The organism is Marinobacter sp. M5B (assembly GCF_042604615.1).
GTDB classification, from domain to species: domain Bacteria; phylum Pseudomonadota; class Gammaproteobacteria; order Pseudomonadales; family Oleiphilaceae; genus Marinobacter; species Marinobacter salarius.
The window spans coordinates 1,902,367-2,825,112 of sequence record NZ_CP156894.1 but is presented as its reverse complement, the minus strand read 5'-3'; the positions used below and the strand labels follow the sequence as shown (position 1 = coordinate 2,825,112).

831 protein-coding genes, 16 tRNA genes, 1 other RNA gene and 2 pseudogenes (2 of these 850 cut by a window edge) are annotated in these 922,746 nt (G+C 56.2%); 424 read left to right on the top strand and 426 right to left on the bottom strand.

Features of this window, described 5'->3' with window-relative positions; all coding sequences use genetic code 11:
- On the bottom strand, positions 1-832 hold the 5' portion of the coding sequence (locus AAGD24_RS12790; RefSeq protein WP_085680128.1) for a carbohydrate porin. 494 nt of this gene lie to the left of the window's left edge; the window shows 832 of its 1,326 coding nt (coding positions 1-832); its start codon is at positions 830-832; its stop codon lies beyond the left edge, outside the window.
- A 277-nt stretch (positions 833-1,109) separates the two neighbouring features.
- Positions 1,110-1,982 carry a MurR/RpiR family transcriptional regulator gene (locus AAGD24_RS12785; RefSeq protein ID WP_007155673.1) on the bottom strand — a complete coding sequence of 291 codons (873 nt, stop codon included), beginning with the start codon at positions 1,980-1,982 and terminating at the stop codon, positions 1,110-1,112.
- Between the two features lie 214 nt (positions 1,983-2,196).
- On the opposite strand from AAGD24_RS12785, the gene zwf reads away from it, so the two are divergent.
- The 3 genes from zwf to AAGD24_RS12770 are packed head-to-tail and all read left to right on the top strand — an operon-like array spanning position 2,197 to position 5,063.
- Positions 2,197-3,672: a glucose-6-phosphate dehydrogenase gene (gene zwf / locus AAGD24_RS12780; RefSeq protein ID WP_136633117.1), complete on the top strand. Its 1,476-nt coding sequence runs from the start codon at positions 2,197-2,199 to the stop codon at positions 3,670-3,672.
- Positions 3,665-4,378, top strand: coding sequence for a 6-phosphogluconolactonase (gene pgl / locus AAGD24_RS12775; protein WP_136633118.1), 714 nt, complete (start codon positions 3,665-3,667; stop codon positions 4,376-4,378). Before zwf ends, pgl begins: the two co-directional genes overlap by 8 nt.
- Before the next feature lie 37 nt (positions 4,379-4,415).
- The gene (locus tag AAGD24_RS12770; protein WP_091641413.1) at positions 4,416-5,063 is read left to right on the top strand and encodes a bifunctional 4-hydroxy-2-oxoglutarate aldolase/2-dehydro-3-deoxy-phosphogluconate aldolase; all 648 of its coding nucleotides are present in this window, start codon (positions 4,416-4,418) and stop codon (positions 5,061-5,063) included.
- Positions 5,064-5,239: 176 nt separating this feature from the next.
- Here the strand turns inward: AAGD24_RS12770 and pyk are convergent, their stop codons facing one another.
- Together pyk and gap are read right to left on the bottom strand one after the other, a co-directional pair.
- Positions 5,240-6,688 (bottom strand): pyruvate kinase, encoded by a 1,449-nt coding sequence (pyk, locus tag AAGD24_RS12765; protein ID WP_041335519.1) that lies wholly within the window; start codon positions 6,686-6,688, stop codon positions 5,240-5,242.
- A 70-nt stretch (positions 6,689-6,758) separates the two neighbouring features.
- Positions 6,759-7,766, bottom strand: coding sequence for a type I glyceraldehyde-3-phosphate dehydrogenase (gene gap / locus AAGD24_RS12760; RefSeq protein ID WP_036205115.1), 1,008 nt, complete (start codon positions 7,764-7,766; stop codon positions 6,759-6,761).
- Positions 7,767-7,934: 168 nt separating this feature from the next.
- Between gap and edd the strand changes: the two genes are divergently transcribed.
- Together edd and AAGD24_RS12750 are read left to right on the top strand one after the other, a co-directional pair.
- Positions 7,935-9,755 carry a phosphogluconate dehydratase gene (gene edd / locus AAGD24_RS12755; protein ID WP_036205117.1) on the top strand — a complete coding sequence of 607 codons (1,821 nt, stop codon included), beginning with the start codon at positions 7,935-7,937 and terminating at the stop codon, positions 9,753-9,755.
- Entirely contained in the window at positions 9,752-10,717 is a 966-nt protein-coding gene (locus AAGD24_RS12750; protein ID WP_041335516.1) for a glucokinase, read from the top strand. Before edd ends, AAGD24_RS12750 begins: the two co-directional genes overlap by 4 nt.
- Positions 10,718-10,729: 12 nt before the next feature.
- Here the strand turns inward: AAGD24_RS12750 and AAGD24_RS12745 are convergent, their stop codons facing one another.
- Entirely contained in the window at positions 10,730-11,464 is a 735-nt protein-coding gene (locus AAGD24_RS12745) for a nitroreductase family protein (RefSeq protein ID WP_041335514.1), read from the bottom strand.
- Between the two features lie 122 nt (positions 11,465-11,586).
- Here AAGD24_RS12745 and AAGD24_RS12740 point away from each other — a divergent pair, with 122 nt between their 5' ends.
- The gene (locus AAGD24_RS12740; protein WP_350035480.1) at positions 11,587-12,186 is read left to right on the top strand and encodes a uracil-DNA glycosylase family protein; all 600 of its coding nucleotides are present in this window, start codon (positions 11,587-11,589) and stop codon (positions 12,184-12,186) included.
- Positions 12,187-12,209: 23 nt separating this feature from the next.
- Here AAGD24_RS12740 and AAGD24_RS12735 read toward each other — a convergent pair whose 3' ends face one another.
- Positions 12,210-13,964: an ABC transporter substrate-binding protein gene (locus AAGD24_RS12735; protein ID WP_379865321.1), complete on the bottom strand. Its 1,755-nt coding sequence runs from the start codon at positions 13,962-13,964 to the stop codon at positions 12,210-12,212.
- 407 nt (positions 13,965-14,371) lie between these two features.
- Here AAGD24_RS12735 and AAGD24_RS12730 point away from each other — a divergent pair, with 407 nt between their 5' ends.
- Positions 14,372-15,490 (top strand): porin, encoded by a 1,119-nt coding sequence (locus AAGD24_RS12730; RefSeq protein ID WP_075196277.1) that lies wholly within the window; start codon positions 14,372-14,374, stop codon positions 15,488-15,490.
- Between the two features lie 183 nt (positions 15,491-15,673).
- Here the strand turns inward: AAGD24_RS12730 and glpD are convergent, their stop codons facing one another.
- Positions 15,674-17,203 carry a glycerol-3-phosphate dehydrogenase gene (gene glpD, locus AAGD24_RS12725; RefSeq protein ID WP_228209758.1) on the bottom strand — a complete coding sequence of 510 codons (1,530 nt, stop codon included), beginning with the start codon at positions 17,201-17,203 and terminating at the stop codon, positions 15,674-15,676.
- Between the two features lie 199 nt (positions 17,204-17,402).
- Entirely contained in the window at positions 17,403-18,161 is a 759-nt protein-coding gene (locus AAGD24_RS12720; RefSeq protein ID WP_007155657.1) for a DeoR/GlpR family transcriptional regulator, read from the bottom strand.
- 220 nt (positions 18,162-18,381) lie between these two features.
- Between AAGD24_RS12720 and glpK the strand changes: the two genes are divergently transcribed.
- Entirely contained in the window at positions 18,382-19,854 is a 1,473-nt protein-coding gene (glpK, locus tag AAGD24_RS12715; protein ID WP_379865318.1) for a glycerol kinase GlpK, read from the top strand.
- Here the strand turns inward: glpK and AAGD24_RS12710 are convergent, their stop codons facing one another.
- The gene (locus tag AAGD24_RS12710) at positions 19,855-21,753 is read right to left on the bottom strand and encodes a sigma-54-dependent Fis family transcriptional regulator (RefSeq protein ID WP_379865316.1); all 1,899 of its coding nucleotides are present in this window, start codon (positions 21,751-21,753) and stop codon (positions 19,855-19,857) included.
- Between the two features lie 338 nt (positions 21,754-22,091).
- Here AAGD24_RS12710 and AAGD24_RS12705 point away from each other — a divergent pair, with 338 nt between their 5' ends.
- From AAGD24_RS12705 to tpiA, 9 genes are all read left to right on the top strand, one after another.
- A complete protein-coding gene (locus AAGD24_RS12705) occupies positions 22,092-23,189 on the top strand; it encodes an ABC transporter ATP-binding protein (protein ID WP_041335502.1) in 1,098 nt (365 codons plus the stop codon).
- Complete coding sequence (locus tag AAGD24_RS12700) at positions 23,189-24,292, top strand: ABC transporter ATP-binding protein (RefSeq protein ID WP_041335501.1); 1,104 nt, start codon at positions 23,189-23,191, stop codon at positions 24,290-24,292. Before AAGD24_RS12705 ends, AAGD24_RS12700 begins: the two co-directional genes overlap by 1 nt.
- Complete coding sequence (locus AAGD24_RS12695; protein WP_036205138.1) at positions 24,289-25,155, top strand: carbohydrate ABC transporter permease; 867 nt, start codon at positions 24,289-24,291, stop codon at positions 25,153-25,155. Before AAGD24_RS12700 ends, AAGD24_RS12695 begins: the two co-directional genes overlap by 4 nt.
- Before the next feature lie 10 nt (positions 25,156-25,165).
- Entirely contained in the window at positions 25,166-25,972 is an 807-nt protein-coding gene (locus AAGD24_RS12690) for a carbohydrate ABC transporter permease (RefSeq protein WP_007155503.1), read from the top strand.
- Between the two features lie 11 nt (positions 25,973-25,983).
- Positions 25,984-26,259 (top strand): DUF2160 domain-containing protein, encoded by a 276-nt coding sequence (locus AAGD24_RS12685; RefSeq protein WP_007155504.1) that lies wholly within the window; start codon positions 25,984-25,986, stop codon positions 26,257-26,259.
- 258 nt (positions 26,260-26,517) lie between these two features.
- Complete coding sequence (locus AAGD24_RS12680; RefSeq protein ID WP_036205143.1) at positions 26,518-28,266, top strand: ABC transporter substrate-binding protein; 1,749 nt, start codon at positions 26,518-26,520, stop codon at positions 28,264-28,266.
- A 270-nt stretch (positions 28,267-28,536) separates the two neighbouring features.
- Positions 28,537-30,543: a methyl-accepting chemotaxis protein gene (locus AAGD24_RS12675; RefSeq protein ID WP_379865313.1), complete on the top strand. Its 2,007-nt coding sequence runs from the start codon at positions 28,537-28,539 to the stop codon at positions 30,541-30,543.
- A gap of 172 nt (positions 30,544-30,715) precedes the next feature.
- Positions 30,716-32,017, top strand: coding sequence for a phosphopyruvate hydratase (eno, locus tag AAGD24_RS12670; protein ID WP_085681988.1), 1,302 nt, complete (start codon positions 30,716-30,718; stop codon positions 32,015-32,017).
- A 33-nt stretch (positions 32,018-32,050) separates the two neighbouring features.
- Positions 32,051-32,839 (top strand): triose-phosphate isomerase, encoded by a 789-nt coding sequence (tpiA, locus tag AAGD24_RS12665; RefSeq protein WP_085680147.1) that lies wholly within the window; start codon positions 32,051-32,053, stop codon positions 32,837-32,839.
- On the opposite strand, the gene AAGD24_RS12660 is transcribed toward tpiA, so the two are convergent.
- The 3 genes from AAGD24_RS12660 to AAGD24_RS12650 form a co-directional block, all read right to left on the bottom strand.
- Positions 32,836-34,086, bottom strand: a complete 1,251-nt coding sequence (locus AAGD24_RS12660) for an ABC transporter substrate-binding protein (RefSeq protein ID WP_085680149.1) — start codon at positions 34,084-34,086, stop codon at positions 32,836-32,838. The genes tpiA and AAGD24_RS12660 overlap by 4 nt on opposite strands.
- Before the next feature lie 166 nt (positions 34,087-34,252).
- Positions 34,253-35,140, bottom strand: coding sequence for an aldo/keto reductase (locus AAGD24_RS12655; protein WP_226909930.1), 888 nt, complete (start codon positions 35,138-35,140; stop codon positions 34,253-34,255).
- Positions 35,141-35,142: 2 nt separating this feature from the next.
- Positions 35,143-36,966: an alpha-amylase gene (locus AAGD24_RS12650; RefSeq protein WP_379865310.1), complete on the bottom strand. Its 1,824-nt coding sequence runs from the start codon at positions 36,964-36,966 to the stop codon at positions 35,143-35,145.
- A 262-nt stretch (positions 36,967-37,228) separates the two neighbouring features.
- Here AAGD24_RS12650 and malE point away from each other — a divergent pair, with 262 nt between their 5' ends.
- The 3 genes from malE to malG all read left to right on the top strand — a co-directional run bounded on the left by malE (position 37,229) and on the right by malG (position 40,989).
- A complete protein-coding gene (malE, locus tag AAGD24_RS12645; protein WP_085680153.1) occupies positions 37,229-38,428 on the top strand; it encodes a maltose/maltodextrin ABC transporter substrate-binding protein MalE in 1,200 nt (399 codons plus the stop codon).
- A gap of 166 nt (positions 38,429-38,594) precedes the next feature.
- Positions 38,595-40,088, top strand: a complete 1,494-nt coding sequence (gene malF / locus AAGD24_RS12640) for a maltose ABC transporter permease MalF (protein WP_081899231.1) — start codon at positions 38,595-38,597, stop codon at positions 40,086-40,088.
- Positions 40,089-40,098: 10 nt separating this feature from the next.
- Entirely contained in the window at positions 40,099-40,989 is an 891-nt protein-coding gene (gene malG / locus AAGD24_RS12635) for a maltose ABC transporter permease MalG (protein ID WP_041335489.1), read from the top strand.
- Between the two features lie 468 nt (positions 40,990-41,457).
- Here malG and malK read toward each other — a convergent pair whose 3' ends face one another.
- Together malK and AAGD24_RS12625 are read right to left on the bottom strand one after the other, a co-directional pair.
- A complete protein-coding gene (gene malK, locus AAGD24_RS12630; protein ID WP_085680157.1) occupies positions 41,458-42,573 on the bottom strand; it encodes a maltose/maltodextrin ABC transporter ATP-binding protein MalK in 1,116 nt (371 codons plus the stop codon).
- A gap of 36 nt (positions 42,574-42,609) precedes the next feature.
- Complete coding sequence (locus AAGD24_RS12625) at positions 42,610-44,223, bottom strand: alpha-glucosidase family protein (protein ID WP_228209753.1); 1,614 nt, start codon at positions 44,221-44,223, stop codon at positions 42,610-42,612.
- 278 nt (positions 44,224-44,501) lie between these two features.
- Between AAGD24_RS12625 and AAGD24_RS12620 the strand changes: the two genes are divergently transcribed.
- A complete protein-coding gene (locus tag AAGD24_RS12620; RefSeq protein WP_379865308.1) occupies positions 44,502-45,461 on the top strand; it encodes an FAD:protein FMN transferase in 960 nt (319 codons plus the stop codon).
- A 46-nt stretch (positions 45,462-45,507) separates the two neighbouring features.
- Here the strand turns inward: AAGD24_RS12620 and AAGD24_RS12615 are convergent, their stop codons facing one another.
- From AAGD24_RS12615 to AAGD24_RS12605, 3 genes are read right to left on the bottom strand one after another with little or no spacing between them, the layout of a single operon-like run.
- On the bottom strand, positions 45,508-47,064 hold the full coding sequence (locus AAGD24_RS12615) for a general secretion pathway protein GspF (protein ID WP_273623596.1): 1,557 nt from the start codon (positions 47,062-47,064) through the stop codon (positions 45,508-45,510).
- Between the two features lie 12 nt (positions 47,065-47,076).
- A complete protein-coding gene (locus AAGD24_RS12610; RefSeq protein ID WP_379865306.1) occupies positions 47,077-49,614 on the bottom strand; it encodes a LamG domain-containing protein in 2,538 nt (845 codons plus the stop codon).
- A gap of 6 nt (positions 49,615-49,620) precedes the next feature.
- Positions 49,621-50,700: a hypothetical protein gene (locus tag AAGD24_RS12605; protein ID WP_227517898.1), complete on the bottom strand. Its 1,080-nt coding sequence runs from the start codon at positions 50,698-50,700 to the stop codon at positions 49,621-49,623.
- 397 nt (positions 50,701-51,097) lie between these two features.
- Here AAGD24_RS12605 and AAGD24_RS12600 point away from each other — a divergent pair, with 397 nt between their 5' ends.
- From AAGD24_RS12600 to AAGD24_RS12530, 15 genes are all read left to right on the top strand, one after another.
- On the top strand, positions 51,098-53,746 hold the full coding sequence (locus tag AAGD24_RS12600) for a hypothetical protein (protein ID WP_227517899.1): 2,649 nt from the start codon (positions 51,098-51,100) through the stop codon (positions 53,744-53,746).
- Positions 53,747-53,766: 20 nt separating this feature from the next.
- Positions 53,767-54,522 (top strand): SH3 domain-containing protein, encoded by a 756-nt coding sequence (locus AAGD24_RS12595; protein ID WP_075196258.1) that lies wholly within the window; start codon positions 53,767-53,769, stop codon positions 54,520-54,522.
- A complete protein-coding gene (locus tag AAGD24_RS12590) occupies positions 54,492-55,139 on the top strand; it encodes an outer membrane beta-barrel domain-containing protein (protein ID WP_075196257.1) in 648 nt (215 codons plus the stop codon). Before AAGD24_RS12595 ends, AAGD24_RS12590 begins: the two co-directional genes overlap by 31 nt.
- Positions 55,140-55,154: 15 nt before the next feature.
- Complete coding sequence (locus AAGD24_RS12585; RefSeq protein WP_007153661.1) at positions 55,155-55,652, top strand: TlpA disulfide reductase family protein; 498 nt, start codon at positions 55,155-55,157, stop codon at positions 55,650-55,652.
- Positions 55,653-55,670: 18 nt separating this feature from the next.
- On the top strand, positions 55,671-55,910 hold the full coding sequence (locus AAGD24_RS12580) for a DUF4266 domain-containing protein (RefSeq protein ID WP_041334194.1): 240 nt from the start codon (positions 55,671-55,673) through the stop codon (positions 55,908-55,910).
- The gene (locus AAGD24_RS12575; protein ID WP_083637249.1) at positions 55,897-57,063 is read left to right on the top strand and encodes a DUF3570 domain-containing protein; all 1,167 of its coding nucleotides are present in this window, start codon (positions 55,897-55,899) and stop codon (positions 57,061-57,063) included. The genes AAGD24_RS12580 and AAGD24_RS12575 overlap by 14 nt, the downstream gene beginning before the upstream one ends.
- 20 nt (positions 57,064-57,083) lie before the next feature.
- Entirely contained in the window at positions 57,084-57,635 is a 552-nt protein-coding gene (locus tag AAGD24_RS12570; protein WP_085680165.1) for an AraC family transcriptional regulator, read from the top strand.
- Positions 57,636-57,643: 8 nt separating this feature from the next.
- Positions 57,644-59,671 (top strand): hypothetical protein, encoded by a 2,028-nt coding sequence (locus tag AAGD24_RS12565; protein WP_085680167.1) that lies wholly within the window; start codon positions 57,644-57,646, stop codon positions 59,669-59,671.
- A complete protein-coding gene (locus AAGD24_RS12560) occupies positions 59,664-62,543 on the top strand; it encodes a tetratricopeptide repeat protein (RefSeq protein WP_087148975.1) in 2,880 nt (959 codons plus the stop codon). Before AAGD24_RS12565 ends, AAGD24_RS12560 begins: the two co-directional genes overlap by 8 nt.
- Positions 62,530-63,129 (top strand): tetratricopeptide repeat protein, encoded by a 600-nt coding sequence (locus tag AAGD24_RS12555; RefSeq protein ID WP_227517900.1) that lies wholly within the window; start codon positions 62,530-62,532, stop codon positions 63,127-63,129. Before AAGD24_RS12560 ends, AAGD24_RS12555 begins: the two co-directional genes overlap by 14 nt.
- Positions 63,126-63,443 (top strand): hypothetical protein, encoded by a 318-nt coding sequence (locus AAGD24_RS12550; RefSeq protein ID WP_041334203.1) that lies wholly within the window; start codon positions 63,126-63,128, stop codon positions 63,441-63,443. The genes AAGD24_RS12555 and AAGD24_RS12550 overlap by 4 nt, the downstream gene beginning before the upstream one ends.
- Before the next feature lie 135 nt (positions 63,444-63,578).
- Positions 63,579-64,292 carry a MotA/TolQ/ExbB proton channel family protein gene (locus AAGD24_RS12545; protein ID WP_041334205.1) on the top strand — a complete coding sequence of 238 codons (714 nt, stop codon included), beginning with the start codon at positions 63,579-63,581 and terminating at the stop codon, positions 64,290-64,292.
- A gap of 24 nt (positions 64,293-64,316) precedes the next feature.
- The gene (locus tag AAGD24_RS12540) at positions 64,317-64,814 is read left to right on the top strand and encodes a biopolymer transporter ExbD (RefSeq protein WP_085680171.1); all 498 of its coding nucleotides are present in this window, start codon (positions 64,317-64,319) and stop codon (positions 64,812-64,814) included.
- Positions 64,811-65,311: a biopolymer transporter ExbD gene (locus tag AAGD24_RS12535; RefSeq protein ID WP_041334208.1), complete on the top strand. Its 501-nt coding sequence runs from the start codon at positions 64,811-64,813 to the stop codon at positions 65,309-65,311. The genes AAGD24_RS12540 and AAGD24_RS12535 overlap by 4 nt, the downstream gene beginning before the upstream one ends.
- A gap of 2 nt (positions 65,312-65,313) precedes the next feature.
- Positions 65,314-66,309: an AgmX/PglI C-terminal domain-containing protein gene (locus AAGD24_RS12530; protein ID WP_085680173.1), complete on the top strand. Its 996-nt coding sequence runs from the start codon at positions 65,314-65,316 to the stop codon at positions 66,307-66,309.
- Between the two features lie 60 nt (positions 66,310-66,369).
- On the opposite strand, the gene AAGD24_RS12525 is transcribed toward AAGD24_RS12530, so the two are convergent.
- The 3 genes from AAGD24_RS12525 to AAGD24_RS12515 form a co-directional block, all read right to left on the bottom strand.
- The gene (locus AAGD24_RS12525) at positions 66,370-66,747 is read right to left on the bottom strand and encodes a GFA family protein (RefSeq protein WP_075196250.1); all 378 of its coding nucleotides are present in this window, start codon (positions 66,745-66,747) and stop codon (positions 66,370-66,372) included.
- A gap of 63 nt (positions 66,748-66,810) precedes the next feature.
- Positions 66,811-67,308: an ATP-binding protein gene (locus AAGD24_RS12520; RefSeq protein WP_041334213.1), complete on the bottom strand. Its 498-nt coding sequence runs from the start codon at positions 67,306-67,308 to the stop codon at positions 66,811-66,813.
- A 198-nt stretch (positions 67,309-67,506) separates the two neighbouring features.
- Positions 67,507-68,877: a sodium:solute symporter gene (locus tag AAGD24_RS12515; RefSeq protein WP_085680177.1), complete on the bottom strand. Its 1,371-nt coding sequence runs from the start codon at positions 68,875-68,877 to the stop codon at positions 67,507-67,509.
- A 134-nt stretch (positions 68,878-69,011) separates the two neighbouring features.
- Between AAGD24_RS12515 and AAGD24_RS12510 the strand changes: the two genes are divergently transcribed.
- Positions 69,012-69,332, top strand: a complete 321-nt coding sequence (locus tag AAGD24_RS12510; RefSeq protein WP_041334219.1) for a TraR/DksA C4-type zinc finger protein — start codon at positions 69,012-69,014, stop codon at positions 69,330-69,332.
- Positions 69,333-69,339: 7 nt separating this feature from the next.
- On the opposite strand, the gene malT is transcribed toward AAGD24_RS12510, so the two are convergent.
- Positions 69,340-72,105, bottom strand: a complete 2,766-nt coding sequence (gene malT, locus AAGD24_RS12505; RefSeq protein WP_085680179.1) for an HTH-type transcriptional regulator MalT — start codon at positions 72,103-72,105, stop codon at positions 69,340-69,342.
- A 252-nt stretch (positions 72,106-72,357) separates the two neighbouring features.
- Here malT and AAGD24_RS12500 point away from each other — a divergent pair, with 252 nt between their 5' ends.
- The 4 genes from AAGD24_RS12500 to AAGD24_RS12485 are packed head-to-tail and all read left to right on the top strand — an operon-like array spanning position 72,358 to position 76,979.
- Complete coding sequence (locus AAGD24_RS12500) at positions 72,358-73,158, top strand: C39 family peptidase (RefSeq protein ID WP_085680181.1); 801 nt, start codon at positions 72,358-72,360, stop codon at positions 73,156-73,158.
- A gap of 59 nt (positions 73,159-73,217) precedes the next feature.
- Positions 73,218-74,228: a hypothetical protein gene (locus AAGD24_RS12495; protein WP_041334221.1), complete on the top strand. Its 1,011-nt coding sequence runs from the start codon at positions 73,218-73,220 to the stop codon at positions 74,226-74,228.
- A gap of 37 nt (positions 74,229-74,265) precedes the next feature.
- Positions 74,266-75,891, top strand: coding sequence for an OmpP1/FadL family transporter (locus tag AAGD24_RS12490; RefSeq protein ID WP_075196246.1), 1,626 nt, complete (start codon positions 74,266-74,268; stop codon positions 75,889-75,891).
- A gap of 35 nt (positions 75,892-75,926) precedes the next feature.
- On the top strand, positions 75,927-76,979 hold the full coding sequence (locus tag AAGD24_RS12485; protein ID WP_075196245.1) for a MalM family protein: 1,053 nt from the start codon (positions 75,927-75,929) through the stop codon (positions 76,977-76,979).
- A gap of 3 nt (positions 76,980-76,982) precedes the next feature.
- Here AAGD24_RS12485 and AAGD24_RS12480 read toward each other — a convergent pair whose 3' ends face one another.
- From AAGD24_RS12480 to AAGD24_RS12470, 3 genes are read right to left on the bottom strand one after another with little or no spacing between them, the layout of a single operon-like run.
- Positions 76,983-78,005 (bottom strand): polysaccharide deacetylase family protein, encoded by a 1,023-nt coding sequence (locus AAGD24_RS12480; protein WP_075196290.1) that lies wholly within the window; start codon positions 78,003-78,005, stop codon positions 76,983-76,985.
- A gap of 46 nt (positions 78,006-78,051) precedes the next feature.
- Positions 78,052-78,714 carry a DNA-J related domain-containing protein gene (locus AAGD24_RS12475; RefSeq protein WP_136633166.1) on the bottom strand — a complete coding sequence of 221 codons (663 nt, stop codon included), beginning with the start codon at positions 78,712-78,714 and terminating at the stop codon, positions 78,052-78,054.
- A 27-nt stretch (positions 78,715-78,741) separates the two neighbouring features.
- On the bottom strand, positions 78,742-79,386 hold the full coding sequence (locus AAGD24_RS12470; protein ID WP_136633165.1) for a TetR/AcrR family transcriptional regulator: 645 nt from the start codon (positions 79,384-79,386) through the stop codon (positions 78,742-78,744).
- Between the two features lie 74 nt (positions 79,387-79,460).
- On the opposite strand from AAGD24_RS12470, the gene ttcA reads away from it, so the two are divergent.
- Positions 79,461-80,372 (top strand): tRNA 2-thiocytidine(32) synthetase TtcA, encoded by a 912-nt coding sequence (gene ttcA / locus AAGD24_RS12465; RefSeq protein WP_126812329.1) that lies wholly within the window; start codon positions 79,461-79,463, stop codon positions 80,370-80,372.
- Between the two features lie 29 nt (positions 80,373-80,401).
- Here the strand turns inward: ttcA and AAGD24_RS12460 are convergent, their stop codons facing one another.
- The 9 genes from AAGD24_RS12460 to ccoN all read right to left on the bottom strand — a co-directional run bounded on the left by AAGD24_RS12460 (position 80,402) and on the right by ccoN (position 89,072).
- The gene (locus AAGD24_RS12460; RefSeq protein ID WP_085680187.1) at positions 80,402-81,100 is read right to left on the bottom strand and encodes a sulfite exporter TauE/SafE family protein; all 699 of its coding nucleotides are present in this window, start codon (positions 81,098-81,100) and stop codon (positions 80,402-80,404) included.
- Positions 81,100-81,327, bottom strand: a complete 228-nt coding sequence (ccoS, locus tag AAGD24_RS12455) for a cbb3-type cytochrome oxidase assembly protein CcoS (protein ID WP_041334231.1) — start codon at positions 81,325-81,327, stop codon at positions 81,100-81,102. Before ccoS ends, AAGD24_RS12460 begins: the two co-directional genes overlap by 1 nt.
- A 42-nt stretch (positions 81,328-81,369) precedes the next feature.
- Positions 81,370-83,817 carry a heavy metal translocating P-type ATPase gene (locus AAGD24_RS12450; protein ID WP_085680189.1) on the bottom strand — a complete coding sequence of 816 codons (2,448 nt, stop codon included), beginning with the start codon at positions 83,815-83,817 and terminating at the stop codon, positions 81,370-81,372.
- A complete protein-coding gene (locus tag AAGD24_RS12445; protein ID WP_075196238.1) occupies positions 83,814-84,329 on the bottom strand; it encodes a FixH family protein in 516 nt (171 codons plus the stop codon). Before AAGD24_RS12445 ends, AAGD24_RS12450 begins: the two co-directional genes overlap by 4 nt.
- Positions 84,330-84,373: 44 nt before the next feature.
- Entirely contained in the window at positions 84,374-85,807 is a 1,434-nt protein-coding gene (gene ccoG, locus AAGD24_RS12440; protein ID WP_075196237.1) for a cytochrome c oxidase accessory protein CcoG, read from the bottom strand.
- Between the two features lie 132 nt (positions 85,808-85,939).
- Entirely contained in the window at positions 85,940-86,830 is an 891-nt protein-coding gene (gene ccoP, locus AAGD24_RS12435) for a cytochrome-c oxidase, cbb3-type subunit III (RefSeq protein ID WP_041334233.1), read from the bottom strand.
- On the bottom strand, positions 86,827-87,012 hold the full coding sequence (locus AAGD24_RS12430; RefSeq protein ID WP_036205261.1) for a CcoQ/FixQ family Cbb3-type cytochrome c oxidase assembly chaperone: 186 nt from the start codon (positions 87,010-87,012) through the stop codon (positions 86,827-86,829). The genes ccoP and AAGD24_RS12430 overlap by 4 nt, the downstream gene beginning before the upstream one ends.
- Before the next feature lie 5 nt (positions 87,013-87,017).
- Positions 87,018-87,626 carry a cytochrome-c oxidase, cbb3-type subunit II gene (ccoO, locus tag AAGD24_RS12425; RefSeq protein ID WP_007153695.1) on the bottom strand — a complete coding sequence of 203 codons (609 nt, stop codon included), beginning with the start codon at positions 87,624-87,626 and terminating at the stop codon, positions 87,018-87,020.
- 15 nt (positions 87,627-87,641) lie between these two features.
- Positions 87,642-89,072: a cytochrome-c oxidase, cbb3-type subunit I gene (gene ccoN, locus AAGD24_RS12420; protein ID WP_007153696.1), complete on the bottom strand. Its 1,431-nt coding sequence runs from the start codon at positions 89,070-89,072 to the stop codon at positions 87,642-87,644.
- Positions 89,073-89,300: 228 nt separating this feature from the next.
- Between ccoN and AAGD24_RS12415 the strand changes: the two genes are divergently transcribed.
- A complete protein-coding gene (locus AAGD24_RS12415; protein WP_379865294.1) occupies positions 89,301-89,963 on the top strand; it encodes an alpha/beta family hydrolase in 663 nt (220 codons plus the stop codon).
- A 1-nt stretch (position 89,964) separates the two neighbouring features.
- On the opposite strand, the gene AAGD24_RS12410 is transcribed toward AAGD24_RS12415, so the two are convergent.
- Complete coding sequence (locus tag AAGD24_RS12410) at positions 89,965-91,806, bottom strand: diguanylate cyclase (RefSeq protein ID WP_199480591.1); 1,842 nt, start codon at positions 91,804-91,806, stop codon at positions 89,965-89,967.
- 112 nt (positions 91,807-91,918) lie between these two features.
- Between AAGD24_RS12410 and rlmM the strand changes: the two genes are divergently transcribed.
- Positions 91,919-92,995, top strand: a complete 1,077-nt coding sequence (gene rlmM / locus AAGD24_RS12405) for a 23S rRNA (cytidine(2498)-2'-O)-methyltransferase RlmM (RefSeq protein WP_199480592.1) — start codon at positions 91,919-91,921, stop codon at positions 92,993-92,995.
- A gap of 20 nt (positions 92,996-93,015) precedes the next feature.
- On the opposite strand, the gene AAGD24_RS12400 is transcribed toward rlmM, so the two are convergent.
- Complete coding sequence (locus AAGD24_RS12400) at positions 93,016-93,300, bottom strand: antibiotic biosynthesis monooxygenase (RefSeq protein ID WP_041334237.1); 285 nt, start codon at positions 93,298-93,300, stop codon at positions 93,016-93,018.
- An 89-nt stretch (positions 93,301-93,389) separates the two neighbouring features.
- Between AAGD24_RS12400 and tusA the strand changes: the two genes are divergently transcribed.
- Positions 93,390-93,629, top strand: coding sequence for a sulfurtransferase TusA (gene tusA / locus AAGD24_RS12395; RefSeq protein WP_041334240.1), 240 nt, complete (start codon positions 93,390-93,392; stop codon positions 93,627-93,629).
- A 10-nt stretch (positions 93,630-93,639) separates the two neighbouring features.
- Here the strand turns inward: tusA and dsbD are convergent, their stop codons facing one another.
- Positions 93,640-95,553 carry a protein-disulfide reductase DsbD gene (dsbD, locus tag AAGD24_RS12390; RefSeq protein WP_075196233.1) on the bottom strand — a complete coding sequence of 638 codons (1,914 nt, stop codon included), beginning with the start codon at positions 95,551-95,553 and terminating at the stop codon, positions 93,640-93,642.
- Positions 95,554-95,703: 150 nt separating this feature from the next.
- Between dsbD and AAGD24_RS12385 the strand changes: the two genes are divergently transcribed.
- The 3 genes from AAGD24_RS12385 to pdxB are packed head-to-tail and all read left to right on the top strand — an operon-like array spanning position 95,704 to position 98,749.
- A complete protein-coding gene (locus tag AAGD24_RS12385; RefSeq protein ID WP_041336666.1) occupies positions 95,704-96,282 on the top strand; it encodes an elongation factor P hydroxylase in 579 nt (192 codons plus the stop codon).
- A 6-nt stretch (positions 96,283-96,288) separates the two neighbouring features.
- Complete coding sequence (locus tag AAGD24_RS12380) at positions 96,289-97,575, top strand: DEAD/DEAH box helicase (RefSeq protein ID WP_041334245.1); 1,287 nt, start codon at positions 96,289-96,291, stop codon at positions 97,573-97,575.
- 19 nt (positions 97,576-97,594) lie between these two features.
- Positions 97,595-98,749: a 4-phosphoerythronate dehydrogenase PdxB gene (gene pdxB, locus AAGD24_RS12375; RefSeq protein ID WP_278367520.1), complete on the top strand. Its 1,155-nt coding sequence runs from the start codon at positions 97,595-97,597 to the stop codon at positions 98,747-98,749.
- A gap of 30 nt (positions 98,750-98,779) precedes the next feature.
- On the opposite strand, the gene htpX is transcribed toward pdxB, so the two are convergent.
- The 3 genes from htpX to AAGD24_RS12360 all read right to left on the bottom strand — a co-directional run bounded on the left by htpX (position 98,780) and on the right by AAGD24_RS12360 (position 101,445).
- Positions 98,780-99,661: a protease HtpX gene (gene htpX, locus AAGD24_RS12370; RefSeq protein WP_091641347.1), complete on the bottom strand. Its 882-nt coding sequence runs from the start codon at positions 99,659-99,661 to the stop codon at positions 98,780-98,782.
- A gap of 97 nt (positions 99,662-99,758) precedes the next feature.
- Entirely contained in the window at positions 99,759-100,220 is a 462-nt protein-coding gene (locus AAGD24_RS12365) for a hypothetical protein (protein WP_041334247.1), read from the bottom strand.
- A 10-nt stretch (positions 100,221-100,230) separates the two neighbouring features.
- On the bottom strand, positions 100,231-101,445 hold the full coding sequence (locus AAGD24_RS12360; protein WP_036205287.1) for a pyridoxal phosphate-dependent aminotransferase: 1,215 nt from the start codon (positions 101,443-101,445) through the stop codon (positions 100,231-100,233).
- A 240-nt stretch (positions 101,446-101,685) separates the two neighbouring features.
- On the opposite strand from AAGD24_RS12360, the gene AAGD24_RS12355 reads away from it, so the two are divergent.
- Together AAGD24_RS12355 and AAGD24_RS12350 are read left to right on the top strand one after the other, a co-directional pair.
- The gene (locus tag AAGD24_RS12355; RefSeq protein WP_075196229.1) at positions 101,686-102,171 is read left to right on the top strand and encodes a glutathione peroxidase; all 486 of its coding nucleotides are present in this window, start codon (positions 101,686-101,688) and stop codon (positions 102,169-102,171) included.
- A gap of 3 nt (positions 102,172-102,174) precedes the next feature.
- On the top strand, positions 102,175-102,645 hold the full coding sequence (locus AAGD24_RS12350; protein ID WP_036205291.1) for a MarR family winged helix-turn-helix transcriptional regulator: 471 nt from the start codon (positions 102,175-102,177) through the stop codon (positions 102,643-102,645).
- On the opposite strand, the gene AAGD24_RS12345 is transcribed toward AAGD24_RS12350, so the two are convergent.
- Both AAGD24_RS12345 and AAGD24_RS12340 read right to left on the bottom strand, forming a co-directional pair.
- Positions 102,605-104,875 carry an ATP-binding protein gene (locus tag AAGD24_RS12345; protein WP_256713629.1) on the bottom strand — a complete coding sequence of 757 codons (2,271 nt, stop codon included), beginning with the start codon at positions 104,873-104,875 and terminating at the stop codon, positions 102,605-102,607. The two genes, AAGD24_RS12350 and AAGD24_RS12345, sit on opposite strands and share 41 nt — an antisense overlap.
- Before the next feature lie 122 nt (positions 104,876-104,997).
- The gene (locus tag AAGD24_RS12340) at positions 104,998-105,771 is read right to left on the bottom strand and encodes a hypothetical protein (RefSeq protein ID WP_041336667.1); all 774 of its coding nucleotides are present in this window, start codon (positions 105,769-105,771) and stop codon (positions 104,998-105,000) included.
- A 232-nt stretch (positions 105,772-106,003) separates the two neighbouring features.
- Between AAGD24_RS12340 and AAGD24_RS12335 the strand changes: the two genes are divergently transcribed.
- The gene (locus tag AAGD24_RS12335) at positions 106,004-107,014 is read left to right on the top strand and encodes a LysR family transcriptional regulator (RefSeq protein WP_007153713.1); all 1,011 of its coding nucleotides are present in this window, start codon (positions 106,004-106,006) and stop codon (positions 107,012-107,014) included.
- Here AAGD24_RS12335 and AAGD24_RS12330 read toward each other — a convergent pair.
- The 8 genes from AAGD24_RS12330 to AAGD24_RS12295 all read right to left on the bottom strand — a co-directional run bounded on the left by AAGD24_RS12330 (position 107,003) and on the right by AAGD24_RS12295 (position 114,056).
- Positions 107,003-107,968, bottom strand: a complete 966-nt coding sequence (locus AAGD24_RS12330; RefSeq protein ID WP_379865286.1) for a GNAT family N-acetyltransferase — start codon at positions 107,966-107,968, stop codon at positions 107,003-107,005. The two genes, AAGD24_RS12335 and AAGD24_RS12330, sit on opposite strands and share 12 nt — an antisense overlap.
- Positions 107,969-107,997: 29 nt before the next feature.
- Entirely contained in the window at positions 107,998-109,149 is a 1,152-nt protein-coding gene (locus AAGD24_RS12325) for a cupin domain-containing protein (protein ID WP_091641339.1), read from the bottom strand.
- Between the two features lie 3 nt (positions 109,150-109,152).
- A complete protein-coding gene (gene purB / locus AAGD24_RS12320; RefSeq protein WP_379865284.1) occupies positions 109,153-110,520 on the bottom strand; it encodes an adenylosuccinate lyase in 1,368 nt (455 codons plus the stop codon).
- 79 nt (positions 110,521-110,599) lie between these two features.
- A complete protein-coding gene (hflD, locus tag AAGD24_RS12315) occupies positions 110,600-111,244 on the bottom strand; it encodes a high frequency lysogenization protein HflD (RefSeq protein WP_036205300.1) in 645 nt (214 codons plus the stop codon).
- Positions 111,241-112,401 (bottom strand): tRNA 2-thiouridine(34) synthase MnmA, encoded by a 1,161-nt coding sequence (mnmA, locus tag AAGD24_RS12310; protein ID WP_075196225.1) that lies wholly within the window; start codon positions 112,399-112,401, stop codon positions 111,241-111,243. The genes hflD and mnmA overlap by 4 nt, the downstream gene beginning before the upstream one ends.
- 49 nt (positions 112,402-112,450) lie before the next feature.
- On the bottom strand, positions 112,451-112,900 hold the full coding sequence (locus AAGD24_RS12305) for an NUDIX hydrolase (protein WP_041334261.1): 450 nt from the start codon (positions 112,898-112,900) through the stop codon (positions 112,451-112,453).
- On the bottom strand, positions 112,897-113,538 hold the full coding sequence (locus tag AAGD24_RS12300) for a pseudouridine synthase (RefSeq protein ID WP_379865281.1): 642 nt from the start codon (positions 113,536-113,538) through the stop codon (positions 112,897-112,899). Before AAGD24_RS12300 ends, AAGD24_RS12305 begins: the two co-directional genes overlap by 4 nt.
- 194 nt (positions 113,539-113,732) lie before the next feature.
- A complete protein-coding gene (locus AAGD24_RS12295) occupies positions 113,733-114,056 on the bottom strand; it encodes a cold shock domain-containing protein (RefSeq protein ID WP_041336669.1) in 324 nt (107 codons plus the stop codon).
- Positions 114,057-114,372: 316 nt separating this feature from the next.
- Between AAGD24_RS12295 and clpS the strand changes: the two genes are divergently transcribed.
- The 3 genes from clpS to AAGD24_RS12280 all read left to right on the top strand — a co-directional run bounded on the left by clpS (position 114,373) and on the right by AAGD24_RS12280 (position 118,284).
- On the top strand, positions 114,373-114,732 hold the full coding sequence (clpS, locus tag AAGD24_RS12290) for an ATP-dependent Clp protease adapter ClpS (RefSeq protein WP_036205304.1): 360 nt from the start codon (positions 114,373-114,375) through the stop codon (positions 114,730-114,732).
- Between the two features lie 18 nt (positions 114,733-114,750).
- Positions 114,751-117,021, top strand: a complete 2,271-nt coding sequence (clpA, locus tag AAGD24_RS12285) for an ATP-dependent Clp protease ATP-binding subunit ClpA (RefSeq protein ID WP_036205311.1) — start codon at positions 114,751-114,753, stop codon at positions 117,019-117,021.
- A gap of 231 nt (positions 117,022-117,252) precedes the next feature.
- The gene (locus tag AAGD24_RS12280) at positions 117,253-118,284 is read left to right on the top strand and encodes a putative solute-binding protein (RefSeq protein ID WP_051946689.1); all 1,032 of its coding nucleotides are present in this window, start codon (positions 117,253-117,255) and stop codon (positions 118,282-118,284) included.
- A gap of 69 nt (positions 118,285-118,353) precedes the next feature.
- Here the strand turns inward: AAGD24_RS12280 and infA are convergent, their stop codons facing one another.
- The 9 genes from infA to AAGD24_RS12235 all read right to left on the bottom strand — a co-directional run bounded on the left by infA (position 118,354) and on the right by AAGD24_RS12235 (position 125,432).
- Positions 118,354-118,572, bottom strand: a complete 219-nt coding sequence (gene infA, locus AAGD24_RS12275; protein ID WP_007153725.1) for a translation initiation factor IF-1 — start codon at positions 118,570-118,572, stop codon at positions 118,354-118,356.
- A gap of 78 nt (positions 118,573-118,650) precedes the next feature.
- Positions 118,651-119,364 (bottom strand): arginyltransferase, encoded by a 714-nt coding sequence (locus AAGD24_RS12270; RefSeq protein ID WP_136633188.1) that lies wholly within the window; start codon positions 119,362-119,364, stop codon positions 118,651-118,653.
- Positions 119,365-120,078, bottom strand: coding sequence for a leucyl/phenylalanyl-tRNA--protein transferase (gene aat / locus AAGD24_RS12265; RefSeq protein WP_379867345.1), 714 nt, complete (start codon positions 120,076-120,078; stop codon positions 119,365-119,367).
- A 220-nt stretch (positions 120,079-120,298) separates the two neighbouring features.
- Positions 120,299-121,249, bottom strand: a complete 951-nt coding sequence (gene trxB, locus AAGD24_RS12260; protein WP_379865276.1) for a thioredoxin-disulfide reductase — start codon at positions 121,247-121,249, stop codon at positions 120,299-120,301.
- A 164-nt stretch (positions 121,250-121,413) separates the two neighbouring features.
- Positions 121,414-122,325, bottom strand: a complete 912-nt coding sequence (locus AAGD24_RS12255) for a MoxR family ATPase (RefSeq protein ID WP_036205316.1) — start codon at positions 122,323-122,325, stop codon at positions 121,414-121,416.
- Between the two features lie 7 nt (positions 122,326-122,332).
- Positions 122,333-123,256 carry a carbon-nitrogen hydrolase gene (locus AAGD24_RS12250; RefSeq protein WP_379865274.1) on the bottom strand — a complete coding sequence of 308 codons (924 nt, stop codon included), beginning with the start codon at positions 123,254-123,256 and terminating at the stop codon, positions 122,333-122,335.
- Positions 123,253-124,254, bottom strand: coding sequence for an agmatine/peptidylarginine deiminase (locus tag AAGD24_RS12245; protein ID WP_379867343.1), 1,002 nt, complete (start codon positions 124,252-124,254; stop codon positions 123,253-123,255). The genes AAGD24_RS12250 and AAGD24_RS12245 overlap by 4 nt, the downstream gene beginning before the upstream one ends.
- A 125-nt stretch (positions 124,255-124,379) precedes the next feature.
- The gene (locus AAGD24_RS12240) at positions 124,380-124,688 is read right to left on the bottom strand and encodes a hypothetical protein (RefSeq protein ID WP_041334275.1); all 309 of its coding nucleotides are present in this window, start codon (positions 124,686-124,688) and stop codon (positions 124,380-124,382) included.
- A 156-nt stretch (positions 124,689-124,844) separates the two neighbouring features.
- The gene (locus AAGD24_RS12235; protein WP_036205319.1) at positions 124,845-125,432 is read right to left on the bottom strand and encodes a PilZ domain-containing protein; all 588 of its coding nucleotides are present in this window, start codon (positions 125,430-125,432) and stop codon (positions 124,845-124,847) included.
- A gap of 114 nt (positions 125,433-125,546) precedes the next feature.
- On the opposite strand from AAGD24_RS12235, the gene AAGD24_RS12230 reads away from it, so the two are divergent.
- Both AAGD24_RS12230 and AAGD24_RS12225 read left to right on the top strand, forming a co-directional pair.
- Complete coding sequence (locus AAGD24_RS12230) at positions 125,547-126,788, top strand: lipoprotein-releasing ABC transporter permease subunit (protein ID WP_036205320.1); 1,242 nt, start codon at positions 125,547-125,549, stop codon at positions 126,786-126,788.
- Positions 126,781-127,491: an ABC transporter ATP-binding protein gene (locus tag AAGD24_RS12225; RefSeq protein WP_036205321.1), complete on the top strand. Its 711-nt coding sequence runs from the start codon at positions 126,781-126,783 to the stop codon at positions 127,489-127,491. The genes AAGD24_RS12230 and AAGD24_RS12225 overlap by 8 nt, the downstream gene beginning before the upstream one ends.
- Here the strand turns inward: AAGD24_RS12225 and AAGD24_RS12220 are convergent.
- The gene (locus AAGD24_RS12220) at positions 127,479-128,051 is read right to left on the bottom strand and encodes a DUF2062 domain-containing protein (RefSeq protein WP_036205322.1); all 573 of its coding nucleotides are present in this window, start codon (positions 128,049-128,051) and stop codon (positions 127,479-127,481) included. The genes AAGD24_RS12225 and AAGD24_RS12220 overlap by 13 nt on opposite strands.
- Before the next feature lie 95 nt (positions 128,052-128,146).
- On the opposite strand from AAGD24_RS12220, the gene AAGD24_RS12215 reads away from it, so the two are divergent.
- From AAGD24_RS12215 to murB, 9 genes are all read left to right on the top strand, one after another.
- Positions 128,147-130,528 (top strand): DNA internalization-related competence protein ComEC/Rec2, encoded by a 2,382-nt coding sequence (locus tag AAGD24_RS12215; RefSeq protein WP_379865270.1) that lies wholly within the window; start codon positions 128,147-128,149, stop codon positions 130,526-130,528.
- Positions 130,529-130,620: 92 nt separating this feature from the next.
- Positions 130,621-131,247, top strand: coding sequence for a MotA/TolQ/ExbB proton channel family protein (locus AAGD24_RS12210; RefSeq protein WP_007155358.1), 627 nt, complete (start codon positions 130,621-130,623; stop codon positions 131,245-131,247).
- Between the two features lie 5 nt (positions 131,248-131,252).
- The gene (locus AAGD24_RS12205) at positions 131,253-131,678 is read left to right on the top strand and encodes an ExbD/TolR family protein (protein WP_379865268.1); all 426 of its coding nucleotides are present in this window, start codon (positions 131,253-131,255) and stop codon (positions 131,676-131,678) included.
- The gene (gene msbA / locus AAGD24_RS12200) at positions 131,671-133,446 is read left to right on the top strand and encodes a lipid A export permease/ATP-binding protein MsbA (RefSeq protein WP_036205325.1); all 1,776 of its coding nucleotides are present in this window, start codon (positions 131,671-131,673) and stop codon (positions 133,444-133,446) included. Before AAGD24_RS12205 ends, msbA begins: the two co-directional genes overlap by 8 nt.
- Positions 133,443-134,453: a tetraacyldisaccharide 4'-kinase gene (lpxK, locus tag AAGD24_RS12195; RefSeq protein WP_379865266.1), complete on the top strand. Its 1,011-nt coding sequence runs from the start codon at positions 133,443-133,445 to the stop codon at positions 134,451-134,453. Before msbA ends, lpxK begins: the two co-directional genes overlap by 4 nt.
- A gap of 10 nt (positions 134,454-134,463) precedes the next feature.
- Positions 134,464-134,652 (top strand): Trm112 family protein, encoded by a 189-nt coding sequence (locus tag AAGD24_RS12190; RefSeq protein ID WP_007155362.1) that lies wholly within the window; start codon positions 134,464-134,466, stop codon positions 134,650-134,652.
- A gap of 12 nt (positions 134,653-134,664) precedes the next feature.
- Positions 134,665-135,462 (top strand): 3-deoxy-manno-octulosonate cytidylyltransferase, encoded by a 798-nt coding sequence (gene kdsB, locus AAGD24_RS12185; protein ID WP_041334280.1) that lies wholly within the window; start codon positions 134,665-134,667, stop codon positions 135,460-135,462.
- The gene (locus AAGD24_RS12180; RefSeq protein ID WP_273064973.1) at positions 135,459-135,938 is read left to right on the top strand and encodes a low molecular weight protein-tyrosine-phosphatase; all 480 of its coding nucleotides are present in this window, start codon (positions 135,459-135,461) and stop codon (positions 135,936-135,938) included. Before kdsB ends, AAGD24_RS12180 begins: the two co-directional genes overlap by 4 nt.
- Positions 135,935-136,969 carry a UDP-N-acetylmuramate dehydrogenase gene (murB, locus tag AAGD24_RS12175; protein ID WP_379865263.1) on the top strand — a complete coding sequence of 345 codons (1,035 nt, stop codon included), beginning with the start codon at positions 135,935-135,937 and terminating at the stop codon, positions 136,967-136,969. Before AAGD24_RS12180 ends, murB begins: the two co-directional genes overlap by 4 nt.
- 37 nt (positions 136,970-137,006) lie before the next feature.
- On the opposite strand, the gene AAGD24_RS12170 is transcribed toward murB, so the two are convergent.
- On the bottom strand, positions 137,007-138,740 hold the full coding sequence (locus AAGD24_RS12170) for a proline--tRNA ligase (RefSeq protein ID WP_273064977.1): 1,734 nt from the start codon (positions 138,738-138,740) through the stop codon (positions 137,007-137,009).
- A gap of 108 nt (positions 138,741-138,848) precedes the next feature.
- Between AAGD24_RS12170 and AAGD24_RS12165 the strand changes: the two genes are divergently transcribed.
- Together AAGD24_RS12165 and AAGD24_RS12160 are read left to right on the top strand one after the other, a co-directional pair.
- Positions 138,849-139,277, top strand: coding sequence for a PaaI family thioesterase (locus AAGD24_RS12165; RefSeq protein WP_036205331.1), 429 nt, complete (start codon positions 138,849-138,851; stop codon positions 139,275-139,277).
- Positions 139,278-139,287: 10 nt separating this feature from the next.
- Positions 139,288-139,902 carry a TetR/AcrR family transcriptional regulator gene (locus AAGD24_RS12160; protein ID WP_036205332.1) on the top strand — a complete coding sequence of 205 codons (615 nt, stop codon included), beginning with the start codon at positions 139,288-139,290 and terminating at the stop codon, positions 139,900-139,902.
- Positions 139,903-139,906: 4 nt separating this feature from the next.
- Here the strand turns inward: AAGD24_RS12160 and AAGD24_RS12155 are convergent, their stop codons facing one another.
- On the bottom strand, positions 139,907-140,404 hold the full coding sequence (locus AAGD24_RS12155) for an Lrp/AsnC family transcriptional regulator (protein WP_036205333.1): 498 nt from the start codon (positions 140,402-140,404) through the stop codon (positions 139,907-139,909).
- 146 nt (positions 140,405-140,550) lie between these two features.
- Between AAGD24_RS12155 and leuA the strand changes: the two genes are divergently transcribed.
- Positions 140,551-142,251, top strand: coding sequence for a 2-isopropylmalate synthase (gene leuA / locus AAGD24_RS12150; protein WP_379865260.1), 1,701 nt, complete (start codon positions 140,551-140,553; stop codon positions 142,249-142,251).
- 77 nt (positions 142,252-142,328) lie between these two features.
- Here leuA and AAGD24_RS12145 read toward each other — a convergent pair whose 3' ends face one another.
- The 3 genes from AAGD24_RS12145 to xseA all read right to left on the bottom strand — a co-directional run bounded on the left by AAGD24_RS12145 (position 142,329) and on the right by xseA (position 146,199).
- Positions 142,329-142,538: a cold-shock protein gene (locus AAGD24_RS12145; protein ID WP_008169155.1), complete on the bottom strand. Its 210-nt coding sequence runs from the start codon at positions 142,536-142,538 to the stop codon at positions 142,329-142,331.
- A 319-nt stretch (positions 142,539-142,857) separates the two neighbouring features.
- The gene (locus tag AAGD24_RS12140; protein WP_273064983.1) at positions 142,858-144,732 is read right to left on the bottom strand and encodes a propionyl-CoA synthetase; all 1,875 of its coding nucleotides are present in this window, start codon (positions 144,730-144,732) and stop codon (positions 142,858-142,860) included.
- Positions 144,733-144,843: 111 nt separating this feature from the next.
- Entirely contained in the window at positions 144,844-146,199 is a 1,356-nt protein-coding gene (xseA, locus tag AAGD24_RS12135; RefSeq protein WP_091641318.1) for an exodeoxyribonuclease VII large subunit, read from the bottom strand.
- A 228-nt stretch (positions 146,200-146,427) separates the two neighbouring features.
- Between xseA and guaB the strand changes: the two genes are divergently transcribed.
- A complete protein-coding gene (gene guaB, locus AAGD24_RS12130) occupies positions 146,428-147,891 on the top strand; it encodes an IMP dehydrogenase (RefSeq protein WP_007152454.1) in 1,464 nt (487 codons plus the stop codon).
- Positions 147,892-147,956: 65 nt separating this feature from the next.
- A complete protein-coding gene (gene guaA / locus AAGD24_RS12125) occupies positions 147,957-149,534 on the top strand; it encodes a glutamine-hydrolyzing GMP synthase (protein WP_036205338.1) in 1,578 nt (525 codons plus the stop codon).
- Positions 149,535-149,555: 21 nt separating this feature from the next.
- Here the strand turns inward: guaA and AAGD24_RS12120 are convergent, their stop codons facing one another.
- Entirely contained in the window at positions 149,556-150,767 is a 1,212-nt protein-coding gene (locus AAGD24_RS12120; RefSeq protein ID WP_379865256.1) for a hypothetical protein, read from the bottom strand.
- Positions 150,768-151,112: 345 nt separating this feature from the next.
- On the opposite strand from AAGD24_RS12120, the gene tadA reads away from it, so the two are divergent.
- Genes tadA through AAGD24_RS12100 form a run of 4 tightly spaced genes read left to right on the top strand, consistent with a single transcriptional unit; the run spans position 151,113 to position 154,445 of the window.
- Positions 151,113-151,613, top strand: coding sequence for a tRNA adenosine(34) deaminase TadA (tadA, locus tag AAGD24_RS12115; RefSeq protein WP_041334295.1), 501 nt, complete (start codon positions 151,113-151,115; stop codon positions 151,611-151,613).
- Between the two features lie 9 nt (positions 151,614-151,622).
- On the top strand, positions 151,623-152,606 hold the full coding sequence (galE, locus tag AAGD24_RS12110) for a UDP-glucose 4-epimerase GalE (RefSeq protein WP_091641313.1): 984 nt from the start codon (positions 151,623-151,625) through the stop codon (positions 152,604-152,606).
- 53 nt (positions 152,607-152,659) lie between these two features.
- Entirely contained in the window at positions 152,660-154,003 is a 1,344-nt protein-coding gene (locus AAGD24_RS12105) for a UDP-glucose/GDP-mannose dehydrogenase family protein (protein ID WP_036205341.1), read from the top strand.
- A gap of 1 nt (position 154,004) precedes the next feature.
- The gene (locus tag AAGD24_RS12100; protein WP_041334301.1) at positions 154,005-154,445 is read left to right on the top strand and encodes an HIT domain-containing protein; all 441 of its coding nucleotides are present in this window, start codon (positions 154,005-154,007) and stop codon (positions 154,443-154,445) included.
- A 27-nt stretch (positions 154,446-154,472) separates the two neighbouring features.
- Here the strand turns inward: AAGD24_RS12100 and fabR are convergent, their stop codons facing one another.
- On the bottom strand, positions 154,473-155,090 hold the full coding sequence (gene fabR, locus AAGD24_RS12095) for an HTH-type transcriptional repressor FabR (RefSeq protein ID WP_075196207.1): 618 nt from the start codon (positions 155,088-155,090) through the stop codon (positions 154,473-154,475).
- A 194-nt stretch (positions 155,091-155,284) separates the two neighbouring features.
- Here fabR and aspS point away from each other — a divergent pair, with 194 nt between their 5' ends.
- The 15 genes from aspS to nadA all read left to right on the top strand — a co-directional run bounded on the left by aspS (position 155,285) and on the right by nadA (position 167,344).
- Entirely contained in the window at positions 155,285-157,090 is a 1,806-nt protein-coding gene (gene aspS / locus AAGD24_RS12090; RefSeq protein WP_036205346.1) for an aspartate--tRNA ligase, read from the top strand.
- A 53-nt stretch (positions 157,091-157,143) separates the two neighbouring features.
- A complete protein-coding gene (locus AAGD24_RS12085; protein WP_036205347.1) occupies positions 157,144-157,893 on the top strand; it encodes a YebC/PmpR family DNA-binding transcriptional regulator in 750 nt (249 codons plus the stop codon).
- A gap of 9 nt (positions 157,894-157,902) precedes the next feature.
- Positions 157,903-158,445: a crossover junction endodeoxyribonuclease RuvC gene (gene ruvC, locus AAGD24_RS12080; RefSeq protein ID WP_379865252.1), complete on the top strand. Its 543-nt coding sequence runs from the start codon at positions 157,903-157,905 to the stop codon at positions 158,443-158,445.
- Between the two features lie 18 nt (positions 158,446-158,463).
- A complete protein-coding gene (gene ruvA / locus AAGD24_RS12075) occupies positions 158,464-159,096 on the top strand; it encodes a Holliday junction branch migration protein RuvA (protein ID WP_075196204.1) in 633 nt (210 codons plus the stop codon).
- A gap of 162 nt (positions 159,097-159,258) precedes the next feature.
- Positions 159,259-160,287 (top strand): Holliday junction branch migration DNA helicase RuvB, encoded by a 1,029-nt coding sequence (gene ruvB / locus AAGD24_RS12070; protein ID WP_036205355.1) that lies wholly within the window; start codon positions 159,259-159,261, stop codon positions 160,285-160,287.
- Complete coding sequence (gene ybgC / locus AAGD24_RS12065) at positions 160,280-160,723, top strand: tol-pal system-associated acyl-CoA thioesterase (protein ID WP_036205357.1); 444 nt, start codon at positions 160,280-160,282, stop codon at positions 160,721-160,723. Before ruvB ends, ybgC begins: the two co-directional genes overlap by 8 nt.
- 77 nt (positions 160,724-160,800) lie before the next feature.
- A complete protein-coding gene (gene tolQ / locus AAGD24_RS12060) occupies positions 160,801-161,427 on the top strand; it encodes a protein TolQ (RefSeq protein WP_244264392.1) in 627 nt (208 codons plus the stop codon).
- A gap of 43 nt (positions 161,428-161,470) precedes the next feature.
- Positions 161,471-161,917, top strand: coding sequence for a protein TolR (gene tolR, locus AAGD24_RS12055; RefSeq protein WP_036205359.1), 447 nt, complete (start codon positions 161,471-161,473; stop codon positions 161,915-161,917).
- Between the two features lie 78 nt (positions 161,918-161,995).
- Positions 161,996-162,970, top strand: coding sequence for a cell envelope integrity protein TolA (tolA, locus tag AAGD24_RS12050; RefSeq protein WP_379865249.1), 975 nt, complete (start codon positions 161,996-161,998; stop codon positions 162,968-162,970).
- Positions 162,971-163,032: 62 nt separating this feature from the next.
- Positions 163,033-164,316 carry a Tol-Pal system beta propeller repeat protein TolB gene (gene tolB / locus AAGD24_RS12045; protein WP_379867341.1) on the top strand — a complete coding sequence of 428 codons (1,284 nt, stop codon included), beginning with the start codon at positions 163,033-163,035 and terminating at the stop codon, positions 164,314-164,316.
- 72 nt (positions 164,317-164,388) lie between these two features.
- Positions 164,389-164,967 carry a peptidoglycan-associated lipoprotein Pal gene (gene pal, locus AAGD24_RS12040; RefSeq protein WP_036205364.1) on the top strand — a complete coding sequence of 193 codons (579 nt, stop codon included), beginning with the start codon at positions 164,389-164,391 and terminating at the stop codon, positions 164,965-164,967.
- 12 nt (positions 164,968-164,979) lie between these two features.
- Complete coding sequence (gene ybgF / locus AAGD24_RS12035) at positions 164,980-165,765, top strand: tol-pal system protein YbgF (protein WP_085680251.1); 786 nt, start codon at positions 164,980-164,982, stop codon at positions 165,763-165,765.
- Between the two features lie 85 nt (positions 165,766-165,850).
- Positions 165,851-165,926, top strand: a tRNA-Lys gene (locus tag AAGD24_RS12030).
- A 66-nt stretch (positions 165,927-165,992) separates the two neighbouring features.
- Positions 165,993-166,068: transfer RNA gene (locus AAGD24_RS12025), tRNA-Lys, on the top strand.
- A 214-nt stretch (positions 166,069-166,282) separates the two neighbouring features.
- Complete coding sequence (gene nadA, locus AAGD24_RS12020; RefSeq protein WP_273096531.1) at positions 166,283-167,344, top strand: quinolinate synthase NadA; 1,062 nt, start codon at positions 166,283-166,285, stop codon at positions 167,342-167,344.
- 2 nt (positions 167,345-167,346) lie between these two features.
- Here nadA and AAGD24_RS12015 read toward each other — a convergent pair whose 3' ends face one another.
- Positions 167,347-168,825, bottom strand: coding sequence for a M48 family metalloprotease (locus tag AAGD24_RS12015; protein WP_075196201.1), 1,479 nt, complete (start codon positions 168,823-168,825; stop codon positions 167,347-167,349).
- Positions 168,826-168,979: 154 nt separating this feature from the next.
- Between AAGD24_RS12015 and AAGD24_RS12010 the strand changes: the two genes are divergently transcribed.
- Positions 168,980-169,207: a sulfurtransferase TusA family protein gene (locus AAGD24_RS12010; protein ID WP_036205371.1), complete on the top strand. Its 228-nt coding sequence runs from the start codon at positions 168,980-168,982 to the stop codon at positions 169,205-169,207.
- Between the two features lie 30 nt (positions 169,208-169,237).
- Positions 169,238-170,317, top strand: coding sequence for an AI-2E family transporter (locus AAGD24_RS12005; RefSeq protein ID WP_036205372.1), 1,080 nt, complete (start codon positions 169,238-169,240; stop codon positions 170,315-170,317).
- Here the strand turns inward: AAGD24_RS12005 and AAGD24_RS12000 are convergent.
- The gene (locus AAGD24_RS12000; RefSeq protein WP_379865245.1) at positions 170,314-170,781 is read right to left on the bottom strand and encodes a peroxiredoxin; all 468 of its coding nucleotides are present in this window, start codon (positions 170,779-170,781) and stop codon (positions 170,314-170,316) included. The two genes, AAGD24_RS12005 and AAGD24_RS12000, sit on opposite strands and share 4 nt — an antisense overlap.
- Positions 170,782-170,855: 74 nt before the next feature.
- Between AAGD24_RS12000 and dapA the strand changes: the two genes are divergently transcribed.
- The 8 genes from dapA to AAGD24_RS11960 all read left to right on the top strand — a co-directional run bounded on the left by dapA (position 170,856) and on the right by AAGD24_RS11960 (position 178,400).
- Complete coding sequence (dapA, locus tag AAGD24_RS11995) at positions 170,856-171,731, top strand: 4-hydroxy-tetrahydrodipicolinate synthase (RefSeq protein ID WP_036205374.1); 876 nt, start codon at positions 170,856-170,858, stop codon at positions 171,729-171,731.
- Positions 171,732-171,768: 37 nt separating this feature from the next.
- Positions 171,769-172,866: an outer membrane protein assembly factor BamC gene (bamC, locus tag AAGD24_RS11990; protein ID WP_041334314.1), complete on the top strand. Its 1,098-nt coding sequence runs from the start codon at positions 171,769-171,771 to the stop codon at positions 172,864-172,866.
- 44 nt (positions 172,867-172,910) lie between these two features.
- Positions 172,911-173,624 (top strand): phosphoribosylaminoimidazolesuccinocarboxamide synthase, encoded by a 714-nt coding sequence (purC, locus tag AAGD24_RS11985; RefSeq protein WP_036205376.1) that lies wholly within the window; start codon positions 172,911-172,913, stop codon positions 173,622-173,624.
- A 35-nt stretch (positions 173,625-173,659) separates the two neighbouring features.
- Positions 173,660-174,394 (top strand): TIGR04219 family outer membrane beta-barrel protein, encoded by a 735-nt coding sequence (locus tag AAGD24_RS11980; protein ID WP_036205377.1) that lies wholly within the window; start codon positions 173,660-173,662, stop codon positions 174,392-174,394.
- A gap of 19 nt (positions 174,395-174,413) precedes the next feature.
- Positions 174,414-175,421 carry an NAD-dependent epimerase gene (locus AAGD24_RS11975; RefSeq protein WP_085680253.1) on the top strand — a complete coding sequence of 336 codons (1,008 nt, stop codon included), beginning with the start codon at positions 174,414-174,416 and terminating at the stop codon, positions 175,419-175,421.
- Between the two features lie 182 nt (positions 175,422-175,603).
- The gene (locus AAGD24_RS11970) at positions 175,604-176,605 is read left to right on the top strand and encodes a TRAP transporter substrate-binding protein (RefSeq protein ID WP_273623500.1); all 1,002 of its coding nucleotides are present in this window, start codon (positions 175,604-175,606) and stop codon (positions 176,603-176,605) included.
- A gap of 20 nt (positions 176,606-176,625) precedes the next feature.
- On the top strand, positions 176,626-177,144 hold the full coding sequence (locus AAGD24_RS11965; RefSeq protein ID WP_075196196.1) for a TRAP transporter small permease: 519 nt from the start codon (positions 176,626-176,628) through the stop codon (positions 177,142-177,144).
- The gene (locus AAGD24_RS11960) at positions 177,141-178,400 is read left to right on the top strand and encodes a TRAP transporter large permease (RefSeq protein ID WP_085680255.1); all 1,260 of its coding nucleotides are present in this window, start codon (positions 177,141-177,143) and stop codon (positions 178,398-178,400) included. The genes AAGD24_RS11965 and AAGD24_RS11960 overlap by 4 nt, the downstream gene beginning before the upstream one ends.
- A 139-nt stretch (positions 178,401-178,539) precedes the next feature.
- Here AAGD24_RS11960 and AAGD24_RS11955 read toward each other — a convergent pair.
- From AAGD24_RS11955 to AAGD24_RS11930, 6 genes are all read right to left on the bottom strand, one after another.
- Positions 178,540-178,616, bottom strand: a tRNA-Val gene (locus AAGD24_RS11955).
- A gap of 55 nt (positions 178,617-178,671) precedes the next feature.
- Positions 178,672-179,628 carry a DMT family transporter gene (locus AAGD24_RS11950; RefSeq protein WP_379865241.1) on the bottom strand — a complete coding sequence of 319 codons (957 nt, stop codon included), beginning with the start codon at positions 179,626-179,628 and terminating at the stop codon, positions 178,672-178,674.
- Positions 179,629-179,754: 126 nt separating this feature from the next.
- On the bottom strand, positions 179,755-180,840 hold the full coding sequence (locus AAGD24_RS11945; protein ID WP_379865239.1) for a hypothetical protein: 1,086 nt from the start codon (positions 180,838-180,840) through the stop codon (positions 179,755-179,757).
- 29 nt (positions 180,841-180,869) lie between these two features.
- Entirely contained in the window at positions 180,870-181,946 is a 1,077-nt protein-coding gene (locus tag AAGD24_RS11940) for a hypothetical protein (RefSeq protein ID WP_379865237.1), read from the bottom strand.
- A 148-nt stretch (positions 181,947-182,094) separates the two neighbouring features.
- Positions 182,095-182,697 (bottom strand): YceI family protein, encoded by a 603-nt coding sequence (locus tag AAGD24_RS11935; protein ID WP_075196134.1) that lies wholly within the window; start codon positions 182,695-182,697, stop codon positions 182,095-182,097.
- The gene (locus AAGD24_RS11930; protein ID WP_075196133.1) at positions 182,694-183,416 is read right to left on the bottom strand and encodes a CDP-alcohol phosphatidyltransferase family protein; all 723 of its coding nucleotides are present in this window, start codon (positions 183,414-183,416) and stop codon (positions 182,694-182,696) included. The genes AAGD24_RS11935 and AAGD24_RS11930 overlap by 4 nt, the downstream gene beginning before the upstream one ends.
- 154 nt (positions 183,417-183,570) lie before the next feature.
- On the opposite strand from AAGD24_RS11930, the gene AAGD24_RS11925 reads away from it, so the two are divergent.
- The 4 genes from AAGD24_RS11925 to AAGD24_RS11910 are packed head-to-tail and all read left to right on the top strand — an operon-like array spanning position 183,571 to position 187,864.
- Complete coding sequence (locus tag AAGD24_RS11925; RefSeq protein WP_379865234.1) at positions 183,571-184,569, top strand: zinc-binding alcohol dehydrogenase; 999 nt, start codon at positions 183,571-183,573, stop codon at positions 184,567-184,569.
- Positions 184,570-184,601: 32 nt separating this feature from the next.
- Positions 184,602-185,000 (top strand): 6-carboxytetrahydropterin synthase, encoded by a 399-nt coding sequence (locus AAGD24_RS11920; RefSeq protein WP_036205386.1) that lies wholly within the window; start codon positions 184,602-184,604, stop codon positions 184,998-185,000.
- A complete protein-coding gene (locus tag AAGD24_RS11915) occupies positions 184,987-186,933 on the top strand; it encodes a glycosyltransferase (protein ID WP_379865232.1) in 1,947 nt (648 codons plus the stop codon). The genes AAGD24_RS11920 and AAGD24_RS11915 overlap by 14 nt, the downstream gene beginning before the upstream one ends.
- 1 nt (position 186,934) lies before the next feature.
- Positions 186,935-187,864, top strand: coding sequence for a lysylphosphatidylglycerol synthase transmembrane domain-containing protein (locus AAGD24_RS11910; RefSeq protein ID WP_379867340.1), 930 nt, complete (start codon positions 186,935-186,937; stop codon positions 187,862-187,864).
- Here AAGD24_RS11910 and AAGD24_RS11905 read toward each other — a convergent pair.
- Entirely contained in the window at positions 187,839-188,711 is an 873-nt protein-coding gene (locus tag AAGD24_RS11905; RefSeq protein WP_379865230.1) for a RibD family protein, read from the bottom strand. The two genes, AAGD24_RS11910 and AAGD24_RS11905, sit on opposite strands and share 26 nt — an antisense overlap.
- Before the next feature lie 134 nt (positions 188,712-188,845).
- Here AAGD24_RS11905 and AAGD24_RS11900 point away from each other — a divergent pair, with 134 nt between their 5' ends.
- The gene (locus AAGD24_RS11900; RefSeq protein ID WP_036205391.1) at positions 188,846-189,262 is read left to right on the top strand and encodes a helix-turn-helix domain-containing protein; all 417 of its coding nucleotides are present in this window, start codon (positions 188,846-188,848) and stop codon (positions 189,260-189,262) included.
- Between the two features lie 4 nt (positions 189,263-189,266).
- On the opposite strand, the gene galU is transcribed toward AAGD24_RS11900, so the two are convergent.
- Entirely contained in the window at positions 189,267-190,103 is an 837-nt protein-coding gene (galU, locus tag AAGD24_RS11895) for a UTP--glucose-1-phosphate uridylyltransferase GalU (protein WP_036205392.1), read from the bottom strand.
- 365 nt (positions 190,104-190,468) lie between these two features.
- Between galU and AAGD24_RS11890 the strand changes: the two genes are divergently transcribed.
- From AAGD24_RS11890 to AAGD24_RS11840, 11 genes are all read left to right on the top strand, one after another.
- On the top strand, positions 190,469-191,644 hold the full coding sequence (locus AAGD24_RS11890) for a ShlB/FhaC/HecB family hemolysin secretion/activation protein (protein WP_379865228.1): 1,176 nt from the start codon (positions 190,469-190,471) through the stop codon (positions 191,642-191,644).
- Between the two features lie 145 nt (positions 191,645-191,789).
- Positions 191,790-193,343: a glucan biosynthesis protein G gene (locus AAGD24_RS11885; protein ID WP_379865226.1), complete on the top strand. Its 1,554-nt coding sequence runs from the start codon at positions 191,790-191,792 to the stop codon at positions 193,341-193,343.
- Between the two features lie 15 nt (positions 193,344-193,358).
- Complete coding sequence (locus AAGD24_RS11880) at positions 193,359-193,616, top strand: hypothetical protein (protein WP_036205395.1); 258 nt, start codon at positions 193,359-193,361, stop codon at positions 193,614-193,616.
- Positions 193,609-195,720, top strand: coding sequence for a glucans biosynthesis glucosyltransferase MdoH (gene mdoH, locus AAGD24_RS11875; protein WP_379865224.1), 2,112 nt, complete (start codon positions 193,609-193,611; stop codon positions 195,718-195,720). The genes AAGD24_RS11880 and mdoH overlap by 8 nt, the downstream gene beginning before the upstream one ends.
- Before the next feature lie 28 nt (positions 195,721-195,748).
- A complete protein-coding gene (locus AAGD24_RS11870; protein WP_199480704.1) occupies positions 195,749-197,335 on the top strand; it encodes a glucan biosynthesis protein in 1,587 nt (528 codons plus the stop codon).
- 128 nt (positions 197,336-197,463) lie between these two features.
- On the top strand, positions 197,464-198,144 hold the full coding sequence (locus AAGD24_RS11865; RefSeq protein ID WP_036205397.1) for a GntR family transcriptional regulator: 681 nt from the start codon (positions 197,464-197,466) through the stop codon (positions 198,142-198,144).
- A gap of 29 nt (positions 198,145-198,173) precedes the next feature.
- Entirely contained in the window at positions 198,174-199,061 is an 888-nt protein-coding gene (prpB, locus tag AAGD24_RS11860; protein WP_036205398.1) for a methylisocitrate lyase, read from the top strand.
- Positions 199,062-199,093: 32 nt separating this feature from the next.
- Complete coding sequence (gene prpC / locus AAGD24_RS11855) at positions 199,094-200,224, top strand: 2-methylcitrate synthase (RefSeq protein ID WP_036205399.1); 1,131 nt, start codon at positions 199,094-199,096, stop codon at positions 200,222-200,224.
- A gap of 29 nt (positions 200,225-200,253) precedes the next feature.
- Entirely contained in the window at positions 200,254-202,851 is a 2,598-nt protein-coding gene (acnD, locus tag AAGD24_RS11850; protein WP_379865221.1) for a Fe/S-dependent 2-methylisocitrate dehydratase AcnD, read from the top strand.
- Positions 202,848-204,020 carry a 2-methylaconitate cis-trans isomerase PrpF gene (gene prpF, locus AAGD24_RS11845; RefSeq protein ID WP_379865219.1) on the top strand — a complete coding sequence of 391 codons (1,173 nt, stop codon included), beginning with the start codon at positions 202,848-202,850 and terminating at the stop codon, positions 204,018-204,020. The genes acnD and prpF overlap by 4 nt, the downstream gene beginning before the upstream one ends.
- A gap of 102 nt (positions 204,021-204,122) precedes the next feature.
- Positions 204,123-205,736 carry a hypothetical protein gene (locus AAGD24_RS11840; protein WP_156105472.1) on the top strand — a complete coding sequence of 538 codons (1,614 nt, stop codon included), beginning with the start codon at positions 204,123-204,125 and terminating at the stop codon, positions 205,734-205,736.
- Positions 205,737-205,840: 104 nt separating this feature from the next.
- Here the strand turns inward: AAGD24_RS11840 and AAGD24_RS11835 are convergent, their stop codons facing one another.
- Positions 205,841-206,560 carry a PEP-CTERM sorting domain-containing protein gene (locus AAGD24_RS11835; RefSeq protein WP_036205406.1) on the bottom strand — a complete coding sequence of 240 codons (720 nt, stop codon included), beginning with the start codon at positions 206,558-206,560 and terminating at the stop codon, positions 205,841-205,843.
- Positions 206,561-206,859: 299 nt separating this feature from the next.
- On the opposite strand from AAGD24_RS11835, the gene prpD reads away from it, so the two are divergent.
- The 13 genes from prpD (at position 206,860) to AAGD24_RS11770 (ending at position 221,637) form a co-directional block, all read left to right on the top strand.
- Entirely contained in the window at positions 206,860-208,344 is a 1,485-nt protein-coding gene (prpD, locus tag AAGD24_RS11830) for a 2-methylcitrate dehydratase (protein ID WP_379865216.1), read from the top strand.
- A gap of 175 nt (positions 208,345-208,519) precedes the next feature.
- Positions 208,520-209,248, top strand: coding sequence for a PEP-CTERM sorting domain-containing protein (locus tag AAGD24_RS11825; protein WP_379865215.1), 729 nt, complete (start codon positions 208,520-208,522; stop codon positions 209,246-209,248).
- A gap of 149 nt (positions 209,249-209,397) precedes the next feature.
- Positions 209,398-210,081, top strand: a complete 684-nt coding sequence (locus tag AAGD24_RS11820) for a PEP-CTERM sorting domain-containing protein (protein ID WP_379865213.1) — start codon at positions 209,398-209,400, stop codon at positions 210,079-210,081.
- Between the two features lie 193 nt (positions 210,082-210,274).
- Complete coding sequence (locus tag AAGD24_RS11815; RefSeq protein WP_126812424.1) at positions 210,275-211,687, top strand: TIGR03013 family XrtA/PEP-CTERM system glycosyltransferase; 1,413 nt, start codon at positions 210,275-210,277, stop codon at positions 211,685-211,687.
- Between the two features lie 60 nt (positions 211,688-211,747).
- Complete coding sequence (locus AAGD24_RS11810) at positions 211,748-212,392, top strand: XrtA/PEP-CTERM system exopolysaccharide export protein (RefSeq protein ID WP_379865212.1); 645 nt, start codon at positions 211,748-211,750, stop codon at positions 212,390-212,392.
- 134 nt (positions 212,393-212,526) lie between these two features.
- Entirely contained in the window at positions 212,527-213,978 is a 1,452-nt protein-coding gene (locus tag AAGD24_RS11805; RefSeq protein ID WP_379865210.1) for an XrtA system polysaccharide chain length determinant, read from the top strand.
- Positions 213,978-214,904, top strand: a complete 927-nt coding sequence (locus AAGD24_RS11800) for a polysaccharide biosynthesis protein (RefSeq protein WP_085680420.1) — start codon at positions 213,978-213,980, stop codon at positions 214,902-214,904. The genes AAGD24_RS11805 and AAGD24_RS11800 overlap by 1 nt, the downstream gene beginning before the upstream one ends.
- Positions 214,897-216,186: an outer membrane beta-barrel protein gene (locus AAGD24_RS11795; protein ID WP_379865209.1), complete on the top strand. Its 1,290-nt coding sequence runs from the start codon at positions 214,897-214,899 to the stop codon at positions 216,184-216,186. Before AAGD24_RS11800 ends, AAGD24_RS11795 begins: the two co-directional genes overlap by 8 nt.
- Before the next feature lie 52 nt (positions 216,187-216,238).
- Complete coding sequence (locus AAGD24_RS11790) at positions 216,239-217,099, top strand: XrtA system polysaccharide deacetylase (RefSeq protein ID WP_227517909.1); 861 nt, start codon at positions 216,239-216,241, stop codon at positions 217,097-217,099.
- A gap of 39 nt (positions 217,100-217,138) precedes the next feature.
- On the top strand, positions 217,139-218,446 hold the full coding sequence (locus AAGD24_RS11785) for a FemAB family XrtA/PEP-CTERM system-associated protein (protein WP_379865207.1): 1,308 nt from the start codon (positions 217,139-217,141) through the stop codon (positions 218,444-218,446).
- A 251-nt stretch (positions 218,447-218,697) separates the two neighbouring features.
- Entirely contained in the window at positions 218,698-219,420 is a 723-nt protein-coding gene (locus tag AAGD24_RS11780) for a GNAT family N-acetyltransferase (protein WP_379865205.1), read from the top strand.
- A 5-nt stretch (positions 219,421-219,425) separates the two neighbouring features.
- Positions 219,426-220,541 carry a glycosyltransferase family 4 protein gene (locus tag AAGD24_RS11775; RefSeq protein ID WP_379865204.1) on the top strand — a complete coding sequence of 372 codons (1,116 nt, stop codon included), beginning with the start codon at positions 219,426-219,428 and terminating at the stop codon, positions 220,539-220,541.
- A 55-nt stretch (positions 220,542-220,596) separates the two neighbouring features.
- Positions 220,597-221,637, top strand: coding sequence for a polysaccharide deacetylase family protein (locus AAGD24_RS11770; protein ID WP_379865202.1), 1,041 nt, complete (start codon positions 220,597-220,599; stop codon positions 221,635-221,637).
- Here AAGD24_RS11770 and AAGD24_RS11765 read toward each other — a convergent pair.
- Positions 221,598-222,776 (bottom strand): hypothetical protein, encoded by a 1,179-nt coding sequence (locus AAGD24_RS11765; RefSeq protein ID WP_379865201.1) that lies wholly within the window; start codon positions 222,774-222,776, stop codon positions 221,598-221,600. The two genes, AAGD24_RS11770 and AAGD24_RS11765, sit on opposite strands and share 40 nt — an antisense overlap.
- Positions 222,776-223,951 carry an ATP-grasp domain-containing protein gene (locus AAGD24_RS11760; protein WP_379865199.1) on the bottom strand — a complete coding sequence of 392 codons (1,176 nt, stop codon included), beginning with the start codon at positions 223,949-223,951 and terminating at the stop codon, positions 222,776-222,778. Before AAGD24_RS11760 ends, AAGD24_RS11765 begins: the two co-directional genes overlap by 1 nt.
- 215 nt (positions 223,952-224,166) lie before the next feature.
- Between AAGD24_RS11760 and AAGD24_RS11755 the strand changes: the two genes are divergently transcribed.
- Genes AAGD24_RS11755 through AAGD24_RS11745 form a run of 3 tightly spaced genes read left to right on the top strand, consistent with a single transcriptional unit; the run spans position 224,167 to position 226,902 of the window.
- Positions 224,167-224,703 (top strand): low molecular weight phosphatase family protein, encoded by a 537-nt coding sequence (locus tag AAGD24_RS11755; RefSeq protein ID WP_379865198.1) that lies wholly within the window; start codon positions 224,167-224,169, stop codon positions 224,701-224,703.
- Positions 224,696-225,964: an O-antigen ligase family protein gene (locus tag AAGD24_RS11750; RefSeq protein WP_379865196.1), complete on the top strand. Its 1,269-nt coding sequence runs from the start codon at positions 224,696-224,698 to the stop codon at positions 225,962-225,964. Before AAGD24_RS11755 ends, AAGD24_RS11750 begins: the two co-directional genes overlap by 8 nt.
- Positions 225,965-225,981: 17 nt before the next feature.
- Positions 225,982-226,902, top strand: a complete 921-nt coding sequence (locus AAGD24_RS11745) for a glycosyltransferase (RefSeq protein ID WP_379865194.1) — start codon at positions 225,982-225,984, stop codon at positions 226,900-226,902.
- 127 nt (positions 226,903-227,029) lie between these two features.
- On the opposite strand, the gene AAGD24_RS11740 is transcribed toward AAGD24_RS11745, so the two are convergent.
- Positions 227,030-227,893 (bottom strand): hypothetical protein, encoded by an 864-nt coding sequence (locus AAGD24_RS11740; RefSeq protein WP_379865192.1) that lies wholly within the window; start codon positions 227,891-227,893, stop codon positions 227,030-227,032.
- Positions 227,894-228,281: 388 nt separating this feature from the next.
- On the opposite strand from AAGD24_RS11740, the gene AAGD24_RS11735 reads away from it, so the two are divergent.
- Positions 228,282-229,148, top strand: coding sequence for a sulfotransferase (locus AAGD24_RS11735; protein ID WP_379865191.1), 867 nt, complete (start codon positions 228,282-228,284; stop codon positions 229,146-229,148).
- 83 nt (positions 229,149-229,231) lie between these two features.
- Positions 229,232-230,335 carry a non-hydrolyzing UDP-N-acetylglucosamine 2-epimerase gene (gene wecB / locus AAGD24_RS11730; RefSeq protein WP_379865189.1) on the top strand — a complete coding sequence of 368 codons (1,104 nt, stop codon included), beginning with the start codon at positions 229,232-229,234 and terminating at the stop codon, positions 230,333-230,335.
- On the opposite strand, the gene AAGD24_RS11725 is transcribed toward wecB, so the two are convergent.
- Positions 230,332-231,477 (bottom strand): glycosyltransferase family 4 protein, encoded by a 1,146-nt coding sequence (locus AAGD24_RS11725; RefSeq protein ID WP_379865187.1) that lies wholly within the window; start codon positions 231,475-231,477, stop codon positions 230,332-230,334. The genes wecB and AAGD24_RS11725 overlap by 4 nt on opposite strands.
- Before the next feature lie 342 nt (positions 231,478-231,819).
- On the opposite strand from AAGD24_RS11725, the gene AAGD24_RS11720 reads away from it, so the two are divergent.
- Genes AAGD24_RS11720 through AAGD24_RS11695 form a run of 6 tightly spaced genes read left to right on the top strand, consistent with a single transcriptional unit; the run spans position 231,820 to position 238,513 of the window.
- Positions 231,820-232,830 (top strand): glycosyltransferase, encoded by a 1,011-nt coding sequence (locus AAGD24_RS11720; RefSeq protein WP_379865186.1) that lies wholly within the window; start codon positions 231,820-231,822, stop codon positions 232,828-232,830.
- A gap of 48 nt (positions 232,831-232,878) precedes the next feature.
- Complete coding sequence (locus tag AAGD24_RS11715; RefSeq protein WP_379865184.1) at positions 232,879-234,051, top strand: glycosyltransferase; 1,173 nt, start codon at positions 232,879-232,881, stop codon at positions 234,049-234,051.
- On the top strand, positions 234,052-234,846 hold the full coding sequence (locus AAGD24_RS11710; RefSeq protein ID WP_379865182.1) for a sulfotransferase domain-containing protein: 795 nt from the start codon (positions 234,052-234,054) through the stop codon (positions 234,844-234,846). It abuts the gene before it with no gap.
- A complete protein-coding gene (locus AAGD24_RS11705) occupies positions 234,836-236,131 on the top strand; it encodes a polysaccharide pyruvyl transferase family protein (protein WP_126812458.1) in 1,296 nt (431 codons plus the stop codon). The genes AAGD24_RS11710 and AAGD24_RS11705 overlap by 11 nt, the downstream gene beginning before the upstream one ends.
- On the top strand, positions 236,124-237,572 hold the full coding sequence (locus AAGD24_RS11700; protein WP_126812460.1) for a lipopolysaccharide biosynthesis protein: 1,449 nt from the start codon (positions 236,124-236,126) through the stop codon (positions 237,570-237,572). The genes AAGD24_RS11705 and AAGD24_RS11700 overlap by 8 nt, the downstream gene beginning before the upstream one ends.
- 29 nt (positions 237,573-237,601) lie before the next feature.
- Positions 237,602-238,513 carry a hypothetical protein gene (locus AAGD24_RS11695; protein WP_379865180.1) on the top strand — a complete coding sequence of 304 codons (912 nt, stop codon included), beginning with the start codon at positions 237,602-237,604 and terminating at the stop codon, positions 238,511-238,513.
- A gap of 29 nt (positions 238,514-238,542) precedes the next feature.
- On the opposite strand, the gene AAGD24_RS11690 is transcribed toward AAGD24_RS11695, so the two are convergent.
- Both AAGD24_RS11690 and AAGD24_RS11685 read right to left on the bottom strand, forming a co-directional pair.
- Positions 238,543-239,670 carry a glycosyltransferase gene (locus AAGD24_RS11690; RefSeq protein WP_379865179.1) on the bottom strand — a complete coding sequence of 376 codons (1,128 nt, stop codon included), beginning with the start codon at positions 239,668-239,670 and terminating at the stop codon, positions 238,543-238,545.
- The gene (locus AAGD24_RS11685) at positions 239,667-240,698 is read right to left on the bottom strand and encodes a polysaccharide deacetylase family protein (RefSeq protein ID WP_379865177.1); all 1,032 of its coding nucleotides are present in this window, start codon (positions 240,696-240,698) and stop codon (positions 239,667-239,669) included. The genes AAGD24_RS11690 and AAGD24_RS11685 overlap by 4 nt, the downstream gene beginning before the upstream one ends.
- Positions 240,699-240,825: 127 nt before the next feature.
- Between AAGD24_RS11685 and AAGD24_RS11680 the strand changes: the two genes are divergently transcribed.
- The 3 genes from AAGD24_RS11680 (at position 240,826) to AAGD24_RS11670 (ending at position 243,964) form a co-directional block, all read left to right on the top strand.
- On the top strand, positions 240,826-241,962 hold the full coding sequence (locus AAGD24_RS11680; protein ID WP_379865176.1) for a glycosyltransferase family 2 protein: 1,137 nt from the start codon (positions 240,826-240,828) through the stop codon (positions 241,960-241,962).
- 23 nt (positions 241,963-241,985) lie between these two features.
- Positions 241,986-243,146: a DegT/DnrJ/EryC1/StrS family aminotransferase gene (locus tag AAGD24_RS11675; protein ID WP_379865174.1), complete on the top strand. Its 1,161-nt coding sequence runs from the start codon at positions 241,986-241,988 to the stop codon at positions 243,144-243,146.
- Between the two features lie 152 nt (positions 243,147-243,298).
- Positions 243,299-243,964 carry a hypothetical protein gene (locus AAGD24_RS11670; protein ID WP_379865173.1) on the top strand — a complete coding sequence of 222 codons (666 nt, stop codon included), beginning with the start codon at positions 243,299-243,301 and terminating at the stop codon, positions 243,962-243,964.
- Between the two features lie 43 nt (positions 243,965-244,007).
- On the opposite strand, the gene AAGD24_RS11665 is transcribed toward AAGD24_RS11670, so the two are convergent.
- From AAGD24_RS11665 to AAGD24_RS11625, 9 genes are all read right to left on the bottom strand, one after another.
- Positions 244,008-245,828, bottom strand: coding sequence for a PA14 domain-containing protein (locus tag AAGD24_RS11665; protein WP_379865171.1), 1,821 nt, complete (start codon positions 245,826-245,828; stop codon positions 244,008-244,010).
- 327 nt (positions 245,829-246,155) lie between these two features.
- On the bottom strand, positions 246,156-247,082 hold the full coding sequence (locus AAGD24_RS11660) for a lysine-specific demethylase (RefSeq protein ID WP_379865170.1): 927 nt from the start codon (positions 247,080-247,082) through the stop codon (positions 246,156-246,158).
- Positions 247,083-247,111: 29 nt separating this feature from the next.
- The gene (locus AAGD24_RS11655) at positions 247,112-248,080 is read right to left on the bottom strand and encodes a JmjC domain-containing protein (RefSeq protein ID WP_379865168.1); all 969 of its coding nucleotides are present in this window, start codon (positions 248,078-248,080) and stop codon (positions 247,112-247,114) included.
- Positions 248,081-248,171: 91 nt separating this feature from the next.
- On the bottom strand, positions 248,172-248,993 hold the full coding sequence (locus AAGD24_RS11650; protein WP_379865167.1) for a TIGR04325 family methyltransferase: 822 nt from the start codon (positions 248,991-248,993) through the stop codon (positions 248,172-248,174).
- A 37-nt stretch (positions 248,994-249,030) separates the two neighbouring features.
- A complete protein-coding gene (locus AAGD24_RS11645; RefSeq protein WP_379865165.1) occupies positions 249,031-250,845 on the bottom strand; it encodes a CocE/NonD family hydrolase in 1,815 nt (604 codons plus the stop codon).
- The gene (locus tag AAGD24_RS11640; RefSeq protein WP_379865163.1) at positions 250,842-251,690 is read right to left on the bottom strand and encodes a serine aminopeptidase domain-containing protein; all 849 of its coding nucleotides are present in this window, start codon (positions 251,688-251,690) and stop codon (positions 250,842-250,844) included. Before AAGD24_RS11640 ends, AAGD24_RS11645 begins: the two co-directional genes overlap by 4 nt.
- On the bottom strand, positions 251,687-252,430 hold the full coding sequence (locus AAGD24_RS11635) for a hypothetical protein (RefSeq protein ID WP_273623450.1): 744 nt from the start codon (positions 252,428-252,430) through the stop codon (positions 251,687-251,689). The genes AAGD24_RS11640 and AAGD24_RS11635 overlap by 4 nt, the downstream gene beginning before the upstream one ends.
- 16 nt (positions 252,431-252,446) lie before the next feature.
- Positions 252,447-256,952, bottom strand: coding sequence for an amino acid adenylation domain-containing protein (locus AAGD24_RS11630; protein WP_379865162.1), 4,506 nt, complete (start codon positions 256,950-256,952; stop codon positions 252,447-252,449).
- Positions 256,949-263,638, bottom strand: a complete 6,690-nt coding sequence (locus tag AAGD24_RS11625; protein ID WP_379865160.1) for an amino acid adenylation domain-containing protein — start codon at positions 263,636-263,638, stop codon at positions 256,949-256,951. Before AAGD24_RS11625 ends, AAGD24_RS11630 begins: the two co-directional genes overlap by 4 nt.
- Positions 263,639-263,893: 255 nt before the next feature.
- Between AAGD24_RS11625 and AAGD24_RS11620 the strand changes: the two genes are divergently transcribed.
- The 4 genes from AAGD24_RS11620 to AAGD24_RS11605 all read left to right on the top strand — a co-directional run bounded on the left by AAGD24_RS11620 (position 263,894) and on the right by AAGD24_RS11605 (position 267,562).
- Positions 263,894-264,496 carry a GNAT family N-acetyltransferase gene (locus tag AAGD24_RS11620; protein ID WP_164732119.1) on the top strand — a complete coding sequence of 201 codons (603 nt, stop codon included), beginning with the start codon at positions 263,894-263,896 and terminating at the stop codon, positions 264,494-264,496.
- 72 nt (positions 264,497-264,568) lie between these two features.
- Positions 264,569-265,471 (top strand): cupin-like domain-containing protein, encoded by a 903-nt coding sequence (locus AAGD24_RS11615; protein WP_085680486.1) that lies wholly within the window; start codon positions 264,569-264,571, stop codon positions 265,469-265,471.
- A gap of 21 nt (positions 265,472-265,492) precedes the next feature.
- Entirely contained in the window at positions 265,493-266,611 is a 1,119-nt protein-coding gene (locus AAGD24_RS11610; protein WP_126812491.1) for a GNAT family N-acetyltransferase, read from the top strand.
- A gap of 24 nt (positions 266,612-266,635) precedes the next feature.
- On the top strand, positions 266,636-267,562 hold the full coding sequence (locus tag AAGD24_RS11605; RefSeq protein ID WP_126812492.1) for a formyl transferase: 927 nt from the start codon (positions 266,636-266,638) through the stop codon (positions 267,560-267,562).
- Here AAGD24_RS11605 and xrtA read toward each other — a convergent pair.
- The 7 genes from xrtA to AAGD24_RS11570 all read right to left on the bottom strand — a co-directional run bounded on the left by xrtA (position 267,531) and on the right by AAGD24_RS11570 (position 278,078).
- Positions 267,531-269,030, bottom strand: a complete 1,500-nt coding sequence (xrtA, locus tag AAGD24_RS11600; protein WP_379865157.1) for an exosortase A — start codon at positions 269,028-269,030, stop codon at positions 267,531-267,533. The two genes, AAGD24_RS11605 and xrtA, sit on opposite strands and share 32 nt — an antisense overlap.
- 9 nt (positions 269,031-269,039) lie before the next feature.
- Positions 269,040-271,736: a tetratricopeptide repeat protein gene (locus tag AAGD24_RS11595; RefSeq protein ID WP_379865156.1), complete on the bottom strand. Its 2,697-nt coding sequence runs from the start codon at positions 271,734-271,736 to the stop codon at positions 269,040-269,042.
- Positions 271,737-271,788: 52 nt separating this feature from the next.
- Positions 271,789-273,111, bottom strand: a complete 1,323-nt coding sequence (gene prsR / locus AAGD24_RS11590; protein WP_051946725.1) for a PEP-CTERM-box response regulator transcription factor — start codon at positions 273,109-273,111, stop codon at positions 271,789-271,791.
- A gap of 172 nt (positions 273,112-273,283) precedes the next feature.
- Positions 273,284-275,416, bottom strand: a complete 2,133-nt coding sequence (gene prsK / locus AAGD24_RS11585) for an XrtA/PEP-CTERM system histidine kinase PrsK (protein WP_036205430.1) — start codon at positions 275,414-275,416, stop codon at positions 273,284-273,286.
- 61 nt (positions 275,417-275,477) lie between these two features.
- Complete coding sequence (locus AAGD24_RS11580; protein WP_036205431.1) at positions 275,478-276,425, bottom strand: SDR family oxidoreductase; 948 nt, start codon at positions 276,423-276,425, stop codon at positions 275,478-275,480.
- Positions 276,425-277,240 (bottom strand): lysophospholipid acyltransferase family protein, encoded by an 816-nt coding sequence (locus AAGD24_RS11575; protein ID WP_036205432.1) that lies wholly within the window; start codon positions 277,238-277,240, stop codon positions 276,425-276,427. Before AAGD24_RS11575 ends, AAGD24_RS11580 begins: the two co-directional genes overlap by 1 nt.
- A gap of 7 nt (positions 277,241-277,247) precedes the next feature.
- Positions 277,248-278,078, bottom strand: a complete 831-nt coding sequence (locus AAGD24_RS11570) for a D-hexose-6-phosphate mutarotase (RefSeq protein ID WP_197061309.1) — start codon at positions 278,076-278,078, stop codon at positions 277,248-277,250.
- Positions 278,079-278,295: 217 nt separating this feature from the next.
- On the opposite strand from AAGD24_RS11570, the gene AAGD24_RS11565 reads away from it, so the two are divergent.
- The 21 genes from AAGD24_RS11565 (at position 278,296) to AAGD24_RS11465 (ending at position 297,456) form a co-directional block, all read left to right on the top strand.
- On the top strand, positions 278,296-278,988 hold the full coding sequence (locus AAGD24_RS11565) for a 2OG-Fe(II) oxygenase (protein WP_036205439.1): 693 nt from the start codon (positions 278,296-278,298) through the stop codon (positions 278,986-278,988).
- A gap of 70 nt (positions 278,989-279,058) precedes the next feature.
- Positions 279,059-279,155: signal recognition particle sRNA small type (gene ffs / locus AAGD24_RS11560), an RNA gene on the top strand.
- Positions 279,156-279,277: 122 nt separating this feature from the next.
- On the top strand, positions 279,278-281,218 hold the full coding sequence (dnaX, locus tag AAGD24_RS11555; protein ID WP_379867337.1) for a DNA polymerase III subunit gamma/tau: 1,941 nt from the start codon (positions 279,278-279,280) through the stop codon (positions 281,216-281,218).
- A 59-nt stretch (positions 281,219-281,277) separates the two neighbouring features.
- Positions 281,278-281,601 carry a YbaB/EbfC family nucleoid-associated protein gene (locus tag AAGD24_RS11550; RefSeq protein WP_174447635.1) on the top strand — a complete coding sequence of 108 codons (324 nt, stop codon included), beginning with the start codon at positions 281,278-281,280 and terminating at the stop codon, positions 281,599-281,601.
- A 13-nt stretch (positions 281,602-281,614) separates the two neighbouring features.
- A complete protein-coding gene (recR, locus tag AAGD24_RS11545; protein ID WP_379865153.1) occupies positions 281,615-282,217 on the top strand; it encodes a recombination mediator RecR in 603 nt (200 codons plus the stop codon).
- Positions 282,218-282,236: 19 nt separating this feature from the next.
- Entirely contained in the window at positions 282,237-283,385 is a 1,149-nt protein-coding gene (locus AAGD24_RS11540) for an HRDC domain-containing protein (RefSeq protein WP_041334784.1), read from the top strand.
- On the top strand, positions 283,382-283,675 hold the full coding sequence (locus AAGD24_RS11535) for a YcgL domain-containing protein (RefSeq protein WP_036205443.1): 294 nt from the start codon (positions 283,382-283,384) through the stop codon (positions 283,673-283,675). Before AAGD24_RS11540 ends, AAGD24_RS11535 begins: the two co-directional genes overlap by 4 nt.
- Entirely contained in the window at positions 283,672-284,118 is a 447-nt protein-coding gene (locus AAGD24_RS11530) for a YcgN family cysteine cluster protein (RefSeq protein ID WP_036205444.1), read from the top strand. Before AAGD24_RS11535 ends, AAGD24_RS11530 begins: the two co-directional genes overlap by 4 nt.
- Positions 284,118-284,462, top strand: a complete 345-nt coding sequence (locus AAGD24_RS11525) for a hypothetical protein (RefSeq protein ID WP_036205445.1) — start codon at positions 284,118-284,120, stop codon at positions 284,460-284,462. Before AAGD24_RS11530 ends, AAGD24_RS11525 begins: the two co-directional genes overlap by 1 nt.
- Positions 284,463-284,500: 38 nt before the next feature.
- Entirely contained in the window at positions 284,501-286,489 is a 1,989-nt protein-coding gene (locus AAGD24_RS11520; RefSeq protein ID WP_379865151.1) for a hypothetical protein, read from the top strand.
- Positions 286,490-286,597: 108 nt separating this feature from the next.
- Positions 286,598-287,440, top strand: a complete 843-nt coding sequence (locus tag AAGD24_RS11515) for a MoxR family ATPase (RefSeq protein WP_075196100.1) — start codon at positions 286,598-286,600, stop codon at positions 287,438-287,440.
- A 22-nt stretch (positions 287,441-287,462) separates the two neighbouring features.
- Positions 287,463-288,641 (top strand): VWA domain-containing protein, encoded by a 1,179-nt coding sequence (locus AAGD24_RS11510; protein ID WP_007152565.1) that lies wholly within the window; start codon positions 287,463-287,465, stop codon positions 288,639-288,641.
- Positions 288,642-288,945: 304 nt separating this feature from the next.
- Complete coding sequence (locus tag AAGD24_RS11505; RefSeq protein ID WP_052479513.1) at positions 288,946-289,506, top strand: hypothetical protein; 561 nt, start codon at positions 288,946-288,948, stop codon at positions 289,504-289,506.
- A 9-nt stretch (positions 289,507-289,515) separates the two neighbouring features.
- Positions 289,516-291,159 carry a tetratricopeptide repeat protein gene (locus tag AAGD24_RS11500; protein ID WP_379865149.1) on the top strand — a complete coding sequence of 548 codons (1,644 nt, stop codon included), beginning with the start codon at positions 289,516-289,518 and terminating at the stop codon, positions 291,157-291,159.
- Positions 291,156-293,960 carry a tetratricopeptide repeat protein gene (locus AAGD24_RS11495; RefSeq protein WP_126812509.1) on the top strand — a complete coding sequence of 935 codons (2,805 nt, stop codon included), beginning with the start codon at positions 291,156-291,158 and terminating at the stop codon, positions 293,958-293,960. Before AAGD24_RS11500 ends, AAGD24_RS11495 begins: the two co-directional genes overlap by 4 nt.
- Positions 293,950-294,417 carry a tetratricopeptide repeat protein gene (locus tag AAGD24_RS11490; protein ID WP_379865147.1) on the top strand — a complete coding sequence of 156 codons (468 nt, stop codon included), beginning with the start codon at positions 293,950-293,952 and terminating at the stop codon, positions 294,415-294,417. Before AAGD24_RS11495 ends, AAGD24_RS11490 begins: the two co-directional genes overlap by 11 nt.
- A 42-nt stretch (positions 294,418-294,459) precedes the next feature.
- The gene (locus AAGD24_RS11485) at positions 294,460-294,768 is read left to right on the top strand and encodes a hypothetical protein (RefSeq protein WP_127401405.1); all 309 of its coding nucleotides are present in this window, start codon (positions 294,460-294,462) and stop codon (positions 294,766-294,768) included.
- Positions 294,769-294,786: 18 nt separating this feature from the next.
- On the top strand, positions 294,787-295,431 hold the full coding sequence (locus AAGD24_RS11480) for a MotA/TolQ/ExbB proton channel family protein (protein ID WP_036205450.1): 645 nt from the start codon (positions 294,787-294,789) through the stop codon (positions 295,429-295,431).
- A 15-nt stretch (positions 295,432-295,446) separates the two neighbouring features.
- Positions 295,447-295,962, top strand: coding sequence for a biopolymer transporter ExbD (locus AAGD24_RS11475; RefSeq protein WP_036205451.1), 516 nt, complete (start codon positions 295,447-295,449; stop codon positions 295,960-295,962).
- Positions 295,959-296,453 carry a biopolymer transporter ExbD gene (locus AAGD24_RS11470; protein WP_036205453.1) on the top strand — a complete coding sequence of 165 codons (495 nt, stop codon included), beginning with the start codon at positions 295,959-295,961 and terminating at the stop codon, positions 296,451-296,453. The genes AAGD24_RS11475 and AAGD24_RS11470 overlap by 4 nt, the downstream gene beginning before the upstream one ends.
- Positions 296,446-297,456 carry an AgmX/PglI C-terminal domain-containing protein gene (locus tag AAGD24_RS11465; protein ID WP_379865145.1) on the top strand — a complete coding sequence of 337 codons (1,011 nt, stop codon included), beginning with the start codon at positions 296,446-296,448 and terminating at the stop codon, positions 297,454-297,456. The genes AAGD24_RS11470 and AAGD24_RS11465 overlap by 8 nt, the downstream gene beginning before the upstream one ends.
- 18 nt (positions 297,457-297,474) lie before the next feature.
- On the opposite strand, the gene AAGD24_RS11460 is transcribed toward AAGD24_RS11465, so the two are convergent.
- A complete protein-coding gene (locus AAGD24_RS11460; RefSeq protein WP_036205454.1) occupies positions 297,475-297,960 on the bottom strand; it encodes a MaoC/PaaZ C-terminal domain-containing protein in 486 nt (161 codons plus the stop codon).
- Positions 297,961-298,153: 193 nt separating this feature from the next.
- Between AAGD24_RS11460 and AAGD24_RS11455 the strand changes: the two genes are divergently transcribed.
- The 3 genes from AAGD24_RS11455 to AAGD24_RS11445 all read left to right on the top strand — a co-directional run bounded on the left by AAGD24_RS11455 (position 298,154) and on the right by AAGD24_RS11445 (position 305,135).
- The gene (locus AAGD24_RS11455; RefSeq protein WP_091641125.1) at positions 298,154-299,830 is read left to right on the top strand and encodes a long-chain fatty acid--CoA ligase; all 1,677 of its coding nucleotides are present in this window, start codon (positions 298,154-298,156) and stop codon (positions 299,828-299,830) included.
- A gap of 155 nt (positions 299,831-299,985) precedes the next feature.
- Positions 299,986-303,912 (top strand): ATP-dependent RNA helicase HrpA, encoded by a 3,927-nt coding sequence (gene hrpA / locus AAGD24_RS11450; RefSeq protein WP_379865143.1) that lies wholly within the window; start codon positions 299,986-299,988, stop codon positions 303,910-303,912.
- A 101-nt stretch (positions 303,913-304,013) separates the two neighbouring features.
- Positions 304,014-305,135, top strand: a complete 1,122-nt coding sequence (locus AAGD24_RS11445) for a beta-ketoacyl-ACP synthase III (protein ID WP_036205456.1) — start codon at positions 304,014-304,016, stop codon at positions 305,133-305,135.
- A gap of 24 nt (positions 305,136-305,159) precedes the next feature.
- Here AAGD24_RS11445 and AAGD24_RS11440 read toward each other — a convergent pair whose 3' ends face one another.
- Complete coding sequence (locus AAGD24_RS11440; RefSeq protein ID WP_075195252.1) at positions 305,160-305,567, bottom strand: thioesterase family protein; 408 nt, start codon at positions 305,565-305,567, stop codon at positions 305,160-305,162.
- A 95-nt stretch (positions 305,568-305,662) separates the two neighbouring features.
- On the opposite strand from AAGD24_RS11440, the gene AAGD24_RS11435 reads away from it, so the two are divergent.
- From AAGD24_RS11435 to dinG, 5 genes are all read left to right on the top strand, one after another.
- Positions 305,663-306,454, top strand: a complete 792-nt coding sequence (locus AAGD24_RS11435; protein ID WP_379865141.1) for a VacJ family lipoprotein — start codon at positions 305,663-305,665, stop codon at positions 306,452-306,454.
- A gap of 36 nt (positions 306,455-306,490) precedes the next feature.
- The gene (locus tag AAGD24_RS11430; RefSeq protein ID WP_036205459.1) at positions 306,491-307,978 is read left to right on the top strand and encodes a DUF3336 domain-containing protein; all 1,488 of its coding nucleotides are present in this window, start codon (positions 306,491-306,493) and stop codon (positions 307,976-307,978) included.
- 98 nt (positions 307,979-308,076) lie between these two features.
- A complete protein-coding gene (locus tag AAGD24_RS11425) occupies positions 308,077-309,789 on the top strand; it encodes an AAA family ATPase (RefSeq protein ID WP_379865139.1) in 1,713 nt (570 codons plus the stop codon).
- A 1-nt stretch (position 309,790) separates the two neighbouring features.
- Complete coding sequence (locus tag AAGD24_RS11420; protein ID WP_379865138.1) at positions 309,791-310,558, top strand: general secretion pathway protein GspB; 768 nt, start codon at positions 309,791-309,793, stop codon at positions 310,556-310,558.
- Positions 310,558-312,747 carry an ATP-dependent DNA helicase DinG gene (gene dinG / locus AAGD24_RS11415; protein ID WP_036205462.1) on the top strand — a complete coding sequence of 730 codons (2,190 nt, stop codon included), beginning with the start codon at positions 310,558-310,560 and terminating at the stop codon, positions 312,745-312,747. Before AAGD24_RS11420 ends, dinG begins: the two co-directional genes overlap by 1 nt.
- Positions 312,748-313,038: 291 nt before the next feature.
- Here the strand turns inward: dinG and AAGD24_RS11410 are convergent, their stop codons facing one another.
- Positions 313,039-315,762 (bottom strand): LuxR C-terminal-related transcriptional regulator, encoded by a 2,724-nt coding sequence (locus tag AAGD24_RS11410; RefSeq protein WP_379865136.1) that lies wholly within the window; start codon positions 315,760-315,762, stop codon positions 313,039-313,041.
- Positions 315,763-316,275: 513 nt separating this feature from the next.
- Between AAGD24_RS11410 and cysB the strand changes: the two genes are divergently transcribed.
- Positions 316,276-317,253: an HTH-type transcriptional regulator CysB gene (gene cysB / locus AAGD24_RS11405; protein ID WP_036205465.1), complete on the top strand. Its 978-nt coding sequence runs from the start codon at positions 316,276-316,278 to the stop codon at positions 317,251-317,253.
- Between the two features lie 14 nt (positions 317,254-317,267).
- Here the strand turns inward: cysB and AAGD24_RS11400 are convergent, their stop codons facing one another.
- On the bottom strand, positions 317,268-317,990 hold the full coding sequence (locus AAGD24_RS11400; RefSeq protein WP_007152588.1) for a phosphoadenylyl-sulfate reductase: 723 nt from the start codon (positions 317,988-317,990) through the stop codon (positions 317,268-317,270).
- 199 nt (positions 317,991-318,189) lie between these two features.
- Between AAGD24_RS11400 and thrH the strand changes: the two genes are divergently transcribed.
- On the top strand, positions 318,190-318,804 hold the full coding sequence (gene thrH / locus AAGD24_RS11395) for a bifunctional phosphoserine phosphatase/homoserine phosphotransferase ThrH (protein ID WP_085680526.1): 615 nt from the start codon (positions 318,190-318,192) through the stop codon (positions 318,802-318,804).
- A gap of 61 nt (positions 318,805-318,865) precedes the next feature.
- Here thrH and pabB read toward each other — a convergent pair whose 3' ends face one another.
- Positions 318,866-320,164, bottom strand: a complete 1,299-nt coding sequence (gene pabB, locus AAGD24_RS11390; protein ID WP_379865134.1) for an aminodeoxychorismate synthase component I — start codon at positions 320,162-320,164, stop codon at positions 318,866-318,868.
- Positions 320,165-320,291: 127 nt separating this feature from the next.
- Between pabB and AAGD24_RS11385 the strand changes: the two genes are divergently transcribed.
- Positions 320,292-320,894 (top strand): hypothetical protein, encoded by a 603-nt coding sequence (locus tag AAGD24_RS11385; protein ID WP_151982305.1) that lies wholly within the window; start codon positions 320,292-320,294, stop codon positions 320,892-320,894.
- A gap of 173 nt (positions 320,895-321,067) precedes the next feature.
- Positions 321,068-322,003, top strand: coding sequence for a DUF6160 family protein (locus AAGD24_RS11380; RefSeq protein ID WP_085680530.1), 936 nt, complete (start codon positions 321,068-321,070; stop codon positions 322,001-322,003).
- 140 nt (positions 322,004-322,143) lie between these two features.
- Here the strand turns inward: AAGD24_RS11380 and AAGD24_RS11375 are convergent, their stop codons facing one another.
- Entirely contained in the window at positions 322,144-322,776 is a 633-nt protein-coding gene (locus AAGD24_RS11375) for a hypothetical protein (RefSeq protein ID WP_036205472.1), read from the bottom strand.
- A gap of 225 nt (positions 322,777-323,001) precedes the next feature.
- Here AAGD24_RS11375 and AAGD24_RS11370 point away from each other — a divergent pair, with 225 nt between their 5' ends.
- The 10 genes from AAGD24_RS11370 (at position 323,002) to AAGD24_RS11325 (ending at position 334,148) form a co-directional block, all read left to right on the top strand.
- The gene (locus tag AAGD24_RS11370; protein WP_379865132.1) at positions 323,002-324,045 is read left to right on the top strand and encodes a DUF58 domain-containing protein; all 1,044 of its coding nucleotides are present in this window, start codon (positions 323,002-323,004) and stop codon (positions 324,043-324,045) included.
- A complete protein-coding gene (locus tag AAGD24_RS11365) occupies positions 324,042-326,120 on the top strand; it encodes a transglutaminaseTgpA domain-containing protein (RefSeq protein ID WP_379865130.1) in 2,079 nt (692 codons plus the stop codon). The genes AAGD24_RS11370 and AAGD24_RS11365 overlap by 4 nt, the downstream gene beginning before the upstream one ends.
- A gap of 25 nt (positions 326,121-326,145) precedes the next feature.
- A complete protein-coding gene (gene holB, locus AAGD24_RS11360; protein ID WP_036205475.1) occupies positions 326,146-327,150 on the top strand; it encodes a DNA polymerase III subunit delta' in 1,005 nt (334 codons plus the stop codon).
- 146 nt (positions 327,151-327,296) lie between these two features.
- Complete coding sequence (locus tag AAGD24_RS11355; RefSeq protein ID WP_007152597.1) at positions 327,297-327,647, top strand: PilZ domain-containing protein; 351 nt, start codon at positions 327,297-327,299, stop codon at positions 327,645-327,647.
- A gap of 8 nt (positions 327,648-327,655) precedes the next feature.
- A complete protein-coding gene (locus tag AAGD24_RS11350; RefSeq protein WP_075195244.1) occupies positions 327,656-328,573 on the top strand; it encodes an alpha/beta fold hydrolase in 918 nt (305 codons plus the stop codon).
- Positions 328,563-329,465: a DUF4892 domain-containing protein gene (locus tag AAGD24_RS11345; RefSeq protein WP_226909922.1), complete on the top strand. Its 903-nt coding sequence runs from the start codon at positions 328,563-328,565 to the stop codon at positions 329,463-329,465. The genes AAGD24_RS11350 and AAGD24_RS11345 overlap by 11 nt, the downstream gene beginning before the upstream one ends.
- Positions 329,466-329,470: 5 nt before the next feature.
- Positions 329,471-330,676, top strand: a complete 1,206-nt coding sequence (locus AAGD24_RS11340) for a patatin-like phospholipase family protein (RefSeq protein ID WP_036205477.1) — start codon at positions 329,471-329,473, stop codon at positions 330,674-330,676.
- A 94-nt stretch (positions 330,677-330,770) separates the two neighbouring features.
- Complete coding sequence (gene prmB / locus AAGD24_RS11335; protein ID WP_036205478.1) at positions 330,771-331,655, top strand: 50S ribosomal protein L3 N(5)-glutamine methyltransferase; 885 nt, start codon at positions 330,771-330,773, stop codon at positions 331,653-331,655.
- Positions 331,656-331,679: 24 nt separating this feature from the next.
- The gene (gene aroC / locus AAGD24_RS11330) at positions 331,680-332,774 is read left to right on the top strand and encodes a chorismate synthase (protein ID WP_036205479.1); all 1,095 of its coding nucleotides are present in this window, start codon (positions 331,680-331,682) and stop codon (positions 332,772-332,774) included.
- A 210-nt stretch (positions 332,775-332,984) separates the two neighbouring features.
- Complete coding sequence (locus tag AAGD24_RS11325; RefSeq protein WP_228209710.1) at positions 332,985-334,148, top strand: MFS transporter; 1,164 nt, start codon at positions 332,985-332,987, stop codon at positions 334,146-334,148.
- A gap of 28 nt (positions 334,149-334,176) precedes the next feature.
- Here the strand turns inward: AAGD24_RS11325 and AAGD24_RS11320 are convergent, their stop codons facing one another.
- The gene (locus AAGD24_RS11320; protein ID WP_036205481.1) at positions 334,177-335,043 is read right to left on the bottom strand and encodes a LysR family transcriptional regulator; all 867 of its coding nucleotides are present in this window, start codon (positions 335,041-335,043) and stop codon (positions 334,177-334,179) included.
- Between the two features lie 166 nt (positions 335,044-335,209).
- On the opposite strand from AAGD24_RS11320, the gene leuC reads away from it, so the two are divergent.
- From leuC to cobA, 20 genes and pseudogenes are all read left to right on the top strand, one after another.
- Positions 335,210-336,628 carry a 3-isopropylmalate dehydratase large subunit gene (leuC, locus tag AAGD24_RS11315; RefSeq protein ID WP_126812540.1) on the top strand — a complete coding sequence of 473 codons (1,419 nt, stop codon included), beginning with the start codon at positions 335,210-335,212 and terminating at the stop codon, positions 336,626-336,628.
- Positions 336,629-336,645: 17 nt separating this feature from the next.
- Positions 336,646-337,293, top strand: coding sequence for a 3-isopropylmalate dehydratase small subunit (gene leuD, locus AAGD24_RS11310; RefSeq protein WP_036205483.1), 648 nt, complete (start codon positions 336,646-336,648; stop codon positions 337,291-337,293).
- Between the two features lie 44 nt (positions 337,294-337,337).
- Positions 337,338-338,411, top strand: a complete 1,074-nt coding sequence (gene leuB, locus AAGD24_RS11305; RefSeq protein WP_136633070.1) for a 3-isopropylmalate dehydrogenase — start codon at positions 337,338-337,340, stop codon at positions 338,409-338,411.
- 118 nt (positions 338,412-338,529) lie between these two features.
- Positions 338,530-339,645, top strand: coding sequence for an aspartate-semialdehyde dehydrogenase (gene asd, locus AAGD24_RS11300; RefSeq protein ID WP_036205486.1), 1,116 nt, complete (start codon positions 338,530-338,532; stop codon positions 339,643-339,645).
- A 381-nt stretch (positions 339,646-340,026) separates the two neighbouring features.
- Positions 340,027-343,188, top strand: a complete 3,162-nt coding sequence (locus AAGD24_RS11295; protein ID WP_273623389.1) for a FimV/HubP family polar landmark protein — start codon at positions 340,027-340,029, stop codon at positions 343,186-343,188.
- Positions 343,189-343,295: 107 nt separating this feature from the next.
- Complete coding sequence (gene truA / locus AAGD24_RS11290) at positions 343,296-344,192, top strand: tRNA pseudouridine(38-40) synthase TruA (protein WP_085680544.1); 897 nt, start codon at positions 343,296-343,298, stop codon at positions 344,190-344,192.
- A 7-nt stretch (positions 344,193-344,199) separates the two neighbouring features.
- Positions 344,200-344,829, top strand: a complete 630-nt coding sequence (locus tag AAGD24_RS11285; RefSeq protein WP_379865126.1) for a phosphoribosylanthranilate isomerase — start codon at positions 344,200-344,202, stop codon at positions 344,827-344,829.
- Entirely contained in the window at positions 344,822-346,030 is a 1,209-nt protein-coding gene (trpB, locus tag AAGD24_RS11280; protein ID WP_197061310.1) for a tryptophan synthase subunit beta, read from the top strand. The genes AAGD24_RS11285 and trpB overlap by 8 nt, the downstream gene beginning before the upstream one ends.
- A 75-nt stretch (positions 346,031-346,105) precedes the next feature.
- Positions 346,106-346,918, top strand: coding sequence for a tryptophan synthase subunit alpha (gene trpA, locus AAGD24_RS11275; RefSeq protein WP_036205493.1), 813 nt, complete (start codon positions 346,106-346,108; stop codon positions 346,916-346,918).
- Between the two features lie 40 nt (positions 346,919-346,958).
- Positions 346,959-347,885 (top strand): acetyl-CoA carboxylase, carboxyltransferase subunit beta, encoded by a 927-nt coding sequence (gene accD / locus AAGD24_RS11270; RefSeq protein ID WP_041333302.1) that lies wholly within the window; start codon positions 346,959-346,961, stop codon positions 347,883-347,885.
- A complete protein-coding gene (gene folC / locus AAGD24_RS11265; RefSeq protein WP_127401379.1) occupies positions 347,869-349,194 on the top strand; it encodes a bifunctional tetrahydrofolate synthase/dihydrofolate synthase in 1,326 nt (441 codons plus the stop codon). Before accD ends, folC begins: the two co-directional genes overlap by 17 nt.
- Before the next feature lie 112 nt (positions 349,195-349,306).
- The gene (locus tag AAGD24_RS11260; protein WP_379865124.1) at positions 349,307-349,969 is read left to right on the top strand and encodes an SPOR domain-containing protein; all 663 of its coding nucleotides are present in this window, start codon (positions 349,307-349,309) and stop codon (positions 349,967-349,969) included.
- A gap of 95 nt (positions 349,970-350,064) precedes the next feature.
- A complete protein-coding gene (locus tag AAGD24_RS11255; RefSeq protein ID WP_379865123.1) occupies positions 350,065-350,634 on the top strand; it encodes a CvpA family protein in 570 nt (189 codons plus the stop codon).
- A gap of 35 nt (positions 350,635-350,669) precedes the next feature.
- Entirely contained in the window at positions 350,670-352,193 is a 1,524-nt protein-coding gene (gene purF / locus AAGD24_RS11250) for an amidophosphoribosyltransferase (protein WP_036205498.1), read from the top strand.
- Positions 352,194-352,222: 29 nt separating this feature from the next.
- On the top strand, positions 352,223-353,464 hold the full coding sequence (locus AAGD24_RS11245; protein ID WP_036205500.1) for an O-succinylhomoserine sulfhydrylase: 1,242 nt from the start codon (positions 352,223-352,225) through the stop codon (positions 353,462-353,464).
- 6 nt (positions 353,465-353,470) lie between these two features.
- Complete coding sequence (locus AAGD24_RS11240) at positions 353,471-356,050, top strand: DNA translocase FtsK (protein ID WP_379865121.1); 2,580 nt, start codon at positions 353,471-353,473, stop codon at positions 356,048-356,050.
- Positions 356,051-356,062: 12 nt separating this feature from the next.
- Complete coding sequence (gene lolA / locus AAGD24_RS11235; protein ID WP_036205504.1) at positions 356,063-356,719, top strand: outer membrane lipoprotein chaperone LolA; 657 nt, start codon at positions 356,063-356,065, stop codon at positions 356,717-356,719.
- Positions 356,719-358,062, top strand: a complete 1,344-nt coding sequence (locus AAGD24_RS11230) for a replication-associated recombination protein A (RefSeq protein WP_305936834.1) — start codon at positions 356,719-356,721, stop codon at positions 358,060-358,062. Before lolA ends, AAGD24_RS11230 begins: the two co-directional genes overlap by 1 nt.
- 90 nt (positions 358,063-358,152) lie before the next feature.
- The gene (serS, locus tag AAGD24_RS11225) at positions 358,153-359,427 is read left to right on the top strand and encodes a serine--tRNA ligase (protein WP_041333307.1); all 1,275 of its coding nucleotides are present in this window, start codon (positions 358,153-358,155) and stop codon (positions 359,425-359,427) included.
- A 14-nt stretch (positions 359,428-359,441) separates the two neighbouring features.
- A pseudogene (gene cobA, locus AAGD24_RS11220) lies at positions 359,442-360,263 on the top strand (uroporphyrinogen-III C-methyltransferase); the annotation flags it as partial.
- Between the two features lie 2 nt (positions 360,264-360,265).
- On the opposite strand, the gene AAGD24_RS11215 reads toward cobA, so the two are convergent.
- Positions 360,266-361,339 carry a 3-deoxy-7-phosphoheptulonate synthase gene (locus AAGD24_RS11215; protein WP_036205509.1) on the bottom strand — a complete coding sequence of 358 codons (1,074 nt, stop codon included), beginning with the start codon at positions 361,337-361,339 and terminating at the stop codon, positions 360,266-360,268.
- Between the two features lie 124 nt (positions 361,340-361,463).
- On the opposite strand from AAGD24_RS11215, the gene AAGD24_RS11210 reads away from it, so the two are divergent.
- Both AAGD24_RS11210 and AAGD24_RS11205 read left to right on the top strand, forming a co-directional pair.
- Entirely contained in the window at positions 361,464-363,287 is a 1,824-nt protein-coding gene (locus AAGD24_RS11210; protein ID WP_379865119.1) for a DUF1631 family protein, read from the top strand.
- Positions 363,288-363,316: 29 nt separating this feature from the next.
- The gene (locus tag AAGD24_RS11205) at positions 363,317-363,727 is read left to right on the top strand and encodes a PilZ domain-containing protein (RefSeq protein WP_036205924.1); all 411 of its coding nucleotides are present in this window, start codon (positions 363,317-363,319) and stop codon (positions 363,725-363,727) included.
- A 46-nt stretch (positions 363,728-363,773) separates the two neighbouring features.
- Here the strand turns inward: AAGD24_RS11205 and AAGD24_RS11200 are convergent, their stop codons facing one another.
- From AAGD24_RS11200 to gloB, 7 genes are all read right to left on the bottom strand, one after another.
- Entirely contained in the window at positions 363,774-364,559 is a 786-nt protein-coding gene (locus AAGD24_RS11200) for an enoyl-ACP reductase (RefSeq protein WP_036205512.1), read from the bottom strand.
- 104 nt (positions 364,560-364,663) lie between these two features.
- The gene (locus tag AAGD24_RS11195) at positions 364,664-366,253 is read right to left on the bottom strand and encodes an ABC transporter ATP-binding protein (protein WP_305936836.1); all 1,590 of its coding nucleotides are present in this window, start codon (positions 366,251-366,253) and stop codon (positions 364,664-364,666) included.
- Between the two features lies 1 nt (position 366,254).
- Positions 366,255-367,274 carry an ABC transporter permease gene (locus AAGD24_RS11190; protein ID WP_379867335.1) on the bottom strand — a complete coding sequence of 340 codons (1,020 nt, stop codon included), beginning with the start codon at positions 367,272-367,274 and terminating at the stop codon, positions 366,255-366,257.
- A 5-nt stretch (positions 367,275-367,279) separates the two neighbouring features.
- On the bottom strand, positions 367,280-368,365 hold the full coding sequence (locus AAGD24_RS11185) for a microcin C ABC transporter permease YejB (protein WP_041333313.1): 1,086 nt from the start codon (positions 368,363-368,365) through the stop codon (positions 367,280-367,282).
- A 38-nt stretch (positions 368,366-368,403) separates the two neighbouring features.
- A complete protein-coding gene (locus AAGD24_RS11180) occupies positions 368,404-370,227 on the bottom strand; it encodes an extracellular solute-binding protein (RefSeq protein ID WP_379865116.1) in 1,824 nt (607 codons plus the stop codon).
- 25 nt (positions 370,228-370,252) lie between these two features.
- Positions 370,253-371,977, bottom strand: coding sequence for a LysM peptidoglycan-binding domain-containing protein (locus AAGD24_RS11175; RefSeq protein WP_379865115.1), 1,725 nt, complete (start codon positions 371,975-371,977; stop codon positions 370,253-370,255).
- 187 nt (positions 371,978-372,164) lie between these two features.
- On the bottom strand, positions 372,165-372,959 hold the full coding sequence (gene gloB, locus AAGD24_RS11170) for a hydroxyacylglutathione hydrolase (RefSeq protein ID WP_379865113.1): 795 nt from the start codon (positions 372,957-372,959) through the stop codon (positions 372,165-372,167).
- 93 nt (positions 372,960-373,052) lie between these two features.
- Between gloB and AAGD24_RS11165 the strand changes: the two genes are divergently transcribed.
- The 4 genes from AAGD24_RS11165 to AAGD24_RS11150 all read left to right on the top strand — a co-directional run bounded on the left by AAGD24_RS11165 (position 373,053) and on the right by AAGD24_RS11150 (position 377,025).
- On the top strand, positions 373,053-373,874 hold the full coding sequence (locus AAGD24_RS11165; RefSeq protein WP_085680564.1) for a class I SAM-dependent methyltransferase: 822 nt from the start codon (positions 373,053-373,055) through the stop codon (positions 373,872-373,874).
- Positions 373,874-374,320 carry a ribonuclease HI gene (gene rnhA, locus AAGD24_RS11160; protein ID WP_036207497.1) on the top strand — a complete coding sequence of 149 codons (447 nt, stop codon included), beginning with the start codon at positions 373,874-373,876 and terminating at the stop codon, positions 374,318-374,320. Before AAGD24_RS11165 ends, rnhA begins: the two co-directional genes overlap by 1 nt.
- Positions 374,321-374,356: 36 nt before the next feature.
- Positions 374,357-375,067 (top strand): DNA polymerase III subunit epsilon, encoded by a 711-nt coding sequence (dnaQ, locus tag AAGD24_RS11155; protein ID WP_379865111.1) that lies wholly within the window; start codon positions 374,357-374,359, stop codon positions 375,065-375,067.
- Positions 375,068-375,318: 251 nt separating this feature from the next.
- Complete coding sequence (locus AAGD24_RS11150) at positions 375,319-377,025, top strand: chemotaxis protein (protein ID WP_075195231.1); 1,707 nt, start codon at positions 375,319-375,321, stop codon at positions 377,023-377,025.
- Between the two features lie 85 nt (positions 377,026-377,110).
- On the opposite strand, the gene AAGD24_RS11145 is transcribed toward AAGD24_RS11150, so the two are convergent.
- Entirely contained in the window at positions 377,111-377,425 is a 315-nt protein-coding gene (locus tag AAGD24_RS11145) for an SCP2 sterol-binding domain-containing protein (RefSeq protein WP_007154761.1), read from the bottom strand.
- Positions 377,426-377,656: 231 nt separating this feature from the next.
- On the opposite strand from AAGD24_RS11145, the gene sohB reads away from it, so the two are divergent.
- Complete coding sequence (sohB, locus tag AAGD24_RS11140; protein ID WP_036207487.1) at positions 377,657-378,721, top strand: protease SohB; 1,065 nt, start codon at positions 377,657-377,659, stop codon at positions 378,719-378,721.
- Positions 378,722-378,745: 24 nt separating this feature from the next.
- On the top strand, positions 378,746-379,744 hold the full coding sequence (locus AAGD24_RS11135) for a YhdH/YhfP family quinone oxidoreductase (protein ID WP_273623376.1): 999 nt from the start codon (positions 378,746-378,748) through the stop codon (positions 379,742-379,744).
- 157 nt (positions 379,745-379,901) lie between these two features.
- Here AAGD24_RS11135 and AAGD24_RS11130 read toward each other — a convergent pair whose 3' ends face one another.
- The 4 genes from AAGD24_RS11130 to metH form a co-directional block, all read right to left on the bottom strand.
- Positions 379,902-380,405: a DUF934 domain-containing protein gene (locus tag AAGD24_RS11130; RefSeq protein WP_379865109.1), complete on the bottom strand. Its 504-nt coding sequence runs from the start codon at positions 380,403-380,405 to the stop codon at positions 379,902-379,904.
- A complete protein-coding gene (locus tag AAGD24_RS11125) occupies positions 380,398-382,050 on the bottom strand; it encodes a nitrite/sulfite reductase (protein ID WP_379865108.1) in 1,653 nt (550 codons plus the stop codon). Before AAGD24_RS11125 ends, AAGD24_RS11130 begins: the two co-directional genes overlap by 8 nt.
- Positions 382,051-382,381: 331 nt before the next feature.
- Entirely contained in the window at positions 382,382-382,648 is a 267-nt protein-coding gene (locus tag AAGD24_RS11120) for a DUF2970 domain-containing protein (RefSeq protein ID WP_036207475.1), read from the bottom strand.
- A gap of 42 nt (positions 382,649-382,690) precedes the next feature.
- Positions 382,691-386,398, bottom strand: coding sequence for a methionine synthase (metH, locus tag AAGD24_RS11115; RefSeq protein ID WP_379865106.1), 3,708 nt, complete (start codon positions 386,396-386,398; stop codon positions 382,691-382,693).
- Positions 386,399-386,583: 185 nt separating this feature from the next.
- Here metH and nfuA point away from each other — a divergent pair, with 185 nt between their 5' ends.
- From nfuA to AAGD24_RS11100, 3 genes are all read left to right on the top strand, one after another.
- Complete coding sequence (gene nfuA, locus AAGD24_RS11110) at positions 386,584-387,171, top strand: Fe-S biogenesis protein NfuA (protein WP_007152088.1); 588 nt, start codon at positions 386,584-386,586, stop codon at positions 387,169-387,171.
- Between the two features lie 314 nt (positions 387,172-387,485).
- Positions 387,486-388,652 (top strand): hypothetical protein, encoded by a 1,167-nt coding sequence (locus AAGD24_RS11105; protein WP_041336538.1) that lies wholly within the window; start codon positions 387,486-387,488, stop codon positions 388,650-388,652.
- Positions 388,653-388,700: 48 nt separating this feature from the next.
- On the top strand, positions 388,701-389,030 hold the full coding sequence (locus tag AAGD24_RS11100; protein ID WP_075195785.1) for a hypothetical protein: 330 nt from the start codon (positions 388,701-388,703) through the stop codon (positions 389,028-389,030).
- Here AAGD24_RS11100 and AAGD24_RS11095 read toward each other — a convergent pair.
- The 5 genes from AAGD24_RS11095 to AAGD24_RS11075 all read right to left on the bottom strand — a co-directional run bounded on the left by AAGD24_RS11095 (position 389,025) and on the right by AAGD24_RS11075 (position 391,241).
- Positions 389,025-389,342: a TusE/DsrC/DsvC family sulfur relay protein gene (locus AAGD24_RS11095; RefSeq protein WP_036207462.1), complete on the bottom strand. Its 318-nt coding sequence runs from the start codon at positions 389,340-389,342 to the stop codon at positions 389,025-389,027. The two genes, AAGD24_RS11100 and AAGD24_RS11095, sit on opposite strands and share 6 nt — an antisense overlap.
- A complete protein-coding gene (gene tusB / locus AAGD24_RS11090; RefSeq protein ID WP_091644655.1) occupies positions 389,342-389,623 on the bottom strand; it encodes a sulfurtransferase complex subunit TusB in 282 nt (93 codons plus the stop codon). Before tusB ends, AAGD24_RS11095 begins: the two co-directional genes overlap by 1 nt.
- Before the next feature lie 32 nt (positions 389,624-389,655).
- On the bottom strand, positions 389,656-390,006 hold the full coding sequence (locus AAGD24_RS11085) for a DsrE family protein (protein ID WP_036207456.1): 351 nt from the start codon (positions 390,004-390,006) through the stop codon (positions 389,656-389,658).
- A 7-nt stretch (positions 390,007-390,013) separates the two neighbouring features.
- A complete protein-coding gene (gene tusD / locus AAGD24_RS11080; protein ID WP_075195783.1) occupies positions 390,014-390,430 on the bottom strand; it encodes a sulfurtransferase complex subunit TusD in 417 nt (138 codons plus the stop codon).
- A gap of 115 nt (positions 390,431-390,545) precedes the next feature.
- Positions 390,546-391,241 (bottom strand): Bax inhibitor-1/YccA family protein, encoded by a 696-nt coding sequence (locus tag AAGD24_RS11075; protein ID WP_007152095.1) that lies wholly within the window; start codon positions 391,239-391,241, stop codon positions 390,546-390,548.
- Between the two features lie 219 nt (positions 391,242-391,460).
- On the opposite strand from AAGD24_RS11075, the gene AAGD24_RS11070 reads away from it, so the two are divergent.
- Positions 391,461-391,551, top strand: a tRNA-Ser gene (locus tag AAGD24_RS11070).
- Between the two features lie 57 nt (positions 391,552-391,608).
- Here AAGD24_RS11070 and AAGD24_RS11065 read toward each other — a convergent pair.
- From AAGD24_RS11065 to AAGD24_RS11055, 3 genes are read right to left on the bottom strand one after another with little or no spacing between them, the layout of a single operon-like run.
- Positions 391,609-392,343 carry a 5-oxoprolinase subunit PxpA gene (locus AAGD24_RS11065; protein WP_379865103.1) on the bottom strand — a complete coding sequence of 245 codons (735 nt, stop codon included), beginning with the start codon at positions 392,341-392,343 and terminating at the stop codon, positions 391,609-391,611.
- A 1-nt stretch (position 392,344) separates the two neighbouring features.
- Positions 392,345-393,454 (bottom strand): ferrochelatase, encoded by a 1,110-nt coding sequence (gene hemH, locus AAGD24_RS11060; RefSeq protein WP_036207446.1) that lies wholly within the window; start codon positions 393,452-393,454, stop codon positions 392,345-392,347.
- A gap of 45 nt (positions 393,455-393,499) precedes the next feature.
- The gene (locus AAGD24_RS11055) at positions 393,500-393,931 is read right to left on the bottom strand and encodes a TIGR01244 family sulfur transferase (protein ID WP_036207444.1); all 432 of its coding nucleotides are present in this window, start codon (positions 393,929-393,931) and stop codon (positions 393,500-393,502) included.
- A 418-nt stretch (positions 393,932-394,349) separates the two neighbouring features.
- Between AAGD24_RS11055 and AAGD24_RS11050 the strand changes: the two genes are divergently transcribed.
- Positions 394,350-394,769, top strand: coding sequence for a phasin family protein (locus tag AAGD24_RS11050; protein WP_036207441.1), 420 nt, complete (start codon positions 394,350-394,352; stop codon positions 394,767-394,769).
- A gap of 22 nt (positions 394,770-394,791) precedes the next feature.
- On the opposite strand, the gene AAGD24_RS11045 is transcribed toward AAGD24_RS11050, so the two are convergent.
- The 10 genes from AAGD24_RS11045 to AAGD24_RS11000 all read right to left on the bottom strand — a co-directional run bounded on the left by AAGD24_RS11045 (position 394,792) and on the right by AAGD24_RS11000 (position 403,271).
- On the bottom strand, positions 394,792-395,421 hold the full coding sequence (locus AAGD24_RS11045) for a TetR/AcrR family transcriptional regulator (RefSeq protein ID WP_036207437.1): 630 nt from the start codon (positions 395,419-395,421) through the stop codon (positions 394,792-394,794).
- 22 nt (positions 395,422-395,443) lie between these two features.
- A complete protein-coding gene (xthA, locus tag AAGD24_RS11040; protein WP_379865101.1) occupies positions 395,444-396,256 on the bottom strand; it encodes an exodeoxyribonuclease III in 813 nt (270 codons plus the stop codon).
- Between the two features lie 107 nt (positions 396,257-396,363).
- A complete protein-coding gene (locus tag AAGD24_RS11035; protein WP_379865099.1) occupies positions 396,364-397,095 on the bottom strand; it encodes a hypothetical protein in 732 nt (243 codons plus the stop codon).
- Positions 397,092-397,613, bottom strand: coding sequence for a DUF2878 domain-containing protein (locus AAGD24_RS11030; RefSeq protein WP_136633407.1), 522 nt, complete (start codon positions 397,611-397,613; stop codon positions 397,092-397,094). Before AAGD24_RS11030 ends, AAGD24_RS11035 begins: the two co-directional genes overlap by 4 nt.
- Positions 397,610-398,878 (bottom strand): class I SAM-dependent methyltransferase, encoded by a 1,269-nt coding sequence (locus tag AAGD24_RS11025; protein ID WP_379865097.1) that lies wholly within the window; start codon positions 398,876-398,878, stop codon positions 397,610-397,612. Before AAGD24_RS11025 ends, AAGD24_RS11030 begins: the two co-directional genes overlap by 4 nt.
- On the bottom strand, positions 398,866-399,789 hold the full coding sequence (locus AAGD24_RS11020) for a DUF1365 domain-containing protein (RefSeq protein WP_379865096.1): 924 nt from the start codon (positions 399,787-399,789) through the stop codon (positions 398,866-398,868). Before AAGD24_RS11020 ends, AAGD24_RS11025 begins: the two co-directional genes overlap by 13 nt.
- A gap of 2 nt (positions 399,790-399,791) precedes the next feature.
- Complete coding sequence (locus tag AAGD24_RS11015; protein WP_379865094.1) at positions 399,792-401,057, bottom strand: NAD(P)/FAD-dependent oxidoreductase; 1,266 nt, start codon at positions 401,055-401,057, stop codon at positions 399,792-399,794.
- Positions 401,054-401,854, bottom strand: coding sequence for an SDR family NAD(P)-dependent oxidoreductase (locus AAGD24_RS11010; protein ID WP_379865093.1), 801 nt, complete (start codon positions 401,852-401,854; stop codon positions 401,054-401,056). Before AAGD24_RS11010 ends, AAGD24_RS11015 begins: the two co-directional genes overlap by 4 nt.
- Positions 401,851-402,318 carry a nuclear transport factor 2 family protein gene (locus tag AAGD24_RS11005; RefSeq protein ID WP_379865091.1) on the bottom strand — a complete coding sequence of 156 codons (468 nt, stop codon included), beginning with the start codon at positions 402,316-402,318 and terminating at the stop codon, positions 401,851-401,853. The genes AAGD24_RS11010 and AAGD24_RS11005 overlap by 4 nt, the downstream gene beginning before the upstream one ends.
- On the bottom strand, positions 402,315-403,271 hold the full coding sequence (locus AAGD24_RS11000) for an acyl-CoA desaturase (protein ID WP_075195778.1): 957 nt from the start codon (positions 403,269-403,271) through the stop codon (positions 402,315-402,317). Before AAGD24_RS11000 ends, AAGD24_RS11005 begins: the two co-directional genes overlap by 4 nt.
- Before the next feature lie 117 nt (positions 403,272-403,388).
- Here AAGD24_RS11000 and AAGD24_RS10995 point away from each other — a divergent pair, with 117 nt between their 5' ends.
- Positions 403,389-404,402 (top strand): NAD(P)/FAD-dependent oxidoreductase, encoded by a 1,014-nt coding sequence (locus tag AAGD24_RS10995; protein ID WP_379865089.1) that lies wholly within the window; start codon positions 403,389-403,391, stop codon positions 404,400-404,402.
- 7 nt (positions 404,403-404,409) lie between these two features.
- Here the strand turns inward: AAGD24_RS10995 and AAGD24_RS10990 are convergent, their stop codons facing one another.
- Positions 404,410-405,876, bottom strand: coding sequence for an HD domain-containing protein (locus AAGD24_RS10990; RefSeq protein ID WP_036207414.1), 1,467 nt, complete (start codon positions 405,874-405,876; stop codon positions 404,410-404,412).
- A 114-nt stretch (positions 405,877-405,990) separates the two neighbouring features.
- Between AAGD24_RS10990 and AAGD24_RS10985 the strand changes: the two genes are divergently transcribed.
- The 6 genes from AAGD24_RS10985 to AAGD24_RS10960 all read left to right on the top strand — a co-directional run bounded on the left by AAGD24_RS10985 (position 405,991) and on the right by AAGD24_RS10960 (position 410,635).
- Complete coding sequence (locus AAGD24_RS10985; protein WP_085680588.1) at positions 405,991-407,199, top strand: PP2C family protein-serine/threonine phosphatase; 1,209 nt, start codon at positions 405,991-405,993, stop codon at positions 407,197-407,199.
- 14 nt (positions 407,200-407,213) lie between these two features.
- On the top strand, positions 407,214-407,705 hold the full coding sequence (locus AAGD24_RS10980) for an STAS domain-containing protein (protein WP_036207409.1): 492 nt from the start codon (positions 407,214-407,216) through the stop codon (positions 407,703-407,705).
- A 76-nt stretch (positions 407,706-407,781) separates the two neighbouring features.
- Positions 407,782-408,849 (top strand): NAD(P)H-dependent glycerol-3-phosphate dehydrogenase, encoded by a 1,068-nt coding sequence (locus AAGD24_RS10975; protein ID WP_041333371.1) that lies wholly within the window; start codon positions 407,782-407,784, stop codon positions 408,847-408,849.
- 27 nt (positions 408,850-408,876) lie between these two features.
- Positions 408,877-409,326, top strand: a complete 450-nt coding sequence (locus AAGD24_RS10970; protein WP_036207403.1) for a histidine phosphatase family protein — start codon at positions 408,877-408,879, stop codon at positions 409,324-409,326.
- Between the two features lie 74 nt (positions 409,327-409,400).
- Positions 409,401-409,970 (top strand): DUF1285 domain-containing protein, encoded by a 570-nt coding sequence (locus AAGD24_RS10965; protein ID WP_379865087.1) that lies wholly within the window; start codon positions 409,401-409,403, stop codon positions 409,968-409,970.
- Positions 409,971-410,173: 203 nt separating this feature from the next.
- On the top strand, positions 410,174-410,635 hold the full coding sequence (locus AAGD24_RS10960; protein ID WP_007152117.1) for a peptidylprolyl isomerase: 462 nt from the start codon (positions 410,174-410,176) through the stop codon (positions 410,633-410,635).
- Positions 410,636-410,701: 66 nt separating this feature from the next.
- On the opposite strand, the gene AAGD24_RS10955 is transcribed toward AAGD24_RS10960, so the two are convergent.
- Positions 410,702-412,354 (bottom strand): electron transfer flavoprotein-ubiquinone oxidoreductase, encoded by a 1,653-nt coding sequence (locus AAGD24_RS10955; protein WP_036207395.1) that lies wholly within the window; start codon positions 412,352-412,354, stop codon positions 410,702-410,704.
- A gap of 418 nt (positions 412,355-412,772) precedes the next feature.
- On the opposite strand from AAGD24_RS10955, the gene AAGD24_RS10950 reads away from it, so the two are divergent.
- Together AAGD24_RS10950 and AAGD24_RS10945 are read left to right on the top strand one after the other, a co-directional pair.
- Positions 412,773-413,522, top strand: coding sequence for an electron transfer flavoprotein subunit beta/FixA family protein (locus tag AAGD24_RS10950; protein ID WP_036207392.1), 750 nt, complete (start codon positions 412,773-412,775; stop codon positions 413,520-413,522).
- On the top strand, positions 413,523-414,464 hold the full coding sequence (locus tag AAGD24_RS10945) for an electron transfer flavoprotein subunit alpha/FixB family protein (protein ID WP_036207389.1): 942 nt from the start codon (positions 413,523-413,525) through the stop codon (positions 414,462-414,464).
- A 41-nt stretch (positions 414,465-414,505) separates the two neighbouring features.
- Here AAGD24_RS10945 and AAGD24_RS10940 read toward each other — a convergent pair whose 3' ends face one another.
- A complete protein-coding gene (locus AAGD24_RS10940; RefSeq protein WP_036207386.1) occupies positions 414,506-414,970 on the bottom strand; it encodes a hypothetical protein in 465 nt (154 codons plus the stop codon).
- Between the two features lie 8 nt (positions 414,971-414,978).
- A complete protein-coding gene (locus AAGD24_RS10935) occupies positions 414,979-415,308 on the bottom strand; it encodes a hypothetical protein (protein ID WP_036207383.1) in 330 nt (109 codons plus the stop codon).
- 125 nt (positions 415,309-415,433) lie between these two features.
- Between AAGD24_RS10935 and AAGD24_RS10930 the strand changes: the two genes are divergently transcribed.
- Both AAGD24_RS10930 and AAGD24_RS10925 read left to right on the top strand, forming a co-directional pair.
- Complete coding sequence (locus AAGD24_RS10930; protein WP_041333373.1) at positions 415,434-415,859, top strand: hypothetical protein; 426 nt, start codon at positions 415,434-415,436, stop codon at positions 415,857-415,859.
- A gap of 27 nt (positions 415,860-415,886) precedes the next feature.
- Positions 415,887-417,128, top strand: a complete 1,242-nt coding sequence (locus AAGD24_RS10925) for a saccharopine dehydrogenase family protein (RefSeq protein ID WP_379865084.1) — start codon at positions 415,887-415,889, stop codon at positions 417,126-417,128.
- Between the two features lie 5 nt (positions 417,129-417,133).
- Here the strand turns inward: AAGD24_RS10925 and cydC are convergent, their stop codons facing one another.
- The 4 genes from cydC to AAGD24_RS10905 are packed head-to-tail and all read right to left on the bottom strand — an operon-like array spanning position 417,134 to position 422,845.
- Entirely contained in the window at positions 417,134-418,747 is a 1,614-nt protein-coding gene (cydC, locus tag AAGD24_RS10920) for a thiol reductant ABC exporter subunit CydC (RefSeq protein WP_379865082.1), read from the bottom strand.
- Entirely contained in the window at positions 418,740-420,410 is a 1,671-nt protein-coding gene (gene cydD, locus AAGD24_RS10915) for a thiol reductant ABC exporter subunit CydD (RefSeq protein WP_041333376.1), read from the bottom strand. Before cydD ends, cydC begins: the two co-directional genes overlap by 8 nt.
- Positions 420,411-421,412, bottom strand: coding sequence for a cytochrome d ubiquinol oxidase subunit II (gene cydB, locus AAGD24_RS10910; RefSeq protein ID WP_036207368.1), 1,002 nt, complete (start codon positions 421,410-421,412; stop codon positions 420,411-420,413).
- A 2-nt stretch (positions 421,413-421,414) separates the two neighbouring features.
- Positions 421,415-422,845, bottom strand: coding sequence for a cytochrome ubiquinol oxidase subunit I (locus AAGD24_RS10905; RefSeq protein ID WP_379865080.1), 1,431 nt, complete (start codon positions 422,843-422,845; stop codon positions 421,415-421,417).
- 181 nt (positions 422,846-423,026) lie between these two features.
- On the opposite strand from AAGD24_RS10905, the gene AAGD24_RS10900 reads away from it, so the two are divergent.
- Both AAGD24_RS10900 and AAGD24_RS10895 read left to right on the top strand, forming a co-directional pair.
- Positions 423,027-423,659, top strand: coding sequence for a class I SAM-dependent methyltransferase (locus tag AAGD24_RS10900; RefSeq protein ID WP_379865078.1), 633 nt, complete (start codon positions 423,027-423,029; stop codon positions 423,657-423,659).
- A gap of 89 nt (positions 423,660-423,748) precedes the next feature.
- A tRNA-Leu gene (locus AAGD24_RS10895) sits at positions 423,749-423,835 on the top strand.
- Between the two features lie 41 nt (positions 423,836-423,876).
- Here AAGD24_RS10895 and AAGD24_RS10890 read toward each other — a convergent pair.
- From AAGD24_RS10890 to AAGD24_RS10870, 5 genes are all read right to left on the bottom strand, one after another.
- A complete protein-coding gene (locus tag AAGD24_RS10890) occupies positions 423,877-424,287 on the bottom strand; it encodes a DUF6691 family protein (protein ID WP_041333380.1) in 411 nt (136 codons plus the stop codon).
- Positions 424,284-424,736, bottom strand: a complete 453-nt coding sequence (locus tag AAGD24_RS10885) for a YeeE/YedE family protein (RefSeq protein WP_206512176.1) — start codon at positions 424,734-424,736, stop codon at positions 424,284-424,286. The genes AAGD24_RS10890 and AAGD24_RS10885 overlap by 4 nt, the downstream gene beginning before the upstream one ends.
- Before the next feature lie 415 nt (positions 424,737-425,151).
- Positions 425,152-427,347 (bottom strand): OsmC domain/YcaO domain-containing protein, encoded by a 2,196-nt coding sequence (locus tag AAGD24_RS10880; RefSeq protein WP_379865077.1) that lies wholly within the window; start codon positions 427,345-427,347, stop codon positions 425,152-425,154.
- Between the two features lie 129 nt (positions 427,348-427,476).
- Positions 427,477-428,349 carry a DMT family transporter gene (locus AAGD24_RS10875; RefSeq protein WP_379865075.1) on the bottom strand — a complete coding sequence of 291 codons (873 nt, stop codon included), beginning with the start codon at positions 428,347-428,349 and terminating at the stop codon, positions 427,477-427,479.
- A gap of 4 nt (positions 428,350-428,353) precedes the next feature.
- The gene (locus AAGD24_RS10870) at positions 428,354-429,820 is read right to left on the bottom strand and encodes a patatin-like phospholipase family protein (RefSeq protein ID WP_379865073.1); all 1,467 of its coding nucleotides are present in this window, start codon (positions 429,818-429,820) and stop codon (positions 428,354-428,356) included.
- 37 nt (positions 429,821-429,857) lie between these two features.
- Between AAGD24_RS10870 and AAGD24_RS10865 the strand changes: the two genes are divergently transcribed.
- Positions 429,858-430,652, top strand: coding sequence for an enoyl-CoA hydratase (locus tag AAGD24_RS10865; RefSeq protein ID WP_379865072.1), 795 nt, complete (start codon positions 429,858-429,860; stop codon positions 430,650-430,652).
- A 5-nt stretch (positions 430,653-430,657) separates the two neighbouring features.
- On the opposite strand, the gene AAGD24_RS10860 is transcribed toward AAGD24_RS10865, so the two are convergent.
- The 3 genes from AAGD24_RS10860 to AAGD24_RS10850 are packed head-to-tail and all read right to left on the bottom strand — an operon-like array spanning position 430,658 to position 432,840.
- On the bottom strand, positions 430,658-431,167 hold the full coding sequence (locus AAGD24_RS10860) for a DUF192 domain-containing protein (RefSeq protein ID WP_379865070.1): 510 nt from the start codon (positions 431,165-431,167) through the stop codon (positions 430,658-430,660).
- On the bottom strand, positions 431,131-431,892 hold the full coding sequence (locus tag AAGD24_RS10855) for an ABC transporter permease (protein WP_036207335.1): 762 nt from the start codon (positions 431,890-431,892) through the stop codon (positions 431,131-431,133). The genes AAGD24_RS10860 and AAGD24_RS10855 overlap by 37 nt, the downstream gene beginning before the upstream one ends.
- Before the next feature lie 27 nt (positions 431,893-431,919).
- Positions 431,920-432,840 (bottom strand): ABC transporter ATP-binding protein, encoded by a 921-nt coding sequence (locus tag AAGD24_RS10850; protein WP_041333389.1) that lies wholly within the window; start codon positions 432,838-432,840, stop codon positions 431,920-431,922.
- A 122-nt stretch (positions 432,841-432,962) separates the two neighbouring features.
- On the opposite strand from AAGD24_RS10850, the gene AAGD24_RS10845 reads away from it, so the two are divergent.
- A complete protein-coding gene (locus tag AAGD24_RS10845; protein WP_228209682.1) occupies positions 432,963-433,445 on the top strand; it encodes a hypothetical protein in 483 nt (160 codons plus the stop codon).
- A 70-nt stretch (positions 433,446-433,515) separates the two neighbouring features.
- The gene (locus tag AAGD24_RS10840) at positions 433,516-433,833 is read left to right on the top strand and encodes a hypothetical protein (protein ID WP_379865068.1); all 318 of its coding nucleotides are present in this window, start codon (positions 433,516-433,518) and stop codon (positions 433,831-433,833) included.
- A gap of 19 nt (positions 433,834-433,852) precedes the next feature.
- On the opposite strand, the gene AAGD24_RS10835 is transcribed toward AAGD24_RS10840, so the two are convergent.
- From AAGD24_RS10835 to AAGD24_RS10820, 4 genes are all read right to left on the bottom strand, one after another.
- Complete coding sequence (locus AAGD24_RS10835) at positions 433,853-434,458, bottom strand: hypothetical protein (protein ID WP_379865067.1); 606 nt, start codon at positions 434,456-434,458, stop codon at positions 433,853-433,855.
- A gap of 163 nt (positions 434,459-434,621) precedes the next feature.
- Complete coding sequence (locus tag AAGD24_RS10830; protein WP_379865065.1) at positions 434,622-436,088, bottom strand: PhnE/PtxC family ABC transporter permease; 1,467 nt, start codon at positions 436,086-436,088, stop codon at positions 434,622-434,624.
- A gap of 25 nt (positions 436,089-436,113) precedes the next feature.
- On the bottom strand, positions 436,114-436,764 hold the full coding sequence (locus AAGD24_RS10825; protein ID WP_036207303.1) for a phosphonate ABC transporter ATP-binding protein: 651 nt from the start codon (positions 436,762-436,764) through the stop codon (positions 436,114-436,116).
- Positions 436,764-437,633, bottom strand: a complete 870-nt coding sequence (locus tag AAGD24_RS10820; RefSeq protein WP_052479427.1) for a putative selenate ABC transporter substrate-binding protein — start codon at positions 437,631-437,633, stop codon at positions 436,764-436,766. The genes AAGD24_RS10825 and AAGD24_RS10820 overlap by 1 nt, the downstream gene beginning before the upstream one ends.
- A 176-nt stretch (positions 437,634-437,809) precedes the next feature.
- Here AAGD24_RS10820 and senB point away from each other — a divergent pair, with 176 nt between their 5' ends.
- A complete protein-coding gene (gene senB, locus AAGD24_RS10815) occupies positions 437,810-438,787 on the top strand; it encodes a selenoneine biosynthesis selenosugar synthase SenB (protein ID WP_379865063.1) in 978 nt (325 codons plus the stop codon).
- Here the strand turns inward: senB and selD are convergent.
- The 4 genes from selD to AAGD24_RS10795 form a co-directional block, all read right to left on the bottom strand.
- Positions 438,777-441,053, bottom strand: coding sequence for a selenide, water dikinase SelD (selD, locus tag AAGD24_RS10810; RefSeq protein WP_379865061.1), 2,277 nt, complete (start codon positions 441,051-441,053; stop codon positions 438,777-438,779). The two genes, senB and selD, sit on opposite strands and share 11 nt — an antisense overlap.
- A complete protein-coding gene (locus tag AAGD24_RS10805) occupies positions 441,053-441,823 on the bottom strand; it encodes a helix-hairpin-helix domain-containing protein (RefSeq protein WP_085680631.1) in 771 nt (256 codons plus the stop codon). Before AAGD24_RS10805 ends, selD begins: the two co-directional genes overlap by 1 nt.
- Positions 441,824-441,870: 47 nt before the next feature.
- Positions 441,871-442,269 carry a hypothetical protein gene (locus AAGD24_RS10800; protein WP_007152149.1) on the bottom strand — a complete coding sequence of 133 codons (399 nt, stop codon included), beginning with the start codon at positions 442,267-442,269 and terminating at the stop codon, positions 441,871-441,873.
- A 145-nt stretch (positions 442,270-442,414) separates the two neighbouring features.
- On the bottom strand, positions 442,415-443,962 hold the full coding sequence (locus AAGD24_RS10795) for a bifunctional GNAT family N-acetyltransferase/carbon-nitrogen hydrolase family protein (protein WP_036207289.1): 1,548 nt from the start codon (positions 443,960-443,962) through the stop codon (positions 442,415-442,417).
- Positions 443,963-444,094: 132 nt separating this feature from the next.
- Between AAGD24_RS10795 and AAGD24_RS10790 the strand changes: the two genes are divergently transcribed.
- Entirely contained in the window at positions 444,095-445,663 is a 1,569-nt protein-coding gene (locus AAGD24_RS10790) for a methyl-accepting chemotaxis protein (RefSeq protein ID WP_379865059.1), read from the top strand.
- On the opposite strand, the gene AAGD24_RS10785 is transcribed toward AAGD24_RS10790, so the two are convergent.
- Complete coding sequence (locus AAGD24_RS10785; protein ID WP_036207283.1) at positions 445,646-446,596, bottom strand: hypothetical protein; 951 nt, start codon at positions 446,594-446,596, stop codon at positions 445,646-445,648. The two genes, AAGD24_RS10790 and AAGD24_RS10785, sit on opposite strands and share 18 nt — an antisense overlap.
- Before the next feature lie 177 nt (positions 446,597-446,773).
- Here AAGD24_RS10785 and AAGD24_RS10780 point away from each other — a divergent pair, with 177 nt between their 5' ends.
- The gene (locus tag AAGD24_RS10780; RefSeq protein WP_036207280.1) at positions 446,774-447,325 is read left to right on the top strand and encodes a PaaI family thioesterase; all 552 of its coding nucleotides are present in this window, start codon (positions 446,774-446,776) and stop codon (positions 447,323-447,325) included.
- A 12-nt stretch (positions 447,326-447,337) separates the two neighbouring features.
- Here the strand turns inward: AAGD24_RS10780 and recQ are convergent, their stop codons facing one another.
- Positions 447,338-449,194 (bottom strand): DNA helicase RecQ, encoded by a 1,857-nt coding sequence (gene recQ / locus AAGD24_RS10775; protein ID WP_379865057.1) that lies wholly within the window; start codon positions 449,192-449,194, stop codon positions 447,338-447,340.
- A 151-nt stretch (positions 449,195-449,345) separates the two neighbouring features.
- Here recQ and AAGD24_RS10770 point away from each other — a divergent pair, with 151 nt between their 5' ends.
- Positions 449,346-450,557: a 1-acyl-sn-glycerol-3-phosphate acyltransferase gene (locus AAGD24_RS10770; RefSeq protein WP_228209672.1), complete on the top strand. Its 1,212-nt coding sequence runs from the start codon at positions 449,346-449,348 to the stop codon at positions 450,555-450,557.
- A 15-nt stretch (positions 450,558-450,572) separates the two neighbouring features.
- Positions 450,573-451,232 carry an alpha/beta hydrolase gene (locus AAGD24_RS10765; RefSeq protein WP_041333396.1) on the top strand — a complete coding sequence of 220 codons (660 nt, stop codon included), beginning with the start codon at positions 450,573-450,575 and terminating at the stop codon, positions 451,230-451,232.
- 51 nt (positions 451,233-451,283) lie between these two features.
- Here AAGD24_RS10765 and AAGD24_RS10760 read toward each other — a convergent pair whose 3' ends face one another.
- Positions 451,284-452,699: a TrkH family potassium uptake protein gene (locus tag AAGD24_RS10760; RefSeq protein WP_075194863.1), complete on the bottom strand. Its 1,416-nt coding sequence runs from the start codon at positions 452,697-452,699 to the stop codon at positions 451,284-451,286.
- Positions 452,700-452,950: 251 nt separating this feature from the next.
- On the opposite strand from AAGD24_RS10760, the gene AAGD24_RS10755 reads away from it, so the two are divergent.
- The 5 genes from AAGD24_RS10755 to AAGD24_RS10735 all read left to right on the top strand — a co-directional run bounded on the left by AAGD24_RS10755 (position 452,951) and on the right by AAGD24_RS10735 (position 455,925).
- Entirely contained in the window at positions 452,951-453,496 is a 546-nt protein-coding gene (locus AAGD24_RS10755; RefSeq protein WP_305937240.1) for a porin family protein, read from the top strand.
- 67 nt (positions 453,497-453,563) lie between these two features.
- The gene (locus AAGD24_RS10750; RefSeq protein WP_075194890.1) at positions 453,564-454,145 is read left to right on the top strand and encodes an ACP phosphodiesterase; all 582 of its coding nucleotides are present in this window, start codon (positions 453,564-453,566) and stop codon (positions 454,143-454,145) included.
- A complete protein-coding gene (locus AAGD24_RS10745; protein WP_273623319.1) occupies positions 454,139-454,735 on the top strand; it encodes a RimK/LysX family protein in 597 nt (198 codons plus the stop codon). The genes AAGD24_RS10750 and AAGD24_RS10745 overlap by 7 nt, the downstream gene beginning before the upstream one ends.
- Positions 454,736-454,834: 99 nt before the next feature.
- Entirely contained in the window at positions 454,835-455,236 is a 402-nt protein-coding gene (locus AAGD24_RS10740; RefSeq protein WP_007152162.1) for an antitoxin Xre-like helix-turn-helix domain-containing protein, read from the top strand.
- Positions 455,230-455,925: an RES family NAD+ phosphorylase gene (locus AAGD24_RS10735; protein WP_369810908.1), complete on the top strand. Its 696-nt coding sequence runs from the start codon at positions 455,230-455,232 to the stop codon at positions 455,923-455,925. The genes AAGD24_RS10740 and AAGD24_RS10735 overlap by 7 nt, the downstream gene beginning before the upstream one ends.
- 8 nt (positions 455,926-455,933) lie before the next feature.
- Here AAGD24_RS10735 and AAGD24_RS10730 read toward each other — a convergent pair whose 3' ends face one another.
- Positions 455,934-456,818, bottom strand: coding sequence for a LysR family transcriptional regulator (locus AAGD24_RS10730; RefSeq protein WP_007152164.1), 885 nt, complete (start codon positions 456,816-456,818; stop codon positions 455,934-455,936).
- A 178-nt stretch (positions 456,819-456,996) separates the two neighbouring features.
- On the opposite strand from AAGD24_RS10730, the gene AAGD24_RS10725 reads away from it, so the two are divergent.
- From AAGD24_RS10725 to AAGD24_RS10690, 8 genes are all read left to right on the top strand, one after another.
- Positions 456,997-457,164, top strand: a complete 168-nt coding sequence (locus AAGD24_RS10725; RefSeq protein ID WP_156105500.1) for a DUF1127 domain-containing protein — start codon at positions 456,997-456,999, stop codon at positions 457,162-457,164.
- A 409-nt stretch (positions 457,165-457,573) separates the two neighbouring features.
- Positions 457,574-458,107: a YfiR family protein gene (locus AAGD24_RS10720; protein ID WP_157665604.1), complete on the top strand. Its 534-nt coding sequence runs from the start codon at positions 457,574-457,576 to the stop codon at positions 458,105-458,107.
- Positions 458,104-459,558: an ATP-binding protein gene (locus AAGD24_RS10715; RefSeq protein WP_007152169.1), complete on the top strand. Its 1,455-nt coding sequence runs from the start codon at positions 458,104-458,106 to the stop codon at positions 459,556-459,558. The genes AAGD24_RS10720 and AAGD24_RS10715 overlap by 4 nt, the downstream gene beginning before the upstream one ends.
- Before the next feature lie 54 nt (positions 459,559-459,612).
- Positions 459,613-460,068: a response regulator gene (locus AAGD24_RS10710; RefSeq protein ID WP_036207564.1), complete on the top strand. Its 456-nt coding sequence runs from the start codon at positions 459,613-459,615 to the stop codon at positions 460,066-460,068.
- Positions 460,069-460,081: 13 nt separating this feature from the next.
- Complete coding sequence (locus AAGD24_RS10705) at positions 460,082-461,773, top strand: EAL domain-containing protein (protein ID WP_379865052.1); 1,692 nt, start codon at positions 460,082-460,084, stop codon at positions 461,771-461,773.
- 57 nt (positions 461,774-461,830) lie between these two features.
- Positions 461,831-463,555 (top strand): thiamine pyrophosphate-binding protein, encoded by a 1,725-nt coding sequence (locus AAGD24_RS10700; RefSeq protein WP_379865050.1) that lies wholly within the window; start codon positions 461,831-461,833, stop codon positions 463,553-463,555.
- Positions 463,556-463,567: 12 nt separating this feature from the next.
- Positions 463,568-464,401, top strand: a complete 834-nt coding sequence (locus AAGD24_RS10695) for a citryl-CoA lyase (RefSeq protein ID WP_379865048.1) — start codon at positions 463,568-463,570, stop codon at positions 464,399-464,401.
- The gene (locus AAGD24_RS10690; protein ID WP_379865046.1) at positions 464,398-465,198 is read left to right on the top strand and encodes a hypothetical protein; all 801 of its coding nucleotides are present in this window, start codon (positions 464,398-464,400) and stop codon (positions 465,196-465,198) included. The genes AAGD24_RS10695 and AAGD24_RS10690 overlap by 4 nt, the downstream gene beginning before the upstream one ends.
- 28 nt (positions 465,199-465,226) lie before the next feature.
- On the opposite strand, the gene AAGD24_RS10685 is transcribed toward AAGD24_RS10690, so the two are convergent.
- Both AAGD24_RS10685 and AAGD24_RS10680 read right to left on the bottom strand, forming a co-directional pair.
- The gene (locus tag AAGD24_RS10685) at positions 465,227-467,356 is read right to left on the bottom strand and encodes a TonB-dependent receptor plug domain-containing protein (RefSeq protein ID WP_379865044.1); all 2,130 of its coding nucleotides are present in this window, start codon (positions 467,354-467,356) and stop codon (positions 465,227-465,229) included.
- 222 nt (positions 467,357-467,578) lie between these two features.
- The gene (locus AAGD24_RS10680; protein ID WP_379865042.1) at positions 467,579-468,436 is read right to left on the bottom strand and encodes a substrate-binding periplasmic protein; all 858 of its coding nucleotides are present in this window, start codon (positions 468,434-468,436) and stop codon (positions 467,579-467,581) included.
- Between the two features lie 224 nt (positions 468,437-468,660).
- Here AAGD24_RS10680 and AAGD24_RS10675 point away from each other — a divergent pair, with 224 nt between their 5' ends.
- Positions 468,661-469,368 (top strand): DUF1223 domain-containing protein, encoded by a 708-nt coding sequence (locus AAGD24_RS10675; RefSeq protein ID WP_379865040.1) that lies wholly within the window; start codon positions 468,661-468,663, stop codon positions 469,366-469,368.
- 21 nt (positions 469,369-469,389) lie between these two features.
- On the opposite strand, the gene AAGD24_RS10670 is transcribed toward AAGD24_RS10675, so the two are convergent.
- Entirely contained in the window at positions 469,390-469,752 is a 363-nt protein-coding gene (locus AAGD24_RS10670) for a DUF3703 domain-containing protein (RefSeq protein ID WP_036207230.1), read from the bottom strand.
- 359 nt (positions 469,753-470,111) lie between these two features.
- On the opposite strand from AAGD24_RS10670, the gene AAGD24_RS10665 reads away from it, so the two are divergent.
- Positions 470,112-471,244, top strand: a protein-coding gene (locus AAGD24_RS10665) for an IS3 family transposase (RefSeq protein ID WP_305937434.1) whose coding sequence is annotated in 2 segments (ribosomal slippage) — positions 470,112-470,370 and positions 470,370-471,244 — 1,134 coding nt in all. Because the reading frame shifts where the segments join, the coding sequence is not laid out codon by codon here.
- Positions 471,245-471,551: 307 nt separating this feature from the next.
- On the opposite strand, the gene AAGD24_RS10660 is transcribed toward AAGD24_RS10665, so the two are convergent.
- From AAGD24_RS10660 to AAGD24_RS10635, 6 genes are all read right to left on the bottom strand, one after another.
- Positions 471,552-472,025 carry a hypothetical protein gene (locus tag AAGD24_RS10660; protein ID WP_379865038.1) on the bottom strand — a complete coding sequence of 158 codons (474 nt, stop codon included), beginning with the start codon at positions 472,023-472,025 and terminating at the stop codon, positions 471,552-471,554.
- Positions 472,026-472,085: 60 nt separating this feature from the next.
- On the bottom strand, positions 472,086-473,366 hold the full coding sequence (locus tag AAGD24_RS10655) for a hypothetical protein (protein ID WP_379865036.1): 1,281 nt from the start codon (positions 473,364-473,366) through the stop codon (positions 472,086-472,088).
- Positions 473,367-473,499: 133 nt separating this feature from the next.
- Positions 473,500-474,081: a helix-turn-helix domain-containing protein gene (locus tag AAGD24_RS10650; RefSeq protein WP_379865034.1), complete on the bottom strand. Its 582-nt coding sequence runs from the start codon at positions 474,079-474,081 to the stop codon at positions 473,500-473,502.
- A 374-nt stretch (positions 474,082-474,455) separates the two neighbouring features.
- Positions 474,456-475,136 carry an SOS response-associated peptidase gene (locus AAGD24_RS10645; protein WP_379865032.1) on the bottom strand — a complete coding sequence of 227 codons (681 nt, stop codon included), beginning with the start codon at positions 475,134-475,136 and terminating at the stop codon, positions 474,456-474,458.
- A 37-nt stretch (positions 475,137-475,173) separates the two neighbouring features.
- Positions 475,174-476,112 (bottom strand): hypothetical protein, encoded by a 939-nt coding sequence (locus tag AAGD24_RS10640; protein WP_379865030.1) that lies wholly within the window; start codon positions 476,110-476,112, stop codon positions 475,174-475,176.
- A 432-nt stretch (positions 476,113-476,544) separates the two neighbouring features.
- Positions 476,545-476,787, bottom strand: a complete 243-nt coding sequence (locus AAGD24_RS10635; protein WP_379865028.1) for a hypothetical protein — start codon at positions 476,785-476,787, stop codon at positions 476,545-476,547.
- A 216-nt stretch (positions 476,788-477,003) separates the two neighbouring features.
- Here AAGD24_RS10635 and AAGD24_RS10630 point away from each other — a divergent pair.
- From AAGD24_RS10630 to AAGD24_RS10615, 4 genes are all read left to right on the top strand, one after another.
- Positions 477,004-478,139 (top strand): IS3 family transposase gene (locus AAGD24_RS10630; RefSeq protein ID WP_379865018.1). Its coding sequence is split into 2 segments (ribosomal slippage): positions 477,004-477,256 and positions 477,256-478,139, totalling 1,137 coding nucleotides; the frame shifts between segments, so codons are not numbered across the junction.
- A 334-nt stretch (positions 478,140-478,473) separates the two neighbouring features.
- Positions 478,474-479,820, top strand: a complete 1,347-nt coding sequence (locus AAGD24_RS10625) for a triacylglycerol lipase (protein ID WP_040474255.1) — start codon at positions 478,474-478,476, stop codon at positions 479,818-479,820.
- A 149-nt stretch (positions 479,821-479,969) separates the two neighbouring features.
- Positions 479,970-480,629 carry a hypothetical protein gene (locus tag AAGD24_RS10620; protein WP_007152185.1) on the top strand — a complete coding sequence of 220 codons (660 nt, stop codon included), beginning with the start codon at positions 479,970-479,972 and terminating at the stop codon, positions 480,627-480,629.
- Positions 480,630-481,034: 405 nt separating this feature from the next.
- On the top strand, positions 481,035-483,380 hold the full coding sequence (locus AAGD24_RS10615; RefSeq protein ID WP_379865026.1) for a pentapeptide repeat-containing protein: 2,346 nt from the start codon (positions 481,035-481,037) through the stop codon (positions 483,378-483,380).
- Positions 483,381-483,410: 30 nt separating this feature from the next.
- Here the strand turns inward: AAGD24_RS10615 and AAGD24_RS10610 are convergent, their stop codons facing one another.
- Positions 483,411-487,316, bottom strand: coding sequence for a hypothetical protein (locus AAGD24_RS10610; RefSeq protein ID WP_379865024.1), 3,906 nt, complete (start codon positions 487,314-487,316; stop codon positions 483,411-483,413).
- A gap of 652 nt (positions 487,317-487,968) precedes the next feature.
- On the opposite strand from AAGD24_RS10610, the gene AAGD24_RS10605 reads away from it, so the two are divergent.
- From AAGD24_RS10605 to AAGD24_RS10595, 3 genes are all read left to right on the top strand, one after another.
- Positions 487,969-488,595 (top strand): type II toxin-antitoxin system RelB/DinJ family antitoxin, encoded by a 627-nt coding sequence (locus AAGD24_RS10605; protein ID WP_379865022.1) that lies wholly within the window; start codon positions 487,969-487,971, stop codon positions 488,593-488,595.
- The gene (locus tag AAGD24_RS10600; protein WP_007152189.1) at positions 488,595-488,864 is read left to right on the top strand and encodes a type II toxin-antitoxin system YafQ family toxin; all 270 of its coding nucleotides are present in this window, start codon (positions 488,595-488,597) and stop codon (positions 488,862-488,864) included. Before AAGD24_RS10605 ends, AAGD24_RS10600 begins: the two co-directional genes overlap by 1 nt.
- A 144-nt stretch (positions 488,865-489,008) precedes the next feature.
- Positions 489,009-489,842: a DUF2971 domain-containing protein gene (locus tag AAGD24_RS10595; protein WP_379865020.1), complete on the top strand. Its 834-nt coding sequence runs from the start codon at positions 489,009-489,011 to the stop codon at positions 489,840-489,842.
- Between the two features lie 225 nt (positions 489,843-490,067).
- On the opposite strand, the gene AAGD24_RS10590 is transcribed toward AAGD24_RS10595, so the two are convergent.
- Positions 490,068-491,203, bottom strand: a protein-coding gene (locus AAGD24_RS10590) for an IS3 family transposase (RefSeq protein WP_379865018.1) whose coding sequence is annotated in 2 segments (ribosomal slippage) — positions 490,068-490,951 and positions 490,951-491,203 — 1,137 coding nt in all. Because the reading frame shifts where the segments join, the coding sequence is not laid out codon by codon here.
- A 185-nt stretch (positions 491,204-491,388) separates the two neighbouring features.
- On the opposite strand from AAGD24_RS10590, the gene AAGD24_RS10585 reads away from it, so the two are divergent.
- Together AAGD24_RS10585 and AAGD24_RS10580 are read left to right on the top strand one after the other, a co-directional pair.
- Positions 491,389-492,594 (top strand): hypothetical protein, encoded by a 1,206-nt coding sequence (locus tag AAGD24_RS10585; RefSeq protein ID WP_007152193.1) that lies wholly within the window; start codon positions 491,389-491,391, stop codon positions 492,592-492,594.
- Between the two features lie 480 nt (positions 492,595-493,074).
- A protein-coding gene (locus AAGD24_RS10580) for an IS3 family transposase (RefSeq protein WP_305937434.1) occupies positions 493,075-494,207 on the top strand; the annotation gives its coding sequence in 2 pieces (ribosomal slippage) (positions 493,075-493,333 and positions 493,333-494,207; 1,134 coding nt in all).
- Positions 494,208-495,508: 1,301 nt separating this feature from the next.
- Here the strand turns inward: AAGD24_RS10580 and AAGD24_RS10575 are convergent.
- The gene (locus AAGD24_RS10575; protein WP_379865016.1) at positions 495,509-495,916 is read right to left on the bottom strand and encodes a PaaI family thioesterase; all 408 of its coding nucleotides are present in this window, start codon (positions 495,914-495,916) and stop codon (positions 495,509-495,511) included.
- A gap of 143 nt (positions 495,917-496,059) precedes the next feature.
- Positions 496,060-496,392 carry a YdhR family protein gene (locus AAGD24_RS10570; protein WP_305937234.1) on the bottom strand — a complete coding sequence of 111 codons (333 nt, stop codon included), beginning with the start codon at positions 496,390-496,392 and terminating at the stop codon, positions 496,060-496,062.
- An 833-nt stretch (positions 496,393-497,225) separates the two neighbouring features.
- Here AAGD24_RS10570 and AAGD24_RS10565 point away from each other — a divergent pair.
- The 3 genes from AAGD24_RS10565 (at position 497,226) to AAGD24_RS10555 (ending at position 500,033) form a co-directional block, all read left to right on the top strand.
- Complete coding sequence (locus AAGD24_RS10565) at positions 497,226-498,164, top strand: LysR family transcriptional regulator (RefSeq protein ID WP_085680654.1); 939 nt, start codon at positions 497,226-497,228, stop codon at positions 498,162-498,164.
- 328 nt (positions 498,165-498,492) lie between these two features.
- Positions 498,493-499,293 (top strand): hypothetical protein, encoded by an 801-nt coding sequence (locus AAGD24_RS10560; protein WP_228209666.1) that lies wholly within the window; start codon positions 498,493-498,495, stop codon positions 499,291-499,293.
- 116 nt (positions 499,294-499,409) lie between these two features.
- Positions 499,410-500,033, top strand: a complete 624-nt coding sequence (locus AAGD24_RS10555) for a LysE family translocator (RefSeq protein ID WP_085680658.1) — start codon at positions 499,410-499,412, stop codon at positions 500,031-500,033.
- 26 nt (positions 500,034-500,059) lie between these two features.
- Here AAGD24_RS10555 and AAGD24_RS10550 read toward each other — a convergent pair whose 3' ends face one another.
- Positions 500,060-501,775, bottom strand: a complete 1,716-nt coding sequence (locus tag AAGD24_RS10550) for a YdiU family protein (RefSeq protein WP_379865013.1) — start codon at positions 501,773-501,775, stop codon at positions 500,060-500,062.
- A gap of 70 nt (positions 501,776-501,845) precedes the next feature.
- On the opposite strand from AAGD24_RS10550, the gene AAGD24_RS10545 reads away from it, so the two are divergent.
- Both AAGD24_RS10545 and AAGD24_RS10540 read left to right on the top strand, forming a co-directional pair.
- Entirely contained in the window at positions 501,846-503,003 is a 1,158-nt protein-coding gene (locus tag AAGD24_RS10545; RefSeq protein WP_199480840.1) for a hypothetical protein, read from the top strand.
- Positions 503,004-503,078: 75 nt separating this feature from the next.
- Positions 503,079-503,405, top strand: coding sequence for a rhodanese-like domain-containing protein (locus AAGD24_RS10540; protein ID WP_036207216.1), 327 nt, complete (start codon positions 503,079-503,081; stop codon positions 503,403-503,405).
- An 81-nt stretch (positions 503,406-503,486) separates the two neighbouring features.
- Here the strand turns inward: AAGD24_RS10540 and AAGD24_RS10535 are convergent, their stop codons facing one another.
- The gene (locus tag AAGD24_RS10535; RefSeq protein ID WP_007152198.1) at positions 503,487-504,401 is read right to left on the bottom strand and encodes a LysR family transcriptional regulator; all 915 of its coding nucleotides are present in this window, start codon (positions 504,399-504,401) and stop codon (positions 503,487-503,489) included.
- A 99-nt stretch (positions 504,402-504,500) separates the two neighbouring features.
- Here AAGD24_RS10535 and AAGD24_RS10530 point away from each other — a divergent pair, with 99 nt between their 5' ends.
- Positions 504,501-505,535 (top strand): aldo/keto reductase, encoded by a 1,035-nt coding sequence (locus AAGD24_RS10530; RefSeq protein ID WP_151982187.1) that lies wholly within the window; start codon positions 504,501-504,503, stop codon positions 505,533-505,535.
- Positions 505,536-505,595: 60 nt separating this feature from the next.
- Here AAGD24_RS10530 and AAGD24_RS10525 read toward each other — a convergent pair whose 3' ends face one another.
- Complete coding sequence (locus tag AAGD24_RS10525; protein WP_007152200.1) at positions 505,596-505,961, bottom strand: MerR family transcriptional regulator; 366 nt, start codon at positions 505,959-505,961, stop codon at positions 505,596-505,598.
- An 83-nt stretch (positions 505,962-506,044) separates the two neighbouring features.
- Here AAGD24_RS10525 and AAGD24_RS10520 point away from each other — a divergent pair, with 83 nt between their 5' ends.
- Positions 506,045-506,857, top strand: coding sequence for an aminotransferase class IV family protein (locus AAGD24_RS10520; RefSeq protein ID WP_379865010.1), 813 nt, complete (start codon positions 506,045-506,047; stop codon positions 506,855-506,857).
- Between the two features lie 156 nt (positions 506,858-507,013).
- Positions 507,014-507,157, top strand: a complete 144-nt coding sequence (locus AAGD24_RS10515) for a hypothetical protein (RefSeq protein ID WP_164732124.1) — start codon at positions 507,014-507,016, stop codon at positions 507,155-507,157.
- Positions 507,158-507,415: 258 nt separating this feature from the next.
- Here AAGD24_RS10515 and AAGD24_RS10510 read toward each other — a convergent pair whose 3' ends face one another.
- The 3 genes from AAGD24_RS10510 to AAGD24_RS10500 all read right to left on the bottom strand — a co-directional run bounded on the left by AAGD24_RS10510 (position 507,416) and on the right by AAGD24_RS10500 (position 510,269).
- Positions 507,416-508,357, bottom strand: a complete 942-nt coding sequence (locus tag AAGD24_RS10510) for a DMT family transporter (RefSeq protein ID WP_379865008.1) — start codon at positions 508,355-508,357, stop codon at positions 507,416-507,418.
- Between the two features lie 89 nt (positions 508,358-508,446).
- On the bottom strand, positions 508,447-509,178 hold the full coding sequence (locus AAGD24_RS10505) for an AraC family transcriptional regulator (protein WP_151983115.1): 732 nt from the start codon (positions 509,176-509,178) through the stop codon (positions 508,447-508,449).
- 50 nt (positions 509,179-509,228) lie between these two features.
- Entirely contained in the window at positions 509,229-510,269 is a 1,041-nt protein-coding gene (locus tag AAGD24_RS10500) for a zinc-binding alcohol dehydrogenase family protein (RefSeq protein ID WP_228209662.1), read from the bottom strand.
- Positions 510,270-510,370: 101 nt separating this feature from the next.
- Between AAGD24_RS10500 and AAGD24_RS10495 the strand changes: the two genes are divergently transcribed.
- The gene (locus tag AAGD24_RS10495) at positions 510,371-511,300 is read left to right on the top strand and encodes a LysR family transcriptional regulator (RefSeq protein WP_379867333.1); all 930 of its coding nucleotides are present in this window, start codon (positions 510,371-510,373) and stop codon (positions 511,298-511,300) included.
- Here AAGD24_RS10495 and AAGD24_RS10490 read toward each other — a convergent pair.
- From AAGD24_RS10490 to AAGD24_RS10480, 3 genes are all read right to left on the bottom strand, one after another.
- Complete coding sequence (locus tag AAGD24_RS10490; protein ID WP_007152207.1) at positions 511,297-512,244, bottom strand: LysR family transcriptional regulator; 948 nt, start codon at positions 512,242-512,244, stop codon at positions 511,297-511,299. The two genes, AAGD24_RS10495 and AAGD24_RS10490, sit on opposite strands and share 4 nt — an antisense overlap.
- A gap of 18 nt (positions 512,245-512,262) precedes the next feature.
- Entirely contained in the window at positions 512,263-512,586 is a 324-nt protein-coding gene (gene trxA, locus AAGD24_RS10485; protein ID WP_007152208.1) for a thioredoxin, read from the bottom strand.
- A gap of 118 nt (positions 512,587-512,704) precedes the next feature.
- Positions 512,705-513,730: a lipid A deacylase LpxR family protein gene (locus AAGD24_RS10480; protein WP_007152209.1), complete on the bottom strand. Its 1,026-nt coding sequence runs from the start codon at positions 513,728-513,730 to the stop codon at positions 512,705-512,707.
- A 414-nt stretch (positions 513,731-514,144) separates the two neighbouring features.
- Here AAGD24_RS10480 and AAGD24_RS10475 point away from each other — a divergent pair, with 414 nt between their 5' ends.
- The gene (locus AAGD24_RS10475; RefSeq protein ID WP_036207210.1) at positions 514,145-514,396 is read left to right on the top strand and encodes a hypothetical protein; all 252 of its coding nucleotides are present in this window, start codon (positions 514,145-514,147) and stop codon (positions 514,394-514,396) included.
- Between the two features lie 48 nt (positions 514,397-514,444).
- Here the strand turns inward: AAGD24_RS10475 and AAGD24_RS10470 are convergent, their stop codons facing one another.
- A complete protein-coding gene (locus AAGD24_RS10470) occupies positions 514,445-515,380 on the bottom strand; it encodes a LysR family transcriptional regulator (RefSeq protein WP_379865005.1) in 936 nt (311 codons plus the stop codon).
- Between the two features lie 120 nt (positions 515,381-515,500).
- On the opposite strand from AAGD24_RS10470, the gene AAGD24_RS10465 reads away from it, so the two are divergent.
- The gene (locus AAGD24_RS10465; RefSeq protein ID WP_379865004.1) at positions 515,501-516,487 is read left to right on the top strand and encodes a zinc-dependent alcohol dehydrogenase family protein; all 987 of its coding nucleotides are present in this window, start codon (positions 515,501-515,503) and stop codon (positions 516,485-516,487) included.
- 56 nt (positions 516,488-516,543) lie between these two features.
- A complete protein-coding gene (locus AAGD24_RS10460; protein WP_379865002.1) occupies positions 516,544-517,356 on the top strand; it encodes an SDR family NAD(P)-dependent oxidoreductase in 813 nt (270 codons plus the stop codon).
- A gap of 96 nt (positions 517,357-517,452) precedes the next feature.
- Here the strand turns inward: AAGD24_RS10460 and AAGD24_RS10455 are convergent, their stop codons facing one another.
- Together AAGD24_RS10455 and AAGD24_RS10450 are read right to left on the bottom strand one after the other, a co-directional pair.
- Entirely contained in the window at positions 517,453-518,280 is an 828-nt protein-coding gene (locus AAGD24_RS10455) for a DUF4437 domain-containing protein (RefSeq protein ID WP_379865000.1), read from the bottom strand.
- A gap of 144 nt (positions 518,281-518,424) precedes the next feature.
- Complete coding sequence (locus AAGD24_RS10450) at positions 518,425-519,309, bottom strand: LysR substrate-binding domain-containing protein (RefSeq protein ID WP_379864999.1); 885 nt, start codon at positions 519,307-519,309, stop codon at positions 518,425-518,427.
- A 107-nt stretch (positions 519,310-519,416) separates the two neighbouring features.
- Here AAGD24_RS10450 and AAGD24_RS10445 point away from each other — a divergent pair, with 107 nt between their 5' ends.
- Positions 519,417-520,589: an MFS transporter gene (locus AAGD24_RS10445; RefSeq protein WP_379864997.1), complete on the top strand. Its 1,173-nt coding sequence runs from the start codon at positions 519,417-519,419 to the stop codon at positions 520,587-520,589.
- Between the two features lie 56 nt (positions 520,590-520,645).
- Here AAGD24_RS10445 and AAGD24_RS10440 read toward each other — a convergent pair whose 3' ends face one another.
- Complete coding sequence (locus AAGD24_RS10440; protein WP_085680689.1) at positions 520,646-521,566, bottom strand: LysR substrate-binding domain-containing protein; 921 nt, start codon at positions 521,564-521,566, stop codon at positions 520,646-520,648.
- A 162-nt stretch (positions 521,567-521,728) separates the two neighbouring features.
- Here AAGD24_RS10440 and ycaC point away from each other — a divergent pair, with 162 nt between their 5' ends.
- From ycaC to AAGD24_RS10415, 5 genes are all read left to right on the top strand, one after another.
- Positions 521,729-522,355 (top strand): isochorismate family cysteine hydrolase YcaC, encoded by a 627-nt coding sequence (gene ycaC, locus AAGD24_RS10435; RefSeq protein ID WP_041334861.1) that lies wholly within the window; start codon positions 521,729-521,731, stop codon positions 522,353-522,355.
- A gap of 77 nt (positions 522,356-522,432) precedes the next feature.
- Complete coding sequence (locus AAGD24_RS10430; RefSeq protein WP_379864995.1) at positions 522,433-523,110, top strand: hydrolase; 678 nt, start codon at positions 522,433-522,435, stop codon at positions 523,108-523,110.
- A 175-nt stretch (positions 523,111-523,285) separates the two neighbouring features.
- Positions 523,286-524,149 carry a pirin family protein gene (locus tag AAGD24_RS10425; RefSeq protein ID WP_379864993.1) on the top strand — a complete coding sequence of 288 codons (864 nt, stop codon included), beginning with the start codon at positions 523,286-523,288 and terminating at the stop codon, positions 524,147-524,149.
- A 79-nt stretch (positions 524,150-524,228) separates the two neighbouring features.
- On the top strand, positions 524,229-524,813 hold the full coding sequence (locus tag AAGD24_RS10420) for an antibiotic biosynthesis monooxygenase (protein WP_379864991.1): 585 nt from the start codon (positions 524,229-524,231) through the stop codon (positions 524,811-524,813).
- A gap of 139 nt (positions 524,814-524,952) precedes the next feature.
- Positions 524,953-525,522 (top strand): NADPH-dependent FMN reductase, encoded by a 570-nt coding sequence (locus AAGD24_RS10415; RefSeq protein ID WP_036207193.1) that lies wholly within the window; start codon positions 524,953-524,955, stop codon positions 525,520-525,522.
- Positions 525,523-525,625: 103 nt separating this feature from the next.
- Here AAGD24_RS10415 and AAGD24_RS10410 read toward each other — a convergent pair whose 3' ends face one another.
- Both AAGD24_RS10410 and AAGD24_RS10405 read right to left on the bottom strand, forming a co-directional pair.
- Positions 525,626-526,210, bottom strand: coding sequence for a 2-hydroxychromene-2-carboxylate isomerase (locus tag AAGD24_RS10410; RefSeq protein ID WP_085680697.1), 585 nt, complete (start codon positions 526,208-526,210; stop codon positions 525,626-525,628).
- Positions 526,211-526,236: 26 nt separating this feature from the next.
- The gene (locus AAGD24_RS10405) at positions 526,237-526,968 is read right to left on the bottom strand and encodes an SDR family NAD(P)-dependent oxidoreductase (RefSeq protein WP_085680699.1); all 732 of its coding nucleotides are present in this window, start codon (positions 526,966-526,968) and stop codon (positions 526,237-526,239) included.
- A 77-nt stretch (positions 526,969-527,045) separates the two neighbouring features.
- On the opposite strand from AAGD24_RS10405, the gene AAGD24_RS10400 reads away from it, so the two are divergent.
- Positions 527,046-527,948 carry a LysR family transcriptional regulator gene (locus AAGD24_RS10400; RefSeq protein WP_226909917.1) on the top strand — a complete coding sequence of 301 codons (903 nt, stop codon included), beginning with the start codon at positions 527,046-527,048 and terminating at the stop codon, positions 527,946-527,948.
- 14 nt (positions 527,949-527,962) lie between these two features.
- Entirely contained in the window at positions 527,963-528,496 is a 534-nt protein-coding gene (locus AAGD24_RS10395) for a hypothetical protein (protein ID WP_379864988.1), read from the top strand.
- Between the two features lie 29 nt (positions 528,497-528,525).
- Here AAGD24_RS10395 and AAGD24_RS10390 read toward each other — a convergent pair whose 3' ends face one another.
- The gene (locus tag AAGD24_RS10390) at positions 528,526-529,401 is read right to left on the bottom strand and encodes a LysR family transcriptional regulator (protein WP_085680705.1); all 876 of its coding nucleotides are present in this window, start codon (positions 529,399-529,401) and stop codon (positions 528,526-528,528) included.
- A gap of 93 nt (positions 529,402-529,494) precedes the next feature.
- Here AAGD24_RS10390 and AAGD24_RS10385 point away from each other — a divergent pair, with 93 nt between their 5' ends.
- Entirely contained in the window at positions 529,495-529,995 is a 501-nt protein-coding gene (locus AAGD24_RS10385; RefSeq protein WP_151982154.1) for a lactoylglutathione lyase family protein, read from the top strand.
- Between the two features lie 62 nt (positions 529,996-530,057).
- Here the strand turns inward: AAGD24_RS10385 and AAGD24_RS10380 are convergent, their stop codons facing one another.
- From AAGD24_RS10380 to AAGD24_RS10315, 14 genes are all read right to left on the bottom strand, one after another.
- Positions 530,058-531,050: an XdhC family protein gene (locus AAGD24_RS10380; RefSeq protein WP_379867332.1), complete on the bottom strand. Its 993-nt coding sequence runs from the start codon at positions 531,048-531,050 to the stop codon at positions 530,058-530,060.
- A 2-nt stretch (positions 531,051-531,052) separates the two neighbouring features.
- Positions 531,053-533,386: a molybdopterin cofactor-binding domain-containing protein gene (locus AAGD24_RS10375; RefSeq protein ID WP_379864986.1), complete on the bottom strand. Its 2,334-nt coding sequence runs from the start codon at positions 533,384-533,386 to the stop codon at positions 531,053-531,055.
- A complete protein-coding gene (locus tag AAGD24_RS10370) occupies positions 533,383-533,844 on the bottom strand; it encodes a (2Fe-2S)-binding protein (RefSeq protein WP_136633807.1) in 462 nt (153 codons plus the stop codon). Before AAGD24_RS10370 ends, AAGD24_RS10375 begins: the two co-directional genes overlap by 4 nt.
- A 67-nt stretch (positions 533,845-533,911) precedes the next feature.
- Positions 533,912-534,703 carry a substrate-binding periplasmic protein gene (locus tag AAGD24_RS10365; RefSeq protein ID WP_379864985.1) on the bottom strand — a complete coding sequence of 264 codons (792 nt, stop codon included), beginning with the start codon at positions 534,701-534,703 and terminating at the stop codon, positions 533,912-533,914.
- Positions 534,704-534,905: 202 nt separating this feature from the next.
- The gene (locus AAGD24_RS10360; RefSeq protein WP_379864984.1) at positions 534,906-535,895 is read right to left on the bottom strand and encodes a carbohydrate kinase; all 990 of its coding nucleotides are present in this window, start codon (positions 535,893-535,895) and stop codon (positions 534,906-534,908) included.
- Positions 535,892-537,532 (bottom strand): glucose-6-phosphate isomerase, encoded by a 1,641-nt coding sequence (pgi, locus tag AAGD24_RS10355; protein WP_379864983.1) that lies wholly within the window; start codon positions 537,530-537,532, stop codon positions 535,892-535,894. The genes AAGD24_RS10360 and pgi overlap by 4 nt, the downstream gene beginning before the upstream one ends.
- A 26-nt stretch (positions 537,533-537,558) precedes the next feature.
- Positions 537,559-539,025 carry a mannitol dehydrogenase family protein gene (locus AAGD24_RS10350; protein WP_379864982.1) on the bottom strand — a complete coding sequence of 489 codons (1,467 nt, stop codon included), beginning with the start codon at positions 539,023-539,025 and terminating at the stop codon, positions 537,559-537,561.
- A gap of 6 nt (positions 539,026-539,031) precedes the next feature.
- Positions 539,032-540,135, bottom strand: coding sequence for an ABC transporter ATP-binding protein (locus AAGD24_RS10345; protein WP_379864980.1), 1,104 nt, complete (start codon positions 540,133-540,135; stop codon positions 539,032-539,034).
- Between the two features lie 12 nt (positions 540,136-540,147).
- Positions 540,148-540,981: a carbohydrate ABC transporter permease gene (locus tag AAGD24_RS10340; RefSeq protein WP_007152224.1), complete on the bottom strand. Its 834-nt coding sequence runs from the start codon at positions 540,979-540,981 to the stop codon at positions 540,148-540,150.
- Positions 540,982-540,998: 17 nt separating this feature from the next.
- Positions 540,999-541,946 carry a carbohydrate ABC transporter permease gene (locus AAGD24_RS10335; protein WP_085680724.1) on the bottom strand — a complete coding sequence of 316 codons (948 nt, stop codon included), beginning with the start codon at positions 541,944-541,946 and terminating at the stop codon, positions 540,999-541,001.
- Positions 541,947-542,028: 82 nt separating this feature from the next.
- Entirely contained in the window at positions 542,029-543,321 is a 1,293-nt protein-coding gene (locus AAGD24_RS10330) for an ABC transporter substrate-binding protein (RefSeq protein ID WP_379867330.1), read from the bottom strand.
- Between the two features lie 389 nt (positions 543,322-543,710).
- Complete coding sequence (locus AAGD24_RS10325; protein WP_075194832.1) at positions 543,711-544,607, bottom strand: AraC family transcriptional regulator; 897 nt, start codon at positions 544,605-544,607, stop codon at positions 543,711-543,713.
- Positions 544,608-544,691: 84 nt separating this feature from the next.
- On the bottom strand, positions 544,692-545,381 hold the full coding sequence (locus tag AAGD24_RS10320) for a glutathione binding-like protein (protein WP_379864977.1): 690 nt from the start codon (positions 545,379-545,381) through the stop codon (positions 544,692-544,694).
- A 2-nt stretch (positions 545,382-545,383) separates the two neighbouring features.
- The gene (locus AAGD24_RS10315) at positions 545,384-546,064 is read right to left on the bottom strand and encodes a glutathione S-transferase family protein (protein WP_379864975.1); all 681 of its coding nucleotides are present in this window, start codon (positions 546,062-546,064) and stop codon (positions 545,384-545,386) included.
- Between the two features lie 240 nt (positions 546,065-546,304).
- Between AAGD24_RS10315 and AAGD24_RS10310 the strand changes: the two genes are divergently transcribed.
- A complete protein-coding gene (locus AAGD24_RS10310) occupies positions 546,305-547,612 on the top strand; it encodes an acetyl-CoA carboxylase biotin carboxylase subunit family protein (protein WP_036207174.1) in 1,308 nt (435 codons plus the stop codon).
- Between the two features lie 83 nt (positions 547,613-547,695).
- Here the strand turns inward: AAGD24_RS10310 and AAGD24_RS10305 are convergent, their stop codons facing one another.
- The gene (locus AAGD24_RS10305) at positions 547,696-549,144 is read right to left on the bottom strand and encodes a malate:quinone oxidoreductase (RefSeq protein ID WP_379864973.1); all 1,449 of its coding nucleotides are present in this window, start codon (positions 549,142-549,144) and stop codon (positions 547,696-547,698) included.
- A 226-nt stretch (positions 549,145-549,370) separates the two neighbouring features.
- Here AAGD24_RS10305 and AAGD24_RS10300 point away from each other — a divergent pair, with 226 nt between their 5' ends.
- From AAGD24_RS10300 to AAGD24_RS10280, 5 genes are all read left to right on the top strand, one after another.
- Positions 549,371-550,633, top strand: coding sequence for an MFS transporter (locus tag AAGD24_RS10300; protein WP_379864971.1), 1,263 nt, complete (start codon positions 549,371-549,373; stop codon positions 550,631-550,633).
- A gap of 351 nt (positions 550,634-550,984) precedes the next feature.
- A complete protein-coding gene (locus AAGD24_RS10295; RefSeq protein WP_226909916.1) occupies positions 550,985-551,890 on the top strand; it encodes an ABC transporter substrate-binding protein in 906 nt (301 codons plus the stop codon).
- Positions 551,891-551,973: 83 nt separating this feature from the next.
- Positions 551,974-553,977 carry a methyl-accepting chemotaxis protein gene (locus AAGD24_RS10290; protein ID WP_085680735.1) on the top strand — a complete coding sequence of 668 codons (2,004 nt, stop codon included), beginning with the start codon at positions 551,974-551,976 and terminating at the stop codon, positions 553,975-553,977.
- Between the two features lie 110 nt (positions 553,978-554,087).
- Positions 554,088-555,008 (top strand): peptidoglycan-binding protein, encoded by a 921-nt coding sequence (locus tag AAGD24_RS10285; protein WP_379864968.1) that lies wholly within the window; start codon positions 554,088-554,090, stop codon positions 555,006-555,008.
- Between the two features lie 92 nt (positions 555,009-555,100).
- A complete protein-coding gene (locus tag AAGD24_RS10280) occupies positions 555,101-556,324 on the top strand; it encodes an MFS transporter (RefSeq protein WP_051946929.1) in 1,224 nt (407 codons plus the stop codon).
- On the opposite strand, the gene AAGD24_RS10275 is transcribed toward AAGD24_RS10280, so the two are convergent.
- Positions 556,308-557,249, bottom strand: a complete 942-nt coding sequence (locus AAGD24_RS10275; protein WP_159265638.1) for a DMT family transporter — start codon at positions 557,247-557,249, stop codon at positions 556,308-556,310. The genes AAGD24_RS10280 and AAGD24_RS10275 overlap by 17 nt on opposite strands.
- Positions 557,250-557,414: 165 nt before the next feature.
- On the opposite strand from AAGD24_RS10275, the gene AAGD24_RS10270 reads away from it, so the two are divergent.
- Together AAGD24_RS10270 and AAGD24_RS10265 are read left to right on the top strand one after the other, a co-directional pair.
- Positions 557,415-558,047, top strand: a complete 633-nt coding sequence (locus AAGD24_RS10270; RefSeq protein WP_379864965.1) for an NAD(P)H-dependent oxidoreductase — start codon at positions 557,415-557,417, stop codon at positions 558,045-558,047.
- A gap of 86 nt (positions 558,048-558,133) precedes the next feature.
- The gene (locus tag AAGD24_RS10265) at positions 558,134-559,039 is read left to right on the top strand and encodes a LysR substrate-binding domain-containing protein (protein ID WP_379864963.1); all 906 of its coding nucleotides are present in this window, start codon (positions 558,134-558,136) and stop codon (positions 559,037-559,039) included.
- Here the strand turns inward: AAGD24_RS10265 and AAGD24_RS10260 are convergent.
- The 4 genes from AAGD24_RS10260 to dctP all read right to left on the bottom strand — a co-directional run bounded on the left by AAGD24_RS10260 (position 559,031) and on the right by dctP (position 563,299).
- Entirely contained in the window at positions 559,031-560,317 is a 1,287-nt protein-coding gene (locus AAGD24_RS10260; RefSeq protein ID WP_085680745.1) for a hydroxymethylglutaryl-CoA reductase, degradative, read from the bottom strand. The genes AAGD24_RS10265 and AAGD24_RS10260 overlap by 9 nt on opposite strands.
- Positions 560,318-560,340: 23 nt before the next feature.
- Positions 560,341-561,663 (bottom strand): TRAP transporter large permease subunit, encoded by a 1,323-nt coding sequence (locus AAGD24_RS10255; protein WP_041334889.1) that lies wholly within the window; start codon positions 561,661-561,663, stop codon positions 560,341-560,343.
- Positions 561,660-562,175: a TRAP transporter small permease subunit gene (locus AAGD24_RS10250; protein ID WP_075194823.1), complete on the bottom strand. Its 516-nt coding sequence runs from the start codon at positions 562,173-562,175 to the stop codon at positions 561,660-561,662. The genes AAGD24_RS10255 and AAGD24_RS10250 overlap by 4 nt, the downstream gene beginning before the upstream one ends.
- Positions 562,176-562,243: 68 nt before the next feature.
- Complete coding sequence (dctP, locus tag AAGD24_RS10245; RefSeq protein ID WP_379864960.1) at positions 562,244-563,299, bottom strand: TRAP transporter substrate-binding protein DctP; 1,056 nt, start codon at positions 563,297-563,299, stop codon at positions 562,244-562,246.
- A gap of 165 nt (positions 563,300-563,464) precedes the next feature.
- Here dctP and AAGD24_RS10240 point away from each other — a divergent pair, with 165 nt between their 5' ends.
- Complete coding sequence (locus AAGD24_RS10240) at positions 563,465-564,847, top strand: PLP-dependent aminotransferase family protein (protein WP_085680747.1); 1,383 nt, start codon at positions 563,465-563,467, stop codon at positions 564,845-564,847.
- 320 nt (positions 564,848-565,167) lie between these two features.
- Here AAGD24_RS10240 and AAGD24_RS10235 read toward each other — a convergent pair whose 3' ends face one another.
- On the bottom strand, positions 565,168-565,422 hold the full coding sequence (locus AAGD24_RS10235; RefSeq protein WP_036207155.1) for a YdcH family protein: 255 nt from the start codon (positions 565,420-565,422) through the stop codon (positions 565,168-565,170).
- A gap of 91 nt (positions 565,423-565,513) precedes the next feature.
- Complete coding sequence (locus tag AAGD24_RS10230; protein WP_091643768.1) at positions 565,514-566,296, bottom strand: hypothetical protein; 783 nt, start codon at positions 566,294-566,296, stop codon at positions 565,514-565,516.
- A 186-nt stretch (positions 566,297-566,482) separates the two neighbouring features.
- Between AAGD24_RS10230 and AAGD24_RS10225 the strand changes: the two genes are divergently transcribed.
- From AAGD24_RS10225 to AAGD24_RS10210, 4 genes are all read left to right on the top strand, one after another.
- Positions 566,483-567,451, top strand: coding sequence for a beta-ketoacyl-ACP synthase III (locus AAGD24_RS10225; RefSeq protein WP_075194819.1), 969 nt, complete (start codon positions 566,483-566,485; stop codon positions 567,449-567,451).
- A 78-nt stretch (positions 567,452-567,529) separates the two neighbouring features.
- Positions 567,530-569,011, top strand: coding sequence for an NAD(P)/FAD-dependent oxidoreductase (locus tag AAGD24_RS10220; protein ID WP_228209647.1), 1,482 nt, complete (start codon positions 567,530-567,532; stop codon positions 569,009-569,011).
- 88 nt (positions 569,012-569,099) lie between these two features.
- The gene (locus AAGD24_RS10215; RefSeq protein WP_036207141.1) at positions 569,100-569,780 is read left to right on the top strand and encodes a FadR/GntR family transcriptional regulator; all 681 of its coding nucleotides are present in this window, start codon (positions 569,100-569,102) and stop codon (positions 569,778-569,780) included.
- Positions 569,777-570,781 carry a bile acid:sodium symporter family protein gene (locus AAGD24_RS10210; RefSeq protein WP_036207138.1) on the top strand — a complete coding sequence of 335 codons (1,005 nt, stop codon included), beginning with the start codon at positions 569,777-569,779 and terminating at the stop codon, positions 570,779-570,781. Before AAGD24_RS10215 ends, AAGD24_RS10210 begins: the two co-directional genes overlap by 4 nt.
- On the opposite strand, the gene AAGD24_RS10205 is transcribed toward AAGD24_RS10210, so the two are convergent.
- The gene (locus AAGD24_RS10205) at positions 570,752-571,423 is read right to left on the bottom strand and encodes a molecular chaperone DnaJ (protein ID WP_075194817.1); all 672 of its coding nucleotides are present in this window, start codon (positions 571,421-571,423) and stop codon (positions 570,752-570,754) included. The two genes, AAGD24_RS10210 and AAGD24_RS10205, sit on opposite strands and share 30 nt — an antisense overlap.
- 129 nt (positions 571,424-571,552) lie before the next feature.
- Between AAGD24_RS10205 and AAGD24_RS10200 the strand changes: the two genes are divergently transcribed.
- Genes AAGD24_RS10200 through AAGD24_RS10190 form a run of 3 tightly spaced genes read left to right on the top strand, consistent with a single transcriptional unit; the run spans position 571,553 to position 576,703 of the window.
- Positions 571,553-573,745: a TonB-dependent receptor plug domain-containing protein gene (locus tag AAGD24_RS10200; RefSeq protein ID WP_379864956.1), complete on the top strand. Its 2,193-nt coding sequence runs from the start codon at positions 571,553-571,555 to the stop codon at positions 573,743-573,745.
- Between the two features lie 35 nt (positions 573,746-573,780).
- Entirely contained in the window at positions 573,781-574,767 is a 987-nt protein-coding gene (locus AAGD24_RS10195; protein WP_151982124.1) for an ABC transporter substrate-binding protein, read from the top strand.
- Complete coding sequence (locus AAGD24_RS10190; RefSeq protein WP_036207124.1) at positions 574,760-576,703, top strand: ATP-binding protein; 1,944 nt, start codon at positions 574,760-574,762, stop codon at positions 576,701-576,703. The genes AAGD24_RS10195 and AAGD24_RS10190 overlap by 8 nt, the downstream gene beginning before the upstream one ends.
- A gap of 19 nt (positions 576,704-576,722) precedes the next feature.
- Here AAGD24_RS10190 and gorA read toward each other — a convergent pair whose 3' ends face one another.
- From gorA to gspE, 11 genes are all read right to left on the bottom strand, one after another.
- Complete coding sequence (gene gorA / locus AAGD24_RS10185) at positions 576,723-578,084, bottom strand: glutathione-disulfide reductase (RefSeq protein ID WP_379864953.1); 1,362 nt, start codon at positions 578,082-578,084, stop codon at positions 576,723-576,725.
- A 33-nt stretch (positions 578,085-578,117) separates the two neighbouring features.
- On the bottom strand, positions 578,118-578,783 hold the full coding sequence (locus AAGD24_RS10180) for a GNAT family N-acetyltransferase (RefSeq protein WP_041334903.1): 666 nt from the start codon (positions 578,781-578,783) through the stop codon (positions 578,118-578,120).
- 22 nt (positions 578,784-578,805) lie between these two features.
- Positions 578,806-579,336 (bottom strand): type II secretion system protein GspM, encoded by a 531-nt coding sequence (gene gspM, locus AAGD24_RS10175; RefSeq protein ID WP_091643781.1) that lies wholly within the window; start codon positions 579,334-579,336, stop codon positions 578,806-578,808.
- Positions 579,337-579,340: 4 nt separating this feature from the next.
- A complete protein-coding gene (gene gspL / locus AAGD24_RS10170; protein WP_379864950.1) occupies positions 579,341-580,645 on the bottom strand; it encodes a type II secretion system protein GspL in 1,305 nt (434 codons plus the stop codon).
- 78 nt (positions 580,646-580,723) lie between these two features.
- A complete protein-coding gene (gspK, locus tag AAGD24_RS10165) occupies positions 580,724-581,737 on the bottom strand; it encodes a type II secretion system minor pseudopilin GspK (RefSeq protein ID WP_164732127.1) in 1,014 nt (337 codons plus the stop codon).
- Positions 581,730-582,524, bottom strand: coding sequence for a type II secretion system minor pseudopilin GspJ (gene gspJ, locus AAGD24_RS10160; protein WP_273623291.1), 795 nt, complete (start codon positions 582,522-582,524; stop codon positions 581,730-581,732). Before gspJ ends, gspK begins: the two co-directional genes overlap by 8 nt.
- Positions 582,524-582,898: a type II secretion system minor pseudopilin GspI gene (gene gspI, locus AAGD24_RS10155; RefSeq protein ID WP_036207111.1), complete on the bottom strand. Its 375-nt coding sequence runs from the start codon at positions 582,896-582,898 to the stop codon at positions 582,524-582,526. The genes gspJ and gspI overlap by 1 nt, the downstream gene beginning before the upstream one ends.
- Positions 582,895-583,449, bottom strand: coding sequence for a type II secretion system minor pseudopilin GspH (gene gspH, locus AAGD24_RS10150; protein WP_052479533.1), 555 nt, complete (start codon positions 583,447-583,449; stop codon positions 582,895-582,897). The genes gspI and gspH overlap by 4 nt, the downstream gene beginning before the upstream one ends.
- Positions 583,431-583,868 (bottom strand): type II secretion system major pseudopilin GspG, encoded by a 438-nt coding sequence (gspG, locus tag AAGD24_RS10145; protein WP_164732128.1) that lies wholly within the window; start codon positions 583,866-583,868, stop codon positions 583,431-583,433. The genes gspH and gspG overlap by 19 nt, the downstream gene beginning before the upstream one ends.
- A gap of 64 nt (positions 583,869-583,932) precedes the next feature.
- Positions 583,933-585,144, bottom strand: a complete 1,212-nt coding sequence (gene gspF, locus AAGD24_RS10140; RefSeq protein WP_036207105.1) for a type II secretion system inner membrane protein GspF — start codon at positions 585,142-585,144, stop codon at positions 583,933-583,935.
- 4 nt (positions 585,145-585,148) lie between these two features.
- Entirely contained in the window at positions 585,149-586,657 is a 1,509-nt protein-coding gene (gene gspE / locus AAGD24_RS10135; protein WP_036207103.1) for a type II secretion system ATPase GspE, read from the bottom strand.
- Between the two features lie 194 nt (positions 586,658-586,851).
- Between gspE and AAGD24_RS10130 the strand changes: the two genes are divergently transcribed.
- From AAGD24_RS10130 to AAGD24_RS10100, 7 genes are all read left to right on the top strand, one after another.
- Complete coding sequence (locus AAGD24_RS10130; protein ID WP_036207101.1) at positions 586,852-587,514, top strand: type II secretion system protein N; 663 nt, start codon at positions 586,852-586,854, stop codon at positions 587,512-587,514.
- An 8-nt stretch (positions 587,515-587,522) separates the two neighbouring features.
- Positions 587,523-588,185: a transglutaminase-like cysteine peptidase gene (locus tag AAGD24_RS10125; RefSeq protein ID WP_036207099.1), complete on the top strand. Its 663-nt coding sequence runs from the start codon at positions 587,523-587,525 to the stop codon at positions 588,183-588,185.
- A gap of 127 nt (positions 588,186-588,312) precedes the next feature.
- Complete coding sequence (locus AAGD24_RS10120) at positions 588,313-589,908, top strand: FAD-binding oxidoreductase (RefSeq protein ID WP_379864946.1); 1,596 nt, start codon at positions 588,313-588,315, stop codon at positions 589,906-589,908.
- Complete coding sequence (locus AAGD24_RS10115; RefSeq protein WP_379864944.1) at positions 589,908-591,536, top strand: glycerol-3-phosphate dehydrogenase/oxidase; 1,629 nt, start codon at positions 589,908-589,910, stop codon at positions 591,534-591,536. Before AAGD24_RS10120 ends, AAGD24_RS10115 begins: the two co-directional genes overlap by 1 nt.
- Positions 591,533-593,095: an FGGY-family carbohydrate kinase gene (locus tag AAGD24_RS10110; RefSeq protein WP_151982106.1), complete on the top strand. Its 1,563-nt coding sequence runs from the start codon at positions 591,533-591,535 to the stop codon at positions 593,093-593,095. Before AAGD24_RS10115 ends, AAGD24_RS10110 begins: the two co-directional genes overlap by 4 nt.
- Before the next feature lie 109 nt (positions 593,096-593,204).
- Positions 593,205-594,047 (top strand): cytochrome c oxidase assembly protein, encoded by an 843-nt coding sequence (locus tag AAGD24_RS10105; RefSeq protein ID WP_126812781.1) that lies wholly within the window; start codon positions 593,205-593,207, stop codon positions 594,045-594,047.
- Positions 594,044-594,661 (top strand): SCO family protein, encoded by a 618-nt coding sequence (locus AAGD24_RS10100; protein ID WP_369810905.1) that lies wholly within the window; start codon positions 594,044-594,046, stop codon positions 594,659-594,661. The genes AAGD24_RS10105 and AAGD24_RS10100 overlap by 4 nt, the downstream gene beginning before the upstream one ends.
- A gap of 12 nt (positions 594,662-594,673) precedes the next feature.
- On the opposite strand, the gene AAGD24_RS10095 is transcribed toward AAGD24_RS10100, so the two are convergent.
- Genes AAGD24_RS10095 through AAGD24_RS10075 form a run of 5 tightly spaced genes read right to left on the bottom strand, consistent with a single transcriptional unit; the run spans position 594,674 to position 601,655 of the window.
- Positions 594,674-595,897 carry a CaiB/BaiF CoA transferase family protein gene (locus AAGD24_RS10095; RefSeq protein WP_379864941.1) on the bottom strand — a complete coding sequence of 408 codons (1,224 nt, stop codon included), beginning with the start codon at positions 595,895-595,897 and terminating at the stop codon, positions 594,674-594,676.
- Positions 595,898-595,928: 31 nt separating this feature from the next.
- On the bottom strand, positions 595,929-596,555 hold the full coding sequence (locus tag AAGD24_RS10090) for a hypothetical protein (protein WP_379864939.1): 627 nt from the start codon (positions 596,553-596,555) through the stop codon (positions 595,929-595,931).
- Positions 596,548-597,948, bottom strand: coding sequence for a hypothetical protein (locus AAGD24_RS10085; RefSeq protein ID WP_379864937.1), 1,401 nt, complete (start codon positions 597,946-597,948; stop codon positions 596,548-596,550). The genes AAGD24_RS10090 and AAGD24_RS10085 overlap by 8 nt, the downstream gene beginning before the upstream one ends.
- Positions 597,941-600,880 carry a hypothetical protein gene (locus AAGD24_RS10080; RefSeq protein WP_379864936.1) on the bottom strand — a complete coding sequence of 980 codons (2,940 nt, stop codon included), beginning with the start codon at positions 600,878-600,880 and terminating at the stop codon, positions 597,941-597,943. The genes AAGD24_RS10085 and AAGD24_RS10080 overlap by 8 nt, the downstream gene beginning before the upstream one ends.
- Entirely contained in the window at positions 600,873-601,655 is a 783-nt protein-coding gene (locus tag AAGD24_RS10075) for a hypothetical protein (RefSeq protein ID WP_379864934.1), read from the bottom strand. Before AAGD24_RS10075 ends, AAGD24_RS10080 begins: the two co-directional genes overlap by 8 nt.
- Before the next feature lie 102 nt (positions 601,656-601,757).
- On the opposite strand from AAGD24_RS10075, the gene AAGD24_RS10070 reads away from it, so the two are divergent.
- Positions 601,758-602,576, top strand: a complete 819-nt coding sequence (locus AAGD24_RS10070; RefSeq protein WP_379864932.1) for an SDR family NAD(P)-dependent oxidoreductase — start codon at positions 601,758-601,760, stop codon at positions 602,574-602,576.
- A 77-nt stretch (positions 602,577-602,653) separates the two neighbouring features.
- On the opposite strand, the gene AAGD24_RS10065 is transcribed toward AAGD24_RS10070, so the two are convergent.
- Together AAGD24_RS10065 and AAGD24_RS10060 are read right to left on the bottom strand one after the other, a co-directional pair.
- Positions 602,654-604,000: a DUF3883 domain-containing protein gene (locus AAGD24_RS10065; protein WP_379864930.1), complete on the bottom strand. Its 1,347-nt coding sequence runs from the start codon at positions 603,998-604,000 to the stop codon at positions 602,654-602,656.
- Positions 603,958-604,353 carry an HIT family protein gene (locus AAGD24_RS10060; RefSeq protein WP_349379624.1) on the bottom strand — a complete coding sequence of 132 codons (396 nt, stop codon included), beginning with the start codon at positions 604,351-604,353 and terminating at the stop codon, positions 603,958-603,960. The genes AAGD24_RS10065 and AAGD24_RS10060 overlap by 43 nt, the downstream gene beginning before the upstream one ends.
- Before the next feature lie 159 nt (positions 604,354-604,512).
- Between AAGD24_RS10060 and hsdR the strand changes: the two genes are divergently transcribed.
- The 6 genes from hsdR to AAGD24_RS10030 all read left to right on the top strand — a co-directional run bounded on the left by hsdR (position 604,513) and on the right by AAGD24_RS10030 (position 612,929).
- Positions 604,513-606,948, top strand: coding sequence for an EcoAI/FtnUII family type I restriction enzme subunit R (gene hsdR / locus AAGD24_RS10055; protein ID WP_379864928.1), 2,436 nt, complete (start codon positions 604,513-604,515; stop codon positions 606,946-606,948).
- A 70-nt stretch (positions 606,949-607,018) separates the two neighbouring features.
- Positions 607,019-608,515 carry an N-6 DNA methylase gene (locus AAGD24_RS10050; protein ID WP_379864926.1) on the top strand — a complete coding sequence of 499 codons (1,497 nt, stop codon included), beginning with the start codon at positions 607,019-607,021 and terminating at the stop codon, positions 608,513-608,515.
- Positions 608,512-610,254 (top strand): restriction endonuclease subunit S, encoded by a 1,743-nt coding sequence (locus tag AAGD24_RS10045; RefSeq protein WP_379864925.1) that lies wholly within the window; start codon positions 608,512-608,514, stop codon positions 610,252-610,254. Before AAGD24_RS10050 ends, AAGD24_RS10045 begins: the two co-directional genes overlap by 4 nt.
- 104 nt (positions 610,255-610,358) lie before the next feature.
- A complete protein-coding gene (locus tag AAGD24_RS10040) occupies positions 610,359-610,703 on the top strand; it encodes a type II toxin-antitoxin system RelE/ParE family toxin (RefSeq protein WP_379864923.1) in 345 nt (114 codons plus the stop codon).
- Positions 610,696-611,808, top strand: coding sequence for a HigA family addiction module antitoxin (locus tag AAGD24_RS10035; RefSeq protein ID WP_379864921.1), 1,113 nt, complete (start codon positions 610,696-610,698; stop codon positions 611,806-611,808). Before AAGD24_RS10040 ends, AAGD24_RS10035 begins: the two co-directional genes overlap by 8 nt.
- Before the next feature lie 32 nt (positions 611,809-611,840).
- Entirely contained in the window at positions 611,841-612,929 is a 1,089-nt protein-coding gene (locus AAGD24_RS10030; protein ID WP_379864920.1) for an endonuclease NucS domain-containing protein, read from the top strand.
- 131 nt (positions 612,930-613,060) lie between these two features.
- On the opposite strand, the gene AAGD24_RS10025 is transcribed toward AAGD24_RS10030, so the two are convergent.
- Positions 613,061-613,134 (bottom strand) — tRNA-Cys (locus tag AAGD24_RS10025).
- A 66-nt stretch (positions 613,135-613,200) separates the two neighbouring features.
- Positions 613,201-613,276, bottom strand: a tRNA-Gly gene (locus tag AAGD24_RS10020).
- Between the two features lie 182 nt (positions 613,277-613,458).
- Between AAGD24_RS10020 and AAGD24_RS10015 the strand changes: the two genes are divergently transcribed.
- The 4 genes from AAGD24_RS10015 to AAGD24_RS10000 are packed head-to-tail and all read left to right on the top strand — an operon-like array spanning position 613,459 to position 616,972.
- A complete protein-coding gene (locus AAGD24_RS10015) occupies positions 613,459-614,583 on the top strand; it encodes an MlaE family ABC transporter permease (protein WP_379864918.1) in 1,125 nt (374 codons plus the stop codon).
- On the top strand, positions 614,580-615,377 hold the full coding sequence (locus AAGD24_RS10010; protein ID WP_136633173.1) for an ABC transporter ATP-binding protein: 798 nt from the start codon (positions 614,580-614,582) through the stop codon (positions 615,375-615,377). Before AAGD24_RS10015 ends, AAGD24_RS10010 begins: the two co-directional genes overlap by 4 nt.
- Positions 615,378-615,425: 48 nt before the next feature.
- Positions 615,426-616,364: an MlaD family protein gene (locus AAGD24_RS10005; protein WP_379864916.1), complete on the top strand. Its 939-nt coding sequence runs from the start codon at positions 615,426-615,428 to the stop codon at positions 616,362-616,364.
- On the top strand, positions 616,361-616,972 hold the full coding sequence (locus tag AAGD24_RS10000; protein ID WP_379864914.1) for an ABC-type transport auxiliary lipoprotein family protein: 612 nt from the start codon (positions 616,361-616,363) through the stop codon (positions 616,970-616,972). The genes AAGD24_RS10005 and AAGD24_RS10000 overlap by 4 nt, the downstream gene beginning before the upstream one ends.
- A 4-nt stretch (positions 616,973-616,976) precedes the next feature.
- On the opposite strand, the gene pgsA is transcribed toward AAGD24_RS10000, so the two are convergent.
- The 5 genes from pgsA to AAGD24_RS09975 all read right to left on the bottom strand — a co-directional run bounded on the left by pgsA (position 616,977) and on the right by AAGD24_RS09975 (position 622,137).
- Positions 616,977-617,534 carry a CDP-diacylglycerol--glycerol-3-phosphate 3-phosphatidyltransferase gene (gene pgsA / locus AAGD24_RS09995; protein WP_036207967.1) on the bottom strand — a complete coding sequence of 186 codons (558 nt, stop codon included), beginning with the start codon at positions 617,532-617,534 and terminating at the stop codon, positions 616,977-616,979.
- A gap of 7 nt (positions 617,535-617,541) precedes the next feature.
- The gene (uvrC, locus tag AAGD24_RS09990; RefSeq protein WP_091642127.1) at positions 617,542-619,419 is read right to left on the bottom strand and encodes an excinuclease ABC subunit UvrC; all 1,878 of its coding nucleotides are present in this window, start codon (positions 619,417-619,419) and stop codon (positions 617,542-617,544) included.
- Positions 619,403-620,068, bottom strand: a complete 666-nt coding sequence (uvrY, locus tag AAGD24_RS09985; protein ID WP_036207973.1) for a UvrY/SirA/GacA family response regulator transcription factor — start codon at positions 620,066-620,068, stop codon at positions 619,403-619,405. The genes uvrC and uvrY overlap by 17 nt, the downstream gene beginning before the upstream one ends.
- A 110-nt stretch (positions 620,069-620,178) precedes the next feature.
- The gene (locus tag AAGD24_RS09980) at positions 620,179-620,430 is read right to left on the bottom strand and encodes a hypothetical protein (protein ID WP_036208476.1); all 252 of its coding nucleotides are present in this window, start codon (positions 620,428-620,430) and stop codon (positions 620,179-620,181) included.
- A 99-nt stretch (positions 620,431-620,529) separates the two neighbouring features.
- Complete coding sequence (locus AAGD24_RS09975; RefSeq protein ID WP_199447675.1) at positions 620,530-622,137, bottom strand: methyl-accepting chemotaxis protein; 1,608 nt, start codon at positions 622,135-622,137, stop codon at positions 620,530-620,532.
- A gap of 211 nt (positions 622,138-622,348) precedes the next feature.
- Here AAGD24_RS09975 and AAGD24_RS09970 point away from each other — a divergent pair, with 211 nt between their 5' ends.
- From AAGD24_RS09970 to AAGD24_RS09955, 4 genes and pseudogenes are all read left to right on the top strand, one after another.
- Positions 622,349-622,948, top strand: a complete 600-nt coding sequence (locus AAGD24_RS09970) for a DUF938 domain-containing protein (RefSeq protein WP_126812824.1) — start codon at positions 622,349-622,351, stop codon at positions 622,946-622,948.
- 31 nt (positions 622,949-622,979) lie between these two features.
- Positions 622,980-623,045: pseudogene (locus AAGD24_RS09965) on the top strand (hypothetical protein); the annotation flags it as partial.
- A gap of 25 nt (positions 623,046-623,070) precedes the next feature.
- The gene (locus AAGD24_RS09960) at positions 623,071-623,262 is read left to right on the top strand and encodes an acylphosphatase (protein WP_379867299.1); all 192 of its coding nucleotides are present in this window, start codon (positions 623,071-623,073) and stop codon (positions 623,260-623,262) included.
- Positions 623,263-623,273: 11 nt separating this feature from the next.
- The gene (locus tag AAGD24_RS09955) at positions 623,274-624,221 is read left to right on the top strand and encodes an AEC family transporter (protein WP_127401156.1); all 948 of its coding nucleotides are present in this window, start codon (positions 623,274-623,276) and stop codon (positions 624,219-624,221) included.
- Positions 624,222-624,267: 46 nt separating this feature from the next.
- Here the strand turns inward: AAGD24_RS09955 and AAGD24_RS09950 are convergent.
- A tRNA-Ser gene (locus AAGD24_RS09950) sits at positions 624,268-624,358 on the bottom strand.
- Between the two features lie 205 nt (positions 624,359-624,563).
- Here AAGD24_RS09950 and AAGD24_RS09945 point away from each other — a divergent pair.
- The 3 genes from AAGD24_RS09945 to AAGD24_RS09935 all read left to right on the top strand — a co-directional run bounded on the left by AAGD24_RS09945 (position 624,564) and on the right by AAGD24_RS09935 (position 628,247).
- A complete protein-coding gene (locus AAGD24_RS09945) occupies positions 624,564-625,094 on the top strand; it encodes an isochorismatase family protein (RefSeq protein ID WP_036207985.1) in 531 nt (176 codons plus the stop codon).
- 623 nt (positions 625,095-625,717) lie between these two features.
- Positions 625,718-626,779 carry a Glu/Leu/Phe/Val dehydrogenase gene (locus tag AAGD24_RS09940; RefSeq protein WP_075196818.1) on the top strand — a complete coding sequence of 354 codons (1,062 nt, stop codon included), beginning with the start codon at positions 625,718-625,720 and terminating at the stop codon, positions 626,777-626,779.
- 61 nt (positions 626,780-626,840) lie between these two features.
- Complete coding sequence (locus tag AAGD24_RS09935) at positions 626,841-628,247, top strand: sodium-dependent transporter (RefSeq protein WP_075196819.1); 1,407 nt, start codon at positions 626,841-626,843, stop codon at positions 628,245-628,247.
- Positions 628,248-628,251: 4 nt separating this feature from the next.
- On the opposite strand, the gene AAGD24_RS09930 is transcribed toward AAGD24_RS09935, so the two are convergent.
- Genes AAGD24_RS09930 through AAGD24_RS09920 form a run of 3 tightly spaced genes read right to left on the bottom strand, consistent with a single transcriptional unit; the run spans position 628,252 to position 631,253 of the window.
- Positions 628,252-629,442, bottom strand: a complete 1,191-nt coding sequence (locus tag AAGD24_RS09930; RefSeq protein WP_085680810.1) for an MFS transporter — start codon at positions 629,440-629,442, stop codon at positions 628,252-628,254.
- A gap of 9 nt (positions 629,443-629,451) precedes the next feature.
- Positions 629,452-630,279 (bottom strand): CheR family methyltransferase, encoded by an 828-nt coding sequence (locus tag AAGD24_RS09925; RefSeq protein WP_379867297.1) that lies wholly within the window; start codon positions 630,277-630,279, stop codon positions 629,452-629,454.
- 41 nt (positions 630,280-630,320) lie between these two features.
- A complete protein-coding gene (locus AAGD24_RS09920) occupies positions 630,321-631,253 on the bottom strand; it encodes a chemotaxis protein CheV (protein WP_075196822.1) in 933 nt (310 codons plus the stop codon).
- Between the two features lie 198 nt (positions 631,254-631,451).
- On the opposite strand from AAGD24_RS09920, the gene flgA reads away from it, so the two are divergent.
- The 3 genes from flgA to AAGD24_RS09905 all read left to right on the top strand — a co-directional run bounded on the left by flgA (position 631,452) and on the right by AAGD24_RS09905 (position 633,139).
- Positions 631,452-632,156, top strand: coding sequence for a flagellar basal body P-ring formation chaperone FlgA (gene flgA / locus AAGD24_RS09915; RefSeq protein ID WP_379867295.1), 705 nt, complete (start codon positions 631,452-631,454; stop codon positions 632,154-632,156).
- Between the two features lie 178 nt (positions 632,157-632,334).
- Positions 632,335-632,661, top strand: coding sequence for a flagellar biosynthesis anti-sigma factor FlgM (gene flgM, locus AAGD24_RS09910; RefSeq protein ID WP_036208006.1), 327 nt, complete (start codon positions 632,335-632,337; stop codon positions 632,659-632,661).
- Positions 632,662-632,668: 7 nt separating this feature from the next.
- Positions 632,669-633,139: a flagella synthesis protein FlgN gene (locus tag AAGD24_RS09905; RefSeq protein ID WP_379867293.1), complete on the top strand. Its 471-nt coding sequence runs from the start codon at positions 632,669-632,671 to the stop codon at positions 633,137-633,139.
- A gap of 42 nt (positions 633,140-633,181) precedes the next feature.
- Here the strand turns inward: AAGD24_RS09905 and AAGD24_RS09900 are convergent, their stop codons facing one another.
- Positions 633,182-633,919 (bottom strand): pilus assembly protein PilB, encoded by a 738-nt coding sequence (locus tag AAGD24_RS09900; RefSeq protein WP_199447684.1) that lies wholly within the window; start codon positions 633,917-633,919, stop codon positions 633,182-633,184.
- A 241-nt stretch (positions 633,920-634,160) separates the two neighbouring features.
- Here AAGD24_RS09900 and AAGD24_RS09895 point away from each other — a divergent pair, with 241 nt between their 5' ends.
- The 3 genes from AAGD24_RS09895 to AAGD24_RS09885 are packed head-to-tail and all read left to right on the top strand — an operon-like array spanning position 634,161 to position 637,414.
- Positions 634,161-634,778 (top strand): peptidylprolyl isomerase, encoded by a 618-nt coding sequence (locus AAGD24_RS09895; RefSeq protein ID WP_379867292.1) that lies wholly within the window; start codon positions 634,161-634,163, stop codon positions 634,776-634,778.
- Positions 634,779-634,807: 29 nt separating this feature from the next.
- Positions 634,808-636,721, top strand: coding sequence for a bifunctional tRNA (5-methylaminomethyl-2-thiouridine)(34)-methyltransferase MnmD/FAD-dependent 5-carboxymethylaminomethyl-2-thiouridine(34) oxidoreductase MnmC (gene mnmC / locus AAGD24_RS09890; protein ID WP_379867329.1), 1,914 nt, complete (start codon positions 634,808-634,810; stop codon positions 636,719-636,721).
- Between the two features lie 60 nt (positions 636,722-636,781).
- On the top strand, positions 636,782-637,414 hold the full coding sequence (locus AAGD24_RS09885; protein ID WP_126812834.1) for a CBS domain-containing protein: 633 nt from the start codon (positions 636,782-636,784) through the stop codon (positions 637,412-637,414).
- A 25-nt stretch (positions 637,415-637,439) separates the two neighbouring features.
- Here AAGD24_RS09885 and AAGD24_RS09880 read toward each other — a convergent pair whose 3' ends face one another.
- From AAGD24_RS09880 to AAGD24_RS09860, 5 genes are all read right to left on the bottom strand, one after another.
- The gene (locus tag AAGD24_RS09880; RefSeq protein ID WP_379867290.1) at positions 637,440-640,190 is read right to left on the bottom strand and encodes a hypothetical protein; all 2,751 of its coding nucleotides are present in this window, start codon (positions 640,188-640,190) and stop codon (positions 637,440-637,442) included.
- A gap of 151 nt (positions 640,191-640,341) precedes the next feature.
- The gene (gene ligA, locus AAGD24_RS09875; protein WP_379867288.1) at positions 640,342-642,372 is read right to left on the bottom strand and encodes an NAD-dependent DNA ligase LigA; all 2,031 of its coding nucleotides are present in this window, start codon (positions 642,370-642,372) and stop codon (positions 640,342-640,344) included.
- Complete coding sequence (gene zipA / locus AAGD24_RS09870; RefSeq protein ID WP_151982052.1) at positions 642,369-643,373, bottom strand: cell division protein ZipA; 1,005 nt, start codon at positions 643,371-643,373, stop codon at positions 642,369-642,371. Before zipA ends, ligA begins: the two co-directional genes overlap by 4 nt.
- Before the next feature lie 141 nt (positions 643,374-643,514).
- A complete protein-coding gene (gene smc / locus AAGD24_RS09865) occupies positions 643,515-647,009 on the bottom strand; it encodes a chromosome segregation protein SMC (RefSeq protein WP_379867287.1) in 3,495 nt (1,164 codons plus the stop codon).
- 1 nt (position 647,010) lies between these two features.
- Complete coding sequence (locus AAGD24_RS09860; RefSeq protein WP_036208039.1) at positions 647,011-647,694, bottom strand: GntR family transcriptional regulator; 684 nt, start codon at positions 647,692-647,694, stop codon at positions 647,011-647,013.
- 271 nt (positions 647,695-647,965) lie between these two features.
- Here AAGD24_RS09860 and AAGD24_RS09855 point away from each other — a divergent pair, with 271 nt between their 5' ends.
- The gene (locus tag AAGD24_RS09855) at positions 647,966-648,895 is read left to right on the top strand and encodes a GGDEF domain-containing protein (protein WP_036208043.1); all 930 of its coding nucleotides are present in this window, start codon (positions 647,966-647,968) and stop codon (positions 648,893-648,895) included.
- Here AAGD24_RS09855 and rluB read toward each other — a convergent pair whose 3' ends face one another.
- From rluB to sdhC, 13 genes are all read right to left on the bottom strand, one after another.
- Positions 648,896-649,870, bottom strand: a complete 975-nt coding sequence (gene rluB / locus AAGD24_RS09850; RefSeq protein WP_041333228.1) for a 23S rRNA pseudouridine(2605) synthase RluB — start codon at positions 649,868-649,870, stop codon at positions 648,896-648,898. It lies immediately after the preceding gene.
- A gap of 36 nt (positions 649,871-649,906) precedes the next feature.
- Positions 649,907-650,569, bottom strand: a complete 663-nt coding sequence (gene scpB / locus AAGD24_RS09845; RefSeq protein ID WP_085680829.1) for an SMC-Scp complex subunit ScpB — start codon at positions 650,567-650,569, stop codon at positions 649,907-649,909.
- Positions 650,566-651,408, bottom strand: coding sequence for a ScpA family protein (locus AAGD24_RS09840; RefSeq protein WP_085680831.1), 843 nt, complete (start codon positions 651,406-651,408; stop codon positions 650,566-650,568). The genes scpB and AAGD24_RS09840 overlap by 4 nt, the downstream gene beginning before the upstream one ends.
- A gap of 29 nt (positions 651,409-651,437) precedes the next feature.
- Complete coding sequence (locus tag AAGD24_RS09835; RefSeq protein ID WP_379867327.1) at positions 651,438-652,613, bottom strand: tryptophan--tRNA ligase; 1,176 nt, start codon at positions 652,611-652,613, stop codon at positions 651,438-651,440.
- A 218-nt stretch (positions 652,614-652,831) separates the two neighbouring features.
- Complete coding sequence (gene sucD, locus AAGD24_RS09830; RefSeq protein ID WP_036208055.1) at positions 652,832-653,704, bottom strand: succinate--CoA ligase subunit alpha; 873 nt, start codon at positions 653,702-653,704, stop codon at positions 652,832-652,834.
- Positions 653,704-654,870 carry an ADP-forming succinate--CoA ligase subunit beta gene (gene sucC / locus AAGD24_RS09825; RefSeq protein ID WP_085680833.1) on the bottom strand — a complete coding sequence of 389 codons (1,167 nt, stop codon included), beginning with the start codon at positions 654,868-654,870 and terminating at the stop codon, positions 653,704-653,706. The genes sucD and sucC overlap by 1 nt, the downstream gene beginning before the upstream one ends.
- Before the next feature lie 175 nt (positions 654,871-655,045).
- Positions 655,046-656,485 carry a dihydrolipoyl dehydrogenase gene (lpdA, locus tag AAGD24_RS09820; protein WP_036208061.1) on the bottom strand — a complete coding sequence of 480 codons (1,440 nt, stop codon included), beginning with the start codon at positions 656,483-656,485 and terminating at the stop codon, positions 655,046-655,048.
- A 35-nt stretch (positions 656,486-656,520) separates the two neighbouring features.
- Positions 656,521-657,771 carry a 2-oxoglutarate dehydrogenase complex dihydrolipoyllysine-residue succinyltransferase gene (gene odhB, locus AAGD24_RS09815; protein ID WP_151982046.1) on the bottom strand — a complete coding sequence of 417 codons (1,251 nt, stop codon included), beginning with the start codon at positions 657,769-657,771 and terminating at the stop codon, positions 656,521-656,523.
- A gap of 25 nt (positions 657,772-657,796) precedes the next feature.
- Positions 657,797-660,634 (bottom strand): 2-oxoglutarate dehydrogenase E1 component, encoded by a 2,838-nt coding sequence (locus AAGD24_RS09810; protein ID WP_036208482.1) that lies wholly within the window; start codon positions 660,632-660,634, stop codon positions 657,797-657,799.
- 307 nt (positions 660,635-660,941) lie between these two features.
- On the bottom strand, positions 660,942-661,646 hold the full coding sequence (locus AAGD24_RS09805; protein WP_036208067.1) for a succinate dehydrogenase iron-sulfur subunit: 705 nt from the start codon (positions 661,644-661,646) through the stop codon (positions 660,942-660,944).
- Positions 661,647-661,659: 13 nt separating this feature from the next.
- Positions 661,660-663,432 (bottom strand): succinate dehydrogenase flavoprotein subunit, encoded by a 1,773-nt coding sequence (sdhA, locus tag AAGD24_RS09800; RefSeq protein WP_075196838.1) that lies wholly within the window; start codon positions 663,430-663,432, stop codon positions 661,660-661,662.
- 3 nt (positions 663,433-663,435) lie between these two features.
- Positions 663,436-663,780, bottom strand: coding sequence for a succinate dehydrogenase, hydrophobic membrane anchor protein (gene sdhD, locus AAGD24_RS09795; RefSeq protein WP_036208073.1), 345 nt, complete (start codon positions 663,778-663,780; stop codon positions 663,436-663,438).
- Positions 663,774-664,148 (bottom strand): succinate dehydrogenase, cytochrome b556 subunit, encoded by a 375-nt coding sequence (gene sdhC / locus AAGD24_RS09790; protein ID WP_036208076.1) that lies wholly within the window; start codon positions 664,146-664,148, stop codon positions 663,774-663,776. The genes sdhD and sdhC overlap by 7 nt, the downstream gene beginning before the upstream one ends.
- A gap of 458 nt (positions 664,149-664,606) precedes the next feature.
- Here sdhC and gltA point away from each other — a divergent pair, with 458 nt between their 5' ends.
- Positions 664,607-665,881 (top strand): citrate synthase, encoded by a 1,275-nt coding sequence (gltA, locus tag AAGD24_RS09785; RefSeq protein ID WP_036208079.1) that lies wholly within the window; start codon positions 664,607-664,609, stop codon positions 665,879-665,881.
- A gap of 117 nt (positions 665,882-665,998) precedes the next feature.
- On the top strand, positions 665,999-666,874 hold the full coding sequence (locus tag AAGD24_RS09780; protein WP_091642052.1) for an NAD(P)-dependent oxidoreductase: 876 nt from the start codon (positions 665,999-666,001) through the stop codon (positions 666,872-666,874).
- A gap of 61 nt (positions 666,875-666,935) precedes the next feature.
- Here AAGD24_RS09780 and topA read toward each other — a convergent pair whose 3' ends face one another.
- From topA to fadB, 3 genes are all read right to left on the bottom strand, one after another.
- The gene (topA, locus tag AAGD24_RS09775; RefSeq protein WP_379867282.1) at positions 666,936-669,572 is read right to left on the bottom strand and encodes a type I DNA topoisomerase; all 2,637 of its coding nucleotides are present in this window, start codon (positions 669,570-669,572) and stop codon (positions 666,936-666,938) included.
- Between the two features lie 247 nt (positions 669,573-669,819).
- Positions 669,820-670,995: an acetyl-CoA C-acyltransferase FadA gene (fadA, locus tag AAGD24_RS09770; RefSeq protein WP_036208088.1), complete on the bottom strand. Its 1,176-nt coding sequence runs from the start codon at positions 670,993-670,995 to the stop codon at positions 669,820-669,822.
- A 33-nt stretch (positions 670,996-671,028) separates the two neighbouring features.
- Positions 671,029-673,176, bottom strand: coding sequence for a fatty acid oxidation complex subunit alpha FadB (gene fadB, locus AAGD24_RS09765; RefSeq protein WP_036208096.1), 2,148 nt, complete (start codon positions 673,174-673,176; stop codon positions 671,029-671,031).
- A 447-nt stretch (positions 673,177-673,623) separates the two neighbouring features.
- Here fadB and AAGD24_RS09760 point away from each other — a divergent pair, with 447 nt between their 5' ends.
- Positions 673,624-674,439, top strand: coding sequence for a hypothetical protein (locus tag AAGD24_RS09760; protein ID WP_085680839.1), 816 nt, complete (start codon positions 673,624-673,626; stop codon positions 674,437-674,439).
- 159 nt (positions 674,440-674,598) lie between these two features.
- Positions 674,599-675,030, top strand: a complete 432-nt coding sequence (locus AAGD24_RS09755) for a universal stress protein (protein WP_036208100.1) — start codon at positions 674,599-674,601, stop codon at positions 675,028-675,030.
- 21 nt (positions 675,031-675,051) lie between these two features.
- Here AAGD24_RS09755 and AAGD24_RS09750 read toward each other — a convergent pair whose 3' ends face one another.
- The 6 genes from AAGD24_RS09750 to AAGD24_RS09725 all read right to left on the bottom strand — a co-directional run bounded on the left by AAGD24_RS09750 (position 675,052) and on the right by AAGD24_RS09725 (position 680,260).
- Positions 675,052-675,723 (bottom strand): DUF6901 family protein, encoded by a 672-nt coding sequence (locus AAGD24_RS09750; protein WP_075196843.1) that lies wholly within the window; start codon positions 675,721-675,723, stop codon positions 675,052-675,054.
- A complete protein-coding gene (locus AAGD24_RS09745; protein WP_379867280.1) occupies positions 675,720-677,648 on the bottom strand; it encodes an ATP-binding cassette domain-containing protein in 1,929 nt (642 codons plus the stop codon). Before AAGD24_RS09745 ends, AAGD24_RS09750 begins: the two co-directional genes overlap by 4 nt.
- A gap of 1 nt (position 677,649) precedes the next feature.
- Entirely contained in the window at positions 677,650-678,459 is an 810-nt protein-coding gene (locus AAGD24_RS09740) for an MOSC domain-containing protein (protein ID WP_036208108.1), read from the bottom strand.
- Between the two features lie 140 nt (positions 678,460-678,599).
- A tRNA-Gly gene (locus AAGD24_RS09735) sits at positions 678,600-678,675 on the bottom strand.
- A 77-nt stretch (positions 678,676-678,752) separates the two neighbouring features.
- A complete protein-coding gene (locus AAGD24_RS09730) occupies positions 678,753-679,496 on the bottom strand; it encodes a TetR/AcrR family transcriptional regulator (RefSeq protein WP_379867278.1) in 744 nt (247 codons plus the stop codon).
- A gap of 161 nt (positions 679,497-679,657) precedes the next feature.
- Entirely contained in the window at positions 679,658-680,260 is a 603-nt protein-coding gene (locus tag AAGD24_RS09725; protein ID WP_041333206.1) for a DUF924 family protein, read from the bottom strand.
- A gap of 96 nt (positions 680,261-680,356) precedes the next feature.
- Between AAGD24_RS09725 and AAGD24_RS09720 the strand changes: the two genes are divergently transcribed.
- From AAGD24_RS09720 to AAGD24_RS09705, 4 genes are all read left to right on the top strand, one after another.
- Positions 680,357-680,743: a sirohydrochlorin chelatase gene (locus AAGD24_RS09720; protein ID WP_036208116.1), complete on the top strand. Its 387-nt coding sequence runs from the start codon at positions 680,357-680,359 to the stop codon at positions 680,741-680,743.
- Between the two features lie 56 nt (positions 680,744-680,799).
- Positions 680,800-681,705 carry a TIGR01777 family oxidoreductase gene (locus AAGD24_RS09715; RefSeq protein ID WP_379867276.1) on the top strand — a complete coding sequence of 302 codons (906 nt, stop codon included), beginning with the start codon at positions 680,800-680,802 and terminating at the stop codon, positions 681,703-681,705.
- 147 nt (positions 681,706-681,852) lie between these two features.
- A tRNA-Glu gene (locus tag AAGD24_RS09710) sits at positions 681,853-681,928 on the top strand.
- 246 nt (positions 681,929-682,174) lie between these two features.
- Positions 682,175-684,589 (top strand): EAL domain-containing protein, encoded by a 2,415-nt coding sequence (locus AAGD24_RS09705; RefSeq protein WP_036208121.1) that lies wholly within the window; start codon positions 682,175-682,177, stop codon positions 684,587-684,589.
- 43 nt (positions 684,590-684,632) lie between these two features.
- Here the strand turns inward: AAGD24_RS09705 and der are convergent, their stop codons facing one another.
- The 13 genes from der to trmJ all read right to left on the bottom strand — a co-directional run bounded on the left by der (position 684,633) and on the right by trmJ (position 697,422).
- Positions 684,633-686,057: a ribosome biogenesis GTPase Der gene (gene der, locus AAGD24_RS09700; RefSeq protein WP_036208124.1), complete on the bottom strand. Its 1,425-nt coding sequence runs from the start codon at positions 686,055-686,057 to the stop codon at positions 684,633-684,635.
- A 62-nt stretch (positions 686,058-686,119) separates the two neighbouring features.
- The gene (bamB, locus tag AAGD24_RS09695) at positions 686,120-687,292 is read right to left on the bottom strand and encodes an outer membrane protein assembly factor BamB (RefSeq protein WP_151982032.1); all 1,173 of its coding nucleotides are present in this window, start codon (positions 687,290-687,292) and stop codon (positions 686,120-686,122) included.
- Positions 687,292-687,948 carry a tetratricopeptide repeat protein gene (locus AAGD24_RS09690; protein ID WP_036208138.1) on the bottom strand — a complete coding sequence of 219 codons (657 nt, stop codon included), beginning with the start codon at positions 687,946-687,948 and terminating at the stop codon, positions 687,292-687,294. The genes bamB and AAGD24_RS09690 overlap by 1 nt, the downstream gene beginning before the upstream one ends.
- Positions 687,949-687,998: 50 nt before the next feature.
- The gene (gene hisS / locus AAGD24_RS09685; protein WP_379867326.1) at positions 687,999-689,252 is read right to left on the bottom strand and encodes a histidine--tRNA ligase; all 1,254 of its coding nucleotides are present in this window, start codon (positions 689,250-689,252) and stop codon (positions 687,999-688,001) included.
- 67 nt (positions 689,253-689,319) lie between these two features.
- The gene (gene ispG / locus AAGD24_RS09680) at positions 689,320-690,438 is read right to left on the bottom strand and encodes a flavodoxin-dependent (E)-4-hydroxy-3-methylbut-2-enyl-diphosphate synthase (protein ID WP_036208144.1); all 1,119 of its coding nucleotides are present in this window, start codon (positions 690,436-690,438) and stop codon (positions 689,320-689,322) included.
- Between the two features lie 35 nt (positions 690,439-690,473).
- The gene (locus AAGD24_RS09675) at positions 690,474-691,532 is read right to left on the bottom strand and encodes a RodZ domain-containing protein (RefSeq protein WP_127401124.1); all 1,059 of its coding nucleotides are present in this window, start codon (positions 691,530-691,532) and stop codon (positions 690,474-690,476) included.
- A complete protein-coding gene (gene pilW / locus AAGD24_RS09670) occupies positions 691,522-692,304 on the bottom strand; it encodes a type IV pilus biogenesis/stability protein PilW (protein WP_126813246.1) in 783 nt (260 codons plus the stop codon). Before pilW ends, AAGD24_RS09675 begins: the two co-directional genes overlap by 11 nt.
- 70 nt (positions 692,305-692,374) lie before the next feature.
- Positions 692,375-693,487 carry a 23S rRNA (adenine(2503)-C(2))-methyltransferase RlmN gene (gene rlmN / locus AAGD24_RS09665; RefSeq protein WP_036208154.1) on the bottom strand — a complete coding sequence of 371 codons (1,113 nt, stop codon included), beginning with the start codon at positions 693,485-693,487 and terminating at the stop codon, positions 692,375-692,377.
- A 62-nt stretch (positions 693,488-693,549) separates the two neighbouring features.
- Positions 693,550-693,978, bottom strand: coding sequence for a nucleoside-diphosphate kinase (gene ndk / locus AAGD24_RS09660; RefSeq protein ID WP_007152369.1), 429 nt, complete (start codon positions 693,976-693,978; stop codon positions 693,550-693,552).
- 67 nt (positions 693,979-694,045) lie between these two features.
- Positions 694,046-695,194, bottom strand: coding sequence for an IscS subfamily cysteine desulfurase (locus AAGD24_RS09655; RefSeq protein WP_127401122.1), 1,149 nt, complete (start codon positions 695,192-695,194; stop codon positions 694,046-694,048).
- 20 nt (positions 695,195-695,214) lie between these two features.
- A complete protein-coding gene (gene iscR, locus AAGD24_RS09650; protein ID WP_036208160.1) occupies positions 695,215-695,712 on the bottom strand; it encodes a Fe-S cluster assembly transcriptional regulator IscR in 498 nt (165 codons plus the stop codon).
- 77 nt (positions 695,713-695,789) lie between these two features.
- Positions 695,790-696,563, bottom strand: a complete 774-nt coding sequence (gene cysE / locus AAGD24_RS09645; RefSeq protein WP_041333191.1) for a serine O-acetyltransferase — start codon at positions 696,561-696,563, stop codon at positions 695,790-695,792.
- A 4-nt stretch (positions 696,564-696,567) separates the two neighbouring features.
- Complete coding sequence (gene trmJ, locus AAGD24_RS09640; protein ID WP_199480929.1) at positions 696,568-697,422, bottom strand: tRNA (cytosine(32)/uridine(32)-2'-O)-methyltransferase TrmJ; 855 nt, start codon at positions 697,420-697,422, stop codon at positions 696,568-696,570.
- A 184-nt stretch (positions 697,423-697,606) separates the two neighbouring features.
- Here trmJ and AAGD24_RS09635 point away from each other — a divergent pair, with 184 nt between their 5' ends.
- Positions 697,607-698,404 (top strand): inositol monophosphatase family protein, encoded by a 798-nt coding sequence (locus tag AAGD24_RS09635; RefSeq protein WP_036208165.1) that lies wholly within the window; start codon positions 697,607-697,609, stop codon positions 698,402-698,404.
- 76 nt (positions 698,405-698,480) lie between these two features.
- On the opposite strand, the gene secF is transcribed toward AAGD24_RS09635, so the two are convergent.
- The 18 genes from secF to AAGD24_RS09545 all read right to left on the bottom strand — a co-directional run bounded on the left by secF (position 698,481) and on the right by AAGD24_RS09545 (position 716,327).
- Entirely contained in the window at positions 698,481-699,437 is a 957-nt protein-coding gene (secF, locus tag AAGD24_RS09630; RefSeq protein WP_041333189.1) for a protein translocase subunit SecF, read from the bottom strand.
- Complete coding sequence (gene secD, locus AAGD24_RS09625; RefSeq protein WP_379867272.1) at positions 699,430-701,304, bottom strand: protein translocase subunit SecD; 1,875 nt, start codon at positions 701,302-701,304, stop codon at positions 699,430-699,432. Before secD ends, secF begins: the two co-directional genes overlap by 8 nt.
- Before the next feature lie 80 nt (positions 701,305-701,384).
- Positions 701,385-701,747 (bottom strand): preprotein translocase subunit YajC, encoded by a 363-nt coding sequence (gene yajC / locus AAGD24_RS09620; protein WP_036208174.1) that lies wholly within the window; start codon positions 701,745-701,747, stop codon positions 701,385-701,387.
- 60 nt (positions 701,748-701,807) lie between these two features.
- Positions 701,808-702,926, bottom strand: a complete 1,119-nt coding sequence (tgt, locus tag AAGD24_RS09615; RefSeq protein WP_041336522.1) for a tRNA guanosine(34) transglycosylase Tgt — start codon at positions 702,924-702,926, stop codon at positions 701,808-701,810.
- A 10-nt stretch (positions 702,927-702,936) separates the two neighbouring features.
- Complete coding sequence (gene queA, locus AAGD24_RS09610; RefSeq protein ID WP_036208178.1) at positions 702,937-704,031, bottom strand: tRNA preQ1(34) S-adenosylmethionine ribosyltransferase-isomerase QueA; 1,095 nt, start codon at positions 704,029-704,031, stop codon at positions 702,937-702,939.
- Positions 704,032-704,069: 38 nt separating this feature from the next.
- Positions 704,070-704,156: transfer RNA gene (locus AAGD24_RS09605), tRNA-Leu, on the bottom strand.
- Positions 704,157-704,237: 81 nt separating this feature from the next.
- Positions 704,238-705,449 carry a flagellar hook-associated protein FlgL gene (gene flgL, locus AAGD24_RS09600; protein WP_041333186.1) on the bottom strand — a complete coding sequence of 404 codons (1,212 nt, stop codon included), beginning with the start codon at positions 705,447-705,449 and terminating at the stop codon, positions 704,238-704,240.
- 19 nt (positions 705,450-705,468) lie between these two features.
- Positions 705,469-707,517 carry a flagellar hook-associated protein FlgK gene (gene flgK, locus AAGD24_RS09595; RefSeq protein WP_126812863.1) on the bottom strand — a complete coding sequence of 683 codons (2,049 nt, stop codon included), beginning with the start codon at positions 707,515-707,517 and terminating at the stop codon, positions 705,469-705,471.
- A 5-nt stretch (positions 707,518-707,522) separates the two neighbouring features.
- Positions 707,523-708,512 carry a flagellar assembly peptidoglycan hydrolase FlgJ gene (flgJ, locus tag AAGD24_RS09590; protein ID WP_379867269.1) on the bottom strand — a complete coding sequence of 330 codons (990 nt, stop codon included), beginning with the start codon at positions 708,510-708,512 and terminating at the stop codon, positions 707,523-707,525.
- A gap of 8 nt (positions 708,513-708,520) precedes the next feature.
- Positions 708,521-709,618: a flagellar basal body P-ring protein FlgI gene (locus AAGD24_RS09585; RefSeq protein ID WP_126812867.1), complete on the bottom strand. Its 1,098-nt coding sequence runs from the start codon at positions 709,616-709,618 to the stop codon at positions 708,521-708,523.
- The gene (gene flgH / locus AAGD24_RS09580; protein WP_085680869.1) at positions 709,615-710,322 is read right to left on the bottom strand and encodes a flagellar basal body L-ring protein FlgH; all 708 of its coding nucleotides are present in this window, start codon (positions 710,320-710,322) and stop codon (positions 709,615-709,617) included. Before flgH ends, AAGD24_RS09585 begins: the two co-directional genes overlap by 4 nt.
- 29 nt (positions 710,323-710,351) lie before the next feature.
- A complete protein-coding gene (gene flgG / locus AAGD24_RS09575) occupies positions 710,352-711,140 on the bottom strand; it encodes a flagellar basal-body rod protein FlgG (protein ID WP_036208192.1) in 789 nt (262 codons plus the stop codon).
- A gap of 85 nt (positions 711,141-711,225) precedes the next feature.
- Positions 711,226-711,978 carry a flagellar basal body rod protein FlgF gene (locus AAGD24_RS09570; protein ID WP_036208193.1) on the bottom strand — a complete coding sequence of 251 codons (753 nt, stop codon included), beginning with the start codon at positions 711,976-711,978 and terminating at the stop codon, positions 711,226-711,228.
- Between the two features lie 82 nt (positions 711,979-712,060).
- The gene (locus AAGD24_RS09565) at positions 712,061-713,959 is read right to left on the bottom strand and encodes a flagellar hook protein FlgE (RefSeq protein WP_379867267.1); all 1,899 of its coding nucleotides are present in this window, start codon (positions 713,957-713,959) and stop codon (positions 712,061-712,063) included.
- Positions 713,960-713,986: 27 nt separating this feature from the next.
- Positions 713,987-714,664: a flagellar hook assembly protein FlgD gene (locus AAGD24_RS09560; RefSeq protein ID WP_036208198.1), complete on the bottom strand. Its 678-nt coding sequence runs from the start codon at positions 714,662-714,664 to the stop codon at positions 713,987-713,989.
- A gap of 18 nt (positions 714,665-714,682) precedes the next feature.
- The gene (gene flgC / locus AAGD24_RS09555) at positions 714,683-715,132 is read right to left on the bottom strand and encodes a flagellar basal body rod protein FlgC (protein ID WP_036208201.1); all 450 of its coding nucleotides are present in this window, start codon (positions 715,130-715,132) and stop codon (positions 714,683-714,685) included.
- A gap of 34 nt (positions 715,133-715,166) precedes the next feature.
- Positions 715,167-715,565, bottom strand: a complete 399-nt coding sequence (gene flgB, locus AAGD24_RS09550; RefSeq protein ID WP_036208203.1) for a flagellar basal body rod protein FlgB — start codon at positions 715,563-715,565, stop codon at positions 715,167-715,169.
- A gap of 204 nt (positions 715,566-715,769) precedes the next feature.
- Positions 715,770-716,327, bottom strand: a complete 558-nt coding sequence (locus tag AAGD24_RS09545) for a nitroreductase (RefSeq protein WP_036208206.1) — start codon at positions 716,325-716,327, stop codon at positions 715,770-715,772.
- A gap of 158 nt (positions 716,328-716,485) precedes the next feature.
- Between AAGD24_RS09545 and AAGD24_RS09540 the strand changes: the two genes are divergently transcribed.
- Together AAGD24_RS09540 and AAGD24_RS09535 are read left to right on the top strand one after the other, a co-directional pair.
- Positions 716,486-716,797, top strand: coding sequence for a DUF962 domain-containing protein (locus tag AAGD24_RS09540; RefSeq protein WP_036208209.1), 312 nt, complete (start codon positions 716,486-716,488; stop codon positions 716,795-716,797).
- Complete coding sequence (locus AAGD24_RS09535) at positions 716,798-718,234, top strand: adenylate/guanylate cyclase domain-containing protein (protein WP_075196862.1); 1,437 nt, start codon at positions 716,798-716,800, stop codon at positions 718,232-718,234.
- Between the two features lie 18 nt (positions 718,235-718,252).
- On the opposite strand, the gene queF is transcribed toward AAGD24_RS09535, so the two are convergent.
- From queF to AAGD24_RS09520, 3 genes are read right to left on the bottom strand one after another with little or no spacing between them, the layout of a single operon-like run.
- Positions 718,253-719,071, bottom strand: a complete 819-nt coding sequence (gene queF / locus AAGD24_RS09530) for an NADPH-dependent 7-cyano-7-deazaguanine reductase QueF (RefSeq protein ID WP_379867264.1) — start codon at positions 719,069-719,071, stop codon at positions 718,253-718,255.
- A gap of 22 nt (positions 719,072-719,093) precedes the next feature.
- A complete protein-coding gene (locus AAGD24_RS09525; protein WP_036208218.1) occupies positions 719,094-719,867 on the bottom strand; it encodes an ABC transporter permease in 774 nt (257 codons plus the stop codon).
- Complete coding sequence (locus AAGD24_RS09520; RefSeq protein WP_036208221.1) at positions 719,864-720,811, bottom strand: ABC transporter ATP-binding protein; 948 nt, start codon at positions 720,809-720,811, stop codon at positions 719,864-719,866. Before AAGD24_RS09520 ends, AAGD24_RS09525 begins: the two co-directional genes overlap by 4 nt.
- 257 nt (positions 720,812-721,068) lie before the next feature.
- Here AAGD24_RS09520 and AAGD24_RS09515 point away from each other — a divergent pair, with 257 nt between their 5' ends.
- Positions 721,069-722,205, top strand: coding sequence for an organic solvent ABC transporter permease (locus tag AAGD24_RS09515; RefSeq protein WP_379867262.1), 1,137 nt, complete (start codon positions 721,069-721,071; stop codon positions 722,203-722,205).
- 22 nt (positions 722,206-722,227) lie between these two features.
- Here AAGD24_RS09515 and AAGD24_RS09510 read toward each other — a convergent pair whose 3' ends face one another.
- The 3 genes from AAGD24_RS09510 to AAGD24_RS09500 all read right to left on the bottom strand — a co-directional run bounded on the left by AAGD24_RS09510 (position 722,228) and on the right by AAGD24_RS09500 (position 724,604).
- Positions 722,228-723,535, bottom strand: a complete 1,308-nt coding sequence (locus AAGD24_RS09510) for an HD-GYP domain-containing protein (RefSeq protein ID WP_041333177.1) — start codon at positions 723,533-723,535, stop codon at positions 722,228-722,230.
- 181 nt (positions 723,536-723,716) lie between these two features.
- A complete protein-coding gene (locus AAGD24_RS09505; RefSeq protein WP_379867261.1) occupies positions 723,717-724,316 on the bottom strand; it encodes a hypothetical protein in 600 nt (199 codons plus the stop codon).
- A 15-nt stretch (positions 724,317-724,331) separates the two neighbouring features.
- Positions 724,332-724,604, bottom strand: a complete 273-nt coding sequence (locus AAGD24_RS09500; RefSeq protein ID WP_036208246.1) for a PilZ domain-containing protein — start codon at positions 724,602-724,604, stop codon at positions 724,332-724,334.
- A 196-nt stretch (positions 724,605-724,800) separates the two neighbouring features.
- Here AAGD24_RS09500 and AAGD24_RS09495 point away from each other — a divergent pair, with 196 nt between their 5' ends.
- Positions 724,801-725,814 (top strand): Fe(3+) ABC transporter substrate-binding protein, encoded by a 1,014-nt coding sequence (locus AAGD24_RS09495; RefSeq protein WP_085680885.1) that lies wholly within the window; start codon positions 724,801-724,803, stop codon positions 725,812-725,814.
- A gap of 88 nt (positions 725,815-725,902) precedes the next feature.
- Positions 725,903-727,585 carry an iron ABC transporter permease gene (locus AAGD24_RS09490; protein WP_036208252.1) on the top strand — a complete coding sequence of 561 codons (1,683 nt, stop codon included), beginning with the start codon at positions 725,903-725,905 and terminating at the stop codon, positions 727,583-727,585.
- A gap of 36 nt (positions 727,586-727,621) precedes the next feature.
- Here the strand turns inward: AAGD24_RS09490 and AAGD24_RS09485 are convergent, their stop codons facing one another.
- Both AAGD24_RS09485 and AAGD24_RS09480 read right to left on the bottom strand, forming a co-directional pair.
- Positions 727,622-728,107 carry a thioesterase domain-containing protein gene (locus tag AAGD24_RS09485; protein WP_041333170.1) on the bottom strand — a complete coding sequence of 162 codons (486 nt, stop codon included), beginning with the start codon at positions 728,105-728,107 and terminating at the stop codon, positions 727,622-727,624.
- A gap of 72 nt (positions 728,108-728,179) precedes the next feature.
- Positions 728,180-729,847: an AMP-binding protein gene (locus tag AAGD24_RS09480; RefSeq protein WP_041333167.1), complete on the bottom strand. Its 1,668-nt coding sequence runs from the start codon at positions 729,845-729,847 to the stop codon at positions 728,180-728,182.
- 300 nt (positions 729,848-730,147) lie between these two features.
- On the opposite strand from AAGD24_RS09480, the gene AAGD24_RS09475 reads away from it, so the two are divergent.
- The 3 genes from AAGD24_RS09475 to AAGD24_RS09465 all read left to right on the top strand — a co-directional run bounded on the left by AAGD24_RS09475 (position 730,148) and on the right by AAGD24_RS09465 (position 732,902).
- On the top strand, positions 730,148-731,134 hold the full coding sequence (locus AAGD24_RS09475; protein ID WP_379867258.1) for an ABC transporter substrate-binding protein: 987 nt from the start codon (positions 730,148-730,150) through the stop codon (positions 731,132-731,134).
- Between the two features lie 61 nt (positions 731,135-731,195).
- Positions 731,196-732,098: an ABC transporter permease gene (locus tag AAGD24_RS09470; protein ID WP_007152407.1), complete on the top strand. Its 903-nt coding sequence runs from the start codon at positions 731,196-731,198 to the stop codon at positions 732,096-732,098.
- Positions 732,099-732,107: 9 nt separating this feature from the next.
- Entirely contained in the window at positions 732,108-732,902 is a 795-nt protein-coding gene (locus AAGD24_RS09465; RefSeq protein WP_007152408.1) for an ABC transporter ATP-binding protein, read from the top strand.
- A 61-nt stretch (positions 732,903-732,963) separates the two neighbouring features.
- Here the strand turns inward: AAGD24_RS09465 and AAGD24_RS09460 are convergent, their stop codons facing one another.
- Positions 732,964-733,773, bottom strand: a complete 810-nt coding sequence (locus AAGD24_RS09460) for a DUF6160 family protein (protein WP_379867256.1) — start codon at positions 733,771-733,773, stop codon at positions 732,964-732,966.
- A gap of 586 nt (positions 733,774-734,359) precedes the next feature.
- On the opposite strand from AAGD24_RS09460, the gene AAGD24_RS09455 reads away from it, so the two are divergent.
- The 6 genes from AAGD24_RS09455 (at position 734,360) to AAGD24_RS09430 (ending at position 741,584) form a co-directional block, all read left to right on the top strand.
- Positions 734,360-736,498: an adenosylcobalamin-dependent ribonucleoside-diphosphate reductase gene (locus AAGD24_RS09455; RefSeq protein WP_379867255.1), complete on the top strand. Its 2,139-nt coding sequence runs from the start codon at positions 734,360-734,362 to the stop codon at positions 736,496-736,498.
- A gap of 28 nt (positions 736,499-736,526) precedes the next feature.
- A complete protein-coding gene (locus AAGD24_RS09450; protein WP_036208278.1) occupies positions 736,527-737,216 on the top strand; it encodes an NrdJb in 690 nt (229 codons plus the stop codon).
- A 276-nt stretch (positions 737,217-737,492) separates the two neighbouring features.
- A complete protein-coding gene (locus tag AAGD24_RS09445) occupies positions 737,493-738,140 on the top strand; it encodes a hypothetical protein (protein ID WP_379867253.1) in 648 nt (215 codons plus the stop codon).
- An 87-nt stretch (positions 738,141-738,227) separates the two neighbouring features.
- Positions 738,228-738,860, top strand: a complete 633-nt coding sequence (locus AAGD24_RS09440; protein WP_379867251.1) for a hypothetical protein — start codon at positions 738,228-738,230, stop codon at positions 738,858-738,860.
- Positions 738,861-739,236: 376 nt separating this feature from the next.
- Positions 739,237-740,802 (top strand): ATP-dependent endonuclease, encoded by a 1,566-nt coding sequence (locus AAGD24_RS09435; RefSeq protein WP_379867249.1) that lies wholly within the window; start codon positions 739,237-739,239, stop codon positions 740,800-740,802.
- A 104-nt stretch (positions 740,803-740,906) separates the two neighbouring features.
- On the top strand, positions 740,907-741,584 hold the full coding sequence (locus AAGD24_RS09430) for a hypothetical protein (protein WP_379867248.1): 678 nt from the start codon (positions 740,907-740,909) through the stop codon (positions 741,582-741,584).
- 28 nt (positions 741,585-741,612) lie between these two features.
- On the opposite strand, the gene AAGD24_RS09425 is transcribed toward AAGD24_RS09430, so the two are convergent.
- Positions 741,613-742,500 (bottom strand): IS110 family transposase, encoded by an 888-nt coding sequence (locus AAGD24_RS09425; RefSeq protein ID WP_379867246.1) that lies wholly within the window; start codon positions 742,498-742,500, stop codon positions 741,613-741,615.
- A gap of 270 nt (positions 742,501-742,770) precedes the next feature.
- Between AAGD24_RS09425 and AAGD24_RS09420 the strand changes: the two genes are divergently transcribed.
- Together AAGD24_RS09420 and AAGD24_RS09415 are read left to right on the top strand one after the other, a co-directional pair.
- Entirely contained in the window at positions 742,771-743,448 is a 678-nt protein-coding gene (locus tag AAGD24_RS09420) for an SAM-dependent methyltransferase (protein ID WP_379867245.1), read from the top strand.
- A gap of 150 nt (positions 743,449-743,598) precedes the next feature.
- Positions 743,599-744,651: an FRG domain-containing protein gene (locus tag AAGD24_RS09415; RefSeq protein WP_379867243.1), complete on the top strand. Its 1,053-nt coding sequence runs from the start codon at positions 743,599-743,601 to the stop codon at positions 744,649-744,651.
- Between the two features lie 281 nt (positions 744,652-744,932).
- Here the strand turns inward: AAGD24_RS09415 and AAGD24_RS09410 are convergent, their stop codons facing one another.
- A complete protein-coding gene (locus AAGD24_RS09410) occupies positions 744,933-745,232 on the bottom strand; it encodes a hypothetical protein (protein ID WP_379867242.1) in 300 nt (99 codons plus the stop codon).
- Complete coding sequence (locus AAGD24_RS09405; RefSeq protein ID WP_379867240.1) at positions 745,232-746,443, bottom strand: type VI secretion system PAAR protein; 1,212 nt, start codon at positions 746,441-746,443, stop codon at positions 745,232-745,234. Before AAGD24_RS09405 ends, AAGD24_RS09410 begins: the two co-directional genes overlap by 1 nt.
- Before the next feature lie 308 nt (positions 746,444-746,751).
- Between AAGD24_RS09405 and AAGD24_RS09400 the strand changes: the two genes are divergently transcribed.
- The 9 genes from AAGD24_RS09400 (at position 746,752) to AAGD24_RS09360 (ending at position 752,389) form a co-directional block, all read left to right on the top strand.
- A complete protein-coding gene (locus AAGD24_RS09400) occupies positions 746,752-747,381 on the top strand; it encodes a LysE family translocator (RefSeq protein WP_379867239.1) in 630 nt (209 codons plus the stop codon).
- A gap of 10 nt (positions 747,382-747,391) precedes the next feature.
- A complete protein-coding gene (locus tag AAGD24_RS09395; RefSeq protein ID WP_379867237.1) occupies positions 747,392-747,745 on the top strand; it encodes a TfoX/Sxy family protein in 354 nt (117 codons plus the stop codon).
- An 80-nt stretch (positions 747,746-747,825) separates the two neighbouring features.
- Positions 747,826-748,566: a substrate-binding periplasmic protein gene (locus AAGD24_RS09390; RefSeq protein WP_379867236.1), complete on the top strand. Its 741-nt coding sequence runs from the start codon at positions 747,826-747,828 to the stop codon at positions 748,564-748,566.
- A 14-nt stretch (positions 748,567-748,580) separates the two neighbouring features.
- The gene (locus AAGD24_RS09385) at positions 748,581-749,684 is read left to right on the top strand and encodes a DNA glycosylase AlkZ-like family protein (RefSeq protein WP_379867234.1); all 1,104 of its coding nucleotides are present in this window, start codon (positions 748,581-748,583) and stop codon (positions 749,682-749,684) included.
- 70 nt (positions 749,685-749,754) lie between these two features.
- On the top strand, positions 749,755-750,297 hold the full coding sequence (locus tag AAGD24_RS09380; RefSeq protein ID WP_379867233.1) for a DinB family protein: 543 nt from the start codon (positions 749,755-749,757) through the stop codon (positions 750,295-750,297).
- Between the two features lie 178 nt (positions 750,298-750,475).
- Positions 750,476-751,384, top strand: coding sequence for a hypothetical protein (locus AAGD24_RS09375; RefSeq protein ID WP_379867231.1), 909 nt, complete (start codon positions 750,476-750,478; stop codon positions 751,382-751,384).
- Between the two features lie 25 nt (positions 751,385-751,409).
- Positions 751,410-751,862, top strand: coding sequence for a GNAT family N-acetyltransferase (locus AAGD24_RS09370; protein ID WP_127401068.1), 453 nt, complete (start codon positions 751,410-751,412; stop codon positions 751,860-751,862).
- Complete coding sequence (locus AAGD24_RS09365; protein ID WP_379867229.1) at positions 751,859-752,155, top strand: hypothetical protein; 297 nt, start codon at positions 751,859-751,861, stop codon at positions 752,153-752,155. Before AAGD24_RS09370 ends, AAGD24_RS09365 begins: the two co-directional genes overlap by 4 nt.
- A gap of 3 nt (positions 752,156-752,158) precedes the next feature.
- Entirely contained in the window at positions 752,159-752,389 is a 231-nt protein-coding gene (locus AAGD24_RS09360; RefSeq protein ID WP_036208309.1) for a DUF2798 domain-containing protein, read from the top strand.
- Positions 752,390-752,404: 15 nt separating this feature from the next.
- Here the strand turns inward: AAGD24_RS09360 and AAGD24_RS09355 are convergent, their stop codons facing one another.
- A complete protein-coding gene (locus AAGD24_RS09355) occupies positions 752,405-753,580 on the bottom strand; it encodes a DUF418 domain-containing protein (RefSeq protein WP_379867228.1) in 1,176 nt (391 codons plus the stop codon).
- A gap of 193 nt (positions 753,581-753,773) precedes the next feature.
- Here AAGD24_RS09355 and AAGD24_RS09350 point away from each other — a divergent pair, with 193 nt between their 5' ends.
- Together AAGD24_RS09350 and AAGD24_RS09345 are read left to right on the top strand one after the other, a co-directional pair.
- A complete protein-coding gene (locus AAGD24_RS09350; RefSeq protein WP_379867226.1) occupies positions 753,774-754,835 on the top strand; it encodes a serine hydrolase in 1,062 nt (353 codons plus the stop codon).
- 78 nt (positions 754,836-754,913) lie between these two features.
- Complete coding sequence (locus AAGD24_RS09345) at positions 754,914-755,660, top strand: SDR family oxidoreductase (RefSeq protein ID WP_075196886.1); 747 nt, start codon at positions 754,914-754,916, stop codon at positions 755,658-755,660.
- A gap of 8 nt (positions 755,661-755,668) precedes the next feature.
- Here AAGD24_RS09345 and AAGD24_RS09340 read toward each other — a convergent pair whose 3' ends face one another.
- Together AAGD24_RS09340 and AAGD24_RS09335 are read right to left on the bottom strand one after the other, a co-directional pair.
- The gene (locus AAGD24_RS09340) at positions 755,669-757,654 is read right to left on the bottom strand and encodes an ABC transporter permease (protein WP_379867324.1); all 1,986 of its coding nucleotides are present in this window, start codon (positions 757,652-757,654) and stop codon (positions 755,669-755,671) included.
- A gap of 571 nt (positions 757,655-758,225) precedes the next feature.
- Positions 758,226-758,897, bottom strand: coding sequence for an ABC transporter ATP-binding protein (locus tag AAGD24_RS09335; protein WP_379867224.1), 672 nt, complete (start codon positions 758,895-758,897; stop codon positions 758,226-758,228).
- Positions 758,898-759,095: 198 nt separating this feature from the next.
- On the opposite strand from AAGD24_RS09335, the gene AAGD24_RS09330 reads away from it, so the two are divergent.
- Positions 759,096-759,362: a DksA/TraR family C4-type zinc finger protein gene (locus AAGD24_RS09330; RefSeq protein ID WP_379867222.1), complete on the top strand. Its 267-nt coding sequence runs from the start codon at positions 759,096-759,098 to the stop codon at positions 759,360-759,362.
- Between the two features lie 114 nt (positions 759,363-759,476).
- On the opposite strand, the gene AAGD24_RS09325 is transcribed toward AAGD24_RS09330, so the two are convergent.
- Complete coding sequence (locus tag AAGD24_RS09325; RefSeq protein WP_228210732.1) at positions 759,477-760,655, bottom strand: magnesium transporter; 1,179 nt, start codon at positions 760,653-760,655, stop codon at positions 759,477-759,479.
- An 88-nt stretch (positions 760,656-760,743) separates the two neighbouring features.
- On the bottom strand, positions 760,744-760,974 hold the full coding sequence (locus AAGD24_RS09320) for a hypothetical protein (protein WP_007154336.1): 231 nt from the start codon (positions 760,972-760,974) through the stop codon (positions 760,744-760,746).
- Between the two features lie 118 nt (positions 760,975-761,092).
- Here AAGD24_RS09320 and AAGD24_RS09315 point away from each other — a divergent pair, with 118 nt between their 5' ends.
- Genes AAGD24_RS09315 through AAGD24_RS09300 form a run of 4 tightly spaced genes read left to right on the top strand, consistent with a single transcriptional unit; the run spans position 761,093 to position 764,196 of the window.
- Positions 761,093-762,052, top strand: coding sequence for a LysR family transcriptional regulator (locus AAGD24_RS09315; protein WP_379867220.1), 960 nt, complete (start codon positions 761,093-761,095; stop codon positions 762,050-762,052).
- A gap of 43 nt (positions 762,053-762,095) precedes the next feature.
- The gene (locus AAGD24_RS09310) at positions 762,096-762,920 is read left to right on the top strand and encodes a haloacid dehalogenase-like hydrolase (protein WP_151981969.1); all 825 of its coding nucleotides are present in this window, start codon (positions 762,096-762,098) and stop codon (positions 762,918-762,920) included.
- 52 nt (positions 762,921-762,972) lie between these two features.
- Positions 762,973-763,305 (top strand): YnfA family protein, encoded by a 333-nt coding sequence (locus tag AAGD24_RS09305; RefSeq protein WP_305937091.1) that lies wholly within the window; start codon positions 762,973-762,975, stop codon positions 763,303-763,305.
- 24 nt (positions 763,306-763,329) lie between these two features.
- Positions 763,330-764,196: a helix-turn-helix domain-containing protein gene (locus tag AAGD24_RS09300; protein ID WP_379867218.1), complete on the top strand. Its 867-nt coding sequence runs from the start codon at positions 763,330-763,332 to the stop codon at positions 764,194-764,196.
- Here the strand turns inward: AAGD24_RS09300 and AAGD24_RS09295 are convergent.
- The 4 genes from AAGD24_RS09295 to AAGD24_RS09280 form a co-directional block, all read right to left on the bottom strand.
- Positions 764,155-764,748 (bottom strand): LysE family translocator, encoded by a 594-nt coding sequence (locus AAGD24_RS09295; RefSeq protein WP_379867217.1) that lies wholly within the window; start codon positions 764,746-764,748, stop codon positions 764,155-764,157. The genes AAGD24_RS09300 and AAGD24_RS09295 overlap by 42 nt on opposite strands.
- A 125-nt stretch (positions 764,749-764,873) precedes the next feature.
- Complete coding sequence (locus AAGD24_RS09290; protein WP_379867215.1) at positions 764,874-765,947, bottom strand: class I SAM-dependent methyltransferase; 1,074 nt, start codon at positions 765,945-765,947, stop codon at positions 764,874-764,876.
- A gap of 153 nt (positions 765,948-766,100) precedes the next feature.
- Positions 766,101-767,132: an AraC family transcriptional regulator gene (locus tag AAGD24_RS09285; RefSeq protein WP_379867213.1), complete on the bottom strand. Its 1,032-nt coding sequence runs from the start codon at positions 767,130-767,132 to the stop codon at positions 766,101-766,103.
- Positions 767,133-767,224: 92 nt separating this feature from the next.
- Positions 767,225-768,139 carry a pirin family protein gene (locus AAGD24_RS09280; RefSeq protein WP_379867211.1) on the bottom strand — a complete coding sequence of 305 codons (915 nt, stop codon included), beginning with the start codon at positions 768,137-768,139 and terminating at the stop codon, positions 767,225-767,227.
- A gap of 134 nt (positions 768,140-768,273) precedes the next feature.
- On the opposite strand from AAGD24_RS09280, the gene AAGD24_RS09275 reads away from it, so the two are divergent.
- Positions 768,274-768,969: an aspartate/glutamate racemase family protein gene (locus AAGD24_RS09275; RefSeq protein ID WP_379867209.1), complete on the top strand. Its 696-nt coding sequence runs from the start codon at positions 768,274-768,276 to the stop codon at positions 768,967-768,969.
- Between the two features lie 17 nt (positions 768,970-768,986).
- Here the strand turns inward: AAGD24_RS09275 and AAGD24_RS09270 are convergent, their stop codons facing one another.
- Positions 768,987-770,132: an arylamine N-acetyltransferase gene (locus AAGD24_RS09270; RefSeq protein WP_379867207.1), complete on the bottom strand. Its 1,146-nt coding sequence runs from the start codon at positions 770,130-770,132 to the stop codon at positions 768,987-768,989.
- Between the two features lie 310 nt (positions 770,133-770,442).
- Here AAGD24_RS09270 and AAGD24_RS09265 point away from each other — a divergent pair, with 310 nt between their 5' ends.
- A complete protein-coding gene (locus AAGD24_RS09265; RefSeq protein WP_091641968.1) occupies positions 770,443-771,735 on the top strand; it encodes a sodium:proton antiporter in 1,293 nt (430 codons plus the stop codon).
- A gap of 30 nt (positions 771,736-771,765) precedes the next feature.
- Here the strand turns inward: AAGD24_RS09265 and AAGD24_RS09260 are convergent, their stop codons facing one another.
- A complete protein-coding gene (locus AAGD24_RS09260) occupies positions 771,766-772,644 on the bottom strand; it encodes an alpha/beta fold hydrolase (RefSeq protein ID WP_379867205.1) in 879 nt (292 codons plus the stop codon).
- 40 nt (positions 772,645-772,684) lie between these two features.
- Entirely contained in the window at positions 772,685-773,098 is a 414-nt protein-coding gene (locus AAGD24_RS09255; protein WP_126812940.1) for a MarR family winged helix-turn-helix transcriptional regulator, read from the bottom strand.
- Positions 773,099-773,235: 137 nt separating this feature from the next.
- Here AAGD24_RS09255 and AAGD24_RS09250 point away from each other — a divergent pair, with 137 nt between their 5' ends.
- Positions 773,236-774,201: a putative zinc-binding metallopeptidase gene (locus tag AAGD24_RS09250; protein WP_041333119.1), complete on the top strand. Its 966-nt coding sequence runs from the start codon at positions 773,236-773,238 to the stop codon at positions 774,199-774,201.
- Positions 774,202-774,293: 92 nt separating this feature from the next.
- Here AAGD24_RS09250 and katG read toward each other — a convergent pair whose 3' ends face one another.
- A complete protein-coding gene (katG, locus tag AAGD24_RS09245) occupies positions 774,294-776,507 on the bottom strand; it encodes a catalase/peroxidase HPI (RefSeq protein ID WP_379867202.1) in 2,214 nt (737 codons plus the stop codon).
- A 284-nt stretch (positions 776,508-776,791) separates the two neighbouring features.
- Between katG and AAGD24_RS09240 the strand changes: the two genes are divergently transcribed.
- A complete protein-coding gene (locus AAGD24_RS09240) occupies positions 776,792-777,808 on the top strand; it encodes a class I fructose-bisphosphate aldolase (RefSeq protein WP_036208361.1) in 1,017 nt (338 codons plus the stop codon).
- A gap of 21 nt (positions 777,809-777,829) precedes the next feature.
- Here AAGD24_RS09240 and AAGD24_RS09235 read toward each other — a convergent pair whose 3' ends face one another.
- The 7 genes from AAGD24_RS09235 to AAGD24_RS09205 form a co-directional block, all read right to left on the bottom strand.
- Positions 777,830-778,795 carry an MBL fold metallo-hydrolase gene (locus tag AAGD24_RS09235; protein ID WP_036208364.1) on the bottom strand — a complete coding sequence of 322 codons (966 nt, stop codon included), beginning with the start codon at positions 778,793-778,795 and terminating at the stop codon, positions 777,830-777,832.
- A 109-nt stretch (positions 778,796-778,904) separates the two neighbouring features.
- Positions 778,905-779,870 carry a tRNA-dihydrouridine synthase gene (locus AAGD24_RS09230; RefSeq protein WP_036208366.1) on the bottom strand — a complete coding sequence of 322 codons (966 nt, stop codon included), beginning with the start codon at positions 779,868-779,870 and terminating at the stop codon, positions 778,905-778,907.
- 76 nt (positions 779,871-779,946) lie between these two features.
- Positions 779,947-780,165 carry a DUF2835 domain-containing protein gene (locus AAGD24_RS09225; RefSeq protein WP_036208369.1) on the bottom strand — a complete coding sequence of 73 codons (219 nt, stop codon included), beginning with the start codon at positions 780,163-780,165 and terminating at the stop codon, positions 779,947-779,949.
- A 9-nt stretch (positions 780,166-780,174) separates the two neighbouring features.
- Positions 780,175-782,067 (bottom strand): molecular chaperone HtpG, encoded by a 1,893-nt coding sequence (htpG, locus tag AAGD24_RS09220; RefSeq protein WP_075196898.1) that lies wholly within the window; start codon positions 782,065-782,067, stop codon positions 780,175-780,177.
- Positions 782,068-782,441: 374 nt separating this feature from the next.
- Positions 782,442-782,876, bottom strand: a complete 435-nt coding sequence (locus AAGD24_RS09215) for a PaaI family thioesterase (RefSeq protein WP_007154356.1) — start codon at positions 782,874-782,876, stop codon at positions 782,442-782,444.
- Positions 782,873-783,343: a PaaI family thioesterase gene (locus AAGD24_RS09210; protein WP_041333114.1), complete on the bottom strand. Its 471-nt coding sequence runs from the start codon at positions 783,341-783,343 to the stop codon at positions 782,873-782,875. The genes AAGD24_RS09215 and AAGD24_RS09210 overlap by 4 nt, the downstream gene beginning before the upstream one ends.
- A gap of 18 nt (positions 783,344-783,361) precedes the next feature.
- Positions 783,362-784,123, bottom strand: coding sequence for a DUF599 domain-containing protein (locus AAGD24_RS09205; protein ID WP_036208375.1), 762 nt, complete (start codon positions 784,121-784,123; stop codon positions 783,362-783,364).
- A gap of 201 nt (positions 784,124-784,324) precedes the next feature.
- Between AAGD24_RS09205 and AAGD24_RS09200 the strand changes: the two genes are divergently transcribed.
- The 4 genes from AAGD24_RS09200 (at position 784,325) to AAGD24_RS09185 (ending at position 788,399) form a co-directional block, all read left to right on the top strand.
- Positions 784,325-785,605 carry a M48 family metalloprotease gene (locus AAGD24_RS09200; protein ID WP_075196936.1) on the top strand — a complete coding sequence of 427 codons (1,281 nt, stop codon included), beginning with the start codon at positions 784,325-784,327 and terminating at the stop codon, positions 785,603-785,605.
- A 75-nt stretch (positions 785,606-785,680) separates the two neighbouring features.
- A complete protein-coding gene (locus tag AAGD24_RS09195; protein WP_007154360.1) occupies positions 785,681-786,226 on the top strand; it encodes a hypothetical protein in 546 nt (181 codons plus the stop codon).
- On the top strand, positions 786,226-787,413 hold the full coding sequence (locus tag AAGD24_RS09190; RefSeq protein ID WP_041333110.1) for an iron-containing alcohol dehydrogenase: 1,188 nt from the start codon (positions 786,226-786,228) through the stop codon (positions 787,411-787,413). Before AAGD24_RS09195 ends, AAGD24_RS09190 begins: the two co-directional genes overlap by 1 nt.
- A gap of 191 nt (positions 787,414-787,604) precedes the next feature.
- A complete protein-coding gene (locus AAGD24_RS09185) occupies positions 787,605-788,399 on the top strand; it encodes a substrate-binding periplasmic protein (RefSeq protein WP_379867198.1) in 795 nt (264 codons plus the stop codon).
- A 17-nt stretch (positions 788,400-788,416) separates the two neighbouring features.
- Here AAGD24_RS09185 and AAGD24_RS09180 read toward each other — a convergent pair whose 3' ends face one another.
- The gene (locus tag AAGD24_RS09180) at positions 788,417-790,903 is read right to left on the bottom strand and encodes an ABC transporter permease (protein WP_228210742.1); all 2,487 of its coding nucleotides are present in this window, start codon (positions 790,901-790,903) and stop codon (positions 788,417-788,419) included.
- Positions 790,903-791,595 (bottom strand): ABC transporter ATP-binding protein, encoded by a 693-nt coding sequence (locus tag AAGD24_RS09175; protein WP_379867322.1) that lies wholly within the window; start codon positions 791,593-791,595, stop codon positions 790,903-790,905. The genes AAGD24_RS09180 and AAGD24_RS09175 overlap by 1 nt, the downstream gene beginning before the upstream one ends.
- Before the next feature lie 80 nt (positions 791,596-791,675).
- On the opposite strand from AAGD24_RS09175, the gene AAGD24_RS09170 reads away from it, so the two are divergent.
- On the top strand, positions 791,676-792,308 hold the full coding sequence (locus AAGD24_RS09170; protein WP_041333102.1) for an arylesterase: 633 nt from the start codon (positions 791,676-791,678) through the stop codon (positions 792,306-792,308).
- A gap of 7 nt (positions 792,309-792,315) precedes the next feature.
- Here the strand turns inward: AAGD24_RS09170 and AAGD24_RS09165 are convergent, their stop codons facing one another.
- The gene (locus AAGD24_RS09165) at positions 792,316-793,281 is read right to left on the bottom strand and encodes a YheT family hydrolase (RefSeq protein WP_379867196.1); all 966 of its coding nucleotides are present in this window, start codon (positions 793,279-793,281) and stop codon (positions 792,316-792,318) included.
- Between the two features lie 73 nt (positions 793,282-793,354).
- Between AAGD24_RS09165 and AAGD24_RS09160 the strand changes: the two genes are divergently transcribed.
- Positions 793,355-793,430: transfer RNA gene (locus AAGD24_RS09160), tRNA-Asn, on the top strand.
- 1 nt (position 793,431) lies between these two features.
- Here the strand turns inward: AAGD24_RS09160 and AAGD24_RS09155 are convergent.
- Positions 793,432-794,724: a M18 family aminopeptidase gene (locus AAGD24_RS09155; RefSeq protein WP_085682020.1), complete on the bottom strand. Its 1,293-nt coding sequence runs from the start codon at positions 794,722-794,724 to the stop codon at positions 793,432-793,434.
- Between the two features lie 110 nt (positions 794,725-794,834).
- On the opposite strand from AAGD24_RS09155, the gene AAGD24_RS09150 reads away from it, so the two are divergent.
- Entirely contained in the window at positions 794,835-795,314 is a 480-nt protein-coding gene (locus AAGD24_RS09150) for a hypothetical protein (protein ID WP_379867194.1), read from the top strand.
- 113 nt (positions 795,315-795,427) lie between these two features.
- Positions 795,428-796,054, top strand: coding sequence for an outer membrane beta-barrel protein (locus tag AAGD24_RS09145; RefSeq protein WP_085681001.1), 627 nt, complete (start codon positions 795,428-795,430; stop codon positions 796,052-796,054).
- On the opposite strand, the gene rlmKL is transcribed toward AAGD24_RS09145, so the two are convergent.
- Positions 796,038-798,221: a bifunctional 23S rRNA (guanine(2069)-N(7))-methyltransferase RlmK/23S rRNA (guanine(2445)-N(2))-methyltransferase RlmL gene (gene rlmKL / locus AAGD24_RS09140; protein ID WP_379867192.1), complete on the bottom strand. Its 2,184-nt coding sequence runs from the start codon at positions 798,219-798,221 to the stop codon at positions 796,038-796,040. The two genes, AAGD24_RS09145 and rlmKL, sit on opposite strands and share 17 nt — an antisense overlap.
- Positions 798,222-798,543: 322 nt before the next feature.
- On the opposite strand from rlmKL, the gene rmf reads away from it, so the two are divergent.
- On the top strand, positions 798,544-798,753 hold the full coding sequence (gene rmf / locus AAGD24_RS09135; protein WP_040474610.1) for a ribosome modulation factor: 210 nt from the start codon (positions 798,544-798,546) through the stop codon (positions 798,751-798,753).
- A 214-nt stretch (positions 798,754-798,967) separates the two neighbouring features.
- Here the strand turns inward: rmf and AAGD24_RS09130 are convergent, their stop codons facing one another.
- Positions 798,968-799,987 (bottom strand): quinone-dependent dihydroorotate dehydrogenase, encoded by a 1,020-nt coding sequence (locus tag AAGD24_RS09130; protein ID WP_041333094.1) that lies wholly within the window; start codon positions 799,985-799,987, stop codon positions 798,968-798,970.
- A 372-nt stretch (positions 799,988-800,359) separates the two neighbouring features.
- On the opposite strand from AAGD24_RS09130, the gene AAGD24_RS09125 reads away from it, so the two are divergent.
- Entirely contained in the window at positions 800,360-801,526 is a 1,167-nt protein-coding gene (locus AAGD24_RS09125) for a cation diffusion facilitator family transporter (protein ID WP_379867189.1), read from the top strand.
- 8 nt (positions 801,527-801,534) lie between these two features.
- On the opposite strand, the gene AAGD24_RS09120 is transcribed toward AAGD24_RS09125, so the two are convergent.
- The gene (locus AAGD24_RS09120) at positions 801,535-803,034 is read right to left on the bottom strand and encodes a RimK family protein (protein WP_041333093.1); all 1,500 of its coding nucleotides are present in this window, start codon (positions 803,032-803,034) and stop codon (positions 801,535-801,537) included.
- 241 nt (positions 803,035-803,275) lie between these two features.
- Between AAGD24_RS09120 and AAGD24_RS09115 the strand changes: the two genes are divergently transcribed.
- Complete coding sequence (locus AAGD24_RS09115) at positions 803,276-804,388, top strand: GNAT family N-acetyltransferase/peptidase C39 family protein (protein ID WP_199480441.1); 1,113 nt, start codon at positions 803,276-803,278, stop codon at positions 804,386-804,388.
- On the opposite strand, the gene uvrB is transcribed toward AAGD24_RS09115, so the two are convergent.
- Entirely contained in the window at positions 804,385-806,421 is a 2,037-nt protein-coding gene (uvrB, locus tag AAGD24_RS09110; RefSeq protein ID WP_278592405.1) for an excinuclease ABC subunit UvrB, read from the bottom strand. The genes AAGD24_RS09115 and uvrB overlap by 4 nt on opposite strands.
- A gap of 233 nt (positions 806,422-806,654) precedes the next feature.
- Between uvrB and AAGD24_RS09105 the strand changes: the two genes are divergently transcribed.
- Both AAGD24_RS09105 and AAGD24_RS09100 read left to right on the top strand, forming a co-directional pair.
- A complete protein-coding gene (locus AAGD24_RS09105; RefSeq protein WP_036208443.1) occupies positions 806,655-807,839 on the top strand; it encodes a pyridoxal phosphate-dependent aminotransferase in 1,185 nt (394 codons plus the stop codon).
- 69 nt (positions 807,840-807,908) lie between these two features.
- Positions 807,909-807,984 (top strand) — tRNA-Asn (locus tag AAGD24_RS09100).
- Between the two features lie 512 nt (positions 807,985-808,496).
- Here the strand turns inward: AAGD24_RS09100 and pyrF are convergent.
- The 12 genes from pyrF to purU all read right to left on the bottom strand — a co-directional run bounded on the left by pyrF (position 808,497) and on the right by purU (position 822,834).
- Complete coding sequence (gene pyrF / locus AAGD24_RS09095; RefSeq protein ID WP_379867187.1) at positions 808,497-809,207, bottom strand: orotidine-5'-phosphate decarboxylase; 711 nt, start codon at positions 809,205-809,207, stop codon at positions 808,497-808,499.
- A gap of 33 nt (positions 809,208-809,240) precedes the next feature.
- Positions 809,241-810,410, bottom strand: a complete 1,170-nt coding sequence (gene lapB / locus AAGD24_RS09090; RefSeq protein WP_036208447.1) for a lipopolysaccharide assembly protein LapB — start codon at positions 810,408-810,410, stop codon at positions 809,241-809,243.
- Positions 810,410-810,712 (bottom strand): LapA family protein, encoded by a 303-nt coding sequence (locus AAGD24_RS09085; RefSeq protein WP_007154690.1) that lies wholly within the window; start codon positions 810,710-810,712, stop codon positions 810,410-810,412. Before AAGD24_RS09085 ends, lapB begins: the two co-directional genes overlap by 1 nt.
- 71 nt (positions 810,713-810,783) lie before the next feature.
- Positions 810,784-811,080 (bottom strand): integration host factor subunit beta, encoded by a 297-nt coding sequence (locus AAGD24_RS09080; protein ID WP_007154691.1) that lies wholly within the window; start codon positions 811,078-811,080, stop codon positions 810,784-810,786.
- Positions 811,081-811,212: 132 nt separating this feature from the next.
- Entirely contained in the window at positions 811,213-812,907 is a 1,695-nt protein-coding gene (gene rpsA, locus AAGD24_RS09075; RefSeq protein ID WP_007154692.1) for a 30S ribosomal protein S1, read from the bottom strand.
- A gap of 131 nt (positions 812,908-813,038) precedes the next feature.
- On the bottom strand, positions 813,039-813,719 hold the full coding sequence (gene cmk / locus AAGD24_RS09070) for a (d)CMP kinase (protein ID WP_075196911.1): 681 nt from the start codon (positions 813,717-813,719) through the stop codon (positions 813,039-813,041).
- Positions 813,719-815,947 carry a bifunctional prephenate dehydrogenase/3-phosphoshikimate 1-carboxyvinyltransferase gene (locus tag AAGD24_RS09065; protein ID WP_379867184.1) on the bottom strand — a complete coding sequence of 743 codons (2,229 nt, stop codon included), beginning with the start codon at positions 815,945-815,947 and terminating at the stop codon, positions 813,719-813,721. The genes cmk and AAGD24_RS09065 overlap by 1 nt, the downstream gene beginning before the upstream one ends.
- A gap of 1 nt (position 815,948) precedes the next feature.
- Positions 815,949-817,076 carry a histidinol-phosphate transaminase gene (gene hisC, locus AAGD24_RS09060; protein WP_379867182.1) on the bottom strand — a complete coding sequence of 376 codons (1,128 nt, stop codon included), beginning with the start codon at positions 817,074-817,076 and terminating at the stop codon, positions 815,949-815,951.
- 30 nt (positions 817,077-817,106) lie between these two features.
- Positions 817,107-818,204 carry a prephenate dehydratase gene (pheA, locus tag AAGD24_RS09055; protein ID WP_075196914.1) on the bottom strand — a complete coding sequence of 366 codons (1,098 nt, stop codon included), beginning with the start codon at positions 818,202-818,204 and terminating at the stop codon, positions 817,107-817,109.
- Between the two features lie 2 nt (positions 818,205-818,206).
- Complete coding sequence (gene serC, locus AAGD24_RS09050) at positions 818,207-819,289, bottom strand: 3-phosphoserine/phosphohydroxythreonine transaminase (protein ID WP_273624171.1); 1,083 nt, start codon at positions 819,287-819,289, stop codon at positions 818,207-818,209.
- The gene (gene gyrA / locus AAGD24_RS09045) at positions 819,273-821,852 is read right to left on the bottom strand and encodes a DNA gyrase subunit A (RefSeq protein ID WP_036208563.1); all 2,580 of its coding nucleotides are present in this window, start codon (positions 821,850-821,852) and stop codon (positions 819,273-819,275) included. Before gyrA ends, serC begins: the two co-directional genes overlap by 17 nt.
- Positions 821,853-821,979: 127 nt before the next feature.
- On the bottom strand, positions 821,980-822,834 hold the full coding sequence (purU, locus tag AAGD24_RS09040; RefSeq protein ID WP_273624172.1) for a formyltetrahydrofolate deformylase: 855 nt from the start codon (positions 822,832-822,834) through the stop codon (positions 821,980-821,982).
- Positions 822,835-823,008: 174 nt separating this feature from the next.
- Between purU and ggt the strand changes: the two genes are divergently transcribed.
- Positions 823,009-824,706 (top strand): gamma-glutamyltransferase, encoded by a 1,698-nt coding sequence (gene ggt / locus AAGD24_RS09035; protein WP_379867320.1) that lies wholly within the window; start codon positions 823,009-823,011, stop codon positions 824,704-824,706.
- A gap of 25 nt (positions 824,707-824,731) precedes the next feature.
- A complete protein-coding gene (locus AAGD24_RS09030) occupies positions 824,732-824,980 on the top strand; it encodes a thiamine-binding protein (protein WP_036206861.1) in 249 nt (82 codons plus the stop codon).
- A gap of 31 nt (positions 824,981-825,011) precedes the next feature.
- On the opposite strand, the gene AAGD24_RS09025 is transcribed toward AAGD24_RS09030, so the two are convergent.
- The 4 genes from AAGD24_RS09025 to AAGD24_RS09010 form a co-directional block, all read right to left on the bottom strand.
- A complete protein-coding gene (locus AAGD24_RS09025; protein WP_127400999.1) occupies positions 825,012-826,595 on the bottom strand; it encodes a PQQ-dependent sugar dehydrogenase in 1,584 nt (527 codons plus the stop codon).
- Positions 826,595-827,473, bottom strand: coding sequence for a glutathione-dependent disulfide-bond oxidoreductase (gene yghU / locus AAGD24_RS09020; protein ID WP_036206857.1), 879 nt, complete (start codon positions 827,471-827,473; stop codon positions 826,595-826,597). The genes AAGD24_RS09025 and yghU overlap by 1 nt, the downstream gene beginning before the upstream one ends.
- 41 nt (positions 827,474-827,514) lie before the next feature.
- Entirely contained in the window at positions 827,515-829,476 is a 1,962-nt protein-coding gene (locus AAGD24_RS09015; protein ID WP_379867177.1) for an aconitate hydratase, read from the bottom strand.
- Between the two features lie 74 nt (positions 829,477-829,550).
- Complete coding sequence (locus AAGD24_RS09010; RefSeq protein WP_036206835.1) at positions 829,551-829,880, bottom strand: hypothetical protein; 330 nt, start codon at positions 829,878-829,880, stop codon at positions 829,551-829,553.
- A gap of 212 nt (positions 829,881-830,092) precedes the next feature.
- Between AAGD24_RS09010 and AAGD24_RS09005 the strand changes: the two genes are divergently transcribed.
- Positions 830,093-830,764, top strand: coding sequence for a hypothetical protein (locus tag AAGD24_RS09005; RefSeq protein WP_379867175.1), 672 nt, complete (start codon positions 830,093-830,095; stop codon positions 830,762-830,764).
- A 58-nt stretch (positions 830,765-830,822) separates the two neighbouring features.
- On the opposite strand, the gene AAGD24_RS09000 is transcribed toward AAGD24_RS09005, so the two are convergent.
- On the bottom strand, positions 830,823-832,226 hold the full coding sequence (locus tag AAGD24_RS09000; RefSeq protein ID WP_085681033.1) for a pectin acetylesterase-family hydrolase: 1,404 nt from the start codon (positions 832,224-832,226) through the stop codon (positions 830,823-830,825).
- Positions 832,227-832,601: 375 nt separating this feature from the next.
- On the opposite strand from AAGD24_RS09000, the gene AAGD24_RS08995 reads away from it, so the two are divergent.
- The gene (locus AAGD24_RS08995; RefSeq protein ID WP_379867173.1) at positions 832,602-834,683 is read left to right on the top strand and encodes an EAL domain-containing protein; all 2,082 of its coding nucleotides are present in this window, start codon (positions 832,602-832,604) and stop codon (positions 834,681-834,683) included.
- Positions 834,684-834,740: 57 nt separating this feature from the next.
- On the opposite strand, the gene AAGD24_RS08990 is transcribed toward AAGD24_RS08995, so the two are convergent.
- From AAGD24_RS08990 to AAGD24_RS08920, 15 genes are all read right to left on the bottom strand, one after another.
- Positions 834,741-835,220, bottom strand: a complete 480-nt coding sequence (locus tag AAGD24_RS08990) for a nucleoside deaminase (protein WP_036206828.1) — start codon at positions 835,218-835,220, stop codon at positions 834,741-834,743.
- A gap of 80 nt (positions 835,221-835,300) precedes the next feature.
- The gene (locus tag AAGD24_RS08985) at positions 835,301-835,627 is read right to left on the bottom strand and encodes a DUF2834 domain-containing protein (protein WP_041333076.1); all 327 of its coding nucleotides are present in this window, start codon (positions 835,625-835,627) and stop codon (positions 835,301-835,303) included.
- Between the two features lie 92 nt (positions 835,628-835,719).
- On the bottom strand, positions 835,720-836,013 hold the full coding sequence (locus AAGD24_RS08980; RefSeq protein ID WP_023012140.1) for a HigA family addiction module antitoxin: 294 nt from the start codon (positions 836,011-836,013) through the stop codon (positions 835,720-835,722).
- The gene (locus AAGD24_RS08975) at positions 836,013-836,291 is read right to left on the bottom strand and encodes a type II toxin-antitoxin system RelE/ParE family toxin (protein WP_379867170.1); all 279 of its coding nucleotides are present in this window, start codon (positions 836,289-836,291) and stop codon (positions 836,013-836,015) included. Before AAGD24_RS08975 ends, AAGD24_RS08980 begins: the two co-directional genes overlap by 1 nt.
- 103 nt (positions 836,292-836,394) lie before the next feature.
- Positions 836,395-836,967 carry a hypothetical protein gene (locus tag AAGD24_RS08970; RefSeq protein ID WP_379867168.1) on the bottom strand — a complete coding sequence of 191 codons (573 nt, stop codon included), beginning with the start codon at positions 836,965-836,967 and terminating at the stop codon, positions 836,395-836,397.
- 433 nt (positions 836,968-837,400) lie between these two features.
- Positions 837,401-837,964 carry a hypothetical protein gene (locus tag AAGD24_RS08965; protein WP_379867166.1) on the bottom strand — a complete coding sequence of 188 codons (564 nt, stop codon included), beginning with the start codon at positions 837,962-837,964 and terminating at the stop codon, positions 837,401-837,403.
- A 1,049-nt stretch (positions 837,965-839,013) separates the two neighbouring features.
- A complete protein-coding gene (locus AAGD24_RS08960) occupies positions 839,014-839,526 on the bottom strand; it encodes a hypothetical protein (protein WP_091644687.1) in 513 nt (170 codons plus the stop codon).
- Between the two features lie 124 nt (positions 839,527-839,650).
- Positions 839,651-839,932 (bottom strand): hypothetical protein, encoded by a 282-nt coding sequence (locus tag AAGD24_RS08955; protein ID WP_379867164.1) that lies wholly within the window; start codon positions 839,930-839,932, stop codon positions 839,651-839,653.
- 114 nt (positions 839,933-840,046) lie between these two features.
- Entirely contained in the window at positions 840,047-840,358 is a 312-nt protein-coding gene (locus AAGD24_RS08950; RefSeq protein ID WP_379867162.1) for a hypothetical protein, read from the bottom strand.
- Between the two features lie 68 nt (positions 840,359-840,426).
- The gene (locus AAGD24_RS08945) at positions 840,427-840,762 is read right to left on the bottom strand and encodes a hypothetical protein (RefSeq protein ID WP_379867160.1); all 336 of its coding nucleotides are present in this window, start codon (positions 840,760-840,762) and stop codon (positions 840,427-840,429) included.
- A 51-nt stretch (positions 840,763-840,813) separates the two neighbouring features.
- A complete protein-coding gene (locus AAGD24_RS08940; protein ID WP_379867158.1) occupies positions 840,814-841,458 on the bottom strand; it encodes a hypothetical protein in 645 nt (214 codons plus the stop codon).
- A 38-nt stretch (positions 841,459-841,496) separates the two neighbouring features.
- Positions 841,497-841,766 carry a type II toxin-antitoxin system BrnA family antitoxin gene (gene brnA, locus AAGD24_RS08935; RefSeq protein WP_041333061.1) on the bottom strand — a complete coding sequence of 90 codons (270 nt, stop codon included), beginning with the start codon at positions 841,764-841,766 and terminating at the stop codon, positions 841,497-841,499.
- Entirely contained in the window at positions 841,756-842,019 is a 264-nt protein-coding gene (locus AAGD24_RS08930) for a BrnT family toxin (protein WP_126810273.1), read from the bottom strand. The genes brnA and AAGD24_RS08930 overlap by 11 nt, the downstream gene beginning before the upstream one ends.
- A gap of 154 nt (positions 842,020-842,173) precedes the next feature.
- Positions 842,174-842,749 carry a hypothetical protein gene (locus tag AAGD24_RS08925; RefSeq protein ID WP_379867156.1) on the bottom strand — a complete coding sequence of 192 codons (576 nt, stop codon included), beginning with the start codon at positions 842,747-842,749 and terminating at the stop codon, positions 842,174-842,176.
- A 24-nt stretch (positions 842,750-842,773) separates the two neighbouring features.
- Positions 842,774-843,715 carry a HEPN domain-containing protein gene (locus tag AAGD24_RS08920; protein ID WP_379867154.1) on the bottom strand — a complete coding sequence of 314 codons (942 nt, stop codon included), beginning with the start codon at positions 843,713-843,715 and terminating at the stop codon, positions 842,774-842,776.
- 393 nt (positions 843,716-844,108) lie between these two features.
- Here AAGD24_RS08920 and AAGD24_RS08915 point away from each other — a divergent pair, with 393 nt between their 5' ends.
- Positions 844,109-845,101 carry an integron integrase gene (locus AAGD24_RS08915; protein ID WP_199480715.1) on the top strand — a complete coding sequence of 331 codons (993 nt, stop codon included), beginning with the start codon at positions 844,109-844,111 and terminating at the stop codon, positions 845,099-845,101.
- Here AAGD24_RS08915 and AAGD24_RS08910 read toward each other — a convergent pair.
- Both AAGD24_RS08910 and AAGD24_RS08905 read right to left on the bottom strand, forming a co-directional pair.
- A complete protein-coding gene (locus AAGD24_RS08910) occupies positions 845,098-845,373 on the bottom strand; it encodes a YrhK family protein (RefSeq protein ID WP_075196070.1) in 276 nt (91 codons plus the stop codon). The two genes, AAGD24_RS08915 and AAGD24_RS08910, sit on opposite strands and share 4 nt — an antisense overlap.
- Positions 845,374-845,404: 31 nt before the next feature.
- Positions 845,405-845,752 (bottom strand): 4a-hydroxytetrahydrobiopterin dehydratase, encoded by a 348-nt coding sequence (locus AAGD24_RS08905; RefSeq protein WP_040474671.1) that lies wholly within the window; start codon positions 845,750-845,752, stop codon positions 845,405-845,407.
- A 127-nt stretch (positions 845,753-845,879) separates the two neighbouring features.
- Here AAGD24_RS08905 and imuA point away from each other — a divergent pair, with 127 nt between their 5' ends.
- The 3 genes from imuA to AAGD24_RS08890 are packed head-to-tail and all read left to right on the top strand — an operon-like array spanning position 845,880 to position 851,115.
- Positions 845,880-846,569, top strand: a complete 690-nt coding sequence (imuA, locus tag AAGD24_RS08900; RefSeq protein ID WP_379867151.1) for a translesion DNA synthesis-associated protein ImuA — start codon at positions 845,880-845,882, stop codon at positions 846,567-846,569.
- Between the two features lie 8 nt (positions 846,570-846,577).
- On the top strand, positions 846,578-847,996 hold the full coding sequence (locus tag AAGD24_RS08895; RefSeq protein ID WP_379867149.1) for a Y-family DNA polymerase: 1,419 nt from the start codon (positions 846,578-846,580) through the stop codon (positions 847,994-847,996).
- Positions 847,996-851,115, top strand: coding sequence for an error-prone DNA polymerase (locus tag AAGD24_RS08890; protein WP_379867148.1), 3,120 nt, complete (start codon positions 847,996-847,998; stop codon positions 851,113-851,115). Before AAGD24_RS08895 ends, AAGD24_RS08890 begins: the two co-directional genes overlap by 1 nt.
- Positions 851,116-851,195: 80 nt before the next feature.
- On the opposite strand, the gene AAGD24_RS08885 is transcribed toward AAGD24_RS08890, so the two are convergent.
- The 4 genes from AAGD24_RS08885 to dbpA form a co-directional block, all read right to left on the bottom strand.
- Entirely contained in the window at positions 851,196-852,530 is a 1,335-nt protein-coding gene (locus AAGD24_RS08885) for a sodium ion-translocating decarboxylase subunit beta (protein ID WP_369810904.1), read from the bottom strand.
- A gap of 13 nt (positions 852,531-852,543) precedes the next feature.
- On the bottom strand, positions 852,544-854,334 hold the full coding sequence (gene oadA / locus AAGD24_RS08880) for a sodium-extruding oxaloacetate decarboxylase subunit alpha (protein ID WP_036206746.1): 1,791 nt from the start codon (positions 854,332-854,334) through the stop codon (positions 852,544-852,546).
- 42 nt (positions 854,335-854,376) lie between these two features.
- Positions 854,377-854,628 (bottom strand): OadG family protein, encoded by a 252-nt coding sequence (locus AAGD24_RS08875; protein ID WP_036206745.1) that lies wholly within the window; start codon positions 854,626-854,628, stop codon positions 854,377-854,379.
- Between the two features lie 223 nt (positions 854,629-854,851).
- Positions 854,852-856,225, bottom strand: a complete 1,374-nt coding sequence (gene dbpA / locus AAGD24_RS08870; RefSeq protein WP_379867145.1) for an ATP-dependent RNA helicase DbpA — start codon at positions 856,223-856,225, stop codon at positions 854,852-854,854.
- A gap of 115 nt (positions 856,226-856,340) precedes the next feature.
- Between dbpA and AAGD24_RS08865 the strand changes: the two genes are divergently transcribed.
- Positions 856,341-856,877 (top strand): DUF2058 domain-containing protein, encoded by a 537-nt coding sequence (locus tag AAGD24_RS08865; RefSeq protein ID WP_036206740.1) that lies wholly within the window; start codon positions 856,341-856,343, stop codon positions 856,875-856,877.
- A 43-nt stretch (positions 856,878-856,920) separates the two neighbouring features.
- Here the strand turns inward: AAGD24_RS08865 and AAGD24_RS08860 are convergent.
- The 6 genes from AAGD24_RS08860 to alaS form a co-directional block, all read right to left on the bottom strand.
- Positions 856,921-856,997 (bottom strand) — tRNA-Arg (locus tag AAGD24_RS08860).
- A 40-nt stretch (positions 856,998-857,037) separates the two neighbouring features.
- Positions 857,038-857,114: transfer RNA gene (locus AAGD24_RS08855), tRNA-Arg, on the bottom strand.
- A gap of 51 nt (positions 857,115-857,165) precedes the next feature.
- Positions 857,166-857,256 (bottom strand) — tRNA-Ser (locus AAGD24_RS08850).
- Between the two features lie 149 nt (positions 857,257-857,405).
- Positions 857,406-857,603, bottom strand: a complete 198-nt coding sequence (csrA, locus tag AAGD24_RS08845) for a carbon storage regulator CsrA (RefSeq protein WP_007155535.1) — start codon at positions 857,601-857,603, stop codon at positions 857,406-857,408.
- Positions 857,604-857,787: 184 nt separating this feature from the next.
- On the bottom strand, positions 857,788-859,023 hold the full coding sequence (locus AAGD24_RS08840; protein ID WP_075195259.1) for an aspartate kinase: 1,236 nt from the start codon (positions 859,021-859,023) through the stop codon (positions 857,788-857,790).
- Positions 859,024-859,126: 103 nt separating this feature from the next.
- On the bottom strand, positions 859,127-861,757 hold the full coding sequence (gene alaS / locus AAGD24_RS08835; RefSeq protein WP_075195260.1) for an alanine--tRNA ligase: 2,631 nt from the start codon (positions 861,755-861,757) through the stop codon (positions 859,127-859,129).
- A gap of 130 nt (positions 861,758-861,887) precedes the next feature.
- On the opposite strand from alaS, the gene AAGD24_RS08830 reads away from it, so the two are divergent.
- Positions 861,888-862,427: an RDD family protein gene (locus AAGD24_RS08830; protein ID WP_036206731.1), complete on the top strand. Its 540-nt coding sequence runs from the start codon at positions 861,888-861,890 to the stop codon at positions 862,425-862,427.
- On the opposite strand, the gene lptG is transcribed toward AAGD24_RS08830, so the two are convergent.
- Both lptG and lptF read right to left on the bottom strand, forming a co-directional pair.
- The gene (gene lptG, locus AAGD24_RS08825; RefSeq protein ID WP_041335024.1) at positions 862,428-863,489 is read right to left on the bottom strand and encodes an LPS export ABC transporter permease LptG; all 1,062 of its coding nucleotides are present in this window, start codon (positions 863,487-863,489) and stop codon (positions 862,428-862,430) included. It lies immediately after the preceding gene.
- Entirely contained in the window at positions 863,482-864,585 is a 1,104-nt protein-coding gene (gene lptF / locus AAGD24_RS08820) for an LPS export ABC transporter permease LptF (RefSeq protein WP_085681073.1), read from the bottom strand. The genes lptG and lptF overlap by 8 nt, the downstream gene beginning before the upstream one ends.
- A gap of 210 nt (positions 864,586-864,795) precedes the next feature.
- Between lptF and AAGD24_RS08815 the strand changes: the two genes are divergently transcribed.
- The 4 genes from AAGD24_RS08815 to AAGD24_RS08800 all read left to right on the top strand — a co-directional run bounded on the left by AAGD24_RS08815 (position 864,796) and on the right by AAGD24_RS08800 (position 870,830).
- Positions 864,796-866,289 (top strand): leucyl aminopeptidase, encoded by a 1,494-nt coding sequence (locus AAGD24_RS08815; RefSeq protein ID WP_075195263.1) that lies wholly within the window; start codon positions 864,796-864,798, stop codon positions 866,287-866,289.
- Positions 866,276-866,749, top strand: coding sequence for a DNA polymerase III subunit chi (locus AAGD24_RS08810; protein ID WP_085681075.1), 474 nt, complete (start codon positions 866,276-866,278; stop codon positions 866,747-866,749). Before AAGD24_RS08815 ends, AAGD24_RS08810 begins: the two co-directional genes overlap by 14 nt.
- A gap of 262 nt (positions 866,750-867,011) precedes the next feature.
- Entirely contained in the window at positions 867,012-869,882 is a 2,871-nt protein-coding gene (locus tag AAGD24_RS08805) for a valine--tRNA ligase (RefSeq protein WP_379867141.1), read from the top strand.
- Between the two features lie 3 nt (positions 869,883-869,885).
- The gene (locus AAGD24_RS08800) at positions 869,886-870,830 is read left to right on the top strand and encodes a ketopantoate reductase family protein (protein ID WP_379867139.1); all 945 of its coding nucleotides are present in this window, start codon (positions 869,886-869,888) and stop codon (positions 870,828-870,830) included.
- A gap of 32 nt (positions 870,831-870,862) precedes the next feature.
- On the opposite strand, the gene AAGD24_RS08795 is transcribed toward AAGD24_RS08800, so the two are convergent.
- From AAGD24_RS08795 to AAGD24_RS08780, 4 genes are all read right to left on the bottom strand, one after another.
- Positions 870,863-872,914 carry a methyl-accepting chemotaxis protein gene (locus AAGD24_RS08795; protein WP_379867137.1) on the bottom strand — a complete coding sequence of 684 codons (2,052 nt, stop codon included), beginning with the start codon at positions 872,912-872,914 and terminating at the stop codon, positions 870,863-870,865.
- A 104-nt stretch (positions 872,915-873,018) separates the two neighbouring features.
- Positions 873,019-873,906, bottom strand: a complete 888-nt coding sequence (locus AAGD24_RS08790; RefSeq protein WP_085681081.1) for a regulatory signaling modulator protein AmpE — start codon at positions 873,904-873,906, stop codon at positions 873,019-873,021.
- Positions 873,906-874,532 (bottom strand): 1,6-anhydro-N-acetylmuramyl-L-alanine amidase AmpD, encoded by a 627-nt coding sequence (gene ampD, locus AAGD24_RS08785; RefSeq protein WP_379867135.1) that lies wholly within the window; start codon positions 874,530-874,532, stop codon positions 873,906-873,908. Before ampD ends, AAGD24_RS08790 begins: the two co-directional genes overlap by 1 nt.
- A 106-nt stretch (positions 874,533-874,638) precedes the next feature.
- Entirely contained in the window at positions 874,639-877,005 is a 2,367-nt protein-coding gene (locus AAGD24_RS08780; RefSeq protein WP_379867133.1) for a DUF1631 domain-containing protein, read from the bottom strand.
- A gap of 224 nt (positions 877,006-877,229) precedes the next feature.
- Between AAGD24_RS08780 and nadC the strand changes: the two genes are divergently transcribed.
- Positions 877,230-878,078 carry a carboxylating nicotinate-nucleotide diphosphorylase gene (gene nadC, locus AAGD24_RS08775; RefSeq protein ID WP_379867131.1) on the top strand — a complete coding sequence of 283 codons (849 nt, stop codon included), beginning with the start codon at positions 877,230-877,232 and terminating at the stop codon, positions 878,076-878,078.
- Between the two features lie 62 nt (positions 878,079-878,140).
- Here nadC and AAGD24_RS08770 read toward each other — a convergent pair whose 3' ends face one another.
- The 5 genes from AAGD24_RS08770 to AAGD24_RS08750 are packed head-to-tail and all read right to left on the bottom strand — an operon-like array spanning position 878,141 to position 881,914.
- Positions 878,141-878,479, bottom strand: a complete 339-nt coding sequence (locus AAGD24_RS08770; RefSeq protein WP_036206702.1) for a YqcC family protein — start codon at positions 878,477-878,479, stop codon at positions 878,141-878,143.
- 14 nt (positions 878,480-878,493) lie between these two features.
- Positions 878,494-879,291 carry a ParA family protein gene (locus AAGD24_RS08765; RefSeq protein WP_036206700.1) on the bottom strand — a complete coding sequence of 266 codons (798 nt, stop codon included), beginning with the start codon at positions 879,289-879,291 and terminating at the stop codon, positions 878,494-878,496.
- Positions 879,292-879,329: 38 nt separating this feature from the next.
- Positions 879,330-880,046, bottom strand: coding sequence for a DnaA regulatory inactivator Hda (gene hda, locus AAGD24_RS08760; protein ID WP_075195269.1), 717 nt, complete (start codon positions 880,044-880,046; stop codon positions 879,330-879,332).
- Positions 880,025-880,582 (bottom strand): CDP-alcohol phosphatidyltransferase family protein, encoded by a 558-nt coding sequence (locus tag AAGD24_RS08755; RefSeq protein ID WP_036206696.1) that lies wholly within the window; start codon positions 880,580-880,582, stop codon positions 880,025-880,027. The genes hda and AAGD24_RS08755 overlap by 22 nt, the downstream gene beginning before the upstream one ends.
- Positions 880,583-880,615: 33 nt before the next feature.
- Positions 880,616-881,914: a DUF2066 domain-containing protein gene (locus tag AAGD24_RS08750; RefSeq protein WP_379867128.1), complete on the bottom strand. Its 1,299-nt coding sequence runs from the start codon at positions 881,912-881,914 to the stop codon at positions 880,616-880,618.
- A gap of 223 nt (positions 881,915-882,137) precedes the next feature.
- Between AAGD24_RS08750 and purM the strand changes: the two genes are divergently transcribed.
- From purM to AAGD24_RS08735, 3 genes are all read left to right on the top strand, one after another.
- A complete protein-coding gene (gene purM / locus AAGD24_RS08745) occupies positions 882,138-883,202 on the top strand; it encodes a phosphoribosylformylglycinamidine cyclo-ligase (protein WP_305937059.1) in 1,065 nt (354 codons plus the stop codon).
- A complete protein-coding gene (gene purN / locus AAGD24_RS08740) occupies positions 883,199-883,879 on the top strand; it encodes a phosphoribosylglycinamide formyltransferase (protein WP_085681091.1) in 681 nt (226 codons plus the stop codon). The genes purM and purN overlap by 4 nt, the downstream gene beginning before the upstream one ends.
- An 83-nt stretch (positions 883,880-883,962) precedes the next feature.
- Complete coding sequence (locus tag AAGD24_RS08735; RefSeq protein WP_379867127.1) at positions 883,963-884,703, top strand: DUF3108 domain-containing protein; 741 nt, start codon at positions 883,963-883,965, stop codon at positions 884,701-884,703.
- A 9-nt stretch (positions 884,704-884,712) separates the two neighbouring features.
- Here AAGD24_RS08735 and AAGD24_RS08730 read toward each other — a convergent pair whose 3' ends face one another.
- The 4 genes from AAGD24_RS08730 to apbC form a co-directional block, all read right to left on the bottom strand.
- A complete protein-coding gene (locus AAGD24_RS08730; protein WP_126810301.1) occupies positions 884,713-885,984 on the bottom strand; it encodes a valine--pyruvate transaminase in 1,272 nt (423 codons plus the stop codon).
- Between the two features lie 69 nt (positions 885,985-886,053).
- Positions 886,054-886,653, bottom strand: coding sequence for a YjaG family protein (locus tag AAGD24_RS08725; protein WP_007155425.1), 600 nt, complete (start codon positions 886,651-886,653; stop codon positions 886,054-886,056).
- A 55-nt stretch (positions 886,654-886,708) separates the two neighbouring features.
- Positions 886,709-887,275: a dCTP deaminase gene (dcd, locus tag AAGD24_RS08720; RefSeq protein ID WP_305937056.1), complete on the bottom strand. Its 567-nt coding sequence runs from the start codon at positions 887,273-887,275 to the stop codon at positions 886,709-886,711.
- Between the two features lie 267 nt (positions 887,276-887,542).
- Positions 887,543-888,643 carry an iron-sulfur cluster carrier protein ApbC gene (gene apbC / locus AAGD24_RS08715; RefSeq protein ID WP_126810302.1) on the bottom strand — a complete coding sequence of 367 codons (1,101 nt, stop codon included), beginning with the start codon at positions 888,641-888,643 and terminating at the stop codon, positions 887,543-887,545.
- Positions 888,644-888,823: 180 nt separating this feature from the next.
- Between apbC and metG the strand changes: the two genes are divergently transcribed.
- The 8 genes from metG to nth are packed head-to-tail and all read left to right on the top strand — an operon-like array spanning position 888,824 to position 897,054.
- Positions 888,824-890,857 (top strand): methionine--tRNA ligase, encoded by a 2,034-nt coding sequence (gene metG / locus AAGD24_RS08710; protein ID WP_379867125.1) that lies wholly within the window; start codon positions 888,824-888,826, stop codon positions 890,855-890,857.
- A 12-nt stretch (positions 890,858-890,869) separates the two neighbouring features.
- Positions 890,870-891,451, top strand: a complete 582-nt coding sequence (gene rsxA / locus AAGD24_RS08705; protein ID WP_007155451.1) for an electron transport complex subunit RsxA — start codon at positions 890,870-890,872, stop codon at positions 891,449-891,451.
- Positions 891,452-891,466: 15 nt separating this feature from the next.
- Positions 891,467-892,045 carry an electron transport complex subunit RsxB gene (gene rsxB / locus AAGD24_RS08700; protein ID WP_041335008.1) on the top strand — a complete coding sequence of 193 codons (579 nt, stop codon included), beginning with the start codon at positions 891,467-891,469 and terminating at the stop codon, positions 892,043-892,045.
- Entirely contained in the window at positions 892,045-893,883 is a 1,839-nt protein-coding gene (rsxC, locus tag AAGD24_RS08695) for an electron transport complex subunit RsxC (RefSeq protein ID WP_379867123.1), read from the top strand. Before rsxB ends, rsxC begins: the two co-directional genes overlap by 1 nt.
- 19 nt (positions 893,884-893,902) lie before the next feature.
- Positions 893,903-894,955, top strand: a complete 1,053-nt coding sequence (gene rsxD / locus AAGD24_RS08690) for an electron transport complex subunit RsxD (RefSeq protein ID WP_228210788.1) — start codon at positions 893,903-893,905, stop codon at positions 894,953-894,955.
- Between the two features lie 3 nt (positions 894,956-894,958).
- On the top strand, positions 894,959-895,660 hold the full coding sequence (gene rsxG, locus AAGD24_RS08685) for an electron transport complex subunit RsxG (protein ID WP_379867121.1): 702 nt from the start codon (positions 894,959-894,961) through the stop codon (positions 895,658-895,660).
- 1 nt (position 895,661) lies between these two features.
- The gene (locus AAGD24_RS08680) at positions 895,662-896,372 is read left to right on the top strand and encodes an electron transport complex subunit E (protein WP_036206662.1); all 711 of its coding nucleotides are present in this window, start codon (positions 895,662-895,664) and stop codon (positions 896,370-896,372) included.
- Positions 896,373-896,412: 40 nt separating this feature from the next.
- Positions 896,413-897,054 carry an endonuclease III gene (nth, locus tag AAGD24_RS08675; RefSeq protein WP_036206660.1) on the top strand — a complete coding sequence of 214 codons (642 nt, stop codon included), beginning with the start codon at positions 896,413-896,415 and terminating at the stop codon, positions 897,052-897,054.
- 43 nt (positions 897,055-897,097) lie between these two features.
- On the opposite strand, the gene AAGD24_RS08670 is transcribed toward nth, so the two are convergent.
- The 17 genes from AAGD24_RS08670 to AAGD24_RS08590 form a co-directional block, all read right to left on the bottom strand.
- Positions 897,098-897,673, bottom strand: coding sequence for a chalcone isomerase family protein (locus AAGD24_RS08670; protein ID WP_036206658.1), 576 nt, complete (start codon positions 897,671-897,673; stop codon positions 897,098-897,100).
- Positions 897,674-897,859: 186 nt separating this feature from the next.
- Entirely contained in the window at positions 897,860-898,861 is a 1,002-nt protein-coding gene (rpoS, locus tag AAGD24_RS08665; protein WP_036206655.1) for an RNA polymerase sigma factor RpoS, read from the bottom strand.
- Between the two features lie 215 nt (positions 898,862-899,076).
- Entirely contained in the window at positions 899,077-899,832 is a 756-nt protein-coding gene (locus AAGD24_RS08660) for a peptidoglycan DD-metalloendopeptidase family protein (protein WP_185906434.1), read from the bottom strand.
- Positions 899,833-900,184: 352 nt separating this feature from the next.
- Positions 900,185-901,087 carry a DUF368 domain-containing protein gene (locus AAGD24_RS08655; protein WP_379867319.1) on the bottom strand — a complete coding sequence of 301 codons (903 nt, stop codon included), beginning with the start codon at positions 901,085-901,087 and terminating at the stop codon, positions 900,185-900,187.
- Positions 901,088-901,161: 74 nt separating this feature from the next.
- Positions 901,162-901,818, bottom strand: coding sequence for a protein-L-isoaspartate(D-aspartate) O-methyltransferase (locus AAGD24_RS08650; protein ID WP_036206648.1), 657 nt, complete (start codon positions 901,816-901,818; stop codon positions 901,162-901,164).
- Positions 901,818-902,582: a 5'/3'-nucleotidase SurE gene (surE, locus tag AAGD24_RS08645; RefSeq protein ID WP_036206645.1), complete on the bottom strand. Its 765-nt coding sequence runs from the start codon at positions 902,580-902,582 to the stop codon at positions 901,818-901,820. The genes AAGD24_RS08650 and surE overlap by 1 nt, the downstream gene beginning before the upstream one ends.
- Complete coding sequence (gene truD, locus AAGD24_RS08640; protein ID WP_036206642.1) at positions 902,560-903,660, bottom strand: tRNA pseudouridine(13) synthase TruD; 1,101 nt, start codon at positions 903,658-903,660, stop codon at positions 902,560-902,562. Before truD ends, surE begins: the two co-directional genes overlap by 23 nt.
- Positions 903,657-904,136, bottom strand: coding sequence for a 2-C-methyl-D-erythritol 2,4-cyclodiphosphate synthase (gene ispF, locus AAGD24_RS08635; protein ID WP_036206639.1), 480 nt, complete (start codon positions 904,134-904,136; stop codon positions 903,657-903,659). The genes truD and ispF overlap by 4 nt, the downstream gene beginning before the upstream one ends.
- A 42-nt stretch (positions 904,137-904,178) precedes the next feature.
- On the bottom strand, positions 904,179-904,877 hold the full coding sequence (ispD, locus tag AAGD24_RS08630) for a 2-C-methyl-D-erythritol 4-phosphate cytidylyltransferase (RefSeq protein ID WP_036206636.1): 699 nt from the start codon (positions 904,875-904,877) through the stop codon (positions 904,179-904,181).
- A gap of 39 nt (positions 904,878-904,916) precedes the next feature.
- The gene (locus AAGD24_RS08625) at positions 904,917-905,189 is read right to left on the bottom strand and encodes a septum formation initiator family protein (RefSeq protein WP_036206633.1); all 273 of its coding nucleotides are present in this window, start codon (positions 905,187-905,189) and stop codon (positions 904,917-904,919) included.
- Between the two features lie 183 nt (positions 905,190-905,372).
- Positions 905,373-906,668: a phosphopyruvate hydratase gene (gene eno, locus AAGD24_RS08620; RefSeq protein ID WP_126810309.1), complete on the bottom strand. Its 1,296-nt coding sequence runs from the start codon at positions 906,666-906,668 to the stop codon at positions 905,373-905,375.
- 182 nt (positions 906,669-906,850) lie between these two features.
- A complete protein-coding gene (kdsA, locus tag AAGD24_RS08615) occupies positions 906,851-907,696 on the bottom strand; it encodes a 3-deoxy-8-phosphooctulonate synthase (protein WP_041334993.1) in 846 nt (281 codons plus the stop codon).
- 2 nt (positions 907,697-907,698) lie between these two features.
- Positions 907,699-909,327 (bottom strand): CTP synthase, encoded by a 1,629-nt coding sequence (locus AAGD24_RS08610; RefSeq protein ID WP_036206623.1) that lies wholly within the window; start codon positions 909,325-909,327, stop codon positions 907,699-907,701.
- A gap of 88 nt (positions 909,328-909,415) precedes the next feature.
- Positions 909,416-910,780, bottom strand: a complete 1,365-nt coding sequence (gene tilS, locus AAGD24_RS08605; protein WP_379867115.1) for a tRNA lysidine(34) synthetase TilS — start codon at positions 910,778-910,780, stop codon at positions 909,416-909,418.
- Positions 910,764-911,717, bottom strand: coding sequence for an acetyl-CoA carboxylase carboxyl transferase subunit alpha (gene accA / locus AAGD24_RS08600; protein ID WP_379867113.1), 954 nt, complete (start codon positions 911,715-911,717; stop codon positions 910,764-910,766). The genes tilS and accA overlap by 17 nt, the downstream gene beginning before the upstream one ends.
- A gap of 176 nt (positions 911,718-911,893) precedes the next feature.
- A complete protein-coding gene (gene dnaE / locus AAGD24_RS08595) occupies positions 911,894-915,376 on the bottom strand; it encodes a DNA polymerase III subunit alpha (RefSeq protein ID WP_286811152.1) in 3,483 nt (1,160 codons plus the stop codon).
- Between the two features lie 44 nt (positions 915,377-915,420).
- The gene (locus AAGD24_RS08590) at positions 915,421-915,831 is read right to left on the bottom strand and encodes a TlpA disulfide reductase family protein (RefSeq protein ID WP_226909903.1); all 411 of its coding nucleotides are present in this window, start codon (positions 915,829-915,831) and stop codon (positions 915,421-915,423) included.
- A gap of 153 nt (positions 915,832-915,984) precedes the next feature.
- Here AAGD24_RS08590 and arsC point away from each other — a divergent pair, with 153 nt between their 5' ends.
- Genes arsC through AAGD24_RS08570 form a run of 4 tightly spaced genes read left to right on the top strand, consistent with a single transcriptional unit; the run spans position 915,985 to position 919,172 of the window.
- Positions 915,985-916,338, top strand: a complete 354-nt coding sequence (gene arsC / locus AAGD24_RS08585) for an arsenate reductase (glutaredoxin) (protein ID WP_041334988.1) — start codon at positions 915,985-915,987, stop codon at positions 916,336-916,338.
- A 13-nt stretch (positions 916,339-916,351) separates the two neighbouring features.
- Complete coding sequence (wrbA, locus tag AAGD24_RS08580) at positions 916,352-916,954, top strand: NAD(P)H:quinone oxidoreductase (protein ID WP_228210791.1); 603 nt, start codon at positions 916,352-916,354, stop codon at positions 916,952-916,954.
- Positions 916,955-916,987: 33 nt separating this feature from the next.
- Positions 916,988-917,356, top strand: a complete 369-nt coding sequence (locus tag AAGD24_RS08575) for a DUF2069 domain-containing protein (protein WP_228210792.1) — start codon at positions 916,988-916,990, stop codon at positions 917,354-917,356.
- Positions 917,357-917,369: 13 nt separating this feature from the next.
- The gene (locus AAGD24_RS08570) at positions 917,370-919,172 is read left to right on the top strand and encodes a GspE/PulE family protein (protein ID WP_041334978.1); all 1,803 of its coding nucleotides are present in this window, start codon (positions 917,370-917,372) and stop codon (positions 919,170-919,172) included.
- A gap of 36 nt (positions 919,173-919,208) precedes the next feature.
- Here the strand turns inward: AAGD24_RS08570 and AAGD24_RS08565 are convergent, their stop codons facing one another.
- The 5 genes from AAGD24_RS08565 to AAGD24_RS08545 all read right to left on the bottom strand — a co-directional run.
- Positions 919,209-920,156 carry a DUF3080 family protein gene (locus AAGD24_RS08565; RefSeq protein ID WP_252971494.1) on the bottom strand — a complete coding sequence of 316 codons (948 nt, stop codon included), beginning with the start codon at positions 920,154-920,156 and terminating at the stop codon, positions 919,209-919,211.
- A gap of 108 nt (positions 920,157-920,264) precedes the next feature.
- Positions 920,265-920,957, bottom strand: coding sequence for an acireductone synthase (mtnC, locus tag AAGD24_RS08560; RefSeq protein ID WP_126810315.1), 693 nt, complete (start codon positions 920,955-920,957; stop codon positions 920,265-920,267).
- Positions 920,954-921,514 carry an acireductone dioxygenase gene (locus tag AAGD24_RS08555; protein WP_036206594.1) on the bottom strand — a complete coding sequence of 187 codons (561 nt, stop codon included), beginning with the start codon at positions 921,512-921,514 and terminating at the stop codon, positions 920,954-920,956. Before AAGD24_RS08555 ends, mtnC begins: the two co-directional genes overlap by 4 nt.
- Complete coding sequence (locus AAGD24_RS08550; RefSeq protein ID WP_126810316.1) at positions 921,511-922,137, bottom strand: methylthioribulose 1-phosphate dehydratase; 627 nt, start codon at positions 922,135-922,137, stop codon at positions 921,511-921,513. Before AAGD24_RS08550 ends, AAGD24_RS08555 begins: the two co-directional genes overlap by 4 nt.
- Before the next feature lie 115 nt (positions 922,138-922,252).
- On the bottom strand, positions 922,253-922,746 hold the 3' end of the coding sequence (locus AAGD24_RS08545) for a xanthine dehydrogenase family protein molybdopterin-binding subunit (RefSeq protein ID WP_136633713.1). Its footprint extends 1,711 nt past the window's final position; 494 of the gene's 2,205 nt are visible here — the last part of the coding sequence; its start codon lies beyond the right edge, outside the window; it ends in the stop codon at positions 922,253-922,255.

Genomic DNA, 922,746 nt, shown 5'->3' with positions numbered 1-922,746 from the left:
GCAGGACGAATTTGTTAAAGCCACCCATGAAACCAGATGACAGTTCAATGGTACCGAAGAAGCCGTCTTCGTCCATGATGCCAGCGGCCTCCTGCTCATCGGTCAAGTCAGCCATGCCATAGATGCCCGCCAGTGTCAGCGTGCTTTCGCCAACCGGGAAGGCGTAGCGCAGGTCCAGCTTGTTGTTCTGAACGATGGTGTCGCTTTCCTGCTTGTCAAAGTTGATCCATGCAGCAGAGAACTGGCCAGCACCGGCCTGAATGTTTTCAACGCCCGCGCCGTAGCCGGAGTTGTTGATGTAGAACAGGTCCAACTGGTGCACGTCATGACGCTTGTAGAAGCGCTTGCCAGCCCAGAGTGTGGCGCCAGGCAGAGATTCGATGACGTTGGTGCCGGACACGTAAAGCTGACGCACCGCTACTTCGCCGCCGCTATAGGGGTTGCCGTTGTTGCGAGTGGTTTCCTCGCCGGCAAAATCGACGCCGTTGACATCGTCGGCGCCGTCAAATGCCTGGTAGTCGTTACCCTGGTTGATGGCTTCGTAGGAGACCATGGAGTCGAAGCGGAACGTTTTACCGTCCTGGCTGAAGAGCTGGTCACCAAAGGCCAGTTCCGCATAAGTGTCGCATTCGTCTGCAAGGCGTCCGACAAAGTGGCCGTTGGCACCGCTACCGAAACAGGTTTGTTCCCCGCCACTGCTGGTGTTGGTGGAAAGACCTGAGCGGGCGTAGCCATGAAAATCAACGGCGATGGCGGGCGTAGCCATGATGGCAGCTGTGACCGCAGCCGCAAGCGGGAGTTTGTTCGGGAAAAAGCGCTTATTGTTTTGCATCATCTGTGTCCTGTGCTTTTTGTCTTTTTTGAATGTCAGGGAAGCGGAAGTTCCGGCATCGTGTCGTGGACAGTCAGTTCCGGATCAGGCTTCCGGTTCCCTTGATTGCAGCTTCTGCCAATCAGACATTGGGAAACCGGATTTCATAGTCCTGTAACGGGAGGGGTAGTGCATCCTCCGCCCTGAAGAAAAAGGGGGGTGAGTTTTCAGGGGGAGGAGGGGCGTAGAAGGATGAGACACCAAATCAGTGGCTTTGCTACCTTTGAAAGCCGCGCGTTTAGGTCATTGGGAAGCGGGTAGGTTTCAGGCTTTCCTTGATTTTTTTCAGATGGCCCAGGAAATCCGCCCCGCGCTTGAGGGTGACGCCGGTCGCAAGGATGTCGATCACTGTTAGGTGAATAATGCGAGAAGACATTGGCATGTAAACCTCGGTGTCCTCCGGCGCCGTTACTTCAATGACCACCGTGCAGACGTCTGCCAGTGGCGAGTCGGGCATGGTGATGCCGATAACGGTAGCGCCGTTGGTGCGGGCGTGCTGTGCAATTTCAACGGTTTCACGGGTGCGCCCGGTATAGGAAATAAGCACGATGACATCGCCCTTGGTGGCCCCTGCGGCTACCATGCGCTGCATCAGGGCGTCATCGTACGACATGACCGGGATATTAAAGCGGAAGAACTTGTGCTGGGCGTCCATGGCAACCGGTGCGGAGCCGCCCATGCCGAAGAAGTTGATCTGCTTGGCTTGGATCAGATAGTCGATGGCCGACGCCAGTGCTTTTGGATCAAGGGCCTGACGTGCCTTGTCGAGGCTGGCAATGGTGCTGAGCATGATCTTGTCGGAGAACTCTGCGACAGTGTCGTCGGGCTCCACGTTCTGACCAATGTACGGCGTGCCAGTGGCAATGCTCTGGGCCAGGCGTATCTTGAAATCGGGAAAGCCGGTGGCTGAAAAACCGCGACAGAAACGGTTGACGGTCGGTTCACTGACGTCCGCCGCCCTGGCCAGAGCGGCAATGCTGTAACGGGTGGCGGCACTTGGGTCGCGAAGAATCGCCTCGGCAACCTTGCGCTCTGATTTATTGAGCGTGTCCAGTCTTAGCTGGATGTCTTCGAGCAGGTTGTCATCGCGTTGCGCCTGGTTCGCAGCCATTTGGGATACTCCCTGAATCATCGGCGTTCTTGTGAAAATCCGCGCTGATTATAGCGTGTTTTTGGTAGGTTTGTGGTAGTAAAAGTGTCATTAATTGGAAAATATCCTTGGAAAATTTCATTTCTGGTGTCATTATTTGCATAAAATTACTACATTGACGCCTCGAGTCGTGCGGCGGTGTGTTGCTGCATGAAAACAAAGAGAGAAGGAACCGATGGCTGATCCGATAAATACCCGTTGTGACCTGATGATGTTTGGTGCGCTTGGTGATCTGGCGCAACGCAAACTGTTTCCCGCGCTGTATCAGCTGGAGCGGGCCGGACTGCTCCACAAGGGCACTCGTATTCTGGCAATCGCGAGAAACAAGGCAGACAGCGGCGAGGTTCGTAAGACGCTTCTTGGCAAGTTGAAAGAGCATGTCAGGAAAGACGAGTTTGATGCCGACGTGGCCGAGAAATTCCTGCAGCGCGTGGATTACCAGTTCCTCGATTTCACCAACCCTGAAGGTTACGGCGTCCTCAATGACTGGCGCAGCAAGGAACCCAGCAATCTGATCGTCTACATGGCCACGCCACCGGCCATGTACGGTGAGATTTCACGCAACCTCCGGGGAAATAACTGTTGCGACCAGAACACCCGGGTGGTTGTAGAGAAGCCGATTGGTCACGACCTTGAGTCGTCCAAGGTCATCAATGACGAGTTGGGTGAGGTTTATAACGAGAACCAGTTGTTCCGTATCGACCATTACCTGGGTAAGGAAACGGTACAGAACCTCATCGCGCTTCGGTTTGCTAACAACCTATTCGCTTCCCAGTGGGACCAGAACCATATTTCCCATGTTGAAATTTCGGTGGCTGAGAGCGTCGGTATCGAGGGCCGCTGGGGCTATTTCGATAAAGCCGGTCAGGTTCGCGATATGGTTCAGAACCACCTGCTTCAACTCCTGTGCCTGATCGCCATGGATCCACCCTCGGACCTGTCGGCAGACAGTATCCGCAATGAGAAAGTGAAAGTGCTGAAGGCGATGCGCCGTATCACTCCCGACATGATGGATACGCATGTGGTTCGCGGGCAGTACACCGCTGGCACCAGTGGCGGAAAGCCCGTGCCGGGCTATCTGGAGGAAGAGGGCGCGGCGCGCGGCAGCAAGACCGAAACCTTTGTGGCCCTGAAAGCCGAGATCGATAACTGGCGCTGGTCTGGCGTACCGTTCTACATCCGTACGGGTAAGCGCCTGCCGGAGAAGCTGTCGCAGATCATCATTCACTTCAAACCGGCGCCACACTACATCTTCGACCCGGACCAGAAACACCTGGCCAACAACAAGCTCATCATCCGTTTGCAGCCGGACGAGGGTATGTCCCTGCAAATTCTGACCAAGGACCAGGGGCTGGATAAGGGAATGCGCCTGCGCCAGGGGCCATTGGAGCTGACGTTCTCGGAAACCTTCGAAACCGACCGTATCCCGGACGCCTACGAGCGCCTGCTCTGGGAGGTCATGAAAGGCAATCAGTATCTGTTCGTCCGTCGTGACGAAGTGGAGCACGCCTGGCAATGGGTTGACCAGATCATGCGCAACTGGGACGACAGTGGCATACCGCCAAAACGCTACGCCGCAGGAACCTGGGGCCCGGTTGCCTCCATCGCCATGATTACCCGTGACGGAAGGAGCTGGTATGAAGATGCATGACCTGAATCTGCCGGAGTCAGTGGATGCGTATTTTTTCGACACCCCTGGTGATACGGCGGTTGCGCTGGCGGATGCAGTCGCAAAACACCTCTCGGAACGGCTGCTGATTGCACCCCGCGCCAGTCTGGTGGTGTCTGGCGGCTCAACCCCGCTGCCATTTTTCGAGGCCTTGAGGGAGAAGCCGTTGGATTGGGCGCGCATTGACGTGCTGCTGGCGGACGAGCGCTGGGTCTCCGAAGACGATAACGACAGCAATACCCGCCTGGTGCGGGAAAGTCTGTTACAAGGCCCTGCCTCGGAAGCCCGGTACCTGTCCCTCAAGCAGCCAGGCGACACGCCGGCTGACGGCTTGGCGGCCGCGGAAACAGCCCTTGAGGAGCTCCACCTTCCGCTGGATGTGCTGATCCTGGGTATGGGCAACGACGGCCATACGGCGTCATTGTTTCCCGATGCGCCGGAGTTGGATCAAGCCCTTGATACGGATTCGGCTGCCATCGTGGCCCCCATGACGCCACCTTCCCAGCCCCAGAAGCGCATTACGCTGACGCTGCGTGCTCTGAGCCGTGCGGGTTTTACGGCATTGCACCTGAAGGGGGACGACAAGCTGAAAACCCTGCAGAGTGCCTGCAGCGATATCGAAAACATCCGCGAAATGCCCATCCGCGCTTTCCTGAAACCGGGGCTGCAGGTTTACTGGAGCGCTTAAGGCTGTTCGCCCGAGATTTGTTATACCGGAGATATGTATGAACCAATTGTCTGACTTCCACCGCGAGCGCGTCCAGGCGGTCTTGAACGCTTCCCCGCTTGTTCCGGTGATTACCATTAACCACCCGGACGAAGCGCTGCCACTGTGTCAGGCTTTGGTTGATGGTGGCATTCGAGTACTGGAAATCACCTTGCGTACCCCTCATGGCGTGAAGGCCATTGAGCAGGTACGAAAAGCGATCCCGGATGCCTGGGTTGGGGCGGGCACGGTCACCAGCATTGCCCAGTACCGGCAGGTTGAAGCCGCCGGCGCCCAGTTCGTGATCACGCCTGGCGTCACCGAGGCCATTCTGGAGTTCGGTGTGACTTCGGAAGCGCCGTTGCTACCGGGTATTTCAACGATTTCGGAGCTGATGGTTGGCTACAACCTTGGCTACCGTGAATTCAAGTTCTTCCCAGCCGAAGTCGCCGGCGGTATCCCCGCCCTGAAGGCTTTCTCTGGCCCTTTCCCGGACGTTACCTTCTGCCCGACCGGCGGTATCCGCCGCAACACTGCCAAGGACTATCTGGCCCTTAAGAACGTCTCGGCCGTTGGTGGCACCTGGTTGACCCCTGGTGATGCCGTTGCTTCTGGCGATTGGGGGCAGATTTCTGAGATTGTTCGTGGGAGCCTTGCTGACCTTTAAGTTTTCCTATTGGTCTGTAGCCTGATTGATTGGAGTTTTCGCGGTTGGTGGCAGGGCCGTTCGGGAAACGCTACGAGCACATGGATGTGCTCGTAGCGGTTTTGGGAAGCCCCGCCCCGCAGCCTCAAGGCACCAAAACCATCAGGCTACAAAAGACGAGACCTCCCAATTCCCGTCTAGCGAATATCAGCCCCAACACGAACAATCTTCATAGTGTTCGTGCCGCCCTGGGCATTCACATAATCGCCCTTGGTAATCACCACCAGGTCACCCTCTTTGACGGCCCCCATCCGAACCAGCTCAGCCACCGCGCGCGAGTTTGTCTGCTCGGGCGGAATCGTCGCCGAATCAAAGGGTACCGTCTGTACACCACGGAACATCGTTACCCGATGCTGGGTAGAATGATTGCGCGAGAAGGCGAAAATCGGAAGGCTGGATTTGATGCGCGACATCAGCAGGGGAGTGGCACCGGTTTCCGACATGCAGATAATCGACGTCACACCATCCAGGTGATTGGCCGCGTACATGGCAGACAGGGCGATCGCCTCATCCACATGCTCCATGCTTTCATGAATGCGGTGCTTGGACTGATGCATCGACGGATGCTTTTCTGCGCCCATGCAAATTCGCACCATGGCTTCCACCGCTTCCGTGGGGTAGTCGCCGACCGCCGTTTCTGCTGACAGCATGACCGCGTCGGTGTAGTCCATCACCGCGTTCGCCACGTCGGAAACCTCCGCCCGGGTCGGCATCGGGTTTTCGATCATCGACTCCATCATCTGGGTGGCGGTAATCACCACCGTGTTCAGGGCGCGGGCGCGGTTGATGATGTGCTTCTGAACGCCCACCAGCTCGGCGTCGCCAATCTCAACAGCTAGGTCGCCCCTGGCCACCATAACCGCGTCCGACGCATCGATGACCGCATCCAGGGCGGCGTTATCGTGGGCCAGTTCCGCGCGTTCAATCTTGGCAACCAGGCGTGCTTCCGAGCCAGCTTCCTTCAGCAGGCGGCGGGCAACGTGCATGTCTTCGGCGGTGCGTACAAACGACACCGCGACATAATCGGCGCCCAGGCGGGCGGCGGTTTTGATGTCCTGCTTGTCTTTCTCGGTCAGGGCTTCGGCGGAGAGGCCGCCGCCGCGCTTGTTGAGGCCCTTGTTGTTGGACAGGGGGCCGCCGATAAGAACGCGGGAGGAGATGCTGGTGCCGTCAACGGACTCGACTTCCATCTCGATGCGGCCGTCGTCCAGTACCAGGATGTCGCCTGGCTTGACGTCTTCAATCAGTTGCTCGTAGTCAATGCCGACGCGCTCTTCATTGCCGGCTTCCTTGTCCATGCTGGCGTCCAGGATAAACTGCTGGCCGGCCTTGAGGGTCACCTTGTTTTCCGCGAAGCGTGCGATACGGAGTTTTGGCCCCTGGAGGTCGGCGAGCAGGGCGACAAACCGGCCGTTGGCGGCGGCAGATTCCCGCACCCGCAGGGCGCGTTGGATGTGGTCTTCCGCACTGCCGTGGGAAAAATTCAATCTCGTAACATCAACACCTGCAGCAATAATAGCTGACAGTGATTCCGGTGAATCAGTGGCGGGGCCGAGAGTGGCGACGATCTTGGTGCGCCTTAACATGGTTCCAGTTTCCTTTTGTTTTTCAGTGAAGCTTTCCGGTTGTGCTGGACGAAATGGCAGGTGAGCAGGGTTACTGGCTCGCCTTTTTCATCAGTGCAACAGCGTTGTCGAGCATCCGGTTGGAGAAGCCCCATTCATTGTCGTACCAGGCCATGACTTTCGCGTGACGGCCCATGGCCCGTGTGTGATTGGCGTCGAAAATGCTGGACAGGGCGTTGTGGTTGAAGTCCACACTAACCAGTTTCTCTGCGTTGTAGCCAAGGACCGGGTTGTTTTCCGCTGCAGCTTTCACGACCTCGTTGATTTCTTCCACGGTGGTGTCGCGGCTGGCGATGAAGCCGAAATCCACCAGGGAAACGTTGATAGTAGGAACCCGCACGGCCAGTCCGTCAAGTTTTCCGGACAGTTCCGGGATCACCTTGCCAATGGCTGCGGCTGCACCGGTTTTTGTCGGGATCATGGACTGGGTGGCCGAGCGCGCGCGATACAGGTCAGAGTGGTAGACGTCGCTCAGTTTCTGGTCATTGGTGTACGAGTGGATCGTGGTCATCAGGCCACTCTCAATGCCAATTTTCCTGTGCAATGCTTCAACAACCGGTGCCAGGCAGTTGGTGGTGCAGGAGGCGTTGGAGATGATGTTGTGTTCGGCGGTCAGAACGTCGTCGTTGACCCCGTAGACAACCATCGCGTCGGCGTCAGAAGAGGGGGCTGAGATAATGACTTTGCGTGCGCCGGCTTTGAGGTGACCCTCTGCCTTGTCACGGGCGGTAAACAGGCCAGTGCACTCGAAGACCACATCCACATGGTAGTCTTTCCACGGCAGTTCTTCGGGGTTACGGATGGCGGTGATGGCGATGCGGTCACCGTTGACGGAGAGTGATTCGGCATCGTGGTTCACAATGCCGTTGAAGCGACCGTGAACGCTGTCGTATTTGAGTAGGTGAGCGTTGGTTTCCGCGTCTCCCAGGTCGTTGATGGCAACCACCTGAAGCTCATTTCGGTAGTCGTTTTCATAAAGTGCGCGGAGAACATTGCGGCCAATGCGACCAAAGCCGTTAATTGCGATACGAATAGTCATGTTCTGGCTCCAGATTTGTTTGTTTATTGTTCGTTTCAGTTTCTGATGTAGTAAATATAACAACAAATAATGGAAAAATGAATGACTGGCGGGTGAAAGTAGCAAAAAAAGAAAGTAAACTTACGGGAATAAAAAAGTAATTAGATAACAAGTTTCAGGAGACCCACTATGCACCCGACCGTAGACGCGGTTACCAAGCGGATCATCGAGCGCAGTCGCGCTACCCGGCAGGATTATCTGGACAGGATGGGCGAGCTCAAAGCCCAGTCACCCCAGCGCAGCACGCTGTCCTGCGGCAACCTGGCTCATGGCTTTGCCGCCTGTAACCAGTCCGATAAAGACACCCTCAAATTCATGAACAAGGCCAATGTGGCCATTGTCTCCGCCTACAACGACATGTTGTCGGCCCACCAGCCTTATCAGGACTTTCCGGACGTGATTCGCAAGGCGGCCAACGGAATGGGCTCGGTGGCGCAGTTTGCCGGTGGCACCCCGGCCATGTGTGACGGTGTGACCCAGGGCCAGCCGGGCATGGAGCTGAGCCTTTTTTCACGCGACACCATCGCCATGAGTACGTCGGTCGCCCTGAGTCATAATATGTTCGATGCCACCATGTTGCTCGGCATCTGCGACAAAATCGTTCCTGGTTTGCTGATCGGGTCGCTGAGCTTCGGCTACCTGCCGACCATTCTGGTGCCGGCTGGTCCCATGCCGTCTGGGCTGCCCAATAAAGAGAAGCAGCGCATTCGCCAGCTCTACGCCGAGGGCAAGATCGGTAAAGACGAGCTGCTGGAGGCGGAATCCCAGTCCTACCACAGCCCCGGTACCTGCACGTTCTATGGTACCGCCAACAGTAATCAGCTTCTGGTGGAGGTAATGGGGCTGCATCTGCCAGGGTCGGCCTTCGTGAACCCGGGTACGCCACTACGTGAAGCCTTGACCCGTGAGGCAACCGAACAGGTTATCCGGCTGTCCAAGCCCCACGGAGGCACGTTGGGTCTGGGCGACATGGTGGACGAAAAGAGTATCGTGAATGCGCTGGTGGCGCTGCTGGTGACCGGTGGCTCCACCAATCACACCATTCACTGGATCGCCATCGCCCGAGCCGCCGGCATCATTGTCGACTGGAACGACTACTCCGAGTTGTCATCGGCGGTACCTTCGATGACGCGTATTTATCCCAACGGCCAGGAAGACGTGAACGCCTTCCACGAAGCGGGGGGAACGCCGTTCCTGATCCGTGAGTTGCTGAGTGCCGGTCTGCTTCATAATGACGTTGAGACGGTTGTGGGGCATGGGCTGGAACAGTACGCACGAATGCCGGAACTGGAGAATGACAAGCTGGTGTGGAAGCCGGCGCCTGAGAAAAGTGCCAAGCCGGATGTGCTGAGTACAGCGGCGGAGCCCTTTGCGCCGGACGGCGGATTGCGGGTTCTGGATGGCAATCTTGGCCGTGGCGTGATCAAGGTGTCGGCCGTGGCGGAGGAGCACCGCGTAGTGAAGGCACCGGCTGTTGTGTTCAATGACCAGAACGAACTCAAGGCGGCCTTCGATGCGGGTGACCTCAACCGCGATTGCGTTGTGGTGGTCCGGTTCCAGGGCCCGAAAGCCAACGGTATGCCTGAATTGCACAAGCTGACGCCGTACCTTGGTGTGCTTCAGGATCGTGGCTATAAGGTTGCGCTGGTTACCGATGGTCGCATGTCCGGAGCGTCCGGTAAGGTGCCGGCAGCCATACACGTCTATCCGGAAGCGGCGAATGGTGGGGAGCTTTGCCGGGTGCGCAATGGCGACGTGATCAATCTGGACGCGGTTGCCGGAACACTGGAGATTGAGGTGTCGGCTGAGGAATTTGCCAGCCGCGAGGCAGAAAAAGCGGACCTGAGCAGTTATCATCACGGCCTGGGCCGGGAGCTGTTTGGCTGGATGCGCAAAGCCGCCAGCAACCCGGAAGAGGGCGCCAGCTTTTTCTGGAATCACGACGCATGACGAAAGACAACTACTCGCTGGTAGGAGACATCGGGGGTACCAACGCCAGGTTTGCTCTCGTTCGCTCCGGTGACGTTACCCCGGAGGCTGTTGAAGTCCTTGCCTGCGGGGACTACGACAATCTTGATGCTGCCATCGTTGATTACCTTGCCCGCTGCGGCGTAGGGGAGGTGCAGGATGTCTGTCTTGCGGTAGCATCGCCAGTCCAGGGCACCCAGGTGCGGATGACCAACAACCACTGGCGTTTCGACAGCGAGGAGGTTCGCAGGCGGTTTGGTTGGGGCGCGTTCAAGGTGATCAATGACTTTACTGCCATGGCCCTCGGGGTTCCCCATGTCAGTGCCGATAAGCTGGTCCACGTTTGCGGCGGCCCAGGCAATGCGGCGCGCCCCCGGCTGGTTATCGGTCCGGGTACCGGCCTGGGAGTGTCAGGGTTGGTTCCGTTGCAGCATGGCTGGGTGCCGCTGATGACTGAGGGTGGTCACGTGGACTTTGCCCCGACAGACGATACCGAGATGGCTATCCTGCGGATTCTGAAGGCCCGGTTCGGTCGCGTTTCCGTCGAACGTATCCTGTGTGGTCAGGGTTTGCTGAACCTTTACCAGGCCCACGCGGAGATACAGGGCGTGGCCGCCCCCCTGGATGCGCCGGAGAAAATAACCGCCGCCGCGTTGGATCAGTCTGACCTGCTTGCCCGCCAGACTTTGCGGCACTTCTGCGAGATTCTTGGGCGCGTTGCCGGCAATGGGGTTCTGACTCTCGGCGGCACTGGGGGTGTTTACCTGTGCGGAGGCATTCTCCCCAGGTTCATCGATTTCTTCCTGGAAAGCCCGTTCCAGAAAGGTTTCGAAGACAAGGGGCGGATGCGTCCCCTGCTGGAATCAACGCCGGTTTACGTAGTGATGGATGGGTACACCGGTTTGTTGGGGGCTGCCGAAGCGCTGGCCAACCCGGAAGTGTAGTCCGGCGCTCATTCACAGGTAGTGAATGAGCGTATCCCTCTCAAAGCGGTATTGGCGGTTATACACGCCCTTGTCTGAGCGTTTCCCCGCCGCCAGTACCATGGTCACCAGGCCCTTTCTCGGTAGCTTCAACAGCCGTCTTACCCGGCATTCGTCAAAGCCTTCCATGGGGCATGAATCGTAACCGTGGGCCCTCAGCGCCAGCATCAGGTTTTCAGCCGCAAGTGCGGTGGATTTTGTGGCCCAGACTTTCATCTCACTCTTTGAATAGGGGCCCCTGGGAACAGGGCGGGAAAGGCCTACAAACAATCCGGCGGCTTTCTTGGCGGCACCGAGCAGGCCGAAAGGCCCCTGGTTGTAGTGGATGGGTGCGATTCTGGAATAGTACTTCTCGACGATGCCCGGCAACTTTTCCTCCGGCCATTGCTCCAGCGCCATACGGGAGTGCTCTCGCCAGGTGTCAGTACGGGCGACTACGACAATCAGTAGGGGAGCGGTTTTGGCGGCGTTCTGCCCAAGGCAGGCGTCGGCCAGACGCGTTTTGAGGTCTGGGGTCCTGACCACGAAAAATTCCCAGGGCTGAAGATTGCTGGAATTTGGCGCCAGCATGGCCAGCTCAAGGCAATCATCCAGCACGTGTTCCGGCACTGGCTCGTCGGTAAATCGGCGTACTGAACGCCGGCTGCGAACAACCTCGCGAAACGCATTCAGGGTGGCGTTGGAGTCAACATCTGACTTGGCATTCATGGGCGGAGCAGTCCTTGTGCCGTTCTCGGAATCGTCGATTTGTGGCTAACGGGTTGAGGCTTTATGGTTACGTTAAGTGGCTGTGTATGCAATGGCCTATTCTTCTGGAGTGGTTGGCACAAATGACCAGTCTTTATTCCCGGATGCCGTTTGGTGAATTGGTGGAGAACGTTCGCCAGTGCCGGATCTGTGAAGCTCAGTTGCCCCTCGGGCCCCGGCCGGTGATCCAGATCTCGCAGTCAGCGCGTTTGCTGGTGGTGGGGCAGGCGCCCGGGCGCCGTGTTCACGATACCGGATTGCCGTTCAACGACCCCAGCGGCGACCGGCTGCGCAACTGGATGGGCATTGACCGGGACACTTTCTACGACGAACAGCAACTGGCGATCTTGCCCATGGGGTTCTGTTATCCCGGCACAGGAAAGAACGGTGACCTGCCACCACGGCCGGAGTGTGCGCCTGCCTGGCGGGGCCTGCTACTGGAACGCCTGGAGCATGTGGAGCTGACGTTGGTGATTGGACAGTACGCTCATGCCTGGCACTTGCCAGGGGCGAAAACGTCGGTGACTGAGCGGGTGAGGCAATGGCGGGAGGTGTGGCCGACCATGTTGCCGTTGCCACACCCCAGCCCGAGAAACAACCTTTGGCTACGGCGCAATCCCTGGTTCGAGCAGGAGGTTATTCCCGAGCTGCGCCGCCGGGTAAAGGATATTCTGGACGACTGAGCTCCCAGGTGTCTGTTGTACACCTATCGGGCTTCTTCCCAGCGCGCAAGAAGATCTTCGTAGCGAATGGTTTTCCCCGGTGGCTTTTCGTTCTTCAACTTCGGCTTCGGAGCTCCTGGTTGTGCGAGCCACCAGTCGCGACCTTTTGCATCGTCGTCTGATGCGATACGGGGTGGGCAGTTCTTGACCGTGTAGTTCCGTTCCATCACCGCCATCGCCCTGTCCTGACTTTCGGCCAGTTTATCCATGGCCTGCTGTGCTGTGCGTTCTCCCGACATTGCATCGGCGATGTTCGGCCACCAGAGTTTGGCCAGTTTGGGATAGTCGGCGATATTAACACCGGTCGGTGTCCAGGCTTCACGGGCGGGGCTGCGGTAGAACTCCACCAGCCCGCCCAGTTCCGCGCTTCTGGCCTGCATTTCCGGGGAGTCCAGGTCCGATTCGCGAATTGGCGTCAGGCCCACGAGCGTTTTTTGAAGTGATACCGATTTTGAGACGGTGAACTGGGCGTAGAGCCAGGCCGCTTTCTGGCTGCGATCACTCATCACTCTGGGAATGGTCCAGGCGCCTACGTCCTGATAGCCGAGTTTCATGCCTTCCGACCAATAGGCGCCGTAAGGAGAGGGTGCCATTCGCCATTTCGGCGTACCGTCGTCATTGACCACGGGTAGCCCGGGTGTGGTCATGTCGGACGTGAAGGCGGTATACCAGAAAATCTGCTGGGCAATCTGGCCCTGAGCGGGAACGGGACCGGCCTCGGAAAAGTTCATCTCTGGCGCTTCCGGTGGCGCGTAGCTTCTGAGCCAATCTATGTACTTCTGCAAGGCATAAACAGCGGCCGGCCCGTTGGTGGCGCCGCCTCTCTTGACGGAGGAGCCAACAGGATGACATTCCTCCATCCGGATTCCCCATTCATCCACTGGCAGGCCATTGGGTAGCCCGGGGTCGCCAGCGCCCGCCATGGATAGCCAGGCATCGGTGAAGCGCCATCCAAGTGACGGATCTCGTTTGCCATAGTCCATATGGCCGTACACGCGCTCGCCGTCGATCTCCTTCACATGGACGGTGAAGAACTCGGCAATATCCTCATAGGCGGACCAGTTCAATGGCACGCCAAGCTCATAGCCATAGCGCTCCAGGAACTTTGCGCGTAACTCGGGGCGCTGGAACCAGTCGTAACGGAACCAGTAGAGGTTGGCGAATTGCTGGTCCGGCAACTGGTAGATTTTTCCATCCGGGCCCGTCACGAAGCTCAGGCCAATAAAATCCTTCAGGTCCAGCGTGGGCAACGTGTACTCGCGCCCCTTGCCTTCCATGTAGTCACTCAGTGCCAGTGCCCAACCGGTGCGCGCGTGGGTGCCAATCAGGTCTGAGTCGTTGACGAAGGCGTCATACCGACCCTTGGCAGCCATGATCCTTTGTAGGTTGACCTGCCGGATGACCTCGCCTTCCGGTTTCAGGTCGTGAGTCACCTTTATGCCGGTAATGTCGGAAAACGCTTTCGCGAGTACTTCGGATTCGTAACGGTGCGTTGCCAGGTTCTCTGACAGAACCGAAATCTCAAGGCCTTCCAGCGGCTTGGCGGTGTGTGCAAACCAGGCAAGCTCTTCTGCCTGTTGCTCCGTAGATAGCGTGGACGCCTGAAAATTTTCTGAAATCCACTGATGGATGACCTGCTTGCGTGCTTCCGGCAACGCACTAAACGTATCTGAACCGTGACCGGCTGCGCTGAAGCACAGCAGACAGGTGGTCGCAGCGACAATTGGCCATTTCCTCATGGAACACCTTTCTTGTTGTTAGTCACACGTGTTTTGTTGGTTTTACTACATTATTGAGAGTAATGTTCGTTTTGTGGTTCGTCAACGAAAATTTATCGACATTTCTGTATTTGTAATTAAGTCAACAAAAACAACAATATATTGATTGTTTCGTTGTTTTTTGCGCCATGCAAGGGCGCAGATTTCAGATAAAATATGTTCTAAAACTTTCCATTTTTTCTTTAGCGCGCTAGATTTGTTCTGTCTCGAAAACAGAAAGCGGCCAAAAACCGCAATAAATGTTCGAGATGACAGTGTCTGTTAGCAAGAGGTAGCCCATCAAGTTATTGATATAAAGGTTATTTCAGGTTCCAACGAGAGGAAGTGCTGATAGGCCAGAAAATCTCAAACAATAATAGGAAGCTATCATGATCGAAAACAAAAACTGCGCGAATGTTAAGTCTTTCAAATTGTCTGCGCTGGCGGCCGGGGTTGCGATGGTTGCCGGAGCGTTTGCTGCGCCGGCATATGCTGATACCACGTTCGAATCCGACAGCGGTTGGAGAGCGGGATTCAATGGTCACATTCCGATCTTCGCGGTACTTGGCAACTACGACGATCCAACGGACGAAGACTCGTTTACCATCACCACAGGCTTTAACCCGGCTACGCTGCAAACCAACATCTACGCTCCCACTCAGAATGGCCTGGAAGTATCGGGTCACTTCCAGATGAACGCAGACATAGCGCCTGGTGATGCCAATGCGAATTTCCGCAGCCGCGTGTCCGAGATCGCGGTTGCCGGTGATTTCGGTCAGGTCAACATTGGTAAGGGCTTCGGGATCTTTGGTGTTCCAGCTATCGGGGACAACGGCAGTGCCCTGGGTGTCGGCCTGATCGGCGGCCCGGATCAGGTGGCTGCAACGGCGGGACGTATTGGTAATGGTTACTTCTACGCCAACTTCACGCCGCGTGTGATGTATACCTCGAATAGCCTGGGTGGTCTGCAATTCAAGGTGGGTGTATTCAGCCCCTCCAAGGTGGATGGCGTAGCTGATGCGGAATACAGCGCGCCCCGAATTGAGGGCAACGTGGTCTACACCGCGGATATGTTCTCGTTGTGGTCAAGTGCCTTTACTCAGGATGTAGACTCGAAGACCGGCACCTTTGACGACTACACCATGTCTGGTGTCGATTTTGGTGGTTCGGTGTCGCTCGGCAACCTGAATGTTCGTGGTAACTATTCCATGACGTCCGGTACCGGGAACGGCGTATTTGCCGCTCGCCTGGATCCGAACGAGGAAGACGCCAGTCAGTGGTACGTTGAGACGACATACGGCTTCAACCGCACCACATTGGGTGTCAGCTACGGCGAGGGTGAAGACGACATCAACTCGAGCGCGAACGATACGGATCTGACCATGGTGTTTGCGCGTTACGCCGCTACGGACGCCCTGACCCTGATGGCCGAGTACACGACGCTGGGCACAGAGGGTGGTCAGGGTGAATACGATGCGTTCATTGTTGGCTCACAGCTGACGTTCTGATAGAAGCGGAAGAGCCTTATACACCCTACTGACTGGACGAAGGGTGGGGCAGGAAAAGCCGGGTGCCGTAAGGCATCCGGCTTTTTCGTATCCAGGGGTACTGGGGAGTGCTTGCCAGTAAAGGGGCACAAAAAAGCTCCGGGCGGGGGAGGCCGGCCGGAGCGAAATGCCTGAGAGAGTGATTCAGGCGCTGTGGTGGAGAGCAACGGTTTGCGGTTGCGGGGTTGCCTGGGAGGATAGATATCTGTCCAGCTCCCGAACATCGTCTTCAGTGGCATAGAGCCCCTGTTTGGTGCGGCGCCAGAGAATGTCCTCCGACGTCATCGCCCATTCGTGCTTGATAAGATACTCGACTTCGCGCTCGTAGAGTGTGCCGGCAAACCGATATCCCAGATCCTGGATGGATTTTGCGTCGCCCAGAAAGTCGTATGCCTTGGTGCCGTAAGTACGCACGTAACGGCTGTATACCGCTTCGGGAAGCCACGGGTATTTTGCGGACAGGCTTGCCTCGAGAGTGTCGTGATTCTCGAAATCACCACCGGGCAGGATGCCTGTTTTCGTCCACGGACCGCGGGCGTGTGGGAAAAACTGGCAGAGTTTGTCCGTCGCAGCTTCCGCAAGTTTGCGGTAGGTAGTGATCTTGCCACCAAAGACAGAGATGACCGGTGCCTTGCCTTTTTCCCGGCTCACTTCAAACGAATAGTCGCGGGAAGCCTTTTTGGCATCTCCTTCTTCGTCGTCCATTAATGGGCGAACGCCGGAATAGGACCACACCACATCGCTTTCCGTTAGTTGGCGTTTAAAGTGCGAGTTGACGATATCCAGCAGATATTCGGTTTCTTCCGGTGATATTTTCGCTTTTTTCGGGTCGCCTTCGTAATCCACGTCGGTGGTGCCTACCAGGGAGAACTCGTCCTCGTAGGGGATGACGAACACAATGCGTTCGTCTTCGTTCTGGAGAATGTAGGCCTCGGTTTCCCGATTGAGGCGAGGCACCACAATATGACTGCCCTTGACCATGCGAATGGTTTTTGGCGCTTTCATGGACAGGCTTTCGCTGAACAGCCGGCTTACCCAGGGGCCCGACGCATTGACAATCACCTTGGCGGAGACGTGGTGGATACTGTCGTCATTCATATCCTGAAGCGATACGTTCCATGAATCCGCGCCGCGCTCGGCATTGATGCACTTGGTTCTGGTCAGGATGGTGGCACCGCACTCCTGGGCTTTCTTGGCGGTTAGTACCACCAGGCGAGCATCATCCACCCAGCCGTCTGAATACTCAAAACCTTTGGTGATGTCCGACTTGAGCGGATCCTTCTCATCGAACTTTATGGAGCGCGACCCAGGAAGGACCTCTCGCTTGGCCAGATGGTCATAAAGGAACAGTCCGGTCCGGATCATCCAGGCGGGGCGAAGGTGAGGGCGGTGTGGCAACCGAAAGCGCATTGGCCACATGATGTGTGGCGAATTTCGCAGCAGCGACTCCCGTTCTGCCAGGGCTTCACGTACCAGGCGGAACTCGTAGTGCTCAAGGTATCGGAGACCTCCATGAATCAGCTTGCTGCTGCTGGACGAGGTGGCTGAGGCGAGGTCGTTCATTTCGCAAAGCAACACCTTCAGGCCGCGGCCTGCGGCGTCCATGGCGATACCTGTGCCGTTGACGCCACCGCCCACAACGACAACGTCAAATGTATTGTTCTCCTCGGTCATCTCGAGTCATCTCCTGACGCCAATGAAAGGACGCTTCCGGCGCTCTTTCCGATTTTCACAGAAACGTATACCCATATTATGCGAAAGCAAAATATATTCGTAAAGGAAAATACAGAAAAAAAACGAAAAAAGATGGGCGAATGCTTTGGGAGTCACGCTGCCAGGCTATGACTGGGTGATGGTTACGGCGATGGAGGGGTCAGACCAGGTGCAGTTCCACGTTGTTTTCACGCAGGAGCTGGCGGATTTCGACGGGAGGCGGTTCATCGGTAAACACATGATCTGCCTGAGCAATGCTGCCGAGGCGCACCATGGCGTTGCGGCCGAACTTGGAATGGTCCGCGGCCAGCAGTACCTGGCCGGAATTCTCGATGATGGACTGGGCAACCCGGACTTCCCGGTAATCGAAGTCCAGCAAAGAACCGTCACTGTGGATGCCGCTGATACCGATAATGCCGAAATCCATCTTGAACTGGTTGATGAAGTCCCGAGTGGCTTCACCCACGATGCCGCCGTCGCGGTTACGCACTTCGCCGCCGGCAATAATGATGTGGAAGTCTTCCTTGGCGGAAAGAATGGATGCGACGTGAAGGTTGTTGGTGACTACCTGGAGGTTGTTTTTCTCAAGCAGGGCCTTGGCAATGGTTTCCGTGGTGGTGCCGATGTTGATGAACATGGAGGAGTTGTCGGGGATCATGTCGACCAGTGCTTCAGCGATGCGCTCCTTGGCTTCCAGGTCCATGATTTTGCGAGCCTGGTAGGCAGTGTTCACCGTGCTGGAGTCGATGCCGGCGCCGCCGTGATGTCGGCGCAGTTTCTTCTGGCTGGCCAAGTCGTTCAAATCCCGGCGGATGGTTTGCGGCGTTACCTTGAACTGATCAACCAGTTGCTCGGTGGTCACGAAGCCGTTCTGCTGGATGAGCTCCATGATCAGGTCCTGTCGGCGTCGTTGTGCCATTCAACTTCCTCCGGTTCACGGTTTTTCTGTAACGAACGAAATAGCGATTTCAAACCTGAACTCAGTTTAGAGTGTTTTGTGCCTTTGTGCAGCATTTTTAGGGGCTTGTGTGAGGCTTGCGAAATGCGGGTAAGTTTTCGCCCGCAAAAAGGGTTGGCTTTTGTTTTCAAAAAAGTAAAAATACGAAAAAATAAGAACACTGGCCCGAGGCAAAACAACTATGACTCAGTACATTCTGTCGATCGACCAGGGGACAACCAGTTCCCGCGCCATCCTTTTCACCCTGGATGGCAACATCCACGCGACGAGCCAGCAGGAGTTCCCTCAGCATTTTCCCGCGAGCGGCTGGGTCGAGCATGAGCCGGAAGACATCTGGCGTACTGTCCAGGAAACCTGCGATGACGTGATGGCCAAGGGGTGTGGTGACAACGATGAGGTTGTCGCAGTTGGCATAACGAACCAGCGTGAAACCACGGTGTTGTGGGACCGCGCAACGGGCGAGACCATCTACCCGGCGATCGTCTGGCAGGACAGGCGAACCGCGGACTGGTGTGAATCGCTCAAGAAGCAAAGCCTTGAACCTTCAGTGAACAACAAGACAGGGCTGTTGATTGACCCCTATTTTTCGGCGACGAAAATTCGCTGGATACTGGACAACGTACCGGGCGCCCAGCAACGGGCGGAACGCGGAGAATTGGCGTTCGGCACGATCGACAGTTTTCTTCTTTGGCGACTGACCGGCGGCAGGGAGCACAGGACCGATGCGACCAATGCCAGTCGCACCCTGTTGTTCAACATTCACGATCAGGATTGGGACCCGGAGCTACTTGACCTGTTCGGCATTCCTGCCTCGTTGTTGCCGCAGGTGATGGATTCGGCAGCGGACTTCGGCCAGATCGTCGGTAACGGTCGGCTGGGTGGTACGTCCGTCATGGGTATGGCGGGGGACCAGCAGGCGGCCCTGTTCGGCCAGACGTGCTTTGAAACCGGAATGGCGAAAAGCACCTACGGTACCGGCTGTTTCCTGATGCTGAACACCGGCGACAAGGCTCTGACGTCAGAGCACCGCCTGCTCACAACGGTAGCCTATCGCCTCAACGGAAAGCCTGCCTACGCGCTGGAGGGGAGTATCTTTATCGCCGGTGCGGCTATCCAGTGGCTGCGAGACGGATTGCAGCTGATTCGGGACGCCTGTGAGACCGAACCCCTAGCGGAAGGCACACCGGTGGACCACGGGGTCTATCTGGTGCCAGCGTTTACGGGCCTGGGCGCACCGTACTGGGACCCCAACGCCCGTGGGGCGATTTTCGGGCTGACCCGTGATACCGGGATCAAGGAAATCGTGACCGCTGGCCTGCAATCGGTTTGCTATCAGACCAAGGATCTGCAGAAGGCGATGGAGAAGGATGGCATAAGGCCCATTACCCTGCGTGTGGACGGTGGCATGGTGGCCAACAACTGGGTACTGCAGTTCCTGGCGGATATCCTCGGGGCGCGGGTCGATCGGCCTGCATTGGTGGAGACCACCGCGCTGGGCGCGGCCTATCTGGCTGGCCTGCAGGCGGGTGTCTACAAAAGCCTGGAGGATCTGAGCAGTATGTGGCGATGCGACCGCAGTTTTGAGGCAACGATGACTAAAGCCCAACGTGACAAGCTCTACGACGGCTGGCTTAAAGCCATTCGCAAGCTATGACTACCTTACACCCAGATCCCGAAGTCGCTTGTACAGGGTGTTGCGGCTGACAGCCAGTTCCCTGGCTGCACGGGACACGTTGCCCATGCACTGTCGGTAGACCACCAGTGTCTGATCCATGGTGTCATTCCGGGAGTTGTCATTCGCCTGGGGCGATTCTCTGTAGGGCGATGCATCGAATACCGGTTTGCGCTCGGGCCTGGTTTGACTCTCATAATCCGCCAGGAAATCCTCCGGCAGATGCCAGAGTTGCACGTCGTCGCCGTCGGCAATGGCCACGGCGACGCGGACGATGTTCACCAGCTGGCGAATATTTCCGGGCCAGGGGTGATTCTCAAGCGCCGCCATTACCTCATTGTTCAGAGTGTCCGATTGGCCGCTGTCACGATGCTCCAGATAGATTCTGCGGATCAGCTCGCGCCGGTCCATTCGATCCCTGAGTGCTGGAAGCTCAAGGCTGAGGCCATTGATGCGGTAGTAGAGGTCCGCTCTGAACTCACCATTGTCGATTCGATCTGCGAGCGGGCGGTTGGTCGCAGACACCAGCAGTAGGTCCACGGGAATGCGTTCCGTGGAGCCCACCGGTGTCACTTCCCGTTCCTGCAGCACGCGCAATAGCCGGGATTGGGCGGCCAGGGGCATTTCTCCGATTTCGTCCAGGAACAGAATGCCCTTGTCGGCCTTGCGTATCAGGCCCAGAGAACCCTGGGCGCGGGCGCCGGTGAATGCGCCGGCCTCGTAGCCAAACAGTTCGGATTCGACAAGCTCCGGTGGGATCGCCGCACAGTTAACGGAGACCAGAGGCTGCGCGCATCGTTGGCTGGTTCCATGCAGGGCTTTGACCATCACTTCCTTGCCCACACCGGTTTCACCACAAATCAGTATCGGAACGCCTCTCTCCAGAACCTTCCTCGCCTGGTCGGCACAGCGTCGGACCAGTGGATCCCCATGTTCAATATCGTCCATGGAAACGCCAGCCATGCCTGGCTCCGTGGGCCTGGCACGGGGTATTGCGCGCGCGGGCTTTGTGGTGACGGTGTCGAGCGAGACCGGCCGCTTCAACAGTCCTGACAGCCGCACTCGTTTCGTGGTCGTGAGCTGTATGGGGGTGTTGTGGGAGTGATTCAGTATCAGGTTCCGGTTTTCAATGAACAGCGAGTTCAGGTTGCGCCCTGACAAAGGCTCGCCGAGTAGTTGATCTGCCCGCTGATTGGAGGCAACTATGCGGCCGTTGGGGTCAAACGCGATCAGTCCCGACCAGGGGCTGTCGATATTGTCCGCCGTGGTGTTGAGGGTGAGGATAAAATGATCGCCCCCCAGCTGCCTGACGATCAGACGGTTTTCAACCGATTGCGAAAGAAGCCGAACCATCCCCAGCGTATGCGCCTGCGGTAGGTAGGCATCACTGAAGGCACTGAGAACCCCCACCAGGGTTCTGTCGGTATCGAATATCGGCGCCGCAGAACTGATGATGCTCCGGTTGAGTTTGAGAAAGTGTTCGTTTCGCTGGACCTGGACGGGCGAGCGGGTGGCGATGGACGTGCCGATGGCGTTGGTGCCAGCGTAGCGTTCGTGCCAGCTGGCGCCTGCGCTGAACCATGGCCGCAGATGGCTTTCGGTAATGCGTTTGTCGCCCCAGCCCTTCAGGACCTGGGCATGGGAGTCGGCCAGCAGGATCAGGCAGCGGCTGTTGGACATGATGTTGTTGTAGTAGGGAAGTACTTCCGTCTCTGTTGTGCTGAGTAACGCTTCGTAGTCTTTTTCCAGCGTTTCCCGGGCACGGTCGTCGAGGTTCGCGGGTTCGGGTTCGTAGTCATGGTGAAGCCCGTAACCAATACAGCGGTTCCAGGAATCCGCGATGATGGATCGGTATTCCGCCCTCTCTTGTTGCCTTTTCACGCGAATCCTCCGCGTTCCTGAAGTTCGTTTTGTTTTTTCGCACCCCGCCAGGGTGGCCCGAGGCCGCGAATCTGTTCGCTACGATGTTCAATAATGTGCTCATTGGTTGTTCAGGTCAATGTTCAAACTGAACAAAAAGTTTGATATCGAACATTTTTGTTTTCAATAAAGAAATTTTCCAGAAATTTAATGGCAATAAAAACAATGGTCTACGTATTTGCTCGTGGTTTTCACCTACATTGGTATGCTCATTGCCTTTATGTATTCGAAATCGAATTCTCGCCGGTCGCCTGCGGTGACGGCGGATAACGTGCCACAAGAACAACAAAGGAAAGCCTATGTCCTTAACGCTGGAGAACCTCTCCCGTGTCGTGGATGGAGTCGATTACATCCGCGACGCGAACATCACGTTTGAGGCAGGTTCGTTCAACGTTCTGCTCGGGCGTACATTGGCCGGCAAAACCTCGTTGATGCGGCTGATGGCCGGGCTGGACAAGCCCGATGACGGCCGCCTCATCTACAACGGCAACGATGTCACCGGGCAAAGCGTTCAACAACGCAATGTCTCAATGATCTATCAGCAGTTCATCAACTATCCCAACCTCACGGTGTACGAAAACATCGCCTCGCCCCTGCGTCTGGCCAAGATGAAGGAGAGCGAGATTGACCGACGGGTCAAGGAAACCGCGAACATGCTGCAGATTGACCCCTTGCTGAAGCGGTATCCGCTGGAGCTTTCCGGGGGGCAACAGCAGCGCACGGCGATGGCCAGGGCCCTGGTCAAGGACGCGACCCTGATCCTGTTTGACGAACCGCTGGTGAACCTCGACTACAAACTGCGGGAAGAGTTGCGCGCTGAGTTGCGGGAACTGTTCCGCGAACGCCAATGCATTGCCGTATACGCCACCACCGAAGCCAACGAGGCTCTGGCGTTGGGAGGTGTCACCACGCTCCTGAACGAGGGACGGATCGTTCAGAGCGGCCCGGTGATGGACGTTTACCGTAACCCAGTGAACACCCTGGCGGCACAACTGTTCAGTGAGCCGCCCATGAATATGATCAAGGGCCGGGTCACCGACACGGAAGTGACCTTCGACGAATACTCCCATCATGCGTTGACTCAGGAACTCGCACGGCTCGAACCCGGCGATTACTGGTTTGGTATCCGCCCGAGTCACATCGGACTGGTCCCCAACAATGAGGATGATCTCGAGATGTCGATGGAGGTTGAGCTCAGTGAAATCAGTGGCTCCGAAACCTTCATGCACGTGCGCAATCGGTACTTCGAGATGGTGATGCAGTTGATGGGCGTACACCAGTACCACACGGGTTCGCCCATCAAGATCTACCTGCCCATCAACAAACTGTTCGTATTCGATAAAGACGAAAGCCTGGTGCACACACCGGCACAGGTCGTCACAGGAGGGTCGGTCTGATGGCTGAAATTCATTTGAAGTCCCTGGCTCACAGTTACAGCGACACTCCGGCCGGGCCCGATGACTACGCGATCCGTCAGCTGGACCATGTCTGGGAGAAGGGTGGGGCGTATGCATTGCTCGGTCCGTCCGGCTGCGGCAAGAGTACGATGCTGAACATCATTTCGGGTTTGCTCCAGCCCTCCGAGGGCGACGTACTGTTTGATGGCAAGCGGGTGAACGAGCTGTCCCCGAGGGACCGGAACATTGCCCAGGTTTTCCAGTTCCCCGTGATCTATGACTCGATGACCGTGTACCAGAACCTGGCATTTCCGCTCAAGAACACCGGCGTGCCGTCGTCCCAGATCAAGGCCAAGGTGCATGAGATCGCGGAGATCCTGGAGATTGAGAGCGAGCTGCAGAAAAAGGCCAAGAACCTGTCCGCGGACCAGAAACAGAAGGTTTCCATGGGTAGAGGCCTGGTTCGGGGCGATGTGTCCGCCATCCTGTTCGATGAACCGCTGACGGTTATCGATCCCCAGCTCAAGTGGAAGCTGCGCCGCAAGCTCAAGCAGATTCACGAACAGTTCGATATCACCATGGTGTACGTCACCCACGACCAGCTCGAGGCGTCCACGTTCGCCGACAAAATCGCGGTGATGTACGGCGGTCAGATTGTTCAGTTTGGCACCCCAACGGAGCTCTTCGAACAGCCCAACCACACATTTGTGGGGTATTTCATCGGTAGCCCCGGCATGAATCTGATTGAGGTTCAGCGTTGCCCACGTGGGGTCTGCTTCGGCAGCACGGTTGTCCCGCTGAGTGTTCAACACGTCGAGCTGTTACAGCGCCTGCAGTCCAACAATCTCAAGATCGGTATTCGCCCGGAGTTTATCCAGGCGTCCGATATGCCGGCGGACGATACGTTTGAAGCCGAGGTGTTGGATGTCGAGGACCTCGGCACTTACAAGGTCATGACAGTCAAGCTGGATTTCGAAACGTTGAAGGTTCGGCTGACGGAAGACCAGCACTTTGCAGTTGGCGGCCAGGTTCAGCTCAGCTTTCCGGAAAAGTGGCTGAAGCTTTACGTGGACGAGTTTCTGGTAGAGGAGAAGGACCAATGAATAAGGTTCCCAATAATCGTGCCTGGTGGCTCGTACTGCCAGTTTTCATACTTGTAGCGTTTTCAGCCCTGATACCGCTGATGACCGTTGTGAATTATTCGGTCCAGGATATCTTTGGCCCGGGTAACGCCTATTACGTTGGTACCGAGTGGTTTCGCGAAGTGCTTGCTGACGAGCGCCTGAGAGAATCCCTGCTCAGGCAGTTCCTGTTTTCCGGCGCTGTGCTGGCGATCCAGATCCCCCTCGGGATCGGGGTTGCGCTGATGATGCCAAAATCCGGTATCAAGGCCTCTCTGTGCCTGATCCTTCTGGCCATTCCGTTGCTGATTCCCTGGAACGTGGTCGGGACCATCTGGCAGATCTTCGGCCGTGGTGACATCGGCCTGTTTGGCTGGGGCCTGAATGCGCTGGGGCTGGATTACAACTATACCGGCGACACGGTGGATGCCTGGCTGACGGTGCTGCTGATGGACGTATGGCACTGGACACCCCTGGTGGCTCTTCTCTGCTACTCCGGCTTGCGTGCCATTCCCGAAGCCTTCTATCAGGCTGCCGAAATTGACCGTGCCTCCAAGTGGGCCGTGTTCCGCTATATCCAGTTACCGCGCCTGAAAAGTGTGCTGGTGATTGCGGTACTGCTGCGGTTCATGGACAGCTTCATGATCTACACCGAGCCCTTTGTTCTCACCGGTGGCGGGCCAGGCAGCTCAACAACCTTCCTGAGCCAGACACTCACCACCATGGCTATCGGCCAGTTTGATATCGGCCGGGCGGCGGCGTTCTCGCTGATCTACTTCCTGATCGTGCTGCTGGTGTCCTGGGTGTTCTTTACTGCCATAACTCACCTCGACAAAGAAAAATAAGGAGAGAGTGATGAACTATTCACGTTCCAAGGGCTTCGGGATGACGCTGTTTATCGTGCTCCTGCTGACTCCGATCTACTGGCTCCTGAACATGTCGTTCAAGACCAACCAGGAAATTCTCGGCGGCCTGACGTTATGGCCACAGAATTTTACCCTGGCCAACTACGCTGTGATTTTCTCGGATTCAAGCTGGTACTCGGGTTACATCAACTCGATGATCTACGTGTCCATGAACATGACCATCACGCTGCTGGTTGCCTTGCCGGCCGCCTACGCGTTCAGCCGCTACAAGTTTGTGGGTGACAAGCACCTGTTCTTCTGGCTGCTGAGTAACCGTATGGCACCGCCGGCCGTCTTCCTGCTGCCGTTCTTTCAGCTTTATTCATCAGTAGGGCTGTTTGACACCCACATTGCGGTGGCGCTTGCGCATTGCCTGTTCAACGTGCCGCTGGCGGTCTGGATCCTGGAAGGTTTCATGTCGGGTGTGCCGCGCGAGTACGACGAGATGGCCTATATTGATGGCTATAGCTTCCCCAAGTTCTTCGTGAAGATTTTCCTGCCGATGATTCGGTCAGGTATTGGCGTCGCTGCTTTCTTTGCGTTCATGTTCTCGTGGGTGGAGTTGTTGCTGGCCAGAACCCTGACCTCCGTGGACGCGCAACCCATTGGTGCCATCATGACCCGAACGGTCGGGGCAAGCGGTATTGACTGGGGCGTACTGGCGGCAGCCGGTGTGCTCACCATTATTCCCGGCGTGCTGGTGGTCTGGTTTGTTCGTAACCACATCGCCAAGGGCTTCGCACTGGGTCGGGTATAAGGAGACGTATCATGATTGAATGGATGAACTGGACACCAACGGTTGCGATTTTCTTTGCGGTGATTGCCTGCATCTTGCTGACGATGACCGTCTACGAAGTGGTTTCGCCGTGTACTGAGCGAAAAGGGTTCCTGCCGATTTCGACAACCCGGGGGGATCGTCTTTTCATCGGCCTGCTATCGGCGGCCTATATTCACCTTGCGTTCCTGGCTGTCAGCGACATTACTCTTTGGGTAGCGCTGGCGGTGTCGGTGGCGTGGCTCCTGGTGCTGTTGCGCTGGGGGTGATGGGGAATGGTGCCATCGGAGGGTGCCTTTGATTTTCGTTTGTCAGGGAGGGCCGAAAGAATCTTAGGATTTATCGCTCAAAACGGTTGTAAAAATTTCTATAACGAACTATTTTCTTTTTAATGATCGGAATCGAACATCCCTATTCGGCTCCGTTTCCAGGAATAGCGGTCAGAACGCTATATAGGGAAAGCCGAAACGTATTGGCGCAAGCTGTCGCGTTTCGAACACACCAAAACAAGACGAACGAGGTTGGATATGTTCAAGAACAATAAATATCCGAAAACCCTCCTTCTGAGCGCTGCGATTGGCTCGGTGGGATTGGGGCTCAGTTTTCAGGCCAGTGCAGATCAGTATTCTGATGCCGCCAAGAAGTGGGTTAACGAGTCCTTCAAGAAGTCGACTCTGAGCAAAGAAGAGCAGATGAAGGAGATGGAATGGTTCATCCAGGCCGCCAAGCAGTTCCGGGGCATGGATATCAACGTCGTCTCGGAAACCATTGCCACTCATGAATATGAATCCAAGGTTCTGGCTGAAGCATTCAGTGAGATCACCGGCATCAATCTGACTCACACGCTGATCCAGGAAGGCGATGTTATCGAGAAGCTGCAGACACAGATGCAGTCCGGCCGGAACATCTACGACGGCTGGGTCAACGACTCTGACCTGATCGGTACCCACTTCCGCTATGGCAAGGTGATGCCCGTTGAGGACATCATGAACGGTGAAGGCAAGGATCTGACTCTGCCGACACTGGATCTGGATGACTTTATCGGTCTCGATTTCACCACCGGCCCGGACGGCAAGCTTTATCAATTGCCTGACCAACAGTTTGCCAACCTGTACTGGTTCCGTGCCGACTGGTTCGAGCGCGAAGACCTCAAGAAGCAGTTCATGGATATCTACGGCTATGAGCTGGGTGTTCCGGTTAACTGGTCCGCCTATGAGGACATTGCCGAGTTCTTCTCCGTACACGTGAAGGAAATTGATGGCAAGCGTGTCTACGGCCACATGGACTACGGCAAGAAAGACCCGTCACTGGGTTGGCGCTTCACAGACGCCTGGTTCTCCATGGCCGGCGCTGGCGACAAGGGCCTGCCGAATGGTTTGCCGGTCGACGAGTGGGGCATCCGTGTTGACGAATGTCATCCGGTCGGCGCCAGCGTCAGCCGCGGCGGTGCAACCAATGGACCCGCCGCTGTGTATGCAACCACCAAGTATGTTGACTGGTTGGAAAAGTACGCGCCGCCGGAGGCACCGGGCATGACATTCTCTGAAGCTGGTCCCGTGCCCGCTCAGGGCGCTGTTGCCCAGCAGATCTTCTGGTATACCGCCTTCACTGCCAGCATGATCGAAGACGGTCTGCCGGTGGTCAACGAAGACGGCACCCCGAAGTGGCGCATGGCCCCCTCTCCACGTGGGCCCTACTGGGAAGAAGGCATGAAACTGGGTTATCAGGACGTGGGCTCCTGGACCTTCATGAAGTCCACTCCTGAAAAGCGTCGCCTTGCGGCCTGGTTGTATGCACAGTTCACGGTGTCCAAAACCGTATCCCTGGAAAAGACCATCGCTGGTCTGACGCCGATCCGCGAGTCTGATATCGAATCGGATGCCATGACCGAAATGGCGCCCAAGCTCGGTGGTCTTGTGGAGTTCTATCGCAGCCCGGCCCGCGTTCAGTGGTCGCCGACGGGTACCAACGTACCGGATTATCCGAAGCTGGCTCAGCTCTGGTGGCAGTATATTGCTCAGGCTGCAAGTGGCGAAGCAACGCCGCAGAAAGCACTGGACGGACTGGCGCAGGCACAGGATCGTGTCATGGAGCGTCTCGAACGTGCCAGTGTCCAGGAAACCTGCGGTCCGAAGCTGAACGAGCCGCGTGATCCCCAGTACTGGCTGGATCAGCCGGGCGCGCCCAAACCGAAGTTGGACAACGAAAAGCCGAAAGGCAAAACCGTCCGCTACGAAGAGCTGCTCAAAACCTGGGAAAAAGCTCGCGAGAGCTGATTTCTGAGACGGCTCGAGTAGTCCCTCAGTAAATCACTTACCCGTAGTGCCCTGCCGTTGTCCCGGGTTTCCTGGGGCAGCGGCAGACCTAACACCGTCAGGTCGGTGGGTCTTGGCCGGTTGCTTTCATTCCCCCCCCTATTAGCATTTCAGGCGTTCCCCCGTGTTTAGCGGGTTGACCCTGCCGGCCCTTTTTCCACCTTTTTGCACCTGATCTTTCCTTTCCAAATTCCGGACCTGTCCAGGGCTGGCAGCAGGGGTTGATAGGGCATGAGAAAAATTTCAGTTATCCATCGTCTATACCTGGGCTTCGGTTTGCTTTGTGTGATCATCGCAGGCTGGGGGCTGTTCAACGGCAGTATGATGACATCCATTTCCGAGGGTACGTCTGCGGTAAAGGAGAGAATCTTCCCGTTTCAGCGTGCTGTCCAGGCTGTCGAGGCAACGACAGGGGGCAGTGGCATGGCGGTCATCTCGCTCGCCAGGGTGAGGGACAACCAGGAACTGGAATCCCGCTATGGAAGGCTGATAGATAAAATGACCGCGCTGGATAAGCAGGTGACGTCACTCGCTGCCGAAGCCGGCGAAATCCGCTTGCTTACTGGGTTCGAGGAACCCGCGCAGCAGTACCGGGAGGCCCTTGGCGCGCTGCAAAAACAAGCGGCCAGGCTTAGCGAACACCAGGCGGAGGTTATCCGGGTATCTGAGTCAGTGAACCGTGATTTATCCGACTTTCTTGCCAAAGCCTCGGAAATGAAACAGTTGTTGCTTCGTGAAGCATCAGCGCCCGCAGGGTCTGACATTTATCTGAAAGACCTGCTCATGACGGTCATGGGGAACCTGTCCAATATTGAACTGCTAATTATGCAATTGGTCAGCACCGACGATGCCGAACGGCTCAAAGCCGTGGTGGAAAACCTGCGATTCAACACCGTGACGGTTGAGCAGGATATTGAGGCCATCATTGGCGAGATTGCGTCGCTGGAGTCGCTTGCGCCTATCGCAAGCGATTTCTTTGAGTCGGTCAACAGTGAGGCCGGCATAGTCAGCCAGTATTACGATTACCGCAGCAACCTGCTGGCGGTGAACAGCACCGTCGCGGACATAGAGGCCGGGCTTGATCACCTCAACAGCCATATTGACCGGATGGTCACGGCAGCCGGAGAGGCCGCTGTACAGACCGTCGACAACCTGGATGCCACGGCGCGTTTCTCGGAACAGCTGGTGTATTACCTGGTACCGCTAATTCTGTTTATTGCTGTTGTGATCTCGGTGTGGTTGGGGCGGTTGATCAGTATTCCTCTGCGTGCCACCGTCAATCACCTCTCGGCGATGGCTGGGGGCGACTATAGCCGCGAACTGACATTCCGCGCCAACGGCGAGTTTATTGAACTGAAAGAGTCGGCCAATAAGCTCGCAGCGGCCATGCGGGAGGTGTTGGGCAGCCTGCAGAAAGCCGGCGGTGAAATTACCGGTGTGGCGGCGTCCAACGCGGATTTTTCCCACGACCTGAGCCAGCGTATTCGGGGGCAGGCCGATGACCTCAATTCGATAGCGACCGCCATGACGGAGATGGAAGCGTCCTGCCATCACGTGGCGGAATCCGTCAGGGACACCCACCAACTGGTGGAGTCGGTGAACAGTCGGGTTGATGAAAGCAAAGAGACCGCCAACGCCAACATGGAGTGTGTGAATGAACTGGAAGAGCAGATACAGCAGACCTCCGGCAAGCTGAAAAAGCTGGAGAGTGCGTCCCACGACATCGGGCGCATCACCGAATCCATCGATGAAATCGCCAACCAGACCAACCTGCTGGCGCTCAACGCAGCCATTGAGTCCGCCAGGGCTGGAGAGTTTGGCCGTGGGTTCGCAGTGGTGGCCGACGAAGTCAGACAACTTGCCCAGAAAACCACCAGTAGCACGGACACCATTCGTGGCCTCGTCAACCGTCTCCAGGGGGATGCGGCCGAAGCCGTGAGTTCCATGGAAGACAGCTTCCAGCGCCTGGAATCGGTCAAGTCCCTGATCACCGATGCCTCCAAAGGCGTTGAAACCATTCGGGAGGCCGTCGACCAGATCCGCAATAGCGCGGAACATGTTCGTACCGGCATGGACGAGCAGGAAGACGTCAGCCGTTCGGTGTCGCGCAATGTTACCGAAATCAGCGGGTCGTCATCGGAAAATTTGGCGGAGATCGAACAACTGGTAGCGACTAGCGACCAGCTCAAGGCATCGATGAGTGATATCGAAGCGTTGATCGGGCGATTCCGGGTGTAGTCGAAACCGTTTGAAGTTCCTATTGGGGTTTTCCATATAACAAAATCATATGGAATTGTGTTCTTTTTCGCTTGTGAATGTTCGTAAACGAATATTACAATCGAGTGAACTGTTCGATAGTGCACCTATGTGTGCGGAAACAAAAACAACACGAGCAAGTAGGTTAATGATTATGGAGCGTATTCAGTCCGTATTCGCCCGGGAAATTCTGGATTCCCGCGGTTTTCCCACAGTGGAAGTGGATGTTGAGTTGGGAAACGGCGTGGTCGGACGCGGTCGGGCGCCGTCGGGCGCCTCCACCGGTTCCAGGGAGGCCCTGGAAAAAAGGGACGGTGATCCTGATCGGTACAATGGCAAGGGTGTGCTGGGGGCTGTCGAAGCGGTTAACCGGCACATCGCACCAGCGATTGAAAACCGGGTGGTGTTTGACCAGTTGGTGATTGATCGGCTGATGCGCCACCTGGACGGCACCGATAACAAGTCCGGTTTTGGTGCAAACGGCATTCTCGCCGTGTCCCTGGCGGTTGCCGATGCCGCCGCCAACTTTCGACAGCAACCGCTGTACCGCTATCTGGCAGAACTCTATGGTTGCTCCGGTCCGTGTGTGTTGCCGGTACCCATGATGAATATCATCAACGGCGGTGCCCATGCAGACAATACCGTTGATCTTCAGGAATTCATGATCCAGCCGGTCGGAGCGCCCAGCTATAGCGAGGCATTGCGAATGGGTGTTGAAACCTTCCATGCACTGAAATCACTGCTGACCGAGAAAGGCCTTTCCACCGCCATTGGTGACGAAGGCGGTTTCGCGCCGGATCTGCGCTCCAGCGACGAGGCGTTGGATCTTATCCTGGAAGCGGTCGTCAGGGCGGGTTATCGGCCGGGCACGGATATCGTGCTGGCTCTGGACTGTGCCGCGTCCGAGTTCTATCGCGATGGCCGCTACGAGTTGTCCGGAGCCGGAGCAAGCTTTGACTCCGCCGGCTTTGCCGATTATCTGCTGTCGCTGGCGATGCAGTACCCCATCGCGTCCATCGAGGACGGTATGGATGAGGACGACTGGGATGGCTGGAAGCTGCTGACCGAAAAGCTGGGGGAACGGGTGCAACTGGTAGGGGATGACCTGTTCGTGACCAATGCGTCACTGATCGCGGATGGCGTGCGGAAGGACATCGCCAATTCGGTTCTGATCAAGTTCAACCAGATAGGCACCCTCACCGAAACCTTTGAAGCTATTGGAACGGCACAGGATGCTGGCTACACCGCGGTTATATCCCATCGCAGTGGTGAAACCGAGGATACGTTTATTGCCGATCTGGCAGTGGCAACCAGAGCAGGTCAGATCAAGACCGGTTCCCTCTGCCGCTCTGACCGTGTCGCCAAGTATAACCGGTTGCTTCGTATCGAGCAGGACCTTGGCGCCCACGCTTTCTATCCCGGTGTTGGAGCCATTCGCTGTGCCCTGGATACCTGATACGTCGATACGAGGAATCACAGGAGACAAACCATGAGAAAACCCATTCTGATTGCGAACTGGAAAATGAACGGCAGCCTGCACTCCAACCAGGCGTTGCTTGTGCGGATGCTGGCAAAGCTCCGCCCCTTTCGCAAAACCATTGATATGGCCATTTGCCCGCCGTTTCCCTATCTGTTCCAGGTGCGGGACCTGCTCGGGTACACCGGCATTGCACTCGGGGCGCAGAATGCCAGCCGTGCGACGTCCGGTGCACACACCGGGGAAGTAAGCGCCACCATGTTGCATGAAATGGGGTGCCGTTACGTATTGGTCGGGCATTCGGAGCGACGCGCGCTTTACCACGAGTCCGACGATGATGTTGCTGCCCGGTTTCAGCAGGTGCTCTCAGCTGGGCTGATACCGGTGATGTGTGTTGGCGAAACGTTGGAAGAGCGGGAGCAGGGGTGGACGATGAAGGTCGTTCAGCGACAGCTGCAGACGGTGATTGACCAATGCGGCATGTCCGGCCTGGCTGGCAGCATCGTTGCCTATGAACCGGTCTGGGCTATTGGCACCGGCAGGACCGCTACCCCGGAGCAGGTGGCGGACACCCACCGGGCTATCCGCCAGTTTCTGGAGAACTGTGAGACAGGCGCAGGGCAGTCCGTGCGCATTGTTTATGGTGGCAGTGTGAAAGCGGCCAACGCGGTGGCTCTGTTCTCGTCACCCGAAGTGGATGGCGGCCTGATCGGCGGGGCGTCCCTGCAGGCGGACGAGTTTTCGAACATTGGCGCGGCGCTGGCAAACACGGTTAACCCTGTGACATCGACGCTCACCTAGAGGTTGAGCGGCTGTCCGGCTTCCTTGCGTCTGGCTTCCCATTCCTGCCGGGTCTGGGCGGCCTCATCGCCGGGCATGGAGTCGATGATCTCGAAGTAGTCAGCCGAGTACTCGTCTTCCATGATCTGATTGCGGGGCTTAACCCTCACAACGTAGACCGTCTGGATGTTCTGGTGGTCGAAGTCGCGCCAGTACTGCTCGTCCTTCAGGAAAGTGTACCGGTGGCCTTCCAGGGCTCGAATAAGCTGGCGTGTGTCCGTGGTACCGGTCCTTTCCACGGCATCCTTGTACTGGTAGACGATGCTGTAGGCAGAGGCCGCCGCGGTGGAGGGGCGCATCTCGTAGCGGCTTGAGAAGGCCTCTACGAATTCCTTACCGCGAGCGTAGTTGTACTGGTAGGGAACGCTCCACACCCAAGGCGATCCGCCAACGACCCCTTCCATAATGGTCGGGCCTACCTGGCGGGCCATGCCGAGCGTGAGGTTGGGTACCACCACCTGCATTTTCTTCGTCAAACCCATTTCGTAGGCGACGTTCAGCGCACGCACCATGTCGTCGCCAAACAACACCATCATCAGGACCTTCGCGCCACTTTGTTCCGCCTGTTCCAGAGCCTGGCGAAAATCCGTAATTAACGCGCGAGGGAAGGGTGTCTTAACGCCCTTGTGAGCGTCGGTGTTTTCGGTATTGGTGAATTTCCGGACCGATTTCTCTACCGACCAGCCCCAGGTGTAGTCTGCCGTGATGTAAAAGTATTCGTCGCCGGCATGCTGGGTATTGAGATATTGGCTCAGTACCTTCGCCGTCATCCAGGCATTATAGGGTTCGCGAAACATGTGACTGTGGCCGGCGGCGCCGGTGGTGGCGTTGGAGTAGGTCAGGGTTCCGAAGTAGATGCGGTTTCGGTCCCTTGCAGCTCTGCCGGAGGCAATGGCTACTGCGCTGGAAACGCCACCGAATACCATTTGCACCCCTTCGCGGTCGATCAGCTCAGCGGTGTTTTTGGCGCCCTTGTCCGGTTCGCCGGAGGTGTTGCGTATCGCCAGTTCCACTTCGCGGCCCATGATGCCGCCGGCCTTGTTGATTTCATCGACGGCCAGGAAGGCGCCCAGGCGTTGTTGCAGGCCCTGGTCCTTGTAGCGGCCGGTCTGCGGGTAGTTGAGCCCGATTTTCAGGGTTTCCGCTGCAACGGGAGCCGTCGCCAGCAGGGTCAGTAACAAAGAGAGAAGCAGCTTCTTGCAGAGCATTGGCACAGGCCTCCTTGGTCGCGCCGGGCCGGTAACGCGGGCCCTGATATTGTTGTTGTGGATCAGGACCAGTGTCGCGGCTCTCTGCAAAAGCAACAATCGGACGAAGGTGGAAGTTGTGTAACGAATTGTCAGGCGTTGACGGACGTCACAACGCACTTCCGGGTCAGGCAACTGCGGTATTGCGAACCGATTCCAGAAGCCGGTACCAGAGGCCCCGTGGCATAGGGCTTCGAGCGCCATTGAGCGCTGAGTGAATACGCTCGGGATTCATGGAGCCCAGCACGGGTATGGGCGTTCCGGGAATCTGTCGTAACCAGGCGATAGCCAGGCCGGTGTCATCCAGACCGGTTTCTTCCCGAGCCTCTTCCATCAGCTCTGCCGGGATTCGGTCCGCCAGGCCACCACCACCCAGCGGAGACCACGCCAACCAGCGCAGTCCATCCGCAAGATGAGCTTCAAGGGTGCCATCGAACAACGGATCGGTGTGGAGCAGGGATAACTGGCTTTGATTGCACACCAGTGGTAGCGCGGTGTTCCGGGCCAGCCATCGCCATTGCTCGGGCAGGAAGTTGGAGACGCCGATCTGGCGAATCTTACCCGCGGACACCGCCGCTTCCAGCACTCGCGCGACGTCCTCGGCCTGCATCAACGGATCAGGACGGTGAATCAGAAAGGTGTCAATCTGTTCTACCGCCAGTGAGGCGATGGCCTTGTTGATCGCGTTCTCCACATAATCCGCTTCGGCCCGGTAGTGTTTTACCCGCCACTGCGAGGTGTCCCGGTCGGCCGGAACAATGCCGGTTTTGGTGATCACCTGCAGGTTTTGGGCCAGGGCCGGGTGAGCACGTAATGCATCCCCGAACAGCCGTTCACACTCGCCACCACCGTAGATGTCGGCATGATCGAACACGTTCAGGCCGTCATCCAGCCGCGCGGCAATCCAGTCCGCAAGCCGGGCGGGTTGCGTGAGGCTGGGATGGTCATGGAGCCGCATCATTCCCAGAATCAGGGGTGTTTCCGGTGTGAATCCTGCTGTTTGGGTGTTTTGCACGATTACTCCTTGCCGAAGGCGATCACCACCCGGTCGTCGCCGTGGGTTCTTGAAAAGACGTAGGGTTTGGTACTGAGTTGTTTGTGTTCCCCGGCACCAATTGCCGGGTGACGTGCCCGGAACTGGCCCAGCTTTGTCCAGTGGGACAGGACCGGCTGTGCCGTGCCATTTTCGATGTCGGCCCAGTTCATGTCTGAACGGGTGCCCTGGTGGCCATCAGATCCCGTGGGCCCGAAAGCGCGGCCGGATTCGTCTCCGTAGAATATCTGACTGGTGCCTGGTGTAAACAGCAAGGCGGCGGCGACCCGCTTCTGCATCGCCGGTTTGTTGTCGGCAATGCGGCTGAACAGCTGGGTGTCGTGGGATGAGATATAGCTCATGACGTTGAAGGGTTTGTCGCCGTGCATCTTGTCGGAATACTCGCTGTAGATGGGCTCCATGGCGGGCAGGCAAGCTGCACCGGCCTGGGCTTCCTCCTGCAGGTCAAAGTTGATGACGGCGTCGAATCCGGCATCAAAGTAGCTGCTTCGGGTCACTGTATGGGGGAATACCTCCGCGACCATCCAGAATTCCTCCGCTGGTAACGGCTGGCCGGGATTATTGGCGCGATAGGTGTCCAGTGCATCCTGAGCTTTGGTTTTCAGTTGTTTCCAGGCTTCCGGCTCCACGTGCTTGGCGGTGTCCACCCGGAAACCATCAACACCGAACTCGCGCACCCAATCGGTCAGCCAGGTGACCAGATAATCCCGGACGGTGGCGTCTTCAAGCTGTGTGGCGCGGGTGTTTTCCTTGTTCTGCAGGAAAATGGGCAGGTCCACCGCTTTATCGGATTCCGTCTTGAAATCCGGCAGGAAGGCGAGGGAGCCCCGTACCGGATCAATGGAGGCTTTGGGCGGCGTGTCGTAGTCGCCGATGCCGGCGCGAACCCAGTCCTTGCCCCACCAGTTGGCCCAGCCCGGATGATCGTAGTCGATCAACGCATGGTAGGCGTGGAAGTTCTCCCAGGATTCCGGTCGCCAGTCGCCCCATTGTTCGGGCAGGTGCTTTTCGAAGCCTTCGCGCAGCCCGCCAACGTTGAAGGTCTGCATATCCTGAAGGGTGGCGTAGCCCGGGTGGTTCATAACCACGTCCATAACCACGCGGATGCCGCGGGCATGGGCTTCTTCCACCAGGGTGCGGAATTCCTCGCGGGTGCCGAAGTTGGCGTCAGGGCGGGTGAAGTCCAGAGCGTAATAGCCATGGTACCCATAGTGTTGGAAGTCCCCCTGGTCACCACCGCCAACCCAGCCATGAATCTGTTCGAAGGGTGGGGTGACCCAGACAGCGTTGACGCCGAGATCCTTCAGGTAGTCCAGCTTCTGTGTCAGGCCAGCAAAGTCCCCGCCGTGGAAGGTGCCGATTTCATCCATGCCGTCGGGCTTGCGACCGTAGTTCAGGTCGTTGTCGGTGCGGCCATTGGCAAAGCGATCTGTCACGGTAAAGTAGACGGTTGCGCCCGCCCAGGTGAAGCTCTGCTCCGGAGCGTCCACGGCTTCCAGCAGTAACAGGCCTTCGGCGTCCGGGGCCGGGGTGAGTGTGACCTGGCCATTTATCACCTGTGCCTTGTTGCCACTGTAGTAGTCTCGCACCCAGTCGCCGTCTTTGAAGGCATTGCCGACGGTAACGGTCATCTCTGCCTGGGTGGCGGTGCACATCCCGCCGGTTGAAACAGCGCGGTTGTCCGAGGGTGGGGCGGCGGTCTCGAACTGGCCACCGGCGCAGCCGGCAAGCGAGAGGCACGTCACAAGACTGGCGGTAAACCTGATTTTTTTCGGGGTCTGGCTCATGCAATGGGCTCCGGTTCCATTTATTGTTGTGGTTATCCAATCAAACCAGACCTGAACGGTGGGTGGTAGACGGAATTCACTACGCCTCACTACTCCCCCGTTCTACGCCTCAGGGAATGAAATCAGGGCTGATGCCAGCAACAGCAAATTGCAACACAGTTCGGTTACTCGCAATAAAAAGATTTGCGTTCAGCCCGCCCGGCCAACCTCGTGTCAGGGCGGACAACAAGAATAAGGCAGGAACAAGCAGAGGAAACACCTGATGAATCGTCGAACTTTTATCCGTAGTTCACTCGCAGCTTCCATTGTTGCAGCAACCTTTGGCATGTCCGCACCGGCTCACGCCGAGATCGAGGAAGGCAAGCTCCTGGTCTGGATCAATGGCGACAAAGGCTATGATGGCCTGCAGGAAGTGGGTGACTGGTTTACCGAGGAAACCGGCATCCCCGTTGAAGTGGCTCATCCAGACAGCGCCACTGACAAGTTCCAGCAATCCGCCGCCACGGGCAATGGCCCGGACATCTTTATCTGGGCCCATGACCGTTTCGGCGAATGGGCGCAAAGCGGCATCATTTCCGAGGTCAAGCCGTCACAGCGTGTTATCGGTGAGAACTTCGATTTCACCTGGGATGCTGTGACCGTCGATGGCAAGATGTACGGTTACCCCATGGCCGTCGAGTCCATTGGTCTGATCTATAACAAGGATCTGGTGCCCGAGCCGCCAACCGCCTTCGAGGACATTCCCGCCATTCACAAACAACTGGCGGAAGATGGCAAGCGCGCCATCCTCTGGGACTACAACAACACCTATTTCACCTGGCCAATGATTGCCGCGGCCGGCGGCTATATTTTCGCCCAGAACGAAGACGGCAGCTATGACGTCAAGGACACTGGCGTGAACAACGAAGGTGCCATGAAGGGCGCCAACATGCTCACAACCCTGATTGAAGAAGGCGTGATGCCTCGCGGTGCGGATTACAGCGCCATGGAGTCCAGCTTCAACAAGGGCGAAACGGCAATGATGATCAACGGCCCATGGGCCTGGGGTAACCTGGAGAAGAGCGACATTGACTTTGGCGTTGCCAAGTTGCCCACCGTCGATGGCCAGCCCAGCAAACCCATGGTTGGCGTGATGGCGGCGACTCTCAATACGGCCAGCCCCAATAAGGACCTGGCGGTAGAGTTCCTTGAGAACTACGCGCTGTCCGTCAAAGGCCTGAAAATGGTGAACAACGATGTTCCCCTGGGAGCCGTGGCCAACAAGGAATTTATGGACGAACTGTCGTCCAACCCGAATATTGCGGCGACGTTTGAAAACGCCCAGTTGGGTGAACCCATGCCGAGTGTGCCTGCCATGGGCGCTTTCTGGTCCTCCATGGGGCCGGCTCTGCAGAACATCACATCTGGAAGACAGCCCGTTGAGGACGCCCTGAACTCAGCAGCACAGCGCATTACCCGGTAATGCCCCTGATGGGAGTGTCGTCGGCCGCCGTGCCGATGGTTCTTCCAGCCGTGCTGACCTGTTGTTGTAAACCTGCCCTCGCCAGACGTTGGCGACGGCTTTAAACGGGCTGACTACAATGATAACGGAAACCCTGTCCTCCCCCGGAACCGAAAGCAGACTTCCAATGACCCGAATGATTCTAAAGTGGGGTGCCCTGGCCGCATTGGTAGGCATGGCGCTCTACCTGATACTGGCATTGTATGCCCAGCAGGAGTTCGTGTTCGCGATGCTGTTCCTGGTGCTGACGGCATCAGCGGTGTTTGTGTTCGTGAACAAGAAACTCTACGCCCATCGCTACATTTTCCCTGCAGTAGCCGGTATGGGGGTGTTTGTTATTTTCCCGCTGATGTACACGGTTGGTATTGGCTTTACCAACTACAGTGCCAGCAACCTGCTGAGTTTTGAGCAGGTGAAGGACAACCTGATGGACCGGACCTACCAGTCCGATTCCGTCCGCTATAACTATGAGCTTTTCAACACCGATGCCGGTTATGTGATCTACCTTGAGGGTAAGCACCAGAACCTGGTTTCGGCTCCGCTGGCGCTGGACGGTTCCGACACCAGCGCGCCGGTCTTACCCGCTTCGGATAAGCCGGCTGGCGAGCCGCTGGCCATTCGCGACATTATCCAGTTGCGATCGGAACTGTCGGAGCTGGACCTGCTGACCGAAGACGGGCGCGAGCTGAGCATGGCCAGCCTGCGTGCCTTTGCGGCCATCAACGCCCAGTTCACGTTGCACGACAACGGCAGCATCACCAACAACCAGACGGACGTGACCTACTTTCCGGACCACGACACCGGCTTCTACCGCAGTGCGGAAGGTCAGACACTGTCGCCGGGGTGGACCGTGAACATCGGCTGGGACAACTACCTGAAGGTGGTGTCCGACCCGAGCATTCGCGGGCCGTTCTTTGAGATCTTCGTATGGACGCTGTCCTTTGCCGTGGCAACCGTGGTGTTCACCCTGGCGCTCGGGCTGTTGCTGGCGAACCTCCTGCAGTGGGACCAGATTCGCGGAAAGGGCTTCTACCGCACCATGCTGATCCTGCCTTATGCGGTACCGGCGTTTATCTCGATCCTGGTGTTCAAGGGCCTGTTCAACCAGAACTTCGGTGAGATCAATCTGGTACTGGAAGGCCTGTTCGGATTGCGGCCTGACTGGTTCAGCGACCCGGCGCTGGCGCGAACCATGATCCTGATCGTTAATACCTGGCTGGGCTACCCCTACATGATGTTGCTCTGCATGGGCTTATTGCAGGCGATACCTCGGGATCTCTACGAGGCCTCCGCGATGGACGGGGCAGGGCCGGTGAACAACCTGTTCAATGTCACCCTGCCGCTGATCATCAAGCCATTGATGCCGCTGTTGATCGCAAGCTTTGCGTTCAACTTCAATAACTTCGTCCTGATTGCGCTCTTGACCGGTGGCGCGCCCGATATTATCGGCGCAAGCACACCTGCGGGCACCACAGACCTGTTGGTGAGCTACACCTACCGCATCGCGTTCCAGGATTCCGGACAGAACTTTGGCCTGGCGGCTGCGATTGCCACAGCCATCTTCCTGGTGGTTGGCGCCCTGTCGCTGATCAACCTGAAACTGTCCAAAGTCAAAGTGTAAGGAGCTACCCATGGCAATGGTTCAACCCCGCTCCACCAAGTATCGCGTTCTGGCGTCCCATCTCGGGATGCTGGGCTTTATCGTGATCATCCTGTTCCCGCTGCTGATGGTGATCTCCATCTCCTTCCGCAGCGGTAACTTTGCAGCCGGCAGCCTGCTGCCGGAGAACCCTTCGCTGGAACACTGGTACCTGGCGCTGGGCATTCCCTACACCGGGGAGGACGGCACGGTCACCCAGCCGCCGTTCCCGGTATTGTTGTGGCTGTGGAACTCCATCAAGATCGCAGTGATCTCCTCGGTGATGATCCTGGCTCTCTCGACCACCAGTGCCTACGCCTTCGCCCGCATGCGTTTTGCAGGCAAAGGCTTTGTGCTCAAGTCGATGCTGATCTTCCAGATGTTCCCGCCGGTGCTGTCTCTGGTGGCGCTGTATGCCCTGTTTGACCAGATAGGCAACCATGTGAGCTGGTTGGGGCTGAACACCCACGGTGCTGTGATCGTGGCCTCGCTCGGCGGTATGGCCTTGCATATCTGGACCATCAAGGGCTACTTCGATTCCATCGACCGCTCCCTGGAAGAAGCCGCCATCGTGGATGGGGCAACCACGTGGCAGGCGTTCCGCTACATCCTGCTGCCGTTGTCGGTACCGATCCTGGTGGTGGTGTTCATCCTGGCCTTCATCATGACCATCATGGAATACCCGATGGCATCCGTGCTGCTGGTGGACACCGACAAACTGACCCTGGCGGTCGGCGCGCAACAGTACCTGTACGAGCAGAACTACCTGTGGGGCGACTTTGCCGCTGCCGCTGTGCTCTCCGGGCTGCCCATTACGCTGATCTTCCTGTACTGCCAGAAATGGATTGTTGGTGGGCTGACAGCCGGCGGCGTCAAGGGTTGATGCCGCTGGACTGAATTGAACGTTCTCCTACGCCGCCACGGAGGATCCCGGGCGGCCCTTCCGCGAGAAATGCGTCTTCCTTTTCCGCACTTCGCGACCCGGTCAGGCTAATACCCCCCCCCCCTGCTGACCGGGCTTTTTTGATTCCCCTGTCAGCCCCCAACCACAACTCGAGCATTATCTGTCCGCTGAACAGTGGCGGAGGTCCTCCCGAAACACGCTGTGAATACGTCCGTGTACGCTCGGCTACGCCATCCATGGCTCCGCACGGTTTCGGGAGGACCTCCGCCACTATTCAGCTACCTTGGAAATAGTCGATAAACCGGGTGTATTCACAGCGTGTTTCGGGAGGACCTACCAGCCTGTTTGGCGGCCAGGCCAGGCCAGACCAGATTAGACGATACTGAAAGGGCAAAAAAAGGGGCCGGTACGTGACGGAACCGGCCCCTGAAAATGTGTCAGAGCAGATCAGAAATCAATGCAGGGTTCCCGGTAAAGCCGGGGGCAGGCGTTGCCGTCTTCGCGGAACAGGTGGCACTTGATGGCCTTGATGCCCAGGGTGACTTTCGAGCCTTCCTGGACGGGGTCGCTGCCGTCGGTGCGCATGGTGATCACGCCATCCACGCCGTTCACGTCCATATGCACCAGGGTCTGATAACCCAGCCGCTCCACGACGGTGACTTCGCCGTCCAGGTACATATCCGCTTCTTCGTCGTTGCTCAGATGCTCGGGACGAATGCCCACGGTGACAGATTCACCAGCGGCCAGCTCATGGCCGTTGATGGGCAGTTCGAGAGAGTGTTTGCCGGGCATGGTAACGGTTACGGACTGGCTGCTGGCACTCTCCACGGTGCAGTCGATGAAGTTCATCTTCGGGGAACCGATAAAGCCTGCCACGAACCTTGTTGCGGGGTAGTGGTAGAGTTCCATGGGCTTGCCGACCTGGGCGATGGTGCCGTTATCCAGGGCAACGATCTTGTCGGCCATGGTCATGGCTTCCACCTGATCGTGGGTGACGTACACCATGGTGGCGTCCAGCCGCTTGTGCAGGCGGGAGATCTCGATGCGCATCTGCACCCGCAGGGAGGCATCGAGGTTGGATAGGGGCTCATCGAACAGGAATACCGTGGGTTCCCGAACGATGGTGCGGCCAATCGCAACCCGCTGGCGTTGACCACCGGACAGATCCTTGGGTTTGCGTTCCAGCAGGTTGTTCAGTTGCAGCAGTTTGGCGGCGTCGTTAACGCGCCGGTCAATCTCGGCCTTGTCAGTCTTGGCGAGTTTGAGACCGAATGCCATGTTTTCCGCCACGTTCATGTGGGGGTATAGCGCATAGGACTGGAACACCATGCCCACTTCCCGTTCCTTGGGAGGCAGGTTGTTGACCTTGTCGTTGCCGATGTACAGGTCGCCAGAGGTGATGTCCTCCAGCCCCGCGATCATTCGCAGCAGGGTGGATTTGCCGCACCCGGAGGGGCCGACAAACACCACAAATTCACCGTCGTCGATATCCAGGTTCACATTGCGGGTGACCTGGGTTTCGTCATAACTCTTGCAGATGTTTCTTAATGTGACGCTGGCCATAACGTATGTCTTCTTGTTTGATCTGTGAAAGCGGACTCAGAGTGTTGCAATCTCCACACCCCAGGGCTGAAGTTCCAGCTCCCGGTCATTCCAGGAACCGCCGACAAAATCCGGCGCGCCGCTGACTCTCTGGCCCGCGGCCGGAGCTGTGATTCGAACTTGCTGATCAGTCAGGTTCAGGGCGACCAGGAAAGTGGCGCCTTCATAAGTCCGGGTGTAAACCAGAGTGTTTTCGGGGCTGTCCAGAAACTCAATGTCGCCCTTCAACAGTACCGGTTGCTGTGCACGCCAGCCCAGGAATGTACGGTATGCCTGCAGGATGGAGTTTTCCTGTTCGTGCTGGACGGCCACCGCGGCACTGTAGTGTTCATCATAAACCGGTAGCCAGGGGCGTGCATCGGAGAAGCCACCATTGGCTTCTTTGTTGTGCCATACCATGGGTGTACGGCAACCGTCCCGGCCTTTGTATTCGGGCCAGAAATTGATGCCATAGGGATCCACCAGGTCTTTGTATTCCAGCTCCGCCTCGGTCAGCCCCAGTTCTTCGCCCTGATAGATGCAAACGCTGCCACGGAGTGTCAGCAGCATTGCCATATAGGCTTTCAACTGTTCGGGCGAACCCGCCTGCCAGCGGGTAGCAACCCGTGAAACATCATGGTTGCCGATGGCCCAGCAGGGCCAGCCGTCGGTCAGTTTTTTCTCGATGGAGTCGACGGTCTTATGGAAAAAGTCGGCTCCATGCTGTTCTGTCAGCAGATCAAAGGAATAGGCCATGTGCAGCTTGTCGCCGCCACTGGTGTATTCCGCCATGGTCTGCAGGGAGTTGTCGTCGCCGATTTCCCCAACGGTAGTCGTGCCGGGATACTGGTCGAGCAGGGCACGCAGGCGCTGCAGAAAGGCCAGGTTTTCCGGGCGGGTCTTATCGTATTTGTGGAACTGGTATGCGTAAGGGTTTTCCTTGCGTACACCAATGGAGCCTTCAGCAACGGCGTTGCTGGGCGGATTGTCCCTCAGTTCCGGATCGTGGAAGCAGAAGTTGACGGCGTCCAGGCGGAAGCCGTCAACGCCGCGGTCCAGCCAGAATTTTACGTCTGACAAAACCTGTTCAACCACGTCCGGGCAGTGGAAATTCAGGTCCGGCTGGCTGGTCAGGAAATTGTGCAGGTAGTACTGCTTGCGGCGGGTATCCCAGGCCCACGCGGAGCCGCCAAACACCGACAGCCAGTTGTTGGGTGGGGTGCCGTCGGCATTCGGGTCTGCCCACACGTACCAGTCCGCTTTCGGGTTGTCGCGGCTGGCGCGGCTTTCAGTAAACCAGCGATGCTGATCGGAGGAATGGCTCAACACCTGGTCGATCATGATCTTCAGATCGCGTTTGTGGGCCTCGGCAATGAGTTCATCGAAGTCCTCAATGGTGCCGAATATCGGGTCCACTCCGCGGTAGTCAGAGACGTCGTAGCCAAAGTCCTTCATCGGCGAGGTAAAGAAGGGTGACAGCCAGATTGCATCCACGTTGAGGCTGGCGATGTAATCGAGTTTGGCAGTAACCCCAGGCAGGTCACCAATGCCATCGCCATTGGAATCGTAGAAGCTGCGTGGATAAACTTGGTAAATGACGGCTCCACGCCACCAGTCCGGGTTTTTCATCATCTTGCCTCGCTTAACACCCTGGCGGTGAAAGATTGTTATTGTGAGAGCGGAGAGCATCCGCTGGAATAGCTTTCATGCATAGTGCGACGATGCTCCCGGCTGTTCATCCTCCTGACGCACTTTTTATTGGCGTAGACGGGGGGATGAGGGGGGCGTAGAGGGGATGAGTCAGGGGCTGGCATCAAAACAACGATCAAACACAATTATTGAAATGAGGGTGGGTGGTGAACAACGGATGGTTATATAAGGGGGCAGTTGCACGGACGTTGGCGTGGGGTATGGCCATGCTGCTGACTGTGGCCATGCCGGCCCAGGCCGAATGGGTACGTGTGAGCGGTACGGCAATGACCACCGCCATAGAGATGGAGTTCTGGACCGAGGATCCGGCCGTGGCCAGCGAGGCAGGAGATGCCGTGCTGGCTTTGTTCGACCGTATCGACCGTCAGATGAGCCGTTACCGGGAAGATTCCGAACTGTCCCGGGTTAACCGCGAGGCGGCCAACGGACCGGTGGAGGTGAGCGACAGTCTCTTTACGGTGCTTCAGCAGGCGCTGAGGATTTCTGAATTGAGCCATGGCGCCTTCGACATCAGCTTTGGTTCCATCGGCTACCTGTACGACTTTCGCGCCAGACAACAGCCCTCCGATGAAGAGCTGGCGGAAGGCTTGGCAAAGGTGAATTACAGATCAGTAGTGCTGGACCCCAGTGCCAATAGCGTCCGATTCCTTGATGAGGGGGTGCGGCTGGATCTGGGTGGCATTGCCAAGGGGTATACCGTTGACCGTGGTATCGACATCCTGAAATCGTTCGGCATTCGTCATGCCCGCTTGAGCGCGGGGGGAGACCTGCGGCTGCTGGGTGATAAGCGCGGCAAGCCTTGGATCGTGGGTATTCGGGACCCCCGATCTGAATCACGCAACGCTATGGTTTTGCCACTGACCAACGTGGCAGTGTCGACATCAGGCGATTACGAACGCTTCTTTTTTGACGACAACAACGAGCGTGTCCATCACATTCTCTCGCCCGCGACTGGAAAACCGGCAAAAGGCGTGCAGAGTGTGACCATCCTCGGCGACGACAGCATCACAACCGATGGCCTGTCCACGGCGGTCTTTGTGCTTGGGGCGGCCAAGGGGCTTGAAATGGTCAATCGGTTGAAGGGCATCGACGCCGTCATCATTGATGAACAGCGTCAGGTGCATTATTCGGACGGGCTGATGCCACCGGAAAGGGAGTGATGCAAAAGGGGTGTGCGACCGGGCCCGTAAGCCCGGTCACGCCGGGTCACACAATCGGTTCGAGGGCGATGAGCCGATCACGGCTGTTTTGATTCCCGAGGCCATGATTGGGGAACCGATCGGAGTTCTCGAACATGCCTTGTTCCCCATGCAGGGCCATGTAGTTGAGCAATACCGTCTGCACCAACTGGTTTACGTTGTTGGCCGCAGGGCTCGAGGCGGTTTCCACGGAGGCGTCCGAGCGCATAAAGCCGATCTGGTTGGTGAGGGCAGTGGGTTGGCCTGCCGGGCTGTAGACCAGGAAGAAAGACGCAGCCGTCTGCTGGTTGTCGCCTGTCCACTCGCCTTTGCCGCGCCCGGCCATGGATTCGTCCAGCCGACCATTGCTTGATACGGAGCCGTCGCTGAACACGTACAGCATCAGCGGCGTGCCCGTCCGGTGGGCGTATTCCAGGCAGGCACCCATGCAGCGGCCCGCCAGGTAGTCCCGCTCTTCACCGGTGCCACGCTCGCCAGTGTGGTAGTCATAACCACCCAGCGTAACGGTACCGGCACCGGCGTAGCCATTCTGGACCAGTTTCATAACGGCTGCTGTTTTGCGGATTTCCCGGCCCAGCCGCGAGTTTTCGTTGAACTGGGCTTCGGTGAAAATGCCACCCACGATGTCCGTATCCTGAGATGGATCGATAGAAGACGGATCGGCAAAGCGTTCGGTCAGGTCTGCGCTTTTAACATAGCCGCAGTTGACGAGGTCCTTCACCACATCGTCTCTGGTGACAAGTGTGGTATCGACATTGTCCAGTTTCTTGCGGCTGATGCGCTGGATGGACTCCATCACGGCGACGGCATCGTCCTGATCCAGAATGGCGGTCAGGTCGCCCACGTCCACCAGCCCCGAAACATCGCTCGGGCGGTCAATCTTGGTGGGGCGTACTTGAGGATTGATCAGGCTCATGGGCGCCATGGAGTTGCCGCCACTTTCTGAGCTCTGCGAACCCACAAGTGTGAGTAGTTCACCGTCAGCGCCCGCCTTGCTGATGCCGTACATCGGGTTATGGGGGTTATTGCCGGTGTCGTTCTCGGAACGGGCGGCAATGATGGCGCCATTGATGAAACCACGGGCGGCAATCGACGTGCTGTCTTGCATGCCCCGCAGGAAACCGCTGTCGGAATGGAACGCCAGGCCAAACTCCTGGTTCACGAAGGTCGGGTCGTTGGGCAGCATCGTGCCGGGCAAGCCCAGCTTGTTGTAGCCGGCCGTGCTCAGGAAGTCGAACTGGCCACCGGATTTGCCCATCAGCACATTCGAGCCGGCGATGTTGGCACCGCCGGCGAGGTCAAAGCAGATAAAGGGAATCTTGCCCGCGCCTGCGGAGGCGATGCCGCAGGATTCTTTCCAGTCCTCAAGGTCCGGAGACAGCGCTGCAGCCGCCTGTCGTGGATTGGCGAACAAGCTGAACACGGATGCGCCACAGAGGGTGGCTGCACCGGTCATAAAGCCCTGCGCGATGAACTCGCGTCGGGTTTTCGGTCTTGAGTGATCGCTGTGCAGGAGAGGTTGATCCGTCGCCAGTGCACGTTTGCGAGAAGGTTTGATATACATGGTCAACGTCCTCTACTGGATCAGTGTCACTGCACTGCCCAGTACGGCTGCGCAGCTTGCTTTGACAACGGTTTCGGTACGGCCGGCTTCGCAACTACCACCACAGGTGGTGAGTCGTCCCATCAGCGCGTCCAGCTCGGCTTCAATGTCCGCATCACTCGGTTGTGTTGTCAGGCTTGTGCCGACGAACTTCTCCATCAACGGCGTTTTGATGAGATCCCGGCCGGCGTCGTCAAACGCAGTGCTCGCATTCTCGCCAAAGTTAAAGCCCGGGAAGAAGGCGTTGCGGCGCGTGGTATCCGACACCAGAACATCACAGTACTGGATCGCCATCTGGGTAATCGCCATCTGATGGGATGACAGGAAGCCTTCAAGGTCCTCCACGGTCGGTAACTGCTGCTTAACCGTAGTGAATGTTTCGGCGACGCCCGGCTGGGTGGTCGGAATACCCGTCACCTTGGACATGGACGCATTCACTTCGTCAAACGTCTTCAGGCCGATGGCGGAGAATTCCGTGCTGCCGGTTTCTGGTGGCTGCGTCGGGGCAGGGCCTTCCACTCGAACGTCAACATTGTCGCTGCCCAGTTGTTCAAAGGTCAGGAAAAACTGATCGTTTTCCGGGCCTTCTTCCAGCGCGAGAACCGTGCCGAGTCTTGACAATGGCTGGCCGGAGCCTGCTACGTAATCACTGGCATTCAGTGTTAGATCCAGGTTGGCAAACGACTGGCCTACAACCACTTCGCGGCCGTTGATACCTATTCTCATGCCCTTCAATGGTATACCCGATGGAGACTGAGTCTCGTCGAGACTGATGAAGAACGGATTTGAGAACAAATAGCCGTAGTTGTCGAACTGGCTGACCTCAAAGACGATAAAGCTTTCCGGCATATCCACCAGGTGGGATACGCTGAACAGCAGGAAGAACTTCTGGCCAACGCCCACGTCGTAGTTGGCGGCAACCTGCTCTGCGGTGAGGGCACGGTTGTGGATGGCAAGCATCCTGACCGCGCCTTCCCAGGGCGATTCACCGTCCGTCTCATTGCCCAACACCAGGGCGAAACTGTCGTCCCAGTCGGTCAGCAGGCCGGCGGAATCCGGGTCGACATCACCGGAGGGTTCGCCATTCACAAAAATTTCGCGGCCACCGTCCGGTGAAAAGTTCACCACCACGTGTTGCAAGGTCGCCTGCAACAGCATGGGGTTGGCTTCGGTCAGCATTGGATCGTTCTGGTCGGTGGTGGTGCTCCGATGCAGGAACTCGTAGCTCTGCATGTCCTGGCCCAACGTGAAGTTCCGCGCTGTCGAGGAGCCGGAGTAGGTCACGATGCGGGAGTCTTCCTGGGTGATGTTGCCGGGCACAACCCACGCTTCGATGGCGTATTCGCCGGAGGCGGTCAGCAGGGTGTGCAGCTTGCGGCTGTCGGCAGTGGAGCCTTGAGCCTTGCCGGCACGGATCATTTCGCCTTCTTCGGTTTCAAAGGCAGGGCCAATATCAATACCCCAGCCGCCAACCCAGCCAACGTTGCCGCTGAGCGTGAGGTCCAGGGGTGGGGAAATACCGCTGGTATCAAAGGCCGTTGGGCCGTCGCCTGCTTTGAATTCGTAAAGCGCGATGACGTTGTCTTCGTATCGGCCGCCGGCATTGGCCAACAGACCGTCGTTGGCGAGGTTCAGTGCCTTGCTGGTCACCAGGTTGGACGGGATTGGCTCCGGATCCCCGAGGCGATCAATGAAGGCCTGGATTGCAGCCAGCATCTCTGTGGCAGAATCGAGGCACTCAGCATCCCAACAGTTATGACGGTCGTCTCTCAGCCTTTCTACGAGCCTTGAAGAAGCTTCATCGGTAAGTATCCATTCATCGGTGACCGGATCTTTTCCGTCGTTCAGATCAATGCGGCTTTTGGACTGATCGTACGCAATGCCGACATTGGAGCTTGCAATGTAGGGTGTCTGGCCGTTGCTGGTGTGGCATTCGCTGCAGTACTGGGTTAGTACTGGGTAGACGGTGTTTGCAAAGTCGTTGGTGTCTGACGGAAAGGTCAGTGTGTTGTTCACGTCCTGGATGTTTGGAGCGCGAAGTTCGACCGTTTTAACCGACCCCTCCGAGCCACCCGCCCAGTTTGAAATGTAGACCGTCAGCAGGTCGGTACAGGCAGTGACGGACGTCGTCCAGCAGTTGTGGCCACCCGCTACCTTGGTCACCATCTCGGACTGGGACGGGTCGGACAGGTTAACAATGGTATTGGCCTGGGCGTAGGCAATGTTGATGTCGCCCTCATGCACAAACTGTGGTGACTGGCCGCCGGCATTGTGGCAGGCGCCGCACTTGTTCTGGCCAGAAAGCTCATCCCACACGCTGCGCTTGAAATTCAGTACATCGTCGCTGGCGGGGGGCGGGCCACTATAGCTAACGGTATTGGAGCCGCCGCCGGTGTTCGGAAGGGCTTCGGTAGACTCGCCACTGTTACAGCCCGCAAGAAAGAGCAGGGCGGCAAAAACGGAGAACAGCGCAGCGGGGGCTCGGGTTCCTTTACTGATTATGGTTTTCATAATGTCCTATTCCCCCCGGCAATACGCGGCAGATTCCGCAAAGGCAGTTTTGAGGTTGTACCCGCTGCGGAAACTCGTAACGATTTCGCTAATCTTTGAACGATCGCTATCGTTTGAAGGCTCTCGCAGGCAGACATTGCGGAATACTTTTTTCACCTGGCACTGGGCAAAGGCGTCGGAATTGGCAAACTCCCGCCCCAGGCTCTTGGCGCCGTTGCCGGAGCCGGGCAGGGAACCATCCCAGCCCAGGCGCCGATTGGTGCCGGACCGCCAATAGTTGTCCCAGCCATCGTCCGGCGTCACGTATCCCTGTTCAAAGGTGGTTGAATTGATGTGGTATTTGGCGACAACGCGGGTACCCGTTTCCGGGTCCACGTCGCTAACAGAGTTGTAGATCAGCCTGCCCAGTTCGCCGTCAGGGTCCGTGTCCGCGTTGTACTGGTAGTCGTAGTAGGCAAAGGCCTGGGTCATGGGGTCCATGCCGGTATGACAGCCAACGCAGTTGCTGAGGAATACCCGGCTGTCGCCACCCGGGCTTCGCGACACATCCTGGCGGATGCGGTCCGGTGGCAGGGATACGTCCGCGACCTGCTCCAGGTCATTGCACATGTGGTTGAGCAAGGTAAACCGAAACATGGCGCGGTTGGTGCCCGCGCTGAAGAACGCCCTCGCTGCGGCCCGGGAGGTGATCACACCGGCCGTGGCTCCCGTGGGCAATTCGGAGTTCAGGCTGGACTGTGTGGTTTGCTCCAGCACGTTGTCATCACTGAGGGAGTAACCGGAGCGCTCAAGGTCCTCATAGTTGTCGTTGTTCGACGTTGAGTATGCCGAGATGCCGTTCAGGCTGGCGTTGCCCACATAGAGTATGTCGTCATATAAGACGCGTCTAAAATCATGATTATCCCTCACAATACCGATGACCGTCGCCGTGTAATCATTCAACGGCACGAAGGGAGACATCGCCTCATTTGTCCATGGTGCAACGAAATTTTTGAGGGTAACATCGTAAAACGCTGGATCTTCCATGGCCGTGTAGGCGGCAGAAACGGCGCCTGACGCACCATTGTTGGTTATGTTTGCCGCCATCTGATCGAGTACCTCCGGAGACGGAGGAACACCGGCGATGCGTTCATGGATGCGTTTTGCCTGGTCCCGCGGGCCAGCGCTTGCGATGGTAGCGTGCGTTCCGACCAAAGCCAGCAGGACAGTGAGTAAAAATGTCCTCTTTATAAGTTGCCGGGTCGTACATAAGACTGTCATGATCGATTCCCTCGATTTCGTTAGCATTCGCACATTAGTACCATTTTACAATTGATTAAAGTCTAGGCGAGCTATTAACTGCGGTTTTGAGTGCTGCTCCACGTTATTACATAGCGTTACGTAAAAGGCTTGGAGCACAGGCCCCGTCTCGACTTAGCGTATGTAAATGGATTTTCAGGCCAAACAGGGTTCGTTGGTGGTGAATAAACATTACGAAAATAAAATGTTCTCTTGCGTCAGTGGGTTACGTTTCCGTCTCGCTGTCCTGGGCCGGGTATTCGCGCTTCTTCCTGTCGCGCTGGCCGCAGGGTGTCTCCAGAGCGGCGACAGTCAGTCCAGTGACCCTGTGGTTGTTGAGAATCCGGTCGTCTTTGTAAAACGCCCCTTGCTTTTCGATGAGGACAATGGCGCGCTCATCGGTGACAACCTTGCCGAGCCTGCAGAGTTTCGTCCCGGCGCTCGCCTGTTCCTGAAGGATCGCGCGTCTCCCGACGCGCCGTCGCGAGACATCACTTCATCCGCTTTTCCGGGGCCGCTTGGCTACGACGTCAAGGATCTCACCGTCTCTTACGATGGTACTCGCGTTCTCTTTGCCATGAGGGCGCCGGAGATTGAAGACGCGGATGAGGACGAACAGCCAACCTGGAACATCTGGGAGTACGACGTATCTTCAGGCACTCTCCGGCGCGTTATCGAATCCAACGTCACCGCCGAAGCAGGGCAGGATATCGCGCCTGCTTACCTGCCTGATGACCGCATTGTCTTTTCCTCCACGCGGCAACGGGTGTCTCGCGCGATTTTGCTGGACGAGGGCAAGCCCCAGTATCCGGCGCTTGACGAGGAGCGCGAGGTTCCGGCCTTTGTCCTGCACGTGATGGATGCTGACGGGGACAACATCGAGCAGATCACGTTCAACCAGAGCCACGATCTGGACCCATTGGTAACGGACGAAGGCGCCATCGTATTTAGCCGCTGGGACAATGCCGGCCAAACCCAGGGCAACGGATTCAACCTCTATAACGTCAATCCGGACGGCACCGGGCTCAGTTATCTTTACGGCCGCCACTCTCATGGCTCTGTCAGCGATGACGTCAACATTGAGTATCTGCGCCCGCAGGCGACGGATTCCGGTCGACTTCTGGCTCAGCTCCGTCCCACCGAAACCAACAACTTTGGGGCGGTTCCGGTTGAGATTGATGTCGAACGTTATGTAGAGGCGGGCATCCGCGTTGACGGCAATCCCGGCTCGGCGCAAACGCCGTTGGTCAGCGGGTTGTCCCTTGGCAATGAGATCTCGCTGCGCGGAAACTACAGCTCGGTATCCCCGTTTCTGGATGGCACACGTCGCTACCTCGTTAGCTGGAGCCCATGCCGGCTGAGGCTTGCCACTGGCAATGGCGACATCCTCAACTGCACGCAGGAGCGGATTGCCTCGGGCGCCTATCGGGCCGCCGCTCCCGTTTACGGGTTGTGGTTGCTTGATATGGCGTCCGGCACCCAGCGCCCGATTCAGTCGCCCGAGGAAGGCCAACAGTTCGACGAGGCGGTACTGATGACCGAAAGGTCCCTGCCGACGTTTATTCCTGAATCGCAGTTCTCAGGCGATGCGGCGACCCTTGCAGAGGATGGTCTTGGCATACTGCAGATCCAGAGTGTCTACGACATTGATGGCGTTGATACTTCTCCGGCGGGTATTCGGCAGACAGCCGATCCGGCGATTGTTTCTCCGGACAACCTTCCCAGGCGCTTCCTTCGACTCGAAAAGCCGGTCTCAATTCCCGATGAAGAGGTCAGGGACTTCGACAACACCGCATTTGGGCGCAGCCAGGCGCAGTCGATGCGGGAAATTCTCGGCTACGTGCCGGTCGAGCCTGATGGGTCGGTTCGGGTGGCAGTGCCCGCCAACGTCGCGTTTGCCATCAGCGTGTTGGACGATGAAGGACGACGGATTGGCCCCCGTCACCAGAACTGGTTGAACGTCAGGCCCGGAGAAACCCTGGCCTGCAGCGGTTGCCATAACCCTGGCAGCGCGGTGCCTCATGGTCGCCCGGATGCGGGGCCAGCCCCAGTCTACGCAGGCGCGCCAACCACCGGCATCGAATTCCCGAATACCGACCCCGCTCTCTTCGCAGACATGGGTGAAACCATGGCGGAAACCTGGGCCCGGATTAACGGAATCCGTCGCCTCGGGCCGGACGCTGTCTATGTCGATCAGTGGACAGACCCCGGTGATGCCAGCCTCACACCGGGCACAGCCTTCTCGTTGAGTTATGCGGATCTTGAAACGCCCGCGCCGATCCGTCCTGAGTGCGCCGATGACTGGCGCGCCGCCTGTCGGACCGTTATCAACTACGAGCAGCATATCCATCCGCTGTGGGGGCTTGAGAGACTCGTTGACGACGGCAACGGCAACGTTGATAACTACACCTGTACCGGGTGCCACTCGAACACCGATGCAGCAGACGCAACACAGTTGCCGATTGCACAACTGGATCTGAGCGACGGCGCCTCCCCGGATGAGCCCGATCATTTCAAGTCCTACCGGGAGTTGATGTTTAACGACAACGAACAGGAGTTGGTCGGTGACCAGCTCGTTGACGTGCAGGTTGAATCCGGGGAGTTCCTGCGGGACGAAGATGGAGAGCTGATCCTGGACGATGACGATAATCCCATTCCCATCCTGGTGAACGTCAACGTGCCTCCCACCATGTCCGTCAATGGAGCCCGTGCCAGCGGCAACTTCTTCAATCGATTCCGTGCCGGTGGCAGTCACCAAGACTTCATGAGCCCTGCCGAGCTGCGACTCCTCGCGGAATGGCTTGATGTCGGTGGCCAGTATTACAACAACCCCTTTGATGCTCCGGCGGACTGATAGGACCCGAACTGTTAACCATGAGACTGGCCCTGATACTGCTGTTGATGTTAACTGCGCCCCTTTCCGCTGCCGCCGACTGGCTGTGGGGCGGTGCCGACGAGCCAATGCCCCAGGTTCAGGTGGCGGAACCGTTTGTGGAGTGGCGCACCGGCCCGGCTGTGGGTTATCCGGTGTTCCATACCAGCGAAAAGGGCGAGTGGCTGACGCTGCGCATGCGCAAGACGTCCTGGCTGAAAGTCACCGACCGTAAGGGCCGTGAAGGTTGGGTGCATGTGGACGATGTGCAACTGACACTGGATGGCGAAGGCGAGCAGGTCTCACTCAGTAATCCACGTTTTGATGATTTCAGCAGCCGCCGTTGGGAGGCGGGGTTGATGATGGGCGAGTTCGAGGGCGCGGCGGTAACTGCGGTTTACGGCGGATATCTCCTGACCCGCAACCTGTCGGCAGAGCTCTGGGGTTCGCAGGTACTGGGAAGCGCCTCTGAAATTCGCATGGTGAACGCCAACATCGTTCACCAGCCGTTTCCGCACTGGCGTATTTCGCCGTTCTTCACGCTGGGCGTGGGGCATATTTTCATCGAGCCCAAGGCCACCCTGGCGGACCCCGGAGACCGGGATAACAGCATTGGGCACGCCGGCCTGGGCCTGCGCGCCTATGTCACGGACAACTATTTTATCCGTGCCGAGGTCAAGGACTATAAGATTTTTACCAATCGGGCAACCAACGAAGAAGCAACAGAATGGAAAATCGGATTAAGCATATTCTTCTGACCGTCCTGCCGTTTGCGGGCCTGCTGCTGGTGCCAACTGCTGTCAGCGCCCAGGAGGACGACCGGCCATTGATTGAGCCGGATGTGCGGCCCCAGAAGGTCGACGAGGCGTTGATCGACACCGAGAACTTCGAGATCGGTGCGTTTGCCGGCATCATCAATATCGAGGATTTTGAGTCATCATTCCTGTGGGGCGGCAAGCTGACCTACCACCTCAGCGAAACCTTCTTTTTTGAAGCCAATGTGGGCTTTGCCGAAGGCGGAGAAACCAGCTTTGAAAAGCTCGCCGGGGACGTTCAGGTGTTGTCGGACGAAGACCGGGACTACCGCTACTACAACATCAATATTGGCATGAATGTGCTGCCCGGTGAGGCCTTCCTGACCGAGAACTATGCCTTCAATACCAACTTCTACCTGATCGGCGGGGCCGGTGCCACGGACTTTGCCGGTGACACCCGGTTTACCTTCAACGTGGGCGCTGGTTACCAAGTCTTGCTGACCGACAGCGTATCGATCCATCTGGGGGTGCGTGAACACTTCTACCGGATTGATGTGCTGGGCGAGGAAAAAACGTCCATGAATACTGAGGTCAGTGGTGGCCTCTCTGTCTTTTTCTGATAACAGGAGTCAATGATGACAACACGGTTTTTGGGATTGGCCCTGACCCTGGCGACGCTGGTTGGCGTTTCATCCGTTCAGGCCGAGGAAATGAACATTCCGGCGCCGGACTTCACTCTTGAAAGCCGTCAGGGCGAGAACCTGCGGCTACAGGATTTCCGTGGCGAAGTGGTAATGCTCAACTTCTGGGCGTCCTGGTGCGGGCCCTGTCGTCAGGAAATGCCATTGATGGATGACCTGTACGCTCAGTACAAGGATCTCGGATTCACCATCCTGGCGGTCAACGTGGATGAGAACCGAGACGAGGCACACCGTTTCCTGGACAAGGTGCCAGTCAGCTATCCGATCCTTTATGACCCGCAGAGCGATGTCAGCGAACAGTACGAAGTGCAGGCTATGCCGACCACGGTCATGATTGACCGCGATGGCAACGCACGTTTTCTCCATCATGGCTACCAGCCCGGCTATGAAGACGAATACGAAACGCAGATCCGGCAACTGGTGCGGGAATAGCTTGAGGCAGGTGAGTGTATGAACCCTTTCAAAGCAGTGATGGCATCGGCAATCGTGATCCTAATGACGGCGGGGGCGGCCGGTTGCAGTGACATCAAGCCCTGGGTGAAGCCCTATGAGCGGGACAAGCTCGCGGACCCGGTCATGAGCCTGAGCCGGCATGGAAAAGCGGACGCCTATATGCATCACGTGTACCAGGCCCGTGAATCCGCAAGGGGGGCGGAAGGCGGCTCCGGAGGTGGTTGTGGCTGTAACTGATTGCTCCCGGCTGTTCCCTGTGCTGGTAAAGGGGCTGGCGTGTGCGATGGCGTTTGTACAGATCGCCACCGCAGCAACGCTGCCGCAAGACAACGTGGATGTCCTTTATCATCGCTATGATGGCGGTGGCATGGTCATTGATGGCCCCTCCGTGCTGGTGCGCAAGAGCGTGGGCCCCCAGGTGTCGGTGTCCGGCCAGTATTACGTGGACATGGTATCCGCCGCGTCCGTGGATGTGGTGGCGCTGGCCAGTGAATACACCGAAGAGCGCACGGAATACACCCTCGGGGTGGATTACCTCCATGAGGACTCCATCCTGAGCCTGGGTTACACCAACAGCTCAGAGAACGATTACGAAGCCAACACCGTCTACTTTTCCGTCAGCCAGGAATTCTTCGGCGGCATGTCCACGGTCACCCTGGGTTATGCGCGGGGACAGGACGAGGTGGGTGTCAGGGGGGACGAATCGTTCAGCGAAGACGCTGATCGCCAGAATTACCAACTCGGTCTGAGTCAGGTCATGACCCGCAACAGCCTGCTGGGCGTTGACCTGGAAGTGGTGACGGACGAAGGCTTCCTGGAGAACCCCTACCGCCGAAATCGCTATATCGACCCGAACGACCCCACCAAATTTATTCTTGACCAGCCTGAGCGTTACCCGGAAACCCGCACCAGTTTCTCCGTGGCCACCAGGGCCCTGTATTACCTGCCTTACCGGGCATCGATTCGCGGTGAGTTTCGCTATTTCAGTGACAGCTGGGGCATTGACGCCCAGACCTTTGAGCTCGCTTACGTTCATGCCCTGAATCCGCGCTGGACGCTGGAGGGACGTGCCCGATACTACGTCCAGGATGAGGCGGATTTCTACAGCGACCTCTACGCCTTCGAAAACTCCCAGACCCACCTGGCGCGCGACAAGGAAATGAGTGCGTTTTCCGGCACTACCCTTGGTGGCGGCGTGGTGTACGAGTGGAAACAGACTTCGTTGCCGGGCATCCAGCGCCTACAGGCGAGCCTCTTGGTGGACTGGCTCGATTTCAGCTATGACAACTTCCGGGATGTCACTGTGTCCGGCGATTTCCTGCCGGGGCAGGAGCCCCTTTATTCGTTCGATGCCTTCGTAACCCGGGCATCGCTGATTCTTGAATACTGACCAGGTCGGGACGATTCAACATGATGACCTTGAAGAACACATTCGCACTGCACATTGTCAGCCTGGCACTGGCGTTCTGGCAGCCGGCAGCCATGGCCCAGGACAATAGCGAAGCCAAAACCGGCGACGGTGCGGTCTCGTTGAGCGTTGAAGAGCTGAAAAAGCAGGTGATCCGCCTGAACCGGGACCTGTTCATTCTGGAAGAGGACCTGCTGTATCCCGCGAGTACCCAGTTTGCGGTGTTTCTCAGCCTCGACACCGGCGAATTCCTCAAGCTGGATTCGGTGAAACTCAAGGTCAATGACGAAACCGTTGCCGCGCACCTGTATACCGAGCGTCAGGCCAAAGCATTGCAGCGTGGCGGTATGCAGCGCCTGCACATCGGTAACCTCAAGACGGGCGAACACGAGGTGACGGTGTTTGTTGAGGGTATTGGCCCGGATAACCGCGCCTATAAGCAGGCCGCGACCTATCAATTGCAGAAGGATACGGATACCGCTGCCCTGGAGGTCCGCATCCGCGACCGCTCATCTGATTACCAGCCCGAAGTGGCGATTGTTGAGTGGGAGTAACGCGGTCCGTGATTGAGTGGCTGAACCGAATGACGACGGGCGCCCCGGCGGGACTGATTCTTGCCGGTACGCTTGCGGCGTTGCTTCATGGTCCGGTGGCTGTGGGTGATGAACTGCCGCAGCGCGCAAGTGATCCTGCCTATGGTGTGGCTCTGTATGAGTATTATCAGGGCAATGCGTTTGAGGCGCTGACCCGCCTAAACGTGGCCTCCGCCGAAGGCGGCATCGATGGTCATGGTGACCATCCGGCGCTCGTAGAGGGCGGCCTGATGCTGTCCTACGGTATGACCCACGAAGCCGGCGCGCTGTTCCGGGAGTTACTGGACGAGAACGCAGCGGTGGCGCCGGGTACCCGCAACCAGGCCTGGTTCTATCTGGGCAAAGTGTTCTACCTTGAGCAGGATTCGACCGCGGCGCGAGATGCCCTTGAGCGGGTGGATGACGAGCTGTTGCAGGACGAAAGCGACGAGCTTTACCACGAGTGGCTGTACCTTCGGGGCCAGTTGGCCCTGTCCGGAACGGCCGGGACCAGTGGCGAAACCGTTGACGAACTGATCGACTCGCTGCCAGAGAGCTCACCCTGGCGTGCTTACCTGCATTACAACCAGGCTGTTGGCATGCTGTCTGAAGGCCAGACGGAAGAGGCGATGGACGCTTTGGCCAGCCTCGATAGCTTGCTTGGCGAGCTGCCCGAATTCGAGCCGCCGTTAGCCAACGAAATGTCGGCACTTCGGGAGCGGGTAAAGCTCTCCATTGGTCGTCTTCATCTCAGCAGAGGTGATTTTGCCGGCGCCATGGCCAGCCTTGAGCAGATCGCCCTCGACGGCGTGTTTTCCGACCAGGCCCTGTTCGATTATGCAGTTGCAGCCTCTCGCGAAGGTAGGGCGGGCCTGGCGTTGCAAGCGTTGAATACCCTTCAACAACGCCCTCTGTTCACACCCTGGCTACAGCAGGTGCCTTATGCCCGCGGCTTCCTGTTCGAGCAGATGGATCGTCAACAGCAGGCGCTGCAGGCGTACCGTGAGGCTGCCAGTCATTACCAGTCACTGAGTACTCGCCTGTCGGATGAGCGGGAGCAGCTAACCGAAGCGCGATTGATCGAGGCGCTTCGCTTCGTGCGTGAGGGCGATAGTCCCGGGCAGCCCGGATCGATGGACGCGGAGATGGTTCGTCCCGAACCGGGAGAAACAACCGTACTGACCGATGCCTATGGGCGTGTAAAGGTCCGGCCCGGGGATTACAGCCTGGCTGGATTGTTGGCGACGGAGTCCTTTCAGCTGTCCCTGCGTGATCTGCATGAACTCTATCGGTTGCGCGATTCCCTTGGCCAATGGCAAACGCAGTTGGAATCCTTCGATATCATGCTGGAAACCCGTGCCCAACAGCGGGAGCAACGTATCCGCGAGACCCGCGACGCACTTGATGCGCTCAACGCGGATCAATGGCTGGCGCGACAGGCTGAGTACCGCAGCGCTATTGAAGACGCGTTGGCCAGAGAGGATCTGCGCTTCTTCATGACGCAGGAACAGCACGAACTGGCGGACCGACTGGCGCAGGTGGAAAAGACCCTGTCGCAGCTGCCGGAGGACGAATCCACCCGCAAACAGCGTGAAACCTTCCAGCGGATGAACGCCTATTTCAACTGGCGCATTGCCGATGATTACGCGGTCAATCGTTGGGCTGCCGAAAAGCAGCTGCGGGAACTGGACCGGGCCATGGAGGTGTTCGTCGATCAGCGCGCGTTGATTGAACAGGAGATGGCATCGGGTGGAGAAAATCAGGCCCTGGCAGCCCGGGTAGAGGCCCGCCAGGCCGCGCTGCAACGTTTGCAGGGCGAGTTGGACAAGGCACTCTCGGCAGCACGAACGGAACTGCTTACCCTGGTGGATACTGAACTGCAGCAACAGAGCCAGGAGGTGCAGGGGTACCTCAGGGCAACCCGTCATGCAGCGGCAAGATTGGCGGACACGCTTTTCCTTGGTCGCAATGGTGCGGCGGCGAATCCGGCCACCGAAGCGGGAGGTGACCGTGACTAAGCCGGTAATCCGCAGGCGCCTGGATACCCTTCTGCCAGTGCTTGTCGCAGGCCTCCTCGGGGGCTGCCAGTCGCTTTCAATGCCGGATGTATTCGGCGGAGGGGATGACAGACAGCCCCAGCCGGGGACTCTGGCCACTCTTCAATCCATCGAGGAAACCATCGAGCCTGCGCCGGATACCCGGGGCGGCACCAGTGAAGTATCTCTGGGGGAGGTGATGGACAGTTACCGCGCCTTGTTGCCTCTGTTGGAAGACCCCGCCAAACAGGTTGCCGTACGTCACCGGCTGGCGGACCTGGAATTCCAGCGTGCGGAAAACAAGATGGTTGAAACCGCAGAGGATGAGATGGCCGGGGCTATTGAAGCCTATGAACAACTGCTGGCTGGGTATCCGGAGCGGCCCGGTAATGATCAGGTTCTTTACCAGTTGGCCCGCGCCTACGATCTGCGCGGCATGAGCGAAGAACACCTTGCCACACTGACAACGCTGGTGAATGAGCATCCGGATTCGCCATTCTGGGTCGAGGCGCAGTTCCGGCGCGGTGACTTGCTGTTCAGTAATCGCCGGTACACCGAGGCTGAACAGGCGTTCCGCACGGTGATCGACGCCGACCCGGCCAGAAGGGACGACGCCTCGTTCCTGGTCAACGCCCACTACATGCTGGGCTGGAGCCAGTTCAAGCAGGGGAGTTATCGGGAAGCCCTGTTCAGCTACATCAATGTGCTGGACCTGGTCATGCCGGAAGAGCAGGACGTGGAATCCGTCGGGCAGGAATACCGCACCATGATGGAAGACCTGTTCCGCGTATTTGGCCTGTCACTGTCTTACCTGGACGGTGCGGACACCCTGCAGGCCATCTTCCGTGAGACCGGCGAGAAACCCTACGAAATCCTCGTGTATGACCGCTACAGCGACCTTTTGCTGGAGCGGGAACAGTACACAGACGCCATTGATGTATTCGAGCGCTACATCGATGCGCGGTCACTGAGCCCATGGGCGCCCCGGTACCACATGCGTATCATCGACACCCTGGCACAGGCCGGCTTTACCGCTGACATACCGGATCGCAAGGCGGCGTTTGTTCGGGACTACGGCATTCACAGTGCCTACCTGCAACAGGCGGATGACGAGACAGCGTTTTATATCGGGCAGCAGCTGGAAGAGCTGATCCCGGAGCTTGCCAATCGCCACTATGTACTGGCGGGCGAGACAGAAGGTTTGGAATCGGATGAGCATTATCGTCAGGCGGCGGTGTATTACGAGGCCTTCGCGGATACCTTCCCGGCCCACCCCCGCACACCGGAGATGCTGTTCCTGCTGGGTGAAACCCATGTCGAACTGGCTCAGTGGCCGGAAGCCATCGAAGCCTTCGAACGTGTGGCCTATGACTTCCCATGGGAGGGAGAACCACCCGAACGCGCCGCTGAGGCAGGCTATGCGTCGGTACTGGCCTTCCGCGAATATGCCAAAACCTGGCCCCGTGAACCCGCTGAAACTTACAATGATTACACCGAGTTCCAGCAGCTGAATCGTCAACGATTCGTGAACGCCTTTCCCGACGACCCTCGCTCGGAAGAAGTGCTCTACATTGCCATGCAGCACGAATTCGAGCGCTATCGCTATGGGCAGGTGGTTGAAATGGCGGATCGCATGATTGCCCGAGTTCCCGCGCCCGGGGCGGATATCCTCACGGAAACCTGGTTGCTGAAAGCCCACAGCCTGTTTGAGCTGGCCCGATACGCCGAGGCGGAAACCACCTATCAACAGGCCTTGGGCGTCATGGCAGAGACCGACGAGAGGCGGCCGGATGTCATTGAAAGCCTGGCCGCGTCCGTTTTCCGTCAGGCGGAAGCGCTGGCGGATGCCGGTGATACCGCCGGAGCGGTTAGTGAATTCCTGCGTGTGGGCGTGGTTGCGCCCACCTCGGCTCTGAGGGCCAACGCTGAATACGATGCTGCCACCCTGCTGATTGAGCTTAGCCACTGGCAGGATGCCATCGATGTGATGGTGGCGTTCCGGACCCGCTACCCCGAACACGAACAAATCGATACCCTGCCAGCGCGCCTGGCACTGGCCTACCGCGAAACAGAGCAGTGGGAGAAAGCCGGGGATGAGCTGAACAACCTGATTGCGATGGCCACCACGGACGAGGAGAAGCGCGAGAACCTGCTGATCGCCGCGGATCTGTACGAACGTGCGGGAAATACTGGCAAGGCCATCGACACCTGGCGGCGGTATGCCAATACCTATCCTGAACCACTGGACGTTTACATGGAGGCCGCCAACAGCCTGGCCGGCCTATACGACGGGATTGGCGACGACAACAGCCGCCGTTTCTGGCTGCGCAAGCAGATGGAGACCGTGGACGACAATCCCGACGAGGCGGACGACCGCATGCGTTACCTGGCGGCCGAAGCTTCGGCGATTCTGGCACGGGAAGCACTGGCTTATTACGACAGCATTCGCCTGACCTTGCCGCTGAATCAAAGCATGGCAGCCAAGACCGAGGCGCTGGAAGAGGCCGTTACCGCCTACCAGAAAACCGCGAGTTACGGCGTGTCGTCCTTCTCCACCGAAGCCGGCTATCAGATTGCACACATCTACGCGCGCCTCGGCCGTGACCTGATGGAGTCGGAGCGACCAGAAGGATTGTCGGAGCTGGAGTTATCCCAGTACGAGCTTTTGCTGGAAGAGCAGGCCTACCCGTTTGAGGACAACGCCATCGACATTCATGAACAGAACGCCAGCCGCGCCCGCAACGGCATTTTCGATGAATGGGTTCAGCGCAGTTACGAAGCCCTGAAAACCCTGCTTCCGGGCCGTTACAACAAACCTGAAATCACCGTAGAGGTTGTCGATGAGCTGGGCTAGGTCATTCCAGGGGTGGACGCGAGTGGGCCTGCTGCTGGCTGTCGTGCTGGTGGCCGGTTGTGCGTCCTCGCCCAAAACCGACCCGGCAGATGTGGCGGAGGCAGAGCGCCAGGCCCGGGAGGCCGAGTTAACGCAGGACTTCAGCGAGGCGGTTGCCTTGCTCAGGGGAGGGGATACCGATAACGCGCGGAACCTGTTTGAACAGATCCATCAGGCCGACCCAGAGCGAACCGGACCCTTGGCCAATCTCGGCATTATTGCACTGCAAGAGGGCAACCCCGACGCCGCCGAAGGGTATTTCCAACAGGTGCTTGAGCGCGACCCGCAACACAGCGCAGCGTTGACCCACCTCGGAGTGATGGCCCGGGAGCAGGGCGAGTTCGAGCACGCTGAAACGCTTTACCGGCAAGCCCTGGAAGCCGATCCGAATCACCTGCCGGCCATGCTGAATCTGGCCATCCTGCTGGATATCTACCTCGGCCGGCTCGAGGAGGCCTTGCCTCTCTACGAGCAGTATCAGTCGCTGGCGGAAGAGCCGAATCCGCGCCTCAAGGACTGGATATTCGATGTCAGGAACCGCTTATGACCGCTAGAAAACACCTACTCAGTCTATTGCTGTTGATCATCGCATTTCCCTGCGTCGCCCAGGACGGCGTCGTGACGATCGAAGGCACACGAATTCGCGGTGACCAGGAAGTGCCGACGGTGCTTTACCTGGTGCCCTGGCAGGCGCCGGCGGTGCAGTCGCTGGCCCGGCCGGACGAGCAGTTGATGCTCCAGCGCCCTATTGCGCCGCTGGAGCGCCAGGAATTTCAGCGCCTGGTGTCCTATCATCAGTATTTCCGCACCTCAGCGGAGGATTCGACGGTGTCCGGACGTCCTGACTCAACGTCAGAGTGAGACGTGTGTCACACATTGTCTGTGCACATACGCATGTAAAAACAAACCGCTACAAAGACTTGCGTGAACTTACCCCCACCGGGGCCGTTGCCGCATACACTAGCCAGCAAATACGGACTATGGAGTGCCCTGAAAATGATTGAAACTGCCGTTCGCTTCTTCCAGGAAGGTGGCTTTTTCATGTATCCGATCGCCATCGTGCTGATTATCGGACTCATCGTTGCCGCTGAACGTTACATATACCTGTCTGCCCAGAAGATCACTAATCGTCGTGATTTCAACCGGTTGCACCACATGATTGGTGGTAAGGATCTTAAGGGCGCGCTGAACTACGCTACTGAGTCTGGCAGTGCCATGGCCTCCATGATCGGTTTCGGCCTCCAGCGCCTGGCCCGTCGCCAGTCCCGGGAAGAGATCGAGTACGCCATGGAAGAGGGGCTTCTGGAAGTCATGCCCCGCCTCGAGAAGCGTACCCAGTATCTGTCCACGCTGGCCAACATTTCCACGCTGATGGGCCTGCTCGGCACCATCATCGGCCTGATCGCGGCCTTTACCGCGGTTGCCGCGGCGGACCCGTCTCAAAAGGCGAGCCTGCTGTCCCAGAGTATCTCCGTAGCGATGAACACGACAGCCTTCGGCCTGATGTCTGCGATCCCGCTGCTGTTGATCCACTCAGTGCTCCAGACCAAGACCAACGAAATCATCGACAGCTTCGAGATGGCCGGCATCAAGGTGCTGAACCTGATCACCGACGGAACAGGCGCAAGGCCGCAGGCACCGGCTGCCGCCGCTGCCCGCCCAGCAGAGCCTGCTTCCCGTGCGGCCAACCCCGCCGGGTCAGTGGCGTAACGGTTCAATCAGGGAGCTAAAGCCATGAGGCGTAAGCATCGTCGGCTTCGCAGCGAAGCGGACCTGGATATCACACCGTTCATGAACCTGATGATCGTGCTGGTTCCGGTCCTGCTGCTGAATATGGTGTTTGCACACACCAGCGTGCTGGAGCTGAACTTCCCAGATGTGGATAGCAGTTCCGTTGAAGAACAGAAAGAACTCCAGTTACAGGTCGTCATTTTCGAAGACCAGCTTGTGGTGTCCGACAACCAGGGCGGCGTGATCAAGACCATTGCCAACCGCGAAGCGGCCCACGACTTCGAGATGCTCGGTAAGGTCATGAAGGAGCTTAAGGGCAGGCTCCCGGACAAACGCAACATCATCATTATGCCGTCCAGCGACACCTCATATCAGACGCTGGTGTCGGTGATGGACAAGGTGCGCTCTTACGAAGCGGTTGTCGCAGGTGATGTCGTTGAGGCCGAGCTGTTCCCCGAGATCTCACTGGGCGACGCACCGAAGAGGGCTGAACAGTCATGAAAGAGTCTGCGAAAGCCAAACGCCTGAAGCGCCATCATCGGCGGGGCAAACAACAGAGCAAGCTGAACCTGGTGTCGTTGATGGACATCTTTACCATCCTGGTGTTCTTCCTGATGGTGAATTCATCCTCCGATGTGCAGGTGCTGAACCAGGACAACGCCATCAAGCTGCCGGACTCCAGTGCCCAGCAGCCCCCGGGTGATGTGCTCGCGCTGACGGTCACGGACAACGATATCCTGGTGAACGGCCGTGTTGTGATGAAGCGGGACGTGCTCCAGGCCTTTAGTGGTCAGGTAGAGCCCGCCCTGAAGGAAGAGCTGGACTACCAGGCCAGCCGCTCCAGTGCTCCGGCACCGGATGCAGGGCGCCCCATCACCATCCTTGCCGATCGCGAACTGCCCTATGAACTGTTGAAGAAAATCATGTCCACCTGCGTGGACGCGGGCTACGCCAGTATTTCACTGGCTGTAAACCAGAAAACAGAGCAGGGAGCCTAGCTGTGGCAGAGTATCGTCAGGGATTGCCCTGGAATCAGGAGGTCGGAGAACGCAAGCGCTTGTTTGCGGTTGCTACCCTCGTGGTCCCGTTGTTCCTTGTGGCAGCCGCGTACATCACCTGGGTTGAGTTGCCGGAGCAGGATCGCAAAGAGCGTGAAGCCCTGCCGCCGCAATTGGCGAAGCTGATTGTTGAGAAACAGGAACCGCCACCACCCCCGGAACTGAAAACGCCAGAACCAGAGCCTGAACCCGAAAAGCCGGAACCGGAAGAGCAACCCGTTGCGGAACCCGAGCCAGTGCCCCAGCCGCCGGCACCAGAGCCTGAACCCGAGCCTGAGCCGGAACCCCAGGTGGCTGAAAAGCCGGAGCCCACACAGCAGGATGTCGAAAAAGCCCGGGAAAAGGCAAAAAACACCGGTATCCTCGCCATGGGCGATGAGCTCTCCAAGCTGAGTGCCCTGGGCAAATCCGTCAAACTGGATACCCCGGCGACGGTGACAACAGCGGAACCAATCGCCCGCAAGACGGGCGATACCCTGGCCCAGAGGGCCAACACCGGTCGCAGCTCCGGCGTGGATGAATCCGGCCTGACCCGCGAAACCCGCGAGGTTGCGCTGGCGGAACGGCAACGAGCCCAGGTAGAGGAAGCGGAAGAAGTGGTCGCCCAGGCGAAAGCCGCCGAGCGTGAGCAGCAGGCCGCTGCCAGCAAGCGCAGCCGGGAAGAGCTCCGTCGCACCATGGACGCCAACAAATCGGCCATCTACAGCATCTACAACCGCGAACTGCGCCGCAAACCCTCACTGCAGGGCAGCGTGACGCCGGAACTGGTGATCGAAGAGAATGGGGCGGTCTCAAGCTGTTCGGTGGTGGAATCCACCCTGAACGAGCCAGCCCTTGAAAAGAAAATCTGCAACCGTCTGCGATTGGTGGATTTCGGCGCCCGCCCGGGTGTCGACAGGACGACTATCCGCTATCCGATCGAATTGCTGTCTGGTTGAACGGACGTTATTGGCTACCGAGTCCCGGCCACCAGGCCGGGACTAACCTGCAATCAGCGATTAGCGGCGATCGGACGAGTGGTTGATGCCATCCGTGGTAGGAATGTCGCCCAACTCAAAGGGATTTACCCCCTCTATACACGCCACGTTCACCCCAAACTGATTCGGGTTTGAGCGCCGTCTATGGTGTGTATAAATCCCGCAGGTAGCGCAGAAGTAGTGTTCAGCGGTTTTGGTATTGAACTGATAGAGCGTCAAATTCTCCGCGCCCTTTAATATCCTGAAAGCATCTAACGGAACCGAGGTCACGACAGCGCCACGACGTGCGCACATTGAGCAATTGCAACGGCTCAAGTCCTCAAAGCCACCGGGAAGATCAACTTCGAATTGGACACTGCCGCAATGGCAGGCGCCGCGATTTAAACCTTTTACATCCATGCCGGGAGACCTCCTTTAGGGGGAATCCATCCCCTCACGAATAGACTCACCCCGTGCCTGCGATTATTGTGCATGTGCCGTAATTATGATTGTGTTGAATCCTTCATCAGGTGTGGGGGCAACAAAGTACTTTGTAACGAGCTCAAACATCTCTTCCGTATCAGTTGCCGCTCTCTGTGGCTGCTCTATTCGCCTTTTTGCGATTTGCCCCAAGCAAATCTCATTTGGCTGATCGATGTAAATCAGCTCGTGAGGGGCCTGGATCTCAGAGAAAATGCTTTTAAACCACTCTCGTTGCGAAATTGTATTTGCAGGAAAGTCCATTACTACGTTAGTTCCCGCCGCCAAGATCGATTGAGTCAGCTTCTTCATTTGAGGCTTGAGCCGACCAGCATATTTTACGTAATCTTCCAGTGTCTTGATGCTATCCGGATAGACTGACGCAAGCCACTCGTCTTCAGAAAGCAGCACGGCGTTTCGCTCATGGGCAACTTCAAGAGACTTTGTCGTTTTACCTGCCCCCATTTTTCCACAGAAAAATGTCAATACTCCTTTGTTCATTTCTTGCCTCGTATTGTATAACGCTGATTTTCAGCGGCAGTCTTGTCAGAACGAAGCGGCGACAAGACTCTCCGTTGGAGGCACGCCTGGGCCGGAACAAACTGAAACTACTTTCACAGGCTCGCCTTGAATGTCACCTTCCCTCCCTGCATAACGCCCCCATTGCCTTGGTGTGTTAGACATTTCCTACCGGAGTACTCAGTGCCTGTTCCGCCCCCAAACCAGCGTTATCGCCACGCTAACCACAGCGGAGGCGGCCAGGGCACCAAGGAAGGGCGCCAAGGTAGGGATGCCACCGGGGAAGCTGGCGGCCAGGAGGCCCGCCGTCAGACTGCCACCAGTCACCCAGCCAGGAATGATCGCCCCCGCCAGGCCGGCCAGGCCGCCAAATACGGCTGCGGTAGTGGTCATTCGCTTCCACAGCCCCATCAATACCGGTATCACCGCCGTCGCGCAGAGCAGGTCGGCGATCAGGAACAATCTCAGTACCGAGACGCCCTGGAGTGCGACTATTACCACGGGAATCATCAGGAGGACGGTTACCCATCGTGCCGATATGATGGAGAGCCCCCGTTTTTCGGTCACTGCCAGGGAGGCCAGGGCGTTCTGGAGTGTGTCCACGGACGAGGCTACTAATGTGAGGGCCAGTACCAGGGCGGGAATGGTCAGCCATGCGGGGGCGCCGGATAGTAGTGCAAAGAAAGGAATGGGTGGAGATCCGAGATCTGCACCGCTCATGGCGGCGGCAATGCCCAAGCCGCCGACCACGGCAACCACGATAATAGTCACCAGGCCGCCCAACAGGGCGCCGCTGCGCAGCGCCGAAGTATCGCGGGCGGACCACAGGCGCTGCCAGTAGCCCTGGTGAAACAGATTAGCGGCGGTTACGGCGATCACCAGTGTCAGGGCTACGCCCAGGGCACTGCCTACTGGCGCGGAGGGGGCGTCAGCCATTTGCAGTTCCGGTAGCCGGTCCATTGCCACGAATCCGACAATGGCCAGTAGCCCGATCAGCAGGAACGCCTGCCACTGGTCCGTGACGATGCTGGCTCGCAGGCCACCCCAGGTGGTGTATATGAGTGTGGCAACGGCCACGCCAAGCACCGCAAGGTTCCCATTCACGCCCGACAGCAATGAGGTGATGGCGCCGATGGCGGTGAGTTCGGCGGTGAGGAAGCACAGCATGTAGAGCACGGAGATCAGCGACACGTAGCGGCGAACCGATGAGCCATAACAGGCTTGGGCAAACTCACCAATGCTGCGGCCCTGTGGCAGGTAGCGCCGGATGGCCGGGCCACAGAAGGCAAACACGATAAAGGGCAGGGCGGCGCCAAGGGCGTAACCGGCCAATGCCACCGGCCCCACCAGGGCGCCAACTTCCGGGGGCGCGAAGAGTATCCAGCCTCCCATACCCGACGCCAGGAAGGATAGCCCGAGTGCCCGGGCGCCCTGACTGTTGCGGGCCGTCACGAAATCATCCAGGCCGCCATCGGCCAGGCGAGCCCGCAGCCCGAGCCAGGTGAACAGAACGAGTGCAGCCGCCAGGGCAGCTACCGTGGTGTAGAGCATGGTGTGTTTCTCCGTTAATCATAAAGCCGGGAATAGTGACATATTCCACGCGGTGCTGCGATTGACTGTCTGTCTTATGCTTTACTGTATTAAGTCACCATTCGGAATTGAACCGACGGGGGAGGCCCCACCCAATGAGTAATCGCAAATCGGAACTGGAAACCCTGCGTGCCGACCTTAAGGCACGCCTGTCAAAGTATGAAGCCCACCAGCATCGCCAGGGTGGCGCGCTGGAGAAAGACTTCGAAGAGCAGGCCGTACAGACCCAGAACGACGAAGTGGTCGATTCACTGGAGACGGAAACCCGCAACGAGCTGGCCCAGATCGAACACGCCCTTGAACGCCTTGCTGAAGGGCTCGGGGACGAATGTGAGGGTTGCGGCGAAGACATTGATCCACGGCGCCTGCAGGTTCTGCCCTACACCACAGTCTGCGTGAAGTGCGCCGAAGACTGAACCCCTATCACTCCCCCTGAATCTTGCTGAGCAGGTCTTTGGCCAGTTCAATGGCCTCTGACCGGTGGCTGATGTTCTGCTTCTGGTAGAGGCTGCGAATGTGCGTCTTCACCGTGGTGGAGGCGACTTTCAGGTGTTCGGCGATCTGGTCATTCGACAGGCCGGCGTGGATCAGACTGAGTATCTGCCATTCCCGGCGGGTAAGGGGAGATGTGCGGATCAGTTCGGGTACATCAGGCCGGTCGATAATATCCTGAATGATGGCTTCGTCCAGTGAAATCCGGATGGCGCGGCTGAAATCCCGTTGTTGCTGAGCCAGCTGGATCAGGCGTTCGGCGCGCTGCAGTTCCATTCCGTCAATCGCTTCGTCATTGATCAGCGCTTTCAGGATCACGATCAGCACCTTGCCCATACGCAGGAAGCTGCCGACGGCCCCGGTGGTGCTGGCCAGTTGGAGCGCGGCGACCATGTGCTTCAGGGCGTTCTCACGGTCTTCAGTGTCCCAGTAAAGCAGCGCCAGCGCGATATGGTTGCGGTTGAGGTCGGTTTTAAGACCCACCTGTTCCGCGACGGCTTGCAGTCCTGTCAGCAGAGGCTGCGCTTTGCTGTACAGGCCCAGGCTCATGTACGCCCGAGCCCGGTTGCGACCGTTGCATTGATTGAAGTGGTTGGTCGCTGTGGTGGGGTCGACGGGCGGTGCGATGGTCAGCCAGCGTTGTATGGCTTCCCGGTCCCGAACCGCATCCCAGTAGGCGAGCATGGTGGCGTGGGCGTTGGCGACCCAGTCCAGATGATAGTCACCGGAGGCGAGCATTTTCTGCATCTTGGCGATGTAGTCCGCGCACAGGCTTTGCCGGCCCCTGGCATGGGCCACCTTGGCCAGCGATGTATAGCTTTGCACGTACCAGCGCTCGCCCTGGGCTTCCAGGATTTCGATGCCCTGGAGCGCACACCGCTCAGCATTTTCCAGATGGTGCCATTCCCACATGATCTGACTGCGGATGCGGAACAGGAATTCCAGTATCGGCAGGTGGTTGAGGTGGTTTTCCTCGGCGTACTGGAAACCCCGTTCCTGGATGTTGTAGGCCTTCTGCAACAAGCCCATCGCAACGCTGATTTCAGACTGCTGACACAGTGCCCAGAGCACGTTCTGGTGGGCCTGGTGCGCCCGGGCGAGGTGTTCGGTTTCCTGCATACGGGCGAGGGCTTCTTCCAGTTCGCCCTGGACAAACAGAGCTTCCCCAATGACAGAGGCCGCCGCCACCCGGGAGGTGGGCAAGTAGCGGGCTTCCTGGTCGATGGCTTCGCGGGCGAGGGCCAGGGCACGTTCTCCATCCCCATAATTCATGGCGACCTGGGCACGAATGGCACTGAATTCACCATGCACCGCGCGCTGGGTGTCTTCCGTCATGGATGCTTCCAGACGGGTTTCCGCAGCCGACAACCAGTTTTCAACTTCGTCAAACTTGTACTGGCCCTGGGCCACCCAGGCCCTGAGCAGTGTCAGCGTCGGATCCTGGGCAATCACATCCTGGGGCAGGGCGTCGAGGCAACGCTGCAGCAGGATAAACTGGCCCTCGGTGAAAAACTTGCGGCCGTGAATGGTCAGTACGCGGGTGATACGGTCCGCGTCGTCGGCGGCGATGGCGTGGCGGGCGGCCTCTTCGGCGTGGTCCAGTTCCAGCCAGGCGTCACTGGCCCGTTGGTGCAGCTGTTGGCGGTTTTCTTCGGTGGTGCAGCTCAACAGGTGCTGGAGATAGACGGAAAACAGCGGATGGTAGCGGAACCACAGGGCGGAATTGTCCACGGGCGTGATAAACAGCCCCATGGACAGAAGGCCGCTGAGCAGGGCCTGGCCATTGCTGTCGTCCATCACCCGCATGACCATCCGCGCGTTGAAGCGGTCCAGTATGCTGGTGCGTAGCAGGAATGTTCGCTGCTGTTCCGTCAGCCCCTGCCCAACCAGTTCGTCAAAGTAGTCAAAGATGTGCTGGTTGCCGTACTCCAGCTGATCCACAAAATCGTTGAATTCGATGCTGGTCAGTGCCGATGCGGACAGAAGCTGGAGTGCCGACACCCAGCCTTCAACCCGCCTGACAGCCCGCTCGATGCTTTCCCGCGAAATCTCGAACGGCAATCGGCTGTCAAAGTAGCTCTGTGCTTCGTCTGCACCAAAGGCCAGATCCCGTGAGGTGATCTCGGTCATCCGTCCCTGCATCCTCAGTTGCGCGACGCCAATGGGGGGCACCGTCCGGGTGATCAGGACGAGCGTCAGACAGGCAGGTTGATGCCGCAGCAGGAAGCGCAGCGCGTTGTGGATGACCTCGTTGTCAATCAGGTGATAGTCGTCCAGCACCAGATACAGCGGGTCCCCGTCCAGCCCGTCCAAGGGAAGCTCGGCCAGGAGGTCGGTGAGAAAACTCTCCAGATCGTCGTACCCCTTCTCCTGCAATTTCCGCAGCGTGGCCTTGCAGCTGCCGGGAGCTGCAACCTCAAGTGACTTGGCCAGGTAGCCTGCAAATCGGGCCGGGTCGTTGTCGCCGACCTCCAGGCGATACCAGGCGCTGGTGGCCTCCAGTGCCTCAAGACGGTCCGCCACCGTGGTGGTTTTGCCATAGCCCGCGGGCGCATGCACCAGCAGCAGGCTTACCGGTTCCAGGCCGTGGAGAAGATCGTTGAATTTTTCCCGGTGTAAAAGGGCGGGTGGTGGTTGTGGGCTCTGGTTTTTGGCAGCGATGAACGTCAGTTGTCCCGGATTCAGTGTTGTTGTCATCAGGATCTTCAGTAATTGGTGTCAGACAGTGGCAAAGAATGTGATACCGGCTTTGTGCCTCTGCGTCAACTTCCCGTTGTCGCTATTTGAGGGGCATGAACCAGTTCTCAAAACCGGCAGGGAGGGCCCCTTCTGCAGCGGCAGATTTGAGGCACAGTTATCTTTAAGGCGTTAGCGATTTCGGTATCTTACCGTAACAAGATGTAACTCGGAAAACGTGATGTCTAATAATAACAGGGACTTCGTCTGACCATGCTGCTGGTACTCGCCGGATCCATCCTCACTTTCACTATGGCCCAGGAGGCGGTCGTCGTGGAGCCTTATGAACAGGGCACCATTGTGATTGAGCAGGATTTCGACACCAGCCCCATTGAGTTGAGAACCGACGCCCGGGTGGAACCTCTGGTGGAGCAGAAGTTCCGGAATATCGTGCGTCAGGCTTACGACTACAGCTGCGGTAGCGCCGCCTTGACCACGGTTCTGAATTTCTACCTCGGTAGAAACCTTGGTGAGCGGCAAGTCATGGAGGGGCTACTTCACTACGGCGAGAGTGAACGGATTGTGCAGCGCCGCGCCTTTTCCATGCTCGACATGAAACGTCTCGTTACCGCCCTTGGTTATCCCTCTGGCGGGTTCCGCGCCACGATTGATGACCTGATTGACCTCGATCACCCGGCCATCGTTCCCATCCAGCACGCCGGTTTCAAGCACTTCGTGGTGCTGCGCACCATCCGCGACGGCCGGGTGTATCTGGCCGATCCGGCGGTCGGCAATATCTCCTTCACGCTCGCCCAGTTTGAAGAGAGCTGGGACGACAACGTGCTCTTCATTGTGTTCCCCGGCAGTGACAAGCCGCTGGATTACCTGGAGTTGAAAGAGGAGGACCTCCGGTTTGTGGACGACCAGACATTGACGTTGCTGGCGTTGCAGAAGTTACCCGAATTCCATGAATCCACGGAACGCCGGATCAGAAACATGCTGGAACGCCAGAAGAATAATCCGGACGGCAGCGTTGAGAATACCCGGAAGCAGCTGTTCTACCGGCGCCATTAACGTGCCGGGCGCAAAGCCGGCACACAGGAAACAATACAATTAGAAATAAGGGAGTCAGGATGAATCGTTGGTTAGTGCGAGGTTTTATCCTTTTTTCCGTGACTGGCCTTTTACCAACCATGGCATTGTCGCAGGAAGGAAACGTAGACGAGGCGAGGGAGGCACTTGCCAGGCAGGAGGGTGACGAGGATTCATCCAAACAGTTGGAAGAGGTGTTCCAGGCAGCCGAGACCAGCTATTCGTTGCAGAAGAAGGGCACCCATTCCCTGAACTACTCGTTCGATTACTCCTACACCGGTGACCAGCGTCTCGACCTGGCGATCACCGACGGTTCAGTTCGCAACCTTGATGTGGTGCCGTCCGCGACCCACAACTTCACCAATGCGTTTTCCTACGATTATGGCCTGCTGGATAACCTGACTGTCGGTGCGCGGATACCCCTGGTGGTTAAGTACGATACCCAGGATGAACTGAACATCTACGATTTTGGCGATATCTCCGCGACCGCTCGCTGGCAGCCCTTTGCCTACGTGCCGGGCAAGATGTCCACGACGGTCTTCGGCACTTTCACAACCAAGACGGGTGTCAGTCCCTACGAGATTGATATAGACGAGCAACTGTCCACCGGCAGCGGCTACTATTCGGTTGCCGGCGGCGTAAGTTTCTCAAAGGTGTTGGACCCGGTGGTTGTGTTCGGGTCTACCAGCGCTACCTACAACCTTCCTGAGAGGGACCTCCAACAAGTCCGGGGCGCCAGGGTGTTACAGGAACTGGAACCCGGCTTCGGGCTTTCCGGCTCCGCCGGTTTCGCCTATTCGCTGTCCTACGACATTTCCCTCAGCATCTCCGCCCAGTTGAGTTACAGCGACCAGACCATCCTGTCCTTCAGTGATGGCACTCAGGCCGTGGCTCAGGACCAGATGAGTGGCTTCCTCAGTATGTCGCTGGGTACCCGCGTGAGTGATACCACCATCGTGAACACCAGCCTTGGTATTGGCCTTACCGAAGACGCACCTGATTTCTCGCTGGGCGTGTCCCTGCCCATCAGATTTTCAGGTCTCAAAGAGTGAGTTCAGCCTCTGACGTTTTACGGGAAGGGAAGATTTCATGGGAATAACCAGCCACAAGAGACAGATTGCCGCTGCCATTATGGCAGCCTCGGTGACCTGTGGTGTCGAGGCGCAGCTGGCACAGAACCTGACCATTCATCCCAAGGCATTGGCCCTGGGTAACGCCGTGACGGCCGATCCGCCCGGTATTATGGCGATCCATTACAACCCGGCGGGGCTGACCAAGCTGGATGGGCGTCAGCTTGAAGTTAACCTGATGAGCGTTTACCTGGACATTGACGCCGATTTCCACGCCCCGGATGGCTACGAGATTTTCGGCATTGATGGCCTGGAAACAGACCCTCTCACTGGCAAACAGCGGGACCCGGTCGCAAACAAACACAGCCATACCAACAATGTTGCCCTGTATCTCCCGGGGTTTGGCATATTGCGGGCGCCGCCTGGCCCCGCCGTCGCCCCGTCTGCCGGTATCAGCATCAACCCGCCCGGGTCGAAACTGACCTTTGGCAACGCCTTCTACCTGCCCCTGGCCGCCGGCTTCTATCGCGACAAGGACGACCCGGGGCGCTATATGCCACAGGCAACGGCCTTGCAGCGGACAACTTATCTGTCGCCAACCGTTGGTTACAAGATCAACGACGAGTGGTCCGTGGGTGCCGGGATCCATCTGTCGCATATGGGGGTTGCCGCAGATCAGTACATGCGCGCCCCCAACATGCTATTGGGCGTTGCGGAGGTCCTTCAGGATGCCTTCAACTGCGAAAGTGGGGATGAGCCTCTGCAGCCATGGCTGGCCCTTTGCGGGGGTAATGTCGGGCCCTGGGACGACATTGGTGCCTTGAGTATCAACGTGCAGGAAACCCTGTCACCCACCTACGCGCTGGGTGTGATGTGGGAACCCAATGAGTGGTTCGCCTGGGGGGCGAGTTATACCTCCGAAGCCGACATGAATATGAAGGGTACTTTCGAGATAGAGTACACCGACGACTGGTCCGGCTTCTGGCAGAGCGTCAACGGCTCGGTGCTGGGTGCCATCACCTCGGCTATCCTGAGCTTGCCGTCCGGTGCCCCAAGGGAAGCGGGCAACGTCTCCATGGACCTGACCTATCCCCAGCATTTCCAGACCGGCATCAGCTTGGATGTCCATCCCAAGCTGACGGTCAATGTGGACGTTGGCTGGACGGACTACAAGCAGTGGGACGCGTTTGTGTTTCGCTTCGATCGTAACCTGGAGTTCCTGAACGCCGCGCGGATTCTGTCACCGCAGAACGCCACTCCCAACACACTGAGGTTGCCTCTCGGTTTTACCGATCAGTGGAACTGGGGTTTTGGGCTGGAGTTCCATGCGTCGTCCCGTCTGGACCTTCGCGCGGGTATGGAAATCCGGGATTCGGTAATTCCCGATGACCAGCGCCAGATTATGGCGCCGTTCGGCGGTGCAAACCTCTACAGTATTGGTATGGGGTATCGGTGGGATAAGGATACTGAGATCGACATGAACCTGAGCTATCTGCAATCCATAGAAACGGTTCCTGCCAACGGCAGTTGTAACCTAAACTGTGACAATATTACCAATATCATCTACAACCCCTATGCGGGGCTGGATGTGAAAACCTCGCTACGGGTTGTCACGGCAGGTCTCAGTTTCCGTACCAAATTCTGACGCAAACGCGTTAACGAACAGGGTGTTTTGCCCCGATGTCCAAATGCCATTTTATGGTTATCGCTTGTCTGGCTGTCGTTATAAGTGGCTGCCAGTTGTCTGGCCCCGACGCCTCTGGCAGCCGCGAGGGTTATTTTACCTGGGTGGACGAGCAGGGGCGGGTAAGACAGTCGCCAATACCGCAGAGCACCGGTGAGAGAGATAAGGGCGAGGGCAAGGAGGCAAACGCTGAGGATGCTCCCCGAACTGGCTCTGCGGACTCGTCGGCTTCCGGGGATGATTCTTCCAGCGGGTACCACGAAGAATTCAATCTCGAAAATTATCCCGATGCCAATCAGCTCGAAAAAGACGGCTATGTTCGTCCGGGCGAACCCAAGCCTTATTTCACCTGGCGTGATGCCCAGGGCAATATTCGTGTCAGCTATTACCAGCCGGATACCCGGACCGCTGTCGAGAAGGGGCGCATCAAGCCGCCGATTCAACTGACGGAGGCCAGTATCCATCAACCGGGAGAAACGGTCGGGCTGCCGGGCCTGCCGGAAGATGCTGACCCCGAGGCCATGGCTGTCCTGGGAATCGATCCCGGAGAGGAACGTTTTTTCCAGCAGTGGGCAGGGCAATGCTGTCAGGCGCTGGAACGGTCGGAGCCTGAGCAATGGCAGGAAGGTCGTGAATTCGGGGTGTCCATGGGTGACGAGGCCCCCCGCCATTCATTCAGCACGGGTGAAAGCCATTACCGTCTGGTCAGGCTGCCGCCGGCGGAGCAAATTACCGATTTCATCCTCCACCTCAGGTCGTTCAACCACGAAGGAATGTTTGTGGCCTCGGTGGCGTTTCTTGATGCCTCGTTCGCCCCGGTTCGAATCGTGACTGACCTGGTTGCCAGCTATGTTCCTGAATCCTGGTACCAGTACGGCTACCTTCACGCTTACATTCCGGTGTTCCCGAGCCGGGGTGAGCGTTGGATGGTGATCTTCACGCGCGAGGCGGATCTGGCGGGGCAGACGGTTATCGAGGACAAGTACGGGCCCAAGGCCATCCCGCACACCCGTACCGGTGAACTCAGTCTCTCCCGGGCTGGCGAGTGACGTTCAGTCTTCAGGCTGGCTCAGGTCAAGCCATTGCTGTGACAGCCAATAATAGCTGCCATCGGGGGCCGGATGGGTGCAGTTGTAGCGAAAACGACGGCTGTTAAAGCTTCTAGGAGCCTTGAGAATGACTTTATCTCCACCCGATACCTGGAAGTCTACGCGCCCCTGGCCGGAGGCAAAACAACTCAACCGGTCGACGCTGATGGTGTTCGGTACGGTAAAAGCGAGGGTGGGCGGGTTCTCAGAGATAACGCCGTCCGGCAGCTTGTTGGCATCGACTGGCAGCGCCTTGCTACGTAGTTTGTCTTCAAGGCTGTTGAGTTGTCCGTAGGCGTTCGCCACCGGGAATCGAGGCAGACGTGTGGCGGCGGAAGTCTCCCCGATGGCGCCGGATTGCTGTCCAAAGCCGAGCCAGCCACGTGCCGCAATCTTGCGTAATAACGCGTCGTCAAACTCGCCGTAGGGATAGGCAAACATCGGAATGTTGGTCCCCAGTTTTTCGGAGAGTGTTTCCTGGGCCTCATCCAGGCTGCGATTGACACGTGCCTCCCAATCGTTATCGGATTCACCTGGGCGTTTTGCGAGGTGGCCGTGGTCTTTGCTGTGGTTGGCGATGGTCACGCCGTCGCGATCTCTGACTTCCTGCAACTGATCCCAGGTCATATAGCCATGGCTGCCCACGGCCTCGGTATTGACGAATATGGTGTACTCATACCCCCGCTCTTGCAGGGCTGGCGCTGCCTGTGAGTAGACGGATTCGTAGGCATCATCAAAGGTGATGGCAACCTGGGACCTGTCGTTCAGCTCACCCGCCAGTGCTGCGCGGGTTCCTGATTCAAGCGGAACGACCTCCAGCCCCAGATCCTCAATCATATCCAGTTGTCCCTGGAACAGGGACACTGACGTACTGGTGGAGGACGGCGTCGAGTCACTGACATGGTGGTACTGAAGCACTACCAGATCGGCATTGGCAGTCAGCGCGAACGCCGTGATGGGCAGGAGAAGGAGAGATCGGGTCATCATTCTTGGTGCCATTGGTGTGTCCTTGAAATCGGGAATTCCGGTGCAATCAGGTCCGAAAGTGAGCCTTGAGCACGGCGAAGGCCTGGTTTAGGTCCTGGATGGTTTCGGTTTCGCCACCCCGGTCCGGATGCGCATGCATAACAGCCCGCCGGAAGCGTTGTTTGACGTCGTCAAAGCCAGGGGGAATGGCATCAAAACCGAGGACGGCTGCGGCTTCACTCGCTTCTGTGGCGGCGGGTCGGTTGCCGCTGCGCCCGGCCCAGAAATCGTCCATCATCCGGTTTATGGCGTCTTCCGGCAGCTCGTACTTGGACAGGTCCAGGTAAAAATTCCGCAGTTCGTCCATGCGGTCGGGCACACCTGCGCCTGCCACCACAGAACTTTTGCGAAGTTGAATCACCAGTGGCGAAATGGTCAGGGTTTCTCCGCCGGTGGCGAGCTGATCCCGTAGCCGGTACAGCACATGGAACAGCAGGAAATGAACCGGATAGAGCTTGTCCGGTTCGCCAAAGTTGACCTCGCCAATCAGCTCCCAGGGCGGCTTTTGCAGGGTTTTGATAAGGACCAGCTCGTTGATTCCGGCTGGGTGCCGACGAAGAATATGCTCGGTGGCAACCAGCAGGTGCTGAATCTGAAAATTCAGCGTCTCATTGGGCGCGTCACCATCCAGCGCCTTGGCGCCCTGTGTTGCGGTATCGGGTTGATTCATGCCCCAATGGTAGGCGACAGGGCGCCGTTACGGAAGAGGCATGTCCCGCTCCAACCCCTTCAGGAACAGGTTGGTCGCGAACCGGGTGGCATTCCTGGCCTCGGCCTCGGCCTCGGCGGGCCGATTGTGGGCACGGTAGGCCAGGCGCAAGCTGAGTTCGTAGCCTACCCCGAAGAAAGCGGCGCACAGGTACTCTTCGTCCATCTCCGGCAACAGGCCACGCTCAACGGCGTTCCTGACATCGTCCTCCAGGGAGAGCAAGGCAAGCCCGAGAATGTCTGAGCCGAACAGTTCACGGATGGCACGATCGTTACGATGCGCCAGCTCGTAAACCAGGGGGTCGCTGGCGGTGGCCCGGAACAGCGAAAGGTATGCAAAGTAGATGAAGTCTTCAGCGGAATTGGCGGACTTTCGGCACTCGGTAAGGTTGTGATTGAGGCCGCTTAGGAAATCTGTCAGCAGAGCTGCAAAAATGTCCTGTTTGCTGGAAAAATAATTGTAGAAGGTGCCTGCCGCCAGGCCGGTACGGCGTACGATATCGCGGATGGTGGAGTTGTCGTACCCCCGTTCCCGAAAGCACTCCCGCGCCGCGTCAAGAATGGCACTGCGGTTGCGAATACGGTTGAATTCCCGTTTACCGGTGGCTTCCGGTTTTGTGTCTAACATATCCATGTCTGTATCCTGTCCCTGGAACTTTTGCACGCGTATAATCCGACGCTCACTGACCTTATGAACGACGTTTTCCTATGCCCGAAGCAATAACTGCCAACTCCGAAACCGCCCAGGCTCCTGAAGCGGAGCGCAAGCAGAAACTGGAACTGAACAAGCTGCAGAAGCGCCTGCGCCGGGAAATGGGGCAGGCGATTGCTGATTTCTCGATGATCGAGGCTGGTGACAAAGTCATGTGCTGCCTGTCTGGCGGCAAGGACTCCTACGCCATGCTCGATATCCTGCTGAATCTCCAGAAAAGCGCGCCGGTGCGCTTTGAGCTGATTGCTGTGAACCTGGATCAGAAGCAGCCCGGCTTCCCGGAAGAAGTGCTGCCTGAGTACCTTTCGGCTCTTGATATTGAGTATCACATCATCGAGAAGGACACCTACAGTATTGTTAAGGAAAAAGTACCGGAAGGGAAGACCACCTGCGGACTTTGTTCCCGCCTACGTCGCGGAATTCTCTATAATTTTGCAGAAGAACACGGCGTTACCAAGATTGCTTTGGGGCACCATCGGGATGACCTGCTGGAAACGCTGTTCCTGAACATGTTCTATGGTGGCAAGCTGAAATCCATGCCGCCGGTTCTGCACAGCGACGACGGCCGGAACACGGTGATTCGCCCGTTGGCATACAGCCGGGAGAAAGACATTGCGCGCTACGCCAGCTTGCGCCAGTTCCCGATCATTCCCTGCAACCTCTGCGGTTCCCAGGAAAACCTGCAGCGTCAGGTGATCAAGGACATGTTCCAGACCTGGGACAAGCAGCACCCGGGGCGCCTGGAAACCATGTTTCGGGCCATGTGTAACGTTGAGCCGTCACACCTCGCCGATACCTCCCTGTACAACTTCCGTGAGGGTCACCGCCATTCCGAACCGGGCCAAAGTGCCGGGACGGTCGAGCCCCAAACACCCGATTTCGGACGGTTGGACGTGCTTAATATCTGATCGGTTCGAGCCGGTAGTCCAGCCCTTGTCTATCCGTGACCGGTATGCAAAAAGGCGGTGACAGGAAGGGTCCAGATACCGAAACCAATCAGCAGCAGTCCGGCGATCTGCCGAAAGCGTTGGTGTTCCCGCAGTTTTCGGATCCAGGTGGCGGCGTAACCGGTGGCCAGCATGGATGGCAGGGTACCGAGGCCGAAGAACAACATGGTGGTGGCCGCGCTGCCCACCGAGGGTTGCAGGGCAGCCCAGCCCAGGGTGCTGTAGACCAGCCCGCAGGGCAACCAGCCCCAGAGTGCGCCAAGGATGAGCGCCTGGTGGAAATGATGCACCGGGAGCACTCGGGCGGTGAGCGGTGACAGACGTTTCCAGACCGGGGCACCGATGCGTTCCACGTAGCGGATGCCTTGCCACCACTGCCCCATGGACAGTCCCATCAGGATCAGCAGTATCCCTGCCATTGTTCGAAGTATCGGGCCAAGTTGCGTCCAATAGGCCGAGGCGCTGGTGCTCAGCAGCGCGATCAGGGCCGCAATCGCTGCATAGCTGCCAATCCGCCCGCCATTGAAGGCGAGCAGCATGGCGGTCTGGCGAACACGGAAGCCCCGGCCAACAGGCAGTGCCATGGACAGTGACGCGCTGATCCCTCCGCACATACTCAGGCAATGGGTGCTGCCGAGCAGGCCAATCAGGAAGGCGCTGGAATAACTCAGGTAAAGTTCTTCGCCCATCAGGATTTGTGGCTGTCGCCCGGCTCCTCGGCAGAGTTGGAGTTGGCATCCTGCTTGGGTTGTTTGGCGTCGTCCGGGATCATGTCTTTGTCATCGTCATAAAGGATGCGATGGGCAGGTCCATCAAGGTCATCGTATTGGCCGTTCTTGACGGCCCAGGAGAACAGCAGGATGCCTAGTGCCACCAGGATCAGCATGACCGGAACCAGGATCATTACGATTTGCACAGGGCTACCTCAAACGTGTTGGGTGATTCAGTGTTCACGGTATCAGGACGTTGCTTCGGCGCCAACCGCCGGGGCGTGGGATACCGGGTTGCCTCGCTGCCTACCTAGCCGCATGGCATTGAGTACCACCACCAGTGAGCTGAGGGACATGCCGATGGCCGCCAGCCAGGGTGGAACCAGACCCGCTGCCGCCAGGGGCAGGGCGCAGACGTTGTAGGCCAGTGCCCAGGCCATGTTCTGGCGGATGACGCGGCGTGTGTCCTGGCTGGCTTTCAGGGCTTCGGACAGTTGCGTTAACTGCCCGCTCAACAGCACTGCATCGGCCTTGAGTTGGGTCAGATCGGCAGCGCTTCCCATGGCCACGGACACACCAGCACCGGCCATGGAGGGCAGGTCGTTGAGGCCATCACCCACCATCATGATCTGGTGGCCCTGGTCGCGGAGGTTCTCCAGTACGCGGAGTTTCTCTTCCGGTGAGGCCTGGCCGATGGCTTCATCAATGCCGAGTCTGCCTGCTATCTGCTCAACGTGTCCTGAGCGGTCGCCGCTGAGCAGAATGGTGCGCAGTCCTGCATTTTGCAGGGCCTGGACGGCTTCTCTTGCATCCGGTCTGGGCTCGTCGTCCAGTGTGAACCTGGCCATCCAGCCACGGTCCGTGGCCAGCCATATCTCCATGCCTTTGGAGGTGTCGGCTTCCGGCGCCGGGCTACCCACCTTATCTTCCACAAAATCCCGGTGGCCAATGTAGAGGGGTGCCCCGTCTACCTGTCCCGAGAGACCACCGCCCAAGTGGTTTTGTACCTGCCTGGCGGCGTAACCGGGTATCTGGTGGAATACCCTGGCGATCGGGTGTTCCGAATGTTTCTCCAGGCTGGCTGCCAGTTGCCGGCATCGATCCGCATCAAGGTTGCCGAAGGTTCGGGTATCCACCAGGCTGAGTTCACCTCGGGTCAGGGTGCCGGTTTTATCGAAAATCACCGTGTCGATGGTGTTCAGGGATTCCAGAGTGTGTCCGCGTGTTGGAAGGAAGCCCAGCTTGCGAAGTCTCATGGTTGCCGACGTTATTGCCGTTGGAGTGGCGAGCGACAGGGCGCAGGGGCAAGTCACTACCAGTACCGAGAGCGTAATGTCGAAGGCATTATCGGCGCCGGCCATCCACCAGCCAATCCAGATGAGTGGGGCCAGGATCAGCACACGGCTGACAAACACGCCGGCAATTCGATCGGCCGCCAGCGCAACGGGTGGCTTCTCAGCCTGCACCCGATCCAGCACCCGCAAAATGCCGGACAGTCTGGTCTGTGTGCCGGCGCGGCGAACCTCAACCTCCAACGGGTTCTCGCCGTTGATGCTGCCAGCATGGACGGGGTCACCCTCGCTACGGGTTTCCGGCAGATATTCACCGGTCAAAGCCGCTTCGTTAAGGGTGGAGTGGCCGCTGACGATGACGCCGTCTGCGGGCAATGTTTCGCCAGGCCGGATGCGAATAACGTCGCCGGCAGCCAGGTCATGGGTGGCGACGATATCACTGCCGTTCCCCTGGATGCGGTTGGCGACCATGGGCTGGAAGCCGGCCAGCGCGTTGCCTGTCAGCCCGGCGCGGTAACGGGCCTGCATCTCAATGTAGCGGCCAAGCTGCAGGAAAAAGGTAAACATACAGACGGACTCGAAATAGACTTCCTCGCCGCCGAATACCGTCACCCATGCGCTGGCGACATAGGCCAGGCCAATCGCGGTGGCCACCGGTACGTCCATAGTCAGGTGACGGCTGCGAAGATCCCTGAATGCGTTTGTGAAGAACGGACGAGCGCTGTAAAGGACTACGGGGGTGGCGACCAGAAGACTGAACCAGCGGAAAAAACTGACAAACTCTGGCGACAGGTCATTCACCAGTTCGAAATAAAGCGGAAAGGCCAGCATCATGCTCTGGAACGAGCCTATCCCCGCGACAGCCAGGCGGATCAGTGCAGAGCGATGTTCGGCTTTCAGGGCTTTCTCGGCCTCATCGGCCTGATAGGGGCGGGCTCGATAGCCCAGTTCATGGACGGCAATCAGTAGCTGGCTGAGTTTTGAGTGCTCCGGGTTCCAGACCAGTCGCGCGCGCTGGGTGCTGTGATTGACGGAAAATGACACCACGCCCGGTTGCCTGGCCATGTGGTTTTCCAGCAACCATATGCAAGCGGCGCAGGTGATGCCGCTTACAAGCAGTGTGGCTTCCTGGCCAGCGGTAACGGGAGATACAAACGACTTCTGAACCAGGGGATGGTCCACTTCGAGGATACGGTTCCGTTCGGAATCGCTGAGTGCCTTTGGGGTGACGGCCGGCTCGGTGCGGAACTGGTAGAACCCGGTGAGGCCTTCGGCGCGAATGGTCTCACAGACCGCCTTGCACCCAACGCAGCAGAAGTGTCGCAACGCTCCTTCAAGTTCCAGGGTGATGGGTGGCGTTCCAGTGGCCGGCTCACCACAATGATAACAATCCAAGGGGATCACCCGCGGTCTTCTGTGACCGCACCGAGGCTCAGGGAGCGTTGCGATGGCAGGCTGGACTCACCTTTCAGTCGCCATTGGTTGTCCGGGCCACGCAGGTCAAAGTACCAGCGGCCTTCAATCGGCTGATTCAGGGTGGCGCTGTATAGTCCCTCGCCGATTGCCCGGAATTGTATGGTGCGGTCGTACTCCGACATGGTCGGGTGATACAGGCTCAGTATCAGGTAAGGGTAGTTCGCAGGGCCGTCGGCAGTATCCATGGAGAGGGTGATTTCCCGTTCGCCAAATGTCATATCTGCCGTCAGGCCCAGGTCTTGGGCTTTCTGGTCGCGTGCAATTGCCATGTTGATCCCGCGACCCTCCTTGGAATAGTCGTCGGTTACCATGGAGTTGTCGGTGTTTATCGCGACCGTAATGGCGATGGAGCACCAGATAATGGCGGCGCCGGGAAATATCAGCAGGAACCAGAGCCAGGGTTGCCGGTACCAGGGAACGACGGGTGCGTTTTCATTCATAGTGCTGTCTCTCAAGGCTGGTCTCCCTGGTTGGTGTCAGGGGATCAGCGATTTGGACCGACAAACCGGCTTTCGGTTTCAAGAACGAGCGATTCGTCGGATTGTGATTCAAGCGTGAAGACAATGGCATTGTTGCTTTCCGAGAGTTTCTCGGGCGCGACATCCACCACCGTCGGCAGTGCCCGGTTCTCACTGCTCGCCACCGTCAGGGTGTTCTCGGTCAGCAACCGGATGCCTTCCAGGCCTGAAACCGAGATCGTAAAGGTCTGCGGCACTTCCGACATATTGGCGACTTTGAGGGTGTAGGTATTCTCTACCCGGCCTTCACCGTTGAAGCTGAAGAGGGCGCCTCGATCCCTCAGGACATCAAGCTGTGCCGGAACCCGGGTGGCAATTGTGAATACAATCGCGCCAACCATCAGCAGCAATACCAGCCCGTAACCAAAGGTGCGCGGTCTCATCAGCTTCGAGGTTTTGCCTTCCAGTTCGTTTTCAGTGGTATAGCGAATCAGGCCGCGCGGATATTCCATCTTGTCCATGACTTCGTCACACGCATCAATGCACAGCGCGCAGCCAATACACTCGTACTGCAGCCCGTCTCGAATGTCGATGCCGGTAGGGCATACCTGAACACACTGGCCACAGTCGATGCAGTCACCAAGGCCCAGTTCCGAGGGTTCAATGCCTTTCTTGCGCCCGCCGCGGGGCTCCCCCCGGTTGGGATCATAGGACACCACGCGGGTATCGGGGTCGAACATGACGGACTGGAAGCGGGCGTAGGGGCACATATACAGACATACCTGCTCACGCAGCCAGCCGGCGTTCAGGTAGGTGGCGGCCGTAAAGAAGGCGACCCAGAAATAGGCCCAACCGTTGGCCTGCAGGGTGAACAGGTCGGTGATGAGTTCACGGATGGGGTAGAAGTAACCAACAAAGGTCAGGCCGGTGGCGAGCGCAATCAGTAGCCACGCGGAGTGCTTTGCGGATTTTTTGGCGATTTTCTCAGCGGAACGGGGCGCCTTGTCCAGCTTCATCCGCTTATTGCGGCTGCCCTCTATACGCTCCTCCACCCACATGAAGATAAATGTCCAAACGGTTTGGGGGCATGTGTAGCCACACCACACCCGGCCGAACAGCGTGGTGATAAAAAACAGGCCAAAAGCGGCGATGATCAGCATACCCGATAGCAGGATAAAATCCTGGGGATAGAACGTGGTTCCGTAGAGGTGGAATTCCCGCGCCGGGAGATCGAAATGAATCAGCGGCTGACCATCCACGGTAAACCAGACGAACAGGAAGTACATGCCCATCAGAGCTGTCAGGCTGACATTCCGGATACGCTGAAAGAAGCCCTTCTTGACCCCTTTGACGTAGATCTTTTTGCGGCTGGCGTATAGCTCGACAGTTCCGGTGTTTTTATTGTTGTCGGAGGTGTCAGAGGATGGGTCAATCTGTTTGACCGGAATCTCACTGCTCATCGTTACCTCCCGATGATGTGGCGCCCTGATTCACAGTGGACTGTGGGGCAGTCGATCTTCTCAAGCCTTGGTCCGCAGGTGGCAGGCCAAGGGTTGAGCAGACCGGGCCGGGACAGAATCCCGGCCGGGTACTCAGTTGGACAGGCTGTAGACGTACGCAGCCAGGATCTGGATCTGATCGTCGGAGAGCCGGTCACCCTGTGCGGGCATCTGGTTCGCACGACCGTTTACCACGGTTTCCTTGATCCACTCGTAGGTGGAGCCGTACAGCCAGGTATTGTCGGTGAGGTTCGGGGCGCCCATAGCCTGGTTGCCCTTGCCGTCCTGACCGTGACAGGCCACGCAGGCCTGTGCAAACACCTGCTCGCCCTTGGCAGCGGCTTCTTCGTCTTTTGCCCGGTCGCTGAAACTGAGCACGTAGTTTACAACCTGATCGACCTGCTCAGAGGTCATGCCCGGCATGGTGCCCTTCGCGGGCATGTTGCCGTTACGCCCCTGGTGCAGGGTGGTCAGGATGGTGTCCGGGTCGCCGCCATACAGCCAGTCGTCATCCGTCAGGTTGGGAAACCCGAGGGAGCCGCGCCCTGCGGAACCGTGGCAGACGGCACAGTTGTTGGCGAACAGCCGCTGGCCCATTTTCATGGCGTCGTCGTTCTCTGCCAGCTCGGCCACCGGTGTGTCACCAAACTTGGCGTAGAGCTCGCCGTAACGGGCATCGGCCTGCTGCATTTCGGCCTGCCACTGGTTCTCAGCGGTCCATCCCAGCAGCCCCTTGTAGTTACCCAGGCCCGGGTACAGGGCGAGATAGCCCAGTGCGAAAACACAGGTCGCGATAAAGAGGTAGTACCACCACTTTGGCAGCGGGTTGTCGTATTCTTCAATGCCATCGAACGAATGACCAACGGTTTTGTTGGTTTCAGTATCGGTGGTCTGGCCCTTGCGGGTGGCATACAGAAGCCACCAACAGCCAAACACGGTACCGAGCACGATCACGCTGATCCAGATGCTCCAGAAGGTACTCATTGCTTTTTCTCCGTTTGTTCCTGTTCAAGAGTACGCTTTTCCACGTCGTCATCCTCGAAGGGCAGGTGGGCCGCCTCGTCGTTGGGCTTCTTCCGGTGGGCGCTGTAGGCCCACCAGATGATGCCAAGGAACATGGCCATAATGACCAGTGAGTGAATGCCGCGTAACTCGTTAATATCCATGGGGATCACCGTTTATCTGAAATCACGGTACCAAGCTGCTGCAGGTACGCCACCAGGGCTTCGATTTCGAATTTGCCCCTGACTTCGTCGGCCGCACCGGCAACCTGCTCGTCGGTATAGGGCACGCCCAGGGTCTGGAGCGTTTCCAGCTTGGACTCGGTGCTGGTGTGATCGATGCGATTCTCGAACAGCCACGGGAAAGCGGGCATGTTGGATTCAGGCACAACGCTGCGGGGATCGTACAGGTGCTGGCGCTGCCAGGCGTCGGAGTAGCGACCACCGACACGCGCCAGGTCAGGACCGGTACGCTTGGAGCCCCACAGGAACGGACGATCGTAGACAAACTCGCCCGCAACGGAGTAGTGGCCGTAGCGCTCGGTTTCAGCGCGGAACGGACGGATCTGCTGGGTGTGGCAGACGTGACAGCCTTCACGGATATAGATGTCCCGGCCTTCCAGTTCCAGTGCTGACAGGGGCTCAAGGCCTTCAACCGGCTCGTTGGTCTCGTCCAGGAAGAACAGCGGAACCACTTCTGCCAGGAAACCACCACTGATGGTGAAGATGATCAGTACGATCATCAGCCCCAGGTTCTTTTCAACAATTTCGTGTTTCATTGATTCTGTCTCCCGTTACGCCGCTTGCGCTGCTGTATTGTCCTGAGCAACGGCTTCCTTCTGACGCACGGTCATGTATACGTTGTATGCCATCACCAGCATACCGGTCAGGAAAATCACACCGCCAAGGAATCGCACGAAATAGCCTGATTCGGACGCTTCAAGGGCTTCGACAAAACTGTAGGTCAGGGTTCCGTCTTCGTTGACGGCGCGCCACATAAGCCCCTGCATAATACCGTTCACCCACATGGCAACGATGTAGAGTACGGTGCCCACGGTGGCCAGCCAGAAGTGGACGTTGATCAGGCTGACGCTGTACATGGCCTGAAGGCCCCACAGCTTGGGAATCAGGTGATAGATGGCGCCGATACTGATCATGGCAACCCAGCCCAGTGCACCGGAGTGTACGTGGCCAATGGTCCAGTCCGTGTTGTGCGACAGCGCGTTAACCGTCTTGATGGCCATCATCGGGCCTTCAAACGTGGACATGCCGTAGAACGACAGAGACACCACGAGGAAGCGGAGGATCGGGTCGGTACGCAGTTTGTGCCAGGCACCCGACAGCGTCATCATACCGTTGATCATGCCGCCCCAGGAGGGTGCAAGCAGGATCAGAGACATTACCATGCCCGCGGTTTGGGCCCAGTCCGGTAACGCCGAGTAGTGCAGGTGGTGGCCACCCGCCCATACGTAGGTCGCAATCAGCGCCCAGAAGTGAACGATGGACAGGCGATAAGAGTAGATAGGGCGGTTGGCCTGTTTGGGAACAAAGTAATACATCATCCCCAGGAAGCCTGCAGTCAGGAAGAAACCGACCGCGTTGTGGCCCCACCACCACTGCATCATCGCGTCTGTCACGCCCGCGTAGGCGGAGTAGGATTTGAAGGCGCCCGCCGGTAAGGCCAGGTTGTTACCAATGTGCAGAATGGCCACGGTCAGGATGAAACCGCCGTAGAACCAGTTGGCCACATAGATGTGGGCAGTGGCGCGCCGCATGATTGTGCCAAAGAAAACCAGTGCGTAGGACACCCAGACAATGGCGATAAGGATATCAATTGGCCACTCGAGTTCTGCGTATTCCTTGGAAGAGGTGAGGCCCATTGGCAGGGTAATGATCGCCGCAACCATCACGGCTTGCCAGCCCCAGAAGGTGAACGCCGCGAGCCCATCGGAGATCAGTCGCGCCTGACAGGTACGCTGAACAACGTAATAGGAGGTGGCAAACAGTGCCGAACCACCAAACCCGAAGATGACGAGGTTTGTGTGGAGCGGCCGTAAACGACCGAAGTGAGTCCAGGAGAAATCCAGGTTCATCGAGGGCCAAACAAGCTGGGATGCGATCAGCACACCCATGCCCATGCCAACAATGCCCCAGACCAACGTCATGATGGCAAACTGTCTCACCACCTTGTAGTTGTATGTCAGGTTAGCATTTACTGTGCTCATAGCCTTACCAATGGGTTTAGAGTGGGGAAAATATGCGGGCGCAAGTATGGAGAAACGATTAGCTGTTTGCAATGACGTAGATCAACTCTGAAACTCTGTCAACTGGGTCTAAATCAGTAACATGGCGAATCTACAAGGGTAATCACGAATGCTCCAAAAGCGGTTTTTGATGTTCGGTTGATGCATTGCTTCCCGGAACACTAATGATAGTCATAATTCGGAGGTTTGGTGAATTCTGTAACCGTATTCAAAACCAGGGCGAAAAGTAGTGTGGCAGCGCCGGTGCTTGTCCTTGCACATGGCGCAGGTGCACCCGCCGATTCGCCGTTCATGGAGCTCCTGGCGGCAGCGCTTTCAGCGCAGGGCGTGACGACCGTCAGGTTTGAGTTCCCCTATATGGAGAAGCGGCGGGAGGATGGCAAAAAGCGGCCACCAGACCGCCAGCCAACACTACTTGGGCATTTCCGCACGGTCATTGCAGAAACTTGCGCCGGCATCGACGGGCAGGCCGGCGTTTTTGTCGGAGGCAAGTCCATGGGGGGAAGAATGGCCAGCATTCTGGCTGCTGAGCCCGGCATTGACGACGCGGTGCGTGGTGCTGTGTGTTTCGGCTATCCCTTTCATCCTCCTGGCAAAAATGATCGGTGGCGGACGGATCATTTCCAGTCACTGTGCCGGTCAATACAGATCATTCAGGGAACGCGGGACCCTTTCGGCAAACAGGCAGAGGTTGAGGCGCGTGCACTGGACACCCTGGATAACGTAAATTTGGCGTGGCTGGAAGGTGGAGACCACGATTATCGGCCCCTGGCGCGACAGAGTGAGAGCCGGGAAGATCTGATTCAGCAGGCGGCGGCAGCAGCTGCGAGGTTTATGATCGGGCAGGAATGAGTCAGGAGACCTCGGGCGTCGCTTGCTCAGTCCGGTTTCGACCGCACGCTTTGGCACGATAGAGCGCCTCATCGGCACGCCGGAACAGATCTCGCTCATCATCCCCCTGGGATAACGTGGCGGTACCGGCGCTCATGGTCAGCGTAACCGGTGTGCCATCGTCCGCAGGCACGCGTATCGCAGCGATATCCTCAAGAATCCCTTCACAGACACCCAGAGCGCCATTCGCGTCGGTGCCGGGTAACAGGATGGCGAATTCCTCTCCGCCAAAGCGGATAGCAACATCACGGGGTCGTTTGACGTGGCGCCTGAGAATGTCGGCAATGTGTTGCAGGCAACGATCACCAAACTCGTGCCCCCAGGAGTCGTTGACAGCCTTGAAGTGGTCGGCATCCAATAGAGCAATGGTCAGGGGTTGACCAGTACGTCGGGCTTCGGCACAGAGTTCCGGCAGCAGGTTGTCCATATGACGGCGATTATGGAGCCCGGTCAGAGCGTCATTGAGGCTTAGGGTTGCCAGCTGCCGGTTTGCCTTTTCCAGCTCTCTCATGGTGCTGCGAAGCTGCGCGGTGCGTTCATGCACCTTTAACTCGAGCTCGGTTCTGGCGTTATGCTCTACGTCCAGAAGCTTTTTATTCAATAGCCGCCAACGCTGCACCATGGCGTAATTGAGCAGAATAACCTGCGCTCCAACGGCGGCCTGCATAAAGATTTCCCGTGCCAGGAAGTCAGCCAGGTAACCAAAGGCAGCCATTGAATAGATCAGGGCGCCTGCCAACATGCCAGACCATGCCACTACGTACCACTTGGCGGGAGAATATCCCTGGCGCCAGCGGATGATGCCAATGATAAACAGGCAGGCAATGATCAGCAGTGCAATCCCGGTATTCAATACGATGGATCTGTTGTAGGGCAACAGGAATGCCATGATGAACAGGCCTGCGCTGGTCAGGGCAAGCCCCGTCAACACCTTGTTCGCAATCGTGTTGGTGGGGATTTCGAGGAATGAGCGCCCGAACAGGGTCATGGCCAGCGAACTGATCGACATCAGCATGGGAATCGATGTATTGGCGAAACCGGTACTGTCGGGCCAGAAATACTGGTTGGCGAAACCGCCCATGGCGAACAGGAACAGCCCAAGGGATGCCATGTAAAAGGCGTTGTAGAAGTAGTAGCCGGTGCCGGAACTGAAAAAGAGCAGCAGGTTGAATACCGCAAAGACCAGCAACGCCCCATAGAAGAAGCCGTGCAGGAGGGTAAGGTGGTTGCTTTCCGCGATCGTCGTTTCCGGCGTTTTCAGCGACAGCGGAACGTTCAATGCCCCGCTGCTCTGAATCCGCAAGGTGATGGTTTGGGTTTCGCCAGCGCCGAGCGTGACGGGGAGCAGGAAATACCGGTAATCTATGCCCCGCGAGAGAAAGGGGTGCTGGTCCCCCGTGGTCAAGGCTGGTTCAACGAGTTCGCTGGAGCGCCAGAACGTTACTTCATCCAGCAGTGGGTAATTGAGCTTCAGGTACCAGAGCTTCTGGCTATCGCCGGAATTCCGAACATTGAGGCGAACCCAGTACACCGAATCGGTGTGGCTGAATACCAGATCGTGTCCCCTGGCGGATGTCCATTGAATATCCGCCGGCAGTTCACGGGGGGATTCGGCCCGATGTGCGGGCGTGTCGGGTGCTGCGCTCAGGAAGCAGACATGGTTCATCAGCGCTTCCCGTTGCACCGGATCGATGGCGTCCAGCGCCGGGCAATGAGGTGTCGTTCCCGGATGGGTCGCCAGTGACAGGTCCGTGACCAGTAATAGCCCGATCAGTGGGAACAGAAAGCGCAGGTACAGCGGCATTAAGGTATTCCTGCCAGCGGAAAGCCCAATAGTGTAGACAAATGCGGGCTGTGTATATGTTAAACAGATTCAAATTTGGGGTTTCTGGTGAGAAGCCCTGTCCAGGTGCCTAATGGAACAACTGATTGCAATTTGTCGTCCCGGGTTCGAGACGGAAGCGGGGCGGGAGTTAACCGACTCGGCTGCCAGCGGCGGGGTCTATGGTTACTTCGAGCCCTCTGTAAACCAGGGATTTCTGACCTTTCACTGCCCGGGGCCCGGGCAGGTGGAGATGCTGGTCCAGCGGCTGTCCATCGACCAGCTGGTGTTTGTCAGGGACTGGTTTGTGGTTTTAGCGGACGTAGCCCTGCCCACGTCGGATCGCGTCGGCGCCGTTATTGACGCATTGCGGTCCGTTGATGGGGCGATTCCTGTCTGTGCCCGTATTGAAATTCGTCTTCCCGAAAACAACGCTGACGCAGACCTCGGCAACTTCGCCCGCAAATGGGTTTCCCCACTGTCGAAAGCGCTCAGGGGCGCCGGGTTACTGGAGAAGGATTCGAAAGCTGAGTCGCCGGCACGGCTTGAAGTGTTGCTGACGGGGTTTGAACGCGCCATCGTCGGGTTCAGCCTGGCCGGCAATCGTGCGCGTTACGTCAGTGGTATACCAAGGCTTCGACTGCCCGCGTCCGCCCCCAGCCGATCGGCGCTGAAACTGGAAGAAGCGTGGAAGGTGTTCCTGCCCCCGGGCCAGGAACTGGACTACCTGGGAAGCGGCAAGCAGGCTGTGGATCTGGGCGCTGCTCCCGGTGGCTGGACCTGGCAACTGGTCCGGCAGGGTATGATGGTGACCGCCGTTGATAATGGGCCCATGAATGTTGAGTTGATGGCTTCCGGACACGTAGAGCATGTTGAGGCAGATGGTTATCAATGGAGGCCCCGGCGCGGTGTGGACTGGATGGTGTGCGATATCGTCGACCATCCACGCCGAACCTCGGAGATGGTCGTGCATTGGCTGTCTGCCAAGCTTTGTCGCTATACCGTTTTCAATCTGAAACTACCGATGAAAAAACGATACGACGAGTGGTTGGTGTGCAAGGACATCCTGGAAGAAGGCCTTGCACAGACGGAAATGAACTTTCTGCTGAGGGCCCGTCACCTCTACCACGATCGTGAGGAGATCACCTGCTTCATAGAACGCAGGGACTGAGCGCCTGTAAATAGCGTGCTTTAGCTATGCTGCCACACGGTGATAATCTCGTCCCGGTCCATCATTGGAATCAGCTCCGCCATCAGTTCCCGGCGTTCCTCTGAGAGGAACCAGCGCTGCCAGTCGGCTTCGGAGCGCCAGTTGGAGAGGGTAAGGCGATGGTTGGAGTCGTGGGTATCGACCAGCGTTTCACCGGAAACGAAGCCGGGGGCGCTTACGGCGTTCTGAAGGACCTTGCGGGATCTGTCCTCGTAGGCGGATTCGAGTGTTTCAGCAATATGACGTTCAATCAGCACCCGGATCATTGTTTACCTCGTTTTGTTTTTTGACATCTATAAACAATAATTTAGCACGTATTTTCCAAAATTCAGGTGGAATCGCAGGAGGAAGAACATTGGGACAACCGGAACACGATGCAGAGCTGGACGCCCGGGGACTGTTTTGCCCCGAACCCGTCATGCTGCTGCATAATAGAATCGTGGATATCAGTATAGGGGGCGTCTTGAAGGTGGTTGCCACGGACCCGTCAACAACCCGGGATATACCGAGGTTCTGCCAGTTCCTGAATCACGAGCTGGTGTACAGCGCCGAGGATGACCAGGAGTTTGTTTACTTCATCCGACGAGGGGAGTGACTGAAGGCTGTCAGGAGCCGCCCGACATGTCCAGTGCGTTCAGATGGCCGAGGAACTGTTCGCGGTCCATTTCGCCCAGTATCCGGGCGGTTTCCAGCTCAGCCCCATCGTTGCCATAGAACAGAATGGCTGGCGGGCCGAACAGCCCCAGTTCCTCAAGCAGTGCCTGCTGGGCGGGCGTGTTGTCCGTCATGTCCAGTTGCAGCAGTGTGTAGGGTGACAGCGCCTGGATCACAGAGTCATTGCTGAAAACGTTCCGCTCCATAACCTTGCAGGAGATACACCAGTCGGCGTAGAAGTCCAGCATGACCGGGGTGCCGTTTCGTTTGGCCTGGGCCAGTTGATTGCGAATATCGGCGGGCGATTCCAGGCGGAGGAACTGGGCGTGGGCCATCTGGGAGGCAGAGCCACCCGCAACCGCCGGGTTGGCTGCCGTGAACGGCGCTAATGGCTTCATTGGATCATTGGCGCCAGACACCGCGCCGGCCAAGAGCGCAATACCGTAGGCAAACATCACCAGGCCGAGGCCTTTGCGAGTGCGCTCCCAGCCAGCCTTTGCGGCATCGAAGGCTCCGAGCTGCACGCCAGTCACGGCAATCAGTAACCCCCAGAGTGTCAGCGCCAGCCAGGCTGGTACCAGCCGTTCCACCAACCAGATTGCAACCGCCAGCAGCATGACGCCGTAGAAGGCCTTAACCACGTTCATCCAGGGACCGGTGGAAGGCAACAGTTTGCGGCCACCCACCGCCACGAGTATCAGGGGAATGCCCATGCCGAGCCCAAGGGCGAACAGGGCAACGCCTCCAATGACGGCATCCTGGGTGGTACTGATGTAAAGCAGGCTGCCAGCAAGCGGTGCCGACACGCAGGGTGAAACGATCAGTGCTGACAGCGCGCCGATGCCGAAGATGCTGACCACGCGGCTGCCGGTCAGGCGATGGCTGGCATCGTTGAGCGGTTCCCGGATAAACCGGGGAAGCTGGATCTCAAACAGGTTGAACATGGAGAGGGCAAATACCACGAACAGTGCCGCGAAAACGCTCAGCACCCACGGCGACTGCAGGTGTGCCTGAAGGTTGAAACTGGCACCCAGTAACCCGGTAATCACACCCGCTGCGGCATAAGTCAGTGCCATACCCAGGACATAGCTGCCGGAAAGCAGCAGCGCGTGGGCGGTGGTGCTGGTGTTGCGACTGGACACCAGTGAGGAAATGATTGGCACCATGGGTAGGACGCAGGGTGTAAAGGTCAGCCCCAGCCCAAGTAGCAGAAACAGGGCCGCGATGACCAGGACAGACTGGTTGGCCAAAAAGCCGGCGAGCCCAGTCGCCGAGGATGTATCCGTGGGTGCATTTGTTGACGATGACTGGGCATTGCCTGATGACCCCGAAGAGCCGGACATGCCGGCAGGAACGGGGGCGTCGTTGCTTCCGGCGCTGGCGTAGTACAGCGCGTCACGGCTTTGCGGCGGGTAGCACAGGCCTGCCTTGGCACAGCCCTGGTAGGTAACCTGAAGCTCCGCCTCGCGGACGCCTTCCGGAAGATTGACCGGGACGCGTGCCTGAACCGGGTCGTAGAAGACCGTGACCTTGCCGAAGAACTCATCCTCCGTATCGGTACCTGTGTAGGAGAAATCAGGTTCACCCAGGGTGACGCCGTCTGTTTTGCTGCTTACCTGGATGCGGCCTTTATAGAGGTAGTGTTCAGGGGTGACGTCCCAGGACAGCACAATAGCGCCGGTATCGACGGTGTAATTGAACGGCAGGGCTTCGTCCACCGGAAGGAAATCGTTGCTGCCGCCGAACAGCGAATTGCCTGCCGCGGACGCGAACAGCGATACGGCGGACAGTGCCAGAAACACTAAAAAGCGGCTCAGCACCCGATGGAGAGCACTACTGCGTGAGGCTGTGTTGTTGCCGGTCATAGTCAATGGATTACCGTAGCTGGTTCTGGAAATATCTGCGTGGTCTCAGTGTCTGTTGAAACCCTGCATCCCAAGGTTGCAATGGACTCATTTGTCAGGCAAAAGTTCCCTCTGGTATTGAACGGTCTAAAGTCGCACAATAGCCGTCCCATGAAACACGATCCTGATGATCTTATCATGCTGTTCAGTGACCTGTTCCGGGAGGATTACCGGACCGTTCTGGTCAAGGGCAGCGATGAGCCTGAATACCTGCCCGCAACGGCGTCTGGCAGTTACGCACAGATTATCTTTGCTCACGGTTATTATGCCAGTGCTCTGCATGAAATCAGTCATTGGTGTATCGCCGGTGAGCACCGGCGCACACTTCGGGACTTTGGCTACTGGTACTGTCCCGATGGCCGCGACGAGGCGCAGCAGCAAGCCTTTGAAAAGGCTGAAATCAAGCCGCAGGCCCTGGAATGGCTGTTCTCTGCCGCATCGGGCACACGTTTCCACATCAGCGTCGACAATCTCTCCGGTTGCGGGGCATGGGATGAGAACGCCTTTCGCAGGAATGTGCGGGCGCAGGCAGATTATTACCTTGAGCACGGCATGCCGGCCCGCGCGGGCCTGTTTTTCGAGACGCTCAAGACATTTTACGGAACCGCGGCTGATTTTAACGAAGTCTGGAAGAAAGAGACCAGGCGCCTGATGCCCGACGATTCCGCCACAGACACTGAGGTAGATTGAAGCAACATGACATCTGACGCACCCGAAGCCGGCAAAACCTTCTTCAAGGATCTCAACCTTGACCAGCGAGTGCTCGATGCCATCACCGATATCGGTTTTGAGCATTGCACACCCATCCAGGCAGAGACTCTTCCGTTCACCCTGGCGTGCCAGGACCTGATCGGCCAGGCTCAAACTGGCACCGGTAAAACCGCCGCATTCCTGATCACTGCTATCCAGAGCATGCTGGAAACGCCGATTCCGAAAGAGGACCGGTTCGCCTCGGAACCCCGGGTTCTGGCCCTGGCGCCAACCCGTGAACTGGCCATGCAGATCGCCAAGGACGCCGAGCAACTATGCGGCTACACGGGCCATAATGTGGTCACCGTGGTGGGTGGTATGAACTACGATAAACAGCGCGATCAGCTCCAGAACGAGATCGTTGACATACTGGTGGCAACCCCGGGCCGGCTGATTGATTTCCTGGGCTCTCAGGACGTTTTTCTCGACCAGCTCGACATCCTGATTCTGGATGAAGCGGATCGGATGCTGGACATGGGCTTTATTCCTGATGTGAAGCGCATTATCCGCAAGTGCACGCCAAAGGAAGAGCGTCAGACCTTGCTGTTCAGCGCCACCTTTAACCAGGACGTCCTCAACCTCGCCTCGATGTGGACCAAAAGTGCGGAATTCGTCGAGATCGAACCGGAACAGAAGACCGCCGAGCGAGTTAAGCAGACTGTCTACCTGGTGGGCGAGGATGAAAAACTGCCGGTACTGGTCAACTATCTTCAGCGCCCCGAGGTGGAAAAAGCCATCGTCTTTGCGAACCGTCGTGACCAGTGTCGTGACCTGGATGAGGACCTTCGCAACCAGGGCGTAAAGGTCGCGCTGATGTCAGGGGAAATCGCCCAGAACAAGCGGCTGAAGACATTGGAACAGTTCAAGAATGGCAGCATTCAGGTGCTGGTTGCCACGGATGTCGCCGGTCGTGGTATCCACGTTGACGGTGTAACCCACGTATTCAACTATAATCTGCCGGACAACGCTGAGGATTACGTTCACCGTATCGGACGCACCGGTCGGGCAGGGAAGCACGGTGTCTCTGTCAGCTTTGCCAGTGAGGACGATGCCTTTTCACTGCCGGCTATCGAGTCCTACATCAGCCAGAAACTGACCACGGCGGTGCCGGATGAAGCGCTGATGACCGAACTCGCCAAACCGCCGATCACTCGCAAGCGTGGTGGCCGGCGTCCCCAAGGCAACCGCAGCCAGGGTGGACGTGGCGGAAACCAGCGTCAACGCAGGAACTAACAGGTTGGGAAGCAGGATCATGCGGATAGTAGCGGACGAGAACATACCCTTACTGGAATCGTTTTTTGGCGATATCGGCGAGATACGACCAGTGTCCGGGCGCACGATGTCTGCTGCGGATGTTCAGAATGCGGATATCCTGCTGGTGCGTTCAGTCACTCGGGTCAATCAGGCGTTGCTTGAAGGAAGCCGGGTCCGCTTCGTTGGAACCTGTACCATCGGTACCGACCATGTTGATCAGAAATGGCTTGAATCCAGTGGGATCGCGTTTTCGGCGGCGCCCGGCTGCAACGCCAACAGTGTGGTTGAGTACGTGCTGTCAGTGATCTCACTGCACGCGGAAAAGCGTGGCGTGGCGGATTGGTCAAAACTCAGTGTTGGTATCGTGGGTGCCGGCAATGTAGGTGGAGAGCTTGCACGCAAGCTGGACAGGCTCGGTTTCAATGTGCGCCTTTGTGACCCGCCACGGGCCGAAAGGGAAGGCGACGAAGGCGAGAAATTTGTCAGTCTTGACGAGGCCATGGCGTGCGACGTGGTAACACTGCACACGCCACTGACCCGCGAGGGAGAGCACGCAACGCTTCATATGTTCGGGCAGGAACGATTGTCTTCGTTGACTGAAGACCAGTTGCTGATCAATACCAGCCGGGGCGAAGTTATTGAAACCTCCTCCTTGCTGGCGCGTCTGGAAGCGCCAAACGCGCCTACAGTGGTACTGGATGTCTTTGAGCATGAGCCCCGGGTTAACGCTGAACTGGTGGAAAAAGTATGGCTTGTCACTCCCCATATCGCAGGCTATAGCCTGGAGGGCAAGGTGCAGGGTAGTGAGGTGGTGTACCAGGCGCTGAGTCGCTATATGGGACTGCCCGCCCGCAAGAAGGCTGGTCAGTTCCTGCCAGAACCAGCGTTGAGCAAACTCTCCTTTACCAGTGCTGCAGAAGAAATGGCGTCAGCCAATATTGCCATACGGTCCTGCTACGATCCGCGCCAGGATGACGCTCGCATGCGGCTGGCAATGGCGCTGCAGCCGGAGGATCGGGCGCAGGCCTTTGACCGGTTGCGCCGGGATTATCCGGTCCGGCGGGAGTTTTCCAGCTTGAAGATCCAGCTCAAGGGCACCAGTAAATCCATGCAGGATACTTTCCGGGCCCTTGGCTTCAAGCTGAAGCTCTGACGTTCCTTCGAACGCGCCTGTTCGCGCCGATTACAGCTGCGCGCTCTTCAGAGCCTCGATCCGGCTGTCCAGCGGCGGGTGTGTCATGAACAGGGCGCTGATGCCCGCCCTTGCACCTCGATTGATGCCAAACGCCTGCAGGCTGTCGGGCATTTGATCAGGCACTTCGCTTTCCTGTTTCAGCCGCGCCAGGGCGTTGATCATGGCGCCACGGCCTGCCAGTTGCGCGCCAGCGATGTCGGCACGGTATTCCCGGCGACGCGAGAACCAGAACACAATGGTACTGGCAAGAATGCCCAGCACGATTTCCGCCACGATACTGACCACGAAGAAGCCGATACCATGCCCGCTTTCGTTCTTGAACACCACGCGGTCAACAAACGAGCCGATCACGCGGGACGCAAAAATTACGAACGTGTTCACCACACCCTGAATCAGCGCGAGGGTTACCATGTCGCCGTTGGCCACGTGGCCTATTTCGTGGCCCAGGACCGCACGAATTTCCTCCTTGTTAAAGCGGTGCAGCAGCCCCTCGCTGACGGCTACCAGCGAGTTGTTCTTGTTCCAGCCGGTGGCAAAAGCATTGGATTGTGAGGCCGGGAAAATGGCGACTTCCGGCATACCGATGCCGGCATTTTCTGAAAGCTCGCGAACGGTGTCTACCAGCCAGCGCTCAGCCGGCGTACGCGGCGACTCGATCACCTTTGCCTTGGTGCTCCACTTAGCCACGGGCTTGGAAATCAGCAGCGATACAATGGCGCCGGCAAAGCCGAAGACCGCAGCGAAGGCAAGCAGCGAACCGTACTGGATACCGTTCTGGGCGAGATAGCTGTCAACACCCAGAAGTTTCAGGGTAAAACTGGCGACAAGAATGACGGCCAGGTTGGTGGCAAGAAACAGCAGAATACGCATCTTGAATCCCTTGTTGAATCGTCGGCCGCAGACCGCGGTTTGTGTCTGGGTATTTATATGTGGCCAGTGTGGCCATGTTCAACAGGTTTACGCCAATTTAATGATCGGACCGGTCGCGAAAGAACGTCGCCTGCATTACGCGGCTGATTTTTGCGGAGCTACCGCTTCGGAGGGCGTTGCGAAGCATGTGTATGTGCGTGGAAAAATCCTCGCGGATAGCCGGTGGCAGGTCCTGGCTGCTGTCAGCGTTGTTTTCTTCATGCAGATCTGGGCTGGCAGGCGAACTCAGGCGCACGAACGCCCGCTGGGTCAGCACGGCCTGGTCCAGGGCTTCCTGGCGGATGGTATCGACGTAGCGGAGCAGGCCTTCCTCAGCTAACCAGAGCAGGGTGCCGAAGCAGGCCATGTGCCGCTTGCTGTGGAGCCCGAACTCGTCTGGTTCGTCGGGGCCAGCAATGTCTTCCACAAACAGGTTCACCCGGCGGGGAAAGGCATTGTAGAGCTGAACCAGGGCGATTGCGGCGTCCTTGTAGAACTCTTCGATATGAATGTCCGCCATCAAGCCCCCTTCACAACTGGTAAGACGACAGGAAGTGTGCCAAACGCTTCATGGCATCCTCAAGGGCGTCCTCGCGGGGTAGGAAGACCACGCGCAGGTGTTGCTTGTCGTCGATGTTGAAGGCGGAACCCTGAACCAGGAGGATGCGCTCCTGCAGCAGCAGGTCCAGTACCAGCTTTTCGTCATTGACGATGGGGAAGCGCTTCGGGTCCAGCTTTGGAAACAGATATAGAGCGCCTTTGGGCTTCACACAGCTGACGCCTGGAATATCATTGAGCAGGTTCCAGGCGGTTTCCCGTTGTTCGAACAGGCGACCGCCCGGTGCCACCAGGTCTTCAATTGACTGGTAGCCCCCAAGTGCGGTCTGGATGGCCAGCTGTGCCGGTACGTTGGCACACAGGCGCATGTTGGAGAGCATTTCGATGCCCTCGATCAGGTCCCGCGCGCGGTGTTTGGCGCCGCTGATAATCATCCAGCCGGAACGGTAACCGGCGGCACGATAGTTCTTGGACAGGCCGTTATAGGTAAAGAACAGCACGTCATCCGCCAGTGACGCGGTGGGGACGTGTTCAGTACCGTCGTACAGGATTTTGTCGTAGATCTCATCTGACAGCACGATCAGGTTGTGCTGCCGCGCCAGTTCCACCACCTGTTCCAGCAATTCGCGGGAGTACACGGCGCCGGTGGGGTTGTTGGGGTTGATAAGCACGATAGCCCGGGTGCGGCGGGTGATTTTTTTGCGGATATCGTCGATATCCGGGAACCAGTCCTGTTGCTCGTCGCATCGGTAGTGAACCGGCTTGCCACTGGACAGGGTCACGGCGGCCGTCCAGAGCGGATAGTCAGGGGCCGGGATCAGAACCTCGTCGCCGGTATTGAGCATGGCCTGCATGGACATCACGATCATTTCGCTGACGCCGTTGCCCAGGTAGATATCGTCGATATCCACCTTGTCGATGCCACGTTGCTGGCAATAGTGCATCACCGCCTTACGCGCAGAGAACAACCCCTTTGATTCCACATACCCCTGGGCCAGGGGCATGTTGTGAATAACGTCCTGCTGGATTTCCTCGGGAACGTCCAGTTCGAAAGCCGCTGGGTTGCCGATATTGAGCTTGAGAACCCGGTGGCCCTCTTCCTCCAGCCGACGGGCTTCACGCAGAACCACGCCACGTATCTCGTAACACACGTTATCCAGTTTGGCGGATTTGAGATAGTTCTGCATAAGCCCGGTATTTCCTTAGATCGGTAAGATGACAAGTGCCATGTTTCAAAGACAAGCCTGTATTCTAGCGGAGCAACGGCCGGCGGCAACAGGCCAATTGTGATGAATTGTGGCACAAATGCGGAGATTTAACGCCCAAAGCTCACAGATTCCATGAACTGAGCGTGGCAACCGTGACGGAATCAGTTGTAAATAGGGTTGTGCAAAATATAATAGCGAAAAATACAAGGGAGGAATGTAATGAGCACCCAAAGCATCTACGACTTTAACGCGGCCGATATTCGCGGTGAGGAGCATTCCCTGGATGAGTTCCGTGGCAAAGTTCTGTTGATCGTAAACACGGCTAGCAAATGCGGTTTCACTCCCCAGTTTGAGGGTTTGCAGTCCCTGTACGTCGAGCTGAAAGAAAAAGGCCTCGAAGTGCTCGGTTTCCCCTGCAACCAGTTCCGGAATCAGGACCCGGCGGACGACAAGGCCATCAGCGAATTCTGTAGCCTTAACTACGGCGTGGACTTTCCCATGTTCGCAAAGATTGACGTCAACGGCCCTAATGCCCACCCGCTGTTTGAGTACCTGAAGCACAGTGCCAAGGGGCTGTTGGGATCGGAAGCTGTAAAATGGAACTTCACCAAGTTCCTGGTGAATCGTGAGGGTGAGGTGGTGCGTCGTTACCCGCCGACCACCAAGCCGTCTGCCATTCGCGCCGACATTGAAGCGTTACTGTGAACCATGACTGACGAAGACGACGTCCTGGCGCTGGATAATCAGCTCTGTTTTGCCCTCTACGCCGCCAACCGGGCAATAACCGCCCGCTATCGTCCGCTGCTGGCGGAACTGAATCTGACCTATCCGCAGTATCTGGTCATGTTGGTGTTGTGGGAAGCCGGGGAGAACGGACAGACGGTCAGGGTGTCTGACCTGGGTAAACGACTGCGCCTGGATTCCGGAACCCTGACGCCGCTGCTCAAACGTCTGGCTGAGCGTGATCTGGTCACCCGTTTGCGGGATACCACCGATGAGCGAGTGGTTACGGTCGCCCCCACTGAGAAGGGCAGTGCCATGCGCCAGCAGGCTCGGGACATTCCCGGCCGCCTGCTGTGTGGTACGGGCATTGATCAGGAGCGCATTGTGGAATTGAGGGAAGAGCTGCGATCTGTCCTCAGTCTTCTGGAGGCTGGGGAGGCGCCCAGCGGTCAATAATGGATTTCAGGTCGGCACGATTGTAAGGTTTGGTGATGTAGTCATTCATGCCGGACTCGAGGCAGTCGTCCCGGTCTCCCTGCATGACGTTGGCGGTGACCGCGATCACTGGCAGATCCTGCCACTCAGGGTTTTCACGAATATTGCGGGTGGCCTCATAGCCGTCCATCACCGGCATCTGGCAATCCATCAGTACAATATCGAATCTCCTTTCGCTTTGCTGCAAGGCTTCCAGTGCCTGCTTGCCGTTTTCGGCCAGGGTGACAGTGTGGCCCAGCTTTTTCAGCATGCTGCTGGCGACCACCTGATTAACCTGATTGTCTTCGACCAGAAGAAGATTCAGCGTGCGTGACACGCCAGCCGGGGTTTCGATGATTCTTGCCCTGTCCCCGGTGTCCAGCCCAGCTGCCCTGCACAGTGTTCGGTACAACTGCTCACGTCTGAGTGGCATCGACAGTATCTGACGATCTTTGGTGGGATGGGCGGAGCCGTCCCGGTCCACCAGAATAATGCCGGTGCCGGACCAGGACGATGCCAGTTGTGCCGCGGTCTCGTCGCTTTCGTTGGCGGCGATCATCAGAATTCCCTCTCCGTCGGGTGCCGCCTCGCGCAGTGGAATGCCCCAGGCTCTCAGTTGATGCTCGATGGGCGTGCGGTGCGGATAGTCCCGGGGCATCCCGATATCGACGCCTACCTGCTGAAGTAGGCCTGGAATAGCCGGCATCGACGGTTGGCTCTCCTGCTCATCGTGAACCGGCAGGGGCAGGTTCACGGTGAAGTGCGTGCCTTCGTGCTCCTCGGAATCTACCAGGATCTGGCCATGCATCCGCTCCACCAGTTGACGACACAGTGTCAGGCCCAGGCCAGTGCCGCCATAGAGCCGGGTAGTGTCACTGTCAGCCTGTGAGAAGGGTGAGAATATCCTGTGCAGCCCTTCCTTGGACATGCCGATACCGGTGTCGACAACGTCAATGCGTACGTTGCCGTTGTAGCGGGTGGCGTGGATGCGGACGAAGCCTTGCTCGGTGAATTTAATAGCGTTACTGAGCAGGTTGTTCAGGATCTGCCGAGTTCGGGTGGGATCGCCAAGAAAGCTTTCGGGCAGGTCACAGTCGATGTCCGCCACAACGTCAATATTCTTGCGCCTGGCTTGTTGGGCATGCAGTGTCGCACACTCTTCCACCAGGTTGCGGAGTGAAAACGGGATGTTCTCCAGGCTCAATTTCCCGGCTTCGACCTTGGAGATGTCCAGGATGTCGTTTAACAGACCGAGCAAACTCTGGCCGGCATTGAGCGCAATTTCCAACCGGTTTCGTTGTGCCTGTTCCATGTCGCCTTCCAGCGCCAGGCCCAACATCCCCAGAACACCGTTGAGTGGTGTGCGTATCTCATGGCTCATGCTGGCCAGGAAATTGGCACGGGCTCTGGCACGGCGTACAGCGTCCTCTTTGGCGCGAACCAGGGCGCGGTTGCCTCGCTGCAAGGCATCGTTCTTCTCGGAAATTTCCCGAGTGCGGTCTTCCACCTCCTGTTCCAGCTGGCTGGAGTAGTTCTTCATCGCACTTTCGGCCATCCTGAGCTGTGCGAGGCTGGAATCGATGGTTTCCAGATGCTGGTTGATGACACCCACCATCAGCCCGATCTCATCTTCACGATGATTCTCCGGCACAGGAAGCCGGACCTTCTCAGGCGTTTCAGCCTTGACCCGGCTCAGAGCACCGATGACGTTCAGCATGGGCCGGGTCAGCACAAAGAAGAAAATGAACAGCAGTGCAGCAGTCAGCACCAGGCTTTTCAGCAGGCCGCTGATGACGGTATAGCCCGCGCGTTGGAGGAACAGCAGGCCGTAGTGGTAGGTATCGATGGTGACCGTGAGGCTCCCGAGGGAGAGGTCGCTCAGCTGCGGTACCACCAGCTCCTGACTGAATACGCGACTGTCACCGAAGAGCAGGTCACTGATCCACCGATAGCGCGAATCCGGGCTGCTCTGGCTCGCCGCAGCCATGGTTTGGCCATTGTTATCGATAATACGGGCGTCGATGGTTGCGGGGTGGCGAAGCAAGCCATCAAGAAGCTCTTCCGCAAGCCGGATGTCGATGTTGTAGGCGATCTGCGAAGCAGGGCTGTGACTGATTTCGATGAGCGCACGGATCTCCTGCTCCATGGAGTCCCTGGCGCTGAAATAATCGAGAGTGACCTGGACAATGTTGAGCACAAGGCCCAATACCATTGCGATTAAAACGGTGTCACGGGTCAGGCGATAGGATAGCCGCTTTTGGAATGCAGTTGTCACGGCGTTTCACGGTCCCTGTTGTAACGTTTCGGTGGTTTTCGCGGGGCGCCAGTTGGCGCCTAGTCGTCGTAGTCGGCTTTCTTGCGCCACTCATCGTCGTGGAGGAACGTATCCCATTCCTTGTCCAGGCTTGACTGGCCCGCGGCCGCGGCACTGTGTTCTTCGTCCCCCTTGATGGCTTCCAGTTCCTTGATGCGGGTACGGAAACTTTTCACGGCTTTCATGGCCATCGGGTTGTCCCTGGACTTGCCCATTTCGGTACTGGCCAGATGATAGGCGTGAATGGCCTTTCGAATCTGGTTCTGCTTCACATAATCGCGTGCCTGGAACACATGCAGGTCGGCGTGGGTCTTGTGCACCAGGAACAACACGAACTTCAGGTTTTTCTTGGCGGTGGCGCTATCAATCTTGCCGGCCTTGTGCATGCCCTCGATCATCTTGAACAGATTTTGCAGCAGCTCCTGGACATAGGTGGACTTTTCGGGGGAGTCGATCTTGATCGGAGTGCGCTTGTCTTCGCCGTCCATTACGGACTTTTTCAGCTGTTGTACAGCACTCAGTCGTTCTTCAACGGGCTGATCAGATTTCAGGGCCTGGAGGTCTTTGCAAGACTCCTCCATCCGCTTGATCAATAGCAGTTTCAAATCTGCAGTGAAATACTGGCCCGGGATTTCGGAGAGCAGGCGGCCGGCTCTTTTGTAGCTGTCTTCCAGAGCCGTTGTTTTACGAATACGCTCGATACGTGCGCGCTCTCGCATCTGACTGGCCACAATAATAATGATCGAAACGGTAACGACAGCCGCCAGTAGCAGCACAATCATTGTGGTATCCATCTTGTTGCAAACACTCCGGCTGAATGGACAGGCCACTGGCAGCTCCGGCCACAGAAAAAATCCGGAGAAATCCAGCAAGTATACGGAAGATTAGCAGAAAACCCCGGATGATTCCGTTCTGAAATGTGAAAGATTGCAGCTTCATATCAATCCGATGAATTGATATCCTGTTGACCATTATTCTAGTGAATAAAAGCCGTTTTTACGTGTTACTTCCGATAGGGGCCACGTCATGGACATTTCCCGGGTAGACCTCAATCTGCTTGTTTATCTCGATGTACTGTTGAGGGAGCGGAACGTCACCAAAGCCGCCAATCATCTTGGGATTACCCAGCCCGCGATGAGCAACGGCCTGCGCCGACTGCGGGACCTGTTCGGAGACCCGCTGCTGGTTCGTACCAGTGAGGGGATGACCGCAACCGAGCGTGCCACTGAGCTACAGCCACTGGTGCGGAGCATTCTGTCCGATATTGAGCAGGCGGTTCATGAGAAAACCGCGTTCGCGGCTATGGAAAGTCAGCGCGTGTTTCGGATCATGGCCAGTGACTACGCGGAATCCTGCCTGATGCCACGGGTACTTCGCCGGATTCGTCAGGAAGCGCCTCATGTGACTCTGGATGTTCTTACCCCCAGTGACGTGAGCTTCCTCGACGTGGAGCAGGGGCGCCTCGATATGGCGATCAACCGTTTTGACAAGATCCCCCAGTCGTTCCACCAGAAAACTCTGTGGACGGAGTACTTTGCCTGCCTGATGAACGCACGTAACCCGATACTCAAGGAGCCGTTTACCCTCGATACCTACCTGGACGCCAGTCATATCTGGGTCAGCAAGACCGGGTTTGGTGTCGGGGTGGGGGTGAACCCGAAAGACGTCCAGCGCCTGGGGTGGGTGGACGAGGCCTTGTCACTGATGGGCCGAAAACGCCAGATTTCCGTGTTTACGCGGCATTACCAGGTGGCGATGCTGCTGGCGGAGCAGCACGACCTGATCGCCACGCTGCCATGCCGGGCGGCCTGGTTGCAGAAAGACAACGCCAACCTGGTGGTTAAAGTGCCACCGTTCGAGATACCGCCGTTCGAGCTCAAAATGGCCTGGAGCCCGCTGTTGCAACACAACACGGATCACCAGTGGTTACGTAAGCTGATTGCCGAAGTGGCGGAAGAGGTAGACGCGGAATTTGCCCCGTTCGGAGCACAGTTTGAATCCACCGGGGTGCCCGGTATCCGCCACTCAGAGCGGTAGTTCTCGCAGTTCCAGAGAACTCCTTCCTGCATCCCACATGCGCTGGAACGACTCAGCGAGAAGTTTTACCCGGCCGCTGTTGGCAAACGTTGCAAAGCCTTCCGGCTTGTAGAAGTCATGCCGGTAAACCACGCCCTCGCGGTCCGCGAGCAGGAAGGGCTGGTCGTCCACCGGGTAATCCTCGTTCACCAGCCTCAGTTCAATCCGGCTGGGCAGGCGGCGCATCAATTCAACAATCTGGTGACGGCGTTGGACCAGCGGCTTGTCATCGTGAATCAGAAGCCGCACGTCACTGAGCCGATGTCGACGGGCCAGGCCGGATATCAGTTCCCGGAAGCGCAGGCGGTCATAGAGATCATGGTCCAGCACCCGGTCATACAGCCAGATCCGCTGACGCGCCTGGCCAGTCAGGGAGTCGATCAAATCTACCATGGTGCTCTCGCGGTCAAACAGCCAGGCGTCCCGATCTTCACCCAACAACATGGGATTCTCACGGGTTGAATAGGCGTCGTTCACCAGCTTCGGAGCGAGGCAGCGCATGTCGACATGGGGGATTCCGGCGTCGTCGTAGAGGTCGGAACACACGTGAAAGCCCGAGCGTTGGTAGAAGGGGATGGCGTGTTCCTGGGCGGAAAGTTGCAGCTCGGTGAAACGCTCTGCGGTTTCGGAGACAAGGTGGCGTAGCAGGACTTCACCCAGACCCTTGCCCCGGTGTGCCGGAAGAATAGCCATGCGGCCGATGTGTGCCGTTTCCTCCAACGTGGAGAACAGGCGGGCGACGCCAACGGGGGTGTTGTCGGGTAATACCATCAGGTAGTGGTCGGCAATTTCGTCGGTGTCGTCCCACTCCAGTTCCGGTGGGACTTTTTGCTCGTCCACGAATACGGACTGGCGGATGTTCCGGACATCGGCCGGCGCCAGTTGCCAGCTGTATTTTCGAACCCGTACGTTCATGCTGCCTTCACCCAGGTTTCAGTCAGATGTCAGTCAAAGTACAGAGAGCCCTGGTTGACGAGTGTGCTCAGAAGACCCTGTATGGCATCGTCACCGGCAAAGCTGGCCAGTGCGCCCATGTCCGGGCGAGCGCTGGCACAAAGAAGGGGTGCCAGGGGCCGTGCGTCGCCCCGAAGCAGGAACTGCTCACCGTCCACGAACAGGGCGGTTTCGTCCTCGAAGTCATGGTAGGCGAAACGTGAGCCCTCGTTCCAGCGCAATGGGTTGCCGGCCGCAATCAACTCGCCCAGCAACTCTGGTGTGACCGGTTCTTCCGCGGGCACAACGATTTCCAGGCTCTTGGGTGCCGTTGAGTACTGGCCGAACCAGAGTGCCAACTGGCGTTGATCACTGAGTTGGTCGCGGATGAGGCGGTCAAGCCGATGGATAACGTCGGGCTTGATGGCGCCGGGGTTGTCCTGGACCTTCAGGTCCGGATCATCCAGATGGTCAGAGGCATCGGAGCGGCTGCACAGGAAGTCGGTGAAGCCTGTCAGTACATCGTCGACCGTAGGTGCGCGGAACCCGATAGACAGGGTAATGCAGTCGTCCTCGGCGACCCCGTGATGACCGACGCCCGGTGGCAGGTACAGCATGTCTCCCGGTGCCAGGGTTACCGTCTCCTCGCCGTCCCAACTGCTCAGGATTCGTAGCGGCGTACCGTCCACGCGCGGCGAGGTGTGGTCACAATGGCCGCCAAAGGTCCAACGACGGTGCCCCTCGGCTTGCAGAAGGAAGACATCGTACTGATCGTAGTGGGGGCCTACGCTGCCTCCTTTTGGCGCGTAGCTGGCCATAATGTCATCCAGCCGCCAGTTGGGTACGAAGCGGAATTCGTCCAGCAGGTCCGCAAAGTCAGGAACCCAGTGGTCAAGACCCTGAACCAGCAGTGTCCAGTGGCTGTCTGGCAGTTTGCTGAAACGCTCGGGCTCGAAAGGGCCGTTGTGCAACTGCCAGGGTTTGCCGTTGTCGTCCTCGATCACAATCCGCGATTCAACAGCGTCCTCACAGGCCAGTCCTGCCAACTCGTCGGCCGAGACAGGGCACTCAAAGCCCGCAAAGGCCTGGCGGATGACCAGTGGTTTTTTTTGCCAGTAGTCCCGCAGGAATTCCTGGGCGGGCATTCCGCCGGGCAGTTGCATGGTTCAGATATCCCGTGCCTGTTGCGTGGCGTTGCCAATGTAAGAGCCGGGAGTGAGTTCCATCAGTTCCGCCTTGGCGGCATCGGGAATGTCCAGTGACTCCACAAAGGCCTTGATCACATCCGGTGTCATGGCTTTGCCACGGGTCAGCGCCTTCAACTTTTCGTAGGGCTTCTCGATGTTGTACCGGCGCATAACGGTCTGGATCGGCTCCGCCAGGACTTCCCAGGCGTGATCCAGGTCTTCGTCCAGGCGTGCCGGGTTGATTTCCAGCTTGCCCAGGCCTTTCAGGGAGGCCTCGTAGGCAATCAGGCTGTGGGCGAAACCCACGCCGAGGTTGCGCAGAACGGTTGAGTCGGTCAGGTCACGCTGCCAGCGGGAAATCGGCAGCTTGGCAGACAGGTGGCTGAACAGGGCGTTGGCGATGCCCAGGTTGCCTTCAGAATTCTCGAAATCAATTGGATTCACCTTGTGGGGCATGGTGGACGAGCCTACTTCGCCTTCCACGGTTTTCTGCTTGAAGTAGCCCAGGGAAATATAACCCCAGATATCCCGGTCCAGATCAATCAGAATGGTGTTGAATCGAGCAATGGCGTCGTAGAGCTCGGCGATGTAATCGTGGGGTTCAATCTGGGTGGTGTACGGGTTCCAGTCCAGGCCCAGGCTTTCAATGAATTCCTTGGCGTTCTGGGCCCAGTCGATTGATGGGTAGGCAGACAGGTGGGCATTGTAGTTGCCTACGGCCCCGTTGATCTTGCCCATCAGCTCCACGGCGCGAATCTGTTTCACCTGCCGGCGTAAGCGGTGAACCACGTTGGCCAGTTCCTTGCCGACGGTGGAGGGCGAGGCCGTCTGGCCATGGGTGCGGGACAGCATGGGTTGTTCCGCGTGCTCATGGGCCAGCTCCGCCAGCCGGTCAACGATGCGCTCCATGGCCGGGAGCAGGCCGTGGTCCAGACCTTCGCGCAACATCAGGGCATGGGAGAGGTTGTTGATGTCCTCGGAGGTACAGGCAAAATGCACGAATTCAGTAACGGCGTGCAGTTCCGGAACCTCGGAGATCTTTTCCTTGATGAAGTATTCTACCGCCTTTACGTCATGGTTGGTGGTGCGTTCAATGCCCTTGATCTGTTCCGCGTCTGCCAGATTGAACTCCGAGATCATTCGATCCAGAAACTGGTTGGCGTCGGCAGAGAAGGCAGGCACCTCGGTGATGCCGGGATGGGCCGCCAGTTTCTGCAGCCAGCGGAGCTCAACGGTCACGCGGTTCCTGATCAGGCCATATTCACTGAAAATGTCACGAAAAACGCTGACTTTACTGCCATAGCGTCCATCGACCGGGGAAATGGCGGTCAGGGCGTTGAGTTCCATCGAAAACCTCTCAAGTCATCAAAGATACGGTCAAAAGAAAAACTGGGGGCGCATATGATACACCAGTGGTGGCCGGGATTCAGTCGTAAACCGAGCGGTTTGCCTTCTCCGCCAATTCCCGGGCGGTCATGATGACCTTGCGACGAGTGAAGATAAGTTGCCAGCGGCGGCCGCCGGTCTGGTGCCAAAGGACGGCGGAGCGAATACCGGCCAGTAACAGGGCACGTACTTTGGCCGCATTCTCCTCGCGTTGAAGAATCGTGGGCTCACCGCTGACCTGGATACGCTGGCGGAAGGTGCTGATGGTGTCCGTGTAAATCGACGCCACGTTGGCAATCAGGTTGCTGTGGCTGTAGCCGAAATGGCTTGCGGTGTGCCGGGCCTGGTCGATCCGGCTGCCGATTACATCCAGCATGTCGCTGTTTTGACGAAGCTTGGAAGAGAGGTTGATCAGGTTCAGGGCGTAACGCAGTACTTCAATGTCCTGCTGTTTGCTCTGTTGGCTCATTACGCTGGCGAGGGTGGAAAGGCCTTCACGCAGGTCCTTCAGTTCACCGCCGAACACATCCAGGGTCGTTTCAGGTTGCGTGGCGAACAGTGAGCGTAGGCAGGTTTCAAAGCTGGACTCCGCGCACTGGCCGGAATGGGCTATTTGCTGGACCAGAGCAGAGGCCTGGAAGACGCCCGCCAGAGCCAGGGTCTGGTCGTGTATCGATCGGCTCATGCGCCGGCTCCTTCCGCCTTGTTGTCAGTTCCTGTGGGCGTCTGCTCACCGTCCCGCCAGGTTTGTTCGATAACGCCGCCACCAAGGCAGACCTCGTCGCGGTAAAACACGACAGACTGACCCGGAGTGACGGCGCGCTGTGCGTCGTCAAAGACAACCCTGAACCCGTTGTCCAGGGCTGTTACCGTGCAGTCCTGGTCCGGTTGGCGGTAGCGCGTCTTGGCTTTGCAGCGGAACTCCGCAGCCGGAGCTTCGCCGGCAATCCAATCCACCGGTCCGCTGATCAGTCCGCGAGAAAACAGCAGGGGGTGATGCTTGCCCTGAACGGCAACCAGTACGTTGCGGGACAGGTCTTTTTCCGCGACGTACCAGGGCTCGTCGCCAAACTCACTCAAGCCACCAATGCCGAGGCCCTGACGCTGGCCAATGGTGTGGTACATCAGGCCCTGATGGCGGCCGATCACCTGGCCATCGGGGGTCTCGATATTTCCGGGCTGCGCGGGAATGTACTGTTTGAGGAAATCCCGGAATTTGCGTTCCCCGATAAAGCAGATACCGGTGGAGTCTTTCTTGTCGTGGGTGATAAAGCCCTGTTCGGCGGCAATGCGCCGTACTTCCGGTTTTTCAAGCTCGCCCACCGGAAAGAGCGTACGGGCAATACGTTCGCCAGAGACGGCGTGCAGGAAGTAGCTCTGGTCCTTGTTGGGGTCAAGGCCCTTGAGCAGTTCGGCTCCGCCACTGCCGTCGTTCAGAGGGCGCTGGCGGGTGTAGTGGCCGGTGGCAATGTAGTCAGCGCCCAGGGTAATGGCGTAATCGAGAAACGCCCGGAACTTCACTTCCTTGTTGCAGAGGATATCGGGATTCGGGGTCCGGCCAGCCTTGTATTCCGACAGGAAGTGCTCGAATACCCGATCCCAGTATTCCGCCGCAAAGCTGGCGGTGTGCAGCGTAATACCGATGGTTTCCGCCACCGCCTGAGCGTCCGCCAGGTCGGTCATGGCGGTGCAGTATTCGGTGCCGTCATCCTCGTCCCAGTTTTTCATGAACAGGCCTTCCACCTGGTAACCCTGGTCCTTCAGGAGCCAGGCTGCCACGGAAGAGTCTACGCCGCCGGACATGCCGACAATCACTCGGGTATTTTCAGGTGCTTTAGTCATGTCTGGGTCTGTCGGGGTCAAAGGGGCGGATTCTAGCATTTAAGCCAGGTTACGTCTGCGGCTCGACAATGACATCCAGGGGAAAGCGGCGTCCGTTTCGGTAATCTTCTATGCATTGCATGACCAGAGGGCTCCGAAGTTTGTCGGCCTGTGAGCGGATTTCACCGGGTGTTAACCAGTGGGCAGCGATAATGCCGTCGTCCAGCTCATCGGTCACGCGGCCCAGGGCCCTGGCTGAGAAGCAAAACCGGTAGTAGGTAACGCCGTTGGCGGGGGCCTTGTAGGTATAGACGCCAAGAAAGTGCTCAGGGACCACCTCCCAGCCAGTCTCCTCCAGGGTTTCCCGCTGCGCTGCGTCAAGGATCCTTTCGCCTTCCTCTACGTGGCCCGCGGGCTGGTTGAGCACCACCTGACCATGGCTGAGTTCCTCAACCAGCAAAAAACGGCCATGGTCATCTTCAACAATAACGGCAACTGTGGCGTGGGGTGTCCAGGTCATGGGCGGGGTCGCCTCCGGGGTGCGTGTTTGCGGGGTTTCGCCGTCTTCCGCGCCGCGGTTCCAGGCGGGGGCGAAGGCGCATGTACGGATGTTGCCCTGTATTCGCCGGGCGAAAGCCCGTCCAGGGTCCAGTCTCCAATACCATAGCGAACCAATCGTAGGGTAGGGAAGCCGACTGCCGCCGTCATGCGACGGACCTGCCGATTTTTACCTTCGGTGATGGTGATCTTCACCCAGCTCGTGGGGATCGATGCTCTGTAGCGTACTGGCGGGTTTCTGGGCCAGATCTCCGGCGGAGCCATCGTCGTAACTTCGGCTGGGCGAGTCTTACCGTCTTTGAGTTCCACGCCTTCGCGCAGTTTCTTCAGTGCCGTTTCGCTGATCTCGCCTTCAACCTGAACCCAATATGTCTTTGGCATTTTCAGCCGGGGAGAGGCAATTTGATGCTGCAGTTGCCCGTTGTCCGTTAGCAGCAAGAGACCTTCCGAATCATAGTCAAGCCGCCCGGCAGGGTAGACAGCGGGGATCTTGAGCCAGTCGGCAAGGGTGGCGCGGAGGGTGCCATCCGTATCGCCTTTCTCGTCGGTGAACTGGCAAAGCACCCGGAACGGTTTGTTGAACAGAATCAGCGTTGCCATGGTGGCAAATGAACCTTGATTAAGGGAATCGAATTTGAACAGGCGCATTATGCCAGAAGTAGGGAGAGAGAGGGTTGGGGAGGAGGGCCCGGTCGCCCCATCTGGTTGCGGAACGACCGAACGTCCGGACACAGGCTAACTGGCCGGTCATTGTGGGCCGGTGTTATCTGCCTGGGCAGTGGTGGCGTCAGCCGTCAAGCGTTTGCCGCGCGGGGCTGATCCTGGTATCCACTGTCCTGATTCTGTTCCACGTCGTCGTCACTGCCGGACGTTTTCTCAGAAGCGTTCTCTTGGGAACTCTGCTTCTGTGGCTGCTCCTCCGGAACGATGTTGACCGCGTGGATCCCCTTGTCGCTGGGCTTTTTATCGAAGGTGACGGCCTGGCCGGCCTTTAAGGTTTTGTAACCTTCCATTTGCACTGAAGAGAAGTGAGCAAACAGATCGTCACTGCAGCCTTCCTCGATAATGAAGCCATAACCCTTGGCATTGTTAAACCACTTTACTTTGCCTCTTGGCATGATGAACTCCCCTGTTCTTTCACTGTCAGTGTCTTTGTTATTGATGTTATTGCCGAGCGTTTTGCCTTGCACGGATTGCAGCCTGTTATAGGCTTCTTACGCCAATTTACAATATTTTACATTGCTATCGTACTGTTGACCAATATTCGCTCAGAGTCAATAGCAGTTATAGCCGGAATGTATGGTTGAACCGGGGCCGGAGCCTGTATCATGGCGAGATTGATAACCAGCGCACGTCCGGTTACCGGAGGTACCTTGAAAACCGGGCGGCAGACAACCATCTTTAAGCAGAGGCACCGATTTCCGGTAAAGAATCATGCGGACTATCCAGAATTCTCTACTAGTATTAAATCAGGGGGAGGACGAACAGCCAGGACGTCAGGACGATGTCAGTGTTGCTCCCGAGAAGCCCGCCCTCAAGCGCCCCGCGCGCTTCAGGGTTCTGCTTCTGAACGATGACTACACACCCATGGACTTTGTAGTGGATGTGTTGATGAAGTTCTTCGGAATGAACGAAGAAAAGGCGACGCAGGTGATGCTGCTCGTCCATACGCAGGGAAAGGCTGTATGCGGGGTATATACCCGGGACATCGCGGAAACAAAGGCGGCACAGGTGAACCAGTATTCCTCGGAATGCGAACATCCGCTCCTTTGCGAGATTGAACGTGCGGACTGATAGACCTTGGGGTGGCCCATGCTGAGCAAAGATCTTGAAATTACATTGAATGCGGCTTTCAAAAGTGCCCGCGACAAGCGTCATGAATTCATGACCGTCGAGCACCTTTTGCTGGCCTTGCTCGACAACGAATCGGCAGTGGGCGTCCTGAAAGCATGCGGTGCAGACCTGGCCCGGCTTCAGGAAGAACTCGTAGAGTTTGTGGATTCAACCACACCACTGATCCCCAGCAACGACAGCGAGCGGGAAACACAACCCACGCTCGGATTCCAGCGCGTGCTACAACGTGCTGTATTTCACGTACAATCCTCTGGCAAGAAGGAGGTAACCGGTGCCAATGTGCTGGTGGCCATCTTCAGTGAGCAGGAGAGCCAGGCGGTGTATGTGCTCAAGAAACAGAGCATCGCCCGCATTGACGTGGTGAATTTTGTTTCCCATGGCATCTCTCGCGTTCAGGGTGCCGAAGATCAGGAGGGTCACGATCAGGCGTCTCATGATGAAGCCGCAGAAGAAGGCGGTGCGTCACGTCCGCTGGAAAGCTACGCAACCAACCTGAATGACCAGGCCCGCCAGGGCCGCATTGACCCGCTGATCGGACGTGAACACGAAGTCGAGCGGGTGGTTCAGATACTGGTTCGCCGTCGCAAGAACAATCCGCTGCTGGTGGGCGAAGCGGGTGTGGGCAAGACCGCGATTGCCGAAGGCCTTGCCAAGCGCATTGTGGATAGCCAGGTGCCGGAGATCATTTCTGACGCGGTGGTCTATTCACTTGATCTCGGTGCCCTTCTGGCTGGCACCAAGTACCGGGGTGATTTCGAGAAGCGGCTGAAGGGGCTGCTTGCAGAATTGAAGAAAGAGAAGCATGCGATTCTGTTCATCGATGAAATCCATACCATCATCGGTGCCGGTTCCGCGTCCGGCGGTGTGATGGATGCCTCCAACCTGCTCAAGCCCATGCTGAGCTCAGGGGAAATCCGGTGCATTGGCTCCACCACCTTCCAGGAATTCCGTGGCATTTTCGAGAAGGACAGCGCGCTGGCTCGCCGCTTCCAGAAGATTGATGTGAACGAACCCAGCGTTGAGGATACCTACCAGATCCTCAAGGGGCTGAAGTCCCATTTCGAGAAGCACCATGACCTGAAGTACACCGATCAGGCACTGCGTGTGGCGGCTGAGCTGTCTGAACGCTACATCACCGATCGCCACCTGCCGGACAAGGCGATTGACGTAATCGACGAAGCCGGTGCCCATCAGCGTCTGCTGGCGGTGGCCAAACGCAAGAAGACAATCGACGTGTCGGAAATCGAGGATGTGGTGGCCAATATCGCCCGCATCCCGCCGAAGAACGTATCCACCAGCGACAAGGACCTGCTGCGCAATCTGGAGCGGGATCTCAAGATGGTGGTCTTCGGGCAGGATCCGGCTATCGAGTCCTTGTCCACCGCCATCAAGCTGGCCCGTGCCGGCCTGAAGGCGCCGGAGAAGCCGGAAGGTGCCTTCCTGTTTGCCGGCCCCACGGGTGTGGGCAAGACCGAAGTCACCAAGCAACTGGCCAAGGTGTTGGGTATCGAGCTGGTGCGCTTCGACATGTCCGAGTACATGGAGCGGCATACCGTGTCCAGGTTGATCGGTGCGCCTCCGGGCTATGTCGGGTATGACCAGGGTGGTCTGCTGACGGAATCCGTGAGCAAGCATCCGCATTGTGTGCTGTTGCTGGATGAGATCGAGAAGGCTCATCCGGAGGTCTTTAACCTGCTTCTGCAGGTGATGGATCACGGTACGCTCACGGATAATAACGGTCGTAAGGCGGATTTCCGTCATGTGATCCTGGTGATGACCACCAACGCCGGTGCTGAAAGCATGGCCCGCCGTTCCATTGGCTTCAGCGAGCAGGACCACAGCACGGATGGTATGGAAATCATATCCAAGACCTTTACGCCGGAGTTCCGCAACCGCCTGGATGGCATTATCCAGTTCGGTGATCTCCAGCCGGCCACCATCACCCACGTGGTGGACAAGTTCCTCACGGAATTGCAGGCGCAGTTGGACGAGAAGCACGTGGTGCTCCACGTTGACGACGCCGCGAAGGAATGGCTGGCCGAGAAGGGCTACGATGTCACCATGGGGGCACGCCCGATGGCTCGCCTGATCCAGGACAAGATCAAGCGGCCCCTGGCGGAACAGATCCTGTTCGGCCGGCTGTCGGAGCATGGTGGTGATGTCCACATTCACCTCAAGGATGGTGAACTGGAGTTCGAGTATGAGGACGAACCGGCTGAGGCTGTGTAAGCAGCCCTGAGCGATTCTTCTCCTCCTGGAAAGGCCATGCTGGAAACAGCATGGCCTTTTTTGTCACTGGCCGACCATCAATTGACTCTGTTGAAGGGCCAGCCGTGACATTGTCGTCAATCCAATTGCTCCGTTTCTCTGTCAAATTGTTGTCTGACAGTCAGATTACCTGACGCGTACGCGCTGTGGTCTGTGTTTCCGTGAAACAACAATGATAAGGAGAACCGGGAAATGAAAGCGTTATCCATGCTTTTGCTGGTTGTGCTCGGGCTTTCCGGCTGGAGCAATGCCGGCGCGAGTGAGCGCCGTGAGTTCTGTGTATTTGATGTCGCCGGAGCAAGTGGATTTGTTTACCGTACGTTGCAGGATTACCACCGCAAGGCCGCATTGGCCGGCGTAGGCCTTAACATGCGTCCCTACACCGATGAAGATCAGGCCGTCGCAGATCTAAGAGCCGGGCGTTGCGACATTGTGGCGGTGACCGATATGGGCGCCCGTAAATTCAACGATTTTTCAGGCTCCATCAGTGCCATCGGGGCGATTCCCTATTATGAAGACCTGAAAGTGCTGCTCCATATTCTGGCCAGCCCCAGGGTTGACCGTCATCTTGAGCAGAATGGTTACGAGGTGTTGGGTGTGACGCCGATGGGAGCGGCTTACCTGTTCGTGAACGACCGGGCGATTGACCACGTGGAGGCTCTGGAGGGAAAGCGCATCACGGTGTTCGAGGGGCACCACGATGCCCGTCATATGGTTGAGTATGTTGGCGCGGTGCCGGTTGCGGCAAAAATTTCCGACTTTGCCAGCCTGTTCAATTCCGGCGAGGCTGATATCAGTTATGCGCCGGCGGCAGCCTACGAGGTGCTGGAGATGTTCCGGGGCATGGGCAGCAAAGGTGGTATTGTCGATTATCCGGTAGGGCAGGTAACCGTTCAGTTGATCGCCCGGGCGGATGAGTTCGACGACGCTTTTGTCAGGAAGTCACGGCGGATCATGTCCAGGCTCTACCCGGAGGCCATGCGAATTGTGAGGCAGTACGAACGGTCGATTCCCGAGGAGCGCTGGGTCAAGATTTCACCCGAAGCCGTCCGGGGTTACCAGGAAATGTTGCGCAGCGTGAGGATTGATATGCAGCAGTCCACGGAAGACTCGGGCATGCTGGCTGCGGGTGTGTACCATGACGACATGATGACGATACTGCGGAAGGTGCGGTGTTATACCAATCCAGGCGCGATGGAATGCTCGGCGGACAATCGGGAGTAGCGGCCTGGCATGGAAAGGCCTGAAAATAAAAAGCCCCGATATTCGGGGCTTTCAAGTCTCATACAGCTATCAGCGGGCGCGGTACACGATGCGTCCTTTGCTCAGGTCGTAGGGGGTCAGTTCTACCTTGACCTTGTCGCCTGTCAGAATACGGATATAGTTCTTGCGCATCTTGCCAGAAATGTGAGCGGTCACAATATGGCCGTTTTCGAGTTCAACCCGGAACATGGTGTTTGGAAGCGTATCAACAATAACGCCTTCCATTTCAATAGCATCGGACTTCGCCATTCAGTAAAAACCTCGTAAATTGGCTTGCTGTGATTTTAAATTGCGCAATTCTGCCTGATTTACCGCCATTTGGCAAAATCAGTTCACTTCCATGGTGTGCCATTGCCCGTCCCGAAGCGCTTCGATCGGGCGGAATCGTGTTTTATAGTTCATTTTCCGACATTCTTCGATCCAATACCCCAGATACAGGTGCGGAAGCCCCAGCCGTTTTGCTTCCTCTATCTGCCAAAGCACCGCAAAGGTGCCCAGGCTTCGGCTTTCGTAGGCAGGATCAAATACGGTATAGATGGCGGACAGGCCTTCGTCCAGCATGTCCACGGCGGCCAGGCCCACCAGGTTGTCTCCGTCCATGATTTCGACAAACCAGGAATCGGTGGCGCCTTCCACCAGGAACGACATGAACTGTTCACGGGAGGGTGGGTACATGTCGCCGTCAGAGTGCCGTTGTTCAATGTAATGGGCGTAGAGGCTGTAATACCGTTCCGAAAAGGTTGCCTTGACCATGCGGCAACCAAGGTCGGCGTTCTTTTTCATGACCCTGCGCTGGCTGCGGTCAGGCTGGAACTCTTCCACCTTGAGCCTGACAGGAACACAGGCATTGCAACTTTCGCAGTGGGGGCGATAGTAATGCGAGCCACTTCGACGGAAGCCCAGGGCGGTCAGTTGGCTGTATAGACGCTTGTCCACATGGGCCCTCGGGTCGACGAACATGGTGGTTGCTTCGCGATCTGGCAGGTAACTGCAGTCGTGGGCCGGCGTGGCAAAAAACACCAGGGTCCTGAGATTGCTCATTCACACCTCCGGGCCGGGCCACTGCCACCGGAAGCCCCAGTCGCTGTGGTCCGGACTACTGTCGACGCATGTCCTGAGTATAGATAAAAATTCGCTGCGTGGGATACTTCGCGCACCCATTCGCAACAGATGGCCGCTTTCCACCTGGCAATCCATAATCTGATAGCCCCAATCCCGGAGTTGATTGGCCAGATGGACCATCAATACTTTCGAGGCGTTGGTTTCCAGTGAAAACATGGACTCACCAAAAAAGCAGCGGCCAATGGCCAGGCCGTACATTCCCCCGGCCAGTTCTCCCTTTGGATTCCATACTTCTATGGAGTGGGCTACCCCCTGTTTGTGAAGCTGGCCATAGCTGTCAATCATATCCTGGGTGATCCAGGTGCCTTCGGCACGGGTGTTGGCGCAGAGGCGGATGATGCGGGGGAAAGTCTGGTCGGCGGTGATGGTGAAATAGCCGCGGTTGAGGGTGCGCCGGAGGCTTCTGGAGATGTGGATCTCTTCCGGGAAAAGGACGCATCTGGGGCTGGGGGACCACCAGAGTATGGGCTGGTCGTCGCTGAACCAGGGGAAGATGCCGTTGCGGTAGGCGAGTTTGAGCCGCTCGGTGGATAGGTCACCGCCCAGTGCCAGCAATCCGTCGGGGTCGTCCAGGGCCTGTTCGGCGGGGGGGAACCAGAGTTGGTCGGGGTCTAGCCAGGGTAGTGAGGTCATCTCGGTCCGGTCTTGTTGCGGGCCTTTCGGTGGTGCTGCTGGCCTTGCGGGTGTCGGCGGGTGGAACCGGATGTCTGAAACACGCTCAAGCACGTCCGTGTGGCGCTTGGGCTCCGCCATCCATGGCTCCGCACAGTTTCAGACATCCGGTTCCACCCGCCTTTTCGGGCCAGGGAGTTGCCTGCCTTGGGCCATTCCCGAATAAGGCCCTCAGTTAAGCTTAGTCTTGGTCGAGGAACTTTTCCGCGTCCAGCGCTGCCATGCAGCCGAAGCCTGCAGATGTCACGGCCTGGCGGTAGACGTGGTCGGCTACGTCGCCGGCGGCGAAGACGCCGGGGATGCTGCTCTGAGTGGCCATGCCTTCCAGGCCGGAGCGGATTTTGATGTAGCCGTTTTCCATATCCAGCTGGCCTTGGAACAGGTCGGTGTTGGGTTTGTGGCCGATGGCGATGAAGACGCCGGCCAGGTCCATTTCCTGGGTGGATTCGCCCTTGGTGCTTTTGATGCGCATGCCGGTGACGCCGGTGCCGTCGCCGAGGACTTCGTCCAGGGTGTGGTCCCAGATGATGTTGACGTTGCCGTTTTCGGCTTTTTCGAACAGTTTGTCCTGCAGGATTTTTTCAGCACGCAGGCTGTCGCGGCGGTGTACCAGGGTGACTTCGTCGGCGATGTTGGAGAGGTACAGCGCTTCTTCGACGGCGGTGTTGCCGCCGCCGATGACGGCGACTTTCTGTTTTTTGTAGAAGAAACCGTCGCAGGTGGCGCAGGCGGAGACGCCCTGGCCCTTGAATTTTTCTTCCGAGTCCAGGCCCAGGTACATGGCGGAGGCGCCAGTGGCGATGATCAATGCATCGCAGGTGTATTCGCCGCTGTCACCCTTGAGGCGGAAGGGATGGTTACGCAGGTCGGCTTCGTTGATGGTGTCGTAGACCACCTGGGTCTCGAAGCGCTCCGCGTGTTTGAGCATACGTTGCATCAGCTCAGGGCCCTGTACGCCATCGTTGTCGCCCGGCCAGTTGTCCACGTCGGTGGTGGTGGTCAGCTGTCCGCCCACTTCGATACCGGTGATCAGCGTGGGTTTCAGGTTGGCACGGGCGGCATAGACGGCAGCGGTGTAGCCGGCGGGGCCGGAGCCTAGGATGATCAGTCTGGAGTGCTTGGTTTCGCTCATTGTGGTTCTCTCGCTAACGAATCTGGACGTGTTGCGCTGGCCGCGTTTTCACGTAATCGGTACGTTGGTCCGGGGGCTGGCCCGGAGGAAAAGGGCAAAAGGCTAACATGAACAGGATTGGTTTCCAGTTGTTTTGCCCAATTCATTCTATTAAGTGATGCTATCTATTCAATGACAGAGACGGAGGTCAGAAGTTGCCTTACTCTCTCCGCGCTCTTTCCGGACTCGCCCTGTTCCAGGCGGTGTTCGGCGACCGCCGGAAAGACCGCCTGGATGTCGTCCGGTAAGACATGGTGGCGCCCATCCATCAGGGCCCATGCCCGTGCGGCGCGGACCAGGCCGAGACCCGCCCGGGGCGATAGTCCGTACAGCAGGCCGGGCATGCGCCGGCTCTGTTCCAGCAGGCGTTGTACGTAGTCCAGCAGTGCGGGGCTGGTGGACACCCGGTTGACGGCGTCCTGGAGGGTTTGCAGGTTTTCCGAAGAAAGCAGTGATTGCAGTCTGTCGGTCATGACTCGGCGGTCTTCACCTTCCAGCAGTTCCCGTTCGGCGCGCGGGTCGGGGTAGCCCAGCCGTATGCGCATCAGGAACCGGTCAAGCTGGGATTCCGGTAACGGGTAGGTGCCTCCCTGCTCGATGGGATTCTGTGTGGCGATAACGAAGAACGGGTGGGGCAGGGGGCGGGTTTCGCCTTCGATCGAAACCTGCCGTTCCTCCATGGCTTCCAGCAATGCACTCTGGGTTCTGGGAGACGCGCGGTTGATTTCATCAGCCAGCACAACTTGCGCGAAGATCGGTCCGGGATGGAATACCAGGCTCCCCGCTTGCTTGTCGTACATGGAGAAGCCAAGCACGTCAGCCGGTAACAGATCATTGGTAAACTGGATGCGCTGGTAGGTCAGGCCCATGACCTTGGCCAGTGCATGGGACAGGGTGGTTTTGCCCATTCCCGGAATGTCTTCAATCAGCAGGTGGCCCTTGGCCAGCAAGCCGCAGAGTGAAAGCCGTACCTGGTGATCCTTGCCCAGCAGTATGCTGTTTAACTCGCGGATAACCGTGTCGGTCAGTTTTTTCATGAAGTGCTTAGTCCCTTACCCGCTTGAGAATGTCACCGTAGGCGTCGATGCGCCGATCCCTGAAATACGGCCAGATGCGACGAATCGATTCACTGCGAGACCGATTAATGGTGGCGGACAGTAGGGTTTCCGACTTGTCGTCGGCACGGGCCAGGAATTCTCCCTGGGGTCCGCAGATGAAACTGTTGCCCCAGAAACGAATGCCGTCCGAGTTGCCTGAAGGGTCTGGTTCCGTGCCGACTCGGTTTGGCGCGATGACCGGAAGGTTGTTCGCAACCGCATGGCCGCGTTGAACGGTTACCCAGGCATCCAACTGGCGCGCTTGTTCCTCCGGGTCGTCGGTGACGTCCCAGCCAATGGCCGTGGGATAGATCAATACCTCTGCGCCGGCCAGGGCCATCAGGCGGGCGGCTTCTGGATACCACTGGTCCCAACACACCAGCACACCCAGCCGACCCACGGAGGTGTCAATGGGGGTGAAGCCGTTGCGGCCGTCGTTGAAGCTGGCGTCGCCCGGGGTGAAATAGAATTTTTCGTAGAAGCCGGGATCGTCGGGAATATGCATCTTGCGGTAGAGGCCGGCGATGTTTCCATCCCGCTCAAAAACGACGGCCGTGTTGTGGTAGACGCCGTTCATTCTCCGTTCAAAGATAGACCCGACGAGAACGATGCCAAGTTCCGCCGCCAGAGCGGATAGCCGACGACTGGTCGGACCGGGAATCGGCTCGGCGAGTTCGAATACCGAGGTGTCTTCGGTCTGGCAAAAGTAGAGCGTGGCGTGCAATTCCTGCAGGACGACGAGCTTGGCGCCGTCCGCTGCCGCCTGGCGGATCAGACGTTCGCTGGTTGCCAGGCTGGTATCCTTGTCAGCGCTGCATTGCTGCTGAATGGCGGCAATGGCCAGATCGGCGGATTGAGGAATATGAGTCATGCGCCTACAACCCCTGCCGGTATCTGCATGGTGACGCAATGCAGGCTGCCTCCCTGCGTGATCAGTGGTCGGCAGTTCAACGGAATCACTTCCCGCTCAGGGAAAACGTTCGACAGGGTGGCCACAGCGTCTTCATCCTGAGGCACCCCGTAAACCGGTACCAGCACGGCGCCGTTGATGACCAGGAAATTGGCATAGGTTGCGGGAAGGCGCTCGCCGTCTTCGTCATGGATGGCATCCGGCCAGGGCAGCGGGGTCAGGCGGTAGGGCTGGCCGTCAGCCTGGTGAAATTGCTGCAGCTCCTCCTCCATGGCCGCCAGGGCGCTGTAGTGCTCGTCGCTGACGTCCGGGCAGGCCACGTAACAGATATGGTCGGGGGCGCAAAAGCGCGCCAGGGTGTCGATATGGCTGTCAGTGTCGTCACCGGCAAGGTAGCCGTGGTTCAGCCAGAGGATGCGCTCGGCGCCCAGTGTTTCCGACAGCAGGTGTTCAATACCGGCTCGATCCATGGATGGATTGCGGGAAGGCGTCAACAGGCATTCGCTGGTGGTCAGCAAGGTACCTTTACCATCGGATTCGATAGAGCCTCCCTCGAGAACGAAGTCGACCGGTATCAGCGGTGTCGTGCCAAAGCTGCCAAAATTCGACAGGTGGCTGTTCAGGGCATTGTCCTTTTCCCAAGGGAATTTTCCGCCCCAGGCATTGAACCTGAAATCCAGTAATTCGTGGCCCTCGCCACGGCTAATGGCTAGGGGCCCGTGGTCGCGTGCCCAGGTATCGTTGGCCGGGGCGGGAACGGCCGCAACGCGGCCGGGCAAACCGTTCTCCTGAGCGAACTGATTAAGTTCCCTTTCCAGCTCCTGCAAACGGAAAACATGCTCACAGCTGAGTAATACGTGCTGAAAGCGCAAGACGGTCTGCGCGATCTCCATAAACACCGGCTCGACATCGGCAAGGATGTCGCTCCAGTCCGTGCCGGGGTGGGGCCAGGTAAGCATGATGGCACTTTGGGGTGCCCACTCGGCGGGCATCACAGGTCTGGAAGTCAAGTTGTGAACACCTTATCCAAAAGCCGCCATTCTAACGAACGAGCGGGGTTGCGTCAGGATATGCAGAGGATTTTTTAGCGGCTGGGCTTCAGCACCGCATGGATCACCCGATCGGCTTCAAAGTACACGACAAAATCCGCGTAGTGCCATTGTGATATGGGTGGGTTGCCCACAGGCCCGGAGGTGCGGATCGGGTTGCCCCAGCCGTTGCGAACGCCGGACTGACTCATGCCAGTACGTGGAAGGTTTTCCTGTGCGCCGCGCTCAGCCTGCGACATCACTGGAACCCGAACCTCTTCCGCCACCGCGGTGGCAAGCGGGGCTACCGCCAGTCCTGAGAGGGCTGCGGCGGCGCAAACGGCTTTTATGGTGCGGTTTTTCATCAGTGACTTACTCCCTGGGATCGTCGTATCCGATTGAACGGGGTTGCCTGGAAAATCTGGAAAGTGCCGTGGATGGTACTCGCCAGACATTGATAAAACGTAATATCCACCAAAGACTAACAAAAGTCAGCCCGAATTCGATGATTTGTGGACCGTTTACTCTTTCTGTCGCTGGCGGATCTGCCATCGCATCACGTGGCGGGCGATTTGCTGTCGGTCGCTGTCCTGAATGTCGGTAAATTCCGTATGAACCCTGCCACCGCCGCTTTTGTCAGGTACAACGTCGATGACTCTGGCAGTCGCCACTGGCTGAAACAGCTCCGGTGGCAGCGTCATTCTCAGGGCCAGTTGGTCACCGGCGGAAAAACGGTTGGTGGAGCTGTGGAACGACAGCCCGCCTTCACTGAGTGTGACGTCCTGCCAGTCCCCAGGTTGCAACGGATTTTGCTCAAAGGCCATAATGCGCGCCAACGTATCCAGCTTCCCGTTCAGAGACTTGATCAGCGAGGTCAGCAGGCGGTCACGTTCTGCCAGGTTGGCGAGCTGTGCCCTGACATCCTGGTCCAGGCGTCTGAATTCCGAACGCAGGCTCTCCATGTGATTGCCGTTAAAGGGGTTTTCCCGATTAGCTTCACCAGGACCCAGCGTTCGGATTTCCAGGCCAATATGGTCACTGATGCGAAAGTAGTCCCTGCGATCAGAAGGATTATTCGCCGGGTTATTGTCGGGTGTCGTTTCAGACATCTGGGCTCCATAACGCGGTATTATTGTTTCCTGATAGCAGTTTAGCAGCTTCCTGACGGTCCGTATCGCCGCAGGATTTTCGACAGACCAGAAGGCAGCGACAGGCTCCTCCCAATGTTCAGACCCTTATCACTGTATGTCGGCTTGCGGTACACCGCGGCCAAACGACGTAATCACTTCATTTCGTTCATTTCCCTGACCTCCATGATTGGCCTGATGCTGGGCGTGGCTGTCCTCATCATCGTGTTGTCGGTGATGAATGGTTTCGACCGTGAGCTCAAGCAGCGGATTCTGGGCATGGTGCCTCACGCTGTGATCCAGGGTAACCCTGATCTTGATGACTGGCAGGAAGTGGACCGGAAAGTAGAGCAACACCCATCGGTGATCGCTGCAGCGCCCTTTATTCAGGGGCAGGGCATGGTCACGGGTGGCGGTGACGTTCGCGGCGTCATGCTCAATGGTGTACTGCCAGAGCAGGAGCGGAGCGTTTCCATCATTGAAAACCATATGATCGAAGGCGGGCTGGACGATCTGAAGTCCGGAGAGTTTGGCATCATTATTGGCCGGCAGATGGCCGCCAGCCTGCGCCTGCAATTGGGTGATCGGGTCACCGTGGTGTTGCCGGAAGCATCGGTAACTCCAGCCGGGGTATTGCCGCGACTGAAGCGATTCACGGTCAAGGGCGTATTCAGCGTCGGGGCGGAACTGGATGGCAACTACACCCTGATTCATATGGATGATGCATCAAAGCTCATACGCACCGACGGCAAAGCCCAGGGCGTGCGCCTTCTGGTGGACGATCTGTTTCAGGCTCCGAAAGTGGCAGAAGAAGTTGCGCGCCAGCTGAGCGGTCGCCACTTCATATCTGACTGGACCCGAACCCATGGCAATCTGTTCCAGGCCATCCGCATGGAGAAGACCATGATCGGCCTGCTGCTGATGTTCATCGTCGCGGTGGCCGCGTTCAACATTGTGTCGACACTGGTGATGGTGGTTACCGACAAGACAGCTGATATCGCTATCCTGCGCACGATGGGCGCAACACCCGGGCGAGTGATGCGGATCTTCATGGTTCAGGGCGCGGTGATTGGCATTACCGGCACCCTGGTGGGCACAGCGCTGGGCATTCTGGGTGCCTACAACATCAGCGGGTTTATTGCCTGGCTGGAGGCGTTCATGGGACATCAGTTCCTGAGTGCTGACGTCTATTTCATCAGTTATCTGCCGTCCCAGCTGCAATGGCAGGACGTGTGGATCATCAGTGGTGCCGGCCTCGCCATGAGTCTGTTGGCAACGATCTATCCAGCGTGGAGAGCATCCCGCGTCGACCCGGCAGAGGCCCTGCGATATGAGTGATTCAGCAACCATGAACGATGACAGGTCATTGGTGATCAACTGCGAAAAAGTAACCAGAACCTATAACGAAGGGCCGGGAAAGCTGACGATTTTCTCGGACATTTCGCTTCAGGTATCGGCCGGCGAATCGGTAGGCATTGTTGGCAGCAGTGGTGCTGGCAAAACCACGCTGCTAAACCTGCTCGGGGGGCTGGATAAACCTTCTTCGGGTCATATTGATATATGCGGGCAGGATATTCACCGGATGAGCGAATCCGGCCGGGCGCGTTTTCGCAATCGTCACTTGGGGTTTGTTTACCAGTTCCATCATCTGTTGCCGGAATTTTCGGCCCTGGAAAACGTCATGATGCCGGGTGCGTTGGGTGGCCGTGGCGTTCGCCAGGCCTCGGAACAGGCAACCGCCATTCTCGAGCGTGTCGGGTTAGGCGCGCGTCTGGGGCATAAACCCGGAGAACTGTCTGGTGGTGAGCGTCAGCGGGTGGCGATTGCCCGCGCCCTAGTGAACGAGCCCGAGTGCGTCTTGATGGATGAGCCCACTGGCAATCTGGATGAGCAGACCGGGGAAAGCGTCCGCGAGCTTATCGAGTCGCTCAGGGACCAGATTGGCATTGCGTTCGTGTTGGTCACCCACGATATGGCCATGGCCAGGAGCCTGGGGCGGGTGCTTCGGCTGGAGCAGGGTGAACTGTTTCAGGAGCTTTGATGGGCGTCGGCGCCCGGCTTGGACTTGCGGGTGGCCCGGCGGTGGCGTATTCGAAGTAGCTGGCGCTCCCGCCAGTCGCTGCGGACCTTGCGCCGCCACAGGAATTGAATGACCAGATAGGCAAGGCAGGCCGAGCAGGTGGCCACCAGTACCGAGCCCAGGTAGAGAGGGATGCCGATATCCATCAGGCGGCCGCTGAGCCACGACCAGGACAACTGGATCTCGAAGTTCAGTACCGGTCTGTCCAGTATCCAGGCTCCAATCTTGTAATTGAAGTAGAACATCGGTGGCATGGTCACCGGATTGCTGATCCATACCAGCACTACCGAAAGCGGCAGGTTGGCGTTGAACCAGATGGCGAAGAAGGCAGCGGCAACCATCTGGAACGGCATCGGTATAAATGTCAGGAAAATACCGACCAGGAACGCCCTGGCGACGCTGTGGCGATTGATGTGCCACAAGTTGGGTTCATGAAGGATATCCCCGAGGAAGTGCAGCGACTCGATCGAGCGCACCCGTTCCGGCGTTGGTAGATAGCGTTTCATGAACTTCTTTGGCATTGGGAAGTTCTGCCTGCTCGGGATAATGGTTCCGGGGTATGGCGGCTCCCGGAATTGACCAACTATCAGGAGGACAAGGATTGTCCGGAAGTTTTATGGCCAGGGTCGGCCTCGTGGGCTTCGCCTGCGGCGTTATCTTACTGTATAGCTTGGCGGTCTTGCCACCTTTGCACTGGCTGATTTCCGCGACACCTATCCCGTTTGTCGCGATACTTCTCGTCAGGTTCCCGCTGTTCAGGGTGGTCGCAGTCCTGCTTGCTGGTGGGATTGTTGGCCTGGCCTGGGCGGCGCTGCAAGCGGACGGCCGGCAGCAGTCGATGCTACCGACTGAACTGGAAGGCCTGGAGCTGGACGTCTCGGGGTATCTTTGTGATGTCCCATCCGAAGGCAGCTTCGGTAGCGTCCGTTTCGCCTTTTGCGTGACTCAATGGCATCTGCCCGAGGGCGACAGTACCTTTTCCGATGAGGATTTGCCGGATCGGTTGCGACTCGCCTGGTACGGCGATGAGGCCACGACCAGGACCGGCCATCGGCTGATGCTCACGGTTGCGCTCAAACGCCCCCACGGCGCCGTGAATCCGGAGGGCTTCCGCTACGAATCCTGGCTGTATCGGAAGGGGTTTGGTGCCACCGGCACAGTCCGCGAGCTTTCCCGCGCAGACCACCTTGAGTGCCCGTTTCGTTGCCGGTATCACCGCTGGCGGGGAGAGCTGGTGGACGCTGTCTCGGGCAGGCTGTCTGATGCGCGCCATTTCCCATTGATAACGTCCCTGACGATGGGCTACCGCGGCCATATGCAGCCCGAACACTGGGACGTTCTGAAGGCCACCGGAACCATTCACCTGGTTGCCATTTCGGGTCTGCATCTGGGGTTGATTGCCGCCGGGGCGGGCTTCCTGTGCTGCCGCCTGCTGCTTTGTCTTCCTGAACGTCGAGTATCGCCTGCGGCACTAAGAATGCTGGTTTTCCTTGTGGTCGCCAGTGCGAGCATCGGGTATGCGCTTGTGGCCGGGTTCTCCGTGCCCACCAGGCGGGCGCTTATTATGGTCATCATCGCCGGGTGGGTTCTCGTTGGCGCCCGGCAAACCGGGGTTTTTACGGGGCTGCTGACCGCGCTGGCCCTGGTGTTGTTAAGTGATTCGTTTTCGCCCCTGGACCAGGGGTTCTGGCTGTCTTTTGGCGCCGTGATGGTTCTGGTGTTGCTGTTTGCCCTCCGTGTTGGCAGGACTGGTTGGCTCACGGGGCTATTGCTGGCCCAGGTGGCCGTCTTTGCCGGGCTCTGGCCGATATTATCCAGCCTGGGGCAGCCTCAGCCGGTGCTCGGTCTGGTAGCCAACCTGTTTGCCATTCCCTGGGTATCGCTGGTGGTCATGCCGTTATTGGTCGTGGGAGCGTTTGTACTGGTATTGCTCCCCTCTGCGGATGCCCTGGTGATTGGCGTGTTGGATGCCGTTTTTGGGGTTCTGTGGCAGGGGCTTTCCTGGCTCGCGAACGTTGATCTTGTGCTGACGGTGCCCGCCCCATTGCAGGTTGCGGGATTTTCCTTGGTGGTTCTGATGGCCCTGCTGGTGCCATTCAGCGGGTTTCGGAAGGCGAGTGCCTGCGTTGTCTCGTTGTGGATTGCCATGATCGTGTTTCGGGGCGAAGGGATGGAGCAGGCGAACGAGACAGTGGCCCACCCTGAAATCTGGGTATGGGATGTCGGCCAGGGGCTATCCGTCATGCTTCGCGAGCGGGACCGGGTGCTGCTCTACGACACCGGCCCGGCACTGGAGGGTGTCTACTCGTCGGTGGAGTCGGTGCTGATTCCCAATCTGAATGCTCTGGGCGTACGCCGCATTGATACCCTGGTAATCAGCCACGGCGATGGTGATCACGCCGGAGGGCTGCCGTTGCTGTTCGACCGATTCAAAGTCGGGCGGATTGTTACCGGCGAACCCGGGAGAGTTGCCGACAAGTTGCCCGTAGGCGTAAAGGTTGAGCCCTGTTCTGGCCAGGTGGATGTCAAGATGGGCGATCTGGAACTGGAACTCTGGCAAAGCCGGGGCAGGGTTGAGGGTAATGACGCGTCCTGTGTGCTGACAGTATCGTCGGCTGTCCCGCCCGTTGAGGTGGTGTTGCCTGGCGACATAACCCGCCGGGTGGAAGAGGAGTTTATGGCCCGGGCCGACCATTATCGGAATGATACCGACCGCTATCGGGTTGTGCTGGCACCCCACCATGGCAGCAAAACGTCCTCATCGGAACCTTGGGTCGCCTGGATGGCTCCGAATCTCGCCGTAGTCAGTGCTGGCTACCGGCACCGTTTCGGTCATCCCCATGCAGACGTGGTTGAACGGTATCAGTCCGTTGGCAGCGATATCGCCAATACCGCTACCTCCGGCGCGATCAGGCTGGTTCTGGAGCCGGGTGGAGTGATAACCACAAAGGCAAGGGCCGCGACCCCGTTCTGGATTCGTAAACCCGAAACTCCCTGAACAGAGTGTAAAAACCGTGACATTCCGGGTGTGGCCTACACCGGCAGCTATGCTAAAGTAGCGCGGCTTGTAAACAATCAGGGAGACCAAGCGTGTTCGAGCTTTTGAAAGCCGGTGGCATCCTCATGGTGCCGATTCTTGCCTGTTCTATTCTTGCCCTTGCCATCATTCTAGAGCGCTTCTGGACGCTCAGACCGTCCAGGGTAACGCCTCAGCACACCATCAACGAACTGTGGCGGTGGATCAAGAAAAAGGAGCTTAACGGGCGCAAGCTCAAGGCACTGCAGGGGTCGTCTCCCCTGGGGCGGATCCTGGCCGGCGGGTTGATGAATGCCAAACATGGTCGCGAGATCATGAAGGAAAGCATTGAGCACGAGGCGAGTCAGGTCATTCATGAACTGGAACGTTTCCTGAACCCCCTCGGGACCGTTGCGACCATTACGCCTCTCCTGGGCCTGCTCGGGACCGTGATCGGCATGATCAAGGTGTTTGCAGAGATCCAGCTCGCCGGTGTAGGCGATGCCGGTAATCTGGCCGGGGGTATTTCGGAAGCACTGATTACGACGGCTTCGGGCCTGAGCGTGGCCATACCAGCACTGATCTGCCACCGTTACTTTATTCGACGTGTCGATGAGTTGGTTGTCGGCATGGAGCAGGAAGCCATCAAGCTTGTGGAAGTGGTGCATGGCGACCGCGAAATTGACGTGGAAGGAGCCTGAACACTGTGAAGTTCAAGCGTCAGAGAAGTCAGGAAGTCGGGGTAGACCTGACGCCACTGATCGATGTGGTCTTCCTGCTGCTGATATTCTTTATGGTGTCCACCACGTTTACCCGTGAGAGCCACCTCAATATCGAATTGCCGGAAGCCAACGGTGAGCGGTCGGAATCCGAGGCGGAGTTGATTGATGTGGTCATCAACGCCGAGGGCCAGTACATCCTCAACGACCGAACCCTGGTGAATAATCGTCGGGAAACCCTGGAAAGGGCGGTTAATGAACTGGCACAGGACAACACGTCTCTGCCGTTCATCATCACCGCGGATGCCCGTACCCCTCACGAGTTCGTCGTGCGTGCCATGGATGTGGCGGGTCGTCTTGGTTTTGCCAAACTCAGCATCACCACCGAACGAGAGGCGGAAGGCAGTGAGTGACGCCACGTCGACAGCCGAAGAGTCACACCAGCCGGCATCCAACTGGGGAACCTACAAACGCCTGTTGGCTTACGTAAAGCCTTTCTGGCTGGCGTTCTCGCTCGCCGTGGTTGGCAATATCATCTACGCAGCGGCCTCCACCGGTATGGCTGCGGCGATGGAATACGTCATCACGGCACTGGAAAACCCCACCGACAAGAACCGGATTCTGCTGACGTTGCTGATTGTCGGTGTGTTTGCCTTTCGCGGTGTCGGCACCTTCATGAGCCAGTATTTCATCAGTTACGTTGGGCGGCAGGTTATTAACGCTCTGCGCCAGCAAGTCTTCGACCGTTTGCTGAGCCTGCCGTCCCGCTATTTCGATGAGAACGCTTCCGGCCGTCTGGTTTCGAAGATCACATACAATGTTGAACAGGTGGCAGATGCCACGACCAACGCCGTGACCATCACCCTCAGGGAAGGGCTTACCATCCTGGGTCTGCTGGGCTTTATGATTTACACCAACTGGAAGTTGACCCTCGTATTCCTGGCCGTGGGGCCGTTGATTGCCCTGGTGGTCAGCTACGCGAGTAAGCGCTTCCGCAAAATCAGCAAACGTATCCAGGGGTCGATGGGCGATATTACCCATGCGGCTTCCGAGTCCATCAGTGGCTATCGGGTGGTTCGTACCTTTGGCGGCGAGCACTATGAGCGCGACCGCTTCCGCAAGGTCAGTGAGAAAAACCTGGAGCAGAGCCTGAAGATGGCTTCCACCCAGGCCATCAGCATCCCGGTTATCCAGGTGCTGGTGGCGATTGCCATCGCGGCACTGGTGTGGACCATGCTGGCGCCGGAGATCCGTGGCGAAATGAGTACCGGCCAGCTTGTGGCCTTCATTACCGCCGCAACAACCATGGCCAAGCCCATTCGCCAGGTAACGTCCGTACATGCCAAGATCCAGCGTGGCGTTGCCGCTGCCCACGACGTCTTCGGAACCATGGACGAGGAACCGGAACACGATCCGGGCACCTACGCGCCGGAACGGGTTAACGGCAACATTGAATTTGAAAGCGTGTCCTTCCGCTATCGTGACCAGTTGGACGACGTTCTCAAGGATATTTCCCTGAACATACCCGCCGGTCAGAGTGTTGCCCTGGTCGGGCGTTCGGGCAGTGGCAAGTCGACACTGGTCAGTCTTTTGCCTCGTTTCTACGAGTACACCGGTGGGGATGTCCGTCTGGACGGCCACTCCCTGAAAGAATTCAGCCTGGAAGCCCTGCGCTCACAGATTGCGCTGGTGACCCAGAACGTGGTTCTTTTCAACGACACCATTGCGGCCAACATTGCCTATGGCGCCCTCCGCCACTGCAGTCGCGAGCAAATCACTGATGCAGCGGCCAAGGCCCATGCGCTGGAGTTCATCGAGCGTATGCCGGAAGGTCTGGATACCATGATTGGTGACAACGGCGTGATGCTTTCCGGCGGCCAGCGCCAGCGACTGGCCATTGCAAGGGCCCTGCTGAAGAACGCACCGGTGCTGATCCTGGACGAGGCAACATCGGCCCTCGATACGGAATCGGAACGGCACATACAGGATGCACTGGAAACCGTCATGCAGGGTCGTACAACGTTGGTCATTGCCCACCGGCTATCAACCATTGAAAAGGCGGATCGCATCCTGGTGATGGATGGCGGCAGAATTGTCGAGTCCGGTCGCCATGATGAATTGCTGGCCGCGGGCGGCGCCTACGCCCAGCTCCACCAGATGCAGTTCAGCGAGCAGGCATGACCACGCTGGTGGAACGGGTATGGTACAGCGGTAGGCGCCCCCTGTGGCCGTTGTATCCGCTGGTCTGGCTCTACCGCACCATTTCTGAAAACCGTCGCCGCCGGGCCTGGCAGGCGATGAACGAACGCATTCCGGTTCCCGTGGTGGTGGTGGGCAATATCACCGCCGGGGGCACAGGAAAATCCCCGCTGACTGCCGCTCTCACCAGTCTGCTGAAGGACCAGGGTTGGCAGCCAGTGATCCTGAGTCGTGGCTACGGTGGCAAGTCTGATCGCTATCCGCTGTTGGTCAACGCTGACACCGACGCCAGGATCGCCGGTGACGAGCCGGTAATGCTGGCCGCGCAATCGGGATGCCCGGTTGTGGTGGACCCGGATCGCAGACGGGGTGCCCTATGGGTACTGGAGCAAGGGCTGGGTACCATTCTGGTGTGCGACGACGGGCTCCAGCATTATCGGCTTCCCCGGGATATTGAACTGGCCGTTTTCGATGCGGCCCGTGGTGTCGGCAACGGCGCCCTGATTCCAGTGGGGCCGTTGCGTGAACCTCTGGCGCGGCTGGAATCCGTCGACTTCGTGATCACCAATGGCGGCCATCTCGACGAGCTCGAGCATGAGCGCCAGTTCACCATGACCCTGGCCCCTACTGAGCTGCGCAACCTTGTGACCGGGGAAGTGCTGTCTCCGGAATGCCTGGAAGGCCGGCGCGTGAGGGCAGTGGCAGGGATCGGTAATCCCAGCCGATTTTTCGATACACTGATGGCGCTGGGGGCCCAGGTCAGGCCTCTTGCCTTGCCGGACCATCATCGTTTTACGCCCGCCGACCTGCACTCCGAAGACGGTGAATGGCTGGTGATGACCGCCAAGGATGCGGTCAAGTGCCGCGGGGTCGCCCCTGACAACACCTGGGTCCTGTCTGTCACGGCCAGCCTCCCCGAGGTGTTTTCCGAGGCGTTCGTGGCCCGCGTCAATGACTGCAACCAATCGCTGGATACAATGACATTGTGAGAACCGCACCATGGATAAAAAACTGATGGCCCTGCTGGCCTGTCCGGTATGCAAAGGTGACCTGAAGCTGAACGACGCCAAAACCGAGCTTGTCTGCTATCAGGATGCGATGGCCTTTCCGATTCGCGAGGGGATACCGGTGATGCTCGCCACCGAAGCCCGGACTCTGACGACCGACGAGCGACTCCACAAACGCTGACAGGAAGCCCGTATGTCCTACACCGTCGTTATCCCGGCACGTTATGCCTCTACTCGGCTGCCTGGCAAGCCATTGGCAGACATTGCCGGCAAGCCGATGATTGAGCACGTCTATGAGCGGGCGTGTGAAAGTCAGGCTGGTCGTGTGGTGATCGCCACGGATGACGAACGCATCAAGGCTGCCTGTGCCGCCTTCGGCGCGGAAGTAGTGATGACCTCCGCCAACCACGCCAGTGGTACGGACCGTCTTGAAGAGGTAGCTCGAAAACTGGGGTTTGGTTCGGACAACCGGGTTGTCAACGTTCAGGGTGATGAACCCTTGATCCCACCGGAACTGATTGACCAGGTGGCCGCAAACCTCGAAGCTCACCCTGACGCAGCCATCGCCACCCTCTGCGAGCGGATTCCTGACGCCACCAGTGTGTTCAATCCCAATGTTGTCAAAGTGGTTTTCGATAACCGGGGCATGGCCCACTACTTCAGCCGGGCGCCGATTCCCTGGGCCCGGGATGCGTGGCAGGACGGTGGCGACACCGCCGCGGCGCGGCCGCTACCGGAAGACAGCAATTACTATCGTCACATTGGCATCTACGGCTACCGCGTCAGCCTCCTGCGGAATTTCGTGACCTGGGCGCCAGCCCCGACCGAAGTCACTGAATCCCTGGAACAGCTGCGGGCACTCTACAATGGCGCCCGCATTCACGTCGAAGAAGCGTGCCGGATGCCACCTGCGGGCGTGGATACCGCCGAGGATCTAGAGCGTCTGCGGCAAATCATGATTACCAGACAAAAGGGGGCAGGACACCCATGAAGCCGGAAGTAAACGTACTGTTTGTCTGTCTTGGCAACATCTGCCGTTCGCCCAGCGCAGAAGGTGTCTTTCGCCAGGTGGTTCAGCAGTCCGGGGTCGAAAGTCGCATTGCCATCGATTCCTGCGGCACCGGCGACTGGCATGTGGGCAAGGCCCCGGACGGACGCGCCATGGCCGCTGCCGGCAAGCGCGGAATCGATATCAGTGATCTCCGGGCCCGCCAGTTCCAGGCGCCGGATCTGGACCGGTTCGATTACGTACTGGTGATGGACCGTCAGAATCTCGCGGACGTCAGGGATATCTGGCAGCAACATGGCGGGACCGAGCCGGCATTGTTTCTGGGGTTTGGTCGTTCTGATGAAGAGGAAGTGCCGGACCCATACTACGGTGGCGACCAGGGCTTCGAGCACGTACTTGACCTGATTACCGAGGCCAGTGAAGGTCTTCTTGAGCATATCCGGGAGCGGCTGGTGTGACCCGTTCCGGGGAGATCAGGGAGAACGTGTCCCTGGGGACGATGAACAGTCTTGGTATCGAGGCGAGGGCGCGGTATTTTGTGTCGGTCACCACTGTCGAGGCGCTCCGGAGAGCACTGGCGTGGGCATCGGAAGCATCGGTTGAGCCGCTCCTGCTCGGAGGTGGCAGCAACCTGGTATTTGCAGGGGATTATCCGGGGCTGGTGATTCGCATCGCCATCGCACGCCGGTGCTGGGAGCAGGTTAGTGGCGACGAGGCGACACTGGTACTGGGCGCTGGTGAAAACTGGCACGAAAGTGTGTTGTACGCGGCTTCCTCCGGCTACAGAGGGATTGAAAACCTTGCGTTGATTCCTGGCACTGTCGGGGCGGCACCGGTTCAGAACATCGGAGCTTATGGCGCGGAGTTGCAGGACACCCTGGTGGATATCCGGGCCCTGGATCGGCAGACCGGCAACGAAGTGGTGCTGACCAACAGTCTGTGCCATTTCAGCTATCGTGACAGCGTGTTCAAACACGAACCCGGGCGCTACGTCATCACAGAGGTTCGTCTGAGATTGTCCCGCAGCCGACCATTCTCACTGGATTATCGTGACCTCCGCGACTATTTCGACGGGCAGGGCCTGCGCGATCTCACTCCGCTTGATGTCGCCAGTGCCGTGATGGCTGTTCGTCGACGCAAATTGCCTGATCCGGAACAGCTTCCCAATGCCGGCAGCTTTTTCAAGAACCCAGTTGTGCCAATGGCAACCTGGGAGTCATTGAAGGAGCAACACCCAGAGATCGCCGGCTACCCCGGTGATGACAATGCCAAGGTGGCGGCCGCATGGCTGATCGACCAGTGTGGCTGGAAGGGGTATCGCAATAGCCGCGTTGGCGTCCATAACCGTCAGGCACTGGTGTTGGTGAACCATTCGAATGGCAGCGGTCAGGACGTGTTGGCATTGGCCAACCGTATCCGGGAGGATGTTGAAGCCCGCTTTGGTATTGCGCTGGAAATGGAACCGGGCGTAATCGGTTCATGCCCATAGGGCAGGCCTGAACCGATTACGCTCGTTGCACGGTGCCTTAAAGGCCGTTGCGGGGGGAGGCGCTAATCAGGAAGGGGAGTGCCTCAGCGAGTGGAATATCCTGCTTGTCTTCGTCACGGCGGCCCTTGTATTCCAGGGTTTCTGCCGTCAGGCCCCGCTCGGATACCACGAACCGGTGAGGAATGCCGATCAGTTCCATATCCGCGAACTTCACGCCCGGACGTTCGTTCCGGTCATCCAGAAGGACATCAAAACCAGCCTGGCGAAGCTGCTCATAGAGCTTTTCCCCGGCAGCCATGACCGAAGGGGATTTGTGGCCGTTCAGTGTCACGATAGCCACCTCAAACGGAGCAATGGCGTCGGGCCAGATGATGCCCTTGTCGTCATGGTTCTGCTCAATGGACGAGGCGACAATCCGGGAGACACCGATACCGTAGCAGCCCATTTCCAGGATGGCGCTCTTGCCGTTTTCATCCAGTACGGTGGCGTTCATGGCCTTGCTGTATTTATTGCCCAGCTTGAAAATGTGGCCAACTTCAATACCGCGCCGGATTTCCAGGGTGCCCTTGCCGTCTGGGCTGGGATCGCCCTCGACCACATCGCGCAGGTCTTCCACGCGGCTCAGGGCTACATCGCGTTCCCAGTTTACGCCGGTCAGGTGGTGGCCTTCCTTGTTGGCGCCGCAGACAAAGTCCACCATGTGTGCCGCACTGCGATCGACAATGACCGGCACTGGCAGGTTCACGGGGCCGATGGAGCCGGCCTTGCAACCGACAACCTGTTCGATTTCCTCATCGGTGGCCATGGTCAGCGGTTCAGCGACATCGGGCAGGTTTTCCGCCTTGATTTCATTAAGGGTGTGATCCCCCCGAAGAATCAGGGCAATCAGGCCACTGTGGCCGTTGTCGTCTTCTTCGGCCTTGACCAGCAAGGTCTTGGCGCAGCGACTGGCGTCTACGTTCAGGAATGTGGCAACGGCCTCTATGGTCCGTTGCTCTGGTGTGGCCACCTCCGCCATTTCTTCGGAAGGCGATGAGCGGTCTCCGGCAGGCGCAACGGCTTCGGCTTTCTCAATGTTGGCGGCATAGTCGCTGTCGGTGCTGAACACAATGGCGTCTTCACCGGATGAGGCCAGTACATGGAACTCGTGGGACGCGCTTCCGCCGATAGCGCCTGAATCCGCCTCGACGGGGCGGTAATCCAGGCCCAGTCGATCAAAGATGGCGCAGTAGGTGCGATGCATGACCTGATACGTGTCGTTCAATGATTCCGCATTCACATGGAACGAGTAAGCGTCCTTCATGATGAATTCCCGCGCACGCATCACGCCGAACCGGGGACGTCGTTCATCGCGGAACTTGGTCTGGATCTGGTAGAAGTTCGCGGGCAATTCCTTGTAGCTTTTCAGCTCGTTGCGGATCAGATCGGTGATGACCTCCTCGTGGGTGGGCCCGAAGCAGAAGTCGCGACCATGGCGGTCGTTCATCCGCAGTAGTTCACCGCCATACTGTTCCCAGCGCCCGGATTCCTGCCACAGCTCCGCCGGCTGTACCGCGGGCATCAGCACTTCCTGTGCGCCACTCTTGTCCATTTCCTCGCGCACGATGCGTTCAACCTTGCGAAGCACCCTCAATCCCATTGGCAGCCAGGAGTAGAGGCCGGAGGCCAGTTTTCGGATCATTCCTGCCCGGAGCATCATTTGATGGCTGATGATCTCGGCATCGGCAGGCGTTTCTTTTTGGGTGGCAATCAGGTAGCGGCTTGCTCGCATTGTGTTATCCGTAAGCAGTTGAGAAGGGGTTCTTTATTTATCCTGTCGTGCTCGCTATTGTACGGAGCGATTACCACGAGGTACAGATGGACATTGGGAGAGCTGCGAATGACACTGACCGCAACTGAAGTCGAGGCCGTTATCAGGGCCGGTGTGCCCATGGCCGAGGATATCGGATTTACCGTCGACGAAGCGCGGGAAGATGGGTTCGCCCGCACCCGCCTGGTGTTTTCCGAACGCCTGATTCGCCCCGGCGGCACACTGTCTGGCCCGGTGCAGATGGCCCTGGCGGATGCGTCCATGTACGCGGCAGTGATGGCCGCCATTGGTCAGGTTGAGATGGCGGTGACCAGCAACCTGTCGATCAATTTCCTGCATAAGCCGGCACCGGACGACCTGATAGGGGAGGCGAGGGTTCTGCGGATGGGGCGCCGACTTGCTTTTTGCGAGGTGCGGTTGCTATCCGGGCAGGGAAACGAGGAGAAACTGGTCGCCCATGTAACGGGCAGCTATGCTTTACCGTATAACCGCGACTGAAGCAGGAGATATGACCGAAGAAACCGTAGATATCACGCCTCGCCGTCAGCCTGTTCAGGCCAGAAGCCGCGAGCGCGTGAATAGCATTCTCAGCCATGCGGCAGCGATTTTCCACGAGGTGGGTGTCGATGCCACCAGTATGTCTGCCATTGCCCGTCAGTCCGGCATGTCACTCGCCTCCCTCTATCGTTACTTTCCCAACAAGGCGGCCATCGTAAAGGCGATTGCTGAAGGGCATGTTGAGCGCATGGAGACGGCGTTGCGGGAGCGGCTCCAGACTCTGGAGCTGGTGGATGCCGTAGACGTTCTGATTGACCTGTTCTATGAGTTTTATCGGACCGAACCTGCCTATTCCGTGATCTGGAGCGGGGTGGAATCGATGCCCGAATTGCGGGACCTGGATATCCGTGAGCTCTACAGCCATGCCCGCGACCTGGATAACCGCTTGCGGGACGTCTGCCCCCGCATTCCGGAAGACCGTCGGTGGACGGCGAGCCTGATGTTGCCCCGCTCGGCCGGAACCGTTCTCAGGCTTGCGGCGACCCTGCCGGACGATCAGGCCCGTTCGATGGTGAGTGAGCTCAAATGCATGGCCCGGGCCTATCTGGCTGAGCTCATTCGCTAGCGAGTCAGGACAGATACCCCAGAGGCAGGGCCGTGCTGTCAATAACCCGCCTCAGCACAAAGCTGGAATGCACACCACTGACGCCCTGGATGCGGGTGATGCGATTTAGCAGAAAGTGGTGATAATGATCCATGTCGGGCACTACCACCTTGAGCATGTAATCGGCGTCCTGGCCGGTAATCAGGTAGCATTCCTGAACTTCGGGGTATTCACCCACCTGCCGCTCGAACGTGGCAAAGCGTTCGGGGGTGTGCCGGTCCATGCCGATGAGTATGATCGCCGTAAGGGACAGTCCCAGCTTTTTGTGATCAAGGATTGTTACCTGCCGAACTATGATCCCGGCGTCCTCCAGTGCGCGGACCCGTCGCAGGCAAGGGGAGGGTGAAAGACCGACTTTGTCTGCCAGCTCCTGGTTTGTCAGCGAGCCATTCTGTTGCAACTGTTCGAGGATATGACGGTCAATCCTGTCGATTTTAACAAGCGACTTGTCGGAAGTTGACATAAAATTGCACCTTCAGTGAGTATCCTGGAATATTGTGTCTATTCTGGGTTTCTTGAGGGAGAAAAAGCAATCATTTTCCCCGTGTGACGCGTTATCCTGATACACAATCAATGAATTCCCCGTGAGAACAGCAAGGAATCACCCCAATGGCATTTGATCATCGTAAATACGTTGCGTTTACGCCGGTGGCGAAAACCGATCGTCGCTGGCCTGACAAAGTCATCACCACCGCTCCCCGTTTTTGTGCGGTGGATCTGCGGGATGGCAACCAGGCACTGGTAAAGCCGATGTCGGTAGCGCAGAAGCAGCGGATGTTTGATTTGCTGGTAAAGCTGGGGTTCAAGGAAATCGAGATTGGCTTTCCTGCAGCGAGCCAACCGGATTTTGATTTTTGTCGCAAACTTATTGAAGAAGATCGCATTCCCGATGATGTGCACATTCAGGTGCTGACCCAGGCGCGGCCGGAGCTGATTGAGCGCACCTACGATGCCCTTAAGGGGGCTCGCAAGGCTATCGTACATGTGTACAACTCGACGTCGACGGTTCAGCGGGAGCAGGTCTTCGGCATGGACCGCGAAGGCGTGAAAGATATTGCGGTCAATGGTGCCCGCATCGTCAAGGCCAACGCCGCCAAGTACCCGGAGACCGAATGGACTTTCCAGTATTCGCCGGAGAGCTTTACCGGAACGGAACTGGAATACGCCGCGGACGTGATCGATGCAGTAAACGACGTCTGGCGCCCGGATCAGGGCCAGCCGGTGGTGATCAACCTGCCAGCCACCGTGGAAATGGCGACCCCCAATGTATTTGCCGATCAGATCGAGTGGATCTGCGATCACGTTCGGTATCGCGAGCACATCAGTATCAGCGTCCATACCCACAACGACCGTGGCTGTGCTGTAGCGGCGGCGGAGCTGGCGGTGATGGCCGGCGCTGACCGGGTGGAAGGCACGCTGATGGGCAATGGTGAGCGTACCGGCAACATGGACCTGGTCACCATGGCGATGAATCTTTACTCCCAGGGCGTGGATCCGACGCTGGACCTGTCTGGAATGGCCGAGATTACCGATGTGGTTGAAGCCTGTACCGAGATTTCCACCCATCCCCGCCACCCCTATGCCGGTGAGCTTGTGTTTACAGCCTTCTCGGGCAGCCACCAGGATGCCATCCGTAAATGCCTGGCCCGCCGCACCGAAGGCGAAAGCTGGCATGTGGCGTATCTGCCCATCGATCCTCACGACCTCGGTCGCCGTTATGAGGAAGTGGTTCGCATCAACAGCCAGTCTGGCAAAGGTGGTGTGGCTTATGTCCTGGAGCGTGATTACAACATCAGCCTGCCACGGTGGTTGCAGATCGAGTTCAGTAAGCTGGTGCAGCGAGAGGCCGAAACCAACGGCGGAGAGATTGACTCACTGACGATTCATCGGTTGTTCGAAGATCGTTACCTGAAGGTGGCCAAAGCCTGGGAGTTGAGATCCTATGACCTTCACCGGGATGATGAGGGCGTGAATGCCGTTGTGAGTATTGGCGCTGAAAGCGACCCGATCATACTGAAAGGTCATGGCCTCGGAGCGGTCGAGGCAGTGTCAGCGGCGTTGGAGGCGGAATACGGCGTAACCCTGGCGGTAGAAGCCTACGATGAATTTGCATTGGGGGAGGGCACCAACGCCAATGCACTGGCCTGTATCCGTGTGACGGTGGATGGACATCACTGCAGTGCGGCCGCTCTGGCCGAGGATACCACGTCGGCTACCTTGCAGGCGCTGTTTTCAGCGGTTTCCCAGGTGGTCGAAGCTGGTCGTCGGGATGGGGTCACCAATAAGGCGTCGGCGGAAGCAGGTGCCTGAAAAAGAAAAAGCCGGCGAATGCCGGCTTTTTCGGATTCCCTGTGCCCGTGAGGGGCATAGGGCGGGGTCGCGTAACCTCAGACTGGGGTTACGTTTTCCGCCTGGGGACCTTTCGGACCCTGAGTCACGGTAAACTGCACCTGTTGACCTTCGGTCAGGGTGCGGAAACCGCTCGCGTTGATTGCACTATAGTGAACGAAAACGTCACTGCCACCGTCCTGGGCGATAAAGCCGAAGCCCTTGGACTCGTTAAACCACTTTACGTGGCCTGTTTTTGTATCTGACATTGATCTTTCCTGTATTTCTGAAATTTTGCCCTCACGGGACCATCGGTATCCAGTCGGAATACCGGCGCTGTAAAAATTCAGAAAGTACTGAGGAAAGGGGCAACGAAGAGCACTGCGGCAGGACGTTGAAACGCATTCACCAAATACCGCTGTATTTTCACAGCAATTTCAGTATAGACCGAGTTGGGAGGGCGTCAACGCTTTTTTTAGCACTTTATTTAAGTTTTTTAATCCGCAAAAACAACAAGTTGTCATAAAATCGTCACCAAACGGATGCACCGTTGTGGCGCAGGTTCCGATTGGTGACGGCGTCTCGTGGTCAGCTTTTGAACTGCTCGCTGATTTCTTCCAGTATGGCGGGGTCGTCAATCGTGCTTGGCACTGCGTAGTCCTCACCATCGGCGATTTGTCGGATTACCCGGCGCAGGATCTTGCCGGACCGGGTTTTGGGGAGTCGTTCCACGACCAACGCCTTGCGGAAGCAGGCAATAGCGCCGATTTTTTCGCGCACCATCTCAACCAGCTCTTCTTCAAGTTCGTCGTGGTCGATGGTTGCGCCGTCCTTGATCAGTACGAGCCCCACGGGCACCTGGCCTCTCATGTCGTCGTGAGCACCGACCACGCAGCATTCCGCGATGGCCGGGTGGGCCGCCACCACTTCCTCCATCTCTCCGGTGGACAACCGGTGGCCCGCGACGTTGATAACGTCGTCCGTTCTTCCCATCACGAACACATAGCCGTCTTCATCAACAAATCCTCCATCACCAGAACTGTAGAAACCTTCGATGGGGGCAAGATAAGTGTTACGGAATCGGGCGTCGTCACCCCAGACCGTGGACATGCAGCCCGGAGGCAATGGCAGCTTAACGGCAATCTGGCCCTGTTCGCCGGCGGGCACCTGATGGCCCTCCATGTCCACCACCTGAACGTTGAATCCGGGGGACGGAAGCGTGGCGGAGCCGGGTTTCGTCGTCATCATCTCGATGCCCACCGGGTTGCAGCAGATTGCCCAGCCGGTTTCGGTTTGCCACCAATGGTCCAGTATTGGCAGGCGGGTATGTTCCTTCAGCCATTCGTAGGTGGGTGGGTCCAGTCGTTCGCCGGCCAGGAAGAGGCGCTTCAGGGAACTGATGTCGTAGCGGGACAGCTGATCAGCCTCAGGGTCTTCCTTGCGGACCGCCCGGAAGGCGGTCGGTGCCGTGAACAACAGATTCACGCCGTGGTCCTGGACCACGCGCCAGAAGGCGCCGGCATCCGGAGTTTTGACCGGCTTGCCCTCGTAAAGGATGGTGGTGCAGCCTGCAAACAAGGGGGCATAGACGATATAGCTGTGCCCGACCACCCAGCCAACGTCCGATGCGGCCCAGTAGACATCTCCCGGGCTGGCGTCGTAAACCAGGTGCATGCTGTAGCGAAGAGCGACGGCATGGCCGCCGTTGTCGCGCACAACGCCCTTGGGTTTACCGGTGGTTCCGGACGTGTAGAGGATATAAAGCGGGTCGGTGGCCCTGACAGGCACCGGGTCTACCGCCCGGGCCCGGCTAACCATTTCACCCCAGTCGAAATCGCGACCTTCCTGAAGCGTGGCCTGAGCCTGCGGGCGCTGAAACACAATGCAACACTCGGGCTTGTGGTCCGCCTGATCGATGGCTTTGTCCACCAAGGGCTTGTATTCGATGACCTTGCTGACTTCGATGCCGCAGGAGGCTGTGATGACGGCCTTGGGCTTGGCATCATCGATGCGCACCGCCAGTTCATTGGATGCGAAACCGCCAAAGACCACGGAATGAATGGCGCCAATCCGGGCGCATCCCAGCATGGCAATGACGGCTTCCGGAATCATGGGCATGTAGAGAATCACCCGGTCACCCTTGGTGATGCCTCTGTCCTGGAGGGCACCGGCGAAGGTTGCCACCGCACGGGTGAGCTCATTGTAGGTGTATGAGCGGGTGGTGCCGGTGACCGGAGAATCGTAAATCAGGGCTTTCTGTTCGCCGCGCCCGGCCCGGATGTTGGCATCCAGTGCTATGTCGGAGGTGTTAAGGACACCATCGGGAAACCACTCCCCATGTCCGTTATCGGTGGGCTGCCAGATGGTTTTCGGGGGCTCCATCCAGTCAATGGCAGACGCTTTCTCGCGCCAGAAGGCGTCAGGCTGGTCGATTGATTGCCTGAACTCGGAGTGGTAGTCCATAACATCCACCTCGCATCACTGTTGTTGTTGTGTTTTGTAATACCCACAACTTTAGGCGCTTTGAGGTATAGGACTACTAGACCATAGGCTAAGTTTCTGTCTTTTTGAAAGTTATTGGTTTCCTGAATTGACCGCGGTCACGTTCGCTTCAACGTGGCCGCTGGCAACACGGGCGGTGATCCTGTCGCCGGGCGCGAGTTCACTGGCCTGGCGAACTATATCCCCGTTTTCCTGCTGGACGATGGCGTACCCCCGCCCCAGCGTCGCCAGCGGGCTGACCACATTCAGTGTTTGAGCCAGATGCTCAAGGCGCTCCTGGCGTTGGACGACGGACTGGCGAGCCAAGCGGGTTAGTCGTTCGGACAGCTGGCTGACGCTCCTGCGGTTGTCGTCGAGCCGTTTTGCGGGAGACTGCATTCTCAGGCGCTGGCCAAGGTGCTCAGCGCGTACCTTTTCCCGCTCCATGCGTTGACGCATGGCCTTGCCCAGCCGCAGGTCGAGGTCGTCCATGCGCTGGGCTTTTTCCATCAGTTCACGCCGGGGATCCCTGAGCCTGGCGGAAAGATGCGCCAGCTGAGTCCCCATGCGTTTTAGGGCTCGGCTGGCGGCGCCGGCGAGTCGATGTTCGCGTTCCTTGAGCTGTCGCAGCCAGTCCTGCTGATCGGGTGATATCTTTTCCGCAGCGGCGGACGGTGTGGGTGCCCGCAGGTCGGCGACAAAGTCGGCAATGGTTACGTCCACTTCGTGGCCAACCGCACTGACCGTTGGCAGGGGGCATGCTGCTATGGCGCGGGCGACGGCTTCCTCGTTGAAACACCAAAGATCTTCCAGTGAGCCACCACCGCGACCAATAATCAGCACATCGGCGAGTCCGTGTCGGGCTGCCCGGTCAATGGCGCGGACAATGTCAGCTGTTGCTGCCTGCCCCTGGACAGCGGTGGGGTAAAGGGTGACGGGAATGGCCGGGCATCGTCTGGCAAGTACGGTCAGGATATCGTGAATGGCGGCTCCGGTGGGCGATGTCACAACCCCAATGTGGCGAGGGGTTGATGGCAGCGGTTTTTTGCGGGCTGCATCGAACAGACCCTCCATCTGCAGCTTGCGTTTGAGCTCCTCATAGGCCTGCTGCAACGCGCCGAGTCCCGCTGGCTCGACATGCTCGACAATGATCTGGAAATCACCCCGGTTTTCGTAAAGCGTTACCTTGCCGCGGATGCGAACCTGCTCGCCTTCCTTCGGAATTTCTTTCACCCGCTGGTTGAAGCCCCGGAACATGGCGCAGCGGATCTGGCATTTGCGATCTTTCAGGGAAAAATACCAATGGCCAGAAGAGGGGCGGGAGAATCCGGACAATTCACCCTCAACCCAAACCTGCATGAAGCTGGCTTCCAGCAGGTGGCGGGCCTGGTGATTGAGCTCGCTGACACTCAGCGCTCGGGGCCGGGAATCCTGGAAACCGCTGTCCAAAGGGGGTGCTCCTTCGTTTCTGTGGGGTTGCTGTATACGCAAAAGCCGAAAATTGGAGAGTAAAAATAGCGAAAATTCAAAAAGATGCAACCCAATAGGTAGTCAGCCCCGGTTTACTGTCAACCAAGGCCCATTTATAATAGGTCGATTAAGAATTTTGTACTGCCACAGCCTGCGGGGTGTGGTGTCAGAATTCTCCAATCTAGCATGTTCAAAAGGCGGATCCCAATGCTGCGAATTGCCGAAGAAGCCCTCACCTTTGACGATGTACTGCTCGTTCCAGGACGCTCAGAGGTTCTTCCTCACCAGGTCAGCCTGCAAACCCAGCTGACCAAAGGTATCACCCTGAATATTCCGCTGGTATCAGCGGCTATGGATACCGTGACCGAAGCTGATCTGGCCATTTCCATGGCCCAGGAAGGTGGCATCGGCATCATGCACAAGAGCATGTCTGTTGAGCAGCAGGCCGCGGCCGTCCGCAAGGTCAAGAAGTTCGAAAGCGGCGTCGTGAAGGATCCTATCACGGTGACGCCGGACACTACGGTTCGCGAACTCGTGGACATTACCATGGCCAACAACATTTCGGGGCTGCCGGTGGTGGACGGTGTCGATCTCGTTGGTATCGTCACCGGTCGTGATATTCGCTTTGAAAGCCGCCTGGACACGCCTGTCTCGGAAATCATGACCGCCAAGGACAAGTTGGTGACGGTGAAAGAGGGTGCCAACCTGGACGACGTGAAAGAGCTGTTGCATCGTCACCGCATTGAAAAAGTCCTGGTCGTGAATGACGACTTTGAATTGCGCGGGCTGATTACCGTCAAGGATATCCAGAAGGCGAAGGACTATCCGCTCGCTTGCAAGGACGAGCAGGGCCGTCTTCGAGCTGGCGCTGCCGTTGGCACCGGTGCAGATACAGATGCACGTGTAGCCGCGCTGGTTGAGGCAGGAGTTGACGTGATCGTAGTGGATACGGCCCATGGCCATTCCAAGGGCGTGCTCGACCGGGTTCGCTGGATTAAAGAACATTTCCCGGAAGTTCAGGTGATCGGCGGCAACATTGCTACGTCTGATGCCGCAATCGATCTGGCCGACGCTGGTGCAGACGCGGTCAAGGTAGGTATCGGTCCCGGTTCCATCTGCACGACCCGTATTGTGGCCGGCATTGGCGTGCCACAGATCACAGCAGTGTCCAATGTGGCCGCCGCCTTGAAAGACCGTGGCGTGCCCGTGATCGCGGATGGTGGCGTTCGCTTCTCTGGCGATATTTCCAAGGCCATTGCAGCCGGAGCCTACAGTGTCATGATCGGCAGCCTGCTGGCCGGTACTGACGAAGCCCCGGGCGAGGTTGAGCTGTATCAGGGCCGTAGCTATAAAGCCTACCGCGGCATGGGTTCCATTGGAGCCATGGGGCAGGGGTCCAGTGACCGTTACTTCCAGGACGCCAGTAAAGGCATTGAGAAGCTGGTGCCGGAAGGCATTGAAGGCCGCGTTGCCTGCAAGGGCCCGATGCGGAACATTGTGCACCAGTTGATGGGCGGCCTGCGGGCTTCCATGGGTTATACCGGCAGTGCCACCATGGAAGAAATGCGCACCAAGCCTGAGTTCGTCCGCATCACCAATGCGGGCATGCGTGAGAGTCACGTCCACGACGTGACCATCACCAAAGAAGCCCCTAACTACCGTATCGGCTGACCACTGTCGATTCGGGCGCGGCTCACCCAGTGAGCCGCGTTTTTTCTTTCTGCTCCGAGGATTTCATGGCCCATAACATCCACGACCACCGTATTCTGATTCTCGATTTCGGTTCCCAGTACACCCAGCTCATCGCGCGCCGGGTTCGGGAAATTGGGGTCTATTGTGAGATCAAGGCCTTTGATATTACCGATGAGGAACTGAAAGAGTTCAATCCCAAAGGTATCATTCTCGCAGGCGGCCCCGAGTCCGTGACTCAACTGGGTGGCCCTCGTGCGCCGGAAGGCCTGTTCGAAAAAGGGATTCCGGTTCTGGGCATTTGTTATGGCATGCAGACCATGGCCGAGCAGCTGGGCGGTCGTGTTGCCAGTTCCGAGAAGCGGGAATTTGGCTATGCCCAGGTCAAAGTGCGGGCCAAGGGGCCTTTGCTGAAAGATATTACAGACCATCTCACGGCAACCGGCGAATCTTTGCTGGATGTGTGGATGAGCCATGGCGACAAGGTTGTGGTGATGCCGGAGGGCTTCGAACTGCTGGCATCAACGGAGAGTGCGCCGATTTCGGCCATGCAGGATACGTCGCGTAACCTCTACGGCGTCCAGTTCCACCCGGAAGTGACCCATACCCTGCAGGGCAAGCGCATCCTGGAGCACTTCATTCTCAACATCTGCCAGTGCGAGGCTCTGTGGACGCCAGCCAAGATTGTTGACGATGCGGTGGAACAGATCCGTAACCAGGTGGGCAGTGGCAAGGTGCTTCTGGGTCTGTCTGGTGGTGTGGATTCTTCCGTTACCGCTGCGCTGCTTCACAAAGCCATCGGCGACCAGTTGACCTGTGTGTTCGTGGACAACGGCTTGTTACGCCTGAACGAAGGCGATCAGGTGATGGATATGTTCGCCAGCAACATGGGTGTGAAGGTTATTCGCGTTGATGCCGAAGACCTGTTCCTGTCCAAGCTCAAGGGTGTTGATGATCCTGAGCAGAAGCGCAAGATCATTGGCAACACCTTCATTGATGTGTTCGACGAAGAAGCCGCCAACATCCGCGATGTGAACTGGCTGGCCCAAGGCACCATCTACCCGGATGTCATTGAATCCGCAGCCTCCAAGACCGGTAAAGCCCATGTTATTAAATCCCACCATAATGTGGGTGGTCTGCCGGAAACCATGAAAATGAAGCTGGTGGAGCCGCTGCGGGAACTGTTCAAGGACGAGGTTCGCCGTATTGGCCTGGAGCTTGGACTGCCTTACGACATGGTGTATCGCCACCCATTCCCCGGGCCCGGCCTGGGCGTGCGGATTCTGGGTGAAGTGAAGAAGGAATACGCCGAAATCCTCCGTCGGGCTGATGCTATTTTCCTGGAAGAGTTGCACCGTGCTGACTTTTACCACAAAACCAGTCAGGCATTTGCGGTCTTCCTGCCCGTCAAATCGGTTGGAGTGGTAGGTGATGCCCGACGCTATGAATACGTGGTGGCATTGCGCGCAGTGGAAACCATCGATTTCATGACCGCCCGTTGGGCACACCTGCCGTACGATCTGCTGGAAACGGTATCCAATCGCATCATCAATGAAATTGAAGGTGTGTCCCGGGTAACCTACGACGTTTCCTCCAAGCCGCCGGCAACCATCGAGTGGGAGTGACCGGTATGCTGGTCGGGTTGGTCAGTTAATTCTGACCAACCCGACCTGATTGGTGCTGCTTTGATGGATTAGCAGGTTTTCTTCTTCAGTCACCCAAACATTGCGAATGATCCCAACTCCCGAGGGAATGGCCCAGCTTTGAAAGGTCTCGGCTTTCGGGTCGAATCTGACGAGTGCATCAGGTCGCATGCCCGATTCGTTGTACCAGATAATGTCGTCGATGACGGCCAATGCGTAAGGATGAGAGTCCGTGCCGCTGGGGGAATCCCATTCGGTGATTGCGCCGGTATCCGGGTTCAGTCGGCCGATTTTTCCCCTCGTTGAATTGACGTACCAAACGTTGCCTTGGCTATCCAGGTCAAGTCGACGTACTCGGGTTCGTTTATCCGGCAGGTTGTAATAACGAACCTCCATAGTGTTCGGGTTCATGGCGCCAATCTTGTTCGTGCCATTGTAGGCAATCCAAACGGTGCCGTTGGAATCTACCTTGATTCCATAGGGCCTGGCTTCAGTGTTCACTTCCTTCAATACACCGGTTTCAGGATCCAGTCGGCCCAGCATGGCCGCGTGCTGAGCCGTGAAATACAGGTTGCCGTTGGGATGAAACACGGCAGAGTGAGGGTCTTTGGCCTGCGTTTCATATTCAGTGATATTGCCGGTGTCCGGATTCAGCTTCCCGATAGTGGCGTTGCTGTTTCCGGTGTACCAGATGTTGCCATCCTCATCAGGGACAATGGAGTGTGGCCGGGCTGATGGCGGTAAATTGTATTCTTTCATTTCGCCAGTATTCGGGTTCAGTTTTCCAACCAGGCTCGCCCACATACCTGTCCACCAGATAGAGCCGTCTGGTGCTTCAATCGGGTCCCGAGTGCGCTGACCAAGGGTAGGTGTTGTCCATTCGGTAATCTCAATGTCGACGTTTCCCGGAACCAGTGTTGGTCGCCTGCTGGGGTCTTCCGGAAAGTGTTGGGCCAGATAATTGGCGATCCTGGTGGCCTGCTCATCCTGCAGGTCAATCATGGTAGAGAAAACCCGTCGCCACTTTTCGGGTGAGCTATAGCCAGCTGAGCGCTTGATGGTGGAGACGCCATGGCAGGCCGTGCAGGCTTTCTCAACCAATGCTTTGCCGGCACCTTCCGGTAGTGAAGATTGCAAATTGTTTTGCGCAAGGGAGGCTTGCGTGGTGCCGAGTAGAACGACGACTGCAGCTGTCAGGGATGCAGGTAGGCTCATGAGAACGACTCCTGTCATTCGGGAAGACCTTTATTGTAATCGTACGTCACGATGCTGTGGACATTGTGAGGTAATGAAAGTTCCGGGTTGGCGTGCTTTTACTCTAAACTGAATGCCAGGCAATGATGAAATCTGCTGAATAGACGCGAATTCAGGTATTCGCGCACTCGTTTCCAACTTTGGTAATATGTCGCCTGGTTGATGATGGTACAAATTATGCCGCCTCAGATATTGTTGCTGCACCCTTTAATCATCCCTCAATAAATCTTTTGTTTTAATAGGTTGCATACCCCGTTTTGTCGAGCGCTGACGTGACGAACAGAGGGGTGTGACCGGGCAGGCATTATGGCTGGCACTGATGTTGATTATTCCTGGATGAAGCGTGCGCTGCAGCTGGCCCGTCAGGCCGGAGCCGCTGGTGAGGTGCCAGTTGGTGCAGTGGTCGTGCTGGATGGACGGGAAATCGGAGCTGGCTATAATGCACCGATCAGTGGATGCGACCCCACAGCTCATGCTGAAATACGCGCCCTGCGGGACGCGGCAAGACGTGCGGGCAATTACCGGTTGCCGGGTGCCACGCTTTACGTCACCCTTGAGCCGTGCACCATGTGTGTGGGCGCCATTGTGCACAGCCGCATCAGTCGTTTGGTGTACGGTGCGGCGGAACCGAAGGCGGGTGCCGTGGTGTCGGCTCGGCAAACACTGAACGAGCCACATCTCAACTGGCGTGTTGAGTCTGTCGGAGGTGTTCTGGCGGATCAGTGCAGCCATGTTATCAGCGAATTCTTCACGCGTCGGCGGGCCGACATCCGCCGCCGGAGGCAACTGTTTTCAGGGAAGGAGTGACGATCGATCATGAAAGTTCTGGTAACCGGCGGAGCCGGGTATATAGGTAGTCATGTCGTAAGGCAACTGGGCGAAGCCGGACACGACATTGTTGTTTTCGATAACCTGTCCACCGGATACCGTTGGGCGGTCACCTGTGGTGAGCTTGTGATCGGAGACCTCGCCGATGAACAGGCCATTGCGGACCTTTTCAGCCAGCACCGCTTTGAAGCCGTGCTGCATTTCGCCGCCAATATCGTGGTGCCGGAATCGGTCGAGAACCCCCTCAAGTACTACAGCAACAATACCCGTAACACGCTGAATTTGCTGAAGGCAGTAGAAGAACACCAGGTACCTTACATGGTGTTTTCGTCGACGGCTGCCGTTTATGGCATGCCAGAGGAAACCGTACTGACGGAAGATCTTCCGCTGGCGCCGATCAATCCCTATGGCGCCTCAAAGATGATGAGCGAGCGGATGATCATGGATCTGGCTGCCGCGTCATCCCTCAATTACGTGATCCTGCGTTACTTCAACGTAGCTGGGGCCAATCCGGACGGTTTGCTGGGTCAGGCAACGCCTGAAGCTACGCACCTGATCAAGGTTGCGTGTGAGTGTGTGACGGGCAAGCGCGATGGCATGAGCGTGTTTGGCACCGACTACGACACCCGTGACGGTACCTGCATCCGCGACTACATCCACGTGGAAGACCTGGCCAAGGCTCATGTGATGGCGTTGGAGTATATGGCCGGTGGAGGTGAGTCACGGGTGCTGAACTGTGGCTACGGGCGTGGGTTTACCGTCCGCGAAGTTATTGATGTGGTCAAGCGCCAGTCAGGCAACGACTTTCCGGTGCAGGAAACCGGCCGTCGGGCAGGGGACCCAGCCGCGCTGATGGCTGACAACTCGCGAATCAAAAAGGTACTGGGCTGGCAGCCGGATTACGACGACCTGGATACCATCGTCGGCACAGCCCTGGCCTGGGAGAGGATCTGGCAGGATAAGCAGGGCTGAGAGGCCGCACATCGAATACCAACCATAAATTGCAGACATCAGGGTTTTAAAGGATGAAAATTACTATTTTTGGCACAGGTTACGTTGGTCTTGTCACGGGTGCCTGTCTGGCCGATGTGGGTCATCACGTTCTGTGTATGGATGTGGATCAGGGCAAGATTGATAAGCTTAGGAACGGCCATATACCGATTTATGAGCCTGGCCTCGAGTCCATCGTAAAGCATACGGTCGAGGCAGGCCGCCTGGCGTTCACCACCGATACCCAAGAAGCCGTGGCCCATGGGTCTCTGCAGTTCATTGCAGTGGGTACACCGCCTGATGAAGACGGTTCCGCCGACCTGCAGTATGTGACCGCCGTGGCGCGCTCCATTGGCCAATATATGGATGACTACAAGGTGGTGGTGGACAAGTCCACCGTGCCGGTTGGTACTGGCGACAGGGTCAAGGCTGCGGTGCGTTCCGAGCTGGACAAGCGCGGGCTGGAGCTGGACTTCGATGTCGTGTCCAACCCTGAGTTTCTTAAGGAAGGCGCGGCCATTACCGATTTCATGAAGCCCGACCGCATTATCGTTGGCACCGACAGTGAGCGGGCCAAAGAGTTGCTGCATGAGGTCTACTACCCGTTCAATCGTAGCCACGACCGCATGATTTTCATGGACATCCGGTCTGCGGAACTGACCAAGTACGCAGCCAACTCCATGCTGGCCACCAAGATCAGTTTCATGAATGAAATAGCCAACCTGGCGGAGCGTTTGGGGGCCGATATAGAAAATGTGCGTCGTGGCATTGGTTCCGACCCCCGCATCGGCTACCACTTTATTTACCCCGGTTGCGGTTACGGCGGCTCCTGTTTCCCGAAAGATGTCCAGGCATTGACCCGCACAGCCAGGGATTGTGACTACGACTCCCGCCTGTTGAACGCCGTGGAAGCCGTGAACAATGCCCAGAAGCACGTGTTGTTCGACAAGATCAGTCATTACTTCGGTGGCAACCTGAAGGGCAAGGTCGTCGCGATCTGGGGGTTGGCATTCAAGCCCAACACCGACGATATGCGTGAAGCATCGTCCCGAGCCCTGATGCAGGACCTCTGGAAGGCCGGAGCGAGCGTGCAGGCCTTTGACCCGGAAGCCATGGAAGAGACCCAGCGTATCTTTGGCGATCAGCCAGGGTTAACCCTCTGCGGCACCAAGGAGCAGGCGCTGAAAGGGGCCGATGTGCTGGCCATCTGTACCGAGTGGAAGGAGTTCCGCTCTCCGGATTTCGAAGCCATAGCCGCAAACCTGAAGGAGCCTGTCGTGTTTGACGGGCGCAACCTGTACGAACCTGAAATGCTTGAGCGCCACGGTATGATCTACTACGCCATTGGCCGTGGCCGGAACCAGTTCCACGGAGGTTAATATGAGTGGGGCGGAGTCGCCGTTTGTTCTGCACGAGCGTCTGGAAGCTGACACAGTCAGCCTCGGACAGAGCAAGCTGTGTGAAATTCGGCTGATGAACGACAGCAACTGGCCCTGGATCCTTCTGGTACCAAGGGTTGGCAGTGTGCGGGAGATCTATCAGCTGGCTCCGGAGCAACAGCGGCAGCTGCTGGCGGAATCGTCCCTTCTTGGGGAGGGCATGATGGAATTGTTCGGTGGGGATAAGCTCAATGTTGCGGCGTTGGGTAACATGGTGCCGCAACTTCACCTTCATCATATCGTGCGTTTTGACGGCGACTCTGCCTGGCCGGGCCCGGTCTGGGGCAAACTTCCGCCGAAGCCCTACAGTGTCAGCGATCTGGCCAGAATAAGCGAACAACTGAAGCCGTTGCTGGGTCGGCTCTCGCAAATAGTGGCGTAGCAATCTCTTCCGGCAAAGCCGGGTAGCTTAGCGTTTGTGCCGGGCGATGGTGCGTGATCCAACGAGGATCATCCTGAGCTCGGTTTTCAGTTTGTCCTTCAAGGCTTCCTTTTCCGGTGGTGTTGCGTCAAGCGCCTCGGCGCCTTGGTTAAACACCAGTGTCACCATGGCGTCTGCCACCAGTTTGGAGTCGGATAGGGGGCGATTCTCTTCATCCGCGATGCGCGCCAGATCTGCAGCCAGTTCGGTCACAAAGTGGTCGATTTCAGCTTTGATGGCGGTGCGGAAGGGTTTTGATACCCCGGTGCTTTCCCTCAGCATCAGACGAAACAGATTGGAGTTGTTGCCAAGATACTCCATGAAGGTGTCCACCGAGGTGCTGATGGCGCTGCCGTTTCGTGCAATTCGCTTGCGTGCCTGGCGCATGAGTTGTCGCAGGGCGACACCGCCTTCGTCCACCAGGGCAAGCCCCAGCTCGTCGAGCTCGGAAAAGTGCCGGTAGAACGATGTCGGCGCAATGCCAGCTTCCCTTGCCACTTCCCGCAGGCTCAGGCTGCCAAAGCCCCGGTCCGCACTGAGTTGAGCAAGGGCGGCGTCCATCAGGGCACGGCGAGTGCGGAGTTTCTGTTCGGCTCGGGCTGACAAGGGCGGCTCCATAGGGCGGTAAATAGGGCGGTAAATCGGCCCATTCTAGCGGCCAAATGTTTTACCGTCACCCACGGTGATGGAAGCCTGATTTTCCCGTTCATTGTGTTTATAATGGGCCGCTTTTGCAGTAGGGTCCGCCAGAACCATTTTTGCAAACTTTTACGCACACATCAGATACAACGGGAACCGGTATGCGCAGTCATTATTGCGGTGGAATCAACGAATCTCACATCGATCAGGAAGTTACTCTTTGCGGTTGGGTTCATCGTCGCCGCGATCACGGTGGGGTGATCTTTCTGGACCTTCGCGATCGGGACGGTATTTCCCAGGTCGTGTTCGATCCGGATACCCCAGAGAGCTTCAATCTGGCGGAGAAGGTCCGCAGTGAATTCGTTATTCAGGTGACCGGCCGTGTGCGCCGTCGTCCCGCTGGTACCGAAAACGCCAACATGCCGACGGGGCAGGTTGAGCTGCTGGGTAAGCAGTTATCCATCCTGAATGCCGCTGCAACGCCTCCGTTCCCGCTAGATGAGCATGTGGATGTCGGTGAAGACGTTCGCCTGAAGTATCGCTTTGTGGACCTGCGTCGCCCGGAAATGCTGAACCGACTGCGTTTCCGTTCCAGGGTGACCAGCTATATTCGCAACTTTCTGGATAGCAACGGCTTTATGGATGTGGAGACGCCTATCCTGACCCGCGCCACTCCGGAAGGCGCACGTGACTACCTGGTGCCAAGCCGCACCCATGAAGGCTCCTTCTTTGCACTTCCCCAGTCCCCGCAGCTTTTCAAGCAATTGCTGATGGTGTCCGGTGTGGATCGCTATTACCAGATCGCCAAGTGTTTCCGCGACGAAGACCTGCGTGCCGACCGTCAGCCGGAATTCACGCAGATTGACATCGAGGCCTCGTTCATCGACGAGGAGACCTTGATGACCCTGAACGAGAACATGATTCGTTCGCTGTTCAAGGATGTTCTGGAAGTGGATCTGCCTGAATTCCCGCGCATGCCGTACGCCGAGGCAATGCAGCGTTATGGCAGCGACAAGCCGGACCTGCGTATCCCGCTTGAGCTGGTTGACGTGGGTGATCTGGTTGCGGGCGTTGACTTCAAGGTGTTTGCCGGTCCGGCTAATGACCCCAAGGGCCGCGTAGCAGCACTACGTGTTCCGAAGGGCGGCGAGCTGACCCGAAAACAGATCGACGACTACACCAAGTACGTGGGTATCTACGGTGCCAAGGGGCTGGCCTACATCAAGGTCAATGATACTTCCAAGGGCGTTGAAGGCCTGCAGTCGCCGATCATCAAATTCCTGGGTGACGATGTTGCGCAGGCTGTCATCGAGCGCTCCGGTGCGGAAGATGGCGATATCGTGTTCTTCGGCGCCGATAAGACCAACGTGGTCAACGAAGCCCTGGGCGCGCTTCGCATCAAGGTCGGCCACGACCTGAACATGCTGACGTCCGAGTGGGCGCCGATGTGGGTGGTGGACTTCCCGATGTTCGAGGAAACATCTGACGGAAGCCTGACTGCGATTCACCATCCGTTCACGGCGCCATCCTGTTCTGGTGACGAGCTGGAAGCGTCACCGGCGACGGCATTGTCCCGCGCCTACGACATGGTGCTCAATGGCACCGAGCTCGGTGGCGGTTCCATCCGTATTCATGACGAAAAAATGCAGGAAAGCGTGTTCCGTACCCTGGGTATTGAGCACGAAGAAGCACGAGCCAAGTTCGGGTTCCTGCTGGATGCGCTGAAATACGGTTGCCCTCCCCATGGTGGCCTGGCGTTTGGTCTGGACCGGTTGATCATGCTGATGACCGGTGCCAGTTCTATCCGTGATGTGATTGCGTTCCCGAAAACCCAGAGCGCCACCTGTCTGATGACACAGGCTCCCGGAGAAGTGGACGACAAGCAGTTGCGTGAGCTTCATATTCGCCGCCGCAAGCCCGTGGCTAAGGCCGGCGAAAGTAAGGAAGACACCCAGGCAGGCGAGTAACGCAATGCCGGAGCACACCCCTATGTGTGCTCCGCGACTGAACGGAGTTGATTATGGCTGGACACAGTAAATGGGCCAACATCAAGCACCGTAAAGCGGCTCAGGACGCCAAACGCGGTAAGATTTTCACCAAGATCATTCGCGAGTTGACGGTGGCGGCCCGTCAGGGCGGGGGAAACCCGGATGACAATCCGCGATTGCGGGGCGTGATCGACAAGGCCCTCACCGCCAACATGAAGAAGGACACTATCGAGCGCGCCGTTGAGCGGGGTGCCGGGGATGGTGACGACAGCAATTACGAGGAACTGACCTACGAAGGGTACGGTCCCGGTGGCGTTGCTATCTTTGTGGAAGTCATGACGGATAACCGCAACCGCACTGTGGCCGACATTCGTCACGCCCTGAACAAGATGGGTGGTAATCTCGGCACTGACGGTTCGGTAGCGTATCTGTTCAGTAAGCAGGGTATTATCAGCTACAGCCCGGAGATGGACGAAGACCGGCTGATGGAAGCGGCCCTGGTTGCCGGTGCCGAGGACCTGGCGACGCTCGGCGACGGCTCTTTCGAGATAGTCACCGTGCCAGATCAGTTCCTCGATGTTAAACAGTCCCTGGTGGAGTCCGGCCTGATACCCGATAACGCAGAAGTCACTATGGTGCCCTCAACCACTGTAGAGCTGGATGAGGAGGGCGCAGAGCCCATCCTCAAGCTCATCGATATGCTGGAAGACCTGGACGATGTGCAGAATGTCTATCACAACGCCGATATATCGGCGGACGTGATGGAGGCACTCCATCAATAAGGGCGCAACGTGTCGATAATCATGGGGGTGGACCCAGGGTCACGCATTACCGGTTACGGCATTGTCCGGGCCGAGGGCCGGGTGATCGAATATATTGACAGTGGATGCATCCGGGTCGGCGAGAAGCCCATGGCGGAACGCCTGCAAACCATCTTCCATAGTCTGGCAACGCTCATTGGCGAATACCGCCCTGAAGAATTCGCCATCGAGCAGGTATTCATGGCCCGTAACCCGGATTCAGCGCTGAAGTTGGGGCAGGCCAGGGGAGCGGCGATTGTAGCGGCCGCCAACAGCGGTTTGCCGGTTCACGAGTATTCCGCCCGCCAGGTCAAGCAGGCGGTGGTGGGTAAAGGCGGCGCTGATAAGTCCCAGGTCCAGCATATGGTCCAGGTGTTGCTGGCCCTGTCTCGCAAGCCGCAGGCCGACGCGGCAGACGCCCTGGCGATTGCGCTGTGCCACGCCCACATGAGCCAGAGCGTTGCCCGGCTGGCGTCCGGAGGTGGCGGGAAAGTGCGAAGTGGCCGGGTCCGAAGAAATAACCAGACTCATTGAAGTCCAGGGAGAAACCCGTTGATTGGTCGTATCCGAGGCATCCTGATTGAAAAATCCCCCGCCCAGGCATTGGTGGAATGCGCCGGCCTGGGGTATGAAGTCGATATTCCCTACACCACCTTCTTTAACCTTCCTGAAACCGGCGACGAGCTGGTTCTCCACACCCACTTTGTTGTTCGCGAGGACGCCCAGAGCCTCTACGGCTTCTCTTCACGGCTGGACCGGGACCTGTTCCGGTTGCTGATCAAGGTTAATGGGGTTGGTCCCAAGCTTGCCGCCGGGATTCTGTCGGGGTTGGATGCGAATCAGTTTATCCGCTGCGTTGAGGCTCGCGATGCTAATGCCCTGGTCAAGCTTCCCGGTGTTGGCAAGAAAACCGCCGAACGCCTGCTTATTGAAATGACAGATCGTATAGGGCAACTTGAAGGGCAGTTCACGCCAGCGTCGCCAAATGCGACGGTTACCTCCGACTCAGCCAACGCGAGCATTGCTGCAGGTCATGACCCCAGGGAAGAGGCGGAAGCCGCACTGATTGCCCTGGGGTACAAGCCACAGGAGGCGTCCAAGGCGATCAGCAAAGTGGCGGAAGAGAACATGTCGAGCCAGGAATTGATTCGGTTGGCGCTACGGGCAATGATTCCTGCCAACTAATGGGTAACGGGCTGATTAAAAGAGTGTCATTAATCGCATCCTGGCCCCATATGTGTAGAGAGCGTAACGTGACAGCAAAAGCGCCGTTTGTACAATTGGGGCATAATGAACCCGATACGAGTGTACAGGCATGTTGTTGATTTCCTCTGAGCGGGTAGTTCAATGATTGAATCGGATCGCCTGATTACAGCCCAGGCCGGACAATATGAGGAAGTGCAGGATCGAGCGATCCGTCCCGGTGTGCTTGCGGACTATGTTGGTCAGCCGGCTGTGCGGGAGCAGATGGAAATCTTCATTTCCGCCGCGCGAGGTCGCCAGGAGGCATTGGATCATGTGCTGATCTTTGGTCCGCCGGGGCTGGGCAAGACCACGCTCGCCAACATCATTGCCAATGAAATGGGTGTGTCCATTAAGACCACATCCGGCCCGGTGTTGGAAAAAGCCGGTGATCTGGCCGCCATGCTGACCAACCTCGAAGAGGGTGATGTCCTCTTCATTGATGAAATTCATCGTCTCAGCGCCGCCGTGGAAGAAGTGCTCTACCCGGCGATGGAAGACTACCAACTGGATATCATGATTGGAGAGGGCCCGGCGGCCCGCTCCATCAAACTGGACCTGCCCCCCTTTACCCTGGTGGGTGCGACGACACGCGCCGGGCTTCTGACGTCGCCGCTGCGGGATCGTTTCGGCATCGTCCAGCGCCTTGAGTTCTATAACACCAAGGATCTGACGGATATTATTCTCCGTTCCGCGCGATTGTCATCGGTCGCTATCGACAACGGCGGTGCTTACGAAATTGCCCGTCGTTCCCGGGGAACACCCCGTATTGCCAACCGCCTGCTACGCAGAGTGCGTGACTTTGCTGAGGTAAAAGCGGATGGCAGCATTAGTGAGTCCATTGCGGACCAGGCACTGAACATGCTGAAAGTGGACGCCCAGGGGTTTGATCACATGGACCGGCGCCTGCTTTTGGCGATGATTGAAAAGTTTGATGGTGGCCCGGTCGGTGTCGAAAGTCTGGCAGCGGCGATCAGTGAAGAACGAGGCACTATCGAAGACGTTCTTGAGCCGTTCCTGATTCAGCAGGGTTTCATGGTACGTACGCCCCGTGGGCGTATGGTGACGTCCAATGCCTACCAGCATTTCGGCGTCGTGCCATCCGGTCCGGAACGGGAGGACCTGTTTGACTGAGCGTTATGATTCATCGGTCGGGTTGGCGGTTCGCGTGTACATCGAGGATACCGACGCCGGCGGTATCGTATACCACGCGAAGTACCTGCACTATATGGAGCGTGCCCGTACGGAGTGGGTTCGTCACAAGGGTGTCGGGCTTCGCGCCGGCCTGGCGGATAACATCAGTTACGTTGTCCAGCGCCTGTCGATTCACTACGGTGCTCCGGCCAGGCTCGACGATGAGTTGCGAGTGACCGCGGAGCCAGTGGCGTTCGGCCGTGTATGGATGGATTTTCGTCAACAGGTTGTTCGCCGCTCCGATGACAAGGTACTGGCCTCGGCGGATGTGCGTGTGGCCTGTATAGCACTGGATTCCGGCCGGCCAAGACGCCTTCCGGTAAACATGCTGGAGTTGCTGGAAAGCAGCCTGAAAACCAATTCACAAGTGGAATAATCCAGGAGTAAAAGGTGGAGTCAGAAGTTTCTGTTTGGTATCTCATCGCCAACGCCGGCGTGCTGGTTCAGCTGGTTATGCTGTTGCTTGCCCTGGCGTCCATTATCTCCTGGGCACTGATCTTCCAGCGCCTGAAGGTGTTCCGCAAGGCCAAGCAGGCCCAGTATGCGTTCGAGGAACGGTTCTGGTCCGGAATGGACCTGGGTCAGCTCTACCGGGAAGTGAACAGTAATCCGACGCCGTTCTCCGGCATGGAGTCGTTGTTCCGGGCTGGTTTCAAGGAATTTTCCCGTCTGCGCCAGCAAAGCCGGGATGCCGATGCCGTCATGGAAGGCACCCAGCGTGCGATGCGAGTGGCGTTTTCCCGTGAGCAGGAGCGGTTGGAGATGCACTTGCCGTTTCTTGCAACCGTCGGCTCCACCAGCCCCTATGTCGGTCTGTTTGGCACGGTCTGGGGCATCATGAATTCATTTCGGGGACTGGCTCAGGTTCAGCAGGCGACCCTCGCCACGGTAGCCCCCGGTATTTCCGAGGCATTGATAGCAACGGCGATGGGCCTGTTTGCGGCCATCCCCGCCGTGATTGCCTATAACCGTTTCTCCGCTATTTCCGATGCGCTGCTGAAGAACTATGAAACCTTTGCCGATGAGTTTTCGAGCATCCTCCATCGCCGTGTGCATAACAGCGAGCAGTCAGCCGCATGAGGATAGCAGCCAGTAACGGACCGCCAGTCGGGAGAGCAGAAACATGAAAGGCATGGGAATGATGCCGGCGAGAAGTCGCAAGCCGATGTCTGAAATCAACGTCGTACCCTACATCGACGTCATGCTGGTGCTGCTGATCATCTTTATGGTGACGGCGCCGATGCTGACGCAAGGCGTAAAAGTGGATCTGCCGGAAACCACATCGCAGCCGATCCAGTCCGACAAGAACGTGGAATCGATTGTGGTGTCCGTCGACAGCAATGGTGCGTATTTCATGGATATCGGGGATGAAAGCAGTGACCCGATGTCACTCGCGGACATTCGCGACCGGATCGCCAAAATCCTGTCCCAGCGTACGGACCGCGAAGTGCTTGTTCGGGGTGATGAGCATGTTGAGTACGGTACCGTTGTTCGACTGATGGCTCAGTTACAGGCCGCAGGGGCGTCTAATGTCGGATTGATCACCGAAGCGCCATCCATTGATGAGTAGGTACAGAGCAGGCAGGTGTTTGTGAGAGGTCATGAGCGTGATGTAACCAACACGGGCCAGCCGCCCTGGAAGTCGCCCGTGGCTCTGTCAATCCTGCTGCATGGGTTGATCCTGGGCGTGGCCTTGGCCGGATGGACGTGGACCGATCCCTCGGAGGATCCGCCGCCGCCCAGTATTTCTGCACGCCTGATCACTCCGAACGAGCCTGAGCCTAGCCCGGTGACGGAACCGGTTGATGAACCGGATCGTGATGAAGAACGCAGGCAGGAGGAAGAGCGGAAGCGTAAGGAAGAAGCCGAACGTCGAAAGGCCGAAGAGGAACGCGAACGGGAAGAGGCCCGCCGCATCCAGCAGGAGAAAGAGCGCAAGCAGGAACAGCAGCGCCAGGAAGAGGCGGCGAAGCGCGAACGTGAACAGCAGCGCAAAGCGGAGGAGGCTGCCCGCCAGAAGGCTGCTGCTGAAGCCAAGGAGCGTGAACGTCAAAAGGCCGAGGAAGAAAAGCGTCGCCAGGAAGAGGCTGCCCGGAAGGCCGCCGAGGAAAAACGCCGTGCGGAGGAGCAGCGCCGCAAGGAAGAAGCTGAGCGCAAGGCGAGGGAAGAGCGAGAGCGCCAGGAAGCTGAACGGAAACGCAAGGAGCGTGAGCGGCGTCTGAAAGAACAGCAACTGGAAGCCCTGGCGGAAGAAGCCCAGCAGGAACGCGAGGCGGAGGAGCGCCGTAAGAGGGAGGCGGCTGCCGCTAAAGCGCGCGAAGCGCAGATGCTAACGGAAAGCCAGAAATATCAGGCGCTGATTCGTGAACGATTGAGCCAGGCCTGGTATCCGCCATCATCGGCAACCGAGGAGATGACTGCGCGGCTTCAGATCACTTTGCTACCGACTGGTGAACTTGCCTCGGTAAAGCTTGTCTCCACCAGTGGTAACACGGCATTCGACAATTCGGCGCTGGGCGCGGTTAAGTCGTTGAATCGTTATCCGATTCCCGATGATCGGGACACGTTTGAAAAGTATTTTCGCCAGTTTACGATTGAGTTCAATCCTCGGCGGTTGAGATAAGGACAATGGGAAATCAAATGACGAACCGGAGTACTAAAGGCACAACCCCAACCGGCATGGTAATGACATGGTTGCTGATGCTGGCGGTGATGATAGGGAGCAGTCCGGCGGCCCACGCAGAGCTGTTGATCCGAATCACGGAGGGTGCGGATTCGGCCATCCCGGTCGCCGTGGTCCCATTCGCTGAATCCGGCACCATGCCGTCCGGCGATAAGATCAGCAGTATCATCCGCGACGACCTCACCATGAGCGGTGAATTCAAGCCACTGCCACCAGAGAAAATGCTCAGCCTGCCGTCAAAGGGTGATGAGGTCTATTTTCGCGACTGGCGACTTCTGGGGCAGCGTTACGTTCTGGTCGGTCAGCTGACACGTACCGGCGACAAGATTGAAGCCCGGTATGAGTTGTACGATGTGAACCGCGAGGAGCGGATCCTTGGGGCAACGGCGTCCTCATCGGTGAACAGCACACGGAGCCTTGCCCACCACATCAGTGACAAGGTCTATGAGGCTATCACCGGTGTGCCGGGCGCATTTTCTACCAAGCTGGCCTACGTCACGCTTCAGCGATCCGGTGGCAAAGCCCTGTATCGGCTGCAGGTCAGTGACGTGGATGGCAAAAGGGCCAAGGTCAGGCTGGAAAGCGATGAACCCATTTTGTCACCAGCCTGGTCGCCCGACGGTAAGAGGCTTGCCTATGTGTCGTTTGAAACCGGTAAGCCTGCAATCTATATCCACGAGCTTTCATCGGGCAACCGCACGCGGATCGCGGACTTCCGGGGTTTGAATTCAGCTCCCGCATGGGGCCCGGATGGCCGGTCGTTGCTTATGACCCTGTCGAAGGACGGCAATGCCGAGGTCTACAAGATGGATATTCAGAGTCGCTCGCTCAAGCGGCTGACCAATCACTGGTCTATTGATACTGAGCCTACCTGGGATCATACGGGTGAAGGTTTCTTCTTTACGTCTGATCGTTCCGGTGGGCCGCAGATCTACCACAAGTCCAGTGAGAGTGCGGAACCCCGCAGGATTACCTTCGGTAGTCGCTACAATGCCCGCCCGCGGCCAGACAACGACGGCAAGTACGTCTACTATGTGCATCAGAGAGACAAGGCGTTTCATATAGCACGGACTAACTTGCAGACGGAGGAAGAAACGATTCTCACTCGAACTGAGTCCGATGAGTCGCCCAGTGTTTCGCCCAATGGCCGGATGTTGATCTATGCAACCAAGCAGGGCGGCGACAGTGTACTAACTGTAATTGCCGCGGATGGCGGAGCGGCCTATAGTCTGCCGGCCTCGGAGGGTGATGTGCGTGAACCGGCATGGTCACCGATCGTCAGGTAAACCGGAACTCCGAACAGAACAGGTTCGTTTGCATTAACGTACAACAGACTCTCAAAAAGGAAGGAAGTGATTATGAACGTATCAGCTCACCACAAATTATTCGCCATGGTAATGTCTCTTGGTCTGATCGCCGGTTGCAGCAGCACCGGTGAGACCACTGAAGACGGTGCGTACGGTTCCGATGTCTCTGCTGTCGACCAGGAAGGTGGCAGCACTGTTTATGGCGGCGATGATGACGGCGGTGTGTCTTCATCCGAGATGAGCGAAGAGCAGCGTCGTGAAGCGGAAGCTCGTGCTGCGCGGGCGGAAGAAGCCGCCATGCGCGAAATCACCACCTTCTACTTTGATTTTGATACCTCCGAAATCAAAACCGAAGCCCGCGATGTGCTGGTGGCCCACGCCCGGTTCCTGCAAGCCAATCCGGGGCAGAATGTCCGTATTGAAGGGCATGCTGATGAGCGCGGCACCAAAGAATACAACCTCGCATTGGGCGAGCGTCGTGCCAACGCCATCGAGCGTTTCCTGATCGTGAACGGTGCTTCCCGCGGCCAGACGGAAACCATCAGCTACGGTGAAGAAAAGCCGGCAGTGATGGGTTCCAGTGAGAGCGCGTGGGCCCAGAACCGTCGCGTTGAACTCGTTTTCCAGTAACAGGCGAACCCCATGAGACATCTGCTCATGGCGACAGTGATGCTCCCGCTTGCCTTCGGGCATGCGGGCGGCGCGCTGGCGCAATCCGTTTCTCCAGCGTTCCAGGACAATGCGTCCGAGGCAGAACGCAAGGCTGGCAACAGTCAGGCCAATGCGGAACTGTTCTATATGATTCAGCAACTGCAGGGCGAGGTTCGTCGATTGCAGGGGCGGGTCGAAGAGCAGCGCAACCTCATTGATCGGCTTACCAAGCAGTCACGGGACCGCTACATCGACCTTGACCAGCGAATTCTGAAACTCTCTGAAAAGGTCTCGGAAGCACCAGCGACGAGCTCAGCGAGCTCAGAGGGTGCAGCCGATTCGGCTGAGGCAGCAGGAAATTCGGGGGTGAAAACCAGAATCTACCGGCAGCCTTCCGACAAGGAGCGAACGGAATACCAGAAAATCCAGACTCTGATCCATCAGGAAAAGAACTACGACCAGGCGATCAATGGGTTGTACGACTTCATTGATGAGTATGAGGAAGGGGACCTGACGGTCAACGCCTATTATTGGCTGGGCGAAGTGTACCTCGTTGAGGAACAGCTCGAACAGGCGCGGCAGGCGTTCACCATCGTTGCAACCCGTTATGGGGATCATCGCAAGGCGCCGGACGCTGTTTACAAGCTTGGTGTGACCCTGGACCGGCTAGGCGATAAGGAGCAGGCTCGCGGGCGTATGGAAACCGTGGTCCGCGACTATCCGAATACCAGCGCTGCTGAGTTGGCCAAGAAGTACCTCGACTCCAGTAACGGCTGATCGTGCTTGCCACGAAGAATGTTGAGAAACCTGGGAATTAGGGGTTGATCGGCGCTGAAAAATCATTACTATATGCGCCTCGTTTGGGTCGTTAGCTCAGTTGGTAGAGCAGTTGGCTTTTAACCAATTGGTCGAAGGTTCGAATCCTTCACGACCCACCAAAATACGAACGAGGCGGTGGACTGAGTCGTCGCGTTGTTCTGGCCCGGATTCGGGCCGACAGTTATGGGTCGTTAGCTCAGTTGGTAGAGCAGTTGGCTTTTAACCAATTGGTCGAAGGTTCGAATCCTTCACGACCCACCAATAGAACAGGAAGCCAAAGCGGCTCCTGTCGAAAAAAGAGCCTTCGGGCTCTTTTTTTTTGGGTATACGGTCATACATCTGTGATAGTGGGCGTAGTTAAAAGGGTGCATGTAAGTAACCTAAGCAAAACTCTGTGACAGCAGGGTGTCAGCCCAGTGAAAGTCGTGGCCGAAGTGATATACTTCCGACGTTAACGCAATACAGAGATGCAGTAATGACGCGAGTTGAAGACCGTATTCTCGTTCAGGAACATCTGGCACACCAGGCAGAGCCAAAGACCCTGAGCGACGACGAGAAAGCAAACCTTGAGTCCCGTATTCGAGCAGCGCTGAAAGCGCAGGATGCGGTGCTCGTGGCTCATTACTACACCGACCCTGACATTCAGCGCCTGGCGGAGGAAACCGGCGGCTGTGTTGCCGACTCGCTGGAAATGGCCCGGTTTGGCAACCAGCACAAAGCGTCAACCGTGGTCGTGGCAGGTGTCCGTTTCATGGGCGAAACCGCCAAGATTCTGAACCCGGAAAAACGTGTGCTGATGCCCACGCTGGAGGCCACCTGTTCACTGGATATTGGCTGCCCCGCGGACGAATTCTCGGCCTTTTGCGACGAGCACCCCGACCGTACCGTTGTGGTCTACGCCAATACCTCCGCAGCGGTGAAGGCAAGGGCGGACTGGGTGGTTACCTCCAGTTGTGCTCAGGCCATTGTGGAGTCGCTGGATGCCCGTGGTGAAAAAATACTCTGGGCCCCGGACAAGCATTTGGGCCATTACGTGCAGAAAACCACCGGTGCGGATGTGTTGCTCTGGGATGGTTCATGCATCGTACATGAAGAGTTCAAGTACCGGGGGCTGGAGGATCTGAAAGCGCTGTATCCGGATGCGGCGGTTCTGGTGCACCCTGAGTCGCCCAACGCGGTGGTCGAGATGGCCGATGTTGTCGGTTCGACCTCTCAGCTGATTCATGCGGTACAGACGCTGCCCAACGATCAGTTTATCGTTGCCACCGACAACGGCATTTTCTACAAGATGCAGCAGTTGGCCCCCAATAAGACCTTGATTGAGGCGCCAACAGCCGGAAACGGCGCCACCTGTCGTAGCTGCGCCCATTGCCCGTGGATGGCGATGAATGGCCTCGAGAACCTGCTGTCGGTGATTGAGAACGGCGACCAGGAGGTTCATGTGGACCCGTCGTTGCGGGAGGATGCGTTGAGGCCGCTTCAGCGAATGCTGGATTTCACCGCCGAGATGAATCTGAAGGCCGCCGGCAACGCCTGACGTCAGCTGCGGCGCTGGTTCAGCCGCTCTGACACCTGCGACAATCGTTCGGTCACGATTTGGCGCAATGGCGCTCCGGCGGGGAGTCTTTCCTGGGCCTGCCGCAACTGGCGCTGGGCTGCCTCAAGGTCGCCCATCAGGATATCGTATTCGGCCCTCGCCCGGTGCACCCCAACGATGTTGCGCGCCAACCCTTCGGCTTCCGCCAACCTCAGCCAGAGATGCTCTTTCTTCGGCAGTTCCCGCGTCAGTCTGTGGAGGTATTCGGCGGCACGTTCGCCGTTACCCGCCGCGGTTTCCAGGTGTGCGAGCATGTCGGTAATCGGGTAGTTGCCGGGGTTCCTTGCAAGGGCTTCGGAAAGCAGGCTGCGAGCTTCGTTGAGCTTGTCCTGCTCAATCAGCGCCTCTGCGAGTGTCACTTGATAGGTGATGCGCCCCGGTGTTCCATCGAGCAGCCTTTCAAGCTCAATAATCGCCTCACTCTGGTTTCCATTTCTCAGCAACGCCACCGCCAGGCCGTAGCGAATGGCATCCGGCTTTTCGGTGTCCGAACGGTTCAGGTAGTCCTTGAACGTTTCCACAGCGATGTCTGCGGACTTTGCGTAGCGAACCTGAAGCCGGGATCGAACCAGATGATACTCCTGGGCATCGGCCACATCCCTGCGGGGGTATTGCTCGGCGCGGTTGCGGGTGTCGGATACACGATTCTGCGTCAGCGGGTGGGTGGAAAGGTACTCCGGAACCCGGTTTCCCTGCAGGCGGTTCTGTCGCATCATGATCTCGAACATTTCCGGCATCCCTCTCGGGTCCATGCCGGAGCTGGCGAGTATGTCCATGCCAACCCGGTCAGCTTCCTGTTCATGGGCCCGGCTATAAGCCAGCATATTCTGCACTGCCAGTGCCTGAGTGCCTGCGATGGCTGCTATGCCGACATCCGACTGGGTAACCGCTGAGAGGATGATGCCGGCGATCATGCCGGCAATGGTCAGCGGGGCGCTGGTTTCCTGTTGCTCCAGGCGCCTGGCGAAATGGCGCTGGCTCAGGTGCGCCAGTTCGTGGGCCAGAACCGAGGCAAACTGTTGCTCACTCTCGGCATTCAGGAACAGGCCGCCATTAACGCCGACGACATTGCCGGGGACCGCAAAGGCATTGATGTCGGGGCTGTCGATGATCGCCAGCGTGAGGTCGCTGCTACTCAGAGGTGCCGAGGGTACGAGGCGATAAATGATCGAGTTCAGGTAGTCCTGGACCAGGGCATCGGTGATCTGAGGGGCGGATCGCCGGATGGATGTCATCACTTGACGCCCGATATCCGTTTCCTGGCGCTCAGAGATAAGCCCACCACCGGCGCCACCAATGGACGGCAGTGTGCTATCCGACGATTGTGCCGAGGCCTGGCTGACCGTCAGTGAAAACGCCAGGGCAAAGGCGGATGCCAGGATGCCTGGCCGTTGAGCTCGGTGGCGGTTTGTTACAGTCATGAATAGGCGATGTCCGTTGTCATGGGGTTCTCTCTGACAGCATTGTGCCACCGAAAGTTCTTTCGGGGTTCGTCTGTTACGATTGAGGTGCAATACAGTACCACTGTGGGCATAATGCCGGCTCCTGTTTTGAACATACGGATGCCTTATCGCCATGGCTGATCGAACACTGGACGCATCGGGCCTGCGCTGTCCGATGCCGCTATTGAAAACCAAGCTCGAACTCAACAGCATGTCTCCCGGCCAGGAACTTGAAGTTATCGCCACAGACGCCGGTTCTGCAAGGGATATTCCTGCGTTCCTCGAACTGTCGAGTCATGAGCTGGTCCGCACATCCGAACAGGGTGGCTGTTTCACCTTTGTGATAAAGTGCGGCGGTTAAGCCCGTAGTAATGACCCTCCGGAGTCGTTGATGATCAGAATTTTACGTGGTCTCGCCCACAAATACTTTTCAGATGAAGAAGCCGTCATTCTTTTCCTGCTGATACTGGCAGGCGTCGTCTTCATCATTTTTTTCGGCTCCATGCTGGCGCCCGCGATTGCGGCGGTTATTGTTGCCTTTATTCTCCAGGGGCTGGTCACCAAGCTTAATCGGCTCGGCATTCCGGAAATCGTATCCATCATAGGCGTGTTCTTTGTCTTCCTGGGGCTGTTGATTGGCGTCCTGTTCGGGTTGTTACCTCTGATCTGGACCCAGGTGACCGGGCTGGCGGGCGAAGCGCCTCGTATTTTCAGAGAGATGCAGTCCTATCTTGAAGTGCTTCCTGAGCAGTATCCAACGCTGATATCCATGGAAGGCATCAACACCATCTACAATCAGGTAACCACCGAAGCCGGCCGCATGACCCAATGGCTGGTGTCCTTTTCACTGGAAAGCATTCCGGATCTGGTGGCGCTGCTGATCTACATGGTGTTGCTGCCGATTCTCGTATTCTTCTTCCTCAAGGACCGCCGGGTGCTACTGGGTGCGATCGCTCGCATGCTGCCATCCCAACGCCCGATGATGGTCCGGATATGGCATGAAGTGAATCTTCAGTGTGCCAACTACGTGCGGGGAAAGGCGGTGGAGATACTGATCGTTGGAGGTATCACCTACGTGGCCTTCAAGGTTCTGGGTATGCCCTATGCGGCCCTGCTGTCACTGATGGTGGGTCTGAGCGTGGTGATTCCCTATATCGGGGCGGCTGTTGTCACCATTCCGGTCGCCATGATCGCCCTGTTCGCCTTCGGGTGGGGCAGCCAGTTTATCTGGGTCATGGTGGTGTACGGTGTGATCCAGGCGCTGGATGGCAACGTTCTGGTTCCCATCCTGTTCTCGGAAGTGAATAATCTGCACCCTGTCGCCATCATCGTGGCTGTGTTGTTCTTTGGTGGCATCTGGGGTTTGTGGGGTGTGTTCTTCGCCATACCGCTGGCGACCATGCTCAAGGCGATCTTCTCGGCATGGCCGGTCAAGTACGGGCAGGCAGAGACGTTGCCAAAGGAGTCTTAAAGACTCCTGACGGCCTCCAGCACTTCGTCAACGTGGCCTGGTACATTCACGCCTCGCCACTCCCTGCGAAGGACCCCGTCCTTGTCGATCAGGAAGGTGCTGCGGTCAATGCCCATATATTCCTTGCCATAGAGCTTCTTCAGCTTGATGACATCGAACTGTTGGCAGAGGGCTTCGTCCTTGTCGGAAATCAGGTGGAAGGGAAATGCCTGCTTTTCGCGGAAGTTGTCGTGGGCTTTCAGGCCGTCACGTGACACGCCGAAAATAACCGTATCGAGTGCTTCAAACTGGTCGTGCCGATCGCGGAAATCCTGACCTTCAGTGGTGCATCCGGGGGTGTTGTCCTTGGGGTAGAAATAGACCGCCACATTCTGGCCTTTCAGGTCCGATAAACGAATGGTTTGATCTCCGGTAGCCGGGGCCTCAAAATCATCAACAGGACGGTTCAGTTCGGGTGCTGACATGACATCTCCTTTAATTCCCTTGTGTCAGTGGGTGCCCAACATTACCATATCGTTTTTATTCGTACGGAGTTTTTATGATTACGGGGAGCCTTGTCGCACTGGTCACGCCCATGCATTCCGATGGCAGCGTTCATTGGGAGCACCTTGATAAGCTGGTGGACTTTCATCTCGACAACGGAACGCACGGTATCGTGGCCGTTGGAACGACGGGTGAATCCGCCACGCTGGACCCGGAAGAGCACATGCGGGTGGTGGGGCATATCATAAAACGCGTCAATGGCCGCATTCCTGTGATTGCCGGTACCGGCGGTAACAGTACTCGCGAAGCCATAGAGCTGACCGAAGAAGCTCACAAGCTGGGTGCCGATGCCTGTCTGCTTGTCGTCCCGTACTACAACAAGCCGACCCAGGAAGGGCTCTACCAGCACTTCAAGACCATTGCTGAGGCTGTCCCGGTCGATCAGATTCTCTACAACGTTCCCGGCCGAACGGCGTGCGACATGCTGAACGAGACCGTTGAGCGCCTGGCAGATATTCCGAACATCATCGGCATCAAGGATGCAACCGGCAATATTCCCCGTGGTGCAGAGCTGGTTGAAGCCGTTAGAGGCCGCCTGGTGGTCTACTCTGGCGACGACGCGACGGCCGCCGGACTGATGCTTGCCGGCGCCAAAGGCAACGTCTCCGTTACCGCCAACGTGGCGCCCAAGGGCATGGCTGCGTTGTGCGAAGCCGCCATCGCCGGAAATGAGGAGGAAACCGAGCGGCTTAACGAGTTGCTCATGCCTCTGAACCGCAAACTTTTCCTCGAGGCCAATCCCATCCCCGTGAAGTGGGCTCTCTATCATATGGGTATGATCGGGGAGGGCATTCGCCTTCCGCTCACCCCTCTGAGTGACAGGTTCCACGGTGAAGTGGAAGACGCACTGAAAGCCTCTGGCGTACTCTGAGTCAGGCTGTACCATCTATCGTAACTGGAGTCGCCTGATGGCGTTTAGGTTCAGGACAGAAATCAAAAAAACCGAAAAATGCATCAGGCCCCTGGCGGGCCTGATGTTTGTTATGGCCCTGTCAGGCTGTAGCTTGATCGAAGACCGCTCAGAGCGCTATGTCAATGCCTCGGAAGGCACGCCTCTGAAACTGCCGGAAACGGCGGATGAAGGCGAGTTTGGTCAGATCATGCCGATACGCGAAGCGACCGCTGCCGACTCGGGCCGTATGTATCGGGGAAGCATACCCAGGCCGCCGGATATGACCTCCGATATCCTTGACGAAAACTATCTGGTTGAGGAGCTGGATGGCCAGATATGGCTGCTGGTGAATGATGTTCCAGGTCGCCTTTGGCCTGCAGTCACCTCCTACATGAATGAGAACGGCCTTGGTGTGGCGTACGACAGTCCCCAGCTTGGCCTGATGCAAAGCGAGCTTGTTAACTTCAGCAAGCAGGCGAGGGGATTGCTGGGGCTGCCGGACAACCCCGACGGACCAGAAGCGAAAGTGGTGGTCCAGGCCCGTGTTGCACCCGGTGTACGCCGTAAAACCACGGAAGTGCAATTCCGTTCCTTCGAAGTTGCTGATGACCCGAACGAACTGATGGCATGGGGCGGCGGGGACACCCGTAGCCGCGAGCAACTTGATACCAGTCGGAAGCTGCTCGAAGACCTGGCCCAGTATTTACGCAACCGGGAAGATAGCAAGTCATACTCCCGTGCGGCATTGGGCATGGCCAGCGAACCCCTGGTCAAGTTGGTATCGGACGACGAAACGCCCAGGGAAATTGTAATGAGCCTGGATTACGGCCGGGCTTGGGCGGAGGTTCGCCGAGCGGTGGATGACGCGGGCATACCGGTGATCGACCTGAACCGTGAAGACGGATATTTCTTTGTGGATTTCCGGCCGGAATCCGAGCGCGAGCCGGGATGGTTCAGCTGGTTCTCCGACGCCCCGGAACCGGTACATTCGTTTGATATACGGCTTGAGGAGCGTGACGGCGACATTGTCGTTTCCACCGCCATCGCCGAGAGTTACGATGGTGAGAATCGCTCGACCGAGCTGCTTTCAGAACTGTTCGAATATCTTTACTAATGCAAGCAGTGCCTGCACCGAGCGGGCACGTCCGGAGATCTGACATGGAAAAGCGTGAAGAGCTTTACGCGGGCAAGGCCAAATCCGTATACCGTACCGACGACCCCGACCGGTTTGTGATGGTCTTTCGCGACGATACGTCGGCTTTTGACGGCGAGAAGAAAGAGCAGCTCAACCGCAAGGGCATGGTGAACAACCGCTTTAATGCCTTTATCATGGAAAAACTGGAAGCGGCCGGCGTTCCCACGCACTTTGAGGGCCTGCTTTCCGGCACGGAATCGCTGGTCAAGAAGCTGGATATGATTCCGGTTGAATGCGTGGTTCGTAACATCTCCGCTGGCAGTCTGTGCCGCAGGTTGGGTGTAGAGGAAGGGCTGACGCTGAACCCGCCCACCTTTGAACTGTTCCTGAAGAACGACGCCATGCATGATCCCATGGTCAATGAGTCATTGGCGGTCAGTTTTGGCTGGGCGAAAGCAGACGAGCTTGCCAGAATGAAAGAACTGACCTATCAGGTAAATGACGTACTGAAGGCGCTGTTTGAGGAAGCCGGCATGCTGCTGGTGGATTACAAGCTGGAATTTGGTCGTTCGGGTGGCCAGATTGTCCTGGGTGACGAATTCAGCCCTGACGGCTGCCGTATCTGGGACAGGGAAACCCGAAAGAAGATGGATAAGGACCGTTTTCGTCAGGGACTGGGCGATGTGATTGAGACCTACGAAGAGGTTGGTCGTCGTCTCGGCATCCGTTTCGACTGATCAGTCAGGTACAACAACCAGAAAACAGGTGCACTATGCGTAAACTGATTCTTGCCATCGGCGGCTCTTTGGTCATCGCCGCCCCAGTCGCAACCGCTGATGTGGTTGGTGTGGGCGCCAATGTCAGCTACTGGGATTCTGACCTCTCGGGCGAGGCTGGTAAAAACAACAAGGTCGTCGATGTAGAAAATGACCTGGACCTGGAAAGTGACACCAATGCCAACCTGAACGCCTATTTCGAGCACCCGGTTCCGGTGCTGCCGAATGTTCGGCTGAACTATACTCGCATCGAGCAGAGTGGGCGCGGGGAATTGTCCACCGAGTTTGATCTGATTCAAGACGGCGCGGAGGTGGATTCCGATCTGGACCTGAGTCAGTTTGACGTCACCCTGTATTACGAAGTGCTCGACAACTGGGCCAATCTGGATCTGGGCGTGACCGCCCGCAATCTGGATGGCGAACTGATTGTTCGTGAGCAGGCCACCAATGGCCAGGTCAGTAAGACTGAGGTCGACGGCGTGATTCCGATGGGTTATCTGGCTGCCCGCTTTGATCTTCCCTTTACCGGTGTTTCCGTCGGTGGCGAGGCCAATCTCATCAGCTTCGACGGCGATTCCATCTATGACTACAACGCTTACGGCCAATACGAACTGTCGTTGTTACAGCTGCGCGCCGGATACCGTCAGATCAGCATTGATTACGAAGACAGCGATGACCGTCTGGACATCGAACTCGGTGGCCCGTTTGTAAGTGCCGGGCTGACGTTCTGAAGGAACAGGAGAGAACACGTTGAAAATTCTGGTTACGGGCACGGCGGGCTTCATTGGCTCCCATCTGGCGCATCGGCTGCTTGACCGAGGTGATGAAGTAATCGGCGTAGATAACGTCAACGATTACTACGACCCCACTTTGAAGGAAGCGCGGCTTGAGCGCCTGACCTGTAAACCAGGATTCACCGAGGTTCGTAAGGACGTGGCCGACAGGCCCGCCATGGAGGCCCTGTTCCGAGAGCACAAGCCAGAGCGTGTGGTTCACCTGGCGGCCCAGGCGGGCGTGCGGTACTCCCTGGAGAATCCTCATGCCTACATCGATGCCAATTTGGTGGGTTTCACCAACATCCTGGAAGGTTGTCGTCACAATGATGTGAAGCACCTGGTATACGCCTCCAGCAGCTCCGTCTACGGCGCGAATGAAACCATGCCGTTCTCCATCCACGACAACGTGGACCACCCCCTGAGTCTGTATGCGGCCTCCAAGAAAGCCAACGAGCTGATGGCCCACACCTACAGCCACCTTTACAACATGCCCACCACCGGCCTGCGCTTCTTCACCGTCTATGGCCCATGGGGCCGACCGGATATGGCGCTGTTCATCTTCACCAAGAAGATCCTGGCCGGTGAACCCATTGATGTGTTCAATCATGGGCACCACAGGCGCGACTTCACCTACATTGACGATATTGTGGAAGGCGTTATCCGGACCCTGGACAGTGTCGCCACCCCCAACCCGCAGTGGAGTGGTGAAACGCCAGACCCCGGCACCAGCAAGGCGCCATATCGACTGTATAACATCGGTAGCAACAATCCGGTGGAGTTGTCCCGGTTTATTGAGATCATCGAAGAGCGCGTTGGTAAAAAGGCTGAGAAGAACCTGCTGCCCCTACAACCCGGTGACGTGCCGGCTACCTACGCCAATGTGGATGACCTGATTGAAGATGTGGGCTACAAGCCATCCACCACGGTGGAAGAGGGCATTGCCAACTTCGTGGACTGGTATCGGGATTTCTACAAGGTCTAGGTTTTTCAGGCGCACACAAAACCGCTGAAGGGCACCTTCGGCGGTTTTTTTATGCCCCCATTACTGGGGGGCAGTATTTAGCGTAACGCAATCAAGCGTTTACCGTGTCGAGAGCTTGCTATGTAGTTTATTGCTGTTATTCTGAGATTGGATTCACAATTATTCAAAATAAAAAAGGAAAGATGATGAATAAACTCGCCTGCGTTACTGCAGTACTTGGCCTCACACTTGGCCTGACTTCCTCGGTCTTTGCCGATGACTTTTCGGATATGGATCCCGTCACTTTGCGCCTGGCTCACGTCGTTAACGAGCAGGATGGCTTCCACATCGCCGCTGTAAAATTCCAGGAGCTGGTCAGTAAGCGCACAGAAGGTGCGGTGACCATCGAACTTTATCCCAATGCTTCTCTCGGCGACGAGCGCACCCTACTTGAGGGTATGCAAATTGGTACCGTGGATATGGGCGTCATAACCAATGGTCCGGTCGCCAATTTCGTAGAAGAAATGGCAGTATTTGAACTGCCCTTCCTGTTTTCTTCCCCGGAAGAAGCCTATGCCGTGCTTGATGGTCCCATTGGCCAGGAGTTGCTGGACAAGTTAAGCGAAGTCAACCTCAAAGGCCTCGCATATGCGGAGCGCGGCTTCCGTAACCTCACCAACAGCGAGCGGCCGGTCAGTCATCCGGATGACATTGACGGTTTGCGCGTGCGTGTCATGGAGAATCCTGTTTACGTTGATACGTTCCGTGAGCTGGGGGCAAATGCCGTTCCCATGGCCTGGACCGAAGCGCTGACAGCAATGCAACAAGGCACTATTGATGGCCAGGAAAATCCTGTCAACGTCGTACACTCCTTTAAGCTCAATGAGACTCAGAACTATATGACGATGTCTCGGCACACCTACGCGCCGGCGATATTTGTCATGGGGATGCCAGTATGGAACCGCTTGCCGGAGGCAGCTCAAGGCGTAATCAAACAGGCGGCCCAGGAAGCTGCGGAACATGAGCGCAGCGTTAATGCTGAAATGGAGTCCAAGCAGTTGGCGGAGCTTCGAGCATCGGGGATGGAAATCGTAGAGGATCCTGAGATTGATGCCTTCCAGGCTGCCGTCGCCCCCGTCTATGAAAAGTACGGTAATCAGTTTGGTGATTACCTGGAGCGGATTCGTGAATTCCAGCAGCAATAGTTAAAGGACCCGACGACGTTATGTTGGGAATTCTGAAGAGAGTTGAACGTGCAATCGATGCCATCATGCAGCCTATGGTGTTTGCGGCGATGGTGGCATTGATCGCCGTGATCACGCTGCAGATTATATCCAGGGTTTTCTTTACAGCGGCGGGCTGGACTGAGGAGTTAGCCAGGTTCCTGCTTATCTGGATCACTTTTATGGGGGCCACCCTCGCGTTTCAGCGTGGTCGCCATATCGCTGTTACCTTCGTCGTCAATGCGCTGCCAGGCAGGCTGCGGCAAGTGACGCGTATTCTGGCTGTGGCCATTGTTTTGGGATTCATGATTGCGTTAGTGCTTGTTGGCTATCGCTATATGCAGATGCAAAGCTTCCAGACCTCGGCCTCTCTTGGCTGGTCAATGACCTACGTTTACGCGATTATCCCGGTCTGTGGAGCGCTGATGAGTTGGTATGCATTTGTTGATCTGGTTGAACTGGTGTCCGAAGGACCTGACGCCGCCGAGACTGCTTCTGATATAAGTGACCCGCCACTGTGACTGGTCTGCTGTTCCTACTTTTTTTTCTGTTCATGCTCATTGGCGTACCTATTGCCGTGTCAATCGGTGCCAGTACGATGGCAGCGCTGTTTTTTCAGGGTGTGCCACTGATGGTGGTTACCCAGCAGATGTTTCAGGGGATTAACTCCTTCGCCCTGGTTGCGGTACCTATGTTCATACTGGCCGGCGACCTCATGGCCCAAGGCAAGGTCAGTGAGAAGCTGGTCAGTTTTGCGGACTCGCTGTTTGGGTTTCTGAAAGGTGGGCTTTCTATCGTAGCCGTACTGGCAGGCATGTTCTTTGCGGCTATATCCGGCTCAGGGGCAGCCACCACGGCAGCTGTTGGCTCCAGCCTGGTGCCGGAGCTTCGTAAAAAAGGGTATGACCCGGCGGCGGCAGCCAGTTTGATTGCTGCCAGCGGCACTATTGGTGTGGTGATCCCGCCATCAGTGCCGATGATTATCTATGCTGTCATTGCTCAGCAATCGGTTTCCAAGCTGTTTTTAAATGGTTTTATTCCCGGCCTTATCATGGGTTTGGGGCTCATCGCTATTGCCATTACCCAGGGTTACCGTCGGAATTATCCGCGTGGGACAGCATTATCCCTCGCTACTATTTGGGGCACGCTCAAGAGTGCAAGCTGGGGGTTGATGACACCCGTCATTATTCTGGGTGGAATATTCTCTGGCATCTTTACACCCAGCGAAGCGGCAGTAGTGGCGGTCAATTACGCACTGTTAGTTTCATTGTTTATCTATCGCGACCTCAAGCTTCCGGATATCTATCGGATATTGATCCGCTCTGCGATTACAACCGCCGTTATCATGTTCGTCATTGCCACATCGGCCGTTCTGAGCTGGACACTATCAAGTTGGCAGGTACCCGGCGCGATTGCTGAATCGGTCCTGTCACTGTCCACTAACCCTTACATTATTATGCTACTCGTCGTCGGTATCATCCTGATAACGGGGGTGTTCATCGAAACAGCGAGTGCCCTGATAATCTTGACCCCGGTTCTGTTGCCGTTGGTCATCCAGCTAGGAATCGACCCAATCCACTTCGGTCTCATAATTGTGGTGGGACTGGCCATTGGTATGATTACGCCTCCAGTCGCAATCAACCTATATGTGGCGTCCTCTGTCACCGGTTTGCCGCTCGAGCGCATCACCCGCGCTATCATTCCCTACCTGCTTGGCTTAATCGCAGTGTTGCTTCTGGTGGTTTATGTCCCGATTTTTACAGGCATATCAGGTTAGGCAGGAATCGCTGCGTCTCAGTTGTCGTGATGAAACGGGAGTGGTAGTAGGAATCTTATTGGAAGAGCTTTGAAACAGTATCGGGAAAGAAAGACGGTATAGAGAAGGGAACTGCAAGAAACGGATCGTTAAGCAGGAATGGTAGGACCAGGCAGATTTGAACTGCCGACCTCTGCCATGTCAAGGCAGCGCTCTAACCAACTGAGCTATGGTCCTATGTCCTGCAACGGGGTGGAAATATACTGATTCCGATGGGCGTGGTCAACCTCTTTCAGGCGGTTTTCTGCTTTCTGGCCCAGCCTTTTATGGCCTTGCTGAGCACTCCCCACCGATTGATCAGCAGTGCGAGGAATATCAGGCCGCAACCGGCAAGTTGTGTGGTGGACATGGATTCGCTGAACCAGCCTGCAGCGAACAGTGCGACCCATACCGGCTCCAACACAAGGATTACAACTCCGTGGCTGTGGGTAGCCAGGCTTTGGGCATAGGTCTGCAGCAGGAAGCGGCCTGCCGTGCCTACCACGGCACTGGCAATCACCCAGCCGGCGAGAATGCCGGAGAAGTTCTCGAGAGTCGGTGTCCAGGGTTCCAGCAGCAATGACTCGGTCAAGGTGACGGTGCCTACGGTGAGCAGCGCAATGGTCGTGAGGGGCAGGGCGGGGACGCGGTGTTTTTCCACGGACTCTCCCCGGCGGTTGATCACCGTGCGCTGGTTGGCCGCGCGGGTGTTAAGGGTGAAATACAGCGCAAAGATAAACGCAGCCACCACGAAGAAAACCTGACCGATTTCGGGCCGGAATCCATTTTTGAGCGACAGCAGCGCGAGCCCGCCCACCGCGACCGGAATTGCAAACCAGGTGCTCAAAGGCTGTGCCTCCTGGAAGACAACCCGGGCAATCACAGGCACGATGACCACACCAAGGCTGGTCAGGAAGGCACCTTCACCTATGTGGGTGACGTGAAACAGCCCCATCACCCAGAAGCTCATGGCCACTCCGAACACCAGCCCCACGCCAGCACTGCGCTTGAATTGGTCCAGGCTTAGTCGTTTCAGCGAAGGCCAGGCTATGACCGCCAGTACCGAACCGGCCAACAGGAACCGAAGGGCCATGAACATCAGCGGCGGCATCAGTAATACGGCTTCCTTGGAAAATATCCAGCTAATGGCTGCCATCAGGGTGACAACCACCAGTAACAGGTCGGATTTATGAGTGTTCGAGAGGGGCATTCAAGACCGCCATAGAGTGGATAGGCTTTAGAGCGACAGCGGCGGAGTTTATCACGGGCAGGTAAGAATGGCTCTTCCATGAGCCGGTTGGTGCTCCTTCAGACGGTTGGGTCCATCTTGGTATTTTTAGTTGTTGAGTGTGTTGTAGACCAGCGTCGACATATCGGTCTGGTCCGAACCGGGTACTTCAACATATCGGTCACCGGAACCCCACCACTGCCACCAGGCGCGCTTGTTGTAGGTGCGGCTGGCGAAATCGACACGCAGCCCATTGAGGGTTGTGTCATTCACTACGGGGACGGAAATGTTGCCGGTTTCCGAGCCCAGAACGCCGCTGTGGGAAGCACCCTCGTTCATCAGGATCGGAAAGTGATTGTAGTACAGGTCCGACGGCCCGTTCTGGCTGGACACCTTGCCCGCCAGGCTCAGGTTCGAGCTACAGGAGTCGATACCGTTGCTGGTGGTGGCGCCACAGGCCGAGTGGGTTGGTACCACGCCATCATCGGTGCCGGCAATGAACGGCTTGGTAATGCCGCCGTAGGAGGAGCCGCCGGCCACAAACCGCAGGCGCGGAATACTATTGGGACTGACGGCGAGGTTGCGTGCCGTGTTGGTTTGCAGGTCATTGACCACGCCAAGGCTGCCTGGCTCAGGGGTGATGCCGGTGAAGGCACGTACCGCCTGTTTGAGTGGCCAGTTGTACCAGCTGTCGTTGTAGGCAACGTTCAGGGCCAGATCGGCCAGCTCCGTACCGCCGCCGGCACCGGAGTAGTCGATCGCAGCGAGTATTTTCAGCGGCTGCAGTCCGTCGGCCTGAAGCCAGCGTGCCTGGTTTTCCAGAAGATATCGGGTAACCAGGTCACCGGTGGAATGGGAAACCACAATGCAGAAATCGTTGCATAGCCCCTGCTGGCTGATGTCACGTAGCTGCTGATAGGCCTGCTGGGCGATGTTGCCCTCCACACGGCCATCGCTGCCCCAATCTACACGGGCGTCGGAACGGGACAGCCAGAAGGTACGCCAGTAGTCCTCGCCAGCACTTTTTACCTCATTAAGGTTGGCAGGTGGATTGGCCAGGTCTTCCTGCTGGAAGCCGTGAACCAGGATCACGTTGTGGCCCGCAAGCTGGGCGTGGGCGGTGCCGGCGAACAAGCCGCCGGCGATGGCCACCGCAAGGGCGGTCTTACAGGCACTTCTCTTTCTTGTTTTCATAAAGGCTCCGTCTTTGTTTTATTGTTGTATCAGAACTTGTCTGCCAGCCTTTGCAGCAGCGCAGCACGTTGCTCTGATTCGGGGTCACCTGCCGGGCTGTCGGTCAATCCGTCCAGGTCCGGTGGCGAAAACGAATAGCCATCATCAGGGCCATAGCCATAGTCGGTGCGGTCTCCGGGCGAGGCCGGCAGGCGACGGATCTGCAGGTTGCGCAGTTCCAGGTTACCGCTAATCTCACGATGGGCGAGCACCGAGCCATGGGCTTTGAGCTCCAGGGTGTCGGTGGTTCCGTCGAGTCGCTTCTCCGCCTGCAGCTGCGCGAGTGCGCGGCCGTTGTGGTAGAGCTGGGCAGAGAGGGCATAGAAGCCGGGGTCTTTGGCGTCGAAATGAACCGGTATGATCAGGTCGTTGTTGGTCACCCTTGGGTCGCCCAGGCCGTCAAACTCTCCCAGGACGGGCTCAATGGTCAGGGTTGAAACGTGGCGTACGGGTTTGCCATCAATGGTTGCCTCAACGATCAACCGATATTCGCCAGGCTCTGCGTCGGCCTCAATGATGCCTTCATAGTAGGGGGCACCGGCCTCGTTCTGGAGTGTAGTACTGGCAATCGCCTGGCGAGACTCGGGGGACTCCAGGGTCGCGTCCAGGCTTGGCCCTACTACCTGGGAGCCAGTAATGCTCGCTGCCACAAGAATGTCTTCTTCCTGTACGAAGCGGTATTTCTCAAGTGTGACGGTAAATTGTCCGCCCCCGTCCAGCGGCAGCTCCACAGGGTCGAAACGGTTGCCGGCGTAGGCCTTGGCCTGGTCGTCAGAGATTGGAATGGAGTAGGTCGGGTAGCGGATGTTCTGGCTGTATTGGGCTGCAGCACTGGCCAACATGAAGCCGATCGCATTCTCAGAGGGTTCCTGCTTTTCCGTGGTCGGCGATTCGGCCGGCCCGGGCTTGGAGCGGGTGGTGTCTGTTCCGGAAGGGGGCGGGCTCCTACCTTCGCTCTCACCGGTTATCCAGGAGAACCGGACTGTATTGTCGGTCGACAGTAGATATCCCAGGCCGACGGCACCGGACACAACGAACGTTAGGGCCAAGAGCAACCGCAGTGGCATCTTTGGATCCTTGTTGGAGGCATTTTATGGCGCGAACGCCATTATTTTTGTTGTTGTATTAACATAACGGGCCAAACTGACTTCGCGCAAAAAAATGGCCCGAATGTGTAACAGAATGTGTCCAGGGTGTGATGTTGTTCACACTACCTCATAACCAGCCGGACTCTTTCACAGCTTCGAGGCCGAACCTGAGGCGAACGTCATCACCCACCAGATCCTGATCAATGCCGTAGGTCATGCCCCAATTGCTGCGCTTAATGGTGGCCTCGGCGGTGATGCCGAGGGTGTAGTCCTCGTGCCCGATGGGGTAGTCGGCAGATTTGTTAAGGGTTACATCAACATCCACCGGGCGGGTTTTGCCCAGAAGGGTCAGGTCACCGGTCACAATGCCGGTGTTTTCGCCGGTGGTTTCGAAATTGGTGATCTCAAAGGTGATATCCGGGAACTTTCCACTGTTGAGAAAATCCTCGTTGCGCAGGTGGCCATCCCGTTTATCGTGATTGGTGAAGACGCTTTTGCTTTTGAACGTCAGTGTGCCGGAGGTGAGCTGTTGAGTCTCCTCGTCGTAGCCGAACTTTCCTTCCACATCCCGGAACATGCCCATTACCGGGGCATAGCCGATGTGGTTCACCTCAAACGACATCGAGAAATGCTCATCGTCGATAACGTAGGTTTCCGGCTCGGCCATGGCAACGGGGGCGGACAATGCCAGTGAGGCGGTCAGTGCAGCAGTGGATAGGAACGCTTTCATGTCTTTCTCCCTGTTTGATAAAGCCAGCGCAGGTCTGTAAAAAACGAATAACAGAGCAGTAACAGCGCGATAGCGAGTGTGGCAGTCGCGAAGCCGGTCGGCGTAATCGGCAATATGGCAACCATCAGGGTGACTATTTGCCATACGCAGACAGTTTTGCGTCGAAAGCTGTCGGGTAGTGGTCTGTCCATGAAGCGAAACCAGTGGCCAGCGATCACAAAGGCGTAACGCATCAGCCCCAATGCGAGAACCCATGGGCCGGCTTTGCCCTGGGCCAGGACCGCAACACACAGCCCGAGGATGAACAGCGCATCCAGTTCCATGTCGAATCGGGCACCGAACGCCGTTGTTGAACGGGTGGCCCTTGCGACTGCGCCATCCACGCCGTCAAGAATCAACGCCAGTAAACACAATGACCCGTACAACCACAGCCAGTTCCCTAACCCGGAAGTGAACGGCGCCAGGCTGATGAGGAGTATGACGAGGGAGGCGCGTACCAGGGTTGCCCGATTGGCCCAACCGAAGTCCTGTTCCGCAGGCCAGAAGCGAATAACAGGCACCGCAATTGCCAGGCAAAGCAACACGGCGAGCGCGTAAAAGCTGGCAGGGGGATGGAATCCGATGCCAGCGGCGGTCACCATGAGCGCCGTCAGTCCGCCGGACCAGGCAAGATCGGCAGCCAGGGGCAGGCGGAACGTGTGAGTGTGGGAATCCATCATCAAACCCCAGCGTATGATTGAGCGTGCATCCGGTCGTAACAGGGCCTTACTGAAAATATGGATGCGCCTGTATGCACTATAGCTGGCAAGGCCGCGTGTACTATAGCCTGCGTATACTATAGTGAGTTACGTGCGCTGTAAGGAAACAGACGATATGACAAACGCATTTTGGGTGACCGGGCCCGGGGAAGGGGCCATTCTCCCAGCAACCTACGATCATTGTTCGGCGACCGACGCTGACAGTCCAGCGGTGTCTGTGCGAGCGCTATACTCGGGCGTCAGTCGTGGAACCGAGTCATTGGTTTTCAACAACCGTGTGCCACCGTCGGAATACGATTCGATGCGTGCCCCGTTCCAGGAAGGCGATTTTCCCTTCCCGGTCAAATATGGTTATGCCAGCGTAGGCCGTGTTGTTTCGGGCCCCGAGGCCCTGACTGGCCAGTCGGTTTTCTGCCTGTTTCCTCATCAGGAGCACTACCAGGTTCCTGCATCCGCCGTGGTACCTCTTCCATCCGGTCTTCCGGAATCCAGGGCAGTGCTGGCCGCCAACATGGAAACCGCGGTTAACGGCTTGTGGGATGCTTCACCACGAGTGGGAGAGCGGGTCGCAGTGGTTGGCCTTGGCGTCGTTGGTCTGCTGGTTGCGTGGCTTGCCAGCCGCATACCAGGTACCCGGGTTACCGCCGTGGACACCAATCCACAGCGTAAAACGGTTGCGCACACCCTGGGGCTGGATTTCCAGACCCAATGCCGACAGGACGATCATGACTTGGTCATCCACGCCAGCGGCCACCCAACGGGTCTTGAAACCGCTCTTGCGCTGGCGGGACAGGAAGCGCGAATTATTGAGATGAGCTGGTACGGCGAGCAGCCAGTGCCGGTATCCCTGGGCCGGGCATTCCATTCCCGTCGGCTGACGATACGGTCTAGCCAGGTTGGTAACCTGCATCCTGAGCAGCGGCCACGCTGGCGCCATCGGGATCGAATGGTGCTGGCCCTGGAGCTGCTGCGGGATGATGTCCTGGACTGCCTGATCAGCGGCGAAACCACCTTCGAATCACTGCCGGAGGTTATGCCGGCACTTGCTGGAAACAGAGCTGGCGGAACGGCCTCCGACACTCTCTGCCACCGTATCGTATACCCCGACAATTGACTCCCATCATCCGTATCGAGGACCCAAAACCCATGTTCAGCCTTACCGTCAGAGACCACATGATGATCGCCCACAGCTTTAAGGGTGACATTTTCGGCCCCGCCCAGGGCCTGCATGGCGCCACCTACGTGGTTGATGTCTCCTTCGAGCGGGAAGCCCTCGACAACGACGATCTGATCGTCGATATCGGGCTGGCGTCCGAGGTGTTGTCGTCGGTGATTGCCGAGTTCAACATGAAGAACCTGGACGATATCGAGGAATTTGCCAATCGCAATACCACCACCGAATTCATGGCGATGACGGTGTTCGACCGACTGGCCGCGGCGATCCGCCAGGGCCGGCTGGGTGAAACCGGCAAAGGCCTGTGTTCGATGAAGGTCACCCTTGGCGAATCCCATATTGCCTGGGCCAGCTACCATGGCGAACTCTGAGCCATTAACGTCGGTGTTGTTCGTTGTCCCGGGGGATCCTGAACAGAAAACCGGAGGCTACCGGTACGTTCAGCATGTTGTCGCAGGGCTCAGGGATAACGGCGTGGATGCCTTTGTTTCCGGGCTCTGTGGCAGCTTCCCGGTGCCAGACCGGATGGCGGAAGCATCCATGAACAGGTTGCTTGCCGACCTTGCGGATGATTCGGTGGTGGTACTTGATGGCCTGGCCATGGGCGGGCTTCCGGACGTGATCGCCAACCATGGATCCCGTTTGCGGGTTGTGTCGCTGGTCCACCACGCCCTGGCGGATGAAACGGGGCTGCCGCAAGAGTTGCAGGATTGGCTTTTCCGGGTAGAGCGTCGGGCGCTGTCAAAGGTGGCCGGGGTCATCACGACCAGTGCCCACACCGCGCACCGACTGAATGACTACAGCGTACCGGCCACGGCCATCCGCGTGGTTGAGCCGGGCGCCGACACCATTGCCGGTATTGGCGCTGAAACCCAGCCATCAAGAGCCCAGGGCCCCACGATTCATCTGCTCTGTGTGGCCCACCTGTCGCCGCGCAAGGCACAGCACCATCTGGTTGAAGCGTTAAGTGATCTCCGGGACTGTTCATGGCACTGCACCCTGGCAGGCTCGCTGGATCGCGACGAGCGCTATGCCCACGATCTTCGCGGTATCATTGCGAACCTGGGGCTTGAACATCGGATCAGTCTTTTGGGGGAGCTGGACGACCTTGAGCTTGCCGGCGCCTATCGTAACGCTGATGTTTTTGTGCTGCCGTCCGTTTACGAAGGGTATGGAATGGTGATTGATGAGGCGATTGCCGCGGGGTTGCCGGTGATCACCACGGATGGGGGTGCCCTTTCCACCACAGGCCTGCGGCCTGGCGTCCGGCAGTATCAAGCCGGCGATGTCGCAGGGTTGCGGGCGTGCCTGGAAGACTGGCTTACTAACCCCGGCGCGCTTGGCGAGGCGGCTACCCAGGCACAGCAGGCGGCGCGCTCCCTGCGAAGCTGGCAGAGTACCGCCATTGACTTCCAACGGGCACTGGAAGACCTGCTGCCGCCACCGGACCCTACCACCTTCGACAGCGACTGGCTGGCACTGCGTGAGCCGGCAGACCACCTTGCTCGTAACAAGAGGCTGCTCTCGGAGGTGCTGGTTTGGGCGGAACAGGACTATTGTCACCCGGGCGTTCTGAGCGGTCATCACGCACCACCACTGCTGGTGGTGGATCTGGGTACCGGCACTGGCTCCAACGCCCGTTACCTTGTGCCGGCCATGACGGTACCCCAGCGCTGGGTGCTACTGGACCAGGACGAACACCTGCTTGCCCTTGCCGGAGAGAGACTGCAACACCTTGATGTCCCGCTGGAAACCCATGCCTGTCACTTGAACGCCAAGCGGCTTGCCGGGCAGATTCCGGATGGCACCCGGTTGATCACAGCTTCGGCCCTGATAGACCTGATGTCGGAAGACTGGCTAGAGGCATTGGCGGTCGCCGCCACCAGACACAAGGCCGGCGTGTTTATCGTTCTGAGTTACGCGGGGAATGTCGAGCTGTCGCCGGCAGACCAGGACGACGACTGGATACGCGAGACCGTCAACGAGCACCAGCACAACGATAAGGGGACTGGTGCCGCGCTGGGGCCATCGGCGACGAATTACCTCAAGCAACAGCTCGAATTGCGGGACTATCAGGTGTCTGTTGCTCCAAGCCCGTGGCGCCTGACGCCTGCTCAAAGTGCACTTCAGCGCGCCTTGCTTGAGGGCTGGCGTGACGCGGTGATGCAACAGTCGCCGAGCGAACGTCAGCGGGCCGAGCGCTGGTTTGGCCTGCGTCTGAAGCAGGCTGATGAGCAGAGCCTGTCAATCCGCGTGGAACATGAAGACTTGTTTGCCCGGCCAGCCAGAGACGGCGTTGCCTGACGTGCGACGCCTGCTCCGAACCCGTTACCTGCGCTGGGGTTTCACCCTGCTGTTGCTATTGGCCACTGGCTACTTCCTGGATCTGGGCGTGCTCTGGCGGGAACTGGCGCAGTTCTCATTACTGGCGTTATTGGCAGCCATGGTGGTGTCCGTTGCGCAGGTAGTGCTTTCAGCCTGGCGCTGGCGTTACACCGCCCGGCGACTTGGGTTGGTCTTGCCCATGGCTGTTGCGGTGCGGGAGTACTACCTTGCCACTTTTCTCAATCAGGTGCTTCCTGGCGGGGTGATGGGCGATGTTAATCGGGCCTGGCGTCACAGTCTCGACTCCGGTGAGCGCCTTGCGTCCGCTCATGCCGTCATGATTGAGAGAATGTCCGGGCAACTGGTGATGATGGCTGTGGCGCTGAGCCTGGGTGTTTGGCTTGTCTGGTACCGATACGGAATGCTTGAAGCCTTCTCGGAATATGGCGAACGGGCGCTGCTATTGCTGGCAGGCCTGACAGCCACAGTGGTATTGGTTACAAGTATTTGGCAGCGCGCGAAAGACTATGTCCATGCGCTGCGGCGGGACTTGCGCAAAGCCTTGTTGGAGTGGCCGGCCGTGGGTGTCCAGTTGGTGTCTTCCGCCGGTGTGGTGGCCAGTTACCTGGCCGTGTTCTCGTTGCTGGCTCTGGGCGCGGGTTATTGGAGTGACCCGCACATGGCTTTGGTTCTGACGTCTCTTTGCAGCCTTCTGCTGCTGGTCATGGCCATTCCGGTCACTGTTGCAGGCTGGGGGGTACGCGAGGGTGCTGCGGCATTGCTCTGGCCCATGGCTGGGATGCCGGCAGAGCAGGGTGTTGCACTCAGTGTCGGCTATGGGTTGGCGGTTCTGTTGTCGAGCCTTCCGGGCGTGCTGTTCGTGTTCACTCGTCGACAGTCGAACGAGTGAAATCCAGGTCAAACAGCATGTCACTGCCCAGGTCCACCATCTGGGCCTTCGGGCGCAGGGCGCTGTCGAGTTTCTTGATCTCCGGCAGTGAAAATGCCGGGCGCCCACTGCCGATGATCATGGGGGCGATCATGACATGCAGCCGGTCGAGCAGGTCCGCATTCAGGAATTCAGACACGGTAAGCCCACCGCCTTCCACAAAAATCTTGCGAAGGCCAAAGTCCGCGAGAACCGCGAGTATATGGGCAGGGTCCGTGGTGTCATTCTGCCCGAGGCAGGGCACATCTGTTACGCCGTGGCGGGGCGTCAGCTTGTCGCCGGCGTGGTAGTCCCCTGCGACGAGGCGGAGCGTAGGGGATGCTTCGTCGCTGAACAGGTGATGGCTGTCCGGAACCCGATGGTTGCGATCAATCACCACCCGGACCGGATTAATGCCGGACGTCTTGCGGACTGTCAGCCTGGGATTGTCGGTGGATGCGGTTCCGGCGCCGACAATGACCGCTTCCGACACAGCCCGCAAGCGGTGCAGGTGGGTAATGCCATCCTCGCCATTGATGAACTTGGAAGCGCCGGTCACCGTGGCGATACGTCCGTCCAGACTCTGCCCCATCTGGCCGACAACCCGCGAGCGCGTGCCTTGAGCAACCGGGCAGCACAGAGGCAGGAAAACTGACAGCAGGTTGCGTGCGTCGAGCTCTGCTGGCAGTCGAAGTTCCCATTCGCCGTTCTGGCCTATATCCAGTGCTGGCTTGTCACTGCCCGGCAATGAGAGTGTCACATTGCTGCGGTTCACTGCGTCCAGTACCAGCTCCCATGCGGTGTTCTTATCCAGTGCTTTTGCCGCCATACCAAGTTATTTCCGTTGCTTATGGATTCATTATAGGTAGATTGTGTGTAAAGCTATATGTACGTTACATTTCCGGTTTGATTCACCGAAAGTGCCATCAGGCCACAAGACTAACCACGGCAGAGAACACTCCTATGCGGTACCTGCAAACCTTTAACCGCCGCCTGCGGCAGATTCGGGAAGCCGGGCAGTTGTCGTGCGGGGACGTGGCAGAAATGTGCGGAGTGGACGAGGCGCGGGTGGTGAGTTGGGAATCGACTGATGCGAGGCAGCGGGCATGGCCGGGTGTCACCGAGTTACTGGATTTTTGCCTGAAGACGGAAACCCCACTGGAAGACCTGCTGGATCTGGACGACGCCGGGGACACCGGCCAGTTGGAGTTGCCAGGCCTGGCGTTCAGCCAGGGCGATGACCTGTCAACGGCCCTGAAAGAACTGGAGCGTGAAATCAGCCGGATTCAACTTTCAGAGGAGGAAATGGAACTGCTGCGCCGGTTCCGGAAAACCTCCGGCGAAAACCGGCGCATGATCCTGCAAATCCTCGGCAAATAGGCGCCTATTTACCTTTCTTGTAGATGTTTTCGTAAACGTAGTTGGTCGCTTCCACAAACCCGTCAATACTGCCGCAATCAAACCGGCGGCCCTTGAATTTATACGCCAGCACACAGCCGTTCTTCGCCTGTTCCAGCAGCGCATCCGTTATCTGAACTTCACCGTTCTTGCCGGGCGCCGTGCGCTCGATGATGTCAAAAATATCGGGCGTGAGGATATAGCGACCGATAATCGCAAGGTTGCTGGGGGCGTTCTCCGGCGATGGTTTTTCGACCATGTCGGTGATGCGATAGAGGCCGTCTTTCATCGACTCGCCCGCTATGACGCCATATTTGTGGGTCTCGTCTTCCGGTACTTCCTCAATGGCAACGATGGAGCAGCGGAACTGGTTGTAAAGTTTAACCATCTGGGCGAGTACGCCTTCTTCGGCGCCGTCAGCCACGCAGAAGTCGTCCGCCAGTACAACCGCGAATGGGTTGTCGCCAACAAGGTTGCGACCGGTGAGAATGGCGTGACCGAGACCTTTCATTTCGTTCTGGCGGGTAAAGGCGAACGAGTTATTGTCGATCAGCTCCCGGATGGAGGTAAGCAGGTCTTCCTTGCCCGAGCCGGCAATCTGGTGCTCAAGCTCATAGCTGATGTCGAAGTGATCCTCGATGGCCCTTTTACCACGACCGGTAACGAAACCGAACTCGTGAACCCCCGCTTCTGCAGCTTCCTCCACACCGTATTGAACAAGGGGCTTGTTCACAATGGGCAGGATTTCCTTGGGCATGGCTTTGGTGGCTGGCAGGAAGCGGGTGCCGTAGCCGGCAACAGGGAAGAGACACTTCTTGATCATAACGTTCGTCCTTATTTCGTTTCGGTCACGGCCTGTTTGAAGTCAGTCGTCCGTGTAGGCTGACTCACGAATTGTGCCAAGTGTAACCAAGTTAGTGACCCAAATGGAGGCCTCGGTAGCGAAATGTAGAATTTGGTAATAAGTGGCACCAGTTCTCAATACCTCCGGCCTATTGAAATCTATAGAAAAAACTTTCAGAGGTCTTTGTAATCATCTGTTTTCTATGAAGATTAACTTTGTAAATTTTGGCAACCAGTGATGGATTTAAGGGCGTTAATGCAATACATTCCGCAGTGACGATTTTTTAAGAATAACCGGTATTCGCAGCGACAGGCGGCCGGCGCTCACTGGCAGGATCAGAAACATTGAGACATTCCCTGTTGTTCGCACTGATTTGGTGCGTTCTCAGCCAACCTTTGTACGCGGAATCATCGGGTTCCTGGTTGCGTAATGGCTGGAAACCCTACGCCGATAATTTTGAGGGCACCGTGAATGCGTTCCGCGATGAGCGTGAACACTGGCTAAGATCCCGATTGAAGTTTTCCGGCAAAACCTCCCTGAACAGCGACGGAATGGACGGGGACATCGGTGTGTCTGCTGACAGCCTGGTCGGTAGCAGCGATGCAATCGGGTTTCATTATCGCGATGCCCGGTCCCACAAGAACCGCTCGGACGTCAACGCCACCTCGTTTCGCTACCGCTTTCCGGCCGGCGCCAACCAAGTAACCGTGGAAACCGGAAGTTCTTACTACAGCCACGCCGTTACCAGTGGTGACAGGCGCTACAATGCCAGTGGCGAATCCAGTGTTGTGGGTGTCGGGGCCAGTCGGCCGCTGTTTTCACGGTTTGGTCTGGCGTTTGATGGTGTTGCCCACCATACCGGTCGAGGCAGTCGCGCTATGGAGAAGGGGAGCCTGGTATCGGAGAGCCGCTACGAGTTGTCCTCAGTCGGTCTCAAGGCGCAGGGCGGTCATGAGCTTTGGGATGGTTTGCAGGCCAGCACCGGTCTTCTGGCGGTGAGCGGTCGCGAGTACAGTTCGACCGATTATCGGTTGCAGGACGATGTTGGTCGCGAAGACGCCTTCTATAAAGTGGCGATGTCCGCTTCGCTGGAACAGGAGCTCTATCGGTGGCGCTGGCGGATTCACGGACGCTACCAGTTCGCTGATGAAGATCTTCCGGTGTCGGAGTATCTGACCGTCGCAGGCCCCTCCATGATCGCTGGTTTTAACGGGCAATCCGTATCGGTTGTTCGGGGTGGCTGGTTGCGCCTGGATACCGCCAGCCCCTCCTGGCAGATGCCGTTTATGGACGGTGTGCTTTCCAGCGTGAATTTTGCGGTGTTGCACGGCTGGGTTCCATACTCTGAGACCCAGTCCGACCGCCACGGCCGGGCCTCTGCTGGCCAGGTGTCGTTGAAGTTCGAGGGCCGGGCTTTCACAGCGAATGTCAGCGTCGGCCGTATGATTCGTGCTTCCACGATGGCCATGACGATGCCCGAACGCCCGGACGTTCGGTTTTCCCTCACCATGGGTATCTGATTGCTTACTAACGACGTTCTAGCTCCCTCCTGAAGCCTCTCGGGCCCCCTGCGGCCAACCTGCCTTACGAAGATGTCACTTGAGACGGCGCCGGTCGCAAGTGCTACATTAAAAAGTCGATGGACATTTTTGAGGTAGGAGCTACATGCATTCAGGGAAACGATGGCTGATCGGCCTGATATTGCCGGGGCTGCTCTACGCCCATGCGGCGGGGGCGCTTGAGTTCAGGGAAATAGTGGACAAGGCCAAAGCAAGGGCTGAAGGTGAGTATCAGCCACCACCTCCGGTGCCCGGCTTTCTCAGGAACCTGAGCTACCGAGCCTACCAATCCATCCGCTTCAATCCACAATCCAGCCTTTGGCGGGAAGGGCGCTCCCGTTTCCAGGTGATGATGGTGCCACCGGGGAGCTATTACACCCACACCGTCAAGTTGAATGAAGTGGATGCCGACGGTGTAAAACCCATCCCGTTTGATAAATCCGGGTTCAGCTTCCCGGACCCGGAACTCGCCAAAAGGGTTCCCGCGGACCTGGGCTATGCGGGCTTCAAACTCACGTACCCGATGGGCCGTGGCGACGAACAGAATCAATTTCTGGTCTTCGCCGGCGCAAGCTACTTCCGGGGCGTGGGTGCCGACAATCACTTTGGCCTGTCGGCGCGGGGTATAGCGATAGACACCGGACTGCCCTCCGGAGAGGAGGTGCCATCGTTTGTTGAATTCTGGCTTGAGCGGCCGGGAGGTGGCAGTGAACGTATGCGGGTTTACGGCCTGTTGGACGGCCCTAGCGTCGCCGGTGCCTACCGTTTCGATATCCAGCCTGGCAAAACCACACGTATCGATGTCACTGCTGAGTTGTTCTACCGCAACCCGGTGGATCAACCGGGCCTGGCGCCACTGACGTCGATGTTCTACTACGGCGAAAATACTGCCAGGCCCCGGGGTGAATGGCGGCCCCAGGTGCACGACTCAAGCGGACTGCTGATTCATGACCAGGGCGCGGGCGAATGGTTGTGGCGCCCTCTGACGAACCCATCGCGCCTCCGGCTCAGCTACCTTCAGGTTGATCGCCTGGCTGGCTTCGGTTTGATGCAGCGGGATACCCAGTTTGACCAGTTTGAGGATGCCGAGGCTCGATATGACAAACGGCCCAGTGCGTGGGTTGCGCCAAGGCAGGGATGGTCGAACGGCGAGGTCGTGCTGGTTGAAATCCCCACCAACGCGGAAACCAACGACAACATCGTTGCCTTCTGGAAACCGAAGGAGCCAGTAAAGCAGGGTGACCATCGGGCGTTTGCCTACAGCCTTCGTTTTGGCGACAAGGACGTATCCGGGCAGGACACCGGGCGTGCGCTGCAAACGTTTGTTGGAGATGGCAATCGTCCCGGAGGCGGCACGGAAGAGGGGGCCTACCGAATCATTGTTGATTTTGCAGGAGGGCCGCTGGACGATCTCAAGCCTAATGCAGCCATCGTCAGCAAGGTCAGTGAGGGCAGCGGAAACAGCGATGCCGTTGAGATCATAGAGCATTTCGTTGAGTACGTTGAGGCTGATGGCACCTGGCGACTGTCGATGCTGGTGCGCCCCGTCGGTGAAAAGGCTCCGGTGCTCCGAGGACAACTCCTGCTTGATAATGAGCCACTGACCGAGACCTGGACCTATTCCATCGGCCCCGATTCCGGGCTTGGTCAGAAACAGTAGAGCGGAGATTTGTTCATGCCGGAAACCTTATGCCAGCAGGCGATCGAGAGGGTCATGACCTATCTGCGCGACGATGGCGTGGAACTGGACGCGGAAACCTGTCGACAGGTGTTGCGTTTGGTTGACGGTGCCATGACAGAAGGTGATGGGCCAGACTTGCCCGCCCGGTGTATTGAGCTCGTGCCGGACTACTTCAACCTGCCGGGAATGGACATCCCGGCGCCCATTCCACCCCTCATGCGCGGCCACCTGGGGTACTACCCCCATGACTGAGGTCGTTAATGCAGCCCCAATCGAGCGTTCGGGAACCTGGCGACGTACCGCCACAGTGCGTCGTTTTTTCCTGACACTGTTTGTGGTTGGGCAAACCGTTGTTGCCAGTTACTTCCTGCTCTGGATTCTGCCGTATCACGGCGGCACATGGGTGGAGCTCGGCCTGCTTGCGCTTTTCATCCTCCTTTATATGTGGATTGCAGTGGGGTTCTGGACGGCCGTGTTTGGCTTTGTGCTCAGGCTGGTAGGGGGCGATCGCCACAGTCTTCTCAAGCGCCATCCGGAGTCGGAACTGGAAAACACGGCGTTGGCCAAAACCGCCATCGTTATGCCGATCTACCATGAGCCGGTGCAATGGACACTCAGTGGGTTGAAGGCTGTCTATCAGGATATTGAGCGGACCGGGCACCTGGACCGCTTTGAGTTTCATATCATCTCCGACAGCAGGGACCCGAACGTCTGGCTACAGGAACAGGCCGAGTGGCATCGGTTGTGCGAAGAGTTGGGGGCCGAGGGGCGGCTGTTCTATCGTCGACGGCGCGTCAATCTCAATTTCAAAAGCGGCAACGTTGCGGACTTTTTGCGGCGTTGGGGCCGTCGTTACCGCTATATGGTTGTTCTGGATGCCGACAGCCTGCTGAGCGCGGGAACCATCGTGAAAATGGTGCAACTGATGGAGCGGGAACCCAACGTGGGTATTTTGCAGACCGCACCCACCATTATCAACGGTGAGTCGCTCTTTGCCAGAGTGCAGCAGTTCGCGAATCGCCTTTACTCGTCGTTGTTTGCCACCGGTCTGGCAGCCATACAGATGGGAGACGCCGCTTTCTGGGGCCACAACGCCATTCTGCGTGTCGAGCCATTCATGGCGCACTGCGGTCTTCGCAAACTACGGGGCTTCGGGCTTTTTCGCGGGCCCATCATGAGTCACGATTTTGTGGAAGCGGCCTACATGGGGCGCGCTGGTTATGAGGTGTGGCTTGAGCCTGAGCTTGGCAACAGTTTTGAAGAATCACCGCCCACCATTTCGGATGAGCTCTCCCGGGACAATCGCTGGTCCAGGGGCAACCTCCAGCATCTTTGGATCCTGCTGTTCGGGCGGAAGTTGCGCCTGGCCCACCGGATGGCGCTGCTGAACGGCATCATGGCGTACCTTGCGTCGCCGCTCTGGTTGGCGTTTCTGATTCTGACGACCGTTGAAGCCGTGCAAATGACCGTCGCCAGCATCAATTACTTCCCAGAAGGGCACCAGGGGCTATTCCCCCTATGGCCGGAATGGCGGCCGGAATGGGCTATCGGGCTTGCGTTGAGCACTCTATCGCTGCTGTTCCTGCCAAAGTTTCTTGCCATCTTTGATGCTGTAATCCACGGCCTTGTGCGGGGCTTCGGAGGTGTCTGGCGGCTATTTCTGAGTGTGATGCTGGAAATCGTTGTGTCCGTGCTGCTGGCTCCGGTCAGGATGATGGCCCACAGCCGATATGTTCTTGGCGCTCTTCTCAACGTCTCTTTGTCCTGGGCAGGGCAGAACCGTACCGAAGAAACGACATGGCGGGACGCTTTTCTGACCCAGTTTCCCGGCATGCTCGTGGGCGCTGGCTGGTCCGCCTTCGCCTGGAGCCTGGACCCCATGTTTTTCCTCTGGTCCCTGCCCGTAGCGGTGCCGCTTGTGTTGGCAGCCCCGACATCGGTGGTGCTCAGCCGTGTAGGGCTGGGGCGGGCCTTCCGAAAAAAAGGATTACTGGTGATACCGGAAGAACTTACACCAGTCGCGGTATTGAACGACGCCAGACGCGCAAGGGCCGAGAGTGATGAGATTCCGGTGATTACCGCTGTGGAGGCCGCCGTGATACGGCCGCGACTGAACCAGCTTCATCTCACTTTGGCGCGCGCCGATCGCCAACCCAGAAGGGCGGAGTTGCTGGCGCCATTGGTACGGCGGCTCGCTGACAAAGGGCCGGAGTCATTGTCCCGGAACGAACTCAGCCAAGTGTTCCGTGACCGCACGGCACTGGCGGAACTGCACCAGCTTGCCTGGCGTTCATCGCCGGACAGTTTCTGGGGACGGCGAATATCCAGTCTGGGCAAGACAAAACCTGAAGAGTAAAGGCTTCAATATTAGACGGGAGCATGACATGGACAGACGCACACTGATCAAAACCTTCGTCAGTCTGGCGGGAGCCCAGGCACTGCCCCTCTCGGCATTGATGTACAGTGGTTCCAGCGTGGCGGGCGAGGTTGGTGAGCCCAAGCCATTCAGTTACGCGTGGCTGAAAGGCCATGCGCGGGCCTTGGCCGGTGAACCCTGGGTGTCACATGAAGGGGAGTTGCCCGGCTCGTTGAAGAATCTGTCCTGGGACGATTACCAGGCGATCGGCTTTCGCCCCGAAGAAGCGCTTTGGCGTAACGACGACAATGCGTTCCAGGTGCAGCTCTTCCATCTTGGCCTCTACTTCAAAACCCCGGTGCGCATCCACGAAGTGGAAGATGGCGAGGCCCGGGAGCTTGCGTACAAGCCGGAATATTTCCGATATGAGGGTGAACAACCCCTGGGGACCCTGCCGGAGGATCTTGGCTATGCCGGGTTCCGTGTTCACTTCCACACGGACTACGAGCGCGACCTGGCCGCTTTCCTCGGCGCCAGCTACTTCAGGGCGGTTGGGTCAGAGATGCAATACGGGCTCTCCGCCAGGGGTCTGGCGATCGACACCGCACTGGAAAGCGGGGAAGAGTTCCCGCAGTTTTCGGCCTTCTGGCTGGAGAAACCGAAACCGGGCAGCCAGAACATGGTGGTCTATGCACTTCTGGATTCACCCAGCACGACCGGTGCCTATGCCTTTACGTTGACCCCGGGACGGAACATGGTGATGAGCGTGGATGCGGCGATATACCCGAGAAAACCCATTCAGCGGGTGGGGGTCGCGCCACTGACCAGTATGTACCAGACCGGTGAGAATGATCGCCGCATGGCCTATGACTGGCGCCCGGAAATTCACGATTCGGACGGGCTGTCGATCCTGAACGGGCAGGGCGAATGGCTGTGGCGGCCACTGGTCAATCCTCGCTCCCTGCGGGTAAATACGTTTGTTGACAATAATCCTCGTGGCTTTGGCCTGCTGCAGCGCGACCGCCGGTTTGCCAACTACCAGGACGATGGCGTGTTCTACGAGAAACGTCCGAGCACCTGGGTCACGCCTCACGATGACTGGGGCAAAGGCAGTGTGATGCTGGTGGAGATTCCCACCAAGGACGAGACGTTCGACAATATCGTCGCCTTCTGGCACCCCGAGAAGCCCATGGAGCCGGGGCAGGAGTATCTTTATTCCTACACGTTGTCATGGGGGGCCGAGCCGCCGATGGAGCCAGAGGAGTTGGCCACGGTCCAGGCAACACGTACGGGATTGGGGGGCGTTGTCGGGCAGGAGCGAAAATATTTCTCCTGGCGGTTTGCCGTGGACTTTGCCGGCGGCGCGCTGCCGCTGGTGGGGGACGATGCAGAGGTAGAGCCGGTGATAACGGCCAGCCGTGGGGAGGTGGAAATCACCTCTGCGCGGCCATTGGACTCCATTGGTGGTTATCGGGCGATGTTTGACCTTGTGCCCGACGACTCCCTGGAACCGATTGACCTGCGTCTTCAGCTCAAGCTGGGCAACCAGGTGCTTACCGAAACCTGGTTGTACCAGTACACGCCGCCGCCGAAGGACGAGCGCACTCTCTATTAGCCTTGCTTCTGGGCGGTGAAGGCTGCCGCTCTGTCAACAATTACGCTGCCAGGTAATTCGGGATTGTTGACAATAATTGAGTTAGGGCGTAGATTTCCGGTAATTCCAGTCACTATTGTTGACAAAATATGCCGGAAGCTATCGCCCAAACCTATACCCGTGCCGATGAAGCCTTCGATTGTCTGCAAACGGCCATCGTTAAGGGCGACCTTGCCCCTGGCGAAAAGATCGGCGAAGTCGAACTCTGCTCCCGTTTCAATCTTACCCGTGGCCCGCTTCGCGAGGCGCTTGGCCGCCTTGAATCCCGAGGGTTGCTGGTGCGCCGGCCCCACGCCGGGGTAAAGGTGGTCTCAGTCAGCGCTGATGAACTCATGGAGCTCTACCGCATTCGCGAAACCATGGAGGGGCTCGCCGCCCGTCAGGCCGCCGAGCGGATGACCGATCAGGAAATCGCTGACCTGTCCGCCACCCTCGATAGCCATGAGCGAATGATCGAACAGGCCCAGGGCCAGGCCTACTATCAGGCGGAAGGCGACTACGACTTCCATCACCGAATTGCCACAGGCAGTCGCAACACCAAACTCGCGCAAATGCTGCTGGGTGATCTTTACTATATGGTCCGGATGTATCGTTACCGTTTGAGCACCTCATCCGGGCGCCCTCACATGGCGCTGGGGGAGCATCGCAGGATTGTTGAAGCCATCGCCCAGCGTGACGGCGAGCTGGCGGAATTCCTGATGAAACGACACATCCATGCGGCCCGCAAAAACATCGAGAAAAAGATTCAGCAAGGCGATTTAACGATCTAGAACCGTCACCCCAAATAACGAGGTTACTCATGTCCAAAACACTATCCCCAGGCGCACGCTTCCGCAAAGCCCTGAAAGAAAACCACCCCCTACAGATCGTCGGCACCATCAACGCCTATACTGCCATGATGGCGGAAAAGGTCGGTCATCAGGCCATCTACCTGTCCGGCGGCGGTGTTGCCAATGCGTCCTATGGTTTGCCGGATCTGGGCATGACCACTCTGAACGATGTGGTCGAGGATGTCCGCCGTATCACTGCGGCCACCGACGTCCCGCTGCTGGTAGACATCGATACCGGGTGGGGCGGCGCCTTCAACATTGCTCGCACAATTCGCGAAATGGAACGCGCTGGCGCAGCGGCAGTCCATATCGAAGATCAGGTGGCCCAGAAACGCTGTGGTCACCGACCGAACAAGGAAATCGTCTCCCAGGAAGAAATGGTGGATCGCATCACGGCCGCCGTGGATGCCCGTCAGGACGATGACTTCTTCATCATGGCTCGTACCGACGCGTTCCAGAAGGAAGGCCTGGACGCCGCGATTGAGCGTGCGAAGGCCTGCATAGAGGCGGGCGCCGACGGCATTTTCGCCGAAGCGGTGACCGAGTTGGAGCACTACAAGGCCTTCTCTGAAGCCCTGGACGTGCCGGTGCTGGCCAATATTACCGAGTTCGGTGCCACGCCGTTGTACAATCGCAAGGAGCTTGCAGAAGCCGGCGCCGGTATGGTGCTGTATCCATTGAGTGCCTTTCGCGCCATGAACAAGGCTGCACTGACGGTTTACGAAAACATCCTCGAGAAAGGTGACCAGAAAGACGTGGTTGATCTTATGCAAACGCGGATGGAGTTGTACGATTTCCTGAACTACCACGATTTCGAACAGAAGCTGGACGAGCTGTTCCAGCAGAAAAAGGGTTAATCAAAATCCAAACATTGATGAGGGGGAAAACCATGGCTGAAGCAAAAAAACTCGGAGGCGCAGGTCTTCGCGGCCAGGTGGCTGGCGTAACGTCGCTGTGTACTGTTGGCCAGTCCGGTGCCGGCCTGACCTATCGTGGCTATGACATCAGCGATCTGGCGGACCACGCCCAGTTTGAAGAAGTGGCTTACCTGTTGTTGCGCGGCAAGCTGCCTAACCGGCAGGAGCTTGAGGACTACAAGAAAAAGCTTGTGAGTATGCGTGAACTGCCATACGCCGTGAAATCCGTACTGGAGCATATTCCCAAAGACGCCCACCCCATGGACGTCATGCGCACCGGCTGCTCCATGCTGGGTAACCTGGAAACGGAGACCGACTTCAGCCAGCAGGACGACAAAATCGATCGCATGCTGGCACTGTTCCCGGCCATCATCACCTACTGGTACCGCTTCGCCCATGAAGGCGTGCGCATCGATACCGCCAGCGACGTGGATTCCATTGGCGGCCATTTCCTGGAACTGCTCCACGGCAAGAAACCCAGCGAACTGCATGAGCGAGTTATGAACGTGTCGCTGATTCTTTATGCAGAGCATGAGTTCAACGCCTCTACCTTCACGGCTCGAGTGTGCGCTTCCACCCTGTCGGATATCCACAGCTGCGTGACCGGTGCGATTGGTACGCTGCGCGGCCCGCTTCACGGTGGCGCCAATGAGGCGGCCATGGCGCTGATCCAGAAATTCCAGACCCCGGACGAAGCCGAGAAAGGCCTGCTGGGCATGCTGGAGCGCAAAGAGAAGATTATGGGCTTCGGCCATGCGATCTATCGGGAGTCTGATCCCCGCAACGCCATCATCAAGAAATGGTCCGAGGAGCTCGCCAAGGAAGTGGGTGATACCGTTCTGTACCCGGTATCGGTTCGTTGTGAGGAAGTCATGTGGCGCGAGAAGAAGCTGTTCTGCAACGCCGACTTCTTCCATGCCTCCGCCTATCACTTCATGGGTATCCCGACCGAATTGTTTACCCCCATCTTCGTGATGTCACGGGTGTCTGGTTGGACCGCCCACGTGAAAGAGCAGCGTGAGAACAACCGCATCATCCGCCCAAGTGCCGATTACGATGGCCCGGCGGATTCGAAGTGGGTGCCGATCGACGAGCGGCCGTAATCCGATAAACCAGAATTTGAGTACCGCCCATGAACATTGATTACCGCAAACCTCTCCCGGGCACCGACCTGGAGTATTTTGACACCCGTCAGGCTGTGGAAGACATCCAGCCTGGCGCCTACGACAAACTGCCGTACACCTCCAAGATCCTGGCGGAGCAGTTAGTTCGTCGTTGTGATCCATCGGCACTGACGGATTCCCTCAAGCAGCTGATCGAACGCAAACGGGACCTGGATTTTCCCTGGTACCCGGCCCGCGTGGTCTGCCATGACATCCTTGGCCAGACGGCCCTGGTAGATCTGGCTGGCCTGCGCGATGCCATCAAGGAAAAGGGTGGTGATCCGGCGAAAGTCAATCCGGTGGTGCCCACCCAGTTGATCGTGGATCACTCGCTGGCCGTTGAGCATGCTGGTTTCGAGAAAGACGCGTTCGAGAAAAACCGTGCCGTGGAAGACCGCCGCAACGACGACCGTTTCCACTTCATCAACTGGACCAAGACGGCGTTCAAGAACGTAGATGTGATTCCTCCGGGCAACGGCATCATGCACCAGATCAACCTGGAGAAGATGTCGCCGGTGGTTCAGAACCGTGACGGTATTGCGTATCCGGATACCTGCGTGGGAACCGACAGCCACACGCCAATGGTAGACGCCCTTGGTGTTATCTCCGTGGGCGTGGGCGGCCTTGAAGCCGAAAGCGTGATGCTGGGCCGCGCCTCCATGATGCGCCTGCCAGACATCGTGGGTGTGGAGCTCAAGGGCAAGCTGCAACCAGGAATCACCGGTACCGACATGGTGCTGGCTATCACTGAATTCCTGCGTAAGGAAAGGGTGGTAGGTGCCTACCTGGAATTCTACGGCGAAGGCGCCGACAGCCTGACCGTAGGTGACCGGGCCACCATCTCCAACATGACTCCGGAATACGGTGCCACGGCGGCGATGTTCTATATCGACGGCCAGACCATCGATTACCTCAAGCTGACCGGTCGTGAAGACGAACAGGTCGCCCTGGTTGAGAGATACGCCAAAGAGACAGGCCTGTGGGCCGACAGCATGAAAAACGCCGAATACGAGCGAGTGCTGACATTTGACCTGTCCAAGGTACATCGTACGCTGGCGGGCCCGTCTAACCCCCACGCGCATCTTCCCACCTCCGAACTGGCCGAGCGCGGTGTTGCCGGCAAATGGGAAAAAGAAGAGGGCAAGATGCCGGACGGCGCGTGCATCATCGCCGCGATTACCAGTTGCACGAATACCAGTAACCCCCGCAATATGGTGGCCGCAGGCCTGATCGCCCGTAATGCCAACAAACTGGGCCTGACTCGCAAGCCCTGGGTAAAGACTTCCCTGGCGCCGGGCTCCAAGACGGTAAAAATGTATCTGGAAGAAGCCAGCCTGATGTCCGAGCTGGAAGAACTCGGCTTCGGCGTAGTGGCTTTCGCCTGCACCACCTGTAATGGCATGAGTGGCGCACTGGACCCGAAGATCCAAAAGGAAATTGTTGATCGGGACCTGTATTCCACCGCCGTGCTTTCGGGCAACCGGAACTTTGACGGCCGCATTCATCCCTACGCCAAGCAGGCGTTCCTGGCATCACCGCCGCTTGTGGTGGCCTATGCGATTGCAGGCACCATCCGCTTCGACATCGAAAAAGACGCCCTGGGTCACGACAAGGATGGCAATCCCATTACCTTGAAGGACATCTGGCCGGATGATGCGGAAATTGATGCCATCGTTAAGTCCAGCGTGAAGCCGGAGCAGTTCCGCAGCACTTATATTCCGATGTTCGACATCACCCGGGATGCGCACGCCAACACCAACCCGAACTACGACTGGCGCCCCCAGAGCACCTACATTCGTCGCCCGCCGTACTGGGAAGGCGGCATGGTAGGCGAGAAAACCCTCAAGGGTATGCGCCCGCTGGCGGTGTTGCCGGACAACATCACCACCGACCACCTGTCGCCGTCCAATGCCATCCTGATGGACAGCGCAGCCGGTGAATACCTGCATAAAATGGGCGTGCCTGAGGAAGACTTCAACTCCTACGCCACCCATCGGGGCGATCACCTGACGGCTCAGCGCGCCACCTTTGCCAACCCGAAACTGTTCAATGAAATGGTCCGGGACGAGAATGGCAAGGTGAAGCAGGGCTCCCTGGCGAGGGTTGAGCCGGAAGGCAAGGTCACCCGCATGTGGGAAGCCATCGAAACCTACATGGAGCGGAAGCAGCCACTGATCATCATCGCTGGCGCCGACTATGGTCAGGGTTCCTCCCGTGACTGGGCGGCCAAGGGCGTGGCCCTGGCGGGTGTGGAAGCCATCGTTGCCGAAGGCTTTGAGCGCATTCACCGTACCAATCTCGTCGGCATGGGCGTTATGCCCCTGCAGTTCGAGGAAGGCACCACGCGGCAAACCCTGGGTATTGATGGTACTGAAATCTATGATGTAGAGGGCACTGCTGCACCGCGTGCGCAACTCACTCTGGTTATCCATCGCAACAATGGCAGTACCGAGCGTGTGCCCGTGATCTGTCGTCTGGATACAGCGGAAGAAGTGTCTATCTATAGTGCTGGTGGCGTGCTTCAGCGCTTTGCCGAGGACTTCCTGCAATCGGAGGGCGCCGCATGACCCACGCGCCCCAGATAAAAGTTCCCGCTACCTACATGCGTGGCGGCACCAGCAAGGGCGTGTTCTTTCGGTTGAAGGATCTGCCGGAAGCGGCGCAAGTCCCGGGCAAAGCCCGGGATAACCTTCTGCTGCGTGTGATCGGCAGCCCGGACCCTTACCAGAAGCAGATCGACGGCATGGGCGGTGCTACCTCCAGCACCAGCAAGACCGTGATCCTGGCCGAGCCGACACAACCGGACCACGACGTGGACTACCTCTTCGGTCAGGTGTCCATCGACAAGCCGTTCGTCGACTGGAGCGGGAACTGCGGCAACCTGACCGCCGCCGTCGGCGCATTCGCCATCAATGGTGGTTTCGTCGCTCAAGAGCGTATTCCGGAAAACGGTATTGCCACGGTTCGCATCTGGCAGGCCAACATCCGGAAAACCATCATTGCCCGCATTCCCATCACCAATGGTGAAGTGCAGGAAACCGGTGATTTCGAACTGGACGGCGTGACCTTCCCGGCTGCCGAAGTCCAGGTGGAATTCATGGACCCCGCCGATGGCGAAGGCGCCATGTTCCCCACCGGTAACCTGATGGACGACCTGGAAGTACCCGGTTTTGGCACCCTTAAGGCCACCATGATCAATGCCGGCATTCCCACCATCTTCCTGAATGCAGAAGACATTGGCTACAAGGGCACGGAACTGCAGGACGATATCAACAGCAATCCCGAGGCCCTGGCGATGTTTGAAACCATCCGCGCCCACGGTGCTGTCAAAATGGGACTGATTCAGTCCGTAGAAGAGGCCGCCAGCCGCCAGCACACGCCCAAGGTGGCGTTTGTGGCAAAGCCGTCTGACTATGTGTCTTCCAGTGGCAAAGCCATTGGGGCAGGGGATGTGGACGTGCTGGTGCGGGCCCTTTCCATGGGTAAGCTCCACCACGCGATGATGGGAACAGCCGCCGTTGCTATTGCTACCGCAGCTGCCGTACCGGGAACTCTGGTTAACCTGGCCGCTGGCGGCGGTGACAGAACCTCCGTGACCTTCGGCCACCCATCAGGCACCTTGCAGGTTGGTGCGGAAGCCAGCCTGGCCAACGGCCAGTGGACAGCCACCAAAGCCATCATGAGCCGCAGCGCGCGAGTGCTTATGGAAGGTTGGGTGAGGGTGCCCTTGATCTAATTGTGACGCTGGTTGCGACAGGTTTCACGATTCCAGAATTCAGCGCTTGTAAGCTCTTTGAATAAAAGAGATAAACGCTTAAATTTCAACGGAATGTGAAAAATGTCGCAACCATTCGGTCCGTCTGGCCTTCCTCTTATTGTTTGTTCAATCGCCTTGGCATTGGTTGGATGTGGTGACGGTGGGTCCTCCTCATCATCGAATTCTTCGCAAGCTGGGCAAGACAACGCTGGCCCCGGAGTGACGGCGAAATCCCTGCCCGAACTGGATGGCTATATTGAGCACGACTATTCCTTACGAGGCACGAACGAGAACCCACGGGTTTATCGTCGTAATCTTGAATCTCACTCGCTGGCTTATGTGCAGGCAGGGGATAAGGTGGGTGGACAGGTATTTGCCGGGGGTGTCTTTACCGACAATCTGTTCGCTCCAGCCGCCGTAACCGCAAGCTCAACCAGCGTGTCGATTCACAGCCGCGTTGATGGAACAAGTGTCAAACTGTCGAATATTGGTGGCGGGCAGGAACCTTGTTCCGTTAAGGGTTTCGTGAACAGCGACCTGTCGACAGGACTTGTCAATCTGGCGATGTCCGGCGGTAATCTGACATGCGACCTCTCGGTTGATTCCGACGACACGCATTACTGGTGGACATTGGGAGCCAATACGCTCGAGGTCTGGGAAGCGGATGGGGTGTCATCCTACACGGATGTATTCTTCAACGGCGACGGCGATATCGATTTTGTGGTCGCCAATAACTATGCCGAAAGGACGATCATCCTGTATGGAGAGTCAGGCGCTGAGCTGAAGCGGGTGGCGGGAAGCACCTGGGTGCCGAGAGTCTACCCCATGGCAGAACCCGGCCCCACACGGGATGAGACGTTTGTGGGTGTGCTCAGTGACGGCGAGTTTTTGATGACCTCAGTTGCGATGCTGTTGGACTCCGGTCTTGCAGGCGCACAACCTGTGCTGTCGGGACTTTCTGAGTCTGCCCGGTTGGCCTCACTCTCTTTGATCGAGGACGACAAATACACAATCATCGCGGACCGTGGCGTGTTGCACAAGGTCGATGAAATCAATCGATCTGCCTCTTTGTTTGCTGATTTCTCAGATAAGTTTGCGGATGGTTGGGCGCTCGACGATGTTGTCGTTATGGGCGACAAAGCCATCGCTTTATGGACGACTTTTCAGGGTGCTGATCGCTCAGACCCTCTCGGTGAAGTCTATACCGTCGATCTGAGTTCGGGTGAGGTCGATTTGCTTCTGGCGGTGGAATCTACGTTTGTTGCTTCTCGAACGGAATCACTGCTTTTCGTCAATTTCCTGGATTTCTCAGGTCGTAACAGAACCCTGATTGTAGGCCGGCCCGGTGGCCCGGTTGTGCCTAACGCGGAAACCTACTATGCAACGTCGATGAACCTGACTCGTGGCGGAGACCGAGCAAAAGTGCTGGCGATGAGCTCTTCCATCGAGAGGGATGTGCTCAGCCCCGCGGGATTGCTCAACCCCGACATATGGGCCGTCAATGAAACCACCGGGAACATAACAAGCAAGGTAATGACGCTGCCTTACAATTGTTACTCTATGGACTCTCTTTATGCGATTAACAGTCACCTCAGCGTCGTGTCTTTCTGTGAGGATGGGTTCGCGATAGAAGAGCTGGAGCTAGAGAGAGGGACGTTGAGTTTCGTCACCTCGGATCTGCGGGCAATAAACTGAAGGGTAATGGTTGGAAAGCTAAAAGCCCCACCAGCTTGAGCCTGGAGGCCCACGTTCCGGCTCCGCAAAACACCTGTCGAGCTTGCGGAGCCGAAGCGCTCTACTTATGCCTTGCGACTACGGCGACGCAGTCCAAAACCCAGGGCGCCAAGCCCCAGCAGGGCCAGGGTGCTGGGCTCCGGAACCGGGTTGGTCGGAGTAATCGGGCTACCGGCGTCGAAATCGTTGTTGTCAGTATCGCTCAGGAAGCTGAACATGCCTGAGAACAGGCTGCCATCGAAATCGATAGCCATGGTTGTAAACAGGTCGTCGTAAAATACACCATCGAGGGAAAGCTTGTCGGAGTATTCAACGTTCACGGTTGTGCTATCCGTCAGATCGCCGGAATTGGACAGTCGAAAAGGCTTGCCCAGGGCTGAATCTGGTGAGCGGGAGTCGCTACCAACAATGTCAAAGATCGTGTTTCCCGGACGCCCGTTCAATACGATGCTGGTGACGTCTTGAACGGAATTGAAGGTAAACGGGGAGCTGTAGGTGTCTCCATTGATAGACAAGCTCCAGCCACTACCGATGGCTTCGCCATAGGAAGAGCTGCCGACTGTACCGTCAAATGCCACGGTTTCACAGGCTGCGCTGGCAAAGCAAGTAGTGACTTCCATGCCGTCCATCAGCGAGCCGTCGGTTGAATACCCGGTCAGCATTTCGGTGTTGTAGAGGTCGCCGTCAGAGTTGACGACGTTTACGATGGGGGCTGCGTAAGCGTTCCCGGCCATTGCAGCGGCCAATCCCAGGCCGATCACTATTTTGTGGTCAAATCCTTTCATACTTCATTCTCCTTGCGTTTTTACCGATATCCATATTCACCCCGCGTTTCCTGCAGAGTGGTCTCCGGACTGCGTTCTTAGCAAGAAAAAAGCCAGCTTGGATATTTTTCGGTTAAAACAGCCGGTTGGCATTTTCTGAATGCTCTGGTCACCGGTGAGGCATTGAAAAGTGTATAAAAAGTCAACGCTTAAGATCTGGATGGCTGTATCCCGGCCGGGCCGATGTACTAACCTGTTTGGCATGACTGTTTTTCGTTCTTAGTCTCTCACTGAGATCCAAAACCAATAAGGGATTCGCAATGAGCTCCAACGCTGATCAGAACATTCGCCCCGACTATGACGACGTCCTGCAGGCAATCGTCGACTACGCTCTCGGCTATCGGATAAAAAGCAAAGAGGCTTGGAATACCGCGAGAAACTGCCTGATAGATACCCTCGGTTGCGGCCTTCTCGCCCTGCGTTTCCCTGAATGCACCAAGCACCTTGGGCCGCTGGTTGACGGAACCGTTGTACCCCATGGCGCCCGGGTTCCGGGCACTCCTTACAGACTCGATCCGGTAAAGGCGGCCTGGGATATTGGCTGTATCGTGCGCTGGCTGGACTACAACGATACCTGGCTGGCGGCGGAGTGGGGCCACCCCTCGGATAACCTGGGGGGCATACTGGCCGTGGCGGATCATCTGTCCCAGAAGCGGGTGGCGGAGGGCAAGGCGCCCCTGACCATGCGGGATGTCCTGGAGGCTATGATCATGGCCCATGAAATCCAGGGGGTGCTTGCACTCGAAAACTCGTTTAACCGGGTGGGGCTGGATCACGTTGTGCTCGTCAAGGTGGCCTCAACCGCTGTTGTCGCAAAACTGATGGGTGCCAGTCGCGATCAAATGCTGTCGGCCTTGTCCCATGCCTGGGTGGACGGCCAGGCGCTGCGAACCTACCGTCATGCGCCGAACGCTGGCTCCCGAAAATCCTGGGCGGCGGGAGATGCAACGTCCCGCGCCGTGCGGCTGGCCGATATTGCAATGCGGGGAGAAATGGGCATCCCGGGGGTGCTCACGGCGCCCCAATGGGGCTTCTACGACATCCTGTTCAGCAAAACCAATAAAGATCAGAAACTGAAACCTGAGGACAAGCGTCAGTTTACTTTACCCCAGGCTTTTGGCGCCTACGTGATGGAAAACATTCTGTTCAAGATATCCTTCCCGGCCGAGTTCCATGCTCAAACAGCGGCGGAAGCAGCGGTCATACTTCATCCCGAGGTAAAAGACCGCCTGGATGACATCGAACGAATCGTTATCACCACCCACGAATCTGCCATCCGTATCATCTCGAAACAGGGCACATTGGCAAACGCGGCCGACCGGGATCACTGCCTTCAATACATGGCTGCTGTACCGTTGATTTTTGGGGGGCTGACAGCGGAGCATTATGAAGACAGCTTCCATGAGGCCAACCCGATGATCGACCAACTCCGAGACAAGATGGACGTGGTGGAAGATGAGCGATATACGCGTGAGTATCTGGAAGCAGATAAGCGCTCAATTGCCAATGCGATTCAGGTGTTCTTCGCCGACGGCACCAGCACGGATAAGGTGGCAGTTGAGTATCCCATTGGCCATCGCCGTCGCCGAAAGGAGGGGATTCCCCTGCTTGAGGATAAGTTCCGCCATAACCTGGCGACCCGGTTTCCTGGTCAGCGCTGCGAGAAGATCTTTAACCTGTGTAAAGATCAAGCGCTATTGGAGTCGACCCCCGCACACGAATTTGTTGACCTGTTTGTTATCTGAACTGATTGGAGCGCCTGCTCTCCGGGCATAGCGAGGGGTTGTCGAAAAACTTTACATTGAGAAAATGTGCGGGCTTCTAACTGACTGAAAATGAACCAGTTGAAGCCGTGGCACGTCTTATGCAGCAGTTACTCCCTATCGAAGACGATTCTGTCAGCTTATATGGAGTACTGATATGAACACACTACAAACAGTCGGCGCCATTGGGGTTCTCCTTGGCGCCTGCAACTGGGCCAGCGCTGCGCCCATTCTCAGCATTAGTAGCCAGGGCGCTACAGCGGCCGCCTCTGCGGAACAGGACTTCCTGGACGCTGCGCATTCCGGTTATCTCACCGAAACGTTCGATGATAATTCTTTTTACACCGTTGGAAGCCAGGCTGGCACCATCACCTCCTCAGTGGGTGTTGGGGCCTTTACCAGTGCGGTGCCAGGTTCAGGCGGGTTGTGCGATAGCGGTCCCTATAACTGCAATGGCGGTCTTGCCGTATTGAACGCCGGCGCCAGTCCCTTTAGCGGGCGCTATTCCGTATCCGGGGATAACTGGTTGGACAGTATGGATGCACGCCAGATGGTTATTTCTCCAGCGACTGGTTTTAGCGCCATGGGTTTCTATATGACAGACCCCAACGATGCTGGCGGACGCCTCTCGATTGGCGGGTTCGATTTCAGCTTCAACGACATATTTGGGTCTGCTCTGGGCAACGGCAGAGTTTTCTATGTCAGCCTCTATGACGCAGCGGGTTTGGGGGATGTCAGTATTTTTTCCAACAACCCCGATGATGGGTACGGCATCGACAACATAACAGTCGCCAATGTCACAGAGCCGGGTACGCTGGCTTTGTTCGCGCTGGGACTGCTAGGGATTGGGCTTTCGCTTTCGCGGAAGTCAAAGCGCAACCGCTGAGGATCAATGGCGGTGTGTCAGTATATTTTACGCAACCCAAATATTGCCAATGTAAGTTATTGTTTAATAATGAATAAATAATTGGCACGACAACTGCATTGGTTTGAGCGGTTGATGAGAATCATAAGATGTAGACAAGGAGCAGTAAAATGAAAATGACTTCAAAGCTGATTGCAGCGGCGATGCTGGTGGGAACGTTCTCGGTAGCTCAGGCCGCTCCAATGGACGTTTTCGACCTGAAAACAGACGGTGGCACGGACGTGTTTACCGATTCCCTCGGTGAAGGCGCGTTCTACGACAACGGAGCCTCTTTTGCAAAACTGAACGATGTTGATGGTAACCAGGATTCAGCCGGTGCCTTCCTGCTGTTTGAATTTGCAGGTTTTGCGAACATCAACAACTTCGGTATCTATAACCTGAACGACACCAACGAAACACTTCAGGTGTTTTCAGGGTCGGAAGGCTCTGGCGGTCGCCAGGTAGAATTTGACCTGGACGCCGGAACGGCTTCCACTCACTTCGGAACAGCCAACATTGGCTCTACGTTCGGCTTCTATCTGCAGCGCGGCAACACCACGTTCTATTCAGATGCCAGCCTGAACGGCGGCGTTGACATGACACGGATCTTTGACGTGACTGGCAGCCAGAACAGCAGCTTCTTTGGCAGCTCACTGATTGTGGCCTTCGAAGACCTGATTGATGGTGACTTTGATTACAACGATCTGATCGTTGGTATTTCAGACGTGCAAGCGGTGCCCGAGCCAGGAACGCTCGCTCTGTTTGGTCTTGGCCTGCTGGGCCTCGGTATGACTCGCCGTCGCAAGTCAGCCTGAGCTAAGTAAGCCATGAAACACCCTGCCTCGATCTCTGGGGCAGGGTGTTTTGCGTTTCTGGCGTCGCGTTGGGTGCTGTCCTTCTACTGTCCCTGATTGCAGTATCATTAAAATACAGTAAACTCTGTTCATCGTTAGATCTGCAGCATGGGATGCGCAGACGCATTTCCAGTGAACAGCAAAAGGAGTTGGCGTGGCCCACGTCAGATTGTTCAGGCACTACATTCATGTCCCTTTCGTTATTCTGGGCTTAATTGATTTTGTTGTCCTGGCCGTAAGTTTCTCGCTTGCCGCATTTTTTCGCCACTTCGGCGAAGTGTCCTTCTTTCTCGACAGCTATGTATTCCTGCTGCCTTCCGCTGTTGTTTTCAGTCTCGTCAACCTGGTAGTCATGATTGCCCTGGGTGTTCACCAGTCCCGCCTGGAAGAAGGCATGTCCGGGATGATGCTGAGGACCATTTTTTCGCTCATTATCGGCGTTCCGGCGGTGAGTGTTCTATTTATCATCGGCAACGACTGGCTCTGGTATCTCGGCTTCACGGATCTCCTCACATCGGCCTCGGTCTTTGGATTCTTCCTGCTGGGAATATGCCGTTGGGTCTTCTTCGCAATGGCAGGTAAGGACGCGTTCAAGCGAAAAGTTCTCGTACTCGGAGCGGGTTTCAGGGCCCGGCAGCTTCTGGAAGACCTTACAACGCCGTTTAATCGTAAGGGTTTTATCCTGACAGGGTTTGTGCCGATTCCCGATGAGCCGATTCAGGTCAGTGATGAAAACCTTCTCCAGATCCCGACCACATTGCATCAATACATCCTCAAGCACCCAGCAAAGGAGATCGTGGTTGCTGTCGACGATCGCCGTAAGGGGTTGCCGATGGAAGATCTTTTGGAATGCAAAATGCTGGGTGTCCGCATCGTGGATGGGGCTAGTTTCTACGAGAGAGAGTCACGGAAAGTCGCACTGGAGATGGTAACCCACGGCTGGCTGGTATTCTCGGACGGCTTCAAAGTGTCGTCTGTATATGGGTTTGGCAAGCGTTTGCTGGACATCCTGGCGGCGGGTGTGTTGTTACTGGCAGGCCTGCCACTGATGATTCTCACGGCAATTGCCATCAAGATTGAAGACGGGATAAAGGCGCCCGTGTTTTACAGTCAGGAGAGAGTAGGCCTTAACGGCAGTGTCTTTAAGGTTCACAAATTCCGTTCAATGATCACCGATGCAGAGAAAAACGGTGCAGTATGGGCCAGTCAGAATGACGCACGGGTCACGAAAGTGGGTGATATTATTCGTAAAATCCGCGTGGATGAATTGCCCCAGATCTTTAACGTTATCAACGGTACTATGGCATTTGTGGGTCCTCGCCCTGAAAGGCCTGTCTTTGTTGAGCAATTGTCGGAGAAGATTCCATTCTACAGCGAGCGCCACCGGGTAAAGCCGGGTTTGACGGGTTGGGCCCAGCTTTGTTTTGCTTATGCTGATAATGAAGAAGATACACGGGAAAAACTTCGTTACGACCTTTATTACATCAAAAATCAGAGTTTATTACTGGATTTGTTGATTATAATTCAGACAGTAGAAGTGGTATTGTTTAAGAAAGGATCACGGTAGTTTCGGGACCCACATTTCCGAGACATGGAAACAGGCAAGGAATTGTAGAGAGGACGAACAATGTCATCCAAGTATTCGCTCCTGGGATCGGTTTTATCCCTGACCGCAGTCATTCTTGTTTCGGGTTGTGCTGGCCCGAAAACCTCATCACCGGAACAGATTCAACGTGCCTTGGCCGTCGACACGGTCAATAGCGTTGATGAATATATCCTCGGTGCCACTGACGTGGTGCGCGTCTCTGTATGGCGCAATGAGGACCTGAGCATTTCCGTGCCTATTCGGCCCGATGGAAGAATCTCAGTACCGCTTGTGGGCGACGTGCAGGCCTCCGGCCGAACGCCTGATGCCCTGGCAAACGACATAGAGACCAAGCTCTCTGCCTATATCCGGGAACCCCAGGTCAGTATCGTTGTCACCAGCATGGGGAGCCATGAATACTCAGACCGAGTACGTGTAACGGGTGCGGTGCAGCAGCCGACATCGGTTCCTCACCGCGCCGGCATGACGGTGCTTGATATGGTTCTCACCTCAGGCGGCGTTACACCATTTGCGTCCCCGAATAACTCCGTACTCTACCGGGCCGTTGAGGGCGAGGTGGTTGCTATTCCAGTCAAGCTGGACGAAATCCTCTCTCGCGGCGATATATCGACAAACTACAAACTACGGCCGGGAGATATCCTGACCATACCTGAGAGAAGCTTATAACCCGGCACTGGGTATGATGGTTGATTCCGGTTGGGCTTTTTGAATAACGGACTATTGCTATGGCACTTCCTTTAAACCAGTTACCGAAAGAGATCGTTCGGGAAGTACGGTCTCGTAAATGGCTGGCACTGTTGTTGTTTGCAGTCGTCAGTTTCTCGGTATTGGCTGCCGGTTTCCTGTGGCCTTATAAATACCAGTCGCAGGTCGTTATTTTTGTTGATGACAGGAATATTATCCAGCCGCTTATGGAGGGCAGGGCCGTAGCGACAAAGGTCACAGAAAAAGTGTCGGCTGCCAGAGAGCTACTTGGTTCTAGGAACGTGCTGGAAGAGATTGCCACGGATACTGAAATATATGGTGACAATGCGGAAAACATTGGGCCGGAAGCTTTGGAGGGTCGTATCAATGGCCTCCGGTATAGCATGTCTGTTGTACCCAGAGGCGACAACTATTTCAGTATTGGCTATTCGTCATCGTCTCCCCTAAAAACTTTCAGGGTGGCGCAGAAACTGGGCCAGGCGTTTATCGAAGAAAACGCCAAGCGAAAGCGTGAAGAAAGCCGCTCCGCTTATGACTTTATCGATAAGCAGGTTAAGAGTTATGAGCAGCAGATTGCTGAAGTAGAAGAGCGCCTCAAAAAATTCCTGTCGGAGAATGTAGATGGTACCGAGGCCGATGCAAACTCCAGGCTATCAAACCTGCAAAGTCGCCTTGAACTGGCTCAGTTGGAGAAGGAGGAACTGCAAACCCGTGCTCAATCCCTTGAGCGTGAGCTTGGCGGCGTTAGCCGCACTCTGAGGCAGGGGCGTACCGTGGACGCTTATCAGGAGCGAATCAACTCCATGGAAGAGCAATTGGACTCGCTACGGCTTCGTTACCATGATACTTACCCGGATATCGTCATACTTCGGGAGCAGCTTGAAGAACTAAAAAAACAAAGAGAAAGGGCGTTTGAGGAGCAGCAGCTCGCCAGTGAGCCAAGTGGGAGTGAAAGCATACCCAATCCGGTGTATCAGGAGGTTCGTTCCAATCTGGTTACAACCAATACCGACCTTGAAACTGTCGAAACGCGGATCAGTTCTATCAAGCGACTCATCGAGGAACAGAAGCAGCGAATGGAGCGCATCCAGGCAAACAAGGCACAGTATTCTGAGCTAACCCGTGACATGGAGGTCAACAAGGAAATTTATAACGACCTCTTGCAGCGCCGTGAGAAAGCCCGTGTTTCAATGCATCTGGACATTGAAGGGCAGGGCCTTAATTATAAAATCAACGAAGCTGCACAGTATCCCACGAGCCCTACAGGGCCGAAGTTCTCAATGTTTGCTATGGCAGGCCTCCTTCTTGGGGCAGTCGCTCCCTTTGGAGCGATAGCAGGACTGCTTCAGATAGACCCTCGTATCCGTTCTCGCGAGCAACTGGATGATGTCCTCGATATCGCGGTACTGGAGCATTTGCCGGAAGTCCGGACACCTTTCGAAAAACGGCGGGACCGAAAGGTCACCATGGCCGTGGTTGTTATGGCGGTTCTGGTAGCCGCCGCCTACGTCGCAGTAGCACTGGCTTCTGTGTTTGGAGTGATTTAATGGCTGATTCCAGAGCAGACCAGGGAAAAGATACCCCAGCGGAAGGAAGCGTTCTTTCTGATTTCGAGAAATGGAAATCAGAAAAAATGAACAGGGAAACGGATAACGTCAGTGGGCCGTCCTCGTCAGGCACAACTCCAGAGCTCGTCTCTCGTGGCGAAGATCGTTTCTCCGAATGGGATGACTCACGGATGCTGGTGCCCAGCTCGCTGGAACTTGGGGCGGGCAGTGTCGACAAGTACGTTATCAGCAAACAAATCGTGCGAATGCAGGAACCACGTCGCCTGACTCCGGACGATTTGGAAGAGCGCCGTATTATCTATCCGGAATCCAGTAATCGGCAGCTGGTCAATCATTTTCGTAACCTGCGGACGAAGCTATTGGAAAAGTCCGGAGGCAATAACTTCACGTTGGTGGTCAGTGGCGCCCGCGAAGGAGCAGGCTCATCATTTGTTGCATTGAATTTAGCAGCTGCCTTCGCCTTTGATGAAGCTAAAACAGCGTTGATTATTGACTGTAACCTTCGGGAACCTGCGCTTCACTCGACGCTGGATATAGTTCCGGACTCTGGTTTGACGGATTTCCTTGACGACCCGGACTACGATATTGCCCGAATTCTCTATCCGACTGGGATACCGAGGCTCCGACTTATTCCTGCTGGCAGCCGTCGTGAGACGCCGGGTGAGTTCTTCACCTCCTTCCGCATGAAACAGTTTTTACAGGCTGTTCGTCGCCGCTATCCGGATCGTTTCATTGTTCTGGACACCGCGCCCATTACCGAGTCACCTGATGCCAGAATCCTTACCGAGCTTTGTGACTACGCCATGCTGGTCATTCCCCATGCTGGAATGACGGCTGATGGTATTGAGCAGGCAGCGGGCGCATTCCACACCGAGAAGTTCGTCGGAGCTGTCATAAATGGTTAGTCCGATCGGGCCATGGAAGTGCCCGCGCTTTGTGATTCCCGGAGTTCTGGTCTGTAGTTTTTTTACCTGCCAAGTCGTTGTTGCAGAGCCGATTGCGTTGTCGGGGGAGCTCACGAACCGATTCAGTGATAACACCACCCGGGATGCCAATGGCGAGATAAGCGACACTGAAACCAGAGTCAATTTGCGGCTCTCCCATCAAAGTGATCCCGGAGAGTGCCAGGCGAGCACCTTCGCCGATGTTGGTTATGGGGTGTGGCATGATGAGACTTACGATCCGGAAACCTATACAACGGCAGACTTTCTGGGTGATTGTGAGTTGGCACAGGGGCTGAGATGGGAAGTTGCAGACAACCTGAGAAATGTAACCAGGGACTCCCGTGGTACCGACACGCCAGACAATACAACTCGCAAGAACATATTCCGCACGGGCCCGGTTTACCAAGTTCCGCTTAGCAAAGTTGATCAACTTCGTTTGTCTCTTCATTATGAAAACACGGAATTTGGCGACTCCGAAGAAACCGACAGTGACCGCTATATTGGCTCGGTTGGTTGGAGCAGAATGTTTAGCTCCACGTTCTCCGGTGGCGTCAGTGTGCTTACCAATCAAGCTGAATATGATAGTGGTGTAGAGATTGATACCGATGTTGTCAGCCTCGATTTTTCCCAAACTTGGGCGACAACGAGCCTTTCCGGCAGCGTTGGTGTCAGTGAGATAGAAAGCGATTTTGGTGGCACTACCCAGTCAAGCGACGGAGTGGTTGGGGATATCTCTCTGGAACGGGAAATCAATCCGGTCACAACATTTTATATTAATGGTAGTCGGGAACTAACTGAACAGACATCAGATTTTGATGTCCGCTTTGGTGACTTTGTGTTCGATCTCCGCGAAACCAGTGAAGTTGAGGTTACCGCGGTAAACACTGGCATTCGAAGGCAGTTTAGCGATGCCTCTCAACTGAATTTCAATGCATTTGCTAACCGAGCCGATTACATCCGTTCGGATGAAACAGAAGATCGGCTAGGATTGGCGGTAGGGTATAGTCGGCCCGTATTGCCTTTGTTAACGCTGCGATCAAACGCAAGATATCAGTATCAGTCATTCGACGAAGACGATGTGGACGAAGAAACCATAAGCGTGGATGTGGGGCTAACGTATGAACTTACTCGCGACCTGGGAATCACCGGCAGGGTTGGTCATACATCGAGGAGCAGTGATACGAGCGCCAGTGAATATGATGAAAACTGGGTCTCTTTAGCGCTGGATTATCGGTTTTTCTAGAACTGGTTTGGCATGCCCTGAGTACCATTTTTACACCCGGAGTATCACGGACGTGAAACAGAACGCCCTGACAATCGATGTCGAAGATTATTTTCAGGTAGCGGCACTTGCCGAGGCCGTCCATCGTGACGACTGGCCAACCATGGAATACCGGGTTGAAGCCAACACAGAACGGTTGCTGGAATTGTTTTCGGAGCGTGATGTGAAGGCGACCTTCTTTACCTTGGGCTGGGTTGCCGAGCGCTCCCCCGGGCTGGTGAAAAAGATCCAGCAAGCGGGGCACGAGATCGCCAGCCATGGATACAGCCACCAGTTGGTCTACACCCAGACACCGGAGGTTTTCAAGGAAGAAACCCGCAAGTCCAAGCGCATACTCGAAGACATTACCGGTGAGCCTATAACCGGCTATAGGGCTGCGAGCTATTCGATTACGGCACAGTCCCGTTGGGCTCTGGATATCCTTTGCGATGAGGGGTTCACCTGGGATTCATCGATATTCCCGGTTCACCATGATCGCTATGGCATGCCAGGCACGCCTCACGAGCCCTATCTATTGCAGGCGCCCAATGGCAAAACCCTCACGGAGTTTCCGCTGTCGACCTGCCCGATTGGTAGATACCGGTTGCCCATCGCAGGGGGTGGCTACTTCCGATTGTTCCCTTACTGGCTCAGCCATTGGGGCTTGGGCAAGATTAACCGGGCAGGGCAACCGTTTATTTTCTACCTGCACCCCTGGGAAATCGATACCGGGCAACCAAGGCTGAACGTCAAGGCATTTTCCCGCTTCCGACACTACAACAACCTGGATAAGTGCATGCATCGGCTTGAACGGCTGCTCGGCGATTTCCGTTTTGGCTCGGTATCGGACGTGCTGTCCGGTATGGACATACCCACCAGGGCTGTCGCTGTCTGATCGTTGTTTAGGGAATTCTTTAAGGATAGCGTAATGGGAATGGAGACACCTATCCCCGGTCTGGAGGCTTCAAAGGCGCGGCTGGACGAGTTGAAGAGTGACAAAGGCCGTCTCAGTCGCCTGGTGGGCGAAGCCCGCAAAAGCGGAACCAATGCGGATGAACTGATTGCCGAGCTCCAACAGGTATCCAGCGAGATAAAACAGCTCCAGAAGCAGGTTAAGCAGCAACTCAATGGGGCTCAGGCACAGGACAAGTGGACCCCAAAGCCGATCACTATTCCTCCTGCTGTTGGAAATACCACGATGGCACAAGCCATCGCCGTAGAGCCCTGTGCAGATTCCGACATCCATCACGCAGAAGCCTACGTAGCCCGTCATCCTGCAGCGTCAGTTTGGCATAGGCCTGGTATTTCATCGTTCATCAGTAAAACCTACGGCCACAACACCCGATATCTCTGTGCCTACGATGACGTAGGGGGCATTGTCGGTGTGCTTCCCCTGGTACAACTCAATAGCCGGCTTTTTGGTAATTTCCTGGTTTCAATGCCCTATTTTAATTATGGCGGGGTTTTGGCGGACCATCCCGACATCGCCCAAAAACTCATCGGCGAGGGCGAAAAGTGGCGACAGCAATTAGGAGCAGGTCACCTGGAAATGCGGTTTTGCCAGGACAATAAACTTGGCTTACCGCAACGCACGGACAAAGTCACCTTCTGGTTACCACTGCCGAGTAAGGCCAAAGACCTGTGGGACAGCTTCCAGCCCAAGCTGCGTGCGCAAATCCGCCGGGGCGAGCGGGAAATGAACGGGTTCGCTATCGGTGGCGCTGACTTGCTGGACGAGTTCTATCGGGTTTTTGCCATCAACATGCGTGACCTCGGAACGCCCGTCTACGATAAAGAGTTTTTCCGAAACTTGCTGGACACTCTAGGCGGGAAGGCGTGGCTGGTAGTTGCCCGTATTGACGGGCAAGCGGTTGGCTGCGCTTTTTTGACCGGTTACAAGGGCCGCATGGAGATTCCCTGGGCGTCTACACTGCGCAAGTACAACCACACCAGCATCAATATGATCATGTACTGGAAAGCCCTGGAATTCGCGGTACAGCAGGGTTTCGAGGTTTTTGACTTCGGCCGTTGCAGTCACGATGCCGGCACCTATCGTTTCAAGCAACAGTGGGGTGCCCAGCCTCTGACATTGCATTGGGACTACTTGCTGCCGGAGGGAGAGGCGCTACCCGCACTCAACCCAAACAACCCGAAGTTCAGGCTGTTGATCGCCGTATGGCAGCGACTTCCGGTTTGGGTGACCACGCTGCTTGGCCCTCATATCGTCAAGGCCCTGCCGTAATGAGCCTGTTCCAGACAAAGGCGTGGCAAAGCGCCTGGTGGGACACCTGGGGGCACCAGAAAAGCTTCCGCCTTGTCCGGCCCTGGGACGGAGAAGTGTCCGGGCTGTATGAGTCCCGGTACAGGCTGAAAGGGGTACTGCCTATACGATCGCTCCAGTTCGTAGGCACTAGCTCCCGTGAGCTGAGAACCCCAAGAACAGAGTATAATCGATTCTCCAGAAATCTCACTGGCCAGCCTCTGGTGCGCGCATTGCAACAGCAACTGGAAAGTCATACCTGGACCGAAGCCGTCTTTAACGATTTGCGCGCGGGTTCCGAGGATCTATCTGCACTGGTTACAATTGCCGCGACCCAGAATTGGGCGTTTCGGATTATCGCAGTTGATGATGGATATGCGGTGACAACTTCTGGACCTTTTGATGAATATCTCGCCTCGTTGGGCGCTAATAGCCGCTTAAAACTCTACAACCGCCGTGCTGTGCTCGAGTCTCTGGGGCCGGTGCGCGAAGAAAATTTATGGCCACACAACTCAAAGGCATTCTTCGATGCCCTTAACGCATTTCACAGGGAGCGATGGAGAAAAGACTGCGTAGCAGGAAAAAGTCTGACGTTTCATGAGAGATTTCTCTCTCGAGTTGAGGAGGAAGGTGGTCGCCCGTTGCTATCGACATTGACCTGTGGGAACCATATCGTGTCGGTGCTTTACAATGTCTGGTATCGGGGAGTCGTCTACAATATCCAGGCCGGCTTTGAGCAGAATTTTCATAAAAAGCTGTCACTTGGATCACTGCATTTGGGGTATGCCATCGAAGACGCGTTCAGGCTGCCCGACACGGACCGTTTCGATATGCTCGCGGGGCAAGGCAAGAAAGAAAACTATAAAGCGCGGATCGCAACTGAAAACTATCAGTTTCTGACGGTAATGTTGGTTAAAAGCACCTTATTCCGTGCTCTCTATTGGATGAGAGGGTAAAACCCATGGCAGGGAAAGATGTAAAGACTATTCTGCACCTCATTGATACAACGGGTCCCGGCGGTGCTGAAACCGTTTTTATCAATCTCCTTAAAGAACTTCAGCAAACAGAGTTTCGCAATATCGTTGTTCTGCGCGGCGAGGGTTGGGTAGCTGACCAGGTTCGGAGTCTGGGAATTACACCTCAATTCATTGACTCCAAGGGTAGTTTTAACCTTGGCTACATCCTTGGCATGAAACGTTTAGTGGTAGGCGAGGGTGTTGATTTGATTCATGCCCATTTGCTGGGCTCCAACGTGTACGGCGCTCTGCTTGCAATGATGTGCAGGAAGCCGATGATCGCGACGTTCCATGGCGCGGTTGATGTTGCGGCGGGAGAACGATTCCTGCGGGCGAAATTCGGGATTATTGGTTGGGGTGCGTCCGCCATTGTGTGTGTCTCGAAGCGACTGCAGGAAGAGCTCGCTGAACGTAGCTCACTTCCCGCTCGTAAGCTACATCTGGTCTATAATGGTGTTGACCCAGAGCTTTTCTGCAAGGCGCCCGCGTCGGGATTGAAAGAAGAGCTTGGCCTACCGCCAGAAGCCAATCTTGTCGTTTCAATCGGTAATATTCGCCCAGCCAAGGGTTACGACCACCTGGTTGATGCAGCTATAAAGATGGCAAAGCTGGATCCGAACACCCACTTCGTCGTTGTAGGCCATCAGCGTCCAGCTTTGTTCGGAAAGCTCAAAGCTCAAATTCGTGGAGCACCGGAGGCACCGAGAATTCACTGGCTCGGTTTCCGGCAAGACGTAGTAAATGTTCTCCGGCAGGCGGATATTTTCCTTCTGCCTTCCACATCGGAAGGATTCTCAATCTCCACCGTTGAAGCTATGATGGCTGGAGTGCCTGTTATTGCTACACGAAGTGGAGGCCCAGAGGAAATTGTTTCTGATGGAGAGAGCGGACTCCTGGTACCTATTGAAGATTCTGATGCAATCGTCAACGCTATTCAGCGCCTGAACGATCCGACCTTGAAGCATCAGATAACCGAGCAGGCCCTTGAGAGTGCAAAGAGCAAGTTCAGCTTGAAGAGCATGTTGCACGCCTATCAAGGACTATATGAGCGCTTTATGTAACGCCGGGTGACCCAGGTGAAGTTACGCTGATAAGTTCAACGCAGGACGCGAGATCATGAAGTCTGTCATTCTGAAGGTCGCAAATATTATCGGGGAAACAGGCGTATATCGCTTCTTGTGCCCTGGTCGTGTGCCCGTCTTCATGTTGCACAGAGTTACTGACGGTAGTGATGGTATTCCGGGTGACATGACGGCTGAACGTCTTCGTGGTTACCTTCGTTATCTCTCCAGTCGGGGATATAGTGTTCTGACGATGGACCAGCTCTGGCAGTTTCTCAATAAAGGCACGTCGATCCCCTCCAAGTCCGTTATGTTTACCATCGATGATGGCTTCTCAGATCATCATGACGTCGCAGCGCGGGTGTTTGATGAGTTCGGGTTTTCGCTGAATTTTTTCGTGATTACCGGCCTTCTGGACGAGCAACTCTGGCCGTGGGATGACCAAATAGCGTACGCCGTTAATCGAACCAGAATCAGCGTAACCGATCTCCAGCTCCCATTTGGCGGCAAGTATTCCGTCAATCTTGCTGATATCGGCTTACGGCGGACAATCCGCGAGATTCGAAATGCCCTGAAGATCGTTAGCCAGGAACATGTCTATCAGTGGCTGAGTGCAGAGCTTTACTCGAAATTGGAGGTCGATTTCCCCGATACCATTCCCCGGGAATACCGGCCAATGTCCTGGGATGATGCAAGGTCACTGAAGGAAAGAGGGCATGGAGTCTATCCCCATACCTGTACGCACCGCATATTGTCGACGTTGGCGTTGGAAGAGAAACAGCACGAAATAAATGAGGCACGAAAGAGGGTGGAACAGGAGCTGGCCCAGTGCCCAGACGTATTTGCCTATCCCACGGGCCGCCCATCGGATTATGACCGCGCTGATATCGAAGAAGTAAAGCGGGCAGGTTTTAAGATGGCCTTTAACACAGTACCGGATTACATAAGAGCCGGTTGCAGCCAATACGAGCTTCCCCGATTCTCTTTGCCGGAGAATACCGCTGACTTCCTTCAGATTGTCAATCGATTTGAGGCGTTGAAGGAAAAAGTGCCGCGTCAGCCAAACCGTTCTCGCAGTTTTCTACCTACACGCTGAGCGATATCCGTTATAGATGCCTTGGCGTATCGGAGTGCCGGCTGGGGGTCTTTCCAGTAAAGCAGTGCGCCAATACGCCGGCGACGTAGTAGTGCTATATAGCGGAATACAATGGCGAGCAGGTTCTCCCTGTCTTCAAGTCTTGCGATCAGGTCCCCAAAAAAATTCCAGTACACAAAATTATTTCGCTGTGGAGCGAATTCCACCCTGTTGCCATAGGCTGCCTGGGTGCAGGCCAGGATGTTGTTGATTCCACACCGTGTATCAAACCAATTACACATGCCTAACCGGGGATTGGTTTCGATGTAGTAATAGGTATCGGAGTACTGATCCTTCTTGAATTCGATCATCGCTGGCCCGGTGTAGTTCAGGGCCTTGCCAATTTTTGCGCACTCTTCCCGCAGCGCCTGGTTATTCTGACTGATCGCAAGTGACGTGACGCCATAATGTGAAGGCATGGTACCAAGACGCTTAAACACGAAGCAGGCGCTGAGTTCCTGATTCTGATCAAACGTTACGTTACACACCCACAGGTTGTCGTCACCGCCTTGTATCACGTCCTGGGCAATAAACTGGTCGAGGTGGGCATGGAAACTCCGCTTGAACTCATCCAGCTCAGCCAAGGAATGAATGATAACGTTCTTTGCGCCCAGTACCTTATATTCTCGAAAGGTCCGGGGTTTGATAATCAGCGGGAACGTTTCCGGCACATCTTCCTCAAGGTTGTAAAAGGTCTTTGGAAGAGTGATCCCACCCTGTTCCATGTACTGGCATTCCAATTTTTTGTCGTTCAGAACTTCCGTAGTTTCTGTAGTCGGCACGATCAGGTGTTGATTGGAGTAGCCTTCCTTCTTGAGTTTACCAAGTAGCTCCGCGGCGAAATCAGAACAGGCAAGCAATACACCCGGGCCGCCTTCGTTGTTGTTCAACTGGTCGAGGATGGGCTTGATATCATCTACGGTGGGATCAATGGGCAATAAAAACCGGTACTGACTGAAGCGGCTGTAGGCGCTGAGATCAGACTGTCTTGTCAGAAGGGTATAGGTTTTAAGACCTGCGTGAGCTGCAGAACGAACAGCTCCAAGACCGTTAAGTCCATTTGCGAGAATAATAACATAGGGCCGATTCATCGCAGCCATCAGCTTCTCAGTGCGCCAAGGTACTGCCTTAGCTCAAACCAGAATGGACGAAGATCGCTTAAGCGATTAACTTCGTGCCTAGTTTTTCGTCCTGGCTTGAGAAAGCGCAGTATTTCCAAAAGTTTTGAACCTGTTGAATACGATGTCCTGGGTGCCTTTAGAACCAGATAGAGGCGGTCCAAGTCACCAAGTAGCCATCTCACCCTACGGTGTTCCTGAACAGGTTCAGGGACCGCCTGGCCAGTACTTGCGAGGTACAGCCAGTACGGGAAATCGATACCCGAGTCGATCGCCAACTGCAAAGAACCCCAGAATCTGGGGTTAACCTCCATAAGATAGCCCACACCTTCCGCGGACACACGAAACTCTACCATCGCAACGCCGTGCCAATTTGCTTTCCTTAAGAGTACTTCCGCATAGGATTTCAACTGCCCATCTACAGGTGCAGACTCACTTAACACACTGACACCACCACCGGGTGGCTTTTCGCGAAGCCGACGGTGCGCAAAGTAACATACCGGTTCGCCATGATTGAATAACGCGAAAATACCCTGGCCAGTTCCATTAACAAAGGACTGTATTGTAAAAGGAAACTTAAAGTACTTATGGGAATTCAGGGCCGAGCGGGCTTCGTCAGGAGAGTTCGCAATGATGACCTGGGAAGAAAGTATACGGTCCTTTTCTAGAATTTTCGATTTGAATGGCTTAAGAACGATTGGAAAATCGTCTATGGCTTCCAGCGCATCCAGGCCTTGTTGCGAAGTCTCGCAAAATATTGTCTTGGGAGTGGGGATCGCACTTTCGGCCGCTAATTCAAAAAGCTTGTTCTTATTGGCAAGCCTCTCTACAGCTTCAGTCTCCGGGAAGGGCAAAACCACATGTTTCGGGATTTCATTGCGATATAGTAGAAGAACATAGGTGGTCGCCTCTGTGATCGGCAGAATGAACGAGATGCCGAGTGCATTGATCTGCTCCAAAACATCGTCGAAGAAAGCGCGTGGAGAACTAAAAGGGTCGGAATAGGTGACCTTCTGCGAACAGTATCGAGAAACGGCAGCCATTGAGGTCCGGGAACTTTCACCGACCGCCACCCATAAACCCTTTGAGCCCAGAGACCGCACAGCGGCGAGGGAGGCGCGCTGATTTCCGTCGAGAACCAGAATTCTGGGTTCCATGGGTAAAAACGTCCTTTGTTTGTACCGATAGTATAAAGCGGCTGCTGATTATCCAGCATTGTGCGCTAAAGTTCCATCGTACTGCCATAGATGTAATGTCTGGAGCGCCAACAATATTCCCGATAACCGAGAGAGTTGTGGCATCATATCCTTCATGTGACGAGTTCTGAATTTTTAATGGGATGTGCCTAAATTGGATATAGGGAGATTGATTGTTGAACCGATTGGTCTATGAGCGGTTTGGCTCAAGGAAAGGATTGCTTCTGTTCTTTTATCATTGGCTTTTTGCGTTGGTTGGCGGGTATAGCAAGTTCGCTGCAGTCAGCCCTAAAGGTGATCAGAGGCTCGTTTTCGTGTGCAGTGGGAATATTTGCCGCAGCCCACTCGCGGAGGTTTACGCACGCAGCCTCGGAAAAGAGGCTGCCTCTTGTGGTTTGCATTGTGGTGATGGATTTCCTGCAGATCCCAGAGCCAGAGAGTTTGCCCTTCAACAAGGGCTCTCGCTGGAAGATCACAAAACCGTGAACGTCAAAGATTTTGAGTTCAGGGAAACGGATCTGGTCGTGGTTATGGAGCCTTCGCACATAACTCAGTTTGTTGAAAAAACGAGTAAAAATTACCAGTTAGTACTGGCAGGTTCATACTGTCAGAAGCCATACCCTTACATCCATGATCCATTCAATACCTGCGAAGAATTTTTCACTCACTGTGAACAGCGGGTAATGGAAGCGGTCAGGGGGATCTGTGCTTAGGAAGCGCAAAGAAGCTAGCATCCAAGATTTTTATCAACTAGACCTTGGAGCTATATGGCGTTATTTTAAATCCGAAACATTGGCTTTTTGGATGATTTGTGCGTACCTATTTTTGGAGTATGTCCGACCTCAATCCATATATCCGGCCATAGACATTCTACCCTGGACACAAATTGCCGTTTTAGGAGCTTTAGTGGGGTGCTTTTTAGATAAAAGTGTTCGCTGGGCTTCTTCATCGATCAATGTTTGGCTGTCTTTATTCTTCGTTGTGATACTGCTGTCAAGTTTTTTTGCATATTGGCCTGATGTTTCTTATTCACAGTTGAAAAACCTTTATACTTGGATAATAATTTATTTTCTTATTATCAATATAATTAACACCGAAAGACGTTTATTTATATTTTTATGTATATTTCTTATTGCAAGCTTTAAGCTGTCATTGTCATTATCAATTAAATGGGCCGAGAGAGGATTCTCTTTCACTGATTGGGGGCTTAAGGGACCGCCTGGTTTTTTTGAGAATTCTGGCGAGTTGGCGATTCAAATGTTGGTGTTCTGGCCGCTTGCATGGGCATTCTCATTATACTTGAAGCCACACATCAGCAAGATTAAGTATTATGCTTTACTGCTAATGCCGATCACGGCTGTAATGGTAATACTAGGAGCCAGCTCGCGTGGCGCTCAATTGGCCCTGTTGGCACAGCTCTGCCTTCTCAATTATAAATCTATTCTCAAGCCAAAAATTCTTGTCTTTAGCATCGTAATTTTTTCCGCGCTTTGGTTAATCCTTCCGCAAGAACAAAAAGATCGATTTCAGGTTGTGGGCGATGATCGGACCTCACAGCAACGTTTACTCTACTGGGAAAATGGCATAGAAATGATGAATCAGCATCCAGTATTGGGTGTTGGCTATTTTAACTATATTCCATATTACGAGAGATTTTATCAATCTGATATGCTTTACGATAAAGCCGAGTTGCCTCACAATATTTTTATTCAGGTTGGTACAGACTCTGGGTATGTCGGGCTCTCCATATTTTTGATTATCATGCTCGCAGCAAGACGGAAAATGCGTCTGGTTGGGAAAACACTTAGAACCGATGAGGGTCATGAAAACAGGTTTCCGGTTGGATTTAATCTTTCCATGCTTGGCTTTGTGGTTGCCGGTCAGTTTGTAACAGTGGCATATTATCCGTTTTTGTGGATTCATCTTGCGTTTATCGTTGTGTTTTTTAGGATTTTTAAAAATAGTAAGGTCTAATAGATTAAGGAAGGTCAATGGACTTGTCAGTAATAATTCCCGCCTACAATGAAGAAATGTTTATTATGGAGTGCTGTGAGTCTGTTCGACTGGCACTAAAAGACTCCAAATTGATCTATGAAATACTCGTTGTCGATAATGGTTCTGACGATAATACCGCCCGAATTCTGGAAAATATTACCTATGTAAGATTTTTAAAAATTGAAAGATCCTCTATTTCAAATGCAAGGAACTATGGTGCGAAAATGTCTACTGGAGGGCTTCTTGCATTTATTGACGCGGATGTTGTTGTTAGCGATAAATGGGGGCGTGCAATAGAGGATATCTTTGAAAGCTGCAAAGGCGCAGTGGTGACGGGCTTCCAGTACTTGGTTAGGCCTAATGGTACATGGATCGAGCGTCATTGGTTTTCTAGAATTAGCAGCTCACATATTAATGGTGGTAATTTAGTAGTTTCGCGATCGGCATTCGATCAGTTGGAAGGCTTCAATAAAGAGTTAAAAACTGGTGAGGATGTAGATTTCTGTGACCGTGCTAAATTTTCCAAAGAGATAGCGTATGGCCCAAGACGTGATTTGGAAGCGATACATCTAGGGTATCCTCGAACAATCGGACATTTCATGAGGCGTGAGCTCTGGCATGGTGAGGGTGATTTTGCGAGCTTATCATTTTTTTTACGATCGAAAGTGGCGCTTATAGCAACTGTATATGCTTTAGCGCAACTAATTTTTTTGGTATTGCTTGGTTTCGGTTATTTTTGGTTGGCTTTTATGTTGGCTACCGCTTTTTTGATGGCGAATTTCGTTATAACTATAGTTAGGTTTTCTATGATTCCTTTGAAGTCAGCCATTGTTAACTCAGTTCTTAATTATTTTTATTTCATGGCCCGTTTTGGGTCGTTATTTAAAGCAATCGCTAAAAGATCAAGATCTTATTAATGTGAGATAATGCTGATAAATTTTGGTTTGGTGTATAAAAATAAAGCCCGATAACAAAATTACCATAGCGGCGTAATCAGTTATCGGGCCTTACGTTTACAAAGTTCCAATTAATGCTGCAGATTTTTTAATCCAATGTTAGAACAGGAGGGTTTGGTCGGCTTTCGGTCGATACGTTGTCCATGGGGGACTCGGTGTCTACTGCAAAATGGTCGATTAACCATTCAGTATCTGTATTGTAGGCGTCATTTGCCCAGCCTAAAACGTAACCTTGTGATATCCCTTGTTCTGAGCTGCTGTCGTCCCAAGTGTCAGCATTAGTCTTCTCGTGAATTTTGGTATAGCTATTTTCGCTTTCCCATCTACGATAAAATTGAATAATGCCGTCGTTGGAATTAGAACTGGAGGCCGCTTTTACTCTTGCTACTACATGCATCCAGCGCCCTCTATCGTCGGGCACCGAAATGAATTGCGTAGATCCTACTTCTCCACTTGTTACCCCGCCATCCTGATAAACGAGGTTGGCTCCTCCTGTTCCGTTAGGTCGCGTTTGCCACGTAACAGTTCCTGCCCGGTCATACTCTTGAGGCCAAATAGATAAAAATTTGTTGTTTAGTGAGCCGTGGGTGAAGTTTACAGGGACCCTGATCCAGTAAGACAGCCAAAGATCATCATAGTGTCTGCCGAGATCAAAGCGTTGTTCTGACATGTATTTTCCGGACGCATAACGAAACCGGAGGGAGTGGTCTCCGTGCTTTGGCTCCCAATCTCTACCCGACGGAATACTTATATCTTTATCGCCATTGCTGTAAACGACTCCCTGTTCAGTAACAACTGATGTCCGGTTGTTTTTGCCCCAATTAAAGCCATGGGAATTGGTGGCCGACATGTCACCGGACTCAAAGGAGTCTGTGAAAACGGTTTCTGCGTGTGCTGCGGCGGCTAGTGCTAGCGTAAGAGCCGTTGCGGAAAAGAGGCGGACCCTGATCATAGTGGTGACTCCGAGGTTCATTCTATTCTTTGTAGTCTAGCTCATTTGACACGATTTTACGTTCCTGAAGCGTTTAAATTTGGTTAACTTCTGTGTGCAGATAGGGTCTGGTTCACATTGGCGCTCCTGCTTCTTTTGGTTCGGTTATAAGTGTTCTGGTTTTTATGAAATGGGTTTTATGGTTAATAAGTTGATATACTATTAAAATTTAACGAGAAATTAAGGGTTTGCACGCTGGCCTGAAGGTGTGATGGGCGGTTGATGGTTAGCGTTCGATAAGATTTCCGCTTGGTATAAGAAATGGCGGAATTTCTGATATTTCCATGAGTTATTATAACTTGGATATCTCACCCCGATTGTTCTTTTGGCCTGGTTTCAACAAGGATAGGTGGCGACGGTTGCTATGGCTTTTTTGAGTAACGAACTGGCTTTAAGTGTGGCTCGTAGAGCCAAGTACTTCTCACAGGACTTTTTCAGGCGCAGGCTTGTCAGCCCGGTTTTTGTGGTCGGGTTTAACAACTCTGGAAAATCTTCAGCGGTCGATATCTTGAAGAGTATCGAAGAGTTGACTATCTATCCGGGGGAGGGTAACGCGGAGCTTTGGTTTAGAGGCCACTTTCCTTGGATAGAATCGTCTGTATCCGTAGGGCCGATTTGGTTGGCCCCGGACGAGTTCATTCGCAGTGTCAAAGATGCATGCGGAGGTTCTTTCAAGTCTTCAAAGGCTCAACTAGGGGCCTATCAATGGTTCGTGGGTGGAGGTAATTTGGTCAACGACAGTGGTATGTTGGCTGCGCTAGCTCCCGACATATTATCGGAGTTCCCGGATGCCAAATTCGTTCATTTTGTACGCGACGGAAGGCTGGCGAGCTACATTACGGCTAGGCTCGAATGGAGCAGAATTATTCGCTCTCCGGCAAAGTATATTGAGTATGATTGTCCGTTACGTTTTTCTGAAGTTTTGAGAAAAATGGCTGAGTATTGGGCATGGACGATGAGGCGAATGGACGAGGTTTCGTCGACAATGCCTGGTTCCGTATTGGAAGTGCGCTATGAAGATTGGTGGTCGAACCCCGAACCGATGATTGAATCGGTGGCTCGGTTCATAGGTGTTCCACCGCCTGTGGCGAGCAAAAGCTATGTTCCAAAAACAGATTTAACCCAGCATCTGCTTTCAGAGATGCCCGATGACGAACTGGCTATGGTGGAGGGTATCGTTGGTCCTACGATGCGGGGCAAGGGGTATTCCTGCTAATCTGAGTCACTGTTAAGGCAAGGTTTATTGGGGCACTCACGCCAACCCAAAGGAAGGTTCCAGTAATAAAAGGAGATGGTTTAATGCTAATTGACATCATAGCGGGCGCGCGCCCTAACTTCATGAAAGTCGCTCCGATCATTCGGGCGCTGAAGACTCGCCGTAAAGCCGGGGCGGATCTGCAGTACCGGCTCGTTCATACGGGGCAGCACTACGACGTGAGTATGTCCGGGACTTTTTTTGAACAGTTGGGAATCCCTGAGCCGGACGTCAACCTTGAAGTCGGGAGCGGTACTCAAGCCGAGCTCACGGCTGGCATTATGACTCGCTATGAAAAGCTGCTGCTGGAAACTCCGAGTTCGCTGTGCCTGGTTGTTGGTGACGTTACCTCAACCATGGCGTGCGCGATCACCGCTCAGAAGTTGCTGATACCGGTTGCCCATGTCGAGGCGGGTATTCGGTCTGGTGATTGGAGCATGCCAGAGGAGATCAATCGGATGGTGACTGACAGTATCACCAACTGGTTCTTTACAACGAGTGAGTGGGCGGGCGGTAACCTTGTAAAAGCAGGTATAGAAGACGAAAGGATTTTTTTCGTGGGCAACACCATGATTGATTCGCTTCTGGCAAACCTGGATAGATTTACTGCACCGGACATTTGGGAGGAGCATGGGCTACAGCAGGGTGAATATTTTGTGGTGACCCTTCATAGGCCTGCAAATGTGGATTCTTCAGGCCAGTTTGCGGAGATGCTGAAAGCCATTGGTCGTGGCACTCGCGGATTGCCTGTGGTGTTTCCGGTGCATCCTCGCACTGCCAAAACATTGCGGGATATGATCGATCTACCGGACAACGTTATTCTTGCAGAGCCCCAACCCTATCTTCAGTTCAATTACCTTGTGAAGAACGCGAAGGCGGTTATTACGGACTCTGGTGGTATAACGGAGGAAACAACTGTCATGGGTGTTCCGTGTTTGACGCTTCGGAACAGCACCGAGCGGCCAGAAACGATAGAGCAGGGCACGAACGAATTGATTGGTACCGATCCAGCTGCACTGGAACCAGCATTGAATAAACTTTTCGCAGGTGAATGGAAAAAAGGCGGGGTTCCCCCTCTGTGGGATGGGAAAACCGGTGAGCGGATTGTTGCTACTCTTGAAAAGTTGCTCCTGCAATCACGGGGCTAGAATAGAGCCCTGCAGGCGTTCTTGAATTCCCGGGTGCAGTTGTCAAGGCTATATTGGGTGTTCGCCTTCTCGCGGGCGAGCAACCCCATTGACTGCCTGGTTTGCTCGTCCCGTAGCAGTCTGGCGATGAAGCGAGCGGCGCTGGACGCATCGTCTTTCGGATAGACATACCCGTTTTCGCCGTGGTCAATTGCCTGTTTAACCGAGGGAATATCCGGAACCAACACCGGAAGACCGGCGCTCATATACTCTACGATGGAAAGAGAGAACCCTTCTCCGAGCGCCGCATGCATGGCCATATCCGCAGTGCCGAGAATATCTCTGGCATTGGCTATAAAACCAGGCAAACGGACTTGCCGATCCAATTGAAGGTGGTGAATCTTTTCCTTAAGTGTTGAATAGGCCGGGCCGTCGCCGATCAACAAAAATACCAGGTTGTTCTCTGGTATCAGTCGCTGGAGCTCTGAGGCGGTGTCGATAATGAAGTCGAAACGTTTATAAGGGTGAGCCCTGCCGGTTGTGATGCAAATTTTGCTATCGTGTGGAATATCCAAGTTGTCCAGCAATGACTGGCGGGAGGTAGTACCCACCTCGACGGGGGGGATGCCGTTTTGCACAACGTGACAGCGGTTTGCCGGTATTCGGCCGTTGTTGATGTTGCGTTGTCGCATTAGTTCCGACACACAAATTTGGCTGTCAGCACAAATCATGGGAAGTCGGTTGCGAATGGACTTCAGGAAGCCTTTCAAGCCGTTGATGCTGGGGCGATCGCCAGGAGTGTGGTCGTGTACGACGATATTGCGGACACCGGCGCGACGCATAAAAGCGTAATCAATGTTGAACCAGGGGCGATCTGTCAGGTAGACATGTCGGATGTTGTGGGTCTTTATGAACTGCTCAATCGTTTTTCTGTGACTGGTCCCGGGCCCCTGAGTACCCATATCTACCGCGACTATATTACTTTTGCGAATGCTTTCTGGAAGTTCGGTGATGCTCGGATACGCCAGGAAAGCCTTCCCACCCCGAGCTTCAAATTGCTCTGCAATCAAAGTCCAGAAATGTTCCATCAACCACCAAGCATAACCAACATCTGAAGGATAGTTCGATACAAGAAGAACGTTGTCGGGAATGTGTTGTTCCATATACCTGGCCAGAGTCCATTTTTTCTGGTGGAGAGGGGCGAGCACAATTTAGCCAATTATCATTCGAGCCCGAGATAATAATGGTTTCAATTCCAATTACAATACATAAAACCTAACTTGGTTGTGATACTCGTAGGGTTGTTCTGATAGAATTCTTGACCGGGTAGGGGGTCTCAGGCCCTAAAGGATTCCGTAAAGAGGTGATATAGGATGTCGTCCAGATTAGCAGTGGTTGTCAATAAACATGGAAATGAGCTTTCACCGTCTGAGACATTTCTTCACGCCCACATCAATAAACTCCCTTACCGTTCTTACTCCCTGATTGGTAATCCTGGCTATCGAATGATCCGTGAAGGGTCCATGGGAGCCGGTACTCACCTGGTTTCACGTTCCTTGGTTCCGCTCGGTTTTCGATGGCTGGTCAGAAAGGCCGTTGGCGTATCGGTCGCCACTCAGGATACGAAAGCACTGGTGCGATGGCTTAGGCAATCAAACATCGATGTAGTTCTGGCCGAGTATGGTCCAACGGCAGTCTCCGTCATGGAGGCATGTTACCAGGCCGATGTCCCTCTTGTGGCCCACTTCCACGGTTACGATGCCTACACGGACTATGTCGTTGGTGAATACGGCGAAGCGTATCATCGTTTGTTCGACATCTCGTCGGCAATCGTGGGTGTCTCAAGCCACATGTGTGATCAGTTGGTTCGGCTTGGCGCGCCCGCTAACAAAGTGCACCAGAATGCATGCGGTGCAGATGTTAACAGTACCCAGCGTTCGACCGAACACGAGCCCGGTTATCGCTTTGCGATGATCGGTCGACTTGTTGAGAAAAAGGCACCTTTTGTTTCAATGATGGCCTTTGCCCGCCTTTGTGATTCTGTACCTAATGCCACACTTGAGATAGTGGGCGACGGGCCCCTAAACGCCGCCTGTGTTCAGATGGTGCGTGCTCTCGGGCTGGAGGAGCGGGTGACACTTCATGGCGCCAAGCCTCATGAGTTTGTGCAGGAGGTTTTGGGGCGATCTGACTATTTCCTTCAGCACTCTGTCAGGGCACCGAATGGTGATATGGAGGGCACCCCGGTGGGTGTGTTGGAGGCGATGGGGATGGGGTTGCCGGTGATCAGCACCCGACACGGGGGTATTCGCGACATAATATCCGAGGGTGAGACGGGGATTCTCGTGGATGAATACGACGTCGACGGAATGTTTGAGGCGATGCGAACTCTCTGTGCCGACAAAGAGCTTTCCGCGCGGATGGGCGAGAAAGCCCGGGAATCCGTGGCTGATAACTGGACCATGGAAAAAAGTGTTGCCCGTCTCTCTGAGATTATCGGATCAGTCGCGCACTGAGCTTGATCCGGTTGCGTTTCAGTTTGCTCGCCCTATGGAGATTGTTGGATGAAAATTGGCTATTTGTACGACCTTCAAGCCTATCCGCCAAAAGGCGGCAACCATATTCATGTGTTTGAATTGATCCGTGGATTCCTGAGTGAGGGGCATGAAGTCGCGGTGTTAGGCGACCCCACAATGCCTGATGTGACGAATTTCGAGGGTGATACCGACCATTCGCTCTCCGAGTTTCTGGCGTTCTGTGATGTTATCTATGCGCGGATTGATTCACGTCCCTTGGGTGCCTGGGATCACCTGACAAAGGTGATGGCAAGGGCGGAAGAGACGGTTCCGGTGGTATGGGAAATAAACTCTCCCGCCGATGAAAACCTTGCGTTTTCCTGGTTAGGGGGAAAGCGATCCGGAGTGCGGGAATCCTGGGTCAAGTGGCTGAAGCGGTGGTTTCATGCCGCGCGGCAAAAGCCCCGTATTGCTCGTGAGGAAAAGGTCCGGAGGGCGCTCGCTGAGAGGGTGGACGGCGCGATTTGCGTATCTTCTTCAATGGGGAATTATGCAAAAAATCACCTCGGAATCGAGCATGCTGTAGTGGTTCCGAATGGTGGACCACTGATACCGGAAGAAGAAATACATAGCCGGCGGCAGAAACGCGATAACAAGACGTTTACGGTGTTTTATAGTGGCAGTGCCATATACCCGTGGCAGGGGTTGGACATGCTTTCGGGCGTCATTGAACTGGCAAAGACAGAGGCGCCGGATATTCGTTTCCTGCTGGCAGTCAATCAAAGGTCTGACTACTTGCCCGAAGGCGATAATGTCGAGATCAAAGAGCGTGTACCCAGGGATGAAGTGCTTGATGCAATTTGCGCTGCGGACGTGTGTATTGCCCTTCACCCTGATTGGTTCTGGACGCCCCATGGTGTGCACGGCTCTCCAACCAAGTTATGGGAGTACATGTCCTGCATGACCCCAATCGTTACATCGAACCGCGGGCAAATGGCGGACTTAATTGAACATGAGTCCAATGGCATGCTTGCGAGTGATGACCCTTCGGATATTCTCGCCCAGTTGATTAAGCTCCGTGACAATCCCGATCTTGCACACGCGCTTGGAAGAGCCGGTTGGGAATTGGTACAGGAAAAACTCAACTGGCCAGTTGTCTCTCGTGAAACACTCTCAGTTTTTGATCAGTCAATGAAGCGCCGTCAATCAGGGAAGCATTAAATGGCCGTCAACACTATCAGGCAGGTTCTCAACACTCTGTATCCGCTTGGAACCGGCGAGGGCAAAGTGATCGTTGCCGGCATGCCGAAGTCTGGCACAACCGCAATTGCGGCTCTGTTGGCGGCTTCCATAGGTGAGAAGGTGTGCAGTGACCCGTTTTACAGACTGGACAAACAGGGCGTTCGTTACAGAGAGAAGCTATTTTCAGGAGACCGTGCTCTTGAGAGCCTTTGGAAAGCAAATCGTCATATATTTAAGGGGCAGGTGGTTAAAGACCCGAACTTCCCGTTCTTCATTGCTGATATGAATGACATTTTCCCGGCCGCTAAGCAGGTATTCATTGTCCGGAACCCGTTCGACAATATTCGTAGCGTATTGAATCGTCTGGAACTGCCTGCGGACCCGGTTGAAGGCGAACGGAGGATGGCCGACTTCACTAGTGGTGGGTGGTTCCACGTGTTGAACGGTGTTTCTCCGGAGCTTCCCGGAAGTAACTACCTTGAAAGGATGGCTTGGCGATGGCGTATTTCTGCGGAGCACTATCTCAAGGAGCAGAATACGGTGAGGTTGATCCGCTATGAGGATTTCCGTTCTGACAAGGCCGCTCAAATTCAGAAGCTTGCTACCGACCTTGGCTTGAAGCCGAGCTGCGATATATCTGAACTGGTTGATGTGCAGTATCAGCCGAAAGGTAAGAGCTCAGGCAGTTACGAGTCATTTTATGACAGGGAGCATCTCGACATGATCGGGAGTGTTGTTGAGCCACTGCTGGAGTCATTTGGGTATGGGCGGTAGAAGAAGACCAACGAAGATTCTGATCAGCAATATCGTTACATTGAATCCGGGTGATGCGGCCATACTGCAGGGGATGTTCCATATTCTGCGGCAAAAATACGGTGAGGATTCTGAAATAATTGTTTTTGATCGTCTCGCGGATGCTGCGGCCAAATATTACCCTTGGGCGTCTTTTCGTCAGTCATTTTTTGGCAATAGACCTGAAGGAAGGCTCGCCAGCAAACTGAAAGCCCTTGGGTACGGACATTGGAATACCCGACTTCGCTACTGGTGGCTGAGGACCTGTGTCACTTTTATGCACCTGGGTTTGGCGGCCATTCCAAAATTACTTTTGAACCGTGAGGATTTTTCTTCGCTGCGAGATTATCTGGGTGCGGACGTTATACTGAGTTCTGGCGGTACGTATCTGATTGAAAACTATAATTTATGGCCAGCTATTTACGACTACCGCTTAACATTGGCGACCAAGCGTCCTCTTGCGTTTTTTACTCAGTCTCTTGGCCCTTTCCGACAATCAAATTATCGCTCAGCCTTTGCAGATGTGTTTAACCGATCACATCGGGTGTGTGTTCGAGATGAAAAGTCGCGAAGACATGTTACTGAACTGGGCGTGTCGGATGAAAAGGTCGTTGTGGCGAAAGACGCTGCGTTTGTGTTGGAGCCCAAAGAGAGGCCAAAATCGTTTGAGGAAGGCCCTCTTCCAGATAAAGGCTTGAAGGTAGCGGTCTCTGTTCGGAGCCTGCACTTGTTTGACAAGAGCGGAGCAGACTTGGAGACCAATTACATCAACTCCGTTATCGCGATGGTTGAGCAGGCTGTTCGTCAATTTGGTGCACAAGTTACCTTTCTGTCGACCTGCCAGGGTATCGAGGAGTACTGGACCAACGATGCCGACTTCGCCCAACAGATACTTGAGTTGCTTCCGTCGGATATAAGGCCGAATGTTGCGTTGGATGGCGCGTTCCGACAACCTCAGGAAGTTGTTGAAACCTACGGGGAGTTTGACCTTATTATTGCGACCCGGATGCACGCAGCGATTCTTGGTTTGGTGGCGGGCACACCGGTTTTAGGCATCGCCTATGAATTTAAACTTGAAGAATTGTTTCATCAGTTGGGTATGGACAATGCCCGGCTGTCTACTCAAACAATGAATCCTGAGCGCTCTCGGGAGATGGTATCAAGCATATTAGCGAACCTTGAAGATTGGCGAGCGAAGGTCAGTGAGGTTCGGCAGCAATGCAGGACCCAGGCCGGTTCGGTGAAGGACAAATTGCCAAATGTCTGAATATAAGGGCAAGGTCCTTCGGGCACTTAGCTGGTCGGCAGGTGGTAAGGTTTTCAGTCAGGTTATTTCTCTGGGGTTTGGGATTGCGTTGGCGAGAATGCTGACCCCGGATGACTTTGGCCTTATTGCCATGATGATGGTGTTTACCGGGTTTGCAGCCCTGTTGACGGACGTTGGTCTGGGCTCTGCGTTGGTACAGAAAGCCGATGTCACCGAGTTACACTACAACACCGTTTTTTGGACCAACCTGGGGCTAGGTATAGCCCTTACCGCAGTGATTTGCTTCTCTTCACCATTGATCGCTGAGTTCTACGGGAGAGAGGAACTTACTGATCTTGGCTATATCTTGTCTTTGCAGTTCGTGCTGAGTGCACTAGCTCTTGTTCCTCGTCAACGGTTGGTGAAAGAGCTTTCGTTCAAGGTCGTTACGGTCGCTGATTTTCTAGGGATGCTGGTTGGCGGCATCGTAGCAGTTTATATGGCCAGGGCCGGTTATGAGTATTGGGCGCTGGCTTGGCAGTTTGTAGTCCTTAGAGTCGTCGCGACCGTTTACGTTTGGGCCTACGCTCGTTGGATACCTGCTTTTTCTTTCAGCAAACACGCGTTGGCGGAGCTGTTTGGATTCAGTTTTTACGTTTTTGCGACCCGCATGGTCCAATACGCCACCAAGCAAGCAGATAAGCTTTTGGCGGGTCGTTTTCTTGGAGGCAACGCAGTTGGTCTTCTGGACAAAGCCCAGTCAATGATGCTTTTCCCATTGAGCAATGTCTCCCATGTTGTTGGTAAGGTCATGTTTCCGGCTTTAAGCATGATCCAGAATGACAAAGATCGCGTTCGAAATGTCTACTCACGCTGCACCCAGGCCATTGCCCTATTAACGTTCCCGATGATGGCTGGCATGTTCGCGGTAGCTGAAAACTTTGTTTTCGGCGTGTTGGGTGAGCAATGGGCAGATCTTGTAATTGTTCTGAGAATCCTTTGTGTTGCTGGTGTGGCGATTTCAATTGTTACAGTGACGGGCTCTGTCTATTTATCTCAAGGTATGGCAAAGCTCCAGTTCAAGGTTAATTTGCTAACTCGTCCAATTGCGTTACTGGGTGTCATCGTTGGAATACAGTGGGGGATTGAAGGGGTTGCAATAGGTGCTACTGTTGCGACTCTCATCAATACTGTGATTACGCTTAAGGTTGCAGGTGGCCTGATCGATTTGCCTCTTAGTACCTTGTTCAGCTCTTTTTTCAAGACCTTTTGTGCAGCGGTTCTGATGTGTCTCATTATTATGATGACAGATTCCCTGTTGCTCGATTATAGCCCTCTGGCACGTTTCTTTATTCAGGTATTCGAAGGAGCACTGGTCTACGCTCTCTTTGTTCTCTTGTTCAGGGTACGCGCTTTGGAGGACGTTTGGCTCATTGTCAAAGAAAAACTGCCGGGACGGTAGAGTAAACCAGCAAAGGAAAAGGGATTATTATGAAGTCTACGCTCGATTGCCTGGCGATCATGCCAGTTGGGCCTAGATCAAAAATTGAGTATGTTCAGGACACTATTGCAAGTTTCCTGCACTATTTCGACCCTGCACGCTCGTTGCTATTGGTTCTTGATGATTCTCGAAACACGGAACTGCAGAACCGGATACCGAATAATCGACAGGTGCGATTTATAAGCGCTCAATCCTGTCTTGAAGACAATACGAAAGGCCATAACACTCGGGGGTTGCTATTCGTCAAGCAAGCGGTAGCGGTTCAGGTGGTGTCAAAGGAATACGATTGGAAATGTCTGCTACGACTTGATGATGATGCTTTGGTCATAGGGCCGAATCCCCAGTTGGACGCAATGAAGATATTTGATGCTGAGCCGCACATCGGCATGTTAGGCGCGTATCTGAGGCGGGGAGATGGGCAGGAAAAGCGGCCGGCTCTCCGGCGACAAGGCAGGCGTCTGCTTAAACGCCTAGTATCGCGCGATATTTTTCGTCATCCGGATATGGTCAAAACACTTGCAATGTTGATGATTCGGTCAAAGTTGAATGGCTATAAGCTCGGCGATATGTGTACGGGCGGGGCTTTATTCCTCTCTCGTGCATCTTATAACAGAATTGAGAGTATTTTCAGTAAGGAACTGGGCCACCTCCGTTACTCTGATCTGGCTGATGACCTGCTATTGGCGCTCTGCAATGCGGCGGCGGGATTCAGGATGAAAGACTTTTCTGACCGAGATGATGTCATGGCCATCAACTGGCGAGGATTGCCAATGCCGCTTGACGAACTGGTTCAGCGAAATAAGAAGCTTGTCCACCCCGTAAAGGATCCGAAAAATCTGGATCACGAAAATATGGTCAGAGCCTATTTTCAAGACATTCGTAATTCTTCCACGCCTGAATGAAATGAGTGCTTATTTGCCCTCACGATAACTCAATGGGACGTTAAGTTCTTGTAGACAGACATGTAGCGCTGACTGTTGTTATCAACGTTGAAGTTCTTCATAAGGACGTCGTGGGGTTTTCGGGATGGCGCCTCTGAAACAATTTCTCTCGACTTTAGGAGATAATTGACCCCGTCGGCGTAGCCGCTGGGTGAGTGATCTTTGATTAGTAAGCCAGCTTTCCCGTTATCCAGTACCTCAGGAATCCCTCCGACGTCATGTGCAACGACGTCTACCCCCAAAGACATGGCCTCCAATAGGGTCATTGGTAAGCCTTCGTGATCGGACGTCATAAGAAGTATATCGAGTTTCCTCAATTCCGTTAGAGCGGGACTTACGAATCCTCTAAATTCGATTTTTTCATCAATATTGAGTTCGATTGCCAGTCGTTTCAGTTGGGGTTCCAGCGGCCCTGAACCAATGATTACTCCGGCACAGTCCAAGCCTCGTTGATTAAGCAAAGCGATGGTTTTGATAAAGAGATCAACCCTCTTTACCGGAACCAATCGGCCAACGATACCTAGTCGCACCATTGATCCAGCCGGTCTCTGCTCCAGCGGCCATTCTCTACGTATATCGTTGACATCGACGAAGTTGAAAATTTTATGAACTTTGCCCGGGAATAATTTTTCCAGCGTTTCCTCAAGCTGTGTTGAAACCGCAATAACGGCCTGTTGACGAAGTCGGCCTAATGCTATGTCCAGTTTGCTGATCAACCATTTATGGGGCTTTGTAAAAGATAGCTTTGTTTCCGGGTTGCCATGAACCGTCCGCACGGATAGTGGCACCCTGGCCATATCCTTACCCAGTATACCGAGTACATTTTCCTTGAAACCATGGGTGTGTACGATCTTGGTGCCGTGTGATTTGCAATGAGCGGCTATTGAGCGGGCAATTGCGAAGGAGCCCAAATTCGCTTCATCGGCAATAGAGATCGATATGCCCAGTTCCTGAAGCTTTTCTGAAAGGATGCCGTCATTGAATATGACAGCAGTTGGGGTAACTTGACCAGAGGCCTTTAACGCTCGGCAAAGATTGTAAACCTGGACTTCGGCGCCCGCCCATAAGTCGCCTGAAATCACGTGGGTGACGATCAGCTTCGAGTTGCCTTCTGTCATAGAAGACCGCGTCCGATTGTCGCCAATAAGGTACGTGTACTGTGGCTGTTGCCATCGTGGAGGTTAAAGCGGTGAAGATCATAGGGATTGCACCCGGCAACATTCCAGCCGGTTTTGGTGGTGCATGCTGCCTTGTAGGTATCGGAGACCAGGTTTTCGCCTTTGCCGGTTATATCGCCATTGGGATAACAGAACACTGGTATGGTGGCTTCGCCCAGGGATTTGAGGTCCTGAAGGCAGTCCACGATTTCTTCTTTGAGTAATTTTTCATCTTTTAGGCGATTCAGGCGGTAATGGTGCCTGGTGTGCGCGCCATACCTCACAAGACCGTTTTTCGCCATTTCAGCCAGTTCCGAGCCGCTGAGAATGGATCTGGAGGTTTCCGTGGGAGCCATATCCGGGTGGGATGCATAGACCTGTTCAAGAGCCTCAAGGATCGTGGCGTCTTCGAGTGACTTCAGTCGCGCGATCACATCGTCCGCTTCCAGAAGGGAAAGTGGGCGATTCGCGCCAGGGGCTGGCTCACGAGGCAGATGAGGTCGCAGCCAGTCGAAGGATGAATCGTTCTCGGGAATGGTCTGTGTGGTCAGCAGGCTGAGCACCTGTTCCGGCCAGAAGGTGTTGCCGGTGTTAATCATTTGGGTGACCAGGAAGATCGTTGCCGGGGCGTTCTGTGCCTTGAGAGTTGGATAGGCGTATTGATAGTTGTCTTGCCAGCCATCGTCAAAGGTGAAGGCAACCGCTAGCTTTGGAAGCGGCTTGCCTTGCCTGTTACGGTCAAGCCAGTCGGAGAGGTGGACGGGTTCCGCCCCAAGTTTACGGGCAAACCTGATATGGTTTTCGAGTGACTGCGGGCTGGTGACCATTCCCGGTTGCTCAACGGCACGCTCGGGCGCATCCGCCGGGAGAATTCGGTGGTACGTGAGGATCAGGAGCGTTGGCTTTTTTGAGAGACGGACGCGCAGCCAGCCATAACAGGCCAGCACGGTAAGAGCGCCTGATTTAACAAAGGATCTGAAGAATGCCACGCCTTGGGCCTCCGTCGGCCTCGCCAATGGTTTTGGCTTGTTCGTCCATGTATAGTTTATCGCCATAGCGATTCTGCCAGTAGTGCGCAGAGATGTCATCCACAAGGGTTCACAGGGATTGGGAGCGATGCTGGTTATTCTATTCTGGTTTGCGGCAATTGGAGCGCTTTTCAGCTACTTTATTTATCCACTCATTCTTCGTTTTATGCCCAGTCGTCCGGAAGCAGAGCGCGAGCATACCCTGTCAGACACTCCGCCGCTCGTTTCCCTGATTGTAACGGCCCATAACGAAGCCCATCGAATCCGCGACAAAATCGAGAACTGCCTGGCTCTGGACTACCCAGGCCTGGAAATCATTATTGCCTCGGATGCCTCCAGTGACGCAACCGACCAGATCGTAGGCGAGTACGCTAATCGCGGCGTGAAGCTGGCCCGCGCAAAGGAACGGAAGGGAAAGGAACATGCTCAACTGCAGGCGATCAATGCCGCGACCGGGGACATCCTGATCTTTTCAGACGTTGCAACGTCGATTCCTGAAGACGCGATTGGTCGTATGGTGGCTTATTTTAATGACCCCACTGTGGGCGCTGTGTCCAGCGAGGATCGCTTCATCAGCCGGGATGGCAGCGTGGTAGGCGAAGGCGCCTATGTGCGTTACGAGATGTGGTTACGGGGCCTGGAGTCAAAACGGGCAGGGCTTGTAGGGCTGAGCGGATCCTTCTTTGCTGCCCGCAAGGAAGTGTGCCAGGAAAACTGGGATATCTATTCCCCCAGTGATTTCAATACTGCCTTAAACAGTGCCCGAAGGGGGCTGGTGGCTGTAACGGCGCCGGACGTCCTTGGGTTCTATCAGGATGTGGCGGACGCCTCGAAGGAATATCAGCGTAAGGTGCGCACCATCATCCGGGGGCTGACGGCGTTGAGCCGGCATCCCGAGGTGCTCAATCCGTTCAGGTTTGGCCGTTTTGCGTTCCAGGTTTTCGGTCACAAGCTGATGCGGTGGGCCGTTCCGTGGTTTCAGGCGTTGTTGCTTTTGGTCTCGTTTGCCGTCGCGGGGAAGGGCGGTATCTACACTCTGGCATTACTGCTTCAACTGGCGTTTTATGGGTGTGTTCTGGCGGGGCATTTCGCGCCGGAGTTGCGTAAGAACACCCTGGTGAAAATTCCCTATTTCTTTGTTCAGGTCAATCTGGCGGTTGCCCATGCAACGGTCAGTTTTCTTGCCGGGCGCAGGATGACTGTCTGGACGCCTTCCCAGCGCTGATCGATAAAACGCGGACGTTTTCTATGTTTGCAAAGTTGAGACCGGTCGGTAGCCCTGTACCGAAACCACAGGCCGTTGATAGCCTACTGATGCCATGGGATGAGCACTACAAGGCTTTGTATTCAGGCTCTGGCACTGAAGCGTTGTCGCTGGCTGTAAAGGCGGCCATTGCCATGAAAGCCGGCTCTGAGAGGCCTGAAGTAATTATCCCTGCCTATGGCTGTCCTGACCTGGTTGCAGCCATTGTTGCGCAGGACGCCCAGCCAGTTTTAGTGGATTTCGCCCCGGATAAACCGGTACTGGACGAAGAAGGCGTTCGTCAGGCTTTGACACAACGCACTGTCGCGATCATCGGGGTCAATTTTCTCGGGGCTTGTGCGAGACTGAAAGAGCTCTCACGAATCTGTGCGGATAATGACTTGGTTCTGATCGAGGATTCGGCACAACGCTTCCCGCCCTCCAGTTGTTCCCATGGCTTGGCGGATTTCGTGGTGTTGAGTTTTGGCAGGGGTAAGCCAATCAACTTGATGGGTGGGGGCGCTCTGCTGTTTCGTCAAACGGAGCAATCAGTGGTGCACAGTGCGTGCGCTGATTACTCCGTATTGGAAATACGTACTAACATTGCTTGGCACATCAAGCGACTGGTGTTCAATTCGCTGTTGTCGCGCTATATCTATCCACTTCTTGAGCGCGCGCCATTTCTCAATGTCGGAGAAACCCGGTTCCATCCATTGGAGGCCATTCGGATAATGGAGCTTCCATCATCACTTTTGGCTGCGGGAATACGCGCTTACTTTGCAAGGGAGTCCCTGCATCTCGTTTATTACCGTGAACTGTCGTTCCTGCGGGAGGCTGGCTGGGCGTTTGCCGGAACGATAGATGCGCAAGACCCTACGCCTCGGCTTCGGTATGCCCTTTTGGCGCCCAATGAAAACCTGAGAAACCAGGTGGTCACGGAAATGAATAAAAATGGAATTGGTGCCAACATTTTTTACGGTCGCACACTTCCTGAAATCATGGATGCCGCTTCTATTCGTGTAGGGGGAAGCGGCAGGTATCCAAACGCCAGTAACTTCGCGAAGCGATTGATTACTCTACCAACCCATGAGGGCGTGGGGCTGAGCGATATCAGCACAATCATATCGGTTTTTGAGCGCTTGGCATCTGAGCATTGTAACGACTAGTTTGTTAGTCGATATTCTTTACACCCTGTTTGGTCTTATAATGAAGATAGCTCGGCCTGCATCCATAGTGCCAAGGAATTCGGGATGTTTCCTGATGTATGGTCCGTATATTGCGTTTATTTTGCCGTTGAAAATCGGATAAGGAGATCTGTATGCGAGTAGGTATTTTGTTAGCCGTTTTGTGGTGCCTTTCCTTTCAGGCCAACGCTGCCCCAATATGGACGTATGATCTAAAAGGAACCGTTGCCGGTTCTGAAGAAGCGGCTGGATACTTGGCGGATGTCGACGTTGGAGATGCGTTTTCAATTCGCATGTCCATGCAGAAGCAACTGGATACAAGCTATAAGATCAAGTTCACGGGCGTGATCGGCGGGTGGTCGTTTTCAGAGCAAGAAACCAGTGCGTACTATATTTTTGGCGATCTGGCGCCCGAACGTTTTTACACACATAGTTCTTCTTCGCCCATAGAGGCGCCAGTCGGAACGAGTGGCCCAGTTGATCCATGGGATATCTATTTATTACTACTTGGTCCAGGAACATTGGATACGCATGAGATTGCTGAGGAAGACCGGATGATTAAGAGCAATGGATGGCTGGATACCAATAAGTTTCGGGAGGGCCGGCTTTCTTTCCACTTCTTTACTCAGCTAAGCCCAGATGGGAACAGTTGGGTAGAAGATGACCTTGTTGGTGATATAACGTCCGTGACGGAGGTTTCGGAGCCTGTTCCAGCAACTCTATTGGCCATTGGACTATTGGGTATATGGTGTCGTTGTCGACGCATGCAGGGTTTGTGGACGATAGAGATTCCTAGCTAAGAGGATCGTGGGCACTCTCTTACAATAAGAGAGTGCCCACACTCTAGTTAATCTGAAATGCCTCAACATTTGAAGGCTGGCTCGCCAGGCCATTCGTGTCGTAGACCCGTATGGAGAAGAACCAGATCCCTCGATCGAGTCCGTCAATCACGTAGGAAGTCTGGTCTTTCGAAATGTCCTGAGTCTCCATGTCCAGATTGTTCTCCTCCAGTCCGTAGAAGATTTTGTAGTGGCTGATCTCGCCTGCGTTAAGGTTGGAACCATCCGCTCTTTTTTGTGGCACACTCCAGGACATCTCTACGGATCCGTCAGGCTCGGTTGGTACCGGTTCAGTGGTATCGGGACTGTCGGGTTCCGAGCCTGAGATGGGTTCCAGCGTCCATGGGTTAAGATCGCTTTGATACGCCTCCATTACGGTTACATCAGAGCCGGAGGCAACGACGGTACCGGCGTCCTGAGCCATCATGTCGGTGCCGTATCGGAGTTCCCAATAGTCAGGAATCCCATCCCCATCTGAGTCCTGACTGCTTTCGCTACCAGGGTCTGGTGTATCGACGTTTGCAGACTGACTGATTTGATCGCCGGTTTGCTGATCAACAATCGTTAGCTGTGCGGAGGCCAACCGTATGGAGTCAAAATATTCCATTTTGATTGGCACGGATTCTCCGCTATCCAATGCAATCGCGTATCTGTCCGTTGCTGCAGCACGATTTACCCATGAGTCAATGACAAGGTTGTTATCGAGATACAACCTAACACCGTCGTCGGTGCGTACGATGAATTCGTACTCCCGTGTCCCTGAATCGTGTGGTGCAGTAAATACACCATTCCAGCGAACGCTGAAATTGTCCTCAGGCAAGCCCTGAAGAGGAGATGAGCTTGCCCAGTCATGATTGACGGAGTCTTCGACCCGGTAAGTAGCCAGGGTTTGGAAGGATTTGCCGACATAATACTGCCCCACAAAACCATCGATCATTGCTTGGGACGCTACAGGAACGTCCTCAGAGTCATTAAGATCGGTTCCTTGTTGATACTCCTCAAGGTTCGTTGCTCCGTCGCCATCCGCATCTTCGCCAGCGTCGTTGGGTGCCAGCGGGTCTAAGTTATAAGCAAACTCGGCACCGTCTGGAATTCCATCGCCGTCGGTATCTGCTCGCTCTGCATTTGTTCCCAGATCAAATTCCTCCAGAGCTGTCAGGAAGTCATCATCCCGGTCAGACGACGCATCCTCCGGATCATTTGGATTAAGCCCATGGAAGGTTTCCCAGTTGTCGTAGAGTCCGTCCTGATCTTCATCCAGGGGAGGATACTGTGGGTTCATAGATAACCCGTTCTGCGCATCAAAATAGCCAATTCTATACCCGCGGTTGTATGCCTTGACGGCGTCCTCCTCTGAAGGGTATGAGGGCTGGGCCCAGCTTGAGATTGCTGATGCTGGCACGACTTGACGGCTGAGGTTGGGTCCCTCCCAGGCGACAGCGAAGTGGTCGTCTCCATAGCGTTCCTTGAAGATGATCTGAAAGTAGTACCGCTTTCCGGCTTCAAGGTTGATCGCAGCCGATCCCTGAGACGAGTACTTCTCATAGTCATCGGGATAGGTCCACGCAGGTACTGTCGCAATTTTCGTAGCGCCATCTGGTGTCTGGGAATCGCTCAGCCAGAATTCGACCTGATCATCACCGCTGACAAAAAAACGATAGAGTCCGTCTCGGGGCGGGGTTATAAAACCCTGTGCCATTGCGCCATAGTAGTCCGCACGGTTCTGTGTCTGTTGCAGAGTATTCAGTGTTTCTATGTTGTCTGGGTTATCCGGGTAACGCGTGAGTTCGGTCAGCGCACTCGGTTCAGCGCCCGGAATATCCATCCAGTATCGGATGTCTACCTGCCCGGGTTCACTTTGCTCCGGCAACGATGCCGTTGGAGGTAATGAGTCGATATCTCTTCCCTGCCACACCTGGCAGCCACCTATCGCGAAGAATAAGGGTACCAATAGCGGTTTCCTGAGTGTGTCCACGACTAACTCCTTATGGGGAAATAGTGACGCCTACTCAAGTATTGGTCGCAAGAGGCTATAGGGCCAATGAAAGTATGGAACGTTTGGGAATCTGCGGTTTTTAGTTATCGTAATTACTTATAAGAGGTATAACTGAAATTCGATTCAGAGTATTTCCAATGATCGGTGTCTGTCCGATTACTTTATAAGATCTCTGATCGGCTTTAAGCATTTTCTCGCGCATCGCATTAAAGTTGCCTTTCTTTGGTCAATTTTTCGATCAACACCGACAGGGCCGGGAGTAAGCCCTGCCTTACGCAGGTAATAGTTAAAGTTATGAGCGTCGCTCCAGACATCGGACAGTTCGGTTCTATAGGTAATGGCGAGTGTCACGGAGCGGTCTGATTTGGTGGAGATAAGGTGTGGCGCAATGAACGGATGGTGAAGACCGATGCCAGGCCTTAATTCAAAGTTCTTGGACAGCCTTTCAAGCGCTTGTCGGTAAGCAGGCCTCTTCTTGCCTTCATCAGTGAGCAACGTGTCCCTTTCAGCGGATGTCATTACCCGCTCATCAAACCGGCTCCAGAGCTTCGCGTATTTTTCGCCCTGTATCTGAAACAGAAAATTCATTTCCCGGTCCATGTGATAGGGCGTTACGGATTGAGCGGTGGACATAAAAATATAGGTTGAATACCAGGTGATGGGCGAATCTACATCAAGAATGTTCCGAGATATCTCGGAGAGAATGCGTTCAATCAGGTCTTGATATTCTGGATCTGTTTCCGGGTTGTATATCGCCAGGTAAGATTCGTTTTCGTCGAAATGTTCAATAACAGAATCGAGCGTTAAACCTTCTCTGTTTTGGGCCAGAGATGTGTCGAAGTTGATATCTACGGGAACCTTTCCTCTGCGAAACTTGATGCTGTTTTCTGGGAGACGTTTGCAGAGCTTGAATAATTCCTCAAACTGCAGAAGGGGCTCATCACAGAGATGATGATGAAAAGCAAAGGCTTCACGATTATAGAGTTGCCGGAACTCGGCAGGATCGAGTTCCAATGTTCTGGTAGCGGTTGTCTCCGAAAACCGCTCAAAGTAGCGCTCATCTACAAATTGCCCCAGAGCCATAAAACCTCCGGTTTTCAACGATGTCGTACTTAGAACCCTGTGGGTGGTTGGTACCCCCGAAGCTGCTTTTTCAGGCCTACGAGGAGTCTCCCTAGAAAGAACTTTGCATAATCGAATCTCGACTCACCAGGAAACCTCGGAGACACACCAAACCGCCGCAACAGTCGATTCAGCGAATGGATATAGGCCTGCCTGCGGGTGGTTTTGGTATAGAAGACAATGCCAATAGAAACCGTTACGCCGTTATCCGGGGTTACCCAGGTATTCTCGGTACGTGTTGAGTGGGGCGAGGTGCTGGGGAAATAGACACCTTCTCCGGGGCCAAGGTCCCACTCGTGGCGAGCGTCCATGAACTCGTCCTTCAGGATGACGTCGTGAAGGGAACCGTCGATGATGAAGCTTTCCACGGTATGGGCGGGAATGATGCCTCTGTCGTGGGAATCCCAGACGTTCATGATTTTACGGCCGTGTATCTGCAGCCAGAAGTTGTTCTCCCGGTCGATGTGAAAGGGCGTTACTGACGGAGGCGCGGAGATGAAAATGAACGCCTGCGGGCTGAAAATGCCAGGCTGCTCCCGATCAACCAGGTGCTCGACGGATGAGATAGCCTCGTTGACGAGACCGGCATACTGCGGGTCGGTTTCTGCATTGTACAAAGCCACCCAGGAGCCGGGTTCCGAGATGTTTGCAAAGACGTCGGAAAGATCGCGCCCGTCCGGGCTTTCGGCGTGATGAATGAACTTGGAACTCTGCTTGGCACCAGGGGCGATAAAGCGGCATTGTTTTGAGGGCAGCAGGCGGTGAGCCAATGCTTCCAGTTGATCAAGCTGGAGCAGGGGGTGTTCATAGAAGTTGTGCCCAAGGAGCGAGATGCTGTTCAGGGAAAAGTCGGTTTCGTCTTCAACCCAGACCTTGAACCTGCCCGTGGGTGCTGCAGGCTGATCGCTTCTCACTTGGTTTGCCGTTTCGGGAACGGCTATCTGTTCAGCTGTATCCATGCTCGCCTGCTCCTACTCGGGATGGCGTAAAAAAATTATAGGTAGACCGCAGAAAGCCGTCAATTGGCCGGAACGCGGACCGAAGAGTTAATCACTTCGGGTCATTAACCGTGAAATAAAACCCGTGGTAGTGCTCTACGGTTTTCTCCAGATGGTAGGGGATTTCTATCCGGCGCGGGTTTTTCCACCGGTCCACCAATCGGTACCCTGCCTTTTCCATGTCACTCACCAGGTTGGCCTGCGAGCTGATGTGATAGGGTACTTCACAGACTTCCAGGTATTGCAGTGTCCAGAAGTCTTCCGTTGGGTGGGCGGGCAGGTTATGAACCAACACATGCTTGGGAAGCCGTTGGAGCTGGCTCACGGTGTCGGCAATGCTGGTATCCATGTATTGCAGTGTGCCTGCCGTCATGAAGATGTCTGCGGCGTCTTCCTCGCCCATGTCGTTACTGTCGATGAATGCGAGCCGTGTTTCGTCTTTCTGGTTGGCGATTTTACGCCCGGCTTCGACGGCCGCCGGCAACTCTGCGATCACCCATTGGAGTCCGTCGGGGTACGAGAAGAAATTTTCAAAACTGTAGAACCCCTGGCCGATACTGCCGCCCAGTTCCAGTAGCCGTTGGGAAGGCTGCATCAGCCGGGAGAGCCAGAATAACAACGGGTAATCGATATCCAACACCCGTTTGTCCAGTACTGGCAGCTCCTGCTCCAGATGTTCCCCCTTGTTTTGGTTGATGACGTCGTACTCGTTGGCCAACTGGCTGATGGCCTGCTGCTGGGCTTCGTGGAAGGAAGCGTAAATGCCCCGGTAGGTAATGCCCAGCCGCTTCCTGGCCATGTGGAGGTAGAGGTCGTGACCATAGGGCAGCAGTTCGATGCTATTGATGATCCGGTTCTTCAAGGCTTTATTCACTGTTGTCTCCTTTACGCAACGGATTGCGCCAGTGAGTCTATTCCGATGTTTTTATGGGCAATGCCACGGAGGACGGGGTGTCTCCACCAAAGTAAACCCTGTTGGTGGCGACAAACGTATCCGAATCGCTGTATTCGTCTTTTCCGGTGTTGAGGTTCCGCGCCAGGCGTGGAAAGTTGCTGCTTGAAATGTGGAACTCGAGCCGGTGTCCTTTCCGGAAGCGATAGGCAATGGGCCTCATTTCCAGTTCAACCCGATAGATGCGGCCCGGTTCGACGGGGCTTGGGTTGTCGATACCGTTCCGGTAACGCAGGCGGACGACGCCATCCTGGAGGTTAAAGGCCCTGCCATCCGGGTACTGGTCGACCATTTTGACGGTGAAGTCTGTATCTGGCGCATTGGTTGACACATAAAGCACGACGTTGGCGTTGCCGACCAGTTCCAGGTCTTCCTCCAGTGGCTCGCTTGAATAGACCAGCACGTCCTGGCGTGATTTCAATGGCCTCTGGTCGAGCGGCCCGGGCTTGTCTTCCGGCCGGTAGGTGCAGCAGATCGGTCCACCCAGGGTGGGAACGGGGTCGAGTGGATCGTAGGTGAACTCGTCATACACCTCGCCGCTCTGTTCGGGGTTGTTGTTCAGGTCTGCCTCTTCCACCAGACGATCGTCCGGCATGAAATAGAAGCGTTGATCGCTGGTGGATGCGGGCGGCCACTGCTCGGAAGTATCCCATTCCCCGGAATGTATCGAGTAATACTCGAACGGGGGCGGCAGCGCCGTCGGTTTGTCTTTCAGCCAGTGATCAAACCAGTCGATGTAGGTTTGCCGGAAATCTTTGCCGGCGTAATCAAACGACATCTCACCAATGTTGACTTCCCCGGGCTTCAGTTTTCCGGCGCCGCAATGCACGCCTGGTGCGATCAGTACAGGCTGGGACTTCGCTCGGGGGTGGCGGGCGTTCTCTGCCATGTGTTCGGCCAGCTTGAAGGTGTTATGGGCCGTTTGGTCGAACCAGTCGTTGATATTCAGTGTGGCCACCGAGAACTCGTCGTTCGGGTGGGTGTAGCCTTCTTCGTCCCACCAGTTGTCCGTTAAGGGGTGGCGAATAATGTCATCGAAGCCGGTTTCGTAGGGAACGATCTTGTCTGCAATCCCGGAAACGGGCAGGTGGGTCATATAGGTACGCATTCGCTCTTCGTAATCGTCGGGGCGTGGCGTTACCTTGAAATCCTTTGCGCCCTCAGCGGTGAACCACCCTAATGAAGAAGCCAGGTTCAACACGCCGTTTTCGAACACGCCAAAATAGCCAAACGTGTCCTTGACCTTGCCGGCGGCACCGCCGGCGCCGGACGCAATCATGGCGATGTGATTCGGGTGGTTGGCCGCGGCAAGTATGATCTGGCTTTCACCCAGGTAGGAGCATCCAAATGTTCCGATTTTGCCGGTTGACCAGGGCTGTTCAACCAACCATTCGATGGTGTCGTAGCCGTCTTGCTTTGCAGTCCAGTAGGGGCTCTTGTAACGACCCTCTGAGTAAAATCGGCCACGGACATGTTGTACGATCACGGCGTAGTTGTGCCTGACGAAGTGCCGGACGGTGCTGAATTCGATGCCGCCATAGGTGGTGCGAATGTATATAACCGGATGGCGTTTGTTTCCAAGCGGCCGGTATACGTCTGTTGCAAGCTTCACACCGTCGCGCATGGGAACCATGACATTGCGGGCCCGTTGCATGTTTTCGCGCATGGGCATGGTGACATCGCCCAGCCACAGCTTTACGTCGTCTGCGCGATAGCCGAGCACGGCAAGGATGGCGATCAGGATCAGCGAACTGGTGATCAGGACGAATTTCATTCCGGTTTCAGGGTCTTCAAGTGATCCAGTTGTTTATTGGCCCAGTCTGTAATGGTGCCGATCAGGCGTTGTCGGTGCACTTCGATGGAGAAGATGTGCTTGGCATTGGGCCAGAAGACTTCCTCGATAATGGGTTCAAGGCCTTTGATGTCCATGGCAGAGGCGAACTGGCCAAGCTTGTTGTAGTGGTAGAGGGTTTGGCTGGTAAACACGGCGAACACCCGGCCATCTTTTTCCACCAGGCTCTCGAAGCAACGGTCCATATCGTCTTCATTGGGCTCATCCCGCAAGTCCATGGGGGAGCTAAGCAGCGAGTGTTCACCGCTGGTGTTCTGTTTCAGCCTGCGGGAGACAATTTTATGGATATTCAACCACTTGTTAGGGTTTGTCAGCTTCCGGAGCAGTTCTCGCTTCGCGAAACCTTCGTCCTGCCGGGACACCGGGTCCAGAAGGATAAGCCCCTTGATGGATGGGTCCTGGGCGCAGAGTTTGATGCCGTTGTCGGCACCTGAACACAAACCGAAGATCAGCAGGGGCCTGGAGCCATAGAGCTTTTCGAGGGATTTCTTCATGAATGACCAGTCGAGGGCCACTGATTCCCGGTTGGTCATGGTTTCGTGGGCTGGGGAGTCCCCCTTGCCAGACAGGTCCACCCGCAACGCGATATAACCCAGTTCCGCGAGTTGGCGGCCGAGCAGTACATTCAGCCGATAGGGCTCCGCCCGGTGGGACAGGCCGGCGTTCAGCAGCACCACAATGGGGCTGTTGAAGGTGTCTTCAGGCTCGGAGAGAACGCCAATGCCGTGCTGGTGTTCCCCATAGGTGAATATCCGTTCCTTGATCATGCGAATACCCTGTCCAGTAATGCTTCGAGTACCGGTTTCTGGGTGATTACGCCGTCGTGGTAATACGGCCAATCGTAGCTGAGGCCGGGATAGGCGCAGTTGCTTAGTCCTGAGCTTTTGCAGAATTCCGGATCGGTTGAGACGGTGAAGCACAGGTCGGGGTTGTTCAGGGTACTCTCGGGAATAGCCAGTTCGCGTATGCCGGTTACCAGCCCTGAGGGAAGGTCGAAGTTCCTGTACTCTATGTTTTCGAAGGGAACATTGTTCTCGCGTGCCGCTGACTGATGCCGCTTGCGCAGGATGGCATCGATCTCATTCAGCCACTCAACGTAGCGTTCTCCGGACAGCACTGGATCCCAGAAAAGGAATTCCTTTACGGATGCATGGTTAATTTGTGCCGCCAGTGTTGCACCAAACCGCACGCCCAATAACACCACATGGTTGGCACCGGAGACAGCGATGGCTTCATCAATCGCTTTTTGGATATCGGACAACCAGACTTCTATGGTTGCCTCCGACAACAGTCCCTGGGATTCTGCTGTTCCGTAGTAGTCGAAGCGAAACGCATGATTCCCGCGCTCGGAAATGGCCACGGACAATTCCGACAAGGCCCGGTAAGTGCGCCGGTACTCGTCAAAAAGCGGTGGGCACACAACCACGACTTTTTCTGCATTGGGGTCCGTCGCAGACGAATAGCAGCCGAACAGGCGGCTGTTATCAAAGAAAAAAGGTTCTATCATTGCCCGTTACTTCCCGTCATGACTGAAACAGCTTCCTCCAGAACGGCTTCTTGGCGACCGGTGTTTTTGACTGGCTTGGTTCTGAGGGCACCTCATTGATAAGTCTTTCAAGGTCCGCAACAAGTCCGGCAAAGGTCTCCTTGAGCGACTGTACCGTCTCTGAATCAACAGAAGCCTCGTTGTAGTCAAACACGCCAATGAAACCAACAGGCTGGATCCGCACCCAGAACTCCACCGGGTATTCGGTGTTCAGCCGGGGCAGGTCCAGTTGCCTGAGCGCCAGGTCGGCAATGGAGGTTGGCCGGTTGCGGATGTCCTGAAAAGCAAAGCTGGCCTGGACAAACTCCGGAAACAGCTCCCTCTCGGCAGGCGTGTTACGGACGATATCAGCGTAGGTCACCGTCTGATGATCCAGTGTTTCCCTGAGTTGGTCGCCCAGGCTGGCAATGCGTTCCCGGAAGCTGGACGATGGCGCCTGAAGCAAACAGGGAATGGTGGTCACAAAGCTGCCTATCAGGTTGATCACGTCGGCGCGTTGACGGCCGGACGTGGGCACGCCAAGCACAATACGGTTGTCTTTGTGCGACCGGGAGATGGTCTCCGCGAACAGGCAGAACAGGATCTCGTGAAGTTTGAGCCCGAGTTCATTACCCACCTTTTCCACCATCGCCAGGCTTGCTTCCGGGAAGTTCAGGGTCTCCCGGGCACATTGGTTGGGTTTGGCGTCGTTCTCGTTCTCGCGGGCCCCGGATTCCAGGACGCCGGCAATCTTGGCCCTGTGGTAATCGACATCCTCTGTCGACGCACCTTTTTCAATTGACCACTCAGCGTAATCCCGGAACTCGAACGCCAGTTTGTTGGCCTTTTCCCGTTCCGTATTGCTTTGTACCAGATAGGTGTCCTCCAGTTCCTTGAGGAAGATATCAAACGACCAGCCATCGAAGACCAGTTGATGTGGCACGAACACGTAGTGGTAGCGGGCATCGCCCAGCACAAACAGCGTGGAGCGGAACAGCGGCCGGTCGAGCACCTTGAAGGGTTTGAACGCCAGGTCCCGTGAGCGTTTCAGCGCCGTTTGCTCGGGGTTATCCTCGCCGGTTAGGTCCACAACATCGAGTACGGGGACCTGCTTCACTGGCAGGATGCCTTGCTGGTAGCGGCTATCCACCTGGGTAATGACCGTTCGCAGCGCAGTCTGGCGCTCGAAAACCTTGATCAGGCTACGGGTGAACGTATCAATATCAAGGTTGCCTTCGAGGAACCAGGACGCGGGCAGGTTGTTACACACGTTGTCCGGGTAGGACAGCTGCCGCAGCAGCAGCCGGGTCTGTTCATGGCTCAGCAAGCGCCGCTGGGCCGTGGGCAGATCCGCCGGTGAGTCTTCGTGCCCAGCGGAGGCCGGCGTGCTGTGGGAGACTTTCTCGGCGATTTCACTCAGGCTGAGCCCTACGATGTCTTCCGGGGTCAGTTTGATGCCGGTCTGGCTCTCTATCCTGCGGATGGCCTGCAGCGCGAGCAATGAGTGCCCGCCCAGGCTGAAGAAGTTATCCTCGCGTACAATCCGGGACTTGGAATTGAGTACGTCCGACCAGACATCGGCAATCATCTCTTCGGTCTGGTTTGCCAAGGCGGAGGCCTTGAGAATACTGGACTCTCGAAGTTCCGGTTTGGGCAGGCGCCGCCGGTCCATCTTGCCGCTAGGGCTCAGGGGGATGCTATCGATGGCAATGATGTATTGGGGGATCATGTACGCTGGCAGCAGTTTTCGAAGTTCCTTGCGGATGCTCACCACATTGGGCTCGTCTCCGGATTCCGAAACCACACAGCCAACGATGCGTGCGTCGCCCGGTGCCAGTTCCCAGACATACGCGCAGGCGGATTTAATGTCAGCGCAGGCGGCGAGGGCGGACTCAATATCACCCAATTCAATGCGGTAGCCGCGAACCTTCACCTGATCGTCCATGCGGCCCAGATGCTGAAGGTTGCCATCGGGAGTCCATTTCGCCAGATCTCCGGTGGCATACAGCCTGCCGTGGAGGGGATGGTCAATGTACTTCTCTGAGGTGAGATCGGGCCGATTGTGGTAGCCCGTTGCCAGCCCAAGGCCGCCGATGTACAGCTCGCCAGGGCAGGACAGGGGCACCGGATTGCGTTCCCGGTCAAGAATGTGCACCTGGGTATTGTGGATAGGTTTGCCGATGGAGATCAGTTTGTCGGTCAGGCGCAATGGGTGGCAAGTGGACCAGACGGTGGTTTCCGTCGGACCATACATATTCCACAGTTCGTCCAGGCACCCGAGCAGATCCCGCACCAGATCCTGGGGCAGTGGTTCCCCGCCACAGAGCCCCTTCATCCTGACCCCATCCTGCCGCCAGTCCGTATCCAGCAGCATGCGCCAGGTTGCCGGGGTTGCCTGCATGATTGATATCTGGTGATCGAGAATCAGCCGGCGCAGTTTTTCACCGTCCTTTACGCTGTCCTTGTCGGCGATCACGGTTGTGGCGCCCTGAGTCAGGGGTAACAAAAGCTCCAGGAAGGAGATGTCGAAGGAGAAGGTGGTGACCGCCAGAAGCCGGTCATTGGCTGTGCAACCGGGTTTGTCCGACATGCTCTCAAGAAAGTTAATCAGAGCCCGGTGAGGAACCAGCACGCCCTTGGGTTTTCCGGTGGAGCCGGAGGTGTAGATAATATAGGCCGTTTGCTCCGGGTCGATTCTTACCGGTGGCACGGGGGACGCTTCGGCTGACGCCGGTTCAATTGCCTCATTGATATCGACTTTGAGGAGGTTCACGCCGGCGATGGCCGCAGGCGTCTGTGAGTCGACGATGACAGCGGAAGCTTCCGAGTCCTCAATCATGTACTGCAATCGAGCCTCCGGAAAGTCCGGGTCCAGGGGCAGGTAAATCGCACCCAGCTTGAGGATGCCGACAATAGCGGCCAGGGCAGCGTCCGAGCGCTCGACACAGACCGCCACCGTATTGCCGGCCGCAATACCTTGGTTGGCAAGGCTGGCGGCCACGGCATTACTGCGTTCATCGAGCTGCTGGTAGGTCCAGCTACGGTCACCGAACGCGCATGCGAAGGCATCGGGCGTGGCTGAGACATGGTGCTGCAGGGCGTCGATGACCGTTCCATGGGGCATGTCGCGCTGGGTGTCGTTGGCGCGCTGAACCACGTTCGGTTCCTGTTCCGCGAGGGCAATGCTACCCACGGCAATCTCAACATCCGCCGTGGCGGTCGCCAGTATCCTTTCCAGGGCCTCAAGCCAGGACACGATGGTGGCCTCGCTGAACAATGCCGTGGAGTAAGTGGCTTCGATGGTGAGGCTGTCGGACGACGGCAGGATGTTCAGGAACATCTCGAAGTTCTCCGCTGCGCGGGGCACGGTCCGGACTTTGCCTTCTATATCGCCGAACTGGATGGACTCCAGGGGCTGATCGATGTTGAAAATGGTATTGATCAGCGGAACACGGGTGCGGTCGACGTTGATCGCTTCTATGAGCTTGCCGAACGTGAAGTTTGAATGCTCGGAGGCATTGAGCACTTCGGACTTGACCTGTTTGCACAGCTCAGAAAACCGCGTGTCCGGGGTCAGTTGGGCCCGGATTGGCAGCAGGTGAACCATGTGGCCAACCTGCTTCAGTCGGTTCTGTGTGGCCTGGCCTGCAACGGGGAGGCCCACCACGATGTCGTCGCTGGATGTCAGGCGATGCAGCAGCACAAAATAGCTCGCCAACACCATGTTCACCATGCTGACTTTCATAGCGGCCGCTGCCTTGGGCAGGCGTTTGGCAAGCTCCGGGTCTATCCGGTAATCCAGCCGCGTCGCCTCAAAGGTTCGAAAATGGGGCCGCGGGTAATCCAGGGGCAGGTCCAGGTTTGGCGGTACTTCGGCAAAACGATCGATCCAGTAGTCGTTGTCGATGTTGCTGATTTCTTTGGAATCCACCATTTCCGCGTAATCGAAGAAGGAGATATCCGCTCCGCTGTCGTCCGATTGCGTGCGTTGACTGCCATAGGATTCGGCCAGTTCGGTCAGCATCAGTCCGATTGACCAGCCGTCACAGACAATATGATGGGCGGCCAGCACCAGTTCGTGGGTGTTGCTGTCGAGCTTCATCAGCCATGCGAACAGGAGAGGGCCTTCCTCCAGATTCATGGGGGAGATGGCGATGTTCTTCCAGAGATCTCTAATGGCAGCTTCCTGTTCGCTCGGAGTGCCGCCACTGAGGTCTTCCACCTCCAGTTGGAATGTGGAGGTGTCGTGCAGGCAGATTTCCGTGCCGTTCCTGGAGAACGTTGCCCTCAGAATATCGTGCTTTGCGATAAGGTCATCAAAACACTGGCGGAGCAGATTGACATCAAGGTTGCCGGAAAGCTTAACGGATACGGCCTCGTTAAAGGCGGTGTTGGCAACGTCGCTAAACTGGGCAGAGGCGATGATTTCCCTTTGCGGCCCTGTTGCGGGAGCAACCCGCAACAGTTCACCACCGGCGAACGGATTGAAGCTGGCGGAACTCATGGGCGGCCCACCTCCACATATGCGCCTTTATTGTCTGGGTCTTCAATGAAGTAAGCGGGCTCTCCTTTCTCATTTTTTCCCAGCCTGGCACCTGCGGGAATGCTGCTGTTGCCACTCAGATACTTCTTGGCCGCCACTTGGTCGCCCTCGAGCAGGCCGTTGACGATGAGGTTCGCCAGGGCCGACTTGAACGCCTGCAGTATTTTCTTCACATCTTCGGTGGAGTGCTGGGTTGTCAGGAAGTTTGGACGGTACTGCTGGATGTGGATGCCGTCGAGCGTCATCGACAGGAACAACAGGTGCCCCCAATGAGACGTCGGGGGAATGGAAATGTAGAACAGCGAGGCAAACTCCTCGAAGCAGACATTGGACTTCAGTTGCTCGATGAAGGCCTTGGCTTCCCTGGCCATGGCGGTGGTTTTTTCTTCCAGCGCCGGGTAAATCGAATCGCCGTCTTCCTTGATCTTGGTAAGTACCGCTTTGGCAACTGCCAGGGCCAGCGGGTGCCGCACAAAGGTTCCGGCGAAGAAGGTCACACCCTGCTCGGGGATGGAATCATCGCCAAACTCCCAATAGCCCCCGTCCATCGCGTCCAGGTACTTGGCTTTGCCGGCGATAATGCCGATGGGATAGCCGCCGCCGACGACCTTGCCGTAGGTCATCATGTCCGCATCAACATCGAAGCGTTTGCGAATACCGCCGGGGCCAACGCGGAAGCCGGTTACTACCTCATCGAGAATCAGCGCGACGCCGTTTTCTTCCGTAATCCTGCGAATTTCCTGGATGTATTCCTTGCTGTGGAACTGGGGCTTCCTGCTTTGCACCGGTTCCACCAGTACAGCGGCGATCTCGTCACCCAGTTTTCGGATCTCATCCAGGCTGCTCTGCTCGCCCCAGGGCAGGAGTATCATGTTTGAGGTTGCTTCCCTGGGCACTCCTGGTGCGGCGGGAAGAGCCTTGTGGTCTTTACCGACCCGCATGACCACTTCATCGTGAATGCCGTGGTAGGAGCCTTCGAACGCCACGACCTTGGTGCGCCCGGTGACCGTGCGGGCAACCCGGAGAGCGCCCACGTTTGCCTCAGAGCCTGTACAGGCAAAGGTGCATCGCTCATTACCGGTAAGTTCACAGAAGAGTTCAGCGACTTCTCCCGCCAAAGGGGATTGCGGACCGGTTTCCACGCCGCGGTCAATCTGGGCCTTGGCAGCGTTGGAAATGAATTCCGGTGAGTGCCCGAACAGAATCGGGCCGAAGCCGTTGGAGGTATCAATAAGCTCGTTGCCGTCGATATCCCAGAGTTTCGATCCTTTCGACTCCACCGTGACAATCGGGAAAATGACTTCTTTCCAGCCCGGATTGAAGCCGGAAACACTTCTCGGATCGGCCAGGTGTTTCCTGTGCTTCTGCGTGTAGCTCTTGGACCCTGCGTATTTTTCCTGGTATTTCGTCATCAACCGGTCAATCCATTCCCGCTGTGCGGAGGTGACTTCGGTATTGGTTTTCTCCCGTGTGATACGAGTGCCAGGGGTGTGGGCCGGTTTACTGAGTGTGTCGTCGGCGCTCTCGTTGGCGCTTGCCCGTTCCTTGTTTGCAGCGGCAGCGGGCGCTGGCGTGGATGCGGCTGCCTGTTGGGTTTGCGGAACACTCTGCGCCGTTGAAGCCCCCTGTCGCCCAAGGGCCTGAAGTTGCATCTGCATAATCTGCAACTGCGCATTCACGATATCCTGTATATGGCCACCGGAAGTGGGCATTGCAGTGCTGAAATCAACACCGGAGGGCATGGACATTTGGCTGCCATCAGCAGGCTGAGGCTGACCAGCTGCCTCCTGAGACGGTGGTGCGGCCTGGGTTACGACCTCGGGCTCAACCTGGGAGGCAATGAACTCCGAGATCAGTTCCAGGGAGGTGTATTCTTCCACAAGATGTCTGAACGTGATCCCGAGTTTAAACTGCCGCTCCAATGCAGTCGCAACCTGGGTGAGCAACAACGAATCCAGACCAACCTCACTAAAGTGTGAGGCCGGGTCTGCGTCGCCCAGTTCATACCCCGAGACGTCTTCAATGATGGCCATGACATCGGCGCGGATTTTTTCGGAATGCTGTTTTGAGTACATTTTAACGTCCTGTGTAACCGGGGTTGCCGGATTAGCCAGATGAGACAGTTGCGAAGCTGCCGCCGTTGAAGGGGCGACGCTGTTGGTCATGTTTGCGGGGTCGTTGTTGACCGGGCCGAGCCAGAACGAGTCGTCCGAGAACGCGTAGCCCGGGAGCCGTTCCTTGCAAACCCACAGCCCCTCAAAGTAACGGTTCCAGTCCAGGGCGTACCCATCGACCCAGAGCTGGCCAATACTGCGGTAAATGTCATTTTCCGCGTTCTCGTCGGTGCCCTTGTTGGTGAGAGCGGGATAGGCGTGAATACCTTCAAGCTCCCGGTGGCTATTCGCCAGGTTGACCAGGGTGTTGCCGGGCCCGACTTCCAGGAGACTGATTCGTTCGCCATCGTTTTCATGACGGAGGCTGAGAGCCTGTAACGAGCTGGAAAACAGCACCGGGTTCCTGAGCTGTTGCGACCAGTACCGGGGCGACATCGCCTCCTCATCCGTCAGCAGTGCGCCCGTCATGGTTGAATAGATAGGGATGGAGGGCGCCTGCCGTTGAATCGTGGATACGAATGCTTCGAACTCGGGAACAATGGGGTCCATCATCGACGAGTGGAACGCATGGCTGGTCTGCAGGATAGTGCTGGCGATCTTCCGCTCGGACAATTCGGCGGAGATCGCCTTGATGGCCTCCTGCTCACCCGAGAGCACCATAAGGCCAGGCGCATTCACCGCAGCCACCTCAGCCCGCTGGCCAACGAGTTCTTCGATGTCATCCGGGTTTGACCGCACAATGAGCATTTTTCCGGCCGGCATGCTTTGCATGAGGGCGCCCCGGGTGGCAACCAGAGCCACGGCGTCCTCAAAACTGAAGATGCCTGCAAGGGCAGCGGCGGCGAATTCGCCAATGCTGTGCCCGATCAGAAACGAGGGCGCAACGCCATGCTCTTTCAGGTAGTTTGCCAGTCCGAATTCGAGCAGGAACAGGGCCGGTTGCACGAAGGAAGTCTGGTTGAGCAGATTGTCATCGGCGTTCTGGTCGCCTTCGGCGAACAGGGTGCCGCGTATGTCCACCCCACTGGTTTTCAGTACGATCTTGCAACCGCGATCAAAGGTCTCCCGATAAGAGCTGGAGTTCTCATACAGCCACTTGCCCATATGTCTGGCTTGGGTACCCTGGCCAGAGAACATAAAACCGACACTCTGGTTGGGGTTGTTACCAGCCTGGCCCTTGGCGAAGGACACACCCTGGCCGAGATTCTCCATGGTGGAGGGCAGGTCACCGCCGAACACGATCGCCCGATGATCGAAGTGCTTGCGACCATGGATCGAGGTATGGGACACATTCGGCAGCAGGGCATCCTTCCGGTTGCTGAAGTAGTCGCAATACCGGGCGATCTGTCGCTCCAGTGAGGGCTTGCTCTTGGCCGATAGCAGTATCGGGAAACGGCGCTCTGGAGTGATCTCTTTAGGCAGCTCGGGCGCCTTTCCGGGAACGTATTCCTCCAGGATGACGTGGGCATTGGTACCGCCCACACCAAGAGAGGTAACTGCCGCCCGGCGGGGGGAGGGCAACTTCCAGGCCTCCACTGCCGTATTGACGTAAAAATGGGACTTCTCCAGTTCCAGCTTCGGGTTTGCGGTCTGGAAAAACAATGTGGGCGGTATCTTGTTGTCACGGACGGCCAGAGTGGATTTAATCAGGCTAGCCAGGCCGGCGGCATGGATGGCGTGCCCGATGTTGGATTTAACAGAACCGATCGCGCAGGTTTTCTCCCGGGTATTCTCTGAGGAATAACAGCGCCTCAGTGACAACACTTCAATGGGGTCGCCCAGGGGCGTCGCAGTGCCGTGGGTTTCAATGAAACCCACGGAGGAAGGTTCGATGGCAGCGCGGGCAAGGGCATCCTTATAAACAGCGACTTGGCCGGCCACACTGGGTGCGGTGAAGCTGGCCTTCTGTTCGCCGTCATTATTTACTGCATAGCCTTTGATGACGGCGTAGATAGTGTCGCCATCCCGTTCCGCCAGGTCTCGACGTTTCAGGACGATGGCGCCGGCACCGTCGTTGAACGTGGTTCCCGTGGCGTCCTGGTCGAAAGGCCTGCAATGGCCGTCTTTCGAGAGCATGCTGCCTTCCTGGTAGGCGTACCCGCGCTTCACTGGCGTCGAGATGGACACACCTGCGGCGATGGCTTGCTCACATTGGCCGTTGTCGATCGCTTCACAGGCCTGTGCCACTGCGACGAGTCCCGTGGAACACGCCGTAAAGACGTTGATGCTTGGGCCCTTCAGGTTCAGCTTATAGGAGATGCGGGTGCTCAGCAGGTCGGGCTCGTTGGCGAGACCACAGTTGAGAACACCGTAGCTATCAATAATCTCCTTATTTGGCAGAACATACTGCTGGTAATAACGAGCCCAGTTCATACCAGCGAACACGCCGGTGCGATATTGGGCATCGCCCGGAGGAATGCCAGCGTCCTCAAGGGCGTGCCAGCTCAGTTCCAGGAGAATACGCTGCTGCGGATCCATCACCCGGGCTTCTATCGGTGAGATACCAAAGAACTTGGCGTCGAAGCGGTCGTAACCCTCGACAATACCCTTGGCTTTTACATACGCAGGATTGGAGCGTTCTTCTGCACTGACGTCGGGGCTCAGTTCGTCATCGGTAAAAAAACTGACGGTTTCCTTGCCCGCAAGTAGGTTCTGCCAGTATTCATCCAGATTGTTGGCGCCGGGAAAGCGGCAGGCCATGCCAATGATGGCAAACTCGTTGTTGTTCCTGTCGCCGCGCCGTGCCGATGCTTCAATGTCGTCAGCACTGGAACGGGTTGCAAAGAAATTCGCTTGCTGCTGGATCGTCGGGTGCTCGAACACAAACGTGGCACTGAGCTCAACCTCAAAGGTGCGTTCCAGCAGGGTTGCGAGTTTCAGGGCTTCTAGTGAGGTGCCGCCGGCATCCATGAAGTTGTCGGTATCTTCGACCGGGCGGTTCAGTATGGTGTTCCAGCTTTCCTGGATGCGGTCTTTGGTGACTCTGGAGGCCTGTGGGGCGTCTTTTGGAGCCGTAGCGTATGGGTCCGGAAGGCAGGCTTCATCCAGTTTGCCGTTCTTGTTCTTCGGCAATTCGGACACCTGGACAATAAAGTGGGGAATCATGTAAGCCGGGACAACCTCAGCCAACGCCTGGCGGACGGATTGTGTGCTGAAGCCCGATTCCGACACCAGGTAGGCGGCGAGTCGCTTCTGTCCTTGTGGTCCAATTCGAACAACGACCCGAGCCTCTGTGACGAACTCAAGGTTGTTCAATTGGTACTCGATTTCGCCTGGCTCGATGCGGTGCCCGTCGATTTTAACCTGCTTATCTATTCTGCCTAAATAATCGTAGCTACCATCGTCGTTGAGTTGCGCCAGATCGCCTGTCCTGTAGCCGGTTCGCGACCGGCCGTCACTGGCTTTCACCTGAATGAACTTCTCAGCGGTCAATGCCGGCCTGTTGAGGTAACCCAGTGCGAGGCCATCGCCGAAGGCAATGAGTTCACCGGTCTGATCTGGACCCTCAAGAATGTTCAGCTCTGAATCGACAAGAGCACATTGGGTACCGGGAATGGGAAACCCAATAGGAATTCGCTTGATATCTTCCGGCAGCGGCCTGGGTATCGGGAATACGGTGGTAAACGTTGTATTCTCGGTGGGCCCATAGCCGTTGAGCAGGGCAGTGTTGGGCAGGTGTTCGAGTGCTTTCCTCACATGTGGCACTGAAAGCGCTTCGCCTCCTGTCAATAACTGTTTAACAGGCTTGAGGTAGTCAGGGTATTCGGCGATGAACGTGTTAAACAGCGAGGCAGTAAGCCATAGAGTGCTGACATCACGCTCCAGGATAACGTCCCGGATGCAATTGGGTGTCAGTACGCCGGTCTCTGGGTGTAGTACGCAGGTGCCACCATTGAGTAGGGGGCCCCAGAGTTCCAACGTGGAAGCATCGAAACTCAGGGCTGATAACTGAAGGAACGTCTGCTCTGGTGAAAATGATATGAAATCGGTGCTGGTGACCAGCCGAAGTATTGCGCGGTCGGGTACCACCACACCTTTGGGCTCTCCGGTCGAGCCGGAGGTAAACATGACATAGGCTGGCCTCTCGCTGTTTTCAGGGATATCCGGTATTTCCACGTTACTTTGCGGGGAATTACGGGTATTTATCCATGAAATATCAAGGTGATTAAGTAAATCAGATCCAGGAGCATTAATTCCAAACTTTGCAGATACAGCTTCAGTGATGAAATGTTGACGTTCTTTTGGGTAATTAGCGTCAATAAATACGTAATGAGCGCCACAAAAAAGTATACCCAATAAGTTGGCGCATAAGTCGGGGTGTCTTTCTGACGGAAGTATGACCGAAGAGCCTTCTTCTACACCTGCTCTTGCCAACTCGCTGGCAATCGCCCGGGCTTTGTCGAATAATTCAGAATAAGTGAGCTCTCTCCAGGTCTGATTGTCTTGCCAGGTAACAGCAGTGTGACCGGGGTAGTTCTGAGAAACTTCGATAAAACGGGAGACGACGGTTTGTTGACTACTGCTGGCGGTCATGACAAAACATCCTGTTTGACAATCGTACCTATAATATCCTGTGAAGGTGCGAGGCAGTTTTTGATAGCCTTTAGACGTAAAAGTCCGAAGCTTTCTTTTTTGCTTCCCTTCAACGTAAAAAATATAGCAGTCTTTGTTTACTATTGAAACGTAATTCGAAGCAGGTTTCAGATCCCCTTCCAACTCATACTTCGGCAGGTATTAATGACCAGGGAAATACGTTCACTAGCAACCCTCAAGCGTTGGTTAAGGCCATTGAAACTGTGGTTGAAAAGCTTGGTTGAGGTCAAATCCAGTATTTTGCTTTCTCGGGACGTTGCGTGGAGTGTTTCATCAAACTCCAGAGTCTTGGAGCCAGCTCCGGAGATAGTGAAGGTCAATGGCAGGCGTTCAGAGTTGCCTGTGTCACCTGCCGAGCTGCAGCGGAGAACCTGTCAGGGTAATGATCTGTATGGGGTTGTTGTCGGTAGGCGACTTGTGTCCTGGGGCTGGGTTGCCGGTTCAGGGACCCGTGTTAGTGTTGTGCACAACCTTTACCTGCGTGTGCCCGAGGGGGCATTCTACATTTGGGATTGTGCCACAGAGCCCGCATTCAGAGGGCAGGGCTATTTTCAGGCATTGCTGGATGGAATTCTCAGAGCGCATCGTGATACCGCCACCGAGGCGCTGGTCACTGTCGATACCGGCAACAGAGCTTCCAGAAAGGCACTGGTCAAGGCTGGTTTCAAACATAGGTTCAACTATATCAGTGTTCGAGTCATGGGGTCGGTACTGTTTAGTATTGCGTTTAAAGGACGGCAAGTAACTCGGGCGCAACCTCAGTTCGACGGATTGAACCTGCAAACTCCCAATAACTAGTTCGGCTTGAATTTGGATGAAAGTGCCTGTTTTAACAGTCTCCTTTAGTTAGTGCTTGCAGCTTTTTTATCTATGGAATATGGTAAATTTGTTATTAAGAAAATGAGCAGGGATGTTGCGATGAGCTTATTTGATCTCGCCGGGCAAAGCCGTGTTGAAACCATTCCTTTTCCGACTGACCAGGATGGATTGCTTCCTTATATTGTTCGCCGTCAGCCGCTGTTGTTAAGTGGAGTTCGGGAATCGCTGCCTTTTACTCGGGATTGGAACTACGAATTTTTTAAAGATACCTTTAAAACGATTCGCATACAGCGAAAATCCGAAGACGGTATGTACCATTATCTTGGCTTTGAACGCGTCCCTATGACGGAATTCGATGCGATAATGCGCACAAACGGGAACGGATATGCGCAGGAACCACTAAGAGGGCGTGGCGTTTCGGAAGAACTCCCGGATGGCGTGTCCGTTTCTTTGCCGGCGTTCGTGCCGGAATCCTGCTTGAGGGTGTCTAATTTGTACATCGGGTCTGGCGGGAACACCTCGTTGCTGCACTATGATGAAACCCACAGCCTCCTGATGATGCTGGAGGGGCGCAAGCGGTTCATTCTGTTCCCGCCAGATCAAAGTGATTGCATGTACCCATACAGCCCGTTCAATATACGAGCGTTGCTGGAGAACCGGGTGGTGGACAGCAAGATTGATTGCCAGAAGCTGGACCTGGAAGCGTTTCCAAAATTAGGAAACGCAAAAGGCATTACCGGCTGGCTGGAGGAAGGGCAGGCGCTCTTTATTCCTGCCGGAACCTGGCATTTTATCGAAGCGGAAGGCTACAACGTGTCGGTTAACTATTTTTGGTTGCAGAACCGAGCCAGGGATTGGTTGCAACAACCTCTGCTTAATTTCTGGCTCAAACGGCGCGCTATCGATGTGTTGGACCAGCTTCGCAAGGTGAAACACAAGTTGTCTGCAGCCTAGCCCCCAGGAAACACCAATATTGTGGAATTAAGAGTTATCAGAACGGAGGAAGCGTTCGACCGGATAAAGCCACAATGGGATGAGTTTCTGTCGACACTGGACCCCGTCCCATTGCCGTTAACTCACGCCTGGCTCCTTGCCTGGTGGCACGCCTTTTCAGAAAACATGCAACTGGAGTTTAGATGTGCGTACAAGGATGGTGCGCTGGTTGGAGTTGCCCCTCTTGTAAGGACAAGCGAGCGATACAGGGGGGTTCCGGTGACGCTCCTGAAGTTGGCCGCCAATGGCCACACTCCTTATTGCTCCGTTATTGTTGACTCAAGGCTTGACGACCTGGATCGCGTAGAAGTATTCGCCACCCTGACTGGAGTCACTGGCACCGAAATTGGCGTCTTCTTCAAAATCCACCAGAATAGTGAGCTAAAACGTTTCCTGCTCGATCGATCTATATCCGGGCATGAAAGAGTTGGCGAGAAACCGAGCATGCACACGCCGGTTATCCGTGTCGACAGATCTTGGGAGGATTTTTACAGCTCCCGTCCCAGGAAATTAAAGAAAAGTCTCAATCACAAGTTGAATCGGTTTAAAAAGAATCCCGACTTTTCGATCAGTGAAGAAGCCATTACAGCCACAGACCAACCGATCGTGACAGACTTGGTTGAAGTCTCTGCTAACAGCTGGAAGTCGTCTGTTGGCAACGATCTAAAGTCCCACCATCGCAGCCGTCAATTTTTGTTCAACCTGATCGAATCCTTTGGGCCTTCAGGGCTGTTAACAGCATGGATAATTCGCGACAGCGACAGACCGGTCGCCTTTGAGCTCCACCTGAATTGCGACAACGTCGTTTATCCCATCCGCGCAGATTTTGATGAAGCTTATAACTTCTACTCTCCTGGTTCCGTTCTTGAATACACCGCTCTGAAGCGCTTGTTCCAAAGAGGTGACGTAGAGCAGTACTATACGTGCGCAGACGATTATTGGTATCTGAGCAACTGGACGTCGGTTTATCAGGTTTTTTGTACCGTTGAGGTGTTTGGCGATAGCTGGAAATTACGTTGGCTGTATTGGCTTGAATATTCAGTTATACCGATTGTGAAGCGATTACTAAGAAAGCGCGGGAAAAAAGCACGACCCACTTAACGGAATAAACGGGAGGTTGAACCGATGCGGACCGTGGTTATTGTCAGTCCTGATAAACCTGATATTTATTTCGCCAATCAGCTCGCCAAAATGCTGAATGTAGTGGGTATTGTTGTTGAGAATCAAACACCGGAAAGAGACTCGTCGTCGTTGGTCAGAAAGGCGATGAAGTACGCCTCGACGCCCGTTCAATTCTTTCAGAAAGTTCTGGATGTATTGGACAGGCGCTTTATTGAGCCACGCCAACCGTATAACGATACCGAAAACTCTCTGGACTTCGGCGAAGAGGGCCGTGTTCTCTTGGTTGGAGAGGGGGTGGAGGTATTGCACACGCAGGGTGTGAATGCTATCAATGACCCTAAATACCAAACTTGGATTCGAAACCTGTATCCGGACGTTATTGCGGTTTGCGGAGCTTCTATTCTAAAAGCGGATACGTTGTCGATTTCGAAGTATGGCGTTCTAAATCTTCATGGAGGTCTCTCTCAGTTCTACCGAGGGTTGTTCACCACGGAATGGGCGATACACAACCGGGAGCCTGAGTGCGTGGGCGCTACCGTGCACTTCGTTGCGGAGGGCGTGGACGATGGTGACGTGATCTATCAGGGACGTCCAGACATCGAAGAGGGGGACCATCCGAACAGCCTGTGCGAGAAAGTGGCAAGGCTGGGAGTGCAGATGATGGTTCGCGCTGTGTCGGATATCGAGCAGTCGCGGTGCCAGGCAACCAAGCTGGATGCTAGGGGGCGCCTATATCTGAATAACATGTTTGACGTCAAGGTGAAGCGCGCAACTTGGCAGCGTATTAGAGGCGGCGTGATTTCAGATTACCTTGCCGATAAAGCAACCCGTGATCAGCGGATAACAGCCGCTCTGATCAACGAGTTCAGCGAAATGCGTGATTTGGAACAAGCGGCCGCTAGCGCTGAACACTCTCGAGAAACTGGCTGAATGCTATCCGTTGCTGGTCACAGTCCGCAATTTCTTCACCTTCACACCGCCCCGCTAGTGCCCAAAGTGCCCCCCGGCTGTCGCCGGTGATCTTGTTAAGAGAGCCGGTAATCTTCGCTTTGACCCGCGAATTGGTGAGGGTATCGCCAACATCAAACCAGGACCAAATAACGATCTGCTCGCCACTTTCCCGGCGCCTGACGATTGTTTCGTTTACGCTTTCCAAACCTGTTGAGTAATTTATATCTAATTGTTGATGTGACTGGGAAACGAGCTGCCAATCCTCGCGGTCAAAAAGTTCGTTGCCATAACCAATCAGCTCTTTGTCCTGGGTTTGCATGCGATACCCGATGATCTGAAGTTGCACCTGCTGAAGATTATCTGACACGTATACACCACTCAGATCGATGTCAGGCTTCTTGTAGTCTGGACGCCAGATGTTGGCGTGTTTGAGTGGACCTTGCCACCCCGGAATTGACTCGAATAATGATGGGCTCCACGAGCGAGCCACACGCTCAGTCTTTGCATGAAGTGCCAGAGGCACCAAGGCGGGCCATATTAATAGAGCAGATGCGATGACTGGCCAGGTAGGGGACGTCCGCTTCGGCGCTGGACTGTCTATAGGATTGGTGTTTCCATATTTTTCTGATGATGTGCCGTCCAGCTTCCCCGAGATATAGAAAAGAGGAACCAGGGTAAAGATAACAAACACCACCCAGCCGAAGAGTTCATGGTCTTCAACCAGCGAGGTTTCCATGTTGGTGTAATGGCCGGCCGCAATAATGCCAAAGACCCGAATCCAGTTGGCCAGCATCGACAGTAAGGCGGAGATGAGGACAAGCTGGACCGTGGCCATATATGAGCGGTAGTGGAGCTGCCCGTAGAAACTGGCGAGAAAGAGCGCAACCATAAGGTATCGCACACCGCTGCATCCGTCCTCGACCAGGAAGGTGCCCACTTCCAGCATGATGTAGAATTCCTTAATGGTGGCCTGTATCCCGGCCAACTGAAGGAAGATATTGTTGAAGAAAACGGTGATGTGCTGGAGCAGGGGAGACAGGTCATCCCAAACCGGTACCGCGAATATGAGCAGCATAATCGGGCCGCCGGCGGCTTTCAGGAATCCCTTTCCCCAAATGGACCAACCCCAGAAAATAACAAGCACGGGAACCAACAGCAGCCGAAACACCCGGATGTCCGCTGCCTGAGACAGCAGCAGGATGACACTGGCACCGGCCAGCAGGAATAAGGGCAGCGGAGAGGCATTGATGCGCAGTTTAGCCAGAGACTCCCTTCTCAGGTAAAGCAAAAACAGGGTGCCGGCCAGCACCAGGAATCCATGGTTGTAGATGATGGAGTCGTACCAGAGGCTAAAAAAGGTCTGCCATTCAGCCCAAAGCCCAAAGACGAGCAAAGGCACCGTTAGCAACCACAGGTACTGCCGGGAATATCCTGTAACCGTGTGCATAAGTTCCTTTTATCCCTGGCCACCAAATTTTTCCAGCACTTTCCTTGCTGCAGAATTTTTGCCTACGCTTCGATACGCCTCTGCCAGATGCAGTGCAATTTCTTCCGACTCCGGTTGTAGTTCATGGGCCTTTTCGAGAATGGGTACACTGGCTTCGTGATTACCGGCCTTGAGCATGATCCATCCGTAGGTGTCCGCGACTGCCGCGTTGCCAGGGCTAAGCTCGTAGGCTTGCTTCGCCAGATCGATTGCCCGCTTGTCCCCATTTTCGTGATAGATCCAGGCCAGGTTATTTAGCACCACAACGTTGCCGGGTGCGCTTTCAAGCAGGGTCTCATAATTCGACTTGGCGCTTTCATACTGGCCCTCGGATTGCTGCAGCAGCGCCAGCGTAAGAAGCAGCTGGTTACTGCCGGGATACGTTTTGCGGGCGGACTCAAGGAAAGAGAGTGCTTCCTGTGCCTTGCCGGATCGTTGCAGGTTTGTCGCGTATCCATTTGCGAGTTCGGCGCTGGGGCGCTTGTCGAGGGCGAGTTGGTAGAGTTCAGCCGCTTGCTGATACTCTTTTTGCCGTTCGAAGTAAGCGGCTTCCGTTACGTAGGGCGCAGAAGATTCCGGGTGTTGCTGCTTGGTTTCCTGAATAATTCTCCGCGCTTCGTCTTCCTCGCCTTCGTTGAAGGCTTGTTGAGCGGCTTGAAGAGCGATGTCCTGGTTGTCCGGGAACAGTGCGCGAGCCCGGTCAAGGAGAGCGGCCGCCCGGGCTGTTTCTCCCGAGCTCTGAAATGCGGTTGCTGCGCTGCTATAGATGCCTGCAACGAAGGGCGTTGCGGGTGATGGGGTCGATTGCTCGTTTCGCTCCAGCAGGGAGGCGGTTAAATCGTCCGCTTCCTGCTGATTGTTATCCATGAGGGCAACCTCTAGCAGAATCAGGCGAGGGCCGGTCGCTTCCGGATTCTCTTTGAGAATCTCCCGCATGAAACCTGTGGTTTCTTCGCGATCCAGAACGGTCGCCAGCCCCTGAAGCGCCTGGCGGCTATCCGGGGCGAGCCTGACTGCTGCCCGGAACTGCTTCTGCGCTTCCGCTTGATCGCTCTGAGTCAGCGCCAGTCTACCAAGAGCGATCAGCGGTGCTGGTGATTCTGGCGCTTTCTCCCTGGCCTTGTTGAAGTCTGTTTTAGCCGCGTCCACATTGCCTGCGGTGGCTGCGAGGCTTCCCCTGGTCATCAGGGCATTGATACTGTCAGGAGCTTCTTTAATCCACTGAGAGGCGGATTTTACGGCCTCGTCCATGTTGCCAGAGCGAGCCTGAGCCTCAACGATGACGCTGCGTGCCTGCTCCAACTCAGGGGCGCTTTCAAGAACCCGGGTTGCCTCGGCGATCGCCCGGTCATGTTCACCCCGCTGGTTGAGGTAGGTCGCATACCGTAGCCTCAGCTGGTGGTTGTCGGGGTTGCTTGCCAGGGCCTTGTCCATAAGCGTTTCGCCCGTTTTCAGGTCGCCGCTGGCAAGCGTGGCAATGGCCACCATGGCAAGCGTTTCCGGATCGGAGTCTTTGTCCTCCAGATTGGAGAGTATGGCCTGGGCGCCTTCTGGATTTCGCATTTGCAGCCGTGCGGCGGCCAGTAATTTGCTGGCGGTTTCTGAATTTCCCGCTTCTGCGATGGGTGCCAGCAGCTTTTCAGCATCCTCTACCCGGCCTTGCCTGAACCGGACAAGGCCGAGCATCAACGATGTCTGTTCATGGTTGGGAGCTTGCGCCAGGACTTCCTCCAGATAACGCGCGGCCTCATCGAGGTCACCCTGTTCCACTGCCGCCTGGGCGGCCATCAGGTTGCTCTTGATCGTACCGGGGGCGGACTTGGCCAGTATTTCTTCGTATACGAAAGCTTCTGACTGCTTCCCCTGGGCTCTAAGGACGCGAATAAGGGACGAAATCGTGGCGTATTTGCGCTGGGTCATTACATCGTACTGACCGATGTCTTCGAGGGCCCGGATATAGGCATCTTCCGCTTTTTGCCACTCTTCCTGAGAAGCGGCGAGCTCGGCCTTCCAGAGCCATAATTCACCATTCGCCTCATCGACCTCTTCCGCCTCGGTGACCAGTTTTCGGGCCTTCGATACGTCGCCGCCGGCGAACGCCGTTTTCGAAAGTCCTATCACCGATTCAACTTCCCCGGAGTCTATTTCCCGTGCTCTGTTGAACGCAGTGCGGGCTTTTTCAAGTTCATTGGATGCCAGGTAAATCTGGCCTTCCAGCAGTGCCGCCTGGGTTTCCACCGGTCGGTCCGGGGAGGTGATGTCATCGAGAGCCGCCAGGGCGTCTTCAAAATCTTCCTGAAGCAGATTGGCTTCTGCGAGGATCAGGCTGGCGCGGTTCTGAACCTTTGCATCGATCTGCTCTGCAGGGAGGCGCTCCAGGATCTGGTTAAGGTGCCGTTCGGCATTGGCCGCATCGCCTGCCTTGAGGAGATTATTGACGATCAGGAAATACGGTTCGATCTTTTCCGGTTGAAGCTCGATCGCGCTCCTGGCTTCCAGTGTGCTTGCCTTGAGTTCACCCTGACGCTGGAAAAAACGTGACTGGTCGATATGACTCAGGTACTGGATGTCGTCCTGGCTCATCTCATTGCTGTCGCCACAACCGGCGAGAGCGAATGAGATTGCGACTGAGAGGAGGGTGGCACGTACTGCTGAAACTGGCTTCATGGCCCTGGTCCTTTTCCTTATCGGGTCTTGTTCTGGATTCCTTGCCTGCTATTCAGGCGCCTGACGATTCGGGGGATGTTTCAATCCGATATTTATCAGTCAGGTTATACAGCGTTGGTCGGGTTACGCCGAGCAGGCGTGAGGCCTGCGCCATATTAAAGCTACAGGACTGCAGTGCCTGAACAATGGCGGCACGTTCCGCATTTTCCCTGACCTGCCTGAGATTCAGTTGGCTTTCGGGGCCTTCAAGGTCGCAGTTTAGCTCAAGGTCGGCGGCGGTAACACGTTTGCCGTCGGCCATGATTGTGGCCCTTTTCACCTTGTTGATCATTTCACGCACGTTGCCGGGCCATGGGTGTGTCTTGATGGCCTTGATGGCGTCTTCGGTAAAGGCCAGGTTGGGCCGATCCATTTGTTTGCCCAATGACTGCAACAGCGACTGCGCAACAACGAGGGCGTCACCTTCGCGCTCACGAAGTGCGGGAACGTCGAGAGTAATTTCACTGATCCGGTAATAAAGGTCCTCGCGGAAAGTCTCCTGATCGATCAACTGCTGTACGTCCCGGTGAGTTGCGCACACCACGCGGACATCGACAGGAACCGGGTTGACCGAGCCAACCCGATCGACCACGCGCTCCTGGAGAAAACGGAGCAGCTTGGCCTGGAGGGGCATGGGCATGTCGCCAATCTCATCCAGGAATAGGGTGCCGCCATTGGCGCTTTCGATTTTGCCTTTCTTGCTCTGGGTGGCGCCGGTGAACGAGCCCTTCTCAAAGCCAAAGAGTTCGCTTTCAAGGAGGTTCTCAGGAATAGCGGCACAGTTAATGGCCGCAAAAGGTTTATCGAAGCGGTGGCTCAGGTCATGAAGCGCCCTTGCCAGCAGCTCCTTGCCCGTGCCGGTTTCACCGGTAATCAGGGTAGTGACGTCGGTGGGGGCCACTTTTTCGAGGGTGCGACAGATGCCAAGCATCTGTGGGCTGGCCGCGACGATACCTTTGATGTTGGTGCCATTACGCTGACGGGCAAGCTCCCGGTTGTCACGTTCCAGTTCGGCCAATCGCAAGGCACGGTTCACCACGAAGGTCAGAATGTCCGCGTCCAGCGGCTTCTGGTAGAAATCACTGGCTCCCATACCGATGGCCTTGACGGCGTTCTCCTTGTCTTCCCGTCCGGTGACCACAATGATCTTGGTCATGGGCGACAACCGAAGAATTTCTTCAAGCAGTAGGAAGCCTTCTTTTGCACCACCTGGATCCGGAGGCAGACCCAGATCCAGAGTAATGACATCGGGTTCGCTTCGACGCAGTGCGGTCAGGGCTGACTCCCGGTCAGCCGCAACGCTTACTTCCAGATCTTCGCTGAAACACCAGCGCATCTGGCTTTGCAAACCCGGATCATCTTCTACGATTAGCAGTCGTCTACTCACAACGGTTACAAATCCCTTTTTGTAATGGTGACGGTCTTGCGATCAATCCTCTAAACCCTGATTCTTAACCGAAGATTGACACTTTGCAATGATAGTGTTCGCTGAATTTCGGTTTCGCCAATTATTTGGCATTCTGCTGCGGCAGTGGGTCGCCGGTAATCAGTCGCTCGGGTTCTTCCGGAGCCTGTTCCGGTTTGAACCGGGCAAGCGGGAACCGGATTGAGAAACAGGAGCCCAGGTCCGGTTCGCTGGTTACATCTATATTGCCCCCAACATTGCGCACATACTCCCTGGCCTGATAGGCACCAATGCCCATGCCCGTCAGCCCCTTGGTACTTTCGAACGGTTTAAATAACTGGGTCTGGATAAAGTCCTCGGTCATGCCGGAACCGGTGTCCTGGATGAACAGCACAACGTTGCCCTTGGCGGTTTTCAGGGTGAGAGTGATTTCGCCATCGGGTGGGGTGGCATCCTGCGCATTCTGAATCAGGTGGCCGAGAATACTGTAGAGTTGCTCCCGATCGGCATTGATGAAAATGTTTCCGGGATTATCGGCAACCCTCGGTGCAGGTTGGCGGCGGGAGTAGTGCTCCGCCAACTGGCTGACAACCTCAGTCAGGTCGATCACTTCGGTCACCAGGGTTTCGTCCGCTGGCTTGCGGATGTGATCCACAAGGTTCGACATCTTGCGCACGGCATGGTCAGTGGTGTGAATCATATCGTCGATAAAGGCCGGGTTGTTCCGGTGCCTGGGGGCGTTTTTCACCAGCAACGATAGTTGAGCAATCAGTGTTTTCAGGTCATGCACCATGAAGGCAGACGCCTTGCTTACCGCCTCAAACTGCATGGCCCTGGAAAGCCGGTTCTGGGCGTCAGTTTGTGCAAGCAGGTTACAGGTCTGCCGGGCGACAACCTTGATCAGGTCAAAGTTCTCCCAGTTGAGTTCAACGCGCGCGTAAGGGTTGCCGACCATGGCAATACCGTATAAGTCGTTGCTGAGGTATAGGGGAATGACCAGCCAACCATCCGGTGTATGTGATATCGGGTCGGGGATCTCCAGCAGGTTGTAGCTGACCGGATCGCCACGATATTCATGAAGGTCGATAATCCACTCCCGTTCCCCAAAGAAGCGGACAAGTTCGGAGTTGGCGTCGATGGTCGTGTACTTGGGCGTGACCATGTTGACTGCGTTCTTGAGGATGAAGTCGCCTCTTTCCTCTCGTATCCAGAGTGCGCCGGCGTTGCTTTCAACCAGGCTCGAAAGAATGCGGATGACTCGTTCCGGAAGTGGCGGGCTGTCGCTGAGGTCGGCCATTTCCCGGGTCATTTTCAGCCATTCGTCGCGGTAGTCGTATTTGTAATCGAAAAAGTTCTGGCTGATAAACACCATTAGCCGGGAACGCACACGGCGCGAGACCAGCAGGGTGACGAGGAATACCAGTGCGATGCTGAAGAAGAGTACCTGCAGGGCGTCGCCCCATTCGCCTCCCAGGGTTTTGACGTAGTAGCCACCCAGTGACAGGAACAACAGGTAACCACCGGCGAGTATCAGGGCTCCGGCGTGGAAGACGGCTGAACGGGAGAGCTGGAAATCCACTGGCTGTTTGCGGGTGTTAATCACGTTGACAGCAAACAAGGGCACCAGTGCAGCGTTGACCAGGCCACGGGCGTTCCAGAACGACTCCGAGACCTGGCCAAAGAGCAGGGTGTCGGCATACATGAAGAAATCAAAGGCAAACAGGCTGCCAACGGCAATACAGACATACTTCATGCTGGACCGACCGAATGACACGGAGTTTCGCCAGATCTGCTCAATCAGCGATAAGCCGAGTAAGGATAGCGCTATCTGGCCAACCACTTTGGTTTTGCCGTCCAGAATGCTGAGCCCGAAGAAATATTCCAGGACACCGCTGCCGAGTAGGAGAGCAACCAGGATCAGGGTGGCTGCCGCCAGCACTTTTCGTAGGCGACCGACAAGATTGGCAGACCGGAATGAATCGCGAAGTAGGGCGAAGAGGACGGTAATCCACGCGGCATCACGCAGAAGTTCCAGCAGGTAGCGAATAAAAAAGCTTGGTTCGCCCCAAAGGCTTTGGGTAACAAGTGAGCCGGCCCACAGCGTGGTGACCACGGCGGCGAGGAGCAAAGAACGATCAATGTCCCGGCGCAGGTATCGTGTGGCAATCAGCAGCGATAGCAACCCAAAGGCAATGGCTGCCGTGGAATGACTGATCAGGCTGAAATTATTCAACATGTTTCGCTTCCTGCGCTATGCGCCACTTTCCATAACGGCACCGATTTCGATCCTGTGCCGTTCACACCGGCTTCTTGTTCTCCCGGTAGAACCGGAATATCTCTTTTAGCGGGCGCCTGGGAGTGAAACCGAATTCCCTGGCGAACGCCCTGCCGTCGATGACTACAGGATACTTGAAAAAGTGCATCAGGTACGAAGGAAAACTTCGCAGGTTGAGTGTCCGCAGTATCATCCTGGGCAGTATGGGGGGAATGGATGGTACTGGTATGCGGCCGCAGCCGCAGAGCTTCAACGCATGCTGGTAGGCCACCCAGTCCTGCGGCGCGACATTGAAAATTCCCCGCTGGGGTTTGTTGTAAGCCAGCACGATGGCATCCGCCATGTCATCGATATGGATAAACTGCATCATCGGTGAAAAACCGGCCAGAACAGGTGCCCGTTCCATGCCCAGCAAGGTGCTGATGGAGTTGCGCACGCCCGGGCCGACAATGTTGCAGGGCCGCAGAATGGTGATATTCAGGTCCGGGTAGCGCCACAGGTAGATGTTGGCCAGGTTCTCCAGTTCCACGGAATCAATCAGGTCCGCGCTCAGCCCCGCACTTTTCAGCGGAGCTTCCTCGTCTATCAGCGCCGGGTTGTAGGCCACCGCGCCATAGACGTGGAAGGTCGACAGGACCACCACCCTTTTGATGTTGTACTTGTGGCTCAAGTCCAGCAGTTTCTGGGTACCGAGAACGTTGGCGTTGTACCGGCGCATTCGGGTGAGCTGGCTCGACATGATGCGGCCGAGATGAATGACGCCATCAAACCGGTAACGCCGGAAAAGGTCTTCGAAGGAGCGTTTGTTGAAGTCGATGCAGTAGCTGGGGATATCGTCGCCCAGATAGACCTGTTCTCGAAAATCCACGGCAACGAGGTTGCAGGTATCCCGCAGGCGGCTGATTACCTGCTGAGCCAGGGCGCCAGCGGCACCTGTTACAAGAATCTGGGGTCTGCTTTTTTCAACCATCAGAACAGCCTTTTCCTTTCGCTCAGTCCGGTATCGATCAATTCACTGATCGCTGCCTTCACCTGTTCCACCCGCTCTGTCACCTGTTCTTCGGGAATTTCCAGGTCGTCAAACACCATTGGGTCGCCAAAGTTCAGGTGGACTTTGGCCGGCAAGACAAACGGCATGGCCACCGGAGCGTAGGGAATGCCGAGCCACCGAGCCAGTGGTTTGATGTTGGCGATGGCGGGAATGGTTTCCTCACACCCGACCACGCCCACTGGCACAATGGGTGCCTTGTACTTCATGGCCAGGTGCATGAAGCCGTTACCGAACCGCTTGAGCTGGTAGCGATCCTGATACAGCTTGCCAGACCCGCGAATGCCTTCGGGGAATACGATGACGGCCTCGCCGTTGGCCAGCATCTTGGCGCAATTGGTGGGGTCGCCCAAAACCGCGCCAAACTCGTTCAGCAAATTGCCGAGGTAGGGGACGGTCGGGAAAAAACGTTCGATCATTGCCCGGGGAATGCGCGGGTTTTTCTCGCGAGAGGCAAGGGCATAGGCGATCAAAAGTCCATCTACCGGCAACTGCCCACTGTGATTCGGGACGATCAGCACCGGCCCCTCCGAGGGGATTTTGTCAACGCCGGTGGCTTCCACTCGAAAATACTTTTCGTAGATCTGGCGGGTCAGGGAGAAGCCGTACTTCATCACTTCGTTGTTATAGCCCCAGGGATCGTACCCCAGAGAACCAATCGGCTTGCGGATGCGATTGATGTGATTCTCCAGCTCTGCCGGGATCAACCGTGACTTCAGAATCGATGCTAGACCCATGTGGTTTCTACTCTCTTCCTATCATAACGCCAAGGGTATGACTCTGGCCCGTATTCAGCACGCGGTAATCGCCGAGGGCATTGGCGCTTTCAACGCACAGCATGGACTCCCAGGCAACGTCGGGGAAATCCGACAATCGTGCCGCTTTCTCCGGCCCCGGATTCCAGACAACCGTGGAGTCGCTGCCGATGGCGGTGATGCGCCGGTTCCCTGATGGGGTTTCAACGATCAGCGAATTGCCGCTTTCATAGATGCGGTCGGTTTCACCCTCGAAGCTCACTGGCCCTTGCTGTGTGTGGTAGCTCCAGTCTTTCAGGGAGTCCACGTATCCGCAGTTTTCGAGGCCTCTGACCAGCGTTTTGGAAATGTCCGGGGTCGGAAGATAGGTGTGAAGTGCCTGGGTAAACGCCAGCGGTTCCGAACCCGGATTGGTGGTGGTCAACGCCAGTTGGCAGCCGTCAGCCGAGAAGTGGAAGGTCATCAGTAACCGGGCGCGGCCGTCCCAGGCATCAGAAAAGTCACTGTTTGCATCCAGTGACAGGCTGATTTCCACGTCGTGCGCGGTTTCCCTGACATCCTCCAGCTTCCACACTGCCGTACGGGCGAAACCGTGGGAGCTGGTGGTCAGCAGCCTGCGGCGAACTTCCGGGGGGTTTTTCTCGGGCGCCCCAAACCAGGGCCAGCATATCGGGATGCCACCACGGATGGCCACGCCGGGTTCAAAGCGCGCGGTGTCGCTTATCCACAGCCAGTCTGGTTCGTCACGGGCGGCAAAGTGAGTAAGGTGAGCGCCCTGCAGGAAAAGGCGGGCGTGGAACAAGGGGTGGTGTACCTCCATGGCTTCCAGTTGCCCGATGGTTGTCCATCGGGTGAACGACCAGTGCCCGGGTTTTAGTGTCACGTAGTGCCTCGTTACAGCTTTCTGGGTGGTCAATGGATTGTCGGTCTGAGGTGCCGCAAGCGTTACGGCATGTCCTTATACTCAGGGTAAATTAAAACTGTGCTTACGGCGAGAAACCATCATAAAATCGGCCGTCCCCGTCGGAGTTTGATGAATGATTGACCAGATTGCTGCCTCAGTTCCCGAGTCTTGCCAGGCCGGAGTCGACCTATCGACGCCGGGAGGCGATCAGTGGCTGGATGACTTGGCGGATGGTCTAACGGAGCACGGCTGGATGAGCCAGGATGTGTCTGTGCTGTTAACTCCATCCCTTTTGAAGGGGCTTCGTAGTGAAGTTCGGATATTGGACCGGACCGAGGCACTGCGTAAGGCGGGTGTGGGGCGTGGTCAGGACTTGCTCCAGGACAGATCCGTAAGGCGAGACAAGATTGCGTGGCTGCAGGGCGTGACGCCGGTTCAGGCGGCGTTGTTCGAGTTCTTCGAGTCGGTCAGGCTGGGGTTGAATGAGCGGTTGTTCCTGGGGTTGAAACGGTTTGAGGCGCACTACGCCACCTATCACAACGGTGACTTCTACCGTCGCCATGTGGATAGCTTCCAGGGCAGGGCGTCGCGGGTTGTCAGCCTGGTTTTGTACCTTAATGAGGGTTGGCAGGAGGCCGACGGCGGCGCGTTGCAGATTTTCAATCGTGAAAACGAGAACGAGGTATGTGGCGTCGTATTGCCACTGGCAGGGCGGATGGCGCTGTTTATGAGCGAAGAAATTCCCCATGAGGTGTTGCCGGCCCACCGTACCCGTTACAGCGTCGCCTGCTGGTTCCGATGCGATGAAGTGCCGCTGCCATTGTAGTGCCGGAACCCTTTTGCTAATATGCGCGCCGCTTTGAGGGATTTCGCCCCAAAGCCCGTTATGGTGGCTCCATTGGTGCCTCCGCAACGATAAACCGTGAACCCGGTCAGGCCCGGAAGGGAGCAGCCGAAGCGGTGGACTTGTGTGCCGGAGTGTCGCTGATGGAGTCACCCCCAGATTTTTCCTTTTAACGCCCCCGATTATCCCTCTCTGATTGCTTCTTGTTGGCTTCTTCTAACATCCTGACCGTGCTATGGTTAAACCCATTTTTAACGGCAGTTGGCAGAACATGAGCTACCAGGTACTTGCCCGTAAGTGGCGCCCCCGGACATTCGAAGATATGGTCGGCCAGGAGCATGTGCTCCAGGCACTGATCCACGCCCTGGACAACCAGCGGCTGCACCACGCCTATCTGTTTACCGGTACCCGGGGCGTAGGCAAAACAACCATTGGCCGATTGCTGGCCCGATGCCTGAACTGCGAAACCGGCGTTACCGCCACGCCGTGTGGAACCTGCTCCAGTTGCCAGGAAATCCAGGAAGGGCGGTTTGTTGATTTGATCGAAATCGACGCAGCCTCCCGTACTGGCGTGGATGATATGCGGGAACTCACCGATAACGTCCAGTACTCGCCAACCCGTGGCCGCTTCAAGGTGTACCTCATTGACGAGGTACATATGTTGACCAACCAGTCCTTTAACGCTTTCCTCAAGACCCTTGAAGAACCCCCGGAACACGTCAAATTCCTGCTGGCGACCACGGATCCCCAGAAGCTGCCAGTGACCGTGTTGTCCCGTTGCCTGCAGTTCAACCTCAAGCGGATGACGCCCGAACACATTGCCGGGCACCTGCGCCACGTGCTGACCCAGGAAGGCATTCCTTTCGAGGAACCGGCCCTGTGGCTATTGGCACGTGCCGCGGATGGCAGTATGCGGGACGCCCTGAGCCTGACAGACCAGGCCATTGCCTTCGGCAATCAGACGCTCAGCGGCAGTGATGTCAGCAACATGCTGGGTACGATTGATCAAAGCGATATCGAGAACCTGGTGAATGCGCTGGTGGAAGACGACGGGCCCGCGCTGCTGTCCGAGATCAATCGTATTTCCGATTTTGCGCCGGATTACAGCGTGATCCTGGCGGACCTGTTGTCGCTGTTCCATCGGGTGACGATGGAACAGGTGGTGCCGGGCAGTGTCGATAATGCCCTTGGGGATGCCGCGCAGGTGGAATCCCTGGCGCGCCGGCTGAGCGCGGAAGACGCGCAACTCTTCTATCAGGCCGCGCTGATGGGCCGTAAGGACCTGGCGGTCACTCCCGATGCCCGCATGGGGTTTGAGATGACGTTGCTGCGAATGCTGGCCTTCCGGCCTGGCACTGACCGCCGTGAACCACCGGTGGTGGCCTCCGGGACGTCATCGTCAGGGCAGGAATCCCGGGAAGACCCTGAGCCTGGCCCGGCAGCATCGGAGACAATAACAGCGGCTGTTGAGCCTGAACAAGCCCCTCAACAGCCAGATTCAGAACAGCGGGCAGAGCCAGAACAACGAACCGAACCGACGCCCCAGCCGGAGCCTCAACCGGCAGCCCAGGAGCCCGTACTGGAATCCCAGCCCGCTCCCGCGCCAGAGGAGCCTGACGCTGCCTGGCTGGCGAGCCTGGATGAAGCGGCTGAATCTGCAGCGGCCGAAGCGGCCAGCACTGAGGATTATGAGCCCGAGCCCGTAGCGCCTGAGCCGGAATACGTCGAAGCGCCTCAGGCCGATGTGCCCCAGGTAGAATCAGCAGCGTCGACCGAATCGACTGAGCCGGCCGAACCGATCGAAGAACCCGCGGATACTGGCGAATTTGTCTGGGAACGTGATTTTCGCAGCCTGGGCATTGTGGGCATGCCGGGTAACCTCGCCAGTAATGCGGCTATGGCCCGCAACGGCGATGAAATCGTGCTGACCATCGATGAAGGTCATGCGCGGTTGTTGAACGCCCGCCATGAAGAAAAAATTATCGAGGCGTTGAGGAATCGGTTTGGCGCCACCATAACCCTGCGTGTGGAGCAGGGCGATGCTGAGGGCAAAACGCCGGCTGCCTGGGAAGAGCGCCAGCGGCAGGCGCGCCAGAAGGCAGCGGAAGACTCAATTCGCAATGATCCCGCAGTGCAGTCGATTGTTGAACGATTCGAGGCTCGGGTCGTCGAAAACAGTATCCGGCCGCCGAATCAGGCAAAGTCCGGCTAAGGTCTGCGGTTGGAGCCACGTGGTGGCAACTCTCTAAGGCAATTCTGTAGAAGGTGAGCGTGATGAACAATATGGGCGACCTGATGAAAAAGGCCCAGCAGATGCAGGAAGAAATGAAGAAGGCCCAGGAAGAGGCCGCCAAGGCCGAGATTACCGGCGAAGCCGGCGCGGGCCTGGTCAAGGTGACTATGAACGGTCGTCATGACGTGCGGAAAGTGGATATCGATCCGTCCCTGCTGAGCGAAGACAAGGAAATTCTGGAAGACCTGCTGGCGGCTGCTATCAACGACGCCGTGCGCCGTGTTGAGGAAAACCAGAAAGACAAAATGTCCGGCATGATGTCCGGTATGGGTATGCCTCCGGGCTTCAAGATGCCGTTCTGATCGAGGATAGCTGATGGCTTTTAGTCCGTTGGTAGACGAACTGGTGGAGTCTCTCCGCTGTCTGCCTGGCGTCGGTCAGAAAACGGCCCAGCGTATGGCCTTCCACCTGCTGGAGCGCGGCCGCTCTGGAGGCTCGCGGCTTTCTGACGCACTGAATCGTGCCATGACCGGCGTGCGCCGCTGTGAGAGCTGCCAGAACTTCGCCGATACGCCTACCTGCAATATCTGCGAAAACCCTGAACGACGGAATGGTACGCTCTGCGTGGTGGAAAGCCCCTCCGACCTTCTTGCCATTGAGCAGGCGGGCGATTATCGCGGCAGCTACTTCGTGTTGATGGGGCATCTGTCGCCCATCGACGGCGTGGGCCCCGAGGAAATCGGTATTGAGCGGCTGCTGCAACGCATCCACGGAGAAGGGGTGACGGAGCTGATCCTTGCGACCAATCCAACTGTGGAAGGTGAGGCGACTGCCCACTACATTGCCGACAGGCTGGATGGCCGCAATATCCTGATTACCCGTCTTGCCCATGGTATCCCGGTGGGGGGCGAACTGGGTTATGTTGACGGATTTACCCTGACCCATGCCTTCCGTGGCCGAAAACCTCTGACTGATTAAACCTGACCGGGATTATTATATGGATTCCAACACCCCGGCCGCTTCCGTTCCTGCGGCTCCCGACACGGTTACCTGGATTCGGGAGCCGGACGACCTGGACCGCTGGCTTGCCGAAGGGCAAGGCGAACCGCTTGCACTGGATACCGAGTTCGAACGGGTCAACACCTTCTTCCCGATTCCTGGTCTGGTCCAGTTGGGGATGGGGCAGCGGTTCTGCCTGGTAGACCCGTCGGTCGCAGAGGCGTCAGAGGGCTTTCGCAACGCGCTCACCGACCCGGACACCCCCAAATTGCTATACGCCATGAGTGAGGATCTGGAACTGTTCCGGCACTGGTTGCAGCTGGAACCGGAGGGCATTCTCGACCTGCAGATCGGCGCCGCGCTGGCCGGTGCCGGCTTTTCCGTCGGTTATGCCCGGCTGGTGGAAACTCTCTTCGGTGAATCACTGGATAAATCGGCGACGCGCTCGGATTGGGTTTCTCGCCCGCTTTCCGCGGCTCAGGAACGCTACGCTCTGGACGACGTTCGCTTCCTTGTTCCCTTGTATCACTGGGTGATTACTCGGTTGCAGAAACGGGGCCTTGAAGCGGCATTGGCTGACGAATCCACTCGATTTTCAAAGGAACTGGCAGCCCAGGATAATCCCGACAGCCATTACCTGAAACTGCGAGGCGGCTGGACATTGAGCCGCCAACAGCAGGGGGTGCTGAAAACCCTGGTGTGTTGGCGGGAACATGAGTCGCGCCTCCGGGATCGGCCCCGCAACCGTGTTGTGGCCGATGCGCTGCTGATTGCCATCGCCCAGAGACTGCCACAGTCAGTACGGGAGCTATCGAATATCCAGGGCTTGCCTCCGGCCGTGGTCAGGCGCTACGGGGATACGATTATTAATATGGTTGCGGAGGCATCGACCGCGGATAATTCCGGCATCGACGTTATCGCCGCTCCCCTGAGCCGCCAGGACCAGATGTTCTATAAACAGCTCAAACGCCTGATGGTGAAGGCGGCGGAGGAACGGGATGTGCCGGTGGAACTGCTGGCGCCTCGCAAGCGCCTTGAGGCTGTTGTACAACAACGAAACCTGGCTGCCGGGCTGTTTGACGAGGGCTGGCGCCGTGACCTCCTGGCACCGGTGCAGGAACAGATTGAGGAATTACTGAAATCATGACCGAAAAGACCTTTGTGTCGGTGTTTCGCAGCAGTAAGAAGCCGGACACGTATATCTACGTGCGACGGGGCCAGGCCTGGGATGAACTGCCGGATAGCCTGCGGGGCATATTCGGCCAGCCAATACACGCCATGGACCTGATCATGACACCGGAACGGAAGCTTGCCCGAACGTCTGGCAAGCAGGTTCTGGAGGCTATTGCCGACAAGGATTTCTTCCTGCAGATGCCTGAGGAATCCAGCGGCTACGTTGTAGACTTTCGCCGTAAACCGGAGCCCGGCCGGGAATGATTGCAGAGATTCCGTTCTGGCAACGCAAACGTCTCCATGAGATGACCGCCAAGGAATGGGAGTCCCTGTGTGACGGCTGCGGTAAATGTTGTCTGGCCAAGCTGGAAGACGAAGACACCGGCGATGTCTACTACACTGAGCTGGTATGCCGTTACATGGAGCAGGACACCTGTCAGTGCAGCGTGTACTCCGAGCGTTTGCAGAAAGTGCCTGCATGCACGGTGCTGACACCGGATACGCTGAGCGACTACCATTGGCTGCCGTATACCTGTGCCTACCGCACACTGGCGGAAGGGCGTGCGCTTGCAGACTGGCACCCGCTACGGTCGGGTGACCCCGATACGGTTCATGAAGCGGGTGTATCGGTGCGTAATCGCGTGATCTCGGAAGCCGATGTACCGGAAGACGATTGGGAAGAACACATAATTCACTGGATCCTTTGATGATAGACGCAGAAACAAACCTTGCTTACGGAATATTCTGGGCCCTGTACGCCGTCGCCTTCGTGGTGTTCTTCTACACCATATCCCGCCTGTTTCGGGTAATTCCGGTTTATGCCATCCGTACGCTGTTGCAGGCCGCGTTGATTGTCCTCCTGTTGACCCCGGTCGAGTCCGGAGAGGTAGCTGGCTGGTGGATGCCGGCCTGGTTGCACGGCGGCTACGAAACCATTCTGGGTGATGCCGCCAACGCGGGCCGGGCCTTTGTGAACATGGGCATAGCATCCCTGGTTATGGTGTTGGTGTGGGTTCTTGACCTCGTCAGATACCGGCTGGTTAAACGCTGAGACTTTCCTTGATCACCACCTCGCATGGAGCTGCCCTGATGCGACTTCTAAGCCGCCTGTTTGCTGTCATCCTCATCCTGCCAGTTACGGCGCTTGCACAGCAGGCGCCAACCCTGCAGTTACCCGACAGTGCCGATGTCCGAATTATTGTCGACATCTCCGGCTCCATGAAAACCAACGATCCGGACAACCTGCGCCGCCCGGCTGTGCGCCTGTTGGCGCGTATGCTGCCTGGGCAAGCCAATGCCGGAGTCTGGACCTTTGGTCAGTACGTCAACATGCTGGTGCCCCATGGCAAAGTCACTGATGACTGGCGGGGGCTGGCTGTCGAACGCTCAGATGAGATCAATTCGGTCGCCCTTCGGACCAATCTGGGGGAGGCGATTCAGGTTGCCAGTGATGATTACCTGTTGGGCTCGGAGAGCCTCGACAATACGGACTTCATTCTACTCACCGATGGCAAAGTGGATATCTCCGATAACGAGAGCGCCAATGATCGCGAGCGTGAGCGGATTCTGGGGGCATTGCTGGACGATTTGAGCAGCCGTGGTGCCACCCTTCATACCGTCGCATTGTCCGAGGAGGCAGATCTTTCTCTTTTGAAGAGCCTTGCGGAACGCACCGGGGGCCGCTATGCCCTTGCGTCGTCCGCTGATGCACTGACTCTGGCTTTTCTTGAAGCGCTGAACACAGCTGTACCGCAGCAGCAGATTCCCATTGAGGATAATGGCTTTCAGGTGGATGGTGGCGTAGAGGAATTTACCGCGCTGATTTTTCGCGCTGGTGACGAGTCTGCCGCTAACCGAACGCTTGAATTGGTCAGTCCCGGCGGCACCAAGGCAGGGCCGGACTCAGCCACCAAGGGAATGCGTTGGGTGCGCGAAACGGAATACGACCTGATTACCGTCACTGATCCTGAGGCGGGCGACTGGACGATCAACGGCGAGTTGGGTGAGGGCAGTCGGGTCACTGTCGTCAGCGATCTGCGGATGGTGGTGAGCCCGGTCCCGCCAACATTCACGGAAAACGAACCAGTATCCCTTCAGGTGGCCTTCTTTGAGGAAGACAGAAAAATTGAAAACCGGGACTTCCTGGGGGTTATCGATGTCAGTGTGTCATTAACCTCAGAGGACGGGCGCAGCGGTAACAAGGTGTTGTCTCCGGATGAGCCGCCGCAGGACGGCGTCTATACGGACACCATCACACGACTGCCTGATGCCGGTGAATACCAACTCAGCGTTGTTGCGGATGGTCAAACGTTCTCCCGACGCTTCAGTACCGTTACCCGATATATTCAGCCCGAGGGCGAACAAGCCCCAATTGAGGCAGTCGTTTCTGACGAGCCCTCGCAGGAAGCGCCAGTGATGGAGGATGAGTTGCCAGAGGCCTCACCCGCTCCCGAAATTGAATCGCCTGTGTCCAGTTCCGGGCCGATCGATATCAGCCAGGTTGAAGAGCCAGAACCGAAGCCGCTTGAGGAACAGCCTGTCGATAAGGAAGAGGCGGAACCGGAAACGCCGGCCACCGTTGAGGAGGCGGCGAGCGGCATTCCGTTCTGGGTATGGGCCGCTGCCGGCACCTTGGGTGTGGTGGCTGTCGCCGGGGTGGCATTCCTGTTCGTCAAGCGCAGAAAATCAGCGCAGGATCAGGGCAACAACGAGGAGCCGCCCCTGGTCGCAGAGGAAACGCCGGAGGAAGAGGCTACCGCCGCACCCGAACCTGAACAGGCGCCTGAAGACGTACCCGAAGAGATACCTGAACCAGAACCGGTGCCGGAACCCGAACCCGAACCCGAACCGGAAGAATTGCCGGAACCTGAAGAAGTGCCGGAACTCCAGCAAGACGAAGCGTTGCCCGAGGACGATATCCCCGTTGCTGATGCGGAAGTGGAGGACGGTGAAGACGAATTCGGGCTGGAGGACTTTGATCTCTCCGAGTTCGACGATTTGCCAGCCACTGATGAGGATAGTGAGCCCACCGACGACGAGTCTGAAAACGACGATAAGGATGGCGGAAAGGATCGGTAGTTGGCGGTTAATCGAACAGGGCTCTTATCAGAACGGCTTCGGTTCTCTATACTCTGAGTCTATTTTCAAACAGACGTTTAACCGTTAATTGAACAGGACACTATCAGCATGAAGTTTACCGGTACCGAGAAATATGTTGCCACTGATGACCTGCAGATGGCCGTCAACGCAGCCATAACGCTGCAACGCCCGCTACTGATCAAGGGCGAGCCCGGCACTGGTAAAACCCTCCTGGCCGAAGAAATGGCTGCGTCCCTCGGCCTGCGCCTGATTCCCTGGCACATCAAATCCACCACTAAGGCCCAACAGGGACTGTACGAATACGATGCGGTCTCCCGTCTGCGGGATTCCCAGCTCGGTGACGAGAAGGTCAAGGACATCAGCAACTACATCGTCAAGGGCAAGTTGTGGGAAGCCTTCGAATCCGAGGAACAGGTGGTACTGCTGATCGATGAAATCGACAAGGCGGATATCGAGTTCCCGAACGATCTTCTGCTTGAACTCGATCGCATGGAATTCTTCGTCTACGAGACACAGCAGTCTGTGCGTGCCAAGCATCGGCCTATCATCGTGATCACCAGTAACAACGAAAAGGAACTGCCGGATGCTTTTCTGCGCCGTTGTTTCTTCCACTACATCAGCTTCCCGGATCACGACACCATGAAGAGCATCGTGGACGTGCACTTCCCGGGTCTGCAGCAGCAGGTGGTTCGCGATGCGCTGGAAGTTTTCTTCGACGTTCGCAAGGTGCCAGGGCTGAAGAAGAAGCCGTCCACTTCAGAACTGATCGATTGGCTCAAACTGCTGATGGCGGATGACCTGTCTGCAAAAATGTTGCAGGAGAAGGACACCAGTTCCGCCTTGCCACCGCTGTATGGCGCACTGGTGAAGAACGAGCAGGATGTCCACCTGTTGCAGAAGCTGGCCTTCATGGCCCGTCGTCGCAGCTGAAATTCAGCAAGAGCAGCACCCTATGTTGATTGATTTCTTTCTCGAAGTCCGGCGGGCCAAGGTGCCCGCCAGTCTGCGCGAACTCCTCGACCTGCTTGAAGCTCTGCAGAACAGGCTCGCCTTTGCGAATATGGAAGAGTTTTACTACCTGGCTCGTGTCTGCCTGGTCAAGGACGAGCGCCATTTCGATAAATTCGACCGGGCGTTCCAGGCCTATTTCGAGGGCATAGAAAACCTCGATGACCTGATGCAGGCGTTGATTCCAGATGATTGGCTGCGCGCAGAATTTGAAAAGCAGCTGTCAGAAGAGGACAAGGCCAAAATCGATTCCCTCGGCGGGCTGGAAGAGCTGATCGATACCTTCAAGAAACGCATGGAAGAGCAGAAGGAGCGTCATCAGGGCGGCAACAAGTGGATTGGCACTGGTGGTACCTCACCCTTTGGTGCGAACGGTTACAACCCGGAAGGTTTTCGCATTGGCCAGAACAAGGGGCGTCATGGCCGGGCCGTAAAGGTTTGGGAAAAACGGGAGTTCAAGGACCTGGACGACAGCGTCACTCTCGGCATTCGCAATATCAAGGTGGCCATGCGTCGGCTGCGTAAGTTTGCTCGCCAGGGTGCCGCGGACCAGCTCGACATGGACGATACTATCCGCTCCACTGCCCGCAACGCCGGGTACCTCGACTTGAAGATGGTTCCAGAGCGGCACAATGCGGTCAAAGTCCTGATCTTCTTCGACGTGGGTGGTTCCATGGACCCTCACGTGCGGGTCTGCGAGGAGCTCTTTTCGGCTGCTCGGCTCGAATTCAAGCACATGGAGTACTTTTACTTTCATAATTTCATCTATGAAAGCGTGTGGAAAAACAACATCCGCCGGATGAACGAAACAACGAGCACCTGGGACATTCTTCACAAGTACACGCCGGACTACAAAGTGATCTTTGTAGGGGATGCCACCATGGCGCCCTATGAGGTGTCACACCCCGGCGGGTCCATCGAACACTGGAACGAGGAAGCGGGCGCAACGTGGTTTCAGCGCATTACCGATCACTTCCGCAAGGTGGTGTGGATCAATCCATTGCCGGAGAGCTACTGGGGCATGGGTGGGTCGCTCGGTATGACCCGTCAGCTGGTGAATGACCACATGTATCCGTTGACCATTGAAGGCCTGGAATCGGCCATGAAACAACTGAGCAAATAAAAAAAGCCGATGCGGTTGAGAGCATCGGCTAAGCTCGGCATATCAAACGGGGTGGCCAAAAGGCTGTCCCGCGCTTCTCTCGGAGCAAATCCGGGGCCAGTTTAAAATAGTTAATATAAATCAGTTAATTAGAATAATTTTCGTGCATCTCCCGTGAGCGGGAGATTCCTCGACGTTTTGCTCCTGTCAAAAAATCCGACGGTTTCGGATTTCCAATTGGTGATCTGGATACCGTTCTTGCCTGTTACCAAGTGTTACTCTTTCTGCCGGTTTGTTACAGAACATTGCTAGAGGCAGGAAGCGTATGGTCGCCGGAGCGCAGCAAACAGTAACGGTTGGGCGCCAGGTCAGGGTGGCGTGGCTGGTCATTTTGGTCATGATGGTGGCATCTCAGCTCGGTTTGACGCGTAGCGCCTTTGCTGAGTCGCTGGACCAGGAGATCGACCGCCTGAAAGCCGATGTGGCGGACCTCAGCCAGACGTTGTACCAACTGGAGGAGAACGTACTCTACCCAGTCGACACGCAAGTGGCAGTTTTCCTGACACTCAGGAATCGGGAGGGGCTGGATCTGGACTCGGTGGAACTGTACCTGAACGACACGCCAGTTGCTTCCCACCTCTATACCGACCAGGAACGTGACTCCCTGAAGCAGGGCGGTGTCCAGCGGCTCTATATCGGTAACCTGCCTCATGGCGCCCATCAACTAAAAGCGGTTCTGACGGCACGTTCAGCGAATGAACGCTTTGTTCGCCGTGAAGCGACCCATCAATTTCGGAAGCGGCCCGGTGAATCCCGCATACAGATGTCTCTGGATGCCGCGGCGCCGGACTACGAACCAGTGGTTTCGTTTCAGGAATGGAAATAGGGCGAAAGGATGGTCGTGCTCGCTAAGTTTCGGAAAGTCTCCACACGGTTTGCTCTCAGTCTGACCGCGGCCCTTATCCCGGGGCTGGCGTCCGGAGGCAGCGATTTGGCGTCGTTGCACTTGGGGCTCGCACAATTCGCCCTGGACACCCATGACCCGGCTGCAGCATTGCGTTATACCCGGAATGCCACTACCGAAGCCGAACGCCTGGTTCGCGCTAAAGCACTTTTGGTTACGGGGAGTCATCAAGAGGCTGAACGGCTGCTGAAAGAACTGATCGAAGGCCAGTATTACCGCGGGCAGGCGGCACTATTGCTGGCGGAACTGCCGACGGACTCTGGAGACAACAAAACCCGGGAATACCTTGAAACTGCTTCAAAGCGGGCCAGTGGCAGCGACCGGCAAAAGGCGCTTTACCGATTGGCCGAGATTGAGCGGGAGGCGGGGCATACCGATCGGGCCGGGAAAGTGCTGGCGTCCATGGAGCCAGGCTATTGGGCTGCGCTGGGTTACATGAACATTGCGGCTGACTACGGCAGGCAGGACCGGAATCCATCGCGAGCACTGGTAGCACTTCGAGTGGCTCTGGCCATGTCCGAAGAGGACGTTGACAGCCAACGCAGCCAGGAGCTCAGAAGCCGACTACTGGTTCGCGCCGGCTACCTTGCTTACGATCACGGAGACTACGAAAAGGCCATCGGCTTCCTGGAGAAAATCCCCCTGGAAAGCTACAGCACATCCCATGGCCTCTACCTTCACGGTCTTGCGCTCTCGGCCAGTGGCAACCAGCGGGCGGCAATGCAGTCCTGGCATCGCGCCAAAAAGTACCCACTGGCCTATCCTGGTGTGGCCAATGCCTGGCTTGGAACGGGTAGGGGGTACGACCTCGCCGGTTACCTGGGGCAGGCGGGTGAAGCTTATCTGGCAGCAAATGCGTCCTATGAAAGTGAACGGGTGACCCTTCGCAAACTGGCTGACCAGATCCGTCAGAAAGGTGCGTATCAGGCGCTGGTACTGGACGCACGGAACTCTGAGGCCCAATGGTTCCTTGCCGACAACCGTACGCTCACACAGCCCCGTACTGCCTATCTAATTCGTTTCATTGAGCAGCCCGCTGCCCAGGCCGCCGTCAACCGGGTGGCTGAACTGAGGGAGATGAGGCAAACACTGAATCAGCGGGAAGACAGCCTTGCTGTTTTTCGGGGGGGCATCAGTGAACGTTTGGGGCCCGTGGTGCACAACGTTGATGGCGGTCCCTTCAACGAAGAAATCAAAGAGCTGGTGCAGCGGTTGGCGAACCTGAAAGCCCGGATCACCTCTCCCGCACAACAAGAGGCGCTGAAAGGTGTAGCCAGGACATTGGCCGATCTGAAAGCGTCCGTTGGCAGGCTTGATGGAAGATTGAAAAAGAAAGATCGCAAGCTCAATGAACTGATGACACGCACCGACCATGCGCTGGAGCGGATACGGACGGTCCGTCGCACGGCCGATGCACTTCTGAGCAGGGCGGAGTCGGAACTGGATGAACTGGCTCTGGCCTATGTCGAAGAGCAGGATCACCGTATGGCGTTTGCGTTGGATCGGACCGAGCAGCAGATTGCCCACCTGTACGAGTATCTGGCCCTGGAAAACCTTGAGCGAGGTCAGCCATGAAGCCAGTGGTGTCAATTTCCCTGACGGTGCTGTTTACGGCGTTCGCGGCGAGTGCCCAGGCACAGGAATCTTTCCGGGTAGAGCTCGGTCGCGACGGCGAAACCATCGCTGATATGCGCCCGGTTTTTCTGGAATTCCAGTCCCGACCTATGCCGGCCATATCGCCAACAGAAGTTGCCCGTCGATACCAGCGATTGTTTGAACACTCTGATGAACCTGAAGTACGCATTGATGCACTTAACCGACTTTCCAATATCCAGAAGGTGACTGACGAGGACGTCAGCTTCAGCGAAGAACGCGAACAACAGGTATACCGGCAGGCTCTGGAAAGTTACGAATCCATTCTCGACAGGGGCGCCTACCAGGGCCGGCTTGATGAATTGCTATACCAGATGGCGAAGGCTCATGCCTACACGGGGCAGGCGGAGGAGTCTATTGACCGGTTACGCCAACTGGTTGGTCTGTATCCTTCGTCCTCCCTGGTACCTGAGGCCCGCTTCCGCATTGCCGAGGCAGCGTTTTCGGCGGGAGACTATGCTGAGGCTGAGTCCGAGTACAGCCGTGTGATCTCGAGTGACGGCACCGATAGCCTGAAAACCAAGGCCCGATATATGCAGGGCTGGAGCCAGTACAAACAAGGGTCTTCTGGCCGGACAAGGGCCGCAAAGACGTTCCTGGCGGTACTGGACGGTGTCGGTGAGGAAACCAGTGGGTTTCGCCGCATTCCTGCCAGCGACGCTGAACTGGTTGACGACACCTTCAGGATTGTCGCTCTGATGGCGGCGGAAGACTGGGGCGTTGAATCCCTGGCAAGCTGGTTGACCGATGCGGGTGGCAAGGGCTTCGGGTACCTGCTGTACGACAGGCTGGCAGATTACTACGCCAGCAACCGGCGTTTTGAAGACAGCGTGGCGGTGAACAATGCCTTTGTTCGCGATTTCCAGGCGCATAACGCCGTACCGGCCTTTCTGGCCCAGAATGTGGATGTCTGGCGCATGGCGGGGCAAACTGATCGCGCAAGGGCCGCCAGGGCTGAGTATGTCCAGGCATTTGCCGGCGATGCCCGTTACCAGCAACTCGCGAAAGCGGATCAGGAACGCTGGCAGAATTTCAGCCGGTCACTGGCGGACTATCACTATGATCAGGCCGAAGAGGGGCAAGCGGAGCGCCAAGTGGCATCTTTCCGGTTGGCTGGGGGGTATTACAGCCAGTTGGCTGGCCGGAGCGGCCAGAAGGGAGACGTTCTTCGCATGGCCGGTGATGCGTTCCTGCAGGCAGGTGACCACACTGACGCCTTCAAGCATTACCAGCGTGCGGCTTATGACACGGATCATGAGACAAAAGAGTATCCGGGGGCGGCGGATGCCGCCTGGGCTGCCATCGTAATTCAGCGTGATGCGCTGGACAATCGCAATTCACTTCCCGCGACACTGGACGACCTGGCTGCAGCCGCCGACCGCTTCGCGGCTGAGTTCCCAGAGGACGAACGTCAGGCTGGTCTGACGGCGGATATCGCCAACCGAATGCTCGCGGAGCATCGTTATGCTGAGGCCCTTCGGTTTGCCGAGCTTGCCATAGCCCATCCGTTGGTCAGCCCAGCCGAACGCTACAGTGCCTGGGTCGCAGCCGGTGAGGCGAGCCTGGCGATGGCGTCTTATGGGCTTGCTGAAAATGCCTGGCGTCAAGCACTGGCACTGATTTCAGAGGGGCTGTTACAGGAAGGGCGGGCCAAAGATACCGACAGTCTGAAACGGCAACTAGCCAGCAGCATCTACTACCAGGGGGAGAAAGCGGCGAGCGAGGGCCGCATTGACACCGCCGTGGCGCATTTTCAGCGTGTGGAGTCTGCGTTTCCGGGGTCGGACATTGCGATCAAGGGCCGTTACGACGCAGCGAATACACTTCTGAAGGCAGAGCGCTGGCAGGCTGCCGTTAATGAACTGACCCGATTTCGCACGGATTACCCGCAGCATGACCTGACCCCAACCGTAGGCGAAAAGCTGGTGTTTGCCTATCAGTCATCGGGCCAACTGGTGCGCGCGGCGGATGAAATCATGCGTGCCGACGAAGGAGAGTCGCCGTTCTGGGATCAGCAACTGAGGGCGGCTGAGCTGTATCACAAGGCAGAGGCCCATGCGCGTCGCAATCGCATCTACGTCGCGTGGCTCAACCGCGATTCCGCTGCTGCCGATTCCGAGAGCCATATCCTTAGTCAGACCCTGCGCCAGCGTCTTGTGCTCGACGATGTGGAGCCGCGGCGATATCGAATCGAGTTGGTAGAGCGAGAGCTCGCCAGCCAGTGGCATTCGGAAGACACGCTGACGTGGGCTGGGCGGGCAGCCATCGTGCTGGGGGCGGAAGAGTCCGAGCGGTTTGCCGATGTTCCGCTACAGATTCCATTGGCCGAATCCCTGGGGCGCAAACAAGCGGCCCTCTCGGCTGCGCGGGAGCGTCTCTCACAAGCTGAGAAGCTGATTGGCGAGGGCGCAGGTTCTGAAATTCTGTTCCGTCGGGCAGAGCTGTACCGGGTGATGGCGCAGGATCTCATGACGTCAGAAGCGCCGGCGAATCTGAGCGACCTTGAGGCAACCCAGTACCGGATGTTGCTTGAAGAAGAGGCCTACCCGTTCGAAGAGAAGGCTATTGACCTGCACGCAAGGAATCATCAACGCCTGGCGGACGGAAGGTTTGATGAGTGGATGGAACGCAGCCTGCAAGTTCTGGCGGACCTGTTCCCCGGCAGGTACGACCGGGAGGTGCGCTGGATGACGTGGAATGAGGAGGTCAACGATGATGCCTGAAACAGCACGTGCGGTTCTGCTCACAGGGTGTCTTGCGTTGCTGGCGGGGTGCGCCAGCCAGCCCAAGCCGGAGCCGGTGGTCGTCAACACCGCCGAGGCCAGTGAACTGGCACGTCAGGCCTGGGAGGCACACCAGCAGGGACGCAAGGAAGAGGCCCTCGAACGGTACCGTGAGGCTTTTGATATCAACCCGGCCAACGCGCTCACGGCCAATAACCTGGCATTGTTGCTACGAGAACAGGGACGATTTGAGGAGGCGGTGACGGTGCTGGAGACGGGGCTCAGCCATTCCCCGGCTACCGCCGAACTGCATTACAACCTTGCTGTTATCTCAGAGCTGTATCTGCTGGATCTGGATGGCGCACTGACTCACTACCGCCGTTACCGCGAGTTGGCGGGCACCGAGGAGAAGCAGGTGGCCGGATGGATTGCGGACCTTGAAAGAAGGCTGGACTGAATGCGCTTTTATCGACGATTGGCGACGGCCGGGATGAGCTTGATGCTTACCCCGTTCATGGCCTTTGCAAATGAGGCGTCCAATGCCTCGGAAGCGGTTGTGTCTCAGGCCGCGGATAACACCGTCGCACTGGGCGTGGAGGGAATCAACCACCATACCGGAGACGATGATCCCGGCGTGCTTTATATCCTGCCCTGGCAGCCGCCGACCTTGCCGCGGCGTTCACGCGCTGAACTGGATGCCGGAAGCGAGGAACTGCTCGAACCCAAGGACCCGCTGACCCTTGAGCGTCACCGGACGTTTCGTGAAACCCTGAATCCATTGTTGGATTCCACTCTTTCCCTGCAGTAGAGAACCGGGAGTCTGAATATGCTGGAAACTGTTGTTCGTTTTTTTCAGGAAGGTGGTCCCTTCATGTATCCGATTGCCATTGTGCTGGCCATCGGCCTGGCGATTACCGTTGAGCGTTTCATCTATCTCGCTTCGGTGCGCCGCCGGAACCGGCTTGCCTTTGAAAAGGGCATACTGCCGCTGCTGAGGAAGCGGGATTACCAGCGGGCGATGAAAGCCGCGACAGGCTCTGACAGTGCCATCGCGTCGATCATGAGCGCCGGCATTGGTCGGCTACTGAATAATCACTCCCGCGAAGATGTTGAGTACGCCATGGAAGAGGGGTTGATGGAAGTCTTGCCCCGTCTTGAGAAACGTACCCAATACCTGGCAACCCTGGCCAACATCGCGACACTCCTGGGCTTGTTGGGCACGATCATCGGCCTTATCGCCGCTTTTACGGCAGTGGCCGCTGCAGATCCGTCCCAGAAGGCGTCGCTGTTGTCGGAAAGTATCTCCGTTGCCATGAATACCACGGCGTTCGGGCTGATGTCGGCCATTCCCCTGTTGATGTTTCATGCACTGCTTCAGACCCGTACCAATGAAATCGTCGACAGTTTCGAGATGGCCGGGGTGAAGCTGCTGAACATTATCTCCGAGCAGCCCGCCCCCCAATCCGCCTGAGCCAGGGTTTGCCGCATGAGACGAAAACATCGCAGGCTTGTCAGTAATCCGGAACTGGATATCACGCCATTCCTGAATCTGATGATCGTGTTAGTCCCGGTATTGCTGCTGGGCATGGTCTTTAGCCAGATTCGTATGATTGAGCTCGACTTTCCCGGGATGGAGTCGGGTGAGGCGCCACAGGCTGATGAACTGCGGCTGGTGGTGGCGTTGATACCCCAGGGCCTGGAAGTGCTGGACAGTGAGAGAGGCGTGATCCGGACCCTGCCGTTGATTGAGGGGGAACAGGACTTCGACGGCCTGAGGGAAACTCTCAAGCAGATCAAGAAGCGGGTGCCGGAGAAGACTGACATCGTTCTGGAGGTCAGCCCGGACATCGACTATCAGACTCTGGTGACTGCGATGGATACGCTCCGCTCCTATCCGGCAGTTGTTGCGGCCAGTGTGGTGAAGGGAGAGCTTTTCCCGGATGTGGCACTGGCAGACGCACCTGAAAACCGGACGTTATCGGTCGAAGGGGAGGGTGCATGAAGACCTCCCGCCGTGCCCGTCGTATCCAGCGCCACTACAGCCGTATGCACCGCCCGGGAGGCCTGAATCTGGTGTCCCTGATGGACATCTTCACGATCCTGGTGTTCTTCCTGATGGTGAACTCGTCCGATGTAAAGGTTATGCAGAACACGGCCGATGTCCCACTGCCGCAATCGACCGCGGACAAGGAGGCGGTCGAAACCCTGATGGTCCAGGTAATCGGCCGGTCCATTCTCGTGCAGGGCCGGGAAGTTGCACGGTTGGATGGCATTGAAACCGGGGACAGCACCATCGGTGGGCTGGCGGATGAGCTTGCCTGGGTGCGTAACCGGAGGGGCCAGGTGCCGGAGCAGGGTCATGAGGTGACCATAATGGCAGGGCGCGCCACCGACTACCGGTTATTGAGAAAGATCATGCAAACCTGCATCGATGAAGACTTCCGGCAGGTCCGGCTGGCTGTTGAGTCGGCGAAGGAGGTCGGCAATGGCTGAGCGTCAGAACCTCTCTCCCAACAATCTCGCGACCAAACACCTTTCATCCGGGTTGCCATGGGGCGCGGAAAAGGGAGAAAACCGCCGTTTTGTGCTGGCATTGTTGGTGATGGTGGCGGTCTTTCTGCCTCCTGCGCTGCTTATTCCGGCGTTTCAGCTTCCGGAACCCGACCGCAGCGAGGCGGAGAAGATTCCGCCCCAGTTGGCGCGACTGGTAGAGCAACGCGAGGCGCCAAAGCCGATTCCAGTGCCTGAGGTTGAACCTGAACCCGAGCCGGCTCCGGAATCTGAGCCCGAGCCCGAACCTGAAAGTACAGAACCCAAAGCGGTGGAGCCGGAATTGGCTGAAGAGGTGCCCCCACCCGAGCCTGTGCGCCCGACACCCGCTCCTTCCCAAACGGTCGAGCAGGCGCGTGAAACCGCCTCCAGATCGGGTCTGATGGCAATGCAGGACCAACTTGCCAGTATGCGGGCTCCAGAGCCGGACGCCGTGGACACCCTGGCGGCCAACGTCGATGCCGAGACCGCAAGCGGCGATGGAGATCTGTTCGGTGCCGAAACTGACCCCGGCAGGGCGCTTGCTGGCAGCGGCGGCGTCACTCGGGAAGCCGCGCCAGAAACTGAGGTGGCAGTGGCTGGCCATCAGGTTCGTAACGTGGAGGTGGCGCAGGAAGCAGCGCCAGAAGCTGCGCCGGAGCCCACCGGCGGACCGGGGCAGCGGGGCATGAGCAACATCCGCCAGGTGTTCGACGCCCAGAAAACGTCACTCTACTCCCTCTACCGACGCGAGCTGCGTCAGGACCCGACGCTGGAAGGTAAGGTTATGCTGGAATTGGTGATCGAACCGGATGGGTCAGTATCGCGTTGCGAGGTGGTGAGCTCCGAGCTGGGCAATCAAAGCCTGGAACAACGCATTGCCATGCGCGTACGCCTGTTCAATTTCGGCGAGGACGATGTGGAACCCAGGACGGTGCGATTCCCCATCGATTTCCTGCCGGGTTAGTTCAGGGGCCCGTATACGCTAGTGCGCTATGGTGATTTTTGGTAGCTGTGGCTTGCTCAGGGACATCTTCTGGGTAGGGGCGATCACTTTCGCCTCACCGGTCACAACCCGCTCATCGTTCTGGTTGCGGACATCGCAGGATAGGGTTACGCGGTTTTTGCGTTCCTTGGCCAGTACTGTCAATGTCACCGTCAGGGTGTCGTCCAGCTTTACCGGGCGCTTGAAAGCCAGGCTCTGTTCCAGGTATATGGTGCCGGGGCCCGGCATCACGGTGGCCAGGGCCGCGGAAATCAGTGAGCCGCTCCACATGCCATGGGCAATCCGCTCCTGGAACATGGAGTCGGCGGCAAACTCCGAATCCAGGTGGACCGGGTTCACATCTCCGGAGACAGCAGCGAACAACACCAGTTCGTCCTCGGTCAGTGTTTTCACATAGGTTGCGGAGTCGCCTTCCTGGAGTTCGTCGTAGGTGATGTTCTCAAGCGTGTCCAAAGTGTCGCTCATGATGGGCTCCAGTGTTGGTGTGATTAGGTTGGTGGCTGCAACCGCTACAGTTCTGCTTTGAAAACTACCTCATCGTTCACAAAACTGCTATTCTCTCCCGACTTTTCGAGGCTGATACTTTTGTCTGGTTGATTTTTTGACCAAAACGACATTGGTAAACATTATAAGCACAAATGCCAAACAGGAGATGGTGATGGATTTTGAGCAGTTCTATCAGGACAAATACCCCGCTGGCGTGTCCCTGAACGTAGACCTGGATAAATACAGTAGCATGGTTGACGTATTTGATCAGGCCGTGAACAAGTACGCTGACCGCCCCGCGTTCAGTGCCGTTGGCGCCACGCTCACCTATCGCGACCTGGACACCCAGAGCCGGAATTTTGCCGCCTGGCTGCAGAACAAGACCGACCTCAAGCCGGGCGACCGGATTGCGGTGCAAATGCCCAACGTGTCCCAGTACCCTGTCGTAGTGTTTGGGGCCATGCGCGCGGGCCTGATCGTGGTGAATACCAACCCGCTGTACACCACTCGCGAAATGGAACACCAGTTCAATGATTCCGGCGCCAAGGCGCTTGTAGTGCTGGCGAACATGGCCCATAACGCAGAGAAAGTGCTTCCTCATACCGGCATCGAGCATGTCATTGTTACCGAAATTGCCGACATGCATTCGCCGCTGAAGCGTACGCTGATGAACGCCGCCGTGAAGCACCTGAAGAAAATGGTGCCGGCATTCAGCCTGCCCCAGGCTCACAAACTCCCGGCGGTGCTCAGTGCAGGGGCCAGGGAAAAATTCTCGCCGGTGGAGTGCAAGAAAGACGACATCGCCGTTCTGCAGTACACCGGTGGCACCACCGGTGTGGCCAAGGGCGCGATGCTGACCCACGGCAATCTGGTCGCCAACCTCCTGCAGGCTCGGCCGATGATGGAAGATTCGGTGGAGGAAGGCACGGAAGTGGTTATTGCTCCGCTGCCGCTTTACCACATCTACTCGTTCACCCTGAACTGCGGCATCATGCTTGAAGCTGGCGCCCACAACGTTCTTATCCCGAACCCCCGTGATATCCCCGGATTTGTGAAAGAGCTCAAAAACCATCGCTTCACCGCATTCCTGGGGCTGAACACGCTGTTCGTGGCGCTGTGCAACAACGAAGAATTCAAGGCCCTGGATTTCAGTGCCCTGAAACTGACGTCGTCCGGCGGCATGGCGCTGACCAGCGACACCGCGAAGATGTGGCAGCGTGTTACAGGGTGTGAAATAAGTGAAGGTTACGGCATGACTGAAACCTCTCCGGTTGTCACCTTCAATCCGAACAGCGCGATCCAGCTTGGCACCATTGGCCTGCCGATTCCCGGCACCGAAATCAAAACCATCGACGACGACGGCAACGAAACGCCTCTTGGCGAGCCCGGCGAATTGTGTGTGAAGGGGCCACAGGTGATGCGCGGATACTGGCAGCGTCCGGAAGACACCCAGAAGTCCTTCACTGACGACGGTTTCCTGCAGACGGGTGACATTGCCCTTATCCAGGAAGATGGCTACATCCGCATCGTCGACCGCAAGAAGGACATGATTATCGTGTCTGGCTTCAACGTCTTCCCCAATGAGATAGAAGACGTGGTCAGTGGTCATCCGAAAGTGGTTGAGTGTGCCGCTGTCGGTGTTCCCGATGACAAGAGTGGAGAGGCGGTTAAGGTCTACCTGGTGGCAACCGCGGAAGGTGTTACTGAAAATGAACTGAAAGAGTTCTGCCGCGAACGCCTGACCGCTTACAAGGTACCCAAATCCTTCGTGTTCCGCGATGAACTGCCGAAGACCAACGTAGGCAAGATCCTGCGGCGCGAGCTGCGTGACGAAGCCAACAGCAAGTAACCGGTTCGTGCGGGCGGTTTAATCGCCCCGAACGGATGATGTGAACCCCGCCTCGGCGGGGTTTTTCCGTTTAATGAGGCGCGGGATATCGTTAGACTGTCGCCACGCCCGAAGCGAACCGGGTATCCAAGATCCAACAACGGTAAAACGGACCGATGACGCAAGCCCCCCCGGAACAGTCCACGAATACGCCAGACAGCAAGGCCGCCGTAAAAGCCATCATGGAGCAGCTGGATGCCTGCAACCAGTTGGAAGCCGCCCGTATTCACAAGTTGGTAGCCCGGAAAAAAGGGCGTCCGGGGCAAAAGGACCTGGAGAAGATGGCGCAATGGCTCGATCGGGGTCAGGCGCGTGTCACGGAACGCCAGGCATTGCATAAGCCGGCCACCTTTCCGTCATCGCTGCCAGTGTCTGAACGGGTCGATGACATCCGTGAGGCCATTGAACAGAACCAGGTGGTGATTATTGCCGGCGAAACCGGTTCCGGTAAGACCACCCAGATCCCCAAGATCTGCATGAACAGCGGTCGGGGTATTCGCGGGCTGATCGGCCACACCCAACCCCGCCGGATTGCCGCCCGTACCGTAGCCGGTCGTATTGCTGAAGAGCTTGGAGAGCAGACTGGCGGGCAGGTGGGGTATCAGGTACGTTTTACCGACACCACGTCCGACCAGTCGCGGGTCAAAGTCATGACCGATGGCATCCTGCTGTCGGAGGTCCAGCACGACCGGTTCCTGGATCGTTACGATACCCTGATTATTGATGAGGCCCACGAACGCAGCCTTAATATCGACTTTCTGATGGGCTACCTGCGGCAACTGTTGCCGAAACGGCCTGATCTGAAGGTCATCATCACCTCCGCCACCATCGAAGTGGAACGCTTTAGCGAGTTCTTTAGTGGCGCGCCGGTCATCGAAGTCAGCGGGCGAACCTATCCGGTAGATGTGCGTTACCGTCCTCTCACTGGCGATGAGGACGATCGGGACCAGGGTTGGACGGATGGCGTGCTGCGTGCGATGGAGGAAATCGAACAGCACGAACGTGCAGAAAAGCAGCCACCGGGCGACGTACTCGTATTCCTGCCCGGCGAGCGGGAAATTCGCAGCCTCAGCAAGGTACTGCGACACGCCGAGCTGCGCCATACCGAAGTTCTACCATTATATTCTCGGCTCAGTAACCAGGAACAGAACCGGATATTCCAGGGCCACCGGGGGCGTCGGATCGTGCTCTCCACCAACGTCGCGGAAACCTCCCTGACCGTGCCCGGCATACGCTATGTCGTCGACACCGGCGTGGCCCGTATCAGCCGTTACAGCGTACGTTCCAAAATCCAGCGCCTGCCCATTGAGCCGGTGTCCCAGGCCAGCGCCAATCAGCGTGCCGGGCGCTGTGGCCGGGTTGCTCCGGGGATTTGTTTCCGGCTTTACGACGAAACCGATTTCATCAACCGGCCCGAGTACACCGACCCGGAGATCCTGCGCACCAACCTAGCCTCAGTTATTCTGCAGATGACCACCTCGGGGCTTGGGGATATCCGCCATTTCCCGTTCCTGGAGCCACCGGACCGTCGCCTGATCAACGATGGCTACAAATTGCTCGAAGAGCTTGGAGCCGTTGATGACAAGCGCCGTCTGACAAACCTTGGCCGCACCATGGCACGCCTGCCGCTGGACCCAAGGCTGGCGCGCATGCTGGTGACCTCCTCGGAACAGGGCAGTCTGGCAGAAACGTTGGTGATCATTGCCGGTCTGAGCGTTCAGGACCCGAGAGAGCGCCCCCAGGACAAACAGCAGGCTGCCGATCAGGCCCACGCGCCGTTCAATGACAAGGAATCGGATTTCCTGACCTTGTTGAATATCTGGAATTTTTACGAGGAACAGCGCCAGGAACTGTCCCAGAATCAGCTGAAAAAGGTCTGCCAGAAGAGCTTTCTGTCGTGGATGCGGATGCGGGAGTGGCGCGACATTCACCGGCAACTGACGCTGATTTGCCGTGAGCAGAAACTGAAACTGAACAGAGATGCGGCCAGTTACGAGTCTTTGCACAAAGCCATTCTTGCGGGTTTGCTGGGCCAGGTGGCGGTGAAGCTTGAAAAGAAGGAGTATCTGGCCACCCGCAACCGTAAGGTCATGATCTTTCCGGGCTCAAAAGTGTCGAAAACCGGCCCGAAGTGGATTGTGGCGGCGGAAATTGTCGAAACCAGCCGCGTGTTTGCGCGGGTGGTGGCGAAGATTGAGCCGGAGTGGATCGAGCCCCTGGCCGGGCATGTGGTGAAGCATCACTTCTTCGAACCCCACTGGGAACAGAAACGTGGCCAGGTCATGGGCTATGAAAAGGTCAGTCTCTACGGCCTGGACATTATTGCCAAACGCCGTATTCCCTACAGTAAGGTGGACCCGGAGGAGTGTCGCAACCTGTTCATCCGCCGTGCCCTGGTGGAAGGCGACTACCAGTCCAAGGCGCCCTTTATTGCCCGTAACCGCGAACTGTTGGACACCGTTGAAAACCTGGAGCGCAAAACGCGGCGGCGGGACCTGTTGGTTGAGGACGAAGTGCTGGTGGCGTTTTATGACCAGCGGCTGCCAGCGGACATTGTTAGCGGCCGGCATTTCGAAAGCTGGTGGAAGCAGCTGAGTGCTGACCAGCTCCGTGACATGGAATTGACGGAGGCCGATATCCTCCAGCGCCCGGTGGATGAGCAGGCGGGCTCACTGTATCCGGACTACCTGGAGTGGGAAGGGGTGAGATATCCCCTGAGTTATGAGTTCGAACCCACCAGTGAGCGCGATGGCGTTACGCTCCAGGCACCGGTGATGGCCCTGAAACAGCTTCCGGCGCGGCGGCTTGAATGGCTTGTGCCGGGGCTCTTGAGGGAGAAGTGCATCGCACTGGTCAAAGGCCTTCCGAAGGCGTTGAGGCGCAACTTTGTGCCGGTACCGGATTTCGTGGATGCGGCTCTGGAAAACCTTCAGGCTTCAAACGAGCCATTGGCGCTGCAGCTGGGCGAACAGCTCCGGCGAATGACGGGTGTCAGGATTGACGCCGATGCCTGGCCACAGGAGGATCTGCCGAAGCACCTGAGAATGAATCTTCGGGTTGTTGATGATGCGGGCAAGCCCATCGCCGAGGGGCGGGAAACCGAAAAGCTGCAAAGCGAACTGGAAGGGCGGGCAGAAGCTGCGTTGTCTTCGGCAACCCGCAGGGAGCCCTCGACCGAGGCTGCGAGTGCGTCAACGCGATGGGATTTCGGGTCGTTGCCCGAATCTGTCAGGACCGAAAAAGGCGGTATGGAAGTCACCGTATACCCGGCATTGGAAGACACGGGGGATTCCGTGCGCCAGACACGGTTCCTGGACCGGCTTACGGCGGAGGATGCAACTCGCAAAGCGGTGGCGCGACTGATACTGATTCGGCTGGGCAATACGCTGGAGGACATCGAGCGGAAGTTGCCGAACTTCAAGTCATCGGCGTTGATGTTCGCGCCGGTGGGCAAAGCCCGGGTGTTGCTGGATGACCTGTTGCTGGCCACGGCGATGCAGCATTTTGTGCCCGATGACGTACCCCGGGACAACAACGCGTTCGAGAACGCGTTTAACGCCGGGAGGGCGGAATTCGTACCGGCACTTGAGCAGGCTGACGAGCGGCTACACCAGGCCATGACGGGCTATCATGGCGTGATGAAACAGCTCAAGGGCAAAATCAACCTCGCGCTCGCGAACAGTATGGCGGACTTGAAGTTTCAGCTGCAAAATCTTGTGTATCCGGGTTTTATTGTTGCCACGCCGCCGGAATGGCTTGCCCATTTTGGACGCTATTTCGAGGCCGCCAGCATCCGTTTTGAGAAAATGCCCAGGGAGCTCGGGCGGGAGCGGGAGTTCCTGCACACCATGGAGCCGCTCTGGTCCCGCTACGCCAGCAAACGCGATGAGCAGCAACGCCAGGGGGTAAGGGACCCGGAGCTATTGCTCTATCGCTGGATGCTTGAGGAATTTCGGGTCTCTTTCTTTGCACAACAGCTGGGCACGGCCGTGCCGGTATCGGTCAAGCGCCTCGACAGGCAGTGGGAGCAGACGCGCGTGTAAGCCGGTCACGTTTGCGGGCAAAACGTTTAGACTGTGTTAGTATTTGGTCAATATTGGTGCAGTTAGATTGTTTGTTTTTACAACTATGACGTGGGGTTAGCGTGATTAGAGCCGTTATCAGCGGGACCGGGTTGTACACACCGCCAGCAACCATTACCAACGAAGAACTGGTGGAGGCATTCAATGCCTTCGTCGAACTTCACAACGCACGTCATGCTGACGATATTGCCAGTGGCGATCTTGAGCCCCTGCAACCGTCTTCGTCCGCTTTTATTGAAAAAGCGTCCGGCATCAAGCGTCGCCACGTGATTGACAAGCAGGGCATACTCGACCCTGAACGGATGTGCCCGAACATACCGGACCGACCCAACGAAGAAGCCTCGGTGCAATGCGAGATGGCGCTGGCAGCCTGCGAAGAGGCTCTCAAACAGGCCGGCAAGACTGCGGCCGATGTTGATGCGGTTATTGTCGCCTGCTCTAACATGCAGCGCCCATATCCGGCTATATCTGTTGAGGTTCAGGACGCGTTGGGCATCGAGGGCTTTGCCTACGACATGAACGTGGCGTGCAGTTCCGCGACCTTTGGGCTGCAGGCGGCGGCAAACGCCGTAGAGAATGGCACGGCCAGGGCGGTGCTGGTGGTTAGTCCGGAAATCTGCTCCGGCCACCTGAATTTCCGTGACCGGGACAGCCACTTCATTTTTGGCGATGCCTGCACCGCCATCCTGGTGGAAAGAGACGCCGATGTTGCGGAAGGGCAGGGTTTTGAGGTTCTTGGAACCAGCCTGCTGACCAAGTACTCCAATAACATTCGCAACAACTTTGGTTTCCTGAATCGGGGAGATAAAGAGGGCATTAACAAGCCGGACAAGCTGTTCGTGCAACAGGGGCGCAAGGTGTTCAAGGAAGTGTCGCCGTTGGTGGCGGAAACGATCCTCAAACAGCTGTCCAGCCTGTCGTTGTCGCCAGATGACCTCAAGCGAATGTGGCTGCACCAGGCCAACCTGAATATGAACCAACTGATCGCCCGCAAGGTGTTGGGGCGCGACGCGGACACGAAAGAGGCGCCGGTCATTCTGGATGAGTACGCCAACACCAGCTCCGCTGGCTCGATCATTGCGTTCCACAAACACAAGGACGACTTTGGCGCTGGTGAACTGGGCGTGATCTGTTCGTTTGGTGCAGGCTATTCCATCGGCAGCGTTGTGGTTCGCCGCCGATAGGGTCTGGGGTGGCGATAGGCGGTCTTAACTGGCCGCCAACGCCCTGAGCTTGTCAGGCAGCGCCATCGACGTGCGTTTGGTGCGGTCAAACCAGACAATTTTCGCATAGCCTTCCGCGTAGAGTGTGCCTGTCTCGGTATCGGTCAGCGTATGATAGGTATCGAGGCTGGTATTGCCGGCTTTGTCGGCGTATGTTCTGACCTCAACCGTTGCCGGATGGGCCAGTTCCTTCAGAAAGGTGGCGCTGGTCTTTATAATGACCGGACCGTCGGGGTCGTTTTCCGCGCCCAGCTCCAGGGACGCCAGCCAGGTGATGCGGGCTTCCTCGAAAAAGCGGAAATAAACCGTATTGTTGGCATGGCCGTATGCGTCCATATCTCCCCAGCGCAAAGGCATGGAGAGTGTGCTAACCAGATTCCCGGGTACTGACATCGGGGCTACTCCTGAAGCAAGGGGTTAATAATAAAAAAGCAGAGCGCCGGTATTTTCGACGAACAGTAACAGTTTTAACAACCTCAGGTCTGACGATGAGAGACATTTTTTTCCGGCACCCAGCAATCGGCGCCCTGATTTTTATCTGCCTGTTTTCAGGCAATGCGGTCGCGCAAACCGTGCAGCCAGTCGATCCTGACATGGCAGAACGAAAGCTTGACGCCCCTCCGAGCGAGGTCGATCCCTATGAGGACTGGAACCGGAAGGTCTATGGCTTCAACGAAACCATCGACAACTGGTTCCTCCGCCCTGTTGCGAAAGGGTACCGCACCGTCATGCCAGGCTTTGCGGACCGTGCTGTCACCAATTTCTTCAACAACCTGACTGAAATACGTAACTTCGCCAACAGTATCTTCCAATTGAAGGGAGAGTCTGCCGTCGTGGCGGCGGGTAGGTTTACCTACAATTCGGTTTTTGGTCTGGGCGGGTTGATTGATGTGGCTACCATGTTCGATTTGCCTGAGCGTCCAGAAGACTTTGGCCAGACCTTGGGCTACTGGGGTACGGGCTCTGGACCTTACCTGATGCTGCCGTTTTTGGGGCCTTCGAATCCCCGGGACTTTGGTGGGTTTGTATCCGACAACCTGTTGTTGCCCTCAGCCTGGGACCTGGCTGAAACGCCGGATGTCTATTATGCGAGGGCGCTTCAGATTGTTGATAAGCGTGCCGATCTGATCCCTGCGGAAGGGTTCATCTCAGGTGACGGCTATACGTTCGTGAGAAACGCGTACCTGCAACGGCGGGCTTACCTGATCAATGATGGCAGAACCGTAGACGATCCATTTGCCAGCGATGACGATGAGGATTTGATGCTCGAGGATTTCTGACGCATCGAATCGGCTGGAACAACTGAGGTTTACCAGATGGTTGATGACCGTATCCGGAAATTCCGCAAGATGCTGGCGGAGGCGCCTAATTACGAAGTCTGGAAGGCTGCGGCGCTGGAGCTGGATTTCCTTGAGGGTAATGTGGAGTGGAAAGAGGAGTTTGGCTCCGATCTTTACCATTACGAGCTCATCTACGACCGGCTCAGCAACCTCCGCACCTACCGGCATCAGAATGATTTCGAGCGCCTGAAGCGTGCATTGAGAGAAGGGCTTCATCACGACCTGGGCAATATGGGCAATACGGCCCTGTATACCCGCTCCCGGGTTGGCACCAAGCATCTGATCGAGGAGTACATCACCCAGGTGTGCGAATCGCTGGATTTCCTGTGCGACACCAAGGTGCCGGGATTTCCAGTGGCCGAGAAGCTGCAGTTCTTCCGCGATACCCTGACCAGTTATGGCCGCCCGGCTTTGCTGCTCAGCGGCGGTGCCACGCTGGGCATGTTCCATTTCGGCGTTATAAAGGCACTCTGGGAAAAAGGGTTGTTGCCGCAGGTTATTGCCGGCTCCAGCATCGGCGCCATTATCGCTGGCATACTGGGTGTCCACAGCGATGCGGAAATACCGGACATGCTGGTGCCTGAAAACCACGACATGAGGGCCTGGAAATGGCGCGGGCTGTTCAGTGCCATCCGGGGTGACGGTCTGATGGATCAGGAGCAGTTAAAGGCGTGCCTGCGTGCCAATATCGGGGAATACACCTTTGAGGAGGCGTTCCAGAAGACCGGGCGTTCCATCAACGTCAGTGTGTCACCGGTCCAGACCCACCAGAAAGCCCGTTTGTTGTGTGGCTACACGTCACCCTATCTGTTGGTCTGGAGTGCCGTGCTGGCCAGCGCGGCAGTGCCGGGTATCTTCCCGCCGGTACCGCTGATGAAGAAGGACATTCAGGGCAACGTGCTGCCCTACATGTCGCGGCTGAAGTTCGTGGACGGGTCGGTGGTCAGCGACTTGCCCATCGAACGGCTGATGCACCTTTACGACGTGAACTTCACCATTGTCAGCCAGACCAACCCCCATGTGGTGCCTTTTCTGAACCGGCGAGGCCGGGATGAAAAGATCAATGTCGCCAATCTGCCGATGCACCTGCTGAAATCGGAAATCCAGTTCCATGGCCAGGGCCTGTTCGATTATCTGCGAAAACGCGTTCAGCCGGAAATGCTTCGGCAGGTAGCGGGCCAGATGTACACCATTATGGGACAGCGCTATTCCGGGGATGTCACCATCTCGCCGACGTATCGTCTTCGTGACTACCGTCGCATGTTATCCAACCCCGATCCGGCATGGGTCCGGGAGATGATATTGCAGGGCGAGCGTGCGACCTGGCCCAAGATTTCAATGATTCGCTCCCACGCCAGAATCTCCAAGACCCTGGAGCGATGCATTCGCCGCTTGAAATCCGAGCAGCGCCGCTCCACAGCTGAACTGAGACTGGTAAGCAATGCGGATTCCGGCACTTCATGAGATGACAGCCCCGGGAGCCGGGCGGTATGATACCGCGATAGCCGGGGAGCCCGATGGCGGCTCCCGCAAGCTCCGCCTGAGCACCTGACTGGACACGCATGTACTACGATTTCTTCGGTTTTCGGGAGCCCCCGTTTTCGATAGCCCCGGACCCCCGCTATCTGTATCTGAGCGAACGCCATAAAGAAGCGCTGGCGCATCTGATGTATGGCGTACAGGGGCAGGGCGGTTTTATCGTGATCACCGGAGAGGTCGGCACGGGCAAGACCACTGTCAGCCGCTGTTTCATCGAGAATGTGCCGGATCATGTAGACATTGCACTGATCCTCAATCCCAGGTTGTCTGCCCGTGAGCTGTTGTCATCCATCTGCGATGAGCTTGAGATTGCCCATCCGGTCGGATCATCCATCAAGGAACTGGTGGGACTGATCAACGATGACCTGCTCAAGGCCCATGCAGCGGGCCGCCATAAGGTTCTGATGATTGATGAAGCCCAGAACCTGTCCGCCGAAGTGCTTGAACAGCTCCGATTGCTGACCAATCTCGAAACCGCTGAGAAAAAACTGCTGCAGATTGTGTTGCTGGGACAACCTGAACTGCAGGAGATTCTGGGGCTACCAGAGCTCCGCCAGTTAAATCAGCGGGTAACGGCCCGTTATCACCTCGACGCCCTGGGTCGAGCAGAGATAGAGGCTTACCTGCGTTACCGGCTCAGCGTGGCAGGCCTCCGGGGCGAGATCTTTACTGATCGCGCGATCCGGGCTTTGTACCGCGCCAGCCATGGTGTACCGCGACTGATTAACCTGATCAGTGACCGTGCATTGCTGGGCGCCTACGCCGAAGGCGAGCACCAGATCACTGCTCCCCATATCCGTAACGCTGCCCGGGAAGTGAACGGCCAGAATCTGCCCAGGCGCGCTGGGCCGTCTCGAAAGTCCCATGCGCTGATGTTGGCTGCAGCCCTGCTGATGGCCATCATCATGACCACGTGGCTGTTCATAGGGCTTCCGGGGAGCGGTGGACCCGAGCCCGATGCTGTCGCCGAAAATCAGGGAAGGTCCCTTACTGGCGCCATCGAACGGGTCGAGCTGGATATGCCTGTTGTCGAGTTGTCGGAAAAGCTTCCCGAAGCCAGTGAGCAGACCAGTGACTCACGCGAGGAGGAACCACTGCCCGAATTTGAGTTCCCGGACCAGACCATCTCTTTGCCAGTGGCTTTTCGCGAGCTTTTTGAACTATGGGGGTTGGAATACCGCGCCTCGGAAAGCCCAGTGGCGTGTGAGTTTGCCGAGGGGCAGGGACTGCGTTGCCTGCAGAACAAGGGCGCACGCCGAAGTCTGGAGTTTCTGGACCGGCCGGCGATACTTCAGCTTCGCAACGGCAATGGGGACAGTCACTATGCGGTCCTGAGCGGCCTCCAGGATAATCGCGCCACTATCGAGCTCCCGAGTGGTCGCCGGGAGGTCACCTTCTCCAGCCTGGAGCCCTATTGGTTTGGCGAATTTACCGTACTTTGGGAAGCGCCTGCCTACACGTTGGGCGATGCGTCCGGTAGCGCTCAGGGTAATGAAAGGGTGGCCGAGCAGATCTGGATGGGCTCAAGAATGATGGAACTGGCCAGCCGATACGCCGAAAGCCGGCAGGAAGAGAGCCGCGTCAACCGTATGCCGATCGAAGAACAGGTCCGCTGGTACCAGCAGCAAAGAGGCCTGACGGTCGATGGCATTGCCGGTGCCATGACCATCATCCAGATGAATAACGACCTGGAATCCGCCGTGCCCCGGCTGACGTCCGGAAGGATGGTGAACTGACATGTCCTATATCCTTGATGCTCTCCGGAAATCCGAAACTGAAAGACGGCAGGGTCGGATTCCGGACCTTGGCCAGCAGGTACAGCTGATCCACAAACCACGGAAAAAATCGATTCCGATTCTGGTGTGGGTTGCGCTGGGCCTGGTGCTCAACGCGGCTGTATTGGCCTGGATCTTTTGGCCCCAGGGGCGTCAGGCTTCCCTGGCGGATCAGACAATCCCGTCGGCTGGCGTGGCTGCGCCCGCACCCACACCCACCGTTGAACCGGTTATAGTTGATGACAAGCCGGAACCTGCGGGCCAGGTATCGACGCCCGAACGTGTACAATCGCCGCCGACTAGTGACACGCTCGAGGGTGCTATCGAGATTCCAACACCGGGAGCGAATACCGACTCTCCAGCGGATGCGGTAGCGGAAACCGGTGACGAGAATGAGCGGGAGCGACCCACGGTGATTGTGCCCACGCCGCGAACGCCAAGTTCCGTCAATCCCAGCGAGCGGGACGGTGCCACCGCACAGACGGCGCCGCACCTTGTAGAGCTTCCACTTTCCTTCCAGAAAAGGGTGCCAGACCTGATTTTTAACAGCCATATCTATGCGTCCGAGCCGTCGGCCCGCCGGGTCATGATCAATGACAACTACCTGCGCCCCGGAGAGTCGTTTTCCGGTATCACCGTCGAACGGATTACCGAGGAAGGCGTGGAGCTGAGCATGAATGGCCGTCGCTTCCGGGTGGGTGTGGTTCGCAACTGGGTGAGCCCCGACTGATGGCACTCACCGAGGACGTCAAACAGCAGATTCAGCAGACCTACCGTGACGTGTTGGCCGGCAAGGACATCCGCGCCCGTTACGGCCAGCGCCTGATGATCGCCGAGATTGCCCGCTACATGGGCGAGATCACCGAGAATGACGGCCAGCGCACGTCACCAGCCGGCACCTGCGTGGTGGAGGCGGGCACAGGCACGGGCAAGACCCTGGCTTATCTGATTGCCGCCATTCCGGTGGCCCGTGCCCTTGGCAAGACACTGGTGATATCAACAGCGACCGTTGCCCTGCAGGATCAGATCGTCCACAAAGACCTTCCGGACCTGAAAAAGCACAGCAAACTGGATTTCACCTGGACCCTTGCCAAAGGTCGTGGCCGCTACTTGTGTATGTCTCGCCTCGAAGCTCGCCTGCATGACGAGGGTAACGGCGACAGCGATACCATGCCGCTGTTCCTGCTGGATGGGCCCGGCAAGGAAGAACCCGGCACCCGGGCCTATTTTGAAGACATGCTGGCCAGTTACGGGTCCCGGAAGTGGGACGGTGATCGCGACCATTGGCCGGATCAGATACCCGATGACATCTGGCGCCAGGTCACCACCGACCATCGTCAATGTACCAATCGCCACTGTAGCTATTTCGACAGCTGTGCCTTCTTCGACGCCCGAAAAGACCTCGATGATGCCGACATCGTGGTGGCCAACCACGACCTGGTGCTGGCAGACCTTGCCCTTGGCGGTGGTGCCATTCTGCCGGAGCCGGAAAATGCATTGTTTATCTTTGATGAGGCGCATCACCTGCCGGACAAGGCACTGAATCACTTTGCGGCGTCAGTGCCGCTGAATGCCACGCGGCAATGGCTCAAGCAGCTATCCCAGGCACTGGGAAAGATGCAGCCGTTCCTCACGCCCGGCACCCAGGCCGCGAAGACCATCGACAGGATCAGTTCCGCCTCCCGTGAAGTGGATATCTGTCTGACGAAGGTGTACGACGAGGCCGAACAGAATACCGGTTGGGAGTTCAATGAGGAGCGACGCTCCGCTCAGTGGCGATACCCGGAGGGCGAATTGCCCGAGCTGCTTGCAGGCCTGGCGGTGGAAACCCGGGTGGCGACGGCCACCCTGGTTCGCCAGCTTGGTGTGATGGTCGATGAATTACAGACGGCCTTCGATGAACGCAAGGCCAGCGATGTCGACCGCGATACTGCGGAATCCTGGTATCCGGTGATTGGATCGTTCCACAGCCGTGCTGAGGACCAACTGCGGTTGTGGGTCGCGTGGTGTGATAATCCGGGCCAACCGGCCAGTGAGCCGGCAGAAGGTGAGGAATCAGCGCCTGAGCCTAAGAAGCGGTCCGGGCCACCGGCCGCCCGTTGGTCGGTGCGACAGCGCTGGGAACACGCGGAAGACATTACGCTCTACAGTAGCCCGGTGCTGGCGGATAATCTGCTTTATTCCAGGCTCTGGTCGCGGGCCTATGGCGCTGTGTTGACCAGTGCAACCCTGACCGCCCTTGGGCGCTTTGATCGGCTCAAGGCCAGAGCAGGTTTGCCCGAAGCCAGCCGCTTCGTGGTGGTGCCCAGTTCCTTCCGCTATGGCGAAATGGCAACCGTGGAAGTACCGGCCATGACCGCCATGCCCACGGACGATAGCTTTACGGACCAGGTGGTGTCGCGGCTACCGGCCTTGTGGGCCGGGGAGAAGGCGACCCTGGTGTTGTTTACCTCCAGGCGCCAGATGCAGTTGGTGCGGGATGCCCTGGCGCCGGAATACCCGGATCTGATCACCACTCAGGACGATATGGCCAAGGGCGAGGTCCTGCGCCGCCATTGCAGCCGTGTAGATGAGGGGCTGCCCAGTGTGTTGTTCGGTGTGGCAAGTTTTGCAGAGGGCATTGACCTGCCTGGCAAGTACCTGAGCCATGTGGTGATTACCCGACTGCCGTTTTCGGTACCGGATGATCCCATCGAAGCCAGCCTGGCGGAATGGGTGACGCACCGCGGCGGTAACCCGTTCATGGAAATAACCGTACCCGACGCCTCCATCAAACTGGTGCAGGCCGTTGGTCGCCTGCTACGGACCGAGTCGGACACCGGCCGCGTCACCATCCTTGATCGTCGCATCATTGCCCGTCGATACGGGCAGTTGTTGTTGGACGCCTTACCGCCTTTCCGGCGAATCATAGAGCCCTGATCAATAGAGCCCTGATAAAAAGAGAGCCATAAAAAAAGAGCCAACCCATGTGGGTGGCTCTTATAGAGTGGGTCCTTATCGAACCCGGGCGTCGAAACAACGCGGAACAAGAAGTCTGAAGGCCTGAAGTTTCAGAAATCTTACCGAGGTTTCCCTCAGCGTTGGGAGCATAGTAAGGGAGGAGGGGGCGTATCCGGATCGTCCAAAGGGCGTAGTGGGCGTATAAAATTCGACAAAAGTGTGACGCGAGTCACAAAAGTTGCCCGAAAGACGGCTTCAGTGAGTCAAGAGTCAGGCCAGTAGCCGAAGTTCCCTTGCTTTTGCCAACGCCTCGGTGCGGGATCCGACTGCAAGCTTGCCGTAAAGGTTGCGAATGTGGGCTTTTACGGTGGTAGGCGCCACCCCCATCGTGTTTGCGATGTCCTTGTTGGCGAGGCCCTGATTGATGAGATCCAGCACTTCCAGTTCCCGCTGACTCAGGGGTTCGGGGAGATCTGTGTTGCCCGGGGCCGCCTGCGTATCCCTCTGCGAGTCTTCCGGCTCTGTTTCAGCGGTTTCTGCCTCTGCCAGTTCCGAGAGCATGGCTGTGACCCGGCTGTTCCAGCGGCCCGGCGCCTTGAGAACCGGCAGCGCTCTACACAGCTGGCGGATGGTAGGACTCTCCTCCGCAAGCAGGCGCATGAATCCGGCCTCTGATGCCCGCTGGACGGCCTGGGCCAGCATCTGTTCCGCTTCTATCGTTTTACCTTCGGCGAACAGCGCTTCGCTGTAGACCAACTGGATTTCCACCAGATGGCGGTAGTGCTGATCCTGCTCTGCGCTGAGTCGGAGGGGGGCCAAAGTTGCCATGGCGTCGCCCGGGCGGCCCAGCGCCACCTGAACACGGGCGATGCTGATTTGGTTCTGTTCCCGGTTCAGCGGATTGGTGAACCGGTCAGTGCTCACCTGTTGCACCCATTTTTTCGCCAGATCCAGATGACCGGTGGCGAGATAGCAACGAGCCAGCATGGCGGAGCATGCTGGAGGCTCGAACAGGATGTGGTCCCGCCGACGTCTTGCAACGCTGGCGGCATCTTCCAGTGCTTCCATCGCTTCCTGGTAGCGCCCTTCACTGAAGGCCAGGTGGCCACGCACGTACTGGATAACCACGTGCTGCCCCGGTTCGGTGCCATTGTTGACATGGTCCAGCAGCGGGGCCAGGTAGGAGGCGGCCAACTGGGGTTCGTTTCGCTCCCGGTAAATCTCGATCAGGGCGCTGTTTTGCCAGCATGAAATCAACATGGGCTGGCGAGGGTCGCTGTGGTGCTGGTCGACCCATTGCCGCACACGGGTGCAGGTATCCAGGGCTTCGTCGATATCTCCGCGATTGTACTGAATCCAGGCAAGCAGGCCGCCGCTTGAGAGTACGGTACTGGGTTTGCGCTCCAGTTCCCCATAACGTACAGCGGAGGTCAGGGCGTCCTCGGCGGCTGCCAGGTCCCCCTTACCGTAATAGTCCAGTCCGACTCCGTAATAGGTCACGGATTTCAAGGGGATGCGGGTGTGGTCAATGTCACGCAATACCTGCTGGGTCAGGTCGCTGGCGCTTTTATCGTCGCTTTTCGATCGCGCCAGATAAGAGCGGATCAGTGAAATCTCACTCTGCAGACCCAGGGCGCCCTCGGCATCGGGGTGGGAATCGGCCACCTGTTTGTCGAGCATGTCTTCCAGTTCGCCCAGGAGGGGCTCCAGCACGTCTACCCGGTTGGCGAAAAACAGCGCCCACACTCTCAGCATCAACAGTTGTGGGCTGTCCTGCAGAGTGTTGGCGGGCAGGGAATCCAGCCAGCTCAGCACCGGAAGATGAAAACCGCCGTGGATCAGGTTGTTGCCGTGTTCAGCCAGTACCTTTGCGAGCCAGGGCCAGTCCTGATGCTGGACAATCTGGGAAATGCCTTCCTGAACGTGGCCATGGACCAGTAACCAGTGGACTGCTCGCTGCCATTGCTTTTCGGTATCTTCCGGTTTGAACTGTCTCACCCGTTGTAACAGCGCGTCCCGGAACAGGTCGTGATAACGGAACCATTCATTGTGGGTATCCAGCGGGATCAGGAACAGATTTTCACGCAGCAGCTGTTCCAGCAGGACCTGACTGTTGGTGGTGCCGCGAACGGCGTCGCAGAGTGAGGCACACAGCCGGGGACAGCAGGCGGTGTCGAGCAGGAAGTCGCGCACCGGCGCAGGTTGCTGCTCCAGCACCTCTGTCAGCACATAATCACTGATGCGGCGCTCGTCCAAATCGATGCGTTGGTGACCCGTTCCAGGTTTTTGATCGTCAATGCTGCCGCCGGAAAGCGCGGACAATTGCATAGCGGCAACCCAACCCTCGGTTTTACTGCAGATCCTGCGAATTTCCTGCTCGGAGAGTTCGAGCCCCATGGTGTCGTGGAAGAAGCGCTGGCATTCCTCCTCGGAGAATGCCAGCAGCCCCGGGTGTATGTCCTCCACCCAGCGGCGCACCCGCCAGCGTGAAAGCGGCAGGGCTGGTTCGGTGCGGGATGCCAGGGTCACCAGGACCCCTGGCGGCAGGTAGTCCATGAAATATGACACCTGGCGCTGTAATTGTGGGTCGCGGATAAAATGATAGTCGTCCAGGACTAGCGACCAGGGTGCGCCATCGGCGGCGAGAACGTTAATCAGCCCGGTAATGGGGCCTTCCAGTTCCTGGAGGCTGCAATGGCTGAGTTGTTGACGGCATTGCTCCAGACCTGCGAGGCCATTGTGTTCAAACGCCCCCACCACGTACTGCCAGAATCGGCGGGGCTCGTCATCATGCTCATCCAGGGATAGCCAGGCAACGGTAGACGGTGACTGGGAGCACCATTGGCTGACCAGTGTGGTCTTGCCAAAACCCGCTGGTGCCACCACCAGATTCAACCGCTTGGCACCGTCCGGCTGCAGCAGGGCGCTCAGGCGATCCCGTTGTACCGAACGGGGATCCGCGGTTGGTCTGAGGAATTTGGTGGTTAACAGCATCGTTTCCCTGAATGCCCGTAAATGGCAAGTGTCCCGTATGGTTAATTCGTTGACCTACTGCGTGACGCTGCGGCCTCTGGCCAAGGCGTCAGTCCGCAGGTGTGGTGGTTCCACATCAAGGGCTGGCAACACGGGCCAGAGGCCGCAGCGTCTCGCCCTTCGGGAGCCACTGAGGGTCTTGATAGCCGCGTTGCGCTGGTTCGATTTGGAGCCACCAAACCTTCACCATCGCGCCTAGCTCTCAAGACCCTCAGTGGCTCAGTAGGTTAACGAATTAACCAGACGGGACACCAGATAACGGATTGTGTGCTTTGTCACAGTTAAGTCAAGGGCCGCAAAGACAAATGACGCTGTCGTCATGCTGCGTTCTGGCGTTTTTGGTCTAAACTGTGTTGGAAGGGATTCTGTATACTCAATAAGAATGAAAAATCACGTTTTTATGCGTATTCTTCTAATAAGAGCAGCGTATACATGCCCGGTCTGTACCGGGCCTTATGGGGAGCGACAGGGTAGATGAAATTACAACAGTTGCGCTATATCTGGGAAGTTGCGCACCATGATCTCAACGTATCCGCCACTGCCCAGAGTCTTTTTACTTCACAGCCGGGAATATCCAAGCAGATCCGTCTTCTGGAAGACGAACTGGGCCTGGAAGTGTTTGCCCGCAGCGGCAAACACCTCACCCGTATCACACCGGGCGGCGAGATCATCATCCGTGAGGCCGGTGAGATACTGCGCCGTGTGGAAGGTATCAAGAAGATTGCGCAGGAGTTCAGTAACCAGCGCAAGGGCGACCTGAGCATTGCCACCACCCATACCCAGGCCCGCTATGCGCTACCGCCGATCATTCAGGGCTTTATCGAGTCCTACCCCGAGGTGTCCCTGCACATGCACCAGGGAACTCCCATGCAGATTTCAGAAATGGCCGCCAATGGCGCGGTGGATTTTGCCATTGCCACCGAGGCCATGGAGTTGTTCAACGACCTGATCATGATGCCGTGCTACAAATGGAACCGGAGCATCATTGTGCCGAAAGATCACCCTTTGGCGCAGAAATCCGAACTGACGTTGCCGGATCTTGCCGAATTTCCGCTGGTCACCTACGTGTTTGGCTTTACCGGCCGTTCGAAGCTGGACGAGGCGTTCCAGGCTCACGGATTGACCCCAAAAGTGGTGTTTACCGCCGCCGATGCCGATGTGATCAAGACGTATGTGCGGCTGGGTCTTGGGGTTGGCATCATCGCCAGCATGGCGTTCGACGAGCAGAATGACCCCGATCTTGTCTGCCTGGACGCCAGTCAACTCTTCCGTCCGAGCGTGACCCGGATTGGCTTCCGCAAGGGGACGTTCCTGCGCGGTTATATGTACGATTTCATCCAGCGATTTGCACCACACCTGACCCGTGAGCGGGTGGATGAGGCCGTGACTCACCAGGGCAGCAGGGCGGAGATCGAGGAACTGTTCAACGACATCGATCTACCGACCTACTGACGGCCCGGGAAAGATTATTCGCGGGCAATCAGGTTTCCGGCGTGTAGGCCACATTCCTTCTGCGTGGCTTCTTCCCACCACCAGCGGCCCTCGCGCTCGTGCTGTCCTGGCAGGATAGGGCGTGTGCAGGGTTCGCAGCCAATGCTGACAAAGCCCTTTTCGTGCAGTTTGTTGTAGGGGGCTTCCGTCATACGGATATAGTCCCAGACTTCCTTCGAGCTCCAGTTCGCCAGCGGATTAAACTTTACCAGCGTTTTCTCGTCCGTAGAGAAGGCGTCGTCAATCTGTACCACAGGCACGTCATTGCGGGTACCGGGGCTCTGGTCCTTGCGCTGGCCGGTAATCCACGCATCAACCGTGGCCAGTTTTCGCCGTAACGGATTGACCTTGCGGATACCGCAGCATTCGCCATGGCCGTCTTCATAGAAACTGAACATGCCCTTGCGGGTGACCAGATCCTGCACTTCCGCAGCATCGGGGAACATCACCTCAATGTTAATGCCATAGTGCTCGCGGACCCGATCAATGAACTGATAGGTTTCCGGATGAAGGCGCGCCGTATCCAGGGTGAATACCTGAAGGTTGTCGGTCAGCTTATGGGCCAACTCAATCAGTGCGACGTCTTCCGCACCGCTGAAGGAAATGGCAATGTTGTCGTACTTCGCCAGAGCGGCCTTGAGGATGGCCCTGGGGCTCGCGCCTTCAAGCTCGGCCTGTAACTGTGCAATGTCCGTCATTTGAAAGGATCACCTGGAGTGTAAATGTGTGATAAATCTACCATTAACCGGCAACAGTCTGAAGGAATGGGGGAGTATATCGTTATAGCCGCACAGATGTACGATGCATTCCGCCCCGGTTTTTCTTATCATACCGCCTGATTCCAATCCCCGGCGGCCTTCGCCGGGCTGACCAGCGTTCAACTATCAGGAGACCATTGTGGAACTCGCGTGCCTTGACCTTGAAGGAGTATTGATCCCGGAAATCTGGATCGCGTTTGCGGAAAAAACCGGCATTGAGGAGCTCAAGGCGACCACCCGCGACATTCCGGATTACGACGTACTGATGCAGCAGCGCCTGAAACTGCTGGACCAACACGGCTATGGCCTGCCGCAGATCCAGGAAGTGATCGGCGAGCTGGACCCACTGCCTGGCGCACGGGAGTTCCTGGATTGGCTGCGGGAGCGGTTCCAGGTGGTGATTCTTTCCGACACCTTCTATGAATTCGCCATGCCGCTGATGGCCAAGCTGGGCTATCCGGCACTGCTGTGCCACAAGCTGGAAGTAAACGAAGACGGCAGGATTACCGATTATCTGCTACGCCAGCGTGACCCCAAGCGTCAGTCAGTGCGTGCCTTCCAACTGCTGAACTACCGTGTTATTGCGGCGGGTGATTCCTACAACGACACCACCATGCTGGGCCAGGCGGAAGCGGGCATCCTGTTTCACGCGCCGCAGAACGTGATTGAGGAGTTCCCCCAGTTCCCGGCGGTACATACGTTTGAAGAGCTTAAGGGCGAGTTTCTGAAGGCCAGCGCCATCCATAACGGATAGCGCGGACAAGAGGCCGGGGCAAGCTCTTTGTCCTGGCTTTTCCTCCTTTGCAATTTGCTCTCTATAACGCTTCCAGCACGCTCATCAGCTTCTGAACCTTGTCCACGGATTCCCGGTACTCATCATCCGGGTCTGAATCCGCGACGATGCCACATCCCGCCCAGCAGTGAATCTTTCCTTCTGAATCCGTCATCAGGGTTCGGATTGCGATATTGCTCTCCAGGTTATTGGAAAAATCCCAACGGAAGACCGAGCCGCAGTAGGGCCCGCGACGATGTGGTTCCAGGTCGTCGATGATCTCCATCGCCCTGCGTTTGGGTGCACCCGTGATAGAGCCCCCGGGGAAGGCAGAGAGAAGGGCTTTTAACGGTGTGTTCTCTGGTTGCAGCCGGCCTTCCACCGTGCTGACCAGTTGATGGACGTTTTCATAGCTCTCGATACTGAAAAGCTGTGGCACCGTGACGGAAAACGGCTCGCAGAATCGCGACAGGTCGTTGCGAATCAAGTCCACGATCATCAGGTTTTCGGCCCGGTCCTTTTCAGCGGCGGCCAGGGATTCGGCGATCCGCTGGTCGTTCGCCGGCGAGTTCAGATCCCGGGGCCGGGTACCCTTGATGGGTTTGCTGATGACCCTGTTGCCATCTTCAATACTCAGGAACAGCTCTGGTGAAATGCTGAGGACCTGATAGGAACCAGCGTTGATGTACGCAGCGTGGGGGACCGGAACGGCCTGGCACAAAGCTCGGAACGCTGTGTACGGCTCGCCCTGGTAGCCGCCGGTGTACTTGTTGGACAGGTTGACCTGATAGCAGTCCCCGGCATGGATATAGCTAAGCACCCGGGATACGCCATTGCGGTAGTGTTCGGCGGGTTGGTCGGCTGTAAATCCCGGGCTGATGTGAAAAGGAGTAGGGCGCGTCGGCTTTTCGCCGGTGAGGTTCAGCACCCGTTCACGGGTTCTATCGTCACACTCGGGATGAAAGTCGAGCCTGGGCGAATTGGCACCCGAAACATCCAGTGTCAGTTGCCAGAGGTAGAGCCCGACATAGCCATAGTCCCCCGCGCTGGCATCGCCGGAGAATCCCGGCACCGTGTGGTTTCCAGCTTCGTAGAACAGCGTGCCCATGATGCCGCCAGCCAATTCCCGGCCCTGCTCTTGGGCCAGTCCCGCCCACGCCTGCTCCAGCTCTTCCGCCAGGCATGAAAAGGCGAGTGCATCTTTGGGTATCGGCCAATGCTTTATCGGGAACGCCGTAATGATCCGCCGTTGCCTGCCGGCGTCGGTGTAGTCGATAAACCCATGTTGGCTGCTGATCTGTGAAACGAGGCGTTCTGCCTCTTTCGCACTTAATGTTTTCACGATGTTACATACTTAACAAAATCTTGCATGGGTTCACGGTAGCCTGTGCGGCAAGTCACCTGATTTCGGGCTTGGGAAGGCTTGGGCCGGTGCATTCTAAACAATAATCCTAAGGGCAGTAACCAGTATGAAGACTTGTAACGGCATTGGTAAGCGATTTGTTTTGGCTATGATCGCAGGGTTTGCGTTTTCCACAGCAGTGTTGGCGCAGGATGCGATTGATCGGGAGGACCATGTGCTGTCGGATGGCAAGCTGGACGACAAAGATCTGGCGGCGGTCGTCGCGGTTGCGCAGCGACACCTCACGGAACTGACCGACTCGGTGGTTAAAAACGCCGGTACAGAACTTGAGGAAGCCGGCATTTTCCGTCCAATGGCGTTCATGGTGATGAAGTCCGACAAGGTCCAGCAAATGAGGCTGGAGGAAAAGGCTGAAGAAGCACCGGGGCAGGTCAAGGTACTGATGTATCGCGCAGGTCTGAAATCGATTGCCCGCCGCGGGGAAATCCATGCGTCTGCGATCGCATACCCAGGCAGCGTTGAGAAAGATGGAGAAACCATCCGTGCGCTGGTTCTTGAACACGAACATCGTCTTGGCATCTCGGGTTTCAAGCTAATCCCCATCAACCTTGAGAACGGAAAAGCCAGCTTTGGAAAACCAATGTCGCAGGAAAAGCCGTTCCAGATTTTTTACGACGACAAGGGTGAGGGAGATTCTTCAACTAGCTGATATTAAAGAGTATATCGGTCAATTATTACGAACCTAGTTGTTTTGTGACAATTTGTGAATGCATTCACGGAACCAGACTGTAAAACAATCTTAAATGGAGTGGTGAGGTTGAGCCTCACAACAAGGTTAAAACGTTCAACCGGATAACAATAAGTTCAATCAAGGAGAACAATATGAAAGGCCTGAAGAAAATTGCACTGGCAACAGCTGTTGCTGCTGCGCCCTTCGCCGCTCAAGCCGAGCTGCAAGCGATGGACGACAGCATGATGGGTAACGTCACCGGTCAGGCCGGTGTGACCATCGAGCTGGAAACCCAGGTAAGCATTGGTCAGTTCACCTACACGGACGAAGGCACCTTCGCCGTTAAGGACATTGAGCTGGGTGGTGCGTTGGCCAGTAGCTCACAGTCTGCTGCAGACTATGCTGCGGCTACCGGCGCCGGCGCTCTGTTGGACCAACTGAAAATTGACATCGACATCGCTGACGATGGCGACGCGATCATTCACGTTGGCTCTCTCCAGACTGATGGCAGTGGTAACCCGATTCCCATCGACTGGGGTATGACTGCAGGCTCCATGGAGCTTGAAGGTAACGGCGGTGAAAACACCGTTCTCGTTTCCAACATGGACGCATGGGGTCTTCTCGGCGCTCTGGACATCGTTGTCGACACTGACGACGTAGATGGCCAGGCTGGTACTGGTACCCTGAACATTGACGCAGCGTTCACCGTTGAAGAAATGAGCTTCGACGTTGACTTCCTGGGTGTTGGCATCGCTGGCATGACCATCAAGGGCTCTGAGTCCGGCGGTGAAGCACTTGGTGCAGCCGGCCTTGCTCAGATCTTTGGTGAAGATCCTGCCAACCTGACTCCGGAAGAGCAGCGTAAAGTTGGTCTGGCTCAGGCTGGCTTCGCGATTGTTGGTCTGGACATCTACAAAGGCGACGGCCTGGGCGCTTCCACAGCGACTGGCGTACTGCGTGTAGATGTTGATGACGTCCTGATGGACATCAACGTTGCCGAAACCAACATCGGCGGTGCAAACATCGGTACCATCGGTATCGACAACCTGCACATCAGCAACACCAAGCTGGCTGTATACGGTCACTAAGCTGATCGCATAACACCTTTGGTGTGAACGCCCCGCGCTGCGGGGCGTTTTTTTATGCCGGTCATAAAAGTACTGGTAAAAAAAAGCGGTGACTCGCAAGGAGTCACCGCTTTTTATGTTTCGGACCTGTAGAGATAGTCTTAGCGATCCGGCACCGCTATAGACAGATCAAACCCACCGCCAGGACGGGGTGTTAATGTGATCGGGCCTTCGTTAATGCCATGGGGCACCTGGATCGTATCAATACCCGGCGGGTTGCCAATGGTGAAGTTCAGGTTCTGGCCGTCAAACCCAACGCCCAGTTGATCGTTCAGAAAGGTCTGGCTAAATGGCTCGTCGGGTATTTGGGCCTGCTGTCCGAAAATAATGGGCGGAATGGTTGGGGTGAACTCCGCTGGGGGCTGCACCCGGGCGAGTTCTTCCTGGGGCAGCAGCAAAGCGCGCCGGAGGAACTCCTCTTCCGCGCTCTCAAGGGCACCTTTCTTGCCTTCCCGTTCGAAGCGTTCAAGGGCTTCGCGATAGGCTTCCTCTTCCGCTTCCGTTAGCACCGGCTCACCCGGAGAAATGGTCAGGGAGCGGATAATCTGCTGCCGGTCCGCGTCGGTTTTCTGCCGTTCTTTAGGCACCACGATGACGGCGGAATCCTTCACGTAGGTTTCAACCATTTCGTCAGAGGTCAGGGTCTGCACCCCGGCCATCAGCGGGGAGCTAAACGAAACAGCCAGGCTGGCCGTACCAGCCAGAGCGATGTACAAGGGTGTTCGGCGGTTCATGGCGTAGCCTCTTGCCGTGTCCAAACGCGAAATGGAGGCGCTTCCGACACTAAACTGCAGTCAGTATGCTCCTTGGTTGCAGTATTCTTCTCAGAGATTCGGATTTCAAGGCGATTTTGTGGTGTTTGTGATCAGAATCGGACTATTGTCAGTATTCTTCTGTAAAACCACGCAAACGTGTTTATATAACAGGCGTAACCATCCAGTTTTTGTAACAGGACTCTTATGTTGAAGGCATTTCGTTCGCGATGGCAGCGCTGGGTCAACCAGCGGATTCCGCGAGCCGATCAGCGAATATTCGGACAGCGCAATGTTTTTATCCTGCCCACGGGTGCCGGGGTGGTGTTTGCCGGTTTACTGTTGATCATGCTGATTACCGGAATTAACTACCAGAACAGCCTGATATACATGCTCACATTTCTGTTGGGCGCAGTGGTTGTTGCGGCCATGCACCAGACCCACCGCAACCTGTCGGGGCTGGAACTGACACTCATACAGGCCGGTGATGGCTTTGCCGGCGATACGATACCCTTCCGTTTAAGGGCTGTGTCGCCCCGTCATGATTCGCTGGCGATATCCCTGTTCTGCGATGACAGTCAACTCGAAAGCCAGCACGTGCCAGCCGGGCAGCAGGAGGATATGACCCTGGCGATACCGTCCTATCAACGTGGCTACCTGCAGCCGGAACGTATCCGCGTGGAAACCCGTTTTCCTTTTGGCCTTTTCAAGGCCTGGTCCTGGCTGCGGCCGGTCACGTCCGGCATTGTCTATCCAAGCCCTCTGGCCGCCCCGGATGTGACCAGCACGGTTCAGGACGGAGAGGAGCAATCGAAGGCCCGCTCGACGGATGGCAATGACCATGCCGACATTCGGCCCTGGCGGGAGGGGGATCTGAGCCAGAGGGTTCAGTGGAAACGATACGCCCGTACCGGTGAGATGGTGATTACCGATTGGGAAGGTGAACAGGGCAGCCCCCACTGGCTTGATTACGACGCTTTCAGGGGCGTGGACCGTGAGCTGCGCCTGGGTTACCTGGCTCATCAGGTGATGGAACGGGCCCGCAACAACAGCCGTTTCGGGTTGAATCTGCCGGGGCAGGTGATTGAACCGGACACCGGTGCTGCTCACGCCAACCGGTGCCTTAAGGCGCTGGCCATCTTTGGCCTTGAACAACCAAGGGAAGGTGGTCCTCTGCCCCATGGTACCCGCTCCGAAGAGGTTGGGAATCGGACCTCTGCGTCGTCTGGTTTCGGGGAGGGACGGGCATGACTCGCAGGTTCCTGAGTAATTCGCCGAGTTCACACTCCTTACAGGCTGCGGAATTGGTATCGGGCCGCGCGTTGATATGGCTGATCGCAGGCTTTGGGTTGTTGCTGATTCCCCAGTGGGACCGATTGCCGATCTGGCTGGTGGCCAGTTGCGCTGTGCTTGCTGGCTGGCGGTGGCTGGCGCAATCCGGGCGGGTCAGGTTACCGGGAAGGTGGATGCGTACCGGGATCATGCTGGTACTGGTGGCCGTTTATATCGCAACTGTGCAGGGGCGTTTCACCGTTGATACTGCGGCGTCGTTTTTTGTGCTGGCGGTGGGGCTTAAATGGCTTGAGACCCGATCCACCCGGGATTTCTATGTGCTGTTTTTTATCCTGGTGTACCTGGCGACAGTCAACTTTCTGTTTCATCAGGAGATTCACTGGAGTGTCATTAACATTGCGGGCGTTGCCTTATTGTTAATCGGCCTGCAGGTGGTGAATGCGCCGGAAATTCCCGGTGCCATGAAGAAGGGATGGCGGCGCTTGGGGCTGATGCTGGTTAAGACCTTGCCGATTGTAGTGCTCCTGTTCGTGTTCTTCCCGCGCATGTCGCCGCTCTGGAGTGTGCCGCTGGTTTCCGGCGAAGCCCGAACTGGAATCAGCGACACCATGACTCCCGGTGATATCTCGAGTCTCGCCCAGAGCAGTGAGCGAGCCTTTCGCGTCACCTTTGGCGGTGAGTTACCGGCCTACCGGGACCGATATTGGCGCGGGCTTATCCTGGATCGCCTTGACGGAGACACTTGGCAACAGGGCCTTGGAAAGCCGTTTCGCCGGCTTGGCCGTGTTGACGTTGATGGTGGCGTAGGGCCGCTCGGGCCCAACCAGTACGAGGTGTTATTGGAACCCACGGACCAGACCTGGGCCTTTGCTCTGGAGAACTCCAGGGCGGTCTCCAATAATGTAAAGCAAACGGATGAGAATCTGTTCCGGTTTGACCGGCCGGCTGACAGCGCGGTCCGTTACCGGATGGAGTTGGTCGGGAACCAAACAACGGAGGATGCCAGTGCGGAGCCCGATAACCTTCAGCGTTATCTACAGTTACCACAAAGCGGCAACCCGAGGGCAAGGGCGTTCGGGCAACAACTGGCTGGCCAACACGACAACCCTCAGGCAGTGGTGCAGCAGCTTCTGACCCGTTTCCGGGAGCAGGCCTATTTCTACACCCTGCGCCCACCCGCTATGCCCGTGGATGGCATCGACAGCCTGTTATTCGATGAAAAGCGGGGTTTCTGTGCCCACTACGCCGGGGCTACCACGTTTGTGTTGCGCGCAGCGGGTATTCCGGCCCGAGTGGTGGTCGGATATCAGGGTGGGTCACCCGGCGCAGATGACGAATATCTGATTGTGCGGCAGTACGATGCCCATGCCTGGGTGGAAGCGTGGTTCCCCGGCCAGGGTTGGGTGCGGGTGGACCCGACAGCTGCCATTGCTCCCGAGCGTATTGAGTTTGGTCTACGGGAGGCGGTGGCTGAGGAAGGCTCGTTCCTTGAGAACGATTGGACATCGCCACAGCGCTACGGCGATTTGGCGATGCTGCAGTGGGCTTCCCTGCAGCTCGATAAGATTAATTACCACTGGCAGCGCTGGGTTGTCGGATATCAGGGGCAGTCACAGATGGACCTGATGTCGCGTTTGCCTGGAGGGATAGGAATGCGGGAGCTTGGCTATATTACCGCGGGCATTGTCGGTATGGCGCTGTTACTGGCGGGTTTGGTTACCGCCTGGCAGTACCGTCGCGTGGAAAGCCGGGACCCGCTTGGTCGTCTCGTCAGCCGCTGGTATCGGTTGTGTGACCGTTCGGGAGTGCCTGTACGTCACGGTGAAACACCCTCCCAACTGGCCTCAAGGCTTGCCCGGGCAAAACCCGCGGCGGCCGGCACAGCAACGGCTTTTGCCCGATTGATCAACAAACATTACTATGGCCGGGGTTCCGAAACCGGTCATCATGGCGAACTGGCGAAAATGAAGCGATTGCTGGCCACGATGAAACGACAGGCGGATCGACCGTCAACCAGTTCATCAAAGGGGTGAATACGTGAACGCATCCATAGCAACCATGGCATGGCTTGAAGACGCCTGGAGCCGACTGCTCCAACGCATCGCCGGCAACAGGATGCCCCATGCCCTGATGGTGACGGGCGAGAACGGCGTGGGAAAGCGTCTGTTTGCCAACGCGCTGGCCGGGTTGCTGGTCTGTGAAAAGGCGGATATGGACGCAGGGTCCCCTTGTGGCATCTGTAAGCAGTGCGAGCTGGTTGCCGCGGGCACCCATCCGGATATCCGAATTTACGCACCGGAAAAATCACGGATGATCAAGATTGATCAGATTCGTGCGCTGTCCGCATTCGCGGTCGGCTCTCCCCAAGTGGCCTCCCGCAAGGTGGCCATTATTGATCGGGCGGACCAGTTGAACATCAATTCCGCCAACGCGTTGCTGAAAACCCTGGAAGAACCCGCCGAAGATGTGGTGCTTCTGCTGCTGCAGGAGAGTGGCAGGCCGGTATTGCCGACGATCCGTTCCCGCTGCCAGAGTTTGCTGATTGCTACGCCGGACAGAGATCAGGCTGCTGGCTGGCTGGCGACGGCGGTCAAAGCGATGGATGGCGACAACAGACCAACGCCGGAGCAATGCGCCAAGGCGCTGGTACTGGCAGCCAATGCGCCGCGGCTGGCCCTGGAATATGCTACCGGAGAGTTTATTAGCCTGCGGGATGAGGCGTTGGACAACTTCCGCCATTTCATGAAGGGTCAGCTCACTCTTTCCGAGGCTGCAAAGCCGTTCAAGGCAATGGGGCTTGAAAGTGCTCTATGGCTATTTGAAGGCTGGGCTGGTGACCTGGCCCGCATCAGTGCCGGGGGGCAGCCCCGGGATGCGGAAGCGGCGGACATGTTAACGTTCCTTGCCAGAAACAATCCTTCCTGGCGGGCCCATGAACTCCTGGATGCGATCCACGAGTCCAGGTCTGCCGGCGTTTACAACGTGAACCCTGAGTTGGAAGCGGGCCGATTGCTGATCGCATGGCAGAAACTCATGCCGCGCCGCAGGCCAGCTGCGGGATAAACGGAGTGACCAATGGCGCGGCAGGATAGGGCAGTGATTAACAACTACTGCTATGATTGCGGAATATCAGGAGTTTATTGACTCCGGTTGTTATCAATCCGGTTGCTATCAATACAGAGCTATCAATACAGAGAAAGGTGTTTACTATGGGGCCTGGTTTTGGCGCACGCAGTGGCATTCTCACGCTGACCATCAAGGACAAGGCGGTACTCTACGCCGCCTACATGCCTTATATCCGGCAGGGCGGGTTGTTTATTCCCACGCAAAAACAGTATCAATTGGGCGATGAAGTGTTCCTGTTGCTCAACCTGATGGATGAGCCGGAAAAAATCCCCGTGGCGGGCAAGGTGATCTGGATTACCCCGAAGGGTGCCCAGGGCAACCGTGCAGCGGGCATTGGTGTGCAGTTCGATGGTGAAGACGAAACCGCGCGTACCAAAATCGAGTCCTACCTGGCGGGTTCATTGAGCTCGGATCGACCCACCCACACTATGTAAGCGCTTCAATGAACGACACCATTCTGGAAACCCCACCTGATACAACAATGACGTGTCGGGAAATCAACTGGTCTCTTAAACACATCGACCTGGCAGGCCTGCACTGGCCCGCTGCCACGGCCTCTGAAACCTGGCCGGTGCTGATGATCCACGGCTGGCTGGATAACGCCCTGTCATTCGCCAGATTGGCCCCGGCGTTGGCGGGAAATCGCGATGTGTACTCCCTCGATATGGCTGGGCACGGGCGTTCCGGGCACCGGCCTGAAGGCCAGGGTTACCAGTTGATGGATTATGTGGCGGACCTGGCAGAACTGGTTGAGACCCATTTCAAAGACTCGCCGAAAGGGCAGATTGATCTGGTGGGTCATTCACTCGGCGGGATTGTCAGCGTGCTCTACGCGGCGGCGTTTCCGGAACGGGTGCGTCGGTTGGTCATGATCGACAGCATTGGGCCGATCAGTCGTAAACCGGATGAGGTGATCGATCAGATGCGCAAGTCGATCATCAAACGAATGACGGGTTCAGGGAAAGCGGTCGTATACCCTGACATAGAGTTGGCAGCCAAGGCTCGGGAGGGTGGCATGATCCCCCTGTCGCCAGAAGCCGCGAGAATGCTGGTAACGCGGAGCATGAAGTCTTCCGGTGATGGTTTCGTGTGGCAAACCGATCCGCGTTTGCGCCATCCATCGATGATAATGATGGACGAAGCGCAAGTGACCGCTTGCCTGAAGAAAGTAGTCACGCCAACACGTTTCCTGCGTGCGACGCAGGGGCTCCTGGCCAGTCGCCCGGAACTTGATTCACGTTTGGATGCGATCGCGAACCTGGATGTGGTGGCCGTGCCCGGAGGCCACCATTGCCACCTGGACGGGAATGTTGAACCCGTCATTGATGCAGTCAGAGGCTTTTTAGACGATGCAGAATAAGCGCTTGTCGCAGTCAGTAGTGTGGGTCGCCGCCATGTTCATGGGGTTTTCGACCATGGTGTCGGCGCAAATGCCACCGCCGGAACCGTTTCCGGAGGCGCGCCTTGATCAGGAAATCAGCATCAAGTCGCCGGGGCACCTGGTGTTGTTCAGCCCGGTTCGTGAGGTGAACAACGAGATCCGCTCCGCGTCCATGGCCCGGCTCCCGGTCAAGGGCGTCGGGCAGTTATATGAAGTCCAGGGCGGTGCCAACCGGGAAGAGGCTCGCGATCACTATCTAAGGGAACTGCAGGCCCGTGGCGCCCAGATACTGTTTGAATGTTCCGGAAGGAATTGCGGGCGCAGTAACGTGTGGGCCAACCAGATTTTTGATCAATCCAGTCTCTATGGGCGGGACAACAATCAGGACTATCTTGTTGCCGGTTCGGTCGATGAGAATGGCCAGCCGTGGCTGACGCTGGTGTATACGGTTACCCGCGCCAACCAGCGCCAGTTTGTCTGGGTTGAACATTTGGTCGCGCCTCAGGGAACTGATATTCCGGGAATGGGCAACGAAAGCGCCAGAATCAAGGGGCCGGTGATTGTGCCCTGGCAGGGTGGCATCACCTACCGCTTTGAGTGGAGCGGTGCCGACCGGCGCATCATCAATGACTGGGCCGGCGACGCTGAAGCCCGGGTAGTACTGACGGCCTATTCCCAGCTCAAGGATAATGAAACCCTGGAAGCGTCTATGGAGCGGGCAGAGGCTGCAGCGCAGTCACTTTCCCAGGTGTTGGCCAAAAGTGGCGTTTCCGAAAGCCGCCAGATGATCATTACGGTTGGCCCCACGGTTGTGATACCAAATCCCGATCGGCAAGGTGACCGGGTTGAAGTGATGGTGATTACGAGGTGAAGGGAATGAACAGGCCATCCGGGACAGAGCTTCAGGACGAAGATCAGAAGCCGGCAGACGATATCTCCCAGATTGTCACGAGCACCGGAATATCCGCTGCTCAGTCGGCGTCCGAGAAAGGCGATCCCCGGCCGACGGCTCCCGGCAAGGGCAAGACCGTAGCGCTGACTCTTGGCAGTGGCGGGGCCAGGGGCTATGCCCATATAGGTGCGATCGAGATACTGGTGGAAAGAGGCTACGACATTGTCGCCATTTCCGGCTGTTCCATGGGAGCCTTGATCGGGGGCGTGTTTGCAGCCGGCAAGATGAAGGATTACAAGGACTGGGTAACTGGCCTGGGCCAGTTCGATGTGCTGAAACTGCTGGATGTGACTTTTAGCTCCGTCGGCGCCATTCGTGGAGAAAAGATATTCTCCGTGGTGCGGGAAATGATTGGAAATACCCGAATTGAAGACCTTCCGATCGCCTATACGGCTGTGGCGACGGATCTCCTTGCCCATAAGGAAATCTGGTTTCAGGAAGGGCCGCTGGATCAGGCCATCCGGGCGTCGGTTGCCATACCCAGTGTGGTGACGCCTCTGGTGTTGAATGGCCGCGTGCTGGTGGACGGCGCCTTGCTCAATCCACTGCCGATCATTCCGACCATTTCCTCCCATGCCGATATGATTGTGGCCGTAAACCTCAGTGGCGAAGATGACCGCGGGCGGCGATTGCCGGATGCGGCGTTTGCAAACCCTGACGACGATGATACCGAGGAATGGGTCGAAAAAATCCGTGATAAGGCCTCCCGCTGGTTTGACTGGGATGCCCTGAAGACCTTCAGTACCAAGAAAGAGGGTGGTTCGTCGGCTTCACCGGAAGAGAAAATCAGCAAGGCGGTGGCGAAGAACGAGCACAATAAAAAGACGCCCGCGATAAAATCGGAACCGAAGAAACATCAGGATGATCACGAGACTATTGACTGGGATAAGCTGGGTATTGGTAAGTTCGATGTCATGAACCTGACCGTCGAAACCATGCAAAGCGCCTTGGTACAATACAAGATCGCTGGGTATCCACCCGATTTGCTGGTGAACATTCCCAAGAACGCCAGCCGCAGCTATGACTACCACAAGGCGCCCGAATTGATTCAGCTTGGACGGGAACGTATGGCCGCCGCGTTGGACCGGTACGAAGAGAACCAGAACAGCTCTGGCCCGATGGCGATATGACCCTGAAACCGCAATTGCGGCGGTGGGCTGCAGCCTGTGCCGGAAAGAGCGTATAATTCAGCGCCTTGATCATTTCCGAACAGGACGAGCGTGCGTGAGTAACCCCATTGATGACCTGCATACCGTCAGAGACTACCTGAGGTACGTTTCTTCTCGCTTTGCCGATTCGCCGCTTTATTTTGGCCACGGCACGGACAACGTGTGGGATGAGTCTGTGCAACTGGTTATGCGTAGCCTCCATTTGCCTCTGGAAAACAATACACTGTTCCTGGATGCCCGGCTGACCCGGGAAGAACGAGCGTTGATCCTTGATCGCATGCAACGCCGTATTGACGACAGGGTCCCCTTGGCTTATCTGTTGGGTGAAGCCTGGTTTATGGGGCTGCCATTTCATGTGGATGAACGTGTGCTGGTGCCGCGTTCACCATTGGGAGAGCTGATTCAAGGCGGGTTGCAACCCTGGTTGGGTAACAAGCCCGTGGGCAGGATCCTGGACTTGTGTACTGGCAGTGGCTGTATTGGCATTGCAGCCGCGAGCGTATTCGAGGACGCCGAGGTGGACCTTGCGGATATCTCTACCGACGCCCTCGACGTGGCCGCGGTCAATATCGATTATCACGAGGTTGGTGACCGGGTAAGCACCGTACGGTCCGATGTGTTCGATGGGCTTGAAGGTCGATACGATGTCATCCTCAGCAACCCTCCCTATGTGGACGCTGACGATATTGCGGATATGCCGGCGGAGTATGGCCACGAACCGGAACTTGGCCTTGCTGCCGGGGGAGATGGGCTGGACATCGCTCATCGGATACTCGCGAGGGCAGCCGATTACCTGAACCCGGGTGGCCTCTTGATTGTTGAGGTCGGGAATAGCTGGGTGGCGTTGCAGGAAGCCTATCCGGATATGCCGTTTACCTGGCTGGAATTTGAGAATGGCGGCGACGGTGTGTTTCTGTTGACTGCTGAAGACCTACATTAAATACCCTGGATAAGATACTGAATCATGTCGGGAAATAGCTTCGGAAAATTGTTTACGGTGACCAGCTTTGGTGAGAGCCACGGGGCTGCGCTCGGATGCATAATTGATGGTTGCCCTCCGGGGCTTGAGCTGTCCGAGGCTGATATGCAGCGGGATCTGGACCGCCGCAAGCCCGGCACTTCGCGTCATACCACCCAGCGCCGGGAAGCGGACGAAGTGAAGATCCTCTCGGGGGTGTTCGAGGGTAAGACCACTGGCACCCCCATTGGGTTGGTGATCGAGAATACCGATCAGCGCTCAAAGGATTATTCGAAGATCGCGGAGCAGTTCCGTCCTGCCCACGCCGACTATACCTACATGCACAAGTACGGTGTTCGGGATTATCGGGGTGGAGGTCGGTCTTCTGCACGCGAGACAGCGATGCGGGTCGCCGCCGGTGCCGTTGCACGGAAATTTCTGGAGCAGCGCCTTGGTATCACGATCCGGGGTTATCTCTCCCAGTTGGGACCGATCCGCATTGAGAAGATCGATTGGGATCAGGTTCACCAGAATCCGTTTTTCTGCCCGGATGCCGATAAGGTGCCGGAGATGGAAGCCTATATGGATGCCCTGCGCAAAGAGGGCAATTCCATCGGTGCGCGTATCAATGTGGTCGCTGAGGGCGTTCCTCCCGGCCTGGGTGAGCCGATTTTCGACCGGCTGGACGCGGACCTGGCTCATGCGTTGATGAGCATTAACGCGGTGAAGGGTGTTGAGATTGGAGCGGGCTTTGGGTGTGTTGACCAGAAAGGCACGGAGCACCGGGATGAGTTAACCCCTGAAGGGTTCCTGTCGAACCATGCCGGTGGTGTTCTGGGCGGAATTTCGTCGGGGCAGCCGATCCTGGCCAGTATTGCGTTGAAACCGACGTCCAGTTTGCGGTTGCCGGGGCGGAGTATTGATGTTCACGGTGATCCCGTGGAGGTGATTACCACGGGGCGGCATGATCCCTGTGTGGGCATTCGTGCGACGCCGATTGCGGAGGCGATGATGGCCATTGTGTTGATGGATCATTATCTGCGTCATCGTGGTCAGAATGGGGATGTCTCGGTCTCTACCCCGAACATAGGCCAACTCTGACCCCAGCCGCATACACCGGTAGGTCGGATTAGGCGAAGCCGTAATCCGACATTTATCAGATCGTATCAACTCGACTGATAGTACGGTGCACACCACAGCAAGCAGGGCCTCTCAAAACTCGCCGCAAGTACGTCCATGTAGGCTCGGTCGGGCCATCCCTGGCCCTCCACGGTTTTGAAAGGCCCTGCTTGCCGCAGTGGTCGGTCTTCTGTGATATCTCATTGGAGCATTCCTATCTATTGGCGCCTTTCAAACCTCTACTTCTGGTTTTTCGCTCTCCTCGGCGGTTTGCTGCCGTATTGGTCCCTGTATCTGGAAGGCCGGGGCTTTTCCTACCTTGAGATCGCCACGCTGATGGCGACAATTCAATTAACCAAGATCGTGGCGCCCAGCGTGTGGGGGTGGCTCGGAGATCGGACTGGGCAGCGGGTGCGGTTGGTTCGGTTTGGTGCCATTACGGGGTCGCTGTTTTTTGCTGGTGTGTTCATGGAGCCCGGGTTTTATGGGCTGTTGCTGGTCATGCTGGCGTTTACGTTTTTCTGGAATGCGATTTTGCCGCTTTATGAAGTGATCACGTTGCGGTCGCTGGGAACGCAACGTGAGAAATACGGCAAGGTGCGGTTATGGGGGTCGGTAGGGTTTATTGGCGCGGTGGCGCTGGTGGGAGGGATTCTTGAACTTATCCCGATCACTCTGTTGCCGTGGCTGTTGTTGCCGGTGTTTGCGGGGATTGCGGTGTCGGCGTTTCTGGTGCCGTCGGAGCGGGGAGAACGTAAGCCACTGGCGCCCAAGGGCAGTTTGAAGGCGATTGTGACCCACCCGGCGGTGGTGACGTTCTTTTTGATGAACTTTCTGCTACAGGTATCCCACGGGGCGTACTACACGTTTTTCAGTATTCACCTGGAGCAGCACGGGTACGGTAAGTTGGCGATTGGGTTGTTGTGGTCGCTAGGGGTGCTGGCGGAGATTGGGTTGTTCCTGGTGATGCATCGGCTGACCCGCAATTTCACCGTGCGGCAGATTGCGATTGCGGCACTGGCGCTGACGATGATTCGCTGGGTGTTGATCGCGGAAGTGACGGATGTGGTGGCGGTGCTGATTTTCGCGCAGTTGCTGCACGCGGCCTCTTACGGCGCCCTGCACGCTATTTCGGTGCAGTATATCCAGGGTTTCTTTGGGCAGCATCATCACGGCCAGGGGCAGGCGCTCTACAGTGGGCTGACCTTTGGTGCCGGTGGCGCACTGGGCGCCTGGTTGTCGGGCTTTCTGGTGGACGGGTTCAGTACCTCCGCCGCGTTCTGGGGCGGGGCGGCGGCCATGGCCATTGCCATTGTCATCACTTGGCGGGGCCTGAGGCCGCCGCCCGAGCATTGATTGGTGTTGCTGTGGTGTTTAGCGGGTTTTATTGAAGATCTGCTGCGATATCCAGCAGTGCCTGTGCCTGGGGGCTCAGCGATCGGCCCTTCAGTCCCACACCGCCGAGAATGCGGCTTACGGAGTGGGGCACAGAAAGCACCGTAAGTGAGTCGTCGACCATGCTCACCGGCAAAACGCTCCACCCAAGCCCGACGCTGGCCATCATCTTGATGGTTTCCAGGTAGTTGGTGGGCATCTGGATTTTCAGGGGCAGGCTCGCATCGAGAAACAGTCGGCTGATGGATCGGTAGGTGGCGGTGCCAGCTTCGGGGAGCAGGGCGTCATACCGGGACAGATCCCCGAGCCCCGGGTTGTCCAGCGAGGCCAGTGGATGTTCCGGCGACACCACGAATGCCATGGCATCTTCCCAGCGCACGTGCACATCGAATGCCTGGTCCATGCTCTCGCTCAGGGTCACGAACGCGAGCTCTGCTGTACGTTTACGCATCTGCCCGAAGGCGCTTTCAGAATCCATGAACTGCAGTTCCAGAGACACCTCCGGATAATCCCGGTTCAGCCGCCGTAACCAGGCAGGGAGATGATGCAGTCCGATGTGGTGGCTGGCAATCACCGACAGCTGTCCTGAAACCGATCCCTCACGATCTGACAGCGCCTGTCGGGCATTGTGCACTTCGTCCAGAATTCGCCGGGCATGGGGTAGAAGGCGTGCCCCTGCGTCCGTCAATCGGACCTGTCTATTGCTCCGGTCGATCAGCTTCGTTCCCAGTTGGTTCTCCAAAGCAGCCAGCCGCTTGCTGATTGCAGGCTGCGTCAGGTGTAGCAGTTCTGCCGCCTCGGAGAACGACTCCTGGTCGACGATGGTGAGGAACGCTTTCAGGGAATTTGCATCCATTGTGGTTGAATCCGTAACTGCAGCTTTTGGTGGAGGTCCCACCAAATCCTAATATGCCAGTTGGGAATGCGCAACATAAAAAACATGAATTGAGGTTATTCAAGGCTAGGCGTTAAAATAGAACCATACTGAAAAAACAGAAACCCCCAGAGAGTGAGAGAGAACCATGGCGGGCAAGACCTTATACGACAAATTGTGGGACGACCATCTCGTCAAACAGCGGGATGACGGCTCCGCGTTGATCTACATCGACCGGCACCTGCTGCATGAAGTCACCTCGCCGCAGGCCTTTGAAGGCCTTCGTCTGGCTGGGCGTAAGCCCTGGCGGCTGGATGCCAACCTGGCGACGCCGGACCACAACGTACCCACCACCGACCGCGCCCGAGGCATTGAAGGCATTGTTGACCCGGTATCCCGGATTCAGGTGGAAACCCTGGACAAGAACTGCGACGAGTTCGGCATCCTGGAATTCAAAATCAAGGACCAACGCCAGGGCATCGTGCATGTGATCGGGCCAGAGCAGGGCGCGACACTGCCTGGCATGAGCATTGTTTGTGGCGATTCCCATACCTCCACCCACGGTGCATTCGGCTGCCTGGCTCATGGTATCGGCACGTCAGAGGTGGAACATGTGCTCGCCACCCAGTGCCTGGTTCAGCAGAAAATGAAAAACATGCTGGTGAAGGTGAATGGCAAGCTTGGGCCCGGGGTGACCGGAAAAGACGTTGTTCTCGCCATTATCGGGAAGATCGGCACCGCCGGCGGCACAGGCTGTGCGATCGAATTTGGCGGTGAAGCGATTCGTGGCCTCTCGATGGAAGCCCGAATGACCATCTGCAACATGTCCATCGAGGCCGGTGCGCGGGTGGGCATGGTCGCGGTCGACCAGACCACCATTGATTATGTCAAGGATCGCCCATTTGCCCCCAAGGGCGAGATGCGCGAGCAAGCCATTGAATACTGGAAGACGTTGCACAGCGATGACGATGCAGTGTTCGACAAGGTTGTTGAGCTCGACGGTTCCGAAATTATGCCGCAGGTGAGCTGGGGGACGTCTCCCGAGATGGTCGCCGGCGTTGGCGGTAATGTGCCGGACCCGGAAGCGGAAGCCGATCCCATCAAGCGCGAGGGAATTGTCCGTGCCTTGAAGTACATGGGCTTGAGGCCGAACATGCCGATTACCGAGATCAAGCTGGATCGTGTGTTTATTGGCTCCTGTACCAACAGCCGTATAGAGGACCTTCGTGAAGCAGCGGCGGTCGTGAAGGGGCGGAAGGTGTCGTCATCACTCAAGCAGGCGATGGTGGTGCCCGGTTCCGGTCTGGTGAAAGTTCAGGCGGAACAGGAAGGGCTGGACAAGATCTTTATTGAAGCCGGTCTTGAGTGGCGTGATCCGGGCTGCTCCATGTGTCTGGCCATGAACGCCGACAAATTGGGGCAGGGAGAGCATTGCGCCTCCACTTCCAATCGTAACTTCGAGGGCCGCCAGGGCTTCGGCGGGCGTACCCATCTGGTTAGCCCGGCCATGGCAGCGGCGGCGGCGATCAACGGCCACTTCGTTGATGTCCGCGAGATGATGAACTGATCCACAGGAGAGACACCATGCGAGCCTTAAAGCAACACCAGGGCATTGTTGCCCCCATGGACCGGTCCAATGTGGATACGGACATGATCATTCCCAAGCAGTTTCTGAAGTCCATCAAACGTACCGGCTTCGGGCCGAACCTGTTTGACGAACTGCGTTACCTTGATGAAGGCAAGCCGGACCAGGACTGCTCACAGCGGCCCATCAATCCTGATTTCATGCTTAATCAGGATCGCTACAAAAATGCCAGCGTGCTCCTGGCGCGGCGCAACTTTGGTTGTGGCTCCAGCCGCGAGCACGCCCCCTGGGCGCTTGAGGATTTTGGGTTCCACGTTATCATTGCGCCCAGTTTCGCCGACATTTTCTATAACAACTGCTTTAAGAATGGCTTGTTGCCAATTGTTTTAGATGAAGAAATTGTAGATCGGCTGTTTCATGAAACCGAGGCGGAAGAGGGCTATCAGTTGGCGATAGATCTCGAAGCCAAAACCGTTACCACGCCGTCCGGCGAATCATTCAACTTTGAAGTTGATGATTTTCGTCGACATTGCCTGCTGAACGGCCTGGACGATATCGGTGTTACGCTTGAAGACGCGGAGGTCATAAAGGCCTACGAAGCGTCGAGGCGCGAAACGGCACCCTGGTTATTTGATGCCGGTCGCTGATCCGCCCTGAATTACCACAACGAATCGACCTTCAAGGAATCACTATGTCCCGTTCTATCCTGATGCTTCCTGGCGATGGCATTGGCCCGGAAATTGTTGCCGAAGCGGAAAAGGTTCTGCGTAAGATAAACGAGCAATTCGGTCTGGAGCTGCACTTCGAGTCCGCCCTGGTTGGCGGTGCCGCCATCGACGAAACGGATACGCCACTTCCGGAGGATACCCTGGACAAGGCGCGTAAGGCGGACGCAATCCTGCTGGGTGCCGTGGGTGGCCCCAAGTGGGACAAGCGTCCGATGGCCAGTCGTCCTGAAAAAGGACTGCTTGGGCTGCGCTCCAACCTTGAGTTGTTCGCCAATCTGCGCCCGGCCATTCTGTATCCTCAGCTTGCTTCTGCATCCTCACTGAAGCCAGAGGTGGTCTCCGGCCTTGATATAATGATTGTTCGGGAGTTAACCGGCGGCATCTATTTTGGCCAGCCACGGGGCGTCCGCGAACTGGAAAGTGGGGAGCGTCAGGGCTACAACACGTACGCCTATACGGAATCGGAAATTCGTCGTATTGGCCGTGTCGCCTTTGAAGCGGCCCAGCAGCGTGGTAAGAAGCTCTGCTCTGTCGACAAGGCGAACGTGCTGGAAGTGACTGTTCTGTGGCGGGAAATCATGGAAGACCTGCGCCGGGAATACCCGGATGTTGAGCTCTCCCATATGTACGTGGACAACGCCGCCATGCAGCTGGTCAAGGCACCCAAACAGTTTGATGTGATTGTGACTGGCAACATGTTTGGTGATATTCTTTCTGACGAAGCGGCTATGCTGACGGGGTCGATCGGGATGTTGCCCTCTGCGTCTCTGAACTCTGAGAAGCAGGGTATGTACGAACCCTGTCACGGGTCTGCACCCGATATTGCAGGCAAGGGCATAGCCAACCCGCTGGCTACGATCCTCAGTGGCGCAATGATGTTGCGGTACAGTCTTGGCGAGGAGAAAGCCGCCGAGGCGATAGAGGCGGCGGTCAGCAAAGTGCTGGATCAGGGCCTGAGGACAGCGGATATCATGTCTTCTGAGGGCCGGAAGGTATCGACCCGAGAGATGGGCGATGCCGTTCTGGCGGCACTCTGAGGCCGGCAAGTTTTGAGACCCGACGACAACGCGATGCGGTTGTCGCGGGATCATCCATCCTGTCCCTGCCAGCGATACAGGTAGAGGGCGGGCATAAAACGAGGTTCAAAGGTCGCACATGAAGCGAGTTGGACTTATTGGCTGGCGCGGTATGGTGGGCTCTGTCCTCATGCAGCGCATGCGCGAAGAAAACGATTTTGCAGATATCGAACCGATCTTCTTTACCACTTCCCAGGCCGGAAAGCCGGCACCGGACGTAGGCAAAGAGGGTGTGCCTGCGCTGCAGGATGCCTTCGATATCGATACCCTGAAAACGCTGGATGTGGTGGTTACCTGCCAGGGCGGGGATTACACAGGTGCCGTGTACCAGAAACTCCGTGATGCCGGATGGCAGGGGTACTGGATTGACGCCGCTTCCACGCTGCGGATGGTCGATCATTCCGTCATCGTTCTTGATCCGGTCAACCGCAACGTGATTGACGATGCCCTGGCGAAGGGCGTGAAGGACTACGTTGGTGGGAACTGTACTGTCAGCCTGATGATGCTGGCCCTTGGTGGGCTGCTGGAGCAGGACCTGATTGAATGGGTATCGCCTATGACCTATCAGGCGGCGTCTGGTTCCGGTGCCCAGAACATGCGGGAACTGCTCAACCAGATGGGCGAGCTGAAGGGCAGCGTGAGTGACGAGCTGGCGGATCCATCCTCGGCTATCCTCGATATCGATCGCAAGGTAACCGAAACCATGCGTTCGGACGGCTTTCCCACCGAGCACTTTGAAGTGCCTCTGGCAGGCAGCCTGATTCCGTTTATCGACAAGCAGCTTGATAACGGCATGAGCAAGGAAGAATGGAAAGCGGGCGTCGAGACCAACAAGATTCTTGGTCGCAGCAGCAATCCGATTCCGATCGACGGCATCTGCGTTCGCATCGGTGCCATGCGTTCCCACAGTCAGGCCTTGACCATCAAATTGAAGAAGGACCTTCCGGTTTCCGAGATTGAGTCCATCCTGGCCAAAGCCAACGACTGGGTGAAGGTGATTCCCAATGAGCGGGATGCCACCCTTCGGGAGCTCACCCCGGCGAAGGTTACGGGTACGTTGAGTGTTCCCATTGGCCGTATCCGCAAGCTGACCATGGGGCCTGAGTACATCTCAGCGTTCACGGTTGGTGATCAGTTGCTGTGGGGTGCTGCGGAACCGCTCAGGCGGATGCTTCGCATACTGCAGGAGCAGTAACGCAGTCCCGCAGCGGGCAATATTATGCCAACTGTGTCCGGTTTCAGAGAACCGGCTGGGGGCGGAGGCTGAAATACGCCTCCGCCCCTGTTATTTTCGGAAGCGTTTTGTACATGTTTGGGTTCTTGTGGGCTAGACTTTGGCTATTCGGGGGCACCGGATCATCGTTCGGTAACAATATGTTCCCGACCATTTATGAAAAAATGGTGCAAGGACTGCGGCTGATTGATTGATAAAAGAGGTTTTATCAACAATACTTGCCGAGCTGAATATTAAAAACTTTACATAATAACGATAGTAATCAAGACGGAAGTCATCCAACCTCGTCCGATTCTGTTTGTGAAAACAGTAACGAATAACGGAGACTGGTAAGGAAAAAGCATGAAGGTACGCAAGCTTGCGGTTGCTCTGGCTCTGGCGGGAGGGCTTGGTTCTGGCGTCGCACAGGCCCTGGGTCTGGGTGAGATTGAATTACAGTCCTATCTGAATGAGCCTCTGGACGCGGATATCAGTCTGCGTAAAAGCGAGGGCGTCGACCCTGGTGATGTATTTGTAAACATCGCTCCCGATTCGGCCTATGAACGGGTTGGTATCGACCGGAACTATTTCCTTACCAAACTTGATTTCCGCGTCACCACAGCCAGCGATGGCAGTCTGGTGGTGAACGTGTCGTCCCGTGAGCCATTACGGGAACCCTACCTCAATTTCCTGCTTGAAGTGACCTGGCCCAATGGGCGGCTGATGCGGGAATACGCGGTTCTGGTTGACCCCCCGGTGTATGCGGAGGAGTCCGGTGTGCGGGAAGAGGTTGCCGCTCCAACCACTCGCCAGGTTTCCGAGCCAGCGCGTCAACAGCAGGCCAGATCGACATCCCAGGAGCCCCGGCGCACAACCACTCAGCGTGCGAGGACTCTCGGGCCCACCGGGCCTTCCGATACCCTCTGGAATATTGCTGAGAGTGTTCGCCCCGACAGCAGTGTGTCCATGCAACAGGTCATGCTTGCGCTCCAGGACCTGAACCCTGACGCGTTTATTGCGGGCAATATCAACCGGCTCAAGCGTGGTGAAGTGCTGCGGGTGCCGGATATGGAACAGATTCGCAGTCGTTCCCGTGCCGAGGCTAATCGACAGGTGGCCGCACAGAACGAAGCGTTCTCGACGCCGCAGCGCACGGTGGATGCCACAGATACCGAAGTTGCTTCAGGGCAAGCGGGTGGTGAACAGACTGGCGGTGATGAGCTTCGATTGCTTGCAAGTGAAGACAGCAGCACTCGTGATGCCGAAGAGGGCGGTTCTGCCGGCGGTGACGGTGATACCGCCGGTGGTGTAGACGCCGGCTCCGCCGTCGTCATGGAAGAGCTCGAAAGCGCCCGGCGAGAAAATGAAGAGCTGGGTGGTCGGGTTGATGATCTTCAAAATCAGGTGGAAACCCTTCAGCGTCTGCTGGAACTGAAAAATACACAGCTTGCCGAAATGCAGCAGGCTCAAGGTGACAGCGGCCAACCCGCAGATGCACCTCAGGCGGAGACATTGTCTGCGCAAGTCGCTGAAGAGGAGATGGAAACGTCCCCCGATGGCGACGCTACTGATATGGCCGCAGAAGACATGGATGCCGCGGACGGTATGGCCACCGACGAAGATGCGGCTGATCCTGCGGCAACCGACATGGATGAAACCACCGCAGCGGGCGCCGAAGAAGGTGCTGACGCACCGGCGATGGGTGATGATGCCGATATGCCAGAGGCCGACGTTGCGTCCGATGAAATGGATGCCGGTACCGCGCCTGAGGAAGAGGCCGGTCAGCAGGAAGCCGATGTAGCATCACCGGCATCCGAGCAGCCTGCCAGCGAGGTGTCAACATCACCGGCGGAGTCTGACAAGGGCTTTCCGGATAACATCATCAGCGCGATTACCAACAACCCGATGTATCAGATAGCGCTTGGCGGTGGTCTGGTTGTTCTGTTGTTGCTTCTGCTGTTGCTGGCGCGTCGCAATGCCAATCGTGAAAAAGCGTTTTACGACCAGCTGAATAGTGAAACCGACGCGGAGACCGATACCTTCGATCTCACCCTGGATGACGAAGACGGTGCGGATGCACCGGAGAGTGACCCTCTGGCGGAAGCCGACGCCTACATTGCGTATGGGCGCATGGATCAGGCGGCACAGTCTCTGGAAACCGCAATTTCCCGTGAACCCAGTCGTACAGATCTGCGCTTGAAACTGCTTGGGGTGTACGCGGATACCCAGGACAGACAATCCTTTGAGAAGCAGCTCGGTGAGGTTGAGACCCTGGACGACGAACAGGCTATCGCCGAAGCTCACGAAATGCGCGCTCGCCTCGAAGAGGCTGAGTCAATGCCTAGCATTGACGATCTGGAATCTCAGCTGAGATCGGATTCTTTCGACACCAGCTCACGTGACGAGGATACCGTATTTGATGAGCCGGCTTTGGACAGCACATCGGAAGATGAGGCTGAAGATGAGTTTGGTAGCCTGGAGACGGATTTTTCCGATCTGGACGAAACTGACGACACCTACGCCGAGGAATCCGAAAAGGAACCGGGCCCGGATGATCTGATCGAGTATGACCTCTCTGGTATCGATACCTCGAGTGGTAAAGAAGAGGCGACCACAGAAAAATCCGATGATCTGGCTGACGACGCCTTCGACTTTTCACTAGAGGACGATTCAGCCGAGGAGCCGAAAACATCCGAGGAAGACGATGATCTGAGCCTCGATTTCGCGGAGGATGAACAGGAGTCGAGCGAAACAACGGACGACTCGGATGCGTTCGACTCACTGGAACTTGATGAGGACGATCTGGAAACAGCCGGCGCTGACGACTCTGAAGGTCAAGAGCTGGAAGTTGACAGCCTGGAAGAAGGCGACCTGGAAGAAAGCGATCTGGATTCCCTGGACGAATCCTTCCTGGACGAGCTGGATGCTGAGCTGGATAAAGTTGCCGGCGAAGATGAGACGTCTTCCGACGACGAACAAAGCGAACTTGACGACCTTGAGCTTGACGTTTCCGACGAGGACCTTGCGCTTATGGAAGAGTTTGCCGATTCCGGCGATTCCGCCGGTACAGATGCGAATAACGATCAGCAGGAGGAGGATTCTACTCCTCTGGATGAAGAGCTCGGCCTTGAGGATGCCCTTACGGGTGAGGAGCCCGCAGATCCGGAAGAGACCGTTGCAGGCGTCGAGGAAGTGGAAGAAGATCTTCCAGAACTCAGCGATGATGATCTCGCGGCTGCCGAGTCCGCGGAGGAAGAGTCAGGTGAGCCTCCCGTGGCATCTGATCCCGCATCCTCAAAGGCTGCGTCCAGCGCGGATGACATCGAAGAAGCCGATCTTGGCGACGACGATGACTTCGATTTCCTGACAGGCACCGACGAAGCGTCAACCAAGCTTGACCTTGCCAGAGCCTACGTGGAAATGGGCGACGTCGATGGAGCCAGGGATATCCTTGAGGAAGTGGCTCTTGAAGGAAATGAGGAGCAGAAAGCGGAAGCGCAGGATCTCCTTAAAAATCTGTCCTGATTCGATATAATCAGTACAGCGAATGCGAAACGCCGGTTACCGGGCCCGTCCCGGATTAAAGCCGGCGTTTTGTTTTTTATTATCAGCTTGCCAATCCGGACACTTCATTGTTTGTTACGCCACAACCACTGACCACTGACGGCGCCATCGGGGCGGGGCGGGTCGCGCTTGCCTTTGAATACGATGGCCGGGGCTTCCACGGCTGGCAATATCAGAAATCAGGCGTGCGGTCGGTTCAGGGAGAACTGACCCAGGCAGTTTCAAAGGTTGCTGACCATCCTGTTGAACTCGTATGCGCGGGCCGCACAGATGCGGGCGTGCACGCCAGTTACCAGATTGCCCATTTCGAGACGCCCTCGGTGCGTAATCCCCGGTCCTGGGTCATGGGAATCAACACTTCATTGCCGCAGGATGTTGCGGTTCATTGGGCCGGTAATGGGGTGGATGACTTCCACGCCCGTTTTTCCGCGACGTATCGCCGGTACCGTTATGTGATCTATAACCATGCGGTAAGGCCGGGCATCCTTCATGGCCAGGTTAGCTGGACGTTTCGCCCCCTGGATGCAGCGCTGATGCATCAGGCTGCCCAGTTTCTTTGCGGTGAGCACGACTTCTCCTCATTTCGTGCGGCTGGCTGCCAGTCGAGGTCACCCATTCGGTTTCTTGAAGCCATCGAGGTAACCCGAAAAGGGAACTTCGTCGTAATAGATGTTCAGGCAAATGCGTTCCTGCATCATATGGTTCGCAATATCGCCGGTGCACTGATGTCGGTGGGTACAGGGAAGCAGCGGCCGGCCTGGATTCGTGAGATACTTGAGGCCAGAGATCGGACTGTTGCAGGCGTAACGGCACCGCCCCATGGACTGTATCTGGTGGATGTAGGGTATCCGGAAGGGTTCTCTATCCCGGCAGCTCAGTGCGGGCCAGCGTTCGTCGCACCCTGGTTTGAGGCTGATGAAAACCGACCACGCAGCCCGACTCACATACACCGAAAACAGCGATAGACGGCTTATGAGAACCCGGGTCAAGATCTGTGGTATCACCCGAAAGCAGGACGTTATTGCCGCTGCCAACGCTGGAGCGGATGCCCTGGGCTTTGTATTCTACGAGCCCAGCCCAAGGTATGTGACACCTGATGCCGCCAGGGAGCTGGTGGATGCGGTTCCTCCCTTTGTAGCGGCAACGGGGCTGTTTGTTAACCCCGAAGCGTCATACGTCCGGGAGGTGCTGTCACAGGTGCCGCTGGGGCTTCTCCAGTTTCATGGCGATGAATCTCCGGAATTTTGCAACAGTTTCGGTGTTCGCTGGATCAAAGCCGTGCGGGTGCGCGAAACTGATGATATCGAACATGCCTTTGAGCATTACCGTAACGCCAGCGGCCTGCTGGTGGACGCATGGGACCCGAAGAAATACGGCGGTACCGGACAGTCCTTTAACTGGTCATTGATACCGTCCACGCGCCCAATGCCTCTCATATTGGCCGGCGGCCTGGCTTCTGATAATGTATCCCGCGCTGTTGCGCAGGTGCGCCCCTGGGCCGTCGATGTCAGTGGTGGTGTGGAAAGCAGCAAAGGCATCAAAGACGACGAAAAGATCACTGATTTTATAAACGAGGTTCACCGTGTCGATGAAACTGACTGAAGAAATGCTCAAGGCGCTTCCGGATGCACGGGGTCACTTTGGTGCTTACGGCGGAAGATTTGTCTCCGAAACCCTGTTTGATTCGCTGATGACCCTGGAGCGTGAGTACAAAAGACTAAAGGACGATCCGGAGTTCCAGGCGGAGTTTGATCGGGATCTGGCGCATTATGTTGGCCGGCCCAGCCCGCTGTACTTTGCTGAAAGACTGAGCCGGGAAACCGGTGGTGCACAAATCTGGCTGAAGCGTGAAGATCTTAACCACACGGGCGCGCACAAGGTAAATAACACCATCGGTCAGGCACTGCTCGCGAGTTTCCTGGGTAAAAAACGGGTCATTGCGGAAACGGGTGCCGGGCAGCATGGCGTTGCTACAGCGACCGTGTGCGCGCGCCTGGGCCTTGAGTGCCACGTGTTCATGGGCGCCGAGGATGTAAAGCGACAGTCCCTGAACGTTTACCGGATGAAACTGCTTGGCGCTGAGGTTCACTCCGTTCAGAGCGGAACGCGCACACTCAAGGACGCCATGAACGACGCGATGCGTGACTGGGTGGCGAACGTTGACGACACCTTCTACATCATTGGTACGGTTGCCGGGCCTCACCCTTATCCACTGCTGGTGCGTGATTTCCAGTCAGTCATCGGGCGAGAAACCCGCGAACAGTCCCTGGCCCAGGCGGGTAAACTGCCGGATGCGCTGGTGGCCTGTGTCGGTGGTGGTTCCAACGCCATCGGCATGTTCTATCCGTTCCTGACCGACGAGAGTGTGGAGATGTACGGTGTGGAAGCCGGTGGCCTGGGTATTGAGACCGGAAAACATGCGGCGCCGCTGAGCGCGGGACGTCCGGGTGTGCTTCACGGTAACCGGACGTACCTGATGGAAGACGAGAATGGCCAGATCGCGGGCACCCATTCGGTCAGTGCCGGCCTTGATTACCCGGGCGTCGGGCCTGAGCACAGCTGGCTCAAGGACATTGGCCGGGCCCACTACGTGTCGGTGACCGATGATGAAGCTCTGGATGGCTTCCGGAAGCTGACACGGGTGGAGGGTATTATGCCCGCGCTTGAGACCGCCCATGCGGTGGCCTACGCTATCAAGCTGGCCGCTACGATGGATAAGGACCAGATGGTGGTGATCAACGTCTCCGGTCGCGGTGACAAGGACATACACACCATCGCTCAACTGGATGGCATAGAAGTTTAAGCAGTTGCCCGGTATCTGACGGCAGGTCGCCGGGCTGGTACGGACTGCAGTGCAGGAATAATCACAGGAGCAGGCATGAGTCGAATCGAAGGGGTGCTGAAAGCCCTGAAAGGGCAGGGTCGCAAGGCGCTGATTCCGTACATTACCGCTGGCGATCCACATCCGGATCTGACCGTTGACCTGATGCACACTTTGGTGTCGGCGGGTGCTGATATCATCGAACTGGGCGTACCGTTCTCCGACCCAATGGCGGACGGCCCGGTGATTCAACAGGCGTGTGAGAGAGCGTTGGTGCACGGGACGTCATTGCGTCAGGTGCTGGGAATGGTGAAAACGTTCCGTGAGAAAGACAATGCCACACCGGTCGTGCTGATGGGTTACCTCAACCCGATGGAGGCCATGGGTCAGGAGAAATTCGCTGACGCGGCTGTTGATGCCGGGGTTGACGGTATCCTGACGGTGGATTTGCCGCCGGAAGAGGCGGACGAAGTGGCGCCATTGTTCACGGCCCGGAACCTTGATGCGATTTTTCTGTTGGCACCAACCACGACGGACGACCGAATTCGTGCAATCAGTGAGCACAGTTCGGGCTATGTGTACTATGTTTCATTCAAGGGTGTTACGGGCGCCGGTAAGATCGATGTGGATGAAGTGGCCTCGAAGGTGTCCCATATTCACGAACTGACTGCGCTTCCGGTGGGTGTTGGATTTGGTATTCGTGACGCTGCAACAGCGGCAGCGGTCGGTCGGGTATCCGATGGTGTAATTGTCGGCAGTGTACTGGTCGATACAATAGCCCGAAATCAGGCGGATCCTGATCAGCTCAAACGGGCATTGTCGGATCTGCTCCACCCGATGCGAGAAGCACTGGACAGCCTGGCTTCGTGACAGTCGGGTTCCCGCAGGCATCAAAGGACAGGATGAGATCATGAGTAACTGGCTGGACAAGATCATGCCGAGCAAGATCCGCTCGGAATCCAAACAACGGACCGGTGTTCCTGAAGGTCTGTGGAAGAAATGCCCCAAGTGCGGGGCGTTTTTGTACAAGCCGGAGCTGGATAAGAATCTGGACGTGTGCCCCAAGTGCCAGCATCACCTGAGGATAACTGCCCGCCGTCGTCTGGATGTTTTCCTGGACGCCGACGGCCGCCAGGAGATCGCGGCTGATCTGGAACCTTGGGACCGCCTGAAGTTCAAGGACAGCAAGCGTTACAAGGATCGCCTGAGCCAGAACCAGAAAGCCACTGGCGAGAAAGATGCCTTGGTTGCCATGCGTGGCTCCTGCCTGGATATTCCGCTGGTTGCGGTGGCCTTTGAATTCAACTTCCTTGGCGGCTCCATGGGGCAGGTCGTGGGTGAAAAGTTCGTTCAGGCGGCCAATGTGTGCCTGGAAGAGCGGATTCCATTGGTGTGTTTCTCTGCCAGCGGTGGCGCACGGATGCAGGAGGCAATCCTGTCGCTGATGCAGATGTCCAAGACGGCCGCCGTGCTTGAGCGCATGAAGCAGGAGGGCATTCCCTATATCTCGGTCATGACCGACCCGGTATTCGGTGGCGTTTCCGCAAGTCTTGCCATGCTGGGCGATCTGAACATTGCGGAACCTTATGCGCTGATCGGTTTCGCCGGTCCTCGTGTTATCGAGCAAACTGTTCGTGAAAAGCTGCCCGAAGGTTTCCAGCGCAGCGAGTTCCTGCTGGAGCATGGCGCCATCGACATGATTCTTCATCGGCATCAGATGCGTGAGCGCATTGCTGCCTTGTTGGCCAAGTTTACCGATCTGGATAAGCCGGCCACGGAAGCGCCCATCGAGTTCGAAGTGTCGGAGCGACCGGAAACCGATGCCCCCGCAGAATAGCCCTGTCGCCCGGGGCAATGCTGTCCCGGGCGATAAAGCCACGCTTGACCAGTGGCTTGGTTACCTCGAATCGATCCACCCTTCTGAAATCGACCTTGGCCTCGACCGAGTGCTGCTGGTGTTGCGACGCCTGTTTCGCCGCAATCCGGCCGGGCGAATCATCACCATCGCAGGTACCAATGGAAAAGGCAGTGCGGTAGCGGCACTTGAGAAGCTGTTAATGGCATCGGGGCGGTCCACCGGGGCCTATACCTCTCCCCACCTCCAGAACTATAACGAGCGGGTAAGGATCAACGGGGCGGATGTTAGCGATGACCAGTTGGTCTGTGCGTTTTCCCGGGTAGAGGAAGCTCGCCGTGATACCACGCTAACGTATTTCGAGTTTGGAACCCTCGCTGCTTTTGTACTGTTCCTGGAAGCGGGTGTCGAGGACTGGGTTCTTGAAGTTGGGCTGGGCGGGCGCCTGGATGCGGTCAACGTTCTGGATCCGGATCTGGCCATTATTACCTCCGTTGATATCGATCACGTTGCCTTTCTCGGAGACAACCGTGAGGTCATCGGTTTTGAGAAAGCGGGCATCCTTCGCCCCGGCATACCCGCTGTCTACGCCGATATCGATCCACCTGAGTCGGTATTGCAGCAGGCGGCCGCCCAGAAGGTCCAGCTGGAAAGGCCTGGAGAGACGTATCAATTGGTGCCGTGCGACCCAGGCATAGCACCAGCTGGCAGTCTTTGGCTGGAGCAGCCTCGCTACGGCGACCGGGTATTGCTTCCAGACAACGGGCTTCCCGTCCACAGTCTGGCCGCAGCAGTCGTTGCTGTCAGACAGTTGGCGCCGGAATTGGCGCCCAGTGCCATTGAGCAGGTTATCGCCCGGCTGACGTTGCCGGGTCGCTATGAAGTCTTGCAGCAGCAACCTCGGGTGGTGGTTGATGTCGGCCATAATCCCCACGCCGCCAACTGGCTGGCGGCTCGAATCGGGCGGCGGGAGCCCGGGGCCGGGCGTGTTATTGCTGTCTACGCCGCCCTCGAAGACAAGGATGTGGAAGGGGTAGCGGGCGCAATGGCTCCGGTAGTCGACGAGTGGCACCTGGCTGGTCTGGACGTTCATCGTGGGTTGTCCGGTCCTGAGCTGGTTGACCGAATAGGTGGTCTGCTTCGGCTGCCTGCAGCCACAGTTTCCGTCTCGGTCTCAGCGGCCGTGGAGGAAGCTCTGGGTGGCGCCGGTCCGGAGGATATGGTGGTGATATTCGGCTCCTTCTACACGGTAGCGCAGGCCAGGGTGTCCCTGGGGAAAACGGCGCCTTAAATATCCTTCATTCCGTCGTCGAAGCTTTGAGTTCTCAGCATTGGGCGGTTAGTATCGGGCACAGAAAGTCGTCAATGATGGCGGGGCAGGAACAAACAGGGGACAACCTAACGTGGACGGACTGAAACAAAGAATCATCGGGGCTCTCGTGCTGGTGTCACTTGCCGTAATCTTTGTGCCGATGATGTTCGATGAACCACATTCCGAGCGCGAATCCACCACAATCAAGATCCCGGAAGAACCGCCGTTCCCCGAAGTGGATGCACCCGAGCCAGAACTTTCCGATGCCCCGGCGTACCGGCTTGAGGAAAGCGATGCGGCTGGCGAGCCGGACTCGGCCCCCCAGCCGTCAAACGACCAACCAATACCCGATACCGACATGGCGGGTACAGAGCCTCAACCTGTCGCCAATGCCGTCGAAGAACCTCAGAATCCTCCAGAGCCAGCGCCATCTGAAGAGCCGTCGTCATCCGCCAACACCGGCTCCGCTGATCCGGCCACTGAGACGGATTCAGCGGAGTATACCCGCTCGCTGGAAGGCGCGTGGGTTGTCCAGTTGGGCAGTTTTGGCAGTGGTGATAACGCCAGGCGGTTGCGTGACAAGGTTCGTAACAAGGGTTACAACTCCCACCTGCAGCAGGTGACACGCGGTGACACCGAGCTGACCCGTGTCTTTAGTGGTCCTTTCGCGGAAAAGGCGGAAGCTGAAAGAGCAAAACAGGCGCTCGACAAAGCCTTTGGTCTCAACAGCCTGGTGACCTCCGGCGACAAATAACCCGGGCTTCTCCGGTCACTTATGCGCACAGGGCGGTTTGGTCGGGTGACGTTTCCTGATAGAATTCGCGCTTCCTTATTTTCACCGGGTTTTCCATGGATGCGCTGATCTGGATCGACTGGGTCATCATTGCCCTGATAACTGTTTCCACCCTAATCAGCCTGAAGCGTGGCTTTGTGAAAGAGGCGCTCTCGCTGATCACGTGGGTGGGGGCGTTTATCCTTGCCCGGACATTCCATCCCCAGATGCAATCTCTCCTCGAGAGCACCGTTGAAACGCCGCTTGTGCGGCTTGTCGCTGCCTTCGCGATCCTGTTCTTTGGTACCCTTATTGTTGGTGCCATAATCAATAACATGATCGGCCATCTGGTCAGGGCGACCGGGCTTTCCGCCACTGACAGAGTGCTCGGTATGGGATTCGGCCTGTTACGGGGCGTTGTGGTGGTGATTGTCGGGATTGCACTTACCCGCTATACGCCGCTGGCACAGGACACCTGGTGGCGTGCGTCCATCATGATAGACCGTCTGGCCGTGGTGGAAGATTGGTCAAGAAGAACCCTCGGAGACGAATTTGCCCGCTTTCTCGGGCCGGCAGGCGGGGAAATGGATAACCCCTCCGGTTCTCAGCAGGAAGATAACGTGGAACCCGCTTCCGCGTCCCGCTAACATTCAGTATTAACGCTTCGGAGATTACCGTATCCATGTGTGGCATTGTCGGCATAGTCAGTACTTCCAACGTGAATCAGACGCTTTACGATGCGCTGACCGTATTACAACACCGGGGCCAGGATGCGGCGGGAATTGTTACCTTTCAGGATGAGCGTTTTTACCTGCGCAAGGACAACGGCCTGGTGCGGGATGTATTTCGTACCCGTCACATGCGCCGCCTGGTGGGTAATGTTGGTATCGGCCATGTTCGGTATCCCACGGCGGGCAGTTCAAGCTCGGCGGAAGCGCAGCCGTTTTACGTCAACAGCCCCTACGGCATTACCCTGGCCCATAACGGCAACCTGACCAACGCCGACGACCTTAGCCGTGATCTGTTTCGCACCGATCTCCGCCACATCAACACCAACTCTGATTCCGAAGTCCTGTTGAACGTGTTTGCCCATGAGCTTCAGAAACTGGGCAAACTCGACCCGACCAAGGAAGAAATTTTTGCGGCTGTTCGGGCCGTGCACAAACGCTGCCGCGGCGCCTATGCGGTCATAGCCATGATCACTGGATATGGCATCGTCGGTTTCCGAGACCCCAACGGCATTCGCCCGGCCTGTTATGGCGTGCGCAAGACCGAAGAGGGTGAGGAGTACATGATTGCCTCCGAGAGCGTGGCGCTGAGTGCCGCGGGCTTCAAACTGGTGCGGGACATCGCGCCGGGTGAGGCGGTGTACATTGAAACCGATGGCACGCTTTATACCCAGCAGTGCGCTGAGGAAGCCCACCTTTACCCCTGTATATTCGAGCACGTGTATTTTGCGCGGCCAGATTCCATTATCGACAAGGTATCGGTCTACAAGGCGCGGCTGCGGATGGGGGAAACTCTGGCGGAGAAGGTGCTGCGGGAGCGTCCGGACCATGATATCGATGTGGTGATGCCGATACCGGATACCAGTCGCACCTCTGCGATGCAGATGGCGCATCGGCTGGGGGTGAAGTTCCGTGAAGGCTTTATCAAGAATCGCTATATCGGCCGTACCTTTATCATGCCGGGCCAGAAGATGCGGAAGAAGTCCGTGCGCCAGAAGCTGAACCCGATCGATCTCGAGTTCCGGGGCAAGAACGTCATGCTGGTGGACGATTCCATTGTGCGGGGAACCACCTGCAAGGAAATCGTGCAGATGGCCAGAGATGCCGGTGCCCGTAAGGTTTACTTCGCGTCAGCAGCGCCCCCGGTTCGTTACCCCAATGTCTACGGCATTGATATGCCGTCGGTGAACGAGTTGATCGCCCACGACCGAAGTGTTCAGGAGATTGGCGAGCTCATCGGCGCGGACTGGTTGCTGTACCAGGATCTGGATGATCTCATTACCTGTGTGAATGACGTTAATCCGGAGATCGAGGGGTGGGAGTGTTCCGTCTTTACCGGCAATTACGTTACTGGTGATGTGGACGCAGCCTATCTCAATAAACTGGAGGCGGCCCGCAATGACGAGAACATGTCCCAAGCCGGTGCCGGGGATTCCTCCGACAACGGCATTATCGATCTGTATAACGACGAAGACTGACCCAGCATGGCCATAAACAGGAGTTTGTCATGACCTATCGCCGCGAAGAACATGTTCTGATCCCCGAGTCGGATCTTGAGGGCATGTCGGTGGACACTCTCGCGGTCCGTGCCGGTCAGATTCGCACCGGCCAACTGGAGCATAGCGACGCAATTTTCCCAACGTCGAGCTTCGTTTATGGCAGTGCCGCACAGGCAGCGGCCCGGTTTGGTGGTGAGGAGCCGGGCAATATCTATTCCCGTTTTACCAATCCCACGGTACAGGCGTTTGAATCCCGTATTGCGGCGATGGAAGGCGGAGAGCGTGCTGTAGCGACGTCGTCCGGCATGGCGGCCATCCTGGCGACCTGCATGGCGCTGCTGAAAGCGGGTGATCACGTGATTTGCTCGCGGGGCGTGTTTGGCACCACCAATGTGCTTTTTCAGAAGTACCTGGCGAAGTTCGGTGTGGACACCACCTTTGTGGGCCTGACGGATATGTCGCAATGGCAGGCTGCGGTGCGCCCTGAAACCCGGATGCTGTTCATCGAAACGCCAACGAACCCGTTGTGCGAAGTCGCCGACATGGAGGCACTGTCCGGGTTGGCCCGGGCGAATGACGCCTTGTTCGTCGTGGACAACTGTTTCTGTACACCCGTGCTGCAGCGCCCATTTGAGCATGGCGCCGATGTTATCATTCACTCTGCCACCAAGTATCTGGATGGCCAGGGCCGATGTGTCGGTGGTGTCGTTATTGGTCCCAACACACTGATGGAGGAGGTCTACGGCTTCCTTCGTTCTGCCGGTCCCACCCTGAGCCCGTTCAACGCGTGGGTTTTCCTCAAGGGTCTGGAAACCTTACCAATCCGTATGCGCGCCCATTGTGACAATGCGTTAGAGTTGGCGACATGGCTTGAAGGGCAGGGCGCGGTGGATCATGTATTCTATGCCGGTTTGCCCGATCATCCACAGCATGAATTGGCGAAGCGTCAGCAAAGCGGGTTTGGTGGAGTCCTTTCCTTTACCGTGAAAGGTGGTCGGGAAGAGGCCTGGGCGTTCATCGATGCGACGCGAATGATCTCCATTACCGCCAATCTTGGTGACGTCAAAACCACGATTACCCATCCGGCCACAACCACGCACGGTCGCCTGTCTCCGGAAGACAAGGTTCAGGCGGGTATTACCGAAAATCTGGTACGGATCTCGGTGGGTATCGAAGCTGTTGAGGACCTCAAAACCGATCTGCAACGCGGGTTTGAGGCTCTTGAAAATTACCGTCAGGGAACTGTCTGAGCATTCATGGCTGAGAGCGTAAAAGCGAAAAAATCCGGTGAGTTGACCGAAAAACAGGAGCGGTTCCGTCGCTTCCTGGCCCAGGGGGCCAGGGAAGGAGCGGTGATCGCCCTGATCGCACTGTGCATTTATCTGGGAATGGCGCTGGTTACCTTCAGCCCTTCGGATCCTGGTTGGGCCAGCATTGGCCACGACACCAGTGTGCAGAATTACGCAGGCCGAACGGGCGCCTGGTTGGCCAGTCTACTACGTGACTTTTTCGGCCATGTCGCCTTTCTGTTTCCCGTAATGATCGCCGGCTATGCGTTGATGTTGATTCGCCGCCGGAACGATCCTATCGACATGCACATGCCGCTGTTTCTGCTACGTTTTGGCGGTTTCCTGTTGATCTTGCTGTCGGCGACAAGCCTACTGTCGCTCTATTCTGTGTTCGGTCTTGGGGTAACGTCGGGCGGTGTGCTGGGCTCCGCGGTGTCTGAGGCCATGGTGCGCTTCTTTAACCTGCCGGCCACGACGCTGCTGCTCATTGCGATTTTCCTGTTTGCACTGACGGTCAGTACGGGGATGTCCTGGTTCTGGCTGATGGATCAGGTTGGCAATCTGACGCTCCGTATCGGTAATGCCATCAAAAACCTTTTCTCCTCTTCCGACAAGGAAAAGCCCAAACCGGCAGCAAAAGCCCCGGCTGCACCCGAACCCGCGAAGAAACCAGCGGAGCCGCCCACGGTGCGGGACAGGGTGGCAACCCAGAAAACCCCGGCGGCAGGCAACTCCTGGTGGCGGCGCCTGTTGGGCCTGGGTCCGCGTGCTGAAAAGGTCAAGGCACCTGCATCACGCCCAGAGCGAAAAGAACCGGGCCTGGAAGGCGTACTGCCAGTTGATGATGCCGAACCCGCTCGGCTGGAAAGCTTCAGCTCCCAGGATGACACGACACCGGTGGCCAAACCGTCGCCAAAGGGGAATTCCAAGCCGCCCGGGAAATCCCTGAAGATATCCCCGTTCAAGCGGGATGATCAGTCCGCCGGCAGCACCAATGGCGCCAAGAGCAAACAGGCGTCGTTGCTGGAAGATATTGAAAGCACCATTCCGCCCATAACCCTGCTGGACCCACCGGAGGAGCACAAGGAAAGGGGCTATTCCGAGGAGTCGCTTCAACACATGTCGCGGTTGCTGGAAGAAAAGCTCGCGGATTTCGGCGTTTCCGTGGAAGTGGTCGAGGTTAACCCCGGGCCGGTTATTACCCGGTTTGAGATTAAACCCGCGCCAGGCGTCAAGGTCAGCAAGATTTCCAACCTGGCGAAGGATCTTGCCCGTTCCCTGGCGGTCCTCAGTGTTCGCGTGGTTGAGGTGATTCCGGGCAAGTCCGTGGTGGGTATCGAGATACCGAACGAAGAGCGGGAAATGGTCCGGCTCAGTGAGGTGTTGAACGCCCGGGTGTTCCAGGACTCATCGTCTGCCTTGACCCTGGCGTTGGGTAACGACATCGGCGGTAACCCGATGGTGGCCAATCTGGCGAAGATGCCGCACCTGCTGGTGGCCGGCACAACCGGTTCCGGCAAGTCGGTGGGCGTCAACGCCATGATACTGAGCATGCTGTTGAAAGCCACTCCCGAAGAAGTTCGTTTCATCATGGTCGACCCCAAGATGCTTGAACTGAGCATCTATGATGGTATTCCGCATCTGTTGGCGCCGGTGGTCACCGATATGAAAGACGCGGCCAACGCGCTGCGTTGGTGTGTAGCGGAAATGGAGCGCCGGTATCGGCTGTTGGCGAGCCTGGGTGTACGCAACCTGGCCGGCTACAACCGCAAGGTTAAGGATGCAGCCGCCGCGGGTGAGCCACTGCTGGACCCAACGTGGAAGCCGGATGAGTACCTGGCGGATGACGAGCAGGAACGCCCGGAACTGGAAACCCTTCCGTTCATCGTGGTGGTCATCGACGAATTTGCCGACATGATGATGATCGTTGGCAAGAAGGTCGAGGAGCTCATTGCGCGGATCGCCCAGAAAGCCCGTGCCGCCGGCATTCATCTGATTCTGGCTACGCAACGGCCGTCTGTGGACGTTATCACGGGCCTGATCAAGGCCAACATTCCGACGCGGATGTCCTTCCAGGTATCGTCCAAGATCGATTCCCGCACGGTACTGGACCAGGGTGGGGCGGAACAGTTGTTGGGGCATGGTGACATGCTCTACCTGCCCCCGGGCTCTGGACTGCCGGTACGGGTGCATGGTGCCTTCGTAGACGATGACGAAGTCCATCGGGTTGTCAGTGCCTGGAAGGATCGTGGAGAGCCCGTTTATGTGGACGATGTACTGAACGGGGCCGAAGGCGAGAACCTGCCTGGCGTGCCTAACCTGAGTGAAGGCGGCGGTGACAGTGAGGGGGATGCTCTGTTCGACGAGGCAGTAGCCTTTGTTACTGAGGGCAGGCGGGTGTCAATTTCATCCGTACAACGTAAATTCAAGATCGGCTATAACCGGGCCGCGAACCTGGTCGACGCCATGGAAGCATCCGGTGTGGTCAGCGCAGCCGGGCATAATGGCGCCCGTGAAGTTCTGGCACCACCGCCACCGAGAGATTAGGAGTAGCGATTCATGAGAGTTTCAGCAAAAGCCCTTTGGTTGGTCACCGCGTTTTCGGCCCTGATATCGGTGATCACGCCGGCCATGGCGGAAGATACCAGTGCAAAGGCCGCAGCGGATCTGTCTGCGCTGCTCAAGAATTACGAGTCCTTCCAGTCTGATTTTATTCAGATCGTGGTTAATGAAAACGGCAATCGCGTTCAGGAGAGCCGTGGTTCCCTGAAGGCCAAGCGTCCTGGGTTGTTTTATTGGGAAACCCGAAAACCCCATTCACAGTTCGTCGTCAGCAACGGTGAAACCGTGGAAGTCTACGATCCTGATCTGGAACAGGTCACCATCCACAACCTGGACGAGCGTGTACAGACCACACCAGCGCTTCTTTTGAGTGGTGAGGTTGATAACCTCAATGAGACCTATCGCGTGTCCTCCCGCTCTCCTGGGGAGAATATCCGTGAGTTCACCCTGGAACCGCGAAGCGAGGATTCCCTGTTCGTATCCCTGAGGCTGACCTTCCATAATGGTGAGCTGCAGGAAATGCGCATGCAGGATTCACTGGCGCAGCTCAGCGTTCTCAGTTTCGAGGACATTCGCCTGAACGCCCCGGTGGAGGACAATGCGTTTACCCTGAATTACCCTGACAGCGTGGATGTGATCCGGGACGGGGCCTGATGCAGGATAGCCTGTTCGCGGAACAGCAGGGTTTCCGCCCGCTGGCTGCGCGAATGCGCCCGGCGAGCCTTGATGAATACGTCGGCCAGTCACATCTGGTGGGCGAGGGCAAGCCGCTCCGCAGGGCGGTTGAACAGGGACAGCTCCACTCCATGATCCTGTGGGGCCCTCCGGGTGTCGGTAAGACCACCTTCGCCCGCCTGCTGGCCAACCTCAGTGATCTCAGCTTTGAGACCGTTTCGGCCGTTCTCAGCGGTGTAAAGGATATCCGTCTCATTGTTGAGCGGGCGAAAGACCGCAAGCGCAGCGAAGGGCGCGACACCCTGCTGTTTGTCGATGAAGTTCACCGTTTCAATAAAAGCCAGCAGGATGCGTTTCTTCCTCACATTGAAGACGGTACTTTCATCTTTGTCGGTGCCACCACCGAGAACCCTTCCTTTGAACTGAACAGTGCGTTGCTCTCCCGTACCCGCGTCTACGTACTGAAGAACCTTGAAGAAACCGACATTCTGGAACTGCTTGGGCGGTCACTGTCTTCACCAGAGGGGCTGGCAGGGCGATTCACCGTGGAAAAGAGCGTCCTGGAGCTGATGGCAACCGCATCGGGCGGCGATGGCAGGCGTGCGCTGAATATTCTGGAAGTGGCAACGGATCTTGCAGAGCCTGATGAAGACGGCGCCGCCAGAATTACCTCCGATCATCTGGAACAGGTGCTGCAAACCAGCCTGAGGCGGTTCGATAAAGGCGGCGATGTCTTCTACGACCAGATATCGGCACTTCACAAGTCTGTGCGGGGCTCCGACCCCGATGGCTCCCTGTACTGGCTATGTCGCATGCTGGATGGCGGTTGTGATCCGTTGTATGTGGCCCGGCGTCTGGCGCGAATTGCCAGCGAGGACATAGGCAATGCCGACCCGAGGGCGCTGCAGATTGCCATGGACGCCTGGGAGGCCCAGGAGCGACTGGGTTCCCCTGAGGGCGAACTGGCGCTCGCTCAGGCAGTTACCTATCTTGCCCTTTCGCCCAAGAGTAACGCGGTCTATTCCGCCTTTAACCAGTGTATGGCCGATATCCGCAATGACCCGGACTATGAGGTGCCCGTTCACCTGCGCAACGCCCCCACCAAACTGTTGAAGTCCATGGGGCACGGTGACGAATACCGTTATGCCCATGACGAGCCGGAAGCATTCGCCGCCGGAGAAGCCTATCTCCCCGAGGCCATTCACCAGCGCCGTTACTATGAGCCAGTCCATCGGGGCCTGGAAATCAAACTCGCCGAAAAGCGTGGCCGGCTCGACGACTGGAACCGCAACAGCGACCGCAAGCGTTATCCGCAACGCTGAAATCCGCTAGCCGCTTTCGCCCGCTGTGGTCATAGCCGGCCGCGCAGGTATAATGCCCAGTCAATCGTGAACAACAGAAACAGGATAATCATGCTCGATCCCAAACGTGTCCGCACCCAGACTGAAGAGATCGCCCGTCGCCTTGCTATCAAGGGGTACACCTTTGACAAAGCCACATTCGATCAGCTCGAGGAGCGCCGTCGCGCGATCCAGGTGAAAACGGAAACTCTGCAGGGCGAGCAGAACCGCCGATCCAAATCCATTGGCAAGGCCAAGGCGGCCGGTGAAGACATCCAGCCATTACTGGACGAAGTGGAAGACCTGAAGAAACAGAAGTCAGAAGCGGAAGACGAGTTGCGGGTGTTACAGGAGGAATTGAACGACTTCCTCGCCAGCATACCGAACCTGCCCGACGACACCGTGCCGGCCGGAGAAAGCGAAGACGATAACGTTGAGGTGCGTCGCTGGGGTACCCCCAAACACTTTGATTTTGAACCAAAGGACCACGTTGCCCTGGGCGAAGCCCTTGGTGGCCTGGACTTCGAGACCGCCACTCGTCTGGCTCATTCCCGTTTTGCTGTGATGCGCGGCCCGGTTGCCCGCCTGCATCGGGCGCTTGCCCAGTTCATGATTAACCTCCACACCGACGAGCATGCGTATACGGAAGCCTATGTGCCGTACCTGGTCAACGCAGACACGCTCTTTGGGACGGGCCAGCTTCCCAAGTTTGAGGAAGACCTTTTCCGCATGGACGGGGAGAAGCCTCTTTATCTGATTCCCACGGCGGAGGTTCCGGCCACCAACCTGGTTAGCAACACCATTCTTGATGCAGCAGAACTGCCCCTGAAGCTGGTCTGCCACACTCCCTGTTTCCGTAGTGAAGCCGGCTCTTACGGCCGTGATACCCGCGGTATGATCCGCCAGCACCAGTTTGACAAGGTGGAGCTGGTGCAGGTCGTTCGCCCGGAGGACTCCGAAGCGGCGCTCGAGGCGCTGACCGGGCACGCCGAAAAGGTACTGCAGCTCCTCGAGCTACCGTACCGGTTGGTTGACCTCTGTGGTGGCGACATGGGGTTTGCGGCCGCCCGTACTTATGACATCGAAGTCTGGTTACCGGGCCAGGACAAATATCGCGAAATATCTTCCTGTTCCAACGCCAGGGATTTTCAGGCACGGCGCATGCATGCACGCTGGCGTAACCCGGAAACCAATAAGCCGGAGCCCGTTCATACCTTGAACGGATCCGGGCTTGCCGTTGGCCGCGCACTGATTGCGGTGATGGAGAATTATCAACAGGAAGACGGCAGCATCCTGGTTCCCGAGGTCCTGAAACCGTATATGGGAGGCGTAGACAGAATACAATGAGTGACAGACTCGACGATGCACCATGGAAGGGCGTTGGTGCAAAGCCTGCACCAGTTCGGTACCACAAGAATCCGGTAACGGAAAATCCGAATAGCTCCGAAGGGGAGGTTGCACTCGTGGGTGCCGGCCCCGGTGATCCGGAGTTACTGACATTGAAGGCGTGGCGCCTGATCCAGTCAGCGGAAGTGGTGTTGTACGACCGCCTGGTGTCGCCGGAAATCCTGTCACTTATTCCTGAATCCGCCGAGCGTATTCATGTGGGCAAGCAGCGTGCTAACCACACCTTGCCCCAGGATCAGATCAACAGCCGCCTGGTGGAACTCGCCCGCAAGGGACGCAAAGTGGTGCGGCTCAAGGGTGGTGATCCCTTTATTTTTGGCCGTGGCGGCGAGGAGATTGAAACCCTTGCGGCGGCCGGTGTGCGCTTCCAGGTGGTGCCCGGCATTACCGCTGCTTCCGGTTGCGCCGCCTACGCCGGCATTCCGCTTACGCACCGGGACCACGCCCAGTCAGTTCGGTTTGTCACCGGCCACCTGAAGAATGACACCTGCGACCTGCCTTGGAAGGATTTCGTCCAGAACAACCAGACCCTGGTGTTCTACATGGGCCTGGTCGGGCTACCGATTATCTGCCAGCAACTGGTTGCCCACGGTATGTCTCCGGAGATGCCGGTGGCGCTCGTTTCAAGAGGGACAACGCCCCATCAGCAGGTTGTGACCGGGGACCTGACAAACATCGTGGAAAGGGTGGAGAGGAATGCGGTGCCTGCCCCCACATTGGTCATCATCGGCAACGTGGTGACCTTGAGAAGCAGGCTCGACTGGATCGGGGGCTGAAATCAGCCCCGACGCTTCGGCAGAACGTCCTTCAGTTTCTCCCGCATGTCACGCAGGGCTTTTTCAGTGGTCTCCCAGTCAATACAGGCGTCCGTCACGGACACACCGTATTTAAGGTCGGCCAGGTTTTCAGGAATCGACTGATTGCCCCAGTTCAGGTTGCTTTCCACCATCAAACCCTGGATGGACTGGTTGCCCTCAACGATCTGATGGGTGATGTCCTGCAATACCAGAGGCTGTATGGCCGGGTCCTTGCTGGAATTGGCGTGGCTGCAGTCAACCATGATCGACTGACGGAGTTTGGATTTCTCCAGCGCCTGTTCACACAGGGCAACGTTGACTGAGTCATAGTTGGGTTTGCCACCGCCGCCACGCAGAACCACGTGGCCGTAATTGTTACCCCGGGTACGGATAACCGCGACTTTGCCCTGCTGGTCAATGCCGAGGAAGCTGTGAGGGTGAGAGACCGACTTCATGGCATTAACTGCAACGTCCAGGCTGCCATCGGTACCGTTCTTGAAGCCAATGGCCATGGACAGGCCACTGCTCATTTCCCGGTGAGTCTGAGATTCTGTGGTGCGCGCGCCAATAGCGGACCAGGAGATTGTATCCTGCAGGTATTGCGGGGAGATAGGATCCAATGCTTCTGTCGCCGTGGGCAGTCCCAACTCGGAGATATCCAGGAGCAGACGACGGCCGATGTGCAGGCCCTGTTCAATGTCGAAGGTGTCGTTGAGGTGGGGGTCGTTAATCAACCCTTTCCAGCCAACGGTGGTGCGAGGCTTCTCGAAATACACCCGCATGACGATCAGCAGGGTATCGCTGACTTCTTCTGCCAGCTTCTTCAGCCTGGCGGCGTATTCCCGGGCAGCTTCGACATCATGAATGGAGCAGGGGCCCACCACCACAAACAGGCGATGGTCCTTGCCGTCCATGATGTCATAGATGGCCTGGCGGCCTTTTTCCACAGTTTCCGCGGCCTTGCCGGAAAGCGGCATCTCCTGCTTGAGCGCTTCAGGGGTAATCAAAGGTTCCTGACTCGCCACATTCAGATTCTCTAGTTTGGTGCCCGACATTCTGTTGTTATCCCCGTCGCATAAAACATGACTGGCCGGCGCTTAGTTGCGGTAAACCCCGGCGAGTTGGTTATACTGCGTTATTTGATTAACCTTTTCAACGCTTCTGACGCGCGGGGAACGGATGCAGCAGAGCACGCAGAAAAAGCGCAAAGTACTGTCTCGGAAACAGGTGGTAAAGAGGATTGGGGACGTGCTTTCAGGCATTCGTGTACCCGATCTTCCCTATCCTGCGGGAAAGGTTGCTGCAGACGCAGCCAGCGACTGGCGCCCATTGTTGCTGTCCTGCTGGACGGAGCAGCGGGATGAGCCCGTGACCCGCGTTATCCGCTCGGTATCCTTGACCTGGTCGGTCAGGCAGATCAATTCCGCCTATGTGGCGGACCGAATCATGGATGTGTTTCTCAAGACCAGCGGCCTCCATCCCGAACTGGCCCTGCGAATTGCCCGCCTTCGGTTCTTTCTCGCCTGGCGAATGAACCTTGAGGGAGCCGGAGCGCTGAACGATACCATCGTGCACTGGCTTGACAGCCTGCAGGACTGCAGGGGATGGAGTGGTTCCGGCGGGCGCTCAGGGAGGGCCCTCCTGGATCAGTTGGATTCACTGACCATAGCGGTGTCCGGCTGTTTCGATTCCGGGGACGTCGGGCCGGTTATCGAATTCTGCCGTCAGTGGGAAGAGGATGCGGGAAAGCGCGAACAGCAGAATGAGCGTTTACGTCAGCGGTTGCTGGAAACCGAGCAGGGCGCCGCCCGTCAAAGAAAGTCGGAACAGACGGCTAGGGCATTGGTGGGCCGGGCCCTCCAGAATCGTCAGCTGCCGCAAGCCGTGGTTCGGTTTATCTTTGATCACTGGTTTGCCCTGATCAAGCAGATTGTCTGGCAGGAAGGCACCGACGGCGACAACTGGCGGCATGCCAGCAAACTGTTGGAATGGCTTGTCTGGATTGGTGATCCGGCGCTTTCCGACAAGGACAGGAACCGCCTCTATACGGTGGGGGAGCAAATTGGTGACCGGATCAGCGACGTCTGGAACCGCGTCAACGGTAAGCCCCTGGATGACTCGGCCCTGCAAGGAATCCAGTCGGTTATGGTGGATCGTCTGAGGGGCGAAACGCCCGAGCTGGTTTCCGCGTTGCCGGAAGGCGACCGATTCTCCTGGGATCCTTCCTGGTTGTCGTTTTCCGCACCGCCCGAGGCCGAGGTTGAGCCGTTGTTGGGAAAATGGTTTGTGGAAGGTGAGGGCGCCGCGGAGCGACGTCGGTATTTCTTTGCTCTGCTACCGGATACCTGTGAAGTGCTCTGGACCAATGGTGCCGGGGTCAAACTGGGACTAATGCCCTGGCCAAGGTTCTCCACGGCTCTCGATAGCGGCACCCTGAGATTATTACCACCATTGACTCCCTTCGGTCAGGTGTTGGCGGAAACCATTACCTCGCTATCTGTGGTGCTTGAACGCCAGACGTTGCAACGGGAAGAAGCCGCCAGGGAGGCGAGAGCCCGGGCAGAAACCTTGCGTCGGGAAAAGGCGGAAGCGGAACAATTGCGCCAACAGGAGGAAGCCGCCAGGCAGGCTGAACTCGCAAGGCAGAAGAAAGCGGCAGAAGATCGACGTATCGCTGATGAAGAAGCCGAGCAGCAACGCCTGTTGCAGGAGCGGGAGACCGCTGCGAGGGAGTTGGTGGAAGGCATCAAACTGGGTGGTTGGATCGTCGAGGAAAGTAGCGGTGAGGGCAAGGATGCCGTTCGCCTGAAGCTGGCCGTACGGATCAATGCCTCCCGGAAGTTGGTTTTTGTGGACCGACTGGGGCTGAATCGCCGCGAATTCCTGGTGGATGAACTCGTGGATCACGTGGTGATGGGCCGGGTACGCGTACTTGGTAGCTCTGCAGAGTTTGATGACGCTCTGTCGCGGGTGGTTGGCCGTATCAGGGTCGGTCGAAACTGACCGGATAAAACACTATCGGATAGATGATCATGAGCGATATCGATTACAGTTTTGGCGACTATGAGGATGCTCCGGAATCTGGGGATAACCGTTCCGAGTACCGGCTGGCTGCGAGCGCAAGTGTGACCCTGGAGCTGGAATCACCGATTCCGGATGTCGAGGGGGATCAGTCCGGACGGTCTCTGGTATCACGCACCAGCGATGTCTCTGCCCGTGGTATCCGGTTGACGACCGCAGAACCGGTAACCCAGGGTGCGCTCTTACCTGCCTGGGTCAGTCTGGAGGATGACAATAAGCCGTTTGGTCTGATGGTGGAGGTTGTCTGGTGTCGTGCAAGCACTGAAACCAGTTGGCTGGTGGGACTTCAGATACTGGAGTCGGATGACACGTCCTATCTGGAGTGGGTGGAAGCCGTCGCAAAGGCGATGTCTGAGGGTTAAGTCGTCCCGGCAAGGCCCGAAAGCCCTGCCGGGAAAACCGGGAGCTTCAGTCTTCCAACTCGCCCATGCCGGTAATGTTGAAGCCGGCATCAACGTACATGATTTCACCAGTAATGCCGCTGGCCATGTCAGAACACATGAAGGCAGCAGCGTTACCCACTTCGTCGGTAGTCACGTTGCGGCGTAACGGTGCCCGCCTGGCATTCTCGGCCAGCATACGGCGGAAGCTCTTGATGCCAGAGGCCGCCAGGGTCTTGATTGGCCCTGCCGAGATGGCGTTGACCCGGATGCCATCACGCCCCAGGCTGCCGGCCATATAGCGAACGTTCGCCTCAAGGGAAGCCTTGGCCAGTCCCATGACGTTGTAGTTCTGCAGTACTTTCTCGGCACCCAGGTAGCTGAGGGTCAGCAGGGAGCTGTTTTCATGCATCATCTTGCGACCGGCCTGGGCCAGGGCAACAAAGCTGTAGGAGCTGATGTCGTGGGCGATGCGGAAGCCTTCCCGCGTGGTGACGTCCACATAGTTGCCATCCAGCTCGTTGGCCGGGGCGTAACCGACAGAGTGGACAATAATGTCGATGTCGTCCCAGTGCTTGCCCAGTTCGGTGAACACAGCTTCTATTTCGTCATCGCTGGCAACATCGCACGGGAAAATCAGCGAACTGCCCCAGCCTTCGGCGAATTTCTCTACTCGGGATTTGAGCTTTTCATTCTGGTAAGTGAATGCCAGCTCGGCGCCTTGTTTGGCAAAGGCTTCGGCGATGCCATAAGCGATCGAGTGTTTGCTTGCAACGCCGACAATCAGTGCTTTTTTGCCACTGAGTAATCCCATAACGATTCTCCCTGTGTTTCAGTTTAAGGCATTATCCATGAACCGCTGCGGTGCGGGTAACGCTCAATTGGTCGTAGTAATCGGGCGTGGCCTGTCATTGCGCTTTATTGGCTGTAGAACAGGGCCGCTCCAAGCAGTTCACGGGTGTAATCGTGCTTTGGTGTATTGAATATCCCGGCGGCATCGCCGTATTCCACGACCCGACCACTCTTCAGTACCAGCAATTTGTGGCTCAGTGCCCGGACCACGGCCAGATCGTGGCTGATAAACACATAGCTTAGACCATATTTGTCCTGGAGATCCCGCAGCAGGTTAATCACCTGTTTTTGCACCGTCCTGTCCAGGGCAGAGGTGGGCTCGTCCAGAATGATGAGTTCTGGCTGCAGCACCAGCGCCCGGGCGATGGCAATGCGTTGGCGCTGACCGCCGGAGAACTCATGAGGGTAGCGGTGACGGGCCTGTGGGTCGAGCCCGACGTCGGTGAGCGCCTGTATGACCCTTCGGTCCTGTTCTTCGGGTGTTGCCGGTACGTGTATTTCCAGGCCTTCACGCACGATCTCGGCGACTGACATCCGCGGGCTGAGGCTACCGAATGGGTCCTGGAACACAATCTGAATACGGCTGCGCCATGGCCGGAACTGCTTCTGGTCGAGTGGACCGAGTTCTTCGCCGCTGAGCCGAATACTGCCGCGACTGGAAGTAAGCTTCAGCAGGGCGTGGCCGATCGTGGTCTTGCCACTTCCGCTTTCACCAACGATACCCAGGGTTTCGCCTTCGTTGAGCGAGAAACTGACGTCGTCGACCGCCTGAAACCACGACTGAGGCCGACCAAACAGGCTTTTGCGAGTAACGAAGCGCACATCAAGGTTGTTCACGTCCAGCAGCGACTTGTTGTCGACCATGGTGCCCGACGGCGAGGCCGGTGGTTCTGCGTCAAGCAGGCGTCGGGTATAGGCATGCTGTGGGGCTTCAAACAGCTTCGCTGTCGGAGCTTCCTCAATCAGTTGTCCCTGCTCCATCACCACGACATGGTCTGCGTAGCGCCGTACGATGGACAAGTCGTGGGTGATCAGCAAGATGGCCATGCCCAGCTTTTGTTGCAGGTCTTTCAACAATTCCAGTACCTGCTTCTGGACAGTGACGTCGAGTGCTGTTGTCGGCTCGTCCGCGATCAGCAGGTCCGGCTCGTTGGCGAGGGCCATGGCAATCATTATGCGCTGCTTCTGGCCGCCGGAGAGCTGATGAGGGTAGCTCGTCAGGCGCTCTTCAGGCGAGGGGATGCCGACCAGATCCAATAGTTCCACGCAACGGGCACGAGCCTGTGGGCCGCGCATCCCCTTGTGCAGTGCCAGGGTTTCGCTGATCTGCTTTTCCACCGTGTGCAATGGATTGAGCGAGGTCATTGGCTCCTGGAAAATCATGCTGACGTGACGCCCGCGGATCTGTCGAAGGCGTTTCTGGCTGGCCTTCAGCATGTCCTCTCCCTGGAACAGGATCGCACCTGAGGGATAACTGGCGTGGCGTTCGTCGAGCAGTCGGAGGATGGACAGGGCGGATACGGATTTCCCGGAGCCGCTTTCTCCCACCAGGGCGACGGTTTCACCATTGTCGATACTCAGCGACAATCGATCCACGGCCTGAATGGTGTCGTCAAAACGTATGGACAGATCCCGGATTTCCAGCAGTTGCGACATATCAGTTCTTTCTCGGATCGAAGGCATCACGGACGGCTTCACCGACAAACACCAGCAGCGTCAACATGATGGACAGGGACACAAACGCCGATATACCCAGCCACGGGGCATGGAGGTTGGATTTACCCTGGGCGATCAGCTCACCCAGTGAGGGTGACCCGGACGGTAGGCCAAATCCCAGGAAGTCCAGTGACGTCAGGCCGGTTATGGCACCGGTCAGGATGAACGGTAGAAAGGTGAGGGTGGCCACCATCGCGTTGGGCAGGATATGGCGGAACATGATCTTGCGGTTGCCCAGACCCAGGGCTCTCGCGGCCTTAACGTATTCGAAATTGCGGGCGCGCAGGAATTCCGCGCGAACCACATCCACCAGCCCCATCCAACTGAACAACAGCATGATGCCCAGCAGCCACCAGAAATTGGGTTGCACGATGCTGGACAGAATAATCAGCAGGTAGAGCACCGGAAGCCCTGACCAGACTTCGATAAACCGCTGCCCCAGCAGATCAACCTTACCACCGTAGTAGCCCTGGATAGCACCCACAACCACGCCCACGATGCAGCTGAGAATGGTCAGCACAAGCCCGAACAGGACGGAAATGCGGAACCCGTAAATCACCCGCGCAGCCACATCCCGGCCCTGGTCATCGGTGCCGATCCAGTTTTCAGTGCTGGGTGGGGCCGGAGATGGTACCTCAAGGTTATAGTTCGTGGTGTTGTAGCTAAAACGAATGGGGGGCCAGATCATCCAGCCATTTGCCTCGATTTCATCGGCGATAAACGAATCGCGGTAGTCGGCTTCGGTGGGCAGAAACCCGCCGAACGTCTCCTCGGGTACACTTTCCACGATCGGAAAGTAAACATCCCCTTTGTAGTAGGCGACCAGTGGCACGTCATTCGCAATCACCTCGGCGATAAGCGAGAGCCCAAAGAGGGCCAGGAAGATCCACAGGGACCAGAAGCCACGACGGTTATTGCGGAAGTTGCGCAGTCGCCGTTGCTGGATGGGAGAGAGCGTCACCATACCTACGATCCCTCCCGGCTTTCGAAATCGATGCGGGGATCCACCAGAACGTAAGTGATATCGCTGATCAGCTTCAGTACCAATCCCATCAGCGTGAAGATATAGAGGGTGCCGAATATCACCGGATAATCCCGGTTCAACGCAGCCTCAAAGCCCAGTAATCCCAGGCCATCCAGGGAGAAGATCACTTCAATCAGCAATGAGCCGGTGAAGAATAGCGACACAAGCACGCCGGGAAGGCTGGCAATGACGATGAGCATGGCGTTGCGGAACACATGCCCGTAAAGCACCTGTTTCTCTTCCAGACCCTTGGCCCTGGCGGTCACCACATACTGCTTGCTGATCTCATCGAGGAAAGAGTTCTTGGTCAGCAGGGTGAGGGTGGCAAAGCCACCGATGACATTGGCCGTTACAGGCAATGCGAGGTGCCAGAAGTAATCTCCGATTTTCTGGTACCAGGTAAGTTCATCGAAATTGGACGACGTCAGCCCCCGCAGCGGAAACCAGTCCAGATAACTGCCCCCTGCGAACAGGACGATCAACAGTATCGCAAACAGGAAGCCTGGTATGGCGTAACCCACCACGATGGCAGAACTGCTCCAGACGTCGAATCGCGATCCGTCGGTGACCGCCTTGCGGATGCCGAGGGGGATCGAGATCAGGTAGATGATCAGGGTGGACCACAACCCCAGGGAGATGGACACCGGCATCTTGTCCAGAATCAGTTCGATCACCGAGCGGTCCCTAAAAAAGGACTCGCCAAAATCAAAGGTGGCGTAATCCCCGAGCATCTTCAGGAATCGCTCGTGGGCCGGCTTGTCGAAGCCGTACATAACCTCTATTTCTTTGAGCAGCTCTTCCGGCAGGCCACGGGAGCCGCGGCTGTCGCCACTTGAGGAGGTAACCTCGCCGCCGGCACCACCGCCGCTGGCCCGGGAAAGGGCGCTACCACCGTGCCCCTCGGTTTCCGCAATCAACTGCTCAACGGGACCGCCAGGGGCGGCCTGAACAATGACGAAATTGAGCAGCATGATCCCGAGGAGGGTGGGGATTATCAGCGCAAGGCGCCTGAGGATATAACTGCCCATTCAGCGGAACTCCGTCAAAGTTGTATCAGAGATCTGCGTCATTGGTCAGTGCTTTTTACCCACCAGTTGTTGATGTCCACACCGTTTTTGGGAACCGTCTCCGGCCGTTGAAGGAACGACCAGTAGGCGATCCGATCCTTGGCCAGGTACCAGTTTGGAATCACGTAGTGTCCATGCAGCAGCACACGGTCCAGCGCCCGCGTACGATGAACAAGCTCCTCCCGGGTAGGCGCCTGGATGACCAGGTTGACCAATTCATCCACCACCGGGCTATCCACCCCCATATAGTTGCGCGAGCCCTTCACATCGACATTGGAGGAATGCCAGTACTCCCGCTGCTCATTGCCAGGAGAGTCGGACTGGCCGATGCCCTGGACGGTCATGTCGTAGTCGAACTCACGAAGGCGCTGGATGTACTGGTTGGTATCCACCAGGCGTACGGACACATCAATGCCGAGTCTTTCGAGGTTGTTCTTGAAGGGCAGCACCACCCTTTCAAAGGTTTTCTGAAAGATCAGGATCTCGAAGGCCAGGGGATTACCGGTTTCCCGGTTCACCATGGTGCCATCCCTGACCTCATAGCCGGCCTCCCGTAACAACGTCAGGGCGGTACGGAAGTTATCGCGAAGCCCACCTTTACCCGCCGTCGAAGGGGGTTGATACTCTTCATTGAATACATCGTCGGGCAATTGATCGCGGTAAGGCTCAAGGATCTCCAGTTCGCGGCCTTCGGGCAGTCCTGATGACGCCAGCTCGCTGTTCTCGAAGTAGCTTGAGGTACGGGTGTATTGCCCGAAGAATAGATTTTTGTTGGCCCATTCAAAGTCAAACGCGTAAGCCAGCGCTTCCCGTACACGAGGGTCGCTGAATACCTGGCGGCGGGTGTTCATCGCGAACGCCTGCATGCCGGCAGGGCGGCCATGTTCTACGGCTTCAGTTTTAACCTTGCCGGAGTCAAACTGGTTACCGGTGTAGGCGGTGGCCCAGTTCTTGGCCGAGGACTCTACCCGAAAATCGAAATTACCGGCACGGAAGGACTCCAGGGCGACGGTGTCATCCTTGTAGTAGTCATAGTGAATTTCATCGAAGTTATACCGCCCTTTTCGCACTCCGATGTTCCTGGCCCAGTAATCGTCCACCCGTTTGAAGGTGATGGAGCGGCCCGCCTCGAAGTCGCCAATGCGATACGGACCGCTACCAACGGGCGGTGTCAGACCGTTGTCGCCAAATTCACGATCTTTCCAGTAATGACTTGGAAGAACGGGCAGTTGGCCAAGAATCAGTGGCAGTTCACGGTTGTTGGTGTCACCAAACTCGAAGCGGATAGTCCGCTCATCTTCGATGATTACCTCGGACACGTCTGCATAATAGTTGCGATAGAAAGGATGGCCTTTGGTGGTCAGAACATCGAACGAAAACTTCACGTCCTTCGCGGTAATGGGGTTACCATCCTGGAACCGGGCTTCATCACGCAGATGAAAGGTAACGTAACTGCGGTCTTCCGGGGTTTCAATAGACTCGGCAATCAGGCCATACGCGGAAAAGGGTTCGTCCGCCGACGGTTCCATCAGCGTATCGTATAGGTATGTGTTAATACCCGCCGCGGCTACACCGCGAATAACGAAAGGGTTAAAGGTGTCGAATCCATTGGCCACCACGGCCATTCGAAGGACGCCGCCCTTGGGCGCCCCGGGGTTAACGTAGTCAAAGTGCGGGAAGCCTTCGTCGTATTGGGGGTCGCCGTGCATGGCGATGCCGTGACGTGCGTCCGGCTCGGCTGAAGCTGATTGCCATGGGAGGAGAACCATGGCGGTAACGGTCAAAACACTGATGAGGGATGAGGCTTTCCGTGTTCTTGTCATAGATCTCGCACGTTTCGGTTCAGACTCAGGGGCTGTTTCTTATGTCGACATAGAGTACCAGACTTTGCCCGGGCTGAAGATAACGTGAGGTGTTGAGGTCGTTCCAGCTTGCGATGTCTCTCACATTAACCGCAAACCGGCTGGCGATGGTCGACAGGGAATCCCCTTTGCGGACTTGATAGCCCACCTTGCGTACCATGCCTTTGCCACGATTGGTGCTGGCCAGCATGGCGGGTTGTTTCGACTTGGACCAGATGACGAGTTTCTTGCCGGGCATCAGTGGATCACCAGGTGCCATGCCATTCCAGGACGCCAGCTGGCGGACGGACACCCGATGCTCGCGGGCAATATCCCAGAAGGTGTCCCCGGAGCGAACCTTGTAGTCAACCCGAGTGCCATTGGTGTTCTTGCCGCTCCGTTCCTGCTTTCTGGCGAGTCGTTCACTGGCACTCAGGGAATAGGTGCCCGCCTGTTCGGCAGCTGAGGGAATCACCAGCCGTTGGCCAATGCGGATGATGTGACTGTCGAGGTTGTTGACCTGCTGTATCACCGAGGGTGTGGTGGAATAACGTTTGGCAATGGTGCTCAGGGTGTCGCCGGATTCCACCTTGTAATTCCGCCAGGAAACGCGCTTCGCCGGATCCATGCCCTTGAGGGCCGTCGCGAAGGTTTCAGCATGGTCGCGGGGAACTAGCAGACGGTGGGGGCCATCCGGTGATGTCGCCCAGCGATTGTACGAGGGGTTGAGCAGGTAAATCTCGTCGATATCGACACCGGCGAGTTCCGCTGCCTGGGCCAGATCAAGCTGCGAACCGGTGTCCACGATTTCAAAGTAGGGCTCGTCGTCCAGCGGGGGCAGTTCAATACCGTAAGCCTGCGGGTCATCGAAGATCTTCGCCAGGGCGATCAGTTTGGGGACGTAATGGCGGGTCTCGCGGGGTAGGTCCAGAGACCAGTAATCCGTTGGTTGATTGCGCTTGCGATTGCGGCGCATGGCGCTGGAAACCGTGCCCCCACCACTGTTATAAGCTGCAAGTGCCAGCATGTAGTCGCCGTCAAATCGCGTTGCCAGTCGGTCAAGGTACGTCAGCGCCGCGTCGGTGGCAGCAATGATGTCGCGGCGATCGTCATGCCACCAGCTTTGGGTCAGGCCAAAATACTTACCCGTGGAAGGAATGAATTGCCACAGGCCGGCAGCACGACCGTGGGAGTACGCAAACGGATCGAAGGCGCTCTCCACCACGGGCAGCAGGGCCAGTTCCGTGGGCAGCCCGCGTTTCTCGGCTTCGGAAACAATATAGTGCAGGTAGCGGCTGCCACGATCGACGACTCGGTCAATGTAGCGCGGGTGCTTTTTGTACCAGTTCAGTTGCGCCTGGACCCTGGGTTCGCTGGCATCGTGATCCAGCGCGAAGCCTGCCCGCAGGCGGTGCCACAGGTCCGGTGTGGCGTCATTCTCTTCCGCGATCTTCTGGTCAGGATCGTCCAGCTTTTCCCTGGCGTCTTCCGCGGTTTTCTTGAGCGTTGGGTCGATGGCGTCGTCGAGCTTCGTCCGGGACGCGCGGCCGGTTGATTCGTCACCAGGCGAGGACTCAATCGCTTCTTTAAGCTCATCGTCACCGGCGGCCACGGTCAGTTTTTCTGAGGCCAGTACGTCACTTGATGGAGACTCTGAGAAAGGATCAAGAGCGCTGCAGCCACTGGCAAGTGCGCCAAGGAGAAACAGGGTGGAAAATCGCGAGACCGTCATATGACTACTTCCGGTGGCTGGTCGACGCCGGGGTGAACTGTATGAAAACCCGGCATATTTAATGAGTTATGACACAAAAGTTTCACGGATTCTATTGGAAGGCTTTTCGGGGGGTCAACAAGACTCGCGTTACGTCATTGATAGAAATTGTTACCCGCCTCTGAGCGTATCCTTTAGAACGTGTCCTTTAGAATGTGTCTTTGCCGTGCCTTGTGGCTGCGAACACGTCGTTGTCCGATTCGACGGCCAGGCCCGCTTTCTGAGCGTATTGGTGCGCAGCTTCGATGACCGCCTTGTCGTCCCAGCGCAGGAAAGGGTTAAGTTGCTTTTCCTCACCAAGGATGGATGGAACGGTGGGCATGCCATCGTCGCGACGTTTCTGGCAGCGGGCTTCGAAATCCCTGAGCGGCTCGTCATCAGGTAGCCAATGACGGGCGAACTTAAGGTTGGCTAGTGTGTATTCGTGGGCGCAATACACGGCTGTGTCGTCTGGCAGGCCCCTAAGGCTTTCCAGCGAGCGTTTCATTTGCTCCGGAGACCCTTCAAACAGGCGTCCACAACCGCACACAAACAGGGTATCGCCACAAAACAGGACCGGACGGTTGTTGACATGAACGTCGGTATAATAGGCAATGTGGTCGAGAGTGTGCCCGGGAACACCAAGGACACTGAATGTGAGCTGTTGCCAGACCACGTCATCCCCGGGGTGCACCTCACTGGTGGCGCCCTTGAAGGGAGAATTCGCCGGGCCGATGATTCTGCAGTCGGATACTGTTCCGGCGAGTTTGCTCACGCCGCCAACATGGTCAGGGTGGTGGTGGGTCACCAGGATGGTGTCCAGTTCCAGTCCGTTGTCTGCCAGGAACTCGATGACCGGCTCCGCCTGCCCGGGGTCCACGATCAATGCCTTACGGTCCTCACTGTTGGACAGGCACCAGATGTAGTTGTCATTGAAGGCTGGAATAGCGTTAATGGTCAGCATAGGCTCCACATGTGCGATACGAGTGTGACTGTTATCATAGAGTATTAATCCCGGTGCCCCAACACCGGAGAAACGAACCAGGGGAACGCAGCAATGAGCCCAACAGGTGACGTTGACTATCCCGCCCGACATGACAGCTTCGAGAGCTGGTTCCAGACGCCTCTGGGCCGTTCACTGCTGGCTGACCAGCGCGCCTGCGTTGAGCGCCATGTTCGCGCCCTCTCCGGTGCGAGACAGTTGCAGGTTGCCGTCAGTCATCGCCTGCCACTAGCCAGTGGGACGGATTTTGCCCAACGTGTTCTGACGACGCCGAACTGGCAGTCTTCCATTCCCGACGGTGTGGCGGTCTGCGATGCCGATGAGTTGCCCTTTCCCGGTGACTCCATGGACCTGGTGATTCTCCACCACACGGCGGATTTTTCGCCGCATCCCCATCAGGCTTTGCGAGAGGCCTCCAGGGTGCTTAGGGGGGAGGGCATGATGGTGCTGATCGGGTTTAACCCGTTTAGCCTTTGGGGCGTGAGGAAACTGGTTTCCAGGCACCATGAAGGCCCCTGGGGTGGTCGTTTTCTGATGAAGGGACGCATGGAGGACTGGCTCCGGCTACTGGACTTTTCTGTGGAGTCCTCGGGCTCCTCGTTTTTCCAGGTTCCGCTTCAGCGGGCGGCACTCGCAGAGCGCAGGGGCCTGATGGAAAGGGTGTGCGGCAACCGTTTCCTGCCGGTGGGGGCTTATTATTGTATCCTTGCCAAAAAACGCGTTTACTCCAGGTTACAACGGAGACCAGCCTGGCAGGGGCAGAAAGTCATTGCCTTGCCAGGACGGGGCGCAGTGGGAGCTTCCCGTGACTACCCGGCGCGCCCCGAAAACGGTCGGTGCGCCATACTGAAACACAAGCATGTCGAGGAGTATTGATGGCCGGTAAGGTTGTTCTCTATACCGATGGCGCCTGCAAGGGCAACCCTGGGCCAGGAGGCTGGGGCGTTGTTCTGAGGTACGGCGATGCCAACAAGATGTTGCACGGTGGTGAAGCGAATACCACCAATAATCGCATGGAGTTGATGGCTGCGATACAGGGTTTGAAAGCGCTCAGGCGCGCCTGCGACGTGGAGCTTTATACCGATTCCCAATATGTCCGTAAGGGCATCACCGAATGGATGACGGGCTGGAAGCGAAACGGTTGGAAAACATCCGCAAAGAAGCCGGTCAAGAATGAAGATCTCTGGCGGGAGCTGGACAATGAGGTGGCCCGCCACAAGGTCAATTGGCATTGGGTGAAAGGGCACTCGGGCAATCCTGACAACGAGCTGGCAGACGAGCTGGCCAATCGCGGTGTGGAAGAACTGGCGAGCGCCGGATAACAACGGCGTAACCAATGGGGTAACCATAGGAAAACCATGAGACAGATTGTACTGGATACGGAAACCACCGGTATCGACCCGACGGAAGGTCACCGGATTATCGAAATTGGCTGCGTTGAGTTGATGGAACGTCAGATTACCGGTCGGCACTATCACGTCTACATTAACCCGGAGCGGGAAGTGGAGGCGGAAGCCATAACGGTTCATGGCATCACCAACGAGTTCCTGGCGGACAAGCCAAAATTCGCCGAAATAGCCGACGAGTTCTTTGAGTTCATAAAAGGGGCCGAGCTGGTTATTCACAACGCGGCGTTCGATATTGGATTCATGGATTCCGAATTCGCCCGTCTGAAGCCTGTTCGCAGGACGACTGAACATTGCGGCGTGGTGGACTCCCTTGCCATTGCCCGCAAGAAGCATCCCGGCCAGAAAAATAATCTGGACGCCTTATGCAAGCGTTACGGGATCGACAACAGTAATCGCGAGCTGCACGGCGCTTTGCTGGATGCGGAAATCCTTGCTGACGTCTATCTTTTGCTGACTGGCGGGCAGACAGCACTCTCCCTGGATGCTGGCGGTGACGAAGCTGGCGGTGAGGGCGGTATCCGTCGCCTGGCGGATAATCGCAATCCATTGCCGGTACCCAGGGCCAGTGACGATGAGTGCTCCGCCCACGACGAATTCATGGCATTGCTGGCAAAGCAGGCCGGTACAACTGTATGGGATAAGCTTACAGCTGAAGAATAAGCCGAGCTAAGCAGAATATTCTTTTGGCAGTGCGAACTGTGTGTCGCGCTGTACGTTTTGTTACATTCCTGCTTTCTTGAGCTACTTGAGTTTTGTGTTATAAGTAATGATAAGTTCGCGAGTTTTCGCGAACTTTTTATTTTAGCCGGGAAGGGTAAATCTGGCTCATAAAGTGATTCTTCAAACAACCGAAAAGATCACATTCCAAGAACAGGACGCGGTAGTTTCCGCATAATTTACAGGAAGCGTTTATGGTTCAATCGTCTCTGGCGACGAAATCACAGTCATTTGATCTGGTCAAAAGTGAGATTGAGCAGACCATCAGACAGGCAGAGTCCAGCCTTGAACGCTTTCAGGAAAACCGTGAAAGCGGTGAGGATCTGCAGAACTGTGTGGATTTTCTGAATCAGCTCCGCGGTATTTTCATTCTTGTCGAACTGCGTGCCGGCACTCTGTTGTGCCAGGAAGCCGTCAGTATGGCCAATGATGTTCCCGTTGGCGCCAACGATGACAAGAATATCCTCCTGACGACTCTCAACAGCGCATTGTTCATTTTGCGCCGTTATGTTGAATACTATCATCAGCAACGTGCGGACCATCCGGAGCTGCTGCTGCCGGTTATCAATGATCTGCGCGAAGCCCGCAAGGAAAAACCCTACCCGGAATCCTGTTTCTTCGATGTTGATGTCAAGGAACGGCCGGACTTCTGCTCGGGGCTTTCTCTTCAGACGTTTGACGGTAACGAAGCGGAATACGAGATACTGGCCCGCCGTATGCGTTTGACGTTCCAGGTCGCGCTGTTGGGTGTGCTTCGTGAAAAGAACGATGTGGTGAGTAAAAAGTTGTTTGGCCGGGCGGCGCGTGGATTTGCTCGGCTTTGCCAGGGGCAGCCCATGGGGCAGATGTGGTGTCTGGTTGCCATTGTGGCGGATACCATGCTTGATCGGGTCATGGGGTTCAGCAAAGCCCGCAAGCGCATGTTCATGCGTATCGAGAAGTATTCCCGTGAAGTCGTATACGTCGGCAAGGTGGCCACGGCCAAGGATGCGCCGGATTCTCTCATTCGTGATCTGGTGTACCTGCTCTATAGAAGTGGATCGGCAAATCCCGAGGTAACCTCCGTGTTGTCAGCTTATCGACTGACGCCCGCGGAATTCCCGGACTCCATGCTTGATGCCCATGCCCGTCGTCTTTATGGCCCGGGCACCGATGTTCTCAAATCGTTGTCGACGGCGTTGCAGGACGAACTGAATCAGCTAAAGGACAAGCTGGACATTGTTGAGCGCGGCATCGAGCCGGACCTGGCGGAGTTGTCCTCCATTGCAGATGCGCTTGAGCGCCTTGCCAATACACTGGTGATGCTGGATCTCAACCAGCTGGGAACCATGGCCCGGGGTGAGGCCGTGAAGTTGCGGACTTGGGAGGAAGAGAGTCGCCTGCCAGCGGACGATGAGCTCTACAAGCTGGCCGATTCCGTATTGGGTATCGAGGACGCCGTGATGCAAATCGTGGTTCGTGGCATCACCTCGGAAACCGACGCTCTTGCTGGTGGGCAGCGTACCCGTGAAGAATCTCTTTACCTTCAGGAAGCCACCTACGTGGTGGCCGACGAAGCGAAAAGTGCGCTGACCCTCGCAAAACGTGCCATAACGGCGTTCATCGAGTCCGACTACGACAAGCTCCACCTCGCCAACCTGCCTGCTACGTTGCACAGTATCTGGGGTGGTCTGCACATGCTGGACGATCCCGGCGCGGCTTCGGTGTTGGAGCGCGTGGCGGCGTCCATTCAGGAACGATTGCTGGATGCCAGGGAAGCGCCTCAGGCTCAGGTGTTGGAAGCACTGGCGGACGCACTAACGTCCCTTGAGTACTATATAGAGAGTGTAGGCAGGCGCGAAGATCGAAATGCTGACCTGTTGAAGCTGGCGGAATCCTCATTGGAGGACGTGGGGCTTTAGTCCTGTTGCGTTATTCAATGGCCATAAAAAACCTGCCGTTTGGGCAGGTTTTTTTATGGCGTTCAAAGAGCGATCAGCCTATCGATCAGCCCATGTTGAACAGCTCGCCCAGCTTGGTTGCCAGCATCATGTCGCCTTCAGCGCGCAGCTGACCGGCCATAAAGGCTTGCATGCCATCGGTTTCGCCGGAAACGATGCCCTGCAGGGTTTCGGAGTTCATGATCAGGGTGACGGAAGGATCGTCATGGGCGCCTTCAGCCATCTTGCAGGTGCCATCCTTGATAACCAGGTGATAGGTCTTGTCGTCCTCGATGTCGAACTGGAATACCAGATCCAGGCCTTCAGCTGCGTCCGCGTTAAAATTTTGTTCGAGTTTCTCGAATATCTGAGCTACAGACATTATTTTACCCTTATTGATGGTTGTCGTGGCGTATTGACGGCTTCTGGTTCCTGGCCTTTCGCCTGCATGGAAGCCCGGGTGAGCCGACGTAGCCATTCGACTTTAGGGTTAGACATTACTGGTGTCAAGCTCGATCGAACGCTTGTTTTAATTTGTTATTGGTTCTATGGCTTGTACCTCAGGGCACCTCGGTTACAATCGAGCGCTCAAGAATAATCCTGGAGAAGCAACTTGGAATTTCTGACAGAGTTCGGTTTGTTTATTGCGAAAACGGTCACCCTCGTGGTGGCGCTTCTGGTCATTGTCTCAGTGGTTTTATCCGCTGCCCATAAAGACAAGGACGATCAGGGGAGTGACGGTGAGCTGCGGGTTCGCAAACTCAACGAGAAATACCGCAAGCTGAGGGAGTCACTTCAGGCCAAACTGCGCAGCGATTCAGAGCGCAAGGCTTTTGAAAAAGCCCGTAAAAAAGAAGACAAGGCCAAACAGAAAGCCGAGAAGGCCAAGCGCAAATCCGGTGATGCTGAGGAAAAACCCCGTCCCAAGGTGTACGTGCTGGACTTTGACGGCGATATCAAAGCCAGCGATACGGACTCTTTGCGCCGCTCGATCACAGCGGTGCTCAGCGTTGCGGAGCCCGAAACCGATGAAGTGGTGATACGTCTCGAAAGCGGTGGCGGCCTGGTTCACTCTTACGGACTCGCCGCTGCGCAGTTAGACCGTATTCGCGCCAAGGGTATTCGGCTTACGGCCTGTGTGGATAAGGTCGCTGCCAGCGGCGGTTACATGATGGCGTGCGTGGCTGACCGGATTGTTGCGTCGCCATTTGCGATTCTCGGGTCCATTGGTGTTGTTGCCCAGTTACCCAACTTCCATCGTTTCCTCAAGAAAAACGACGTCGACTTCGAAATTCTGACCGCTGGTGAGCACAAGCGCACCATGACCGTATTCGGCGAGAACACGGATAAAGGCAGAACCAAATTCCTTGAAGACCTTGAGGATACCCACGTGTTGTTCAAAGAGTACGTGGGTGAACGCCGTCCGGAACTGGATATTGCCGCCGTTGCAAACGGCGATATCTGGTTTGGTCGCCGCGCGCTGGAGGTCAAACTGGTGGACGAGATCAAGACCTCCGACGAATATCTCATTGAGGCCTGTGACAGTGCAGACGTAATCTCGGTAGGTTTCCAGCGCAAACGCACGTTGCCGGAAAAGCTTGGCCTGGCCACCAGCGCGGCACTTGAACACACCGTATGGCGGGTACTGGGCGCATTCCGCAACCAGAAAATCCAGTAAACCTACAGTAACGGGAACAGAGTCATGACAAACGACACCGAATTCAAGGCATGGCGCGTTCAGGAGCAGGACGGCGAATACGAGGGCTCTGAGCAGACGCTGCACGTATCCGATCTGCCCGAAAACGACGTCCTGATCAAAGTCAGTCATTCGTCCCTGAACTACAAGGATGCCTTGTCGGCCTCCGGCAACAAGGGTGTTACACGTAACTTCCCCCACACTCCTGGCATCGATGCTGCCGGGGAAGTCGTAGAAGCCTCCTCCGGCTCCTTTTCAGCCGGCGACCAGGTACTGGTAACCGGCTACGACCTGGGCATGAACACCGACGGCGGCTTCGGCGAATACATCCGGGTACCGGCCGAGTGGTGTGTGGCAATGCCCAAGGGCTGGAGCGCCCGCACCGCCATGATATACGGCACGGCCGGCCTTACGGCGGGTCTGTGTGTACAAAAGCTATTGACCATGGGTGCCAGGCCCGAGCAGGGCAAAGTCGCTGTCAGTGGTGCCAGTGGCGCTGTCGGCAGCGTAACGGTTGAGCTGCTTGCAAGCCTCGGCTTCGAAGTCGTGGCTATCAGTGGCAAACAAGACCATGCCGATGCACTCAAAAACCTTGGTGCCACGGAAGTGCTGGGGCGCGAAGCTCTGGCAGCCGAAAAGAAGCCAATGCTGAAACCCGCCTATGCCAACGCCGTGGATACCGTTGGCGGTGGTCCACTGGCGGAATTGCTGAAGCAGATCCACCCAGGCGGGTCCGTTTCCTGCTGCGGTCTGGTCGCCGGGCCACAACTGGAAACCACCGTTCTGCCGTTTATCCTGCGGGGCAACAACCTGCTGGGCGTGGATTCGGTTGAAATTCCGCTGTCGGACAAACAGTCAGTCTGGGACAAATTTGCCGGTGACTGGGCGTGCAGGAAAACAGAAGCGTCTGCCCGCGATATCGGGCGTGGTGAACTCGATGGAGCCTTGAAGGCATTTCTGAAAGGGGAGTCATCAGGGAAAATCGTTCTGGATCACTCCAAGTAGGCGACTGCGAGGTTGATATAGAAGAGAAGGGGCTTACTTTCCAAAACTGTGCGGAGCCAGGGATGGCGGAGCCCAAGCGTCACATGGATGTGCCGCAAGGAGCGTGTTTTGAAAAGTAAGCCCCTTCTTTTCGTACTCCTGAAGCGAATGCCTCAGGTCAGGAAGCCCGACGACGAAACAACGGCTCGTCCGTATCCGTTGCCGCCTGATACCCCTGGGTAAAGAAATTCAGGCAACGAGCTGCCTTGTTGATATCCTTATCTGCACGAAGCACATAAGTATCGAAACCGCACCGCTTCATAAACTGCAGCTGATCAAGAAGCACATCACCGACCGCACGAAGTTCGTTCCGGTAGCTCAGGCGCTCCCGAAGCAGCCGCGCGATACTGTAACCGCGGCCATCGCTGAACTTCGGAAAGTTCACCGCAATCACCGGCAGCTCATTGACCACGCCAGCCAGAATCTCCGGCTCATCATGGCTGTCGAGCCACACACCAATATCATCACGACCTTCAAAGTGTTCTTTGCCCGCTAACCAAAGGTCTGCGGGGATCAGGGCGGGTTGCTCCGGAACATCCAGAGACTCCCCGTCTGCAGGCCTTGGCACAACAACCCAGTCGTCCTGACGGATGTTTCCGTCACTGGTGATCACATCAGGCATAAACCCGCTCCTTGAATGGCTCGATGCCAATACGGCGATAAGTATCCAGGAAAGGCTCTTCCTCGGTCCGGTTATCGACGTACACATTAATGATTTTCTGCATCACTTCCGGCATGTCTTCACGGGCAAACGAGGGCCCGAGAATTTTGCCAATCGCGGCATCATGATGAGAAGAGCCGCCCAGACTGATCTGGTAGAACTCCTGACCCTTCTTGTCGACGCCAAGGACGCCTATGTTGCCCACATGGTGGTGACCGCAGGCGTTCATGCAGCCGGAAATGTTCAGATCAATGTTGCCGATGTCGTACAGGTAGTCCATATCATCAAACTGGCGCTGAATGGACTCTGCCACGGGAATAGACTTGGCATTCGCAAGGGCGCAGTAGTCGCCGCCCGGGCAGCAGATAACATCGGTAAGCGTATTCAGGTTGGCGGTGGCAAAGTCCATTGGCGTGATCGCTTGCCAAAGCTCGAACAGTTGATCTTTGCGGACATCTGCAAGAACCACGTTCTGCTGGTGCGTAACCCTTACTTCGCCAAAGCTGTACTGGTCCGCAAGGTCGGCAATCTGCTCAAGCTGGCGGTCACTGACATCGCCCGGCGGCGTGCCGGTTTTTTTCATGGTCAATGTCACAATGGCGTAGCCCGGTTTTTTGTGGGTATCCACATTATGGCTGATCCACTGGTCAAACTCGCGGTTCTCGAATCGTTGAGTCGCCAAGTCATCCTTCACATCCGGAACCAGTTCGTAGTCCGGTTCGGAGAAGTACCCTTTGAACTGATCAATGGCTTGCTGGGTGAGACGTGTAGGAGAGTCCTTGATGTGGGACCATTCGTCTTCAACCTTCGCCGCAAAGCCTTCGGGCGTCAGCGCCTTCACCAGAATTTTGATGCGGGCCTTGAACTTGTTGTCACGGCGACCGTAACGGTTGTAAACACGCAGCACGGCTTCAAGATAAGTGAGCAGGTCCATCTCAGGCAGGTAGTCACGGATCACCGGGCCCACCATCGGTGTACGTCCCAGACCGCCACCTACGTGAACACGGAAGCCGAGTTCGCCCTGATCATTACGCACCATCTGCAGGCCGATGTCATGTACCTGGATAGCAGCGCGGTCGGTATGCTCGGATGCGTTGACGGCGACCTTGAACTTGCGCGGCAGAAAGGCGAATTCAGGGTGGAAGGTGGACCACTGACGGATGATCTCGCAGTAAGGGCGCGGATCGGTAATTTCATCAGCCTGCACACCAGAAAACTGATCCGTGGTGGTGTTGCGGATGCAGTTGCCGCTGGTCTGGTTGGCGTGCATTTCCACTTCCGCCAACTCGGCCAGGATATCCGGTACGTCTTGGATCTCCGGCCAGTTAAGCTGGACGTTCTGGCGGGTTGTAAAGTGCGCATAACCTTTGTCATAGTCACGGGTTATGCGTGCCAGGCGGCGAAGCTGGGTAGAACGGAGCATTCCGTACGGAACCGCGATGCGCAACATCGGGGCAAGACGCTGTACATACAATCCGTTCTGAAGTCGCAGTGGAAGAAACTCGTCTTCGCTCAGCTCGCCAGCCAATGCTCTCTCGGTCTGGTCACGGAATTGTGCAACGCGCTCGGCAGCCATCTGCCGGTCGTGTTCGTCATAAACATACATAGTGGAACGTCCTGCTGAAACGCTGGAAATACGGCTTTAGTGCCATTTCTTGCGTGGGAGAATATCACCGTGTCATTATTCTTAAAATGATTATTTCCAAATATGTTTATCGACTAAGGTGATATAGAAAGCCAGATATTGCTGGACTGATTACAATTTCCCGCCTAGATTTAAAGAGGCGTGTGCGACAAAACAGATAATAACGACATAGCGAGGAAAGAGTATGAAGAAGACCGCGAGAACCGACAGTCAGGCCGACGCCGTTGCCGCCGTTTTACTGGTAATGCTGGTCGTTGCCTTCGCCGTAGTCTGGGTATCCGGGCAGTAATCGCTACTGGCCGGCAAGCACCAGCTTGACGACCACCACGAGGGTAACAACGAAGCCGACCGTAAACAGGATGCCGGCGATGATGTACGGCCAGGGACTGTGGCTTGAGAAATCCTCCTCACGGCGCTTGTCGGACTGAACGCCGAGTGCGCCGGCAAGGATGCTCTGCATCACCTTGAGAACCCCCGGTCCTGCCTTCGCTTTCTTTGCCGATTTGGCAGGCTCGGCAGGCTTGTCGGGTGATTGCTCGTTTTCGTGTTTATCCGTCATGCTTGGCTTCCGCTGGTGTGTGAAGGCGGACACCGGCGGTGATTATTCCGCCGGGTCGTACGCAAGGCTGGGCGCCAGCCATCGCTCTGCTTCGGCCTTGGATATTCCCTTTCGTGTTGCGTAGTCTTCAACCTGATCCACGCCAATCTTACCCACCGCAAAATACTTTGATTCGGGATGGGAGAAATACCATCCGGAAACCGCCGCAGTCGGGAACATGGCAAAGTGCTCGGTCAGTTCCAGTCCAGCGTTTGCCGGTGCGTCGAGCAGGTCGAACAGGGTGGCCTTCTCCGTGTGGTCCGGGCAGGCGGGATAGCCGGGCGCTGGCCGGATGCCCCGGTACCGTTCACGGATCAGGTCGTCATTTCTGAGTGCCTCGTCTTCGGCATAACCCCAGAATTCCTTCCGTACCCGTTCGTGCAGGTGCTCGGCAAAGGCTTCCGCAAGACGGTCCGCCAGGGCCTTGACCATGATGGCGTTGTAATCGTCGTTGCGATCCTTGAATTCCAGTGAAAACTCTTCCGCGCCGATGCCAGTGGTTACAGCAAAGCCGCCCACGTAATCCACGGGGCCGTCACCTTCCGGCGCTACAAAATCCGACAACGTCATCATTGGCTTGCCCGGTGCCTTGTCATCCTGCTGGCGCAGATGGTGCAGGGTGGTGAGTTCCTTTTCCCGGGTTTCGTCGGTGTAGAGCACAATATCGTCGCCGCGACGGTTGGCAGGCCAGAAGCCGATCGCCGCCTTGGCGGAAACGCGTTTCTCGTCGATCATCTGCTGAAGGATTTTTTGACCGTCCTCAAACAGCGTTCTGGCGGCTTCACCGCGCTTTGGATCATCGAAAATGGCGGGGTACTTGCCGGACATATCCCAGGAAATAAAGAAGGGCGTCCAGTCGATGTAGTCCACCAGTTGCTTCAGATCATAGGTTTCAAAGGACCGTACACCGGTGAAGGATGGCTTCGGCGGCTGGTAGTCGTCGAACTGGATTTCCGGGGCGCGGGCTCGGGCCTCCTTCAATGAGACCAGCTTGGTACGTTCCCCGCGGTTTTTACGGCGTTCCCGAATTTCGTCGTACTCCGTGCGTGCACCGTCCACCAATGCGGGTTTGGCGGTCTTGCTCAGTAGCTGGGAGGCCACGTTCACGCAGCGCGAGGCATCGGATACATACAGAGCGATGTCGTTTTTGTACTGGGGTTCGATCTTTACCGCAGTGTGAGCCTTGGAGGTGGTGGCACCACCGATCATCAGCGGGATGTTGAAGTCCAGCCGCTGCATTTCCTTGGCAACGTGGACCATTTCATCCAGCGACGGCGTGATCAGGCCACTGAGGCCGATAATGTCGACGTTTTCCTTCTTTGCCACGTCAAGGATCTTGTCGCAGGGCACCATCACGCCGAGGTCGATGACCTCATAGTTGTTGCACTGCAACACCACACCCACGATGTTCTTGCCGATATCGTGTACGTCCCCTTTGACCGTCGCCATCAGGATTTTGCCCTTGGCTTGCTGATTGCCGGATTTCTCGGCCTCGATATAGGGAATCAGATGGGCCACCGCCTGCTTCATAACGCGGGCGCTTTTGACCACCTGGGGCAGGAACATCTTGCCGTCGCCAAACAGGTCGCCAACCACGTTCATGCCGTCCATCAGCGGGCCTTCAATAACCTCGATCGGGCGGGCGGCGCGCTGCCGGCAGGCTTCGGTGTCTTCAATGATGTAGTTGGTTATACCCTTGACCAGGGCATGCTCCACCCGTTTCTCAACCGGCCACTCGCGCCAGGCCAGGTCTTCTTCCTGGGTCTTGCCGCCCTTGCTGCGATAGCGCTCGGCAATTTCCAGCAAGCGGTCGGTGCCGTCGTCACGGCGATTGAGCACCACGTCTTCAACCAACTCTTTCAGTTCCGGATCGATCTCGTCGTAGATCACGAGCTGGCCGGGGTTGACGATGCCCATGTTCATGCCGGCCTTGATGGCGTGGTACAGGAATACCGAGTGGATGGCTTCACGCACGGCATCGTTACCGCGGAACGAGAACGACACGTTGCTGACACCGCCGGAGATGGACGCATGGGGCAGGTTGTCGCGAATCCAGCGGCTGGCGTTGATGAAATCCACCGCGTAATTGTTGTGCTCCTCGATACCAGTGGCGATGGCGAAGATATTGGGGTCGAAAATGATATCGCCGGCGGTGAAGCCGATACCGACGAGGAGATCGTAGGAGCGCTTGCAGATCTCCGTTTTACGTTCAAAGGTATCCGCCTGGCCGTCCTCATCGAAGGCCATGACCACGACGGCGGCGCCGTAGCGCATGCAGTCACGGGCACGCTTGAGGAACTCCTCCTCGCCTTCCTTCAGGCTGATGGAGTTCACCACTGCCTTGCCCTGTATGCAGCGCAGGCCGGCTTCGATGACCTCCCATTTGGAGGAATCAATCATGATCGGAACGCGGGAGATGTCGGGTTCCGAGGCGACCAGATTGAGGAACGTCACCATGACGTCCTTCGAATCCAGCATGCCCTCATCCATGTTGATGTCGATGATCTGGGCACCGTTTTCTACCTGGTCGCGGGCGACGCTGAGGGCCTCTTCGTACTGCTCCTCTTTGATCAGCCGCAGGAATCGCTTGGAGCCCGTCACGTTTGTGCGCTCACCCACGTTGATGAACAGGGTGTTCTCGTCACCCGTAAACGGTTCAAGGCCGGACAGCCTCAGCGCGGGTTTCTGCTCTGGTATCTTTCGTGGCGGGTATTTGGAAACCGCTTCCGCGATGGCTTCGATATGGTCCGGGCGTGAGCCACAGCAACCACCGATGATGTTCAGAAACCCGTCACGGGCAAAGCCTTCAATAATCTCCGCCATTTCTTCCGGCGTCTGGTCATACTCGCCGAATTCGTTCGGCAGCCCGGCATTGGGGTGGGCGCTGACGTAGGTCGTCGATTTATTGGCGAGCTCTTCCACGTAGGGGCGCAGGGCGTCGGCGCCGAGGGCGCAGTTCAGACCGACTGAAACAGGCCTGGCGTGAGATACGGAATTCCAGAATGCCTCGGTGGTCTGGCCAGACAGGGTGCGGCCTGAAGCGTCGGTAATAGTGCCGGAAATCATGATTGGCAACTCAATACCACTGTCGATGAAGTACTGCTGGGTGGCGTAGATCGCAGCCTTGGCGTTCAGTGTATCGAAAATGGTTTCGATCAGGATAAGGTCAGAGCCGCCTTGAACAAGGCCTTCCACCGCTTCGTAATAATTGTCGACCAGGGTCTGGAAATCGACGTTGCGATATCCAGGGTTGTTAACATCCGGTGAAATGGAGGCAGTGCGGGATGTCGGGCCAACCGCACCGGCCACGAAACGCGGCTTCTCCGGGTTGCGGGCGGTGAATTCGTCCGCAATCTGGCGCGCCAGTTTTGCCGCTTCAATATTCAATTCCTTCGCAATCGATTCGAGACCATAGTCGGCCTGCGACAGCTGGGTGGAGTTGAAGGTGTTGGTTTCAATAATGTCAGCGCCGGCGTCAAGATAGTCCGCGTGTATATTGCGGAGCAGGGCGGGCTGGGTCAGGTTCAACAGGTCATTATTGCCCTGAACCTCACGGTCATAATCGGCAAACCGGTCGCCACGGAACGCTGCCTCGTCCAGTTTCAGGTTCTGGATCATGGTGCCCATGCCGCCATCAAGGACGATGATGCGTTCTTTCAGGGCGTTGCCAAGCTGTTCCAGGCGGTCCAGGCGAGCGTTGTGGTCGGTCATATCAATTACTTCCGGAAGTCGTTTTTGTCTCAATGGCGCGCGATCATAGCAAAAATGGCGGTTGTCGTCCCACGGCCTCATGATGTTGATCAATGGACCGATTAAAGTCTGACTATTTTACTTGGTCTTTCATGTTGCAGCGATCTCACTTAAAATGAAGGAACACTTTCAAACGGGTTGCAACTATGGCATTGGTTACGGTGACAGATCCCGCTCGGGATTACCTTGCACAACTTATCGAAAAACAGGATGTGGAGGGCATGGGTGTCCGTATTTTTGTAACCCAGCCCGGCACCAAGAACGCCGAGACCTGCCTTGCCTACTGCCCGCCGAACGAAATTGTACCGACGGACGAGCAGGTTGATCTGGGCAAGTTCACGCTGTTTCTCGATCACAATTCGGTGCCGTTCCTGGAAGAAGCCTTTGTGGACTACTCCAAGGACCAGATGGGCGGGCAGCTGACCATCAAAGCGCCTAACGCCAAGGTGCCCAACGTTGATGAGAACGCGCCCTTGCCAGATCGTATCCAGTATATCCTGGCGTCGGAAATCAATCCCAACCTCGCGGCTCATGGTGGCGAAGTGTCCCTGGTGGAAGTAGCCGAGGAATCCATTGCCGTCCTGCGATTTGGCGGGGGTTGCCAGGGTTGCAGCGCGGTGAGTCTCACACTGAAGCAGGGTGTTGAATCGACGTTGAAAGAGCGTGTTCCTGAGATAACGGCCGTTCGCGACGTTACCGATCATACCTACACAGAAAATGCTTACTATCAGTAAGATAAGGCATGTTCTAAAAGTATGACATGAAGCCGGCCGATGCCGGCTTTTTTGTTTTTGGTGCGGGTGTTTGTCAGTCGCGGTTTGTCAGTATCAGGTTTGTGAGTGCCATGAGTGCCGCGCTATCGTTGTTGCTGTGGCGGAACGGCCAATGTTGGATAATTCGATTTACCTCATTATCCGTCACATAATCTGAATCGAACGATGGGTAAGATACCCGTCATACAAAATTACGGCGCGTCCTCATCACCGTGCCCGCCAATCACACACTGGGGTTTGTCTTGGTTGATGTAGCACTTTTCTCTGTGCCACTCATGGCAGCTATTGTCGGCTGGTTTACCAATTGGCTGGCGATCCAGATGTCATTCAACCCCATCCAGTTTGTGGGTATTGGCGTTATTGGCTGGCAGGGAGTGATTCCCCGCAAGGCCGAGAAAATGGCCCACATCTGTATTGACCGCACCCTGCAGCAGTTTGGTGATCTGAACGCCGTCTACCAGCAGCTGGAACCACAACGAATTGTTGAACAGGTGATTTCCCAGGTGAATCCCCGCATGGACGAATACATTGACGAAGTGATGTATGACATCCAACCGGTGCTCTGGGACAACCTCCCGCTGTTCATGAAGAATCGCATCTATCGGTGGGGGCGGGAACAGCTCCCGTCGAGGATAGAGTCCCTGGTGGAGGATTTCGGGGATGACCTCAATGATCTCGTTGACCTGAAGGCTTTGCTGAGCCGGGAGCTGAAAACCCATCCGGACCTGATGAATCGGATTTTCATGGAAGCGGGCTCAGTCGAGCTACGGTCGGTTATCAATCGAGGGGCGATCATTGGCGGCCTGCTGGGTGCCTTGTTGGCCCCCGCCTGGGTGCGCTACCCCGAACCATGGCTGTTGCCGGTTGGCGGCTTTGCAGTGGGGTTCCTGACCAACTGGATTGCCATCAACCTGATTTTTCGCCCGCTAAAACCCCGGCGCTTCCTGTTTTGGCGTTTGCAGGGTCTGTTCCTGCAGCGTCAGCCGGAGATCAGCGACGTATGGGCAAGGTTGGTGGCGGAGGAACTGATCACCGTTGAGAAAGTGGCTGACGCCATGATCAACGGTAACCGTGGGGATCGCACGCGGGCGATCATCCAGAAGCATCTGAGGCCACTGCTGGACAACTCGATGGTCATGAAGCTCGGCGCCCAGGTTACTGTTGGTATGACCGGGTACACGGAACTTAAAAAAGCCATGAACCATAAGGCGGTGCTGGCCACCCGTGATGTCTTCGGGGACCCGGCATTCAACCGAGAGAGGGCACCGGTGGTGGCCGGGGTGCTGGCCGGGCAGATGAAGTCGCTGGCGCCGGCTGAGTTTCAGGATATCCTGCGGCCGGCATTTCGAGAGGAAGAGATTCAGCTCATGCTGGTTGGGGGAATATTGGGTTCCCTGGCGGGTGCGCTTCAGTTTTTGATCATGAGCAACGTATTGAACTAGGCGCCTGGGACACGGTTCCCTGCGTAATGAGCTGACCAGGAGGGCAGTATGGAATTTGGATGGGCAGTCGCGATACAGGCCCTGGTAACAGGATGCGTCGTACTTTCAGTGCTGGCAGGCTTCTGGTTCGGCATTGTGCGACCACATCTTGATCGCAAGGTGGCGGAGCTTATCGACGCGTCGCGGGAGATAGAGCCCAGAGTCAGGCAGGGTGTACGGGAAGGCGTGGAAGAAACTCTTCGGGAGCTGCCGGAGAGTACGGTGAAAGAATCTACCCGCCAGTTCCTCCGGTTCGGTTCGGGGCTGTTCGAAAACGGCCTCAGTAGCTTTCTGGGAGAGGTATCTGACCCCGGTCGAAAGCCCCGAAACGATTCATAGACAATTCGTCGGCCTTGGCAGACCTGCTATGCGGCAGGCTGTTTTGGCCGGTGTACCGGGAAAGAGCTGCATCAGGTAAATGCTGTTGCCTTTCTCTTCGTTAAACGCCTCCCTGACCGCTTTTACAAACAGCCTGTTTGAAGGTGGTGATATTTCATGTTGTTTGTAAAATTCCCTCAGGAATTCGATGATTTCCCAGTGATTATCGGTTAACTCAATATTGTCGTCCGCCGCAATGTCACGGGCCACGTCAGGTGACCACGTCCAGGCGTCTTCCAGGAACCCTTCGTTGTTTCTCGTTGGAATCGTCATTACCAGCTGATCACTCTGGTTGCCTCGGTGGTCAGGGCCACCATTGTGTCAAAATCAATCGATTGTACGTCAAGTCCATCGACGGCGATGGCCCTGGCCTGCAGGTCAGGGGCCAACGCATAAACGGTACCCTTCAGCGTTGCTTCACGGTCCGCCAGGGCAAGCACACCTGATTCCGTCAGCAACAGGCCATCCTGGTCTGTGATGCTCGACAGGCACGCTACAAACGCCGGGTGATCCGGCCGTTTGTTGACGATGTGCAGGGTATGGATGGTTGCCATCAATGCGCTCTCCGGGTGTTTGGGTTGCCTGCTCAGCTCAGGTTGACCACGTGGGCATAGTGTTCGAGCAGTTCGGCACACAGATCTGTCGTGGTAATGCCCGGCATCATATTCTCTTCGTTGAGGCCGTACCGCTTACAGGCCTTGTGATCAGCCATCAGGGCGGAAACGCCAAAAATGGGCGCGGCTGACAGGTTCTTCTCCACCGATTTCTGCTGCACGGCGTCTGCTTGCTGGGCCTTGCGAAGCCAGTTAACGCCCTCTCCGGTGAACAGCAACGTCACCGGCTGGTCGAACGCGGCAAGGGAAAAGGCCATGTCCAGCGACTCACGGCCCGTCCAGTCGCAATACGGCGCGCGGCTAATGATCACCAACGTCTCCATGCCTGGCTCAACCCCCACTGTGAAAATAGATAACGCGATCAGAATGCGCCACGCTGTCAACCCACTCGCCCAAACCGGCAATGGTGAATGGTGCGGCAAGATTGCTGGCGGGCAGTTCGTAGCGCTGCTGTTCGCTCTGGTCCACAATGCCCCGCCGAAGCGCCGACGCAATACAGGCAAAGCCGGCTATGTTGTGGCTTTCCAGGAAATCATGCCACGCCCGCGACCAGTGCACCTCGTCCGAGGGTGGGCTGGTCAGTGCCGACGCCAGATGAACGCCATCACCGTAGAGGAATACCCGGTCAATTCGATGGCCGCTTGCCAGTACTGCCCTGGCGAAGGCGAGCGCTGTTTGTGGCGCCTGGGAGGAGTAGGGCGCTCCGGTAATGACCAGGGTAAAGGAGCAGGGTGTGTGCGGACTCATATGTGCCTGTTTGCCTGTTGGAGTTCAGAGTACAGTTTACCTCATGAATGAAAAAACCCCGACCGAGGTCGGGGTTCTCTGGCAGTTGCCTGTCATCTGGATGATGCCAAGGCGATCAGTCGTCGCCGCTGAACGCCATCATCAGGTGAAGCAGGCTGACGAACAGGTTGTAGATGGCCACATACAGGCCAACAGTAGCGATGATGTAGTTGCGCTCTCCGCCGTTGATGATCCGGCTGGTTTCAAACAGGATCATGATGGAAGCGAAGATGGTGAAACCAGCAGACACCGCCAGGTGCAGGATGGAGCTCTGCATGAAGAACGCCAGCAGCATCGCGCCGATCAGCACGAAGGCGCCCGCTGTCAGGAAGCTGGACAGGAAGCTGAAGTCCTTCTTGGTGATAATGGCCGTTGCCGACAGACCCACAAACGCGGTCGCTGTCAGAGCCAGGGCATTCGCGACGATCTGGGAAGCGCCCGCTGCCACCATCTGGCCGATGATCGGGCCGAGGGTGAAGCCCATGAAGCCGGTAAGGGCGAACGTGGTTACGATACCCCAGGGGCTGTTCTTCAGCTTGTAGGTCGCGAACAGAAGGCCGATGTAGCCTACGATCGTGATCAGGAAGCCGGGATGCGTGCCGTTCATGTTCAGGAACGCAGTCAGTGCGGAGAATGCCAGAGTCATTCCCAGCAGCATGTAGGTATTGCGCAGCACGTTCATGGCATCTGCGCTGATACCCGTCGCCCGACCTTTTTCTGTGGTCGAATAGGCTCCCTGGTTTTGCTGGACGCCAAATCGTCTGTCTTCCATTGTCTTCTCCGTCTGTGTGTCACAACCGTTTGAATCTAACACTCATCATAATGCCAGATACACAACTTTCAATCATTTACGACAGAAAACGGCCTCGCGGATTCCATTAAATAGAGTTAATGTTGAATCGAAAGGAAGACGATGTGGCCAGGGCGTTGACAGGAAACGGAATTCCGGTATCATGCTCCCCGCTGTCGCAATGACGGCTGTGGAGAAAACGGTGGGCTGGCAGAGCGGCTGAATGCAGCGGTCTTGAAAACCGCCGAAGGTTAGTAGCCTTCCCGGGGTTCGAATCCCTGGCCCACCGCCACTTTCTCTTCCTTCCCTGATATTTCCCGTATCCTTTCAAACTGTTTCGTTAGTGCTTCTAATTCGTGGCCAATGCTTTGCGAATCGCCCGAATGCCACTCAGCGCTGCCTCATTGTCACCGTGTACGCACAGGCTGTCGGCCGGCAGTGTCAGCCAGTTACCGGATGAACTGTAGACTCCACCGTTTTTAGCGAACGATACCGCCTGATTGACAATCTTGTCTGCAGACTGATGTACCGCCCCTGGAAGGCGACGGGATACCAACTGGCCCTCATCGTCGTAGGCGCGGTCGGCAAAGGCTTCCAGCAGGATGGGGAGACCAACATAGTCCGCCAGTTTGCGGTGTTGTTCGTGTTTGACCGTCACCGGGAGCATCAGCGGCAGATCCTGCTGATAGCTTTTAACCGCGGTCATAACGGCTTCCAGGGTGCTCATGTCCCGCATCATGTCGTTGTTCAGGGCACCGTGGGGTTTTACGTAAGACAGTGTCAGGCCCTCGGCCCGACATAGTCCCTGTAGCGCGCCAAGCTGGTAGAGGATCAGAGCGTGAATTTCCTCGGGGCTGTGGCTGATGGAGCGGCGGCCAAAACCGGCGAGGTCGTGATAGGAGGGATGGGCACCGATCTCTACTCCGTGCTTCGCTGCCAGAGCCACGGTTTTCTGCATGACCGAAGGGTCCCCGGCGTGAAAGCCGCAGGCAACGTTGGCCATATCGATAAGGGGCATCACCTGATCGTCCTGGCCCATACGCCAGGCACCGTAGCTTTCCCCCAAGTCACAATTCAGTTTCATCTCACAGCTCCCGGCCCGGGTACTGGGCCTGTCTCTGTTCCTCCGCGAGCCTGACCCTCTCTGCCAGTTCTTCGGGTTCATTGCGCGGCACCTGCCAGCCCTGCAGGTTCTCCTCAATCAGCTGCGTCAGGGCGTCGATATGTCCCGGAGTGGCATTGAGGGCGGAAATATAGCTGAAACCCTCGCCGCCGGCTTCCATGAAGTATTCACGGTTTTCCTCGTCAATCTCTTCGATGGTTTCGAGGCAATCCGCCGAAAAGCCGGGGCAGAACACATCTATAGATGTTACGCCTTTTTGGGGCAGTGCTTTAAGGGTTTCGTCAGTATAGGGCTGCAGCCACTCTTCCCGGCCAAAACGTGACTGGAAGGTGGTCAGGTATTCATCCTTTCCAAGGCCAAGCCGTTCTGCCAGCAGGCGGGACGTCTTGTGGCACTCACAGTGGTACGGGTCGCCGCGCTCAAGGTACTTCAGGGGAACTCCGTGATAGGAGAGGATAAGTTTCTGGTTGCGCCCATGCTTGTCCCAGTGCGCCTGGATATGGCTGGCCATAGCCTCAATGTAAGGTGGGTAGTCCGGGTAGTGGGAGACAAACCTCAGATCGGGCAGCCAGCGCCGACGGGTAAAATTATGGGCAATGGCATCGAACGTCGAGGCGGAGGTCGAGGCAGAATACTGCGGGTACAGGGGCAGTACCAGCAACCGGCGAACCCCCTGCGCCTGCATTTCATCAAGCACCTTCGGGATTCCCGGGTTGCCATATCGCATGGCAAATCCCACCAGGAGGTTATTGCCGTGTTTCGCCTGCAGTTGTTTGCGAATCGCTTCGGCTTGCCTGGCGGTGTGAATCAACAACGGCGATCCTTCCGGTTGCCACACGCCAGCATAGGCTTTGGCTGACCGGCTGGGACGCAGTCGCAGGATAATGCCATGGAGTATCAGCCACCAGATCGGGCGCGGCACTTCAACCACCCTGGGATCCCAGAGGAATTCCCCCAGATAACGGCGCAGGGCAGACGTGGTTGGGGCATCCGGTGTTCCCAGATTGGTGATCAGTACTCCGGTTTTTTCGGGATGGTCATGGCGAAAATCGGCGGTACCCTTGTACGGCATGGTTCTGGATCCTGGAGAATGATGGGTGTCCGTTCAGAAAGTGGCTCAGGAGCGTTTCCCTGCCTGCTGGGCCATCCGCGGCGCCAGCCCGCCAACATCGTAACCAGCTTTACGGGCCTTGTTGACAATGTCGTGGGCCGGCTCGGTGCGTGCCGAACTCAGTGCCCAGAGCACGGTGCAGCGGGTTCCGGAGCGGCAGAAAGCAAGTACGGGCTTGTCTGCCTGACGGATCATTGCATCAAAGCGGTCAACGTCGTTGTCAAAGATATTCCCGGACTCGACCGGCAGATACACCCACTCCATCCCGTTTGCGCGAGCTGCGGCCTCTATGTCGGCCATGCCCGGCTGGCCGGGCTCTTCGGCATCGGGGCGATTGGCAACGAGTGTTTTGAAGCCGAGTTTTGCAGCTTCGCTAACGTCCTCCACAGTGAGCTGGGGCGAGACTGAAATCGTGTCGTCGATACGTCTGATGTCCATAAGCGATCCTTTTGCCGGTCACATAAATGCCTCAGCATAATGCCACAGGACATAGCCGCTGTCAGAGCCCAGGCCATGGGAAGTTTTAATCCAGGAGATAAAAAAAAGCCCGGCACTGGTGGCCGGGCAGAGGCGTGCGAGTAGTATCCATGAAAGACTTCCAGACAAACCGGCATCAGCAGGGACACCGGTACAGTGAAGTATTGACCATATTTTGAACACTTCAAGCCAGTGAGCGATTCGTTTGATCACATTTTTTCATATTGAAAGTGTGCTTATACTAAAGCCGCTCGCTGTGGGCCTTTCAGGCGATTTGGTTTCAGCCCTGACGCAGAGATATTGGCCTGTTGACTGAAATTCAGTGCCCGCTGTAATACAATAATGAGCCATTGAGAGTCCAACGCCTCCGAGGTTTTGCATGTCTGACGAAAACGAAAACACGCCGGAAAACGACGAGCAGCTGGCGGGTAAAATAAAAGGGTCTGCACGGCAGATCTGGCTGGCCGGGCTCGGTGCCTACACCAAGGCCGAGGAGGACGCTGGTCGCTTCTTTGAGCGTCTGGTTCAGGAAGGCGAGCAGTTGGAGAGTAAGACCCGCGGCGTGGTTGAAAAGCACGTGCGCACTGTGGAAGACCGTGTGGACGATGTGCGGGAAAAGGCCACTGGCACCTGGGACCGCCTCGAGAACATGTTTGATGAGCGCGTGTCCGGCGCGTTGCGTCGATTGGGTATTCACCGTCGGGACGAAATCGAAGCCATGGAACGCCGGATTCAGGCCCTGGAAGCGGAACTCCAACGCCTCAGGGAGCAGACCGAGGACCGCTCCGAAGAGGAATGATGCTCGCTTCCGGCCATTGATGTCAGAGGTAATCCCGGCTCATCAGGTAAATCTGTTCTTTTTCATCCGGGCCCAGGTAGGGCAATAGCAAGTGCATCATCTGGTAAACACCGCGGCCCGGGTCCATGGAGTCGCGGTCATCCAGATGCGACAGACTGTCGAAGCTGCTCCAATAGCAGGCGGTGAGCGTCAACTGGTCGCAGAGTGCATCCAGCTCCCCATCGGTAATCTCCATGACGCCCTGGCGTCGAAAGCTCTCGCAGATGACCCTGAAACCATGGGTTTTCTTTTTCAGAATGCGCCGGAAGCGGGTTTGAAGCTGCTCGTATCGGGACAGGACGTTCACCAGGTCCTGATACAGGAATCGGTAGCGGGCGACGGTTTCGAACAACAGATGCAGGAAAAAACTCTGCTGGTCCAGGCTGATGGTCGCGTCTTCCGGAACCGCCAGCAGGTCGTGCATTTCGTGTTCATAGCTGGCAAACAGTTCCCCGACAATATCGCCCTTGCTCTTGAAGTGGTAATAGAGGTTGCCGGGGCTGATCTCCAGTTCGTCCGAAATCAACAGGGTGGTTACGTTGGGCTCGCCGATGCTGTTGAACAGCATCAGGCTGGCCTCAAGTATACGGTCGCGGGTTTTCATTTTTTTCATGTCGCGGCCCGGCGAGGTGGGTTCAAAGCGAGAAACGAGCCCACACCGGACAATGGTCCGAAGGCCGCTCCATGGCGCGAATATCGTAGCTGACGCCTGCTTCTTCCGCCTTCGGTAGAAGCGGGTCACTGGCCATGATCAGGTCGATCCTCAGGCCGCGGCGTGGGTCCCTGTCAAAGCCCTTGCTGCGGTAATCAAACCAGCTGAAGGTGTCAGATTCCTCGGGGTGCAGGTGTCGAAACACGTCCGTGAAACCACGACTTTCGACCTGTCCCAGCCATTCACGCTCTTCCGGAAGAAAGCTGCATTTGCCGGTTCTCAGCCAGCGCTTGGCGTTGTCGGCACCGATGCCGATGTCCTGGTCAGTAGGCGAGATATTCATATCGCCCATTACCACAATCTCACCGTTGGCGGCTTTCAGGTCGTCCAGGTAGCGCATCAGGTCCGCGTAGAATTTTTCCTTGGCGGGAAACTTTATCGGGTGGTCTCGGCTCTCGCCCTGGGGGAAATAACCGTTGATCACCGTAAGTTTGCAGCCATTGACCGTGAAGTGGCCGGTAATCAGCCTGCGTTGGGAGTCCTCTCCGTCCCACGGGTAGCCTTTCTGGACGCTGTCCGGCGCCTGGCGGGAAAGAAGAGCAACGCCGTAATGAGTCTTCTGGCCATGGAAGTGAACGTGGTAGCCGAGTTCGCGAATGGCGTCCTCCGGGAACTCCTCGTCGGTCACCTTGGTTTCCTGCAGGCCGATAAAATCCGGGTTCAGGCTATCAATCACGGCCTCAAGCTGGTGCAGCCGCGTGCGGATACTGTTGACGTTGAATGAGACAAACATCATCGGCGGAAACCTTCTGTTTTGCAGTTTTGGCGATTGTCAGGGTGTGTCAGGAAACCGCAAGTCTACCACAACAGGTCGGTGTGTCCGCCTTGGCTGCAAGGACGGATTCAGCGGGTCAGTTCACAATCCGGAGCGGTGTCCACGGCATAGCGGATATGGGCGGTGTAGTTCGAGTCCTTGTCCTTGCGGATATTGGTCAACCCAAGGTAGTCCGTCAGCGCGCCGTTGTCGTTATAGCCCAAGAGGATCGGGTCAACCAGAAAGCTCAGGATTGTGCTCGAGGGCTCTATCAGCACCGTATGTGTGGCGTTGATGCGGTCGTCCTTCGCAGGCTCCAGTACAAAGCCATAGGCTTTGCCCCGTGTGGGCGCCAGAAAGTTGAATTCGATGCGGTCACCGGAAGTGACCTCGGGCCAGTGGTTGCGGACCAGATTGTCGAAGCCCGCATCTGCCACCAGTTTCCGGGTGACCTCCACCGTCGAGTTTTCCGTGTCGCCTTCCGGAGTCTGCCACTCGATTTCCAGCGTCGCGTCATCCCGGTTGCGGATCTCCATGACTTCATTGAAACCCGGCTGTCGGAAGGTCATCGCTGGACGCAACGTCGATTGTTCGTAAGACAGCGTCTTTTCAGCAAATGGCTCACCGTTACTGCGAAGGTAAGTCACGTTGTGGGAGGCGGGTCGGAAAAGGCCATCGGTGCACTTGCCTGTGACCACGTGCTGCTCTTCATAGAGCAGGTTGTCGCCGTTCAACGGCATCGCCTGGCCGGTAAAGCGCATCTCGGCGGACGCGGCCGACAGGGGCAGGGCGCAGGCGAGCAAAAGGGCGCTGGACCTCATCGTATCAGCTCCGGATAGAGGGCCTTGCGGAGATAGAGAAGGCTCGGGAATACAACCAGCCAGCCCAATGCCAGCGCAGCCAAAGAAAGTGTGAGATTCGGAAGTTGCACGGCGCCCAGCGCGCTGGCGGACCAGTAGGCAAAAGGCCCGGCGATGGGGGCACACACAAAGGGCAGCCAGGGTTTGCTGCCAATCCATGACAGGGAATGGCTCAGGGTGGTCATGAATATGGCCCAGATGCCGACCAGCCAGACCGGTGTGATCTGTACGCTGCCAGTGCCATCATCAAGGATGCCGGTCTGGAACCAGATGCCGTCCAGTACACCGCCCAGAACCGTGCCGGCGCCGATAAACTGCAGTTCGATGGAGCGGTGCTGGCTGACAAACAGCATGTGGAAAACCAATAGCAGGACCACGAATCCGGCAGCCATCAGGCCCGGATAGAGCACGCATACGAACCAGCCAGCCTGGAACAGGGCGAAGTTCACGACATTGCGCAGGGTATCATTGTGGATCATACGCTCAGGATGTTCTCACGCTTGTTACCTGGCTTGGCGAACAGGATCTGGGAAACTCCAATGGCTCGTTCACTGAAGCCGGCCTCGCAATAGGCGAAGTAGAAATGCCACAGGCGGCGGAAGGCCTTGTCGTAGCCAAGGCTGTCGAGCGTATCCCGGTTCGCCATGAAGCGATCGCACCAGTCCCGCAGCGTGCGGGCGTAATGGAAGCCGATATCTTCAGCGTGGGTCATTACCAGGTCCGAACCGGTGCGGACGGAGTCCAGCATCGCGCCAAAAGAGGGAATGAAACTGCCCGGAAAAATAAATCGTTGAATGAAATCGACGTTCTTCAGGGCGCGCTTGTAGCGCTGCTCGGGCATATTGATGGCCTGCACCAGGGCCAGGCCGTCCGGTTTCAGCAAGCGGCTGATTTGAGAAAAGTAGCTGTCCAGAAATTGCGGGCCCACCGCCTCGATCATTTCGATGGACACCAGCTTGTCGAACTGGCCTTCCAGGTCGCGGTAGTCGTCAAACAGCAGGGTGATCTGCGCTTCCAGGCCCTCGTCGCTGACCTTTTTTCTCGCCAGTTCCAGCTGCTCGGCGGAAATCGTCGTGGTCGTCACATGACAGCCATAATGTTTGGCCGCATGCACGGCGAATCCACCCCAGCCGGTGCCGATTTCGATCACCCGGTCGCCCGGTTGCAGGTCCAGTTTTCGGCAGATGGTATCCAGTTTGTGAACCGCCGCTTGCTCCAGCGTCGCCTCTGGGCCTGGGTAGATGGCGGAGGAATACATCATCGTGGGGTCAAGGAAGGTCTCGAACAGGTCGTTACCCAGGTCGTAGTGGGCGCTGATGTTCTTGCGGGAACCTTCCTTCGTATTGCGATTCAGCCAGTGCAGGCCCTTCAAGGCCGGTTTGGTGACCCAACTGAATCGGTCCTCGAAGGCGTTCATCCGATCAACGTTTCGGGTAAAGAACCGCAACAGGGCCACCAGGTCCGGAGTCGACCAGTCACCTGCGACATAGGCTTCAGCGGCACCCACGCTGCCGCCTGTTAGCAGATCCTTCCAGGTGCTGTGGTCATGGATGACCAGCTCCGCCGGCGCGAATCGGCTGTCGCTGTCTCCAAAGGTCAGGGTTTCCGCCCCGGCTTCACGAATTGTCAGTGTTCCCGCTTCAAGAAGGGAAAGCTGCTGGCACACAAGGGCTTTCGCCCACCGGCTGGTGAGCGGCGCCTGGCCAGTGCCAGTGGATTCAAGCGAGGTGTTCAGGTTCTCCATGAGCTTACCTTTCCGGTTGTCTTGTTCTGGGCTGTGGGTTCGGTGACATCCTGGCCTGAGTCTTCTGCGCCGCGCCGGTGCGCCGGGTCGTTTTCAGGCAGCTTGTTTGGATGAGTAAAGAACGGCACCCCTTTGAGCTTGAGCTTCAGGGCGTGCCAGTAAATACCACCCACCACCTTCAGCGCTTCCAGTGGAAACTGTCTAAGGCTCCTGTGTAGTTCTTTACGATCCAGGGGGGTGCGTCGGACCACCAATGTGGCGTCAAAATGCTTGCGTTCGTCCTGTTTCACACCCATGTGGATTCGAAGTTCAGGGCCGCGGAAACTGAACGTCCACTGGTAATGCTGATCCATGGGATTGAAGGGCGATACGTGAAAGCGTTTGCTGAAATCGAAGCGCTCAGTGCGCCAGCCGGCACTGGTTGGTTCCGCGCCTGTGGTTTCGAGGCAGTACACATGGCGATCTTTCCAGGGTGTATTGGTGATCTGAGCCATGATGACCCGGGGCACGGCTCCATGATCCGGGCGGTCGCCGGCGTGGTAGCAGAAGTAGAAACTGACCGGATTGAACACATACCCGAAATAACGGGGATGAGTAATGAGTTGCACCGCGCCGTCCGGGCGCCATCCCGTCGCCTGTTGTACCTGATCGCTCACGGCCTGCAGGAGGTTGGCGGTCTCGGGCCGGAAATAGTCACGGCGGTACAGGGACAACCAGTTGAAGCGTTCCAGGGAAAACAGGCGGCTGATATGGGTTATGGATGGCCACTCGCGCAGGTCCAGGGCCAGCATGCCGGTGCTGTAGCTGAATTCGTGGCGTACCGGTGTCTTGCGACGATGCCGAATCGTGCCCTCCAGCCATTGGCTGTGAAGCTGATTGGCGACCATGTTTTGCGGTAGGGCAGCGTTCATGGCTACAGCTCCACTCCCAAAGCCTGAGTAACGCGGAGCGCACTGCTCACACCGTCCTCATGAAAGCCATTGAACCAGTAGGCGCCACAGAAGTGGCTGCGGTTGTGGCCGCCGATTTCGTCATAGCGTTTCTGGGCCGCCACGGCCTCCAGGGTGAACACGGGGTGTGCGTAGTCGAAGCGTTTTATGATGCGCTCCGGATCAATGTCCTGGCTGCGGTTGAGGGTGACACAGAAGGTTTCCGGTGCCTCATCGAAATTCTGCAGTACGTTCATGTTATAGGTCACAGACACAGGCTCGGTGCTGTGTTGCGGTATGAAATAGTTCCACGCCGCCCACGCCCTGCGATTTGATGGCAGTACCGAACTGTCGGTGTGCAACACCACATCATTGCGTTGATAGGTAATGGCACCAAGAATATCCAGTTCTTCGGCGGAAGGATCGGCAATCATGTCGAGGGCCTGGTCGCTGTGGCAGGCAAACACCACCTGGTCAAAGTGGTGGTGCTCGTTATTGACGGTGACCACCACATGGTCCGGCTCACGGACGACGGAACTGACCGGGCTGTTCAAATGTATGCGTTCGCCCAGGCGTTCCATCATCGCATCGACATAGCGCGCGGAGCCGCCGGAAATGACCCGCCAGGTCGGACGATCGTCTACCGACAACATGCCGTGATTATTGAAAAACTGGAGAAAAAATCGGATCGGGAACTGTTCCAGGACAATCTCCGGCGCCGACCAGATCGCGGCCCCCATGGGGACGATGTAGTATTGGCGGAAGTAGCGCGAGTAGCCGTTGCGGTTCAGGTATTCGCCCAGGGTTTCGGTGTCTGCGATGTTGCCAGCGGCCAGGTCTGCCCGGGATTCCTTATTGAAGCGCAGGATCTCCTGGATCATACGAAGAAACGGTAGATTCAGCAGGTTTCTGCGTTGGGCGAACAGGGTGTTCAGGCTGGTGCCGTTGTACTGTAGCCCGGAAGAATGACAGTCAACACTGAAACTCATGTCGCTGACTTCCGACGCAACACCCAAGCGGTCCATCAGCTTCATGAAATTGGGGTACGTCCAGTCATTGAAGACGATAAAACCGGTGTTGACCGGCCACTCCCGACCACCGGCAGTAACCATCTCTGTGTTGGTGTGGCCTCCGGCATAGTCGCCGGCTTCAAACAGCTCCACATCGTACTTTTCGGATAAGAGCCAGGCTGTTGTAAGGCCGGAGACCCCAGCGCCAATGACTGCAATACGTTGACGTTCGTTACTCATCCACTGGTTTCCTGTTCATTCCTGCTTTTGCGGCTCATGCTGGCGGCCATGCGATCAATCAACCCCTGGGGCAGGGCGCCCAGAGCCTTCAGTGTCCAGGTGAATCGCTTCGGAAAAGCGATTTCGTTACGGCCTTTACGCAGTCCTTTGACGATACGGCCCGCGGCGTCTTCCGCTGAGACCAGGAACGGCATCGGAAAATCGTTTCTGTCGGTCAGCGGCGTTTTCACAAACCCCGGCGAAACCACCACCACGTCGATGCCTTCGGGCGCCAGATCCGCTCGTAGCGCGTGGGCAAAGTAGGTGAGCGCGGCCTTGGAGGACCCGTACCCCTCGGCACGGCCGAAGGGAAACCACCACGCCGATGAGCTGACAATCACCAGCGTCGCCGGTTGGCCCTTCGCGACAGTGCGCCGCAGAGCCGGCAAGGCAATATCCAGACAGCGTGCGGTGCCCACCACGTTGGTGTTGATGTTGTTTTCAATCACAGCGCTGTCGTAGTCGGCGATTTCCAGGTATTCACAGGTGCCGGCGTTGAGGATGGCCATGTTGAGGTCGCCGTGGGTTTCCAGGGTGGAGGAAATACCCTGTAGGTCGTCCCGGCTCGTGGTGTCCGCCCGCGCTGCTACAACTCGCTCTGGCGCCAATGCGCTCAAGCCGTCCAATGCCTCCTGCCGTCGGCCGGTGATCACCAAACGGTGCCCCTGGTCTACCAGCGCGCGGGTAACGGCTTCGCCGATCCCTGAGCTGGCCCCGGTAATCCAGATGTTGGATGCTGTTCCAAGCCGTTCACTCATCCCGCCTGATTCCTTATCCAACGGATCACGCCACCCAGTAACGGAAGGTTTTCGTAGAGCAACTGGCCGATGTCGAAATAATCCCGATGGGAGAGAACGCGCCCCTCACGAATAACCAACTGACTAATGCCTTCCACCGCAACCGGGTTGCCCTTCCGAATACGCTTGTGCCTGAGGTGCATCACCCAGGGAATGCACACATCCTCGCCGTTGACCACGGGCTCGCCGAAGTCGAAACCGCAGGAAATCACGTTGGCGTAGGCCCCGGAAAAGTATTCTGTCAGTTCACCAATTCCCCGCACGCACGTGAACGGATCGGTAAACGTCACGTTTTCGCTGTACACGCTGGACAGCTCCGCCATGTTGCCGGCGCAGAGGTTATTGAAGAGTTGCGTGAAGCGCCCAAGAGTTTCCTGGACGGATGAATTCTGGTTGCCCATTTCGATGATAGAGGCGGTACTCATGAGTGTTTCCTCCTCATGGAATCCAGTTGGCGGGTTTCTTCCTGAATGTGTTCTGGAATAGGGTTCATGTCCCATATGATGCCAAGACGCGCGAGTAGCCACAGTCCGTACCAGGTCATATCCACCTCGTACCACCGGAATCCCTGGCGCACGGATTGCGGCCAGCGATGGTGGTTATTGTGCCAGCCTTCGCCCATGGTGATGAGCGCGAGCCAGACGTTATTCCTGCTGTCGTCGGAAGTCTCGAAACGGCGTTTTCCCCAGACGTGGGACAGAGAATTGATGGACACCGTGGCATGGAACAGCAACACCGTCGATATAAAGAAGCCCCAGGTCAGCAGCTGCAAACCATTGGTGCCCAGGCCGGGCGCCCACGCCGCCAGAGCTTCACCCAAGGCATAAATACCGACCGCGGCTGCCGCCGGTACCAATGAGTCAAAGCGGTTGAGAAAGCGGAGTTCGGGAAATTTCATCCAGTCCTTCACCCGGCGCTCATCCATGGCAAAGCCCGCGTCACAGGTAAACCAGCCAACGTGGGACCACCAGAACCCGCCTTGGTGTGGTGAGTGCAAGTCCTTCTCGTCGTCCGAGTGTTGATGGTGGTGCCGATGATGAGCGGCCCACCACAGCGGCCCACGTTGGGCTGCGCTGGCGCCCAGGACACCGAAGAAAAACTGTGCAACACGGCTGGTCTTGAAGGTTTTGTGGGCAAAGTAGCGATGGTAGAAGCCGGTGATGGCAAACATGCGCACGGCGAAAAAGCCAATTGCAAAGATGACGGCAAAGGTACTGGTGCCCGTGACGATGACCAGCAAACAGGCCAGATGAAGTGCTATAAAGGGAACCACCCTGAGAAAATTGAAAGCCCGCGAGCTTGTGTCGAGGTGATCCGAACCCGCAGCGGAGTCGAACCATCTCAGAATGTTTGTCAGCCAGTGTTGCACTCGGGTCATACCCTGATTGCCCTTTCGTTCGTGGTTTAACCTGTAAAGCCTGGGCGTTGAAGAATCTCAACCAGACGCTTGACGGGTTCTACGTTCCAACAACCGAATTTGGATGCACGTTATACGATGTTTAACCAAACCGATCAGATGCCTGTTATACGCCGGATTGCCATTGTTGGTTCAGGCATGGCCGGCCTGAGTGCAGCACTTCTGCTTCAGGAGCAGAACCATGAAGTGACGATCTTCGAGAAAAGCCGCGGCCCGGGCGGTCGCATGGCCGCAAAGCGTGTTGCGGGTGGCTCCGTAGACATCGGGGCGCAATACTTTACGATCAGGAATCCTGCTTTCTCCGCCTTCCTGAACCGTTATGCCGAAGGCAGTTTCAGGCCGTGGCCCGGGCGGTTTGGTTACCAGACCACCTCCGGGCAATGGGAGCCGTTCCCGCAAGAGACCCGCTACGTCGGCGCTCCCCGGATGACCACCATCACCCGCGGGCTTTCCACCGCTGCAGACGTCCAGGCGCAAACGCGCATTGATAGCCTGGTTCGCCAGGGTCAACAGTGGTTGCTGAACGATACAGACGGCGAGTCTTATGGGCCCTTTGACGCGGTTATCGTCACGGCACCTCCGGCTCAGACCCGGGATCTGTTCAGCAACAGTGCACTCACAGCGCTCTCGGACCAGATGCAGGACCACGTTAGCCATATCCAGCCGTGCTGGGCAACCGCTGTCTATTTTCGGCAGGCGCTGGAACAGCCCTATGACGGGATGCGGTGCCAGAACCCGATACTCGACTGGATTGCGAATAACTCGAGCAAACCGGGCAGGGACGATTCCGGCCAGTGGTGGGTTCTCCATGCAACGCCTCAATGGTCTCGGGAGCACGAAAATACCTCGGCGGACAAGGTGTCGGCTGCCATGATTGAGGCGTTTAAGAAGGTAACCGGTGTTACTGTCTGCCCTGACGACTGGATTTCGCACCGGTGGCTTTATGCGAAATCCTCGCCCACGGAGCAACCCGGTTTTCGCTGGTATGGCGACCAGCGCATCGGGCTGGCCGGGGACTGGCTGAGCGGCGGCCGCGTGGAGGGCGCGTTCAACAGTGCCAGTGGCCTGGTCGCGCATATGCTGGCGGACTAAGCCCAACTTACTTGCCGGTCAGTACGGTTGGCCGAACGTAGAAGTGGGTGATGGTACCGTCGCTGAACTTGCTGAAGAAGGCGCTGATATCGGTAATCTTGCGCAGGGAACGGGCACGGTTGATCGGATCACGCACCAGTACCTTGATGCCGTTGAAATTGTCCTGGATGTTCGAGAACCGTGCCCGCATGGAGCAGGTCACAACCTCGCCCGGGTCCAGGTCCAGCTCCCGGGCCAGCCAACGGCTGTGATCCTCGATGCCGGCGACAGTCAGATCTTCACGGGTGTCCAGGTGGTTCAGTTTGGCCCGGTCCACAATGCAGCGTGAATAACTGCCAGACTTTTTCCGCGCCACTTTGCGAAAAGCCTCCCAGAAGAAGCTGTCTGTCAGTTCTGCGAAGTAACGCATGTCGCTCAGGCAGGTATCCACCCAATCAAATATTTCCGGGTCTTCAAGCACTTCGTTGATCGCTTCCCGCAACAGCCAGTCGAAACCCAGGGCCGTCTTGTGGGCGTAGACCTTGCGGTACATCTGGTGGCGGCTGTAGACGAAGTCCTCCAAGGCGCCAAGACCCTTCTGGGTGATGGCCAGGCCGAGCCAGGGCTCGCGCACGTCCCAGCCGAAGCGCAGGTTGCTCAGCAGGTGGTCAAGGTTGAAACCACCGATGGTGACTGAGGAGTGAAAACCGTCCCGAAGCATGTAGTCGGCCCGGTCGGCGTCGATTTCACCGGAGACAATGGACGACATCAGGTCCATCACCAGCCGGGGGGTGTCGGCTTCGCTTAGAACACCGGAGTCCGCGTCGTTACCGGCGATGAAATTCCAGAAGGTGCGTGCGTGGCGGCAGAACGCATCGCTGGGCCGCACATCCGTGGTCTCCATGATGCCGATCACGTCTCTTGGATCGAGGCCGGCGGTCTCAAGGTCAATGGACGACAGCACTTCGTGGGCAACCCTCACGGAATAGTGCTCGTGCTCCAGTTCTTCCGGGCGTTCACTGTGATACACGGAATAGTCGACACCGCTCCAAAGGTCATCAAACCGGTCGGGCCGCGACATAAGGTCGTGGATGCGCCGCGCCTGGGTGAACTGGTGGGAGAAGCTGGAATGTCCGCTGTCGTGCAGCAGGCAGCCCAGGCGGATGGTCTTGGCCAGGTAGTCAATGGCATCAAGCTGGCTGAGGCTAAGGTCTGTCTGGTCGCTGAGCTGGCGTTCCCGCAGGTAGGCGTCGATCATCGAGCGGAACATCCGCGTGCCCACGTGCATCACGCCAATACTGTGAAGGAAGCGTGAGTGGGTCGCCCCAGGGAAAACCAGGCTGAGGATGTCGTTCTGGCAAATGTTGCGCAGGCGCTGGAACAGGGGATGGTCGATAACCTTGATTTCATGCCGGTAAAGCGGAATTCCGCCATGGACCGGGTCCATGATCAGCTTGTCATAAGCCCCGAGCAGGTCATTGACGGCACTTCTCATAGATTACAACCTCCCAAAAACATCAAACATGTCTTGTTATATCACAGGGGCGTGCCAGAATAGGTATCAGAAACCCAATTTCCTGTTTACCGATGGTAGTTTAGGGCAATCGCCATGACATCGCGCACCGAGCGCATTCTTATTATCGATTCGGATGAACGTGCCCGCTCGGAACTGGGTCGATACCTTGAGGCCAGGGGATTCTACGTTACCGGTTATTCGGACCTGGCTTCCGCCCGTTCCCTGTTCGACGATAATATTCCGGACATCATTTTTGCCGACCTGTCGCCGGACGCCATTGGTGAGCTTGCCGGTCGACTGGAAGACGCGGAAACCTTCACCCCCATCGTTGCCTGCTATTCCACCGCAGATGCCTCCGAAATCGTCAATGCGCTGAGAGCGGGCGCGGCCGATATCGTGCTTAAACCCTGTTCCGATGATCGTGGCGCCCTCGATGACGTTATTGGCAAGCTGTTTGATCGGGTGCGTGTGAACCGGCTCAACCAGCTTTACCGCCAGGAACTGGAAGAAGCGAACCGGGACTTGCGGGATGGCATTGCGGAATTACGCGCCGACCAGCGCGCCGGCCGTAAGGTCCAGCTCAGAATGTTGCCAGACCGGGAACAGGTGCTTTCCGGCTTTTCCGTCAATCACCTCATCAAGCCCTCGCTGTTTCTCAGCGGGGATTTCCTGGACTATTTCCGAATAACCGAAGACAAGGTGCTGGTGTATATCGCCGACGTGTCTGGCCACGGTGCCAGCTCGGCGTTCGTAACGGTGTTGCTGAAAAACCTGACCAACCGCCTCCAGCGCAATCTCAGGCGTGGCTCCAGTGATGACATCCTGTTTCCCGATCGTTTCCTTGAGCGGATTAATTCCGAGCTGCTCGATACCGGGTTGGGCAAGCATGTAACGGTGTTCGTAGGCATCATATCAACGTCTGACAGGAGCCTTCGCTATTCGGTGGGCGCCCATTTCCCGATGCCGATCCTTTCCCTGGAGGGCGGCAGGACAGAGTTCCTCGAAGGCAGTGGCTTGCCGGTAGGGCTGTTCGAGACGCCGGAATGGGAGGTTTACGAAGTTCCACTGGACAAGCCGTTCCACCTGATTCTTTTCTCAGACGGTATACTGGAGGTCATCAAGGCCAAAAGCCTGGATGAAAAGGAAAAGACACTACTTGAACTCGTCTCGGGAGGTAGTCACACTATTGCTTCCCTGGGCGACGCTCTGAATCTCGACGAGATCACAGAGTTACCTGACGATATTGCTATCGTATCAGTAACGGATACCGATCCTGATACCAATGGCCCGACGTCGACATAGTGGCAGTGGATTCAATGGCTGGTTACAAGATCCTGCAAGCTGAAAAACAGGGCATCTATGTCCTTAAGTTTATTGGAGAAATCCGGCTGAACCTGTGTTCGACGCTGGACAATCTGGTTGAGTCCATTACCCAGGATCCTGACTTCAAGACGGTGGTTATTGATCTTACCGAAACCGAGATCATCGACAGCACCACCCTTGGGCTGCTGGCCAAGATTGCCATGGCTGCCCAGAAACGCAGTAATTTCCTGCCCACGATGATATCCACCAACCCTGATATAACCCGAATCATCACCTCCATGGGTTTCGACAAGATTTTCATCATTGTTCGCGAGCCTGCGTCCCGCATCGAAGAACTGGAAGAAATCCCCGTATTGCGCGCGAGCGAGCAGCAGGTCAGGGATAAGGTGTTGGAAGCCCACCGTGTGCTGATGGGCCTGAACAGCCGTAACCGGGAAGAATTCAAGAACCTGGTGCGTGCCCTGGAATGCGAAGAGTCCGGCTGAGCCCGGGGTCATCACTGCGTTCTCCATTCCTGCCGGCCGTTTACCGGGCTGAACCATAAAACATAACGGAACGACTATGCCTGAGAAAAATAACCGTGGGCCCACCGACGTTTCCCAGACCGGCCATGATGTAGCGGTTCTCGGCGGTGGCAGTTTCGGTTCTGCCATGGCCAAAGTGCTGGGGGAGAATGGCCATACCGTCCATTTCTGGATGAGGGACGAAGCCCAGGCGGATGAAATCCGCAACACCGGTATCAACAGCCGCTATATGCCGGATGTCACCCTAACTGGTGATATTCAACCGACTACCAGCCTGCCGGAAGCCGTCGGTAAGGCTGAAATTGTCTTTGTGGCCATTCCCAGCAAAGCCTTCCGCTCCGTCATTCGTGAAAACAGCTCTGAGTTCCGGGAAGGGCAGATCGTTGTCAGCCTGACCAAGGGCATCGAAGAGCATGGCTTCAAGCTGATGAGCGAAATCCTTCAGGAAGAAATTCCGCGTTCCCGCATTGGTGTGCTCAGCGGTCCCAATCTGGCTGGTGAAATCGTCAGTCAGGACCTCACGGCAACCGTTATCGCAGCCAAGGACCCTGACGTGCGCCGCACGGTTCAGGAACTGCTTGGCTGCGAATATCTGCGGGTCTACGCCAATGTGGATGTGTATGGCGTCGAGCTGGCCGGTGCACTGAAGAATATCTACGCCATCGTTGCCGGGCTGGCGTCAGCGCGGAATCTGGGAGAAAACGCCAAAGCGATGCTGATTACCCGCGGGCTGGCGGAAATGAGCCGGTTTGCGGTCAGCCTGGGGGCCAACCCCATGACGTTTATGGGCCTTGCGGGGGTAGGGGATCTTATCGTGACCTGTACGTCTCCGAAAAGCAGGAACTACCGTGTTGGTTACGCCGTAGGTAACGGCCAGGCGCTGGATGAGGCGGTCGCGGAGTTGGGCCAGGTGGCCGAGGGCATCTATACCCTGAAACTGGTCAAGGAGAAATCCGAGGCGATTGGTATCTACATGCCTTTGGTTCGAGGGCTCTATGAGATTCTTTACGATGGCGCCTCCATCAGTGCAGTGATCAACAGTCTGATGATGTCGGTCCAGAATTCAGATGTGGAATTCATTCTTCCACGAACCATCAGTCAGTAAGGTTCGGGTTAGCCGGAGGGAAAGCCAGTGCACTTGATCGTCATGCGCCATGGTGAGGCCGGTTGGCACACTCTCGACAGGGAGCGTGAGCTGACGGAGTTTGGTCGCCACGGGGTGGCGGACGTAGCCGCTCAGATTGCGGAGTCGCCCTGGCGCCCCGAGTTTATTTGGTGCAGCCCATTGGTCAGGGCCCGGCAAACCGCTGCGATTGCGTCTGAGATTCTGAATTGCCCGGTCACGGAAAAGGATTATATTACGCCGGATGATGATCCCGGCCGTTGTCTGGATGAGTTGATCGAATCCGCTCCCTCTCCGTTATTGCTGATTTCTCATATGCCCTTTGTTGGCAGCCTTTCGACACTCCTCGTGGATGGTCATCGTAAGGGCATCCCCTTTATGACCGCTCAGGCAGTGGTTCTCGAAATGCCTGTAGCAGGCCCAGGCTGCGCCGACTTGCGGGCACAATTCCTACCCTGAAATCTCTCATAAGACCTTTAAAATCGGTGCCCCAGCGCCCATAGTTTCTGTGAAACCACACAGGAATAACCTTTATGAGCCAGAAGCCCGAGACAATTGCGCAACAAGTGGAAAGTGCACAGGCTCCCGGAAAAGGCCTGCCACCGCTCGAAACATGGAACCCGGAGCTGTCCGGAGACATTGATATCGTGATTGCCCGTGACGGGCAGTGGCTGTATCAGGGCAAGCCCATCGGCCGGGACGCCATTGTTAAGCTGTTCTCGACGATTCTGCGGCAGGAAAGTGACGGGCACCATTATCTGGTGACGCCGGTTGAGAAGTGGCGGATCACTGTCGAAGATACGGCCATTCTCGCTCATTCTCTTGAAGTCTCTGGCAGTGGAAAGGACCAGGTTCTGTCAGTAACGACCAACACAGGAGAGACACTGTTAATTGGGGGCGAGCACCCTCTGCACATTGGGGTTTATGAAGGAACCAACGAACCACGCCCGGTCATCGGTTTACGCCACGGTGTGGAGGCAAGGCTGGTAACGGCCGCTTATTACGATCTGGCCGACCGGGTGACTGAAGAAAGTTCCGGTGAAGATACCGTTATAGGTGTCTGGAGTAGCGGAAATTTCTACAAAATTGCCGATAACGGTTGAATTACCAGCCGCCGTCCCAACTAACTCACGGTAGAAAACGCAGTCTGACACTTGTTAAACTGTATTTTCGAACTTGTTACCGAGCCTGGCTCTCTAACGAGGCCCGGTGGTCGTAAGTCCCTCTGTGCAGTCTGGCTGTTCAAGATCACTTTCGATTGCCCAAATTTACATCAAACAGTCATTGCGACACGCAAGGAGATCACATGGCCCAACCTCGTGTTGTCACCATCCACTACACGCTCACCAACGACCAGGGAGAAGAGCTGGACTCCTCCCGTGTAGAAGGTCGCGAGCCTCTGTCCTATCTGGAAGGTGCTCAGAACATTATCGGCGGACTGGAAAATGCGCTGAACGAAAAGAACGCTGGCGATCAGGTTAAAGTATCTGTTGAGCCGGGTGAAGGTTACGGCGAAGTCAACGAAGAACTGGTCCAGCCGGTCCCACGTTCTGCGTTTGAAGGTGTCGACACCATCGAGCCGGGCATGCAGTTCCAGGCACAGACTCCGGGTGGCCCCCAGGTCGTTCGTGTCGTGGAAGTAGGCGACGAAACCGTCACCATCGATGCCAACCACCCGCTGGCAGGCCAAACCCTGCACTTCGACGTGGAAGTGGTTGAAGCGCGCGAAGCAACTGACGAAGAGCAAGAGCACGGTCACGCTCACTGATCTCGTCATAGTTGTTCATAAAAAAACGGCCCCTGTTGGGGCCGTTTTTTTGCTACCCGGAACTATTTACATGTTCGGATAGTTCGGACCACCGCCACCTTCCGGCGTCACCCAGGTGATGTTCTGGGCCGGGTCCTTGATGTCGCAGGTTTTGCAGTGAACGCAGTTCTGCGCGTTGATCTGGAACTTCTTGCCACTGCCGTCATCCGCTTCAACCACTTCGTACACGCCGGCCGGGCAGTAGCGCTGCGCAGGCTCGTTGTACTTCGGCAGGTTATCCTTAATTGGGATGTCCGGGTTGGACAGCTTCAGGTGAACCGGCTGATCTTCTTCATGGTTGGTGTTGGAGATAAACACCGAGGACAGCTTGTCGAAGGTCAGTTTGTTATCCGGCTTCGGATAATCGATCTTCTTGGCCTGGTCCGCAGGCTTTAGCGTGGCATAGTCGGGAGTCGTGTCGTGGAACGTAAACGGCAGGCTGCTCCGAAGAATGTTCTGCTCGAAGTAGGCAATCGCGCCGCCCACGAAGTTACCGAACTTGTGCATGCCCGGGCTGAAGTTGCGCTCGGCATACAGCTCTTTATAGAGCCAGCTATCCTTGAAGCGCTCTTCGAAACTGGTGATTTCCTCACCGCTCTTGCCGTCCTTCAACGCTTCAAACACTGCCTCTGCGCCCAGCAGGCCGGATTTCATGGCGGTGTGGGAGCCCTTGATCTTGGAGCTGTTCAGGGTGCCTGCGTCACAGCCCAGCAGCAGGCCGCCCGGGAAGCTCATCTTCGGCAGGGAGTTGAAGCCACCTTTGGTGATGGCGCGGGCGCCATAGGCCACTCGCTTGCCGCCTTCCAGGTGTTTCTTGATCTCCGGATGCAGCTTCAGGCGCTGGAACTCGTCGAACGGGCTCATGTGCGGGTTGCTGTAGGACAGATCGCTGATCAGGCCAACGTATACCTGGCCGTTTTCCAGATGGTAAAGGAAGGAGCCACCGGTGGAGCCGGATTCGTTCAACGGCCAGCCAGTTGTGTGGATAACCAGGCCTGGCTCATGCTTGGCCGGATCGATGTCCCACAATTCCTTGATACCAATACCGTAGTGCTGAGGGTCTTTGCCTTCGTCAAGCTTGAAATCGTTGATCAGGCGCTTGCCCAGGTGACCACGGCAGCCTTCGGTAAACAGGGTGTACTTGGCACGTAGTTCCATGCCTGGCATGAAGCCGTCTTTTTCGGAGCCGTCACGGGCCACACCCATATCGCCGGTGATAATGCCCTTGACCTGGCCATCTTCTACGATGGTTTCGGAAGCGGCAAAACCGGGATACACCTCAACGCCCAGGCCTTCGGCTTGCTCGGCCAGCCAGCGGCACAGGTTGCCCAGGCTGATGATGTAGTTGCCGTGGTTGTGCATGTTCTTGGGCACAAAGGCGTTTGGAATCTTGGTGGCGCCTTCCTGGTTCTTTAGCAGGAAAATGTCATCACGGGTGACCGGCGTGTTCAGCGGTGCGCCTTTCTCTTTCCAGTCCGGGAACAGCTCGTTGAGGGCCGTGGGCTCAAACACTGTGCCAGCCATGATGTGGGCGCCGATCTCGGACCCCTTCTCAACGACGCAGACGGTCAGTTCCTGCTCGGCTTCCTGGGCCATCTGCATGACACGACAGGCTGCCGAGAGGCCAGCCGGCCCACCGCCGACGATCAGAACATCAAATTCCATCGATTCGCGTTCCACGTTGGTCTCCTCATCTGTTTTATAGTGATGCCAACAGGCAAATTCTTAGGGGCGTCATCATACCGGTAAAATCTCGTATAGACGACTCCCTCAAAGCGAAAGCATCTGCCTTAATAGAGTAAAAGGATACCGCAATTGAATAATCAAACAAACGTTTGTTTGAAATTTGGGTCTACCTTTGGCATTGTTTGGTGGCACTGGGCCAAAACGTGTTTTTTGAATCGTTTTTTAGTATCGTCTCACGCTCAGGTGGAGTCAACAGGTGTTCATTGGCCATTGACGCGGCGGTGCAGCGTCTTTAGGGACTATTGACCCCGGTAGCCTTTGCCTGCAGTATTATGACGCCCTGACAGACAGCAGGTCCTGCAAGTATGTGCTGTTCTCAATTGTAAACTCATCGTAGAAGAACGAGGAATCTATGAAGGTTCTGGTCGCTGTAAAACGAGTAATCGACTACAACGTGAAGGTGCGCGTCAAGCCGGACAACACCGGCGTTGATCTCGCCAACGTCAAGATGGCAATGAACCCATTCTGCGAAATCGCTGTTGAAGAGGCGGTTCGTTTGAAGGAAAAGGGCGTTGCCAGTGAAATCGTGGTGGTATCCATCGGCCCGAAGGCCTGCCAGGAGCAAATCCGTACCGCTCTGGCACTGGGTGCTGACCGGGGTATCCACATCGAAACTGACGAAGAGGTTCAGTCTCTCGAAGCGGCCAAGCTGCTCAAGAGTGTGGTTGAGAAGGAAGAGCCCAAGCTCGTCATTCTTGGCAAACAGTCCATCGATTCCGACAACAACCAGACAGGCCAGATGCTGGCCGCGCTGACCGGTATGGGTCAGGGCACATTCGCGTCTGAAGTGGTTGTCGAAGGCGAGAAGGTCAACGTGACCCGCGAAGTCGACGGCGGCCTGATGACCGTGGCCCTGAACCTGCCGGCGGTTGTGACTACCGATCTTCGCTTGAACGAGCCGCGCTACGCGTCCCTGCCGAACATCATGAAGGCCAAGAAAAAGCCGCTGGATGCCATGAGCCCGGCCGATCTGGGTGTTGAGCTTGCTCCGCGTCTGTCCACCCTGAAGGTTGAGGCCCCGGCTTCCCGTCAGGCGGGTGTGAAGGTCGCTGACGTAGCTGAGCTGGTCGACAAACTGAAGAACGAAGCGAAGGTGATCTAAATGAGCATCCTTGTAATTGCTGAACATGATAACAGCAGCCTGAAGCAGGCTACCCTGAACGTAGTCGCAGCTGCCAAGGCTATTGGCGGCGACATCGACGTGCTGGTTGCCGGTGAGAACTGCGGCGCTGTAGGCGAAGCGGCTGCGAAGGCCGAAGGCGTTAACAAGGTACTGGTTGCCGACAACGCTGCGTACGGTCATTTCCTGGGCGAGAACCTGGGTGAGCTGGTTGCCGAAGTGGGCAAGGGCTACAGCCATATCCTGGCCGCTGCCGGCACCACGGGTAAAGACTTCATGCCGCGCGTTGCTGCGCTGCTGGACGTTGCCCAGGTATCTGACATCATGCGTGTGGAGTCCGAAGACACCTTCGTTCGCCCGATTTACGCTGGTAACGCCATTGCCACGGTGAAATCCGCTGACAGCATCAAGGTTATCACCGTACGCCCGACCGCCTTTGATCCGGTGGCTGGTGAAGGTGGCTCCGCCGCCGTTGAGCAGCTGGACGTGGTTAAAGACGCTGGCCTGTCCACCTTTGTCGGCGAAGAGCTGGCCAAGTCTGACCGTCCGGACCTGGGAAGCGCGGGTATCGTGGTTTCCGGTGGCCGTGGCATGCAGAACGGCGACAACTTCAAGATGCTGGAGCAGGTTGCCGATCTGATGGGCGCCGCTGTTGGTGCGTCCCGTGCGGCTGTTGACGCAGGCTTCGTGCCCAACGACATGCAGGTCGGCCAGACCGGTAAGATCGTTGCACCGCAGCTGTACATCGCGGTTGGTATCTCCGGTGCCATCCAGCACCTGGCCGGTATGTCTGACTCCAAGGTGATCGTTGCGATCAACAAGGACGAAGAAGCGCCGATCTTCCAGGTGGCGGATTACGGCCTGGTCGCGGATCTGTTTGAAGCGGTTCCGCAGCTTGAAGAAGAGTTGAAGAAAGTCCTGTAACTTTCTGACTCTACTAAAAAAGGCACCCTAGGGTGCCTTTTTTATTGCTCGTCTTTCGGCTTTTTCCGTGCCGTCAGCTGTTTTTCCTTCTTACCGAAAAACAGGGTGTCCGCCAGTATATGCAACGCCTTGTTGGTGGTGTGCACCGAGCGATAGATCTGGTCACTGGTCTGGTCGTGGGTTTCCCGCGCCCGACGGGCGTTTTCGCGGAACTCCTCATTGCTTGAAAAGCGGTCGATCAGGCTGAACGTAGTGGTGGTAATGGCCTTGTGAACCTTCTCTACCGCGCTGGTGCCATTCTTGACGGTTTCCTCCAGCAAGCGGGCCCGGTTTCGGGTTTCCATCAGGTCCATACGGGTTTTCTGGATATGGCTGTTGGCCGAAATCCGTTGGGAGTGAAGGATACGGAGAGTTCGGGTGTTGCGGCTGTGTTGCCGGAACGCAACCGCCATAAGCCCCGTTGAGGTCACAATGGCGCTTAAACTGAGCAGTGATACGATGTCCATGGCGCCTCCTATCGGTATTCGAGCTTCATTTCCACGTCGATTTCCCGTTCGGCCAGTTCCAGTTCGAGCTCTTTCATGACTTCCTGATACACCAGCCGTTTCACCATCACCGGAAGACGGTCTGCCAACATGCGGGCTGACTTCGATTCGCGTTTTGCCAGGGCAATCGGATCTTTTACTCGCAGCGTAAGTATCAGCTCCGGTTCCCGTGTATTATCAGGGCCATAGCTCTCAGCCATCGCCTTGCCAATGGATCTTTGCTGGAGACGTACCTGCCAGAACAGCCAGGCGCTGAGAGTGGCAAGTATGAGGCTCAGTACCAGAAGCAGGGTGTTCAATGGGGTAACCTCCGAGATTCGGGTTCATTGAGTCTGACAGAGTGTGCAGTATCGGTACGATGATTCGATTGGCCGATGCGACGTTTTGTTGCAACCTCCAGGGAAATAAACGAAAGGATAGTGACATGATCTGGTTAAAAGCATTTGTCAGTGGCCTTCTTGCCACCCTGATCTTTCATCAGGGGCTGTTTGCCGTGTTTTATTTCGTGGGAATGGTGCCATCCGCACCCTTTAACATGGCTGCGGTTCCGCCGCTGGGTATTCCCGCTGTTTTCTCGCTGGCTTTCTTTGGCGGACTTTGGGGGATCGTGCTCTGGGCGATCCTTGGCCGCTTTGGCGGCTTTAAGTTCTGGTTGGGTAATGTAATAGTAGGCGCCATCGGGCCGACAGCCGTCGCCATGCTGGTGGTCTTCCCGCTGAAGGGCATCGCTGTCACCGCCCAGACCTGGGTTGGCGGGCTGATACTGAACGGCTTCTGGGGCCTGGGTGTAGCACTGTTCCTGGTATTGATGGGTGCAAAAGCGTCGCGGTCGACCGCCACCAATTCATAATTGATCCAAATGGATTAAGGACAACGAATGAGCACAAAGACTGACACCACCTACGACATCGTGGTATTCGGTGCCACCAGCTTCGTGGGGCAGATCCTTACCGGTTACCTGTTGGAATCCTATGGTATCGGCAAAGACGTTCGCTGGGCCATCGCCGGACGCTCAGAAAGCAAGCTGGCCACCCTCAAACAAGGCCTGGGCCCGTCGGCGTCTGAGCTGCCCGTCATTGTGGCAGACGCCGCCGATGAAAGCGCCCTGAAAGCCATGTGTGACCAGACACGCGTGGTGATCTCAACCGTTGGTCCCTATGCCCTGTATGGCGAACCGCTGGTCAAAATCTGCGCTGAAACCGGTACGGACTATTGCGACCTTACCGGTGAAGTGCAGTGGATCCGCAAGATGGTGGACACCTACGAGGACAAAGCCAAGGCCTCCGGGGCCCGCATCGTCCATTGTTGTGGCTTTGACTCCATCCCATCAGACATGGGGGTCTGGTTCCTGCAGGAAAAAGCTGCGGAAACCCTCGGCGCTCCGTGCCAGGACGTGCGGATGCGGGTCAAAGTTGCCAAGGGCGAGTTCTCCGGCGGCACCGTAGCCAGCATGATGAACATCGCCAAGGAAGCGGCCGCCGACCCGAAACTGCGCAAGGAGCTGGCCAACCCGTTCTCGATCTGCCCTCCGGAGCACCGCTCCAAAACCCGTCAACCGAGCCTGAAAGGCGCAGAGTTCGATAACGACTTCGGTGTCTGGCTGGCACCGTTCGTCATGGGGGCCATCAACACCCGGATCGTCCATCGTTCCAACGCTTTGCAGAACGCTCGTTATGGCAAGGAGTTCACCTACGACGAGGCCATGATGACTGGTCGTGGTGTGAAAGGTCGTCTCGCGGCTTACGGAATTACCGGCGCGCTTGGAGGTTTCTTCACCGCGTCTGCGTTCAAGCCAACTCGTTGGGTGGTGGAAAAGTTCGTGCCCAAGCCGGGCGAGGGCCCAAGCCCGGAAGCCCAGAAAAATGGCTTTTACGATCTACGCTTTGTGGGCAAGACGACCGACGGCAAGATCATCAAGACCAAAGTCACGGGTGACCGCGACCCCGGTTACGGTTCAACCGGCAAGATGCTGGGCGAGGCAGGCATGAGCCTGGCGTTTGATGTACCGGCCGAAAAACAGGGCGGTTTCTGGACACCATCGTCGCTTCTTGATGGCAAGCTCTATGAGCGCCTGACCAGCAAGGCTGGCCTGACCTTCGAAGTACTGGAAACCAGCTGAGGCCGCTAGGCCAGCCGGGTGGTACGGTCGGAGGCGGGTAAGGCCTCCGGCGCGTGCCCCAGTGACACCACCGTTTTTCCTGCCAACCACTGCCTCATACCCGTCGCAATGTTGTTCCGGGTTTCGGCGTCCACTCCGGTGAACGGTTCGTCCAGAATCAATAACGGCGCTTTGTTCAATAGCACCCGTGCCAGTGCAATACGCCGGGCTTCACCGCCAGATAACTGGCTACCCATGGAGCCCAGCCAAGTGTTCAGCTGTGCCGGTTCGTGGACAAACCGGTCTGCCATCGCCACCAGCTCCAAAACCCGCCAGAGGTCCGCATCCGTGGCGTCTGGGCGGCCGATCAGCAGATTGGCTTTCAGGGTGTCATCGAACAGTACGGTTTTCTGTGTCAGATAGGCCAGCGGTAACGCGTGAACACGCCCGACAGCCGGCGTCTCAAGGCCTGCGATGATATCCGCCAGTGAGGATTTTCCCGCGCCGGAGTGGCCAATGATTCCCACCCATTCGCCCTTAGCGACCGCCATATCGAAATGACTGAGCACCGGCGCATGGTCGCTGAAACGGATCGTCACACGCTCGAGTTCCAGGGCACAGTCACTGCGATGTGGCTGTTGTTCGTGCGCACCTTGGGAGGGTTCTGGAGCGCAGTCCCGGTTGAGCGCCGCAGCAGATGCGAGCGTGCCCCCCAGGCGCGCGAATGCATCCGGAAGCATCGAATAGATTTCCTGTAAACCGAGGAGGGCGATTGGCAGCAGCACAACCATCGGGCCTGTCACCGCCCCTGCCTGGAACAACTCTAGCCCCATCCACAGCGCGAGCACCACCGACAGGTTCACCATGACCTGGGATAGCCCGAGGTTCCAGCCGGTGCGCGTGTCAGTGCGGGCTTCGTTGCGGGTGATCTGTCCCGCCTGGCGCAGGCACAGGGCGGCATGTTTGCCAATGCGTCCTGCGGCGGTGAGTTCCCCGAAGCCCTCGATGTGCTCGATGACGTCTGTTCTTACCCGTTCGCGGGCCGCCGTCTGCTGGTAGACCAGATGCCGGGTTCGCAGGTAAACCAGCAGCGTTGCTACCAAAAATGCCGGTACCAGCACCAGAGCAAGGCCGACGGCCAGTTCCCCGCGATACATCAACCACGCGGCGATCAGCAGTATCGCCGTTACCAAAGCAGCAAGGGCCGTAGGTGCGATCAGGCGCAGATACAGCGTGTCCAGGGCATCCACGTCATTGGTCAGGCGGGATAGCCATTGCGGGCCGCGTAAACGGGTTCTCCGGTCCCGGCCGGCGGTGGATAAACGCTCGAACAGGGCCACTCGGATATCCGTCAGCAGGCGCAGCACGGTATCGTGGTTGTACACCCGCTCGGCATACCGCGCGACCGTTCGCGCCACGGCAAAGAAGCGAATGCCACCACCAGGGACATACAGATTGATGGACGCCTGCACACCGGCTGCCAACAGGATGCCGGAGAGCGCCGTGGCGGTAATAAACCAGCCCGACAATGCCAGCAGCCCCATACCCGCAAGCAGGGTGGCCAGTATGAGTAAGCCGCCGGTCACCAGGCGACCGGGGCGACGGAAAATCAATGCGAACCAGGGGCCAAGCTCACGCATCTGCAACGCCTCCTTCCGTCACCAGCAAAGTACGGTTGGCCAGTGTCAGCAGTGCCTGGTGGTGAGTGGCGAAAACCAGAGTCTTACCGGCCAGCGCCAGCTTGTGCAGCGCTTCCAGCACGTATATTTCGCTGTCACTGTCCAGCCCCGCTGTGGGCTCATCCAGCAGTATCAGGTCGTAACTGGCCACAAATACCCGCGCCAGGCTCAAGCGGCGTGCCTGCCCGCCGGAGAGCCCCTGGCCGTCTTCGGTAATGGCGCTGTAGATTCCCCGTTCCCGGCCTTTGATCAGGCTTTCCAGGCCAACGTGATGCAAGGCGGTTTCTATGGCGATGTCGGTCGCGTCCGGCGTGGTCAGGCGCAGGTTGTCGGCCCAGGTACCATGCACCAGGAAGGGGGACTGACCCAGCCAGCCAAAGGCCTCGTCGCCGGCACGTTCTCCAAACACTGAAATACGCCCCCGGTCTGGTCTCATGAAGCCGGCCAACAGATGCAAGAGCGAGGTTTTGCCGCCACCGGAAGGCCCGGTGAGGGCGATGACATCGCCTTTGTTGATCACCAGAGACACGCCGTCCAACACCGGCCTGACGGCATCGTAGGCAAGAGCGACGTCACGAACGGCCACAATATCGGGAGATTCCGGCTGGTGACGGGGCTCTGCCTGCGGTTGTGGTTTATCAACTCCCTGCAACCGATCGACGATTTCAGAACTGGCACCCATCGCTGCAGCGCGATCATGATAATGCTGGGACAACAATCGCAGAGGCTGGAAGAACTCCGGGGCAAGCAGCAGGATCAACAACCCGGAAAACAGTGTCAGGTCGCTGGACGGTCCAAAGGTGATGTACCCCAGCAACCCGAAGCCGATGTAAATGGCCACGACGGCAATGGCCACGGAGGAGAAGAACTCCAATACCGCTGAGGACAGGAACGCAATCTTCAGGGTTTTCATGGTGATGCGGCGGTATTCGTCGGATCGCTTGCGCAGGGTTTCTGCGGCAGGAGCGGTCTGGCCGAACAACTGCAGGGTGGTCAATCCCCGAACCTTATCCAAAAACTGGCCGGACAAACGACCGATGGTCTGGAAATGCTGCTGGTTGAGCTTTTCGGCGCCCATCCCGACCAGTGCCATGAACAATGGTATCAATGGGGCGGACAGCAGGAGGAAGATCCCCGCGAGCCAGTCCAGTGAAAATACCACCACCAGGATCATCAGCGGCACCACCACCGCGAGCATCATCTGGGGCAGGAAACGGGCGAAATACCCATGCAGGGCGTCGGTGTGGTCAAGCCATTCTCGCGCCAGGGTGCCGGCGGAGGTCTGGCTCATCGAAACCGGCCCGCTGGCCTGCCAGCACCGGTTGATACTATGGCGAACCTCGCTACGCACCTCACGGCTGCAGCGGGCTGCGTAGCGGGCCTGTAACCCCTGAGCCACACCGCGGATCAATATCGCGATAATGGCACCGGTGAACAGCAGCGACAGTTCGGCCACCGGTATCTCATCGACAATACCCTGGTGAACAATGCCCGCCAGGAACGCCATTTGCGCGATGGTGGCAAGGGCCACCACAACGCCAGCCGAAACCGTGGCCAGGATCAGCCGCCGGCTGTGGGCGGCAAGTGCCCCCAGCCAACGTTTTGACTCGGCTTGTTCAGCCACCTAGTGGTATCCCTCGCCAGCCCGTACCTTGCCCCGGAACACCCAATAGGTCCAGGCGGTGTAGACCAGCACAATGGGAATCACGAACAGCAGCCCCAGCAGCAGGAACAACTGTGAGCCGTACGCGGAGGAGGCGTCCCAGAGCGTGTATTCCGGCGGCACCACATAGGGCCAGCGGCTGACGATCAAGCCCAGGTAGGTAAAGATGAACAGCCCCACCGTCGCGACAAACGGCATGCCTTCAAACCGGTTCCGAACTGACCGGAAGATCTGAAAGGCACAGAGCAGGGCGAGCACGGGCAATATCCAGATAATGCTCAGATTGGAGAACCAGCGGTTTTTCACCGCTTCATCCACAAACGGCGTCCAGACGCTGATCATCGCAAACACGACCAACACACCCAGCAGCAGCGGAATGGTGATCCGATACGCCCAGTCCTGCAGGCGGCCCTCGGTTTTCATGATCAGCCAGGTGGAGCCCAGCAACGCATAGCCGGCCATCAGACCGAAACCGGTCAGCACCGTGAAAGGGGTCAGCCAATCCAGCGCACCGCCGGTATAGACCCGGTTGGTAATCTCAAAGCCCTGGATATAGGCACCCACCACGGCGCCCTGGGCAAACGAAGCCACCGTGGAGCCACCGGCGAAGGCCCAGTTCCAGAGATAGCGCGAGGTTCTGGCCTTGAAGCGGAACTCAAACGCCACCCCGCGAAAGATCAGACCGGCCAGCAGCAGGAATACACCAATGTACAGCGCCGGCAGAATGGTGGAGTAAACCAGTGGAAACGCCGCCAACAGGCCCGCCCCGCCAAGCACCAGCCAGGTTTCGTTGCCATCCCAGACCGGTGCCACCGTGTTCATCATGGTGTCCCGGTCTTCTTCTTTCGGTGCGAAGGGGAAGAGAATGCCAATGCCCAGGTCAAACCCGTCCATCAGCACATACATAATAATGCCGAAACCGATAATAAACGCCCAGATCAGGGCCAGATCGAACAGTTCCATAATCAGTGGCCTCCCTGGTTCAGTGGCTTTTGACGACCGTTATCATCAATCTCAAACGGCACATGGGTGGCCGAGAAGGGACGTTTCGGCCGTTCGGCTTCATGGCCGTCCTCTGCGTCTTCGTCTTCCATGCCCACGTACAGCACCCGCATCAGGTAATAGACACCGGAACTGAACACCAAAGCATAGACCACGATGTAGCCAATCAGTGAGAACAGCGCCATACCGCCGGTCAATGACGGCGTAACCGACTCGCTCTGGTTCATCAGCCCATACACCAGCCAGGGCGCGCGGCCAATTTCCGTGACAAACCAGCCGGCCAGTACCGCCACAAAGGGTGTCAGACTCATAAAGCGCAACCCTTGCAGGAACCAGGGGGTTTGCCAGTATCGGCCACCGGCCCGCAATACGAGGCCGGCGAGGCCAAAGAGGATCATCAGCATACCCAGGCCAACCATCACCCGGAATGACCAGAACACGATTGCGACCGGCGGCTGCTCGTCCACCGTGACTTCGTTCAGCCCGGGCACTTCGCCGTCCCACTCATGGGTGAGGATCAGGCTGGCCAGGCTGGGAATGGCTACCTCGTACCGGTTGGTCTGGTTTTCCTGATCGGGAATCGCGAACAACAGCAGCGGCACATTACGCGAGGTTTCCCAGTTGCCTTCCATGGCGGCGACCTTCATGGGTTGGTGTTCCAGCGTGTTCAGGCCATGGAAATCCCCGATAACCGCCTGGGTGGGGGCAAGAACCAGAATCAGCCACAGGCTCATGGATAACGCGCGTCGGTTCGCCTCAACCTCACGTTTGCGAAGCAGATACCAGGCACTGACACCCGCCACCACGAACGAGCCAGTCAGGAACGAGGCCACCACCATGTGGGAAAAGCGATAAGGAAAGGACGGATTGAATATCGCCTCGCTCCAGGAGGTGACAAAGAACACCCCATCCCTGAATTCCGTACCGGCGGGGGTATGCATCCAGCTATTGGCTGACAGGATCCAGAATGATGATATAAAGGTGCCCGTGGCCACCATCACTGCCGCAAACAGGTGAACTCCGGCAGGCACCTTGTCGCGCCCGAACAGCAGCACACCCAGGAACGCCGCTTCGAGGAAAAAGGCGGTAACCACTTCATAACTCAGCATCGGCCCCAGGAAGTTGGCGGACGCCTGGGCAAAGTTGCTCCAGTTGGTGCCGAACTGGAAGGACATCACAATGCCCGACACCACGCCCATGCCAAACACCACTGCGAACACTTTGGTCCAGAAGGCAGAGAGTTTTGCCCAGGAAGGATTGTTGGTTTTAAACGCCAGGCCCTCGAGCACTGCAATGTAGGACGCAAGCCCGATGGTAAACACCGGGAAGATAGCGTGGAAGGACACCACGAACGCAAACTGGATTCGCGACAGAAGGACGGGATCAAGTTCCATGCGGAACCTCCGGACACTACAGTGAACAGAATAAACGAGCTTGGCGCCCGCTTGGCCGCTGCCTTGGCTGGGTTGTAGTGTTGTTTTACCGGCAGATAGTAGCCATGCTACCCGTAGCACAGGGAAAACCAAGGGACAGAATGTCGCACCCCTTGATTTAAAACAAGTATAGGAAGGCTCCATGGGTTTCTACGACGAGCGAATACTGCCGCACCTGATCGATTACTCCTGTTCAGTAGGGCAGGTGATGAAACTGCGCAGCCAGGTGGTGCCACAGGCACACGGCACCGTGCTGGAAGTGGGTATGGGCTCGGGCATTAATCTGGAGTTCTACAATCCGGATACCGTTAGCCTCGTCTACGGCCTGGAGCCGTCCGAAGGCATGCGCCGAAAGGCACGGGCAAATCTGGCCAAATCCAGCGTTGCGGTGGAGTGGCTGGACTTGCCGGGCGAGCAAATTCCGCTATCGGACAATAGCGTCGACACGGTACTGCTTACTTTCACCCTGTGCACCATACCCGACTGGCGAGCGGCACTGGATCAAATGAAACGGGTACTCAAGCCCGACGGCGAACTGTTGTTCCTGGAGCATGGGGAATCGCCAGATCAGGGCGTGTGCAAATGGCAACACCGCATCACCCCAGGCTGGAAGAAAATCGCCGGTGGTTGCCATCTCAACCGACCGATTGCGGAACTGATTCGGGAAGCGGGGTTTGAGATCACCGAATTGGAAAACCTATACGTGCCCAAGGCCCCGAAATTCGCTGGTTATATCTACAAGGGCAGGGCGCGGAAGCCTCAGCAACCTAGCTAAAAACACCTCCACCGCAATCCCAATTGCGTTACCGGGCGCGGCCTTATACAATCCTGCCCCTCAAAAGCTCCTCACAGCCCCCTCCGAATGCCCGGATGGTGGAATAGGTAGACACAAGAGACTTAAAATCTCTCGACCGTTAGGTCGTGCCGGTTCGATTCCGGCTCCGGGCACCAATTCAAAAGCAAGAAGCCGAATTGGCTTTACGCCGATCTGTTTATTGGGTGGAAAAGCGCCTTGCGAGCCACCAGCCGGCCACCATCGCCACCAGCATGGCAGCCAGGGGAGTGGTTAAACCCGCCATGGAGGCGAAGGCTGGCCCCGGACAATATCCTGATAATCCCCAGCCGATACCGAACAGCGCTGCACCGCCCATCAGTCGCCCGTCCAGATCACGGCGTGTGGGCAATTGAAATTTCTCCGTGAACAACGGATTCGATCGTTTAAAAGCCAGCTGATAGCCAATAAAGGTGGTAACCACCGCACCGCCCAGGACGAATAGTAAGGTTGGATCCCAGGCGCCGGAAACATCGAGAAAATTCAGTACCCGAGCGGGGTCGGTCATGCCTCCAATCGCCAAACCAAGACCGAACAGTAGTCCGGCAAGGTAGCCTATGATTACTTTCATACACCACCTCCTATCTGGTGACGAACCAAGTAAACCGTGGCCATGGCGACCAGAAGAAAGGTCAGGGTTGCGATCAGTGACCGGTGGGACAAGCGCGCCAAGCCGCAGACACCGTGGCCACTGGTGCAGCCACCACCGATTCCTGTGCCAATTCCGACCAGTAGCCCCGCCAGGAGCATCAACCCTACATCACCCGCAGGCGCACCAATGATCGCGTCGGGCTCTGCCGCGACATTGCCCAGATCAAGTTTCAGGATCACCAGGGCGAGCGGCCCGCTGACCAGGCCGAGCAAAAAGGCCAATCGCCAGGCGGAATCACCAGTAGGACGCTCCAACAATAAGCCAGAAACAATACCGCTTATCCCGGCGATGCGCCCGATGGTTGCCATCAGCAACACGGCCGACAGACCGATAAATACACCGCCAGCCAATCCGGAGAGATTTGCCATCGTGTTCACAGTTCGTCTCCTTTAGATTTCTTAGAAATCTGGTTATTGCGCTTTCCCCTGCAACAAGGGCGTTTATTGCCTCTAGCCTATCGAATGCTGACGTGTCGATCAGGTTAACTGCCAGGCAGGTAAGGAGAAGTCATGCCGACATACTAGCGCCAAAAAGTTATAACTATATACCAATAGAGAATTAATGGGTGTTTGTCTATGGTCTGTAAGAACAATAGAGCCAGCTTCATCCCGGTTGTTTTCGGCGACGACAGGTCACTTCAAGTAATTTCACGAATGCAGGGGCGGTTTGTGGGGAGAGTTCACGGCGACCTGTAGCTGATCCACTGAGGCTGCAGGATTACTTTTCTGGGGTGAGCCATTGCCCGAAGGCTTCCATGCCTTCGGGGGTTCAATCCTGTGAATATTATTCGGCTTGTCTCAAGCCGGCCTTCACGGCGCGGGCAGCATGTAACTTCTTATAGCTATCAACCAACCGCTGATGCTTCTCCAGACCTTCCAGCTGCATGCTTGTGGGTGTCAGGCCATGGAAGCGTACTTCGCCGCTGACTGAGCCAACCACGGCGGCCATGGTGTCTTCGCCGAACATGCGCTGCAGATTGGGCAGGTAGTCGGGCAGTTCAAGTTCGTCACTCAGGGTTATTTCCAGAACGGTGTTAACGGCACGGTAGAACAGGTTGCGCTCTACGGTGTTGTCGTTGAACTGCAGGAACATGTCGACAAATTCCTGGGCTTCTTCGTGCCATTGCAGGGCCAGGCAGATCAGCAGTTTCAGTTCCAGAATGGTGAGTTGGCCCCAAATTGTGTTCTCGTCGAACTCGATGCCAATCAGGCTGATGATGGTCATGTAGTTGTCGAGCTGGCTGGCTTCCAGGCGCTCGGCCAGGTCGGCCAACTGATCATCGCTGAGGGCGTGGAGGTTGAGGATATCTTCGCGGTAGTCCAGCGCCATGTTGGTGTTGTCCCACACCAGATCCTCTACGGGGTAGACCTCGGAATAGCCGGGTACCAGGATGCGGCATACCGGCGCGCCCAGGTCTTCATGGGTCGCCACGTACACTTCTTTACCAAGGTCTTCCAGAATGCCGAACAGGGTGCTGGCTTCTTCTTCGTTGGTGCCGGAGAAGTTCCATTCGCAGAACTCCAGGTCGGATTTGGCGCTGAAGAACCGCCAGGACACCACGCCCGTGGAATCGATAAAGTGCTCAACAAAGTTGTTGGGCTCCGTCACCGCCTGGGTGCTAAAGGTGGGCGCCGGTACGTCGTTGAGGTTTTCAAAGCTGCGGCCCTGCAGCAGCTCGGTCAGGCTGCGTTCCAGCGCCACCTCGAAACTCGGATGCGCGCCGAAAGAGGCGAACACGCCGCCGTTTCGCGGGTTCATCAGCGTCACGCACATCACCGGGAATCGACCGCCCAGGGAGGCGTCTTTCACCAGAATCGGGAAGCCCTGTGCTTCCAGAGCATTGATGCCCTCAACAATGTGCGGGTATTTATCCAGCACACTCTGGGGCACGTCCGGCAGCGCCATTTCCTCTTCAATGATCTGCTTCTTGACGGCGCGCTCGAAGATTTCAGACAGACACTGTACCTGGGCTTCTGGCAAGGTGTTGCCCGCGCTCATGCCGTTGCTGAGGAACAGGTTCTCGATCAGGTTGGAGGGGAAATACACCGTTTCGCCGTCGGACTGGCGTACGAACGGTAACGACACGATGCCCCGTTCGGTCTTGCCAGAATTGGTGTCGATCAGGTTGGACCCGCAGAGTTCGCCTTCCGGGTTGTAGATGGCCAGACAGTGGTCATCTAGGATGCCGTCGGGCAGCTCGTCGTCCGGCCCTGGCTTGAACCATTTTTCGTTGGGGTAGTGGACGAAATCGCTGTTGGCGATGTCTTCGCCGAAGAACTGGTCGTTGTAGAAGAAATTGCAGCTCAGGCGTTCGATGAATTCACCCAATGCCGAGCATAGAGCGCTTTCCTTGGTAGCACCCTTGCCGTTGGTGAAGCACATCGGGGAGGCGGCATCGCGAATGTGCAGCGACCACACGTGGGGCACGATGTTGCGCCAGGAGGCGATTTCGATCTTCATGCCCAAGTCCGCCAGTATGCCGCTCATGTTGGCGATGGTCTGTTCCAGCGGGAGGTCCTTGCCCTCGATGTAGGTGCTGGTGTCACCTTCCGGGGCCATCAGCAGGGCCTGGGCGTCTTCGTCGAGGTTTTCGACGGTTTCAATCTGGAACTCGGGGCCGGTCTGTACCACTTTTTTCACGGTGCAGCGGTCAATCGAGCGCAGGATGCCCTGGCGGTCCTTGTCGGAAATGTTTTCCGGCAGTTCCACCTCAATTCTGAAAATCTGGTTGTAGCGGTTTTCCGGGTCGACAATGTTGTTCTGCGACAGGCGGATGTTTTCCGTGGGAATGTCCCGCGCCTTGCAGTAAACCCGCACAAAGTACGCCGCACAGAGCGCCGATGACGCCAGGAAATAATCGAACGGGCTGGGGGCCGAGCCGTCGCCTTTGTAGCGAATGGGCTGGTCCGTGACCACGGTGAAATCGTCAAACTTGGCTTCAAGCCTGAGGTTTTCGAGAAAATTAACTTTGATTTCCATGAACAGCGTACCGGGTTTGCAGAATTGAGCGGGCTTTCGAAAGCCGGAGGGCCATTATCCAGTTTTTGCCGCCCTGCGTCTTGGGTGGCTTACAAATCGGCGGGGAATGTCCGTACATCAACGGATGCGTCAAACCGAACGGGTTTGCCGATACCGTTGTACCTCGATCCAGCCATGGATCATCAGTGCGGAGAAGACAATGGCGCCGCCGATCAGGCTCAGGGTGGTGGGAACCTCGCCGAGGAACAGCCACACCAGGAAAGAGCCCAGTATGGTTTCCAGTAACAGCATCAGGCTGACTTCTGCGGCCGGTATGTAGCGTGGGCCAATCTGGATGAGCACGCAGGCCACCGGCAGGAAGAACAGGCAGAGCAGGGCGATGAATACGGCATCCCTGGGAGAGGGCATCACTGCACCACCCGCCAGGGCTGCGGCGCCGGCAACGAGCAGCGCGCCGAACATCAGTACAAGGCTCATATCGCTGTCCGGCTTTGAGCGTGCCACGTTGAGATTCAGCGCCAGAGCGGTCGCCGCAACGCCCGCCATGATCAACCCTAAAGGATCACCGCGCCCCCATTCGCCCAATGCCATCAGGGTGGCGCCTGCCACGCAGACGAGGATGACCACCCAGGTTCGCCACGGCAGGGCTTCTTTCCAGACCAGCCAGGCGATGAGTGCGGCAATGACCGGTGAGGTGTTGAGGATGACCAGCACGTTGCCAGCGGCGGTGTTTTTCATGCCCATCACAAAACCCAGTTGGCTTAACCCGAAGGCGACGGCGCAGAACACCCCTTTCCAGCCGCATCGACGGATTTCAGCCCCCAGGCGGGCGCGGTAGCGTACCGAACTGATCACCAGAAAGCTGAACGCCAGCAACAGGCCGCGCCAGAACAGAAACACCACCGGCTCCACGGAGGTGATCTTCACCAGCAGGGCGTCCGGCACGATGAACAACACACCCAGTGCGGCGATGGTCAGGCCTTTGAGTCGGGTCGTCTGCAAGCCGTTACTCCGCTGCGTTGTCGTTAGCGGCGCAGGCTTTCTCAAGCCGGGTGATGCAGTCGCTGAACGTACGGCTGATGCGTGTCTGGTCTCGAATCATGGCCATTCTCGGCCAGGTAGCCTGTTCTCCAAGCCGGATGAACATTTCCAGGTCTTCCTTGTTGGGGTTGGACAATATCTTGCGATACAGCAGCGGTTTGAATGGGAACTGAACGTTGATATCACCCAGGTATGTCTGCGTGGCCATGGCATGAGCCTGCTCCAGTAAAGGCCGCAGTACCGTTGATGACCAGTTGTTGCGGGTGAGCTGAAGCGTTGTCGCTACCTGGGCGTGCATCAGCGATGCGGCAGCCTGTTTGGCAGAGGCGCCCGGGCCGCGCTGGTGGTGATGGCTGATAAAGGGCAACACGTGGGGATTCGCCTGGCTGACAATGGTGCGATTAACGTTGTGCAGCCGCGCCATGCGCATCAGCGGCAGGTCGCCATGAACGCTGCCGTCGATCCAGCGCTCCGTGGGCATATAGGGCTTGCCCCCGTTGTCACCCCTATCCTTGTCCCTGGCCTGGAGCGTTACCGGCGGATAGATGCCAGGCACAGCACAGGATGCCAGGATGGCGGAATCCACCAGCACTTCCGGTGAAGCCAGATTGTTCAGCAGGCGGGGTTTCTGGCGAGTGCGGGTCGGCGATACGGAGATATTCAGGGTGCGGCCACTTCGTTCAGCCGCTTCCTGAAAGCTGGTACGGCCGATGTTGGTGCGAATGTGGTGGAGCAGCTGGAACTGGTCCATGGCATGACGCTTTCGCCAGATGCGTTTGGGTTCGAGCCAGCGAAAGGCATCCAGGTGGATCTCCCCGGGTTCGTTGAAAAAGCGTTCGAGCTCGCGATTGTTACGGGTACAGATGGCGCCGGCGACAATCGCCCCCATGCTGGAGCCGGCAATCACGTCGGGAAGCAGACCTTCCTGCCAAAGTGCGCGGGTGACACCAATATGATAGATACCGAAGGCGGCGCCACCACTCAACATAAGCGCCGGGCGGCCATACACTCGCTCGGCATCCCGGAACAGGCGCAGCTTTTGCTGGTCGGATACGCCCGGCATGGGGTTGTCGCAGAGGAAGTTCATGGAACGTTCCACTTCATCAAGGAACTCACTGACCAGAACTTTGGTACCGCTCCAGGCGATGGCGTAGAGGTCAGGGTTGCCAATCTCACCCAGGTGGCGATAAAGGCTTTCCTGCAGTACCCGCGTCAGCGCTCGGGTATCGCCTTTGTCGCGGCAGCGTTTCATGGCCGTGATGTGGTCGCGAATCAGGGCTTCGTGGAGCAGTTCGCAGCCATCCTCTTCCCGCCACGCCAGTGTTCCCTCCAGTTCATCCAGGTTTGTGGCGGTGGCGAGCCAGTGCTTGTAGGAGGAGGCTTCGGTGAGTTGCTTTTCCAGTTCCCGGCGTTGTTTCTTTGTATCTCTCATGGGATAAAGGATACATCAGGAAAACGAAGTAGGGGGCATGATGATCGAGCAAACCGAGGTGTTGGTAAAGAAATACTCCGAAAACGGAATCACCACACTGACGCTGAACCAGCCGGAGCGCCGAAACAGCCTGTCCATGGCCATGCTGGAAGCGCTTTCCGCCGAACTGGAATCTGTTGCGGATGACGTGGACACGCGGGTGGTGGTCATCGCGGCTGCAGGGCAGGTGTTCTGCGCCGGGCACGACCTGCGGGAAATCCGCGAGCAGCTCGACAGCCATGAGTTCCAACTAAAACTGTTCAACCAGTGCAGCAAGGTGATGCAGCAGATTGTGAACCTGCCAAAACCGGTGATTGCCCGTGTGGCTGGCGTGGCGACCGCTGCCGGTTGCCAGCTGGTGGCCAGTTGCGATCTGGCGGTGGCAGCGGATACCGCGCGTTTTGCCACGCCGGGCGTGAACATTGGCCTGTTTTGCTCCACGCCCATGGTGGCGTTGTCCCGCAACGTAGCCCGCAAGCAGGCCATGGAAATGCTGTTGACCGGTGAGATGGTCGGTGCGCTGAAGGCGGAACAGATTGGGCTGGTCAACCGTGTGGTGGATGAGCAGGTTCTTGACGAAACCGTCTACCGCCTGGCCGCGACCATTGCCGGCAAATCCGGCCATACCCTGAAGATTGGCAAGGAGGCGTTCTATCAACAACTGGAGATGGGGCTGGCCGAGGCCTACGACTTTACGTCGGAAGTGATGGCAAAGAACCTGCAGGCTGCAGATGCCCACGAAGGCATCTGTGCGTTTCTGGACAAGCGCAAACCGGAATGGAAAGACGAGTAGGGCAGCTAACGGCAGTCTGATGCATTCAGGGAGAGCCGATCTCCCACGCCAATCCCCTGGCTTTCGAAATAGCCCAGGTTCATTTCCAGGGCCCGATAAAACGGGACGCCGGCCTCATAGGTTGGACAGTCCCGGCCCTGGTCCGATGGGCAGGGCACCATAGGGCGAATGGCACCGATGGTGCCGTCACGGTCCAGATAGGCAATATCCAGTGGAATCAGCGTTCGGTACATCCAGAAGCCGTGGTCGGCACGGCGCTGGTTGTTATAGACGAACAGCATGCCGGCGTTTGGGGCCAGTCTCTCCCTGTCCATCAGCCCGCGGCTGCGTTCGGCCGGCGTGCGTGCCACTTCAACGGTAATGGGCGCCGCCTGCCCGGCGGAGATCAGGCATGCCTTCTCCACCGGCAGGTCGTCATTGTCCGGGAGTGCTGCCAGGCAACCGGAGAACAGCAGCGCCAGGCAAACCAGCAGGGCTCTCACGAACGCAGCCGGTAGCCGGTCTTGAATATCCACCACACCGCGACCATGCACGCCGTCAGGAACAGAAGTGTCATACCCACACTGATGCCCACATGCACGTCAGACACGCCGTAGAACGCCCAGCGGAAGCCGCTGATCAGGTACACCACAGGGTTGAAGAGGCTGATGGTCTGCCAGATCTCCGGCAGCATTTCGATGGAGTAGAACGTGCCCCCGAGAAACACCAGTGGTGTCACGATCATCAGCGGAACAATCTGCAGTTTTTCAAACCCGTCCGCCCAGATGCCGATGATGAAACCGAACAGGCTGAAGGTGATGGAGGTAAGCACCAGGAAGGCGAACATCCAGAAGGGGTGCAGCACGTCGTAGTCCACAAACAGTTTGGCGGTAAGCAATATGATGACGCCAAGTATGACCGACTTGGTGGCGGCGGCACCGACGTAGCCGAGAACGACCTCCAGATAGGAGACCGGTGCCGACAGGAGCTCGTAAATCGTGCCGGAGAACTTCGGCATGTAGATACCAAACGAGGCATTGGAAATGCTTTGCATCAGCAGCGACAGCATTACCAGGCCCGGAATGATGTAGGCACCGTAGCTGATGTTGTCGATGTCGCCCATGCGGCTGCCAATGGCGGAGCCAAACACCACGAAGTACAGAGAGGTGGAGATTACCGGCGAGGCGACACTCTGCATCAGGGTGCGGCGCATGCGGGCCATTTCAAAGTTGTAGATTGCTCGGACACCGTAAAGGTTCATTGCGTTACTCCCGCATACCGGTTGGTTTTATTCATGCACCAGGCCAACAAAAATCTCTTCCAGGGAGCTTTCCCTGGTCTGAAGATCCCGGTATTCGATGCCCAGGTCGCCCAGGGTTCGCAGCAGGCGCGCTACGCCAGCCTGCTCCTGTTGTGAGTCGAAGGTGTAGATCAGCTCGTAGCCATCATCGGAAAGGTCCACCGGCTCCAGCGTGAGTTCACCGGGGATTTTTTCCAGCGGGTTCTGCAGGTGCAGGCGAAGCTCTTTCTTGCCCAGTTTGCTCATTAGCCGGGACTTGTCTTCAACCAGGATGATCTCACCTTGGCGGATAACGCCGATGCGGTCGGCCATCTCCTCGGCTTCTTCGATGTAGTGGGTGGTGAGGATGATGGTGACGCCATTTTCCCGCAGCTTGCGCACCATTTCCCACATGTCCCGGCGCAGCTCCACGTCTACACCGGCGGTGGGCTCATCAAGGAAGAGGATGCGGGGTTCGTGGGACAACGCCTTGGCGATCATCACGCGACGCTTCATGCCGCCAGACAGGGACATGATGCGATTATTGCGTTTGTCCCACAGCGACAGATCTTTCAGGACTTTCTCAATATGGTCCGGTGCAGGCGCCTTGCCGAACAGGCCCCGGCTGAAGGAGACAGCGTCCCAAACGGTCTCGAAGGCGTCGGTGTTGAGCTCCTGGGGAACCAGGCCGATGCTCTCCCGGGCTTTGCGATAATCCTTCACGATGTCGTAGCCGGCGGCGTTCACTTCGCCATCGGAGAGGTTCACAATGCCACAGATAATGCTGATCAGTGTGGTCTTGCCGGCGCCGTTCGGGCCGAGCAGGGCGAAGATCTCTCCCCGTTCGATGTCGAGGTTGATGTCGTTGAGGGCCCTGAAACCATCCGCATAGACTTTGTTGAGGTGCTTGACGGAGATGTCCGGTTGCACTGGCTTGTCCTGTTGGTGGTGAATCAAAGCGCGGTATTTTCTCATGACCGGTGATGATTTAGAAAGCTTTGCCTTGTTAGCGATTATCCCCATAATGCCCGCTTAACCGTGGAGGAGTGGATGTGTTGAAAGCGCTTGTTGCTGTGCTTGCCATTGCTGGCGTCGTTGCGCTGGGCATTTTTGGCCCGCGTTGGTTGATGTCTGAAGATGTCGCCGAGGCCGATCAGGGCACGGTTGAGTGCGATCTCCTCAATACTACGTGCCACTGGGCTCAAAAGGGCAAGAGCTGGCATGCGCGGTTGCAAAAAAGCGGTGTTCAGGCCCAAGGCACGGAATACCATTTAACGGTAAAGACCAACGGGAATCAGCCCCGGATGCTGGCTGTGCTGCGGGGCGAGTCCATGTACCTGGGGGAGTATCCGGTTCCCATGACCAAGGCGGGGATGTCGCCCGATGGTGAGGGCCAGCTCTGGGAAGCGCGGTTTACCGCACCTTTCTGCACCACCGACCCTAGCATGACCTGGCGGATCGACCTTCAGGCCGGGATGGATCACGCCTTCGTGATGCCCGTAAAACTGACGTTTGTAGCCAAGGGCCGCGTCTGACGATGGGATGACAGTGTGTCAGGATTGTGTAAAATCAGCAGACCACCACACATCGCCCAGGGAAGAGTATATGGATTACGGTGATAGCGTACAGAAAGTTCTGCTGAGAAAGATCCAGAAAGCGGAACAGGATCTGCTTCAGCTCAAACTGGATTATTGCCGTTTCATCTTTGGGCTCAGCCATCGCACCAGGGTCATCTGCAATGGCATAAGCTATGTAGTACGTTCCGTGGATGTAGAGTCGATGGAGCGTCTGGACGACGGGTGCTTTTCCCGGCCAGAGGTGGCTGGCAGCCCGGCCGATAACCCGGATACCACAGACACCGTGAACCTCGGCGTTGACTGGACGCTGGAAGAGTCTGCTACCCGCCCCAAAGCCCGCGGTTGAGCGGGTCCTCCTGTAAACGTCAAATAAAGGCGTTCGACGTAACCGTTGAGTAGAGGCTGTGTTCCTGCGGAACATAGCGATGCCCGCTCCAGTGCTCTGCACCGCTTACACCACCTCTGAAAAAGGCCAACAAGGTCGAACTGCCGGTCATCGTTGATAGCGCCTGGACGGCTTCGGGTTGCCGTATGCCGATTTTTCGGCTGGCCAGTTTGCTGACCAGATCAAGCAGCGCATCTGAATGCCGTTGCGGTTTTTCACACAGGGCGCAGGCAGCGCCATACAACCAGACGACGGCGTATTCCCGAACCGCATGGGGCGCGGTTTCCAGAACCAGCCCATGTTCCCGGCAATCCCGGTCCTGGAGACTCAGCAGGATATGCAGTTGGGTGATCAATCCACAGGTGTCTGAGGGAGCTGAGCGGGTTGGTTGCGGAGCGGCAACGGAGCGTTTCTGTTGAGCCTCTGGTAGAGGAGGCTGGGCCGAATGATGGTCGCCGGCCACCATTGTCACCACGGACGCCGGCACGAACGGATCGTTCCGGACCAGGGTAAGCATGCGAAAGACCAGTAAAAGCAGCAGCGCAATCAGCCCGACTTCGAACAGCATAATAAAGCTGCTAATCATAGGTATTCCCTCTTGCTCAAATCCTGCTCAAATCCTGGCCGAGCGGTGTTCTGGTGGAGATTGTTACATCCGGTATCTGAAGTGTAACCAAATGTATTCTGAGCACGAAGGGAAGCCGGGCCAAAAGCGGCAGGAATCCATGGAACTGTGACGCGGTAGGCAGCTAGCAGGTAGGCATGGTCTGCAGGGCGAGTTTCCTGCGGATAAAGCGGCCTAATATATCGACACCAATATTCAGGGATGCAGTGATCAGGATCAGCACCATCGCGCGATCAAACTGAATGTTCTGGATGGCGCTGTCGACGTAGAAACCCAGGGTGTAGATGCCCAGTATGCCGAGGATCGCAGTCTCCCGCATGATGATTTCCCAACGGTAGAACAGGAACGCCAGGAATGAACGATAGACCCTGGGCACCAGTTCGTAGGTATACCGATTAAGACCAGTCGGCGCATCCGGGCGTAACCGGATGGTGCTGGACTGCCGGCCAATCAAATGGCCGATGATGCCCCCGTTATGCAATGCCAGCGCAACAACGGCGGGCAGCATGGACGGGCCCCATAGTTGCAAAAGGATATACGCCAGGATGTACTCCGGCGTGGAACGCATGATCACCAGGAAGACATGCCCCGAAGTACGGCGAACCGGCCCGCCGAAGTGAGTCGATATCAACGGGAAGGCCAGCAGTGCAATGAGCCCGGTTGCAACCAGGGCCACTTGGGTGAGGATTACCGTGTTCCAGATGCCCGGCATGGCCTGATTGACGAACATGTCCCCCAGCCACGCGCCCATGCCGGCCCAGCCTTCTTCACCACGCAGTGGTGACGGCACGATGTCCTGGGTGAAAAACCGGCCGACGTTACTCCAGACAATCGGGAGACCTTCGCCAAGAAAAAACGGAGCGCCAAGGATATAAACGGGCAACAGCTTCGGCTTTACCCAGAGCGGCATGGTGGCTATCAGCACGTAGAAAAGGATCAGCATGGCGCCGGCGTCGGAATAGTGGCCTTGAGAAAAGGCCGATTCCAGGTAGAAGCCGAGGGTTGGCAAGCCAACAAAGCCAAGGATGGCACTGGAGCGCAAGCCGCATTCCAGCCGGTACGCGGTGTAGGTTCGCAGTTGCACCCAGCAATCCGGTATTTTGGTGTACAGAAAGGCAGAAATAACGCCTGTACGGGGCGGCAACAGGCGACCGGGTTCCGGGTCGGCTTCTTCCAGGATTTCCGAATAGACCTTGGCGAAGATACCGGCGTAGGGGATAGCGATGGCTAGAACGCCTGTCAGCGGATGGAAGCCGAAAAATTGAAGGAAAATAAGCGCCCAGAACAGCTCGTGTATCGCTCGCACAAACGCGCACAGGATTCTGACGGGCAGCCAGCGATAAACAAGTGCCAGAAGAAAGCCGCTGATACTGCCGAGAGCGACGCCAACGAAGGCAAAGGCAACCGTCCGAAGCAGGGCGGTTGCCAGCCCTTCGGTACTGAAAAAATCCGGTGTTATCACGCCCAGGAAGAACCGGCCAAGATCTTTCCAGGGATTGGCTGCCGTGATAGTGATATCGGCAAACACCAGGCCTACCAGGGCGATGGCGATAAAGATCAGGCTGGTTTTTACGGTTGGCGAAGACAGCATAGGAGTGGAATCTGGGCCGGTTGAGTCAGTAGAGTGGCGCAATGTCGGCCGGTGTGAGCTTTTCGCTCGACTCGTCCAGCGCGATCTGCCCGTCCTGGATACCCACGATACGGGTGCAGTATTCCAGTGCGAGCTCGACATCATGGAGTGCGATAACGCTGGTCTTGAAGCGCTCTCTCAATAACGTCATAACCTGGTGGGCAAGCGGCCCATCCAGGGCAGAGACAGGCTCGTCCGCCAACAAAAGTCCTGACTGCCGGTAAAGGGCACGGGCGATGGCCACGCGCTGGCGCTGTCCGCCGGACAGCGATGCGGTGGGCATCCAGGCTTTCTCGGTCATCCCCAGTTCCGACAATAGGCTTTTGACGTCACGGCTGTCCCGGGTGAATGGCCGAACCAGGGTAACCATGTTGTACCAGTTGCCGTGGGCATCGAGGCGGCCCATGTACACGTTGTGGAATACCGGTAACGCGTTGACCAGTCCCAGGTCCTGGGGTACCAGCGCTGCCAGACGCTCCACCTGCTCATAGACAAGCCGGATCAGAGTGGATTTTCCGGCGCCGCTGCGGCCTACCAGGCCAACGCGCTCTCCTTCCCTGACACTGAGGGAGAGCGGGCCAATCACCCGCTCTCCACCAAAAGACGCCGTCAGGCCGGACAGATCGAATCCCGACATTAATCGATGATTCCGATCTGCTTTCCAACTACCCGGATCGGCTCGTAAGCGTCATTGGAGACTGGGATGAAACCACTACGGGGAAAGCTTTCAAGCAATTCAGGGTCGTCCATCGCAAGCAGGGCTTCCTGAAGCCGTTTCTGGAAACCTTCACCGAACTGTTCGTTGACGTCGCCGCGAACACTCCACTGATAGTTCGGGTACGACGGCGTTGTCCAGATGACCTTCACCGCGTCGGTATCAATGTTGCCGTTTTCCATTTCCTTGTCCCACACTGAGAAGTTGATCGCGCCAACATCGTAGGTGCCCGCCTCTACGAGACGAAGGGTGCGGGTGTGATTGCCACTGAAGCCTACACGGCTGAAGACGTTGTCGGGGCTGTCCTCAAAGGATTCGCGAATATAGTACTCCGGAATCAGGCGACCGGAGGTTGACCCCTTGGAACCGAAGGTAAAGGTCTTCCCCTGGAGTTCGTCGGACAGGGTTTCCATCTCGTCAAGTCCGGTACTTTTGTGGGCAATGAAATGAGTGTAGAACGCTTTGTCTTCCACGCCCTGGGCAATCGCTTCAGAGCCGGGAACCAATTCGCGGGCCTGCACGCCGGAAAGCCCGCCGAACCAGGCTAGCTGGACCTGGTTGTTGCGGAAGGCTGAAACCGCGGCGGCGTAGGATTTGACAGGGATATAGCGAACATCTACGTCCAACTCTCCTGCCAGGTAATCGGCGATACCCGTGAAGCGTTCCACCAGTTTGGTTTCGTCTTCATCGGGAATGGCGGTGAAGACGAGTGTCTGGGCTGAAACGGTTGCTGAAGAGAGCAAGGTCAGTAAGCTGGCGACAGCGAATTTCCGTATCAATTTCAAAGCCATTTGAATTTCCTTGTGTCTGGAGCTGAATTTAGCGGGGTCACATGTCCGGACGGGAAGCCCGAAGCTATCCAGAATACCGTGATTTACTGCAACTCTGAACAGCTATACGATTCTATGAGCCAATCAGGTTAGGGGTATCCGGCAAAAAATGAAAATCTTGATGGAAACCGACACTCATGAAAATCATCCTGAATACCCCGGCGCTACCGGGCTCCAGGGCTGGTAATCGGGCCACGGCGGACCGATGGTGCCGGTTGCTTGAGCAGGCCGGACACCGGGTTTTCGTTGTGACCGAATACAACAACGAGCCCTGCGACCTGTACATTGCCCTGCACGCCTGGAGGAGCCATGAGGCCGTTCTTCGCTTCCGTGACCGTAACCCGGAAACGCCGATAATCGTTGTGCTTACGGGCACGGACATATACGACCACCAGTACCGCTACCCGGAGCAAACCCTCCATTCCATGGCCCTCGCGGATTGCCTTGTGGGGCTCCACCATCGTGTTGGCCGGGATATTCCCGAGCGTTTCGTGCCAAAGCTGGTGACGGTGTTGCAGTCCGCCGATCGGCCCGGGGGTAATGCAGGCGTCGATACCAGGCATTTCGATGTCTGTGTTATCGGACACCTGCGCGAGGAGAAGGACCCTCTGAGGGTCGCAATCGCGGCGAGGACATTGCCGCCAGGTTCGACCATCCGGGTGCTGAATGCAGGCAAGGCTCACAGCCAGGATTGGGCTCGGCGAGCCATAGCCGAACAGGAGGCCAATCCGCGTTTTCAGTGGCTCGGCGAAATTGACAGACCGTCCACCCATCAGCTTATGAACCGTTGCCGTGCCATGGTTATCAGCTCGGTGATGGAAGGAGGCGCTAATGTCGTATCCGAAGCCTGTCGTGCAGGGCTGCCGGTTATCGCGTCGGACATCTCCGGCAATATTGGCCTACTGGGTGAAGATTACCCGGGGTACTTCCGTGTAGGCGACGAGGCTGATCTTGCGAAGGTGTTACTGTGGGCGGAACAATCCCCCGAATATCTTGGGGAACTGACCGATCGCGTCACCGAACTCGCCTCTTGCTTTGTTCCTGAAGCTGAGCAAGCGGCCCTGCTCACTGCGATTGAGAAGGCCAGGGCCAAAGGCGACCGTCTCAATCCCTGAGTGTGATGGGCTCGATGGGGCCGCTCTCATCCTGCGGCAACACCCGCCCTATAATGGCAGTGTGGGGATAGCCCATTGCTTTCAGCTCACTGATACAGGCATCCGCCTGGTCAGCGGGCACGCTGGCCAGCAGTCCGCCGGCGGTCTGCGGGTCGAAGATCAATGGGTAGCGAGGATGGTTGACCCACTTTTCCTGGTCTCGAATACCACGCCGGAGACGAATGTTGGCCGGCTGCAAGGAGCTGAGGATACCTGCTGCTGCAGTTTCCTCAGCGCCAGGCAAAATCGGTATTGCCGTGAGATCGAGCTCCGCATCAACGCCAGAGGGGCGAGTCATCTCAACCAGATGGCCAAGCAAACCAAAACCCGTTACGTCGGTGCAGGCTCGTGAACCATATCGGCGCAGGCACTGGGCCGCGTCTTTGTTGGACTGCATCATTGAGGCCAGGGCAGAATCAATCCAGCGGCCTTTCGCGGCAAGTTTGGCGTGGGCAGCGAAGAGCGTCCCGGTACCGATAGGCTTGGTCAGCAGCAGAACGTCTCCGGCCCGCAGGCCGCCCTTGCTCATGACGTCATCCGGATCAATCAACCCGTTGACGGCAAAGCCCAGTGCCAGCTCACGGCCTTCACCCGTATGGCCGCCTACCAACGCGCAGCCAGCTTCATTCAGCACTTCCACGGCGCCGGACATCATCTGGTAAACCACGTCTTCCACCTTGGACTCTATGCCGTAGGGCACGGTCGCTACGGCGGTGGCACTCTGAGCTTCGGCGCCCATGGCAAACACGTCGCCCAGGGCGTGATTGGCGGCAACCCGGCCGAACACATAGGGGTCGTCAATAAAGGCGCGAAAGAAATCGACGGTGTGAACCACCGCCTTTCCGGGTGGGACGGTCAGTACGGCGGCGTCGTCTGGGGCGTGTAGACCAATCAGGATGTCATCCCGCTCTATTGGTCGCAGCTCGCCGAGGGCCCGTGACAGCACGGTACTGCCCACCTTGGCACCGCAGCCACCGCAACGCATGGCCACCGCGGAGATGGCCTGGGACGCTTCCTCGGGGTTTTGTGCGGCGCCGGTGTCGGGCAGGGCGGCGTTTTCTTCCATGGCGGGAAGATCATTGAATTTCGCCATGAAGCGTCTATCAATGCTGTTTTTCCAGCGCCAGACCCAAGAACCGGCCAACGACAGGTCACCTCTGGAGGCCACTGCGAATTTGTCGCCGGTACTGATCAGCGCCATCCATTTTTTCTGCGGCCGGAATGGCTTCGCGGGCTTTCCGAGGGCATGGCGGCGGAGGTTGTCCGCCAGTGGCCGGCCCTGACGAACGGCAAATACGCCGGCTTTTTCCCGGGGGTGATTTACAACGTTGGCAATGTCACCCGCCGCGAAGATATCGTTGTCGGTTTCTGTCTGCAGGGTGTCCGTCACCCGGATAAAGCCACCGTCGTCCAGGGCCAGGCCGGTATCCCGCAGCCACTCGGGGCCGCCGGCACGGGTGACCCAGAGCACTTCGTCAACCGACAGGGTGTCGCCGGACTCCGTGGTCAAACGATTGGCCTCGACCTCTGAGACTGCGGATCCCAGGTGAACCTTCACCCCACGGCTTGCGAGTGTGTCAGCGAATACCGCACGCACCCTGGCGTTGTGGGTAGGCAGGATCTGCTGGTCTGCATCAAACAGATGAAAGTGCAACTGGTCCGGGTCGTGGCCGCGCTTTTCGAGCTCATTTCGTAGCCGGAACTGCATGGCCAGTGTGAGTTCAACGCCACCTGCACCTGCGCCGACCACAGCAACGGTCATCGGGCCGTCATGGTTTTCCAGCCGCGACAATAATGACAGCCAGCGATTGTTGAATCCGTTGATAGGCTTGACGGGCACTGCATGTTCAGTTGCGCCGCTGACGTCACCGACCTTGGGAGCGGACCCGATATTCACCGACAGAATGTCGTAAGGCACGTCCGGTCGGGAGCGGCAGACCACACGTTTTCGATGGCGGTCGATGCCAACAACTTCATCGCGGTAGAAGCGCGCGCCCGCGAACTCGGCCAGTTTGCTGAGGTCTATATGGACGTCGTCGTAGGAATAATGCCCAGCCACATACCCGGGAAGCATTCCGGAGTAGGGTGTATGGGTATCCCTGCAGATGAGGGTAAGGCGGACACCAGGCACTGGGTTCATGGCAAAGCGCTTGAGAACGCCTACGTGGCTGTGTCCGCCGCCAATCAGGACAATGTCCCGTAAAACAGGCTGTTCGGATTGTTGCATTAAATAACTTTCTTGGCTTCGTCGCTGAAGGTGTTAAAGCCTTTCACGCTTGAAAATGCCTGAAGCTTTTCTTTGTCCGCGTCAGACGGATTGGCGATCTGATCAACCGAGGTGATACCGGCTTCCTTCATTTTGCGGGCGGTGGCCGGCCCAATACCTTTAACCTGGGTCAGGTCGCTCTTGTCCTTCGGCTTTGGAGCGCGTGTTGCTGCAGCCGGCTTTGCCGCTGGCTTCCGCGCGGCCGTGGCGGCTTTCTTGGGAGCGGCTTTAGTGGCTGCGGCCGGACTTTTGGCGGCGGTGCTCGCCTTGGGTTTGGCGGCTTTCTTTGCAGTTGCCGCTTTTGGTGTGGCGGGCTTCTTGGCGGCCGGTTTTTTGGCCGCTGTCTTACTGGCGGTGGATTTTTTCGGAGCTGACTTGCCTTTGGCAGCAGGGCCGGCCTTCTTGGCGGCCTGGCCTGCGACCTTCTTCGCCTCTTCGCTGGCTTCCTTGCTGGCAATACCAAGGCGGTCCAGGATATTGTTTTGCAAATCGTGGAATTCACCCAAGCGACGTTCAAATTCTTCGTTGAAACGTTTCATTTCACGATCACGAAGCTCATCCACTTCCTTCAACAGTTTGCGGACGGGTTCCTGAATCTGGTTCTGCAGGCTGTCGAACTGCTTGAGGGCGTCGTTGATCAGCTTTTCGATCTGTGATGACGTTTTATCGAACTCTTTGTTCACTTTCTTGACGACTTTATCAACGCTTTGCTTGTTGGCTTTCTTCGCCATAAGGACTTTCTCCTTGAAGTGCAAGTTGATGTGGGGCGTTGGTGAGTTCAGGCCAGTTGCCGAATGCTGGAGGCGGGCCCTGAGGAACGTCTGGATTTTAGCGTCTGCTTCTTGAGCACCACCTCACGAATGCGCTTGAGTTTTTCGCTCAGGGCAGACGAGGAGTTGTCATTGAGTTCTACGAAATCAACGGAATAGAAGAAATTGCTACAGTGTTTCCTGCGTTCCGTTACCAGGCCGGTAATTCCATCCGCCCTGATGTCGTCAAACGGCATTTCCATCACGAGATCCAGGATAACCGTATCACCGGGGTTAAATATCTTGTCCGTCTTCATCACACATCCGAAGTGATCGAGTTCGAACAGCGCGGCCTGCACACGCTCCCGGCGAAAGAGGCCACGCTTGATGTGAAAATGTGCGACAAGATCCGGTAGTGCTTCGTTCATCTAAAAGTGATCTCTTTTGCACCCCGAGGGGGTCCGGACGACACCCCTAGGGCGTGTTCCTGAAAGTATATGGTTAAACAATAGCCACACTCTGTTGGTTTGGCAACGTGTTCAGTGTCATACGATAGAGCTCTCAGGCGGTTCATCAACTGTTTTTATCATTTTGGCCCGTTTGTAGCGTGTTGAGCTCGTAAATATCCGTGCGCCGGTCTTTCAGGTTCGTCACCGAGCCTTCGTTGCGCACCAGCTTCAGCTTTTCCAGATCCATATCTGAAAACATGATCATTTCCGTATTCGGTGTGGTTTCCGCCATCACCGCATCGTGGGGGAACGCAAAGTCCGACGGTGAGAATACGGAAGACTGGGCGTACTGCACGTCCAGGTTCTCAACCTTGGGAAGGTTACCCACACTACCGGTGATCACGACATAGCATTCGTTTTCAATCGCCCGTGCCTGCGCACAGTGCCGCACCCGAAGGTATCCGTTCTTGGTGTCCGTCCAGAAGGGCACCATAATAATATCCACCTCTTCGATGGCCGCCAGGCGCCCCAGTTCCGGGAACTCGATGTCGTAACAGATCATGATGGCCACGCGGCCGGCGTCGGTGTCGAACACCTGGAACTTCTCACCGCCTTCGATGACCCAGTCACGGCGTTCGTGGGGCGTGATATGGATCTTGCGCTGCTCGTCGACGCGGCCGTCGCGGTGGCACAGATACGACACGTTGTAGACCCGATCATTTTCGAGCAGGGGCATTGAGCCGGTAATGATGTTGATGTTGTAACTGACCGCCATTTCCGACATCTGATTGCGGAATTGCTCGGTAAAGCCTGCCAGAAAGCGAATGGCCCGTGTCTGGTCCACCTGGTCCGTCAGGCCCATCAGCGGTGCGTTGAAAAATTCTGGAAACAGGGCGAAATCGCTCTTGTAATCCGAGAGCGCATCCACGAAGTACTCCACCTGTTCCAGCACTTCCTCCACAGAGGTAAATTCACGCATCTGCCACTGAACGGCACCCAGGCGTACTTGAGTCTTCTTGACGTTAAGCACCGGCGACGGCGGTGTATAGAGGATGTTCCGCCATTCCAGCAGAGTGGCGTAGCCCAGGGATTTCTCGTCTTCCGGCAGGTACTTGTGCATCAGCCGGGTAACCTGGAAGTCGTTGGACAGCTGAAAGCTGAGGATCGGGTCGTAGATGTCCTTGCGATCCACACGCTGGATGTATTCTTCCGGAGAGTGCTGGTCTGAATACTTATGATATCCGGGGATGCGGCCACCCGCCAGGATGGCGCGCAGGTTCATGGATCGGCAGAGTTCTTTGCGAGCTTCATAAAGCCGCCGGCCAAGGCGGTAGCCGCGATAATCCGGGTGGATAAACACATCGAGGCCGTAAAGCGAGTCGCCTTTGGCGTTGTGCCAGATTTTTTCATTACGCAGGATCAGGTCGTCGTAGGTGTGCGGGTTGCTGAATCGCTCATACTTGACGCACACCGTGAGGGCTACGGCCACCAGGTCACCGGACTCTTCGATACAGATCTGACCATCCGGAAACTGTTGCACCAGAGCTTCGATCGTGTCCTCTGGCCAGGCACCGCCAATATCGTCGTAGACCCTGTCCATCAGTCGCTGGAGCTGTGGGTAATCATCACTGGTCAGGTTACGAAGGTTGAGGTGCAGTTCTTCGTGGGCCATATACGGCAGCTCCCGTTGGGTGTGGAAATGACGGCAAGAATTGTCGATTGCTTCAGTATTTTATCAGAGAGCGCTAAAGACTTCTTATCACCTAAAGCTAAAGACTTCTTATCACATAAAGTTGATGGCTATATGCTGATGAAGGACGATGCCTCAGAAGCCACGCTGCCTGCGGATTTCGACCCACGCACGCGGCCCTGGTTCAAACAGGCGAAACAAAAGGGCTCAGCGTCGTTCACCGAACCCTACGTGGACGCGGGCACTGGAGGCACCATCATTTCCACGCTGGCACCGGTCAAACGTGGGGCTTACCAGGGTGTTGTCGGTGGTGATATTGCCCTGAAGACCATAGAACAGACGCTCTCCACGATTACGCTGGCCAACACCGGCTATGCCGCCCTGATCAGTGACGACGGCACCGTGTTGTTTCACCCGGACCAGAAACTGGTTGGCAAGAAGATCAGCAGTCTTTTGGGAGAATCTCCTCGGCTCAGCGGTGAAATTCACGAATATGACACCGGAGATGCCAGTTGGACTGCCGGTTTCCATCGCATCAAAGGTGCCCGTGGTGTTGAGTGGTATCTCGGCACTTTTATCAACGAGGACAAAATCAATGCGCCGGTCCACGCCGCTCGCGTAACCGGGCTGATCATCGCAGTAATTGGCTTGTTGGTGTCCCTGGTGATCCTGCGTTTTGGTATCCGCGTGCTGATGGCTCCCGTTCGTAAGCTTAATGCCGCCATGGCATCAATCGCCAGTGGCGAGGCGGACCTCACCAAGCGCCTGGACGATAGCGCCAACGACGAGTTCGGCAAGCTCGCGGCGGAGTTCAACAGCTTTGTTGAGAATATCCAGAATGTGGTCCGGGACGTCCAGCAAGGCACCGCCGAGCTTGGCGAAAACGTGTCCTCCCTGCGGGATACCGCCAGCACCAGCCGAGACAGCGTTGAAAAACAGCAGGCCGAGATTGATATGGTGGCCACGGCCATCAATGAGATGTCTGCCGCTGCCGGGGAAATTGCACAGAATGCCCAACAGACCGCGGATGCCTCCAACACCGCCGATGCAGACAGCCGTGCTTCCCTTGAAACCGTTGCCGCTTCCCGGGATGCAGTACAGAAATTGTCAAAAGAGATTAACGCCGCTGCGGAAGTCATCGATAAACTCGGCAAGGACGTTACCGACATTACCTCGGTTCTCGAGGTAATTCAGGGGATTGCTGAACAGACCAACCTGCTGGCACTGAACGCGGCGATCGAGGCCGCAAGGGCAGGGGACGCGGGTCGTGGCTTTGCGGTTGTTGCTGACGAAGTGCGCAACCTGGCTCGCCGCACCCAGGACAGCACGGAAGAGATCAACAACATGATTGAGCGCCTGCAAAGCGGTGCAAACCAGGCGGTGGACGTCATGAAGGCATCAACAGCGGTCTCGAATGTGAGCATGGAGAAAGCTCAGGATGCCATGGAGTCGCTCAACCGTATTGCTGATGCGATAACGTCGATCAGCCAGATGACCTCCCAGATCTCAACGGCTTCTGAAGAGCAGACCTCTGTGACGGAAGAGTTGAACTCCTCCATCACCCGGATTGCCGACCAGGGCCAGGAAGCCGCCAAGGCTGCCAGCGAGAACGACGTCTATAACGGTCAGATCGAATCGGTCGGCCACACGCTTAGTAAGAACGTGTCACGATTCAGGGTTTGAGTAAGACGTTTTCTGGGGCGCGGATAGTATCTGGATTCGCCGTCGGAGTTCGAGGAGGGTTCTGGTGCCGATGGCCCGGGATTCGTCCGTCAGATAGGGATTTTCCAGAACAAGGACGTTCCGGCTGTGCAGGTTTAGCTCGTCGATGGACTGGCCGTAGTATTGGTTGAGGTACGCGCCAAAGCTGCCATCGAAAATGGCCCTTTCCATGCCCAATTGAAGCCGATGTGCCGTTTCGTGGTCGTGCCGGTTGACGAAGAAGTAAGAGGGCATCGGATAGGCGAGCAGCAGGTCTGGCTCGATGGCGAAGTCTTCGTTGTTTTCAAGCTCCAGATCGAAAAGAACCTCGTTGACTCCCCGGGCGAAGCATTCAAAACGATGATTCTCCAGCATGCGGAAAAGAATTTCGTACCGCGAGTGAGTCACCACGCTGACTCCGTTGGCCTGCAGAATCGACGAATCCGGCCAGTGTGCGCCCTGGCCGATGCGGATACCGACTTCCTCAAGATTGCCAAGGCTTCGGATGCCTTTGAACCTGGGCAATGATTCTTTAAGCACCACGCACACCCGAAGCCCCAAAAGTCCGCCATCGATAGGTATGGGGATGGCCTGCAGGCTTTCTTCCCTCTGTTTTGATGTCGCGACATTCGCGAGATCGACCAATTTTGATTGCTGGCGCTCAAGTTCGCGGACAACCCGGCCTTGGGCCATCTCCGGGGTGCGAGTGATTCGATACGAACCGTATTCCGGTGTCTTGTCGAAGGCGAGGGCAACCAGGGCACGTATGGGTGGGCTGTCGTAATTGCGGTACCACAGGCGATATTCCCTTGCCTGTGTTTCTCCAGACAGATATTCCGAAGACACACCGGTTCCCGGGCAAACCAGAAACAATGCCAGGGCCGTCAGCCAGCCACGCGCACGCCTCACTTTCATTGAAGACTTACTCCCGCGTCCATTCGAGTTTCTTGTTATCGCCCGTTTTGATATCCAAGCAGTTTAGGTGAATTTTTCTTTCGGGAAAGGGATAACCGTAAAAAATCCCGAAAACAGTTGCGATACCTTTTAAACGGCTGCAATCATGGGCGTTAAATCACCAACAGGTAAGAAGACATGGCGTTCATCGACAATCTGATAGGTGCAACCGGCCATTGGGTGTCTGAATCGAATCCTGGTGCGCGAATCACCCAACCGCTGGCCTGGCTCCGTAAAACCAGTGGTTATGCGGCCGTCAACCGAATTATTGGCCTATCAATCCCGTTTGCTCCACGGAATCGATTCAGTGTCGAGGAGATTCGCCCGGGGTTCGTTAAGGCAAGAATACGCCTGAAAGGCAATAAGAACCACTTTGGCAGCCTCTACGCCGGTGCCTATTTCCTGGTGGCGGAGATCCCCGGTGGCGTGTTGACGCTGTTTGATCTCGGCCCGGCTTACACGCCGATTCTCAAGGAAATGACGCTTCAGTTCCTGCAGCCGGCGAATTCCGATGTGTTTGTCGAGTTTTCACTGGACGCCGCCACGGTTGAAGCCATCAAGGCCGAGGCCGATGCTACGGGCAGGGCCGCGTTTGAGTTAGAAGGCACACTGTACGACAGTGACGGCCATCATGTGGCCACTTCGATGGCCCACTATCGTGTTCGCAAGAAAGGCTTCCAGGCGCAGTGAACTGAGGTCGATTCAAGCGCCGTCCAACTCCCTTAGGGCGGCGAGGAAAGTTTCCCCGTATTTTTCGAGCTTTGCCGCACCCACGCCGTTTATCTCAGACATTTCGGCAAGGCTGTTCGGTTTCTTGTCCAGGATTTCAAACAGCGTGGCATCGTGGAAAATCACGTAGGGCGGCACGCCCTTCTCATCCGCCAGCGATTTTCGGCAGGCCCGCAGCGCTTCCCAGCCGGGTTTGTCAGTGATCTGGTCTGCAATCCTGCGGCGGCCGGACCCTGATGACCCACGGCCACTGGAGGCCTTCACCACGGGATCCTTGCGTAATTGGATAGCTACCTCGCCCTTAAGTAGTGGGCGGCATTGCTCCGTGAGTTGCAACGCTCCATAGCCTTCCGGGTCAGCCCTAAGGTAACCATTGGCCACCAGCTGACGAAATACGGACTTCCAGTCGTTTGCAGACAACTCGGTACCAATTCCGTAGGTGGAAACCGTTTGATGGCCGGACTGCAGGATGCGTTCGTTCTCAGAGCCGCGTAACACATCAATCAAATACGTAACCCCGAAACGTTGGCCGGTTCTGAACACGCAGGAGAGCGCCTTCTGAACAGCAATCTTGCCGTCCCAGGTTTCCGGTGGAGTCAGGCAGGTGTCACAGTTGCCACAGGGCTGTTCAAGGGTGTCGCCGAAATACCGCAGCAACACCTGTCGCCGACAGCTTGTCACTTCGCACAGGCCTAGCATGGCATCCAGCTTCTGGCGCTCAACCCGTTTGAAGTGGTCATTGCCCATGGAGCCTTCGAGCATCTGTCGCAGCTTGATCACGTCCTGCAGGCCGTAAACCATCCAGGCGGTCGAAGGCTTTCCATCACGACCGGCTCGTCCGGTTTCCTGATAGTAGGCTTCCAGGCTTTTTGGAAGGTCCAAGTGGGCGACAAATCGAACATCGGGTTTATCGATGCCCATGCCAAAAGCAATGGTGGCCACGATGATGACGCCGTCCTCGCGTAGGAAGCGCTCCTGATTCCGCGCGCGATCACCGGCATTGAGGCCCGCATGGTAGGGCAGAGCGGTGTAGCCTTTGTCACTGAGCAGCTTCGCGGTGCTGTCGACTTTGTTGCGGGACAGGCAATAAACGATGCCGCAGTCGCCATCATGTTCCGCTTTAATAAAATCCAGTAGTTGTTTGTTTGCATTGGTTTTCGGAGCAATTCTGTACTGAATATTCGGGCGATCAAAACCACTGATAAAGTGTCGGGCTTCGGTCAGGGATAGCCGTTCAGCGATCTCCTTGCGGGTGCGCTCGTCCGCGGTGGCGGTGAGGGCTATGCGGGGTACGCCCGGGAATTCATGGGCCAGCCGGCTTAGCTCCAGGTAGTCGGAGCGGAAATCGTGCCCCCACTGGGACACACAGTGGGCTTCGTCGATGGCAAACAGGGAAATAGAAGCATCATGTAACAGGCCCAGTGTGCGAGGCTGGATCAGCCGTTCCGGCGCGCAGTAGAGCAGATCCAGTTCGCCGGTCATAAGCGCGTTTTCAGTGTCCCGGGCCTGTTCGAAATCCATGGTGGAGTTCAGGAACGCGGCCTTGACGCCCAGTTCTTTCAGCGCTGCCACCTGGTCCTGCATCAGTGCAATCAGAGGTGATATGACGACAGCTGTTCCGGCGCGAACCAGGGCTGGCACCTGATAGCAGAGGGATTTACCACCACCGGTGGGCATCAGTACCAACGCATCGCCACCGTTAACCAGCTCGCGGATAATGTCGCCCTGCAAGGGCCGGAAGGTCTCGTAACCGAAAACACGATGAAGGACTTCTTCCGGGTCCTGGTCGGTAACACGGGGGCGCTCTGTGCTGAGTTGTGCAAAATCCATGACTTGGCCAGCGGTGTTGGTTGAGGGTAAAGGGTGCCGTTCTGGCAGGCAGGCCATGATACCAGAAAGCGGTCACGGAATCGGCGGAGACAAACAAACCTTATAAACGCTACAATGCGCCTTTTTTCTGCACCCAACAAACAGGAACTCCATGCAGGAATTTGACGCCATCCGACCTTACTCGGACGAGGAAACCGGAACCGCCATCAACAATCTGGTACGGGATCCGGAATTTCTGGATATGATTGGCCGCTTCAAGTCGCCCACACTGGCCAAATGGGCGCCGGGAATGCTCCGGGTATGGGTCAAGCGCTGGCTGGCCAGGAACTTTGGCGGACTTACCCGTATCGACGACCTCCAGGCGCGATTGTCTGGCTACGTTGGTGAACTGGTTGATCACACAACGACCCGGGTTACCCACAGCGGGCTGGAAAATCTGGACAAGCAGAGCGCTCACCTGTTCATCTCCAACCACCGCGACATCGTGTTCGACCCGATGGTGGTCAATTACCTGCTGTTCGCGAACGGCTTCAATACCACACGTATTGCCATTGGCGACAACCTGCTGGCGAACCGCGTATTTGCTGAAATGATGCGGCTGAACAAGAGCTTTGTGGTGCGTCGCAGTATGACCAGCCCACGTGAAATGCGGGACGCCTACATCATGCTTTCGGCATTTATCAATCACAGTATCGACAACAACGAGAGCATCTGGATTGCGCAGCGTGAAGGGCGCGCCAAAGACGGGCTGGATTTCACCGATCCCGCCATTATTAAAATGTTCTACATGAGCCAGAAGAAAAGTGGGTTGGATTTCGGCGAAGCCATGAACCGGCTGCACATCGTGCCGGTGTCCATTGCCTACGAGTATGATCCCTGCGATATGGACAAGGCCCGAGAGCTCGAAACCCGATCCCGCACGGGCAAGTACATTAAGGCCGAAGGCGAGGATACTAACCAGATAATGCGCGGGCTCACGGGGTTCAAGGGCCACGTGCACGTGCATTTCGGAGCACCCATCGCGGATGCCGAAAACACGCCTAAGGAACTGGCTGCCCGGATCGATCGGGAGATGCATGCCAATTATCACTTGCACACGTCCAACCTGGTGGCCTATCAGCAAAGAGGCATTCATCCTGATTCACACGCCAGCAGAGACTCTGTAAGCGATGCGGTGGTGACGGCAGAGGCCTGGTCAGCGGCGGAAATAGAAGCCGCCGAGGCGGAGATGGAGCGTCGACTCGATGCCTGCGACCCGGCGATTCGGCCCTACCTGCTGGATATGTACGCCAACCCGGTGGTCACGGCGCTTGAAGCTCACAATGGCAACGGCTCGACGGATACACCAACGGAACACCCCTGATACCCGAGGTATTTTGTGCAAGAACTTCAATATATCGAATTGGAAACCAACCCCAATCCTACTGCCGCCGTTATCTGGCTGCATGGCCTTGGAGCCAGTGGCCATGATTTCGAGCCGGTAGTGCCGGAGTTGGGGTTGCCCGACAATGCAGCTGTTCGGTTCATTTTTCCTCACGCCCCCAACATGCCGGTCACCATTAACGGCGGAATGACGATGCCAGCCTGGTACGACATCAAGGCAATGGATATTGATCGAGTGGTGGACACCGATCAGTTGATGGCCTCGTCAGACGCGGTTGCAAAACTGGTGGACCGGGAAATTGAGCGTGGCGTGAAGAGCGAGAACATTGTGATTGCCGGATTTTCCCAGGGGGGCGCCGTGGCCTACGAGCTTGGGTTGAGCTATCCGAAGCGCCTGGCGGGCATTATTGCCCTGTCAACATACTTTGCCACTGCGAAGACTGTGAAGTGCTCAGAGGCGAATCGTGACATCCCGATCCGGATCTATCATGGCACCTTTGACCCCATGGTACCGGAGGCCCTGGGCCGGCAAAGCGTGGAAAAGCTGCAGGACATGGGGTTTGAACCCACGTATGAGACCTATCCGATGGAACACAGCGTGTGCATGGAAGAGATCGTGGATATCGGCAAGTTCCTTCGCGATAACGTGCTGTAAAGCTCGCCTGCCGTTCGATTGGCGAAGCCTAAGCAGGGCAGGTTGCCTCGCTTAGCTTCGCCAGAACGCTGGTGAAAGCACAATCACCACGCTCAGTATTTCCAGACGCCCCATCAGCATACCCACCGATAGAATCCATTTGGCAAGCTCCGGGAGCGGTGCAAAAGTGCCCGCTGGCCCAATTGTGTCGCCGAGCGCCGGGCCAACGTTGGTCAGTACGGTGAGCGCTCCGGACAGGCTGGTGATAAAGTCCAACTGCAGAGCTGCCAGCGCGACCGTTATGATCAGCAGGCACAACAGAAAGATAAAGGTGTAGGCAATCATTGAAGCGATAATTTCGTCGCTGACCGCGCGGCCGTTATAGTTGCGGGTGAATACGGCCCTGGGATGCAGCAGCCGCATCAGCTGCTCCCTCAGCACGATCAATGAGAGCTGGAAGCGGAACACTTTCATGCCCCCGGCTGTTGAGCCAGAGCACCCGCCGATAAACATCAGAAAGAAAAACAGCACAAACGCAAGTGGGCCCCACGCAGAGTAATCTTCCGAGGCATAGCCGGTTGTTGTGACCACAGACGTGACATTGAAGAGCGTCGACACGTAGCCGTTAACGAGGTCGAACTCCACTGGTGAGACGTACCAGCGGTAAAGAGTCAGTAAGGCAGGTACCACCAGCAGGATGGTCACGAACAGCCGCACCTGCTGATCCCTGAACAGCACGCCGTGCTGGCCATGCATTTCCCGGACAAAAAGAAAGAACGGCATGCTGCCGATCATCATGAACAGGGTGGCTTCCAACAGAATCAGGTTGGAGTCGAACTTGCCCATGGACAAGTCGGATGTGGAGAAGCCGCCGGTCGCAATACTCGTCAGGCCATGGTTGAATGCGTCAAACAGGCTCATACCGGACAACCAATAGGTCGTTACCGCAAGCACCGAAAACGCCACGTAAACCAACAGCAGGCCACGACTGAGGGTTTTCATTCGCGGCAGGGCCTTGTCAGTCCATTCTGAAGATTCCGTTGCAAAAAGCCGCATGCCGCCCACGCGGAGGAAGGGCAATACGGCAACGAACATGCCGATGATCCCGATGCCACCAATCCATTGCAGTACAGAGCGCCAGAGCAGTAGGTCCTGATCCATGGTGTCCAGGCCGGTAAGCACCGTGGCTCCGGTGGTGGTGATGCCGGATGTGCCTTCGAAAAAGGCCTCGCCGAGGGTGAGCCCCAGATCACTGAGATAGAACGGGAGCGAGGAGAGCAGGGCGATAATAAACCAGCTGGAGACGGTCAGCACGAACATGTAGCGGGGCTTCAGGTCTCGTGCCTGGCGGTAGGTCGCGAGAATGCCCAGCAGCCCCGTGCCAAAACAGATAGCCGCAGACTCCGCAAACGCCATGGCATTCGGCGATTCAGAAGTTACGAGAAGAAGCACAGGTAAGGTCATGAAAATACTAAGAAGTATAAACATGACGCTCATGATAAAGATTACGGGGTTCAGGTTTCTCAAAGGACGCTCTAGCCGGCTGAACAGAGAGACGGCGTCAGAATACATGCGGCTTGGGGCTTTCGCAAGGTGGAACCCGCAGTGTGTCAGGGTCTTACAGGTACATTAAATCACTGTAAATTCCGCGTAAATAAGGATCCGAACGCTGGTGTTTGTCGTCAGCCTGATGCAACTTCGAATTGTGAGTTCGGTTTGAAACCGGAAGGAGAATTCAAATGAAAAAGTCGATTGCATTGATGCTTGGTCTTTCTGCAGCGCCGCTGATGGCGGTCTCCCAAGGCGCCTTCGCTGATGTCTACAAGTCAGGTGGTGGTAGCCTTTATGCGGGCCTGAACTACAGCTTTATCAATATCGAAAACGGCAGTGACGACGTTGACGTTGGTACGCTGTCCGCGAAGGTGGGTGGCCTGGTGTCGCCTTTCTTTGGGCTCGAAGCCCGTGCTGGGTTTGGCGTGGACGATGATCGCATTGGCGGCGTCGATTATTCGCTGGACAATTTCTTCGGCGGCTACGCCACGCTGAATCTGGCGAACGAATCACCCGCAACGCCTTACGTTATTTTCGGTGTAACCCGGGTTGAAGTGGAAGCGAAGTCGTTCCTGGGGACCACCACCGAGGATGAGTCGGACTTTTCCTACGGCGCTGGTGTGAATGTTGAGCTGGCACCGGAAGTGTCTGGCAACGTGGAATACATGCGTTACTATGACAAGGATGGCTCCACCGTTGACGGTCTGGGCCTGGGCGTCACCTTCAACTTCTGATCGGAGCGCTCTGCACAAAGAAACCTTGGCGGCGGAGGCCTGTTCGCCGCCGTTATTGGGAGCCAGTTTGAATCACCTTGCCCATCTTTTTCTCGCACCAGATTCCCCCAAGGTTCGTGTGGGCAGCCTGCTGGGGGACTTTGCGAGAGGCATTGTGCCGGACGAACTGCCCCGGGAAGTGAGGGTGGGGCTGCAGCATCACAGGGCGGTGGATGCGTTTACCGACCAGCATCCGCAAGTCATTGCCAGCAAGCGGTTGTTCTCCCCTCAGCGCCGACGTTTCTCGGGTGTGGCGCTGGATATCCTCTACGATCACTACCTGTTAAGAAACTGGCAACGCTTTAGTCATGTGAATTCCGATACCTTTATCGATCAGGTCTATCGGGAACTCGATGAAAACGCGTCGTTGATGCCTGAGAAAATGCAAAAGGTGACTCAGCAGATCGTTCTCCACGACTGGTTCCGCTCATACCAGGACATTGACAACATTGGGTATGCTCTGGACCGGGTCGCCAATCGCATACGGTTCAGGAATGCGTTCAGCGGAATCATCGAGGAGATCAAAGCCCACGACCAGGAACTCGAACACAGGTTCCTCAGCTTTTTCCCTGAACTCAACCACTTTGCCACAAAGGATTTTGAATGTTGACGGACTCCAAGAGATACGTTGTCGCGGCGCTTTTCGCGTTCCTGATCCCCTCCATCGCCATGGCTGAGAGCAGCAGTAATGAAAACGCTGTGCCCGAGCGACTTGGCTTTGTTGAATGGCTTGTGCTCGAGGGCACGGGCCTACGCATGAAGGCCCGGCTGGACACCGGGGCCAAAACCTCTTCACTGCATGCCGTCAATGTTGAGCCGTTCACGAAAGGTGATGAAGAATGGGTCAGTTTCCAGTTGCCGCTGGCTGACCACCAGGATGAGGACGACGCCGACGGCAAGAATCTGGAAGAGGTGATTCTGGAGTTCAGCCTGCCTGTTGAGCGTACGGTTAAGATCAAACGCAAGGGCGCACCCTCGCAGCGCCGGTTTGTGGTGGTTATGGACTTCTGCATTGCCGGTACCAGTCACAAGACTGAGTTCTCGCTCACCGACCGTGGGAAGTTTTCCTATCCGGCGTTGTTGGGTCGACGGTTCATGCGCGATGACAATATCCTGATTGATTCGGCGGACGCCTTCATCGCGAAGCAGGACTGCGAGTACAAAAATCTGGCCGATGTTGCTGAAGAGCACGCTGGGTGAGTTGTTTGTAAAGTCTTCTTATAGACAAAATGTAACTATAAGTCTACAATGATACCAAGTGTTAAGTGGGCGAAAGCCTGAAAAACAGTGGTGTCCGCTATGAGTAACGCGCAGAAACTCGCAACCGTCCAAAAGAACAACGTCTCCGGCGTTGGCCTTAAAACCGTGTTTAATATTCTGGACCGTTGGGGCTGTACTCCCGAGCAGGTACAGAAAATCCTTCAGATCTCCCGCCCGGCGTACTACAAGTATCGTAAAGCGCCGGAGCAGGCGAGCCTGACCCATGACCAGATTGAACGTCTCAGTTATCTGGTCAACATCCATGGCTGCCTGCGGATGATCTTCGAGAACCCGAAGAACGTTTACGGCTTTATGGCCCTGAAAAACGACAATCCGTACTTCAACGGCAAAAGTCCCCTTGAGATCATCAGTACGGGCCAGTTTGCTGCTTTGTATGAAACGTTCAGGCGTATCGATGTATTGCGCGGGGGGCTCTGGTGAGTCAGGAACTGCCGCCAACGATCACACCCGAGAGCATTACCGGGTTTCGCCTGATCAACTCGAGGTTTCCGCCCATCAGCCTGTTTGATGATGTGGCGGACGAAGATGAGTTTGATGCGCTCTACGAACTTCAAGCGCTCACCAACCCCCGTCTTCAGACCGAGTTGGGTAATCTAAACCTGATCCGCAAAGCGGAGATCCCGTTCGGAATCCCTGGCTGCTCCTACGCCACCGGCCCGTTTACCCATGTAAACCCCGAAGGCAGCCGCTTCAGCGATGGCCAGTACGGTGTTCTGTATATGGGGGAGAGCATCGATACAGCGATAGCGGAGGTGGCCTATCACCAGTCACGCTACTGGCAGGGCGTTCACGGTTTGGACTACGACCGGCTGGTGTTCCGGGGGCTTAAGTGCAAGGTAGGGACGATGACCCTGCACGACGCCACGACCCTCTCCTTTGGGGACACTATCTACGATGCTGACAGCTACGCTGCTTCACGGAGTTATGGTCGCAGGCTCTACAGGGCAGGCTCGGAAGGGCTTCGGTATCACTCTGTTCGAAAACCCGGCGATACCTGCTGGGGATTATTCACTCCCAGGCACGTCCGCAGTGTTATCCAGACGGCGCATTTCGAGTTTATCTGGAACGGTGAGCAAATCAGCACGGTTAACAAATTCACCAAGGCGTGAGAATACCGTTACGGTTTCCATTCACTGACGATCAAATCGAACAGTGCCCGCAATTCTGAACGTTCATAGTTTCGCACGCCGCATATCAGATTGAGGTTGGTGATCATCTCCGGATCATCAAAAATACGCACCCCTCCGCGGCTCTGTGATTGTTCCGCGAACTCCCGCTCCACAAGCCCAAACCCCATGCCGGATTTGACCATAACCACCGTGGAATACTCGTCGTCGGAACTGGTGGCCGCGTCGGAGAGGCTTGCCTGAGGGCCAAGCAGGTCCTTCATGAAATCAAAAAACGGGCAGTCCCGGTTGGGCCAGACCCAGGGCAGGCGCCGACGTGACTCGAAGTCGGCTGGTAGGGTGTCGAGCTCCGTATCCGCAGGGCCAACAACGGAAATACGCACTGGCGTGAGTGGCACCACCTTCAACCTCGGGTCCTCGCAGTTGCCATAGACATACCCCAGATCCAGCTCTTCTGAAAGCACTTGCTCGACAATCTGGGTTGACGCCCGGGTTTTCATTTCCAGGTTGAGGTGAGGGAGAGCGTCCGTCTTCCGGCGAAGCACTTCGTCTACACGAAGGTATTCAGGCGGAGAGTTCAGTCCAAGGCGGAGTGTTGCGTGGGGCACCGAACGCAAGGAAAGCGCAGTGTTACGTACATCTTCCACGGCGGTAAACACCTGGCGAACGGGCATGAGCAAGCGCTCGCCAGCTGCGGTCAGGGACATTCCCTGTTTACTGCGCTCGAACAGCAGAACCTCGAACTCTTCCTCAAGCTGGCGAAGGTGCTCGCTCACCGCAGACGGTGTCGAATGACGACGAGCGGCCGCGCGAGTCAGATTGGCCTCTTCAGCCACCAGAAGAAAAGACTTGAGCCTGTCCAGCTTTATGTTCATATTTTTCGAACACCGGGTTCAGATAATGTCGATGGACGACCTGGTACGGCGGGTCGAGAATGGTTTCATTGTAGTCATCGTTCATATTTAAAGGAAGATGAAAATGAAAGCCATCCTCGTCAATCAAACACTCAGACAAGCACCATCGATTGCATGTGTTCCCTCAAAGAGCGCTTTCATGAGGCGAGCCATCGCTGCTATCAAACGCTATGCGGGACGTTGGAGTCGCCGGTACCAATTGCGGCAGTCGCTGTATGAAATGGACACCAGACTGGTCGAAAAAGACATAGGGTTGCCTCACGGCAGTCTGGTAGAGGAAGCGCACAAGCCATTCTGGCGGGAGTAGTCGTCACGCTGAGCCCTTTCCCCAGGGCTCAGCGATGCGTCTTCCAGAACGGGCTGTGTGCCTCTCGTAGCAGCTGAGCTCTGGTTGTTCCGATGTCCCATGCCAAACGATCCAGCTCTCTCATCGGCATTCCCCGCAGGCGTCTTCTTAGGCGTGTGCGGGTTTTTTGGTTCTCAATATAGTGTTTGAGTGTGCGAAACAGGACTTTGTCGATGTTCATATTCCACCTCCGGTGCTTGATAAAATTCTATTGGACCGGTGTTGGCGGAACAGACACAGAACGGTGCTATTGGGGGAGTACAGTTTTAAGATACAGTTGACGCCAGCGAAACGGGTGCTAACCTTCCGTAGGTGCCGGGCTCCCATATAATTCATTTTTCAACATGACTACTTGTTTCGTGGCCGACTCGTGAGGGATCACCTGAAATATTCTATTCCCCTAGTTCTCAGCCTGTGTCTCAGCCTGGCGTCGGCGCATGCTTCCATACGCTCGGAATATGAAGTCAAAGCGGCGTTCCTCTACAACTTCACACGTTTTATTACCTGGTCAAATGGAGCAACCGCTTCCGATCCTCTTGATGTGTGCATCTACGGCGATGATCCCTTCGGCAACCTGCTTGACCCCATGCAAGGTCGTAAATCCCAGGGCAGGGCGCTTCAGCTTCGATACCCCAACGTTCCGGCCGATATCGCGGGATGCGACGTACTTTATATAGGCCAGTCCCAGTCCAGAAATGTCGACGAACTGCTCGAAATGGCCGAGAGCCACGAAGGCATACTGACAGTGAGTGATTTGCCAGACTTCATTCGCAAGGGCGGGATTGTCGGTTACGTGAAGCAGGGTAATGTTATTCGCTTCGAAATCAGCCTGAAAGCCGCAATGGAAGCGGGCCTGACCATTAACTCCAGGCTTCTGGAACTGGCAGTGAGGGTCCTGAGATGATGGGGCGGTGGCGATACTGGCGACTGAAAACCAAACTGCTATTCCTTACGTTGTTCACCAGTGCACTTGGCATCACCCTGGTCTGCGCGAGCCTCATCTTTGTTGAGAACCAGAATTACCGGAAACAGCTTGAATCCGAGCTTCATGTCATCGCCGGCATCCTGGCGGAGCAGTCCGCTGCCGCCCTGGTGTTCGAGGACAACGAGCAGCTGAGCAGTATTATCACCAGCCTCAAGCGTATCGACACTATTCGGCAGGCCTGTGTCTACAACCAGCAAGGGGACGTGATGACGTCTCTTTCAGGCCGGCCACAGGGGCAATGCCCGTCGGTTGGTTCGTCGTTGGAAGTAGGGTTCGTCGGGGACGTCTATCAGTTACTGATGCCGGTCACACTGGACAACGAAGTGGTCGGGCAGCTTTTCCTCTCATCACATCTTGAAGTTTTGCGGGGCCATATCCGGACCTTTGTATCCGTAGCCTCCGGTATCGGGGCGGTGATCCTCATCGCGCTGGTATTCCTGGCGCTCAGGTTACAGAGAATCGTATCCGAACCCATTCTCAAGCTTTCGGAGACGGCCGAGCGCATCGCCCAGGATCACGACTATTCCATTCGTGCGCCGGTTTCCGGCACCGACGAACTCGGGCGCCTGGGTAACACCTTCAACGAGATGATCAGCACCATCCAGCAACAGAACCGCCGCATCCTGGAAAGCCGTGACAGCCTGGAGCGCATCGTCGAGGCCAGGACCTCCGAGCTGAGCATGGCCAACCGTGAACTGGAGGCGTTCAGTTACTCGGTCTCCCATGACCTCAGGCAGCCCCTGAGAGCCGTTGAAGGGTTTGGGCAAGCCCTGGAAGAGGATTGTGGCGATCAGTTGAATGAGATCGGTAAGGATTACCTGAAGCGAATCCGCGCGGCCAGTGTACGGATGGCAGGGCTGATCGATGGGTTGCTTGTTCTGTCCCGCGTCAGCCGACAGTCCATGGAAAATCAGACAATAGACTTGAGCCAGATGTTGGAAGAAATTGCGGAAGAACTGCAAGACATCAGCGATGATGTGCCAACGGAAATTCTCATACAGCCGGGTATGTGGGTTGTAGGCGACAGCCGAATGCTGCGTGTTGCCTTCCAGAACCTGATGGCGAACGCTTGGAAATACAGCGCCAAAGAAGAAAAACGAATTGTCGAAGTGTTGTCTCGAAGAGAAGGGCGCTGGGTTGCTATTGAGGTTCGTGATAACGGTGTCGGCTTCGATATGAGGTATATCGACAAACTGTTTGTGGCATTCAATCGACTTCATACCCCGTCGGAGTTCGGCGGCACAGGTATTGGCCTGGCGACTGTATACCGCGTGGTTCGCCGGCACCATGGCGATATTTCCGCTACGTCGCAACTGGGTGAGGGGGCAAGTTTTGTCGTGAAGTTGCCTGTTTCGGGAGATCAGGGCTAGACTGTAGTCAGATTTAACCTATTAATGCAATTCATTGAAAGGGCAAATAAAATCATGGATGGCCATTCAATCCTTGTGGTTGAAGACAACCCGGATGATCAGGTTCTGGCAGTGCGAGCCCTCAAGAGTGCGAGCGAAAACAGCCCTGTCATCGTAAAAGAAGACGGGCAGGAAGCCCTGGACTTCCTGTTTGGCAACGATGCCAGGCAGCCGTGTAAAGATCTGGATTCGCTCGGTCTTGTTTTGCTTGATGTGAAGCTTCCCAAGGTCAGTGGCCTGGAGGTCCTGAAAGGTATTCGGTCCTCGCCACTGACGAACTGGCTGCCAGTCGTTATGGTTACATCCTCTGATGAGCCGGCAGACCTGTTGAATGCATACCGTCTGGGTGCCAACAGCTTTATCACCAAGTCGATCAATTATCGGGAGTTTACGGAACAAATGAAGTTGCTTGCCCGCTATTGGCTTTTTGTCAATAAAGTGCCCAAGGCAGGTGCGGTTCGCTCGTTATAAAAAGGTAAGGCCATTGACAGACACAGCCAGCCCTCTACGGATGTTGATCGTCGAAGATTCAGAAGACGATGCGCTGCTTCTACTGCGAGAGATGCGCAAAGGAGGCATAGCCCCCTATCATGAGTTGGTAGACAGCGAAGACCGTCTGTCCTATGCCCTTCGCCGGGGTAAGTGGGATATCGTCATTACCGACCACAACATGCCCGGCTTCTCTTCGTTCAGGGTATTGGAGCTGACCAAGAAGTACTGCAAGGACCTGCCAGTAATCATCGTATCCGGAACGATCGGCGAGGGCGTTGCCGTCACTGCCATGAAAGCCGGTGCGCAGGATTACATCATGAAGGACAACCTGTCCCGGTTGATTCCTGCCATTGATCGGGAAGTACGTGAAGGATTCATGCGCCAGGCCAAGCGTGTTGCCGAGAATGCCCTGGAGCATATGGCTTATCATGACAGCCTGACTGATCTTGTGAACCGCCGGGAATTCGAGCGGCGGCTGGTGCAGGCGCTCGAAGACACCCATAAAACCGGCCGTCATCATGTACTGCTCTATCTTGACCTTGACCAGTTCAAGATCATAAACGACACCTGTGGTCATGTGGCCGGGGATCACTTGCTCAAGCAGGTCGCCGCGCTGCTGTCACATCAGATTCGCTCTGACGACACTCTGGCTCGCCTTGGCGGCGATGAATTCGGAGTATTGCTACGCGGTTGTGACGCGGTTCACGCGTACAAGGTCGCGGAGAAGTTGTGTGAAGAAGTTCACGAGTTTCGCTTTGTTTGGCAGAACAAGCCGTTCTCGGTGTCGCTCAGCATCGGTATGGTTGTGATCAACGAAAACTACAACAGTGCTGGTGAACTTCTCAGCCATGCCGACCTGGCCTGCTACGCCGCCAAGGATCGGGGACGCAATAACGTCCAGCTTTACGAAACCGATGACAGTGATATGCAGCAACGTCAGCGGGATATGAACTGGACCAGCCGAATTCAGCAGGCTCTCCAAAATAACAGTTTCTGCCTATGGCAGCAGGAAATGGTTGCCCTTCAGCCAGAAGCCAACGACGGTTATCGAACCGAATTTCTGGTCCGCCTGAACGAAGGTGATGACATCGTGCCCCCTGGTGCCTTCATTCCTGCGGCGGAACGCTTCAACTTGATGACACGAGTTGATCGAAAGGTCATCGAACTGGCATTCGACTACCTTGATCGCACGGGGCTCGGGCGTGAGAGCACAGGAACATTCTTTATTAATCTGTCTGGAAGCTCGTTTAACGAGCCAGAACTGTTTCTGTACATCAGCCAGTTAGCGGAGCGGTACAAGCTGATTCCCGAACGTATCTGCTTTGAAATTACTGAAACTTCCGCCATTGCCAATCTGAACGCGACTCAGAGGTTCATCAATTCCGCCAAAAGAAGAGGGTTCAAATTCGCGCTTGATGATTTCGGTGCGGGCATGAGTTCGTTCTCCTATCTGAAAGCCCTGCCAGTGGACTACCTGAAAATTGATGGTGGTTTCGTCCGCAACCTGCTGGACGACCCAATCGATTTGTCTATAGTCGATGCGTGCAACCGGATTGGCCACTCCGCAGGACTCAAGACGGTTGCCGAGTTCGTGGAGAACGATGAGGTGAGAGCCCGTCTGGTTGAACTGGGCCTCGACTACGCCCAGGGATATGGGATTTCTAAGCCTCGGCCTCTGGAATAGCTACCTTTCCGTCTTTTTTTCACACTTCAATGGACGTAACCTCCACAAGGATTATCAATGCTCGAAAATGGTGACTTGATTATTCGCTATCTTGAGCGATTGGGAGTCGAGTATGTATTTGGGGTTCCAGGCGGGAGTATTGAGCCTTTTTACAATGCGCTTGCTCGCAGCGAAAAACGTGGCGGTATCAAAGCCGTCATCTCCAGACATGAAGCGGGCGCAGCTTTCATGGCAGAGGGGTATGCTCGGGAAACAGGTCGACTAGGTGTGTGTTGTTCAACGGCAGGGCCTGGCGCAACGAATCTGATAACGGGTGTGGCGTCTGCCTATGCTGACAACATTCCTATACTTGTAATCTCAGCTCAGACGGCTCTTGATCGCTTTGGACAGGGATCTCTTCAGGAAAGTTCTTGCACCAGCGTCAATACTATGGAGATGTTTGCCCGTTGCACACGTTACAACACGTTTGTCTCACATACCGCCCAACTTGAAACCAAGCTGCTTCAGGCTGTTAGCTATGCGTTCGGAAACCAACCGGGTCCTTCGCACTTGGGCATTCCTTTGGATGTAATGAGACATCCTGTTTCCGATGACTCCAGCCATCATAACCTAAGGGCTTTTACTCACCATGATGTTGCACCAAGTCCAGACGCTATCCAGCTGTTATTGAAAGAGCTGTCATCAGCTTTAAAAGTAACCGTTGTACTAGGCGAAGGGGCTGCGGAGGCTGCGGATATTTTGATTAGCCTGGCAGAGTCGAGACATTGGCAGATGGTGACCACGCCTCGCGGCAAAGGGATCGTCGATAGCTATCACCCTCTATACCGGGGAGTTTTTGGGTTTGCCGGGCATGAAAGCGCAGCGGAAGCGCTCAAAACCAAAAACGCGGATTTGGTACTTGTGGTTGGGTCCGCTCTGGATGAAGTATCAACCTCAGGATGGGACACAACAGCCATACTCTCTGAGCGTTTAATACACGTATCCAGAAACCCTGAACACCTTACCCGATCCACAATGGCCCGATTGGTTATTCTGGGTTCGCCAAAGCTCACGCTTGCGTCTATTGCAGGCGCGCTTGGGGTTGAAACCGGCGGAGGCTTTGTCTCGACGACAGAACAACACTCTCAATTGCCTCTACAGATACGTCTCGACAACCGGACAGCATGTGAGAACGTCAGCGGTAGCATACAGCCCCAGGCTTTGATGACCTATATGAGCAGGGTGTGCCCCTCAAACGCGAGGGTGCTGATGGACAGCGGCAACAGCTTTCTCTGGGGGATTCACCATTGGAATATTCGCCGCTATGAACATCAGGATCCTTCCAAGAAGTATTTCCATATTGGTATTGGATTTTCTTCAATGGGGTGGGCGATAGGGGCTTCGGTCGGAGTAGCAGCTGCTGTAAAGAACACACCGGTCATATGTTTTACAGGTGATGGTAGCTATCTAATGGCTGGTCAGGAAATCACCACTGCATTGCAGGAGAATCTGAACCTGCTCATGGTTGTACTGAATGATTCCTCACTGGGTATGGTTAGGCATGGACAAAGCCTCAGTGGCGGAGAGCCGATTGGTAACAGTTTGCCGGTTATCCGATACGCTGATTTGGCTAAAGCCATGGGAATAGAATCCTATCGCATTGAAACAATGGAACAGCTGCTTTCCCTTGATCTTGAATCAATCCTGCAAAGATCAGGTCCGTGTTTGCTGGACGTCATCATTGACAGGGATGAAGTTCCGCCAATGGGATCCAGAATGAAGGTTTTAACTGGCGCCGCTTAAAGAGCACTGCATATGACTTCCAATTACGTCTACCACTCTAACTTTTGGCTGGAAGAGCCGGAAGATTCCAACCCATTCGCGGCCCGACAGTGCTTTTGCTCGGGATACGATGTCTATGGCGAAATAGTCCCCCAGGCTAGCTGGTTTGACTATCTATTGCTCATGTTCCGCGGTGAAAAGCCCGCATCAGAGGAAACAAGGCTCCTGGAGAAGCTTGCCATGATACTGGCGAATCCTGGTCCCAGAGAAGCAAGTGTTAGGGCCGCTATGAATGCTGGAGTGGCGGGCACAAATCACAGTTCTGCCCTTATGGCAGCGCTGGCCGTTGGGGCAGGTCAGTACGGCGGTGCACAGGAAGTCGCCGTTTCGGTCAGGCTCTGGCGTGAATGTGGTAGAGACATCCCAACATGGATTGAAAGGCTCTTCAGCCCAGAAGAGGATGAGAGGGCGGATATTTGGCTACCAATGGAACATGCCCCGGGGTTTGATCCCAACGGCAGGTCCATTACAACACCAGTTTGGCAGGCGTTGAATTATCTCGTTGATCTGGCTCCTGAGGATGGGGCGCTTCATTGGTTGAAAAAACACAGGGAGGAACTTGAAGTATCCGTTGGCTATCCTCTTGCCCTCAGCGGCGTTGCTGCTGCAGCTTTTGTGGATCTGAACCTTAGCGAGGATCAGGCAAGTATGTTGTACCTCATGCTGAGACTGCCTGGAGCGGCCGCCCATGCCATTGAGCAAAAAGGTATGGGGTGGAAGAAGTTCCCTTACTACGGACCTGCTATCGAGTTGGCAGACGACCCCGGCCCGGTTTCTGCCAATTCCGATAGGGAGGATGGGCAATGAGTCTTGAGCATCTTTTCGAAACCGAGAGCCGGTGGTTAACCCACAAAGGAAAGGCTTATTTATCCGACCGGGTGGTCATGCATGGAAAAGACTTGCATAAAGAGTTGGGTGAAATGGACTGGATACACCTTTATCTCTACGCGATTTTAGGTAGGGATCCTGGTGAGAGCGTTGCCAAACTACTTAACTTTTATTGGGTTTCGACCAGCTACCCGGACGCGTCCATTTGGCCAAACCATGTGACTGCCTTAGCAGGAACCGTTCGAACCACTCCGTCACTCGCATTGATGGCCGGCATGAGTGTTTCTGAAGCGTCCATATATGGACGCAGACCAGAGGTTCGGGCCCTGGACTTTTTCTACCGAGCGGGCCAGTGGTGTGATGGTGGTGGCCATCTAGAAGATTTTGTTGATCAAGAGAAACGAAAGGGGCGGATTTTATACGGATACGGCCGTCCACTGGCGAAAACCGATGAGCGGATATCTTACACACTCGACAAGGCCAGAGAGCTCGGATTGGCGGGTGGTCGCTATCTCCAAATGGCGTTAGACGTACACCAGCACCTGGATGAAAAATACGGGTATTCGATGAATGTGGCGGCGGTCCACGCAGGACTGGCAGCTGATATGGGATTGACGTGTCAGGAATATCAGCTATTCCTCACTCCGTGTTTCGTGACAGGAATGGCTCCATGTTATCAGGACACCAGAGATAAACCTGAAGGCAGTTTCTTTCCAGTACGCTGTGAGAGTATCGTTTATGGGGGGCCGGCCAAACGTAAATGGCTGTCAGATTGAGAAATCTTGTAGTTTGGTAGGAACAACTCTAGAAACGGTATTGGAGTTCCCCAACGACTTGTCGCCTTGGCATCGGGAAATCATTGGGGATTGCGGGGACCGGATCCGCATACGGACTGGGGTCTCTAACATCTTCGTCAAACAGATTCTTTACCGCAAAAGAAAGTGTCCAGTCGGGTAAGACATCAACGGCTCTTAGTGTTAAATCGACGGTTGCATAATCATCCACTGGGGAGCGGGGGTCACTGGCCACTCGCTTCTGCTCTCCAACCCAGTTGACCTGCGTGGCGAGCTTCCAAATCGGGCTTACGCTCCATTCCATACGACCATACAGCTGGTGGTTCGGTGCTTCTCCAACACCAGAATTGTTTCGTTCGTCGGTCGACTTTTGATATGCGTAGTTCGCGGTTAACTTCACTTCGTCGACTGGACTGTAGGAGAGTTCAATTTCACCGCCATGCCCAGTTCGTTCCTCAGAGTTCCGATACTCCTGAGATACCGGGCCGGTGACAGCAACCGCCGTGATCAAATCATCAATCTCGTAGTAGAACAGGTTAATGCCGTAGAACAATTGGGCGTTCAATTGATGGGAAACAGCAATCTCAAACGTATCGATCGTTTCCGCGCCTAGGTCTGTGTTACCCATCGTGACGGGGTTGTTCGCAACGTAAAGTTCATTCAGCGAAGGTGCACGGAATGCACGCCCGTATAGAAGCTTGGTAGTAATTGTATCGGTGGTTGCCCAAATCAACGCGGCACGGGGATTTACTGCGTTACCGAAATCAGAGTAGTCATCGAAACGAATACCGCTTACCAGTTGCCAATTCTGGGCGAACTGCCACTCATCTTGCACAAATACGTAATAGTTGTTGCGATCCTCTTCGGGCATCCAAACCTCGGTCGGGTCGCCTGAAACATCAACCACGCGTCCCTTGGGGCTAAAATCAGGATTAAAGTTTTTTCTTTCAGTGACCTCATACAGATCAGCCCATAGTCCACCGACACCGGTGTGTATGCGATGGTTTGTAAAACCGCGGTAGATCGCACTGAGGTCAAAACGAGCCTGATTCTCCTTGTATCCCGGGCTTCCAATCAAACCCTCTGGAAAATCACCGCCAAAGGCTCCGGGCGGGTAGAGTACAATATCGTTCTCTGGTTCCTGGGTTATATTGAAGTAGGATATCCGTGCTTCAACATCCAGCGAGTCAACAATATCAGGCCAGCGATAGCCGAAATCAGCATTAATCCGTCTGGAGGAGAACTCACCTTCTGGATCCAAGGCTTGCGCAACACCCGGGCCAGTGCCAAGGTTACTGCGATCTTGGAGGCCCGCGCGGAAGGTCCATTGTTCGCCGCCAGCTTCGAAGCGAGCATCCAACTGATCTACACCCGTATTAACGGGGCCAGGCGCCAAAGAAGCCGAAGTTCCGAACATCTCGTCGAGGTTAGTTTGAGCATCTCGTTCGACCGTTTCTCTCCAACCGTCGGTGGTTTGATACTCGAGAATCATGCTCATTCCTATATCGCCTATCTGGTGGCCCGATTCCAACCACCCCCCACGAGTATCAAAACTCCCAACCCTTCCGCCAATCGTCTGCCCATCCACTGATTCAGGGCCTTTCGTAATGATATTAATGACGCCGGAATAGGCATCGGCCCCATAAAGCGCAGAACCCGGGCCCCTTATAACCTCGATACGCTCGATCGCCTTGACCGGCATACCGCCCCAAGCATTACTACGGTTGCCGTACATCATTGTAGTAACGGGTATTCCGTTGATCAGCATCAGTGCCTGAGGGTTATTGCTGGAAGTAATGCCCCGAAACACATATTTGGGCGAGAACGCCTGATCAGAGTGATTCACATGGAGCCCAGGCACTGTTTCAAGTACCTGGTCCAAGTCCGTGGCGCCCATGGCTGCAATATCGTCCGCGTTAATGACCGAAGTGATTGCAGCGGCCTTATCGAGAGGTGTTTCGGTTCCAGAGGCGATTGAGACAACACGAATTTGACCAAGCTCTTCCAAGGGAATGTCCCAAAGGGAATCATCCGCGGCAACAACGATGGAAGAGGTTGAATAGCAAAGAACGGCGGCTACCACCCTCGAAACCACCTTGGGGCGTAAAGCTCTGCTTAGGGGCGATAGACGTTCCTGCATGCGCAATCTCAGCACTTTACTCTTAGCATTATTTGAAACGATTCAGTCAACGATTGCACTCCGAGACCTGCTACTGACAAACCTGGCGGTCACACCGCCAAGGATGGCACATTTCTTAGCCAAACAGCGATGAAAAATGCAAGCTGAATAGGAGTTTAGCTGCATTCATCGTATAAGCAAGTCTTAAACGGCATGGAACCTAACGATACGATCAAACCCGCATTACTTGGCAGGAGGAGGGGAGCAGGGCGCCGCCGTGGCGTCCCAGTTGACCAGTTTATCTTCCAGTATCTGCGCAGTTACTGGTGTGCTGTTCTCGGCGACCGCTTTTTCAATGATGGCTTGGTACCTCCCGTTGTTGCGCAACGTCACTAATCCATCATTGAACGCCTGCCTGAGGCCGGCTGACTCCGCGTTAAACAGCACGTGGTAAAACGCCTTCCGGAGTGGTTTGGGATGAAACGTCAGTTGATAAGCCTGGGAAGCAAACTGGTTTCTTATCATCGCTTCACCCACAACGGGGTCCATGGGAAACAAATCAATGCGACCAAGGAGCAGCTTCTTGAAATTAGCCGCGTCAGAAGTGGTGACGTCAGCGTCGACGAGACCACTCTCAATAACATCACTGAGTGTTTCGCCGTAACTGTAATCCTGTGTCAGACCAACTTTCTTTCCTTTCAACTCTACAAGGGCTTCCCAGTCAAAAGCCTCAGCAGCGCGGTGATAGAAAACGTATTGATAGGGCAGTAAAGGAGAAGAGAACAGGAAGTCACGGCTTCTTGATTCGGTGCAAGACCAGATCGCCGAGGCCTGATATTTTCCCGATTTGGTCATTGCCAGCGCCCGCGACCAGGGAAGAAATGCAAACTCTACGTCGACACCTTCGCTTTCAAAGGATTCACGAATAATCTGGGAGACAAAACCGCCACCAGGTAGATCTTCGCTCAGGTACGGCGGCCAGTGCCCGGTGCTGATTTTGATGGTGTTCGCTCCAAGCAACGTCGGACTAAACGACACAAATATCAGAATCATTAGGTGCTGTAGGTACTGAAAGTACCGGCATCTCTTTTGGCCTTTCATTTGTCCAAAATCCCGAAATTCCTGCGTTGGAGGATCCACATTTTATACCGTCATCAAACCTCGCAAACATGACAAAGCCATGTTTCTCGCAACATTATGTAAACGACAACCTGCGAAGAACCGTCACCAAGTGTTATAGAAACGTTATGTTTGGGGAGGAACCAAAGCCGGCACCTCTTGCTCTGATCCATTAATACAGATGGCTAATCCGATGAGAGGTTCCCATGACAAAATGGTTTATTGCGTTGCTTTTCTTACTGCTGTCGTTTGCCAGCGCCGCAGAGTGGACTAGTGGAACGAGTAAAACCGACGTTGTTGAGCTGTTTACCTCAGAGGGATGCAGCAGCTGTCCTCCCGCTGATCGTTGGCTGAGCTCTTTGAAGAGCAGCCCTGAGCTGTTCAAAGAATTCGTACCAATGGCGTTCCACGTTGACTACTGGGATTACATCGGCTGGAAAGACCCGTTCGCAAAAGCTGCTTACAGCGAACGCCAGCGGAATTATGTGCGTGAAGGGCACGTTAGCCAGTCTTATACTCCGGGAATCGTTATCAACAACAAAGAATGGCGCCAATGGTTTCGAGGGCAACGAACCTGGACAGACGACACCAAACAGGTTGGGGTACTCAGGGCTAGCGTTAATGACAAACGCCGCTTCAGGGCGGAATTTGATGGCGAGAAGGCTGGCCAGTTGCATATAGCCATACTCGGTATGGGGTTAACAACATCCGTGAAAGCTGGAGAAAACCGCGGCCGGGAACTCACACACGATTTCGTGGTGTTGAAGTTAATAACAGTACCTGGAGAGAAAAGCTGGACCGTTACACTTCCAGAGTTCCCCGAAAAAGGGCAGAAACGAAATGCCATCGCGGCCTGGATAACACCCAACAATTCACAGACGATTCTGCAGGCAGTGGGTGGTTACGTCGATTAACGGCTAGCCGTAGTCGGTTTTTTATCTTTCAGCCTGGTGATGGCTCTCTTTATATAGCACACGAGCGAGATCTTCTGGCAAAGGCATCGGCGCAAACGGACTGACGTTCGCACGCCCGGTATTTCCAACGGGAACCCATATGCGAGAAAACAACAAGGCGGCGAACGTTCGAGTAAGCTGCCCAACGACTTCCCGCATGTCACGCGTACGCCAGCCGAGTTTGAGCATGCGAATGTGGGTCCTTGTGTGCGCCCAAGCATACTTCTGGCTCAGAATATGAGCTCGCTCAAGGTGGGCGAACGCCTTTGAAAAGTTACGTGACTCTTCAGCTTCGCACGCCGCGGTGAGTTCCACGTTATAAGCCTGTTTCAGTTCAGTTTTCATTTCAGAAATGCTCCCATTAAATCTGCGCCGTCAGTGAGTATCAAAAACCCTGTAGTAGATGCAGAGTCAATGGTTTGAAGAGGGTGGCTTATGGGAAGAGAGGGGAATTTGGCCGGGGCTGCTGTTTCTAACTTTAAAGAGCAACATACATAATTTAACATAATATACATTATGCGCAGTATTGTGCTTCAACCTTGGTAGAGATTTGACTAGACGTCCACACAAAGTACTTAAAACTTCAACACAAAGTACTTATATTCCACGCAAAGTGCTTAAAACTGCGTACCCTGACCTGCCCCCAACTTTCTAATCCAGCCTGATCTTAGTAATGTTCATCAGCAGAGAAGAGGACGATGAACATGAAGAAGCGATTCACCGAAGAGCAGATCATCCCGATTCTGAAGGAAGCCGAGGCCGGCCTGCCAGTGAAGGAGCTGTGCCGCAAGTACAACATCTCGGATGCCACCTTTTACACCTGGCGCAAGAAGTACGGCGGCCTGGAGGTCTCTGAGGCCCGTCGTCTGAAGGCCCTGGAGGAAGAGAACGCCCGGCTTAAGAAGCTACTGGCAGAGTCCATGTTGGATTCTGAAGCCCTGAAGGCCGCTCTCAACCGAAAGTACTGACCGTCGGGAACAAGCGCGAGGCTGTGCGCACCATGCTGTCGGAGACGATGATATCCGAGCGCAAAGCCTGTTCACTCGTCGGGTTATCCCGCGCAACGATGCGGTATCAGTCTCAACGCTCGCTAGAGGAGCGTGAACTGACAGAGCGCATTAAAGCCATTGCATTCGAACGTCGCCGGTTCGGGTACCGGCGTGTTCACCAGTTGCTGCGTCGTGAGGGTGCTGAGGTGAATCACAAGAAGGTTCATCGGCTTTATCGGGAGGCCGGCCTAGCCGTCCGCAAACGCAAGCGCCGTAAAGGCGTGATGGTCGAACGGCAGCCCTTGGTGTTGCCTGATGCGCCGAACCATACGTGGTCTATGGACTTCGTTATGGATTCATTGGCCAACGGCCGCAGGATCAAATGTCTGACGATCGTGGATGACTTCACCAAGGAGTGCCTCGATATTCCCGTGGCCATGGGCATCTCAGGAGAACAGGTCGCCCGAACACTGGATGGTATCGCTGCCTTCCGAGGCTACCCGAAAGCCGTTAGGACCGATCAGGGGCCAGAATTCACTGGTAGAGCGCTCGATCAATGGGCTTACCGCCATAACGTTGAACTGAAGCTGATTCAGCCCGGCAAACCGATGCAGAATGGTTACGTCGAGAGCTTTAACGGAAAATTCCGGGATGAGTGTCTGAATGAACACTGGTTCCAGGATCTCGCTCACGCCCGGGAGAAGATCAGCAATTGGCGCTTGGACTACAATGGGCAGCGTCCGCATTCATCCTTGGGGTATCAGACACCTCTGGAGTTTGCCTCCGCTCTCCGACTTGGAAAAACTGATTCAAAAGTAACGGACATTACTAGGGAGCAGTTGGATTAAAGACTGGGGGCAGGTCATCCCTGTTCTTGAGCCAGGGCAGTTTCTTAAGACTCTAAGAAGGCATAACCCAATTTCCCACATGCTCACAGCCTCAAACAGATCTCCGACTGTTCATTAGGCAGCCTTCGGTTCAACCAGGACCGTCTAGTACCCTGCCCCAGCACCTTTTTTACCAAGATTCGCTTTTGTTTAGGTGTCGCGTGGGATGCGGGACGGTCGCAAAGCGGACATTCGGGCTGGGTGATAACGCCAGTGGTAATGGGCGGCAACGGAGCTCAGCGAAATTGGCGTCCCGTTGACCGCCTTTTTAGCCCCTGATCACCACATGTTTAAGTTTCAACAGGCCCGCTCGACTCACTACTCCTAAAACTAAACAGAGGGGAACCACAAGGAGTTGCCCAGGTATAGCAGGAATAAAGTCAATGAGCCTAGAGCCAAAGCTCCAAGCCAAAAATACGCCAGCCCAAAAAATAAACATCTTAGACAGCATTGATCCGGTCACATTGAAAAACCTCCCAACGAAATTCTGCTCGTGACGAGGTATCTCCTGAGTTTTCAATACTGCCATAACCAACAAACTCAAAAGAAAGCTCATCAGTAATACGAGAGCAAATCCATCATATGAGTAGCGCCAATCCAACGCCTTTATAATCCATGGGTGTAACTCGGACTCAGCAGTAATGGTTCCATTCATTGTAAATACAACAAGCGCAGCCATCAAAACCGGCGTAAAAACGAAACACATCATCCCTGATTTCAAAGTTTTTAACGTGAATTTCAACTTGCTCTCCAAAAACCTGCTACCGTGGATCGAAGCGACGGCCCGAAACGGAAGTCTGCCTTACGCGAATTTTTTGGCCTTCGTCTCTTTGAATGCGATTAGCTTCTCTACTATCTTTGAATTATCTAACTTTCTATAGATAGATATTTCATATTCAAGCTTAGTCAGAGGAAGCATATACCCATTAACAAAGAAATCTTCAATCTCATTTTTCCACGCATCGTTCTGTTCCCAACGACCCTTTACCAAATTGATCGGATCAGCCATGATTTCAATTTGAATTGATCGATAATCAAGAACACAAAAAAATGACTTAATCGTACTGCATTCGCTAAAACCATACTTTCTCTCGGTGTATTCTTTGAGGAATTCTGAAATTAGCTCTCCACCTCTTTCTGTAGTAATTATATCAACATCATTCAGTTCGTCAACGATTCCTCGAATGTAATGGTTTGCCCCCCCAGTAATAGCCCAGGGCTCATCAACATTATATAACTTGTCGCATAGCTCAGAAATAATTTGTATTTGCTTGGATCTCCAGCCTTCTTTAAGGTAGTCTTTATGCTTTTCCCAAACCCCGTTCGGAATGTTTGGAGTAAGTACTTTTGCCTCGCTATATCTAGTGAAAGCTTCTAATAAAACGCTTTCTTTTGCTGCCGGTGCTTGAGCAAGATAGCTGTCAATATTTTTCATATCTTCTGTAGTGGCTCGGTACCGCAATGTTGAGGTTAAAAACTCATAAAGCAACCCAAACGAAAGAAGGCTGTAGACTAACCGCATGGGCAACAAATCTGAATTGCCTTTAACATATGGAATAAATAGAAGTATGGAAAGCATAATCAATGCAGAACAGGCACCTAATATTGCAAGATTCCGTCGATAGGACTTTTCAAATAGATGATAATTGAAGTATGCGTTTTCATGTATCAACCTGCGCAATTTTGCAGCATGTAATATTGTCTTATTTTTTTGTATTCCGGTATTCCTTGAGTACTTTTTCTTTTTTTCTTCGACCTTTCTCCTAACGTAATCGCTAGTTCTTTGCTTCTGATTTTCTATCATCGTAATATCCATGGTTTTGATAGAAATGTCTGACAACATAAGTTGCTTTTGAAAGCTATGACCTAAATTGTATAGGGTCGAGATTTTTTGCGCTAGGCCCCATAAAGAAAATTGAACCACGAATATTCCAAGAGCAAGAAAGTAGAGGTACTTTTCATCTGCGTAGACTGAAAGGAAAATAAGGCATAGAATTCCGAACAAAAAATAAATCCTTACTCTAGAATAACGTTCAGCTTCATCAAATATTGACTGATAATAATATTCCAAATCTTGTTTCACGGAATTTTCCTTTTTGCCTAACGCATTTTTTCAGCGGGAGCCTTGGCAGAGCGGAGCGGCGACAAGGCTATCCGGTGGAGGTCGGGCCGGAATGGTATTCCCCCAACTAATTGTTAGAACGTTGGTGAGCTCTTCATCCTGCAATCAAAGCTAGCACCATACTAAAAACGAAACCTACTGCTCCAGATGTGAGATGACCTTTCCATTTAGACTGCCAGCTGTTGGCTTCATCAATCTTGATATGTAGAGACTCAATGATTTTCGTCTGACTCTCTATAGAATGGGTTAAAGACTCAATATGCTTTTGCGATGGCTCCTCGGGAAGCTTAGAGACTATTTGGCTCCAAGCCATTGGCTGAGTCATGCTTCCAGTACGCACGTATGCTCCACCATCAGCGAGTACGATCTCGGGCGATGCAACCACTTCAATAATTGCTACTTTGAATATTATTCTTATATCGAGGAATTGAATCTTCGTTTCGACTTTGGGCGTGAGCTTTTGTATGGCTCTCTCATAAATCTTAGTAAGCGAGCTTTCTTCTACTCCAACAATTTCATTGGCGTCCTCTCGAACCCCAATCAGGATTTTGCCTCCATCAGCATTTGCGAAAGCACAAATGAGCCGCGCCAGAACCAGAGGGTCGCGCACCACCTCCTTGATCTCTAGAGTTTGGCTTTCTCCAGCAGCAAGTAGATCAAAAGCTTCCTCGCTCAAAATGTACCCCTTTTTATACATCGAACAGCAATCAGGCAGCGCGCTTTATCACTGCAGAAATTTGACTGCGTCATAACTGCTAACTTTGAACCATCAGTCGCGCTACACATAAATCGATAAAACAATAGCTTAGCCGAGCATGGCTGTCTCTGTCACGTAATCAATCAGCGTCTACAATTTGCGCCGCCAATCCTACTGGATGAAATGGCTGTGATTAGCGTGGAGGCTCTGGAGAAAACCCTGACTCGAATGTCCGCTTTTGTTTAAAAGCTCGATATCACACCTCGCATCGATAACACCATATCCAGGCTATACCCGGCCAGTTTATGGTTGCAAGGCGCGGCCAAATTGTGGTTGCACTACCACATCCCTGATCAGGCATCGTCCGCTTCAATTTTTTCGACCTCACCCGCTATCTCAAGTTTCTCCGGAGACTTTATCGGCTCGACGAAGAGAGGCTCACCTATCCTCGTCTTGAGTAGATGCTGCAACGGATCGGTATTCGTCAGCTGAGGATCCAGCCACAGTTCAAATTCCTCCGGTCTCAACATTAACGGAATGCTTTTCGGATGAATGTGCCTAAAGTTCGGATGTGGCGGCAAGGTGACGATGGTAAACGAAGGTACGATATCACCCTGGAAGTCCCAGAACTCATAAAGCCCGGCAAACGCGATTGCGCTATCAACGGGATGAATGTTGTAGCACTGCTTGCGCCCCTTTTCCCCGGTCCATTCGTGGAATCCACTGGCCGGGATAATGGCCCGCTGGGAGTGGGACCGTTTTTTCCAGAGTGGGCTGATTCCGAGGCTTCCTGATCGGGCGTTGAATGTGCTGTATTTTGGTGAGGGGCGATAGCCGCTACCATCGGGTTTGGGTTCAATTAGTAGTGACCAGATGGCGTCTTCCAGGGTTCTACCCTGGTTTGTCTCGTAGACGATCTGGCTTTTTTGGCCTGGTGCTATGTTAAAGCGGGTTTGGACGCGCATGGGGATACCCAGAATTTCGAGAAGAAGCTGGACTAGTGGGTCGTCGATTACGTTGTAGCGTCCGCACATAACGCTGTCCTTCTATGAGAACGAACTATCGAGCAAATCAAAGATTACGGGCATTAACCTGATCTCGGTGGATTCGATACATGACACCAGAGCAAAGTTCACAAAAGCATTGTTGAGCATTGAGAAAAACCTGATGATTACAACGTCGACAATAAAAAAGATACTCACCCCGGTCGTTTCGATACATTCCTGAACCTACTGATTTTCGTACCGAAGGAATTACTTGAGATGGTTGATGGTTCTGTTTTTGGACCTGGAGCTGTGGTGACTCTTCCCGATAGCTGAATTTCTCGACGTTACGATCGTGTGACTCAAGATAGTGAGCCATCCTTGGGTGATAGAGCCATCTTTTGCAGTCCAACTCTTTCGCCATGGATTCCGCGAGAACGACTTTGAGAGGAATCTCTGAATGCTGAAATTGCAACCTGGCATTAGAGATATCAATGGCAAGAACAACCGCTTTATGATCGCGACAATTCCAGTCTGAAAAATCCGGCACACCTTGTTTTTCAGGGTGTACCAACTTGATGCCAACTTGCACGCCTTTAAATTCACCAGTTACATCGAAAGTTTCACCCAGTAGGTTTCTGTTTATGTGAATGTTCTCCAATGTAATGGTACAGGCCTCAGAACATACATAATCAGGATCGGGAACAGATGACCAAGGGCTTGGCGGGGTATAAACATAATCTGGCATAGCCACATCAAATGACTCGGACTCGGAGAAAATCTGCCGAGCCATCGCGGCAACTGACACCCAGTACGAAAAAGTGCACTCCTCGTAGACTTTTTTGTCTTGTCCACGGGTATTGTGAGCAAAGTGGTCAACACGCCCGACCATGCAGTGTCTGGCAATAAGAGGAAGATCACAACCAGGACACTTACAACCACATCGCGCCCTGCTGGGCACATCCCTTACGTCCACAAATCGTTCAGATTCAATATGGTATCCAAAAGGGATTTTGGTATCAGCCACACCCAATCTCCAATTCGAGTGACTATCAGTTTAGATAGCTAATCGAATGGGGAGACGAGTGTCAACAAGGTGTCGACCCATTGATGGGTTTATGTGGTGCTACGTAAACCTGCCACAGGGCTCCCATAACCCTTTGGTCCCTGGTTCGAGTCCAGGTGGGCCTAACATTCGATACAGTAACTTCGCCAGCGTGATTGCAACCATAACTTGGCCGTTTTGGCCAATTTAAGCTTACATAGGCAAGCATAAATGTAAGCGGCCGGTAATCCCATTGTAAAAATCTCCTAAAATCGGCGATTTGCCTATAAGAGTCAGGGCGACCGTAATAAGTGAGGCAAGACCCGTCTGAAAGATCTATAAGCCAAAACGCACTCGGCTTACATCAGAGCAATACTGAAACTCGGAAGGTGGGTTGGCGGGATTCTAACCAATTTATTGCTTCTCTCCATGGTCTTTCATGAAATCTCCTGAAACACCTTCCCCGTCAAACCAAGCATCCCAATCTTCTGGATCAGTAACGGGGTCCGTGGGTCGCTCGAATTTCTTCACTGAACCTTTCAGTCTCTCTAAGGGCTCCGACTCGTGGGGAAGCGGCCCTGCCAGCTCGCCCGCGTGGGCTCCGAAGGCATCTAGATCATTAAGTAGCTCCTGCTCTGTTGGTCGTTTCTTTTGCATGAGAACCTCGCGCTTAAAGATCATATTTTAGTGTACCAAACTGGTAAATTCACGGGTCCAGCAACAACGACAGGCTCAAGACGAGATCACCGGACGGTTACGCATAAATGACCGCTTCCCATGCGTATTAAAAGCTGAGGTCGCAAAGCGTACGTTGGACTTACCCCGGTGCAGTAGACACTCCTAGCCTATGATTAGAGCATAGGAGGAATTGTCATGAGCAGCCAACGTTATCCCCCGGAATTCAAGAACGAAGCGGTTCGACAAGTGCTGGAACGGGGCTATACCGTAGCCGAAGTGTCGCAACGACTGGGAGTCTCGGCTCACAGCCTCTACAAATGGGTTAAGGCGGTGAAACCGGATAAGTCTGATGAACAGGCCGCTGAGTTGGTCGAGGCCAAAAGCGAGATTCTCAGGCTGCGGGCCCAAATGCGCCGGGTTGAAGAAGAGCGCGATATCCTAAAAAAGGCCGCTCGGTACTTTGCCAGAGAGCCCGAGTGAAGTACCGGTTTATCAACGATCACCGACACGAGTTCAACACCAAAACTATGTGTCGTGTGCTCCAGGTAGCTCGCAGCGGTTTTTATAAATGGTTGCACAAACCGCTGTCGGATCGGGCGGTGGATAACCAGAGATTGCTCGGATTGATCCTGGCCTCATACCAAGGCAGTTCCGGCGTGTACGGTTCACCACGGGTGTTTCTGGACCTCCGGGAAGCCGGTGAAACCTGCGGCCGACATCGAGTCGCCCGATTGATGCGAGCGCACAAAATCAAGGCGCTGCGAGGCTACAAAGCACCGCGCGTGATCGCCGGAAGACCGTCTATTCTTACCCCGAACAAGCTCCAGCGGGAATTCACCGTAAGCCACCCTGACAAAGCCTGGGTGACCGATATCACCTACCTCCGCACCTGGCAAGGCTGGTTGTATCTGGCGGTGGTTGTAGACCTGTTCTCGCGTCGTGTAGTGGGTTGGTCGATGAAACCCACCCTGCACCGTAGCCTGGTGGTGGATGCGCTGCTGATGGCCGTTTGGCGACGGCGGCCGAAGGAAAAGGTCCTGGTCCACTCAGACCAAGGCTCACAATACGGGAGCGATGACTGGCACCGATTCTGTCGCGCCCACAACCTGGACCCCAGCATGAGCCGTCGGGGTAATTGTTGGGATAACGCGGTGGCTGAATCGTTTTTCAGCAGCCTGAAGAAGGAACGCGTTCGGAAACGGATCTACAAAACCCGTGACCTGGCCAAGGCGGATGTGTTCGACTACATCGAAGTGTTTTATAACCGAGTTCGACGTCATACCCACCTGGGTGGCGTCAGCCCAGAGGCCTTTGAAATGGCCTCCGTTTGAGGCTGGGGTGTGTCATGCGTATCGGGGTAAGTCCAGAGAATATCGGAAGAGCAGCCAGTGGCCCGGCTCGTTTAATGTCAGACGCATTTTTAATTGGAATTGCGCAAAGCGGAGTAGAAAGCCTGATCTGCTCCCCGCAAGCTGACCCGTTTCTAACCGTAAACCTCCCATTACTGAGCTGAACGACGAATTTAATACTGTGTATGAAAACTGAAGTCAGCTCACTTGACCTTTCCTCAATCACTGTATTCTTGATCGTATTTTGACCAATCACTGAAAGTGGGCTAAATAAATTCAAGACGGAACGGATATGACCATCGGTTTAGGAGGCACCATGTTGATCATTATCCATGGATGGAGCGACGGGGCCTCATCGTTCAAGTCACTCGCCCGAAAACTGACATCACCTGGACCGGATCGACTCTACTCATCGGAAATCCGCCATCTAAGGCTCGCCGACTACATATCTTTAGACGACGAGATTGGTTATGACGATCTAGTTGAGGCTATGCAGAGAGCCTGGATAAAGGAGGAGCTTCCGACAGCTCCTCGCAGTGTTGATGTGATTATACACAGCACTGGAGGCTTGGTGGTTCGTCACTGGCTGACCAACTATTTCAAACCTAGGACCTCACCTATCAAAAGGCTGTTGATGTTGGCACCGGCCAATTTTGGCTCTCCCCTCGCTCATACCGGGAGAAGCTTGATTGGGCGTGCAGTTAAAGGCTGGAAAGGTACTCGTCTATTCGAAACCGGAACCAAGATTTTGAAAGGTCTTGAAATTGCAAGCCCGTACTCTTGGAGTCTTGCAGAAAAGGACATATTCGCCGAGGAACAATACTATGGTCCTGGACGTATTCTCTGTACCGTTTTGGTCGGCAATATTGGATACAATGGAATATCTGCGCTTGCCAACAAACCGGGAACCGACGGAACTGTAAGGGTCTCCACCGCAAATTTGAACGCAACGAAGCTCGACCTCGATTTCACTCTGGCTCAAGAGTCGGTCGCTATCACTGGGCGTCGGGACCACGGATCTACTGCGTTCGGGATTGCCGATCAAGAGGACCACAGCTCAATTGCGGCAAAGGACGGAGGACCCCATAGGAGATCGATCTGGAAACTCATCCGGGAAGCTTTAAAAGTTGAGGATAGCGATTTTTCCAAGTGGCAAGACACGCTCACAAAGCACAACCAAGAAGTAACTCAGAAGGCGGAAAGACGACGAGGCACTCACCATGACAGTTACCAGAACACTGTAATTAGAGTTATTGATAATCAAGGTTCCTCTGTTCAAGACTATGTTATTGAGTTTTTTGTTAACGATGACAGTGGTCGACGTAACCGCCACAGAACAAGACTACTCCAAGAAAACGTGGTGGCCAACGTACACGCCTGGTGTGACGATGCCTCATACCGAAGCTTTCTTGTCAATTGCACTGAACTTTCCAAGATTTTAGACAAAGAATCAGACGATCTAAACATCAGTATTACTGCCTCACCAGATATTATGAATAGGCCTGTCGGGTACAGAACTTACACCGATGAAGACATCTCGACTCTGTGCTTAGACCAAAACGCACTGAGGGATTTATTTAAACCTAATCGAACGCTTTTGATTACGATGAAAATTAAACGCTATCAGAAAGATAACGTTTTCCAGTTTAAATCTATAAATTAGAAAATACTGGGTTTTAAATTATTTGCGAATTAATTTAGAGCATACATGAGTAGTTACATAGGTCGAATACCATGTCCATAGGCGCTTCCAAACCGTCCGTGGAAACGGGGTAGAACCCGGCGACCTTTTTTGCAATCAAAGAGGTTCCAATGCTTAACAATAAAAACCTTGATCTCTCGATCATTCTATCGCTGCTATTTTTCCTTTCAGCAACATCACACGCACAAGAAAAAATAACTTTCAAAGGCTTAAAGTTTGGCATGAATGCAGAGGAAATTACTTCTGTTACAGGTGGCCCTTCGAGACATGGCAAGAAAGCTCAGTCTATGGGTCTTAGTCTAGGATGTCTTGCAGCAATCAGCAGTGACTGGACATACGGTGGTATTGATGGCTGGACCGCACACTGCACGGAACAGTTCAAGAATCAGCCACCTAATTTCGATGGTCTATTCAAGCTGGAGGCATCCGTTATTGTGAAGGGTTCGAAACTCTCAAAACTCCTCGGCGAAACCGCGCATGCGTATTCCATTGACGATCTAATCAGTATCTACTCGAACGTTTATGGTCAGTTCCAAGTGACGGATAATCGAGCAGAGAGCGGCGTCCCAGGAAAGACGGCTACTGCGGCCAAGGGAGAAGCAACAATTATGATTCATGAGCTAAAAGCTGGCACAGAGGACCATACAATCGCAATTGTAATTATCAGTGATGACTATCTAGCAAGAAAAGAAAACTGGGATAAAAAGAAACTCGATGAAACTTTGACCCACGATAGTCAGCGTATGGAGAGTGCTAGATCCGATTTTTAGCCACGCATCGACAAATTCGAAGAGGCTCGCTCGAATTTACGTCTGCTCGAAATCAATGCCCCCCCCCCGGACGTTATAAGAGTCGTCAGCCCCCATATGAAATTTCTGCCGTAGGCAGGTATTACTTGGGTTCATAGAGGGTTCTATCCCGCTTCGACGGATGGCTTTAAATCGGTGGTGAGCTTACCCCACTCTACTGCACCGGGGTAAGTCCAGAAAGATCAAAGCACCTAGGAGGATCTCTCGCTGGATAGTATAGACACTAACCTAGGACCGCCAAGGCTATCAGCTTAACAAATTGTGGTGTCCCACAGTAAGGCCGAGAAGTGCTAATAGTAGTGACTAATGCATCATTTTAAAAATGAGCTGCTGACCTGAAAATCCAATAATAAGGACCTCTACCCTATGAGTGACAGGGAATGGACAGAATCTGAATGCTGGGTTTGGGAGCAAATCCGCGCGGGCAAAGAAGCAGATTTTAATGCCCGTGAAGGGAGAAATGAGCCGCTTCTAGCACCTATCGATACGTTTGGCTGGACTGACAATCGAAAGCTTAGTTCAAGATTTTTTAGTGAACTCCTTTTTACAGAATCTCTATACTCTTGTATTTCTCGCAAAGGAGTAAGAGTCATAGGGGCTTGGTTTGAGGACGGCGTAGATCTTGAATCCGGCCGTCTCAATTGCGACCTATGGCTGGACCTCTGTCGATTTGACGATTCTGCAAATTTAAACGGCGTAAGGATTGAAGGTAGCCTATCCCTGGAAGGATCATTTTTCTCTATTCCTAACAAAGGCCTAGATATAGCATACGCAAAAATTGGCGAGATCCTCACGCTTAGCAATATTAGAATTAGGGGGGAACTCAAAGGGAGAGGTGTCGAAGTTGCAAAAACCTTGTTTCTAAATGACGTTGTCTGCAACAAAGATGTTAGTTTGGATTACTGCAAGTTTGGAGAAAACCTCAAGTTAACTGGCGGGTCCTTTCACGAAAACTTAGATATCGAATCGACCGAAATTTTTGGTTCATTATTGTTGGACTGTTCTGCAAAGGTCAGGGGTTCAACCTTCATGGAGTCCATAAAAGTTACAGATAGTATCTTTATGGATGAAGCAAGCTTTAGGTCGGTTAATTTGCTAGGTGCGAAGGTTGGAAACGATATATCCCTCGAAAAATCAACAATTTCTGATGAACTGTTGATGCAATCCGTTGAAGCTCGAAATCTAATCATGGACTCCGTCATCAGCCTGGAAGTAGTTGACCTGATAAATGCCAAAATTAGAGGCAAAGTTAGGCTATCCAAAGCAATGGTTGGCGGCGAGATTTACATGGCTTTCATGGAGATCGGCGGATCTTTGCGAATGGATGAAGAGAGTAAATTTCGAAGCATCAACTTAAATAGTATAAGAATTGGAGGAGACGTTTTCCTCTCCGGGGCCGATGTGACAGGGAGTCTTTCAATCGACAGTGCCGAAATAGCAGGTAGTCTCTTTCTTGACGAAGCAGCAAACCTCAGCGATGTACACTTGGCGTCCACTAAGATTCGAGCTCAACTAAGTTTTTCCGGCTCTAGGGTTACCGGTTTTCTCAACATGAACAGCGTGGAGGTTACGGGCAGCCTAACTATGGAAGAAGGAGCCAGCTTCGGACAGGTAGAACTGATGGGAGCGCATATTGGCAGGCAGATTCGGCTGTCCGGATCGGTTTTTCGAGGTTCGTTGAGCATGGAGTCGATTGATGTAGCGGACTCAATTTTGGCTCATAATAATTGCTCATTTCGCTCAGTGATTCTTGCTTTAGCTAATGTTGGCCGGGATATACGTTTTTATGGCGCAATCATTGAGGAGGACCTAGATCTTAGCGGCGCAAACGTCAGAAGCGAACTGAGAATAGAACAAAGCGTTTTGAATGGCTCGTTGCTCGCTAAATTCGTTCGAATAGAGATGAATCTCTTTCTCTGTGGCAATGATCTTGGTTCAGTCAATCTCAGCGGCGCTCAAATTCGGGGCGAACTCTGTTTAGGAGCAAAGGTAAAACCACAAAATTTGTGGACCACTGACGAAAACCCTATCTTCAAGCTCCGGAACGCACATGTGGGTGCGTTACAAGATAGGAAAGACGGCTGGCCCGAGGTCGTTCAGCTAGAAGGCTTCGTTTACGATTGCCTCGGCGGTGGAGATGGAGAGGAAGGGTGGATATTCAAAGGCAGCGGAGGCGAGCAAGGAGACTTTAACATGTTAACTCGAGATACTGAATGGTATCTCGAGTGGCTTTCAAGAGATCCTGTCTACAGCCCTAAGCCCTACGTCCAACTTGCTGAAACCTTCAAAGCGGCTGGAGATTCAACGAAATCCAATTTAGTTCTTTATGATAGTCGTCGGCGCGAGCGAATCGAGGCCTGGAAAAGAGGCCACTATTTAAAGTGGTTCGGATCTATGTTGCTCAATATTACTATCGGATATGGCTTGGGAGCGCGCTATTTCCGTGTTTTGGTCTGGGTAATAATGTTTGCTTCAATAGGCGCGTTGTTACTTTGCCATTTTGACCATGCCGAAAATGGCCTTGCACAAGATTTTTCAGGTAGTTTTATATACAGTCTTGACATACTCCTTCCTGTCGTTGACCTGAAAAATAGTGAGGAGGTTTCGCTTTCGGGGGGAGTCGCACTCTACTTTTACTTCCAAAAACTTCTTGGTTGGATTCTTGGATCGTTTCTGGTCGCTGGCTTAGCTGGATTAACGCAGAAACAGTAGATAAGTATCCGGTTAAATGATTGGGGCAGGTCATTTGAGCCGTTTTGGCTGCGAAACGTCCAGAACGAACACATCGATTAGTCCCGTGAGCTCCGGCGGCAACTTTGCTCCGATGTTGTGTTTGAGCTCCAAGGCGCTCTCAATAGGATGTATTTTGCGACCTGCAACTTTTTCCTCCGCGCCAAACCAGATGACCAGGAAAATACCCTGTTGCTCTGCGTCGGGGTGGATAGAGTAACGTTCGTAAAGTTGGGCGGAAGCGGCGGTGTACAGTTCTTTATGCCACTGCCCTTTTACCTCTGTAACCAGTAGTCGTCTTTTACCGCCAATCAACTTGGACACCGTGAAATCACTCCGGTTTGCGTTCTTTAACTGATGTTCCGGTGTCACAGAGATATTTTGCGGCTCAAGTCTCAGATTGAGTCGTTCAGCAATTATCTCAGTAGATCGCACTTCGTCTAGTCGATCACCTTTCGCATAAAAGCGATCTGCGGAGTTGAATTCTCCACCATCTATGGCTTTCTGGAAGTCTTGGAGCTCTTGGAGCACGAGTTGACGCAGACCTTCCACCGTAACTACCTCGTCGCGGTCCAGTCGATTTACGATTTCCTGGGGCGTAGGCGGTTCGAAATCTCGCAGTGCTTTCTTCCTGACTTGACCGGCATGTATGCTCTTCAAGTCCCTGTGCAGGTCTGAAAAACGCAGATCGACAAGAAGCCGGTCGAGAACCGGAATCGCATCATCCGGATCATCTGAGCTCATTGACCAGATCACTGTGGTCAAGAAGCGGTATGCGTTTTCCTCTTTGGGGCTTTCCGTCCCCCAGTGGTTCGGCAGGTCTACCTTTGGCCATTGGCCAATGAGGGCCTCTAAAATGGCTTCAATCTTGCGTGATGCGAGCCTGGGCCAATAGGAATAATCGTTAAGGTTGATTTGCCCAGACCGCCCATGGAGACGGAACACAGTGTTTTTATCGGCTTTGAGCCAGTCCCAGTATGTTTCGGGTGCGTCGTCAAGGAAGTACCACGCGCGCACGAGCCAGAATGTTCTCTTCTGTTCAATATCTTCACTGCCAGTCGGGTTGGGCCAGTTGGACATGAACTCTGTGCAACGCTCCGCGATGATCTTTTTAAGGTCTTCGCGATTGCCATACCGAGCAGCGACCTCGAATAACGTATCTATTGGCCCAAGAGCAAGCTCATCGAAACGCCTCAGCCATTCAACAGATAGCGCGGCGCGCGAATGACTGAAGGCCTCGTCGTAGCGTAGAAGCCCAACCTCAGGGTGAGAACATTCCGACTGGGCCAGCTGTGGTTCAACGTACTGCCGGAGAAAAGCCTCTGCACTCGCGGTATCAGGAAAGATTAGACGGTCAATTTCGGTCTTTAGCGGTTCACGGTCTTCTTCGGAAACGGCACTGTAGCCCATGCTAATGTTGGTTCTTAGCGCTTTCAGGAGCGGAAGATCGATGTCTTCCAAGTTGCCTTTAAAACGCATGATCTCCAAGCAAGCCGCATAAAGGATCGTCTCCGAGTGCTGATACTTCGAATCACACTGTAGTTTAGCGAGCCCGAGTAAATCGGGAACGTGCGGAGCGATGAAGTCGAGGCAGTTTCGTAGCGCGTTCCGAACAATCGTTTCATCGCCAAACTCGTGCTCAATTTTGTCTGGCTCCATGAGCACAAGCTCTGCAAAACGAACTAAGCAATGCCAATGACGCCCCTCTTCGACAAGCTCCCGGTTGTTTTGGACATACTTGATATTTGCTGCACGGATATTATCTTCTTTCCTGAGACGGCGCTTCACCCTTCGGGAATATCTGAAACGCATTATTCCGTGTTCTCGCTGGAATTGCGCTTCAGCACTGTTGGCTCTTGCCCATTCTCGCATGAATAAGGGTTTCTCGAGTGCTTGCTCGCGCATATGGCGCCGCAGGCTATCTGGGCCTCGACTTTCCTTGTTTCGATGGAACTTATGGTGAGCTAAAAAGCTCGCCCACAAGTCCGGGTTGTCGCTCTCAAATGCAAGATCCACTATGAATTGATAGTCATCGGTGTGAAAAGAAAGGCCAGAGTGCGAGTGCCAGTCGAACTTATCTATCTTAGTCTGAAAAATCTGGTCACGGCCAGTCAGCTTTCCGAATACATGACCAATAATTCCTTGGCGTAGTGCGTCGTCCTTTTGCAGCACTTGGACTGTCTTGCTTTGGTCAGCGGATTTGTTTTCATGGAAGTTCAGGTTTCCGATCCATCGCCAAACTCGTATTGGATCAAATGGCGGCTTGGCCAGAGCGAAGTACCGATCCAGCATGGCCCCAACGATCTTGCTTATGCCGTTTAGGCAATCGCACTCGTAAGCCTTCTTTCCGCATTTGCAGGCTAGGTCTTTGGTCAGTTCATCTAAGAGCCACTCGATAGTCGCCAAGTCCTGACCTGCGATCAAACGTTTCACGAAGTGGCGGGCACCTATTGTGCGCTCACGACGCTCTTTGTGGCCCGGGTAGAGGTTTGCACAGACCCGGAAAAAGCCTGCTCGATAGGCCCGCCCGAATGTTTCCGGGCCTAGGGTTTCGATAGCCTCAGCAGCCACCCTTAACGACGTATGGCTTGCCTCAAAAATCAGAACAGCCAAGTCAGCGTGATGGTCATGGCCTACTATTTCGAGCAAACACCTACTTGCCAACAAGCGAGTGTTCTCGCTTTCGTCCGGCGTTAAAGTAAGTTGACGCAACTCTTTTATTAACTGCTTGATTGCTGGCGACCCCGCCAAAAGTTCAAGGACCAGATTGCGCAAGTGTCCATCACCGCCAGTAACGAGAAGAGGTTTAATCTCGCCCACAACGTCTTGGGTGAAGAAGCCCGCAACACTGAACCTGCGCCAGAAATCCCCTCTTCGGAAGTGAGGGTCTTTGGCCTCAATTTCTTTCAATCGATATACAAGTAGGCGCTTTGACGAACGTTCAAGCTGGGAAGGGTCGCCGTTCGCAAGCACTGCGTATGGGTCAAGTTCGATTGCAGCTCTTTCTACAGGCATATTGCCTAGCGATGCCATCCAGCCCAGCAGCCCCCGGAGTTCATCTCGCACTGTGGAGTTCGGGGCGATAATAGGCATGCACTTAGGCAGAGTTAGAGGGTCCGCCGGGTCTGCTATCCGCTTGGTAAGATAGCCTGCTGCACAGTATTCGGCGACGATTTTGTGAACCGGGCGATGTTGATCCGCGCTGTCGCCGGGCTTAAAAAGTCGAGTTGCCAGAATTCCATCAGCCAATGTGTCGCTGCTAAACAGTGACACCAGCAAAGGATACATCCGGTCTTCAGTGGCTTCGCTCGTACCAACGCCTTCAGAACCGGACAACAAGAGTTTGGCGAAAACTTCCGACGAGAGATCGACTTTTTGAGTGGTCGAAAGTGGCGGATTGGTTCTGACTACATTGGTGTTCGCTTCCTTCGCTAGGCGTTCGACCGCTTGTGCGAAGATTGATCGTTTGTCGGTGAAATGTCTTTCGCTCTCGATATAAGCGTCAGCAAAAAGCTTCAGAAACTGGGGGTTTGGGAGAAGCGCGTCTAAATCAAATCGAGAAACTTCGGTTTGGAAAACTGCGAAGTCCTCTCCTTCCAGGTGATGTTCAAAAATCGCCCGCTGTTCCGCCTCATCAAACTCGCATAGTCTAACGACCAGAGGTGGGCGCCCGAGAAAGTCTTTGAATGCATTCGTAGTAGCGTTGTCCCACTCACTGGAACGACTCGACAAATAAACGTGGGTCGGGTTGGCCGCCTCAACCTGGGTCAAAAGTTTATAGATGCCGGAAGCGTCCACTTTTGCCAGCTCATCGAATGCGTCTATCACTAGGGGCGTATACTTTGATTCTGCTCCTACGTATCCGAATTTACTCGCTGTAACGACTTTTGTGCCCAACTTTTGGGCAAGGCTCCCCATGAGTTCGGTTTTCCCACCGCCGGGTTCAGCCAGAATGACAACGTAATTCGAAGCAGCCAGCAGCTCTGCCTCCGTGTATATCTTGTCATTGCTCGATAGTCTGCGTGGAAGGTAGAAAGGCGAACTCATAAGCGCAAATTATTATGTGTTGAACCGCACCAGATCGGAGATACTCCGGAGACAATTTTTCTAGGTCAGGCAGCGTCAACTGCCCCATCCTGTTGGTGATAGTACGCGATTTCTCGTTTAGTTGGGGTAAACTTCCTGCCGAATATGGCATGGGCAATCGCTGAGCCAGTCAGTCCCACCCAGAATGGTATCCACCCTGCCCTCGTTCTTGATTCAGCCAGATCTGGAAATAGCCAGGCCAATGGCCCCCCCACCCCACCTGATTCGTTGCAAAGAATTTTTAATATGGGATCAGAAATGGCCATAGAGGCATTGAAGCAGTACTAGGGCCCGTACACGCTAGAAAGCTTCGATGAAAGGATCCCTGCAACCCCAACAGGTGGAAAATTCTAATCATCAGTGCGATCACAACAAGGGTGTTTACAGTGACAAGAAACGCTAATCTGCGTATCCTTGTTATTACAATGTAGGTACAGCAGCCAGCAATTTCCAACATACGATGATCATGATTAAGGGGGCTCGCATGAGCAACCAGAGCAAAAAGCAGGGCAAGACCGGGCAACACAAAAGACACTCAAGCCCGACTCACCGGAGCCACCGGGGCGCCCGGGTAAAGGGTGGGTCAATGGGATTTCAGGCAGGCGGTTCCTGGTCGTCACGCAGCCTTGGGGTGAATGATCGCAGGCTGGTGCAGGCGGTGACCAAAGATGAAGCGTTCAATGTCCGCACGACGGTTGAGGTGCGGGATCGCGCCCAGGCGGTCTTCGAGGAACTTGGTCTGTCACTATCTGGCGCGGTGAACCTGCTGATGGCACGGCTGATCAGCACCCGACGACTCCCATTTATACCGGAGCCGCTTACAGAAGCTGATGGCTCACCGGCACTGGCTGAGGCGGGCCAGGCCACAGCAGTCCGTATCCGTGTGGATGCAACACTCAAGCACCAGGTGACGGTGTTGCTTCAGGCGATGGGGTTTAACCCAACGGTCATCGTCAATGCCTTTTTACGGACGGTCGCGGCGCAACGAGATATCCCCTTTGACTATCGCGCCCCCAATGAAGAAACCCGGCGTGCAATGGCCGAACTGGATCAGGGGCAGGGCGAGAGGTTCGATTCTGTGGATGCTCTGTTCAGCGATCTGGAGGATTGATGCTGGCGCTCAAGCAAGGGAGTCGATTCAAAAAAGATATGAAGGCGTGTCGGAAGCAAGAGCTAGACTTGCAACAACTCAAGGATGTTATCGAGACACTCCAGAAAGGGGAGCCGCTAGAAGATAAACATCGGGATCATGGTCTTTCCGGGCACTGGAATGGCTGGCGGGATTGCCATATTGCACCCGACTGGGTGTTGATCTATCGGGTGGAGGGAGACGAACTCGAGCTTGCCCGAACCGGATCACACGCGAAGCTGTTCGGATAACCAGATCAAAACATCATTCTGCACCCTGCTACCTTTTTTGTCCGTGTAAAGTTCAAATCGATGGTTGAAGTCGGCATCTTGCCAGATGATGTTTTAGTGGTGATCTAAGCACGCATTGAGTCAAAGGGAGGCTGATATCTAGCGATGGAAACGCTTAAAGAATTCGAGCTTTGTCACCCCTGTGTGGACCTACATAAGATCCCGCATTTATACCGATTCAAGAGCATCAAGGGAGCGGAGGATTCACACCTTGAAGATTTTTTTGTCCACGGAAAGCTTTATCATCCATTACCCACTCAATTAAACGATCCTTTCGAGTGCAAACCACACTTTGTACGGCCCTCCTCCGCCTCAGAGGCCAGGGAGCTTCGGAAATATCTCGCCAAACAGCTCCGCAGTCACCAAGGCATGCCCTGGAAGCAAGCTAAGGAACAGGCGAAATTGATGATGACCGATCAGAATCGAACGATCGAAATGTTTAGGAGAGCAGCTGCAACAACCTACGGTCGAGCTCGACTATGCAGTTTCACCACTTCGAAAGAAAACCTCTTGTTCTGGTCACACTATGGAGACTCACACCAAGGCATGTGTCTTGAGTTTGATTCAGCTGGTGGCCCGATGCGAAATGCCCGACAGGTAAAATACGACGATTATTATCCGAATGTTGATGTTCCACAACCAGCCGATGAAAGCGCTGCAAAACCGGCTTTGGTTAAGTCGCGGAACTGGAAATATGAAAGCGAGTATCGTAGCTTCATCATCCCTGACATTACAGAGGACGAATCCAAATGGATTCGATTCATCGAGCTGGCACCATCAAGTCTCACAGGCATCTATTTCGGAGCCTGTGCTCAGGATAAAGACAAAGATCGAATTTTGGACCTGGTGGAACGTGGAATCTTTGATCCAAGGATCTACGATGCGGAATTAAGTGAGTCGACCTTTTTTCTCAAGTTTAAAGAAAGAACTTGTGCATGATTTTCTGAATCGAAGAAGGTGTTCATCGAGGACCCAACTTTTTCAGCGGTGAAGACTAGGCTATCGGGATCAACAGAGACATATTGGACAGGTCACGAATCCCTCCAGGGGCGATGAACGGACGTCCTGATTTTTTGTTTATTGTCACTCGGGGTTGGCTGCTTATGACGATTCCTCCTATGCTCTAATCTGGACTTACCCCGATACGCATGACACACCCCAGCCTCAAACGGAGGCCATTTCAAAGGCCTCTGGGCTGACGCCACCCAGGTGGGTATGACGTCGAACTCGGTTATAAAACACTTCGATGTAGTCGAACACATCCGCCTTGGCCAGGTCACGGGTTTTGTAGATCCGTTTCCGAACGCGTTCCTTCTTCAGGCTGCTGAAAAACGATTCAGCCACCGCGTTATCCCAACAATTACCCCGACGGCTCATGCTGGGGTCCAGGTTGTGGGCGCGACAGAATCGGTGCCAGTCATCGCTCCCGTATTGTGAGCCTTGGTCTGAGTGGACCAGGACCTTTTCCTTCGGCCGCCGTCGCCAAACGGCCATCAGCAGCGCATCCACCACCAGGCTACGGTGCAGGGTGGGTTTCATCGACCAACCCACTACACGACGCGAGAACAGGTCTACAACCACCGCCAGATACAACCAGCCTTGCCAGGTGCGGAGGTAGGTGATATCGGTCACCCAGGCTTTGTCAGGGTGGCTTACGGTGAATTCCCGCTGGAGCTTGTTCGGGGTAAGAATAGACGGTCTTCCGGCGATCACGCGCGGTGCTTTGTAGCCTCGCAGCGCCTTGATTTTGTGCGCTCGCATCAATCGGGCGACTCGATGTCGGCCGCAGGTTTCACCGGCTTCCCGGAGGTCCAGAAACACCCGTGGTGAACCGTACACGCCGGAACTGCCTTGGTATGAGGCCAGGATCAATCCGAGCAATCTCTGGTTATCCACCGCCCGATCCGACAGCGGTTTGTGCAACCATTTATAAAAACCGCTGCGAGCTACCTGGAGCACACGACACATAGTTTTGGTGTTGAACTCGTGTCGGTGATCGTTGATAAACCGGTACTTCACTCGGGCTCTCTGGCAAAGTACCGAGCGGCCTTTTTTAGGATATCGCGCTCTTCTTCAACCCGGCGCATTTGGGCCCGCAGCCTGAGAATCTCGCTTTTGGCCTCGACCAACTCAGCGGCCTGTTCATCAGACTTATCCGGTTTCACCGCCTTAACCCATTTGTAGAGGCTGTGAGCCGAGACTCCCAGTCGTTGCGACACTTCGGCTACGGTATAGCCCCGTTCCAGCACTTGTCGAACCGCTTCGTTCTTGAATTCCGGGGGATAACGTTGGCTGCTCATGACAATTCCTCCTATGCTCTAATCATAGGCTAGGAGTGTCTACTGCACCGGGGTAAGTCCAATCATAGGTTAGGAGCGTCATGCGTATCGGGGGAAGTCCATCGCCCACATACTAGTACCTCCTAAGCTACAAGACACTGGAAATCCAGACTGGTGGAGAATGTGCGTTTTATTGGAGGAAGTGTATGACCAACAAAAATGCAGTTCTTATTAATCCCACCGATACAGTGGTTTCGCTCGGGGATCTCGCTTACGCTGGAACGCTTCTCATGGATTCTAGGCCTCCCGAGCATCGTTTAATTATGGCGCTTGCGAGCTTATCCCATTTGTTGACCGCTGTTGTTCTCTCGGAACGTATCCTCGTCATTGGCCACGAGGACAACATGACTGAGGCCCCAAGTTCCTTGATGTACTCATTATTAAAGAAGCATTGCAGAGTGCTGAATATTTCCTTAACAGATGAGGCACTTACAGCAGGTGCAGCAGTCTGGAATGATCCTGTTAAAGAGTTTGGGACAAGAACCTGTGCTGTGGCATTCGAGTCAGAACACCTGTTAGTTACGGGGCGGCCATTACCAGAACCAACCCGAATGTTCATAAGTGATCTATTGGATGCTCCGGGACTGTCTTCTTTGGCCTTTGACGCTCTGCCTCTGTTTCAAGGTGTCAGGGCTACTCTAGCAGAGTATTCGATATCACAGGCGTTATCGCTGCCATTCGCGCCGAATCCCGTACTTTCCGTACCAATTTTGCTTAACGAGTTACGAGCAAATACCGCGAAAGAGGACCTTGTACGTTTAGTCGACGAAATGCGCCATGAGACCGCAACGTTGTACGATCAAAGCCGAGCAGGCGCGACTTTGGATCTTCATCGAAATGCGAACATCTACTGTCTACGGCTACCTGCGATACTAATGTCGATAATAAACCAGTCAAAGAGTCTTCCCGATGCGGTGAAGATAGCTGCCGACATTAGCAATACGAGTGAGGCGGCGGCTTTCCGAAATTGGTGCAAGAATATGGAGACACTTGCTGACCCTAAGACGTATGTCGAACGCCTCCAGGCGGCGAGGATGACCTTGGAGCGCCTGGGACGCACTATCGATACGGGTGCTGGATCGGAACTTACGGTGACTGCCGGACCACTCAGTACACAGCTGCCTGTTCCTTCAATAAAACGGGCAGTCCATTGGGCGAACGTGGATATCCGATTCGTGAAGCCACGACGTTTTCTTCTAAACATGCTTTCGCAAGCACGGCAAATGAATTCTGTCGATGAAAAGCTAGCAAACATTCTTGGTGTAGATAGGCGCTCGGCGTTAAATGCGGCCGCGCTTTTCGTGAAAAGTTCCAAAGAGATCTTGGATGCCAATGTTAAGCGAATCCATTAAAGCTTGAACATTAATGGGTTCCTCGGATTTTCAGTATCCGTCAAGAATTAGCCGCTGAGTATCGTGTGGTGGTCAACTAGCCCTAGACAGCACTTCGAACTGGGTTTTTCCAACTCGGGGGGGGGGGTGGACTTAGATACGAGGTCAGGGTCACTTATCAAGTTCACCTATAAACTGTCACCAATTCCTTAGACACGCCCAATTGTACCTTCTTTTAGAAGTGTCCGCAGTGATTGGATAGAACTCGCCCCGTTGACTGCGATGTCCGTAAAATTCGGCTCCTGTGACCTGCGCCGGACGACAAATTTAGTACTTTGTGTGGAAACTGAAAGCAACTCGATATTCTAGAATTTACTTTAAGTTTGTTTAGCACTTTGCGTGGAATCTCATGGGTAAGTCTCTGAAATGCTGACCTGCCCCCAACTTTCTAATCCAGCCTGATCTTAGTAATGTTCATCAGCAGAGAAGAGGACGATGAACATGAAGAAGCGATTCACCGAAGAGCAGATCATCCCGATTCTGAAGGAAGCCGAGGCCGGCCTGCCAGTGAAGGAGCTGTGCCGCAAGTACAACATCTCGGATGCCACCTTTTACACCTGGCGCAAGAAGTACGGCGGCCTGGAGGTCTCTGAGGCCCGTCGTCTGAAGGCCCTGGAGGAAGAGAACGCCCGGCTTAAGAAGCTACTGGCAGAGTCCATGTTGGATTCTGAAGCCCTGAAGGCCGCTCTCAACCGAAAGTACTGACCGTCGGGAACAAGCGCGAGGCTGTGCGCACCATGCTGTCGGAGACGATGATATCCGAGCGCAAAGCCTGTTCACTCGTCGGGTTATCCCGCGCAACGATGCGGTATCAGTCTCAACGCTCGCTAGAGGAGCGTGAACTGACAGAGCGCATTAAAGCCATTGCATTCGAACGTCGCCGGTTCGGGTACCGGCGTGTTCACCAGTTGCTGCGTCGTGAGGGTGCTGAGGTGAATCACAAGAAGGTTCATCGGCTTTATCGGGAGGCCGGCCTAGCCGTCCGCAAACGCAAGCGCCGTAAAGGCGTGATGGTCGAACGGCAGCCCTTGGTGTTGCCTGATGCGCCGAACCATACGTGGTCTATGGACTTCGTTATGGATTCATTGGCCAACGGCCGCAGGATCAAATGTCTGACGATCGTGGATGACTTCACCAAGGAGTGCCTCGATATTCCCGTGGCCATGGGCATCTCAGGAGAACAGGTCGCCCGAACACTGGATGGTATCGCTGCCTTCCGAGGCTACCCGAAAGCCGTTAGGACCGATCAGGGGCCAGAATTCACTGGTAGAGCGCTCGATCAATGGGCTTACCGCCATAACGTTGAACTGAAGCTGATTCAGCCCGGCAAACCGATGCAGAATGGTTACGTCGAGAGCTTTAACGGAAAATTCCGGGATGAGTGTCTGAATGAACACTGGTTCCAGGATCTCGCTCACGCCCGGGAGAAGATCAGCAATTGGCGCTTGGACTACAATGGGCAGCGTCCGCATTCATCCTTGGGGTATCAGACACCTCTGGAGTTTGCCTCCGCTCTCCGACTTGGAAAAACTGATTCAAAAGTAACGGACATTACTAGGGAGCAGTTGGATTAAAGACTGGGGGCAGGTCAATGCGGTTTCAGAAGTTTAGTACTTTTCTTGGTCGTCCAACTAAGAAGTTGGTAGTGGTCCGAAAACTATGGCTCCACTCCACTCCGGCGTAAGGCCCCGCAGCGGGACGTGATTCGACGACAACATCTAAGCCAGAGGCAGAAACAGCATCTTTGAATTCGATAAACTGATCGTCTGGAATCTCGAGAGAGCCGTTACTGCGCGCCTGTCGCCGGCTCTCTGCTCAAGAAAAAATTAATGGTCAGTCTTCATACTCGGTGCGATATGCGTTCCGGTGCGGAACTGAAATTCCGGCATTAGTGGTCACCATCGGGATTCCGTGATTCCAGTTTTTGGGCGGTTGGCCGTGCTTGTTGGCCAAGTAGCAGCGATAAATTTGTGGGGCATTTTGACCCATCCCAAAGGTCTCGGACTGAAAGCGGAGTCCAGACCGGCTCAGTTCACATAGCCTGCCCAGCTTGATCAGTTCAATGAGGCAGTTCTTGGCTTGTTTAAGATTACGGAACCCAATTCCCGGAATTTCGTAGTCACCGCTGACGATACGCCAGGCAATGTCCGTTCTTGTTTAAATGCGCCCCTGCTACCAAGGCCTGTTGCTCGCCCCTAATCTTTCGGTGCCAGCGAGACTAATCCGAACCCTCGAGTCGGACGACGAATTTAGCACTTTGTGTGGAAATCGGAATGACCACCCTATTCTCCAATCTACTTTAAGTTTGTTTAGCACTTTGTGTGGATTTTGGTGGGTAAGATACTGATATTTTGTTGCAGAGGTTTAGTACTTTGTGTGGTCGTCCATTGACCACCGATGTTGTACTAAATCCGGCGCATGACCGCCTCAGCAACGGAACTACCTCCTTGTCCAGATGATTAGGCTGGCATGTATCACGCAATTTTCACTACTGGATCCGGTACAGGAATCGTTCCTGGATCGAAAAGAGAAAGCCCGGAGACTTCATTGGCACTTTCTCAGCATATGGCTTGTCGTACTCTGACGCAGAACTCCTTGAAGACTTTCGTGCGGTCGGTGCAGCGATCCTTGCAACCAAACACTTTAGGGGTGCTTCGCGCAGATTCCGAGCCCTTCCTGAATCTCTGTCGCGCCCGCCCATTTCAGCCAATACCTGCCAGTTTTTCAACGATTCGTGGATTTATCCGTTATAGAGCGAGTCGAGGCGTCAAATTTACAATCATATCGAGCGCGCTCTCATCTCTGAAGCGTTGTCTCTAGCGCCAGACTGATAACCACCCTGCCCGCCTCTGAAAAAAACCTTTGCGATGACTTGTCATGAGGCTGTGACGCTGAACACTGCGCTGGCTCTCGCTATGCGCTTTGAACCGACATGGAAATAGCAGTTGGCGAACGCGGTATTGCGCCCAACTTTTTGAACGTCCGTATGAACCTCAATCCAATCTCCTTTTTCTGCTTTGCCCACATAATCCACGGTCTGGCTCGTGGTAACGATTGGCGTCGGCGGCTCTGTAGAGAACGCTGCACTATACCCCATAGCAATATCAGCGAGAGTACCCAAAAGACCCCCGTGGACGATGCCCCGAGCGTTGCAATGTTTCTCCTCTGCGACCAGCCCAATAACCAGGCCAGCTGCGTCCACTTTCTGGTAAATAGGGCCGAGCAATTCAGTGAACGGGCTCGTGCGTGACAGTGGTTCAAATCCTTCTCGTACTGCATTCATGCTCGATTCCTTTTCTTTACTCTTAACGCAAAGCCTTGCGGCAATCTTGGAGCCGCGAAGCTTTGGAAAGTTGTCCGGCAATAGCGCCTTTTACGGCTTTTCTATTTCTCAGACTACCTTGGACTGGCCGCTCAACGGAACGACTAGGCGGCCGAACCAGCCTGATCATCTGACAGAATCTCGTGCGTAACGTTGTCGACGACGACAGGAGTTTCGAAGTACGTCACCAAAGGATCTGTGCCGTACTTCTCGCGCACGAAAGCGCGCCAACTTTCGGTATACATTGCCTCAGCTTCTTCCTGCGAGTTCCAGAGGTAGACACCACCGGCCGTGCTGCCATCTTGCGACAAGACGTAGCATTTACGATAAAGGCCAGCTACGTCCTGATACTTCGGAGCCGTGCTCAGAAAAATAGTTCGTGCCTCTTCCTGCGTAATTGGCGTTGACAAACGAAACGTAGTAATAACGGTGATCATTGGAGTTGCTTCCTATATGGTAAATACCGTGAGTGACGCCCAAGTGCATGCAGTCAGCGTACGCTACCGCACAGATATTCTCGCTAGCCTATCTAGCACCCAAGTCCTCAGAAATGGTTTATCTGAATCACTTCGTCGCTAAGAAGTTTCGAGATAATGGAGTTTCATCTTAAAATCTAATTGTTGAAAGGCTGGATTAGCTGGTTGATATTCTTTCCCACAATAAAAAATGAAGTAAATAATTGTTAGTTCTGTTAGAGAGCTGATTATCGTATCAAGGTTTCCAAAAAGGCTTATAGGCTTCATTTACCAAAGTCCCTGGAGCGAGGCCGACATCTTTCTCAATCAGGGATATATCCATGTTTCGAACTTTATTCCTTAACTGATGCCTGGTTCTGAATCTCGATCCCCACAACCTGACGGTAAGCAATATGAAATTCCCTTTTGAAGATATATAAGTAGTTAAAGCAGAGGCACTACTAAGTTGCAGATCGGAACCTTCAGCGTCAGATCTTTCCACGACTTTGTCCTTCTGTTTTTTATCTTATTTCCAAAATAAATGCATAGATCCGGCGGGTCCATCAATTGATTTTTCACGCATATTCAGTTTTTGTTGACGGGATTTCACTGGTTGTTTTTTTCGAGCTCGGTTATGGTAACGGTAAAGAAGCGGGTCTATGACTTAAGAGGCCGGCGGCTACTCGTCATCACCACCACACACTTTTGCCTCCGTGGTGTAGGTGCACTTTAGTCGTTGGGATCAGGTAGTACTAAGGCGTTAGTTTAGCTAGCCCTTTTCCCGACGTTCGCACTTTGCCAGAGAGGGGAATGTGATGAATATTCAGGTCGACAAACTTAGATCTTTTGTTCTGATCGCCGAAGAACGTAACCTGACGAAGGCTGCGGAACGCCGGTTTTCGACGCCAGCAGCGGTCAGCGCTCAGATTCGTCAACTCGAAGACGTCACCGGGTTAAAACTTTTTGAACGTACCTCGCAGGGCATGTTGCTAACGGAAGCTGGTCAAAGAATGCTGCCGCTGGCCTATCGAGTTATTGGTGACCTCGAAGAGTTTAAGTCCACGGCTAAGGCGGTGGCATCCAGCACAAGGAAGCGGCTGCTGCTAGGTCTGAATGCATTACCCGAATTGCTGAAAATGGACTCGATTTTGAAGGCTGTTTCAGCTTCGTTGCCTGATGTATCTCCTGTTATCAAGACCAGTAATTCATTGGCTATTCAGGAAGATGTGTTCCGAAGACAATTGGACGCCGGATTTGTATACGGTGGCCGGGACCATCCCGAACTGTACCGGGAAGAACTCGGCCATATTGACGTAACCGTTATTGCGCCGGCCTCCAGCGACATCGAACAGCTTCCCGATCGGTTGGGAGAGCTGGCGAGCTTGCCCTGGGTGTTTCCGGCGGAACATTGCCCTTACCATCAAATGTTGAAGAAAATGCTCGGCGATGATAATGATCAAATACATGTTGTTGCCACTTCCGACGACGAATATTCTACATTGGCTATGGTTAGATCCGGTATGGGATTAGGCGTACTTGAACGCCAGCTTGCCACTGCGTCCGCCGCGCGCGGCGATATCCAGATTGTCGCCAGGGACAGAATGAAATTGCCAATTTACCTGGTGGCGAGAAAAGACCGTTACGAAAGTATTGAAGAGTTGGCGCTTTTTTTTAACCTGGTTCGTGAGCACTGGTCAATCAGAGGCTGCAACACCTGCCTCTCCCAGGAGAAGTTGGATGGTGTGCTGATTTAGTTAGCAGTGTCCGGAATCATTGAACCACTGCACAGCCAGTGGTATATCGGTTGCGGGCAGGAATTTTACCTCCGATCAATTCAGGGTAAGTCTATCCCCAATCTCTTCCAACAGAATTTTGATTCGCGTCACTCGCCTCAGATCTCGGTGCGTAAGCATCCACAATTGTGTTCTCAAAAGATAAGATCGGTTGAACCACCAGAACAAACGTAACGAACCCACCAATCAGCTGCATCAAACATTTGTTAATAACAGTCGTATATTAATAGATGGATTCCGTACTGCTCCGATTCATATATTTGAAGTCCAAGCTTTCAAGGAGCAAATTATGAAGATCCTCGCCATGCTAGTGGTTGCATTAGGTATCGGAATCGCAGGCTGCGACCAATCGATTGAAATCAATACCGCTGGAACCGATCGCTCGGATACGAACTGGTACATTGCTGATGGAGAAATAGCAACACAACTCAACGGCTCAACTGAGTATGTTGATTTTACACTAATACAGAAACGTTCGAGTGGCTCTGTTGTTTCCGGTTTCGTTCTATACGATGTGCATCATCGCGGATACAACATGCTGATACATCGAAGAACAAAAACTGAGGCAGGTCTGATAGAAAGCTGGAGCTTCCACGAAATTCAAAATGGAAAATCAGAGGTTAGCTGTATGGAGTCACTCAACGACTACTTTACCCTTCCTGCCACCCTTAGAATGGTTGCCTGGACTCATGCCCCTTTCGACAACATTGTAGCTCCCAACGCCCACCCTACGATAAGCACTTGGACAAAAGGGGAAATACCCGTAGTAAACTCCAGTCTATTCAAACTAGAGCAGAAAATAGACCGGATAACCCGGATGCCGGAGAACTTCAGGCTGTGGTCATCAACCGGAAAAGTCGTTCAAATGGGAAAAGTTACGCAAATGGCCCTGATTGATCAGCTATACATGCCTGTGAGCATTAAGATCGTAACAAATGAACAGGAGGTCAGTGTCATGCTTCGAAATGGTGCCGTATTAAGTAACACAGAGAGCGCTAACGGTATCGAGGCTTATCGTCGATATATAGAATCACCAACCGCAACCTGTGTCTCCCCACATTTTTCAAATGACCAGTTGAAACAGCTCTAGATGAGCTATGCTGCTGGGCAAGCATCTAGTCACGATTCTCTGCGGTAAAGCGTCCTGAATAATAACCATCATAAAAGAACCCGGCCAAAGGCCGGGTCCCCTAACAAGGACACGCTATGACTCTTGAGATCTGGATAACCTTTGTATCTGTGGTCTTCATCTTTGCCATCATCCCCGGGCCAACTGTGATCTTGGTGCTTGGTCAGTCTATCAGTCACGGGAAAAAATCTGTTATTCCACTGGTTTCTGGCGTTTTAATTGGTGACTTGGTGGCAATGACGTTGTCCTTGATTGGTCTAGGTGCTGTTTTAGCGACTTCAGCGACGCTTTTCCTGATCCTAAAATGGTTTGGGGTTGGGTATCTGGTTTACCTTGGTATAAAAGTCTGGCGCGAAGTGCCTCAGCGTGATTTGCCGTCGTTATCAGCTCCAGGGATGTCATCAGCGAACCTGTTCAAGTCCTCTTTTCTCGTTACAGCACTGAACCCAAAGGATATTGTCTTTTTCGTTGCTTTTTTTCCTCAGTTTGTTAATCCCGAAGTACCGGCTGTTCCACAGTTACTCATATTAATGGTGACGTTTTTGGGCGTCGTCTCGATATCTATTACATCATTTGCGCTCTTCGCCGGGGCAGTTCGCCATAAGATTCAAAGCCTCCCGGCCCGAAGACGGCTCAATAGACTGGGAGGCATGGCAATGTTTGGCGCTGCTGCGTTTACATCAACGATGCAACGAAGTTAAGAAATTTCCGGCTGCGCGGAAACCCGTCACGACGAGCAGCTGTAATGCGAACAACCGCCAACCTCAAAGAGCTCCAGCGGCTTCAGCCTGTAGTATTTTTTCTCTATTGCCTCTGATTGCTCAGCGTACGGCTGCGTCATCACGTCCTGCAGTTCTCGCAGCAAAGCGTAATTACCCTCTGCCGCTTGCTGATAGGCGGGCACAACGAACCACTCTCTCAAGCTGTACTTCGGGTTAACGAGCTTCATCTGACTGGAAAGCTCCTCAGGCGTGCCAGGCTGAATCAGCGATTGCCAATTTGTGAGCCACGCTGACCAACGCTTGTCTAGCCCTTCGGGATCTGCAGCATAGGTCGAGCCTTTGTAGAAGCTTTTCTTAAGCGGCTCAATGTCATCTGGCAACGATGAGAGTTCCCGGAAGAACATGGTGTAATCAACAGGCGTCTGCATCATCAGTGTTGCCAGCTCGCGGAATAAAGCCGCGTCAAACGCGTCGAGTCCGAGTTTGGCCGCCCACATCGTCTCCATTTGCGCCTGCATCACCTTTGGGAAATCACTTTGAATGTCCTCCAGCTGCTGTAGACACTCTGGATGCCCTGCCAACAAAGGCCGAACCGCCGAACAGAACGAGTAGAAATTGCGTTCGGCTGCTACTGGTTGGTTGAGGAACGCGAAGTGATTTCCCCCGCCCGTCCATGGCTGGTACTGCGGATCAAACACATCGCAGAACCCGAAGGGTCCATAGTCGAGCGTGAAGCCGCCCGCGGCACAGTTGTCGCTGTTGAAGTTACCCTGGCAGTAGCCAACACGGATCCAGTTGGCGACAAGCGAGGTCAGTCGTCTGCGGAACTCATGTGCGAGCGACACCACTTTTTCAGCTGTGGTCCGCGACCGATCGATAACGTCATCGTACTCGCGATCAATCAGGTGCAATACGATCCTCTCGAGCTCCTCCATCGCCTGCGGGTGTTCCTGTTTGCGGGCACGACGACTAAAGAGCTCCAGCTGCCCTACCCGAATGAACGAAGGTGCAACACGTGTCGAGATGGCCACTGGCTCGGATACGAGAATATCGGGATCTACCGAGCGTGAACCCTCCGAATACCAGGGGCGCCTGACTTTCTCGGTTGTCGACACGTACAGACTCAGAGACCGTGACGTGGGCACGCCCAGCGCGTGCATATGCTCTTGGGCCAGGAACTCCCGCACACTGGAACGCAGAACTGCCCGGCCGTCTGCGCCGCGGCAGTAGGGCGTGCGCCCTGCCCCTTTTAACTGCATTTCCCAGCGCTGCTTGTTGATGACAGCCTCGAGCACGGAAATCGCGCGGCCGTCGCCGTAGCCATTGCCAGTCTGGAACGGGCATTGTTGGTAGAATTCGGTGCCGTAGATGGAAAGTGCGTAGCCACACGCCCACCCCACGTTGCGCAGAGGCTCCGGAACATGCGACAAGTCGCCGGAGAACATACGGATGAAGTCGCTGGACTGCGCCATGCTGTCGGCGAAACCCAGTTCGTGAAACAGGTTTTTCCCATGGGCGACGTATTCGGGGTTTTCGATGGGCGTGGGGCTAACCGGAACATAGTGGCCCGAGAAGACTTGTCTTGGCGCGTGATCAGCTCCGTTTGCTTTCCCCTCAGGGTCGCAGTTGAGCGTGTCCATGAGTGAATAGTCTGCCAGCGGTGCGAGATCGTCGAGGGTCGCGACCGTTGTAGGCATTTCCAAATGATGTCGCGTTAACATAATAGGGACTCCTCTTTATCTATCATACACTTCTAACTCACGGATACAGATTCAGGGACGACATTGAACCATGGGTAAACAGCGCTTTCGTTACTCTGCCAGCATTCTCAAACCCAGCCACCTGTTTGCAACAATCGGAGCCTTGCTGACGATTTTGCTTGGAAGTCTGCTGCTATTGGCACTGCCTAACCTCGGTGAACTGGACTTCAGCCAACTATACCTGGACGAACACGGTAACGTGCCTTTCGAACTGCACCTAATTGCGTTGTGTCTGCTGCTGGGTTGCGTCGTGGCGTTTGTTAATCGCCGGGTCTGGCTGGAACTGGACAGCGAGAATCTGACGATTCACATCCCGCGGTTGACCGGCCTCGGGCTAATGGGATTCACCACCGGAGACCACCGCATTCCGTTAAATACTATTCGGAAAGTTGAGCTGACCGCCGTTACGGGATTTCGGAATATGGCTCAGGCACTTCAGCAGTCAAAACTCAGTCTCGTTACCGACAGGCGGACCTATCGTCTGCAACCCTACCATTTTTTGAGAGAGGGCCACCCGGATCACCGTATCGGCATGGGCAGCGCCTTTGGAAAGCCCAAGGCGAGATTGGAATCCATCATTACCGAGGCCCCTCTTGTCAAAGCTCTGTCCGGAATCACCGGCAACGTGGAGTTTACGTCGACCCAAACTGATCGAACCGGGCCATTGGCTAACCATTTCAACTTATTGAAACACAAAGGCATGGTGCTACAGCTAATTCTGCTGGCTGTGCTCGGCACCTATGCTCTCGTTGACTACGTACTGCTCACCAACTATCTCGTGATTGGTGACTTGCCACTTTGGCCATTCATTTCAACCGGGCTGCTGCTCGGTGTTTTGGGGGTTCAACTGGGTAAAGGTGCTCCCCGAGCAGAGCGCTTCGGCCTTGCTGCCCTGCTCTGTGTCATCGCCCTCGCCGCCACCTATCCCGGTCTTCAGCGGTACGCGTTGGTGGTATCCCCCGAACCACTGACTGTTGCCTACGACAACACTGAAACCGGCTACTTTGAACATTCGCATTACCCTGCGATTGACCAACGGGAAAGCAGTATCCCTGAATATTGGCAGAGCCTTCCCTCAGAAGTGACTTACACCTTCTTCCTGCATGAATCGGAGCTGGGCTTTGTCCTGATTGATATGGCGGCCGTTTACGAGAAAAGCCGTGCTTTCTATCGGGAGGATGGCCGCTAACGACCTTGAAATCGCGTCTCAAACCATCACAGTCAGATAATGAGGTAGCCATTTCCTTAACGAAGGAGAAACGCTATGAAGAGTATTAGCCGTGACGACCTCAAACAGATGAACGAAACTGAGCACGAAGATTTTGTGCTCATCAATGTCCTGCCGAGGGATGCCTTCAACCGAGAACATATCCGCACATCCATCAGTGTTCCTGTGGAGGAACCGTCCTTTTTGGAGCAGGTCGAGGCAGTTACCGGCAGCAAAGATCGGAAAATTGTTGTCTACTGCGCGAACTTCGAATGTGATGCTTCTCCCAAGGCTGCCAAGAAGCTGGAAGATGCCGGCTTTACGGAAGTCTACGACTATGAAGGCGGCACCGAGGACTGGTTTAGCCGGAAACGTGCCGCTTGACCGGTTGTAGTAGTGGAGGATGAATCTCAAGGGCTGCTCAACAGGGGCAGCCTTTTTTATGACATACGCACATGCTTCGGCCTAATCCGACGGTGAGATTCGGATGTTGTCATACAGAAAATCCAGGAAAACCCGAACCCGGCCCGGCATCAAACGGCCCTGCCCCAGAAAAACCGCGTGGACTTCTTCTCGGTCTCCGGGGTTGTGCTCCTCCATAACCGGAACAAGTCTTCCCTGGCGGATGTCTTCATCAACCAGGAAACGGGTCAAACGTGCGAGGCCGACACCCTCCATGGCCATTTTGCGCATGGTTTCACCATCGCTGACTAGCAAACTCCCCTGTGGAGCGAGTTCAGTTTGCTCTCCATCGAAAGTCAGGGGCCAGGTTGCTGTATGCCTGGAAAAATTGAAACCCAGACGATTGTGGGTCCGCAATTCTTCCAGAGTGACCGGAACACCACGCCGTTCAAGGTATTCCGGTGCTCCCACTATCACCATTCGGGTTTCACCCAGCTTACGGGCTACCAAGTTGGAATTACCGAGAGGACCATTTCGGATAGCCACATCAGTATGCTCAGCCAGCAGGTTGACCACCTGATCCGTCAACGATAGCTCCAGTGTAATACCGGGGTACCGTGCCAGAAACTTCGTCACTATCGGTATCAAGAAACCGTGGCCGACAGGGAAACTGGCGGTAATCCTCAAGTGCCCGGTAGGCTCTACCGAACTGCTTGCTCCCTGTTCCGCCTCCTCCAGGTCACTAAGAATGTGGCGGCAACGTTCGTAGAACCATCGGCCCTCCGCCGTCAACTGCATTTGCCGAGTGGAGCGATGAATCAGCTTGGTTCCCAGCCTTTTCTCCAGGCGCGTGATTGCTTTGCTGGCGGCCGAGGGAGTCAGTCGGCAGACCCGTGCGGCCTTCGAAAAACTGCCCTGCTCTACCACAGTGCTGAAGATTTCCATTGCGGCCAGGCGATTTGTGGAGGATTGAGGCATGGTGAATTCAATTCACAAATATTATGAAGATAGGATGTCTATATCATAAATATAAGTGCCTGTATCGTCGAGTTACTGATGAGATGAGAGGAGGATTCTATGGAATATCGGCAACTGGGCGCTTCTGGCTTGAAAGTGCCCGCATTGAGCTTTGGAGCAGGTACGTTTGGTGGACGGGGCCCTCTGTTTAGCGCCTGGGGCAAGATCGAGAGTAATGAGGCACGCCGCATGGTGGATATCTGCCTCGATGCTGGCGTCACCCTATTTGATACTGCGGATGTCTACTCAGACGGCGCCTCCGAAGAGGTGCTCGGGAAAGCTATACAGGGAAAACGACAGCAACTGATGATCTCCACCAAGACGACCTTACCCATGGGAGATGGTCCCCATGATGGCGGCTCGTCAAGAGAGCGATTGATCCGTTCATGTGAAGCGTCGCTACGGCGTCTGAACACGGACCATATCGACCTGTATTATTTGCATGCATTTGACGCCCGTACCCCGGTGGAAGAAGTATTGAGCACGCTCGATATGCTCGTTAGACAAGGGAAGATCCGCTATGTGGGCGTCTCCAATTTCTCCGGCTGGCAGGTTATGAAATCTTTGTCAGTGGCTGACCGATATGGTTACCCCCGTTACATTACGAACCAAACCTATTATTCCCTTGTAGGCCGGGATTACGAATGGGAACTCATGCCCCTGGGGCAGGATCAGGGGCTGGGCGCTGCTGTCTGGAGCCCATTGGCCTGGGGACGCCTGACCGGAAAGATCCGCAGGGGGCAGCCGTGGCCGGCGAACAGCCGCTTGCATGAGACGGCACAGTTTGCGCCCCCGGTAGATGATGAACACCTGTACCGGGTTGTCGAAGTGATGGAGGACATCGCGGCGGAAACCCAAAAGACTGTGCCACAGATCGCCATAAATTGGCTGTTGCAAAGACCCACCGTGGCCACTGTGGTCATGGGTGCACGCAATGAGTCTCAGCTTCGCCAGAATCTGGGAGCCGTTGGATGGAATCTGAGTCAGGAGCAGATGGCCCGGCTTGACCAAGTCAGTTCGGTGACGCCGCCTTATCCCTATTACCCTTATCGAACGCAGGAGGGGTTTGCCCGTGTGAATCCACCTTTGGTGTAGCCTCTGAATAGCCTGCTGCGAATGCGATAACCACGAAACCTTTATCGTTGAGAGACTGATTTAACCATCAAGGGATCTGTTATCAACCTTCGCATGCAATTCACAAAGCAAAGCATGACTTTCCTGAAGGCGCAGGATTTTATCAGCTACAAGTGCCATCTGCTCTTTCAGGATGTCTGTCAATTCATCGCAGGGCTCAAACTCCCCACGCGTATCAAGCGCACAGGGCAGAAATTTTTGGATCACGGGCAACGTCATTCCGGATGCGCCCAGCATTTTTATGCGCTCTACTGTGTCTCGATCAGCCGAGCCATAGTCCCGATACCCGCCGCTTGTCCTGGCCGGCGCCAGCAACCCTTCAGCTTCATAATACCGTAGCATACGGACACTGACCCCCGTTTCCTTCGCTAGCGCTCCAATCTTCATAAATACCTCTTGACCCTGACATCGCTGTCATAGTTTAGGGTCTATCTACCAAGTTCACCAGGTAACCTATGAGGAGCACAGAGATGTCGAAGACGACACCCTATAGAACAATGATTGATGGACACGAAGCGCTAATGTCAGACCTCTCCAGCCTCGCCTTTTCAGGGTTTGCACATTTTACCGCAATGCAGGTTCGTGACGGGGCGATACGAGGGCTTGATCTTCACCTGCAACGTCTGCGTTTGGCTTCAATGGAAATGTACGGGCAGGCAAATTCCGATGATGAGGTAAGAGCATATTTTCGCTCTGCAATTGAGTGCGGGCCTGTAAATCTATCGCTGACGGCAACTGTTTTCTCACGAAGTGGGGAGTTCACCCCAGTAGGTGCATTTAACGACCCCGGAATACTTATTCGCACCTCGCCGGCCGCCCAAGGCCCTACCGGGCCTCTGCGGCTGGATGCTGTTACACATGAGCGCCCTTTACCATCAATCAAGCATGTAGGCGAAGCGACGAAAACTTATTATCTCCGGAAGGCAGTCGAGAAAGGGTTTGATGATGCGGCTTTTGTGGACAAACGTGGCCATATCAGCGAAGCAACCATCTGGAACCTGGCTTTCTGGGACGGCCACACTGTTGTATGGCCCAAGGCTGAGTTGCTTAATGGGATCACTATGCAGATTGTTAAGCGGCAATTGGAAGCACTTGGAGCTCCTCAGCGTGAGGAGTCTTTGACATTGGAGGCGGTTCAGAAGTTATCAGGTGGAGTCGTCATGAATTCCTGGACCCCGGGTATTCCCGTCAGCGGGATTGGTGAAACAACCTTACCGGTTTCAGACAGATTCGGTGACTTGCTTCATCAAGCTTACCTAATGGAGCCGGAGGTACTCATCTAATTCCTACTGGCTTTGGTGGCTCTGAACCCATCATCGGGTGTGATGTTCTGTATATCGCGAGGCAATTTTTTCTGCAGCCAGGAAACGGAGAGAATTCCAATCAAGCCAATGAGGCGACGTTGTCTAATCTAATTCTCTTAGAAGGTGCAATATCACATGAACGCAATCAACAAGTTCTTTCTCGTTTTTTCTGTACTCGCTTTCTCTGCATTCGCGCAAGCCGAAGGTGTTAGCCAGGGCGATATCGAGCGCGGCAATAATCCTGCAGTTGAAACTGTCGAACTGGGCACTGGCAACTAAGCCGTCCAAAACGACAATGGGCGGTCCTGGTGGCCGCCCATGAATTTTTGATACAAAGCCCTCCTTCTTCGATACAATTTCCGCATTTCCCGGCCCAGCCCTTGCAGTCAACCCTCTAGCGCTGTTTTTGCCTTGATTACCCATTGACTCAATAAAGGCGTCCACCTCCGACTGCGTGCGTGTGGGCCATGTTGGGCTCCTGAGGTTTTCATGAATCTGTTTCCCCATTTACTACCAGTAACTATTTAGGCTCTAGTGTTACGTCTTGTCGTCACTATTCAATACTGAATAGAGGCCGCCTTTAGAGTTTTTGATTTCCTCAGCCTCGGAGCCTCTTGGGTTTTCATTCATGCCTGCAGTTAAAGAACCAACCACGATCAGAATGCTGGCTCCTACCACTGCAACAGTCGCCTCGCCGAACCCGGCCGCGATTAGCAGTACCACCGAAATCAAAGGCGCACTGTAGGCCAGGGTTCCGAGCAGTTGGATGTTTCCGTGTTTTACCCCGTAATCCCAGGTAAAGAACGCGATGCCCACCGGGCCAAGCCCCAGCCCTATCACGCCTACCCACTGGCTCCCGTTACTTGGCCAGACTGTGGGCTCCCACATCAGGTGGCAAACCCACGCCAACACCGCAGTCACCCCGCAGAACCAGCCAACGGCATCTGTGGGCACGGATTTAACCAGCCGACTCAGCACCGAATAGGAAGACCACATCAGCGCGCAGGCACATGCGACCAGGTATCCGTCCAGGTTCTCCGCGCTGAAACCGCTGATGTTTCGGCCGATCAGCAACCAACACCCGACCAGGGCCATAACCGCGCCCGCAATGTGCTGTGGGCGCAGGGATTCGCCGGGTAACAGTGCAGAAAACAGCACTATGAACAGGGGCCAAAGATAGGCCAAAAGGCTCACTTCGACAGCCGGTGCCAGCGTCATCGCTTTAAAATAGGCAAAGTGATACCCGAATAGGCCAATCACGCCAATGCACCAGGCAAACGCCGACTGGCGTGCGAATCGGATTCCTGTGTGCCCTGCTCGCAACCAGCGCGCCAACATCAGGAGAAACGCGATGGTGAACGTCATTGCCATGAGCTGGAACTCCGGAATGTGGCCGCCAGTCAGTTTGGTCAGTAAAGCCAGCGTGCCCCACAGAAGTACCGATATTGAGCCAATCCAGGTGGCTGTTGCGGTTGTCATTGTTTCCTCTCCCAATCACGAATGAGTGAACTCAAAGAGAAGAAGCATAAGGGGCAGTACCCTGTGCCGACTTTCGGAATTCGGATGGGTTATTTCGAGAATCTGCGGAAATAACTGGGCGAGTTCCCAAAGTGCTGAGAAAAACGATCACTAAAGGCTGACAGCGAACTGTAGCCGACGGCATCGGCAATACTCTGGATGGACAGCTCACCCTGTTCGAGCAGTTGCCAGGATGACTGCATGCGGAGTTCCGTGAGGTAATGGTGAGGAGTGAGACCGACCTGCTCCCGGAACAGCTCGTTTAGCTGCCGCGGGCTAAGGTGTGAAATAGAGGCCAACTGGCTGACGGTGATTTTCCGGCCGTAGTTTTCATCAATAAACCGCTTGGCGGTTTCTACCCGCCGGTCCAGTCTCAGTTTGTCGCCAAAACGTTCCTGCAGTAACTGAATCAGCAACAACAGCATCTGGTGCTGGGTTCGAGAGGAATCCCCGCCCTGTTTCAACTGGGAATGCAAAAACGTAACGTACTGCTCGAGGCCAGCGTCCAAGTGCACAAAACAGGGCAATTTTTCCAACATCGGCGCCAGCGCCGCCGGGATATCCGCAACCACGAAGCGGTTGGCATCCGCAGCCGCAAAATCGTGATCGTGGCCGGCGGCGATGATCGCGGCTTTGCCACTGCTCACCTCCCCGGCTTTGCTGTCGACAGACAGCGATAGCGTCCCAACGAGCGGCAACACCAGTTGATGGTGATCATGGGCATGTTTCTGCCCATGGTCACTATAGCTCTTCAGCTTGAGGTTTGGTCTGGCGTTCGACATGTTATTCACGACCCACTCCCTAGAGCAGGCCATTATAACCAAAATACCGGTTACTCGAACCCTTCCAGCACTATCTTGCCCACGGCCGTACCGGACTCCAGCTCCGAATGCGCCGCACGCAGGTTGTCAGCGTTGATTACCCCGAGATTTTTGCCTGCGGTGGTACGAATGTGGCCCTGATCCACAAGACTCGCTACCGTCTCAAGAAGTTCGTGCTGCACCTGCATGTCATCAGCGTTGTGCATGGACCGGGCAAACATGAATTCGATGTGTAGGGACAGGCTTTTCGGTTTGATTTTCATCACGTCCAGAGACGCGGGGTCGTCAATCATGGCAATCCTGCCGAACGGCCTCAGCGCTGCCACATAATCATCGAAGTACTGGTCGGTGGCGTTCAGGCTGGCCACGTGAGTGATCGGGGCGATTTTGCCATCGGACACCAGTTGTTCGATTTGCGGCAGCAGTGGCTCGCGGTGATTCACGACGAAATCCGCACCTAGCGATTCGACCCATTGCCGGGACTCGGGCCGGGATGCGGTGGCCACCACGGTGGCACCGGTCAGCGTTTTTGCCAACTGAATCAGGATCGAGCCGACACCGCCGGCTGCACCAACCACCAGTATCACGTCGTCGGTTGGACTGATTTCCTCTGGGGGCTGCTGTTCAAGACCCAGGTGGTCGAAGAGCATTTCCCAGGCGGTTATAGTGGTCAGAGGCAGTGCTGCCGCCTCTGCGTCGTTCAGGCTGGCGGGTTTGCGGCCCACAATGCGCTCGTCCACGATCTGATACTCGGCATTGCTACCCTGCCGTGTAACATCGCCAGCGTAGTAAACCTGGTCGCCTGGCTCGAACAATGATGCGGCCTCTCCCGTTGCAACGACTTCCCCTACGGCATCCCAGCCCAGTACCTTGGTCTCACCAGGCTCCGCTGCAGCCCGTTGACGTACTTTGAAATCAACAGGATTGACGCCGATGGCTCTGACGCGAACCAAGAGGTCCCTTCCCTCGGCCGCCGGCTGAGGTAGTTCCACGTCTTGAAGGGATTTAGGGTCATCAATGGGTAAAGATTCAGTGTATCCAACCGCTTTCATGTTTCTCTCCAGTGTGAGTTGGTAGTGGCTAACAGTGTGATCCCTCTTTACACTAAGAAAAACAGCCTAATCCCATAAACATAATCAAATAATTTTTGAAAATGAACTTTGACGATCTGACCGTTGTGCTTAAAGTGGCCGAGTTCCGCAACATCACCGCGGCTGCCACCAGCCTGGATATGCGCGCTGCGACGGCGAGCGCCGCCGTAAAACGTGTGGAGCATGAGTTAGGGGTAGAGCTGTTTGTACGCTCTACCCGTCAGTTGCGGCTCTCGGCCGCCGGGGAGAAATACCTGCCCCAATGCCGGCAGGCGCTGACACTGATGGATGAGGCCAGACAGAATATTCGCTTTGGCACAGAAACAGTGGCGGGAGAAATTCGGCTATCGGTGTCATCCGATCTGGGTAGAAATCGCGTCGTGCCCTGGATCGACCAATTGATGACATCTCACCCTGGGCTGAGTTTGCGGGTACAGATCACCGACAGCAATGTGGACTTTTTTCGGGATTCGGTTGATATGGCCCTACGGTATGGCTCACCCAGTGACGCCAACCTGTACGGATTCAAAATCTGTGATGTCCCCCGACTGCTCTGCGCAACACCCGATTACCTGAACCAACAGGGTACCCCCATTCATCCACACGACCTCACGGGCCACAACGGGCTTTTCTATCAGTTGCAGGACATTCCCTACGACTTGTGGACCTTCAAACGGGATGGTGAGGAATACCGGGTGAAAATGAGAGGCAATCGGGCGTCCAACGACGGCGATCTCGTTCGGCGCTGGTGCATCGCCGGGCATGGTATGGCGGTCAAATCCTGCCTCGATATATCCGATGATCTGCTGTCCGGCCGGGTGATGAACGTCATGCCCGACTACACGCCACCGGTGTCAGAGCTGTGGCTGATCTGCCCGCCCCGGCAATCCATCACACCTGCCATGCGCCTGCTGAGGGACCACCTCAAACAGCAGTGTCAAAGCCTTATAAACGCCATGACTACACGCGGCATACTGCCTAGCCATGATTAGACCGCCTTCAGGTGCCGGCCACAGGGCGAATTGGTCATGATGTCGTGCCAGCGAGCCTGGAGCAGTCTTTCGATATGATTCCTGATCCAGATAATCCCCGGTTCTCTATCATGGCGTGCGTGCCAGATGAGGTAGAGGCTGGTTGGGTCCACATCGAAGGGTAGCTCCCCCATCCATAACCCATCGACGAACCCGCAGTCCTGGCTGATCAACTCAGGAACGGCCGCGATGAGATTGGACTCCCTTAACACTTGAGGAACGGACGCAAAATGGTTCATTGTTGCGGCGATACGCCTGCTCTGCCCTTTTTGATCAAGATAACTGTCAACAGAACCGTGGGCGTCGCCCGACATGGTAACCAACAGATGCCGGGCTTCCAGAAACTCTTCCATGGTGATTTGCCGGCCTGCCAGCGGGTGGTCTGCCCGCATTGCGAGAACAAATCCGCTATCAAGAAGCCAGGTACTCCGCAAACTGTAATCGTGCTGGTTAAGCACGCCAATCGCGAGATCAACGTGAGCTGATCTCAGGTCGTCATAGCTCCCTTCAGGTGTATAGGGAACGGCGTGTACGTCCACGCCCGGCGCCTCACGCTCAAGCAAGTCAATAAGCTGACGCCAGATCATCTCGACGATGACGTCGGTTACTGCAATGCGAAACGTCCGCCGGGCGGAGGCCGGGTCAAACTGCGTAGCGCTGACGGCGTTTGTCAGCGCGAACATAGGGTCACCCACCTGATCCCATAGACTGAGCGCATAGGAGGTGGGTTCGATGTTGCGCCCCTTTCGCACAAAGAGCGGATCATTCCAGATCTGGCGCATCCTGGAAATCGCATTTGATACCGCAGGCTGTGTCATGGCCAGGCGATCCGCCGCACGAGTCACTGAACGCTCCGTCATAATGGCATCGAAGATGTACAGCAACTGGAGCTCTTGAGTTTTCATAGTAAGTTCTCGGCGTAACTATAAGTGCCCTTTAACGAACGTTCTCAACTGGCTGAGGCTCCCTGCCCCGGCATGTTGGGCAATCACATCGCCATCCTGAAACAGGGCCAATGTTGGAATGCCACGGATACGCATTTTTGCAGTAATCTCCGGGCTATCATCCACGTTGACCTTGGCAACGGTCAGTTGCTCACTGAACTCATCGGCGATATCCTCAAGCAGCGGGGCTACCGTCTTGCAGGGGCCACACCAGGGTGCCCAGAAGTCAACCAGAACTGTCCGGTCGCTCTGAACAACCGCTTCTTCAAAATTCGCATCGGTTACATGAATAATGGTCGTCATAATATCTGCTCCTGAATGGAATTGCTCACTTTCAATACTGGGTCCTCCAAGCTGATAGCACTAATTTCAGTGCCATATAGATCCCATTTCTCACAATGATGGGTTGGCATAGAGCCCGTTAAAGGCGCTTACTGAATACCAGCCCACCCCACGCAAGCGTGCGGTTTCCGGTCCCGCTCTTAATTTCGGAGCTCTGGACCCGGAGCACGTAACTCAACTCGGTGCCAGCGACGAAACTGTGGGTATAGCCCGCCCAGATTTCCGCCAGGAGCATGTTAAGGTCGTTGGCACCCAGTTCGTGGTCGGAGTGCCTGAATTGGCCTTGAAGGAACGCATTGTAGGCCCGAGCTTTAACAGACACGCCGCCCCAGAAATAGTGCTCCCGGCCGCCAGGGGCCGCGACTCCCGGCGCTCGTTCGCCGTAGGCCATAAGCTCAGGGTTGAAACGATTGTCCGGGGAGGAAATGAGCCCATCCCGAAAAACAAGCGCGGCACCAAACTCAGTCAAATAACCCACCGACCCGAAATACGTGACTTTGAATTGCTGGTCCGGCCGGCTTTCATCCAGATACTGATGATAGGCAGCGGAGTATCGGAATGTTGGTTCCCCGCCATTGGAGACCTGATGGTCCCAGCCGTTGGCACGGTCACTTCCTACCACCTTGTGAACCGCATTCTGACCCGATTTAAAAACATCCAGGCCCAGCACTCCGACGGTCATCGAGGTGGTCCACCCGGAATCGTCACTCAGGGTCCTGTAACTATGGCTTGACGATAAATAAACGAGGCTGCTGTAGGGACGATCATCCCGATCGATATCCCTCGCCTTGATTTCCTCAGGGGTGAATCCGTAGATGCCAAATTCCAGGGCTGCACTTTCGGGCTCGTTAATATCTGCGCCAATACCCGACAACACGAACCTGTCCAGGTTTTGGCTGATTCCGGAAACCGGATTTTCCAGGAAGTCCTCCGAGTTTGAGGAATAGGTTATGGCCACACCTGCGGTGTAATCCCGATCGGTTTGGGTGGGTGCAAAAAGATCATTGTCCGTAGAAAGCGCAATGACAGAATCAGAGTTCTCAGCATGAGCCATCGGAGACAAAACCAGAACAGTGAGAAAAAGTACAAGCAGACGATGAGACATGGCCAACTCCGAAAGACGATAGGTCGGAAACAAGTTGGCTGCTATTTTTCAACTGAACGCCTTGCGCGACTAATCAGGGCTCAATATTGAAAACATCATGTATTTTGATGAATAGGTGTTTGTACTGCGATGTTTACATCATTGTCGGTGGGGCGCGTTCTATAAAATTATTTAAGTTAGTCGTTTAACATATTGTATTTAATTTATTTCCATGCATTTCGATAAAATCAGTCAAGATAGGAAACATCGAAGTAAGTCGCCGAAAAGCTCTATTTATCAGTTTTGGTGATGTGACTCATGTGGCCTCCTGATTATTCGTGACCTCTCTTCAAGCTCATACTCCACTCCATCTGATCTCGCGCCGATTGGCGAAACGGAGATCAGCCTTCGCTTATCAAAACTGGAGAACATGTTATGCGTACAACTGTACTGGTTGCCCTTACATCACTCTTGGCCGCTGCTGCGCTGCCTGCACACGCGACCCTGGCTGATCGGAAATCCGACGAGACTCATTTTGAAAACGCTCAACCGGCCCCGTACAGCGGCCAGCTCGTCATACGTGGTGAGATACAGGATCGTGACGCAGCAGGCCGTTCAGCAGAACCTGCCCCCTACAGCGGTCACATCGTTATCCGAGGTGAAGTGCGGCCTGAAAGCCACGGTTGAGCGATAAGTCTTTCTTTGCGTCTTGGCACCAGGGACGGTGCTTTTTTGTCAATCCGCTTCGGATGGCGTTACCGCCTCTCCCTCCAACCACGGTGGACGGTTACCAATCCGCTCCAACAGGAAATCAATAAAGACCCGTACCTTCGCCGTTAAAACATTAGACTTGGGATAAACTAGCCAGAGCGCCGGCTCTGCGTCCATCCGGAAGTCTGTAAGAACCTGTACCAATGTGCCCTCCGCAAGTTCACGATGAACACTCCATAGAGCATGCATGGCAATGCCAGCACCTGCCATGGTGGCGATCTTGTGACTCAGCCCATCATCAATGATCAGGCGGTTACCGGGCGCACGCGGGTTGAATTTACCCTGTTCACCATCTGGGCCAATCAGGTTGATGGTCGCCTGGGATTTAAACGCAATCAGTTGGTGGGAACAAAGGTCGCCTGGATGCTTCGGTGTGCCCCACTTCGCCAGGTAGTCCGGGGAAGCGCACAACAACCGTTTGTCGTCTGCCAGTTTACGAGCCTTCAAATTACTGTCTGGAAGCACCGAGTCCCGCAATGCCAGGTCAAAACTTCCCTGGATGAGATCAAGCTCCATATCCGACAGCCGCAAGTCCAGATTGATGCCCGGGTAAAGCTCCAGAAAATCCGGCACCAGCGGTAACACGTATTGCTGGGCAAACGTGCTGGAAGCAGTCAATCTCAATGTCCCAGCCACATGTTCATTGCCGAACCCCATCGCCGCCAGGGCTGCGTTCTCCTGTGCCAGTATTTCTCTGGCGAAGGGTAGAAATTCTGCGCCCTCAGTGGAAAGCGCTACTTTCCGGGTTGAGCGTCGCAAAAGGTCTGCCCCAACTGCATTCTCAAGTTTCGCGAGCCTGGCGCTGGCAACTGCTGGAGGCATTCCCAATTCCCGGCCCGCAGCGCTGATGTTGAGTTTTTCCGCCGCCAGAACGAACAGTTTAATGCCTTCGGTATTCACAGTTTTATATCCATTTAACGAATACTGAAAACCATTATTGGCCATTTATTGCGATTATGCGAACCATTAATCTTGTCGATAGAGTTTTGACCAACCCAAGCAATGAATTGGAGGTACACGATGAAAGCAATGGTTCTTAATCAGTACGGTGAACAGTCGGCATTCGAGTCGGCAGAGGTGGCCAAGCCTTCCGCACAACCGGGCCAGGTGATCGTGCGTGTTGCGGCAACGAGTATCAATACCGTCGATACGATGATTCGCCAGATGGGGAAGGATCTTCCGCTGTCACCTGACCTGCCTGCTGTTCTTGGCATGGACTTCGCGGGAACGATTGAAGCCGTAGGCGAAGGCGTGACCGATTTCGCTCCCGGTGATGAAGTGTATGGCTGTGCTGGCGGGCTGGCTGATCTGCAGGGCGCTCTCGCCGAGTTTATGCCTGCCGACGCACGGCTGATTGCCCATAAGCCCAAGAGCCTGTCTATGCGTGAAGCGGCGGCGTTGCCGTTGGTTGGCATCACTGCATTCGAGGGTCTTCAACGTGCGGGTGTCAAAGCCGGGCAGAACGTACTTGTGCATGGCGGTACCGGCGGCGTAGGCCATCTAGCGGTCCAACTTGCGAAGCATTTCGGCGCCAATGTTTACTCCACTGCCACGGGTGCTAAAGCATTCAGCATCATCGAAGGCTACGACGCCACGCCAATCGATTACATGACTGAATCCGTTGCCGACTATGTCGAAGCCCACACATCCGGTGCCGGGTTCGATGTGGTTTTCGATACAGTTGGTGGCGCCAATATGACCAACAGCTTTGAAGCGGCTGCCCTGAATGGCCATGTGACTACGACTGTCGCCATGGTTGAACTGGATCTGACCACCGCGCACTTCAAAGGGCTGTCGATTCATGTCGTGTTCATGTTGATTCCCATGCTGCACAACCATCATCGGGAAGCGCACGGCAACATTCTGGAGCAGTTGGCGCAGATCGTGGAACTGGGTGCCGTTAAACCCCTCCTCGATGAGCAGCGCTTCAACCTTTCTGAGGTCGGCCAGGCTCATGATCGCCTGACGAGTGGGCAGGCGGTTGGTAAGGTGGTTGTAGAGGTTTGATTCAACTGACCAGGGATGACGCTTTTCCTGAATGTCCAGCGTGACGAGGCACTCGTATGACCAAGAAAATTCTGATCACCGGCGCCACTGATGGAATCGGCCTGGAAACCGCAAAGCGTCTCTGTTCCGAAGGCCACACGTTGCTTTTACACGGGCGCAACGCGGAAAAACTGGAGGCGACAGAAAGAAAGTTGGCAGACAGTACAGGCGCTGGACTGATCTACACCTATAAGGCGGATCTGTCGCGTTTGGCGGAAGTGGATTCTCTGGCAAATGCCATCACCAGAGAACATGGCCAACTGGACGTCATCATCAACAACGCCGGTGTCATGCGTGTTCCTGAAACAATCACCCAGGACGGACTGGATGTTCGGTTCGCCGTGAATACGGTTGCGCCGTACCTACTGACAAAACACCTGTTACCAATCATGAGGCCCGGTTCACGGGTGGTAAATCTGTCGTCGGCCGCACAGGCTCCGGTGGAACTTGACGCCCTACGGGGAAAAAACCGGCTTCTGGACGACATGTCGGCCTATGCTCAGAGCAAGCTGGCGTTGACCATGTGGAACAATGCACTGGCAGCGTCACTCGGCAGTCGGGGGCCAGTGTTTGTAGCCGTAAACCCGGGCTCGCTGTTGGCGTCAAAGATGGTGAAAGAGGGGTTTGGCATTGCCGGAAAAAGCCTATCGATTGGCGCCGATGTTCTCGCCAGGGCCGCGCTTTCAGACGAATTTGCCAATGCGTCAGGCCACTATTTTGACAACGACAAAGGTCAATTCGGCCCGCCCCATTCCGACGCACTGAATGAAGAGAAGTGCGCTGCGGTTTTAGCGGTTATCGAAGAGCTGGTTGGCCGCGAAAAGTCATAAAATACTCCTGGGCTAATACCTGTAGTCGAAGCCGCAGGTAGCCTGAGCGGGTCATTGCCGATGATCTCGACATGACCCATGATCACGGTAATTTCTCTACTTTACGGTGTACCGGCTGTTCGTACGGATATAAAGGGTCGCTGCCCTATCGCTGTCGTTTGCTATTCGGTGCGTGAAGCGCCCTGTCGATTCGATATAGCTTCCAGCCTCAAGGTGCTTTTCAGTATCCAGACCCTTTGCCTGGTAGGTAACCTCGCCACCGATCACAACCGCGCGAAATTCGCTGGCATTCGTACTGATTTCTCCCTCAAAGCCGGACGCAATCTTGATCATTGAGCCGCCCAGATCGGCATCACTATCCCATACGAACGTGGCTTCCACGTTGTCCGCTTCAATATTGTGTAGCTCACTGTTATTGAGCCAGACAATATTGGTTTCATGCAGGTTGAGCGGGCGTTCGCCGTTATCAAATTTCTCGTCGGAAGGCTTAACCAGATAGGGACCGGAGTCTATCTCCAGGTAAATCAGATTGGTGTCGCCATTTGCCGCGGTTGTATGATCTTCGCCGGCTGGCTGTGTCCAGAAAGACCCGGGCGGCATCCACATTTTTTGTGCATCTGGGGCGTCGTTATGCATCAGCCCTTCGATGACAACGCCGCGATACGTAATGTTGTGAATATGGGGAGGAGACTCAAAACCCTGCTTGAACCGAACGAGCATTCCGGTGGCGTTGTCGGTCGTGCGATCTCCCCATAGGTCTGCCGCACCAGGGCTCAGTACGCCGCGAAGAGGATTAAGATACCCCCACTCAACGTCATCAGCCGGCACAACTTTCACGAGAGAACCGCTGTTTTCGGTGTCGGCATTCGCCACCGTCGCGGTACCGGCAACCATCAGTGCACAAAACAGCCTGCTGGAAAACATTTGATAGCTCCACTTTAAATATGATGAGAGCTACAAGCCTAGTCGCCGCGATATCGGATAAAAACGGGCAGTTTCCGATTTTAGTTTTCGTAAAAATGAAGTAATTCCCGGGGAACTTTCGTCATTAAGGGGAGCGTAACGTCGTTACAGGCTTTTCCAGCGTGCACTGAAGAAATCCAGAAACACTTGAATGCGCGCAGACAGTGTTGTGTTCCTGTAGTACACGGCGTTGACCAACTCCCTTGGATTGGGGCGCACCAGTTGATCCCCCATCAGTTCCACCAAGTCGCCTCGTTCAAGGTCCTTGTCGATCATGAACCGTGAAAGATACGCCAGACCGTTTCCGCCGAGGCAGAGTTGGCGTACAGCTTCTCCACTACTGGCTCGTACCGTCGGCCTGATTCGTAGCCCTTCGCCAAAATGCCATACATTCAAAGCTTCCGGTGTGGTGAAGCCGATGGTGTCGTGGCCAGCGAGTGATTCCGGCGAGTCGCAGCCACCACGCCGCTTCAGGTACTCCGGCGAAGCCACCACTGACAGCGTAGACCGACCCAATGCCTTGGCATGGAGCGTCGAGTCTTCCAGGCTTCCGATTCGGATAGCCACATCAATCCGGCGCTCCAGCAGGTCGACAATCTGATCACTTGCCGTCAATTCAAGTTCAATGTGCGGATATGCGGCTCGAAACTCCCGGACATGAGGCACGATCTGATGCAACAGGAATGGGTTAGCGGCGTCCACCCGTAGGCGGCCCGCCGGCCTTTGTTTACGTATGGCCAATTGCTCTTCGGCCTCTTCCAGCGAAGCCAGGCCATCTCTTACCTTCGCTACAAACAGCCGCCCTTCCTCGGTCAGCCCCACTTTGCGGGTGGTTCGGTTCAGCAGCGTTGTATTCAAGCTCTGTTCGAGGCGGGAGACCGCTCGCGACACCCGGGTCACAGATACGTCAAGTTGTTCTGCCGCGCTACTGAAGCTTCCGCTGTCCACCACTGACAGCAGGAAGTGAAGGTCGTCCGATCGGCTTTTCATTTCATTTTCCGCAAAAGTATTTTTTAAAAACCACTGTTTATCGCAAAAGTATGCGGCCGCAAACTAGGCATCGTCAATTCATTCCCGCTCACTGCTAAGGAGCCGCTATGCCCATTGCACTTTTCGCACTCACTTTGAGTGCCTTTGCGATTGGGACCACCGAGTTTGTCATTGTCGGACTGGTTCCCACTATTGCCCAGGATCTGGGCGTTACCCTCCCGTCTGCTGGCCTTCTGGTCAGTTTGTACGCGCTCGGTGTTGCTATAGGTGCACCGGTACTCACTGCCCTGACCGGCCGTTGGAATCGTAAGTTGGTGTTGCTTTCGCTGATGGGGCTGTTCATCATCGGTAACATCCTGGCCTGGATGGCGCCGAATTACAGCTCACTGATTACTGCCCGAATTCTCACCGGCCTTGCACACGGTGTGTTCTTCTCAATCGGTTCAACCATTGCCACCAGCCTGGTACCGAAAGAAAAAGAGGCCAGCGCAATTGCCATCATGTTCACCGGGCTTACCGTTGCCTTGGTAACGGGCGTTCCCCTGGGAACCTTTATCGGACAGACGTTCGGGTGGCGAGCCACCTTTCTGACCGTCGCCGTACTGGGGGCCATAGCGTTGATCGGCAGTGCTTTTTTGGTACCCAGGAACCTGAAGCAGTCAAAGCCGGCAACCCTGCGTCAGCAGCTTGAGGTCATCACTCACCCGAGACTGCTGCTGGTGTACGCGATGACCGCCGTTGGGTATGGCGGTACGTTCACGGCCTTCACCTACCTGACCCCGATCCTCGAAGACGTCACCGGTTTTGCCTCCGGCATGGTCAGCCTTCTGCTGCTCGTCTACGGTGTGTCTGTGGCCGCTGGGAATATCTGGGGTGGAAAGCTGGCCGATCGTTTTGGGCCAACCTCAGCGCTGTACATCGTTTTTGGCGGCCTCGCGGCCATCCTGTTCGTTCTGACCTTCAGCGCTTACAACCCGGTTGCAGCCGTGATCACCCTTCTGGTTTGGGGTGCATTTGCCTTCGGCAATGTGCCAGGCTTGCAGGTGTATGTGGTCCAACTGGCTGAACGTTACACTCCGCATTCCGTGGATGTTGCTTCCGGCCTGAACATCGCGGCCTTCAACATTGGGATTGCCGTCGGCGCCTGGCTCGGAGGCCATGTGGTGGCCGACATGGGGTTGATGAACACGCCCTGGATTGGCGGCGTGATTGTTCTCAGTGCGCTGCTTCTGACCCGCATTTCCGCCACCTTGGATAACCACGAAACGGCTACCGCCTGATCTCTCAAAGGCCTCTCGAAAGGGAGGTCATTGACGTGTGTCATGACGGTTTTTAATCAGTCGTTATCCGGTAACCTGAAATCGACTTCCTCGAGTGAGTCTGCCAGGAAGTCCAAAAATGCTCTTACCGCAGGAAGCAGCCCTCGGCGCGACGGGAAAACAGCATGGAAAATCCCTCCGCGTGGTCGCCAGTCCGGTAAAATACTGACGAGATTGCCGTCAATCAGGTCCTGCCCACCGACGATGAGCGGCATTTTTACCACACCTAAACCACCCACAGCAGCTTTGAGCAACGTAAAGACATCATCGGTGACCAGGCGTGGCTGGTGATGGATTTTAACGGCCGCACCAGCGGGCCCATCCAGGCACCAGACATGCTGTCCATCCCATTGCTCAAAATCGATACTGGGAAGTTTTGATAAATCATCGGGAGTTATTGGTTTCGGATACTGCGCAACCACCTCTGGCGCGGCCATCAAGCACTGAGGGCTTTTAGACAGCACTTTCATCGTTAAGTCACTGTCTTCGAGCGGCGGGTATCTCACTCGCAAGGCAACATCGAACCCCTCCCTGACAACGTCGATCCGTCGGCTCGTAGCCTCCATTTCGATTTTTACTTTCGGGTACTGCTGCATAAACCGGATAATCAACGGGGCCACCAGAAAGTAGATGATTCCCGGCGGGCAGCTCACCCGTATCGAACCCACTGGCTCGGAGCGGGAATGATCGATGACTTCCTGTGCCGCATCGGCCTCCACCAGCATTGCCACGCAGTGGCGATAATACTCTTTCCCCAACTCCGTAACAGTGAAGACACGCGGTGAGCGATTAATCAGTCGGGTATCAAGCCGACTCTCGAGCTCTGCCACGCGCCGGCTCAACTTGGATTTGGGTAACCCAAGTGCCCTGCCCGCTGGCGCAAATCCGCCGTGATCTACCACCTTCACGAAGTAAAAAAGATCGTTCAGATCCTGCATATACGATCGTCCTATATATAGAACTCTGAGTATAAGAATTAGTGCCTACTCAGGCCACCCTGGCTGAACTATCGTTAAATTTATTCCCTTTTCCAGTGCCAAAGGAGAGGGGGCCAACGACGACGGTGCACTGCGCCGTCTAAGCCCAGAAAGGAGAACGTCATGAGCAAACCCTATGTTCGACTCGATAAAAACGATGCTGCGGTACTGATGGTAGATCATCAGACTGGCCTGCTCTCCTTGGTCCGCGATATTGACCCGGACAAATTCAAGAACAACGTATTGGCGATGGGTGACCTGGCTCAATACTTTGGGCTTCCGACCATTCTGACAACCAGTTTTGAGACTGGCCCTAACGGCCCATTGGTTCCGGAGCTGAAAGAACAGTTTCCCTCTGCCCCTTACATCGCCCGCCCAGGGCAGATTAACGCTTGGGACAATGAAGATTTTGTTAAGGCCGTTAAGGATACGGGAAAGAAACAACTGATCATCGCCGGCGTCGTGACAGAAGTGTGTGTTGCTTTTCCGGCGCTCTCTGCGCTGGCCGAAGGCTACGACGTATTCGTGGTGACGGACGCCTCCGGCACGTTCAACGAGCTGACCCGGCATTCGGCCTGGGACCGGATGTCGCAGGCCGGTGCCCAATTGATGACTTGGTTTGGGCTGGCGTGTGAGCTGCACCGTGACTGGCGCAACGATATTGAAGGCCTGGGAGCCCTGTTCTCAAACCACATTCCTGACTACCGAAACTTGATTACCAGTTACAACACTCTGCCTGAGAAGCAGTAGCGTAATGACGGGGTATTCGTGTCCTTCCAGCGAATACCTCCCCCAACCCATAGTATCTTTATACAGGGAATATCATCATGACTTCTCCCGAAAATTTTAATGGTCAGCGCCCGGTTATTGATCCAGACGACGCCGTATTGCTTCTGATTGATCACCAAAGCGGTCTGTTTCAGACCATCGGTGACATGCCCATGACCGAACTTCGAGCTCGTGCCACTGCACTGGCTAAAATTGCCACACTATCCAAGCTTCCCGTGATCACCACGGCATCTGTCCCCCAGGGCCCTAACGGCCCACTGATACCGGAGATTCACGAAAACGCGCCCCATGCGCAATACGTGGCACGCAAAGGTGAAATCAATGCCTGGGATAACCCGGATTTCGTTGCGGCGGTAGAAGCAACCGGTCGCAAAACGCTAATCATTGCAGGGACAATCACTAGCGTGTGCATGGCCTTCCCTGCTATTAGCGCCGTAGCTGACGGCTATAAGGTATTCACGGTCGTCGATGCATCCGGCACCTACAGCAAAATGGCTCAAGAGATCACGATGGCTCGAGTTGTCCAGGCCGGTGTGGTTCCGATGGACACCGCTGCGGTCGCCTCAGAGCTGCAAAAAACCTGGCATCGTGATGATGCGCAGGCATGGGCGGAAGCCTATACCTATATCTTCCCTGCCTACCAATTGCTCATCGAAAGCTACGCCAGAGCGCAAGAGGTAGTCCAGAACAATGAGGCGCTGGACTCAAACCGATAATGATTGACTGATTCAGTCAAACGGCGCCGTCCGGTCAGGTTGTGTCGGGCGGCAAGCGTTCTAGGAATAGAACACTGAGTGCGAATATTGCTATCTATTCAGGGCCCGTACGCTGTTTTATCGTCACATTGATGCAGTAAAAACGTTGGGTCGATGGACCCGTTAGGAGGTCAAAGTGAAAAAGATTCTGACAACGTATGGTCCCCCTCGCGGTCATTGGGTGGGTGATGGCTTTCCGGTTCGTTCGCTCTTCTCCTACGATCGCATGGGCGCATCGAATATCTCGCCGTTTCTGCTACTGGATTACGCCGGGCCATCGGAATTTCCTCCGGCTCAACGTCCCCGGGGGGTTGGTCAACATCCACACCGAGGCTTTGAAACCGTGACAGTGGTCTACAGCGGTGAGCTGGAACACCGGGATACCTCGGGTGCAGGTGGGCTCATTGGCGAGGGAGACGTCCAATGGATGACCGCTGGCGCGGGAATCGTGCACGAGGAGTTCCATTCACAGCAATTCACTGAACAAGGTGGTTTGCTGAAAATGGTGCAGCTCTGGGTCAACTTACCAGCATCGGCAAAGGACACGCCGGCGGCTTACCAGACGTTGCTCAATAAGGATATCCCTTTTGTGTCCCTGGAAGATGATGGTGGAACGCTCCGAGTCATCGCCGGTGAGTATCTTGAGCATAAAGGACCTGCCAGAACGTTTACGCCAATCAATGTGTGGGATCTTAAGCTGGAGCCTGGTGCCCGTGTGAATTTGCCGGTGCCCAAAGGCCACACCACCTTGGTGGCAGTGCTGAACGGTTCAGTTCAGATCAATGACACTGATGTGTTGCGTGAGGCAGAGCTTGCTAACCTGGACAGAGAAGGTCAAGAGATTGTGCTGGAGTCCAATAATGACGCTCGGCTGCTTGTGTTGAGTGGAGAACCCATTGATGAGCCGGTCGCGGGCTATGGACCCTTTGTGATGAATACAGAGGGAGAAATTAAAAAGGCCATGCTCGACTTTCAATCAGGAAAATTCGGCGCTCTCTAGGGAGGGTATAGAGCATGAACTGCTTTTGAGGGGCTGACAGGACGTCGCCCCCAATCATTCAAAGATTGGGAAGCACGCTATGAACGAACGAGAGGCAGACGCCGCCCCAAGCATCCACTATGACTCTGGTCGATCCATCATAATCCGGCACACCGTGAAACCCGGACACCGTGACCACTATGAAACCTGGCTCAGGCAGATTATTGCCGCCGCAGCCCAGTTTTCCGGGCACCAAGGCGTTCATGTGGTACGACCGCCCGAAGGGCATGACACCTTTGAAATCGCGGTGCGCTTTTCTCAACCCGAAGAAGCCGATACTTGGCTGAACTCCGATGTTCGGCGGGAATTGGTATCCGACATCGTTCCGGCGCTGGCCTCTGAAGAACAGGTGGAGATTCAGACTGGCATCGATTATTGGTTTACGCCATCCACGTCGAAAGCCAAACAGCCTACTCGCTGGAAACAATGGCTCATTACAACAGCGGTTATTTGGCCACTCACGTTGATCGTACCAATGGTCTTTCAGCCCATATTCAATCAACTTCCAGTGCTTGCGTTATGGGGTGTGCGTCATGGTTTGGTCGCAGCCACTGTCGTCGCACTAGTGGTCTATTTGATCATGCCCCGAGTGGTTCGACTCGTTGCAAACTGGCTGTTTCGTTAGTCGACAGCGCTAGGGGCAGAGGTACAGATCGATGTTTTATGGCAGTTTTGCCGTACGACCGGCGGGAAGATATGGTAAAGACCTGCGGCCTTTCGCACTTGTTTGGACACTAGGGAACACAACACTGAGGGAAATTGCTATGACGCTGAAACTTCAAACAATCATCTGCAGCACGCGCCCTGGAAGGGTTGGCCCATCGATCGCTAAATGGTTCAACGAATTCGCCAATGCCGACGGACGATTTGAGTCGGAGCTTGTCGACTTGGCAGATTTTGAACTACCGGTCTACAACGAACCAAACCATCCGCGTTTACAGAAATACGAGCATGATCATACCAAGGCGTGGTCAAAAAGCGTCGATGCAGCTGATGCGTACGTTTACGTTATCCCCGAGTATAACTATTGCCCTCCCCCCTCCTTCACAAACGCGCTGGATTACGTGTACACCGAGTGGAACTACAAGCCGTGCGGGTTTGTGAGCTACGGTGGCGTATCCGGTGGTCTGCGCTCGGCGCAACTCGCGAAACAGCTGGTAACGACATTGAAAATGATGCCAATGATGGAGGGCGTGATGGTTCAGATGCCCTGGAACCTCCTCGATGAGAATAAGGTGTTCCAGGCGAGCGAGCATCACGAAGGTTCCGGGAAAGCGATGCTCGAGGAGTTGGAGAAATGGGCCAGTGCCTTGCAATCGATCCGTAAGGGATGAGAGAAGACGCTGAATCTGCACCTGCACCTCCATGAGCCTATCACGGCATTCCGATTGCGGACGCTAATCAATAGGTGTGTGTTGGTGCTGAGGGCGGCCCAGGTTATCCAAGCGCCCGCTTAACCCAGTCCATACGGTCCTGGCCGAAGAACATTTCGTCGTTGACGAAGAAGGTGGGGGCTCCGAACACGCCCCTCTTGGCAGCGGCATCCGTCGCCTCGATCAACGCTGTTTTTATCTGCGGCTGAGCCATTGCGTCCGCTACCTGTTCCGGATCAAAACCAGCGTTGGTTAGGATCGCCCTCAATGCCTCCGGGGATGAAAGGTCCTCCCCCTGGGCCCATGCGGCTGAAAACATTGCCTGGTTGTAGGATTCGATCTGTCCGTTCGATAGCGCCCAGAGCGCGCCTCTCATTGCATTGACGGTGCTGAAAATAAAGTGAGGATTTAACTGGAACGGAATGCCATAGTGATCGGCATGGCGTTGAAAGTCGGTTTTGATCCATTCCCATTTGGCTGGGACGGTCACCGGAGACGTATTGCCTGTGGCCTTGAGGATGCCCCCGAGAAGAATCGGCTTGTAATTGATATTGGCGCCCGTCCCCTCAGTGAGTTCCTTCAACCGCATCCATGCGAAATAGGACGCGGGGCTTATGAAATCATAGTAAAAGTCGATATTCGTACTCATCATCGTTACCTCTAGTTGGAAAGGGTTTACCAAGGCTCAGAAAATGGCCGCGCATCCTGCTCGAATGTCCAGGCTGACCGGGGCTGTGTATGGAGATGCCAGTAAATGTCGGCAAGATCATCGGGCTCGATGATGCCACCCTCCCCCTTACTGGCATAAAGATCAGGCAGAAACTCAGCGGTCGCCTCGTTTCGGATCAGTCCATCAACAATAACGTGACCTACGTGGATTCCTTTTGGTCCAAGCTCCCGCGCCATGCTTTGAGCCAGGGCCCGTAACGCGTGCTTGCCACCCGCAAAGGCTGAAAAACCGGCCCCACCTCTCAGGCTTGCCGATGCACCGGTGAACAGGATGGTACCCTCGTTACGGGTCAGCATCTTCGCCGCCACCTCCCGGCCCACCAGAAAGCCCGCCAGCGCACACATCTCCCAGACTTTCTGGTACACCCGGGCGGTTGTTTCGCAGAGATCGAATCGAACGTTTCCACCCACGTTGAAGATAGCAACCCGTATAGGGCCCAGCTCTGATTCCACCCGATTGATCAGCTCCGTTACTTGCGTCTCATCACGGGCGTCGGAATGAATTGCCGTTGCCGTGGACCCTATGTCGCTGATTTCACGACCGAGCTTTTCCAGATCTCCCCGGCGACGGGTTACCACGAGATGGAATCCTTCCCTGGCAAATCGGCGTGCGATCGCCGACCCTAAATGATCACCAGCCCCAACCACCAGCGCGATGGGTTTGTCGGTCGTGCCCATGTTCCTTCCCCTTATTCCGTTGTGATGCTGGTAAAAGCGTATCCCACCCAATAACATAATTAAAATCGATTATATGAATGCCAACCACAACCAATGGTTATGTTATGGAGTTGCAGCAATTACGCCTGTTTCTGGCGGCCGCAGAATCAGAGAGTTTCACTCGCGGGGCACGAAGAGCGTTCGTTTCACAACCCGCTCTATCGGCATCCATTGCGAAGCTGGAAGATGAACTTGGGGTTAAACTATTTACCCGGAACAAGCGCAACGTTGTATTGACGCCAGCGGGAAGGACCCTAATGAAGCGCGCAACTCGAATTGTTGAAGAATGCAATAAGGCTCGTGACGAGCTGAAACATCACGATCAACAACGCATGATCAGGCTTGGTGTTATAAACACCTTATCCATTGCGCACGTTGCCCGCTTGATCGAGCCTTACCGGCGAGAAAATCGCAGATTAAGATTGCAGGTGTTTGACGCGAACAAGGAAGAAATGGAGAAACTGGCAGAAAGCGGCCGAATCGATATGGCTTTAACTCTGCTCACGGAACGTCCTGGCAACGGTCGTCGTTTTACTCACTCGAAACCGCTCTTTTCAGAGTCCTATAGCGTCGCAATGGCCACTCACCATCATCTCAGCAAGTCACCGTTACTCACGCTTGCGGACCTGGAGAATGAACCGTTTGTCTCGCGGTCTCATTGTGAGTATCGACAAATGCTGCAACACCTGTTGAAGTCAACTGGCACGCGCCTGAACGTAGCGTACGTAACCAATCAGGATGACCGTGCACTGTCCCTGGTGGAACAAGGTGTTGGAATTGCGATCGTTCCGGAACACTACGATTCACCCAATATCGTCAAACGTCCACTTACTGAACTCTCAGCAAAACGGTCGATTGGTTTTGAGTGGGGAATTAGCGAGAATCAGGACGAAGTTGATCGGTTTGTTGACTTTGCCTTGACGGCCCGATGGCCTGACTAAGGAGTCCCATCATAATGAAACTTGTCTGGCTTCACGGCCCGCCGGCTGCAGGGAAACTGACGGTTGCCAAAGCGCTTGAGAAAGAACATGGCTTCAAGCTTTTTCATAACCACCTGGCCGTGGACCTCAGCCTGTCCATCTATGATGATTTCGGGGAGAAGGACTTCCACGATTTCACCAACTCGATCCGACGACAAGCGCTATCCAAGGCGAATGAACTGGGAGTGCAACGGATTGCGATGACCTTCATGACATGCGCAGAAGAGGACAGGGATGAAATAAAACGGTATCTCGATTTTTTTGAGTCGGAAAATATTCAGGTGTTCCCTGTCCACCTTTTGCCAAGGCATGACGTGCTAATCAACCGTTCCAGCAGTACTGAGCGCCAAAAGACCCACAAAATTTCATGCGAGAAACACCTTTCAGAGCTGCTGTCGCAGTGGAGGTTCCTCCCTATTCATCATATCAATACGCTGGAAATTGATAACTCGGAGAAACCCGCCAAAGACGTTGCACGCCAGATCATGCATCATCTGGAAACAAACTGAAGCGCCATCGGACGAACTCGCGTTTTTTGTCACCGATCTCTTAATTGTTGCTTCAGATATTCCATGGCATAGCGAGCGCGCGCAGACAGGGGCCATTCCGCCCGGGAAATCATCCAGAGCGAATCCACCACGTCCCTTTCAAGCGTCATAACCTTGATTTCGCTGTGTCGGGCAAAGGCCTGCCTCGCGTATTGCGGTAGTACGGTAAAGCCCATGCCCCTGGCTACGGGTTCGAGAATTAAGCCTACCTGATTAACAAAACCGCGCACCGGAATATTGCGGATTCCAGGCTCCCCCGGAAAGCAGCGGCTCAACAGGCGCGTTGCCATGGCCCGGCCATCAGGGTGGTCGATATAGCCTAATCGCTCCAAATCCGCCCAGCTCGATACCGATTGCCCTGCCGGCACAATCAGTTCCAGTGGCTCTCCGGCGAAGTGGGAGGACGTCAAGTGGGGATCGTCAGGCTTTGCCGTAACCAAGCCGATCTCATAGCGTTTACCCAAGACCGCATCCAATATTTCCGTATCCGGTGCAAATCGATGACGGACCACCAAATCAGGATGCTGCTCCTGCAGATCGAGCAACAGTGGGTATAGCAGCAAGCCGCAGCTCCCCGGCGTGATAAGACTGAGCTCACCTTTTGTTTTATCGCCTTCCGACATTCGCAGGCGTAAGCGCATATCGGCCTGTTCCATCTCATCACAATACGCCAGGAGTGCGTGGCCGGCCGGTGTTAACTCCATCCGTCGAGGTTGCCGTATCACCAGGGTCCCCAGCTGTTCTTCAAGATGTCTTACATGCTGACTGACGGCTGCCTGGGTCAGGCCGAGCTGGTCGGCTGTCCGGGTAAAACTGCCGACGTCTGCAAGTACAACGAACGAACGTAACCATTGGGGATTAAGCATAAGAAACTCTTATTAATTTGATAAACAATGACCTGTTTATATTATAGCAATTGCCGCTTACTCTGGTTCTACACTTTCCAGAGGAGAAGAACCATGAGCACCACTTACCCACGCAGTTTTTCCCATATCGGGATTTCGGTGACCGACCTTGATGCCGCTGTGAAGTTCTATACAGAAGTAATGGGCTGGTATCTGATCATGCCGCAAACCACTATCACGGAAGATGACAGCCCTATTGGGGTCATGTGTACCGATGTGTTTGGTGCAGGCTGGGGCTCTTTCCGGATTGCTCACCTTTCCACCGGCGACCGGATTGGTGTGGAAATCTTTGAATTCAACAACGCAGAAAAGCCGGAAGACAACTTCGAGTACTGGAAAACCGGCGTGTTTCACTTTTGTGTCCAGGACCCGGACGTGGAAGGCCTTGCAGAGAAAATCGTTGCGGCAGGCGGTAAACAGCGCATGCCAGTTCGTGAATACTTCCCCGGCGAAAAGCCCTACCGCATGGTTTACATGGAAGATCCGTTCGGAAACATTCTCGAGATCTACAGCCACAGTTACGAGCTGACCTACTCCGCAGGCGCTTACGAGTAATCCGGTATTCGGTGGGCAATGACCCACCGACCTTTCGTTAACCTAGGTGTGAGCAAGGGCGCTCACAATTCGACACGCGAACGCCCTCGCCTGACACGCACCATGTCCGCAACGATGGCCAGTGCAATTTCAGAAGGGGTTTTACTGCCGAGGTTGAGTCCGATGGGCATGTGGATCCGCTCAACGTCTTCCTTTGACAGGCCACCAGTCCGACGAAGTCGTTCGGATCGGGCCTGGGAAGTACGAACAGAGCCCATCACACCAATGTAGCTTGCCGAGGTTTTGACAGCAGCCATCATGGCCAGATCATCAATGCGGGGGTCATGGGTTGCGGCGACTATCGCTGTGGAGGGCGTGCAAGCACCAGGCGAAGCGATATACAGCGACGGCAGTTGGGGCACAAACTCAACATCCGGCGGCAGGCTCATGCCATTGGTGACTTCCTCCCGTGGGTCACACAGCACCACCTCATAACCAAGGCTTAAGGCGAACTGTGCACAGGCCTCTGATACCGTTGAATAGCCGGCAAGAATTAGCTTGGCGACGGGGCCAATACGAACCGTCACCGTCTCTTCGGTTTCATTTTGCAACACCCGCGGCCCCGTGGGTTCAGCATCGGACAGCCACCACACTGCATCCGTTAATCTGATATGTCGTGCGATTTCATTTTGGCCGGACAGGGCCTGCTGAATCCGCTCAAGGTGATCCCGGGTCTTTGCGGTGGCAACCATACGTTCCACCAGGACGTCGAGAATGCCCCCGCACGGCAAGCGAATACGGGGGCTCTCCGGGCTGTTGCTGCCCGGGTCGCCATAACGAACAATAACAGCAGGTTGTTCGTACTCTCCGGCGGCAACGCGCTCGAGGAAGTCTTCCTCGACGCAACCACCCGAGAGCGAGCCCACATGATGTCCATCCGAGGTGGCAACCATCAGTGAGCCCGGCTCCCTGGGCGATGATCCGAAGGTAGACAACACCGTGCACAACCAGATCGTCCGGCCACTCCCCAACCATTCGATCGCCTGCTCCACTACCCGAGCATCCAGACTTTGCATGGTCATGCACTCAACTGATCACCAACAGGAAGACGCCGGATGCGTTTCCCCGTGGCTGCATAGATGGCGTTGCACAGTGCCGGCGCGACCGGTGGCAACCCCGGCTCGCCCACACCGCCCATGGCGTCATCGGGATTATCAATCAGGTGCACCCGGACCACTTTCGGCGCGTTTGGCATTCGCGGCAACAGATATCTGTCGAAGTTACTTTGTTGAGCGACACCATCCTGGAACGTCACCTCATTTTGAAGGGCAATGCCGATTCCCATCACGCAGGAACCCTCCATCTGTGACCGGATTCGCTCCGGGTTGGCCTGCGGCCCGCAATCAAAGGCAATGTCGGCGCGGTGAATGGTCACTTGCCCGCCGTCATCCACTTCCACGTCAAAGACGACGGCGGTGTAGGAAACAAAGCTGTGGTGGAAGGCAAGCCCAAGGCCACGCCCCTTTGCTCTTTCCTTTCCCCAGCCCGCTTCTTCGGTGGCACGCTCAATAACCCGGCGCATACGGCCCACATCGATCGGGTACATCTCAGGATCTTCACCGTAGTTCCAGCCATCGCCCACCGTGAGATTGTGAACCTCACGCCCTGGCCCCAGCAGGTCCAGTACGTAATCGCGATGGTCCTTGCCGGCGGCTACCGCCATCTCGTGGGCAAAGCTCTGGATGGCCCACGCATGCGGCAGGTTGTACACCGAGCGGAACCACCCGATGCGGACATGAGCCGGTGCCGGCGGGTTCTCCAAACGGATAGCAGGGATGCTGAATGGCATGGTGTTAAACCCCATTCCCAGCTCAAAGCCCGCCTTGTGTTTGGGATCCGGCGCGAACAGCGATGCAATGCTGGGAGACAGAGTACGGTGGCGCCAACTGGTCGCTTTGCCATTACCGTCGAGCCCCGCTTCCAGGTGATCCACAGAAACCGCATGGAAGTAGGCATGCTGAATGTCGTCCTCACGGGACCACTGCAGTTTGATGGGCTGCCCTTCAAAGGCCTTGGCCACTTGAGCGGCCTCAATCACGAAGTCTGGCTTCGATTTACGGCCAAAACCGCCACCCAGCAGGGTTTGATGAACGGTCACGTTTTCCAGGTCGATCTCCAGAAGCCCGGCGATGCCTTCTCGCGTCGCCCTGGGGTTCTGCACTGGCGCCCAGGCCTCGGCTTTGCCCCCGCTTACGCGAACCACGGCGACGGGGGGCTCCATGGGAGCCTGAGCCATATGGGGCATGTAGTAGGTGGCTGACACCCGCTTATTGGCTTCTTTCAAAGCGGCCTCAACATCACCGGACTGGCGTATAACCTTGCCCGGCGATTGCGCCGCTTTTTCCAGAGATTCACGGTAAGTATCCGATGTGTAATCGGAGTTGTTACCGGCCGGAGTATTGTCCCACTCTATCTTCAAAGCTCTGCGGCCTTCCATGGCAGCCCAGGTGTTGGCGGCTACTACTGCAACACCCCCGAGCGGATTAAATGCCGCAGGCTGGCCCGTGCCATCAATGCGTACAGTTTTCTTAACACCTCTGATCTTCAGGGCCTCACTGTCATCGACACTCTTCACCGTCGCGCCATAGACCGGTGGCCTGGCCACCACCGCATAGAGGGTGTTTTCCAGATCCACATCGGCGCCAAAAATCGCCTTGCCGGTAACAATGTCTTCACCATCGATTGCTTTGGGGTGCATGGATTTTAGCTCGCCATTGATCAGGCCGGATTCCTTGCCAATGAAACGCAGCTCACTATCAGATTTCAGAACCAACCCGTCCCGGCCAGGAACGTCCAGCTCCCGTGCGGCTTCTGCAAGCTGGCCAAAGCCGAGTTCACGTCCAGTGGCAGGATGAACAACCTTATGAACATCCGCCCTTACTTGGTCGACCGATACACCCCATTGATTGGCCGCTGACTGCTCAAGCATCAGCCTGGCAGCAGCGGCCGCACGGCGCATGGGGTCGTACCAGTGACGCATGCTGCGGGAACCATCGGTATTCTGGTTGCCAAACTTATCCTGATCGCCGTCTGCCTGTTCCGCGCGAACCCGGTCCCAGTCTGCGCCCAGTTCATCCGCGGCCACCATAACCAGGCTGGTGCGAATACCCTGCCCCATTTCGGCACGGTTGTTGACGATGGTGACAAGGCCGTTGGCGTCGATATGGATAAACACATTCGGGTTGTCTACCCAGCCCCCCGGCATGGCCCCGGCCCCGAATTGAGCCTGTTCATTGGCCAGCCCAATATCCCATCGGGCTGCGAGCAGGAGCGCAGATGCTCCGGCCAACCCTTTGAGAAGACCGCGGCGGCTGACATTCGCAAGCAGCAGTGTGTCGTCGGATTGGCTCATGAGCTCACCTCCTTGTCCGCAGCCCGCTCAATGGCCGCCAGAATGCGATTGTAGGTGCCACACCGGCAGAGGTTGCCCGCCATGGCATCGATGATTTCCTGGGTTTCCGGTTCCGATGTTTTCTTCAGCAGAGCTGTGGCATTCATGATCTGGCCACCCTGGCAGTAGCCACACTGGGCCACACCCAGGTCCAGCCACGCCTGCTGGACTTTGCTGCCAACCGGGTCGTCGGCCATGGCCTCTATGGTCGTAATCTCTCCCTGAGCTGCGGAGACCGGCGTTATGCATGATCGGGTGGCGACCCCATCGAGATGAACCGTACAAGCACCGCATTGGGCGATACCGCACCCGAACTTGGTGCCTTTCATGCCGACAACGTCCCGAATGGCCCAAAGCAATGGCATATTGTCGGGGACGTCCAGTTCATGCAGCTGTCCGTTTATGGTCAGGTTAATCATTGGTCTCTCCCTTCACTGTGTTCCACGCACTGTGTTGCACGATTTACGTTGCTGGGGAAGCTTGAGCTCACTGACCGGAGAAAAACGACTCGGCATAACCGGTATATTTCTTAAACAGCTCGTCTCTGAAAGCCTGCCCCCTTGATGCAAGGACTCGATCAATGTCATCGCGCAGACCGGCAAGTTCATTGCGATAACCGGCCACACTGACCGAAGAACCAAGCGCTGGTTCCAGAACGCGAAGCGCCAGATCGTGATCCTGGATCAGATTGGCGCTCCAGAAGTTGTCTTCTATGAATGCATCGGCCCGCCCGAATTCGAGCATGCGGAAAGGCACCATTCCCTCGCCATCAGCGGAATAGGTGATCTCGACAATATCCTGATGGGTCTCTGCCCAGCGCGTGATATTGTCCGGGTAAACATACCCGCTGATGATCAGCACGCTAAGGTCATCCAGCTTCTCAAGCGTCACCGGCCCCTCAATGGATAGGCTCTCAGGTACGATCGCAGCCAATGTCCAGTGAGCAAATATCGTTCGCGAGTGCAGAAGCTTGTCCCGCCCCTCTGTTATTGGTACGGCGATGTCTGAGGCGCCTGACTGAACCTCTGAAATACAGCGTTTAAACGGCAATTCCTCGTAGGCAGCGATCAGCTCCAGATCATTGAGCGCGGCATTCATCAGTTCCACGGCAATGCCGCGCATCTCTCCCTGATGATCCTTAAAGATGTATGGGTCCCAGGGTTCATAACAGATCTTTATCTTCGACGATGGTGCGGCTGCATGGCTTAGGGTTCCATAAAGCACCAGCAACACCGCGATAACCCCGTAATGTATGACAACTGATACTGCACGCTGCATGAGAGGCGCCCCACTGCGCTTTGGGTTCGAGAACGGCGGGCGTCACCGTTTCTATAGTCTGATAAGTATAGACAATTGTGACAGACACCGACCGAAAGGTAACGCTCGCTACCACGATGGATGCATGGCACCTGTCGGAGGGGATCTGTAGGAGAGTGTGCGCAGGTGGGTAGAGCTGGCTAGGGCTACGTCGGGCAGGCCCCTATCCGGGTAGGTAAGCCGAAACTTCCTCCAGGCCTGGCAAAGAGGTGAAGGCGCCTGCATGAGTCACCGCATGCGCACCACAGGCACTGGCAAAGGTCAGTATGTCTTCAAGTTGCTCGGGGTCTTCGCCCAACGCCCTAAGACTGGCAGCGGTTATATCCAGGTCCGACAACCGATAGAGCAACCCACCAACGAACGCATCGCCGGCGGCGGTGCTATCAACCATCTGCACGTTTCGTGGCTCGATGGAGCCATAATGAGATGAGGTGAAGTAACGCAATGGCTTTCCGCCGTCTGTAACCAACACCAAAGAAGCGCCTGCCTTCAAGATTTTCTGCAACACCTTGGTTTCGTTCTGGTGTCTGCACAAGAAGGCCAGTTCTTCTGCGGATAGCTTCACAAGATCCGCTTGCTCCACACAGGCCCACACCGGAGCATATGGATCTGTGCCTTTGGGCCAGAGGTTATTTCTGAGGTTCATATCAAAACTCACCAGCCATCCCGCTGCTCTGGCCTTTTCCAGTCCCGCCTGGGTTGCTTCCAGAATGCCCGGTTCAGTCAGCGTGTTGGAGCAGAAATGGAAAATGCCGCGGTCATCGAACCATTCTGGCTGGAATTCGTGTGGGGCGAATAACAGGTCAGCCGATGGTCCCCGGTAGAACTCGAAACTTCGCTCTCCGGTCTTATCCAGTGACACAAAGGCCAAGGCAGTTTTCGCTTCACTGGTTTGCAGCAGATAGTCCGTTCGCACATGCATGGCTTCCAGCGATTTAACGAGAAAATCACCGAACATGTCAGCGCCCACTTTTCCGGCGAAATAGCTGTCGCCGCCGAGCTTACCGATCGCAGCGGCTACGTTGGCAGGTGCACCACCTGGAAACTTTGTGAAGCGCTCGTTGACCGAATCAGAGTTTTCAGCCTGGTCTTCGCTCACCCTGCTTGAGAGCATGTCCACCAGGGCTTCACCGAATGAAATAACCTTGATCATCGACTGCTCCCCTCTTCCATCTTTTCCATCGCTGGGTCCGAATTGGCTGTACCCGTGTTCAGGTGCTGTTTGACGATGTCCATCAATCCCTGGGTTGACGGATCGTACTTGTCGCTCTGTTGTTCAATATCACGGCTGATATCGTTGGCCAGCCGCTTGCCCAACTGCACGCCCCACTGGTCAAAGGAGTTGATGTTCCAGATAGCACCCTGCACAAAGACCTTGTGTTCATACAGAGCAATCAAGGCGCCCAGATTTCGGGGCGTCAGTTCGTCCATCAGCAGCACGTTGCTTGGGCGATTGCCTGGGCAACTGGCGTATTGGTCGTTCTGGGTGTCGCCATTCATAAAGGCGTTGGCCTGAGCTAGCATGTTAGTCATCAAGGCAAAATGGTGGTCTTTGGTGTCGTCCTCGGGTCTCAGCGTCGCAATAAAGTCGATGGGAACGAAGCGTGTGCCCTGATGCAGTAACTGAAAGAACGCATGTTGACCGTTGGAGCCGGTTTGCCCCCACACAATGGGACCGGTGGCGTGGCTGACCGGCTTGCCATCGATGTCCACTGACTTGCCATTACTTTCCATATCCAGTTGCTGGAGGAACGCCGGTAATTGGTGCAGCGCCTGATCGTAAGGAATAATCGCTTGGGTTTCGGCGCCCAGGAAATTGATGTTCCAGATGCCGATAAGAGCCAGCACGACCGGCATATTGGCCTCAAAAGGTGCCTCCCGGAAGTGCTGGTCCATTATGAAAGCGCCCTCAAGCAGCTCGATAAATGCTTCGAACCCGATACTCAAGGCAATGGGCAAGCCAATGCTGGACCAGAGCGAATAGCGGCCACCTACCCAATCCCAGAATTCAAAGATGCTGTCCTCGCGGATGCCAAATTCCGTTGCTGCGTTGATGTTGGTGGACACCGCGACAAAGTGCTGGCCCATGTCGGCTGTGGTGCTTTGCGTCTGCGCCTGGAACCAGCGCTTGGCACTGTTCGCATTCAACAGGGTTTCCTGGGTAGAGAAGGTCTTGGTCGACACAACGAACAAAGTGGTTTCCGGATCCAGCCCTTTCAGCACTTTCTTGAGGTGACGGCCGTCGACGTTGGAAATGAAGTGGACGTTCATTTCCTGATGCTGGTAATCAAGCAAGGCGCGACACACCATGCTGGGCCCAAGGTCTGAACCGCCGATGCCGATATTTACAACGTCGCGAATGCGCTTGCCGGTATAGCCCAGCCATTGTCCGTTCCTGACCTGCTCGGTGAAGGCCCTGAGTTTGTTCAGGCTGGCCCGAACCTCTGGCATGACGTCCTGGCCATTCACGACAATCGGTGCATCACCCAGGTTGCGCAAGGCGGTATGCAGAACCGGACGCTGTTCGGTGACGTTAATGGTTTCTCCTGAGAACATCTGTTCCCGGCGCGACTCCAACGGCGACTGTTTGGCCATCTCGAACAGCGCATCCATCACCTGCGGCGATACCTTGTTCTTGGAATAGTCCAGAAACAGCTCGCCTAACCGGAGGCTCATCTTATCGAAACGGTCCGGATCCGCTTTGAAATAATCCGCGATCCGGTCGTTCCGAGTCTCGTTGGCAAGTTGTTCCAGTATGCTCCAGGACTCGGATTTGCCCAGTGCATTCATATCTGTGCTCCCTAATGTTCGTCAGGTCAGGTCTCGCTGAGGGCTGCAAAAACCCCTTTTGTTTCCAGCTTGTCGAGTGCCCTATCGAAGGTCTCTTCAAAGTCGCTGGAGCTGGCGAGGGTGGTCCCGAAAAGGTCTGCCATCCCCAGAAACTCCGGGGTAAGGTTGGCTCTCTCTTCAACGGCCGCCTGCAGCCGGGGGGCCATGGGATCATTGATTTCGTGCGATTGTCCCTGCTCATCTTTGCCACGGAGGTAGAGCGCCCAGCTGGCAATGATCATGGCAACACGAGACAGCGGTCGTCCTTCGTTCACCAGTGTCTGCACCGTCGGCACCAGGAACTTCGGTATTTTGCTGGAGCCGTCCATACACAGCCGCGCCAACTCGTCGCCCATTTGAGGGTTGGAGAAGCGTTCGATCAGGGTCTGCTTGTACGCGGGCACATCGATGCCTGAAATTTCTCCCAGTATCGGTGTCACGTCTTCATCCATGAAGCTGCGAATAAAACGGCTGAACCGATCATCCGCCATGACCTCGTGGGTATATCGATAACCGGAAAGATACCCGAGGTAGGCCATAGCGGAATGGCTGGCATTCAACAGGCGGATTTTCATGCGCTCGTAAGGGGCGACGTCGTCGGTGAACTGAACACCCACCGCTTCCCATTCCGGACGACCGTTACAGAAATCATCCTCCAGCACCCACTGATAAAAAGGCTCGCAGATAACTGGCCAGCCATCTTCCAGGTCGTAGTTCTCTTTCAGCCACTGGCGATGTTTGTCATGGGTTCCCGGTGTAATGCGGTCAACCATGCTGCTAGGGAAACTCACCTTTTCGCCGATCCAGCCTGCAAGATCGGCATCCCTCAGGCGGGCAAAGCTCAACAGGGCACCGCGGGCCACCTGGCCGTTCTCTGGCAGGTTGTCACACGACAGGACGGTGAATGGCGGCAGATTACGCTCGCGTCGGCGGCATAGTGCCTCAGTCAGATAGCCAAAGACCGTGCGCGGTTGCTGCGGGTTTTCCAGGTCGTGAAGAACGTCCGGGTGGTTTTCATTGAACCTCCCGGTGTTGTCGTCCACGTTGTAGCCACCCTCGGTAATCGTCAGCGAGACGATCTTCACTTCGGAGCTCGCCATTTTCTCAATGACAGCGTCCTGCTCATCAGGCGCGAACATGAAACCGGTGATGGAGCCAATGACACTGAGGGTATTGGTGCGGTCGGCGCCGAGCTCGATCAGGGTGTAGAGGTGGTCCTGATCAGACAACACCTGATGCATGGCTCGATCACCTTCACGCAGCCCAACACCACAAATCGACCAGTCCGGGCTGCCACCTGCCTGCAACAGCTGGTGGGTATAGACCGCTTCATGGGCACGGTGGAATCCGCCCACGCCAATATGAACGATACCGTGTCCGAGGTTGCTTCGTTCGTAAGCAGGCACGGACACCTCTGGACTCAGTTGGTCCAATGCTGAGTTATTCAGTTTCATAAGATGTCACGCTGCCAATCGGCTGTGTTTCTGAACGGCATTGCCTTGCTCGTCGAACAAGTGGCACTCATCCACATGCAGGCGTAAACCGATGCGATCACCGTAGTTGCAGGCAAAGTTGCCGGGCATGCGGACAGTCAGCGTTTCCTGGCCATCGGTCTTTACATAGCAATAGGTATCGCTACCCAGGCTTTCGGCGATGTCCATGTGGCCGGTCAGTGAGCTCTCGCCGGGTTCAACCACATCGATGTTTTCCGGCCGAACGCCAACGGTGACAGCACTGCCCTGACTCAGGTGTTCGCTGGCCGCGGGCAAGGTCACTGTAGTACCGGAGGTCAGTTCAACCGTGACGCTTGAGGCATCAAGTGCGGTTACTTTGCCCGGCAGGAAGCTCATCTTGGGCATCCCAAGGAAACCTGCGACAAATCGGTTGGCCGGGTTACGGTAAAGGTCGAGGGGCGTGCCTACCTGCTCGATCCGGCCCTGATTCAACACAACGACTTTATCCGCCAGAGTCATAGCCTCGACCTGGTCGTGGGTCACGTAAATCATGGTCGCGTTAAGGTCGTGGTGAAGTCTGGCCAGCTCGAGTCTCATCTGTACCCGCAGTGCAGCGTCCAGATTAGAGAGCGGCTCGTCGAACAGGAATACTTTGGGCTGGCGTACAATTGCACGACCAATGGCCACCCGCTGGCGCTGGCCACCGGACAGCTCTTTGGGTTTGCGTTCCAGCAACGGGTCCAGCTCCAGAATTCGGGCCGCTTCGGCTACCTTGTTATGGATAACCTCTTTTTTCTCTTTAGCGAGTTCCAGTGCAAACGACATGTTTTTGCGTACGGACATATGGGGATACAGGGCGTAGCTCTGGAACACCATTGCCAGATCCCGTTTGGCCGGGGCCAAATCGGTGATCTCTTTCGTATCCAGCAGAATGTGGCCGCCGGTCACCTCTTCCAGGCCCGCGATGGAGCGCAGCAGGGTCGACTTGCCACACCCTGATGGTCCGACAAACACCACAAATTCATTGTCTTTAATCTCAAGATTGATGCCTTTGAGAATTTCTGTTTCCCCGAAGGATTTCTTGAGGTTCTTTATTGTTAAGTTAGCCATGGGAAATCTCCGTTATTTGACGGCGCCAAAGGACAAGCCGCGAACCAGCTGTTTCTGGCTGATCCAGCCAAAGATAAGAATGGGGGCACAGGCCAGGGTCGATACGGCTGACAACTTGGCCCAGAACAAGCCTTCAGGACTTGAGTAAGATGCGATCAGGGCCGTCAGCGGGGCCGCTTCCGACGCCGTGAGGTTGAGCGACCAGAACGCCTCGTTCCAACTCAGGATCAGTGACAGCAGCACCGTTGCCGCCAGACCGCCCTTGCTCATGGGCAGAAGCACCCGCCAGATCTCCTGGAACAGCGTGGAGCCGTCCATTCGAGCTGCCTCAAGGACCTCTTTGGGAATCTCTTTGAAGTAGGTGTAGGCCATCCAGATCATGATCGGCAGATTGATCAGCGTGTAGATGATCACCAGTCCGGTTTTGGTATCGAGCAAGCCCGTGTCTTTGAAGATCAGGTAAATCGGCACCAGCACGCCAACCGGCGGCAGCATTTTGGTGGATAGCATCCACAGCAGTGTCCCCTTGGTACGCTTGGTCTCGAAAAAGGCCATGGAATAGGCAGCGGGTACGGCGAGCATCATTCCGATGATCGTGGAGCCGAAAGACACCACCACCGAATTCCAGGCAAAGTGCAGATAGTCACTGCGTTCGTTAACCAGCGTGTAATTCTCGAGGGTCGGCGAGAAGAACAATTGTGGAGGTGTGGCAAAGGCATCGATTTCTGTCTTGAAGCTGGTCAGCAGCATCCAGAAAATCGGGAAGAAAATGGCCAGGGCCACACCCCACGCCAGCACCCCCATGAGCAGGGTGTTCAGGCTACGTCGTTGTTTCAGGCTAAGCATGTTGTAACCTCCGGGAATCATTGTTTTTCGGTCAGGCTTTTGCCGATCAGCCGCACCAGGAAGAAGGCGGCAATGTTGGCCAGCACAACGGCAATCAGGCCACCGGCTGAGGCCAGTCCGACGTCGAACTGCAGCAACGCCTGGCTATAGATGAGGTACGCAAGGTTGGTGGTCTCGTAACCCGGGCCACCGCCCGTGGTGGTGAAGATCTCCGCAAAGATCGACAGCAGGAAGATGGTTTCGATCATCACCACCACCGCGATCGGACGAGCAAGGTGCGGCAAGGTGAGATGGAAGAACAGAGCGCAGGGTCCGGCGCCGTCAAGGCGGGCCGCTTCCTGCTGTTCCTGATCCAGCGACTGCAATGCGGTCATCAGCAGCAGGATGGCGAACGGCAGCCACTGCCATGACACGATCATGATGATCGAGAACAACGGAAACTCGGAAAACCAATCGATCGGCGTGGCGCCGAAGAACTTCCAGATGGCTGCAAAAACACCTGAAACCGGGTGCAGCAGCAGGTTTTTCCAGATCAGCGCGTTTACGGTCGGCATAATAAAGAACGGGGATATGAGGAGAATCCGGACGATACCCCGCCCCCAGAACGCTTGGTTAACAAGCAGCGAAATCAGTACACCCAGGACCACCGTAATTAACAGCACGGAACCGACCAGTAGCAGGGTGTTGCTCATTCCGGCCATAAAACCGAAATCAGTGACAAAGAACTGGAAGTTTTCCAGCCCCACAAATTCGTTATCACCGGGGTACAGCAGGTTATAGCGAATCACTGAAAAGTAGATGGTCATGGACAGCGGAATCACCATCCACAGCGCCAGGACGAGCACCGACGGCGACACCATGAAACGATTGATGCGGGAGGTCTTTCTAATACTTCCCTGGCGGCTGTCCTGTTTGGGTTCCGCGGCGGAGCTCGCGGGACCTGCATTCAGAGCGGTTGTCTTCATATCGGTTCTCCGGTGACCCCCAACAGGCTCCGCCTAAGCGGACCCTGCATCAGGTCATTGTTGTTTCGTCTTGGCCGGGTATTCAGTTGGAGTAATAGCGGGCGCGAGTCATCTCTCGAAGGGTGATCGATTGTGCCGCTTTCAGGGCATGATCAACCGACATCGACCCTGCCAGGGCGCCCGAGATCAGCTTGCCGACCTGGGTTGCGATCGACTGGAACTCAGGGATGGCCGCAAACTGAACGCCCACATAGGGGGAAGGATTCAACGTGGAATCGTTGGGGGCGGCGTTGCCGATTGCTTCCAGGGTTCGGGTCGCGAACGGCGCAGCTTCCAGGTATTCAGCGTTGTCGTAGGTGGAGGTGCGTGTGCCGGGCGGCACGTTGGCAATACCATAGGTTTCCTCAACCAGTTGGCTATAGGCCCGCGAGGTTGCCCAGGTGACAAAGGTTTTCGCCGCTTCCTTGGCGTCTGAGCTCACCGGAACGGCGAGGGCCCAGGACCACAACCATCCCGAACCTTTTGACGTTACCTGTTCTGGCGCCAGGGCAAAGCCGATGTGTTCCGCTACCCTGCTTTGAGACTCATCGGTAAGAAAGGATCCGGCGACAGTGGCGTCTACCCACATGGCGCACTTGCCACTGTTGAACAGCGCCAGGTTCTCGTTAAAGCCATTGGATGAAGCGCCCGGAGGGCCGTAGTTCCCGAGAAGGTCGACGTAGAAACTGACGGCGTTGTTCCACTCTTCGCCAGTGAATTCAGGCTTCCAGTTTTCATCAAACCAGCGTGCGCCAAAGGCGTTAGCCATGGTTGTGATCAGAGCCATATTCTCGCCCCACCCTGCTTTGCCACGCAGGCAGATACCGTACTGCTCATCTTCTGGCTTATGGAGTGTCTCGGCGAAGGTTTTCATTTGATCCCAGGAAGGCTGTTGCGGCATGCTCAGCCCATTGGCTTCAAAAAGGTCCTTGCGATAGAACGTCATCGAACTTTCGGCGTAAAACGGCAGTGCGTACAACGTACCGTCGGAGGACAGGCCGCCGAGAACTGATGGAAAAATATCGGACAGATCGTAATCCGAAGGCAGATCCTCCATCGGGGTCAGCCACCCCTTCTCTCCCCAGATCGGTGCCTCGTACATTCCAATCGTCATCACATCGAATTGACCGCCGTCCGTCGCAATATCGGTAGTCAGGCGCTGGCGCAGGACATTTTCCTCAAGCACTACCCAGTTCAGATCGATGTCTGGATGAAGCCTTTCGAATTCATCGGAAAGGCCCTGCATGCGAACCATGTCGCCATTGTTAACAGTGCCAATGGTCACTTTGGTGGCAGCCATTGCGGAGGACGCGACGGCCGTCATGCCAACGGCCATAACAGCGGACAGATATCGTTTGTTGTTCATGTTCCAACCTCTGTTTGTTTTTGGAGTAGGTCGTTCAGAATGTCCGGACTGGCCGGTGCATTCCGGGTACTTTGATCTGACGGAGCACCTCTCGTCAGGAAAGTGAATCAATGGTGCTATTACACGCTTAATGTCAGAACTGAACAAATACATACCCTGTCATTTTTCTGTACTTTTTTGCCATCACGAATGGGGATGCCTCCCCCGCTCATTTAGCTAAAGGTGGCTACAAGTACAGGCTGTGTGGGCTATTGGCGACAAAGTAAGGTTGAACGGAACCCATGGACGTCACCAGAAAGTATCATTCTGAGAGAAAAAGAGGATCTGCAGAGAGAGGGATGAAACAGATGAGGTACTGATTACCGCTGATACAACGCGTCCATGGAGGTTCGGCGGTATTCAGACGGCGTCATGCCCTTCACATCGGAAAACCGGCGATTGAAATTGGCGATGTTGTTGAAGCCAACCTGAAAGCAGATCTCCGTAATTGGATCATCCGTATGCGCCAGGCGTTCACAGGCTTTGTTGACCCGAAGGGTATTAACGAATTCAATGAATCGATGGCCGGTGGCCTTCTTGAAGAACTTGGAAAAATAGGTTGGGCTCATGTTCACATGCGCCGCAACATCTTCCAGGGAAATACTTGACCGATAGTGCTCGAAAATATGGTTCAACGCCTGGTTCAATCGGTTGAGGATCTTTTCATCGGTAATCGGAAGGTACGTCGACGAAGACAGCACGCGATAGTCATCCATCGCCGCCAGGATCTCAACCATTGCCCAAAAACGCGTCAAGCGTCGAAAGCCATTCGAAGTGGCTACTTCTTCAAACAGCCCTATCGCTTTGTCAATTCCCTCGCGATTCCGGAACTCAATGCCGTATTGAGCACGTTGCCAGAACGGAGCCAGGGCCCGCGTTTCAGGAAACACCGATTCAGAGGCGGTAATCAGATCGTGGGAAAAATTGATGACGCGGTCACGAAGCTCAACATGCTCGCCCTTTTCTAGCTGACTGATCCAGTTGTGAGGAAGGTTGGGCCCCACAAGGATCAGGCTGTTGGGGGCAAAATTGCCGATATAATCACCCACGAACACCTTTCCGGAGGTCTCGGTGATCAGATGGAGTTCATATTCCTCGTGATAGTGCCAGCGCACGAGCGGGCTCGGGTAACCGTGATCCAGGTATCGGATCGACTCGTCACCCCGCTGATCTACCCACTCGAACTCTGGTTGGATACGTTGCTTCTCAGCGCCCATTGCGTTCTCTTCGGCTTTCTCCTGATGCGTAGAACCAGTGTAACCAATAAGTCAGCAAGTAGGGAGATCAGTCGTGCTTGACGTCTATCGATTGGCCGTCTGACCAAACAGTAGACTCTTACCCTCTTCCGTCACGGCTGGCCGACTGGACCACGGGGCTCCCTTTTCATACGCTCTGACCACCGCCGGTCGCGCCTGCATGGCATTGAACCACCGCTTGAGATTCGGGAAATCATCAAGGTTCTGCTGTTGAGTTTCATGCGGCACAACCCAGGGATAGGTCGCCATGTCAGCAATGGAGTAGTCACCTGCAATCCAGTCGCGTCCTTCCAACTGTTTGTTGAGTACGCCATAAAGCCGATTGGTCTCATTCACGTAACGCTGAATGGCATAAGGAACTTCTTCCGGCGCGTATTTTACGAAGTGGTGGTTCTGTCCCGCCATTGGGCCAAGTCCACCCATCTGCCACATCAGCCACTGTATGACCGTGATACGAGCCCGGGGATCCGCAGGCAGAAAGCGGCCTGTTTTTTCTGCCAGGTACAACAGAATGGCGCCCGACTCGAAAACGGAAAGCGGCCCCTCGCCGGATGCCGGCGAGTGATCAACGATCGCCGGCATCCGGTTATTGGGTGAAATTGCCAAAAACGATGGCTTGAATTGGTCCCCAGCACTGATATCCACCGGGTGGATATCATATTCAAGCCCCGCTTCTTCAAGAAAGATCGTGATCTTGTGACCATTGGGTGTTGGCCAGTAGTGAAGATCAATCATGTTTACGTCTGCTCCGGGTAGTTTTGCGGGAAAAGGGCTCGGCGTGCTGCATCATCCATTTCGGTTTGGAATGGAACGTCCTGGCCGACGGCCCTGGCACGCGCGACTGCCGGACGATTGTTGATGCTGTCAAACCACCGCTTCAGGTTCGGGAAACCGGCCAGCTCAGCATCACCGAGCACAACTCCAGCTTTATCAACCCAGCCCCAGGCTGCAATATCCGCAATGCTGAATTCCTCGCCCACCAGATACGTGCGATCTGCCAGATGCGTATCCAGCACTTCATAGTGGCGCTGTGCTTCGCGCTGATAGCGATTAGCGGCATAAGGAATCTGTTCCGGCGCTGCATGCCGGAAATGCACTGACTGACCGGAGTACGGCCCCAGCCCAGACGCCACAAACATCATCCAGGACAGCAGTTCAGCCCGGTTTTCAGGCGTTCCGCCCAGCTTACCGCTCTTCTCCGACAGATAAAGCAAAATGGCATTGGAGTCGAATACCCGTATTCCATCATCCTCGATCGCAGGGGTTTTACCGTTGGGGTTAATGGCCCTGAACTCCGGCTTATGCTGCTCGCCCTTGAGGGTATCGACGGGAACCAGTTCATAAGGCGTACCTGTCTCTTCGAGATACAGGGCCACTTTCATCGGGTTGGGTCTAGGGTGGAAATAGAATCTGATCATTGAGGGCCTCCGGTGGTCTGTTTCAGGAACTTACACTCTAGGCATTCTTGAGCAATCATTCAATATTAGTTATTGGAAAATAGTTGGTATGGAGGAACGGCTAATTCCGGCGCAATCTTTTCATTTTGGGGTGGTAGCGACTATGTTGATAGAGAGGATGTATTAACTCACGAAACTTGCCCCACAATAATTTCAACTACTTACATGCTCCTATCGGGCAGGTTGCAAGGAGAACGACACATGTCGACAACACAAGAAGCGCCCTTATCAAATGATGTGGCCGCCTGGCTTGATCCGGAAATGGACTCTGTTAAAGGTACGGAGACCCCAAAGGATCCGAACAAAGGCTATATCGCCCTGCTTGGCTGGAGCGTCAATGCCATCAAGGCCGCACAGAAGTTCGACCGCCGCTACATCGTTGTTGCTCCGGAATGGGCTGCGGATTTTTGTACCGCTAACAAGATCCCCTTTATCCCATGGGATTTTATCCGTTTGAATGATCGGTCCCTGCAGATTGCTGAAAGGCTGAAAGAGGAAGGCGTTGATGTTGCGATACCGCTGTTCGAAGAGACCGTTGAGTGGTCTGGGGCGATCAACTCAGTGCTCCTGGACAGCCCTCGCATGTACGGGCAGTCGATTCTGTTCCGTGACAAGGCTTTGATGAAGCGCCGTGCCCAGCTTGGCGGCATTCGAGTCGGGATCTTCGAGGAGGCCCACGAGAAAGACGACATCGTCCGTTTCATGAAGCGTGTCAACCAGACCCTGTTGAAACTGGATGGCGACCCGGACGACCCCATTCACGTCAAGGCGTTTGACAAGGCTGGTTGCCTCGGCCATCGAATGATCCGTACGCTTGAGGAAATTGACAACATTCCAGCGGAAGAATATCCGTTGCTCATGGAAAGCCATCTGAGCGGCTGGGAGTTTGCCGTTGAGGCATGGATTCACGACGGCAAGATCAAATTTCTCAATATCTCTGAGTACGTAACGCTGGGCTATTCCGTTTTCGTTCCGGCGACCGAGCAACTCGAAAGCTGGCGTAATGCCATCACCAAGCAGATCGAGTTGCTGATCAAAACGTTCGATATTAAGTTTGGCTTGATTCACCCTGAGTACTTCGTTACTGCTGATGGTGAAATGTACTTTGGTGAGGTTGCTTACCGCCCACCCGGCTTCAAGGCGTTTGAGCTGATTGAACGTGCGTATGGGTTTAACGCGTACCAGGCGTCAATGCTGGTATTTGACCCCAAGAGCACCAAAGAGGAAGTGGAAAAATTCTTCCCACGCGAAGTGGTCGATGCCAAGGGCTATGCCGGTTGCTTCGGTGTTTATCCGCGCCGCCGCGTGGTCAGCAAGCTGGAAATGCCTCCGGAATGTGTTGATCACCCCTATTTCGAGTCACATGAACTCGTTGCACCGACGGAAGAAACGGTTCCTGACCGGTCCGCCTTCGGTACTCACTGGGGCCTGGTCTTCTTCTATGGTGATGACCCCATCAAGATGCGGGACCTGTTGAAAGCTCAGGAGGACCTGGACTTCTATGTCTAGGTAGTCACCACCCATTCAGGTGCTATTCGGATAGCGTTCCATGATTCTGACCTGCAACTCCGGAATCATGGAACGCCCCTACTTCAAACTATTCCCAACTGCTTATTAACGGCATCACGAATTTCCCGATAACGATTAGGATTCGTGGCCAGGGTATCCAGATCATCTTCAGGAAAAATCTCTTTCTTCGCTTTCCTGGTTTCCTCTTTGGTAAAAATGGCCGGTAGCAGCTGTTCCAGGCACCTCAGCATTACCTCCGGCGAAACCGATGCCCCTGGCGATGCTCCCAACAAGGTTCCGTAGGTTTTGTCCTTGGACACGAGGATTTCCGTACCCATCTGCAGATCGCCGTCCTTGATAATCTGGACCCGTTGGCCGGCGTGAACCGGTTTCCAGTCAAATTTTTTGCTCAGGCCGGGCGCAAAGCTTTCAAGCTCCTCGAACATGCTCTTCTCGCCCTTGAAGGTTTCTGAAACCAGGTATTTCACCAATGGGAAGTGCTCCAGGGTGACGTTCAGCAATCCTGGGATATCATGCAGGCGCATTGCCCGGAGGTAGTCAAAAAATCCACGTCCTTTCTCCAGAACGGGCTTGAAAGAGGCAAATGGGCCGAACAACAGGTAGTGCTGGCCATCCGCCACTCGCAAATCCAGATGCGGCACCGACATGGGGGGCGCGCCTACTTTTGCTTTGCCATAGGTTTTTGCCCGGTAATGATCGGCCTGCTCTGCGCTGATCGGGGCCTGCAGGAACCGCCCGCCGACGGGAAAGCCTGTAAACCGTTTCGCAAACGGCAGGTGGCTTTTCTTCAGGATCGGGAATGCACCCCCACCCGCACCAACAAACAGTACATCAGCCTTGTAACGAGCGTGGGCTCCATGGCGTTCGGTTTCTATAAGCCAACTCCCCGCGGGGCTCTTGTGTACGCGTTTAACATGGGTGCCGTACTCAATCTTCACACCCAGGTCTTGAGCAGCGTGTTCAGCCATTTGTTGGGTCAGAGCACCGAAATTCACGTCCGTGCCTGTTTCTATGACGGTCGCAGCCATCTTTTCATGGCGAGGACGCCCTTCCATCAAATAGGGGATCCAGCTCTTGATTTCGTCGAAATCCTCTGAGAAACGCATGCTCTCAAAAAAATGATGAGCAGACATTTCCTTGAACCGCAGTCGCAATTCGTCGATTGAGGATTCAGAGACGATGGTGCAGTGCTTGGTCTGATTGATGAACGTCTTGGGGTCCTTGATCGCGCCTTTTTTGATCAGGTGCGCCCAGAACTGCTTGGCCACGTTGAATTGCGCATGGATCTTCAAGGCCTTTTCGACCGAGATAACCTCTTCGTCCACCGGCGTGTAATTCAGCTCGCAGTTCGCCTCATGTCCCGTGCCGGCGTTGTTGAACACCCACGAGTTACCCTCTCCAGCGCTCTCCAATCTCTCCAGGATGGTGATATTCAACTCAGGAGCCAGCTCTTTTGCCAAGGTGGCAAACGTGGTTCCCATAATCCCCGCGCCGATGATCATTACGTCCATAGAGTCTATCCACCCGCTTTAGTTTTCTGATATCCAACGATAAAGTCTGCTTGCCCGAAGGTACCACGCTTCCAGCGAACACTGAAAACCTGCCACATTCCTGTTTTTTCCATCTGGGTACTTCATCTGGCGCCCAGTTTCTACGCCAAATGCCGAATGGTGCATCAGTATACTGTGCCAGCCGGTCAGTCTACACTGATGGCCGCGACGGATATGGAGCGCATTTATGACGTCTGGACAATTTGAGGGGGCTACCCCCATCCCTTCAAGGTTTTTGCGCAGGCTTGGCCCCGTTGCGACAATCGCCCTCGCCCAACTGTTCGGAACATCGCTGTGGTTCAGCGCCAATAGTGCTACGGATACCCTGATGACCAGTTGGCAAATCAGTGCTGCTGATATTGGCTGGCTGACCAACGCAGTTCAGGGCGGCTTTATCCTGGGCACAATGATCATGGCTTTGGGAGGCCTGGCAGAGCGGTATCGTGCCAGTCTTATTTTTGTGGTGAGTGCGGCTTGCGGTGCTTTGTTCAATGCCTGCTTCGCCTGGTTTTCGGAGGGTCTGGCCAGTGGCATTGTGTTCCGCTTCCTGGTTGGCCTGAGTTTGGCGGGCATCTACCCCGTGGGCATGAAGTTGATCGTCAGCTGGGCTCCCGAGCGGACCGGGCAGGCCCTCGCCCAGCTTGTCGCCATGCTGACGCTCGGCACCGCACTGCCCCATGCATTGCGAGAAGCCGGTGCGGACCTGCCATGGCAGTACGTCATCCTGGCATCATCGCTACTTGCGCTATTTGGCGCCGTTCTTATCCATCTGCTTGGAGATGGCCCTCATTTACCAGGTGCAGGCCAGAAAAAACAATCATCGGGCACCGCCTCCGAGCAACCGCTGACGGTCTTTGACGCCTTCAAGGTCAATCGATTTCGTGCAGCAGCCCTGGGCTATTTCGGGCATATGTGGGAGCTTTACGCGTTCTGGACGGTCGTACCACTGCTTGTGGCCAATACGGCACTCATCAGTGAATACTCGGCCGTCGGATTATCGGGTATGGCGTTCAGTATCATTGGCATCGGCGCTTTGGGGTGTCTTGTTGGGGGATTCCTGTCACGTCGTATTGGGAGTGCAAAAGTTGCGGTCGGTGCACTGGCCTCCTCTTGTGTTTGCGCAGTGGTGTTTGCTCTCTTCTGGCGTGACTTGCCTGCCATGTGGCTGGGAATACTCCTACTCGCCTGGGGCGCGACCGTGATTGCGGATTCTCCCCAGTTCTCCGCCCTGTCCGCGCAAGCTTGCCCAAAGGAAGTAGTTGGTGCCGCGCTGGCGATTCAAAATTCCATCGGCTTTGCGATTACCGTGGTATCGATCGCTGCAACCACCGCGCTGTTCGATCGTATCGGTCTGGACGCGGCCTGGCTGCTGGTTCCCGGCCCAATTGTCGGATTACTGGGGTTCGCCTGGGCATCCCACCGAGCCTCGACGTTCGAAACAGACGCCTGAGCCACGGAGACCGTCCCAACTTACCCTACCGAAGTCCGGATATCAGGACAGCACTGTCCGATAAATCAGACAGCTTTATCCCCATTCTGAACATTGTGTCGCTAAAACCAGACACTCAGAGCCGATGTTCCCAATCCCAACGCCTACCCATTCGCAAATGCTTCTATAAAACAATAACTTAGAAAGCTGGCACGGTTCCTGTTTGGTTCAACGGAATAACGATAAAAACAAGCGCTTTCAACAAGAAAGAACGGGTGCAGACTTCACTCGGACAATAATAAGGAACACCCAATGCGTACGCTCCTCCTGGCTCTTCTGCTAGTAAGCCCCCTGTGTTTCAGCAAAACCGTGGTGATTATCGAGAGCTATCATCAAGGCTATAAATGGGACGCTGATTACATCGCCGCCGTCCAATCAGTGCTGGGCGACGACCACGACATTCACGTGCTTGCCCTCGACACTAAAAGATTGCCGAAATCAGAATGGCCCCAAAAAGTAGCCAGCCTCCAGCAATCCATTACCGAGATCCAGCCTGACATTGCCATTCTGGGAGACGACAACGCATTCTCCCTCATGGCCAACCACTTGGTTGAGCGGAAGATTCCGGTTGTATTCCTGGGTGTCAACGGCGGTCCCGCGCAGCACCCTACCCTGGAACACGATTTGGTCGCCGGTTTGCTGGAACGGCCATTTTTTGAGGAGAGCATCCGTCATCTTCAGAAAGTATTGAAAGTGGATAAACACTTTCTTGTATTAATGGACGACTCACCCACCATGCGAAACGCAGTCAATGAATACTTCGGCGACAAGAGAAGTGCCGAAATATATGGCTCCAAACTGGACATCGTCCTTACCAACGACAAAGACACCTGGTTGCAGTCGGTTGTTCGGGCTCACGAACTGTACGATGCAATCATCGTTGGCACCCACCACACCATCCGGGATTCAGAGGGCACCTACATCGCACCGGACGAACTCATTACCAGAGCATTCAATCAAAGCCGGGTTCCCATCTTTTCCTTTTGGGATATCAACATTGGTAAGCAGCAAGCGATTGGCGGCTTCACCATTTCGGCTCACCAGGAGGGCATTACTGCCGCCCGCTTGGCATCCCTCATCCTTAATGGTGTCAAGCCCGCCCGCATTCCTAAAATGAACTCCCTGAGCGGGCACTACATCTATAGCCGAAGCGGCATGGCTCATTGGAACCTGGAGCTTTCCCCCATGATTGCGACCCAAGCAAACTTCGTTGAATAAATTGGTTGGGCGGCTCCAGATTATGCCGGAACAGCCGTTAACCAAGAGATCTCGCACGCATACACGCATAGAGGGGCAGACCAGTGGCTGTAGAAAAACTAGAATTCATTGAACGCCGGCTTGGTGTAAGCGGAAAACTCCTGATAGCACCTGTTTTCATTCTGCTTTTGTTCGCCCTCGTCACCTTTTACAGCATTCGGGAATTTCAGAGCCTTGATGCGCGAATGGATACGGTGGCAAGGGATCTGGCACCGGAAACCGCCGTTGCGACCGGTGTGCTTATCAACCTTTACACCATGAGACTGAGAGTCTTCGACTACTACGCCACCGGTAACGAAGACATCCTGGCCCGCTTCGAGCAGTTGGAGACAGATTTCTTCAGGGAGTTGTCGGCAGCGCAACAGACGATCAAAAGTGCCGACCGTGTGCAACTGGTTGCAGAGATCGAAGAGGCGACTTTGCAGTACGCGAATGTCTTCAAAAGCGAACTAGTGCCCGCCAAGCAGCAAGTAAAAAATATCATTGCCGACGAACTGGACCAATACGGCCCCACAGCATCAGAGGCACTGCGCAGGGCCATTGATGGCGTTACCAACAGAGAACCGGATAGCCGGTTGCGCGTCGTTCTGGAACAGCTGATTCACGATACCCTCATGATGCGAATGGCCTCACAGCGCTTCTTTGCCGATGGCGACGAATCCTCGGAAACTGCATTGGGTTATGCCATGGAGGATATTTCCGATGCGCTCGAGTTTCTGGACATGGATTCGGTCCCCGACTACGTCAGGCAGTATTTCGATACCGCGATAGCGGCACTCGAGAAGTACCAGGCTTCGGTCAACGAGCTGCTGGTTCAGCAAAAGGCGATGATCCGAACAAAGGAAGACAGGCTTGACGTACTCGGCCCCCAAATCACTGACATGGCGAGGAATCTTGAGAAAGAGGTTTTTGCCTCCCTCGAAACCGTGGCCGACGAGGCGGAAGCAGAGACCGAGACGGCACTCAACCTGACACTCGCCGCATTCGTTGCGTCTGTCGTTCTGGGCCTGGTGGTCGCCCTGCTGATGAGCCGTATGATGGGTAACAGCGTCAAGCGTGCCCGGTCAGAAATTCTGGGTTACCTGGAAAACATTGGAAATAACGAAGGCGACGTTTCTACCCGGCTGACCAAGGGCCGCCCTGACGAAATTGGCGATTTCATCTCAGCGGTCAATGCCTTCCTGGAAACCCTGGAAGACATCATTTCCCGGATTGTCGCGTCGTCCCGGCGTCTCAGTACGGAATCCGAGTCATTGTCTGGCATTACAAACAGCACCACTGCCAATGCCGAACAACAACGGGACCAGGTGACTCAAGTTTCGGCGGCGATGCAGGAAATGGTCTCCACCTCCGACGAAATCGCGTCCAACACCAGTGACACAGATGAATCCGCACGCCAGGCCGCCGAGCTGGCAGGAACCGGCCAGGAAACGGTGTCGACCGCAGTTAAATCCGTTTCCCGACTCGCAGAACAGGTCGAGGCAGGGTCAAAGCGCATCCAACGGCTTGAGCAGGAATCCGGTGAGATCGGTAACGTACTGGACGTTATTCAGGCTATCGCAGAACAAACCAACCTCCTCGCCCTCAATGCCGCCATCGAAGCAGCACGTGCGGGAGACGCAGGCCGTGGGTTTTCGGTGGTTGCTGATGAGGTCCGGGGGCTTGCCAAGCGGGTTCAGGATTCAACGGTCGATATCGAGCGAATCGTCTCGAATCTGCAAAGCGGTGCCGCCGGCGCGGTGGTTGATATGAGCAAGGCCAAACAGATGGCCTCTGAAGCCAGTGAAGAAGCCGGCAAGTCTGGCGCTGCTCTGTCAGAAATCATGGCGGCCGTAAACCGGATTGTGGATATGACAACGCAGGTTGCAAGTGCCACTGAGCAACAGCGGGCGACCGCTGCTGAGATGACTCAGAACGTGGAGGCCAGTAGTAGTGCCATCGACAAGCTCACCGACGATATTGCCCACGTTAACCAATCCAGCAATTCCCTGGCGGAGATGGCGGAAGACCTTAACGGCCTGGTGCGTCGCTTTAAAACGTCAAACTAGGACCCTTTTCCGCTTGTGTTAACTGCGTCATGGGCGACATGTTCAATTACTGATACTTTCAATACTCAAACAATAGCTATAAATACAGCGTATCAGGGAGAGATTCACCCATGAGCCATTCACGTTTTACCAGGATGCCCGGCTTTCTTGCGGCGCTGACGGTGTCCTTTTGTGCAGTCGCTCAGGCCGATCCTGCCGACACCATCTTTGCTGCTGAAAATGCCCTCTACGGTGCTGGCTATGATATTGGCAAGGCCGATGGGTGGATGGACGACACCCTGCGCTCGGCCATCCGGAAGTATCAATCCGGTCGAGAGGGGTTGCAGGCCACTGGCGATCTGGACCCACAAACGTTGTCTGCCCTGGGAATCGCCGTTAAGGATGGCGATGCCGTGACTGGCAACAGCGCGCGAAGCCGTGAGGGGGCGATGGCTGACGCGGGAATCAGCAAGCAGCGTTTCGGGTCACCCAGTGCAAAACAACCCATTGCAGATGCGCCTGAACCGGAGGTTAAGCCGGAGCCAGTGCCAGTATCGACTGAAGCGCCAACCTTGGAAGAAGAATCAGCACCTGCTCCGGAGACCATCGTAGCAACAAACGATAAGCCTGTGATTCAGCCCGAAACGGAATTAGCTCAAGATTCAAAGCCTAAACCTCAAATCGCAGAGGAACCTGAAACCGAACCCGTTGAAGTTGCGGCTGTTGAAGAGCCCTCAGCCATGGAGAAGCCCCAAACCATTGACGAGCCCTCAACTGTTGAAGAGACATCAACGGTCGAAGAGCTCTCAACCGTTGATGCAGAACCTTCCGTGGCTCTCAATGTGCCTTCCGAGGCGACCGAAGAGACATCAACGGATGTTGACTACCAGTTGCCAGACGAACCGACGGCTTCTGGCAATCCGGAGATTTCGGAGTCATCGCAGGCAACGAGTTCGACCTCAGGCAACACTTCGGAATCCACCACTGTCGCGAAAAGCAGTGGCGGTTTTTTCAGCTCGTTATTCGACTTCCTCTTCGGCTGGCTGATCTGAGGACATACGCGTATTCCGAAATGCGTTGGATTAGCTCACACTGGGCGGCCTTGTTTCAAATTTACTGACTTGTAGCCAAGGCCAACCACCCCATGCCCTCTCAATTGCAGGAAGCTCCCTACTCTCCCGCCAGGATTACACTGATCATATTCTCACTCGCCATGGGCGGGTTTGGGATAGGTACGGGAGAGTTTGCCATCATGGGGCTGATGCCCGGCGTTGCCGCGGATCTGGGGGTTACGGAACCACAGGTCGGCCACTTGATCAGTGCGTACGCGCTGGGCGTTGTCGTGGGAGCGCCGCTCCTGGCCATTGGCGGTGCCAGGCTTTATCGGCGGCACCTGCTGATCCTGTTGATGTCGTTCTACGCGCTGGGAAATATTGCCAGTGCCCTGGCGCCGGGGTACGGATCACTTCTGGTGTTCCGCTTCATCGCCGGCCTCCCCCATGGCGCCTATTTCGGTGTTGCCGCCCTGGTTGCCGCCTCACTCGTACCTTTTAACAAACGCGCCAAGGTCGTGAGCCTGGTCATGATGGGGCTTACCCTCGCGCTGTTGATCGGAAACCCACTGGCAACGATTCTTGGGCAACATCTGGATTGGCGGTATGCCTTTGGGTTTGTGGGTGCTATCGCAGCCCTTACCGGATTGATGATTGTTCTTTTCCTGCCTCTCAATCGACAAGAGGAACGGCAAAGCCCATTCTCGGAAATCCGGGCGTTCAATCGCCCGGAAATCTGGTATCCGCTCGCCATCGGCTCCATCGGGTTTGCCGGCATGTTTTGTGTATTCAGCTATATGGCTCCAACATTGTTGGAAGTCACCGGGGTCAATCCCTTCTGGATTCCAATCGCACTCGCGGTCTTCGGGCTCGGAGGATTCGTTGGCAACATCCTCGGAGGTTGGCTGTTTGATCGCCTCCAGTTCCGCAGCGTTGGCTGGATGTTGTTGTGGAGCATCAGCATGCTGCTTCTGTATCCCTACGCCACAGAAACCATCTGGACCATGCTGGTGATGTGCTTCCTGGTCGCCTTGATGGTTGGCCTTGGGCCCGCGCTGCAAACCCACCTGATGGACGTGGCGCACGGTGCCCAGACACTGGCCGCCGCCTCTCACCACGCAGCGTTCAACGTGGCCAATGCTCTTGGACCCTGGCTGGGCGGGATGGCTATCAGTGCCGGCCTAGGATGGCAGTCCACAGGGTATGTTGGTGCCACAACCGCTGTTGCCGGGCTCGCGATATTTCTATTGGCATGGCGTCAGCAGTCCGGCCCAGAGCGTGTCGACGACGACGTTGCGCTTAGCCAGGATTCCTGACCGCGTTGCAGGTTTTGCGTTCACGGGTGGCGCCGTTTGCCAGTACAACACCTATCAAGAGCAGCACCACGCCACCCCACACGGCCCAACCATAAGACTCACCAAAGAAAACGATCCCGAACAATAGGCCAGCGGGTGTAATCACGAACCCCAATTGGCTGAGAAACGTTGGCGATGTCCGCTTCTGTAAGTGAAAGAAGCCGCGATAACTGATCGCAGTCAGGACAGACTGAACGGCCACAATGGTCCAGAGATCCATCCCGCTAACAAGCAGCGAATGTGCGCCCCCAGTCACCACGACCACCAGTAAAATCAGTACGGCACCGGCGAGAAGCATTCCAGGGGCCAGCTGCTCTGGAGTAGCCCCTTTCGGCCAGTGAGACGTGCGATACACATTGCCAATAGCGAGGGACAGTGGAACCAACATACCTAACAGCAGCCATGGCAGCGAGTCCGGATTGATGCCCGCCGGATTGGGCGACAGAATCCAGACACAACCGGCAACGCCCAGACTCAGCCCAACGGACTTTTTCCTGCTCAGTGTTTCCATGCCCAGAATGACGGAGATCCCGTAGGTGGCAAGGGATGGCAGCGCATAGAGAGTCGCCGTCAGGCCGGACCCAATATTCGCAACAACAATGAAGGCCAGCGCATTGGGTACGGCAATGGCGGTCAGTCCGCTGATGCCAAAGTATTGAAACAGGGGCCTGCTGAATCGCACCGGGGAACCCCGGCGACCGCAGAGAACCAGCAGGATACCGCCACCCAAAGCCTGCCAGAAGGCGTACGCCAGTGGTGTCATGCCGACGTCCATGGCGGCCCTGGAAAGCGGCAGCATCAGGGCAATCAGTACGCCAACGCCCAATAACAGAAGCATGGACGTTACATCGGGTTGATGAGATGCGGTACTCGCATGTTGTTTCATGGTTTTTTCTCCGTTAGTTGCGAGCCCTATCATCCCGATGCGGCGACCACGGATCACCACACGTTTCGTGAAAACTGCTTTGCCGATTTGCGCATCGATTCCCCGAAACTCATCGTTTAGTGTCAGCAGTCAACCAACCACCAAAACCGACAGAGGAAGACTGTTATGGATTTTCTGGAAGCCCTGGAATGGCGTTACGCCACAAAACGCATGAATGGCAAATCTCTCCCGGAAGGCACACTGGAGAGAATACTGGAGGCCACACGATTGGCGCCGTCCTCTTATGGGTTGCAACCCTACACCATCAAAGTCATCAGCGACCGCTCGCTGCTTGAGCGCATCCATGAAGACGCTGCACCGCAACCACAGGTCAAGGAATGCTCCCACCTGTTGGTGTTTGCGACCAAGACGGATCTGGATGACTCAACGGTTGATCATTACATCGAGTTGGCGGCGACAGAGAGAGGGGTTGCGATTGCCGATCTGAACGGGTTCGCTGACGCTATCAAAGGTACCATCAATGGTTTGGAAACGGCCGCTGACAAGCAGGCCTGGGCCGCAAGACAGGCATACATTGCCCTGGGCTTTACCCTTGCCGCCGCCGCTATAGAGCGTGTCGATGCCTCGCCGATGGAAGGCTTTGATCCAGCCGCCCTCGATCGCGTCCTGCGATTGAACGAGGATAATCTGAGCAGCGTGGTCATTGCAGCATTGGGGTACCGTGATACGGCGGAGGACCGGATGGCGAACATGCCAAAGGTGCGCAGACCCCTGTCCCAACTGATTCAAAGGGTCTGATCAACAGGCCCGATAGAATTCAGCCACACACCGGCGCTTGCCTGTATAATTCCCTCATCAATCAAGATCTGATGTGGAGCGCCGGCATGGACCGCCTCAAGGGTGTGGAGTATTTCAAGCGAATTTACGAGCTGGGCTCGTTTACGGCTGCTGCCGACGAGTTCCACTGCTCGAATGCAGTTATATCCAAGTATGTCCGGTTCCTCGAATCCTGGACGGGCTCGAAGCTGATCAACCGCAATACCCGTACGATCAGCTTTACGGACGAAGGCGAGCGATTCTACACCTATTGCCTTTCTATCATTGAGCAGACCAGCGAAATGCTCGATTCCGTTGATGATACCGGCGATCTGTCGGGCGAGTTGGTTATTGCCAGCCCGGTTTCTCTGTCGATGAAAGTGATGGCCCCGTTAATTTTCCAGTTTCGGCAGGCATATCCGCAGCTGACGATTCGATTACAGATGAGCGACCAGTTGACCAGCCTGGTCGGCTCGGGTGTTGATCTTGCCATTCGCGGAATCGGATCCCCCGAGGATTCTTCGCTCATTGCGGTTAGACTGGGAGCGCTCGAAAGGGTTCTTGTTGCTTCTCCAATGTATCTGGCGTCCGCCGGCACACCGTTAACCGTAGAAGATCTCCGACAGCACCAGTGCCTTATTTACAGCCTCAGCACCGATGCGAAGAGCTGGGAATTTGTTCCAGCTGGCGCTGCAGGTAGAAGTCACGCCCCCTTTAGCGTTGCCGTATCCGGGCCCTTGGTGGCCGATAATTCGCTTGTATTGGTTGATGCGGCTGTGGCTGGCCTTGGAATCGCACTGGTCCCACGCGCATACATCAGGCAGGAGCTTGCGGACGACAAACTGCGGAAGCTCGAACTGGACGCGTTGCCTGCCCGGCGCTCCATCTATGCAGTATACTCAGACCGCCACTACCTGCCGCGTCGAGCCAGGTTGTTTATCGACTTTCTACGAGCCAGCCTCGAATCAGGATGACACGCCTTTAGCCCGCATACGTAGCAGGATCTCCTCAGCGATATCCACCCGTACTTTTCCGCCCTCAACCAGCTCTCTCGCCACGGTGTCAATTTCCGGGCCTTTCGCACCGGCCATGACGGCGATATTCTTGGCATGAAGGGCCATGTGCCCCTTCTGAATTCCCGTGGTAGCGAGCGCTTTCAATGCCGAGAAATTTTGTGCGAGCCCGACAGCCGCAATCACTCTGGCCAATTTTTCAGCGGTTGTGGTATTCATAATCTCCAATGCAATGCGGGCAGTCGGATGGGATTTGGTCGCCCCACCAATCAGCCCGACAGCCATCGGCATCTCTATCATTCCGGTCAGATTACCGTCCTGATCGACTTCCCACCGGGTCAGCGAACGATACTGCCCCGACCGCGCGGCATACGCGTGAGCACCTGCTTCAACCGCACGCGTATCATTACCGGTAGCCAACACAACGGAACTCACCCCATTCATAACCCCTTTGTTGTGCGTTGCAGCCCGGTACGGATCAATATCCGCAAAATCAAACGCCGACAGAATTCCCTCTCGAACCGACTTCCCACCAATGGCGTCCAGCGACCAAGTGGCTCTGGCCCTTGCGAGGCGACGATCGGCGAGGTTAGACAGAATCCGGAGATACGTCTTGCCGCCGGTCCATTCCGCAATCAGAGGGGCCACCGCTTCGGCCATGGAATTAACGGCATTTGCGCCCATCGCATCGCGGGTGTCGACGATCAGATGGGTAATGACCATGGGTCCGTTGCGCCCCCCTTCGAGCACCCGTACCTCCAGATCTCGATAGCCACCGCCATGTTTCAGCAATACCGGGTCGGTCTGGTCACAGATTTCTCGAATCCTCTCTTTGTTCTCAAGAATCTGAAGTCGCGCGAATTCGGGATTACTGACATCAATAAGCTGTACCTGGGCAATCATTAACGAGCCTGACAGGGATGTAGTAAACCCACCGGAATCGCGACATTGCCTTGCCGCGTTGCAAACGGCGGCAACGACGGATGATTCCTCAGTTGCCATCGGAATGAGGACGTCCTCACCGTCAACAATCATGTTCGTCGCAACGCCCAGAGGAATATTCATGGTACCGACAGCGTTCTCGATCATTGAGTCCACAACAGACGCTTCGAGATTACCGGTATTCGAGAGTTGTGCCTCTACACTCCGATCAAGGCCAGCAACCTCCATGACCTTGTTGAGCCTTTCTGACATTGAAAGCTTGTGAAAGCCGGATATACGGGAGTTTTGAGTGTGCATTTAAAGAATCTCCATTACATTTGTCAGGAAGCCAGGCGTTGGGATAGCTGGTTAGGCAACCAGGTCACCAAATCCGGGAATACCATAAACAGGACCAGCGCTATCATCTGAAGCAACAGGAAAGGAACAATGGCGCGATAGACCGTTTCCATCCCGATACCGTCAGGAAGCACCCCTTTGATGTAGAACAGGGTGTATCCGAACGGCGGGGTGATATAAGCCATCTGCGCGGTGATCAGGAACAACACGCCAAACCAGATCGGGTCAAAATCGAAGGCGTTAATAATGGGAAGGAACACCGGCACACAAAGCAGAATGATGCCGATCTCATCCAGGAATAGTCCTAGCAGCACCAGGATGCCCATCATTGCAAGTAACACCAGCCAACGGTTCAGTTCCAGATCCTGGATAAACGTCAACAAGGAGTCCGCGCCACCAGTACCGGTGAAGATCGATACAAATATTTTGGCGCCGATGGTGATCCACATGATCATGGTGGTCACGCGCAGCGTATCCATTGCAGCGGCACTCAGGTTGGCGGGCGTGAAGGTACGCTGCAAAGCCGCTGAAACCATGGCGCCCACCACGCCAACGGCGGCTGCCTCGGTCGGTGTAGCAATACCCGCATAAATACTCCCAAGCACACTGAAGACAATCAGCGTCGGAAGAATCAGGGACTTAAGCGACGCAAACATGTCACGTACCGATACTTCCACCTGCTCCGGACGTGGCGCCACACTCGGCTTCAACAGGGTGCGGATCACTACATAGGCAATGTACAGCCCTGCCAACACCATGCCCGGAATGATCCCCGCCGCAAACATTTTTCCCACGGACACCTGCGCGGTTGCCGCGTAAACAATGGTGATGATTGACGGTGGGATCAGAATGCCCAAGGTGCCACCGGCACAAATGGTGCCCAGTGCGAGTTTTTCGTCGTAGCCTCGGCGGAGCATGGATGGCAGTGCCAGAATACCCATTGCCGCAACGGCCGCCCCAACGATGCCGGTCATCGCCGCCATCACAGTGCATATTGCGATGGTGCCCACCGCTAGCCCACCGGGTAGCCGTCGGAACCAGAGTTCCATGGCCTTGTACAAGGCTTCAATGATTCCCGACCGCTGCAGGATACTGGCCATGAGCACGTAAAGTGGTATTGCGAGGAGCACATCGGATGTCATGACATCGAACGTTTGCAAAACCGAAAGAACAAGAGCATCTGTTCCCCAGAGCGTTACGGTAAAAAGCACAGCCAGAGATATAAGAACGAACGCAAGTGGCATCCCGCTGAGCAGCAGCACCAGCAGGGAGATAAACATCGCGGACAGAACAAAGGTCGAGCTCATGACGCGCTCCCCCCGCCCGTCCGGATTCGGACGATTGCCTGCAACGTTTCCGCAATCGACTGAAGCAAGAGCAGCGTAAAGGCGACCGGTATCAAGGTTTTTGCCGGCCATATCGCTGGATTCCATGACGAGAACGACGTTTCACCGGATTCAATTGAGTTAACCGCAACCGGAATGCTCTGGTAGATCAGCACACAGGCAATCAACCCGATGACGGGGTAGATGCCCGTATCCACGATGGCAGCTGCCCTTGCAGACAATTTGCCATAAACAATATCGACATTGACGTGTCCGGCTGTGTGCAGAAGATAAGGGCCAGCCAACATAAAGTAGGGGCCAAGCAATAACGTGGACAACTCCAGCGCCCAGACAGTGGGCGCATCGAAAAAGTAACGGGCAACCACCTCATAGGAGATGACGGCAACCATGATGAACACCAACAACGATGCCAACACTGCCAGCCACCGATTCAGACCAGTGACGGCCTTGCAGTAGCCCTGAACAATAGACATAACTACTCCTCACTCTGCGGTATCAGCCCGGCGAACCGGGCTGGTTCTGATTAATGGCAGGGTGGGTATTATTCCAGCAGTCCCAGTTCCTTCATGAACTCGACCTGACTGTCCAGGACCTTGTTGGCCAGTTCATCGTCGCCAGCCGCTTTTTCCCAGGCTTTCATGGCGGTTGGGCGGCCTTGCGCCACGGTATTGGCGTCCAGGTGGATGATTTCGGCTCCCTGCTCTTCGAATTTCTTCAGAGCAACTGCGTCCTGAGCCACGTTGTGCTGGCGAAGGGCTGCGGATACTTCACGGGCAGCACTTTCCAGCGCAGCCTTGTAGGAATCCGGCAATTTATCGTAGGCACGCTGGTTGGCAACATAGCTGGTAGCAGTGGTAGGTTGGTGAAACCCCGGCACGATAACGTACTTGGCCACTTCGCCAAGGCCCGCTTCCAGGTTGGCAGTCAGATCCCCCCTGTCAGCAAAGTCGATCACGCCTTTTTCAAGTGCTTGATAGACTTCAGCGGTCGGCAACGGCGTGGTCGATACACCGAATTCCGCCATTACAGTGCTGGCCAGGCCGACAAAACGACCTTTTTTGCCTTCAACGTCGTCCAGTGTGTTTATCGGAAACTTGGAGTGAATGGGTTCCTGGCCGTAAACGGTGGGTGCGATATAAAAAAGCCCTGCCTTTGCATAAGCTTCGCGGGCAAACTCAAGGCCGCCACGCTCATAGAACCAGGCTTCATATTGGTCCGACTCAGGAAACCCGAACGGAATCGTGCTTGTGAATGCAAACGCGGGAATCGAGCCTGCCTCGTAACCATCAAACGTTTTCATCATTTCAAAGGCACCACCCCTCACGGCTTCAAAGGCCTGCGCCGAAGGAGCCAGTTGGCCGCCAGCAAAAAGCCGGATAGTAAATTGACCTTCGGTCAGTTCCGAAACACGGCTGACAAATCGTTTCTCAAATTCGTAGGGAGTGGTTCCTGCATCCCACAATGCCTGCATTCGCCAGTTCACCTCAGGCAGCTCTGCGGCCGACGTCACACCGGTATACATCGCGGCGGCAGCAACCAAACCTTTGCAGGCATGACGAAGACCGACAACGGTCTTCTGGCGTATCGATTCGTTCATAGTGTTCTCCATCGTACTGGTGGTTATTGTGTTTATTATTGCCGCGTACACCTGCATGGCGCACCTGTACAAACTAGGACAGCTGACTAAAATGGACAAGTGACACTTAATGCATGTGTACCACGGACTGTACCAGTCTATTTACTGGTACAATTTGGAGTTGATATGGCAAGTGAAGTATCCCGGGCGCAACACATCGCGGACACATTGATTCAACAGATCGACTCAGGACAGCTAATGCCCGGGTCTCGGCTGCCGTCCATCCGGGTGGCGGCCGAAAGCCATGGGGTTTCAAAGAACACGGTAACGGATGCCTACGATCGCCTGGTGGCAACCGGTTATATCAGCCCTCGGAGGGGTTCCGGATTCTACGTGCAGGCAGCTAACCCGACACAACCTGTCCCCTATTCCGAACACGTCACAGAAGCCCTGGATCTTGTGTCACTCTTGCGCGAGCAATTGAACCAACACTATGAAATCCGTGCAGGTGACGGCCGCCTACCCGCGACCTGGATGGAGAGTTCGGAGATCGGCAGATACCTCAAGCGCAACGCCAGTGCTTCCGGCCTTGCCGACGACTTCGAGTATGGCAGACCACAAGGCCTTCAGGCTTTACGGGAAGACATTGCCCGTGCTTTGACAGACCGAGCAATCAGCGCAAGCCCCGACCAGATTCTGATGACGTTTGGCGCCAACCATGCGCTCGACCTGATCGTTCGGCATTTCGTGCGGCCCAACGACCCTGTTCTGGTCGAAACGCCAGGATATTACCCAATGTTTGGCAAACTCAAACTTCAGAAAGCCAACGTCATTGGCGTAAAGCGGGAATCGGACGGGCCGGACCTGGAAATGCTGGAGGAAAAGATACGGCAGTTCAGGCCAAAGCTGTTTTTCGTGCAACCGATGGCTCACAATCCAACGGGCACATCCATGTCGCTCCAGAAGATGCATCGACTACTTACTATAGCGGAACGGCATGATCTGGTTTTAATCGAAGACGATCCCTTTGCCGATATACTGCCAAAGGCAACACCCCACCTCGCGTCACTGGATGCGCTGAACCGAGTAATCTACGTGGGAACGTTTTCGAAAACCTTGTCGGCCAGCCTGCGTTGCGGGTATATCGCGGCGAATCCCGCGTTGATTACGTCGCTGACGGACATCAAGATGCTAACGGTGGTTAACAGCTCCAGCACCACGGAACGCATTGTTCACGAGATGATCGTTAAAGGTCGGTATCGTCGTCATTTGAAGAGGCTACGGGATCGGGTGGCCAATGCGAGTGTCGACGCGGTGTCTGCGTTGAGAGGCATCGGCCTGGACAACATCGAAAGCCCGGCGGGAGGGTATTACCTATGGTGCCCGCTTCCACACGGTGTGGACGTCATGGCACTAAGCAGGCGGGCTGCAGGAGAGGGTATTTTTCTGGCGCCCAGCCAACTTTTTGAGTTGGCTGACCAAAACGGGGAGTCCGCTCTGCGAATTAACATTGCCCATGCGAACAACCACAAACTACTGCGATTCCTACAGGCAGCCGTGCTGAAATAACCGCCTCAACTCGCTTTTCAGAACTTCCAGAACGGTGTATCCAGACGCTGTGCAACAAGCTCAGGTGGGTAACCAACGTCCTTCAGAAGACGGGGTTCCATGGTCAGGACCAGGTGGAGGAAGTTACGCTTCATTCTCCACCCTTTGTACAGTGATGCGGCTCTTTTCATTTCAATCATCCATCTATCGATAACAACAAAGGGTTAAACCGTAATCGGTTTTAAGTAGTTACCTATTTTATGGATGAATCCTGTCCGGCCCCATACTTGGAAACCACTACGAGGCCTTGTTTTGGGGCCTTTGAGCCTAGCAACTTGTACCTATGCCGCCCCGTTCGACTTCTTTACAAGCGTCTTATACAGATCATCTTTCAGTTGCAGTCGCTGTTGTTTCATCTGGTGCAACTGATCGTCTCCGATCGGGGCATCCCTGCGTTCCAGGCCTTCGATTTCCTGGTCCAGCTCTGCGTACTGCCGAAAATGGTGCTGGAACGTCGGGTCGTTCTTTCTCAGTTCGTCGATCAATTCGCCAAACTGGGGGAATTCGTTATGAAGTTCGTGGTTGGAAATGCCCATTACCTCGTCTCCTTCTTTTCGCAGAGTGGTTAGTCAGGATGCCATTCATCATCGGGAGTTGTGAACCGTTAAAACGTTATAAAGCAGCTCCCTATAAATCCGAATCAAGCCGCTCCAATCCGAGAGTAGCTTTAAACTCAAGATACTCGTCACGATAGACAATGGCACCGAGAGCCATCGCAGCCTTGGTGGCCATGCGATCAAAGCTCTCCCGGATCAGTCGTGGGATCCTGGCTTTTGGTCTCACGCTGGCCGTTTCAATCAGCACGGCGCCCATAACGAGCAGTGCATCAATTCGACGGTTATCACGGTCGCCATCCATTATGTGGCGGGCGACCGATTGCGCATCATTCAATATCACCTTCTCGTCGTCGTTCAGTGTGGCGCCGTCGAACGCCATAAAGCTTTGATAGCGACGTGCCCGCTTCAGCATGAAGGCCTCGCGCACTGCAGGGTCCGGTTTGCCGGAATCTGGTTTAGTGTTGAGAAGTCCGTGAAGACGGAAATCCACCTCCCCCGCTTCCCGTTTTTGTTCGAAGACGTGCTTGATATCTGCTCGCGCGATATCGGACGTGGTTTCCAGGGCCTCGGCGATCACGGCATCGAACGTGGTTTTCTCGACCACATCCAGGACGCGCCGAATGGTATGGATAGATTTCATAAGCTCCGGCCACAGGCGCGGGTCCGCCTGACCAGGTTCGTCCGGCATCCTGCTTTCGAGGGCCCGGGCGCAGAAAAACGCCTTTTCAACGTCACGAATCGCAATGCCCGGTTCGTTCGCAATCCATTTGACGCCATAGTCATTGAGGTCTTCAATCAGGCTTGAGGTGAGAATAAGCAGGTAATACTTCATACCAAGGGGAAGGTCTGTCATCAGCAGCACTCCTTCACAACAAGAGTTCCTGTCTACAGGTATAGCTGATTACAGGCTGAGTACCAGCTTTTCCGGGGTATCTCCCGCTCATCTTTGACAAAACGCTAATAGCTGGGGGCGATCAATACGGTATAGGATGATTGAAAGAATCTGAGTATTGATCCGTTCACCTGAGGAAACTAGCACATGACGTACGCGCGAATTGTCGGCACGGGCTCCTATCTGCCTGAGAATGTCATGACAAACGAAGACATGGAGAAAATCGTCGACACCAGCGACCAGTGGATTCGTGAGCGTACCGGCATTGAGCAGCGACACATCGCTGTAGAAGGTGAAACCACCGTCGATCTTGCTGAAAAAGCATCCCGCAGGGCCATTGAAGCCGCCGGACTTCAGCCTGCCGACATCGACCTGATTGTGTTCGCCACATCCACCCCTGACAAGATCTTTCCCAGCTCGGCGTGCATTCTACAGGCGAGACTCGATATCCATGGCTGCCCGGCTTTCGATATCCAGGCTGTTTGCAGCGGGTTTGTCTATGCGTTATCGGTTGCTGACAAGTTCATTAAAACCGGCAGCAGCAAGAAGGTTCTGGTGGTTGGCGCAGAGCTGTTCTCCCGCATTCTGGACTGGGAAGACCGAGGCACCTGTGTGCTGTTCGGTGACGGTGCCGGCGCCGTAGTGTTGGAGGCCAGCGAGGAAACCGGCATTCTCTCGACCCACATCCATGCTGACGGCAAATACGAAGACCTGCTCCACGTACCCTTTGGTATTGGCGATGGCTTCGACCAGGTTCGGGCCGGCAAAGGCCATGTTCACATGAAGGGCAATGAAGTGTTCAAGATTGCCGTGAACACCCTGGGCAGAATTGTGGACGAAACCCTTGAAGCCAACCAGATGAAGAAATCCGATGTGGACTGGCTGGTACCGCACCAGGCGAATTTGAGGATTATCGCGGCCACGGCTCGCAAGCTGAACATGTCCATGGACCAGGTGGTGGTGACCGTCAACAAGCACGGTAACACCTCTGCTGCGTCAATTCCGCTGGCGCTGGACGTTGCCGTTCGCGATGGTCGCATCCAGAAAAATGAGGTGCTTCTGCTGGAAGCCTTTGGCGGCGGGTTTACATGGGGTTCTGCGTTAATCCGGTTCTGACCATCTACCGCAAGTCGCGTCAGACGTATACTCTACCCGGTATCCGAATTCCCATAATAACGTCAAACGGAAGATTCCGTGAACGAGAGTGTCCGCAGTACCACACCGTCTGTGATCATCATTGGCACCGGTTTTGGCGGCCTGTGCATGGCCATCCAGCTCCGGAATGCCGGAATAGAAACCTTTACCCTCCTGGAAAAGGCGTCCGGGGTTGGAGGCACCTGGCGAGATAATACCTACCCCGGTGCGGCCTGTGATGTTCAGTCTCACTTGTACTCCTTCTCCTTTGAGCCCAAACACGACTGGTCAAGAAAGTTCGGATTGCAGCCGGAAATTCTTGATTATATGCAGCACTGCGTTGAGAAATATGATTTGGCGGGGCATATTCAGTTTAATAACGAAGTCGCCAGCGCGGTTTTCAACGAAGCCACCAACACCTGGACCGTCACCACTACCGACGGAGAGTCTCAAACAGCCGATATCATTGTTACCGCTACCGGCCAGTTGAATCAGCCAGCATGGCCAAATATTCCCGGCCTGGATACCTTTGCAGGCACGACGTTCCATTCCGCCCGTTGGGACCATAACTACGACCTGAGTGGCAAGAATGTTGGCGTGATTGGCACCGGTGCCAGCGCCATTCAATTCGTGCCGGAAATAGTGCCAAAGGTAAGAGCTCTCAGCCTTTTCCAGCGCTCCGCTGCCTGGGTGCTGCCGAAACCCGACCGACCGTTCTATAAATGGGAGCAGGCACTGTTCCAGAAGGTTCCGGCCTGGGACCGCATCTACCGCTCTCTGATCTATTGGAAGAATGAAAGCCGCGCCCTGGCGTTCACCCGCTTTAACAGCTTGCTCGAGCTTTTTGCCTGGCAGGCAAAGCGCTTTGCCAAACACCAGGTTCGCGATCCCGAGAAGTTCAGGCATCTGATTCCGGACTACAAGATCGGCTGCAAGCGGATACTGATTTCCAACGACTGGTATTCAGCCGTTGATCAGTCTCACGTCGAGCTCGTCACCACTGGTATAGAGCGTGTCGTGGAGGAAGGCCTGATTACCACCGACGGCGCTCTGCACCGGTTGGACACGATAATCCTGGGGACCGGATTTGCGGCTTCGGATTTCCTGTCACCGATGGAGATCACCGGCCGCAACGGCGCGTCGCTCAACCAGGCTTGGGCCACTGGATCGGAGGCCTACAAGGGCATTACGGTGTCCGGGTTTCCCAACCTTTTCATGCTCTACGGGCCCAACACAAACCTCGCCCACAACAGCATTGTGTACATGCTGGAGTCCCAGGTCCGGTATGTGCTGGGTTGTATCAATACATTGAGCGCAACACCCGGCACGGCTATGGATGTAAAACCAGATCGGCTTAGAACGTTCTCGGAGGGCGTTCAGACAAAGCTTAAAGACAGCGTTTGGGAATCCGGTTGCCATTCCTGGTACCTGGACAGCGATGGCAAGAACACGGTGAACTGGCCCGGTTTCACCTTCACTTACCGCAAGGCCACGCGGGAGGTGAACCCGGACGACTACGAGTTCCTGCAACCCTCCGTTTAGCCTCTCTTTGCTCCCTCCAGGCTTGTCCATTTGACAGCCCCGGCATATTCATAGGATGATTGGGTCATCATTTATCAGGATCTTAAACATGCAGCTCGCCAGAATCTCCAAGGGCTCTCTCGTCGAAACCGCCATAGAAAGCCTGCGCCAGGCCATTGAAAAAGGCCACTGGGCGATTGGCGAACGGCTGCCCGTTGAAGCGCAACTGTCGGAGTCCCTCGGCGTGAGCCGTAACACCGTTCGTGAAGCGGTCAGGGTCCTGGTGCATGTCGGCATGCTGGAGACACGTCAGGGGGATGGCACCTACGTTCGAGCCACAAAGGATGCAGGAGAAACCCTGCGGAGAATCAACCGGGCCCAGTTAAGAGACAAGCTCGAAGTACGGATCATGCTGGAAACCGAGGCTGCGAAGCTCGCTGCGGAACGCCGGGACGCCAAGGACCTGGAGAGAATGACGCTCGCCCTGGATGAGCGGGCGAAAGCCGGTGACGATGTTGAAAGCCGAATCCGTCACGATCATGCGTTTCATACAGCCCTGGTCGCAGCGTCACACAACCCTGCCCTGTCGGAGCTGTACGACTATTTTGCCAATTCGGTGGCACAGACCATTGAACTGACCGAGCTCGATTCAGGACTTCCTGAACCTTCCCAGGAGGATCATGAACTGCTACTCGCCGCGATCCGACGACAGGACTCCGTTAAGGCGGAAACTCTGTCGAGGGCGCTGCTCCAGCCGAGCCTTAAAGCCTTGGGGAAGAAGCATCCATGAAATTCAGGCTCGATACCTTCACGCTATTGCTGTTAGGTGCGATTGTCCTTGCCACGTTCCTGCCGGTGCGTGGTGATGCCGCCAACGCCCTGGCAACTGCAGGCACTGTGGCCGTGGCACTCCTGTTTTTCCTTCATGGCGCGGCGCTTTCACGTGAACAGATCGTAGCCGGGGCTACCCATTGGCGCCTGCACATCATCATTACCGCTTTCACCTTTGTTTTCTTTCCCCTCGTGGCATTACCCATCAATGAAATCAGTCGTTTTGCGCCTCAGTGGATGCCGCCTGATCTGGGGCTGGGATTCCTCTATCTGGGTGTGCTGCCGTCGGCCGTTTCTTCCTCGATTGCCTATACCGCCATGGCCAAGGGCAATGTGCCTGCCGCCATCTGCAGCGCTGCTGCATCCAATGTCTTTGGCATGATGCTGACACCATTTCTGCTGTTACTGTTGGTGAGCACGTCGGGCGACGGTGGCTTTTCGGTGGCGGAGGCGCTCAAAGACATTGTGCTACAACTGCTTCTTCCGTTTGCGGTTGGCCACGGCCTGCGCCCCTTGTTGGGTGGTTTCCTGGCTCGGAATGAAACGCTCACCTCCCGCTATGACCAGTGTGTGATCTGGCTGATCGTGTATTCCGCCTTTTCCCATTCGGTCGCGAGTGGCCTGTGGCAGAACCTGCCGTTGAAGGCGATTCTGCTGGCCATCGTGCTGTGCTTCGCGCTGCTGGGATTTTTTATGGTACTGGCGATGTTTGTGGTTCGCCGGCTTGGATTCAGCCTGGAGGACGAGGCCGCCGTGGTATTCTGCGGCTCAAAGAAGAGTCTGGCGTCCGGCCTGCCCATGGCCAAGGTGCTGTTCTCCGGGCACCCCGGGTTTGGCATGATCGTGCTGCCGATCATGTGCTACAACCAGATTCAGGTCATTGTGGGAGCCATGCTGGCTCAGGCGTATCGCCGCAGGATTGAGGCCGCGTCAGCCGCCGCCCCCCATACCACTGAATAAGGTAGCCAATACAGCCAGGCCGACGATCCAGCCGATGACCGCTGGCCAGAAGTTAACCATCTGGGGCGGCAGTTCTTCCTGCGGCTCTTGATCCCCCGCTGACTTTTCCGCCTCCATGTCGTCCTCGTCAGCGTCGTGGGCATGTGCATCCCGCAAGCTATACCAGTCGAACCACCCCGCCAGAAACTGCACAACCGGCGCCGGGAAGCTGCCGTTTTCCGCCATCGGCCGAACCTGAGGTTCCAGCGCGTCGGCAATTTCCTTGCGAACATGAGGCTGATCTGCAGGAGGCTCTCCAAGAATGGCTTTCCAGATCTGCGCGTCCTTGCTGCGACTTGAATCATTCAGCAAGGCTCGGACCTGGATAACCACCTCTCGTACCACCTGTCGTTCCGAGGCATCCAACTCCTGGTTCTCCTGCCTCACTGCCGCAGGGGGCTCAGCAACCTGAGGCTGTCTTTCATTACCGGCATCGGATGGACTGTTGTCCGTTTGCGGTTCCCCGCCCGTTGCTTCCTTGAAAGCCCGCCGCAGTCGTTCAAGCTCCTCACCGGAGGCGAACTTTTCCTGCCGCTCATAAGCCGCCCGGATACGGGCATGATCACCAGTGGGCTCGATACCCAATACTTCCCAACAATTCATAGAGTTGTAACTCATTCATCAGACTTTCATTAAATTTTAGAGAGACAAATGTAATCTGGTCACCTAGGATATGAAAAAAGCGTTCATCATAAAAAAATCCCACACTCGGCAAAGTATAAAACGACACTCATGTCCGTTACGACCTATCTCATTAAAATTCCGGGGCTTGTTCGTCCTGACACCTATCGCAATCGGCTGATGTCGGTGTTTGCGGGCACGTTCATCGCCGTTGTTCCGGTGGTAGCGGCGGTGGCGGAGGAAAACAACGAACAAACCTTCGAGCTGGCAGCGCTTGGCGATTCACCGGAAGCCTTTGAAATGGATTCCAGAATTCCAGAGGTGCTGACCACAACCCGCCTCAGGCAACCGAAGTCACGTGTGCCCGGCACAACCACCATCATCACCGGCGAAATGATCCGGGATCTAGGTATCATGAACCTGGTAGAGGTGTTTCGTCTGGTTCCTGGCATGACCGTCGCCGAAGTCGGGAGCAACAACCCGGTAACCAGCTACCACGGCACTGTACATTATGAGCAGCGTCGATTGCAGGTTCAGGTTGATGGCCGTACGTCATACCGCCCTAACCTGTCCGACATGGACTGGAATACCATGCCAGTACCGCTGGAACTGATAGAACGAATTGAGGTCAGCCGCGGCCCGAACAGCGCCGCGTATGGTATCAATGCCTTCCTCGGAACCATCAACATCATAACCCGCGCGCCTGAGGATACGGCTGGTGTTGAAGCTCGCGCTATTACAGGTTCCAGAGGCTATAAGCGGGTGTTTGGTTCTGCCGGTAATGCCTCTGGCGACTACAACTGGCGCCTGGCCTACGAGAAGCGTAAATCGGACGGCTTTGATGAGCAGGAAGACGATGACATCTACTACCCTTTTCATGATGGCTATGACATCAACACCTTTAACTACGACAGCAGTTTGTTCCTGAACAGCCAATACAGTTTGGACCTGCGCGGTGGTGTGGTGGATGGCGTTAACGAGGAGGACCAGATCAAGAACGGCAAGCTCGGCGCCGATGACCATCCTGATATCATCGTCGACGACTACTATCTGCAAACCCGCCTGAACGTGACGACCTCCGAAAGCCATTTCTATCATGTACAGGCCAGCTTCCAGAACTATGATCGACGGCAGCGCTGGAGCATATGCATCCCCGGGGATACTTTTGACAATATTCTTCAGGGAAACAGCTTTGATCTCGAGTCCTGTACGGCCAACGAAGTAGACCCTTTCAGGGCATACCTGAATGAAGACATCGAGGAATCCCGCCTGGAGTTCGAAATCCAGGATACCCTGTTGTTCAGTCGGGACCTGAAGCTGGTATCGGGTCTTGGTTATCGTAAGGATACCTATCGGTCTGAAACCTATTTCAATGGCCGCGGCAACAACTACCAGTCACAGGTTTTTGCGAACCTTGAGTACACACCTCTACGCTGGCTTACCCTGAATGCCGGCGGCAACTGGGAAAAAACCACCACCACGGATGAAGGCTACTTTTCACCAAGGGTGGCTGCCAACTTCATCCTGGCTAACAACCACACGCTCCGATTTGTTTACTCCGAGGCGGTACGCACACCAGATGCGTTCGAACAGAACCCGGACTGGTCCTATCGCCCCAGGAATGTTCAGCCACCATACGCCTTTCTTGAAGGACAACGATTCCTGGTCGAAAATCTGGTCGACCCAGCCACGTCGACGTATGGCAAAACACTTGAAGAAGAGCGCATAACCTCTCGGGAAATAAGCTATTTTGGCCAGTATTATCTGGATAGTTCCACCTTGTCACTGGAAGTTCGCTATTTCAACGACAAGCTTCGGGACATGATCAGCGGTATCATCAACGAAGAAGACTGGACCATCGACAACAATGTCGCGCTCGATCAGAAAGGCTTTGAGGTAGAGGCGTCACTGGACTTTCCCGGTACAAAACTGAGGATGAGCTATGCTTATCTGGATCAGGATGGCCGCTATACCGGCGCCAATGATCGCGATGCCGGCGACAAACAATACGCCATTGACCTGTTGGGGCGGTTGTCGGTCAGGCATTCAGGAAGTTTTGCGTGGATACAGGATCTGCCTTTCAACCTGACCTCGTCAGCGGCGTTCTATTTTGCGGATGAGTTCCGGCGCTCACATTTCGAACGTCTGGACCTGAGGCTGGCAAGGCACATTTTCAAAACCGGCTACAGCTATGAGTTTGCCGTTACCATGCAGCACTACCTGGACCGCGACGTGGATCTGAGTCCAGATAACGTCATCAAGGACCATAACCAGTTCTTCGCTGAAGTCGGCGTAAGATTCTAAAGGCACCACACGGACGATACCCGACCCTGGACGGTATGAAACCAACGTACAACACCAAAGTGGGGAATGAATCAGGCGGCCATGCCAGTCGGTGCGTCCTGGCCAGTGCCGTACTGTTCCTGCTTTTCGTGTTGTCCATGCCTTTGCAGCCTGTTTACGCGCAATCCTCTTCGGGGACCCAGGTGTACCTGGCCGGTTCCGAGAACTCCGCACTGAACCGCCGCATGCTCTCCCTTCTTAAGGAGGCCCTGGGTAGTGGTATCAACATTCGCTCCTTCAATAGCGGCCAGGCGTCTCAGGACAAAACCACACCCGTTATTACGCTCGGACCAGAAGCCTTTACCCGAGTCCGGCAAGGGAATCGTGACGTACCCATCCTGGCTCTGCTTGTGGATCAATCATTCATCAAAGGTTATGCAGAGCGCTCTGAAGGTTCGGTTTCCGGCATATTGTACAATCCCCCTTTAATCAGGCAGGCCGTCGCTGGACAGGAAATCCTGCCTCATGCCACCCGGGTGGCGATGCTTGCCCGCCCCGAGACCGTCGAAATCTACGAATCCCTGGTTGAAAAACTTCCAGCTTACGGGCTCCAGGCACGAGTATTTGTCGTCAGTTCCGACAACGACCTGATACCAACGCTCATTCACGCGCTGAACTACGGCGACTTTATTCTGGCCGCACCGGACAGTGGTATATACAACCCCCGAACCATCAAGCACATCTTGTTGACGGCCTATCGTCGTAACCGGATTGTCATCGGCCCGAGTCAGGCTTATGTCAAAGCGGGATCGCTGGCGTCTACCTATACCCCTTTAACCGAGATTGCCAAACTGGCAGCGAATTACATAGAACAATACCGCCGCGATGGTCAGTTTCCCCCGCCCGCCTATCCCGATGTCTTCAGGATTGAGCTCAACGACCAGGTTGCGCGTTCCCTGAACATTCCGCTGCCCGACCGTCAGGAGATCATCAACTCTATTAGCGAGCGGTTAGCCGGTTCTGAGGAGGCGTCTGATGAGTAAGCGTATGGGCAGGCCAGTCTCCCTCACGCGGAAGCTTCTGCTACTGGGTGCCGCACCAGCGATCGTCATGTTTATCGTATTGATGGTGTTCTTTACGTCTGCTCGGCTTGATGACGCCCGCAAGGACCTGGCTGACAGCAGTCAGATGCTGGCTGACAGCCTGGCGCCGGCGGTTGAATACGCCGTCGTTTCGGGGAACACGGCGTCCCTGGAACAGATACTGTCGCAATCGCTGCGGCGCAGCCGCGCCCAATGGATACGCGTCTCCAACGTGGTGGGCGAAGAGGTTGGCTTTGTGTCCACGGACGACCCGGGCAATATCAGTGCCGAGGAGACCTTCGACGTCTTCGAATCTGAGATACTGCAGCAACCGCTCGATCTGGGGGAGGATCGCCAGACCGAATGGTTTGAGCCCAACTACGGATTCGGGTCAGGAGCGCTTCGCGTCGGTACTGTTCAGGTGGGCGTCAACAAAGCCCAACTCGCAGCACGCCGGCAGGATATACTCTGGACATCACTGGCGGTTGGATTTTCACTGCTGCTGTTTACGCTACTAATCGTCAAACACTCTCTAAACAGTATCGTCTCACCGATCCATGGCCTGTCCCGCCGAGTTGCAAAACTGACCAATCGGGAATACGAGGAAGTTGAGGTCGGCCTTGCCGGCGCCACTCGCGAAACCCGGGAACTGGAGGAAAGCCTCAATGCTCTCTCCAGGCATCTGAGGAACCTTAAGGCATCCCGGGACGAAACCCTGGCTTCTTCTGAAAAAGCCCGGGAACGCGCGGAGATGGCGAATCGAGCCAAATCCGAATTTCTTGCCACCATGAGCCATGAGTTACGCACACCGCTCAATGGTGTTCTGGGAATGATCGAACTTGTGACCGACGAGGCTCTGAGTGCTCGGCAAAAGGACTATCTCCAAACGGCGCGGCAGTCCACTGAGGACTTGCTGACGGTCATCAATGACATCCTGGACTATTCCCATATTGACCGGGGTACGCTGGAACTGGATAACCGCGAGTTTGACCTGAAAGAACTCATCACCAACTGCACCGCCAGCTACCGTCATGTCGCCGAGCAGCAAGGTTTGGCGCTGTCCACCAAGTTTATCGGAGACTGGCCGGATCGCCTGCTTGTGCTGGGAGACTCACCACGCCTGCGCCAGATCCTGGCGGGTCTTATCGATAATGCCATCAAATTCACAGGCGACGGCTTCATCAAAGTACAGGCTAACTTTTTCTCTGTTGAGGATAACTGCCTGGTGCTCAACTGCACCGTCAGCGATTCCGGCTGTGGCATTCCTGTCGAACGGATTCACGACATCTTTAACTCATTTGAGCAACTCGATACGGGTGATTCACGCAGTTATGGTGGAACCGGCATGGGGCTTTCGCTGGTCCAGAGACTGGTTGAGCTGATGGGCGGTCACGTCAAAGTCGAGACCGACATTGGCAAAGGGTCGCAGTTCCGCTTCGAGCTGCCCTTTGAATTGGCAAACCGGGTCGATCATGTTGAGGCCGCAGATCAGGGCCCCATCAAAACCGGAGGCGAGCAAGCCCGTGCTCTTGTGGTGGAGGACAACATGGTGAACCAAAGGGTCGCCACTGCCCTGCTCCGGCGGCTGGGCTTTGAGACAGACGCTGCAGCCAATGGTGAGGAGGCACTGGAACTGGTTCGAACCAATCACTCCGGCTACGACGTTATCCTGATGGACTGCCAGATGCCGGTGATGGACGGCTATGAAACCACCCGCTGCATCCGGGAATGGGAAAAGAGCAACGGCCAGGGCGGAACTCCCATTATCGCACTGACAGCGGACGCCCTTCCGGGAACCGAGACCAGCTGTCGAGAGGCAGGCATGAACGATTACCTCGCCAAGCCGGTGAGAAAAGAAAACCTGAGAACAGTACTCAGCCGCTGGATACGGGTGTAACCAGCGGCTTTTAGCAAGATTACGCGACGGGCTCGCGCATGGTTACGAACTCTTCAGCGGAGGTCGGATGAATACCAATAGTGCTGTCGAACTGCGCTTTGGTCGCGCCAGCTTTCAGGGCAACCGCTATCCCCTGGGTTATTTCTCCGGCATCGGGCCCAACCATGTGAGCACCCAGCACCCGGTCAGTGTCAGCGTCCACCACCAGTTTCATCAGTGACCGCTCATCCCGCCCACTCAAGGTATGTTTCATCGGTTTAAACTCCGACCGGTAGATACGGAGCTTATGCCCGGCTTCCCTCGCCTCTGCTTCCGTCAGGCCGACCGTTCCGATATTGGGCTGGCAGAAGACCGCCGTAGGAATGCAGGTATAGTCCATCTCGCCCTGGCCGTCTCCGAACAGTCGCCGGGACAGTACCATGCCTTGGGCAAGCGCCACCGGCGTCAGTTGCGGGGTGCCGATAACATCGCCAAGAGCTGTAATCGAGGGTACGGCGGACTGAAAGTGATCGTCCACAACCACATGGCCCGAGGCACTGAGCTGAACCCCAAGCGCCTCAAGTCCCAGGCCGTCCACCAACGCACGGCGCCCGGTCGCCGCCATCACAAGACCGGTATTCAGCCGGGAGCCATCGGTCAGGTTGACGTTGTAGTGAGTGTCCTCGCTCTCGATGGATTCGATATTGACGCCAAAGCGCAGGTCCACGCCCTTTTTCCGCATTTCCTGAGCGGTAAACTCACGAACGTCGTCATCGAAGCCCCGAAGGAACAGATCACCGCGATAGAGAAGTGTTGTCTCGACGCCAAGCCCGGCAAGAATACCGGCAAACTCCACCGCTATGTAGCCACCGCCCCAGACCACTGCCTGCCTCGGCAGTTGCGGCAGATAGAACATCTCGTTCGAGGTAAGAACACATTCCTTGCCTGGCACATCCGGGACCACGGGCCAACTGCCGGTGGCAATAGTGATATGCTTCGCGGTATAGGACCGCTCTCCCACTACCACCGTGTGAGCATCGGTCAGTGTCGCGGTGCCTTCGATAACCGTAACGCCGGCATTGGCAAGCATGCGCCCATAGATACCGTTAAGACGTTCGATTTCGGCGTTTTTGTTGGCAACCAGCCTGGTCCAGTCAAAACTGACCTGATCTCCTGGCACGTTCCAGCCATAGCCCGCAGCGTCCTCGATGTCTTCACCCGCGTGGGAACCATAGACAAACAGTTTCTTGGGGACGCAGCCAACATTCACACAGGTTCCACCAAGATAGCGCGATTCCACCACAGCCACACGAGCGCCCTTGGCCGCGGACATGCGTGCCAGCCTGACACCACCGGAACCGGCACCCACAACAATAAGATCAAAATCCTGTCTGTCAGACACAGCGTCTCCTGTCTTTTTCGACAATCTGTTCGTTCAACCGGAGACCGCCGCCTGTTCGTCGGGGCGGACCTCACGGAATAGTATGTGATCCTCAAAGCTTCCCAGGCGAATGGTGCCAAGGCTCCGGAACCCTTCGGACTCGTAGAACGGAAGGTAGCGGCTGTTGCCTGTATCCAGGACAAGCCCGCTTCCCCGGGGATTTTCCGCACAGAGCTTCTCAACCGTGGATAACAGCAGTCGCCCATACCCCTTGTTCTGATAGTTCGGATTCACTCCCATCAATGGCAACTGGTGAGCCAGAGGCTGGGGTAGCATTTCCCGAATTTTCTCATGGTAATCCAGGTAACGACGGGTAGAGGCAAACCCGGCTGTCAGAACCATGCGAATGCGCCAGCTAAGCTGCTCCGCAAGGTTCAGCCGGAGCTCCGGCTCGCCAATGAAGGCAACGGCAACAAGTGTATCGTTCACCAGCACACCCACCGCATCCTGATTCAGACCAAAATAGAGATCAATCAGTTCCCGCACCGTGGCCCGCACGCGCTGCTGATAGCCAGGCCGACGATGATCAAACAGGTACTGGAACGTCGGTTCATCCCGGTACGCATGGACTAATATGGAAATCGCCTCATTTCGGGCACTTCCATCGAGTCGAACAATGACTGGCTCCTGGCTATTCTTGTTCTGTGTGCCGTCACTCATCACATGTTCTCCAGTGTCTGCCTCAAATCGTTAACGTCAGACGTACGGATACGATCCCTGGATCGTTCTGTCGGTCCATGGACGCTTGATCTATCTGAACACCGTGGCTAGTGTTCAGACGTTCCAACCAGTTGGCCACCTCGGTGAACGGTGCACCCTCGAGCCAGACGCGAATGGCGTTCTCACCACTGGGCTCGAAGCGCTGAAGCGAAAGGCCTGATTCGCTGGCACTGCGCGTCACCAGCGCCATAAGTGCTCTACCGTCTACCGGCGTATCAGAACCTGCGCCCCCCGAAGACGAGTTGGCACTGGACAGACGCTCCAATGACTGACGATTAGCCTCAAGCCACGCCAAGAGTTCAGTGGCACGCTCCCTAGACTCGACAGCTTCGTTGTGAAAACCCGTGGCAGGGCGCCAGACTCCGAAGTAGAGAATGCCGAGGAGAACGGCCACCGCAAGAACAGACAGAGCCTGCTGGTCCCTGCGAGGCAACTGGTCATACTGGGCGATGAGCTTTCCGACGGCTGGCTGCTCCTTGATCCTGTTTAACATGCCATTATCCTCCGGAAACCGTCAGACGCCCGCGGGCGCCATTGGATTCGTTAACCACCGAGCCGATCTTCGCTTCCAATCCGCGACTGGTCAGGCCATTTCTCAGGGTGCTGAGCTTGTCATAGCTGTCTGCACGCACATCGACCACAAGTTCCCCGCGATTCTGGCTGTAGTTCACCGAATTGAAGGTGACAGCGCGTGAATCGGGAATCTTCGAGTACTGTTCACCCGTGTACTTCATCAACGTGAGAAAACCGGCGTTTGGCCCTTCCGCCTGAAGTTGACGCAACTGCCCCTCAACAACCCGGCGCACGTTACCGGAATGGGTCCTGGCGTCTCCCGGGAAGGCCTCACGATAAACTGCCATCGCCTGCTCCCGGATATCATCGGCTTGCTGCTGGTAGTAGAATCCCATGCCGACTTCCACGCCAATCTGGATCACAAACCATACGCAGGCCACGGCAACCAGCGGTTTCCATGCGCCCAGCGCACTCGATTTGCCCGTGCGGATGCTGTAGGCCCCCTGGCACAGGTTGATCGGCTGGCAAAGGTGATGATGGTGGGAGTGTGCCAGCAGTTCCAGTGGCATCAGTTCCAGCGTTTCCTCGCGAACTACCAGGCGCCCTGACGATTTCAGCTCGCTCAGGTCCGCCTGCTGGTGCTCAAATTCCTGCTCAGTGCCGTAAACGGTCACCGGCACCTCGGCGACCACCTCATCAGACGGTGGAAGCGCCAGCGTCTGCGCAAACATCGCGAGATTTCGCGCATGAACACTGAGCCACTCCCCCTGATCACTGGAAAGCATGGCGGAATCGCCATCCAGGCACACCGACCAGCCGCCTTCAGTTAACGGCAGCAAGCTTGAATCCGGGTAGATCGCATCCAGCTTAAGATGATTCCAACCACTGAACATCACCACCCATTCGGCCATTTGCCCGTGGTCTATGGCCGCCACCCGAAAACCTTTCTCCGTGCGGTTACCCAGGGCCAGATGAACACTTTCGATGTCCTGGGCAACCTGCTCCTCAACCGCGTAAGGGAGCGCCTGATGAACAAATCGCGTTTGTTTGGCGGGAATGTCCGCTACGCAGAAGAGCGCCTCATCGCCGGGAATGAGACCCACCAACAGCACATTCTCGAGATCGTTCTGGGTCAGAGTCTGCTCGATGGTGTCTCGTGAATCCGCGGTTCCCCGGGCCTGGGCATCTCCACTGGCATCCACCAGCACCCAATTGTACAACTGGGCTTCCGGGTTGGCGTCGAGGTCCGCGAACGGTGGCCGTGGCCTGACGTAGAGGCGATATGACATTCTGAACAGTTTCCTTTTTCGAAACCCTCTGGGGGGTTATCGGTTCTTTTTGTAACGGTTTTCCGGCTCCGGACTTCCCTATTCCCCGGAGATCGTGAACGGTTCCTTGGTAATACGATTCTTTTGCCCGGTGTCACGAGACACGGTTTGCATCTCGCCTTCCGGGCTTCGATAAACCGTGCTGACCAGGTTGGCAACCCGGTTATCGTAGGTAATCCGCGATACTACTTCAAAAAAACGGGTTTGCAGACCGAGGCCCGTGGGTTTCATCCCCCTCCCCGCAAATTCATCTATTGCCAGGAAGTCCTGTACATTCTCGAAGCGCTCTTCTGTGCGTCTTTCCAGAATAGCGTCTGCCTGAGCCTGTGTCAGTTCCTCATGGAGAGACCTGAGCACTGGTGCCGTCGCAGTGTTGACGTTGATGCCCAACCCCGTCACCGGTAACGCCGTTACGTGTGGTCTCAGTGCCCGATAAGCTTCCTCGGTCATACCATCAATCATGCGAAGCTCGGAAACATCAACAAAGGGTTGATTGCCGGCCCGGTAGGCCGGATCCGCGGAAAGGTACTGACCGTCCTCGGCCCCATACGCGCTGACGGTCTGGTCGTTCGGGTCGATCCAATCCACCAGCGCATCGACATTGACAGTGGTGATTTCGAGCACCTGGAGCAAACGGGCGATTCGATCACGAACAATGGGGTCGACCTGCCCGTTGGCGCTTACCAGGTCGTTGAGGTTGATCCTGCCACCGAGATCATCAATCTGAACCTCCGCCACGCCGTTGTCGTCCAGCGGGAGGATGGCGGCATTCTTTGCCCAGAATTCGTCCAGGCTGTCGACCATGAGGTTGTTCTCCTTGTCGTCCTCAAAGTCGCGCACCAGAATCTGGCGGGCAAAGGCTTCCGCACCCAGGGCCACGCTGTGCCCCTGCTGCTGGGCAAGGTAGTGGCTGGCTCGGAATACCCGCACGCTTTGCTGCTGGGTCATGCCTGTTGCCAGCATGACCACCAGCGCCATGGCGAGGAGCACCATAATCAGTGCAACGCCACTCTGGCGACCACCGTGCCTACCAATGAATGGATGTTTAGCCACCCGTCACTCCTGTCCCCGATGAGTCCTGGCCAGGGTTTGGGTTTGGATTCTGATCCTGTTGTTGATCATCGTCTTGATCGTCTGCGGCATCGTTGACGCTATTCACCACACCCTGGGCAACGTCGTTGTCAAAATCAGGAAGCGTGAAGGTTCTTACCAGCTCTCCAAAACGTTCATGCTCAATGGTGACCTCAATACCCAGCGGTAAGGGAATATCGGGGCGCGTACCCGGTGTCATATTGGCCATACTCTCTTCATCAGGCCATTCATCCCGCCAGTTTCGCTGATCATCGAGAAAACGAACCGTGAAATCGGTGACGTTCGAGAGCAGAAGAAGGTCCTGGCTGTTGTCTTCCTGCCCCCTGTCGACGGTTACCCAGTACCGCCGGCGCAATTCATCCCCGGTGTATTCCCAGCCCACCCGCTGCAGACTGCTGCGGCGGGTGCCCAGTGGGTTTCGCCAGCCCTGGCGGGTGAGAATCAATGAAAACTCTTCCTCACGGCTGGTCAGAGCAGGACGGAAATCGCCGTAAATGTCACGGGCGGACCGGTTCACCACCTGGGTAATGTCCCGCTCCAGCAAGAGCATGGTGCGTTGAATATTATCAAACTGTTCCGCGACTTCGTTGACCCGGTCCCTGGACGAGACCACACTGCCCAACACCTGCCATACCCCTAGGCCGATAACAGCGGTGATGGTAACCGCGATCAGCACTTCCATCAGGGTAAAGCCAGCTTGGGCGGAGGGACGCGACCTGTGTTGAGCAATGATCATGGAGGCCGGCATCAGTTCTCACCAATAAACGCAGACAGCGTGTGGATCGGGGCGGGCTCAGGTCTGTTGCCGCGATACTGAGCCACGGTCACCTCAACACGGAGAATGGACGGGTCTTCGGTGGCAAGGACAGCAGTGGTTACCTGCCATTGATAGGAGCCGTATTCGATGTCTTCCGAGTTCTCTGAAATAGAGGGCAGGTTTTCCTGAAGCCGGATTTCGTTGATGCGATTGTCCGCCACCCAGCCAGCCAGTGTTTTGTCCCGAATCCGCTCATAGCTGGAAATATACTGACTACCCACCTCAGCGGCTGCGGTGGCAATCAGGCCGAAAACCAGCAGAGCCACCAAGACCTCAATCAGTGTGAAACCGCGCTGGCCCTTCATTCTTCCTCGACCTCCTCGCTTCCGGGATGGCGCCATTCCAAGGGAGAAACGCCATCAGACGCAATGGTATGCATCCGGGAATCATCGCGGCCAACAAGGAACTCAATCTCAAAGGGCGTGGTTTCACCGCTGGAGAAAAACACCACATCCGGCCTCAGTTCATCTTCGTCAGACGCCAGGCGTGGGGTATCGCTTTCGATGTATTCAGTCGCCGTGATCCATTCCGGAAAACTCCGTGTCCGGAACATCCGCTCGGCTGGCTGTTTCCATTCGCCACTCAACTCTTCCCAGGCGACGAAACGATAGCTGTCTTCCTCGAGGATCAGGCCCAGTTCAGTATTGTTCAGTATCGCCTGCTCCGAGGCGGTCTGCATCAGCAGGTAGAGCTCGCGTACTTCATTTTCCATCTCGCGATCACGCGAGCTACCACCCATCGACATAACCGCAAGCGCCGCGAGCAGCCCAACCACCACCAGGACAACGAGTATTTCGATCAGTGTGAAGCCCGACTGTCGCGTCCTGGAGAGCACTATCAGTCCCTGACCTTCCATACGCTGATGTCGGCGTTATCACCGTCACCGCCCTCTCGGCCATCGGCACCGTACGAGTAGAGATCATAAGGGCCTTCCGTGCCTGGGTTTACATACTGGTATGGCGCACCCCAGGGATCTTCGGGAACGCTGTTCAGGTACCCTTCCGGATTCCAGTTCCGCGGCTCGGGGCTGCCACTGGGCTTGGACACCAGTGCCTCAAGGCCCTGCTGGGTTGACGGGTAATGGCTGTTATCAAGGCGGTAGAGGTCCAACGCGTTAGCGATGTTGCTCATCTGGGTTTCGGCGACGGTCACGCGGGCCTGGTCACTTCGCCCCATGATGTTGGGAGCCACAATGGCTACCAGCAAGCCCAGAATAACCATGACCACCATGATTTCGATCAGGGTAAAACCCCGTTGTGCCATTTGATGTTTCATTGTTTCGCTCTTCATCTGTCCCTATCTCTGGGTTTGGAAATGGGGTTGGCCTGCCGGTCCTGGCCTAACCAACCAGGTTGCTCATATTCAGGATCGGAAGCATGATTGCCAGCACGATAATCAACACAACCACGCCCATCAACAGCAGCATCATCGGCTCGAACAGGCCCACGATGGCGGCAATCTTGGATTGCAGGGTGTTCTCCTGCATCGTCGCAGTCCGCTCCAGCATGCTGTCCAGCTCGCCGCTGGCTTCACCGCTGGCGATCATGTGCAGCATCATCGGTGGAAAGTACCCCGTCTGGTCCAGCGAGCGATGAAGGGAACCGCCTTCACTCACCTTTCTTGCTGCATCCCGCAGCTCCTGACGCAGGTGGTCATTTGAGAGCACCTCACCGGCAATACGCATGGCTTCCACCAACGGTACACCGCTGGTGGTCAGAATGCTCAGTGTACTGGCATAGCGTGCGGTGTTGACACCGCGAACCATGCCTGAAAACAGCGGCATGTTCAGCAGGCTTTTATGGAAGCGGAGCCGGAACGAGGGTTTCTTCAATGACCACCGGAAAACAACCAGTGCCATAATGATCAGTATCAGCAGATAGATACCGTAGTTGCCCAGAAAATCAGAGACTGCCAGCATGGCGGCCGTCAGCGCCGGAAGCTCCTGCCCCTGCTTTACAAACACCTCGATGATGTCCGGCACAACATAGGTCAACAGGAACACCACAATGGCAATGGCCACAACGCTGAGAATGATTGGGTAAATGGCCGCCAACTGGATTTTCTGACGGGCCTCCTGCCGGGCCTCGGTATAGTCCGCCAGCCGGTTGAGCACCAAATCCAGGTGCCCGGCGTGTTCACCCGCAGCCACGGTGGAGCGATAGAGCCGTGGAAATGCCCGTGGGAATTCACCCAGGCTGTCCGCCAGGCTGTACCCCTCCATGACCTTGGCGCGTATGGCAATCAGCATGCTGCGAATACGAGGCTTGGAAGACTGCTGGGCGGCCGCCGAAAGCGCCTGTTCAATGGGGATGCCGGACTGGATAAGCGTCGCCAACTGACGGGTCACCAGAGCCAGGTCCGCCGTTGCCAGGCTGCCCCGGCTGCTCAGTGGGTTGCTCCGGGCCTGTTTCTCCGAGGCCGGCTCCACCGCCAGGGGCGTCAGGCCCCGTTCACGTAATTGCTGGCGAACCGCCCTTGGTGCATCGGCCTCGACAACGCCCTGTTTCTGTTTGCCGCGACTGTCGAGTGCCTTGTAATCGAATGCTGGCATGGAGTTACCTGCTCCGGTGGGTCACGCGAAGGACCTCTTCAACCGTGGTCACCCCATCCAGGATTTTCTGGACGCCATCGGCATGGATGCTCGGGCCATGAAGTCTGGCTTCGTGTTCGAGATCCAGCTCCCCTGCCCGCTTATGGATCAATGAGCTTATCTCCTCGTTGACCTCGACCACCTCGTAGATACCAATACGGCCCCGATACCCCAACTGGTTGCAATGTTCGCAGCCCTTGGCGCGATGAATCGTCGGCGGATTGGCCGGGTCCTGCTGCAGGAATTCGCAATGCTCTTCGCTCGGTGTGTAGGGTTCACAACAGTCCTTGCAGAGCACGCGCACCAATCGCTGGGCCACGATGCCCACCAGACTGGAAGAAATCAGGAACGGCTCAATGCCCATGTCCATCAAGCGGGTAATTGCACCCACGGCGGTGTTGGTGTGGAGAGTCGACAACACCAGGTGACCGGTCAAACTGGCCTGAACAGCGATTTCCGCCGTTTCCAGGTCACGGATTTCACCGATCATGACCACATCCGGGTCCTGACGCAGAATGGCCCGGAGCCCACGGGCGAAGGTCATATCCACCTTGGTGTTGACCTGGGTCTGGCCGATACCAGGCAGGTTGTACTCGATCGGGTCCTCAACGGTCAGTATATTCCGGCTGCGATCGTTGATTTCCTGCAGCGACGCATACAATGTTGTGGATTTGCCGGAACCGGTGGGACCGGTTACCAGCAGGATGCCATAGGGCCGATAGATCAGCCGGCGCAGTATTTTAAGATCGCCTCCCGCCATACCAAGGGATTCCAGGCGAATGCTCCCGGCCTGCTTGTCCAGAAGACGCAATACCACCCGTTCACCGCTGGATGACGGCATGGTGGACACACGAATGTCGACTTCACGTCCGGCAACCCGCAGGGCGATACGACCATCCTGTGGCACCCGTTTCTCCGCGATGTCCAGCTTGGCCATAACCTTGATCCGCGACACCAGCAAGGGCGCCAGCGCTCGCTTGGGCTGTACCACTTCCCGCAGAACACCATCCACCCGGAAGCGAACCACAAGTCGCGTTTCGTAGGTTTCAATATGAACATCAGAGGCGCTGGTTTTGACCGCCTCGGTAAGAATGGCGTTGATAAGCCGAATGATCGGGGCGTCGTCTTCCTGCTCCAGCAGATCTTCGGTTTCGGGCACCGAATCCGCCAGCGACGCCAGGTCCATATCATCGCCAATACCTTCCACCATCTGCATGGCTTCGGCGGAATCATTCTGGTAAGCGGCGTTCAGCGCGGCGTCGAACCGGGCTGGATCAATGGGAGAAAACCTTGCACGCCCCCCGCTGATGCGGTTGGCTTCCGCCAGCGCTGAGTGACCCGCCCCGGGCCGTACCAGGATTACAGGGTCGCCATCGTCGTCACGGGTCAGAATCACACCGTTGCGTTTGGCGAACGTGAAAGGTAGACGGCCCAGCGGAGCATCCTGCGGCTGAAGTTCTGTGTCTGTGTCCACGGTCGTCCTCGTTTTGTTGCCGGGGCGGGAAGAAAAAAGTTCCGGAATCCCTTTCTATTCAATTAATTCAGAAAGGCTACCATAGGATATGGAACCGCTGAATAACTCTATACACTATACTGCCAATAAATCGTTGCAGTCTGATAACCTGTGAGCCTTTTGCCGGCCCACACCTGCTCTTTTCGGGACATTCAATGCTTTTTACCAGTTCAAGGTTACCACTGATACTCACCATCGTCGCAGGCATCGCCATGATCACTGTGACAGCGTGGCAGGGCGTTCGTTTCTGGCAGAATGAAACCAGTGCCGGCGACACCACTTCCACTGCTGACATGACAATGGCGGAAACCGACACCCGGAAGGTGCCAGAGGTAAACCTGGCCTCTTTTGCCTTGTTTGGAGAACCCGGTAAAGAGGCGCCCCAAACGGAACCCGATACTGAAAACCTGCCGGAAACCAATCTGCGGCTGTTTCTTCGCGGTGTGCTGGCCGCCTCGGGTGACTTTCCTGGTAGCGCGTTGATTGAAGACGACAAGCGAAACACCGAAGCCTATCTGGTGGGTGATGAGCTGCCTGGCAATGCGACCCTTCGTTCTGTTCGCCCCAATCGCATCATCATTGAGCGCAGCGGCAAACTCGAGAACCTCTATTTTCCCGAAGATGAAGACAGAACGGGGCTCTCCATGGCTTCCACGCAAACCTCCAACGAGCAGGAGGAACCCAGTGGCACGCAAATTCGTCCAACTGGTGTGGACAGACGATCTACCTCCACCACCACAGACACCAGCGACCAACGCCGCGAGGAAATCCGGCAGCGCCTGGAACAACTTCGCGAACGCCTGAGAACCAACAACTGAGGACAGCCATGGAGACGGCCGCATCGAATCCTCGCCGCAGCGGCTCCCTGCTTTCCATGCTACTCATGGTCATCACGTTAACGGTGGCCGCCTTCGAACTCAGCGAACGACTCATGACCTACGTGCGTTCGGAATTCGGCCAAGAGGCCCACGACCGGCTGGAAACCTGGCAAAACCTTCACGATATGGCTTCCCGGGCAGCGATCGACCGCCAGCTCCGGCTCGTGAATTCCTTCTTTAACCGGGTCCGGTTTGTCAGCGACATTGCCCACTGGGGTGAGGAAGACTACTGGGCGACGCCTGTTGAACTGCTGACCACCAATGGCGGAGATTGCGAGGACTTCTCCATCGCAAAATACCTCACCCTTAAATCCATGGGCGTTCCCGACGAGCAACTACGCATTGTCTACGTCAAGGCGCTGGAGCTGAACCAGGCGCACATGGTATTGGCGTGGTATCCAGAGCCCGACGCTGATCCATTGATCCTCGACAACCTTATCAACGAGATCAAACCCGCGTCCCAGAGGCAGGACCTGGAACCGGTCTACAGTTTTAACGGTGACGGTCTGTGGCTGAACCGTTCCAGTGGTGACTCCGAACGAATCGGGGAAGCGAGAAAACTGGAGCACTGGCAAAGCCTGAATGATCGCATGGTGGACAGCCTTCGCTAGACTCGCCGCTGTCGGCATAAGACACAAGACTTGTCGCCAGGCGACACTGCGTTAACAGCACCCGGCGGTACAATCTGCCCCACGAGTAATCAGACGTACACACATTTACCAACGAGGAACGGCCAACATGCGACGCTGGAACGGCTGGGGAGATGACCAGTTCAATCTTGAATTACCCAAAGAGGGGCAGCGGTTTCTTGACGAGCGCGTAGGGAGTGCCGTTCCACTGGCGGATGTATCTCTGGAACAGGTTTGTGCCCAGGTGCCAGACAGTAGGCTGCCGCCAAATCCGGCCTGTATCGGCGCGGCCGAAGACCGGGTGCGTCACGCCCGCGGGCAAAGCCTCGCCGACTGGCTAGCCATGCGCAGCGGCGACTTTGGCGTATTTCCCGATGGTGTTGCCTATCCGGAGTCGTCCCTGGATGTCCAGGCTCTGCTTCAGTATGCCGAAGAGAACGATGTTGCCCTCATCCCCTATGGCGGCGGCACCAGCGTGGCAGGCCACATCAACCCCGTGGACGGTGACCAGCCAGTGCTGACCGTTGATATGGGGCAGATGAATCGCCTGATAGACCTGGACAGGGAAAGCCAGATCGCCACCTTTGGGGCTGGCACCCCGGGCCCCTTGGTAGAGTCACAGTTACGGGCGCTGGGTTATACCCTGGGGCACTTTCCGCAGTCTTTCGAACTGTCCACCATTGGCGGCTGGGTCGCCAGCCGATCCAGTGGTCAGCAATCACTCCGTTACGGTCGTATTGAGCAGCTGTTTGCCGGGGGCCGCATCGAAACCCTGAAAGGCACGCTGGACATCCCCACGATTCCCGCCTCCAGTGCCGGCCCGGACATCCGCGAGATGATCCTGGGCTCCGAGGGTAGGATCGGCCTGATCACCGAAGTGAAAGTGCGCGTCACGCCCCTGCCTGCCCATGAAAGCTTCCATGTCATGTTCTTCCCTTCGTGGGACAAGGCTCGAACAGCCTGTCGCAAGCTGGTGCAGAACCGCACCCAGCTCTCGATGCTTCGCCTGAGCAACGCCACCGAAACCGAAACCCAGCTCGCCCTTGCGGGACACCCCGGAATGATTGGCCTACTGGAGTCCTATCTGGGTCTTCGGGGCGCAAAAGACGGCAAATGCATGATGACGTTTGGCCTCACAGGCAGCACACGCCAATGCCGGAACGCCCTCAAGGAAACCCGGGAACTCTGCCGCGAGTTTGGTGGGATCTACACCGGTAAAAAACTGGGCGACAAATGGGCCGCCAAACGCTTCACCATGCCCTACCTGCGAGAAGCCCTCTGGAAACTCGGGTACGTCGTCGACACCCTGGAAACCGCCACCGACTGGGACAACGTCGACAAACTCTTAAACCAGATTGAAGAAAACCTACGTAACCAGCTGAATGAAAAGAAAGAGATGGTTCACGTTTTCACCCATCTTTCGCATTTTTATACCCAGGGCTGCAGCCTCTACACCACCTATGTGTTCCGGGTGGCCGACAGCTACGAGGAAACCCTGGCCCGCTGGAAAGCCCTGAAAACCAGCACATCGGACATTATCGTTAACAACCGGGGCACCATTAGCCATCAACATGGCGTTGGCAAGGATCACGCGCCCTTCCTGCCGGTCGAAAAAGGCGAGCTGGGCATGCTGGCCATCGGATCTCTTTGCCACACATTCGATCCGTCCGGCTTGATGAACCCACAAACACTGGTTCAGAAGTAATGCCACTAACGCGCGAACAGAAGCTTGCACAGCTGGCCCGTGGCGACGCCGCCTTCGATGTGGTTGTGATCGGCGGGGGCATCACCGGAGCGGGCATCGCTCGCGAAGCTGCCGGCAGCGGCTTGAGCACCTTACTGGTGGAACAACGGGACTTCTCCTGGGGGACCTCCAGTCGCTCTTCGAAAATGATCCACGGTGGCCTGCGCTACCTCGGCAGCGGGCACTTTCGCCTGACACGGGACGCGGTAAGGGAACGGGAGCGCCTGCTGGCAGAGGCGCCGGGGCTAATCGACCCCCTGCGTTTCGTAATGCCTCACTACCAGAAACAGTTCCCCGGCCCGAAGCTGTTCCAGCTGCTGCTGCGTCTGTACGACCGACTTGCAGGCAAGCCATCCAGACAGCGACTCAGCCCGGCAGAAACATTGCAGTGGGTGCCGGGCCTCTCCACCAACCATCTGACCGGTGCCAGCGGCTTCACCGATGCCGTTACCGACGATGCGCGTCTGGTGCAACGTGTACTCGAAGAAGCCGAGGCCGATGGCGCTATCTGCCTGAACTATATGGAGGCGCAGGCAGTTCTCCGCAACAGTGAGACCAACGCCGTCACAGGCGTTCACCTTCTGGACACCAGCGCGGATTCCCAAACGCCGGAAATGACCGTCTGCACCCCACTGGTTATTAACGCCACGGGTGCCTGGGCGGGCCAGCTGAAGCAGACCGACAGTACTAACACCCGAATACGTCCCCTGAGGGGAAGCCACCTGGTTGTTCCCTATTCGCGTCTTCCGGTGTCCTGTTCGGTGTCGCTGTTTCATCCGGAGGACCATCGGCCTGTATTTGCCTTCCCATGGCAAGGCACGACGGTGTTGGGGACCACGGACCTCGACCACACGGAGTCGATGTCCCGTGAGCCGGCCATCAATCGGGAGGAGCTCGACTACCTGCTGCAGATTTCTTCAAGGCTGTTTCCCGCCAGTGCCATCACCGAGCGTGACGTGATCGCAACCTGGGCGGGAGTGCGCCCCGTCGTCACCCAATCACCCGTGGTCACTCAAAATAAGGGAACGCGAAAACCCTCAAAGGAAAATCGGGAACATGTAATCTGGTCCGACAATGGTCTGGTCAGTGTCGCCGGTGGCAAGTTAACCACCTTCCGGTTGATTGCCCGGGAAGTACTCGAACGGGGGCAAATGCCGGGTTTTCATCTCAGAAACGATGCGCTGCCGGTATTTGCTTCGCCCCCCGACCTCGAACGTCCTGACGCCATCAGCCATCAGAACTGGCATCGTTTGCGGGGCTTCTACGGCCCTGCTCTGGCAGAGGTCCTGCGCGCCGGCGCTCATGAAACCGTTGCCGGCACCGACACCCTGTGGGCGGAGTTGGCCTGGGCGGCCGCCAATACCGGCGTGATCCACCTGGATGACCTGATGTTGCGCCGTACCCGGCTCGGTCTGGTGCTTCCAAAAGGCGGTGAAGAACTGCTCCCGGACATACATTGCCTGTGCAAACCCATCCTGGCCTGGGACGACACCACCTGGGAACGGGAAGAGGCACGTTATCTGGAGCTCTGGCGATCTTGCTACTCGCTTCCGGCCACATTTCCGGCCAAACCGGAGGCCACTGGATGAACACGACCAAACCGCTCATCCTGGCCATCGACAACGGCACCCAGAGCGTGCGGGCCCTGCTGTTCGACACTCAGGGCAACCTCGTCGGCAAGGGCAAACAGGAGATTGAACCCTACTTCTCCGAGCAGCCGGGCTGGGCGGAACAACATCCGGAGTACTTTTGGGAAAACCTCGGTAAAGCGTGCCAACTGCTCTGGAAAAACACCGATGCCTTGCCGGCGCAAGTGGCCGGGGTAACGCTGACCACCCAGCGTGGCACCGTTGTAAATCTGGACGAACATGGCAAGCCACTCCGGCCAGCCATCATCTGGCTCGACCAACGTCACGCCCGTGTTGAAGGGCCTGTGCCCGGTTTATGGGGCTGGTTGTTCAAACTGCTTCGTCTGGAATCCACCGTTGACCGCTTCCGAGAAAAAACCCAGGCCAACTGGATTGCCCAGAACCAACCCGAGATCTGGGCGGCCACCCGGCATTACCTGCTGCTATCGGGCTACCTGAACTACCGTCTGACAGGCCAGTTCAGAGACTCTGTGGGCAGCCAGGTGGGGTATATTCCGTTCGACTACAAACGCCACCAGTGGGCCGGCCAACGTGATTTCAAGTGGCTCACCATGCCCGTTCGCCGTGAGATGTTGCCGGAGCTGGTTAAGCCCGGCGATAAGATCGGCAACCTCACCGAAGACGCGACCAGGCACCTTGGCCTGCCGGCGCCACTGCCAGTGATTGCTGCGGCATCGGACAAGGCCTGCGAAATACTCGGCTCCGGCGGCCTGACACCAGAGGTCGGCTGCATGAGCTACGGCACTACCGCTACCATCAACACCACCAGCAAGCGTTACCTGGAACCGGTTCGCATGATGCCGCCCTATCCCTCCGCCCTCCCCGGTCACTTTTCCACCGAGGTGATGATCTACCGGGGCTTCTGGATGGTGAGTTGGTTCAAGCGCGAGTTCGGTCTGCGGGAACAGAAACTGGCGGAGCAGAAAGGCGTGGAGCCGGAAGCCCTGTTCGATGAACTGGTTCGGGCCGTTCCGGCCGGTTCCATGGGCTTAATGCTGCAACCCTACTGGTCACCCGGCGTGCGCCAGCCCGGGCCGGAAGCCAAGGGGTCCATCATCGGCTTTGGCGACGTCCACACCCGATCCCATATTTACCGCGCAATACTGGAAGGTTTGGCCTACGCCCTGCGCGAAGGCAAGGAACGGATCGAGAAACGCAGCGGCGTCCCCATCCGCAGGCTGAGAGTCGCCGGGGGTGGTTCCCAGAGTGACGCCGCCATGCAACTGACCGCCGATGTCTTCGGCCTGCCCGCAGAGCGGCCCCATACCTACGAAACCTCCGGGCTTGGTGCCGCTATCGACGCCGCCGTTGGCCTGGGGCTTCATCCGGATTTTGAAACGGCGGTGAACGCGATGACCCGAGTGGGTGATGTCTTCCATCCGCAGGCCGACACCCAGAAACTCTACGAGCGCCTGTATCGTGAGGTGTACCTGAAGATGTATCCCCAGCTTCAGCCGCTGTACCGTAAAATTCGGGATATTACGGGGTACCCCGATTAACACAGCAAACCCAACAATCTCTTGAATTTAGCCGTCACTCCGGTAAAACTCTGGATCAGTCACAACAACAATCACCCGGTTCCACCCCCAGAGCACAAAGGCAAGCCCGATGTCGGCCTTAGACTACCTTGTACCCTATGACTTCTCGCCGCTCACCATATTGAGTTTCGTGCTCGTTCTGGCGTTCTACGGGTACGGCCTGGTCAGGATGCCTGCTGACGACCGGCCTGGAAGCGGCCGGATACTGGTATTTGTGGTGGGCGTTATGCTTTGCTACGGCGTGATGCAAACCCGTTTCGATTACTACTCCCAGTACATGTTCTTCGTTCACCGGGGCCAGCATCTGATACTGCACCACCTGGGGCCGATCCTGATTGCCCTGTCCAATCCCCTTCCGGTGATGCGATTCCTCTACAGCCTGATCAATCCAGGCATACGGCGGGCATTAACACCGCTGGGATGGGTGTACCGTTTTCTCCAGCACCCGGCGATTGCCTCATTCCTGTTTGTGGGGCTCATCTACTTCTGGCTGTGGCCGCCAATCCACTTCGACGCCATGCTCAGCCGGGATCTGTATTGGGTGATGAACTGGAGCATGCTACTGGACGGCATGCTGTTCTGGTGGTTGATCTTTGACCCACGTTCACCCGTCATCAGCGACGCTCTGGGCTACGGCAAACGCATCCTTCTTCTGGCCCTGGTTGCCATCCCCCAGATGATTCTGGGCGCCACCATCGTGTTCTCAAGGGGCATGGTGTACGACGTGTACGAAGTCTGCGGTCGTGCCTGGCCAATGCCGCCAGAAACGGACCAGTTGCTGGGCGGATTGCTGACCTGGATTCCCCCGGCGATGATGAGCATTCTCGGCATTCTGATTATCCTTCGACGTGCCATGCGTGAAGATGGCAAGGTGTCGCCCTATAACGAAAAGCTGAAGGCCAGCCATTCATGAAAAACCGGTTCCTACCCTGCAGTCATAAAGCGATCTCTACCATGGCACTTTTGGCGTCCCTGGTGATGCTCGGTGGGTGCTTTGGCGACGATGAAAACTGGAATGGCAAAGACATCAGCGGCCTGATGCCGGAACTTGCCTTCGAGCTGACTGGCACCTCCGGCGACACGGTGACGGCCGAGCAAACCGACGGCAATATCCGGCTGCTGTTCTTCGGCTTCACCTCCTGCCCTGATATCTGCCCCGCCACACTCCAGAAGTTGTCCAGAGCGGTGAAAGATTTACCGGAAGCGTTGCGGACGGACACGCAGATTGTCTTTGTCAGCGTGGACCCGCAACGGGACACCCCCGAACGCATCGACAGCTACGTAAGCTTTTTCAGCGACCGGGCCATCGGCCTGACCGGCGAGGAACCAGCGCTCAGGGAACTCAGTAAGCGTTACCGCACCACCTTTGGTTACGACGAGCCAGATGCGGAAGGCAACTACAACGTCTCACACAGCGGCGCCGTGTATGTGTTCGACCGCGAAGGAAAGGCCCGTCTGTTGATCCGTCCAGAGCTGAGCGTGGAGGATATACGTACGGATCTGGTGGCGTTGGCTGAGGAAAGCTAACGCAACACGAGATCACGAGACTATGCCGCGCTCCCTTAGGCTCTCTATTTCGCCAGAAGAGAGGCCAACAATAGTCTCAAGGACTTGTTTTGATTGCTCCCCCAACAGCGGAGGCGCCGTCCTGTAACTTACCGGTGTCAGCTTCAGCCTGATCGGATTGCCAACCGTCGGGACATCGTCCAGCGATGGATGTTGAACAGACTGTTTCATTCCCCGCGCAAGAACCTGTGGGTCTTCAAATACCTGATCCAGGGTGTTAACCGGCCCACAGGGCACCCCTGAACGCTCCAGAATCTGCACCCATTCCTGGGTTGACCGCATCACCGTGGCCTGCCTTAACCTGGGAATCAATTCCTTCCGATTCGCCACGCGAGCCCGATTTGTCGCAAAACGATCATCGCTTGCCCACTCCGGATGCTCAAGAACATCGCACAACCGGGTGAACTGCTCATCGTTACCGACCGTTAGCACCATGTTGCCATCTGCGGTAGGAAAATCCTGGTAAGGCACAATATTCGGATGGGCATTACCCATCCTCCCCGGCGCCTGGCCCGTGGTCAGGTAATTCATGGCCTGATTCGCCAGACAGGCTACCTGCACATCCAGCAGCGCCGCCTCCACATACTGCCCCTCTCCCGTACGGTCACGGTGACTCAGCGCAGCGAGCACACCAATGGTGGCATACAGCCCGGTCATGATGTCTGTCAGTGCTACACCGACCTTCATCGGCCCAGCGCCGGGCTCACCGTCCGGTTGCCCGGTGATACTCATAAGCCCACCCATGGCCTGAATTAGGAAATCATAACCGGGCCGGTTCGCGTAAGGGCCATCCTGGCCAAATCCGGTGATCGAGCAGTAGATGAGTTTGGGGTTGATTTGCTTCAGGTTGTCATAATCCAGGCCATAGCGTTTGAGGCCCCCGACCTTGAAGTTTTCAAGGATGACATCCGACTCTGCGACCAGTTTTCGGATCAGTTCCTGCCCTTCGGGATGCGCGATATCGACCGCAAGGGATTGCTTGTTTCGATTGGCAGTCAGGAAATAGGCAGAGAGATCTGCGTTGCCATCGGCCCCCTGAAGATAAGGCGGCCCCCAGGACCGGGTGTCGTCCCCGGATTTGGGGCGCTCAATCTTGATAACCTCCGCACCCAGATCGCCCAGGAGTTGGCCCGCCCAAGGGCCGGCCAGCACCCTGGAAAGATCCAGGACACGCAAGTGAGATAGGGCACCAGTCATTTAATTCTCCTTTACTCAATCAATTTAGCTCCTATCCCCCCTCATACTCCCGGACCAGTGCCTCCAGAAAATAGAGACCAGCGGAGCTCAAAAAGCAGCGATCAGCTCCGGCGCGAAACAGCAGATTGCGTTTATCCAGATAATCCAGGGCTTCCGGCACCCCTTTTTCAAAGCGAGCCGCCCTGAGAATCTCCTGATACTCCTCATCGCCCGCCAACGCCGCCAGGTCCTGCTCATTCAATCCGGCATCGGGCCGGCCAAGGTATTCGAGATCCCGACCGCTGCGTGCGAAATAACGCCCGATCAGCAGCAAGATCACCTGCACCCGGAAGGCGTTCTCATCGTGCTCTTCGTTCTCTTCGTCACTGCTTTCCTTGAGAAAGAAAAACGCGCCGCGTTCGTTAAACACCAGCTCGCTGCCCAAGTGCTCGTAGAATGTCCGGAAATGGGACAGGTGGTTGTACAGCAAGTTGTAGAGCGGATTCGCCCGCAGCTCGGAGCGGTTGCTGTCCCACACATCCCGCACAATCACCCGGCCGGCCTGAAATTCCCGGTAGATCGCGGCGCTGTGGGCCGGCAGGATCTGCTCGAAGCTGCTCGAACTTTGGGACTGGTCCGGGGATTCGGTGGTGTCTATCGCGTCAGAGAATTTAGGCATGGTGTTGCTCCAGGCGGCGCTTTCGGTAGACAAACTGTTCGCTGTCGGATGACTGGTCCAGGATTCGGAAACGGTTGGTGGTCACCACTTGCAGTCCCTCCGGTGGCGAATTGACCAGCCGGTTCAGGGCTGCCAATAAGTCCGGAAAGCGATAACCGGGGATAAAACCGTCCAGGCGGCCGTGCAGCTCCCGCACAAGGTCCGTGGTGGGGCGCAGTTCGAGGGTTTCCAGCCATTGATACAGCTGGTTGATACGCTGAACATCAATCCGGGTATGGCGGCCGCTGCCGTCCACGGCTGCCAGAACCGGTACCTCGGCTTTGCGACGAAGATCGTTCAGGCGCAAGTCCAGCTCGCTGAACAACAACTGGTAGTAGCTGGACGATTCACCGAAAGCGTAATGCTTCGGGCGCTGCTGGGCCCGCAGGCCAACAAGGAAACCGGTGCTGCGGGCAAAATCCCCGCCTTCCAGCCATTTCCGTTTCAGGCTGAGGGTCTCGGTTTCGCCCTTGAGTTCCCGCAGTTTGCCGTAGAAATGCTCCATGGCGTTGTACTGAACCATGCCCTGGCGGGTCTTGCGCAGGAAGTGCTCCACTTCCTGGGCCACCGCCTGAATGGGTTTGTACAAAGCGTTGAGGCTGATGGAGGAGCGGAACAACTGGTCCGCCAGGCTCTGGTCGTCGTGGGTTTCCAGCAGCCGGACGATGGCTTCCAGGGTCTCGAAAAGGTTACTGCCGTCGGGCAGTCGCGTATCCGGATTCAGGAACACCAGGGTCGGTTTGATGTGGCGCTCGTACAGGGTCACGATCTGCTCGAACAGGTTCTGGCGGAACTCCAGGTATTTCTCCGGCGCCCGGCTAGCGTCGCCGGACAGGTCCGCAAGTTGCGCACTGATCGTCTGCATGCGCAGCACATTCTGGCGCAACAATCCGATGAGCTGACTGACCCGCTCGTTCAGATCGTCCCGCAGTTCGGTGTAGTCCGGGTCCGCATCGCTGAAGCTGCTGGTTTCCAGGCGATTACGCACATCGCGCAAGGTCACCAGATGTCCTCTGAGCCTGGCATCGGTCAGTTCCTGATACAGCGAGGCGTTGCAGGCCCGCATCAAGTTGATCAGGGCATCCTGGAACACCAGTCGCCGCTCACCCTCGGCCTTGATGATGTCAATCACCAGGCCGCTGCGGAACAGGTTGTCAGTGTTCAGCGCCAGCCGCACCCGATCCCGGTCGGCCTTGCCGAGGGTTTGGGTGTAGTCCATCACCTCGGCCACCAGGTCGCTCTCGCGAATATACCGGGCCTCGTTCCGATCCATCCGCTCAATCATCCGGAACAGAATCTTCGGGTGCTCGAACAACAGCCGGGTGGTGTCCAAGGTGCTGAAGCGCTTACTCATCCGCCGGCTCCAGCAGGCTGTTCTGGGTCTGGTCACCCCAGTGGCTGAGCGATTCGCCGTTGGTGAACCCCTCGGCCCCGCCCCAGAACACCAGGGTGCGCTGCGGGCTGTAAGGCCTTGCCGTGCGCATCTGCCCTACTTCCAGGTGCCGGCCAATCAGATAAATCACTTCCGCACTGGCACTGTGGGTGGCGGCTGAGAACAGATTGAAGCCCTGGTTGCGCAACCGTTCCAGCAGCGAAGGCATCTGGCTAATGTCCACACTGGCCAGCTCGTCCAGCACCATGGGGAACGACAGCTGCACGCCGGGATACAGCACCCGTTTCAGCAGCCGGTACACCAGTTCCAGATTGATCAGCGCTGTGGTGGAGGTAGACTGGCCCTTCTTGTCCAGGTTCGCGGCGTTCTCCTTGCGGGTGCGGTAGGAAATGCCGGTGATCACCCGGTCCATGGTCAGCCGCTTGCTGCCGCCCTCCCCGAAAAAGTCCGCCACAAAAACCCGCAAACGATCATAGAACGCATCGGACTGCAGCTGGTTGCCATAAGGGTCGATGTTATTGGCTTCTTCCACCAGATTGCGGAATTTCGGATCGGTGTGAATATCCACCCGGATTTCCACCAGATCGTTGATGCGAACGCCGTCCAGTTCCCGGTTAAGCTGTGCCTCGAAACGGGCAATGTGCTCGTGGTTGGATTTTAGGGCCTGGCGGTAGCTGGCCACGGTTTCGTTGTGAATACCGACCTGCTGTTCGAGCACATTCCAGCGCTCGGCCATGCCGGCAAACAGGTCCGACAGGCTCTTGAAGGTCTCACGGATAACCGATGACGCCGGGCCGTCTTTCTGCAACTCACCTTCGGCATCGTCATGGATGCCCAGATACACGAACTGACGAAGGTGATCGAGGATGTTGCGGCGGCGCTCTTCCAGGTCGTCCAGTTGGGTTTGCAGATCGTCGAAAGCGGCGGCGGACACCTTTTCCATGTCCAGCGGCTGCTCCGCTTCCACGGTCTTCAGATGCGGGAAACGATGCTCCACGGTGCCCACGCTGCGGCTGAGGCCAGCCAGTTCCCGTTCCCGCTCTTCGATACGTTCCTTCTCGGCTTTGGCCCTGGCCACTTTTTGCTGTACGGCGTCCTGCTTTTCGTGCTCCAGCCTGGCCTGCTCTTCCAGCTTCGCCAACTGCTCCTCGGCGGCCTGCTTTTCTTCGGTGGCATCACGCAACGTGGTCGCCGACGCCGGATAACGGCTCAGGGTGTCCAGGTCTTTCTCGATGGAACGGATTTCTTTCTCCGTGCGCTCGATCAGCCGGGGCCGGTCATGTTCCTGATTGGCGGTGTCCGCCAATTCCGAGCGTTCCTTTTCAAGGCCGTATAGCTCGCCCTCAATATGCTGGCGCTGCTCGGAGAAGTTGGTTTGGCGAGCCGGCTGGGCCGGGTATTCGGCGTCGAACCAGTCGAAGCCCTTGTCATTGGGCACAAACAGCCGGGCAAAGGCTTCGATGGCGGCCTTGCTGTCGGCATCCAGATCCTGCCCGGGGCTGGCCATCACCAGACGGGCATCCACCGCCCGAAGTGGCGCGGCGGTGGCTTCATCCAACTGGTTCTGCAGTTGCCATTGCTGCTTGCTCTCGCGCTCCTTCAGGGCATCCAGCTTCCGGGTCAGATCCTGCTTCTGCCGCTGTAACTGCTCCAGCCGGATTTCTGCCTGGGCGGCGCTCTTCAAGGCGGCCAAGTGCCCTTTTTTGCTCTCGAGTTCCTCCTTCTGGATGTCCTCGATTTCCTGCAGGGTCATCTCGCCGTACTGGGACACCAGAAGGTCACCGTCTTTCTGGCTTTGCTCGGCCTGCTTGATGCGACGGTCGGCGGAACGGATCTCACCTTTCAGGCCGCTGGCTTCCTGCTCAAGCTTTTTCAGGGCCTGCAGCACATGGCGCAGGGTGTCGTTCTGTTCGTTGAACGTGGCCGCGGCAGCCGTGCGCTTCGCGGCAATGTCCTGCAAGGCATTCGTCACGCCATCCCGGAAAGCGGCGAAGTCATGCTGGCTGCTGAGCAGGGTCTGGTAGGCCTGGTAATCCCGGTACAGCTTCTCGAACCGGGGGCGCTCTTTCTCGATGCGGTTCAGTTGGGTCTGTTGCTGTTTCAACTGATCGTGGCGGTTGAGGAACTCGTCAATGTTGAAATCAAAGGCATCATCGGCAAACTTCTTGTCCGCCTCTATGATACTGGCCACCGCATTGGCCATGGCCTGGTCGTCTGCCTTCATTTCAAACAGCAACAGGATCAGCGTGCGCAACGACTGCACCCGCCGCTCGTCGGACTCACCCAGCGGCAGCACGGAATAGCGCACGGCATCGGCGTTCATCAGCTCACTGCTGTACAGCATCTGTTTGAGTTTGGCCGGGTCATTCACCAGCCGGGTCTCTTTGGAGAACCTCTTCAGGGTTTCCGACAACCGGCTGAACGACAGCTCCGGTACTGCCTTGCCAATGCCGTCCTCGCCCTCACCGTTCCAGAACAGAGGCCGCAATTGATCGTAGCTGGCCGGCACAAAGGCGCGACCATAGCTAAGCTGGCTGGCGCTATCCCGATAGAGGATCTGACAGTGCACTCCAGCGGGGTTCTCAGCCTCCATGATCAGGAAACTGAACTGGCTGGGAAAATAATGCTGGTAGCTTTCCTCGTTGCTGTAAAAGCTGCCGGCGCTGGCGTTGCGGAAGGCGAACTTTTTACGGCTGTTCTTGAAGTTGTTTTCCGGCAACAGAAACAGGCGCAGGGAATTCAGCAGGCTGGACTTGCCCAGGTTGCCCGGGCCCAGGATCAGCCCGTGGTTGTCCACCGGAATTTCCACGTAACAGAAGCCCGCCGAGTCCACCAACACCAAGCGGCGGATGCCAAAATTGAAATTGCCCGGGCTCCCCTGGGAGTCACTCATCCAGAATCATCTCCTGTTCCATAAATTTGCCGGTGGCCCGAAACGCTTCTGTCAGCGAGACGAACCCAAGCCCCTCCGCCAGCGCAATGGCTTTGGTGAATCGTTCGGTGCTGTCCGGAGTCTTGCAGAAACGGCCCTGCCAGGGCTGCCAGTCGCTGGGCTGCACAAACCTGGCTTTGTCACCCAGCGAGGCAGCCATCGTCGAGAACATCTGCAGGCCACCCGCATCATAATCGAATGCGCAGAATACGTCTTTGTAGCCGGTCAACCAATCAAGGATCGCGGCCCGGGTGATCCGGTTGCCGCCACCCAACACCACATCACACTTCGACAGCTCCAAACGCTTGCCCAGAGCATCACCGGCGAAGTTCAACATGTCTCGATATTGGTAAAAATTGCGTTCGTTCTCAACGATCAAAACAGAGCTTGCGCGGTGAAAACCGCTATCAACGGAATCGTTACCGACAACCACCACATCCGGCCGGCTGGAAGCCAAGGCATGGTGGTAAACGAGAAGGAAACTGACCTCGGTGCCATGGCGGTGAGAGTCGCCCTTTTTCGCGGCGTCTACTCTGCTTACTGGAGCCTCGGCAACGCGCTGCAGCTCCGCAAAAGCGGCTTCATCCAGGACCGTGACCATCCAGCGATTGGCCTGGACTTTCTCCGTGGCAAACAGCTGTCTGTGGAGGCGGCGGAACTGTTCCGGAAGCTTCTTTAGAAAGGCCTCATAATTTATTGGCTGGCCTTTGAGGATTTTCTCGAGGTAGTCGTTCAAGATCGCTCCATGGGCTGGATCATGGTGTCTTTGTTTACAGGGTTGGCTTCGAGCATGCAATAAGGCACGTTAACTGACTAGAATCCTAACGCGAGTACTGTGATGACGAAACTAGCCCTGACAACCGGTGCCAGCGCCGGCATTGGCCGTGAGACCTGCGCTCTCTTTGCCCGGAAAGGTTATAGGGTTATCGCCCTGTCCCGACAGCCGAGTGGTGTTGAGTCCGCCGCTCTGGAGATAACGCTGGATCTTGAGTCTTTTGGCCAGATTGAGGGTCTTGCGGGCGCGTTGGATAGCGAAATCGCAAGTGCCGAGCGGGTTATTCTGGTCAACAATTCCGGTTACGGACAGTTCGGGGCACTGCGCGATCTGTCCGAATCCATGTGGCAAAAGCAGTTCAGCACCCACGTATTCGGCCCCATCAAACTGGCTGCTGTCTGCCTGATGCTCTGCGAACAACACGGAACACCCTTGCGGGTCATCGCAGTCAGCTCCGTTTTATCCATTGTGCCCCAGCAAATGAAAGGCGCCTACTGTGCCGCGAAGTCCGCTATGAACGCAGCGCACGCCAGTTTCTGGTTTGATGAACAGGGCAGCAAAAGCCTGGAAAGTGTCTCGCTTGTGCTTCCCGGGCCCGTGGCGACCCGGTTCAAAGAGCATGCCCTGGCCGCTTTGCAGCCCGTGATTGGCCGGGCAAGCTCAGTGCACCAGGAAAAGTACGAAGCGCTGGAATCAGCACTGACGCCAGGGGCCAGAATGAAGCCGTTTACAGCCAGTGCGGCGGATGTCGCTGAAAAGATCTACAGGGCTGCAGAAGCGGCGCGTCCTAAGCCTCGATATCTGGTTACGCCGCAGACTTACATTGCCGCGTTTGTCACGCGGTTTATGCCGCACTCTGTTCAGCGTAAAATATTGGGGTAATACAACCACCCCACTGAAATCAGTGCACCTAATTGGACTATTTCAGCTTCAAATAGCGCGAGCGAGAATGTAGTGCATTAAAACCGGGCTCTATAGTTCTGCGGCATCAAATGCACATGCTGTTCAATTGCACCCGGCAAAATGAAAAACCGCGAAGCCAAACCGAAGTCGTAGACCCGGTAGAGACGGAACGCCTCCGAGAACTCATTAGAAAATGATCGCTCATTTTCGCTAATAAAGAACGGCTGGTACTTCCCTGATTTGGTCGCTTTAACCTCCAGGAAACGCTCTTGATCTCCTGACGCATCAAAAGAGCGGATGTCATACCCCAATCCATCGCCACGTCTCTCACTAGACCATTCGACTTCTGCGGCTAAGTCGGGCCGACCTTCTGAGATGAGGCGCTGCTTCTCTATGCGGAGAACAAATTTCTCAGCGCTCTCCCCCAATTGCCGATTCCGCCGCTCACGTTCTGAAAAATCGATACGTTTCGCCAGATAGCTAGGCCTACTCTCGGCCACATGAGGAATGCGCTCTGGCGGTTCTGGATCAAACACCATGTCCCAGACCCATTCCTGATGTTCCGATTCATCGACAACCTTGTCGGCGACGAGATTAACGTCGTCGACGACGCTCTGATGGCCAGCGAGATAGGACAGAACCACCTGTTTGAGCTGTTGCTGATAGTTGAAAGCGGGCTTATAGCCGGGAATGTATGGTAGCCCCAACTCCAATAACACAGCGCTGACGTTCTGGTGTTTGTATTCGATCGATCCCTCGGAGCGGTTATTCAAGCGCGGCAGTAGCGCCCTGCGGTGCGCTGCTTTGCTGTATGAGACTCCGACGAGGTGTTTTTCCAACATGGTCACGTAATCATTGACCAAAAATTCGCATTCCAACCAGTCCCAACCACCACGTTCGGGTTGAAGTAGGTTACGAATCGATTTCTCATCAAGACTGTTCAACAGCGCGGATCTGAGAAGCTCGCGGGCAATCTGGTTACCAAGCAGTTCGAACAGTTCGTCGTCCAGGCATGCATAATCAATGTGGGCATGGATAACGCCCTGCGATGGAGCTGTTGTCAGTTGCTGATAGGGCTCTTGCTGGCCGGGTCTGATTTTATGATGCCAGAACCCCTCACTCCGCAGGTGGAAAAATGGTAAATGGGGATTGTTTCGATCCGAGGGAGACGCCAATACCTGAAAACGCTCGGTGAAACGACTCTTAAGGTTATCGTCGAAATAAAATCGATTGTTCGTAACGTCGCCGGACTCAACGAGGTCCATCACCGCCTGTAACATGGCCACTTTGTGAGGGCTCTTATTAGCACCACCACTGTTCACGCGAAGCGTTGAGAAGCGCTTCTCGTAATCAAGCAAGCTCACCGGCCACTCCAATAATCCGCTTTCTCCGGGATGACCCATCGCACCCCACCACGCGGATCTTGCTGATCGCCTGCATACCTCGGAATCAGGTGACAATGCATGTGCAGAACCGTCTGACCTGCTGCCGCTCCACAGTTCATACCAATATTGTATCCATCCGGCTGATAACGTTCTTCAAGCCACTGCTTGCCCTGCTCAACCAACTCCATGATGGCTTGTTGTTCAGCAGCGGTGAGGTCAAACCAGTCAGCCGCATGGCGATTAGGGACAATTAACAAATGACCTTGGGAAACTGGAAAGCCATCCAGGCGTGTATGAGCCAAAGCGTTTGATGGCATTGAGCCTTGGTCTGATATTTCTGTGACCGCGCAAAATGGACAGCTATCTTCCACGTCAACTCCAAAATAAATCGGCGATATTCCATAAGTCGGTAGGCTGGGGAGTCCAGCACCTGAACAAACCTTATTAAACCTGTCCAAATAAGCTACTCTGAATTCACGAAACCACGCAAGACCAGATGGTTGTATACATGAAGTAATAGCGGCGAGCGAATGGACAAGAAAAAACTTACAGAGCGGGACATCTGCAGCAAGTTCATCAACCCTGCTCTGGAACAGGCAGGTTGGAACATGCACAGCCAGGTGCGCGAAGAGGTTTCGTTTACCGCTGGCCGCATCATTGTGCGAGGGCGGTTGCACACCCGGGGCAAACGCCGCCGTGCGGATTATGTTCTCAGCTTTAAGAAGAACATGCCCATCGCCATCATCGAAGCTAAAGACAACAACCACAGCCTGGGCGCCGGTATGCAGCAGGCGCTTTCCTACAGTGATGCTCTCGACGCCCCCTTCGTGTTCAGCAGCAACGGTGACGGCTTTCTGTTCCATGACCGGACCGGTCTGAGCGGAGCCGCCGAGACCAGCCTTAAGCTGGAAGAGTTCCCTTCGCCGGAATACCTCTGGGACCTATACTGCCAACACAAAGGCCTACACCAGCCTGAGGCGCGCCAGACAGTTGAACAGGCTTATTACGACGATGGCAGCGGCCGCACACCTCGTTATTACCAGACAGTCGCAATCAACCGCACGGTCGAAGCCGTAGCGAGGGGCCAAAATCGTATTCTGCTAGTTATGGCCACGGGCACGGGTAAAACCTTCACCGCCTTTCAAATAATCTGGCGTCTGTGGAAAGCCAAGCAAAAGAAACGCATCCTGTTTTTGGCCGACCGCAACATCCTCGTAGACCAAACCAAGAACAACGACTTTAAGCCCTTTGGGCAGGCTATGACGAAGGTCAGTAACCGGACAGTGGATAAGTCCTACGAAATTTACCTGTCTCTCTACCAGGCCGTCACCGGCAGCGAAGAAGAACAGAACATCTACAAACAGTTTTCCCCCAACTTTTTCGACCTGATTGTGATAGATGAGTGTCACCGTGGCAGCGCAGCGGTGGACTCGGCATGGCGCTCCATCCTGGAATACTTCTCTGCCGCCACGCACGTAGGCCTGACGGCGACGCCGAAGGAAACCAAAGAAGTCTCCAACATCGACTATTTTGGCGAGCCCGTTTACACCTACTCTCTAAAGCAAGGCATTGAGGACGGCTTTCTCGCCCCCTACAAAGTGGTGCGTGTGGACCTGGATCGCGATCTGCAAGGCTGGCGCCCCAATAAGGGCCAGACCGACAAGCACGGCGAGCTGATTGACGACCGGATCTACAACCAAAAAGACTTCGACCGCACCCTGGTACTGGAAAAGCGTACCGAGGTTGTTGCTGGCAAGGTCACCGAGTTTTTAGAAAACAGCGACCCGTTTCAGAAGACTATCGTGTTCTGCGAGGACATCGACCACGCCGAACGCATGCGCCAGGCCCTGGTCAACCTGAACCCGAAGCGGGTGCAGGAAAACCGCAAGTACGTGATGCGTATTACCGGCGACGAGCAGGAAGGCAAAGCCGAGCTGGACAACTTCATCAACCCGGAAGAGCGCTATCCGGTGATTGCCACTACAAGCAAGCTGATGACCACGGGCGTGGATGCCCAGACCTGCAAGCTCATTGTGCTGGACCAGCGCATCCAGTCCATGACCGAGTTCAAGCAGATTATCGGCCGCGGCACCCGCATCAACGATGATTACAACAAGCACTGGTTCACGATCCTCGACTTCAAGAAAGCCACTGAACTATTCGCAGACCCCAAATTCGATGGCGACCCGGTAAAGGTTTACCAGCCCAAAGACGACGACCCTATCAACCCAGATGACGAACGCGATGAAACGGACCCTGACGGGCCAGAACATGGATGCGGCGAGCAACCAGAAGGATATGAGATTGAGCCAGGCGAACAGTGGGAAACCGACGATCCGCCAGAAATTACTGGTGGCTCTCGCGCAGGCGTTGGACAAAGTGGCGGCAGAACCAAGTACATTGTGGGCGATGTCGAGGTTACCGTCATCGCAGAGCGCGTTCAGTACCTTGGCGCCGACGGCAAGCTCATCACTGAAAGCCTCAAGGACTACACCCGCAAAAAGGTGAAGGAGCAGTTCGCCTCCCTGGATGACTTCCTGCGCCGGTGGAACGAGACTGACCGCAAACAGGCCATCATCAACGAATTAGGTGAAAATGGTATTTTCTGGGAAGACCTCATCAAGGAAGTCAGCAAAAAGCTGGGAGCCGAAGCCGACCCCTTCGACGTCATCTGCCATATCGTTTACGACCAGCCCCCTCTGAGCCGCAAGGAACGCGCGGCGCAGGTGCGCAGTAACAACTACTTCAGCAAATACGAAGGCGCCAGCCGCCAGGTTCTGGACGCTCTGCTGGACAAGTATACGGACTCCGGCATCGAGACCATTGAGGATGTTAAAGTGCTGACCCTCGCACCTTTCAGCCAAATCGGAGCCCCAATGGAATTGCTTCAGGCATTTGGCGGCAAACCCGGCTACACCGAAGCCGTGAAGGATCTAGAGGACGCGCTTTACCAGCAAACCTCGTAAACTATCGCACTCTCAATATTTCAACCCGAATCACGTGATTCATCTCTGAAAACCCGGGATACCTACGTTTATGGCGATCAGCACCACCATCAAATCCATCCAGGACATTATGCGCAAAGACGTTGGCGTAGACGGCGATGCCCAGCGCATCGGCCAACTTGTCTGGATGCTGTTCCTTAAAATATTCGACGACCGGGAAAAGGAATGGGAACTGATTTACGACGAGTACAAATCCCCGATTCCGGAACACCTGCGCTGGCGCAACTGGGCCGCCGACTCCGAAGGCATGACAGGCGAAGACCTGAAAGGCTTCATCGACAACACCCTGTTCCCCGGCCTGCAGAACCTGGAACCTACCGGTGATGACTACCGGGGCGTGGTCATCCGCAACGTGTTTGAGGATGCCTACAACTATATGAAGTCTGGCCAGCTTATGCGCCAGGTCATTAATAAGCTGCAGGACGGCATCGACTTCAACAAGTCTGCCGAGCGCCATGAGCTGGGCGACATGTACGAGCAGATCCTCAAGGACCTGCAAAGCGCCGGGAACGCCGGCGAATTCTACACCCCACGTGCCGTCACCCAGTTCATGGTGAACCGTGTGGACCCGAAACTGGACGAAGTGGTGATGGACCCGGCTTGCGGCACAGGCGGCTTTCTGACCTGCACCATTGACCACAAGCGCAAGCATTACGTAGAGACCCCGCAGGACGAGCAGACCCTGCAGAACACCATCAGAGGCGTCGAGAAAAAGCCCCTGCCCCACCTGCTGGCTACCACCAACCTGGTTCTGCGCGGGATCGAGGTGCCAGACCAGATATCCCACGACAACACCCTGGCCCGGCCGTTGATTGACTGGGGCCCGAAGGAGCGCGTAAACGTCATCGTCGCCAACCCGCCCTTTGGCGGCATGGAAGAAGACGGTATCGAAACCAACTTCCCCAGCGCCTTCCGCACCCGGGAAACCGCCGACCTGTTCATGACCCTGTTCATCCACCTGCTGCGGGACGGTGGCCGCGCCGCCGTGGTGCTGCCAGACGGCTTCCTGTTCGGCGAAGGCATGAAAACCCGCCTCAAGGAAAAGCTGCTGAAAGAGTGCAACCTGCACACCATCGTGCGCCTGCCCAACGGCGTGTTTAATCCCTACACCGGCATCAAGACCAACCTGCTGTTCTTCACCAAGGGCAAGCCCACAGAAACCGTGTGGTACTACGAACACCCCTATCCGGAAGGCTACAAGAGCTACAGCAAAACCAAGCCCATGAAGTTCTCCGAGTTCCAGACCGAAATCGACTGGTGGGGCACCGAGGCCGACGGCTTCGCCAGCCGGGTGGAAACCGAGCAGGCCTGGAAAGTGTCCATCGACGACATCAAGGCCCGCAACTACAACCTGGACATCAAGAACCCCTGGCAAGGCGAAGAGATTAATCACGATCCGGACGAACTGCTGGCCAAGTACGAACAGCAGCAGTCCGAAATTCAGGAAATCCGCCACCAGCTGCGGGACATCCTGGCTGATGCGCTCTCTAACAATGTCGGACAGAACACCGACGGGGGTGCGACGTGAGTGCGCAGGAGCTGATTACTGAGCATCTGGATTTGTGGACCGGAGCGGTAACGAAAACGTCGAGCAGTGGCCGGGGGAATAATGGCAAGGTTGAGCTGACTGGGCTTAAGAAGTTGAGGGAGTTAATTCTTAAACTTGCTGTGACGGGGCGATTGGTTGAACAGGATGCGGGAGATGAGCCCGCCTCAGACCTCATCCAGCGAATCAATGCGGAGAGACTGAAGTTAGAGGGTAAGGGAAAAGTTCGGGCAACAAAGAAAGCCGTGTGCGCAAACACGGTCGAACCTATGCCCCACGCTTGGGCAACATGCACGCTCGGGACATGCATCAGCCTTATATCTGGCCAGCATTTGAAGGGCGATGAGTACTTTGATGATAAACGGCCCGATAGTATTCCTTATTTAACGGGGCCTGCTGAATATGGAACTCGAACGCCAGAACCTCAGCGACATACATTTGAAAGGCGAGCAGTGGCTGGAAAAGGCGACATTCTCATCACTTGTAAAGGCTCTGGGGTAGGCAAGCTAAACATAGCCTCCGAAGAGATAGCCATTAGCCGCCAGCTAATGGCAGCTCGACCAATTCTCATCAATGCTCATTTTTTGTACCTCCTTCTCGACAGTTTGCGAGATGCCATCCGCGAGAAAACCGTAGGCATTGCGATACCCGGCATTTCTCGTGGTGATATATTGAATGCGAACATCCAGCTACCCCCTCTCGATGAGCAACACCGCATCGTCCAAAAAGTCGGTGAGCTCATGGCCCTCTGCGACCGGCTGGAACAGCAAACCAGCGACCAGCTTGAAGCCCACGAAACCCTCGTAGACACCCTGCTCGGCACCCTCACCCAATCCGCAAACGCCACCGAACTGGCCGACAACTGGGCCCGTCTCGCCGCCCACTTCGACACTCTATTCACCACCGAGCAGAGCATCGACAAGCTCAAGCAGACCATTCTGCAACTGGCGGTGATGGGGCGGTTGGTGGAGCAGGATGCGGGGGATGAGCCAACCGAGAGCTTGCTGACCAAAATCGATCAGGAAATCGCATCGCTGGTAAAACAAGGGCATATCAAAAAGCCAAAGCCCACTCCTGAAATTTCTGACAATGATAAATTCTTCGGAATACCAGATTCTTGGCAATGGGTCAGGCTGGGAAGTCTCGCGCTTCATTCCGAGGCAGGCTGGAGCCCGAAATGTCACGGCGCCCCAAGAGAGAATCAGGGCTGGGCAGCCTTAAAGGTCAGCGCAGTTACTTGGGGAGAATTCCGCCCAGACGAGAACAAAGAGCTGCCATCCAACCTGACACCCCGGCCAGAGTACGAGGTGCACCCCTCCGACTTTCTGATCTCACGGGCTAATACATCAGAGCTGGTTGCGCGCTCGGTCGTCGTGCCCAAGGGGGCACCCACAAAGTTGATGATGAGTGACAAGATAATTCGCTTCGTTTTCAGCAATCAGGTTGAGCCCTTGTATGTAAACCTCTTCAACAACAGCCCTTATGCACGGAGCTACTATTTTTCGGTCGCGGGAGGAACAAGCAGCTCCATGAAGAATGTCTCCCGTGCGCAAATTCAAGCGCTTGCAGTTCCTCTGCCACCAACAGCAGAGCAAACGCGCATCGTTCAAAAAGTCGGTGAGCTCATGGCCCTCTGCGACCAACTCAAGGAACGCCTGAACCAGGCCAGCGAAACCCGCTACCAGTTGGCCGAGTCCGTCGTCGAGATATCTCTGACTTGAAAAGCCCAGGTCCCGCCAACCTCGGTCGTTACCCGTCAACTTGATGGACACTAGACAATCAAATATAAACTCATTAACCTATTGGGTTAATAAAAACGGTATTTATGGAAATCACCTTCGCCAACAAAAAACTGATGAAGCAGATGAACGATAGCCGGGAGATGGTTAAGGTTCATGGGTCCAAAAGAGCCAAAAAGCTTCAGATAGTGCTGACACAGTTGCATGCCGCGCCGAATCTTGGAATGTTCGCGCCACCATACAGCCCTCCGCATCGGTGTCACGAACTGACCGGCAACCGCAAAGGGCAACTCAGCGTCGACCTGGACCACCCTTATCGGCTTATCCTGAAGCCAGACCATGACCCGATACCACAGCACAGCGAAGGCGGATTGGACTGGCAGGCAGTTACAGAAATCAAAATTATTGGAGTGGTGGATACACATGGGTGATTCGGTAAAGAACCAATACGAGCCCAACTACGCAATTCTGCCCGGTGAAGTCTTGAGCAATGAGCTAGAGCTGCGAGACATGAGCCAGCAGGAGCTTTCAAAACGAACCGGGCTGTCTGCGAAACATATTGTCTCGATTGTTAAGGGTAAAGCTCCAATTACTCCTGAGACCGCTATCAAGCTGGAGAGAGCCATTGGCATGCCCGCCAATTACTGGCTGAACCTTGAGAGCAACTATCAGGAAATCAGGGCCCGCCTGGACGAAGAGGAAAAGCTTGAAGCTGACCTGCAGTGGCTCAAACGAATTCCGGTCAACGAGATGGTGAAGTTCGACTGGATCAAGCGCCACAAAGACAGGACGAATCAGCTCAGAGAGGTCTTGCGATTCTTCGGAATAGCAAGTGTGGGGCAGTGGGAAGATATGTGGCCACGGCTCAGCATTGCCTATCGTCAGAGCAGTCGATATAAGGTGTATCCGGAAGCGGTCTCCGCGTGGCTTCGGAAGGGGGAGCTCGATGCTGCATCAATTCACTGCGCTCCTTACAACAAACAAAAATTCCGGCAAGCGCTTGACGAAATCCGTGCTCTCACGGACATGACCCCGGATGAGTTCGTCTCCAAGATGCAAGCTCTCTGTGCCGAGGCTGGAGTAGCTGTTGTATTCGTTCCCTCATTGCCCAAAACCGGAGTGAGCGGAGCAACTCGCTGGGTTCATTCAAACAAGGCGGTCATTCAGCTCAGCCTCCGGTATCGCTCGAACGACCATCTATGGTTCACATTCTTTCACGAGGCCGGTCATATTCTGCTTCATGGAAAAAAGGACTTGTTCATAGAACGGACGGACAAAGGCAGCAATGGCCTTAACGAAGAGAAAGAGGCAGAGGCCAATCACTTTGCCCAGAATGAGCTGATACCGCCTAGAGCACTAGAGAAGTTCATCCACAACGGTGCTCTAACAAAAGCCGATATTTGCTCTTTCGCAAAACAGGTCGGAATTGCTCCGGGTATCGTTGTGGGCCAGCTACAGCACAGACGCGTTCTCGATTACCAGTTTTGCAACGACCTGAAGCAGTTCTACAAGTGGGACCATGAGCTGCGCTCCTGAGCATCTTTACCGCAAACCGGAGAAAGCACTTTATGGCAATCGAACAAGGCATCTGGCGCATTGGAGACCAGCCGAAAAAGCTAAAACCCTCCGCCCTGGCAGATGAAGCGCTTCTGGAAGACCAGGTGATGAAGGATATCTCTATCCTGAACGCCGATTGGCTCCTCATCGGCCGCCAGGTTCGCACCGGCTATGACAAGCTCATCGACCTACTTGCCATGGATGCGAATGGCTCCATCATCATCGTCGAGCTGAAGCGGAACAAAACACCCCGTGATGTGGTCGCGCAAACCGTTGACTATGCGTCATGGATAGCCAACCTTTCGGATTCCGACATAGTCGATATCTACCTTAACTTCGCCCAAACGTACCAACTGGAACACCAGACACTGGACGCGGCGTTCGCAGAGAAGTTCCGGACACCGCTTTCGGACATCACCATCAATGACAGCCATCAGATGGTCGTGGTCGCAACGTCCTTGGACGCAAGTTCAGAGCGCATCATCAACTATCTGAACGAGTATGCTCAGATATCCATCAACGCGCTTTTTTTCGCCGCCTTCGAGGACAACGGTCAACAGTATCTGAGCCGCGCCTGGATGATTGACCCGCTTGAAAACCAGGAGCGCGCTGTCACCAAGGGCAAGAAGGAACCCTGGAACGGTGAGTTCTATGTTTCGTTCGGTGACAACCGGCCGTGGGAGCTAGCACGCGAGCTCGGCTTTATCGCTGGGGGAGGCGCGGACTGGTACTCCAAAACGCTTTCAATGCTGTCTGAAGGCGACCGGGTCTGGGTCAATATTCCGAAAAGCGGTTACGTGGGAGTCGGCATTGTTACAGGCGAGCGTGAGCGCGCTGACAATTACCAGTTCGAGACACCGGACGGACCGAAAACCATCCCAGAGATGAGTGACAGAGGGTCCTATACAAACTTAGTGCCTGATGTGGACGACGAGGCGGCGGAATACCTTGTACCTGTACGTTGGTTACACACCACTACGAAAGAAAGTGCTTTTAGCGAAGTCGGTCTGTTCGGAAATCAGAATACGGTCTGCAAACCCACCACCCCAAAGTGGAGTCACACTGTGAACAGACTAGAGCAAGCATGGGGCATTTCTTAATGGCCTATGAAAGTTGCCCAAGCTGCAGTGCACGGAAGCACCAAGTTGTTGAGTTTAAACGGTCATAATGCGCGACCAGCCAGCCGCCGGCAGGATACGTTATGGGTGCTGTAAATCAGCGATAAAAATAATGGAGGCGCGGGTCGGAATCGAACCGGCGTACACGGAGTTGCAGTCCGCTGCATAACCACTCTGCCACCGCGCCGGTAAAAGTTCGAAGGGGATTCGATACTTTTATGCTCTCAGGTGGGCATTGAGAGACTGTGTTAATTGGAGCGGGAAACGAGATTCGAACTCGCGACCCCAACCTTGGCAAGGTTGTGCTCTACCAACTGAGCTATTCCCGCTTGATCAACGAGGGCGTATTCTACGGATTAGGCCGTTTGCGTCAACCACTTTTTTCAACTTTCTGTTTTAGTTCAGATTCTGATCGATTGCCCTCGAACGCAGCAACCCCCAACACGCGAATTTGAGCTAGTATCAAGGAACACCCATCGCCAATCCTCAACAAAGGAGACGGGATTTCCAGATGCCCTCCCCTGGCAAGCTTGATTTCCAGAACGGCCAACTGACCGTCTCGGGCGACTGGACGCTTCCGAACTACGGCCGCTTGAAGCGGGACGTCCAAAAAACCGCCGCAATGGAGTCACCTAACGGGTATTCCGTCAATCTGGCAACAATCAATGCGATGGATACCGCCGGCGCATCCCTGCTGGTGGACCTTCTGGGTGCCCGTCAACTCCATGAGCTTACCGAGCAAACCCCCGGGCTTTCCAGCGAACGTCAGGAACTGCTGCGCCTGGTTGCCAACGCGATGGCCAGCCCTGAAGGAGAAAAATCCCTCCGATCCAACCCGATCACGGAGTTCCTGGCGGGTGTTGGCGAAAAAATCGAAGACTTCTGGCATCAACAACGTCTGTTGATTGGTTTTACCGGCCAGATACTGGCGACATTGGCGAGCATCCTTGCAACACCCTGGCGATGGCGGATCACCTCACTGGTGGCCCATGTCCATCAGACCGGGCTCAATGCCCTTCCCATCGTGGCGCTGCTGACGTTTCTGGTGGGCGCGGTCGTTGCGTTTCTGGGCGCCACCATTCTCGATGATTTCGGCGCCACCATTTACACCGTGAACCTGGTGGCCTTCTCGTTCCTGCGGGAATTCGGTGTTCTGCTGGCCGCTATCCTTCTGGCCGGCCGCACAGCCAGCGCCTTTACCGCGCAACTGGGCTCTATGAAAGCCAATGAGGAGATTGACGCCCTACGCACCTTCGGCCTGAGCCCCGTGGAACTGTTGGTTATCCCCCGGGTGCTGGCGATGGTGATTTCGCTTCCCATATTGACCTTCGTCGGCATGATCAGCGGCATTGTTGGTGGTTCGCTGGTGTGCGTCGTGGCGCTGGATATCTCGGTTCCGCAAATCCTGAATATCCTCGAAACCAAGGTAAGGGTCGTCCACCTTCTGGTTGGGCTGGGGAAAGCCCCTATCTTTGCGTTTGTGATTGCCGTTATTGGTTGCCTGGAGGGCTTCAAGGCTAGTGGAAGTGCCCAGTCCGTCGGTGAGCACACCACCTCCGCCGTGGTACAGTCGATCTTTATGGTGATTCTGCTGGATTCCATAGCAGCGATATTCTTCATGGAGATGGGCTGGTGAGAAAAGAGGCCGCGCACCAGGATGTGGTTATCAGCGTGAAGGGCCTTTGTAACCGCTTCGGTAGTCATGAGGTACATACGGATCTCAATCTTGACCTTTATCACCGGGAAATACTGGGGGTGGTTGGCGGCTCGGGAACCGGCAAGTCGGTGCTGCTGAGGAGCATTGTCGGGCTGCATACGCCAGATTCCGGGACCATTGAAGTCTTTGGTGAGCAGTTGCAGGCTCTTTCTCAACAACAACGCTCCCGTGTAGAACGGCGCTTTGGCGTGCTGTTTCAGAGCGGTGCCCTGTTCAGCTCCCTGACTCTCCAGGAAAACGTTGCCCTGCCGCTGATTGAGCATGCCAAACTGTCCCGTACTGACGCGGAACACTTGGCCCGGGTGAAGCTCGCACTGGTCGGCCTGCCAGCCAACGCGGCCGGAAAGTACCCCGCCCAGCTGTCAGGTGGCATGGTCAAAAGAGCCTCGCTAGCAAGGGCCCTGGCGCTGGACCCGGAGGTGTTGTTTCTGGACGAGCCCACGGCCGGGCTCGATCCGATTGGCGCCGCGGCTTTTGACCGACTGATTGTTACGCTTCGGGACGCCCTTGGCTTCAGCGTGTTTCTGGTGACCCATGATCTGGACACGCTTTACACCACCTGTGACCGGGTGGCCGTGTTAGCCTCACGGAGCGTACTGGTGGCAGACCGGCTGGCGGTGGTTGAAGCCACTGACGACCCCTGGATTCGCGATTACTTCCATGGGCCCAGAGGCCGCGCCGTCAATCGCATCCGGCCGGCCACGGGGCAATAAACATAAACAACCGGAAAGTAGCAAGGAAGTCGGGAGAGGCACGCTGTTATGGAACCCAGAGCACATCACGTCCTGATTGGGCTGTTCACATTGGTTGCGCTTACCAGTGCGCTCGCGTTCGCCTTGTGGCTGGGCCAGGCGGGCAACGACCGCGATTATGCCTGGTACGAAATCATTTTTGATCGGGGCGTCAGCGGGCTCTCGGAGGGCAGCCCGGTCAAATACAGCGGCATTGAGGTGGGCGACGTGGCCGAACTGAGCCTCGACCCAAATGACCCGCGCAACGTCAGGGTGCTCATTCGGGTATACGACGATGTGCCCATTAAGGAAGACACCCGGGCTGGCCTGGCGTTAACCAACATTACCGGCAGCATGAACATCGAACTGAAGGGCGGCACCCCCGGAAGCCAGAAGCTGACAGGAAGCCGTGAATCCCCACCGACCATCCAGGCCGAACCCTCGGCCTTTACCACCCTGATGGCTTCCAGTGAGGAACTGTTTGCCAAGCTTGATAAATTTCTCACCAACGCAAATACCATGGTGTCCAAGGAAAACTCCCGCAACCTCACCCGCAGCCTCAAGAACATCGAGGCCGTGTCGTCAGGGTTGATGGACCAACGCAGCGAACTGAGCAATCTGGTGGCGAGTTTCGATCAACTCAGTGTACAAACCGAGGCCACGCTGAAAACCTTCCGTCAATTTGGCAGCACAGCGAACACTTTGCTGGACAAGGAAGGCCGCCAGTTGATGGCCACTGCCCAGAGCGCCATGGATTCACTGGAAACCGCAACCGCGCGGCTTGAAGCACTCACCGCCCGCAACGAGGGCTCCCTGGACCAGGGAATGCAGGGCATCGGTGAACTGGCGCCGGCCATGCGGGAGCTGAGATCGACGCTGCAAAACCTGGACAGCCTTATCCACCGCCTGGAGGACGACCCGGCCGGCCTTCTGCTGGGCCGCGAGCCGATACAGGAGTTTAATCCATGACACTGACTGCATCACGGGCACTGCTCTGCATGGTCGTTGCCGCCACGTTATCCGCTTGTACTCTGTTCCCGGATCGACCGGCCAATCGAATATTTCAGTTACCGGCTTCCACGGTTGAGGAGTCCATCACTGGCAACAAACCATTCAGCACAACCCTTCGGTTCGTAACGCCGTTGGCCGAAGGCCCTGTTGATAGCTCGCGTATTCTGGTGAAACCGGAGGGCAACGAAATAAAGGCCTATCAGGGGGCGCGATGGAGCAACAAGTCCCCCATCCTGGTTAGGGACCAACTGGTCGATGCCTTTCGCCGGGATGGCCGCTTTGCTGGCATTTTAACTGGAACCAGCCCTGCCCGCAGTGATCTGACCATGGCCGGAGAGCTAAATGCGTTCCAGAGCGAGTATCAGGACGGCATGCCGGTAGCGATGATCAGGCTGGACCTGCATCTCATCGACGAGCGCACCCGCAATACCCTTGCCAGCAAACGCTTTGAGTACCAGCATCCGGCGACAGGGGAACAAGTTGAAGCAGTCGTGGAGGCATTTGGCGAGGCCAGTAACGCACTGGCCAACGAGGTGATTCGCTGGACGGTCGAACAGCGCCCCTAACCCGTTAACCCTGGTGTTTTTCCGGAAAAAGGTCCGGCCAGGCGGCCTTTAGATAGAGAATCATCGACCAGAACGTCAGTACCGCTGCCACGTACAACAGGGCCGTACCGGCCTGGGCCCAGACGACACCAGGAGGAAATGCCAGCAGCATGATAATGGCCACCATCTGCGCTGTTGTCTTGATCTTGCCAATGTAGGAAACCGCCACACTCGCACGGCTGCCGATTTCCGCCATCCACTCCCGCAATGCTGAAATCACGATTTCACGACCGATAATCACCGTGGCGGGAATCGTCAGAATGAAACTCGCGTGGGCTTCAATCAGCACGGTCAACGCTACCGCTACCATGAGTTTGTCTGCGACGGGGTCCAGGAAGGCACCAAAAGGTGTGCTCTGGTTCAGTTTCCGGGCCAGGTAACCATCCAACCAGTCCGTCGCCGCCGCCAGCGCAAACAAGCCAGCACTGACGAGATAGCTCCATTGCGCCGGCAGGTAATAGATAATCACGAAAACCGGGATCATCAGAATCCGGGAAAGGGTGAGAATGTTCGGTAAATTCATGCTATCCCTACTCGTCATGCAGTACTGCGTAGATGGTTTCTGCCAGGTTCCTGCTGATTCCCTGAACCTTGGACATTTCGTCGATACTCGCCTTGCGTAGCTCCTGGATGCCGCCAAAATAACGTATCAGATCGCGGCGGCGTTTGGGCCCGACACCCTCGATTCCCTCTAGGGTGGATTGCCGGCGTTTCTTGTCACGCCGGGCCCGATGGCCAGTGATGGCGAAACGGTGCGACTCGTCTCGGATATGCTGGATCAGGTGCAGTGCCGGCGAGTCTGCGGGGACCCGATAGAGGTCGCCGGTCATGGCATCAATCAACTGTTCCATACCCGCACGCCGGGTGACACCCTTGGCAACACCAATCAGCGGAATGTCCGTAACACCAAGTTCATCAAACACTTCCCGGGCAATGTTCAACTGGCCCTTACCACCGTCGATGAACACCAGGTCCGGGCGTTTGCCCTCACCTGCCACCATGCGTTTATATCGGCGCGTCAGAACCTGGCGCATGGCTCCATAGTCATCACCGCCGGTGACACCCTCGATATTGTAGAGCCGGTAGTCGCTTTTCAGCGGCCCATTCTCGTCGAAAACCACGCAGGATGCGACCGTGTTTTCACCATGGCTATGACTGATGTCAAAGCACTCCATGCGTGACGGCGTTTCAGCGAGATCCAGCAGGTCGCGCAGGGCCAGCAGGCGGCGATAGACCGTTTCCTTGCTGGCCAGGTGAGTCAGCAATGTCTGCCTGGCATTCGTCATGGCCAGATCCAGCCAGCGCCGGCGTTCTCCACGCACATTCTTGCGTACCCGGGTGTCACGACCGGCGGATTCTGTCAGCGCCTGGGACAGCAGTTCCTGGCCGTCGACGTCCACCGGCACCAGGATGTCCGGTGGAATTTCCCGGCGGGTGCTACCGCCGAAATAATACTGCCCCAGAAAAGCACTTAACAACTCAGCTTCTGACTGCTCAATACTGTATCGCGGAAAATAATCCTTGGTACCGAGCACACGACCACCACGCACGATGATCACCACAATGCACACCACACCAGCATCCTGGGCAATGGCCACCACGTCGGCATCACCCCCTTCGCCGTCCACGCTTTGCTGCTCCTGAACGTGCCGCAGGTGATTTATTTGGTCGCGGTAGACACCGGCTTTCTCAAATTCCAGATTCTTAGCCGCGGTTTCCATGGCCGCCATCAGATCCTGCAGGATCGCGGGGTTCTTGCCTTCGAGGAACATGGTGGCGTGGCGCATGTCTTCCCGATAATCCTCGGGGGAAATATAACCGACACACGGTGCCGTGCAACGGTTGATCTGATACTGAAGACAAGGACGTGTGCGGTTTCGGAAATAGCTTTCACTACAGGATCTTATACGGAAAATCTTTTGTAGAATATTAAGACTTTCCTTGACCGCTCCAGAGCTCGGAAATGGTCCATACCAGGTACCGCCGCCTTTCTTAGTGCGCCCCCTGCGAAACGTCAGGGAGGGATAATCGTCGTGTGAGGAAAGGTAGATATAGGGATAGGATTTATCATCCCGCAGCAGGATATTGTAAGGCGGCCGCAGGGATTTGATCAGGTTCTGTTCAAGCAGGAGGGCTTCGGTTTCACTGCTGGTGATGGTGACTTCGATGGAGTCAATTCGGGAAACCAGGGCTTCGGTCTTGGGCGCCAGGCCGGATTTGCGGAAGTAGCTGGTCACCCGTTTCTTGAGGTTCCGGGCCTTACCCACATACAGCACATTGCCAGCGGCGTCGTACATGCGGTAAACGCCGGGCCGCTCGGTCAACTGTTTCAGGAAGCTTTTGGTGTCGAACTCCCTGTTGTTCCCTGCCTCGGCAGAATCAGCCGGTGCGTCAGACCTTGTCGGCATCGAGCAACCCGAGCCTGACCGCCATCAGCGCCAACTCAACGTCACTGGAAATTTCCAGCTTCTCGAAAATGCGGTAGCGGTAGCTGTTTACAGTTTTTGGGCTGAGGCAAAGCTTGTCGGAAATGTCCTGCACTTTCTGGCAGTCCACCACCATCATGGCAATCTGCATTTCGCGCTCGGACAAACGGTCAAACAGGGATAGCTCGCCGTCTTCGTCCCTCGCATCGCCGCCTCCAAGCTGCTTGAGCGCCATTTTCTGGGCAATTTCCGGGCTGATGTAACGCTGCCCGGAATGCGCCATGCGGATGGCACGCACCATTTCCTTGATGTCGGCGCCCTTGGTGATATAAGCCGATGCGCCAGCCTGCATCACCCTGGTTGGATAGGGGTCATCAGCACAGGCAGTCACCACGATCACCCGCACAGCGTCGTCAATGCGCAGGATTCGCCGTGTCGCTTCCAGCCCCCCGATACCAGGCATGCGGATGTCCATCAACACGATGTCCGGGCTGTCTTTACGCACAGAATCAATAGCATCCTCGCCTGAAGATGCTTCGCCGATGACTTCAATATCGGGGTTGTCCGCCAGCATCCGGGTAATACCGGACCTGACCAGTTCATGGTCGTCTACAACCAATACCCTGATCAAAACTCACCTCGCACGCGGCTTTTATGGGAATTTACGAATTGTACCGGTTAAGGGTTCCCGACGGTAGATGCATCCATCAATACCGGGACCCACTGCTCAGGACACAATCATCAGCGGGGCACGCCCAGGCTTGCGGTATTCTCTACCGGATCGAACCAGACCACCAGATCCCCCCGCCGAGCCGCCGATTTTACCCGCTCACGCTCTGCCATGGGGTTCTCAGTGTCGTTCAGGCCGTGGTACCGAGTGCAGTATTCGTCAACCAGCCCGTCAAGCTGATCCTCTGAAAGCAGCCCCACATCCACTACGAATTTCTCTTCACGTGGGTCCGGCTGGGGCTCGTGGCCTGCTTCGTCGGTCATTTTCAACTCCACCTCAAAGCAGCCATGGTAATGGGTTTGGCGAGGCTGTAGAAGACCGATTATCAGGCTTTTTTTCACCACTTGGCGTTGACCGGTCGGTCAGGCTGCCTTAAACCGGGAAATCAGCTGACGCATGGTGACCGATTCCTGTCTCAGGTATTCACTGATCTGGCGGGTGTTATCAACACTGGTGATCAGGGAACCCGAACTGTCATCAAGCGCCCTTGACCGCCGCCCGACACGGTCAATCTCTTCCCTCTGAACCGCAACCGCATCCCCGATTTCAGCACTGCGAAGCTCCAGCTCCGTGAACTGACTCGCAAGACGCTCCAGGTGGTCTTTCAGGGCATCAAGGTTCCGCCGGTTCATACCACCGGCGTCGCGCATTTCGTCCAGCAGGCCTTCAACGCCGGAAACCCCGGTTACCAGGTCGGTCACCCATTGGCGAATTTCCCTGGTGGAGTCCGACGTACGCTTCGACAGGGTGCGCACTTCGTCTGCCACCACGGCAAATCCCCGACCGTGTTCGCCGGCACGGGCCGCTTCAATCGCTGCATTCAATGCCAGCAAATTGGTCTGCTCCGCGATATCGGCAATGACGCCGATCACGCTCTCGATTTTGCCCGAGGATTCACTCAATGCCTGGATAGACAGGGACACCCGCCCAATTACCTCCACCGTGTGTTCAGCTGCCTGCTCACTGTTTCTGAGCCCTTCCTGAACCACCGCATTGGCCGCCACGGCATCTCGAACCGTAGTGGCTGAGTTCTCGGTGGCTAAATCAATGGCCGACGCCTGGTTCGCAATGGCCGCCATTGACTGGCTGACATCATGAATCTGCCGGCGGGTAGTATCAGTGGACGCCTGGACGTCCTCTGCCTGAGAGTCCAACGATGTGGACCGGTCATTGATGCTGTGGGCAGCCGTCCTCACTTCTCCGATAAAGAGCTCAAACCGGCTAACCAACCCTACCAGCGCGCGCGTCACACCAGCCACTTCATCGTGTCCGGTAATAACCGGGCGCCGGGAAAGATCTGAGGTCTCGTCCATTTCCCGGAGGCCGGACTCCAGCAACTGCAGGCGGCCAATCACTGAGCGCCGAAGCCAGAGCGTCATCAAGACCACAGACATCAGGAATACAGCAGAGCCGGCCAACAGCCAGATTTTCTGGGTATCGAGAAAGGCCAGCAGGTCCTGACTACGAACTTCAATGATGTTGCGGCTGGCTTCCTTACGGTTGTTGATCGCCTTGAGCATCGGGCCGAGGGCCGGGAACAAGTCAAAATCCACCACTTGCCCTACTCGATAGTAGCTCCGCCCTTCGATACCCGGTCTCATGGATTCGATGAGCGCCAGCACGCTCTCGAACAAGGCTCGATTATCCGTCGCCCACTCGCTCAGCCCGGCATTGTCCTCGATAGCACGCCAGTGCTCCGGCAGCACCTCGGTCAATGCCTGGAATTCCGCATCGATTTCATCCCAGAGCATCAGCTGCGCCTTGATCTTGTAGGCGAGGTCCTGCAGCCGGCGATGGTCCTGTTCAAGGTCTTCCAGCAGCCACGACTCCATAAGACTTTCCCGAACCAATGCCTCTGAAGCGGACTCAGCACGGGTCATAATGCTCGATGACAGGGCCGCCAATGCGGCCAAAGCAAACACCGATAGAAAGGAAAAGAACAGAATACGGCTGCGGACAGTTCTGAGCATGGTATCTCCACTGGGGGTATCGTCCAATGGAGCTTATGCCTGTTTTGTGACATTTTTATGTCGCGAATGGCGCCATTTTCCAGTCGGAAAGCCTCCGATAGACCATCATCGAATGTCGAATACGCGGGAAATCCCCTACGCTCATTCTTTTACCCATTGCGCCCAGCGCGATATTCTTTAGGTTGGCACTGATTCCGAACAGGCGTAAACGATGGTCCACAGCAAGCCTTTCTCACAGGCCTGTGTAAATAACAGGCAACCAATACTGGAATGCATCAAAACGGTGTTCACCGAGCCGGCCACCATATTGGAAATTGGAACGGGAACGGGGCAACACGCTGTTTACTTTGCAGCAGAGCTCCCCCACCTGACGTGGCAGCCCAGTGATCGGCCTGGAGGCGCCGATCATTCCCTCGGCTGGATCCAGGAGGCTGACCTTGCCAATATTCGCCCACCTCTAGAACTGGACGTTTCCCTGGGAAGCTGGCCGGTAGACACCATTGATGGCGCCTATTCCGCCAACACGGCTCACATCATGTCGTGGGAAGAGGTAGAGGCAATGTTCGCCGGGCTGGCTAAACGCCTCATTGCCGGCGGCCTGTTCTGCCTCTATGGGCCGTTTAATTATGAGGGGCAATTTACCAGCGACAGCAATCGCCAGTTCGATCACCACCTACGGAGTCAGGCCCCGCACATGGGCATCAGGAACATGGATGACATGCTGGAACTGGCGGGCCGAGTTCGGTTCGGGCTTGAAAGCGATTTCGAAATGCCTGCCAACAATCGACTGCTGGTATGGCGCAAACTGTAAACAGCCACTCTATGTCAGGAGGGATCACGCAATGAGCCACCAGAGACTCACAATGCTGATCAGCGGCAAGGTCCAGGGCGTCTGCTATCGCGCCTCCGCGGCCGACATGGCCAACAGCCTGGGTGTTACCGGTTACCGGCTACGCCAGAAACCTGCCGGATGGCCGCGTAGAAATTGTTGCAGAGGGCTCACCGGCGTCACTGGTTTCGCTCAGACAGTGGTGCCGGGACGGCCCTCCCTCGGCAATCGTCGATAAAATCAACACCACCGAAGACTCTGCAACCGGTGAGTTCACTAACTTTGGAGTTCGGTAACCACCGGCTGGATGACACTACTCGGAACATTTCTTCACACCCTTGAGACCACGCTGCCGGTATTCGCCATGGTGTTTATCGGCCTTGGTCTCAGGCGGCTCGGCTGGATCGATACCAACTTTATCAACACGGCGTCGGCACTGGTCTTCCGCGCGACTCTGCCAACCCTGGTATTCCTCAGTATTGTACGCGCGGACCTGGATACCACCCTCAACCCCGCACTGCTTGGATTCTTCGTAGCCGCCACCCTCGCCAGCTTCCTCTTCTGCTGGCTTTGGGCCATACGTGCCGCACCAGCGATTGACCGGGGTGTGTATGTGCAGGGCGCTTTCAGGGGCAACTGCGGTATTGTGGGCCTCGCCCTGGCGGCAAGCCTCTATGGCGACTTTGGGCTTTCCGCCGGGGGCCTTCTCCTGGGCGTGGTCATTATTTCCTACAATGCGCTCTCCGTGGTTGTCCTGACAGCCTACCAGCCGGGTCAGACGGCCAGCTGGGGGCGCATTCTCGGTGATATCGGGCGCAACCCGCTCATTCTGGCGGTGGTCATCGCCGTTCCCTTCGCCTGGTCCGGGTTACAACTGCCGAACTGGCTGATGACCAGCGGTGACTATTTCGCCTCACTTACCTTGCCCCTGGCGCTGATGTGCATTGGCGGCACGCTCTCCTTGAGCGCCATGCGTACCGATCGCAAGCTGGCGATCAGTGCCAGTGTGATGAAGATGGTGACGTTACCGGTATTGTGTACGTTCGCTGCCTGGCTGGCCGGGTTTGAAGGGCGCGAACTTGGGCTGATGTTCCTGTTCTTCGCCAGCCCGACAGCCGCCGCCAGTTTTGTCATGGTCAAGGCGCTGGGCGGCAACGACCGCCTGGCAGCCAATATCGTGGCTTTGACCACATTAATGGCCAGTGTAACGGTTACGGCAGGGGTGTTTGTGTTGCGGACGGCAGGGGTGGCTTAAGTGGCATGCAATAAAAAACCCCAGCATCTCTGCTGGGGTTTTGTATTGGCGGAGAGGGAGGGATTCGAACCCTCGATACGCTATTAACGTATACACACTTTCCAGGCGTGCGCCTTCAGCCACTCGGCCACCTCTCCAATACTCTTTAAATAATTCGTTCCAAATCAGCAACGTCGTCGCTCATTTGAGGGCGCAAACTCTAATGGTTTTGTTCCGGTTTGGCAACTCCAATTTTCAAATCCTTTTCTGACCAACCACAGCTACCACAGAAACCTGATGGCCGCCTGTGCGATACTGGCATAGTTACCCAATACCCTAAACACCGCTCGGGGGCGACCCGTTATGATGATGAAAGCCGACGAATCCACGCTGGTACTGATTGACCTCCAGAAAAAACTCATGCCTGTCATCAGCCACGGAAATTTAATGCTGGCAGAGAGCGTTAGACTTGCGCAGATTGCCAAGCTGCTTGATGTGCCGGTGATTGCCACGGAACAGATCCCGGAGAAGCTTGGACACAACGACGAACAAATCAGTGCTCTAGCTGATCAAACCTTATCCAAGACTCACTTTGATGCCTGCGGTGGAGGGCTGGTGGAGGCCATTGCCGATAACCGGAAACAGGTGGTTATTGGCGGTTGCGAAGCGCATGTATGCCTGTTGCAAACCGCCCTATCCCTCCTCGCTGCGGGTTTTCGTGTATGGGTGGTGGAAAACGCGACCGGCTCACGCCATGACAACGACCGGGATGCTGCCCTGGAACGAATGCAGCAGGCCGGGGCCGTTATCGTAACGCTTGAGATGGTGGCTTTTGAGTGGATGCGGGACTGCGAGCACCCACGTTTCCGGGAAGTTCAGAAACTGATCAAGTGACGAAGCGAATATCACCAATGCTGTCACTGGAATCACATCAGGGTTCCAGTGAGACACATTAGGGAAACTGTTGCTGAATTGGGGCGCCCCAAATATTTACGTTTACGTAAAGTAGATGTATCTGCCTGTTACCGCTGGAATTTTCAAAATCACCAAAAAATGCATGAATTTCAACCATTGACGACGATGTAAAAGCTATCTAGTCTTCTCTCGTTGAGCCCCAAAAGGGTATCAACACATGAAATCATGCCAACCGGCCTATCTGCCGGGGCACAACAACAATATTGACCACGGAAGCCGTGATCCGGCCTGGTGGAAGAGGATTTCAGCATGTCACTGGTAAAACAGTCCCTGAGCATGGGCCCATGCGCCCACACCCTGCAACACCCTACAGCTCCTTCAGCTCCTTTCCTTTCTCTTGCGCTTAGCACATCCCGATCGCTCCGGCCGGATCTTTTACGACTTTCCACATTCGTGCAATCACCAAATCCGACCGGCAGCTAATCGCGTCCAAAACCCGATAGCGATTGAGTTTCGGTAGCGCCCGCAATCTACCCGCCGGCCTCCGTAACTAAGGGCGACCCCCTGTGCAAGAACAACCCGGAGCAAAAGGAATCCAAACAATGACTGTATTTACCCATCCTGAATTCGACCATCACGAACATCTGACGTTTTGCTGCGATCCGGAGACCGGGCTGCGCGCCATTATCGCCGTACACAATACCTCTCGTGGACCCGCTCTAGGCGGATGCCGCATGTATCCGTACGCCAGCGACGACGAGGCTCTGACAGACGTGCTCCGCCTGTCAAGAGGAATGACCTACAAGTCGGCGCTGGCCAACCTTGATCTCGGCGGCGGCAAGTCCGTCATCATCGGCGATCCACGCCAGCACAAAACCGAAGCCTTGCTCGAATCCATGGGCCGCTTCCTGGAACAGCTCGGCGGACTTTATATCGCTGCCGAGGATTCGGGCACCAGCGTAGCCGACCTCCAGGTTATGGGCCGCAAAACATCCAATGTGGCTGGTATCAGCGAACGCCCGGGTTTTGATGGCAGGCCCAGCAACGGCGACCCCTCTCCCGCTACCGCCTGGGGCACCTTCGTGGGCATTAATGCTGCCGTTAAACACAAGCTCGGCCGCAGCGACCTGGAGGGGTTGAATGTGGCGGTACAGGGCATTGGCAACGTTGGTTACCGCCTGGCTCGACACCTTAAAGAAGCAGGCGCGAAGCTTTGGGTCTACGACGTCCACCAGGATCAGATGGATCGTGCAGTGGCAGAGTTGGGCGCCACCCCGGCTACCGCCGACGAAATCCTCTACCTGCCGGTAGACGTGGTTGCGCCCTGTGCCATGGGCGCCGTCCTGAATGATCACTCCATTCGTAAGCTACAGGCCACCATCGTGGCCGGCGCCGCTAACAATCAGTTGGCTACCCCGGCTCATGACCAGGCACTGTTCGAACGTGGAGTGCTCTATGCCCCAGACTTTGTAATCAACGCTGGCGGCATTATCGACGTGTGTTACGAGCGCAAGGGCCCCGACCCCCAGGCCGTTCGCAAACACGTCGATTCCATAGCCAATACCCTGGAGGAGATCTTCCAGCGCTCGGATCGCGATGGCCTGCCCACCGGGCAGATCGCCGATCAACTCGCAGAGGAGCGATTCCGGCATAAATCCCGTTGATGGCGGCTAAACCGCCGCCACTCACTCCCCCGAAAACAAAAACAGTAAGCAGGAGAATACAATGAGTAATGCTTCTTCATCCGCTGAAGGCGGTGCCATGGGCCAGGCGACAGCGAAGCGTGGGCTGTGGTCTTCGCGCCTGGCATTCATACTTGCCGCGACGGGCTCAGCAGTGGGCCTGGGTAATATCTGGAAATTCCCCTACATCACCGGTGAAAACGGCGGTGGTGCCTTTGTTCTGGTTTATCTGCTGTGCATTGCGGCGGTGGGTCTTCCGATCATGATGGCTGAAGTACTAGTCGGTCGCCGTGGCGGTCTCAGCCCCGTCAACAGCATGCGGGCCATAACCAGCCAGGAAGGCCTGAAACCAGCCTGGCGCTGGGTGGCTGCCGTCGGGGTTCTGGCGGGGTTCCTGATTCTATCGTTCTATTCTGTGATCGGCGGATGGGCGATTTCCTATGTGGGCACCGCCGCCACGGGCCAGTTGGCTGGCCAGTCGGCAGAGTCCATAGGTGCCATCTTCTCCGGCCTGTTGGGCGACCCGATGAAGCTGCTTCTGTGGCACACCCTGTTCATGGCGTTGGTCATGGTTGTGGTTGCACGAGGCGTACGTTCCGGGCTTGAACGCGCTGTCAGTATTCTGATGCCAGCCCTGTTCGTGCTCCTGCTAATTGTCGTGGGCTATGCGATGACCACTGGCCACTTTGGTCAGGCCGTCGCCTTCCTGTTCCAGCCTGACTTCTCGAAGCTCACCACTTCGGGCGTTTTGGTTGCCCTGGGCCACGCGTTCTTCACGCTCAGCCTCGGCATGGGTGTCATGATGGCCTACGGCTCCTATCTGCCCAAAAACATCTCCATCGCCAAAACCTCCGTGACCGTCTCGATCATGGATACCGCCGTGGCCTTGCTGGCCGGGCTGGCTATCTTCCCGATCGTATTCGCCAACGGCCTTGAACCAGGCGCCGGCCCCGGCCTGATTTTCCAAACCCTGCCACTGGCGTTCGGACAAATGCCCATGGGCAGCCTCTTCGGTACGCTGTTCTTCGTGTTGTTGATTTTTGCCGCCTGGACGTCCGGCATTTCCCTGCTGGAGCCGATTGTTGAATGGCTTGAGGAACAGAAAGGTATGAACCGCACGGTGAGTACCGTCGGGGCAGGCATCGTGTGCTGGTTATTGGGTGTGGCCTCCGTGCTTTCGCTAAACCTGTGGTCGGACGTGACACCGCTGGGCATGTTTGCGATGTTCGAAGGCAAAACCATCTTCGACCTTCTGGACTTCCTGACCGCTAATATCCTGTTGCCCCTGGGCGGACTGCTGGTCGCCGTGTTTGTCGGCTGGACAATGTCTCGACAGGCGCTGGAAAGCGAACTGGGCATGTCAGCGGGCACATTCTCGCTCTGGTATCGCGTACTGCGTTACTTCACACCCGTTGCTGTAGCCATCGTCTTCGTCTACAACCTGGTATAAACATTCAAGCGGGATGCCGGCCCCTATTCTGGGGCCGGCTCATCAGCCAAACGGCCATCAAGACACCGTGTAACACCAGGAACGGTATGGCAATCAGCAACAATCCATTCCAGTCAAACGCCGCCAATACCGCACCAGCACTCAGTGCAGCTGTCGCCTGCGAGCCGAATACCATCAGGTCGTTGAGCCCCTGAACACGGAACCGCTCCTCATCGCGATATCCCTGCGGTAATAGCGTGGTGCCGCCGACAAACAGGAAGTTCCAGCCTACTCCCAACAGGATGAGTGCAAACAGGTAGTGGTGAAAGCTGATACCGCTGAACGCCAGGGCCACACACCCCAGATAGGCCAGCAATCCCAGCCCCATCATCCTCGGAATACCCACCACACGAATGAACCAGCCACTGATCAGCGACGGCAGATACATGGCCATGATGTGAATCTGAATGACCCACTTGGCATCTTCAAGCGGGTGGTCGGCCACTTCCGTCATACTCAGTGGTGTTGCCGTCATGATAAAGCTCATGAGGGCATAACCGATGGCCGCGGAACTGATCGCCGCCCAAATGACCGGTTGCCTCAGGATGTTGGCCATTGGACGACCGCCCTCCCCCAAGGCTTCCCGTACTCGCTCCCCGCTGGCGCGGTACCCGAAAACCAGTACGACCATGGCAACCACCTGCACGGCACTCAATGCAAGCCAGCCGCCCATGAAAGGGTGCTCGGCTCGGCCTCCACCGCCCAAAAGCGCAATTTCCGGCCCCAGCCACGCCGCTACGAGGCCGCCTAGAAGCACCCTGGCTGCTGCGGAGCCAGCCATCTCGGGCGCTACCGACTCCATGGCCGCAAAGCGGTATTGGTGAACCACCGCCAGCCCGGTTCCGCCCACAACCGCCGCAGCGCACAAGAACGGGAAACTCGCACTCCAGGCTGCCAGCGCACCGAACAACCCGGACACCACACCCGCCAGCGTGCCAAGCAACATAACCGGCTTGCGCCCCAGGCGTTCCATCAGCCACGTAGCAGGCTTTATAGCCAGGACCGTTCCAACTACCACAAGGCCCACGGGCAAGGTTGCCCACTCAGGTGATGGCGCCAGAAGACGTCCGTGAATGCTTCCGATAAAGACGATGAAAGGCGCTGTACACATGGCAAGCGCCTGGGCGGCGACCAGTATCCATACATTGATCGGCATTGGGTGGGCCTATTTCTTGCGGTAGATGATCCCTGGGTGGCACTGCACCATTTCGTAGAGATGAGGCAACCCGTTCAGCGATTCCGATGCTCCCAGTATCAGGTAACCACCGGGATTGAGAGTGGCATGGATACGGGTCAGGATGTCCTTTTTAAGCTCTGCCGAAAAGTAGATCAGTACGTTCCGGCACATAACAATGTCAAACTTCCCGAGCATGTAGCGTTCAAGCAGGTTCAGCTCCCTGAATTCCACCATGCTCTTGATTTGCGGTCGGATCTGCCAACTGCCATTCATGGCGGGAGTGAAAAACTGCTTTTGCCGCTCGGGTGACAGACCCCGGCCAATGGCGATCATTTCGTACTCGCCACGGCGCGCAACCTCTAGAACGCTTTTGGAGATGTCGGTGGCGGTGATCTTCACATCCCGCAGCCTGCCCGGCCGCTGGCGACGAAATTCTTCAATAATCATCGCTACCGAATAGGGCTCCTGGCCTGTCGAACAGGCTGCAGACCAGATACGAAGTGACTGCGCTGATTTTCTGTCGCCGAATTCCGGCAGCAGCTTTTCCTGCAGGATGCGGAACGGGTGATTGTCCCGAAACCAGAGGGTTTCATTCGTCGTCATCGCGTCGATCACGACTTCCTTCAAACTGCTGCGACCGGTTCTCTTCACGCGATCCAGCAGATCACCCAGGGTTCTCAGCTCGTTCTCTTCCATGATCCGCCGTAAACGGCTTTTTACCAGGTACTGCTTGTTATCCCCGAGCAAAATGCCACACGCATCCTGCAGGAATGATTTAAAGGCCTCGTATTCCTGTGGCGTTATTTCAGCTTTCATTGGATCTCATTATCGAGTGAGTCGGGAGTAACGGAGGAGCGTCACTGCTCGCGGTCGACAATTTCCATGACCCTTTCGGCCAGCTCATCAGGGCTGAATTTAGCCATGAAATCGTCAGCGCCTACCTTCTGCACCATCGCCTTGTTGAACACGCCACTCAGGGACGTGTGCAGCATGATAAATACATCCTTGATTGCAGGCTCATTTTTACACTTGGTGACCAGAGTGTACCCGTCCATTTCCGGCATTTCGACATCGGATATGATCAAACACAGGTGATCGACGGCGCGAGAGCCATCTGCCGTAACTTCTTTTAGGTAATCCAGGGCCTGCTTGCCATCATTTTTTGTCACCACTTCCATACCGATGGCCGTGAGGCAACGCTCGATCTGACGTCGGGCCACTGCGGAGTCATCCACGACAAGCACTGGCAGATGGCCGGGCACCCGCTCTGAACTGCGGTTGCGAACGTCTTCGGTGACATCCTCCTCAAACGGAGAAACCTCGGAGAGTATCTTTTCAACATCGATAATCTCAATCAGCTTGTCTTCAAAGTGGGTTACCGCCGTCAAGTAAACGTCTTTGCCCGCACCCTTGGGTGGCGGCAGGATATCTTCCCAGTTCATATTCACGATGCGGTCGACGCCGGCCACCAGGAAACCCTGGGTTTTTCGGTTGTACTCAGTAATGATCACGAAGCTGGTGGCCATCTCTTCCTTGGGAATACCGGGAAGCCGGATTGACATACCTAGGTCAATGATTGGGATAGTCTCGCCACGAATATGGGCCACGCCCCGAACCATAGGGCGACTGTTCGGCAACGATGACAGCCTGGGGCACTGCAACACTTCCTTGACCTTGAAGACGTTGATGCCGTACATCTGCCGGCCACGAAGGCGAAACAACAGAAGCTCCAGACGATTCTGGCCCACCAGCTGAGTGCGCTGATTTACACTGTCCAATACCCCTGCCATCGTTTATATCTCCCACTCGAAACGTCTTGCTGCCGGCACGCATCTTGCTGCGTTATTCTAAAAAGTCGCGTGGAACCGGCTATGTGCCGGTTTATTGACTCACTCGATAGGCTTAACGGCCGAATCCGGAAATCATTAGGATATTCCTGAACTCGGGGCTTTACCCGGTTAATGACAGCATAGGACAAACTGCCGCGTATGCGCATTACCAATTTCGCCATCATATTGTTATTCACCGTAACAGCCGGCCCGGCAATGGCCTCCACGACCACGGCCGAACAAATTCAAAGCAGCGCGGAACAATTTCTGGAGGCATTTTCAGAGGCTCAGGCAAACGAAGGCTTTACGGTTTCCCACGATACTGGCCAACTCGACGCACGCCTCTCGCTCGCAACCTGTGATACCCCACTCAGCGTATCGTTCAGCGGCGACCCCTGGAGAACCACCCAACCCTCGCTACTGGTTTCCTGCGAGGGCGAGCGCCCCTGGCGCATGTTCCTTCCGGTATCCGTCACGATAACCGGTGAAGCCATGGTCGCCGCCCGCCCCCTGGGGCGCGGCGAACGACTGACAAAAGCAGCAATACAGTCGGATAACGTGGTGGTGAATTCGATTCGACGGGGCGCAATAACCAATGTCGACCAGTTAGTGGGCATGGAAATGCGCCGCGGCGTGAACGCCGGTACCGTATTTACACCGGATTTGGTGCTGGCTCCGGCAGCGATCGAACGCGGAGACCATGTTATCATCAGCGCCCGCAGCGGAAATTTTTCGGTAAACTCAAGGGGTAAGGCCCTGGCTAGTGCCGGGATTGGAGAACAGGTTCTGGTTGAGAACCTCTCGTCCTCCCGCACCGTGCGTGCCCGTGTGACTGCTCCCGGGCATGTCGAGATTCCCATGTAACCTCGTTCCCGGCATTGATTCACCGGAAACGGCAATCTGTTGCCGGTTTTTTGGAAAGATGACAAGAGTGTCATTTAACTCTTGCAAAAATCGCTAAAGAAACGTCAGGCCATGCCGATAGACAGGTATGAAATTTTGGAGCCGCCCAACGCGGCCGACCAGTTAAGCAGGTAACGTTATGTCAGTTGACTTTAATGGAATAGGCCCAGGCCAGGTCAACACCCAGAAAACCACGGCCGATAAATCTTCCGCTACCCAGAGCACTCAGCCCTCTACAGCTGAGCAGGCAAAGACCCAGGCGCAAGGCGCCCGTGGTGAAAATGTCAATTTGAGCAGCCAGGCGAAGAACCTGAAACAGCTCGAACAAAAGCTCGGCAGTTATCCGGAAATGGACGATGACCGTATCGAGCAGATCCGCTCTGCCCTTGAAAGCGGCTCCTACAAGGTTGATGCAGAGAAACTGGCCCAGAAAATGCTTGAGATGGATGAAAGCATTTTCGGGTGAGTAGATCATGGCCGCAATTGATGAACTGAAAGACCTTTTATCTCAGGATATCCGTCAACTCGAATCCCTGGCGGACGTCCTGCAGCAGGAAAAAGCCTGCCTTTCCACATCTGATATCCGTAAACTCGAATCACTGACTGGCGAGAAAAACACTGTGTTGGGTCAGATTCGTGAACGGGCCAAACTCAAAATCCGCCTTCTGGTGTCGATGGGGTTTCGACCTGAAAACGGAGCACCCTCACGGTTTATTCTCAGCGCCGGCCTGTCAGATGTTTACGACTTATGGCGGGAGGCCGACGAACGCCTTAAGACCTGTCACCAGTTGAATAGCAATAATGGGCGGGTTGTCAGTCACCTTCAGAAGCGCCTTTCACGTCTGACTGATATATTCCGCGGTGTTTCCGGGCACCAGACCCTCTACGGTGCTCAGGGCGAGCAAAAGGCCGTATCACACCGTACCGTTCTGGCGAGCGCCTGACGGCTTCTGGGCTCCGCAAACGTCGGAGCCCAACGCATCCCATCAGCGAGTATAGATCGTCATCTGTGAATCGGGATGGAAGCGGATATTGTCGAGTGCAATGTTCCCCATGGAAGGTCCCTGACTGCCGCTGACCCGTATATTGTCCATGCGGATCTGTTCGATCCTTTCCGGGAACGCCAGGGTGAGCCCGCCATCGTCACGAACCGTGTAACGGGGAACATCATCCCGATAATGCACACCGGATATCGTAAGATCAGAATCCAGGAAGTTCAGCACCGGCACGAAAATGTTCGCTGTTAGTTTCAGGCCTTCGATGACATCCGGATCAGTCTCTCCCGTCCCGTCATGACTTCCGCCCATGGCGGACACCGTGGCGATACGATCCAACAAGGATTGATCACCCTGCCCCGACACACCGGCCAGCTCGTCGTCATTCAGTGGCGCCAAACCGGCACGCTCGTACAATTGCGCGGCGTCGGTAACGTCCCGTGAATCATTCGTGGTGCTGCCAGCGGCAAAACTGACCAGCGGCTGAAAAGGTAATACCGCCATGGTGACCAGTGCAGCCGCGTTGCGGTAACGGGATTGGTGCTTGAGCACCCGATGCAGCTCACGCTCGGTAATCCAGCCGGACTGTATAAACACCTCGCCGAGCCGTTGACCGGTCTCATGCTGTAGGCGCAAGCCCTCTTCCAACTGAATTTCGGAAAGGTATCCCCGGTTTATCAGCAACCGACCGAGACGGGATTTTTCTTCGAAGCCCTGACGGATTTTCAAGGTATGCCTCCAATAGCTTCACAGTGATTGCCGTACAACCTGGCCCGGTCAGAGTGCATTAATGTCACTGATGCGATAAAAGGTTAGCTGATGGTCATGAACCCCGCAGGGAATATGCCCGACTTGACAAGTATTATCTGCTAACATCCTGCAACAGACTGGATTCATGGGAACGGTATCGCAGCAAACATTCCCGAAGCTACCTACTATTCCCTGAACTAACTACGTGAGCCATTATAGAATGACAAATTCCGTAAAACCGTTTCGTTATGTGATGCAAATCGCTCTATCTGTAACCTTCATGCTGGGTATCGGCAACTGCCTGGCGGCAGAAGGGCAACAGAATGAGCTGCCCCAGGTGATTATTGAAACCAGCGAAGGTGCCATTGAGGTGACCCTGCGCCCGGACATCGCTCCCGAGACCGTTGAGAATTTCATCACCTACGCCAAAAACGGTTTCTACGAGGGAACACTGTTCCATAGGGTCATTCCAGGTTTCATGATCCAGGGTGGCGGTTTTGACCAGGATCTGAAGCAGAAGCAAACCCGTAGCCCCATCCGGAACGAAGCCAGGCCAACCGCCAAAAACCTTCGCGGTACCATCGCCATGGCCCGCACAAGCTCACCGGACTCCGCCACCTCCCAGTTTTTTATCAACCTGACCGACAACGATTTCCTGAACGCAGGTGTCCGCGGCCCGGGCTACGCGGTATTTGGCAAGGTGACAGGGGGAATGGGTGTCGTGGATGCCATCGCCAGCAAGAAAACGGTGAGATCCCGAGGCATGGCGGATGTACCCCAGGACCCCGTCATTATTCGTAGCGTTTCGGTTCGGCAAACCGATACCGCGACAGAGTAGCCCGTTAAGCCTACTGACCGGATACAACGATCGTGACTGACCTCAGCCTCCCCTCCATTGAAACCGCCGACATTGATTGGAGCAATGGCGCGCCCCGCTGTCGCCGCTTTGGCGATGTTTACTTCTGCAGCGAGAATGGCCTTGAAGAAGCGCGATACGTGTTTATCGGCCAGAACCGGCTTCGCGAACGTTTCTCCTTATTGCCCGCCGCATCCTCCTTCGTCATCGCGGAAACGGGGTTTGGCACTGGCCTGAATTTCCTCGCAGCCTGGCAAGCCTGGAATGAAACAGCCACACCACGCCACGGTTGCCTGCATTTCGTCTCCGCCGAACGCCACCCGTTGACTCCGGAGGACCTTGCCCGAGCACTTACGATGTGGCCGGAGCTCAAGGCCTACGCTGACCAACTGCTCGAACAGTATCCTGCCCCAACCTCCGGCACCCATCGCCTGGTGCTCGCCGGTGGTCGTGTCAGGCTCACACTTTTTTTCGGCGATGTGGCCGATGCCTGGCGTGAGCTGGATTTTCAGGCGGATGCCTGGTTCCTGGACGGTTTCGCGCCCGCCAAAAATCCGGGCATGTGGACGAGTGAAGTCATCGACGCGATACCGGGCCACAGCAAGCCCGGCGCGACGCTCGCCACCTTTACATCCGTTGGCGAGGTGCGGCGACGGCTGATTGCTGCTGGTTTCGCCATGCGAAAAGCACCCGGATTTGGCCAGAAGTGGGACATGTTGACCGGTACACTGGGTGACGCCACCAGTCCCGGAACACCACCAGCCGCGAACGATGTTGAATCCATTGCCATCATCGGCGCCGGGGTTGCCGGTAGCCTGCTCGCCCGGAACCTGGCGGAGCGGGGATTGCATGTCACGGTGATTGACCAGGCTCAAGAGGCTGGAACAGCCGCTTCTGGCAATATCCAGGGGGCGCTGTATGTCAAACTGGGCATTGAGTTCAATGATCAGGCAAAGCTCGGTCTCTCATCGTTGCTGTTCAGTCAACGTTACTATCAACAGTTCGGCGGGGAGCACTGGCATCCTTCCGGGCTTGTTCAACTGGCGCACAGTGATAGCGAGCAAGACCGTCAGAACCGCTTCATCGCCCGCAACGACTACCCAAGCGCCATATTGCAGCAGATCAGCCCGGAACAGGCGTCTGAGCTTGCCGGCATTCCGCTGACTCGGGGAGGCCTCTGGTTCCCTCGCAGTGGATGGCTTGAACCCGGTGGCCTTTGCCGGGATTTGATAGAGCACGAGCGGATTTTTCAATGTTTTGGGTTTGACGTCCACCGACTTACCCCTTGCAACGGCAAATGGCATATCGCAGGCAACGGCGAGCAGGATGTTGTGGTCGACCAGGTGGTAATATGCGCCGGCCATCAGACACCGGACCTGATTCCGCTGAAGGGCGGCTTCCGTTTTCGCGCAATTCGGGGGCAAGTAACCCACTTGCCAGCGAAGGCGGTGAAGTGCCCTGATGTAGTGGTATGTGGATCAGGGTATCTCAATCCCGCCCACGGTGGCATGACACTGGCGGGTGCCACCTTCGATCTTCATGACTCATCGCCAACCCTGTCCACCGAAAGCCACCGGGATAACCTGTCAATGCTGGATGCGATGGTTCCAGGCGCGGTAGACAGGGATTCGGGCGACGTTGATCCGGCAAAACTCGATGGTAAAGTCGGGTTTCGTTGCACTACCCATGATTATCAGCCGGTCGCTGGTCCGCTAATGGACGCTTATGGGCAACCACTGGAAGGCATCAACCTGTTTACCGGCTTGGGCAGCAAGGGGTTGAGTTACGCTCCCCTGCTCGCAGAGTACCTTGCCGACCGGCTCTCCGGGCAGCCTGTCTGCCTCCCCGGATCCCTCGCAAAACGGGTCGCGACGGGCCGCTGCCACCGCGTGGAAATAACAGAGCAGGAAACTATTAGCGCCTGAAGAAATCCAATTGTCTGCCGATAACCGGAGAAGGCCCTGTTGTAACCGGAGCAGATCATTATGTCCATTCATGTCAGTGAACCCGGCAGACCCGTTGGGACGCGCCTGCCGGAGATATTCCGGGGCCGCCGCGTAGGTGACGTTACAGAACTGAGCGAATCCCACAATATCGATGTCCAGCACAGTGAGGCAACCGACGCCGAGTTCCAGCTTGCTGCCCGCTCCGGCCGGCAGCGTGCCATTGAGGAATACGGTGCCGCAGCGTCCGGTGAACCCAAAGAGCGACGGGCCTACCTGCCGGTATCCCAGATCTGCACCCCTGCCCTGCACTCTCTGCCAGCCACCGCAAGCGTTGCTGACGCGATGGATGCCATGGATGAAAACGGCGTTAACCATCTCGTGATTACCGCAGACGGTAACGTAGCAGGACTCGTGGATCTACGCTGGTTACTGGCCTGGCTCCACGAAACCGATGCGAACGCCATGAGCGCGAGCTTCGTGAATATCGAACTACCAGCCTTCCTGACCTCGTCGCCCGAGACCGATGCCCACCAGTTGGCAAGGCTGATGCTCGCCCACCAACTGAATGCGGCCCTGGTGGTTGATGAGCGGGGCCAGTCAACAGGTATCGTCACCAGCACTGATTACCTGAAGTTGTACGCCAACGCCAGCCGGCACGAGGGTAGCGTATAGCAGTGGGCACATCGCCCGCATTCGATTAATGCAACGGCAGCCCCTCTCCAGTAAACAGCCGAACCTCCCAGGTCTCAGAGGCACCACTGATGATTTTGACCAGGGCCGTTATTTCGTCATCGCGGTAATTTTCCAGCCGTTCTATTTCGCCCTCTGCGCCTTCCAGCGGCAACTGAGTTCTCCATTCGCGGCTGCGGTCAGTGCCATCATCGCTGCTTTCGTCCAGCGAAACTCTCGCCAGGATCGGATGAATCTGGCTGTTTCCTTCGCTCTCGCTGAAATTACCGTTGGTACTTCCTGCAACCAGGATATCCCGGTCGTAAGTGCGCACCGCACGTAGCGACTCAGTGGATGTATCATCCGTGTCATTGAACGTAAAAGCGCGGGTGACATCGCCCAACGCTGTGTAAGACAACGCAAAACCGGCCTGGCTGTTGATCTGACGGCGCTGCAGTGAGCGGTTTCCGTCGCCAGACTCGACGCGATAATTGCCGGTACCCTGGCCCACCAGCCAGACATTGTTCGTCCCGTAGATGCCGTCGGAGAGATCTTCGTTGCCAGAGGTGCCACGCTGCCTGACGTTAATCGTACTGTCTGCGCTGGAGGCGATATAAAAAAACGCGTCTTTTCCGCCAAGTTGGGGTTGGCCACTCACCGCGCCTGAGGAATCCCCGATCAGCAGCGGACTGCTGGTGGACGTACTGCCTCCCACAACCGACTCATCATGCCCTGCCGATCCTACCTGTCTTGTCCAGGCAACCACCGGCACAACCGAGTTGCCGTCAACGGTGGTGTCGATTCTCTGGAGAAAACTGTCCACGCCACCAGCAGCGTTTTCGTTCGGCCACTGGCCATCGGTTTCCCCGGCGTTCACGACGTAACCACCATCTTCATCGATCCCGGTCCATCGCGGAAAATCATCACCGGATGTGCCGGTCACAATGCTCCAAACCGGTACATAACTGTCCGGATCCTGAGCAGTGTCGAAGAAGTAAAGCAGGGTATGAACATCCACACCATTGCCGGCAGGGGCACCGTCCGGTGTCTGTTCACTGCCGAACGACACAACGAATTCGTAGCGGGTAACGTCGTCATCTCCTTCTTTAAAGTTACGTTCGACAAAACCGATAACCGGTTCTCCACCCTGGGCAATAGCGGCCTCTGACAACGGCTGCTCCGTTACTGCCCCTTTCTGCGTGACGATACGTACCCAGGGACGGTCACCATCATCGATACGATAGCCTGCGATGAAAAGACGACCGTTGTGCCCGAAAGCCGTGTCGGTGGGAACAAAGGCCGCACTGTTGCCCACCTCAAGCGGTGAAGTCAGTTCGTTGATGTTCACCCTTAGTTTGTCGGCATCCGCCGAGGCCGCGAAATTCTCCCTTCCGGACTGATAACGTTCGTCCAGACCCAAAAGAAGGAAACGATCGTTTTCCAGCTGGCCGTTGGTGTAGTCGGCGGGAATGCGGATACGAAAGCGCATCTCCTCAACGCCCTCGGCAAAGGTGAGAAGATCCCCTTCCACCCATTCACCGTCCTCGTCCCGGACCTCCACAAGGAAATCCTCCCCTAGGAGCACATCGGAGTCATCATCCTCTCCAAGTTTCACGCTATAGGCACCGGCACGTTCGCCGCTGATTAACGCAACATACTCCCGAACATCACCGACATTAAGCGCATCTCGGGTGCCACCAGCCCCGGTTTCCAGTCGCACTGTTGGCTCGTTGTCCGCAATCCGCAGTAATTCCCTGACCCCGGAATTGGAACTGCCAAGCCCGGCGAGGCCGGACCTTACCTCGGTCAGTCGGATGTTCAGGGTTTCCAGGGGTTCGGCCTCGGTGTCCTCAATGACTTCCAGGCGGATGTAACATTCGGTGATTCCGGGTTCGAGAGTGATCACCCCCTTGGAGAGGAACCCATCATCGTCTGGCTGATATTGAAGATAGGAAGGCACTGGTAAGGTCGGTTCGCTCTGTGTGCCCAAACCGACAATGTCCTTGCCGATGATCGCCTCATTGTCGTTGGCGGCCCCATTTTCACAACGCTGATGAGGGGGATCAATATCCTCGTCACAGCGTTGTGGATTGAAGCTGGAGTCCAGTTCAAAGGCCACCGACACACGGGTGACAGAAGGCTGATCAAGCAGTACGCGCACAAGAACGGGATAGGTGTCGCTGGTGCGTTGAACGGTTCTAACAACGGCACCATCATCGTCGTACTCGTTCACCTCATATGTCTGGCGACCGATGTCTCCGATCTCCGGAGCCTCGCACCGATTATCCCGTTCTTCCGGCGCCTCGAACGCCTCTCCCTCGGTAAAATCGTCGATGGCCAGGCTGAGCACGTTTTCCCGGACTTCAATGTCAAATGGCTGTGTACCGGCCGCACGGCCATCATTGCCAACCAGAGTGATGTTCTCCGTGGTGCCCAGGTCATCACGCCCCCTCGATCCACCGGTCAGGCCCGGAACGCCCCGCATGATGACACCCTGGCGTGCCTTGTTACTGGTGTCTTCCAGAGCCAGCCAGGATGGTGCATTGGTGAGCGAGTAATCGAGAATATCGTCGCTGTCGAAAGCGCCAAAATTGTAGGCGTATTCAACGCCCAGATAGGCTTCGTCCGGCGGTGTTCCCAGAATGTAGGGGTCTTCGGCGTCCTGTTCGGTCTTGCAACCGCCAATGGCAACCAGGATCAGTGACAGCAGAACAATACAGCCCCCGCGAGGAAAACAGCGAAGAGCACAGGAGAGGCAAGAGAACGAATCGGCGCGCATGAAAAAGTCCGTTTCAGAGCATTGTTTTTATAGGTGCTTTACACACCGTTACAGAACAAGCTCATGGTAATCAATTTCACGGAGGCAGGATCTGCGCGAGTTCTCAGATTCAGGCCACGGACGAACCATCGTGTGCGCCGTGGCCAGGGGTTTATTCCAGGCCGTGGGTGCCAAGAAAATCGACGAAGGCGGACTCGTCCATTACCGGGACTCCCAAATTCTCGGCTTTCGTCAGCTTCGAACCGGCGGCTTCGCCGGCAACAACACAGGAGGTCTTGCCGGAGACGCTTCCCGCTACTTTGGCCCCAAGGGACTCCAATTTCGCCTTGGCGTCATCCCTCGTCATGTCGGACAGTGACCCCGTCAGTACCCAGGTCTCTCCCTTCAGCGGCTTTTCACTGGCGGTGATCTCTTCGGTCTGCCATTGAACCCCCGCGTCTTTCAGGGCCTGAATGGTTTCCTGGTTGTGGGTCTGGTCGAAGAAACTACGAATGTGGCCGGCGACAATGGGCCCAACGTCAGACACCGACTGCAGGGCATCCTCGTCAGCCTCACCAATGGCTTCCAGGGTGCCAAAGTGGCTGGCCAGGGCCTTGGCGGTTGCCTCGCCCACCTCCCGGATACCAAGGGCATACAGGAATTTCCAAAGGACCGGGTGGCGGGAGCGATCAATGGCATCGATCAGATTACCCGCGGATTTATCACCCATACGTTCAAGGCCCGTCAAATCGGCTTTCTTTAACAGGTACAGATCCGCAACCGTGGTGACCAGTTCCCTGTCCACCAGAATATCAATCCACTTGTCCCCTAGCCCTTCTATGTCCAGCGCCTTTCGGGATGCATAGTGCCGGATGGCCTCCTTGCGCTGTGCCGGGCAGAACAGCCCGCCGGAACAGCGGGCCACTACCTCGCCCTCGATCTGCACAATGTCAGACTGGCATACCGGGCAGGCGTCCGGAAGCTGGACCTCACGGGCATTGTCAGGGCGCCGTTCGGTAACAACCTTGACCACTTGGGGAATCACATCCCCCGCCCGTCGAACGAACACGGTGTCTCCGATACGGACACCCAGTCGTTGGATTTCGTCCATATTATGCAAAGTGGCATTGCTTACGGTGACGCCTCCCACAAATACCGGCTTGAGCCGGGCGACTGGCGTAATCGCGCCGGTACGGCCGACCTGAAATTCCACGTCTTCAATGACCGTCAGCTCTTCCTGCGCCGGAAATTTCTGGGCAATGGCCCATCGGGGGGCTCGGGAGACAAACCCCAACTGCCGCTGCAATGCCAGGCTGTTTACCTTGAAGACAATGCCATCGATTTCATAAGGTAGGCTGGCACGCTTATCCATCAGCTCATTGTAAGCCTGCAGACAGTCCTCCGCGCCGGTCGCCCGACGCATCTCAGGGTTGATCCGGAAACCCCAGGCACCAACCTGTTGCAGCCCTTCCCAATGGGTGGCGGGCAGCCGGCTTTCGTCCTCAAGCGCGACACTGTAGGCGCACAATTCGAGTGGACGTCGGGCCGTCACGGTGGGCTTTTTCTGTCTCAGACTGCCGGCGGCAGCATTACGGGGGTTAACAAACGTCTTCTCTCCTTTGTCCGCCAGACGTTTGTTCAGGGTTTCGAACCCTTCCCGGGGCATATAGACCTCTCCCCGGACCTCCACCAGCTCAGGGACGTTGTCACCACGAAGTCTCAGGGGCACCGACGGGATGGTACGGATGTTGGCGGTGATATCCTCACCTGTATAGCCATCACCGCGTGTAGCGGCCCGGGTCAGCACGCCAGATTCGTAATGAAGACTAACCGCCAGCCCATCCAGTTTGGGCTCGCAGACATACTCAATGTCGTCTTCGGTCTTGAGCCGATCTCTCACCCGGCGGTCAAAGTCCCTCAGTTCTTCATCACTGAACGCATTGTCCAGGGAAAGCATGGGGATACGATGGACAACTTCCTCAAAGGTGGTTTCCACCGATGCCCCCACCCGGCGAGTGGGGGTATCAGGCGTCACAATATCGGGGTATTGCGCTTCGAGGTCCTGTAATTCCCGAAACAGGCGGTCGTACTCGGCATCCGGAACCCGGGGATCGTCCAGAACATAGTACTGATAGTTATGCTCAGTGATGATATCCCGGAGTTCTCCGGCCCGGCTGATAACGTCGGGAGAGGCTTTGGTCATTGTCTGGGGGATCGTTGTTTACGTTCAAATTCGCGGATGCGTTGGCGGCAGTGTTCAATGGTTTGCGGGGTCATCACGCTGCGGCGCTCGTCCTTCAGTTCACCGCCAAGATTGCGCACCACGCACTGCGCCGTTTCCAGCATGAACTCAAAGGCCTGCATGGAATTGGTAGGCCCGGGCATGCTCATAAAGAAGCTGATACCCGGCGTCGACAGGGCTGGCATATCCTCGGGCTTGAAGGTACCGGGCTCAACAGCACTGGCCACGCTGAACTGCACCGGACTGGTGGTATCTGACTGTTCGTGGCGATGGTAGATATCCATGTCGCCATGTTCCAAGCCACAAGCTTCGAACAGCGCCTTGAGTTTGGTGCCCTCGAAATTCTGCTCACTTTTCGCCAACACATTGATAACCACCACTTCCCGGGCCTCCGGCCGGTTGGCTCCGGCGAGGGGCTGCCCGGATTGCCGTGCTGTGGCTTCCCGCCTTGCCGTGTCTTCCTCGACCTCGGTGGTTACCGTGGGGGGAACCTCTTCGTGGTCCGGGCCAGAATCCGCTATGTCGGTTTCCGGCTCCTCGTCTACTGCCCCCCAACCGATGTCAGAATCGTAGTCAACGTCACTGGGTTCACTGGCGGCCAGATTTTCCGGCTCCGGTTCACGCTCTGCAGTCAGCTCTTGGGAGTCATCCTTACCCGTCGCGCCGGCGCTGCTGACCACCGGCCTGGTCGGTTTGGGCTCGGGCTTGGCGAAACGGCTCTTTTCCGGTTTGACGTAGCCGCGCTCTTCCAGCGTGTCACGTGAAATGGTTCGCGCCCCACCATTTGGGAGCTCAGGGTTGTAGTCCTGGTCCAACGGGGAATCGTCAAGATCGTCCGCGCCCATGCCAGAGGATATCGCGATTGATTCCTTACGGGCGCGCCTCATCCGGCGCAGGCCATCAATCACAATACCGAGTATAACCAGGGTACCGATGGCAATTAACCATTCCCTAAGAGACATAGTGGTGCTGTCCTGTTTGCAGATCAGATATCGTTGCTACTCTAAGAAAAGCCTGTAATGAATACAACGCAAACACAGGCCAGATGGCAGTTTTGTCATTTTTGCACGAACCTTGACCGCCTGTCCGCCAGCGACATGTCATCATGCTTCAGCCAACGCGGCAGCCTCGTCAACATCTACCGATACCAGCCGTGAGCATCCGGGCTCATGCATCGTGACCCCCATCAGTTGGTCGGCCATTTCCATGGCGATCTTGTTGTGGGTAATGTAGATGAACTGTACCTGTTTTGACATTTCCTTGACCATGTTGGCGTACCGCCCCACGTTAGCGTCGTCCAACGGAGCATCCACCTCATCCAGCATACAGAACGGAGCCGGATTAAGCTGGAAGATGGAGAACACCAATGCAATGGCCGTCAGTGCTTTCTCCCCGCCGGAGAGCAAATGAATGGTGCTGTTTTTCTTGCCCGGCGGTCTTGCCATGATGGCAACCCCCGTTTCCAGCAGGTCCTCACCCGTAAGCTCAAGGTACGCATTGCCGCCACCGAACACTTTCGGGAACAGCGCCTGGAGCCCCCCATTGACCTGATCGAACGTCTCCTTGAAGCGCTGCCGGGTTTCGCGATCGATCTTGCGTATGGCGTTGTCCAGGGTCTCCAGCGCTTCCATCAGATCTTCATGCTGACTGTCCAGATAGGTCTTACGCTCACTCTGAACCTGATACTCCTCGATGGCCGCAAGGTTGATGGCACCCAGACGCTGAATCCGGGACCCGATTTTCTCGAGGTCTTCGGCCCAGGCTTTCTCGCTGGCATCTTCAGGCAACGTGGACAGCACTTCCTGCAGGCGGACATCCAGTTCCTCGAGCTGCTCCAGGTGATTGCCTGCACGAATCTCCAGGGCCTGGGATTCCATTTTCAGCTTCTCGAGGCTGGCACGGACGTCCTGGATGGTATGTTCTATGCGGCTGCGACTTTGCTCCCGATCACGCACCTCCTGATCAATTTCTTCAAGCGCGTCTCGGGCAGCACCCAACTTTTCCTCTTCAGCCAAGCGCCTGTCCAGCAGGCCTTCCAGCTGCATTTTCAGATCTTCAATGGGCTCTTCGGCGTTTTCGCGGCTTTCACGGAGAATGTCGAGTCGCTCGTCCAGACGCTCTTTCTGCAATTGCATTCGATCAATGGTCTGACGCAAGCCATCGCGCTGGCTGTTCAAAGACTGAAGCTGGAGTTGTAACTGGTGGGCGTGATCGCGATCGTGCCGAGCCTCCTGGCGAAGCCGGTCAAGGTTTTCACGCAGCACGTCCCGACGCTCAAGCAGCCGCTCCTTCTCTTCATCGCTGTCTTCCGTCGATGCCAGGGCCTGCTGCCACTCCTCGCGGGTTTCCAGCAGTTGTCCCTGCTGCTCCTCGAGATTCATGGACACGTCAGCAAGATCGTCACGAATGCGTTGGAGCCTCGCATCAATCTGTTCCGCACGCGCCTTCAGACCACTGATCTTGGATGACAGGGTGGCGAGTTCCCGATCAGCATCCGCCAGCCGGCCCTGGGCATCGTCCCTGGCAGCTTCCGCCCGTTCTGACTGTTCCAGCAACCGGTCCAGATTATCGGTGGCGGCTTCCAGGGAGGCTTCCGCCTGCTCCAGCTCTGCTGTCAGTGCGGTGACTTTCTTCTGGCGTTCGATTACGCCAATCTGGGCCGCGTCGGAATCGGGCATCAACACCCAGTCAGCGGACAACCAGGCACCCGCGGGGGTAATGACACTCCTGCCCGGCGCCAAACCTTTCTGCCGTTCCAGCGCGTCCTCCATGGACTCCGCGGTATCAACAAGCGCCAGCAAGGATGCCATGCCCCCGGCACCGGATACTTTGCTTGCGAGCCCCGTTGATGGACCATTGGCGCTGGAGTCACTATTCACCAGGGCCAAACCTCGGGGAGCATCAGCCATGTTGGCATGCACTGCTCCCAGCCCCGGTACGCTCAGCCCCTGGCTGAAGCGCCCAATTACCTGCTCTACCGCAAATTCCCAGCCATCGTCGATACGAAGTTGCGTGGCCAGTCGTGGGCTGTCGCTAAGGCTGTGTTCATTGAGCCAGGCCTGCAGGGTGTCGTCCTGGCTGCCCATCTGTTCATCCAACAAGGCCTGCTGGGATTCAAGCGATGCCCTCAGACTCTGGACCTGCTGGCGCGCCTCTGTGGCAGCCTGATCTGCATCCCGCTGGTGGTGGCGTGCCTCCTGGAGTTCGTCCTGGACAACGTTGATTCGCTCCGAGGCTTCCTCACTCTGAAGCTCCAGGGTTTCCTGCTGCTCCAGCAGGTCGTCCAGTTCCGCCCGATCAACCTGCCCTTCAAGCAAATCCTGTTCTTCACGAAGCCGTTGTTGACGGGTGCGCAGTTGTTCAATGGCATTTTCCTGGGAACGGATACTGGACTGGGCAAGTTCCGCCTGTCGGCGCGCATCCGCTGAACGGGAACTGAAATCCTCCCAGTTGTGCTGCCATTCGCTCATGGCATCCTCGGCACTCTGGAGCTTCTCTCCGGACTCCTCCGACTTCAGGACCAGCGCCTCCTGTTCGGGCTCCAACATATCCAGTTCTTCCTGGATGCCCGCCAGTTTCTCTTCATCCTGTTCCAGTTCCCGAGCCAGTTCGCGCTGATTGGCCATGGCCTGGTCCAGTTCCGCGGCCGTCTGGCGGCTGCGCTCTCGTTGGTGCTCAAGGCTCTGCTCAATGCGGGCAATATCGGCACCGGCTTCGTAGTAACGCGCCTGCGCCCGATTGAAATGTTCGTTACGTTCCTGATGGCCGTCCCGCAGGGATTCAAGAGCTGTTTCCAGGCTGACACGTTCAGACAGCTGCTTCTCGAGCTCGAGCTCGGTATCCCGGATGCGAGTGCGCCAGGTCTGAAGATCGGTGTCCAGGGACTGCCAGCGCAACACCGTCAGCTCGGCCTTTTTCTGGCGCTCTTCCTGTTTGTAGGCTTTGTACTTTTCCGCCGACTGAGCCTGACGCTCAAGGTGTTGCAGCTGCCTGCCGAGCTCGTCCCGAAGATCCGTCAGGCGTTCCAGGTTCTCCTGGGTCCGGCGGATGCGGCTTTCGGTTTCCTTGCGACGTTCCTTGTACTTGGAGATACCCGCCGCTTCCTCGATATACACCCGCAACTCTTCCGGCTTGGCCTCGATCAACCGCGAGATCATTCCCTGCTCGATGATGGCGTAGCTGCGGGGGCCCAGCCCGGTCCCGAGGAAAAGATCGGTAATGTCACGGCGCCGGCATTTGGAGCCGTTCAGGAAGTATTCCGACTGCCCCTCGCGGGAAACACGGCGGCGTACCGAAATTTCATTGAAACGTACGAACTCGCCGGGCGCCGAACCGTCGCTGTTGTCGAACACCAGTTCTATGGAGGCCTGGCCAACCGGTTTACGCGCACTGGAACCGTTGAAGATAACGTCCGACATGGACTCGCCACGCAGATACTTGGCCGAGCTTTCCCCCATCACCCAGCGAACCGCATCGATGATATTGGACTTGCCACAACCGTTAGGGCCCACGACTGCTGTCATGTTGGACGGAAACGGCACCGTGGTCGGGTCAACGAAAGATTTGAAACCGGATAACTTGATGGACTTCAGGCGCATATCAGGCGCTCACCTCTTCCCTGAGAATACTCAGTACCTGTTCACGCTGATGTTCGCCAAACTCACAGATGGCGGTTTCAAGGCCGGCGGCGTCGTCACGCACCGCTGCGTCCGCAAGTTGCCGGAAAAACCGCCCGGTTTCCGCCAGTTCATCGCGGAAGTTCTCCAGTGCGACGAAATAGGTCCGGCTGATCGCAGGCCGGAAGTTTTCCAGGGTTTCCTCAAGGAACGGATTTTCCACCAACCCATAGGCGTAGCGCATTACTCCGAATCCGGCATCAATGACCTGCTCGGCAGCATCTCCGCCGGAGGAATTGAGTGCATCAATGACCGCCTGAAGCTCCCGCACCTGACCCATAACGCCAGACAGTTCACTGCCGGACCAACGCTCAAGTACCTTCCGCCCCAGCATGCACAGCAAATCAATGTAGATATCATAGAGGCTGTTGACCAGCTCCGGAGTCAAACGGGACACCACGGCACCACGCCGAGGAAAGATATCCACCAGATGACGGCGTTGGAGAATCAACAACGCCTCGCGCACGGAACCGCGACTGACATTCAGCTCACCGGCAACCTTGAGTTCCTGGATTCGCTCGCCCGGCCTCAGGTCGCCGGTCACAATGCGCTGCCCCAGGTGCTGGGCTATCTGTTCGGAAAGACTTTCGGGGGCCTGAAACCTCATAAAGTTGGTCGCTCACTCGCTACTGGCAGCAAAGAATAAGCGCAGAAGTTTACCACAGGCACCCGTGAGCCCAATCCCCTTGTCGGACATTTTAACGATCTGGTCATGCCGGCAAACGTATGCCGGAAATTTGACATGCTCGCCATCAAGTCTGTTTTAATCCTTGAAAAATCGAGAACAAAATCGCTATATCTAACTGTTATTGGGCACTAATTTACTTTTGGCCCCAATTATGCTTAACCAGAGAAAATACCTTTACAGGCAGCTTTAAGTGAAACAGATTCCGTCGATCAACAAGTCTGGACCACAACCTCAGAAACTCGCGGCCCTGAGACAGGCGCATCGCGACTGGAATGAATCTCCGGATGTGCTCACAAGGCTGACCCGAAGACTGTCCACGACACTCAGTCTGGAAACCCAACTGGCGATTCTGGCTGAAGAGATCGCCAGCGTAGTTCCTTACGACTGCCTGACTTATCGGCATACCATCGGTTCAAGGGATTTTGTCTATGTGACTGGCAAAGGCGGCCCCCACAGCTGTGATTATCGGCTCAATCTCGAAGGCGGTTTCTATGGCACGCTCTCTCTTAGCCGTCGACAGAAATTCACGGAACAGGAGCTCGAAGGCATAGAGCTGATGCTTGCGGCCACCATCTGCCCCATTCGCAATGCCTGCCAGTTTATTGCCATCGAACAGGCGTCACTGACGGATTGCCTGACCGGTGTTCCCAACAAGCGTGCTATGGACGAGGCGCTGTCCCGTGCCAGTTGTCTTGGCGACAGGCATGGAGAGCAGTATTCACTGATCCTGTGCGATCTGGATCATTTCAAGCAGGTGAATGACCAGTACGGCCATGTCGTGGGTGATCACATGCTGAAACTGGCGGCCGCCGAACTCGAGAAGGCTGTCAGAAACTCCGACAGTGTGTACCGCTTTGGTGGGGAAGAGTTCGCCATCCTGCTGGCCCATACCGACGAGGCGAACGCTCGTGACGTTGGCGACCGTATTCGCGAATTCATCAACACCATTGTGGTGAACTGCGGGGATACCAATGTAACGGTTACAGCGAGCTGCGGCGTAGCCATGAGACTGGCAGACGAGACCGCCGACCAGTGGCTCGCCCGCGCCGACGAAGCGTTGTATCGGGCGAAAGCCCATGGCCGCAATTGCACACGGGTTTTCGCCGCTATCAGCAACTGATCAGCGTTTTCCAGACTTTGCCGGTGGCTTGCCTGATGACTTCCGGCCCGTCGACGGGCCAGTACTATCAACCTGCCATCGCGCGCCGCCTGATTTACGCGGACCTGCCCCGGCCTGCTTACGACGCTTACGATCAAGAGTCTTTTGCTCAGACGGCGTCTTGGCCGGAATGTCCACAGGCTTCAAATCGACGGCTTTGCTCAGCGAATCCACGGCTTTCTGATCCAGCTCTTCCCACTTACCAACCGTCAGGCGGCTTGGCAGGAAAATCGGCCCGTAGCGCACACGCTTCAAGCGGCTGACCCTCACACCCTGGGATTCCCAAAGCCTGCGTACTTCACGATTACGGCCTTCCAGAAGCGTCACATGGAACCATTGGTTGATTCCCTTTCCTCCGGCCTCGCTGATATCCGAAAACTTCGCCATACCGTCGTCGAGCAGCACGCCCTCAGACAATCTTTTGATCATCGCCTCATCCACTTCGCCAAATACCCTGACCGCGTACTCTCGATCAATCTGGCGCGACGGATGCATCAGACGGTTGGCAAGTTCCCCGTCGGTGGTGAACAGCACCAGACCGGTGGTATTGATGTCGAGTCGCCCAATGGCAATCCAACGGTGATCGCGGAGCCGGGGAAGACTGTCGAATACCGTCGGTCGTCCTTCCGGGTCGCGTCGCGTGGTAACCTCACCTTCCGGTTTGTTGTAGATGAGTACACGCCTGACCACCTCGGCCCCGGCCGCAATGTCCAGGCGCTTGCCATCCAGCTCAATACGATCATCAACCGTAACTTTCTGCCCCGGCTCAACCGGATTCCCATTGATGCTCAGGCGACCGGCTTCGATCCAGGACTCGACTTCCCGACGCGATCCCACACCGGCTCGTGCCAGTAGCTTCTGTATGCGCTCCGGGCCGGAAACGGTGGTTTCATCCGGCTGCCGCTGTTCGGGTTTTCTGGGGCGATTGGCCGCCATGGATCTATCCTTAAAGAGTGACTGACGCCGGTGGCATCAGTGAAGTGTTTGTCCTGGCGCGTTATCGGGATTGGAGTCATCCCCATCGTCACCAGTATTCCGGGCCGGAGATTCAAATTCGATCTCGGCCTGCATGTTCTTTTCGATTTCCCGACCGATCTCTTCCAGATCCCGGATTTCTGACAAGGGCGGCATCTGGTCCAGACCTTCCAGATTGAAATAGTCCAGAAACTGACGGGTGGTGGCATACATAGCAGGCCTACCCGGCACGTCGCGGTGCCCGACTACCCTCACCCACTCCCGCTCAAGCAGCGTACGGACAATGTTGCTGCTGACGGTGACGCCCCGAATATCCTCAATCTCACCGCGGGTTATGGGCTGGCGATAGGCAACCAGCGCCAACGTCTCCAGCAGTGCTCGGGAGTACCTCTGGGGCTTTTCTTCGAATAAACGCCCCACCCACGGAGCAAACTCTTCCCGCACCTGAAGACGGTAACCACTGGCGGTTTTCTTCAGCTCGAATCCCCGCCCCTGGCAAGACTGCTCCAGCAAGACCAGTACATGCTCCATTATCTGACGGGCCGGGCACTCACCTTCTTCGAAAAGATCCCGTAACTGGTCGACCGATAAGGGTTTGCCGGCTGCCAGCAATGCAGCTTCGGTTATGGCCTGTATTTTCCGGAGATTGTCCTCGTTCATACCGCTCTCGCCCTGACATGGATCGGCCCCAGCACCTCGGCCTGGACCACTTCGATCAATTGCTCCTTGACCAGTTCCAGGGTCGCCAGAAAACTCACCACGACCCCCAATCGTCCCTCCTCTGGAGTGAACAGACTTTCGAATGTCACGAACTGGTCATCCCGCAGGACCGACAATATTGCCGACATACGTTCACGGGTGGATAAACGCTCCCTCTCCACGTGGTGGCTGGTAAACAGGTCTGCACGCTTGAGCACGCCCTGCAACGCAAACAGTATTTCCCGCAGTTCCACGTCCGGATGGGGCTGACTGGAAGGCATCCGGGGCAACGCTGCAGAGGCAACGAAATTGTCCCGTTCAAGCCGTGGCAAGTCGTCAATATCTTCCGCGGCCTGCTTGAAGCGCTCATACTGCTGGAGCCTGCGTATCAGCTCTGCCCGCGGATCGATGTCCTCTTCGTCCTCGGATTCCTGTCGCGGCAGCAGCATCCTGGATTTTATCTCCGCCAGGGTCGCTGCCATAACCAGATACTCTGCGGCCAGCTCGAACCGCATGGCTTCAACGGCGCCGATGTAATCCATGTACTGCTTGGTAATCTCACTGACATCAATGTCGAGGATGTCCATGTTCTGACGTCGGATCAGATACAGCAACAGATCCAATGGCCCCTCAAAGGCCTCAAGGAAGACCGCCAGGGCATCGGGAGGTATATACAGGTCACGAGGCAGATCAACCACCGGCTTACCTGAGACACGGGCAAGTGGCGCCTGCTCAACGGGCGCGCCGGGCGCCTCAGCTCCCTCATCCGCCGTCGTATTACCTGTGGTGTCCTCGGTCATGGTCTCTCCGGAATTGTCAGCGTCGGGGCTCAGCGGTAGTTCAGGCCCATGGCTGTCCGAACTTCCTCAAGGGTATCCCTCGCGGCATCCCTGGCATGCTCGCAGCCTTCTTCAATAATGGCGTGAACCAGGTCCGGATTGCCTTCATATTCACGAGCACGTTCATGCAGGGACCGCTGCTCTTCAATAATCGAGTCAATCAGCGGCTTCTTGCATTCCAGGCAACCAATGCCCGCCGAGCGGCAGCCGGTTTGCACCCATTCCTGGGTATCCGCATCGGAATAAACCTGATGAAGCCCCCAAACCGGACACTTCTCCGGTTCGCCCGGATCGGTACGCCGTACCCGCTGGGGGTCGGTCTGCATGGTGCGGATTTTCTGGGCGACGCTGTCAGGCTCTTCGCGCAAACCGATATAGTTGTTGTAGGACTTGGACATTTTCTGGCCGTCCAGTCCTGGCATCTTCGATTCCGGTGTCAGCAGGGGCTGGGGCTCCGGAAGGATCACCTTACCGCCACCTTCGATATAACCGTACAGCCGCTCACGATCGCCCAGGGAGATGTTCTGCTGCTCCTTGAGCAATGCCCGCGCCGTTTCCAGGGCTTCCATATCGCCCTCTTCCTGGTAACGCTTCTTCAGAGTGCGGTAAAGCTTTGCGTTTTTCTTGCCCATCTTGACGATGGCGCCCTCTGCCTGCTCTTCAAATCCCGGCTCACGGCCGTAGATGTGATTGAAGCGGCGAGCGACTTCGCGCGTGATTTCCACGTGGGACACCTGGTCTGCACCCACGGGTACCCGACCGGCCCGATACATCAAAATGTCCGCGCTCTGCAGCAGCGGATAGCCGAGAAAGCCGTAGGTGGCCAGGTCTTTCTCGCGCAGTTTTTCCTGCTGATCCTTGTACGTGGGTACACGCTCGAGCCAGCCCAATGGGGTAATCATCGACAGTAAAAGATGAAGCTCCGCGTGTTCCGGCACCTTGGACTGGATGAACATCGTTGAGGACCCGGGATTGACGCCTGCCGCGAGCCAGTCGATCACCATATCCCAGACGCTATCCTCAATGCCGCTGGGATCATCATAGTTGGTGGTTAACGCGTGCCAGTCGGCAACGAAGAAGAAGCATTCGAATTCATGCTGGAGTTTCACCCAGTTCTTCAGAACACCGTGATAATGGCCGAGGTGCAACTTGCCGGTGGGACGCATGCCGGACAAAATCCGTTGCTGGGAATCGACAGAACTCAAAGCATGAACTCCTTTTATTTATAGGGAACAGCCATCATATTGCAGGCTGACCGGGCATTATAGTCTTATGTGTGGCCCGCGTTAAGAAGGCATTGAAAAACCTGCGCTGACGCCAGAAAACAAAAAGCCCCCGGCAGTCCGCAAAACAGACCCGGGGGCTTTCATTCACCGGCGGTAGTTTACCAGCCAGTCACTTCCTTCAGCGCCTTGCCAATTTCAGCCAGGCTGCGCACAGTTTTGACACCGGCGTCGTTCAGGGCCGCGAATTTCTCATCCGCCGTACCCTTACCACCAGAGATAATCGCACCGGCGTGGCCCATACGCTTACCAGGAGGCGCCGTCACACCCGCGATGTAAGACACCACCGGCTTGCTGACGTTGTCCTTGATGAACGCAGCCGCTTCTTCCTCAGCGGTTCCGCCGATCTCGCCGATCATCACGATGGCTTCTGTCTGCGGATCGTCCTGCAGCAACTGCAGGATATCGATGAAGTTGGAGCCCGGAATCGGGTCACCACCGATGCCAACGCAGGTAGACTGGCCGTAACCGAAGTCGGTGGTCTGCTTGACCGCTTCGTACGTCAGGGTACCAGAGCGGGACACGATGCCCACTTTGCCCGGCTTGTGGATGTGGCCCGGCATGATACCGATCTTGCTCTCGCCTGGCGTGATCACACCCGGGCAGTTCGGCCCGATCATGCGAACACCCTTGCGATCGACGTACTCTTTCGCATAGAGCATGTCGATGGTCGGGATGCCTTCGGTGATGCAGACGATCAGCTGGATGCCAGCATCCGCAGCTTCAACGATGGCGTCTTTACAGAACGGCGCAGGAACATAGATTACGGTGGCTTCGGCGCCCGTCTTCTCGACCGCTTCACGCACGGTGTTGAACACCGGCAGGCCCAGGTGTTCGGTGCCGCCCTTACCGGGGCTTACGCCACCAACCATTTTGGTGCCATATTCGATGGCCTGCTCAGAGTGGAACGTACCCTGTGCGCCGGTAAAGCCCTGGCAGATAACCTTGGTGTCTTTGTTGATCAGGATGCTCATTATTTACCCCCCGCGGCTTTAACGACTTGCTCTGCCGCATTCGACAGACTGGTGGCGGCAATGATGTTAAGGCCACTGTCAGCGAGTACTTTAGTGCCCTTCTCGGCGTTGTTGCCTTCCAGACGCACAACCACAGGAACCTTGACGCCAACATCTTTTACGGCGCCGATGATGCCTTCGGCAATCATGTCACAGCGAACAATGCCGCCGAAGATATTGACCAGTACCGCTTTGACGTTGTCGTCAGACAGGATGATCTTGAACGCTTCGGAAACACGTTCCTTGGTGGCACCGCCGCCAACGTCCAGGAAGTTCGCAGGCTGGCCGCCGGACAGCTTGATGATGTCCATGGTACCCATGGCCAGACCAGCGCCGTTTACCATGCAGCCGATGTTGCCATCCAGCGCGACGTAGTTGAGTTCCCACTTGGCAGCTTCCGCTTCCCGGGAATCTTCCTGGGAGGGATCGTGCATCTCGTGGATCTTCTTCTGACGGTACAGCGCGTTACCATCAACGCCAATCTTGGCGTCCAGGCAGTGCAGGTCACCGGCTGGAGTGATAACCAGCGGGTTAATCTCAACCAGCGCCAGATCGCACTCCTCGAACAGTTTCGCCAGGCCCAGGAAAATCTTGGTGAACTGACCAATCTGCTTGCCTTCCAGACCGAGCTTGAACGCCAGCTCACGGCCCTGGTATGGCTGTGCGCCAACCAGCGGGTCGACTTCGGCCTTGAGAATTTTCTCAGGAGTTTCTTCGGCAACCTTTTCGATTTCAACACCACCTTCGGTGGAAGCCATGAACACGATACGACGAGTACCGCGATCAACAACCGCGCCCAGGTAGAGCTCCTGGTCGATATCGGTAAGGGACTCAACAAGAATCTTGCTGACTGGCTGGCCGTTTTCGTCGGTCTGGTAGGTCACCAGATTCTTGCCAAGCCAGTTCTCAGCGAAGGCGCGGATATCGTCCTTGCTCTTGACCAGTTTTACACCGCCGGCCTTGCCGCGGCCACCAGCGTGAACCTGAGCTTTTACTACCCAGGCGTCGCCGCCGATTTCGTCAGCAGCGGCCACTGCGTCTTTGGGGGTATCGCAGGCAATGCCCTTGGATACTGGCAGGCCATATTCAGCGAAAAGCTGTTTGCCCTGATATTCATGCAAATTCATAGTTAATGTCCCGCTTTCTGATGGAGGATAACCACATACGGAAATTGAACCCGCGCAGTGCGAATTCGGTTTGATGCGCCGGGGATCACCTCAGCGCATCCTTAACGCGACCGAAAACCAGCCGTTTTAATAGCAGCGGGGCGCCGTCATTGGCGCCCCTGTTTCCTGGCTCGCGTTACTTCTTTTTGCGACGGTTGGCGATGTGAATCGCTCCGCCGGCAACACCCAGAGCCGCTTCATGCACGGACTCGGACAGAGTCGGATGTGCAAAACAGGTCAGGGCGAGATCTTCGGCACTGGAACCAAACTCCATGGCGATGACGCCCTGAGCAACGATTTCAGAGGCCTGGGGACCCACCACGTGGAAACCGACAATACGGTCGGTTTTCGCGTCGGCGATGATCTTGACCATGCCGGACGCCGCATTCGCTGCCATGGCTCGACCATTGGCGGCGAATGGGAAAGTACCCACATTGTACTCCTCACCTTCCGCTTTCATCTCCTGCTCGGTCTTCCCGACCCAGGCAACTTCCGGCGACGTGTAGATCACGTTCGGGATGCAGTCGTAGTTAACCTGCGGCTTGTGCCCGGCAATACGCTCAGCAACCATAACGCCTTCTTCGGATGCCTTGTGGGCCAGCATCGGACCACGAACCACGTCACCAACCGCCCAGACACCGGGCGCTTCGGTTTTACAGTTGTCATCCACGAAGATGAAACCGCGTTCGTCCAACTTAACACCGGAGTCTTCAGACAGCAGGTTATCGGTATATGGGCGACGGCCAACGGCGACGATCAGCTTGTCAAACTTGGCTTCCTGCTTACCCTTCGAATCTTCATAGGTCACATTGACCAGTTTGCGCTTGACTTCCGCACCAGTCATACGTGCGCCCAGCACAACGTTAAGCCCCTGCTTCTGGAACTGTTTCAGTGCATCCTTGGCAACCTGCTGGTCAACGACTGGCAGGAAGGTGTCAACCGCTTCAAGTACGGTTACCTCTGCCCCCAGGCGAGCCCATACGCTGCCCAGCTCGAGACCGATAACACCTGCCCCGATAACGCCGAGACGCTTGGGAACCTCAGTGAATTCCAGAGCGCCCTCAGAGTCCACGATGTGCGTGCCATCGAACGGCGCAGGTGGAATCTGGATGGGACGTGAACCCGTGGCGATAATCACGTTCTCCGCCTCGTAGGTTTTTTTCTTGCCATCCTTGTCGGTCACTTCCACGTTACGGTTGGCCAACAGTTTCCCGTGGCCATAGATCGGTGTAACGCCGTTAGACTTGAACAGGCCGCCGATGCCACCGGTCAACTGGTCCACGATGCCTTCTTTGCGCTTCATCATCTTGGCGATGTCGAAGCCGACTTCCTTGGCGATAATGCCCTGCTCGGCAAAATCGTGGCTGGCTTCCTCATATTTATGGGAAATCTCCAGCAACGCCTTGGATGGAATGCAGCCCACATTCAGGCAGGTACCGCCTAGACGGTTCTTGCCTTCTTTATCGGTCCAGGACTCGATGCACGCGGTTTTCAGGCCCAGCTGAGCCGCTTTGATGGCGGCAACATAGCCGCCCGGGCCAGCGCCAATGACGATTACGTCGTACTTGTCAGACATGTTTTATCCCGTTTTCCAATTCGTTAAGTGTCAGCTCAGACGTCCAGCAGAATGCGCGCTGGGTCTTCAAGCATTTCCTTGATAGCCACCAGGAACTGCACTGCTTCCTTGCCATCGATCATGCGGTGGTCGTAGGAAAGCGCCAGATACATCATCGGCTGAATCTCGACCTTGCCGTTCACTGCCATCGGACGCTCCTGGATCTTGTGCATACCCAGAATGGCCGTCTGTGGCGGGTTGAGGATCGGCGTGGAGATCAGTGAACCGAAGATACCACCGTTGGTGATGGTAAAGGTGCCACCGGTCATATCCTCGATACCGAGCTTGCCGTCTTTGGCCTTCGTTCCGTACTCGACGATTTTCTTCTCAATGTCGGCCAGGCCGAGCGCGTCGGTGTCACGAACCACAGGCACAACGAGGCCGCGATCACTTGACACAGCAATACCGATATCCTGGTAACCATGGTAAACCATGTCGTTACCGTCGATGGAGGCGTTAACCGCAGGGAAGCGTTTCAGCGCTTCGGTCGCTGCCTTGGTAAAGAAGGACATGAAACCGAGCTTGACCCCATGGCGCTTCTCGAAGCTTTCCTTGTATTGCTTGCGCAGCTCCATGACCGGCCCCATGTTCACTTCGTTGAACGTGGTGAGCATGGCCGCGGTCTGCTGAGCATTGACCAGTCGTTTCGCGATACTGGCACGCAGACGCGTCATGGGAACCCGCTTCTCCGGACGCTCGCCGGAACCAACATCCACCTGCGGCATATCGCCCGCCGGCTTCGACGCAGGAGTTGAGGAAGCCCCTGAAGATTTACCAGCATCTATATGATTCTGAACATCTTCTTTTGTTACGCGACCGTCTTTTCCTGTACCTTCGACGGCGTCTGGATCAACGCTATTCTCTTCCGCCAGCTTCCGCGCTGCCGGGCTGAGGATGGCTTCGCCAGATGACTTGGCTGGTGCTTCGGAGGACTTTTCCGAAGTCGCTTCGGGCTTACTCTCTTCTTTCTTGCTGTCATCTTTGGCTGCAGGCTTGGAATCACCAGCCGCGCCTTCCTTGAACTTACCGACGACTTCACCACTTTCTACAGTGTCGCCTTCGCCCTTGAGTACTTCCTCGATAACACCATCCGCCGGAGCTACCACCTCGAGTACGACCTTGTCGGTTTCAATATCGACAATCAGTTCGTCACGTGAACAGGCTTCGCCAGGCTGCTTATGCCAGGTCGCGACTGTCCCTTCTGCGACCGACTCTGGGAATACGGGGGCTTTTATTTCAGTTGACATCTCGGATCCTTAGTTCGGTAGCTCGTCAGATTTCAAACGCGTCGTTAACCAGTTTTTTCTGCTCTTCAATGTGTACCGACATATGGCCACAAGCCGGAGCAGCGGAGGCGTCACGACCGGCATACTGAAGATACAGCTTGGGATTATGACGATGCAGCGCATTACGCATATGATGCTGGCTGCAATACCAGGCCCCCTGGTTCATGGGCTCTTCCTGGCACCAGACCACGTGCTTGAGCTTGCTGTGCTGGCTCAGGAGCTCGTCCAGATCGTCACCCGGGAATGGGTATAGCTGTTCGATACGAACAATAGCAACGTCATCCCGCTCGTCCGCTTTCTTGCGCTCCAACAGGTCGAAGTAGACCTTACCGCTGCACAGAATCAGACGAGTGACCTTTTTCGGGTCGGAGGGTTCTTTCTCCGGCAGTACCGTCTTGAAGGTACCCGATGTCAGGTCGTCCAGTTCCGAGGTGGCTTCCTTATGACGCAACAGGCTCTTTGGCGTAATCGCAACCAAAGGTTTACGCAGCGGACGCTTGACCTGACGACGCAGCATATGGAACACCTGGGATGGCGTGGTTGGCACGCAAACCTGGATGTTGTGTTCCGCGGACAACTGCAGGAAACGCTCCAGCCTTGCCGAGCTGTGCTCCGGACCCTGGCCTTCATAGCCATGTGGCAACAGCAGCGTGAGGCCGCACAGACGCCCCCACTTGTGCTCACCACTGGTCAGGAACTGGTCAATCACCACCTGGGCGCCATTGGCGAAGTCACCAAACTGGGCTTCCCAGACCACAAGACCATTGGGCGCCGTGGTGGAATAACCATACTCGAACGCCATCACCGCCTCTTCTGAGAGCAGTGAGTCGTAGATTTCAAACTTCGGCTGGTTCTCGGCAATGTGCTCCAGCGCAATATGGTGGGCACCGTCCTTCTGGTTGTGCAGTACCGCATGGCGGTGAGAGAAGGTGCCGCGACCAACGTCCTGGCCGGTAATCCGGATGGGATGCCCTTCGTTCAGAAGCGTGGCGTAGGCCATCACTTCACCGTAGCCCCAGTTGATTGGTAGCGCGCCGGCGGTCATTTTTTCCCGGTCGCTGACAATCTTGGACACCTGGCGTTGAACACTGAAGCCTTCCGGCACGTGAGTCAGTTTCTTACCCAGTTTCTGGATCGTCTTGAGGGCGACACTGGATTTGCACTTGGCAGTCCACTCATGCCCCAGGTACGGCGTCCAGTCGACATACAGATCCTTGTTGGGCTCCTTGACCAGGGACTTGACCACGTGGTCGCCCTTATCCAACTCGTCCCGGTAGTCCAGTTCGATCTGTTTGGCTTCGTCCTCAGTGATCACACCGTCAGCAACCAGTTTTTCCGCATAGAGGTTGCGGGTGGTTGTCAGCTTGCGAATCTTTTCGTACATCACCGGCTGTGTTGCGGCCGGCTCATCTGCCTCATTGTGTCCGCGGCGGCGATAGCACACCAGATCGATCACCACATCGTTCTTGAACTCGTGGCGGTAATCCATGGCCATCTGGGTCACGAACATGACAGCCTCGGGATCGTCCGCGTTCACGTGCAGGATCGGGGCCTGAATCATCTTGGCCACATCGGTGCAGTATTCCGTGGAACGGGCATCTTCCTGCTTGCTGGTGGTAAAACCGACCTGGTTGTTGATGACGATATGAATAGTACCGCCAACACCATAGCCCCGGGTCTGGGACATCTGGAAGGTTTCCATAACCACACCCTGCCCGGCGAACGCTGCGTCACCGTGCATGATGATGGGCACACACTGGGTGCCGTTAGGGTCGTTGCGCCGGGTCTGGCGGGCACGGACTGAGCCTTCAACCACCGGAGACACGATCTCAAGGTGCGACGGGTTAAACGCCAGCGCAAGGTGGATTTCGCCACCTTCAGTCATCACGTTGGAAGAGAAACCCTGATGGTATTTAACGTCACCAGAACCGGAATCAGCGAGTTTCTTGCCTTCAAACTCGTCAAACAGTTCTTTCGGGTTCTTGCCGAGTGTATTAACCAGAACATTCAACCTGCCCCGGTGGGCCATGCCCAACACGATTTCCTTCGCGCCGTAGCTGCCTGCCCGCTGGATCAGCTCATCCAGACAGGGAATCAGGCTCTCGCCACCTTCAAGCCCAAACCGTTTTACGCCCGGATAGCGGGAACCCAGATACTTTTCGAGGCCTTCCGCTGCGGTTAACCGTTCCAGCAAATGCTTACGGGTTCCAGACTCGTAGTTGGGACGCGAGCGTACCGGCTCCATGCGTTGCTGGAACCAGCGTTTGATACGAGTGTCCACAACGTGCATATATTCCGCACCGATGCTTTCACAGTACGTCTGCCGAAGACCACCCACGATGTCCCGAAGCTTCATTGTCTCGGAGCCAAAGTTCAGCGAGCCGGTCTGAAACTCGAGGTCGTAGTCCGCTTCCGATAGTTCGTGAAAGGATGGATCGAGATCTTCAACCTGTGGACGGTTCCATACACCTAGGGGATCCAGCTTTGCTTCCTGGTGGCCACGAAAACGGAAGGCATTGATCAACTGGAGGACACGGATCTGCTTTTTGTCGGCATCAACCGTTGCACTGGCAGGTACGCCGCTGCTGGCTAGAAAGCGCTGGTTACGGGATATGTGTTCAAACTGCTGGCGGATGGACGAATGATCTATATCACGGCCTTTGTAGCCATCCACACTGGGAAGTTTATCGAAATAGCTGCGCCATTCTTCGGGAACGGCATTGGGGTCTGTCAGGTAGGTTTCGAAAAGCTGTTCAACATAGGCGAGATTCCCTCCTTGTAGGTGGGAAGTCTGCCACAACTGCTCCATTATGCTTTCGTGCATTTTGAATAGCTCACCTTGGGCTGGTGCGGGGAGCTGGCTATGGTCGGCCAGGGGTATATCTGAGTCAATACGGGTTTTTACGGGATCGACTTTGGCCACCACATCCAACAAGGATGTTTTCCGTTCCCCGGTGGTTATTATACTCAGCAATCCGCCAGGAACCTTTTAAGCTCCCGTGACGGCCTGCGTAGTGTGCACCCTGCTAAGACTTTTGACTATAAGCCTTTGGTTGAAGGGCCCGCGTCGTTGCGGGCCCTTCCGGGTGCGAGCCTTGTCAGCACAGTATAGCGTTTGTTTCAGATTCTGCTTACGTCGCCCGCTGAAGCAGAAGGTTCCGAATGTGGCCGATCGCCCGTGTTGGGTTAAGGCCTTTCGGACAAACGCTGACACAGTTCATGATGCCCCGACAGCGGAATACACTGAACGGATCATCCAGATTGGCAAGACGCTCCTCCTGTGCAGTATCCCGGCTGTCGGCCAGGAACCGGTAGGCTTGCAGCAATCCGGCCGGGCCAACGAACTTGTCCGGATTCCACCAGAACGAGGGGCAAGCCGTGGAACAGCAGGCACAGAGAATACACTCGTACAGGCCGTCCAGCTTTTCCCGGTCTTCCGGTGACTGGTAACGCTCAATGGCGGGCGCCGGATTGTCGTTGACCAGGTACGGCATAACCTTCTCGTACTGTTTGTAGAACAGGCTCATGTCCACAACCAGGTCACGAATCACCGGCAGGCCCGGAAGTGGGCGAACAACCAGCTTGTTGTTCTTGAGCACTTCCGACAGCGGCGTGATGCAGGCAAGACCGTTCTTGCCATTCATGTTCATACCATCGGACCCACAGACGCCTTCCCGACAGGAACGGCGATAGGCCATTGAGGGGTCTTGCTCCTTGACCAGGTTAAGGACATCCAGAACCATCAGGTCCTTTCCTTCCGGTATATCCAGCTCTACGTCCTGCATATAGGGCGCATTGTCGGTTTCCGGGTTGTAGCGGTACAGGCTTACTAACATTGCACAATCCCCCTTAGTAAGTCCGGATCTTCGGCTGGAATGTATCCACCGTTTTCGGAGCGAAGTTTACATCACGCTTTCCAACACGCTTGTCCAGCGGGAAGTACAGCGAATGCTTCAGCCAGTTTTCATCATCACGCTCGGTAAAGTCGTTACGGGCATGAGCACCGCGACTTTCCTTGCGCTCGTAGGCTGAAACAGCCGTTGCAAGTGCAACTTCATAAAGGTTATCAAGCTCAAGGGCTTCGATACGCGCGGTGTTGAAGGCATTGCTGGTATCCGCGAGCCTGGTATTGCGTACGCGCTTACCAATCGCTTCCAGCTTCTCAAGACCTTCTTCCATGCTCTTGCCGTCACGGAACACACCGAAGTAAAGCTGCATGCAGTTCTGCAGATCCTTGCGCACTTCGGCAACGCTCTCGCCTTCCGAGGCGCTGTTCAGGCGATCAAGGCGCGCCATCGCGTTCTTGATGTCTTCCTCACTGGCGCCGTCCACCTCAAAGCCGCCGCGAAGCTGCTCTTCAATGTGCAAGCCAGCAGCACGGCCGAAGACGACCAGATCCAGCAGGGAGTTACCGCCAAGACGGTTGGCACCATGAACGGACACACAAGCTGCTTCACCGCAGGCAAACAACCCGGGAATGGGCGTATCGTTACCGCTCTCATCCTGAGTCAGGGCCTGACCACCTACGTTGGTGGGAATCCCGCCCATCATGTAGTGACAGGTTGGCACAACCGGCACCGGCTCTTTAACCGGGTCCACGTGCGCAAAGGTGCGTGAAAGCTCACAAATACCCGGCAGGCGCAGGTTCAGTGTTTCTTCACCGAGGTGGTCCAGCTTCAATAGAACGTGATCCTTGTCCGGACCGCATCCACGGCCTTCCAGGATCTCAATCACCATGGAGCGGGCAACCACGTCGCGACCAGCCAGGTCTTTGGCGTTCGGAGCGTAACGCTCCATGAAACGTTCACCCTCGGAATTGATCAAGTAACCGCCCTCACCTCGACAACCTTCTGTTACCAGAGTACCGGCGCCATGAATGCCCGTGGGGTGGAACTGCCACATCTCCATGTCCTGCATCGGGAAACCGGCACGGAGCGCCATACCAATACCGTCGCCGGTATTGATCAGGGCGTTGGTGGTGGAGGCATAGATGCGACCTGCACCGCCAGTGGCAAGAACGGTTGCCTTGGACTTGATGTAAGCCACTTCGCCAGTCTCGATTTCGATGGCGACGACACCAACCACTTCGTTTTTACTGTTCTTCACCAGATCAACGGCGTACCACTCGTTCAGGAAGGTGGTTCCGCCCTTGAGGTTCGCCTGATAGAGCGTGTGCAGGAGCGCGTGACCGGTACGGTCCGCAGCAGCACAGGTACGCGCCGCCTGGGCAGGATTGTCCGGCCCCTTGGACTGACCACCAAACGGACGCTGATAAATACGGCCCTGCTCGGTACGGGAGAACGGCAGCCCCATGTGCTCCAGCTCGAACACAGCCTGCGGGCCCACGGAACACATGTACTCAATCGCGTCCTGGTCACCGATATAGTCGGAACCCTTGACGGTGTCGTACATGTGCCAGCGCCAGTCATCATTGGGGTCGGCACTGGCGATGGCGCAGGTAATACCGCCCTGGGCAGATACAGTGTGGGAACGGGTCGGAAATACCTTGGTGATACATGCGGTATTGACGCCGGATTCTGTCAGCTGAAGGGCGGCACGCATACCGGCACCGCCGCCACCGATAACAATCGCGTCATAAGACATGGTCTTGATATTAGCCATTAATTAAAGCCCCCAAAGAATCTGAATGCCCCAGACCAAATACACGAACATGGCCAGACCGCAAAGTGCCTGTACCAGGAAGCGCGGCAGGGTCGCCTTGATGTAATCCGTTGTCACTGTCCAGAGCCCAACCCAGGCGTGCGCGCCGATTGAGAGCAGTGCAAGCAGGGTGAAGATGCGGAACCAGGTCTGGTCGAAAAGCGCCGACCAGCTGTCGTAATTAACGTCAGTGGTCAGGATGAACCCGAAAAGAAAAACTGTATACAGAGCAAGCACGTAAGCGGTAACACGCTGGATCATCCAGTCGAAAACACCGCTACGTCCGAGATTCGTGACGCTGTTTACCATACCCAGACTCCTGCCAGAAGGATGAGAATAACGGAGATGACGACTGTGGCTTTCGCCGCGAGCCGGCCACTTTCCAGCTCTTCGCCGATGCCCATATCCATCAGCAGGTGCTTGATACCCGCAACCAGGTGGTACAGCAAGGCAGACAGAATGCCCCAGGTAATCAGCTTCGCAAGGAAGCTGTCCAGCAAGCCACTAACCCGACTGAAGCCTTCTTCCCCGGAAAGGGAAAGCTGAAGCCCGTACAACATGAAAGCAACACCCACAAAAATGATGATGCCACTGACGCGATGCAGTATGGACGTGATGGCTGGCAGCGGAAAATGAAACTTGCCGAGATCGAGATTTACTGGTCGTTTGCTATTCACAGCGCTCTCACACTCTCTCTTGGTTCCGCGGGGCCGGAAAAAACCGGATGCGGATGGTTGGTATGTAAGGATCGGTATGCTGAACGGATCCGGCACACGATATGTTCAGGAGGGAGAAAAACCGGCATGCGCTCTTTTGATATCTGACGCTGCGGCCTGTTATATCCCCGATTCCGGGCTACGGATTATAAGGAGTACCCTTTTCAATTACAAACGCGCAACTCTGTCAGGGCCCGTTAAATCAGGCCCTGGGACTCGCTATAAAGAGGATTGACAAAATCAATTAAACCTCGAAAGCAGCCGTATTCCGGATTTCCCTGATTTACAGCAGGCGTCAAATAATGGGTTTTATTGCCTCTTCCATTGACAAAAAAAGCCAACGCCCTATATTTTGCCGCCAGTTTTGCGATAATACGCGCCTTCTAGCGCTTCCAAATGCTGATAAATAGGAGAGCACCATGACCGACAGGAAAGCCACGCTTTCGGTGGGTGACAAGTCCATTGAGCTACCGGTTTACTCAGGCACCGTCGGCCCTGACGTCATTGACGTGAGAAGCCTCGTCCAGGAAGGCGTCTTTACGTACGACCCTGGATTTGTATCCACCGCAGCCTGCGAATCCCAGATCACCTACATCGACGGAGCCAAGGGCGTTCTCCTGCACCGAGGCTACCCAATCGAGGAATTGGCAGAAAACTCCGACTACCTGGAAGTCTGCTACCTCCTGCTTAACGGCGAGCTTCCGACAGCGGAAGAGAACAAGCGCTTCCACGACACCATCAAAAACCACACGATGTTGCACGACCAGATGCGCAACTTCTTCCAGGGTTTCCGCCGTGATGCGCATCCGATGGCCATTATGTGCGGCGTCGTTGGAGCCCTGTCGGCTTTCTATCACGACCAGATGGATGTCACCAACGTCGAGCAGCGTGAAATCACTGCTCACCGACTGATCGCCAAAATGCCAACCATTGCGGCCTGGTGTTACAAGTACAGCATTGGTCAGCCGTTCATGTATCCCCGCAACGACCTGACCTATTCTGAGAATTTCCTGCAGATGATGTTTGGTGTTCCCTGCGAGGAATACAAGCCAAACCCGATCCTCGCCAAGGCGATGGACAAGATTTTCATCCTGCATGCCGATCACGAACAGAACGCGTCCACCTCAACCGTTCGCCTGGCCGGCTCAACCGGCGCCAACCCCTACGCGTGTATTGCCTCCGGTATTGCAGCGCTGTGGGGCCCTGCACACGGCGGTGCCAACGAGGCAGTTCTGGACATGCTCGCGGAAATCGGGGACGAGTCCAACATCGAGAAATTCATCGCCAAGGCGAAGGACAAGGACGACCCATTCCGCCTGATGGGCTTTGGTCACCGGGTCTACAAGAACTTTGACCCGCGCGCCAAGGTAATGGCCGAAACTGCGCATGAAGTTCTGACTGAGCTCGGTCTGGAGAACGACCCTCTCCTGAAGATCGCACAGCGTCTCGAGAAGATTGCCCTTGAAGACGAGTATTTCGTCCAGCGCAAACTCTACCCGAACGTGGACTTCTACTCCGGCCTGATCCTCAAGGCCATCGGCATTCCGACGTCCATGTTTACGGTTATATTCGCCCTTTCGCGGACCATTGGGTGGTTCTCACACTGGAACGAAATGGTCAGCGGCGACTACCGCATTGGCCGGCCGCGACAGCTCTACACAGGCTCCGAAGCAAGAAGCTACCCCAAGAAGTAGCTCCCGGATAGCCGAAATCGAAAGGCCGCTACATCAGCGGCCTTTTTTGTGCCCTCACATTCTGCAATGATTGATGCCTACTTCGCGCTAACACCAACCACGTCTGGAGAAACAGTGATGAACGTAACTGCCGCATTTATCGGTCTCGGCGTAATGGGCTATCCAATGGCCGGCCACCTGGCAAACGCCGGCCTTACAGTCCAGGTATGGAACCGCACTCACGCCAAAGCAGAGAGCTGGGCGAGCCAATATAAAGGCAAGGCCTGCGACTCCATCGCCGCCGCCGTTGCTGACGCAGACTTCGTATTTACCTGTGTGGGTGCCGATATAGATCTGGAAAAAGTCTATGAAGGCCCTGAGGGCATCATTGCCAACGCCAAGCCCGGCGCCGTGCTGGTCGACCATACAACTGCTTCGGCAGGCATTGCAGAGCAACTGGGCCAGCTTGCCAGCGCCCGCAATCTTGAGTTCATTGACGCCCCGGTATCCGGTGGTCAGCAGGGTGCGGAAAACGGCCAGCTTACCATTATGTGTGGCGGGGAGGCTGGCCCTTTTTCGCAAGCGAAACCGCTGATGAAGCATTACGCCAAAGCCCTGAACCACATGGGACCGATCGGCAGCGGCCAGAAGACGAAGATGGTCAACCAGATCGCCATCGCCGGACTGGTTCAGGGCCTCTCAGAAGCCCTTCACTTTGCCGAACAGGCGGAACTGGATGTCCGCAAGGTCGTCGACGTGATCTCAAAAGGAGCAGCTCAATCGTGGCAGATGGAAAATCGCTCAGGCACCATGATTGATGGGGAGTTCGAGCACGGCTTCGCTGTCAACTGGATGCGCAAGGACCTGGCAATCTGCCTCGAAGAGGCGCGAAAAAACGGCTCAAGGATTCCGGTCGCCGCACTCGTTGACCAGTTCTATGGAGATGTTCAGCAGATGGGGGGAAGCCGCTGGGATACGTCTTCACTGATACAACGGCTACGCAAGAAACCCTGAGGTTCGCTTTCAAACAACTGGCAGGATAGGTGTCGAGCCCAACCTGCCAGTCATCCTATAGTCACTTCTCTTTCGGCTGCCATTTGCCGTTCACAAACCACGCAGACCAGCCTGTCGCTTTGCCGTCCTTTTCCGACATCACATACTGCTCCTTGCTCTTCCGGCTGTAACGGATAACCGTCGGATTACCTTCCGGGTCACGCTCCGGAGCATCCATCAAGTAACCGTACTTGGGATCAATTTCCTTGCGGTGAGGTTTGATCTCCATAACCAGTGGCGGACGCGTCTCCCGATTCTTGGGAAACTTGCTGGCAGCCAGGAACAATCCGGAAGCGCCATCACGCAGCACATAGGTGTCTTCAACCTTCTGGCACTGTAGCTCAGGCATCGGCACCGGATCCATCTTGGGAGGCGCAGGCTCGCCGCTTTTCAGCAGCTTGCGTGTGTTCTTGCATTCGGTGTTGGTACAGCCGAAGTATTTACCAAAACGCCCGGTTTTAAGCTGCATTTCGGAGCCGCACTTGTCGCACTCCAGGGTTGGACCTTCATAACCCTTGATTCGGAACGTACCCCTCTCCACTTCATAGCCGGAACAATCCGGGTTGTTACCGCACACATGGAGTTTGCGACCTTCGTCCACCAGGTAACTGTCCATGGCCGTTCCGCATTTCGGGCAACGCCGCTTCTTTCGGAGCAGACGGGTTTCACCTTCGCCATCGACATCTTCGTCCGCGCTGACAACCTCGTCACCGGACACCAGGTTGATGGTCGTTTTGCACCGTTCTTTAGGCGGCAGGGAGTACCCTGAGCATCCCAGGAAAACGCCGGTACTGGCCACGCGAATCTGCATGGGGCGACTGCAAGTCGGGCACGGAATGTCGGTCTCGGTTGGGGTATTCGCCCGCATGCTTCCGTCTTCGCCACTCTCGGCGGTTTCCAGTTGCTGACGGAAACGACCGTAGAAATCATTGAGCACCTTTTTCCAGTCCACCTCGCCACCGGCGATGTCATCCAGCTCACCTTCCATTTTCGCGGTGAAGTCAAAGTCCATCAGGTTCGGAAAGGATTCCGACAACCGTTCGGTGACGATCTCGCCCATTTTTTCAGCGTAGAAGCGGCGATTCTGCAAACGGACGTAGCCGCGATCCTGAATGGTGGAGATAATCGATGCGTAGGTGGATGGCCGCCCAATACCCTGCTTCTCCAGCTCCTTGACCAGGCTCGCCTCGGTATAGCGCGGCGACGGCTTGGTGAAATGCTGGCTGGGATCGAGCTTCTTCAGTGTCAGGGTTTCGTCAACCTTGATATCCGGAAGCGCGATATCTTCATCTTTCTTGGCCGACTGGGGCGCCACTTTGAGGAAACCCTCAAACTTGATGATCCGCCCCCGCGTACGAAGCTCGTAATCACCGTTGGCAACCACAATGGACGTGCTCAGGAATTCAGCATCAGCCATCTGGCAGGCAATAAACTGGCGCCAGATCAGGTCGTAGAGCTTCTCAGCATCTTTCTCCAGGCCGCTTATATCGGCCGGCCTACGACTCACATCGGTCGGACGGATGGCCTCGTGGGCCTCCTGGGCACCCTCTTTGCTACCGTATACCCTTGGTTTCTCCGGCAGGAATTTATCACCGAACTGCTTTTTGACAAATTCGCGGCAACCGCTCACGGCATCCTGGCTCAGGTTGGTCGAGTCGGTACGCATGTAGGTAATGAAGCCGGCCTCATAGAGGCGCTGGGCCAGCATCATCGTTTTCTTGACGCTGAACCCCATCCGGTTGCTGGCCGCCTGCTGCAGCGTGGACGTAATAAAGGGGGCGGAGGGACGTGAGCGTGTCGGCTTGTCCTCTCGTTTGGCCACCTTGAAGGTACCATCCTTCAGGCGCTCAACGTGATCGGTGCTCTGCTTTTCACTGACCGGACGATAGGCTTTATCGTCGTATCGGGTCACCTCAAAACGAACGGGCTGCTCGGCCTGCTTCGAAGCCAGGTCAGCATGCAACTGCCAGAACTCTTCGGGAATGAACTTGCGAATTTCCCGTTCGCGTTCGACGATAAGCCGGACTGCAACCGACTGAACCCGACCCGCCGAAAGGCCGCGTGCAATCTTGGCCCACAGCAATGGCGATACCATATAGCCGACGACCCGGTCGAGGAATCGACGCGCCTGCTGCGCGTTAACGCGGTTGTTATCGAGATTCCCCGGATCCTTGAAGGCCTCCTGGATGGCACGCTTGGTTATCTCATTGAACACCACGCGGCGATATTTTTCGGGTTCGCCCCCAATGGTCTGCTGGAGGTGCCAGGCGATCGCCTCCCCCTCACGGTCCAAATCCGTCGCGAGATAGATATGATCGGCGGACTTTGCCAACCGCTTGAGTTCGCTGACAACCTTTTCCTTGCCGGGCAGTATCTCGTATCGGGCGATCCAGTCCTGGTCAGGATCTACCCCCATGCGGGCAACCAGTTGCTCCCTGGACTTCCGTTTCTTGTGAACCACCTTCTCTTCCGGGCTCATCTTGCGGGTCAACGCGGCCTGCCTGGCACGTTCTTTCGGATCTGACGTTGAGCCGCTACCGCTGACCGGAAGGTCGCGAATGTGCCCGACGCTGGACTTCACAATGAAGTCGGACCCCAGGTATTTGTTGATGGTCTTCGCTTTCGCTGGCGACTCGACAATAACGAGGCTTTTACCCATATCGGAGATCTGTGTCCTTGGCGATAATCGGTTAAAAAATCAGCAAACCGGAAACTCGCTGTAAAATCAGTCGGCTAGAAAACAGTCCATAGCCGCCACAAGTGTATAGGTGCATTGTTTTACAGGGTCAAGAAAAGCAAGACAACCCATTCTTTTATTTCCAGGCGCCTTTTTCTCCAGTCAGAGACAGGAAAGCCCGGCGTTTGCCGGGCCTCCTGAGACCGCGTTACTGATTCTGCTCAATGAATCAGAGACGCTCCCATACCGTTGCAATGCCCTGCCCCAGGCCGATACACATGGTGGAAACACCAAGCTTACCGCCTTTGGCCTGCATGACATTCAGCAGGGTTGTAGAGATACGTGCACCGGAACAACCCAGCGGATGCCCAAGGGCAATCGCGCCACCATTCAGGTTTACTTTCTCTTCCATTACACCCAACAGCTTCAGGTCTTTCAGGACCGGCAGGGACTGACCCGCAAAGGCTTCGTTCAGTTCCCAGAAGTCGATATCTTCGACTTTCAGGCCTGCGCGCTTCAACGCCTTCTTGGTGGCCGGAACCGGGCCGTAACCCATGATCGCGGGATCACAACCGGCAACAGCCATGCTGCGAATCCTGGCAACCGGCTTCAGGCCCAGAGCTTCAGCACGCTCTGCGGACATCAGCACCATGGCTGCGGCACCGTCAGTCAGCTGCGAGGACGTACCTGCAGTCACTGTACCGTTTTTCGGATCGAACGCTGGCTTCAGCTGACCCAGCGATTCAGCGGTGGTTTCGGGACGAATGGTCTCGTCTTCCTCGATCAGCACTTTAAAGCCGTTCTCGTCATGGCCTTCAATCGGAACGATTTCGTTCTTGAAGCGGCCTTCCTGAGTGGCTTCATGCGCCAGGCGATGTGAACGTGCGCCAAACTCGTCCTGCTGCTCACGGGTGATGCCGTGCATCTTGGCGAGCATTTCTGCGGTCAGGCCCATCATATTGGATGCTTTGGCAGAGTACTTGGACGCAGCCGGGTTGTGGTCAAAACCGTCGGTCATGGGAATGTGACCCATGTGCTCAACACCACCCACGAAGAACACATCGCCGTTGCCAGTCTGGATCGCCTGGGCGGCGGTGTGGATCGCGCTCATGGCAGAACCACACAGACGGTTCACGGTCTGCGCAGCAGACTCATGAGGGATGCGGGTCAGCAATGAAATCTGACGCGCCACGTTGAAGCCCTGCTCTTTGGTCTGGTTTACACAGCCCCAGATCACATCTTCAACTTCTTTCGGGTCGAGCTTCGGGTTGCGCTCAAACAGTGCTTCGATAAGCGCAGCCGACAGGGTCTCCGCACGAACATTGCGGAAGCAGCCGTTTTTGGCACGCCCCATCGGAGTCCGCACGCAATCGACGACGACAACGTCTCTCGGATTAAGGCTCATAGATCTTTCTCCGTTCGGAAATCTCGTTCAGGGTTAGCCAAAGAACTTTTCGCCAGTCTTGGCCATTTCACGCAGCTTCTCGGTCGGATGGTACAGGGGACCAAGATCTGCAAACTTGTCTGCCAGCTCGACGAACTTGTCGACACCCATGTCGTCGATATAACGCAGGGCACCACCACGGAACGGCGGGAAGCCGATACCGAAAATCAGGCCCATATCGGCGTCTGCCGGGTCTTCAACAATGCCGTCTTCCAGGCAGCGAACGGTTTCGAGGCACAGAGGCAGCATCATACGTGCGATGATGTCCTCGTCGCTGAAATCGTTCTTACCCTGAACAACCGGCTCAAGCAGCTTGTAGGTTTCTTCGTCGACAACCTTCTTCTGCTTGCCCTTGCGGTCCAGTTCGTACTTATAGAAGCCCTTGTCGTTCTTCTGTCCGTAACGGTTGTTATCAAACATCACGTCAATGGCGGTAGTACCTTCGTGCTTCATGCGGTCCGGGAAGCCGTCAGCCATGACTTCGCCAGCGTGCTTGCCGGTGTCCATGCCAACCACGTCCAGCAGATAGGCTGGGCCCATCGGCCAACCGAACTTCTCCATGACCTTATCGACGTGCTGGAAATCCGCGCCGTCACGTACCAGGTTCACAAAACCACCGAAGTACGGGAACAGCACACGGTTGACCAGGAAGCCAGGGCAATCGTTGACCACAATCGGGGTCTTACCCATGGCCTTGGCGTAGGCCACTGTGGTGGCAATAGCCTTGTCACTGGTCTTCTCACCACGGATAACCTCAACCAGGGGCATCATGTGCACCGGGTTAAAGAAGTGCATGCCGCAGAAGTTTTCCGGACGCTTCAGGTTCTTGGCCAGAAGATCGATGGAAATGGTGGAGGTATTGGACGTCAGGATCGCGTCTTCACGAACATTGTCTTCGGTCTCACGCAGAACAGCGTCTTTAACCTTCGGGTTCTCAACAACGGCCTCAACAACCAGATCGACGTTCTTGAAGTCGCCGTAGTTGAGTGTCGGCGTGATGCTGTTCAGAACGTCAGCCATCTTGCTGGCGTCCATTTTACCCTTGTCAACGCGCTTGGAAAGAAGCTTCTTGGCCTCTTTAAGACCCAGAGCGATACCTTCCTGGGCGATGTCCTTCATGATGATGGGCGTACCCTTCAATGCGGACTGGTAAGCCACACCGCCACCCATGATGCCAGCGCCCAGAACGGCCGCCAGTTTCACGTCATTGGCTTCCTTTTCCCAGGCCTTGGCCTTTTTCTTCAGCTCCTGGTCGTTCAGGAACAGGCCAACCAGGCAGGCTGCCACGTTGGTTTTGGCCATCTTGGCGAAGCCTTTAGCCTCAACCTCGATCGCTTTGTCACGGGTAAGGCCGGCATGCTTCTGCATGACCTTGATCGCCTCGACCGGTGCCGGATAGTTCTTGCCAGCCTGGCCGGCAACGTACGCCTTGGAGATCTCGAAAGCCATCATGCTTTCCATGGCGTTCAGCTTGATCTTGCCCTTCTTCTCTTCACGACGCGCCTGGTAATCCAGCTTGCCGTCGTTGCACTGGTTGATAATGCTGATGGCCGCATCTACCAGCTTCTCACCCTCAAGTACGGCATCAACTGCACCGACTTTAAGGGCTTTGTCGGCACGGTTCTCAGTGCCGCCGCAAATCCATTCAACCGCGTAGTCAACACCGACCAGACGGGACAGACGCACAGTGCCACCGAAACCTGGGAAAATGCCCAGCTTTACTTCCGGAAGACCTACTTTGGCCTTCTTGTCCATCACCCGGTAGTCCGTGGCAAGACACATTTCAAAGCCGCCACCCAGCGCCATACCGTTGATCGCCGTTACGGTGGGGAAAGGCAGATCTTCAATCGCGCTGAATACTTCATTGGCCTTGAGGTTGTTGGCAACGAGGTCTTCTTCCGGCCCGGCAAACAGGTCGGTAAATTCCGTAATGTCGGCGCCAACAATAAAGCTGTCCTTGGAACTGGTCACGACAAGGCCTTTCAGGCCCTTCTGCGCTTCCAGTTTGTCAGTCGCGGCGCGGAGCTCTTCAATCGTGAGACGGTTGAACTTGTTCACTGACTCGCCCTGCAAGTCAAAGTTCAACTGAGCGATCCCGCCTTCGATCTCTTTAACCGTGATGGCTTTACCTTCGTAAATCATCAACTGATCTCCAGTCTGTGTTTGGAACTGCTGAAACAGCCGCACAAGCGCTTCGCAAGACGACCGCTGATGCAGCGAGATTTCGGTCACTGTTTTCAATCAATACCCGATCAAGCGATCCAAAAATTCATACAGTCGTTTGAATCGTGGTGTGACACGATGAAAAAAAACGGCTCGTTTGTCAATTTGTTTCTGGAAGAATCAACCCGACCAGCCTCGAAATGGACAGCCGAACGGCATTAGGAGGCGAATGGAATTGTTGTTTATCAAGTATGTAGTTCGAGGTATTGATGCGAAACGGTAGGTTTATCACGTAAATTTTAAATTTGTTTACATTTACTCCCGTAGCGCCCCCTAAAACAACTTGATTGGTCGGCGGAGTTACTTTACCTTCAGCCTAAGACTTTAGTCCACAATAATAAAACAGCCTTAACGGAGACCCATCCGATGAAAGACGCTCGCTTGCGGGTACGTTCCCTGGTAACGGCGCTCGTGCTGTTACTGATCACCTCCTTTACGGTCCGCGCCCAGGAAGGCGACGGCTTTCTTTCGGACCTGCATAACTTCCGGGTCAATAACTACATGGCACTCGACGCCTACTATCGGTTCAGCGCAAGCGGCGATACCGAAACCCTGAACGAGATTGTCGCCAGTATCAATGCCGCCAACGAATCCATGAATTCGGTCGCCGACAGCACCGCCGGCGTACTGTCCGGAGAACAGGTTGAAAGCCTCAACGTGGAGTTCGACAAATTCAAGGATCTGATGCGGAGCAACATCAACGACGTGCGCAACACCGGCTATCCCGACCTGCGCCTGGTGTCCGATATGGCGAACCAGGCGTTATCGATGAACCAGGTGGCTTCAGAGATGTACGCGGTTGCCCGGGAAAGCGCCGAAGTCGCAACTGCCCAGAGAGTTGAAGCCGCACGCTCGGCGGCAGTCACTATGGCACAGATGATGGCCAAGTACTCCGCCCGCACCCATTCCTCGGTATCGCAAACCTTCCAGGGCTCCTCCAACGACATCCCTCTTGACGAGCAGGCAAAGCAGTTTGACGCCTTCCTGTCACAGATCACCAAAGGCGGTGCCCAGGGCCCACTAAAAGCCGCCCTGGACGACCTGACCTCCAAGTGGGAGTTCATTCGGGGCTCCTATATTAACTATAACGACAACAACGTTGCGTTTGTGATCGACCGCTATTCCAAAGGCATTCTCCGGGGCCTGGAAACAACCATTGGCCTGTTGCGCGAAAACGCCTGACGTCCACGCCGGCTGGGGCAGATTGTAGCCCCAGCCAACTCTCCTTTTGTCACCTTTCCAGTCAGTCATTGATACCTGTCAGTGTTGGTTTACACTTATGGGACAAGGTACTGCTTTGGCACACCAAGAGTTTGACCCCATCCGCGAAGGAGCGATGCGATGTCGATCTATAAGAAGATACTGGTGGCAATCGATCTGACCGAAGAGGCCCCCCAGGTACTCAATAAGGCCGTCGAAATAAGCAAAGCCCATGGTGCTGAGTTGATGCTTGTGCACGTAGTGGAGCCTGTTGGCTACGCCTATGGGGGCGACATTCCGATGGACCTGACGGAACTTCAGGATCAACTGGACAAGGCGGCAAAGGAACAGCTTGCCGGGTACGGTGAAAAGTACAATGTTGGCAAAGACAATCAGATAGTGACGGTGGGGCGCCCTGAATCCGAAATCCATCGGCTGTCTGAAGAGCAGAGTGTGGACCTGGTCATCGTGGGAAGCCACGGCCGCAAAGGATTCCAGTTGCTTCTAGGATCAACCGCCAACGGTGTGTTGCATGGCACCGTCTGCGATGTCCTTGCGATCCGCATCCAGTAGCCGGACGATGGCCGCGGCGCCCTAGTCGGCGCCGTCGCCCTTCATTTTTGCTTCCAGTTTTCGAAGCTGACTTTCCAGGGAAAAACTCACACTGGAGGCCATTGAGAAGAAGTTCAGCAATGCCTTCAGGTTACTGTCCCCCTCGCACACCGAATGGATCCGCTGCCATAACGCCTGGTTGACCAACTGCAGGCGTTGATTTCTCTCCACCAGCCCTTTCAGTTCCCAGTCTGGCTCCTTGTGGTTACGTTTCGCCAGGTACTGCTGCAAAAGGTAGTGAGACACACTCCTCATGATGAATTCATCGTTGCTGGCAAACGGCAAGTGATGCACGGCCATCGACTTCAGTTCGGACAACACCGGACACCCGCTTGTCGCCATTTTCAGCCCCAGCAATGACCTCAGGGACTCCTCAAGCGTGGTGTCCTTGGAATAACGCCTGCGGTCGTCTGTAACCTCCACAGTCACCTTCTGGTAGGCGTCCTCTGCCTGAAAGGCGTTCACAACCGGAAGCATTTCAACGGCGGCGGGACATCGTGGCGACTCCGATGCTTTCAGCGGGCAGTTGGCGCATTGGCAGTGCTCCAACCTTGTCCAGCTCGGCAGGTTGCCCACCGGCTCAGCTGGCCGGTCCGTTACTTTAAACGTCTCGGAACGCTTGTCTTCAAATTTGAAGTGGTACGTTACATTCATTGATTCGCCTGTTCTTCCAGCTCCATCCAGCGCTCGATGACCTTCTCCAGGTGGGCTTCCTTGTCCCCGAGGTCCGCCAGGGTCGTGGAGACGCTCTCAGCGGGCCCGGAGTAGAATTCCGGATCGGAAATCTGTGCCCGAAGCTTTTCCAGTTCCGCCTCCAGCTCTTCAATCTGGCCCGGAAGTTTTTCCAGTTCAAGCTTCAGTTTGTAGCTGAGTTTTACGGGTTTTGTTTTTTTGGTGTCTGCCACTGCGGGCGCTTCCGGCTTCTTTTCCGGCACTGGGCTCTGGTTCTTTGGCGGCTTGGTGGCCTTTCGGCTTACCCCCTCAGAAGGGAACCGGCCACCCTGCCTCCGCCAATCGGTATACCCACCGACAAACTCCGCGACTCTGCCAGAGCCGTCCAGGAACACCGTATCAGTAGCGACGTTATCGAGGAACTCGCGGTCGTGGCTGATAACGATCACAGTACCGGCAAATTCCACCAGCCGGGATTCAAGTAACTCCAGGGTCTCCACGTCCAGATCATTGGTCGGCTCATCCAGCACCAGGATATTGGCCGGCTTGCTGAAGAGCTTGGCAAGAAGAAGACGCGCACGCTCACCCCCGGAAAAGACACGCACAGGGGACCTCGCCCGTTCCGGGCTGAACAAAAATTCCTGCAGATATCCCAGTACGTGCTTGCTCTGGCCGTTAATTTCGATGAACTCCCGCCCCTCGGACAGGTTATCCAGCGCATTGCGTTCAAGGTCGAGCTCACCCCGGAGCTGGTCGAAGTAAGCGATCTGCAAATTGGTGCCGAGGCGAATTCGGCCATCTGTGGGCTTCAGGTCTCCCAGCATTAGCCGGACCAGGGTGGTCTTCCCAGTGCCATTTTCACCAACGAGGCCAATCTTATCGCCCCTGAGGACCGTCATGTTCATGTCGCGAATGACTGCGGTACCATCAGGATAGGCAAATCCGGCATCACTGGCTTCCACCACCAGTTTCCCGGAACGGGCGGCGTCTTCCACCGAAAAGCTCGCAGTTCCACCGCGTTCGCGACGTTGCTGGCGTTCTTCACGCATGGCCTTTAGCGCCCTCACCCGGCCCATATTGCGGGTCCTACGAGCCTTAATCCCCTGGCGTATCCACGCCTCTTCCTGTTTTAGCCGCTTGTCGAACAGCGCATTCTGGCGATCTTCCTCCTCCAGAGCCTTTTCCTTTAGGTCCAGATAGCGGTCGTACGTAGCGGCAAAACTCACCAGATGCCCGCGGTCCAGTTCCACGATGCGCGTGGCCATGCGGCGTATAAACGCGCGGTCGTGGCTGACAAACAGAATCGCGCCACGGAATTGACCAAGGGCCTCTTCCAGCCAGGCAATGGCGGGCACATCCAGGTGGTTGGTAGGCTCATCCAGTAACAGGATATCCGGCTCGGTCACCAGGGCACGCGCCAACAGGACGCGTCGCTGCCAACCGCCGGAGAGCGTGTTCAGACGCTGCTCCGGGTCGATGCCGTATTGCTCGAGGATGGCGCCGACTTTCTGGTCCAGACGCCAGCCATCCAGCGCCTCAAGGCGCTCCTGTACTTTCATCAGCCGGTCCAGGCTGGCTTCATCCGCAGTCTGGGACAACCGATGAAATTCCGCGAGCAATTCCCCGGTCTCCGGGAAAGCACCGGAAACGGCCTCATACGCGGTTCGAGTATCATTGACGGGGAGATTCTGGGGCAGCACTGACAACACCGCACCGTCGTCCAGCCGGACAACACCGCCGTCCGCCGTTACCTCACCGCTGACGATCTTCAGTAGTGTGGATTTTCCCTCGCCATTCCTGCCAAGAAGACACAAACGTTCACCTGCCTCGATGGTCATAGAGGCTTGGTCGAGCAATGGCTGCATGCCAAAAGCAAGGGATACGGCATCCAGCGTTAACAATGGCACGTTACTGATTCTCCGTTGTGGCAGTCGTTTGCAGAGTAATCGGATCACCGACCCGGATGGTCCCGTCCGATTCATGAATGGCGTTCATTCCGAAAATGACGCCGTCAGAGGTTCGCCGATAGGTTCCAAGCATCCTTAAAGGCTGCAGATCTACGGACTTTACGCCTTGGTCCGGATCCACGGTGGTCATAACACAGCGGGAACAGGGCTTTACCAGCGTGAATGCCGTTTCCCCGATGCGTGCAGATGTCCAGTTGTCCTCATCCCAGGCCCCCGCGCCCTCAACAACAATGTTCGGCCGGAACCTTCGCATATCGATGGCCGAATCAAGGCGCGTGTTCAGCTCTTCAAGGGACGCAAGGTTGGTGATCAGGAATGGAAAACCATCGGCAAAGCTGACCCGACGATACTCGGTAACCCGGCTCGCATCAACGCGGCGGAAGGTTTCCTCGGGCATATACACAAAGCGAAATGTCTGGCCACAGTAGCGGGACAGCGCGGCAGATGCCTTGTCCTCTCCGTACACCGCTTTCGCCCAGTCCCGCCAGACCCTGACACGACACTCCTCAGTGTCCGGCAACAATGGAAACTCGCCCTCCCCCGGTATATCGACAAAGACCTGCCCTGAGTCCAACCGGGTTTTGATCATGGCGAGTTCCGGATTGCTTCGCTGGGTAACGAACTCGCGCTCGGAATCAACGATCATCCAGCGACGGTCATCGGCCGGACCGAACTCGTCCAGAAGGAATGAAGAAACCTGGATTCCGGCCAGGGATTTGACCGGATAGACATACAACGAATGTACCTGCATGGGCGCTCCCGAAACACTGACGACAAGGCATCCAATATGACCTGGCAGTATAACCGAGAACAGGGTGTGAAGACTGTGGCTTGCAGGCTAAAAATGAAAAACCCGGCCTTTCCTTTCGAAAAGACCGGGTTTTTGGAATCTGGAGCGGGAAACGAGATTCGAACTCGCGACCCCAACCTTGGCAAGGTTGTGCTCTACCAACTGAGCTATTCCCGCTTGATCAACGGACGCGTATTCTACGGATTCATCCGGGTTCGTCAACTCTTTTTTCAGGACCTTTTTTATCCCCATATTCAGACCGGTACGATCTCCTGTTCGCCTAACGTCAACCCGATCACGCGCGCAACGGTCTCAGACAGTGCAGCGTAATCCACACGCTGATCGTTGAGTAAAGAATCATATCCCATACCCAGAGTGACATTCACCAGCAGCGTTGCGTCTCTCTCCGGTGATGGCGAATCCAGCCGCTTCAGTATCTGCCGCAGGCCTGCGGTCCAGGCTTCACGATAGCTTCTTGCCAGGCCCGCAAGACGGTCATCCCTTAGCGCTTCCATAAGGAACACCTGCTCCGCCAGCATCTGCTGCCTTCGCTTTGTAAACTGCTCATGGAGGTAGGCCGTCGATATTACCGACAAACGCGCAGCCAATTCTTTGCGTTGGGGACCATTGCGCCGAAGGGTTTCTGCAGGGGTGGTATCCAGCACCAGATTGATGGTGTCATAAAAGCCATCAAGATTGTCCCGGGCTTTTTCAGCGAAAAGCATGAATGAGTCACTGATCAATTCATGAATATCGCGAAAGTAATAGGTGGTGGCGGCCAGAGGCACTTTCGCTTCCCTCGCAACAGCTCGATGCTTGATGCCTCGCAAACCGTCACGAGCTGCAATTCGAAGGGTCGCCTCCAGGATTTTAAGACGCCGTAGCTCGCTTTTTACACGTAAGGTCTTGCGCCCCCTGTAGCGAATCGACTGCCGAAGTAATCGGTTCTCCGGCAGTTCACTGTTCGCCTGGAGTGCGGGGTTCTGTAACTGCCCCATGGCTGGTTTTCCTTGTTTCGATCGCCGGCCGCCTGCAATGGCCCTGAGACCTGTGCAGCGAAGCCTGATTCTTGTTAGTTTTTGTAAATTCTGCCGCATAAGGCGCCATGAAACCTTGATGGGCTTGGCAGTTCCGGCCTGTTGAACGGATTTGAAGGCATTTATTGGCCGAAGCGCTTACCGTTGGTCAGGTAGGCTTGCTCCTCCGGGCTCGAGGAGCGTTTCAGTGCCTGGTTGCGGTGTGGAAAACGGCCGAATTGGTGGATGATATCCCGATGGTCACGGGCGGATTGTAGAAAACTCTCCATAAAATCTCCGACAATGCCATCGGTAGCGGCGGCCAATTGCGAGTAACACTCCACAGACAGATCCTGATCCTCACGTTTTTCCGAGTGCTGCAGCGGCATATAGAGGAAGCCCCGCTTTACCGGGGGCAATTCCATGTCCTGTCCATCACGCATCGCTGCCTTACAGAGCTGTACAGACAACCGGTCATTGGAAAACGCCAGCGCTCCGCCCCGATGTATATTCCGTGTGAACTGATCCAGCAGGATGATCTCTGCAAGAGCCCCACCGGCCGTCTTGCGCCAGTGCCGCAGACCGTCCTCTGACGCAAAAAGGACCATCGACAGGAAGCGTCGCCGGATTTCCTGGTCGAAGGCACGCGTGGAACGGAACCAGCGATTCCTGTGAAAGCTGTCCGGCAGGCCGTGCTCATCAAGTTCACCAAACCAGAAATCCAGAATCTCTTTCCAATCGAACATATACCCATCCTATCGTCATCGAGCAGCACAGTGGCAGGCCTGCGGCTGCTACACTTTAGATTACTATCCCAGCTTTTATTCATACCAGGAGATACTATGAACGGAGAAGCTCCCCGAATAATCCTACTTGCCCATGGAAGCAGCGATGAGCGCTGGTGCCGGACGTTCGAAGCATTGGCAACCCCGACACTTGAATCTGTACCCGGGTCCCGCATTGCCTATATGGAACTGGCAGAGCCCTCCCTGGATACGGTTATCAGCGAGGGAGCAAGTGAAGGCGTCCGACAGTATACCGTCGTGCCGCTGTTCCTGGCGGCGGGCCGTCATCTCAGAAAAGACGTTCCCGCGATGATCGAGGGGCTACAAAGCCAACACGAGGTCAGCATTACGCTTGCACCACCCATCGGTGAGAATCCCGAACTGGGGAAAGCCATTCGTGACGTTGTGATCCACGAACTCGACAGCCACAAACAGCCGGCATAACCCATCACCGACAACTATCAATAGCCGACCATTAACCGACCCAGGAGCGAGCAGCAATGGATAATCGGATTCTGATCACCGGAGGCACCGGATTCATCGGCCAATCATTGTGCCAACAACTGATCAGCAAAGGCTACGCCCCAACCGTCTTCAGCAGACAGTCCACGGCAAACGTTCAGGCTCTTTGTGGACGTGTAGAGGCGTTGGGAGATCTCGAGCTGCTACGAGGCCACCCGGGGTTCGGTGCGGTTATCAACCTGGCTGGCGAAGGCATCGCCGATAAACGGTGGTCCGATCGCCGCAAACAGGAACTGCGGGACAGCCGTATCGGCCTTACTAGCCTCCTGGCGAACGTGATAAGGAGCTGGGAATCACTCCCGCGCGTGCTGGTGTCCGGTTCTGCGGTGGGTTTCTACGGCGACCAGGGCCGTGAACGCGTGACTGAGCAAACGTTGCCCCATGACGAACTCACTCATCGCATGTGCCGCGACTGGGAACAGGAAGCTCTGAGCCTGGAGGCTGATGGCGTTCGCGTATGCCTGTCGCGGACGGGGATTGTTGCCGGCCCGGGTGGCGGTTTCCTGCAGCGCATGCTTCTACCCTTCCGCCTGGGTCTTGGGGGACGACTTGGCGACGGCGAACAGTTCATGCCATGGGTTCACCGGGACGACGTGGTCGCAGCGCTTGTCTGGATGCTCGAATCCGACAAGGCCAACGGCCCCTACAACGTCGTGAGCCCCAACCCGGTCACCAACCGGCAGTTTACAAAGTGTCTTGCCGGCGTTTTGGGCCGGCCGGCCATTTTCCCGGCACCAAGTCCGGTCCTTAAGTTGGCGCTGGGCGAAATGTCCCGGTTGTTACTGACCGGCCAAATGGCCATACCCGAAAGACTCGAAGCCGAAGGGTTCCATTTCCAGTATCCTGAATTGGGCCCAGCCCTGGCGGATTCGGTAAGGTACTGAGGCGGTCCTCGGAAAGGCTCAGGGCAGCTTCCTCGACCAACCTGCTGTGCTCGCGAAAGCTATTATTTTTTAAAAACCGTTTGACAGCTCGTATCGCCTTACTTAATATACGCGCCACCTCGACGAGGCAAGCTTTTGAAGCGATGCGTCCCCTTCGTCTAGTGGCCTAGGACTCCGCCCTTTCACGGCGGCAACAGGGGTTCGAACCCCCTAGGGGACGCCATTTTTTCAGCTTCTTTTTCTTTGCAGGTCCACTCTGCACTCCCAATCGATCAGCCCTGCATGCGCAGGCGTTCAACACCCCCGAACACTGCCCGCTCCCAAGACATTAACAAATCCTGAACAGTGACACATTTCTCCCGATTTTTCCTATATTTGCGAGGCATTTGCAAGAAACTGCTGCTATAGTCCTGAGAACACCGTCTGACCATGCTCATTGAAACCTGCCAGGGTGGCCGAAGTATAGGACATGCAAAAACTGTTGACTCGCCTGCAACGATTTCGAACCGGGTCTCCCCTGTCCTTCAGGCTGCTCGCATACATCCTGTTGTTCAGCTCGTTGTTCACGCTCATCTCTTCAGCTATCCAGATATACTCGGATTACCGGAAGGACCTGTCGCAGATCGACAGGCGCATGATGGTTGTCGAAACCGGCTATACCTCCAGTCTGGCCCGCAGCCTATGGGCGCTGGATCAGAAACTCCTACAGACCCAGCTCGAAGGCATACTCAGCCTGCCAGACATCGTTCACCTACGCCTCAAAATTGAACCGGATTCCGAACTGGTCATGGGCGAAATCCCTCGCAACGCCCAGACAATCAGCCATACGTTCAAGCTCACCCACCAGGGTGATGAAATGTTCAGTTTGGGTCAGTTGACCATCACCGCCGATCTGAAGCGGGTGTTCTCGGACATGCGCCAAAAAGTCGTAGTGGTGCTGACCACCCAGTTCCTGAAGACCTTTTTCGTTTCGATCCTGATCATCTGGATTTTCCAGCACTTCATTGCGCGGCACCTGACCACCATGGCCAACTACGCCCGCAATTTCTCACTCAACAACCTGTCAGACCCGCTTGAACTGGACCGACCGGACACCCAACTGAATCGAAATGACGAACTGGCCCAGGTCACCGTTGCCATCAACCAGATGCGGGAACGTCTCAACGATGACCTCGAGCGACAGGAGCGCGATGCCCAGGAAATCCGAAAATTCTCCAAGGCGATTGAGCAAAGCCCGTCATCGGTGCTGATTTGTGATCGCCAGTGGCGTATCGAATACGCCAACCAGAAATTCAGCCAGCTCACCGGCTACGACGCAGCCACCATCGCCGGAAAACACCCGGGCGTGCTATCCGAGGATGCACAGGCCCATCGAGAAAACCGCCAACTGTGGCAATCCATCCGACTTCAGGTCCAACGCGTGGGGGTCTGGCAGGGGGAAATCAACAGCGTTCGCAAGAACGGTGAGCGCTTCTGGGAACAACTGATCGTAACCCCCATCAAGAATTCCAAGGGCGAAGCCACCGGCTACCTGATTCTTGGCGAAGATATCAGCATTCGCAAGCGCTACGAGCAACAACTGCTCAGACAGGCTAACTACGACATCCTGACCGGGCTTCCCAACCGGATGCTCGCCCTGGATCGCCTGAAACTGGCCCTGGCCCAGGCAAGACGCGAAAGCTCCCTGGTTGGCGTGATGTTTCTCGACCTGGACAACTTCAAGCACATTAACGATACCCTTGGGCACGACGCCGGTGACAACCTCCTGATAGAGGCCGCACGACGGATTTCCAGCTGCCTTCGGGGTACCAGCACCGTCGCCAGGCTTGGTGGTGATGAGTTTCTGGTGATATTGCCCGGCCTGACGGGCCCCGAGGCGACGTCACAGGTGGCAGAGCGTATCCTCAAGACCTTTGCCCCTCCTTACTTGCTGAATGGCCAGGAAGTGTTCGTAACCACCAGTATCGGTATCTCCGTTTTCCCGAACGACTCCGATAACAGCGGCACCCTGCTTCAACACGCCGATGCCGCCATGTACCAGGCCAAACACAAGGGTAAAAGTGCCTATGCTCTCTTTGCTCCGGAAATGACGGAAGTCTCCCATGAACGGCTGCAGATGGAATCGCTGATGCGCCGGGCCCTGGAGCAAAAAGAGTTTGAGCTCTACTACCAGCCCATTGTTCGCACTGAGTCCGGACAACTGTGCTCTGCTGAAGCCCTGCTGCGCTGGAATAACCCCGGTATGGGTATGGTCATGCCCGACCGGTTTATACCCCTGGCGGAAGAAACCGGCCTGATAACGCCGATTGGTGAATGGGTGTTACGGGAAGCCTGCCTGGCGGCCATACGCTGGAAAGAGTCCACTGGTACGGACATCGGCATTTCAGTCAACGTATCTCCCAGGCAATTCAGGGATCCGGGCTTTGTCGACACCGTCATGAATGCTCTCAAAGCCAGCGGTTTGCCCCCCCAGCAACTGGAACTGGAAATCACTGAGCGACTGATCCTTGATAACACCATAGAAACCGCCGATATCCTGCGGCAACTCGATCAATCCGGTATTCGCCTGTCAGTTGATGACTTCGGTACCGGCTATTCGGCGCTCAGCTACCTCAAGAGCTACCCTTTCGATACCCTGAAAATCGACAAATCCTTTGTCCAGGACGTGATGAAGGAGCGGGAGGACGCCTCGCTGGTGAAGGCCATTATCAACATGGCCCACAGTCTTGGCTTGAGTGTAATTGCAGAAGGCGTGGAAGAAGAAGCCCAGACACACTTCCTGCAACAGGAAGGCTGTGACTATTCACAAGGCTATTTCTACAGCAGGCCGATGCCCGAAAACGAGTTTCAGGAGTGGCTAAAGACCAACCATCGCGCCCTTTGATGCAGCACCGACTGCCTGGCGCTGCCCCGACGGTCGGATCGTTTCAGCGTTTCTTGCTCTTCATTCGCGCTTTCTTCCGCACCGGCCGCCCTTTCTTCAGGTCATTGTCCTGTTTGACCTTCTGACGCGGCGTCAGCCGGCTAACCTTATTAGCGAACGGGTTTTCACTGGAACGGAACTCGAAGCGAATGGGAGAACCATTGACCTTCAGCACTTTACGGAAGGTATTCTCCAGATAGCGCTTGTAAGCCCCTGGCAACGCATCAGTCTGATTGCCATGGACCACAATCACTGGAGGATTGGACCCACCCTGGTGGGCATACCGCAGTTTTATTCTTCGCCCCTGCACAAGCGGCGGCTGGTGTTGGGCGGTCGCGTCCTGAAGGATGGCCGTCAGGCGATTGGTCGGCCACTTGGCCATCGCTGACTCATAGCAGGCGTGAACCGAATCGTACATGACGCCCACACCGGACCCGTGAAGAGCGGATATATAGTGTTTGTCGGCATAGTCAAGAAAGTCCAGGCGGCGCTGAACCTGCTCTTTTACCTTGGCCCGGTCGTCCGGGTCCATGCCGTCCCATTTGTTGACCGCAATCACCAGGGAACGGCCGGCGTCCAGAACAAAGCCAATCAAATGCAGGTCCTGGTCCACCAGACCTTCCCGGGCGTCGATAACCAGGATGACCACATGGGCGTCATCGATAGCCTGGAGGGTCTTGATGATGGAAAACTTCTCCACCACCTCACTGACATTCTTGCGCCGGCGCACACCGGCCGTATCGATCAGTGTGTACTGGTTATCCATGCGTTCAAACGGGATGTAAACGCTGTCCCGGGTGGTGCCGGGCATGTCATAGACGATCACCCGGTCCTCTCCGAGCATGCGGTTGACCAATGTTGACTTGCCCACGTTCGGTCGCCCGACAATACCAATGCGTATGCCCGGATAACGATCGGCACGGTCCTGCCCTTCGCGCTCTTCCTCGGACGGCAGCAACTCTTCCAGCATGGAGCGAATGCCCCGGTTGTGAGAGGCAGCAATCAGATAGGTAGACTCAAAGCCCAGGCCGTAGAAATCGGAAGCGGCGATGTCGGGGTCCTGGCCATCCGTCTTGTTGACCACCAGATGCGCCCGCTTGCCGGTTTTCCGAAGATGGGCAGCAATCAGTTCGTCGCCGCCATTGAGGCCGGCCTTGCCATCTACCAGAAACAGGACAATGTCAGCTTCCTCGACAGCCTGCATGGACTGGCGGGCCATTTCAGCGTCCAGGCCTTCCTCACCCCCGGTCAGGCCACCGGTATCAATCACGATAAAGCGCTGCCCTTCGTAATTGCCCTCACCGTATTTACGATCACGGGTTAAGCCGGGGAAATCCGCTACAAGCGCATCCCGGGACCGCGTCATTTGATTAAACAGTGTCGATTTGCCCACGTTGGGGCGCCCGACAAGAGCAATTACAGGGGTCATAGTCTTTCGCTACACATTAAACAGGGCCCGCGCTTCACAGCGATAGGGCCGGAAAGGAGCACTCAGTCGAGCGTCCGGAGTTTCAATACCGACAGTTTACCGCTATTGCCATACACAAGAAGGTTACCGTTCTGCAGGCGCTGGAAAGGCACCCGCAGGCCCTCGTCGTCAAATTCAAGCTGACCCACCAGGCTGCCGTCTTCCAACGACAACATATGAATATACCCCTCGAAATCACCAATCAACAGGTAATCCTCATAGACAACCGGCTGCGTTGGCTGCCGCCAGGATAACCGGTCCTGAACCCACAGCTCGCGACGGTCGGAACCGCGGTAGGCCGTGATATCGCCGTTGGCACCCGCGACAAAAATATTACCGTTGCCGATCATTGGTGACTGCAGGCTGGAGGCGGGACGACTCCAGATTTCCTGTCCGGTTTGCAGGTCAACCAGCGCAAGCTTGCCCTGATAGCCCACAATCATCGCTGCGCTCTCTAGAATCAGCGGCTCACCGGCCACATCAACAAGCCGTTCAAGCTCGGTACGGCCCTGCGGCTGGCCGACTTCATACTGCCAAACGGGCTGGCCGGTCTCAGTGGAGATCGCCATGAGCTTGCCGTTGGCCAGTGAAGCCAGCACAAGGTCTGCCCCGACAAGCGGCGACGCCGCTGCACGTATTGACAGGACCGGGACATCACTGTCGTATTGCCATGCCTGCTCCCCGGAGGCGGTATCAAACGCCAGCACCTTGCCATCAATGGTCTGTGTCACCACCAGGCGTCCGTTGGACTGGGGGGACGCCAACACTTCGTTGGGCAAAGGCTGCCGCCAAAGCTCAGAACCATCTTCGCGCGACAGTGCCATCAGCTCAGCATCACGGGTGACCAGGTACAGGTTTCCCTGATCGCCACCAACGCCGGCACTGATTTCCTCGTCAAGATCCCGGAACCAGAATACCTCGCCGTTTTCGGAGCCGACGGCATAAACCTCGCCATCGGCTGATGCCGCATACAAACGGTCTCCGGTGTTCAGAGGGGCGAGGTACAGGAAGTTGTCATCATGCCCGTCCCCAACACCCATACTCCAGACAGGCTCAAGCCCGACACTGGATGAAATCTCCGGAACCGGTGCAGGTTGCTCAAAGGTGTCACTGGTACTACATCCTGCAAGGACAGCCAGTGTCAGCATACCCGCAAGCGAAAGGAGTCTGGTATGCCCGTTAACCAACCAGGGCATCAGGCTCCCTCCTCAACACCAAGGTCGGATAGCTTGAGCTCAAGAATGCCGCTACGACCCTGCTGGTTCATTTCACGGGCCGCCAGATACGCTTCACGAGCCCCCTCACGATTACCCTGGGCTAGCAGGATGTCGCCTTTAAGCTCGGTAAAAATAGCGCCGAAACTACCGGTATTGTCCGTACCCTCAATGGTTGCCAAAGCCTCTTCGTACTGCTCCGCCGCGAACTGGGCGCGGGCCAGGCGGTTGCGAATAACCATTGCCAACGCTCCGCTTTCGCCGGCTTTTTCCTGCGCCCAGGTCAGGGACTCGATCGCCCCTTCCGGATCGCCCTGGTCCATAACCTGCTGGCGAGCAAGCATCAACATGCCATAAACAGCGAAGGCGCTGTCGCTGTATTCTTCTCGCAGGTTCTCGGCCACGTAGGCAACGGTATCTGCGCGATTTTCATCTGTCTCATCGCTATAGGCATTGATCAGCTCGGCAAACTGGGAAGCCGCTTCCGTACGCTGCTGCATTTGATGGTTCTGCCAGGCCTGCCACCCGAAAACAATCGCCAGCGCCGCACCGACGCCAATCAGGAGCGAGCTGCCATTCTTCTTCCACCAGTCCTTGATTGCCTGGACCGTTTCTTCCTCAGTACGCATTTCAGCCATGATGACTCCTGCAATAGATGATTATTATGCTGTAACTCGTCGGCGCGCCATCAGCGGCCAAGCAATTCTTCAAGCGTCGCGGCCAGATCACCCTGAGCAACGTCTAGTTGCCCCTCGTCTGACCGTAACGGCTTAAGGCCGACCGTCCCGTTGGCAACCTCATTCTCACCCAGAATGACCGCGTAACGGGCGCCACTGCGATCAGCCTTTTTCATCTGACTCTTGAAACTGCCGCCGCCACAGTGCCCCATAACCGTTACGCCCGGCAAAGCGTCACGAAGGGATTCACCCAGCGCCAATGCGGGTGCCACGGTGGATTCACCCATAGCCGCAACATACACATCGACATTGCCATTGGCACTGTCTGGCACAAGGTTAAGCGTTTCCAGCAGGAGGATCAGTCGTTCGAGCCCCATGGCGAAACCGACCGCAACCGTGGGCTTGCCTCCCAATTGCTCCACCAGCCCATCATAGCGACCACCGGCGCATATCGTCCCCTGGGCACCCAGGCTGTCGGTAATCCACTCGAATACAGTTTTGCCATAATAGTCGAGCCCGCGAACCAGCTTTGGATTCACCGTATACTCAATGCCAGCCGCGTCCAGCAACGAGCGCAGTTGCCGAAAATGATCCCGAGACTCGTCGTCGAGGTAATCATCCAGACGAGGCGCGTCCACCAGAAGTCTCTGGGTATCCGGGTTCTTGCTGTCCAGAATGCGTAGCGGGTTCGAGCCAAGACGCCGTTGGCTGTCTTCGTCCAACTGCTCCCGGTAATCCGAGAGGTACGCGACCAGCGCCTCGCGGTATTCCCGACGGGCAGCAGACGTACCTATGGAATTGATTTCCAGGCGGGTGTGTTCACTCAGTCCTAGCGCGCGCCAGAGCCTGGCCGTCAACACGAGGAGCTCAGCATCAATATCCGGGCCGGTCATGCCAAAACATTCCACGCCGATCTGGTGGAACTGACGGTAACGGCCTTTTTGGGGGCGCTCATGACGAAACATGGGGCCGGTGTACCAAAGCCGGCGGGTCTGATTAAAAAGCAGACCGTGTTCTTCGGCGGCGCGCACGCAGCCGGCCGTACCTTCGGGGCGCAGGGTCAGGCTGTCACCGTTGCGATCCTCAAAGGTGTACATCTCTTTCTCAACGATATCCGTCACTTCGCCAATAGAGCGCTTGAACAGGTCCGTCTGCTCAACCACCGGCATGCGAATTTCCTGATAACCGTACTGGGAAAGCACTTTCCTGACCGCGTCTTCCACAAACTGCCACACCGGCGTCTGCTCTGGCAGGATATCGTTCATCCCGCGGATTGCCTGGATCTTAGCCAAGTTACTACCTTATCTGTGTCGGTGATTTGACGATCTGCTCTCAGTCGGCCGACCGGGTAATGATCGCTTCTTCCTTTTCCTTGCGACGCGCCACTTCCTCACGGATCAGCCGTTCCAGGTCGTCGGTCAGGTTGGCATTGTCGAGCTTCTGATTGGGCTTGCCCGACGCGTAGAACAGGTTCTTGGGGCTGCCGCCGGTCAAGCCCAGGTCAGCAACCTTGGCCTCGCCCGGCCCGTTTACAATACAGCCAATGATGGCAACATCCAGGGACTCGTTGACGTCTTCCAGACGAGCCTCAAGGTCATTCATGGTCTGGATGACATCGAAATTCTGGCGTGAGCAGCTTGGGCACGCGACGAAGTTGATACCCCGGCTGCGCAGGCGCAAGCTTTTGAGAATATCGTAGCCGACCTTGATCTCCTGCACCGGGTCTGCCGCGAGCGATACTCTGATGGTATCCCCAATGCCGTCCATCAGCAGCATGCCCAGGCCAACAGAGGACTTCACTGTCCCGGAGCGAAAGCCACCAGCCTCGGTAATACCCAGATGCAGGGGTTGTTCTATCTGTGCAGCAATCTGACGATATGCCGCCACCGTCATGAAGACCTCTGAGGCCTTCAGGCTCACCTTGAAGTCCTGAAAATCATGACGGTCGAGAATGTCGATATGGCGCATGGCCGACTCAACCAGAGCCTCGGGTGTCGGTTCCCCGTACTTACGTTGCAGTGCCTTTTCCAGCGAGCCCGCGTTGACGCCAATACGAATCGGGATATTGCCATCCCGCGCGGCGCTGATCACGGCGCTGACACGGTCATCCCGACCGATATTACCCGGGTTGATACGAAGACAATCAACACCCAGTTCCGCCACCCGCAGAGCAATTCGGTGATCGAAATGGATGTCAGCCACCAATGGTACCGACACCATTGAGCGAATCTTGCCGAACGCTTCCGCAGCATCCATTGTAGGCACGGATACCCGCACAATGTCCGCTCCAGCTTCCTGCAGGGCGCGGATCTGGCCAACGGTTGCATCCACGTCACAGGTGTTGGTGTTGGTCATGCTCTGGACAGCAATAGGCGCATCGCCACCCACGGGAACATCGCCTACCATTATCTGGCGTGATTTGCGTCTTTTGATCGGAGATTCGTGATTCATATAGCCTGCTAACCGCAAAAGAGGGTTCGAAACGTTCAGATATCCAGCGAGAATTCTGCTCGGTTGTTGACGACCCGATAACCGGAAAGGTCAATCGGTTGGCCATCAAATCTTATAGATTCGATGGCATCGACTGCGCCGACAACAACGTCGATGGGCAGCCTGCCTGATACATTAATCCTGTCACCATCCCGTTGCAGGGATCCCACCAGGCGATTGCCCGCCGAATCGGTTACCTGAACCCAGCACTCATCGCTGAATGTCATTTCCAGGCGAGCGCTGCCGACGGCAGCCGTTGGCTGGGCGCTCTCCTGAAACGCTGGCTCCGGCTCACTGGTCACCACCGGAACCTGGCTCTCATCAATCTCATCGACAGCAGGTTGCGCAGCGGGAGCGGAATCGTCTTCAACCGTCGGGGCCGGAGAGCCAGAGACCTGCTCATTCACCTGAGGGTCCTCAGGCAGCTCTGCCAACTCGCTATTGTCCTCAACGATCGACGCTTCATCAACCGGCGCGGATAGCCTATCGGCCTCTTCCTCGGTTTCAGGCTCGGCTAACTCGGTATCGACAGTGTCGTCCACCGACACCGTCTCTTCGGACGGTTCAGGCTGCGCGGGAGCAGCCGTTTCCGAGGACACAGCCGGTTCCGTCGTGTCGCCTGTTATACCGTCCAATTCGCCCATAAAGCGCAATGCGAGAAAGGCAATTACTGCTATGGCCAGCAGGAGAAGCAGAAACTTTGCAACGCGTCGCTTGCGACGCCTGCGACGCTCGATATCAATCAGCGGATTCGCTTCTTCTGCCTGCACTTTTTGCTGTCGTAGCGGTTCGAGCTCCTCATCCAGCGTCGCGATCACCGCATCCGGATCAAGGTCAACCTGTCGTGCGTAGGTTCTGACATAGCCTTTAAGGAACAGTTCACTGTCGATCTGTTCATAATGCCCGTCCTCTATCGCCTGTATTATCGCCGGGCGAAGGTGCTGGGCATCGGCCACGGCGGAAACACTGAGCCCCTTCTGCTCACGCGCACGTTTGAGCAACTGGCCCGTAGGCTCACTCAGGCCCGACGGTTGTTGTGCGTCATCACTGTCCATTGGATGTCATCACCCTGTATTGTTGGTATTCGACAGAGTTTGGAAAATTGTTCTTCAGTTGGAGCGCAAGACTCGATTCCCGGTTCCTGTCGCCCTGATGCCGGGCAATGCGGATGCCGGTAAAAAGACTTTCAGGAGAATGGCGGAGATTCTGGTTCCGTTGCATCAACGTCATCAGGCGGCTGTAGTGACGAGAGGCGGCCTGGAGCTCTCCGGATTCGACCAACGTCCGTGACAGCGCAAGCAGTGACTTTGCATCACCACGGGATAATTCAACGGCGCGCCGGTACGCCGTCGTGGCGCCCTCAAGGTTGCCAATTCTCTCTTCCGTCAATCCTAGGTTAAAAAACACGGATGCCCTGTCGTTGTAGGACGTATCCCTCGACGCGGCCAGAAACTGTTCACGGGAGTCCTCGAATCGGCCCGCACCGTACAGGAAGGCACCGTAATAAACCCGCCCGCGGGTATAGCCCTGATCACTATCGAGTGACTCCCGGAACGACCGCTCAGCCAGTTCCGGTTCGCCCTCGGCGTTATAGATCAGCCCCATGGCTGCCAGCGCCCCGGGGTCATCGGGAGACAATTCTAGTGCTCGTTCAAGGTGATGCCGGGCCCTTTCGAGATTATCCTGGCCGATGTAGGCGGTACCCAACTGGACATAATTCCTGACGGCCTTGTCGCGATCTGCCTCGCGGGCAAACCGGCTATCGGTATTGGTCACACACCCTGCGACAAACATCGCCAGCAATACCACGACAAGCGCGGCTCGCATCCTTTTCACTGGAATAAATGTCACAGTCGGCAATTCCTCTTGAATTGGAAGGTGCATATCGGCACCGGGTTTACGGACTGACCTGCTGCACCTGGATATAACGCTGACTACGCTTGGTGCGGTCTTCCACCATCCCTACCAGCTGACCACAGGCTGCATCGATATCATCACCGCGAGTGGTTCTCACCGTGGCGATAAAGCCGGCCTCGTTCAGGACTGCCTGGAAACGGCGGGTCGCGTTGTTACTGGGACGGCGAAAATCGCTCTCGGGAAACGGATTGAACGGGATCAGGTTAATCTTGCACGGCAGGCCGCGAAGAACAACAGCGAGTTCCCTGGCGTGCTCAGGCTGATCATTAACGCCTTCGATGACCGTGTACTCAATGGTTGCCTTCCGCTTGTCAGGCAGACGTGCAAGATAACGACGCGTCGCTGCCAGCAACTCCGCAATAGGGTACTTTTTATTCAACGGCACCAACTGGTTACGCAACTCATCATTGGGCGCATGGAGCGAAATGGCCAGTGAAACATCGGTAACTTCACCCAATTTGTCCAGTGCCGGAACCACCCCAGAGGTGCTGACGGTGACACGTCGCTTGGAAATGCCGTACGCCAGGTCCTCCATCATCAGGTTCATGGCATCGACAACGTTGTCGAAGTTCAGCAACGGTTCACCCATCCCCATCATTACCACATTGGTAATCGGGCGGTCCGGGCCGGGTTCAAATGGCATGAACGCCTTACGCGCAACCCAGACCTGCCCGATGATTTCGGCAGCGGTAAGATTGCGGTTAAATCCACGCTTGCCCGTTGAACAAAACGTGCAATCGAGGCTGCAGCCAATCTGCGACGATACGCACAGCGTGCCGCGCTCGCCGTCAGGTATGAGCACGGTTTCAACACTGTTGCCGTTGTCCATGCGCATGACCCATTTGCGGGTACCGTCTTTGGAGGACTCGTCGTACACCACCTCCGGCCCACGAATTTCCGCAACGGCCTTCAGCTTTTCCCGCAGCACCCGACTCATATTGGTCATTTGATCGAAGTCATCGGCCCCGCGCTGGTGAATCCATTGCAGCACCTGTGTTGCGCGGAAACGTTTCTCCCCCAGGGATTCAAAAAAGGCCTCCATTTTGGCCTTGGGCATTCCCAGAAGGTTGGTTTTCTCAGCAACAGCTGTCATTTCATAACCTCAATCAAATAACCAATACGGGCCGGACGTATGTCCGGCCCGATACAGCCTGATCAGCCGCGCGGGCAGATCTCACTGTCATTAAAGAAATACGCAATTTCGCGCTCAGCTGACGCGGCGGAATCTGAACCATGAACAGCGTTTGCGTCAATTGAAGATGCAAAGTCGGCACGAATGGTGCCTGCTTCCGCTTCCTTGGGGTTGGTTGCTCCCATCAGGTCACGATTCTTCAGGATAGCACCATTGCCTTCCAGAACCTGAACAACCACAGGGCCGGAGGTCATGAACGCAACCAGATCATTGAAAAACGGGCGCTCCTTGTGCTCGGCGTAGAACCCTTCTGCCTGCTCCTGGGTCAGGTGCATCATTTTCGCAGCGACGATGGTCAGGTCCGCTTTTTCGAAGCGTGTGTAGATTTCGCCGATCACATTTTTTGCGACTGCATCGGGCTTGATAATCGAGAGCGTGCGCTCATTTGACATGATCTATCTCCATTCAGGTTCAGAAAAATTTCAGGGTTGGGATTATACGCAGTCCGGAGGCAACTGCCTACCGCACTGAACGGAGACGGGTTACAACGTCAACGATTTGCGCCGCTGCGAAGTCTGCCTCCTCTTCCGTCGAAAAGCGTCCAAAGGAAAACCGGAGAGCTCGATGCGCCTGCTCATCATCCAGCCCAATGCCCTTGAGTACAAACGAAGGCTCAATAGTGGCCGAAGAACAGGCCGAACCAGACGAAACCGCCAATTCACGCAATCCCAGCATCAGGGATTCCGCATCGACACCGGCAAACGAGAGGTTGATGATACCCGGCACCCGATGTTCGGCACTGCCGTTAAGCGTCACGCCCTCAAGACCTTCAAGACCCGACATGAAACGCTTCCGCAGGGATTCCAGCCGCGCCTTCTCCTGCTCGAGTTTTTCGCCGGCCAGATCAAAGGCTTTGCCCATGCCGACGATTTGGTGCGTAGGTAGTGTGCCGGAACGCATGCCCCGCTCATGACCACCGCCATGAATCTGCGATTCAATTCGCACGTCCGGAGAACGCCGCACATAGAGGGCGCCAATACCCTTGGGCCCGTATACCTTGTGCCCCGACAAGGACAACAGATCCACTGGCATGGCTCCCACATCCACCTCGGTCTTGCCAGCCGCCTGCGCCGCGTCCACATGAAACAGCACACCGCGTTCGCGAAGCATGGTACCGATGGCGGCGATATCCGTTTGGCTACCCAGTTCATTGTTGACCATCATCAGGCTGACCAAAGCGGTATTGTCCCGGAGCGCATCTTCAACCTGTTGACAGGACACCCGCCCGTCCGCGCCCGGTTTCAGCCAGGTCACCTCAACACCCTGCCCTTCAAGCCACTTGCAGGTATCAAGCACCGCCTTGTGTTCAATCATCGATGTCACAATGTGCGGATTGTTCTTGCCTGTAACAGCACCCTTGATGGCGAGGTTGTCGGACTCGGTAGCGCCGGACGTCCACACAATCTCACGTGGGTCTGCATGGATCAGACTGGCCACCTGACGGCGAGCACCTTCAACGGCGGCTTCGGCCTGCCAGCCAAAGCCATGGGAGCGTGAGGCAGGGTTGCCAAACACACCATCAGGCGTCAGGTATTTGACCATTTCTTCGGCAACGGCAGGGTCTACGGGCGTGGTGGCCGCATAATCCAGATAGACGGGCTTTTTCATAGAAGTTTCAGGATAGTCGTTCAGGCCGGCGCCTGATCCGTAAGGCGCTCGGTGTTAATCGTCTGTGAGTCGCCGTCTGAATGGCGCCTGTTCTGCCGATCGGCAACCACCTGAATCTCCCGTTTACGCATCAGGTCCCCAAGACTGATATCACTGAGGAACTGATGAATCTGATCACTGAGATCAGACCACAGGTGGTGGGTCAGGCATTTCTCGCCATTCTGGCAATCACCCTTGTTGCCGCAACGGGTGGTATCCAGGGATTCGCTGACCGCGTCGACAACTTCCGCAATAAAGACGGAGTCTGCCTCACGGCTCAGGCGATAACCACCGCCAGGGCCCCGGATACTCGTCACCAGTTTGTGACGGCGAAGGCGGGAAAATAACTGCTCGAGATACGAGAGGGAAATCTCCTGCCGGGCAGAAATGTCAGCCAGACTCACCGGCCCCTGATCCCCATGAAGGGCGAGATCCAGCATTGCCGTCACCGCATAGCGGCCTTTGGTGGTCAGTCTCATAACGTCAGCCCCGGTCAGGGATTGATTCGGCTTTAACAACGCCGAGTATGAATTGACCTACCAAAACAGTCAAGTATTCACCGTTGCGACGGCTCGTCGTCCCGCACGCAGTCAAAATCCTCCTCCTGCAGCGGCGGCAACTCGCCGTTCTGGTATTCACTGTTCACCTTGCGAAGCGCTTTGCACATATTCTCAATGCGGTCATCCACAGCATGCATATGATCCAGCAGGCTGCGCATGGCCCGGGCTACCGGGTCCGGCATTTCCTCGGTCACACCATAGGCATCGAAGCCCATGCGTTCTTCCATTTCCTTGCGCCGGGCGTCATCTTCCCCTTTGCGCTTCACCACAACCCGACCAGGAATACCGACAACCGTCGCGCCAGGCGGAACCTCTTTGGTCACCACGGAGTTAGAGCCAATCTTGGCGCCCTCGCCCACCGTAAACGGCCCGAGGATCTTGGCACCGGCACCCACCACAACACCGTCACCCAGCGTCGGATGGCGCTTACCCTTGTTCCAACTCGTCCCTCCCAGGGTAACGCCCTGATAAAGCGTGACGTCGTCACCGATCACCGTGGTCTCACCAATGACAACACCCATGCCGTGATCGATAAAGAAACGCCGCCCGATCGTGGCACCGGGATGAATTTCGATGCCAGTCAGCCAACGGGCGATCGAAGAAAACGTTCGTGCAATCCACTTCAGGCCAAGACCCCAAAGCCAATGGGAGAACCGGTGGCACAGGAGCGCGTGCAAACCCGGGTAATTGGTCAGCACCTCGAAAGTATTGCGAGCGGCGGGATCACGATGAAACACGCTGTTCACATCTTCCCTTAGACGTTCAAACATAACCCTATTCCTGTTCACCGGCCGTTGAACCAGCCTTTGACGTATTTTTTGCGGTATCCGCAGCACCAGCCGACTTCTGGACGGCGGTCAGTATTCCCCGAAGGATATTGATCTCCATCTGATCCAGCCCGGCACGCTGGAACAGCCGCCGCAGCCGCGTCATCAACTGACGGGGATTGTCCCGGCGGTGAAAGTCCACATCCACAAGCACCTGTTCAAGATGATTGAAAAAACCCTCAACATCGCGGACAGGCGCGGGCGGTACATCCCAACCTTCATCGCCGGGCGCCATCATAGGCTTGAGATATGGGCTGCCGTCGCCACCTTCAAGGCCTTTCAGATAATGCATACGCAATTCATAGCACATTACCTGAACCGCCATGGCCAGATTCAGGGAACTGTAATCGGGATTTGACGGGATATGAATGTGGAAATGACAACGCTGCAACTCTTCATTGCTCAGCCCATGGTTCTCACGCCCAAAGACCAGCGCCACCTGCCCCGCTTCTGACTGCTGCGAAGCCTTGGCCGCGGCGTCTGGTGGAGCGATAACCGGCCAGGGGACCTTTCGCCCTCTCGCGCTGGTACCCATAACGCACACACAATCGGCAATAGCTTCGTCCAGAGTCGAAACAACCGTGGCCTTGTCGAGAATATCGGAGGCGCCCGCTGCACGGGCGTAGGAGGCCTCATCAGGAAAAGACGCAGGATTTACCAGCCACAGGTTTCCCAGCCCCATGTTTTTCATGGCCCTGGCGACCGCACCGATGTTACCGGAATGGGACGTCTCAACCAGGACAATCCGGATCTGGTCGTTGTAGGTGTCAGGGCCCTCCAGGGGCTTAGCTGGCTTGTGCATGGCGGTAGAATCTCTATAAAAACTGGAAAGGTGCGCATGATAGCAGATCTACCCCCTTCCCCGCCTCTCCGGACATGCCCTGATACAGCGCCATCCGTGACACTGCGGAGTGGAAAAACATACAAGGCGGGTCAGTTTTTGATATGCTATGCGGCCTTCACACACCCGGATAATGAACACTCAGATGCAACCAGCAATCAAAATGGCCCTGCGCGTCGCGCGTCAGGGGTCCGACTATCTGAAAGCACACTTCGAACGCCAGGAACCCAACGGCGACAGCGAAGACCGCCGCAAGCAACTGGAGCGGGTCGAACAGTCCATTTACGACAATTTTTCCGAACAGCTCGACAAAGCCTACAAGGACCACGCCATCGCTCCTTTGAATGAGGCGGACGCCGACGGTAACGACAAGAGCTGGCACATTTTCCCGGTACTCGGACGTGAGAATTTTTTGCGCGGCATTCCTGACTTCGCCGTTGCGTTGCTGCAAAAGAAAAACAACCGCACCGAGAACCTGCTGCTGATCAATCCGGTCACCGGTGAGGAATACTCTGCCAGTCGCGGCCACGGTGCTGCACTAAACAGTCGGCGGGTGCGTACCAGCGACGTCAAGCATGCCGACCGTGCAGCCGTGGTCAGCAATCTTCTCGACCAGACCCGCTCTTCTGACGACCCACTGATGTGGGGCGAGATGGCATCCTTGCTGGCCCGTGACAGCAGCATGTTCCGAACCGCAGGTTGCGTGGCCCTTGATATCGCCCGGGTTGCTTCCGGCCATCTGGACGCCGCTGTTATTTTCCGTCCTGAGCCGGCTGACCTGGCCATCGGCGTCACGCTGGCACTGGAGTCCGGCGCTCTGACCGGCGATTTCTCCGGCAACCCCTCAACGGAGAAAGCAAAGCAGTTGATCGTCGCAAACCCCAAGCTGTTCCGTGAAGTACTCAAGACACTTCACCCGTTCCGGGGCCGACTGCCTCGCTAGGCATAAAGGCCAACGGCCAGGCATAAAAAAAGCCGCAACCCCATTTGGTGTTGCGGCTTTTTTGTGGCTGACCGACTTACATCCGGTTCAACCACTCGGGCGGCTGCTCTTCTTCCTCTTCCTGCCCAGCAAGACCTTCCTTCGGCGGAACAATCAGGTCCTCCCGTGCCACACCCAGGGCAACCAGCAGGTTTGCTGACACATAGATGGATGAGTAGGTACCCACCACCACACCGATGATGAGAGCCAGCGCAAAGTTGTTGATCGCTTCACCACCCAGGAAGTACAGGGCGAACAGCACCACCAATGTCGTACCGGACGTGTTGATGGTCCGGCTGATGGTCTGGTGAATGGACTCGTTGATGATGTGCTCGGAGCCCCCTTCACGCATCTTGCGGAAATTCTCGCGAATCCGGTCCGCCACCACGATGGTATCGTTAAGGGAATAACCGATAACCGCAAGCAACGCTGCAAGCACACTGAGGTCGAACGTCCACTGGAACAGGGCAAACACACCCAGAACAATGATGACGTCGTGGGCCAGTGGCACAACAGAGGCAATACCGAACTTGAACTGGAACCGCATACCGACGTAAATCAGCACCACTGCCAGCGCAATGAGCATTCCCAGACCACTGTCTTCCTTCAGCTCGTCGCCAACCTGGGAGCCGACAAATTCGGAGCTCACCAGTTCAAGCTCATTACCACCAGCCGACAACGCGGCCGTGACTTCAGCGGCCAACTTGTCGTTCTCGGACTCCGCCATCCGCACCAGCACTGTGGTGTCCGAACCAAAGTTCTGGACCACAAACTGCTCATATCCCGCGCCTTCCAACGTCTGGCGAACATTGTCCAGAGCGGGCGCCTGCTGGTATTCCAGCTCAACGGAGGTACCACCGGTAAAGTCCAGCCCGAGGTTCAGGCCGCGCACTGCCAGCAACGCAATGGAAGCAACAATCAGCGCAATGGACACAACGGAAGCAATCTTCCGAAAGCCCATAAAATCGATAGGTTTCTTCTCAACTTCAGACATTGGCCAGTTTCCCCCCAATCGACAGCTTATCAACCTGTCGACCGCCGTATACAAGATTTACGATGCTGCGACTGACCATCAGCCCGGAGAACATCGACGTAAGAATACCGATCGACAGTGTCACCGCGAACCCTTTCACCGGGCCGGACCCCATGGCGAACAGGATCACCGCCACCAACAGGGTGGTGATATTGGCATCAAAAATCGAAACGAAGGCCCGGGAATAACCGGAGTTTATCGCCGACTGCGGCGGTATGCCCGATTTCAACTCTTCCTTTATACGCTCGAAGATAAGCACGTTGGCGTCAACCGCCATACCCACCGTCAGCACGATACCGGCAATACCCGGCAGCGTCAGGGTTGCTGAGAGAATCGACATGCAGGCGATCAGCAGCATCAGGTTAAGCGTCAACGCAATGTTGGCGATCACACCAAAGCCACGGTAGTACACCACCATGTAGCAGAGAACCAACACAAAGCCGAGCAGGACCGACATCATGCCGGCATCAATGTTCTTCTGCCCAAGGCTGGGACCAATCGTCCGCTCTTGAACAAAGTACATTGGCGCAGCCAACGAACCGGCTCGCAGCAGCAATGCCAACTCCGCCGCTTCCGGGATGGAATCCAGCCCGGTAATCCGGAAACTGCTTCCCAGCGCAGACTGGATCGTCGCCAGGCTGATGATGCCCTTCTCGACAACGCGGTTGTCGACCGTGCGGGTTTCACCATCCACAACCACTTCTTCCGTCTCTGTCCGGTATTCGATAAACAGGACCGCCATGCGACGCCCAATGGCGTTGCGGGTTGCACGGTTCATCAGATCGCCGCCCACCGAGTCCATGGTGATGTTGACCTGTGGCTGGCCGTTCTCGTCGAAGGCCTGCTGTGCGTTAGAGACATTGTCACCGGTGACGATCACTTCCCGCTCAAGACGGGCTTCACGGTTAGGGTTGTCACGGAACGGGAACGTCTCGATATCAGCTGATGACGCATCCTGGCGGGCCTCAAGACGGAACTCCAGGTTGGCAGTAGCACCCAGTACACGCTTTGCCGCAGCGGTATCCTGCACACCAGGCAATTCCACAATGATGCGGTCCGCACCCTGGCGCTGCACCAGAGGCTCCGCCACGCCAAGTTCGTTGACCCGGTTACGGATGGTGGTCAGGTTCTGCTCCAGTGCGTAGTCCTGTATGGACTTCACTTCGGCTTCCGACATAGACAGCACCAGCAGGTACTCACCTTCCTCTGTCTGCTCATCGAGCAGGAACTGGTTATACTGGTCACGGATCAGGTCAAATGCTTCGCTGCGGGAACTTTCGTCGCGGAAGCTCAGAACAATGGAACGGTTGCCTTCCACATCGCCACCGCGGTAGCGCACACGCTCTTCACGCAATTCGCGCTTGATCTGACCAGACATGGCTTCGAGGCGCTGGTCGACGGCGGTTTCCATATCCACTTCCAACAGGAAGTGAACACCACCACGCAGGTCGAGGCCGAGCTTCATCGGGCCCGCACCCAGGCTTTCCAGCCATCCCGGTGTTGACGGCGCCATATTCAGGGCTACCAGATAATCCCTTCCAAGCGCCTCTTGCACTACCGGCCGAGCCCTCAGCTGGGATTCGGCGTCGTTCAGGCGAATCAGGGCGTCGCGCTCCTGCAACTCGGATTCCTTGACCTGGATCCCCTTGGCTTCGAGTGCATCAACAGCCCTGTCGAGAATCCGCTGATCGACTTCGGTACTGCTCCGGGCACCGGTGATCTGTACGGCAAAGTCGTCAGGAAAGACGTTAGGCAAGGCATAGACGAACCCGATCACCAGCGCGATCACGATAACCAGGTTTTTCCAGAGCGGATACTTGTTCAGCATGGTGTCCCTTTAAGCCGGCCAGTCGGCCGGCTGTGATGTTTCAGCTTGGCAAATTCAGACCTGAGTCGAAAACCGGTCGATCAGATGTCCTTCAGAGTTCCTTTCGGAAGTGCCGCTGCAACAGCAACTTTCTGAACCTTGATCTCAACGTTGTCAGCGATTTCAACCACGATAAAGTCATCGGAAACCTTGGTGATCTTGCCGGCCACACCGCCGGAGGTAACCACTTCATCGCCTTTGTTCAGGCCAGCCATCAGCGCCTTGTGCTCTTTCGCACGCTTGGACTGGGGACGCCAGATCAGGAAATAGAAAATCAGGATAAAGCCGGCAAAGAAGATCACCTGCCCCATCACTCCCATACCCTGGGCACCCGCATCCTGTGCCATGGCCAGTGCCGGCATCGCAGCAAAGAGTGCAGCAACAAGTAACTTGATTGATTTCATTGACTATCTCCGTTTTTAAGAAAAGTTCAGGTAGCGGTTCAGAATCGGCTTATCCCGCGGTCACTGCGCCATTGGAGGCACGGTTTCACCGCGGCGGGCATAGAAGTCGCTAATAAAGTCCGACAATGTACCTGCTTCAATTGCGCCACGCAATCCAGCCATCACGTTCTGGTAGTACCGCAGATTGTGGATAGTATTGAGTTGCGAGCCGAGCATTTCTCCACATTTATCGAGGTGATGCAGATAACTTCTCGAAAAGTTCTCGCAGGTGTAGCAGTCGCATTGATCGTCCAGCGGCGCGGTATCGTGCCGGTGCCTGGCGTTACGGATCTTGATGATGCCGGTGGAGGTAAACAGGTAACCGTTGCGCGCGTTTCTCGTGGGCATTACGCAGTCAAACATGTCTACGCCGCGGCGCACTGCTTCCACAAGATCCTCGGGCCGCCCTACGCCCATCAGGTAACGGGGGCGGTCTTCCGGCATTTTGGGTGGCAGATGATCCAGGATACGGATCATATCCTCTTTGGGCTCGCCCACCGACAATCCACCTATGGCGTAGCCGTCGAATCCGATCTCCGTCAGCCCTTCCAGTGAGCGGTCCCGCAGCGATTCGTACATCCCTCCCTGAACGATGCCGAACAGCGCGGCCGGATTACCAGCGTGTGCCTGTTTGCTCCGGGCAGCCCAACGCAGGGACAGCTCCATAGACTCACTCGCCTGCTTCTCAGTGGCCGGGTACGGCGTACACTCGTCAAAAATCATCACGATGTCCGACCCGAGATCGCGCTGCACCTGCATGGCGATTTCCGGTGACAGCTCTACCGGTGAGCCATCGATTGGCGAACGGAACGTCACGCCCGCTTCGGTGATTTTGCGCATTTCGCCCAGGCTGAACACCTGGAAGCCGCCGGAATCTGTGAGGATCGGGCCTTGCCACTGGGTAAAGTCATGCAAATCGCCATGGGCCTTCACCACTTCCGTACCCGGCCGTAGCATCAGGTGGAAGGTGTTGCCAAGGATGATCTCGGCCCCGATATCCTTGATGTCCCTCGGCAGCATACCCTTGACGGTGCCGTAGGTGCCCACCGGCATGAAAGCCGGGGTTTCCACCGTACCCCGGGGAAAGGTCAGGCGCCCGCGTCGTGCACGGCCATCTTCCCCGAGTTTTTCAAAGGACATATAACACTGGTCACTCATCATCGTTCTCCGGATTCTGGCTGCCCTTCCCTGAACAGGAAGAGAGGGCGCCCAGGCTTGGCTCCTGCGCTGTGATAAACATCGCATCACCGTAACTGAAAAAGCGGTAACGCTCGGCGACAGCCGCTTGATAGGCCGACATCACGTTCTGATAACCGGCGAATGCGCTAACCAGCATGATCAGCGTTGACTCCGGTAAGTGAAAGTTCGTCACCATGGCGTCCACGGTCTGGAAACGATAGCCGGGGTAAATAAAGATGTCGGTTTCGCCCTGAAAAGGTCGAACCACCCCACCACGACTGGCGGATTCCAGGGACCGCACAGAGGTGGTACCAACGGCTACGACACGACCTCCCCGGGCGCGGGCTGCATTCACCGCATCAACCGTTTCTTGCGATACATGGGCCACTTCACTGTGCATCACATGATCTTCAATACCCTCCACACGCACCGGCTGGAATGTGCCAGCGCCCACGTGCAAGGTTACAAACGCGGTTTCAATGCCCCGCGATTCAAGCTCGGCCAGAATCCGGTCATCAAAATGCAGGCCGGCGGTCGGAGCCGCCACCGCACCGGCTTCTCGGGCGTACACCGTCTGGTAGCGTTCGCGGTCCGAGGATTCATCCGGGCGATCCACGTAGGGAGGCAGCGGCATATGACCGATCCGCTCAAGAACCTCAAGGACGGGTTCGTCGCTGTCACACTGCAGGTGAAACAACGCATCATCCCTTCCGCTCATCCGTAGCGCTGTGCCATCTTCAAGCAGCACTTTCTGGCCTTCTTTTAGAGCTTTGGAGGCCCGTACGTGAGCGAGAATGTCGTGCTCTCCAAGTACACGTTCAACCAGCACTTCCACCTGACCGCCGGTTTCCTTGCGGCCAAAAAGGCGCGCGGGAATCACTCGCGTGTCGTTGAAGACCAGTAGGTCGCCCGGCTGAAGCAGGCCTGGAAGATCGGTAAACCGTAAGTGCCTGGTGTCACCGGACAGCCCATCGAGACTGAGCAACCGGGACGCACTGCGCTCTTTGAGGGGATACCGGGCGATAAGCTCATCCGGTAGATCAAAGTGAAAATCGGAGACGTTCATTGGATGGACTGTTTACACCGCACTGTGCGGATCGTAAATGGTAGCGGCGGGCGGACTCGAACCGCCACGGGTTTTACCCCAACGGATTTTGAATCCGTCGTGTCTACCAATTTCACCACGCCGCCATCGGAGAGTGCTGGGGATTATACTGAGGTTGAATCTGAAAGCAATAACAAGTGCCGGACTTCCTTGTTCCGGCAGGCTTTTTACAAGCGATCGAACAACGACAGCTGAGAGACCTGGGCAAATGATTGCTGTGCAGCCTGCAGCACGAAGCTCTGGAAGCTCAGGTTGCTGATAGCTTCGGCGTAGTCCACGTCACGCAGTTGCGAACGAATGTCCTCACTGTACACAGACGAGTCTTCCAGGAACGATTTGGTAGAGTCCACGGCGTTCAGGCGCCCGCCGATTTCCGTTTGCTTCTGCACAATGCTTTCCTGGGCATTGTCCAGATTCTGCAAAGACGCTGCGATCAGGTCGTCATAGGCCGCCTGCCCGGCCGGCGAACCTTTGTCGATGTTATCGAGGCCGTCAATCAGGTTTTCGATGGTGGCAAAAACCGACTGCCTCTCCCCCGCGCGAAGGGTGAACTCATCGCCATCGCCCGCATCGGTAATCGTCGCCTGCACACCGGCAACTTCGAAGGACTCACCACTGGTATACGCCGCCGGAGTCACAGTCAGGGGATCGCCGGTGCGGCTATTCACAGCACTGACCGTTCCCGCAACGGTATCAACGGTAATGGTGATATCGTCCGGTGAAACCGCCGACAGTGCGCCATCATTGATCACCTGAATACCATCGATTCGAGCGGCGGCTGCATTGCCAGGGTCACTCTCGGCAAACACTGCTGCGGGAACCGAAGAGTAGATGCCTTTACCATGATCGCTGATAGGCACCGTTACGCCATCGTCGATCTCCAGCACCCGCTGGCCCTCATCACCCTGGTACACCCAACTGCCGGATGCGTCTTTCCCAAAAGCCGCGGTGGAACCCTGGAAACCACTAAAAATGTACTCGCCGGACGCATCACGGGTATTGGCGATGTTGGCCAGCTGCCCGATGCGCTCTTTCATTTCCGAGGAGATGGATTTGCGATCATTCGGTGACAGCGAGCCGTTACCAGCCTGGACGGTCAGCTCCCGTATCCGCTGGATAACATCCACCGAACTGGCCAACGCGCTTTCCTCCTGCTGCAACCGGTTTTCTGCGAGCCCAGCGTTGCGCTGATAGGTCTCGATCCGGGACAGCTCCTGATCAAGCTTCAGGATACGCGCCGCCGCAACCGGGTCGTCTGACGGTTTATTGACCCGCTTGCCCGTCGAAATCTGCTCCTGGGTCTGGTTCAGGCTGCTATTCAGTTCCTGCAGCCGGTTTATACCGCCGGAGAATATCTGTTGTGATGAAATTCTGATCATGTCACATCACCTCGCACTGTTACCGGAAACTCTGTAACAGGGTATTGAACAAATCCTGAGCCACGCTCACCACCTGGGCGGACGCGTTGTAAGCCGCCTGATACTGGATCAGCTTGCCGGCCTCTTCGTCCAGGTTGACGCCAGAGACGGATTCCCGCTGATTGGTGGACTGCTCCAGTAGCGTGCTACCGGCGTCTTTATCCAGCTGGCTCTGTCGGGTTTTCACACCAACAGCTTCCACCAACCCTGCGTAGCCTTCAGCAAAACTCTGGCTACCGCTGTTAAGGGTATTCTCGGTTCCCAACGCCGCCAGGAACTCAGCATTGCGGTTGTCCGATACACCGTTGGAGTTGTAATTGATGCTGAACGAATCCCCGGGCCTCGGGTTGCCGGAGATCTCGAACTGAAAGCCGAAATAGTCCGGCGAACGCGGATCCTCAGTGAACAGCTTATTGGACTGGCCTGACTGGAACACATTGACCGGAGGCACGGCCGCGGCATCACCGGCCTGCAGCACCGTGTTCGTATTGGCGTCGACAATGTCATAGACCAACTGGCCACCATCGTCCCGGAACTGAATATCCAGCGGTGGGTCCAGTTGTCCGTCCTGTCGGAAATTGCTCAGCAACGAATTGGTAAACGGATCCCTGACATCCAGCATCTTGCCCTGGTTGATCGTGGCATCGCCGGTATTGCTGGCAGAACCTTCCGCCCTTACCGGGCTTGCAAATGCAAGGTCCTCTTCACGATCGAGTTCCAGGCCGATATTGGCCGCCGCGTTCCGGGTCGGCTCGATCAGGAAGCTGTCACCGGCATTGAAGGTGCCCCCTTCGATACGGATATTGAACCCCGGCATGGATATTTCGGACTGAACAGGGTCCGGCAGGCGGCCTTGGTTAACCACCTCACCCGTGGCACGATCCACCAACTCGAAATCCCGACCGTCGCCACCAAACCGCAACGACCAACTGCCCGCGGGAAGCTGGGAACTGTCGATAATTTCGACCGCAAGCTGAGCGTCCCGCGGAGCTCCGTTACTGGTATTGGCAATTACCCGGCCGCGTTGGGCCGCCTGGGAGTTGACGTCACTGAAAAACAGGCCACCCAGGTCACCCTCAAGGTCCATGCCAATTTCATGCTGATGATTGAGGGTTTCGGACAAGGCAATCGCAACCCGGCCGAGTTCGGCGAAGGCAGGCTGCAGGGCCTCTGACTCAAACCGTTGCAAGCCGCCGAGTTTGCCACCGTTGATTTGGCTGTCCACGTTCAGGGTCCGGCCACCGGTCGTCAGTGTGAATTCCAATCTGGTCGGGTCTTCCGCGTTATCGCGGGTTCCCAGTTGTGCCGCTCTGTCACCAACCACCAACGCCTGCCCATTGCGCAGCGAGACATTCACCTGGCTACCTTCTGCTTGCACCACACTGATGTTGACCAGTTCAGACAACTCACGCAGTTTTTCGTCGCGCTTGTCCAGCAGTTCGTTGGGTTCACGGCCCTGGGCCAAGCCGGGGGATTCGGAGATCGCCAGGTTCAGCTGTGCAATGCTTTTCAATAGCGTATTGGCGTCCTTGACGCCCTGCTCCATCTGGGTCTTGACGGATTCCCGCTGTTGAATGAACTCCTGATTCAGGGCCTCAAATCGGTTTACCACCTGTTGCGCCTCGCTCAACACCAATTGGCGCTGGGGCAATGAGGCCGGATCTTCTGCAGCATTCTGCAGGCTCGCGAAGAAATTGTTCAGAGCATTGCTCAAGCCGGTTGTTTCGCCGCCAAGCAGGTTGTCCAGTCGGGACAACTCCGAGTTCAGTGCTTCCTGCTCACCGAACAAAGAGCTGTCTTCACGCACCTGTTGCGTCAGATATTCGTTCGCCAGGCGACGGATGTTGGTGATGCTGACACCAGTGCCGATAGAGCCCGCGCCGGTGCGTTGCGCCGACTGGGTTTCAAATTGCACCTCCTGACGGCTGTAGCCCGGCGTGTTGGCATTGGTGATGTTGTTACCGGTGGTGTTCAGCGCCGCCTGGTGTCCGAGGATACCGGTCAGACCAATATTGATAAGCCCTGCCATAATGCTTACTCCTCAGCCCCACGCGTACCCATGGACAACCTTGCCATGGAGTCATTATTCATAATGCGGCGAATCTTGGCACCGTAGTTCGGATCGGTGGCATAACCCGCTTCCTGAAGCCGGTTTGCAAACAACTCGGGATCATCCGCGGCCGCCAGCACATCCCGATAACGGGGATTGGATTCGAGGAACGAGACATAATCCCGGAAGCTGGATTCATAGTCCGGGTAGGCCCGGAACGCGGCCCGTTCGTTCATCGGCACGCCTTCGCGGAATTCCGTGGTGGCAATGTTCACTGATTCACCCTGCCAGCGGGTGTCTGCCTTGATACCGAACAGGTTAAAGCTGGGAGAACCACCGTCGCCTTCAATCATGTGTCTGCCCCAACCGGTCTCCAGTGCTGCCTGTGCAATCATCAACCTCGGGTTGATGCCGCTTTGCGCCGCTACCTTTTCCGCGACGGGCAGGAGTTCACGAACAAACTGTTCCGGTGAGTCGAACCGGCTTGGCATGACGGTGCTGACTTCCTTTGCAGGCTCTTTGCGGGCGGTGTCAGCCACCTGATTCACCTTGTTCATCTGCTCAGGCAGGCGCGGCGAAAGTACCGGCATGCTACGGTCATAATCCGCCAGCGCGGTCTTATGGGCCGCCATCGGCTCACCCTTCTCATCCATGCCAGGAATCTGCCGGCTAAGCTGGCGCACCAGGGCATCGGATATACCGGTGCCCTGCTTTTGCGATAGCGTCAGGCTCAACTGGCTGTCGAACATCTCTCGATAGAACTCCGACTGCTGACTGTTGAGGTAGTTACCCTCCGCAAACACATCACCGGCCTTGCGCATCGCTTTGACCATTTCCGACAGGAACAGGCCTTCAAACTGCTTCGCCACTTCCTCAAGCGCCGCTTCCTTGTCGGTCCTGGCCTGGGCCTTCAACGCGTTCAGGCCGCCGAAATCGGTATAAACCTGGGCCTTCTGGAGACTGGAATCCTGCATCACGCCCCCTAAATCACAATCAGCTCAGCGCGCAAGGCACCGGCCTGTTTGAGGGCTTCGAGCACCGCCATTACGTCACCGGGCGCCGCGCCTACCTGGTTCACGGCCTGGACAATCTCGTTCAGGGTGACCGCCGGGCCAAACTGGAACATCCGGGCCGGGTCTTCGGTAATGGCGATCTGGGTATTGGGCTCGATCACCGTTTCACCATCGGTGAACGGGTTTGGCTGATTGGCTTCGGGATTCTCTTCAATGGTGACGGTCAGGTTACCGTGGGTCACCGCCGCCGGGCTGACCTTGACGTTCTGCCCGACCACAATGGTGCCGGTGCGGCTGTTGATCACCACCTTGGCGGCGTCTTCCGCCGGATTAACCTCAATGTTTTCCAGAATCGACAGAAAGCTTACGCGCTGGGATGGGTCCCTCGGCGCCTTGACGGAGACCGAGGTCGCATCGTGGGCATACGCCATGTCCGGGCCCAAATGACCATTAATCGCTTCCACCACCCGGCGAGCCGTCGTGAAGTCAGCTCGCAACAGGTTGAAGGTGATGGTATCGCCACGGGTAAAGGGCGACATCACTTCCCGCTCGATGGTGGCGCCATTGGGAATCCGGCCAACGCTGGGAACGTTTACTGTAATCCGCGAACCATCGGCGCCCTGGGCACCGAAGCCCCCCACCACCAGGCTACCCTGAGCCATGGCATAGACCTGATTGTCGGCCCCCTTTAACGGCGACATCAACAGGGTACCGCCACGCAGGCTGTCGGCATTGCCAATAGACGACACTGTGATGTCCAGTTCCTGGCCTGGCTTGGCGAAGGGCGGCAGATTCGCGGTAATGGTAACCGCAGCCACATTGGCAAGATTGGGGTTCACGCCCGGCGGCAGGGTAATGCCGAACTGGGTCATCATGTTGCGAAAGGTCTGGTTGGTAAACGGCGCTTTATCACCAGTACCGTCCAGGCCAACCACCAGCCCGTAGCCGACCAGTTGGTTGTTACGCACACCCTTGATGCGCGCCAGATCCTTCAGGCGGTCCGCCAGCACCGGCGCTGCGATCACGGAAAGCGCAATCATCAGTATCCCAAACCTCAGCATTTTCATAGCGGGAACCACTCACTGTTGAAGAACCTCGCCAGCCAGCCCATCTGGTTAGCCTGGTCGAAATCACCGGTACCGCCGTAGGCAATACGGGCATCAGCAATACGATTGGACGCCACGGTGTTGTCCGGCGAGATATCCTCCGGCCGAACAAGACCGGTCAGGCGGATATACTCATCGCCGTTGGTCAGCGACAGCCATTTCTCGCCACGGATATGGAGAACGCCATTTGGCAGGACTTCCGTGACGGTTACGGTGATATTGCCGTTCAGGCTGTTGCTCTGATCCGCTTCCGCCTGGCCTTCAAAATCACGTTCCAGATCAATGTCGGTGCCCAGGTCAAGATTGCTTCGGCCCAGAATGCGCGGGTCCAAAATGGAAATCTCATTGTCTTTGGTAATGCTGCTTTCAGCGTTCTTGCTGGCGCGGGTCGACTCTTCGAGGGTTACCGTGAGGATGTCACCGACGTTCAAAGCCACGGTATCGCCATAGAGACTGTAGTTCCGCGAGGACTGGTAGATAGCGCCGGATTCCGGGTCCCGCTGCATCATTGCCTCGGCACGAACTGGCGCGTATTGCGGATCATCCGGAACAGCCCTTGGCCGGCTCATGGCGGTACACCCCTGAAGGACAACCAAGATCGCCACCAGCGCAAAGGTGCCGCCGTGATGTCTGGTCGTTCTGTTGTTGGTAATAATGGGTGTCATGATTCCCCCTTCCTGCCGTCCGCTACCGGTTAACCAATGTTGTTGGTGATGAACTGCAGCATCTGGTCGGTTGCGGAGACCACTTTTGAGTTCATTTCATAGGCGCGCTGGGTGGTGATCATATTCACCAACTCTTCCACCACTTCCACGTTGGAGGCCTCCACCATGCCCTGCTCCAGTGTGCCCAGGCCGCCGATACCAGGCTCGCCCTCGGCGGGATCACCACTGGCGTTGGTTGCTTTGAACAGGTTGTTACCGATTGCCTGCAGGCCCTGGGGGTTAATGAAATCAACCAGGGTAATTTCGCCCAGGTTGACCGGGGCCGCCTGGTCATCGGTAACCGCCGTTACTGTGCCGTCCTTGCCGATGGTGATATTGGTGGCGTTCTCCGGAACGTTGATGTTCGGCTCCAGGGTGTAACCGTCGGGGTTGACGATGTCGCCGTTGGAGTTCAGCTGGAATTGACCATCACGGGTATAGGCAATCTGCCCGTCCGGGAGCAGGATCTGCATGAATCCGCGGCCGTTCACCGCCATGTCCAGAGGCTGCTCGGTGACTTCCAGGTTGCCCTGGGAAAACTGCTTGGAGGTGCCGACGATGCGAACACCGGTACCCAGCTGGAGACCGGACGGCAGCTCCGAGTTCTGGGTATTCAGACCACCGGGTTGCCGGTCGATCTGGTACAGCAGATCCTGAAACACCGCGCGGTCGCGTTTGAAACCGGTGGTGTTCACGTTGGCCAGGTTGTTTGAGATCGTGGACATATTGGTGTCCTGCGCGCTCAACCCGGTTTTGCTGACCCAAAGTGCTGGATGCATGTCGTCTACTCCTTGCCGGGGGCGTCTTCAATGCGGCCGATTTTTGCCGCTTCTGCGCTCACCCGGACGATGTTCATAGGATTTATCAAAGGTTCTGCAACAGTCGTGCCGACGCCTCGGCATTCTCGTTGGCGGTGGTCATTATCTTTACCTGCATCTCATACTGACGGGACAACTGCAGGTTGGAGATCATCTCCTCCACGGCGTTCACGTTAGAGCTTTCCAGAAACCCCGACGCGACGCGCATATTGGCATCAGGCGGCTCTGGACCATCCAGCGCCTGGTCCGCCTTGCGACGGATAAAGCCATCTGCACCTTTTTCCAGCGCGTCCCGGGGTGGGTTCACCAGCTTCAGTCGATCCACCTCAACCAACTGGTCCGGCGGACCGCCAACAGGAACCACGGAAATGGTTCCGTCCGCGCCAATCTGCACGTTATCGAACGGCGGCAGTGCCACCGGTCCGCCATTACCCATGACCATCTCTCCGCTGGAGAGACGCATCAGGCCATTGACGTCGATCTGCATGCTGCCGGAACGGGTGAATACTTCCTCGCCCTGCTGATTCTGCACGGCCAGCCAGCCATCACCTTCAACGGCGACATCCAGCTTGCGGCCAGTGTCCATCAATGCACCGGCGGAAAGGTCTGTTCCAGGCCTCTCGGCCATGGCATAGGCACGGGTGGGATGATGCTCACCAAAAACCGGCATACTGCGGGCCTGGGCAAAATCCGCCTTGAAACCGGTGGTACTGACGTTTGCCAGGTTATTGGCGTGGGCGCGCTGGGACAGCATGTTCTGCTTGGCGCCGGACATTCCTATATAGAGGGCTTTGTCCATGGGAAAACTCCTGCCGGAATATTGACTGTTTCCAGTCTTTCCTATGTTCTAGCAGGAGTTGTGCCATGTTCACATTTCAGGATTAGCGGAGGTTGATCACCGTCTGGGTGACGGCGTCGGAGGTCTCGATCGTCTTGGCGTTGGCCTGGTAATTACGCTGGGCAATGATCAGGTTTACCAGTTCCGCCGACAGGTCCACGTTGGACTCCTCGATGGAGCTGGCTTTGATCGACCCCAGGGTCCCGGTATCAGGCGCACCGATAATCGGTTGGCCGGACTCGAAGGTTTCAACCCAGGTGGTTTCGCCCACCGGCGACAGACCGTTGGTATTGTTGAATGAAGCCAACGCTACCTGTCCCAAGGACTGGGATTGACCGTTGGTGTACCGGGCAAACAGAACACCCTGGTCCGACACATCCAGACCCGACAGCCTGCCGGTGGCATACCCGTTCTGACGCTGGTCGTTTACCCCAAAGTTACTCCCGTACTGGGTGGTATTGCCAAGGTCCAGCACGAAGGCCGAAGTGGTCGGCGGCTCTGGAATTGGCGTGGTGATATTATCACCCAGTCCTGGAGGGCCATCTGCGCCGTTCGGAGTGCCGTCGGCATCTTTCGGCGTCCAGTCACTGATCAGAATCTCGCCGTTGGGATCACCGTTCACGGACTGCAACTCGCCGTCCTGATCAAAGCGAGCCTGGTACGGGTTCTGATCGGTTCCGGCCACGAACTCACCGTCGATCTGCAGGTATACGGACCATTCACTCACACCCACACCATTACCTGGGGCGGGTTGCTTCACATAGAACTGGGTCATCTCGTGAGAGTTGCCCAGGCTGTCGTAAACGGTGGTCGATGTTGCGTGATTGTAGGTACGCTGATCCAACGGATTGAACTGGTTGGTGATCTCAATGTTGCGCGCGTTCCATGAATCCGTGAGGTTCGTGGCACCGCTGGTTGACGCAATATCGGTAATCTCACGATCGGCCTGTGGCCTCACCGTGCCAACGGTTGTCTCCGGCGCCTGGTTCGGGCCGTCGCTGGTAAAACCGGCGGTGACGTTGTTGCCGCGGTTGTCGATCAGCCTCAGGTTACCGCCTGTGAGTGACGCCGAGATTGTCGGCGCCTGGGCGTTGTTGATCGCACTGACCAGCGAAGCGGCATCGGTCACACCCGTCGTATCCACGGGCACAGTAACCCCGCCTACCGCAAGGTCAAAGCTGAAGTTGCCAGCCGCAATGGCGGCGTTCAAATCCGCTTCGGACATCCCCTCATAGGTAGTGGTTGCGGAGGCAGAAAGACCGTCCTGCCCATTGAGCACATCCACGACGTCAGCCGCTGAGAAATCAGTCGATCCCGCTGCGTTGATGGGTACGCTCACCACGCTGCCATCTGCGTAGGTGATTTCAAAGGTTTCAGACGGAAAACCGGTGGACCCGGCGGGAGCCGTGTAATCACCCATATCGGCAACTCGGCGTTCCAACACGGTTTCCCGGGAATCCAGGTTCAGGTCCGAGCGCAGGTTGGTCGTACGGCGGGGTGCCAGGTTATCGGTTTCAATCTGCAGGTCACCACGAATACCGGAGAGATTACCGTCATCATCGGCGACGAAACCCTGAACCCGCATGTTCTGGTTGTTGGTGACAAAGCCGTCCTTGTCGATACCGAACTGGCCGGCACGGGAATACCGCACTTCACCGCCGTTGTTCAGCACAAAGAAGCCGTCACCGTTGATGGCAAGGTCAAGGCCGTTATCGGTGAAACTGATATTGCCCTGCCCAAAATTCTGTTTCACATCCTGTACCCGTACACCGTCCCCGATCGGATTGGTGCCGGCACTCAGGAATCCACTGGCATACAAGTCGCCAAACTGCGCCTGGCTGCTCTTGAAGCCTACTGTGCTCGCATTGGCAATGTTGTTACCGGTGACATCCAGATCAACCGATGACGCCCTTAAGCCGCTAAGACCTGTATTGAAAGCCATACTTCACCTCTTACTGTTTCACCGGTTTCAATTAATTTGCTGAACATCTTGCAGAGCGATCGAGCCCATCCCCGCCAGGTTCAGGGTAATGCTGCCACCCTGCCCCAACGACACACTGTCGACATTGGCGCTGACCATGGTGCCCAATTGTTCAAGGCCGCCCGGGTATGAAGCCTCTGCCACCACCTTGTAGCGTCCGGGTGGCAAACTGTTGCCGTTGCCATCCTTGCCGTCCCAGCTGAACGCTGTCTGGCCAGGCTGCTGCTCACCCATATCAATCTGCCGAACCTGCTCACCGGACTCATTCTCAATGGTGATTCTCAGCCCGGATGTGGTTGCCGGAACGGAAACGTTGCCGGATATCTCACCGTCCGCGCCAAGCACGCCAATGGATGACGGTGCCAAGACCGTACGCCCGACCATTGCAGAGGCCTGCAGTGCCTGGGTGGAGCGGAACTGGCTGGCCATATCGTCGACACTGCCGGACAGGCTCTGCATTTCCTCCAGGGAGCTGAACTGCGCCAGCTGGGAGATGAATTCGCCATTGTCCTGAGGTTCGAGAGGGTTCTGGTTTTTGAGCTGAGCGATCATCAATTCCATGAACTCGTTCTTGCCCAGCTCACTTCCGCTCTTGGCCTGGTCCTGCTGGACTCGATACTGGCTCAGCACATCCGAAGCGTCTGTCGTGTTATTCACTACGCTCATGATTCAATCCTCGCTCGGTTACTGCTGACCCAGGGTCAGGATACGCTGCATCATGGATTTGGCGCTGTTCATAATGTCCACATTCATCTGGAAGCTGCGCGACGACGACATCATGTCCGCCATTTCTTCAACCACGTTGACGTTGGGGTAGAACACGTACCCATCCTCGTTCGCAGCGGGATGATCAGGCTCGTAGCGCATCTGCAACTCGGCGTCACTCTCGACGATGCCTTCAACCCGAACGCCTGCCCCCGGGCCGTTGTCGCTGCCAAACGCCATGCTCTGCTGAGACGGATTCAGCATGGACTGCTGTATCGCCGCGAAAACAGGCTTGCGGGCGCGATAGGTCTGATCCGTACTGGAACTGGCCGTCTCGGCATTGGCGATGTTGGACGCAGTGGTGTTCAGCCGCAGCGACTGGGCTGTCATACCGGAACCGGCGATGTCGAAAATATTACCCAGAGACATGATGGTGCTCCTCAATTAATGGCTGCGCCCAGTTTTACTGGCCAGAGAGTGCCTTTTTGATGCCTGAAACCTTTCCGTCCAGGAACTGGAAACTGGCCTGGTAATCCATGGCATTACGCATGAAACGGGTTTGCTCCTGCTGGGCATCCACCGTGTTGCCGTCCACGGACGGCTGGTGCGGTACCCGATAGAGCAATTCGCTGTCGGCGCCCATGGGCGAGGTGTCCATGTGGGACTCGTGGGTACGGGTCATGCCGAAACCACTCATGCTGTCCTGGGCCTTCTGCATCATCGCCTGAAAGTCCACATCCCGCGCCTTATAGCCCGGGGTATCTGCGTTGGCGAGGTTGTTGGCCAACACCTCCGCACGCTTTACCCTGCCTTCCAGGGCGTGCTGATGAATGCCTAATGCTTTGTCCAGGGAAATTGCCATAGTGCCTCCGATTCCTGCACACGGCGTTGGTCGTTTTGCCGTTTGTGCGTTCTTGCAGAGGTAAAAGCAATCGCAATGCCAGTTTTCAGGAGGTGTTGCGGTGTGCGGGCTGAGGCAGGTATCGGCTTATTCGAATCGTAAATTGAGGGCGGAAAGCGGCAAGGGATTTCCCCCGCGCCGGGGGCGGGGGCAACGGGGCGGCAACTAGTGGGGCCAGCGCCTGACAAACTCTTTGGGTTCAGGCCTGGGTATGCTGGGCTTGTTCGCACTGACACTGCCGGTATACAGAAATCCGGTTATGATCTCATTGTCCTGCAGCCCCAAGCCTCGCTTGATAGCTGGATCGTGCGCCATGGCACCGGTACGCCACATGCCTCCAAACCCGGCGGACTCCAGAGCCAACAACAAATACCCCATCCCCACCGCGGCCGACATGGACTGCTCGATCTCCGGTACCTTGGGATGGGACTGGTAAGACGCAATGCCAACGATCACCATAGGCGCCCGCAGTGCCTTCTTGCAGCGTTTTTCCCGCTCCTTTTCCGAGGCGCCGTCGCCACAGGTGGCGGCAAACAATTCACCCAGGGCGTTCAATGCCTCATCTCCCTCAATAATCAGGTACCGCCAGGGCCTCAGCAACGCATGGTCCGGCGCCCTCGCGGCGCAGGCAAAAGCATTTTCAAGCGTTGCCGGGTCCGGTGCTGGCGCCTCCAGGCGTGGCTCTGAAGATCGTTTTAACAGGGCTTCCATTACTGCTGTCATATCGCCTCGCTGTGGTTGATTTCAATACGTCAATTCGGGCCAAACGACCGTATGAATTGTGGGACAGATGGTTTACTGTTAGTCTTTAGTCTAAGTACTTTCCACTATCAGACAGTACTATCTACCTTAAAAACGATAAGCGAGCCGGTAGACGCCCTATGAGCCAACAGCAAACATTCCGCAATTTCGCGGACTTCTATCCGTACTACCTTGAAGAACATAGCGATGTAAACTGCCGCAGGCTTCACTTCGTCGGCAGCCTACTGGTTATCCTCGTTACACTCTACGCCATTGTAACGGCCAAGTTCCTCTATCTTTTGCTCCTGCCCGTCATCGGCTACGGGTTTGCCTGGGTTGGCCACTATGGCTTCGAGAAAAACCGACCTGCCACCTTCAAACACCCACTGTACAGCCTGATGGGCGATTGGGTGATGTTCAGAGATATGCTCGTCGGGCGGATCCGTTTCTGAATGATGAGCGCACCGATTGACCTGCGTAACGCCAGTACCAGTGCCAGCAAGGCCGCCGTGCTTGACGCGCAGAACCATCCAATTGCCATCCCGCCCATGCCGGATTACAACGGCAGGATACTGGCGTATACGGCGACTGCCGGCATTATTGTGTCAGGCGTACTGCAAGACGTCTTCGGCCTGTGGATGCTGTGGCTGCTTTCAGGCGCCCTGACCTGGCCACACATTGCCCATCAACTTACCCGACGAACGTTTCTCCGTAACTCATCCCGTATTCGCCAGAAAATGCTGTTAACGGATTGCGCCATCGGGGGTGGATTCGTCGGCTGCATTGGATTGATTGCGATACCCTCGGTCGCCGTGGCACTGATGCTGATGTTCAGTTGCCTGATTGTGGGCGGCATCCGCCAGTGGCTGCTAGGTACCATGATCATGGCCGCCTGCGGCGCCATCGGCGTTGCCATCGTGGGCCCCGCCGAGTCACTGCAGTCGCCGATGATCACCAGCATTATCGCGATCAGCGCCACCGGCCTTTATATCTGTGTGACTGCGTTCTATTCCCACCAGCAGGCCCGCGCGCTGATGATGGCAAAAACCCAGATCCAGAATCAGCGGGAACAATCCATTGCCCTGTCCCACAAACTCTCCAAGTACCTGTCACCGCAGGTGTGGCAGTCCATCTTTACCGGTGAAAGGGACGTGCGGCTGGAAACACAACGCAAGAAACTGGCCGTCTTCTTCTCCGACATCAAGGGTTTTACAGAACTGTCCGAAGAGATGGAGCCGGAAGCACTGACGGAACTGCTGAACCACTACTTCAACGAAATGTCGGAAGTGGCCCTCAAATACGGTGGCACCATCGATAAGTTCGTTGGCGATTCCATCATGATTTTCTTCGGTGACCCCACCAGCCGGGGCCAGAAAGAAGACGCCTTCGCCTGCGTGTCCATGGCGGTGGAAATGCGTAAACACATGAAAATCATGCGGCAGAAATGGCGCAGCCAGGGTATCAAGACACCGCTGGAAATCCGCATGGGCATCAGCACAGGCTACACCACCGTTGGCAACTTCGGCGCCGAGAACCGCATGGACTACACCATCATCGGCAAGGAAGTGAACCTGGCCAGCCGCCTGGAATCCCTGGCTGAACCCGGTGAAATCTTGATCTCCTACGAAACCTTCTCGCTGATCAAGGACCGCATCATGTGCCGCGACAAGGGCGAGATCACCGTGAAGGGCTTCGGCCGTCCGGTCTCCATCTACGAAGTGGTGGATTTCCGCCGCGACATGGGCCCCAACCGCAGTTTCCTTGAGCACGAACGCAGCGGCTTTGCCATGTACCTGGATTCGGAAAAAATCACCGAACGGGAACGGGAGTCCATCCTGTCTGCGCTCGAGGATGCCGCTGAGCGACTGCGCCAGGAAGAGGATTCCTGACCGTTCCCGCCTTTACACCTACTGCCTGATCAACCGTGGCCCTACCGCCTCTTCCGGGTCGGTACTGCGCCAGGGGTTGATATCCAGACCACCCCTCCGTGTATAACGGGCGCACACCGACAGCTTCTGCGGCTGACAACGGGCCATCAGGTCGGTAAACATCGTTTCCACACAGTGCTCATGAAAGTCCTGCTTCTGGCGAAAACTCACGATGTATTGCAGCAGCCCTGCCCGGTCCATCGCCGAGCCGGTGTAATCGATCAGCACCGTTGCCCAGTCCGGTTGGCCGGTGACCGGGCAACTGCTTTTCAGCAGGTGCGAGCACAGTTTCTCCGACACCACATCACCCGTCGCCTGTAGGCTGTCCGGGTTGTAGTCGTAGCCCACGGATTCCACATCCTCGTCGTCGATCAGCACGAAGCCTTCCGGCCGACCGACCGCTCTCGCTCCCTGATCAACACTGTGCAGGTCTACATTGACCGCCGCACCGCTTGCGCTCGACAGGTCACGGGCAATCACATCCCGAACCTGATCGGCGGAGGAAAACACTGTCTGGTTCAGGGAATTCAGGTACAGCTTGAGAGACTTGGACTCAATAATCGACGGCGACGCCGAAGGCACCCGAATTTCCGCCCAGGCGACTGCGGGCACGCCCCCGGTGCGCAACCAGGAAATTTCCCAGGCCTGCCACAAGTCTTCCCCGAACCAGGGCCAGCGGCCATCCTCCAGGCCGATGCGGCGACGGTTTTCCTCCCGTGCCACGGGAAACAACAATTGCGGATCGTAGGCATCCGGGTAGTCGCTGGATTTGCCCAGCGGGGCGTCATTAAGGGCCATGATCAATCCTGGGAAACGTTCATCAGTGACGTATGCCCTTACCGCGCGCCAACATGCGCAGGGAAATGGCAGACAGAATGGCAATAAACAGCAGAATCATACCAAGGGCAACGTATGGATTAACATCCGACACGCCCAGAATACCGTAGCGGAAGGCATTCACCATGTAGAGTATCGGGTTGATCATCGACACCCCTTGCCAGAACCCCGGCAGCATGTCGATCGAGTAGAACACCCCGCCCAGGTAAGTCAGCGGTGTCAGAACAAAGGTCGGCACAATGGAAATATCATCAAACTTGGTCGCCAGCATGGCGTTGATGAAACCACCCAACGAAAACAGCGCCGATGTCAGGAACACCGTCAGGATCACCATCGGCAGATGATGGATCGACAACTGCGTAAAGCCCAGTGACAGCAGCGTTACGATCAACCCAATGCCCAATCCCCGGGACATACCACCTGTTACATAGCCGGCGAGGATCACCCAGTTGGGCACAGGTGACACCAGCAACTCCTCAATGCTGCGCTGGAACTTCATGGAGAAAAACGACGACACCACGTTGGCGTAGGAACTGGTGATCACCGACATCATGATCAGCCCTGGAACAATGAACGCCATATAATCGAAGCCGCCCATCACCCCGATGCGCGAGCCAATGAGGTTGCCGAAAATAATAAAGTACAGCGTCATGGTGACCGCCGGTGGCAACAGGGTTTGTGGCCATATCCGCATGAAGCGACGGATTTCACGGGTGACGATGGTTTTATACGCGGTCAGCATCGCATCCGTTCTCATGCGGTTTCTCCCTGGGTGGCGTTACGGGGGTTGTTGTCCTCAACCATGCGGATAAACAGCTCTTCGAGTCGGTTGGCTTTGGTGCGCATGCTGACCACGCGAACGCCCTGCTCTTCCAGCTGTATGAACATGCCGTTCAGACTCTGGCCCTTTTCCACATCCACCACCAGGGCGCCCTCGTCATCCATGTGACTGAAGAAACCGTCGAGCACCGGTGCTTCCGTCAACGGCTCGGCGGTGTCCAGCACGAAGGTTTCAGAGCTCAACTGCTGCAACAACGCTCGCTTGCTGGTGTGACGCAGGATCTTGCCGTGGTCGATGATGGCAATATTGCGGCACAGGGCTTCCGCTTCCTCCAGGTAGTGGGTGGTCAGGATGATGGTGGTGCCCTGTCGGTTCATCTCTTCCAGGAACGTCCACATGGAGCGGCGCAACTCGATATCCACCCCGGCCGTGGGCTCATCCAGGATCAGCAGCTTGGGTTCATGCACCAGCGCCCGGGCAATCATCAGCCGCCGCTTCATGCCCCCCGACAGCATCATGGCCGGCGTATTGCGCTTATCCCAGAGCCCAAGCTGGCGCAGGTACTTTTCTGCGGACTCCGATGCCTTCTTCAGAGGAATACCGTAATAGCCCGCCTGGGTGGTCACAATGTCGAACACCTTCTCAAACTGGTTAAAGTTGAACTCCTGGGGCACAACACCCAGGTTCAGTTTGGCGTCCGATAGATGGGTGTCGATGTCAGATCCGAATACCCGAACCTTGCCCGCGCTTTTATTCACCAGTGAGCAAACAATGCCAAGGGTGGTGGACTTCCCCGCCCCGTTGGGTCCTAGCAAGGCAAAAAAGTCACCTTCGGCGACATGCAGGTCAATCCCTTTCAGGGCCTGGAAGCCGTCGCCATAGGTCTTGACCAGACCTTCGATTTCAAGTGCGTTGGTCATAGTGAATCCAGAGCTGCAGGGGCCACCGACAATGCTGCTGCCGCGCCCAATAGTGGAATAGAAAAAACAAAAGTTATAACTGGAGGCCCGGAAAGTGAAATTCAAGTAGTTCGGCGCAATCCCGCTACACCGACTAAAACCCCAAACTGCGACAGGTTTCCCGATATGGCACCAGTGCCGTCCTTATAATGCCGGTTACAACAACTTACAAAAGGTCTTGCACCACCGACCGAACGCCAGGGAATGTACGCGCCACCATGAGATCCGTTCACTTCACATCTGCATTACCGTCTCTGATTTGCCCGCTCGCATTAACGGTCCTACTGGCCGGGTGCTTCGGTGGCGACGGCAGCGGCGGAGATGACGGTTCACGCACGGGGCAGCTCATGCCGGCGGGTATCTCCGGGCTTACCTATTCCACAGCCAGCCGCAACGGCACCACTGACGCCAACGGACGCTTCAACTACTACCCCGGCGAACGGATCAGCCTTCGCGTCGGCAACCTGCAACTGGCGGATGGGATTCCCGCGCGGTCCATTGTCACCCCTCTGGAATTCTTCCCGGACCTGCGAACTGCGCTGGAGATACCAGGCACCACCGACGAAGGACTGCAGAACCACCGACTGACAGAACAGCAACTGATCCAGGATGAAGTTACCCTGATCAACATGACGCGGTTTCTACTGGCGCTCAACTGGAGCCTGAACCTCTCCAATGGCCAGGGCATCGACATACGGGAGCGGGTTATTACGCAACTGAATGCCGCGCTACCCGACCTGGACGCGCCGATCGACTTCAATGTTCCTGAAAGCGACTTCGCCGAAGGCGGCAACTCGCCGTCTCCCGCCAACCAGTTGCTGCAAAGCATCTGCTTCTACCCAGCCGACGATGAGCTTTGTGAAGACCCACCCACCGAAGAGGAAATCGCCAACGCGGACCCTCGCCCGGACGAAGAAGAGGACCGTGACGACGACGTCGAGTATCGGGAGGACCTGCAAAGCAAGCGCGATCGCATCCTCAACGCCGTTCGCAGCCTGGAGGATGTGGATGTCGAGGACGCCGAGGGTTATCTCACGCGGGAACTGGACACCATCAGCACCCAACTGGCCAACCGTTATTACCTGGACGATTATGTGGCAGAATTCCCCGCATCGGACACCGCGATCAAAACCGTGCGGGTACGCAAGATAGCCGATCAGCCGCAATTGGATACCATTGAAGCCATCAGCACCCGCGATCAGGATGTGGTGGTGCACTCTTTCGATTGGCAGTCAGCGTCTGTGGAGTATTTTGTTGCGGGTGAATCCGGAGGAGAATCCGAGCTGTTGGTGAACTTCCGCCCCGAAGGTACCTACCGATGGGTGAAGAAACAGCTCAGGGTACTTATTCAATAATTGCTCGATAACCCGAGCCGTATCAGGCGCCGACAATGCGTGACAGGTTCCAGCGGGACTCCGCACCAGTGACGTCGTAGTGCTCCGGGTTCAACCCTTCCGTGCCATGGGGCAGGCACTCGGCCACTGTCAGGGTGTCATGCGCGCCACGCCCTTCATTGTATTTTGCAAGGTCCACGATCCGGGCGGACTTCAACGGCCGGTGATAGCAGTCCGTCATCACCATAACCTTCGGCCACAACCGACGCTCCGGCGCATGGGAAACCACAATACCGCGCTGGCCATCGTTAAGCTCAACCAGGCTGCCGGTGGGGTAAATGCCAATGGCCTGGATAAACTGCTCCACCAGGTCCTCCTGGAATTCAATGTTGCGCATTTCATACAACAGCGTCACCGCGCGGGCCGGCGTCATGGGCTCCGCCGAAGTCCGCGGGCCAATCAGTGTCTCGAAATACTCCGACAGCCCCGCCACCTTGGCCAGCAGTGGAATCCGGTCGCCCCGGACACCTTCCGGGAAACCGGATCCGTTATGCCGTTCGCGGTGGCCCTGCACAACACTGAGAACCGCACGGGATAAACCGCTGTCCGCAAGCTTCGCAACACCGCGCTCCACGTAGGTGCGGTACACGGAGAAGTCCTCGGAATCCAGCTTACCCTCATTGGCAAGAATGCGTGCAGGAAGGTCCAGCTTGCCAACCTGAGACAGCAGACAGCCCAGCCCAAGGTGATTGAGAAGGCCTTCGTTCAGGCCCAACTGACGGCCACAGACCAGTGCCCATACTGCCGTATTCAGGGAGTGCCGATACGTATAATTGTCATGGTGACGGGTGCGGCTGAGCCACAGCATGGCATCGGGATTGCGAACAACGCTGGAAACCATTTTCTGGGTGACGACAGCCACCCCTCTAAGGTCCGGCGTTTCATGCTGACGAATGGCCTCGAAAACCTGATTCAGCGACGCTTCCGCATCGATCATCAGCTTCTTGGACACCTTCAGTTCTCTGCGCATGGTCGTTACGGAGTCGTACTTGACCGGCTCCTTGATATTGAGAGGCGGCAACTGTACCGAATCTCGCTCATGCCCTGAGCGTTTGCTCGGGCGCCTGAAGATGCGTTTTCCGGGTTTGCTCTGATCGATGGCCTCGCGAACCTCGGCCTCATCGATAATCACCCATTTGCAGTGAGTCACCAGCGAACGCACGTCGTTCTGGGAGCGGATGTGAAAGCCCTGGATGGGGAAAGGCGTCTGATGCCACGGGCGATCGAGATCGGACACAAACATGCCAATCTCCAGATCGTGTACAGCAATTTTCTTTTGACGGACTCCCACGGGACACCTCTAACACGTGCACGAATCGATAATCACTATTGTGACGCCCGCTCAGAAAGAGTCCATTACATTTATGTAGTGTGAAGTAACCGGAACGCGACAGGGAGTAACCGAAACTATCATCAGGAAACAAAATGTAGCAACGTGACACCATTCACATTACTGACAGGTCGCTGCCCTGCTATTCGTCGTCACAAACCGAATCATCCAGTTCCGGCGGCCGGGCGTGAAGTGATCCGCGGGGGGATTTGCGGCTATAGATAGTGTAAGGCACCGTTGAAGCCCGGATATAGTCGATGTTGTCGGCATCATCGCCACTACCCCGAACGGTCTTGACCGGCTCACAGGACACCAGCAGATCCAGTGACGAACCAATATCGGTGACGCGTGCCGCCGGATCGTTCGCATTTATCGTCATGCAGCGCTTGCCAGCTACCGACGCGCCCGTGCGAGCAACACGGTCCAGCCCTTCGTTACCGCAGGCCCGGATACCCTCCCCGCAGGATTGGTCGGCGGCGTCTTCATGGCTGTCATCCACCAGACGCCATTCACGGGCGCTGCATTGGGTTTCGACGGTAATGGGTGTGGACCGGTTATCCGCCACCCACCAGCCGGGGTATTCGGCAGTCTGCCACGTCAATTTTACCTGGCGATCTTCGCCAGCCGAATTCTCAGCGGGAAACACCGCATAGTGGGTGTAATAGGATGCGCACCCACTCAGGACAAATGGCAGAACGGCGACGATAAGCCGCATAGGGAAGAAAAATCTGTTGAATATCATTCAGGTGAGCACCGTCTATTGATCCGCAAACTGTAGACCAAAACCGTCGTTGGTCTTACGTACCACCACCATATCCAGCACGGGAGCAGGCACCGGAAGGCCCTGCACCTGAACCTGAACACTGTCACCGATCGACGGTGCGAAGGGTTCGGTGTCGACAACAATAAAAACGCCGCCATCGGAAATGTCCCTGGTTGAGAACACGAATTCACCAAGTTCTTCATGGGTAACCCGAACCTTCGCACTCATTGCTGTGCGACCGTGCACTCTTCGATCATTCCCAACCATAGTCTGTATGCCCACCACTTTTTACATAGTTTTTATAGTCTTCCGAAGCATAACACCATTTCCGCGATAAGTTGGCAACGGTGTATTGACACTCAGCGCAACACAAATAAGAATAGTTGGCATTGTTAACTACCATTACGTCTCACTACACGTATAAAGATCACCCCTTACCCAAAACCATAAAGGAATACCTACCATGAAAATGAAACTTGCGGCGACTGCCATCGCAGCAGCCTGCGCGCTGCCCCTGCAGGCCAGCGCTGACGGCGAGGTCAACATCTACTCCTACCGCCAGGCTTACCTGCTGGAACCGCTGCTGAATGCATTCCAGGAAGAAACCGGTATCGAAACCAACGTCGTCTTCGCCAAGAAAGGCCTGGCAGAGCGACTGGAGCGTGAAGGACGCAACAGCCCGGCGGACCTGGTGATGACGGTGGATATCTCCCGCATCAACGAGCTGGTTGAGCGCGACCTCGTTGAAGGCATTGAAAACGAAACCCTGCAGAGCAACGTCCCGCAGAACCTTCGTCATCCTGACGGCAAGTGGTTCGCCCTCACCACCCGCGGCCGGCTGATCTATGCCTCAAAGGAACGTGTTGAAGAAGGCGAGATCACTACCTACGAGCAACTGGCGGATGAAAAGTGGGATGACCGCATCTGTACCCGCAGTGGCAAGCACCCTTACAACATTGCCCTGTTCTCATCCATGATCGCCCACCATGGCGAAGAAGCCACTGAAGAGTGGCTGGAAGGCCTGAAAGACAACCTGGCACGCAAGCCCCAGGGCGGTGACCGTGACCAGATCAAGGCCATCCATGCCGGCGAGTGCGACATTGCCATCGGTAACAGTTATTACTACGGCAACATGCTGAACGACGAGAACCAGCGCGAGGCCGCCGAGTCCGTACGTCTGGTATTCCCCAACGCAGCTGGCCGTGGCACTCACATCAACATCAGCGGTATCGCCCTGACCAAAAGTGCGCCCAACCGTGACAACGCCATCCGCCTGATGGAGTTCCTGTCAGAGCCCAAGGCACAACAGATTTACGCCGAGGCCAACACCGAATACCCGGCCAACCCCGACGTAAAGCCCTCCGGCATGGTGGCCGAATGGGGTGAGATTAACCCGGACGACCTGTCTCTCCAGGAAATCGCGGAAAACCGCAGCGCAGCGGTGAAGATGGTTGATCGCGTCGATTACGACAACTAAACCAGCCATGTATTGAAAAAGCCGGGACTCAGGTCCCGGCTTTTTTGTACAATCCGCACCCTATTCCCAATTCACCCAAAGGAAACCTATGTCCGAGGCCATTGAACAGACCGGGGCGAGATACCCCCTGCTGGCAAAACGGACCTCGAAACGCTGGCTGATCACCGCCGCAGTGACCACCGCCATCGTGGCGCTTCCGGTACTGTCGGTGCTTATCCTGGCGCTGTTTCCGGAAGAGAATATCTGGCCTCACCTGCTGGACACCACGCTTCCCCGCTATCTGGTTACCACACTCCAACTCATGGCCGGCGTGGCTTTCATCACGCTGGTTATCGGCCTCGCCAGCGCCTGGGCGGTCACCATGTGCGACTTCCCCGGTCGCAAGTTTTTTGAATGGGCCATGCTGCTACCCTTTGCGGTGCCTGCCTATGTCATCGCTTATGTCTATACCAGCCTTCTGGATTACGCCGGGCCGGTTCAGACCGCCATGCGGGACTGGTTTGGCTGGCACAACGCCGCCGACTACTGGTTCCCCGAAATCCGCAGCCTGGAAGGCGCCACCCTGATGATCGGCCTGGTGCTCTACCCTTATGTGTACCTGCTGGCACGGGCCGCGTTCCTGGAGCAATCCCCCTCCCTGTTTGCGGTCAGCCGTAGCCTGGGGCATTCCGCCATCAGCACCTTCTTCCGGGTGGTGCTGCCGATTGCCCGGCCTGCCGTAGCGGTTGGCCTGTCGCTGGTACTGATGGAAACCCTGAACGACTTCGGTACGGTGGATTTCTTTGCGGTACAAACCCTGACCGCCGGCCTGTTCGACACCTGGATGAACCTGGGGAATCTGGGAGGCGCCGCGCAGATTGCCACCACCATGCTGGCCTTCGTCGTTATCCTCGTTACCCTGGAGCGCTATTCCCGGCGCAAACAGCAACAGTTTGCGGCGCGGGACAACCGCGAGCCAATCCGCCGCTTCACCCTGTCACGCCCGCGCCAGTGGGTGTGCGTGGCCGTGTGCGCCGTACCAGTGATCTTCGGTTTCCTGCTGCCGGCCGCCACCCTTGGCCACTATGCCTGGGAGTACTTCGACGAGAGCTGGAACCCGGACTTCGTCCGCAATACGCTCAACAGCCTGTTTCTCTCGGGAACCGCCGCGCTGACCACGCTGATCATTGGCGTCACCCTCGCCTACAGCCGCCGCCTGCACAACACCCGGGGCATGCGCGTGATGATGCGGCTGTCCAGTCTGGGCTACGCCATGCCCGGGGCCGTGCTCGCAGTGGGTGTGATTGTGCCGCTGGCCGGTTTTGACAACTGGGTGGATGGCATCCTGAGGGACAACTTCGGGGTCAGCAGTGGGCTGCTGCTTAGTGGTACCGCCTTTGCGCTGGTGTTCGCCTATACCGTTCGCTTCCTGGCAGTCTCCGCAGGCAGCGTGGAAAGTGCCCTGCAGAAAATCACGCCCAGTATGGACATGGCCTCCCGGTCCCTGGGCCATACACCGGGCAACACACTGCTGAAGGTTCACCTGCCGATGTTGCGGGGCACCCTGATTACAGCGGCGTTGGTGGTGTTCGTGGACTGTATGAAAGAACTGCCGGCGACGTTAATCCTGCGGCCCTTTAATTTTGAAACCCTGGCCACCTACGTGTACCAGTTTGCCTCGGACGAGAAGCTCGCCCACAGCGCCCTGCCGGCATTGATTATCGTGCTGGCCGGCATCATTCCGATCATCCTCATGAGCAAGTCCATTTCCGACACCCGCGCCATTAGCTGACGTTCGCCGCCTTCAAGCAGCAGCCGGGAATTCCGTCTAGATCACCGAACGGGAATGCGCGCCCTGAACCACAAAACGGCCCTGGAAAACCGCAACGGGTTCTCTGACGGGTTCCGTGGTGGGTTCGCCGCAGTACACTTCAGCAATCAGGGAAAGCCGGCCCTTGCCATGGCGGGCCAGGCTTTTTCGGAATCGGTCAGGGACTTCACCGCCGGGGAGGCGGCACAGGGCGAAGAAGTTCGTGTCTACCGGTTCAATGTGCTCAATCTCACCTACCTGGATGACCACCTTTCCGGCCAATCCCAGGTCGGTCAATACCAGCTCAACCAACCCCCAGGCGGAAATCACTGCAACCGAGTAGACACTCCCCCCGAAGCCAGTCCCCTGGTGGTTGTGGTTGGGGGCCAGCGGAGCACTGACCAACAACGCATGGCCGTCATAGGAAACCAGCTCCACACCCAATGCTTCCGAGAGCGGAATCATGTCATAAATGCGTTTCTGAAACCGGGCTAACTGAGTCATATTCCCTCCTGAATATGTCTTCAGTTTATGCCCGTTTCAGCGCTTTCCCTATGCGACTTACGTCGGTTTTCTCTACTGCCAGATGACCGGCTCACGTTTTGCGTACCAGGAGTCCACATTTTCCTGATACGCATCCTCCACCACATTACGCTTCAGCTTCAGTGTCGGGGTCAGGAAACTGTTCTCGATGGACCATTCATCGCTGACCACGGTAATGAACGCCAGTTGCTCGTGAGGGTCCACGGTCTTGTTGACGTCCGTAATCAACTGCTTGAAGCTGGCCTCGATGTCCTTGCGGAATGCTTCATCAGCCATCTTCGGACGAATCTCCTCGCCCAGCATCACCAGCGCGTGGGGTTGCGTCTGGTTGGCCCCGGAAACACACACCATTTCGATGGCCTCGTGAGACATCAGGCGGTTCTCGATCGGTGCTGGGGCGATGTACTTACCCTTGCTGGTCTTGAAGATTTCCTTGATGCGGCCGGTCAACTTCAGGCGTCCCATCTCGTCGATTTCGCCTTTGTCGCCGGTTTTCAGGAAACCGTCCTCTGAGAAGGTTTCGCGGGTTTTCTCTTCGTCCTTGTAGTACCCCATCATGGTGGCCGGGCTTTTCACCAGCACTTCGCCCTCGTCGCTGATCTTCATTTCCACGCCGGGCAGTGCTTCACCCACGTAGCCGGTGCGGGAACGGCCAGGCTTGTTCATGTGGGAATAGGCAAAGTTCTCGGACATGCCGTAGCCTTCCAGCAGTTCCAGCCCCAGGTTGCGGTACCAGTCCAGCACATCGTTGGAAAGAGGTGCGGAGCCACTGCCAGCCAGTTTGACCTTGTTCAGGCCCAGCCCTTTGAGCACCTTCTTCTTGATCACCTTGTTCAGCAGCGGAACCTTCAGCAGCTTTTCCAGCTTCTCCTTGGGCAGCTTCTGCAGAACGCCGTGCTGGAATTTCACCCACAGGCGGGGCACTGACAGGAACAGCGTCGGCTGTGCCCGCTGCAGATCCTGGACAAAGGTATCCAGCGACTCGGCAAAGAACAGCTGGAAACCGGAGTACAGCGAGCCCAGCTCCACAAACGTGCGCTCGAAAACGTGCGCCAGCGGCAGGTAGGACAGCATGCGCTCTTCCGCGCCAACGCCCAGCACCTGGGTGCCACCGGCGGCCGCAAATGCCATATTACGGAAACTCAGCATAACGCCCTTCGGCCGACCGGTGCTGCCAGAGGTGTACACAATGGTGGCCAGTTCATCCGCATCCCGCTGGGTGTTCTCTTCCAGTGGCGGGTACTTGCCCACAAGGTCGTCCCAGGTTTCAAAATTGTTGGGCGGGCTCAGTGGGTAGGAAATACAACGCACGGACTCCGGCACGCCGGACTTCATCTGGTCCCAGTCGTCCAGCTTACCGACAAACAGAACGTCGCATTCGCTGTGGTTAAGGATGTAGTTCACCGTATCCGCATTCAGGGTCGGGTACAGCGGCACGGAGATGTGTCCGGCCATCCAGATGGCCCAGTCCGACATGATCCACTGCGCGCAGTTCTTGGATATGATCCCGACCCGGCTCTTTTCCGGCAGGTTCAGGGATTTCAGGTACGAGGCCATCCGGCGGGCTTCATCCACCGCACGCTTCCAGGTGTATTCGACAACCTTGCCGTCGCCAATGGGCTGAGTCATGTACAGGGAATCCGCCTTGGCGTGTTCCCAGTGATAAACCATATCCAGGGGGAGTTTGTCAGTAGTGTCCATGGACCTTCCTTGCGTTGTGTTATTTTTGAGTTATCGGTGTTTTTATTATGTAAGGGCTGCACTGCATTAGACTTTAGTAGCCTATTTCACCACAGCCGTCACCGTCAAAACGTGACGGAACTAAAACTATTCCACTTCACATGTACTTTTGGCCGGCATACTGCCGCGCAAATCCCTGTAAAAGGTACCTTCCCTTACCCATCAATCCAATAGCCTGTGATAAACTCCCGCCCCATTATAAAACGCGCGTTCGATCTCCCGGCGCGCCCAAACAGTCTGAACAGACCCGGAGACCGGTTTATGGCTAACAAGATTCTGCGTACGCTGATCGGCACCGCCCTACTGGCAATGGCGGCCATTGCACCCGCCATGGCACAGAGCGACGAACAGCGAGTAGTCGCCATCACCCAGATTGTGGAGCATCCGGCACTGGATGCTGTCTACCAGGGCATCAGGGACGAACTGGAAGCACAGGGATATAACGACGGCGCACAGGTACGTATCATGCACGAAAGCGCCCAGGGCAACGCCGCCATCGCGTCACAGATTGCCCGCAAATTCGTGGGTGAAGGCCCGGACGTGATCGTCGCCATCGCCACGCCCTCGGCCCAGACCATGGCCGCCGCCGCTCGCCAGACTCCAGTCGTCTTCTCAGCGGTAACCGACCCAGTCGGCGCCAAGCTGGTGAAAAGCCTGAAGGCTCCGGGAGCCAACATCACCGGCGTGACCGACATGCTGCCCATCGAACGCCATCTTGATCTGCTCGAGCGGGTGGTGCCAGACGCCAAACGCATCGGCACCGTCTACAACCCCGGCGAAGCCAACGCAGTGGCTCTGGTGGAGCTGCTTGAAGAGCGACTGCAGGCCCGTGACATGGAACTGGTTAAAGCCGCCGCCACCAAGACCTCGGAAGTGCTCGGTGCTGCCCGCTCCCTGGTGGGCAAAGCAGACGCCATCTACCTGACCACCGATAACACCGTGATCAGCGCCGTGGAAGCCGTCATCTCCGTGGGCGAGCGTGCCAGCATTCCAGTCTTCGCCGCTGACACCGCCACCGTCGGCCGTGGCGCCGTTGCTGCCCTTGGCTTCGACTACTACGACCACGGCCGCCAGACCGGCGCCATGGTGGCCCGCATCCTGGAAGGTGCCAACCCCGGTGACATGGATGTGGAATCCGTGGACACCCTGGAACTGTTCGTGAACCCCGCTGCCGCAGAGCGCATGGGCATTACCCTGTCCGACGACCTGATCAGCGACGCGAAAAAAGTCGTAAACAGCGACAAGTAACCCACTGTTAGCGGGCGGCCTCACAAGGGCTGCCCGTTTTCATTTACGGTGACCCTATCCCATGCTTAGTAACATTGCCTTTTATGGCGCCATCGAAACCGGCCTGATCTACGGGCTGGTCGCCTTCGGTATCTACCTTTCGTTTCGCGTACTGGACTTCCCGGACCTGACCGTGGACGGCAGCTTTCCCCTGGGCGCCGCCGTGGCAGCCGTCCTCATCATTGAAGGCGTTAACCCCTGGCTGGCCACCGGCGCCGCCGTTATCGCCGGCATGGGTGCCGGTGCGGTAACCGCTCTGCTGAACGTCAAACTCAACATTCTCAACTTGTTGGCGTCCATCCTCACGATGATCGCGCTGTACTCCGTGAACCTGCGCATCATGGGCCGGCCCAACATTGCCCTGCTCACCGAGGAAACCGTGCTCACACCCTGGTACGACCTTGGCCTTGCCTACCATCAGGTGCCGGTACTGTTGTTTATCATCGTGGTGATGGTAAGCCTGTTGCTGCTGTGGCGTTTCATGAAATCCGAAACCGGGCTGGCCATGCGCGCCACCGGCGCCAACCCGCGAATGGCCCGTGCACAAGGTATCGCCACCGGTGCCATGATTGTTCTGGGGGTTGCCGTCTCTAATGGCTTGGTAGGCCTCGCCGGTGCCCTGTTCGCCCAGAGCCAGGGCGCTGCAGACGTGACCATGGGTGTAGGCGTGATCGTGATCGGCCTGGCCTCACTGATCGGTGGTGAAGCCGTGCTTACGCCGTCTACGGTTCTCCGAGCCCTGATTGCCTGTGTGATCGGCGCCATCGTCTACCGCCTGGCCATTGCCCTGGCGTTGAACGCTGACTTCCTGGGGCTACAGGCCCAGGACCTGAACCTGATCACCGCCGTGCTGGTCACCCTGGCCATTGTGCTGCCCGGTGTTCGCACGTCCGTTGCCGCGCGGTTTACCCGCAAAAAGGCCTGAGGAGGAAGCATGATTACAGCAACCGACCTGACCCTCACCTTCGGCAAGGGCACGCCGCTGGAAAACCCGGCCCTGCGAGGCATGAGCCTGACCGTCAACCAGGGCGAATTCGTCACCGTGATTGGCAGCAACGGCGCCGGCAAATCCACCTTCCTCAACGCCCTCGCCGGTGAGGTCATGGTGGACAGTGGCAACATCATCGTCGACAACCAGGACGTCACAAAACTGCCCACCCACAAACGCGCCGGCCGGGTAGCCCGCGTATTCCAGGACCCGCTGGCGGGCACCTGTGAAGGCCTGACCATCGAGGAAAACCTGGCCCTGGCCATCAAACGTGGCCAGCGCCGTGGGCTGAGCGCAGCCGTAAAAGCCCGCTACATGGACCAGTTCAAATCCAGCCTGGCCTCCCTCAACCTGGGCCTGGAAAATCGTCTGGGCGACAAGATGGGCCTGCTTTCCGGCGGCCAGCGCCAAGCCGTAAGCCTGTTGATGGCCAGCCTGACACCCTCCGCCATCCTGTTGCTGGACGAACACACCGCCGCGCTGGACCCGAAAACCGCCTCCTTCGTGCTGGACCTGACCACACAGATCATTGAAGAACAGAAGCTCACCGCGCTGATGGTCACCCACAGCATGAAACAGGCGCTGGAAGTGGGCGACCGCACAGTGATGCTGCATCAGGGCCAGGTGGTGTTCGACATCGCCGGCCAGGACCGGGAAGGACTGGAAGTGAAAGACCTGCTGGAACTGTTCGAGAAGCAGCGCGGGCTGGAAGTGGACGACGACAGTTTGTTGTTGGGCTAATCACGCTTGCCGGCAAACTCGTCTACGGGGCACCTTGCATGCCCCGTAGACAGTTTGGTCACTAGTGACCGTACACCCGCATCTGGGTATTGGTGATCGCCAGGTCATCAATAAAGATCTGGCCGATCGAGGCCTGCCCCACAATCACCTCCTGCATTCCGATGTCCGCCGCAAAGCTGGGCATATCGATCGCCAGGGAGGAACCACCGTCTGCACGCTGGCCGTTGTAGATGTACAGGTCCACTTCCGCGAACAGGTCTAACACGCTCGGGAAGGTCTGGTCGTAGTCCGCACCGGTCAATGAAAGACCACGAATGCCCACGGCCGCAAACGGCACATCGAAATCCATCACTTCAATGGCGAACGCCGAACGTAGCCGCATGACGTCGGTGTCTGTATCAATGTGAATAGAGCCACGCCCCAACACACCTTCAATGAACAGGTTGTCCATCAGCGCCGTGTTCTGGCCGCCCTGCCCCCACAATTCCCACGCACCGGAGGTCACACGGAAATCAATAGCATTGAAGAATTGCGGGCGGATATTGATGGCCGCATCGCCGTCGGCGAGCACATCAATATCGATACGGATGTTGTCCAGCAGATCATTGGAATCCGGCCCACCCAGGCCATTGAAACCAAAGAAGTCTGTCCGTTCCGCACCGCCGATGCTGATATCGCTGATCGTCAGCGACCCTTCATCGGTATAGATAAAGCGGTCCATATTGATCTTGGTTTCCAGCTCAATGGACACACCGGCCTGGCCGGTAATGTTTCCCATTGCGCTGTCCTCCAGCATCACAATGTCTGCCATTGTGGCAGCAGGCAACCCTGCGACGCCCAGCGCAAGCAGTGTTCGTTTCAGGCCTTTCATTATTATGTTCCTTTTATAGTAGTTTTCACTTCCTGTGGGCCACTACCTCTTACGACTCCACATCACTACTTTAGCGACAGGTACAAAACGGGTACGTGCATCGGTCACATTTAACTGACTTTATGAACCTTTTTTCAGATTTTTCGCTGCGCAGTTTTTGACCACAACATCTAGTGGTTTCAAGTAAAATGCCTCAACGCGGCGTTTCTGCGGGCATTTCAGGATATTCAAGCATTCATCCATTGATTTTCTTTCGCTATGAGCCGCAGTCTATAGTTGTCTTCTTATTCACAGACCACTATATCCTGTTATACTCGTCTCATATTCACCCATATATAGGGTTTGCTCGGCCCGCTCACCACAAACGGCGCGCCAGTAAACCACGCGGGTGACCATCTTTCCTGAAAACCCGCTGTTACGCCCTTTCCAGAGCGGACAGCAGGTTAGAAAAACACCAGATCTAGTGTTTCACCGGATCTGAAGCATAACGGCCTTCCAGGCTGAGACATCTTAACGACACATGGGGTATGGCCGGCTGCGGTTTGCAACGGCCATCAAAAGACATACCGGACATCCGAGGGTGGCAATGAACGCTAAAGCACAGGCAGTGATAACAACAATTCCAATGCAGGAAGCTTCGCTGGACATCTGGAACAGCAAGTACCAACTCAAAACCAAGACCGGCGACCCCGTCGACAAGGACATCGAAGCAACGTACGAGCGTGTTGCCACTGCCCTTGCCGAAGTGGAAAACAAAGCCAACCGTGCCAAGCACAAGAAAGAATTCGTCTGGGCCCTGCGCCACGGTGCCATCCCCGCTGGCCGCATTACCTCCAACGCCGGTGCGGAAGCCCACAAACCAGCCACGTCCACCATCAACTGCACCGTGTCCGGCTCCGTTCAGGACTCCATGAACGACATCCTGGAGAAAAACCACGAAGCCGGCCTCACCCTCAAAGCCGGTTGTGGTATTGGTTATGAATTCTCCACCCTGCGCCCCCGCGGTGCCTACGTTGCCGGTGCGGGTGCCACCACCTCCGGCCCGCTGTCGTTCATGGATATCTTCGACCGCATGTGCTTCACCGTGTCTTCTGCCGGTGGCCGCCGTGGCGCGCAGATGGCCACCTTCGACGTACACCACCCGGACGTCATCGACTTCATCCAGGCCAAGCGTGAAGACGGCCGCCTGCGCCAGTTCAACCTGTCGCTGCTGATCACCGAAGACTTCATTGAAGCCGTGCGCAACGGCGACGACTGGCACCTGTCGTTCCCCGTCACCGAGAAAGAAGTGGAAGACGAAGGCCTGGACCTGTCCGACACCACCCAGTTCGTGTACCGCGACTTCCCGATCCAGAAAGGTTACGTGGTCAATGACGAAGGCAAGGTTGCGTGCCGCATCTACCGCACCCTGAAAGCCCAGTTTATCTGGGACACCATCATGACCAGCACCTACGACTACGCCGAGCCAGGGTTCATCCTGATCGACAAGGTCAACCAGATGAACAACAACTGGTTCTGCGAAGACATCCGCGCCACCAATCCCTGTGGCGAACAGCCCCTGCCCCCGTACGGCAGCTGTCTGCTGGGTTCTGTGAACCTGACCATGTTCGTGGACTACCCGTTCACCGACAAGGCCAGCTTCAACTATGAGAAGTACCGTAAAGTCGTTGGCATCTTCACCCGCATGCTGGACAACGTAGTGGAAATCAACGGTCTGCCGCTGGAAGAGCAGCGCCACGAAATCACCTACAAGCGCCGCCACGGCATGGGCATCCTCGGCCTGGGCTCCACCCTCGCCATGCTGCGTATGCCTTACGGCTCGTCCGAATCCGTGCAGTTTACCGAAGAAGTCGTACGTGAAATGGCCGTGGAAGGCTGGCGCCAGTCCCTGGCCCTGGCCGACGAAAAAGGCCCGGCGCCGATCATGAATGACGAGTTTGAAGTTACCCCCAAGATGCTGACCAAGTGCCCGCAGCTGTCCCAGGACGGCTACAAGCTGGGCGACAAGCTCAAGGGCAAGGTACTGCACGCCAAGTACAGCAAGTACATGCAGCAGATCGCCGGCGTGGAGCCGGAGCTGATCGAGCAGCTGGCCGAGAAAGGTGGCCGCTTCACGCACCACACCTCCATCGCGCCCACCGGCACCATCAGCCTGTCACTGGCCAACAACGCCAGTAACGGCATCGAGCCCAGCTTCTCGCACCACTACGCGCGTAACATCATTCGCGAAGGGCGCAAGACCAAGGAAAAAGTCGACGTATTCTCCTTCGAGCTGCTGGCCTATCGCCACCTGGTTAACCCCGGTGCCATGCCCTTCTCCGAAGAAGAAGACAAGCGCCTGCCCCACTACTTCACCACGTCTGAAGACGTGACGCCGGCGCAGCACGTGGACATCCAGGCCGCGGCCCAACTGTGGGTGGACTCGTCCATCTCCAAGACCGCCAACGTGCCCCAGGACTTCGCGTATCCGGACTTCAAAGACATCTACATGTACGCCTACGACAAAGGCCTGAAGGGTTGCACCACCTTCCGCTTTAACCCGGAAGCCTTCCAGGGCGTGCTGGTTCAGGAGAAAGACCTGGAAAACACACTGTACGAATTCACCCTGGACGACGGCAGCAAGGTCACCCTCAAGGGCAACGAACAGGTGGAGTACGACGGCGAGCTCCATAACGCCGCCAACCTGTTTGATGCGCTTAAAGAAGGCACCTACGGCAAATACTGATCCCGGGAACCGACACAGGACAACGAACATGACCGTTAAAATCAGCAACAAAATCGTCGGCTACCGCGTAAAGAAAGCCGACCCCGAAGCAGCACAGCCAGCCGCGCAGCCGGAAAACAAACCGGTTGAGATGAACGAATACATCGAACGGCCGGACTTCCTGCTGGGCACCACCTACAAGATCAAGCCGCCGGTGGCCGAGCACGCGATGTACATCACCATTAATGACATCCTGCTCAACGAAGGCACCGACCACGAAAGCCGGCAGCCGTATGAAGTGTTCATCAACTCCAAGTCGATGGAACACTTCCAGTGGGTAATCGCCCTCACCCGCGTTGTCTCCGCCGTGTTCCGCAAAGGCGGCGACGTCACCTTCCTGGTGGAAGAACTGCGCAGCGTGTACGACCCCAACGGCGGCTACTTCAAGAAAGGCGGCGTGTTCATGCCCTCTCTCGTCGCTGAAATTGGCGCCGTGATCGAGAAGCACCTCAAGGCCATTGGCCTGATTGAGAGTGAGGAAATGAGCGAAGTCACCAAGCGCATCCTCGCCGAAAAACGCGCCGAATTCGAAGCCAGCCACACCACGGCCACGAACGACGACAAAGCCGGCGACTACCCACCCAACGCCACCATGTGCGGCAAGTGCAGTACCAAGGCGGTGATCGTGATGGATGGGTGTGCGACTTGCCTGTCTTGTGGCGATAGTAAGTGCGGTTGAGGTGATTGACGGCGATGTGTGATGAGAAGGCCTGGAGTGTTAAAGCTTCGGGCCTTTTTTGTTTTGCTCGGATGTAATCGCCTGGCTGCTTCGTTATTACGTGGCGATATTACGACAGAGCTAGGCTGCCGGCTCGCAACATCTTGAAGTCTAAGCTACTTTTAGACATGTGTTCTGTATTTTTGCGTAATAACAGCACGCAATAATGCAGAAGTCACGTTTTGGAATAATGAAGCGTTCTGTTAAGTGCGCAGTTATATTTATTAGGGGAGTAACGTGCGATTTCGTATTCCTGCATGGGAAGGCATTAGAAAAATAGGCCAGTCAAAGTTACTCAGCTTAACGATTTTTATTCCAATATTGGGATACATGATCCTATTCAACGAGCAAATTATCCATATTTTTGAGCTCTCGAAAGATGTTTTTGGTGATCTTGCTCATGAGAAGAAAAATTTAGAAGAAAGTCCTTCAGTGTCAGAAGACACAAAGACAAGGTTATTTTATTTTTACTTTGGCTTTACATTCTTAGGTATTGGCTCTCTTCTTTATCAGGTTTTCTGCCCTAATCTCATAAAAGAGCATGGATCCGATCGAGAATTTATCCGAGAAGAGGTTGGCTTAATGACGGAAAAGCGATTCCGTCTAGTTTCTGCTTTTTTGGACCAGGAAGAGTTGGCAAGCTCAATTGACCTTGACGATGTAATTGAGAGATACAAAAAAGCAAACAACATCAATATTGAGCTAAGAGGAAAAGAGAAAGAGGCTGCAGCAACTGACCTTATGCTTATGCAATGGCAATATGAAAATTGGTCTTCTCCTTTAGTTAGAGGGCCAATTTTTTTCCTGTATATCCTAGGCTTCTTGGTGTTAGCCATCCCCTCCTTGGAAATGTTCTACAAGGTGTTGAGGGCTTTCTTATCATAAATATAAAAAGTCAATAAATGTCGCCTCACGGCTAGACCTCCCTTTGGTCGGCCTATTATTGAGGCGTTATACCAAAGGGGTAAAGTTTTGGCGTTAATGGAAAGTGTCACAATCATTAAAGATGTGGTTCTTGTCGGCGCCGCGATTACTGGCGCAATTGTAGCGGTCAAGGGCCTCAGTACATGGAAGAAACAGATTCGAGGACAATCGGAATACGAACTTTCGAAAGCGCTCCTAGTCACACTTCTTAGATATCGTGATGCAATAGATGAAGTGCGTAATCCTGGAATGTGGGCCGCTGAGATGCCTTACCCTCCAGCAGCGCAAGAGGAAAAAATGAATGAACAAGAGATCCAGTTTTACGGAAGATTTGAAGCTTACAAAGCGAGGTGGGAACGAGTTCAAGAACAGAGGACTGAGTTGTACCCGAACCTTCTTGAGGCCGAAGCGATTTGGGGTAAAGAGCTCAAAGACCTATTCAGTAAGATTTTCTCACTTGAGCACGAGCTCCTCACACAAGTTAGGCATTGCCTCGATTTAGAGAATCCAAAGACACCCGAATCGCGGAAGGAAGCGATAATGAAGATTGATGAGAAAAGGCGTAATGTTCTCTATGACGATCTTGGGGAGGAGCCGGACGAATATAAGAGCGATATTCAATCGGCAATTGGAGAAATTGAGGTTTTTCTGAAGCCAAAGCTTCAGCATGACATCGTATAACCAGTCTCTGTTGTCGGACAGTTTCCCCACCGCTGCGCGGCTCGCGCTCGTGAGCTCCAAACGTTATGTAGAAAAGGAGTAGTAGGTGCCATTTCCAATAAATGTTACGTCAGAGGTCGCAAGCTACAATGGAACATTTGAGCGGTCCTTGACTTTACACAGAGGGCTTACGGTCATACTCGGCCCCAATGGGTCCGGAAAAACACACCTACTACGCGGATTGAAGCGAAATCTAGCTCAGCACGTAGCCGGAAAGAAGGTTCGCTTTCTCTCTGCGGGACGGATGGGCCTACTTGAGCAATACAGATCTGATTACGATGGACAGCGAGGATCTTCGCTGCGGTATGAGCAGGCTGAGCACGGAAGTAAAAGTGATGTGAAGCATCGGCATCAAACGGAAACCCTTGATGGTGACTTCCAAACACTTTCTGAGCGCTCCGACATTCTTATCAAGGTTCAGGAGAGATTACGAAAACTTTTCAACCGTGACATTATCATAGAGTGGGATGCAGGCAGTTTAAAGATAACTTTCGCAAGACTAAATGTTGATTCAAAGCCATATACCTCTGGGCGGGAAGCGTCGGGGCTTTTGCATCTCGTTGGAATCCTGGCTGCCCTATACGACGATGAAGTCGGTGCGCTTTTGATAGACGAGCCTGAAGTCTCCTTGCATCCTCAATTGCAGGCTTTCTTGCTAAAGGAAATGATGGCTGCCGCAGGTGATCCTGAGCAAGCAAAAAAAATAATTGTTATAGCGACACACTCTACAGAAATGGTTCGGCTCGAAAAAGCTGGCGACTTACTATCATTGGTCTTCTGCTACGACCTGAACGATGAACCAGTGCAAATTGCTCCCGAAGCTGGAGAACTCCAAAATCGTAAGGTTCAGAGCCTGCTTGCTCGGCTCGGCCAAGAGCACAAGCTCTCGTTGTTCTCGAAGCGCCCACTGCTAGTCGAAGGGCCATCCGACGTAATGATCTGCACGGCGCTTTCGAGTAAAACAGACCTTCATCTTGAAGCCGCGGGTTCCCAATTGCTTCCAGTCATCGGAAAAGGACAAATGCCCGTGGTGTCGAAGTTGTTGCGACTTCTGGGGAAAGACCCCGTGGTATTGGCCGATGCGGATGGAATTGCCGACGGCTTAGATTTGATAAATACATTTCTAAGCAATAATTCTGCAGCCGATTGCTCAGCGCGTAGCGGCGGTGCCGGATCAGCTACACAGATGGCAAGCTCAATTTATAATGACTTCTGCAGACTTGCGTCAGAGAGCTGGGGCGAAATATCGGCAGTTGCGGAGCAACACCCATATTGGCTAAACAGAGCGGAAACCAGTGAAGACCAAGCTAAGCGCAGAGCAGCTTTTTGCGCATTGTTTGACGAGGGGGATGCTGCCTCGGCTCTAGTTGCAAGTAGTCCCGATTGGGTAGCTATAAAGCAGAGGCTAATTGCCTTGCTGGAGCTACTTGAGGAAGCCGGGTGCTTCATTCTTAGGCGTGGCTCTATAGAAGCGTACTACCAAGCTGCTGATAGATTCACGTCGATAGAAAAGCCAAGGGCTGCCGCCGACGAGATGGAGTACATAGAACAGCTTAGTGCTGATAAGATTTATGCGTTGTACGCAGACGTGATGCGTTGTATTAATTACGCAGCTAACGTCGAGACTATATGTGAAGCAGAAGCATTGCGAGACATTCTACTTGCCGTAGCTGCGCCTTCTCTAGGTAAATTACGGAGTGGCGGTCGGACGCAGGACATTCAGATACTGGCGAAATCGCTACTGGGGGAGCGCTCAAACATATTCGACTATGAAGTTAAGAGCGGCGTTCTGATTATCAGCCTCAAAAGCAAAGTTCTGGACGTGGTAGGTTTTCCAATGACCCTCTGCCCCAGTGACGATGTTGTTGGACAGGTAACTCAGGCTCTGGGCTTGGATGCATAACAATGCAAGTCAATGCGACGGCTTTTCCGTTGCGGCTTCCGCCTCCACTACAAAGCCGCGCTTGCTTGCGGCGTTTTAGCAAATAAGTCCTCGGGTTTTAGAGCATGCAGAAAGTAGAGAAAAGGTCGCTTTACAAATATATGAAAAGCGGGCACCTCGAGATGTTTCTGAGAGACGGAACGATCAGGCTCGGTACTCTTTACGAATTTAGAGACGAGGAAATGCACGGTAATGCTGTTGGAGACGCAGGCGAAGGTAAGAATACACAAGCCTTAACGGCTGTGGATACCGAAGAATTTGATTTGCTGTCAAACGATGAAAGAGCTGTTTTTGCCCGAAAAGTATTCAAAGGTTGGGATGAATTTCCGGACGGGACAAATCTGACAATTAGAATGATGCCTAACTCTCGTTTGGAGTTATATGAAAACAGTCCAGACCTGTATACATTTTGCTCTTCATTAAAGTTCTCAGAAAGTGATATGGCTAGAATGGGATATGATTCCTGCCTGCATATCAAAGACATTGATATGTTCTTCTATGAGATAACAAAGTCGATTGCCTCCTTTGTAAAAGGGATGACAGGAAATGCAGTAATGTACTCGGATCGAGTGAGGCCGTACGACAGCGAGGCTGAGGTGCCCCCAGCGTTCATCAAGCCGAGAGCTTATGAATACCAGACGGAATTTCGGGCTGTCTGGTCTCCCAGTAAAGAAGAAGAGATAAAGCCAGTTATTATAAAGTGTCCGGATGCCCGAAATTACTGTGAAAAATATAAGGGCTAACAAGTGACTGTGGTGTCAATTCCATAAATTAAACCATTTCGCCCCGCCATGATTCCTGGTTTTTGACCATGGTATTGAGCACCACAATCATCTTTCTCATGCAGGCGATGAGGGCTACTTTCGGGATCTTCCCCTGGGCTTTCAGGCGCTCATAAAAGCGCTTGAATACGGGATTGCATTGGATGGATTTCAGCTTGCCGCTGTCCCGGTTTATGGGTGCGACACCGGCCAGTGCGGCGATCTCTTTTCGGTTCAATGATCCTAGTTCCGGGAGCTCACTGAGGAGGGTGTAGGCGAGCACCTTCCCAACACCGGGCATGCTGGTCATGATCTCCATTTTGGTACGCCAGTGGTCCACGTTGGCCACTTCCTGCTCGATCTGTCGGGTGATGGTTTCGATCTGACTCTGGAGCATTCTGAGCAGGCTCTTAATGGACCGGTGCAGGGATTTCGGCATGATCTGGAGACGGTTTTTCTCCATGGTGGACATCTCCATAAGTTGAGCCCGCCTGGCTAATAAGTCTCTGATCTTTTGTGATGTTTTGTCCGGGATGGGTCTGAATTCCGGCTTGAGTGTGGCGGCATATTTGGCAATCACCTGGGCATCAATCCGGTCGGTTTTGGCGAGCACGCCGATGGCTTGGGCGTAGCGCCTGACACTGATTGGGTTGACGACAATGATGGGCAAGCCGGCCTGATTGCTGGCCTGAACCAAGGCGTGCTCATGTCTCCCTGTGGCCTCCACTACAATGCGTTCAATGTCATAATTCTTGAGGATTTTTATGAACCGGCGAATGTGAGCTTCGCTGTTGGGAATTGAATAAAACTGTCCGGAAGGATGGAGAGCGATATCAAGGTTGGCTTTACCGACGTCGACACCGATATTAACGGAGGTTTGGATTTGGCTGCTGTTCATAATAAGCTGACTCTGCCTTGCTATACGGGTTCGAGGCCCCGATGACTGTTCGAGTTATCGCTTGAGAGTCATGCAGCGCTACGCACTTGTTACCGGTCTCTCGAATGAGGAGCCTGCCATCATCGAGCTGCTGCGTGAAGGCCCCCAGCGGCCACTGGGGGTGGGCCTCAATTTACCCAAACACGGCAGAAATTATCCATACAAGTCAATTCAGCCGAACGCGGACGCGTCGGCTGATTGAAGCGTTATACAGACTAAGGAGAGTCAGGCTTGGAGTTAACCAGCGTAGTCCCATGGGGCCGGTCTTTTGAAGAATATCAAGCGATGTTCGGATTATCCGAGGGTGACCTGAGCAAGCGAATCCTGGGTTGTGGTGATGGCCCGGCGAGCTTCAATGTAGAGTCAACAGACCGTGGGTGCCAGGTCACATCTTGTGATCCGGTATACCAGTTCCAGGCTGACGAAATACGCCACCGGATTAACGACGTGTACCCGGAAATAATGGCTAAAATGCGGCAGGGCGCAGATAACTATATCTGGGAATCACTGAGTAGCGTCGAGCAGCTTGGCGAAGTCAGGATGAAGGCCATGTCGAGGTTCCTGTCTGACTTTGATGCGGGTTTGCGGCAAGGGCGGTATGTATCAGCATCGTTGCCTTCGCTGCCGTTTTCTGATTCTGAATTCAATTTAGCACTCTGCTCCCACTATCTTTTTCTCTACAGTGACCATGTAAATGGGGCGGCTCACTTGGAATCAATGCGAGAGCTATGCAGAGTTGCGTCTGAGGTTCGCGTCTTTCCTATTGTATCGCTGGATGGAGAGGTATCGAAGCATTTGGATCAGGTCATGACGGCATTATCCGCAAATGGTATCGATGTCTCGTTGCAGCCTGTTAGCTACCGGTTTCAAAAAGGTGCTACCGAAATGTTGGTGGCAAAGTCTGTATAACCATGCCAGGCACGGCGACGTCTACCACATTGCGGCTTCGCCTCCATTCCGTAGCCGCGCATGTGCTGGCTGGCGTTATACGAAAATAGAGGGAGTTCGATGAGAGGGCAGTGGTTAGGAAATTATTCCGGGAACACTACTGGAAGAATAATGATCAATATCGATGAGGTCGGCGATCATTTTGAGGGCGTCGCGTACCTGCATCCTGATGAAAATGGTTTGCCCGGAACCGTTGCTTACTTTGGTACAGAAGACAAAAAATCAGAACAAACGGTGACAGCATTTACTGCGCCGATTGATCCGAGAACAGGGTTTCAAACGTCTTGGGATAAAATCCAAGATCTCTATCAAGATGACGTTACTCATTCAGAGAAGGCAAAAACACTGATTAGCCAAGAGGGAAATTCTTTAACAGTAGTTGGCGAAACAGATACTGGAGTGACGTTTTCTGGAGAATTGAAGCGGCCCGACCAGAAAGCAGGCTCCAAGATAAAGGGACAATCGATGTCTTGGGCAGAGTTTAAAAGCCACGTTTCCGATATTTCTGAAGCTGGGTATCTGTTCCGTGGACAGCAAAAGCCTTGGAGATTATGTACTTCGTTCCATCGTCGAGAACGTTATCGAATCAGTGAGTTCATCTCGAGGGACGTGAAGCAGCTGCATCAACGTCTCAGTGCCATTACCTCCCATTTTTTTGACCTCACTATTCCAGAACAAAATGGTGCTTTCTTTAATCTGTTACAACACCATGGGTACCCAACCCCTCTTTTAGATTGGTCATACTCTCCATACGTGGCGGCATTTTTTGCATTCCGTGATCGCCCCATCGATTATTCTGGTGACGAGTCGGTTCGGATTTATCTTTTTGACAATCGCAAATGGCAGTCTCGTTACAGGCAAGTAGATAATCTCGATCCAGCTTTCCCCCACTTATCGGTGTCAGATTTTATTGCTATCGACAACCCAAGACTGGTGCCTCAACAGGCAGCTACGACCGCAACGAATTTATATGATATAGAAGCCTATCTTCTTGATAGGGAGGAAGAAAGCGGGATCAGGTTCCTCCAGGCGGTTGACATACCGGCGCGGGAGAGAAGTGCTGTAATGGCAGACTTGCGTTTTATGGGGATTACGGCTGGCTCAATGTTTCCAAGTATTGACGGAGTCTGTGAAGAGCTCCGAGAGCGAAACTTTGACCGCTAACACGTATAACATACATGAGCCTTCTTGGAATCAATAGGCAATAGTTATTTTTTGGCCGCGCCAGCGGCCTACCCAAACCCATGAGCGAGAACACCTGCTTCGTCAGTCTCGCGGGGCTGTCAGGTACTTACAGAAAACACATATAGGGGCTCTCTTACGTGACTTTAGGCCACGGCCTGATCGGTCGTTCCATCGGTGGGTCAGGGACACCAGACATTCATCGGTTAAGCGGTCACTGGCACTCTGCGATTTTCAACTCAGTTGTCCAGTGCCAAGTCCGTCTAATTACCGATCACCGGCGCAGACCACCACACCGGCTGAATCAATATTACCGGCATCATCGCTAAAGCAGCGCCCCAGAATACCAACGCCTTTGCCCTGCCCCGCTGGTAGTAATATGAGGCAGCCCATAACAATGCACTAACAACCAGAACCACTAGATACAAAATTACCGCGTATACTCCAACCCCCTCTCCAGCCATAATGAATCGACTAAAAATATAGAAGATCCACGCTTGCACGGCTGCAATTAACAGCAACGCTGCCGGATATAGAGCTTTGCGTAATATTGATGCCGTCATTACCGCACTCCCACCCGGTATAGCTCCTCGGCAAGCATTCGCCGTCGTTCATTTCCAACTTCAGAGGGTTCAGCGTAATAGAAGTGCCCTTCTGATTCCGGCATCTGGCTCGCCAACAACGGTAATTCCATGAAAAGCTCAATCACGCTCATTCCGGCGTAAATTGGGTCTCCGTATTCATCGAGATCGATAACAACCACTTTCCGAATGGCCGCAATATCTCTCAGCATTCTCAGGAAAGACTGGCCAATCGGGCTGCCAATCAGAACAAGATGATCAACAACGGTGCCTTGCCTCGCGTATTTAGCGGCAAGCTGCGCTGCCACCACAGAGCCGTAGGAGTAGCCAATCAAATTAAACTGGCTGGATGCCTCGTTCACGGAAACACGCAATAGCATGGGAAAGCGTGGGTCATAATCCCGACCCAAGACTGAACCAATAGCCGCATCCATTGCAGTTCCGCCCGACCATTTGTCCTTGTCCACGTACATCGCACTGGTGATCCCTGCGTCCCTCATGGCCTTGACCATTGGCCGGATATACGCTCCGTCCATGCCCGCTCCGGGGAAGAAGTATGTACCAGAAAGGTGCTCACCTGGTTGAGTGCAACACTCGCCTTTCAGCGGGCCATAAGTCTGAACACTATCATTGGTTGTTACTTCAGCATCAAGTTCCTCATTACCGGCAGAAGCATTGCCGTCACCATCAGAATCTCCTGCTGGGTTAAGCTGAGCAGTTTCGCTCTGACCGCTGGCGCTCGCCATTGATGCAGCCTGAGAAGTCGCATCCTGCTGCTCTCCCACGTTGCTGGTAGCATCGTGACGGCCATGTTCCATACTCTTTGAGGAGACCACCGTTCCTTCGGCCTGACGATTCATAGGGGGCGGAGAGATGCCAGAAAAAGGCGCAGGGGTATGGGTGTCGGCAATAACAACGCTGCTACTGCCAATCGTAACTCCACCACATGTAATGGCTCCGCCAGTTACTGCGGCAGGAATTCCGTTTATCAACACGGTTGCGGACCCAGAGGCAATAGCCCTTGGGTGTGGCGGGTGTTTTGGCTTGGAGTGCGGAGCAAGTGGGTCCCCCACTCTGGCCACGGGCTTCCCATCTATAAGCACGTTGGGGGAACCAGCAATAACTGGGGTTGGTGGAAACCCCTGATGATCGGTTCCCTGATCACCCAGCAATACGACCTTCTTACCGCCCATGCCACTCTCCTTGGCTAACTTTCCACTTGTCCATCACATGGCTGCTTCCTGCACTTGGTGGAAACATTAAAGGAATTTAGCGGGATTTTCGAGCCTTGAAGGCTGTGTTTTCCCTTTGGCACATGCAGGAACACGGTGAGATACGTTTTTACATGTTACGCGTTGCCCGCTATCTTGATCATATCTGCCCCAAAAGCATCTGAAATGATGGGAAAACCTGATAGGCCCGCAAATGACAGCCTAAGCATTCGGCAAAATCCTCACACGGACATAGCGGTTATTCGCTTCCAGCACATGAAGGACATCTCGTGGCAATTGAATCCTGGTTCGCATTTGTTATTGCGTCGGCAGTTCTACTGGTTATTCCCGGCCCTACGATTCTGGCCGTTATCAGTTATTCCGTTGCTCATGGTCGCCGTGCCAATATTCCTCTGGTGGCTGCGGTCGCGCTCGGTGACTCTACGGCATTGTTTGCGTCACTTGTGGGCTTGGGGGCGTTGCTTGCGGTATCTGCGTTTTGGTTCACAGTTGTAAAAATAGCGGGTGGTTTATACCTGCTTTACCTGGGTATCAAGTTGTTTCGGGCAGGCTTCTCTCCCACTGAAATGGCGGAGCCGGCGCCTGACTCATCCCATTTGAAGTTGTTCACCAACACGTATTTAGTAACGGCGCTCAACCCAAAGGGCATCGTTTTCTTCATGGCTTTTTTACCGCAATTCATCACGCCGTGTGGAAACGGGGTGTTCCAAATGTGGTTGCTTGCAGTCACTTTTGTTGCCTTGGCGACCATCAATGCCACGCTTTACACAGTTTTCGCATCGTCGGCACGTCGGCTACTTGTCTCGCCCAAAGCACAGCGTAGATTTAACTTTGCAGGTGGTGCGTTACTTTCAACAGCAGGTGTTTGGGCATTGTTTGCCAAACGTCCGGCGATATAGAAGCGAACGAATGAGCGAATTCGTCGAAAACCTCAACGATGTATTTTGCCAGTTCGGCCCAGTTTCCGTTCGGCGTATGTTCGGCGGCTATGGTGTGTACCACGATGGCGTGATGTTTGGCCTTGTTGCGGATGATGTTCTGTATTTGAAGGTCGATGGGGAATCGATGGGGCGGTTTACAGAGCTGGATTTGGAGCCGTTCGAATACGAGAAAAATGGCGCTAAGATTAAGATGTCTTACTACATGGCACCGGAGAGCATTTTCGAGGATTCTGAAGAGGCAAAAGAATGGGCAGAGCTGGCATTCAATGCGGCGCTCCGGGCCAGGAAACCAGCAGCAAGAACCAAGGCAAACAAGAAATGACAACCTACGTAATCGACCATGGACTTACCCCGGTACAGTAGGCGCTCCTAGCCTTTGATCGGAGCATAAGAGGAGTTTTCATGAGAGTAGGCTTGCTGATCATCCTGGCATTCTGGTGCCTTCCAGTTTCTTCCCAAACGCTCGAAATTATGGGGTCGGACGAGGGTTTTCTGCCGTTTTATTACGGTGACAACCTTAACAAGGGCATTCTGGTCGAGGTGATCAATGAGTTCAGCCTGGAGGCCGGTATTACAGCCGGTTTTCGCCCGATGCCGCGCAAGCGCCAGGCCTGGGCCCTGGAAAAAGGACAAGCCAACGCGGTTTTTGCCAACCCGTTGTGGATGCCGCTACCAAGCCGGATGCACGCCGTCGGACCGGTGTTAACCTGGCGTGATCGTCTGTTCGCACAACCTGGCCGACAACCGGCTTCCTTCGATGATCTTGATGGCAGCATCTGTCTGCGAAAATGGTTTGTCTACAGTGATCAACTTGAGCGGCGGATTGGTACCAACCTGGCCCGCCATGACTCTTACAATGCCCAACAGATGCTGGGCATGTTTCTGAACAAACGCTGCGATTACGCCGTCATGAACGAGATGGAGTTCCGGTTTCTGGCAAAGTTGGTGGAAGTCGATCCGAATTTTTACAGCACGGAACTGATCGACGCCGAATGGCCGGTCTATCTTGGTATCCTCAAAACCGAGGCGGCTCTGATTGAAGCGGCGGAAGCTTTTTTCGCTACCCGCACGGTTGATGCGGAAGCCATGCTACCCAAACTGCCGCCGCCGGACCGACATATCTCGATTCAGCCGGACAAGTAAGGCAACTGATTACTATGACCGCTCCCCTCACCATGGATCATTTGCGCCGCTACGCCATCTCGCGCAGTCTCTTCAAGCCGACCACTTTGTCACGTGCGATTAATAAACTGGGTTTTGTCCAGCTCGACCCAATACGAGCGCCGGCACGTGCGCAGGATTTGACGCTCCGCCATCGTGTTATCGACTACCAGGCGGGTGACCTGGAGGCTCGCTACCCACGCCTGGCGGTCGAGGAAGATTTCTTTATCAACTACGGGGTTCTGCCCCGCACCACGCAGCGCCTTATGCACCCGCGCACGGCGCGCACCGAGTGGCCACGCTCACGCTGGGAACAGGCGCAGGCGGTGCAGGAATTTGTGCAAAGCCGTGGTGTCGTTCACCCGCGCGAGGTGGACTCAGCCTTCGAGCATGGCACCACCAAGAATTGGTTCGGCGGTAATAGCCGTGCCAGTACGCAGCTCTTGGACGGCATGCATTATCGCGGGCTGCTGCGTGTGGCAAAGCGCGAAGCCGGGGTACGCCTGTATGCGCCGCCGCTCGCTGATGAGCACGACGCGGTGAACCCGGATACCACACTGGACGCATTGGTCGACGTCGCAGTCGCAAAGTATGCCCCGCTGCCTGCGGCTACGCTCAGCCGCCTGGTAACGAGCGTGAGTTCTTCAGCAGTCCCGCAGTGGCGCGAGCGTCGTCGTGAAGCTCTCGCGCGTGCAAAGGCTCGCCTGCCCCAGGCGACAGTTGATGGCTGTCGCTGGTTTTGGCCCATCGGCGAGAATCCTGGCAGCCGACGCTTTGCGGGTGACAATGTGCTGGATGACGACCTGCGCCTGCTGGCGCCCTTCGACCCGATAGTTTGGGACCGTGATCGTTTCGAGCGTTTCTGGGGCTGGGCCTACCGTTTCGAGGCCTACACTCCGGCACCAAAACGGGTGCGTGGTTACTATGCACTACCTATGCTGTGGCGCGGTCATGTCATAGGCTGGGCTAATGCCGCCGTACGTAATGGGCAACTGGAGCTAGAGCCAGGGTACGTGCGCGGACATGCCCCAGACAACACCGCGTTCAATCCAGCGTTGCAGGACGAGCGGGTACGCCTCGAGCGCTTTCTTTCGCTGTGAGGCTCTGTGTGCGTGCTTAAACTGAGAGCAGTGTACTTGAAGTGACACCCTCCACCAGGGAGAAGCCCCGATGGGTCTGAAAGAACATTTCCAATTATTGGCCGCTTACAATCAGTGGATGAACGCAAAGGTCTACGAAGCGGCCGGTCGCCTCTCCGCCTCGGAGTTAGCCAAGGACCGTGGGGCCTTCTTCGGCTCCATTCTGGGAACGCTCAATCACATCGTTGTGGCTGACACCCTATGGTTCAAACGTTTCGTGACCCACCCATCCTGCCTGGACTCATTTCAGGCTGTCGTTGATCTTGAAAACCCTAAGAGCCTGGATCAGATTGTCTTTGACGATCTGGACGGCTTGAAGGAACACCGGATCTGGCTGGATCGCCAGATAATCGAATGGACATCCCTGCTTTCAGAAGAGGACCTGGATTTTGTTCTCACCTACCACAACATGAAAGGTATTCCTGCCAGTAAGCGGTATTCAATCCTGGTTCTTCATTTCTTCAACCATCAAACCCACCACCGCGGGCAAGTTTCAACGTTGCTGTCGCAGATGGGTGTGGATGTTGGCGTTACCGACCTGTTAGCACTGATTCCAGATGAAACGCAGGGATAACCAAAGCCGGTATTGAGGTGACTCCGGACTGGCAAATAGCCACGCTGGCCTCAGGATAGAAAATCACGTCTACACTCAAAGTGGTGAAGGGTTAGCTGCGCCCCAATATAGGAGCAAGAAGTGCAGCACCATTCGTACTGGGAATAATCACGATTGGTAATGATTAAGGAAGAAAACAATGTCTGCCCAACTACTCAAGATTTGTCTGCCTGCCCTGCTTCTCCTAAGCGCCTGTGCTGTGAAAACTGGCGGCTTACCCGGAGATCCCGCCCATCTAAAAGTTGAGCCCAAGCTGTTCTGCCCGGGCGATGAAGTAACCGTCAGCTGGGATGTCGGCAATATCCCTCGTGATAGATCTCATTGCGTTGTTCTGGGCGAGGATTACACGTCCGACGCTAGCTGCAGCAGCACGGCTGAATGCCCTACGGATGGCAGTTGCATTGATGGGTTTTGCTGTCCTTCCTCGTTTCCGACCGGCATTGCGCAGTCCTGCCCGAACCATAATGGATGCTACCCGCCGTTCGAACTGACCGTTACCGCAGATACGCTCACGCTTACCCCACCGGTGAACAACGAGAACGAGGAATTAGCCGGCTCGCGGACCGTTATGCCCACCGCCACCACTATTTTCAACGGCCAGGTCAGTTTTGAAGGCGAAAACTACACCATGGCGGGAACCACAGAAATGGTGCAACTCACCCCGCCATCCACCCAAGTCTATGAGTTTCCGTTTGTGTGCACCGGTGCAAATCCGGGATGGCTACCGCTCGATCTTGATGAGGAATTTGGCTGGAGAGAGCGTCGATATGCCAGCGACAACGTGCGGGTTGTCAATGTGCGTAACACAACGGGCCACACCATCCAGCTACGTACGAACAACCCGGCAGTCGGCCCGGTCACGCTGGAACCGGGGCAACGCACTGACGCCTTTAATGGCCACCCGCAAGGAGAATGGTCTGCGAGCCTGTCTCCCAGTGACCCTGCTTCTCTTGTACCTCCGCGCTGCGGAGCCACCGACATTTCCGATCCTTGGCCCGACCTGCAGGTCGAAGCGACCTTGGAATGCGCGAATCCCGAAATGGATTAGATTCATCACTCCGTAGGCATACTGAATGAATGTGGAAGTCTCGATCACAGAAGGAAGAACTGAGCACCTATCAGAGATACGCGGCCTGATCCTGGAATGGGGTTACTCCGTCAACGAATCCCAGGCTCGGGAATGGCTCATGGCATTACTGGAATCCCCGAGCCATCAGATATGGGTAGCTATTTCAGATGCCGCAGTGGTTGGGTGGGCGGTCGCCGAGAGGCGTATTTCTATCCGTGAGCTGTTTACCTCTGAGATCACTGGGCTGGTTGTGAGCGCCAATGTTCGACGGGCGGGTGTTGGGCGCTTGCTCGTTCAGGCTGTTGAAGACTGGTCCCGCGCCAAAGGGCTCTCACGGGTTGTGGTACGATCCAATGTGAGTCGTTCGGAGTCCCATGGGTTTTACCCGTCTATCGGTTTCGAGCATACAAAGACGACTCATGTTTATGTGAAAGATCTGGATGGGTCCACGCTATGAAGTGCATTTTCACCATACTTTTGGTCATAGGCCTTATTGGTTGTGCATCGCAACAACCAGCCGTCGATCTGAAGAACTCGGATTCTGCCATCATTGGTGAAAAGCCCGAAGGTTATCCAAAAACCTTTATCAAGCGCCTGCCTGATTTGCCCGGTTTTTGTATTGAGGTGACAGAAGACTGGAGAAAACATCCATATCAGGGTGAGACGATCTGGCTGAAGGAAAAAACGATAAAGAGTCTGAACTGCCCTGGGGAACCCTTGCCGGGCTCTACCAATGTATTGAAGAGATAAAGAATGATTGACCGCAAATATCACAGAATCGTATTTTCGTTTTTCATGTCACTGTTGATGTCCTGCATCATGTCGCTGGTGATCAGCGTTTTTAACGTGGGGTGGACCAGCAATATCGTTTCAATCTGGCTGAATGCCTGGCTTTTTGCGTTTGTCGTCGCCTTTCCCACCATCATGCTGGTGTCGCCCGTGGTTCACAAGCTGGTCAGCCTGGCGTTGAAGGACGAGGCTTGATTTCTATTTCTGTTTCTATGCCTCTGCCCGGAGCAACCTCGGCCGATTGCGCTTCATCTGCCAGCGCCAGAGCCATTCCAGGGGCCCTTGTGTGAACAGCCGGAGCCAGACAGCGCTGAAGATCATCTGGGCGATGAAAAATACCGTTGAATACAGCATCAGCGCGGCGAGCGAGAGTGAGGCGAAGCGGTCGCCCCACATGCCATAGAAGACGCAGATGCAGACGGCGGACTGCAGAATGTAGTTGGTGAGTGCCATACGACCGGTTGGCGCAAGGGCCGAGCGAACCGCCCCGGTCAAGCGTCCCCTGCCCCGCCACCAAAGCAGCAGAACGGCACCATAGCCCATGGCAAGCAACGGTGGAGCGCCTACACCGCCCAGCAAACTTACAACCCTGTGGGCCAGGCTCTCTTCACCCAGTTTGACCTCGGCCATGGCCAGGGCGGTGCCGACCGCCAGGCCAACCAGTGCCACCACAATCAATAGCCGGACATGGCCCGAATTGCGCTCCGCCAGGTGCAGGCGGGCAGCAGCGGCGCCAAATAGAAACATCGCCATCACCCGTAGGGGGCGCAGGTGTTCAATCCGATCCAGAAACACGCTGACGCTGAGGTAGGCATTGGCTTCGACCACCTCCAGGTAACTCCCCCCACTCAGGGCCGGCACATTGTCCTGCAGCAGGCGCAGTGAAAGGCCGCTTCCGAGATCCGCCAACCCCAACTGGGGCTCGAACCAGAGTGCTACAGCCGTGACTATCAGCAGGGCAACGCCGCAGGCAGCCAGCGTTGGAGCGCGAACGTTCAGGAAGGCCCCCAGGAAAAGCCCCATTACCCCGTACAGCATGAGGATGTCCCACGGGGATAGGAACAGAGAATGGGCGGTGCCAATAACCAGCAGCCCCAGCATTCGCCGCAAGTGATAGCGGACGGGGCTTTGCTGTACCCGCTGGGCCAGCATCATGAAGCTGTAACCAAACAGCAGGGAGAACAGGCTGTAGAACTTGGCCCGCACCAGGATGTCCAGCCAGGTGGCAATGGGTTCGTCCCATTCCGACCAGGTTAACGCTTGCCTTGTGTCAGCGGAGACGAACCCCCAGCCCGAGAACACCTGAATATTAATCAGCAGGATACCGAAGATGGCAAAGCCCCGAAGGGCATCCAGACCGTCAATACGTTCGCCTTTGCTCGCCATTTCGGATACTCCCTGCGCCGCAGTTGGGTTCTTTCCCTATAAACGCAACCTTCGCATATCAGGTTTAGCGGTAATAGATGAAGATCGCTTGAAGGCTACCGGATCGTAACTGGCGGTTCGTTGACAGCCGTCGGACAGTGCACGCAGCATTGGAACCCTTAGCATTTGTAACCCGGCGCAAACAGGGAGCCCCATGAATCTGCAACCTATCTTATCGCAGGCCGGTGCGGCACTGTTGGCCCTCTTCGTTCTCAGCCTGGGTTCTGTGGCCCAGGCCGATGACTGGTCCCCGACTCTGCAGAAAGAAATCGAACGCATTGACCGAACCTTCTCTGGCGATCTCGGGGTCTACATCCGTCATCTGGGTACGGGCCAGAAGGTTTCTCATAACATCGACCAGGACTGGTATCTGGCCTCTACCGTCAAAATTCCGCTAGCCATCGTATTGATGCAACGTGCCGAGAACGAAGGCCTGGATCTGGAGCAGAAACTCACTCTCCGGGCTGCAGATTATGTGGATGGCACTGGAGATCTGCTCTGGGTGGACCCCGGTGCCCGTTACAGCCTGGAAGAGCTCAACAGACGCTCTATTGTCGACAGTGACAGCACAGCAACCGACATGTTGATACGTTTTCTTGGCGAGAAATCATTCGGAGAGGATGTGGCACGGCTGGTTCCCGAAGGGCTGGGGCCGATTACCACGATCCTCCAGGTGCGCTACGACGCATACAGGGAAGTTCACCCCAGTGTTTCGGTGCTGACCAATCGTGATTTCATCGATCTGAAAACCGCCCGCACCTACCAGGCGCGGTACGATATGTTGCTGGAAAAACTCAACATTACTGCAAGAGAGGCGGATGCCAAAGGCGTGCGTGAAGCCTTTGAGCGCTATTACCAGCGGGGAATCAACTCAGGCAGTCTCGAAGCCTTCGGGGCATTGCTGGAGCAACTGGTCAGGGGCGAACTGTTGAATGACGCCCACACGGACCAATTGCTGGGGTATCTATCCGAAATAACCACGGGTGATCACCGGATTGCAGGGGGCTTGCCAGCGGGCACCCATTTCGCCCACAAAACCGGCACCCAGGTGGCCCGCTCCTGCGATATCGGCCTGCTCAACCCCCAGGCACCCGATGAAGCGGTTATCGTCGCGGTTTGCGCACGCGATTATGCAGCACTGTCGGAAGCGGAAAGGGCCTATCAGACGATTGGCAAGGCGCTGCATGAGTCGGGGCTAACGGGAACCGTAGATTAAGGCGCGTCACCCAACTCCAAACTCAACCAATCATGCTAGGCTGATCTCAAACAACTTGAACCAGCCAAGGCATAACCAATGAGAAAGAACATTCTGATTACCGGTGCCAGCACCGGCCTCGGTGAAGGCATGGCCCGCGAATGGGCCGCCAAGGGCTGCAATCTTGCGCTCTGTGCGCGGCGGGCGGATAAGCTGGAGGCATTACAGCGGGAATTACAGCAGGCCTACCCCGATATTCGGGTGCTGGTCCGCGGCCTGGACGTGTGCGACTACGAGCAGGTGTTCGAGGTATTCCGGGGCTTTCGGGAAGAGCTGGGCGGCCTTGACCGCGTGGTGGTGAATGCAGGTATTGGCAGCTCCCAGCCGATTGGGCGCGGGCACTTTGCCGCCAACCGACAGACGGCGGAAACCAACTTCATCGCCGCCATTGCCCAGAGCGAGGCGGCGATGGAGATTTTCCGGGAACAGAACAGTGGGCATCTGGTACTGATGTCGTCAGTCAGCGGTGTTCGCGGCTTCCGTGGCCCTATCAACGTCTACGCAGCCACCAAGGCCGCCGTAGCGTCACTGGCTGAAGGCCTGCAACTGGACACCAAGGGCAAGCCCATCAACGTCAGCAACATTATGCCGGGCTACATCCTCACCGACATCAACCGCGATACCAAGAACGCCCCCTTCCGGGTGGACTTGGAAACCGGCGTGAAGGCTCTGGTGAAAGCGATCGATTCCGAGGTACGCCGCGCCTATGTGCCCTGGTGGCCCTGGACACCGCTCAGTTACGTGTTGAAGGCCCTGCCCTTTGGGTTGTTCGCGAGGGCGATGTAACCAGTCAATCACCCATCCCGCAACAGAACCGCCGGATTCAGCCGCATCGCCCTCAACGTGGGCAGCAAGCCACCCAGCAACGCCAGCGCGCTGACGACGCCGGCCACCAGTGCGCCGATCCACCACAGATCTCCCGCTGGCAGTTTGAGCGCCAGGTCTGCCACCGGCAGCGCGATCAGCGAACCCAGCGCCGTGGCAAACACCGTTGCGAGAAAGGTCAGCAAGCCGGTTTCCAGCAGCATGGAGTTCCGGATGGCCTGGTGCCGGGCACCGAGACAATGCAGCAGGTTGGCCTCGTAGAGTTGGCGCCTGCGGCTGACGCTGACCACGCTGGACAACACCAACAGGCTTGCCAGCAGGCTGACGGACGCAACCGCCGCAAGGCCAGCGGCTGCCTTGTTGAGCAGGTCTCCCGCAGTTTCAAGCCAGTCAGCCGTGCGCAGCGTGATGACGTTGGGAATGTTGCCGGCCAGCCATTGCTGCGATTCCTTGGCGGCGGTGTCGCTCTGGTAGACCGCGCCGACGTACAGGCTGATCAGTCCATCCAGGGCGCCTTGCTGCAGAACGCCTTCAAACCAGAATCGGGTCTGTAGGCCTTTCTGGCGGTAGATGGCCCGGATTTCGACGATAATCGGCTGGTCCTGGGCCGTGAACTCAATCCGGTCGCCCACCGTTAGCCCGAGTGCGTTGGCTTCACGGTCTTCCATCGCCATGTAGGCGGGCTCCCCTTCCGGGGCCGGAGTGCTCCACCAATTGCCTTTTACCAGCTCTAGTCCTTCCGGATTTCCCGCCAGATAGGTGAGCTTGTATTCGTCTCCCATGGCTTCGCGCCGGGCTCGGGGGTCGTCAGCGAGCGCGTCTGCGATGGGCTCTTCATTGATGGCGGCCATTCGGGCGCGAACCAGTGGCAGAAGTTCCGTTCTGCTGGACGGGTCCAGCGACTCAAGGCCGGACGTGAGCGGCTCCATCTGGTCCGGGAACACTTCGTAGAGGATCAGCGCGGGGGATTCCGCCGGGATCGTGGTTTCCAGTGCTCTCAGAAGTGTGGTGACCATCAGGGTACAGGCCACTACCAAGGTCAATGCGGTGCCGAGCGACAACAACGTTGCCCTCAAGGGGGAATCCGGCCGGTGGAGGTTGGCGAGCGCCAGCCGCCGGGCGAACTTGCGGTCTGCAAAGCCACTGTTTTCAAGCGCTTTGGCACCTCGCCTCAGCCCTTTGATGATGCCCTCCAGCAAGGCCCAGAGTACGACCACCGCCAGCAGGAACAGGAATCCCAGTTGCGGCGACGGCAACCAGAACAAGGTGGCGCTGATATAGATCGCCAGCAGCACGTAGCTCGCGATCCGCCATGTGCGGGGTTCGTTACGGGCGGCCTGTACCTGCCCCCGGAACAGCCCGGCCGGTGACGCAGCCAGGGCCCTGGCCAGGGCCGGCAGCGCGAACACGTAGGCGGTGAGCACCGCAAACAGCCAACTCAGCAGCAAGGGAACAAACCACAGGGATAACCAGCCCCCTGCCCCTTCGGGCCCGGACAGAGCGTAGGCGTCGCCCGCGAGGGATATCGCCACCGCGGAAAACCCCAATCCGATTCCGCCACCGATCAGGCCAGCCAGGCTGCCCAGCAGTCCGATCTGCAACAGGTAAATGGCCACCAAGGGTTTTCGGCGCAGGCCCAGCGTCTGCAGGGTGGCGATGGTGCCCAGTTTTTCATCCAGGTAGGCGTGTATGCTGTTGGCGACACCGAGGCCGCCAATAAACAGCGTGGTGAAGGCAATCAGGATGAGCGCTGTGGCAATCTGGTCCAGCCGTTCGGCGATGCGTTGGCTGCGCTCGGCGAAGGTAGTGGTGTCCCAGCTTGGTTCCGGGAATGCCTGTTCGAAGTCCGCCAGCCACGTATCCAGGTTCTGGTCGGTCTTAACCCGGTATTCGTAGTCCACGCGGCTGCCTGGCCGGATCAGTTCCGTCGCCTCGACCGCCTGTTCGGAAATCATGATAGGCAAGCCACGCCAGTTGGCGTTCAGGCGGCGGTCCGGCTGTTTCTGAATCAGGCCGCTGATGCGAAAGGTGGCCGCGCCGATCTCGATCTGGTCCCCGATGGTCTGGCCCAGGCGCTCGGCCAGCAAGGGGTCAATTACGGCTCCCCATCGGCCATCCTTGCGTGCGGTTAGCTCGGCACGCGACTGATCCGGCGTTAGCTGCAGCTCACCGTAGAGCGGATAGGCCTCATCCGGAATCAGGATCTCAGCGCGAAAAAAGCCGTCACCGCTTTCGCCACTGACAATCGTGTCGAACTCCCGAACCAGCGAAAGAGTTCCGGTGCGCCCTACCCAATCGATCACGTCACTTGGTAACGGCTCACTGGCATCGAGCTCCACATCGCCACCCAATAACATGCGGGTATCCGCCAGCAGGCTCTGCTCGATCACCCGGTAGAGGCTGGCCGTAGCGGCCACCAGAGTAACGCCGAGGATAAGGCAGGCGAGAAAGACCTTGAGCGCAGAGATGCGCGATCGCAGATCGGTGATCGCGAATTTGAGCATCCACAGCGGCTTTGTCTGAGCGTTACGCTTCATAAAGGCGCCCACGATCCATCCGGACCCGGTGCTGGCAGCGCTCCGCGACACGTTCGTCGTGGGTCACCAGCACCAGGGTGGATTTGCTTTCCTTGTGGAGGTCGAACAGCAGCGAGAGTACTTTTTCTCCTGTGGCATGGTCCAGGTTGCCGGTGGGCTCATCGCCCAGCAGCAGGCTTGGCTGGTGCACCAGTGCCCTTGCGATCGCGACACGCTGTTGCTCACCCCCGGAAAGCTGTCCTGGATAATGCTGCAGCCGGTGGGTAAGGCCGACCGCCTCCAGCATCGAAAGGGCCTGCTCGCGGGCATCCGACTGCCCGGCGATTTCCAGCGGCAGACTAACGTTCCCAAGTGCCGTCAGGCCCGGCAACAAATGAAAGGACTGAAAGATGATGCCCAGGTGTTCGCTTCGCCAATCGGCCAATGCGTTGGCATCCATCTGGCTCAGGCGCTGGTTGCCTACGAGGATCTCTCCACTGGTCGGGCGCTGGAGCCCGGATAGCAACAGAAGCAGCGAGGTTTTCCCACTTCCGGAGGGGCCGGTAATCGCCAGTGTGTCGCCGGGCGGGATCGTGAGTGAAGCGTTGTTGAGCACCGCGACTGTGCCTGACTCAGTTGGGTAGGTAAGGTTAATGTCGCTTATCTGGACGCTGGTGGACACAAAGGCACCTTTCTTTTTAAATAACAGAATGTAGCTTGCACGGCGATTATGACGATAGCGGGCAGCCGCACAGAAGCTGAAAAATGATTGACAGTGATTCAAAGTCATTGAGAGTACGAGCAGTTTTCCAGACTAGCGCACCGTACGAAACGGGTCAGACGCAGTTTTACACGACTTTTGCAAAGATGGGAGAGCACTATGGCAGGTGGTTGGTCCCGGGATGGCGCCGTTCAGGATCAGATCGACGCGAGCGTAGACGACGAGGTGCAGCGCGCACGCAGCCAACTGGTGAGCGGCGAGAGTGCCACCCATTGCGAGGAGTGTGACAGTGCGATTCCGGAAGCGCGCCGCAAAACGATTCCCGGGGTTCAACTTTGCGTTGCGTGTCAGTCTAGTCTTGAAAAACACGAAACGTCTCATGGTGGTATCAATCGCCGTGGCAGCAAGGACAGTCAGCTGCGCTAGTTCAAGAAATACGGCATCCGTAAACGTGATGCTGGCGTGCTTTTCCCGCTTGAAAGGGGTTCTTCAAAGAACCCGCATAATGATGAAAAGTACGCCTGTTCTGAGACAACGTGGTTACAGCACCAACGAGGTTGCAAGGAACAGCATCAGGCCCATACCGATAATGTCGGTGAACGTTGTCAAAAAGATGCTGCTCGCAGTGGCTGGGTCGGCGCCGAACCGTTTGAGCACCAACGGCACCGCCACCCCGAAGATACCGCTGCCCATGCAGGCGCCGACCATGGCGATGAAGATAACGAGGCCGAGCATGGCCGGGTTAGCGGAATCGGTGGACAAGGCATAAGCAAACATCGCAATACCGGCAATGACGCCGACGGCAGCGCCATTGAGTGCGCCCAGTAGAACTTCCTTGCGCAGCAATCTCCGGATCGGATAGTCATTGATCTGCCCCAGGGTGATGCCCCTCAGGGTAATGGCCAGCGCCTGACAACCGGTGTTGCCGCTCTGCCCGGCAAGAACCGGCAAGAAGGCCGCCAATGCAACAATCTGGGCGATGGTGCTCTCGAACATGCCGACTACGAAGGCAGCAGCGAACGCGGTAATCAGATTCACCTGCAGCCAGGGGTGGCGCATGCGAAACGCCGCCAGCACCGGTGTGTTGATCTGTTCTTCCTTTGCCACACCGTATTGGGAACCGGCCTGGGCACTGAGTTCCGATGCGATGCGTTCGTAGAGCTTCCAGCCCCGCACCTCGCCCACTACGTGCTGCTGCTCGTCCACCACCGGGTACATGCGGTAGTGTCGGTAGAGCACTTCACTGACTGCGTCTTTCACCAGTGTGCCTTCCTGGAACGCAAACGGCTCTCGCACCATGATGGTAGCCAGCGCCTCAGAGGGCTTGGCCAGGATCAGGTCCCGCATGCCGACCACACCCACCAGGCAGTCATTATCCGTCACGAAAATGTAGCTAATCTCCGAAACATCGGCGCTTTTCACCATGAAGGTCAGCGCCTCAGCTACGGTGTAGCTGTCCGGTAACGTTGCTGTTACCGGCGTCATCAGTTCGCCGACGGTTTCTTCCATGCCGGAAAGCACTGCGCGGGTCGCCGCTTCTTCCGGTGCGGACAGATCTCCCAGGTGTGAAGCGATGATCTGTGCCTGTTCCGCAGGCAATCGCGAAAGGATGAACTGAATATCGTCCACGGGTGACTGCATCAGCTCTTCAGCGGCATCCAGCGGATTGAGATCGCGCATACGCTCAATCCGCTCGATCAATTCCATATTCTGGGTCATTTCGCGCTCCGGTATCAGTGCTTGTTATCTGACTATAGCAACACTGAACGATCAGCACCGGTTGGCGTGCCGCAGCCGGAGCGTTCTTCTAGTGCAGACGTAGCAGCCGGTTCAGGCCCCGGATCATCGCCCGCATGAGGTCTCGACGCGCCCTGCGCTGATCCCGCTTCACTTGCTCAAGATTGACGCCTCCCATCCCATCGCGATATCTGAGCGGTATGCTGCTCCGGTGCAACTCTTTTGCATTACCGTCTGCCGGCTCGCGGAAAGCCAGCGAATTGCCACCGCTAAGGTAGGTCTTTTCTGCTGAGATCAACATGTCTCTATCCTCCCTGGCGCCGCACCTTGTGGCGGATCGCACTGGTTGTCGTATGAGTTCAGGTACATGCTAAACTTGTTCTAAACTGCAAACTATTCCCTAGAATCGAGAACAGACTTTGCAAAAACGAACAGATAAACAACCCAAAAAATCGCCCGCCGCCTCCGCGAGAACACGGTGCAATCTGGCGTGGAATGACTTTGAACTGGTGCTCGCCATTGCTACTTCTGGCTCGCTCTCAGGCGCGTCGCGGGCGTTGGGCGTGAGCCACGCTACGGTGTTCCGGCGACTGGGCGATGTTGAGCAGCGCCTTGGGGTGATTCTCTTTGAGAGAGGCCGCACAGGTTATCGGCCAACACTGGCAGGGGAAGAACTCGCAGACACGGCAAAGGTCATGGACGAGGCCGCCCTGGCCGCCGAGCGCAAGGTGGCCGGCCGTGACCTGGAGCCCAGTGGCGAGATCTGGACCACCACAACGGACTCTCTGCTGATGGGCGTGCTGGCACCGTTGTTCACGCAGTTCCGGCACAAATACCCAGGCATTGTGTTGGATGTTGCGGTGTCCAACCAGTTGTTCAATCTCACACGTCGGGAGGCGGACGTGGCTATACGTCCCTCCAACCGTCCACCGGAAAACCTGATTGGCCGGCCACTGACAACCCTCGGCCAGGCTGTCTATGCTCACAAAGACCTCGGCCTGACGCCGGGAACCTCCATAGAGGCCCTTGCCAATGAGCCCTGGATTGGCGCCGGGCCAAGGCTTCAGGATTCTTCCGTGGACCAGTGGATGGATAACCACGCGCTGAAGCAGGCCTGTGTTTACCGTGTGGATACCCTGGTGAGCATCCTCAGCGCCATTCGCTCCCGCATGGGGCTGGCCGTGATGCCCTGCTATCTCGCGGACGAGGACCCGGACATCGTTCAACTCACCGACCCCATTCCAGAGCTGGAATACGGCCTGTGGTTTCTGATGCATCCGGACCTGCGAGGCGTGGTGAGGATTCATGCGCTGATGGATTTTCTGACAGAGGCCGTCCGCGCCCAGAAAGATCGCCTGGCCGGGCGTCGTTTGCGATAACCGGCTACGCTGATGTCATCCATGGGAAGAAGGCAAAAAGACAATGCAATGCGCTCTGATCTATGACTTCGACGGTACCCTCGCCAAAGGCAACTGCGCCGAACACGGCCTGATGCCGGCCTTGGGTTTGAACGAGCATTCAGACTTCTGGCCGGAAGTGAATCGCAAGAACCGTGAGCGGGACGGCGATGAGATACTCACCTACCTCGGCGAACTGGCCAAGCGCGCCCGCGATGAGGGCAAGCAGGATGAGCTGAAACCGGAGAGACTACAGGCCTACGGAAAGTCCATCCCCCTGTTCCCCGGGGTCGTGGACTGGTTTGACGCCATCAACCGCTTCGCCAGCGACCAGGGTATTGCCCTGAGCCATTACATTGTCTCCAGCGGGCTGGAGGAGATGATTCGCGGCACGCCGGTGGCAAAGCATTTCAAGAAAATTTTCGGGTGCCGTTATCACTATGATGAAGCCACAGGGCATGCCAAGTGGCCCGCTGTAGCCATCGATTACACCACAAAAACCCAGTACCTTTTCCGCATTAACAAAGGCATCGAAAACAGCTGGGACAACGTCACCATTAACGAATACATCGAACCCGGTGAACGCCCCGTGCCCTTCGACCACATGATCTATTTCGGCGACGGTGACACCGATATCCCGGCAATGAAAATGGTGAAGGCGCAGGGCGGGTGCAGTCTAGCGGTGTTCGACGGTGACAAATGGGGCGACGGCAATACCCAGAATAAGATCGAAAAGCTTATCTCCGAAGAGCGGGCCAACTACGTGGTACGGGGTGATTACACATCCGGCAGCCAGCTGGATGTAACGGTTCGAGGTATACTCAGGCTGTATAAGCGGAAGCATGGCTAAATGAACGCGGAGAAAGCCGCCGACTGGATACTGAACGGGAAACAGCAGCGTGATGCCAGAATTGAAAACCGTCGGCCTCTTTTTAGTGACCGCCCTGGCCGAGATCGTCGGCTGCTACCTGCCCTATCTGTGGCTGCGGGAAGGCAAGACCATCTGGCTGCTGATCCCCGGCGCCCTGAGCCTGGCCGCGTTCGCCTGGTTGTTATCGCTGCACCCGACGGCCGCTGGCCGGGTGTACGCAGCCTATGGAGGTGTTTATATCTTTATGGCGATACTTTGGTTATGGGCCGTGGATGGCGTTCGGCCAACGGTCTGGGATCTGGTGGGCACGGCTGTGGCTTTAGCGGGCATGGCCATCATTATGTTTGCGCCCAGGGGCACGTAACGCACTGAGGATATGATGGCGGGCATGACCAACACCACCGTGAGTAAACCCATTTTCTGGCGCGATGCCCGACTGCCCCATGTGGAATTACGCAAGGTCAGCGACGGACGCCAAGTCTGTTATGCCCCTCACAGCCATACGCAATGGTCCATTGGCGCTATTACCGGCGGCGAAAGCACTTATCAGTATCGGGAGAATCTTTTCCATGTCCGCGCTGGTGATCTGGTACTGATGAACCCGGAGTGGGTTCATTCATGCAATCCCATCGATAACCAGCCCTGGGCCTACCTGATGCTGTATGTGGATACCGGATGGCTGACGGATCTGCGGTTTCGGGCCGGGCTGCTGCCAACCCCACACTGGCAGGACATTGCCACTGCAACCTTCTCGGAGCCCATCTGGTATGAACGCTACTGCCGCATGGCAGAGTGTCTTCTGGATGCTCAGCGTGACCTTCTCGACAAGCAGACCGAAGTGGTGGAGTTCCTGTCAGACCTGATGCATGAGTTGGCCCGGCAACCGGTGGTTCAGCAACCAAAGGCGCCGGATACCCTGACTGAGCTGGCGCGCTATCTGGACAACCACATGGCAGAAGACGTATCGCTGGATACGCTCTGTGAAATTTCCGGTTACAGCGCTGGCCACCTGATCCGGGCGTTCCGGCAATATTTCGGGCTTACGCCCCACGCCTATCTTCTCAACCGCCGCATCCAGCTAGGGCGCCTTGAGCTCGCCAACGGCACCCCTATCGCCGAGGCGGCACTGAACGCAGGCTTCGCCGACCAGCCTCATTTCCAGCGCACGTTCAAACGGCTGATGGCGGCAACGCCGAATCAGTATCGACAGTCCTCAACCAGTCACCAGATACAGGCAACTGATCGCAAGCAATAAAGCCAAAGTCCGGTTGATGGTCACCAGCACCGCAGGCCGCTGCACGTATCGCCGCAGGAAAGCCCCCGCATACACCCAGCACGCCAGGGACAACCAACAAATCGGCAGGTAGAGCGACGCAAACAGCAGTATCTGGTTCAAGTCGTTGGCGCTGGTATAGGCGCCGATGCCAGACGCCGAGGCCAGCCAGGCTTTGGGGTTCAGCCACTGCATGATTGCCCCGGTGCCGAAGCCCGGCGCCTTATCAACACCTGTTTCCGGTAGCTGGCCGCTGTCCATGGCCAGTTTTATACTCAGATAAAGCAGGAATGCGACACCGCCCCATCGCAACAACGTCTCCAGCATCGGCACCATGGTCAGCAGCGAATAGAGCCCCAGCCCCACGGCAACGAACAGTGCGATGAAGCCCAGGGTTGCCCCGGTTACGAAGATCAGCCCCCGGGAAACCGGATAGCGGGTGCCACTGCTCAGACAAACAAGGTTGACCGGCCCCGGGGAAATGGACGCCGCCAACGCAAACGCGGACATGGGCAGAATCAGGGAAAGGCTCATGGATGGTATTCTCCGTTCAGGTTATGAGCGGAGTTTGCCCCGAACACTGAAGCGGGTATTGAACAAAATTGCGGTTCGCGAAGAGGTTCCAGGCGATATTTCCCCTGGAACCTCATGCACCGAGTTCAGGCGCGCGCTTCCAGAACAATGTTGAACGGAGTTTCCGCCGCTCTGCGGACCTTGCGGAAACCGCCTTCTTTGATTACTTCTGTCAGCTTTCGCTCTCCCGCCTGAGCGCCGAGCGCAAAACCGGTCTTCTGTGCCAGGGCTGTGGGCACACAGATACTGGTGGATGCTGCGTAGAACAGCCGTCCAACCGGGTTGAAGTTATCACTGAGTTCGTCGGCGGCCATTGGTTCAACCACCATCCAGGTGCCATCCGGTTTGAGTTTTTCGAACACATGGGCGGCCGTACCCGCTGGGTCTCCCATGTCGTGCAGGGCATCAAAACAGGTTACCAGATCGAAATCGCCTTCCTCGAAATCACTCGCCGTCGCCTGTTCAAAGCGCACTCGGCCGGGGTCAAGGCCGTGTTCTTCACGGTGTGCATTGGCAGCGTCAATGGAGCCCCCATGGAAGTCGAACCCCACAAACGTCGAGTTGGGAAACGCCGCTGCCATCAACAGGGTGGAGTGGCCATGGCCGCAGCCAAGATCGGCAACCCTGGCTCCGCGCTGCAGCTTCTCTACCACACCATCCAGGGCGGGCAACCAGCTCTGAACCAGGTTGTGCACGTAGCCTGGGCGAAAGAACTTGGCAACGGCACAGAACATACATTGAGCCTGGTCACCCCAGGCAACGCCTTCACCTGTGCGGAACGCAGCGCGCACCTTTGGTTCGTTCTCGAACGTAGTAAAGGCATTTTCGAAGCCCCCGATCATATAAACCGGGCTGTTCTCATCTGCGAATACCATCGCCTGCTCCGGAGGCAATCGGAAACGCCTGGTTGCCTGATTGTAGTCCAGGTAAGTCGAGGCCGCCTGATGGGCCAGCCATTCCCGTAGATAGCGCTCGGAATAGCCGGTTCTCTCGGCGAGCTCAGACGAGGTTGCCGGCCCGCCACTTTGTAGCTCCCGATACAGGCCTAGCCGATCACCCATCTTGACCAGGGCGGCGCTGTAGGCGCCACCAAGGTCTCCAAGAACCTGCCCGACAAAGGCATTGAGTTTGTTTTCATCAAAAACTTGAGTTGCTTCCATGATCGTTCTCCCGGATTTCGTGGAGGTATGAGGTTGTCGTGGCGACGAACCTACTCTCTTCCCTGAGGAAAACCGGGCACGCAGCTCACATGACCATAGTGGAGGCATTCCGGTTCGGGCAAAATGATCATCCGCCCGGCAAGCATGACTGATCTACCGGAGTTCATGGAACGACCTCTCCCGGCGCCAGGTCGCCGGGGCTTGTCCAACGGCACGCTTGAACGAGCGACTGAACGCTTCTTCCGACTCGTAACCCACTTTATGGGCGATGGTGGCCAGCTTGGCGTTACTTTCAACCAATAGGTTGGACGCCACCTGCATCCGCCAGCATCGAAGATACTGCATGGGTGGCCGCCCAATCAGTTCAACGAAACGCTCCTGCAGCGCCGAGCGCGAAAGGCCGGCATGACTCGAGAGCTTTTCCAGGGTCCAGGCTTCCGCCGGCTGGCTGTGCATCAGGCTGAGAACCCGGCTCAGGTGCCGATCCTTCAAGGCCGCGAGCCATCCGGTCTGCGTTTTCGGCATCGTGCTCAGGTAAAGCCGGATAAGATCCACAAACATCATTTCACTCATCCGTTCCAGAACGGCTTCACCACCAGGCCGTCTCGCGCCAGATTCGGCTTGCGCAAGCCTGGCCAACTGGCCGGTCCAGCTGTTTTCAGACAACTCGCTGGCCCGAGCATGGATAATCCGTGGTAATGACGTGAGCAAAGGATTGAAGGGGCCGAGATCGCATCCCAGAAAGCCGCACAACAGCGTGGCAACTGGCTGGGACATGTCGGTTTCGTCATGAGGAGTGGCCGGACGCACGCGTTTGTTGTCCTGCTGGTGCACCATAAACGGTAAGCCGGCACGCCGTTTGAGATTTGCAATCAGGAATGGAAGGTCGGGCTCCGCCCTGAGTCCGGGAGCACAGGACATCACATGGGCATCACCATGGGGAAAGAGAATGACATCCCCGGCGTTCATTTCAAACGATGGCTCCCCCGTTATGCCTGCCCAACAGGTGCCATGCAGCACAACATGGTATTCCATCAGGTGCTCAGAGGCCGGCAGGACGGTGCCAGAAATCAAGACCGAGGCGGGCGCCTCGATCACCCAGGTACCTGCACATTCAACATGGAAGAACAGTGCTCCGCGCAGGCGAATACGACGAAGCAATCCGGAAAGCACATCCTCGCTCATGACAGTTGCTCCGACCGCAATCCTGTTTCACAGACACGCGACTGCCTATCTGGTCAAATTTCATTCAACCATAACCCGAACAGGAAAGCGCTTTATTCGTAAGGAATGAACTCCGCCTCGTCCCCAACCACCTTATCAAACCGCCCTGCCCGCCAATCGTCCTTGGCTTGTTCGATTCGTTCTTTCCGGGACGATACAAAGTTCCATTCGATAAACCGGCGGCCTACCGGTTCACCGCCGATCACCGCGATGCGGGTGTCTTCCGTAGTGGTGACGGATACGCCCGGTTCACGAGCAAACACAGTCATACTGTGCGTCGGCAGTTCGGAGCCGTGGGCCGTCAGGGCGCCCTGGGCCACGTAAACAGCACGTTCGGGGGCATCGGGCAGCTCGAGTGTCTGCCCGGCCTTGAGGGAGGCTTCCAGATATAGGGTGTCGCTGAATTGTCGCACCGGCGAAACCACACCATAGGCGCTACCGATCATAACCCGTACCGGGACATCCTGGATGGTGATCGCCGGGATGTCGTCACTTGGATAATGATGGAAAGCTGGCTCTGTCTCCTCGTGGTCTTCCGGCAGCGCCAGCCAGAGCTGCAGGCCATGCAGCCGGTGATCCTCTACTGTGATGCTGGGGCGTTCACGTTCAGAATGGGTGATGCCACGGCCGGCCACCATCAGGTTAATGTCGCCGGGGCGGATGGGCTGGAGGCTGCCGATGGAATCCCGATGGAGAATCTCGCCCTCGAACAGGTAGGTCACGGTTGCTATGCCAATGTGCGGATGCGGGCGCACATTGATGCCCTGCCCCGCCGGAAAATCCGCCGGCCCCATTTCATCAAAAAAGATCCAGGGGCCAACCATTTTCCGTTTTGCAGTCGGTAGCAGGCGGCGCACGGAGAAACCACCCAGATCCGTGATGCGAGGGCTCAGTATGGTTTGAATTGCACTGCAGGGTGCCTCGATAGCGTCGCAACGTTGTTCGGCAGACTCCAATACATTACTCACGGCACCGCTCCTATGCGTATGTTCAGGAAGTTCCACATTGCCCCGAATACCTGAGATGTTCAACTATCCAATACAGCTACGGACGTATTTGTTAGTCTCATCGTGTCTACCATTGTTAGAACAGGGAGCGTTTTATGAAAACCATTGGCCTTCTTGGCGGCATGAGTTGGGAATCCACTCAAACCTATTACCGGCTGATCAATGAGGGCGTGAAATCACGTCTGGGCGGATTGCATTCCGCAAAGCTGGTGCTCTACAGCGTGGACTTCGCGGAAATTGAAGCGCTTCAACACCAGGGAGACTGGCCGGCAACCGCCAGAATTCTTTCCGGCGCAGGGCTTTCCCTGGAGAACGCCGGAGCGGATTTTCTGATGATCGGCACCAACACCATGCACAAAGTAGCGCCGGAGATTGAAGAGGCTATCAACATCCCCCTGCTTCACATTGCCGATGCCACAGCGAAGGTGCTGACACAGGACAATATCCAGCGCGTGGGGCTCTTGGGTACACGGTTTACCATGGAGCAGGCCTTCTACCGCGAGCGCCTGGAAGCGGCTGGCATTGAGGTGGTCACACCGGATGCTCCCCAGCGGGCGGAGGTTCATCGGGTCATCTACGAAGAACTCTGCCAGGGCGAGATCCAGGCGGCTTCCCGGGAAACGTATCTGGCCGTCATCAACTCACTGGCCGAGCAAGGTGCGCAAGCTGTCATCCTGGGATGCACGGAAATCGGCCTGCTGATCAAGCAGACCGATACCCCCGTCCCGCTGTATGACACAACGGCGATCCATGCGGCGCAGGCGGTGAATCAGGCCCTCTCGGGGGACTGAATTCAGCAGGGGCCATGCTAGCGCTCGGTCAGCAAGGCAGCACGCTCAATCATTGGGCGCCAGTCCGGTTGCACCGGCAGTTGGAATGTATCCGCCAGCACCCGTTCTATACCATCTGCCTCCAGGACCTCCCGGTGAGTACGGCCATCGGAATAACGGACCGTATAGCGGCCGTTCAGCAGTGTGTAGCGGGCCTCCGTGGTGGTGCGAGCCACCATCAGGTTTCTCCGGAAGTGTGAATCCGGGTGCTCAGCGGTGTACCAGTTGGCAACCTCGTAGTCACCTTCCAGACGGGGTTCTCCAGACAACTCGTAGACGGGCTTCCATTGCTCGTCTATCCACATCTGTAGCAGCATTCCCGGCCCGAACGGGATCAGCCGGAATGTCTCGTGGGAAGTGGCCTGGGGTGCTATCGTGTCCATGCGGAGCGGCGTCGTGAGTACGCAGCCTCCAAAACCCACGTCCACCAGCCACGGCACGTTGTCCACAACAACCCTTAGCGCCATGTGAGAGTATGGCTGCGGGGCGGTCCCGGGTGCTGCATTCCAGCGTACGCGGGCGGAAAGGCCTTCCACGTGGAAACCGATGGCCTCAAGCACTCTTTTGAACAGGCCATTGTGCTCAAAGCAGTAACCACCGCGCCTGCCATGGACCAGCTTGTCTTCTACGGCATCCGGGGCGATATTCACGCCGCGCTCCAGCAGTACATCAATGGCCTCGAACGGGATGGCGTCCGGATGGCGCTCATGGAGTTCTTTGAGAGTCTCCAGGGTCGGTGCCACGGGCCCCTCACGACCGATGCGTGCCAGGTAAGGCTCCAGGTCCACATTCGGTGGGTACGAGCACTCCAGAGCCGTGGCAATCTCATAGACCGCAAAGGGGGCGTAGGTATCCAGGAAGCGCACATCGGCGTTGCGCTCCCGGAACTGTGCTTTGAGGGACTGGCCGGCTTCACCAAGAAGACCCCGCCCAAGAGCGATGAGATCATAATTCCGGGCGTCGTAACGCTCCGTTGCCTTCTCAGGCTCAGCCGTGCCCTGGGCATCGATACCCAGGGCCGTGAGTTCACCCAGCACCGCTTCCAGGACCGCCTCGGAACGCCCCAACACCAGAACACGTGCTCCGTTCAGGGAAATAGAGTCCTCCTTAACTGCTGTATTCATGCCGTTACCTCCCCATAAGGATTGTTAAGCCGGGCCTCACGGATGCTGCCATAGATAACGCCCACCTCAATGTCCTGGCTCATGATATTGGTCTCCTCGCTGTATTGTGGATGTGGTTATGGACGATAAGACCTAAACCTTAGTTTAGGTCAAGCCCCCGATTCACCGATACCCGCGGCCGCATCGGTAATTACTGAACCGTATAGGAAACTCGGGGCTTTCCGCTGGCAGAATTCCGGATAAGAGCGCATCGTTAGGAATCTCGATTACCGCGAGGCCTTTACTTCACCACTCTCTTACTGAGTTACCTATGACCACTGCTACCTGGTTTCTATTACTGGGCGCCCTTCTTCTGTTAGTGGGCTTTACGGCGTCCTACATCAAAAACGGGCCTGCCACGTCAGCCATTGTGTACCTGCTCGTCGGTTTTGTTGTCGGCCCGATGGGCTTTGGACTGTTCCACTTCAACCCACTTGAAGAATCCGCACTGCTGGAACTACTGACCGAAATAGCCGTGTTGATTTCGCTGTATTGCGCTGGCGTTAAAATGCCCGCCCCGGTGACCTTCAGGCGGTGGCGCAACCCCCTGAGACTGGCGGTTGTGTCGATGTCGCTGACCGTGGGTATTGTGGCGCTGTTTGGATACTTCTGGCTGGCCCTGCCCCTGGGTGCTGCCGTACTGCTTGGTGCCGTAGTGGCGCCCACCGATCCGGTGCTTGCCACCGAAGTACAGGTTCGGCATGCCGATGATCCTGACCGGCTGCGGTTTGCGCTAACCAGTGAAGCAGGAATGAACGACGGCAGCGCCTTTCCTTTCGTGATGCTGGGGCTCGGACTGTTAGGTTTGCATGATCTGGGAGATGTCGGGTGGCGATGGTTCGCGGTTGATGTTGTCTGGGCCAGCGGCGCGGGAATCGTCATCGGTATTGTGGCCGGCTGTCTGGTCGGCTGGCTGGTTCAGAAACTGCGCACCACGTTCACCCACTCCGAGTTTCTGGAAAGTTTCCTTGGGCTGGGCCTGATTGCGTTTGCCTATGGCATCAGTCTGCTGGTCAATGCCTGGGGATTTCTGGCGGTATTCAGCGCGGCAGTGGCATTGCGGCATACCGAACTGAAGCTGGCCGGTCTTAAGCAGTCCTATTCAGATGCAACGTCCGGAGAAACCTATCCGGGCGAGGCGCCGCTGGCCATCGCCCATGTGCATCAGAGCTCTCTGATATTCAACGAACATCTGGAGAGGCTGGCAGAAATCGTTCTGGTCCTGCTGATTGGCGGTTCCCTGTTCTGGGATTCATGGAGCTGGCGCGCGGTTGGTTTCGCCGCCTTTCTGTTCTTCGTCGCCCGCCCCATCAGTGTTCACCTTGGCCTGCTCGGCAGCAAGGCGCCGATCCGGTTGCGAAATCTCGCGGGTTGGTTCGGTGTGCGGGGTATTGGTTCTCTCTACTATCTGATGTACGCCATCCAACATGGGCTGCCGGAAAACATTGCCCTGGAGTTGATTCACCTGACCCTGGTGGTGGTCGCCCTGTCGATCCTGGTTCATGGCGTAAGCGTTAAACCGGCCATCGCTCGATTCTGGCGGGCGCGAAAATCGGCGCACTGAAGCGCCCGCCATAGTGAACATTCTGCTCGATCAACGAAGCAGTGGCAGCAACGTGTTTTGCCAGATCGACGTTTCATATTGCTCGCGGAACCACCCAAGATGGCCAATGCGACTTTCGCCAACCTCCTTCGGATGAACTCGGTGCATCGTGACAGCCGCGTGAGTGTAGAAACTGTGCAGTGAATCAACATTCCGCCGGGACATCATTTCGTCATCAGAGAAGGCGACGGCGGAAATGGGTACCTTTACCGCAGCGAACTGCTCGCGCAGTGCCCGGCCTTCTTTCCCCACCGCGTATTCGGGGTCGAGGCACCATTGCCGCCACTGGCGTATCACATTGGGCGGTAAGTCACCCACGATGTTCAGGCGCTTTCCGGGAAAATAGCCAAACATCCGCACACTGACAGGTGCCATGAAGTACCACAAAAACCAAGCAATGCGTTTGGTGGATGGTGAATTCTCACGCCAATAGCCGCTGCCACAGGCGACGGTAACCGCGTGATCCAGATCGTTTACGTTCGGCGTCATACCCAGCAACTGGCCGCCGACGCTGTGCCCAATCCATTGAAGACGCTGCCCCGGGTAATGCTGACGGGCGAAGTCGATAACCGCCCGGCAGTCTTCACTCCCCCACTCCGTCACCTTGACCGGGCAATCCCGAAGATGGCTGTTCAGGGAGGCGCCCATACCGAAATAATCGAAGGTTATCGCGGTAAAGCCCTGGCTGCTCAGATAGCGTGCGAATTTCTCGTAGCAATGCTGCCCCACACCCATAGCGCCAGCTACGATGACGACCGAACTGGACTGAGCCGCAGGAAATACCCGAAGCTGGATTCGATGACCACCCGGTGTTGTGACGGGCACATCCTTTCTATTGGTTGGGGGTAATGAAGACTCCCTGGCACTCATGATAGTTCTCCTGATACTTGCCGAATACCTTGCCCTGGTGTCAGAAATCGTTGGCGAGATGATTGAGGAACTTAAGGATGACGGTCACTTCTTCGTCACTGAAACCCTCGGTCATACGATTGTTCAATTCCGTGATTAGCGGTTTGGCGCTCTCGATTTTCTCGCGCCCGACATCGGTGAGATACAGGCGGGATGCACGGCCATCCCTGTCACAGGTGCGTCTCTCCAACAGGCTCTTGTTCTCCATCCGCCCGGCCAGCCCCGTCAGCGCGGAACTGTTCAGGTGCAGGCTGTGGGCCAGGTCCTTCAGCAGACACCCCTCGTCACCCGCAACCAGCAACAAAGCCCCCACCTGGGTGACCGAAATACCCAGCGCTTCTTCGCTGCGCTGGTCAGCGTGTTTGTATACTCGATGGCGGGCCTTGTTCAGGAGATAGAAAAACCGCTTGTCCATTAGTCATCCAGTTACTTCACATGTGAATCAAATATACTACACATGTGAAATATCTGACAAGCCCGTCAACGCAGCGTTGGACATCCGGCGCAGTCAATTCCTATACTCGAAGTCCATTCCGCTGGAAGACTTTCTTTATGCGCGTTTTCGCCAACCCCGTCGGTTCCGGCTCTCTCTGGTTTGATAATCTTGCTACGGCTGACGGTACGCCTGTGGCCTACGACCCCCAGGCGCGAGCATTTCTACCGATGCCACCCTTCTGCGCCAACCGGGACGTGATTGGCTGCAACTGGATCGCACCGGAGCAAGGCGCTTTCTGTCGCGCCTGTGCAATGACGGCGCTGGCACCAGACCCATCGATTGCTAACGCCATCCCCAACTGGGCCCAAACCGAGGCCTCCAAACGCTGGGTGATCGATAATCTGGGTCGCTGGCACTGGTTTCGCCCGGAAGACCCCGGCGCAAGGCCGGTGTTCCATATGCTCGCCGAGGGCCCTACTCCGGTGCCAATGGGCCACGCCCAGGGCGTCGTCACCATCAGTGTCGCAGAAGCAGACCCGGTGCTGCGCACCACCCGCAGGGAGGCGCTGGAAGAGCCCTACAGAACGATGATTGGCCACATGCGCCATGAGATTGCCCACATGCTCTGGTGGCGTCTGAGCCTGCGTGAGGACTTCCTGGATGCCTTCCGCGCAATGTTTGGTGACGAGCGCATCAGCTACCCGGGCGCGCTTCAGCACCACTATGAGAACGGCCCGCCGCAGGACTGGAAAAAGTTCTACCTCACCAGCTATGCCTCGGCCCATCCCCATGAAGACTGGGCGGAAACCGCGGCGCATCTGTTACACCTGACGGACCTGACCGACAGCTTTGTGGCCTCCGGTTTAACCTCTCCGGAAGTGCCAGGTCCGAACTGGGATCCCTATTCAGAACCAGACGCCCAGCGTTTGATCCATATCGCCGCGTCCATCGCCATGGGCGTGAACCATGTAAACCGATCAATGGGTCTGTCTGACCTGTACCCCTTTGTTCTGTCGGATTTCGCGCGCCACAAGCTGGCGTTTGTGCATGACTGGCTTCGCAGGGGGGCCCAGGGGCTCTGAATAGCAGAACTTGCATAAAAAAACGGCGTTTCAACTTTCATTGAAACGCCGTTTTACTATCGAAATGCCCGCACTTTGGTGCGGGCATTCAATCACGACAGATCGAAGCGATCCGCGTTCATCACCTTGTTCCAGGCGGTGACGAAGTCCTTGACGAACTTCTCCTTCGCGTCTGCCTGGGCATACACCTCAGACACCGCGCGAAGCTGCGAGTTGGAACCGAAGATCAGGTCCACACGCGTACCGGTCCACTTCATGTCGCCGGTTTTGCGATCGCGCCCTTCAAACACGTCCGCGTCAGCCGATGTTGGCTTCCACTCGGTGTTAAGGTCGGTCAGGTTCACGAAGAAATCGTTCGTGAGTTTGCCCGGCGAGTTGGTCAATACACCGTGCTTCGATTGCTTGTAATTGGCACCCAGTACCCGCAAGCCACCTACCAGTACCGTCATCTGCGGTGCGCTCAGGTTCAGCAACTGCGCCTTGTCGATCAACATTTCCTCGTCGGAAACGGTGAACGCCGCGCGGCGATAGTTGCGGAAGCCGTCCGCTTCGGGCTTGAGCCAGTCAAAGGCTTCAACGTCCGTCTGGTCATCGGTTGCATCGGTGCGTCCTGGTGAGAACGGCACGTCGATGCTGTGGCCTGCATCCTTGGCGGCCTTCTCAACCGCGGCATTACCGCCGAGCACGATCAGGTCAGCCAGGGAAACCTTCTTGTTGCCCGACTGGGCATCGTTAAAGGACTTCTGGATGCCTTCAAGCGCCTGCAGCACCTTCGCCAGTTGCTGTGGCTCGTTTACTTCCCAGTCTTTCTGGGGAGCCAGGCGGATGCGGGCGCCGTTGGCCCCACCGCGCAGATCGGAGCCACGGAACGTCGACGCGGCAGACCATGCGGTGTAAACCAGCTCGGAGACCGACAGACCCGCTCCCAGGATCTTGCTCTTAAGGTCAGCAATGTCCTGGGCATTGATCAGTTCGTGATCGACCGCTGGCACCGGATCCTGCCAGATCAGGTCTTCTGCCGGCACTTCCGGGCCGAGATAGCGGGCTTTCGGGCCCATATCGCGGTGCGTCAGCTTGAACCAGGCGCGAGCAAAGGCGTCCGCAAACTCTTCCGGGTTCTTATGGAAGTGCTCGCAGATCTTGCGGTATTCCGGGTCCTGCTTCATCGCCATATCGGCGGTGGACATCATGATTCCCACGCGCTTGGACGGATCTTCCGCATCAGGCGCCATGTCTTTCTCGGTCAATCCTTTCGGCCGCCACTGCTGGGCGCCGGCCGGGCTCTTGGTCAGTTCCCACTCGTAGCCAAACAGCACGTCAAAATAGCTCATGTCCCACTGGGTGGGGCTGGGCGTCCAGGCGCCCTCGAGACCACTGGTGATAGCATCACGGCCCTTGCCGCTGCCATGGCTGCTCTTCCAGCCCAGGCCCATCTCTTCGATCGGCGCTGCTTCCGGTTCTGGACCAACTTTGTCGGGATCACCAGCCCCGTGGGTCTTACCAAAGGTGTGACCGCCAGCGGTCAGGGCTGCTGTTTCATAGTCATTCATCGCCATGCGAGCAAAGGTCTCGCGAATGTCACGAGCCGATGCCAGCGGGTCCGGATTCCCATCCGGGCCTTCCGGATTCACGTAGATCAAACCCATCTGTACCGCAGCCAGGGGGTTTTCCAGATCGCGATCACCGGAATAACGGCTGTTCGGCTTGTCGCTGGTGGCCAGCCATTCCCTTTCCGCACCCCAGTAAATGTCTTCCTCGGGCTGGAAAATGTCCTCACGACCACCGGCAAAACCAAAGGTCTTGAAGCCCATGGACTCAAGGGACACGTTGCCGGTCAGGATAAACAGGTCGGCCCAGGACAGCTTGTTGCCATACTTCTGTTTGACAGGCCATAGCAGGCGGCGAGCTTTGTCCAGGTTGCCATTGTCAGGCCAGCTGTTGATGGGCGCGAAACGCTGGTTGCCGGTGCCGGCACCACCGCGGCCATCACCGGTTCGATAGGTACCGGCGCTGTGCCATGCCATACGGATCATGAACGGACCGTAATGGCCGTAATCCGCGGGCCACCAGTCCTGTGAATCTTTCAATACGGCTTCGATGTCTTTCTTGACCGCAGGCAGGTCAAGTTTCTTGAATTCTTCGGCGTAGTTGAAGTCTTCCCCCAACGGGTTCGACTTGGGGTTGTGCTGGTGCAAAATACCCAGGTTCAGCTGGTTCGGCCACCAATCGTTGACACCCGGACCCTCGTCCTGCAGCTTTGTGCGGGCCCCGTGCATAACCGGGCATTTACCTTCGTTTCCGCTCATATCACTCTCTCCGTGGGTTGCTACCATCTATTTCACTGTTTCATTGATCGTTGTTGCACTGACAAACTGAACCAATCAGCTACCAATCTAGTCAATGTACTCCCATTTTTCACTATTAGTTCAGGTTGTTTTTTCGTACCAATGTCATAGTTTTTGTTTATCACTATATCTCCCGCGAGTTACCGGTTGATAACTGTGATCTGCTTGCTGAAGATCTATACTGAACACTCGGGGTTTGAAACCAGAGTTTTAAACGTTCACTGGCATAGCGACGGGAGTTTTGGATGAACACTCAGGAACAGCTTGAAAGCACCATCCGTGAACTGGTCTGCGAAGGTAAGGGCATTCTGGCGGCGGACGAGAGCAACCCAACCATCGCCAAACGGTTCAAGGCGGTTGGTGTGGAATCCACCGAAGAGAACCGACGACACTACCGCAACCTGATTCTCGCTGCGCCGGGGCTGGGAGAGTACGTCAGTGGTGTGATCCTGTTCGAGGAAACCCTGCGACAGCACGCGGACGATGGCGCCAGCCTGCCCTCTGTGGCGGCAAAACAGGGCATTGTGCCCGGCATTAAGGTGGATAAGGGCAAGGGCCCGATGATTAATGCACCCGGTGATGAGATTACCGAGGGCCTGGATGGGCTAGCCCAACGGCTTGAAGACTACAAACAACTCGGTGCGCGGTTTGCCAAGTGGCGGAACGTTTACCACATCACCGATACAAACCCCAGTCGCGCTGCCATCGAGGCAAATGCCGAGGTCTTGGCACGCTATGCCGCCATCTGCCAGTCCTGCGGCGTGGTGCCCATTGTGGAACCGGAAGTGCTGATCGATGGCGACCATAGCATCGAGCGAAGCGCGGAGGTGAACGAGGCCGTTATCAACGAGGTATTTCAGGCCCTGCGACGCCATCGTGTTGAGCTTGAGACCATGATTCTCAAACCCAGCATGGTGACGCCTGGCAACGCCAATGGCCAGAAGGCAAGCCCAGAGGACGTGGCAAAACACACCTTGGGAGTGTTCCGGCGTGTGGTGCCGGCAGCGGTGCCTGGTATCAACTTCCTGTCCGGTGGCCAGACCCCGGCGGAAGCGACCCTGAACCTGAACGCCATGAACAGTGGCCCGGCCCTGCCCTGGACACTCAGCTTTTCCTACGGGCGGGCACTGCAGGAGCCGGCCCAGAAAGCCTGGGCAGGTATTTCCTCCAACCGCGAAGCTGCCCAGGCCGCAATGGTTAAACGTGCCAAGTTGAACAGCCTGGCCACCCTGGGGCAATACTCATCAGAAATGGAAGGCTGACCGCTACGGCCAGCCTTCCTTTCAACAACCGTCGGTGCAGTGGGCAGTACCATCAAAGCTCATGGTTTTGCCACTAAGAGGAACGTGAACGGGCATTGAGGACAGGCTGATGAACTGTTTGGTGCGCGTTCCGTCCCGGACCATGCCATCCTGTGTGGCGGCCTCATTGGCGTGGGACGCGATCACCGCGTTTGGCGTGATCAGGTCATTTACCACGTAGGCCGCCTCTTCCGGGCCCGTGGTGTAGGTGTCACCGATGTTGAGAACCACAAGGCTGGCGCCGTAGTGGTCTTTGACAACCAATTTCTGCTCAGCGGTGATACCGGTATCGCCGGACAGGTACACCACCAGGCCATTGGTGAACGTGAGCACGTAGCCGGTGGGCGGTCCGACACTGGCGCCGACGCCCGCCGCTTTCAGGTATTCCGCCAGCGGGCCGGTGAGAAAGCTCGGCGACAGGCCATTGCTGTGCACCGCAGGCACGGTTGTGATGGCCACACCGCCCACCACCCGTTCAGCCCCGAACCTCACCAGCAGGGAATCCTCTGGATTACCCTCCACGCTTTTGAGCTTGCTGGCAAAAAAGGCCGGCATTTCGCTACCCGTTACGATCTTTGCCTTCTTGGCGGCGGTGATGTTCACGGAATTGGACTCGGGAAGCACCACCACCGGAACCTCCGGCCCACCACAGCTACCCTGATTGACGTCGCGGATATGGCGATCCCCCACATGGTCGCCATGAACGTGGGATACCAGCACCACATCAATGTTGCCTAATCGCGGATCATCGGCACCCGCAACGGTTCGACCGGCGTCATAGAGAATACGGGTGCCATTGGGGTCTTCAAAGATGAGCGCCCGGTCCATGGCGCAGAATTCGCCATCATGGCTCCCAAGCGGGGTGACCTTGACGGAGTCGGCGGCAGCCGACAGCGATACGGTGCTTGCCAGAAAGGCAGCAACCAGGCTCTTGCAGGCGTTGTTCATTTCTCCCTCTCCACGGTTTTTGGCGGTACCATAACCAATACGATGGATGCGTCACTTCATAGCAGTGTAGCTGGAGAATGGAATTCCGGAGCAGTAAACGTGAACAGATCTATGCAGCTTCAGTCACCGGGACGGGCTGTCGCAGGCAAGCCAGCATGGGCGCCACGTCACGGATCTTTCTGGCTTCAGGCCACAGCCACTGGGCCTCCGCGTAGCCGCCACGCAGATAGTTCAGCCATTGTTTGATACGGCCGGTCACGAACCTGTCTTCAAGGCGTTCCTGCAGCGCAACGGCGTAGCCCTCTACCAGCCTGACCACCTCGGGCCAGGTCATATCCGCCACCGATTCCTTACGTTGACTGGCACGAATCCGCCGTGCCAGATCCGGTCGGGCGATCAGCCCACGACCAATCATCACATCGTCACAGCCAGAGACCTCCCGGCAGCGCCAGTAATCCGCCACGGTCCAGATCTCGCCATTGGCGATCACATGGGCATTAACCGCTTCCCTGACCCGGGCCACATCTTCCCAGTAAGCCGGCGGCTTGTAGCCATCCACCTTACTGCGGGCGTGAACCACGATTTCGGACGCGCCGGCCGCTTCCAGCGCCTGGCCACAGGCAACGCCCATGGAACGGTCATCGTACCCCAGGCGCATTTTCGCGGTCACCGGCACATGGGCAGGCACGGCGGCACGAACCGCTTCCGTAATCTGCTGCATCAATTCGGGCTCGCGCATGAGCACACAGCCACCCTTGTGCTTGTTCACAGTCTTGGCGGGGCAACCGAAATTGATATCAACCTGTGTGGCGCCCAGCTCCACCGCCTTGGCGCCATGCCGGCCCATCTGGACGGGGTCCGAGCCCAACAATTGAACGGCCACCGGCACGCCAACCTGGGTTTCGCAGCCGTTGTGCAGTTCCGGGGCGTATTTGTAGAAAATACGGGGCGGCAGCATGCCCTGAGTCACGCGAATAAATTCCGTTACGCACCGGTCGATGCCACCAACGGCTGTCAGTGTCTCTCGAATGGGTGCATCAACCAGCCCTTCCATTGGGGCAAGGATTATTCGCATTGGGGCTCCACGAATTGATCAAGGAATAAACGGGTGGGAATTGTAGAGAACTTTTAAGGGCGTTGGTAGGCCGGAATTACAAGCGTTCCACGCTGACGAACTTGCCCTGGTCATCAAACAGGATACGGAAACTGCCCTGGACGCCGTCACGAAGGTAAAAGCGGGAGAGAATACGGGCCGGGAAGCGGACGGAACGCCCGTCCCGGGCCCTGGTGTGGACGTCCGTCGCCGAACCCTGATAGAGCTTGATCCACTCATCAGGGCTGATATCGACGTCCACGATAATCTGCTGCATCAGGCGGCCTTAGTTGGCAAGCTCAAGCAGCAGGCGGTTCAGGCGGCTTACATACGCGCCCGGGTCCTGCAGTTGTTCACCACTGGCCAATGTGGCCTGGTCCAGCAATACGGCAGACAGCTCCTTGAAGCGGTCCTCGCCCTGCTCGTTCTCAAGGCGCTGAACCAGCGGATGCTCAACGTTGATCTCGAAAATCGGCTTGCTGTCGGGCACTTTCTGGCCCGCCGCTTCCATGATTTTCTTCATCTGCGCGCCCATATCGAAGTCGCCAACCACCAGGCAGGCCGGAGAATCAGTCAGGCGGTTGGTTACCCGCACTTCCTGCACCCGGTCATCCAGTGCGGTCTTGATGCGCTCCAGCAGGTTCTTGTGTTCCTCGGCAGCCTCTTCCTTGTGCTTCTTGTCTTCCTCAGTTTCCACTTCGCCAAGGTCGAGATCACCACGGGCAACGTCCTGGAACTGTTTGCCGTCGTACTCGTTCAGGTAGCCCATCATCCACTCATCGATGCGGTCAGAGAGGATCAGCACTTCGATGCCTTTCTTGCGGAACACTTCCAGGTGCGGACTGCTCTTGGCGGCCATGAAGTTGTCGGCGGTGATGTAGTAAATCTTGCTCTGGCCTTCCTTCATACGGCCGATGTACTCATCCAGAGACACGGTCTGCGCCTGCTCACCGGTATGGGTGGACGCAAAGCGCAGCAGGCCGCCGATTTTCTCGCGGTTACTGAAGTCTTCCGCCGGGCCTTCCTTCAGCACAGTGCCAAATTCATTCCAGAACTTCTGGTACTGCTCCGGCTCTTTCTTGGACAGCTTGGACAGCATATCCAGAACCCGCTTGGTCACCGCTGTACGGATGCTTTCAACGGTGCTGTCGTTCTGCAGGATCTCACGGGAGACGTTCAATGACAGGTCGTTGGAATCAATCACGCCCTTGGTGAAGCGCAGGTACAACGGCAGGAACTGCTCTGCGTCATCCATGATGAACACCCGCTGCACGTACAGCTTCAGGCCGCGGGGCGCTTCCCGGTTATACAGGTCAAACGGCGCACGTCCAGGCACATACAGCAGGCTGGTGTAATCGAGCTTGCCTTCCACCTTGTTGTGCGACCAGGTCAGCGGGTCTTCGAAATCGTGGGCAATGTGCTTGTAAAACTCTTTGTACTCCTCATCCTTGATCTCACTGCGAGACAGCGTCCACAGGGCGGTGGCGTCGTTGACCGTCTCATACTCGCCCTTTTCACCCTCTTCTTCAGATTCGGACTTCATCACCACCGGGAAAGAAATGTGGTCGGAGTACTTCTTCACCAGGTTGCGCAGACGGAAACCGTCGGCAAATTCCTTGGCGTCATCCTTCAGGTGCAGGACGATCTGCGTGCCGCGCTCGTTCAGGTCCACATTCTCAATGGTGAACTGGCCATCACCCGCAGACTGCCAATGAACGCCCTCTTCCACCGGTGCACCGGCGCGGCGGGTAAACACTTCCACGGAATCGGCCACGATGAATGAGGAATAGAAGCCGACACCAAACTGACCGATCAGCTTGCTGTCCTTCTTCTCATCACCGGAAAGCTGCTTGAGAAACTCCGCAGTGCCGGACTTGGCGATGGTGCCCAGGTTCTGGATAACATCGTCCCGGTTCATGCCGATACCGTTGTCGCTCAGCGTGACGGTGTTCTTTTCTGCATCGAAGTCGAGGCGGATTTTCAGTTCCGGGTCGCCCTCGAACAGGCTGTCGTCTTTCAATGCAGCGAAACGCAGTTTGTCTTCCGCATCCGACGCGTTGGAAATCAACTCACGAAGGAAAATTTCCTTGTTGGAGTACAGGGAGTGGATCATCAGGTTAAGCAGCTGCTTAACTTCGGTCTGAAAACCCAGGGTCTCTTTTTGCGATTCAACCGTCATGGCTTGTTTTGTCTCCTGCTGTGTTTGCTTCGGTGGAGCGGCGCGGGTTCGAAGCCCTGTCCAAAACACGCTGTGAATACGTCCATGTACGCTCGGCTCCGCCATCCATGGCTCCGCACGGTTTTGGACAGGGCTTCAAACCCACGCCACCCGACTATTGAGTAATACTGATTCTGGCACGGAGCCCGGGCGAGCAGTTGAGGATGGGCTTACGAAACCGTGCGGAGCCATGGATGGCGGAGCCCGAGCCGCACAGGGACGTCTCGAGGCGTGTTTCGTAAGCCCATCCTCAACTGCTTGCCTGCACCAGTGCCTGAGTTGTTAGAACCAGAAATGGGGCTAGACCGGGGCATTTCAACCCCGATCCAACGAATTCAGTCTTCCAGAAGAAAGTGCGCCCGTGCGGTCGCGATGGGCTGGGAGCGGGACTTCTGCCAGGCAGTGATCATCACATTGGCTACGCGGTTGCCCTGGCGGGTGAGTTGACATTCCGCAAAGGTCTCGCGGTCGAGGCCGGCACGCAGGTAATCCAGGGAAAAATCCACAATGCGGGGCATGCGCAGGGTTTCCTGGGACATCATCAGGTAAATCAACGCAGAAAGCTCCATGAAGCCACCAATCACCCCGCCATGGATGGCCGGCAGTATCGGATTGCCCAGGTTTTCTTCCTTCTTCGGCAGGCGGAAGATCAGGTCATCGCCATAGCGATCACACTCCAGGCCGATAAACCGGGCGTAAGGGATACTTTCCAACATGCGGGAGAAGTCACCGGTTTCCTGGGTATAGCGGAGGATTTCCGGGTTGGTCATTCTTCGCCTCCGGTAATCAGATCGCGGAAGGATTTCGGGGTTGCTTCCCTGCCGATCCGCATGAAGGTGCCCACGCAGTTCGCGATGGTCTCACCGGGGTCCTGGAAGGCCTCGCAACGGGTAAAAATAATGTTGCGGGTAACCTTGTAGGCTTCCGCCCGAGCATATACCGGTTTACGGGGCTCGGCCGGGCGCATGTAGTCCACTCGCAGGTCCAGAGTCGGGCATAGCTCGAATTCGTCCAGGGCGCACAGGGTCGCGGAACCAGACGCCGTATCCATCAACGTCGTGATGGCGCCACCGTGGATCACTCCCGTGTCCGGGTTACCGATGATACGGTCACTGTACGGCAGGCACAGCGTCAACTGCCCATTTTTTACCGCGGTTACCGTCAAACCCAGTTCTCGCCCCTGGTTCAGGGTGTCGATAAACCGGCGCACCCGATCCATCCCAATGGAGTCTTTCATAACGTTCGGCTCATCACGTCAATGTTGGGTTTCTTTATCCGATTCTTTACCGGAGTCTTTCTCAGTGTCCGACTTTGGCAGCGGCTCCTCGAACACCTTGCCGTCTCGCAGCGCCCTCAGCGCGGTAGAACGGAACTCCCGACGGTACAGAACGATGACGATCAAGGTAGAAGCACCCATGAATACCAGCGGGTGGATAAACCAGGAAACCACGGCCAATGCGTAATAGTAAGAGCGCAACCCAAGGTTGAAGGCATCGCCCGCAAGATTGCAAACCCTTCCGGCGCTCTTTGCAAAGGCTTCCCGGGCAGCAGGACTTGCCTTGGTATCGGTTGTGAGCGGTGCACTGCCAATCAGCACGGAGACGAAATTGTACATCCGCATGGACCAGGTGAACTTGAAGAACGCGTAGATGAAAATCACCATCAACACGACCATCCGCATTTCCCAGATTTCCCGGCTGGGCAAGGTGCCGAACGGCATGGTACTGAACACTTCCATGACCTCTTGGGTGTAACCCAGCGCCGTGATGATACCGGCCAGGATCAACAGGCAACTGGACGCGAAAAAAGCACCGTTGCGCTCAAGGTTACCCACCACGGAGGCGTCGGATATACGGTTATCCCTGCGAAGCATCACGCGCATCCAGTCTTCACGATAAAGGTCGAGAGTGTTGGAGAGGCAGGGTCGATCATTGGCCTTGCGCCTGGAATACTCGGAATAGCCCAGCCAGCAGATCAAAAACCAGACCAGGGCAATGAGTTCCAGATAGTTGCTCATGAAGTCGTTCCGGATGCGGTATAAAACGGGAATTGGAGTCTTTGATCATACCGCAAAGCCGACAAAGCCTCCACACAACAAGCTCTTACGGGTAGTATCATAGGCGCTCACAGGGATATGGTATAAACATCCCAATGCTCAGCAATGGCGACCGCGGATATCTGCCAGGGTCTGCCCAGGTATTCAAACAAGGAGTTTATCGTGAACGTTCACAAAGGCTTTCGACATCTTTCCGTTTTTGTGCTGGTGGCCTTCCTCGCCGGTTGTTCAGTCAACCCGGTAACCGGCGAAAAGCAGCTGTCATTGATTCCCGAGAGCCAGGAACTCTCCATTGGCAGTGAGCAGTACAAGCCCACTCAGCAAACCCAGGGCGGCCAGTTCTATCTCGACCCGGAATTGAATCTGTACGTCAGCCAGGTAGGCCAGAAGCTGGCAAAGGTCAGTGATCGGCCCGACCTGCCCTACGAGTTCGTGGTGTTGAACAGCAGTGTGCCCAATGCCTGGGCGCTCCCGGGTGGCAAGATTGCCATCAACCGTGGCTTGTTGATGGAGCTGGAAGATGAAGCCCAGCTGGCATCAGTCCTTGGCCATGAAATTGTTCACGCCGCCGCTCGCCACAGTGTCCAGCGCATGCAGCAAGGCATGCTGATCAGCGCAGGCGTGGCGGGGTTGGGTTTTGCCCTCTCTGATAACGAATGGGCCGGCCTGATCATGGGCGGCGCGGCCATGGGGGCGCAACTCGCACTCGCCCAATACAGCCAGGGTGATGAGCTGGAGTCCGACCACTACGGCATTCGTTACATGAAAGCCGCCGGATACGACCCACAGGCAGCGGTGGAGTTGCAGGAAGTGTTTGTGCGGCTCTCTGAGGACCGTGACACAAGCTTCATTGAAGGCATGTTCGCCACTCACCCGCCGTCACAGAAACGCGTTCGTGAGAACCAGGAACTGGTCAATAAAATTGGCGCGGGCGGCTATCGCGGCGAAGAAACCTACGAGAAGAAGCTGTCGTTCCTGCGCAGCCGCCAGCCTGCTTACGATGCCTATGACGAAGCCATGAAACTGGCCAGCAACGACAAGCTGGACGAAGCTCTCGCCAAAGTGAATGAGGCCATCAAGGTAGAACCGGAAGAAGCCGCTTTCTACTCACTTCGTGGGCGCATCTACCGGGCCAAAGAAAACCTTGATAAAGCCGCCGCAGACTTCGACAAGGCCACGTCGTTGTATCCGGAGATGTTCACTTACCAGCTTCACAGCGGCCTGAATGCCCTGGAGCTGAACAATTATGACAAAGCCCGCGAACACCTGAGCCAGGCCAATCAGGTTGTGCCGACATCAATCGCCTACCTGCGGCTGGGTGATGTTGCTGTCAAGCAGGGTAAACGCCAGGAAGCCATCCAGTATTACAGCACCGCAGCAGAGGCCGGCGGTGAGGTGGCCGAGGAAGCAAAACGCAAGCTGGCCCAACTGACGCAGAACTGACGTCATCGTCCGCATTGACTTTTAGAGCAATAACTCTAAAAATCGATGTACTTAAACAACAATCGGACGATTGCCATGCTTGCGAAACGTATCCAGCCGATGGTGTTCCAGGCCCGGCGGCTTTATGTGGAGCTGATGTTCCAGGTGATGGGGCGCGCGCTCCAGGCTGTCAGTGAAATTGATTCCGCGGTGCAAAAGGAAGCCCGGGCCCTGCCCGATGGCTTCCTGTTTGAAATGATGGTGATGCCAGACGGGTCACGACTCATTGTTGAGCACACCGGGAATGGCCGCTTTCATTACCATGGGGACTCCGCACCTCGCCCGGTGGACCTGTCCATTCAGTTCAAGCACATCGCTCACGCCTTCCTGGTGCTCTCGTTCCAGGAGAAAACCTCGGTGGCGTTCGCCAACGACCGCATGCTGGTGGATGGCGATATCAGTTATGCCATTCGCATGACCCGCGTCCTCAATCGGCTTGAAACCTTCATCCTGCCCAAGCTGGTGGCGAAACGTGCGGTAAAGGAATACCCCTCAAACCTTCACCTGCCTGAGAAACTCCTCAGCGCAGCCCGTATCTACCTCAAGGTTGCAACCCATTTTGTCGAGACGGTAAGAGCATAATGACGAACCAATATTACGAGTTTTTCTGCCCGGTCAAAGTCATCGCCGGCAAAGCGGCTCTTGAGCATATTCCTTACGAGCTCACCGGCCTCGCCGCCAAGCGCCCGATGATCGTAACCGACAAGGGTGTCAGGGCCGCCGGCCTTCTGGACCCGGTAGTCGCGGCCTGCGAGGAAAGCGGGCTGGAAATTATCAGCATCTACGACGATGTACCGCCGGATTCGTCCACCGACGTGGTCAGGGACATTGCCGGCATCTATCGCAGCGAGAAATGCGACTCCATCATTGCGGTGGGTGGTGGCTCTGCCATCGATACCGCCAAGGCCGTGAACATTCTGGTGTCAGAAGGCGGAGATGACATCGCCGCCTACAGCGGCGCGGGGGTGATCAAACATCCCCTGAAACCGTTCCTGGTGGTTCCTACCACCGCCGGTACAGGCTCGGAGGTAACGTCGGTAGCCGTCATCACTGACACAACCAAATCAGTGAAACTCCCCTTCACTTCGTCATTCCTGCTGCCCAATGCGGCCGTAATCGACCCCAGGATGACACTGACACTGCCTCCCCACATCACGGCTGCCACCGCCATGGACGCCATGACCCATGCCACGGAAGCCTTTACCTGCATGGCCAAGAACCCGCTTAGTGATGCCTATGCCACAGCGGCGGTTAAAAAGATCAGCACCTCGCTGTTGCAGGTCATGGATAACCCGAAAGACAGCGATGGCCGACTGGAGCTGGCGCAGGCCTCGACCATGGCCGGGATCGCCTTCTCGAACTCCATGGTGGGACTGGTTCACGCCCTCGGGCACGCCACCGGCGCCATCTGCCACCTGCCCCATGGTTTGTGTATGAGCCTGTACCTGCCTTACGTACTGGAGTACAACCTCGAGTCGATCCGGGCACCGCTGGGCGAGTTACTGCTCTACCTCGAGGGGCCTGATGTCTATTCCGCCACACCGGCCAGCCGCCGCGCGGAAGCCAGCATATCAGCCCTGCGCAAGCTGCGAGACGAGCTCCACAAACGCTGCAAACTGCCCCGCACTCTCAAGGAAACAGGCAGCGTTGAGGAACACCAGCTTGATACCATCGCCGAAATGGCCATGGACGACGGCGCCATGATGTTCAATCCGAAAGAGGTTAGCCTCGAAGATGCTCGCGCGGTTCTGAAGCGCGCCTGGGCCTGATCGGGTAACGCCCGGCACCCGGCTCAGGCCGGGTGTTTCAGGCCCTTTAGGGAATACAGGCCGACACTCAACGCTACAAAAACATTCAAATCATGTCATTGAAATTGACAGGAGAAACAGTGACAATTCCGCAGTAGCTGGCAGGGATGTAGCCGGATTAGAATATCTCCTTGAAACAGAGCCTCGCATCTATGCGCAAAGACTCATCCAGTCGGCACATCCTGATCTCTTTTGCGTCACTGGCACTCCTGTTTACGTCCCTCTGCGGCGCAACTGCATTCGCTAACGAGGAAGCTCCCTCACAGGACGCAGAGCAAGTATTCCGATTTAACGTCTCGCCGAATGGCTACCCTCCTTACCTGATCACAGAAGGCGACAAACAGTCCGGCATCATGTGGGACGTGGTTGTCCTGGTGGCTAAGCAGTTGGATTATCGCGTTGTCGCCGAAAAAATTCCCCGCAAACGGGTCGATCAGATGCTGATGGACGGCTACATAGACGGCACCACCCGGGCGAAGGAATGGACTGACAACCCCGAGGATTTTGTCTTCACAGACCCCGTGGTGAATATTGAAGAAGTCCTGTTTGTGCCGAAAGACTCAGCGTTTCAGTTTGAAGTGCCTGAGGATCTGCTTTCGAAAACCCTGGTAACCCACCTCGGTTACCATTACCCCGCATTGGAACCGTACTTTGAGTCAGGAGACATCAGGCGCTTTGACGTCTCCAAGGACCGGGACATGTTCCTTTACGTTCTCCATGGCGAAGATCTCGACGCCGCGATCGCAGATCGTCTGGTTGGCAAATGGATCCTGCGGAACGAGGGGCTCCAGAAGGAGTTCACCACTACCTCGACCAAGCTCAGCGAATACGGTTTCCGACTGATGCTCCGGAAGGAGTGGGCACCTTTTGCCAACGCGTTTAACCGGGAACTCCAAGCCCTCCGGGAGAACGGCACACTGGATGAAATTCTCTCCAACTACCGTTAACTCCCGAATCGCCTCTGTTATTCAAGTCGCCTGAGCAGGAGCATCGGCGATACGCTCAATACGGGCTTCAGTTGCCAGCGACCGAACAGCGCCAACACCAGGGCACTGAACAGTGGGATGGGCAGTATGGTCTGCCAGTGCCAACGGAACTCGCCTTCAAACATGCGGAACTGCAACGCCCAGACGGCGCCTTCCGCAGCCGCAACGCCGAGAATACCGGCAAAGAATCCCAGCAACGCGAATTCCAGCATGGTACTCCTTACCAGCAGTGTCTGTCGGCCGCCCAGAGTCCGCAGCAGCGCACCTTCCCGTTGCCGATCCTGCATGGTGGCACTGACTACCGCAGCCATCACAACCAGAGCGGCGGCCAGGATCAACGCCAATATCGCTTCGATAGCCTGGGTAACCTGCCGTACGATTTCCTGAATACGCTCAATCACATGGTCGATTTCAAGTACGGAAACCGTGGGAAACCGGCGTGAAAAATCGTTGAGCTGGGATTTCAGGTCCGCCGGCAGATAGAACGCCGTAATCCACGTGGCGGGCATGTCTTCCAGCCCACCTCCCGGAGGAAACGCCATGTAGAAATTGGGTTTCATGCTGTCCCACTGGACCGTACGAACACTGGTCACGGTTTCCGAGATCTTCTCTGAGCCAATGGTGAAGCCAAGCTCATCCCCCACCTCAACACCGAGCTTTCCAGCCAGCTCCGCTTCAATGGAGACACCGTCGGTCTGCCCGTTCGTGAACCATTGGCCAGCAACAATGCCGTTGTCCTCCGGCAATTCTTCCATCCAGGTCAGGTTTAACTCGCGGTTAAGGGCACCGACCCGCTCGTCCTTGGTCACGGCTTCCTTCACCGGCTTCCCATTCAACTCGGTAAGCCGGCCACGGACCATGGGATACAGCTTCTCCAGTGGGTGCCCGCGTTCCGCCCAGAATGCATCCACCTCATCCACCGCCTCCGGGGCGATGTTGATCAGGAAGTGATTGGGCGTGTCTTCAGGCAATTGCGACTGCCAGTCGTCCAGCAGGGACGTTCTGACAAGGATCAGCGTGGCCGCCAGCATCAACGTCATGGCGAAGACCGCAATCTGGGACAGGCTGGCTCGGCGATGCCGGTACAGACCCACAAGTGCCAGCCGCCAGGCGTTCCCACCACCACTGATGCGGCGCAGCGTAGTGACCATCAACCACCCAAGCAGGCCCAGAGTACCGAGCAGCAAGGCAAGCCCACCAAGCAGGGACAACACCAGGGACACTTCCCTGGCATACATCCATACCAAGCCAAAGATTGCGACGACTGCAATCACCAGGTCGGGAATCGCTTCGCGGCCGGATTCGCCAGGCTGGCTTCGCAACACCCGCATCGCCGGTACATTCCGCAGCCTTCGGATGGGCGGATACGCAAAGGCAAACAGCGACACCAGCGCTGTCAACAACGCCGGCGCCAACGCATTGGGATCAATCTGGTAGTCTATCTGCCGCTCCAGCACATCCCCCAACACGCTGGACAGCAGCCAATACAGAGGTAAGGCCACCAACAGGCCGCCAACGGCACCAACAATACCCCACAGAGCCAATCGACGCAGGTACAGGCGGCCTATTCCCTGGCTGCGAACCCCCAGGGTTTTCAACAGCGCGACAGTATCCCGTTGCGATAACGCGTACTGACGGCTGGCGACCGCCACGGCGACCGCCGCCAACATCACCGCCAGGCTGCCACCCAGCAACAGAAAACGCTCAGCCCGTTCCAGGGAGCGGGAGAAGGTCTCGCCGTCTCGCACACCCTCCCACTCGTGGCTGGGCTCCAGACGTGGCTGCAGCCAACCGTAGTAATCGTCGAGCAGCGCTTCTTCACCGGCAAACAGGTACACGTATTCAACCCGACTGCCCTCCTGAATCACACCGGTGGCGCCAACGTCATCCACGTGCATCATTACCCGCGGCGCCAGAGCGGACATATTGAAGCCGCCGTCCGGCTCACGCACCAGCAGGCCAGAAATGATCAGCCCCTGATTGCCAACCTCCAGGGTGTCTCCCAATTCGAGCTCCAGGAGTCGCAGCAAACGCGGGTTGATCCAGACCTCGCCCGGCGCAGGTCCATGGGCAACCGTTTGCCTCGGCGCCTCCGCACCCTCCTGGTATTCCACTTCGCCCCGCAGCGGGTATGCGTTGTTCACCGCTTTGACCGACACCAGCTGGAAATTCCCGGCACCAAAGACCATCGTGGAGAATTCGACCATACGGGCCGTTTCCAGCCCTCTTTGCTCGGCTTCCTGCATCCAACCCTCAGGAATCGGGCGGCCGTTTTCCGCTTCCAGTTGGCGATCCGCGGCAAGAAAAGAGCTGGCTGACGACACCAGGGTACGCTGCAACTGGCTGGCGAACAGGGCAATGGTTGCTACCGTGGCAACCGCGATGATCAGTGCCGAGAGCACCACACGAACATCCCGTTCCCGCCAGTCACGTTTGACCGACATGAGTTTCTTTGAAGCCGCCATCAGTTCACCGCTTCTGGCTGAGGGGCCGTCGAGGGCTCGGTCAATACACCGGCCTCGATATTGAATTGTCGGCCACAGCGGGCGGCAAGCCGTTCGTCGTGGGTCACCATGACCAATGTTGTGCCCTGCTCCCGATTCAGGGTCATCAACAGGTCGGATACGTCAGCGCCAGTGCGGTTGTCGAGATTGCCCGTGGGTTCGTCGGCAAACAGGATGGCCGGCTCGGAGGCAAAGGCGCGAGCAATGGCCACCCGCTGCTGTTCGCCACCGGAAAGCTGCCTCGGGGTGTGAGAGAGCCGTTCGCCAAGCCCGACCCGTTCCAGTAACTCCTTTGCTTTGGCTTTCGGAGAATCGAAACCGCCCAGCTCCAGCGGCAGCATAACGTTCTCCAGCGCGGTCAGGGCCGGCAATAACTGGAATGACTGGAACACGAAGCCAACACGGCGGGACCGGAGTTTCGCGCGTTCATCCTCACTGAGCTTGCTGATCACCGAACCATCAAGTTCAACGTTGCCATCAGATGGGGTATCCAATCCGGCCAACAGCCCCAACAACGTGGTTTTCCCGGAGCCGGAGCGCCCGACAATGGCGACGGATTCACCCCGGTTGATTTCCAGGCTGACCCCCTGCAAGATCGTCAACGTATCTGTCTCCAGGCTGACCTTGTGCGTCAGGTTACTGACTTTCAGCATGGGGCTAACATTATCCGGTTTGTGATCACTTAAGTCGCTCACGAGCTCTCCACAACGGTTGTCTTGAACACAGGACCTCTATGCATACGGTATTTTTACGCCTGAGATCAATAGTTTTTCTCGCTTTAATGTGTGTTGGTGCCCAGGCTCAGGCCAGCCAGAGCACACTGATGATCGTTGGCGACAGCCTCAGCGCAGCCTACGGCGTGCAAACCGGGGAATCCTGGGTGGCTCTGCTTCAGGAACGGCTCGAGGGCGAGGGCCTGGACCACTGGCAGGTGGTGAACGCCAGCATCAGCGGCGAAACCACCGACGGCGGTCTACGCCGCCTGCCGGATCTTCTGGATAAGAACGAACCCGCCGTTGTTGTCATCGAGCTCGGCGGTAACGATGGCTTGCGGGGATTTCCGCCCAACGTTATCCGCCAGAACCTGGCCCGGATGATTGAGCAGGTAAAGGAGGCGGGCGCCGAAACCCTGCTGGTGGGCATGCAGATTCCGCCCAATTACGGTCAGCGATATACCCGCGCCTTCGCGGACATTTACCCCGAACTTGCTGACCAGTACGAGACCGAACTACTCCCCTTTTTCCTGGAAGGTATCTATGACCAGGAAGGCATGATGCAGGGCGATAGCATTCATCCAACGGCAGAAGCGCAGGGTCAGTTGCTCGATAACATCTGGCCAGTACTGGAACCCATGCTCAGGGAATAGCCCTGCTTTAAGCCACCAGCGTGCGGGCATGCGCCACAGCCCGCCGCTCCGACCAGTAATAGCCATCCTGAACGTGCTCAACAAAGCCGACATGGCCGCCCCAGCGGGGCGCTTCCAGCCTCACGTAAGCGCCCAGTTGCGCACGGGATTCTGGAAAACATTGCCGGGACAGGAACGGGTCATCGGCAGCGTTAACCATCAGCGCCGGCACACGGATGTCCTTTAAAGTCCACAAGGCAGAACAGTTGTCCCAATAGTCCCTGGCATCTCGGAAACCGTGTAACGGGGCGGTGTAGCGATCATCAAACTCATGGAAACTGCGAATCTTTTCGAACCCGGTAATATCGATCAGCCCCGGGAATCGTTTCGACTTCTCTTCCATCTTCGCGTGAAGGTCACGCAGAAAACGTTGCATGTAGATACGCCGGCTGGGCCGGGCCAGCGTATCGGCACTGCCGGCCAGGTCACAGGGTACGGAGTAGGTGATAGCGCCGCAGATACGGCTATCCACCTGCTCTGACTTCTGCCCGAGGTATAGCAGAGTGAGGTTACCGCCCATGCTGAAGCCCGAGAGCATCACTTTTCCATATCCCTGAGCAAGTCCATGCTGCACGACCCTGTCCAGGTCGCCAGTTGCGCCGCTGTGGTAAAAGCGGGGCTGGTGGTTCATCACACCGCCGCACGAACGAAAGTTCCAGGCCAATACATCCCAACCGTCGTTCAACAGCGCGCGCGCCAATCCCTGCATGTAAGGACGCTGACTGTGCCCTTCCAGGCCGTGGGATAACACCGCCAACCGGTCGTTCCCCTGGCGATACCAATCCAGATGTAACTCGTCATCGTCCTCTGTTGGCAGCGATTCCCTGACCGGCTTTGTCAGTGACACCTTGCGAAACAGAGTCGGCCAGACAGACTGGACGTGGCCATTGCGCAACCACAGGGGTGGCTTGTAATACAGATTGTGGTCGTACAAAATTTAACCTTTCAATTCATGGGGTTGACGCCGCCGGGCAAAGTCCCTATTATGCGCGCCATTCCGACTTTGTTCCCCGATAGCTCAGTTGGTAGAGCAACGGACTGTTAATCCGTTTGTCGCTGGTTCGAGCCCAGCTCGGGGAGCCATTTACAGTACCTCCTCTCGCTGCATGAACTCCCGCAGCACCCGAAACAACGTCACCCCATCTCTGGTTCCTGCCATTTCCCGGATTGAGTGCATGCCAAACTGTGGCACACCGATATCCAGCGTTGTCACCCCAAGATTACCGGCGGTGAGCGGGCCAATCGTGCTTCCACACCCCATGTCACTGCGCACCACAAAAGTTTGATATGGCAGGTCAAGCTCATCACTGATGTGGCGGTACAACGCTGCTGAGCGGCTATTGGTGGCGTAACGCTGGTTATGGTTGACCTTGATCACTGGCCCCTGGTTCAGAAGCGGGCCGTGGTTCTCGTCGTGCCTGTCCATGTAGTTGGGGTGGATACCATGAGCGTTGTCCGCCGAGATCATCATCGAGCGGGCAATCGCGCGCGCCCGACCCTTACCGCACCAACGATCCAGAACCGCTGACAGGAACGGCCCCTGAGCCCCTTCCGCCGACATGCTGCCCACTTCCTCGTGGTCGTTGCATACCAGCAGCGCCGGTTCGTCTCCGGAAGATTCGATCAAAGCCTGCAGCCCTATGTAACAGCTCAGCAGGTTATCCAGCCGTGCCGATGCAATGAAGTCCTCGCGCAGCCCCACCAGCGATGCTGGCTGGGCGTCGTAGAAGCCAAGCTCATAGCCCAGAATTTTACGAACGCGGACACCCGGGGCCTCCGTGGCCAATTGGTCGGTCAGCAGATCGGTGAAGCGGGTGGTGTCGTCCTCCGGCACTTGCATCAATACCGGCGGAAGATCGGTTTGTGGATTAACCGTGCGATTGCTGTTGGCTTCCCGGTCCAGATGAATGGCGAGGCTGGGTATATACGCCACCGCCTTGCGAAAATCGATCAGTGTGTCTTTCACCGACCCGGACTCATCCACGTAAGTGACCCGACCCGCCAGGGACAGGTCACGATCAAACCAGGGATTCAGCAACACGCCGCCGTACACTTCCACACCCAACTGGAAAAACCCCTTGCGGCGCAGTTCCGGATTAGGTTTCACCTTCAGACAGGGGCTGTCGGTGTGGGCACCCACCATACGAATACCGGCTTCCGCGGGGTCGCGGCGACCAGTGCGGAACGCCACGATGGATGAGCCGTTACGGATGGCGTAATAGCCCTGCCCCGCTTCCAGTTCCCAGTCTTCTTTCTCATCCAAGGCCTTGAAACCCGCCTGATCAAGACGATGCTTCATACTGGCTACAGCGTGCCAGGGGGTCGGTGATGCGTTCAGAAATTCGAGCAGATTGGTGTTAAATTCAGCGTGTTCCATGATGTCCCTGATAAACTGATAATTGCGGCGCCAGTATGGCATGATGGCGCCCGACGTCATATCCGTACAAAACGGCTGCCCGCGCAGCCCGGCTACCCGGAGAGTGTACCTTGCCCGCACCGCGTTTTCTTGATATCGAATACTGCCAGACCGACGACGTTCTGTTCCCCGTGGCCATGGCCTGGTCACTGGAAGACGGTCAGATGAAAACCGTCGTCATCGCCCCGGCCGACGAATGGATACCGGAAGACGCCGACCTGGGCGATATCGACCTGCTCTACCTGGAAGAACAGGGCGTGCCCCTGATCGAACTGGCCCAGGAGCTTCATCAGGACCTGCCCGACCAGACGGTTTACGTGGACGGCATGGACCCGGACGAAATCCTGGTGGATCTGATCTTCACCGCCGTCGCCATGGACGCGCCCTTCGAAATCGCGGGCATGGAAGAACTGGTCACGTCCCTGCCCCGGGAAGCGCTGGACGACCGACGCAGGCAACTGCTGTCCGACGAAGGCCTGGAACTTCAACTGCCCGAAAACGGGGTCTACGCACTGTTATTGATTGCACGTGAGGAAGGCTTCTTCGACTGAACCCCATCCTACAACGTCGCTGGCAATGCGAACTGTGACTTGTGTCGACGTAACAAACAGTTACAGAAGGCAGAATCTGTCGGAATCCGACAACGCCAGGAAGCCCAATAACAATGAACACGCTGTTGCGACACCTCTTCACGGCCGCCACGCTTTCCGCAGCATTGCTCACACCGGGCATGGCCAGCGCACAGGATAAAGTTCCCCGCGAAGGCATGACCTACGTCGGCATTCTGGCCACCGGCCTCAACCACCGGTCTGTAGGCCAGAACACCCTCGAAACAGCCTGGTCAACCACAGGATCCATGGTGCTTGGAACGCATATTTCCGAGTATTTTCACGTGGAGATCCGCGCAGGTGCGGGTACCACCACCGCCGAAATCGACAACGAACTGGAATTGGACATCGAGTACTTCGCCAGTTGGTACATCGGCGGCCATTACCCGATCACCGATTACGCCAACGCCTATGCCCAGTTCGGGTTTTCCCACGTCCAGGGGGTTGCCACTCTGACTCCGCTGGGCAAGGCCCGGGAAGCCGATCCTGACGATGACTCGCCCTACGCCTCAATCGCGGACGAATATCCGGACAGTTCCTTCAGCGTGAGCTGGCTGCTTGGCCTGGATTTCGAGGTTATCGATAACGGTTTCATCGTCCTGGAAGGCGGCCGGTTGTTTGAAGACACCGAAACCGGCGCGAACACCTTCCAGTTCTCAACCGGTTTTAAATACGAGTTCTGACCTGCCAGCACCGGTGAATTCGAGCATTGCGCTGAAAATCCCGGTCCAGGGTGTCCCGGGTCACTTCTTCAATGGCGAACTCCTCTTCCAGGCTCTCATCCAGCTTGAAGCGCCGGAAGTTGGTCGAGAAAATCAGCAGGCCCTCTGAGGTCAACCGCTGCATCGCCTGGCGTATCAACCTGCCATGGTCTTTCTGAATATCCAGTACCCCGGCCATGCGGGCGGAATTCGAGAAGGTGGGCGGATCCATAAAAATCAGGTCAAAACGCTGATCGCTGGTTGGCTTGCCCGCCAGCCACGCCAGGCAATCTGCCTGCTCCACCCGGTGATGGGATGCATCCGCACCGTTAAGCGCAAGATTTTCCTGAGCCCAGTTCACATAGGTTTTCGACATGTCCAGGCTCAGTGAACGGGTCGCGCCGCCGACCGCTGCGTGCACGGTGGCCGCTCCGGTATAACAGAAAAGATTCAGGAACCGCTTGCCCGCCGCGTTCTGCTGAATCCAGCTACGTACTGGTCGATGGTCCAGGAACAGGCCCGTATCCAGGTAATCCTTGAGGTTCACCTTCAGAACACAACCATGTTCGTGAACGTTAAAAAACTCTCCGCTGGCTGCCTGCTTTTCGTACTGGCTGGTACCTGTCTGCCGCTGTCGTTGCTTGCAGACCATGTCTTCCCGCTCGACACCGATGGCGTCAGGAATCACCGCCAGAGCCTCGGCCAACCGTTCCCGTGCGGAACGCTCGTCGACTGACTTGGGAGCAGCGTACTCCTGAACGTGGACACGACCCTCGTAGACATCAATAGCGAGTGCAAACTCGGGCATATCGGCGTCATACAGGCGGTAACAGCCGATACCCTGCTTGCGGGCCCACTGGCCGACGGTCTTCATATTTTTCTTCAGGCGATTGCGCAGCATCGCAGCGCGCTCTTCATTGGCGATGCGAGGCGTCACCTCGCCAGGTACATCGGGCTCCCGCGGTGTCATGGCGCTGGCGTCATCCACGTTGAACAACAGCAACTGCGCCGGCAACTTGCCGTTGTAGAGTCGGTACTGCTTGTAGCTACGAAGGCCTATGGATTTGCCGTACTCGGGCGCACCGGTGAATACGCCAAACCGCCAGCCCGGCAACGCTTCCTTAACGGCTTCACCCAGGCTGCGATAAAGACCACCCAGCTCCTTGCGTTCGCTCAGGCGCTCGCCGTAGGGAGGGTTAACCAACACCAGGCCAGTCTCGGCCCAGGCCTCTTCGCGGCTGAACTGGTCAACTCCTTGCTGCTTGATGGTTACGATGCCTTCCAGGCCAGCCCGTTGCAGGTTGTTCCCTGCGGTTTGTATCACGCCTCGATCCTGGTCAAAGCCCAGGAAGGCAGGAACGCGCCCCTCAATGCCCTGCTTGCCTGTATAGGCGCGCTTCTCGGCTTCCTGGCGCAGTGACAACCACAGGTCCGGCTGGTGGCCCAGCCAACGCTCAAAACCGAAACGTTCGCGCTTGCGGCCGGGCGCCAGATCCAGAGCCATCATGGCAGCCTCAATCACCAGCGTGCCGGAACCACACATAGGGTCGATGAAATCGCCGCCGGCTTTCGCCAGTTCCGGCCAACCGCATCTCGTCAGCAGAGCCGCCGCCAGATTTTCCTTCAGTGGCGCTGCCCCCTTTTCCGTGCGGTAGCCCCGCTTATGGAGGCTGTCGCCGCTCAGGTCGATGCCTACCGACAGTTTGCCGCGATTCAGGCGTGCGGATACCGTTACATCCGGGTTTTTGGCGTCCACGGAAGGCCGCTGACCACTGGCACTGCGTAGACGGTCCACAATGCCATCCTTCACTCGCTGGGCACCATATTGCGTGTTTCGGATGGCTTCGTTCTGACCGACAAAGTTGACGCGAAAACTGCCATTCATCGGAATATGCTGCTGCCACTCCAGATCCGTCACCCCCCCCAGCATCTGGTCACCGGAGGTGGCATCCACGTCCGCCAGATGAAGGATGACCCGGTTTGCGAGCCTCGACCACAGGCAGGCACGATAGCCACTTTCAAGGGTGCCGTTGGCCCAGACACCTGCCGGTGCGTTCCGGACCGGGTCCATGCCGAAGGTACGCAGTTCGTCCTCCAGCAAATACTCCAGGCCCTTGGGGCAGGTTACGAAAAAGTTAAGGTCTGACACGTTCGACTCCTGAGTCGTTTCTACGGTGGCTAAGGTCGTGGGATTAGCGCATTTTCCGAGGTTTTCACTGGCTTGTTATGTCACACAACTATAAGAGAAGCTTCATATAGATGAAATAAATAGTGTACAAGGGCGCTGGCTTAGTCTTACCTTGTAGGTGACGCGTCGTTTCGGGGAGCCAACAAAGGGCTCTCTGTTAACAGGATCCTGACTGCTCTGGCCATACCTGACAATAGTGGGTTACCCCGGAAGGGTTGCCCCAAGTCCCGGCCACGGCAGATGTGTACACGCTTGTTCTGTTAATCCATCAGTGAGGAACGGCATGAAAAGACAGAAAAGAGATATGTACGCTCGTGCATTCAAACGGGGTTACCTGGCCGGCGTGTCCGGTAAAGCAAAAGACAGTTGCCCGTTGGAACAGCCGGAAGTTCGCCAGGAATGGCTCAACGGGTGGCGAGAAGGCCGCACAGATCAATGGGAGGGCATGACCGGCGTATCCGGCATCCACAGACTGGCAAACGTAACGGCATAACGTTGTTTGTCAGCACCCCGAATCTTTAATCTGATCTTTCAACAACACACAATTTGGCGCAGTACCCAGAGCAACCCAAACGGGTCCTCCCGACCCGTACCATGCGATGAAACGCCACGGGGTTTATTCCCCGCACGGGCCCGCTAAGCGGGCCCACTTTATTTCTGGCCTCACTTCCTGGCACACCTCATGGCACACCGTTCTCACCATCGCATCAAGTCAGACGCCGAATCGCGTCGACCGACTCCCGGATCAGCGCCGGACCGCGATAGATAAAACCGGTATAAATCTGCACTAACTTTGCGCCGGCACGAATTTTTTCAGCCGCGCTGTCACCGTCGGTAATGCCGCCTACCCCGATAATCGGTAACGACTCTCCCAGTTCCGCATACAGAGCCTGAATCACCCGGGTGGAAGACGCCTTTACCGGCGCCCCGCTGAGCCCCCCAGCTTCTTCCGCGTACCGATGCCCGGCAACGGCCTCGCGGCTGATGGTGGTATTGGTGGCTATGACACCGTCCAGCCCCGACTCTTTCAGGGCGTTGGCCACAAAGCGCACTCCGTCGTCGTCCATATCCGGGGCGATCTTAACCGCCAACGGCACGTAGCGCCCATGTTCCTTCTCACAACGTGCCTGCTCCTCCTTGATGGCGTGCATCAGGCCCTTTAGAGAGTCGCCAAACTGAAGATCCCGCAGGCCGGGCGTATTGGGGGATGATACGTTCACCGTGATGTAGTCAGCGCGGGAATACACCGCCGCAATACCTTTGCGGTAATCTGATTCGGATTCCTCGTTGGGTGTGGCCTTGTTCTTGCCGACATTGATACCCAGTACGCCGGCGTAACGACGCTTGTCCACCTGATCCAGCAGGTGCTCAAGGCCATGATTGTTAAAACCCATCCGATTGATAATGGCGCTGTGCTCAGGGAGCCGGAACATTCTCGGCTTCGGGTTGCCGGGCTGAGCCAGAGGCGTGACAGTGCCTACTTCGATAAACCCAAATCCCAATGCGCCCAGGGCATCCAGATGATCAGCGTTCTTGTCGAGCCCTGCAGCCAGCCCAACGGGATTGGGAAACTCCAGGCCCATCACCTTGGTTGGCAGCGGCTCCGGCTTGCTGACGAGCGCCTGGAGCAACCCGAGCTTTCCTGCCATATCGAGCCCCGACAACGTCAGGTTATGAGCAGTCTCCGGTGGCAGCCGGAACAGCAGTTCGCGCATAATGCCATACATACACAATCTCCCTGATCGAGAACGATGCGGAGTATACCGGAAGTTTTCCACAGCATCGCCCTACACCTTAAATATGACGGCTAAATGTCTGTAGCGTTAAGCTCTTGTGACCTTTTCCACGGAATCTGTGGATAACCCTGTTGAAAATCGCGGGGCAACGCGGCCGAACCCTTGATATTCGCGCCAGCCTACAGATTGATCATTTTTTGATCAGTTTATTTATTTATAAATATCAAATAGTTACGGAGCCTTTTCTGTCACGACAGGCAGTTCAGTCACAGAATGTTACGTCATTCGGCGATTCCGCCCATGTGCATAAAACATACAGTGGCAGGTTCGTTATACTGACGATCAGGCCCACGGAGAACCTCAATGACGGACCAGCAGACCTTTTCCTCCCAAGAACACAAGGGACTCCCCCAGGAGCGCAGGGCAGCATCGCGTGTAACCGTTATCGGAATGCTACTGGATGGTGTACTGGGCATTCTCAAGGTCATCGCCGGAACGCTGTTTCATTCCCAGGCGCTTTTGGTGGATGGCATTCATTCCTTTACGGATGTCGCATCGGACCTGGTCGTACTGGGCGTCATGCGGGTGTCCCGTCAAGCGCCAGACCAAGACCATCCTTATGGCCACCAACGCATAGAGACCATGGGCACCATGGTGCTCGGCAGCATCCTCATTGCCGTTGGCGCGGCCCTGGCCTGGGATAACACCCTGAGACTGCTTGATGGCGGCGCTGTGAACATTCCCGAATGGCCGGTGTTGGTGGCAGCCGTCATCTCCATTGCCAGCAAGGAATGGATCTATCGCTACACGCGTCGGGTTGGCATAGCGATCCGTTCTGACCTGATCATCGCCAATGCCTGGCACAGCCGCACTGATGCCCTCTCCTCCGTGGTGGTGCTCTTCTCGACCATCGGCGCCATGCTGGGCTATTTGTGGCTGGACATTCTCGCGGCAGTGATTATCTCCGGGATCATCATTCACATCGGTTGGCGCTTCACCCGCGACAGCGTGAAAGAACTCGTCGATACAGGCCTGTCCCCGGAAGATACCGAAGCACTGAAACACATCGCCAGTAAGACCGACGGCGTGCGCAACGTGCATGAACTTCGCAGCCGACGCATGGGGCATGACATCCTGCTGGATGTGCACCTTGTGGTGTCGCCGGAGATCAGTGTCTCCGAAGGGCATCAGATAGGAATGCAGGTGGTAAAAGCCATGCGCAATGCCCTGGACAACATTCTCGACATCAATTTCCACATTGATGCCGAGAACGACGAAATCCACCCCCAGACCTCCGAGCAACTGCCCGCCCGAGCGGAAATCCGCGAGGTACTTCACCAACACATTGAAAACCTGCCGTCCAACAACCGGCTACGGCTGCATTACCTCCGCAACCGGGTCCATATGGAACTGTTTATGGAGATTCCTGAGTCTGAGGCACTTCCTGACGCCCGTCAGATCAGCGAGGACCTTGGCCGCTACGCGTGGTTCGGCAGCCTCAGGATATGGCACGCCCATACCGAGCACTGACAGGGCGTCTAGCGACGCCGCTTTTCCTCCATGCGGGACAGGAACTCCTGCATGATCAGGGTGTATAACTCCCCTCCCAGGAAGCGATCCTCAACCCCGGCATCAATGCTGGGGTTGTCGTTTACCTCAATGACTGCCACTCGGTTACCAGACTGTTTGATGTCCACACCGTAAAGGCCATTGCCGATCAGACGTGTGGCGTTGAGCGCTGCCTGGATGACGTTCCGGGGCACCTCGTACGTCGGCATGGTATCAAAACCACCGCTGTCCACTTCCGCGCCACCGTGCTGGTAGATCTGCCAGTGTCCCTCCACCATGTAGTATTTACAGGCATAGATGGCCCGGCCGCCAAGCACCCCGATACGCCAGTCATAATCGGTGTAAAGGTACTCCTGGGCCAGTACCAGTGCCGACTGTTTGAACAGCTCTTTCAGGCCCGCCCGCAGCGTTTTTTCATCCTCCGCCTTGGTGACTCCCCGTGAAAAGGCGCCGTCAGGAATCTTGATAACAGCAGGAAAGCCTAGATCACGAATCACCTGTTCAGCACTGTCTTTCTGATCCTTCGACAGAATCAGGGTTTTTGGTGTCGGGATCTTGTTGTTCTTCAACAGATCCGCCAGATAGACCTTGTTGGTACAACGCAGGATCGACACCGGGTCGTCGATCACCACCATGCCCTCGGCCTCGGCCTTGCGGGCGAAACGATAGGTGTGATGATCGATGGCAGTAGTCTCGCGAATAAACAGGCCGTCGTATTCCGGCAGCCGCATATAATCACGGCGGCCGATCTGCTCCACGTTAATCCCCAGCTTACGGCCAGCCTTCTCGAATTTCTCCAGCGCCTCTTTGTCGCTGGGAGGCATTTCCTCGTCCTCGTTGACCAGCATCGCAAGATCAAACCGATAACGACGGCGGGTACGGGGCTTGCGCCAGACCATGCTACTGAAACGGTCAAACGCCGCCGCGAATGCATCCTGTTCTTTCCCTTTCAGGTCGGCGGGACAGCCTGGCTTCATGGACGCTATCTGCCAGGTTTTGCCACGGCGGAACACCACGTCCAGAACCGGGCACGGGAAACGATCAAACAACGCGCGTGCAACCGGCTTCAAATCCCCATGTTCCGCCTGCCCGAAGTACGTGCGGACACGTACTTCCCGCGTGGCGTGGTTATTGTCACCGGCGGGCTCGATCTCAGCCCCGGCTTCCTCAAGCCAATTGATCACGCTCGCATCCAGTTCATCCAACTGCAGCGAGAACAGCCCTTTGCGGCTGAGGTCGTTGAGCGTCATCACAGACGGCACCACATGATGGCCACGAGCCTCAGCCAGCAGTGAACAGTAATAGCCACGACTGAGGTACCGGGCGCTCTGGCACAGGTTGATCACCCGCACCCGACTGGAAGTGGGCGCGGAAAACTGTAGATACTGATCAAAAGTCAGCACGTCTTCACTGGGGTAATACGGTGCCCAGTCCTTGGCGCGGTCAACAACAATCAACAATCGTGACATCAGTGGCATTCCTCCATGAAGGCAGTGCCGGAAGCTTGGGGAACACAGGCCCACCATGCGTCGACGGTGCCTGTACAATCTCGCAACAATACGCCGGAACGCTTTAGCCTACAATTAGCACGAAATGCGTGCTTTTACGCATGATTGCATGCTATCGGCAACGTCAGCACTCACTCATAATAGCCGTCAAAGCTGAATCCGGCGAAGTCGCCACATTTGAGTTATCCAGAGTTCTTTCCCTATGACATCACTCGCTTTTCGTCACGCCACAAGCGATGACCTGGACGCACTGGTAAAGCTGGAGAACCGCTGCTTCGCTGAAGACCGGATCTCACGGCGCAGCTTCCGGCGCTTCCTGGATATGCCGCGGGATCGCCTGATTATCGCGTTGGCCGGCGACGAACTTGTGGGCTACTGCCTGGTGTTGATGAGCGCGGCCACCCGGCTGGCGCGAATCTATTCCATCGCGGTGTCGCCAGCCGAACGCGGCCGCAATATCGGCGAGCAATTGGTGCGTGAGGCAGAAGCTGCGGCGGTCGACGCCGGCCGCATTGTGATGAGACTCGAAGTGCGGGAAGACAATTCCCCGGCGATACGGCTCTACCAACGCCTGGGCTATCGCCAGTTCGGCACCTATCGGGACTACTACGAAGACCACGGCACCGCGCTGCGCTTCGAGCGTCGCATCCTGTTCTACGAACCTTCGCGGGAATTTCCGGCGGTACCCTATTACCCCCAGACCACAGAATTCTCCTGCGGCCCGGCAGCCCTGATCATGGCCATGGCGACCCTGGATGAACAGCAGCCAATGACCACCCTGGAAGAACTGAAACTCTGGCGTGAGGCCACCACCATCTTTATGCTCGCCGGCCACGGCGGCTGCGGCCCCCACGGCCTGGCACTGGCGGCCTGGCACCGCGGGTTCCACGCCAGCGCCTACATCAGCAAAGAAGGCGCCCTATTCAAGGATACGGTTCGCAACGACGACAAGAAGCGGGTTCTTGAGCTGGTTCACGAAGGCTTTCTCTACGACATCGGCCAGACTGGCATCGAACTCCATCACGACCCGCTCACCCTGGATGGTATGGAGGCTGCGCTCCACGATGGCCGCGTACCGGTGATCCTGATCAGCACCTGGCAACTGAATCGCAGCCGCGTGCCCCACTGGGTGACGGTGTGTGCGATGGATGATCAGTTTGTATACTTGCACGACCCGGAAATCGACACGGACGTTGGTGAGACCGTCGCTGACAAGCAATACCTGCCGATAGACCGCCGGGTGTTCGACCGCATGTCCCGTTACGGCAAGAACCAACCGTTGCAGGCAGCGGTCATAGTAGGACCAAGGCGTTAGCCAGTCCGCAAGGCAGCCTCTTTAAGCTCGGAAATATCATCCCGTAACCGCGCAGCCGTCTCGAAGTCCAGATCCGCAGCGGCCTTGTACATATCGTCCTCCAGGCGGGTGATCTCCTTGAGAACCTCTTCCGGAGAGCGGTTACCCGCCTTGGCACGGTACTTCTCTGCCTCCTCGGCGGCCTTCTCGCCCGGACGCTCGGCCTTACGGCGACCGCGACCACCGCCACCACCGGCGCCTTCCATGATATCCGCGATCTTCTTGTTCAGACCCTGCGGCGTGATGCCATGCTCCTCGTTATGGGCCGCCTGCTTCGTTCGGCGGCGTTCGGTTTCGTCGATCGCCCGCTGCATGGAGCCGGTGATCCGATCGCCATAGAGAATCGCCTTGCCGTGGAGGTTACGGGCAGCCCGCCCAATGGTCTGGATCAGCGAACGTTCCGAACGCAGGAAACCTTCCTTGTCGGCATCCAGGATAGCCACCAACGATACTTCTGGCATATCCAGACCTTCCCGCAGCAGGTTGATGCCTACCAGTACGTCAAACTCGCCCCGGCGCAGGTCACGGATGATCTCAACACGCTCTACGGTATCGATGTCCGAATGCAGGTAACGCACACGGATATCATGCTCCATCAGGAAGTCTGTCAGATCTTCGGCCATACGCTTGGTGAGCGTGGTGACCAGAACCCGCTCGTTGACGTCAGTGCGCAAGCGGATTTCCGAGAGCAGATCGTCCACCTGGGTAGAGGCCGGGCGAACTTCGATTTCCGGGTCCAGCAGGCCGGTTGGCCGCACCACCTGTTCAACCACCTGCCCTGCATGCTCGGCTTCGTAGTTGCCGGGGGTGGCGGAGACAAACAGCATCTGCGGTGCAATCCGTTCCCACTCGTCAAAGCGCATGGGCCGGTTATCCAGCGCAGAAGGCAGTCGGAAGCCGTACTCCACGAGAGTTTCCTTACGGGACCGGTCGCCCTTGTACATGGCGCCGATCTGGGGAATGGTGACGTGGGATTCGTCCACCACCAGCATCGCATTGGCTGGCAGATAATCGAACAACGTCGGAGGCGCCTCGCCCGGCTGGCGACCGGACAAGTACCGGGAGTAGTTCTCGATGCCGTTGCAGTAGCCCAACTCCAACATCATTTCGATGTCGTAGCGGGTGCGCTCTTCTAGACGCTGCGCTTCCACCAGGCGATTGTTATCCCTGAGTTGCTGCAGGCGCTCATCCAACTCGACCTTAATGCGCTCAACGGCATCCAGCACTTTCTGTCTTGGCGTGACATAGTGGGATTTCGGATAAATGGTGACACGGGGCACACGCCGGAGAACCTCACCGGTCAGGGGATCAAAGTAACTGAGGTTTTCCACCTCGTCATCGAACAACTCAATGCGGATGGCTTCTTTCTCGGATTCTGCCGGAAACACATCGATCACATCTCCCCGCACCCGATAATTGGCCCGGTGAAATTCGACATCGTTGCGGGTGTACTGGAGCTCGGCGAGGCGCCGGAGAATGTGACGCTGGTCAATCTGGTCGCCCCGGTCCAGGTGCAACATCATTTTCAGGTAGGACTGGGGATCACCCAGGCCGTAAATGGAGGATACGGTGGCAACGATGATGGCATCCGGCCGCTCCAGCAGGGCCTTGGTCGCCGACAGACGCATCTGCTCTATATGTTCGTTGATGGAGGCGTCTTTCTCGATAAAAGTATCGGAAGATGGCACATAGGCTTCCGGCTGATAGTAGTCGTAATAGGAAACGAAATACTCCACCGCGTTGTCCGGGAAGAACTCACGAAACTCGCCGTACAACTGGGCTGCCAGGGTTTTGTTGTGGGCCATGATGATAGTCGGCCGCTGCACCTGCTGAATGACGTTGGCAATGGTAAAGGTCTTGCCCGAGCCGGTCACACCCAGGAGCGTCTGGTGGGCCAGGCCGGAGTGGATACCGTCCACCAGCCCATCAATGGCTTTGGGCTGATCCCCAGCTGGCTCAAACGGGGAATCCACCTTGAAGGCGCCGTCTTTCATGAGCGCGCCGGTTTCTGAAGTGGCCATAGTCTGGAGACATCCTTCGTTCAATCAAAAGTGATCTGGGCAACGCATTGCACCGCGAATATCAAAAGGTGCAATCTGCAGAGAAACTTATCGTCACGCGGGCTTCATGATACCATCTGAATCGTCAAAGGCGGCCTGAACATGGTGGAAACCACTACCCCGACGCCGCCGGAGCCCTATCAGACGCAGCTTTAAGGAGCGCAAGTTTGGACCTTCAACTTTCCAGCCGAGTACAGGCAATCAAGCCCTCTCCCACCCTCGCAGTCACCAACAAGGCAGCGGAGCTACGCGCTGCTGGCCAGGACATTATTGGCCTGGGTGCCGGCGAGCCGGACTTCGATACCCCGGATCACATCAAACAGGCGGCCATCGAAGCCATCAACAACGGCCAGACCAAGTACACCGCCGTGGATGGTACGCCCGCACTGAAAAAGGCGATCATTGCGAAGTTCAAACGGGACAACGGCCTGGAATACGAAGCCAACCAGATCCTGGTAAGTGGTGGTGGCAAGCAGAGCTTTTTCAACCTCGCGCTGGCCACACTGAACAAGGGCGACGAAGCCATTATTCCAGCGCCGTACTGGGTATCTTACCCGGATATGGTACTGGTGGCTGAAGGCAAACCGGTTATCATCGAAACCAGCGCCGACACCCGATTCAAGATCACCCCGGAGCAGCTGGAAAGCGCCATCACCGAGCGCACCCGCCTGTTCGTGATCAACAGCCCGTCCAACCCAAGTGGCATGGCTTACAGCCTGGACGAGCTGAAGGCCATTGGCGAAGTGCTGAAGAAGCACCCGCAGATCATGATCGCCACAGACGACATGTACGAGCCGATCCTGTGGACCGGTCAGCCGTTCTGCAACATCCTGAACGCCACGCCAGAGCTGTACGATCGCACTTTCGTGCTCAATGGCGTGTCCAAGGCCTACTCGATGACAGGCTGGCGCATCGGCTACGCCGCTGGCCCGGCAAAAATCATCGGCGCGATGAAGAAGATCCAGTCCCAAAGCACGTCCAACCCGGCCTCGATTTCCCAGGCGGCTGCGACGGCAGCCCTGGATGGCCCCCAGGACTGCGTGCAGGAAATGGTCACGGCGTTCAAGGAACGTCACGACTACCTGGTAGAAGCCCTGAATGCCCTACCCGGCGTTGAGTGCCTGCACGGTGACGGGACCTTCTATGTGTTCCCGAGTTTCCAGGCAGCCATTGACGCGGATTCGGGTGTCAGTAACGACGTAGAGTTTGCCGAGAAGCTGTTGAAGGAAGCCGGCGTGGCTCTGGTGCCGGGCTCCGCTTTCGGTGCGCCGGGCCATATGCGCCTGAGCTTCGCCACCAGCCTGGATACGCTGAAGCAGGCCATTGAGCGTTTGCAGAAAGCGCTGGGCTAAAAATCCTGGCAAGGGGTTGACGAGGCGTTGGGGTAACCTTAATATACGCGCCTCGTCACACGACGACGTTCCCCGATAGCTCAGTTGGTAGAGCAACGGACTGTTAATCCGTTTGTCGCTGGTTCGAGCCCAGCTCGGGGAGCCACTATTCCGAAAAGCCGCTAGTCCTCTGGATTAGCGGCTTTTTTCGTTTTGGTTCTTTGGGTTTAGGTTCGGCCCTAGCCTGTTGGTGTGGTGCACTCTAGCCGGCTAGTAGCGGTGCCACGGCGAGGTAGGACTTCCTTCCCGAAAAACGCTACAAGCACATCCGTGTGCGCTTGGGCTCCGCCATCCATGGCTCCGCACATTTTCGGGAAGGAAGCCCTACCCCGCCTGATTCAGCCTCTGGAGTTATCGAAACAGATTACGCTGCCCCAGTGCACCCTATGCTTACAACTCCAACATCGATAACCACAGCTATCAATAAAAATCGCCTAACAGCGATATCTGAAAGTTCAAACCGGTGCGGTGGTGGCTCCCTCCCAAAAATGTGCGGAGCCATGGATGGCGGAGCCCAAGCGTACATGGATGTACTAGAAGCGTTTTTTGGGAGGGAGCCACCACCGCACCGAAGCACCATACTATCAGGCTAGAACAGAATCAGACCAAGAACCAAAGTTAAAGGCCAACCACCTCAGAGTGAATAGCCTCCAACGCAGCCAGAGGATCAGCAGCCTGCGTAATCGGACGGCCGATGACCAGGTAGTCGGAACCGGCTTTGAGGGCATCTGTAGGCGTCATGATGCGTTGCTGGTCGCCCTTGTCGGCAGACAGCGGACGGATGCCCGGGGTGACCAGTTTGAAATCCTTGCCTTGCTCCGCTTTCAACGCCGGCGCTTCCTGTGCGGAGCAGACGACGCCGTCCAGGCCGCAGTTGCGGGTCAGAGTTGCCAGGCGGGATACCTGGGCTTCCGGGGAATCCGTGATACCGATACCGGCAAGATCCTCCAGCCCCATGCTGGTCAGCACAGTAACGGCAATCAGCAGTGGCCGATCCTTGCCGAAGCTTTCCAGGCGGTCGCGGCAGGCGGTCATCATTTTCTCACCGCCGGAGGCATGTACGTTCACCATCCAGACACCCAGATCCGCTGCGGCCGCAACAGCTGCGGACGTTGTGTTCGGGATATCGTGAAACTTCAGATCCAGGAAAACGTCGAACCCGCGACTCTGCAAGTCACGAACCAGAGCCGGCCCTGAACGGGTAAACAGCTCCTTGCCGACTTTAAGGCGACACTTCGCAGGGTCCAGTTGATCAACCAGAGCCAACGCGGGCTGATCGGAGGGGAAATCCAGGGCAACGATGATTCGGGGATTATCGGGGGTTTGCACGGTCAGTTTCCTGCAGAATGTCGTGTTTTCGGGTTACTCAGCTTCCACGCCCTGTATTGGGCGAACGGTTTCCCACTGCTTGCAGCTGGGGCACAGCCAATGCAATTGCTGACCGGAGAAACCGCAGTTTACACATCGGTATACCGGGCGGTTGGCAAGTATCAAGTGACCGATGCGGCTGACCAGGCGGCCTTCGTCCGTCGTCATGCCTTTCTCATAGCCCGCCAGTTCCACCAGGCGCAGCAGACCGCGGACGCTGGGGCGAACTTCCAGTTCCCGGCGCAGCAACTCGATTGCAGCCATACGGCCGGACGTGCGCTCTACGGCTTCAACCAGCGCCAGCAGCAAGCTCGTGCTCGGCCAGGCTTCGTAGAACTTGCCAAGTTTTTTAACCAGACGCCCAACATCGCCGTGTTCGCGTTCAAGCTTCATCAGCCTGTCCACAGCTTCTGAGCCGAATTCAGGGTTCTGATCGAAGACTTTCAGGCTCTGGCTGGCCGCGTCCCGGTAACTGCCCTGACGAATGAGCAACTTCATCATGATAAACGTGGCCCGGACACAGGAACGATCGTACTCCAGCGCTTCCTTGGACAGCTTCTGAGCCATCCAGCGGTCGTCGTGCTTGAGGGCATCCTCAGCCTGCTCGCAGGTTATATAGGCCAGCATCTTGTACATGCGGGCATCGTGGTCGCCGGTCGTCAATGTACGGGCGACCTGCCCTGCCTTACCCCATTCCTTTTCCTGCTGGTACAACTCGATCAATTGCAATGAAGACTTACGGCCGTACTCCCTGTCGCCCATCAGTTGATGAAGCAACGCTTCTGCCCTGTCCAGAAGGCCTGCGTTCAGGTAGTCAATGGCCAGCTCGTAGGTAACTTGTTGAGAATAACGCGGTGGCAGCTCCGGTCGGGCAAGGAGGTTCTGGTGAATCAGAATGGCCCGGTCGGTCTCGCCCTTGTGGCGGAAATGGGCGCCGATAGAGAGGTGCAGGCCCACCGTTTCCTTGTTCACAGCCAGAGACTGAACGAAGTTCTCAACCGCCTGATCGGAATAGTTGGTGAACAGAAATTGCAGCCGATCCTTAACGGATTCCTCATCGGAGATCGGTGTTTTGGAGCGTTCCCTGGTGCTGCCCATTCGCCCCACAAACCAGCCAGCGGCCACCGCAACCGTTAACAGCAGCCATTGAAGCACTATATCCATTAAAGCGTCCGGTCGTTCTGGGCCCTGGATTTCTCCAATGCCTGCTCGGTACGAGCAAGTCGTTTTTCGAGGTTACGGCGGGAAACCGATGTGCGAACGGTTGCAAGCATGGTAATCAGAACTCCGATCAAAGCGCCGATCACAAAAGACAGGATAATCCAGACGGCAACACCGTGAGGCTGAGTCTCAAAGAGCAGGAAATTAAGGGAGACTGCCATCTGATTATTCAGGGAGAAAACAAGTGCTACCAGAACCAGAAACAATACCAGCAGAATGAGAAGGACCTTCTGAAATCCGGCCATAGTCGCAATGCTCCACACGGACCTGGTTGCTTACCTCAGGACCTGGTTAACGTCTTTCCCCAAGAGGGTAATCAGAAGCCTTTTTTAAGGCTATCGTTTACCTGCTCACGCAACTCCTTGCCTGGCTTGAAGTGCGGAACAAATTTGGCCGGTAATTGCACGGCTTCGCCGGTTTTCGGGTTACGCCCGGTTCTGGCTGCGCGATGGTGTAATGAAAAGCTACCAAAACCCCGGATCTCGATTCGCTGGCCATCCGCCAGTGATTGGGACATGTGTTCAATAATCGTTTTCACAGCCAGTTCCACATCCTTCACTGAAAGCTGCGTCTGCTTGGACGCAATCAGCTCTACCAGTTCAGACTTCGTCATTGGGCTCATCCCTCTTCACATTATTATCGGATAGCCGGTTACCAGCTCCTTGCCTCTAGTTTAGCCAAACCAGAAAAAAACACAAAAAAAACGGGCTCTTAGAGCCCGTTTTTTTCATACCAACCGGAAATGTTATTCCTTGTTGGCGTTTTGCTGCTGCATCTGCTCCTTGATGAGATCACCGATGGTGGTCGCACCAGAGGAAGATTCAGCCGCTTTGGCGCGAACACCTTCCAGCGCCTGCTTGTCGTCTTCAACGTCCTTGGACTTCACAGACAGGTTGATAACGCGGTTCTTGCGGTCGATGCTGATGATCTTCGCTTCAACTTCGTCGCCTTCGTTCAGCGCGTTGCGTGCGTCTTCAACACGGTCACGGCTGATTTCAGAAGCTTTCAGTACAGCTTCAACTTCGTCGTTCAGGGTGATGGTAGCGGCTTTTGCGTCAACTGCAGATACCGTGCCCTTCACGATGGAACCCTTGTCGTTCAGCTGTACAAATTCGGCGAACGGATCGCTTTCCAGCTGCTTGATGCCCAAGGAGATGCGCTCACGCTCGGGATCAACAGACAGGATAACGGTTTCAACTTCGTCGCCCTTCTTGTATTCACGGACGGCTTCTTCGCCAGTCTCGTTCCAGCTGATGTCTGACAGGTGAACCAGACCATCGATGCCGCCGTCCAGGCCGATGAAGATACCAAAGTCAGTGATTGACTTGATCTTGCCGGAGATACGGTCGCCTTTGTTGAACTTGCTGGAGAAATCTTCCCACGGGTTAGCAACACACTGCTTGATACCCAGGGAGATACGACGACGCTCTTCGTCGATGTCCAGAATCATCACGCCCACTTCGTCGCCAACCTGAACGACTTTGGACGGATGGATGTTCTTGTTGGTCCAGTCCATTTCGGACACGTGAACCAGGCCTTCAACGCCTTCTTCCAGCTCAGCGAAGCAGCCGTAGTCGGTCAGGTTGGTTACACGTGCAGTAACCTTGGTACCTTCCGGATAACGACCCTTGATATCGACCCAGGGATCTTCGCCCAGCTGCTTCAGACCCAGTGATACGCGGTTGCGCTCACGGTCAAACTTCAGAACCTTGACGTTGATCTCATCACCGACATTGACGATTTCGCTCGGATGCTTGATGCGCTTCCAGGCCATATCGGTAATGTGCAGCAGGCCGTCAACACCGCCCAGATCTACGAACGCGCCGTAGTCGGTCAGGTTCTTGACGATACCCTTGATTTCCAGACCTTCGGTCAGGGTTTCGAGCAGAGCTTCACGCTCAGCACTGTTTTCAGCTTCCAGAACGGCGCGGCGGGAAACAACCACGTTATTACGCTTCTGGTCGAGCTTGATAACCTTGAATTCGAGTTCTTTGTTCTCCAGGTGCGCGGTATCGCGAACCGGGCGAACATCTACCAGCGAACCAGGCAGGAAGGCACGAATGCCGGCCAGATCGACGGTGAAACCACCCTTGACCTTACCATTGATAACACCCTTAACCACTTCCTCAGCTTCGAAGGACTTCTCAAGTACCTTCCAGGCTTCTGCGCGCTTGGCTTTCTCACGGGACAGACGGGTTTCACCGAAGCCGTCTTCCACAGCGTCGAGAGCTACGTCAACAACGTCGCCGATAGCAACTTCCAACTCGCCTTTTTCATTGAGGAACTGGGAGGCGGGGATAACACCTTCGGACTTCAGTCCGGCGTTAACGGTGACCCAGTCGTTATCGACGTCTACAACGGTTCCCTGGACGATGGAACCTGGTTGCATGTCAATTTCTTTTAGGCTTTCTTCAAAAAGATCCGCAAAGCTCTCGCTCATTATGTGTCCTATGTGATCAACGCAAGTTTACTCCGTGCTACCAGCAACACGGTCTGTTAGTTTCAATCCGGATCCAGCCAGTGGCTGGCCGATAACGCCGAATCCGGAATTTCAACAACAAAAAGGTGTAGTCAGGCCTGGCCTGCTGCGGCCATAACCCTGACTAGCACCTCTTCTATACTCAACCCCGTCGAATCAATGACTTGCGCATCGTCTGCAGGCTTGAGCGGGGCGGCGGCGCGGTTCATATCCCGCTCATCGCGCACCCGTATCTCCTTTAAAAGGGCGTCAATATTAACATCGACCCCTGCGTCCTTCAACTGGCTGTAGCGTCTTTGCGCACGCTCTTCGGCACTGGCTGTCAGGAAGATCTTCACTGGCGCGTCCGGGAACACCACCGTTCCCATGTCACGACCGTCCGCGACCAGCCCGGGAGGCTTCTGGAAATCACGCTGGCGCTGCAGCAGCGCGTCGCGCACAGGCTGCATGACAGCCACCTTCGAGGCATTGTCTCCACAGGTCTCTGTACGTATATCTGCGGTGACGTCAACACCGGCCATCAGTACCTTTGCCGGCTCACCTGGTGGGGTTGGCTCAAACGCCACATCGAGGCCGGCGGCGACGTTTACCAGAGACGGCTCATCATCCAGGGACACGCCCTGCCGCTCCGCAGCCAGTGCCGTGAGGCGATACAGCGCGCCACTGTCCAACAGGTGCCACCCCAACCGGCGGGCGAGCATCTGGGTAATGGTGCCTTTACCGGAACCGCCAGGGCCGTCCACGGTAATAACCGGTGCCTTGCTTTCAGCCATTACTCAGCCCCTTCGGCGGCGATATTGATGCCAGTCTGCTTTGCCAACTCCACAAAGCCCGGGAATGAGGTGGACACGTTGGCGCAATCGGTCACCTCGATATCCCCTTCAGCCCGCAGAGAGGCGACGGAGAACGCCATAGCAATGCGGTGATCCCCATGGCTATTCACGGTTCCAGCGGTCATCGTCTGGCCACCATCAATGACAATACCGTCTGGAGTCACGGTGGTTTCCACTCCAAGCGCGGTCAGGCCGTCTGCCATCACCTGGATGCGATCACTTTCCTTGACGCGAAGCTCTTCGGCGCCGCGCAGAACCGTTCTGCCCTCAGCGCAGACTGCGGCAATAAACAGCACGGGGAATTCGTCGATTGCCAGCGGAACCTGATCCTCAGGGATATCGATACCCTTGAGTTCGGCGGAACGAACGCGAAGATCAGCGACCGGCTCCCCGCCAATCACACGCTCTTCGAGGACTTCTATATTAGCCCCCATCATGCGCAGGATGTTAATCACGCCGACTCTCGTCGGGTTCATACCAACGTGGCGGATGGTCAAGTCGGAATCCGGGGCAATACTCGCCGCAACGAGGAAAAACGCTGACGAAGAGATATCCGCCGGTACGTCTATGGCGGTGGCGGTCAACGAACCGCCACCGGTCACGCTGGCCGTCGCGGTATCGCGATGCACGTGATAGCCAAAGCCTTCCAACATGCGCTCAGTATGATCCCGGGTAGGAGCTGGCTCGGTAACGGAGGTTACGCCCTCGGCATAGAGACCGGCGAGTAACAGGCAGGATTTAACCTGGGCGCTGGCCACCGGCATCTCATAATGAATGCCGGTTAGCGCGTGCCCACCCCGGATTTTCAAAGGCGGCCGCCCGCCCTCGGCAGTGTCAATCACCGCACCCATTGCTCGCAACGGATCTGCCACACGCCCCATGGGACGCTTGGAGAGGCTTTCGTCGCCGGTGAGCTCGGAGTCAAACGGCTGCGCGGCCAGCAAGCCCGAGAACAGGCGCATGGCAGTACCGGAATTGCCCAGGTACAAAGGGCCGCGCGGCGCCTGGAGACCATTGATACCGACGCCGTGAATGCGGACAAACCCCGCGTCCGGCCCTTCAATGGTCACCCCCATGTCGCGGAACGCCTGCAAGGTTGCCAGGCTGTCCTCGCCTTCAAGGAAGCCTTTCACTTCCGTGATACCGTCGGCAAGAGCACCCAGCATGATGGATCGGTGGGAAATGGATTTGTCGCCCGGCACGCGTATCTCGCCGGAAATCCGGCCGCCGGGTTGAAGACGGAACGTTACCTGTTTCTGACTGTTGTTTGTCACGTAAGCCTGTCCTGAAAGCATCTTGGAAAAATGTTCCCGCGCCGCCTTGGCGCGACTGAAAACCCGCAACAGAGTTGCACTGTCCTGATCGGCGATGGCGGTACGGAGCTGATCCAGATCGTGGGTAAAATGATCAATGACCCGCAACACCGCATCCCGGTTGGAAAGAAAGATATCGTGCCACATCACCGGGTCGCTGGCTGCAATTCGGGTGAAGTCCCGGAAACCGCCCGCTGCGTAGCGGAAAATATCCAGATTTTCGTCCTCGCCTGCCAGGGTATCCACCAGTGAGAAAGCAATAAGATGAGGAAGATGACTGGTGGCTGCCAGCACCTCGTCGTGATAGGCCACAGACATGGTCAGAACCGTCGCACCACAGCCTTCCCACAATGCCCTGAGCTTCTCCAGGTCGGGCTGACCAACGTTCTCCGCCGGCGTGAGTATAACCTTGTGATTGGCAAACAACTCAGGGTTGGCCGCACGGATGCCGCTTTTTTCGGAACCGGCGATGGGGTGGCCGGGTATCACTTTCGCGGGCAGGTCACTAAACACCTCTCGTACATCGTTGACGAAACTCGACTTGGTGCTGCCGACGTCCGTCAACACGGCGTTTTCGCCAAGATGGGGCCTGATTTCCGCCAGCACTGCCCGCGTTGCCTTAACCGGTACCGCCAGCACCACAAGGTCGCTGCCGGCCACAGCCTCAGCAACCGACCCGGCAGCTTCATCAATAATGCCTAATTCAGTGCCAAGCGCCAATTCGTCCGCGCGCTTGTCAGCGCCCACAACGGTAACCGCGAGGCCATTGTCGCGGATCGCTTTGGCCAGAGAACCACCAATCAGCCCAAGACCAATAACAGCAACACGCTGGAACAGTGGCTGAATCTCGGACACGTTACTCTCCCCGTCCGCTGGACGTATCCAGTGCACGGGCCAAAGCTTCGATAAACCGTGCATTTTCTTCGGGCAAGCCAATCGACACCCGCAGATGCCTGGGTAGACCGTAGCCACCAATCGGCCTGACAATCACACCCTGCTCCAGTAGCGACTGATTGATGTCAGCCGCCTGATCGCCCACATCCACAGCAATAAAGTTGCCGGCAGACGGAACGTATTCCAGCCCCATTTCGTTAAAAGCGGACTCGAGCTGTTTCATCCCGGCTGCATTCACTTCACAGGATCGCCGCAGATAGTCTTCATCGCTCAACACAGCAGTCGCCGCTACCAGAGCCAGAGAATCTACATTAAAAGGCTGACGTACACGATTGAGAACATTGGCAATGTCCGGCGAGCTAACACTGTAGCCAGCTCGCAGCGATGCCAACCCCCAAGCCTTGGAGAATGTCCTGGTAACGATCAGGTTCGGATAGCGCTTGAGCAACGACAGGCCATCCACATAGCCCTCCCCCTGAAGGTATTCACAGTAGGCTTCATCCAGAACCACCAGAACCCTGGGGGGAATACGGGCCAGAAACGACTCGATCGCCTCAGCGCCATGAACCGTGCCCGTGGGGTTGTTGGGGTTGGCCACAAACACCAGCGCGGTGCGATCTGTTATCGCCTCCACCATGGCGTCGAGGTCATGGCCATAGTCCCTGGCAGGTACCGACACACCTTTGGCGCCGATTGCCTGGGTAACAAGCGGGTATACCGCAAAAGCATATTGGGAAAACACGACTTCCGAAGAGGCATCTGCAAAGCACCGTGTGATCACCTCCAGGACATCGTTGGAACCGTTGCCAAGGGTAATCTGAGCGGGCGCCACGCCGTATCGGGCCGACAATGCCTGCTTGAGATCAAACCCATTGCCATCGGGATAGCGACAGAGCTCGTCCAGGGCTCCCTTCACCGCAGCCAGCGCCTTTGGGCTGGGCCCAAGAGGGTTTTCGTTGCTGGCCAGCTTGATGATGTTACCGGGCTCCAGGCCCAGCTCCCTGGCCAGCTCATCAATGGGCTTGCCCGGCTGGTAGGGGGATAGCGCCTGCACGCCTTTGACCGCCAGACTTTGGTAATCAATCGACATTTCGACCTTCCTCAGTCATTTGCGTTTCTGTCACAGGACCCCAATGGGATAGGACCCCAGGCGCTTCAGCTCGACCGCCTCTTCATCGATCTCTGACAGCACCTTGCTGACCTGCGCATCTTCCACATGGCCCTCAAAATCGATGTAGAACACGTAGGCCCAGGTACCGCTGGGCGATGGGCGGGTTTCGATACGGGTCAGGCTCAGACCATGTTTGTGGAACGGCTCAAGCAGTTGATACAACGCACCAGGCTTGTTGCGCATGGACACCAGAATGGACGACTTATCGTTACCACTGGCCGGCACTTCCTCACGGCCGATGATCAGGAAACGGGTGGTGTTGTCCGGACGGTCTTCGATACTGGTCGCCAGCATTTCCAGGCCGTAAAGTTCCGCCGCCATGTCGCCTGCGATCGCGGCCGTGCCCGGCTCTTCCGCTGCCCGCCTCGCGGCTTCGGCATTACTGCTGACCGTGACCCGCTCGATACCGTAACGATGGGTATCCAGCCACTGCCGGCACTGGGCGAACGACTGCTGATGGGAATAAATGCGGACAATGTCCTGCCCCTGGTGCTTTGGCGACACCATCAGGTGGTGATGTATCCGCAACTGCACTTCGCCGCAGATCTTCAGCGGAGAGGACATGAACATATCAAGGGTATGGTTGATCATGCCTTCCGTGGAATTTTCCACCGGGACCACACCATAGTGGGCCGCGCCGGATTCCACTTCACGGAACACTGCATCGATGGCGGGCAAAGGCACGCTGACCACGGAGTGCCCAAAATGCTTGAGCGCCGCCGCCTGGGTAAAGGTGCCAATCGGCCCGAGGAAAGCGATGTGCATCGGCTTTTCCAGTGCCAGGCACGCGGACATGATCTCCCGGAACAGTCGGGCCATCTCCTCGCCGGACAGCGGGCCGGGATTGCTCTCCTTTATACGCCTCAAAACCTGGGCTTCACGTTCCGGACGGTAGAAGAATACATCCTCACCCGGGTTGGCTTCCATCTTCACGCGAGCCACTTCCTGGGCGCATTCCGCGCGCTTGCTGATCAGGTCCATGATTTCCTGATCCAGGCGATCAATATCGACCCTCAACTGCCCGAGACGGGCCTGCTCATCACTCATGATCAGCCCCGCTCCTTCGCAAACACGGTCATGTAATCAATCAACGCATCGACACCGGCTTCTGGCATGGCGTTGTAGACGCTGGCCCGCATGCCACCCACGGAGCGATGGCCCTTGAGGTTCAGCAACCCTCTCTCATTCGCACCTTTCAGGAAAGTACTGTTGAGCGCGTCATCTGCAAGGGTGAACGGTATATTCATCCAGGATCGGAAGCGCGGGGATATCGGGTTGGCGTAGAAGTCGTTCTCATCAATAAAACCATACAGTTTGCTGGCTTTACGACGATTGACCTCACCCATAGCCGTAACACCGCCCTGCTCTTTCAGCCATTTGAATACCAGGCCTGCGAGGTACCAGGAGTATGTCGCCGGCGTGTTGTACATGGAGTCATTATCCGCAATGACCTGATAGTTCATCATCGTCGGCGTGATCTTGAGCGCCTTGCCCAACAGATCCTTGCGAATGATCACGACCACCAGGCCGGATGGACCGATGTTCTTCTGGGCCCCGGCGTAGATCAGGCCAAATTTCGAGATGTCCAGCGGGCGTGACAGCATGGTGGACGACATATCCGCCACCAACGGCACGGAACCGCTCTCCGGCACGAAGTCGAACTCCAATCCGCCAATGGTTTCATTAGGCGTGTAATGCAGGTAAGCCGCATCGGTGCTCGTAGTCCAGCTATCCTGATCGGGAATGCTGGCAAAGCCACTCGATTCGCTGCTTGCCACGACATTAACCTGACCATAACGGCTGGCCTCGGCGATGGCTTTCTTCGACCAGATACCCGTGTTCACGTAGTCCGCAGACGTCTTGTCGCCCAACAGGTTCAGTGGAATGGTCGAGAACTGGCTGGACGCACCACCCTGCATGAAGAGTACGGCGTAATCATCTGAAACGCCGGCCAATTCCCGAAGGTCTTTCTCGGCAGTTTCGGCGATTTCCACGAACTCGTCACTGCGATGGCTCATCTCCATCACGGACATGCCGGTGCCGCGCCAATCCAGCATCTCTTCCCGTGCCTGTCGCAAAACAGGCTCCGGCAAGGTTGCCGGGCCTGCACAAAAATTATACGCCCTGCTCATCACTTCCTTCCTCACCGTCGACCTCTTCGGCATCGGTTTCGGCAATACGCTCAACACCCACGAGGCGTTCGTCTTCCTGGCTCAGTTTGATCAGGCGAACACCCTGGGTGTTCCGGCTCAGAACCGATACTTCGTCGGTGCGGGTACGCACAAGCGTGCCTTTGTCCGAGATCAGCATCATTTCGTCGCCTTCAAACAGCTGCAACGCCGTGACCAGGTTGCCGTTACGCTCGGAACACTGCATGGCGATAACGCCCTGGCTGCCCCGGCTGTAGGTCGGGAACTCGTCGAAGGTGGTGCGCTTACCGTAGCCGTTCTCACTGGCCGTCAGCAGAACCGCGTTTTCCTGCGGAATGATCAGTGACACAACATGATGTCCTTCCGGCATTCTAATGCCACGCACACCACGAGCCGTACGACTCATCGGACGTACCGCTTCCTCGTTGAAGCGAACGGCCTTGCCCGCCGAGGAGAACAGCATGACTTCCGCATCACCCTTGGTGATGGCCGTACCAATCAGGGTGTCACCCTCGTCAAGCGACAGAGCAATCAGACCATTGCTGCGCGGACGGGAGAAATTCGGCAACGGCGTTTTCTTGACCACACCCGCCGAAGTGGCCATCAGCACGTACTGGTCTTCCGGATAGTCACGAACCGGCAGGAAGGTGGTAATACGCTCCCCTTCTTCCAGCGGCAGGATGTTGACCATCGGACGACCGCGGGACGCGCGGCTGGCCCGGGGAATCTCGAACACCCGCAACCAGTACACCTTGCCCCGGTTGGAGAAGCACAGAATGGTGTCGTGGGAGTTCGCTACCAGCAGTTTCTCGACGAAATCTTCGTCTTTCATGGACGTAGCGGCCTTGCCACGACCACCACGGCGCTGGGCCTGATAATCTTCGACGGCCTGAGTCTTGGCATAACCACCGTGAGAGATGGTGACCACCAGATCTTCCTCGTCGATCAGATCGGCGATGGTCAGGTCACGCTTGGAGCTGGTGATTTCGGTCAGACGGGTATCGCCAAACTCGGTCACCACCGCTTCCAGTTCTTCACGGATAACCTGCATCAGACGGTCCGGATCGCCCAGAATTTCCAGCAGGTCGGCAATTTTCTCGAGAATGTCCTTGTACTCATTCTGGAGCTTTTCAGTCTCAAGACCGGTCAGGCGGTGCAGTCGCAGGTCCAGGATCGCCTGAGCCTGTTCTGGCGACAGGTGATAAAGACCATTACGCAGGCCAAAGATCTCCGGCAGATCATCGGGGCGGCATGCGTCTTCGCCCGCCCGCTCAAGCATCGCCAGAACGTCACCCGGTGCCCAGCCCTGAGCCATCAGCTTCTCTTTCGCCTCGGCCGCAGCCGGAGACGCCTTGATCAGCGCGATGATTTCATCGATGTTCGCCAGAGCAACCGTGAGGCCTTCCAGGATATGGCCACGCTCGCGGGCTTTACGCAGTTCGTAAATGGTACGGCGGGTAACCACTTCGCGGCGGTGCCGGACAAATGCGTCCAGCATTTCCTTGAGGTTGAGGATTTTCGGCTCGCCGTTGATCAGGGCGACCATGTTGATGCCGAAAACCGTCTGCAACTGAGTGTGGGCAAAGAGGTTATTAATGACCACGTCCGGGTTTTCACCGCGACGCAGCTCAATCACTACCCGGATACCTTCCTTGTTGGACTCATCCCGCAGCTCGGAGATGCCTTCCAGTCGCTTCTCTTTTACCAGCTCTGCAATTTTCTCGATCAGCCGCGCTTTGTTCAGCTGGTACGGCAGCTCGGTAATAATGATGGCGTCGCGGTTGGTTTTCTTGTCGTGCTCGATTTCATGGCGGGCACGGATGTAGATGCGCCCACGGCCGGTGCGGTAGGCCTCAACAATGCCGGCGCGACCATTAATGATGCCCTGGGTGGGGAAATCCGGCCCCGGAATATGCTCCATCAGGTCGTCGATGGTCATATCCGGATTATCAATCAATGCCAGGCAGCCGTTCACAATTTCCGTCAGGTTATGGGGCGGAATATTGGTGGCCATACCCACGGCAATGCCTGAGGAACCGTTTACCAGCAGGTTGGGAATCCGAGTGGGCAGTACGTCCGGAATCTGTTCGGTGCCATCATAGTTGGCCACGAAATCCACGGTTTCCTTGTCCAGATCCGCCAGCAGGGAGTGGGCAATCTTCTCCATGCGGATCTCGGTGTAACGCATGGCAGCCGCGTTGTCGCCGTCGATGGAACCAAAGTTACCCTGACCATCCACCAGCGGGTAGCGCAGGGAAAACGGCTGGGCCATACGAACAATGGTGTCGTAAACGGCCGAGTCACCATGGGGGTGATACTTACCGATGACGTCACCCACCACACGGGCGGATTTCTTGTAGGCCTTGTTCCAGTCGTTGTTGAGTTCGGACATGGCAAACAGTACGCGGCGATGCACCGGCTTGAGGCCGTCGCGCACGTCTGGAAGTGCCCGCCCCACGATGACGCTCATGGCGTAATCGAGATAGGACTGTTTGAGCTCGTCTTCAATATTTACCGGCAGGATCTCTTTGGCTAACTCACCCATCGAGAAAGGTTCCTTTGCATTTGCTGGAAGTCGTTTCAGGGCCGTTCAGAGCGCCCCATAGTTATTCTTTAACAAGCGGCCAATACTACCACATTCAACCCCTTAGCGGGGGATATGGCGGTGGCCGTCAGTCAAAAACCACAGTCTTGTTTTCGTAGGTAATCACACGGTCTTCAATGTGTGCCCGCAAGCCCCGTGACAGCACGTTTTTCTCCACATCCTTGCCCAGCCGAACCATGTCTTCAATGGAGTCGCTGTGGCTGATGCGGACCACGTCCTGCTCGATGATGGGGCCTTCGTCCAGATCCTGGGTCACATAGTGGCAGGTGGCGCCAATCAGCTTCACACCCCGGCTGTAGGCCTGGTGGTATGGGCGGGCACCCGCAAACGACGGCAGGAAGCTGTGATGAATGTTGATCACCTTGCCCGGGTACTTCTCGCACAGACTACCGGGCAGGATTTGCATATACCGGGCAAGCACCACTACATCGGCGTCATAGCCTTCTATCAGGCCATCCACTTCACCGAAAGCCTCGTCGCGGTTGTTCTGGTTCACCGGAATATGGTGATAGGGTATCTCATGCCACTCCACCATGCGCCGGAGGTCTTCATGATTGGAAATAACCGCCACGATTTCGGCATTGATCTCGCGGCTGTGCCAGCGATGGAGCAGATCCGCCACGCAATGGGACTCCTTGCTGCACATCAGGATCACTTTCTTGGGCTGGGCCGAATCAGCAATGTGCCAGTTCATATTGAACTCGCGGGCAATCGGCTCAAAGGCCGTGCGGAACTGGTCCAGGCCGAAAGGGATCGAGTTGGCCTTGATCTCATGCCGCATGAAGAACCACCCGGTCTGGGTGTCGGAGTGGTGGCTCGCCTCTGTAATCCAGCCATTGTAGGTCGACAGAAAGTTACTGACCTTGGCAACAATCCCCACCCGATCCGGGCAGGAAATCACAAGACGATAGGTATGCTCCATGGAAGCCTTTCCTTAATCTGATCCGGGATCACGGGCGCGCAATTTCACACCCTTAAAAATGACCGGCTATGATAGCTTATCTGAGCACCAGAAACGAGGCACAGAAACATGGATAGACACCCCCTACAGGTACGTACCCGAAAAGCCGTCGCGAGCCGCTCACTGGCCGCGAGAATGATGATCGCCCTGGCGCTGCTGCTACCTCTACAGCCGGTGACCGCAGAGGCCATTCTGGAAGGAGAGCGCCACCACCCGGTACAGGCCAGGAACGGCATGGTGGCCACCAGCCACACCCTGGCAACGGAAGTCGCATTGAACGTGCTGAAGAATGGCGGCAATGCGATGGATGCCGCCGTTACGGCGGGATTCGCCCTGGCGGTCACCCAGCCTCGCTCGGGCAACATCGGCGGCGGCGGGTTTATGCTCTACGCTCCGGGCAACGGCGAAGCGGTTGAGGCCATCGACTATCGGGAGAAAGCACCGGCCGCTGCCACCGAAACCATGTTCCAGGACGACGATGGTAACGTGGTCGAGAATCGCAGCCGCTTCACCCACAAGGCATCCGGTGTGCCCGGCACCGTCGCCGGCCTTGCGATGGCCCTTGAACGCCACGGCACGCTGTCGCTGGAACAGGCCCTAGCCCCGGCGATCAAGCTCGCGCGGGAAGGCTTTATTGTACCCGCACGCTTCACCGAGGGCCTGGAACAGGCGCGGGAACGACTGCAGCGCTGGCCGGCAACTCTCGCAACCTTCTATAAAGAGGACGGTTCTCCGTGGCAACCAGGCGAGCGATTTCGGCAACCGGAGCTTGCCGACACCCTTCAGCGTATTGCCGATCAAGGCGTCGATGGCTTCTATCAGGGCAAGACCGCGCAACTCATCGTCCAGGAAATGGAACGTCACGACGGCCTGATCACCCTTCAGGACCTGAAGAACTACCGCCCCAGAATCCGCCAGCCGGTTCATGGCACCTACCGCGGACATGATATCTATTCCATGTCACCGCCCTCCTCTGGTGGCACTCACATTGTGCAGATTCTGAACATTCTTGAAGGCTACCCGCTGGCCGAGTTCGGTCATAACTCCGCCGCCGGTATTCACCACATGGCCGAAGCCATGAAGCTTGCCTACGCTGACCGCGCGGAATACCTTGGAGATACCGACTTCGTGGAGGTGCCACTAAAGGGCCTGACCAGCAAGGCCTATGCCGAAGCGTTGCGTAAAACCATTGATCCGGCCAAAGCCCGGCCGTCGACCGAGATCAGTGCCGGCAACCCCGGGGCCTATGAAAGCCCGGAAACCACCCACTTCTCCGTTGTCGACCGCTGGGGCAACGCGGTTTCCAACACTTACACCATTAATTTCAGCTACGGGTCCGGTATCACCGTTGACGGGGCGGGGTTCCTTTTGAACAACGAAATGGACGACTTCAGTGCCAAACCCGGCGAACCCAACGCCTATGGACTGATCGGTGGCGAAGCCAATAAGGTGGAACCCGGCAAGCGCATGCTGAGCTCCATGTCGCCGACCATTGTCAGGCGCGATGGTCGCAACTATCTGGTTACGGGAAGCCCCGGCGGGTCCCGAATTATCACGACAACCTTGCAGGTGCTGCTGAATGTGATTGATCATGGCATGAACATTCAGTCTGCGGTGAGTGCCCCAAGGATTCACCACCAATGGTTGCCAGACGAGATCCGCATTGAACAGGGCATCAGCCCGGATACCGTGAGGCTGCTGGAGGAAAAGGGGCACAAGGTGGTGACAAAAAGTGCCATGGGCGCCATCCAGAGCATACTGATCGATACTGAAGGAACCCTCTACGGCGGTGCAGACCCGCGCCGCAGCACATCTTCAGCCATGGGCTATTGAGGGGCACACAGCCCCGGGAGGCATTATGTTTTTATCCGTTCAACTGAGCTGCTACCCACTCACCGATGACTACAAGCCGCCCATTCGTGCCGTTATCGAGCGGCTTGAAAAAACAGGGCTGGAGATCTTTCCGGGCCGCATGAGCACCGAAATGTTCGGTGAGTACGACGAGGTAATGCGCGTGCTCTCAGACACCATGAAATGGTCGTTCGAGGAGTACGGTAAAGCGGTGTTTGTGGCCAAGATCATGGAAGGTGATCGCCGGCCACGCTAGGGCGCTTTTGAGCCAGGCCCAGACACTCGCTCTAGTCTGGTGTAACTTTCAAAACACGTCCGTCAGCATTATCCGTTAACAGATAAACCGAACCGTCAGGGCCCGTTACGACGGCCCTGATGCGTTCGCCCAGCTCACCGAACAGGGTTTCCACGTCCGTTGCCTTGCCGTCCGCCAACCGAACACGATGCACCTGCCGGGTCACCAGTCCGCCAACCAACAGATCACCCTGCCACTGAGGAAACAGATCGCCGGTGTAAACGGTCATGCCCGATGGGGCGATGGATGGCGTCCAGTGCAGCAGCGGCGCCTCAACGCCCTCACGCTCCTCGAACGGGGTTACCCGCGCACCGGTATAGTCCAGCCCATGGGTGGTGACCGGCCAACCGTAGTTGGCGCCCGGGCGAATGACGTTGATCTCATCACCACCCCGGGGCCCGTGTTCATGAGCAATCAGCCGGCCCTGTTCGCTGTCGTAGGCCAGCCCCTGCACATTGCGATGACCATAGCTGTAGATTTCACCCTGGTAGGTGTCGTGCCCTGCAAAAGGGTTGTCGTCCGGCACGCTGCCATCCGGGTTAAGGCGCACAATACTGCCAATGTGGTTTTGACGGCGCTGGGCCTGCTCGCGGTAGTCGAAACCGTCTCCGAGGGTTAACACCAGCGTATCATCCGGCAGCCATACCATCCGCCCTCCATAATGAGCGCTGCCCTTCTTGGCCGGTTGTACCCGGAATAGTTCGCTCACATTCTCCAGGCCCTGCTCTCCCAGTTGCCCCCTGGCCAAGCAGGTGTGATTGGCATCCATGGTGCCACAGGCATAACTCAGGTAAATCTGTCGGCTCTCCTCGAAGTCCCTGGCGGGAAGCACATCAAACAGCCCTGCCTGGCCGGATGCGAAAACCTCCGGCACACCATCCAGCGGTTCCGGCATCAGGTCGCCGTTAGCCGTCAGCATTCGCAAACGTCCCGGCCTTTCAGTAACCAGCATTCGCCCATCGGGCAGGAACGCCATTGACCAGGGATGTTCCAGGCCGCTGGCCACAGTTTCAATCGTATAGTCTGTCGCCTCATCCGCTATGGCATCAGATTCAGGCAGAACCGCCCCGGCAACCATCAGAAGCATCGCAACAGGCACTGCCGAGGCATTGCCATTTTTACGGGGCAACCGGGAAACCAGAACGGCAAACAACAAACCAGAGAGAGCAGCCGTTACCAGCATGGCCAACAGTCCACCCATATCTCGCGTGGCAGCGATCAACGTAGGCATGGGCGCCAATGCATCCACAATCCGCAAGGTCGCCCACAATCCCACAGCCGAGGCAAGCGGGCACAGCCACAAACGGCCTGATTGACCAGCCAGCCGGGCCACAAGAGACGCAGCACCCTGAGAGAACAGGAAACTGAGCCCGAAGAGGATGGCGTACAAAGGGGCAAAGTTCAGAAGATCCTGAACTGTGGTTTGCAAACGGGTCGCCATACTGATTTCAACCCCCAGGCCTTCCAGCGCCTGGAGATTGAACTGGGTTTGCACAAGGCTGCCCAGCACGGAGCCCACGATCAACGCGACGATGAATGCCAGCACCACTCTCCTCCAGCCAACCAATGCTGCCATTACTTCTCTCCGGAAGGCTCCAGCTTGTCCTGAGTGCGCAGTTCGAAGTCACTGGCGTCGTGCCGTTCATGCAACTGCCTGCTCTCCTCGCCCCAGGTGCGGTTTACCATCAATCCACGCTTGACCGCCGGGCGTTCTGCGATCTCATCGGCCCAACGCACCACGTTCTTGTAGGTATGCGCTTCCAGGAATTCCGCCGCTTCATACACCTTGTTTTTCACCAGTGCGCCGTACCAGGGCCAGATCGCCATATCTGCGATGGTGTATTCGTCGCCCGCAATGTAGCGATTGTCGGCCAGTTGCCGATCCAGCACGTCCAACTGGCGCTTCACTTCCATGGTGTAGCGGTTGATCGGGTACTCGTATTTTTCCGGTGCGTAGGCGTAGAAATGGCCAAACCCACCGCCCAGGAACGGCGCACTGCCCATTTGCCAGAACAACCAGTTCATGGTTTCCGTGCGCGCCACAATGTCCGTCGGCAGGAACTCGCCAAACTTCTCAGCGAGGTAAAGCAGGATGGAGCCGGATTCAAACACGCGGACGGCCGGCGTGTGGGTGTGGTCCATCATTGCCGGTATCTTGGAATTCGGGTTCGCGTTCACGAAACCACTGCCAAACTGTTCCCCCTCGGTGATGCGGATCAGCCAGGCATCGTATTCCGCTTCCTTGATGCCCTTGGCCAACAGTTCCTCGAACATGATTGTGGCCTTCACGCCATTCGGGGTTGCCAGTGAGTAGACCTGGAACGGGTGCTCCCCTACCGGCAATTCTTTCTCGTGAGTGGGTCCGGCGATGGGGCGATTGATTTGCGAAAAGGCTCCGCCGCTCTCGGCATCCCATTTCCAGACTCTCGGTGGCGTGTAGGTGTCATCGGTCATTCATTCTTCCTCAGTTTAGTGGATCTGTTGGTAACAAGGCCTCACGCGGCCAGTTCCTGGCGCATCATGTTCAGCAGTCCGCCTTCGATAACCATACGGACCTGGCGCTCGCTAAGTTCATGCGTCAGTTCATAACGTTCGCCGTTCCGGGTATTTTTCGCAACAACCCTGTCCCCGGCTGTTAATGTTTCAACCAGCCCCTCAATCGATAACTCATCGCCCTGCTCGATGCTATCGAAGTTCTCTGGAGTGACAAAGCTCAAAGGCAACACACCAAAACTGGACAGATTCTGCCAGTGTATGCGCGAATAACTCTTGGCAATCACTGCCCGCACGCCCAGATAACGGGGCGCCAGCGCCGCATGTTCACGGCTTGACCCCTGGCCGTAATTGTCACCGCCAACGATCAGAGACCCAGTGTCCTGATACTCTTTTGCCCGTTCCGGATAGGTTGGGTCCAGCCGGGTATAAGTAAACTCGCTGATGGCCGGAATGTTACTGCGAAACGGCAGTATCCGGGAGCCGGCAGGCAGGATGTCGTCGGTGGAAACATCGTCACCAACCTTGAGCAGAACCGGCGCCTTCAACGAGTCAGGCAGCGCCTCAAACGTCGGCAGGGTGCTGATGTTCGGCCCCTTCTCAACCACCGTTAATTCCGGGTGCTTCGCCGGCGGGCGGATATTGCGATCGTCCACATAAAAGGTGCTGTGCTCGTCGAACACAGGATAGTTCATATCGAGATCACGAGGGTCTGTAATCACGCCGGTCAACGCAGACGCCGTGGCTGTTTCGGGGCTGCAGAGACAGACTTTGTCTTCATCAGTACCCGACCGACCCGCAAAGTTCCGTGGAACGGTGCGCAGGCTGATCTGATCCGTTGCCGGTGCCTGCCCCATGCCAATGCAGCCATTGCAGCCGGTCTGATGCAGGCGCGCCCCAGCGCTGAGCAGATCGGTAAGATGACCCAGTTCTACCAGGTTTTCCAGAACCTGACGCGACGTGGGGTTGATATCGAAAGATACTCCCTCGCGAACCTGACGGCCTTTGACCATCATCGCAGGAACTGCAAAATCCCTCAGGCCAGGATTCGCGGAGGACCCAATGTAGGCTTGGTAGATGGGCTCGCCAGCCACTTCCCGCACCGGGAACACCTTCCCTGGACTGCTGGGAAGTGCAATCAACGGCTCCAGCTTGCCCAGATCGATCTCGTCATGCAGATTGTAGGTAGCGCCGCGGTCGGCTTCCAGCCTCTGGAAGTCACCTTCCCGCTGTTGCTGCTTGAGAAAATCCCGCACCGCATCGTCCGCCGGGAACACCGTAGCGGTGTGTCCCATCTCCTGCCCCATGTTCGCGATCACATGGCGGTCCATCGCGGACAGCCCTTTCAGGCCCGGCCCGTAATACTCGATAATGTTCCCGGCACCGCCCTTCACTCCGTGACGGCGAAGCATTTCCAGGATGACATCCTTGGCACTCACCCAATCCGGCAGTTTCCCGGTCAGCTTCACGCCCATGACCTTAGGCATGTTGAGATAGAACGGCTCTCCACACATGGCCATGGCCACAGCCAGACCGCCAGCCCCCATTGCCAGCATTCCCAGGGAACCGGCAGCGCAGGTATGGCTGTCGGAGCCAAGAAGGGTCTTGCCCGGTTTTCCAAAGCGTTCCATGTGCACCGGATGGCTGACGCCGGACCCGGCCGGGCTGAACCACAGGCCGAACCGCTCGCAGGCACTGCGCAGGAACAGGTGATCATCGGGGTTGCGGTTGTCAGTCTGCAGCAGGTTGTGGTCAACGTACTGCGCGGACAACTCGGTTTTGACCTGGCCGAGCCCCATGGCCTCCAGCTCGAGCATAACCAGTGTACCGGTTGCATCCTGGGTCAGCGTTTGATCGATCTTCAGCCCGATTTCCTCGCCTGTCTTCATCGTTCCCGACACCAGGTGTGACTCGATCAGCTTCGTGGCAACATTGCGCGGTTGATTCTTCGTCTGTTTCGTCATCGGATGACCTCCATGCGAGCCAGATTTCAGACCTTCATACCGTTAACTATAGATCCCGCTGGCCAACCCTGTCGTCAGGACTGGGGAAAACACAGCTCCTTGCTTCGGGACGTCAGGCTGCTCCACTTCGGTTTGCTGGTGTTGCGTACTTTTTTCAGATAGGTGTTCACGTCGCTGAAGTGCTTTTCGGTGGCACCCATCCCGATTGCCTCGTCCCGGTGAACACCGGACATAAACATCAGCGCCTTATATTCATCGCCGCCATCATCAATCGTGCCGCTGAGCATCTTCAGATGTGAGGCGCAAAAAATGTGCAGGTTGCGTTTATCGTAATCGACCTCCTGGGCCCAGCCATTTAGGCTGAATACAGTCAGAACGACGAAAACGCATAGGGTTGGTTTCATGAGGCTTTTCTCCCGGGACCAACAATGGATGTAAGTGCGCTGCCACTGTAGCAGACAGATCAGGGCCCGTATGGGGAGATTAACTCCCTGGCACTTCGGAACGTTAACTACGCCTACAGCGGTTTGCGCTAATATAGTGATTACCTGTCGCGTTTACTGGACCAGGCCAAGCCTGAATTGGAGTCAGGGCAATAATAACAAGGGGGACTGCCATGAAACGAATTGCTCTCGCATCTGCCATCGGCATCGTTGCCGTCACGGTCAGTATTTCTTTTTGGCTGAGCCAGACGGATTCCTCTGCCGACATCGCAAACTCCATCAACACCTCCCCAGCTACCCAGGCACTGCCTCAGGAACCGCAGCCGACCAGCCGAAGCCAGAACAGAGGGCTTACAGCCGAACAACAGGCTTTGCTGGACAACCCGCAAACGCTGGAACTGGCCAACCGGCTCGACTTTGAGGAAGAACTGCACACCTTCTTTGCGAACGCCAAGAGCCTGTCTTCGGAAGAGCGCGCAGCGGAGGCTGCAATGCTGGAACAGCGCCTGGCTGAGTACGAACGCCTGGGACAGGTCAGCGCAGCAGAGAGCCTGATGGTTCGCATTGCCATGACAAAACTCACCATCGAAGACGAAGCCGCGCAGAAACGGGCGTTGCAAGGCCTGATTGACCGGCAGAATGCCGCTGCGCAGGCACGCAAAGAAGAATGGCTGGCCAAACCCAGGCCGGAGTTTGAAGCCTATAAGCAGCAGGAGAAACAAATCGTGAAAGAGGTGATGGCAATGGACAAAGTGCCTGCAGGAATGACCCGCAACGAGTACTTACGCCAGCGATTGCTGGAAGCCCGTGTGGCCGCCAACAAAAATGGCGATGCGCCTCAGTAACGCGTCGCCATTCCTATCGGCGGGTTCCCCGATTCCGGAGAACCTGATACCCAATGTTCTACAGAAGCTGATCAAGTGCCCAGTAGAGCGGATTGAACGGCTTGTTGTAGTCAGCCTGCTGATCGGTTTCAGAGGCCTGCATCACAGCACCGCTTCCGTTCAACACATTGGCCACAAAGTCATCCAGCTCCAGCCCGGCTTCCTGAATGTCTGAGTTGGCAAACTCAATAATTGTGGTGCAGTGGCTCTCGTTCACATCGCGGAACCATGGCAGGTAATACCCAAAATTATTCAGGTTGGACAGGGTACCCTTCAGGCGCTCTGTATCCGTATACCAGCGTTCGTGGATCAACGCCTCTTTGGTAGCCTGATCCGGCGCATTCTCGATTTCCGGATAGAAACGCTCGTAAGAATAGGAGGAGTAATTCAGATCCTGCCAGAAATGCGTATGCCCCATCCGATCATTCGGTAGCTCCGCAGAAAGGGCCGTATACAGTGAGCCGAGATCGTTCAGGTTCATCAGTGGAAGCCCGTCACTGAGGTATTCCAGCGGACCATTGGGCTGATCCAACCCCCAGGCATCACGGATAAACGACTGCAACAACACCGAAGGATAAGCTTCTGGATCCGCTCCGGAAGGCGCACTGAAGGCAGGTCCAGAGTCGTTGATCATGTACCCCCGGTTGGGCTCCATATCTCGGCGAGTCGGGTGATAATTGGTCAAACTGCCCAGGCCGCCGGCACTGCATCCGGTCGTCAGCAATTGCTTCGGCCGCTGCAGATTATCCTTCACCCACGAAATCGCGGCGCGGGTGTTGCGAAGGCCATTGTGATGCCAGATCAAAGGCTCCGCTTCCCCTTCCGGATCTTCGTACACGGCCACCTTGTCACCGGAGTAGACGTCTCCCGTGCAGTACGGGATATAAACCATGTTCCAGTTCTGGGTCTTGACCGATGTCAGTGGATTCAGGCGCACCACAAACGGACTGACCAAGCTGGCACTGGGGTTTGTCAGGTTCATGTAGTCATCGGGAATACCATCCGGGTTGCGGGCTCCCCGAATGCCCGTCTGGCCAGAGCAACTCTCGTAATCCCAGCAAGCGCCGCCCCCTTCCAGGTAGATAATCGTATTACTGGTGTTCGGCACGCGGTTCACAAAGAACTTGTACTCAGAGCCGTTACCACAGACAGCGCCGGTTTCGGGTGCCAGGGGAATGGTTTGCCAGGCGTAGTAGTTGCCTGGCGAAAAACCATCGTTGAACCCCGGCGGGTTGGCAAGTAAGGGGTAGTCACCCTGACGCTGAGCTGCAGTAACCGGGTTATCCGCTGCCGGTGGATTAACCAGATTCCCGAGTGTTCGCCAGAAACCATAGTCACCCAGCTCAGCCATCGCCGGGCCTGTTACGCCCAGTAGAATAAGAACAACTAGCAGTTGGTTCTTGATGCTCGTTTTCACAGGCATCCCTCCTTGATTGTTGTTATTGGGGCGTAGTCAATCATTGAGCTCACCCCTGAATCGAAACTAGACGTGACACTCTGTCATTTCAATGAATCCCCCTAGAACAATTGGTCCTAAAAAATGATAGGTAATAGCGTTATTGAAAAATGTAAAGGAAATGACTGAATTGGAGAGAACTACCTCCTCTACTGCCTACTTAATATTGGCCCAATGGGACTAAGAGAATTTTCATCACGACATAAAACATAACAATTTGGCACTATTTAGAAACTAACTTTCTGAAATAAAATGGATATTTAGATCATCAACCAACAGGCAGCGTTCAACATCAGGCGGCTGTAATTCACTTTTAACAGCGATTACATAAGGGAATATTTGATGCTGGAAAGCAGTTACAACGAAGTTTTGGTCGCCTGTTCTATAATCATTGCCGTTCTTGCATCCTATACGGCCCTGAATATGGCCAGCCGTGTCTCCAGCGCATCGGGCCGCTCTGCGGTTCTATGGCTGATTGGCGGTTCCATCGCCATGGGCTTTGGCATCTGGTCCATGCACTTTATCGGCATGCTCGCCTTTAGCCTTCCCATCGAACTAGGCTACGACGTCCCCCTCACCCTGCTGTCATTAGTCATCGCCATAGCGTGTTCTGCGTTCGCCCTTTATCTGGTGTGTCAGGACACGCTGCCCTGGGGGCGGCTGCTATCGGGTGGTTTACTGATGGGCCTGGGTGTAGCCAGCATGCACTACATCGGTATGGAAGCATTGCTCATGCATCCGTACATTTTCTATGTACCCTGGCTGGTGGGGCTATCCATTGTTATCGCCATTGTCGCGGCCACTGCCGCCCTTTGGCTGGCGTTTCGACTGCGAGAGGAAAGCAAGCGCGCCACCTTCGGCCGCATTGGCGCGTCCCTGGTTATGGGGTGCGCCATTATCGGCATGCACTATACCGGAATGGCGGCCTCCAAATTCCCGATCGACAGCTTTTGCGGCGCGGCCAACAGCGGGATCGATACAAAGTGGCTGGCTGTGCTGGTCATCATTGTCAGCCTTGCGGTGTTCGCCATTGCTCTAATTGTGTCAATGCTTGATGTACGCACCAGCCAACTGTCCAACTCACTCGATGACGCCAATAACGAACTCATAAAGCTCGCCCTGCAGGACAACCTGACCCGCATACCAAATCGTGTTCTATTGGGAGATCGGCTGGAGCAAGCGATACACCGAGCCGAGAGAAACAACGGTGAGTTTGCCGTACTGTTTTTGGACCTGGACGGCTTTAAGGCGATCAACGACATGCACGGGCACCATGTCGGAGATCAGTTGCTCAAAGAGGTGGCGCATCGCCTGCTTTCAAACAAACGTGAGGGAGACACAGCCGCGAGGCTTGGAGGGGATGAATTTGTACTCTTGTTGGAACCCTGCTCGCCGGAAACTTCCGCCGTATTTGCGCAACGGTTAATTGATGCCATTGAGCAGCCCTACGAGACTTCAAATATCCCCCTTCACATTTCCACCAGTGTCGGCATCGCGATTTACCCCCAGGACGGTAAAACCGAACATGAGCTGATGGTGAATGCTGACGCCGCCATGTATCACGCCAAGAAACAGGGCCGCAACGGCTACTGCTTTTTCGAACACGGCATGAACGCCAATGTGCACCTGCAGATGCAAATGCAGCGAAATCTGCGGCAGGCCGTCAGCCGCAACGAGCTGGTACTGCATTATCAGCCCAAGTTTGTTGCACCAGACGGCCCCATGACTGGCCTCGAAGCCCTACTGCGATGGCAAAGCCCCGATCACGGATTCCTGTCACCCGATCGTTTTCTCCCGCTGGCAGAGAGCTCCGGGCTGATCGTGCCCATTGGCAACTGGGTCATCGAGGAAGCCTGCCGGCAAATGAAGGTCTGGTACGATCAGGGGCATCAGGAGTGGAGTGTAGCGGTAAACCTTTCAGCGGTTCAGCTGGAGCATCATAGCCTGGTTGACGTGGTTCGCGAGGCATTGAGAAAGCACTCCCTGGATCCCTCACACCTGGTGCTTGAAATCACCGAAACAACGGCCATGTGCAACGCAGAGACAAGCCTCACCGTATTGAACAAACTGTCGGATCTTGGCGTGTCCATTTCCATCGATGACTTTGGCACCGGCTACTCAAGCCTGCTCTACCTCAAACGTTTACCAGCCAACGAACTGAAAATAGACCGCGGCTTTATTACCGAACTGGCCCAGGATAACGATGATGAAGCAATCATCCAGGCGATCATCGCTCTGGGCAAAACGCTGGATATGAGGATTGTCGCAGAAGGTGTTGAAACAGCCGAACAACAGGCACTGCTGACCCAGCTTGGCTGCAATACCCTGCAAGGGTATCTGTTGGCGAGGCCTGCCCCGCCCGAAGCGTTGCTCGAGAAGATTGCTCACATGACCAAACGTACGGAATCGGCTCTGGTTACTTAGGTGAGCGAAGCTGCGTGACGACTGTTGGCATCGCTGACAGAAGAATGCTGCTGCCAACTATGTTGAACTATGAAAACGACGGTGCAGATCACGCACCTGTTCGGCAAGAGCGGGAACCGGACCTTCAACTGCCACGTTTGGAACGACTTCTCGGATTGGTAACGCTCGTACGGGAGGTGCTGGAACTCCAAGATCGGTAAGCCATGCCGCCAATTGCTCGGAGGAGCTCACGTACACGATACGTCCCAGCCCGACCCAGCCGTGGGCGGCGGCACACATTGGACAATGCTCACCAGACGTATAGACCGTTGCTTCTGCTCTGGCCTCCGGGGTCATATTCGCCGCAGCCCACCGCGCAATCTCAAACTCCGGATGGCGGGTTCGATCACCTGAGGCAACGTGGTTGTGATCTTCAAAAAGTACCTGCCCCTCCGCTGCTACAAGCACAGAGCCGAATGGCTCGTCACCCAGCTCTAGAGCCTCAGTTGCAAGTTCTATGCACCGACGCAGGTGCTGTATCTCTCCATCGTTCACCATGACGTGCTCCTCGAATCCTGTGGCCAATATCGACGCAGAAGTGCGGGTGCCGTCCATCGGCCGCGTACTGATGCGGTTGATTATATTTTGCTGGCTTCGGCTTCAGGCTCACGCCCACCGCGCAACACCAAATATAGCAGCGGGCCGGCAGACACAAATACTGCTGTAAGAACAAAAAATGGGATGAGATAGCCCAACCCTTTTCCGCGACTTTTGCCATCCCGGTACATCCAGACACAGGCCAAAGCAGCGAGAATGTAGAGATCAATAACAACCTGGGCTGTGTCCGGGCTGGACATGAGCTGAACGCCAAAAGCTAAAAGCGACTGCTCTGCTCCGGCCATTACCCAAAAGGTAAAACCCATGAACAGACAGAGAATGATTAGGGGTAAAGTCGATACTCTCATGATCTTCCTTGATTGAAGTTTAAGAAATATAACGCCTTGGCTTTGCGGCGTACCGGAGCACCAGCATAGGTGCGTTCGACAACAGCCCCTGGCTAAGCTGCTTCGAAGTCCAAGCGATGAATACCATCCAGATTGACTGTGCCGCGAGCGACCCATAGGTCATACATATCTTGCATCGCCAACCAGCTCTCAGGAGTACGCCCGAGAACCTTGGACAGCCGCAACGACATTTCTGGGCTAATACCACTATCCCCTTTGAGCAGCCGAGACAAAGTAGAAGGTGAAACGCCCAGACTGGAAGCAAGCTGACGAGAACTGATACCGAAAGGCTCCAGGTACACCTCGCGAATGAATTCACCAGGATGAGGCGGATTATGCATAGTCATTAGTGATAATCCTCGTAATCAAGAGTGTAGGCGTTGCCGTCCTGGAACTCGAACGTCATGCGCCAATTTCCGTTAACCCTAATCGACCAGCGGCCTTTGTCTTTGCTCTTCAATGGATGAAGCCGAAAACCAGGGATATCCATGTCTTCCATTGAAGTCGCCGTATCCAGAGCAGCCAGTTGCATACGCAGCCTCTTGGCATGGTCGGGTTGTATGCCAGACGTGTGGCCGGTCGAGTAGAACCGCTTCAGTCCTTTGTGACGGAATGATTTAATCACAATAGAATGCTAGCATGTTGCGCACCACGCAACAATAGAGCTTAACGCCAGGCTAAGCCGCCGGTTGGAACGCCAGCGCAAACCGGTCGGCTTGAGCCACTGGTTAACACTGATGCAACTTTTTGATGTCTTCTAAAAGGTTTATCAATGACTCGCGAGAGCCAAGGTTGAATGCGTGGGTACTTCGATCCCACTTACTCGTAATGCGGTTCATAAGCTTTTTCGTAACTTCCACAAGATCACGAAGCTCATCTGGTTTGACCCCTGCTTCCTCAAATACTTCTTTGACCGTGTGAGCATTTGAACGGTGACCAAATGCCTTATTTCTGAGAATGCTCACCTTGACCCACAATGGCTTTGCTTCGTCCTTGTACAACTTTTCAATTTCTTCCAGCACCTCATTGGAAAACGCATGCTGATCCCGAAGCTCTTTGATCAAGCCAGGAATGTTGTATGTATCCTTGCGTGTTTCGTATAGCCGATACAGCTCCACCAGAAGGGCCACAAAGTGCGCATGGATAGAAGTTTGAAAGAAAAGGCTGTACTTGTTCATACCATCCACATATTTGGGACGGGTATCTTTGCCTTTGTAGACCCACCACACCTCGTAATTCAGTCCGGCAACTGTCGTAGTGTGTCGTAATTCTTCAATGTAACTTCCGATATTCTCACTCATGCTTCCTGCACCCACTGGTGTTAACGCCAACAGCACGCGCGGCTGCGGAATGGAGGCAAAGCCGCAATGCAGTAGACGTCGCCGTCCTGTGATTGTTAGAGATATCGCTGGTTGCGGCTGATATCCCAGTAAATTTCATAGATTGCCGTGGCTAGTTTTGATGCGGTGGAGTTTTTCCGCCGGTACATTGTGTTCTCTACGGGGCTACGGAGGACCTCTCCGTTGCTTTTAAGTATGGGCCCAAATTTCGTAGCTTCGGCGATCACTCCGAGCCATTTCTCTCTGAGTTGTGGTGGTAAATCTGAAGTTCTCACAACATTGAAAACTGAGGAGGCCGCGATGATTCGATGCCTGGCATCACCCGGATGAGTTGCGAGACAGCCAACAGCTGTAGTCAATTTTTCAATCGCGTAACTGTATGGGCTCGCCTCTGTCACCTCAGCCTCCTTGAACTTCTCACGCGCCATTCAGTCTTGAGTTCTTGTATTAATTTCTTAATCTGAAGAATGATTTCACTAATTTTCTCAGTATCAAGAAAGATCGCTTCTCCCTCCAAATACCACTTGAGTACTTCGCATTTGCTAATTTCCTTTAATGCTTTTCCGTTGTGGTGCAATATCGACTGTCTGTAAAGTCGCAGATCACCCATGATCGGGGCTTGAATATCATGTTTCTCTTTACCAAGCAGTGAAGCGATTCTCTGCCTGTGAAAATTTTCCCAGAACGCATAGATATTCACCGCAAGCATATTCCCCGCGAACCACTGGTTCATTCCACGCTCGGCATTTCTGGAGATGTATTCGTCATATGTGCATGTGTGTATTTCGACGAAACCGGGTTCACCCGGCTCACCTTCGGCATAACTATATACACACTCTGCCCCAGCTTCTGCTAATTCGGCGTCGCTCGCGTTATCACCACACAGAAGCTTGGCAAGATTGACCTTTCCCCTTTCACTCTCTGCATGGAGGTGTCGAAAGCCGGCTATGGAGTCCAAGTAGGCACCGTAAAGTCCGTCGACGGTATGCTCAAATTCAAAAATTTGCTTCATCGCAATCTAGGCTTGAGGCTCGTTAATTTTCTAACGCCAGCCAGCATGCGCGGCTACGGAATGGAGGCGAAGCCGCAATGCAGTAGGCGTCGCCGTGACTGGCCTTGTATGGATAATTTCTGCCAGTGTCTGCCAAACCAATGTCGGGTCATCCATCGGTCTTACCGACTGGCACCAGTTTCCCAAGCAAAGCTTTCGATGGATAAAGTGCGAGCGTCAAAAGCACAAAGTACAGAAGCAGGCTGAAATTAAACCCTAATCTTTGTGCTATCCACATTATGACTGTCGCGACGAACACCATTAACGCGTAGACAGAGAGACCGTTCAACAGGGTGAATGTCGAATCTTTCCCGCAGCTTTGACAGGTGTAGTTTTTCCAGCGCGAGACTCTCAAAGTCTCAGACAACTTTGCTTTCGCATTACAGTGAGGACAATTCACCTTGCTTCCTTAGAAACACATAACGCCGCGCACAACGGCGCCCTTAAAATGGAGGCGCAGCCGCAATGTAAAGGGCGTCCGGCGGCCATCGGCCGCGTACTACAGCGACTAGTTAGAAGCCGGTTCACCCGATAGTTTTCGATCCAAACCGCAGCTCGAATGCGAACACCAAAGAAACCCCGCACCTGCTCACGGTCCGGCACCGATACAAACCAACAGACTACCGGGCCAATTCAGAATTTTCGACGAACAGCCCCACAACCTGAGCACCCTGCTGATAACCCGATAGAAGCCGAAATTGGCTTCCAGTTTGGACGACGATATTGCTGGCCTTGGCAACGACGCGAAACCAAAAACTACCACACAATTTGCCGCCAAGGCCCATGCACCCAACCACCAAAAAAACTACCGGAGCCTTGGCTTATAACGCTGATGGTAACCGGCGCCGTAGCGCAGCGAAGGGAACCAAAAGCGGTACGCTTTTGGCGTCCGGTTGACCGACTGGTTAGTGGCGTATAGCAACATTGTCTGAATTTGGCTCACCATTCGAATTCGCTTAATGCACCAATGCTAATCGACCTCTGGATTTCTCCTCTAAAAGCTTACCAAGCTCCTCAAGCTTCTCTTTACTAAAACTTCCAAAGCCATGAAAGCCCATCATGAAGCGTAAGCCATCCAAGGTTTTTACCTCTAAAACATAGTTCATAGCATTGTTGCCCTCTGACGCAGTGACCCGCACGATTGTCATTGCGCCATCAGACGAGAATCTACTGTTTCGCTTTCCGAACCAGTGCTTACCCTTCAATATAAATATCGACCCATCCCTTTCCAAGGTTATTCGCTTATCTGGAACTAAGAGATAAAAAAGGCCGAATACCATAAGCCCCAAACCGATGCTTGCGAACCAGAACCAAGCCTCTAAGGCTGGATCATCCCAAACGAAAACAATCAAACACGCGGCAAGCAAGCCAATCACGCCGAAAATAATCGCGTTGGGTAAAATCGGACGGTCGAAGCACACGCTTTCACCGTTCGATTTGACCATTTTGTACATATCGGTCGAAAACACGTGTCTAGACCTTTTCTAAAACTCTCAAGGACAGAGGCTCACCGGCCGCTAACGCCGCCAGCATGCGCGGCTACGGAATGGAGGCGAAGCCGCAATGCGGTAGCCGTCGCCGTGCCTGGCATGGTTAGAAATTTTCACGGCCTTGCCCCTCTTTATTCAGCCACCTGAAAACTGCTTTGCCGTAGGATAAAAAATATCCAGATAGAGCAAAACTGAAAGCTGAAGTATAGAACGGATCCCACCTGAGGTTTGACAGGCGAATGACCCCAGACTGTGCCTCTGGCGGCTCATACATCATGATTGAAATAACGTTGACCATGAACTCCAGGGCAAAAAACACCGACACCAACAGGAGCAAAAGACCGATTGTCCGGATTACCAGCCAGATTGCTGACTCTTTTTGCATACTCGAGACCCTGGATTTATAACGCCTGCGTAAACGGCGGCTTTGGCGCAGCGAAGCGGAGCAAAAGCCGTCCGGTGGAGGGCCTTTAGGCCCGGAACGTATTTGACGCACTTGTTATGTTTTTAATTGCTCAACTTCTGCCCTTAAAGACTCGATATCAACATGCTTTGCGACAACAGGCCATTGCTTGACAGCGGAATCTAAATACATGGACAGCCCATACAGGATGCCTGAAAACGATGCGATGAATGGAAGGTACAATCCTTTAAAATCCTGAAAATAGAGAACGAAGCTGAACAGGAAGCCAACCCATGCTGTTAGCGCCAGGAAAAGGCTTTTCTTCTTGAGTTTCGCTCGATGAGAGACTGGATCTTCAAGAGCGGAAAGAACGCCCAGCAATGTTTTAAGTTTTAGTTGATTGCTCATTTCAATCCTAGGAAACATAACGCCGAGCACACCGGCGCCACGCCAGTGGCGTCCGGTGCTGTGTATTGTTAACTGTCACGCAGCAGTGCGACATTGAAAACCTTAGTAATCTTGGCATGACCGACTAGCCGGCCGCCTTCCTGAACCTTGAGCACTTTACCCACCCACAGCGAATGAGGATAGAGATCAGGAGAGAGTAGCCAGATATTGGTAGGGCAGCTTTGGCCTGGTGCAAGCCGATCTTGGCCGATGTACTGGTGTAAGCCTGAAGTTAGATAGTCATCACTCACCGAGTGGGCAGGACGATAGCCTGATATGGCTGGAGTAGATCTGCCACCCTCTTCTGTGCTCAGCAGTGTAACGACTGCTTCGATATCGGGTGTTCGCTTCAGGTCTAGGCTCATAAAGTTAACGCCTTGGGTAAGCTGCCGGTACGCAGCGCAGCGTAGTACCGGTCAGCTTGACCCACTTGTTAACGTGTTTTGAGAATTACCGGAATCTGCTTCTGGCTCATCAGATTCCGAATTGTCACGGTGCAAATATAGGCCGTACACCAAAGCCAAAATGCCGAAGAGAGCCAAGGACAATGTTAAAAACATACCAGTTTTGCTCAATATCTGATCAAGCCAATCAAGAGCAGGGGACGTCTGATCAAGTCTATCTAGCTTGATCCCTCTAAGTTGAGATTCCATGTCGGAAACCATAGCCCCGTACGCCTTACGTTCGACAATCTCATTCCTTAATTCAGGTGGCGTTCCTTTGTTGTTGTTCTTATACAACTGCAAAGCCTTTTCGCAATACCAAGAGGCGTTCTCTTTATCTATCGTAGCTGGTTTAAGACACAGCTCCGCAAAACCAATCGTTGCTTGGTAGAGACTTGCTTCTACAATCCGATTCCTTTCTTTCGATACCTGATCATCATGCTTTCTAACCTCTGAAAGCAGTGACTGAAGTAATAAGTAGTAACCAGCAATAAAAATCAGACCAAACAGACTTAAAACCAAAAGCCTTTTGAACCAGGAGCCTCTACCCCACGAAAAAACGGGCTGCAATAGACGTTTCGCTACAGCACCTTCTTCAACCAAACTGTTCAGAGACAACACAAACTCCTTCTGTTAGATAAAACGTTAACGCTCCGCTAATGTGCACCGCCTGCGGCGTCACCATTGAGCGGCTTGTTAGCAGATTCTGCCTGAAGACGCTCCACCAGCCACACCTTGATGATCGATTGACGGGTAACTCCGTAGCGCGCAGCCTCACGGTCCAACGACTCCACAACCCAAGCCGGGAAGTCGACGTTGATTCGCTTTTGTTCCTGATTAACGCGACGAGCAGACGACAGGTCCAGGTCATCAACAATATCTTCTTGACCTTCCTCAAATTTCTTATCGAAGTCTTTAGCTTTCATAGAGCTCAACCTCCTTCTTGCGGGAACGTCTGACTGAAATCAGACGAATACGAGCATCCCTGTACGTGACGACAGCCGACCAGTGCTTTTCACCAATCTTGCCTATCAGCAAAAACCTCTGCTCATCCTCTGATTTTGCGCGGATCTCCAGCAGGTACGGATCTTTCCACAGCCCTTGGGCAGCAACGAAATCGATACCGTGTTTGTCCAGATTGGCCTGGCTTTTGGCTTCGTCGAATTCAAATTCATCCATGAGTACAAATTATTCCTTTTTTACTCATTCTGCAAGATTTGGGAGGAGTAGTGAAACTGCTAACGCCGAGCACAGCGGCGCCACGACAGTGGCGTCCGGTGGACGGTCTTCAGGCCGGGAACAGACTTAAGCGACTTGTTAATGGTGTGCGAGCTTACCTGCAATTGCCTGCCTCAGATTCCCTTAACTCATATTTGTGATTCAAGAAGATCTCTGAGGAACTTCGGAAAGTTGAGATCGATTCTTCCAAACGGGAGGCTAGTTTTTCCAAAATTCTGTTCGGCGCACCAGCACCGGCAAATTGGACGAGAGCTTTCGCACTACTTTCTACCTTCAGAAAACCGGACATATTTTCGGTTTGTGTTACTGCTGACAGACCACCCATACCTCCGAGATCTACATTACAACTCAACTGTTCCTCACGTCGACTTGCCATGAACGAATGAAGCTCCTCTACTCTTTCAACGTTTAGCCAGGAAGTCGTTTCTTGCAGGTCCGACAGCCGCTTTTGGTACTCACCAAACTTCTGCAAGCAAAAAGATACTCTTTCTTCTCTATCACTCATCGGCGCTTTTTGTTCACACGCATATACAAAGCCACCCGCGCCGAAAAATAAAATCAGTGAAATCACACAATTGATTGATCGATGCACACTCTTTCCTTGAACCATTAACGCCTGCATTTGCGGCGGATTTGGAGCGCAGCGGAAAATCCGTCCGACAACATGCATTTGTTAAGCGCTCTTCTGAATACACTAGAAATCAGAATCATGATCTTTTTCCGCAATTTTCTTTTCGATGTTCTCGATAAAGTTCGCAACACATTTACGTAGCTCGACCAGCTTATCAGCTGTGATTTCTACATGGTCTCCGTCCTTAGTTCTACCTCCTCGATGAACTATGTCATGTCGAATCACTATGTGCTGCATGAGCTGTTCAATTTCTGGTCGCTCGATATTCAGTGCACTCGAAAATAGCGGCATAACCCTATCCAAACGATGCCAGACGGTTTTCTGTATATATTTTTCTACTTGCTCTCGCAGCCCTTCAAGCCGATCAAATATATTTGATAACGACAATTTTTCCTGTTTAAAATCAAAACAGTAAAACACAAACCTTTTGAAAACAGCTTCGTCAGATTTAACCCAATATGACATGGAATCTGATAAATAGGTTTCTAAAGCAGCAATCAGGTGGGAATAAAGAAGTTGGCGAAGAAGCTTTTGATGCTCAGCGCCTAGCTCTGTAGAGTGCAAAGAATCGATTTCCGATAAGCGCTGGATAAATTGCTGGTAAGGCAAGTCTTCTGACTCAACCTCAAAAGCAAAGTAATCATCGTAATCTGGCTCGGTATGTATTGGAGCCCATTCATATATTCCATCGGACTCAACAGCCTCAATTACAGCACGCACTATCTCGTCATCAAATAAGTGGCCAAACCTACCATAGAGCTCATCCTCTGCTTCGTAGGGACCGCCATGGACGTAGATGTACCCTCCTTCGCGACCGTTGTAAGGCGTATCGTTCGCTGGGTCCCAGTAACGACTCAGGAACCATTGCCGCATTGCCTCATGACGAAGGTTGGGCGATGCGGATAAAAGCCACTCATTATTAGGTTCGAAACCTGATCGTGTATTCGCTCCAGCTTCATCGGGCAACTCAGGATAATCGTCTTCGAAATGGTCGTTGTGGCCCATCGTAAACCTCGAAAAATGGCTCGATATTATTTGGAGCAAAGACACTTAACAGCTAATTCAACGACAAATGACATCTACCAAAAACGCACCTATTTCCATACACCCTAGATGTCACTGACCATAATTTTCTTTTATTTTCAATAAATTAAAATATTCAACAACTGACCAGTCTGAAAAATAAGCGTCAATTGTCAAGTTTCACCCAGTACGCCTGTTCGCTTATCTGAAATAGACCCTCAACGACTATTCCATATCTTTCATAGAGTTGTCAGCTCATTGGCACAAATTTACGAAGTTTTGCGACAATTGTCGTATATCTCCGTTTTTCACCGTGAAATAACCCAAAAGCAGGCCTAAAATACTGTATAAATAAACAGCATGGAGGCTGAGCCGATGATTTTGGATGTCCCACCAAAGTTGCCAGACAACCCTACCCGCTTTATGGATCAGCTGCGCACACTGATTCGTAGCCGAAATATGGCCTACAAGACTGAACAGACGTACTGCCACTGGATCAAGCGCTTCATCCGTTTTCATGGTATGCAGCATCCTTCTGCGTGTTCGGCAAAAGAGGTGGAACAATTTCTATCGCACCTTGCGGTGCAGCGTAACAACAGTGTCAGTACCCAGCGGACTGCGCTGAATGCCCTCGTGTTTCTGTTCCGCGAGTTTCTGGAGCAGCCCCTGGATGAACTATCGTTTGAAATGGCACGAAAACCCAGACGCTTACCCACCGTTTTTACCCATGATGAAGCCAAAGCCGTTATCAACGGCCTGGAAGGCGCTCCTCAGTTGGTTGCGCGCCTGATGTATGGCTCCGGCCTGCGAATCAACGAAGCCTTGAGACTTAGAGTGAAAGATGTGGATTTCGGGATGCAGCAAATCATCGTGCGCAGTGGAAAAGGCAATAAGGACAGAACAACCTTGCTCCCGGACTCATTGGCAGAGCCATTAACCCTGCAAATTGACGCTTGCTTGGTTCAGCACAAGAAAGACCTGGCCGGCGGTCATGGCGAAGTCTATATGCCCTTTTCTCTGAATCAAAAATACCCCAGCGGAGGCAAAGAACCTGCCTGGCAATATCTGTTTCCAGCCGCCAAGTTATCCATGGATCCGCGTAGCGGCGTCTTACGCCGGCACCATCTTCTGGATCGCGGTGTTCAACGGGCCATCGGTTTAGCTATTCGTGAGGCGGGAGTATACAAGCAGGCAAACAGCCACGCGTTTCGCCATAGCTTTGCCACTCGCCTACTGGAAAACGGATACGATATTCGCACTATTCAGAAGCTGCTGGGCCACGCCGACGTGCGCACCACTGAAATCTACACACATGTGGTTCGTAAAGGAGGCTTTGGAGTACGCAGCCCGATAGACGACACCTTCTAACTTTCCCAGCGGCTTTCCGGAATGCGCTGTACGTGGATATGCCCGATCAGGCGAATGGTGGGGCGAATCAGGAATTGGAAACTGCCAATAATGAACAGCCAGATGGCCGCCTTCTCGTGTTCGGGAAACAGAAACAGGATGCTGCCCACCAGAAACCAGATGGCGATCAGGAAATCATTGATGATGCTGAGCACTTCGTAACGGCGCCGTATAACCAGCTCTTCATGGCCTAACCGAAAGGTTAGTGGGTTATCTGTACGGTCTTCAGCCATTACACATCCTGTTTCCGGTGGGTTTGGTGAATTATTGCATGTCTTTGTAGGCTGCGTCGGTGCGCGCCGCCATGATGTAATCGTTTTTGTGCAGGCCGCCTATCTTGTGGGTCCACCAGCGTACGGTGACCTTGCCATATTCCAGAAGGATGGCGGGGTGGTGCCCTTCCTCTTCGGCCAGGTCACCCACCTTGTTGGTAAATGCCTGGGCCTGGGCGAAATTCTTGAGCTTGAACACTCGCTGTAACTGTTCCTCCCCGTCCAGCTCAATCTCCTGCCAGTCGGGTACATCTTTACCCAGGGCTTGCTTCTGATCGGCAGTGACTGTGGGAGCATCTGCGCTGCAGGCTTCACAGCTTTGTTTCGTCAGTTCACTCATTTCAACCTCCATGGTTGATGGCTGTACTACTAAGCGTGGGTTCGTTCCGCCACATTATCAACCCACTGCTTGAAATCCTGTCTTTTTCAGAATACTGTATATTTAAACAGTATATAGAGAACTTTCCATGAGCGAGATTCTGAACACGCTGATGCAAGACGCCCGTGTATGGCAGGGTCAGCAGCATATCCGTACCAGCCGGCCAACGGAGCCAACCGGTTACCAGGTGCTGGACAACCAGCTCGGCGGTGTTGGCTGGCCCCGTGGGGCGTTGAGTGAGTGCCTGCTGGATGAGCCCGGCATTGGTGAGCTGCACCTGCTGCTACCCCTGATGCAACGGCTTTCTCAGGCAGGTAAGACCGTCTTCTGGCTGAACCCTCCCCATACACCCTACGCCCCTGCCCTGGCCCGCGAAGGGGTCAATCTGGATCAGGTCATACTGATCAACACCGAAGACGATGGCGACTTCCTGTGGACACTGGAAAACTGCCTGCGTTCACCGGTCACCGGCCTGGTGATGGCCTGGCCCGGAAAACTGGCCGCCCGTGACATACGGCGCTTGCAACTGGCCGCGGAGGCCGGTAGCAATGTGTGCGTGCTGTTCCGCGAACGGCGCCATGCCGAACAAAACTCCCCGGCGGCGCTACGCCTGGATCTGACGGCAGGAAGTCAACAGGCGCTCAAGGTCAATGTTCTGAAACGTCGCGGCAGCTGGCCCGGCCAATGTTGCTCCGTAGCCATGTCCCACCGGGCGGATCTGGCCTTCCGGGAAGCCCCCCGGGTGGTCCAGGGCCCCTGGGCCGGCAAGACCGGGTAAGGCGTATCATGCTCTGGCTGTACCTGCATTTTCCTCACCTGTTGCTGGATCATATTCGCCGCTCCCGCGAAAACCAGGGGGCGCTGGCTGTTGTGGAAGGCTCCGGCCAGAAGATTATCCAGGCCTGCCCGGAAGCTTATGCCCAGGGAGTACGCGCTGGCATGCGCCTGAAAACCGCTATCAGCCTGGTTCCGGAGCTGCGTATGCTCAGGGCGGACCACCAACAGGAAGCCCGGATACTGGAAGACCAGGCGCGCTGGCTATACCGGTACGCGGCTCATATCGTATTGGTACCCCCGAATGGCCTGTTGGCGGAAGTGGGCAGCCTGCAGCGGCTTTACGGTGGGCTGGCAGCCGTCTGGCAAACGGTGGAACAGGGGCTGGAGGAACGCCAGCTTAACGCCTGGATCGCCATCGGCCATACCCCAATGGCCGCCCGGCTGATTGCCCGGGCCGGCAAGGGCGAGTGCACGGCGGACAAAGGCCATATCCTGCGTACACTGGGGCAGATGCCCCTGCTGACGGCAGAGTTCGATGACAAAACCTGTACCCGTCTGCAACGGCTCGGCCTGAACACCCTGGATGAGGTCTTCGCACTGCCTGCCAGTGAACTGGCCCGCCGTCTGTCGCCGGAAACCCTCGCGTATGTGCAGAAGATCCAGGGTAACCGCGCGGACCCACAAACACCCTGGCAACCGCCCCACACCTTTCGCCAGCAGGCGGATTTTGTGCAGGAGATTGAGCAGTCCCAGGGCCTGCTGTTCCCCCTGCAGCGCATTCTGTCAGAACTCGAGGAAGACCTGTGCTGGCGACAGCAGGATACCGACAGCCTGCTGCTGGTCCTGCAGCACCGGCATGAGGAGCCTACCCGCATTCGGGTTCGCACCTCCGGCCCCGAGCATCGGGCCGAAGCATTTCTGAATCTTATCCGCCTACGGTTTGAGCAGCACCCGTTAAGGGCTCCGGTGATCTCATTAGTGCTGTCCGTTAAACGCTTCCTGGGGCGGGAAGTGGCCCCTGGCCAGGATCTCTTGGGTGAAACGCAGGATCTGAACGAAGCCTGGCACACCCTGATCAGCCGTCTGCAGGCACGGCTTGGCGGACATTCATTACGGCAGTTATCCCCGCAGGCGGATCACCGGCCCGAACGGGCCTGGTCGGCCTCCGAAGTGCAGCGGAAAAATCATACCCGCCTCCCTTTTCCCGACCAGTTACCCCGTCGTCCTTTATGGTTACTCAAAGGGCCACAACCGCTGGCCGAAGCTCCGACCATGTGGTTTTCGGGCCCGGAACGGATCAGTGGAGGTTGGTGGGATGGCCAGCGGGTTCACCGGGATTATTACATTGCCGAGCTGTCCACCGGCCAGCTTGCCTGGGTGTTCCGGGATGTGCGGGATGGCTGGTTTGTGCATGGCTGGTTTGGCTGATGGACAACTTCAGCTATGCCGAACTCTTCTGCTTCAGCAATTTCACCTTCCTGACCGGGGCCTCACATCCCCATGAACTGGCCGAGCAAGCACTGGAGCTGGGCTACTCTGCACTAGCCATCACAGATGCCTGCTCAGTGGCTGGCATTCCTCGGGCCTGGGCCGCACTGAAAGACAGCGCGGTAAAGCTGATCACCGGCAGCTGGTTTGAACTTGAGGATGCCCCACCCGGAGCGGTTACTCCCCGCTTCATCCTGCTAGCCCGCACCCGTAAGGGTTATGGTCAGCTTTGCCAGTTGATCACCACTGGCCGACGGCAAGCGGAGAAAGGCCAGTACCGGTTATTCTTCCGGGATATCGAGACCCATTCCCTGGACGATTGTGTGTGCCTGTGGCTGCCACCCTCACCCACTGTTGCAGATGCAGACCAGGCCCTGGCCTGTGGTGAGTGGCTTCAGCGCCTGTTTGAGCCGAATCTCTGGATAGCCGCAGCCCGCACTCTTGAATCCGGAGAGGAGCAGCAACTGGCCCGGGCACGCTGGCTGGCAGACCACCTGCGTTGTCCGATAGCCGCCACCGGAGAGGTGCACATGCACAGCCGCGAGCGGCAACCGTTGCAGGATGTGCTCACCGCCCTGCGCAACCACACCAACCTGGAGAACGCCGGCCATTGCCTGTTCCAGAACGGGGAGCGCTACCTTCGACCATTACCGGTTCTTGATCGCCTGTTTCCGGAAGCCTGGCTCAGGGAAACCCTGGTAATTGCTGAGCAATGTACTTTCGAACCGGGTAGCTTGCGGTACGAATACCCACCGGATCTGGTGCCGGCCGGAACATCGCCAGCGGCCTACCTGAAACAACTGACCCAAGACGGTGAACGCCGGCGATACCCAAACGGCACGCCACAGAGCGTTCAGAGGCTGATACGCAAGGAACTAAGCCTGATATCAGAGATGAAGTACGAGCACTACTTCCTCACTATCCAGGATATTGTCGCCTTCGCACGCAGCAAAGGCATCCTGTGCCAGGGCCGCGGGTCGGCTGCCAACTCTGCCGTGTGCTACTGCCTTGGCATCACCGAGGTCAACCCGGCTCGCGTGGAGTTGCTGTTCGAGCGCTTCATCTCCAAGGATCGTGGAGAGCCACCCGATATTGATGTGGATTTCGAGCATGAACGGCGGGAAGAGGTTATCCAGTACATCTACCGGCGTTACAGCCGGGAACGCGCAGCCCTGGCCGCCACGGTGATCCGCTACCGGCCGCGCAGCGCCATCCGGGATGTGGGCAAAGCCCTGGGTTTTGATCCCGCCATGGTGGAACAGCTTTTGGAAGGCATCGATTGGCGGGACAAGGCCAGCAACTGGCGCCAGCAGATTCTCGACAAACACCTCACCCGCAACCCGAAAGTGGCCGACCAGTTCTTTACTCTGGTGAATACCCTGTTGGGCTTCCCTCGCCACCTGTCCCAGCATGTCGGTGGTTTTGTCATCAGTGCCGGACCATTGGCCGAATTGGTACCAGTGGAGAACGCGGCCATGGCGGACCGTACCGTCATACAGTGGGACAAGGACGATCTGGAAAGCCTGGGCCTGATGAAAGTGGACGTGCTTGCCCTGGGCATGCTCACGGCCATCCGCAAGGCCCTGGAGCTGATCAGTGAGGAAAAGGGTGCTCCTTTTTCCATGCAGGATATTCCCCTGGAAGATCCCGCCACCTATGCCATGTTGCAAAAAGGCGACAGCATCGGTGTTTTCCAGGTGGAATCCCGTGCCCAGATCAACATGTTGCCGCGTCTGAAACCGGAAAAGTACTACGATCTGGTGATCGAGGTGGCCATCGTCCGCCCCGGCCCTATCCAGGGTGACATGGTTCACCCCTATCTGCGTCGCAAGCATGGCCTGGAGCCGGTGGACTATCCCAACGACGCTGTACGGAACGTTCTGGAGCGCACCCTAGGTGTGCCTATCTTCCAGGAGCAGGTGATCAAGCTGGCCATGGTGGCCGCTGGCTTCTCTGCCGGTGAAGCCGACCAGCTCCGGCGTGCGATGGCTGCCTGGAAGTCCCACGGCGACCTGACGCCATTTCGGGACAAGTTGATCAACGGCATGCTGGAACGCGGCCACGATGCCGATTTCGCCGAACGGTTATACCTGCAAATCTGCGGGTTCGGTGGTTACGGTTTTCCCGAATCCCATGCCGCCAGTTTTGCGCTGCTGGTGTATGTGTCCTCCTGGATTAAACGCCACTACCCAGCCGCTTTCTACTGCGCCCTGCTCAACAGCCAACCCATGGGATTCTACTCACCGTCCCAACTGGTCCAGGACGCCCGTCGTCATGACGTCACCGTGCTACCCCCGGATGTAAATCACAGCCAATGGAATCACACCCTGGAGCCGCCCAATCGTCATTTACGTCTGGGGCTCAGGCTCATACAGGGCCTCTCTGCCAGCGGCGCCGAGCGCCTTTACAACAATCGCCCGGCTGAAGGTTACCGGTCCACCGCCGAACTACGTCACCTGGCCGGCCTGAACCAACGCGACATGGAACTGCTCGCAGGCGCTAACGCCATGCCAACGTTTACCACTAATCGCCATCAGGCTTACTGGCAACTGCTTGAGCACGAACAGCCCGCGGAGCTCTTTGCCAAAGAGACAGCGGCTCATTACCAGCCAGAACACTGTTACCAGTTGCCCGAACCCACGGAAGGCCAGAATGTACTGGCCGACTACGCCAGCCAGGGCCTGACCTTGCAACGCCATCCCCTGGCCCTGCTCCGGGAACAGGGGCACCTGAAGTTCTGTCTCAGCGCTGAACAACTCAAGAATATCCAGCCTGGCCGACCGGTTCAGGTTGCTGGCCTTGTCACAGGCCGCCAACGCCCCGGCTCCGCCTCCGGCGTCACCTTCGTTACCCTGGAAGACGAAACCGGAAATGTAAACGTGGTGGTCTGGCTGGAAACCGCACGGCGGCAGCGCAAGCCGTTGATAACGGCCCGGTTGTTACATGTGAAAGGGATTCTGGAAAGAGAAGGCGATATTGTTCACGTGATGGCAGGAAGGCTGTCGGATTTGAGCCATCTGATTCAGACGTTACCGGTTAATTCCCGGGATTTTCATTGATGAAGCACCATTGCGGAGGCGACTAAAACAAGAAAGCCCCGCAAAAGCGGGGCCTTCTCTCAGGCGCTGAAGTGAAACAATCAGCTAAGCAGCTTGATCATCACACCTGCAGCCACCGCAGAGCCGATAACACCGGCCACGTTTGGCCCCATAGCGTGCATCAGCAGGAAGTTCTGCGGGTTGGCCTCAAGGCCGACCTTGTTGGATACCCTTGCAGCCATCGGCACCGCAGACACACCAGCGGAACCAATCAGCGGGTTGATAGCTTCCTTGGTGAAGCGGTTCATCAGCTTCGCCATCAGAACACCACACGCAGTACCCACAGCAAAGGCCACAATACCCAGGCCCAGGATACCCAGCGTCTGCGCATCCAGGAACTTGTCAGCCATCAGCTTGGAGCCAACCGACAGGCCCAGGAAAATCGTTGTGATATTGATCAGTGCGTTCTGGGCAGTATCGCTCAGGCGCTCGACCACGCCACACTCGCGCATCAGGTTACCAAAGCAGAACATACCCAGAAGCGGCGCAGCGTCCGGCAGGAACAGAACCACCGCAATCAGTACCACCAGCGGGAACACGATTTTCTCTTTTTTGCTCACCGGGCGGAGCTGGGACATCTTGATGGCCCGCTCTTTCTGGCTGGTCAGCGCCTTCATGATCGGCGGCTGAATCATCGGCACCATCGCCATATAAGCGTAAGCCGAAACTGCAATCGCCCCGAGCAGGTGCGGCGCCAGAACACTGGACACATAAATGGAGGTAGGACCGTCCGCACCACCGATAATACCGACTGCGGCGGCTTCAAGGATGGTAAAGTCCAGGATACCCAGCCAATCGAGCAATGCAGCACCCAAAACGGTTCCGAAGATACCGAACTGGGCTGCAGCGCCAAGCAGCATTGTCTTGGGGTTCGCCAATAGCGGGCCAAAGTCCGTCATTGCGCCGACACCCATGAAAATCACCAGCGGACCAATGGTGCTACCGATAACCACAGAATAGAAGTTATACAGCATGCCATTGCCATAGCCGAAGTCCTGGGCAATGGCATTTGCCATCGCCATGTCGGAGTAGCTGGCCTCTTTGACCGCCACCTTGAAGGCTTCTTTCAGCTCAGGGGTAATAGCCTGGCCGGCCTGATAAGCAACATCCAGCGGCGCAGCCAGTGCGGCCAGCACCTGCGTAGTGTCGCTCTTCAGGGCGAAATGAATCGCGTTCTCCGCCGCAGTCAGGGCAAGCCCCGCCTCCGGAATATTCGCCAGAATACCGCCGAACCCGATGGGTACCAGCAGCAGCGGCTCGAACCCCTTGCGAATCGCAAGGAACAGAAGAAGAAGGCCGATGGCGATCATGATCACCTGGCCAAGTTCCATATTGAACAGGCCACTACCTGTCCAGAGTGTCATTAATTTATCCATGGAATGCTGGCCCTTATGCGATTGTCAGCATTTCATCATCAGGGGAGACGGCATCACCGACCTTGATGAAGACTTCGCCGATGGTACCGGCTTTCGGTGCCCGAACCTCGGTTTCCATTTTCATGGCTTCGAGAATGATCAGCACATCGCCCTCTTCCACGGCGTCGCCGGGAGATACCAGAACCTTGAAGATATTGCCGCCCAGAGGCGCGACCAGAGGCTCGCCTTCACCCGCAGCCGGTGCAGGCGCGGAAGAGGAAGCAGCAGGTGCGGATGCAGCACCGCCTTCACCCTGAATCTGGCTGATTTCACCGCCTTCGGACACCGCAACAACATACTTCTTGCCATTAACATCGACAGTGTAGGTTTCCGGGCCTTCAGCTTTCTTGCCAGGTGCTGCGTCTTCAGCGGTCGGAACCGGCTCAAAGGCATCCGGGTTGTTACGGTTTTCCAGGAACTTCAGGCCGATCTGCGGGAACAGTGCGTAGGTCAGCACGTCGTCCTCAACATTGTCGGCCAGCTTGATGCCCTTCTCTTCCGCCAGCTTCTTCAGCTCGTCAGTCAGCTTGTCCATTTCCGGCTCAAGCACATCGGCCGGACGACAGGTCATCACTTCCTTGCCATCCAGAACGCGCTCCTGCAGCTCCTTATTCATGGCCGCCGGCGCAGCGCCGTACTCGCCCTTGAGGATGGCGGAGGTTTCCTTGGAGATGGACTTGTAACGCTCACCGGTCAGAACGTTCAGTACCGCCTGGGTACCCACGATCTGGGAAGTCGGAGTGACCAGCGGAATGAAGCCCAGGTCTTCGCGAACCTTGGGGATTTCATCCAGAACTTCGTCGAACTTGTCGCTCGCGTTCTGCTCTCGCAGCTGGTTTTCCATGTTGGTCAGCATGCCGCCCGGTACCTGAGCAATCAGGATGCGGGAATCGGTGCCACGCAGGCTGCCTTCAAATTTCGCGTACTTCTTACGCACCTGGCGGAAATAGCTGGCGATTTCCTCAAGCAGGGTCAAGTCCAGGCCGGTGTCACGATCTGTGCCTTCCAGGATGGCAACAACCGCCTCGGTGGGCGAGTGGCCGTAGGTCATGCTCATGGAGGAAATGGCGGTGTCCACGTTATCGATACCGGCTTCCGCGGCCTTGATGGCGGTGGCGGTAGACATGCCGGTGGTGGCGTGGCACTGCATATGGATGGGAATATCCAGCTCTTTCTTCAGACGGCTGACCAGATCAAAAGCTACGTAAGGCTTAAGGATACCGGCCATGTCCTTGATGGCGATGGAGTCCGCGCCCATGTCCGCCACTTCTTTCGCCATTTCAACCCACATTTCGATGGTGTGCACGGGGCTGGTGGTGTAGGCGATGGTGCCCTGGGCATGCTTGCCAGTCTTACGAACGGCCTTGATGGCACGGTCCAGGTTACGCGGATCGTTCATGGCGTCGAAAATCCGGAACACGTCTACGCCGTTCTCGGCGGCACGCTCACAGAAACGGTCGACCACATCATCGGCGTAATGACGGTAACCCAGCAGGTTCTGGCCACGCAGCAGCATTTGCTGTTGGGTGTTAGGCATGGCCTTTTTCAGTTCACGGATGCGCTCCCAGGGATCTTCGCCCAGGTAACGGATGCAGGAGTCGAAGGTAGCTCCGCCCCAGGATTCCAAAGACCAGAAACCAACCTTGTCGAGTTTCTCGGCAATGGGCAGCATGTCGTCAAGCCGCATGCGGGTGGCAAGCAGGGACTGGTGGGCGTCACGCAGGATAACGTCCGTAATCCCCAGCGGTTTCTTTGTGTCAGTCATCGTGTCAGCCTTCTGTTTAAAGGTTCTAATCTATCTGCCAGGTCACTTCTTGTGGCGTGACCGGTATTGTGCAATCGCTTTTTTAATCGCTTCAGCGGTGTCAGGATCAACCGACGATGGCGCCGAAGGCCTTGCACGTGGAGTACGGGCCGGAGCAACGGGTTCAGGCGGGCCGAACCGATGGACCAGTTTTGACATGAGCAGGGTTGCAAACACCAATATGATCAGGAATACGAAGACAAACCCCATGCCTGCGACCATCAGATCGATGGCTTGTGACATTAGCTCACTCATAACAAATAGCTACCTGTATTGAGTTGTTGATTTTCCCGAGCCCTTGACCAGGCCTCGCCAGGAGCGTGGTTTTACCAGCCATTCGGACAGTTCGGGGGGCAAAATCCCGCGTAATTTACCGTTTTCCGACTCACTGAGCAACCTAATTGGCGGTTTCAATAGGTGGTTTCCGAGCTCTCTGGCCCGTACTGACGGGCCTGGAGTGGGCAAAAATCATTCTCATTCATGCATACCGCACACGCATTTTCCGGCCCTTTATACGCCCCTGCTCCAACCTTTTCAGAGCCGTGGCGGCTGATGCCTTCTCCACTGCCACAAAACACTGAAAATCGAATAGATCGATCTTGCCTACAACGGCCCCGGGCAGCCCAGCCTCACCGGTCAGCGCACCAAGCACATCTCCTGGCCTGACCTTGTCTTTGCGCCCACCCGCTATACACAGGGTTCTCATCGCCGGCTCCAGCGGCTGCAACGCAGTTTTCAGCAGCTTGTCTGTATCCCCCCAGGTCACGGCTTGCTTACGCCCGGATTCCAGCCGATTAATCTTATGGGCCTGCGACGGGGTGCAGAAGGTGACCGCAAGCCCCTGCTCCCCGGCCCGGCCAGTTCGACCGACTCGGTGAGTATGTACTTCCGGGTCCCTGGCCGGCTCCACATTAACCACTAACGGCAAAGATTTTATATCCAGACCGCGGGCCGCCACATCGGTCGCCACGAGCACGGAACAGCTCTGGTTGCCGAAACGAACCAGAACACTGTCACGATCCCTCTGCTCCAGATCACCGTGAAGCGGGAGCGCCGCAAACCCGAGGCCGTTCAGCTCATTGGCGACATCATCACATTGCTGTTTCGTGGTGCAGAAGGCAATGCAGGACGCTGGTTGGTGTAACGACAATAGCGCCGCGACGGCCTGGACTTGCTGCCCGGGTGCGATCTCGTAGAATCGCTCGGTAATATCGGATTCAACAGCCTGACTCTCAATCCGGACGTCAGCCGGCGCATGCTGATATTGCTCGCTCAACTTGCGGATATTCTCGGGCCACGTCGCCGAGAACATCAGGGTCTGCCGTTTTGCGGGCGCCTGGCTGATGATGTCTTCCACCGCATCCTGGAATCCCATATCCAGCATCCGGTCCGCCTCATCCAGGATGAGGGTTGTGAGCTGGTCCAGCTTCAGAGTGCCCTTTCGCAAATGATCCTGAATACGCCCTGGAGTACCCACCACAATATGAGCGCCATGGCTGAGGGAGCCAATCTGGGGGCCGATAGCCACGCCACCACACAGCGACAGAATCTTTACGTTGTCGCGGGCCCTTGCCAGCTCACGCAGCGACTTCGCCACCTGGTCCGCCAGTTCACGTGTGGGACAAAGTACCAGCCCCTGCACCGAAAAGCGTCGCGGATTCAGCCTTTCCACCAGGCCAATGCCAAACGCCGCCGTCTTGCCGCTTCCGGTCTGCGCCATGGCGATCAAGTCCTTACCTGCCATGGCATGAGGCAAGGCGCCGGACTGAATCGGTGTCGGATTTTCAAAGCCAAGCCTCGACAGGTTCGCGAGCATTGGCTCGGAAAGGCCCAACTGACTGAATGACGGCATAAAAGAAATTCCCGGGGGCAAATGGATAAATAAAGGATGGGTTCGACCAGCAGCGCTGCGGGCGTATACTTGGGGCCAAGTTTACCAGAAATTGCAGACACTCACGGAGCCGTTCATGCCATCACTACAGGATCAGTTGTTGAAAGCCGGCCTGGCCGACGAGAAAAAGGCCAAAGCCATTCGCAACGAGAAACATAAAAAACGCAAACAACAGCCCAAGGGAGCGGTTGAGGTCAATGAAGCGGAGATTCGTGCCCGTCAGGCACGGGAAGAGAAAGCAGAACGGGATCGGCAATTAAACCTTGAGCGCCAGAAGCAGGCTGAGAAAAAGGCCATCCAGGCCCAGATTCGGCAACTGGTGGAAACCAATCGTCTTGATCGCTCGCGAGGTGAGACCTCTTATCAGTTTGTCCACGACAAGAAAATCAAGAAGCTCTTTGTGGACGACACCATGGTGGATCAACTGTCACGGGGAAGGCTGGCTATTGTCTTCGTGAACGACGCCTACGAAGTGGTAGCCGAGGGCGTAGCCCGCAAGATCATGGAGCGGGACGAAAGTGCCGTGGTGGTGTTGCATGACCGCAAGAGTGACGATCAGGGGGATGATGACCCTTATGCCGGATATGAGATCCCCGACGATCTAATGTGGTAAGGCAACAAAAAGCCCCGCTCTCGGCGGGGCTTTTTGTTTAATATGGCGCGGCTGGGAGGATTCGAACCTCCGACCGCCTGGTTCGTAGCCAGGTACTCTATCCAGCTGAGCTACAGCCGCTAAAAACAGTGCCTACTGAAAATGGCGAACTTGGTATAAGTGGCGCGGCTGGGAGGATTCGAACCTCCGACCGCCTGGTTCGTAGCCAGGTACTCTATCCAGCTGAGCTACAGCCGCGCATTCATACTTCCAGATTCAGCAATGTTCTCTTTCTTCTCCGAAAAGAAATGGCGGAGAGGGAGGGATTCGAACCCTCGATACGCGCAATGCGTATGGCTCCTTAGCAGGGAGCTGGTTTCAGCCACTCACCCACCTCTCCTTGAGAACGGGGCGTATACTACCATAATTTTTCTGATTTCATAGGGTTGACACGAGTTTTTTCGAACCGCGCTCCCATAGGTTCAGAAAAGCCGTTCGGGAGACACAAAAAAGCCGTTCGGGTTTCCCTCGAACGGCTTTTTGTCACTCTCAGCTGTTGCCGGGCTCCGGCTCTTCAGAGCCTTTCTCGCTCTGAATTCGCTGATAGATTTCTTCGCGGTGAACCGCCACTTCTTTGGGGGCGTTTACACCAATGCGAACCTGGTTCCCCTTCACCCCAAGGACGGTTACGGTGATTTCATCACCGACCATCAGGGTTTCGCCAACACGGCGGGTCAATATCAACATGTCCTTTACTCCCTTATCCAGAGCTACCTGTTCCGACAAATGTATACTGCTTACTTTTATAGTGGGATCACTTGCCAATCAAAAGCCGCACAATCACTTATACGTACTTATAAAAGCAAAAGCCTGCAAATGATGCCCTTTTTTCGGAAAACCAATGCGAACCGGCTTTTATGTTCGCGTATTTTCAGGCTTCCTCTACCCCGGGCTTGTCCAGTTCGAACGCACTATGCAGTGCCCGAACGGCCAGCTCAAGATATTTTTCGTCAATCACCACGGAGATTTTAATCTCAGACGTGGAGATCATCAGGATATTGATTCCTTCATTAGACAGTGCTGCAAACATTTTAGTTGCAACGCCGGCATGAGACCGCATACCCACACCCACAATACTGACCTTCGCAATCTTGCTGTCGCCGCTAACTTCACGGGCACCCAGTTCGTCGGACACCCGCTGCAGAATGGCCTGGCCACGCTTGAAGTCGTTGCGATGCACGGTGAAGGTGAAATCCGTGCGGTTATCCGCACCCACGTTCTGTACGATCATGTCGACTTCAATGTTGGCATCGCTGATCGGCTGAAGTATACGCAGGGCGCTGCCCGGGGTATCCGGCACACCGGCGATTGTCAGTTTGGCTTCATCACGGTTAAAGGCTATGCCGGAGACAACCGGTTGTTCCATGGCGTTTTCATCCTCAAGTGTAATCAGGGTACCTTCGCCTTCCTCAAAGCTGGAGAGCACCCTTAAAGGAACATTGTATTTGCCTGCAAATTCCACCGAGCGAATCTGAAGAATCTTGGAGCCCAGGCTGGCCATCTCAATCATTTCTTCAAACGTAATTCGCTCCAGCCGGCGCGCGCTGTCCACTACCCGTGGGTCAGTGGTATAGACACCGTCTACATCAGTGTAGATCTGACACTCGTCAGCCTTCAATGCCGCAGCGAGAGCAACAGCAGTAGTATCGGACCCGCCACGACCAAGGGTGGTAATGCTGCCGTTCTCGTCAATGCCCTGGAAACCGGCAACCACAACCACGCGACCGGCGTTGAGGTCTTCCCGCATGCGCTGCTCGTCAATCTGCTTGATGCGCGCCTTGGTATGGCTGCTGTCGGTCAGAATTCGAACCTGGGCACCGGTATAAGAGCGCGCATCACAGCCGCGCTTTTGCAACGCCATGGACAACAGAGCAATGGTCACCTGCTCCCCGGTCGAGACCAGCACGTCCATTTCCCGGGGCGTGGGCTCTTCCATGATGTCGTTGGCCAGACCAATAAGACGGTTGGTTTCCCCACTCATGGCAGATACCACAACCACCACGTCATGACCTTCCTTGCGGAAGCGGCATACCTTTTCTGCAACCGCTTCAATCCGTTCTGTGGTGCCCACCGAAGTGCCACCGAATTTTTGAACCAAGAGCGCCATTTCTTTCCCGATACCAAACGTGGACAGACAGCGGGGCAGCGCCCCACCTCAGACGACCAAATGGGCGAGATTATATACACCTGCCCATTTTGGATACAGTTATCTATGCAATATTTTTCTCAACCCAGGCAGGAACACCTGCCAGGGCATCCGCCAGTTTTGATGGGTCGTTTCCGCCACCCTGGGCCATATCTGGACGACCGCCACCTTTACCGTCAACCTGAGCCGCCAGATGCTTCATCAAATCTCCGGCCTTGATCCTGCCAGTCGCCGATTTGGTGACACCGGCCACCAGTGTCACTTTGCCGTCTTCAACACTGGCCAGCACCACAACACCCTCGCCCAGCTTGTTCTTGAGTTGGTCGGCGGTTTCCATCAGCGCTTTGCGATCCGCGCCTTCCATTTCAGAGGCCACCACTTTAAGGCCAGCCACATCCACGGCAGAACTGGCCAGATCGCTACCAGCAGAGCTTGCCAGCTTCGCCTGGAGAGCATTGATGTCTTTCTCCAGCTGTCGATTACGATCCAGCGTCTGCTGAACTTTCTCGACCAGGGACTCACGCGAACCTTTGACCAGCTTTGCAGCTTCCCGCAGGGTTTGCTCGGTCTCCTCAACCCATTCCAGAGCGCCAAACCCAGTGACGGCTTCGATACGGCGAACGCCCGATGAAATACCGCTCTCCGATGTAATACGGAACAGCCCGATGTCGCCGGTACGCGCCACATGGGTGCCACCGCACAGTTCCACGGAGTATGCGTCAGAGCCCATGCTCAGGACTCGGACGGTATCGCCATACTTTTCACCGAACAGCGCCATGGCACCTTTGGCCTGGGCCTGTTCCATATCGGTGATTTCGGTCTCAACCGGGGTGTTACCCAATATTTGCTCATTAACCTGACGCTCGATTTCCCGCAACTGTTCCGGTGTTACCGCCTCAAAGTGGGAGAAGTCGAACCGCAGTTTGTCAGGATCTACCAGCGAGCCTTTTTGTGTAACGTGCTCGCCCAGCACATTACGGAGCGCGGCATGCATCAGGTGGGTTGCGGAGTGGTTCTTCTTGGTCCGCTCACGACGAGCGTGGTCGATGCGGGCATCCACTTCCAGACCCGGGAACAACTCGCCTTCAATCACGGTACCGATATGCAGGTGATTGCTGCCCTCTTTCTGGGTGTCGGTCACCTTGAAGCGGCCACCGCTCCAGGTCAGCAGGCCGGTATCGCCCACCTGACCGCCTGACTCCGCGTAAAACGGCGTGCGTTCCAGCACCAGAACCGCTTCATCGCCGGCTTGGGCCGTTTTCTCTTCACCACCCACTATCACGGTGCGAATGGTTTCGTGGCCGTCGATATGTTCGTAACCGGTAAACTCGGTAGACCCTTCAATGTTCAAACCGGCTGCATTGTAATCCATGCCGAATTTGCTCGCCGCGCGGGCACGCTCGCGCTGGCGCTCCATGGCTTTCTCGTAGCCATCGTAGTCCAGGGTCAGGCCACGCTCACGGGCAATGTCGTTGGTCAGGTCAACCGGGAAACCGTAGGTGTCGTACAGGGTAAAGATGGTTTCGCCCGGAATTTCGGAACTCTTGAGCGCCGCAATGTCCTGTTCAAGCAGGCGCAGGCCTTTGTCCAGAGTCTTGGCAAACTGTTCCTCTTCCTGCAGCAGCACCTTTTCAATCTGCTTGCGGCTGCTGACCAGTTGCGGGAAGGCACCGCCCATCAGCTCAACCAAAGCGCCAGTCAGCTTGTGGAAGAAAGGCTGTGTGGCACCCAGTTTGTTGCCGTGGCGCGCAGCCCGGCGGATGATGCGGCGCAGTACAAAGCCACGCCCTTCGTTGGACGGCATGACACCGTCAGAGATCAGGAAGGCACAGGAGCGGATGTGATCCGCCACTACGCGTAGCGACGCTTCTGTGGTTTCAACGCCGCCAAGGATGTCGGAGGCTGCATTGAGCAGGTCCTGCATCAGGTCAATTTCGTAGTTGCTGTGAACGCCCTGCAGCACCGCGGTGATGCGTTCCAGACCCATACCGGTATCCACCGAGGGCTTGGGCAGAGGCAGCATCTCACCGTCCGCCTGGCGGTTGTACTGCATGAACACCACGTTCCAGATTTCGATGTAGCGGTCACCGTCTTCTTCCGGGCTACCGGGAGGACCACCATCCACATCGGGACCGTGGTCGTAAAAGATTTCGGTACAGGGACCACAGGGACCGGTATCGCCCATCTGCCAGAAGTTGTCAGATGCGTATGGGGCACCCTTGTTGTCGCCAATCCGCACGATTCGATCTGCCGGAACACCAACTTCCTGATTCCAGATATCAAAGGCTTCGTCGTCGGACGCGTAAACGGTGACCCACAGCTTTTCCTTTGGCAGCTTCAGCCAGTCGTCGCCAGTCAGGAAGGTCCAGGCAAAATTGATGGCTTCACGCTTGAAGTAGTCGCCAAAGCTGAAGTTACCCAACATTTCGAAAAAGGTATGGTGGCGCGCTGTATAGCCTACGTTCTCAAGGTCATTGTGTTTACCACCTGCACGCACGCACTTCTGCGTGGTTGTCGCCCGGCTGTAATCGCGGGCTTCGCGACCCAGGAACACGTCTTTGAACTGGTTCATTCCCGCGTTGGTAAACAACAGGGTCGGGTCGTCCGCCGGCACCAGTGAACTGCTCGGCACAATAGTGTGGCCCTGCTGTTTGAAGTAATCGAGAAACGCCTGTCGCAACTCTGCGGTTTTCATAGCCCTTTGATACCCTTCTATAAACCCGTGCGGGTCCGCGTTTAAAGACACATACTTACATGCGCTTGCAAATCCGCTACTCTAGCACACGCCGAGAACAGGAAAAACGTGAAACATCACAGGAGAAGCCATGCCCCGCCGCTTTCATACCGCTGAGGAACTCCTTCCTCCCGCTGCATTCATCAAGCGACTGATGGCGGTGATTTACGATTCGTTGATCAGCATAGCGGTGCTACTGGTAACTACCTGGATGTACACCCTTGTAGCGGGTTGGGTCACCGGGTGGGACCAATATGAAGCCATGGCGGAAGCGGGGACTCTGAAGGCAGACCCACTGCTCACATTTGTGCTGTTCCTGGCGCTGTATCTGTTCTTTGGATACTTCTGGACCAAAAACGGCCAGACACTCGGCATGCAGGTGTGGCGTATTCGCATTGAAAACCTGGACGGCACGTCCGTGTCCTGGACACAGGCCCTGAAGCGATACGTGGCCGCGGCGGCTATCCTGTTCGTCGCGCTGCTGGGTGCCTATTACCTGAACGCAGCGACTCTCTTCGTGACTATTCCGGCGATCCTGGCGCTGTTCTACCCGATCAACGGGTTGTCGCTGACCGACCGCGCTTCTGGCAGTATCGTTGCCACTGTCCCCAAAGAGACTAAAAAGAAGTAGCTATCCGGCCCTTTTCATCAGTACCGCACCAACCACCGCATTAATCGCGATTGGCAGGACGATTGCCAGCACCGGGTTAAAGCCAAACACCAGGCTCATGGGGCCCAGCAGGTCCTGCATGTACTTGAACAATAGCCCCACAATCAGGCCCGTAAAAACCCGGAACCCCATGGTAACGGACCGGAGCGGGCCGAAAACGAAAGAAATCGCGACCAGCACCATGACTGCGGTGCCCAGTGGCATAAGCACTTTTTTCCAGAACGCCAGCCAGTAGTTGGCGGCATTCAGGCCCTGCTCTCCCAGATAGCTCGCGTAGGTATAGAGACCGGAGATCGCAAGGTCCTCCGGCTTTACAATCAGCACACTGAGAACGCTGGGCGACAGACCAGTTTCCCATCGCAGGGCCCGATGGGTTTCCTGGGTGGTTTTTTCACCGCTTAGCCTGGTAGTGGCCACGTTTTCCAACAGCCAGTGATCGCCCTGATAGATCCCTCTTTCAGCGAAACTGGCGGACACCAGCCAACGTTCCTCATCAAATCTGAACAGCGACACCCCGTGCAAGACGCCGTTGGGCTGAACCGCATTCAGATGCATGAACACATCACCCTCCCGGTGCCAGATGCCCGAGGCAGAAGCAATATTTTCACCCGCGCCCTGGGCCACGGTCTTCTGGCTTTGTGCCATCCGCTCAGCCGGTGGCGCGATGTACTCGCCAATCAGCACACCAAGAACCACCACCACCAAGGTCGGCTTCATGGCAGACCAGACAATCCGTTTGAGAGAAACGCCCGCGGCCCGGATAACCGTGAGCTCCGACGAACTCGCCATGGTGCCGAGGCCGACCAGGCACCCCATAAAGGCGCCAAGCGGGAGGTAGTCATAGATGCGCCGCGGCAATGTCATCAACACATAGAGCAACGCCTGGAGCGTCTGGTAATCGTTTTCCGCGTCGTCCAACTCGGCGATAAATGCGAAGATCAGGTCCAGGGAAAGCACCACAAGCATCACCAGGAACATGGCACCACCCACCGTGCTCATCACATAGCGATCGATCTTACGCATGTTGCCGCGCCTCCTTCAGCAGGCGCCGGCGGTAGAGCCAGGCAGGCCCGAACTGCAGCCATAACCCGAGGGCCAGAAACAGGGCGTGCACCCATAGCAACCCGATCCATTCGGGCACCTTGCCACCTTCAAGGGCATCACGGGCCACGATGAGCAAACCAAGGTAAGTGATATAGACCAGCATGGCCGGCAACAAGTGGAAGAATCGCCCCTGCCGGGGATTCACCCGGCTAAGGCGCACAGCCAGAAGGGTGACAATCGGCACGATGAGCGGCAGTGTGAACCGCCAGTGCAGCATGGCTCGGTGCTCCGGATCATCCGACGCCATCAAGGCGGAGGTCGCAAGCCCTTCCTCCAGCTCTTTCTCACCCGCACTGCCACTGCGGATCTTGAGCCCGTAGGCTTCGAACCCGGTGACGTCGTACGCCAGTTGCCCCGGCAAGCCTTCAAAACGGGCACCATCTTCGAGCACCAGGAAGCGGCTGCCGGTTTGCTCGTCAATAAACTGGGACCCTTCCCGGGCGGTAATGATGGTAAGCCCCTTGCCGTCTTCACTGTGCTCGGCAATGAACACTCCCTCAAGCCGACGCTTGTCTTCACTCAGCGCTTCCGTGTAAGTCACACGTTCGCCAGACGACAACGACTGGAAGCGCCCCGGTGCCAACATCTCAAACTCCGTCGCCTGGCGTTGCTCGTTGAATATCCCCTCGACTTTCTTCATGCCCCAGGGAGACACATAGAGGCTCATGGCCCCCACCACCAACATCACCGGAATACTGCCAAGAAGTGTTTTCATCAACAGCTGCTTGTCGCTCACACCACAGGCAAACAGCACCGTCATTTCACTTTCCAGGTACATGCGCCCGTACGCCAGCAGGATGCCAATGAAAAAGCCCAGGGGCAGGATCAGCTCCAGGAAACCGGGAAAACGGTAAGCCATAATCTGGAACAACACATCGCCCGCCAGCTCACCGGCAGCGGCTTCCGCCAGATACTTGATAAACCGGCCGCTCATGAACACCAGCAACAGAATGCCGGATACGGCAAGCATGCTGATGATCACCTGGCGGGTTAGGTATCGGAAAACGATGCTCAAATCGGTCTCTCAGAGCCGGATGCGACCGGAGTCGATGGAAATCGGGATTCGCCGTATTCTAAGTAACCTTGGTGCCGAATGACAGAGCACAGGCGTTAACAACCTGTCAGCGCTTGATAATTTACCCCCAAACCCCAATGCTATAGGCATTCGGACATTCAAGCCCGAGGCCGGGCCTGTCCTCCATCAGAATAACCAACGGGAGTTGCTATGAATTTTACTCTGAGCAGTAAGCCCATTTCGGATACCAAAGCGGATTGCCTGGTTGTTGCCCTGCCGGAAAAAGGTGACTGGCCTGCTTCCACGACCCAAGCAAACGAAGCCCTGGGCGGACTGATCAAGACCCTGCAGAAGAACGGGGATGCTACCGGTAAAAATGCAACCACCCTGCTCGTTCCACTCGAAGGCCAGCCCTGGGCTCGCCTGCTGGTCGTTGGCACCGGCGCCGACAAGGATCGCTCCCCCGCCAACTACCGCAAATCGCTGATCGCCATGGCCAGCCAGATCAAGGATGGCCCGTCCAAACACGTACTGGTCGGCCTGAGCGACACCCTTGTCACTGGTGACGACGCCACCAGTTCGGAAACGGCACGCCTGAACCTGATCGGCCGCACCCTGGAAGAGCAGTTCTACCGGTTCAGCGAATTCAAGAGCGAGAAACCATCACAACGCAAACTGACGAAGGTGACCGTTGCTGCCTCCTCCGCCGGAAAGGCCCTGAAGGACGCCTTCAATCTTGGTCTGGCAACCGGCCGTGGTATGAATTTCACCCGGGATTTGGGCAACACACCGCCGAATATCTGCCATCCCACCTGGCTGGCTGAGCAGGCTGAGAAACTGGCCAAAGACAACGACGTCATCAAGACCGACGTGCTGGACGAAAAGCAGATGCAAAAGCTGGGCATGCACAGCTTACTGTCCGTGTCTGCCGGCAGCGCCCAACCCGCCAAACTGATCGTAATGGAATACCGTGGCGGCAAGGCGAAAGACAAGCCTTACGTCCTCGTGGGCAAAGGCATTACCTTTGACACCGGCGGCATCAGCCTCAAGCCCGGCGAAGGCATGGATGAAATGAAGTACGACATGGGTGGCGCCGCCGCCGTGTTCGGCGCCATGAAAACCATTGCCGAGACCAAACCCAAAATCAACGTGGTTGCCGTAATCGCCGCCGCCGAGAACATGCCCAGCGGCACTGCGACACGCCCGGGTGACATTGTTACTTCCATGTCTGGCCAGACCATCGAAATCCTGAACACCGACGCAGAAGGCCGACTCGTACTGTGCGACGCCCTCACCTACGTCAAGAAATTCGACCCGGAAGTGGTCGTCGACATGGCCACACTGACTGGCGCCTGCATCATCGCCCTGGGCAGCCATGCCACCGGCCTGCTGAGCAACAACGACACCCTGGCCAACGAACTGCTGGCCGCTGGTGAACGCGCTGGTGACCGCGCCTGGCGCCTACCTCTGTGGGACGAATATCAGAGCCAGCTCGACAGCAACTTTGCTGACATGCAGAACATTGGTGGTCGCCCGGCCGGCACCATCACCGCTGCCTGCTTCCTGTCCCGGTTCACCAAGGACTACCCCTGGGCCCACCTGGACATTGCAGGTACTGCCTGGCTCTCCGGCAAAGCCAAAGGCTCGACTGGCCGCCCGGTACCTATGCTGGTCGACTACCTGATGTCACATGCAGGAAAGTAATCCGGGCTCACAGGATGAACGGAACCAGTCCTACTGGTTCCACATCCTCGCCCAGAACACCCCTGCGGCTCGCAATCTCCATACCGCCAAACTGGTGGACAAGGCGCGCCAGCAGGGAGACCGCGTGGGCGTCGTCTGTGACACCATGCAACAGGCTCAGGAACTGGACGACCTGCTCTGGAACTTCAGCCCCGAGGCTTTTATACCCCACAGCATCGTGCCGGACTCCGCCACGACCTGCACTGATCCCGTTGGGATATTGCTTTGCCAACCGGTAGCGGAAGACTGGGACACGGTGATCATCCTCTCATCCACCCTGCCTGCGGACGCAGACCGGTTTAAACGATTGGCGCTGGTTGCCCATAACGACGAAACGGTGTTGAGTCAGGCACGATCGCATTTCAAGCAGTTACGGGCATTGGGAATTGAGCCTCGAGTGCATGACCAAAGGAAGCGGTGAGACGTAAAACAGGCTCACAATCAAACCCAGGCAAAACCATTGAACACAGCCGAGACAACTCGGACTCCATAAGGGTATGGGGGTAGTTTGAATTTCGGACAGCAAAAAGGTGTCTGAGCGCAGCGAGTTCTTTTTCTTTCCGAAATTCAAACTACCCCCATGCCCCTGCACCCCAAGGTTCGCCGCAACCCAAGTGAGCATGTATAATCAGACGCCTTGAATTTCCCTTGTGAATCAACCAAACGGTCACCAGCAGAAACCCATGGAAAAAACCTACCAGCCAGAAAACATCGAGCGCCAGTGGTACGAAAACTGGGAGTCCAAAGGGTACTTCCGCCCCCGTTCAGAAAAGGCGGAGGGGGGCGAAGGCGAATCCTTCAGCATCGCCATCCCACCGCCCAACGTCACCGGCAGCCTCCACATGGGCCATGCGTTCCAGCACACCATTATGGACACGCTCACCCGATTCAAACGTATGCAGGGCCGCAATGCCCTTTGGCAGGTAGGCACCGACCACGCCGGTATCGCCACCCAGATGGTGGTTGAACGCAAGCTCGCGGCGGAAGAAGACAAAACCCGTCATGACCTTGGCCGGGAAGAATTCATCAAGCGCATCTGGGACTGGAAGGCACATTCCGGTGGCACTATCACCGGCCAAATCCGCCGTCTGGGTAACTCGGTGGACTGGGACCATGAGCGTTTCACCATGGACGACGGCTTCTACAAAGCCGTGCAGGAAGTGTTCATCCGCCTGTACGACGAAGGCCTGGTCTACCGTGGCAAGCGCCTGGTCAACTGGGACCCGAAGCTGCATACCGCCATTTCCGACCTTGAGGTCGAGAACAAGGAAGAGAAAGGCTTTTTCTGGCACCTTCGCTACCCGCTGGCCGACGGCGAAAAGACGCAGGATGGCAAGAGCTATCTAGTGGTGGCGACTACTCGCCCGGAAACCATGCTTGGCGATACTGCCGTGGCCGTGCACCCGGACGATGAGCGCTACCAGCACCTGATTGGCAAATTCGTTGACCTCCCGCTGGTAGGCCGACGCATTCCCATTCTCGCCGACACCCACGCCGACCCTGAAAAAGGCAGCGGCTGCGTCAAGATCACCCCCGCCCACGACTTTAACGACTACGCCGTGGGCAAGCGCAACAACCTGGTAATGATCAACGTCATGACCCAGGACGCCTGCATCCGCGATGTAGCCGAAGTGGTCAACGCCGATGGCACTGAAAACACCGATGTGGACGGCAGCCTGCCGGCTGCGTACGCCGGCCTCACCCGCGAACAGGCCCGCAAGCGGATTGTGGCGGATATGGATGCCGAAGGCCTGGTACAGGAAGTCGAAGACCACGTGCTGAGCGTGCCAAGGGGCGACCGCTCCGGCCTGATCATCGAACCCATGCTGACCGACCAATGGTTTGCCGATGCCAAAACCCTGGCAAAGCCGGCGATCGAAGCGGTCGAAGACGGTCGTATCCAGTTCGTGCCCAAGCAGTACGAAAACATGTACTTCGCCTGGATGCGGGATATCCAGGACTGGTGCATCTCCCGCCAACTGTGGTGGGGCCACCGTATTCCCGCCTGGTACGACGCCGAGGGCAATATCTACGTCGGTCGTAGTGAAGAGGAAGTGCGCCAGAAACACAACCTTGCCGCCGACCTGCAGCTAAACCAGGACGACGACGTGCTCGACACCTGGTTCAGCTCCGCCCTGTGGACCTTCGGCACCCTGGGCTGGCCGGAAATCACCGAGCGGCTGAAAACCTTCCACCCCACCAACGTTCTCGTGACCGGTTTTGACATCATTTTCTTCTGGGTGGCCCGGATGATCATGATGACGATGCACTTCATGAAAAACGAGGACGGCACCCCACAGGTACCGTTCAAGACCGTGTATGTGACCGGCCTGATCCGCGACGAGCACGGCGACAAGATGTCCAAGTCCAAGGGCAACGTGATTGACCCACTGGACATGATCGACGGCATCGAGCTCGATGACCTGCTGGAGAAACGCACTGGCAACCTGATGCAGCCCAAACTGGCCGAGAAGATCGGGAAGCGCACCCGGAAGGAGTTCCCGGAAGGCATTACCGCTCATGGTACGGATGCCCTGCGTTTCACCCTCTCCGCTATGGCGACCACCGGCCGCGACATCAACTGGGACATGAAGCGCCTTGAAGGCTATCGTAACTTCTGCAACAAGCTGTGGAACGCTGCCCGTTACGTGCTGATGAACACCGAGGGCGAGGATTGCGGCGTCAACGGTGAGGCCGTGGAATTGTCGCTGGCAGACCGCTGGATCATCAGCGAGCTGCAAACCTGCGAGCAGGACGTGATCCGCCATCTTGACCAGTACCGGTTCGACCTGGCCGCGTACGCCCTGTATGAGTTCATCTGGAACGAATACTGCGACTGGTACCTGGAACTCTCCAAGCCGGCGTTGAACGACGACAACGCCAGTGCGGAAGCCAAACGTGGCACCCGCCGCACCCTGGTACGGGTGCTGGAAGCGGTCCTTCGCCTGGCGCACCCGATGATGCCGTTCATCACCGAAGAAATCTGGCAGCGCATCGCACCTCTGGCCGGTAAGAGTGGTGACAGCATTATGCTGCAACCCTTCCCCCAGCCAGATGCCAACAAGCAGGACTCTGCGGTTGCCGCCGATATTGAATGGCTGAAAGGCGTGATTGTCGCTGTTCGGAATATCCGCGGCGAGATGAACATCTCCCCGGCAAAAGCCATCCCGGTGCTTCTGCGTGGTAAAAACCCAGACGACAAACGCCGCTTGGACGAGAACCGACAGTTCCTGTCATCACTGGCGCGCCTGGACAGCCTGGAATGGTTTACCGAAGGCGAAGCCCCCATGTCAGCCACCCAATTGGTTGGCGAGATGGAAGTGCTGGTGCCCATGGCCGGTCTGATTGACAAGGATGCCGAACTCAAGCGACTGGACAAGGAACTGGAGCGACTGCAAAAAGAAGTTGGCCGACTGGAAGGAAAACTTGGCAACGAGAAATTCACTGCCAAGGCGCCCGCAGAGGTGGTAGAAAAAGAGAAGGAAAAGCTCAGCGATGCCCAGGGCAGCATGAGCCGGCTCAGCGAGCAGCGGGCCGCCATCGAGGCCATGTAACCCGTGGCCGAGGCAGGGAAGAATCAGGGTCTGTCCGGGAATGGCCGCATTGCCATTCTCGGAGCAGGCTCCATGGGCCAACTCTGGGCGGGCTACCTGCCCACCGGGACGGTAACGTTTATCCCTCGTCGCAAGGTTACCCCGGAAACAGGTAACCCCGCACTGACTTACACGTTCCGGCGGTTCGAAGGCCCGGAGGAAGTTGTCACAGTTCCCTACCTGCTCGCCACCGAGGCACCCCCCTCACTGTTGATGGTCACCACGAAGGCGGGCGATACGCTCGGTGCCATTGAATCCAACCTCCATGACCTTTCCCCAGATACTCCCATCGTCCTGTTCCAGAACGGCTTGGGCTGCCAGCAAGCGGTCGCCGAGCGTTGGCCACAACGACCGATCCTGGCCGCCAGCACCACCGAAGGAGCGAACCGCCCAGCACCAGGCTGCACAGTCCACGCCGGCAAAGGCGAAACCTGGGTTGGCCCATTAACCAAGAGTGCGACGACGCATCTGACGCAGGTAGTAACGGCGCTTGGCACCAGCGGGTTAACGGTTCATGCAGAGCAAGACATTCAGAGGCGGCTGTGGGACAAACTGATCATCAATGCGGGTATCAATGCCTTTACGGCAATCCTCGACTGCCCTAATGGTGACATCCTCACGGACCCGTTCTACCGGGAACACATCGATGAGTTGTGCGACGAAATCTCGAAGGTGATGAAGGAGGATATCGGAAAAGTCCTGCCATCAATCACAATTCGCGAACGCATCGAAACGGTTGCCCGCAAAACGGCGCGGAATACCTCATCCATGCGCAGCGACAGGCGGCGGGGCCGCCCTACCGAAATTGACTTTATCAATGGGTACATCGTCGGGCGCGGGCATGCGCTGGGCGTTGATGTTCCGACAAACCAGATGCTGACAAACCGTATTAAACAGCTATCGCCATAGATGTCAGGAGCATACCATTCAGATCCCGAATGTCAGACCCTGAACGCTTCCACGAGACGCTGCAGGGATGCAGTCAGTTGTGACATTTCCCGTGACGATGCCAGGGTTTCCTCGGCGTTATCTGCCGTTTTCTCACCCAGGACACTGATCTGTTCAACGTTGGTATTGACGTTCTTCGCCACGGCAGACTGCTCCTCAGCCGCCTGTGCGATCTGGTGGCTCATATCAACAATGGTCGAAATCCCCTGGGCAATCCGGTCCAGCGCTTCCGTCACTTCCGCCGATTTCTTCACCGTGGTTTCAGTCACGTCATGGCTGTTGGTCATGGCCGCAACGGCTTCCTTCACGCCGCTCTGCAACCGGGTGATCATACCCTCGATTTCTTCAGTCGATTTGTGGGTACGCTGTGACAGTGAACGTACTTCGTCTGCCACCACCGCAAAACCACGGCCCTGCTCACCGGCGCGCGCAGCCTCGATGGCCGCATTCAATGCCAGGAGATTGGTCTGCTCCGCAATCGCCTTGATTTCGACCAGAACCTGGCTGATGTTATCGCTGTCGGCGTTTACCCGGTTGATGACATCAACCGCGCCGGAGATTTCGGTGGCAAGACGGTTGATGGTGGCGACGGTATCCGCAACCACTCCGCGGCCTCTCTCGGTATCCTCTTCAGCCGCGCCAGCGCTATCAGACACGCGATGAGCACTCTCAGTGACCTCATTGACCGCTTCCACCATCTGGTTCATGGCTTCGTTGATCTGGCCAGACTCCTCCATCTGCCGCGCAACGGCCTCACTGTTCGCAGCCGCGGTATCGTTGACACGAGTGGCCTGCCGATCGACGTCAGATGTAGTGCTACTCACTGAGCGGATCAATTCGGCAATCCGGTCCGTCATGTTGTTGAACTCGGTAGTCAGCTCACCCAATTCATCACGATTATCCAATTGGATGTGAGTTGTCATATCGCCCTCAGCCACGGACCTTGCTGCCGTGCTGAAACGATTAATAGCCGTGCGTACCGACATAAAGAAGCCGACGTAGAGGTAAACCACCACTAACAGGACAATTACCAATGCGGCAATAATCAACTGCCGTTGCTGCAGCTCGCCCTCCAGGCGTGAGTTCAGGTTTGCGCCAACGACGTCAAAAATTCCAGCCTTGAGCGCATCGTAATGGGCAAGCTGGTTTTCGATGGTGCGGTTGAAATCCCGCCAGGGTAACTCGAGGCGCATGGGCGTGATGATGTTGGCATCCAGCTCGTCACGCACAACCACCAGACTCTCGAGAATGCCCTCGACAGCATCACCTGTCATTTTCTCCAGGGTCGGCGATGCGTCCATCGATACGGTCAGTGCAGGCCCGAGCAGTGATGCGCGGTTGGTCAGTTCGTCATAGATTTCATTAAGAGCGTCACTGAGGTTGTAACCCACCTGCCCGTCGATGAGCGCAAAGGTCCCGAACGTCCTGGCCCGGCCAATGATGCTGCGGGCATCCGGCAGCGACTCACGCAAAAGCCCCAGAAGCAGCAGGTTTTCCCGGGATGCGTCCTGCCCCAGGCCGGAAATTTCAATGGTCGCGGACAAGAGCGCCCGCACTTTCTGGACGAACTCCTGATAATACTTGAACTGGGGGTCGATATTGCCCTGATAACTGTCAGTCGACTTGAGTGTTTGCCACTCTTCCACCAGCATCGCCACCTGCTGGGACCAGTTACCGGACTCATCAAAATGAGCCTCTGTGTTAACCAGTTCCTCAAGAATTCTATCAATCGTTTCTGACGACTCTGCGGACTGTGAGAGCAGTTCATTGTCATCCTTGATCTTGCCGGGGGCACGAAAATCCCGGTATGCCATGGACTCTGCCAGCAGCGTATCCACCTTTTCGAGCTGCTCCAATCCCTCCACGCCCCGGGTCATGGTATCAACCGACCGGTTCAGTTCACTGATAACCAACCAGGAAAGGGCAATAATGGGAAGCAGGAACAACACACTGATCAGGCTGAATTTGTAGAACATCGGCAGCCGATTCATCAGCGCTACTGCAGGCTTGATAAGCTGGTTCACGTGTACCCCCACAGAAAGCATCGAAAGGATGGAACTTTATTTTATTTGTTTATATTGTCGACTAAAGTACTACAAACTTGAGTGTTTTTCGGCGTAAAAATGTAATTTTTGTCAAAATGTCGTGATCAGCGCACACCGGCAATAACCAGCAGCGCAAGGATGCAGATCCAGACCAGCATGCTTCGGTTCAGCAAATCCCGGATGGCCTCCAGGCTGCGACCACCAAAGCCCGCCCATTCGTCCGGATGGATCTTTGAGAACCGTTCCGGGTCCAGTGCATAGCCCGTCAATGCCGCGCTCGCGGCGCCCATCAATAGCTGGTTGGTTCTGAGGCTAAAATCAAACAGTCTTCGTTTTCCTTCTTTCATCCAGCCGGCAAGATCACCTGCGACTCCAAACGTGAAGGACAGTAGTCGTGAGGGAAGCCAATTGAGTATCTCCGCCAGCGCGGCAAACCCTGGTCTCGCTGCCACCTGCGGCCAGTGATCCCTTAACGCGACAACTCCCCTCGCAAAGAAGGCAGCCGCAATACCGCCAACGGCATACCAGAAAGCGACCAGAAAAAAACGCTCGAAGACGCTGACCATCAGCGTTCGTGACAAAGCCAGATGCATCTCATCGGGCGACGTTGCCGCGCCCCGTTCCTCAGCCGGTAAAATATCCATAACGTGATGCCAAGCGGACTGCATGTCGCCCCTGGCCCAGGATTCGCTGTAAACCTCCAGGCGCGCCCGCCAACCCGGCGCACCCATCAACAACACCATCAACAAAAACTCCAATGGATACGCGGCCATGCGCCAGCCAATGGTGTGCAGATAGTACTCCCCGGCGGCCAGAATCAGCGAGGGCACAAGAATAATAACCAGCCCCTTCCATAGGCCTGCCTCGTTACCAGACCTTTCAGCGCCTCCCCGGTTAAACGCGGAACGCCACAACGGCTCAGAAGACCAGGCGTTGGCCGCATCCAGCTTGCGTCTCACCAGGTAAGCGAGCAGAAACACCACCAATACCATCAGTTATCCGCTCCGTTGCCATGCCCTGTACCAAGCAGTTGCCGATATCGGGGCCAGTCAAAAGCCGGGCCCGGATCGGTTTTGCGACCGGGTGCGATATCGCTGTGCCCGGTGATCCTCTCTGGCGTGATGGCCGGCCACGATTTCATGATTAATGCTGACACCTCAGCAAGCACCTCATACTGAGCTGCGGTGTATGGAATGTCATCCGCGCCCTCCAGCTCAATGCCGATTGAATAATCGTTGCACTCTTCCAGGCCCTGAAAGCAGGACCGCCCGGCATGCCACGCGCGCTCCAACAAGCTGACGAACTGAAGGCATTCGCCATCCCGGCGGATCAACAGGTGTGACGAAACCTTCATATCGGCGATGGTCTCGAAATAGGGGTGCTCTGAGGGGGACAGTTGGTTGCAGAAAAACCGTTCGATGGCATCGCCTCCGAACTGCCCGGGAGGAAGGCTGATATTATGAACAACCAACAGGGATATTGCCGCCCCTTCGGGGCGTTTGCCAAAATTTGGAGACGGGCACCAACGGGCGCCGGCTACCCGACCGGTCGTCCGTAATCCGGCGACAGCCGGTGGCGACAGGTCAATGGTGTTGCGCGAAGGGATGGTTTCAGACAATGTGGTTCCAACAGGCCGGGGCGAACAGACCGGACCACCGATGCGTTCGCCGTTGTTGCTTTGATGCCCCTGATTGAAGCACAAAGTCTCCGGTCTTGCTATACGATCAGTCCTTGCGGCTACTGCGAAGGTTGTCGATGATGGATTCCAGCGCCCGGTCGAATATCAGGCCGTCGTCCAACATGGAGATCTCATCCGCAGCGAGCGCCAGTGCAAGGTTTTCACGCTGATATTCCGCCACTTTGGCACCACTGCGATTAACGAAGATGTACTTGCCCGTCGCCTTGATAAACGCGGCCAGCTTGCAGCGTGTTTTGTTGCCATCACGGGTCAGCTCAACCCAGGAGCCAACACGAAGGCCATCAGCCCGCTCCAGCCATTGAAGCTCGACATTTGCCCCGGAGCTCTCGGCCAATTCCTCTGCGGCCGGCTCTTCAGGGCTTGGCACGGGGCTAGCAGATACAGACGTGGTGGCATCCGAGGGCTCGGAGGCGCCTGCCATTACGCCCTCAGTCGTTCGCTCCACTTTCTCTGGAGCTTTGGGCGCGGTATCCGACATATCCCTGGAGACCACAGACGGTTCCGCCTCCACCTTTTGGGGCGCAGCCTGAGGTTCAGGTTCGGGCGCCACAGCAGGGCGGGTTGTGGTGACAAGGCGCTGGAACACATCCACGTGGGCCAGTTCAAGGTCTCTTATGGCGGCATCGGTGGCAAATGGGTCCCACGAAATTTCCTGCAGGGCGTTTCTCAGACCGTCCACGATTCCCGGAATCGACCGCAGCAGCTCGCTGCGAGTGTTGTCGTTGATGGGCCTGGGATCAACACTCCATACGAGTTGCCGGGTAAGGTCACATGCCTCATCCCAGCGCTCACTGTCTTCACCCTCACGCAGCACGATCCACTGTAGATACTTTGCCCACGCCTCATTCAACAGTGTGACGACCGGAGGAGACAGATCCCGACCGGTAATCTGTTCGTTCAGCAGGTTCTCAGACGCTTTGGATGCCCGCTCCTGCTTGGCCCTGCCTTCCTCAGCATCACGCAGACGCTGCTCCACGAGCTCCCTGCGACGACGGTCCAAATCCATGAAATGGCCGAAATCGCTGAGCAACTCACTGAAAATATCGACGTTGTCGGTAAATTCGTTAAGCACGCGATCAACCACCGACTCGATCTTGTCTCGTAGCGGATCACGCTGGCCGGCCTTTTTCTCGGTCCAACCGATAGCAGACATGGCCAGTTCATTCAGCAGCTTCCGTACCGGATGTCCGCCCCGGTTAAAGAAATTGTTGTCGCTCAACGCCACCTTGAGTACGGGAATCTGAAGGCGCCCGATCACGGACTTCATCACCGGATGGAGCTGACGGTCTTCCAGGATAAAATCAAACAACATCGACACGAGATTGATAACGTCGCTGTCCACTTGGCCGACATCATGTTTCTTCCCGGTTTCCGACCGGAACACCTGCTGTAGTTGCTCTGACAGAGGCACAACCTCACCCTGCCCCCAATGGACTGACTGAGACTGGATTTCGTGAAGCCGTGTCATCAGTGTACGGGTATCGAGCGCGCCGGCGCTGGGCACACCACTGTTTTCTGTGCCGTACTCGCTCGAACTCTGCCCCTGGTGCAACAGAGCACTCAGTTCAGAAAACGTTGCCCGCACATCGTCGGACGGCGTCGTGAGCGGCCCCGACGCATCTGACTCCGAGCTCGCTGACAGCGTCCCAGCAGTCCGCCCCCCAGCCGGGGCGGATTTGCCAGACGCGCCCTGGCCACCGACCGGCGGGCGACGCATGTCGGGCAGCACCCCTTCGGCGATCAGGGTTTTGTTGGCATCCTTGTAGAAATCACCCAGAACCCCCACCAGTAAGCGGTCGAACAGTTTAAGCACCACCAGCTTGGCACGGATATCGATATCCAGATCGGAACAGGCTTCCGCAACCCCTCCGCAGATCACCTCCGGGCTCAGGGGCATCTGGCTATCTTCCAGACGCACCGAGGGCAGCAGGTGAGCAACCCGCACATTCAGCAGGCGTATAACCTCCGCGTGTTGGTTGCGCAGTTTGTTGATCAGGTTGTCGATGGCGACCTGCTGCTCCAGATCGGAATGGTCCAGCAACGCCAGCGAGTCCTGGTCCACCTCATCCAGGGTGCCACTGCCACCACCCGGCTTGAACGAGCCGATGTCATTGAACGCGCGGCTGACGTACTGCAGCACCGACACGGTCATGTTCTTGCGCCGCAGCCTCAACTCACGCATGGCGTCAAAGTACGCGGTCTGATCCTGGTTGGTTCCAGCCTTGTCCGCCAGCTCAAAAAGCGCGTCGTCCGCTTTGTCGAAAAAACCAGACAGTACAGACTTCAGTGACTGACCCGATACGTCACGCAGGCGCACCAGAGAGCCCGGCAGGGAAAACCTGTCAGGAAGCTTCTGGCCTTTGAGACTTACAACCTTGTTATCCTGCGCCATTCGGCTGCTCCGGGTGATAGCTGGAGAAATGTGTTATTGCACATCTTAGGCCTTACCCACGTCACCTTGTGTCAGAATTTGTCACCTTTTGTGTCTAAGTGATGGTTGTCACAGTTTAGCACCCCCACCTTTCCACGTTTGGCGAATCTGGCTGTGGCCTATAGAATCACAACCGCACACCCAACGTGCCTCCAAACCGCCACTGAACAACCGGAAATTCTGCCATGATTCCAGCCGAACTGCTTCGCCAGTCCCGCATTGAAACCGTTGCACAAAGCCTGCGTGAAGACATTGGAGATGGCGACATTACTGCCATGCTGATTCCACAAGCGCGCATCAGTCGCGGACATGTCATTACCCGGGATGCCGCAACCATTGCCGGACGCGCATGGGTTGAGGAGGTGTTCCGGCAGGTGGACCCGGGGGTCACCCTGAGCTGGCAGGTGCAGGACGGAGACGAGGCAAGCCCCGGCCAATCGCTGTTTTCCATGGAAGGCCCGGCTCGCAGCCTGCTCACCGCCGAGCGCTCAGCCCTGAACTGGCTGCAGTTGCTGTCCGGCGTTGCCACCACATGTGCCGGCCATGCCCGCCGTGTCGCCCATACCGGTGTTCAGCTACTGGATACCCGCAAGACCTTGCCTGGCCTGCGACTGGCGCAGAAATACGCGGTCACCTGCGGTGGCTGCCATAACCATCGCATTGGTCTGTGGGATGCCTTCCTGATCAAGGAAAACCACATTGCCGCCTGTGGCTCCATTGCGGATGCCGTCAGAGAGGCCCGCCGACTTGCCCCTGGCCGGCCGGTGGAAGTGGAAACCGAAAATCTGGAAGAACTGGATCAGGCCCTGGCCGCAGGCGCGGACATCATCATGCTGGATGAATTCTCACTGGAGGATATGCGCCAGGCGGTTATTCAAACGGCTGGCGCCGCAAAGCTGGAAGCGTCCGGCGGCGTCAACAGCGAGACACTGGTGCCGATTGCCGAGACCGGTGTCGACTATATCTCTATCGGAGCACTGACCAAGGATGTCAGGGCGGTGGATCTGTCCATGCGCCTGGACACTCACGACTGATTCGGCCGGAGGCCCGGTTCACACGCTCAGGGTTGATTATACGCTCAGGGCTAATTACACGCTCAGGGCTGTCCGGACAGCAGGCGGTCCATTTCTTCCAGCTTGCTAATCAGGGCGGCCCCGGACTCTTCCCTGCCCCGGAAGTGCTCTTCCGCCATCGGTGCCATACCTGACACCTGAGGCAGGGGCTGACCGCCCTCAATCAACACTTTCATGCGGCTGACAAAGACGAACTGCAACCACTGGGTAAACTCCAGCGTGTCCACGGCAAACGGCTGAGCACTCTGCAGCGCCTCTGGCGATGGCGGCTCACTCTCCCACGCATCAATTCGCCGCAACTCAATCTCTATCTGAAGCAGGCTGTCCGCGACACGGGTGGTATGGTCGGACGAATTCGCCATAGATACGCTCACTCTCAATCTGCCAGGGGTTCCAGTTCAACGGTTTCGCCATGAAGCACTCGGTACAGGTCTTCATACTGCCGAGTCAGCGGATGTTTCGGTGCCATATGAATCAACGGTTGCCGGCTCTGGTGCGACTCCTTCATCTTCACCGAGCTGGACAACCTCACCGGCAATACGGGCAGGCCCTCGTCCATCAGCTCACGCACCAGCTTCTTTGGCAGGCTGGCGCGGGGCTGGAACTGGTTTGCGACAATACCTTCGACCACGAGGTCTTCGTTGTGGTCTTCCTGCAGCTCCTGAATCTCGTGAAGGATGCTGTAGAGAGCCTGACGGGAAAAATCATCGCAATCGAAAGGGATCAGGCATCGCTGCGCCGCAATCAATGCGGATCGAGTGTAGAAATTGAGCGCCGGCGCCGTATCAATGTAGATTTCGTCAAACGACTCACCGAGCTTCTTCAGTGCTTCTCTCAGCTTGTAAATCTTGTGCTTGGCTTCCAGTTTGCGCTCCAGAAAATCCAGTTCCGGGCTGGAAGGCATAACAAACAAGTTGTCGAAGGGAGAGGCGTGGACAAACTCGTCAGCGCGCCGATTAAACACGGTAAACGCTACCGTCTGCTCAAGGTAGTCGGCAATGGTATCCTTGAGCTCGCCCGCGGGCCTACCCAGCAGGTAGTGGGTGGAATTACCCTGGGGATCAAGATCGACAACCAGTGTTCGTTTGCCCCGGGCGGCGCTGATCGCGGCCAGGTTGCAGGTGATACTGGACTTGCCGACGCCACCTTTCTGGTTAAACACTACTCGTCTCATGCTGCTTCCTCTGACAGTTTCCCTGCGAATATAACGCCTTACCAGCCCAACACCGACTTAACGAACGGGATCGTCAGTCGTCGCTGGGCGCGTAATGAGTTTTCATCCAGGCGATCCAGAATGGCCAGCAGATCGGCCAGTTTCCGGGGTGCTCGCCTGAGTATGAATACGGCCACATCATCACTGAGGACAAGGCCGCGCTGCTCCGCCCTCGCCATCAGTATCCTCAGGCGATCATCGTCGCGATAGATGCCCAATTGAATGGTCAGGCCATGACTCAACCGGGACACCAGATCCTGCAACCCGAATGGCAACGACGCCGGCAGTTCCGACAGGCTGACGACCATCAGGTGCCCATGGTCATTCACCCGATTGTACAGATGGAAGATGGCCTCTTCCCAGTTTTCCTGGCCCGCAATGAGATCCAGGTCATCCAGGCAGATCACTGACTGTCCTTCCAGCCCTGAGAGCGAGTCGGGACCCAGAGGAAACAACTCCTCCATGCTGACACAAACCGCACTCTGTTGGTTTTGCTCCGCCAGATGACAGACCGCCTGCAACAGATGGCTTTTGCCGGTGTCTGCGTCGCCACAAACGGCGATGACGGGTACAACACCAACCTGCTCGCAGGCAGACTTAAGTCTTGCCGCGGCATCGGCATTCCGGCCACCATGAAAATTATCAAAACGGGCGTCGTCTCGAAGCTTGACCCCCAACACCAGCTGTGACGCACTCACTGCCTCTTTGCCCTCCATGCCCTCAGACTCCATACGCCGATATAGTGCGCACCGCTGAAAATGGCTGAGGCCGCCACCAGCAGAATGCCAACGTCCATAACCCACGGTTGCATCGGCAAATCCGCCAGCAGAATGATGATCGCGAGGGCCACCAGAATCTGGATCAGGGTGTTAAGTTTACCGGGCAGGCTCGGCTGCATTTCAAAGCGACCGACACCGTAATGAAACGCCAGCCCACCACACACGATCAGGAGATCCCGGCCCAGCACCAACCAGAACAGCCAGGCCGGGAGTACGCCAGTTATAGCCAGCATCAGATAGGTGGTGATCAGCAGTGCCTTGTCCGCCAATGGGTCGGCAATGGCGCCAAGCCGGGTTCGCCAGTTGTAGTGACGAGCCAGGAAACCATCAAAGGCATCCGTTGCGGATGCCAGAAAAAATATCACCAGGGCAAAACGATATTCCTTGGCCATAAGGGCTGCCGCAAAAGGAGCAATCAGCAAAATGCGCAAAAACGTCAGCGCATTTGGAATCCAGCGCCAGCGGTGCGTCATGACATGACTCCCCTCATACCGAACACCGCGATATTATTCCCCGTCTTCCGACTCGACGATGGAGGCAGGCTGCCAGCGGTAATGAAGCACCTGATAGAGTGACTCGAACGCCTGTTCTGACTCTTCCTCGTTTGCCAGTAGAGGCTGGTAAACGAACAGCGGGTTGGCGGAGGCCGCAGCGCTCTCCGTGCTCTGTTCCGCCAGTGCAATACCGCCTTGCGGGGCCTGCTGCACCGATCGGGCCTGCGCCTGACCACCGGGTTGACGCTCATCACCTGTGGGCATGCGTGAGACCTCGGCGTCTGAAAGCGGAACCAGCCGCGGGTCCAGGGCAATGTACTGCTTCAGCTGCTCCATCTCCCCTGAAAAGGCAACCCTGAGCGTCAGTTGGTCCTTCCGCGCTCTGGTGGCACCCGCATCGACCACGGGCGACAGGTTTTTGAGAACCCCATTCACACGGGCGTAATCCTTCAGATTGCTGACTCCATGCACAACGATGTCCACCTGTGGAGACTCGCCGACATCACTGCCCGCAACCGCATAACGATCTGCAAACATTTCCGCCCAGCGCCCGACAACGGCAGCAGCCAGAGCTTGCGGCGTATCGGCGGTCACCGATTGCTCCGTACTATCCAGCCCCATACCGTCAAACACCCATCCGGCACGCCACTGTGATCCGGAACGGCTGACCCGTACCACCGACATCAGGTCATGCTCCATATCCTCGGACGATCTGCGAACACTGGATGTAAACTGTCCCCATATGTCCGACAACAGTTCACGGTCGTCCCGGTATCTTGCGGGAGGAAGCCCCACCGGCAAACCCCGGTCAACCGCCGCGTCCTGAAAAACGCGACGCCACTGTTCATCGGCGCCCGTCCCGGTACTGTCGTTTCCCTGATGGACCAGGGTACGGCGCCCGCCTTCTTCGACCGCGATCCAGGCCAGCGTCAGCGGCCTATTCGCGCCCCACACCGGTGCATCCGCGGACGCCAGCGCACGGTTGACGCCGACCGCACCGAAGCTCATCCGTAGCCTGTGATTTCCCGTATCGGAGCGTAAGAACTGGTAGGACTGAAGCAGCGATTCGGCGTTCGCCAGGAGTTCTTCAACGCCTTCGTTGCGCAGCACGTCGCGGGTGCCGGAAACGCGCACAAACACCCGGCTCAGGCCGTCCGCATAGCCCTGCTCAAGTTCCTGAGGCTGCGAGCCAGCGACGGGCACTTCCACCGAGTAAAGGCCGGTAACGGTAACAGCTGCCGCTGGCGCGGCCATCAGCGCCAATACTCCAAACAACCGGAGTGACTGACGGACTATCCGCACTGCCTGCATCGAGATTTTTCCTGAGTCTGGCATGAAACACCCTGCGATTCGTCTTAATGGCGCATAGGATACACCAAGCCCCCTGGTGTGAGTAGCTAACCGGGATTGCAGAAAGTCAATCCGGTGCCACACTGCCTTTAAGGGTGACAAACGGGGCAATTGCATTTGGAGCGCCGTTCCGCACCTGTTAAAATCCGCCGCCTGTCCCACTGTCCAAACGGTTAAACACACCATGAGCGAACAGAAGCCCTCCCTCACCTATCGTGATGCCGGCGTTGATATCGATGCTGGTAACGAACTCGTCGACCGCATCAAGAATACCGCGGCGCGCACACGTCGCCCGGAAGTCCTTGGCGGCCTCGGTGGCTTTGGCGCCATGGTGGCTATTCCCCCTGGCTACAATGAGCCGGTGCTGGTATCAGGCACCGACGGCGTCGGCACCAAGCTTCGACTTGCGATGCAACTCCAGAAGCACGACACCATTGGCATTGACCTTGTGGCCATGTGTGTCAACGACCTGGTAGTAGGCGGTGCGGAACCCCTGTTCTTCCTGGACTATTACGCTACCGGCAAGCTGAATGTCGACGTAGCCGCCCAGGTTGTCGACGGCATTGGCGCTGGCTGTGAACAGGCCGGCTGCTCCCTGGTGGGCGGCGAGACGGCGGAAATGCCGGGCATGTACGAAGGGGACGACTACGATCTGGCCGGTTTCTGTGTGGGTGTGGCAGAGCGCAGCGAGATCATTGATGGCAGCCGCGTGCAGGCTGGCGACGTTCTGCTCGCCCTGGGTTCTTCCGGCCCGCACTCCAATGGTTACTCCCTGATCCGCAAGATCCTGGAAGTCAGTAACGCTGACCTGAACCAGACGGTTGCCGACGTTACCCTCGCGGATGCCCTGATGGCGCCCACCCGCATTTATGTGAAAAACCTGCTCCAGCTCGTCCGCGAAGTGGACGTTCGTGCGCTGTCCCACATCACTGGCGGCGGCCTTCCGGAGAACATTCCCCGGGTTCTGCCTGATGGCATGGTTGCAGCCATCGATACGGACAGCTGGCAGCTACCCCCGGTGTTCCAATGGCTGAAGAATGCCGGCGGCGTTGCCAGCGAAGAAATGTACCGCACCTTCAACTGTGGCGTCGGTATGGTTGTATGCATCCCTGCAAACCAGCGCGAACTGGCCCTTGATACGCTGAACGCTCTGGGTGAAAAAGTCTGGCAGGTCGGCATCATTGAAGCCTCTGACGACGCCACGGCCTCTGCATCAGTACGTTATGCGCCAGGGCTGTTGTCGGCATGAAGGCAGATTCCGTAACCGCCCCACGCATCCTGGTCCTGGCTTCCGGCAGCGGCACCAACCTTCAGGCTCTCATCAACGCCAGCCGGGAGCGGGACTTTCCCGGCCAGATCGTTGCGGTAGGGTGCAACCGCCCTGGCGCCTTCGCTCTGGAGAGGGCAGCCCAGGCCAACATCGACACCTTCACCGTGGATCACACCCATTACGGTTCCCGCGAGGAGTTCGACGGCGCACTGATGGCGGAGATTCGCCGTCACAACCCGGACCTGATCGTCCTGGCGGGCTTCATGCGCATCCTGACCACGGATTTCGTGCGGGCACTGCGTGGCACCATGCTGAACGTGCACCCTTCCCTTCTGCCCAAGTACACCGGGCTGAAGACCCATCAGCGTGCACTGGACGCTGGCGAAACAACCCACGGCGTGTCCATTCATTTTGTCACCGAAGAACTGGATGGCGGGCCGGTGATTGCCCAGGCAGAAGTGAGCATATCCCCGGACGACACCCCGGAATCCCTCGCCGAGAAAGTCCAGGAGAAAGAACACGTGCTTTACCCGATCGTAGTGCGCTGGTTCTGTGAGGGGCGCATTCAACTGGGCACCGACTATGTAGTGTTCGACGGTCAGCCACTGAATCGACCGGTGGTACTTCCGGACGAGAACTCAGCAGCCTCGGCCTGAGTAAACTTATCGTCATCTCCGGAAGCAACCAGTCGCGCTAGACTGTTCAGTGACAGATCTGCCATTGCAACCGGAGGAGTCGCATGCCCCTGAAATTCAGCCTCACAGCGTTGCCCGCCCTGTTAACCGGGGCGCTGCTTCTCGGAGCCTCGCTCGCACACGCCTCGGACGAGCAGGAGGACGTTACCCTCCAACCCATGAAGCTCAGCTACAACGCCTCCCTGGACAAGGGCATCTCCCTCAATGGTGACGCCCTCCGCATCCTGGAACAACGGGACGATGGCACCTGGCATTTCAGAACCGACGTGGATTCCTTTGTTGCAGACATTGACGAATCGCTGATCTTCCGCTGGGAAGACAATCAGGTGGTTCCCCTGCGTTACCGCTACAAGCTCTCCGGCCTCTTCATCCGGGACCGTGAGGAAGCGATCGATTTTGACTGGGAAAATAACGTGGTCAGTGGGCATCACGAAGGCGATAAGTTTTCGATGAAGCTGGAGAAAGGCGCCATGGACCCCATGGGCTATCAACTGCAGCTAAGCCAGGACATCAAGGCCGGCAAGCGCGAGATGGAATACCGCGTCATCGACAAGGGCGACTACGACACCGACAAATTCGCCGTCGTTGACGAGGAAACCGTGCGCATCAACGGCGACGACATCCGCACACTTAAGGCCGAGAAGGTTCGCGACAGCGACAGTAAACGCGAGTCCCTGATGTGGTTCGCGCCGGAGCGTGACTACCTGCTGATCCGCTTCCTCCAGGTGGAACCTGACGGCAGCGAGTACGAACTGACCATCAGCGACGCCAAGGTGGGCCGCTAGAGCGGTGAGTTACGGGCTGGCCGTCGCCCAGACAGCCTTCACTTCATCCGCGATGATTCGCAGCCCCTCCGCCACGCGCTCATCGTCCTGTGAGTAGGTCACCCGCAGGCATTCGTGGCGGTGCTTCCAGCCGTCTTCCGGCAAACCGGGGAAGAAGTAGTGCCCCGACACCACCAGCACGCCCCGCGCTTTCAGCCGCTGATACAACTCCAGACTGCTGATCGGCAGCCCCGGAAACCAGAGCCAGAGAAACATGGCGCCTTCGGGTTTATGGACGTACCAGCGACAGCTGTCCTCGCCCATGGCATCCCGGAACACCGCCACCGCCCGCTCCATTTTCGCCTTGTAGAACGGGCAGACCACATCCCGGCTGAGCGACAGAATCTCTCCTGAGCGCACCAGAGGCTCCGCCAGCATGGCGCCAAAACTGCCGGTGGCCAGATTCATGATGGCATTAATGCCCGACAAGGCCTTGATCACCGGCTCCGCCGCAATAACGATGCCCGTACGCACGGCCGGCAGGCCGAACTTAGACAGGCTCAGGCACAGGATCACCTGGTCGTTCCAGTGGGGTTTCGCATCCACAAACAGCAGGCTTGGAAACGGTGTACCGTAGGCTCCATCCACAATCAGCGGGATGTCGTGCTGGCGGGCCATGGCTTCCAACCGGGCCAGCTCTTCGTCGGTGACCACATTTCCAGTGGGGTTCGTGGGCCGGGAAACGCAGATCGCGCCGGTTTCAGCCGTTACCTCAACCGCATCGAAATCCACCCGGTATTTGAACTCATGGGCGTCGGTGAATGAGATATCCGGCTGCACGGCGTGGAACAACCCGGGCTCAATACCGGCATCGGCATAGCCTATGTACTCTGGCGCCAGTGGCAACAGGACATGCTTGTGCACCCCATCACCATAGTCACCACCAAACATATTGAACAGCATGAAAAACGCGGCCTGACTGCCATTGGTCAGGGCAATATTTTCCGGCTTCAATCCCCAGCCATACTCACGATTCAGGAGCTCGGCCAAAGAGGCAATGAACTGCTTCTCACCCTGGGGCGGGTCATAAATGCCGACCAGCCTGCGCGTATCACCATCACTTTGGGCCATGTCGGCCAGTATCTGCTGGACCCGAGCCTGGATCTCGGGAATATGGCCGGGATTGCCCCCACCCATCATGATCATGTCGTCGCCGGACGCCAGGGCGTTGCCAAGGTCATCCATCAGGGAGGTGATTCCCGCATCCGCGGTAAATTTCCGACCAAAGGAAGAGAGTTTCATGATGCTTTTCTGTACCGGATTAGAACGGATTGTCACCCAAGTGTAGGCCAGAGCCAGCAGCGCTGCCGGTCAGTCGCTCAGCGAGATGCCCAGGTTGCTCACACCGTCGTTGGCGGCATCGCCGTGGATGCGTTCAACAAACTGGCTGGTGGGCGTGCGCTGGCGTTTGAGGGCCAGGATCAGGTCGCGCTGGAATACCTTGTCTTCTTTCATCAGCGGGTGCTGGTCCAATAGCCTGACCAGCTCATCTTCTTCCAGATCTTCACCTTCAGAAAGCTCAACAAAGTTCATGACGGTCGCGGTGGCCATCTGGGAGGCGTCGGTTGCGCGGTGCTTGCCCGGATTGAGCCGGTTCAGCAATGCCTGTTCCAGCAACTGGCAAAAATCAAAGGCGGGATAGACACCGTAAGCGTCATAGGCGTTCACATCTGGCGACAGCGATTCGAGTTTCGCCAGCAATTGGGGAATGGCCGCTTCGGAAACGTCCTTTTGCAGCATTTCCCAGCCAAGATCGAGCAATTGGCGCATTTTCGCACCGGTTTTGAGCCCAACGGCGTCCGCAAACAGGGCGTAATTGGGGAAGGAGCGCTCAGCGAGGGCCATCAGGAAGGTAAATTCCCGCCAGCCCTGCAGTTGTGAGACAGCTTTCAGAAACTGATTGGCGTTCACTGTGGCTCTCTCCTGACGATGTCACTTACCGGAATCGCCCCTGCGGCACTGCCACTCATGTTCGCGGCAGGGTCACGCCTGTTTGCCCCAGGTACTTTCCGCCCCGGTCTTTGTAGCTGGTGTCGCAGATTTCATCAGACTCGAAGAACAGCATCTGGGCGACGCCTTCGTTGGCGTAGATTTTGGCCGGCAGGTTGGTGGTGTTGGAAAATTCCAGGGTGACCTGCCCTTCCCACTCGGGTTCCAGTGGTGTGACGTTGACGATGATGCCACACCGCGCGTAGGTGGATTTACCCAGGCAGATGGTCAGCACACTGCGGGGGATACGGAAGTATTCCACGGTGCGCGCCAGGGCAAAGGAGTTGGGCGGGATGATGCAGACGTCGCCGGTGTAGTTGACGAAGCTGTTGTCGTCGAAGTTCTTCGGGTCCACGGTGGCGGAGTGGACGTTGGTGAAGATCTTGAATTCGTTGCTGCAACGGACATCGTAGCCGTAGCTGGATGTGCCGTAGGAGATTACGCGGCCTTTTTCGGTTTCGCGGACCTGATCGTATTCAAAGGGTTCGATCATGCCCTGATCCCGGGACATCCGGCGAATCCAGTGGTCGGATTTGATGCTCATGGGTGACGTCTCGTATCCATAAAAAAGAGAGGCGGTAGTTTACCTGTTCACTTAATGACTGTCGAAGGCTTGGGCCCTGAATTTGCTTCCTGGCTTCGGGGGCTGCCAGAACAGACGGAGCCTTCCGAAACACGCCGTTGATACGTCCATGTAGGCTTGAGAAAAACATCCATGTTTTTCACAGTTTCGGAAGGCCCCGTCTGTTCTGGCGATCCAGCTTTCGTGGTGGTCTATAGCTCAGTCCACCTCTTGGTGTTGCGGGCTTTACTAGTGCTCAGTTACGGACACGCTGGAGATCGAACCGGTAAGATTTCGCTCTCGTGTGGACAACTCCGCACCTACCCGGCGGGCGATATCCTTGTAGCGCCTTGCCACTTCCGAATCGGGTTCTGCCACCACAGACGGGGTGCCGCCGTCGGTCTGTTCGCGGATGGTCAGGTGCAGCGGGAGTTGGCCCAACAGCGTGGTGTCGTACTCTTCGGCGATGCGTTCGCCGCCGCCGTGGCCGAAGAGGGGTTCTTCATGGCCGCAGTTGCTGCAGATGTGGACGCTCATGTTTTCCACCACGCCCAGCACGGATATGTCCACCTTGCGGAACATTTCGATGCCTTTTTTGCCGTCCAGCAGGGCGATGTCCTGGGGTGTAGTGACGATGACGGCGCCGTTTACCGGGACTTTCTGGGCGATAGTGAGCTGGATGTCGCCCGTGCCCGGGGGCATGTCGAGGATGAGGTAGTCCAGTTCGTTCCACAGGGTCTGTTGCAGCAGTTGCATGACGGCGCCACTGACCATGGGGCCGCGCCAGACCATGGGGGTTTTATCGGTGACGACGAAGGCCATGGAGTTGGCCTGCAGGCCGTGAGCTTCCATAGGGACGAAGTATTTGTTTTCCCGGGTGTCGGGGCGCTTGCCTTCGGGAACGCCCAGCATCATGCCGATGCTGGGGCCGTAAATGTCCGCGTCAAGGATGCCGACGCGGGCGCCTTCGGCTTGTAGCGCCAGGGCGAGGTTGACGGCGGTGGTGGATTTGCCCACACCACCCTTGCCGGAGGCCACGGCAATGATGTTCTTGACGCCGGGAACGGACTGGATGTCTTTCTGGCCTTTGTGGGAGTGGATTTTCTGTCCCACGTGGACATCAACACTCTCAACGCCATCAACGTCGTCGAGGGCGTTGGTGAGCAGCTCTTTCAGGGCGCCGGCGATGCCTTTGGACGGGTATGGCAATTCGATCATCACGGTGACCTTACCGCCGTCGTCCGCGGTCAGGGATTTCACCGCACCCAATTCATACAGGTCCTTGCCCAGGTAGGGGTCGCGGTACTGTTGTACGGCGGTTTCCAGTGCCTGCTGTGAAATCTGTGCCATCGGAATCTCCGGTCTAACGTCACGCGCATTTATTAGCGCGGAAACAGGTGTTTCGGGTGAAAATTATCTGCTCGGAAGGTATCATTTGTGCCCGTTTCTGGCCATAAGGGTTCTTTACCCGGAGCAAGGCCGGCAAACGCGAACGCCCAACTCCTGACGAATGAAGGTTCGGACCACAACATGACGCAAGCGAGTTCAAAGCAACAGCGCGATATTCTGGTTACCAGCGCCCTGCCGTACGCCAATGGCCCCATCCACCTGGGCCATCTGCTGGAATACATTCAGACGGATATCTGGGTGCGCTATCAGAAAATGCGTGGCCAGAACTGCTACTACGTTTGTGCGGACGATGCTCATGGTACTGCCATTATGCTCCGTGCCGAGCGGGAAGGCATCTCCTCCGAGAGCCTGATCGACCGTATCCGGGACGAGCACCAGCAGGATTTCGGCGGCTTCCACATCCGCTTCGACAACTATTACACCACTCATTCCGAGGAGAACCGCCAGTTCTCGGAATACATTTATCGCCAGTTGCAGGAAAACGGCCACATCGCCACCCGCAAGATTACCCAGGCGTTCGATCCTGAAAAGAACATGTTCCTGGCGGACCGGTTCATCAAGGGCACCTGCCCCAAGTGCAAGACCGAAGACCAGTACGGCGACAACTGCGAAGCCTGTGGCGCCACCTATACCCCGGCTGAGCTGATCAATCCCCGCTCGGCGGTCTCCGGTGCCACGCCGGTGGACAAGGAATCCGAGCACTACTTCTTCCGCCTGCCGGAATTTGCGGACTTCCTTGCGAACTGGACTCGTAGCGGTACGCTGCAGCCCCAGGTGGCCAACAAGTTGGCCGAGTGGCTGGATGCGGGCCTGCAGGAATGGGACATCAGCCGCGATGCCCCCTACTTCGGCTTCGAGATTCCGGATGCACCCGGCAAGTACTTCTACGTCTGGCTCGACGCGCCCATTGGTTACCTCGCCAGTTTCAAGAACCTGTGCAACCGGGAAGGCATTGATTTCGAGCATTTCTGGAAGGCGGATTCCACCGCCGAGGTGTACCACTTTATCGGCAAGGACATTATCAATTTCCACGCCCTGTTCTGGCCGTCCATGCTGCACAGCGCCGGGTTCCGCACACCCAGTGCCGTCTGGGCCCATGGTTTCGTGACGGTAAATGGTAAGAAAATGTCCAAGTCCCGGGGCACGTTCATCATGGCCCGGACCTATCTGGACCATCTGAATCCGGAATACCTGCGCTACTACTTCGCCGCCAAACTCACCGGCAGCGTCGACGATATGGACCTGAACCTGGAAGACTTCGCCGCGCGGGTGAACTCGGACCTGGTGGGCAAGGTGGTCAACATTGCCAGTCGCAGCGCCGGGTTCATCACCAAGCGCTTTGATGGCCAGCTCGGTACCGTCACCGAACATGAAAAGCTGAAAGAGTTTATCGAGGCCGGCGATGAGATCGCGGACTTTTTCGAGGCCCGGGAGTTCGGCCGCGCCATGCGTCGAATCATGGAACTGGCTGACATCGCCAACCAGTACGTGAATGACGAGCAGCCCTGGGTCATTGCCAAGCAGGACGGCCAGGACGACAACCTGCAGGCCATCTGCACCAACGCCATCAACATGTTCCACCTGCTGATGACTTACCTGGCGCCGGTTCTGCCGGAAACCGCCAAGGCTTCCGAGGCGTTCCTGAATGCGCCGCTGGACTGGAACAAGCGCGAGCAACGGCTTGAGAATCACGGCATCAACAAGTTCAAGCCGCTGATGAACCGCGTGGATATGGCTCAGATCGAAAAAATGCTGGACGCGTCCAAGGAAGAAATGCCCGCAGCGACAGGAGAGAAGGCCCCGGAAGCCAATCTCGAGCCGATTGCGGATGAAATAGAATTCGGGGATTTCGCGAAGGTGGATCTTCGGGTCGTCAAGATTGTTAAAGCTGAACACGTGGACGGCGCCGACAAGCTGCTTCGCCTTACCCTTGACGTTGGAGAGGGCGAGCGCAACGTTTTTGCCGGCATCAAATCGGCGTACAAACCTGAGGACCTCGAAGGACGCCTGACGGTGATGGTGGCCAACCTCAAGCCCCGAAAGATGAAATTCGGGATGTCAGAGGGCATGGTGCTGGCGGCCGGCCCCGGCGGAAAAGATATTTTCATCCTGTCACCGGATTCGGGCGCCACGCCCGGCATGCGGATTATGTAATGGCGCGCTCTGATGACTGAGTATCTGCTGATCCTGGTCAGCACCATACTGGTGAACAATTTTGTGCTGGTTCAGTTTCTTGGACTGTGCCCGTTCATGGGCGTATCCGGGAAGCTGGAAACCGCCATGGGCATGTCATTGGCCACCACGTTTGTGCTGACCCTGGCCTCGGTGTGCAGCTACCTGGCGTATACCTACCTGCTGGAGCCGCTGGACCTGGCGTTCCTGAAAACCATTACGTTCATCCTGGTCATCGCCGTTGTGGTGCAGTTCACGGAGATGGTGGTGCGCAAGACCAGCCCCCTGCTCTATCGGGTATTGGGCATTTTCCTGCCGTTGATCACCACCAACTGTGCGGTTCTGGGTGTTGCCCTGCTTAACCTCAACAAGAACAATAACTTCGTGGAGTCTGTCCTGTACGGATTCGGAGCCGCCGCCGGCTTTTCGCTGGTGCTGGTGCTGTTTGCTGCCATGCGTGAACGCATCGCCGTGGCCGATGTTCCGGTTGCCTTCCGGGGCGCCGCCATTGGCATGGTCACCGCCGGGTTGATGTCTCTGGCTTTCCTGGGCTTTACTGGTCTGGTCAGCGTCTGACGGAGCGTTTGTATTATGTGGACGAGCATACTGATTGCCGTACTGGTTCTGCTCGCGCTGGCGGTTGTGTTCGGCGGCCTGCTGGGCTTTGCCGCAGAGCGCTTTCGGGTGGAAGGCAACCCGTTGGTGGACCAGATTGACTCCATGCTTCCCCAAACCCAGTGCGGCCAGTGTGGTTTTCCCGGCTGCCGTCCCTACGCCGAATCCATTGCCAACGGCGATGCCATCAACAAATGCCCTCCGGGCGGTGAAACCACCATCAAGGCACTGGCGGACCTGCTGGACGTGGAGCCACAACCGCTGGACGCGGAACACGGGGTGGAACAGGCCAAGCGCGTTGCGGTGATTCGCGAGGACGAGTGCATTGGTTGCACCAAGTGTATCCAGGCCTGCCCGGTGGACGCCATCCTCGGCGCCGCAAAACACATGCATACCGTAATCGAGAGCGAATGCACCGGCTGTGATCTGTGTGTGGAACCCTGCCCGGTGGACTGTATCGACATGATTACGGTAGAGCCCGACATTCGCTCCTGGACCTGGACACCGCCCAAATCCGGTGTGATTGCCACCGATCGTCAGGGGGCCAACGCCTGATGACACAGCTCTGGGACTTTTCCGGCGGCATCCATCCTGCCGAAAACAAACACCAGTCCACATCACGCCCGATCACTGGCGCCGGTCTGCCAGAAGTTCTGGTATTGCCGTTGCAGCAGCATATAGGCGAGCCGGCCGAAGCCTGTGTTGCAGTCGGCGATCGAGTTCTCAAAGGCCAGAAAGTTGCCGACGTGACCGGCGGCATGGGCGTACCCGTTCACGCGCCGACGTCCGGCACCATTGAATCCGTCAGCCTTCAGCCCGTTCCCCATCCCTCTGGAATGAGCGACTGGTGCATTACCCTCAAGCCCGACGGAAAAGATGAGTGGGCGCCTCTCAACCCGGTAACGAACTACCGGGATCTGGACCGGGAAACGGTGCTCGAACGAATCCGCGACGCCGGCATTTCCGGCATGGGAGGCGCCGGCTTCCCCACAAACATCAAGCTACGCCCACCGAGGGATCGGAAGGTAAACACGCTGATCCTGAATGGCGCGGAGTGTGAGCCCTACATCACGGCCGACGATATGTCGATGCGGGAGAACGCAGGCGAGATCATTGCCGGGTTGCGCATCATGGCGTGGATACTGCGCCCGGAGCGGGTTGTGATCGGCATTGAGGACAACAAGCCAGAGGCCATCTCAGCGCTCAGGAAAGCCGCGGAGGGCACCCAGACAGAGATCGCGGTCATCCCCACCAAATATCCCTCTGGCGGTGAAAAACAGCTGATACAGATCCTGACAGGCATGGAAGTGCCCAGTGGCGGGATTCCGGCGGATATTGGAGTGATGTGCCAGAACGTGGGCACAGCCATCGCCGTATCCGCCGCCATTCATCGGGGCGAGCCGTTGATTTCCCGTGTCACAACGGTCACTGGGTATGCAGTTACCGATCCCGGTAATTTCGAGGTCCTGATCGGCACACCTATCGACTACCTGCTCGCGCAGGCCGGGCAGGAAAACAGCAAGCTCCACCGCCTTGTTCTGGGTGGGCCGATGATGGGCTATACCCTGGAAACGCCAGCCGTACCGGTAGTCAAGACCACCAACTGCGTCATTGCCGCCACTGCCACGGAATTACCGGACCCGGCTCCGGAACAACCCTGTATTCGCTGCAGCATGTGCGCCGAAGCCTGCCCAATGGAGTTGCTGCCCCAGCAACTGTTCTGGTACTCCAAAGCCGGGGAGTTCGACAAAGCCGAGCACCTGAACCTGTTCGACTGCATCGAATGTGGTGCCTGTTCTTACGTCTGCCCCAGCTCCATTCCGCTGGTGCAGTATTACCGGGCGGCCAAAGGCGAGATACGGGTACAACAGGCTGAACAGCTGAAAGCGGATCGCGCCCGTGAACGTTTTGAAGCCCGTCAGGCGAGACTCGAACGGGAACAGCAGGAGAAAGAGCAGCGCCGCAAAGAACGAGCGAAGGCGGCTGCCGAAGCCCAGGCCAGGAAGCAGGCCGAGGCTGAAAAGGCGGATGCAGAAGGCCAGCCCGCCGATGACCGTGCCGCCAAAGCCGCCCTGGTGCAGGAAGCCCTTGCCCGTAAAAAGGCCAAGGGCCAACAACAGGCCGAAACGAAAGCTGAGACATCTGAAACCAAAGCCGCCAGCGAACCGGCGCCCGATGTTGACGCCCTGGAGAAGCAGCTTGCCCAGGCCACCGCAAAGCTGAACACCATGCAAAGCATGCTGGAGGATGCCAGGGCCGAGAATGCGGACAATGTCGAAAAACTCGAGAGAGCCGTCACCAAGAACCACGACCGGGTGAAGCGGGCGGAAGAGGCTCTGGCAGAGGCCCGGCAATCTGTGGCGGCCACCGATACCCAAACGACAGACTCATGATGAACAGGCTCCAACGCTAATGGCACTTGCGCAACAGTCCTCGCCCCACGCCCGTAACGCCCGCTCCACGTCACAGGTCATGCTGTGGGTGATTCTGGCGGCCCTGCCCGGCCTGCTGGTACTGACCCTGTTCTTTGGCTGGGGCAATCTGATCAACGTGGTCTGGTGCATCACGGTGGCACTCGCGGCCGAGGCTTCTATCCTCAAGCTTCGCAAGCGCCCGGTGGCTTTCTTCCTGAAAGACAACACTGCTGCGGTCACTGGCCTTTTGCTGGGCCTTTCCCTGCCACAGTTTGCGCCCTGGTGGGTGTCCGCGGTTGCCGTCATCGCCGCCATCGTCATGGCCAAGCAGCTCTATGGTGGTTTGGGCTCCAACCCGTTCAATCCTGCCATGGTGGGTTACGCTCTGGTGTTGATCTCGTTCCCCGTGGCCATGACCACGAATTGGGCGCAGCCCGGCCTCCTATGGGAGACCGCTCCGGGGTTTGGTGACACCCTGAGTATGATCGCCTCTGGCCAACAGACAGCGGTGGACGCCTTCACCATGGCCACGCCGCTGGATGAGTACAAACACAAGATTACCACCCACACCGCAGCGGAAGTGCTTGCTCACCCCACCTTCGGTGACGGTGTTGCCCGGGGCTGGGAATGGGTCAACGCCGCGTTCCTCGCCGGTGGTCTGGTTCTTGTCGGCCTGAAGATCATCACCTGGCACATTCCAGTCAGCATGCTGGCGGGCCTCGCACTTATGAGTCTTGCCTTTGGCAGCAACGCAGACCTGTATGCGCCGCTGTCCATGCACCTGCTGGCCGGTGGCACCATGTTGGGCGCGTTCTTCATTGCCACGGACCCGGTGTCCGCCGCGTCCAGTCATCAGGGCAAGCTTATCTACGGAGCGGGTATTGGTATCCTGATCTACCTGATCCGCACCTGGGGTGCCTACCCCGATGCGGTGGCCTTCAGCGTTCTGCTGATGAACTTCGCGGTGCCGTTTATCGACCATTACACGCCGCCCCGTACCTACGGGCATCATAAGCCCCGGCGCGGCATTCCCGGCAAGGGTCAGGGGTAAACCATGGCAGCACTCGCGAAGTCCATCCGTCGCAACGCCATTGGCCTGGGCCTGTTCGCCATCATTACCGGCGGCACCATCGCCATCACCCAGGTCATGACGGCCGAGCGCATACAGGAACAGGCCGCCAGGGCGGAAGCACAGGCGCTGTTTGAGATCATTCCGGAGAACCGGCACGACAATCATCTGCTGACCGACACGGTGCAGCTTCCGGCGGATAACGGAATGAATGCTAACGACCCCGTCACGGCCTGGGTGGCACGTCGCAATGGCCGCCCTACCGGATTGATCATGCCGGTGGTGGCCCCTGACGGTTATTCTGGCAACATTCACCTATTGGTGGGTCTGGATATGAAAGGCACTGTGCTGGGAGTTCGGGTGACCAGCCACCGGGAAACCCCTGGCCTGGGCGACCGCATTGAAACCAAGAAGTCAGACTGGATTCACTCGTTCACCGGCCGGTCCCTTGGCAACCCGGAACCGGAACGCTGGGCTGTCAGGAAGAATGGCGGGGCATTTGACCAGTTCACTGGTGCGACCATCACCCCGAAAGCCGTGGTTAATGCGGTGCAAAAAACACTCATCTATTTCCGTGAGCACCGCAGTGACATTCGCGACATCCTCGATGAACCCGCGTCACCCCGTAGCACGCCGCTGACGCCCGAGGAAATCGCTGGCCAGACACCAGACCGGGAGCATTCGTAACATGGCGACCAAATCCAGCTCAGAGATCATCCGTGACGGGCTTTGGACCAACAACCCTGCCCTGGTTCAGGTGTTGGGGCTTTGTCCCCTTCTGGCGGTGACCAGTACCGTCGTTAACGCCATCGGCCTGGGCCTGGCAACGCTGATGGTGCTGATGGGCTCGAACCTGGCAGTGTCACTGATCCGCAACTTTGTTAGCGAGTCGGTGCGCCTGCCTGCCTTCGTGATGATCATCGCCTCTTTCGTCACCTGCGCTGAACTGTTGATGCAGGCCTATACCTATGAGCTCTACCAGATCCTGGGCATTTTCATTCCGTTGATTGTGACCAACTGTGCCATTCTGGGCCGTGCGGACGCGTTTGCCTCCAAGAACCCGCCCCTACCCGCCCTGCTGGACGGTGTCATGATGGGTATCGGTTTTCTGGTAGTGCTGATTGCACTCGGCGCCATGCGGGAACTCGTGGGACAGGGCACCCTGTTTACCGATATGGATCTCCTGCTGGGCCCCATGGCGGCAGACTGGGGAATCCGTCCGCTGGAGCAATACCCGGACGTGCTCTTCATGGTGCTGCCGCCAGGCGCCTTTGTGGGGCTGGGGCTGCTTATCGCGCTGAAGAATGGCATCGACAATCATCTCAAGGCCCGCCGTACGGCGGCGGAGCCCATCGTGGCCGGTAGCAAGCGAGTGCGGGTAACAGGCCATGTATCCTGAACATCCAATGACCATTACTTTCCCAGCCAGCGGATAACCCATGAACAAGGCAAAACGTACGGAAATCTTTACCCGTTTGCGGGAAGCCAATCCGACACCCACAACCGAGTTGAACTATACCAACCCGTTCGAACTGCTGATCGCGGTGATCCTCTCGGCCCAGGCCACGGACGTCGGTGTGAACAAGGCAACAGCAAAACTATACCCCGTAGCCAACACACCCGAAAAAATCCTCGCGCTGGGAGTGGATGGCCTGAAGGAATACATCAAGACCATCGGGCTGTTTAACAGCAAGGCCGAGAACGTGATCAAGACCTGTCGTGCGCTGATTGAAAAACACGGCGGGGAAGTTCCGGACAACCGGGAAGACCTGGAAGCCCTTCCGGGTGTGGGCCGCAAGACCGCCAATGTGGTTCTGAACACCGCGTTCGGGCAACCGGCAATGGCGGTGGATACCCACATCTTCCGGGTATCGAACAGAACGGGAATTGCGCCGGGCAAAAACGTGCTGGAAGTGGAGAAGCGCCTGATGCGGCTGGTGCCCAGGGAGTTCCTGCTGGATGCCCATCACTGGCTGATCCTTCACGGGCGCTACACCTGTACCGCCAGGAAGCCCAAATGCGGCGCCTGCATCATCGAAGATCTGTGCGAATTCAAGCAGAAACGGGATTACATGGACTGACACCGGCCCCGGATAACCGGAACCGGTGCACCTTACTGTGCGCTTACCGCTGGCCCAGCATCTTCTCTTTCAGATCTTCCTGGGCAGGCTCGTCTGACAACCAGATGCCGAACAGGGCCTTCTTGAACTCCAGGTCGCCAATGGTGGCGCGTTCCTTGCCATTCTTAAGAACGCGCACGCCTTCACCCGGCAGGTAAACGAGATCAAACACGTCACCGTCCTTGATCTCTTCTGAAAACACATCCAGGAACGCATCCACATCGTCCTTGATCGCGGCCAGGTCTCCCCCTGTGGAATTTTCAAACCCTTCCATTGTGGCGGATTTCATTTTGTCGCTGGTGATCATCCCGGAAATGATGTGCAGGGTGATGGCCTGGGGCTCGTCGGCGTTGATAATGGCCTGACCATCGTCGATGGTCTCGGGCACATACAGACCACCGATATATAGGTCCATGAACCACTTGGAACGGGTACCCGCACCATTGAGCTTGAGCTCGGTATCCATCGCCGAGTAGGTATCCGGCACGTCAACGCCCTCCACCGTCAGGGCGGCGGCTGGTGTTGTAAGGGCTGCTGTCAGCAGCAGTGATGCAAATCCTGTTGATAGGGCCTTCTTCATCGTCCTTTCCTTATTGATCGTTATTATTGAATGTCTGATTGCACCGGAGTTCGACACCCATATCCCCCTCCGGCCATCCAAGTTTAACAGGGAGCAAACGAACGCTTACGCCGGCTGGTTCTCATTTGGCAACGCAAAAAAACCGGCCTGCAGACAGCGGGCCGGTTTTTGGTAGTACAGAAGCGATTACTTGAACAGCATGGTTCCCGACAGGCCTTCCTTCTCCAGGATTTCGCGAAGGCGACGTAGCGCCTCCACCTGGATCTGGCGAACCCGCTCACGAGTCAGACCAATCTCCTGGCCTACTTCCTCAAGCGTGCTGATGGGGTAACCCCTCAAGCCAAAGCGACGGGAGAGAACTTCCTGCTGCTTGTCGCTGAGCTGATCGATCCACTTTTCGACACAGGAGCACATGTTGTTGTCCTGCAGCAGGTCGGCGGGATCGGAGGCGCCTTCGTCTGCGACGGTATCCAGAAGGGATTTTTCGCCGCCGGTACCAATAGGCGTGTCCATGGACGCAACGCGCTCGTTCAGGCCCAGCATCCGCTTAACGTCTGCTACCGGCTTGTCGACCATCCGCGCAATTTCTTCCGCTGACGGCTCGTGGTCCAGCTTCTGGGTAAGCTCCCGTGCCGCGCGCAGGTACAGGTTGAGTTCCTTTACAACGTGGATGGGAAGGCGGATGGTGCGGGTCTGGTTCATGATGGCCCGCTCAATGGTCTGGCGGATCCACCAGGTCGCGTAGGTGGAGAAACGGAAGCCCCTCTCGGGGTCAAACTTCTCTACCGCACGGATAAGCCCAAGGTTACCCTCTTCTATCAGGTCCAACAGTGTCAGACCACGGTTCACGTAACGCCGGGCAATCTTGACCACCAGGCGTAGATTGCTCTCGATCATACGCTTGCGACCAGACTCCTCTCCTTTACGGGCGAGCCGTGCAAAGTACACTTCTTCTTCGGGTGTTAAGAGAGGAGAGAAACCGATTTCGTTGAGATAAAGCTGGGTGGCGTCCAGTTGTTTCTGGCTGGTAAAGTATCGTCCCTGGGCCGGGATGTCTTCTTCTGTTTCAACGGCCTCCACTTCGGCCGTTTCTTTTTCTTCTACTTTGTCCTCTGCTAACAGCTGATCATCTGCGTCTTCAACATCTGATACACGATCAATGATGAGTTCTTCATGCTCTGCTGACATAACTCTTTGCCCCGCCTTTCAATGATCCTGGAAATTCGCTCACGTCTTTTTGTTATTGCGAGCGCCTGCTTTCTTCGTGTTCTTGTTCAGGACATTTATTGCTAGCTGTTGACGGTTGCCGGAACCGTCGTTTTTTTATTGTTTGTCTCGACTATTATCTTTCGTTGCCTCTGATTTTCGGTGCCGGACGCCAGGTTTTGTTCTGCCAATCCGTTTCATCGGCCCGGGAGGTAGTGGGCGGGGTCGACCGGGTTGCCATTTTTCCGGATTTCAAAATGCAACTTGGGCCTGTCCGTGCCGCTGTTTCCCAGTTCAGCGATGACCTGTCCGGCTTTAACGTCCTCCCCTTCCTGCACCAGAATCTTCCGGTTGTGAGCATAAGCACTCAAATAGTGCTCGTTGTGGTTCACTATGATCAAGTTGCCATAACCGAGCAACCCACTTCCAGCATAAACGACATTACCACTTGCCGCTGCCCTCACAGAGTCACCTGCTTTTCCAGCAATATCAATACCTTTATTGACTTTCCCGGATGTAGAATAACCTGCAATTACGGTGCCAACGTGGGGCCAGCGCCAGTTGACATTGGATACTGTCTGGCTTTGACCCGTTAATGGTGACGACTTATCGGGCCGCCGCGAAACCGTCGGCTTTGGCTCCGGTTTGGGAGCAGGCTGTCGCGATGCGGTGCGGGTTGGTGGTCGCGAGACCGACGTTTTACTACTTCCGCCAGTCTGCGCTGTGGATGTTACATTTCCGCGAAGGTCCAGCCTGAGAACCTGCCCTGCCTTGATGTGGTAAGGCGGGCTTATACCATTGGCATTACCTAATTCCCGGTAGTCACGGCCGTACCGCCAGGCGATGCTATAGAGCGTTTCCCCGGATTTGACAACGTGGCGGCCCCAGTACACTGGCGGGTTGTAGAGGTCATCACGGTAGATTGCCTGCGTGTTGCAGCCAGTCAGCAGCATGGCGCCAAAAAGCACAAGCAGAAAGGCGTAGAGGCGCGTCCGTTTTTTTGAACACGGAGAGGCAGGGGCACCGGAGGGGAGCCGCGGGAAGACTGCCGTCGCAGCAATGATGGACCCACGCACTAATCTCAAAAGAATAAAAATACGCCCGTTATTAGTAATTCGTATAAAAAATTCGGCGGTTTATAAAGTGTTTTAAGTAACTTGCTAATTTATTGCACATTTTGGGCATGAAACCAAGTTACCCATCTGTTGCGTTTGTTACTGCCCGAAACAACCGTACGGATCAAAAAGTAACACTTAGTCTCGATACGCCCGTGAACGCCGTCACAACAGCGAGCAGAAAACCAGGCTAGCGGGCGGCGCCAGGCTGTTTTTTCCTGCCCACCCATTCCACCAGCAAAACCAGCAACAGACCGGCGAACGCACAGGTTATCGCCAGCAGTAACTGTGACTCGTCACCGGTCAACTCAGCATAGCCCATCGGACTGACGCTTGCTTCGTTCAGGGGCACCTGCTGGCCGGCACTGTTGGTGCGCCAGCTTAGTGTCTCTTTCCAGGGCCAGACCTTGTTCAGCGCCCCCACCATGAAGCCAGTCAACAACGCCAGCACAAGGTCATGGTAGCGATGGAACGCCCAGGTAATGAGCCGGGCAACCGACAGTAAACCGACCAGACAACCAACAGCGAAAATCCCGAGGATGCCCAGATCCAGGGAACGTATGGCGTCCAGCACCGGGACGTACATACCCAGAATCACCAGGATAAAACTGCCGGAAATTCCTGGCAGGATCATGGCGCAGATGGCCAGGGCCCCGGCACCGAAGAACACCGGCATCGAGGGCGACAACGGGCTGCCAGACAAAGTCGTTACCCACCAGGCAAAAACGGTTCCCACCGAAAATGGCAACAGCAACATTGGCTCATAACGACGAACCTGACGGCCGACGTGCCACACTGACGCGACGATCAGGCCGAAGAAAAAACTCCAGATAAGGATCGGATAAGTGGCAAGGGCATGACTGATCACGGACGCGAGTGTGGCAATACTACCCAGGATCCCCGCCAGCAGACACAGTAGGAAGGTGCCGTCACACGCCGCCCAGAATTGCCTCACCTGACCACGGATCAGATGCTGAAAGAAGGCTTGTGGAACGGCATTGATGGCTTCCAGCAACCGGAAGTAAATGCCGGTAATGAATGCAATGGTGCCACCCGACACGCCGGGTACGATATCAGCCGCCCCCATGGCCATGCCCCTCAGGAATACCGCAAAGGGATGATGGGAGTGAGGTACGTCGGCAGAAGACTCAGAGGGGCGTTCTGCGGTCACCGTACAACCCCACCCAACAGGGGCACAAAACGCACCGGTTCAATATCCCTGGTCTCGAAACGGTCGCCCTGGCGTACCATTTCCACCAACATCTGTGTGCCCTCGCCGATCGGCGCCACAATAACGCCTCCATCCGCCAGTTGGTCTTTCAGTTCCGGCGGGATCTCACGGGGTGCCGCGGTGACGATGATGCCGTCAAACGGCCCCTGTTCTGGCCACCCCATACCTCCGTCTGCGTGCTTGAGCATCGTATTACGGTAGCCGAGCTGGCGAAGCCGGTCACGGGCCCGGTCCTGGAGCGGCTTGATGCGCTCAACGCTGAAAACCTGATCCACCAACCCGGCAAGGATCGCGGTCTGGTAGCCCGACCCGGTTCCCAGTTCCAGCACTTTCCGGGGTTTGTGGTGCATCAGGGATTCTGTCATTCGCGCGACAATGTAAGGCTGAGACAGGGTCTGACTGTAGCCAATGGGCAGCGCAGTATCTTCGTAGGCCCTATGGGAAAGCGCTTCATCAAGGAATATGTGACGCGGCACGTCCGCCATGGCCGTAAGCACCTGCTCATCGGCTATACCAGCCTCTCTGAGCCTTTGTATCAGTCGCATACGGGTTCGGCGGGACGTCATTCCAATACCGTCAATCGCTGCCACCATTAACGTCCCTCCCGTCCTGACAGCAACTCAACCCACTCTCGCAGTGGCGACAGTACCTCATGGCGCGTCATATCCACGTGGACGGGAGTGATCGAAACGTAATTCTCGCGCACTGCGTTGAAATCGGTCCCCGGTCCGGCGTCGCTGCCCTTGCCAGCGGCACCGATCCAGTAACGGGACTTGCCCCGGGGGCAGGTCATCGGCACCGCGCCTTCAGCCCGGTCGCGATGGCCAAGCCGGGTCACGCGGAAGCCGGCAATCTCTTCCCAAGGCACATCGGGAACGTTCACATTGAGAATGCATCGAGGACCAAGAGTTAACGGCTGATCGCTTTCCAGCAACGCGCGAACAACCCTGGCCGCCGTTTCGTAGTGGAAACGGCCTTCGTTCACCAGCGATACCGCTATTGCTGGCAACCCCAGGTTTCTGCCCTCGGTGGCAGCGGCCACCGTACCCGAATAGATAATATCGTCGCCAAGGTTGGCGTGGGTATTGATGCCCGAGACCACTCGATCAAACGGCTCTTCAAACAGCCCGTTAACCGCAAGGTGAACGCAATCTGTCGGGGTCCCGTCCACGGACCGGAAGCCATTGGGATGGTCTTCCACCGTTAGCGGGCGGCTCAGCGTCAAGGCATTGCTGGCACCGCTATGGTCCCTATCCGGCGCCACAACTTCAAGATGGCCCAGCCCCTGGAGCCCGTCGTGTAGGGCCTGAAGACCAGGCGAATGAACGCCATCATCATTGGACAACAGAATTCGCACAATTTTCTCCAATAAACGTGGTTGCGTCCGTTATATCAAACACATCGTCCAGCAACGTTGTTGCGTATTGCCCCGGCGCAAGCCGGAACGACAACCGCAACTGGTCATTGCCGTCCCAATGCCACTCCAGACCTTCCGGTTTCAGGCTCAGCGGCCGACGCTCAGGCTTCATGCGGGTGGTTGAAAACACCGCTGCCAGCTGCGGGTGCTCCGCAACCACGGAACGCTCGATTTCGCCCTGGACCGACACTGCCTCGGTGCCACCGTCGCCCCAGAGAGGACCTGTCACCATCAGGTTCTGATTTTCACATGCGCCAGGCTCTCCCTCCAGAGGTTCCAGCCAGGTGCCAGTCTCAACACGATGGGCGAGCACCTCGTTGAATAACCACGAACGTGCCGCCGAAAAGTACAATACGTTCTTACTGTCGCGACTGCCAGAGGTTGACCGCCCTCGCCCACGCTTTTTGACATTGCGACCACTCCGACGGTTCAGTGTTGTCGGGTCCATGGTCAGCGCCCTATCCAGATTGGCACCGCCATGGCCAAACCGTTGCGAACCGAAATAATTCGGGCATCCGAGGTCCCGCAACCGGGCCAGAGCCGCATCGATAGCAGATGTGTCGCCGACCACGTCCTTTAGCACCAGCTCAAACCGGTTGCCCTGATGATCGCCCCGCCTCAGTTTTCGAGCCTGGCGGTACTGAGCCAATACCGGCCAGTGTTCCTCCACCGCCTGGATGAACGCCCCATCGTCGTCTTCCTGTCCCGGCCGATAAAGGCTAAACCACTGACGCGTGACCGCATGACGGTCCTTCAGCCCGCAAAAACCCACGTCGAAATGCCGACAGCCGCAGATATTAGCAAGCTGCCGCGCCACGTAGTCGGTGTTGTCCCCGACTTTTTCCAGACGCAGGCACAGGTGCTCTCCCCCGCCGCCACTGTCATCGGGCATAGACAGCTCTTCATCCACGAAAAAGTCGCCGGGGAGCGATTTGATACGCGCCGAAGCCACCCGAGAGCCCGAGGAGGTTGGCCAGTCGAGTCGCCAGCCGTTGGAAGCGTGCTGAGCATCCGTCATGATGAAACCGGCTCCAGCAGGCAAACCGCCTGGCACGCAATGCCCTCACCGCGGCCGGCAAAGCCCAGCTTTTCGGTGGTGGTCGCCTTGACGCTGACCCGGCTCGCCGGGATGGCAAGATCCTCGGCAATGGTCAACCGCATGGCCTCAATATGGGGCGCCATTTTCGGGGCCTGGGCAATAATGGTGGCATCCACGTTACCGACACCAAACCCTTCACCGGCAACACGCTCCATCACGCGGCGCAGCAAGTCCCGGCTGTCCGCTCCCGCCCACTCATCACTGGTATCGGGAAACAGATGACCGATGTCGCCCAGGGCCACGGCACCCAACAGGGCATCTGCAAGGGCGTGCAAAAGCACGTCCCCGTCGGAATGGGCCTTGAGGGCATGGGTGTGCGGAATGGTCACACCGCCAATAACGACTTGATTTCCCTCACAGAAAGCATGGACATCAAAGCCCTGCCCGATTCGCATAGTGCTGTTTCCTTTTCAATCAGTAACGATGCAGGCTTGCCGCTAGAGACGGCTGAGGATAAAACCGGCCAGTGCCAGATCAGCGGGTACCGTAATCTTTATATTATCCGGTCGCCCCTCAACGATACAGGGAACATTGCCTGCGTATTCCATGGCCGAGGCTTCATCGGTCACCGGGTAACCTGACGCAATGGCAGCTTTCAGAGCCATCCTCAAGGCGCCACAACGGAACATTTGAGGAGTCAGGGCGCGCCACAGATGACGACGGTCGATGGTTGTCTCCACCTGATTGCTGTCACTTGCCACAAGTTTGAGCGTATCGGCCACCGGCGTCGCCAGCAAGCCACCCACAGGGTGATCCTGAAGTTGGGTCAGCAATCGTTCGAGGTCATTGGGATGCAGGCAAGGCCGGGCGGCATCGTGTACCAGCACCCAATCGTCGTCATCCGCCCGAGAGGCCAGTGCCTCAAGTGCAGACAATACCGAATCCGCACGCTCAGCGCCCCCGGCACAGGACTCTATACGTGCGTCAGAACTGGCTGCAGTTTCCGGCCACCAGGGATCGTCCGCGCGAATAGCGACCACACAACCTGAAAAATCAGCATTGTCCAATAACCTGGAGAGAGTGATATCAAGGATATATTGATGGTCCAGCCTGAGATACTGCTTCGGGCAGTCTGCCTTCATTCGCTGGCCGGAACCGGCGGCGGGAACAATCAACCAATAGCGGGGTTTACTCATGGACGTGGTCAGCTTTGATCGGCCTGGCTTGCGGCTGGGTTACTGCTCGACCACCAGGAAGAAGGTTTCATCGTTGCGGATCAGCCCCAGGTTCATGCGGGCACGTTCTTCAACCGCACCTTTCTCGCCGCGGAGGTTACGAACTTCCGCATAGAGACGCTCATTGCGGGCTGAAAGCTCGGCGTTTTCCTCGCGCTGCTCGGCAATGGCGTTCTCCAGTCCCCATACCTGGGCAAAACTACCCTCCCCAACCCACAGGCGCACCTGCAGCAGGAGAATAAGAATAATCATGATGGACCAGAGTAACTTCATTGCGAATTCCGTTTACGATGCATCAACCGGACAGTAAGTATAGACCTTAGTGTAGTTTAGCAACAAGTTCTGCTAACCAGTTGTACAAAAAGGCCATCATGCCTCACATTTTGAGGATCACGATGGCCTTTCCGGATCGGTTACCTGTCAGCATCCCGCCGACAGGGCATCCTTCACAGGCGATTAGCCCTGGCCTTTGATCTCGCTCAGGCCACGATAGGGAGCCTTTCCATCCAACGCTTCCTCAATGCGAAGCAACTGGTTGTACTTGGCAACCCGGTCAGAGCGGCACAGGGAGCCGGTCTTGATCTGACCCGCACAGGTGGCCACGGCCAGATCGGCGATGGTGGTGTCTTCAGTTTCACCGGAACGGTGGGAAATCACCGCCGTGTAACCCGCATCCTGAGCCATCTTGATGGCGTCCAGAGTTTCGCTCAGGCTACCAATCTGGTTGAACTTGATCAGGATGGAGTTACCAATGCTCTTGTCGATACCCTGCTTGAGGATTTTGGTGTTGGTCACGAACAGGTCGTCACCTACCAGCTGAACCTTGTCACCCAGCTTCTCAGTCAGCACTTTCCAGCCGTCCCAGTCGCTCTCATCCATACCGTCTTCGATAGACACAATCGGATAACGCTCGCACAGGCCAGCGAGATAGTCGGCGAAACCGGCGGAATCAAAGGACTTGCCCTCACCGGAAAGCTGGTATTGACCATCCTTATAGAACTCGGAAGAGGCACAGTCCAGCGCCAGGGTCACATCAGTACCCAGCTTGTAGCCAGCCTTCTCCACTGCTTCCTGGATCACCGCCAGAGCGCCTTCGTTGGAAGGCAGATCCGGTGCAAAACCACCTTCGTCACCCACGGCGGTGTTAAGGCCTTTGCTGTTCAGCACTTTCTTCAGCGCGTGGAAAATTTCCGCACCAATGCGCAGCGCTTCGGCAAATGACTTCGCAGCCACCGGCTGGACCATAAATTCCTGGATATCAACGTTGTTGTCTGCGTGCTCGCCACCGTTGAGGATATTCATCATCGGCACCGGCATGCTGTACTTGCCGGAGGTGCCATTCAGGTCCGCAATGTGAGCATACAGCGGCTTGCCCAGTGAAGCGGCAGCGGCTTTGGCAGCGGCCAGGGAGACAGCCAGAATAGCGTTGGCGCCCAGGTTGGCTTTGTTCTCAGTGCCGTCCAACTCCAGCATGATGTTATCCAGGGCACGCTGGTCTGCAGCATCTTTGCCAATCAGCGCTTCACGGATTTTGGTGTTCACAGCTTCGACAGCCGTCAGAACACCTTTGCCCAAGTAGCGATTTGCGTCTTTATCTCGAAGCTCCAGAGCTTCACGGGAACCGGTAGACGCACCGGAGGGGGCGCAAGCACTGCCGATGGTGCCGTCCTCAAGAATCACGTCCGCTTCAACCGTGGGGTTCCCGCGAGAATCCAGTACTTCACGGCCTTTAATGTTGGCAATCTTGGTCATTCTTCTCTGTCTCCAAGTTTGATTTCAAAATTGGGAGTAAGAGCGAGCGGGAACGGCCCTACGAAAAACGCTACAAGCACATCCCTGTGCGCTTGGGCTCCGCCATCCATGGCTCCGCACATTTTCGTAGGGCCGTTCCCGCTCACTCCCATAGTCCTTCTGGAACGCAAAAAAACCGCCAATCAGGCGGTATCAATAGGTTTGAAACTCTTCACAAGGTCATCAACGGCCTTCACCCGGGCAAGGAACGGCTCAAGCTGGCTCAGGCGGAGAGCACAGGGCCCGTCGCACTTAGCTTGATCCGGGTCGGGATGTGCCTCAAGGAACAGACCCGCAAGCCCCTGGGACATACCCGCCAGGGCCAGGTCGGTTACCTGGGCTCGGCGGCCACCGGCTGAATCCGCGCGACCACCGGGCATCTGCAAGGCGTGAGTGACGTCAAACATCACCGGCACATTCATGGACTTCATGATACCGAAGCCCAACATATCCACCACGAGGTTGTTGTACCCGAAGCTGGTGCCGCGCTCACACAGGATCACCTTGTCGTTACCGGCTTCCCCGCACTTCGCAATGATGTGCTTCATTTCCTGTGGCGCCAGGAACTGGGCCTTCTTGATATTGATGACCGCTCCGGTTTCTGCCATGGCAACAACAAGATCCGTCTGTCGGCTCAGGAAAGCCGGCAATTGGATGATATCGCAAACTTCTGCGGCAGGTGCAGCCTGCTCAGGCTCGTGAACATCGGAAATGATAGGGACACCGAACTTGCTCTTGATGTCCGCCAGAATCTGCAGCCCCTTCTCAAGACCGGGGCCGCGGAAGGAATGCACGGACGAGCGGTTGGCCTTGTCGAATGACGCTTTGAATACGTAGGGAATCCCGAGCTTGCTGGTGGCCTCGACGTACGCCTCGGCCACTTCCATCGCCATTTCGGCAGATTCCAGCACGTTCATGCCACCGAACAACACGAACGGCTTATCGTTGGCAACCTCGATTCCCGAGACGTTCACCGTACTCTGCGCCATGATCAGGATTCCTTTTTACGGGCCAGGGCTGCCTCAACAAAGCCCTTGAACAGCGGGTGGCCGTCCCGGGGCGTGGAGGTAAATTCCGGGTGGAACTGGCATGCCACGAACCAGGGATGATCAGGCACTTCCACAACCTCAACCAGCTTGCCGTCGGTGGAGCGACCGGAAATTCTCAGGCCGGCACCTTCCAACTGTGGCAGGAAATGATTGTTCACTTCGAAACGATGACGGTGGCGCTCACGGATGGTCTTACGACCGTAACAGTTGGCGATGGTGGATCCTTCAGCGACCACGCAGTCCTGAGCGCCCAGGCGCATGGTGCCGCCCAGATCAGACTCTTCGGTGCGTTCCTCTTTCTCGCCGCTGGCATCCAGCCACTCCGTGATCAGCCCCACAACCGGCTCCGGGGTGTGTTCGCGGAATTCGGTGCTGTGGGCATCTTTCAGGCCCGCCACGTTGCGGGCGTATTCAATAACGGCCACCTGCATACCCAGGCAGATACCCAGGTACGGAACCTTGTTTTCGCGGGCGTACTGCACCGTGCGGATCTTGCCTTCGACACCGCGTTCACCAAAGCCACCTGGAACCAGAATGGCATCGGCACTGGCCAGCGCACCGGTACCATCGCGCTCGATGTCTTCGGAGTCAATGTAGTTCATACGGACTTTGGTGCGGGTCTTGATACCGGCATGCAGGAGCGACTCGATCAACGATTTGTAGGCGTCCAGCAACTCCATGTACTTGCCGACCATGGCGATAGTAACTTCACCTTCCGGATTCATCAGGGACTCAACGACCGCATCCCATTCGCCCAGGTTGGCCGGGCTGGCATCCAGACTGAAACGCTCAATAACCAGCTGGTCCAGACCAAATTCGTGCAGCATGCGCGGAATGGCGTAGATGGACTTGGCATCCTGCAACGGAATGACCGCCCGCTCTTCCACGTTGGTGAACAGTGCGATCTTGCGACGGGAACTGGCGTCCACTTCGTGCTCCGAACGACACAGCAGAATATCCGGCTGCAGGCCGATGGAACGCATTTCCTTTACCGAGTGCTGGGTAGGTTTGGTCTTGATCTCACCGGCCGTGGCGATGTAGGGAACCAGGGTCAGGTGCATGAACAACGCACGCTGCGGGCCAACTTCCACCTTCAACTGGCGGCAGGCCTCAAGGAATGGCAGCGATTCAATATCGCCCACCGTGCCGCCGATTTCGATCAGTGCCACATCGGCGCCGGAAGCGCCTTCAACCACACGACGCTTGATCTCGTCCGTGATGTGGGGAATCACCTGAACCGTACCACCGAGGTAATCACCCCGGCGCTCCTTACGAATCACTTCCTCGTAGACGCGACCGGTGGTGAAATTGTTCCGGCGTGACATCGGCGTGCGAATAAATCGCTCGTAGTGCCCCAGGTCCAGATCGGTTTCCGCGCCATCTTCGGTGACAAAAACTTCACCGTGCTGGAACGGACTCATGGTGCCGGGGTCCACGTTGATGTACGGGTCCAGCTTGAGAATAGTGACCTTCAGGCCGCGTGCCTCTAGGATCGCAGCCAGAGAGGCCGATGCGATACCTTTCCCCAAGGAGGACACGACACCGCCGGTGACGAAAATATAACGCGTCATGCAGATTCCGTGATTTGTCTGGTTCGGTGAAGGAGGGAGATTGTCATCTCAAGATGGGACGCCAGACTACCAGAAAGGCGCCACCTTCTCAATTACATTCCCGCTCCACAACAATCCGCCAGCCACTGGCCGGGGCCTCTCCACAGTATTTGCCGGAAACCCACAAGTCGCCAGCTCCGACCACTTCTTCATGGCCGTCCACCACCTCAAGAAGCAGCGGTAGCCGGGCTCTTTCCCAGGGTGGAACATTTTTTTCCTGAAGCCAGTTCTTCAATAATTTCGACGGGCCGCCAGGGGCTGGGCGGATGCGTTCGCCCCCTGCCCTCGTAGATACCCTTATTTCCGGCGCCGGTGTTTTAGGCTTACCTGACGCCGCCAGCGTCAATCGCCATCCACCCCACGATAGCGCCTGATCCGGAACCAGGACAGGCTTTCCGGCAGGCAATTTCGTGAACTCGGGAACCAGGTACAGGAACCCCCGAAAACGTCGAATCACGAACCCCGTTCCCCGAAGCTCCGGCTCCCTGTCCGCCGGCGAGCTCAGAAAATCTTCCAGAACCTGCGGCCAGTCTGCAATGGCGGGGGGCTGATAACGAAAATACCTTGCCCACCAGCGCAGCAGGTTTTTCTGCTCCGCCAGAGACAGTGCACCGAGCGCACTCAAACAAAGCTCACCAGAAGGCCCGGCACATTGTTTAAAGTGGATTTCCGCCAGCTTTGCAGCCAACTCGTCCCCCTCTCGACACGAATGGGCGGTATGCCCCATACGACTGATCAGCGACGGCCAGCGTGACTTGAGGAGAGGAAAAATCGACGTACGGAGAAAGTTGCGATCAAAGCGCTCATCGATATTACTGGGATCTTCCATCCACTCGATACCGTGCTGAACTGCCCATCCGTGAAGCTCTGCGCGACTGAAATCAAGCAGTGGTCGATACAGCCGACCAGCACCCAGAGGGCGTGTCACCGGCATACCACCCAGCCCCGCCATGCCAGTCCCGCGCAACAACCGAAACAGCACTGTTTCAGCTTGATCATCACCATGATGGGCCATCAACAGTAACTCTCCCGGCGCCAGAATCTCCTCAAACACCTGGTAACGCGCATTCCGGGCGGCTTCCTCAATACCGCCACCGCTAGTGCCAATATCCGAAGATTCGCGACCGCTGACGGTGACACGGTGATTGTCGAGTGGCACACCAAGCTGCCGGCAAATCGATCGACAGAAACGCTCGGTTTGATCGGCGTTAGGCTGCAACTGATGGTTGATATGAACCGCAGAAATCTGGCCGCTATGGGCGTACAGCCAGGTGGCAACATGAAGAAGCAGAACGGAGTCCATGCCACCGCTGAGGGCAATGCGAAGGTGTGAATGATCAGGCAGGTGCCTGACCGGAGTACATAGCGCCTCCGGCCAGTCTCTTCCGGAGCCGGGGTTACCGGCCGGCGTCATATCGGGTCAACCGCTCGTAGCGGCGGGACACCAGTTCGTCGGCCGGCAGGCGACCGAGTTCGGCAATGCCCTTACTCAGGGTCTCACGCAGGGATTCTGCCATTTCTTCCGGGCTGCGATGCGCCCCGCCCAGCGGTTCTGTAATAACGTTGTCCGCCAGCCCAAGGTCCTTCAGTCGGTCGGCGGTCACGCCCATCGCTTCTGCCGCCTGGGAAGCGTATTCCGCACTCTTCCACAGGATTGACGCACAGCCTTCGGGTGAAATGACTGCATAGGTGGAATACTGAAGCATATTCAACTGATCGCACACGCCGATGGCCAAAGCACCGCCAGAGCCACCCTCGCCTACCACCGTGGAAATAATCGGCGTCTTCAGGCGGGACATGACGGCCAGGTTGAAGGCGATCGCTTCACTCTGGCCACGCTCTTCGGCTCCGATACCTGGATAGGCACCCGGGGTATCAATAAAGGTCAGGATCGGCATGCGAAAACGCTCAGCCATCTCCATCAGCCGCAAAGCCTTACGGTACCCTTCCGGGCGCGGCATACCGAAATTCCGCTTTACCTTGTCGCGTACTTCCCGGCCTTTCTGGTGACCAATCACCATGACTGGCTTGCCATCCAGGCGGGCAGTGCCACCGACGATGGCCTGATCATCCGCATAACGACGGTCACCGTGCAACTCGTCGAAGTCGTCAAAGATCATGTCAACGTAGTCGAGGGTATAGGGCCGGCGGGGATGACGAGCCAGGCGGGCTACGTCCCAGGGTTTGAGGTTCGAGAAGATGCTTTCAGTCAGGCTGACACTCTTCTTGCGCAGCCGGCTGATCTCATCGGTGATGTTGATATCGGTATCATTTCCCACCATGCGAAGCTCTTCAATCTTGGCTTCAAGGTCGGCAATCGGTTGTTCGAAATCCAGATAATTAGGGTTCATGATGTTCCATCATTTGCTTGCAAGGCGAGAATGTAAGTCGCCAAACCAGAATTTTGGACAAAGATAGCAGCGCCTGAGCATTGGCTAAAGCGGACCTTCGTATGAGTCCGCTTTCTGACAAAAACGTAATTATTCAACGTGTCCGCCATACCCGGGATGAACCTTGCCGGATAGTATCAATCATAGACCAGTTCTACCGACTGGTCGCCTACGAGGTATTTCAACTCCAATAACAGGTCGTCATCGGGCTGTACGCGCCACGATTCACCCAGTTCGATACGGGTACTGGCATTATCGCTACTGTATTCAATCCATACCGGGCTGCCCTCACAACGGAAGGGCCTGAGCGTGGAGTCCAGTTTATCCAGCAGGCCGTTCTGAAGCTGATCCGCGTGAATAGCGAGCTTGAGACCACGACTGAACTGTTGCCGGGCCGTACCAACGTCCATCACCGAGCTGACGCGCATCTTCATCTGGCCAGAATAATCATCATGGCTGACCTGGCCTTCCACCACAATGACCTGGTCGGACTGAAGCAACTCCCGATTCTCGAAAAAAGCCTCTGAAAACAAAGTGGCCTCAATGCGGGCACTGCGATCATCCAGGGTGATAAACGCCATGGTCGACCCTGTACGGGTCTTCATGGAACGTTGCGCAACGACAAGGCCGGCAACACGCTGGGGCTGGCGAGCCGGCTTGAGATCAGCAATGGATGAGCGCACGAACCGCCGCACTTCTTTCTCATATTCATCGAACGGATGGCCCGTCAGATAAAGGCCCAAGGTGTCTTTTTCCCCCTTGAGGCGCTCTTTCTTGGGCCATTCCCGCACATTCGCCACGTCGGAATAAGGATCGCCATCTTCCCCGCCCATCAGCATGTCGCCAAACATGTCGGTCATGCCCACGGACTCGTTGCGGGATTGCTGGCCGGCCTGCTGAATGGCCTTGTCTATGCTGGCCATCAACTGGGCGCGCCCTGCCCCCAGCTTATCCATGGCACCGGAGCGGATCAGGGCCTCCATGGCCCTCTTGTTTACTTTTTTCAGATCCACCCGGCGGCAGAAATCGAAAATATCCTGGTAGGGCTCGCCGTCGGCGCGGCCGGCCTGAATACTGCCAATCGGTCCCTCACCAAGCCCCTTGATGGCGCCGAGACCGTACACAATGGCGCCGTCATCGTTGACGGTAAAGGTGTATTCAGAGCGGCTGACGTCGGGCACCAGCAGCTCCAACCCCATGCTGCGGCACTCCTCCACCAGCGTGACCACCTTGTCGGTGTTCTGCATATCCGCCGTGAGTACCGCGGCCATAAACTCAGCGGGGTAATGAGCCTTCAGCCACAGGGTCTGGTAGGAAACCAGCGCGTAGGCCGCCGAGTGGGATTTGTTGAAGCCATAGCCGGCAAACTTTTCAACCAGGTCGAAAATGTTCTCCGCCAGGGTTTTGTTGATGTCATTGTTTTCACAGCCGTCGAGAAAGAACTGCTTCTGCTTGGCCATTTCCTCGGGCTTTTTCTTACCCATGGCCCGGCGCAGCATGTCGGCGTTACCAAGACTGTAGCCGGCCATCACCTGGGCAATCTGCATAACCTGTTCCTGATACAGGATAACGCCATAGGTGGGCTCGAGAACGGGCTTCAACCCCTCATACTGATAATCAGGATGCGGGAATGACATGGGCTGCCTGCCATGCTTCCGGTCGATAAAGTCATCCACCATGCCCGACTGCAGTGGCCCCGGACGGAACAGGGCCACCAGGGCGATCATATCCTCCAGGGAGTCCGGTTGCAGGCGGCGAATCAGGTCTTTCATGCCGCGGGATTCAAGCTGAAACACCGCTGTGGTTTCCGCCTTCTTGAGCATGTCGAACGAAGGCACGTCGTCCAGCGGAATCTCGTTAATGTCCAGCGCCGGCTTGCCCTGTTTCTCCAGGCGCGGGTTAATCATCTTCAGGGCCCAGTCGATGATGGTCAGGGTCCGCAGCCCCAGGAAGTCAAACTTCACTAGGCCGGCATCTTCCACATCGCCCTTGTCGAACTGGGTCACCAGGCTGCCGCCCTCGTCATCACAGTACAGTGGCGAGAAATCGGTAATCTTGGTGGGTGCAATCACCACGCCACCGGCGTGTTTACCGGCGTTTCGGCACACACCCTCGAGTTTCAGGGCCATTTCCCAGATTTCCTGGGCTTCCTCGTCATTTTCCAGGAACTCCACCAACTGTGGTTCCTGCTCCAGGGCCTTCTCCAGGGTCATGCCCGGCTCGAAGGGGATCATCTTGGAGAGTTTGTCCGCCAGCCCGTACGACTTGCCCTGAACCCGGGCAACGTCCCGCACAACCGCCTTGGCAGCCATGGTGCCGAAGGTAATGATCTGGGACACCGCCTCGCGGCCGTATTTTTCCGCCACGTAGGCGATAACACGATCACGGCCTTCCATGCAGAAGTCGACGTCGAAGTCGGGCATCGAAACCCGTTCAGGGTTCAGGAAACGCTCGAACAGCAGGTCGTATTCCAAGGGATCAAGATCGGTAATCAACTGGGCGTAGGCCACCAGGGAGCCAGCACCGGAACCCCGGCCAGGGCCTACCGGCACGCCGTTATTCTTGGCCCACTTGATGAAATCCATAACGATCAGGAAGTAGCCCGGGAATCCCATCTGGATAATGATATCCAGCTCGAAGTTCAGGCGCTTGTAGTAGGCCTCGCGCTTGCTGTCGTATTCCGGGTCGTCCTTGCTGAGGGTTTTCGCCAGCCGCTCTTCCAGGCCTTCTTCCGACACCTTTCGGAAGTAGTCATCCATGGTCATGCCATCGGGAATGGGGTAGTTCGGCAGGAAATACTCCCCCATACGCACCGGGACCGAGCAGCGTCGGGCAATTTCCACCGTATTTTCGACTGCCTCGGGGATATCAGAGAACAGCTCAATCATTTCATCGGCGCTGCGCAGGTACTGCTGGTCGCTGAAACGACGCTCCCGCCTGGGGTCGTCCAGGGTCCGGCTCTCGCCAATGCAGACCCTTGCCTCATGGGCTTCGAAATCCTCGGCATGGAGGAAGTGGACATCGTTTGTCGCCACCACCGGGCAGCCCAATGCCTCCGCCAACTCAACATTCAGGTGCAGGCAATCTTCATCCCCGGGGCGCCCGGTGCGTTGCAACTCCAGGTAAAACGACCCCGGGTAAAGGTTCATCCAGTATTCGGCACGCTGTCTGGCAAAGTCCAGCTTGCCCGACATCAGCGCCTTGCCCACGTCCCCCAGTCGCGCTCCAGACAGGGCAATCAGCCCTTCGGCGCGGCTTTCCAGCCACTTTCGCTGGATAATTGGCTTACCGAAACGCTGCCCCTCTGTGTACCCCAGCGAGACCACTTCGGTCAGATTCAGGTAGCCATCGTTGTTACGGGCCAGCAGAGTGATGCGAAACGGGTTGTCGGGCTCGTCCGGGTTTTCGACCCACAGGTCTGCGCCGATAATGGGCTTCACCCCAGCACCCATGGCCGCCTTGTAGAAACGCACCAGGGAGCACATATTGGACTGCTCCGTAAGCCCGACAGCGGGCATGCCCAGTTCTGCAACACGACCGATCAGGGGTTTCACGCGCACCAGGCCATCGACCATGGAATATTCGGAATGCACGCGGAGGTGGACAAAGGTCTGTGACATAGCGTCGGAAATTTCCTGCAGGTTAATGGCGGTTCGGGGCCAGGTCAGCGACCAATCAATTCTTTGATGTCTTCTTCAGTTTGCGGGCCGAAGCGGGCCTCGACGAGGTCTCCATCCGGATCCACAATAAACGTTGCAGGCAGAGCCACGGGTGTTTCCCAGCCAAATTGCGGCCCTGGATCCTCTGCCAGCATGCTGTATTCAATGCCCATTCTTCGCCCCAGGTCGATCAGTTCCTGGCCACGAACATCATCAAAATTCACACCGAGGACCACCACGGCACTGGCGGTGTCGATACTGTTCAGCTCCGGAATTTCTTCCAGGCAGGGTTTGCACCACTCGGCCCAATAATTGACCAGCACCCAGTGGCCCCTCAGGCTCTCCCACTGCAGTACGGTTCCGTCCGACTTTTCAAACTCGTGGTTCTGGCAGCCTGCCAGCGGCAACAAGGCCAATAATATACCGATCCTGCACAACCTGGTGGAATAACGCACCAGTGCAGAGTACTTTGCAGGATATCGCGCAGGGTATTGCAAAGGGTGGCCTCCTGTTAGACTACGGCGCTCAGACAAACTTGCGGTTAACCTGACCTGGGAAGAGGGAGAACCATGACAGAACCAACCCGAATTTTCCACAATCCGCGCTGTTCAAAATCCCGGCAAACCCTTGAACTCCTTCGCGAACAAGGTGTTGAACCGGACATTATACGTTACCTGGAAACGCCACCGACAGAGCAAATCCTGGAACAGATCCTTGCAGCCCTGGACATCACTCCCAGAGAGCTGATGAGAACCGGGGAAAAGGAATACAAGGAACAGGGCCTGGACGACCCCGAGCTTGGCCGTGAGACGCTGATCAAAGCGATGGTCGACACTCCGAAGCTGATCGAGCGGCCCATCGTAATCAGGGGTAACAAGGTAGCCCTGGGCCGACCGCCTGAAAATGTCCTGAATATTCTCTAACCGGAGATCTCCAATGGCGACCACCTCGCCCTATATCCTGGTGCTGTATTACAGCCGCACTGGGCAAACGGCCGAATTGGCCGCCCAGATTGCCCGGGGCGTATCCCGGGTGCAGGGTATGGATGCCAGAATTCGCAACGTGCCCAGCGTGTCGCCGGACACCGAGGCGTCCCTGCCTGCGGTACCGGACGACGGCGCGCCCTATGCCAGCAAGGATGATCTTGCGAACTGTGCGGGCCTGGCCATCGGCAGCCCGACCCGGTTCGGCAACATGGCAGCACCGCTGAAGTATTTCCTCGACAGCACCGGCGACCTGTGGCTGAACGGAACCCTCAGCGGAAAGCCCGCCGGCGCGTTTACGTCCACTGGCAGCCTGCATGGCGGTCAGGAGAGCACCCTGCTGACGATGATGGTGCCAATGCTGCATCATGGAATGGTGCTGTGCGGTGTGCCCTATTCGGAAAGCGCGCTCAACGAGACCTCCGCCGGGGGTACGCCCTACGGCCCTTCCCACTGGGCTGGCACCGGAGAGCCACAGTCCGTGAACGACCACGAAAAAGCCATATGCCAGACATTTGGCGAGCGCCTTGCGCGGCTTGCCATGAAATTGCGCTAACCCCGGCGCCACTCAACCACAACGGATCACCGAATGCTTCACAACCCCAAAGCCCGAATAACCGCCCGGCTGACCATTCTGCTTTATCTGGCCACCCTGGCGGCCCTGCTTGTCAGCACCTTTTACCCCGCGCAGGTCGAGGGCGTATCCGTCACGCTGATGCTCAGCGTAAAGCTGGTCCCGCTGCTGGCGTTTGCCGTACCAGTGTTCCGGGGCCACAACCGTGGTTACATCTGGCTCAGTTTCGTGGTGATTTTCTATTTTACCCAGTACGTCGTATCGTCCTGGCTCAGCGAAGGCGCTATCACCCCTCTGATCATCGCGGTGCTGACCTTCCTGCTGTTTACTGTGGCCATGGCCCACCTTAAGGTGAACCGTCCGCAGCCCGTTACCGAAACCTGACAGGGAACGCATCATGGCCGACAGCACTCATCCACCCGCGCCACATAGAAGTACCTTGACCCTGAGGGATATCTGCACGGCGCTGGTCACCGGTGGTGAGATTACCCAGGAGGATGCCGAACGGGTTCTCTCGGCCAACATTGGTATCCAGACAGGGGGCAGCGGGCCCGCTAGCCAGCGCCACCCACTGGAACTGGTCGCCAAGGCCGGGTTGGAGAGCCAGAAAACCGGCCGCACCCTGGATCTGGACAGACTGACCCAGTGGCTCGCGGAGTGGGCGGAACAGCCCTACTACCACATCGACCCCCTGAAGATAGATACACCCGCGATTGCCCGGGTGATGTCCTATGCCTTTGCCCAGCGACACGGCATTCTCGCGGTTGAAATAGGTGAGGATGAAGTTCTCATCGCCAGCACCGAACCCTTCAAGAATGACTGGGAAGGCAACCTGCGCCAGGCGGTGAGAAAAGACATCCGCCGCGTGGTCGCCAACCCCGAGGATATCCGCCGTTACACCGTTGAGTTCTATCAACTGGCGAGCTCCGTCAGCAAGGCAGGCGGCAACAACGCAGCCAACCCCGCCGGTACCCAGAATTTCGAGCAACTGCTGGACCTTGGGGCCAGCGAACACCCGGATGCCAACGACCAGCACGTGGTCAAGATTGTTGACTGGCTGCTGCAGTACGCCTTCGACCAACGCGCATCGGATATCCACATAGAACCACGGCGCAATGTCACCCAGGTGCGCTTTCGCATCGATGGGGTGCTGCACAACGTCTACGAATTCCCGGACCAGGTCGGCGTGGCCGTGACCAGCCGCCTGAAGATTCTCGGCAGGCTGAACGTGGCGGAAAAGCGCCGCCCCCAGGACGGCCGCATAAAAACCCGAAAGCCGGACAACAGCGAGGTGGAATTGCGGCTGGCCACCATGCCAACCGCGTTTGGCGAGAAAATGGTGTTGCGGATATTTGATCCGGAAGTGCTGTTGAAGTCCTACGAACAACTGGGGTTTTCCAAGGAAGACCGGGAACGCTGGCAGGCTATTACCGATCACCCCCACGGCATTGTTCTGGTCACCGGCCCTACCGGCTCTGGCAAGACCACCACCCTGTACTCAACCCTCAAGCAACTGGCCACTCCCGAGGTGAACATCTGCACCATCGAGGACCCGATTGAGATGGTGGAGCCGGCCTTCAACCAGATGCAGGTTCAGACCAACATCGAACTGACGTTTGCCTCGGGCGTGCGGGCGCTGCTGCGACAGGACCCGGACATCATCATGATTGGTGAGATCCGTGACCTGGAAACTGCAGAAATGGCGGTTCAGGCCGCTCTGACCGGGCACCTTGTGCTGTCCACCCTGCACACCAACGATGCCCCCAGCGCCATCACCCGCTTGATGGAACTGGGCATCCCCCCCTACCTGATTCGTGCCACGGTGCTGGGCGTAATGGCACAACGGCTAACCAGAACCCTGTGCCCCCACTGCAAGGCGCCAGGGCCGGTGGACGCGCAGGCCTGGCAAAGCCTGACCCGACCCTGGAAAGCCACCATGCCCAAGCAGGTCTACCACCCGGTTGGCTGCCTGGAGTGCCGAAACACCGGTTACTATGGTCGGGCCGGCGTGTATGAAATCATGCAACTGTCCGGCAACCTGATCCGGCAGATTACCGAGCAGTGCGAACTGGACCAACTGAGAGTGGATGCGTACAAGGATGGCATGAAATCCCTGCGGCTTAGCGGCGCGCAGAAAGTGGCCGCCGGCTCCACCACGGTCGAGGAAATCCTGCGGGTAACCCCCGAAAGCCAGCGTTGATGCGCTCCCGGTTATCATGCCAGACATGGTTGAGCGCTACTGGGGAAACGCTCCGCACTGGGTGAGCAACTGCTGCCAACGCTCTTTATGTGCCGTAATGGCGCGGGCCAGTTGTCCCCAGACACTGTCGGTATTGCCCGTTTCCAGATAGAGCCGATACCAATCGCGGAACGCAGACGGCATGGTCTCTGACTGCTGGGCGGCGAGCGTATCCAGCGGTTTGATCAGCGCCTCCCTCGCCTGCTCAATGCGGCCGAGATAGTCCTCAATATCAGCGCCGTAACCGTCGGTATAGATATCCACGAGCTCGTCGGGCGGCGCTTCAGGCTCCGACCCCGAGCAAAGTGGCGCCCCTTCCACTCTTCTGATCAACAGAGCCGTTGCGTCCTCAAGCCGCGCTGTGATCAGCCGAGCGCTGTTTAATAGCTGACCCGCACGATGTTCTGCCTGCCAGAGTTGATGCACACCACCCACATAATCCAACGGCTCATCTGTGTTGCCGTCCAGCAGACCTCTGACCGTCTGGTTGACTCGCTTTACGCCCGAAGACAACTCCGCCAGAACCTTGTCATCGCCGCTCCCGGGATAATATCCCTGCGACAGGGTAAACAGACGCTCAATCTCTTCCACCCCCCAGGTGGCGTTCCATATCGCAATGGGGAGCGACTCGGTTTTATGGGCGATGGCCTCTTCCAGTTCTTCCTGTATATCCTCGCCATCGGTCTCCGAAATACAGGTCTCAGCGGCACGGATAAACCGTGTTTCATAACGCAATCGATTCAACGGTTGCATTACCCGCCCCATGATCGAATTCCTTTCGCCGACCACGTATTGCAACTCACACCCGTAAAGAGACAGGAAATCGAGCATTCCCATGTCCAGATCCGGCATGTCGAGAACGCGCTCCCGTCGGCGCGGGATCTGGGGAACAGGGGCTATATCGGAGAGTTCGGGGCGCAGTTCCAGAGCATCGGCTACGCTCACAACGTACCCATCCATCATATCTGGAACACCGGAATCCGGCGCGCAGCCGGCAAGGTATAGGCACACCAAAGGCATTATCAGGCATCGAACGTCAGGCACCATGGAGGGTCAACCCTGCTGCAGAAACCTGTCGACCCCTGCAAAGTCCGTAGCCACCGCCCGCTTCGTGTCCGGCAGATCTCCCTCACGCACAAGCCAGACCGTGCGCATGCCAGCGTCCTCAGCGGCCTTCAGTTCGGCCTCAACATCGGAGAGGAACAGCACCGTTCTGGGTTCGACACCCAATTCGTCGATGATGTTGCTGTAGGAAGTTGATTCCTTCTTACCGCCGATACGGGTATCAAAGTAACCGGAAAAGAATGGCGTTAAATCCCCGGCTTCGCTGAAACCGAAAATCAGCTTCTGTGCCTTCACAGAACCGGAAGAATATACGAACAGCCGCAAACCTCGATCATGCCAGCGCTGCAGATACTCGGCGGCATCGTCGTAGATGTGCCCCCGGAAAGCACCCTGCTGGTAACCCTGCTCCCAGAGCATTCCCTGCAAGGCCTTCAACGGTGTTTCCTTGCGATCTTCCCGAATCCAGGTATCCAGCACCTCAACAAGCTCGTCGATATCCTCCCTGGCGACACCTGATGTTTGGGCAACGGCATCCAACTGCTCACGGATTTCCGTGCTGTCCGCCGCACCTTCCCGTACAAACTCAGCCATATGCTTCGCCGAGTAGGGAAACAAAACCTCATGCACAAAGGAGATCGAACTGGTGGTTCCCTCGATATCCGTCAGGATCACGCGGATCATCCAGCCACTCCCGCCAGGCGCTCATAGCGCGGCAGCCGGCTGGCGATGTCTTCACCCGTGAAGTCTGCCACCCAGCCTTCCGGGTTGGTAAACAGACGGATGCAGGTAAACGCAGGCTCCGGCCCCATATCAAACCAGTGGCGTGTGCCATCCGGCACGCTGATAAGGTCATTTTTCTGGCACAGAACAGCGTACACCTGGTCACCAAAATGCAGGTAAAACAGGCCCTGCCCGCGAACAAAGAAACGCACCTCGTCTTCGCTGTGCACATGCTCATCCAGAAATTTCTGGCGGAAGGCCTCTTTCTGGGGGTTGTCCGGGTTCAGGCTGATGACATCCGCTGCCTGGAAGCCACACTCCTCCTTCAGCGCCTGGATCTCACCGGAATAGGCCTCAAGAATGTCATCAGATGACGCGTCTGCAGGCAGATCCCGGGTAGCCCATTGCTCAAAACGAACGCCGTGCTCTGCCAGCAGGTTAGCGATTTTGCCCGCGTCTTCGGTCACGATGCGGGGGGATTCGGGCACACTCTGGTCAAAAATACTCAAGGTTGTCATCGGCGGACCCTCATGGTTTCAAGCTCACATTCGAAAAGGAATTCAAAGGCTTCGACGTGGCGCAGGCAGTCTGACATGGTCCTGCCCCAGGTATAAAGGCCGTGCCCACGAATCAGGTAACCCGGTTGTTCAGGATGCTGACGAAACCAATCTCTGGTTTGGTCCGCCAGCGCCGGAATATCCTGAGTATTGTCGAACACCGGCACGGCCAGTTGCGACTCGTGGGTATCAACCCCGGAAAACGCTTTCTGTAACTCGTACCCCTGTAACTTCAGCGGTTCTCCGGCGGGCAGCAGCCGGCTCAACACCGTTGCCTTGACAGAGTGGGTATGCAACACCGCACCAACGTCCGGAAAGGTCTGGTAAAGCACCGTATGCAAACGTGTTTCCGCCGACGATCGGGCATTGCTCTGGACGGGGGTGCCAGCAAGGTCCACCACCATGACATCACCTGCCACCAGCTGGCCTTTGTGTCGGCCGGACACAGTGACGGCGATATGCTCATCATCGATCCGCGCCGAATAGTTGCTGCTGGTAGCCGGCGACCAGCCCTGGCCGTAGAGAAACCGGCCGGCATCAATGATGGACTGCGCGGCAATGGCGTAGCGGGTTACGTCAAACAAAAATCACCTCGGAACAGACACGCCGGATCAGCGCTTGATAATTACCATTATAAGGATGAGCGTGCCGCCCGCAAAGGCCGACGAACGCTCACCGGTCGGCCTGGAAAGCCATGGATCATACCGTGGCTTTCAGCGGAAGGCTGCGCTGGCGCTTCCCGCTCAGGGCAAATAACGCGTTACCCAAAGCGGGTATCACCGGAGGTACACCGGGCTCCCCCACACCGGTGGGCGATTCATCGCTATCGATGATATCCACCACCACCTCGGGCCGCTGATCATGACGCATGAGCGGGTAATCGTGGAAATTGCTTTGCTGGACCTGTCCGCCTTCCAGGGTAATGTTGCCGTAGAGCGCTGCCGTGAGGCCAAAGATAATACCGCCCTCGATCTGGTCGCGAACAATGTCCGGATTGACCACCTGGCCGCAATCCACAGCACAGTACACCCTGTGCACCCGGATTTCCCCGAACTCAACGCTGGCCTCAACCACCTGGGCCACGTAGGTGCCAAAACTGCGGAACAGGGCAACGCCACGGGCCCGCCCTTCGGGTGCGGCGCTGTCCCATTGGGCAAGTTGGGCAACCCTGTCCAGCACGCCCAGGTGTCTAG

Bases quoted from the DNA above. Each gene is read 5' to 3' on its own strand.
- AAGD24_RS12785 (WP_007155673.1), bottom strand. From the start codon at position 1,982: ATGGCTGCGAACCAGGCGCAACGCGATGACAACCTGCTCGAAGACATC.
- zwf (WP_136633117.1), top strand. From the start codon at position 2,197: ATGGCTGATCCGATAAATACCCGTTGTGACCTGATGATGTTTGGTGCG.
- pgl (WP_136633118.1), top strand. From the start codon at position 3,665: ATGCATGACCTGAATCTGCCGGAGTCAGTGGATGCGTATTTTTTCGAC.
- AAGD24_RS12770 (WP_091641413.1), top strand. From the start codon at position 4,416: ATGAACCAATTGTCTGACTTCCACCGCGAGCGCGTCCAGGCGGTCTTG.
- pyk (WP_041335519.1), bottom strand. From the start codon at position 6,688: ATGTTAAGGCGCACCAAGATCGTCGCCACTCTCGGCCCCGCCACTGAT.
- gap (WP_036205115.1), bottom strand. From the start codon at position 7,766: ATGACTATTCGTATCGCAATTAACGGCTTTGGTCGCATTGGCCGCAAT.
- edd (WP_036205117.1), top strand. From the start codon at position 7,935: ATGCACCCGACCGTAGACGCGGTTACCAAGCGGATCATCGAGCGCAGT.
- AAGD24_RS12750 (WP_041335516.1), top strand. From the start codon at position 9,752: ATGACGAAAGACAACTACTCGCTGGTAGGAGACATCGGGGGTACCAAC.
- AAGD24_RS12745 (WP_041335514.1), bottom strand. From the start codon at position 11,464: ATGAATGCCAAGTCAGATGTTGACTCCAACGCCACCCTGAATGCGTTT.
- AAGD24_RS12740 (WP_350035480.1), top strand. From the start codon at position 11,587: ATGACCAGTCTTTATTCCCGGATGCCGTTTGGTGAATTGGTGGAGAAC.
- AAGD24_RS12735 (WP_379865321.1), bottom strand. From the start codon at position 13,964: ATGAGGAAATGGCCAATTGTCGCTGCGACCACCTGTCTGCTGTGCTTC.
- AAGD24_RS12730 (WP_075196277.1), top strand. From the start codon at position 14,372: ATGATCGAAAACAAAAACTGCGCGAATGTTAAGTCTTTCAAATTGTCT.
- glpD (WP_228209758.1), bottom strand. From the start codon at position 17,203: ATGACCGAGGAGAACAATACATTTGACGTTGTCGTTGTGGGCGGTGGC.
- AAGD24_RS12720 (WP_007155657.1), bottom strand. From the start codon at position 18,161: ATGGCACAACGACGCCGACAGGACCTGATCATGGAGCTCATCCAGCAG.
- glpK (WP_379865318.1), top strand. From the start codon at position 18,382: ATGACTCAGTACATTCTGTCGATCGACCAGGGGACAACCAGTTCCCGC.
- AAGD24_RS12705 (WP_041335502.1), top strand. From the start codon at position 22,092: ATGTCCTTAACGCTGGAGAACCTCTCCCGTGTCGTGGATGGAGTCGAT.
- AAGD24_RS12700 (WP_041335501.1), top strand. From the start codon at position 23,189: ATGGCTGAAATTCATTTGAAGTCCCTGGCTCACAGTTACAGCGACACT.
- AAGD24_RS12695 (WP_036205138.1), top strand. From the start codon at position 24,289: ATGAATAAGGTTCCCAATAATCGTGCCTGGTGGCTCGTACTGCCAGTT.
- AAGD24_RS12690 (WP_007155503.1), top strand. From the start codon at position 25,166: ATGAACTATTCACGTTCCAAGGGCTTCGGGATGACGCTGTTTATCGTG.
- AAGD24_RS12685 (WP_007155504.1), top strand. From the start codon at position 25,984: ATGATTGAATGGATGAACTGGACACCAACGGTTGCGATTTTCTTTGCG.
- AAGD24_RS12680 (WP_036205143.1), top strand. From the start codon at position 26,518: ATGTTCAAGAACAATAAATATCCGAAAACCCTCCTTCTGAGCGCTGCG.
- AAGD24_RS12675 (WP_379865313.1), top strand. From the start codon at position 28,537: ATGAGAAAAATTTCAGTTATCCATCGTCTATACCTGGGCTTCGGTTTG.
- eno (WP_085681988.1), top strand. From the start codon at position 30,716: ATGGAGCGTATTCAGTCCGTATTCGCCCGGGAAATTCTGGATTCCCGC.
- tpiA (WP_085680147.1), top strand. From the start codon at position 32,051: ATGAGAAAACCCATTCTGATTGCGAACTGGAAAATGAACGGCAGCCTG.
- AAGD24_RS12660 (WP_085680149.1), bottom strand. From the start codon at position 34,086: ATGCTCTGCAAGAAGCTGCTTCTCTCTTTGTTACTGACCCTGCTGGCG.
- AAGD24_RS12650 (WP_379865310.1), bottom strand. From the start codon at position 36,966: ATGAGCCAGACCCCGAAAAAAATCAGGTTTACCGCCAGTCTTGTGACG.
- malE (WP_085680153.1), top strand. From the start codon at position 37,229: ATGAATCGTCGAACTTTTATCCGTAGTTCACTCGCAGCTTCCATTGTT.
- malF (WP_081899231.1), top strand. From the start codon at position 38,595: ATGACCCGAATGATTCTAAAGTGGGGTGCCCTGGCCGCATTGGTAGGC.
- malG (WP_041335489.1), top strand. From the start codon at position 40,099: ATGGCAATGGTTCAACCCCGCTCCACCAAGTATCGCGTTCTGGCGTCC.
- malK (WP_085680157.1), bottom strand. From the start codon at position 42,573: ATGGCCAGCGTCACATTAAGAAACATCTGCAAGAGTTATGACGAAACC.
- AAGD24_RS12625 (WP_228209753.1), bottom strand. From the start codon at position 44,223: ATGATGAAAAACCCGGACTGGTGGCGTGGAGCCGTCATTTACCAAGTT.
- AAGD24_RS12620 (WP_379865308.1), top strand. From the start codon at position 44,502: ATGGCCATGCTGCTGACTGTGGCCATGCCGGCCCAGGCCGAATGGGTA.
- AAGD24_RS12615 (WP_273623596.1), bottom strand. From the start codon at position 47,064: ATGTATATCAAACCTTCTCGCAAACGTGCACTGGCGACGGATCAACCT.
- AAGD24_RS12610 (WP_379865306.1), bottom strand. From the start codon at position 49,614: ATGAAAACCATAATCAGTAAAGGAACCCGAGCCCCCGCTGCGCTGTTC.
- AAGD24_RS12605 (WP_227517898.1), bottom strand. From the start codon at position 50,700: ATGGCGGCAAACATAACCAACAATGGTGCGTCAGGCGCCGTTTCTGCC.
- AAGD24_RS12600 (WP_227517899.1), top strand. From the start codon at position 51,098: ATGTTCTCTTGCGTCAGTGGGTTACGTTTCCGTCTCGCTGTCCTGGGC.
- AAGD24_RS12595 (WP_075196258.1), top strand. From the start codon at position 53,767: ATGAGACTGGCCCTGATACTGCTGTTGATGTTAACTGCGCCCCTTTCC.
- AAGD24_RS12590 (WP_075196257.1), top strand. From the start codon at position 54,492: ATGGAAAATCGGATTAAGCATATTCTTCTGACCGTCCTGCCGTTTGCG.
- AAGD24_RS12585 (WP_007153661.1), top strand. From the start codon at position 55,155: ATGACAACACGGTTTTTGGGATTGGCCCTGACCCTGGCGACGCTGGTT.
- AAGD24_RS12580 (WP_041334194.1), top strand. From the start codon at position 55,671: ATGAACCCTTTCAAAGCAGTGATGGCATCGGCAATCGTGATCCTAATG.
- AAGD24_RS12570 (WP_085680165.1), top strand. From the start codon at position 57,084: ATGATGACCTTGAAGAACACATTCGCACTGCACATTGTCAGCCTGGCA.
- AAGD24_RS12555 (WP_227517900.1), top strand. From the start codon at position 62,530: ATGAGCTGGGCTAGGTCATTCCAGGGGTGGACGCGAGTGGGCCTGCTG.
- AAGD24_RS12550 (WP_041334203.1), top strand. From the start codon at position 63,126: ATGACCGCTAGAAAACACCTACTCAGTCTATTGCTGTTGATCATCGCA.
- AAGD24_RS12545 (WP_041334205.1), top strand. From the start codon at position 63,579: ATGATTGAAACTGCCGTTCGCTTCTTCCAGGAAGGTGGCTTTTTCATG.
- AAGD24_RS12540 (WP_085680171.1), top strand. From the start codon at position 64,317: ATGAGGCGTAAGCATCGTCGGCTTCGCAGCGAAGCGGACCTGGATATC.
- AAGD24_RS12535 (WP_041334208.1), top strand. From the start codon at position 64,811: ATGAAAGAGTCTGCGAAAGCCAAACGCCTGAAGCGCCATCATCGGCGG.
- AAGD24_RS12525 (WP_075196250.1), bottom strand. From the start codon at position 66,747: ATGGATGTAAAAGGTTTAAATCGCGGCGCCTGCCATTGCGGCAGTGTC.
- AAGD24_RS12520 (WP_041334213.1), bottom strand. From the start codon at position 67,308: ATGAACAAAGGAGTATTGACATTTTTCTGTGGAAAAATGGGGGCAGGT.
- AAGD24_RS12515 (WP_085680177.1), bottom strand. From the start codon at position 68,877: ATGCTCTACACCACGGTAGCTGCCCTGGCGGCTGCACTCGTTCTGTTC.
- AAGD24_RS12510 (WP_041334219.1), top strand. From the start codon at position 69,012: ATGAGTAATCGCAAATCGGAACTGGAAACCCTGCGTGCCGACCTTAAG.
- malT (WP_085680179.1), bottom strand. From the start codon at position 72,105: ATGACAACAACACTGAATCCGGGACAACTGACGTTCATCGCTGCCAAA.
- AAGD24_RS12500 (WP_085680181.1), top strand. From the start codon at position 72,358: ATGCTGCTGGTACTCGCCGGATCCATCCTCACTTTCACTATGGCCCAG.
- AAGD24_RS12495 (WP_041334221.1), top strand. From the start codon at position 73,218: ATGAATCGTTGGTTAGTGCGAGGTTTTATCCTTTTTTCCGTGACTGGC.
- AAGD24_RS12490 (WP_075196246.1), top strand. From the start codon at position 74,266: ATGGGAATAACCAGCCACAAGAGACAGATTGCCGCTGCCATTATGGCA.
- AAGD24_RS12485 (WP_075196245.1), top strand. From the start codon at position 75,927: ATGTCCAAATGCCATTTTATGGTTATCGCTTGTCTGGCTGTCGTTATA.
- AAGD24_RS12480 (WP_075196290.1), bottom strand. From the start codon at position 78,005: ATGATGACCCGATCTCTCCTTCTCCTGCCCATCACGGCGTTCGCGCTG.
- AAGD24_RS12475 (WP_136633166.1), bottom strand. From the start codon at position 78,714: ATGAATCAACCCGATACCGCAACACAGGGCGCCAAGGCGCTGGATGGT.
- AAGD24_RS12470 (WP_136633165.1), bottom strand. From the start codon at position 79,386: ATGGATATGTTAGACACAAAACCGGAAGCCACCGGTAAACGGGAATTC.
- ttcA (WP_126812329.1), top strand. From the start codon at position 79,461: ATGCCCGAAGCAATAACTGCCAACTCCGAAACCGCCCAGGCTCCTGAA.
- AAGD24_RS12460 (WP_085680187.1), bottom strand. From the start codon at position 81,100: ATGGGCGAAGAACTTTACCTGAGTTATTCCAGCGCCTTCCTGATTGGC.
- AAGD24_RS12445 (WP_075196238.1), bottom strand. From the start codon at position 84,329: ATGAATGAAAACGCACCCGTCGTTCCCTGGTACCGGCAACCCTGGCTC.
- ccoG (WP_075196237.1), bottom strand. From the start codon at position 85,807: ATGAGCAGTGAGATTCCGGTCAAACAGATTGACCCATCCTCTGACACC.
- ccoP (WP_041334233.1), bottom strand. From the start codon at position 86,830: ATGAGTACCTTCTGGAGCATCTGGATCAGCGTGATCGTGCTCGGTACC.
- AAGD24_RS12430 (WP_036205261.1), bottom strand. From the start codon at position 87,012: ATGGATATTAACGAGTTACGCGGCATTCACTCACTGGTCATTATGGCC.
- ccoO (WP_007153695.1), bottom strand. From the start codon at position 87,626: ATGAAACACGAAATTGTTGAAAAGAACCTGGGGCTGATGATCGTACTG.
- ccoN (WP_007153696.1), bottom strand. From the start codon at position 89,072: ATGAGCACAGTAAATGCTAACCTGACATACAACTACAAGGTGGTGAGA.
- AAGD24_RS12410 (WP_199480591.1), bottom strand. From the start codon at position 91,806: ATGCCGCTGTACCTGCGCTTTCTGTTCCCACTGATCGGGCTATTACTG.
- rlmM (WP_199480592.1), top strand. From the start codon at position 91,919: ATGGAACAACTGATTGCAATTTGTCGTCCCGGGTTCGAGACGGAAGCG.
- AAGD24_RS12400 (WP_041334237.1), bottom strand. From the start codon at position 93,300: ATGATCCGGGTGCTGATTGAACGTCATATTGCTGAAACACTCGAATCC.
- dsbD (WP_075196233.1), bottom strand. From the start codon at position 95,553: ATGACCGGCAACAACACAGCCTCACGCAGTAGTGCTCTCCATCGGGTG.
- AAGD24_RS12385 (WP_041336666.1), top strand. From the start codon at position 95,704: ATGAAACACGATCCTGATGATCTTATCATGCTGTTCAGTGACCTGTTC.
- AAGD24_RS12380 (WP_041334245.1), top strand. From the start codon at position 96,289: ATGACATCTGACGCACCCGAAGCCGGCAAAACCTTCTTCAAGGATCTC.
- pdxB (WP_278367520.1), top strand. From the start codon at position 97,595: ATGCGGATAGTAGCGGACGAGAACATACCCTTACTGGAATCGTTTTTT.
- htpX (WP_091641347.1), bottom strand. From the start codon at position 99,661: ATGCGTATTCTGCTGTTTCTTGCCACCAACCTGGCCGTCATTCTTGTC.
- AAGD24_RS12365 (WP_041334247.1), bottom strand. From the start codon at position 100,220: ATGGCGGACATTCATATCGAAGAGTTCTACAAGGACGCCGCAATCGCC.
- AAGD24_RS12360 (WP_036205287.1), bottom strand. From the start codon at position 101,445: ATGCAGAACTATCTCAAATCCGCCAAACTGGATAACGTGTGTTACGAG.
- AAGD24_RS12355 (WP_075196229.1), top strand. From the start codon at position 101,686: ATGAGCACCCAAAGCATCTACGACTTTAACGCGGCCGATATTCGCGGT.
- AAGD24_RS12350 (WP_036205291.1), top strand. From the start codon at position 102,175: ATGACTGACGAAGACGACGTCCTGGCGCTGGATAATCAGCTCTGTTTT.
- AAGD24_RS12345 (WP_256713629.1), bottom strand. From the start codon at position 104,875: ATGGTATTGGGCCTTGTGCTCAACATTGTCCAGGTCACTCTCGATTAT.
- AAGD24_RS12340 (WP_041336667.1), bottom strand. From the start codon at position 105,771: ATGGATACCACAATGATTGTGCTGCTACTGGCGGCTGTCGTTACCGTT.
- AAGD24_RS12335 (WP_007153713.1), top strand. From the start codon at position 106,004: ATGGACATTTCCCGGGTAGACCTCAATCTGCTTGTTTATCTCGATGTA.
- AAGD24_RS12330 (WP_379865286.1), bottom strand. From the start codon at position 107,968: ATGAACGTACGGGTTCGAAAATACAGCTGGCAACTGGCGCCGGCCGAT.
- AAGD24_RS12325 (WP_091641339.1), bottom strand. From the start codon at position 109,149: ATGCAACTGCCCGGCGGAATGCCCGCCCAGGAATTCCTGCGGGACTAC.
- purB (WP_379865284.1), bottom strand. From the start codon at position 110,520: ATGGAACTCAACGCCCTGACCGCCATTTCCCCGGTCGATGGACGCTAT.
- hflD (WP_036205300.1), bottom strand. From the start codon at position 111,244: ATGAGCCGATCGATACACGACCAGACCCTGGCTCTGGCGGGCGTCTTC.
- mnmA (WP_075196225.1), bottom strand. From the start codon at position 112,401: ATGACTAAAGCACCTGAAAATACCCGAGTGATTGTCGGCATGTCCGGC.
- AAGD24_RS12305 (WP_041334261.1), bottom strand. From the start codon at position 112,900: ATGACCTGGACACCCCACGCCACAGTTGCCGTTATTGTTGAAGATGAC.
- AAGD24_RS12300 (WP_379865281.1), bottom strand. From the start codon at position 113,538: ATGGCAACGCTGATTCTGTTCAACAAACCGTTCCGGGTGCTTTGCCAG.
- AAGD24_RS12295 (WP_041336669.1), bottom strand. From the start codon at position 114,056: ATGCCAAGAGGCAAAGTAAAGTGGTTTAACAATGCCAAGGGTTATGGC.
- clpS (WP_036205304.1), top strand. From the start codon at position 114,373: ATGCGGACTATCCAGAATTCTCTACTAGTATTAAATCAGGGGGAGGAC.
- clpA (WP_036205311.1), top strand. From the start codon at position 114,751: ATGCTGAGCAAAGATCTTGAAATTACATTGAATGCGGCTTTCAAAAGT.
- AAGD24_RS12280 (WP_051946689.1), top strand. From the start codon at position 117,253: ATGAAAGCGTTATCCATGCTTTTGCTGGTTGTGCTCGGGCTTTCCGGC.
- infA (WP_007153725.1), bottom strand. From the start codon at position 118,572: ATGGCGAAGTCCGATGCTATTGAAATGGAAGGCGTTATTGTTGATACG.
- AAGD24_RS12270 (WP_136633188.1), bottom strand. From the start codon at position 119,364: ATGAGCAATCTCAGGACCCTGGTGTTTTTTGCCACGCCGGCCCACGAC.
- aat (WP_379867345.1), bottom strand. From the start codon at position 120,078: ATGACCTCACTACCCTGGCTAGACCCCGACCAACTCTGGTTCCCCCCC.
- trxB (WP_379865276.1), bottom strand. From the start codon at position 121,249: ATGAGCGAAACCAAGCACTCCAGACTGATCATCCTAGGCTCCGGCCCC.
- AAGD24_RS12255 (WP_036205316.1), bottom strand. From the start codon at position 122,325: ATGAAAAAACTGACCGACACGGTTATCCGCGAGTTAAACAGCATACTG.
- AAGD24_RS12250 (WP_379865274.1), bottom strand. From the start codon at position 123,256: ATGACTCATATTCCTCAATCCGCCGATCTGGCCATTGCCGCCATTCAG.
- AAGD24_RS12245 (WP_379867343.1), bottom strand. From the start codon at position 124,254: ATGCTTACCTGGCCCCACCCCGGCACGGACTGGAGCGACATCCTTGCC.
- AAGD24_RS12240 (WP_041334275.1), bottom strand. From the start codon at position 124,688: ATGAAAAACCGCACCATAAAAGCCGTTTGCGCCGCCGCAGCCCTCTCA.
- AAGD24_RS12235 (WP_036205319.1), bottom strand. From the start codon at position 125,432: ATGTCTGAAACGACACCCGACAATAACCCGGCGAATAATCCTTCTGAT.
- AAGD24_RS12230 (WP_036205320.1), top strand. From the start codon at position 125,547: ATGTTCAGACCCTTATCACTGTATGTCGGCTTGCGGTACACCGCGGCC.
- AAGD24_RS12225 (WP_036205321.1), top strand. From the start codon at position 126,781: ATGAGTGATTCAGCAACCATGAACGATGACAGGTCATTGGTGATCAAC.
- AAGD24_RS12220 (WP_036205322.1), bottom strand. From the start codon at position 128,051: ATGCCAAAGAAGTTCATGAAACGCTATCTACCAACGCCGGAACGGGTG.
- AAGD24_RS12215 (WP_379865270.1), top strand. From the start codon at position 128,147: ATGGCCAGGGTCGGCCTCGTGGGCTTCGCCTGCGGCGTTATCTTACTG.
- lpxK (WP_379865266.1), top strand. From the start codon at position 133,443: ATGACCACGCTGGTGGAACGGGTATGGTACAGCGGTAGGCGCCCCCTG.
- AAGD24_RS12190 (WP_007155362.1), top strand. From the start codon at position 134,464: ATGGATAAAAAACTGATGGCCCTGCTGGCCTGTCCGGTATGCAAAGGT.
- kdsB (WP_041334280.1), top strand. From the start codon at position 134,665: ATGTCCTACACCGTCGTTATCCCGGCACGTTATGCCTCTACTCGGCTG.
- AAGD24_RS12180 (WP_273064973.1), top strand. From the start codon at position 135,459: ATGAAGCCGGAAGTAAACGTACTGTTTGTCTGTCTTGGCAACATCTGC.
- AAGD24_RS12170 (WP_273064977.1), bottom strand. From the start codon at position 138,740: ATGCGAGCAAGCCGCTACCTGATTGCCACCCAAAAAGAAACGCCTGCC.
- AAGD24_RS12165 (WP_036205331.1), top strand. From the start codon at position 138,849: ATGACACTGACCGCAACTGAAGTCGAGGCCGTTATCAGGGCCGGTGTG.
- AAGD24_RS12160 (WP_036205332.1), top strand. From the start codon at position 139,288: ATGACCGAAGAAACCGTAGATATCACGCCTCGCCGTCAGCCTGTTCAG.
- AAGD24_RS12155 (WP_036205333.1), bottom strand. From the start codon at position 140,404: ATGTCAACTTCCGACAAGTCGCTTGTTAAAATCGACAGGATTGACCGT.
- leuA (WP_379865260.1), top strand. From the start codon at position 140,551: ATGGCATTTGATCATCGTAAATACGTTGCGTTTACGCCGGTGGCGAAA.
- AAGD24_RS12145 (WP_008169155.1), bottom strand. From the start codon at position 142,538: ATGTCAGATACAAAAACAGGCCACGTAAAGTGGTTTAACGAGTCCAAG.
- AAGD24_RS12140 (WP_273064983.1), bottom strand. From the start codon at position 144,732: ATGGACTACCACTCCGAGTTCAGGCAATCAATCGACCAGCCTGACGCC.
- guaB (WP_007152454.1), top strand. From the start codon at position 146,428: ATGCTGCGAATTGCCGAAGAAGCCCTCACCTTTGACGATGTACTGCTC.
- guaA (WP_036205338.1), top strand. From the start codon at position 147,957: ATGGCCCATAACATCCACGACCACCGTATTCTGATTCTCGATTTCGGT.
- AAGD24_RS12120 (WP_379865256.1), bottom strand. From the start codon at position 150,767: ATGAGCCTACCTGCATCCCTGACAGCTGCAGTCGTCGTTCTACTCGGC.
- tadA (WP_041334295.1), top strand. From the start codon at position 151,113: ATGGCTGGCACTGATGTTGATTATTCCTGGATGAAGCGTGCGCTGCAG.
- galE (WP_091641313.1), top strand. From the start codon at position 151,623: ATGAAAGTTCTGGTAACCGGCGGAGCCGGGTATATAGGTAGTCATGTC.
- AAGD24_RS12105 (WP_036205341.1), top strand. From the start codon at position 152,660: ATGAAAATTACTATTTTTGGCACAGGTTACGTTGGTCTTGTCACGGGT.
- AAGD24_RS12100 (WP_041334301.1), top strand. From the start codon at position 154,005: ATGAGTGGGGCGGAGTCGCCGTTTGTTCTGCACGAGCGTCTGGAAGCT.
- aspS (WP_036205346.1), top strand. From the start codon at position 155,285: ATGCGCAGTCATTATTGCGGTGGAATCAACGAATCTCACATCGATCAG.
- AAGD24_RS12085 (WP_036205347.1), top strand. From the start codon at position 157,144: ATGGCTGGACACAGTAAATGGGCCAACATCAAGCACCGTAAAGCGGCT.
- ruvB (WP_036205355.1), top strand. From the start codon at position 159,259: ATGATTGAATCGGATCGCCTGATTACAGCCCAGGCCGGACAATATGAG.
- tolQ (WP_244264392.1), top strand. From the start codon at position 160,801: ATGCTGTTGCTTGCCCTGGCGTCCATTATCTCCTGGGCACTGATCTTC.
- tolR (WP_036205359.1), top strand. From the start codon at position 161,471: ATGAAAGGCATGGGAATGATGCCGGCGAGAAGTCGCAAGCCGATGTCT.
- tolB (WP_379867341.1), top strand. From the start codon at position 163,033: ATGACATGGTTGCTGATGCTGGCGGTGATGATAGGGAGCAGTCCGGCG.
- pal (WP_036205364.1), top strand. From the start codon at position 164,389: ATGAACGTATCAGCTCACCACAAATTATTCGCCATGGTAATGTCTCTT.
- ybgF (WP_085680251.1), top strand. From the start codon at position 164,980: ATGAGACATCTGCTCATGGCGACAGTGATGCTCCCGCTTGCCTTCGGG.
- nadA (WP_273096531.1), top strand. From the start codon at position 166,283: ATGACGCGAGTTGAAGACCGTATTCTCGTTCAGGAACATCTGGCACAC.
- AAGD24_RS12015 (WP_075196201.1), bottom strand. From the start codon at position 168,825: ATGACTGTAACAAACCGCCACCGAGCTCAACGGCCAGGCATCCTGGCA.
- AAGD24_RS12010 (WP_036205371.1), top strand. From the start codon at position 168,980: ATGGCTGATCGAACACTGGACGCATCGGGCCTGCGCTGTCCGATGCCG.
- AAGD24_RS12005 (WP_036205372.1), top strand. From the start codon at position 169,238: ATGATCAGAATTTTACGTGGTCTCGCCCACAAATACTTTTCAGATGAA.
- AAGD24_RS12000 (WP_379865245.1), bottom strand. From the start codon at position 170,781: ATGTCAGCACCCGAACTGAACCGTCCTGTTGATGATTTTGAGGCCCCG.
- dapA (WP_036205374.1), top strand. From the start codon at position 170,856: ATGATTACGGGGAGCCTTGTCGCACTGGTCACGCCCATGCATTCCGAT.
- bamC (WP_041334314.1), top strand. From the start codon at position 171,769: ATGGCGTTTAGGTTCAGGACAGAAATCAAAAAAACCGAAAAATGCATC.
- purC (WP_036205376.1), top strand. From the start codon at position 172,911: ATGGAAAAGCGTGAAGAGCTTTACGCGGGCAAGGCCAAATCCGTATAC.
- AAGD24_RS11980 (WP_036205377.1), top strand. From the start codon at position 173,660: ATGCGTAAACTGATTCTTGCCATCGGCGGCTCTTTGGTCATCGCCGCC.
- AAGD24_RS11970 (WP_273623500.1), top strand. From the start codon at position 175,604: ATGATGAATAAACTCGCCTGCGTTACTGCAGTACTTGGCCTCACACTT.
- AAGD24_RS11965 (WP_075196196.1), top strand. From the start codon at position 176,626: ATGTTGGGAATTCTGAAGAGAGTTGAACGTGCAATCGATGCCATCATG.
- AAGD24_RS11950 (WP_379865241.1), bottom strand. From the start codon at position 179,628: ATGCCCCTCTCGAACACTCATAAATCCGACCTGTTACTGGTGGTTGTC.
- AAGD24_RS11945 (WP_379865239.1), bottom strand. From the start codon at position 180,840: ATGAAAACAAGAAAGAGAAGTGCCTGTAAGACCGCCCTTGCGGTGGCC.
- AAGD24_RS11940 (WP_379865237.1), bottom strand. From the start codon at position 181,946: ATGCCACTGCGGTTGCTCTTGGCCCTAACGTTCGTTGTGTCCGGTGCC.
- AAGD24_RS11935 (WP_075196134.1), bottom strand. From the start codon at position 182,697: ATGAAAGCGTTCCTATCCACTGCTGCACTGACCGCCTCACTGGCATTG.
- AAGD24_RS11930 (WP_075196133.1), bottom strand. From the start codon at position 183,416: ATGATGGATTCCCACACTCACACGTTCCGCCTGCCCCTGGCTGCCGAT.
- AAGD24_RS11925 (WP_379865234.1), top strand. From the start codon at position 183,571: ATGACAAACGCATTTTGGGTGACCGGGCCCGGGGAAGGGGCCATTCTC.
- AAGD24_RS11920 (WP_036205386.1), top strand. From the start codon at position 184,602: ATGTTCAGCCTTACCGTCAGAGACCACATGATGATCGCCCACAGCTTT.
- AAGD24_RS11915 (WP_379865232.1), top strand. From the start codon at position 184,987: ATGGCGAACTCTGAGCCATTAACGTCGGTGTTGTTCGTTGTCCCGGGG.
- AAGD24_RS11905 (WP_379865230.1), bottom strand. From the start codon at position 188,711: ATGGCGGCAAAAGCACTGGATAAGAACACCGCATGGGAGCTGGTACTG.
- AAGD24_RS11900 (WP_036205391.1), top strand. From the start codon at position 188,846: ATGCGGTACCTGCAAACCTTTAACCGCCGCCTGCGGCAGATTCGGGAA.
- galU (WP_036205392.1), bottom strand. From the start codon at position 190,103: ATGATCAAGAAGTGTCTCTTCCCTGTTGCCGGCTACGGCACCCGCTTC.
- AAGD24_RS11885 (WP_379865226.1), top strand. From the start codon at position 191,790: ATGCATTCAGGGAAACGATGGCTGATCGGCCTGATATTGCCGGGGCTG.
- AAGD24_RS11880 (WP_036205395.1), top strand. From the start codon at position 193,359: ATGCCGGAAACCTTATGCCAGCAGGCGATCGAGAGGGTCATGACCTAT.
- mdoH (WP_379865224.1), top strand. From the start codon at position 193,609: ATGACTGAGGTCGTTAATGCAGCCCCAATCGAGCGTTCGGGAACCTGG.
- AAGD24_RS11870 (WP_199480704.1), top strand. From the start codon at position 195,749: ATGGACAGACGCACACTGATCAAAACCTTCGTCAGTCTGGCGGGAGCC.
- AAGD24_RS11865 (WP_036205397.1), top strand. From the start codon at position 197,464: ATGCCGGAAGCTATCGCCCAAACCTATACCCGTGCCGATGAAGCCTTC.
- prpB (WP_036205398.1), top strand. From the start codon at position 198,174: ATGTCCAAAACACTATCCCCAGGCGCACGCTTCCGCAAAGCCCTGAAA.
- prpC (WP_036205399.1), top strand. From the start codon at position 199,094: ATGGCTGAAGCAAAAAAACTCGGAGGCGCAGGTCTTCGCGGCCAGGTG.
- acnD (WP_379865221.1), top strand. From the start codon at position 200,254: ATGAACATTGATTACCGCAAACCTCTCCCGGGCACCGACCTGGAGTAT.
- prpF (WP_379865219.1), top strand. From the start codon at position 202,848: ATGACCCACGCGCCCCAGATAAAAGTTCCCGCTACCTACATGCGTGGC.
- AAGD24_RS11840 (WP_156105472.1), top strand. From the start codon at position 204,123: ATGTCGCAACCATTCGGTCCGTCTGGCCTTCCTCTTATTGTTTGTTCA.
- AAGD24_RS11835 (WP_036205406.1), bottom strand. From the start codon at position 206,560: ATGAAAGGATTTGACCACAAAATAGTGATCGGCCTGGGATTGGCCGCT.
- prpD (WP_379865216.1), top strand. From the start codon at position 206,860: ATGAGCTCCAACGCTGATCAGAACATTCGCCCCGACTATGACGACGTC.
- AAGD24_RS11825 (WP_379865215.1), top strand. From the start codon at position 208,520: ATGAACACACTACAAACAGTCGGCGCCATTGGGGTTCTCCTTGGCGCC.
- AAGD24_RS11820 (WP_379865213.1), top strand. From the start codon at position 209,398: ATGAAAATGACTTCAAAGCTGATTGCAGCGGCGATGCTGGTGGGAACG.
- AAGD24_RS11810 (WP_379865212.1), top strand. From the start codon at position 211,748: ATGTCATCCAAGTATTCGCTCCTGGGATCGGTTTTATCCCTGACCGCA.
- AAGD24_RS11800 (WP_085680420.1), top strand. From the start codon at position 213,978: ATGGCTGATTCCAGAGCAGACCAGGGAAAAGATACCCCAGCGGAAGGA.
- AAGD24_RS11795 (WP_379865209.1), top strand. From the start codon at position 214,897: ATGGTTAGTCCGATCGGGCCATGGAAGTGCCCGCGCTTTGTGATTCCC.
- AAGD24_RS11785 (WP_379865207.1), top strand. From the start codon at position 217,139: ATGGAGACACCTATCCCCGGTCTGGAGGCTTCAAAGGCGCGGCTGGAC.
- AAGD24_RS11775 (WP_379865204.1), top strand. From the start codon at position 219,426: ATGGCAGGGAAAGATGTAAAGACTATTCTGCACCTCATTGATACAACG.
- AAGD24_RS11770 (WP_379865202.1), top strand. From the start codon at position 220,597: ATGAAGTCTGTCATTCTGAAGGTCGCAAATATTATCGGGGAAACAGGC.
- AAGD24_RS11765 (WP_379865201.1), bottom strand. From the start codon at position 222,776: ATGGCTGCGATGAATCGGCCCTATGTTATTATTCTCGCAAATGGACTT.
- AAGD24_RS11760 (WP_379865199.1), bottom strand. From the start codon at position 223,951: ATGGAACCCAGAATTCTGGTTCTCGACGGAAATCAGCGCGCCTCCCTC.
- AAGD24_RS11745 (WP_379865194.1), top strand. From the start codon at position 225,982: ATGGACTTGTCAGTAATAATTCCCGCCTACAATGAAGAAATGTTTATT.
- AAGD24_RS11740 (WP_379865192.1), bottom strand. From the start codon at position 227,893: ATGATCAGGGTCCGCCTCTTTTCCGCAACGGCTCTTACGCTAGCACTA.
- wecB (WP_379865189.1), top strand. From the start codon at position 229,232: ATGCTAATTGACATCATAGCGGGCGCGCGCCCTAACTTCATGAAAGTC.
- AAGD24_RS11725 (WP_379865187.1), bottom strand. From the start codon at position 231,477: ATGGAACAACACATTCCCGACAACGTTCTTCTTGTATCGAACTATCCT.
- AAGD24_RS11720 (WP_379865186.1), top strand. From the start codon at position 231,820: ATGATCCGTGAAGGGTCCATGGGAGCCGGTACTCACCTGGTTTCACGT.
- AAGD24_RS11715 (WP_379865184.1), top strand. From the start codon at position 232,879: ATGAAAATTGGCTATTTGTACGACCTTCAAGCCTATCCGCCAAAAGGC.
- AAGD24_RS11710 (WP_379865182.1), top strand. From the start codon at position 234,052: ATGGCCGTCAACACTATCAGGCAGGTTCTCAACACTCTGTATCCGCTT.
- AAGD24_RS11705 (WP_126812458.1), top strand. From the start codon at position 234,836: ATGGGCGGTAGAAGAAGACCAACGAAGATTCTGATCAGCAATATCGTT.
- AAGD24_RS11700 (WP_126812460.1), top strand. From the start codon at position 236,124: ATGTCTGAATATAAGGGCAAGGTCCTTCGGGCACTTAGCTGGTCGGCA.
- AAGD24_RS11695 (WP_379865180.1), top strand. From the start codon at position 237,602: ATGAAGTCTACGCTCGATTGCCTGGCGATCATGCCAGTTGGGCCTAGA.
- AAGD24_RS11690 (WP_379865179.1), bottom strand. From the start codon at position 239,670: ATGACAGAAGGCAACTCGAAGCTGATCGTCACCCACGTGATTTCAGGC.
- AAGD24_RS11680 (WP_379865176.1), top strand. From the start codon at position 240,826: ATGCTGGTTATTCTATTCTGGTTTGCGGCAATTGGAGCGCTTTTCAGC.
- AAGD24_RS11675 (WP_379865174.1), top strand. From the start codon at position 241,986: ATGTTTGCAAAGTTGAGACCGGTCGGTAGCCCTGTACCGAAACCACAG.
- AAGD24_RS11670 (WP_379865173.1), top strand. From the start codon at position 243,299: ATGCGAGTAGGTATTTTGTTAGCCGTTTTGTGGTGCCTTTCCTTTCAG.
- AAGD24_RS11665 (WP_379865171.1), bottom strand. From the start codon at position 245,828: ATGGATATTCCGGGCGCTGAACCGAGTGCGCTGACCGAACTCACGCGT.
- AAGD24_RS11660 (WP_379865170.1), bottom strand. From the start codon at position 247,082: ATGGCTCTGGGGCAATTTGTAGATGAGCGCTACTTTGAGCGGTTTTCG.
- AAGD24_RS11655 (WP_379865168.1), bottom strand. From the start codon at position 248,080: ATGGATACAGCTGAACAGATAGCCGTTCCCGAAACGGCAAACCAAGTG.
- AAGD24_RS11645 (WP_379865165.1), bottom strand. From the start codon at position 250,845: ATGAAATTCGTCCTGATCACCAGTTCGCTGATCCTGATCGCCATCCTT.
- AAGD24_RS11640 (WP_379865163.1), bottom strand. From the start codon at position 251,690: ATGATCAAGGAACGGATATTCACCTATGGGGAACACCAGCACGGCATT.
- AAGD24_RS11635 (WP_273623450.1), bottom strand. From the start codon at position 252,430: ATGATAGAACCTTTTTTCTTTGATAACAGCCGCCTGTTCGGCTGCTAT.
- AAGD24_RS11630 (WP_379865162.1), bottom strand. From the start codon at position 256,952: ATGAGTTCCGCCAGCTTCAATCCGTTCGCCGGTGGTGAACTGTTGCGG.
- AAGD24_RS11625 (WP_379865160.1), bottom strand. From the start codon at position 263,638: ATGACCGCCAGCAGTAGTCAACAAACCGTCGTCTCCCGTTTTATCGAA.
- AAGD24_RS11615 (WP_085680486.1), top strand. From the start codon at position 264,569: ATGGAATATGGTAAATTTGTTATTAAGAAAATGAGCAGGGATGTTGCG.
- AAGD24_RS11605 (WP_126812492.1), top strand. From the start codon at position 266,636: ATGCGGACCGTGGTTATTGTCAGTCCTGATAAACCTGATATTTATTTC.
- xrtA (WP_379865157.1), bottom strand. From the start codon at position 269,030: ATGCACACGGTTACAGGATATTCCCGGCAGTACCTGTGGTTGCTAACG.
- AAGD24_RS11595 (WP_379865156.1), bottom strand. From the start codon at position 271,736: ATGAAGCCAGTTTCAGCAGTACGTGCCACCCTCCTCTCAGTCGCAATC.
- prsR (WP_051946725.1), bottom strand. From the start codon at position 273,111: ATGCGCTGGTGTTTCAGCGAAGATCTGGAAGTAAGCGTTGCGGCTGAC.
- prsK (WP_036205430.1), bottom strand. From the start codon at position 275,416: ATGTTGAATAATTTCAGCCTGATCAGTCATTCCACGGCAGCCATTGCC.
- AAGD24_RS11580 (WP_036205431.1), bottom strand. From the start codon at position 276,425: ATGGTTGAAAAAAGCAGACCCCAGATTCTTGTAACAGGTGCCGCTGGC.
- AAGD24_RS11575 (WP_036205432.1), bottom strand. From the start codon at position 277,240: ATGGGTCTAGCATCGATTCTGAAGTCACGGTTGATCCCGGCAGAGCTG.
- AAGD24_RS11570 (WP_197061309.1), bottom strand. From the start codon at position 278,078: ATGGAGGTACACCACCCCTTGTTCCACGCCCGCCTTTTCCTGCAGGGC.
- AAGD24_RS11565 (WP_036205439.1), top strand. From the start codon at position 278,296: ATGATTGACCAGATTGCTGCCTCAGTTCCCGAGTCTTGCCAGGCCGGA.
- dnaX (WP_379867337.1), top strand. From the start codon at position 279,278: ATGAGCTACCAGGTACTTGCCCGTAAGTGGCGCCCCCGGACATTCGAA.
- recR (WP_379865153.1), top strand. From the start codon at position 281,615: ATGGCTTTTAGTCCGTTGGTAGACGAACTGGTGGAGTCTCTCCGCTGT.
- AAGD24_RS11540 (WP_041334784.1), top strand. From the start codon at position 282,237: ATGGATTCCAACACCCCGGCCGCTTCCGTTCCTGCGGCTCCCGACACG.
- AAGD24_RS11535 (WP_036205443.1), top strand. From the start codon at position 283,382: ATGACCGAAAAGACCTTTGTGTCGGTGTTTCGCAGCAGTAAGAAGCCG.
- AAGD24_RS11530 (WP_036205444.1), top strand. From the start codon at position 283,672: ATGATTGCAGAGATTCCGTTCTGGCAACGCAAACGTCTCCATGAGATG.
- AAGD24_RS11525 (WP_036205445.1), top strand. From the start codon at position 284,118: ATGATAGACGCAGAAACAAACCTTGCTTACGGAATATTCTGGGCCCTG.
- AAGD24_RS11520 (WP_379865151.1), top strand. From the start codon at position 284,501: ATGCGACTTCTAAGCCGCCTGTTTGCTGTCATCCTCATCCTGCCAGTT.
- AAGD24_RS11515 (WP_075196100.1), top strand. From the start codon at position 286,598: ATGAAGTTTACCGGTACCGAGAAATATGTTGCCACTGATGACCTGCAG.
- AAGD24_RS11510 (WP_007152565.1), top strand. From the start codon at position 287,463: ATGTTGATTGATTTCTTTCTCGAAGTCCGGCGGGCCAAGGTGCCCGCC.
- AAGD24_RS11505 (WP_052479513.1), top strand. From the start codon at position 288,946: ATGGTCGCCGGAGCGCAGCAAACAGTAACGGTTGGGCGCCAGGTCAGG.
- AAGD24_RS11500 (WP_379865149.1), top strand. From the start codon at position 289,516: ATGGTCGTGCTCGCTAAGTTTCGGAAAGTCTCCACACGGTTTGCTCTC.
- AAGD24_RS11495 (WP_126812509.1), top strand. From the start codon at position 291,156: ATGAAGCCAGTGGTGTCAATTTCCCTGACGGTGCTGTTTACGGCGTTC.
- AAGD24_RS11490 (WP_379865147.1), top strand. From the start codon at position 293,950: ATGATGCCTGAAACAGCACGTGCGGTTCTGCTCACAGGGTGTCTTGCG.
- AAGD24_RS11485 (WP_127401405.1), top strand. From the start codon at position 294,460: ATGCTTACCCCGTTCATGGCCTTTGCAAATGAGGCGTCCAATGCCTCG.
- AAGD24_RS11480 (WP_036205450.1), top strand. From the start codon at position 294,787: ATGCTGGAAACTGTTGTTCGTTTTTTTCAGGAAGGTGGTCCCTTCATG.
- AAGD24_RS11475 (WP_036205451.1), top strand. From the start codon at position 295,447: ATGAGACGAAAACATCGCAGGCTTGTCAGTAATCCGGAACTGGATATC.
- AAGD24_RS11470 (WP_036205453.1), top strand. From the start codon at position 295,959: ATGAAGACCTCCCGCCGTGCCCGTCGTATCCAGCGCCACTACAGCCGT.
- AAGD24_RS11465 (WP_379865145.1), top strand. From the start codon at position 296,446: ATGGCTGAGCGTCAGAACCTCTCTCCCAACAATCTCGCGACCAAACAC.
- AAGD24_RS11460 (WP_036205454.1), bottom strand. From the start codon at position 297,960: ATGAGCGACACTTTGGACACGCTTGAGAACATCACCTACGACGAACTC.
- AAGD24_RS11455 (WP_091641125.1), top strand. From the start codon at position 298,154: ATGGATTTTGAGCAGTTCTATCAGGACAAATACCCCGCTGGCGTGTCC.
- hrpA (WP_379865143.1), top strand. From the start codon at position 299,986: ATGACGCAAGCCCCCCCGGAACAGTCCACGAATACGCCAGACAGCAAG.
- AAGD24_RS11440 (WP_075195252.1), bottom strand. From the start codon at position 305,567: ATGTCAGTACCCGGGAATCTGGTTAGCACACTCTCCATGCCTTTGCGC.
- AAGD24_RS11435 (WP_379865141.1), top strand. From the start codon at position 305,663: ATGAGAGACATTTTTTTCCGGCACCCAGCAATCGGCGCCCTGATTTTT.
- AAGD24_RS11430 (WP_036205459.1), top strand. From the start codon at position 306,491: ATGGTTGATGACCGTATCCGGAAATTCCGCAAGATGCTGGCGGAGGCG.
- AAGD24_RS11425 (WP_379865139.1), top strand. From the start codon at position 308,077: ATGTACTACGATTTCTTCGGTTTTCGGGAGCCCCCGTTTTCGATAGCC.
- AAGD24_RS11420 (WP_379865138.1), top strand. From the start codon at position 309,791: ATGTCCTATATCCTTGATGCTCTCCGGAAATCCGAAACTGAAAGACGG.
- dinG (WP_036205462.1), top strand. From the start codon at position 310,558: ATGGCACTCACCGAGGACGTCAAACAGCAGATTCAGCAGACCTACCGT.
- AAGD24_RS11410 (WP_379865136.1), bottom strand. From the start codon at position 315,762: ATGCTGTTAACCACCAAATTCCTCAGACCAACCGCGGATCCCCGTTCG.
- cysB (WP_036205465.1), top strand. From the start codon at position 316,276: ATGAAATTACAACAGTTGCGCTATATCTGGGAAGTTGCGCACCATGAT.
- AAGD24_RS11400 (WP_007152588.1), bottom strand. From the start codon at position 317,990: ATGACGGACATTGCACAGTTACAGGCCGAGCTTGAAGGCGCGAGCCCC.
- AAGD24_RS11385 (WP_151982305.1), top strand. From the start codon at position 320,292: ATGAAGACTTGTAACGGCATTGGTAAGCGATTTGTTTTGGCTATGATC.
- AAGD24_RS11380 (WP_085680530.1), top strand. From the start codon at position 321,068: ATGAAAGGCCTGAAGAAAATTGCACTGGCAACAGCTGTTGCTGCTGCG.
- AAGD24_RS11375 (WP_036205472.1), bottom strand. From the start codon at position 322,776: ATGAACCGCCGAACACCCTTGTACATCGCTCTGGCTGGTACGGCCAGC.
- AAGD24_RS11370 (WP_379865132.1), top strand. From the start codon at position 323,002: ATGTTGAAGGCATTTCGTTCGCGATGGCAGCGCTGGGTCAACCAGCGG.
- AAGD24_RS11365 (WP_379865130.1), top strand. From the start codon at position 324,042: ATGACTCGCAGGTTCCTGAGTAATTCGCCGAGTTCACACTCCTTACAG.
- holB (WP_036205475.1), top strand. From the start codon at position 326,146: ATGGCATGGCTTGAAGACGCCTGGAGCCGACTGCTCCAACGCATCGCC.
- AAGD24_RS11355 (WP_007152597.1), top strand. From the start codon at position 327,297: ATGGGGCCTGGTTTTGGCGCACGCAGTGGCATTCTCACGCTGACCATC.
- AAGD24_RS11350 (WP_075195244.1), top strand. From the start codon at position 327,656: ATGAACGACACCATTCTGGAAACCCCACCTGATACAACAATGACGTGT.
- AAGD24_RS11345 (WP_226909922.1), top strand. From the start codon at position 328,563: ATGCAGAATAAGCGCTTGTCGCAGTCAGTAGTGTGGGTCGCCGCCATG.
- AAGD24_RS11340 (WP_036205477.1), top strand. From the start codon at position 329,471: ATGAACAGGCCATCCGGGACAGAGCTTCAGGACGAAGATCAGAAGCCG.
- aroC (WP_036205479.1), top strand. From the start codon at position 331,680: ATGTCGGGAAATAGCTTCGGAAAATTGTTTACGGTGACCAGCTTTGGT.
- AAGD24_RS11320 (WP_036205481.1), bottom strand. From the start codon at position 335,043: ATGGATGCAAATTCCCTGAAAGCGTTCCTCACCATCGTCGACCAGGAG.
- leuC (WP_126812540.1), top strand. From the start codon at position 335,210: ATGGCGGGCAAGACCTTATACGACAAATTGTGGGACGACCATCTCGTC.
- leuD (WP_036205483.1), top strand. From the start codon at position 336,646: ATGCGAGCCTTAAAGCAACACCAGGGCATTGTTGCCCCCATGGACCGG.
- leuB (WP_136633070.1), top strand. From the start codon at position 337,338: ATGTCCCGTTCTATCCTGATGCTTCCTGGCGATGGCATTGGCCCGGAA.
- asd (WP_036205486.1), top strand. From the start codon at position 338,530: ATGAAGCGAGTTGGACTTATTGGCTGGCGCGGTATGGTGGGCTCTGTC.
- AAGD24_RS11295 (WP_273623389.1), top strand. From the start codon at position 340,027: ATGAAGGTACGCAAGCTTGCGGTTGCTCTGGCTCTGGCGGGAGGGCTT.
- AAGD24_RS11285 (WP_379865126.1), top strand. From the start codon at position 344,200: ATGAGAACCCGGGTCAAGATCTGTGGTATCACCCGAAAGCAGGACGTT.
- trpA (WP_036205493.1), top strand. From the start codon at position 346,106: ATGAGTCGAATCGAAGGGGTGCTGAAAGCCCTGAAAGGGCAGGGTCGC.
- accD (WP_041333302.1), top strand. From the start codon at position 346,959: ATGAGTAACTGGCTGGACAAGATCATGCCGAGCAAGATCCGCTCGGAA.
- folC (WP_127401379.1), top strand. From the start codon at position 347,869: ATGCCCCCGCAGAATAGCCCTGTCGCCCGGGGCAATGCTGTCCCGGGC.
- AAGD24_RS11255 (WP_379865123.1), top strand. From the start codon at position 350,065: ATGGATGCGCTGATCTGGATCGACTGGGTCATCATTGCCCTGATAACT.
- purF (WP_036205498.1), top strand. From the start codon at position 350,670: ATGTGTGGCATTGTCGGCATAGTCAGTACTTCCAACGTGAATCAGACG.
- AAGD24_RS11245 (WP_036205500.1), top strand. From the start codon at position 352,223: ATGACCTATCGCCGCGAAGAACATGTTCTGATCCCCGAGTCGGATCTT.
- AAGD24_RS11240 (WP_379865121.1), top strand. From the start codon at position 353,471: ATGGCTGAGAGCGTAAAAGCGAAAAAATCCGGTGAGTTGACCGAAAAA.
- lolA (WP_036205504.1), top strand. From the start codon at position 356,063: ATGAGAGTTTCAGCAAAAGCCCTTTGGTTGGTCACCGCGTTTTCGGCC.
- AAGD24_RS11230 (WP_305936834.1), top strand. From the start codon at position 356,719: ATGCAGGATAGCCTGTTCGCGGAACAGCAGGGTTTCCGCCCGCTGGCT.
- serS (WP_041333307.1), top strand. From the start codon at position 358,153: ATGCTCGATCCCAAACGTGTCCGCACCCAGACTGAAGAGATCGCCCGT.
- AAGD24_RS11215 (WP_036205509.1), bottom strand. From the start codon at position 361,339: ATGTCGGGCACCAAACTAGAGAATCTGAATGTGGCGAGTCAGGAACCT.
- AAGD24_RS11210 (WP_379865119.1), top strand. From the start codon at position 361,464: ATGCAGCAGAGCACGCAGAAAAAGCGCAAAGTACTGTCTCGGAAACAG.
- AAGD24_RS11205 (WP_036205924.1), top strand. From the start codon at position 363,317: ATGAGCGATATCGATTACAGTTTTGGCGACTATGAGGATGCTCCGGAA.
- AAGD24_RS11200 (WP_036205512.1), bottom strand. From the start codon at position 364,559: ATGGGATTACTCAGTGGCAAAAAAGCACTGATTGTCGGCGTTGCAAGC.
- AAGD24_RS11195 (WP_305936836.1), bottom strand. From the start codon at position 366,253: ATGTCGCAACTGCTGGAAATCCGGGATCTGTCCATACGTTTTGACGAC.
- AAGD24_RS11185 (WP_041333313.1), bottom strand. From the start codon at position 368,365: ATGGGCAGTTATATCCTCAGGCGCCTTGCGCTGATAATCCCCACCCTC.
- AAGD24_RS11180 (WP_379865116.1), bottom strand. From the start codon at position 370,227: ATGACAAGAACACGGAAAGCCTCATCCCTCATCAGTGTTTTGACCGTT.
- AAGD24_RS11175 (WP_379865115.1), bottom strand. From the start codon at position 371,977: ATGACGGTCTCGCGATTTTCCACCCTGTTTCTCCTTGGCGCACTTGCC.
- gloB (WP_379865113.1), bottom strand. From the start codon at position 372,959: ATGCTGACCATTAACGCTATTCCAGCCTTCAATGACAACTACATCTGG.
- AAGD24_RS11165 (WP_085680564.1), top strand. From the start codon at position 373,053: ATGAGCCCAACAGGTGACGTTGACTATCCCGCCCGACATGACAGCTTC.
- rnhA (WP_036207497.1), top strand. From the start codon at position 373,874: ATGGCCGGTAAGGTTGTTCTCTATACCGATGGCGCCTGCAAGGGCAAC.
- dnaQ (WP_379865111.1), top strand. From the start codon at position 374,357: ATGAGACAGATTGTACTGGATACGGAAACCACCGGTATCGACCCGACG.
- AAGD24_RS11150 (WP_075195231.1), top strand. From the start codon at position 375,319: ATGGTTCAATCGTCTCTGGCGACGAAATCACAGTCATTTGATCTGGTC.
- AAGD24_RS11145 (WP_007154761.1), bottom strand. From the start codon at position 377,425: ATGTCTGTAGCTCAGATATTCGAGAAACTCGAACAAAATTTTAACGCG.
- AAGD24_RS11135 (WP_273623376.1), top strand. From the start codon at position 378,746: ATGACAAACGACACCGAATTCAAGGCATGGCGCGTTCAGGAGCAGGAC.
- AAGD24_RS11130 (WP_379865109.1), bottom strand. From the start codon at position 380,405: ATGCCTGATGTGATCACCAGTGACGGAAACATCCGTCAGGACGACTGG.
- AAGD24_RS11125 (WP_379865108.1), bottom strand. From the start codon at position 382,050: ATGTATGTTTATGACGAACACGACCGGCAGATGGCTGCCGAGCGCGTT.
- AAGD24_RS11120 (WP_036207475.1), bottom strand. From the start codon at position 382,648: ATGACGGATAAACACGAAAACGAGCAATCACCCGACAAGCCTGCCGAG.
- metH (WP_379865106.1), bottom strand. From the start codon at position 386,398: ATGACCGACCACAACGCTCGCCTGGACCGCCTGGAACAGCTTGGCAAC.
- nfuA (WP_007152088.1), top strand. From the start codon at position 386,584: ATGGCATTGGTTACGGTGACAGATCCCGCTCGGGATTACCTTGCACAA.
- AAGD24_RS11105 (WP_041336538.1), top strand. From the start codon at position 387,486: ATGGCAGCTATTGTCGGCTGGTTTACCAATTGGCTGGCGATCCAGATG.
- AAGD24_RS11100 (WP_075195785.1), top strand. From the start codon at position 388,701: ATGGAATTTGGATGGGCAGTCGCGATACAGGCCCTGGTAACAGGATGC.
- AAGD24_RS11095 (WP_036207462.1), bottom strand. From the start codon at position 389,342: ATGACGATTCCAACGAGAAACAACGAAGGGTTCCTGGAAGACGCCTGG.
- tusB (WP_091644655.1), bottom strand. From the start codon at position 389,623: ATGGCAACCATCCATACCCTGCACATCGTCAACAAACGGCCGGATCAC.
- AAGD24_RS11085 (WP_036207456.1), bottom strand. From the start codon at position 390,006: ATGGAGACGTTGGTGATCATTAGCCGCGCGCCGTATTGCGACTGGACG.
- tusD (WP_075195783.1), bottom strand. From the start codon at position 390,430: ATGAGTCCGCACACACCCTGCTCCTTTACCCTGGTCATTACCGGAGCG.
- AAGD24_RS11075 (WP_007152095.1), bottom strand. From the start codon at position 391,241: ATGGAAGACAGACGATTTGGCGTCCAGCAAAACCAGGGAGCCTATTCG.
- AAGD24_RS11065 (WP_379865103.1), bottom strand. From the start codon at position 392,343: ATGAAACTGAATTGTGACTTGGGGGAAAGCTACGGTGCCTGGCGTATG.
- hemH (WP_036207446.1), bottom strand. From the start codon at position 393,454: ATGCCGTACAAGGGTACCGCCGATTTTCGCCATGACCATCCCGAAAAA.
- AAGD24_RS11055 (WP_036207444.1), bottom strand. From the start codon at position 393,931: ATGGACATCAGACGTATCGACGACACGATTTCAGTCTCGCCCCAGCTC.
- AAGD24_RS11050 (WP_036207441.1), top strand. From the start codon at position 394,350: ATGTCTGACGAAAACGAAAACACGCCGGAAAACGACGAGCAGCTGGCG.
- AAGD24_RS11045 (WP_036207437.1), bottom strand. From the start codon at position 395,421: ATGAAAAAAATGAAAACCCGCGACCGTATACTTGAGGCCAGCCTGATG.
- xthA (WP_379865101.1), bottom strand. From the start codon at position 396,256: ATGATGTTTGTCTCATTCAACGTCAACAGTATCCGCACGCGGCTGCAC.
- AAGD24_RS11035 (WP_379865099.1), bottom strand. From the start codon at position 397,095: ATGAGGTCCAGCGCCCTTTTGCTCGCCTGCGCCCTGCCCCTGTCGGCC.
- AAGD24_RS11030 (WP_136633407.1), bottom strand. From the start codon at position 397,613: ATGATCCACAATGATACCCTGCGCAATGTCGTGAACTTCGCCCTGTTC.
- AAGD24_RS11025 (WP_379865097.1), bottom strand. From the start codon at position 398,878: ATGGAGAACCTGAACACCTCGCTTGAATCCACTGGCACTGGCCAGGCG.
- AAGD24_RS11020 (WP_379865096.1), bottom strand. From the start codon at position 399,789: ATGAACGCTGCCCTACCGCAAAACATGGTCGCCAATCAGCTTCACAGC.
- AAGD24_RS11015 (WP_379865094.1), bottom strand. From the start codon at position 401,057: ATGAGTAACGAACGTCAACGTATTGCAGTCATTGGCGCTGGGGTCTCC.
- AAGD24_RS11010 (WP_379865093.1), bottom strand. From the start codon at position 401,854: ATGAGTGAACGGCTTGGAACAGCATCCAACATCTGGATTACCGGGGCC.
- AAGD24_RS11005 (WP_379865091.1), bottom strand. From the start codon at position 402,318: ATGAGTACCGCCTCTATCATCGAAATGGGCAACCAGAATTCATCCGTC.
- AAGD24_RS11000 (WP_075195778.1), bottom strand. From the start codon at position 403,271: ATGACCCGAGTGCAACACTGGCTGACAAACATTCTGAGATGGTTCGAC.
- AAGD24_RS10995 (WP_379865089.1), top strand. From the start codon at position 403,389: ATGTTTAACCAAACCGATCAGATGCCTGTTATACGCCGGATTGCCATT.
- AAGD24_RS10990 (WP_036207414.1), bottom strand. From the start codon at position 405,876: ATGAGAAGTGCCGTCAATGACCTGCTCGGGGCTTATGACAAGCTGATC.
- AAGD24_RS10985 (WP_085680588.1), top strand. From the start codon at position 405,991: ATGACATCGCGCACCGAGCGCATTCTTATTATCGATTCGGATGAACGT.
- AAGD24_RS10980 (WP_036207409.1), top strand. From the start codon at position 407,214: ATGGCTGGTTACAAGATCCTGCAAGCTGAAAAACAGGGCATCTATGTC.
- AAGD24_RS10975 (WP_041333371.1), top strand. From the start codon at position 407,782: ATGCCTGAGAAAAATAACCGTGGGCCCACCGACGTTTCCCAGACCGGC.
- AAGD24_RS10965 (WP_379865087.1), top strand. From the start codon at position 409,401: ATGAGCCAGAAGCCCGAGACAATTGCGCAACAAGTGGAAAGTGCACAG.
- AAGD24_RS10960 (WP_007152117.1), top strand. From the start codon at position 410,174: ATGGCCCAACCTCGTGTTGTCACCATCCACTACACGCTCACCAACGAC.
- AAGD24_RS10950 (WP_036207392.1), top strand. From the start codon at position 412,773: ATGAAGGTTCTGGTCGCTGTAAAACGAGTAATCGACTACAACGTGAAG.
- AAGD24_RS10945 (WP_036207389.1), top strand. From the start codon at position 413,523: ATGAGCATCCTTGTAATTGCTGAACATGATAACAGCAGCCTGAAGCAG.
- AAGD24_RS10940 (WP_036207386.1), bottom strand. From the start codon at position 414,970: ATGGACATCGTATCACTGCTCAGTTTAAGCGCCATTGTGACCTCAACG.
- AAGD24_RS10930 (WP_041333373.1), top strand. From the start codon at position 415,434: ATGATCTGGTTAAAAGCATTTGTCAGTGGCCTTCTTGCCACCCTGATC.
- AAGD24_RS10925 (WP_379865084.1), top strand. From the start codon at position 415,887: ATGAGCACAAAGACTGACACCACCTACGACATCGTGGTATTCGGTGCC.
- cydC (WP_379865082.1), bottom strand. From the start codon at position 418,747: ATGCGTGAGCTTGGCCCCTGGTTCGCATTGATTTTCCGTCGCCCCGGT.
- cydB (WP_036207368.1), bottom strand. From the start codon at position 421,412: ATGGAACTGTTCGATCTGGCCCTGATCTGGGCGTTTATTATCGGTTTC.
- AAGD24_RS10905 (WP_379865080.1), bottom strand. From the start codon at position 422,845: ATGGAACTTGATCCCGTCCTTCTGTCGCGAATCCAGTTTGCGTTCGTG.
- AAGD24_RS10900 (WP_379865078.1), top strand. From the start codon at position 423,027: ATGGGTTTCTACGACGAGCGAATACTGCCGCACCTGATCGATTACTCC.
- AAGD24_RS10890 (WP_041333380.1), bottom strand. From the start codon at position 424,287: ATGAAAGTAATCATAGGCTACCTTGCCGGACTACTGTTCGGTCTTGGT.
- AAGD24_RS10885 (WP_206512176.1), bottom strand. From the start codon at position 424,736: ATGGCAAATCTCTCCGGATTGGCTGGCGGTGTATTTATCGGTCTGTCG.
- AAGD24_RS10880 (WP_379865077.1), bottom strand. From the start codon at position 427,347: ATGGAAATCAAAGTTAATTTTCTCGAAAACCTCAGGCTTGAAGCCAAG.
- AAGD24_RS10870 (WP_379865073.1), bottom strand. From the start codon at position 429,820: ATGAGAGATACAAAGAAACAACGCCGGGAACTGGAAAAGCAACTCACC.
- AAGD24_RS10865 (WP_379865072.1), top strand. From the start codon at position 429,858: ATGATGATCGAGCAAACCGAGGTGTTGGTAAAGAAATACTCCGAAAAC.
- AAGD24_RS10855 (WP_036207335.1), bottom strand. From the start codon at position 431,892: ATGAACCTTTACGGTGTCCGAGCAATCTACAACTTTGAAATGGCCCGC.
- AAGD24_RS10840 (WP_379865068.1), top strand. From the start codon at position 433,516: ATGGATTACGGTGATAGCGTACAGAAAGTTCTGCTGAGAAAGATCCAG.
- AAGD24_RS10835 (WP_379865067.1), bottom strand. From the start codon at position 434,458: ATGATTAGCAGCTTTATTATGCTGTTCGAAGTCGGGCTGATTGCGCTG.
- AAGD24_RS10830 (WP_379865065.1), bottom strand. From the start codon at position 436,088: ATGCTGTCTTCGCCAACCGTAAAAACCAGCCTGATCTTTATCGCCATC.
- AAGD24_RS10825 (WP_036207303.1), bottom strand. From the start codon at position 436,764: ATGTCGGGATTCGATCTGTCCGGCCTGACGGCGTCTTTTGGTGGAGAG.
- AAGD24_RS10820 (WP_052479427.1), bottom strand. From the start codon at position 437,633: ATGGCTTTGAAATTGATACGGAAATTCGCTGTCGCCAGCTTACTGACC.
- senB (WP_379865063.1), top strand. From the start codon at position 437,810: ATGAAAATCATCCTGAATACCCCGGCGCTACCGGGCTCCAGGGCTGGT.
- selD (WP_379865061.1), bottom strand. From the start codon at position 441,053: ATGCAACAATCCGAACAGCCTGTTTTACGGGACATTGTCCTGATTGGC.
- AAGD24_RS10805 (WP_085680631.1), bottom strand. From the start codon at position 441,823: ATGGCGAAGAAAGCCAACAAGCAAAGCGTTGATAAAGTCGTCAAGAAA.
- AAGD24_RS10800 (WP_007152149.1), bottom strand. From the start codon at position 442,269: ATGAACGAAGCACTACCGGATCTTGTCGCACATTTTCACATCAAGCGT.
- AAGD24_RS10795 (WP_036207289.1), bottom strand. From the start codon at position 443,962: ATGGCCCACGAAGAACTGCACCTCAACCTTCGTAACCTGACCAGTGAT.
- AAGD24_RS10790 (WP_379865059.1), top strand. From the start codon at position 444,095: ATGCTGATGAAGGACGATGCCTCAGAAGCCACGCTGCCTGCGGATTTC.
- AAGD24_RS10785 (WP_036207283.1), bottom strand. From the start codon at position 446,596: ATGAAAGTGAGGCGTGCGCGTGGCTGGCTGACGGCCCTGGCATTGTTT.
- AAGD24_RS10780 (WP_036207280.1), top strand. From the start codon at position 446,774: ATGGCGTTCATCGACAATCTGATAGGTGCAACCGGCCATTGGGTGTCT.
- recQ (WP_379865057.1), bottom strand. From the start codon at position 449,194: ATGGATTTTGCACAACTCAGCACAGAGCGCCCCCGTGTTACCGACCAG.
- AAGD24_RS10770 (WP_228209672.1), top strand. From the start codon at position 449,346: ATGCAGGAATTTGACGCCATCCGACCTTACTCGGACGAGGAAACCGGA.
- AAGD24_RS10760 (WP_075194863.1), bottom strand. From the start codon at position 452,699: ATGTTTATACTTCTTAGTATTTTCATGACCTTACCTGTGCTTCTTCTC.
- AAGD24_RS10755 (WP_305937240.1), top strand. From the start codon at position 452,951: ATGAAAAAGTCGATTGCATTGATGCTTGGTCTTTCTGCAGCGCCGCTG.
- AAGD24_RS10745 (WP_273623319.1), top strand. From the start codon at position 454,139: ATGTTGACGGACTCCAAGAGATACGTTGTCGCGGCGCTTTTCGCGTTC.
- AAGD24_RS10740 (WP_007152162.1), top strand. From the start codon at position 454,835: ATGAGTAACGCGCAGAAACTCGCAACCGTCCAAAAGAACAACGTCTCC.
- AAGD24_RS10730 (WP_007152164.1), bottom strand. From the start codon at position 456,818: ATGAACATAAAGCTGGACAGGCTCAAGTCTTTTCTTCTGGTGGCTGAA.
- AAGD24_RS10725 (WP_156105500.1), top strand. From the start codon at position 456,997: ATGAGGCGAGCCATCGCTGCTATCAAACGCTATGCGGGACGTTGGAGT.
- AAGD24_RS10715 (WP_007152169.1), top strand. From the start codon at position 458,104: ATGATGGGGCGGTGGCGATACTGGCGACTGAAAACCAAACTGCTATTC.
- AAGD24_RS10710 (WP_036207564.1), top strand. From the start codon at position 459,613: ATGGATGGCCATTCAATCCTTGTGGTTGAAGACAACCCGGATGATCAG.
- AAGD24_RS10700 (WP_379865050.1), top strand. From the start codon at position 461,831: ATGCTCGAAAATGGTGACTTGATTATTCGCTATCTTGAGCGATTGGGA.
- AAGD24_RS10695 (WP_379865048.1), top strand. From the start codon at position 463,568: ATGACTTCCAATTACGTCTACCACTCTAACTTTTGGCTGGAAGAGCCG.
- AAGD24_RS10690 (WP_379865046.1), top strand. From the start codon at position 464,398: ATGAGTCTTGAGCATCTTTTCGAAACCGAGAGCCGGTGGTTAACCCAC.
- AAGD24_RS10685 (WP_379865044.1), bottom strand. From the start codon at position 467,356: ATGCAGGAACGTCTATCGCCCCTAAGCAGAGCTTTACGCCCCAAGGTG.
- AAGD24_RS10680 (WP_379865042.1), bottom strand. From the start codon at position 468,436: ATGAAAGGCCAAAAGAGATGCCGGTACTTTCAGTACCTACAGCACCTA.
- AAGD24_RS10675 (WP_379865040.1), top strand. From the start codon at position 468,661: ATGACAAAATGGTTTATTGCGTTGCTTTTCTTACTGCTGTCGTTTGCC.
- AAGD24_RS10670 (WP_036207230.1), bottom strand. From the start codon at position 469,752: ATGAAAACTGAACTGAAACAGGCTTATAACGTGGAACTCACCGCGGCG.
- AAGD24_RS10645 (WP_379865032.1), bottom strand. From the start codon at position 475,136: ATGTGCGGACGCTACAACGTAATCGACGACCCACTAGTCCAGCTTCTT.
- AAGD24_RS10635 (WP_379865028.1), bottom strand. From the start codon at position 476,787: ATGCAAAAGAAACGACCAACAGAGCAGGAGCTACTTAATGATCTAGAT.
- AAGD24_RS10625 (WP_040474255.1), top strand. From the start codon at position 478,474: ATGTTGATCATTATCCATGGATGGAGCGACGGGGCCTCATCGTTCAAG.
- AAGD24_RS10620 (WP_007152185.1), top strand. From the start codon at position 479,970: ATGCTTAACAATAAAAACCTTGATCTCTCGATCATTCTATCGCTGCTA.
- AAGD24_RS10615 (WP_379865026.1), top strand. From the start codon at position 481,035: ATGAGTGACAGGGAATGGACAGAATCTGAATGCTGGGTTTGGGAGCAA.
- AAGD24_RS10610 (WP_379865024.1), bottom strand. From the start codon at position 487,316: ATGGGGAGCCTTGCCCAAAAGTTGGGCACAAAAGTCGTTACAGCGAGT.
- AAGD24_RS10605 (WP_379865022.1), top strand. From the start codon at position 487,969: ATGAGCAACCAGAGCAAAAAGCAGGGCAAGACCGGGCAACACAAAAGA.
- AAGD24_RS10600 (WP_007152189.1), top strand. From the start codon at position 488,595: ATGCTGGCGCTCAAGCAAGGGAGTCGATTCAAAAAAGATATGAAGGCG.
- AAGD24_RS10595 (WP_379865020.1), top strand. From the start codon at position 489,009: ATGGAAACGCTTAAAGAATTCGAGCTTTGTCACCCCTGTGTGGACCTA.
- AAGD24_RS10585 (WP_007152193.1), top strand. From the start codon at position 491,389: ATGACCAACAAAAATGCAGTTCTTATTAATCCCACCGATACAGTGGTT.
- AAGD24_RS10575 (WP_379865016.1), bottom strand. From the start codon at position 495,916: ATGAATGCAGTACGAGAAGGATTTGAACCACTGTCACGCACGAGCCCG.
- AAGD24_RS10570 (WP_305937234.1), bottom strand. From the start codon at position 496,392: ATGATCACCGTTATTACTACGTTTCGTTTGTCAACGCCAATTACGCAG.
- AAGD24_RS10565 (WP_085680654.1), top strand. From the start codon at position 497,226: ATGAATATTCAGGTCGACAAACTTAGATCTTTTGTTCTGATCGCCGAA.
- AAGD24_RS10560 (WP_228209666.1), top strand. From the start codon at position 498,493: ATGAAGATCCTCGCCATGCTAGTGGTTGCATTAGGTATCGGAATCGCA.
- AAGD24_RS10555 (WP_085680658.1), top strand. From the start codon at position 499,410: ATGACTCTTGAGATCTGGATAACCTTTGTATCTGTGGTCTTCATCTTT.
- AAGD24_RS10550 (WP_379865013.1), bottom strand. From the start codon at position 501,775: ATGTTAACGCGACATCATTTGGAAATGCCTACAACGGTCGCGACCCTC.
- AAGD24_RS10545 (WP_199480840.1), top strand. From the start codon at position 501,846: ATGGGTAAACAGCGCTTTCGTTACTCTGCCAGCATTCTCAAACCCAGC.
- AAGD24_RS10540 (WP_036207216.1), top strand. From the start codon at position 503,079: ATGAAGAGTATTAGCCGTGACGACCTCAAACAGATGAACGAAACTGAG.
- AAGD24_RS10535 (WP_007152198.1), bottom strand. From the start codon at position 504,401: ATGCCTCAATCCTCCACAAATCGCCTGGCCGCAATGGAAATCTTCAGC.
- AAGD24_RS10530 (WP_151982187.1), top strand. From the start codon at position 504,501: ATGGAATATCGGCAACTGGGCGCTTCTGGCTTGAAAGTGCCCGCATTG.
- AAGD24_RS10525 (WP_007152200.1), bottom strand. From the start codon at position 505,961: ATGAAGATTGGAGCGCTAGCGAAGGAAACGGGGGTCAGTGTCCGTATG.
- AAGD24_RS10520 (WP_379865010.1), top strand. From the start codon at position 506,045: ATGTCGAAGACGACACCCTATAGAACAATGATTGATGGACACGAAGCG.
- AAGD24_RS10515 (WP_164732124.1), top strand. From the start codon at position 507,014: ATGAACGCAATCAACAAGTTCTTTCTCGTTTTTTCTGTACTCGCTTTC.
- AAGD24_RS10510 (WP_379865008.1), bottom strand. From the start codon at position 508,357: ATGACAACCGCAACAGCCACCTGGATTGGCTCAATATCGGTACTTCTG.
- AAGD24_RS10505 (WP_151983115.1), bottom strand. From the start codon at position 509,178: ATGTCGAACGCCAGACCAAACCTCAAGCTGAAGAGCTATAGTGACCAT.
- AAGD24_RS10500 (WP_228209662.1), bottom strand. From the start codon at position 510,269: ATGAAAGCGGTTGGATACACTGAATCTTTACCCATTGATGACCCTAAA.
- AAGD24_RS10495 (WP_379867333.1), top strand. From the start codon at position 510,371: ATGAACTTTGACGATCTGACCGTTGTGCTTAAAGTGGCCGAGTTCCGC.
- AAGD24_RS10490 (WP_007152207.1), bottom strand. From the start codon at position 512,244: ATGAAAACTCAAGAGCTCCAGTTGCTGTACATCTTCGATGCCATTATG.
- trxA (WP_007152208.1), bottom strand. From the start codon at position 512,586: ATGACGACCATTATTCATGTAACCGATGCGAATTTTGAAGAAGCGGTT.
- AAGD24_RS10480 (WP_007152209.1), bottom strand. From the start codon at position 513,730: ATGTCTCATCGTCTGCTTGTACTTTTTCTCACTGTTCTGGTTTTGTCT.
- AAGD24_RS10475 (WP_036207210.1), top strand. From the start codon at position 514,145: ATGCGTACAACTGTACTGGTTGCCCTTACATCACTCTTGGCCGCTGCT.
- AAGD24_RS10465 (WP_379865004.1), top strand. From the start codon at position 515,501: ATGAAAGCAATGGTTCTTAATCAGTACGGTGAACAGTCGGCATTCGAG.
- AAGD24_RS10460 (WP_379865002.1), top strand. From the start codon at position 516,544: ATGACCAAGAAAATTCTGATCACCGGCGCCACTGATGGAATCGGCCTG.
- AAGD24_RS10455 (WP_379865000.1), bottom strand. From the start codon at position 518,280: ATGTTTTCCAGCAGGCTGTTTTGTGCACTGATGGTTGCCGGTACCGCG.
- AAGD24_RS10450 (WP_379864999.1), bottom strand. From the start codon at position 519,309: ATGAAAAGCCGATCGGACGACCTTCACTTCCTGCTGTCAGTGGTGGAC.
- AAGD24_RS10445 (WP_379864997.1), top strand. From the start codon at position 519,417: ATGCCCATTGCACTTTTCGCACTCACTTTGAGTGCCTTTGCGATTGGG.
- AAGD24_RS10440 (WP_085680689.1), bottom strand. From the start codon at position 521,566: ATGCAGGATCTGAACGATCTTTTTTACTTCGTGAAGGTGGTAGATCAC.
- ycaC (WP_041334861.1), top strand. From the start codon at position 521,729: ATGAGCAAACCCTATGTTCGACTCGATAAAAACGATGCTGCGGTACTG.
- AAGD24_RS10430 (WP_379864995.1), top strand. From the start codon at position 522,433: ATGACTTCTCCCGAAAATTTTAATGGTCAGCGCCCGGTTATTGATCCA.
- AAGD24_RS10420 (WP_379864991.1), top strand. From the start codon at position 524,229: ATGAACGAACGAGAGGCAGACGCCGCCCCAAGCATCCACTATGACTCT.
- AAGD24_RS10415 (WP_036207193.1), top strand. From the start codon at position 524,953: ATGACGCTGAAACTTCAAACAATCATCTGCAGCACGCGCCCTGGAAGG.
- AAGD24_RS10410 (WP_085680697.1), bottom strand. From the start codon at position 526,210: ATGAGTACGAATATCGACTTTTACTATGATTTCATAAGCCCCGCGTCC.
- AAGD24_RS10405 (WP_085680699.1), bottom strand. From the start codon at position 526,968: ATGGGCACGACCGACAAACCCATCGCGCTGGTGGTTGGGGCTGGTGAT.
- AAGD24_RS10400 (WP_226909917.1), top strand. From the start codon at position 527,046: ATGCCAACCACAACCAATGGTTATGTTATGGAGTTGCAGCAATTACGC.
- AAGD24_RS10395 (WP_379864988.1), top strand. From the start codon at position 527,963: ATGAAACTTGTCTGGCTTCACGGCCCGCCGGCTGCAGGGAAACTGACG.
- AAGD24_RS10390 (WP_085680705.1), bottom strand. From the start codon at position 529,401: ATGCTTAATCCCCAATGGTTACGTTCGTTCGTTGTACTTGCAGACGTC.
- AAGD24_RS10385 (WP_151982154.1), top strand. From the start codon at position 529,495: ATGAGCACCACTTACCCACGCAGTTTTTCCCATATCGGGATTTCGGTG.
- AAGD24_RS10380 (WP_379867332.1), bottom strand. From the start codon at position 531,050: ATGCAAAGTCTGGATGCTCGGGTAGTGGAGCAGGCGATCGAATGGTTG.
- AAGD24_RS10375 (WP_379864986.1), bottom strand. From the start codon at position 533,386: ATGAGCCAATCCGACGACACACTGCTGCTTGCGAATGTCAGCCGCCGC.
- AAGD24_RS10370 (WP_136633807.1), bottom strand. From the start codon at position 533,844: ATGATTAACCTGACCATAAACGGACAGCTGCATGAACTGGACGTCCCC.
- AAGD24_RS10365 (WP_379864985.1), bottom strand. From the start codon at position 534,703: ATGCAGCGTGCAGTATCAGTTGTCATACATTACGGGGTTATCGCGGTG.
- AAGD24_RS10360 (WP_379864984.1), bottom strand. From the start codon at position 535,895: ATGATCAAGGTTATTTCATTCGGTGAAGCCCTGGTGGACATGCTCTCA.
- pgi (WP_379864983.1), bottom strand. From the start codon at position 537,532: ATGAATGCACTGGGCAAATCCGAGTCCTGGAGCATACTGGAACAACTT.
- AAGD24_RS10350 (WP_379864982.1), bottom strand. From the start codon at position 539,025: ATGAAACTGAATAACTCAGCATTGGACCAACTGAGTCCAGAGGTGTCC.
- AAGD24_RS10345 (WP_379864980.1), bottom strand. From the start codon at position 540,135: ATGGCTAACTTAACAATAAAGAACCTCAAGAAATCCTTCGGGGAAACA.
- AAGD24_RS10340 (WP_007152224.1), bottom strand. From the start codon at position 540,981: ATGCTTAGCCTGAAACAACGACGTAGCCTGAACACCCTGCTCATGGGG.
- AAGD24_RS10335 (WP_085680724.1), bottom strand. From the start codon at position 541,946: ATGAAGACAACCGCTCTGAATGCAGGTCCCGCGAGCTCCGCCGCGGAA.
- AAGD24_RS10330 (WP_379867330.1), bottom strand. From the start codon at position 543,321: ATGGCCGTTGGCATGACGGCCGTCGCGTCCTCCGCAATGGCTGCCACC.
- AAGD24_RS10325 (WP_075194832.1), bottom strand. From the start codon at position 544,607: ATGGGCGCTGAGAAGCAACGTATCCAACCAGAGTTCGAGTGGGTAGAT.
- AAGD24_RS10320 (WP_379864977.1), bottom strand. From the start codon at position 545,381: ATGATTGATCTTCACTACTGGCCAACACCCAATGGTCACAAGATCACG.
- AAGD24_RS10315 (WP_379864975.1), bottom strand. From the start codon at position 546,064: ATGATCAGATTCTATTTCCACCCTAGACCCAACCCGATGAAAGTGGCC.
- AAGD24_RS10310 (WP_036207174.1), top strand. From the start codon at position 546,305: ATGTCGACAACACAAGAAGCGCCCTTATCAAATGATGTGGCCGCCTGG.
- AAGD24_RS10305 (WP_379864973.1), bottom strand. From the start codon at position 549,144: ATGGACGTAATGATCATCGGCGCGGGGATTATGGGAACCACGTTTGCC.
- AAGD24_RS10300 (WP_379864971.1), top strand. From the start codon at position 549,371: ATGACGTCTGGACAATTTGAGGGGGCTACCCCCATCCCTTCAAGGTTT.
- AAGD24_RS10285 (WP_379864968.1), top strand. From the start codon at position 554,088: ATGAGCCATTCACGTTTTACCAGGATGCCCGGCTTTCTTGCGGCGCTG.
- AAGD24_RS10280 (WP_051946929.1), top strand. From the start codon at position 555,101: ATGCCCTCTCAATTGCAGGAAGCTCCCTACTCTCCCGCCAGGATTACA.
- AAGD24_RS10275 (WP_159265638.1), bottom strand. From the start codon at position 557,249: ATGAAACAACATGCGAGTACCGCATCTCATCAACCCGATGTAACGTCC.
- AAGD24_RS10270 (WP_379864965.1), top strand. From the start codon at position 557,415: ATGGATTTTCTGGAAGCCCTGGAATGGCGTTACGCCACAAAACGCATG.
- AAGD24_RS10265 (WP_379864963.1), top strand. From the start codon at position 558,134: ATGGACCGCCTCAAGGGTGTGGAGTATTTCAAGCGAATTTACGAGCTG.
- AAGD24_RS10260 (WP_085680745.1), bottom strand. From the start codon at position 560,317: ATGCACACTCAAAACTCCCGTATATCCGGCTTTCACAAGCTTTCAATG.
- AAGD24_RS10255 (WP_041334889.1), bottom strand. From the start codon at position 561,663: ATGAGCTCGACCTTTGTTCTGTCCGCGATGTTTATCTCCCTGCTGGTG.
- AAGD24_RS10250 (WP_075194823.1), bottom strand. From the start codon at position 562,175: ATGTCTATTGTTCAGGGCTACTGCAAGGCCGTCACTGGTCTGAATCGG.
- dctP (WP_379864960.1), bottom strand. From the start codon at position 563,299: ATGAACGAATCGATACGCCAGAAGACCGTTGTCGGTCTTCGTCATGCC.
- AAGD24_RS10240 (WP_085680747.1), top strand. From the start codon at position 563,465: ATGGCAAGTGAAGTATCCCGGGCGCAACACATCGCGGACACATTGATT.
- AAGD24_RS10235 (WP_036207155.1), bottom strand. From the start codon at position 565,422: ATGGGCATTTCCAACCACGAACTTCATAACGAATTCCCCCAGTTTGGC.
- AAGD24_RS10230 (WP_091643768.1), bottom strand. From the start codon at position 566,296: ATGACAGACCTTCCCCTTGGTATGAAGTATTACCTGCTTATTCTCACC.
- AAGD24_RS10225 (WP_075194819.1), top strand. From the start codon at position 566,483: ATGACGTACGCGCGAATTGTCGGCACGGGCTCCTATCTGCCTGAGAAT.
- AAGD24_RS10215 (WP_036207141.1), top strand. From the start codon at position 569,100: ATGCAGCTCGCCAGAATCTCCAAGGGCTCTCTCGTCGAAACCGCCATA.
- AAGD24_RS10210 (WP_036207138.1), top strand. From the start codon at position 569,777: ATGAAATTCAGGCTCGATACCTTCACGCTATTGCTGTTAGGTGCGATT.
- AAGD24_RS10205 (WP_075194817.1), bottom strand. From the start codon at position 571,423: ATGAATTGTTGGGAAGTATTGGGTATCGAGCCCACTGGTGATCATGCC.
- AAGD24_RS10200 (WP_379864956.1), top strand. From the start codon at position 571,553: ATGTCCGTTACGACCTATCTCATTAAAATTCCGGGGCTTGTTCGTCCT.
- AAGD24_RS10195 (WP_151982124.1), top strand. From the start codon at position 573,781: ATGAAACCAACGTACAACACCAAAGTGGGGAATGAATCAGGCGGCCAT.
- AAGD24_RS10190 (WP_036207124.1), top strand. From the start codon at position 574,760: ATGAGTAAGCGTATGGGCAGGCCAGTCTCCCTCACGCGGAAGCTTCTG.
- AAGD24_RS10180 (WP_041334903.1), bottom strand. From the start codon at position 578,783: ATGAGTGACGGCACACAGAACAAGAATAGCCAGGAGCCAGTCATTGTT.
- gspM (WP_091643781.1), bottom strand. From the start codon at position 579,336: ATGTTAAACAGGATCAAGGAGCAGCCAGCCGTCGGAAAGCTCATCGCC.
- gspL (WP_379864950.1), bottom strand. From the start codon at position 580,645: ATGTCATATCGCCTCTACGTCAGGCCACGGCCACCGTTCGCGGACCTC.
- gspJ (WP_273623291.1), bottom strand. From the start codon at position 582,524: ATGCCGGCCTCCATGATCATTGCTCAACACAGGTCGCGTCCCTCCGCC.
- gspI (WP_036207111.1), bottom strand. From the start codon at position 582,898: ATGAAGGGCCAGCGCGGTTTCACACTGATTGAGGTCTTGGTGGCTCTG.
- gspH (WP_052479533.1), bottom strand. From the start codon at position 583,449: ATGGAAGGTCAGGGACTGATAGTGCTCTCCAGGACGCGACAGTCGGGC.
- gspG (WP_164732128.1), bottom strand. From the start codon at position 583,868: ATGAAACATCAAATGGCACAACGGGGTTTTACCCTGATCGAAATCATG.
- gspF (WP_036207105.1), bottom strand. From the start codon at position 585,144: ATGCCAGCATTCGATTACAAGGCACTCGACAGTCGCGGCAAACAGAAA.
- AAGD24_RS10130 (WP_036207101.1), top strand. From the start codon at position 586,852: ATGCTTTTTACCAGTTCAAGGTTACCACTGATACTCACCATCGTCGCA.
- AAGD24_RS10125 (WP_036207099.1), top strand. From the start codon at position 587,523: ATGGAGACGGCCGCATCGAATCCTCGCCGCAGCGGCTCCCTGCTTTCC.
- AAGD24_RS10120 (WP_379864946.1), top strand. From the start codon at position 588,313: ATGCGACGCTGGAACGGCTGGGGAGATGACCAGTTCAATCTTGAATTA.
- AAGD24_RS10115 (WP_379864944.1), top strand. From the start codon at position 589,908: ATGCCACTAACGCGCGAACAGAAGCTTGCACAGCTGGCCCGTGGCGAC.
- AAGD24_RS10110 (WP_151982106.1), top strand. From the start codon at position 591,533: ATGAACACGACCAAACCGCTCATCCTGGCCATCGACAACGGCACCCAG.
- AAGD24_RS10105 (WP_126812781.1), top strand. From the start codon at position 593,205: ATGTCGGCCTTAGACTACCTTGTACCCTATGACTTCTCGCCGCTCACC.
- AAGD24_RS10100 (WP_369810905.1), top strand. From the start codon at position 594,044: ATGAAAAACCGGTTCCTACCCTGCAGTCATAAAGCGATCTCTACCATG.
- AAGD24_RS10095 (WP_379864941.1), bottom strand. From the start codon at position 595,897: ATGACTGGTGCCCTATCTCACTTGCGTGTCCTGGATCTTTCCAGGGTG.
- AAGD24_RS10090 (WP_379864939.1), bottom strand. From the start codon at position 596,555: ATGCCTAAATTCTCTGACGCGATAGACACCACCGAATCCCCGGACCAG.
- AAGD24_RS10085 (WP_379864937.1), bottom strand. From the start codon at position 597,948: ATGAGTAAGCGCTTCAGCACCTTGGACACCACCCGGCTGTTGTTCGAG.
- AAGD24_RS10080 (WP_379864936.1), bottom strand. From the start codon at position 600,880: ATGAGTGACTCCCAGGGGAGCCCGGGCAATTTCAATTTTGGCATCCGC.
- AAGD24_RS10070 (WP_379864932.1), top strand. From the start codon at position 601,758: ATGACGAAACTAGCCCTGACAACCGGTGCCAGCGCCGGCATTGGCCGT.
- AAGD24_RS10065 (WP_379864930.1), bottom strand. From the start codon at position 604,000: ATGGGTCATCCCGGAGAAAGCGGATTATTGGAGTGGCCGGTGAGCTTG.
- hsdR (WP_379864928.1), top strand. From the start codon at position 604,513: ATGGACAAGAAAAAACTTACAGAGCGGGACATCTGCAGCAAGTTCATC.
- AAGD24_RS10050 (WP_379864926.1), top strand. From the start codon at position 607,019: ATGGCGATCAGCACCACCATCAAATCCATCCAGGACATTATGCGCAAA.
- AAGD24_RS10040 (WP_379864923.1), top strand. From the start codon at position 610,359: ATGGAAATCACCTTCGCCAACAAAAAACTGATGAAGCAGATGAACGAT.
- AAGD24_RS10035 (WP_379864921.1), top strand. From the start codon at position 610,696: ATGGGTGATTCGGTAAAGAACCAATACGAGCCCAACTACGCAATTCTG.
- AAGD24_RS10030 (WP_379864920.1), top strand. From the start codon at position 611,841: ATGGCAATCGAACAAGGCATCTGGCGCATTGGAGACCAGCCGAAAAAG.
- AAGD24_RS10015 (WP_379864918.1), top strand. From the start codon at position 613,459: ATGCCCTCCCCTGGCAAGCTTGATTTCCAGAACGGCCAACTGACCGTC.
- AAGD24_RS10005 (WP_379864916.1), top strand. From the start codon at position 615,426: ATGGAACCCAGAGCACATCACGTCCTGATTGGGCTGTTCACATTGGTT.
- AAGD24_RS10000 (WP_379864914.1), top strand. From the start codon at position 616,361: ATGACACTGACTGCATCACGGGCACTGCTCTGCATGGTCGTTGCCGCC.
- pgsA (WP_036207967.1), bottom strand. From the start codon at position 617,534: ATGAATTTACCGAACATTCTCACCCTTTCCCGGATTCTGATGATCCCG.
- uvrC (WP_091642127.1), bottom strand. From the start codon at position 619,419: ATGCCGACAAGGTCTGACGCACCGGCTGATTCTGCCGAGGCAGGGAAC.
- AAGD24_RS09980 (WP_036208476.1), bottom strand. From the start codon at position 620,430: ATGACCGACGAAGCAGGCCACGAGCCCCAGCCGGACCCACGTGAAGAG.
- AAGD24_RS09975 (WP_199447675.1), bottom strand. From the start codon at position 622,137: ATGCTCAGAACTGTCCGCAGCCGTATTCTGTTCTTTTCCTTTCTATCG.
- AAGD24_RS09970 (WP_126812824.1), top strand. From the start codon at position 622,349: ATGGTCCACAGCAAGCCTTTCTCACAGGCCTGTGTAAATAACAGGCAA.
- AAGD24_RS09955 (WP_127401156.1), top strand. From the start codon at position 623,274: ATGACACTACTCGGAACATTTCTTCACACCCTTGAGACCACGCTGCCG.
- AAGD24_RS09945 (WP_036207985.1), top strand. From the start codon at position 624,564: ATGATGATGAAAGCCGACGAATCCACGCTGGTACTGATTGACCTCCAG.
- AAGD24_RS09940 (WP_075196818.1), top strand. From the start codon at position 625,718: ATGACTGTATTTACCCATCCTGAATTCGACCATCACGAACATCTGACG.
- AAGD24_RS09935 (WP_075196819.1), top strand. From the start codon at position 626,841: ATGAGTAATGCTTCTTCATCCGCTGAAGGCGGTGCCATGGGCCAGGCG.
- AAGD24_RS09930 (WP_085680810.1), bottom strand. From the start codon at position 629,442: ATGCCGATCAATGTATGGATACTGGTCGCCGCCCAGGCGCTTGCCATG.
- AAGD24_RS09925 (WP_379867297.1), bottom strand. From the start codon at position 630,279: ATGAAAGCTGAAATAACGCCACAGGAATACGAGGCCTTTAAATCATTC.
- AAGD24_RS09920 (WP_075196822.1), bottom strand. From the start codon at position 631,253: ATGGCAGGGGTATTGGACAGTGTAAATCAGCGCACTCAGCTGGTGGGC.
- flgA (WP_379867295.1), top strand. From the start codon at position 631,452: ATGCGCATTACCAATTTCGCCATCATATTGTTATTCACCGTAACAGCC.
- flgM (WP_036208006.1), top strand. From the start codon at position 632,335: ATGTCAGTTGACTTTAATGGAATAGGCCCAGGCCAGGTCAACACCCAG.
- AAGD24_RS09905 (WP_379867293.1), top strand. From the start codon at position 632,669: ATGGCCGCAATTGATGAACTGAAAGACCTTTTATCTCAGGATATCCGT.
- AAGD24_RS09895 (WP_379867292.1), top strand. From the start codon at position 634,161: ATGACAAATTCCGTAAAACCGTTTCGTTATGTGATGCAAATCGCTCTA.
- AAGD24_RS09885 (WP_126812834.1), top strand. From the start codon at position 636,782: ATGTCCATTCATGTCAGTGAACCCGGCAGACCCGTTGGGACGCGCCTG.
- AAGD24_RS09880 (WP_379867290.1), bottom strand. From the start codon at position 640,190: ATGCGCGCCGATTCGTTCTCTTGCCTCTCCTGTGCTCTTCGCTGTTTT.
- ligA (WP_379867288.1), bottom strand. From the start codon at position 642,372: ATGACCAAAGCCTCTCCCGACGTTATCAGCCGGGCCGGAGAACTCCGG.
- zipA (WP_151982052.1), bottom strand. From the start codon at position 643,373: ATGTCTCTTAGGGAATGGTTAATTGCCATCGGTACCCTGGTTATACTC.
- smc (WP_379867287.1), bottom strand. From the start codon at position 647,009: ATGCGCCTGAAGTCCATCAAGTTATCCGGTTTCAAATCTTTCGTTGAC.
- AAGD24_RS09860 (WP_036208039.1), bottom strand. From the start codon at position 647,694: ATGAGGTTTCAGGCCCCCGAAAGTCTTTCCGAACAGATAGCCCAGCAC.
- rluB (WP_041333228.1), bottom strand. From the start codon at position 649,870: ATGGCGGCCAATCGCCCCAGAAAACCCGAACAGCGGCAGCCGGATGAA.
- scpB (WP_085680829.1), bottom strand. From the start codon at position 650,569: ATGAACGAGGACAATCTCCGGAAAATACAGGCCATAACCGAAGCTGCA.
- AAGD24_RS09840 (WP_085680831.1), bottom strand. From the start codon at position 651,408: ATGACCGAGGACACCACAGGTAATACGACGGCGGATGAGGGAGCTGAG.
- AAGD24_RS09835 (WP_379867327.1), bottom strand. From the start codon at position 652,613: ATGCGTCCCACCGGCAAGTTGCACCTCGGCCATTATCACGGTGTTCTG.
- sucD (WP_036208055.1), bottom strand. From the start codon at position 653,704: ATGAGCATCCTGATCAACAAAGACACCAAGGTTATCTGCCAGGGCTTT.
- sucC (WP_085680833.1), bottom strand. From the start codon at position 654,870: ATGAATTTGCATGAATATCAGGGCAAACAGCTTTTCGCTGAATATGGC.
- lpdA (WP_036208061.1), bottom strand. From the start codon at position 656,485: ATGTCTGACAAGTACGACGTAATCGTCATTGGCGCTGGCCCGGGCGGC.
- odhB (WP_151982046.1), bottom strand. From the start codon at position 657,771: ATGTCAACTGAAATAAAAGCCCCCGTATTCCCAGAGTCGGTCGCAGAA.
- AAGD24_RS09810 (WP_036208482.1), bottom strand. From the start codon at position 660,634: ATGCACGAAAGCATAATGGAGCAGTTGTGGCAGACTTCCCACCTACAA.
- AAGD24_RS09805 (WP_036208067.1), bottom strand. From the start codon at position 661,646: ATGTTAGTAAGCCTGTACCGCTACAACCCGGAAACCGACAATGCGCCC.
- sdhA (WP_075196838.1), bottom strand. From the start codon at position 663,432: ATGGCTAATATCAAGACCATGTCTTATGACGCGATTGTTATCGGTGGC.
- sdhD (WP_036208073.1), bottom strand. From the start codon at position 663,780: ATGGTAAACAGCGTCACGAATCTCGGACGTAGCGGTGTTTTCGACTGG.
- gltA (WP_036208079.1), top strand. From the start codon at position 664,607: ATGACCGACAGGAAAGCCACGCTTTCGGTGGGTGACAAGTCCATTGAG.
- AAGD24_RS09780 (WP_091642052.1), top strand. From the start codon at position 665,999: ATGAACGTAACTGCCGCATTTATCGGTCTCGGCGTAATGGGCTATCCA.
- topA (WP_379867282.1), bottom strand. From the start codon at position 669,572: ATGGGTAAAAGCCTCGTTATTGTCGAGTCGCCAGCGAAAGCGAAGACC.
- fadA (WP_036208088.1), bottom strand. From the start codon at position 670,995: ATGAGCCTTAATCCGAGAGACGTTGTCGTCGTCGATTGCGTGCGGACT.
- fadB (WP_036208096.1), bottom strand. From the start codon at position 673,176: ATGATTTACGAAGGTAAAGCCATCACGGTTAAAGAGATCGAAGGCGGG.
- AAGD24_RS09760 (WP_085680839.1), top strand. From the start codon at position 673,624: ATGAAAGACGCTCGCTTGCGGGTACGTTCCCTGGTAACGGCGCTCGTG.
- AAGD24_RS09755 (WP_036208100.1), top strand. From the start codon at position 674,599: ATGTCGATCTATAAGAAGATACTGGTGGCAATCGATCTGACCGAAGAG.
- AAGD24_RS09750 (WP_075196843.1), bottom strand. From the start codon at position 675,723: ATGAATGTAACGTACCACTTCAAATTTGAAGACAAGCGTTCCGAGACG.
- AAGD24_RS09740 (WP_036208108.1), bottom strand. From the start codon at position 678,459: ATGCAGGTACATTCGTTGTATGTCTATCCGGTCAAATCCCTGGCCGGA.
- AAGD24_RS09730 (WP_379867278.1), bottom strand. From the start codon at position 679,496: ATGGGGCAGTTACAGAACCCCGCACTCCAGGCGAACAGTGAACTGCCG.
- AAGD24_RS09725 (WP_041333206.1), bottom strand. From the start codon at position 680,260: ATGTTCGATTGGAAAGAGATTCTGGATTTCTGGTTTGGTGAACTTGAT.
- AAGD24_RS09720 (WP_036208116.1), top strand. From the start codon at position 680,357: ATGAACGGAGAAGCTCCCCGAATAATCCTACTTGCCCATGGAAGCAGC.
- AAGD24_RS09715 (WP_379867276.1), top strand. From the start codon at position 680,800: ATGGATAATCGGATTCTGATCACCGGAGGCACCGGATTCATCGGCCAA.
- AAGD24_RS09705 (WP_036208121.1), top strand. From the start codon at position 682,175: ATGCAAAAACTGTTGACTCGCCTGCAACGATTTCGAACCGGGTCTCCC.
- der (WP_036208124.1), bottom strand. From the start codon at position 686,057: ATGACCCCTGTAATTGCTCTTGTCGGGCGCCCCAACGTGGGCAAATCG.
- bamB (WP_151982032.1), bottom strand. From the start codon at position 687,292: ATGCCCTGGTTGGTTAACGGGCATACCAGACTCCTTTCGCTTGCGGGT.
- AAGD24_RS09690 (WP_036208138.1), bottom strand. From the start codon at position 687,948: ATGGCTGAAATGCGTACTGAGGAAGAAACGGTCCAGGCAATCAAGGAC.
- hisS (WP_379867326.1), bottom strand. From the start codon at position 689,252: ATGAACGATATCCTGCCAGAGCAGACGCCGGTGTGGCAGTTTGTGGAA.
- ispG (WP_036208144.1), bottom strand. From the start codon at position 690,438: ATGAATCACGAATCTCCGATCAAAAGACGCAAATCACGCCAGATAATG.
- AAGD24_RS09675 (WP_127401124.1), bottom strand. From the start codon at position 691,532: ATGGACAGTGATGACGCACAACAACCGTCGGGCCTGAGTGAGCCTACG.
- pilW (WP_126813246.1), bottom strand. From the start codon at position 692,304: ATGCGAGCCGCGCTTGTCGTGGTATTGCTGGCGATGTTTGTCGCAGGG.
- rlmN (WP_036208154.1), bottom strand. From the start codon at position 693,487: ATGACAGCTGTTGCTGAGAAAACCAACCTTCTGGGAATGCCCAAGGCC.
- ndk (WP_007152369.1), bottom strand. From the start codon at position 693,978: ATGTCAAATGAGCGCACGCTCTCGATTATCAAGCCCGATGCAGTCGCA.
- AAGD24_RS09655 (WP_127401122.1), bottom strand. From the start codon at position 695,194: ATGAAAAAGCCCGTCTATCTGGATTATGCGGCCACCACGCCCGTAGAC.
- iscR (WP_036208160.1), bottom strand. From the start codon at position 695,712: ATGAGACTGACCACCAAAGGCCGCTATGCGGTGACGGCAATGCTGGAT.
- cysE (WP_041333191.1), bottom strand. From the start codon at position 696,563: ATGTTTGAACGTCTAAGGGAAGATGTGAACAGCGTGTTTCATCGTGAT.
- trmJ (WP_199480929.1), bottom strand. From the start codon at position 697,422: ATGCACAAGCCAGCTAAGCCCCTGGAGGGCCCTGACACCTACAACGAC.
- AAGD24_RS09635 (WP_036208165.1), top strand. From the start codon at position 697,607: ATGCAACCAGCAATCAAAATGGCCCTGCGCGTCGCGCGTCAGGGGTCC.
- secF (WP_041333189.1), bottom strand. From the start codon at position 699,437: ATGTCTGAAGTTGAGAAGAAACCTATCGATTTTATGGGCTTTCGGAAG.
- secD (WP_379867272.1), bottom strand. From the start codon at position 701,304: ATGCTGAACAAGTATCCGCTCTGGAAAAACCTGGTTATCGTGATCGCG.
- yajC (WP_036208174.1), bottom strand. From the start codon at position 701,747: ATGAAATCAATCAAGTTACTTGTTGCTGCACTCTTTGCTGCGATGCCG.
- tgt (WP_041336522.1), bottom strand. From the start codon at position 702,926: ATGTCCTTTGAAAAACTCGGGGAAGATGGCCGTGCACGACGCGGGCGC.
- queA (WP_036208178.1), bottom strand. From the start codon at position 704,031: ATGAACGTCTCCGATTTTCACTTTGATCTACCGGATGAGCTTATCGCC.
- flgL (WP_041333186.1), bottom strand. From the start codon at position 705,449: ATGATCAGAATTTCATCACAACAGATATTCTCCGGCGGTATAAACCGG.
- flgK (WP_126812863.1), bottom strand. From the start codon at position 707,517: ATGGCAGGGCTTATCAATATTGGTCTGACCGGTATCCTCGGACACCAG.
- flgJ (WP_379867269.1), bottom strand. From the start codon at position 708,512: ATGCAGGATTCCAGTCTCCAGAAGGCCCAGGTTTATACCGATTTCGGC.
- AAGD24_RS09585 (WP_126812867.1), bottom strand. From the start codon at position 709,618: ATGAAAATGCTGAGGTTTGGGATACTGATGATTGCGCTTTCCGTGATC.
- flgH (WP_085680869.1), bottom strand. From the start codon at position 710,322: ATGACACCCATTATTACCAACAACAGAACGACCAGACATCACGGCGGC.
- flgG (WP_036208192.1), bottom strand. From the start codon at position 711,140: ATGCATCCAGCACTTTGGGTCAGCAAAACCGGGTTGAGCGCGCAGGAC.
- AAGD24_RS09570 (WP_036208193.1), bottom strand. From the start codon at position 711,978: ATGGACAAAGCCCTCTATATAGGAATGTCCGGCGCCAAGCAGAACATG.
- AAGD24_RS09565 (WP_379867267.1), bottom strand. From the start codon at position 713,959: ATGGCTTTCAATACAGGTCTTAGCGGCTTAAGGGCGTCATCGGTTGAT.
- AAGD24_RS09560 (WP_036208198.1), bottom strand. From the start codon at position 714,664: ATGAGCGTAGTGAATAACACGACAGACGCTTCGGATGTGCTGAGCCAG.
- flgC (WP_036208201.1), bottom strand. From the start codon at position 715,132: ATGTCTCTGGGTAATATTTTCGACATCGCCGGTTCCGGTATGACAGCC.
- flgB (WP_036208203.1), bottom strand. From the start codon at position 715,565: ATGGCAATTTCCCTGGACAAAGCATTAGGCATTCATCAGCACGCCCTG.
- AAGD24_RS09545 (WP_036208206.1), bottom strand. From the start codon at position 716,327: ATGACAGCAGTAATGGAAGCCCTGTTAAAACGATCTTCAGAGCCACGC.
- AAGD24_RS09540 (WP_036208209.1), top strand. From the start codon at position 716,486: ATGAGCCAACAGCAAACATTCCGCAATTTCGCGGACTTCTATCCGTAC.
- AAGD24_RS09535 (WP_075196862.1), top strand. From the start codon at position 716,798: ATGATGAGCGCACCGATTGACCTGCGTAACGCCAGTACCAGTGCCAGC.
- queF (WP_379867264.1), bottom strand. From the start codon at position 719,071: ATGGCCCTTAATGACGCCCCGCTGGGCAAATCCAGCGACTACCCGGAT.
- AAGD24_RS09525 (WP_036208218.1), bottom strand. From the start codon at position 719,867: ATGAGAACGGATGCGATGCTGACCGCGTATAAAACCATCGTCACCCGT.
- AAGD24_RS09520 (WP_036208221.1), bottom strand. From the start codon at position 720,811: ATGACCAACGCACTTGAAATCGAAGGTCTGGTCAAGACCTATGGCGAC.
- AAGD24_RS09515 (WP_379867262.1), top strand. From the start codon at position 721,069: ATGAGATCCGTTCACTTCACATCTGCATTACCGTCTCTGATTTGCCCG.
- AAGD24_RS09505 (WP_379867261.1), bottom strand. From the start codon at position 724,316: ATGATATTCAACAGATTTTTCTTCCCTATGCGGCTTATCGTCGCCGTT.
- AAGD24_RS09500 (WP_036208246.1), bottom strand. From the start codon at position 724,604: ATGGTTGGGAATGATCGAAGAGTGCACGGTCGCACAGCAATGAGTGCG.
- AAGD24_RS09495 (WP_085680885.1), top strand. From the start codon at position 724,801: ATGAAAATGAAACTTGCGGCGACTGCCATCGCAGCAGCCTGCGCGCTG.
- AAGD24_RS09490 (WP_036208252.1), top strand. From the start codon at position 725,903: ATGTCCGAGGCCATTGAACAGACCGGGGCGAGATACCCCCTGCTGGCA.
- AAGD24_RS09485 (WP_041333170.1), bottom strand. From the start codon at position 728,107: ATGACTCAGTTAGCCCGGTTTCAGAAACGCATTTATGACATGATTCCG.
- AAGD24_RS09480 (WP_041333167.1), bottom strand. From the start codon at position 729,847: ATGGACACTACTGACAAACTCCCCCTGGATATGGTTTATCACTGGGAA.
- AAGD24_RS09475 (WP_379867258.1), top strand. From the start codon at position 730,148: ATGGCTAACAAGATTCTGCGTACGCTGATCGGCACCGCCCTACTGGCA.
- AAGD24_RS09470 (WP_007152407.1), top strand. From the start codon at position 731,196: ATGCTTAGTAACATTGCCTTTTATGGCGCCATCGAAACCGGCCTGATC.
- AAGD24_RS09465 (WP_007152408.1), top strand. From the start codon at position 732,108: ATGATTACAGCAACCGACCTGACCCTCACCTTCGGCAAGGGCACGCCG.
- AAGD24_RS09460 (WP_379867256.1), bottom strand. From the start codon at position 733,773: ATGAAAGGCCTGAAACGAACACTGCTTGCGCTGGGCGTCGCAGGGTTG.
- AAGD24_RS09455 (WP_379867255.1), top strand. From the start codon at position 734,360: ATGAACGCTAAAGCACAGGCAGTGATAACAACAATTCCAATGCAGGAA.
- AAGD24_RS09450 (WP_036208278.1), top strand. From the start codon at position 736,527: ATGACCGTTAAAATCAGCAACAAAATCGTCGGCTACCGCGTAAAGAAA.
- AAGD24_RS09430 (WP_379867248.1), top strand. From the start codon at position 740,907: ATGCAGAAAGTAGAGAAAAGGTCGCTTTACAAATATATGAAAAGCGGG.
- AAGD24_RS09425 (WP_379867246.1), bottom strand. From the start codon at position 742,500: ATGAACAGCAGCCAAATCCAAACCTCCGTTAATATCGGTGTCGACGTC.
- AAGD24_RS09415 (WP_379867243.1), top strand. From the start codon at position 743,599: ATGATCAATATCGATGAGGTCGGCGATCATTTTGAGGGCGTCGCGTAC.
- AAGD24_RS09410 (WP_379867242.1), bottom strand. From the start codon at position 745,232: ATGACGGCATCAATATTACGCAAAGCTCTATATCCGGCAGCGTTGCTG.
- AAGD24_RS09405 (WP_379867240.1), bottom strand. From the start codon at position 746,443: ATGGGCGGTAAGAAGGTCGTATTGCTGGGTGATCAGGGAACCGATCAT.
- AAGD24_RS09395 (WP_379867237.1), top strand. From the start codon at position 747,392: ATGAGCGAATTCGTCGAAAACCTCAACGATGTATTTTGCCAGTTCGGC.
- AAGD24_RS09390 (WP_379867236.1), top strand. From the start codon at position 747,826: ATGAGAGTAGGCTTGCTGATCATCCTGGCATTCTGGTGCCTTCCAGTT.
- AAGD24_RS09385 (WP_379867234.1), top strand. From the start codon at position 748,581: ATGACCGCTCCCCTCACCATGGATCATTTGCGCCGCTACGCCATCTCG.
- AAGD24_RS09380 (WP_379867233.1), top strand. From the start codon at position 749,755: ATGGGTCTGAAAGAACATTTCCAATTATTGGCCGCTTACAATCAGTGG.
- AAGD24_RS09375 (WP_379867231.1), top strand. From the start codon at position 750,476: ATGTCTGCCCAACTACTCAAGATTTGTCTGCCTGCCCTGCTTCTCCTA.
- AAGD24_RS09370 (WP_127401068.1), top strand. From the start codon at position 751,410: ATGAATGTGGAAGTCTCGATCACAGAAGGAAGAACTGAGCACCTATCA.
- AAGD24_RS09365 (WP_379867229.1), top strand. From the start codon at position 751,859: ATGAAGTGCATTTTCACCATACTTTTGGTCATAGGCCTTATTGGTTGT.
- AAGD24_RS09360 (WP_036208309.1), top strand. From the start codon at position 752,159: ATGATTGACCGCAAATATCACAGAATCGTATTTTCGTTTTTCATGTCA.
- AAGD24_RS09355 (WP_379867228.1), bottom strand. From the start codon at position 753,580: ATGGCGAGCAAAGGCGAACGTATTGACGGTCTGGATGCCCTTCGGGGC.
- AAGD24_RS09350 (WP_379867226.1), top strand. From the start codon at position 753,774: ATGAATCTGCAACCTATCTTATCGCAGGCCGGTGCGGCACTGTTGGCC.
- AAGD24_RS09345 (WP_075196886.1), top strand. From the start codon at position 754,914: ATGAGAAAGAACATTCTGATTACCGGTGCCAGCACCGGCCTCGGTGAA.
- AAGD24_RS09340 (WP_379867324.1), bottom strand. From the start codon at position 757,654: ATGATTTCCGAACAGGCGGTCGAGGCGACGGAACTGATCCGGCCAGGC.
- AAGD24_RS09330 (WP_379867222.1), top strand. From the start codon at position 759,096: ATGGCAGGTGGTTGGTCCCGGGATGGCGCCGTTCAGGATCAGATCGAC.
- AAGD24_RS09325 (WP_228210732.1), bottom strand. From the start codon at position 760,655: ATGACCCAGAATATGGAATTGATCGAGCGGATTGAGCGTATGCGCGAT.
- AAGD24_RS09320 (WP_007154336.1), bottom strand. From the start codon at position 760,974: ATGTTGATCTCAGCAGAAAAGACCTACCTTAGCGGTGGCAATTCGCTG.
- AAGD24_RS09310 (WP_151981969.1), top strand. From the start codon at position 762,096: ATGCAATGCGCTCTGATCTATGACTTCGACGGTACCCTCGCCAAAGGC.
- AAGD24_RS09305 (WP_305937091.1), top strand. From the start codon at position 762,973: ATGCCAGAATTGAAAACCGTCGGCCTCTTTTTAGTGACCGCCCTGGCC.
- AAGD24_RS09300 (WP_379867218.1), top strand. From the start codon at position 763,330: ATGACCAACACCACCGTGAGTAAACCCATTTTCTGGCGCGATGCCCGA.
- AAGD24_RS09295 (WP_379867217.1), bottom strand. From the start codon at position 764,748: ATGAGCCTTTCCCTGATTCTGCCCATGTCCGCGTTTGCGTTGGCGGCG.
- AAGD24_RS09290 (WP_379867215.1), bottom strand. From the start codon at position 765,947: ATGGAAGCAACTCAAGTTTTTGATGAAAACAAACTCAATGCCTTTGTC.
- AAGD24_RS09285 (WP_379867213.1), bottom strand. From the start codon at position 767,132: ATGAGCGAGGATGTGCTTTCCGGATTGCTTCGTCGTATTCGCCTGCGC.
- AAGD24_RS09275 (WP_379867209.1), top strand. From the start codon at position 768,274: ATGAAAACCATTGGCCTTCTTGGCGGCATGAGTTGGGAATCCACTCAA.
- AAGD24_RS09270 (WP_379867207.1), bottom strand. From the start codon at position 770,132: ATGAATACAGCAGTTAAGGAGGACTCTATTTCCCTGAACGGAGCACGT.
- AAGD24_RS09265 (WP_091641968.1), top strand. From the start codon at position 770,443: ATGACCACTGCTACCTGGTTTCTATTACTGGGCGCCCTTCTTCTGTTA.
- AAGD24_RS09260 (WP_379867205.1), bottom strand. From the start codon at position 772,644: ATGAGTGCCAGGGAGTCTTCATTACCCCCAACCAATAGAAAGGATGTG.
- AAGD24_RS09255 (WP_126812940.1), bottom strand. From the start codon at position 773,098: ATGGACAAGCGGTTTTTCTATCTCCTGAACAAGGCCCGCCATCGAGTA.
- AAGD24_RS09250 (WP_041333119.1), top strand. From the start codon at position 773,236: ATGCGCGTTTTCGCCAACCCCGTCGGTTCCGGCTCTCTCTGGTTTGAT.
- katG (WP_379867202.1), bottom strand. From the start codon at position 776,507: ATGAGCGGAAACGAAGGTAAATGCCCGGTTATGCACGGGGCCCGCACA.
- AAGD24_RS09240 (WP_036208361.1), top strand. From the start codon at position 776,792: ATGAACACTCAGGAACAGCTTGAAAGCACCATCCGTGAACTGGTCTGC.
- AAGD24_RS09235 (WP_036208364.1), bottom strand. From the start codon at position 778,795: ATGAACAACGCCTGCAAGAGCCTGGTTGCTGCCTTTCTGGCAAGCACC.
- AAGD24_RS09230 (WP_036208366.1), bottom strand. From the start codon at position 779,870: ATGCGAATAATCCTTGCCCCAATGGAAGGGCTGGTTGATGCACCCATT.
- AAGD24_RS09225 (WP_036208369.1), bottom strand. From the start codon at position 780,165: ATGCAGCAGATTATCGTGGACGTCGATATCAGCCCTGATGAGTGGATC.
- htpG (WP_075196898.1), bottom strand. From the start codon at position 782,067: ATGACGGTTGAATCGCAAAAAGAGACCCTGGGTTTTCAGACCGAAGTT.
- AAGD24_RS09215 (WP_007154356.1), bottom strand. From the start codon at position 782,876: ATGACCAACCCGGAAATCCTCCGCTATACCCAGGAAACCGGTGACTTC.
- AAGD24_RS09210 (WP_041333114.1), bottom strand. From the start codon at position 783,343: ATGAAAGACTCCATTGGGATGGATCGGGTGCGCCGGTTTATCGACACC.
- AAGD24_RS09205 (WP_036208375.1), bottom strand. From the start codon at position 784,123: ATGAGCAACTATCTGGAACTCATTGCCCTGGTCTGGTTTTTGATCTGC.
- AAGD24_RS09195 (WP_007154360.1), top strand. From the start codon at position 785,681: ATGCTTGCGAAACGTATCCAGCCGATGGTGTTCCAGGCCCGGCGGCTT.
- AAGD24_RS09190 (WP_041333110.1), top strand. From the start codon at position 786,226: ATGACGAACCAATATTACGAGTTTTTCTGCCCGGTCAAAGTCATCGCC.
- AAGD24_RS09185 (WP_379867198.1), top strand. From the start codon at position 787,605: ATGCGCAAAGACTCATCCAGTCGGCACATCCTGATCTCTTTTGCGTCA.
- AAGD24_RS09180 (WP_228210742.1), bottom strand. From the start codon at position 790,903: ATGGCGGCTTCAAAGAAACTCATGTCGGTCAAACGTGACTGGCGGGAA.
- AAGD24_RS09175 (WP_379867322.1), bottom strand. From the start codon at position 791,595: ATGCTGAAAGTCAGTAACCTGACGCACAAGGTCAGCCTGGAGACAGAT.
- AAGD24_RS09170 (WP_041333102.1), top strand. From the start codon at position 791,676: ATGCATACGGTATTTTTACGCCTGAGATCAATAGTTTTTCTCGCTTTA.
- AAGD24_RS09155 (WP_085682020.1), bottom strand. From the start codon at position 794,724: ATGGAACACGCTGAATTTAACACCAATCTGCTCGAATTTCTGAACGCA.
- AAGD24_RS09145 (WP_085681001.1), top strand. From the start codon at position 795,428: ATGAACACGCTGTTGCGACACCTCTTCACGGCCGCCACGCTTTCCGCA.
- rmf (WP_040474610.1), top strand. From the start codon at position 798,544: ATGAAAAGACAGAAAAGAGATATGTACGCTCGTGCATTCAAACGGGGT.
- AAGD24_RS09130 (WP_041333094.1), bottom strand. From the start codon at position 799,987: ATGTATGGCATTATGCGCGAACTGCTGTTCCGGCTGCCACCGGAGACT.
- AAGD24_RS09125 (WP_379867189.1), top strand. From the start codon at position 800,360: ATGACGGACCAGCAGACCTTTTCCTCCCAAGAACACAAGGGACTCCCC.
- AAGD24_RS09120 (WP_041333093.1), bottom strand. From the start codon at position 803,034: ATGTCACGATTGTTGATTGTTGTTGACCGCGCCAAGGACTGGGCACCG.
- AAGD24_RS09115 (WP_199480441.1), top strand. From the start codon at position 803,276: ATGACATCACTCGCTTTTCGTCACGCCACAAGCGATGACCTGGACGCA.
- uvrB (WP_278592405.1), bottom strand. From the start codon at position 806,421: ATGAAAGACGGCGCCTTCAAGGTGGATTCCCCGTTTGAGCCAGCTGGG.
- lapB (WP_036208447.1), bottom strand. From the start codon at position 810,410: ATGGATATAGTGCTTCAATGGCTGCTGTTAACGGTTGCGGTGGCCGCT.
- AAGD24_RS09085 (WP_007154690.1), bottom strand. From the start codon at position 810,712: ATGGCCGGATTTCAGAAGGTCCTTCTCATTCTGCTGGTATTGTTTCTG.
- AAGD24_RS09080 (WP_007154691.1), bottom strand. From the start codon at position 811,080: ATGACGAAGTCTGAACTGGTAGAGCTGATTGCGTCCAAGCAGACGCAG.
- rpsA (WP_007154692.1), bottom strand. From the start codon at position 812,907: ATGAGCGAGAGCTTTGCGGATCTTTTTGAAGAAAGCCTAAAAGAAATT.
- cmk (WP_075196911.1), bottom strand. From the start codon at position 813,719: ATGGCTGAAAGCAAGGCACCGGTTATTACCGTGGACGGCCCTGGCGGT.
- hisC (WP_379867182.1), bottom strand. From the start codon at position 817,076: ATGTCGATTGATTACCAAAGTCTGGCGGTCAAAGGCGTGCAGGCGCTA.
- pheA (WP_075196914.1), bottom strand. From the start codon at position 818,204: ATGAGTGATGAGCAGGCCCGTCTCGGGCAGTTGAGGGTCGATATTGAT.
- serC (WP_273624171.1), bottom strand. From the start codon at position 819,289: ATGAGCAGGGCGTATAATTTTTGTGCAGGCCCGGCAACCTTGCCGGAG.
- gyrA (WP_036208563.1), bottom strand. From the start codon at position 821,852: ATGGGTGAGTTAGCCAAAGAGATCCTGCCGGTAAATATTGAAGACGAG.
- purU (WP_273624172.1), bottom strand. From the start codon at position 822,834: ATGGAGCATACCTATCGTCTTGTGATTTCCTGCCCGGATCGGGTGGGG.
- ggt (WP_379867320.1), top strand. From the start codon at position 823,009: ATGATGATCGCCCTGGCGCTGCTGCTACCTCTACAGCCGGTGACCGCA.
- AAGD24_RS09030 (WP_036206861.1), top strand. From the start codon at position 824,732: ATGTTTTTATCCGTTCAACTGAGCTGCTACCCACTCACCGATGACTAC.
- AAGD24_RS09025 (WP_127400999.1), bottom strand. From the start codon at position 826,595: ATGGCAGCATTGGTTGGCTGGAGGAGAGTGGTGCTGGCATTCATCGTC.
- yghU (WP_036206857.1), bottom strand. From the start codon at position 827,473: ATGACCGATGACACCTACACGCCACCGAGAGTCTGGAAATGGGATGCC.
- AAGD24_RS09015 (WP_379867177.1), bottom strand. From the start codon at position 829,476: ATGACGAAACAGACGAAGAATCAACCGCGCAATGTTGCCACGAAGCTG.
- AAGD24_RS09010 (WP_036206835.1), bottom strand. From the start codon at position 829,880: ATGAAACCAACCCTATGCGTTTTCGTCGTTCTGACTGTATTCAGCCTA.
- AAGD24_RS09005 (WP_379867175.1), top strand. From the start codon at position 830,093: ATGAAACGAATTGCTCTCGCATCTGCCATCGGCATCGTTGCCGTCACG.
- AAGD24_RS09000 (WP_085681033.1), bottom strand. From the start codon at position 832,226: ATGCCTGTGAAAACGAGCATCAAGAACCAACTGCTAGTTGTTCTTATT.
- AAGD24_RS08995 (WP_379867173.1), top strand. From the start codon at position 832,602: ATGCTGGAAAGCAGTTACAACGAAGTTTTGGTCGCCTGTTCTATAATC.
- AAGD24_RS08990 (WP_036206828.1), bottom strand. From the start codon at position 835,220: ATGGTGAACGATGGAGAGATACAGCACCTGCGTCGGTGCATAGAACTT.
- AAGD24_RS08985 (WP_041333076.1), bottom strand. From the start codon at position 835,627: ATGAGAGTATCGACTTTACCCCTAATCATTCTCTGTCTGTTCATGGGT.
- AAGD24_RS08980 (WP_023012140.1), bottom strand. From the start codon at position 836,013: ATGACTATGCATAATCCGCCTCATCCTGGTGAATTCATTCGCGAGGTG.
- AAGD24_RS08970 (WP_379867168.1), bottom strand. From the start codon at position 836,967: ATGAGTGAGAATATCGGAAGTTACATTGAAGAATTACGACACACTACG.
- AAGD24_RS08955 (WP_379867164.1), bottom strand. From the start codon at position 839,932: ATGCAAAAAGAGTCAGCAATCTGGCTGGTAATCCGGACAATCGGTCTT.
- AAGD24_RS08950 (WP_379867162.1), bottom strand. From the start codon at position 840,358: ATGAGCAATCAACTAAAACTTAAAACATTGCTGGGCGTTCTTTCCGCT.
- AAGD24_RS08945 (WP_379867160.1), bottom strand. From the start codon at position 840,762: ATGAGCCTAGACCTGAAGCGAACACCCGATATCGAAGCAGTCGTTACA.
- brnA (WP_041333061.1), bottom strand. From the start codon at position 841,766: ATGAAAGCTAAAGACTTCGATAAGAAATTTGAGGAAGGTCAAGAAGAT.
- AAGD24_RS08930 (WP_126810273.1), bottom strand. From the start codon at position 842,019: ATGGATGAATTTGAATTCGACGAAGCCAAAAGCCAGGCCAATCTGGAC.
- AAGD24_RS08925 (WP_379867156.1), bottom strand. From the start codon at position 842,749: ATGCATGTTGTCGGACGGATTTTCCGCTGCGCTCCAAATCCGCCGCAA.
- AAGD24_RS08920 (WP_379867154.1), bottom strand. From the start codon at position 843,715: ATGGGCCACAACGACCATTTCGAAGACGATTATCCTGAGTTGCCCGAT.
- AAGD24_RS08915 (WP_199480715.1), top strand. From the start codon at position 844,109: ATGATTTTGGATGTCCCACCAAAGTTGCCAGACAACCCTACCCGCTTT.
- AAGD24_RS08910 (WP_075196070.1), bottom strand. From the start codon at position 845,373: ATGGCTGAAGACCGTACAGATAACCCACTAACCTTTCGGTTAGGCCAT.
- AAGD24_RS08905 (WP_040474671.1), bottom strand. From the start codon at position 845,752: ATGAGTGAACTGACGAAACAAAGCTGTGAAGCCTGCAGCGCAGATGCT.
- imuA (WP_379867151.1), top strand. From the start codon at position 845,880: ATGAGCGAGATTCTGAACACGCTGATGCAAGACGCCCGTGTATGGCAG.
- AAGD24_RS08895 (WP_379867149.1), top strand. From the start codon at position 846,578: ATGCTCTGGCTGTACCTGCATTTTCCTCACCTGTTGCTGGATCATATT.
- AAGD24_RS08890 (WP_379867148.1), top strand. From the start codon at position 847,996: ATGGACAACTTCAGCTATGCCGAACTCTTCTGCTTCAGCAATTTCACC.
- AAGD24_RS08885 (WP_369810904.1), bottom strand. From the start codon at position 852,530: ATGGATAAATTAATGACACTCTGGACAGGTAGTGGCCTGTTCAATATG.
- oadA (WP_036206746.1), bottom strand. From the start codon at position 854,334: ATGACTGACACAAAGAAACCGCTGGGGATTACGGACGTTATCCTGCGT.
- AAGD24_RS08875 (WP_036206745.1), bottom strand. From the start codon at position 854,628: ATGAGTGAGCTAATGTCACAAGCCATCGATCTGATGGTCGCAGGCATG.
- dbpA (WP_379867145.1), bottom strand. From the start codon at position 856,225: ATGCCGTCATTCAGTCAGTTGGGCCTTTCCGAGCCAATGCTCGCGAAC.
- AAGD24_RS08865 (WP_036206740.1), top strand. From the start codon at position 856,341: ATGCCATCACTACAGGATCAGTTGTTGAAAGCCGGCCTGGCCGACGAG.
- csrA (WP_007155535.1), bottom strand. From the start codon at position 857,603: ATGTTGATATTGACCCGCCGTGTTGGCGAAACCCTGATGGTCGGTGAT.
- AAGD24_RS08840 (WP_075195259.1), bottom strand. From the start codon at position 859,023: ATGGCGCTCTTGGTTCAAAAATTCGGTGGCACTTCGGTGGGCACCACA.
- alaS (WP_075195260.1), bottom strand. From the start codon at position 861,757: ATGAAAACCGCAGAGTTGCGACAGGCGTTTCTCGATTACTTCAAACAG.
- AAGD24_RS08830 (WP_036206731.1), top strand. From the start codon at position 861,888: ATGCCCCGCCGCTTTCATACCGCTGAGGAACTCCTTCCTCCCGCTGCA.
- lptG (WP_041335024.1), bottom strand. From the start codon at position 863,489: ATGCGTAAGATCGATCGCTATGTGATGAGCACGGTGGGTGGTGCCATG.
- AAGD24_RS08815 (WP_075195263.1), top strand. From the start codon at position 864,796: ATGAATTTTACTCTGAGCAGTAAGCCCATTTCGGATACCAAAGCGGAT.
- AAGD24_RS08810 (WP_085681075.1), top strand. From the start codon at position 866,276: ATGCAGGAAAGTAATCCGGGCTCACAGGATGAACGGAACCAGTCCTAC.
- AAGD24_RS08805 (WP_379867141.1), top strand. From the start codon at position 867,012: ATGGAAAAAACCTACCAGCCAGAAAACATCGAGCGCCAGTGGTACGAA.
- AAGD24_RS08795 (WP_379867137.1), bottom strand. From the start codon at position 872,914: ATGCTTTCTGTGGGGGTACACGTGAACCAGCTTATCAAGCCTGCAGTA.
- AAGD24_RS08790 (WP_085681081.1), bottom strand. From the start codon at position 873,906: ATGGTATTGGTGGTGTTTCTGCTCGCTTACCTGGTGAGACGCAAGCTG.
- AAGD24_RS08780 (WP_379867133.1), bottom strand. From the start codon at position 877,005: ATGGCGCAGGATAACAAGGTTGTAAGTCTCAAAGGCCAGAAGCTTCCT.
- nadC (WP_379867131.1), top strand. From the start codon at position 877,230: ATGATTCCAGCCGAACTGCTTCGCCAGTCCCGCATTGAAACCGTTGCA.
- AAGD24_RS08770 (WP_036206702.1), bottom strand. From the start codon at position 878,479: ATGGCGAATTCGTCCGACCATACCACCCGTGTCGCGGACAGCCTGCTT.
- AAGD24_RS08765 (WP_036206700.1), bottom strand. From the start codon at position 879,291: ATGAGACGAGTAGTGTTTAACCAGAAAGGTGGCGTCGGCAAGTCCAGT.
- hda (WP_075195269.1), bottom strand. From the start codon at position 880,046: ATGGAGGGCAAAGAGGCAGTGAGTGCGTCACAGCTGGTGTTGGGGGTC.
- AAGD24_RS08755 (WP_036206696.1), bottom strand. From the start codon at position 880,582: ATGACGCACCGCTGGCGCTGGATTCCAAATGCGCTGACGTTTTTGCGC.
- AAGD24_RS08750 (WP_379867128.1), bottom strand. From the start codon at position 881,914: ATGCAGGCAGTGCGGATAGTCCGTCAGTCACTCCGGTTGTTTGGAGTA.
- purM (WP_305937059.1), top strand. From the start codon at position 882,138: ATGAGCGAACAGAAGCCCTCCCTCACCTATCGTGATGCCGGCGTTGAT.
- purN (WP_085681091.1), top strand. From the start codon at position 883,199: ATGAAGGCAGATTCCGTAACCGCCCCACGCATCCTGGTCCTGGCTTCC.
- AAGD24_RS08735 (WP_379867127.1), top strand. From the start codon at position 883,963: ATGCCCCTGAAATTCAGCCTCACAGCGTTGCCCGCCCTGTTAACCGGG.
- AAGD24_RS08730 (WP_126810301.1), bottom strand. From the start codon at position 885,984: ATGAAACTCTCTTCCTTTGGTCGGAAATTTACCGCGGATGCGGGAATC.
- dcd (WP_305937056.1), bottom strand. From the start codon at position 887,275: ATGAGCATCAAATCCGACCACTGGATTCGCCGGATGTCCCGGGATCAG.
- apbC (WP_126810302.1), bottom strand. From the start codon at position 888,643: ATGGCACAGATTTCACAGCAGGCACTGGAAACCGCCGTACAACAGTAC.
- metG (WP_379867125.1), top strand. From the start codon at position 888,824: ATGACGCAAGCGAGTTCAAAGCAACAGCGCGATATTCTGGTTACCAGC.
- rsxA (WP_007155451.1), top strand. From the start codon at position 890,870: ATGACTGAGTATCTGCTGATCCTGGTCAGCACCATACTGGTGAACAAT.
- rsxB (WP_041335008.1), top strand. From the start codon at position 891,467: ATGTGGACGAGCATACTGATTGCCGTACTGGTTCTGCTCGCGCTGGCG.
- rsxC (WP_379867123.1), top strand. From the start codon at position 892,045: ATGACACAGCTCTGGGACTTTTCCGGCGGCATCCATCCTGCCGAAAAC.
- rsxD (WP_228210788.1), top strand. From the start codon at position 893,903: ATGGCACTTGCGCAACAGTCCTCGCCCCACGCCCGTAACGCCCGCTCC.
- rsxG (WP_379867121.1), top strand. From the start codon at position 894,959: ATGGCAGCACTCGCGAAGTCCATCCGTCGCAACGCCATTGGCCTGGGC.
- AAGD24_RS08680 (WP_036206662.1), top strand. From the start codon at position 895,662: ATGGCGACCAAATCCAGCTCAGAGATCATCCGTGACGGGCTTTGGACC.
- nth (WP_036206660.1), top strand. From the start codon at position 896,413: ATGAACAAGGCAAAACGTACGGAAATCTTTACCCGTTTGCGGGAAGCC.
- AAGD24_RS08670 (WP_036206658.1), bottom strand. From the start codon at position 897,673: ATGAAGAAGGCCCTATCAACAGGATTTGCATCACTGCTGCTGACAGCA.
- rpoS (WP_036206655.1), bottom strand. From the start codon at position 898,861: ATGTCAGCAGAGCATGAAGAACTCATCATTGATCGTGTATCAGATGTT.
- AAGD24_RS08660 (WP_185906434.1), bottom strand. From the start codon at position 899,832: ATGCTGCTGACTGGCTGCAACACGCAGGCAATCTACCGTGATGACCTC.
- AAGD24_RS08655 (WP_379867319.1), bottom strand. From the start codon at position 901,087: ATGGCCATGGGGGCGGCTGATATCGTACCCGGCGTGTCGGGTGGCACC.
- AAGD24_RS08650 (WP_036206648.1), bottom strand. From the start codon at position 901,818: ATGGTGGCAGCGATTGACGGTATTGGAATGACGTCCCGCCGAACCCGT.
- truD (WP_036206642.1), bottom strand. From the start codon at position 903,660: ATGACGGATGCTCAGCACGCTTCCAACGGCTGGCGACTCGACTGGCCA.
- ispF (WP_036206639.1), bottom strand. From the start codon at position 904,136: ATGCGAATCGGGCAGGGCTTTGATGTCCATGCTTTCTGTGAGGGAAAT.
- ispD (WP_036206636.1), bottom strand. From the start codon at position 904,877: ATGAGTAAACCCCGCTATTGGTTGATTGTTCCCGCCGCCGGTTCCGGC.
- AAGD24_RS08625 (WP_036206633.1), bottom strand. From the start codon at position 905,189: ATGAAGTTACTCTGGTCCATCATGATTATTCTTATTCTCCTGCTGCAG.
- eno (WP_126810309.1), bottom strand. From the start codon at position 906,668: ATGACCAAGATTGCCAACATTAAAGGCCGTGAAGTACTGGATTCTCGC.
- kdsA (WP_041334993.1), bottom strand. From the start codon at position 907,696: ATGGCGCAGAGTACGGTGAACGTCTCGGGAATCGAGGTTGCCAACGAT.
- AAGD24_RS08610 (WP_036206623.1), bottom strand. From the start codon at position 909,327: ATGACGCGTTATATTTTCGTCACCGGCGGTGTCGTGTCCTCCTTGGGG.
- tilS (WP_379867115.1), bottom strand. From the start codon at position 910,780: ATGACGCCGGCCGGTAACCCCGGCTCCGGAAGAGACTGGCCGGAGGCG.
- accA (WP_379867113.1), bottom strand. From the start codon at position 911,717: ATGAACCCTAATTATCTGGATTTCGAACAACCGATTGCCGACCTTGAA.
- dnaE (WP_286811152.1), bottom strand. From the start codon at position 915,376: ATGTCACAGACCTTTGTCCACCTCCGCGTGCATTCCGAATATTCCATG.
- arsC (WP_041334988.1), top strand. From the start codon at position 915,985: ATGACAGAACCAACCCGAATTTTCCACAATCCGCGCTGTTCAAAATCC.
- wrbA (WP_228210791.1), top strand. From the start codon at position 916,352: ATGGCGACCACCTCGCCCTATATCCTGGTGCTGTATTACAGCCGCACT.
- AAGD24_RS08575 (WP_228210792.1), top strand. From the start codon at position 916,988: ATGCTTCACAACCCCAAAGCCCGAATAACCGCCCGGCTGACCATTCTG.
- AAGD24_RS08570 (WP_041334978.1), top strand. From the start codon at position 917,370: ATGGCCGACAGCACTCATCCACCCGCGCCACATAGAAGTACCTTGACC.
- mtnC (WP_126810315.1), bottom strand. From the start codon at position 920,957: ATGATCCGCGTGATCCTGACGGATATCGAGGGAACCACCAGTTCGATC.
- AAGD24_RS08555 (WP_036206594.1), bottom strand. From the start codon at position 921,514: ATGACAACCTTGAGTATTTTTGACCAGAGTGTGCCCGAATCCCCCCGC.